811 protein-coding genes, 15 tRNA genes, 6 pseudogenes and 5 riboswitches (1 of these 837 only partly in view) are annotated in these 838,636 nt (G+C 51.6%); of the genes and pseudogenes, 344 read left to right on the top strand and 488 right to left on the bottom strand.

What is annotated here, in order from left to right:
• Positions 1–79: 79 nt before the first annotated feature.
• Together AMM03_RS04690 and AMM03_RS04680 are read right to left on the bottom strand one after the other, a co-directional pair.
• Positions 80–427, bottom strand: a pseudogene (locus tag AMM03_RS04690) (transposase); the annotation flags it as partial.
• A gap of 314 nt (positions 428–741) precedes the next feature.
• The gene (locus AMM03_RS04680) at positions 742–1,962 is read right to left on the bottom strand and encodes a YVTN family beta-propeller repeat protein (protein ID WP_194942762.1); all 1,221 of its coding nucleotides are present in this window, start codon (positions 1,960–1,962) and stop codon (positions 742–744) included.
• A gap of 255 nt (positions 1,963–2,217) precedes the next feature.
• Between AMM03_RS04680 and AMM03_RS04675 the strand changes: the two genes are divergently transcribed.
• A protein-coding gene (locus AMM03_RS04675) for an IS3 family transposase (RefSeq protein ID WP_228764558.1) occupies positions 2,218–3,356 on the top strand; the annotation gives its coding sequence in 2 pieces (ribosomal slippage) (positions 2,218–2,470 and positions 2,470–3,356; 1,140 coding nt in all).
• A gap of 471 nt (positions 3,357–3,827) precedes the next feature.
• Here AMM03_RS04675 and ccmI read toward each other — a convergent pair.
• The 10 genes from ccmI to AMM03_RS04625 form a co-directional block, all read right to left on the bottom strand.
• On the bottom strand, positions 3,828–5,066 hold the full coding sequence (gene ccmI, locus AMM03_RS04670; protein ID WP_090129244.1) for a c-type cytochrome biogenesis protein CcmI: 1,239 nt from the start codon (positions 5,064–5,066) through the stop codon (positions 3,828–3,830).
• Complete coding sequence (locus AMM03_RS04665; RefSeq protein WP_090129243.1) at positions 5,063–5,554, bottom strand: cytochrome c-type biogenesis protein; 492 nt, start codon at positions 5,552–5,554, stop codon at positions 5,063–5,065. The genes ccmI and AMM03_RS04665 overlap by 4 nt, the downstream gene beginning before the upstream one ends.
• An 18-nt stretch (positions 5,555–5,572) precedes the next feature.
• Entirely contained in the window at positions 5,573–6,160 is a 588-nt protein-coding gene (locus AMM03_RS04660; RefSeq protein WP_090129242.1) for a DsbE family thiol:disulfide interchange protein, read from the bottom strand.
• An 18-nt stretch (positions 6,161–6,178) separates the two neighbouring features.
• Positions 6,179–8,104, bottom strand: coding sequence for a heme lyase CcmF/NrfE family subunit (locus AMM03_RS04655; protein WP_090129241.1), 1,926 nt, complete (start codon positions 8,102–8,104; stop codon positions 6,179–6,181).
• A 69-nt stretch (positions 8,105–8,173) separates the two neighbouring features.
• A complete protein-coding gene (gene ccmE / locus AMM03_RS04650; RefSeq protein ID WP_090129240.1) occupies positions 8,174–8,626 on the bottom strand; it encodes a cytochrome c maturation protein CcmE in 453 nt (150 codons plus the stop codon).
• A complete protein-coding gene (gene ccmD, locus AMM03_RS04645) occupies positions 8,623–8,817 on the bottom strand; it encodes a heme exporter protein CcmD (protein WP_090129239.1) in 195 nt (64 codons plus the stop codon). Before ccmD ends, ccmE begins: the two co-directional genes overlap by 4 nt.
• Positions 8,814–9,575, bottom strand: a complete 762-nt coding sequence (gene ccmC / locus AMM03_RS04640) for a heme ABC transporter permease CcmC (protein WP_090129238.1) — start codon at positions 9,573–9,575, stop codon at positions 8,814–8,816. The genes ccmD and ccmC overlap by 4 nt, the downstream gene beginning before the upstream one ends.
• Positions 9,576–9,585: 10 nt before the next feature.
• A complete protein-coding gene (gene ccmB, locus AMM03_RS04635; RefSeq protein WP_090129237.1) occupies positions 9,586–10,254 on the bottom strand; it encodes a heme exporter protein CcmB in 669 nt (222 codons plus the stop codon).
• Positions 10,251–10,865 carry a cytochrome c biogenesis heme-transporting ATPase CcmA gene (gene ccmA, locus AMM03_RS04630; protein WP_090129236.1) on the bottom strand — a complete coding sequence of 205 codons (615 nt, stop codon included), beginning with the start codon at positions 10,863–10,865 and terminating at the stop codon, positions 10,251–10,253. The genes ccmB and ccmA overlap by 4 nt, the downstream gene beginning before the upstream one ends.
• 164 nt (positions 10,866–11,029) lie before the next feature.
• Positions 11,030–11,476, bottom strand: coding sequence for a hypothetical protein (locus AMM03_RS04625; RefSeq protein WP_090129235.1), 447 nt, complete (start codon positions 11,474–11,476; stop codon positions 11,030–11,032).
• Between the two features lie 160 nt (positions 11,477–11,636).
• On the opposite strand from AMM03_RS04625, the gene AMM03_RS04620 reads away from it, so the two are divergent.
• Complete coding sequence (locus AMM03_RS04620) at positions 11,637–13,973, top strand: xanthine dehydrogenase family protein molybdopterin-binding subunit (RefSeq protein WP_090129234.1); 2,337 nt, start codon at positions 11,637–11,639, stop codon at positions 13,971–13,973.
• A 75-nt stretch (positions 13,974–14,048) separates the two neighbouring features.
• A complete protein-coding gene (locus AMM03_RS04615) occupies positions 14,049–14,417 on the top strand; it encodes a helix-turn-helix domain-containing protein (RefSeq protein WP_090129233.1) in 369 nt (122 codons plus the stop codon).
• Between the two features lie 23 nt (positions 14,418–14,440).
• Here AMM03_RS04615 and hemW read toward each other — a convergent pair whose 3' ends face one another.
• From hemW to rph, 3 genes are read right to left on the bottom strand one after another with little or no spacing between them, the layout of a single operon-like run.
• Positions 14,441–15,646: a radical SAM family heme chaperone HemW gene (gene hemW, locus AMM03_RS04610; RefSeq protein WP_090129232.1), complete on the bottom strand. Its 1,206-nt coding sequence runs from the start codon at positions 15,644–15,646 to the stop codon at positions 14,441–14,443.
• A gap of 3 nt (positions 15,647–15,649) precedes the next feature.
• Positions 15,650–16,252 carry a non-canonical purine NTP pyrophosphatase gene (locus AMM03_RS04605; RefSeq protein WP_090129231.1) on the bottom strand — a complete coding sequence of 201 codons (603 nt, stop codon included), beginning with the start codon at positions 16,250–16,252 and terminating at the stop codon, positions 15,650–15,652.
• 4 nt (positions 16,253–16,256) lie between these two features.
• Positions 16,257–17,021 carry a ribonuclease PH gene (gene rph, locus AMM03_RS04600; protein WP_090129230.1) on the bottom strand — a complete coding sequence of 255 codons (765 nt, stop codon included), beginning with the start codon at positions 17,019–17,021 and terminating at the stop codon, positions 16,257–16,259.
• Positions 17,022–17,142: 121 nt separating this feature from the next.
• On the opposite strand from rph, the gene AMM03_RS04595 reads away from it, so the two are divergent.
• From AMM03_RS04595 to AMM03_RS04580, 4 genes are all read left to right on the top strand, one after another.
• Entirely contained in the window at positions 17,143–18,060 is a 918-nt protein-coding gene (locus tag AMM03_RS04595) for a YicC/YloC family endoribonuclease (RefSeq protein WP_194942761.1), read from the top strand.
• 19 nt (positions 18,061–18,079) lie between these two features.
• Positions 18,080–18,700 carry a guanylate kinase gene (gene gmk, locus AMM03_RS04590; protein WP_090129351.1) on the top strand — a complete coding sequence of 207 codons (621 nt, stop codon included), beginning with the start codon at positions 18,080–18,082 and terminating at the stop codon, positions 18,698–18,700.
• 20 nt (positions 18,701–18,720) lie between these two features.
• Positions 18,721–18,921: a DNA-directed RNA polymerase subunit omega gene (gene rpoZ, locus AMM03_RS04585; RefSeq protein WP_090129228.1), complete on the top strand. Its 201-nt coding sequence runs from the start codon at positions 18,721–18,723 to the stop codon at positions 18,919–18,921.
• 102 nt (positions 18,922–19,023) lie between these two features.
• The gene (locus AMM03_RS04580) at positions 19,024–21,345 is read left to right on the top strand and encodes a RelA/SpoT family protein (protein WP_090129227.1); all 2,322 of its coding nucleotides are present in this window, start codon (positions 19,024–19,026) and stop codon (positions 21,343–21,345) included.
• An 8-nt stretch (positions 21,346–21,353) separates the two neighbouring features.
• Here the strand turns inward: AMM03_RS04580 and greB are convergent, their stop codons facing one another.
• The 4 genes from greB to AMM03_RS14255 all read right to left on the bottom strand — a co-directional run bounded on the left by greB (position 21,354) and on the right by AMM03_RS14255 (position 23,465).
• A complete protein-coding gene (gene greB / locus AMM03_RS04575; RefSeq protein ID WP_090129226.1) occupies positions 21,354–21,935 on the bottom strand; it encodes a transcription elongation factor GreB in 582 nt (193 codons plus the stop codon).
• A 102-nt stretch (positions 21,936–22,037) separates the two neighbouring features.
• Positions 22,038–22,114, bottom strand: a tRNA-Arg gene (locus tag AMM03_RS04570).
• A gap of 27 nt (positions 22,115–22,141) precedes the next feature.
• Positions 22,142–23,239: a VWA domain-containing protein gene (locus AMM03_RS04565; RefSeq protein WP_090129350.1), complete on the bottom strand. Its 1,098-nt coding sequence runs from the start codon at positions 23,237–23,239 to the stop codon at positions 22,142–22,144.
• Between the two features lie 55 nt (positions 23,240–23,294).
• Positions 23,295–23,465, bottom strand: a complete 171-nt coding sequence (locus AMM03_RS14255; protein ID WP_228764557.1) for a hypothetical protein — start codon at positions 23,463–23,465, stop codon at positions 23,295–23,297.
• A gap of 49 nt (positions 23,466–23,514) precedes the next feature.
• Between AMM03_RS14255 and AMM03_RS04560 the strand changes: the two genes are divergently transcribed.
• The 5 genes from AMM03_RS04560 (at position 23,515) to AMM03_RS04540 (ending at position 28,007) form a co-directional block, all read left to right on the top strand.
• Positions 23,515–24,258, top strand: a complete 744-nt coding sequence (locus AMM03_RS04560) for a S1C family serine protease (RefSeq protein ID WP_369793660.1) — start codon at positions 23,515–23,517, stop codon at positions 24,256–24,258.
• A 95-nt stretch (positions 24,259–24,353) separates the two neighbouring features.
• Positions 24,354–25,313 carry an AAA family ATPase gene (locus tag AMM03_RS04555; protein WP_090129349.1) on the top strand — a complete coding sequence of 320 codons (960 nt, stop codon included), beginning with the start codon at positions 24,354–24,356 and terminating at the stop codon, positions 25,311–25,313.
• Positions 25,303–26,196, top strand: coding sequence for a DUF58 domain-containing protein (locus AMM03_RS04550; protein ID WP_090129224.1), 894 nt, complete (start codon positions 25,303–25,305; stop codon positions 26,194–26,196). Before AMM03_RS04555 ends, AMM03_RS04550 begins: the two co-directional genes overlap by 11 nt.
• Positions 26,189–27,190, top strand: coding sequence for a VWA domain-containing protein (locus AMM03_RS04545; RefSeq protein WP_090129223.1), 1,002 nt, complete (start codon positions 26,189–26,191; stop codon positions 27,188–27,190). Before AMM03_RS04550 ends, AMM03_RS04545 begins: the two co-directional genes overlap by 8 nt.
• Before the next feature lie 58 nt (positions 27,191–27,248).
• A complete protein-coding gene (locus tag AMM03_RS04540; protein WP_090129222.1) occupies positions 27,249–28,007 on the top strand; it encodes a tyrosine-protein phosphatase in 759 nt (252 codons plus the stop codon).
• On the opposite strand, the gene AMM03_RS04535 is transcribed toward AMM03_RS04540, so the two are convergent.
• The 9 genes from AMM03_RS04535 to pstS are packed head-to-tail and all read right to left on the bottom strand — an operon-like array spanning position 27,999 to position 35,642.
• Positions 27,999–28,730, bottom strand: a complete 732-nt coding sequence (locus AMM03_RS04535) for an ABC transporter substrate-binding protein (RefSeq protein WP_090129221.1) — start codon at positions 28,728–28,730, stop codon at positions 27,999–28,001. The two genes, AMM03_RS04540 and AMM03_RS04535, sit on opposite strands and share 9 nt — an antisense overlap.
• 21 nt (positions 28,731–28,751) lie before the next feature.
• The gene (locus AMM03_RS04530; RefSeq protein ID WP_090129220.1) at positions 28,752–29,141 is read right to left on the bottom strand and encodes a hypothetical protein; all 390 of its coding nucleotides are present in this window, start codon (positions 29,139–29,141) and stop codon (positions 28,752–28,754) included.
• A gap of 60 nt (positions 29,142–29,201) precedes the next feature.
• A complete protein-coding gene (phoR, locus tag AMM03_RS04525) occupies positions 29,202–30,518 on the bottom strand; it encodes a phosphate regulon sensor histidine kinase PhoR (protein ID WP_090129219.1) in 1,317 nt (438 codons plus the stop codon).
• A gap of 3 nt (positions 30,519–30,521) precedes the next feature.
• On the bottom strand, positions 30,522–31,247 hold the full coding sequence (gene phoB, locus AMM03_RS04520; protein WP_090129218.1) for a phosphate regulon transcriptional regulator PhoB: 726 nt from the start codon (positions 31,245–31,247) through the stop codon (positions 30,522–30,524).
• Positions 31,244–31,942, bottom strand: a complete 699-nt coding sequence (gene phoU / locus AMM03_RS04515; RefSeq protein ID WP_090129217.1) for a phosphate signaling complex protein PhoU — start codon at positions 31,940–31,942, stop codon at positions 31,244–31,246. Before phoU ends, phoB begins: the two co-directional genes overlap by 4 nt.
• A gap of 15 nt (positions 31,943–31,957) precedes the next feature.
• Entirely contained in the window at positions 31,958–32,734 is a 777-nt protein-coding gene (pstB, locus tag AMM03_RS04510) for a phosphate ABC transporter ATP-binding protein PstB (protein WP_090129216.1), read from the bottom strand.
• A gap of 15 nt (positions 32,735–32,749) precedes the next feature.
• Positions 32,750–33,607, bottom strand: a complete 858-nt coding sequence (gene pstA / locus AMM03_RS04505) for a phosphate ABC transporter permease PstA (RefSeq protein ID WP_090129215.1) — start codon at positions 33,605–33,607, stop codon at positions 32,750–32,752.
• Positions 33,604–34,584: a phosphate ABC transporter permease subunit PstC gene (gene pstC, locus AMM03_RS04500; RefSeq protein ID WP_090129214.1), complete on the bottom strand. Its 981-nt coding sequence runs from the start codon at positions 34,582–34,584 to the stop codon at positions 33,604–33,606. The genes pstA and pstC overlap by 4 nt, the downstream gene beginning before the upstream one ends.
• A gap of 35 nt (positions 34,585–34,619) precedes the next feature.
• The gene (gene pstS, locus AMM03_RS04495) at positions 34,620–35,642 is read right to left on the bottom strand and encodes a phosphate ABC transporter substrate-binding protein PstS (RefSeq protein WP_090129213.1); all 1,023 of its coding nucleotides are present in this window, start codon (positions 35,640–35,642) and stop codon (positions 34,620–34,622) included.
• Positions 35,643–35,892: 250 nt separating this feature from the next.
• Here pstS and ppx point away from each other — a divergent pair, with 250 nt between their 5' ends.
• Positions 35,893–37,410 carry an exopolyphosphatase gene (ppx, locus tag AMM03_RS04490; protein ID WP_090129212.1) on the top strand — a complete coding sequence of 506 codons (1,518 nt, stop codon included), beginning with the start codon at positions 35,893–35,895 and terminating at the stop codon, positions 37,408–37,410.
• Here ppx and AMM03_RS04485 read toward each other — a convergent pair.
• From AMM03_RS04485 to AMM03_RS04465, 5 genes are all read right to left on the bottom strand, one after another.
• Complete coding sequence (locus AMM03_RS04485; protein ID WP_090129211.1) at positions 37,389–37,850, bottom strand: SixA phosphatase family protein; 462 nt, start codon at positions 37,848–37,850, stop codon at positions 37,389–37,391. The genes ppx and AMM03_RS04485 overlap by 22 nt on opposite strands.
• Before the next feature lie 22 nt (positions 37,851–37,872).
• Positions 37,873–39,957, bottom strand: coding sequence for a polyphosphate kinase 1 (gene ppk1, locus AMM03_RS04480; protein WP_090129210.1), 2,085 nt, complete (start codon positions 39,955–39,957; stop codon positions 37,873–37,875).
• Positions 39,958–40,094: 137 nt separating this feature from the next.
• A complete protein-coding gene (locus AMM03_RS04475; RefSeq protein ID WP_090129209.1) occupies positions 40,095–41,123 on the bottom strand; it encodes a glycosyltransferase family 4 protein in 1,029 nt (342 codons plus the stop codon).
• On the bottom strand, positions 41,120–42,001 hold the full coding sequence (locus tag AMM03_RS04470; RefSeq protein WP_090129208.1) for a UDP-2,3-diacylglucosamine diphosphatase: 882 nt from the start codon (positions 41,999–42,001) through the stop codon (positions 41,120–41,122). The genes AMM03_RS04475 and AMM03_RS04470 overlap by 4 nt, the downstream gene beginning before the upstream one ends.
• 213 nt (positions 42,002–42,214) lie before the next feature.
• Positions 42,215–42,916 carry a DUF599 domain-containing protein gene (locus AMM03_RS04465; RefSeq protein WP_090129207.1) on the bottom strand — a complete coding sequence of 234 codons (702 nt, stop codon included), beginning with the start codon at positions 42,914–42,916 and terminating at the stop codon, positions 42,215–42,217.
• 119 nt (positions 42,917–43,035) lie between these two features.
• Between AMM03_RS04465 and AMM03_RS04460 the strand changes: the two genes are divergently transcribed.
• Genes AMM03_RS04460 through queC form a run of 3 tightly spaced genes read left to right on the top strand, consistent with a single transcriptional unit; the run spans position 43,036 to position 45,140 of the window.
• Positions 43,036–43,545, top strand: a complete 510-nt coding sequence (locus AMM03_RS04460) for a hypothetical protein (RefSeq protein WP_090129206.1) — start codon at positions 43,036–43,038, stop codon at positions 43,543–43,545.
• Positions 43,542–44,381 (top strand): hypothetical protein, encoded by an 840-nt coding sequence (locus AMM03_RS04455; RefSeq protein WP_228764555.1) that lies wholly within the window; start codon positions 43,542–43,544, stop codon positions 44,379–44,381. The genes AMM03_RS04460 and AMM03_RS04455 overlap by 4 nt, the downstream gene beginning before the upstream one ends.
• Before the next feature lie 36 nt (positions 44,382–44,417).
• Positions 44,418–45,140, top strand: coding sequence for a 7-cyano-7-deazaguanine synthase QueC (gene queC / locus AMM03_RS04450; RefSeq protein ID WP_090129205.1), 723 nt, complete (start codon positions 44,418–44,420; stop codon positions 45,138–45,140).
• Here the strand turns inward: queC and fdhF are convergent.
• Together fdhF and AMM03_RS04440 are read right to left on the bottom strand one after the other, a co-directional pair.
• Positions 45,125–47,983 carry a formate dehydrogenase subunit alpha gene (fdhF, locus tag AMM03_RS04445; protein WP_090129204.1) on the bottom strand — a complete coding sequence of 953 codons (2,859 nt, stop codon included), beginning with the start codon at positions 47,981–47,983 and terminating at the stop codon, positions 45,125–45,127. The genes queC and fdhF overlap by 16 nt on opposite strands.
• Complete coding sequence (locus AMM03_RS04440; protein ID WP_090129203.1) at positions 47,984–49,714, bottom strand: NADH-ubiquinone oxidoreductase-F iron-sulfur binding region domain-containing protein; 1,731 nt, start codon at positions 49,712–49,714, stop codon at positions 47,984–47,986.
• Between the two features lie 70 nt (positions 49,715–49,784).
• Here AMM03_RS04440 and AMM03_RS04435 point away from each other — a divergent pair, with 70 nt between their 5' ends.
• Positions 49,785–50,081 carry an MgtC/SapB family protein gene (locus AMM03_RS04435; protein WP_090129202.1) on the top strand — a complete coding sequence of 99 codons (297 nt, stop codon included), beginning with the start codon at positions 49,785–49,787 and terminating at the stop codon, positions 50,079–50,081.
• Positions 50,082–50,158: 77 nt separating this feature from the next.
• On the top strand, positions 50,159–51,037 hold the full coding sequence (gene yghU / locus AMM03_RS04430) for a glutathione-dependent disulfide-bond oxidoreductase (RefSeq protein ID WP_090129201.1): 879 nt from the start codon (positions 50,159–50,161) through the stop codon (positions 51,035–51,037).
• On the opposite strand, the gene AMM03_RS04425 is transcribed toward yghU, so the two are convergent.
• The gene (locus AMM03_RS04425; RefSeq protein ID WP_090129200.1) at positions 51,027–51,269 is read right to left on the bottom strand and encodes a glutaredoxin family protein; all 243 of its coding nucleotides are present in this window, start codon (positions 51,267–51,269) and stop codon (positions 51,027–51,029) included. The two genes, yghU and AMM03_RS04425, sit on opposite strands and share 11 nt — an antisense overlap.
• A 225-nt stretch (positions 51,270–51,494) precedes the next feature.
• Between AMM03_RS04425 and AMM03_RS04420 the strand changes: the two genes are divergently transcribed.
• Positions 51,495–51,773 (top strand): heavy-metal-associated domain-containing protein, encoded by a 279-nt coding sequence (locus tag AMM03_RS04420; RefSeq protein ID WP_090129199.1) that lies wholly within the window; start codon positions 51,495–51,497, stop codon positions 51,771–51,773.
• A 29-nt stretch (positions 51,774–51,802) separates the two neighbouring features.
• Positions 51,803–53,068 (top strand): hypothetical protein, encoded by a 1,266-nt coding sequence (locus tag AMM03_RS04415; protein ID WP_090129198.1) that lies wholly within the window; start codon positions 51,803–51,805, stop codon positions 53,066–53,068.
• Here the strand turns inward: AMM03_RS04415 and AMM03_RS04410 are convergent.
• Genes AMM03_RS04410 through flgB form a run of 13 tightly spaced genes read right to left on the bottom strand, consistent with a single transcriptional unit; the run spans position 53,065 to position 64,577 of the window.
• Positions 53,065–53,790 carry an OmpA/MotB family protein gene (locus AMM03_RS04410; RefSeq protein WP_090129197.1) on the bottom strand — a complete coding sequence of 242 codons (726 nt, stop codon included), beginning with the start codon at positions 53,788–53,790 and terminating at the stop codon, positions 53,065–53,067. The two genes, AMM03_RS04415 and AMM03_RS04410, sit on opposite strands and share 4 nt — an antisense overlap.
• Positions 53,791–53,797: 7 nt before the next feature.
• On the bottom strand, positions 53,798–54,676 hold the full coding sequence (gene motA / locus AMM03_RS04405) for a flagellar motor stator protein MotA (RefSeq protein WP_090129196.1): 879 nt from the start codon (positions 54,674–54,676) through the stop codon (positions 53,798–53,800).
• Positions 54,673–55,506, bottom strand: a complete 834-nt coding sequence (locus AMM03_RS04400; RefSeq protein WP_090129195.1) for a flagellin — start codon at positions 55,504–55,506, stop codon at positions 54,673–54,675. Before AMM03_RS04400 ends, motA begins: the two co-directional genes overlap by 4 nt.
• An 18-nt stretch (positions 55,507–55,524) precedes the next feature.
• Entirely contained in the window at positions 55,525–57,108 is a 1,584-nt protein-coding gene (gene flgK / locus AMM03_RS04395) for a flagellar hook-associated protein FlgK (RefSeq protein ID WP_255349615.1), read from the bottom strand.
• A 17-nt stretch (positions 57,109–57,125) separates the two neighbouring features.
• Entirely contained in the window at positions 57,126–57,497 is a 372-nt protein-coding gene (locus AMM03_RS04390) for a hypothetical protein (protein WP_090129193.1), read from the bottom strand.
• Position 57,498: 1 nt separating this feature from the next.
• The gene (locus AMM03_RS04385; RefSeq protein ID WP_090129192.1) at positions 57,499–58,608 is read right to left on the bottom strand and encodes a flagellar basal body P-ring protein FlgI; all 1,110 of its coding nucleotides are present in this window, start codon (positions 58,606–58,608) and stop codon (positions 57,499–57,501) included.
• Between the two features lie 10 nt (positions 58,609–58,618).
• Positions 58,619–59,338, bottom strand: coding sequence for a flagellar basal body L-ring protein FlgH (locus tag AMM03_RS04380; protein ID WP_090129191.1), 720 nt, complete (start codon positions 59,336–59,338; stop codon positions 58,619–58,621).
• On the bottom strand, positions 59,338–60,162 hold the full coding sequence (gene flgG, locus AMM03_RS04375) for a flagellar basal-body rod protein FlgG (protein ID WP_090129190.1): 825 nt from the start codon (positions 60,160–60,162) through the stop codon (positions 59,338–59,340). The genes AMM03_RS04380 and flgG overlap by 1 nt, the downstream gene beginning before the upstream one ends.
• A 26-nt stretch (positions 60,163–60,188) precedes the next feature.
• On the bottom strand, positions 60,189–60,932 hold the full coding sequence (gene flgF, locus AMM03_RS04370; RefSeq protein WP_090129189.1) for a flagellar basal-body rod protein FlgF: 744 nt from the start codon (positions 60,930–60,932) through the stop codon (positions 60,189–60,191).
• Positions 60,933–60,962: 30 nt separating this feature from the next.
• Positions 60,963–63,029: a flagellar hook-basal body complex protein gene (locus AMM03_RS04365; RefSeq protein WP_090129188.1), complete on the bottom strand. Its 2,067-nt coding sequence runs from the start codon at positions 63,027–63,029 to the stop codon at positions 60,963–60,965.
• A 41-nt stretch (positions 63,030–63,070) separates the two neighbouring features.
• Positions 63,071–63,748: a flagellar hook assembly protein FlgD gene (locus tag AMM03_RS04360; RefSeq protein WP_090129187.1), complete on the bottom strand. Its 678-nt coding sequence runs from the start codon at positions 63,746–63,748 to the stop codon at positions 63,071–63,073.
• 11 nt (positions 63,749–63,759) lie between these two features.
• Positions 63,760–64,164, bottom strand: a complete 405-nt coding sequence (flgC, locus tag AMM03_RS04355) for a flagellar basal body rod protein FlgC (RefSeq protein ID WP_090129186.1) — start codon at positions 64,162–64,164, stop codon at positions 63,760–63,762.
• Entirely contained in the window at positions 64,161–64,577 is a 417-nt protein-coding gene (flgB, locus tag AMM03_RS04350; protein ID WP_090129185.1) for a flagellar basal body rod protein FlgB, read from the bottom strand. Before flgB ends, flgC begins: the two co-directional genes overlap by 4 nt.
• 247 nt (positions 64,578–64,824) lie before the next feature.
• Between flgB and AMM03_RS04345 the strand changes: the two genes are divergently transcribed.
• A complete protein-coding gene (locus AMM03_RS04345) occupies positions 64,825–65,949 on the top strand; it encodes an EscU/YscU/HrcU family type III secretion system export apparatus switch protein (RefSeq protein ID WP_090129184.1) in 1,125 nt (374 codons plus the stop codon).
• On the opposite strand, the gene AMM03_RS04340 is transcribed toward AMM03_RS04345, so the two are convergent.
• The 12 genes from AMM03_RS04340 to fliF are packed head-to-tail and all read right to left on the bottom strand — an operon-like array spanning position 65,939 to position 77,169.
• Positions 65,939–66,718 carry a flagellar biosynthetic protein FliR gene (locus tag AMM03_RS04340; protein WP_090129183.1) on the bottom strand — a complete coding sequence of 260 codons (780 nt, stop codon included), beginning with the start codon at positions 66,716–66,718 and terminating at the stop codon, positions 65,939–65,941. The two genes, AMM03_RS04345 and AMM03_RS04340, sit on opposite strands and share 11 nt — an antisense overlap.
• 3 nt (positions 66,719–66,721) lie before the next feature.
• Complete coding sequence (locus tag AMM03_RS04335; RefSeq protein ID WP_090129182.1) at positions 66,722–66,991, bottom strand: flagellar biosynthetic protein FliQ; 270 nt, start codon at positions 66,989–66,991, stop codon at positions 66,722–66,724.
• A gap of 1 nt (position 66,992) precedes the next feature.
• Positions 66,993–67,754 carry a flagellar type III secretion system pore protein FliP gene (fliP, locus tag AMM03_RS04330; protein ID WP_228764554.1) on the bottom strand — a complete coding sequence of 254 codons (762 nt, stop codon included), beginning with the start codon at positions 67,752–67,754 and terminating at the stop codon, positions 66,993–66,995.
• Entirely contained in the window at positions 67,751–68,140 is a 390-nt protein-coding gene (locus tag AMM03_RS04325; RefSeq protein WP_194942759.1) for a FliO/MopB family protein, read from the bottom strand. The genes fliP and AMM03_RS04325 overlap by 4 nt, the downstream gene beginning before the upstream one ends.
• A gap of 60 nt (positions 68,141–68,200) precedes the next feature.
• Positions 68,201–68,602, bottom strand: coding sequence for a flagellar motor switch protein FliN (gene fliN, locus AMM03_RS04320; protein WP_090129180.1), 402 nt, complete (start codon positions 68,600–68,602; stop codon positions 68,201–68,203).
• The gene (locus AMM03_RS04315; protein WP_090129179.1) at positions 68,602–69,648 is read right to left on the bottom strand and encodes a flagellar motor switch protein FliM; all 1,047 of its coding nucleotides are present in this window, start codon (positions 69,646–69,648) and stop codon (positions 68,602–68,604) included. Before AMM03_RS04315 ends, fliN begins: the two co-directional genes overlap by 1 nt.
• Positions 69,649–69,660: 12 nt before the next feature.
• On the bottom strand, positions 69,661–71,592 hold the full coding sequence (locus AMM03_RS04310) for a flagellar hook-length control protein FliK (protein ID WP_090129178.1): 1,932 nt from the start codon (positions 71,590–71,592) through the stop codon (positions 69,661–69,663).
• Between the two features lie 50 nt (positions 71,593–71,642).
• Positions 71,643–72,077, bottom strand: coding sequence for a flagellar export protein FliJ (locus AMM03_RS04305; protein ID WP_090129177.1), 435 nt, complete (start codon positions 72,075–72,077; stop codon positions 71,643–71,645).
• Positions 72,074–73,453 carry a FliI/YscN family ATPase gene (locus tag AMM03_RS04300; protein ID WP_090129346.1) on the bottom strand — a complete coding sequence of 460 codons (1,380 nt, stop codon included), beginning with the start codon at positions 73,451–73,453 and terminating at the stop codon, positions 72,074–72,076. Before AMM03_RS04300 ends, AMM03_RS04305 begins: the two co-directional genes overlap by 4 nt.
• 26 nt (positions 73,454–73,479) lie before the next feature.
• Positions 73,480–74,193 carry a FliH/SctL family protein gene (locus AMM03_RS04295; RefSeq protein ID WP_090129176.1) on the bottom strand — a complete coding sequence of 238 codons (714 nt, stop codon included), beginning with the start codon at positions 74,191–74,193 and terminating at the stop codon, positions 73,480–73,482.
• A gap of 13 nt (positions 74,194–74,206) precedes the next feature.
• On the bottom strand, positions 74,207–75,310 hold the full coding sequence (locus tag AMM03_RS04290; protein WP_090129175.1) for a flagellar motor switch protein FliG: 1,104 nt from the start codon (positions 75,308–75,310) through the stop codon (positions 74,207–74,209).
• Positions 75,307–77,169: a flagellar basal-body MS-ring/collar protein FliF gene (gene fliF, locus AMM03_RS04285; RefSeq protein ID WP_090129174.1), complete on the bottom strand. Its 1,863-nt coding sequence runs from the start codon at positions 77,167–77,169 to the stop codon at positions 75,307–75,309. Before fliF ends, AMM03_RS04290 begins: the two co-directional genes overlap by 4 nt.
• Positions 77,170–77,316: 147 nt before the next feature.
• Between fliF and AMM03_RS04280 the strand changes: the two genes are divergently transcribed.
• Genes AMM03_RS04280 through fliE form a run of 3 tightly spaced genes read left to right on the top strand, consistent with a single transcriptional unit; the run spans position 77,317 to position 80,196 of the window.
• Positions 77,317–78,435 (top strand): sensor histidine kinase, encoded by a 1,119-nt coding sequence (locus AMM03_RS04280; RefSeq protein WP_090129173.1) that lies wholly within the window; start codon positions 77,317–77,319, stop codon positions 78,433–78,435.
• Positions 78,436–78,448: 13 nt separating this feature from the next.
• Entirely contained in the window at positions 78,449–79,849 is a 1,401-nt protein-coding gene (locus tag AMM03_RS04275) for a sigma-54-dependent transcriptional regulator (protein ID WP_090129172.1), read from the top strand.
• Between the two features lie 20 nt (positions 79,850–79,869).
• A complete protein-coding gene (fliE, locus tag AMM03_RS04270) occupies positions 79,870–80,196 on the top strand; it encodes a flagellar hook-basal body complex protein FliE (RefSeq protein ID WP_090129171.1) in 327 nt (108 codons plus the stop codon).
• Here fliE and AMM03_RS04265 read toward each other — a convergent pair.
• From AMM03_RS04265 to AMM03_RS04240, 6 genes are all read right to left on the bottom strand, one after another.
• Positions 80,193–80,513, bottom strand: coding sequence for an EscU/YscU/HrcU family type III secretion system export apparatus switch protein (locus AMM03_RS04265; RefSeq protein WP_228764553.1), 321 nt, complete (start codon positions 80,511–80,513; stop codon positions 80,193–80,195). The two genes, fliE and AMM03_RS04265, sit on opposite strands and share 4 nt — an antisense overlap.
• A complete protein-coding gene (locus tag AMM03_RS04260) occupies positions 80,506–81,483 on the bottom strand; it encodes a hypothetical protein (RefSeq protein WP_090129170.1) in 978 nt (325 codons plus the stop codon). The genes AMM03_RS04265 and AMM03_RS04260 overlap by 8 nt, the downstream gene beginning before the upstream one ends.
• A gap of 45 nt (positions 81,484–81,528) precedes the next feature.
• The gene (fliS, locus tag AMM03_RS04255) at positions 81,529–81,990 is read right to left on the bottom strand and encodes a flagellar export chaperone FliS (protein WP_090129169.1); all 462 of its coding nucleotides are present in this window, start codon (positions 81,988–81,990) and stop codon (positions 81,529–81,531) included.
• Positions 81,991–82,007: 17 nt separating this feature from the next.
• Positions 82,008–83,288: a flagellar filament capping protein FliD gene (gene fliD, locus AMM03_RS04250; RefSeq protein WP_090129168.1), complete on the bottom strand. Its 1,281-nt coding sequence runs from the start codon at positions 83,286–83,288 to the stop codon at positions 82,008–82,010.
• Between the two features lie 24 nt (positions 83,289–83,312).
• Entirely contained in the window at positions 83,313–83,693 is a 381-nt protein-coding gene (locus tag AMM03_RS04245; protein WP_090129167.1) for a flagellar protein FlaG, read from the bottom strand.
• Positions 83,694–83,757: 64 nt separating this feature from the next.
• Entirely contained in the window at positions 83,758–84,816 is a 1,059-nt protein-coding gene (locus AMM03_RS04240) for a flagellin N-terminal helical domain-containing protein (protein ID WP_090129166.1), read from the bottom strand.
• A gap of 158 nt (positions 84,817–84,974) precedes the next feature.
• Here AMM03_RS04240 and flhA point away from each other — a divergent pair, with 158 nt between their 5' ends.
• Genes flhA through AMM03_RS04220 form a run of 4 tightly spaced genes read left to right on the top strand, consistent with a single transcriptional unit; the run spans position 84,975 to position 89,805 of the window.
• Positions 84,975–87,062, top strand: coding sequence for a flagellar biosynthesis protein FlhA (flhA, locus tag AMM03_RS04235; RefSeq protein ID WP_090129165.1), 2,088 nt, complete (start codon positions 84,975–84,977; stop codon positions 87,060–87,062).
• Positions 87,063–87,075: 13 nt separating this feature from the next.
• Positions 87,076–88,371, top strand: coding sequence for a flagellar biosynthesis protein FlhF (flhF, locus tag AMM03_RS04230; RefSeq protein ID WP_090129164.1), 1,296 nt, complete (start codon positions 87,076–87,078; stop codon positions 88,369–88,371).
• Positions 88,368–89,126 (top strand): hypothetical protein, encoded by a 759-nt coding sequence (locus tag AMM03_RS04225; protein ID WP_090129163.1) that lies wholly within the window; start codon positions 88,368–88,370, stop codon positions 89,124–89,126. Before flhF ends, AMM03_RS04225 begins: the two co-directional genes overlap by 4 nt.
• A gap of 1 nt (position 89,127) precedes the next feature.
• Positions 89,128–89,805 (top strand): FliA/WhiG family RNA polymerase sigma factor, encoded by a 678-nt coding sequence (locus AMM03_RS04220; protein ID WP_090129162.1) that lies wholly within the window; start codon positions 89,128–89,130, stop codon positions 89,803–89,805.
• Positions 89,806–89,817: 12 nt separating this feature from the next.
• Here the strand turns inward: AMM03_RS04220 and AMM03_RS04215 are convergent, their stop codons facing one another.
• Genes AMM03_RS04215 through dxs form a run of 9 tightly spaced genes read right to left on the bottom strand, consistent with a single transcriptional unit; the run spans position 89,818 to position 98,650 of the window.
• Positions 89,818–90,210, bottom strand: a complete 393-nt coding sequence (locus AMM03_RS04215; protein WP_090129161.1) for a hypothetical protein — start codon at positions 90,208–90,210, stop codon at positions 89,818–89,820.
• Positions 90,211–90,239: 29 nt separating this feature from the next.
• Positions 90,240–90,563, bottom strand: a complete 324-nt coding sequence (flgM, locus tag AMM03_RS04210; protein WP_090129160.1) for a flagellar biosynthesis anti-sigma factor FlgM — start codon at positions 90,561–90,563, stop codon at positions 90,240–90,242.
• 8 nt (positions 90,564–90,571) lie between these two features.
• A complete protein-coding gene (flgA, locus tag AMM03_RS04205) occupies positions 90,572–91,267 on the bottom strand; it encodes a flagellar basal body P-ring formation chaperone FlgA (protein ID WP_090129159.1) in 696 nt (231 codons plus the stop codon).
• Positions 91,264–92,400 (bottom strand): hypothetical protein, encoded by a 1,137-nt coding sequence (locus AMM03_RS04200; protein ID WP_194942757.1) that lies wholly within the window; start codon positions 92,398–92,400, stop codon positions 91,264–91,266. Before AMM03_RS04200 ends, flgA begins: the two co-directional genes overlap by 4 nt.
• Entirely contained in the window at positions 92,381–94,081 is a 1,701-nt protein-coding gene (locus AMM03_RS04195) for a hypothetical protein (RefSeq protein ID WP_194942756.1), read from the bottom strand. The genes AMM03_RS04200 and AMM03_RS04195 overlap by 20 nt, the downstream gene beginning before the upstream one ends.
• Positions 94,029–94,460: a hypothetical protein gene (locus AMM03_RS04190; protein ID WP_090129156.1), complete on the bottom strand. Its 432-nt coding sequence runs from the start codon at positions 94,458–94,460 to the stop codon at positions 94,029–94,031. Before AMM03_RS04190 ends, AMM03_RS04195 begins: the two co-directional genes overlap by 53 nt.
• A gap of 52 nt (positions 94,461–94,512) precedes the next feature.
• Complete coding sequence (locus AMM03_RS04185; RefSeq protein ID WP_090129155.1) at positions 94,513–95,511, bottom strand: NAD(P)H-binding protein; 999 nt, start codon at positions 95,509–95,511, stop codon at positions 94,513–94,515.
• A 7-nt stretch (positions 95,512–95,518) separates the two neighbouring features.
• Positions 95,519–96,772 (bottom strand): glutamyl-tRNA reductase, encoded by a 1,254-nt coding sequence (gene hemA / locus AMM03_RS04180; RefSeq protein WP_090129154.1) that lies wholly within the window; start codon positions 96,770–96,772, stop codon positions 95,519–95,521.
• Entirely contained in the window at positions 96,773–98,650 is a 1,878-nt protein-coding gene (gene dxs, locus AMM03_RS04175) for a 1-deoxy-D-xylulose-5-phosphate synthase (protein ID WP_090129153.1), read from the bottom strand.
• Positions 98,651–98,784: 134 nt separating this feature from the next.
• On the opposite strand from dxs, the gene hemE reads away from it, so the two are divergent.
• The 4 genes from hemE to bchO all read left to right on the top strand — a co-directional run bounded on the left by hemE (position 98,785) and on the right by bchO (position 103,807).
• Positions 98,785–99,894, top strand: a complete 1,110-nt coding sequence (hemE, locus tag AMM03_RS04170; protein ID WP_090129152.1) for a uroporphyrinogen decarboxylase — start codon at positions 98,785–98,787, stop codon at positions 99,892–99,894.
• A gap of 102 nt (positions 99,895–99,996) precedes the next feature.
• Positions 99,997–101,037 (top strand): magnesium chelatase ATPase subunit I, encoded by a 1,041-nt coding sequence (gene bchI, locus AMM03_RS04165; RefSeq protein ID WP_090129151.1) that lies wholly within the window; start codon positions 99,997–99,999, stop codon positions 101,035–101,037.
• 9 nt (positions 101,038–101,046) lie between these two features.
• Positions 101,047–102,909, top strand: a complete 1,863-nt coding sequence (locus tag AMM03_RS04160; protein ID WP_090129150.1) for a magnesium chelatase subunit D — start codon at positions 101,047–101,049, stop codon at positions 102,907–102,909.
• A 10-nt stretch (positions 102,910–102,919) separates the two neighbouring features.
• Positions 102,920–103,807: an alpha/beta fold hydrolase BchO gene (bchO, locus tag AMM03_RS04155; protein WP_090129149.1), complete on the top strand. Its 888-nt coding sequence runs from the start codon at positions 102,920–102,922 to the stop codon at positions 103,805–103,807.
• Here the strand turns inward: bchO and AMM03_RS04150 are convergent.
• The 7 genes from AMM03_RS04150 to AMM03_RS04120 form a co-directional block, all read right to left on the bottom strand.
• Positions 103,800–104,630, bottom strand: a complete 831-nt coding sequence (locus tag AMM03_RS04150) for a cobalamin B12-binding domain-containing protein (RefSeq protein ID WP_090129148.1) — start codon at positions 104,628–104,630, stop codon at positions 103,800–103,802. The two genes, bchO and AMM03_RS04150, sit on opposite strands and share 8 nt — an antisense overlap.
• A 206-nt stretch (positions 104,631–104,836) precedes the next feature.
• The gene (locus AMM03_RS04145) at positions 104,837–105,322 is read right to left on the bottom strand and encodes a TspO/MBR family protein (RefSeq protein WP_090129147.1); all 486 of its coding nucleotides are present in this window, start codon (positions 105,320–105,322) and stop codon (positions 104,837–104,839) included.
• A 10-nt stretch (positions 105,323–105,332) separates the two neighbouring features.
• Positions 105,333–106,541 (bottom strand): geranylgeranyl diphosphate reductase, encoded by a 1,209-nt coding sequence (locus AMM03_RS04140; protein WP_090129146.1) that lies wholly within the window; start codon positions 106,539–106,541, stop codon positions 105,333–105,335.
• Positions 106,538–107,884 (bottom strand): BCD family MFS transporter, encoded by a 1,347-nt coding sequence (locus tag AMM03_RS04135; RefSeq protein WP_090129145.1) that lies wholly within the window; start codon positions 107,882–107,884, stop codon positions 106,538–106,540. Before AMM03_RS04135 ends, AMM03_RS04140 begins: the two co-directional genes overlap by 4 nt.
• A complete protein-coding gene (chlG, locus tag AMM03_RS04130) occupies positions 107,881–108,804 on the bottom strand; it encodes a chlorophyll synthase ChlG (RefSeq protein WP_090129144.1) in 924 nt (307 codons plus the stop codon). The genes AMM03_RS04135 and chlG overlap by 4 nt, the downstream gene beginning before the upstream one ends.
• Positions 108,805–108,909: 105 nt before the next feature.
• Positions 108,910–110,307 carry a transcriptional regulator PpsR gene (gene ppsR, locus AMM03_RS04125; RefSeq protein ID WP_090129143.1) on the bottom strand — a complete coding sequence of 466 codons (1,398 nt, stop codon included), beginning with the start codon at positions 110,305–110,307 and terminating at the stop codon, positions 108,910–108,912.
• Between the two features lie 118 nt (positions 110,308–110,425).
• A complete protein-coding gene (locus AMM03_RS04120; RefSeq protein WP_090129142.1) occupies positions 110,426–111,250 on the bottom strand; it encodes a cobalamin B12-binding domain-containing protein in 825 nt (274 codons plus the stop codon).
• A 153-nt stretch (positions 111,251–111,403) separates the two neighbouring features.
• Between AMM03_RS04120 and bchF the strand changes: the two genes are divergently transcribed.
• From bchF to AMM03_RS04045, 15 genes are read left to right on the top strand one after another with little or no spacing between them, the layout of a single operon-like run.
• Positions 111,404–111,925: a 2-vinyl bacteriochlorophyllide hydratase gene (bchF, locus tag AMM03_RS04115; protein WP_090129344.1), complete on the top strand. Its 522-nt coding sequence runs from the start codon at positions 111,404–111,406 to the stop codon at positions 111,923–111,925.
• The gene (locus AMM03_RS04110; RefSeq protein WP_090129141.1) at positions 111,922–113,220 is read left to right on the top strand and encodes a ferredoxin:protochlorophyllide reductase (ATP-dependent) subunit N; all 1,299 of its coding nucleotides are present in this window, start codon (positions 111,922–111,924) and stop codon (positions 113,218–113,220) included. Before bchF ends, AMM03_RS04110 begins: the two co-directional genes overlap by 4 nt.
• A gap of 9 nt (positions 113,221–113,229) precedes the next feature.
• The gene (gene bchB, locus AMM03_RS04105) at positions 113,230–114,765 is read left to right on the top strand and encodes a ferredoxin:protochlorophyllide reductase (ATP-dependent) subunit B (protein ID WP_090129140.1); all 1,536 of its coding nucleotides are present in this window, start codon (positions 113,230–113,232) and stop codon (positions 114,763–114,765) included.
• The gene (locus AMM03_RS04100; protein ID WP_090129139.1) at positions 114,740–118,564 is read left to right on the top strand and encodes a magnesium chelatase subunit H; all 3,825 of its coding nucleotides are present in this window, start codon (positions 114,740–114,742) and stop codon (positions 118,562–118,564) included. Before bchB ends, AMM03_RS04100 begins: the two co-directional genes overlap by 26 nt.
• A complete protein-coding gene (gene bchL, locus AMM03_RS04095; protein ID WP_090129138.1) occupies positions 118,561–119,472 on the top strand; it encodes a ferredoxin:protochlorophyllide reductase (ATP-dependent) iron-sulfur ATP-binding protein in 912 nt (303 codons plus the stop codon). The genes AMM03_RS04100 and bchL overlap by 4 nt, the downstream gene beginning before the upstream one ends.
• 25 nt (positions 119,473–119,497) lie before the next feature.
• Positions 119,498–120,205 carry a magnesium protoporphyrin IX methyltransferase gene (bchM, locus tag AMM03_RS04090; RefSeq protein WP_090129137.1) on the top strand — a complete coding sequence of 236 codons (708 nt, stop codon included), beginning with the start codon at positions 119,498–119,500 and terminating at the stop codon, positions 120,203–120,205.
• Positions 120,202–121,620, top strand: a complete 1,419-nt coding sequence (locus AMM03_RS04085) for a BCD family MFS transporter (RefSeq protein ID WP_090129136.1) — start codon at positions 120,202–120,204, stop codon at positions 121,618–121,620. The genes bchM and AMM03_RS04085 overlap by 4 nt, the downstream gene beginning before the upstream one ends.
• Positions 121,621–121,649: 29 nt before the next feature.
• On the top strand, positions 121,650–122,411 hold the full coding sequence (gene puhA / locus AMM03_RS04080) for a photosynthetic reaction center subunit H (RefSeq protein ID WP_090129135.1): 762 nt from the start codon (positions 121,650–121,652) through the stop codon (positions 122,409–122,411).
• Positions 122,408–123,094 (top strand): photosynthetic complex putative assembly protein PuhB, encoded by a 687-nt coding sequence (gene puhB, locus AMM03_RS04075; protein ID WP_090129134.1) that lies wholly within the window; start codon positions 122,408–122,410, stop codon positions 123,092–123,094. Before puhA ends, puhB begins: the two co-directional genes overlap by 4 nt.
• Positions 123,091–123,591, top strand: coding sequence for a photosynthetic complex assembly protein PuhC (puhC, locus tag AMM03_RS04070; RefSeq protein WP_090129133.1), 501 nt, complete (start codon positions 123,091–123,093; stop codon positions 123,589–123,591). The genes puhB and puhC overlap by 4 nt, the downstream gene beginning before the upstream one ends.
• A complete protein-coding gene (gene acsF / locus AMM03_RS04065; protein ID WP_090129132.1) occupies positions 123,588–124,670 on the top strand; it encodes a magnesium-protoporphyrin IX monomethyl ester (oxidative) cyclase in 1,083 nt (360 codons plus the stop codon). The genes puhC and acsF overlap by 4 nt, the downstream gene beginning before the upstream one ends.
• Positions 124,664–125,449 carry a putative photosynthetic complex assembly protein PuhE gene (puhE, locus tag AMM03_RS04060; RefSeq protein WP_090129131.1) on the top strand — a complete coding sequence of 262 codons (786 nt, stop codon included), beginning with the start codon at positions 124,664–124,666 and terminating at the stop codon, positions 125,447–125,449. The genes acsF and puhE overlap by 7 nt, the downstream gene beginning before the upstream one ends.
• An 8-nt stretch (positions 125,450–125,457) precedes the next feature.
• A complete protein-coding gene (locus AMM03_RS04055; protein WP_194942754.1) occupies positions 125,458–127,026 on the top strand; it encodes a phytoene desaturase in 1,569 nt (522 codons plus the stop codon).
• Positions 127,013–128,077 carry a phytoene/squalene synthase family protein gene (locus AMM03_RS04050; RefSeq protein WP_090129130.1) on the top strand — a complete coding sequence of 355 codons (1,065 nt, stop codon included), beginning with the start codon at positions 127,013–127,015 and terminating at the stop codon, positions 128,075–128,077. The genes AMM03_RS04055 and AMM03_RS04050 overlap by 14 nt, the downstream gene beginning before the upstream one ends.
• A 30-nt stretch (positions 128,078–128,107) precedes the next feature.
• A complete protein-coding gene (locus AMM03_RS04045) occupies positions 128,108–128,320 on the top strand; it encodes a hypothetical protein (RefSeq protein ID WP_194942753.1) in 213 nt (70 codons plus the stop codon).
• Positions 128,321–128,547: 227 nt separating this feature from the next.
• Here the strand turns inward: AMM03_RS04045 and AMM03_RS04040 are convergent, their stop codons facing one another.
• From AMM03_RS04040 to AMM03_RS03955, 18 genes are all read right to left on the bottom strand, one after another.
• Positions 128,548–129,912 (bottom strand): PucC family protein, encoded by a 1,365-nt coding sequence (locus tag AMM03_RS04040; protein WP_090129128.1) that lies wholly within the window; start codon positions 129,910–129,912, stop codon positions 128,548–128,550.
• Between the two features lie 66 nt (positions 129,913–129,978).
• Positions 129,979–130,176 carry a light-harvesting protein gene (locus AMM03_RS04035; protein ID WP_090129127.1) on the bottom strand — a complete coding sequence of 66 codons (198 nt, stop codon included), beginning with the start codon at positions 130,174–130,176 and terminating at the stop codon, positions 129,979–129,981.
• Between the two features lie 9 nt (positions 130,177–130,185).
• Positions 130,186–130,335, bottom strand: coding sequence for a light-harvesting antenna LH1, beta subunit (gene pufB / locus AMM03_RS04030; protein WP_090129126.1), 150 nt, complete (start codon positions 130,333–130,335; stop codon positions 130,186–130,188).
• Between the two features lie 125 nt (positions 130,336–130,460).
• Positions 130,461–131,324 carry a carotenoid 1,2-hydratase gene (locus AMM03_RS04025; protein ID WP_090129125.1) on the bottom strand — a complete coding sequence of 288 codons (864 nt, stop codon included), beginning with the start codon at positions 131,322–131,324 and terminating at the stop codon, positions 130,461–130,463.
• Positions 131,321–132,853, bottom strand: coding sequence for a 1-hydroxycarotenoid 3,4-desaturase CrtD (gene crtD, locus AMM03_RS04020; protein ID WP_090129342.1), 1,533 nt, complete (start codon positions 132,851–132,853; stop codon positions 131,321–131,323). Before crtD ends, AMM03_RS04025 begins: the two co-directional genes overlap by 4 nt.
• Positions 132,846–133,658, bottom strand: coding sequence for a hypothetical protein (locus AMM03_RS04015; protein ID WP_194942752.1), 813 nt, complete (start codon positions 133,656–133,658; stop codon positions 132,846–132,848). The genes crtD and AMM03_RS04015 overlap by 8 nt, the downstream gene beginning before the upstream one ends.
• Positions 133,659–133,682: 24 nt before the next feature.
• The gene (pufC, locus tag AMM03_RS04010; protein ID WP_228764552.1) at positions 133,683–134,747 is read right to left on the bottom strand and encodes a photosynthetic reaction center cytochrome PufC; all 1,065 of its coding nucleotides are present in this window, start codon (positions 134,745–134,747) and stop codon (positions 133,683–133,685) included.
• Positions 134,744–135,721 (bottom strand): photosynthetic reaction center subunit M, encoded by a 978-nt coding sequence (gene pufM, locus AMM03_RS04005; RefSeq protein ID WP_090129123.1) that lies wholly within the window; start codon positions 135,719–135,721, stop codon positions 134,744–134,746. Before pufM ends, pufC begins: the two co-directional genes overlap by 4 nt.
• 14 nt (positions 135,722–135,735) lie before the next feature.
• Entirely contained in the window at positions 135,736–136,578 is an 843-nt protein-coding gene (gene pufL / locus AMM03_RS04000; protein ID WP_090129122.1) for a photosynthetic reaction center subunit L, read from the bottom strand.
• Between the two features lie 84 nt (positions 136,579–136,662).
• Positions 136,663–136,863: a light-harvesting antenna LH1, alpha subunit gene (pufA, locus tag AMM03_RS03995; RefSeq protein ID WP_090129121.1), complete on the bottom strand. Its 201-nt coding sequence runs from the start codon at positions 136,861–136,863 to the stop codon at positions 136,663–136,665.
• A 10-nt stretch (positions 136,864–136,873) separates the two neighbouring features.
• Positions 136,874–137,098 (bottom strand): hypothetical protein, encoded by a 225-nt coding sequence (locus AMM03_RS03990; protein ID WP_090129120.1) that lies wholly within the window; start codon positions 137,096–137,098, stop codon positions 136,874–136,876.
• Between the two features lie 37 nt (positions 137,099–137,135).
• Positions 137,136–137,279, bottom strand: a complete 144-nt coding sequence (gene pufB / locus AMM03_RS03985) for a light-harvesting antenna LH1, beta subunit (RefSeq protein ID WP_055360007.1) — start codon at positions 137,277–137,279, stop codon at positions 137,136–137,138.
• A gap of 148 nt (positions 137,280–137,427) precedes the next feature.
• Positions 137,428–138,924, bottom strand: coding sequence for a chlorophyllide a reductase subunit Z (gene bchZ / locus AMM03_RS03980; RefSeq protein ID WP_090129119.1), 1,497 nt, complete (start codon positions 138,922–138,924; stop codon positions 137,428–137,430).
• On the bottom strand, positions 138,921–140,468 hold the full coding sequence (gene bchY / locus AMM03_RS03975; protein WP_090129118.1) for a chlorophyllide a reductase subunit Y: 1,548 nt from the start codon (positions 140,466–140,468) through the stop codon (positions 138,921–138,923). Before bchY ends, bchZ begins: the two co-directional genes overlap by 4 nt.
• A 5-nt stretch (positions 140,469–140,473) precedes the next feature.
• Entirely contained in the window at positions 140,474–141,481 is a 1,008-nt protein-coding gene (locus AMM03_RS03970; RefSeq protein ID WP_090129117.1) for a chlorophyllide a reductase iron protein subunit X, read from the bottom strand.
• On the bottom strand, positions 141,478–142,431 hold the full coding sequence (gene bchC / locus AMM03_RS03965; RefSeq protein ID WP_090129116.1) for a chlorophyll synthesis pathway protein BchC: 954 nt from the start codon (positions 142,429–142,431) through the stop codon (positions 141,478–141,480). Before bchC ends, AMM03_RS03970 begins: the two co-directional genes overlap by 4 nt.
• A 61-nt stretch (positions 142,432–142,492) precedes the next feature.
• On the bottom strand, positions 142,493–143,680 hold the full coding sequence (locus AMM03_RS03960) for a methyltransferase (protein WP_090129115.1): 1,188 nt from the start codon (positions 143,678–143,680) through the stop codon (positions 142,493–142,495).
• 14 nt (positions 143,681–143,694) lie between these two features.
• On the bottom strand, positions 143,695–144,648 hold the full coding sequence (locus tag AMM03_RS03955) for a polyprenyl synthetase family protein (protein ID WP_090129114.1): 954 nt from the start codon (positions 144,646–144,648) through the stop codon (positions 143,695–143,697).
• 150 nt (positions 144,649–144,798) lie between these two features.
• Here AMM03_RS03955 and AMM03_RS03950 point away from each other — a divergent pair, with 150 nt between their 5' ends.
• The gene (locus AMM03_RS03950; protein WP_090129113.1) at positions 144,799–146,127 is read left to right on the top strand and encodes a DUF3422 family protein; all 1,329 of its coding nucleotides are present in this window, start codon (positions 144,799–144,801) and stop codon (positions 146,125–146,127) included.
• 4 nt (positions 146,128–146,131) lie between these two features.
• Here AMM03_RS03950 and AMM03_RS03945 read toward each other — a convergent pair whose 3' ends face one another.
• Positions 146,132–146,917: an IclR family transcriptional regulator domain-containing protein gene (locus AMM03_RS03945; protein WP_369793659.1), complete on the bottom strand. Its 786-nt coding sequence runs from the start codon at positions 146,915–146,917 to the stop codon at positions 146,132–146,134.
• A 227-nt stretch (positions 146,918–147,144) separates the two neighbouring features.
• On the opposite strand from AMM03_RS03945, the gene AMM03_RS03940 reads away from it, so the two are divergent.
• From AMM03_RS03940 to AMM03_RS03910, 7 genes are read left to right on the top strand one after another with little or no spacing between them, the layout of a single operon-like run.
• Positions 147,145–148,278, top strand: a complete 1,134-nt coding sequence (locus tag AMM03_RS03940) for an ABC transporter substrate-binding protein (RefSeq protein WP_090129112.1) — start codon at positions 147,145–147,147, stop codon at positions 148,276–148,278.
• Between the two features lie 33 nt (positions 148,279–148,311).
• On the top strand, positions 148,312–149,151 hold the full coding sequence (locus tag AMM03_RS03935) for a shikimate dehydrogenase (RefSeq protein WP_090129111.1): 840 nt from the start codon (positions 148,312–148,314) through the stop codon (positions 149,149–149,151).
• Positions 149,152–149,165: 14 nt separating this feature from the next.
• The gene (locus AMM03_RS03930) at positions 149,166–149,987 is read left to right on the top strand and encodes an amidohydrolase family protein (RefSeq protein WP_090129110.1); all 822 of its coding nucleotides are present in this window, start codon (positions 149,166–149,168) and stop codon (positions 149,985–149,987) included.
• Positions 149,988–149,994: 7 nt separating this feature from the next.
• Positions 149,995–150,870 (top strand): branched-chain amino acid ABC transporter permease, encoded by an 876-nt coding sequence (locus tag AMM03_RS03925; protein WP_090129109.1) that lies wholly within the window; start codon positions 149,995–149,997, stop codon positions 150,868–150,870.
• Positions 150,867–151,877 (top strand): branched-chain amino acid ABC transporter permease, encoded by a 1,011-nt coding sequence (locus AMM03_RS03920; RefSeq protein ID WP_090129108.1) that lies wholly within the window; start codon positions 150,867–150,869, stop codon positions 151,875–151,877. Before AMM03_RS03925 ends, AMM03_RS03920 begins: the two co-directional genes overlap by 4 nt.
• Positions 151,874–152,620 carry an ABC transporter ATP-binding protein gene (locus AMM03_RS03915; RefSeq protein ID WP_090129107.1) on the top strand — a complete coding sequence of 249 codons (747 nt, stop codon included), beginning with the start codon at positions 151,874–151,876 and terminating at the stop codon, positions 152,618–152,620. Before AMM03_RS03920 ends, AMM03_RS03915 begins: the two co-directional genes overlap by 4 nt.
• A gap of 2 nt (positions 152,621–152,622) precedes the next feature.
• A complete protein-coding gene (locus tag AMM03_RS03910; RefSeq protein ID WP_090129106.1) occupies positions 152,623–153,381 on the top strand; it encodes an ABC transporter ATP-binding protein in 759 nt (252 codons plus the stop codon).
• 3 nt (positions 153,382–153,384) lie between these two features.
• Here the strand turns inward: AMM03_RS03910 and AMM03_RS03905 are convergent, their stop codons facing one another.
• Genes AMM03_RS03905 through AMM03_RS03890 form a run of 4 tightly spaced genes read right to left on the bottom strand, consistent with a single transcriptional unit; the run spans position 153,385 to position 158,498 of the window.
• Positions 153,385–154,440, bottom strand: coding sequence for a Gfo/Idh/MocA family protein (locus AMM03_RS03905; protein WP_090129105.1), 1,056 nt, complete (start codon positions 154,438–154,440; stop codon positions 153,385–153,387).
• A gap of 35 nt (positions 154,441–154,475) precedes the next feature.
• Entirely contained in the window at positions 154,476–155,288 is an 813-nt protein-coding gene (locus AMM03_RS03900; RefSeq protein WP_090129104.1) for a sugar phosphate isomerase/epimerase family protein, read from the bottom strand.
• A gap of 4 nt (positions 155,289–155,292) precedes the next feature.
• Positions 155,293–157,662, bottom strand: coding sequence for an FAD-dependent oxidoreductase (locus AMM03_RS03895; RefSeq protein ID WP_090129103.1), 2,370 nt, complete (start codon positions 157,660–157,662; stop codon positions 155,293–155,295).
• 20 nt (positions 157,663–157,682) lie between these two features.
• Positions 157,683–158,498 (bottom strand): IclR family transcriptional regulator, encoded by an 816-nt coding sequence (locus AMM03_RS03890; RefSeq protein ID WP_090129102.1) that lies wholly within the window; start codon positions 158,496–158,498, stop codon positions 157,683–157,685.
• Between the two features lie 134 nt (positions 158,499–158,632).
• Between AMM03_RS03890 and AMM03_RS03885 the strand changes: the two genes are divergently transcribed.
• The 4 genes from AMM03_RS03885 (at position 158,633) to AMM03_RS03870 (ending at position 163,413) form a co-directional block, all read left to right on the top strand.
• Positions 158,633–159,427, top strand: coding sequence for a shikimate dehydrogenase family protein (locus tag AMM03_RS03885; RefSeq protein ID WP_090129101.1), 795 nt, complete (start codon positions 158,633–158,635; stop codon positions 159,425–159,427).
• Between the two features lie 22 nt (positions 159,428–159,449).
• Positions 159,450–161,201: an FAD-dependent oxidoreductase gene (locus tag AMM03_RS03880; RefSeq protein ID WP_090129339.1), complete on the top strand. Its 1,752-nt coding sequence runs from the start codon at positions 159,450–159,452 to the stop codon at positions 161,199–161,201.
• A gap of 71 nt (positions 161,202–161,272) precedes the next feature.
• Positions 161,273–162,250, top strand: a complete 978-nt coding sequence (locus tag AMM03_RS03875; RefSeq protein ID WP_090129100.1) for a Bug family tripartite tricarboxylate transporter substrate binding protein — start codon at positions 161,273–161,275, stop codon at positions 162,248–162,250.
• A gap of 8 nt (positions 162,251–162,258) precedes the next feature.
• The gene (locus tag AMM03_RS03870) at positions 162,259–163,413 is read left to right on the top strand and encodes a hypothetical protein (protein ID WP_090129099.1); all 1,155 of its coding nucleotides are present in this window, start codon (positions 162,259–162,261) and stop codon (positions 163,411–163,413) included.
• Here AMM03_RS03870 and AMM03_RS03865 read toward each other — a convergent pair.
• The 5 genes from AMM03_RS03865 to AMM03_RS03845 form a co-directional block, all read right to left on the bottom strand.
• On the bottom strand, positions 163,393–165,015 hold the full coding sequence (locus AMM03_RS03865) for a class I adenylate-forming enzyme family protein (protein ID WP_090129098.1): 1,623 nt from the start codon (positions 165,013–165,015) through the stop codon (positions 163,393–163,395). The genes AMM03_RS03870 and AMM03_RS03865 overlap by 21 nt on opposite strands.
• Positions 165,016–165,059: 44 nt before the next feature.
• Complete coding sequence (locus AMM03_RS03860; protein WP_090129097.1) at positions 165,060–165,413, bottom strand: AtuA-related protein; 354 nt, start codon at positions 165,411–165,413, stop codon at positions 165,060–165,062.
• On the bottom strand, positions 165,410–166,744 hold the full coding sequence (locus AMM03_RS03855) for an acyclic terpene utilization AtuA family protein (protein WP_090129096.1): 1,335 nt from the start codon (positions 166,742–166,744) through the stop codon (positions 165,410–165,412). Before AMM03_RS03855 ends, AMM03_RS03860 begins: the two co-directional genes overlap by 4 nt.
• A gap of 15 nt (positions 166,745–166,759) precedes the next feature.
• The gene (locus tag AMM03_RS03850) at positions 166,760–167,080 is read right to left on the bottom strand and encodes a hypothetical protein (RefSeq protein WP_228764551.1); all 321 of its coding nucleotides are present in this window, start codon (positions 167,078–167,080) and stop codon (positions 166,760–166,762) included.
• Between the two features lie 86 nt (positions 167,081–167,166).
• Positions 167,167–168,015, bottom strand: coding sequence for an IclR family transcriptional regulator (locus AMM03_RS03845; RefSeq protein WP_090129094.1), 849 nt, complete (start codon positions 168,013–168,015; stop codon positions 167,167–167,169).
• Positions 168,016–168,149: 134 nt separating this feature from the next.
• Here AMM03_RS03845 and AMM03_RS03840 point away from each other — a divergent pair, with 134 nt between their 5' ends.
• The 13 genes from AMM03_RS03840 to AMM03_RS03780 all read left to right on the top strand — a co-directional run bounded on the left by AMM03_RS03840 (position 168,150) and on the right by AMM03_RS03780 (position 181,576).
• A complete protein-coding gene (locus AMM03_RS03840) occupies positions 168,150–169,163 on the top strand; it encodes a CobW family GTP-binding protein (RefSeq protein WP_090129093.1) in 1,014 nt (337 codons plus the stop codon).
• 13 nt (positions 169,164–169,176) lie between these two features.
• The gene (locus tag AMM03_RS03835; protein WP_090129092.1) at positions 169,177–170,568 is read left to right on the top strand and encodes a dihydroorotase; all 1,392 of its coding nucleotides are present in this window, start codon (positions 169,177–169,179) and stop codon (positions 170,566–170,568) included.
• Positions 170,565–171,239, top strand: a complete 675-nt coding sequence (locus AMM03_RS03830; RefSeq protein ID WP_090129091.1) for an isochorismatase family protein — start codon at positions 170,565–170,567, stop codon at positions 171,237–171,239. The genes AMM03_RS03835 and AMM03_RS03830 overlap by 4 nt, the downstream gene beginning before the upstream one ends.
• A 70-nt stretch (positions 171,240–171,309) precedes the next feature.
• Positions 171,310–172,470: an ABC transporter substrate-binding protein gene (locus tag AMM03_RS03825; RefSeq protein WP_090129090.1), complete on the top strand. Its 1,161-nt coding sequence runs from the start codon at positions 171,310–171,312 to the stop codon at positions 172,468–172,470.
• Positions 172,471–172,533: 63 nt separating this feature from the next.
• Positions 172,534–173,442, top strand: a complete 909-nt coding sequence (locus tag AMM03_RS03820) for a branched-chain amino acid ABC transporter permease (protein WP_194942751.1) — start codon at positions 172,534–172,536, stop codon at positions 173,440–173,442.
• Positions 173,443–173,466: 24 nt separating this feature from the next.
• Positions 173,467–174,339, top strand: a complete 873-nt coding sequence (locus AMM03_RS03815; protein WP_090129088.1) for a branched-chain amino acid ABC transporter permease — start codon at positions 173,467–173,469, stop codon at positions 174,337–174,339.
• Position 174,340: 1 nt separating this feature from the next.
• The gene (locus AMM03_RS03810) at positions 174,341–175,099 is read left to right on the top strand and encodes an ABC transporter ATP-binding protein (protein WP_090129087.1); all 759 of its coding nucleotides are present in this window, start codon (positions 174,341–174,343) and stop codon (positions 175,097–175,099) included.
• A gap of 29 nt (positions 175,100–175,128) precedes the next feature.
• Entirely contained in the window at positions 175,129–175,812 is a 684-nt protein-coding gene (locus AMM03_RS03805; protein ID WP_090129086.1) for an ABC transporter ATP-binding protein, read from the top strand.
• A gap of 4 nt (positions 175,813–175,816) precedes the next feature.
• Complete coding sequence (locus AMM03_RS03800) at positions 175,817–177,235, top strand: MmgE/PrpD family protein (protein ID WP_194942750.1); 1,419 nt, start codon at positions 175,817–175,819, stop codon at positions 177,233–177,235.
• Positions 177,236–177,244: 9 nt separating this feature from the next.
• Complete coding sequence (locus tag AMM03_RS03795) at positions 177,245–178,657, top strand: FAD-dependent oxidoreductase (RefSeq protein ID WP_228764550.1); 1,413 nt, start codon at positions 177,245–177,247, stop codon at positions 178,655–178,657.
• Positions 178,654–180,027: an MmgE/PrpD family protein gene (locus tag AMM03_RS03790; protein WP_090129084.1), complete on the top strand. Its 1,374-nt coding sequence runs from the start codon at positions 178,654–178,656 to the stop codon at positions 180,025–180,027. Before AMM03_RS03795 ends, AMM03_RS03790 begins: the two co-directional genes overlap by 4 nt.
• Before the next feature lie 23 nt (positions 180,028–180,050).
• Positions 180,051–180,668 carry a flavin reductase family protein gene (locus tag AMM03_RS03785; protein ID WP_090129083.1) on the top strand — a complete coding sequence of 206 codons (618 nt, stop codon included), beginning with the start codon at positions 180,051–180,053 and terminating at the stop codon, positions 180,666–180,668.
• A gap of 38 nt (positions 180,669–180,706) precedes the next feature.
• Positions 180,707–181,576: an isocitrate lyase/PEP mutase family protein gene (locus AMM03_RS03780; RefSeq protein ID WP_090129082.1), complete on the top strand. Its 870-nt coding sequence runs from the start codon at positions 180,707–180,709 to the stop codon at positions 181,574–181,576.
• A gap of 70 nt (positions 181,577–181,646) precedes the next feature.
• On the opposite strand, the gene AMM03_RS03775 is transcribed toward AMM03_RS03780, so the two are convergent.
• Genes AMM03_RS03775 through AMM03_RS03740 form a run of 8 tightly spaced genes read right to left on the bottom strand, consistent with a single transcriptional unit; the run spans position 181,647 to position 187,724 of the window.
• Positions 181,647–182,543: an amidohydrolase family protein gene (locus AMM03_RS03775; protein ID WP_090129081.1), complete on the bottom strand. Its 897-nt coding sequence runs from the start codon at positions 182,541–182,543 to the stop codon at positions 181,647–181,649.
• Between the two features lie 9 nt (positions 182,544–182,552).
• Positions 182,553–183,212: a 3-oxoacid CoA-transferase subunit B gene (locus AMM03_RS03770; RefSeq protein ID WP_090129080.1), complete on the bottom strand. Its 660-nt coding sequence runs from the start codon at positions 183,210–183,212 to the stop codon at positions 182,553–182,555.
• Positions 183,209–183,916, bottom strand: a complete 708-nt coding sequence (locus AMM03_RS03765) for a 3-oxoacid CoA-transferase subunit A (RefSeq protein WP_090129079.1) — start codon at positions 183,914–183,916, stop codon at positions 183,209–183,211. Before AMM03_RS03765 ends, AMM03_RS03770 begins: the two co-directional genes overlap by 4 nt.
• Positions 183,917–183,936: 20 nt before the next feature.
• On the bottom strand, positions 183,937–184,434 hold the full coding sequence (locus AMM03_RS03760) for a DUF4286 family protein (protein ID WP_090129078.1): 498 nt from the start codon (positions 184,432–184,434) through the stop codon (positions 183,937–183,939).
• Between the two features lie 11 nt (positions 184,435–184,445).
• Positions 184,446–184,973 (bottom strand): carboxymuconolactone decarboxylase family protein, encoded by a 528-nt coding sequence (locus tag AMM03_RS03755; RefSeq protein ID WP_194942749.1) that lies wholly within the window; start codon positions 184,971–184,973, stop codon positions 184,446–184,448.
• A complete protein-coding gene (locus tag AMM03_RS03750) occupies positions 184,973–185,947 on the bottom strand; it encodes a Bug family tripartite tricarboxylate transporter substrate binding protein (protein WP_090129077.1) in 975 nt (324 codons plus the stop codon). The genes AMM03_RS03755 and AMM03_RS03750 overlap by 1 nt, the downstream gene beginning before the upstream one ends.
• Before the next feature lie 34 nt (positions 185,948–185,981).
• Positions 185,982–186,779 (bottom strand): SDR family NAD(P)-dependent oxidoreductase, encoded by a 798-nt coding sequence (locus AMM03_RS03745; RefSeq protein WP_090129076.1) that lies wholly within the window; start codon positions 186,777–186,779, stop codon positions 185,982–185,984.
• A 54-nt stretch (positions 186,780–186,833) separates the two neighbouring features.
• Positions 186,834–187,724 carry a LysR family transcriptional regulator gene (locus AMM03_RS03740; RefSeq protein ID WP_090129075.1) on the bottom strand — a complete coding sequence of 297 codons (891 nt, stop codon included), beginning with the start codon at positions 187,722–187,724 and terminating at the stop codon, positions 186,834–186,836.
• A 125-nt stretch (positions 187,725–187,849) separates the two neighbouring features.
• Between AMM03_RS03740 and AMM03_RS03735 the strand changes: the two genes are divergently transcribed.
• The 3 genes from AMM03_RS03735 to AMM03_RS03725 are packed head-to-tail and all read left to right on the top strand — an operon-like array spanning position 187,850 to position 191,315.
• Positions 187,850–188,848 (top strand): Bug family tripartite tricarboxylate transporter substrate binding protein, encoded by a 999-nt coding sequence (locus AMM03_RS03735; protein WP_090129074.1) that lies wholly within the window; start codon positions 187,850–187,852, stop codon positions 188,846–188,848.
• 2 nt (positions 188,849–188,850) lie between these two features.
• Entirely contained in the window at positions 188,851–190,032 is a 1,182-nt protein-coding gene (locus AMM03_RS03730) for a M20 aminoacylase family protein (RefSeq protein WP_090129073.1), read from the top strand.
• Positions 190,033–190,034: 2 nt separating this feature from the next.
• Positions 190,035–191,315, top strand: a complete 1,281-nt coding sequence (locus tag AMM03_RS03725; RefSeq protein ID WP_090129072.1) for a D-amino acid dehydrogenase — start codon at positions 190,035–190,037, stop codon at positions 191,313–191,315.
• On the opposite strand, the gene AMM03_RS03720 is transcribed toward AMM03_RS03725, so the two are convergent.
• Positions 191,260–192,048: a DODA-type extradiol aromatic ring-opening family dioxygenase gene (locus AMM03_RS03720; RefSeq protein WP_228764549.1), complete on the bottom strand. Its 789-nt coding sequence runs from the start codon at positions 192,046–192,048 to the stop codon at positions 191,260–191,262. The two genes, AMM03_RS03725 and AMM03_RS03720, sit on opposite strands and share 56 nt — an antisense overlap.
• A 30-nt stretch (positions 192,049–192,078) precedes the next feature.
• Positions 192,079–192,756, bottom strand: a complete 678-nt coding sequence (locus tag AMM03_RS03715) for an SOS response-associated peptidase (RefSeq protein WP_228764548.1) — start codon at positions 192,754–192,756, stop codon at positions 192,079–192,081.
• Here AMM03_RS03715 and AMM03_RS03710 point away from each other — a divergent pair.
• Entirely contained in the window at positions 192,755–193,450 is a 696-nt protein-coding gene (locus AMM03_RS03710) for a DNA alkylation repair protein (RefSeq protein ID WP_090129070.1), read from the top strand. The genes AMM03_RS03715 and AMM03_RS03710 overlap by 2 nt on opposite strands.
• On the opposite strand, the gene pobA is transcribed toward AMM03_RS03710, so the two are convergent.
• A complete protein-coding gene (gene pobA, locus AMM03_RS03705; RefSeq protein WP_090129335.1) occupies positions 193,434–194,618 on the bottom strand; it encodes a 4-hydroxybenzoate 3-monooxygenase in 1,185 nt (394 codons plus the stop codon). The two genes, AMM03_RS03710 and pobA, sit on opposite strands and share 17 nt — an antisense overlap.
• A gap of 102 nt (positions 194,619–194,720) precedes the next feature.
• On the opposite strand from pobA, the gene AMM03_RS03700 reads away from it, so the two are divergent.
• Complete coding sequence (locus AMM03_RS03700) at positions 194,721–195,533, top strand: IclR family transcriptional regulator domain-containing protein (RefSeq protein WP_090129069.1); 813 nt, start codon at positions 194,721–194,723, stop codon at positions 195,531–195,533.
• Positions 195,534–195,600: 67 nt separating this feature from the next.
• On the opposite strand, the gene AMM03_RS03695 is transcribed toward AMM03_RS03700, so the two are convergent.
• Both AMM03_RS03695 and AMM03_RS03690 read right to left on the bottom strand, forming a co-directional pair.
• Positions 195,601–196,068 (bottom strand): DUF3237 domain-containing protein, encoded by a 468-nt coding sequence (locus AMM03_RS03695; protein WP_090129068.1) that lies wholly within the window; start codon positions 196,066–196,068, stop codon positions 195,601–195,603.
• Positions 196,069–196,117: 49 nt separating this feature from the next.
• On the bottom strand, positions 196,118–196,540 hold the full coding sequence (locus AMM03_RS03690; protein ID WP_194942773.1) for an FKBP-type peptidyl-prolyl cis-trans isomerase: 423 nt from the start codon (positions 196,538–196,540) through the stop codon (positions 196,118–196,120).
• A 299-nt stretch (positions 196,541–196,839) separates the two neighbouring features.
• On the opposite strand from AMM03_RS03690, the gene AMM03_RS03685 reads away from it, so the two are divergent.
• The gene (locus AMM03_RS03685) at positions 196,840–198,072 is read left to right on the top strand and encodes a CaiB/BaiF CoA transferase family protein (protein ID WP_090129067.1); all 1,233 of its coding nucleotides are present in this window, start codon (positions 196,840–196,842) and stop codon (positions 198,070–198,072) included.
• Here AMM03_RS03685 and AMM03_RS03680 read toward each other — a convergent pair.
• Together AMM03_RS03680 and AMM03_RS03675 are read right to left on the bottom strand one after the other, a co-directional pair.
• Positions 198,057–201,125 carry an FAD-binding and (Fe-S)-binding domain-containing protein gene (locus AMM03_RS03680; protein ID WP_090129066.1) on the bottom strand — a complete coding sequence of 1,023 codons (3,069 nt, stop codon included), beginning with the start codon at positions 201,123–201,125 and terminating at the stop codon, positions 198,057–198,059. The two genes, AMM03_RS03685 and AMM03_RS03680, sit on opposite strands and share 16 nt — an antisense overlap.
• A gap of 30 nt (positions 201,126–201,155) precedes the next feature.
• Entirely contained in the window at positions 201,156–201,854 is a 699-nt protein-coding gene (locus AMM03_RS03675; protein WP_090129065.1) for a GntR family transcriptional regulator, read from the bottom strand.
• A gap of 116 nt (positions 201,855–201,970) precedes the next feature.
• On the opposite strand from AMM03_RS03675, the gene AMM03_RS03670 reads away from it, so the two are divergent.
• Both AMM03_RS03670 and AMM03_RS03665 read left to right on the top strand, forming a co-directional pair.
• The gene (locus tag AMM03_RS03670) at positions 201,971–203,185 is read left to right on the top strand and encodes a pyridoxal-phosphate-dependent aminotransferase family protein (protein ID WP_090129333.1); all 1,215 of its coding nucleotides are present in this window, start codon (positions 201,971–201,973) and stop codon (positions 203,183–203,185) included.
• Positions 203,186–203,225: 40 nt separating this feature from the next.
• Positions 203,226–204,203, top strand: coding sequence for a Bug family tripartite tricarboxylate transporter substrate binding protein (locus AMM03_RS03665; protein ID WP_090129064.1), 978 nt, complete (start codon positions 203,226–203,228; stop codon positions 204,201–204,203).
• Positions 204,204–204,285: 82 nt separating this feature from the next.
• Here AMM03_RS03665 and AMM03_RS03660 read toward each other — a convergent pair whose 3' ends face one another.
• The 6 genes from AMM03_RS03660 to AMM03_RS03640 form a co-directional block, all read right to left on the bottom strand.
• A complete protein-coding gene (locus AMM03_RS03660) occupies positions 204,286–204,675 on the bottom strand; it encodes a VOC family protein (RefSeq protein WP_090129063.1) in 390 nt (129 codons plus the stop codon).
• 39 nt (positions 204,676–204,714) lie between these two features.
• Positions 204,715–204,801 carry a cupin domain-containing protein gene (locus tag AMM03_RS14370; protein ID WP_369793664.1) on the bottom strand — a complete coding sequence of 29 codons (87 nt, stop codon included), beginning with the start codon at positions 204,799–204,801 and terminating at the stop codon, positions 204,715–204,717.
• A 109-nt stretch (positions 204,802–204,910) separates the two neighbouring features.
• The gene (locus tag AMM03_RS03655) at positions 204,911–205,648 is read right to left on the bottom strand and encodes an amino acid ABC transporter ATP-binding protein (RefSeq protein WP_090129062.1); all 738 of its coding nucleotides are present in this window, start codon (positions 205,646–205,648) and stop codon (positions 204,911–204,913) included.
• 27 nt (positions 205,649–205,675) lie between these two features.
• Positions 205,676–206,344, bottom strand: coding sequence for an amino acid ABC transporter permease (locus AMM03_RS03650; protein ID WP_090129061.1), 669 nt, complete (start codon positions 206,342–206,344; stop codon positions 205,676–205,678).
• 1 nt (position 206,345) lies between these two features.
• On the bottom strand, positions 206,346–207,065 hold the full coding sequence (locus tag AMM03_RS03645; protein ID WP_090129060.1) for an amino acid ABC transporter permease: 720 nt from the start codon (positions 207,063–207,065) through the stop codon (positions 206,346–206,348).
• 131 nt (positions 207,066–207,196) lie between these two features.
• On the bottom strand, positions 207,197–208,087 hold the full coding sequence (locus AMM03_RS03640; RefSeq protein ID WP_090129059.1) for a transporter substrate-binding domain-containing protein: 891 nt from the start codon (positions 208,085–208,087) through the stop codon (positions 207,197–207,199).
• Positions 208,088–208,349: 262 nt separating this feature from the next.
• Here AMM03_RS03640 and AMM03_RS03635 point away from each other — a divergent pair, with 262 nt between their 5' ends.
• From AMM03_RS03635 to AMM03_RS03625, 3 genes are read left to right on the top strand one after another with little or no spacing between them, the layout of a single operon-like run.
• On the top strand, positions 208,350–210,506 hold the full coding sequence (locus AMM03_RS03635; RefSeq protein ID WP_090129058.1) for a thiamine pyrophosphate-dependent enzyme: 2,157 nt from the start codon (positions 208,350–208,352) through the stop codon (positions 210,504–210,506).
• A 22-nt stretch (positions 210,507–210,528) separates the two neighbouring features.
• Positions 210,529–212,115 (top strand): indolepyruvate oxidoreductase subunit beta family protein, encoded by a 1,587-nt coding sequence (locus AMM03_RS03630; RefSeq protein ID WP_090129057.1) that lies wholly within the window; start codon positions 210,529–210,531, stop codon positions 212,113–212,115.
• A gap of 35 nt (positions 212,116–212,150) precedes the next feature.
• Complete coding sequence (locus AMM03_RS03625; RefSeq protein ID WP_090129056.1) at positions 212,151–213,161, top strand: Bug family tripartite tricarboxylate transporter substrate binding protein; 1,011 nt, start codon at positions 212,151–212,153, stop codon at positions 213,159–213,161.
• A 65-nt stretch (positions 213,162–213,226) separates the two neighbouring features.
• On the opposite strand, the gene AMM03_RS03620 is transcribed toward AMM03_RS03625, so the two are convergent.
• Genes AMM03_RS03620 through AMM03_RS03595 form a run of 6 tightly spaced genes read right to left on the bottom strand, consistent with a single transcriptional unit; the run spans position 213,227 to position 218,363 of the window.
• The gene (locus AMM03_RS03620) at positions 213,227–214,561 is read right to left on the bottom strand and encodes a TRAP transporter large permease (protein WP_194942748.1); all 1,335 of its coding nucleotides are present in this window, start codon (positions 214,559–214,561) and stop codon (positions 213,227–213,229) included.
• A complete protein-coding gene (locus AMM03_RS03615) occupies positions 214,558–215,055 on the bottom strand; it encodes a TRAP transporter small permease (protein WP_228764547.1) in 498 nt (165 codons plus the stop codon). The genes AMM03_RS03620 and AMM03_RS03615 overlap by 4 nt, the downstream gene beginning before the upstream one ends.
• Before the next feature lie 59 nt (positions 215,056–215,114).
• Positions 215,115–216,149: a TRAP transporter substrate-binding protein gene (locus AMM03_RS03610; protein ID WP_090129055.1), complete on the bottom strand. Its 1,035-nt coding sequence runs from the start codon at positions 216,147–216,149 to the stop codon at positions 215,115–215,117.
• 52 nt (positions 216,150–216,201) lie between these two features.
• The gene (locus AMM03_RS03605) at positions 216,202–216,510 is read right to left on the bottom strand and encodes a 2Fe-2S iron-sulfur cluster-binding protein (RefSeq protein ID WP_090129054.1); all 309 of its coding nucleotides are present in this window, start codon (positions 216,508–216,510) and stop codon (positions 216,202–216,204) included.
• Positions 216,507–217,589 carry an aromatic ring-hydroxylating oxygenase subunit alpha gene (locus tag AMM03_RS03600; protein ID WP_090129053.1) on the bottom strand — a complete coding sequence of 361 codons (1,083 nt, stop codon included), beginning with the start codon at positions 217,587–217,589 and terminating at the stop codon, positions 216,507–216,509. The genes AMM03_RS03605 and AMM03_RS03600 overlap by 4 nt, the downstream gene beginning before the upstream one ends.
• Positions 217,590–217,592: 3 nt before the next feature.
• Positions 217,593–218,363, bottom strand: a complete 771-nt coding sequence (locus tag AMM03_RS03595; protein WP_090129052.1) for a GntR family transcriptional regulator — start codon at positions 218,361–218,363, stop codon at positions 217,593–217,595.
• 129 nt (positions 218,364–218,492) lie between these two features.
• Between AMM03_RS03595 and AMM03_RS03590 the strand changes: the two genes are divergently transcribed.
• Positions 218,493–218,918 carry a molybdopterin cofactor-binding domain-containing protein gene (locus AMM03_RS03590; protein ID WP_090129051.1) on the top strand — a complete coding sequence of 142 codons (426 nt, stop codon included), beginning with the start codon at positions 218,493–218,495 and terminating at the stop codon, positions 218,916–218,918.
• 160 nt (positions 218,919–219,078) lie between these two features.
• Here the strand turns inward: AMM03_RS03590 and AMM03_RS03585 are convergent, their stop codons facing one another.
• Positions 219,079–220,014: a LysR family transcriptional regulator gene (locus tag AMM03_RS03585; RefSeq protein WP_090129050.1), complete on the bottom strand. Its 936-nt coding sequence runs from the start codon at positions 220,012–220,014 to the stop codon at positions 219,079–219,081.
• Positions 220,015–220,162: 148 nt separating this feature from the next.
• Here AMM03_RS03585 and AMM03_RS03580 point away from each other — a divergent pair, with 148 nt between their 5' ends.
• The 10 genes from AMM03_RS03580 (at position 220,163) to AMM03_RS03535 (ending at position 231,422) form a co-directional block, all read left to right on the top strand.
• Positions 220,163–222,328 carry a thiamine pyrophosphate-dependent enzyme gene (locus tag AMM03_RS03580; protein ID WP_090129049.1) on the top strand — a complete coding sequence of 722 codons (2,166 nt, stop codon included), beginning with the start codon at positions 220,163–220,165 and terminating at the stop codon, positions 222,326–222,328.
• Between the two features lie 11 nt (positions 222,329–222,339).
• A complete protein-coding gene (locus AMM03_RS03575; RefSeq protein ID WP_090129330.1) occupies positions 222,340–223,881 on the top strand; it encodes an indolepyruvate oxidoreductase subunit beta family protein in 1,542 nt (513 codons plus the stop codon).
• A gap of 58 nt (positions 223,882–223,939) precedes the next feature.
• Positions 223,940–224,908: a TRAP transporter substrate-binding protein DctP gene (dctP, locus tag AMM03_RS03570; RefSeq protein ID WP_090129048.1), complete on the top strand. Its 969-nt coding sequence runs from the start codon at positions 223,940–223,942 to the stop codon at positions 224,906–224,908.
• Positions 224,905–225,435: a TRAP transporter small permease gene (locus tag AMM03_RS03565; RefSeq protein ID WP_090129047.1), complete on the top strand. Its 531-nt coding sequence runs from the start codon at positions 224,905–224,907 to the stop codon at positions 225,433–225,435. The genes dctP and AMM03_RS03565 overlap by 4 nt, the downstream gene beginning before the upstream one ends.
• Entirely contained in the window at positions 225,432–226,751 is a 1,320-nt protein-coding gene (locus AMM03_RS03560; RefSeq protein ID WP_090129046.1) for a TRAP transporter large permease, read from the top strand. The genes AMM03_RS03565 and AMM03_RS03560 overlap by 4 nt, the downstream gene beginning before the upstream one ends.
• Before the next feature lie 119 nt (positions 226,752–226,870).
• Positions 226,871–228,055 (top strand): ABC transporter substrate-binding protein, encoded by a 1,185-nt coding sequence (locus tag AMM03_RS03555; RefSeq protein WP_090129045.1) that lies wholly within the window; start codon positions 226,871–226,873, stop codon positions 228,053–228,055.
• 21 nt (positions 228,056–228,076) lie between these two features.
• Positions 228,077–228,994 carry a branched-chain amino acid ABC transporter permease gene (locus tag AMM03_RS03550; RefSeq protein ID WP_090129044.1) on the top strand — a complete coding sequence of 306 codons (918 nt, stop codon included), beginning with the start codon at positions 228,077–228,079 and terminating at the stop codon, positions 228,992–228,994.
• Positions 228,995–229,006: 12 nt separating this feature from the next.
• Entirely contained in the window at positions 229,007–229,966 is a 960-nt protein-coding gene (locus AMM03_RS03545) for a branched-chain amino acid ABC transporter permease (protein ID WP_090129043.1), read from the top strand.
• Positions 229,963–230,718: an ABC transporter ATP-binding protein gene (locus tag AMM03_RS03540; protein WP_090129042.1), complete on the top strand. Its 756-nt coding sequence runs from the start codon at positions 229,963–229,965 to the stop codon at positions 230,716–230,718. Before AMM03_RS03545 ends, AMM03_RS03540 begins: the two co-directional genes overlap by 4 nt.
• 2 nt (positions 230,719–230,720) lie before the next feature.
• Positions 230,721–231,422, top strand: a complete 702-nt coding sequence (locus AMM03_RS03535) for an ABC transporter ATP-binding protein (protein WP_090129329.1) — start codon at positions 230,721–230,723, stop codon at positions 231,420–231,422.
• Positions 231,423–231,426: 4 nt separating this feature from the next.
• Here the strand turns inward: AMM03_RS03535 and AMM03_RS03530 are convergent, their stop codons facing one another.
• Positions 231,427–232,326 carry a LysR family transcriptional regulator gene (locus tag AMM03_RS03530; protein ID WP_090129041.1) on the bottom strand — a complete coding sequence of 300 codons (900 nt, stop codon included), beginning with the start codon at positions 232,324–232,326 and terminating at the stop codon, positions 231,427–231,429.
• A 102-nt stretch (positions 232,327–232,428) separates the two neighbouring features.
• Between AMM03_RS03530 and AMM03_RS03525 the strand changes: the two genes are divergently transcribed.
• Together AMM03_RS03525 and AMM03_RS03520 are read left to right on the top strand one after the other, a co-directional pair.
• Positions 232,429–233,751: a Rieske 2Fe-2S domain-containing protein gene (locus AMM03_RS03525; RefSeq protein ID WP_090129040.1), complete on the top strand. Its 1,323-nt coding sequence runs from the start codon at positions 232,429–232,431 to the stop codon at positions 233,749–233,751.
• A 16-nt stretch (positions 233,752–233,767) separates the two neighbouring features.
• On the top strand, positions 233,768–234,394 hold the full coding sequence (locus tag AMM03_RS03520; RefSeq protein WP_090129039.1) for an aromatic-ring-hydroxylating dioxygenase subunit beta: 627 nt from the start codon (positions 233,768–233,770) through the stop codon (positions 234,392–234,394).
• A 49-nt stretch (positions 234,395–234,443) separates the two neighbouring features.
• Here AMM03_RS03520 and AMM03_RS03515 read toward each other — a convergent pair whose 3' ends face one another.
• The 8 genes from AMM03_RS03515 to AMM03_RS03480 all read right to left on the bottom strand — a co-directional run bounded on the left by AMM03_RS03515 (position 234,444) and on the right by AMM03_RS03480 (position 245,784).
• The gene (locus tag AMM03_RS03515) at positions 234,444–236,486 is read right to left on the bottom strand and encodes a reductive dehalogenase domain-containing protein (RefSeq protein WP_228764546.1); all 2,043 of its coding nucleotides are present in this window, start codon (positions 236,484–236,486) and stop codon (positions 234,444–234,446) included.
• 35 nt (positions 236,487–236,521) lie between these two features.
• On the bottom strand, positions 236,522–237,616 hold the full coding sequence (locus tag AMM03_RS03510; RefSeq protein ID WP_194942746.1) for an O-antigen ligase family protein: 1,095 nt from the start codon (positions 237,614–237,616) through the stop codon (positions 236,522–236,524).
• 783 nt (positions 237,617–238,399) lie between these two features.
• Positions 238,400–239,119, bottom strand: a complete 720-nt coding sequence (locus AMM03_RS03505) for an ABC transporter ATP-binding protein (protein ID WP_090129036.1) — start codon at positions 239,117–239,119, stop codon at positions 238,400–238,402.
• 16 nt (positions 239,120–239,135) lie between these two features.
• Positions 239,136–240,932, bottom strand: a complete 1,797-nt coding sequence (locus AMM03_RS03500) for a branched-chain amino acid ABC transporter ATP-binding protein/permease (RefSeq protein WP_090129035.1) — start codon at positions 240,930–240,932, stop codon at positions 239,136–239,138.
• A complete protein-coding gene (locus AMM03_RS03495; protein ID WP_090129034.1) occupies positions 240,929–241,855 on the bottom strand; it encodes a branched-chain amino acid ABC transporter permease in 927 nt (308 codons plus the stop codon). The genes AMM03_RS03500 and AMM03_RS03495 overlap by 4 nt, the downstream gene beginning before the upstream one ends.
• A 56-nt stretch (positions 241,856–241,911) precedes the next feature.
• Positions 241,912–243,102, bottom strand: coding sequence for an ABC transporter substrate-binding protein (locus tag AMM03_RS03490; protein ID WP_090129033.1), 1,191 nt, complete (start codon positions 243,100–243,102; stop codon positions 241,912–241,914).
• Between the two features lie 122 nt (positions 243,103–243,224).
• The gene (locus AMM03_RS03485) at positions 243,225–244,001 is read right to left on the bottom strand and encodes an SDR family NAD(P)-dependent oxidoreductase (protein WP_090129032.1); all 777 of its coding nucleotides are present in this window, start codon (positions 243,999–244,001) and stop codon (positions 243,225–243,227) included.
• A gap of 13 nt (positions 244,002–244,014) precedes the next feature.
• Positions 244,015–245,784, bottom strand: a complete 1,770-nt coding sequence (locus AMM03_RS03480) for an FAD-dependent oxidoreductase (protein ID WP_090129031.1) — start codon at positions 245,782–245,784, stop codon at positions 244,015–244,017.
• Between the two features lie 94 nt (positions 245,785–245,878).
• Between AMM03_RS03480 and AMM03_RS03475 the strand changes: the two genes are divergently transcribed.
• The 3 genes from AMM03_RS03475 to AMM03_RS03465 all read left to right on the top strand — a co-directional run bounded on the left by AMM03_RS03475 (position 245,879) and on the right by AMM03_RS03465 (position 248,426).
• Positions 245,879–246,679, top strand: coding sequence for an IclR family transcriptional regulator (locus AMM03_RS03475; protein ID WP_228764545.1), 801 nt, complete (start codon positions 245,879–245,881; stop codon positions 246,677–246,679).
• Positions 246,680–246,870: 191 nt separating this feature from the next.
• The gene (locus AMM03_RS03470) at positions 246,871–247,125 is read left to right on the top strand and encodes a hypothetical protein (RefSeq protein ID WP_090129030.1); all 255 of its coding nucleotides are present in this window, start codon (positions 246,871–246,873) and stop codon (positions 247,123–247,125) included.
• Between the two features lie 143 nt (positions 247,126–247,268).
• On the top strand, positions 247,269–248,426 hold the full coding sequence (locus AMM03_RS03465; RefSeq protein WP_090129327.1) for an IS481 family transposase: 1,158 nt from the start codon (positions 247,269–247,271) through the stop codon (positions 248,424–248,426).
• Between the two features lie 46 nt (positions 248,427–248,472).
• Here the strand turns inward: AMM03_RS03465 and AMM03_RS03460 are convergent.
• A tRNA-Met gene (locus tag AMM03_RS03460) sits at positions 248,473–248,549 on the bottom strand.
• Positions 248,550–248,974: 425 nt separating this feature from the next.
• Between AMM03_RS03460 and AMM03_RS03455 the strand changes: the two genes are divergently transcribed.
• Positions 248,975–250,116, top strand: a protein-coding gene (locus AMM03_RS03455) for an IS3 family transposase (RefSeq protein ID WP_090129029.1) whose coding sequence is annotated in 2 segments (ribosomal slippage) — positions 248,975–249,218 and positions 249,218–250,116 — 1,143 coding nt in all. Because the reading frame shifts where the segments join, the coding sequence is not laid out codon by codon here.
• 203 nt (positions 250,117–250,319) lie between these two features.
• On the opposite strand, the gene AMM03_RS03450 is transcribed toward AMM03_RS03455, so the two are convergent.
• The gene (locus AMM03_RS03450; RefSeq protein ID WP_090129028.1) at positions 250,320–251,894 is read right to left on the bottom strand and encodes a hypothetical protein; all 1,575 of its coding nucleotides are present in this window, start codon (positions 251,892–251,894) and stop codon (positions 250,320–250,322) included.
• A 246-nt stretch (positions 251,895–252,140) separates the two neighbouring features.
• On the opposite strand from AMM03_RS03450, the gene AMM03_RS14115 reads away from it, so the two are divergent.
• Complete coding sequence (locus tag AMM03_RS14115) at positions 252,141–252,305, top strand: hypothetical protein (RefSeq protein WP_194942744.1); 165 nt, start codon at positions 252,141–252,143, stop codon at positions 252,303–252,305.
• On the opposite strand, the gene AMM03_RS03445 is transcribed toward AMM03_RS14115, so the two are convergent.
• Positions 252,292–252,648, bottom strand: a complete 357-nt coding sequence (locus AMM03_RS03445) for a DUF6876 family protein (RefSeq protein WP_090129027.1) — start codon at positions 252,646–252,648, stop codon at positions 252,292–252,294. The genes AMM03_RS14115 and AMM03_RS03445 overlap by 14 nt on opposite strands.
• Positions 252,649–253,229: 581 nt before the next feature.
• On the opposite strand from AMM03_RS03445, the gene AMM03_RS03440 reads away from it, so the two are divergent.
• Entirely contained in the window at positions 253,230–253,802 is a 573-nt protein-coding gene (locus AMM03_RS03440; RefSeq protein WP_090129326.1) for a tyrosine-type recombinase/integrase, read from the top strand.
• A gap of 2 nt (positions 253,803–253,804) precedes the next feature.
• Here AMM03_RS03440 and AMM03_RS03435 read toward each other — a convergent pair whose 3' ends face one another.
• From AMM03_RS03435 to cadR, 6 genes are all read right to left on the bottom strand, one after another.
• Positions 253,805–254,734 carry an endonuclease NucS domain-containing protein gene (locus AMM03_RS03435; protein ID WP_090129026.1) on the bottom strand — a complete coding sequence of 310 codons (930 nt, stop codon included), beginning with the start codon at positions 254,732–254,734 and terminating at the stop codon, positions 253,805–253,807.
• A gap of 26 nt (positions 254,735–254,760) precedes the next feature.
• Positions 254,761–255,084, bottom strand: coding sequence for a hypothetical protein (locus tag AMM03_RS03430; RefSeq protein ID WP_090129025.1), 324 nt, complete (start codon positions 255,082–255,084; stop codon positions 254,761–254,763).
• Positions 255,085–255,138: 54 nt separating this feature from the next.
• Positions 255,139–255,393, bottom strand: a complete 255-nt coding sequence (locus AMM03_RS03425; RefSeq protein WP_090129024.1) for a hypothetical protein — start codon at positions 255,391–255,393, stop codon at positions 255,139–255,141.
• Between the two features lie 17 nt (positions 255,394–255,410).
• Positions 255,411–255,560: a hypothetical protein gene (locus AMM03_RS14110; protein ID WP_194942742.1), complete on the bottom strand. Its 150-nt coding sequence runs from the start codon at positions 255,558–255,560 to the stop codon at positions 255,411–255,413.
• Between the two features lie 109 nt (positions 255,561–255,669).
• On the bottom strand, positions 255,670–256,737 hold the full coding sequence (locus AMM03_RS03420) for a porin (RefSeq protein WP_090129023.1): 1,068 nt from the start codon (positions 256,735–256,737) through the stop codon (positions 255,670–255,672).
• A 250-nt stretch (positions 256,738–256,987) separates the two neighbouring features.
• Positions 256,988–257,437 carry a Cd(II)/Pb(II)-responsive transcriptional regulator gene (gene cadR / locus AMM03_RS03415; protein WP_090129325.1) on the bottom strand — a complete coding sequence of 150 codons (450 nt, stop codon included), beginning with the start codon at positions 257,435–257,437 and terminating at the stop codon, positions 256,988–256,990.
• Between the two features lie 203 nt (positions 257,438–257,640).
• Between cadR and AMM03_RS03410 the strand changes: the two genes are divergently transcribed.
• The 8 genes from AMM03_RS03410 to AMM03_RS03375 all read left to right on the top strand — a co-directional run bounded on the left by AMM03_RS03410 (position 257,641) and on the right by AMM03_RS03375 (position 267,516).
• A complete protein-coding gene (locus AMM03_RS03410) occupies positions 257,641–259,773 on the top strand; it encodes a heavy metal translocating P-type ATPase (RefSeq protein ID WP_228764544.1) in 2,133 nt (710 codons plus the stop codon).
• 103 nt (positions 259,774–259,876) lie between these two features.
• Complete coding sequence (gene czcI, locus AMM03_RS03405; RefSeq protein WP_090129021.1) at positions 259,877–260,230, top strand: cation efflux protein, CzcI family; 354 nt, start codon at positions 259,877–259,879, stop codon at positions 260,228–260,230.
• A 152-nt stretch (positions 260,231–260,382) separates the two neighbouring features.
• Positions 260,383–261,663 (top strand): TolC family protein, encoded by a 1,281-nt coding sequence (locus AMM03_RS03400; RefSeq protein WP_090129020.1) that lies wholly within the window; start codon positions 260,383–260,385, stop codon positions 261,661–261,663.
• A gap of 32 nt (positions 261,664–261,695) precedes the next feature.
• On the top strand, positions 261,696–262,232 hold the full coding sequence (locus AMM03_RS03395) for a hypothetical protein (protein ID WP_228764542.1): 537 nt from the start codon (positions 261,696–261,698) through the stop codon (positions 262,230–262,232).
• Between the two features lie 11 nt (positions 262,233–262,243).
• On the top strand, positions 262,244–263,374 hold the full coding sequence (locus AMM03_RS03390) for an efflux RND transporter periplasmic adaptor subunit (protein WP_090129019.1): 1,131 nt from the start codon (positions 262,244–262,246) through the stop codon (positions 263,372–263,374).
• Positions 263,375–263,386: 12 nt separating this feature from the next.
• A complete protein-coding gene (locus tag AMM03_RS03385; RefSeq protein WP_090129018.1) occupies positions 263,387–266,506 on the top strand; it encodes an efflux RND transporter permease subunit in 3,120 nt (1,039 codons plus the stop codon).
• A gap of 49 nt (positions 266,507–266,555) precedes the next feature.
• Complete coding sequence (locus AMM03_RS03380) at positions 266,556–266,930, top strand: hypothetical protein (protein WP_019425173.1); 375 nt, start codon at positions 266,556–266,558, stop codon at positions 266,928–266,930.
• Between the two features lie 16 nt (positions 266,931–266,946).
• The gene (locus AMM03_RS03375) at positions 266,947–267,516 is read left to right on the top strand and encodes a hypothetical protein (RefSeq protein WP_090129017.1); all 570 of its coding nucleotides are present in this window, start codon (positions 266,947–266,949) and stop codon (positions 267,514–267,516) included.
• 242 nt (positions 267,517–267,758) lie between these two features.
• Here the strand turns inward: AMM03_RS03375 and AMM03_RS03370 are convergent, their stop codons facing one another.
• From AMM03_RS03370 to AMM03_RS03360, 4 genes and pseudogenes are all read right to left on the bottom strand, one after another.
• Complete coding sequence (locus AMM03_RS03370; RefSeq protein ID WP_090129016.1) at positions 267,759–268,097, bottom strand: YnfA family protein; 339 nt, start codon at positions 268,095–268,097, stop codon at positions 267,759–267,761.
• Positions 268,094–268,201, bottom strand: a pseudogene (locus AMM03_RS14365) (EamA/RhaT family transporter); the annotation flags it as partial. The pseudogene AMM03_RS14365 and the gene AMM03_RS03370, both read right to left, overlap by 4 nt.
• Positions 268,198–268,476 (bottom strand): annotated as a pseudogene (locus AMM03_RS03365) (EamA family transporter); the annotation flags it as partial. The pseudogenes AMM03_RS03365 and AMM03_RS14365, both read right to left, overlap by 4 nt.
• A gap of 84 nt (positions 268,477–268,560) precedes the next feature.
• A complete protein-coding gene (locus tag AMM03_RS03360; RefSeq protein WP_090129323.1) occupies positions 268,561–269,217 on the bottom strand; it encodes a cation efflux transmembrane domain-containing protein in 657 nt (218 codons plus the stop codon).
• A gap of 79 nt (positions 269,218–269,296) precedes the next feature.
• Here AMM03_RS03360 and AMM03_RS03355 point away from each other — a divergent pair, with 79 nt between their 5' ends.
• The 3 genes from AMM03_RS03355 (at position 269,297) to AMM03_RS03345 (ending at position 271,195) form a co-directional block, all read left to right on the top strand.
• Positions 269,297–269,392, top strand: a complete 96-nt coding sequence (locus tag AMM03_RS03355; RefSeq protein WP_228764541.1) for a MerR family DNA-binding transcriptional regulator — start codon at positions 269,297–269,299, stop codon at positions 269,390–269,392.
• Between the two features lie 407 nt (positions 269,393–269,799).
• The gene (locus AMM03_RS03350; RefSeq protein WP_090129015.1) at positions 269,800–270,126 is read left to right on the top strand and encodes an NIPSNAP family protein; all 327 of its coding nucleotides are present in this window, start codon (positions 269,800–269,802) and stop codon (positions 270,124–270,126) included.
• 58 nt (positions 270,127–270,184) lie between these two features.
• A complete protein-coding gene (locus AMM03_RS03345; RefSeq protein WP_090129014.1) occupies positions 270,185–271,195 on the top strand; it encodes an aldo/keto reductase in 1,011 nt (336 codons plus the stop codon).
• 44 nt (positions 271,196–271,239) lie between these two features.
• On the opposite strand, the gene AMM03_RS03340 is transcribed toward AMM03_RS03345, so the two are convergent.
• On the bottom strand, positions 271,240–272,124 hold the full coding sequence (locus tag AMM03_RS03340) for a TauD/TfdA dioxygenase family protein (protein WP_090129013.1): 885 nt from the start codon (positions 272,122–272,124) through the stop codon (positions 271,240–271,242).
• A gap of 127 nt (positions 272,125–272,251) precedes the next feature.
• Between AMM03_RS03340 and AMM03_RS03335 the strand changes: the two genes are divergently transcribed.
• Positions 272,252–273,340 carry an efflux RND transporter periplasmic adaptor subunit gene (locus AMM03_RS03335; protein ID WP_090129012.1) on the top strand — a complete coding sequence of 363 codons (1,089 nt, stop codon included), beginning with the start codon at positions 272,252–272,254 and terminating at the stop codon, positions 273,338–273,340.
• Between the two features lie 12 nt (positions 273,341–273,352).
• Positions 273,353–276,448: an efflux RND transporter permease subunit gene (locus AMM03_RS03330; RefSeq protein ID WP_090129011.1), complete on the top strand. Its 3,096-nt coding sequence runs from the start codon at positions 273,353–273,355 to the stop codon at positions 276,446–276,448.
• 34 nt (positions 276,449–276,482) lie between these two features.
• Here AMM03_RS03330 and AMM03_RS03325 read toward each other — a convergent pair whose 3' ends face one another.
• Genes AMM03_RS03325 through hutC form a run of 5 tightly spaced genes read right to left on the bottom strand, consistent with a single transcriptional unit; the run spans position 276,483 to position 281,168 of the window.
• Entirely contained in the window at positions 276,483–277,850 is a 1,368-nt protein-coding gene (locus tag AMM03_RS03325) for a formimidoylglutamate deiminase (RefSeq protein WP_090129010.1), read from the bottom strand.
• Positions 277,847–278,650 carry an N-formylglutamate deformylase gene (gene hutG / locus AMM03_RS03320; RefSeq protein ID WP_090129009.1) on the bottom strand — a complete coding sequence of 268 codons (804 nt, stop codon included), beginning with the start codon at positions 278,648–278,650 and terminating at the stop codon, positions 277,847–277,849. The genes AMM03_RS03325 and hutG overlap by 4 nt, the downstream gene beginning before the upstream one ends.
• A 30-nt stretch (positions 278,651–278,680) precedes the next feature.
• Positions 278,681–279,892 (bottom strand): imidazolonepropionase, encoded by a 1,212-nt coding sequence (hutI, locus tag AMM03_RS03315; protein WP_090129008.1) that lies wholly within the window; start codon positions 279,890–279,892, stop codon positions 278,681–278,683.
• Positions 279,889–280,461 carry a HutD/Ves family protein gene (locus AMM03_RS03310; RefSeq protein WP_228764540.1) on the bottom strand — a complete coding sequence of 191 codons (573 nt, stop codon included), beginning with the start codon at positions 280,459–280,461 and terminating at the stop codon, positions 279,889–279,891. Before AMM03_RS03310 ends, hutI begins: the two co-directional genes overlap by 4 nt.
• The gene (gene hutC, locus AMM03_RS03305; protein ID WP_090129322.1) at positions 280,461–281,168 is read right to left on the bottom strand and encodes a histidine utilization repressor; all 708 of its coding nucleotides are present in this window, start codon (positions 281,166–281,168) and stop codon (positions 280,461–280,463) included. The genes AMM03_RS03310 and hutC overlap by 1 nt, the downstream gene beginning before the upstream one ends.
• Before the next feature lie 85 nt (positions 281,169–281,253).
• Between hutC and hutU the strand changes: the two genes are divergently transcribed.
• From hutU to AMM03_RS03285, 4 genes are read left to right on the top strand one after another with little or no spacing between them, the layout of a single operon-like run.
• The gene (gene hutU / locus AMM03_RS03300) at positions 281,254–282,957 is read left to right on the top strand and encodes a urocanate hydratase (RefSeq protein ID WP_090129006.1); all 1,704 of its coding nucleotides are present in this window, start codon (positions 281,254–281,256) and stop codon (positions 282,955–282,957) included.
• A 53-nt stretch (positions 282,958–283,010) separates the two neighbouring features.
• Positions 283,011–283,955 carry an ABC transporter substrate-binding protein gene (locus tag AMM03_RS03295; RefSeq protein ID WP_090129005.1) on the top strand — a complete coding sequence of 315 codons (945 nt, stop codon included), beginning with the start codon at positions 283,011–283,013 and terminating at the stop codon, positions 283,953–283,955.
• Between the two features lie 5 nt (positions 283,956–283,960).
• Positions 283,961–284,737 (top strand): ABC transporter permease, encoded by a 777-nt coding sequence (locus tag AMM03_RS03290; RefSeq protein ID WP_090129004.1) that lies wholly within the window; start codon positions 283,961–283,963, stop codon positions 284,735–284,737.
• A 3-nt stretch (positions 284,738–284,740) separates the two neighbouring features.
• Complete coding sequence (locus tag AMM03_RS03285; RefSeq protein WP_090129003.1) at positions 284,741–285,520, top strand: ABC transporter ATP-binding protein; 780 nt, start codon at positions 284,741–284,743, stop codon at positions 285,518–285,520.
• 97 nt (positions 285,521–285,617) lie between these two features.
• Here AMM03_RS03285 and AMM03_RS03280 read toward each other — a convergent pair whose 3' ends face one another.
• The 4 genes from AMM03_RS03280 to AMM03_RS03265 are packed head-to-tail and all read right to left on the bottom strand — an operon-like array spanning position 285,618 to position 288,721.
• The gene (locus AMM03_RS03280; RefSeq protein ID WP_194942741.1) at positions 285,618–286,199 is read right to left on the bottom strand and encodes a DUF3299 domain-containing protein; all 582 of its coding nucleotides are present in this window, start codon (positions 286,197–286,199) and stop codon (positions 285,618–285,620) included.
• A gap of 26 nt (positions 286,200–286,225) precedes the next feature.
• Positions 286,226–287,527, bottom strand: a complete 1,302-nt coding sequence (locus AMM03_RS03275; protein ID WP_090129001.1) for an ABC transporter permease — start codon at positions 287,525–287,527, stop codon at positions 286,226–286,228.
• Positions 287,514–288,218 carry an ATP-binding cassette domain-containing protein gene (locus AMM03_RS03270; RefSeq protein WP_090129000.1) on the bottom strand — a complete coding sequence of 235 codons (705 nt, stop codon included), beginning with the start codon at positions 288,216–288,218 and terminating at the stop codon, positions 287,514–287,516. Before AMM03_RS03270 ends, AMM03_RS03275 begins: the two co-directional genes overlap by 14 nt.
• Positions 288,215–288,721 (bottom strand): ZrgA family zinc uptake protein, encoded by a 507-nt coding sequence (locus AMM03_RS03265; protein ID WP_090128999.1) that lies wholly within the window; start codon positions 288,719–288,721, stop codon positions 288,215–288,217. The genes AMM03_RS03270 and AMM03_RS03265 overlap by 4 nt, the downstream gene beginning before the upstream one ends.
• 101 nt (positions 288,722–288,822) lie before the next feature.
• On the opposite strand from AMM03_RS03265, the gene AMM03_RS03260 reads away from it, so the two are divergent.
• Both AMM03_RS03260 and AMM03_RS03255 read left to right on the top strand, forming a co-directional pair.
• Positions 288,823–289,131, top strand: a complete 309-nt coding sequence (locus AMM03_RS03260; protein ID WP_090128998.1) for a 4a-hydroxytetrahydrobiopterin dehydratase — start codon at positions 288,823–288,825, stop codon at positions 289,129–289,131.
• Positions 289,132–289,234: 103 nt separating this feature from the next.
• Entirely contained in the window at positions 289,235–291,163 is a 1,929-nt protein-coding gene (locus tag AMM03_RS03255) for a PhoX family protein (RefSeq protein ID WP_090128997.1), read from the top strand.
• Positions 291,164–291,215: 52 nt separating this feature from the next.
• Here the strand turns inward: AMM03_RS03255 and arsH are convergent, their stop codons facing one another.
• From arsH to AMM03_RS03235, 4 genes are read right to left on the bottom strand one after another with little or no spacing between them, the layout of a single operon-like run.
• On the bottom strand, positions 291,216–291,938 hold the full coding sequence (gene arsH, locus AMM03_RS03250; protein WP_194942739.1) for an arsenical resistance protein ArsH: 723 nt from the start codon (positions 291,936–291,938) through the stop codon (positions 291,216–291,218).
• A gap of 17 nt (positions 291,939–291,955) precedes the next feature.
• Positions 291,956–292,597 (bottom strand): aquaporin, encoded by a 642-nt coding sequence (locus AMM03_RS03245; RefSeq protein WP_090128996.1) that lies wholly within the window; start codon positions 292,595–292,597, stop codon positions 291,956–291,958.
• On the bottom strand, positions 292,594–293,097 hold the full coding sequence (locus AMM03_RS03240; protein ID WP_090128995.1) for an arsenate reductase ArsC: 504 nt from the start codon (positions 293,095–293,097) through the stop codon (positions 292,594–292,596). Before AMM03_RS03240 ends, AMM03_RS03245 begins: the two co-directional genes overlap by 4 nt.
• A 17-nt stretch (positions 293,098–293,114) precedes the next feature.
• On the bottom strand, positions 293,115–293,441 hold the full coding sequence (locus AMM03_RS03235; protein ID WP_090128994.1) for an ArsR/SmtB family transcription factor: 327 nt from the start codon (positions 293,439–293,441) through the stop codon (positions 293,115–293,117).
• Between the two features lie 231 nt (positions 293,442–293,672).
• On the opposite strand from AMM03_RS03235, the gene AMM03_RS14105 reads away from it, so the two are divergent.
• Positions 293,673–294,134 carry a hypothetical protein gene (locus AMM03_RS14105; protein ID WP_194942738.1) on the top strand — a complete coding sequence of 154 codons (462 nt, stop codon included), beginning with the start codon at positions 293,673–293,675 and terminating at the stop codon, positions 294,132–294,134.
• A 67-nt stretch (positions 294,135–294,201) separates the two neighbouring features.
• Here the strand turns inward: AMM03_RS14105 and AMM03_RS03225 are convergent, their stop codons facing one another.
• The gene (locus AMM03_RS03225; protein ID WP_090128993.1) at positions 294,202–295,281 is read right to left on the bottom strand and encodes an extracellular solute-binding protein; all 1,080 of its coding nucleotides are present in this window, start codon (positions 295,279–295,281) and stop codon (positions 294,202–294,204) included.
• A gap of 102 nt (positions 295,282–295,383) precedes the next feature.
• The gene (locus AMM03_RS03220; protein ID WP_090128992.1) at positions 295,384–296,454 is read right to left on the bottom strand and encodes an ABC transporter ATP-binding protein; all 1,071 of its coding nucleotides are present in this window, start codon (positions 296,452–296,454) and stop codon (positions 295,384–295,386) included.
• Between the two features lie 123 nt (positions 296,455–296,577).
• Here AMM03_RS03220 and AMM03_RS03215 point away from each other — a divergent pair, with 123 nt between their 5' ends.
• Positions 296,578–298,188, top strand: coding sequence for an ABC transporter permease (locus AMM03_RS03215; RefSeq protein ID WP_090128991.1), 1,611 nt, complete (start codon positions 296,578–296,580; stop codon positions 298,186–298,188).
• A 27-nt stretch (positions 298,189–298,215) separates the two neighbouring features.
• On the opposite strand, the gene AMM03_RS03210 is transcribed toward AMM03_RS03215, so the two are convergent.
• The 13 genes from AMM03_RS03210 to AMM03_RS03150 form a co-directional block, all read right to left on the bottom strand.
• Positions 298,216–299,019 (bottom strand): TlpA disulfide reductase family protein, encoded by an 804-nt coding sequence (locus AMM03_RS03210; RefSeq protein WP_090128990.1) that lies wholly within the window; start codon positions 299,017–299,019, stop codon positions 298,216–298,218.
• Positions 299,020–299,023: 4 nt separating this feature from the next.
• The gene (fba, locus tag AMM03_RS03205; protein ID WP_090128989.1) at positions 299,024–300,058 is read right to left on the bottom strand and encodes a class II fructose-bisphosphate aldolase; all 1,035 of its coding nucleotides are present in this window, start codon (positions 300,056–300,058) and stop codon (positions 299,024–299,026) included.
• A gap of 45 nt (positions 300,059–300,103) precedes the next feature.
• Positions 300,104–301,297 carry a phosphoglycerate kinase gene (locus tag AMM03_RS03200; protein ID WP_090128988.1) on the bottom strand — a complete coding sequence of 398 codons (1,194 nt, stop codon included), beginning with the start codon at positions 301,295–301,297 and terminating at the stop codon, positions 300,104–300,106.
• Positions 301,294–302,298, bottom strand: a complete 1,005-nt coding sequence (gene gap / locus AMM03_RS03195) for a type I glyceraldehyde-3-phosphate dehydrogenase (protein WP_090128987.1) — start codon at positions 302,296–302,298, stop codon at positions 301,294–301,296. Before gap ends, AMM03_RS03200 begins: the two co-directional genes overlap by 4 nt.
• 18 nt (positions 302,299–302,316) lie before the next feature.
• The gene (locus tag AMM03_RS03190) at positions 302,317–302,991 is read right to left on the bottom strand and encodes an HAD-IA family hydrolase (protein ID WP_090128986.1); all 675 of its coding nucleotides are present in this window, start codon (positions 302,989–302,991) and stop codon (positions 302,317–302,319) included.
• A gap of 12 nt (positions 302,992–303,003) precedes the next feature.
• Positions 303,004–305,097 (bottom strand): transketolase, encoded by a 2,094-nt coding sequence (gene tkt / locus AMM03_RS03185; protein WP_194942737.1) that lies wholly within the window; start codon positions 305,095–305,097, stop codon positions 303,004–303,006.
• Positions 305,098–305,110: 13 nt separating this feature from the next.
• A complete protein-coding gene (locus tag AMM03_RS03180; protein WP_090128985.1) occupies positions 305,111–305,995 on the bottom strand; it encodes a phosphoribulokinase in 885 nt (294 codons plus the stop codon).
• Between the two features lie 43 nt (positions 305,996–306,038).
• Entirely contained in the window at positions 306,039–307,136 is a 1,098-nt protein-coding gene (locus tag AMM03_RS03175; RefSeq protein WP_090128984.1) for a class 1 fructose-bisphosphatase, read from the bottom strand.
• 43 nt (positions 307,137–307,179) lie between these two features.
• A complete protein-coding gene (gene rpe / locus AMM03_RS03170; RefSeq protein ID WP_090128983.1) occupies positions 307,180–307,866 on the bottom strand; it encodes a ribulose-phosphate 3-epimerase in 687 nt (228 codons plus the stop codon).
• Positions 307,863–308,588, bottom strand: coding sequence for an HAD-IA family hydrolase (locus AMM03_RS03165; RefSeq protein ID WP_090128982.1), 726 nt, complete (start codon positions 308,586–308,588; stop codon positions 307,863–307,865). The genes rpe and AMM03_RS03165 overlap by 4 nt, the downstream gene beginning before the upstream one ends.
• A 266-nt stretch (positions 308,589–308,854) precedes the next feature.
• Positions 308,855–311,212: a nitric oxide reductase activation protein NorD gene (locus AMM03_RS03160; protein WP_194942736.1), complete on the bottom strand. Its 2,358-nt coding sequence runs from the start codon at positions 311,210–311,212 to the stop codon at positions 308,855–308,857.
• Complete coding sequence (locus tag AMM03_RS03155) at positions 311,187–311,978, bottom strand: CbbQ/NirQ/NorQ/GpvN family protein (RefSeq protein ID WP_090128980.1); 792 nt, start codon at positions 311,976–311,978, stop codon at positions 311,187–311,189. The genes AMM03_RS03160 and AMM03_RS03155 overlap by 26 nt, the downstream gene beginning before the upstream one ends.
• Positions 311,979–312,018: 40 nt before the next feature.
• Positions 312,019–313,398 carry a ribulose-bisphosphate carboxylase gene (locus AMM03_RS03150; protein WP_090128979.1) on the bottom strand — a complete coding sequence of 460 codons (1,380 nt, stop codon included), beginning with the start codon at positions 313,396–313,398 and terminating at the stop codon, positions 312,019–312,021.
• A 106-nt stretch (positions 313,399–313,504) separates the two neighbouring features.
• Between AMM03_RS03150 and AMM03_RS03145 the strand changes: the two genes are divergently transcribed.
• A complete protein-coding gene (locus AMM03_RS03145; protein ID WP_090128978.1) occupies positions 313,505–314,443 on the top strand; it encodes a LysR family transcriptional regulator in 939 nt (312 codons plus the stop codon).
• Positions 314,444–314,456: 13 nt separating this feature from the next.
• Here AMM03_RS03145 and AMM03_RS03140 read toward each other — a convergent pair whose 3' ends face one another.
• Both AMM03_RS03140 and AMM03_RS03135 read right to left on the bottom strand, forming a co-directional pair.
• Positions 314,457–314,855: a rhodanese-like domain-containing protein gene (locus tag AMM03_RS03140; RefSeq protein WP_090128977.1), complete on the bottom strand. Its 399-nt coding sequence runs from the start codon at positions 314,853–314,855 to the stop codon at positions 314,457–314,459.
• Positions 314,852–315,061, bottom strand: coding sequence for a YgaP family membrane protein (locus AMM03_RS03135; RefSeq protein WP_090128976.1), 210 nt, complete (start codon positions 315,059–315,061; stop codon positions 314,852–314,854). Before AMM03_RS03135 ends, AMM03_RS03140 begins: the two co-directional genes overlap by 4 nt.
• Positions 315,062–315,373: 312 nt before the next feature.
• Between AMM03_RS03135 and trxC the strand changes: the two genes are divergently transcribed.
• From trxC to AMM03_RS03105, 6 genes are all read left to right on the top strand, one after another.
• Positions 315,374–315,802: a thioredoxin TrxC gene (gene trxC / locus AMM03_RS03130; protein WP_090128975.1), complete on the top strand. Its 429-nt coding sequence runs from the start codon at positions 315,374–315,376 to the stop codon at positions 315,800–315,802.
• A gap of 55 nt (positions 315,803–315,857) precedes the next feature.
• Complete coding sequence (locus AMM03_RS03125) at positions 315,858–316,217, top strand: ArsR/SmtB family transcription factor (protein WP_090128974.1); 360 nt, start codon at positions 315,858–315,860, stop codon at positions 316,215–316,217.
• A 70-nt stretch (positions 316,218–316,287) separates the two neighbouring features.
• The gene (locus AMM03_RS03120) at positions 316,288–316,713 is read left to right on the top strand and encodes a DsrE family protein (protein ID WP_090128973.1); all 426 of its coding nucleotides are present in this window, start codon (positions 316,288–316,290) and stop codon (positions 316,711–316,713) included.
• Positions 316,714–316,754: 41 nt separating this feature from the next.
• Positions 316,755–317,063 carry a c-type cytochrome gene (locus AMM03_RS03115; protein WP_090128972.1) on the top strand — a complete coding sequence of 103 codons (309 nt, stop codon included), beginning with the start codon at positions 316,755–316,757 and terminating at the stop codon, positions 317,061–317,063.
• A 9-nt stretch (positions 317,064–317,072) separates the two neighbouring features.
• Positions 317,073–318,356, top strand: coding sequence for an NAD(P)/FAD-dependent oxidoreductase (locus AMM03_RS03110; RefSeq protein WP_090128971.1), 1,284 nt, complete (start codon positions 317,073–317,075; stop codon positions 318,354–318,356).
• An 8-nt stretch (positions 318,357–318,364) separates the two neighbouring features.
• Positions 318,365–318,976 carry a c-type cytochrome gene (locus tag AMM03_RS03105; protein ID WP_228764539.1) on the top strand — a complete coding sequence of 204 codons (612 nt, stop codon included), beginning with the start codon at positions 318,365–318,367 and terminating at the stop codon, positions 318,974–318,976.
• 3 nt (positions 318,977–318,979) lie between these two features.
• On the opposite strand, the gene AMM03_RS03100 is transcribed toward AMM03_RS03105, so the two are convergent.
• A complete protein-coding gene (locus tag AMM03_RS03100; RefSeq protein ID WP_228764538.1) occupies positions 318,980–320,041 on the bottom strand; it encodes a YeeE/YedE family protein in 1,062 nt (353 codons plus the stop codon).
• Between the two features lie 114 nt (positions 320,042–320,155).
• Entirely contained in the window at positions 320,156–321,220 is a 1,065-nt protein-coding gene (locus AMM03_RS03095) for a YeeE/YedE family protein (RefSeq protein ID WP_228764537.1), read from the bottom strand.
• 124 nt (positions 321,221–321,344) lie between these two features.
• Here AMM03_RS03095 and AMM03_RS03090 point away from each other — a divergent pair, with 124 nt between their 5' ends.
• The 16 genes from AMM03_RS03090 to AMM03_RS03015 all read left to right on the top strand — a co-directional run bounded on the left by AMM03_RS03090 (position 321,345) and on the right by AMM03_RS03015 (position 335,075).
• A complete protein-coding gene (locus tag AMM03_RS03090) occupies positions 321,345–321,854 on the top strand; it encodes a thioredoxin domain-containing protein (protein ID WP_228764536.1) in 510 nt (169 codons plus the stop codon).
• Positions 321,855–322,043: 189 nt separating this feature from the next.
• A complete protein-coding gene (locus tag AMM03_RS03085) occupies positions 322,044–322,307 on the top strand; it encodes a c-type cytochrome (protein WP_090129318.1) in 264 nt (87 codons plus the stop codon).
• Between the two features lie 29 nt (positions 322,308–322,336).
• A complete protein-coding gene (locus AMM03_RS03080) occupies positions 322,337–322,669 on the top strand; it encodes a hypothetical protein (protein WP_228764535.1) in 333 nt (110 codons plus the stop codon).
• A 144-nt stretch (positions 322,670–322,813) separates the two neighbouring features.
• Positions 322,814–323,389, top strand: coding sequence for a DUF302 domain-containing protein (locus AMM03_RS03075; RefSeq protein WP_090128968.1), 576 nt, complete (start codon positions 322,814–322,816; stop codon positions 323,387–323,389).
• Between the two features lie 14 nt (positions 323,390–323,403).
• Entirely contained in the window at positions 323,404–324,726 is a 1,323-nt protein-coding gene (locus tag AMM03_RS03070; protein ID WP_090128967.1) for an OmpP1/FadL family transporter, read from the top strand.
• Between the two features lie 168 nt (positions 324,727–324,894).
• Positions 324,895–326,283 (top strand): sulfite dehydrogenase, encoded by a 1,389-nt coding sequence (soxC, locus tag AMM03_RS03065; protein ID WP_090128966.1) that lies wholly within the window; start codon positions 324,895–324,897, stop codon positions 326,281–326,283.
• Positions 326,267–327,367, top strand: a complete 1,101-nt coding sequence (locus AMM03_RS03060; RefSeq protein WP_090128965.1) for a c-type cytochrome — start codon at positions 326,267–326,269, stop codon at positions 327,365–327,367. The genes soxC and AMM03_RS03060 overlap by 17 nt, the downstream gene beginning before the upstream one ends.
• A gap of 87 nt (positions 327,368–327,454) precedes the next feature.
• Entirely contained in the window at positions 327,455–327,910 is a 456-nt protein-coding gene (gene soxY, locus AMM03_RS03055; protein ID WP_090128964.1) for a thiosulfate oxidation carrier protein SoxY, read from the top strand.
• Positions 327,911–327,953: 43 nt separating this feature from the next.
• Entirely contained in the window at positions 327,954–328,265 is a 312-nt protein-coding gene (soxZ, locus tag AMM03_RS03050; RefSeq protein ID WP_194942735.1) for a thiosulfate oxidation carrier complex protein SoxZ, read from the top strand.
• Between the two features lie 79 nt (positions 328,266–328,344).
• A complete protein-coding gene (soxA, locus tag AMM03_RS03045) occupies positions 328,345–329,148 on the top strand; it encodes a sulfur oxidation c-type cytochrome SoxA (RefSeq protein ID WP_090129315.1) in 804 nt (267 codons plus the stop codon).
• A gap of 14 nt (positions 329,149–329,162) precedes the next feature.
• Positions 329,163–329,825 (top strand): sulfur oxidation c-type cytochrome SoxX, encoded by a 663-nt coding sequence (gene soxX, locus AMM03_RS03040; RefSeq protein WP_090128963.1) that lies wholly within the window; start codon positions 329,163–329,165, stop codon positions 329,823–329,825.
• Between the two features lie 63 nt (positions 329,826–329,888).
• Positions 329,889–331,625, top strand: a complete 1,737-nt coding sequence (gene soxB, locus AMM03_RS03035; RefSeq protein WP_090128962.1) for a thiosulfohydrolase SoxB — start codon at positions 329,889–329,891, stop codon at positions 331,623–331,625.
• 12 nt (positions 331,626–331,637) lie between these two features.
• Complete coding sequence (locus AMM03_RS03030) at positions 331,638–332,678, top strand: MBL fold metallo-hydrolase (protein ID WP_194942734.1); 1,041 nt, start codon at positions 331,638–331,640, stop codon at positions 332,676–332,678.
• 89 nt (positions 332,679–332,767) lie between these two features.
• Positions 332,768–334,093, top strand: coding sequence for a DUF3422 family protein (locus AMM03_RS03025; RefSeq protein WP_090128961.1), 1,326 nt, complete (start codon positions 332,768–332,770; stop codon positions 334,091–334,093).
• A gap of 20 nt (positions 334,094–334,113) precedes the next feature.
• Complete coding sequence (locus AMM03_RS03020; RefSeq protein ID WP_194942733.1) at positions 334,114–334,461, top strand: rhodanese-like domain-containing protein; 348 nt, start codon at positions 334,114–334,116, stop codon at positions 334,459–334,461.
• Positions 334,458–335,075 (top strand): class I SAM-dependent methyltransferase, encoded by a 618-nt coding sequence (locus tag AMM03_RS03015; protein WP_090128959.1) that lies wholly within the window; start codon positions 334,458–334,460, stop codon positions 335,073–335,075. The genes AMM03_RS03020 and AMM03_RS03015 overlap by 4 nt, the downstream gene beginning before the upstream one ends.
• Positions 335,076–335,090: 15 nt before the next feature.
• Here the strand turns inward: AMM03_RS03015 and AMM03_RS03010 are convergent, their stop codons facing one another.
• Genes AMM03_RS03010 through AMM03_RS02995 form a run of 4 tightly spaced genes read right to left on the bottom strand, consistent with a single transcriptional unit; the run spans position 335,091 to position 338,249 of the window.
• The gene (locus tag AMM03_RS03010) at positions 335,091–336,125 is read right to left on the bottom strand and encodes a cytochrome d ubiquinol oxidase subunit II (protein ID WP_090128958.1); all 1,035 of its coding nucleotides are present in this window, start codon (positions 336,123–336,125) and stop codon (positions 335,091–335,093) included.
• On the bottom strand, positions 336,118–337,467 hold the full coding sequence (locus AMM03_RS03005; RefSeq protein ID WP_090128957.1) for a cytochrome ubiquinol oxidase subunit I: 1,350 nt from the start codon (positions 337,465–337,467) through the stop codon (positions 336,118–336,120). The genes AMM03_RS03010 and AMM03_RS03005 overlap by 8 nt, the downstream gene beginning before the upstream one ends.
• A 36-nt stretch (positions 337,468–337,503) precedes the next feature.
• Entirely contained in the window at positions 337,504–337,845 is a 342-nt protein-coding gene (locus tag AMM03_RS03000; RefSeq protein WP_090128956.1) for a carboxymuconolactone decarboxylase family protein, read from the bottom strand.
• A gap of 23 nt (positions 337,846–337,868) precedes the next feature.
• A complete protein-coding gene (locus AMM03_RS02995; protein WP_090129313.1) occupies positions 337,869–338,249 on the bottom strand; it encodes a rhodanese-like domain-containing protein in 381 nt (126 codons plus the stop codon).
• A gap of 185 nt (positions 338,250–338,434) precedes the next feature.
• On the opposite strand from AMM03_RS02995, the gene AMM03_RS02990 reads away from it, so the two are divergent.
• Positions 338,435–338,563 (top strand): DUF3149 domain-containing protein, encoded by a 129-nt coding sequence (locus tag AMM03_RS02990; protein WP_090128955.1) that lies wholly within the window; start codon positions 338,435–338,437, stop codon positions 338,561–338,563.
• Between the two features lie 9 nt (positions 338,564–338,572).
• On the opposite strand, the gene AMM03_RS02985 is transcribed toward AMM03_RS02990, so the two are convergent.
• The 6 genes from AMM03_RS02985 to modA form a co-directional block, all read right to left on the bottom strand.
• Positions 338,573–339,277, bottom strand: a complete 705-nt coding sequence (locus AMM03_RS02985) for a Crp/Fnr family transcriptional regulator (RefSeq protein WP_090128954.1) — start codon at positions 339,275–339,277, stop codon at positions 338,573–338,575.
• Positions 339,278–339,359: 82 nt separating this feature from the next.
• Positions 339,360–339,797: an acyl-CoA thioesterase gene (locus AMM03_RS02980; protein WP_090128953.1), complete on the bottom strand. Its 438-nt coding sequence runs from the start codon at positions 339,795–339,797 to the stop codon at positions 339,360–339,362.
• A 24-nt stretch (positions 339,798–339,821) separates the two neighbouring features.
• The gene (locus AMM03_RS02975) at positions 339,822–341,444 is read right to left on the bottom strand and encodes a B12-binding domain-containing radical SAM protein (protein ID WP_090129312.1); all 1,623 of its coding nucleotides are present in this window, start codon (positions 341,442–341,444) and stop codon (positions 339,822–339,824) included.
• A gap of 16 nt (positions 341,445–341,460) precedes the next feature.
• Positions 341,461–342,180, bottom strand: a complete 720-nt coding sequence (locus AMM03_RS02970) for an alpha/beta fold hydrolase (protein WP_090128952.1) — start codon at positions 342,178–342,180, stop codon at positions 341,461–341,463.
• Positions 342,181–342,192: 12 nt separating this feature from the next.
• Complete coding sequence (locus AMM03_RS02965) at positions 342,193–343,158, bottom strand: Bug family tripartite tricarboxylate transporter substrate binding protein (protein WP_090128951.1); 966 nt, start codon at positions 343,156–343,158, stop codon at positions 342,193–342,195.
• A gap of 41 nt (positions 343,159–343,199) precedes the next feature.
• Positions 343,200–343,949, bottom strand: coding sequence for a molybdate ABC transporter substrate-binding protein (gene modA, locus AMM03_RS02960; protein WP_090128950.1), 750 nt, complete (start codon positions 343,947–343,949; stop codon positions 343,200–343,202).
• A gap of 105 nt (positions 343,950–344,054) precedes the next feature.
• Here modA and AMM03_RS02955 point away from each other — a divergent pair, with 105 nt between their 5' ends.
• The 4 genes from AMM03_RS02955 to AMM03_RS02940 are packed head-to-tail and all read left to right on the top strand — an operon-like array spanning position 344,055 to position 348,308.
• Positions 344,055–344,540 carry a CoA-binding protein gene (locus AMM03_RS02955; RefSeq protein ID WP_090128949.1) on the top strand — a complete coding sequence of 162 codons (486 nt, stop codon included), beginning with the start codon at positions 344,055–344,057 and terminating at the stop codon, positions 344,538–344,540.
• Between the two features lie 6 nt (positions 344,541–344,546).
• Positions 344,547–345,830: an O-acetylhomoserine aminocarboxypropyltransferase/cysteine synthase family protein gene (locus AMM03_RS02950; protein WP_090128948.1), complete on the top strand. Its 1,284-nt coding sequence runs from the start codon at positions 344,547–344,549 to the stop codon at positions 345,828–345,830.
• A gap of 24 nt (positions 345,831–345,854) precedes the next feature.
• Positions 345,855–347,492, top strand: a complete 1,638-nt coding sequence (locus tag AMM03_RS02945; protein WP_090128947.1) for an acyl-CoA synthetase — start codon at positions 345,855–345,857, stop codon at positions 347,490–347,492.
• Between the two features lie 30 nt (positions 347,493–347,522).
• Positions 347,523–348,308 (top strand): enoyl-CoA hydratase, encoded by a 786-nt coding sequence (locus AMM03_RS02940; protein WP_090128946.1) that lies wholly within the window; start codon positions 347,523–347,525, stop codon positions 348,306–348,308.
• An 11-nt stretch (positions 348,309–348,319) separates the two neighbouring features.
• On the opposite strand, the gene AMM03_RS02935 is transcribed toward AMM03_RS02940, so the two are convergent.
• The 3 genes from AMM03_RS02935 to AMM03_RS02925 are packed head-to-tail and all read right to left on the bottom strand — an operon-like array spanning position 348,320 to position 350,366.
• Positions 348,320–348,634, bottom strand: a complete 315-nt coding sequence (locus AMM03_RS02935) for a non-heme iron oxygenase ferredoxin subunit (protein ID WP_090128945.1) — start codon at positions 348,632–348,634, stop codon at positions 348,320–348,322.
• 2 nt (positions 348,635–348,636) lie between these two features.
• Positions 348,637–349,110 (bottom strand): aromatic-ring-hydroxylating dioxygenase subunit beta, encoded by a 474-nt coding sequence (locus tag AMM03_RS02930; protein WP_090128944.1) that lies wholly within the window; start codon positions 349,108–349,110, stop codon positions 348,637–348,639.
• Between the two features lie 2 nt (positions 349,111–349,112).
• Entirely contained in the window at positions 349,113–350,366 is a 1,254-nt protein-coding gene (locus AMM03_RS02925; RefSeq protein WP_090128943.1) for an aromatic ring-hydroxylating dioxygenase subunit alpha, read from the bottom strand.
• A 111-nt stretch (positions 350,367–350,477) separates the two neighbouring features.
• Between AMM03_RS02925 and AMM03_RS02920 the strand changes: the two genes are divergently transcribed.
• The 3 genes from AMM03_RS02920 (at position 350,478) to AMM03_RS02910 (ending at position 354,235) form a co-directional block, all read left to right on the top strand.
• On the top strand, positions 350,478–351,413 hold the full coding sequence (locus AMM03_RS02920) for a LysR family transcriptional regulator (RefSeq protein WP_090128942.1): 936 nt from the start codon (positions 350,478–350,480) through the stop codon (positions 351,411–351,413).
• Between the two features lie 71 nt (positions 351,414–351,484).
• Positions 351,485–351,820, top strand: a complete 336-nt coding sequence (locus tag AMM03_RS02915; RefSeq protein ID WP_090128941.1) for a zinc ribbon domain-containing protein YjdM — start codon at positions 351,485–351,487, stop codon at positions 351,818–351,820.
• Positions 351,821–351,997: 177 nt separating this feature from the next.
• Positions 351,998–354,235 carry an NADP-dependent isocitrate dehydrogenase gene (locus tag AMM03_RS02910; protein ID WP_090128940.1) on the top strand — a complete coding sequence of 746 codons (2,238 nt, stop codon included), beginning with the start codon at positions 351,998–352,000 and terminating at the stop codon, positions 354,233–354,235.
• Positions 354,236–354,321: 86 nt separating this feature from the next.
• Here AMM03_RS02910 and AMM03_RS02905 read toward each other — a convergent pair whose 3' ends face one another.
• From AMM03_RS02905 to AMM03_RS02895, 3 genes are all read right to left on the bottom strand, one after another.
• Entirely contained in the window at positions 354,322–354,696 is a 375-nt protein-coding gene (locus AMM03_RS02905) for a hypothetical protein (protein WP_090128939.1), read from the bottom strand.
• Positions 354,697–354,796: 100 nt separating this feature from the next.
• Positions 354,797–355,540, bottom strand: a complete 744-nt coding sequence (locus tag AMM03_RS02900; RefSeq protein ID WP_090128938.1) for a sulfite exporter TauE/SafE family protein — start codon at positions 355,538–355,540, stop codon at positions 354,797–354,799.
• 72 nt (positions 355,541–355,612) lie between these two features.
• Positions 355,613–356,794: an MFS transporter gene (locus AMM03_RS02895; RefSeq protein ID WP_090128937.1), complete on the bottom strand. Its 1,182-nt coding sequence runs from the start codon at positions 356,792–356,794 to the stop codon at positions 355,613–355,615.
• A gap of 114 nt (positions 356,795–356,908) precedes the next feature.
• Here AMM03_RS02895 and AMM03_RS02890 point away from each other — a divergent pair, with 114 nt between their 5' ends.
• A complete protein-coding gene (locus tag AMM03_RS02890; protein WP_090128936.1) occupies positions 356,909–358,111 on the top strand; it encodes a pyridoxal-phosphate-dependent aminotransferase family protein in 1,203 nt (400 codons plus the stop codon).
• 37 nt (positions 358,112–358,148) lie between these two features.
• Here the strand turns inward: AMM03_RS02890 and AMM03_RS02885 are convergent, their stop codons facing one another.
• The gene (locus tag AMM03_RS02885; RefSeq protein WP_090128935.1) at positions 358,149–359,336 is read right to left on the bottom strand and encodes an MFS transporter; all 1,188 of its coding nucleotides are present in this window, start codon (positions 359,334–359,336) and stop codon (positions 358,149–358,151) included.
• 156 nt (positions 359,337–359,492) lie between these two features.
• Here AMM03_RS02885 and AMM03_RS02880 point away from each other — a divergent pair, with 156 nt between their 5' ends.
• Positions 359,493–360,533 (top strand): Bug family tripartite tricarboxylate transporter substrate binding protein, encoded by a 1,041-nt coding sequence (locus tag AMM03_RS02880; RefSeq protein WP_090128934.1) that lies wholly within the window; start codon positions 359,493–359,495, stop codon positions 360,531–360,533.
• A 36-nt stretch (positions 360,534–360,569) separates the two neighbouring features.
• A complete protein-coding gene (locus AMM03_RS02875) occupies positions 360,570–361,547 on the top strand; it encodes a 2-hydroxyacid dehydrogenase (RefSeq protein WP_090128933.1) in 978 nt (325 codons plus the stop codon).
• 23 nt (positions 361,548–361,570) lie between these two features.
• Here the strand turns inward: AMM03_RS02875 and AMM03_RS02870 are convergent, their stop codons facing one another.
• Entirely contained in the window at positions 361,571–362,650 is a 1,080-nt protein-coding gene (locus AMM03_RS02870; protein ID WP_090128932.1) for an HTH-type transcriptional regulator GntR, read from the bottom strand.
• A 187-nt stretch (positions 362,651–362,837) separates the two neighbouring features.
• On the opposite strand from AMM03_RS02870, the gene AMM03_RS02865 reads away from it, so the two are divergent.
• Genes AMM03_RS02865 through AMM03_RS02820 form a run of 10 tightly spaced genes read left to right on the top strand, consistent with a single transcriptional unit; the run spans position 362,838 to position 371,644 of the window.
• Entirely contained in the window at positions 362,838–363,380 is a 543-nt protein-coding gene (locus tag AMM03_RS02865; protein WP_090128931.1) for a gluconokinase, read from the top strand.
• 22 nt (positions 363,381–363,402) lie between these two features.
• Positions 363,403–363,741: a putative antibiotic biosynthesis monooxygenase gene (locus tag AMM03_RS02860; RefSeq protein ID WP_090128930.1), complete on the top strand. Its 339-nt coding sequence runs from the start codon at positions 363,403–363,405 to the stop codon at positions 363,739–363,741.
• A 37-nt stretch (positions 363,742–363,778) separates the two neighbouring features.
• Positions 363,779–364,753 (top strand): TRAP transporter substrate-binding protein, encoded by a 975-nt coding sequence (locus AMM03_RS02855; protein ID WP_090128929.1) that lies wholly within the window; start codon positions 363,779–363,781, stop codon positions 364,751–364,753.
• Positions 364,754–364,806: 53 nt separating this feature from the next.
• Entirely contained in the window at positions 364,807–365,346 is a 540-nt protein-coding gene (locus AMM03_RS02850) for a TRAP transporter small permease (RefSeq protein WP_090128928.1), read from the top strand.
• Positions 365,343–366,623 (top strand): TRAP transporter large permease subunit, encoded by a 1,281-nt coding sequence (locus AMM03_RS02845; protein WP_090128927.1) that lies wholly within the window; start codon positions 365,343–365,345, stop codon positions 366,621–366,623. Before AMM03_RS02850 ends, AMM03_RS02845 begins: the two co-directional genes overlap by 4 nt.
• Before the next feature lie 13 nt (positions 366,624–366,636).
• Positions 366,637–367,407 (top strand): glucose 1-dehydrogenase, encoded by a 771-nt coding sequence (locus AMM03_RS02840; RefSeq protein ID WP_090128926.1) that lies wholly within the window; start codon positions 366,637–366,639, stop codon positions 367,405–367,407.
• 34 nt (positions 367,408–367,441) lie between these two features.
• Positions 367,442–368,482, top strand: coding sequence for an L-idonate 5-dehydrogenase (locus AMM03_RS02835; protein WP_090128925.1), 1,041 nt, complete (start codon positions 367,442–367,444; stop codon positions 368,480–368,482).
• Positions 368,482–369,189 carry a VOC family protein gene (locus AMM03_RS02830; protein WP_090128924.1) on the top strand — a complete coding sequence of 236 codons (708 nt, stop codon included), beginning with the start codon at positions 368,482–368,484 and terminating at the stop codon, positions 369,187–369,189. The genes AMM03_RS02835 and AMM03_RS02830 overlap by 1 nt, the downstream gene beginning before the upstream one ends.
• A gap of 2 nt (positions 369,190–369,191) precedes the next feature.
• Positions 369,192–370,670 (top strand): flavin-containing monooxygenase, encoded by a 1,479-nt coding sequence (locus AMM03_RS02825; protein WP_090128923.1) that lies wholly within the window; start codon positions 369,192–369,194, stop codon positions 370,668–370,670.
• A 23-nt stretch (positions 370,671–370,693) separates the two neighbouring features.
• Positions 370,694–371,644: an alpha/beta fold hydrolase gene (locus AMM03_RS02820; protein WP_090128922.1), complete on the top strand. Its 951-nt coding sequence runs from the start codon at positions 370,694–370,696 to the stop codon at positions 371,642–371,644.
• Here AMM03_RS02820 and AMM03_RS14360 read toward each other — a convergent pair.
• Genes AMM03_RS14360 through AMM03_RS02775 form a run of 9 tightly spaced genes read right to left on the bottom strand, consistent with a single transcriptional unit; the run spans position 371,596 to position 379,222 of the window.
• Positions 371,596–373,227: an oxygen-dependent tRNA uridine(34) hydroxylase TrhO gene (locus AMM03_RS14360; RefSeq protein ID WP_090128921.1), complete on the bottom strand. Its 1,632-nt coding sequence runs from the start codon at positions 373,225–373,227 to the stop codon at positions 371,596–371,598. The genes AMM03_RS02820 and AMM03_RS14360 overlap by 49 nt on opposite strands.
• A gap of 3 nt (positions 373,228–373,230) precedes the next feature.
• Positions 373,231–373,827 carry a Maf family protein gene (locus AMM03_RS02810; protein ID WP_369793663.1) on the bottom strand — a complete coding sequence of 199 codons (597 nt, stop codon included), beginning with the start codon at positions 373,825–373,827 and terminating at the stop codon, positions 373,231–373,233.
• Between the two features lies 1 nt (position 373,828).
• Positions 373,829–374,296 carry a 23S rRNA (pseudouridine(1915)-N(3))-methyltransferase RlmH gene (rlmH, locus tag AMM03_RS02805; protein ID WP_090128920.1) on the bottom strand — a complete coding sequence of 156 codons (468 nt, stop codon included), beginning with the start codon at positions 374,294–374,296 and terminating at the stop codon, positions 373,829–373,831.
• A gap of 5 nt (positions 374,297–374,301) precedes the next feature.
• Complete coding sequence (gene rsfS / locus AMM03_RS02800) at positions 374,302–374,994, bottom strand: ribosome silencing factor (RefSeq protein ID WP_090128919.1); 693 nt, start codon at positions 374,992–374,994, stop codon at positions 374,302–374,304.
• Entirely contained in the window at positions 374,991–375,587 is a 597-nt protein-coding gene (gene nadD / locus AMM03_RS02795; RefSeq protein WP_090129310.1) for a nicotinate-nucleotide adenylyltransferase, read from the bottom strand. Before nadD ends, rsfS begins: the two co-directional genes overlap by 4 nt.
• Entirely contained in the window at positions 375,584–376,501 is a 918-nt protein-coding gene (gene hemF, locus AMM03_RS02790) for an oxygen-dependent coproporphyrinogen oxidase (RefSeq protein ID WP_090128918.1), read from the bottom strand. The genes nadD and hemF overlap by 4 nt, the downstream gene beginning before the upstream one ends.
• Before the next feature lie 33 nt (positions 376,502–376,534).
• A complete protein-coding gene (locus AMM03_RS02785; RefSeq protein WP_090128917.1) occupies positions 376,535–377,194 on the bottom strand; it encodes a 1-acyl-sn-glycerol-3-phosphate acyltransferase in 660 nt (219 codons plus the stop codon).
• Positions 377,191–378,486 carry a phosphoribosylamine--glycine ligase gene (gene purD, locus AMM03_RS02780; RefSeq protein WP_090128916.1) on the bottom strand — a complete coding sequence of 432 codons (1,296 nt, stop codon included), beginning with the start codon at positions 378,484–378,486 and terminating at the stop codon, positions 377,191–377,193. Before purD ends, AMM03_RS02785 begins: the two co-directional genes overlap by 4 nt.
• Before the next feature lie 10 nt (positions 378,487–378,496).
• A complete protein-coding gene (locus AMM03_RS02775) occupies positions 378,497–379,222 on the bottom strand; it encodes a YebC/PmpR family DNA-binding transcriptional regulator (RefSeq protein WP_090128915.1) in 726 nt (241 codons plus the stop codon).
• 71 nt (positions 379,223–379,293) lie between these two features.
• Here AMM03_RS02775 and AMM03_RS02770 point away from each other — a divergent pair, with 71 nt between their 5' ends.
• Positions 379,294–380,832 (top strand): helicase HerA-like domain-containing protein, encoded by a 1,539-nt coding sequence (locus AMM03_RS02770; protein ID WP_090128914.1) that lies wholly within the window; start codon positions 379,294–379,296, stop codon positions 380,830–380,832.
• Positions 380,833–380,883: 51 nt separating this feature from the next.
• Here the strand turns inward: AMM03_RS02770 and clpA are convergent, their stop codons facing one another.
• The gene (clpA, locus tag AMM03_RS02765) at positions 380,884–383,223 is read right to left on the bottom strand and encodes an ATP-dependent Clp protease ATP-binding subunit ClpA (RefSeq protein ID WP_090128913.1); all 2,340 of its coding nucleotides are present in this window, start codon (positions 383,221–383,223) and stop codon (positions 380,884–380,886) included.
• Positions 383,224–383,326: 103 nt separating this feature from the next.
• On the bottom strand, positions 383,327–383,704 hold the full coding sequence (gene clpS / locus AMM03_RS02760) for an ATP-dependent Clp protease adapter ClpS (RefSeq protein WP_090128912.1): 378 nt from the start codon (positions 383,702–383,704) through the stop codon (positions 383,327–383,329).
• Positions 383,705–383,866: 162 nt separating this feature from the next.
• On the opposite strand from clpS, the gene AMM03_RS02755 reads away from it, so the two are divergent.
• Positions 383,867–384,106: a cold-shock protein gene (locus tag AMM03_RS02755; protein WP_090129309.1), complete on the top strand. Its 240-nt coding sequence runs from the start codon at positions 383,867–383,869 to the stop codon at positions 384,104–384,106.
• Positions 384,107–384,197: 91 nt separating this feature from the next.
• On the opposite strand, the gene AMM03_RS02750 is transcribed toward AMM03_RS02755, so the two are convergent.
• The 10 genes from AMM03_RS02750 to aceA form a co-directional block, all read right to left on the bottom strand.
• Positions 384,198–384,274 (bottom strand) — tRNA-Pro (locus AMM03_RS02750).
• 31 nt (positions 384,275–384,305) lie between these two features.
• Positions 384,306–384,779, bottom strand: coding sequence for a MerR family transcriptional regulator (locus tag AMM03_RS02745; RefSeq protein ID WP_090128911.1), 474 nt, complete (start codon positions 384,777–384,779; stop codon positions 384,306–384,308).
• Positions 384,780–384,897: 118 nt separating this feature from the next.
• Entirely contained in the window at positions 384,898–385,227 is a 330-nt protein-coding gene (locus AMM03_RS02740) for an integration host factor subunit alpha (RefSeq protein WP_090128910.1), read from the bottom strand.
• 19 nt (positions 385,228–385,246) lie between these two features.
• Positions 385,247–387,661, bottom strand: a complete 2,415-nt coding sequence (gene pheT / locus AMM03_RS02735; RefSeq protein ID WP_090128909.1) for a phenylalanine--tRNA ligase subunit beta — start codon at positions 387,659–387,661, stop codon at positions 385,247–385,249.
• Positions 387,662–387,670: 9 nt separating this feature from the next.
• A complete protein-coding gene (pheS, locus tag AMM03_RS02730; protein ID WP_090128908.1) occupies positions 387,671–388,708 on the bottom strand; it encodes a phenylalanine--tRNA ligase subunit alpha in 1,038 nt (345 codons plus the stop codon).
• A gap of 121 nt (positions 388,709–388,829) precedes the next feature.
• Positions 388,830–389,192 (bottom strand): 50S ribosomal protein L20, encoded by a 363-nt coding sequence (gene rplT, locus AMM03_RS02725; protein WP_055360961.1) that lies wholly within the window; start codon positions 389,190–389,192, stop codon positions 388,830–388,832.
• A gap of 24 nt (positions 389,193–389,216) precedes the next feature.
• Complete coding sequence (gene rpmI / locus AMM03_RS02720; protein WP_090128907.1) at positions 389,217–389,420, bottom strand: 50S ribosomal protein L35; 204 nt, start codon at positions 389,418–389,420, stop codon at positions 389,217–389,219.
• Positions 389,421–389,577: 157 nt separating this feature from the next.
• Entirely contained in the window at positions 389,578–390,174 is a 597-nt protein-coding gene (infC, locus tag AMM03_RS02715) for a translation initiation factor IF-3 (RefSeq protein WP_090128906.1), read from the bottom strand.
• A gap of 83 nt (positions 390,175–390,257) precedes the next feature.
• The gene (thrS, locus tag AMM03_RS02710) at positions 390,258–392,177 is read right to left on the bottom strand and encodes a threonine--tRNA ligase (RefSeq protein WP_090129308.1); all 1,920 of its coding nucleotides are present in this window, start codon (positions 392,175–392,177) and stop codon (positions 390,258–390,260) included.
• A 117-nt stretch (positions 392,178–392,294) separates the two neighbouring features.
• Positions 392,295–393,614, bottom strand: coding sequence for an isocitrate lyase (aceA, locus tag AMM03_RS02705; RefSeq protein WP_090128905.1), 1,320 nt, complete (start codon positions 393,612–393,614; stop codon positions 392,295–392,297).
• A gap of 457 nt (positions 393,615–394,071) precedes the next feature.
• On the opposite strand from aceA, the gene AMM03_RS02700 reads away from it, so the two are divergent.
• Positions 394,072–394,506: an SWIB/MDM2 domain-containing protein gene (locus tag AMM03_RS02700; protein WP_090128904.1), complete on the top strand. Its 435-nt coding sequence runs from the start codon at positions 394,072–394,074 to the stop codon at positions 394,504–394,506.
• 61 nt (positions 394,507–394,567) lie between these two features.
• Here the strand turns inward: AMM03_RS02700 and AMM03_RS02695 are convergent, their stop codons facing one another.
• Both AMM03_RS02695 and clpB read right to left on the bottom strand, forming a co-directional pair.
• Positions 394,568–396,322 carry a thiamine pyrophosphate-binding protein gene (locus AMM03_RS02695; protein WP_090128903.1) on the bottom strand — a complete coding sequence of 585 codons (1,755 nt, stop codon included), beginning with the start codon at positions 396,320–396,322 and terminating at the stop codon, positions 394,568–394,570.
• A gap of 68 nt (positions 396,323–396,390) precedes the next feature.
• Positions 396,391–398,991: an ATP-dependent chaperone ClpB gene (clpB, locus tag AMM03_RS02690; protein ID WP_090128902.1), complete on the bottom strand. Its 2,601-nt coding sequence runs from the start codon at positions 398,989–398,991 to the stop codon at positions 396,391–396,393.
• A gap of 100 nt (positions 398,992–399,091) precedes the next feature.
• On the opposite strand from clpB, the gene AMM03_RS02685 reads away from it, so the two are divergent.
• Entirely contained in the window at positions 399,092–399,643 is a 552-nt protein-coding gene (locus tag AMM03_RS02685; protein WP_090128901.1) for a hypothetical protein, read from the top strand.
• Positions 399,644–399,666: 23 nt separating this feature from the next.
• Here the strand turns inward: AMM03_RS02685 and AMM03_RS02680 are convergent, their stop codons facing one another.
• The 6 genes from AMM03_RS02680 to AMM03_RS02655 are packed head-to-tail and all read right to left on the bottom strand — an operon-like array spanning position 399,667 to position 405,722.
• Positions 399,667–400,161, bottom strand: a complete 495-nt coding sequence (locus tag AMM03_RS02680; protein WP_090128900.1) for a molybdenum cofactor biosynthesis protein MoaE — start codon at positions 400,159–400,161, stop codon at positions 399,667–399,669.
• 3 nt (positions 400,162–400,164) lie between these two features.
• Entirely contained in the window at positions 400,165–400,413 is a 249-nt protein-coding gene (moaD, locus tag AMM03_RS02675; protein ID WP_090128899.1) for a molybdopterin converting factor subunit 1, read from the bottom strand.
• The gene (glp, locus tag AMM03_RS02670; protein ID WP_090128898.1) at positions 400,410–401,696 is read right to left on the bottom strand and encodes a molybdopterin molybdotransferase MoeA; all 1,287 of its coding nucleotides are present in this window, start codon (positions 401,694–401,696) and stop codon (positions 400,410–400,412) included. Before glp ends, moaD begins: the two co-directional genes overlap by 4 nt.
• A gap of 13 nt (positions 401,697–401,709) precedes the next feature.
• Positions 401,710–403,155 (bottom strand): threonine synthase, encoded by a 1,446-nt coding sequence (gene thrC / locus AMM03_RS02665; RefSeq protein ID WP_090128897.1) that lies wholly within the window; start codon positions 403,153–403,155, stop codon positions 401,710–401,712.
• Positions 403,155–404,477, bottom strand: a complete 1,323-nt coding sequence (locus AMM03_RS02660; protein ID WP_090128896.1) for a homoserine dehydrogenase — start codon at positions 404,475–404,477, stop codon at positions 403,155–403,157. Before AMM03_RS02660 ends, thrC begins: the two co-directional genes overlap by 1 nt.
• A gap of 12 nt (positions 404,478–404,489) precedes the next feature.
• Complete coding sequence (locus AMM03_RS02655) at positions 404,490–405,722, bottom strand: pyridoxal phosphate-dependent aminotransferase (protein ID WP_090128895.1); 1,233 nt, start codon at positions 405,720–405,722, stop codon at positions 404,490–404,492.
• A gap of 92 nt (positions 405,723–405,814) precedes the next feature.
• On the opposite strand from AMM03_RS02655, the gene AMM03_RS02650 reads away from it, so the two are divergent.
• The 3 genes from AMM03_RS02650 to AMM03_RS02640 all read left to right on the top strand — a co-directional run bounded on the left by AMM03_RS02650 (position 405,815) and on the right by AMM03_RS02640 (position 408,558).
• Positions 405,815–406,186: an Mth938-like domain-containing protein gene (locus AMM03_RS02650; RefSeq protein WP_090128894.1), complete on the top strand. Its 372-nt coding sequence runs from the start codon at positions 405,815–405,817 to the stop codon at positions 406,184–406,186.
• 134 nt (positions 406,187–406,320) lie between these two features.
• Positions 406,321–406,797, top strand: a complete 477-nt coding sequence (locus AMM03_RS02645) for a peroxiredoxin (RefSeq protein ID WP_090129307.1) — start codon at positions 406,321–406,323, stop codon at positions 406,795–406,797.
• 123 nt (positions 406,798–406,920) lie between these two features.
• Entirely contained in the window at positions 406,921–408,558 is a 1,638-nt protein-coding gene (locus AMM03_RS02640; RefSeq protein ID WP_090128893.1) for a PhoH family protein, read from the top strand.
• Here AMM03_RS02640 and dnaB read toward each other — a convergent pair.
• From dnaB to ppsA, 7 genes are all read right to left on the bottom strand, one after another.
• Complete coding sequence (dnaB, locus tag AMM03_RS02635) at positions 408,555–409,988, bottom strand: replicative DNA helicase (protein ID WP_090128892.1); 1,434 nt, start codon at positions 409,986–409,988, stop codon at positions 408,555–408,557. The two genes, AMM03_RS02640 and dnaB, sit on opposite strands and share 4 nt — an antisense overlap.
• A gap of 173 nt (positions 409,989–410,161) precedes the next feature.
• Positions 410,162–410,614, bottom strand: a complete 453-nt coding sequence (gene rplI, locus AMM03_RS02630) for a 50S ribosomal protein L9 (RefSeq protein WP_090128891.1) — start codon at positions 410,612–410,614, stop codon at positions 410,162–410,164.
• Positions 410,615–410,625: 11 nt separating this feature from the next.
• The gene (gene rpsR, locus AMM03_RS02625) at positions 410,626–410,907 is read right to left on the bottom strand and encodes a 30S ribosomal protein S18 (protein ID WP_055360980.1); all 282 of its coding nucleotides are present in this window, start codon (positions 410,905–410,907) and stop codon (positions 410,626–410,628) included.
• 15 nt (positions 410,908–410,922) lie between these two features.
• Positions 410,923–411,219, bottom strand: coding sequence for a primosomal replication protein N (gene priB / locus AMM03_RS02620; protein ID WP_090129306.1), 297 nt, complete (start codon positions 411,217–411,219; stop codon positions 410,923–410,925).
• A gap of 18 nt (positions 411,220–411,237) precedes the next feature.
• A complete protein-coding gene (rpsF, locus tag AMM03_RS02615) occupies positions 411,238–411,603 on the bottom strand; it encodes a 30S ribosomal protein S6 (RefSeq protein WP_055360982.1) in 366 nt (121 codons plus the stop codon).
• 101 nt (positions 411,604–411,704) lie between these two features.
• On the bottom strand, positions 411,705–413,822 hold the full coding sequence (locus AMM03_RS02610) for a VC_2705 family sodium/solute symporter (RefSeq protein WP_228764534.1): 2,118 nt from the start codon (positions 413,820–413,822) through the stop codon (positions 411,705–411,707).
• Positions 413,819–416,215, bottom strand: coding sequence for a phosphoenolpyruvate synthase (gene ppsA, locus AMM03_RS02605; RefSeq protein WP_090128890.1), 2,397 nt, complete (start codon positions 416,213–416,215; stop codon positions 413,819–413,821). The genes AMM03_RS02610 and ppsA overlap by 4 nt, the downstream gene beginning before the upstream one ends.
• A 170-nt stretch (positions 416,216–416,385) precedes the next feature.
• On the opposite strand from ppsA, the gene AMM03_RS02600 reads away from it, so the two are divergent.
• Positions 416,386–417,207: a posphoenolpyruvate synthetase regulatory kinase/phosphorylase PpsR gene (locus AMM03_RS02600; RefSeq protein ID WP_090128889.1), complete on the top strand. Its 822-nt coding sequence runs from the start codon at positions 416,386–416,388 to the stop codon at positions 417,205–417,207.
• A gap of 21 nt (positions 417,208–417,228) precedes the next feature.
• On the opposite strand, the gene glmM is transcribed toward AMM03_RS02600, so the two are convergent.
• The 4 genes from glmM to AMM03_RS02580 form a co-directional block, all read right to left on the bottom strand.
• Positions 417,229–418,557, bottom strand: a complete 1,329-nt coding sequence (gene glmM / locus AMM03_RS02595) for a phosphoglucosamine mutase (RefSeq protein WP_090128888.1) — start codon at positions 418,555–418,557, stop codon at positions 417,229–417,231.
• Positions 418,558–418,585: 28 nt separating this feature from the next.
• A complete protein-coding gene (gene folP, locus AMM03_RS02590; protein ID WP_090128887.1) occupies positions 418,586–419,449 on the bottom strand; it encodes a dihydropteroate synthase in 864 nt (287 codons plus the stop codon).
• Between the two features lie 74 nt (positions 419,450–419,523).
• Positions 419,524–421,440 (bottom strand): ATP-dependent zinc metalloprotease FtsH, encoded by a 1,917-nt coding sequence (ftsH, locus tag AMM03_RS02585; protein WP_090128886.1) that lies wholly within the window; start codon positions 421,438–421,440, stop codon positions 419,524–419,526.
• A 131-nt stretch (positions 421,441–421,571) separates the two neighbouring features.
• Positions 421,572–422,243: an RlmE family RNA methyltransferase gene (locus tag AMM03_RS02580; RefSeq protein ID WP_090128885.1), complete on the bottom strand. Its 672-nt coding sequence runs from the start codon at positions 422,241–422,243 to the stop codon at positions 421,572–421,574.
• 31 nt (positions 422,244–422,274) lie between these two features.
• On the opposite strand from AMM03_RS02580, the gene AMM03_RS02575 reads away from it, so the two are divergent.
• Positions 422,275–422,748 (top strand): YhbY family RNA-binding protein, encoded by a 474-nt coding sequence (locus AMM03_RS02575; RefSeq protein WP_090128884.1) that lies wholly within the window; start codon positions 422,275–422,277, stop codon positions 422,746–422,748.
• Positions 422,749–422,799: 51 nt separating this feature from the next.
• Here the strand turns inward: AMM03_RS02575 and greA are convergent, their stop codons facing one another.
• From greA to rpsB, 18 genes are all read right to left on the bottom strand, one after another.
• Positions 422,800–423,276: a transcription elongation factor GreA gene (gene greA / locus AMM03_RS02570; protein ID WP_090128883.1), complete on the bottom strand. Its 477-nt coding sequence runs from the start codon at positions 423,274–423,276 to the stop codon at positions 422,800–422,802.
• A 20-nt stretch (positions 423,277–423,296) separates the two neighbouring features.
• Complete coding sequence (carB, locus tag AMM03_RS02565; RefSeq protein WP_090128882.1) at positions 423,297–426,521, bottom strand: carbamoyl-phosphate synthase large subunit; 3,225 nt, start codon at positions 426,519–426,521, stop codon at positions 423,297–423,299.
• 1 nt (position 426,522) lies between these two features.
• Positions 426,523–427,686 (bottom strand): glutamine-hydrolyzing carbamoyl-phosphate synthase small subunit, encoded by a 1,164-nt coding sequence (carA, locus tag AMM03_RS02560; protein WP_194942732.1) that lies wholly within the window; start codon positions 427,684–427,686, stop codon positions 426,523–426,525.
• Positions 427,687–427,894: 208 nt separating this feature from the next.
• Entirely contained in the window at positions 427,895–428,674 is a 780-nt protein-coding gene (locus AMM03_RS02555) for a TrmH family RNA methyltransferase (RefSeq protein ID WP_090128881.1), read from the bottom strand.
• The gene (gene rnhB / locus AMM03_RS02550; RefSeq protein ID WP_090128880.1) at positions 428,671–429,303 is read right to left on the bottom strand and encodes a ribonuclease HII; all 633 of its coding nucleotides are present in this window, start codon (positions 429,301–429,303) and stop codon (positions 428,671–428,673) included. Before rnhB ends, AMM03_RS02555 begins: the two co-directional genes overlap by 4 nt.
• The gene (gene lpxB, locus AMM03_RS02545) at positions 429,275–430,390 is read right to left on the bottom strand and encodes a lipid-A-disaccharide synthase (protein ID WP_090129303.1); all 1,116 of its coding nucleotides are present in this window, start codon (positions 430,388–430,390) and stop codon (positions 429,275–429,277) included. Before lpxB ends, rnhB begins: the two co-directional genes overlap by 29 nt.
• 63 nt (positions 430,391–430,453) lie before the next feature.
• The gene (gene lpxA, locus AMM03_RS02540) at positions 430,454–431,248 is read right to left on the bottom strand and encodes an acyl-ACP--UDP-N-acetylglucosamine O-acyltransferase (protein ID WP_090128879.1); all 795 of its coding nucleotides are present in this window, start codon (positions 431,246–431,248) and stop codon (positions 430,454–430,456) included.
• A 16-nt stretch (positions 431,249–431,264) separates the two neighbouring features.
• Positions 431,265–431,705, bottom strand: coding sequence for a 3-hydroxyacyl-ACP dehydratase FabZ (gene fabZ / locus AMM03_RS02535; protein ID WP_090128878.1), 441 nt, complete (start codon positions 431,703–431,705; stop codon positions 431,265–431,267).
• A 2-nt stretch (positions 431,706–431,707) separates the two neighbouring features.
• Entirely contained in the window at positions 431,708–432,697 is a 990-nt protein-coding gene (gene lpxD, locus AMM03_RS02530; RefSeq protein ID WP_369793658.1) for a UDP-3-O-(3-hydroxymyristoyl)glucosamine N-acyltransferase, read from the bottom strand.
• A gap of 25 nt (positions 432,698–432,722) precedes the next feature.
• Positions 432,723–433,214, bottom strand: a complete 492-nt coding sequence (locus AMM03_RS02525; RefSeq protein WP_369793662.1) for an OmpH/Skp family outer membrane protein — start codon at positions 433,212–433,214, stop codon at positions 432,723–432,725.
• Positions 433,215–433,240: 26 nt separating this feature from the next.
• Complete coding sequence (bamA, locus tag AMM03_RS02520) at positions 433,241–435,547, bottom strand: outer membrane protein assembly factor BamA (protein ID WP_090128876.1); 2,307 nt, start codon at positions 435,545–435,547, stop codon at positions 433,241–433,243.
• A 9-nt stretch (positions 435,548–435,556) separates the two neighbouring features.
• On the bottom strand, positions 435,557–436,993 hold the full coding sequence (gene rseP / locus AMM03_RS02515) for an RIP metalloprotease RseP (protein ID WP_090128875.1): 1,437 nt from the start codon (positions 436,991–436,993) through the stop codon (positions 435,557–435,559).
• Positions 436,994–437,005: 12 nt separating this feature from the next.
• The gene (gene ispC / locus AMM03_RS02510; RefSeq protein WP_090128874.1) at positions 437,006–438,199 is read right to left on the bottom strand and encodes a 1-deoxy-D-xylulose-5-phosphate reductoisomerase; all 1,194 of its coding nucleotides are present in this window, start codon (positions 438,197–438,199) and stop codon (positions 437,006–437,008) included.
• Positions 438,200–438,215: 16 nt separating this feature from the next.
• Entirely contained in the window at positions 438,216–439,070 is an 855-nt protein-coding gene (locus tag AMM03_RS02505) for a phosphatidate cytidylyltransferase (protein ID WP_090128873.1), read from the bottom strand.
• A 63-nt stretch (positions 439,071–439,133) separates the two neighbouring features.
• Positions 439,134–439,694 (bottom strand): ribosome recycling factor, encoded by a 561-nt coding sequence (frr, locus tag AMM03_RS02500; RefSeq protein WP_090128872.1) that lies wholly within the window; start codon positions 439,692–439,694, stop codon positions 439,134–439,136.
• A gap of 47 nt (positions 439,695–439,741) precedes the next feature.
• Positions 439,742–440,464 (bottom strand): UMP kinase, encoded by a 723-nt coding sequence (gene pyrH / locus AMM03_RS02495; RefSeq protein ID WP_090128871.1) that lies wholly within the window; start codon positions 440,462–440,464, stop codon positions 439,742–439,744.
• Positions 440,465–440,558: 94 nt separating this feature from the next.
• Complete coding sequence (tsf, locus tag AMM03_RS02490; RefSeq protein WP_090128870.1) at positions 440,559–441,452, bottom strand: translation elongation factor Ts; 894 nt, start codon at positions 441,450–441,452, stop codon at positions 440,559–440,561.
• A gap of 120 nt (positions 441,453–441,572) precedes the next feature.
• Entirely contained in the window at positions 441,573–442,325 is a 753-nt protein-coding gene (gene rpsB / locus AMM03_RS02485) for a 30S ribosomal protein S2 (RefSeq protein WP_090128869.1), read from the bottom strand.
• Positions 442,326–442,542: 217 nt separating this feature from the next.
• Between rpsB and AMM03_RS02480 the strand changes: the two genes are divergently transcribed.
• Both AMM03_RS02480 and AMM03_RS02475 read left to right on the top strand, forming a co-directional pair.
• A complete protein-coding gene (locus AMM03_RS02480) occupies positions 442,543–443,895 on the top strand; it encodes an amidase (RefSeq protein ID WP_090128868.1) in 1,353 nt (450 codons plus the stop codon).
• Between the two features lie 4 nt (positions 443,896–443,899).
• Entirely contained in the window at positions 443,900–445,483 is a 1,584-nt protein-coding gene (locus tag AMM03_RS02475; RefSeq protein ID WP_090128867.1) for an NAD(P)H-hydrate dehydratase, read from the top strand.
• On the opposite strand, the gene AMM03_RS02470 is transcribed toward AMM03_RS02475, so the two are convergent.
• Both AMM03_RS02470 and rnr read right to left on the bottom strand, forming a co-directional pair.
• Positions 445,455–446,219: an SDR family oxidoreductase gene (locus AMM03_RS02470; RefSeq protein WP_090128866.1), complete on the bottom strand. Its 765-nt coding sequence runs from the start codon at positions 446,217–446,219 to the stop codon at positions 445,455–445,457. The genes AMM03_RS02475 and AMM03_RS02470 overlap by 29 nt on opposite strands.
• Positions 446,220–446,288: 69 nt before the next feature.
• The gene (gene rnr, locus AMM03_RS02465) at positions 446,289–448,607 is read right to left on the bottom strand and encodes a ribonuclease R (RefSeq protein WP_090128865.1); all 2,319 of its coding nucleotides are present in this window, start codon (positions 448,605–448,607) and stop codon (positions 446,289–446,291) included.
• 17 nt (positions 448,608–448,624) lie between these two features.
• Here rnr and AMM03_RS02460 point away from each other — a divergent pair.
• Positions 448,625–448,709, top strand: a tRNA-Leu gene (locus AMM03_RS02460).
• Positions 448,710–448,798: 89 nt separating this feature from the next.
• Here AMM03_RS02460 and rimO read toward each other — a convergent pair.
• A complete protein-coding gene (rimO, locus tag AMM03_RS02455; RefSeq protein WP_090128864.1) occupies positions 448,799–450,208 on the bottom strand; it encodes a 30S ribosomal protein S12 methylthiotransferase RimO in 1,410 nt (469 codons plus the stop codon).
• A gap of 53 nt (positions 450,209–450,261) precedes the next feature.
• Positions 450,262–450,774 carry a polyhydroxyalkanoate synthesis repressor PhaR gene (phaR, locus tag AMM03_RS02450; RefSeq protein WP_090128863.1) on the bottom strand — a complete coding sequence of 171 codons (513 nt, stop codon included), beginning with the start codon at positions 450,772–450,774 and terminating at the stop codon, positions 450,262–450,264.
• Between the two features lie 193 nt (positions 450,775–450,967).
• On the opposite strand from phaR, the gene AMM03_RS02445 reads away from it, so the two are divergent.
• Positions 450,968–451,633 (top strand): SOUL family heme-binding protein, encoded by a 666-nt coding sequence (locus AMM03_RS02445; RefSeq protein ID WP_228764533.1) that lies wholly within the window; start codon positions 450,968–450,970, stop codon positions 451,631–451,633.
• Between the two features lie 25 nt (positions 451,634–451,658).
• Here the strand turns inward: AMM03_RS02445 and AMM03_RS02440 are convergent, their stop codons facing one another.
• The 10 genes from AMM03_RS02440 to AMM03_RS02390 all read right to left on the bottom strand — a co-directional run bounded on the left by AMM03_RS02440 (position 451,659) and on the right by AMM03_RS02390 (position 461,870).
• On the bottom strand, positions 451,659–452,801 hold the full coding sequence (locus tag AMM03_RS02440; RefSeq protein WP_194942731.1) for a cytochrome-c peroxidase: 1,143 nt from the start codon (positions 452,799–452,801) through the stop codon (positions 451,659–451,661).
• Between the two features lie 204 nt (positions 452,802–453,005).
• A complete protein-coding gene (locus AMM03_RS02435; RefSeq protein WP_090128861.1) occupies positions 453,006–453,917 on the bottom strand; it encodes a DMT family transporter in 912 nt (303 codons plus the stop codon).
• A gap of 406 nt (positions 453,918–454,323) precedes the next feature.
• Positions 454,324–454,650 carry a glutathione S-transferase N-terminal domain-containing protein gene (locus AMM03_RS02425; protein ID WP_090128859.1) on the bottom strand — a complete coding sequence of 109 codons (327 nt, stop codon included), beginning with the start codon at positions 454,648–454,650 and terminating at the stop codon, positions 454,324–454,326.
• A 108-nt stretch (positions 454,651–454,758) separates the two neighbouring features.
• Positions 454,759–455,748: a Bug family tripartite tricarboxylate transporter substrate binding protein gene (locus AMM03_RS02420; RefSeq protein WP_090128858.1), complete on the bottom strand. Its 990-nt coding sequence runs from the start codon at positions 455,746–455,748 to the stop codon at positions 454,759–454,761.
• 42 nt (positions 455,749–455,790) lie between these two features.
• Positions 455,791–457,011, bottom strand: coding sequence for an SDR family NAD(P)-dependent oxidoreductase (locus AMM03_RS02415; protein ID WP_090128857.1), 1,221 nt, complete (start codon positions 457,009–457,011; stop codon positions 455,791–455,793).
• Positions 457,012–457,027: 16 nt separating this feature from the next.
• Positions 457,028–457,795: an SDR family NAD(P)-dependent oxidoreductase gene (locus AMM03_RS02410; RefSeq protein ID WP_090129300.1), complete on the bottom strand. Its 768-nt coding sequence runs from the start codon at positions 457,793–457,795 to the stop codon at positions 457,028–457,030.
• The gene (locus AMM03_RS02405; RefSeq protein ID WP_090128856.1) at positions 457,780–458,754 is read right to left on the bottom strand and encodes an acyl-CoA dehydrogenase family protein; all 975 of its coding nucleotides are present in this window, start codon (positions 458,752–458,754) and stop codon (positions 457,780–457,782) included. Before AMM03_RS02405 ends, AMM03_RS02410 begins: the two co-directional genes overlap by 16 nt.
• Positions 458,751–459,962 carry an acyl-CoA dehydrogenase family protein gene (locus tag AMM03_RS02400; RefSeq protein WP_090128855.1) on the bottom strand — a complete coding sequence of 404 codons (1,212 nt, stop codon included), beginning with the start codon at positions 459,960–459,962 and terminating at the stop codon, positions 458,751–458,753. Before AMM03_RS02400 ends, AMM03_RS02405 begins: the two co-directional genes overlap by 4 nt.
• A 1-nt stretch (position 459,963) precedes the next feature.
• Positions 459,964–460,752: an enoyl-CoA hydratase/isomerase family protein gene (locus AMM03_RS02395; protein WP_369793657.1), complete on the bottom strand. Its 789-nt coding sequence runs from the start codon at positions 460,750–460,752 to the stop codon at positions 459,964–459,966.
• A 152-nt stretch (positions 460,753–460,904) separates the two neighbouring features.
• Positions 460,905–461,870, bottom strand: coding sequence for a LysR family transcriptional regulator (locus AMM03_RS02390; protein ID WP_090128854.1), 966 nt, complete (start codon positions 461,868–461,870; stop codon positions 460,905–460,907).
• Between the two features lie 115 nt (positions 461,871–461,985).
• Between AMM03_RS02390 and AMM03_RS02385 the strand changes: the two genes are divergently transcribed.
• The 5 genes from AMM03_RS02385 to AMM03_RS02365 all read left to right on the top strand — a co-directional run bounded on the left by AMM03_RS02385 (position 461,986) and on the right by AMM03_RS02365 (position 467,059).
• Positions 461,986–463,059, top strand: coding sequence for an LLM class flavin-dependent oxidoreductase (locus AMM03_RS02385; RefSeq protein ID WP_090128853.1), 1,074 nt, complete (start codon positions 461,986–461,988; stop codon positions 463,057–463,059).
• Positions 463,060–463,072: 13 nt separating this feature from the next.
• On the top strand, positions 463,073–463,870 hold the full coding sequence (locus AMM03_RS02380; RefSeq protein ID WP_090128852.1) for a flavin reductase family protein: 798 nt from the start codon (positions 463,073–463,075) through the stop codon (positions 463,868–463,870).
• Between the two features lie 26 nt (positions 463,871–463,896).
• Complete coding sequence (locus tag AMM03_RS02375) at positions 463,897–464,676, top strand: SDR family NAD(P)-dependent oxidoreductase (protein ID WP_090128851.1); 780 nt, start codon at positions 463,897–463,899, stop codon at positions 464,674–464,676.
• A complete protein-coding gene (locus tag AMM03_RS02370; RefSeq protein ID WP_090128850.1) occupies positions 464,673–465,650 on the top strand; it encodes a Bug family tripartite tricarboxylate transporter substrate binding protein in 978 nt (325 codons plus the stop codon). Before AMM03_RS02375 ends, AMM03_RS02370 begins: the two co-directional genes overlap by 4 nt.
• Before the next feature lie 182 nt (positions 465,651–465,832).
• On the top strand, positions 465,833–467,059 hold the full coding sequence (locus tag AMM03_RS02365) for an ABC transporter substrate-binding protein (protein ID WP_090128849.1): 1,227 nt from the start codon (positions 465,833–465,835) through the stop codon (positions 467,057–467,059).
• Between the two features lie 54 nt (positions 467,060–467,113).
• On the opposite strand, the gene AMM03_RS02360 is transcribed toward AMM03_RS02365, so the two are convergent.
• The 16 genes from AMM03_RS02360 to AMM03_RS02285 all read right to left on the bottom strand — a co-directional run bounded on the left by AMM03_RS02360 (position 467,114) and on the right by AMM03_RS02285 (position 483,762).
• Positions 467,114–467,869, bottom strand: a complete 756-nt coding sequence (locus AMM03_RS02360; RefSeq protein ID WP_090128848.1) for an SDR family NAD(P)-dependent oxidoreductase — start codon at positions 467,867–467,869, stop codon at positions 467,114–467,116.
• A 17-nt stretch (positions 467,870–467,886) separates the two neighbouring features.
• A complete protein-coding gene (locus AMM03_RS02355; protein ID WP_090128847.1) occupies positions 467,887–468,852 on the bottom strand; it encodes a branched-chain amino acid ABC transporter permease in 966 nt (321 codons plus the stop codon).
• An 11-nt stretch (positions 468,853–468,863) separates the two neighbouring features.
• Complete coding sequence (locus AMM03_RS02350) at positions 468,864–469,745, bottom strand: branched-chain amino acid ABC transporter permease (protein WP_090128846.1); 882 nt, start codon at positions 469,743–469,745, stop codon at positions 468,864–468,866.
• Between the two features lie 33 nt (positions 469,746–469,778).
• Positions 469,779–470,495 carry an ABC transporter ATP-binding protein gene (locus AMM03_RS02345; protein ID WP_090128845.1) on the bottom strand — a complete coding sequence of 239 codons (717 nt, stop codon included), beginning with the start codon at positions 470,493–470,495 and terminating at the stop codon, positions 469,779–469,781.
• Positions 470,488–471,243 (bottom strand): ABC transporter ATP-binding protein, encoded by a 756-nt coding sequence (locus AMM03_RS02340; protein ID WP_090128844.1) that lies wholly within the window; start codon positions 471,241–471,243, stop codon positions 470,488–470,490. The genes AMM03_RS02345 and AMM03_RS02340 overlap by 8 nt, the downstream gene beginning before the upstream one ends.
• A gap of 24 nt (positions 471,244–471,267) precedes the next feature.
• Complete coding sequence (locus tag AMM03_RS02335) at positions 471,268–472,017, bottom strand: SDR family NAD(P)-dependent oxidoreductase (protein WP_090128843.1); 750 nt, start codon at positions 472,015–472,017, stop codon at positions 471,268–471,270.
• Position 472,018: 1 nt separating this feature from the next.
• Positions 472,019–472,939 carry an SMP-30/gluconolactonase/LRE family protein gene (locus AMM03_RS02330; RefSeq protein WP_228764532.1) on the bottom strand — a complete coding sequence of 307 codons (921 nt, stop codon included), beginning with the start codon at positions 472,937–472,939 and terminating at the stop codon, positions 472,019–472,021.
• Positions 472,940–472,958: 19 nt separating this feature from the next.
• On the bottom strand, positions 472,959–474,611 hold the full coding sequence (locus AMM03_RS02325; protein WP_090128842.1) for a long-chain fatty acid--CoA ligase: 1,653 nt from the start codon (positions 474,609–474,611) through the stop codon (positions 472,959–472,961).
• Positions 474,608–475,150 (bottom strand): nuclear transport factor 2 family protein, encoded by a 543-nt coding sequence (locus tag AMM03_RS02320; protein ID WP_090129297.1) that lies wholly within the window; start codon positions 475,148–475,150, stop codon positions 474,608–474,610. Before AMM03_RS02320 ends, AMM03_RS02325 begins: the two co-directional genes overlap by 4 nt.
• A 19-nt stretch (positions 475,151–475,169) precedes the next feature.
• Positions 475,170–477,260, bottom strand: coding sequence for an acetate--CoA ligase family protein (locus AMM03_RS02315; RefSeq protein ID WP_090128841.1), 2,091 nt, complete (start codon positions 477,258–477,260; stop codon positions 475,170–475,172).
• Positions 477,261–477,275: 15 nt separating this feature from the next.
• Complete coding sequence (locus AMM03_RS02310) at positions 477,276–478,388, bottom strand: acyl-CoA dehydrogenase family protein (RefSeq protein WP_090128840.1); 1,113 nt, start codon at positions 478,386–478,388, stop codon at positions 477,276–477,278.
• A gap of 2 nt (positions 478,389–478,390) precedes the next feature.
• Positions 478,391–479,602 carry an acyl-CoA dehydrogenase family protein gene (locus tag AMM03_RS02305; protein WP_090128839.1) on the bottom strand — a complete coding sequence of 404 codons (1,212 nt, stop codon included), beginning with the start codon at positions 479,600–479,602 and terminating at the stop codon, positions 478,391–478,393.
• A gap of 131 nt (positions 479,603–479,733) precedes the next feature.
• Entirely contained in the window at positions 479,734–480,408 is a 675-nt protein-coding gene (locus AMM03_RS02300) for a TetR/AcrR family transcriptional regulator (RefSeq protein WP_090128838.1), read from the bottom strand.
• Positions 480,409–480,458: 50 nt separating this feature from the next.
• Complete coding sequence (locus AMM03_RS02295) at positions 480,459–481,232, bottom strand: enoyl-CoA hydratase/isomerase family protein (protein WP_090128837.1); 774 nt, start codon at positions 481,230–481,232, stop codon at positions 480,459–480,461.
• Between the two features lie 108 nt (positions 481,233–481,340).
• A complete protein-coding gene (locus AMM03_RS02290) occupies positions 481,341–482,144 on the bottom strand; it encodes an IclR family transcriptional regulator (RefSeq protein WP_228764531.1) in 804 nt (267 codons plus the stop codon).
• Positions 482,119–483,762 (bottom strand): flavin-containing monooxygenase, encoded by a 1,644-nt coding sequence (locus tag AMM03_RS02285; protein ID WP_090128836.1) that lies wholly within the window; start codon positions 483,760–483,762, stop codon positions 482,119–482,121. Before AMM03_RS02285 ends, AMM03_RS02290 begins: the two co-directional genes overlap by 26 nt.
• A gap of 370 nt (positions 483,763–484,132) precedes the next feature.
• Here AMM03_RS02285 and AMM03_RS14235 point away from each other — a divergent pair, with 370 nt between their 5' ends.
• Positions 484,133–484,393 (top strand): hypothetical protein, encoded by a 261-nt coding sequence (locus tag AMM03_RS14235; RefSeq protein ID WP_090128835.1) that lies wholly within the window; start codon positions 484,133–484,135, stop codon positions 484,391–484,393.
• Between the two features lie 105 nt (positions 484,394–484,498).
• Positions 484,499–485,266: a class II aldolase/adducin family protein gene (locus AMM03_RS02275; protein ID WP_090128834.1), complete on the top strand. Its 768-nt coding sequence runs from the start codon at positions 484,499–484,501 to the stop codon at positions 485,264–485,266.
• A gap of 222 nt (positions 485,267–485,488) precedes the next feature.
• Here the strand turns inward: AMM03_RS02275 and AMM03_RS02270 are convergent, their stop codons facing one another.
• The 5 genes from AMM03_RS02270 to AMM03_RS02250 form a co-directional block, all read right to left on the bottom strand.
• Positions 485,489–486,712, bottom strand: coding sequence for an MFS transporter (locus tag AMM03_RS02270; RefSeq protein ID WP_090128833.1), 1,224 nt, complete (start codon positions 486,710–486,712; stop codon positions 485,489–485,491).
• 8 nt (positions 486,713–486,720) lie between these two features.
• Positions 486,721–487,095: a cupin domain-containing protein gene (locus AMM03_RS02265; protein WP_090128832.1), complete on the bottom strand. Its 375-nt coding sequence runs from the start codon at positions 487,093–487,095 to the stop codon at positions 486,721–486,723.
• Between the two features lie 199 nt (positions 487,096–487,294).
• Positions 487,295–488,338, bottom strand: a complete 1,044-nt coding sequence (locus AMM03_RS02260) for an alpha/beta hydrolase family protein (protein WP_090128831.1) — start codon at positions 488,336–488,338, stop codon at positions 487,295–487,297.
• A 69-nt stretch (positions 488,339–488,407) separates the two neighbouring features.
• On the bottom strand, positions 488,408–490,258 hold the full coding sequence (locus AMM03_RS02255; RefSeq protein WP_090128830.1) for a DUF3857 domain-containing transglutaminase family protein: 1,851 nt from the start codon (positions 490,256–490,258) through the stop codon (positions 488,408–488,410).
• Entirely contained in the window at positions 490,255–491,988 is a 1,734-nt protein-coding gene (locus AMM03_RS02250) for a tetratricopeptide repeat protein (RefSeq protein WP_090128829.1), read from the bottom strand. Before AMM03_RS02250 ends, AMM03_RS02255 begins: the two co-directional genes overlap by 4 nt.
• A gap of 307 nt (positions 491,989–492,295) precedes the next feature.
• Between AMM03_RS02250 and AMM03_RS02245 the strand changes: the two genes are divergently transcribed.
• The 4 genes from AMM03_RS02245 (at position 492,296) to AMM03_RS02225 (ending at position 495,254) form a co-directional block, all read left to right on the top strand.
• On the top strand, positions 492,296–492,874 hold the full coding sequence (locus tag AMM03_RS02245; protein WP_090128828.1) for a SprT-like domain-containing protein: 579 nt from the start codon (positions 492,296–492,298) through the stop codon (positions 492,872–492,874).
• Between the two features lie 503 nt (positions 492,875–493,377).
• Complete coding sequence (locus AMM03_RS02235; RefSeq protein WP_090128826.1) at positions 493,378–494,340, top strand: helix-turn-helix transcriptional regulator; 963 nt, start codon at positions 493,378–493,380, stop codon at positions 494,338–494,340.
• A 181-nt stretch (positions 494,341–494,521) separates the two neighbouring features.
• Positions 494,522–494,935, top strand: coding sequence for an HI0074 family nucleotidyltransferase substrate-binding subunit (locus AMM03_RS02230; RefSeq protein WP_090128825.1), 414 nt, complete (start codon positions 494,522–494,524; stop codon positions 494,933–494,935).
• Positions 494,928–495,254 carry a nucleotidyltransferase family protein gene (locus AMM03_RS02225; protein WP_090128824.1) on the top strand — a complete coding sequence of 109 codons (327 nt, stop codon included), beginning with the start codon at positions 494,928–494,930 and terminating at the stop codon, positions 495,252–495,254. The genes AMM03_RS02230 and AMM03_RS02225 overlap by 8 nt, the downstream gene beginning before the upstream one ends.
• Here the strand turns inward: AMM03_RS02225 and AMM03_RS02220 are convergent.
• The 5 genes from AMM03_RS02220 to AMM03_RS02195 form a co-directional block, all read right to left on the bottom strand.
• Positions 495,248–495,487, bottom strand: coding sequence for a hypothetical protein (locus AMM03_RS02220; protein ID WP_194942730.1), 240 nt, complete (start codon positions 495,485–495,487; stop codon positions 495,248–495,250). The genes AMM03_RS02225 and AMM03_RS02220 overlap by 7 nt on opposite strands.
• Positions 495,488–495,866: 379 nt before the next feature.
• Entirely contained in the window at positions 495,867–496,064 is a 198-nt protein-coding gene (locus AMM03_RS02210; RefSeq protein WP_090129295.1) for a type II toxin-antitoxin system VapB family antitoxin, read from the bottom strand.
• A gap of 207 nt (positions 496,065–496,271) precedes the next feature.
• Positions 496,272–497,075, bottom strand: a complete 804-nt coding sequence (gene istB / locus AMM03_RS02205) for an IS21-like element helper ATPase IstB (RefSeq protein WP_090128821.1) — start codon at positions 497,073–497,075, stop codon at positions 496,272–496,274.
• Positions 497,072–498,574 carry an IS21 family transposase gene (istA, locus tag AMM03_RS02200; RefSeq protein ID WP_090129294.1) on the bottom strand — a complete coding sequence of 501 codons (1,503 nt, stop codon included), beginning with the start codon at positions 498,572–498,574 and terminating at the stop codon, positions 497,072–497,074. Before istA ends, istB begins: the two co-directional genes overlap by 4 nt.
• Positions 498,575–498,684: 110 nt before the next feature.
• Positions 498,685–498,909 (bottom strand): hypothetical protein, encoded by a 225-nt coding sequence (locus tag AMM03_RS02195; protein ID WP_090128820.1) that lies wholly within the window; start codon positions 498,907–498,909, stop codon positions 498,685–498,687.
• 164 nt (positions 498,910–499,073) lie between these two features.
• Here AMM03_RS02195 and AMM03_RS02190 point away from each other — a divergent pair, with 164 nt between their 5' ends.
• Together AMM03_RS02190 and AMM03_RS02185 are read left to right on the top strand one after the other, a co-directional pair.
• The gene (locus tag AMM03_RS02190) at positions 499,074–499,412 is read left to right on the top strand and encodes a hypothetical protein (protein ID WP_090128819.1); all 339 of its coding nucleotides are present in this window, start codon (positions 499,074–499,076) and stop codon (positions 499,410–499,412) included.
• Positions 499,409–499,783: an HVO_A0114 family putative DNA-binding protein gene (locus tag AMM03_RS02185; protein ID WP_090128818.1), complete on the top strand. Its 375-nt coding sequence runs from the start codon at positions 499,409–499,411 to the stop codon at positions 499,781–499,783. Before AMM03_RS02190 ends, AMM03_RS02185 begins: the two co-directional genes overlap by 4 nt.
• 27 nt (positions 499,784–499,810) lie before the next feature.
• Here the strand turns inward: AMM03_RS02185 and AMM03_RS02180 are convergent, their stop codons facing one another.
• A complete protein-coding gene (locus AMM03_RS02180) occupies positions 499,811–500,314 on the bottom strand; it encodes an HD domain-containing protein (protein WP_090128817.1) in 504 nt (167 codons plus the stop codon).
• Between the two features lie 189 nt (positions 500,315–500,503).
• Between AMM03_RS02180 and AMM03_RS02175 the strand changes: the two genes are divergently transcribed.
• Both AMM03_RS02175 and AMM03_RS02170 read left to right on the top strand, forming a co-directional pair.
• Positions 500,504–500,836 (top strand): hypothetical protein, encoded by a 333-nt coding sequence (locus tag AMM03_RS02175; RefSeq protein ID WP_194942729.1) that lies wholly within the window; start codon positions 500,504–500,506, stop codon positions 500,834–500,836.
• Positions 500,837–500,877: 41 nt separating this feature from the next.
• Positions 500,878–501,417: a zf-TFIIB domain-containing protein gene (locus tag AMM03_RS02170; RefSeq protein ID WP_090128815.1), complete on the top strand. Its 540-nt coding sequence runs from the start codon at positions 500,878–500,880 to the stop codon at positions 501,415–501,417.
• Positions 501,418–501,468: 51 nt separating this feature from the next.
• Here the strand turns inward: AMM03_RS02170 and AMM03_RS02165 are convergent, their stop codons facing one another.
• Positions 501,469–501,756, bottom strand: a complete 288-nt coding sequence (locus AMM03_RS02165; RefSeq protein ID WP_194942728.1) for a ribbon-helix-helix domain-containing protein — start codon at positions 501,754–501,756, stop codon at positions 501,469–501,471.
• Positions 501,757–502,019: 263 nt separating this feature from the next.
• On the opposite strand from AMM03_RS02165, the gene AMM03_RS02160 reads away from it, so the two are divergent.
• Together AMM03_RS02160 and AMM03_RS02155 are read left to right on the top strand one after the other, a co-directional pair.
• Positions 502,020–502,799, top strand: a complete 780-nt coding sequence (locus AMM03_RS02160) for an XRE family transcriptional regulator (RefSeq protein WP_090128813.1) — start codon at positions 502,020–502,022, stop codon at positions 502,797–502,799.
• Between the two features lie 48 nt (positions 502,800–502,847).
• Positions 502,848–503,771, top strand: a complete 924-nt coding sequence (locus AMM03_RS02155; RefSeq protein ID WP_194942727.1) for a HigA family addiction module antitoxin — start codon at positions 502,848–502,850, stop codon at positions 503,769–503,771.
• Here AMM03_RS02155 and AMM03_RS02150 read toward each other — a convergent pair.
• The 3 genes from AMM03_RS02150 to AMM03_RS02140 form a co-directional block, all read right to left on the bottom strand.
• Positions 503,740–504,063, bottom strand: coding sequence for a helix-turn-helix domain-containing protein (locus tag AMM03_RS02150; protein WP_090128811.1), 324 nt, complete (start codon positions 504,061–504,063; stop codon positions 503,740–503,742). The genes AMM03_RS02155 and AMM03_RS02150 overlap by 32 nt on opposite strands.
• Before the next feature lie 112 nt (positions 504,064–504,175).
• The gene (locus AMM03_RS02145; RefSeq protein WP_090128810.1) at positions 504,176–504,457 is read right to left on the bottom strand and encodes an XRE family transcriptional regulator; all 282 of its coding nucleotides are present in this window, start codon (positions 504,455–504,457) and stop codon (positions 504,176–504,178) included.
• Between the two features lies 1 nt (position 504,458).
• On the bottom strand, positions 504,459–504,833 hold the full coding sequence (locus AMM03_RS02140; RefSeq protein WP_090129293.1) for a type II toxin-antitoxin system RelE/ParE family toxin: 375 nt from the start codon (positions 504,831–504,833) through the stop codon (positions 504,459–504,461).
• Between the two features lie 364 nt (positions 504,834–505,197).
• Between AMM03_RS02140 and AMM03_RS02135 the strand changes: the two genes are divergently transcribed.
• The 9 genes from AMM03_RS02135 to AMM03_RS02095 all read left to right on the top strand — a co-directional run bounded on the left by AMM03_RS02135 (position 505,198) and on the right by AMM03_RS02095 (position 513,461).
• Positions 505,198–506,169 (top strand): MerR family transcriptional regulator, encoded by a 972-nt coding sequence (locus tag AMM03_RS02135; protein ID WP_090128809.1) that lies wholly within the window; start codon positions 505,198–505,200, stop codon positions 506,167–506,169.
• Positions 506,170–506,194: 25 nt separating this feature from the next.
• Positions 506,195–507,499, top strand: a complete 1,305-nt coding sequence (locus AMM03_RS02130) for a vWA domain-containing protein (protein ID WP_090128808.1) — start codon at positions 506,195–506,197, stop codon at positions 507,497–507,499.
• A gap of 28 nt (positions 507,500–507,527) precedes the next feature.
• The gene (locus AMM03_RS02125) at positions 507,528–508,187 is read left to right on the top strand and encodes a hypothetical protein (protein ID WP_194942726.1); all 660 of its coding nucleotides are present in this window, start codon (positions 507,528–507,530) and stop codon (positions 508,185–508,187) included.
• Positions 508,188–508,490: 303 nt separating this feature from the next.
• On the top strand, positions 508,491–509,471 hold the full coding sequence (locus AMM03_RS02120) for a TRAP transporter substrate-binding protein (protein ID WP_090128806.1): 981 nt from the start codon (positions 508,491–508,493) through the stop codon (positions 509,469–509,471).
• 2 nt (positions 509,472–509,473) lie between these two features.
• A complete protein-coding gene (locus tag AMM03_RS02115) occupies positions 509,474–510,391 on the top strand; it encodes an amidohydrolase family protein (protein WP_090128805.1) in 918 nt (305 codons plus the stop codon).
• Between the two features lie 58 nt (positions 510,392–510,449).
• Complete coding sequence (locus tag AMM03_RS02110; RefSeq protein WP_090128804.1) at positions 510,450–512,081, top strand: AAA family ATPase; 1,632 nt, start codon at positions 510,450–510,452, stop codon at positions 512,079–512,081.
• Between the two features lie 38 nt (positions 512,082–512,119).
• The gene (locus tag AMM03_RS02105; protein ID WP_090128803.1) at positions 512,120–512,668 is read left to right on the top strand and encodes an alpha/beta fold hydrolase; all 549 of its coding nucleotides are present in this window, start codon (positions 512,120–512,122) and stop codon (positions 512,666–512,668) included.
• A 205-nt stretch (positions 512,669–512,873) separates the two neighbouring features.
• The gene (locus AMM03_RS02100; RefSeq protein WP_090128802.1) at positions 512,874–513,062 is read left to right on the top strand and encodes a type II toxin-antitoxin system HicA family toxin; all 189 of its coding nucleotides are present in this window, start codon (positions 512,874–512,876) and stop codon (positions 513,060–513,062) included.
• A 3-nt stretch (positions 513,063–513,065) separates the two neighbouring features.
• Positions 513,066–513,461: a type II toxin-antitoxin system HicB family antitoxin gene (locus tag AMM03_RS02095; protein ID WP_090128801.1), complete on the top strand. Its 396-nt coding sequence runs from the start codon at positions 513,066–513,068 to the stop codon at positions 513,459–513,461.
• Positions 513,462–513,489: 28 nt separating this feature from the next.
• Here AMM03_RS02095 and AMM03_RS02090 read toward each other — a convergent pair whose 3' ends face one another.
• From AMM03_RS02090 to AMM03_RS02080, 3 genes are read right to left on the bottom strand one after another with little or no spacing between them, the layout of a single operon-like run.
• A complete protein-coding gene (locus tag AMM03_RS02090) occupies positions 513,490–514,299 on the bottom strand; it encodes a hypothetical protein (RefSeq protein WP_090128800.1) in 810 nt (269 codons plus the stop codon).
• Position 514,300: 1 nt separating this feature from the next.
• Positions 514,301–514,594 carry a hypothetical protein gene (locus tag AMM03_RS02085; RefSeq protein ID WP_090128799.1) on the bottom strand — a complete coding sequence of 98 codons (294 nt, stop codon included), beginning with the start codon at positions 514,592–514,594 and terminating at the stop codon, positions 514,301–514,303.
• Entirely contained in the window at positions 514,587–515,243 is a 657-nt protein-coding gene (locus tag AMM03_RS02080) for a hypothetical protein (RefSeq protein WP_090128798.1), read from the bottom strand. Before AMM03_RS02080 ends, AMM03_RS02085 begins: the two co-directional genes overlap by 8 nt.
• 115 nt (positions 515,244–515,358) lie before the next feature.
• A riboswitch (SAM-I-IV-variant riboswitch) is annotated at positions 515,359–515,462 on the bottom strand.
• 117 nt (positions 515,463–515,579) lie between these two features.
• Here AMM03_RS02080 and AMM03_RS02075 point away from each other — a divergent pair.
• The 5 genes and pseudogenes from AMM03_RS02075 to AMM03_RS14225 all read left to right on the top strand — a co-directional run.
• On the top strand, positions 515,580–516,068 hold the full coding sequence (locus AMM03_RS02075) for a thermonuclease family protein (protein WP_228764530.1): 489 nt from the start codon (positions 515,580–515,582) through the stop codon (positions 516,066–516,068).
• An 83-nt stretch (positions 516,069–516,151) separates the two neighbouring features.
• Complete coding sequence (locus AMM03_RS02070) at positions 516,152–516,727, top strand: HD domain-containing protein (RefSeq protein WP_090128797.1); 576 nt, start codon at positions 516,152–516,154, stop codon at positions 516,725–516,727.
• 215 nt (positions 516,728–516,942) lie between these two features.
• Positions 516,943–517,338 (top strand): helix-turn-helix domain-containing protein, encoded by a 396-nt coding sequence (locus AMM03_RS02065; RefSeq protein WP_090128796.1) that lies wholly within the window; start codon positions 516,943–516,945, stop codon positions 517,336–517,338.
• Between the two features lie 2 nt (positions 517,339–517,340).
• Positions 517,341–518,606 (top strand): annotated as a pseudogene (locus AMM03_RS14230) (VIT domain-containing protein); the annotation flags it as partial.
• A 627-nt stretch (positions 518,607–519,233) separates the two neighbouring features.
• Positions 519,234–519,362: pseudogene (locus AMM03_RS14225) on the top strand (cell division protein FtsZ); the annotation flags it as partial.
• A 652-nt stretch (positions 519,363–520,014) separates the two neighbouring features.
• Here AMM03_RS14225 and AMM03_RS02050 read toward each other — a convergent pair.
• From AMM03_RS02050 to AMM03_RS02040, 3 genes are all read right to left on the bottom strand, one after another.
• Positions 520,015–520,091: transfer RNA gene (locus tag AMM03_RS02050), tRNA-Val, on the bottom strand.
• Positions 520,092–520,149: 58 nt separating this feature from the next.
• Entirely contained in the window at positions 520,150–522,342 is a 2,193-nt protein-coding gene (locus AMM03_RS02045) for a RelA/SpoT family protein (protein ID WP_090128793.1), read from the bottom strand.
• Positions 522,339–523,250 (bottom strand): alpha/beta fold hydrolase, encoded by a 912-nt coding sequence (locus AMM03_RS02040; protein WP_090129291.1) that lies wholly within the window; start codon positions 523,248–523,250, stop codon positions 522,339–522,341. The genes AMM03_RS02045 and AMM03_RS02040 overlap by 4 nt, the downstream gene beginning before the upstream one ends.
• Before the next feature lie 132 nt (positions 523,251–523,382).
• On the opposite strand from AMM03_RS02040, the gene AMM03_RS02035 reads away from it, so the two are divergent.
• Complete coding sequence (locus AMM03_RS02035) at positions 523,383–524,153, top strand: 3-hydroxybutyrate dehydrogenase (RefSeq protein WP_090128792.1); 771 nt, start codon at positions 523,383–523,385, stop codon at positions 524,151–524,153.
• A 5-nt stretch (positions 524,154–524,158) separates the two neighbouring features.
• Here AMM03_RS02035 and ispF read toward each other — a convergent pair whose 3' ends face one another.
• Positions 524,159–524,638 carry a 2-C-methyl-D-erythritol 2,4-cyclodiphosphate synthase gene (ispF, locus tag AMM03_RS02030; RefSeq protein ID WP_090128791.1) on the bottom strand — a complete coding sequence of 160 codons (480 nt, stop codon included), beginning with the start codon at positions 524,636–524,638 and terminating at the stop codon, positions 524,159–524,161.
• Positions 524,635–525,408, bottom strand: a complete 774-nt coding sequence (gene ispD / locus AMM03_RS02025; RefSeq protein ID WP_228764529.1) for a 2-C-methyl-D-erythritol 4-phosphate cytidylyltransferase — start codon at positions 525,406–525,408, stop codon at positions 524,635–524,637. The genes ispF and ispD overlap by 4 nt, the downstream gene beginning before the upstream one ends.
• 48 nt (positions 525,409–525,456) lie before the next feature.
• Between ispD and mfd the strand changes: the two genes are divergently transcribed.
• Both mfd and serB read left to right on the top strand, forming a co-directional pair.
• Positions 525,457–528,963, top strand: a complete 3,507-nt coding sequence (mfd, locus tag AMM03_RS02020) for a transcription-repair coupling factor (protein WP_090128790.1) — start codon at positions 525,457–525,459, stop codon at positions 528,961–528,963.
• 3 nt (positions 528,964–528,966) lie between these two features.
• Complete coding sequence (gene serB / locus AMM03_RS02015) at positions 528,967–529,677, top strand: phosphoserine phosphatase SerB (RefSeq protein WP_090128789.1); 711 nt, start codon at positions 528,967–528,969, stop codon at positions 529,675–529,677.
• On the opposite strand, the gene AMM03_RS02010 is transcribed toward serB, so the two are convergent.
• From AMM03_RS02010 to AMM03_RS02000, 3 genes are read right to left on the bottom strand one after another with little or no spacing between them, the layout of a single operon-like run.
• On the bottom strand, positions 529,674–531,293 hold the full coding sequence (locus tag AMM03_RS02010; RefSeq protein WP_228764528.1) for an alkaline phosphatase D family protein: 1,620 nt from the start codon (positions 531,291–531,293) through the stop codon (positions 529,674–529,676). The two genes, serB and AMM03_RS02010, sit on opposite strands and share 4 nt — an antisense overlap.
• Positions 531,294–531,295: 2 nt before the next feature.
• Positions 531,296–532,108 carry an alpha/beta fold hydrolase gene (locus AMM03_RS02005; RefSeq protein WP_090128788.1) on the bottom strand — a complete coding sequence of 271 codons (813 nt, stop codon included), beginning with the start codon at positions 532,106–532,108 and terminating at the stop codon, positions 531,296–531,298.
• 12 nt (positions 532,109–532,120) lie between these two features.
• Positions 532,121–533,329, bottom strand: a complete 1,209-nt coding sequence (locus AMM03_RS02000) for an aminotransferase-like domain-containing protein (protein WP_090128787.1) — start codon at positions 533,327–533,329, stop codon at positions 532,121–532,123.
• 91 nt (positions 533,330–533,420) lie between these two features.
• Between AMM03_RS02000 and nth the strand changes: the two genes are divergently transcribed.
• Positions 533,421–534,059 carry an endonuclease III gene (gene nth / locus AMM03_RS01995; RefSeq protein ID WP_090128786.1) on the top strand — a complete coding sequence of 213 codons (639 nt, stop codon included), beginning with the start codon at positions 533,421–533,423 and terminating at the stop codon, positions 534,057–534,059.
• Between the two features lie 36 nt (positions 534,060–534,095).
• Here nth and AMM03_RS01990 read toward each other — a convergent pair whose 3' ends face one another.
• Genes AMM03_RS01990 through AMM03_RS01970 form a run of 5 tightly spaced genes read right to left on the bottom strand, consistent with a single transcriptional unit; the run spans position 534,096 to position 539,499 of the window.
• On the bottom strand, positions 534,096–534,869 hold the full coding sequence (locus tag AMM03_RS01990) for an ABC transporter ATP-binding protein (protein ID WP_090129288.1): 774 nt from the start codon (positions 534,867–534,869) through the stop codon (positions 534,096–534,098).
• A complete protein-coding gene (locus AMM03_RS01985) occupies positions 534,866–535,879 on the bottom strand; it encodes a FecCD family ABC transporter permease (RefSeq protein WP_194942725.1) in 1,014 nt (337 codons plus the stop codon). Before AMM03_RS01985 ends, AMM03_RS01990 begins: the two co-directional genes overlap by 4 nt.
• Complete coding sequence (locus tag AMM03_RS01980) at positions 535,876–536,763, bottom strand: ABC transporter substrate-binding protein (RefSeq protein ID WP_090128785.1); 888 nt, start codon at positions 536,761–536,763, stop codon at positions 535,876–535,878. Before AMM03_RS01980 ends, AMM03_RS01985 begins: the two co-directional genes overlap by 4 nt.
• Positions 536,756–537,562 (bottom strand): ABC transporter substrate-binding protein, encoded by an 807-nt coding sequence (locus tag AMM03_RS01975; RefSeq protein WP_090128784.1) that lies wholly within the window; start codon positions 537,560–537,562, stop codon positions 536,756–536,758. Before AMM03_RS01975 ends, AMM03_RS01980 begins: the two co-directional genes overlap by 8 nt.
• Before the next feature lie 8 nt (positions 537,563–537,570).
• Positions 537,571–539,499 carry a TonB-dependent receptor plug domain-containing protein gene (locus AMM03_RS01970; RefSeq protein WP_090128783.1) on the bottom strand — a complete coding sequence of 643 codons (1,929 nt, stop codon included), beginning with the start codon at positions 539,497–539,499 and terminating at the stop codon, positions 537,571–537,573.
• 67 nt (positions 539,500–539,566) lie between these two features.
• Positions 539,567–539,803, bottom strand: a riboswitch (cobalamin riboswitch).
• Positions 539,804–539,853: 50 nt separating this feature from the next.
• Here AMM03_RS01970 and AMM03_RS01965 point away from each other — a divergent pair.
• The 3 genes from AMM03_RS01965 (at position 539,854) to AMM03_RS01955 (ending at position 541,484) form a co-directional block, all read left to right on the top strand.
• Positions 539,854–540,075: a DUF904 domain-containing protein gene (locus AMM03_RS01965; protein ID WP_090129286.1), complete on the top strand. Its 222-nt coding sequence runs from the start codon at positions 539,854–539,856 to the stop codon at positions 540,073–540,075.
• On the top strand, positions 540,072–540,416 hold the full coding sequence (locus AMM03_RS01960) for a cell division protein ZapA (protein ID WP_090128782.1): 345 nt from the start codon (positions 540,072–540,074) through the stop codon (positions 540,414–540,416). The genes AMM03_RS01965 and AMM03_RS01960 overlap by 4 nt, the downstream gene beginning before the upstream one ends.
• Before the next feature lie 252 nt (positions 540,417–540,668).
• Positions 540,669–541,484 carry a sulfite exporter TauE/SafE family protein gene (locus AMM03_RS01955; RefSeq protein ID WP_090128781.1) on the top strand — a complete coding sequence of 272 codons (816 nt, stop codon included), beginning with the start codon at positions 540,669–540,671 and terminating at the stop codon, positions 541,482–541,484.
• Between the two features lie 30 nt (positions 541,485–541,514).
• Here the strand turns inward: AMM03_RS01955 and AMM03_RS01950 are convergent, their stop codons facing one another.
• Together AMM03_RS01950 and hemN are read right to left on the bottom strand one after the other, a co-directional pair.
• Positions 541,515–542,189: a sulfite exporter TauE/SafE family protein gene (locus AMM03_RS01950; RefSeq protein ID WP_090128780.1), complete on the bottom strand. Its 675-nt coding sequence runs from the start codon at positions 542,187–542,189 to the stop codon at positions 541,515–541,517.
• 6 nt (positions 542,190–542,195) lie between these two features.
• Complete coding sequence (gene hemN / locus AMM03_RS01945; RefSeq protein ID WP_090128779.1) at positions 542,196–543,578, bottom strand: oxygen-independent coproporphyrinogen III oxidase; 1,383 nt, start codon at positions 543,576–543,578, stop codon at positions 542,196–542,198.
• A 206-nt stretch (positions 543,579–543,784) separates the two neighbouring features.
• On the opposite strand from hemN, the gene fnr reads away from it, so the two are divergent.
• Positions 543,785–544,507, top strand: a complete 723-nt coding sequence (fnr, locus tag AMM03_RS01940; RefSeq protein ID WP_090128778.1) for a fumarate/nitrate reduction transcriptional regulator Fnr — start codon at positions 543,785–543,787, stop codon at positions 544,505–544,507.
• Positions 544,508–544,553: 46 nt separating this feature from the next.
• On the opposite strand, the gene AMM03_RS01935 is transcribed toward fnr, so the two are convergent.
• The 9 genes from AMM03_RS01935 to AMM03_RS01895 all read right to left on the bottom strand — a co-directional run bounded on the left by AMM03_RS01935 (position 544,554) and on the right by AMM03_RS01895 (position 552,417).
• Positions 544,554–544,853: a hypothetical protein gene (locus AMM03_RS01935; RefSeq protein WP_090128777.1), complete on the bottom strand. Its 300-nt coding sequence runs from the start codon at positions 544,851–544,853 to the stop codon at positions 544,554–544,556.
• 38 nt (positions 544,854–544,891) lie between these two features.
• On the bottom strand, positions 544,892–545,179 hold the full coding sequence (locus tag AMM03_RS01930; protein ID WP_090128776.1) for a hypothetical protein: 288 nt from the start codon (positions 545,177–545,179) through the stop codon (positions 544,892–544,894).
• Positions 545,180–545,199: 20 nt separating this feature from the next.
• Positions 545,200–546,693, bottom strand: coding sequence for a cytochrome c oxidase accessory protein CcoG (ccoG, locus tag AMM03_RS01925; RefSeq protein WP_369793656.1), 1,494 nt, complete (start codon positions 546,691–546,693; stop codon positions 545,200–545,202).
• Positions 546,694–546,708: 15 nt separating this feature from the next.
• Positions 546,709–547,629, bottom strand: a complete 921-nt coding sequence (gene ccoP / locus AMM03_RS01920; RefSeq protein WP_090128775.1) for a cytochrome-c oxidase, cbb3-type subunit III — start codon at positions 547,627–547,629, stop codon at positions 546,709–546,711.
• 36 nt (positions 547,630–547,665) lie between these two features.
• A complete protein-coding gene (locus tag AMM03_RS01915; protein WP_090128774.1) occupies positions 547,666–547,806 on the bottom strand; it encodes a cbb3-type cytochrome oxidase subunit 3 in 141 nt (46 codons plus the stop codon).
• 14 nt (positions 547,807–547,820) lie between these two features.
• The gene (ccoO, locus tag AMM03_RS01910) at positions 547,821–548,450 is read right to left on the bottom strand and encodes a cytochrome-c oxidase, cbb3-type subunit II (protein ID WP_090128773.1); all 630 of its coding nucleotides are present in this window, start codon (positions 548,448–548,450) and stop codon (positions 547,821–547,823) included.
• A gap of 21 nt (positions 548,451–548,471) precedes the next feature.
• A complete protein-coding gene (gene ccoN / locus AMM03_RS01905) occupies positions 548,472–549,905 on the bottom strand; it encodes a cytochrome-c oxidase, cbb3-type subunit I (RefSeq protein WP_090128772.1) in 1,434 nt (477 codons plus the stop codon).
• 65 nt (positions 549,906–549,970) lie between these two features.
• Positions 549,971–550,108 carry a cbb3-type cytochrome oxidase assembly protein CcoS gene (gene ccoS / locus AMM03_RS01900; protein WP_090128771.1) on the bottom strand — a complete coding sequence of 46 codons (138 nt, stop codon included), beginning with the start codon at positions 550,106–550,108 and terminating at the stop codon, positions 549,971–549,973.
• Positions 550,108–552,417 carry a heavy metal translocating P-type ATPase gene (locus AMM03_RS01895; RefSeq protein WP_090128770.1) on the bottom strand — a complete coding sequence of 770 codons (2,310 nt, stop codon included), beginning with the start codon at positions 552,415–552,417 and terminating at the stop codon, positions 550,108–550,110. Before AMM03_RS01895 ends, ccoS begins: the two co-directional genes overlap by 1 nt.
• Positions 552,418–552,522: 105 nt before the next feature.
• On the opposite strand from AMM03_RS01895, the gene AMM03_RS01890 reads away from it, so the two are divergent.
• Positions 552,523–552,966: a universal stress protein gene (locus AMM03_RS01890; protein WP_090128769.1), complete on the top strand. Its 444-nt coding sequence runs from the start codon at positions 552,523–552,525 to the stop codon at positions 552,964–552,966.
• On the opposite strand, the gene AMM03_RS01885 is transcribed toward AMM03_RS01890, so the two are convergent.
• The 3 genes from AMM03_RS01885 to lgt are packed head-to-tail and all read right to left on the bottom strand — an operon-like array spanning position 552,958 to position 556,344.
• Positions 552,958–554,502 (bottom strand): malonate--CoA ligase, encoded by a 1,545-nt coding sequence (locus tag AMM03_RS01885; protein WP_090128768.1) that lies wholly within the window; start codon positions 554,500–554,502, stop codon positions 552,958–552,960. The two genes, AMM03_RS01890 and AMM03_RS01885, sit on opposite strands and share 9 nt — an antisense overlap.
• 2 nt (positions 554,503–554,504) lie before the next feature.
• Complete coding sequence (locus tag AMM03_RS01880) at positions 554,505–555,500, bottom strand: Bug family tripartite tricarboxylate transporter substrate binding protein (RefSeq protein WP_090128767.1); 996 nt, start codon at positions 555,498–555,500, stop codon at positions 554,505–554,507.
• 43 nt (positions 555,501–555,543) lie between these two features.
• Positions 555,544–556,344, bottom strand: coding sequence for a prolipoprotein diacylglyceryl transferase (lgt, locus tag AMM03_RS01875; RefSeq protein ID WP_090128766.1), 801 nt, complete (start codon positions 556,342–556,344; stop codon positions 555,544–555,546).
• Positions 556,345–556,507: 163 nt separating this feature from the next.
• Between lgt and ilvD the strand changes: the two genes are divergently transcribed.
• Positions 556,508–558,220, top strand: coding sequence for a dihydroxy-acid dehydratase (ilvD, locus tag AMM03_RS01870; protein WP_090128765.1), 1,713 nt, complete (start codon positions 556,508–556,510; stop codon positions 558,218–558,220).
• A 19-nt stretch (positions 558,221–558,239) separates the two neighbouring features.
• Here ilvD and AMM03_RS01865 read toward each other — a convergent pair whose 3' ends face one another.
• Entirely contained in the window at positions 558,240–558,647 is a 408-nt protein-coding gene (locus tag AMM03_RS01865; RefSeq protein WP_090128764.1) for a GlcG/HbpS family heme-binding protein, read from the bottom strand.
• A 173-nt stretch (positions 558,648–558,820) separates the two neighbouring features.
• On the opposite strand from AMM03_RS01865, the gene AMM03_RS01860 reads away from it, so the two are divergent.
• Positions 558,821–559,519, top strand: a complete 699-nt coding sequence (locus tag AMM03_RS01860; RefSeq protein WP_090128763.1) for a Bax inhibitor-1/YccA family protein — start codon at positions 558,821–558,823, stop codon at positions 559,517–559,519.
• Between the two features lie 140 nt (positions 559,520–559,659).
• Here AMM03_RS01860 and rlmD read toward each other — a convergent pair whose 3' ends face one another.
• From rlmD to surE, 4 genes are read right to left on the bottom strand one after another with little or no spacing between them, the layout of a single operon-like run.
• Complete coding sequence (rlmD, locus tag AMM03_RS01855) at positions 559,660–561,099, bottom strand: 23S rRNA (uracil(1939)-C(5))-methyltransferase RlmD (protein ID WP_090128762.1); 1,440 nt, start codon at positions 561,097–561,099, stop codon at positions 559,660–559,662.
• Positions 561,096–561,971: a peptidoglycan DD-metalloendopeptidase family protein gene (locus tag AMM03_RS01850; RefSeq protein ID WP_090128761.1), complete on the bottom strand. Its 876-nt coding sequence runs from the start codon at positions 561,969–561,971 to the stop codon at positions 561,096–561,098. The genes rlmD and AMM03_RS01850 overlap by 4 nt, the downstream gene beginning before the upstream one ends.
• A gap of 10 nt (positions 561,972–561,981) precedes the next feature.
• Positions 561,982–562,731, bottom strand: a complete 750-nt coding sequence (locus AMM03_RS01845) for a protein-L-isoaspartate(D-aspartate) O-methyltransferase (RefSeq protein WP_090128760.1) — start codon at positions 562,729–562,731, stop codon at positions 561,982–561,984.
• Complete coding sequence (surE, locus tag AMM03_RS01840) at positions 562,731–563,495, bottom strand: 5'/3'-nucleotidase SurE (RefSeq protein ID WP_090128759.1); 765 nt, start codon at positions 563,493–563,495, stop codon at positions 562,731–562,733. Before surE ends, AMM03_RS01845 begins: the two co-directional genes overlap by 1 nt.
• 101 nt (positions 563,496–563,596) lie before the next feature.
• Between surE and AMM03_RS01835 the strand changes: the two genes are divergently transcribed.
• Positions 563,597–564,571: an NADPH:quinone oxidoreductase family protein gene (locus AMM03_RS01835; RefSeq protein WP_090128758.1), complete on the top strand. Its 975-nt coding sequence runs from the start codon at positions 563,597–563,599 to the stop codon at positions 564,569–564,571.
• Positions 564,572–564,617: 46 nt separating this feature from the next.
• Here the strand turns inward: AMM03_RS01835 and AMM03_RS01830 are convergent, their stop codons facing one another.
• From AMM03_RS01830 to uvrC, 9 genes are all read right to left on the bottom strand, one after another.
• The gene (locus tag AMM03_RS01830; protein WP_090128757.1) at positions 564,618–566,708 is read right to left on the bottom strand and encodes a S9 family peptidase; all 2,091 of its coding nucleotides are present in this window, start codon (positions 566,706–566,708) and stop codon (positions 564,618–564,620) included.
• 71 nt (positions 566,709–566,779) lie between these two features.
• A tRNA-His gene (locus AMM03_RS01825) sits at positions 566,780–566,855 on the bottom strand.
• A gap of 45 nt (positions 566,856–566,900) precedes the next feature.
• Entirely contained in the window at positions 566,901–568,826 is a 1,926-nt protein-coding gene (locus AMM03_RS01820; protein ID WP_090128756.1) for a SurA N-terminal domain-containing protein, read from the bottom strand.
• 80 nt (positions 568,827–568,906) lie between these two features.
• Positions 568,907–568,982 (bottom strand) — tRNA-Val (locus AMM03_RS01815).
• Positions 568,983–568,995: 13 nt separating this feature from the next.
• Entirely contained in the window at positions 568,996–569,268 is a 273-nt protein-coding gene (locus AMM03_RS01810) for an HU family DNA-binding protein (protein WP_055361060.1), read from the bottom strand.
• A 271-nt stretch (positions 569,269–569,539) separates the two neighbouring features.
• A complete protein-coding gene (locus AMM03_RS01805; protein WP_090128755.1) occupies positions 569,540–570,625 on the bottom strand; it encodes a tartrate dehydrogenase in 1,086 nt (361 codons plus the stop codon).
• Between the two features lie 13 nt (positions 570,626–570,638).
• Complete coding sequence (locus AMM03_RS01800) at positions 570,639–571,556, bottom strand: DMT family transporter (RefSeq protein ID WP_090128754.1); 918 nt, start codon at positions 571,554–571,556, stop codon at positions 570,639–570,641.
• A gap of 37 nt (positions 571,557–571,593) precedes the next feature.
• Complete coding sequence (gene pgsA / locus AMM03_RS01795) at positions 571,594–572,160, bottom strand: CDP-diacylglycerol--glycerol-3-phosphate 3-phosphatidyltransferase (protein WP_090129284.1); 567 nt, start codon at positions 572,158–572,160, stop codon at positions 571,594–571,596.
• Between the two features lie 64 nt (positions 572,161–572,224).
• Entirely contained in the window at positions 572,225–574,189 is a 1,965-nt protein-coding gene (uvrC, locus tag AMM03_RS01790) for an excinuclease ABC subunit UvrC (RefSeq protein ID WP_090128753.1), read from the bottom strand.
• A 39-nt stretch (positions 574,190–574,228) separates the two neighbouring features.
• Between uvrC and earP the strand changes: the two genes are divergently transcribed.
• The 3 genes from earP to AMM03_RS01775 all read left to right on the top strand — a co-directional run bounded on the left by earP (position 574,229) and on the right by AMM03_RS01775 (position 576,757).
• Entirely contained in the window at positions 574,229–575,332 is a 1,104-nt protein-coding gene (gene earP / locus AMM03_RS01785) for an elongation factor P maturation arginine rhamnosyltransferase EarP (protein ID WP_090128752.1), read from the top strand.
• A gap of 33 nt (positions 575,333–575,365) precedes the next feature.
• Positions 575,366–575,920, top strand: a complete 555-nt coding sequence (efp, locus tag AMM03_RS01780; protein ID WP_090128751.1) for an elongation factor P — start codon at positions 575,366–575,368, stop codon at positions 575,918–575,920.
• A gap of 90 nt (positions 575,921–576,010) precedes the next feature.
• On the top strand, positions 576,011–576,757 hold the full coding sequence (locus tag AMM03_RS01775) for an LOG family protein (RefSeq protein ID WP_090129283.1): 747 nt from the start codon (positions 576,011–576,013) through the stop codon (positions 576,755–576,757).
• On the opposite strand, the gene AMM03_RS01770 is transcribed toward AMM03_RS01775, so the two are convergent.
• From AMM03_RS01770 to AMM03_RS01725, 10 genes are all read right to left on the bottom strand, one after another.
• Positions 576,754–577,926: an MFS transporter gene (locus AMM03_RS01770; protein WP_090128750.1), complete on the bottom strand. Its 1,173-nt coding sequence runs from the start codon at positions 577,924–577,926 to the stop codon at positions 576,754–576,756. The two genes, AMM03_RS01775 and AMM03_RS01770, sit on opposite strands and share 4 nt — an antisense overlap.
• Positions 577,923–579,296, bottom strand: coding sequence for a DNA recombination protein RmuC (gene rmuC / locus AMM03_RS01765; RefSeq protein ID WP_090128749.1), 1,374 nt, complete (start codon positions 579,294–579,296; stop codon positions 577,923–577,925). Before rmuC ends, AMM03_RS01770 begins: the two co-directional genes overlap by 4 nt.
• A gap of 5 nt (positions 579,297–579,301) precedes the next feature.
• Positions 579,302–580,285: a 2-hydroxyacid dehydrogenase gene (locus tag AMM03_RS01760; protein ID WP_090128748.1), complete on the bottom strand. Its 984-nt coding sequence runs from the start codon at positions 580,283–580,285 to the stop codon at positions 579,302–579,304.
• Positions 580,282–581,706, bottom strand: a complete 1,425-nt coding sequence (locus AMM03_RS01755; protein WP_090128747.1) for a sodium:proton antiporter — start codon at positions 581,704–581,706, stop codon at positions 580,282–580,284. The genes AMM03_RS01760 and AMM03_RS01755 overlap by 4 nt, the downstream gene beginning before the upstream one ends.
• Before the next feature lie 55 nt (positions 581,707–581,761).
• Positions 581,762–582,946: a nicotinate phosphoribosyltransferase gene (gene pncB, locus AMM03_RS01750; RefSeq protein ID WP_090128746.1), complete on the bottom strand. Its 1,185-nt coding sequence runs from the start codon at positions 582,944–582,946 to the stop codon at positions 581,762–581,764.
• 123 nt (positions 582,947–583,069) lie between these two features.
• Positions 583,070–583,726: an ABC transporter ATP-binding protein gene (locus AMM03_RS01745; protein ID WP_090128745.1), complete on the bottom strand. Its 657-nt coding sequence runs from the start codon at positions 583,724–583,726 to the stop codon at positions 583,070–583,072.
• Positions 583,719–584,507 carry an ABC transporter ATP-binding protein gene (locus AMM03_RS01740; RefSeq protein ID WP_090128744.1) on the bottom strand — a complete coding sequence of 263 codons (789 nt, stop codon included), beginning with the start codon at positions 584,505–584,507 and terminating at the stop codon, positions 583,719–583,721. Before AMM03_RS01740 ends, AMM03_RS01745 begins: the two co-directional genes overlap by 8 nt.
• Positions 584,504–586,369: an ABC transporter permease gene (locus AMM03_RS01735; RefSeq protein WP_090128743.1), complete on the bottom strand. Its 1,866-nt coding sequence runs from the start codon at positions 586,367–586,369 to the stop codon at positions 584,504–584,506. The genes AMM03_RS01740 and AMM03_RS01735 overlap by 4 nt, the downstream gene beginning before the upstream one ends.
• On the bottom strand, positions 586,366–587,100 hold the full coding sequence (locus AMM03_RS01730) for a nitroreductase (RefSeq protein WP_090128742.1): 735 nt from the start codon (positions 587,098–587,100) through the stop codon (positions 586,366–586,368). The genes AMM03_RS01735 and AMM03_RS01730 overlap by 4 nt, the downstream gene beginning before the upstream one ends.
• Positions 587,101–587,141: 41 nt before the next feature.
• Entirely contained in the window at positions 587,142–588,068 is a 927-nt protein-coding gene (locus tag AMM03_RS01725; protein WP_090128741.1) for a histone deacetylase family protein, read from the bottom strand.
• A 205-nt stretch (positions 588,069–588,273) separates the two neighbouring features.
• Here AMM03_RS01725 and phaP point away from each other — a divergent pair, with 205 nt between their 5' ends.
• On the top strand, positions 588,274–588,816 hold the full coding sequence (phaP, locus tag AMM03_RS01720) for a TIGR01841 family phasin (protein ID WP_090128740.1): 543 nt from the start codon (positions 588,274–588,276) through the stop codon (positions 588,814–588,816).
• A 99-nt stretch (positions 588,817–588,915) separates the two neighbouring features.
• Here the strand turns inward: phaP and AMM03_RS01715 are convergent, their stop codons facing one another.
• The gene (locus AMM03_RS01715; RefSeq protein ID WP_090128739.1) at positions 588,916–589,869 is read right to left on the bottom strand and encodes a patatin-like phospholipase family protein; all 954 of its coding nucleotides are present in this window, start codon (positions 589,867–589,869) and stop codon (positions 588,916–588,918) included.
• Between the two features lie 160 nt (positions 589,870–590,029).
• On the opposite strand from AMM03_RS01715, the gene AMM03_RS01710 reads away from it, so the two are divergent.
• A complete protein-coding gene (locus tag AMM03_RS01710) occupies positions 590,030–590,416 on the top strand; it encodes a DUF423 domain-containing protein (protein ID WP_194942724.1) in 387 nt (128 codons plus the stop codon).
• On the opposite strand, the gene ahpF is transcribed toward AMM03_RS01710, so the two are convergent.
• Both ahpF and ahpC read right to left on the bottom strand, forming a co-directional pair.
• Positions 590,373–591,938: an alkyl hydroperoxide reductase subunit F gene (gene ahpF, locus AMM03_RS01705; protein WP_090128737.1), complete on the bottom strand. Its 1,566-nt coding sequence runs from the start codon at positions 591,936–591,938 to the stop codon at positions 590,373–590,375. The two genes, AMM03_RS01710 and ahpF, sit on opposite strands and share 44 nt — an antisense overlap.
• 177 nt (positions 591,939–592,115) lie before the next feature.
• Positions 592,116–592,679, bottom strand: a complete 564-nt coding sequence (gene ahpC, locus AMM03_RS01700; protein WP_055361990.1) for an alkyl hydroperoxide reductase subunit C — start codon at positions 592,677–592,679, stop codon at positions 592,116–592,118.
• Positions 592,680–592,853: 174 nt separating this feature from the next.
• On the opposite strand from ahpC, the gene AMM03_RS01695 reads away from it, so the two are divergent.
• Together AMM03_RS01695 and AMM03_RS01690 are read left to right on the top strand one after the other, a co-directional pair.
• A complete protein-coding gene (locus AMM03_RS01695) occupies positions 592,854–593,612 on the top strand; it encodes a 3-hydroxyacyl-CoA dehydrogenase (protein WP_090128736.1) in 759 nt (252 codons plus the stop codon).
• A gap of 36 nt (positions 593,613–593,648) precedes the next feature.
• Complete coding sequence (locus AMM03_RS01690) at positions 593,649–595,484, top strand: gamma-glutamyltransferase family protein (protein WP_090128735.1); 1,836 nt, start codon at positions 593,649–593,651, stop codon at positions 595,482–595,484.
• 15 nt (positions 595,485–595,499) lie between these two features.
• Here AMM03_RS01690 and acs read toward each other — a convergent pair whose 3' ends face one another.
• Positions 595,500–597,461, bottom strand: a complete 1,962-nt coding sequence (acs, locus tag AMM03_RS01685) for an acetate--CoA ligase (protein ID WP_090128734.1) — start codon at positions 597,459–597,461, stop codon at positions 595,500–595,502.
• A gap of 173 nt (positions 597,462–597,634) precedes the next feature.
• Here acs and AMM03_RS01680 point away from each other — a divergent pair, with 173 nt between their 5' ends.
• The 3 genes from AMM03_RS01680 to murI are packed head-to-tail and all read left to right on the top strand — an operon-like array spanning position 597,635 to position 600,709.
• The gene (locus AMM03_RS01680) at positions 597,635–598,246 is read left to right on the top strand and encodes a TIGR00645 family protein (protein ID WP_090128733.1); all 612 of its coding nucleotides are present in this window, start codon (positions 597,635–597,637) and stop codon (positions 598,244–598,246) included.
• A 32-nt stretch (positions 598,247–598,278) separates the two neighbouring features.
• Complete coding sequence (locus AMM03_RS01675; protein ID WP_090128732.1) at positions 598,279–599,832, top strand: fumarate hydratase; 1,554 nt, start codon at positions 598,279–598,281, stop codon at positions 599,830–599,832.
• Complete coding sequence (gene murI, locus AMM03_RS01670; RefSeq protein ID WP_090128731.1) at positions 599,819–600,709, top strand: glutamate racemase; 891 nt, start codon at positions 599,819–599,821, stop codon at positions 600,707–600,709. Before AMM03_RS01675 ends, murI begins: the two co-directional genes overlap by 14 nt.
• Here murI and AMM03_RS01665 read toward each other — a convergent pair.
• The 9 genes from AMM03_RS01665 to AMM03_RS01630 form a co-directional block, all read right to left on the bottom strand.
• A complete protein-coding gene (locus AMM03_RS01665; protein WP_090128730.1) occupies positions 600,706–601,221 on the bottom strand; it encodes a YgjP-like metallopeptidase domain-containing protein in 516 nt (171 codons plus the stop codon). The genes murI and AMM03_RS01665 overlap by 4 nt on opposite strands.
• Positions 601,222–601,243: 22 nt before the next feature.
• Positions 601,244–601,858 carry a hypothetical protein gene (locus tag AMM03_RS01660; protein WP_090128729.1) on the bottom strand — a complete coding sequence of 205 codons (615 nt, stop codon included), beginning with the start codon at positions 601,856–601,858 and terminating at the stop codon, positions 601,244–601,246.
• A 110-nt stretch (positions 601,859–601,968) separates the two neighbouring features.
• On the bottom strand, positions 601,969–603,216 hold the full coding sequence (locus tag AMM03_RS01655; RefSeq protein ID WP_090129282.1) for an MFS transporter: 1,248 nt from the start codon (positions 603,214–603,216) through the stop codon (positions 601,969–601,971).
• Positions 603,217–603,291: 75 nt separating this feature from the next.
• On the bottom strand, positions 603,292–603,927 hold the full coding sequence (locus AMM03_RS01650) for a DUF6806 family protein (protein WP_090128728.1): 636 nt from the start codon (positions 603,925–603,927) through the stop codon (positions 603,292–603,294).
• 20 nt (positions 603,928–603,947) lie between these two features.
• Positions 603,948–604,040 (bottom strand) — tRNA-Leu (locus AMM03_RS01645).
• Between the two features lie 108 nt (positions 604,041–604,148).
• The gene (locus tag AMM03_RS14095) at positions 604,149–604,319 is read right to left on the bottom strand and encodes a hypothetical protein (protein ID WP_194942722.1); all 171 of its coding nucleotides are present in this window, start codon (positions 604,317–604,319) and stop codon (positions 604,149–604,151) included.
• Between the two features lie 55 nt (positions 604,320–604,374).
• The gene (locus tag AMM03_RS01640; protein ID WP_090128727.1) at positions 604,375–606,372 is read right to left on the bottom strand and encodes a TRAP transporter large permease; all 1,998 of its coding nucleotides are present in this window, start codon (positions 606,370–606,372) and stop codon (positions 604,375–604,377) included.
• Complete coding sequence (locus AMM03_RS01635) at positions 606,369–606,995, bottom strand: TRAP transporter small permease subunit (protein ID WP_090128726.1); 627 nt, start codon at positions 606,993–606,995, stop codon at positions 606,369–606,371. The genes AMM03_RS01640 and AMM03_RS01635 overlap by 4 nt, the downstream gene beginning before the upstream one ends.
• Before the next feature lie 67 nt (positions 606,996–607,062).
• Positions 607,063–608,196, bottom strand: coding sequence for a TRAP transporter substrate-binding protein (locus AMM03_RS01630; RefSeq protein ID WP_090128725.1), 1,134 nt, complete (start codon positions 608,194–608,196; stop codon positions 607,063–607,065).
• A gap of 192 nt (positions 608,197–608,388) precedes the next feature.
• Between AMM03_RS01630 and AMM03_RS01625 the strand changes: the two genes are divergently transcribed.
• Entirely contained in the window at positions 608,389–608,970 is a 582-nt protein-coding gene (locus AMM03_RS01625; protein ID WP_090128724.1) for a DUF4337 domain-containing protein, read from the top strand.
• A gap of 23 nt (positions 608,971–608,993) precedes the next feature.
• Positions 608,994–610,043, top strand: a complete 1,050-nt coding sequence (locus tag AMM03_RS01620; RefSeq protein ID WP_090128723.1) for a serine hydrolase domain-containing protein — start codon at positions 608,994–608,996, stop codon at positions 610,041–610,043.
• Between the two features lie 9 nt (positions 610,044–610,052).
• Here AMM03_RS01620 and AMM03_RS01615 read toward each other — a convergent pair whose 3' ends face one another.
• Positions 610,053–610,631, bottom strand: coding sequence for a restriction endonuclease (locus AMM03_RS01615; RefSeq protein WP_090128722.1), 579 nt, complete (start codon positions 610,629–610,631; stop codon positions 610,053–610,055).
• A 59-nt stretch (positions 610,632–610,690) separates the two neighbouring features.
• Positions 610,691–611,104 carry a VOC family protein gene (locus AMM03_RS01610; RefSeq protein ID WP_090128721.1) on the bottom strand — a complete coding sequence of 138 codons (414 nt, stop codon included), beginning with the start codon at positions 611,102–611,104 and terminating at the stop codon, positions 610,691–610,693.
• Between the two features lie 418 nt (positions 611,105–611,522).
• On the opposite strand from AMM03_RS01610, the gene AMM03_RS01605 reads away from it, so the two are divergent.
• The 3 genes from AMM03_RS01605 (at position 611,523) to AMM03_RS01595 (ending at position 613,795) form a co-directional block, all read left to right on the top strand.
• Positions 611,523–612,113, top strand: a complete 591-nt coding sequence (locus tag AMM03_RS01605) for a carboxymuconolactone decarboxylase family protein (RefSeq protein ID WP_090128720.1) — start codon at positions 611,523–611,525, stop codon at positions 612,111–612,113.
• 61 nt (positions 612,114–612,174) lie between these two features.
• Entirely contained in the window at positions 612,175–613,155 is a 981-nt protein-coding gene (locus AMM03_RS01600; protein WP_228764527.1) for a tripartite tricarboxylate transporter substrate-binding protein, read from the top strand.
• A gap of 115 nt (positions 613,156–613,270) precedes the next feature.
• Entirely contained in the window at positions 613,271–613,795 is a 525-nt protein-coding gene (locus AMM03_RS01595) for a DUF1648 domain-containing protein (protein ID WP_194942721.1), read from the top strand.
• Between the two features lie 53 nt (positions 613,796–613,848).
• Here the strand turns inward: AMM03_RS01595 and AMM03_RS01590 are convergent.
• The 9 genes from AMM03_RS01590 to AMM03_RS01550 form a co-directional block, all read right to left on the bottom strand.
• Positions 613,849–613,922, bottom strand: a tRNA-Cys gene (locus tag AMM03_RS01590).
• A gap of 72 nt (positions 613,923–613,994) precedes the next feature.
• Positions 613,995–614,070: transfer RNA gene (locus AMM03_RS01585), tRNA-Gly, on the bottom strand.
• Positions 614,071–614,166: 96 nt separating this feature from the next.
• Positions 614,167–616,599, bottom strand: a complete 2,433-nt coding sequence (gene lon, locus AMM03_RS01580; RefSeq protein ID WP_194942720.1) for an endopeptidase La — start codon at positions 616,597–616,599, stop codon at positions 614,167–614,169.
• Between the two features lie 104 nt (positions 616,600–616,703).
• Positions 616,704–617,969, bottom strand: a complete 1,266-nt coding sequence (gene clpX, locus AMM03_RS01575; protein WP_055361098.1) for an ATP-dependent Clp protease ATP-binding subunit ClpX — start codon at positions 617,967–617,969, stop codon at positions 616,704–616,706.
• A gap of 125 nt (positions 617,970–618,094) precedes the next feature.
• Entirely contained in the window at positions 618,095–618,703 is a 609-nt protein-coding gene (gene clpP, locus AMM03_RS01570) for an ATP-dependent Clp endopeptidase proteolytic subunit ClpP (RefSeq protein ID WP_090128718.1), read from the bottom strand.
• Between the two features lie 23 nt (positions 618,704–618,726).
• Positions 618,727–620,040, bottom strand: coding sequence for a trigger factor (gene tig, locus AMM03_RS01565; protein ID WP_090128717.1), 1,314 nt, complete (start codon positions 620,038–620,040; stop codon positions 618,727–618,729).
• 19 nt (positions 620,041–620,059) lie between these two features.
• Positions 620,060–620,146: transfer RNA gene (locus tag AMM03_RS01560), tRNA-Leu, on the bottom strand.
• Positions 620,147–620,240: 94 nt separating this feature from the next.
• Positions 620,241–623,393: an efflux RND transporter permease subunit gene (locus AMM03_RS01555; RefSeq protein WP_090128716.1), complete on the bottom strand. Its 3,153-nt coding sequence runs from the start codon at positions 623,391–623,393 to the stop codon at positions 620,241–620,243.
• A 3-nt stretch (positions 623,394–623,396) separates the two neighbouring features.
• Entirely contained in the window at positions 623,397–624,575 is a 1,179-nt protein-coding gene (locus tag AMM03_RS01550) for an efflux RND transporter periplasmic adaptor subunit (RefSeq protein WP_090128715.1), read from the bottom strand.
• 80 nt (positions 624,576–624,655) lie between these two features.
• Between AMM03_RS01550 and hpnC the strand changes: the two genes are divergently transcribed.
• From hpnC to hpnE, 3 genes are read left to right on the top strand one after another with little or no spacing between them, the layout of a single operon-like run.
• The gene (gene hpnC / locus AMM03_RS01545; RefSeq protein ID WP_090128714.1) at positions 624,656–625,474 is read left to right on the top strand and encodes a squalene synthase HpnC; all 819 of its coding nucleotides are present in this window, start codon (positions 624,656–624,658) and stop codon (positions 625,472–625,474) included.
• A gap of 26 nt (positions 625,475–625,500) precedes the next feature.
• On the top strand, positions 625,501–626,340 hold the full coding sequence (hpnD, locus tag AMM03_RS01540) for a presqualene diphosphate synthase HpnD (RefSeq protein ID WP_090128713.1): 840 nt from the start codon (positions 625,501–625,503) through the stop codon (positions 626,338–626,340).
• Positions 626,341–626,354: 14 nt separating this feature from the next.
• Positions 626,355–627,680, top strand: a complete 1,326-nt coding sequence (hpnE, locus tag AMM03_RS01535; protein WP_090128712.1) for a hydroxysqualene dehydroxylase HpnE — start codon at positions 626,355–626,357, stop codon at positions 627,678–627,680.
• Here the strand turns inward: hpnE and AMM03_RS01530 are convergent.
• Complete coding sequence (locus tag AMM03_RS01530; RefSeq protein ID WP_090128711.1) at positions 627,613–628,338, bottom strand: HAD family hydrolase; 726 nt, start codon at positions 628,336–628,338, stop codon at positions 627,613–627,615. The two genes, hpnE and AMM03_RS01530, sit on opposite strands and share 68 nt — an antisense overlap.
• Before the next feature lie 18 nt (positions 628,339–628,356).
• Between AMM03_RS01530 and hemH the strand changes: the two genes are divergently transcribed.
• Positions 628,357–629,457 (top strand): ferrochelatase, encoded by a 1,101-nt coding sequence (gene hemH, locus AMM03_RS01525; protein ID WP_090128710.1) that lies wholly within the window; start codon positions 628,357–628,359, stop codon positions 629,455–629,457.
• Positions 629,458–629,475: 18 nt separating this feature from the next.
• On the opposite strand, the gene AMM03_RS14090 is transcribed toward hemH, so the two are convergent.
• Complete coding sequence (locus tag AMM03_RS14090) at positions 629,476–629,637, bottom strand: hypothetical protein (RefSeq protein ID WP_194942719.1); 162 nt, start codon at positions 629,635–629,637, stop codon at positions 629,476–629,478.
• 396 nt (positions 629,638–630,033) lie between these two features.
• Between AMM03_RS14090 and AMM03_RS01520 the strand changes: the two genes are divergently transcribed.
• From AMM03_RS01520 to AMM03_RS01505, 4 genes are read left to right on the top strand one after another with little or no spacing between them, the layout of a single operon-like run.
• On the top strand, positions 630,034–631,224 hold the full coding sequence (locus AMM03_RS01520; protein WP_255349614.1) for a TolC family protein: 1,191 nt from the start codon (positions 630,034–630,036) through the stop codon (positions 631,222–631,224).
• Between the two features lie 14 nt (positions 631,225–631,238).
• Positions 631,239–633,287, top strand: coding sequence for an ATP-binding cassette domain-containing protein (locus AMM03_RS01515; protein WP_090129280.1), 2,049 nt, complete (start codon positions 631,239–631,241; stop codon positions 633,285–633,287).
• Complete coding sequence (locus AMM03_RS01510; protein ID WP_090128708.1) at positions 633,284–634,447, top strand: putative HlyD family type I secretion protein; 1,164 nt, start codon at positions 633,284–633,286, stop codon at positions 634,445–634,447. The genes AMM03_RS01515 and AMM03_RS01510 overlap by 4 nt, the downstream gene beginning before the upstream one ends.
• A gap of 6 nt (positions 634,448–634,453) precedes the next feature.
• Entirely contained in the window at positions 634,454–649,915 is a 15,462-nt protein-coding gene (locus tag AMM03_RS01505) for an Ig-like domain-containing protein (RefSeq protein WP_090128707.1), read from the top strand.
• A gap of 7 nt (positions 649,916–649,922) precedes the next feature.
• On the opposite strand, the gene AMM03_RS01500 is transcribed toward AMM03_RS01505, so the two are convergent.
• Positions 649,923–652,583: a zinc-dependent metalloprotease gene (locus AMM03_RS01500; protein WP_090128706.1), complete on the bottom strand. Its 2,661-nt coding sequence runs from the start codon at positions 652,581–652,583 to the stop codon at positions 649,923–649,925.
• A 221-nt stretch (positions 652,584–652,804) separates the two neighbouring features.
• Between AMM03_RS01500 and AMM03_RS01495 the strand changes: the two genes are divergently transcribed.
• Positions 652,805–653,704, top strand: a complete 900-nt coding sequence (locus tag AMM03_RS01495; protein WP_090128705.1) for a diacylglycerol/lipid kinase family protein — start codon at positions 652,805–652,807, stop codon at positions 653,702–653,704.
• Between the two features lies 1 nt (position 653,705).
• On the opposite strand, the gene AMM03_RS01490 is transcribed toward AMM03_RS01495, so the two are convergent.
• Together AMM03_RS01490 and AMM03_RS01485 are read right to left on the bottom strand one after the other, a co-directional pair.
• Positions 653,706–654,095: a hypothetical protein gene (locus AMM03_RS01490; RefSeq protein ID WP_090128704.1), complete on the bottom strand. Its 390-nt coding sequence runs from the start codon at positions 654,093–654,095 to the stop codon at positions 653,706–653,708.
• A gap of 10 nt (positions 654,096–654,105) precedes the next feature.
• The gene (locus AMM03_RS01485; protein WP_090128703.1) at positions 654,106–656,307 is read right to left on the bottom strand and encodes a prolyl oligopeptidase family serine peptidase; all 2,202 of its coding nucleotides are present in this window, start codon (positions 656,305–656,307) and stop codon (positions 654,106–654,108) included.
• 223 nt (positions 656,308–656,530) lie between these two features.
• Between AMM03_RS01485 and AMM03_RS01480 the strand changes: the two genes are divergently transcribed.
• On the top strand, positions 656,531–658,789 hold the full coding sequence (locus tag AMM03_RS01480; protein ID WP_194942717.1) for a TonB-dependent receptor plug domain-containing protein: 2,259 nt from the start codon (positions 656,531–656,533) through the stop codon (positions 658,787–658,789).
• Positions 658,790–658,870: 81 nt separating this feature from the next.
• Here the strand turns inward: AMM03_RS01480 and AMM03_RS01475 are convergent, their stop codons facing one another.
• The 7 genes from AMM03_RS01475 to cysS form a co-directional block, all read right to left on the bottom strand.
• Positions 658,871–661,012, bottom strand: coding sequence for a prolyl oligopeptidase family serine peptidase (locus AMM03_RS01475; protein WP_090128701.1), 2,142 nt, complete (start codon positions 661,010–661,012; stop codon positions 658,871–658,873).
• Positions 661,013–661,236: 224 nt separating this feature from the next.
• A tRNA-Ser gene (locus tag AMM03_RS01470) sits at positions 661,237–661,329 on the bottom strand.
• Between the two features lie 17 nt (positions 661,330–661,346).
• Positions 661,347–662,609: an aspartate kinase gene (locus AMM03_RS01465; protein ID WP_090128700.1), complete on the bottom strand. Its 1,263-nt coding sequence runs from the start codon at positions 662,607–662,609 to the stop codon at positions 661,347–661,349.
• Positions 662,610–662,692: 83 nt separating this feature from the next.
• A complete protein-coding gene (gene tilS, locus AMM03_RS01460; RefSeq protein ID WP_228764526.1) occupies positions 662,693–663,601 on the bottom strand; it encodes a tRNA lysidine(34) synthetase TilS in 909 nt (302 codons plus the stop codon).
• An 88-nt stretch (positions 663,602–663,689) separates the two neighbouring features.
• On the bottom strand, positions 663,690–664,664 hold the full coding sequence (locus AMM03_RS01455) for an acetyl-CoA carboxylase carboxyltransferase subunit alpha (RefSeq protein ID WP_090128699.1): 975 nt from the start codon (positions 664,662–664,664) through the stop codon (positions 663,690–663,692).
• Between the two features lie 21 nt (positions 664,665–664,685).
• Positions 664,686–665,324, bottom strand: coding sequence for a DNA-3-methyladenine glycosylase family protein (locus AMM03_RS01450; RefSeq protein ID WP_090128698.1), 639 nt, complete (start codon positions 665,322–665,324; stop codon positions 664,686–664,688).
• Positions 665,321–666,697 carry a cysteine--tRNA ligase gene (cysS, locus tag AMM03_RS01445; protein ID WP_090128697.1) on the bottom strand — a complete coding sequence of 459 codons (1,377 nt, stop codon included), beginning with the start codon at positions 666,695–666,697 and terminating at the stop codon, positions 665,321–665,323. Before cysS ends, AMM03_RS01450 begins: the two co-directional genes overlap by 4 nt.
• A 156-nt stretch (positions 666,698–666,853) precedes the next feature.
• Between cysS and AMM03_RS14220 the strand changes: the two genes are divergently transcribed.
• From AMM03_RS14220 to AMM03_RS01425, 4 genes are read left to right on the top strand one after another with little or no spacing between them, the layout of a single operon-like run.
• On the top strand, positions 666,854–667,432 hold the full coding sequence (locus AMM03_RS14220; RefSeq protein WP_090128696.1) for a tetratricopeptide repeat protein: 579 nt from the start codon (positions 666,854–666,856) through the stop codon (positions 667,430–667,432).
• A gap of 16 nt (positions 667,433–667,448) precedes the next feature.
• The gene (locus tag AMM03_RS01435) at positions 667,449–668,144 is read left to right on the top strand and encodes a peptidylprolyl isomerase (protein ID WP_369793655.1); all 696 of its coding nucleotides are present in this window, start codon (positions 667,449–667,451) and stop codon (positions 668,142–668,144) included.
• 2 nt (positions 668,145–668,146) lie between these two features.
• A complete protein-coding gene (locus AMM03_RS01430) occupies positions 668,147–668,653 on the top strand; it encodes a peptidylprolyl isomerase (protein ID WP_090128694.1) in 507 nt (168 codons plus the stop codon).
• An 11-nt stretch (positions 668,654–668,664) separates the two neighbouring features.
• Positions 668,665–669,453, top strand: a complete 789-nt coding sequence (locus AMM03_RS01425) for a UDP-2,3-diacylglucosamine diphosphatase (protein ID WP_090128693.1) — start codon at positions 668,665–668,667, stop codon at positions 669,451–669,453.
• A 4-nt stretch (positions 669,454–669,457) separates the two neighbouring features.
• On the opposite strand, the gene AMM03_RS01420 is transcribed toward AMM03_RS01425, so the two are convergent.
• Positions 669,458–672,241 (bottom strand): DUF349 domain-containing protein, encoded by a 2,784-nt coding sequence (locus AMM03_RS01420; protein WP_090128692.1) that lies wholly within the window; start codon positions 672,239–672,241, stop codon positions 669,458–669,460.
• Between the two features lie 141 nt (positions 672,242–672,382).
• Here AMM03_RS01420 and AMM03_RS01415 point away from each other — a divergent pair, with 141 nt between their 5' ends.
• The 3 genes from AMM03_RS01415 to nrdR all read left to right on the top strand — a co-directional run bounded on the left by AMM03_RS01415 (position 672,383) and on the right by nrdR (position 675,168).
• Positions 672,383–673,207, top strand: coding sequence for a transglycosylase SLT domain-containing protein (locus AMM03_RS01415; protein ID WP_194942715.1), 825 nt, complete (start codon positions 672,383–672,385; stop codon positions 673,205–673,207).
• Positions 673,208–673,227: 20 nt separating this feature from the next.
• Positions 673,228–673,392: riboswitch (ZMP/ZTP riboswitch) on the top strand.
• An 85-nt stretch (positions 673,393–673,477) separates the two neighbouring features.
• A complete protein-coding gene (glyA, locus tag AMM03_RS01410) occupies positions 673,478–674,722 on the top strand; it encodes a serine hydroxymethyltransferase (RefSeq protein ID WP_090128690.1) in 1,245 nt (414 codons plus the stop codon).
• On the top strand, positions 674,719–675,168 hold the full coding sequence (gene nrdR / locus AMM03_RS01405) for a transcriptional regulator NrdR (RefSeq protein ID WP_090128689.1): 450 nt from the start codon (positions 674,719–674,721) through the stop codon (positions 675,166–675,168). The genes glyA and nrdR overlap by 4 nt, the downstream gene beginning before the upstream one ends.
• Before the next feature lie 46 nt (positions 675,169–675,214).
• Here the strand turns inward: nrdR and AMM03_RS01400 are convergent, their stop codons facing one another.
• On the bottom strand, positions 675,215–675,820 hold the full coding sequence (locus AMM03_RS01400; RefSeq protein WP_090128688.1) for a GspH/FimT family pseudopilin: 606 nt from the start codon (positions 675,818–675,820) through the stop codon (positions 675,215–675,217).
• A 109-nt stretch (positions 675,821–675,929) separates the two neighbouring features.
• On the opposite strand from AMM03_RS01400, the gene AMM03_RS01395 reads away from it, so the two are divergent.
• From AMM03_RS01395 to tolA, 13 genes are read left to right on the top strand one after another with little or no spacing between them, the layout of a single operon-like run.
• Positions 675,930–676,367, top strand: coding sequence for a type IV pilin protein (locus AMM03_RS01395; protein WP_194942768.1), 438 nt, complete (start codon positions 675,930–675,932; stop codon positions 676,365–676,367).
• Between the two features lie 7 nt (positions 676,368–676,374).
• On the top strand, positions 676,375–676,980 hold the full coding sequence (locus AMM03_RS01390; protein WP_194942714.1) for a hypothetical protein: 606 nt from the start codon (positions 676,375–676,377) through the stop codon (positions 676,978–676,980).
• Positions 676,980–677,573, top strand: a complete 594-nt coding sequence (locus AMM03_RS01385; protein ID WP_090128685.1) for a hypothetical protein — start codon at positions 676,980–676,982, stop codon at positions 677,571–677,573. The genes AMM03_RS01390 and AMM03_RS01385 overlap by 1 nt, the downstream gene beginning before the upstream one ends.
• A 2-nt stretch (positions 677,574–677,575) precedes the next feature.
• On the top strand, positions 677,576–678,004 hold the full coding sequence (locus AMM03_RS01380) for a type IV pilus modification PilV family protein (protein ID WP_090128684.1): 429 nt from the start codon (positions 677,576–677,578) through the stop codon (positions 678,002–678,004).
• Between the two features lie 55 nt (positions 678,005–678,059).
• Positions 678,060–679,184, top strand: coding sequence for a bifunctional diaminohydroxyphosphoribosylaminopyrimidine deaminase/5-amino-6-(5-phosphoribosylamino)uracil reductase RibD (gene ribD / locus AMM03_RS01375; RefSeq protein WP_090128683.1), 1,125 nt, complete (start codon positions 678,060–678,062; stop codon positions 679,182–679,184).
• Between the two features lie 30 nt (positions 679,185–679,214).
• Complete coding sequence (locus tag AMM03_RS01370) at positions 679,215–679,880, top strand: riboflavin synthase (RefSeq protein ID WP_090128682.1); 666 nt, start codon at positions 679,215–679,217, stop codon at positions 679,878–679,880.
• Positions 679,881–679,890: 10 nt separating this feature from the next.
• The gene (gene ribBA / locus AMM03_RS01365; RefSeq protein WP_090128681.1) at positions 679,891–681,024 is read left to right on the top strand and encodes a bifunctional 3,4-dihydroxy-2-butanone-4-phosphate synthase/GTP cyclohydrolase II; all 1,134 of its coding nucleotides are present in this window, start codon (positions 679,891–679,893) and stop codon (positions 681,022–681,024) included.
• Between the two features lie 2 nt (positions 681,025–681,026).
• Positions 681,027–681,521, top strand: a complete 495-nt coding sequence (ribH, locus tag AMM03_RS01360) for a 6,7-dimethyl-8-ribityllumazine synthase (protein ID WP_090128680.1) — start codon at positions 681,027–681,029, stop codon at positions 681,519–681,521.
• Positions 681,518–682,051 carry a transcription antitermination factor NusB gene (nusB, locus tag AMM03_RS01355; protein WP_090128679.1) on the top strand — a complete coding sequence of 178 codons (534 nt, stop codon included), beginning with the start codon at positions 681,518–681,520 and terminating at the stop codon, positions 682,049–682,051. The genes ribH and nusB overlap by 4 nt, the downstream gene beginning before the upstream one ends.
• Positions 682,048–682,458, top strand: coding sequence for a tol-pal system-associated acyl-CoA thioesterase (gene ybgC / locus AMM03_RS01350; protein WP_090128678.1), 411 nt, complete (start codon positions 682,048–682,050; stop codon positions 682,456–682,458). The genes nusB and ybgC overlap by 4 nt, the downstream gene beginning before the upstream one ends.
• Entirely contained in the window at positions 682,455–683,180 is a 726-nt protein-coding gene (tolQ, locus tag AMM03_RS01345) for a protein TolQ (protein ID WP_090128677.1), read from the top strand. Before ybgC ends, tolQ begins: the two co-directional genes overlap by 4 nt.
• Before the next feature lie 18 nt (positions 683,181–683,198).
• The gene (gene tolR / locus AMM03_RS01340) at positions 683,199–683,618 is read left to right on the top strand and encodes a protein TolR (RefSeq protein WP_090128676.1); all 420 of its coding nucleotides are present in this window, start codon (positions 683,199–683,201) and stop codon (positions 683,616–683,618) included.
• Positions 683,619–683,644: 26 nt separating this feature from the next.
• The gene (gene tolA, locus AMM03_RS01335; protein WP_090128675.1) at positions 683,645–684,595 is read left to right on the top strand and encodes a cell envelope integrity protein TolA; all 951 of its coding nucleotides are present in this window, start codon (positions 683,645–683,647) and stop codon (positions 684,593–684,595) included.
• Positions 684,596–684,778: 183 nt separating this feature from the next.
• On the opposite strand, the gene dnaE is transcribed toward tolA, so the two are convergent.
• A complete protein-coding gene (gene dnaE, locus AMM03_RS01330; RefSeq protein WP_090128674.1) occupies positions 684,779–688,267 on the bottom strand; it encodes a DNA polymerase III subunit alpha in 3,489 nt (1,162 codons plus the stop codon).
• Between the two features lie 45 nt (positions 688,268–688,312).
• Here dnaE and AMM03_RS01325 point away from each other — a divergent pair, with 45 nt between their 5' ends.
• Positions 688,313–689,077: a sulfurtransferase gene (locus tag AMM03_RS01325; RefSeq protein ID WP_090129278.1), complete on the top strand. Its 765-nt coding sequence runs from the start codon at positions 688,313–688,315 to the stop codon at positions 689,075–689,077.
• Between the two features lie 68 nt (positions 689,078–689,145).
• Here AMM03_RS01325 and AMM03_RS01320 read toward each other — a convergent pair whose 3' ends face one another.
• On the bottom strand, positions 689,146–689,679 hold the full coding sequence (locus AMM03_RS01320; protein WP_090128673.1) for a flavodoxin family protein: 534 nt from the start codon (positions 689,677–689,679) through the stop codon (positions 689,146–689,148).
• A 40-nt stretch (positions 689,680–689,719) separates the two neighbouring features.
• Positions 689,720–690,427 carry a pirin family protein gene (locus tag AMM03_RS01315; RefSeq protein WP_369793654.1) on the bottom strand — a complete coding sequence of 236 codons (708 nt, stop codon included), beginning with the start codon at positions 690,425–690,427 and terminating at the stop codon, positions 689,720–689,722.
• Positions 690,428–690,528: 101 nt separating this feature from the next.
• Between AMM03_RS01315 and AMM03_RS01310 the strand changes: the two genes are divergently transcribed.
• Genes AMM03_RS01310 through AMM03_RS01290 form a run of 5 tightly spaced genes read left to right on the top strand, consistent with a single transcriptional unit; the run spans position 690,529 to position 695,175 of the window.
• Entirely contained in the window at positions 690,529–691,473 is a 945-nt protein-coding gene (locus tag AMM03_RS01310) for a LysR family transcriptional regulator (protein WP_090128672.1), read from the top strand.
• A 9-nt stretch (positions 691,474–691,482) separates the two neighbouring features.
• Entirely contained in the window at positions 691,483–692,547 is a 1,065-nt protein-coding gene (locus tag AMM03_RS01305) for an NAD(P)/FAD-dependent oxidoreductase (protein WP_194942713.1), read from the top strand.
• Positions 692,548–692,553: 6 nt separating this feature from the next.
• Positions 692,554–693,480 carry a tRNA glutamyl-Q(34) synthetase GluQRS gene (gluQRS, locus tag AMM03_RS01300; protein WP_090128671.1) on the top strand — a complete coding sequence of 309 codons (927 nt, stop codon included), beginning with the start codon at positions 692,554–692,556 and terminating at the stop codon, positions 693,478–693,480.
• Positions 693,477–694,214 (top strand): tRNA (guanosine(46)-N7)-methyltransferase TrmB, encoded by a 738-nt coding sequence (gene trmB / locus AMM03_RS01295; RefSeq protein ID WP_090128670.1) that lies wholly within the window; start codon positions 693,477–693,479, stop codon positions 694,212–694,214. Before gluQRS ends, trmB begins: the two co-directional genes overlap by 4 nt.
• Entirely contained in the window at positions 694,192–695,175 is a 984-nt protein-coding gene (locus AMM03_RS01290) for a pseudouridine synthase (protein WP_090128669.1), read from the top strand. The genes trmB and AMM03_RS01290 overlap by 23 nt, the downstream gene beginning before the upstream one ends.
• Before the next feature lie 81 nt (positions 695,176–695,256).
• Here the strand turns inward: AMM03_RS01290 and alaS are convergent, their stop codons facing one another.
• Positions 695,257–697,881, bottom strand: a complete 2,625-nt coding sequence (gene alaS, locus AMM03_RS01285) for an alanine--tRNA ligase (RefSeq protein WP_090129275.1) — start codon at positions 697,879–697,881, stop codon at positions 695,257–695,259.
• Between the two features lie 107 nt (positions 697,882–697,988).
• On the opposite strand from alaS, the gene AMM03_RS01280 reads away from it, so the two are divergent.
• Complete coding sequence (locus AMM03_RS01280) at positions 697,989–699,467, top strand: NAD-dependent succinate-semialdehyde dehydrogenase (RefSeq protein ID WP_090128668.1); 1,479 nt, start codon at positions 697,989–697,991, stop codon at positions 699,465–699,467.
• 80 nt (positions 699,468–699,547) lie between these two features.
• On the opposite strand, the gene AMM03_RS01275 is transcribed toward AMM03_RS01280, so the two are convergent.
• Together AMM03_RS01275 and AMM03_RS01270 are read right to left on the bottom strand one after the other, a co-directional pair.
• Entirely contained in the window at positions 699,548–700,189 is a 642-nt protein-coding gene (locus tag AMM03_RS01275) for a CoA transferase subunit B (RefSeq protein WP_090128667.1), read from the bottom strand.
• A gap of 2 nt (positions 700,190–700,191) precedes the next feature.
• A complete protein-coding gene (locus AMM03_RS01270) occupies positions 700,192–700,899 on the bottom strand; it encodes a CoA transferase subunit A (RefSeq protein ID WP_090128666.1) in 708 nt (235 codons plus the stop codon).
• A 78-nt stretch (positions 700,900–700,977) separates the two neighbouring features.
• Here AMM03_RS01270 and AMM03_RS01265 point away from each other — a divergent pair, with 78 nt between their 5' ends.
• Positions 700,978–701,586 carry a peroxidase-related enzyme gene (locus tag AMM03_RS01265; protein ID WP_090128665.1) on the top strand — a complete coding sequence of 203 codons (609 nt, stop codon included), beginning with the start codon at positions 700,978–700,980 and terminating at the stop codon, positions 701,584–701,586.
• A 28-nt stretch (positions 701,587–701,614) separates the two neighbouring features.
• Here the strand turns inward: AMM03_RS01265 and AMM03_RS01260 are convergent, their stop codons facing one another.
• On the bottom strand, positions 701,615–702,037 hold the full coding sequence (locus AMM03_RS01260; RefSeq protein ID WP_090128664.1) for an acyl-CoA thioesterase: 423 nt from the start codon (positions 702,035–702,037) through the stop codon (positions 701,615–701,617).
• Between the two features lie 138 nt (positions 702,038–702,175).
• Between AMM03_RS01260 and AMM03_RS01255 the strand changes: the two genes are divergently transcribed.
• The 6 genes from AMM03_RS01255 (at position 702,176) to AMM03_RS01230 (ending at position 711,196) form a co-directional block, all read left to right on the top strand.
• Positions 702,176–703,873 (top strand): electron transfer flavoprotein-ubiquinone oxidoreductase, encoded by a 1,698-nt coding sequence (locus AMM03_RS01255; RefSeq protein ID WP_090128663.1) that lies wholly within the window; start codon positions 702,176–702,178, stop codon positions 703,871–703,873.
• A gap of 34 nt (positions 703,874–703,907) precedes the next feature.
• A riboswitch (glycine riboswitch) is annotated at positions 703,908–704,011 on the top strand.
• Between the two features lie 17 nt (positions 704,012–704,028).
• Positions 704,029–704,159, top strand: a riboswitch (glycine riboswitch).
• A gap of 14 nt (positions 704,160–704,173) precedes the next feature.
• Positions 704,174–705,331, top strand: a complete 1,158-nt coding sequence (gene gcvT / locus AMM03_RS01250) for a glycine cleavage system aminomethyltransferase GcvT (protein WP_194942767.1) — start codon at positions 704,174–704,176, stop codon at positions 705,329–705,331.
• An 83-nt stretch (positions 705,332–705,414) separates the two neighbouring features.
• Positions 705,415–705,786 carry a glycine cleavage system protein GcvH gene (gene gcvH, locus AMM03_RS01245; protein WP_090128662.1) on the top strand — a complete coding sequence of 124 codons (372 nt, stop codon included), beginning with the start codon at positions 705,415–705,417 and terminating at the stop codon, positions 705,784–705,786.
• 53 nt (positions 705,787–705,839) lie between these two features.
• On the top strand, positions 705,840–708,743 hold the full coding sequence (gcvP, locus tag AMM03_RS01240; RefSeq protein WP_090128661.1) for an aminomethyl-transferring glycine dehydrogenase: 2,904 nt from the start codon (positions 705,840–705,842) through the stop codon (positions 708,741–708,743).
• Positions 708,740–709,225 (top strand): GNAT family N-acetyltransferase, encoded by a 486-nt coding sequence (locus tag AMM03_RS01235; RefSeq protein ID WP_090128660.1) that lies wholly within the window; start codon positions 708,740–708,742, stop codon positions 709,223–709,225. Before gcvP ends, AMM03_RS01235 begins: the two co-directional genes overlap by 4 nt.
• 12 nt (positions 709,226–709,237) lie before the next feature.
• A complete protein-coding gene (locus tag AMM03_RS01230) occupies positions 709,238–711,196 on the top strand; it encodes a B12-binding domain-containing radical SAM protein (protein ID WP_090128659.1) in 1,959 nt (652 codons plus the stop codon).
• Positions 711,197–711,224: 28 nt separating this feature from the next.
• On the opposite strand, the gene AMM03_RS01225 is transcribed toward AMM03_RS01230, so the two are convergent.
• From AMM03_RS01225 to AMM03_RS01205, 5 genes are read right to left on the bottom strand one after another with little or no spacing between them, the layout of a single operon-like run.
• Positions 711,225–711,818, bottom strand: coding sequence for a histidine phosphatase family protein (locus AMM03_RS01225; RefSeq protein ID WP_090128658.1), 594 nt, complete (start codon positions 711,816–711,818; stop codon positions 711,225–711,227).
• Positions 711,815–711,994 (bottom strand): hypothetical protein, encoded by a 180-nt coding sequence (locus AMM03_RS01220; protein WP_090128657.1) that lies wholly within the window; start codon positions 711,992–711,994, stop codon positions 711,815–711,817. The genes AMM03_RS01225 and AMM03_RS01220 overlap by 4 nt, the downstream gene beginning before the upstream one ends.
• A 26-nt stretch (positions 711,995–712,020) precedes the next feature.
• Positions 712,021–712,737, bottom strand: a complete 717-nt coding sequence (locus AMM03_RS01215; RefSeq protein WP_090128656.1) for an SDR family NAD(P)-dependent oxidoreductase — start codon at positions 712,735–712,737, stop codon at positions 712,021–712,023.
• The gene (locus AMM03_RS01210) at positions 712,734–713,123 is read right to left on the bottom strand and encodes a thiol-disulfide oxidoreductase DCC family protein (protein ID WP_090128655.1); all 390 of its coding nucleotides are present in this window, start codon (positions 713,121–713,123) and stop codon (positions 712,734–712,736) included. Before AMM03_RS01210 ends, AMM03_RS01215 begins: the two co-directional genes overlap by 4 nt.
• 3 nt (positions 713,124–713,126) lie before the next feature.
• Positions 713,127–713,786 carry a DsbA family oxidoreductase gene (locus tag AMM03_RS01205; RefSeq protein WP_090128654.1) on the bottom strand — a complete coding sequence of 220 codons (660 nt, stop codon included), beginning with the start codon at positions 713,784–713,786 and terminating at the stop codon, positions 713,127–713,129.
• Between the two features lie 119 nt (positions 713,787–713,905).
• Between AMM03_RS01205 and aroQ the strand changes: the two genes are divergently transcribed.
• A complete protein-coding gene (gene aroQ / locus AMM03_RS01200; RefSeq protein ID WP_194942712.1) occupies positions 713,906–714,349 on the top strand; it encodes a type II 3-dehydroquinate dehydratase in 444 nt (147 codons plus the stop codon).
• A 4-nt stretch (positions 714,350–714,353) separates the two neighbouring features.
• On the opposite strand, the gene AMM03_RS01195 is transcribed toward aroQ, so the two are convergent.
• From AMM03_RS01195 to AMM03_RS01180, 4 genes are read right to left on the bottom strand one after another with little or no spacing between them, the layout of a single operon-like run.
• Positions 714,354–715,235: an alpha/beta fold hydrolase gene (locus AMM03_RS01195; RefSeq protein WP_228764525.1), complete on the bottom strand. Its 882-nt coding sequence runs from the start codon at positions 715,233–715,235 to the stop codon at positions 714,354–714,356.
• A 14-nt stretch (positions 715,236–715,249) separates the two neighbouring features.
• Complete coding sequence (locus AMM03_RS01190; protein WP_090128653.1) at positions 715,250–716,452, bottom strand: MFS transporter; 1,203 nt, start codon at positions 716,450–716,452, stop codon at positions 715,250–715,252.
• A gap of 9 nt (positions 716,453–716,461) precedes the next feature.
• Positions 716,462–717,541 carry a chorismate synthase gene (gene aroC, locus AMM03_RS01185; RefSeq protein ID WP_090128652.1) on the bottom strand — a complete coding sequence of 360 codons (1,080 nt, stop codon included), beginning with the start codon at positions 717,539–717,541 and terminating at the stop codon, positions 716,462–716,464.
• Between the two features lie 14 nt (positions 717,542–717,555).
• On the bottom strand, positions 717,556–718,026 hold the full coding sequence (locus tag AMM03_RS01180; protein ID WP_090128651.1) for a CBS domain-containing protein: 471 nt from the start codon (positions 718,024–718,026) through the stop codon (positions 717,556–717,558).
• Between the two features lie 112 nt (positions 718,027–718,138).
• Between AMM03_RS01180 and AMM03_RS01175 the strand changes: the two genes are divergently transcribed.
• Genes AMM03_RS01175 through AMM03_RS01165 form a run of 3 tightly spaced genes read left to right on the top strand, consistent with a single transcriptional unit; the run spans position 718,139 to position 720,661 of the window.
• Entirely contained in the window at positions 718,139–719,467 is a 1,329-nt protein-coding gene (locus tag AMM03_RS01175; RefSeq protein ID WP_090128650.1) for an O-acetylhomoserine aminocarboxypropyltransferase, read from the top strand.
• Positions 719,464–720,270, top strand: a complete 807-nt coding sequence (locus AMM03_RS01170) for an alpha/beta fold hydrolase (RefSeq protein ID WP_090128649.1) — start codon at positions 719,464–719,466, stop codon at positions 720,268–720,270. Before AMM03_RS01175 ends, AMM03_RS01170 begins: the two co-directional genes overlap by 4 nt.
• A 58-nt stretch (positions 720,271–720,328) precedes the next feature.
• Positions 720,329–720,661 carry an Mpo1-like protein gene (locus AMM03_RS01165; RefSeq protein ID WP_228764561.1) on the top strand — a complete coding sequence of 111 codons (333 nt, stop codon included), beginning with the start codon at positions 720,329–720,331 and terminating at the stop codon, positions 720,659–720,661.
• Here AMM03_RS01165 and AMM03_RS01160 read toward each other — a convergent pair.
• The gene (locus AMM03_RS01160; protein ID WP_090128647.1) at positions 720,651–721,874 is read right to left on the bottom strand and encodes a YihY family inner membrane protein; all 1,224 of its coding nucleotides are present in this window, start codon (positions 721,872–721,874) and stop codon (positions 720,651–720,653) included. The genes AMM03_RS01165 and AMM03_RS01160 overlap by 11 nt on opposite strands.
• A 21-nt stretch (positions 721,875–721,895) precedes the next feature.
• Between AMM03_RS01160 and AMM03_RS01155 the strand changes: the two genes are divergently transcribed.
• The 5 genes from AMM03_RS01155 (at position 721,896) to xth (ending at position 725,977) form a co-directional block, all read left to right on the top strand.
• Positions 721,896–722,333: a DUF2069 domain-containing protein gene (locus AMM03_RS01155; RefSeq protein ID WP_090128646.1), complete on the top strand. Its 438-nt coding sequence runs from the start codon at positions 721,896–721,898 to the stop codon at positions 722,331–722,333.
• Positions 722,330–723,754: an FAD-binding oxidoreductase gene (locus AMM03_RS01150; protein ID WP_090128645.1), complete on the top strand. Its 1,425-nt coding sequence runs from the start codon at positions 722,330–722,332 to the stop codon at positions 723,752–723,754. The genes AMM03_RS01155 and AMM03_RS01150 overlap by 4 nt, the downstream gene beginning before the upstream one ends.
• Before the next feature lie 63 nt (positions 723,755–723,817).
• A complete protein-coding gene (locus AMM03_RS01145; RefSeq protein ID WP_090128644.1) occupies positions 723,818–724,651 on the top strand; it encodes a thymidylate synthase in 834 nt (277 codons plus the stop codon).
• Complete coding sequence (locus AMM03_RS01140) at positions 724,651–725,151, top strand: dihydrofolate reductase (RefSeq protein ID WP_090128643.1); 501 nt, start codon at positions 724,651–724,653, stop codon at positions 725,149–725,151. Before AMM03_RS01145 ends, AMM03_RS01140 begins: the two co-directional genes overlap by 1 nt.
• A 16-nt stretch (positions 725,152–725,167) precedes the next feature.
• The gene (gene xth / locus AMM03_RS01135; protein ID WP_090128642.1) at positions 725,168–725,977 is read left to right on the top strand and encodes an exodeoxyribonuclease III; all 810 of its coding nucleotides are present in this window, start codon (positions 725,168–725,170) and stop codon (positions 725,975–725,977) included.
• Here xth and AMM03_RS01130 read toward each other — a convergent pair.
• On the bottom strand, positions 725,939–726,850 hold the full coding sequence (locus AMM03_RS01130) for an SDR family NAD(P)-dependent oxidoreductase (protein ID WP_090128641.1): 912 nt from the start codon (positions 726,848–726,850) through the stop codon (positions 725,939–725,941). The genes xth and AMM03_RS01130 overlap by 39 nt on opposite strands.
• A 120-nt stretch (positions 726,851–726,970) precedes the next feature.
• Here AMM03_RS01130 and AMM03_RS01125 point away from each other — a divergent pair, with 120 nt between their 5' ends.
• Together AMM03_RS01125 and AMM03_RS14080 are read left to right on the top strand one after the other, a co-directional pair.
• Positions 726,971–727,756 (top strand): NUDIX hydrolase, encoded by a 786-nt coding sequence (locus AMM03_RS01125; protein WP_090128640.1) that lies wholly within the window; start codon positions 726,971–726,973, stop codon positions 727,754–727,756.
• Entirely contained in the window at positions 727,753–727,926 is a 174-nt protein-coding gene (locus AMM03_RS14080; RefSeq protein WP_194942711.1) for a hypothetical protein, read from the top strand. Before AMM03_RS01125 ends, AMM03_RS14080 begins: the two co-directional genes overlap by 4 nt.
• Before the next feature lie 160 nt (positions 727,927–728,086).
• Here AMM03_RS14080 and AMM03_RS01120 read toward each other — a convergent pair whose 3' ends face one another.
• Positions 728,087–729,082, bottom strand: a complete 996-nt coding sequence (locus AMM03_RS01120; RefSeq protein WP_090128639.1) for a tRNA dihydrouridine synthase — start codon at positions 729,080–729,082, stop codon at positions 728,087–728,089.
• 25 nt (positions 729,083–729,107) lie between these two features.
• Positions 729,108–729,626, bottom strand: coding sequence for a GNAT family N-acetyltransferase (locus tag AMM03_RS01115; protein ID WP_090128638.1), 519 nt, complete (start codon positions 729,624–729,626; stop codon positions 729,108–729,110).
• An 84-nt stretch (positions 729,627–729,710) separates the two neighbouring features.
• Here AMM03_RS01115 and AMM03_RS01110 point away from each other — a divergent pair, with 84 nt between their 5' ends.
• The 6 genes from AMM03_RS01110 to bktB all read left to right on the top strand — a co-directional run bounded on the left by AMM03_RS01110 (position 729,711) and on the right by bktB (position 735,019).
• Positions 729,711–730,202, top strand: coding sequence for an SRPBCC family protein (locus AMM03_RS01110; RefSeq protein WP_090128637.1), 492 nt, complete (start codon positions 729,711–729,713; stop codon positions 730,200–730,202).
• Between the two features lie 14 nt (positions 730,203–730,216).
• Positions 730,217–730,969: a c-type cytochrome gene (locus AMM03_RS01105; protein ID WP_194942710.1), complete on the top strand. Its 753-nt coding sequence runs from the start codon at positions 730,217–730,219 to the stop codon at positions 730,967–730,969.
• Entirely contained in the window at positions 730,966–732,303 is a 1,338-nt protein-coding gene (locus tag AMM03_RS01100) for a cytochrome c (protein ID WP_090129270.1), read from the top strand. The genes AMM03_RS01105 and AMM03_RS01100 overlap by 4 nt, the downstream gene beginning before the upstream one ends.
• A gap of 2 nt (positions 732,304–732,305) precedes the next feature.
• Positions 732,306–732,956, top strand: a complete 651-nt coding sequence (locus AMM03_RS01095; protein ID WP_090128636.1) for an RluA family pseudouridine synthase — start codon at positions 732,306–732,308, stop codon at positions 732,954–732,956.
• Positions 732,957–732,997: 41 nt separating this feature from the next.
• The gene (locus AMM03_RS01090) at positions 732,998–733,759 is read left to right on the top strand and encodes an SDR family NAD(P)-dependent oxidoreductase (RefSeq protein ID WP_090128635.1); all 762 of its coding nucleotides are present in this window, start codon (positions 732,998–733,000) and stop codon (positions 733,757–733,759) included.
• A gap of 75 nt (positions 733,760–733,834) precedes the next feature.
• Positions 733,835–735,019, top strand: a complete 1,185-nt coding sequence (bktB, locus tag AMM03_RS01085; protein WP_090128634.1) for a beta-ketothiolase BktB — start codon at positions 733,835–733,837, stop codon at positions 735,017–735,019.
• Between the two features lie 70 nt (positions 735,020–735,089).
• On the opposite strand, the gene AMM03_RS01080 is transcribed toward bktB, so the two are convergent.
• Genes AMM03_RS01080 through AMM03_RS01070 form a run of 3 tightly spaced genes read right to left on the bottom strand, consistent with a single transcriptional unit; the run spans position 735,090 to position 738,867 of the window.
• Positions 735,090–736,109, bottom strand: coding sequence for a methionine synthase (locus AMM03_RS01080; RefSeq protein WP_090128633.1), 1,020 nt, complete (start codon positions 736,107–736,109; stop codon positions 735,090–735,092).
• Positions 736,110–736,129: 20 nt separating this feature from the next.
• Complete coding sequence (locus tag AMM03_RS01075) at positions 736,130–737,137, bottom strand: LLM class flavin-dependent oxidoreductase (protein WP_194942709.1); 1,008 nt, start codon at positions 737,135–737,137, stop codon at positions 736,130–736,132.
• A 35-nt stretch (positions 737,138–737,172) separates the two neighbouring features.
• Positions 737,173–738,867 carry a long-chain fatty acid--CoA ligase gene (locus tag AMM03_RS01070; protein ID WP_090128632.1) on the bottom strand — a complete coding sequence of 565 codons (1,695 nt, stop codon included), beginning with the start codon at positions 738,865–738,867 and terminating at the stop codon, positions 737,173–737,175.
• A 192-nt stretch (positions 738,868–739,059) separates the two neighbouring features.
• Here AMM03_RS01070 and AMM03_RS01065 point away from each other — a divergent pair, with 192 nt between their 5' ends.
• The gene (locus AMM03_RS01065) at positions 739,060–739,656 is read left to right on the top strand and encodes a response regulator (protein ID WP_090128631.1); all 597 of its coding nucleotides are present in this window, start codon (positions 739,060–739,062) and stop codon (positions 739,654–739,656) included.
• Here the strand turns inward: AMM03_RS01065 and AMM03_RS01060 are convergent.
• Genes AMM03_RS01060 through AMM03_RS01045 form a run of 4 tightly spaced genes read right to left on the bottom strand, consistent with a single transcriptional unit; the run spans position 739,653 to position 743,652 of the window.
• Positions 739,653–740,738 (bottom strand): rhamnan synthesis F family protein, encoded by a 1,086-nt coding sequence (locus AMM03_RS01060; protein WP_090128630.1) that lies wholly within the window; start codon positions 740,736–740,738, stop codon positions 739,653–739,655. The two genes, AMM03_RS01065 and AMM03_RS01060, sit on opposite strands and share 4 nt — an antisense overlap.
• Positions 740,739–740,762: 24 nt before the next feature.
• Complete coding sequence (gene neuC, locus AMM03_RS01055; protein ID WP_090128629.1) at positions 740,763–741,914, bottom strand: UDP-N-acetylglucosamine 2-epimerase; 1,152 nt, start codon at positions 741,912–741,914, stop codon at positions 740,763–740,765.
• Complete coding sequence (locus tag AMM03_RS01050) at positions 741,911–742,957, bottom strand: N-acetylneuraminate synthase family protein (RefSeq protein WP_090128628.1); 1,047 nt, start codon at positions 742,955–742,957, stop codon at positions 741,911–741,913. Before AMM03_RS01050 ends, neuC begins: the two co-directional genes overlap by 4 nt.
• Positions 742,954–743,652: an acylneuraminate cytidylyltransferase family protein gene (locus AMM03_RS01045; protein ID WP_090128627.1), complete on the bottom strand. Its 699-nt coding sequence runs from the start codon at positions 743,650–743,652 to the stop codon at positions 742,954–742,956. Before AMM03_RS01045 ends, AMM03_RS01050 begins: the two co-directional genes overlap by 4 nt.
• Positions 743,653–743,771: 119 nt before the next feature.
• On the opposite strand from AMM03_RS01045, the gene AMM03_RS01040 reads away from it, so the two are divergent.
• Together AMM03_RS01040 and AMM03_RS01035 are read left to right on the top strand one after the other, a co-directional pair.
• Positions 743,772–745,136: a 3-deoxy-D-manno-octulosonic acid transferase gene (locus AMM03_RS01040; RefSeq protein ID WP_090128626.1), complete on the top strand. Its 1,365-nt coding sequence runs from the start codon at positions 743,772–743,774 to the stop codon at positions 745,134–745,136.
• The gene (locus AMM03_RS01035) at positions 745,133–746,404 is read left to right on the top strand and encodes a 3-deoxy-D-manno-octulosonic acid transferase (protein WP_194942708.1); all 1,272 of its coding nucleotides are present in this window, start codon (positions 745,133–745,135) and stop codon (positions 746,402–746,404) included. Before AMM03_RS01040 ends, AMM03_RS01035 begins: the two co-directional genes overlap by 4 nt.
• On the opposite strand, the gene AMM03_RS01030 is transcribed toward AMM03_RS01035, so the two are convergent.
• The 10 genes from AMM03_RS01030 to folC all read right to left on the bottom strand — a co-directional run bounded on the left by AMM03_RS01030 (position 746,394) and on the right by folC (position 754,302).
• Positions 746,394–746,870: a hypothetical protein gene (locus AMM03_RS01030; RefSeq protein ID WP_228764523.1), complete on the bottom strand. Its 477-nt coding sequence runs from the start codon at positions 746,868–746,870 to the stop codon at positions 746,394–746,396. The two genes, AMM03_RS01035 and AMM03_RS01030, sit on opposite strands and share 11 nt — an antisense overlap.
• Positions 746,871–746,960: 90 nt before the next feature.
• A tRNA-Asp gene (locus AMM03_RS01025) sits at positions 746,961–747,037 on the bottom strand.
• A 58-nt stretch (positions 747,038–747,095) separates the two neighbouring features.
• A tRNA-Glu gene (locus tag AMM03_RS01020) sits at positions 747,096–747,171 on the bottom strand.
• A 46-nt stretch (positions 747,172–747,217) separates the two neighbouring features.
• A tRNA-Ala gene (locus AMM03_RS01015) sits at positions 747,218–747,293 on the bottom strand.
• 69 nt (positions 747,294–747,362) lie between these two features.
• On the bottom strand, positions 747,363–748,760 hold the full coding sequence (gene gltX / locus AMM03_RS01010; RefSeq protein WP_194942707.1) for a glutamate--tRNA ligase: 1,398 nt from the start codon (positions 748,758–748,760) through the stop codon (positions 747,363–747,365).
• 18 nt (positions 748,761–748,778) lie between these two features.
• Positions 748,779–749,990 carry an O-succinylhomoserine sulfhydrylase gene (locus tag AMM03_RS01005; RefSeq protein WP_090128623.1) on the bottom strand — a complete coding sequence of 404 codons (1,212 nt, stop codon included), beginning with the start codon at positions 749,988–749,990 and terminating at the stop codon, positions 748,779–748,781.
• A 52-nt stretch (positions 749,991–750,042) separates the two neighbouring features.
• A complete protein-coding gene (gene purF, locus AMM03_RS01000) occupies positions 750,043–751,563 on the bottom strand; it encodes an amidophosphoribosyltransferase (protein WP_090128622.1) in 1,521 nt (506 codons plus the stop codon).
• 12 nt (positions 751,564–751,575) lie between these two features.
• Positions 751,576–752,064: a CvpA family protein gene (locus tag AMM03_RS00995; protein ID WP_090128621.1), complete on the bottom strand. Its 489-nt coding sequence runs from the start codon at positions 752,062–752,064 to the stop codon at positions 751,576–751,578.
• 12 nt (positions 752,065–752,076) lie between these two features.
• Entirely contained in the window at positions 752,077–752,961 is an 885-nt protein-coding gene (locus tag AMM03_RS00990; protein WP_090128620.1) for an SPOR domain-containing protein, read from the bottom strand.
• A gap of 54 nt (positions 752,962–753,015) precedes the next feature.
• Positions 753,016–754,302: a bifunctional tetrahydrofolate synthase/dihydrofolate synthase gene (gene folC / locus AMM03_RS00985; protein ID WP_090128619.1), complete on the bottom strand. Its 1,287-nt coding sequence runs from the start codon at positions 754,300–754,302 to the stop codon at positions 753,016–753,018.
• Between the two features lie 58 nt (positions 754,303–754,360).
• Between folC and AMM03_RS00980 the strand changes: the two genes are divergently transcribed.
• The 4 genes from AMM03_RS00980 to argG all read left to right on the top strand — a co-directional run bounded on the left by AMM03_RS00980 (position 754,361) and on the right by argG (position 757,293).
• Entirely contained in the window at positions 754,361–754,726 is a 366-nt protein-coding gene (locus tag AMM03_RS00980) for an arsenate reductase (protein ID WP_090128618.1), read from the top strand.
• Positions 754,727–754,832: 106 nt separating this feature from the next.
• Positions 754,833–755,537 carry a glycine zipper 2TM domain-containing protein gene (locus AMM03_RS00975; RefSeq protein WP_090128617.1) on the top strand — a complete coding sequence of 235 codons (705 nt, stop codon included), beginning with the start codon at positions 754,833–754,835 and terminating at the stop codon, positions 755,535–755,537.
• An 80-nt stretch (positions 755,538–755,617) separates the two neighbouring features.
• Entirely contained in the window at positions 755,618–755,935 is a 318-nt protein-coding gene (locus tag AMM03_RS00970; protein WP_090128616.1) for a pyrimidine/purine nucleoside phosphorylase, read from the top strand.
• A gap of 26 nt (positions 755,936–755,961) precedes the next feature.
• On the top strand, positions 755,962–757,293 hold the full coding sequence (gene argG, locus AMM03_RS00965; protein ID WP_090128615.1) for an argininosuccinate synthase: 1,332 nt from the start codon (positions 755,962–755,964) through the stop codon (positions 757,291–757,293).
• A gap of 73 nt (positions 757,294–757,366) precedes the next feature.
• Here argG and murB read toward each other — a convergent pair whose 3' ends face one another.
• Complete coding sequence (murB, locus tag AMM03_RS00960; protein WP_090128614.1) at positions 757,367–758,407, bottom strand: UDP-N-acetylmuramate dehydrogenase; 1,041 nt, start codon at positions 758,405–758,407, stop codon at positions 757,367–757,369.
• A gap of 40 nt (positions 758,408–758,447) precedes the next feature.
• Here murB and AMM03_RS00955 point away from each other — a divergent pair, with 40 nt between their 5' ends.
• Positions 758,448–758,933: a YajQ family cyclic di-GMP-binding protein gene (locus AMM03_RS00955; RefSeq protein ID WP_090128613.1), complete on the top strand. Its 486-nt coding sequence runs from the start codon at positions 758,448–758,450 to the stop codon at positions 758,931–758,933.
• A gap of 56 nt (positions 758,934–758,989) precedes the next feature.
• Here AMM03_RS00955 and plsY read toward each other — a convergent pair whose 3' ends face one another.
• From plsY to AMM03_RS00940, 3 genes are read right to left on the bottom strand one after another with little or no spacing between them, the layout of a single operon-like run.
• The gene (gene plsY, locus AMM03_RS00950) at positions 758,990–759,643 is read right to left on the bottom strand and encodes a glycerol-3-phosphate 1-O-acyltransferase PlsY (RefSeq protein ID WP_228764522.1); all 654 of its coding nucleotides are present in this window, start codon (positions 759,641–759,643) and stop codon (positions 758,990–758,992) included.
• A 17-nt stretch (positions 759,644–759,660) separates the two neighbouring features.
• Positions 759,661–760,722 (bottom strand): aldo/keto reductase, encoded by a 1,062-nt coding sequence (locus AMM03_RS00945; protein WP_090128611.1) that lies wholly within the window; start codon positions 760,720–760,722, stop codon positions 759,661–759,663.
• 33 nt (positions 760,723–760,755) lie between these two features.
• Entirely contained in the window at positions 760,756–762,495 is a 1,740-nt protein-coding gene (locus tag AMM03_RS00940) for an acyl-CoA synthetase (protein ID WP_090128610.1), read from the bottom strand.
• A gap of 26 nt (positions 762,496–762,521) precedes the next feature.
• Between AMM03_RS00940 and AMM03_RS00935 the strand changes: the two genes are divergently transcribed.
• From AMM03_RS00935 to AMM03_RS14215, 6 genes and pseudogenes are all read left to right on the top strand, one after another.
• Positions 762,522–763,436, top strand: a complete 915-nt coding sequence (locus tag AMM03_RS00935) for an alpha/beta fold hydrolase (RefSeq protein WP_090128609.1) — start codon at positions 762,522–762,524, stop codon at positions 763,434–763,436.
• 67 nt (positions 763,437–763,503) lie between these two features.
• Positions 763,504–764,608 (top strand): peptide chain release factor 2 gene (prfB, locus tag AMM03_RS14075; protein WP_194942706.1). Its coding sequence is split into 2 segments (ribosomal slippage): positions 763,504–763,584 and positions 763,586–764,608, totalling 1,104 coding nucleotides; the frame shifts between segments, so codons are not numbered across the junction.
• A 51-nt stretch (positions 764,609–764,659) separates the two neighbouring features.
• A complete protein-coding gene (gene pepN, locus AMM03_RS00930; protein WP_090128608.1) occupies positions 764,660–767,341 on the top strand; it encodes an aminopeptidase N in 2,682 nt (893 codons plus the stop codon).
• Between the two features lie 15 nt (positions 767,342–767,356).
• Complete coding sequence (locus AMM03_RS00925; RefSeq protein WP_090128607.1) at positions 767,357–768,364, top strand: class 1 fructose-bisphosphatase; 1,008 nt, start codon at positions 767,357–767,359, stop codon at positions 768,362–768,364.
• 98 nt (positions 768,365–768,462) lie between these two features.
• Positions 768,463–768,582 (top strand): annotated as a pseudogene (locus AMM03_RS14355) (lipocalin family protein); the annotation flags it as partial.
• Between the two features lie 98 nt (positions 768,583–768,680).
• Positions 768,681–769,043, top strand: a complete 363-nt coding sequence (locus AMM03_RS14215; RefSeq protein ID WP_228764521.1) for a hypothetical protein — start codon at positions 768,681–768,683, stop codon at positions 769,041–769,043.
• Between the two features lie 63 nt (positions 769,044–769,106).
• Here AMM03_RS14215 and AMM03_RS00910 read toward each other — a convergent pair whose 3' ends face one another.
• Entirely contained in the window at positions 769,107–770,021 is a 915-nt protein-coding gene (locus AMM03_RS00910) for a hypothetical protein (RefSeq protein ID WP_090128605.1), read from the bottom strand.
• Between the two features lie 159 nt (positions 770,022–770,180).
• Here AMM03_RS00910 and AMM03_RS00905 point away from each other — a divergent pair, with 159 nt between their 5' ends.
• Positions 770,181–771,185 carry an adenosine kinase gene (locus AMM03_RS00905; RefSeq protein ID WP_090128604.1) on the top strand — a complete coding sequence of 335 codons (1,005 nt, stop codon included), beginning with the start codon at positions 770,181–770,183 and terminating at the stop codon, positions 771,183–771,185.
• A 12-nt stretch (positions 771,186–771,197) separates the two neighbouring features.
• On the opposite strand, the gene rfbC is transcribed toward AMM03_RS00905, so the two are convergent.
• Entirely contained in the window at positions 771,198–771,755 is a 558-nt protein-coding gene (rfbC, locus tag AMM03_RS00900) for a dTDP-4-dehydrorhamnose 3,5-epimerase (RefSeq protein ID WP_090128603.1), read from the bottom strand.
• The gene (gene rfbA, locus AMM03_RS00895) at positions 771,755–772,633 is read right to left on the bottom strand and encodes a glucose-1-phosphate thymidylyltransferase RfbA (RefSeq protein ID WP_090128602.1); all 879 of its coding nucleotides are present in this window, start codon (positions 772,631–772,633) and stop codon (positions 771,755–771,757) included. The genes rfbC and rfbA overlap by 1 nt, the downstream gene beginning before the upstream one ends.
• A gap of 62 nt (positions 772,634–772,695) precedes the next feature.
• Between rfbA and AMM03_RS00890 the strand changes: the two genes are divergently transcribed.
• Entirely contained in the window at positions 772,696–773,952 is a 1,257-nt protein-coding gene (locus AMM03_RS00890; RefSeq protein ID WP_090128601.1) for a DEAD/DEAH box helicase, read from the top strand.
• Here AMM03_RS00890 and uppS read toward each other — a convergent pair.
• The 3 genes from uppS to AMM03_RS00875 form a co-directional block, all read right to left on the bottom strand.
• Positions 773,949–774,677, bottom strand: coding sequence for a polyprenyl diphosphate synthase (gene uppS, locus AMM03_RS00885; RefSeq protein WP_255349616.1), 729 nt, complete (start codon positions 774,675–774,677; stop codon positions 773,949–773,951). The genes AMM03_RS00890 and uppS overlap by 4 nt on opposite strands.
• An 83-nt stretch (positions 774,678–774,760) precedes the next feature.
• Positions 774,761–775,069 (bottom strand): H-NS histone family protein, encoded by a 309-nt coding sequence (locus AMM03_RS00880; RefSeq protein ID WP_090128599.1) that lies wholly within the window; start codon positions 775,067–775,069, stop codon positions 774,761–774,763.
• Between the two features lie 112 nt (positions 775,070–775,181).
• Entirely contained in the window at positions 775,182–776,468 is a 1,287-nt protein-coding gene (locus AMM03_RS00875; protein ID WP_090128598.1) for a hemolysin family protein, read from the bottom strand.
• A 111-nt stretch (positions 776,469–776,579) separates the two neighbouring features.
• On the opposite strand from AMM03_RS00875, the gene AMM03_RS00870 reads away from it, so the two are divergent.
• Genes AMM03_RS00870 through AMM03_RS00860 form a run of 3 tightly spaced genes read left to right on the top strand, consistent with a single transcriptional unit; the run spans position 776,580 to position 779,142 of the window.
• Complete coding sequence (locus tag AMM03_RS00870) at positions 776,580–777,410, top strand: symmetrical bis(5'-nucleosyl)-tetraphosphatase (protein ID WP_090128597.1); 831 nt, start codon at positions 776,580–776,582, stop codon at positions 777,408–777,410.
• A 30-nt stretch (positions 777,411–777,440) separates the two neighbouring features.
• Positions 777,441–778,160, top strand: a complete 720-nt coding sequence (locus tag AMM03_RS00865) for a CoA pyrophosphatase (RefSeq protein ID WP_090128596.1) — start codon at positions 777,441–777,443, stop codon at positions 778,158–778,160.
• A gap of 7 nt (positions 778,161–778,167) precedes the next feature.
• Positions 778,168–779,142 carry a CobD/CbiB family protein gene (locus AMM03_RS00860; protein WP_090128595.1) on the top strand — a complete coding sequence of 325 codons (975 nt, stop codon included), beginning with the start codon at positions 778,168–778,170 and terminating at the stop codon, positions 779,140–779,142.
• A 14-nt stretch (positions 779,143–779,156) separates the two neighbouring features.
• Here AMM03_RS00860 and rsgA read toward each other — a convergent pair whose 3' ends face one another.
• Together rsgA and AMM03_RS00850 are read right to left on the bottom strand one after the other, a co-directional pair.
• Positions 779,157–780,176 (bottom strand): ribosome small subunit-dependent GTPase A, encoded by a 1,020-nt coding sequence (gene rsgA, locus AMM03_RS00855; protein ID WP_090128594.1) that lies wholly within the window; start codon positions 780,174–780,176, stop codon positions 779,157–779,159.
• Positions 780,169–781,428 carry a M48 family metallopeptidase gene (locus tag AMM03_RS00850; RefSeq protein WP_090128593.1) on the bottom strand — a complete coding sequence of 420 codons (1,260 nt, stop codon included), beginning with the start codon at positions 781,426–781,428 and terminating at the stop codon, positions 780,169–780,171. Before AMM03_RS00850 ends, rsgA begins: the two co-directional genes overlap by 8 nt.
• A gap of 66 nt (positions 781,429–781,494) precedes the next feature.
• Here AMM03_RS00850 and orn point away from each other — a divergent pair, with 66 nt between their 5' ends.
• Together orn and AMM03_RS00840 are read left to right on the top strand one after the other, a co-directional pair.
• Complete coding sequence (gene orn, locus AMM03_RS00845; protein WP_090128592.1) at positions 781,495–782,091, top strand: oligoribonuclease; 597 nt, start codon at positions 781,495–781,497, stop codon at positions 782,089–782,091.
• Between the two features lie 279 nt (positions 782,092–782,370).
• Entirely contained in the window at positions 782,371–784,377 is a 2,007-nt protein-coding gene (locus tag AMM03_RS00840) for a DEAD/DEAH box helicase (protein WP_090129267.1), read from the top strand.
• Positions 784,378–784,479: 102 nt separating this feature from the next.
• On the opposite strand, the gene rplS is transcribed toward AMM03_RS00840, so the two are convergent.
• From rplS to rpsP, 4 genes are all read right to left on the bottom strand, one after another.
• Positions 784,480–784,863: a 50S ribosomal protein L19 gene (gene rplS, locus AMM03_RS00835; RefSeq protein WP_090129266.1), complete on the bottom strand. Its 384-nt coding sequence runs from the start codon at positions 784,861–784,863 to the stop codon at positions 784,480–784,482.
• Between the two features lie 196 nt (positions 784,864–785,059).
• On the bottom strand, positions 785,060–785,845 hold the full coding sequence (trmD, locus tag AMM03_RS00830) for a tRNA (guanosine(37)-N1)-methyltransferase TrmD (protein ID WP_090128591.1): 786 nt from the start codon (positions 785,843–785,845) through the stop codon (positions 785,060–785,062).
• 17 nt (positions 785,846–785,862) lie between these two features.
• Entirely contained in the window at positions 785,863–786,483 is a 621-nt protein-coding gene (rimM, locus tag AMM03_RS00825; RefSeq protein WP_369793661.1) for a ribosome maturation factor RimM, read from the bottom strand.
• A 24-nt stretch (positions 786,484–786,507) separates the two neighbouring features.
• Entirely contained in the window at positions 786,508–786,759 is a 252-nt protein-coding gene (gene rpsP / locus AMM03_RS00820) for a 30S ribosomal protein S16 (RefSeq protein WP_055361263.1), read from the bottom strand.
• Between the two features lie 132 nt (positions 786,760–786,891).
• Here rpsP and AMM03_RS00815 point away from each other — a divergent pair, with 132 nt between their 5' ends.
• Both AMM03_RS00815 and AMM03_RS00810 read left to right on the top strand, forming a co-directional pair.
• Entirely contained in the window at positions 786,892–787,413 is a 522-nt protein-coding gene (locus tag AMM03_RS00815) for a GNAT family N-acetyltransferase (RefSeq protein ID WP_090128589.1), read from the top strand.
• 8 nt (positions 787,414–787,421) lie between these two features.
• Positions 787,422–787,904, top strand: a complete 483-nt coding sequence (locus AMM03_RS00810; protein WP_090129265.1) for a TM2 domain-containing protein — start codon at positions 787,422–787,424, stop codon at positions 787,902–787,904.
• Here AMM03_RS00810 and AMM03_RS00805 read toward each other — a convergent pair.
• The 7 genes from AMM03_RS00805 to AMM03_RS00775 form a co-directional block, all read right to left on the bottom strand.
• Complete coding sequence (locus AMM03_RS00805; protein WP_090128588.1) at positions 787,896–788,903, bottom strand: inorganic phosphate transporter; 1,008 nt, start codon at positions 788,901–788,903, stop codon at positions 787,896–787,898. The two genes, AMM03_RS00810 and AMM03_RS00805, sit on opposite strands and share 9 nt — an antisense overlap.
• Positions 788,904–788,920: 17 nt before the next feature.
• On the bottom strand, positions 788,921–789,568 hold the full coding sequence (locus AMM03_RS00800) for a DUF47 domain-containing protein (protein WP_090128587.1): 648 nt from the start codon (positions 789,566–789,568) through the stop codon (positions 788,921–788,923).
• A 127-nt stretch (positions 789,569–789,695) separates the two neighbouring features.
• Positions 789,696–790,190 (bottom strand): 2-amino-4-hydroxy-6-hydroxymethyldihydropteridine diphosphokinase, encoded by a 495-nt coding sequence (gene folK, locus AMM03_RS00795; RefSeq protein ID WP_090128586.1) that lies wholly within the window; start codon positions 790,188–790,190, stop codon positions 789,696–789,698.
• A gap of 14 nt (positions 790,191–790,204) precedes the next feature.
• On the bottom strand, positions 790,205–791,686 hold the full coding sequence (gene pcnB / locus AMM03_RS00790) for a polynucleotide adenylyltransferase PcnB (protein WP_090128585.1): 1,482 nt from the start codon (positions 791,684–791,686) through the stop codon (positions 790,205–790,207).
• Positions 791,683–792,348, bottom strand: coding sequence for a histidinol-phosphatase (locus tag AMM03_RS00785; RefSeq protein ID WP_090128584.1), 666 nt, complete (start codon positions 792,346–792,348; stop codon positions 791,683–791,685). The genes pcnB and AMM03_RS00785 overlap by 4 nt, the downstream gene beginning before the upstream one ends.
• Entirely contained in the window at positions 792,345–793,031 is a 687-nt protein-coding gene (hda, locus tag AMM03_RS00780) for a DnaA regulatory inactivator Hda (RefSeq protein WP_090128583.1), read from the bottom strand. The genes AMM03_RS00785 and hda overlap by 4 nt, the downstream gene beginning before the upstream one ends.
• Positions 793,032–793,036: 5 nt before the next feature.
• Entirely contained in the window at positions 793,037–794,104 is a 1,068-nt protein-coding gene (locus tag AMM03_RS00775) for an AI-2E family transporter (protein ID WP_090129264.1), read from the bottom strand.
• A gap of 131 nt (positions 794,105–794,235) precedes the next feature.
• Here AMM03_RS00775 and purM point away from each other — a divergent pair, with 131 nt between their 5' ends.
• Positions 794,236–795,267 (top strand): phosphoribosylformylglycinamidine cyclo-ligase, encoded by a 1,032-nt coding sequence (gene purM / locus AMM03_RS00770; protein WP_090128582.1) that lies wholly within the window; start codon positions 794,236–794,238, stop codon positions 795,265–795,267.
• An 18-nt stretch (positions 795,268–795,285) separates the two neighbouring features.
• Here the strand turns inward: purM and AMM03_RS00765 are convergent, their stop codons facing one another.
• Together AMM03_RS00765 and murJ are read right to left on the bottom strand one after the other, a co-directional pair.
• Entirely contained in the window at positions 795,286–796,128 is an 843-nt protein-coding gene (locus tag AMM03_RS00765) for a SirB1 family protein (RefSeq protein ID WP_090128581.1), read from the bottom strand.
• A gap of 28 nt (positions 796,129–796,156) precedes the next feature.
• Complete coding sequence (murJ, locus tag AMM03_RS00760; protein ID WP_090128580.1) at positions 796,157–797,722, bottom strand: murein biosynthesis integral membrane protein MurJ; 1,566 nt, start codon at positions 797,720–797,722, stop codon at positions 796,157–796,159.
• 134 nt (positions 797,723–797,856) lie between these two features.
• Here murJ and rpsT point away from each other — a divergent pair, with 134 nt between their 5' ends.
• The gene (rpsT, locus tag AMM03_RS00755; RefSeq protein ID WP_055361275.1) at positions 797,857–798,153 is read left to right on the top strand and encodes a 30S ribosomal protein S20; all 297 of its coding nucleotides are present in this window, start codon (positions 797,857–797,859) and stop codon (positions 798,151–798,153) included.
• Between the two features lie 125 nt (positions 798,154–798,278).
• On the opposite strand, the gene AMM03_RS00750 is transcribed toward rpsT, so the two are convergent.
• Complete coding sequence (locus AMM03_RS00750; protein WP_090128579.1) at positions 798,279–798,593, bottom strand: DUF3579 domain-containing protein; 315 nt, start codon at positions 798,591–798,593, stop codon at positions 798,279–798,281.
• Positions 798,594–798,760: 167 nt separating this feature from the next.
• On the opposite strand from AMM03_RS00750, the gene AMM03_RS00745 reads away from it, so the two are divergent.
• Together AMM03_RS00745 and argF are read left to right on the top strand one after the other, a co-directional pair.
• Entirely contained in the window at positions 798,761–799,957 is a 1,197-nt protein-coding gene (locus tag AMM03_RS00745) for an aspartate aminotransferase family protein (RefSeq protein ID WP_090128578.1), read from the top strand.
• 4 nt (positions 799,958–799,961) lie between these two features.
• On the top strand, positions 799,962–800,897 hold the full coding sequence (gene argF, locus AMM03_RS00740; RefSeq protein WP_090128577.1) for an ornithine carbamoyltransferase: 936 nt from the start codon (positions 799,962–799,964) through the stop codon (positions 800,895–800,897).
• Between the two features lie 10 nt (positions 800,898–800,907).
• Here the strand turns inward: argF and AMM03_RS00735 are convergent, their stop codons facing one another.
• The 5 genes from AMM03_RS00735 to AMM03_RS00715 all read right to left on the bottom strand — a co-directional run bounded on the left by AMM03_RS00735 (position 800,908) and on the right by AMM03_RS00715 (position 807,425).
• Entirely contained in the window at positions 800,908–802,098 is a 1,191-nt protein-coding gene (locus AMM03_RS00735) for an FAD-dependent monooxygenase (protein WP_090129263.1), read from the bottom strand.
• 102 nt (positions 802,099–802,200) lie between these two features.
• Positions 802,201–804,792 carry a bifunctional aconitate hydratase 2/2-methylisocitrate dehydratase gene (gene acnB, locus AMM03_RS00730; protein ID WP_090128576.1) on the bottom strand — a complete coding sequence of 864 codons (2,592 nt, stop codon included), beginning with the start codon at positions 804,790–804,792 and terminating at the stop codon, positions 802,201–802,203.
• 54 nt (positions 804,793–804,846) lie between these two features.
• Entirely contained in the window at positions 804,847–805,440 is a 594-nt protein-coding gene (locus tag AMM03_RS00725) for a hypothetical protein (RefSeq protein ID WP_090128575.1), read from the bottom strand.
• The gene (locus tag AMM03_RS00720) at positions 805,437–806,378 is read right to left on the bottom strand and encodes an HpcH/HpaI aldolase/citrate lyase family protein (protein ID WP_090129262.1); all 942 of its coding nucleotides are present in this window, start codon (positions 806,376–806,378) and stop codon (positions 805,437–805,439) included. The genes AMM03_RS00725 and AMM03_RS00720 overlap by 4 nt, the downstream gene beginning before the upstream one ends.
• Positions 806,379–806,438: 60 nt before the next feature.
• Positions 806,439–807,425, bottom strand: a complete 987-nt coding sequence (locus AMM03_RS00715) for a malate dehydrogenase (RefSeq protein WP_090128574.1) — start codon at positions 807,423–807,425, stop codon at positions 806,439–806,441.
• Positions 807,426–807,650: 225 nt separating this feature from the next.
• Here AMM03_RS00715 and AMM03_RS00710 point away from each other — a divergent pair, with 225 nt between their 5' ends.
• The 7 genes from AMM03_RS00710 to gltA all read left to right on the top strand — a co-directional run bounded on the left by AMM03_RS00710 (position 807,651) and on the right by gltA (position 813,660).
• Positions 807,651–808,430, top strand: coding sequence for a GntR family transcriptional regulator (locus tag AMM03_RS00710; protein ID WP_090129261.1), 780 nt, complete (start codon positions 807,651–807,653; stop codon positions 808,428–808,430).
• Between the two features lie 146 nt (positions 808,431–808,576).
• On the top strand, positions 808,577–809,008 hold the full coding sequence (gene sdhC, locus AMM03_RS00705; protein ID WP_090128573.1) for a succinate dehydrogenase, cytochrome b556 subunit: 432 nt from the start codon (positions 808,577–808,579) through the stop codon (positions 809,006–809,008).
• Between the two features lie 13 nt (positions 809,009–809,021).
• Positions 809,022–809,387 (top strand): succinate dehydrogenase, hydrophobic membrane anchor protein, encoded by a 366-nt coding sequence (gene sdhD, locus AMM03_RS00700; RefSeq protein WP_090128572.1) that lies wholly within the window; start codon positions 809,022–809,024, stop codon positions 809,385–809,387.
• Between the two features lie 62 nt (positions 809,388–809,449).
• The gene (sdhA, locus tag AMM03_RS00695) at positions 809,450–811,255 is read left to right on the top strand and encodes a succinate dehydrogenase flavoprotein subunit (RefSeq protein ID WP_090128571.1); all 1,806 of its coding nucleotides are present in this window, start codon (positions 809,450–809,452) and stop codon (positions 811,253–811,255) included.
• Between the two features lie 18 nt (positions 811,256–811,273).
• Positions 811,274–811,978, top strand: a complete 705-nt coding sequence (locus AMM03_RS00690) for a succinate dehydrogenase iron-sulfur subunit (protein ID WP_090128570.1) — start codon at positions 811,274–811,276, stop codon at positions 811,976–811,978.
• A gap of 26 nt (positions 811,979–812,004) precedes the next feature.
• The gene (locus AMM03_RS00685) at positions 812,005–812,295 is read left to right on the top strand and encodes an FAD assembly factor SdhE (protein WP_090128569.1); all 291 of its coding nucleotides are present in this window, start codon (positions 812,005–812,007) and stop codon (positions 812,293–812,295) included.
• Between the two features lie 66 nt (positions 812,296–812,361).
• Positions 812,362–813,660: a citrate synthase gene (gene gltA, locus AMM03_RS00680; RefSeq protein ID WP_090128568.1), complete on the top strand. Its 1,299-nt coding sequence runs from the start codon at positions 812,362–812,364 to the stop codon at positions 813,658–813,660.
• A 61-nt stretch (positions 813,661–813,721) separates the two neighbouring features.
• Here gltA and pntB read toward each other — a convergent pair whose 3' ends face one another.
• Both pntB and AMM03_RS00670 read right to left on the bottom strand, forming a co-directional pair.
• Positions 813,722–815,143: a Re/Si-specific NAD(P)(+) transhydrogenase subunit beta gene (gene pntB / locus AMM03_RS00675; protein WP_090128567.1), complete on the bottom strand. Its 1,422-nt coding sequence runs from the start codon at positions 815,141–815,143 to the stop codon at positions 813,722–813,724.
• Positions 815,144–815,159: 16 nt separating this feature from the next.
• The gene (locus tag AMM03_RS00670) at positions 815,160–816,791 is read right to left on the bottom strand and encodes a Re/Si-specific NAD(P)(+) transhydrogenase subunit alpha (RefSeq protein ID WP_090128566.1); all 1,632 of its coding nucleotides are present in this window, start codon (positions 816,789–816,791) and stop codon (positions 815,160–815,162) included.
• A 166-nt stretch (positions 816,792–816,957) separates the two neighbouring features.
• Between AMM03_RS00670 and leuC the strand changes: the two genes are divergently transcribed.
• The 10 genes from leuC to accD all read left to right on the top strand — a co-directional run bounded on the left by leuC (position 816,958) and on the right by accD (position 827,220).
• Positions 816,958–818,379: a 3-isopropylmalate dehydratase large subunit gene (gene leuC, locus AMM03_RS00665; protein ID WP_090129260.1), complete on the top strand. Its 1,422-nt coding sequence runs from the start codon at positions 816,958–816,960 to the stop codon at positions 818,377–818,379.
• 45 nt (positions 818,380–818,424) lie between these two features.
• Positions 818,425–819,069, top strand: a complete 645-nt coding sequence (leuD, locus tag AMM03_RS00660; RefSeq protein ID WP_090129259.1) for a 3-isopropylmalate dehydratase small subunit — start codon at positions 818,425–818,427, stop codon at positions 819,067–819,069.
• Positions 819,070–819,089: 20 nt separating this feature from the next.
• The gene (gene leuB / locus AMM03_RS00655) at positions 819,090–820,175 is read left to right on the top strand and encodes a 3-isopropylmalate dehydrogenase (protein WP_090128565.1); all 1,086 of its coding nucleotides are present in this window, start codon (positions 819,090–819,092) and stop codon (positions 820,173–820,175) included.
• A 72-nt stretch (positions 820,176–820,247) separates the two neighbouring features.
• Positions 820,248–821,375, top strand: coding sequence for an aspartate-semialdehyde dehydrogenase (gene asd, locus AMM03_RS00650; RefSeq protein ID WP_090128564.1), 1,128 nt, complete (start codon positions 820,248–820,250; stop codon positions 821,373–821,375).
• Positions 821,376–821,395: 20 nt separating this feature from the next.
• The gene (locus AMM03_RS00645) at positions 821,396–822,742 is read left to right on the top strand and encodes a type IV pilus assembly protein FimV (protein ID WP_090128563.1); all 1,347 of its coding nucleotides are present in this window, start codon (positions 821,396–821,398) and stop codon (positions 822,740–822,742) included.
• Entirely contained in the window at positions 822,739–823,521 is a 783-nt protein-coding gene (gene truA / locus AMM03_RS00640; protein ID WP_090128562.1) for a tRNA pseudouridine(38-40) synthase TruA, read from the top strand. The genes AMM03_RS00645 and truA overlap by 4 nt, the downstream gene beginning before the upstream one ends.
• A gap of 14 nt (positions 823,522–823,535) precedes the next feature.
• Positions 823,536–824,219: a phosphoribosylanthranilate isomerase gene (locus tag AMM03_RS00635; protein ID WP_090128561.1), complete on the top strand. Its 684-nt coding sequence runs from the start codon at positions 823,536–823,538 to the stop codon at positions 824,217–824,219.
• Positions 824,220–824,223: 4 nt separating this feature from the next.
• Positions 824,224–825,519: a tryptophan synthase subunit beta gene (gene trpB / locus AMM03_RS00630; protein WP_090128560.1), complete on the top strand. Its 1,296-nt coding sequence runs from the start codon at positions 824,224–824,226 to the stop codon at positions 825,517–825,519.
• Positions 825,516–826,325, top strand: a complete 810-nt coding sequence (trpA, locus tag AMM03_RS00625; RefSeq protein ID WP_090128559.1) for a tryptophan synthase subunit alpha — start codon at positions 825,516–825,518, stop codon at positions 826,323–826,325. The genes trpB and trpA overlap by 4 nt, the downstream gene beginning before the upstream one ends.
• A gap of 22 nt (positions 826,326–826,347) precedes the next feature.
• Complete coding sequence (accD, locus tag AMM03_RS00620) at positions 826,348–827,220, top strand: acetyl-CoA carboxylase, carboxyltransferase subunit beta (protein ID WP_090128558.1); 873 nt, start codon at positions 826,348–826,350, stop codon at positions 827,218–827,220.
• Between the two features lie 35 nt (positions 827,221–827,255).
• Here the strand turns inward: accD and AMM03_RS00615 are convergent, their stop codons facing one another.
• Entirely contained in the window at positions 827,256–827,801 is a 546-nt protein-coding gene (locus tag AMM03_RS00615; RefSeq protein ID WP_090128557.1) for a YggT family protein, read from the bottom strand.
• A gap of 121 nt (positions 827,802–827,922) precedes the next feature.
• Between AMM03_RS00615 and lysS the strand changes: the two genes are divergently transcribed.
• Positions 827,923–829,473 (top strand): lysine--tRNA ligase, encoded by a 1,551-nt coding sequence (gene lysS, locus AMM03_RS00610; RefSeq protein WP_090128556.1) that lies wholly within the window; start codon positions 827,923–827,925, stop codon positions 829,471–829,473.
• Positions 829,474–829,505: 32 nt separating this feature from the next.
• On the opposite strand, the gene AMM03_RS00605 is transcribed toward lysS, so the two are convergent.
• The 10 genes from AMM03_RS00605 to AMM03_RS00555 form a co-directional block, all read right to left on the bottom strand.
• Positions 829,506–829,802, bottom strand: coding sequence for a hypothetical protein (locus AMM03_RS00605; protein ID WP_090128555.1), 297 nt, complete (start codon positions 829,800–829,802; stop codon positions 829,506–829,508).
• Between the two features lies 1 nt (position 829,803).
• Positions 829,804–830,886 carry a beta-N-acetylhexosaminidase gene (gene nagZ, locus AMM03_RS00600; protein ID WP_090128554.1) on the bottom strand — a complete coding sequence of 361 codons (1,083 nt, stop codon included), beginning with the start codon at positions 830,884–830,886 and terminating at the stop codon, positions 829,804–829,806.
• Complete coding sequence (acpS, locus tag AMM03_RS00595) at positions 830,883–831,278, bottom strand: holo-ACP synthase (RefSeq protein ID WP_090128553.1); 396 nt, start codon at positions 831,276–831,278, stop codon at positions 830,883–830,885. Before acpS ends, nagZ begins: the two co-directional genes overlap by 4 nt.
• Positions 831,279–831,289: 11 nt before the next feature.
• Complete coding sequence (locus AMM03_RS00590; protein WP_090128552.1) at positions 831,290–832,036, bottom strand: pyridoxine 5'-phosphate synthase; 747 nt, start codon at positions 832,034–832,036, stop codon at positions 831,290–831,292.
• 7 nt (positions 832,037–832,043) lie between these two features.
• Entirely contained in the window at positions 832,044–832,799 is a 756-nt protein-coding gene (gene recO / locus AMM03_RS00585) for a DNA repair protein RecO (RefSeq protein ID WP_090128551.1), read from the bottom strand.
• A gap of 12 nt (positions 832,800–832,811) precedes the next feature.
• Positions 832,812–833,726: a GTPase Era gene (gene era, locus AMM03_RS00580; protein WP_090128550.1), complete on the bottom strand. Its 915-nt coding sequence runs from the start codon at positions 833,724–833,726 to the stop codon at positions 832,812–832,814.
• A complete protein-coding gene (rnc, locus tag AMM03_RS00575) occupies positions 833,723–834,409 on the bottom strand; it encodes a ribonuclease III (protein WP_090128549.1) in 687 nt (228 codons plus the stop codon). The genes era and rnc overlap by 4 nt, the downstream gene beginning before the upstream one ends.
• Positions 834,410–834,467: 58 nt before the next feature.
• Positions 834,468–835,433 carry a signal peptidase I gene (lepB, locus tag AMM03_RS00570; protein ID WP_090128548.1) on the bottom strand — a complete coding sequence of 322 codons (966 nt, stop codon included), beginning with the start codon at positions 835,431–835,433 and terminating at the stop codon, positions 834,468–834,470.
• Positions 835,433–837,241: a translation elongation factor 4 gene (gene lepA, locus AMM03_RS00565; protein WP_090128547.1), complete on the bottom strand. Its 1,809-nt coding sequence runs from the start codon at positions 837,239–837,241 to the stop codon at positions 835,433–835,435. The genes lepB and lepA overlap by 1 nt, the downstream gene beginning before the upstream one ends.
• Positions 837,242–837,696: 455 nt before the next feature.
• Positions 837,697–838,636: the 3' portion of a DegQ family serine endoprotease gene (locus AMM03_RS00555; RefSeq protein ID WP_090129258.1), read on the bottom strand. 542 nt of this gene lie beyond the right edge of the window; the window shows 940 of its 1,482 coding nt (coding positions 543–1,482); the start codon falls outside the window, past its right edge — the gene reads right to left on this strand; it ends in the stop codon at positions 837,697–837,699.

Raw genomic sequence — 838,636 nt, 5'->3', positions numbered from 1 at the left:
ATGTTCGGCACGGCTTGCCGAATCAGCAAGGGCTTTTTTTGCCAATGACGTTTCATAAACTGCTCGAGCGCACAATCCACTTTTTTGCTTTGGCAAAGTCCACAGCCTCCTTGAGAATCTCGTTCTCCAAAGTCTTGCGGCCAAGCGCACCTTCAAGTTGTTTAATGCGTCTCATGGCCTCTTGAAGTTCAGAAGCTGGGACAACGGTTTCATTGGCACCGACTGCGACCAAAGAACCTTCCAAATAAGCTTTGCGCCACTGAAACAACTGTGCTGCAGTCAAGCCATGTTGGCGGGCAACCAAAGAAACAGAACTTCCTGGTTCATTGGTTTGTTTGACGATTTCAAGCTTTTGCTCAGGAGTCCAGCGCCTGCGGCGCTGAACACTGGTGACCACTTCCACCCGGTTAGGTCTTATTGATGACATAGTCATATCCATAGTCTTATTCCTAGTTGTTAGTTTAAGGAATACCGATGGGACTGTCATTCAGGGGGCTAACTCAAAGAACGAGGATGGGCAGAACATAACGCTGTAAATCCTACGGCATACCTACGCTACTTTTGAACTCTTGCGCGGGGGCACTGACATACACACGCCCAGCAAGCAGATGGGAAATTCAGCGGCAATGATTGAGCGGCACTACAGCAAGTTGACGACAACTATGGCTACTTTCAAGTTGGCTTGATTCTTTTTCTGAGATGTGGATGGTGCCAACTCTGATTGTGAGAGTTGGCATAGCCTCATCTGGAATTGAACGTCACTCCTTCTGGAGTAGTTCCTACTGTAGTTGTTGACACGACTGTATTAGTCCTAGTATCTATCAACGAAACAGTACCATCTCCACGGTTTGTTACGTAGACCATAGTTCCATCAGGTGAAACCGCAACGCCTATTGGGTCTGCTCCAACCATAATTGTTGAAGCGACTGTATTAGTCGCAGCATTCAATACTAAAACAGCCCCGTAGTTGGCAACATAGATTTTGTTTCCATCGGGTGAAAGTGCTATTTCAAAAGGGAAATTTCCAACTGTAATTGTAGATTCAACAATGTTATTAGCAGTATTTATTATAGAAATAGTGCCATCTGCTAAGTTGGTAACGTAGACCTTACTGCCATTCGGTGAAGTCGCAACTCCATATGGAGAATTTCCAACCGTAATTGTACGAACGACTGAATTGGTAGTTGCATCAATGACTGAGACAGTATTATCTGAGGAGTTGGCAACGTAGCCAGTACTTCCATCGGGTGATGAAGCAACTCCAAATGGAGAATTTCCAACCGTAATTGTTGACACAACTGAATTGGTTGCAGTATCAATGATTGAGACAGTGTTACTCGAAAAGTTAGCGGCGAAGACCTTACTTCCATCAAGAGAAATCGCTAATTTTCTTGGACTAGAACCAACGATAATTGTCGACACTACTGAGTTAATCGCAGTATCGATCACACTTACAGAGTTACCAGTGGCATTAGCAACATAAATCTTAGTTCCTACACGTGATGCAACTAGTCCGACAGGGGCAGAAACCCCTATCGCAATTGTTGATTCGACCGAACCAGTCAAAGGATTTAATACAGAAATGGTGTCTGACAGATAGTTGGAAACAAAAGCAAGAAGACGTCGCAGTGAAGTTGCTGAGACTGTTGCCGACCCATCAGACGCTTGAACTTTGCTAGTTGTGATTGTTGCCGTTGAACTTGTATTTGGGGCTATGCCAGTGACTGTTACAAGACCACTACCACTAACTGTTACTGTTCCTGATGCTGTCGCAGTGCCAGAATATGTATAGGTAGCGTCATAGTTTGTGATCTGTACAGTGAATCCATCGCTAGTTGGTGTTGGGGTTCCAAAAGTCGACGTCAAGGTCGCAGGGTAAGTGGTGGAACCTGAAGAGCCACCGCAAGCGGCAAGCAAATTAATGATGAACAAAGTCGAAAAGATTAGAAAAATACGTCGCATCATAAGACCCCTAGACAAATCATGATTCATTCAATATAGTCGTCAAATTTCTGATTGTCTACAGAAATACTAAAATCAAAATAAACATCAACATCAACACGGCCCCTCGGTTTAGGTTTGTGGTCTTGACCCTGTATTCCAGTACCGCCGGTATGTTTAAGTTACCGATCGTTTGACCCTGACCCGAAAAACCTAACCATTTAAAAGTATAAAAATCCGGCATGATATTTCACCTATTGAAAAAGGGGACATGCCGTGAAAAAGAGCAGATTTACGGACGAGCAAATTGCCTTTGCACTTAAGCAGGCAGAGACTGGCACCAGGATTGACGAGATTTGCCGCAAGATGGGCATTAGCGATGCCACTTTTTACAAGTGGCGTCAAAAGTATGGTGGCTTGGGGCCTTCAGAGCTCAGGAAACTTAAGCAGCTGGAGGAGGAGAACAGCAAACTCAAGCGTATCGTTGCTGACCTTAGCCTGGACAAAGCCATGCTGCAGGACGTCTTGTCAAAAAAGCTCTAAAGCCTTCACGCAAGCGTGAGCTGGCCACCGAATTGATGGAGAGGTTTGGTGCCAGCATGCGGAAGGCTTGTGCTGTGATCAAGCTCAGCCGGGTTGTGTATTTATACAAATCCAATGCTCGCGACAACTCTGCTTTGGTCATGCGAATGAAAGAGATTACGCAGACTCGCGTCCATTACGGCTATAGGCGAGTTCATGTCATGCTCAGGCGTGAAGGCTTTAGAGACAACCATAAGCGCGTTTATAGGCTGTACCGGGAGCAGGGTTGGTCATTGCGGCAAAAGCGTCCAAAGCGCAACAAAGCAGCTCAGCTCAGACAACCGAAGAAGTTGGCGTTGCACATCAACCAAATCTGGAGCATGGACTTTGTTGCAGATAACTTGTTTGACGGGCGCAAGCTGCGAATGCTCACAGTGGTTGACTGCTACACCCGAGAAAGTCTGGATATACATGTTGACCAAAGTTTAAAAGGCGAAGATGTCGTTCGGGTTCTGAACAACATCGTGGCGGCCAGAGGCAAACCTATGACAATCAAAACCGATAATGGCAGCGAGTTCATCAGCAAGGTGATGGACAAATGGGCTTATGAAAGAGGTGTTGAACTGGACTTCAGCAGACCAGGCAAGCCAACGGACAATGCAATGGTGGAAAGCTTCAATGGCAGGCTACGCCAAGAATGTTTGAACGAACATTGGTTTATGAGCTTGCAAGATGCCAGGAATAAAATTGAGGCATGGCGGGGCTTCTATAACGAGGAGAGACCTCACAGTGCGCTAGACTGGCAAACACCAAAAGAGTTCGCTCTGAAGAACGGATCAAAACCCTGTCTTCAGAACAACAAGGAGCCGGATTTACTAACTTCTGAGTGGTAAGGAAACTGGGTCAGGGTCACAAAACCGGACTACTTCTTAATCAATGGTACGTCTCAAGGGGGCAGGTCAGCGTGAGCTATTTATGAAACTTAATTGATTCAAAATTTCTTACGGGTTTCTCATTATTCCAATGAGCATCTTGCTTGTTCAGTAGGCTATGCAAGTATGTGCGGTGGGGAACTCATGGAAAACTGGTGACTGGTTAACTAATTATCCAGATGGGTTGATACGCCGCGGGCTAAGCGGCTCTCTTTCTGTCGCGCAAATGCTCTCTGTCAACGTAAAGTGAGGCATTTTCTCTGCACAGGCAGCTATTTTTATTGCTTTTTATTGCGCTGAATTTGAATTAATTCAGCAAGTTCAAGGACGACCCAGCGGTTGCGTTTCGTAAAGAAGTTGGTATTTTCTTAGCTTTGGTATTTGTTATTGCCGTTGATTTCAAGGGACTGACGCTGAGCTACAAACTTTAGCTCAAGGCACCTGATCCTTAATTTCCAACTGCAGGTCTTTAGACCCGACCTTCACAGGCCCCAAGCTGCCCATCAAGTCGCCAGACTGCGGCATCGCGTTGCCAGATTTAGAAACGCGCACTTTCACAAACACTTCGCCCGCACCCGACAGCTTGCGATCTGGCGACATGGCGGTGCTGTCATCCAAAGTAAAACTCAAGGGCAAGTTAGCCACCGTGGTTTTATAAATGGCCAATGGCATGCGCTCACCGTTGGCAGGCGTTGCATAGACAAACACCACATCCGTAGGACTGGTTTTGCCTTTAAGGGCAGCAGCCAAACTGACCTTGCCAGACACACTGCTGCCCGAACCAGCAGCAGGTGAGGCCTTCAAAGCAGCAGAAGCTGGTTTAGGAGGAATGCCCAACTTAAGCTCGACAGAAGCAATGGCATCGTCCAAGCTAGGTACATCGGGGTTGTCTGCCGTTAGCGGCTTGCGAGCCTTCTGCCAATAGTTCAAAGCATCGGCATATTTCTCGTGAGCATAAGACGCACTGCCAGCCATCAAAAGCGCTGCATAGTGTTGCGGATCTCTTTGCAGAATGTCCAGAATTACGTCCCACGGCTCGCCTTCAAAGTTGCCCTGACGTTGCATGGCCAGAACTTCTACGCGCTCAATTCGAAGGTCGTCGTCAGCGGTTAGTTTCAAAGCACGGTCGTAGGCCTTCAAAGAAGGATCGAACTGCTCCAAGGTGCGATAGGTGCGCGCCAACATAACCCAGCCCTGCAAATTTTCAGGCTTCTCTTCTAGTTTTTGGGCCAACATCTCGGCCATTTTGGCCAACTCTTGCGGGCCCGCTTTGTCTTCCGATTTAAGAGCCAAAGGATTGAGTGCTGCAGGCTCGCCTACCCACATGTACAAACCCATGGCAGACACTGGCAACGCAATGGCCAACACTGCGGCCGTCCAAACGGCTGGTTTTTCTTTTTTAGCAACAGGGTCATCCACCGCAGTGGTGTCTTCTAGCAAACGCAAGCTCAACTCATCGCGCGACATCTGCCATTCTTCATCGCTGATGTGGCCGCTTTCATGTTCGCGGTCCAGGTCCAAAATTTGAGCCCTGTAAACGCTGGCATTGGCCTTGGCCTGACTGGCCGAAGTAGGTACAGCACGTTGGCGCAACAAGACCCACAAAATAATGGCCGCCACGCACACAACCAGGGCAAGCGCCAATATGACAAACAAGGTATTGGGGCTCATGACTTATCTCCAGACTTCAACAAGGCTTGAACCTTCAGTCGATCTGCATCGCTCAGTGAAGATGGTGCAGTTTGCTCAGATTGTCTTTGTCTGAGGTAAAGGGCCATGCCAATCACACCTAGTGCCAACAACAAGAAGGGCCCAAACCACAAGATCCAAGTGAGTGGTTTGACTTCGGGCTTGTACAAAACAAAATCGCCGTAACGGGCCACCAAGTAATCTTTGATTTGCGTGTCACTCTTGTCTTGTTTAATCAGTTTGCGAACTTCCTCGCGCAAATCATTGGCCAACTCGGCACGCGATGAAGCCAATGATTCATTCTGGCAAACCAAGCAACGCAACTCTTCCGAAATGTGAACCAAGCGTTTTTCAACCACTGGATCTTCTGCCAAGAGCGCAGCTTCTTTGGCATGAACAGTTCCTAAAAATGACAGCAAGACAAAGGCCAACGCACCCGTCCATTTGAAGCATTGCAATGTGAGTTTCATGAATTCTTTCAAGGGGCCTTAAGACGCGTTGAGTTTTTGAACCAAAGGCAAAATGGTGGTCTGCAAAAGCTCTGGCGTGACCACACCCACTCGCTTGTATCGAATCACACCTTCTTTGTCGATGACATAGGTTTCAGGCACACCGTAGACACCATAGTCAATGCCCACACGACCATCCAAATCCAGAACCGACAACACATAAGGGTTGCCATGACGCTTGAGCCAAATTTCACTGCGCTCTCTGGCCAACTTCAATTTCTCTTCAGGTGTGAACTTGCGGCCTGCAGGTTCATCTTGTGGCTGAACTTCTTTGTAACTCAGTCCGACGATAGGCAACTGATTGGCTTTAGAAAAAGCCACCAACACTGGGTGTTCTTCACGGCATGACACACACCAGGTAGCCCACACATTGAGCATCCACACTTTGCCCTTCATGTCTTGAGGACCAAACGGTGGCGCTTTGGCATCCAATGTATTCAAAGAGAATTCAGGTGCTGGCTTGCCTACCAAGGGGGAAGGAATTTCCTTGGGATCGCGATTCAAACCAACCGCCAAAAATACTAACAAGCCTACAAACAAGGCCAATGGAATTAAAAACTTTTTCACTTGAAATTCCTGAAACGCTTAGGCCGCACTGTCAGCAGACTTGCGATAACGTCGATCACTGACAGCCAGCAAGCCACCCAAGACCATCAGAATGGCGCCGTACCAAAGCCAAGACACAAACGGTTTATAGAAAACACGCACGCTCCACTGAGGCTTGTCGCCCTGAATGGCTTCGCCCAATGAAACATACAAATCGCGGAACAGTCCAGAGTCAATGGATGCCTCTGTCATGGGCATGGCCGAAGAAAAGTACTTGCGTTTTTCAGGGAACAACACTTCCAAGGGTTTGCCGTCTTTGCTAACGTTAACCTCACCCCGAATGGCTTTGTAGTTGGGGCCATTCACTTCGGACACGCCCACCAGCTCAAAGGTGTAGTTCTCAATGCTGACAGTGTCGTTAATGCCCATTCGAACATCACGCTCCACCTCATAGCCCTTGACCATGGTGACGCCCACCACCACCACCGCAATACCCAAGTGAGCCAGGTGCATGCCCCAGAATGAAGGCGCAATGCGTCCGGGCTTTTTAAGCCTTGCCACAATTTGCATGATCAAACCAACCAGCACCCAAGTGGCCAATGCCAAACCCATGCCGGTTAACCAAGTACCACGCTCAGTGAAAGCCCAAACGGATGCGCCCGCCAGAATGGCTGTAGCGGCAGGCACTCGCATGGCGGTGCCCAATTCTTTCCAACGCGCTTCACGCCAGTGTGCAATGCCGCCGGGCACCATTAAGAAAACCACCGGCACCATGAGCGGTACAAACACGGCATTGAAATAAGGTGCGCCCACCGAGAGCTTGCCCAAATTCAGAGCATCCACAATGAGTGGATAAACCGTACCCAACAAGACCGCGCCAGTTGCCACGACCAACAAGACACTGTTGACCAACAACATCGACTCACGAGACACCAAGCCAATCTTGCCGCCCAATGTAGCCTTGGGCGCGCGCCATGCAAACAAGGTAAGGGAAATGCCCACCACCAAGGCCAAGAAAATCAAAATGAACACGCCGCGCTTGGGGTCGGATGCAAAAGCATGAACCGAAGTCAGCACGCCAGAGCGAACCAAGAACGTGCCCAACAACGACAAAGAGAAGGCACCAATGGCCAACAACACCGACCAAGCCTTAAAACCACCGCGCTTGTCGGTCACCATTAAGGCATGAATCAAGGCCGTGCCAAACAACCATGGCATGAGTGATGCGTTTTCGACGGGGTCCCAAAACCACCATCCGCCCCAACCCAATTCGTAATAAGCCCACCAAGATCCCAAAGCGATACCGGCTGTCATGAAGACCCAAGCCACCACCGTCCATGGACGTGACCAACGCGCCCAAGCCGCATCTAAGCGGCCCGACAGCAAGGCAGCAACCGAGAATGCAAACGCCACAGAAAAGCCCACATAGCCCATGTACAACATGGGCGGGTGAATGACCAATCCAGGGTCTTGCAACAATGGATTTAAATCACGACCATCAGGCGGGGCTGGCAACAAGCGCTCGAAAGGACTGGAGGTGATCAAGATGAACAACAAGAAGCCCGTTGACACCAAACCCAAAATGCCAATGACGCGCGCCACCATGGCCAAAGGCAAGGTGCGTGAGAACAGCGCAACAGCGACTGTCCAACCCGACAGCATCAGAACCCAAAGCAACAAAGAACCTTCGTGTCCGCCCCAAACAGACGCAAACTTGTACTGCGATGGCAACAAGGAGTTGGAGTGTTGGGCAACGTATTTGATGGAGAAGTCATCGGACATTGCAGCATTGGCCAACACAGCAAACGAAAAGGCGATGAGCAAAAACTGAACGATGGCCGTGGGTCTGGCCAACGCTTGCCAACGCTGATGATCATTCACAGTGCCGGCAAGCGGTAAGACACCTTGAATCAGCGCCACACAAGCGGCAAGGATCAAAGCAAAGTGACCAAATTCAACAATCATTCAAAACTCTTTTCTGATGTGTGGGGTGCAAGCCGTAGGGCCGGTCATGAAGGTAGGTCATGCGGCTTGTCAATTGCCCGGCTTAACTGATTGAGCGGCCTTGGCTGCAGCAGCTTGGTCCAAAGCATGTTGCGCTTCTGGAGGCATGTAATTTTCGTCGTGCTTGGCCAAAACTTCAGAGGCTGCAAACAATTTGTTGTCAGACAATTTGCCTTGGGCCACAACACCCTTGCCTTCTTTGAACAAATCGGGCAACAAGCCCTTGTACTTCACAGGCACCTCGTGGGCAAAGTCAGTCACCACAAACAGAATGTTCTCACCATCTTTAACCAAGCTACCTTCTTTGACCATACCGCCCACCCGAAACGCGCGCTCCTTGGGGGCTTCACCTTGGAAGACTTGGGTGGGTGTAAAAAAGAAAACCAAATTGCTTTGAAATGCATTCAAAACAAACATGCCCGCAATGGCCAAGGCACTCACGCCCAGGGCAATCAATAAAAATCTTTGGTGTCTAGGTTTCATGTCTGCCAGTCCTTGCCCTGCGTCTCTTGGGCTTCCAATTCATGAACAACTTGGGTAAGGGCTTGGCCCCGCGCATGCTTGACCCACATCGCTTCAATGACCATGCACAAAGCCGTGACGCCAAAGCTGCCCCACACATAAATGCCATAGCCGCCCATAGCCCAAAAATCTGCGGCGCTGTTCCAAATCATGCTGTTGCTCCTGAACGAATGGTTTTCACTTCGGGCAAATCGGCCACCCATTGGGCGTGGCGTTCTCGGATCAAAATAATGCTGCGCACTCTGTAAAGCGCCATGGCCACTGCGTACATCCAAAATGCGATGCCCATGATCAGCATGGCCTCCAACATGATTTGCGCCATGCTGGAGCCTTTGGTCAAGGACACCGATGCGCCTTGGTGCAAAGTGTTCCACCACTTCACAGAAAAATAAATGACCGGCACGTTGAGTGCACCCACGATGGCCAAAATGCCACCTGCTTTATCGGCACGTCGTGGGTCGTCAATGGCGCTGGTTAATGCGATGTAGCCCAAGTACAAGAAAAACAAAATGAGCTCTGAAGTCAGTCGTGCATCCCAGACCCACCAAGCGCCCCACATGGGCTTGCCCCACAAGGCCCCGGTCCACAATGAAAGAAATGCAAAGATGGCGCCGGTAGGTGCCAAAGCGCGGCACATCATGCCCGACAAACGGGTGTTTAGCGTGATGCCCAAAATAGCCCAAAAAGCCATGGCCAAATAGATGACCATCGACATCCATGAAACAGGCACATGGACAAAAATAATTCGGTAGCCCTCACCTTGCTGAAAATCTGAGGGCGCCACAAACATGCCCAACCACAAACCCCAAACCGCAAGGCCTGTGCCTAACAAGGCAAACAAAGGCCACAACTTTCCAGCCAATGGGTAAAAGTTTTGAGGCGATGCGAAATGAAATAATTTCTGGAACATGAAACGATTCTTAAGATTCAAGCGCAACGCGAACTGAGGCCGCGCTAGCCCATGGACTGAACACTGCAGCAATCAGTACCATGGCCGCCAAAATAGACAAATGCGCTGAAGCACCTAGGCCACTGATTTCGGCTTGTACTGCACCCGCACCAAAAACCAATGCAGGCACATAAAGCGGCAACACCAGCAAGGTCAACAAAACATCACCCCCTCGGACACCCAAGGTCAGTGCAGCACCAATTGAACCAATCAAAGACAAAACAGGCGTCCCAATTAGAAGACTCAAAGTTAAAACCCACAGTGCGCTGGCAGAAAGGTCAAATTGCAAGCCCAAAATAGGCGCCAACAACACCAAAGGCAAGCCCGAGAGTAACCAATGCGCCAGAATTTTGGCAGCCACAAGAACTGAAAGGCTATTTGGCGATAGGGCCATTTGCTCGAGGGTGCCGTCGGCGTAATCGGCGGCAAACATGCGCCCCAAAGAAAGCATGCTGGCCAACAAGGCCCCTACCCACAAAATACCTGGTGCCACCAGACGCAAGGTATTCATTTCGGGGCCAATGCCCAAAGGAAACAAAGCGGCCACCACCACAAAGAAAAACACGGAGGTAATGACCTCATTCTTGCGCCTGAGGGCCAAGGTCAGGTCGCGTTTGACGATGGTGATAAATGCACTCATGCCTTCAGCCTGTAAGAACGGCCTTGACCCGCCAATGTCACCATTTGGTGGCTGGTAAAAAGAACCATCCCCTGCCTGTTTAAGTGGCCATTGATGACTTCTGACAGCACTTTTTGGGCAGCGGCATCCAAAGCCACAAAAGGCTCGTCCAAAATCCACAGCGGGGCCGAACTGACCAACAAGCGCGCCAAAGCCGTGCGGCGCTTTTGTCCTTGAGACAGAACACGTACCGGCAAATGCTCCCGACCCTTGAGGCCCAGCTGGGCCAAAGCAGCCTTGGCATCCGCCAAAGACAAGGCGCGGCCCGCAATGGCGGTATCCGCGCGCAGGTTTTCCAAGGGGGTTAAATCTTCTTTAAGTGCCAATTGGTGGCCTAAATACGCCAAATTGGCTCTAAATTCATCGATATTGCTTGAAACTGGCTGGCCCTGCCATTGAATTTGGCCTTGTTCTAGGGCGCTTAAACCGCAGGCCAATCTGAGCAAGCTGGTTTTACCAACGCCGTTGTCCCCTTCCAAATGCAGCCATTCACCCGGCTGCAATGCAAAAGAAACGCCTGAAAACAGGCGCTTATCACCGCGGGAACAAGAAAGATTGGAGATGCTGAACATGTGGCTGAATCATCGCAGATCAGGCCCATCAAGAATTGACTCATGTCAATTGACAAGGGCTAAATTTTAGAAAGCAAAGGCATTCTAACTTTGACGCTCCCCAAGCAAGGCAAAAAGAGCCTTTAAAACAAGATATCCGGTGATATCCGCCAGAATTCAAGGTTTTAGTGGCCTTGATTTGGCTGAAGTTCTTGCGCTTGTTTTTCTGCTTCTGCTTTTCGATAAAGACTGAGCACATTGGGGATGCGCTCTAGCAGTTCAACCCATTCGTAATCGAATGGCAAGCCAATCCAATCGCCATTCGCTTTCAAGCCCGCAATGCTTGCCTTGATATGGTGCCTGGCCACGTCAAATGTTTTTAACTCGTCTTCCGTCAAGGACTCTCTTTTGTTTTTAGAAATATCTGCCTCGAGTACAAACAACACATCGCGGTGCAAGGCCAAGTCGCGTTTTAAAGATTCTGTGGAGCGAGCGCCAGTGTGGGGATGCTCTATTGCTTCTAATTTTTCCGCAATTTCTTTGAAGTTTTGCTGTGTTTGGAAGTAAAAGATTAGCAGCCCAGCCACCAAAATAAACAACACGCCAATTACCAGCAGAAAAAAATTGTCCATCCAGGGCCTCGCTCCATTTGCATCATCAGATGACCCTATCCTAATCAACTGTCTCCTAGGCGGCAATACGAAGCCTACCGATCGGGGTCTTTGATGCAGAAAAACAGCATCAAAGCTAAACTGCAAAGCCAAGAGCACATTCTTTAAGTCAACCAATACCATGTCAGACAACACCATCCAAGCCATTCCAGAACAAACAACCCGATTTGGCAGTGGCAATGCTGTCAAACGCGTTGAAGACCAATTGCTGCTGTTGGGTTCTGGTACGTACGCCAACGATGTGAGCTTGCCAGGTCAAACTCACCTGGTATTTTTAAGATCGCCCTACCCCCACGCCAAAATTACAAGCATTGACACCCAAGCCGCCAAAGCCATGCCTGGCGTCCATGGCGTTTTGACTGGGCAAGATTTGTTAGCGGCTGGTCTTAAACCGATGGCTCGCCCCATGAATTTCAAACGGGCTGATGGCAGTCCCCTGTCTAGCACCACCCGTTTCATCTTGGCCACAGACACCGTTCGATTTGTGGGTGAACCCATTGTGGCAGTGGTAGCTGACACCGAAGAACAAGCCAAGAATGCGGCTGAAGCCATTCAAATTGACTTTGAGCCTTTGGCCAGTGCAACGCTTTTGTCGGATGCCTTAGCGCCTTCAGCCCCACTTTTGACGGAAGCCCCAGACAACCGCGTGGCCGAAACCCGCTACGGTGACGCCGCCGCCACACAAAGAGCCTTCGACCAAGCGGCCCATGTGGTTCACCTGAACATCGTGAACCAACGCTTGGCCGCTTTATCCATCGAACCGCGCAGTGTCTTGGCATATGTCGACAACGGCCGCCTGACCATTCGCCTAAGCAGCCAAATGCCCACTGGCGTTCGCACAGCCGTCTGCGATGTCATTGGTTTGAACAAAGAAAACGTTCGTGTCATTGTGGGCGATGTCGGCGGCGGCTTTGGCATGAAAACAGGCGCCTACGCTGAAGATCTGGTGACCGCTTATTGCGCGCACAAATTGGGCCGACCCGTCAAATGGATTGCCGACCGCAACGAAGAATTTTTAAGCAGCTCGCATGGCCGCGACATTGAAACCCAAGCGTCCATGGCCCTTGCCCAAGACGGCAAAATTTTGGGACTGCGCATCGAAACCTTGGCCAACGTGGGCGCCTACCCCACCATGACAGGCTTGGCCATTCAAATGCTCATTGGACCTTGGGTCCAGAGCAGTGTGTACGACATTCAAACCATCGACTACCACTTTACGGGCGTGCTGACCAACACCGCCAGCACAGGCGCATACCGCGGCGCGGGCCGGCCTGAGGCCATCTACAACATAGAACGCTTGATGGACGAAGCCGCCAGAGTGAGCGGCATCGATCGCATTGAATTGCGTCGCAAGAATTTTGTAACGCCCTCACAAATGCCCTACAAAAATCCGATGGGCCAAGTCTATGACGTTGGCGCTTTCGAAATGATCATGGACGAAGCACTGCAAAAAGCCGACTGGAAAGGTTTTGCCCAGCGCGAAGCCTCTTCTAAGGCCAAAGGCTTGTGGCGTGGTTTGGGCGTAGCCACCTTCCTCGAATGGACTGGCGGTAACGCACTCGAAGAAAACGTCCAGGTGCAAATTTTGGCAGACGGCATGATTGAAGTGGCCTCTGCCGTCAATGCCATGGGCCAAGGCATTGCCACCTCTTTGGCGCAACTGGTGGTCGATGTATTTGGCGTAGACATCTCCCAAGTGCGCGTCATTTTGGGCGACACCGACCGTGCCAATGGCTTTGGCAGTGCAGGCTCTCGCTCCCTGTTTACAGGCGGCTCGGCCATGCGAGTGGGCGCAGAAAAAACATTGGACAAAGCGCGCGAACTAGCCGGCCAAGCCCTGGAGGCATCGCCTGCAGATTTGGCTTATCAATCGGGAAGCTTTAGTGTGAAGGGCACCGATTTGAAAATTTCATTGGCCGAATTGGCCAAGCGCCAGCCTGATGCGCGCATTGAAATTCAATCGAGCACCACAGCCAGCGGTCCGACATGGCCCAATGGCTGTCATATTTGCGAAGTGGAAGTTAACCCTTCTACAGGCGAAACCCAAGTGGTGTCCTACACCTCCGTCAACGACATTGGCCGGGTGGTCAACCCCATGATTGTGGAAGGCCAATTGGACGGCGGCGCAGTTCAAGGCATGGGTCAAGCTTTGTTAGAGGCGCTTGTGTACGACGCAGAAAGTGGCCAGTTGGTCACAGGCAGCTTGATGGACTATGCCGCACCCCGCGCAGACATCATGCCGCAAATGTTCAAAACCTACACAAACCAAAGCGTACCAAGCACCAACAATGTGCTTGGCGTCAAAGGTGTGGGCGAATTGGGCACCATTGGCGCAACGCCCTGTGTGGTTAACGCCATTGCCGATGCTTTGGCCAGAAATGGGCAAGCTGATAAAGCCCCTCAACTTCAAATGCCCCTGACACCCTACAAGCTCTGGGAGCAAATGCAAGCAAACTAAAGTTGTAAGTAAAATTGATCAAAATTAGAGTACTTATTACTAATCTAGGCTCTTTTCTTTGATTAGAATGAGATCATGTCCTCGAACCAAAACTCAAACACAGACAACACTTACCTGCGTTTTTTGCAGTTGGCCAAGGCTATTCAAAATTTGCCAGATGGCCAAATTTTGGATGCTAACGAGAATGCGCTTCTAGAAGCCATTGCCCTTCGCTGGTTCGAACAAAAATCCATGACCGTTCGTGAGGCCATTGGTCTGTCGGAGTTGGGCTCGCCTGCAACCTTGCACAAGCGCATTACGCGCCTGCGCAGCAAAGGCATGGTGGAAGCATTCAACCAGCCCGACGACAAGCGTGCCAAATACCTCATCCCCACCGAAAAAACATTGGCCATGTTCAATGACTTTGGCAAAAAGATCGTGGTTGTAGCTTCTAGCGCTACCTAAATTACCCCTAGGCCGTTCGCGTTTCAGCGATCTGCCAAAAACAATTCTTGCAGGTCACTCAAGAAATCAAACCCGCGCTCAGTGGGCCACACTTTGGCCATGTCTCTGGCAATCAAACCCTTGGCTTCAGCTTCTGACAAGCCTTTTTGAATGGCGGTCATGGCCAAGCCAGTTCGCGCCATGAAATCGGTCAAGGCAAAACCGTCTTTCAAACGCAGGGCGTTCAGCATGTATTCAAAAGGCAAATCTTCACGCTTGACTTCTTCGTGTTGCGTAGCAGGCTCACCCCTTAAAGCTTGCGCCATGTAAAGCTGCGGTTCACGGTAGCGCACTTGTCGCGTAATACGGTGCGCAAAACTCAGCTTGCTGTGCGCCCCAGCACCAATGCCCAAATAATCGCCAAACTGCCAATAGTTCAAGTTGTGCCAGCACTTGTGGGCTGGCTTGGCATAGGCCGAAACTTCGTAGCGTTGCAAACCCTCAGCGCCTGTCATCTCCGTAATCAAATCCATCATGGCGTAAGCATCGTCATCCTCTGGCAACACAGGGGGATGTTTAGCAAACAAGGTATTGGGCTCAATGGTGAGGTGATAGATTGAAATGTGGGGGGGCTTGAAACTCAAAGCCGTTTCAATGTCTTTTGACAAATCTTGCAAAGTTTGGCCAGGCAAGGCATACATCACATCCAAATTGAAGGTGTCAAATGCCGCTTGTGCTTCTTCCACAGCGGCCATGGCTTGGTCTCGGTTGTGCACACGGCCCAAGGCCTTTAAATGCGCATCATTGAAACTTTGCACACCAATGGACAAGCGCGTCACGCCTGCCGCTCTAAACGCCTTGAAGCGATCTTTTTCAAAAGTGCCAGGATTGGCTTCTAATGTAATTTCGGCTTCGGCCTCTAGGGGCAATCTGGCGCGAATGCCACTGATCAATCTGTCAATGCTGGCCGGCTCAAACAAACTGGGTGTGCCGCCGCCAATGAATACACTGTGCACTGGTCGGCCCCAAACCAATGGCAGGCTGGTCTCTAAATCGGCCAGCAAGGCATCGATGTAACGATCCTCGGGCATGCCTTCTTGCTTGCTTTGCCACTCGTGCGAATTGAAATCGCAATAGGGACATTTTTTGATGCACCAAGGCAAGTGCACATACAAGGACAGGGGCGGCAAGGCTTGCAATTGCAGCAAGCCAGGCCGCATGGCATGCACCACATCAAAAGCTTGCTTCATGCTTTACAAACCCCAACGCTCACGCATGAGAGCAAGCATGGCTTGAGAGGATCTGCCGCGGTGGCTGTTGGCGTTTTTAACTTCAACAGGCAATTGGGCAAACGTTTGACCAAACTCGGGCAAGAACAACACGGGGTCAAAACCAAAGCCATTGCTGCCAATGGGTTCGCGCGCAATGTCGACCACCACACGCCCCACCGCAATCAGGGGCTCGGGGTCAAAGGCACTTCTAACAGCCACCAAGGTGCTGACCATGGCGGCGCGCCGGTTGTCGATGTGGGCCATTTGTTCAAGCACCGCCTTGACATTGTTGACATCGGATTTTTCATAGCCAAACTGCGTGCAGTAGTAAGCCGTGTCGACACCCGGCAAGCCACCGAAGGCATCAATGCACAAACCCGCATCGTCTGCCACGGCAGGCAAGCCGCTGTGTTGTGCGGCATGTCTGGCCTTGGCCAAAGCGTTTTCGACAAAGGTTTTGAAAGGCTCTGCCGCTTCAGAAATATTCAGTTCAGACTGCCGTACCAGCTGCACATTGAGCGTGCCAAACAGGGTTTGCAATTCGGCCAATTTGCCGGCATTGTTGGAAGCCAGAACCATCTTCATGGCATCAAGCTCCAGCCTGCACGTGGGTTTGACGTGATGTCTTTTGCAGGACCACCAATTCGGCAATGCCTTTTTCAGCCAAGGCCAACAAGCTGTCCATTTCTTTGCGCGTAAATGCCACGCCCTCTGCAGTGCCCTGCACTTCCACAAAGTTGCCCGCACCTGTCATGACCACATTCATGTCGGTATCGCACGAAGAGTCTTCGGTGTAGTCCAAGTCAAGTAATGCAGTGCCGTTTTTCAGACCTACAGAGATAGCAGCCACTGAATCAATGATCGGAGTCTCTGTCAGTTTGCCTTGGTGCATGAGCCAATCGACAGCGTCTTGCGCTGCCACAAATGCACCCGTGATGCTGGCTGTGCGCGTACCGCCGTCGGCTTGCAGCACATCGCAATCCAAATGAATGGTGCGCTCGCCCAACTTTTTCAAATCGAACACGGCGCGCATAGAGCGGCCAATGAGGCGTTGAATTTCTTGGGTGCGACCACTTTGTTTGCCACGTGCGGCTTCGCGGTCGCCGCGGGTATGGGTGGCGCGGGGCAACATACCGTATTCGGCTGTGACCCAACCCTCGCCACTGCCCTTTTTGTGACCCGGTACTTTTTCTTCGACAGAAGCGGTGCACAGCACGCGCGTGTCGCCAAACTCAATCAGCACAGAACCTTCGGCGTGAACGGTGTAGCCGCGCGTGATGCGCACATTGCGAAGTTGATCTTGAGCTCGGCCATGGGCGCGTGCATTTTCTGGGTTTGGCTTAGCTTGGGTCATGTTGGGGTACGGCTTGTTAAGAGATGTCTTAAGTTTGAGATAATCGGGAATGTGCTTCGGGCCTCGAATTTGGGCCCCACCTTGATCAGCAGTTCAAACTGCTGCACCCTAGAAAGAATCCATGCCAGTTTACAGTATGACCGGGTACGCCAGCGTGCAGTCCAGCACGCCCTCCCCAGACGCCCAGACCGAATCTTCGGCCGCGGCATCGGTTCGTTTCGGACTGGAAATTCGCTCGGTCAACAGTCGCTTCTTAGACCTCAGCTTCAGGTTGCCCGATGAGCTTAGACACACAGAACCCGCTCTGCGCGAACACATCACCCAACACATCAAGCGCGGCAAAGTAGAGGTTCGCGCCGTTTATCACAGCAACCAAGACAGCGACTTGGCCGATCCGTCTATTGGCACACTCCAAAAGCTATTGAGTCTGCAAAACAAAATTCAAAGCTGGCTACCAGGTGCCCGCGACCTGAGCGTGTCGGATGTCATCAAACTGGCCTCTCACGAAAAGTCTGGCACCGGCTTGAACGAAGCCGACCTCATGCCCTTGGCCACACAAGCCGTTAAAGCGCTCAAAGATGCTCGCTCCCGCGAAGGCGCGCGCTTGGCCGAAATGCTGCAAGACCGCATTGGTCAACTCCGAAGCTTGGCAGAACAAGCCGCCCCCTTGCTGCCCCAATTGGTGGAACAACAGCGCCAGCGCTTCATCGATCGCTGGAACGAGGCCATGGCTTTGTCAGAGGGCAATGTGTCTTCTGACGTGGCCAAAGACCGCGCACTGACCGAGGCTACGGCATTTGCCATTCGAATCGACGTGGCTGAAGAACTGACGCGTTTGGCCTCTCACTTAGACGAACTGAGCCGACTCATCAAAAAGGGCGGCGACATTGGCAAGCGCCTCGACTTCCTGATTCAAGAACTTCACCGCGAAGCCAACACACTGGGCTCCAAATCGGCCGCCCTCGAACTCACCAAAATCTCGGTCGACATGAAGGTCTTGATTGAGCAAATGCGTGAGCAAGTGCAAAACATCGAATAAGTTGACTACACTCCTTGCCATGGAATATCCTGGAAACCTCTACGTTGTAGCCGCCCCCAGTGGTGCGGGTAAGTCCAGCCTGGTCAAGGCCCTCATGGAGCTTGACGCGCGCGTACTGCCTTCGGTATCACACACCACCCGAGCTCCGCGCGGGCAAGAAAAACATGGCCGCGAATACTTCTTTGTGCCTCAGCAAGAGTTTGACGCCATGGTGGCCGCCGATGCTTTTGTGGAATGGGCCAATGTGCACAGCCACCGCTATGGCACCTCCAAAAAAATGCTCGAAGAGCGCATGACGCAAGGCTCAGACGTTATTTTGGAAATTGACTACCAGGGCGCCATCCAAATTCAAAAGATGTACGCCAATGCCATCCTGATCTTCATTTTGCCCCCCAGCTGGGAAGAATTGCGCAGCCGTTTAGAGCGCCGGGGCGAAGACAGCACCGAAACCATCGAATTGCGCCTCCAAAATGCGGCCATTGAGCTGGCTCAGGTTAAAGAATTTGACTTCGTTATAATCAACGAAGTTTTCGATCGCGCCTTGTTTGACCTCAAGGCCATCGTGCACGCTCAGCGCCTCAAGTACCTTGCCCAGCGCCGAGCCCGTGCCGAAACTTTCGAATCCCTCCATATCACCTGATTTACTTACCGGAGACCGTCATGGCCCGCATCACTGTTGAAGATTGCTTGGAACAGATCCCTAACCGTTTCCAATTGGTATTGGCCGCTACTTACCGCGCCCGCATGCTGAGCCAAGGCCACACACCCCGCGTTGAAAGCAAAAACAAACCCGCCGTCACAGCCCTGCGCGAAATTGCAGCTGGCAAAGTCGGTTTGGAAATGCTCAAAAAAGTAAACTAAAGCGCTCACTGCTTGGACTTCTAACAGTCCAAGCCCACAAGCCCCAAAGTCTCATCACTTGGGGCTTTTTCACGTCTGTCAGACAAGCGTTACATTTGAGGCATGCGCGCAGCTTTTACATCTATTTTTCACAAATCCGGTAGTACTTCAATACCCGGAAAGCGCGACAACGCCCACAACATCCAAGTTGGCACGCCCACGGCCAGTGCCGCCAATGCCGCGGCCGCAAGTTTTGCGGCCTTAGTCGCCCAATTGGGTTATCTGACAGCTTCAGACATTGAATTGGTTCGCAAAGCCTACAAATTTGCAGACGAAGCACACCTGGGCCAGCTGCGCAAAAATGGCGAGCCCTACATCACCCACCCAATTGCTGTGGCCGCGCAGTGCACCGAATGGAAACTGGATGCGCCAGCCCTCATGGCCGCCCTCATGCACGATGTGATGGAAGACTGCGGCGTGACCAAATCAGACTTGATTGAGAAGTTTGGTTCGTCGGTTGCAGAGCTGGTAGATGGCCTGACCAAACTCGACAAACTCGAATTCAATACGCGCGAAGAAAATCAAGCCGAGTCGTTTAGAAAAATGCTGTTGGCCATGGCCCGCGATGTGCGCGTTATTCTCATCAAACTGGCCGACCGCACGCACAACATGCGCACCATGTCCGACATGCCGCGCGAAAAATGGGGACGCATTTCTTCTGAAACTTTAGAGATCTATGCACCGATTGCACACCGCTTGGGTTTGAATCAAACCTATCGTGAATTGCAAGATTTGTCGTTCCGTTATTCCATGCCCTGGCGCTACAACGTCCTGGCCAAAGCGGTGGCCAAGGCGCGCAACAGAAGACGCGATTTAATTCAAAAAGTGCAAGGCGAATTAGAGTCTACGTTTTCAAAAGCAGGCATCAACGTTCAAATATCTGGCCGCGAAAAAACGCTCTATTCCATTTACAAAAAAATGGATGGCAAGCACCTAAGCTTTGCGCAAGTGACCGACATTTACGGCTTCAGACTCATCGTTCCTTCTGTGATTGATTGCTACACAGCGCTGGGCATCTTGCACCAAATGTACAAGCCTGTGCCAGGCCGCTTTAAGGACCACATTGCCATTGGCAAGGTCAATGGCTATCAGTCTCTGCACACCACCTTGGTTGGCCCCTCGGGCGTCAACGTAGAGTTTCAAATGCGCACCGAAGCCATGAATGTGGTGGCTGAGTCGGGCGTTGCAGCACATTGGTTGTACAAAGACAAAAGCAGCAACGGCATGGAAGCTGAACGCCTGGGTACGCAGTGGCTTCAATCATTGCTCGATATCCAAAAAGAAACGCGCGATGCCACAGAGTTTTGGGACCACGTCAAAGTTGACTTGTTCCCCGATGCTGTTTATGTGTTCACACCCAAGAGCCAAATCATGTCGCTGCCGCGTGGCGCTACCGTGGTCGACTTTGCCTACATGATTCACAGCAACTTGGGCGACCATTTGTTGGCTGCCAAGATCAACAACCAGCAAGTGCCTTTGCGTACCGAGTTGAAAAATGGCGACATCGTGGAAGTGATGACCGACCCCACTTCAACGCCCAATCCATCTTGGTTGGGCTTTGTCAGAACAGGTCGCGCGCGTTCTCGAATTAGGCATCACCTTAAAACCATGGCGCACAGCGAATCCATGGATTTGGGCTTGAAGCTTTTGACACAGGCCCTCCGTGCAGAAGGCATTGAAAAATTGCCCGATGACCCAACGCGGTATCAAGCCTTGTGGGAAAAATTATTCCGTTTCACGGGCAACAAAAATCGCAGCGACCTGTTGGTCGATGTGGGCTTGGGCAAACGCATTGCCAGCATTGTGGCCAAACGCATTGCAGCCTTGTTGTCTGAAATGGGCGAAAAACCAGACCCCTTGCTCATGACGCGCGAACGCTTTATGGCCAGCGACAGTTTGTCGCAAGGCGCCATTCTTTTGGACGGCACCGAAAACGCTTCGGTGGTCTATGCCACTTGCTGCCGCCCCTTGCCTGGCGATCAAATCATTGGTTATTTGGGCCGCGGCGAAGGCTTGGCAGTTCACACCGCAGATTGCAGCGTGGGCCTCAAGCTTCAGCAAAAAGACAGCGAGCGCTTCATTGGGGTGGAATGGTCTGATGAACCGCTGCGCAATTTTGAAACCAGCATCCGTGTCACGGTGGTCAACACCAAGGGCGTTCTGGCCCGAGTGGCTGGCACCTTGGCCAATTCAGAAGTCGACATTGTTCACGTAGAGATGGGTCAAGCCAGTGCGCAAGATGCGGCCGAAAACACCTTCATCATTTCGGTGCGCGATTTGAGTCACCTAGAGACAGTGCTCAAGAATTTGAAACGCACACCTGCGGTTTTGAATGCCGAGCGCATCACACACCGCGTGCGAGGACAAGCCACTAGCGAAGAATAAGCCAGGCTTCAGTCTGATTTGGCTTCGGTAGACGGCTTGGGATACGACACTGACAAGACTTCTATTTCACGCCATCCTTGGGGCGTGACCAATTTCAGAACATCGCCCGTGCTTGATTTGAGAAGGGTCCTGGCAATGGGAGACACCCAGCTCACCTCCCCTTTTAGGCTGTCAGCCTCATCAATACCGCGAATGGTGACAGTGCGTTCATCGCCGTTTTCTTCCACATAGGTGACGGTGGCGCCAAAGAAAATTTGATCTTTGCCGTGATGCGCACTGGGGTCTGTCACTTCTGCAATTTCGAGGCGTTTGGTGAGGAATCGAATGCGTCGGTCAATTTCTCTTAGGCGTTTTTTTCCGTACAAATAATCGCCGTTTTCGGAGCGGTCGCCATTGCTGGCTGCCCAATGAACAATTTCCACCACTTTAGGGCGTTCGTCATCGATCAAGGTAAACAGCTCGGCCCTGAGGTCGGCATAGCCTTTGGGCGTCATGTAATTGCGCGCACCTGCAGGCAAAGGCGGCAGGCTGGGGTCTTCGCCGTCGTCTTGGGGATCTGCGTCTGATTCGCGGGTAAATGCTTTGCTCATGGCCAAAGTATCAAGAATTGAAATTAAATCTGGCAGCACAAAGAAAAACAGCCTAGGGGCGTAAGCCTCTAAGCTGTGTTCTAGTCTCGATAAATCGAAATCTGGTGCGGCTGGCAGGAATCGAACCCACGACCCCTTGGTTCGTAGCCAAGTACTCTATCCAGCTGAGCTACAGCCGCGAAGCTGTGGATTATAGCATGACTTTTTTATTGAAATGCGTTTTTCGAATTTTGGGGCCCCAACCTAAACCAGAAGCCCGACAAAGCAATGGCCAACAAGACGAGAATGAGTGCAACTCCGGCAAGAATGGCCGTGATTTCTGTGTCTCTTTTTTCCAGGGTAAATTGGGTCGAGAGATGTTGATAGACTTTTTTCAAGTCTTCTGCAGAACCTGCCTTGAAGTAATCGGCTTCCGTGATTTTGGCCACGGCTTTAAGGGCCTCTTCATCCACCTGCGTAAAAAACGAATAACCCTCGTAACCAGGAATGAAACCATTGGGCGTGCCAAAGCCCACGGTGTAAACACGCACGCCTAAGTCTGCGGCTTTCTTGGCGGCCATCAAAGGATCGGGACCAGTGGTTCTGCGACCGTCCGACAGCAGCACTATGGCACCGCCTTTGTAGGAACCAGGGGGCTCTGGCGGGCGCTCTTTAGCGGCGGGCTTGGCATCTAAACTTTTGGCCCCACCCGATGCGCCATAGGACGAGGCATCGCCATAGCCATAGGGGTTGGCGCTATAAAGCAATGCTTCCAAATCGATTTTGGCCTCGGGCCTCAGCGTGGCCAATGCCAACAGCAAGCCACTGCCCGTGGCCGTGCCTCTTTGCAGTTGAAAGCGGTCTATGGCCGATACCAATTCTTCTCTTTGGTTGGTCACATGCTGAACCACTTGCGCATTGCCCGCAAAAGACACCACGCCCACCCTGACATTGGGCGGCAATTCTTGTAAAAAATCTTTGGCAGCTTTTTGCGCAGCCTTGATGCGACTCGGATCGACATCTTCTGCCAACATGCTTCTGGACACGTCCATGGCCATGATGAGGGTCATGTAGTCGGCTGGCAAAGTGACGCGGGCCATGGGCCGGGCACTGGCAAACAGCAAGAGTGCCAAAGCCAAAGCCAACAATGCGGGGGGGACATGACGGCGCCAAGGCGACGGCGTCTCCATGTTTTGCAAGATCCAGGAAACGGCAGAAAACGAGACCGTTTGTTTGCGCTTTCTCTTTAACAGCCAAAGATACCCCGCCACCATCAAGGGCACAAGCAGCAGCGACCAGAGCATGAAGGGTTGTAGAAATTGCATTGCCATCAGGGTTATAGCCAGATACGCCAATTTAACACCGAAGCTTATGCTATGGTTATTTGATGAAACGTGAAGCGGTTTTTAGCAAAAGCCCGCGACCAGCAGGTTTAGATAAGCACGCGCCTACTTCAGCAAGCTCTGCCAATTCCTCCCAATCACCCCAGACGACCCACATCGATTCAGGCACAGCCTCGAGTTCTGAAAAGTCCAGGTTGCCTTCATTCAAATCACTGCTCCGTTGGGATTTTTTGGCTGTCTTTTTATTGGGTGTAGCCTTGAGTCTTTTGGCTGTGGGTATTTTTTCGCCATCGTTTCAAGCGCGCAGTGCACTCACACAAAAAGACATTGATGCCGCTGTGCTGCACACCTTGCAAACCAAAGAACTCCCGTCTCAAAGCGCCAAAGCAGCAGCGTCCATTCAAGGTGCAGTGGTTCACGTGCAAGCTTATGTGGCCAATCCCAAAAAGAAAGATGCTGATATCGAAAGCGGTGTAGGTACTGGGGTGGTCATTAAAGACGACGGCACCATCCTGACCAACTTCCATGTCATCTCGGGTGCCAAAAAATTGCGCGTGACGTTTTTTGACGGCACTGAAGCCGACGCCATCGTCATTGGGGTTCAACCCGAAAAAGATTTGGCAGTCATCAAGCCGCAAAAAATTCCAGATGATTTAGAGCCTGCCATTTTGGGTTCAAGCCAACAGTTGGTTCCAGGCGATGCGGTGGTGGCAGTCGGGTTTCCATTTGGCATTGGGCCATCGGTGTCTTCTGGCGTCGTATCTGGTTTGAATCGAAGCTTTAAATCGCCAGATGGTAAACAAGAACTGAGTGGCTTAATTCAATTTGATGCAGCAGCCAACCCCGGCAACTCAGGCGGTCCGCTAGTCAACCTGTCTGGCGAGGTGGTGGGCATTGTGACCGCCATCCTTAACCCAACGTCAGCGCGCACCTTCATTGGCATTGGCTTTGCCACCACCATCGAAAGTGCTGGCAGCGCTGTGGGCTTACCCCCTTTCTAGAATTTGAAGGAGACAACATGAGCGTTTCAAACGAAGCTTGGCGAGGTCACGGTGGCAATCCCACCAACTCCAAACCCGAAGAGGCCGCAGCCCTCATGCAAAGGCTGATGTACGAAGTCAAGCGCGTGGTGGTCGGTCAAGATGCATTTTTAGAACGGGTGCTGATTGCTTTGTTAGCACAAGGTCATTTGCTCATTGAAGGTGTGCCCGGCTTGGCCAAAACCCTCACCGTCAATACATTGGCCAAAACCCTCAATGGCAGTTTCAGTCGCATTCAATTCACACCAGACTTGCTGCCCGCCGACCTGGTGGGCACGCGCATCTTCAATCAACAGACCAGCGAATTCAGCACCGTCTTGGGGCCTGTGTTTGCTAACTTGTTGCTGGCCGATGAAATTAACCGAGCCCCCGCCAAAGTTCAAAGCGCGTTGTTGGAAGTGATGCAAGAACGACAAGTGACCATTGCGGGTCAAACGCATCGTGTGCCCTCACCTTTTTTGGTCATGGCCACCCAAAACCCCATTGAAACAGAAGGCACCTATCCCCTGCCCGAAGCGCAAGTCGACCGCTTCATGATGAAAGTCTTGATTGACTACCCCAGCGAAGACGACGAGTTTGTCATTGTGCAAAGGGTCATTGCTGGCGGTGCGCAAGTGACTGGCGTGGTCAGCCCAGAAGATCTCAAAGCATTGCAAGTGCAGTGCCGTCATTGCTATGTAGATCCTAGCCTCATTCACTATGCCGTCAAACTAATTTCAGCCACGCGCTTTCCTGCGCGGTATGGGCTTGAATCTTTGGCTGGCTTGATTAGCTTTGGCGCTAGCCCTCGTGCCAGCATTGGCCTGATTGAAGGCGCTCGCGCACTTGCCTTGCTGCGCGGCCGCGACTATGCATTGCCGCAAGACTTGGCCGATTTGGTGCCCGACATTCTGAGACACCGTTTGGTTTTGTCTTACACCGCGTTGGCCGAGGGCAAAACTGCAGACACTCTCATTCAAGACATCATGAAAGCGGTGCCCATGCCAGAGCAACCGCTGGAAGCGCATGTCCGCTGAGGCATTGCTTCAGCAACTTGAGTGGACGGTGCTGCGCCGTCTCGATGGCTTGCTGCAAGGCGATCACAAAACCTTGTTCAGAGGTTCGGGGTTAGAGCTGGCCGACCTGCGCGAATACCAAGCGCATGACGATGTGCGGCATATCGATTGGAACGTGACGGCGCGCATGCAAACACCCTTTGTGCGAGAGCATCAAGAAGACCGAGAAATCAGCGCGTGGTTTTTGTTGGATGTTAGTGGCTCGATGGATTTTGGCAGCGCCAACCAAACCAAACGCCAGGTGATGATGAACTTTGTCGGCGTCATGGCCAAGTTGCTCATGAAACGGGGCAATCGCATTGGCGCCTTGATTTTGAACCCTGCTGAACCGGATGGTTTCAAACACATTCCGGCACGCATGGGCCGGCGTCACTTGCTGCATGTGTTGCATGTTTTAGAAACATCACCCCAAACACAGCAAACTCATCAAACCCCACTGAATGAGTGGCTGTCCAGAGCCAATGGGCTGCTCAAACGCCGCTCCAGTGTCTTTGTCGTGTCCGACTTTATGGGTGACTTCAATTGGTCCTCCGAGTTGAGTGCCATGGGGCGCAGGCACGACACGGTGGCAGCACGCCTGTTCGATCCTGCCGAAATGAATCTGCCCAATGCAGGATTGATGTTGCTGCAAGACTCTGAAACTGCGCAGCAGTTATTGCTGGACACCACCAATGCCAAGTTCAGAAACCGTTACGCGCAATTGGTCGAAGAACGCGAGCAGCAGTTGGCCACATGCTTTGCGCAAGCTGGCGTGGATGCACTGGAACTGTCTACTCAGGACGACTTGGCCAGTGCCTTGTTGCAATTTTCAGAATTGAGAAAGCGGAGAGTCTGGCGTGCCTGATTTAAGCTCCCTTCAATTTTTGTGGCCCTTGATGTTGTATGCCTGTGCTGGGGTGCCACTCTTTGCGCTCGTCTACAGCTACAAAACCAGAAAAATACCACCCGTTTTCTTGTGCCTAGGTTTGCTCTTACTTTGCACCGCACTGGCACGGCCCCAAACCGTCATGATGACGCCCCTGCGCGAAGCCACTGTGATGCTGGTGATGGACACCTCTGGCAGCATGCGCGCTAAAGATATCAAACCCTCGCGCATAGAAGCAGCCCAAGAAGCCGCCCAACAATTTATTCAAGACAAGCCCAGCAGACTGCGCGTGGGCTTGGTCACGGCAGCAGGTACTGCCGCCTTGGTTCAAGCGCCTACAGAAGAACGTGATTCTTTGTTAAAGGCCTTGGACTATTTGCCATTGCAATATGGATCGGCTTTGGGCACTGGCCTATTGGTTTCTTTAGAAGCACTTTTGCCAGGAGCTGGCATTGATGCCCAAAAAATTATCAATGAAGCCTCCGACATGGGGGGCGCCAAAAAACCTACAGACACAGGCAAATCTCTGGACGATAAAAACAAGCCGCCCAAAGAATCGGAAGCGTCCGCCAGTCGCGGCAAAAACATGGCCATCGTTTTAATGAGCGACGGTCAGAGCAACATGGGCCCCGAGTTACTCAAAATGGCTGAACTGGCGGCCAAGCACGAAGTCAAGGTCTACACCGTGGGCATTGGCACCCCAGAAGGTGATGTGGTGCACATGCAAGGGCGCAGCATGCGAGTCAAACTGGAAGACGAAGCGCTTAAAAAAGTGTCGGCCATAACTCAAGGCGAATACTTCAGAGCAGACAGCACAGAAGGCCTGAAGAATGTGTACGACAAACTCGGTTTCAAGCTGCGTTTTGAAAAGCGCTCCATGAGTGAAATTAGCGCGCAAGTTGCCTTACTTGGCATGCTGCTAGTTTTGGCTAGCATCACCCGCAACTTTGTTCGGATGGGCAAAATTATCTAGTGCACGGGCTTCTAAATTCTGGTTCGTTACAACGGCAAACCGCGTTAATATCAAAGCCATGTTGACTCACAGCCCCCAAGACCTTTCGCAACGGCATATTCCCTTAAAGGGTGCCTCCAATTTTCGTGACCTTGGTGGCTATGTGGGCCATGAAGGCCGCCCCGTCCAGTGGCGCAAAATATTTCGCTCCGACCATCTGGCCTCGCTGGATGAACACGATCTCAAGCAGCTCCAAACCTTGGGCATTGCGCGCACCTTTGATTTCAGAGGTGTTTTAGAAAGCCAAGCCCAGTCGTATGCATGGCCAGGTATTCAACGTCACAGCCTCAGCATTGAACCCACTGTGGTTCAACGTCTGCAAGCACAGCACCTCAGTGGCAAGCCTTTGTCGGCGGCAGATGCACTGGACGCCATGCAAACCACCTACCGCGACTTTGTGAAAGCAGACTCCAATCGCTTCGCAGAGTTGTTTGAACATTTGCTGGCCAAGCCAGAGCCCCTGCTGTTTCATTGCACTGCAGGCAAAGACAGAACCGGCTTGGCTGCAGCCCTTATTTTGTCGGCTTTGGGTGTGTCTGAAAAAGACATTTGGCAAGATTACTTGCTAACCAACCAGCTTTACAAGCGCAACAGCATAGGCGCAACCCTGCTGTCGCCCGATGTGCTGAAAATTGTTTGGGAAGTGCAAGAGAGCTTCTTGCAGGCCTCTTTGGACATCATTCACCAAGACCATGGCGGCATGCAAAACTACCTCAACCAGAAGCTAAAGCTATCGCCTGCAGCTTTGCAAAAACTCAGGGCCAGCTACTTAGCTTGAGCTGGCAGGTGCTACCGCCGCACCTTGAATGTTGTGCCGCGCCATCGACTGGCTCACAAAGCCGGAGGCTTTGAGGTCTTCTACAAATTGTTTCAAATAAGCTTGGGCTTCTGGGCTGCGTGTTTTGGGTAGGCCCATGGCTTGCTCGATGACCATGAAGCGGCCAGGCAACAAACGCAAATTGGGCAAGCGTTTGGCATCCATTTCCAGTTGTTGTTTGACGCCAGCCGCCACTTCTAATTTTTCAGACAAGAAAAAATCGACTGTGGTGGGCGATGAAGGTGCACGCTGAATTTCGGCATTTTTAATTTCACGCGTTAGAAACAAGTCGTAGGCACTGCCTTTGCCCACTGCAATGCGAATGCCTGCTTGGTCCACTTGATCGTTGGCGGTGAAGGGAGAGTCATTGGGCACCAAATAACTGCCTTCAATCAAGACGTAGGGCGCCGTGAAGGCAATGCCTTTTCCGCGGATGGGGTCTATGGCAAAGAAGCCAAAGTCGGCCGTTTCTTGGGTCACAGCTTCCACAGATTGAGCTGCCGTCTGCCCCACTAGCAAAGTCAAGGGAACGTTCAAGCGCCTTGCTAGTTCGGTGGCAATGTCAATGGAGATGCCATAAGGTTGACCATCGGCGTTTTGGTTGGCTAAAATAGGGTTACCCAAATTGATGGCGGCTCTGAGCGTTCCTGTGGGCGCAAATTCTGAAGTGAGCTGAAGTGACATGATTTTTCGATTGACAAATATTCAAGGCTTGACGCATTCATCTTGACCCTTGACTTTGAAACAAGAGCAAGTGAGTGCATACGATTTCATGGTGCCTTTGACCACGGGCATGCTGGCATTGCGCGTGGCGTTTCCTGGAATGGCAAATTTTGGCACAAACACTTTGCCCACTGTGCGGCCATCTGTTAGCTCTACATTGGCGGCTGCACATTGAATGGGGCCTTTGAGGCCGTTGTTCAATTCAAAGATGAGGGTTTGAGTGTCATCTTTAGCCCAACCCGCATTCAGTTTGATTTTTTGAAGCTCGGTTTTAGACAACGGAACATCCACCAAGCCTCCATTAGAAAATGGATTCCATGCCAGGGCTGGCAGTGACAGGCACATCAAAAAAATAAAGGGCATGCGACGCATGCCCTTTATTCTAGAGGATCAATTTTTAATTTGTCACTGACAATCCAGAACAGTTTTGTATTACCTTAGATACCGCGCAGAAGGAAATATCAAAGTGAACTTTGAACCTTTGCCAAGCTCGCTTTCAATTTTGAGTTCACCGCCGTGACGTTGCATCACATGTTTGGTAATGGCCAATCCAAGTCCTGTTCCACCGGATTCGCGTGACCTGCTTCTATCGACTCGGTAGAACCGTTCAGTCAATCTTGGCAAATGCTCAGACCCTATACCAGGACCCGTATCAGAGACTGAAAAGTACAAGCGGTTATCGGCTTGCTCAGACCATGTACAAGTTACTTTGCCACCAGCAGGGGTATACCTCACCGCATTATTGACCAGATTAGAGACAGCGCTGTAGATCTCATTTCTAGCACCAATCAGATGAATTGCGGGCAGCAAATTAAACTCTAAAACTTGGGGCGTATCAAAAGCTCCGATGTGCGTATCAGACAACCCTCTCGCTTCGATTTCAATTGTGGTCATCAACGCCGACAGTTCAACTTGTTCAGTTAGCTGCGGCAAAGGACTGCCTTCAAGTTGAGACAATATCAATAAGTCGCTGACCAATCCTTGCATACGACCCGCTTGGACAGCCATTAAGCCCAAATAATTAGCGCGCTCCTCTGGCTGCAAACTTAAACTTTGGAGGGTCTCAATAAAGCCGCTCAGAACCGTCAAAGGCGTGCGGATTTCGTGCGAGACATTGGCTACAAAATCTCTTCGCATGGCATCTGCCTGCGCTAATGCGGTTACGTCGCGGGTCAATAACAATTTTCTTGTTTCGGCATAGGCATGCAACTGGACCGACAGTTTGACGCTTTTCATCAATGACTCGGAGCGCCCCTCAATGACCACTTCATTGTCATGACTCTCTTGTGCAAAGTACTTATTGAACACAGGGTCACGCACCAAATGAATGATGTGCTGCATCAGGTCTCGCTTGGTATCAAAGCCCAAATGCTGCGCGGCTGTTTGATTACACCACTCAATTCGGCCTTCAGGATCAAGCAACACCACCCCATTGGGTGACGCTTGAATGGCCAAAAGAAAATCTTGTAAGCGCTGCTGGTGGGACGCTGTTTGCTTTTTTTGATCGCTTAAAAGACGGCGCAATCGATCGATCAGATCACCCCACAATCCACCCAAAACAGGTGGTTCTAAGACCAAATTGTGTCTGAGCCATTTTGAAATTTTTTGAGCTCGCCACAAATCAATCAAGTTGGTAAACAATGTGACCAGCAAAGCGCCGCTCAAAGCGCCGATTAAATCGGCGTACCAAAATCCTGCAATAGCCGCAATGGCCATCCAGAAAAACAAGCCTAAGAACCGAGGCAACATAAATCAGTTCAACTTCTTTTCGATCTGAACCTGAGCGGCCGATGCCGATTGCGAGAAGCGATAACCGGCGCCACGGACAGTTTCGACCATGGCACCAGCAGCACCCAAGGCCTCACGCAAACGCTTCACGTGAACATCGACAGTTCTCTCTTCAATGAAAACATGATCGCCCCACACTCGATCCAAAAGTTGTCCGCGGCTGTGAACTCGTTCTTTGTGAGTCATGAAGTACTGCAATAACTTGAATTCTGTCGGCCCTAATTTTAAGGGCTGATCTTGATAAGTGACTCGATGCGTGTCTGCATCCAAAATCAAATCATTGGTTTCAATTCGGCCACCTGATTGCTCGGGGGCTCTTCGACGCAGTACCGCACGAACTCGAGCTAACAGTTCTTTGGTAGAAAACGGTTTGACAATGTAGTCGTCTGCGCCAGAGTCCAGGCCAGCCACGCGATCAGACTCATCACTTCGCGCAGTCAACATGATGATTGGAATGTCCTTGGTTCTGGCATGACCTCGCCATCTCTTTGACAAACTCAAGCCACTGTCGCCAGGCAGCATCCAATCGAGCAGAATGACATCCGGAAGAACATCATCTAGCTCTTTCTGAGCTGTGATGCCATCCATGGCCCAAATGGGCTGAAATCCGTTGTGACGCAAATTGACAGCAATCAGTTCTGCAATGGCAGGCTCATCCTCAACAATCAAGATGCGCGGCAAATTTCTCATTTAACCGCTGACTCCACATCTGCCAAAGCAATGTGACGCACATCAGCGCCCTTCACCACATAAATAATGAACTCTGCAATGTTCTTGGCATGGTCACCAATTCGCTCAATGGCTTTGGCCACAAACAAAAGGTCTAAGCTGGCAGAGATGGTGCGTGGGTCTTCCATCATGTAAGTGACCAACTTGCGAACAAAGCCATCAAACTCGGCATCAATCAAGTCGTCTTCTTTCAAAATATTGACGGCCTCTGTGACGTCGAGACGTGCAAACGAATCGAGCGCTTTACGCAACAGACCTGAAGCCAAGTCAGAGGCAATGCGCAATTCTGATGCTGGCAATGAACGAGAGTTGCCGCTGGCACTGATCGCTTTCACCATGCGTGCAATTTTCTCTGCCTCATCGCCGACGCGCTCTAAATTGGCAGTAATTTTGGAAATGGCAATCAGCAGTCGAAGGTCTCGTGCTGTGGGTTGACGACGTGCAATGATGGAAGACAAATCACGGTCGATTTCGACTTCCATAGAATTGACTTGCGACTCGGTGGCAATGACTTGATCTGCCACTTCATTACTGAATTGCGCCAATGCAAAAACGGCATGCCTAATTTGCGATTCAACAAGCCCGCCAAGCTCAAGCACGCGGCTGGAGACACTGCCTAACTCGTTGTCAAATTGACTTGAAATGTGTTTATCCATTTTCAGGGCTCCTGTTTAGCCGAATCGGCCAGTAATGTAATCTTCAGTTTCTTGACGTGCTGGCTTCATGAAGATTTGGTCTGTTTCGCCAAACTCCATCAATTCGCCCAAATACATGTAGGCGGTGTAATCAGAGACTCGCGCTGCTTGTTGCATGTTGTGCGTCACAATGACCACGGTGTATTCGCTCTTTAGGGTGTGCACCAACTCTTCAACCTTGCCCGTTGAGATTGGATCGAGTGCTGAGGTGGGTTCGTCCAACAACAAAATGGAGGGCTTTACCGCAATGCCGCGGGCGATACATAGACGCTGCTGCTGGCCACCCGACAAGGACAAGCCGCTTTGGTTGAGTTTGTTCTTCACTTCGTCCCAAATGGCTGCCTTTTGCAAGGCCCATTCAACGCGGTCGTCCATGTCGCTGCGGGATAACTTTTCGTACAAACGAACGCCAAACGCAATGTTGTCATAGATGGACATGGGAAAAGGTGTTGGCTTTTGGAACACCATGCCAATTCGCGAACGCAACAAGTTCAAGTCTTGTTTAGGCTCCAATATGTTTTTGCCATCAAACAGAATCTCGCCTTCAGCACGCTGACCTGGATACAAGTCATACATGCGATTCAGGGTTCGCAGCAGCGTTGACTTGCCGCAACCAGAAGGGCCAATGAACGCAGTGACTGTGTTCTTTAGAATATTCAGATTGATGTGCTTTAAGCCTTGAAAAGCGCCATAGTAGAAGTTCAAATCACGAACTTCTAAAATCGTTTCTTTGGGTTCTGGTTTTGAATTCATTTTGAATAGATCTGGTTAAGCCGCTACTTTTTCGCGGAATACAACGCGGGCAATGATGTTCAAGGTCAAGACAGTCAGGGTAATTAAGAGCGCCCCACCCCAAGCCAAGTTAACCCAGTTCTCGTAGGGACTCATGGCAAATTGGAAAATAACCACAGGCAAATTGGCCATGGGTTTGCTCATGTCCATGTTGAAGAATTGATTGTTAAGCGCCGTAAACAACAAGGGGGCCGTCTCACCACTGACGCGCGCCAAGGCCAGCAGCAAGCCAGTCATCACGCCGCTTCGAGCAGCTTTGAGCACTACCGATGTCGACACTTTCCATTTGGGTGCACCCAGAGCAAATGCAGCTTCGCGCAAACTCACAGGCACTAGCTTCAGCATGTTCTCAGTAGTGCGAACCACGACTGGAATAGCAATCAAAGTGAGCGCGACGGTGCCGGCCCATCCTGAGAAGTGTTTGAAAGGCACAACCACCATGGCATAGACAAACAAGCCAATCACGATAGAAGGCGCAGACAACATGATGTCGTTCACGAAGCGCGTGACAGATGCGAGGCGGCTTCTGTCGCCAAACTCTGACAAATACACGCCGGCCAACACACCAATGGGGGTGCTAATTAAGGAGCACGACACCACGATCATCAAACTGCCAACAATGGCGTTGGCCAAGCCACCGCCCTCTGATCCAGGCGCAGGCGTACTTTGCGTGAACATGGCCAAATCGAGTGCAGAAAATCCTTTAATGAGCAAGATGCTCAAGATCCAAAGCAAGAAACTCAGGCCCACTGCCATGGCAGTCATCGACAAGACCATGCCAAAGAAATTAGTACGTTTACGCCTTGCGTAAATGCTGGGGTCTTTGTTGCTCATGTTTTTAGACCTTTCTTAGCTTCGGCGCGCAGCAGCATCCATTTGGCCAATGACAACACCACCAGGGTGATCACAAACAAAGCCAGTGCCAGCGCAAACAGAGATGAGTAATGCAAACCGGGTTCTGCTTCACCAAATTCATTGGCCAAGGTTGAAGCAATGGAGTTACCAGGTGAAAACAAGGATGGCGAGAGTTTGTGAGCGTTTCCAATGACAAACGTGACGGCCATGGTTTCGCCCAGTGCGCGGCCCAAGCCCAACATGACACCACCTACAACACCCGTTTTGGTGTAGGGCAAAACAATTTTGGTCACAACCTCCCAAGTGGTACAACCAATGCCGTAGGCAGACTCTTTCAAAATGGGCGGGACGATTTCAAACACATCGCGCATGACGGATGCAATGAAAGGCAGAATCATCATGGCCAAAATGAGGCCAGCTGCCAAAATACCGATGCCATTGAAGGCGCCAGTGAACAAAATGCCAATCACTGGCAACTGGCCCACAGTAGCAGCCAGTGAGGGCTGCACATACTCGGCAAACAAGGGCGCAAATATAAACAAACCAAACATGCCATAAATAATGGATGGCACCGCAGCCAATAACTCAATGGCAGTACCCAAGGGTCGGCGAAGACTCATGGGGCACGTTTCAGTTAAGAAAACGGCGATGCCAAAACTCAAGGGCAAGGCAATCACAATGGCAATGGTGGCCGTAACCACCGTACCAAAAATAGCAATCAAACCACCAAACTGGGAATTGATAATGTCCCACTCAACGGTATAGAAGAACTTCAGGCCAAATGTTTCTAACACCGGCAACGAACTCACAAACAATGAGACGATGATGCCCGTCAATGCCACCAAGGTGGACATGGCAAAAACCAAGGTGGTTTTTTCAAAGAAAAAATCTTGCCACCGCTGCCAGCGCAACACGCTCTGGCGGTGCGAGGTCATCAATTCGTCTGCATTGTTCATGTCTAGTTTCAATCTATCTGCAAATTAATTTGCAATTACTTCGCTTTGATTTGATTCCAAACGTTTTTACGGATGAAGTCAGTTGTAGCGTCAGGCATTGGGACATATTCCAAATCGACAGCCATCTTTTTACCTTCTTTGAAGGCGAAGTCAAAAAACTTTATCACTTCAGCAGCGTTGGCTTTGTTGGCAGGGTCTTTGTACATCAAGATAAATGATGCGCCAGTGATGGGCCAAGATTTGGCACCTGGTGCGTTCGTCAAATAGATGCCCATGCCAGGTACTTTAGCCCAGTCTGTGCTGGCGGATGCGGCCGCGAAGGTCTCATCGTCTGGTGCTACAAATTGACCTGCTTGGTTACGCAAGTTGATGTGTGTCATGTTGTTTTTCTTGGCATAAGCGTATTCAACATAACCGATTGAATTTTTAATGCGACTCACGTTGGCGGCAACACCCTCGTTGCCCTTGCCACCGACCGAGGAAGCCGCAGGCCATTTGACAGCCGCACCAGCACCTACCGTTGACTTCCAATTGGCATTGACTTTGGCCAAATAGTCAGTAAAAACAGCGGTTGTACCTGAGCCATCGGCACGGTGCACGACTGTAATTGCGGTATCAGGCAATGCCACACCAGGGTTCATGTCTGCAATGCGCTTGTCGTTCCACTTTGGAATCACACCAGCAAAGACATCGGCAAGCAATTCGCCCGTCAATTTCAATTGACCAGGCTTGATACCTTCAATGTTGGCCACAGGGACTACGCCGCCAATGATGGCTGGGAATTGAACCAAACCGTCTTTTTCCAAATCAGCAAAGCTGACGGGTGCGTCGGTAGCGCCGAAGTCAACTGTTTTTGCTTTGATCTGTTTGATGCCACCGGAAGAACCGATGGATTGATAGTTCATGCTGTTGCCAGATTTGGCTTTGTAGGCTTCAGCCCACTTGGCATAAATTGGGAAGGGAAATGTTGCGCCAGCGCCTGTAATTTCGGCAGCCATGGCAGACATTGCAATCGCGGATAAGCCCAAAGCGGCTACCCAAGTTTTGATCTTTAGCATGTTGAATCCTTGATTCAGAGGTTGAAACTCAGAGGTAAATGACTAAACACGGCTGGCTTGCCGCCCTTTGTCACAAGGCAACTTTAGTGATCGATTGTGACAAATTCGTGTCAAATTCCCATTTTTTGACTTTTCCCACCTCAAATTACAGCCTCTATTCACTGTAAAGAAAATCTGCAGGCCCTATATTGTCATGAAATTGACAAAAAATAGACACAGAATGGCGTCATTCAGGAAATGACTTACTTGCATGCAAAACGGACAACTTGTCGCAGCCGTCGATTTAGGCTCTAACAGTTTTCGCCTTGAAATTGGCGTTTTTGAAGACGGCCAAATTCGCCGCGTCGATTACCTCAAAGAAACGGTCCGACAAGGCAATGGCCTAGACGCAGACCGCATGTTGTCCAAGGAAGCCATGCAAAGAGGCTGGGACTGCCTGGCGCGATTTGCAGAGAGACTGGCAGGGTTTGGTCCAGAACACGTTCGAGCAGTAGCGACTCAGACCTTGAGAGAGGCCAAAAACAGAGATGTTTTTCTGATTCAGGCCACCACCATTTTGGGCTTCCCTATCGAAGTTATCTCTGGCAAAGAGGAAGCCCGATTGATCTACTTAGGCGTCGCGCACAGCTTGCCTCAATCCGATGAAAAAAGATTGGTGATTGACATTGGCGGCAGATCGACAGAAATGATTTTGGGACGCGCATACAAGCCAAACGTCATGGAATCCTACCGAGTTGGCAGTGTGAAGTGGTCGATGAAGTACTTTGCCAATGGCCTGTTCAATGCCGCTGCGTTTGCCAAAGCAGAAGTCGCCGCAAAAGCCGTTTTAGACGAAGCACTCAATCTGTACCCCCAAAACGCTTGGGACATAGCCTATGGCTCATCTGGCACTGTGGGGGCTGTGGCCGATGTTTTGGCCTCAGCTGGATGGCCAATCGGAAAAATTACACGCGATGGCCTCGATTGGCTCAAGGAAAAACTGATCAAGATGGGCAATGTGGACAGTCTCAAGTTAGAGGGTGTCAAAGATGACAGGAAACCAGTTATTGGTGGCGGCTTGGCTATTTTGTATGCGTTGTTTGATTTGCTAGGCATCGAAGAGATGCATGCAGCGCAGGGCGCGTTGCGTCAAGGTGTGATTCAGGATTTGATCGACCGATTGGAGCGCGACGAAACCACCGATTTGCGAAGCGCCATGGTCACTGCGCTGGCCAATCGATTTGCGGTTGACATGGCGCAAGCTGACCGCGTTACAAGAACCGCATTGCATTTGTTTCAAAGTCTTCAAGGCGCTGAAAGTAAAAAATCAGGCCGAGTCATCCGCCTAGAAAATAAATTGGGATGGGCTGCGCAATTGTTAGAAATTGGCACTCGTATTTCGCACAGTGACTTTCACAAACATGGCGCCTACATTTTGGACAATGCCGACTTGACAGGTTTTTCGATGCCAGAGCTGCACCGCCTAAGCCAACTGATTTTGGGCCACAGAGGAAAACTTAAAAAACTCGATTCCGAACTTCGAGAAGAAGATTTTGTATGCCAACTCATGAGCCTCAGGATGGCCGCCATACTTTGCCATGCAAGACGCGAACCCGAATTAAAAGGTATCAGTCTTAAGCGCTTGCCCAGCAGTCAGAACTTTGTCATCACCTGTAAAAAATCTTGGATCCAACAATGGCCCCAATCGGCTCACCTCATTCAAGAAGAATGCGAAGCATGGCAAAAGTCAGATTGGCAACTTGAATTTCAAATAAGCTCAGGGGTCTGAACACTGACTACGACCGTTTGAGTTGCACCATCTCGCACCCTGCTTCTAAGCCACCAAACGGCGCCCTTCCTGACTGCGCATTCACCCTCTGGAATGCCCAATAAATAAGAAATGCATTGACCCAGCACAGGTTGATGCCCCACCACCACCACAGACATTTTTGATTCGGGCCAGCCTACCGCTTCAAGGACTTCTGAGGCTGTAGCATTGGGCAGCAAATCTGCTTTCAATTTATATTTACGCCCTAAAGCTTTGGCTGTTTGCTCTGTTCTAACAGCTGGGCTGCAAATGACGCGAACGCCCTCTGGCAACTGACGATCAAGCCAAGCCCCAATCTTGGCAGCTTGCTTTTCGCCTTTTGGTGTTAGTTCGCGCTTTAGATCTTCCTGCCCCTCTTCAGGGTCGTAAGCCTCGGCATGGCGCCAAAAAATAAGATCCATTTGAATCCATCCATTACAAGGTTTAAGCACCAGTGGCGTACTGACTCATCAGCAAGGCTTGCGCGCTTTGGACCTTTTGTCCCTTTTTCTCTACACGTCGATAAAGACCATCGGGCTCCAGCGTCCAAGCGTTTCGGGTGTCGTACAAATATGCCAGCAAACACTCATCAATAATTCGGCGACGCAGTACAGGGTCGACCACAGGCCAAGCCAATTCAATGCGACGCGTCATATTGCGACTCATCCAATCAGCACTGGCCAAATACATCTCTTGTGTTTCGCCCTTTTCAAAATAGAACACCCTTGAGTGTTCTAAAAATCGCCCAATAATGGACCGCACTCGAATATTGTCAGTCTGGCCAGGGAGCCCCGCAGGCAACATGCATGCGCCTCGTACGATCAAATCAATTTGCGCACCTTGCTTGCCTGCTCGAATCAAGGCATGAATGAGCACTGGATCTGTCAGAGAATTCATTTTCACAACAACCCGCGCATTCAATCCTGCTTCTGCGGCCGCACCGACAGATTCAATTTTCTCAACCAACTTTTTCTGCATGTGAAAAGGCGCTGTGATGAGTTTACTCATACGACTCAAGCGGGAAGGACTTGCCAAATGCACAAACAAGCGGTCCATGTCTGCGGTCATTGCGGCATCACAAGTCAGGTAACTTAAGTCTGTGTAAAGCTTGGCTGTTCTTGGGTTGTAGTTGCCAGTGGATAAATGCCCGTAGCGCTTCAGCGTTCGCCCTTCTTTGCGCGTGACCAAGAGCATCTTGGCATGCGTCTTCAAGCCAACAACCCCATACACAACCTGGGCCCCCACAGACTCTAGCTGCTCAGCCCAATTGATATTGGCTTCTTCGTCAAAGCGTGCTTTGAGTTCAACTACGGCGGTCACCTCTTTGCCACGTCTTACGGCTTCGCGGAGCAAATTCATCATGACAGGGTCGCTACCTGTTCTGTAAATCGTTTGCTTGATAGCCAGAACATGCGGATCTTCTACCGCTTCTTTCAGAAAAGCCAACACGCCATCAAAACTTTCAAAGGGCTGGTGAATCAAGACATCGCCTTGACGCATGCGCGCCATGATGGAAGCGCCTTTAACAAGTTGTTTGGGAAAGCTGGCGTGATAGGGTGTGAACAGCAGCTTAGCTTGGTTAACCAAGTCAATCAATTGACTCAGTCGCACCAAATTGACAGGCCCCGCCACTTTGAAAAGCGCTATTTCGGGCAAATCAAATTGCTTAAGTAAAAAGTTAGACAAGTGCGACATGCAACTGTCGGAAACCTCAAGTCGAAGGGCTTGGCCATATTGGCGGTGTTGCAATCCTTTTCGCAAAGCGGTTCTTAGATTTTCAACATCTTCTTCATCCACTGAAAGGTCTGAATTTCTGGTGACGCGGAACTGGGAAAAATGCTCAACCGTTCGGCCAGGAAACAATTCAGCCAAATGAGCCCGAATCACACTGGACAGCAAAACCACGGAGACTGTTTTGCCGGAAACTTTGCTCGGCAAAAGAATCACTCGCGGTAACACGCGAGGGACCTTCACAATGGCGATGTCGTTTGTCTTACCGAAAGCGTCTTTGCCGGATAACTGCACAATGAAATTGAGAGATTTATTGGCCACCTGCGGAAACGGATGCGCAGGGTCTAAGCCAACGGGGACCAACAAAGGACGCACTTCTCGTTGGAAATATTCACTGACCCATTGGCGCTGCGCAGGCGTTCTTTCACCATGGGAGAGAATTCTGATGTCCTGTTTTTGCAACTTGGGCAAAAGCACGTCGTTGTACAACCTATATTGCTCATTAACGACTTGCCTTGCGTGCTCATACACACCTTCAAAGGTATCTTTTCTGTAGGGTCCCTTTAACTCATCTGATCTAAAGGCAGACATGTGCAAATCTGCCCGTACCTCAAAAAATTCATCGAGATTGGATGAAACAATGCATAGATATCGCAGTCGCTCTAGCAATGGCACTTCGGGTCTTTTGGCCCAATCTAAGACACGCTCATTGAAAGCCAGAATGCTTTGATCGCGGTCAATCAGCACCACACCTGTCTGGTTTGAGTCTCGCTTTGCGCTTGAAATCGGTCTACTCACGAAGACCTCCTTTTCTTGTCATGGGGTTGAAGCCCAGGATCTGGACGTTCTGAACTCAAACGATTCTTTCGGTGGTCTGTGTCAGATTGATGACAAAGTAGTGAAAATTCGGGTTCATCCTAGCCACTCAATCAAAATTAGACTGTTATCTGACGCACATAACTAACGAACAGTTGAGAAGCTTTTTCCCAACTAAAGTCATAGGCCCTAGCGCGCGCTGTGGCCCTGGGAATACTCAAAGCCTGACGTGTAGCCTCGGCCAGATCGGAATGAAGCACGCCACCTGAAACCTGGCCAGAAGCTTCTGTCAGTACCTCTAGAGGGCCATCCACAGGATAAGCCGCTACAGGGGTGCCGCAAGCCATAGCCTCCAGCATGACCAGTCCGAAAGTTTCGTTTCGGCTGGGAAAAACAAACACATCGGCCGCAGCATAAATTTTGGCCAATTCGGGTCTGGGCAAAAGGCCTAACCAGGTGACATCTGGATATCTAGCCTTCAAATCTGCTTCCAAAGGCCCCACGCCACAGACCACTTTGCTGCCCTCAAAAGGCATTTTTAAATACGTTTCGATGTTTTTTTCGTAAGATACACGGCCCACAAAAATACTGATGGGCCTTTGTAAATGAGAAAGCTGCTCACAGATCTTGCTTTTGCTTGCATATTCAAACAAGTCGGTGTCTACACCATGAGTCCACAACTTCAGGTTATCAAAGCCTCTATCCTGAAGAAGCTGCAACACGCCCTGAGTAGGCACCATGACACCGGAAGATGGCTTGTGGAAGTGACGGAACAACGCATAGCCAATCCAAAGTGGGAGGCCCATAGCGGCCTTCAAAACCTCTGGAAAGCGGGTGTGAAAAGCTGTTGTAAATGGCCATTGACGCTTCATACAAATGCTGCGTGCAGCCCATCCCAAAGGGCCCTCAGTGGCAATGTGTACTGCATCAAATTGATTGGATGCAAACAAAGTTTGCAATTGCTTCTTGGGTCGAATGGCTAAATCAATGCCCGCATAACCAGGACATGGACGGGTCTTAAATAAGCCTGGATGAACCACCGTCACTTCGTTTCCCTGGAGTTTGAGCTCCCTGACCAATTCAACCAAAGTGGTCACCACACCATTGACTTGAGGCGCCCAAGCATCTGTGATCAAGAGAAGTCTCATACAGCAGCCCATTCTTTAACTTTAGACGGTTCATTGGCAGATTGCTTGATTTCAGGACTCAAACCTTGTGAGGCATCGTTAGGATTGAATCGCAGTATTTCAAGGCGACCATCGGCGTGTTCAACCAATGCGGTGCAACTCTCTACCCAATCGCCGTCGTTGCAATACAAAATACCATCGATGTTTCGTATTTCAGCTTGGTGAATATGGCCGCAAATAGCGCCGTGGTATCCCAGCTTTCGGGCTTCATTGGCCACTGCCACTTCAAAGTCAGAAATAAAGTTGACAGCTTTTTTAACTTTAAGTTTTAAGTAAGCAGACAACGACCAATAGGGCATACCCATGCGCGCACGCAGATGATTCAAATATCTGTTGAGTTTTAAAGTGAACTCGTACAAGTTGTCGCCCACGTAGGCTAACCACTTGGCACATTGAATGACGCCATCAAAGTAGTCACCATGAATGACCCACAGCTTTTTGCCGTCCGCAGTAATGTGGACCGCTTCTTCTAGAATTTCGATGCCACCAAAAGAGTGGTCTAAAAAATGTCGCCCAAACTCATCGTGATTGCCCGGGACAAAAATAACCCGGCAACCTTTTCTGGCTTTGCGCAATAATTTTTGGACGACATCGTTGTGGCTTTGGGGCCAGTACCATTTTCTGCGCAACTGCCAGCCATCGACAATGTCACCGACTAAGTAGAGGTTGTCGCAGGTGTAGGTTTTCAAAAATTTGAGTAACGCATCGGCCTGACAGCCGGGAGTTCCCAAGTGCAAGTCAGAAATGAAGATAGATCGAAAATGAGTGGGTGAGCGGGTAACCCATACATTGGACTCAAAGGGCTGTTCCAGTTGGGAATCAAATTTGGAATAGCGCATCACACCCCCTCAAAGTGTTTGCGGTAACGACGTTGCAAATCTCTGGAGTGAAGTGACCCCCGTGGCAAATTGATTTGCGAAATTGGGAAAGTGGGGTTTGGAAGTTCTTTCATCATCAGCTCCAAGTTGGGTTAACTTGGAAGCTGATGATGTGCCGCCTACATTGCAGCAATGTTGCGTTTCTATGAAATATTCATGACAATGAAATAGTACTCAACTTTCGTCTCTAAGTACTTCCAGCACATCCGATTTAAATTCACGGCCATACAAAATCAAGACCACTAAGGCAGTGGCCAGCACCAGCGCAATGGGCGAAAAGAACCACGCCATGGCCGCAAACGAAAAGTAATAGGCCCTTAAGCCATCGTTGAATGTTTCGGCTGCGGCACTGACCAAGTTGCCGGCCCTTTCAGCAAACTTGACACGGTCGTGACGACCATCTGCAAACTCATCAGGTGGCGGCATAGCGCCAATGACCAATGCCACAAAGGTGTATTGGCGCATTGACCATGAAAATCTAAAAAAGGCATAAACAAAGATGCCCACCAACACCAAGATTTTTAATTCAAACACCAACAGGGGTGTTTGCACTGCAAATGGAATTTCGCGCACCAAGTCTGCCGCCTTGTCCGTGGTACCCAAAAGTGCAAACAAGCCACCCATGATGATGATCGAAGTGGACGAGAAAAACGCCGGGGTTTGCGACAGGTTTTGGGTAATGAGGCCATCCAACATGCGAGGGTCTCGGGCTGTGGCCTGCAACATCCACAACTGCCGATAGTGATTCGTGGTGGCTATCAGGGTCATGTTGCGGGTGCCATTAACACGCGCAAACCAAGCGTAGCCAATCCAAAGTCCGAAAAACAAAGCCATGGCCAGCCAGTCGGCCCAAGGGAGCAGTGACAGTATTTTCATGGGTCTATCCTATCCTGAAAATTTGCCTTGGCCACTCAATTCCTGCATAGAATAAAGCATCGGCCCCTTTTAGAAACTCCAACCACTTTCGCAAACAGCACCTCATTTAAACCATGACAATGTATTGGGTCATCGCTTACTTTTTGGTGCTGTTGGTGGCTTTGCTCTACAAAACGCCCATTGTGCGGGGTCCCTGGCTGTTTTTGTTGCGATCGTTTTTTCCCAATTGGAAGTTTTTTCATGCTGTGGGCTATGTGCCGCACCTTTATGCACGTGCCGCCAAAGTCGATGTGCAGGGACAGTTTGAATGGACTGAGTGGCTGCACCTCTACCCTCGCCAGCCGCAAAGCTTTTGGCAGCTGTTTCACAACACTCAAACCAATTTGGGCTTGGCACAACAAAATTTAATTGACCATTTCTGGGCCGATTTGAACGATTCTGCGGAAGGCAGTGATCCAAGGCAGTTGGTTACTTACAAAATGGTTTCGCATTTTGTGGCGGTCAAATTATCAGAAGCCTATCCAGCGCATTCACACACACAGTTTGAACTCAGGATGTTGCTAGACAACCCGTCCCAGACAACCCACACCCACGTCATGATGACCTCACCCATAGAGGTGCGGCCATGACACTGGACTGGCTTTCGGCCTTCACCTTAAGTACACCACTGGCTGCCCGTTGGCTGGAATGTTTGTTTGCACTCAGTGCAGGTATTCAGACCTTGGAGTATTTGCGCATGCGCCCCGCCATGAACCAGAACGGGCTGTGGTCTTGGGCTATTCAAAGGCAAGACATCCCCAATGCCACTGCACAAAAGTTCTTCGATTTTCTGTTTGCCGAAAACATATTCACTGCGCTTCTTTGGGCCCGACTTCTTGCGCTCATCAGCCTGGTGGCCTTGGGTGCCAATTTGGGCAATGTCGGGTTTTTGTTCGTTAGTAATTTGGCCGTATTGATTCGGTGGCGCGGCGCCTTCAATGGCGGCAGCGATTTCATGACTTTGGTGGTGCTGACTGGCTTGCTCATTTCGCAGTTGGTCGGGGCATTGAATAGTGTAGAACTAGGCTGGCATGCCTGCTTTTGGTACATCACCATTCAGTCGATCACCTCTTATTTTGTGTCTGGCGCAGTCAAATTGCTTCGGCCTGAATGGCGCAATGGCAGTGCCATGACCATCTTTCTCAACGCAGCCATTCACGGACCGCTGAATGATTCACACCACCTCAGAAAACCTTGGCTTCCGGCTTTGGGTTCTTGGACTTTTATTCTTTGGGAGTGCGCCGCACCTTTGGCACTCCTAGACACCAGGCTAGCTCTGATGTTTTGCTTCATTGCCGCACTCTTTCATTTCTTGGTGTTTTGGTTCTTTGGCTTGAATCGCTTTTTCTGGGCTTGGGTGGCCAGTTTTCCTGCCATTGTGTGGAGTGCAGGACAAATTCACATGATGGCACAGCGCGTCATTTAAACTTTAGCTACTTTTTGCTCAGCGTCCCCTTTCAACATGTCTCAATTCAACGCCTCAGCCCTTGTTCTTTTTTCAGGTGGACAAGACTCTGCCACTTGCCTGGCTTGGGCACTAGAGCGCTTTGAGCGCGTTGAAACGCTTGGCTTTCAATATGGTCAAAGGCATGTCATTGAACTGGCCTGTCGTGAGCAATTTTTAAACGGCATCAAACAACAGTTTCCTCAATGGGCACACAAGCTAGACCAAGACCACATGCTAGACCTCAGCTTGCTAGGTCAAATCAGCAACACGGCCCTGACTGAAGACAAAGCCATTGAAATGCAACAAAACGGCTTGCCCAACACATTTGTGCCGGGCCGCAATTTGTTGTTCCTCACTTTTGCAGCCACCATTGCCTACAGACGTCAGCTCAAATACATTGTGGGCGGTATGTGCGAAACCGATTACTCTGGTTACCCCGACTGTCGCGACGACACCCTCAAAGCCTTGCAAGTGGCTTTGAGCTTGGGCCTAGACACACGCGTGGTCCTTGAGACACCCTTGATGTGGCTAGACAAAGCGCAAACATGGAAGATGGCCGAAAGCTTGGGAGGACAAGCTTTGGTGTCTTTGATTGAAGAGGAAACCCACACCTGCTATTTGGGGGACCGCACCCATCGGCACGCTTGGGGTTATGGTTGCAACACCTGCCCCGCTTGCGACTTGCGCCGCGCGGGGCATGAACGTTACATACTAGAAAGCCATCAAGCAGGCGCTTGAAAAAATCCAACAGCTTCAGACAATTGCCCACCTGCTTTCACAGCAATAGCGCAATATTTGAATTCTGGAATTTTGCCAAACGGGTCAAGGGCAGCATTGGTCATGAGGTTGGCTGCTGCTTCGTAATAAGCAAACGGCACAAACACAGCGCCTTGCGGTGTGCCATCGTCACGCCTTACACGCAAGCACACTTCGCCTCGCCTAGAAGCCAAGGTGATAGTGTCGCCAGCATTCAAACCCAATGACAACAAATCAGCTCCGCACAAGGATGCTGTGGCTTCAGGCTCAATGGCATCTAGCACTGTGGCGCGGCGCGTCATGCTGCCGGTGTGCCAATGTTCTAACTGACGGCCTGTAATCAACACAAAGGGATATTGAGCATCAGGACGCTCATCGGCAGGAATGATGTCTGCAGGGACCAAATGCACACGGCCATCGGTGGTTGCAAAGTGATCTTTGAACACCGTCGGCTCGCCAGGGTCCTCCTCCGACAGGCAGGGATACGTGACACTGGACTCACGCACCAATCGATCCCATGAGATGCCGCTGATCACTTCGTGCATGGCCTGGCGCATTTCCTCATACACCTGAGCCACACCATGGTGTTCGCCTTCGTACTGCCACTTCAAGCCCATGCCCTTGGCAATTTGCTGAATGATCCACAAATCGGCTTTGGCTTGACCTGGCGCTTCAACAGCTTGCCGACCCATTTGCACCATGCGATCGGTGTTGGTCACAGTGCCGGTTTTTTCTGGCCAAGCGGTCGCAGGCAAAACAACATCGGCCAGCCAAGCAGTCTCGGTCATGAAAATATCCTGCACCACCAAATGTTCTAGCGAAGCCAGCGCATGCCTTGCATGGTTTAAGTCTGGATCGCTCATGGCGGGGTTTTCACCCATGACGTACATGCCGCGAATTTTGTGCGGATCTGCGTCATCGGCTAAGGCCTTGTGCATGATCTCCACCACGGTATAACCCGGCTGGCTGTCTAAGGGCGTCTTCCAAAACTTTTCAAACCAGTTGTGTGCCTCTGGGTTGCTCACACGCTGGTAGTTGGGGTACATCATCGGAATGAGACCCGCATCGCTAGCGCCTTGCACATTGTTTTGTCCGCGCAACGGGTGCAGTCCAGAGCCTGGCTTGCCAATTTGGCCGGTCACCGTGACCAATGCAATCAGGCAACGCGCGTTGTCGGTGCCATGCACGTGCTGGCTAACGCCCATGCCCCACAAAATCATTGAACCTTTGCTTGTGGCAAACTCGCGCGCTACTTCACGCAGCGCTTCTGCGGGCACGCCGCAAATGGGCGCCATGGCCTCAGGGCTATAGCCTTGAATGTTTTGTTTCAGTGCTTCGTAATTGCTGGCACGCGTTTGAACAAATTCTTGATCGACCAAACCTTCTTCAATGACGGTGTAGATGAGCGCATTGAGCATGGCCACATCGGTGTCTGGCTTGAACTGCAGCGTGCGCCATGCGTGTTTGCCAATGTCGGTCACACGAGGGTCGGCCAAGACAATTTTGGCGCCGCGCTTGGCCGCGTTTTTCATCCACGTGGCAGCCACTGGGTGATTGGCAGTGGGGTTGGAGCCAATGACAAAAATCAGGCCAGCATGTTCGACATCATTCACCTGATTGCTGACGGCGGCAGAACCTACGCCCTCTAGCAATGCAGACACACTGGAGGCATGGCACAAGCGTGTGCAATGGTCGACGTTGTTGGAGCCAAAACCTGTGCGTACCAACTTCTGGAACAAATAGGCTTCTTCGTTGCTGCCCTTGGCAGAACCAAAGCCCGCCAACGACTTGGGGCCATGGGTATCGCGCAATTGTTTTAATTTGCCAGCACCTAAGGTCAGCGCTTCTTCCCATGTCGCTTCTCTGAACACATCCGACCAATTGGCTGCATTGCGATTCAGATGTTGAATGGCTTCTGGATCCTTGGGGATGCCTGCTTTGCGAATGAGGGGCACGGTGAGACGTTGCGGGTGCTGAATATAGTCAAAGCCAAATCGTCCTTTGACACACAAGCGATTGTGATTGGCAGGCCCATCGCGCCCCTCCACACTCACAATGCGGTTTTCTTTGACGTTGTAGGTAAGCAAGCAGCCCACGCCACAGAAAGGACAGACCGAATCCACCTTTTTGTCGACCACTTGCGAGCCCACTTGCGTCTTGGGCATGAGCGCGCCAGTTGGGCAGGCCTGGACGCATTCACCACAAGCCACGCAACTGCTGCTGCCCATTTCGTCTTGAAGGTCGAACACAATTTGACTGTGCGCACCGCGATGCGCGTAGCCAATGACATCGTTCACTTGCTCTTCGCGGCAAGCCCGTACGCAGCGATTGCACTGTATACATGCATCAAGGTTAACGGCCATAGCGGGGTGAGTCACATCGGCACTGGGCTGCTCACGTCTGAGGCTTTGCAGTTCGGGCCTAACTGTCACGTTCAATGTCTGCGCCCAATCACTCAGCTCGCCATGCTGTCCTGCCTCGGTCCATTTGTGACCTTGCTCGGGCATATCAGACAGCAACAACTCCAACACCATCTCTTGGCTTTTCTTGGCGCGAAGACTTTGGCTCAACACCTCTAAGCCAGGCGTGACATTGCGACAGCAACTGGGCGCCAGCGTTCTCTCGCCCTTAATTTCGACCACGCACGCACGGCAATTACCATCGGCTCGCATGCCTTCCTTGTAGCAAAGGTGAGGAATGTCGACGCCATGGCGCTTGGCCGCATTGAGGATGGACTCGCCTTCAAAACCCACCACCGATTGGTCGTTGAGCTTGAATTCAACTGTGGGCGGGGCCAACAATTCTTTGGACACAGGGGCGTTCATTTAAATGATCTCCTGTGGAAAATACTTTTGCACACACCGAATAGGGTTGGGTGCGGCTTGGCCCAAACCACAAATGGAGGCGTCTGTCATCACTTGGTTCAAATCTTCTAAAGTGCTGTTGTCCCACTTGGGGGCTTGCATCAACTGAACAGCTTTGGCTGTGCCCACGCGACATGGCGTGCACTGTCCGCAGCTTTCATGCGCAAAGAAGTTCATCATGTTGAGCGCTGCGTGGCGCGCCGAGTCTTGATGACCCAACACAATGACTGCGGCAGAACCAATAAAGCAACCGTAGGGTTGCAGGGTGTCAAAGTCGAGTGGAATATCTTTGAGCGATGCGGGAAGAATGCCGCCCGAAGCACCGCCAGGCAAGTAAGCGTAGAACTCGTGGCCGTCTTGCATGCCACCGCAATACTCTTCAATTAACTCGGCAATGGTGATGCCTGCAGGCGCCAACTTAACGCCTGGCTTTTTGACACGTCCACTGACACTGAAGCTGCGCAGGCCTTTGCGATTGTGACGGCCATAACCAGAAAACCAATCAGGTCCTTTTTGCACAATGTCGCGCACCCAATAAAGGGTTTCAAAGTTGTGCTCTAAAGTGGGTCTGCCAAACAAACCAAGCTGCGCAATGTAGGGCGGTCGCATGCGCGGCTCTCCCCGCTTGCCTTCAATGCTTTCAATCATGGCCGACTCTTCGCCGCAAATGTACGCACCAGCACCGCGGCGCAATTCAATCTTGGGCAAATCAACGGGCGGATTTGCTTGAAGCTTAAGGAGTTCTGCTTCCAGAATTTGTCGGCAACCGTGGTACTCATCGCGCAGATAAATGTAGATGGCCTCAATGCCCACCACCTGTGCAGCTACCAACATACCTTCTAAAAAACGATGTGGGTCGCGTTCTAAATACGTTCTGTCTTTGAAGGTGCCTGGCTCGCCTTCGTCAATATTGACCGCCATTAGCCGCGTTGCAGCTTTCTCTCGCACAATGCGCCACTTGCGGCCAGCAGGGAATCCTGCTCCCCCTAAACCGCGCAAGCCAGAGTCTTCCATGGCCTTCATTACAGCCTCTGAATCTTTTTGACCGGTGGCCAAAGCTTGAAGCAATGCGTATCCGCCTTCGGCCACATACGCATTGAAGTCAATGTAGTCGGGCACCACCGCCTGAATGGCTTGTGATTGAACTGCCTGCATGACCTTGTCTACAGAGGCGTGTCCAATTTCGTGTTGATGCACAACCGCAACGGGTGCTTGTTCGCATCGGCCCACACAGGGCGCAGCAACAACTATGACATTGTCAGTGCCAAGTGATGCCTGCAACTTGGCAAGCAAGGAATTGGCTCCCGCCATGTCGCAGCTCAGTCCATCACACACCCGCACTGTGAACTGGGGTGCTTGGTCACCATTGCGAATAATTTCAAAGTGATGATAGAAAGTAGCGACCTCATACACTTCGGCCATCGAGATGTTCATCAGCTTGGCCAACGCAACCAAGTGATGCTCGTGTAGACCTCGATAGGTATCGTTAATTTTGTGCAGATGCTCAATTAGCAAATCGCGACGCTGTTTTAGAAAATCGCCATCCAAGGGCAGGAGCGCCTGCACTTCTTCCATGGCGACTTCGTCGGCTTGGCGGCCCTTGAGTTGACGCCTCTGGCGAATTTTGAGGGTCATGTCTTCGAGGCTGGCTAAAGCAACGACAGACTGCGATGGCGGTTTTGTAGCTGACATATGGCGCAATTTTAGAGGATTGCTGTGTTTCGGGCTTATCTTGTTTGCCAATGAGGCATAAGATGTTTCAATGAACCTTCCACCCGAAACCTTGAGTTTTCTAACCGCCTTGGGGGTGGGATTTCTGATTGGCATTGTGCGAGAACGTTTGCATCAGCCGGGTACCATGATGGCTGGCGTTAGAACACACACCGTGGCCGCCATGATGGGTGCCGTTGCGTTCAGCTTAGGCTCCAGCATTTTTGGTGTGGCATTGGTTACCACTGGTTTGAGCTTCATAAGTGGCGGTTCAAGCTATGGCCTAAAGATGACGGGGGCTTTATCGCTGTTTGTATTTGCCACGGCTCTTGGAATTGCTTTCACTTAAGTTAGTCCGTGTTTTTCCTCGTGTGAATCAGCGCCATTCTCGTGTACGCTTAGGCCCAATTCTGAAGAGGTCCTTGAATGTCTGATTCCCACTACACACCCCCTAAAGTTTGGACTTGGCAAAAAGCCAGTGGCGGCCGTTTTGCCAACATCAATCGCCCTGTAGCGGGCCCTACTCACGAGCAAGCCTTGCCCCGCGGCAAGCACCCTCTGCAGCTCTACTCATTGGGAACGCCCAACGGCATCAAAGTTACTGTCATGCTGGAAGAGTTGCTAGAGCTGGGACACAGCGGCGCTGAATACGATGCGTGGCTCATTCGCATTACTGAAGGCATGCAGTTCAGCAGTGGCTTTGTCGACGTCAATCCCAACTCCAAAATTCCAGCCCTGATGGACTACAGCACGACTGAGCCTGTGCGTGTTTTTGAGTCAGGTTCGATCCTTTTTTATTTGGCTGAAAAATTCAAAGCCTTCTTGCCAACCGATGTGGCTCAGCGCACCGAGTGCATGTCGTGGCTCATGTGGCAGATGGGCAGCGCGCCTTATTTAGGGGGCGGCTTTGGTCACTTTTATGCCTACGCGCCCACCAAAATTGAATATGCCATCGATCGCTTTGCCATGGAAGTCAAACGCGAACTCGACGTGCTCAACCGCCGACTGGCCGATCATCGGTTCATTGCGGGCGATGACTACACCATTGCCGACATGGCCATTTGGCCTTGGTATGGCAGCCTGGCCAAAGGTGAGCGCTACGACTCAGGCGAGTTTTTACAAGTACACGAATACACGCATGTGATTCGATGGGCAGATGAAATTGAGGCCAGGCCAGCCGTTCAACGTGGCCGCATGGTCAATCGCGTCATTGGGCCACCCAACACCCAATTGCATGAGCGTCACGATGCAAGTGATTTCCTGCACCGCACTCAAGACAAATTGAACGGGCAGACTACTGCGTAATTTGGGCCAGGGCGGCTTGTAAGCCAGCCAGCCCACCCACTCGCTGATCGTTGATAAAAATTTGGGGCATCTGGCGGACAGAAGGGCCACACTTTTCATAAAAGGCCATGCGCTCGGCTTCGTCATCGATTTTGATTTCCTCATAGGCCAAAGACTTGGACTTGAGAATCATCTTGGCAGACTCGCACTGGGGGCAAGCTGACTTGGAATAAACAACGATTTTGAGGCTCATGTGAAACTGCCAGGTTCTGGGTTGAAAGGTGTTGGCTGCAATTCTAAGTGAGCATTATGAGCCCCGCCAACACCGCTGATATTGGCGTTTTGCACCTAAAAACCACAAAAATAGTGCTACTTGGATTAGCTTGATTGATGTAAATCAGACGATAATTATTTCAGAAGCGCATACTTATTGCTTACCGCCGCACTGATGCAGCGGCATTTCACAAAGGAACATGTCATGACACAAACTTTCCAAGTTGAAGTTGAGAACATCAAATGCGGTGGCTGCGAGAACTCAATCGTCAAGGGCATCAACAGCGTCGCGCAGGTTTCCAATTTGGTCATTGATCGCGAAAAACAATTGGTCAGCTTTGAGGGCGAAGCGTCCATCAAACAAAGCGTCATCGACAAACTGCGCTCTATGGGCTATCCAGAAAAAGGCTCTGTTGCTGGCCTTGAAGCCGGCATCACCAATGCCAAATCCTTTGTCAGTTGCGCCATTGGCCGTATGACATGAGGCTAAGCACACTAGAATCCACCTGATACATGAGTGGATTCAACGATCAAACCGCCTCCCCCAACCCTGACATTTTTTTCAGGGCAGTTGATCGTTTGCAAATTGAAAGCTACTTAACTTCACTACGCCAGGACAACAAAAGCCTGGTGCTGGTCAGCAAGTACAAAGAACTTCTAACTTATTACGGCGAGCGGGTTGTCAGAAGAATCAACCAAGATTTCCCGCAAACATCGCTAGAAGTATTGCTGCCCGCCGACACCGAAGGGCTTCTAGAACGCTTCAATGCGATTTTGAACAGCTTGTCTTTTCAAATCGCTACGCAGCCTACAAGCAAGGGCCTGCCTGACAAAATTTGGCTCATTCAAAATGCCAATGCCTTAGGCGAGAAAGACATTCAAATATTACTCAAACTGATTGAGAATTTTCCAGGCGCGGGCATTTGCGCTGTACTGATGTTTGATGCCAGTGAAACAGAATCACTGCCAATTTTTGACAACAACCCAAAAATCAATACGTGGGTTTTGAGTCTGCCAACACCTGAACAAAAATTAAATGCAATCCAGGAAGCACGGCGAAACGGTACCGAAGAGATTGCCATTGAGTTTTTTAACCACTTGGCTAAATCGGAAAAAAGATTAAGTGGCGTTAGATATGTTGTACCGGACACATCTTCTAACGCTGAAGAAAAGCCAGAAGCCCCCTTACGCACAGCAGCCCCCTTTTCCGCTCCCAAAGCTACGCCAAGCAAAAGTTCAAAGGCGTCGCCGTCTCAGAAAAAAATCTTGCCTTGGGTCGTCATCGTCCTTGGGCTATTGACTATTTCTGTGGGCGTGTCCGCCGTATTGCATCCCGAATTTGGTGAAAAAATTCTCAGCGTCTTTGCTGCCAAAAGCAAGAGCATCAAAGCGGTACCATCTGAAGGTTCAGCACCTTCTGGCAACGCGAATGAAAAAGACAAGGATGCCACGACTGAAATGCCAGAGATTGCATTGCAAGGGCAGCGCTGGCTGACGAAATTGCCTGAAGATCATTTTGTCTTGGAATTTCAAACTTTTGCCACCGCGCAAGAAGCTCAAAAAGAAACCGAAGGCAAAGATTGGCTCAAGCGAACTTATGTGGTGCCAGTCCGAATTGAAGGCGCCAATGACGTGAAGTATATGTTGGTGGACGGGCCATTCAGGACGGCAGAGATGGCCAGAAAAGCTGCATCACGCATGCCCAACTCAAGTGACATTGTCATTGAGAATGTGGCAGCGCTGAGGGGCTATAGCGCCCCTCAACAAGACAAACCTTAATAGCCTTTGACGGAAGACTTCGCAGGCGACTCTTCCTTGTCATTCATCATCAAGTCTCGCTTCACCTTCAAGGGCGGCAAGATGGTGATTGAAATTCTACGGTTAATGGCATTGGTGGGATCGTCTGGCAATGTGGGAACGCTGTCCCCATAGCCAATGACTTGTGCAATACGATCAATCGAAACCTTTTGCGCAATCAACTCTCGGCGTGCAGCATTGGCACGTTCACCTGAAAGCTCCCAATTCCCATAGCCAGTTGCCCCACCCGAATATGGCATGGAGTCCGTATAACCCTCGATCTTCAATTTATGGGTTGGGCAAATATCAACCACTGAAGCAATTTTTTGAAATTGCTTTTTGGCAAAATCAGAGAGTGTTGTGCCACCACGTTGGAACATAGGTTCTCGCGTATCTAAAAGGGTGACCCTTAAGCCTTCTTGCGAATATTCAATCTGCAATGGATTGGTGCCAGACTGCAATGCCTGATCTTCATTGATCTGTTTCTGCAATGCTTCATTGAGGGGGTCAAGGCAAGTCTTGTCAAATCTTTCGCGCTCAGAAACCAGATCGAACAGCAAAATCCAAACCACAATGAAAAAAGCCATGAGGACAGTGACGAAATCGGCATACACCAACTTCCAGTTGCCGTGGGCAGCTTCTCGGCGCGCCTTCTTTTGTGGACGGCCTCGCCTGACAACTGGCTCGATTTTGATAGTAGCCATTTGCTAATTAACCGCGAAGGCTGGTTCCAGATGTTGACAGCACACCCGCCTCCAGCTCAGTCATGCTTGGACGCTGATCTGTGAATAGAACTTTACGGCCGTACTCAACTGCCACCAGTGGTGAGAAATTGCTGTAATAAGCAATCAAAATTTCTTTGACAGCTTCATAGGGCTTTACATCAGACGCTGCATTTTGTTCGAGGGTTCGCGCAATGGGCGCGAACAAAGCATAAGCACTGAAAACGCCAAACAATGTACCTGTCAGGGCAGCGGCAATGCTTGCACCAATTTCGCCAGGCGACTTGCCAAGCTTGATAGAAGCCAAGGTGTGGATCACGCCCACAATGGCGGCCACAATACCAAAAGCTGGCATGCTGTCAGCAAGGGTCACCATGGAGTCGGATGGCTCCAATGACTCTTGATTCATGACTTCAATTTCTTGCGCCATGACGGTTTCGAGTTGGCTCAGCGTCACCGTGCCATCCATCATCATGCGAAAGTAGTCAGTAATAAATTCAAGCAAACGATTTTGTTTTAAAACAACTGGATATTTTGCAAACAAGGCGCTCGATTTTGGGCTGGTAATGTCTGCCTCAATCGAGAGAGATCCATCGCGTTTGATTTTTTGAAGCAATTCAAACATCAAACACAACAAAGCAAGATTGGCAGCTTTGTTAGATTCAGAGCGAACAAAAATTCGACCAAACGCCTTGAACAAGTTTTTCAGATTGCGCCATTTATTAGAAGCGATCAAGGTGCCCAACGCAGCGCCAAAAATAATCAAATATTCTTCTGGCACCCACAGGTTATTGAGTTCTCCGCCCAGCCAAAAAAATCCGCCAAGCGCTGTAGCAAAGGCTATAAGCCAACCAATTGGAATATTCATAATTTTTGAAACAGAGTGTTAACGTCAAGTTTGGTCATGACGGATTGAGCGGCCTGCAGCAAGGCATTAGACTTCACCAAACTGGCAGTGGCTGTGGCCAAATCAGTGTCAAGCAAGTTACTTCTTTGCAACTCTACATTTGTTTTTTGTACTTCAGCCGATTCGGTCGCGGCATCTAACTGATTTTGTAACAAGCCGGTTTTAACTTGAGCACGTGTTACTTGCGTCAGCGCAGCCTGAAAATTCACCATATCCTCATCGGAGGGGGAATTCCCGCCAGCCAGCTTGACTTTGATAGATGTCATGATTGCCAAAACATCTTTGCCAGTGCCCACCGGTCCCATCATGACCTCGTTGTAGCTGATGCCAGACTCTAAGCTGACACTGGGCGCTATGAGTACGGTAGATACTGGCCCGGAGCGAAGAATATTTTGACCATTGGCGTCTTTGGCATTTGAAAATTGAGTCACTGCTGCAATAAGTGATTCTGCTTGCTGCCCTAAGATTTTCCGACCGTCCGATCCAAGCGGGTCGTTTCGGCCTTGGACCATCATTTGTTGAAATTTGGTCAATGCAATGTTAATGCTGCTAAGTTGTGCATCAGTGGAGGTCAGTGACGCATTGATGTGATCTTGGTTCACCTTGAACATGGCATATTGCGACTTGTTCCATGCAACCTGAACGCCCAACCCTGCAGCAAGCGCGTCATCAGAAGCCAAGCGGTATTTCTGGCCAGAAGATATTTGTCGCTGTGTTTCCACCACATCCGAGGTATGTTGTTGGATCGATTGCAAACTGCTGTCGAATACCTGTTGGCTGCTAATTCTCATGATTTAAGATCTCGCGTGTTAACTGGACAGCATGCCCAGCAAGGTATCAAACATTTGGCGCCCTGTTTGCATTAATTTACTAGAGGCGTTGTAAAGCTGTTGGTACTTTACCAAATTGGCTGCCTCTTCATCCAAGTTAACGCCTGTGATAGCAGACTTTTGCTCCTTCAGTGTTTTTTGCAGCGCCTCATTGGCTTTGTTGTCATTTTTCCAAGTGGCCACAGTGGTGGCAATACTGCTGGTAATGAATGTCAGTGGCGATGCAAATGTTTCACGCAATTTCTCAATGGATGAAGAAGCTGTGGCATCAAGGTTGGTAAATTGGGCTGTGTCAAAGCTACCGACCACAGTGAACAAACGCGCATCTAAGTCAGCTTTGTTTAAATTAAATTCGACCGACGTTTTGTACTGACTGCTTTGCGGATTAGCAGCCTCCACAATGTTGGCATAGGTGCTGTCTGGACCCGCACCACCAGCAGGCCTGAACAAGTCGTTTAGCAAAGCGCCGGCAGTAACGGGAGGTGCGCCACTGGCAGTTGCTTTGAATCCAAAGATGGGCGCAATGGCGCCCCCTGTTGCGCTGACAGCCGTGTTTACCTGGCGAACCAATTGAGCAGCCAGCAAGTTAATACTTTTTTGCACATTGGGCACAAAATTTTGAATCAAGTGAATGTAAGCACCAGCCTTACCCTCTTGCAACAAACTTTGCCCTCCCATCAAAACTGTATTTGCACCACTATTGGACATGACTTGACTCATGACGATTGGAATCAAGACGGGGTTTCTAGAGTCTGGCGAGACCATTTTGATTTTCAATCCGGTCAACGGCAAGTCACTTCGAACAGGTGATGTACCCGTCTCGTTTGCAAATGTATTTGCAATTTCTCTGTCGACCAGATGTTGGCCATCTACCATGTAGCTTGCTGTGCCATCTTCGTTGATCAATGTTGTACCACCAACCAAGTCTTGCAGCTTCGCAACAATTCGATCACGTTCATCCAACAAATCTGCAGATGGGTAAGATAACCCCGGCGTGGCTGACGATCTGATCTTGGCATTCACAGATGCAAGTTGTGGTGTTAAGGTATTAGCTTGATTCAACACATCTGCCAAAGCCGTTGAAGCATTGCTAGATATTTGCCCCACCATTTCGGCCATGCCTCGTATTCGATCGGCCACCTGACGAGCAGTACCGATCAAACTTTGCTGATATGCAAAATTACTTGGCTCATTGGCAATTGACCCCGCAGCATTGAAAAAATTACCCAGTGCTTGCGCGATAGATGTGGCTGGGTCTGTCAGCATCGCATCCAAGGACGAAACGGACTGAACCAATGTTTGTGTGTAAGTGGTTTTACTCTGTTGCGACAAAACCTGTACTTGCAAAAGGTTGTCAAAGTAACGACTGAATCCTTCAACTGCAAAAGAGGTACCTGTCAAATCAATGGATGTGGGCGACATGCCATTGATGCGCGGATTGGACGTACGGCGCACATAACCGTCAATGGAAGATCCAGTTACGTTTTGCGACGTCACCATCATGCCCGCCTGCGCAGATTGCAGGCCAGCCATGGCGCTATCGAAAAGGGCAGCTGATCTCACTTGGTAGTTCCGTTAGGTCAATTCGCGGGGGCCAACAGGCCTGCGGACAAGGTGTTATCTGGTTTTACGGCATTCGACCCCGAAGTGATTAGCTTCGCAGCCTGAACTTGTCGCAACATTTGATCTGCCATGGACTTGCCAAATCCGAAGCCACCTTGCGCAGCCAGTTGGTTGGCCATTTGCTCATCGGCCATTTCTAGGTAAGCCGCATTGCTGCCCTTTTTGGTTTCGGCCATTGCAGAAGTTCTGACTTCCTTTAAAAATTGACGCAACAGCACAGCCTCAAACTCTTGGGCGCTTTGCTTGATCTTCTTCACCTGCGGTGTATCAGCCGCTGGTGGTGTGATGGGCTTGGCTGAAATCAAGCCTGAAATGACGAGGTCTGCCATGTCAAATAACTTCCAACTCAGCACGCAAAGCGCCTGCTGATTTCATAGCTTGCAGAATGGACATCAGATCTTGTGGTGTGGCGCCCAACATGTTGATAGCTCTAACCACTTGCTCCAACGAAGCACCTTCTTCAACTTGGATCATTTGACCAGTTGGTCCTGCATCGATGTTGACACGGTCATTTCTGACAGTGACTGGACGCGTGCGTGCCATCAATGAGGGTGTTGAAAGTTGATTACTTGCCTGAACACGAATGGTTAAATTGCCGTGCGTTACAGCGAATGGCGCCAATCGAACCGATTGATTCACCACCACCGAGCCTGTCCGTGCATTGACGACCACCTTGGCGACATCAACAGACGACTCAACATCCAGCTCCAACAATTGGGCCATGATGTTCATTCTTTGTGTTCGATCAGTGGGTACTCGTACTGCAACAGTACGCGCATCAACAGGCAATACATCTTGCGGACCAACCACGCGCTCCAAAGCCTCAACCGCACGCTTGGTTTGAACGTAATCTGCTTTGTGGAAATTAAATTCAATCAACGGACTCAAATCAGCTTCTGGTGCCGATTGCTCCACAATGGCACCGCCTGGGATGCGCCCTGAAGACAATTGGTTCACGGTGGTCCTGGCAAGCGATGTGCCTACTGATGCGCCAGGAATCACCACCGATCCTTGGGCTTGGCCATACACCTGACCATTGGCTGCGCGCAATGGTGTCATGAGCAAAGTGCCACCGCGCAAGCTGCGTGCGTTGGCCAAAGAAGAGACTGTCACGTCCATGGCCTGACCCGGCCTGGCCAAAGCGCCCAATTCGGCAGTCACCATGACCGCAGCAGCATTTCGCGCTTGCAAATTGACACCAACTGGAACCGAGACGCCCAATGAATTGAGCATGGTCACGATGGTCTGACCAGTGACTGGATTGGGGCCAGCACTGTCACCCGTACCATCCAGCCCTACAACCAAGCCGTAACCAATCAACTGATTGGGACGTTGACCCGAGACCACCGCCATGTCTTTGAGACGCTCAGCCCAAACCATGTTGGCAAAAATGATTACCGCCAATGCCAAGCAGCTTTTTAGAATGAAACGCAAAGTCATGATTGCAACCTCAGTTAGGCGAATAACGCACAAATAATTTTGTCAACCAACTTGCGCTTTTCACTTCATCAGTAATGCCAGCACCACGATATTCAATGCGAGCGTCTGCCACTTGAGATGACAAGATGGTGTTTCCTTGAAGGTTCACAGGCGAAACAATGCCGCCAAATCGAATGACTTCTTCTTCTGTACCAACAGCCAAGCGCTTTTCGCCTGCAACGTTTAAGTTACCGTTTGACAAAACCTCTAGGACCGTCACGGTAATCGTGCCGCTGAATTGATTCGAAGCAGATGAAACACCTTTGCTGTCAAAATTTGAACCGCCACTGTTGGACATGCCTAAGTTCGCATCGCCACTTGATGCGCTACTGGTTGTTCCGGATCTGCTCTTAGAGGCGTTCATCCCAAAACTGGCATTGTTGGCTGAGCTTCGGCTTGCAGAGGTACCTCCATCTTTACTGGCCCTGGTGGTTTCGTTCAATAACACCGTCAAAGTATCGCCAACGCGAGCTGCACGACGATCTTCGAACAAACCGCGAAACGCAGCAGGACTGACTTGCGCTGCAGGAACCAATGATCCTCGACTGGCCGTGGCCATTTCCTGAGGTTGTGGGCGGATGGTCGTTTCGCTTTTCAGCAAAGAAGGTTTTGCCTGCGATGGCAATTCCGCACAGCCAGACAAAACTGTCAGAGCAGAAAGTGCCGTTATCAACAATGCAACATTTTTCATCACAGTTGTCCTAATTTTTGAAGAATCTGATCTGAAGCAGAAACTGACTTGGCGGTAATTTCGTAGGCGCGCTGCGCTGCGATCAGCGACACCAATTCTTCAGCGACATTGACGTTAGATTGTTCTGTGTAGTATTGATTGATAGCGCCAAAGCCGTCATAACTAGGAACACCCATCTGCGGCTCACCAGAAGAAGCCGTTTCAAAATACAAGCCTCCGCCGCCCGTTGACAAACCAGCGGGGTTGACAAAGTTCGCCATGGCAATGTGGCCTGCAACAATAGGATTGGTGGTACTGGGACCGTAATAGCTCACGGTACCGTCACTCCCCACCACCACAGCAGTGGCATTTCCAGGAATCACAATGCCGGCCGAATTCAGCGAACCCGCTTTGCCGCCCACACTGCTTTGGCTCATGACCACATTGCCTGAGGCCGTCACAATTTGACCTTTGTCATTGCGCATGAAATTTCCAGCACGGGTGTAGGCCGTACCATTGCCTGTTGCAACCGTAAAGAACCCGTTGCCGCTGATGGCCATGTCTAAGGGGTTTTGGCTTTGCAACAAAGAGCCTGCGCTGTTAATGCGCTGTGTAGCAGACACTCTTGAACCATTACCGGCTTGCAAACCTGTGGGCAGGTATTCGCCGTTAGAGTCTTCCATCAAGCCTGGGCTGCGTAAATTTTGATACAACAAATCTTCAAAGACAGGGCGAACACGCTTGTAGGCTGTCGTGGAAACGTTGGCCAAGTTGTTGGAGATCGTGTCCAGGTTGGTCTGCTGTGCATCCATACCTGTTTTTGCGGTCCATAGGGATCTCAACATGGGTTAACTCCTGATTTCACTGGGCCTTAGACCCGAGACAAGGACATCAAGGTCCCTGCTGATTTTGAATTTTGTTCTGCCACTTGAACCAAACGAATGTTCAAGTCAAATAAACGATTTTGGGCAATCATCTGCACCATGGCTTGCGCTGCATTCACATTGCTACCCTCAAGTGAGCCTTGCAAAATTTGCACTTCATCTGATGCAGGCAATGCTTTAGATGCAGTGAACAAACCGTCGGCTTGGCGCTCTAAATCTTGCGGTGCCGGATTGACCAACTTCAGCCGTGCAACGGCGGTCTCATTCAATTGCCCTTGTAGCGTCACCCAAACAGAGCCGTTGGCTTGAATTTGAATGTTCTGACTGCCTTCAGGAATTTGAACTAAGCCGTTTTGATCGTTTAAGACCCTTTGACCTGTTGTAGTGGTTAAGAAACCACGGGAGTCCAACTGAAATTTACCGGAGCGGGTGTAAGCCTCTTGGCCATCTGCCCGCAGAACCGTGAACATCCCTTGATCTTGAATCGCCAGGTCCAAAGGGTTACCAGTGGGGGTGACAGAACCATGCGACCAATCGGCACCGGGCGTGGAGTCCACCACAAAAGCCCGTGAATCAGCACTTGCGCCATCGATGGGCACAGCACGAAAAGTCGACAGCATTTCACGGAAACCCGGTGTTTGCAGGTTGGCCATGTTGTGCGTTGTGGTCGCAAGCTGCCCCATGGCATGCTTGGCGCCAGTCATCGCTGTGAATGCAAAACGATCAATCATGGTTCAGTGCCGTTCAAATCAGAGAATGGCTTAGCTGACCATCTGCAAAGTGTCGCGCAGCGTTTGGTCAAAAGCTTTCATGCTTTGTGAGTTAGCGCTGTACGAGCGTTGCAAGACCATCAAACGAACCAGTTCATTGGCCAAATCCACATTAGAAGATTCAAGCGCTTGTCCCTTGACGTCGCCAAAGATGCCAGTGCCAGCACGGCCGACAACAACACCATCCGCTGAATGCTCAGTACCAGAATCAACTGAGGCCGCAAATGCATTTTTACCAACTGGAATCAAACCTTCCGAATTTTCGAAATGAACCAGTGCAACCTGACCTACAAATTGCTGCTTGCCCGTGCCGTAAACACCTACGATACGGCCTTGGTTATCGACTGTGACGTTCGTAAGACGCGCCAAAGGTTCGCCATTTTGTCGGCTGTGCGTAATTTGGAAGGCGCCAGCTTGTAAAGTTGTGTCCGACAGATCCAAATCTATGACCAAATCTGAACTGCCACCTGCTTGATTGGTAACTCGGGTTGAAAGCTTGGTTGTGGTTGTAAACGTAGGGTTACCAGACAAAGGATCTGTTACAAGGGAGTCAATGTTTCGACCACCAATAAAGTTCAACAATGAAACCGCTTTATAGCCACCATTGATACCTTGCGTGTCGGGTGTCAGGTGACGGCTTGATGTAGAACTGGCGTCTTGATAATCGTAAAATTTATTGTCCAAAGAAGAATAGACCTCAACACGCGCCATGGTGGTGGTCAAGTTTTCGCCAGAACTCTTTCGGTTGGTAGCACCTTGTACGGTAATTTCTGTGCCGTCTGGTGTGATCAAGGTCATGTTGAGGGCATGTTTGACTGTCACCGCTGTGCTGGTGCTGGTAACAGCTTGTGAAAGGGTCACAACTGAACCATTGATGGCAATAATGGTTGCGCCCGAATCAACTGCTGGTGAACCCAGGTAAATCTTGTCACCAAGCTTCATGTCCGCGACAGTGCTCAATGTCAAAGTTGTTGCCGCAGTTGGTGCACTATTGGCTGTAGCTGTTAAATCTGGATCATAAAAAGTAACGGCTGCACCATTGGGCACCGAGATAGTTCCAGCATTAGCCACGTTGATGGTGGTTCCGCCTGCTGTATGAGCACCCACAACAGCGCCAGAATCTACGCCGTTGATGAAAATTTTCTTACCTGCCACTGAAACATTCGTTCCAGCCAAATTAGGTGCAGATGAAAGTGTGAAAGAAGTTTGGCCGCTGACCGTGACATTGCTCATGGCGGCTGCCATGGCTGGAGAATCTACTCGGAGCAATGACTCTTTGTTCAAAGTCACCAAGGTTGCGCCCAATGTATTGGGCGAAGAAGATGGGCCTGGGCTGTAGGTGTAGCCAGAGCCGTCAGCTTTAGATTCAATGGTCAAAGAACCATCAGAAACGCGACGATAGTAGACCTCTAGGGTGTGTGAGTTGCCTTCGTTGTCGAAAACAGTTTGCGAGGTTTTGTTGTTGTAAGTTGCCTGCGTAGGATCAAAGGCTACGTTGGCAGTGGTCGTGAAAGCTTGCGCTTTGGAATCTAACAAGGCGGCAATGTGCGACGTGGTGGTTTCATTACCAGGCAAATTGCTGTTAGGCATGCGCAGCAAACCATTGTTTTTAATCAGGTCATCGGTCACAGAGTTGCCATCCAATGAAGGCTGGTAACCCGTCAGATACATGCCATTTTCATTGACGATGTAACCTTCTTTGTCAATGTTAAATTGACCATTGCGTGAGTAATACACAGCTGAGGGATCAACGCTGCCTGCGCCACCAGAGCCTTGCAACAAACGGAACATGCCTTTACCACTGATGGCCAAGTCCAATGGATTGGCAGAGTTGGTAATCGTGCCCTGCAGCATAGGACGGCGTACGCCCAATGACTGTGTTCCCATGCCAACGCGCGCTTGGTCAGCTGGGTTAATGGCCTTCACAAATTGATCGGCAAAAACATACTCACCAGCCTTGTAACCAACGGTGTTGGCGTTGGCAATGTTGTTACTGACGGTGTCGATGGCAAGCGAAGTATTTTGCAAGCCGGAGAGTGCCACGGTGTAATTGCTCATTTCAGGGTCCTCAGGTAAAAATTAGTTAGATGTTGGGTAATTCAAATGGCAAGCCATTTGAGAATTTCGGAAGACAAAATACGACGACCATCGCTCAAACCGACTTGCAGGTCAGCGCCTTCTTGTCCTATGCTGGCCACCATGGCACCCACATAGGAAGCGGGGTATGTTTCTTTACCTTCGGAATCGGTTGCCGTCAGTTCCAAGGTGTACATGCCTTGCGCAACTTGCTGACCTTCGTCGTTAGCACCGTCCCAGATGAAATCTGTGATGCCAGAGGCTGTTGCACCAAAATCAAAATGATTCACCACTTGGCCGTTGACGTCACGGATGACCGCCTTAAGGGAAGTGGCGGAGTTGTCCAACTTGGCAGCCATGCTGATGGGGTTGCCTGCGTAGTAAGCTTTTGAACCCGAAGCCAATGCAGTTTTACCAACGCTAGAGGCCAAATTCATAAAGTTGGCAGATTGCATTTGCGCAACCAAAGAATTGATCGATGTGTTGAGCTTGTTAATGCCATCTACTTGATTCAAAGACGCCAACTGCGCTGTCATCGAGGCGTTGTCCATTGGATTCAATGGATCTTGATTTTGAAGTTGCACAGTTAGCATCTTCAAAAAGTTTTGTGACAAGTCTTTCGCCGAAGTGCCGTTGCTGGTTGAAGCAACTGGCGCTTTACTTGGGTCATAGACTGGAATGTCGCTAATGCTGGTAGACATTGAAATTTCCTTTATTTGCCAAGATCAAGCGTCTTGAGTAACAACTGTTTGGTGGTGTTCATCATTTCGACGTTGAATTGATAAGCACGCGAGGCAGACACCATGTCCACCATTTGTTCTGCGGGGTTCACGTTGGGCATGACCACATAACCTTGCGCATTGGCCAACGGGTGGCCTGGGCGATATTCCATGCGGGGTGCTGCGTCACTCTCGACAATACGCGCAACTTTGACGCCCTGCCCTGCATGACCATTGCGGGGTTCAGCTTGGAACACAGCATGGCGTGCACGATAGGGCTGGCCATCTGCACTGACCGCCGTTTCTGCATTGGCCACATTGGAGGCAATCAGGTTCAAGCGCAAAGACTGCGCGACCAAGCCCGTTGTACCTACATCAAAAGTGCCCATCAAGCTCATGAGGGTTGTCCTGTAATGGCAGACAAACGCGTCCGCAATGTAGAGCCCAAGAAACTCAAGGCACTTTCAGTGAGCATCGAGTTCTTCACAAAGTGTCCACGCTCAATATCTGGATCAACGGTGTTGCCATCGACTGACGGCTGAACGGGTACACGAAACATTTTGTGAGGACCACCCACACGAACAGGCACCGCAATGTGCGCTTGGTGGGTTAAGTCCAGCCCCAAAGACGTTGGGTCCAATTGACCCTTCAAGCGTGCTTCTAGAACAGATGGAAAATCAATATCGCGAGCTTTGTAGTTGGGCGTGTCTGCATTCACCAAGTTTGAGCTCAACACTTCATGGCGAAAGCTGCGCAACTTGAGTGCAGTCTCACCAAAGGCTAGCGGGTCAAAACGAGGAACGGTGTTCACTTTAAATTCCGGTTCTACAAAAGTTGTTTGGAGATACCTTCGCAAACCCCGTGCCAACCCTCAAAACCCCCGCAAAAGCCCGTTTAGGGCCAATTAAGTGGTACAAATGACCGAAATTTCAAGGAGAGGCTGTTTTCGCGGCAAAATTTGCAGGCGCGGTCTGTGGCCACTTGGAAATTTATGCCGGGCAGATCTCGGGCAATAAGGCCTCTCTCGGCTTTGAACACAACGAAGGACTTGCTTAGATTTGGCTGAATCTTCAGACACCAGCGAAGAAAAACAATTAGACCCTACAGAGCGGCGGATAGAACGCGCGCGTGAAGAAGGTCAATTTGCACAATCTCGTGATCTCACCACCCTCATCGTGCTGGTGTTGTTCACCGCCTTTCTTTTAAGTGCCGGTGGCGCTTTGATGAATGGCTTGGTGGCGCTGGTCAAAGCTGGTTTAACCTTTGACAAGAGCGACGACTGGCAAGATCATTTGCTGGCTTGGGCCATGGGCCCATTGACCCAAAGTTTCTTATGGGTCTTGGCCATCATTGTGCCGCTCTGGTTTGTCACATCGCTTGCACCTTTGGCACTGGTGAAGTTCAGGCCTGTCTGGGCGTTCAAGATGAATCCTGGCCGACTTGATCCCATAGCGGGTTTCGGCAGAATTTTTTCGACCCAGACACTCACTGAGGTATTTAAAAATATCCTCAAAGTGACAGTGATTTTTGGCGTGGGCGTGATGTATGTCATGAGCCTGTTCAACAGCCTCAGCGCTCTAGCCCATCAAGACATCAAGCAAGCTCTTCATAACAGTGTTGGTTTGATTGAAACCGGTTTGTTGCTGTTGCTCATGCCCATTGTGATCGTGGCTGGCGTGGATGTGGTCATTCAATGGTTCAATTTCCAAAAGCGCATGAAGATGAGCCCAGAGGAAATGAAGCAAGAAATGAAGGAAAGCGAAGGCTCACCTGAATTGCGCAACCGCATGCGGCAACGCCAGCGTCAAATTGCAACTTCCAGGATGATGTCCGCCTTGGAGAAAGCAGACGTGGTGCTCGCCAACCCAGACCACTACTCTGTGGCACTTCGCTACGATCCTGAAAAAATGCGGGCACCCATTGTGGTGGCCAAGGGTGTGGATGAAGTGGCTCTTGTCATTCAAACCTTGGCGCGAGAACATCAAGTGCCCATTGCGCGCATTCCGCCGCTCGCCCGAATGTTGCACCGTCATTTGAAAGTAGGAGAACCCATTCCTGCGGCCTTGTTTGAAGCAGTGGCCAAGGTCTTGGCTTGGGCCTACGAGTTAAAGCAAGCGACTGGCGCTAGCGAACTGCCCTTGCCCGAGATTGGCGCTCTACCAGAGATAGCGCCTAAGGTTTGACCAGTAAGCCGGCGCGAATCAATTCAAACGGTGATTCCAAAGCGCGTTGAACCAAATCGCCAAACGAAGGCAGCAGCAACGTTAGCACCAGAAATGCTACGGGAATCATGATGGCAAAACCCACAGAGAACAAATTCATCTGTGGACTCACCCGGGCCAACACAGCCTGTGTCATGTTGAATAAGAAATAAATGACGATAGCGGGCAAGGCCAAGATCAGGCCCAGTGCAAAAGCTTCTTGAAACAAGACCAACACCGATCCAAAATGCCAAGCTTCAGGCCAAGTTCCCAAAGGCAGCACCAAGAAGCTTTGTATCAACACTTCCAGCATGACCAAGTGCACATTGAGAGAAAAGGCCAATGCCAGAGTCAGCATGCCCAACAACTCACCCACCAAGCCAGATGCCAAATTGGGGTCGTGCTGCAGGGTGGCCGCAAAGCTCAAGCCGGATTGCTGCGACAACACATCGGCCAACATGTCCACGGCCGTCAACCCCACACGAATGATCCAACCGGATGCCAGTCCAATGGCAAGCTCAATGAAAACAAGTGAATAGCCTGGTGGAAAGTCGGCCAAATTGGGCAAGTTTTTTTGAACCAATGGCAGCAAGGAAAAAGCCAACACCAAGGCCAACAAAACACGCAAGCGCAAAGGGGCCGCCCGGAATGCAAATAGCGGCATCGCCAAAAAGCAACCCAACAAACGCACAGAGATGAGCATCCAGACAGTGACCGTCTGCGTCATCCAATCTGGACTAATGGGCAACATGGCTTAACGCAAGATGTCGGGCAATTCCATGATTACCTCGCGCAGGTAATCCACAAACAGTGCCAAGCTGACGGGCCCAGCGACCAAGAGGACCACAGCAATTACTAGTAATTTAGGAATGAAGGCGACAGAGCTTTCATTCACGGAGGTGGCGGCTTGCAAAATACCAATGATTAAGCCGACGACCAAGAGTGCAATGAGGACAGGTCCACTTAAAACAAACGCCATCCACAGCGCTTTGAAGGTCACTTCAATGACGAGGCCTGAGTCCATGTCAGGTCACCTTGAAACTGTTGACCAAAGAAGCTGCCAGTAATGACCAACCATCGGCCAATGCAAACACCACCAACTTCAGCGGCAAAGAGAACATCATGGGCGACACCATGACCATGCCCAGCGATGTGAGGATACTGGCCACTGCAAAGTCAATGGCCAAGAAAGGCAAGTAAATCAAGAAGCCAAACAAGAAGCCTGTTTTGATTTCTGACACCGCAAATGCAGGGATCAATAAGGTCATGGGCACATCAGCGCGCGTTTGAATGGGCTGCCCCCACAAGCGCACAAACAAATTGAGATCGTCTTTGTTGGTCTGCGACAGCATGAATTGCTTCAAAGGTTCAGAGCCAATGGCGACGGCTTCCTCAAACCCAATCTTGCCTGCAGACAAGGGCAAATAAGCATCGTTGTACATGGCCATGAGCACGGGGTTCATAACAAACAAGGTTAAGAAAACCGCCAAGCCCACCAACACCAGATTTGGCGGCATGCTTTGTAAACCCAAAGCTTGGCGCAGCATGGAGAACACAATCAAAATGCGAATGAAGCTGGTCATCAACATCAACGCAGCAGGCAAGAAAGACAGTGCGGTGAGGGCCAGAAGGGTTTGTACTGGAACGGCGTAGACCGTGCCTGCTTTGGAGGAAGTTGCAGTGACCAAGGGTAAGTTTTGCGCCATGGCAACCCCTCCCAAAGCCAATAAGGTCAGTGCCAACAAGGCCTTCAGCCAACCCGTGCCCATGAATTTTTGGAAGTTCATGCGCCGGTCTTTCCAGAAAGCAGCGCTTGCAATTGGCCTGCGAAGCCAGCGGGCAAGGCACCGTTGCCCAAGGTGGGCTCAAAGCTTTCTAATTCTGTGAGGTAAGTGATTTGACTGGGCGTGTGACCCAGAGCCAAAATTCGATCGCCCATTCGGACCACCAGCAAGCGCTCTCTGGGGCCGACTGGGAAAGCTGCCAACAGTTGAATCTGTCCGCCTGTAGCTGTTCCTTGAGTGCCCCTGCGATAGAGCCACACCACCACTGCCACCAGCACCACCAACATCGACAAGGTAACCAAGCCTAACCAGGCACCGCCCCAGACGGAAGATGAACTGGCCGGCGCCTGAGCTGCACTGCTGAACGGTGCAGCTGTCTGGGCCTGCACGCTCCAAATGAAAATTCCAAAAAAAGTTCCAACTAGGGTGCGTGCATGAAATTTCATAGGTTACCGACTGGTTTTTCGTAATCGTTCCGAAGGTGAAATGATATCAGTCAGACGGATACCATAACGATCATTCACGATAACGACTTCTCCCTGGGCAATCAAGCATCCATTGACCACCAAATCTAGTGGATCTCCCGCATGGACATTAAGCTCAATGACCGAGCCTTTGTGCAGAGCCAAGAGTTCGCCAATGGACATCTTGGTTCTGCCAAGCTCAACCATGACTTTGACCGGCAGGTCCATGATCATGCCCACGTCTCGAACGCCAGATTCCGCCGATTCGGTGGATTCTAAATTCTCAAAAGTGGCTTTTTGTACCGTTCCTGTGGCAGGTGCGTTTTTGAGCCAACGGGTGAGGTCGTCAGCTGGGGTGTTACCGCCCAAGTTAGAAAGACCGTCCATTATTGGGCTCCCTCATTTTTTTGAATTTGATCGGACAGTTGGTTCAAGGCTGCTGCAGCTGAACTCAAATCAGCCTGGGCTTGCTCTGGCAAAACAGGATGCGCAGTCTGCAGATCGTCAGCCATCACATGGGCAGCGTTGTTCTCTGTCGCTTCGTGGTAATTGTGCTGTTCATTGATGTGCTCTACTTTGAGTGCGTAGTGACCGTTGCGAACACCGTATCGGCCGTTCAGAATGCTCACACCATCTGCCATCAGACGCACTGGTTCTGACAACTCGATCGGCAACACCTGACCAATGGACAGCGATAAAAGCTGCGCCACCGTTAATTCTTTTTCACACAGTACAGCAACTGCATCAACCATGGTGGAATGCAATTGATGCTGCAAACTTCGACTCCAAGCCACAGACTGCGTGGCTGAACTTTCATTTTGTGTTTCGTCAGGACTCAAACATTCCAGGGCGCGCCGTGGCATGCACAAATTGACGTTCAACTGAACGCTGTTGAATGTGATGTGAAATTGGGCATGCAAAACAGCGTCTTGCATGGCTGCAAGGCGCAGAGCTGACATCTGCTGCTCTTGGCGCAAGGGCTTCATGCGAATGGGATACATCGCTTGCCATGCAGATTCATAGGCAGTGGCCAGCGACTCCATCAAACGTTGACGCACACCCAATTCAATGTGGGTGACTCGGCGCGGTAAATCCCGCACAGGAATGCGACCAGCACCCCCGAAAATGCAATCAACTGCTGTAGCAACCCAGCGACTGTCAAAGCTCCAAGCACAAAGCGATTGCATGGCTTCGATTTCAAAAACCTGAATATCAGCTTGGGTCGGCACATCTTTCAGGTATTGCTGATAGCTTTTCAGTTCAATATCGCCAATTTGGATTTGCACAACTGCGGGAACCAAAGCCGACAAAGATTGGCGCCATTGCGCCAAAAAATGCATGTGCAATGACTCGACCTGTTCGCGATTCCAGTCAATTCCCACAAACGCGTCTTTGGCAAAGGGGAAATGCACAGGGGTTGATGATGAATTCATGTTGGGGCAGTCTTAAGCGTACAAATAGATTTGATTGCCATTGTTTGGCCGTGATCTACCAGCATTTTGAGGTCGCGCGGAGTCAACCAAGGTTTCTGGAAGCTGATTGTCAAAACCAGCGTCATTGGATGGGTTGTCGAAAACCTGCGAAGCAGATTCCTGATTTTGACGCATGTCCAGTTGCAAGTTCAAGCCCATTTGCTGAAATTGTTCTTGAAGCTGCGGCGCACTTTGCTCCAAACGTGTCTTCGTTGAGTCGCTGACACCTTCAACTCGCAAATAAGCGCCTCCCTTGTCATCTAACTTTAATTCGATGGTGAACTTGCTTTGGTCAGGCGGCGTTAATTCCATCACTACATGACCGCCACCTTGTTTGACCATGCGCTGAATTTCCACCTGAACAGCCCCCGAATCCAGACGAACTTCATGTGGCATGACAGGCCGTGGAGTTTCTTGCGTCTTCAAGGCAACCCAGTCCATCACTGTCGTGACGGGGCGTTGCGCACCGCCTACCAAGCTGCTGACAAAAGTGGAAGACACCTCTTCAAAGCTTTTTGCAACTGATTGAACGACATCTCTGTTGGCGCGAGGCAACTCTGCTGCCTGCGCTTGCAAGTCAAGCGCCTGCTGCGCTGCGTTGATGCTTGCCGCGTCAAGATCTTGATCGCCACCCAATTTGGCATCGAACTTTAAGGCAGATTCTTCAACACTGCTGGCTGACTTTTGAACGACAACTGGCTTGTCTGCATCAGCAACATCCAGGTTGTCGGTTGCCAAATTCGCAGCGTCTTCAACAGTTTGCAGCTTGGCTGTGACGGCAACAGATTGGCTTTGCTGAGCAACTTCAACCCCTGTCAATTGCGCATTCACCGGTGTGCTGACTGACGTTTGCGCGAATATCGATTGAACAGGCATATTAGGATTCAAGCTTTGCGAGGTAATTGCCTCTGCAGTGATTTCCGAGCTGACCATTGCCCCATCCGAAACTTGCGCTTTCACATTCGAGAGTGACGCATCGGTAGCATGGATGTTCGTTGGATCGGCTTCATTGGATGTCGCCGCTACCGGCTGAGCTTGGGATGCCAATACAGCAACAGCTTGCGTCGCAGTTTGAGAGTTGTTGTTAGGCACACTCACCAAAGCCGCTGCTTCGGGGCCAGGCCCTGTTACTTCGGCCTTGGTCAATTGTTGGATCGTGGTCGTGGTTACAGACTGAACATCAGACTGTGCGTTACCGTCCATTGACAAAGCGCTGGCCGAAATGGTTTGAACACTGGCGCCAAGGTCTTCTTTAACATGAGGCAAGGCCTGGCTCAAATCGCTAGTCACAGCAGTCTGCGTGCTCTGGACCTGGCTGGTCAATACTGGGTTGGCGGATTGGTCTGCGCCTGTTGCGTCGATCAATGCCTGCGGCACAGCGCCAGTGGCTGCATCATTGGATTGAAGTGAGACATTGGATGCCAACGCGCCAGCTTGGGCAACAGCGTCTACAGCAAGATCTTTCGCGTTGTTTGAAGCGACTTGTTGTGAAGTCACAGCCACTGGCAAGGCTGCACCCGCCATCTGCGCCGCCAGTGCAGCGGCTGCCATGTCGGCCGCTAAATTAGGGTCGGCGAGTTTCAGATCTGCGGGTTGGTCTAACGGAACCTGCTGAGTGGTCTCTGCCTTCAGTCCTTGTGCAGCAAGGGCAAAATTTGCATCCCCCACGGCGTTTAGCAACACATCGGCCGGCAAAATTTGCAGGTCTAGCAATTTTTCATCAGCGGGATCTGCGTCCATTTGAGGTCCGCTTTGACCGCCTTCCGCAACCGAAGTCACAGGCTGCATGGCATTGGCCAGCTCCTCTGTAAAGCCCGTGTCTATTGGGTTTGCAGCAGGATCTTGCGCGTCAGAGACGGCGCCTGAAAATTGAACGGTTGATGGGTTGGTAACAATAATTGCCATGGTTGAATTTCCCAAAATGTAACCATGTCATGCAAATTAGATGCCACCCTTCACGAAGATCGATGCCGCGCCTGTAAAACGTCTTCTAAGGTCTTCTCGTCCTGCTGATCCAAAGCCTTTTGCTTCAGCCGTTGCCGATTGGCCATGTAGCTCTCAAAAGTCTTCAGTCGCTCAGCGTCTTGTTGCGCCTTGGTCATTGCCTCTTTGGTTTGAGCCTGGAGATTCTGAATTTCAGGCACTTGAGAGGCTGCGGTGGCACGTAGCTTCTGCCCAAAACTGGCCTGTGTTTGAAGGTGCAACACGGTATCGCCCTTCTGCGCAGTGTTCATCCACTGCGACTCGTACTCATTGGCATACGACTCAATTTGCGCGTTGAAGCTGCTCACACGGTCCAATTCAGCCTTGACCATTTTTGACTTGGCCACCGACCTGTCCTTGCGCATTTTGAGCATCTGCTGCAAGACTTGAAAGACGCGACCACTCATAGCTGCGAGGCCCTCGCAAGGGTCGACAGTGCCTCAATGCTGCCGTCTATGTCGGCCACCATGTGAGAGTCTTGCTGCAAAAATGTTCGAATGTGCGACCAAAGCTTCAGGGCTGCGTCCAGGTCTGGGTCTGAGCCCGCCATGTAAGCGCCCATGGCCACCATGTCACGGCTTTGCGCATGCCGACTGATCAACTGCTTAATGCGTCGCGCAGCCAGGACATGTTCGGGGCTTGCCACTTTGGGCATCACCCTTGAAATAGATTTCTCAATATCAATGGCCGGGTAATGACCGGCATCGGCCAGCTCGCGCGACAAAAAGATATGCCCGTCTAAAACTCCGCGCGCAGCATCCGCGACGGGGTCATGAACATCATCACCCTCTAGCAGCACGGTGTAAAAAGCCGTTAAGGAGCCCTCGTCCTTTTCACCGTTACCCACCCTCTCTACCAAGGCAGGCAGTCGACCAAAAACGCTGGCAGGATAGCCCCTCGCGACGGGTGCTTCGCCTAAGCTCAGTCCAATTTCACGTTGGGCCATGGCATAGCGCGTGAGGGAATCGACGATCAAAACCACATGCTTGCCTTGGTCGCGAAACCATGTGGCCACATCGGTGGCGTATTCAGCACCTTTGGCGCGTGCCAATGGCGATGTATCTGCGGGCGATGCCACCACCACAGCGCGTGCACGCGAGGTCTCGTCCAATTGGTCGTCACAAAACTCGCGCACTTCGCGACTGCGTTCCCCCACCAAGGCAATCACAATCACATCGGCCACACAATTGCGTGTCAGCATCGACAACAAAACACTTTTACCCACACCAGAACCTGCAAACAAGCCGAGCCGCTGCCCGCGGCCAACCGTCAGCATTGCATTGATGGCCCTGACGCCCGTATCCAATGGTTCATGAATCGGTGCACGTTTCAGAGGGTTGGGCGATGCAGGCCGTGTGAGGACGTCGGTCCAAGTGGCGCCGCCCAAACCATCCAGTGGGCGACCTAAGCCATCGACCACGCGACCTAACAGCTGAGGACCGATGGGTAAGGAGGCGATGCCCTGGCGCATTTGGTAACCCTGTGGGCCTCTTTGCGGTGTGAGCAGTGGATACACCACAGCACCCGGTGAAAGTCCATTCACCTGATCAAATGCCATGAGGTAAGTGGTATTGCCTTCAAAGCCAATGCACTCGGCATCGATCCACATGTTTTGTCGACTGTTCTCAACACATGCGTGGGAGCCGATAGGAAGTGGCAAGCCCTCCACTTCAATCATCAAGCCTGAAACGCGTTTCACACAACCTTCGCGCACAGACAAAGGTAACTGCGCCAGCTTGGCACGCTGCGACTGAACAAACTCATCTAAATCAACGGTGCTCACTGCGGGGCCTGTGATGTTCAAACTGATCAAACTTGACCAGGCGCAGAATGAGGCAACAGGCCAAGCGCACTGCGAACCAGGGCTTCACGTGCACGACTGCCCACGTCCAAACGCGTACCCTCCACTTGAACATAGGCATAGCCTGCGCTGAGTTCAGGATCTGCCCTGACCAATGCCGTAAAGGGCATGTCGGGGTCTTGCAATAATTTTTCCCAGGCGTCCAATTCAGCAGCGGGTACACCCACTGTCAAGCTTTGGCCAGGTCGTGGCAATCGCAACAAAGCTTCTTGCACAGCAGCCACAAACACAGATCGGTCCATTTGTTCTTTGCCAGCCAAACGCAAGGCAGTTTCGTAAACCCACTCAGGCAAGGCTGTTTGAAATGAATCCGGCAAACCAGCCAGTCTTTGCAAGACTTGCTTCAAAGATTGACCCAATTGCTCAATGTCTTGCGCACCGCTTTGATAGCCTTGCTGATAACCCGTTTGAAAACCCTCTTCTCGGCCTTTCTCAAAGCCCTCTTCTCTTCCCAATGCGGCGGCTTGTTGACGTCCTTCTACCATGCCTTCTTGCAGGCCCCGGGTAAAGGCTTCTTGATAGGCCTTGGCGCGAATGTCTTGAATTTCGTCAATGGTGGGCAGGGTAACGCCCGAAACTGGCATGGAGGCCGCCGAAACTTTCACGCTGGCAGCTTGAGGGGCTGGTTCAGCGTCAAATGAAGGCGGGGTCCAGCGGTCCATCACAAGTTAATGCTTAGACCATACCTGTTGATGCATCAGCACCCACAAGGTCCAGTGAAACCAATCTATTTTCTTGCAAACTGCGCGCCAACTGCACGACTTCGCGTTGCTTCGATTCAACTTCTTGAACTCGAACAGGCGGCAACCCGTCCATTTCGAAGCGCAAACGGTCAGCCTTGCTCTTGGTCACATTGGACAACATAAAGTCACGCACGGTTGGGCTCGCGCCTTTCAAGGCAATTAGCAAAACGTCGTTGGTAACTTCCGCCAAAACACGTTGCAAAGACTGCGGTGCAATGTGCAAGAAGTCATCAAATTTAAAGATGCGTGCTGCGATTTGGTCTGCCAACTTGGGCGAATGCACGCGAATACTCTCAAGTGTTTTCTTCTCAATGCCACCTGAAAACAAACTCAAAATCTCAGCTGCTGGTGCAGCCCCGCCAATACCGCCCATATGAGACACTGAATCAACACCAATGGTGCGCTCTAACATGTCATTCAACTCAATCAAGGCTGTTGGGTCGACTTGATCCAACAAGGCAACACGCAACACCAATTCATCACGCATTTGTTCGTCAAATTTTTCCAGTACAGCAGCAGACAGCTCTGATGGAATAAGCGACAACAAAGTTGCAACCACCTGAGGATGTTCTTCCTTCAAATGGAAGTGCAATTGGTCAGGCGTCACATTGCTGATCAAGTCGAGGGCTGGTACGTTTTGAGCCAACGGATTTGAACTCTGTGGCATTGGCCACAGGTTAGGCACTTCACCTGAAAACTTCTTCACAAGCGCAGAAACAAAGGCCTTCGGATCAAACGGCACTTGCTTGCGATGCTCCGTAACGTTCTTGAAATTTTCAAGAACATCGATCATCACATCGCGGTCTAAACTGCGCACTGTTGCCAATAAAGATGAAACTTTTTGCGCTTCGGCTGGCGAAAAAGATTTGATCAAATCGCTCGCCACCTCCGGACCCATGGCCATCAGCACAATGGCGGCACGTGAAGGGCCGTCGAGTGAATTGATGCCAGCGCTGCCTGCGTCAGGCTTTTGCAACCCCTTGCGCAAGGCGCCGCCCAAGATGTTGGGGCTGTAATTTGTAGCCGTGGTGTTCATGAAAGCTCCTGCTGTCCTGATTGCGGCTCTGATGTCCAAGCGCGAAGCAGCAACGCAGCTTCTTCAGGCTGATCCTTGGCATACGAAATCGCGTAATTGACCAGCTCATCAATCTTGGCTTTGCTGGCAATCTCTTTTTCACGCATGCGCTCAGTCAGTTCTTGGATTTCTCGCTCAACGCGTTCTTCTCTGGCTTTCTTAGCTTCTTGTTGAACAGCCCATGTTTCTTCTTGCATCTGGATCTCTTCACGCAAGCGATCAATTTCACTGATCTCTGGCATTGCAGGCTCTTTGAATTCAGGCTCAACAGGTGCGGGTGGTTTCGGCCACAACAGTGGGCGCAAAATTGCAAAATAAGCAAACAACACAGCCAACGCAATGGCGCCATACCTCACCAGTTGTGAGACAAGATCTGGATTCACGATGGAAGGCGGCACAACGGGCTCCTCTGAGAAAGGCAAGTTCATCACACTGACCGTATCGCCTCTGGCTTGAACGTAGCCAATGGCATCTTTCACCAGGCTGTTGATCTTCTGAATTTCATCAGGTGTGTAGGCCAGCTTGCGGCCTGCTGTTGGCGCTGCGCCCTTTTCATATTTGTTGTCCAACACAACCGCAGCAGAGACGCGGACCAATTTGCCTTTGCTCGACTTGAGTTTTTCAATGGCGCGGTCTACTTCATAGTTGACCGTCTGTTCTTTGCGATAGTTTGAATCTTCCGAGACTGCCACACCCGTTTCAACAGTGCCAGGCGCACGCAAGTTGCGGGGGCTGCCATCTGCTTGTGTCTGCACTTGGTTGACGATGGGCGCTTCAGGCGGTTGTGGTGGTTGATTGGTTAATGACCCAGGAATACCACCTGCACCATTTTTGTTACCACCTGCATCAATCGACTGCTGGCTTCGTATAGCCTGTGGATTGGGTGGAGAGTTTTTGCCATAAGTCTCTGATGTGCGTTCACGCTCGTCGAAGTCAACATCGACCGTCACTTGCGCACGGAAACCATCTTTGCCCGCCAAGGGCTCCAAGATCGAAGACAAACGACTGGCAAGTGCCGCTTCAATTTCAGCGGTGTACTTCAGTTGCGATGCATCCAACCCTGCCAAACGATTGGCGTTGGAGCCCAACACACCACCTTCTGTGTCCATGATGGCGACGTCTTGCACCTTCATGCCAGGCACGGCAGAACTGACCAATCTAGAAACAGCCGCAATTTGTGCAGGATCTAAAACACGGCCGGGATGCAAAGTCAAAATAACCGAAGCCGTTGGACGCTCTTGCTCACGCACAAAGGCGGAAGGCTTTGGGACCGCCAAGTGCACACGAGCCGACTTCACTTGACCCATGGAACTCACACTGCGCGCCAGCTCACCTTCCAAGCCACGCAAATAGTTCACTCGCTCCACAAATTGGCTGGTGCCAAACTTTTGGTTTTCCAGCAATTCAAAACCAACATTGCCAGCCTTTGGCAAACCTTGACCCGCTAGCTTCAAGCGCGTTTCGTACACCATCGCTTGCGGCACCATGATGGCCGCACCACCCTCAGTGAACTGATACGGCACGTTCATTTGCTGCAATGACGCCACAATGGCGGCGCCATCACCGTCGTTCACATTGGTGAAAAGAACACGATAGTCTTGATTGCTTTTGACAGACGAGAAGCCAACGCCCAACGCCAACACCAAGCCCAGGACGCCAGCGCCCATGAGCAAACGTTGATTGGTGGTGAGGGCTTGAAAACGCTGTGTCAGCGTGTCCAAAGGAGAAGATGGCGCAGCAGAAGTGGCAGTGGTACCTGAGTTACCCATGGACAACACGACTGCATCACGATCTAAAGGGAGATCTTTGGGAGCGTCCAAGTACTGAGCCTCTCTTGAAATTCAAAAAGGGTACCAAGTAAATTTCCGTCACTTGATACATTTATTCAATATGTATTTTATGATAGCTTGCTTGTATTCTTACCGTTATTACCAATAATCGTTGGGAAATTAACAACAAACACTTAAATGTCAGAAACCCCAGAAATAGAGCAGCCGGCCAAAGCCAGTGAACTTGCTGGGGCATTTGAATTGTTTGTCGAAGCCTCACAGGCTTTGGAGCAACAGTACGCCGCCCTCAGCCGCAAAGTGGAGGACCTCAGCGCCGACTTGGTTCAAGCCAACGACCGCCTAACCGTCTTGCTCAACGCCTTGCCAGCAGCGGTGGTTCTGATTGAAAACGACCACATCAGCCATTTCAATCAAGCAGCTGCCCTCCTGATCAACGGCCTGCAAACAGGCACCCCATGGCAGACACCTTCCAGTTGGCGGCCGGGCAATGGCCCTGACGAGTACCACCTCAACACCCCCTCGGGTACACGCACCTTGCAAGCGCAGCGCGTACAAGATGGCCAGCGAAGTGTGATTCAAATTCAAGACATCACGGCCAACTTGCGCACCCTGGAAGAAAGCGAACGCGTGGATCGCCTTGCGGCCATGGGCAAAATGTCGGCGGGCATTGCCCACCAACTTCGCACCCCCTTGTCGACCGCCCTGCTCTATTCCTCGCATTTGTGCACGCCAGATTTGGGCACCGAAGACCGCGTGAACTTTGCGCAGAAGCTTCAAAATCAACTGGTGCATTTGGAAAAAATGGCCGGTGAAATGCTGCAGTTCGTGCGCGCCAGACCGCAAAAAACACAGATCATTGCTCTGGATGAACTGGTGCAAGAAGCCATGCAAACCCTTGAAGGTTTGAGCCAATCCAAAAAGATCGTTATTCAAGCCGAGCTGAACGCCGCCGATTGCTTGGTCAGCGTAGAGCGACCCTCCGTGGTCTCAGCCTTGGTGGCCATTTTGGAAAATGCCATTCAACATTCCAGTGATGGGCAGACCATCCATGTGCGCACACAGACTGACCATTTGCGCGGCATACTCACCATTGAAGACAATGGCCCCGGTATTGCTTCCGACATGCTGCCGCGCCTGTTCGAACCCTTTGCCACCAACCGCGTGACGGGCACCGGTCTGGGTTTGGCCATTGCTCAAAACGCCATTCGCAGCCATCGCGGCGAAATCAATGTTCAAAACAAAGCCGAGGGCGGCGCCCTCTTTACCGTCGCATTGCCGAGCATGGCCAACCTCTAATCAGTCGCAACCCATGTCCTCCATCACACCGTTCCAAATTCTCCTGGTTGAAGACGATACCGATTTGCGCGAAGCCATCAGCGTCACATTGCGCTTGGGCGGTGTAGAACATCGCGCCTTTGAATGCGCAGAAGATGCCCTGCCCGCCATCGATCCCGAAACCGAACAAATGCTGGTGACTGACTTCAGGTTGCCAGGCATGAACGGCTTGCAACTGCTGGCCCAGGCCCGCGAACGCCATCCTCAACTGCCAGTGGTGGTCATGACGGCCTATGCCGATACGCAACTGGCAGTTCAAGCTTTGAAGGGCGGCGCCAGAGATTTCTTGATCAAGCCCTTCATGCCGCAGCAACTTTTAGAGGTGATTGCTCGGCACAACCCCAGCCCCAAGCCGGCAAAAACAGGGTTGGATGCGGAAATCATTGCAGCCGACCCGGCAATTCTTGCCGTTAAGAACCGCTGTGAACGTGTGGCAGGTACCGGCGCCACAGTACTTTTGACCGGTGAATCAGGCGTTGGCAAAGATGTTTTTGCCAAACAAATTCACCAGCTTTCCGAGCGCCGTAACAAGCCCTACGTGGCCATTAACTGCGCAGCCATTCCAGAAAACCTGCTCGAATCTACCCTGTTTGGTTATGAAAAAGGCGCCTTCACGGGGGCTGCTAAAGCCCAGCCAGGCAAGTTTGAACAAGCCAACGGCGGCACCCTTTTCTTGGACGAAATTGGGGAGATGCCCCTCGAATTGCAGGCCAAACTGCTGCGTGTTTTACAAGATCAGGTGGTTGAACGACTGGGTTCCTTGCGCTCCATTCACTGCGATGTGCGCATCGTGGCCGCGACCAACCAAGACCTGCAACAGAGAGTGAAAGACGGCAAGTTTCGCGAAGATTTGTACTTCCGTTTGGCGGTCTTTCCCATTCGAATTCCGCCCCTTCGCGAGCGCAAGAATGACATCTTGCCTTTGGCCGAACATTTCTTGGTTCGCTACGGCCGAACCATGGGACGCCAAGGCCTTCAGCTATCGCCTGCCAGCCAAAATGACCTGGTTAACTACCCTTGGCCAGGCAACGTGCGCGAATTGGAAAACGCCATTCAGCGCGCCCTGCTTTTGAGCGATGGCGAAATGATTGAACCAGCCGACATTGAGTTGCATGGCAGCCAAGTGCCCACCCCAACGGCGGTCTCAGCGCAATCAACGGCCCTCGATGGCACAGCTCTTGCATACGTTTCAGACCAAGAAAGCACCGCTTCGGGTGCCCAAGACATGGACTCCATTGAAAGAGAACACATTTTGAAGGTTCTCAAACAAGTGGGGGGCAACCGCAAGGAAGCCGTGAACATTCTGGGATTGTCTGAACGAGCATTGCGATACAAGCTCAAGGCCTACAAAGAAGCTGGTTTTCTTTTTGAATAAATTGAATTAAGATCCAAAACATGTCGACCAACTCACTCGAATCCTTATCAAGCCAGATGAAAGTCATGGCCGATATGGCTGCGGGCCAGCTGAACGCCACGTCTGCACTTCCCGCCGCAGGCGAACCCGATTTCCAAGACGTCCTCAAAAAAGCCGTCTTGTCTGTGAACGAAGCGCAAAACGTGGCACAAGCCAAAGTGCAAACCTTCTCCACAGGCGAAAGCAACATGACCCTTGAAGAAGTCATGGTGTCCTTGCAAAAAGCTAACCTTTCTTTCCAGACCATGATTGCCGTGCGCAACCGCTTGGTCGATGCGTACAAAGAAGTCACCAACCTGCAGGTTTAAGCTGAGTCTCGGACTTCCGCTTTCAGCTGCTGCATGTCAGCATCGATCAACTTGCCATCCATCTCATAAGCCCACGCCAGCACTTGCGCCACAGCTGCAAACAGTTCTGGCGGCACCCACGCGTTGAGTTCTAGCTCCATCAGGAAGGCCACCAGGCTAGGCTCCGTGCGAGTAGGTATGCCCAAAGCTTTCGCTCTGTCCAAAATGGCTTGTGCCAATTCGCCTTTGCCTTGCGCCAGCACGCGCGGTGCAGGCATGCCGGGTTTGTAACCCAAAGCCACTGCTTGCATGACGGTGTCAGGTGGTGCGCTAGCCATTGGGCACCTCGGAATCATTCGGGAAAGTTTCCAAACGGACATCTGAAATACCACTGGCTTTCAGGTCTTGCAAAAGGGACGGTACATGATTTGTCCAATGGCCTTGCGCTTCGCTTGCATGGGCAATTTGAAGTGACAAATCTTCACCCCATTGAGAGCCCGTAATGCGAATCCGGCCCAAATTGGGAAGCTCGACTTCAACTTTCAACAGGGCGCCTTTTTCCAATTGTGCTGGCTTGTTGGCTGCATTGCGCCAAGCATCTTCACGCACCATGCGCATGGTAATGCCTGGTGCCAAATCGGCTTGCCACATCATCTGACCTTGCGTCAGCATGTGCGCGGCTTGTTGCGCGTTGTCATTGTCTGGCTCTAACGCTGCTACCCATTTGCTGAGTTGGACCGTGGTGTTTTCTGACGTGGGCTGCGCTATTGCCTTGAACTCTTTCAGCAAGCCAACAGAATCGTGAACTTGCGTTTTTTGTTTGTTCGGCAACCAAGCTTCACTTAAACGTTGCGCGGCAAACATGTCACTGCTGGCAATTTGCTGATAGATGCTGAGCAATGCAGGCATGACGTCGTCCGATGGCGATGGTGCTGCATCTGGGGTGATGCGTTGAATGCGCGCAGGCTTGCTCAATACAAAAGCCAACCAAGACGCCAAGCCCCGAGTCATTAAAGGATGCACTTCACCTTTTCGCAAAGCATCCGGGTCTGGGCCTTGCGGCTCAAAACCTGTCAGGGCCAACACCTTGACTGGCTCGGGATTGGATGTTGCAGCTAAGGAATTTCTAGAAGCATGAGATGGATCACCTTGCAACACAGGCTGCGTCCATTGCAATGCAACGCGACTGTCTAAGTGCTGTGCGTCTTCAGGAATACCCGGCACTGCTGTAACAGGCGTCACAGGCTTGGCCTCTAACAACTGCGTCAGGGGCAGATGAAGGTCTGGGGTTTGAGCAGGAATGAACATGGGCCAAGCAACTGAAAAAGCTCAACCCTTCAGGGAAAGTTCCCCTTAGGCTGCCATGGCAGAACCCACTGATCGAGCTTCAACGCCAGCCATGCCCATGGGCTGATTGGCCGCTTCGAAGAGATCATTGGTGAGTCCGGCATGTTCACGCCATGCCTCTGCCAAGGGTTGCAATGCATTGATGACACCTTGCAGCATGATTGGATCGCGGCGAAGACGCGCCAGCATGATCTCGCGATTGGCCCAGTCATAAATCACGGCCAAGTTCTCTGCAATTTCGCCGCCTTGTGCTTTGTCAAGGCAAGCATCTAAACCAGTAGTGATCAGGTCGACGGCTTTGGTAAGTGAATCAGACGAATCTGCACCTTCGGCCATTTGCAATTGCGCACTGCGTAAATGGTCCAACAAGCGTTCGTAAACCATCACCACCAAGTCAATGGGTCTGGCTGAAGAGACGGAAGTTTCACGTTGTGTGGCCGCATAGGCACGATGAGAACGCATGGTCATGGTGATACCTTGGTACTTCAATTGTTTTTCTGAGAGGCGGTTAGGCCATCGAGTGCACTTTTAAGTGAAGTGCTGGTGCTGTTTAGTTTAAAAAGTAATGCATCTAGTGCTGCGTACTGCGCTGTATATCTGGCTTGAACAGTTACAAGTTTTTCCTGAAGTTCAGTTTTACGCGTGTTCAATTCTTTTTGAACATTTTGTTCATTGTCAATTCGATCTTGCAATACACCACCACTGGTGTACATCTCAGTAATTCGCGTGGACAAGTCTTTTGAAGTGGTTGCGTCATATCCAATCACAAGACCGGCAGCCAACCTGGCTTGCAAAGTGGTTGAAGCCTTTGTGAAAAGTGTATCGTCAACCGCCAACTGGCCATTGTCTTGAAGCTTGACGCCCAAAGTCGACAAATCGCTAGCGCCAGTCAGAGAAGCCCCGGCAATGCCTTTAAGCGGCATCATTAGGCCATTCAACAATTGGCGCATCATGCTGCCAACAGCAAAGTCACTGTTCAAAACACCACGCGAAGCTGCATCGGTACTCGACTGGGTTTGTGCTTTGTAAAAACCAAGTAAATCGTTATAGGCCTTTACCAACGCCTCCACTTTAGGTCGTGCGGTGGAAGCAGCTTGCGCAACCGTCAGGTTTATGGGTGCCGTAGTTTTAGCGGTCAGGTTCAAAGTGACACCCGTCAGCACATCCGCTACCGTGTTGGAGCCTCGAACAAACTCAATGCCATTGAGCTTGAAAGTTGAATTTTGTGCGGCTTGGTCTTGATAAACATTGCCGGCCACAGCCAAACTGCTGTCGAACCCTGCATCGACACCCGTAGACTTGGCTTTCAAAGACAAGGCATAGTGCGTGGCATCTGCTTTAAAAACGGTGGCGTCTGCTTTTGTGCGAACTTCAGCTGGCGCGGTGTTCTGAAACCAATCCAAAGCATCAATTTCAGAAGTGAAATTAGACACATGCCAAATTGAAGGCAAAGCCAAATTTGAAACTTCAATCTGATAACTGCCAGCCACAGCAGCATTGGTCAGTTCTGCAGTGGCAATTCCGTTGGTACTGAACGTGGCTGCATTTGCAGAAAAATTACTGGGTGTTTGAAGATCATTGATGGCAGCTTGCAGAGATGAAAGCTGCCCCTTCAATTGTCCTAAGGCGCTGATCTTGACTGTTGACTTGCTAATTTTATTGTCAAGTACCGTCAGTGGCTTGCTCTCCACCTGCATGAGCTGGCTAACAATGCTGGCAACATCCAGAGAACTGCCAGTTGCACTAGTTGAGGAATTTACAGCCATTTGGGTTCAGTATTGACAGAGCTGTTACGCTCTTTGATTCACCATTACGCTGCCCAGCATTTCAAATGTACGGGCTATGCGAAGCAGTTCTTCCGAGGGTAGCGTGCGAATAACTTCACCCGAGCTGGGGTCTACAAGTTGTACAACCATGTAACCTGAGGCTTCGTCCTTCGAAACGCGCACTGAACGCTGCTGAGAAGAAATAAAGTGCTGAATGTCGGCCATGGCAGCTTCAGCAACCTGTTTCACATCCTGACCATACTCATGAATGCTGGCTTTAGGTTGAACAGGCACACTGGCGACCTTAGACACAGCCTCCGCATTTTGATTGGGGGCCGGTTCGGTGGGCATCTGCATTGCCGGAAGGGCTGCAGCATTAGCGCTTACTTTCTGTACCGGTTCCATGGCTTCACTCCGTGAGGAAACCCTGTTCGCAGCCCGAAGGCCACGAACAAGTCATACCGAGATATTACTTCAAAAGTGTCAAAATGACGTTAGGCATTTGGTTGGCTTGTGCCAACATCGCCGTCGCTGCCTGCTGCAGAATTTGACCTTTTGTCAAGTTGGCCGTCTCTGCTGCGTAATCAGTGTCAATTACACGACTCTTAGCTGCTGATAGATTTGCAGATAGTGCAGTTACGTTACTAACTGTATATTCCAATTGATTTTGATATGCACCAAGCAAACTGCGCTGAGTTGATAGTGCAGTCACGTAAGTAGATGCGGCGGTTTGAACAGCTTGAAAAGTAGCAGTGTTGTCTGCACTGTTGATGGCTGTACTCAGAGCAGCTGCTGATCCAGCGGCACCAGCACCTACTGATTGAGTGTAAAGAGTCGCATAATTTGCTTTATCAAAAGCTAAACCATCCAACAAATAATCTGATCCATTCACATTCAAAGTTTTTGCAACCTTTACACCACCAACGTCAACATATCTGGTGTAATTTCCATCAGCAAGACCACTTACATCAGTATCAGCTGTTAACGCTGTGTAGGTAAAGGTAGATGCAGTTCCCACGTTCCTAAATGCTGCTGCATCCAAATTAACTACATCAGTTGACGTGTTACTTATTTGAATTGTGAATTTAATTCCGGTGGCTGTAGCAGACTCATTGAGCAATGAATTTGTTGAAAATGTTGTGCGATTTGTGATCGAATTAATGGACACGATTAGCTGCTGCATCTCAGCCTTCAATGCACTTCTTTCTGCCGGACCGTAAGTACTATTGGCGCCCTGTGTGGCGAGGGTAAGAATCCTTTGCCCCATTTCTGCCGCGGCTGCAATAGCACCTTCAGCAGTTTGAACCATTGATATACCGTCATTTAAATTACGTGCACCTTGATTCGCGCCATTAATTTGATTTGTCAAAGTGGTAGCGATACCCAAACCAGCAGCATCATCACGCGCACGGTTAATGCGCAAACCAGAAGACAAGCGCTCGACTGAGTCGGCCATCTTGCTTTGTGCACCCAAAAGATTCTTAGAGGCCCACAAAGAGGCAACATTGGTATTTAAAACAGCTGGCATGAAATGCTCCTAATGAGTTTGGAAGTTATTCGGGGGCTGCTTTTCCAGTGGCCCTCAGGTAGCTTTACGGCCCCCCATCCAAAAGCGTTTAGCGTTTTTAAAAGAATTTGTGGTTTCCCTCTATAAATTGTTAATATCGATAGAATCAACACCCATAAATGAATACTTTTCTGTCCAAATTCACGGAGTATTTGAAGCCTGCCGCTCAGGCCGCTGTGCCGGTTATGGTCTTGCTCATCCTTGTGATGATGCTGGTGCCCCTGCCACCGCTGCTGTTGGACATGCTGTTCACGCTCAACATCGGCATGGCCATCATGGTCTTGATTGCCGCCCTGAACATTAAAAATTTCAAGGACTTTGTGTCCTTTCCCACCCTTTTGCTGGTGACGACGCTCATGCGTTTGTCGCTGAATGTGGCTTCTTCCCGAATTGTGTTGTTAGAAGGCCACTCTGGCACTGACGCTGCCGGTAAGGTTATTGAGTCTTTTGGCAAGTTCCTCATTGGCGGCAATTTCACCGTGGGTGTGGTCATTTTCATCTTGATCACCATCATCAACTTTGTGGTGATTACCAAGGGTTCGGGCCGGGTGGCTGAGGTTTCAGCCCGTTTTGCCCTGGATTCGATGCCCGGCAAGCAAATGGCCATCGATGCTGACCTAAACGCTGGCCTTATTAAGCAAGAAGAGGCCAAGCAGCGCCGGGCCGAGGTAGCTCAAGAGGCAGACTTTTTTGGCTCGATGGATGGTGCGTCTAAATTTGTGCGGGGCGATGCCATTGCCGGCATCCTGATTTTGATCATCAATCTGGTGGGCGGCTTGATCATTGGGATGATTACTCACAACCTGAGCTTCAGCAAAGCGATCACTTTGTACGGCACGCTGACCATTGGTGATGGCTTGGTAGCCCAGGTTCCTGCCCTGATTATTTCTACGGCAGCGGGTATTTTGGTAACTCGTGTAGCCACCGAAGACGATTTTTCTGAGCAGCTGTCCAAGCAGATGAACAGCAACCAAAGCGCGCTGCTCATTGCGGGCGGGGTGCTGGGCTTGTTGGGTTTGCTGCCAGGCATGCCGCATTTCACCTTCGTGATTTTTGCAGGCTTGTTCATTGGCTTGGCTTATTTGATTCGACGCAAAGCGGCCAATGCGGCCAAAGAGACTGCGGTTCAAACCAAGAGCGAGGCTGGCCGCCAAGAGCTGGGCTGGACGGATGTGCCCGTGGTGGAACCATTGTGCTTAGAGCTGCCCTACCGCCTGATTCCCATGGTGGACAAAGGCGAGGAAAGCGATTTGATCAAGCGCATTCGCGCCATTCGTCGCAAGTTCATCAACGACATGGGCTTCCTAACGCCCTCAGTGCACATTCGAGACAACCTGCAACTGCCTGCAGAAACCTACCGTTTTTTAGTCTATGGCGGTGAGGTGGGCCGCGGTCAGTGTTTACCAGACCGCTTGTTGGCCATTGCCCCTGAAGGTTTGGACCCCATGCCTGGTCTGCAAGTACGCGACCCCTCGTTTGGCATGCCCGCCACCTGGATCGATGTGAAGTCAAGAGACTTGGCCATTAGCCGAGGCCACACGGTGGTGGAGCCTGCCGTGGTAATGGCCACGCACTTAGACACCTTGATTCACCGCCACGCCAATGAATTGTTGGGCCGTCAAGAAACGCAAGAGTTGGTGGACCACTTCAAGGGTAGCTTCCCCAAACTGGTGGAAGACGTTATTCCCAAGGTGGTGTCATTGGCTTTGTTGCAGCGCTTGTTGCAGCTGTTGCTAGAAGAAGGCATCAGCGTGAAAGACTTGCGCACCATCATTGAGGTGGCCGCCGAACATGCACCCAAGACCCCTGACCCGCTGGACATTCTGCCCATGGTTCGCCAAGCCCTGCGTCGGACCATTGTTCAGCAGGCCTTGGGCAGCACTTTGGAAGTCCGCGTGTTGGGCGTGCAGCCAGAGTTTGAACGCCTCATTGAGCAAGCCATTGGCGGTGCTGCAGTGGCACCCGATGGTGTGATTGAACCTTCTTTGATGCGCCTGTTGGTGACAGAAATTTCCACCCATGTGGACGCCATGGAAGCCAAGAACTTGCCACCCGTGATTGTGTGCAATCCTCGCACCCGCTTGACGTTTGCGCGCATTGTTAAAAAAATACGCAGTCAGGCGCACGTGCTGGCCATGACCGAATTGCCTCTGGAAACAAATTTGACCTTTGAAAAGTTCATTTGTTCTCAGGCCAGCCCCACCTAAAGCGGAGTAGTACATGGGTCCCCAAAAATTCATCGCAGCCAACACCACCGAAGCGCTCAAGCTTGTGCGCCAGCAAGTGGGCGGGGATGCCATGGTGCTGTCCACCCGCGACACACCGCAAGGCGTAGAAATAGTGGCCATCTCACCCGAGGCTTTGAGCAGCTTGTCGCAACGCAAAGAAGGCGCCAGTTCCGATTTTTCTGCGCCGACGATCACGACTTCCATTTCCACCACTTCAAATTCTGTTTTTTCACCTGACACTAGCAATACCGCTGCAGGCTTTCCAGCACCTGCTGCTGTTCCCGCATCTGCAGCTGACAACCCCACAGCGCCCCAAGTTGAAAAGCTGCTGGCCGAGTTCTCTGCCGTGAAGCAACTCTTGCAAACCCATTTGTCAGCGCGTGCATGGGATGACATTCAAGCGCAATCAACTGACAAGGCAGAAGCCTTGCGCATTTTGCTGAACGCTGGTTTCTCTCCGCAACTGTGCGGCGAGTTAGCCGATGAATTGGCGGCATTGCCTGCAGACCCAAGCACACGTTTGATCGATCGCCTGCAAAGTTTGTTAGAACCCAAAATTGAAACACTGGACCCCTTGTCCGTGTTTGATCCTGGCGGCATCTTCGCGTTCATCGGACCTACCGGCGTAGGCAAGACTACCGCCATTGCCAAGATTGCGGCACGCTGTGTGTTGCGTTATGGCCGTGACCAATTGGCCCTGCTCACCACCGATACATTTCGCATTGGTGCGCAAGAGCAACTGAAGGTGTATGCCAAGATCATTGGCGTGCCAGTGGTCACCTTGCGCGACAGCGACGACCTCACCACCAAACTCAACAGCATGAAAGATCGCCGCGTGATCTTGCTGGACACCGCTGGTGTCAGTCAGCGCGATACGCAAATGCTAGAGCAAGCCAAGTTGCTGCTTGAAGGTGCGCCTTCGCTGAAACGCATTTTGGTGATGAGCAGCACCACCGACTTGCGCACCCAAGAAGACGTGATCTTGATGCATCAAATGGCCACGCAAAATGAAGCGCAGAAAGCACTCATTGGCGCCATCATTACCAAGACTGATGAAGCGGCTCAAATTGGCCCTGTGGTTGATTGCCTCATTCGTCACAAACTGCCGCTGATGTTCTTGGCCAATGGCCAGCGTGTGCCAGAAGATTTGAGCCAAGCCAACACAGCTTACTTGAGCCACCGTGCCCTGCACCCCCGTAGCATTTCTGGCCGCATGGAAATTCCAGATGAGCAAATTTCCATGCACCTCATGGACCAGCTGAACGACTGGATAAAGAATTCGCAATGAGTGATGCGCAGTCTTCCGATGTGATCGACCAGGCTGCTGGGCTGCGCTATTTGTTTGGCAACGCCACGGCGCCCGTGCATGTGCTGTACTGCCCTTCTAGGCCAGCCCTGACCTTGCCCTTGGTCGATGCACTCAGCAAAGACTTGACGAACGACGGCCAAACCATTTTGTGGGTTGACGAAGTTGCACTGAACGACAGAGAGTATTGGCCACTACCCTGCATTGTGAAGTTTGATCTCTCAAAAAGTATAGAAGGCCATGTGGCACTGGACCAAGGCGTGACCAAGATGTCCCCGTCACTTTGGTATGGCTTGTCTTTGCACACGCATCGGATTGCAAGGCCTGTTCAGCCGTTGGCAGAACGATTAACCAATAGCAATGTTCGCTTTGACAGCATAGTGGTGTCCGCAGCTTCAAACAAGCCCGAAAGTTTTGCCAAATATGGCGCACAGATTCACTTCACGGCTGTTTGCGCTTGCACAGAAGATCAGTTGCAGCAAACCATGACCTGGATGCAACAGGCTCAAGCTAAATGCACCGTAGCTTCTTGGGGTATTGTCTTAGCAGGCGACACAGATCAACTGACGCAAGCTCAGAACTGGCTGGCACAAACTGCCAAAGCGCACTTGCTGCGTGATGTGCAAGTATTGGGCACTGTGAATACCGAACGATTGAGTGCCGCCTTGGCAGGAGCTTGGACCGGACTGCCAGAGCTTATGTCAACTCTGAAACGCCATTTGCTGATCAACCACTGACATGGCCACCAAATATCAGCAAGACCTGGGTGAGCAGCTCAAAAAATACCAACCGCTGGTGCGCAGAATTGCGTCACAGATTGGCTCACGACTGCCCGCCAATGTGATGCTAGACGATTTGATTCAAGAAGGCATGACGGGTTTGCTGGATGCATTGCAGCGCTATGTGCCCCAGCCGAATCAAAGTTTTGAAAGCTATGCCAGCATGCGCATTCGGGGTGCCATCTACGATGCATGCCGCAAGGAAGACATCTTGCCGCGCAATCAACGCGACAAGTTGGACCAGCTGGAAAAAGTAACGCAACGCTTAGAGCAAAGTTTGGGGCGATTACCGTCTGAACAAGAAGTGGCGAAAGCTGCAGGCATGGAATCTAACGAGTACTACCAAGTGCTCGACAGTCTGTTCAATGTGCTGCCCATAGACGATATTCCTGAAAACTTATTGCCCGCTGATTTATCGGCCGACCCACTAGAGAAGTTTTCTAGCAAACAGTTTTTAGGGCAAGTCGTTGAGATTTTGAAAGATCTGCCAGAGAACCAAAAGATGGTGGTGGCTTTGCACTATCAAGAAGATTTGTCGTACAGAGAAATTGCTGCAGTGATGGACTTAACGCCGGGCCGCATTAGTCAGCTGCATACACAAGCAATGATTTCAATTCGCGCCTTGTTGGGCGCATAAGCAGGGCTTGGCTTAGAACTTGCCCAACAACTGACCACCACCCAAGAACGATACACCGCCCTCACTCGAGTAGGTGGCACCCGCGGAAGATTGCGCCGCATAGGCTTGCAGGGCCGCATTGCGCTGCATGGCCAGCTTGATCAGGTCTGTGTTGAGCTGATGGTCATCGCGGGCTTGCGTTAAACGCGTGTTAAGTTGTATTTGTTCGTCTTCGGGCAGCGTGGCAATGAACTGGCGTACACCTTCCACACCACCGGGGTAGTCTTCCAATGCCTTCAATGCCATTTGACTGTTTAAGATGGCGGCTTCAAGACCCGGTAGCGCGTGGTTCTCTAATGTGGTTCGCAGTTCAGCGACGGCTGTTGCAACCTGCTCGACCAAGTTGTGAGCATGTTGAAAACTCATGTGTGTTGAGCGCTTAAATTCAAGAGAGATTAGCCGCGGCCTGCGCGGACGGCAGCCACTGCGTTGCCCAACAAATTGCCGGCCACTTTTTGGTAGTCAATTTCAAAGGTGCCCTCTGCAATGCGCTGGCGAATTTCTTGCACCAAGTCGAGGTCCAATTTGTCGGCGTTGGCAGCACTAGCAGCCACGGGTTGCGCTTGCGCCGCTTTGGCTGCATCGCTAAGGCCGATGACGACAGCAGGTTCGGCTTTGCCACCTGCAGCTTGTTGCAAAGGCGCAGCAGCCGAGCCACCATTCAAGCCAGTGGCCTGTGGTTGTCCCAATCCTCGTACATCATTTACTTTGATAATCATGCCGCACCTTAATCTATCAACACTTCCACGGCACCCTGGGAAACTGCGGTGCCTTGGACAATTTTACCGTCAGAAATTCGAACTTTGACTGAGCTACCTAGGGCAGCCTGCGACATGGCCTGCCCCGAGGTGTCGATGGCAAAGCCTTTGCCCAGCAAAGTGACCCGAACTTGGTCTCCCGATTTAATTACGGCGATTGGCTTCAAATCGTTTAATCGGAGTGGGGTTCCCGCTTGAATGGGGCGGACCAATTCCATGTTTTTGGTCTCTTCAGGATCTTCTAGCAGGGTGTCACCCATCTTGGTCAGGTCACCTTCTGCCCACTGCAAATCGGCCACATTCAGGGCTTGGCCCTTGCGCAAAGCCTGGTTAGCGACCAAATATCGACCTTTGACCGCCACATAGACACTGACTGGGCGGACCCAGGGCCGACCTTCTTCACAGTTCAAGGCTAAGAAAATCTTGCCCCATGCACGGTCACGGCTTTGCAGGCTGACTCTAGGCGGTTTATCGCAGACTGGCAAATTGGCCCTAGGCTCGGACCATTGAACGGAAAAGTCACGTCCTTCCAATGAAGGGTGATTTTTAAGAAATTTGTTCACGGCTTCTTTGGACTGGGCAGTCCAAGCAGCATGAGCTGGCATTGCGACATTGAGCGACATGCACAGGAACCCCAGCCAAAGAACCAAGTTCTGGGCTTTCATGGGGGACCTAAGAAATAATAAATTTCGCCGGTGCCATCTAGCGCGACTGCGGAAACACCTTCTGGGCGCTGAATCCCTTCTGGCACCTCAAAGACGTTCATGTTCTCGGCTGGCAACATGCGGTCAACTTGCAGATTTTGATTGTCAATGCCTGCACGCAACATCAGGGTTCCCGAAAAACCAGCATCCTCTGAGTCTGGCTGAAATTGAACAAATTGCCCAGCAGCGGCCACATACCTTTGGTTTTTGTGCATGAAGGGCATCATGCGCATGCGCGTCAGGCTAGAAGGGAACACCAAACGAAAGCCCTCAGGCGTTCGCTTGATGTGACCCGCTACTTTTTTTAAACATTCTCCAATTTGCACATAGTCTTCATGTGTCAGACTGGGGGCCACCCAATCCATATAAATGGTCAAGCTGCGAGACTGGGCTTTGATGCTTTCAGCTTTGGCACCAAAGTCACGCAATGGGTCCACGCGGTCTAACAAACTGGCGTCCAGCCAAATGTCCACCAGCTCATGGGCAGACAAAGGAAACATCTGCGCCAAAGGTACTTGGCCAACGCGCAAAGACCAGTCTTGCAATTCACTGAGCAAGGCGTCCATTTGACGAACAGTTCTTTCATCGTCACGCTGATTGACGATGCGTGCATTTTGAATGAGGTTCAGACCCTTCAATCGCAGCGCCTTAAAACCAGGATCGGCCGCGCCAACCAATTGCGCACCCACGGCTTTGGGCATGACTGCTTCGAAGTTGCTGAGGGATGTAGAGTCGCGCGTGACTAGAACTTGCAGCCTGGCCATCCAGGGTTCCCAGACCTTGAGCTGCACTTCTGCGTTAGGCACCTGACCCAGTTGAATGTCTTTGATGGCCTGACCAATGATTGGCAAAAGACCATATGCCACATCAATGACGCTGGGTTGACCCAATGTCATTTGTCGCGCCACATCGTCGACCAATCCAGCAGCTGTGTCCAAGCCCAATATAGACAAGGCGCCCGACAAGTCACGACAATGCAAAGCACCTTGCATCATGTCGTCTGAGCCACCTTGCAAACTGTGTTTGAGGCCTTCCAAACTGCGTTCGGCATCGGCCATTACCAAGGACAAATGATCAAATCGGTTGGTTGACACGCGGCCTCCCGGTTTCATCATCAGGAAGGTCAGCGTCAAAGCGCCGGCCTTCAGGCACGTCTTCGACAGCGACCTGCAACCGACCCGACAAATCTTGCAAGGAAAGAGAAATGCGCTTGGTCGTGTTGCGCAGACCATTGACTTGCGTCATGACGGCCTCGATCTCATGGCTGTCCCTAGGAACTTCAAGCTGCTGCAAGTTGTCCTTGAGCAAAGCCACAGAGCGACCTAAATCTCGGGCAGTGTTAAAGACAGTTTGAATAGCTTCTGTGGTGAAAGCCAAGTCGTACACCAAGTTTTCGTGGGTCTGACCGCTGCAAAATTGAAGGTGAATGTTCAACATTTTTTCGCGCAGCAAATTCAAATCACTCTCCAGCTCTGTCTGCATGCGCATGACGGCATTCCAGGCTTGGGCTTCCATGGTTTTGGGGGGCGATTCAACTGGACCGCTGAGGGCCTGCTGCAGGTTCTTTAACTTTTCCAGAAGGGGGCCAAACTCTAAGGACAAAGCATCTGTGCGTTGCACGGCGTTGGCTAGAGGTGCGTCGACTGTGCGAATCGCTGCTTCAAGTTCTTGGGTCACGTTTAACCAGCGCTCAGACATCCTCTGTAAATGTTGGCGTCGGGCTACATACCCGGCCACATTGACAGCCAGACCCATGATCAACAAACACAAAGCAGCAAGAAGACCTTGTGAACTTGTGCCCGGAAACGCCAAATTGGACCAGTGCCAAGGTGGCGAAGCCAACACGATGCGGGGTACCGGCGGCAACAGGCTGGCAGAAGTTTTTAAACGATCGTATGCCGCCAAAATTTTTGACCAATCATCATCGGCCTTGCGAATGGTTTGCAAACCATCGTTTTTGGCCAGCAGTGCCAAAGTTTCTTTGGCCAACTTAGCGCGAGCAGCATCTTCTGTTTGCTTGGCTTCTTGCTCCAATGCATCCAACTGGACGTTGATTTCGCGCCAGATGGGTTGGCCTTTGGCCAAGCTAGCCCAAGTGAGCTTGGGTGTCGCACCCAAAGCCATAACAGGTGATGCTGTCGGGTTAGTCCCTGGCGCAGGCACAGCGTCTGACAAGACAGTCACATTGGCCCAATCTAGGGTGGCTTTGTAAAAACCACGCGCGGCTGAACCTTCGGCCATTTGTTTGGCATTCACAGATCCTTTGGGTTTGAACAAACCCAAGAGCGCATCTCTCAACGGAAAGTATGGGCTCAAGCTATCTTGACTGCCACTCAGAACTTGGATGTCTGCCACCATGGCATTGATTTTTCCGGGCCACGTTTGAATGTCAGAAGAGTCTGGTGAAATGCGCGAGCTGGCGGCGACCGTTTGACCGAACGCTGACAAGGGGGCGTTGAACGCTGAAAGCTGCTGAATAAGTTCGGGGGTTAATTCTTGATCTGGTGCCAGCATGGCATTTAAATTGGCCACGACTGACAGTGTTTGGGCATGCGCTGCTGCCATTTTTTCTTGTGACTTGTCTGGGGGTGGCGCCTCAAAATTGATGCCAAGCCAAACACTGATCAAAATGGCCACGGTTGCCAACCACACCAAGCCTGACAACCAAGACCAAACTCTGCCGACTTGGTCTTGTCTAACTTGGGCACTCAGTTTGCGCGCTTCAAGCATGGACAACCCCACGGGCATGAACCAAGAGCCAATCTTGTCCGTCATGATGAACAGAAGTCGATTTCATCTCATCCCAAAATGGTCCCAGCACTTGGTGGACACGACACCCTAGTGGTGCAGCCCCTGGAATGTTCAATATGAGGGCCCACTTCAACTCTTCTGGGGCAAAACTTGGTAGAACATTCGCGCTTAAATCGAAGCAATGAGAGAAGGCGCGCATGAAAACTGGCGCACCATCATGAATCTCAATGTCTAGCTCTGATTGAAGGTCGGCACCCTGAATGCTGGCGGTTTTGAAAACAGCGGCTAGGCTAGAGAGGGGTAAGGCGTAGTGGCCGCCCTGCCACTGGACGCCAATCCACTGGACCGAGGGTCCACGGGAGGAAGGCGACTGAACGGCGCTAGGGTCAGAAGAGATCTGCATAGTTAGAAGGCATTCTAATGCCGACTGGGCTCAATCTCCGAATGAAAACCCCCTAAAAAACGGCGTGCTCTCGCCGATCGGGCGCGCCCTCGCCCTGAAGCCATGTGGCATAGACATCCAACAAAGTTTGACGGCCATGGGAGGGGGTACCCTCTGGATCATATTGGTGGGCTGAAGCATTCCACACCAACATCGATTCTGTTGCGTAATACCGGCCAATGCGCGCCAGCTCTGCCTTGTCAGCCGCGGCCGGTATGACCTTGCCCAAAACACTCAGCACGCCAATGATGACATCCAGCATGCCAACAGGCACGCTATTGAACCGAGGCGGCTTGCCAAGCAATTGAAACAAAGACTCGCCTAGCTCAAACGGGGTGATGGCAGGACCGGGGCCACCAATGGGCAAGATTTGGTTGTGCCGGCTTGGATCGTTGAGGCAGCCCGCAATGAAATCAGCCAAGTCATCGTCGCTGATAGGTTTGCATGCGGTTAACTTGCCATCGCCAAAAATCAGGAATGGCTTGCCCTTTTTAACCCGTTCCAACTGGCCCGAAAGTGATTTGAAAAACGCCGTAGGCCTGACGATGGTGTAGATTAAACCCGATGACATCAAAGCTTTTTCAAAGGCCAACTTGGCATGCTGAAACGCCAGCAAAGGCTTTTGCACGCAAATGGCGGACAGTTGCACAAAATGTTGAACACCCGATTCTTGAGCCGCTTGCAGGACCCACAGATGTGCTTGGTGATCCACCAGCCATGCATCTTTGGGCGTTCCAGTTCTAGAGGCCATACAAGAAACAACGGCATCAAAACGCTCATTGGCAAAGCCATCTTTTTGCAAAGAAGCAAGGGAACAAGGGTTGCCATAACGGAGCGTTGCGCCGGCCAGCTGCTTTAACAGCTTGTCCTTGGCATTAGAAGTTGGGGAATTAGGATTTGGGGAATTTGAAGGGCGTCTTAAAAAACAGACCACTTCGTGACCATGGCGCATCAATGCACGCGCTGTTGCCATGCCGATGGTGCCTGATGCACCCAACAAAAATACACGCATGGATCGATCAAGCGTTCAAAAACATTTTGCGAACAGCTTCTCTGGCTTTGTCTCTTTGCTCAACTTCTTCATGATGCAGTTCACGCAAAGGACCATTCAGCATTTTCTTCATCAATCCTAGAGAAAAGGCCTCCAATACTTCTTCAAGCGGCTGACCTTTTTCTATCAGCTTGCGGGCGCGTATCAGCTCTGCTTGGCGCCAGGTGTCTGCTTGCGAATTCAACTCTTGAATCAGGGGCACATGCGTTCGTTGATCAAGCCATGACATGAACTTTCTCACCCCATCGTCGATGATGACTTCTGCATCCACCACAGCGGCTTGACGTTGCGACTGCCCACTGTTGATCACTTCGGTGAGGTCGTCTACGGTGTACAAATAAACATCGCGTAGGTCTTTGACTTCGGGCTCAATGTCGCGAGGAACAGCCAGATCGACCATGAAAATTGGCTTATTTTTACGTGCACGCAGCGCACTTTTAACCGCACCCAAACCAATCAATGGCAGCGTACTGGCTGTGCAGCTGATGACAATGTCAAACTCGTGCAGTTTTTTGGGCAAGTCGGCTAGCGCAATCGATTTTCCGCCATGCGCTGCAGCCAGTGTTTGCGCTCTTTCGATAGACCGGTTGGCAATGGTGATCGAGCGAGGCAACTTGGCGCCAAAATGTGCGACGCACAATTCAATCATTTCACCCGCACCGACAAACAGCACGTGGGTGTCTTTGATGTTTTCAAAAATTCGCGAAGCCAATCGCACTGAGGCCGCAGCCATGCTGATGGAATGTGCACCAATCTCTGTTGAGGTTCTAACCTCTTTGGCTACAGCAAACGAACGCTGAAACAATTGATTCAAGGTCGTCCCTAAAGCGCCTGTGTCGGCCGCCAACTTCACTGCGTCCTTCAGTTGTCCCAAAATTTGAGATTCACCCAACACCATGGAGTCGAGCCCACTGGCCACTCTGAAAGCATGCCGCGCTGAGGCATCACCTTCTAAGCGGTAAATGTGAGATTGCAAAACTTCAACTTGTGTTTGACCCTTTTCGGCTAACCACGAGAGGGTTTGAGGCAATTGAACGGCGTCACCCGCACAATAAATTTCTGTTCTGTTGCAAGTGGACAAAATGGCCACTTCTTTGTGGCTCTCAAAACTTTGCCGTAAGCCAATCAAAGAGTTTTCTAATTGTTCAGACGCAAAGGCAAACCGCTCGCGCAGATCAATTGGCGCGGTGCGGTGGTTGAGGCCTAGCGTCCAAACAGCCATTTAGACAACCCTTCTAAGGGCAGGCATGGCTTGCGTTTCTGGCCAAGCGTCATGAATGCGCTTTTGAATGCCTGCAGCAGTCAGTCCGTATTGCTGCATCAGCAAATTAGGATCGCCATGCTCTGTAAATTCATCTTCAAAGCCGATAACCAATACAGGCTTGGCCATGCCCAAGTCTTGCAGAGTTTCTAGCACGGCAGCGCCAGCGCCGCCCTTGCGAGTGCCATCTTCCAAGGTCACCAAATGTTCATGCGTTTGCGCAACTTCTTTGAGCAATTCAATGTCGATGGGCTTGGCCCAGCGCATGTTGACCACGGTAGCGTCGATTTGCTCAGCCACTTTTAAAGCTTCGTAAAGCAAGGGCCCAAACGACAAGATGGCCACACCCTTGCCTTCTCTTCTGATTTCACCTTTACCGAATGGCAAGGTGCTTAAATCTTTAGAAACTTCTTTGCTCACACCAGCGCCTCTCGGGTATCGCACGGTGACTGAATGGTCTTGCGCATAAGCCGTGCTCAGCAGTTGACGACATTCATTTTCATCGGCTGGACAGGCCACGCTCATATTGGGAATACAGCGGGTGAAAGCAATGTCGAACATGCCGGCATGCGTGGCACCGTCGGCACCCACCAAACCAGCACGGTCCAGCGCAAATACCACAGGCAAATTTTGCAACGCCACGTCATGAATCAGCTGGTCGTAAGCGCGTTGCAAAAACGTGGAATAGATGGCCACGACGGGTTTCAAGCCTTCACAGGCCATGCCTGCCGCAAAGGTGACGGCGTGCTGTTCTGCAATGCCCACATCGTGATACCGATGCGCAAAGCGCTGGCTGAACTCCACCATGCCAGAGCCTTCACGCATTGCGGGGGTGATGCCTACCAAGCGAGGATCTTTCGCTGCCATGTCGCAGAGCCACTGCCCAAACACTTGTGTAAAAGTAGTTTTGCTACTGGCTGCGGGCGTGAGGCCCACCGCTGGATCGAATTTGCCAGGGCCATGGTACGAAATAGGATCGGCCTCGGCCTTGGCATAGCCCTTGCCTTTGCGGGTGACCACATGCAAAAACTGGGGTCCCTTGGCTTGGGACAATTTTTGCATCACATCGACCAAGCCGTTCACATCGTGGCCATCGATGGGGCCGGTGTAAGTGAAGCCCAACTTTTCAAAAATGGTGTTGGGTTGAATGAAGTTGTGTGTTTGCTGCTCGAGTTGGCGCGCTATGGCAAACAAAGGCGGCGCATTTTTTAAAAACTTCTCACCTAATTTTTTGGCTTCGGCATAAAACCGACCTGACATCAACTCGCCCAAGTATTGGTTGAGCGCACCAACGGGCGGGCTGATCGACATGTCGTTGTCGTTCAAGATCACCAGCAAATCACAATCGGCTGTGCCCGCATTGTTCATGGCTTCGTAAGCCATGCCAGCGGTCAGTGCACCATCGCCAATGATGGCCACAGCCTTGCGTTGACTGCCTGTTTGCTTGGCCGCCATGGCCATGCCAAGCGCCGCCGAAATGCTGGTTGAAGAATGCGCTGTACCAAATGCGTCGTACTCGCTTTCCTCGCGCCTTGGGAATCCACTCAAGCCGCCCTTCTGGCGCAAGGTGCTCATTTGCTCCATTCGGCCCGTGAGCATTTTGTGAGGGTAGGTTTGATGTCCCACATCCCAAATTAAGCGATCTTCGGGTGTGTTGAAAACATAGTGCAAGGCGATGGTGAGTTCCACCGTCCCCAGGTTGGAACTGAAATGGCCGCCCGTTTGGGAGACCGATTGGATCAAACGCTCACGCAATTCGTGAGCCAAGCCCGGCAAGCTCTCACGCGAGAGCTTCCTCAAATGAGAGGGCGATTGAATCCATTCCAACAAGGCGTCCATGATTGGCCTGACGAGGTGATTGACAGACCTGTAATTTACCCAGATTTGACAAAACGTCAAGTTAAATTGACACTTCGGTTAAATTCTTAATTGACACTTTTCAAAAGTATTGGCTTTAACCACCCCAAGACACTATGTACCCAGCTTTACAAAACGACCAATTCCTGCGGGCTTGTCTCCGCCAATCAACTGACCACACCCCTGTTTGGTTGATGCGCCAAGCGGGACGATACCTGCCTGAATACCGCAAAACACGCGAAAAAGCAGGAAGCTTCATGGGTCTGGCCACCAACACAGACTTCGCCACCGAGGTGACGCTTCAACCATTGGACCGGTACCCCTTAGACGCCGCCATTTTGTTTTCGGACATCCTAACCGTGCCAGATGCCATGGGTTTGGGTTTGAGTTTTGCCCTTGGCGAAGGCCCCAAATTCGAAAAAGTGGTGCGCGATGAGGCCGCTGTTGCCGCCCTTCAAGTGCCCGACATGAACAAACTGCGCTATGTGTTTGACGCGGTCACCTCCATTCGAAAGGCTTTGAACGGCCGAGTGCCCCTCATAGGCTTCTCAGGCAGCCCTTGGACTTTGGCCTGCTACATGGTGGAAGGCGCTGGCTCTGACGACTACCGACTGGTCAAAAGCCTGATGTACAGCCGCCCAGACTTGATGCACCGTATTTTGGAAGTCAACGCCCTGTCTGTGGCGGAATACCTCAATGCCCAAATTGATGCGGGTGCGCAAGCAGTCATGATTTTTGACAGTTGGGGCGGTGTGATGGCCGATGGTGCCTTCCAGCAATTCAGCCTCAAATACACCGAATTGGTGCTTTCTAAGCTCAAAACACACCATGAAGGCCAACAAATTCCTCGCATTGTGTTCACCAAAGGTGGCGGCTTGTGGCTAGATGAAATGGGGCAGCTCGACTGCGAAGTTTTGGGCCTCGACTGGACCATGAACCTGGGCAAAGCCCGCGCCATGGTGGGTGGTCAAGTAGGTGGCCCGGGCAAGGCGTTGCAAGGCAACATAGACCCTAATGTGCTGTTTGCACCGCCAGATTGCATCGAAAAAGAAGTGGTTCGGGTGCTGGACAGCTTTGGCAAACCCCATACCGACCCCACTCAAACGGGTCCCACCCACATTTTCAATTTGGGCCACGGCATTAACCAGCATACCCCGCCAGAGCATGTGACGGCCCTGGTGGAATCTATTCATCGCCACTCCAAAAAGCTGCGTTCGTCGCCATAAACTGACAACACAAACCCTCACGCGGCCTCAAACTGTAAATTTAACTTGACAGTTTGGGGCAGTTTTTAGATGATGATCTGAACCAGTTCAGTGGGATTTTCCATGGCATCCACCTTTCCTTTTGCAGCCATCGTCGGTCAAGACGAGATGACGCTGGCCATCCAGGTGGTGGCCATCGACCCCACGGTCGGCGGCGTGCTGGTGCTGGGCGACCGCGGCACAGGCAAATCAACCGCCGTCAGGGCACTGGCCGACTTGCTGCCCCCCATCCAAGTGGTGAAGGGCTGCCCCTACAAATGCGACCCGCAGAAACCAGCCCAGGCTTGCCCTGTGTGCCAAGCATCACAAAGCGTATCGGGTGGCAAAGCCGCCAAGCCTCAAACAGAGAGCCGAGCCGTCAGCGTGGTGGACTTGCCACTGGGTGCCACCGAAGACCGCATTGTGGGCGCACTCGATTTAGAAAAAGCCTTATCACAAGGTATCAAAGAATTCTCACCCGGTTTGTTGGCGCAAGCGCACCGCGGTTTCTTGTACATCGATGAAGTCAACTTGCTAGACGACCATTTGGTCGACTTGCTCATTGACGTAGCAGCCTCTGGCGAAAACTTGGTCGAGCGAGAAGGCCTAAGCATTCGCCACCCTGCCCGCTTTGTGTTGGTGGGCAGTGGCAACCCTGAAGAAGGCGAACTGCGCCCTCAATTGCTCGATCGTTTTGGTTTATCCGTCCAAGTTCGTACACCGCAAGATATTGCGCTGCGCGTTGAAGTCATCAAACGCCGCGATGCGTTTGACAAAGACCCTGTGGCTTACAAAGCCCAATGGCAAGACGAAAGCGACAAACTGCAAAAGCGCATTGTCAAAGCGCGCAAGTTGTTGGAATCGGTGGTCGTCAGTGACGAGATGCTGACGCTGTGCGCCCGCTTGTGTCAGCAACTGGGTACCGATGGTTTGCGAGCAGAACTCACCCTGTTGCGTGCCACGCGTGCACTGGCTGCCATGCAAGGCAGCAAAACGGTGAAGCCCGAGCACCTTCAAACCATTGCGCCACTGGCCTTGCGCCATCGCTTGCGTCGCAACCCATTAGACGACACAGATTCTGGCGAGCGCGTGCAAAGGTGCTTGCAAGAAATTTTGGGCGCTTGAAGCTTGGCCATGCCAAACCAATTGCAAGGGATCGCGGCATGGAACGATGCCATCACATCCTTGCAGCTTTTACAAATTGACCCCCACGGTTTTGGCGGTGTTTGGCTGAAAGCACCCTTTGGCCCTGTGCGCGAACGATGGCTACAAGCCTTGCACAACAGCAGCGTCAAAACCATCAAACTGCCAGGCAGTATTGACCTTGAACGCTTGTTAGGCGGCATTGATTTATCGGCCACCTTGCAAACGGGCAAGCTTCACATGCAGAACGGTTTGTTGCAGCAGGCCCATCAAGGTGCGGTTTGCATCAGCATGGCAGAAAGATTTCCCAGTGCTTTGGTAGCCCCCATCACGCAGGCCATGGACACACAGTCCATTCCCCCTTTGAATGTCCGTTCAGATGCTGCGCCCATTAGCACGCAATTTGGCGTGATTGCTTTGGACGAATCGCTAGAAGACGATGCGCCCATCGGCAAATCATTGCAAGAGCGATTGGGTATTTGGCTGGATTTAAAAGACCTCGCGCCATCAGACATTCAAGCCATGACTGTGGATGCGTTGGACTCAGAGTCTCAAGCCATTCACGTTCAATTTAGCGAAGCGCATTTGCAACAGATGCAAGCGCTGCTGCATAAAATTCAATGGACACACGATCAAGCATTGGCCATGTGCGCTACAGCGCAAGGACTCGGGATTGATTCATTGCGCATACCCAGTCTGGCGTTGCGCGTGGCCTGCTGTCATGCGGCCTTGAATTTGCGTTCGATCGTTGAAGATGAAGATTTGGAATTTGCAGCTCGTCGCGTGTTGGCCCCCAGAGCCACGCAATGGCCGCAAGAAAATCAAGAAGAGTCTGCGGCAGAAGAGACTTCAGAAGAAAAAACAGAACAGCCGCCAGAGCCCAACAACGACGCCAACAAGCCACCGCCTGAGTCAGAAAAAGATTCTGAACAAGACTCAGAGGATCAGCCGCCTGAAACGCCATCAGAGCCCACAGCGGAAGACTTGCAAGAGATGATGGTGGCCGCGGCCTTGGCCAGTTTGCCCCCGGGCATGCTCGACGCTCTGATGACACAGGCAGGCCGCAGCCAAGGAAACACCTCTGGCAGAAGCGGTCAATTCAAAACAGGCTCGCAACGCGGCAGGCCCCTGCCCCCAAGGCCAGGTAGGCCCGGCGGCAATTCTCGATTGCATGTGCTGGCCACCTTGCGCGCAGCTGCACCCAAACAAAAATTAAGAGGCGCCAAGGTTCAAGGCCGTGTTGCCATTCGGTCTGAAGATTTTCATGTGCACCGATACCAACAGCACTCCTCCAGTTGCTTGATCTTGGCGCTCGATGCATCGGGATCAGCCGCACTGCAACGATTGGCTGAAGCCAAAGGGGCAGTTGAATTGTTGCTTCAACAATCGTACGCACGCCGGGACAGTGTTTGCATTGTGGCCTTCAGAGGCGCTAACGCACAATTGCTTCTTCCAATGACACGCTCTTTGGTGCGTGCCAAACGTGCCATGACCGGTTTGCCGGGCGGTGGCGGTACACCCTTGGCTTTGGCTTTAAAAATGGCATACGAGCAAGCCGCACAGTTGCACCGTCAAGGTGTCACGCCTATTTTGGTAATGCTCAGCGATGGCCGCGCCAACGTCACACTGCAAGGCTTAGGCGGCAGAGCGCAAGCACAAGCCGATGCCCTGCAATGGAGTGCGCAGTGGCGACAAACAGGTCATCGCTCCTTGTGGATTGACACCTCCATTCAGCCTGATCCGCAAGTGCAAAACTTGGCTCACACCATGGGCGGCAGTTACTTGCCCATGCCGCAAGTGCAAGCCCAACGTGTTGCCAATGCCATGGACAACTTGAGGCAGTTGGCTGCCTGAGATACAAATCATGTTTGACAGTTTGTATCCCACCATGCAGTGGGCCAACTACCGAAGTACTTGGCCTCATGCGCAGCACAGCCAATTTATTCAAGCGGGCGGCATTCAGTGGCATGTGCAAATCATGGGGCAAGGCCCCGTCTTGTTGTTGTTGCACGGCACCGGTTCTGGCAGCTTCAGTTGGCGCGGGTTGATGCCGTTGCTCAGCTCGCACTTTCAAGTGATTGCGCCAGACTTACCGGGCCATGCATTTACCAGCAGAGGTCCAGAAGGCAGCTTGTCATTGCAAGGCATGAGTGAAGGCCTGCGCGCTTTATTGTTGCAATTGAATGTGACACCCTCGGTAATTGGTGGGCACTCTGCAGGTGCTGCTATTGCCGCCAACATGTTGCTGCAGCAGCGCACTTTGTCTGAGACTCAGCTGATTGGTTTCAATCCGGCTTGGCTGCCTTTGCCTGGCCTGCCCTCTTTGATTTTCAGGCCCGCTGCCAAATTGGCAGCCATCAATCCAATTTCTGCATGGGCTACGGCCAAGCTGGCCAGCAAACCGGCCATGATACAAAAATCAATTTCACAAACAGGCTCGCAGCTTGATGCAGAAGGTTTGGCCTTGTATCAAAGTGTGTTCAGCCATTCGGGACATGTGCACAGCGTGCTCAACATGATGGCCGCATGGCAACTGAACGCCCTGTCCAGTGCCTTGTCGCAAATTAAAAATGAAGTGGCCATTTTGGTAGGCACGCAAGATCAAACCGTGCCACCATCAATGGCGTACGAGGCTTGCAAATTGATGCCGCAAACGCGCCTTTATGAACAGCCAAACTTGGGACATTTGGCGCACGAGGAAGACCCCGCCGGTACTGCTCAAACGATTCTCAAAATCTGTGAATCTATTTGACAGCAAAACTCTTTAAGAGATTAACCGCTTCAATGGGGTCGGTAGAGATGGCATCGGCGCCAAACATGTCGGCCGACAAATCTTTGAGCATAAAGATAGGGCCACCCAACATGACCTTGATATTCGGGTTGCCGGAGTTTCGTCTGAAGTTGGCAATCAAATCACGCAGTTGGGGCAATTGCGTTTCGATGGCCACAGAAATACCAATGACGTCAAACCATTCATTGGCAATAGCGCGCATCAGTTCAGATTCAGTGGACGAAATTTCAATGACCACATGGGCGCCGGAACGACGGAAAAAATCTGCGACGATGGTCAAGCCCAAAAAGTGCTGAGAACCTGGCGCACACGACAGCATGACGCGTTGGGTTTCGCCTTCAACCGTAGGGCCCTCGTGATACCCGTAACCTAAGCGGTGTGTCACTTGGTGCATCTGTGCTAATCCGCAAGTTACATCGCTGAAATCACACAGGTCTTTTTCCCACAAAACGCCCAAGTGCCTGGCAGCTGGCGTAATGAGTTCCATGAAAATTCGGTCTTGCTTTAAACCGCGGTCTAGCAAGCGATCGACAATTTGATTGACGCCAGCCGTATCACCTTTCAGGCAGCACCCAGTGAAGTCCAACATTTCTGGGACTGGTTCGCCAAACTCAGGCGAGTCGGCGCTGATGGACTGGCTAGAGATGAGTTGCTGAGAATTCAACAGCCTAGGAATGATTTGAGACTCAATCACGTCTAGGAGGGAATCCTTGCACTCGTCATTCGCGGCACCCGACTCATTGGGGCGCTGAGAAGAACTCCCTAAGCCATTGAACTTAGACATGCAATTTCCTTGCGAGGGATAGCGTGCCAAACTGGGTGGGTGATCGGGGCGTTAATTTCGCCAGCAAAATAGCTTACCGATCCGCGTATCGAACCTAGTTTATAAATTGAAGTTTGACTCGCTTCAACCCTCTTTAACCCTTAGTATCTCCTACAAATCTAATGGGTATTGATGAACTTTGTATTAAATGTGAAGACAAAGTTCATTCAAAAAGGGCCGTTCAACTTGACGGTTTCAACATTCAAGACAGTGGCGATGCTGACCCATACCCAATAGGGTATCAACAACAAAGCCGCTTTTTTAGAGATGCGCCAAAGGCCCATGATGAGAAACAAAATGGAAAGCCACAGAAAAACCACTTCAAAAACAGCAAAGTCAGGGCGCTGCAATTTGAAGTAGATGGCGCTCCACAAAATATTTAAAAAAGCGTTAATCCCAAACAACAAAATAATTCTTTTTTGTTCATGGGGCCCCTTAGCAGCCTGCCAAGCCAGTGCCCCACTGATGGCGCACAGCGTAAAGATGGTGGTCCAAATGACCCCAAAATAGGGGTCTGGCGGCTTCCATTCAGGGTGTTTAAGCGAAAAATACCAAGGCCCCAACTCTGTGAGGCCGCCGCCAATACCTGCCGTGAGGTAGCTCAGTGCAAATGCAATTGCAAAAGTTTTGAGAGTTGCTGAATTGATTTGCAATGGGGCCCCTTTAGGTTCGGGCCAATCCTAACAAATGGGCCATGTCTTTGAAGAATATTCGGACATGCGCCATAGGGTCTTTTCTGGCCAACTCTTTGTTCATGTAAGACTCAAAGGTGAGTCTCTGTACGTCGCGATCTTCGCAAATTTTGACGAACTTTTCACGGCGCTTGTCATTCTGATACCAGAAGTATTGCATGATGGCCAAAATCCAGAACACCTTGCCGTGTTGTTTCATGAATTTTTTACGGCCTTGTTTCAAACACGCAGGGTTGCCGGTTTTTAAAGCTTCGTGTGCAGCACGGGCCATGGTTCGGGCGCAGTCCATGGCGTAGTAAATGCCTTCACCAGAAGATGGTGCCACCACACCGGCGGCATCACCCACCACCAACACATCTTTGCCGTTGTCCCATTTTGGAAGAGGCTTCAATGGAATAGGCGCACCTTCTCTTCGGAGCGTTGGCTCGTCTGTGAGACCCGCCACTTTGCGCAAGTGTCCCGTTGCAGTTCTGAGCGAAAAACCCTTGTCAGCACTGCCTGTGCCCACACTCATGGTGTTGCCGTGGGGAAACACCCAACCATAAAAGTCGGGCGACACTTCGCCTTGGTAATACACGTCACAGCGCTGGCCATCGTGCGATGGTTTTTGCACAGGTGCTTGAATGATCTCGTGATAAGCAAACACATACTTGGTTTTGTCGGCATCGGGAATTTGCTGACGCGCTACTTCTGATTTGGCGCCATCGGCACCAATCACCATGCGCGCACTGACCTTGATGGGTTTGGCATGCTCAGTAGCCGAATGTTCTTTAGAGTGAACAGGCGTGTAATGCACCCAAAGGGTACCCGCATCATCGTGCTGCACTTTGTCAAAGATGGCTTGTTGACGAATAGCGCCCGACTGTGCTGCACGTGTCCGCAAAAATTCATCAAAGTCGATCCTGTCGACCATGCCCACAAAACCATTGTCAATGTGAATGTCGACCTTGTTGTCTGCAGGCGAGATCATGCGGGCGCAATTGACTTTGGCCACCAACAAATGGTCTGGAATTTCAAAGTCTTTGATCAATCTGGGCGGTATGGCGCCACCACAAGGCTTGGGCCTGCCTTGTCGGTCTAGCAACAAAACGCGCCAGCCTTCTTTGGCTAAATCGTTGGCGGCTGTGGCGCCAGAAGGGCCACCTCCTACCACCACAAAATCGTAATCGGTTTGGCTCATGATGTGGATCCACCTTTCCAGAGGACATGGTTGTCGAGAGACATTTCTGAAGGCTTCACATCACCAGCGCGCATGCGCATGGCAACCACTGCAGAGGCCAAAAACATCAGGGATTGAAATGCAAACACAGCCACATAGGCTGATCGAGAATCTTGAAGCAGGGCATGTGCCAAATCGCTGGCAGCCGTTCCAACGAGGCCACCCAAACCAAATGCGGCCGCTTGTGCAGCGCCCCACAGGCCCATGCGCGTGCCTTCGCGGCCAGGTCCGCCCTCACCTGCCAAGCGCATCATGGTGGCGATGGCTGCAATAGAGAATGCACCGTTGGCGATGCCTAAGAAAATGACGTTGGCCTTGAGCGGCCAAGCCTCGGTCATGTTGACCAACGCAGACGAAGACAAGCCCACTGTGGCAATGGCTGAGAACACACAGCCGCCCACCATCCAAGCTTGCACAGAACCCAAGCGGCCTGCCACCCAACGGGTGCTGGCACCAGCGACTGCCAACATACCGAACAGCACACCCATGTGGTGCCAGCCAGATAGCTGCGTGGTTTTGCCGGGCGACATGCCGTGAATGGCGCCAGCAAAGGGCTCCAAAATTAAATCTTGGGCGCTGTAGGCCAGCATCGACAAGAACACAAAAATGGTAAAAGTTCTGGCTTTGGGCTCAGACCAAACTTCTTTGAAAGTTTGTTTGAAATCTGCTGCTGTGGGTTTGTTTTCTGGCGCGACATCTGCCGTGGGTTTTTCTAATCGCCACAAGCACAGCGCCGTGATACAGGTCGTGAGCAAACTCAAACTGGCCGATACCTTCAACAAAATTTCTGGCGTGTAGGGGTCGATCAACTTGCCGACAGTGCCAGCGGTAATGGCAAAGCCCATGATCATCATGAGCCACACAGTGGTAGCCGCTTGTGCCCGTTTTTGATCGGGCACTTGCTTGGCCATTAAGGTGAGCAAGGACGTACCGCAAGCACTCACACCCAAGCCAATCAAACTGAAAGACAGCACGGCCAATGCAATGCCCCACACCGGCTCAGTGGCCATCCAAATGGTGGATACAGCAGCCATCACACCGCCTACGCCAAGCACCATCATGCCGCCCATCATCCAAGGCGTGCTGCGTCTGCCTTTGTCAGCGCCATAGCCCATGCGGGGGCGCACCATTTGCACAGCATAGTGCCAGGCCACTAAAGCGCCAGGCAACAAAGCAGGAAACGCCAACTCCACCACCATGATGCGATTGAGCGTTGATGTAGTGACCACCACCACAGCACCCAAGCAGGCTTGAATGAGACCCAGTCGAATGATTTGAAACCATCCAAATAATGGCGATGTCATAAGACGCCTCCCGCATTGAGTTGGCGCAAGCCCCAGGCACTGACCATCATGCCGGTGACAAACATGGGGACATTGAAGGCACTGACATACAGTGCGCGCTCAACAGGATTTTTAAGAAATTTGATCATCAGTGGCCATTGCATCAAGCTCAAGACCAACACCGTCATTGCGTGCAGAGGCAACTGCCAATTGAACAGCAGCACAGCCACTACCACTTGCGGGGTCCACATCATCAAACATGCAATGCGTGCGGCACCCACGGGGCCATACTTCACAGGCAATGACGCAATGCCCATTTGCCTGTCACCCTCAATGGCTTTGAAATCGTTCAAGGTCATGATGCCGTGCGCACCTAAGCTGTAAAGCAAGGCCAAACCAATTGAGTAACTGCCTGGCCATGCACCGCCCAACATGACTGCTGTGCCTGTAAGCCAAGCCAAACCTTCATAGCTGAGTGCGCAGGCTGCAGCGCCCCACCACCCATTGTTTTTTAAACGCACAGGGGGCGCGCTATAAGCCCAGGAAAATGCAATGGCCAAAGCGCAAGCCACAAAACCCCACGTGCCCATGAGCGTGGCCCAGAGCAAAGACAAAGCGGTCCACAACACGGCAATTCCCAAGCCCCACTTGCCAGGCATGCGGCCCGATGGAATAGGTCTTTGAGGTTCGTTGATGGCGTCGACATGTCGGTCAAACCAATCGTTGACGGCTTGACTGCTGGCACACACCAATGGGCCCGTCAAAACAAGGCCCAACACGATCAAGACCCAGTTGTCGGAAAGGCTCTGTCCAGAGGCAACGGCACCACATGCAAAAGCCCACACTGGTGGAAACCAAGTGATGGGCTTGAGAAGTTCAGCAACCGTGCGCAGGCTGGGGCGCTGCGGCGGTGGTGTGAGCGTGAGCATGGGATTGTCCATGCCACCATTGTGAGAAGTCTTTGAGAAATGTCAACTAGGATTGACACTAAGTGTCAATATTTAAATACACATCAGCAAAATAAATGCGGACTGTGCTTTAAAGACTCAGGGCAGCTCTGAATCGACTTCGGTGTCGGACAAGATGCCAAAGCGTCGAAGTTTGACGTAAAGGCTCTGCCTTGAAAGGCCCAACATCTCGGCTGCGGAGGCGCGATTGTTGTGCGTTAACTCCAGCGCAGCTTCAATGCACATGCGCTCGATGGTGTCGACGGTTTCGCCCACAATGTCCTTGATGGGGCGGCGACCGACCAATTGGGACAATTCGGCAAAAGGGTGAGGTACAGCAGCGGTGCTGGCACCGGAGGCCGCCTGCATGCGGCGGTCCATGTCTCTAACAAAGAAGGCATACATGGGCTCAGGGCGCGACAAGTACACGGCACTGACTTCAACAGGCAGCGTCATGCCAGACAAGGTTTTGACCTCGGTGGCAAAGTTGCGAACGGGCAAGTGCTGCTTGAGCGACGTATTCAGCACACCCCAATCAACCGCCCCCCTTTGCAACCAACGCTCCATGGACTGGCCAATGACTTGAGAAGATGCCGTGAGGCCCAACAAGGCCATGCCTTCTTCGTTGACGCTTTTGACGGTGCCAGACGTGTCGGTGAGTAACCAACCATCGGGGAATTTTTCCATGGCTTCGCTCAGCACGACAGAAGACTCTGAATCGACCAGCGAAACGGCAGAAGACTCTCTTTGCGTTAATCGCACCAAAAATTGTGCGCCGCCCTCTTGTCTGAACACAGTCGCCGACACCGTCAGGGGCGATGGGGCGCCTAACAACACGGCCGAACACATTTCAATGCGGCCTGTGGCCAAAGCTGTCCGAAGCAATGATTGCACTTCGCCTTGGCTGCCTGCATCGAAGCACTCTCTGAAATCACGGCCTACCAAGCGCTTGCCGGCATCTTTGAACAAGGCCTGCGCACCCACGTTGGCTTCGATTAAGCGGTAAGAAGCGGCATCGATCATGAGCACCGCTTCGGGCGATGTTTCAAACAAAATTCGATAACGCGCTTCGATGTGGCGCAGACGCAAATAGTCTCGCTCTACCGATTGTTGTGTTTCGACCAATCTGCGCTGCAACTCTGCCAGCCGTTCGAGGTTTCGACCTACGGCTAAAAACTTGCCGCCTTTTTGGGGGACTGTAACGTATTGAATGGCCGCCTCACCGCCAGAGGGCGTGGGGTGATTGACGTGGCGCCAATTGAGCACTGCGTTCTCATCTGAAACTTGCAGGAGCTCTTGAATTTTCTTCTTACTTTCCACCGTGACAGTGTCGATCCAACGCTTGCCCATCCAAGCCTGGCAACCCAAGGTGGCCATGGTGTCTTGCGCCGTGGACACGTCCTCAATGACGCCTTGGCTGTCAATGATCAAACTGACGTCCGAAACCACGCCCAAAAGCTTGGAGAAAGTGGCTGGATCGAGGTTTTTGGTGTTCATTGGTACTGCAAATTGACTTCAGTGATGTGAAGTTGACACTTTTTATTGTTGGCGAAGCATACACTCAAAAATTGCCCTGAAGGATTAGGGCAGATCTTGGGAATTGATCGAAGACAAATCAAGGTGTCAATTTAATTTGACGCTCCATGTTCAGTAGGGTTTGGGTGACTTTTTCGACAGCTTGAATGGCATTGCCTTTCAATAGAACTGTCTTGGGCCAGGTCACAGTGTCTGGGGCCAGCGACGCCATAGGACCGCCGACAAAAACCTGAAGCGCCGAGTTAACGCTGCCTGCCAACAATTCTGGCAGGGACTGTTGAATTTCTGTCAAATGCCGGTCGGTCGCCAAGGACAAACCCACGGCATCAAACCAATCTGATTGGAAGCTTCTTTTGAAGTCGCTCATGTCTGTAGGGTTGGCCAAAGTGACATTCCAGCCAGCGCGCCTGAAAAACTCGCTCAGCATGAAGACGCCCAAGCCATGCTGCGATCCGGGCTCGGTCATGAGCAAAAGGCTGTACCCATTGGGCTCCAACCGACCTTCAGTGACAAACTCGGCACTGTAATCGTGCAGCATTTGGTGGAGCCTAGAAAACCCGATGGTGCACTCGACAAAACTCAGTTTGTCTGAGAGCCAGTGGTCGCCCAAGGCCTTGGCGCTTTCTGCAATGCCATTTAAGTAAATCTGGGACAAAGTCAGTCCCTGGCGCTGCCAACCCACAATCACTTTGCGGGTTTCCTCCAAACTTTCAAGACTGGCATCGGCCAACAGGACCACCTGCGCCTTGTCAATTCCATCATTTTTGCCAAAAGTAGTACCCCCCACCAGGCGGGGACCGACATTCTGGTTCGCTTTTTTGGCGCTCACGGGCGTGCCAGCATCCCAGCGCGCTTGCTTTTGCCCCTCTGAACGATCCAATTGATGCTGACTCACAGCGTTCACCTATGCCTTTTTTTGACGCCTTCAGTGTCCTAGAACTTAACAGAGTTTCAATTTGGTGTAAACCCTACATAACATATTTATTGTCAATTTATATTGACACTTATCAGATTGGGCCGTAAAGTTGCCTCAGTTCATTCGCTAACAAAGGGCAGCATGCAGGATAAGCAACCACAGGTTTTGTACACACCAGAGCAACGTGCTCGGCGTGATGCAACAAAGTGGACCTTGGTTCAAGGCTTGTTAGCGCCTGTTCAGTTCTTGATTTTCTTGGTCAGCTTGTACTTGGTGCTGAACAGTTTGCAGACCGGCGAGCACACCGACTGGGCGCTGGCCTCCGTGGTGATCAAAACACTGGTGCTCTACGCCATCATGATTACAGGCTCCATTTGGGAAAAAGTGGTGTTTGGCAAGTACCTTTTTGCACATGCTTTCTTCTGGGAAGACGTGGTCAGCATGTTGGTCTTGGCGCTTCACACCGCTTACTTGTGGGTGTGGTGGCAAGGTCATTGGTCTTCCAATGACCAGCTGCTGTTAGCCCTGGCCGCCTATGTCACCTACGGCATCAATGCCGCGCAGTACATCCGCAAATTGCGCATGGCTCGTTTGCAACGGCCTTCAACACAGTCCAGCGATCTTGAACAAACGACCGCAACAGGTCCACAGGTGAGTCTATGAGCCCCGTCATTCCTATTCGCGCTGAAACCACCACCGGTTGCACCGATGTCACGCCTTTGGTTCAACGCGGACAACGCGAGGTTTTCTGCGGTCTCACAGGCATCATTTGGTTGCACCGAAAAATTCAAGACGCCTTCTTTTTGGTCGTGGGTTCTCGCACCTGCGCCCATTTGATTCAATCTGCTGCCGGTGTGATGATTTTTGCTGAACCACGCTTTGGCACCGCCATCATTGACGAGCGTGATTTGGCTGGCTTGGCCGATGTGCACGAGGAACTCGATCGCGTGGTGCACCAGTTGTTGAACCGCCGCCCCGACATACGCATGCTGTTCTTGGTGGGCTCTTGCCCCTCTGAGGTGATCAAGTTGGATTTGTCACGCGCAGCACAGCGTTTGAATCAAATTCACCATCCTGCCGTGCGAGTGCTCAACTACTCTGGCAGCGGCATTGAAACCACGTTTACACAGGGCGAAGACGCCTGCTTGGCCGCACTGGTACCAGGCTTACCTAGCATGAATCCTCAAGTGCCTTCGCAAACCAAACCACAACTGATGGTAGTGGGCACCTTGGCCGATGTGGTGGAAGACCAGCTGCGTCATTTGCTAGAGCAAATGAACATCACGGTAAATTTTTTCCCACCTCGCAACAGTCAAAAAATGCCTGCAGTGGGCGCTAACACGCGTTTCTTATTGGCACAACCCTTCTTGGCAGACACAGCCAGAGCCTTGCAAGATAGAGGCGCTCAGCATTTACCAGCCACCTTTCCATTGGGCATTGAAGGCACCACCTCATGGCTTCAAGCTGCCGCACAAGAATTTGGTGTTTCGCCTTTGTTGTTTGAAAAAGTCACAGCAGCACCGAAGCAACGCGCTGAAAAAGCTTTGGCCGTGCACCGTCAAATGCTCGATGGCAAACGCATTTTCTTCTTCCCAGATTCGCAGCTCGAAATTCCATTGGCGCGCTTCTTGAATCGCGAAATGAACATGGACTTGGTCGAAGTGGGTACGCCTTATTTACACCGTCAACACATGGCCGCTGAGTTGGCGTTGTTGCCCACAGGCACCCGCATTAGCGAAGGCCAAGATGTCGACTTGCAACTCGATCGTTGTGTCGAAGACAAACCCGACATGGTGGTGTGTGGCCTCGGCTTGGCCAACCCCCTGGAAGCCCAAGGCATGACCACCAAGTGGGCCATCGAGTTGGTCTTCACCCCCATTCAAGGCTACGAGCAAGCTGCCGATTTGGCAGGCCTGTTCAGCCGTCCGTTACGACGTCGCGAAAAGCTGGCGGCATAGGAATACAAGATGCAACTCACGCTTTGGACATACGAAGGACCGCCACACGTTGGCGCCATGCGCATTGCCACCGCCATGCGCGATGTGCACTATGTGTTGCACGCACCCCAAGGCGACACCTACGCAGACTTGCTGTTCACCATGATTGAGCGCTTGCCCCGCCGCCCGCCAGTCACATACACCACATTCCAAGCACGTGACTTGGGTGGCGACACGGCAGAGCTTTTCAAAGATGCGGCACGTCAAGCCATTGAACGCTTCAAACCTGCGGCCATGTTGGTAGGTTCATCCTGTACCGCCGAACTGATTCAGGACGATCCAGGCGGTTTGGCACACGCCTTGAAGTTGGACATTCCTGTCATTCCTTTGGAGCTGCCTTCGTATCAGCGCAAAGAGAATTGGGGCGCCAGCGAAACGTTTTATCAACTGTGCCGCCATCTGGTTTTGAAGCCAGAAGAAAAGACTGCAAAGAGCCGTCCTAGCTGCAACATTTTGGGTCCAAGCGCATTGGGCTTTAGACACCGTGACGACGTGAAAGAAATCACGCAGTTGCTCAACAAATTGGGGGTCGACATCAACGTGGTTGCGCCTTTGGAAGCCACGGTTGCAGACATTCGCAAGTTGGCAGATGCCGACTTCAACGTGGTGCTGTACCCCGAGATCGGCATGAGCACTGCGCTATGGCTATTGCGTCAGTTTGATCAGCCGCATACAAAGACAGTTCCATTGGGTTCCAACGCCACACAAGATTTTATTCGCGAGGTGTGTGCCCTGGCTGGCATTGAAGTACCCGCCATTGAAGAGATGACAGCCCGAGCACGCTGGTACGCGCAATCTGTCGATTCCACCTATCTCACCGGCAAGCGCGTGTATTTGTTTGGCGATGCCACGCACGTGGTCAGCGCTGCTCGCATTGCCTCCGAGGAGATGGGCTTTGAAGTGGTTGGCTTGGGCACCTACAGCAGAGAGTTTGCACGCGAAGTGCGCGATTGCGCCAAGAAGTACGGCGTAGAAGCCTTGATCACCGACGATTACTTGGAAGTCGAAGCTCAGATTACAGAGCTGCACCCAGAACTTATTTTGGGCACGCAAATGGAGCGTCACATTGCCAAGCGACATGGCATTCCATGCGCCGTTATTTCTGCACCCGTGCACGTACAAGATTTCCCTGCACGCTACGCCCCTCAAATGGGCTTAGAGGGTGCCAATGTGTTGTTTGACACCTGGGTTCACCCACTCATGATGGGCCTGGAAGAACACTTGTTAGGCATGTTCAAGCAAGACTTCGAGTTTCACGAAGGTGCATCACCCTCTCACTTGGGAAGTGCACGCCCCGCAGAAATCATTGTGGAACAAGCGGTCACACAAAAAGAGGCTTCTAACCAAGCCACTTGGAGTGTGGAGGCTGAAAAAGAACTGGGCAAGATTCCATTTTTTGTGCGCGGCAAAGCCCGTCGCAACACCGAAAAATATGCCCTCGATCAAGGCGTAGCAACCATCACTGTGGACACACTTTACGATGCCAAAGCTCACTACAGCCGTTGAGATGAAGGGTTCTTCATCCACCACCAAGTCAGCTCGCGCTGGCATGCGGGTGGTGATGCTGACGCTGGACACGCATTTGTCCAGTGCAGCACAACGGTCTGCGGCCAAGTTAGCGCAGAAGTTGCCCGGTTTGGAGTTCAAACTGCACGCCGCCAGTGAATACCGCGCCAGTGATGATGCCTTGAAGCGTTGTTTGCAAGACATTGATCGCGCGCACATGGTGATTGTGTCCATGTTGTTCATGGAAGATCACTACTTACCCGTGATTGAAGCACTCACTGCCAAACGCGATCACTGCGATGCCATGGTGTGCATCATGTCGGCGCCCCCTGTGATGCAGCTGACCCGCATGGGCAAGTTCACCATGGGTGGCCAATCGTCTGGCTTGATGAGTTTGCTGAAAAAGTTGCGTCCTAAGGCCAAAGAAAACACCGAAGAAAAATCTTCTGGAAAATCTGAAGGCGCCAAGCAAATGGCCATGTTACGCCGCTTGCCCAAGTTGCTGCGATTTATTCCAGGTACTGCGCAGGATTTGCGCATGTTCTTTCTTACCATGCGCTACTGGCTGGCTGGGTCAGAGCAAAACATCACCAACATGGTGTTGAATTTGGTGGGCCGATATGCAGCACCAGAACGTCAGACTTTCAAATTGGGATCACAAGCCGAAGAACCTATTGAGTACCCAGAGGTAGGCTTGTATCACCCCAAGATGAAGGGCAAGATCTCCGAGAGTCTGCAGCAGTTGCCTAAAGAACTCGAAGGCAAGCCTACTGTTGGTTTGTTGCTCCTGCGCTCCTACTTGTTGGCAGGCAATGCCCTTCACTACGATGCAGTCATTGCAGCCATTGAATCACGTGGCTTGCGCGTCATTCCGGCATTTGCCAGCGGCCTGGATTCTCGTCCTGCCATTGAGAATTTCTTTTTGCACAACGGCAAGTCCAAAATTGATGCCCTGGTCTCTTTGACGGGTTTCTCTTTGGTGGGCGGCCCTGCCTACAACGATGCCAAAGCAGCAGAGCAAATCTTGTCGCAACTCGATGTGCCCTACATTGCGGCTCACCCCGTTGAATTTCAATCATTAGACCAATGGGGCAGTTCGCAACGCGGCTTGATGCCTGTTGAGAGCACCATCATGGTGGCTATTCCTGAGTTGGATGGCTCCACCATTCCCATGGTCTATGGCGGCAGACCCGGCCCAGCTGGCTCTAGCTGCACGGGTTGCGAGCGCAATTGCCACTTCACCACAGAACACCAATCGCAAGACATGTTCACCTGCGCCGAGCGCACCGACATGTTGTCTAGACGCGTTGAAAAGTTGGTTCAAAGCCGCTTGAAGCATAGAAGCGAGCGCAAGCTGGCCTTGGTGATTTTTAACTTCCCACCCAACAGCGGCAATGTGGGCACAGCCGCTTACCTGTCGGTGTTTGAGTCTTTGTTCAACACCCTCAAAACACTCAGCAACGAAGGCTACAACATTGATGTCCCAGCCAATGCGGATGTGCTGCGTGAAATGGTCTTGAATGGCAACCGCGAAATGTACGGCGCCGATGCCAATGTGCATCACATCATTCCGTCTTCTGAGCACGTGCGCAACGAACGTTGGTTAAAGCAAATTGAAGCGCAGTGGGGCCCCGCCCCTGGCAAGTTGTTAACCAATGGCCAAGGCTTGTTTGTACAAGGCGTTCAGTTGGGACAGGCCTTGGTTTGCATTCAACCCGGCTTTGGCTACGAAGGTGATCCCATGCGATTGCTGTTTGAAGCAGGCTTTGCACCCACGCATGCTTTCAGCGCTTTCTATCGCTACTTGCGCAAGGATTTCAAAGCCGATGCCGTCTTGCACTTTGGCACGCACGGTGCCTTGGAATTCATGCCTGGCAAGCAATCTGGCTTGTCTGGCAATTGCTGGCCCGATCGCTTAATTGACGATTTGCCCAACCTGTATTTCTACGCTTCCAACAATCCTTCTGAAGGCGCCATTGCCAAACGCCGTGGCAGTGCCACCCTGGTGAGCTATTTGCCACCTACGTTTGCAGAGTCTGGTTTGTACAAAGGCTTGTCAGAGTTGAAACAAACGCTGGACAGATGGCGCGCCCTAGACGATGAATTGAGCGAAGAGCGCAACGACTTGGCAGCGATGATTCATCAACAAGCCGTCGCGTTGGAGCTTAGGGTTCCCGCCTCTGTTTCTGCTGAAGCCTCCCTGTCAGAGCCTTGGATCAATTCCTTGGTGGACCAACTGCTTGAGCTTGAGTACTCGCTCATTCCTGAAGGCTTGCACGTGATTGGCCAATTACCGACACGATCACAGCGTTTGGCCACTTTGAAAGCCATGGCCAAGGCCATGGAAATTGAAGAGCCAGAGTTGTTGGAACGTTTGGTAGATGGTGTGACTGAAGACCAACTCAAACGCAGTGCTAAGCACCTGACAGCAGCACAACAAGATGCCTTGCACCAATTGGTTCATTCCAACGTGCTGTTGAACCAAGAAAGTGAACTGAATGGCCTGCTGCGCGCCCTGGATGGTCGCTACGCTTTGCCAGCACCGGGTGGCGATTTGCTCCGCAATCCGGATGTGTTGCCTACCGGCCGCAACTTGCACGGTTTGGACCCTTTCAAATTGCCAACAGCCTTTGCTGTGCGTGATGGTCAAAAGCAAGCCGAAAAACTCTTACAGCGCTACGCACAAGATGGCTCAGGTTTACCAGAGTCCATTGCCATGGTGTTGTGGGGCACAGACAACCTCAAAACCGAGGGCGGCCCCATGTCGCAGGCATTGGCTTTGATGGGTGTTTTGCCACGCTTTGATTCCTACGGCCGTTTGACGGGTGCGCAATTGGTTCCTTTGGAAACCTTGAATCGTCCCCGCATTGATGTGGTGATTACTTTGTCAGGCATCTTCCGCGACTTGCTGCCCATGCAGATCAAGCTCTTGGCGGAAGCCAGTTTCTTGGCTGCCAGTGCAGACGAGCCCAGCGAAATGAACTTCATCCGCAAGCATGCTTTGGCCTATATGGCAGAGCATGGCGGTGACATCGAAGCAGCATCCTTGCGTGTGTTTGGCAATACCGAAGGTGCCTACGGCTCCAACGTCAACATGTTGGTGGACAGCTCCTCATGGCAGCAAGAGGATGAATTGGGCGATGCCTTTACCTCGCGCAAAGGATTTGCGTATGGCCGCGAAGGCAAGCCTGTTCGCAACAACCAATTGCTGAAGAGTGTGTTGGCTGATGTGTCACTGACTTATCAAAACCTTGACTCTGTGGAGTTGGGCGTGACCAGCATCGACACTTACTTTGACACTTTAGGCGGTATCAGCCGCGCTGTACTCCAAGCCAAGCACGACCGCGATGGTGATGCAGCGACTGCACCGCCTGTTTATATCGTGGACCAAACACAAGGCGATGGCGTGGTACGCAGCCTGACTGAACAAGTCGCTTTAGAAACACGCACACGCATGCTCAACCCCAAGTGGCACGAAGGCATGCTGCAACACGGCTACGAAGGCGTCCGTCAAATTGAAGTGCACCTGACCAACACCATGGGTTGGTCGGCCACCACAGGTCAAGTCCAACCTTGGGTCTATCAGCAACTGGCGCAAACTTTTGTGCTCGACCCTGCCATGCGTGAGCGCATGGCGCAATTGAACCCCACATCATCGGCCAAGCTTGCAAATCGCTTGATCGAAGCATCTCGTCGCGAGTATTGGAAACCCGATGCTGAGACTATGAATGCCTTGCTGCGCGCCGGCGAGGAACTTGAAGACCGCCTTGAAGGCATTAAAGAGGGACAACCAGCATGATCGAAACGACCAGCATCCCAGTGCAAAACATCAAAAAGAATTCCAAACTTGATGGTGAGGGCAGTGTTCAATTCCAAATGGACCCCACTGTCAAAATTGGCAATGCCAAAGTTTTTGCTGTGTACGGCAAAGGCGGTATTGGCAAGAGCACCACCTCTTCCAACTTGTCAGTTGCTTTCAGCAAGTTGGGCAAGCGAGTGTTGCAAATTGGGTGCGACCCAAAACACGACTCGACGTTTACGCTGACCAAAAAATTAATGCCCACGGTCATTGATGCCTTGGAGAGCGTGGACTTTCACGCTGAAGAACTTCGCCTCGATGACTTTGTGTTCAAAGGCTATAACGGCGTGATGTGCGTTGAAGCCGGTGGACCTCCCGCAGGCACAGGCTGCGGCGGTTATGTGGTGGGACAAACCGTCAAGTTGCTCAAAGAGCATCACCTGCTGGAAGACACCGATGTGGTGATTTTTGACGTCTTGGGCGATGTGGTGTGCGGCGGCTTTGCAGCGCCCTTGCAACATGCCGACCGTGCGCTGATTGTCACAGCCAACGACTTTGACTCCATCTTTGCCATGAACCGCATCGTTCAGGCTATCGGTGCCAAGGCCAAGAACTACAACGTGCGTTTGGGCGGGGTGATTGCCAACCGCAGCGATGCGACAGACCAAATTGACAAGTACAACGCCGTGGTGGGTTTGAAAACCATGGCGCACTTCCCCATGCTGGACGAAATTCGCAAGAGCCGTTTGATGAAGAGCACTCTGTTTGAACTGGAGCCAACACCCGCAGTGAAGGCTGTTCAAGACGAGTACATGCGCCTTGCTGCAGCCTTGTGGTTGGGTAGCGACCCCTTACCTTCCGTGCCTATGAAAGACCGCGATATTTTTGATCTGCTCGGTTTTGATTGAAGCGAATCACTGGAATTCAAACAACATGAACACTCGCGCTTACGAACAACGTCGCAGCCAGATCGAACATTACTTCGATCGCACGGCTGCTGACGCCTGGGCTCGCCTCACCTCCAACGAACCTGTGGGACGCATTCGCGCCACCGTTCGTGCAGGTCGCGACACCATGCGTAACACCCTTCTGTCTTGGTTGCCAGAAGACTTAAATGGCAAACGCATCTTAGATGCAGGTTGTGGCACAGGCGCATTGGCCGTTCAAGCGGCGCTTCGCGGTGCAGAAGTGGTGGCCATTGATTTGTCGCCTACCCTGGTCAAGCTGGCCGGCGAGCGTGTGGCCAGCGATCACCCCAACTTGACTGGCAGCATTGAGTTTTTGTCGGGCGACATGCTCAGCCCAGATCTAGGTCACTTTGATCATGTGGTGTGCATGGATTCTTTGATCCATTACAACTGCGATCAGATTTCCGATGCATTGGCTGCATTGGGCCAACGCACCAGTGGCTCTATGGTATTTACCTTTGCACCACGCACCCCTTTACTTGCATTGATGCACAGCATGGGCCGACTTTTCCCAAGCTCTGATCGTTCGCCCTCTTTGTCACCTGTGGCCCATTCGGCTTTGCTTCATAAGCTCGACACTCACCCCGAGTTGACGCAATGGCAAGGCGGCCGCATGCAACGCGTGGCCAGTGGTTTCTACACTTCACAAGCCTGGGAGTGGACACGCGCATGAGCCTGAAAATGCCAGCATGGATGTCTGCTTATGCAACGCGCTTTTTGCCGTTTGCAGATGCGGCTTCGCACGACCTGCCTTTGGGCAGGTTGCTGCGTTTGTCCATGTTCCAGTTGGTCATTGGCATGATCATGGCTTTGATGGTGGGCACCCTGAACCGCGTCATGATTGTGGAGCTGCATGTGCCCGCGTGGTGGGTGGCCATGGCAGTGGCCATCCCCATGGTGTTTGCACCGCTTCGCACCCTCATTGGCTATCGCAGTGACACTCACCCTTCGGCATTGGGTCTAAGACGTATTCCTTATTTGTGGACCGGCAGCTTGTTGTTATTTGGCGGCCTGGCAGTCATGCCCTTCGCCTTGCTGCTGTTGGCTGAAGCTGTGCCCGAAACCTTGTTGCTCGGCCAACTGGGTGCAGGGCTTTCTTTCATCATGATTGGGACTGGCCTGCAAGTGACCCAAACGGCAGGCATGGCATTGGCCAACGATGTGGCACAAGAAGACAAACGTCCGCGCGTGGTGGCCTTGCTGTATTGCATGTTGCTGTTGGGCATGATTTTGAGCAGCGTCTTGTACGGTTTGTTCTTATCCGACTTCACCCCCCTCAGAATGATTCAAGTCATTCAAGGCTCTGCGGTGCTGGTCATTGTGATCAATCTTGTGTCGATGTGGAAACAAGAATCACGTCAGGCCAAACGCGGTGCACGCAAAGCAGGTGGCTTCAGCGCCAGCTGGAAAGAACTCATTGCCATGCCGCAAATGCGTCGCTTCTTATGGACAGTGGGCTTGGGCTCTTTTGCCTTCAGCATGCAAGACATCGTTTTAGAGCCCTATGGTGCTGAAATATTGGGCCTCAACGTGGGCAACACCAGTTCACTAACAGCATTAGGCGCAATTGGTTCATTGGTGGCCTTTGGTCTGTCTGCCAAATGGCTGGCTTCCGGATGGCATGCCTGCCGCTTGGCCAGCTTTGGCGTCTTGATTGGCTTGCCCGCATTTGCATTGGTTATTTTTGCTGCACCCACCGAGTCAGTGGCCATGTTTAGAACAGGTGTGGTCTTGATTGGTTTTGGTTCTGGTTTGTTTTCAGTGGGCATGCTGGTCACGGCCATGTCTTTTGAAAACACCCGCATGAGTGGATTGATTTTGGGCACCTGGGGTGCCGTCCAAGCCACTGCCACGGGTGCTGCCATGGCCATGGGCGGCGCTGTGCGCGACCTCGTGACAGAGATGGCTTTGTCGGGCCGTTTGGGTGAAGCCCTGAACTCACCCATCACGGGTTACAGCTTTGTGTATCACTTGGAAATGTATTTGTTATTTGTGGTGTTGATTGCCTTGGGCCCCTTGCTCAAGAAAAGTCGACACGAACCTTCTCAACCTATTTTGAAATTTGGTTTGGCTGAATTGCCAAACTGATCTGCATTGATTTAACAAGGAGCAGTCTTATGGAAACAGGCGCTATTACTCAGTATGTCGACGTTGCACAAATTGTGCTTTACATCTTTTGGGCGTTCTTCGCCGGCCTGATTTATTACCTCTTGCGTGAAAATCACCGCGAGGGTTATCCCATGGATTCAGGCCGTGAAAACGGTCCCAAGCAGGAAGGCTGGCCGCCCGTGCCCTCCCCAGTTGCTTACAAGACCATGGATGGCCATACATATTTGTCACCCGATCTGAACCGCCCAGACGGTCAGTACAGCGCACAACCAACTACACAATGGAATGGCGCCCCGATTGAACCCGTGGGCGATCCCTTGTTGGCCGGTGTAGGTCCTGGTGCCTGGGCGATGCGTGCCGATGTCCCCGACATGGAACACGGTGCTCCCAAAATTGTGCCATTGCGTTTGGCGCCCGATTTTGCGGTGGCCCATCAAGACACAGAGCCACGCGGCTTAGCCGTTGTGGGTGCCGATCGCAATGTGGCAGGCCATGTGGTAGAACTTTGGGTCGACCGCATGGAAATGGTCTTCCGTTACATCGAAGTGAAATTGGAAGGCTCTGAAAAAACTGTCTTGTTGCCCATGAACTTTGCCAGGATCAAGCCGCAAGGCATTCATGTGCACGCTTTGTTGGCACACCAATTTGCCAATGTGCCGCAAACCAAATCGCCAGATCAAATTACTTTGTTAGAAGAAGAAAAAATCACAGCGTATTTTGGTGCAGGCACTTTGTATGCAACCCCTGAGCGTCAGGAGCCCCTGCTGTGAAAGCCAGAACCGTCAGTGCCACTCACGAACATGAATGGGAAGCCGCCCCAGGCTTGCCCTCCACATTGCCAGACGGTGAAACCATCGTGTGGCAAGGCACGCCTGACTGGAAACAGTTGGCTGTGCATGCCTTTCATGTCCGCAAAATTGCTATTTACTTTGCCTTGATGGTCGGCGTTCAGTTCACGCACCTTTGGGGTGACGGCCTTGTTGGCCGAGAGTTGATTGTGCCTATTGTGGTGAGTCTCTCAATGGCATCATTGGCACTGGCCTTGCTGACCACTTGCGCATGGTTTGCGGGTAAGAGTTCGCTCTACACCTTCACCAACAAGCGCGTCGTGATGCGCATTGGTATTGTGTTGACACTGACTTTCAACTTGCCTTATCGCCGCATTGCAGGCGCTTCAGCCAAAGATTATGCGGATGGCTGTCAAGACATTGCTTTGGAGCTTTATTCAGAAGACCGTATCGGCTGGGCTCATCTGTGGCCCCATCAAAAAGCCTGGCATGTAAAGCACCCCCAGCCAACTTTGCGTTGCATCCCTAACGGCAAGCAGGTCAGTGAATTGCTGTTCAAAGTATGGCAAGAACACCACCAAGCTGAAAAAATTGTCACGGGCGTCTCAGCACCAAGGCCTGCCAATGACAGCCACAGCAGCGCACCACAAGGCGCAATGGCATGACTTCCCAAACTGCTTTGCCTGTGCCCAACCCCACACTGCCATTGGCCGTCAAATTGATCGGCAGCATGCTGCTGTTGATCTTGTTGGCCATTGGCTTTGCAAGATGGCAAGGCATTTCGGACAAGCAAGCAGATGCAGCCACCGTCTGGCAGCGTGATTTGGTATTTGCCGATGGACCTCAAGGCAGTGTGATTGTGAAAGATGCACAGAGCCAAACCGAGATTGCCCAATTTGAAGGTGAACAAGGCTTCTTGAGAAGCACCTTGCGTGCTTTGGTTCGTGAACGTAAACGTCAAAACATCGGCCCTGATGCACCCATGCAATTGCTGGGCCGCGCCGATGGTCGTTTGACCTTGCTCGACCCCAGCACCCAACAAAGAATTGATTTAGAAGCCTTTGGTCCAAGCAATGCATCCGTCTTTGCAGGATTGCAAAAGGCAGGCTTGACGCCTCTACAGAACGTTCAAATTTTAGAAAATAACAGGAGCTCACGATGAACGCCAATGCCGTCCGCAGCATCGAAACCATTGAAGACGCTAACAAAAAAGCGGTTCACGACGACTTGATAAGCCCCCGCTTTTACACCACCGACTTTGCAGCCATGGACCGCATCAACATTGAGCCTGTCCGCGCAGAGTGGGACCGGATGATGGCCGAGTACGAGGGCGACAACAACCACGATCACTTTCAGCGTGATGCCGCCTTTGCAGACGAAGTGCGCGACAACATGGCCAAGCTCTCGCCCGAGATGCGCCAAGAGTTCATGGACTTTTTGGTCAGCTCCCTCACCTCTGAGTTTTCTGGGTGTGTGTTGTACAACGAAATTCGCAAGAACGTGACCAACCCCGACATCAAACAACTGATGACCTACTTGGCCCGCGACGAATCGCGCCATGCTGGCTTCATCAACTTGTCGTTGCGTGATTTCAATTTGGGCATTGATTTGGGCAACCTGAAGCGCACCAAAAAATACACTTACTTCAAACCCAAATACATTTATTACGCTACTTACCTGTCCGAAAAGATTGGCTATGCACGCTACATCACCATCTTCCGCCAGTTAGAGAAGCATCCCGAAAAGCGTTTCCATCCCATCTTCCGTTGGTTTGAACTCTGGTGCAATGACGAGTTCCGTCATGGTGAATCGTTTGCGCTCATCATGCGCGCCAATCCCAAACTGCTCAGCGGTGGCAACAAGTTGTGGATTCGCTTTTTCTTGTTGGCGGTCTATGCCACCATGTATGTGCGTGACCACACACGTCCCATGTTGCACGAAGCCATGGGCTTGGACTCTAGCGAATACGACTATCAAGTGTTCCGCATCACCACAGCCATCACGCAACAAGTATTTCCCTTGGCCCTTGACACCGACAACCCTAAGTTCCGTCGGGGTCTAGAGCGCTTGTTTGCTATTTCACAAGCCATGGAAAAAGCCAAAGCCCGTGGTGGCGTTGTCGGTAAATTGCAGCAAGGCGTTTGCGCAGCCAAGGCCTTTGTGACCTTCGCAGGCTTGTACATGATGCCGGTCATTCAACAAGACTTGTCGCCGCAAGTTCGCATGGAACCCGCATGGTAATTGACGTCGTTTGGGCCTGTGTTTTCACAGCCATGTGCTGGTGGTTTGGCACGGGCGTGATTTTGTGGCTCGATCGTCTGCCCCCTGCAAGCTTCAGATGGAGTTTGCTGGGCTGGACCATGCTCTTGATTTTGAGTTTCAAGGGCGTTTATGAAAGCATGCGCGAAGTCAGCGTCGCCAATGCTTACTTGGCCTTTGGCAGTGTCATTGTGATGTGGGGTTGGCACGAGTTGGCCTTCCTGACGGGTTGGATCACGGGTCCTCGCAAAGTGGCACTGACCGAGGGTGCTCAAGGCTGGCAACGTTTTAAAGAATCTGTGCAAGTCATGCTTCACCATGAAGTGGCCTTGCTCCTCAACTTTGGCATTTTGTGGCTGATGCAAAAAGACCAGCCCAACCACGTGGCGCTTTGCACCTATGCCTTGCTGTGGTTCATGCGTCTGTCTGCCAAGCTGAATTTGTACTTTGGTGTGCCGCAAAACGGCGCGCAATATTTACCTTCGCATTTGGTTTATTTGGCCAGTTATTTCAGAACCAGGCTTATCACGCCTTGGTTTGTGATTTCCATCAGTGCCGCCATTGGCACCTGGTGTTGGTTGGTTTGGCAAGCACAGCAAGGCGCCATGGCCATCACCACTGGGTGGGTCATGCTGGCAACCCTGTTGGGCTTGGCCATTGTTGAGCACCTCATCATGATTTTTCCATTGCCACTTGAGCGGCTTTGGGGTTGGGCCATGGGCCAATCCTCGGTGGAAACACCACTCACTACCCCACATTAAGGCCCTCCATGAACGCATTCAACGCCAATGGTTTTTCGCATCCTGGCCTGCACTCTCGGCAGCCAGGCGGCAGTAACGGCAATGGCGGCAACTCAGATCCAAGGCCCATGGCAGTCATCATTGGCAGTGGCTTTGGCGGTCTGGCAGCAGCCATTCGCCTGAGCGTCAAGGGCTATCAAGTCAAGGTCTTAGAAAAGTTGGATGCGCCTGGTGGCAGAGCCTATGTGCACCGTCAAGATGGCTTTACCTTTGATGCGGGTCCTACCATCATCACAGCGCCATTTTTACTGGAAGAACTTTGGACTTTGTGCGGCAAGAAGTTTCAGGATGATGTGACGCTGGTCCCCATGGACCCGTTTTACAGAATTCGCTTTGACGATGGCACATGGTTTGACTACAGTGCCGACGAAGCCAAAATGCTAGACGAAGTAGCGCGTTTTTGTCCAGAAGATGTGCAAGGGTATTTGGACTTTGTGCAAGATGCAGAGCGCTGTAAAACCCTGGGTTTTGAAGGCTTGGGCTCCATTGCCTTTGACACCTTGGGCGACTTGATCAAAGCCATCCCCTCTTTCCTCAAAATGGGCGCATGGCGCAGCATCTACACCTTGGTGGCCAAACACTTTAGCAACGACAAGCTGCGGACGGTGATGAGCTTCCACCCCTTGTTGATTGGTGGCAATCCTTTCTCTGTCACGGCAGCTTACGCCTTGATCAATTCTTTAGAGCGAACCTGGGGCGTGCACTCCGCCATGGGCGGCACGGGCGCCATCGTCAAGGCCATGGTGGGCTTGCTCGAATCGCGTGGCATTCAATTGCGTCTCAATGCGCCCGTTACGCAAATTCGCATAGAAAACGGCAAAGCCTGTGGCGTTGAACTTGACTCCGGTGAATTCATTGCTGCCGACATTGTGGTGAGCAATGCCGACACAGCCTGGACCTACAAAAATTTGGTCGCACCACAACACCGCCGCCATTGGACCAATCGCAAGATCGAAAACGGCCGCTATTCCATGGGATTGTTTGTTTGGTACTTTGGTACTTCCAAGCAATACCACGACGTGCCTCATCACATGATGGTGCTGGGGCCCCGCTACAAAGAGTTGCTGAACGATATTTTTAAACGCCATCATCTGGCCAAAGACTTCAGCTTGTACTTGCACCGCCCCACTGCCACGGATCCCTCTTTGGCACCTGAAGGCTACGACACTTTTTATGCGCTTTCTCCAGTACCGCATTTAGACAGCGGAACCGATTGGGCCAGCTTTGCCGAAACCTATCGCGCAGCGATTGCAGAAGCTTTAGAGGCAAGCGTGTTGCCCGGCTTGCGCGATTCAATCGTCACCTCCAAAGTGAGCACGCCCCAAGATTTTCACGACCGCTTGTGGTCTTACAAAGGTGCTGGATTTGGTCTTGAACCTTTGCTTTTACAAAGTGCCTGGTTCCGCCCTCACAACCGCAGCGAAGACATTCCCGGTTTGTACATGGTGGGCGCAGGCACGCATCCTGGCGCGGGTGTACCCGGCGTCTTGATGTCGGCCAAGGCCCTTGAAACGGTGGTTCCCCATGTTTCAGTTTAAGCCTGCGTCCAACACTGCCAATTTGGAGGCCTGTGTGGCCATGATGAAGGGCGGCTCCAAAACATTTTTTGCTGCTAGCCGTTTGTTGCCACCCCGAATTCGCAAGGCATCCATTGCGCTGTATGCCTTTTGCCGCGTAGCCGATGATTTGGTTGACGAAGCACAACCCGGTCAAGCACCTTTGGATGTTTTGCGCGAACGATTGGATGCCATTTATGCAGGCACACCCCAAGACCATGTAGAAGATCAAGCGCTGAGCGTGGTGGTTCAGCAATACGAGTTGCCACGACATTTCTTAGATGCCTTGATTGAAGGCTTTGCATGGGACGCCAAAGGCAGAACCTACAACAGCATTGAAGATGTCCACGATTACGCCGCAAGAGTAGCCGGCAGTGTGGGTGCCATGATGTGTTGGATCATGGGACCTCAAAATACCGAGACGCTAGAAAGAGCATGCGAGCTAGGTGTAGCCATGCAACTGACCAACATTGCACGTGATGTGGGTGCAGACGCTGCCTTGGGCCGTATCTATTTACCAAGAAGGTGGTTAATAGAAGCTGGCGTTCAGCCTGAAGTTTGGCTCAAAAATCCCAAAATAACTGCAGGTATCAAGATCGTTGTGGCCCGATTGCTTGAAGAAGCAGATCGTCTTTACAAACAAGCCCAACCTGGCATTGCCGCCTTGCCCCCAGATTGTCGGTCTGCCATTTTGGCAGCCAGCATGATTTACCGCGAAATTGGTGTTCAGTTGAAACGTGATGGCCTAGATTCAGTTTCAACCCGGACTGTGGTCAGTACCACACGCAAGTTGGTTTTGCTGGCTTCTGCTTGGACGCAGGCGGCTTGGATTCGAACCGCCGAAACGCCCCCATTGCCACTCCAGGCCATTCAATTTTTGGCCTTGCGCAACCAAGACACCCAAGCCAGCGCGCAATGGGCCGGTGCTTATTTTCCCAATCGGGCCATGCCGCAACGCGTTGCTTGGGTTTTCGATTTATTAGAACGGCGTGAAAACGAACGTCTGCAAGGACGTCAGCGGCTTCACTCTTAATGCATTTAGAAATTTATCAAGGAGAAAATGATGAAACTTCAAAGCGGACTGAACGTTGTCAGTGCTTTCTTTTGGACCTTTTGGGCCACGCTGTCGTTGGTGGGATTGATTCAATACCGTGACACGGGCTATTTTTATGTGTTTGGGGCTGCGCTGGTGGCGTGCATGGGCATGCACAAGGTCACCACAATGGCGATTGATAAATTCAAGGCCATGCAGGCCAACAAGTCAGCGGCGCATTAAGCGTCTTGACTGCCAGCACATCAAGTTGATTGCATGGCAATCAACTTGATAGGTTTGTCTTGAGTAGACCCACCAGTTTCAACTGCGTCATACACTGACGCTCAGTGTGTTGAGTTTATTTGCGGGGGCGATTGAACCAGTTCGCCAAAAAGAACAGGCAGAACACCACGTACAAGATGATGAGAATGTGAGTCGTTTGCATCGTATCTTCCTTTACCAATTTTCAATTAACGTGAATTTCGAAGTAGGGGCCGCATGGCCACCAGGGTGAGAATTAGCATCACGACTTCAATGCTATAGACCGTTGTATAACCGGTCACAGAATCCGACCATTGTGCCACGCCATCACGCAGCACGCCACCCAAGGCCACTCCGATGCCTGCAGCAGTGGCTTGCACAGCACCCCAGGCCCCAATGGCCAAGCCCGTTTGCTCGGGCTGCGCCAAGTTCATACTGGCTGTCAGTGTGCCGTGAGCAAAGAGGCCACCACCCAATCCAATCAAAAATATGCCTAGTACAAACAGGGGCACTGACATCATGGGCGCCGCCAAAATGACACACACAAAGGCTGGCAAACCTGTCAATGCGCCCCAGCTGGCCATTTGATAAGGGTCTGTCCCTCTTGTGATGACACGCGATGCCCAGGCAAATCCAATCAAGCCGCCCAAAGCCAACGTGAATGTCAACAGGGTGGTCGATGAGACGCTGAGCTTCAATATTTCTCCGCCATAGGGCTCTAACAAGACATCTTCCATGGTGAAAGCCATCGACCCCAAGCCGACCACAAACAGCCGGCGGACGGTATGAGGACCTTCACAAAACATTTTCCAGGAGTGTTGGAAGCTTTCTTCAAGCGGCGTACCAGGTTGGCGCTTGCGACTGCGCGCCTCTTGCTTCCAGACAGCAATCACATTCAAAACCAAAGTCACCACAGCCACTGCCTGCACCACTCGAATCAATGAGCCTGGGCTGTAATCGGCCAACAGGTCACCCAAAATAAGCGCGCTGCCCATCATGCCAAAGAGCTGCATCACATACATGAGGCCCACCACTTTGGCTTGTTTGTCTTGAGGCGCCAAGTCAGTGGCCAAAGCCAATCCAGCGGTTTGGGTGGTGTGCATACCAACCCCTACCAAAATAAACGCAACAGCAGCACCAAACTGCCCCACCCATTGCGGCGCCTGGGCTGACTGGCCAGCACCCGACAACACCAACAAGGCAAAAGGCATGATAGAAAAACCGCCGAACTGCATCAAGGTACCCATCCAAATGTAGGGCACGCGGCGCCACCCCAAATGGGAGCGATGATGATCCGATTGAAAACCGATGAGGGCTCTGAAGGGTGCGATCAATAAGGGCAAGGCCACCATGAAAGACACCAAACTTGTGGGCACACCCAACTCGACAATCATGACGCGATTGAGAGTCCCCACCAGCATGACCATGGCCATGCCGACTGAAATTTGAAACAAAGACAGCCGCAACAAACGGGACAGTGGCAAATCTTCACTGGCGGCGTCGGCGAACGGCAAAAACCGTGGGCCCAGCTGACTGGCCCAAGAAACTACTTTGCTAGAACGAGTTCTGTTCATTTGAAAAAATCAAAAGAAAGTACCAAGCGCGGTAAAGCGCTTGGTCTTTCGTCGGGAATCACCCCGTTACTTTTTAACAGCAGGTTCTGCTGCAGGTGCCGCCGCGACGACTTTACCTGCACCGCCATTCAAAAAGCCTTTCACCCAAGTGGTGTTAAGCGTCAGCGCCAAGTGCACGCTGAATGAGGCAATCGCCACAGCAGCAATGAACACTGGAATACCGACTGAAGGTTTGACCACGGTCCACATTTTTGCGTAAATCATGGTGTCTCCTTACTTAAGCCAGGGTGAATAGATATAGGCCAACAGATGAGCAAATGCGGCAATCATGCCGAAAATCTGTGTGCCTTGGATGAGATTACGGTGAATCTCTTCTGATTCGGCCTCGGTCAAACCGCTGGGCCCTACTTTGTCAGATGACATAGCATTCTCCTAGGAGGAAGACGTGCACAACCCGCACGAGGGTATTCAGGGTCGGTTGACCCAGAATTCGGAACATCACGTTGCAAAAGCAGCGTGATTGAATGACGGAAAAGCGAGTTCAACACTCAAGCTCTCCTTGGCATTCGAAATGGGAGCATCGCCTGCACCACAGGCGACAACAATCGAGGCACCGACAAGGTCTCGTGAAAAGCCAAAAGCTTTTCGCCGGCATACGAAAACTTCAACAATGCACGTTGGTAAAAAGGCGTGTCTTCGAGTTGTTCATGAAGCTCAACAGGCCCATCACTGCGCATGCGTCTGCCAATTTGCCAAGCTGTTTTGTGCATGGTTTGAATGGGTGCAGCAGGTAGAGGCTCAACTTGTCCTTGGGGCGTAAAACGAAGCGACAACAACTTGTCTTCTTGTCCCGGCCAAGCCATGTCGTAGAACACCAAACTGCTGTTGTCTTTCATCTTGGCGCGCGACCAATTCCAGACATGAAATGCTTCCGTGATGGGTTCATCGCCTTCGTTGGAATCCAGATAGGCCTGACCCTTCCAGCTCAAATTGGGTTCGGTCAAATTGACCTCGACCCTGGCTGAAGGCGCCAGTGGCCCCCAACGGTGTGAGCCCTGTTGATCGATGGGGACAGAAAAGTTAAACATCTGTTCGGGCCACACTCGGATTTCACCTTGGATATTTTTGAGCCAAGGGGTTGAAATTTCATTGATTTCAATGTGCAGAGAATCGCCGTCCCACGTGATGTAACTGGGGCCGATGACAAATTCATTTTTGTCTCTGCTGCAACTATTTCTGCCGCGCTCGGTCATGGCCCAGCGACTGGCACCTTTGCTGTAAATGGCGACATTCAAGGCGCAATGATTTTCAGGATCGGCCTGGCCTGAGCGCCGCGCCCATGCGTAATAGGGTGAGAACACACTTCCCACAAATGCGATGAGCGTCATACCGTGTTGTCCATCGTCACTCATCGCATCGATGTACCACCAGAGGTAGCCGTTTGGGGGAACAACTTGGTCAAACTGTGGCTGGCCATAAGTGCCTCTGCCGCCAATCGTCCGGACATCGCTGCCATGGGTACGCCAGGTCCCGGGTGCACGCTGCCCCCGGCCAGAAACAGGCCCGGCAGGGGCGTTTTCGATCCAGGACGAGAGAACAGGCTGGTCCATCCGTGTGTTGCCTGCCCATACAGCGCGCCCGCCGATGCCGGAAAGCGCTGATGAAATTCCGTGGGACTGGTCCGCACCGTGTTGAAAGGCGTAATTTCCAGTTTCAAACCCAACCGCTCTAGGTGTTGGAAGCTTTCTGTTTGACATTGGGCTAAGGCCTCCTCATTCAACACGTTCGAATCGCCCACGGCGGGTGCATTGACCAAACAAAGCAGTCGCTGCGGTTCATCTTGAGAAACATGACCTGGCTGATCTTGTGCACACACATAGACAGTCGGTTGATGTGGCAATTGGCGATGCTTGAAGATGTCTTCAAACTCGCTGGAATAATTGGCATGGAAAAAGACGTTGTGACGATCCAACTCAACGCCTTGCGCTTTGGCATACACCGACCAAGTCAAAGCTGACAGCGAGCGCGGAGGCGCTTTGCTTGGCACAGCCTGCCGCACATCATCTGACAGCAAGCCCTCGCGCAATGCGGATGCATCGCCATTGAAAACCACCGCATCTGCGGGAATGACTTCGCCTGTGCTCAACTTCACGCCTGAGACACGACCCTGCGTTTGCAAAATTTGTTGGCAAGGCGCGTTGAATTTAAATTCGGCACCGCGTGCTTGGGACAAACGCATCAAGGCATTGGACAATGCGGTCATGCCACCTTTGGCTGACCAAACGCCTGCCATTTCAACTTGCGCGATCAACAACAACGTGGCGGGCGCCTCCCAAGGGGACGAACCACAATAGGTGGCATACCGCGCAAACAACTGACGCAAACGCTCATCTTTAAATTGCAAACACATTTGCTGCCAAAGCGTTCGCATGGGACCCAACTGTGCCAACTGCCCCAAACCGCGCGGACCCAAACTGCCCATGAGCGACAACATATTGGGGCGAGGCGATCGAATAACGGGGCCTTCTAAGCTGTTGTAGGTGTCTTGTGCTGTTTGACAAAACTTCCTGAACAACAAGGCTTCCGAAGGGCTAGACCATTTCTCTATATTGGCTTCGCTCTCTTGCGCGTTGGCAGATAAATCTAAGGCACTACCGTCGGGCCAGAAGTGTCTAGCCAACACAGTCAAAGGTGTCAGCGTGAGTTCTTGTGACAGACTGCTGCCGACTTCTTGAAAGAGCTCTTCAAAGACCCAACGCATGGTGAAGACGGTGGGGCCACTGTCAATTTTGGCACCCGCTACTTCTCGGGTGTGCACCTTGCCGCCTGGTACGGATGCAGCTTCTAACACCGTGACGTCATAGCCATGATGCGACAAGCGCAAAGCACTGGTCAGGCCACCCATGCCTGCACCAATGATGACCACACGCCGCTTAGACATGCGCCACCTCTTTGTCTTGAACATGGGATGACCCATTGGCTGAAGACTGGTTCAAAGCCAAGTCATCGCCAAAGTCTTGTCCCATCCAATGGCCGCTCATCCCCAGCACTTGCAAATGCACGAACATGGATTCTGAAAAGAAATCATTGCGGTAGGCCGCAGTGATGGCCGTTTGGTGCGCACCTTGGAAGGCGTAATCGCGCATGGCCGATTTGTCTTTCCAAAGGCTGAAAGTGCATTGCCTCACCAGCGGAATCTCACCCAAGCCCATTGACAACAAACAGCCTTTTGAGTCTTTTAAATCAGCTTGTGCAGCGGGCGCATACCGCCAAAAAGACATGGTCTTAGAGGGCACGATGCTGGCACGGGTAATCACGGCCAAAGGCTGTTCTTTGTTGGGTGACAACACATCGCCATACTTGCGACTGAACTCATCGGTCAAGGGCCAACTTGATTGATCCCAGGAGCCGCGAGCCGATGTCACGGCCAACAGACCGCACCAACTTTCACGCGCTTTTTCTCGCATGCCACTCACATGGGGGCCTTGCAAAAATTTGAGTGCAGAGTCGACGTTTCTAAAGCGGCAAATCACACCTTGGTGCGAAGGACTGGGGCGAATGCTAAAACCACCGCCATGACCACTGCCCATCACTTTGGCAAACAACAAACCGGGCACCTGCTTGATGGCAGCCGGACCCGCCACAAGGCGCATCCATCCCCAACTGCGGTACTGACGCAAATAGTCCACCAAAACGACCACCACCACGCCTGATACGTCTGTATTGACAAGATCAAGCGTGGTCATAGTGGCGATGGTGTGGGGGTTGCTTTACTTGGCAGCAACCGTGGTGGGCGCAGCGTCTGCTTGCCCACCTAATTCAGGAAAGTCTTTGGCCATCTTGGCGCCATTCAAGGGCTTGTAGGCACCTTGGTGGCAAGTGGCGCAATTGACTTTGGCAACGTCACCCGTTTCGCCCTTGCGATGCGCGGGGAAAGTGTCTGTCAAAGGCTCCATGTAAGCCAAATTCAAATCACGTGCCATGCGAATACCGTACCAAGCCGTCACGCGCTGTGGCGGGTTCCCCTTCCAGTTGGTAAAGGATTGGGTGTTGTGGCAATACGTACAGTTGACGCCCAAGGATGTCGACATGTGCGTCATCAAGCCATAAGTCCACTCGGCTTGTTTGATGGACTGCACATTGCCAGCCGGTAAGGCTGTGGTGGCACCCACGCGAATGTTTTCTTTGCCCAACAAAAATGGTGTGAACGGGTCATTGGGCAATGAACTCAAGTTCACCACTTTAGAAGGCTCGTTCTGACCTGCTTTGTCGCCCATGAAGTTGGAGCCATAAGGCTGGTGATTGGCTTTGAACCAAATCTCTTGAGGAATGGCTTGACCGCGGTGGCACGTGTGACATGTCACGCCTGTGGTGCTAACGTGGGGTTGCCAATCTTTGTTGATGTGGCGGGTCATTTCAATCATGCGACGCGCCACCACTTTGGTGTACTTGGTGTCTTCCGCAAAATTAACGGGGTTGTGACAGTAAGTACAGCCTTCCGTAGGTGCCACCCAAGTGGTCATAGAAACCATCAAGCGCGTGAATTGACCCACGCTCAAATCGCCCAACAACTTCACATTTTTATAAACTTGGGAAGCCTTAGGACCGGATGGATCACCTGCAGGCAACGCAAACGGTGGTGTGTTCTTTTCTGCATTTTCTTCGACGGTGCTAGGGCTATAAATTTGCACCATACCTGTACCGCGAAAGCCGCGTTGCACAGATTCCTGCACGGGTTTTTCACAGGCAGATAAAAGCATGGCCACCAAGATAAGCAGCAAGCCATGAAAGCCCCTGCTCAATACTTTTGAGCCTGTTGTCATTGAATGATTCATGGCTTAACTCCTGTCGCCAAAGAAGGATCCATCACCGCAGGGAAAACCTCTGGGTAAGGTGGTGCTACGCCATGCTTGATGGCCCACAAGTACCAGTTGTCCACCACGGTACCGGTCAACAAAATACCAATACCGCCGGTAATAGGACACAACACCGCAAACCACCAAGCCCAACGGTGAATCGATTCCATCGTGGCGTTAAAGCCCATGGTCCAACGCCAGAACAATGCAGCGCGCTCAGAAGCTGTTCCGCGATCGGTAATTTGCTCAATCTCGCGTTCACCGCCAAAGCGTGTCACCGCCAAAATGGTGGCGCCGTGCATGGCAAACAACAAGGCAGAGCCATACAAGAACACAATCGACAGCGCATGGAACGGGTTGTAGAACAGGTTGCCATATCTCAATGAGAAAGCGGCCGTCCAATCAAGGTGCGGGAAGATGCCATAAGGAACGGCTTCACCCCATGAGCCCATCAAGATAGGACGGAACAAACCCAAGACCAGGTACAACCAAATGGCTGCTGCAAAGGCCCAAGCAATGTGAGTGCCCATGCCGAGTTCACGGGCACGACGATAAGTGCGTGCCCACCAGAAGAACAAGGAAGCCGTGAGGAAAATACCCGTGATCAGCCACCAACCACCCTGATTCAGCGGTGGAATTTGCAAACCGTAGCTGGGGGGTGGCGGCTCAAGGGCCAACCAAAAAAGCTGGCGAACAAACTGAATGGGGTCGTAGTTGACCGAGGCCAACATGTTGAAGCCGATGGTGACAAAGGCAATCAAGCCACAGATGAGCGATGCAATGCCCAAGCCGCCCAAGTAAATGGGGCCGAGTTGTGCATTGCCAATTTTGCCAATCCAATAATTGAGCATGGGCTGACCCACACGTGGGCTGTTGCCCTTGCCCAGTGGCACGCCGTCGTGAACGGGTCCAATGGCTTGAACCGTGGTGAACAGGTTTTGATATTGCGCCATGATTCCGCTCCTGTTTATTTAGTCACCGGCCACTGCGACCAGATGGGAAGGTTGAGCCACCAGCTCCACCATTCGGGCCAGCCTTTGCTCCAGAACGGACCGCTGAGCACAATGCACAGCGCGCTGAAGAGAACGGCTGCCAAGGCCAAGAACAAACCCAAACGGTGAATGCCCAAGGTACCGATGGAATAACCAATGATGTCGCGGAAGAATGTGTCTTCATGCTCTGGCGTGCGAACGGTTTGGCCAGGTGCAGGATTGGTAGAAGACAAAATCAAGCCACCGTGCAATGACAAGGCAAACACGCTGGCAAAAAAGAAGCTCACCGCAATCATGTGTGCGGGGTTGTAGTGAAAGTGCAGGTACTGATAACCCACGTTAGACACCCAATCCAAGTGGCTGTAAATGCCATAAGGGAAACCATGCCCCCATGCACCCATCAACACAGGGCGGATGACCACCAAGGTGAAATAAGCAAAGATCGCCACGCCAAATGCAAACGGCACGTGATAGCCCATGCCTAGCTTTCGACAAATTTCAACTTCGCGCAGCATCCAAGAGACAAAGGCGCCCAAGGCACATACCGTGATGAGTTGCCACAAGCCGCCCTCAAGCAAAGGGGCAAAGCCAAGACCATAAGAGATGTCTGGAGGTGCAATGTTAATTTGCCACAGATTCCAAGTAGGTCCTTGCGAGGCGCCCCACAAAATCATGGCCGTTCCTAAGAACGCAAAAAAGATGGTGGTGACTCCAAAGAAGCCCACATAGAAAGGACCGACCCAAAAGTCAAATAAATCCCCGCCCACCAAGGTTCCACCTCGGACGCGATATTTTTTCTCAAAGTTCAGCATGGCCATGGTTCGGTCTCCAGCTTTTAAAACTCAATCAGGTGCTATTTGCGCAGGATGTACACAAACAGCACCCGTACTTCTTTAATCCGATTAAGACTTTGCAGCAGGAACCGCAGCAGGCATTGGCGAGTTTTGCGCCGATGTTGCAACAGGTTTCTTTGCACCGTCTAACCAATTAAATTTGTTGGTGCTGAGCAAAATGAGGTGAATCATTGCTGCCAGTCCAAACAAGAAAATCCCTTGAACCACCATGGCTCGCAGGGGATCGAAAAGTCGCCAAATTCGCCACATGATGTATCTCCTAAATGATGTGGGACATGAAGGTATAAACCGCAGATTTCACACCTTGGCTCATGCTCTTTGCGTCTTCAGCACCGGGCAAATAATTTCGCCAATGAATGCCAAAAATATTTCCCAAAAGAACCAGCACAAACAAAAACGCAAAGCCCACCATGAAGATGGTCCAGTACGCCTTTGATTCAGTCTCAGTTGACTGCACAGAGTTGAGTGACGGTGTTGATCTCATGAAGTTTCTCCTTCAATCGGATGAAAAAATATCTAACTTAGAACCAGGGTCGCCACGCCCAAACCAAGATGTGTGCCAATACAGCCACAGCCGTAAAGCCCACTGCACCTTGCATCCAGTAGTGGTGAAACTCCTGAGCTTCTTCGTCGGACAGTCCTGAAATGGATGCCTTATTCGACATATTTGCTCCCTTCAATACGGCCTTGCGGCCAAAGTGCGCACAGCCCGCGCAGATAGGCAGCCGCAACCCGAAGGCCACGACATCTGGTTTGACCCATCGCACCCTGCGATGTGGCCTGTATTCAAACGATCAACTTTCAAGCTGTGCGTCATGCAGTGACTCCCATGCCCAAGGCATGACCCGCTGCTTCAACATGTTCACGCGTCACGGTTTCGCCGCCTGTGATGCGAGAAATTTGTTCTGACTGATCACGCAAACGTTTGGCGGCAGAGATCTGAACTAACACGGGTTGGTGCTGAATCAATTCACGCAGCAAGGTTTGTGCGTCGTCTTGCCATGTGGCATTGGGCGTGACCAAGCCACGGGCTTGGGTGGCTTCCACTTTGTCCATGTCGGTGCCCAAGGGCAAAATATGGAACAAGGCATCAAACAAAGCGTTGCAGACTTCCTGAATCAGGTAAGTTGCACCGCTGTAACCCATGAATGGCGTACCGGTATGGCGCCGAATGATGGCGCCAGGGAACGAAGCAGGAATGTAGGCGGGCTTCATGGGGCCTTGGCCTGCCATTTCGCTCATGTACATGCGCTCGTTGTAGCTGCCAAACAAAATCAGCGGTGTTTGGGTGTGCACCAACTCACGCACCTTGGCGTTATCCGTTTTGTTGCCAGCTGTGCGCGACACACTGAAGCGGCAAGGCAAGCCCATCTCGGCTTCCAAAAAGTTTTTCAGCCCTCTTGAGTAGGTCTCACCTGCGACCACTGCAAAGCTGGCTGTGCTGAAAAAGTCCTGCGTCACCGAACGCCATAGATCCCAAAGAGGTTTGAGCGTGGTATGACGTTCTCGTTCGATGAAGGGCTCGGGATCGATCTCGAGCATCTGCCCAAGCTTGCGCAGGAAACGCGTGGTGGTGTGCAAGCCAATGGGCGCCTGCAAATAGGGGCGCTCTAAAGCTTCACACAGCATGCGGCCGAACTCGCGGTACATGCAAACATTGACATCGGCATCGGCCAGTTTGGGCACATCGGCCAAGTGGCTTCCTAATGGGAACACCATGTTGACTTCGGCACCAATGCCTTCGATTAAGCGGCGAATTTCTGCCAAATCACTGGCACTGTTGAAGGTGCCATAAGATGGACCAATGATGTTCACACGCGGCTTTTCGCCCGCAGGTCTTTCACTGAAAGGCTTGCGTGCTGGAATTTTGCGCAGGCCATATTCGCTCCACAACCAATACATGGCGCGGTTGGCACACTGCCACTGATCTTCGTCAATGGTACGGGGCAAGAAGCGCTGAATGTTGGTGCCTTCTGGCGTCACGCCACCACCAATCATTTCGGCAATGGAGCCTGTCACCACCACAGCTGGCAAATCAGGGTCTAGCGTGGCATGCGCACGCTTCATGGAACCTTCAGTACCTTCACGGCCCAATTGTTCTTCTGCCAAACCCGTCACCACAATGGGCAACTCGTGCGGTGGCAAGCCATCGGTGTAATGCAGCACCGAGGTGACTGGCAAATTTTCGCAGCCGACTGGGCCGTCAATGACCACCTGCAAACCTTTGATGGCGGTGAACACATACACGGCGCCCCAATAACCGCCTGCACGGTCATGGTCCAAAATGAGAGGAGACTTGACGGCGCTCATGTTCCCATCGCCTCCGATTTGCGTTTTTGAATCTGCTTTTCAAGCAAGCGGCGAGTTTCTTTTTTGAACTCAGGGCGATCGACAGGCACAGACTCCCAAACGCCAGCGTTCGGGCCTAAACCCACTTCACCGAAGAAGGCTTTCATTTCGTCAAAGCGGTGTTGGTTGCCAATGGCAGACTGCACCACTTGCACCAATGAACCCGCACCTGCCACACCCATCAAGGGGCGTGCAGAAATTAGGTTGGTGAAATACAAAGAAGGAATGCTGAGTTCTTTGGCCGCTTGAACCAAGGGCGTGGTGCCAATGGCCAAATCGGGGCGGAACTCGTGAACGGCCGCCATGTCTTGCTCAAGCGATGCGCGCATTTGCACTTGCACACCGTGTGCTGCCAACCATTGCCTGTCGTGTTCATTCCAAGGTGTGGCGGGGCAAGCCGAGCCAACGTAGCGCAGGTCGGCACCGCACTCCACCAGCAATCGGGCCACCAACAACTCAGAGCCTTCATAGCCACTGAGCGTGATGCGACCCTTGATGGGCTTTTGCGACAACAAGCCGCGCATGGCGCCCAGTTGTTGATTGCGTGCGGCATCAATTTGGTCTTGGGCAATACCAGCCGAAATACCAATGTTTTGCAACCAGTCTTGCGTGCCTTCTAAACCCACAGGTGCAGAACCAACAACGGGACGACCTGCTGCTTGGAACTCACGCACACTGGCGGTGTAAAACGGATGGATTGCAGCAGCTACTGAGCAGTCAAGCGCCGCATACAGTTCGCGCCATTCTCTGGTAGGCACAACAGGACCTGCGGCCAAGCCCATCGGCGCCAGCATTTGACCAATGATGACGGGATCGGCAGGGAACATTTCACCCAGCAAGGCCACTGTAGGCACTGCTGATCGTCCACCCTTAGGCGACGCCACAGGGCCATTCATGACCTCTTCACGTGCGTACTTGAGCATGGCGCCAGCCAACACATCTTTGGCTTCTGCATGTGTGGGTACACCAAAGCCTGGCACATCGATGCCAATAATGCGGACGCCGTTGATCTCTTTGGGTAACAACTGAAGCGGCACACCACTGGCGGTGGGGACGCACAAGTTGATGATTACCACGGTGTCAACTTTGTTGGGATCGGCTTCAGCATGCACTGCTTCGCGAATGTCTTCAAACAGTTTGCCAGTGACCAGTGTTTCGGAGTTGAAGGGCACATAGCCCACACTGCGGCGGGCGCCATAAAAATGCGATGTGAATGTGAGTCCATACACACAACATGCAGAGCCCGACAAAATAGTGGCGGTGCGCTTCATGCGCAAACCAACGCGCAATGAGCCAAACGCTGGGCACATGCTTTGCGGTTGATCGTGCGGGCCCGCATCGGCTTTACGGGGATAGTCTTTGGCGTATTGGTCCAGCACCTCTGACTTGCCAGCGCTGCGAGCAGCTTCCAGCATTTGGTCTGCACCCGCATGACAGCCTAAGCCATCTGCAGGCGCCTGCGCTGCTTGGGCAGGCACAGCTTGAATAGGGATGGTACGTGCCATGGTGCTTAGGCCTGGTCGTAAATAACTTCGAGGCTGGGCTTGATGACTTCGTTTTTGCCCACCATGTCAAACAAGGTGGCAGGTTCCAACACCACGTTGCGACCAACGGTGTCGGCGCTGAACAAACCTAACAGCTCATCCTGAGTTTGTGGTTTTGGACGCATCGGTGGTGCTTCAGCCACGTTCTTGGCCAAGTCAGCAAACAAGGAGCCCCACTCACTGTCGGGCTTGCCAATGATTTCGTAGCTGGCACTCTTGCGGCGAATGTCTTCGTTGGCAGGAATTGCTGCCAACACTGGAATGCCGGCGTTGGCGGCAAAGGCTTGCGCTTCGCCAGTGCCATCGTCTTTGTTAATCACCATACCGGCCACGCCCACATTGCCACCCAACTTGCGGAAGTACTCCACGGCAGAGCAAACGTTGTTGGCCACATACAAGGACTGCAAGTCGTTGCTGCCCACCACAATTACTTTTTGGCACATGTCGCGGGCAATAGGCAAACCAAAGCCACCGCACACCACGTCGCCCAAAAAGTCGAGCAACACATAGTCAAAGCCCCAATCGTGGAAGCCTAATTTTTCAAGCGTTTCAAAACCGTGAATGATGCCGCGACCACCACAGCCACGACCCACTTCTGGGCCACCCAACTCCATGGCAAACACGCCATCGCGCTTGAAGCACACGTCGCTGATGCTGACGGCTTGACCGGCCAGTTTCAAACGTGAAGAGGTTTCAATGATGGTGGGGCAAGCCTTGCCACCAAACAACAAGCTGGTGGTATCGCTTTTGGGATCGCAGCCAATGAGCAAAACTTTTTTGCCCTGCTGCGCCATCATGTAACTCAGGTTGGCCAGCGTGAAACTTTTACCAATACCGCCTTTGCCGTAGATGGCAATGATTTGAGTTTCCTTGGTCACCTCTTTGGTGCTGATGGGCTCCAGAGGTTCTGAGGCCTCACTGCGAAGTCGATCAACAAATTGAACGGTGTGCTCGGTGGTAGTTTGTGTGTTCATGCGTGTGCGCTCCAATCAAGGACCATCTTGAGACAAGAAACATCACCGAACGCGGTCTCATACGCAACGGTGGCAGAGTTTGAGGTTTGGACATGTGTGACCAAACCTTTGAGTGAAAGTTGTCCGTTGTTGACCAATTCATTGACAGCCAATAAATCGGGACGTTTCCATTCGGCTGCCACGCGAATGCGAGCTTCACGCATGAAGGCGGGCGCGTAGGCAAACTTCAAATCGTCTTTGTAAAAACCAGCCAGAACCACTTCGCCACCAGGGCGGATTCTTTGGATCAATTTGTCGAGCAAGGAGGCGTCACCGCTGACGTCGTAAATAGCCTGATAGGCCTTGTGACTGTCATCATCAGGATGAATCACGTTGTAGCCTTCAGCGCCCTTGGCACGCTCGGTGTTGGTTTCCCAAACTGTGGGCGGTGGGAATCCTGCAGCCACAGTCAGGCGCGCCAACAAGCGACCCATGACACCATGGCCAATGATCAAATCGGGTGGGTTGTAGGGTTCTTGATTGCCACCACCAGAAACCGCGTGATATGCCGTGGCCGCCAATGCAAACAGCACAGCATCACTGCCCAACTCATTGGCCACCGGCAGAATTTTTTGATCCGACACCACCAAGCGTGAAGCAGCACCACCAAACAAGCTGCGCACACCCGTGAAGCAATTGGCCCCCGGCACAAACACCGTTTGGCCTTCTTTGAGCTTGGCGCCTGCAGGGGCCTTCACCACTTGACCGACTGTTTCGTAGCCTGGCACCAAGGGATAGCCCATACCTGGAAATGGAGGCATGCTGCCATCCCACAACATGCGCTCTGTGCCCGTGCTGATACCACTGTATTGAACAGCCACTTCCACTTGTCCATCCTGCAAAGAAGGCAAGTCAAGCGCCTGAAGCGACAATTGCTTGGGGTTGTTAAAAACGACTGCGGTGGCTTTCATGTGTGTATTCTTTGCGTTACATCAATTTGTGTCAAATTAGATTTACATATTACGATGTTTATTAGGGTAAACACTTAGACTTTCTACCCACAATCAGCTGGGCATGGATAGGCATGGCGTTGGGCAAGTGCTCAATCTGGCCAAATCCGGCCTCTGCCATCAAATGCATGATTTCTTCGGGTGTACGCAGTCGACCCGCGCCCATGGCCAGCAAATAAAAATGGAAATACGCGTCCGATTGCGTAGGGCCTGAATAGGACTCGGACAGGGTTTGCGCCATGGGCTCTGCCAGCAGCAACACACCGCCCAAAGGCAGGGCTGCATGAATTTTTTGCAGCAGCTGTTTGACAACGTCATCGGGATGGTCATGCGCCACGCGAACCAGGGTCACCAAATCGGCACCCTTGGGCAATTCGTCATGCAAAAAACTACCTGGGTAAAAGCTCATCCGATCGCTCATGCCGCGCTGCTGAACATTGTTTTTAGCCAGCTCCAAAACGGGCGGCAGATCAAACAACTTCACTTGCAAATGCGGCGCATGGGCGGCCATGTCACAAGCAAACCGGCCCTTGCCTGCCCCCACGTCCAACACACATTGGTGCTCACCAAAGAAATAAGTCGACAGAATTTCTTCCACCACAAAACCTTGTGAGGCGGCCATCAAATCGGAATATCGGCTGAACTTGTCTTGCGCAGCACGGGTGGCAGCTTGCGCATCGTGTGCATAGGGCCAGTAAGCCGCCATGCTGCCCTGCCAGGCGTTGCTCAAGAAGCCCAAAGGGTCTTGCATGTCGGCATACAGCAGGTGGTTGTGCTCAATCATGGCGGCAATGCCATCGTGCGTTGCCAAAGGCACGCCCAAGGGTCCTAAACCAAAACGCGATTGGCTTCGGTACTCCAGCAAACCCAAGGAAACGGCAGACAACAACAAGCGCTGCAAAACAGGCTCGGGCATGTTCACGCGCTGTGCAATTTGTTTTAAATCTGCTGGTGCTTGGTGCAACATCTTGAACAAATTCAAGCGAATACAACCCAGCATGACTTGGGTGTGCACGAAGCCAGCCATCAGGTCAAACAGCTTTTGTGTGCGTCTGCGAGTCACCCAACGCGTGAAGGGATTGGTCAGCGAAAAACTGTAAAGTTTGGGGCTGGCATAGAGGCGTTCAAGCCATTGCGAAAACCTGTCATGCCAAGAATTGCCAGCCTTCAGGCTGGTAGGCAGTGTGGCCAGATCCAGGTTTTGATTCATTGCATCGGTCCTGGTTAGCGGGGCAAGTTGGACACGTTGGGAGCACCGGAAACGCGCGTGGCTCCCTTGGTTTTTTCAACCTTCAACTTACCTGCCCGCTTGCGATAACCATCGCACATGGATTTGGGAACCAGTCTCTCTGACTCCATCAAAACCAACTGCCTCAACATGTCGCGGCTGCTGCAGTCTGGAATTGAATCCCCTGCCCTGGCAATCAAGCTGTCGAAATGTTTGATGGCGCCCTCAAGACCCAAGGCCTGGGCCGAACTGGGCCTGGCATTCAAGACATCTTGCCCGGCAGGTTTGCCTAAACTGGCCACATCACCCAGCACATCTCGAATGTCATCGGCCACCTGATAGGCCTCGCCCAGGTAAGCACCTAAGGGCGCCCAAGGCTCATGTGCTTGTCCACTGGCAATGGCGCCAGCGCAGGTGGCAGAAACAAACAAGGCACCTGTTTTGGCACGCTGATACTGACCCAAATCGGCCGTGGTTTCGCATTCCCAAGCCTGTCCCGCCACAATGCCGTTGGGCAGACCCACACCCCTAGAGAGGTTGTCCATCAATTCGATCAAACGCTCGGGATAGGGGCGCCCGGCTTGTAACAAAACTTGATACGCCATGACGATCAAGCCATCGCCGGTTAAGAGCGCCAGCGGCTCAGAAAAGGCTTTGTGAACTGTGGGCTGACCACGCCGAAAATCGGCGTTGTCAAAGGTGGGCATGTCGTCATGCACCAAGGAGGCGCAGTGCATGAATTCCAAGGCCACTGCAGCCGCGTTGGTCAGCTCTGGGGCATCGTCGCCACAGGCCGTGGCTACAGCCATGCACAGCTGAGGGCGAATTCTCGCGCCACCCGAAAAAATCGCATGTGCCATGGCAGCCTGCAACCTTTGGGGTGCGCCCACGCCAGCCGCAGCCTCAAAATGGGACTTCAGCGCTTCTTCGGCTCTTGTTAATAGACTCATGACACCCCCGGGAGGAATCCGTCAAGAAAAAGTGACAGATTAAGATGTCAATATATCAATACATTGATAATTGTCAATACATGTTGACACTAAACCTGTTTTTACTTAAAACGGGTCCTATACAGTGAGTGCTATGCCTGAGAGACACCTATGAACCAACCAAATTCTGTGTATTTGCCAGCCAACGACGATCAACGCTTGGTGTTGCACAACGAAATTCACACCCGGCCCTCAGCCACCTTCAAGCTGCCCGCTTTGATTGTTTATGTGGCGGTACTCAATTCGGGGGTCAGCCTTGCAGACGAACTTGCGCATTTGCAGAAGTTGTCCGGCCACCAAAATTTAGAGTTAGATCAATTGAAGGGCAACTTCTTGCAACTTCAGTGCAGCAACTGCAAGCTGATATGGGAAAGACACACCGAGTTCACGCGCTACACCATCGTTCAAGCACTGCCCGAACACGCCAAGTGGGGCAGCAAACTGCCTGAGCTGGCAGCTCATGTGGCCACCGGCATTGATTGGCTGCGCGCCATTCCAGGCAAAACCATTACCGCCATTCAGTTGGCCATGCTGAACGAGGGCATGGACGACCCCGATGCCATTTACAAATCGAAACAATGGCTGGGAGAAGGCACCGTGATTGGCTCCAAGATGGGCCGCACCGCCGGAGATCAATCACATTCTCACTTGATTACCAATTTGCGAATTGGCGACGATGGCTTTATCAGGATGCTGATCTTGGCGTCGCCTGAAACTTCTGAAAACAGAGCGGGCCGTATTGCTCAGCGCTTGTTAGAGCTCGAGACCTATCGCATCATGTCTTTGCTGAGTTTGCCCGTGGCAAAAAAGTTGTCGGGCAAGCTGTCAGAAACAGAGAAAGCCTTGGTCAACATCACGGCCAAACTAGAGGCCAATACAGACAGCGACGAGGTACTGCTTAGCAGTCTTGCCAGCTTGGCGGCGCAAGTTGAAAGTACCACCGCAGAAAACAGCTACAGGTTCAGTGCTGCACGCGCCTACGACGCTATTGTGCGTGAACGAATTTCTGAGATGCGCGAGAGGCCTTTGTCTGGCATTCAGACTTTGGGCGAATTTATGCAACGCCGATTGGCCCCTGCCATGGCCACCGTCAATGCCACCTCTATTCGCTTGTCTGCCTTGGCTGAGCGGGTGGCCAGAGCCAGTGCATTGCTTCGTACCCGGGTTGAAATTGCGGCAGAGGCGCAGAACCAACAGCTGTTAGAAAAACTCACACGCGGTCAGGCCTTACAACTCAGACTGCAAACCACGGTGGAGGGTTTGTCGATTGCCGCGATTACCTACTATGTGGTGAGCTTGGTGCTTTATTTGGGCAAAGCCATGAAGGCTTCCGGCATCAATGTGAATCCAGAAATATTGGCTGGATTTAGCACACCCATCGTTCTGTTTTTCAGCTGGCGAATGATTCAAAAAATTCACCAAGGTCTGAAAGATTTATAAGCATTCAAATGAGGTTGCGCAAGGATTGCGCAGCCTCTTGCAAGACCGGGACGATGCGCTTGACCACAGCCTCCGAACTTTCCCCTTGGATCGGCATCAACACACTGAGTGCGCCACACAAATCGCCGCGCAAATCTTTGATTGGCACCGCAATACCCCTGAAAGCCAAATCAAATTGCTGCTCAGACAAAGACCAGCCTTGACGTCGGATGCGCTTGAGTTCCGTTCTTAAATCTTCTGGGTTGGCGATGGTGTAAGGCGTGTACGCCGGCAACCTGTGTGTAGCAAACCATTGCTCTAATTGAGGCTCAGGCAAATTGGCCAGCATCAACATGCCGGCAGAAGTCACGTGCCCCGGTACACGAGCGCCCAAGACAAAACCAGAACTCATGGCGCGGTTGGGGCCGTTTCGCGAGACATACACAACCTCCCCTGCATCTAGCACCGCCAAGTACACCACTTCTTGCAAGCTGGCCGAGACCCTTTGCAAAACGGGCTGCGCGATGCGTGGCAATCTTGCGGATGCCAAATAAGATTGTCCTAAACGCATGATGCGGGGCGTTAACCAAAACTGTTTGGTGTCTCCGCTCACATAGCCCAAATGTTGCAAAGTCAACAAATACCTTCTGGCTGCTGTGCGTGAAAGCCCACAACGTTCGCCGACTTGCTGCGCAGTCATGCGCGAGTGATTTTCGTCAAAGGCCTCAATGACAGCCAAGCCCCGCTCTAAACCTGCAATCCAATCACGCGCTAACAAGGGTTCGAATGAGCTTGCTTTGCTTTTGGTCAAACCAATTTTCAATTCAGACCCCCTATTTACCCTAAATTAGGTCGATCATCGCACAAATAAGTTCGTTCATCGCACTTTTGACTGACTAAAAATCGCAATTTTCAAGTTGCAATGGGTACAGTCCAAGGTTGCTCACTTCAGTTGCTTTCACACATATCGCAACCCTGTGTTCACTCAGCGCTAGGTCATCTGTTGGCCTGGTATTTCAGACTCAAGGAAAAGAAACTATGTCTATTCAGAAAATGACCCGCATTGCATTGGCTACCGTCATCACCGCAGGTGCTGCCGTGGCACAAGCCCAAGATATCAAGATTGCCAACATCGTTGAGATGTCTGGCCCTGGTACGACGTCTGGCGTGATGTTCAAACAAGGCGTTGAGTTGGCCATTAAGGAAATCAATGCTGCAGGCGGCATTTCTGGTCGCAAAATTAGCTACACATCCGAAGACACTCAAACCAATCCCGGCGTGGCCAAAGGTTTGACACAAAAGGCTGTCGACAACGACGTGTTCGCCATCATGGGTCCTGTTTACTCTGGCTCCATCATGGTTTCCATGACTGAAAGCAAGCGCGGTGAGATTCCTAACTTCACAGGTGGTGAAGCGGCTGCCATTACCCAGCAAGGCAATCCCTACGTGTTCCGCACGGCTTTCGGCCAAAGCGTTTCTTTCCCCAAGTTGGCACGTTATATCCAAGCTAAATCTAAAAAGTTGGCCGTCTTGTATGTGAACAACGACTTCGGCAAAGGCGGTCATGCCACCATCAAAGGTTTGTTGGCCACAGGCCCCACACAAATCGTGACAGAAATTTCTACCGAGTCTGGTCAAGTGGACTTCTCTGCTGCCGTGATTCAAGCCAAGCAATCTGGCGCTGACGCTTTGTTTGCTTACACCAACGAAGAAGAATCCGCACGCTTGTTGCGCGAATTGCGCAAGCAAGGCTGGAACAAGCCCGTCATTGGCGAAACAGTGTTGACCAGCGCCAAGGTGGTTGAGTTGGCTGGTGAAGCCGCTAACGGTGCTGTGGCACACGTGGGCTTGACGGTTGAAGCGCCTCAGCTCCAAGCCTTTGGCAAGAAGTACCAAGCCGAATACAAAACAGCGTCTGATCACAACGGCGTGAAAGGCTACACAGCGGTTTACGTTTTGAAAGCCGCCATTGAAAAATCTGGCAAGGTAGATCGCAAAGCTGCAGCCGCGGCCATTCGCAACAGCTGCTTCTCTGCCAAGCAACACCCCGGTGTTTTGATGGATGTTTGCTTTGATGACAAAGGCGACATTGACCGCGAAAGCTTCATCACTGAAATTCGCAACGGCAAAACAGTGGTTGCAGAAACACTGCCACCTTTGAACAAGAAGTAATCTTGCCGCATTAACTTTGTATTGGTACTAGAAATGTCCGACAAGCGATTTGTATTAGCGGGTGTCATGGGTTGGCCCGTGGCTCACACCAGATCTCCCGCCATTCACAACCACTGGATTGCCAAACACGAGCTTAAAGGCGCGTATGTGCAACTGCCAGTTCAACCCGAAAAGTTGGAAGCCGCTATTCGCGGTCTTTCAGCCTTGGGTTTCGCAGGTTGCAACGTCACGGTGCCCCACAAAGTTAACGCCATGAAATTCATGGACGAGCTGACACCTGCAGCCCGTCACATTGCAGCCATCAACACCATCGTGGTTCGACCCGATGGCAGTTTGCTGGGTGCCAACAACGATGGCAATGGTTATATCCAAAGCCTGCGAGATGCCAACCCAGCATGGCGCGGTGATGCTGGCTCCGCTTTGGTCTTAGGTGCAGGCGGTGCAGCACGCGCCATTGTGGTGGGCTTGCTCGAGCAAGGCGTACCAGAAGTCCGCATTGCAAACAGAACCGCAGAACGTGCACAAGCTTTGGCAGACGCATTTGGACCCCGTGTAAAAGTGGTTTCATGGGCAGAGCGCAACGAAGCCATGGCCGATGTCAAATTGTTGGTCAACACCACCACACAAGGGATGCATGGACAACCCGCACTCGATGTGCATTTGGATGCATTGCCAGCCAGTGCCATGGTTTCTGACGCTATCTATATTCCGCTTGAAACACCCCTGCTTGAACAAGCACGCAAACGCGGCCACGTCACAGTCAATGGTCTGGGCATGTTATTGAACCAAGCTGTACCCGCATTTGAAGCTTGGTTTGGTGTTCGTCCTGAAGTGACGGCAGAGTTGCGTGCCGCCGTCCAAGCGACCTTCTAATTCAAAGTTGACCGATGAACATCTTCGATCGACCTAAGATCGATGGACATTGTCATGTCCTTGATCCACAAAGATTCCCCTACCCTGCCGAGGTGCCCTACCACCCGCAAGGTCAAGAAATTGGCACTGCCGACTATTACAAACATGTGATGGCCGCGTATGGCGCCAAGCATGCTTTATTGGTCGGACCCAATTCAGGCTATGGCCTAGACAACCGTTGCATGCTCGATGCCATTGCACAAGGTGAAGGTCGCTTTAAAGGCATCGCCGTTGTACCCGCCAACATCAGCAAGCAAGCCTTGAAAGATTTTCAAGCGCAAGGCATTGTGGGCGTCGCTTTCAATACGTCTTTGCATGGCCTGGACTATTACGCTGATATCGACCCTTTGCTTGCGCATCTGCGTGATCTAGACATGTGGGCGCAATTTCAGACATCGGCCAATCAACTTGAGGCACTTTGGCCACGCATTGAACGCATCGGCGTCAAAACCTTGATTGACCATTGCGGCAGACCGCACTTGGCAGACGGGCCCAATGCGCCTGGTTTGCAAGCTCTCTGGAAACTGGCCGACAGTGGCTTAGGCGTGATTAAGATTTCTGGCTTTGGTAAGTTTTCTCAAACAGGTTTCCCCTTTGATGACACGCACGCACATGTCATGAAAGTATGGAATGCATTTGGCCCTGAGCGTTGTATTTGGGCTTCAGATTGGCCGCACTTAAGGGGTACCTATCGCCTTGATTACGGCACGCTTTTGAAGTTGACAGAGCGTTGGTTCACGCCTGCGCAACTGCAAGCCATGATGTGGGACACTCCCGCCAAAATTTTAGGATGGTGAACAAACAATGACCGACTTTTTTCAACTCTTCTTTAGCGGCCTGGCAACCGGCAGCATCTATGCGCTGGCAGCGCTAGGTTTTACTTTGTTGTGGCAAGCCTCAGGCACCATCAACTTTGCCCAAGGCGAATTTGTCATGCTGCCCGCCTTCATCATGGTCATCATGCTGCACAACGGCATGGCACTGTCTGCCAGTTTTGCCATCAGTGTGGTGGTATCGGTCTTGGTGCTTGGATGGCTGTTCAAGCGCGGCTTGGTAGATCCTTTGTTCAAGTACGGCATGATGCCTATTGTGGTGGCCACCATTGGCTTGTCCATCGCCATGCGCAATGGCGTGCGCGCGGGTTACAGCTCAGAGCCACAGCCCTTTCCCATGATCTTCCCAGACAAGGTTTACAACTTGGCGGGCATCAATATTTCGGCATCCGATGTAGGCACCTTCATCATGGCGCTGGGTTTGGTGTTAATTACGCAAGCCTTCTTGGCCAAAACTGTCACGGGTCGTGCCATGCAAGCGGTGGCACAAAACACAGAGAGTGCGTCTGTGCTGGGCATCAATGTGCCGCGCATGATTTTTTACACCTTCGCCATCAATGCCATCTTGGCTGCTGCTGCGGCACTCTTGGTGACGCCCATTTATTTGGCCAAGTTCGACATGGGTGAATCCTTGGGTACCAAAGCATTCTTTGCCGCCATCATCGGTGGCTTCAACAACACGCGCGGTGCTTTGCTGGGCGGTTTGATTGTGGGCGTGTCCGAAAACTTGGCAGCCGCTTACATTTCGTCGGCTTACAAAGATGCTGTGGCCTTGATTATTTTCATGGTGGTTATTTTGTTTAAACCACAAGGTCTCTTGGGTCGCAAAGAGGAGCGCAAAGTATGAAAAAGCTCAATCTATTTTTAGGCTTGGCGTTGTTGGTTGCCATGGCCATTGTGCCGGCCTATTTCAAAAACTATGGCATTCACATCTTCACAACCTGGCTGGTTTTCATCATTGCCACCATGGGTTTGAATTTGACGGTGGGTTATGCTGGCCAAAAATCTTTGGGACATGCAGCCTTCTTTGGCATCGGTGCTTACACTGTGGCCATCTGCTTAAAGGCCGGCATCAGCTTTTGGCTAGCCCTGCCCGCTGGCGGTTTGTTGTGCTTCTTTACCGGCTTGATTGTGGGCTTCCCTGCCCTGCGCGTTCAAACCATTTACCTCGCCTTTGCCACCTTGGGCTTTAACACCGCAGCTTGGTTGGTCATGCGCAACGAAGAGTGGCTCACAGGCGGCACCTTTGGCATCAACAACATTGCAAGACCCAGTTTGGGCGGCATCAGTTTTGATGGCAATCTGGCTTACTACCGCATGGTCTTGGTCTTTACCGTTTTACTGGCATTGATTTTGTGGGCCCTGTTGCGCTCCCCCTGGGGCAAGGCTTTTACAGCACTGCGTGACAACCCCATTCGTGCCGAGAGTTTGGGCATTGACACACGCAGCTACACCTTGATGAGCTTTGCCATTGGCGCCACCTTTGCGGGTCTTGCAGGCGGGCTCTACGCATCGCAAGTGGGCTTCATCGACCCTGCGCTGTTTACCGTTGGTGCTTCCATCATGATGTACCTGATGGTGGTGGTGGGCGGCCCTGGCTATTTCCTGGGTCCCATCCTTGGCTCTGCTGTGGGTGTGGTGCTGCCTGAATGGTTGCGCTTTGCCCAAGCTTGGTATTTGTTTGTCTTTGGATCGGCCGTGGTTCTGCTGATGATTTGGCTGCCCGATGGTTTGCTTAGCATTCCAGACCGCATTCGCGCACGCCGCCAATCACGTCAAGAATCTGAAACACGTCGACTGAGCGCCCAAACGTCACAAGCCGCACAGCCTGTTCAACAAGGAGGTGCCGTATGAGCGCGCCCGTTTTGCAAGTTCACAACTTGAAAAAGGCCTACGGCGCCATTCAAGCCGTGGGTGGTGTCTCCTTTGAAGTTCGCCCTGGCGAAATCTTTGGCGTAATTGGCCCCAACGGTTCCGGCAAAACCACCTTGTTCAACAGCATGCTGGGGCAAATCACGCCCGATGAAGGCCGCATTGAACTCAAAGGTGAAGACGTGACCCAACTGGGTCCCTTGGAACTCAACCGCCGCGGTGTGGGCAGAACCTTCCAAACCCTGCAAGTGTTTGGAAAGATGACTGTTCGTGACAATTTGATTGTGGCGGCGCAAGAGCACCAAGGCAGCATGTTCAGCCGCATGTTTGCACCCACCGATTCCAATCTGGGCGACAAGGCCGATGCCTTGATCGAACAGTTCCGCATCAGCCATGTGGCCCACAAGAAAGCCGGCGAGCTCAGCTACGGCCAACAAAAATTGGTCGACATTGCCATGGCTTTTATGAGCGAGCCCGACCTGGTCTTGCTAGACGAACCCTGTGCCGGTGTGAATCCCTCGCTGGTGGGCGGCATCAGCACCCTGCTGCGTGAACTGAACCAAACGCGCAAAGGCTCGTTTGTGGTCATTGAGCACAACATGGACTTTGTGATGGGCCTCTGTCATCGCATCATGGTGATGGTGGAAGGCAAAGTGCTGGCCATAGGTACCCCTGAAGAAATTCGCGCCAACAAACAGGTGCTTGACGCCTACTTGGGAAGCTGAACATGACAACCAACAATATCAGCAGCGCAGACGCCTGCATAGAATTTGACGATGTGGTATCGGGCTACAAGGATTTCATGATCCTGAACAACCTGTCCTTCAAAGCACGCCGGGGGGCCATCACTTTGCTGATTGGCCCCAACGGTGCTGGCAAGTCGACCGTGCTCAAAACTTTGTTTGGTTTGCTCAAGCCACGACAAGGCAAAGTGCTCTTAAATGGCGAAAACATCAATGGCGCCAGCCAAAAAGATTTGCTGGCCAAAGGCATTGCCTTTGTCCCTCAGGGTCGTAATTTGTTTGGCCAATTGACGGTGTATGAAAACCTTGAATTGGGCGGCATTACGCTGGGCATGAAAACCACGCACGAGCGAATTCCTGAAGTCTTGGAGTTTTTCCCGCGCGTCAAAGAACGTTTGAACTCGCGTGCTGCTTCATTGTCGGGTGGTGAACAAAAACAATTGGAAATTGGCCGCGCTTTGCTCTTACGACCCAAGGTGTTGCTCATTGACGAGCCCTCCATCGGTCTCTCGCCCATGGTGGTTTTGGATGTATTTAAGTTGCTGCGCAAGTTGGCAGAACAAGGCACCACCATTCTGATGGTGGAACAAAACGTCAAGAGCGCATTGGCTTATTCGGATGACGCCATTGCATTGGAGTCGGGCCGTTTAGTCTTGCACAAACCTGCTTCTGATATTTTGAATGACCCCAACATGGAACGTTTGTTCTTGGGTGGGGCGCACACTAGCGCCACAACGCCTTGAGTTTTAATCAGCAACAAGCTTCACCGCTTGTTGCGTTTTGATGGCGCTTGCTATGGCCTCCACCACTTGCAGATTTTGCAAGCCGTCGCGAGCACTCACTAGCGGACTTATTTCACCTTGAATGACTCCTAAAAAGTGCTGAAGCTGAAGCATTAACGGATCTGCGCGCTGCAATTCCAGCGTGTCTGTATGAAATGGTTTGAACCAAGACCGATCTTCCACGCGGGTATAGCTTTTCAATCGCATGGTGGGAATGGACAAGCTTCCCAGAGTCCCTGCAATGACATAACAATCCTCGTCATCATAGGTGGAATAGTCTTTGTTTTCTTGGCTAGTCTGCTCCCAACTTCTGGCGCTGGCAGAAGTATCTGACAACAAGAAAGTACCCAGCACCCCTGATGCAAAACGAAAGTTAATGGCGGCGGTATCTTCTACTTCAAAACCGCGTACGGCGTTGGATGACATGGCCTGAACCTCCACAATATCGCCGCAGAGCATTCGCAAGTTGTGAATTTCGTGGATGAGGTTAATCAGAATGGGACCACCGCCATGCACGGTTCGCCAAGGCGCAACCGTAAAGTAGTCGTCTGGTTTGCAAAATAGCGCACTGCCCATGACACTGACCAGTCGACCCAAGCGGCCCTCTGCAATGACCTTCTTGGCCTTGGCCATGATAGGGCTGTGTGCACGATGATGGCCAATGAGAACTTTTGCGGGTACATGATATTTTGTTGAATCCGTTGCATTCACCAATCTAAGAGCATCCAGTACCGTATGGGCAATCGGTTTCTCCACCAAAACCGCCACGCCTGCATCAAGACATTGCAGCGCTTGGGAAACGTGCAAGGCATTGGGTGTTGCCAAAATGATGCCATCCGGAGGTGAATGACTGAGTAAATTGTCTAAACTTTGAAAATAGGGAACGTTAAGAGACTGGGATAATTTTTCAGCCGCTTCCGTTGGATCTACCACGGCACTCAACTCGCACTCAGAGTGCGCTTGAATGACTTTCATGTGAACTAGTCCAATAGCGCCAGCGCCCACAACCGCAATTTTCATTTTGTTATCTCAATGAACAGGCCAAACGGACCGTTTTAAAGGTCACCCAAGACATACCTTGTTGCCTGCAAAGCCTTTTCAGCCCACGCCTTGTCACCCATGGCTTTGGCGCGAATCATGTCTGGAATTTCAATACTCACCGGCACATCTCTTGGTAAGGCGTTGAACAAGCCCTTTAAATCGATACTACCTTCTCCTGGCAACATTCGCTCCTGCCTTGCTGTATGAATAAGCTCTTCTGTAGAAAAATGAAGCCCTGCTTTTGCATCGCACATTTGTGCGTAATGCAACAAGTGAGAAGGGATGTCGGCAATATCTTCTAGCGTACTGGTGGACCTGCCAAAGTGAAGCGCATCGACCAAGATGCCTGCATTTTTCGGATGTCCCGCCAATGCCATGATCCGCAGGGCAGCCTTCGCATCTTTGACGCCTGTCCAGGGCATGAACTCCAAATCGGCAGTCAAGCCATAGGGTTGCATGTATTCGCACAACTGCGCGTAATGCTGCGCCAAACGTGGCTCATGCGTGTCATCCGCAGCCACCAGCACAGCTTTTGCATTCAGTGCTGCGCCCGCCTCTAACAGAGCACGATAAGGTGCTGGGTCAAATACTTCACCAATTCGAATGATTTCAATGTCAAACACCGTCACGCCGGTATCAGCCATTCTTGCCAAAGTTTCGCGTTGAATCTGCACGTCATCGATGAAACTTTGAAACGGTGCGCCAGGCGCATTGGGCTTCAATCTCAAACCAACAGACGAATAGCCTAATTCAGCAGCGATGCTGATGGCCTCCGGCACAGAAGACTCGTTAACCGTCAGATACGCCAAAGAATAAGAACGCAGCATCTCTTTACTTCAAAGGCGATACAGCAGTCGGCATGGCAATGGTGGAGACCATGTTGGTTGTCAGATGCGCCGGGCCCCCTTTGGGGGGCCAGACACCTTGTGCCACTGCTTCCGCGCGAGCTTTGCTGCGTGACTCAATGTTCGGGTAAGCCCAAATATTGGTGAAGCGCAAGGGTCCATCCAATGCAATCATGGCTACAACACAAGGTGAAATTTTTTCACGAGCGGGTACAGCCTGCTCCCATAAGTCGATGGTGGGTTGTACGCCACCAGGCTTGATGCCATAGGTTCGAATTTCATACACAGGCCCGTTGATGCCACTTTCTGCGCTGGGACGAACCGGCTTCATCCAAGGGAAGCCTTGGTAGCTGTGTTGCTCCAAGCTTTGGAAGATTTCGCCGCAGCCAAAAGGACTTGCATTTTGCTGGGTGCGTTGGCGTTCAGCTTGCAAGTTGGCCAGATCATCAAAGCCGCGCAACACAATCATTTGGTTTAGAACACCAATGTCGGTGAACCAACAACCCAGCAATTCACCATGACCTTGCGAGGCAAAGGTTTGGACGTTGATGGCGGCCTGTGCAGCCGTGCCAAAAGGCAAGGTCATGGTGGCAAGTTCGTAATACATGGGTGTCGTCCTTTTGTAAAAATAATGTTCTGGAGATACTTGTGCGGCATGGTGCGCGGCCAAATACCCGAAGGTCATAGCAGGCCCCAAGGTGATGCCACCGCTGGGATAGTTGCCCCCCATCACACTGGATAAGTCATTGCCGCCTGCATACAGTCCTTGAATGGCTTTGCCTTGTTCGTTCAAGACTTGGGCATGCTCGTTACAGCGCAAACCTGCAAAGGTGCCCAGACTTCCAGCGACCACTCGAACCGCATAAAACGGGCCATCTACCAATGGCGCCATGCATGGGTTGCGTCCTGGATGTGATGCATCACCTTGAATTCGGTTATAGGGTGTTTGACCCTTGCCATATTCGCTGTCATAGCCAACGTCAGCCATGGTGTTAAAGCGTGCAACAGTTTGTCGAAAATTAACTGGATCGATGCCACATTTCAAGGCCAATTCTTCAAGGGTCTTACCTCTTTTTAAATAGCCATTGGCCACCATGCGGCTTAGGCTGACAGGTGCTGGCTTGACAGCACCCAAACCCCATCGGCGAATGAACCGGTGGTCAACCACCAACCAGGCTTGTACGTCTTCGCCAACAGGCAATGCATTCAACAATCCTTGCATGAAGTCGTGATACGAATCGGCTTCATTGGTAAATCGTTTACCAAATCGAGTGACGGCGATCAAGCCTGGCTTGGCACGTTCTAACAAATGAGGAAAGTGCGCCACATGCCCGTCGGCGCGACTGACCAACGACACAGGCGCCATGGCTGCAGCGTGTTTCAAATCCGTGGCGACAACTGCCCCCACCGATTCACCCATGCGCAAGCCATCGCCCGTATTTCCTTTGGACGCTGCAGAAAAGTGCTGCTGCCCCGTCGGGTCATGCGGCAGAAGTTGACGTTTTCGTAAAGGGTCGTGCGGAAAACCTCCTGTAGCCAACATCACACCGCGCTTGGCTCGAATGGTTTGTTCGTGACCATCATGCATGACCACTGCTCCACACACTCGGCCCTGCTCAGTGATCAACCGAACTGCGGGTGTGTTGACACGAATTTCGATGCCTTTGTCAAATGCCGATTTGGCTAAACCTGCAATCAAAGCATTGCCATTCACCAGATGCATGCCACGGCCATGGATTAAGCCATCTCTCAGATGGCGCAACACCCTTTTTACAACATACAAAAAGGAAGTACCTGAGCGCATGGCATTGAAAAAATGCTTGATGTCTGTTCCTGATGCAATGCCCATGCCCAAGAACGTTGTTTCCCAAAGAGGCGTTTTAAGTTGCTTGACATTGGATCCCAGCAAACGGCCATCGATGGGCGCCGCACAGACTGATCGGCCGCCCAACACCGAATCGTTGGTACGGCCATGAAAATCTGGAATGCCGTTGCCATCGATGAATTGCAAAGCCGTTTGCGCTTCAAAGAAGCGAAGCATTTGCGGTCCATGCCTTAAAAACGTCCGAACACGAACTTCATCAAACTGTTCACCCAATTCATGTCGCAAATAAGAAAGTGGCTTTTCAATGGGTTCAGCAATACCCGCCTTCAGCGCCAAATGATTGCGTGGAATCCACATCCAACCGCCGGACCATGCGGTGGTACCACCATAGTGTGGGTCTTTTTCTACGACCAAAACTTTCAGACCTAAATGCGCCGCAGTCACAGCTGTCGACAAAGCTCCCGCACCCGAACCTACAACCAATAGATCGCAGTCCCACTGAGATGCGGTTGAATCGGCGTTCAAGTTCATGGCAGTTGGTAATGGCGGATCTAAGCGGCGTAAATCGGCTGCAAAGAAGATTTGCTGGAACCGCGAGACAAAATAGGGGATGCACCGCTGGCAGCGGCCAATTGCGCAGCAGCCGACATTAGCTGCGGCACCATGCTCAACATGCGTTCACGCGTTAGGCGTGAAGAAGGCCCAGCCACACTGATGGTTCCCATAGGCAATTGGCCCGCCAGACCCACCGGTACCGCAATGGCGTTCAAGCCTGCCGTGTAAGTTTCTTCTGTCAATGCAAAACCTGCTTTGCGTGTGTCTTGCAAAACCTTGAGTAGCACTTTTAAATTTTTTGGCGCATTGGGACCAAATTCTTGTGGCATGCCCAAACCTTGTTGGGACACCAATTTCAATGCGGCATCGTCTTTTAACGTGGAAAGCCATGCCCAACCCGAAGACGAACAACTCAGGCGCGCAATACTGCCCATGTCTGGGTCATAACGCAATCCTTGCCTGGCCCCCTGTGCACGAGCCACCCAGGTCAACCTGTCACCGTCCACCACAGACAGGCGAACCAACTCGCCCGTTTGCTCTGCCAACCTGTCTAACAACGGCTGTGCCACATCAATCACACCCGTTTGACTAAGGTAGCTCAAACCCATCGATACCAATTTGGTGGTGAGCACATATTCACCCAAGTCGCGCGCTTGCCTGACATAACCCAAGCGAATCAGGTCAACCAACAATCGATGTGCAGCACTTTTGGGCATGTTGAGCCGGTCGGCAATGGCCACCAATTCCATGCCCTGCCCTTGCGCTGACAGGAGCTCCAAAATGCCCAAGGTTCTTTCTAGGACGCCGCTCATGTGTTTAAAAAAGTGGTTGAAGGATTACAAAATTTTTCAAACTTTATCATGAAAATGACATTATGTTCGAAAGTTGAACAACGTTCCAATTTTGGATAAACTGCGACATCTTCAAGTCTTTCCATCCATTCACCATGCTCGACAAATTAAGCGGCGCCACCCGAGTTCACATCATTGTGGGCGACCCCATTGCTCAAGTGAAATCACCTTTTGGCATGACGCAAGCTTTTGAACTGAATGGCAAAGACGCCATTTGTATTCCCGCCCAAGTGCCCACCCAAGATTTAACACAATGGTTTGAGGGCGTTTCTTTGGCACGCAATGTTGATGGCATCATCGTCACCATCCCCCATAAATTTGATTGCCATGCGCTTTGCGCCACCCACTCACCTCGAGCAGATTTCTTGGGCGCAGTCAACACCATTCGTCGCAATGCAGATGGCTCATGGCATGGCGATATGTTCGATGGACTGGGTTATGTCAAAGCCATTGAGTCAAAAGGCTTTCATCTTCGAAACAAAAAAGCATTGTTAGTGGGTGCAGGTGGCGCTGGCTCTGCCATTGCACATGCCATGGTGTTGGCCGGCGTCAGTGAGTTGACCATTCATGATGAAAATACCGATCGTCGCAATTCGCTCATTCAACGTCTCAACACTTTGAAGTTGGGCCATGTCACTGCGGGCTCCTCCAACCCAAGCGGCTGTGATATTGCCATCAATGCCACGCCCATGGGGATGCGGGAGAGCGACGCTTCACCCATCGACATCGACGCCATCAAGCCCCATATGTTCATTGGTTGCGTGATTACAGCGCCAGCCATTCCGCCATTGATAGCAGCCGCGCGAGCCAAAGGTTGCAACACTTCTACGGGTGCAGACATGTTTGTTCAAGTTCGAGAGCTCATGGTTCAGTTCTTGTTAGACCAGTGAAGGGGCCCTAGAGGTGATGGCCATGAAAATCTCAAAGCTTCAAGATCGCATCAGCACCGATCTTTCTCAATTTAAAGACCAAGACACCGTCGACTTGATCGTCATTGGTTCTGGCGCCGCAGGTTTTTCTGCTGCGCTCAATGCTGCGATCGATGGCGCGCGTGTTTTATTGGTCGAACGCATGGCGCATGTCGGCGGCACCACCGCCTTGTCAGCTTCCACAGCATGGGTGCCTGGTACAAAACGAGGCCTAGAAGTTAATCCCGAAGACACACCTGAACGCGTGACTACATTTTTGAACAACGCTGTGGGCGATCGGTCTGAACCTGAGATGCGTCAAGCTTTCATTGACAACGGCCCCAAAGCCATTGCCAATCTAGAAAATAACAGCGCATTGCAATTCCAAGTCCGAATGCTGCACCCAGATTACTTGTCGGAACTAGAGGGCTCCGTTTTAAGAGGCAGGGCCATTGAACCCCAACCCTTCGATGGTAAATTGTTAGGGCCTAACATTGGACTGGTGCGGCATCCCATTCCTGAATTCACGGTGCTTGGTGGCATGATGGTAGATCGCGATGATATTTTTCATCTATTGCGACTCACTGAAACTTTTCAATCATTCAACTACAGCCTGCGCATTGTGCTGCGTCACTGCTGGGACAAACTGGTTCAGCCCCGCAGTACCCGCTGGGTCATGGGCAACGCCATGATCGGTCGCATGCTGCACAGCTACATTGAACGCAAGGGCTTGCTGCTCACCAACACAGAACTCACGGATTTGGTTCAAAACGACAAGGGCATTCAAGGTGTCGTACTCGCGCAAAATGGCCAACGTATCACCGTGAACAGCAAGGGTGGTGTGGTGATGGCTAGCGGCGGATTTAACCGCCATGCTGAGCGGCGTGCAGATCTGTTACCTGGCGCCAAAGAAATCTGGTGCCCAGCAGGACCCGGCCATACGGGCCGCGCACAAGACTTGGCATTCAAAGCGGGTGGTCATTTGGGCACAGGCGGCTTTAGCCATGCATTTTGGGCGCCGGTTTCCATACGTCAACGTGCCGATGGCACCATCGCATCCTTTCCTCACTTTGTGATGGACCGTGGCAAGCCGGGCATGCTGACTGTTGACAGCCAAGGTCAACGCTTTGTGAACGAATCGACTTCGTATCACCTCTTTGGCATTGCCATGCAAGTGCATCACACCCGTACACCTTGCATTCCTTCTTGGCTGGTTTGCGATGCAGGTGCATTGAAACGTTACGGCCTTGGCATGATTCGTCCAGGTGGCAAAGGATTAGCACCTTTCCTAGCAGATGGCTATTTGAAACAAGGTCAATCACTCAAGGATTTGGCATTGCAAATCAAGCTGCCATCAAACCAATTGCAAGCCACGGTAGAACGCTTTAATCAGATGGCCAAGGAAGGCGTTGATTTAGATTTTCAACGTGGCACCACAGATTACCAACGCGCCAATGGCGACGCTACCTGGCCAGGCCCTAACCCCTGCTTGGGCGCATTGACCAATGGCCCTTTCTACGCCATTGCACTTTATCCGGGGGACATTGGTGCAGCAACCGGCTTGATCACCAACGCCAATGCACAAGTACTAAACGCACAAAGAGATGTCATATCTGGCTTGTATGCATGTGGCAACGATATGCATTCCATCATGGGCGGTGTTTATCCGGCGCCGGGCATCACCATTGGCCCTGCCATCACCTTTGGTTATTTGGCTGCAAAGCATGCCATCACAAGGTCGCGATCAGCAAACTAAGCGTTAGCATGGGGGTGATTTTTTGGCACTCTGTCGTATGATCGAAACGACAACAACAGGAGACAAGACCCATGCTTTCTAGGCGTCAAACACTCATGGCCTTGGCCGCTGGCTTTGCAAGTCAAGCCTATGCCCAACGCAGCACCACAGACTACCCCACCAAACCCATCAAAATCATTGTGCCGTTTCCTGCAGGTGGCGGTGGCGACATCTTGGCGCGCCTCACTTTGTCTAAGCTTGCGCAAGAGTTGGGGCAGAGTGTTGTGTTTGAAAACATTGGCGGTGCAGGCGGCAATGTGGGTGTCAGCAACGGCAGCCGCGCAGCGGCAGATGGTTATACCTTGGTGTATGGCACCAATGGCACGCATGCCATCAATCAAACGCTTTACAAGAACCCGGGCTTCGATCCCATCAAAGATTTTGAACCCATCACGCGTCTTTCCAGAATTGCTGCTTTATTGGTTGTTCGGCCTGGCCTGCAAGTGAAGTCCATGAAAGAATTGCTGGTTGAGCTGAAGAAAAATCCTGGTAAATATTCTTTTGCTTCTGCAGGCAACGGAACCACCTCACATTTGGCCGGCGAGACGCTCAAGGCCCAAGCCGGCTTGGCCGTTGTTCACATTCCATATCGCGGCGGTGCAGCCGCCATTACTGACGTCATTGCCGATCGCATCGATTTCATGATTGACGTCATGCCCAATACGGCACCTCATGTGCGCAACGGCAGGCTCAAAGGCTTGGCCGTGAGCACACTGCAAAGAGTCAGCAGTTTTCCAGACATCCCCACCATTGCCGAGTCAGGCGTACCAGGCTTTGACGTGAGTGCGTGGGACGCCTTGTTTGCCCCAGCTGGTACACCACCCGCCGTTCTTGAAAAAGTGGGCCAAGCCATGCAAAAGATCTTGGCGGATGATGCACTCAAACAGCAACTGAATAGCCGCGGTTCAGAATCATCGCCCACCAGTCCTGCTGCGTTGCGCTCATTCATTCAAGTTGAAATTGAGCGCTGGGGACAAGCCATCAAACGTTCGGGCACCACTGTTGATTGAGGCTTTGCATGGATCACACAATATACCGAGGCATGCCAATAGCGCCTGCTGCGTCAGCTACTGAAACTAAAAACTTTTTTCAGGCTTTAGAAAATTTTCAAAGAGTCTTCGCCATTCGACCCGGCGATCAAGTACTCATTTTGTCTGATCCGCTGCTCGATCATCGCGTCATTGACGCAGTCATAGGACTGGCCAAGGCCAGAGGCGCTACGGTTCGCATTTACACTGAACCCAACTCACGCGTCACGGCCATGCCAGAACACATCAAGGCTTTGGTCGAAGCTTCGCAATTTGTGGTGTCCACGTGGTTCTGCTCCATCATCGACCCATTCTTCATTGCCATGCGACGTAAAGGCCAGCGCTGGGTCAAGATCACTTATTTTAGAAACTTGGACTTGCTGCAGACACCAGAGGCCAGATTTCCCATCGATGTCATTGGCGCCATCATTCAAGCCACTGCCAAACGATATCCCCAAGAAGGTGAATTCGATTTGCAGTTTTCTGATGAGCGGGGCAGCGATTTCAAAATTCACTTTACGCCAGAGATGCGCGCTAACCAACTTTCCACCAACCGTTGGCGCGGCCTCATGACCGCCGAAACGGATGGCTCGTATGTGCATTACTTACCCACCCATGGCCCTAATTTATGGGACCACAACGCAGTCAAAAATAACCTGTCTATTCCAACGCAAATGAGCGGCGTTTTGTATCCTCAATGGGCTGTCGGTTTTCCCAAACCCTTTGAAGAGCGCATTGGGGTTCACTTTGAAGGCGAGTACGTCAGCCAAGTCACTGGGCACTCTCAAGAGGCAATTATTTTGCGCGACATGTTGGTGGGCGGCCGAATGATCGAAGGCGGCGGTTGTGGTTTTAACCCCAAGTCACCTAGGCACACGATCTACCCAGCTGGGTCTAACTCTCCAGGGGCATTGCACTTTGGCATAGACCTCACCAAGCCCAACGATTACATCCGACGCGTCATGCCAGACTGGGAAGAGCCGCCGATTCACATGGACCTGGTTACGCTAGATGCCACTGTGAAAGCTGGCGACAATACCCTGATTGATCAAGGCTTCTTGTCTGCACTTCGCGACCCTGAGGTGATTGAAATTGCCAGCCGGTTTGGCGATCCAGTCGATTTGCTAGAAGGCTTTGTTGATTGACGATAGCGACTTTAGCAATTGATCACGCATCTCTTTTTTAACCAACTTGCCATTGGCGTTTCGAGGCAGCGGTGTCGTTGAAAAAGTGAAGCTTTCAGGCACCTTGTAATCTGACAGTCTGGTGAGACAAAACTCACGCAGTTCGTCCTCCACGGCGTCCGCCGTCTTGAGCATCACAAAGGCATGCACACGCTCACCCAACACGGGACAGGGCTTTGACACCACCGCACACTCTTGAACTGTCGGATGTGCATAGAGCGCGTTCTCAACTTCAATGGTAAAAATTTTGTAACCACCGCGATTGATCATGTCTTTTTTGCGATCAACCACTTTGACGTAGCCCTGTGCGTCCATCGAACCAATGTCGCCAGAGCGCCAAAACCCACCTGTGAAATTGGCCTGAGTGGCCTCTAGATTGTCCCAATAACCAGGCACTACATGCGGGCCTTTGATCCAAATTTCACCCAGCACATTGGGTGGCACCTCACGGCCGTTATCGTCCATGATTCGAATTTCGGCATAGACCAATGGCAAGCCAACCGAATCGTTGTGCGCCGCTGTTTGTCCAGATGGCATGATCGTTGAGGGCGACGTAGATTCTGTGGAGCCATAGCAATTCATCAGCATGAGCGATGGCACGCTATGCGCCAAACGCTCGATGGTGGCCACAGGCATGGGCGCACCGCCAAACGCACCAATGCGCCAGCGCGATAAGTTGTATTGATCGAAATCACTTTGCAACAAACACAAGTTGTACATGGCAGGCACCATGAGGGTGTGGGTCATGCCCTCACGCTCAGCCAACATCAAGAAGTCTGCTGCTTTAAAACTGGGCATGATGACCAGCTTGCCAGCCACCAAAGTGAGGGTGGTAATCAAGGCAATCAAGCCGGTCACATGACTCAAGGGCACAGCCGCAATGGAAGCGTCTGAAGCCTTGAGGTCCATGGCAATTTGGTAGTGCAAAGAAGAATGCACAATGCCCAAATGCGTCAGCATGGCACCCTTGGGCCGCCCCGTTGTGCCCGAGGTGTACAAAATGACTGCTGTGTCTTCCTCCGCTACTTCGTGAATGGGAGGTACCACCCCGTCTTCTAACAGACTGGCAAACAATTCAGAACCCTCGCACGCCGCCATGGCGACGCGATGGTGGAGTGCCGGCGCGTCGACTGCTGAAGGCAACAGAGGCGATAAATCGGCCTCATGCACCACCATGACAGCAGCGCAATGCGACAACATATAAGCCAAGCCCGGTGCCTGCTCCCGAATGCTGATGGGAACAGCAATAGCGCCTAAATGAGCCAATGCAAACAACGTGACGACAAATTCATTTCGATTGCCAAGCAACATGGCCACCCGATCACCCGCCTTGACGCCGCGTCGGGCCAAGCCCGTTGCCAATTGTGAAGACTGCTTGATCAATTCGTCGTAGCGAAGGCGCTCTGGGCCACACACCAAAGCCTCGCCGGTGGGGTTGCTTTTGAATGCCTCGTGTAGCAGTGCATACAGACTAAGCGGTCTATGTTGAAAGCATGTCACCACGCGATCACCAAAATGCGCTTCTTGGCGCATCTCAGGCCACTGATCTCCCCAATCGCTCATGAACTGATCTCCATTTTTTATGCCTCACCCTGCGACTTGCCAACTCATTTGTGGGCGGCCTCGGTTTGCGCCAAACTCAAAGCCAAGGTTTCAGGGTGAATGTCCAAATCTAGCAACAACCAAATGGCTGCTTTCTGCCAATGAAGGCCTGGGCGCAAGGTGGCGAAAACTCCGCCCATCAAAGCCTCTGGCATGACAAACTTCAAAGCTTTAAGACCTGGCAGGTCATAGCGAAGCACGGGCCCTGGCACCACTTTGTTTAGCATGAGGGCGACGGCCTGAGTGGTCAACGCCTGACTCAAGAAGTGATAGGTGGCGTCATCTGGCGCTACCAGCGTGAGGTCCAGCATGTCCCCTTTGTCGCCCGCGCGGCCAACTGCAATGTCTCCGACTCTCATGACTGACTCCAGCGCAAATTTGTTTTGACTAGCGACGGATCGATGAAACCATCCACGATTTCGATGCGGTTTCGTCTTTCACTTCGCACGCTGCACCCGCCAGCAGGGCCGGATACCGTCAATGTATAAATTTCGTCCTCAATGACCTGCGCCATCTCAGCATCTTTGCAACGTGCAGAGACATGCACCCGAAGTTCGGCAGGGGGTGGCGCGTCCAATGAACCTGCACGCAACACCGAGTTAACACCCACCAAGTCGATGGCCACATCGTCATCTGACCAATCTGACAGGCGCCTGCGCAAGATCTCTGCGGCTTTCTTGGCACGCCCAAAGGCACCTGATCCCGCAAAGCCAATTTCACAATCGGCAATGAACCCTGGCAGTTCTAAAAAGCCTGCAACTTTCAAGGAAGGCGGCGGGCCTGAAGTCCGCGCACCCGTCATGCGAATGCGGTTATGGCCGATTTGCTCAAAGCGAATGCCAGAAAAATCCAAGACCAAATCGGGCGTGATGTATCGAAAAGGATCGTGCACTTCGTACAACAGTTGCAAAGTGCAAGTGAGGGCATCGACGATGGCCGGCGCACCGTCTAGCACCGTGATGTCTGCAGAGCCATCAGCGTAAACATGTGCCAAGGGATAACCGATGGCCGCAAATTCAGCCGCAGACAAAGGATTGCCAGACTTGGGGCCGCCCAAGGGATCGTAGTTACCCCCCGTCAACTGTCCGCCACACTCCAACAAGTGCCCCACCGTCAGCGCACCCGCCAACGCATTGGGGTCTTGATTTAAATACTGACGCACTGGCGCCGCAAACAAGGCAGAGTCGGCAACGCGTCCGGTCACCACCACATCGGCACCGGCTTCCAAAGCTTCAGCCATTGGGACGCATCCCAAATAGGCGTGTGCACCCAACAATCTTCCTGTCAATGGTTTCATCCATTTGACTTGGTCGGACAGCGCCATCACGTCATCGCCCTCAACCGCCGCAATGCGCAAGCCTGACACGCCCAGCGTCTTGGCCAAGTCAGCAATGGCTTGACCCGCAGCACCGGGATTGGCAGAACCCAAATTAGAAATAATTTTGCAATTTGTCTTGGCTGCAGCAGGCAACAAAGGCGTCAAGCGCCGTCGCAAACGCGTATCAAAACCCGCGTTTGGATTGTCATGACGCGCTTTGATGCCGGGAACTAAGGTTCGTTCGGCCAAGCACTCCAGTGCCACAGCGTCTACTTGACCCGATGCAGCCAACGCGACAGCTGGATCTACACGGTCACCGGCAAAACCTGCACCAGACCCAATTCGATAGACCGGCTGTTTAGATTGAGTCATAGGATTTAGATGAAGTTACAGGCTGACATCGACAAGCAATTCAGGGTTGAACAACCGAACCCGGTTGTCGACGTAATAACCCCCATATTCCGTGTACTTCATCACACCACAACCGCACTTCTGACATGCAAAGACGTCGCATCGGTTGTAGGGGAAGTGCTTGGGTGCAATGGGTGCTTGAGGCGAGTCGTAGCGAGTGCCATCAGGGTGAAACTCTTCAAAGCTCGGCTCGGTTTGTCCGTCTTGTAAAGGTTCACGAAGGGTCCCTTTGCTTTGCATCTGGTCTGCCGGCCAGCGATCGTCACTGACACTTTCCCAGCCAAGACAATGTTTCAAGGCGCAGTTGCATTCAGATGGCTTTGATTGACTTATCAATTTCAATGCTTCTGACGATAGTAAGGCGATATCTTGGTTTTTCATGCTCAAGGCCGAGTTTGACGGTAAGCGTTACTTTTCAATTGCACTGACAACTCGTCCGCATATTGCCGTAGAAGATCGATTTGCGCTTTAGGCGGAGGATCTGGAATTTCTTGGATAGAACCCACTATGCCAATAGCGCCGGCTAACACATCATCGTCTCTGAAAATAGGCACGGCAATGGTGTTAATTCCCAGCAGCATTTCACTGGCAGCGTAATCGTAAAAACGTTTGCGAATGACAGGCAAACGGTTCAAAACAGTTTGAGGGTCAACCACCGACTGCTCTGTTTCAGCCTGTAACGACTCCGCCAGCAAAGCGCGCTGCGCAGGCTCTGTTGCATAGGCCAACATCAAACGGCCAAAAGCTGAGCAATGCGGCAACGGTCGATTGCCAGGCTTTACAGAGATGCAAATCCTCGCATAGATGTTGTCAGAGGTTGCAATGACCATGGGTTGGCCGTTAATGGGAATGGCCAGTACGGCGGTTTGCCTCAACTCATCACGCAACTTAACCAAATAAGGTTCGGCTCGGTAGCGCAAGTCAAATTGGGCGCCAGCAGCCTCCCCTAATTGGAAAAGGCGCCAACCCAAGCGGTAGCGTTCGGTGGAATGCTCTTGCTCCACCATGCCCATTTCTTTCAGAGTGGCCAAATGCCGATGAATACGAGGCTTGGTCTCCCCCATCAAATCTGCAAGTTCAGTGATTCGCATGGCCCGCCTGGCCAATGCCATTTCATTGAGCAAGCGCATGGCCACTTTAACGGCCTCAACGGAGTTTGTTTTACGGCCGTCTTCCCCCACCGAGGTGGTTTTTGCCTTGGCAGATTGCAGTTTTTTTGAATTGATTGGCATGTTTTGTCTCAATTTTGGACGTATTTTGATACAGATGATAGGCACACTAGGCGAAATAAAATAACGCTAGGCGTAAAAATATGATCTAATGAATTCAAAGTTCATCCATTGAATTCAACCGGACCCAACCTGGAATGATTGTTTTTGATCTGCTCACAGGGTTTTTAGGAAGTGGCAAAACCACACTCCTTAACGCGTACCTTCGGCTAGAAGTAGGTCAGGACACGGCTGTCATCGTCAACGAGTTTGGAGCTATCGGCCTTGATCAACTCCAGTACAAAGAACTATCGGAAGATGTCTATTTGCTGGACAACGGTTGTTTGTGCTGCACCGTTACACACTCACTGCGCGAGACGCTTTTAGAAATCAAAGATCTCACCCAGCGCATAGGCAGACCACCTTTGAAACGCGTTGTCATAGAAACCACCGGCTTGGCCGACCCTTTGCCAGTCATGCATGCGTTGTTGGGTGACAAATCGCTCATGCAACACTTTCGCTTGGGGCAAGTTATCACCACGATCGATGCAGTGCAAGGTTTGCAACAACTGCATTTGCACGTTGAATCTCGAAAACAGGCAAGCGTTGCAGAGCATTTGGTCATCACCAAGACCGACATGGCCAGTGCACCGATCTTGCTTGAACTGAAGATTCAGCTCAAGAAACTTAACCCCTATGCCCACATCACGGAATCAGTTTCAGGGCAATCTGCAGCAGCCATTTTCACGATCGACTTGCCGAGCAATACTTTTAAATTATTGCCAAAAGCATTTGACGAAAATTCTCATGGCAGCCCGCATGGTTCAGGCATCGGCAGTTGGAGTGTATTCACCGACATTCAACCCACATGGGTAGGTATCTCTGCATGGTGGCACTTGCTCACCTTGAGATTTGGCAATCAACTTCTGCGGTGTAAAGGCTTATTGGCTGTCAACGATGCCAGGCCCTTTGTACTGATTCAAGGTGTGGGCAAAGTTTTTCATTCGCCTACGTTTCTGCAAGCTTGGCCAGACACAGATTTGCGCGGGCGAATTGTTTGCATTGGGCAAGACCTCGATCCAGATTGGCTGGAAGCCAGCTTGAAGGCACTCACTTTGAAGGAAGCCTCTTGCAGGCCTCGCAACCTCGAAGAATTGAACGAATGTTTTTAAAAAAGAGACTCGCATGAATAGCACTGAATTTGTTCTTCGCAGTGGCACACTTGTTGACGCTAACACCGATGGAACCCCCACAGACTTGCTGATTAGAGACGGCAAAATTGCAGCGCACTTAGCACCTGGAACACCTGTCGATGTGTCAATTCCTGTTATGTCAGCTGAAGGACTGCACATCTTTCCTGGTCTGATTGATGCACACATGCATTTCGGCTTTGGTGAAAAAATTACCGAATACGAAACTGAAACCATCTACGCCGCTCAAGGTGGCTTTACCACGGTTCTTGGCTATTTCCTGAACAATGAAGCTTATGCCGATGTCTACAAGCGTGAGCAGGAATACGCCAGAACGCGCGCCTATATCGACTATGCGTTTCACTTTAGCACTGCCAATGAAGAACACATTAAAGAGTTGGCCGATTACGTCAAAACCTACGGCGTGACATCATTCAAATATTTCATGAACTTCAAGGGCGAGGAAGGTCGCTACTTGGGCCTTGACGGCACGGACGATGGCTATCTCTTTGACCTCCTGACCATGGCCGCTAGCATTGGCGATGTCAAAGTAGTTTGTCACACCGAGAACATTGAAGTTGTCAACCGAATTCGGACACGAATTCAAGCTAGCGGTGGCACCACCTTGAAAGATTGGTCTCGCGCCAAACCAGCTTTTACAGAGGCTGAAAGTTCTGTGCGGGCCATGTACTTTGCCGAGCATTTGGGTGCCCAAATTTACATACCGCACATCAGCACTCGGATGGCCCTGGACGAAGTACGTAAATGGCGTAGCCGTTACGACAAAGTGTTTGTTGAAACTTGTCCGCATTACCTCACTCACACCGAAGACTCTGATTTGCTAGGCATGGGCAAAGCCAATCCACCCTTCAGAAGCGCCGACGACGTGGCAGCGATGTGGGAAGGCTTGCAAGATGGCAGCATCGACGTAGTGGCATCCGACCATTGCCCGCGCAAACGTGCCACCAAAGAAAAACCTTTGTGGTTGGCATCTCAAGGCTTCCCAGGTACCGCCACTATTTTGCCGGTGCTGTTGCACGAGGGCTATCACAAGGGCCGCCTCAGTCTGCGTCGCATTGCAGAAGTACTAACCAAAGCCCCAGCAGCCATTTTCAATGTGGCACCCCATAAGGGAAGCTTAGACATTGGCTCTGATGCAGACATCACCCTGGTCGACTTGAACTTAAGTCGTGTGGTCAATCCTGCTGAGTTGGGCTCTTACTCTGACTACAGCTTGTACGAAGGCCAAAACCTCAAAGGTTGGCCCGTCCAAACCATTGTCCGCGGCAACACCGTCATGGCCAATGGCAAGATTTTGGGTCAACCTGGCTACGGCAACTACATTTTCCGCTCACTGACAGAGCCCAAAGAAGGAGCACTTTCATGAAACCATGGCACGGCATCATCAGCGAGGAAGAACAGCGCGCCTATCGCGCTGCAGGCTTTGGACGCCCCACGGGCATTGGCAAACGTCCCGCTTTATTGATCATTGATGTTCAGTACCGCACAACGGGAACAACACCCCAGCCATTTTTTGAAGCGATCAAAGAGTTTCCCACCAGTTGTGGCGAAGTAGCATGGAAGGCCGTGGGCAACATCAAATTGTTGGCCGATGAATTTCGCAAGCGCGGTTGGCCCGTTCTTTATCCACACGTAGCACCCAAAGTGCAAAACGAAGGCGGTCGTTTGGCAGACAAAGTCCCTGCCATCATGAACATTGCCGCCAATGGCTATCAATTTGTCAAAGACATTGAACCCCACCCTGGCGATGTGTTGCTACCCAAAAAACATCCAAGTGCATTCTTTGCGACGGCACTCACCAGCCACCTGATTGACTTGCAAGCTGACACGCTGATCGTGACAGGTTGCAGCACCAGTGGGTGCGTACGCTCTAGCGTGGTGGATGCATTTTCTTTGAACTTCAAAGTATTGGTACCTGAAGATGCGGTCTATGACCGGAGCCACGTGTCACATGCGGTCAATTTGTTTGACATGTCAGAAAAGTATGCCGATGTCGCGCCCACACAGGAGGTTCTAGAAACCTTGAGAAAGATTTGAGTCAGTTGTTAAGCGTTCCCTAAAGTCGGTCCAAGAGGGCCATTGTTTGTTCTACCAACCAGGAGAGAAAATGAAACTTTCAAATCGTCGTCGTATGTTGGCGCTTTCAGCGCTGATCATGAGTGGCGCAGCCTTTACAGGTGCTGCGTTAGCGCAAAGCAAGCCAACCCTCAAGTTTGGTCTTGCCATGCCTTTGTCTGGTTCACAAGCGCTTTACGGCGCAGACCAAGTCAAGGCCGCGCAATGGGCTGTTGCCGACATCAACGCCAAAGGTGGCGTGAACGGTAAGCAACTTGAAATGATTGTGCTTGACACCCAAGCCGACCCCCAACTGGGTATCAATGCGGTCAATCGCTTGGCCAGTGTGGACAAAGTGCCAGTTTTCATCACAGCATGGAGCTCGGTGGTCAAAGCTGTGGCCCCCATTGCCAATCGAGAAAAAATATTGGAACTTAGCGTTGGCGCGAACTCGCCCGACATAGCCAAACTGGGCGATTATGTTTACACCACTTTCCCATTGGCTGAAGTGGACGTCAGTGGCTTGGCCAAATACACCTACGCCACACTGGGCAAGAAAACTGCTGCTGTGATGTACATCAACAACGACAGCGGCGTTGAGGGTGCAGCCATTTACAAGAGCGTATTTGAAAAAGCAGGTGGCAAAGTGGTGGCGTATGAAGCCTATGACACCAAAGCTACCGAATTCACAGGTGCCTTGCTCAAAGTGAAAGCAGCCAATCCAGACATGATTCACATTCAGGGCCTGGTGTCTGATTTGCCACAAGTGATTGCGCAAATGCGTCAATTGGGTTTGCAGCAACGTGTCTCGACTTACTCTGCGGGCTACAACCCTAAAGTGATCGAGCAACTGGGTGCAGCCGCTGAAGGTTTGATCGTGACCTCCTTGGCTCCTGGACCATCAGATAACCCCAACCTCACACCGTTCATCAACCGCTGGAAAGAAACTGAAAAGCGCGTGCCCAATGGCTTGCCTTACACACAGTACTTGTATGACGGCCCTTACTTGGTAGCTGAACTTTACAAATGGATTGAGAAAAACAAGTTGCCAGCCACAGGTGAAAACATGCGCAAGGCTTTGATCACTGCCAAAACCTTTGAGTTACCCATGACTGGCGGATTGACGGTTGGCGAAGACCACCGTGTGAACAAGCCAGTTTATCTATTGACTGTTGACAAAGGCCAATTCGTGCCTTTGGCCACAATCAAGTAAAGCGTCTTTGAATCGGTCACGACTGATGTCAGTCGTGACCAGCTCATCTCTCAAAGGATTGGTGTGATTGATATTTCTATTTTGCTGCAAATCGTTTGGACAGGTTTTGCCGCTTCCACCTATGCCATCTTGTTTGCTGTGGCGTTCTCACTGGTGGTCAAAGTGGTCAAGGTATGGAACTTTGCACAGGCCGGCATGATGGCTCTGTCGTTTTATGTCATGTACGCAGCACACAATAAATTCGGCATTGCCATCCTGCCCTCAGTGGGTATTGGCCTTGTCGTCACCATTGCTGCCAATGTGTTCATGGACAGGTATGGACTGCAAATCCTGCGAAATAGAAATTCACCCAGTCTGACTTTTTTCATTTTCACCCTGGTGGTGTCCGAATTTTTAGCTTATTTGTTGGCCATGATTTTTGGCACAGAACCCGTTGCACTCAAACCCAACATCATGTCGGGCGTGAACATTGTTCATGGCATTGTGATTAGCAATTGGGACATCGAAGCGGTGTGCGTCACATTCGTTTTGTTGCTTGCGCTTTACCTCTTCATGACGCGTACGCACGATGGTCAGTTTATGGCAGCAGTTTCCGACAACCCTGAATTGTCTAGGCTATATGGCATTAACGTGACGCGGGCCTACGTCCTCACCTTTGTCATCACGGGCGTGCTCATTACCGCAGGCATGTATTTATTTGGAACAAGGGCTTCCATCATTCCCAATACGCCTTTGCAAATGATGCTCTTTGCAGTCATTGCCACACTCTTGGGCGGCATGGGCAAAATTTTTGGTGCGGCAGTGGCGGCCGTGGGCCTTTCACTCATTCAAGGTTTGAGTATTTTTGTCATTCCGTCGCAATGGCAAGGCCTCATTCTTTACGTGTTTCTTTTCATCACGATTTTGTTTTTCCCACAGGGTGTCAGTTTGCAAAAATTCAAGCAACTGATCAGCCTGTCGAAAAAACAATAAGCCGCTCATTAAAGGTATCTGAACATGGAGTATTTCATCTCTCTGGCGGTTTTGGTAGGCATCTACATTACCCTGAGTTCCAGTTTCAACCTCATCATTGGCTTTGGCGGTTTGGTGAGCATTGCACACCCCATCTTCTTTGCATTGGGTGCTTACACCACGGGCCTGCTGGCCATTCATTTTCAAATGCATCCTGTGCTGGCTGTTCTGGCCGGTGGTGGCGTTGCCTTCTTGTCCTCCATGATGCTTTCCCTGCCATCGCTGCGAATATCGGGTGACTACTTGATGATCACCAGCATCGGCTTTCAGTTGGGCCTGCTTGAAGTCATCAAACACTTGAGCGTCACGGGCGGTGCAAGCGGTTTGGGCAATATTCCCAATATCGTTGAGGGTTCCTCACGCAGTACCTTATTTGCACTTGTTTCTTGTGCCATTGCCGCAGTGGTCGTTTTGGCTATTCGGTGGCTTCTCAATGGGCCCTATGGCCGTGTCATTGCCGCGATGCGCGATGACGAACTGGCTTTCTCCGCGCTTGGCCGCAACGCCATGATGATCAAGCTCAGTTTGTTTGCCATTGGCTCTGGCTTTGCGGGCATTGCGGGTGGCATTTATGCCTACTACTACCAATACATCAGCCCTGATCAATTTGAAATTTTGCAATCAGCCATGTTGCTGACCATGGTAGTGGTGGGCGGTATGGGCTCGCAACTGGGCCCGGTTGTGGGTTCGATTTTGTTACTTTTATTACCGCAAGCCATTAGCTTTTTGAATTTACCGCCCAGTGTGATGGCCCCGCTCCAGGGCGTTATCTACACATCGCTGGTGATTGTCTTTTTGTTCTGGCGGCCTCAAGGTTTGATTGCCCCCAGCCAACGCCAATCTGCAAAGGAGGCGTGATATGAGTGCCTTGATTTCACTCAAAGATGTTTGCAAAAGCTTTGGCGGCATTGTCGTAGCCGATCATATTTCCATTGACATTCAACGCGGCGAAATTCTGGGTTTGATTGGACCCAATGGCGCTGGCAAAACATCTTTGTTCAATTTAATTTCAGGCGTCTACCCTGCAGACTCTGGCAGTATTTCTGTGTCTGGCCAGTCATTGGATGGCTTGAACCTGCACCAACGTGCACGCTTAGGTGTGGCACGAACCTGGCAACACATGCGCTTGTTTGCCAGCATGAGTGTTTTAGACAACATGTTGGTGGCACCGCGCGATTATCCCGGTGAAAAAATCAGCAACATACTGTTCAGGCCCAAACAGACAGCAGCAGCCAACGTCGCCATGCATGAGCGTGCCATGGGCATTTTGAAACGCATGAACCTGCAGGCCATTGCAGACAGCAGTGTGAACGACATCACATTTGGTCAACAAAAATTGGTGGGCTTAGCCCGCGCTTTGATGAACGACGGTGAGTGTCTCTTGCTGGACGAGCCCATGGCGGGCGTTGAGGGCAATGCCTACGAAACCATGAAAAGCATCGTTCGAGAAGAGGCTGCCTCTGGTCGGGCTGTGTGTGTGGTGGAACACAACGTGTCCTTCATCAAGGACCTGTGCAACACAGCTGTATTCATGGCCAGCGGCAAAATTCTTGAGCGCGGCAGTGTTGATTCACTGTTAGCCAGTCAAACTTTGGCAGATTTGTATTTCGGCGCGTAAGCGACGATCAACCAGAAGGAGAGGCCCAAGTGCTTCAAGTCGATCACGTCAACGCTTATTATGGAAAACTCCAAGTCCTGCATGATTTGTCACTGAGTATTCAGGACGGAGAACGTGTTGGTATTTTTGGTCACAATGGCGCTGGCAAGACCACCTTGCTCAAGTCCCTGGTGGGCGACCTCGCGCAAATTGAAGGTCAAATTCAATATCAAAATCAAAAAATTGTGGCTGGCCAGGTTCATTTGAATGTGCGTCAGGGCATTGGTTTTGTGCCGCAAGGACACAACGTTTTTAGAGAACTATCAGTCGAGCAAAACCTTCGGATTGCGGGCCTTCTGCACGACCCCGCCTATGCGCAAACAGTTTGCGAAATTTTCCCCATTCTGAAAGAACGAAAGACACAAGTGGCGGGTTCATTGAGTGGAGGTCAGCAACAAATGCTGGCCTTGGGCATGTCACTCATGACTCGCCCGCGTCTCTTGCTTTTGGACGAGCCCACCACAGGTTTAGCCCCCATCATTGTGAAAGATGTGCTTACATCCATCCGCGACATCAATGAAAAGGAAGGCACCACTGTCCTCATTGTTGAGCAGAATGTTCAAGCCACTTTGAAGCAAGTTAATCGCGCCGTTGTTCTCAAATCAGGGCGAGTTATTTTTGATGGCGCCAGCAAGCAATTGCTGGAAGAAAAAAGCCTCTGGCATTTGTTTTAAAAATATGACACAGCCTACATTGCGTGACGCAGCCGGACTCGGCGTACAAAAACTCATTGAATGGGCAACCCAGCAAGAGCTGGACAACATTCCAACTGAAGTCCGACAACAAACCGTCATGATCATTGGTGACGATTTGGCGGCCATGCTTTCTGCTGAAACAGAACCCCAAGTGATGGCCTCTCAGGCCATGCAAATTTCCCGTGGCCCTGTGGGTGAAGCCAGTGTCATTCGCACGGATCGCGCCAAATTAGCACCCTTGCAAGCGGCATTGGCCAACGCGCTGGCCGCCAGTTGGAATGAGCTCGACGAAGGTTATCGCAAAGCAGTTTGTCACGCTGGTCTCTACACCTTGCCTATTTTGCTGGCCATTGCCGAATCTGAAAAAATTGCAATCAGCGAAGTTTTGCGGGCCAGCACTTTGTCTTATGAAGTGACTGCCCGGTTTGCCCGTACTTGGAAATTCAGCGCACTGACCATTCACCCACACGCACTGTTCAATGCTGTGGGTGCGGCCGCTGCTGTGGGCTTCTTGCGCCGACTGCCTGCAGCGCAAATGCAAGATGCCATTTGCAATGCCAGTACGCTAGGTGTTGTAGGCCCTTATAACCAAGCGATCAGGGGTTCGTTGATTCGCAATGCTTGGGCAGCTGCTGGCATTTTCAATGGTCTTCAGGCCATTGATTGGGCCCAAGCAGGGGTCACCAGCTTGCCTGCAACGCCTCACGATGTGTATCACGAAACATTGCACAGTGAAGCGCACATTGACGAACTCACCAAAGACTTGGGCACTGATTGGGCTGTGAGTTCGGGTTATCACAAAATCAATGCTTGCTGCCAATACGCGCACTCGTCCATTGAAGCCATGCGCGAAATTTTGGACCAACACCCTGAACTTCAAGGCGGTCAAGGCGTCAGTCAAATTGAACTTCAAACGCATCGCCTTGGCATGACACTGACTGATACGCAACCGGTCACCACCTTGGGCGCCAAATTCTCCATGCCGCACGCACTTGCCGCCTCGCTTGTTTATGGTCATGGCGGTGCTGAAGCCTTCAGCACCCAATCTATGCAAGATGAACGTGTCGCCAATATGCGTCAAAAGGTAGCCATGCGTTTGGTTGAAGAAGAATTACCCTGGCCCTACGACAGGCCCGCGTTTATCACACTGGTCACCTCAGAGGGTCAGCGCTACAGCGCCAATTGTTTAAGTGCACGAGGCGGCCCAGATCGTCCTTTCACTGACGATGAGTTGTGGCAAAAAATTGAAGCACTGTCCCAGCGCCCTGCTCCTGGCTTAACGCAAGCGATGCAAGCGCTTCACTCACTGTGCACCCAAAACAGCCACAACAGCGCTTGGTCAACGTCTTGGCATGCTGTGGTCGATCAGATGTTCCAACCCCGTCCTAATTCAGCCGCTTGAAAGATTGCAATGACTGTGCTTGACAACCCAGATATGGAAGTAGATGTTTTGATCATCGGCGCGGGTGGCTGCGGCTTGAGTGCCGCCATTGCCGCGCATGACGACGGGGCCAACGTGGCCATCGTCGAAAAACGAGATCAACCTGGCGGCAATACAGCGCTGAGCACCGGCTCGATTCCGGGTGCTGGCAGTCGATTCCAAAAAGCCGCCAACATTGTTGACTCACCTGAAGTGCTGATCGCTGATCTTGAACGCATCGCGGGTCGCCATGAACTGAGCGATGTCAGCGACAAACTGTCGCGCATTTCAGCTGAGCTTTGTGAATGGTTGGTAGACAGCGTTCCTGCGCGCATGAGCCTGATTACGGATTATTGCCATGTGGGACACACAGTGCCACGTTTGCATGCGCCAGCCTCTCGGCGCGGACAAGACTTGATGGACGACTTGCTGGCTGGCGTTGAAAAGCGCGACATCCCGCTGGCAGTTGGCAATCCGGTTCAATCGTTGATCACCTCTGCGCAAGGCGAAGTCATTGGCGCTGTGATTGGCGGCAAGGGCGTTGAGACCACACGCATCAAAGCGGGCAAAGTGATCTTGGCTTGCAATGGCTTCGCAGCCAATCGCGATTTGGTCAAAGAATTTTGTCCTGAAATTGCCGGTGCTGAATATTTTGGTGCCTTAGGAAGCCAAGGCGAAGCGGTTCAATGGGGCCGCGAATTAGGCGCAGGTCTTGCCAACATGGGTGCTTATCAAGGCTATGCCGCAGTAGCGTACCCCCACGGCTCATTGCTTTCTTGGACCACACTGGAAAAAGGTGGCATTTTGGTCAATTCACGGGGTGAGCGTTTTGGCAATGAAGACATCGGGTACTCTGGCTATGCACGCATGGTGCTGGGACAGCAAACCGAAGTCTTTGCTATTTTTGACGATCGCATCAAAGCCATTGCAGACAAAGAAGAAGAGTTTCGAGAATTGGTCAATTTAGGTGGCATCAAGTCAGCTGACAATATTGAAGCGTTGGCCGCGCTGTTCAAGCTCCCTGCAGAAAGCTTGGCGCAAACGCTTCATGCTTACAACGAGGCTGCGCAAGGCAAACAGACCGACAGCTTTGGTCGCAGCAAATTTGCCTTGGCCCCACTCCAGTCGAATCTCTGGATTTGTCGCGTTACACCAGGCTTGTTTCACACGCAAGGGGGCTTGGCCATCGACACCCGTGGTCGCGTCTTGAAAAAAGACGGCACGCCCATCCCTAACTTGTATGCTGGTGGCGGTGCTGCTGGCGGCATCAGCGGTCAAACGGGTGCCATGGGCTATGCCTCGGGCAACGGACTTCTGACAGCGATCGGTTTGGGTTACATCAGTGGCAAAGATGCCACACAAGTACTCAAAGACAGCGCTCAACTCAAAGGCCATCAGTCATGACGCACAGCGAGCGGATGGTTGACTTTGCGCTCGCCCTAAGTCAAAGCGACATTCCGTCCGATGTGTCTTCGTTAGCACGACTTCACACTTTGGATGCATTGGGTGTTGGTATTGCTGCATCGGGTGGTTTGGTGCAGCAACAAATGGCGCACAGTCTTTTAAAGAATCAGGCGCAAGGTCTATGTACCGTGTTAGGCCACAGCGTCTCAACACACAGCGCCAATGCAGCCCTCCTCAATGGCAGCTTTATTCATGCGCTTGAGTACGATGACACGCACATGGCCTCCATCGTGCATGGCAGCGCAGTCATCGTGCCTGCTGCCTTGGCCGCAGCCGAGCAAAACCAACTCAGCTTGGGCGAACTCACGCGTTTGATCACCATTGGGTGGGAAGTTTTGATTCGTGTGGGTTTGGCAGCGCCAGGCGCATTTCAACGTCGAGGCTTTCAAGTCACGTCCGTGGGTGGGGGTTTGGTCTCTGCACTTTTGAGTGGGCTTGCTGCGGGCGCATCGCGCAATCAACTGGTTTCGGCACAGGGCATTGCCGGAAGCCAAGCATCGGGTATTTTTGAATTTTTAAGCGAAGGTGCCACCGTGAAGGCCATGCATCCAGGGTGGGCCGCGCACTCTGGCAGTATGGCCGCCACATTGGCCATTGCAGGAATGACGGGCCCATCGACAGTTTACGAAGGTCGGTTTGGTTTGTACAACACGTACACCGACCATGCCGATGCTGCTTCAGCCTTAGGCCAAGAACTCAATAGCTTGGGGCAAGCATGGACACTGCGCGAAGCCGCATTCAAACTATTTCCTTGCTGTCATTACATCCATCCATTTTTAGAAGCTGTGCAGCAACTCAAGTTGCAAAACTCATCGCTTCAAAATATCCAGTCGATTGAATGCAAAGTACCGCAAGGTGCCGCTGCCATCATTTGCGAACCTTGGCGTCGCAAACAAACGCCCACCATTCTGAACGAAGCCAAATACAGCCTGCCCTATTGCATGGCATTGGTATTTCTGGATATTCCCATTACTGCTCAGCACTTCCTTTCAGACACGGTCAATGCTGAGGCTGTTGCATTTGCACAAAAGATCAGTTGGACGCCTATGTTGGACGCAGACTTTCCCAACAAGTTTCAAGCAGAAATTGAAGTTCATCACACAAGTGGAAATGCTTCGATCATACGCATTGACCAAGTCAAGGGCAGCGCAGACCGACCGGCTTCAGTGGCAGAGATAGAAACCAAGTTCAAATCCAACACCTCCGCCAGATTTAAAACGCAAACACAAAATGCAGTCATTGATCTCATATTGCAGGGCGCTAATGACTTACCTGTCGCAAAGCTCAGTGAGTTACTTGTTTCCCGCTAATTGATTTACATCCTTTGCTGCCAATGAACACCGATACTTATTTTTACGATCCCCTAAAAGGTCATGGCCTACCGCATGATCCCTTTAAAGCCATTTTGGCGCCCCGTGTCATTGGTTGGATTGGCAGTTTGAATTCAAAGGGCCAAGCCAACTTGGCGCCCTATAGTTTCTTTGGCGGCTTCTCCGACAAACCCAAAGTCATTGCGTTTTCAAGCGACGGCTACAAAGACAGCATTCGGAACATTGAAGAAACAGGCGAATTCACTTGGAACCTCACGAGTCGCCAACTGGCGCAAGCCATGAATAAAAGTTCAGCGCCAGTGCCCCCTGAAGTGAATGAGTTTGAAATGGCAGGACTGACACAAGTGCCGGGCCGTCATGTCAAAGCGCCACGCGTAGGGGAGTCTCCCGCTTCCTTTGAATGCAAGCTCCTCCAAATTTTGCGCTTGAATGACCTTGAAGGCCAAGCGATTCACAATTGGATAGCCATTGGGCAAGTCGTGGGGGTTCATATTCGACATGAATTCATGGAAGATGGACGCTTCAACCTCCAAGCCGCACAACCTGTCTTGCGAGCTGGGTACAAAGGCGATTATTTCGAACTGGGCAGTCCATTTGAAATGATCCGTCCTGAAACATAAATTGACATCACCCTGAAAATTTTTACATTGAGATCAGCATGAGCAAAAATTCCAAAGCCATTCTTCGTGATCGCGTCAATCAGCGCAATGGCTTGTTGGTTCCAGGCGCCTTCAACGCAATGAGTGCGCGCACCATTGCAGACCTCGGGTTTGAAGCGGTGTACCTGAGCGGTGCAGGTCTCACCAACATGTATTACGGCCTACCCGACCTGGCATTCATCAGTTTGCGCGATGTGGTAGAACACACTTGTGCCATTCGGGATGCGGTAGAAATTCCATTGATTGTGGACATTGATACCGGATTCGGTAATGCACTGAATGTTCGGCAAACTGTGCGCGCATTAGAGCGAGCTGGTGCGGATGCCGTTCAAATTGAAGATCAAACTTTCCCTAAACGTTGTGGTCACTTTTCAGGCAAAGACGTAGCCCCAGTAGAAGAAATGATTTCCAAAATCAAGGCCGCCGTGGATGCCAGGCAAGATCAAAATTTTCAGATCATTGCCCGAACCGATGCGCGCGCCAAGTATGGTTTTGAAGCAGCCATTGAGCGCGCCATCCAATTTACGGAAGCAGGTGCTGATATTTTGTTTGTAGAAGCCACTGAAAGCATGGAAGAGGTGCGCGCTCTGACCAAGCTACTAGAGAGACCACAGCTCATTAACATTGTGATTGGCGGCAAAACGCCAGCGCTCGATCAGGCCGAATTGGCTGAACTGGGTTTTGGTGTGGTGCTCTACGCCAATGCAGCATTGCAAGGTGCTGCCTTGGGAATGCAGAAATCTTTAGGTCAACTCAAGCAAAATGGCCGCTTGGATGAAGACCCCTCTGTGGTGGTGCCGTTTCTAGAGCGACAGCGCATGGTGAACAAGCCCTACTTTGACAGTCTTGAGAAAAAATACAGTTATTGAAACTGGCAGGGAGGACTGCATCATCAATGAGGCAGTTCAATGAGGCATTTCAGTGAAGTATTTAGTTGGCTTAAGTATCAAACCGATAGAGTACTTGCGGATTGATCACCAACAATTGATGCAGGGCTTGTTCGCTTGGTGCAATTTTTGAAAGTGCATCAACCAATTCGCCATCATCAGGTATGTGCGTGTGATTAGGATGTGGCCAATCCAATCCCCAAACACATTGCATAGGAAAATTGGCCACCAAGCGAGCGGCCAAAGGCGTACCCATGGGGTAGCCGCTTCCCGCGTGAGATGACGAATCTATGCGGTCAATGCCACTCACTTTGACGCGCACATTTTCTTTGTCTAGCATTTTCATCAAAGCTTGAAAATCGGCGTGGTTTTCACCCAAAGTCGCATCGACACGGCCCATGTGATCAATGACCACGGGCACCGAACTCTTCAACAATGCGGCCCCTACGCTATGCACCAATTCACTTTCAAAGTGAACCTGCAGGTGCATGCCGACATCTGCCATCCTTGGGGTCAGCTTGAGAACATCATTGACGTCATAGCCCCCTGAGATATGCTTCATGAAGTGAAATCGCAAAGCTCTGAAGCCTCTGGCGGCCAGGCGTTTGAGTTCTGCATCTGACACATCAACGTCTACCAAGGCTACGCCCAAGTAATTGCCGCCGCCAGCATCGATGGCATCTTCCACCACTGAGTTGTCATTGCCATGAACAATCGACTGAACAATGATGCAACGCTCAATACCCAAACGTTGATGCAGCGCAAATAGCTTCTCCTTGGACGCATCGGCTGGCGTGATTTTCCGGGTGGGAGAAAAAGGAAACCTTGCCCGAGGCCCAAACACATGCACGTGGGCATCGCATGACTTGGCTGGCAATGTCAATTTGGATAGCGACGGTATGTCCAAATAAGTTTGAACAACTGATTCAGAGGACGTTGATTGAGACATGCTAGCCTTCTAAATTGATGACGCCGCTGGTCTGATAGGGAGGCCAATCATGTGTGACAGCGTCTGCAGATTCAATCCATCCACCACATCGATCAGAGTGAGACCCTCAGGTCCACAAGCCAAAGTTGCAAGATCTGAATAAATGCGGCTGACACAAGCCACACCCGTTAAGGGATAAGTGCAGGCCGATACCAATTTGCTTTCACCCTTCTTGGTGAGCAGGTCCATCATGACCCACGTTTCCTTGGCTCCTACGGCCAAATCCATGGCGCCACCTACGGCTGGAATAGAGCCTTTCTCACCCGTGCTCCAATTGGCCAAATCACCTGTCGCTGAAACCTGAAAGGCACCCAATACACAGATGTCAATGTGGCCGCCACGCATCATGGCGAAGCTATCGGCATGGTGAAAGAATGCACCACCCTTCAACATCGTCACAGGCTGCTTGCCCGCATTGATCAAATCAAAGTCTTCATCGCCAGCTGCGGGGGCTGGGCCCATGCCCAGAATGCCGTTTTCGCTTTGCAGAATGACTTCTTTTTCCCGAGGAATGAAGTTGGCTACCAAGGTAGGCTGACCAATTCCCAAATTGACATAGGCGCCTTCAGGAATATCTTGCGCAACGCGATGCGCCAACTCTTGTTTGGCTCTAGCTTTGTAATTGCTCATTGAAAGCCTCCAGCTGTGGTGGCCTTGTGCTCTATGCGCACAATCTTGCTGACAAAAATGCCAGGGGTAATGACTGCTTCAGGATCTAGCTCACCCAATTCCACAATCTTGTGGACGGAGGCCACCGTTTTCTTTGCAGCCATTGCCATGACTGGCCCAAAGTTTCGAGCTGCTTTTCTATAAATCAAGTTACCCCATCTGTCGCCCGCTTCTGCTTTGATCAAGGCCAAATCGCCATGGATGGGGTATTCCAAGACATAATTTTTGCCATTGATCAGGCGTGTTTCTTTGGGAGAGCCGTCTGCGTTCAAGGCCATGAGGGTGCCATACCCTGTGGGTGTAAAAAAAGCCCCAACACCAGCACCTGCTGCGCGCAAACGCTCAGCCAAATTGCCCTGCGGCACCAACTCGAGTTCTACTTTTTTTGACAAATAAAGCTCATCAAACACATAGGAGTCGGCCTGCCTTGGAAAACTGCAAATAATTTTGCGAATGCGCCCCGCTTTTAGCAAGGCTGCCAAACCATGCTCAGCATTTCCAGCGTTGTTGTTGACAACGACCAGATCACGAGCACCTTGATCGATCAAACCATCGACCAATTCACTAGGAATGCCAGCGGTGCCAAACCCACCGATTAAAACGGTGGCCCCATCTTGCGTCCCTGCGACTGCTTGCGCAATGGAGTCTGCAATTTTGTTAATCATTGAAACTTGAACTCAAGAAATTAAGTGCATCGCACGAAGTGCTGCCGAAAAGTATTAAAAAACATAGGCCTCACCCTTGAGCTCCAAGCTGTATGGCGAACTGCCAACCACTCCTTACTTTCCAGAATATGGGGAGACTCCAATTCATAGCAAGCAATAAAACGAGGACCACCAGACAAACGCAAGTACCTTTTGGCTGAAATGACGCCCGCAACCTGCGACAAACCCACCAGATGCTCTGTGTTGTACCAAGCGTTCATCTCTTCTTCTTGCTCCGGCTTCACATCTGTTTCCACAACATAGTGAAAATTCCCTGCGGATTGGTAGCTAGCCCCCTTCAAATCCAAGAGCAAACTCAAGGAAGTTGCCTCAAGCATTGGGGGGGTGTCAGCGTGCCAATAGGCTCGATACAAAGCTTGATCAACGGCTTGCCACCAAATTAAATCAGCAGCCGAGCGTTTGTATTCATCGGTCTCTAAAAACGAGCCCGTCCGCTCTAACAGATGAGTGGCGATCATCCGAATTCCTCTCAATGAACAATGTTGAGCGCTACCAAGAAGCGCGAGACCATGTTGTATGCAGCGACCGTGGCCACCAACTCCACCACTTTCTCTGCGGAGTATTGGCGAGTGACTTCTGCCATCAACTCGGCGGGCACTTCAACGTCGCGCGTCATGTGGTCTGTCATTTGTAGAAGTCTTTTTTCTTCAGCACTAAATACATCAGGCAGCGTCAGGTCTCGAAGCGCGTCAATTTTGGCTTGCGGAACACCGGCTTTTAGCGCATGTGGAATGTGCGCTTCAAATTCAAAGCTGGCTTTGTTCAAAACCGCAACTCGCAAAATCATGAGTTCTCGCAGGTCTGCGGGGACAGATGATTGATTGCGTACTGCAGTCAGCATGGCCTCCCAGCCCTTTGCAATGGGTGCGCTGTTCAGCAGGACTTGGTAGAGCAAAGAGATGCGGCCACGCTCTTTGAGGATGCGCTCTTCAATCTCTTTAAGCTCGGGGCGTGTACCGCCCACCACCAAAGGAACTCGGATGTGATCGGTGCTCATCAGTCGGCCGTGATGTTTCGAGCTTTGACGAGGCGCGCCCACTTTTCTGTGTCTGCGGCCAGCATGGCACCCAGCTCTTCAGGAGAGGTGGCTTTGGGCTCAGCGCCCGACTGCGTCATTTTGGCATTGGCAGCTGGATCGGCAACGGCTTGTTGAATAGCACGGTTAAGCGCCTTGACCGTGTCAGGCGCTGTTTTGGAAGATACAAAAAAACCATACCAATTGTTGGTGTCGACAGACTTAAAGCCTTGCTCTTCAAACGTTTTAACTTCAGGCAATAAAGGATGGCGTGTCTTGGAAGCCATACCCAAGGCACGCAGTTTGCCGCCTTTAATTTGCGCCATGACTGCAGGCACATCGGCAAAGAAACCAATCACTTGGCCACCTAACAAATCGTTCAATGCCGGCGCCATGCCGTTGTAGGGAACATGAAGCATATCAATGCCAGTTGAATACTCCAATTGCAAAAGTGCCAAATGCGGAATGCTGCCTTTGCCTGATGAGGCAATCGCCATAGGTTCTTTTTTGGCTTTTGCAGCTGCCATCAATTCAACTGCATCCTTTGCCGGATTGTTTGTATTCACCACAAACACCTCCACATTGTTGGCTGCCAATGAAACAGGTGCAAAGTCTTTTTGCATGTTGTAAGACAGTTTGGGAAACAACGCTGGGTTGATGGCTGCAGCACCTACGCTGGTCAACCAAAGGGTTGAGCCATCCGCTTCGGATTTCAAAACTTCGTTGGCGCCAATGGCACCACTGGCACCTGGCTTGTTTTCAACAATGACGGTTTTGCCAAGTGCTCGCCCAAGCGGTTCGGCCAAGGTTCTGGCCATGGCGTCAACGGGACCGCCGGCTGCAAAAGCCACAATGATTCGAACGGGTTTGTTGGGTGTTTGTGCCAAAGCACTCCACCCTGTCATGGCCAATGCAAGCGCAAGGCCTAGCGATTTGAAAATTTTTCTTTTAGTCATGTCTTGTCTCCAATGGTTCAAAATAACAGGTCAATCAATCACAACGAGCGGTCATACCGCCGTCCACCACAATTTCTGTGCCGGTAATAAATTGTGCTTCATCGCTGGCCAAAAATAAGGCTGCGCTGGCTGTATCGCGGCCATCGCCCATAAATCCCAAGGGAATTCGCTTGACCCTTGCCGCCAGCAATGCCTCTACATCGCCGCCAGTTCTTTGCTTGGCCAATCGGGCTTCCACCATGGGTGTGTTCAGTTGACCAGGGACCACTGTGTTAACCCTGATGCCATAGGGCGCGTGCTGAACTGCCACCACTTTGGACATTTGAATCACGCCCGCTTTGGCGGCGGCATAGGCCACTTGTGCACTGCCTGTCCAACGCGTGCCGGATGTCGATGCCACATTGACAATAGCGCCACGTTTGTTGGCAATCATAGTTGGCAAAACATGTTTGCAAGTCAAAAAGACACTTTTCAAATTCACGTTGAACTGCGAATCCCAAACTTCCTCGGTCATTTCAACGGGGCCACCTGCAGCAGAACCGCCCACGTTATTAATGAGAATGTCGATGGTCTTGTATTTTTCCAAGCATGCCTGGACCATGGCTTGAACGCTATTTGAATTGGTCACGTCGCAAACATGCGTGTGAATCGAATTGCTGGCGCTGCCCGCTCGGGTCAATGTTTCGTCAAGACTTGCGGCATCGCGGTCCACCGCAAATACCAGAGCCCCTTCTTCTGCCAAACGCACTGCCATGGCGCGCCCATTTCCCCATCCCGATGCAATACAACCTGCACCCGTCACTACCGCGACTTTGCCACTAAATCTATTCATTGGACTACCTGTTCAAAAGGGTTAGTTTAGTCATTTGAAAAAAGTTTGCAGAGGCTACTGTCGCCCACGTTCAAGCATGCTTCGGGCCGCCTGAAACAACAATCTAGCCAAAGGCGACTCTGTTCTGGACTTCAAAGTGACCCATCCGAACCGGGCGTTGGCATTCAAGGGCGGTGACATCTTCAATTCAACCAAGTCTGGCGCAAGTGCACGCACGGCCACCACCACCGTTTGTGTGCTCCTGGCCACATCCAACAAACTGGAAATTTCTTCACACCTAAGCTTGACCATTTGATCCGGGTGCGCCTGGGGACCATAACGTTCGATCAAGACGCGGGCGACTTCGTCACTGAGAGGCGTTGAAGCTACTGGATATGCACACACTTGCTCTAAACGCACGCTCTTCAATTTGGCCAAAGGATGGCCTTTGCGGCACATGAACGCGCCAGGTAACTCGCACAGCGGTTCGACTTGCAAATCATTGGCGGGGCTCAGTGAACGAATGTCTAAGATCAATGCGTCCAATGTTCGATCGCGTAATTGCTGAACCAACATGGGCGTGGCGCCTCTTGCTATGTCCAGACGCGCTTGCGGAAATTCTGTGGCCATGTGCGTCAGCAAAGGCGTCATCCACAAGGCGCCAGGCCCCGAACCCAAGCCCAATTTGACCTGACCGGTTTGACCGCTCAAAAGTTCTTGACTGCTGTGCTTGAGGTGCTGCGCAGCAGCCAGTAAATCTTTGGCCTGCAGCAAGATGTGTTTGCCAAAAGCCGTCAGTTCATTTTTGCGTCCCACCCTGTCAAACAAAGGCTGACCTAATTCGTCTTCCAATGACTTGATGCTGCGGCTTAACGCGGGTTGCGTTAGAAACAGTTTTTCAGCAGATTTGCTGAATGAGCCCGTACTGGCCAGATCCAAGAAGTGCTTGAGTTGAACCAAAGTCATGCGCCACCACCTATGCATTTAAATTATGCTAATGCATATTATTATGCATTGGACTTTAAATTGTGGTGTTTTTAAAGTGCACACACCGATCAATTTTTTAATCACACACTCAAAAGGAATGCAGCATGAAAACAGTCTTTGAACAAAGCATCAAGCAAGTCGTGTCAGCCGTTGCGACGCTGTTGGTGGCCGGCTCCGTTTTTGCACAAGCTTACCCAAGCAAGCCCGTGACTCTTTTGGTGCCCTACCCCGCCGGCGGTTTGTCTGATGTGATTGCCCGTACCGTGAACAACACCTTGTCAAAAAACTTGGGTCAACCCGTCATTGTTGACAACTTGGGGGGGGCCAGTGGCGCCATTGCCGCTCAAAAAGTTCTGAGCGCACCTTCTGATGGTCAGATCATTTTTCAAGGCTCTCCCAACGAGCTGATCTTGGCACCTTTGGCTATTTCTGCAGTCAAGTTCAAGAGCGAAGACTTCCGCTTGGTTCAAATGATTGCCACTGCGCAAATTGGTTTCTTGGCACGCAAAGATTTGCCCGTGAACAACGTCGACGAATTTTTGGACTATGCACGCAAAGAAGCACAGGCAGGTCGCCCCATTACTTACGCCAGTGTGGGCCCAGGTTCTTTCTATCACCTGCTGGGCGAGCACTTGTCTAAGACAACCAACATCCCCATGACGCACATCCCCTACAAAGGCGCTGCGCCTGCAAACCAAGACTTGATTGGCGGCCAAGTCGATATCTTTTTGGCACCCTTTGGCAAAGCCTATGACGAGTTGCAAAAGCAAGGCAAGGTCAAAGTCTTGGCCATGCTGAACAGCGAGCGTTTGGAATCTGTCAAAGCTTACCCAGCCATTTCTGAAAGCAAGTCTTTGAAGAACTTCACGTTCAACATTTGGACGGGTTATTTTGTGAAAAAAGATACGCCCGAACCCATCGTTCAAGTCATTCACAAAACCATCACGGACGCTTTGAGTGACCCCGCTGTTCGCAACGGCTTAGAAGCCAACAGCCAACTGGTTGCCAAGCCACTGTCTTTGCAAGCCGTTGACAAAGCTTATACCGATGGCACAGCTCAGTTCCGCGCCATTGCCAAGTCCATCAACTTGCAACCCCAATAAGCATGAGCTACCTGCGCGAAGCCCTCACAGCCAGAGTGGGTGAATTCATTCAACTCCGACGTGATATTCACCGTCATCCGGAGTTGGCGTTTGAAGAACATCGCACATCAGAACTGGTTGCCTCCAAGTTAGAAGCATGGGGTTACGCTGTGCATCGCGGCCTAGGCGGCACAGGTGTTGTGGGCACACTCAAGCGTGGCACCAGTACTCGCACCCTAGGACTTCGTGCAGACATGGACGCCCTGCCCATTCAAGAAGACAGCGGCGCAGAATGGGCCAGTACAAAACTTGGTTTGATGCATGCGTGTGGCCACGATGGTCATACGGCCATGCTGCTGGCTGCAGCGCATGAGTTGGCCCGAAACGCAGATTTTGACGGTACTTTGCACCTCATTTTTCAGCCGGCAGAAGAAGGCGGCGGCGGTGCTCTGCGCATGATGCAAGATGGCCTCTTTGAGCTGTTTCCATGTGAAGCCATTTTTGCCATGCACAACATGCCTGGCGTGCCCACAGGCCATTTGGTATTTCGCGAAGGTGCTGCCATGGCTTCTAGCGACTATGTCAGCATTCGGCTGGAAGGCACTGGTGGCCATGGCGCTATGCCTCACCGCGCAGCCGATCCCATCGTTGCTGCAGCCTCCTTGGTTATGGCACTTCAGACCGTGGTTTCGCGCAATGTGGATCCCCTGCACACTGCCGTTGTTACAGTCGGCTCTGTTCATTCCGGAAAAGCCAACAATGTCATACCCGCATCGGCTCAGTTAGAGCTAAGCGTTCGCGCATTGGATCCCGCTGTTCGTCGACTGTTAGAACAACGCATCAAATCGCTGGTGGCCCTGCAAGCAGAAAGCTTTGGCGTCAAGGGCCATGTCGATTGGCGCGAGGGCTATTGCGTGTTGGTGAACACCGTTGAAGAAACCAACTTTGCAAGAGAAGTTGGTTTGGAACTGGTAGGCGCCGACAAAGTCATTGCCAATGGCCCGCCCCTGACAGGCAGCGAAGATTTTGCCTTCATGCTGGAAAAGATTCCTGGCAGCTATTTACTCATTGGCAACGGCGATGGCGACTCAGCAGGTGCCTGTATGGTGCACAACCCTGGCTACGACTTCAACGATGACAACATCGCCACAGGTTCGGCCTACTGGGTTCACTTGGTTCAAAAATATTTTTCTAAAACGATTTAATCATGAAAAAAATTGCAGTCATCGGTGGTGGCATTACTGGCATCACCACCGCGTACGCTTTGGCCAAACAAGGCTTTGCCGTTACTTTGTTTGAGCGCCATCGCTATGCCGCCATGGAAACCTCGTTTGCCAATGGGGGCCAACTCTCTGCTTCCAATGCTGAAGTTTGGACGCATCACTCGACCATTCTGAAAGGCTTGAAGTGGATGCTCAAAAGCGATGCGCCGCTGTTAGTCAACCCCAAACCCAGTTGGCACAAAATTTCTTGGTTTGCCGAGTTCATGGCCTCCATGAAAGACTACGAGCGCAATACGGTAGAAACAGCTCGCTTGGCTGTAGCTGCACGCCAGCACTTATTTGCATGGGCTCACGAAGAGCGCATTGACTTCGACTTAAAGAAGCAAGGTATCTTGCATATTTATCGTGACAAAAAAGGCTTTGATCACGCGGGCAAGGTCTCTGCCCTGCTGGCCAAAGGCGGCCTGCCCAGACAAGCGGTCACCCCCGAAGAAATGAAGGCCATCGAGCCCACCTTGGCAGGCAACTATTACGGTGGATACTTTACCGAGAGTGACTCCACTGGCGATATTCACAAGTTCACCACAGGGCTGGCCTTGGCCGCGCAACGATTGGGCGTGCGAACGCTTTACGATCAAGACGTGACATCGGTCTCTTCAGACAACCAGACAGCCACCATCAAGGTGGCGCACACCGATTCACCACCCACGGTGCACAGCTTCGATGGCGTGGTTGTGTGTGCGGGTGTGGCAAGCAAACAATTTGCTGCGCAGCTGGGCGACAGAGTGAATATTTATCCGGTGAAGGGTTACTCCATCACAGTCAATTTGAACGACCAGGAGAGCCAAGCAGGCGCACCTCAAGTCAGCCTGTTGGACGACGAAACCAAACTGGTCACCAGCCGCTTGGGTGTAGACCGATTCCGTGTGGCCGGCACAGCAGAGTTCAATGGCTACAACAAAGACATTCGTGCCGACCGCATCAAGCCATTGATCGATTGGGTGCAGCAGTGCTTTCCGAAAATCAACACACGCTCGGTGGTTTCTTGGGCAGGCCTACGCCCCATGATGCCCAACATGATGCCCAAGGTGGGACGCGGCAAGGCCGCCAATGTGTTTTACAACACGGGCCACGGCCACTTAGGATGGACCTTGTCGGCTATGACGGCGGACATGGTGGCAGACATTGTGGTGCAACAAATGACCGGTGTTAATCAAACGCCCAAGCACCAATACAAGTTGGGCCAACTGAACCCCGCCAAATAACGCGACCAGGCAAGTCTGAGCCCGCACCGCTTGCTACCATCAAGGGTAGCAAGTGCTCCTCCCTTGGGTGCGAGGCTCGACCCCCTGGTGCTGCGTGCCAGTTGCCGAGTTGGTCGCACCGTTCTTGCCACGAGCCTTGTACCGCTTGGTCTATCCAATCGTGAAAAGCAAACGACTCTGGCGCGTAGTCCGCAAAGTGACGTAAGTTGTGATAACTCATACCTGAGCCCACAATCAGCACGCCTTCGTCACGCAGAGGCGCCAAAGCGCGGCCAAAATGAGCATGCAATTCCGGATTCAAACTCTCATGCAATGACATGGCCACCACTGGCACATCGGCCTCTGGGTACATCACCTTGAGCGGTATGAAAACCCCATGGTCCCAGCCGTAGTCGGTCTCCACCAATGCCGGCAAACCGGCTTCTTTGAGTAAGTCAGCTGCACGCTGGGCCAGTGATGGCGAACCAAGCGCTGGGTAAGTTAACTCGTAGGTCTCTGGCGGAAAACCGAAATAGTCAAAAATCAAACCAGGATTTGTACCCCCCGTAAAACTAGGTGTGCGAGTTTCCCAGTGGGCAGTAATGATCAAAATGGTTTTAGGCTTTTCAGGCAACAAGTGTTGAACACTGCGCAAGAAATCTTCGGTAGGCTGGTATTGGATTTTCCGCTCGCCGGTCATAAAAAAGGATGGGCCGCCACCATGAGGGATGAAGATAGAAGGCATGCGTGGCATAGGTTGAATTCCTAATCTGAACAGAGACTTTTAAAGTGCGATGCGAGGGCTTGCGCTGGCCTTAAGTGATGGCATGTGATGCCAAGACATCCAATCTTTCGCTTCATCCAACTGCGCGCCAAGCCAAGCACCATGATACTCCGGCGAAATAATCACAGGCGTGCGTTTTTCGTCGCCTGGTTTGTGAAATTGGTTCATGACCGGATGCTCGTCGGCATTGACCGTTAGCATCGAAAAACTAACCACCAACTCACCGGAGCTTGGATCGGTCCAACGATCCCAAAGGCAAGCAATGCCAAAAGGCTGTTGGTCAGCACGCTCAATTTTCCATCTGACGGCCTTGCCCGACTCGTAACTGGGTTCATAGAAGTTGTCGCACAGCACCAAACCAAATTGACGGTTGCGCCATGCAGATCTAAAACTTGGTTTTTGTGAAGCAGTTTCACTTCGAGCGTTGTAGGTGTGTCGCGCAATTTTGTCGTCTTTGGCCCACGCTGGAATCAGACCAAACTTGGCTAAGCCTGAAGCAACCCGTTGGGTCTGATGACTTTGGACAACGATGGGGGATGCAAAGCCTGGGTATGACTCTGATGGAAATTCAAGTGGAATTTCGACACCCAGAGTGTCTTTGACCCATTGGGTATTTTTGGTTGGCGTGAAGTTGGTGCACACGAAATTACAATGACCAAAAGCGAGGGGGGAAGTCATGAATCATAAGGAATATACAGCCTTAGTCGTTGAACTACTTAGCGCCAGCGCCAATCCACAACGGGCAATTGAAATGAAAGCCTATTTGCGCCATCAATTTGAGTTCTTGGGCATTCAAACACCCATCCGACGTGAGCTTTCAAAAAATCTACCCAAGCTTCCCAAAGACCCTGAATTGATTCTTCAAATTGCCAAATCACTTTGGAAAAAACCAGAACGAGAATATCGGTATGTGGCTTGCGACTTGCTTAGTCAGCATGCCAATATTTTGAGCATCGAACACTTACCCGCCATTAAAAAACTGCTTCAAACAGACTCATGGTGGGAAACGGTAGACAGTCTGTCAAGCGCCATTAGCGACATTGTTTTGAACGAAAAACGAATCGGTCAACCAAGCCAATCTGTCATGGATGGCTGGATACTAGATTCAGATTTTTGGGTCAGACGTTCCGCGATGATTCACCAGCTGGGTTGGAAAACCAATACGGACGCCGACCGATTAAGCAGCTATGCACTGCAATTGGCAAACGAATCGGAGTTTTTTATTCGCAAAGCCATTGGATGGGCATTTAGGGATTACGCAAAGTGCAATCCTGAATTTGTTGCCCGATTTATGAAAAAGAATGGCGGGGTATTTTCAAATTTATCCGTGCGTGAGGCCACTAAAAATTTGCCTATCACTCGCCAAAATTAAGTGGCAAACCCACATAGTTTTCTGCCATGGTGCGTGAACCTGCCTCACTGTTCACCAAGTAATCCAATTCGGCTTCCTGAAACTTCTGGCCAATGGCACCCTGCTCGGGAAAGCTGTGCATCAGACTTGTAAACCACCAAGAGAAGCGCTCGGCTCGCCAAATGCGGGCCAGGCAGCGTGCTGAGTAGTGGTCAATACCGGCATGCGATTTTTCTACACACGCCTCAATCAGGGCATCTGACAAATACTTCACATCGGTGGCAGCCAGATTCAAACCTTTGGCGCCTGTCGGTGGCACGATGTGCGCCGCATCGCCGGCCAAGAACAAGGTGCCAAAGCGCATTGGCTCAGTCACAAAGCTGCGCAATGGGGCAATGCTTTTTTCAATGCTGGGGCCAGTAACCAATTGCTCGCGCGCTTCTGGGTCTAAGCGGTGACGAAGCTCTGTCCAAAATGCGTCGTCACTCCATTGCTCTACTTTGTCGGTCAATGGCACTTGCAAGTAATAACGGCTGCGCGTGTGACTGCGCTGTGAACACAATGCAAAGCCGCGTTGACTGTTGACGTAAATCAGCTCTTCATGCACTGGCGGCGTATCAGACAACACACCCAGCCAACCGAAGGGATAAACTTTTTCATATTCTTGGATTGACTGACGCGGCACAGAGGCGCGGCAAACACCGTGAAAGCCATCGCAGCCCGCAATAAAGTCGCACTCAATGGTGTGACTGACGCCGTCTTTGCTGTAAGTGACGTGAGGACGGTCGCTGTCAAAGTTATGGATTTGAACATCGCCGGCTTCGTAAATGGTGGTTAGGCCTGCCGCTGCACGGGCATCCATCAAATCGCGCGTCACTTCGGTTTGGCCATACACCATGACTTTTTTGCCACCCGTGAGGCTCTCCAAGTCGATGCGGTGCCGCTCGCCCTTGAACAGCAAGTCAAAGCCGGTATGAACCAAGCCTTCTTTGTTCATTCGCTGGTCTACCCCAGCTTGCGTAAGGACATCCAAAGTGACTTGTTCCAACACGCCCGCGCGAATTCGGCCTAGGACGTAATCTGCACTTTGTCTCTCCAAGATCACGGTGTCTACACCTGCCTTGTACAGCAACTGCCCCAACAACAAACCCGATGGGCCGCCGCCAACGATGACTACTTGTGTGCGCATGACTAATTCCATTTACCTCTGTATGCGTCAAGATTAAAGGCTCATTTGACTTATCGCAAAGTCTTGTACGGAATGCTGCACGATGAATATAATAGCCGCACGATGATCGCGCAACCGAACTTAATCAACACCTTCAACAAAGCCGACTGGATCGAAGGCATGGCCCGGGGCATGGCCGTCTTGGAAAGCTTTGATACCGAGCGGCAGCGCCTGAATGCCACCCTCACCGCTCAGCGAACAGGACTGACGCGTGCCACGGCCAGACGCCATTTGCTCACCCTTGCACACCTTGGTTATTTAGAAACCGATGGTCAGTATTACTGGCTGTCGGCCAAGGTTTTAGGGTTTGCTGGCAGTTACTTGTCGGGCGCACGCTTGCCTCGAGCGGTTCAACCCACTTTGCATCAACTGAGTTTGGCTACGCAGCTTTCTTGCTCAGTAGCGGTCTTGCAAAACGACGCCGTGATCATTGTGGCGCGGGGCATCTGGCAAGGCTCTGACCTCCCCGTCAAAGCCAGCCACACCGTTTTGGCTTACGGGCTTCATGTTGGCACCAGGCTGCCAGCCCACGCCACATCGACGGGGCAAGTGCTTTTGGCCAACCTGCCTGCCGCTCAGCTTAAAACTTGGCTTAGCACTTCCGCTTTAAGCCGACTCACTTCGCATACCGCAACTCAAGTTAAAGACTTGCGAAAAAAACTCAAACGCGTTGCGCAACAAGACTATTGCCTCGCTAAACAGGAGCATGAGTTAGGTGTTGACGCTTTGGCCGTGCCTTTGCGCAACGAACGAGGCGAGACGGTTGCAGCGCTTAACTTGGTTCGCTCTGGCGCTGGCCCCAACGCGCCTGACTTGGCCACCCGGTGGTTGCCATTGCTGCAACAAACAGCACAAGCATTGAGACCGTTGATTTAATGAAGCGCAGGCCTAAGCAGGTTGGATGCGAACACTTGCTTTTGTAATGCTGTTGAAAAATCAAAGTTCAAAGAACTTCAAAAAACCGCATCACAACCCGATCGGGATGCCGCGCACCCGTTCCAATGAATAGTTTTTCACTGATCCAAGCAAGAGACTTGGAGGCCGTTTCAAACTGCGGTGTACAGCGAAAATAAACTTGCGCTGGATCGACAAGCTCACCGCGAATTAAACGCGCCATCACTTCAGGCGATGCCGTTCGAACCGCGCGATTTTGCACAAAAATTAGGTCGCCTGCGTCTGTTTCCAAAACATAACGCGCGTCCAATTCCGCCAAACTTTGATTCACAATCAACTGAAAATCTGCACCCCCTGGTAGCACGCGTGCCGTCCAACCTTGCCCCTGAACTTGTCCGCCCAAAATAGGGATGACACGGCGCTTTCCGTGCACTGCGTCGCCCACTTCCTGCGGCTTATCAACTTGAACCGAAAGATCGGCAAAGAATTTGAGTTCGGGTGTTGGTAAATCGGTCATTTACTTTGGCTCACAGATATTTTGAAGTTTGGGACCTGCGTCGATTTCTTTATCGACCTGCAATAGCAATGAGTTCGACTTCGAATTGCAATGTGGCATTGGGCGGAATGACACCCCCTGCACCGCGTGAACCGTAGGCAATGGCGGGTGGGCAAGTCAGCTTGGCTTTGCCGCCGACCTTCATCAATTGAACGCCCTCTGTCCAACAAGGAATGACGGCAGTCAAAGGAAAATCAATGGGCTTGTTGCGCTTGTAGGAGCTGTCAAATTCTTTGCCATCTGGCAAAGTGCCGCGATAGTGGACCTTGACTTTGTCGGCGGCCACTGGTTTGGCACCTTGCCCCTCTTGAAGCGAGCGGTAAACCAAGCCTGAGCTTGTCACTTGGGCACCCGGCTCTTTGGCAGCCATTTGCGCAAAATCGGCTTGCGCCAAAGCAGGCGAGATTGAAACAGTGCACAAACCGAGTGCCATCAAAAAGCGTTGAGATAAATTCACTTTACTTTCCCATTGAGTGAGATATTTCTTTTCGTAAGATGGCTTATTTTTCTTTAATTAAAAGCCAACACTAGAGTGGTATCGTAATCGACATCGTTCCAAGGTATTTACATCGCTACCCTTTACCGCACTGCGCCTGCCTAGAATAGGGATTGGAAAATACACCTAAAACTAGCGTTTACCCCATGAATCTTGTGTGCTCCCAGATCAATTCCACAGACATATTGACCAATGAAGCCATAAACTTCGCAATTTGAAGTTGTGAAAAGCTAAGCATGAACTCGAAAGCAACGTCCAATTCCTCAGCTCTATCTGGCCTCAAAGTTCTTGAACTAGGTCAACTCATTGCAGGCCCCTTTGCAGCCAAAACATTGGCCGACTTCGGCGCAGAAGTCATCAAAGTTGAAGCACCCGACAGCGGCGATCCACTGCGCAAATGGCGCCTACTCAAAGACGGTACTTCGGTTTGGTGGCAAGTTCAATCGCGCAACAAACGCTCATTGGCACTTGATCTTCGGACACCAGAGGGACAGGGCATTGTTCGCCAACTGGCCACGGAAGCCGATGTCCTGATCGAAAATTTCCGCCCCGGCGCCATGGAGGGCTGGGACCTTGCACCTGACGATCTCATTGCCCAAAATCCAAAATTAATTGTCTTGCGCATTAGCGGGTACGGCCAAACAGGCCCCTATCGCAATCGGCCAGGTTTTGGTGTGATCGGTGAGGCCATGGGCGGCTTGCGTCACTTAACGGCAGAACCAGGTCGCGTGCCTGTGCGCGTAGGGGTGAGCATTGGCGACACCCTCTCTGCGTTACATGGCGTGATCGGTATCTTGCTTGCACTTCAACATCGCCATGCCACCGGCAAAGGCCAAGTGATTGATGTCGCTTTGTATGAATCGGTGTTTAACTGCATGGAAAGCTTGTTGCCTGAATACAGCGCCTTCGGCGCAGTACGTGGTCCTGCTGGCAGTGCTTTACCGGGCATTGCACCTACCAATGCCTATCGCTGCAAAGATGGCGCCTACGCATTGGTTGCAGGCAACGGCGATAGTATTTTCAAACGCTTGATGAACCTGATTGGCCGTACCGATTTAGCCAATGATCCAAGCCTTTCAGACAACACAGGAAGAGTGGCAAGAGTCGAAGAGATTGATCAAGCCATTGAAAACTGGACATTGCAAAAAAGCGTGGAAGAAGTGCTTCACGCCTTAGAGAGTGCATCTGTGCCAGCTGGACGCATTTACGACATAGCGGACATTGCTGCTGATCCGCATTACGAAGCCAGAGGCATGTTGGAGCAAGTCACTCTGACAGATGGCAGCAGCTTGAAAGTTCCAGGCTTTGTGCCCAAGCTGTCCTTGACGCCGGGTCAACATCGTCGCAATGCGCCTGATCTAGGCCAAGACACCGATGTCATTCTGAAAGAAATGGGTTTGAGCTCAGAACAAATTCAAAAGCTCAGAGCCAATGGCATCGTGGGCGGTGGTAATCACATTAAATGTTGACTTAACAACTGTGCCACGTGAATGGCATCACGACTAGCACCGTCTTTAATTTGATGGCGGCAACTGGTGCCATCGGCCACCACAATGGCATCCGCTTTTGCCCGCACAGCTGGCAGCAAACTCAGCTCAGCCATCTGCATCGATACGTCAAGGTGACTTGCCTCGTAGCCAAAACTTCCCGCCATGCCGCAGCAACTGCTTTCAATCAGCTCAGGCTTGGCGTTGGGAATTAGTCCAATGACTTCCATCACTGGCGACATCACACCAAATGCTTTTTGGTGGCAGTGACCGTGCAACAAAATGGGCTGTTGAGCGGCATTTAGTTTTTCCTTCAAACCTACCAACTGCTTGTTCTGATTTTCACGGGCCAAAAACTCTTCCAGCAACATGGCTTGTTGACTCACAACTTGCGCCGCCTCGCCCAATCCAAGCACCAAGGCCTCATCGCGCAAGGTGAGTAAGCAAGAAGGCTCTAAGCCAACAATGGCAATTTTCTTTTCTGCAAAAGGCAAGAGCGCATTGACCAGTTCGCGGGCTTGTTCGCGCGCCATGTCAACCATGCCATTGGCCAAATATGTGCGGCCGCAGCACAAGTGCTTAGAGCCTGTCTCATTGCTCAAGCCCTCTTTGCTGGCCACATGCACGCTGTAACCGGCAGCCTTCAAGACACGCATGGCCGCAAAAGCATTTTCTGATTCAAAGTAGCCGTTGAAGGTGTCCACAAACATCACCACTGGCTTTGCAGCCTGCAACACTTGTTCACGCGTCACGCCTTGCGTTGCAGCATTGAAGAAATGATCTGAATGCCAAGTTGGCCAACTGCGCTTGGCCGACAAGCCTGTGAAATTTTCGGCCACTTGGGCCAACCACGGCATGCTGTTTCGTAAATTCAAGAGCCCAGAAAAAGGCGCGGCCAAATGAGCATAGCGAGGCAGATGTGCAATCAAACGGTCCTTCAGCGTAAAGCCATGCTTCGATTTGTATTGGTGCGTGGTTTCAATTTTCATACGCGCCATATCGACGCCGGTTGGGCAATCGCGCTTGCAACCTTTGCAGCCAACACACAAGTCCATGGCTTGCTGAACTTCTTCGCCGCTGAGGGCATCTTTGCCCAGCTGACCACTTAAGGCCAAACGCAAAGTATTGGCCCTGCCGCGTGTGAGGTGCTGCTCATCGCGTGTGACGCGATAGCTAGGGCACATGGTGCCTGCATCGAACTTTCGGCAAGTGCCATTGTTGTTGCACATTTCTACCGCTTTGGCAAAACCTTGTGCAGGGTCGCCACCGGTACCTGGCGCTGTTGTTTGCTCAGTGGCTGGGTCGTTCTGAACATTCCACAACTGCCAATCAAGCGCCGGTTGAATGGGGATGACTTGATACTGATTGCCATAACGCATGAGCGAGGTGTCGTCCATTTTGGGTGGATTGACCATGCGCTGCGGTGACAACAGATTAAGTGGATCGAAATGTTGCTTGATGCTGGCAAAGGCTTGCGTAATTTGAGGACCAAATTGCCATTCAATCCATTCACCACGGCACAAGCCATCGCCATGCTCGCCGCTGTAGGCGCCTTTGTATTTGCGCACCAGGGCACTGGCCTCTTCTGCAATTTGACGCATGCGCTTGGCGCCATCACGGCGCATGTCCAAGATGGGGCGAACGTGCAAAGTACCCACAGAAGCGTGCGCATACCAAGTGCCCTTGGTGCCATGGCGTTTGAAAACCTGCGTCAGCTCGTCGGTGTATTCGGCCAAGTGCACCAATGGCACCGCGCAGTCTTCAATGAAGCTCACTGGTTTGCCATCGCCCTTCAGGCTCATCATGATGTTGAGGCCTGCTTTGCGCACTTCCCATAAGTTTTTCTGTGGTGCGTCGTCAACCATTTCAACCACGCTATTGGGCAAGCCCAAATCTCCCATGAGCTCTACCAACTGGCGCATGTGTGGCAACAAGCTGGCTTTATCAGCGCCAGCAAACTCCACCAACAACACGGCTTCGGGCTGGCCTATCAAGGCGGTTCTGATGGTGGGCGCAAAGGCGGGGTTTTGCAAAGACAAATCGATCATGGTGCGATCGACCAACTCCACAGCCGTTAGGCGGCCCTGCCCTAACTTTACGATGTGCTGCGCCGCATCCATGGCTTGATAAAACGTGGGGAAATTCACAACGCCCAATACTTTGGCCTTGGGCAATTCGCTCAATTGCAGGGTGAGCGATTGAGTCATGGCCAAGGTGCCTTCGCTGCCCACCAGCAAATGCGCTAAGTTGACCGAGCCATCGCCCGTATAGGGCTTTTCATTTTGGTTGTGAAAAATGTCTAAGTTGTAGCCTGCCACACGGCGCAATACTTTGGGCCAATGGGCTTCAAGTTCTGGCTTTAATTGAAGCGCCAGCTGTTGTACAAATTCGCCAATGGCTTTGGCACTGCCTGTACTTTGATCAAACGCGCCCATTTGAATGGGCGTGCCATCGCTGAGCCAGGCTTTGGCACCCAATACGTTGTGCACCATGTTGCCGTAGGCAATAGAGCGGCTACCGCATGAATTGTTGCCCGCCATGCCGCCCAAAGTAGCTTGGGCGCTGGTAGACACATCGACAGGAAACCACAAACCATGCTTCTTTAATGAAGCATTCAAATGATCGAGCACGATACCGGGCTCTACTTCGACAGTGCGCTGATCAAGATCGACCTCCAGCACATTGCGGATGTATTTGGTGTGGTCAATGACCAAGCCTGCGCCAGTGGTTTGGCCACACTGACTGGTACCGCCGCCGCGCGGAACAATGGGCACCCCAAGATCGCGGCAGATGGCCATGGCCATGGGCACTTCATGGGCAGACCTTGGTACAAACACACCCACAGGTTTGACTTGATAGATAGAAGCATCGGTGGCGTAGCGTCCGCGGTCTGCAGCACCAAACAAAACCTCGCCCTGCGTTTCGGAACTTAAGCGAGCAGCCAGTTTGCCGGCAACTTCGTTGAAATTCTGAGACACACGCTCGTAGATATTTGCAGCAGACTCAGTGGCTTCTTTGGGCAATGGGGCATTCATTTCAAACAGCTTTCAATGGCAGCTTGTGGTTCAAGCTTTTTGGTTCTGATCAGAGGCTTGGTTGATTGCAGCTTGCAGTTGCATCACGACGACGTCTCGTTTGTTGTTAAGGTGTTTCAACAAAACGTCCTGCAGAGCTTGTGCATCTTTTCTGTCGAGCGCATCAATCATTTGTTCATGCTCCTTGACGGCGCACTTCCATTTTTCTTCGTCCTGATTGGACTTGAAGCGCAAGGCTTGCAAGCGCGCATTCACTTGTTCGTAGGTGGCCGTCAAAATTGGATTTTTGGCCGCTGCATTGATGGCGCGATGAATGGCTGCATTGAGGCGGTAGTAATTGGACAAGTCGCGCCGGGTAAAGGCTGCCATCATTTCAAAGTGCAAGGCCTTGATTTCGGCCAGCTCTTGATCTGTGACGCGCTCTGCGGCCAGCCAGCCAGACTGCGCCTCAAGACATGCCATCACTTCGAATGTGTGCACCACGTCGTCGACGCTGAGGCTGGCCGCAACGGCCCCCCGATTGGGCAGCAACTCAACCAAGCCTTCTGCCGCCAGGGTTTTGATGGCTTCTCTTAGTGGCGTTCGCGAAACGTTGAGGCCCTCACACAAGGCGCGTTCATTGAGCTTGGCGCCGGGTTGGATTTGGTTTTCCACCAACATTTGCCGCAGGCGGTGGGTCACTTGGCCGTGCAAGGCTGCACGCGGGATAGATAAGATCTCTGCACTCATATTTGTATTTTGTATGCAAAATATTTGAGGGTCAATAGGGTAAATATGAACGAAACTTGGTTGACAAATTGTTTTTGTATGCAAAAAATACTGATATACAAAGGAGTATCTTTTTCATGATTTCGCTTGATTTTCACCCCGTAGGCCGTCACTTCTTGCAAATTCCTGGTCCTTCACCCGTGCCAGACAGAATCTTGCGCGCCATGAGCCTGCCCACCATTGACCACCGCGGCCCCGAATTTGGCGTCCTTGGATCCAAGGTCTTGAAAGACATGCAGAAGATCTTTCAAACCCAACACCCCGTCATCATTTACCCAGCTTCGGGCACGGGCGCTTGGGAGGCGGCTCTGGTCAACACACTCTCCGCAGGCGATCACGTCTTGATGTTTGAAACAGGCCACTTTGCATCTTTGTGGAACAAGCTTGCAGTGCGCATGGGGCTCAAGGCCGAATTCATCGGCTTGCCAGGTGCTGAAGGTTGGCGTCAAGGCGTTAAAGCCGAGATGATTGAGGCGCGTCTCAAGCAAGATTCTGGTCACAGTATCAAAGCGGTTTGCGTTGTGCACAACGAAACATCAACGGGTGTGACAAGCGACATTGCCGCTGTTCGCCGTGCCATCGACAATGCCAAGCACCCTGCTTTGCTGATGGTGGACACCATCTCTGGTTTGGCCTCTGCCGACTACCGTCACGACGAATGGGGCGTGGACGTGACGGTCAGTGGCTCCCAAAAAGGCTTGATGCTGCCGCCTGGCATCAGCTTCAATGCCATCTCTCCCAAGGCCATTGAATTCAGCAAAAATTCGACCTTGCCAAAATCATTCTGGGCATGGGACGAAATGCTGGAAATGAACAAAACAGGTTACTTTCCCTACACGCCCAACACCAACCTCATGTACGGCTTGAGCGAAGCCTGCGACATGATTCTGGGTCAAGGTTTGGACGTTGTCTTTGCGCGTCACAAGCGCTGGTCCAAAGGCGCTGTGGCAGCGGTCAAGGCTTGGGGACTCGAAGTGCAATGCGCCGACCCCGAACTGTATTCACCCATCCTAACTGGCGTGATGACACCTGAGGGCATTGATGCCGATGCTGTGCGCAAAGTCATCTACGAGCGCTTCGATTGTTCACTGGGCACTGGCTTGGGAAAAGTAAAAGGCCGCATGTTCCGCATTGGCCACTTGGGCGACTGCAACGACCTCACCTTGATTGCAGCCTTGTCTGCTTGCGAAATGGGATTGAAACTCAGTGGCGTCAAATTAAGTGGTTCGGGCGTGCAAGCTGCCATGGACTATTTTTCAGCCAACCCTATTCCCGCATTGATCAGGCCCTGATTCAATACAAGCCATCTTCATCACAACAACAGGAGACACCATGAAACGCAGAACCCTCTTGCAAGCTACCGTAGCCTCTGCAGCCACACTTAGCGCGCCCATGATCAAAGCGCAAAGCTTGCCCAGCGGTCCGATTCGAATTGTGGTGGGCTTTCCGCCAGGGGGTGGCACCGATGCGTTGGCCAGGGTTCTGGCACAAAAACTTCAAGCCATGTGGGGCGTCAGCATCATCATTGACAACAAGGCCGGCGCTGCGGGCGTGATAGCTGCAGACTTTGTGGCCAAGCAGCCCAGCGATGGCAACACACTTCTGATGGCCCACATCAACAGCCATGCTTTGGCCACCAGTTTGCAGCCCAAGTTGGGCTACAACGTGGAGCGTGACTTCACACCCATTGGCTTGGTGGGCGTCACGCCCAATTTGCTAATTTGCAACGAAAGCCAACCTGCCAAGACGGTGAAAGACTTGGTCAATCTTTGCAAACAAAATCCTGGCAAGATCAGTTTTGCGTCTGCAGGCGGTGGCTCGGCGCAACACTTGGCGCTTGAAATGTTCAAGCTGCGTGCAGGCATTGATGCCCTGCATGTGCCCTACAAAGGCTCTGGCCCAGCGCTCACAGATTTAATTGGTGGCCAAGTTCAGTATTGCTTTGAAACCATGACTTCTGCCACACCACATGTCAAAAGCGGCAAGGCCATTGCGTTGGCGCAAACACGCACCAAGCGCGCCAAAGGTCACCCCAACGTACCCACCATGGAAGAACAAGGCTTCAGTGGATTTGATGCCACCACATGGTACGGCTTGGTAGGCCCGGCCCGCATGAACCCCGCCTTTGTTAAACGCATCAACGAAGACATGAACCGTGTCATGGCCATGCCCGATGTGATTGAGAAGTTTGATCAATACGGCGCAGAAGATGGCGGCGGTTCACCCGAGCGCTTTGCAGAATTTATTCGCAGCGAAACTCAGAAGTGGGCCAAAGTGATCAAGGATGCCAAGGTGCAGGCCGACTCTTGATTGGCATCTACAACAAGTCTTAACTGACACCCGATGAGAAATTTGAAGATTTCTCATCGGGTAGTAAGTTGCTAAGCGCTTATTAGGCTGGCTTGGCAGGTCGATGCAAAACGCAAATCTTGTTGCCAATTGGATCTCGCAGATAGGCAAGATTTAACGTTCCAAATGGTCCTTCTCTGGGTCCTGGTGGTTCTTCGCAGTGCGTGCCGCCATTGGCAACCCCTGCGGCATGAAATGCATGCACTTGCTCTAAGGTCTCTGCCGAAAATCCAATCGTGCCACCATTGGCAGGCGTTGCAGGCTGGCCATCTAGAGGCTTGGTAATTGAAAAAGAACCCTTGGGTGTTCTGTAGAAATAACGCGAGTTGTTATTGATGACACCTGGCGCAATGCCGAGCGTGCCCAAAACTGCATCATAAAATTTTTTGGATGCCTCAAGATCATTGGCACCGACCATGACGTGACTGAACATTGTTTTCCCTTTGATGGACGTTTGAAATTTAGCTGAAATCTAAATGAGTAGATGTCCTGTTTTAACAAAAATAGTACAACCCTCTTTGCTGAAAGGTTTGTGCAGACTCATTTGAGGGCTTCTGATCTAACATGCGCCTTTCAACGCCTGCTTCGGGGCTGGAAGTCAATGGCAGGTCATGGTGATTGATCACGACCCTTTGGCTGTAATCAGCACTGATGTTCATTATTGAACGTCAGTGCTGCAGAATCTTGTTCAAGAAATCTTTGGTCCGAGGCTGTCGATTTTCTGGATGATTGAAGAATTCATCCTTGGAGCAGTCTTCCAAAATGCGGCCACCCACATCGATAAAGATCACGCGGTTGGCCACCTTGCGAGCAAAGCCCATCTCGTGCGTCACCACCATCATGGTCATGCCTTCGTGGGCCAGTTGCACCATGACATCTAACACCTCACCCACCATCTCGGGGTCGAGCGCTGAGGTGGGCTCGTCAAACAACATCACAATGGGGTCCATCGACAAGGCACGGGCAATGGCCACGCGCTGCTGCTGACCTCCCGACAGTTGGCCTGGAAACTTGTCCTTGTGCGCCAACAGGCCCACACGATCGAGCATTTTGAGGCCGCGCTCTCGCGCTTCGTCTTCTGAACGACCCAGCACCTTAACCTGTGCAATCGTTAGGTTTTCAGTGACCGACAGGTGCGGGAAAAGCTCAAAGCTTTGAAACACCATGCCCACGCGCGAACGCAGTTGGGGCAAATTGGTGCCGGCATCCATGAGTGACACGCCATCGACATGAATGCTGCCCTGCTGAACCGGCTCTAGGCCATTGACCGTTTTAATGAGGGTGGACTTGCCCGAACCCGAGGGACCGCAAACCACCACCACATCGCCTTTGTTGATGCTGACAGAACAGTCGTTAAGCACCTGCACAGGGCCATACCATTTCGAGACATTTTTAATTTCAATCATTTTTATTCCTCAATTTCAGCACGTGCTTTAGCGCACGATGGCAATCCTGGCCTGCAGGCGTTTGACGCTCCAGGACAGTGCAAAACAGATTACAAAATAGACCGCTGCGGCCATGATGTAAGCCTCTTCGGGTCGGCCATAAATCTTGCCTGCGTTGGTAAAGCCCTTGAGCAAGTCGTAGGCGCCAATGGCATACACCAGCGAGGTGTCTTGAAACAAAATGATGGTTTGCGTCAGCAGCACCGGCAGCATGTTGCGAAAAGCCTGCGGCAAAATAATCAGGCGCATGTTCTGCCCATAGGTCATGCCCAAGGCCTGCCCAGCAAACACCTGCGCACGTGGAATAGACTGAATGCCTGCGCGCATGATTTCGCTGAAATACGCAGCCTCAAAGGCCACGAAGGTGATGATGGCCGACCACTCGGCCCCAATGGGGCGACCGATCAAAAACGGCATGAGCAGGTAGAACCAAAGAATGACCATGACCAGCGGCACAGAGCGCATGCCGTTGACATAGAACGTAGCCGGAGCTGCCAAAAATTTGGAGCCTGAAAGGCGCATGAGCGCCAGCACCGTGCCAAAAATAACGCCGCCAATGGTGGCAGTGATGGTCAGCTGCACACTGAAAATAAGGCCGTTCCAGACAAACTTGCGCAGCATGTCCAGATCGAAAAAGGAAAGGTCGAGTCCAAACATGTCAGTGACCTCCGCTTCCGCCAGAAACAATGAAACCAGGTACGCGCATTTTCTTTTCGATTAGCGCAAAGACGCGGTTGACCGTGAAGGCAGACAAGGCATACAAGCCCGTAACGGCCAAGTACACCTCAATGCCACGCGAGGTTTCTTCTTGCACCTGCATGGCATACATGGTGAGTTCTGCAATGGACACCGCAAAGGCCACTGAAGAGTTTTTCAGCAGGTTCATAGACTCGCTGGTAAGCGGCGGCAAGATGATGCGAAAGGCCATTGGCAAAATCACATAGCGGTACGACTGCGCGGTGGTAAAGCCCATGGCCATGGCCGCATAACTTTGTCCCTTGGGCAACGACTGAATACCTGCACGGACCTGCTCGGCAATGCGCGCCGAAGTAAAAAAGCCCAAAGCAAAAACGACCAACAAGAATCCAGGCACTTGTTGAAAAGCAGGGAAGATTTTGGGCACCACAAAGTACCACAAGAAAATTTGGACCAGCAGCGGTATGTTGCGAAACAACTCCACCCAGGCATAGGCCAGCGCCGACACCACGGGACGCCCGGGCAAGGTGCGCAAAGTGCCCACCACGGCGCCGACACTCATGGCCACCACCCAGGAGCAACCCGCCACGGCCAAGGTCCAGCGCCAGGCTTCAAACATCCATTCCAGATAGGTCCGGCCACTGCCGTCATCGGCCAAAAAAAACTGCCAATCCCATGTCATTGTGATTTCCTATCTCTGCACAATACGCAACTGAAGCCCAACTCAAGCCAAACACAAGCCCAAATCGATTTCCCAAAAAGAAAACCCCGCCCAAGTTATCCCCGGCGGGGTTTGCTCAAAGTCTGGAAGGCTTACTTCTTGGCGTAGTCTTCAGCAGGCTTGTCGTTCAGGTTGGCCCAAGCGGTTTTGGTGGCATCGCTGGCAGCCAAGCCCACGCGGGTGTTCTTTGGTGGAATGGGTTGCATGAACCACTTGTCATACATTTTGGCCATGTCGCCGCTCTTGACCAAATCACGCACGGTGTCGTCAGCCAATTTCTTGAAGGCGGGATCGTCTTTGCGAATCATGATGGCAATGGGCTCGACGTTGAGCACTTCACCCACGATTTTGAAGTCGGCAGGGGCTTTGGCAGTGGCAATGTTGCCAGCCAAGATTTGACCGTCCATGACAAAAGCGTCAGCACGACCTGATTCCAACAGCAAGAAGCTGTCGGCGTGGTCTTTGCCAAAGACTTCTTTGAAGTCAATGCCATTGGCGCGCTCGTGCTTGCGCAGCAATTGCACGGAAGTGGTGCCTGTGGTGGTCGCCACGTTGCGGTCTTTCAATTGCGCGATGGAAGTGATGCCAGAGTTGGCCTTCACAGCAATGCGAACTTCTTCCACAAAAGTGGTCAAGACAAACGCAACGTCTTTTTGGCGAGCAGCGTTATTGGTGGTGGAGCCACACTCGATGTCGACAGTGCCGTTTTGCACCAAAGGAATGCGGTTTTGTGAGGTGACCGCCTGGTACTTCACTTCGACTTTTTTGCCAGCAGCTTTTTCGACGTTGGCAATGATGCGTTGACAGACTTCATAGTGGAAGCCAGCGTACTTGCCATCACCCAAGGTGTAGGACAAAGCACCTGATGAATCGCGCACACCCATGGTAATGGTGCCTGAGCCCTTCACCTTGGCAATGGTGTCTGCTTGAGCAGCGACACAGGTCAACGCAGCAATGGCAACCGCCAGCAATTGTTTTTTCATAGGTTTCTCCAGAAATTAAAACGAAAAGTTCAAGGACAGCTAATTTTCAGCAGCTGCGCACCAGAATGGTCAGGCTTAAAACCACACCCTCCAGTGTATGCACAAAATATGCCTAATTTATTAACAAGCCTTCACTATAGAGAATTTATCGTCAGCACCTTATCAGGGTGTTCCCGAGGGTGACCTCAGGTAGACAGGCTCCTTGGCTATAGTAGTTCATCATGCAGGTGCTGCCTGAGCATCAATAGACTTGGAGTTACTTTTGGAAGTATCGTTTCACGAAGAAATCAAGGCCCTTCGCATGGGCCATGGTGAAGTATTTAGAGGCGAAGGCATTCTGGCCATCACCAAAGGCTTGCTTCAATCGGGCGTGGCCTATGTCGGTGGCTACCAAGGTGCCCCTGTTTCTCACCTTTTAGATGTGATGGTGCAGGCCAAGCCCTACATGGATGAGTTGGGCGTACATGTAGAAGCCTGCTCCAATGAAGCCTCGGCTGCCGCCATGTTGGGCGCCTCTATTCATTACCCCATTCGCGGGGCCGTCACTTGGAAATCCATTGTGGGCACCAATGTGGCGGCCGATGCCTTGTCCAACTTGTCATCCCCAGGCGTTACAGGGGGCGTGCTGATTGTGGTGGGCGAAGATTACGGCGAAGGTGCCAGCGTCATTCAAGAACGGACGCATGCCTATGCCTTGAAATCGGGCATGTGCTTGCTTGACCCCCGGCCCGAGCTGGGTCAAATGGTCAACATGGTCGAGCAAGGTTTCCGATTGTCTGAGGCCTCCAACATGCCCGTCATGATGGAACTGCGCATTCGCGCTTGTCATGTGCGCGGTGAATTTGTGGCCAAAACCAATCAAGCCCCTTTGCTTTCAAAGAAGAATTTGATTGCTGAGCCCGCTGGCTTTGATTACATGCGCTTGGCACATCCGCCGGTTACTTTTGCACAAGAGAAACGCAAAGTGGCACACCGGCTGCCAGCTGCACGCGAGTTCATTCAGGCCAACAAGTTGAACGAACATTTTCCAGGCAGCCAGCACAAGCATTTGGGTTTGATTGTGCAAGGAGGTCTGTACAACACCCTGATCAGGGCACTGCAGCAATTTGATTTAGCCGATGCCTTTGGTGTTTCAAGTGTCTCCATTTTGGTTTTGAACGTCACCTATCCGTTGGTACCCGATGAGCTGGTAGATTTTTGCAAAGACAAGTCGGCCGTTCTTTTGTTGGAAGAAGGGCAGCCTGAGTACATTGAGCAAGAGTTGGCACTGATGCTAAGGCGTTTGGATTTGCAAACGCCCCTGCATGGCAAAGACATGTTGCCCTCGGGTGGCGAGTACACCGCCGAAGTCATGGCTGATGGCTTGTTGAATTTTCTGAATCGCCACGAGCCCAATGCAGTACCCACATCCACTCAAGAATGGTTGCAAGGCAATATCAAAAGGCGGCAAGAAGTTCAAGCCATGTTGGGCACACCTGTGCCTGCACGGCCCCCCAGCATGTGCATTGGCTGCCCCGAGCGCCCTGTTTTTTCTGCTTTGAAATTGGCCCAAGAAACAGTAGGCCCTGTGCATATCTCTGGTGACATTGGTTGCCATGCGCTTGCCACGTTTGAGCCGTTTTCAGTAGGCCATTCCATTTTGGGCTATGGCATGAGCTTGGCCAGCCGTGCGGGCGTCTCGCCCCTCATGAAGCGCCGAGTTTTGTCGGTCATGGGCGACGGTGGCTTCTGGCACAACGGTTTGCTAACAGGCGTTCAAAGCGCGCTGTTCAATGGCGACGACGCAGTATTGCTGATCTTTAAAAATGGCTACACGTCGGCCACTGGCACGCAAGACATTATCAACACACCCACCGAGTTGTCTAAAGAAATTAACAGCGACAAACGAGAAAGTTTGGTGCACACCAACCATGTGATCGAGTCTACGCTAAAGGGCTTGGGAGTGAAGTGGCTCAAAACAGTTCACACCTATGAAGTTGCCCAAATGCAGGCCACGCTCACTGAAGCTTTTACCACCGACTTTCAGGGACTGAAAGTCATTGTGGCGGAGGGTGAATGCCAGCTTGAAAGGCAACGTCGCATCAAACCTTGGCTGGCCTCTTTGCTGGCCAAAGGCCAACGTGTTGAGCGTGTGAAGTATGGTGTTGATGAAGATGTTTGCAATGGCGATCATGCATGCATTCGGCTCTCTGGTTGCCCCACCCTCACTTTGAAGGACAACCCCGATCCTTTGAAAGTTGACCCTGTGGCTACCGTCATTGATGGTTGTGTTGGTTGTGGTTTGTGCGGAGAAAACGCCCATGCAGCCACTTTGTGTCCTTCCTTTTACCGAGCAGAAGTGGTTCAGAATCCTGGCCAGTGGGAGCGCATGGGCGCACGCCTTCAGACGTGGTTCACCCGCTTTTTGCAACCTGCCTAATGGCAACTGAATAGATATCAACATGACACAAGCAGTATCGATTTTGTTGTGCGCCTTGGGCGGCGAAGGCGGTGGCGTCTTGGCCGATTGGCTGGTGGAAGTTGCGCGTGTAGCCAACTACCCTGCTCAAGCCACTTCTATTCCTGGCGTGGCTCAGCGCACAGGTGCAACCACTTACTATCTTGAAATTTTTCCCGTTTCAAACAGTCAACTGAACGGGCAAAAACCAGTCCTGGGTTTAAACCCTTTGCCTGGCCGATTAGATGCCTTGATTTCTTCCGAGTTGTTAGAAACCGCAAGGCAAATTGGCAATGGGTTTGCATCCTCAGACCGTACCTGCATCATCAGCTCATCTTCGCGCGCACTGACCACGGCCGAGAAAATGGTCATGGGCGATGGTCGCCGTGACGACGCACCCCTGTTCAATGTCATTGCTGCCAATAGCTTAAGACACCATGTACTGGACATGGCAGCCATGTGCCAGCAAGCGGGCACCATGGTCAGCGCTGTCATGTTGGGTGCCATTGCAGCCAGTGGTTTGCTGCCGTTTGAGCGCCGTCATTACGAAGCGGTGTTGTCTGGTAACAGCAATGCGGCAAAAGCCAGCCTGCGTGGATTTACCTTGGCCTTCGATCGGGTCAGCCTGCAACGCGAACAAGCGCAGTATGTTGAAAAAGTATTGACACCTGCTGCGCCCAAGACAAGTTCTGCACCCGCCTTGCCAGCGCAGGTTGCGCAGCAATTTCCCAAACACACGCACGAGTTGTTGGCTTTGGCATTTGATCGTTTGGTGCAATACCAAAGTGAGTCCTATGCCCAGCTCATGGTGACCCGCTTGTCAAATTTAAAAGCCATTGAATTGGCCAGCCCTGCTGCTTCTGCCGAATGCCCGGTCACCACAGAAACCATTCGATGGTTGGCACTGTGGATGGCGTTTGACGACATCATTCAAGTGGCCCATCTAAAAAGCAAAGCAACGCGTTGGCAACGTGTGTCCACTGAAGTCAAACTCAAAGAAGGTGAATTGCTAAAAGTCTACGACCACTTCAAACCAGGTGTGCCTGAGATAGCAGCCATGTTGCCCTCTACTTGGGCACAGGCTTTATTGAAGTGGGATCGTGCACGCATTGCAAAAGGCAAGGCTGCTTGGTCTATGCCCATTAAGTTAGCGCGTCATTCCGTTGTGGGTCTTGTGAGTTTGCGTATCTTGGCTGCCATGCGCGTGCTGCGCCCTATCGGCAGCCGTTATGCCAGCGAACAATTGTTGATAGAAGAATGGCTAACTGGCATTGGCCAAGCTTGCGTTCGTTCGCCCGCACTGGCTTTAGAAGTTGCACGCTGTGGACAACTCATCAAGGGCTATGGCAGCACCAATGAGCGCGGCAAAGACAACTTGCTTCACATCTTGCGGACGGTCTGTCAGCCTTCAGCGGTTAAATCGTTAGAAGAACAAACTGCTGTGGTAGCGCAAATTAGAAAAGTGGCACTCCAAGATGAAAAAGGTCAGCAATTTGACCTGGCCCTGCTGCAACATGGTGCGCCAGCGCGCCCCGTCAAAGAACAACCTATTTTGTGGATGAAAAATCCAAGGTTAACCAAAGCTTCATAAGCCGCTGAATTTGAATCAATTTATTAGGAGACAGCATGAAACATAACAATCCATCCAATTTCAGCTTCCAGATCAACAGGCGAGTCTTGGCTACTGCGTTGTCAGCGCTTTTGCTGGGCCCCGCATTGTGTGCCAGTGCGCTGGCCCAAGCTTGGCCCTCCAAGCCCATCAAGGTGGTGGTTAACTTTCCACCAGGTGGCGCAGCCGATCAAATAGCGCGTGCTATTGGCATTCCTTTGGCAGAAGCTTTAGGCCAGCCCGTCGTGATTGAAAACAGAGGCGGTGCCAATGGCAACCTTGGCGGCGACATGGTGGCCAAATCAGCGCCCGATGGCTATACCCTGCTCATGAGCTCGGGCGGCATGGTGTCTGTGAACCCGCATATTTATCCGCGCATGTCTTTTGATCCAGCCAAGGACCTGGTACCTGTAGCTTCAGCTGCCAGAGTGCTGGTTTATTTGGTGGCCAAGCCCACTTTGCCAGTCGACAACATTCAAGGATTTTTAAAGTACGTCAAAGACAATCCAGGCAAACTGTCCTATGGCTCTGCAGGCAACGGCAGCTCACCCCATTTGGCTGGTGAAATGATGAAGAGCCAGGCCGGCTTGTTTGCTGTTCACGTGCCATACCGAGGCGCCGCACCCGCATTGCAAGATGTATTGGCCGGCCAGCTTGATTTTTACTTTGATCCTGGTATTGGTCTGGGTCAAGTACGCGCAGGCAAGCTCAAACTCTTGGCGGTGGGTAGCCTGAAGCGTTCACCTTTGTTCCCCAATGTGCCCACCTTGGATGAGGCTGGCCTTAAAAGTTTTGATGCTGACTCCGTGTTTGGGTTTTATGCACCGGCCGGTACGCCCGCTGATGTGATTGCCAAGGTCAACCGAGAAATCAATCGCATTTTGTCGACCCAGACATTGAAAGATCGCATCATGAATTTGGGCGGCGAGGCTCTGCCTTTAACGCCCGCTGAGTTTGGTGCGCGCGCAAATGATGACTCCAAGCGATTTGGCGAAATTATTCGCGAACGTAAAATTGTGGGCGATTGACAGAAAGTCAATCATTAACCATTCAGATGTTGTACGTGGACATTCTTGCGATTGGGTTCAATAGTTCAGCGAGTAAATAAAACACCCACCAACCACAAACTCAAAGCCGGGACAAAAAGTAAAACGGCCAAACGAAGAATGTCCCAAATTAAGAATGGCACCAAACCTTTGTAGGTTTCAGACATTGGAACGTCACGAGCCAAGTTGTTGACCACGTAGACGTTCAAGCCAACGGGTGGGGCAATCAAGCCAAAGCTGACTGTCATTAGCACCAAAATTCCGAACCACAACGCTTTGAGCTCGTAAGACAGACCCCATAAGTCCAGCGCCATCACAGCAGGAAATATGACAGGAATGGTCAACAAGAGCATTGACAACTCGTCCATGACGCATCCCAACACAATGTACAAAATCAAAACAGCTGTCACGATACCTAGAGGTGCAACAGGCAAGCCGGACACCCAAGTGGCGACCATTTTGGGCATTTCGGTTAAAGCCAATGTGGCATTCATCATGTCTGCGCCGAGAAAAATCAGAAAGACCATGGCGGTGGTTTCTGCAGTGCTAAGCAAAGCGACTTGCATGCCGGAGAGTGTCAAATCTTTTTTGGCCAGCCCCACCAACATGGTCAAGACAGCGCCAATACCAGCCCCCTCAGTGGGTGAGAAAAAGCCACCATAAATTCCTGCAAACACAATGAAAAAGACGCCAACGACAGGCCAAATGGCGATCAATGCGCTCCATTTTTCTGAACCGGCCAAGGTTGGACTCAGGGGTGCCATGTCGGGACGCGATCTGGCATAAAGAAAAATTACCAAGAGGTATCCCGTCATGGCCAAGATACCAGGTACAAGGGCAGCCGCAAACAGTTTGGCAATGTTTTGCTCAGTCAATATGGCGTAAACCACCAGGGGTACCGAAGGTGGAATCAAAATACCCAGCGTGCCACCTGCCGCCAATGAAGCTGTAGACAAACGGCCCATATAGCCATGCCGACGCATCTCGGGATAGGCCACTTGCGTGATGGTGGCGGAGGTCGCAACAGATGAACCACAAACTGCACCAAAAGCGCCAGCAGACAATACAGAGGCCATGGCCAGACCCCCCCTTACATGCCCCACCAAGGCAGCAGCTGCCTTGAACAAGTCGCGACTCAATCCACCTTGTGTGGCAAATTGTCCCATCAGTAGAAACAAGGGAATCACACTCAGTTCATAAACCGTCAGACGCGCTACAGCGCTGCCTTTAAGGAAGTTAAGTGTGGTGATGCTATCGCTCATTAACCAATAGCCGACCAAGCCAGGAATGAACATGGCGACAGCGATAGGCACACGCAAAGCCATGAGCAAAATCATGACCACAAACATGGCCAAACCAATTTGAGGGGCCATCGAGCTCATGCTTGCGCCTCATGTTCAAGGGAAGTCCACCCGGACAAGGCTTGCATCAAGGCCACCCACCCGGCCAAGGCTAAGCCTGGCGCTAAACAAGCATAAGCCCACCACATGGGCAAGCTAATGATCATGGTGGTTTCACCTGCTTCACGAACAGACAGGGCACCCACACTGGTTCGCCACGCCAACAACCAATACAGCACAATCAGCAGCAGGTTGCCCATTGCGTCTAAAGATTGTCTGGTTTTGTTAGAGGTCGATTGGGTAAAAAAATCAACAATGATGTTGGCTCTTTGCAACTGACAAAACGGCAGGCAAAGGGATATGGCAAAAGCAATTCCCATTTGAGTCATTTCGACATCCCCTGGAATGGGCTGAGACCAACCGGCTCGCATGATCACGCTCAAGGTGGTCAACAACCCTGTGATCAGTGCAACCGCTGCACCTATGACCGCAAAAAGACGGCACACAGGCGCCAGCATCAATGTCGAAAGAAACATCAACAGTCCAATTTAAATTTAGCAAATCTGCCCCTCATCAAAGAGGGGCAGGTACAAGATCACTTGGTGTATTTTTTAATCAAGTCTTTGGCATCTTGCAACATTTGTTTGCCGGGCAAACCACGCTTGTCCATGTCAGCAACCCACTCTTCATAAAGAGGCGCTGAAGCTTGAATCCAGCGATCAGTTTCTGCTGCATCAATTTTGTTGAACGTGTTGCCGCGTGCAATTGCTGCATTGCGGCCAGGTACAGTCGCTTCATCCCAATAACGTCCAATGGTGCGAGACAATGCAGCACCGCTGTGCTTGTCAATCACACTCTTCAGATCTGCGGGCAGGCTGTCGTACTTGGCCTGGTTCATGGCCATGACAAAACCTGCTGTGAACATCGAAGGACGGCTTTGTTCAATTTCGGTGTGAAATTTACTGACCTCGTGCAACTTAAAGGCGGGAATAATTTCCCAAGCAGTCAAGAAACCATCGATGGTGCCTTTGGTCATGGCATCGGCCACTGGCGGAATAGGCATGCCCACCGGTGTTGCACCAAGTCTGGCCAACAACTTAGAAGATTGGCGGCTGGCCGCGCGGATCTTCAGACCCTTAAAGTCGTTCATGTTTTTGATGGACTTGCTTGAAGTACTGACGAAGCCTTCGTCATGAACCCAGGTTGCCAAAATTTTGGTACCCGCAAATTCTTTGGTAGCGTACTTGCTGTAAAAATCCCAAGCAGCGGCTGAAGCAGCTTCGGCGGTGTTGGTCATGAAAGGTAATTCCAATGCCTCCATGATGGGGAAGCGGCCTGGCGTGTAGCCGGGCAGCGTCAGCACCACGTCGTCCACACCGTCTTTCACGCGGTCAACCAATTGAGCCGGCGTACCGCCACCTGTCATGGCGGGCAAAATTTGGCAGCGCATGCGATTGTTAGAGTCTTTGGCAATGGCTTCACACCAAGGCGTTACAACGCGTGAGTGGCCCATGGCCACTGTAGGCCAAATGTGGTGCACTTTGAGAAGCACTTCCTGAGCTTGCGCTTGCGCTGCAGCTGCAAGGGCAAGCACTGCTGTGCCTTGTAAGAGTCGTTTTTTAAAAGTCATGGTTGTCTCCTGGTTGGTTGGTTTTGAAAATTTAAAAAGGGGTGAATTTAATTCAGATATCTAGCACCAAAACAGCTGTCTGGCTGCGCGAGCAGCAAATCATCATTTGGGTGTTGGCCTCTTGCTCTTCTGGTGTCAAAAACATGTCCCAGTGATCTGGCTGTCCGGCCAACACCTTGGTCAGGCAAGTGCCGCAAACACCTTGCTCACAGGCAAACGGAACGTCAACACCGGCGTCACTTAATACTCGCAAGATAGACTGGTCGGCAGGGACACGGTACTTCTCGCCACGTTTTGCTAAATGCACTTCAAAAGCCCCGTCGGCTCCCAATGGGGTCTTCGTTAGATCATCGTTGCTCATGGGTTAACTCCATGGGTGATACCTTCAGGCTCAAGACTGCTGCTGGCCTGTTCTTGAGCCAAGAGACGGTCGATGATTCTGCGAGATTGCACGCCGCCCGAGTCGATGTTGAGCAGCAGCAATTTTCGGTCGGGCCATTTGCTGATGTTAGCCTGCTGCAACTGCAACATCTCCATGTCCTCGTTAAAAATCTTGCCTTGTCCCTCACGAATTTTGATCGTGAGCTCTGCATCATGTGGCTTGAACTGACGCGCCATACCCCAGTGGTACCAATGCGAAGTTTCAGTCTCAGGCGTGATGAAGTCTACGACCACGCTATACGCTTTGTCCGCTGGGTCGGCATCAAAGCCGCCTCGCCCTGCTAGGGCAACACCGACGTCAATCATGATGTGACTGGGCGGTGTAAAGCGACAAATCTGCCAGCGGTCTACGCGAGCATTGGGGTCTAGACCGTTGGCGCTCATTGCCATTTGCCAAAACGGTGGCGCCTGAATGCCCTCCATGTGACGCTGCAAGATCACCTTGTCACCCTCTACGGTGGTTTTGCATGGCGTCTCATCGATCTCGGGTTGACCAATGCTGTTGGCATGAACATAAGTCTCGTGGGTCAAGTCCATCAAGTTGTCGACCATGAGTCGGTAATCGGCTTTGACATGATACAAACCACCACCGTAGGCCCATGCGGGGTTATCAAAAAACTCAAAGCTAGGCATCAATGCCTCGTCGACCTGTGATTGATCCCCCGGCCAAACCCACACAAAACCATAGCGCTCGATCACCGCATAGTTTTTGATGGCAGGAAATCCACGGACGCGCTGCCCTGGCATGTGAACGGTTTTGCCCTCGCAACCCATCTCCAAACCATGGTACCCGCAAACTAACTTACCTTCACACACTTTGCCAAGTGACAAAGGCGCACCACGATGCGGACAAAAGTCTTCTACTGCCGCAACCTTATTTTCTGGGCCCTTGAAAAATACCATTTGTTCGTTGCAAATGGTACGGCCAAGGGGTCTCGTCCCTAAGCCGTCCAGTTCATCTATTGAACAGGCCACATACCAAGTATTTTTAATAAAAATAATTCACCTCTTGTTTTTAATTAGTTGAACACCCGGTGTGACCGAGGGCTGTGGATTTTGTAACGCCAGCCCCAAATTGTGGCGTGCAATGCGGGAATGTTCGCGCATGAGTGCTTCTGCACGACCGGCCTCGCGCTGCGCAATGGCTTGTAACACTTGACGATGCTGATGTTGCGCCACGACCAGCAAATCGCGGGCATCTGGCTTGCTGGCCTGCACCCCGACAAAGCCGGAAGCAGAAGCGAATGGCAGACTTGATGCCCGCTCAATTTCACGAGCCAAAACTGCACTACCTGCCATCTCAGACAACATTTTGTGAAAACAAGCGTTCAAACGAACGTAAGCAGAAAAATCTTCGTCATCCAGACCCCCCTGGCGCATCACTTGATCGATTTGGTCAAGACAGGCATCGGCCTCTTGAAGCAGCACTGGACTAACACCTCTCTCTGCGGCCAACCGCGCCGCCAGTCCTTCGAGCGTGCCGCGTAGCTCAATGGCGTCGGCCACATCATGCTCAGAGAAAGTGCGCACGGCATAACCTCCCCCAGGCAAGGCGTCGAGTAAACCTTCTTGGCCAAGACGCATGAGGGCAACTCGAATAGGGGTGCGTGACATGCCCAGACGTTCTACCAACGCCAACTCTGCAATGCGACTTCCTGCAGCCAGATGGCCAGCCAAGATCAATTCACGCAGGCGCTGCTGCGCCTTAACGGCCTGCGTGCTGCCTTCTTCAGCAGCATCCGGGTCCTGAATGTGAATTTTCAAAGAGTGCATGTGTGGGTTTTGAGAAAACGAGATTAAACCACTCAACTCGATTTTCTGTATACAGAATCACCCTAATATCCCCAGTTCAGCCTGCCATTTGGGCGAAAAAATAGGGTTTTTGTATCCCAAAACTCTTGGATGTGCCTTAAAAATACTTGTAGAAAGCCCTCAAAGACGACAAGCAACAGACAAACTGGAAAAATCAAAGTCCATCACATGTGGCTGGCTGTTGATCCTGGCTTGGCAATTCAACCAACTAACGTGTTGGCTCAACTTGAAGGGGCTGCCGTGTTTGGATTGTCAGTTGCCCTTCTTGAGGAGTTAACCATCCAAAATGGCGCACCTGTTCAATCGTACTTCCATGACTACCAAGTGCTGCGAATGAGTGAAATGCCCGAAATCCATACGAAGCTTGTTCAGTCTGATGCTGCTCCCACCGGCATGGGTGAAATTGGGGTATTGCCCGTGGCACCTGCCATCGCCAACGCCATCTTCCAACTCACGGGCAAACGTTTGCGTTCTTTGCCAATGTCGCCGCAACGCGTGAAAAGCGCATTGACCTGATCAACAAGTCAAACACCCTGTTGATTTAGTAAAGCCAAAAGCCACTGACTTAAAAATCAGTGGCTTTTTTAATTTTCTAACCGGTGTTTGGCCCTAGAACAAAAGAAGACGGATTTAATATTTGCGCTTAGAAGAAGTGCGCTACAAGTGTGGAAAGAAATCATTGTCTAGAAATATTTTTTCTAAATCGCTGAAATAACTTGCACACCAAATCGCGCATCCAAATATGTCGCGAATCAGTGTCGGTACTCTTGTGCCAAATTATTTGAACCTCATAAACCGGTGCATCCGTGATGTCCCAAACGCGAAGATCTTGACGGGTCTTCAATTCGCGCACAAACATCTCTGGAATGATGCCTACCAAATCAGTTTGGCGAACTATGTCGGGCATGGCACTAAAGTGCCTAGATCGCAAGACAATGCGCTCTTCCAATTTCATTCGCGTCAACATTTTTTCAACACTGCCATGAAATGTGGCAGTGGGTGAAGCTACGGCAAAACCCGACTGACGAAGCTGTTCCAAGCTCAAGGTTTTACCGGCCCTACCGCTGGGCGGCTTCCAATTCAATGAAGTCACCGCCATATAGCGCTCATGAAACAGCAGCTCAGAGCGAATACCACGATGCTCAGGTGCCAAAATGCCTACGGCCAAATCAATTTCACGCGATTCGAGTGCTGCTGTCACCTGATCCGCATTCACCGCGATATTGGACAAACGTGCATGTGGCGCATCGATGCGCAAAGCTGCTGCCAACTTCGGAAGAAACATCATTTCGCCCAAATCAGACAAAGAAATTTTCCAGTGCACATCGCTATTGGCAGGGTCAAATTCTTGCCTTCCCACCAACATAGACTCCATCAGCAGAAGCTGCTCGTGCATGTCGGCCGCCAATTGCTCACACAATCTGGTGGGCTTGAGACCCGTGGGCGCACGAACAAAGAGCTCATCCTCAAAAAAGTCGCGTAAACGGGCCAACGCATTGCTGGTTGCTGGCTGAGACAAGGCCAGAGACTTTCCAGCCAAGGTGACAGAGCCCGTTCGGTGAATAGCCACCAAAACGCGCAAAAGGTTCAAGTCAAGCTGCCGAAAATTCATACCATGCACCTCCTAAGGGTAAGGCCTAATTATTCACCAAATCAATGAACGATATTTGATTTATCCATTTGTCGAATGTTGAAATCTATCCTAAATTGCAATAAATATTGAACTCAAAACACAGTTCATTCAAAAGGACATTGCAACAATGGCTGAACGTTCATTCCTTGCAGAGGTTGAAAAACTCAAGCTGGGTGCCGGTGAAGAATTTCACGGCGAAGGTATTTTGGCTGTCACCAAAGCCTTGTTGCAGTCAGGTGTGTCCTACGTTGCGGGCTACCAAGGGGCGCCCATCTCTCACTTAATGGATGTGCTCACAGACGCCAACGATATCTTGGCTGAATTGGGAGTTCACTTTGAACACAGTGCCTCTGAAGCCACGGCCACAGCCACTTTGGCAGCTTCGGTGAATTACCCGCTTCGAGGCGCAGTCACCTTCAAGTCGACCGTTGGTACCAATGTCGCCTCTGATGCTTTGGCCAATTTGGCATCTGGCGGTGTCATCGGCGGGGCCATGCTCATTGTGGGCGAGGACTACGGCGAAGGTTCAAGCATCATGCAAGAGCGCTCGCATGCATTTGCCATGAAATCACAGGTGTGGCTCTTAGACCCCCGACCCAATTTGCCCAGCATTGTTAAAGCTGTGGAGCAAGGCTTTGAGTTGTCGGAGGCCAGCAATACCCCTGTCATGCTGGAGCTTCGCATTCGCGCCTGTCACGTGCACGGCCATTTTGCGACCAAAGACAATGTGCGGCCGGCCTTCACGCTCAAAGATGCCATTGAGCATCCCAAACGTGATGTCAATCGCATTGTGCTTCCACCTTCCAGTTATTTGCACGAGCAAGAGAAGGTCAAAGAACGCTGGCCAGCTGCTGTCAAATTTATTCAAGAAAATCAGCTCAATGAGTTTTTTGCCAGCGATGCCAATGACTTTGGCATTGTGATGCAAGGCGGCCTGTACAACGGCGTGCTTCGCGCTCTGGAAATTCTCGGCCTGGCCAATGCATTTGGTGAGTCCCAAATTCCTCTTTATGTTTTGAATGTCACCTACCCTTTGGTTGACGATGAATTCAAAACCTTCTGCACCGGGAAGCGTGGGCTCTTCATTGTGGAAGAAGGGCAACCCGACTTCATTGAACAAAACATTCATTCCATCTTGCGCAAAGCCGATCTGCAGACGCGCGTACATGGCAAAGATTTCTTACCCATGGCGGGAGAGTACACGGGCGGCGTGATGTTGCAAGGCATCAAAAAGTTCATTGAACTTTATGCGCCTGAATTGCTGAATAACGCCAGGCACCAGGTTCCAGCCATTCAAAGCAATGCCCTGATAAACCAGGTGATTGCCGAAGCTACGGCCCAAGTGCTTCCGCGGCCGCCATCCTTTTGCACAGGCTGTCCTGAGAGGCCCATCTTCACAGCCATCAAGATGCTTGAAAAAGAGCTGGGGCCGCGTCACATCAGCTGCGACATCGGCTGTCACCTGTTTTCTATCTTGCCCCCCTTCAATGTTGGCGCAACCACCATGGGCTATGGTTTAGGTTGGGCCGGCGCTTCCGCTTTCAATACACCTGAAACCGAACACCGAACCATGGCCATCATGGGCGATGGTGGCTTTTGGCACAACGGTCTCACCAGTGGCGTTGGCAACGCCGTTTTCAATCAAACAGACAATGTTTTGCTAGTGGTTGACAACGGCTACTCAGCCGCAACAGGCGGTCAAGACGTTTTGTCTTCCAAAGCCATCAACCCGATTCGAAGCACCAACAACCCCATTGAAAAAGCGGTGAAGGGTGTGGGGGTCGATTGGGTCAAAACCGTCACACACACCTACAGCTTAGATCAAATGCGAGGTGCCCTGCGAGAAGCTCTAACCACGCAAACCAAAGGCCCCAAAGTGGTGATTGCGCAAAGTGAGTGCATGCTCAACCGTCAGCGACGGGTGAAGCCTCAAATTAGGCAACGCATCAAACAAGGCGAGCGCGTGGTTCGAGAAAAATTTGGCGTGGATCCCGACACGTGCACAGGAGATCACTCCTGCATCCGTTTGTCGGGCTGTCCCTCATTGAGCATCAAAGCCAATCCAGACCCCTTGAGAACTGACCCCGTTGTTGCAGTGGCCGACAGCTGTGTGGGCTGTGGCTTGTGCGGCGAAGTTTCCCATGCGGCGGTTTTATGTCCCTCGTTTTATCGGGCGGAGATTATCAATAATCCGAGCGGATGGGATCGCTTCAAAGTCAAATTGCGCAAGTGGATCATTGGTCGATTGCAAAACCGCATTGAACGTCGCTTACAGGGCATCTCGGCTGCTTGATGGACACGAGAATGAACCCTACACAATCACAATCGCACGCCATCACCATTGCCATCTTGGCGATGGGTGGAGAAGGTGGCGGCGTTTTAGCCGATTGGCTGGTCGATCTGGCTGAACACAATGGCTTTGTGGCTCAAACCACCTCGGTTCCTGGTGTGGCACAACGCACAGGCGCCACGATTTATTACCTTGAAATGTTTAACAAGGCCCTGATTCCCGAAGGTCGAGAGCCTGTGTTCGCACTCAGTCCCTTCCCTGGCCACGTCGACATTGTGTTGGCTTCTGAGTTAATGGAAGCTGGCCGAGCTCTTCAACGCGGCTTGGTCAATTCGGAACGCACAACCCTCATCACTTCTTCGCACCGTGTTTATGCCATGACAGAACGCATTGCAATGGGCGATGGGCGCATGGACTCTGAAAAACTGTTGGCAGGCGCCAAAGCGGCAGCACACCAATTCATCGCAGCAGATTTCTCAACCATGGCCGAGAGTTTTGGCAGCTTGATTGGCCCCGCTTTGTATGGCGCCTTGGCCGCTTCAGGCCAACTCCCATTCACACGCGAGCAGTTTGAAGCCACCATTCAACGCGGCGGTATTGGTGTGTCGTCCAGTCTTCAAGCATTTAGTGCAGCTTTCCATGAAGCGCAACGCCAATTGAGCGGCGGCGCATCATCCACCCCAGAACCTCAAGGCGCCAAGCACTCGCATCTCCCTGCCGTAGGGCCCCGATTACAAGCATTGGCTCAAAGAATTCAGTCAGAGTTCCGTCCTGCTGCGCAAGCCCATCTGCTAGCTGGCATTGAACGCATGACCGACTACCAAAGCGAAGTCTATGCCGCGCTGTATTTAGACAGGCTAAAACCAATCAACCAACAGGCACCTAGCAATGACGAAGGTGATGAGCTGGTGTCCGAAGCTGCTAGGCACTTGGCCTTGTGGATGAGCTATGAGGACACCGTGCGCGTGGCCGATTTAAAAATTCGCCGCTCACGTTTTGAACGAGTGAGCCATGAAGTCAAACAAAGCACCGAACAATTTTTAGACATCCATGAATTTTTGCATCCGCGCGTCGAAGAGATTGCAGACACATTGCCAGTCTCAATCGGAAATTGGCTGCTTAAAACCACCTGGGCACGCCAGCTGCTAGGGCGCTTTACCCAAAAGGGACGAATTGTCAAAACGACATCCCTGCGAGGTTACCTGCTCCTGTATTTCATCGCCTCTTTGCGCGTGACACGTCCTTACTCTTTGCGATTTTTTCACGAACAAGAACGCATCAACGCTTGGTTGACATGCATCACCCATCTGATTCACACCAACGCGAAATTGGCCTTGCAAGTCGTCAAGGCCCAACAATTGGTGAAGGGCTACGGCGATACACACAGCCGTGGTTGGCGCAATTTCCAACGTTTGATCACGGCCCTGCCATTGTTTCAAAATGAACCAGACGCTGCAGATAAGCTTCTACAGCTTCAAAAAATTGCACTGAATGACGACTCAGAACAAGAACTGTTGACAAGTTTAAGGGCGCAGGGTTTACTGCATCCGAATTGATAGCCACCGTATCGAACACCATTTTTTTGACTGACCCCCTCACACAGGAGACAACACCATGAAGACAAAAATCATCAAATCGGCGCTAGTTCTGGCCATTGCAGCCGCTAGCAGCGCAACCGTTTCGGCGCAAGAAGTTACGCTGCGCTTGGTCAGTGCATTTGCTGAAAACGGCATCTATGTGCAACACCTGCTGCCTTGGATCAGCAAAGTCAACGCCGAGGGCAAAGGTGTTTTGCAGATCAATTTCATTGGTGGTCCCAAAGCCATTCCAACCTTTGAGGTAGGCAATGCAGTCAAAACAGGTGTGGTTGACATGGCCCTGAACACTGGCGCTTTTTATACCAATGTGATGCCAGAGGCTGATTTTCTGAAGCTCACCCAAATTCCAGTGGCGGAGCAGCGCAAAAACGGCGCCTTCGATGCCATCAACAAAGTATGGAATGAAAAAGGCAATATGCAGTATTTGGCGCGTACGGTTGAGAGCCAACCTTTCCACATTTACACCAACAAGAAAGTAGACAAGCCCGATTTAAGTGGCCAGAAAATTCGCATCACACCGGTCTACCGTGATTTTTTCCAATCACTGAACGCCAATGTCATTACAACGCCGCCAGGCGAGGTCTACACAGCACTTGAGCGTGGTGTTGTAGATGGCTATGGTTGGCCCATTGGTGGCATCTTTGATTTGAACTGGCACGAAAAAACCAAGTTTCGCATTGACCCCGGTTTCTACGATGCCGAAGTGTCCTTGGTCATGAACTTGCCCGCCTACAAAAAGCTCACTGACGCACAGCGCAACTATTTGCAAAAACAATTGCTGGCTTTAGAAGCTGAGAACACATTCTGGGTAAAGTACGGCATCGACGAAACTGCGCGTCAAGCCAAGGCTGGCATTCAAACCATTTCTTTTGATGCGGCCACAAGCAAAGCCTACAAAGACAAAGCTTATGACATTGCTTGGACGTCTGCATTAAAGCAAAGCCCAGAAATTGCCGCCAGATTCAAATCATTGTTTTCTAAATGATTGACAAACTTTCTGAAGCCTACGGGCGTTTTATTTCAGCACTGGCACTCTTCGGGTGTCTGTTGCTGTTAGCCATGATGCTCATCATCGTGACCGATGTGGCCTTGCGCAATTTTGCTGTCAGTGGTGGGCCACAGGGCCTAGGCTGGAGCAATGAGGTTTCAGAATTTTTGTTGTATTTAATAACGCTCAGTGTGGCACCTTGGCTGCTGCGCCAAGGGCAACACATTCGAGTGGATATTCTGCTGCAAGCCATTCCTAAAAAATTAGCTTGGGCACTTGAGTGGGTGGGCGATCTATTGGGTCTGGCATGTTGCCTTGTGATGAGCACGTATGGTGCTCAAGCCACATGGGCCAGCTACAGTGCCAACTCACTCAGCATCAAAACATTGGTCACGCCCGAATGGTGGTCATTGGCACCTTTGCCCGTGGTTTTCATTTTGCTCAGCATTGAAATGATCTTTCGCATGCACCGGCTTTGGCTGGCAGAACGAGGCCCACGCAGTGACGCGGTGAGTGCAGCATGAATACTTGGCAATTTGCAGCATGCCTCATGCTGGGTGGCTCCACGGTTTTGCTGTTCATTGGTATGCCTGTGGCCCTCACGTTCATTGGCATCAACATTGTGGGTGCTTGGCTTTATATGGGAGGCGAACCTGGCATGGTTCAACTGGCTCGCAGCAGTGTGAGTTCTGTCATGGCCTTTTCTTTAACGCCTATTCCCCTCTTTGTGCTTATGGGCGAGATCTTGTTTCACACAGGCTTGGCCTTCAAAGTGATTGAAGGTGTAGAGCGCCTGATCTTGCGCGTACCTGGCCGCTTGGCTGTGGTGGCTGTGGTGGCTGGTACGGTGTTCTCGGCCATTTCAGGGTCAACCATTGCCACCACCGCCATGCTGGGATCCCTGATGCTGCCTGTCATGTTGAAAAGGGGCTATCACCCGACCATTGCCACAGGCCCCATCATGGCCATTGGCGCCGTTGACATGTTGATTCCACCCTCAGCACTGACGGTCTTGCTGGGTTCTTTGTCAGGCATTTCTATTTCTAAATTGCTCATTGGCGGTGTCTTGCCCGGCATCTTGTTGTCCATTTCATTTGTGGCATGGATCATCATTCGAGTGCGCATTAGCCCCCATTTAGCACCTGAAGAAACCAATGCCGTCGTCCACAAAGGTTGGAACCGTTGGCAACCTTTCTTTGCTTATGTCTTGCCCACACTGTCTATTTTTGGCGTTGTGGTCGGTGCTTTGGCCGCTGGCTGGGCCACGCCCACTGAATGTGCGGCATTGGGTGCGTTTGCAACCATGGTGTTGGCAGCGCTCTACAAATCTTTGAAGTGGGATGCCGTTCTGAAATCACTCAAGGGAACGGCGGGTATTTCAGGCATGATCCTCTTCATCATTTTGGGCGCCACCACCTTTGCCCAAATTCTGTCGTTTTCAGGAGCCAGTACGGGCTTGGTGCAATTTATTACCGGGCAAGGTTTGTCGACGGAATGGATTGTGGTGGGCATGATGCTGATGCTTATTTTCTTGGGCATCTTTGTCGACCAAGTCAGCATGATGATGATCACCTTGCCCATATTCATGCCCATCGTGAATGCTTTAGGTGTCGATCCTATTTGGTTTGGCGTCATGTTCCTGATCTGCATGCAGTTAGGCCTGTTACTGCCACCCCATGGTTTGTTGCTCATGACCATGCGCGGCGTAGCGCCCCCTTCAGTCACCATGGCTCATATTTTTATAGCTGTAGGGCCTTATGTACTGATGAGTTTGTTTTTATTGCTGGCAGTTTTTTTCATTCCAGGCATCGCCACGTGGCTTCCTAAGTGGATTGGCTAACTTTAAGTTTTTTAAGCGGGAAAACCCTGACTTGGATGTCTTTCAATTTCAGCAAAGAATGCAGGGTTATCAAAGAGAGTGTTTGTAAGTCATTTTTTCGGTCTAACCAGGAGTACTTTATGTCTTTTCCCTTCGTAAAAAGTCTTGTCACCCTAGCTGCTGCGGCCACCTTGGCTATGCAACCTGCATTGGCGGCCGATAAAGTAAAAGTTGGCTTTGTCAGCACGCTGTCGGGCCCTTCTGCAGCACTTGGCGTGGACATTCGCGATGCCTTCATGCTGGCGGTCAAACTCAATGGTGGAAAGCTGGGCGGCTTACCCGCCGATGTGTCTATTTCCGACGACCAATTCAAACCCGATGTGGGCAAACAATTGTTCGAGCGCTATGTCAAACGCGACAAAGTTGATTTCTTAACAGGCGTTGTATTCTCCAACATCATGTTGGCAGGTTTGCCTGAAGCGGTCGAAAGCAAGACCATCTACCTGAGCCCTAATGCAGCGCCCTCACCCATTGCAGGTGCGCAGTGCACTCCGTACTTCTTTGCAGTGTCTTGGCCCAATGACGCTTACCACGAAGCGGCAGGTCAACATGCCACCAATCAAAAAGTAAAGTCTGCCTACTTGCTGGCGCCCAATTATCAAGCGGGCAAAGATTCATTGGCTGGCTTCAAACGATTCTTTAAAGGCAACGTGACCGGTGAGGTTTACACCAAATTGGGCCAATTGGATTACTCCGCTGAATTGGCTGAGATCCGTGCCGCCAAACCTGAAGTGGTGTACACATTTTTACCAGGCGGCATGGGCATCAACTTCATCAAGCAGTTCATGGCCGCTGGTTTGAACAAAGACATCCGTCTGATTCAGCCTGGCTTTGGCGCTGACCAAGATGTGATTCGCGCTGTGGGCAATGACATGCTGGGCATTTTTGACACCGCTCACTGGGGTCTAGATTTGCCAAACGAAGCCAATAAGAAGTTTGTGGCCGAGTTTGAAAAAGAATACAAACGCCTCCCAACTTTGTACGCAGCTCAAGGTTATGACACCGCTTTGCTGATTGATGCTGCTGTGCGTGCGGCCAATGGCAAGATTGAAGACAAAGAGGCCATGATCAAAACATTGAAAACGGTGAAGTTCAATTCTGTTCGAGGCGACTTCCGTTTCAACACCAACCAGTACCCTATCCAAAACTATTACCTGCGTGAAGTCCAAAAAGATGCACAAGGTCGTTTGGTGAATCGCATTGTGGGCCAGCCCGTCATGACCAACCATGGAGATGCCTACGTCAAAGACTGCCCCATGAAGTAATTGGGGGGTTAAGATCTCCCCATGAGCAGTATTTTGTTGTTAGAGCAGGCCTTGAATGGCCTGCAGTTTGGCTTGATGTTGTTCTTGCTAGCGTCTGGCTTAACGCTGGTGTTCGGCATCATGGACATGATCAACTTGGCCCACGGCGCCCTCTACATGGTGGGCGCCTTTCTGGCCGCTTGGTTGGTTCAACTCACGCAGTCGTTCTTGCTGGGCGTTGTCTTGGCCGTGGGGCTCACCGCAGTGGTGGGTATGGTGTTGGAAGCCACCCTGCTTAGAACACTTTATGCGCGCGATCACTTGTCTCAAGTGCTGGCCACATTCGCCCTCATTCTCATCATCAATGAATCGGTTCGCATGATCTGGGGCTCAGACTTGGCCTTGTCTGCGCCACAAGCCCTGTCGGGCCCTGTTGAACTGTTGCCTGGTTTGCTGTACCCAAGCTACCGACTCGTGATCATTGCGGTGGGATTGGCCATTGCGTTGCTGTTGTTTTTGATGGTGACACAAACACGCATGGGCGCTTGGGTGCGTGCAGGCGCATCGAATCGCGAAATGGCCATGGCCATGGGCATCAACATCAAGGTGCTCTTCACAGGAGTTTTTGGCATCGGTGCAGCATTGTGTGCTGTGGCCGGCGCCATGTTAGGCCCTCTGTTGGCTGTTCAAGTTGGCATGGGAGAGAACATCCTCATTCTGGCCTTTGTGGTCATTGTGATTGGCGGCATTGGCTCAGTTTGGGGTGCCTTTGTGGGTGCCATCTTGGTGGGCTTTGTCGATACGCTGGGCCGCACTCTCTTGCCACATTTGTTCCGCGAAATTTTCTCACCTCAATTTGCCAGTGCAGCTGGCCCTGCTGTTGCATCCATCTTGGTTTATGTCTTGATGGCTGCGGTACTTTTTGTTCGCCCTCAAGGGCTTTTTTCCGGTCGCTCTTAAAGCCAAGTCACCATGAAGCGCGAAACACCTCCTTGGCTTTGGACCCTGCTGCTGGCACTGTCCATAGCACTGCCTTTGGTATTGCATGCACGGGGGCAAGATTTTTATATCAGCATGCTGAGCCGTATGATGATTTATGGGATCGCAGCCTGCAGCCTGAATCTCATCTTAGGTTTTGGTGGTTTGGTCTCGTTTGGGCATGCAGCATTTGTGGGCATTGGTGCCTATGCTGTTGGCATCATGATCACAGAAGGTGTGACCAACGGCTGGATCAACTTTGGTGTGGCCATGGGCATCTCTGCCATAGCCGCCGCCATCATTGGCGCTATTTCCTTGCGCACCCGCGGCGTGTACTTCATCATGATCACGCTGGCCTTTGCGCAAATGATTTACTACTTGGTCAATTCCATCAAAGCCTATGGCGGTGACGAGGGATTGAACATCAAATCGCGCTCCAACTTTGGCATGGGCCTTGATTTAAAAAATGATGTCACCTTCTACTTTGTGGTGCTCTTGGTTTTGGTACTTACTTTGGTCATCATTTCACGCATGATGAAGTCGCGTTTTGGCCGTGTCATTTTGGCCATTCGCGACGATGACACCCGTGTCGACGCCATTGGCTTTCCGGCCTACACCTACAAATGGGTGCTGTTCATCATTGCTGGCACCTTGGGTGGCTTGGCTGGCGCATTGATGGTGAACCATCAAAACTACGTCAGCCCCAACCTCATGCATTGGACGCAATCGGGCATTTTGATGGTCATGGTCATTCTGGGCGGCGTCGGTACGCTGTCTGGCGGTTTATGGGGTGCGCTGGTCTTGCTCATTTTGGAAGACGTTGTGGCCGAACACACGGTGTATTGGCAGTTCTACATTGGATGGTTCTTGTTGGCCGTGGTGCTGTTGGCGCCCAAGGGCTTGTCAAGCTTTTTCAACCGACCAGCCAAAGTTGAAAGCAAGGGACACGCATGAGTCAGCCACCCTTGCTCGACATTCAAAACTTGGTCAAGCGCTTTGGCGCCTTGCTGGCCACCGACCATGTCAGCCTTCAAGTTTTCCCAAATGAAATTCATGCTTTGATTGGGCCCAATGGCGCTGGTAAGACCAGTTTGGTTGCCCAGTTGTCTGGTTTGCTGACCAGTGACAGCGGACACATTTTGTTTCAGGGGCAAGACATCACTGCTTTGTCTACCCATGAACGTGTCCATCTAGGTTTGGCGCGGTCTTTTCAAATCACGCGCCTCTTCAAGTCGTTTACCGTCCTAGAAAATGTGGCCTTGTCGGTCCAAGCTCAAATGGGCCACAGTTTTTCATTTTGGAAACCAGTCAGTCAAGAGCTTGCGCTTACAGACAAAGCCATGAGCCTGCTCAACGATCTGGGCTTAGCACCTCGTGCTCATGACCGGGCCAGTGAACTCTCCCATGGCGAGCAACGTATTTTGGAATTGGGCTTGGCCGTGGCCACCCAACCCAAACTGCTTTTGCTAGATGAACCCATGGCCGGTGCTGGCCCCGTTGAGTCAGAACGAATCCTGAATCTCATCTTGAAGCTGCGCCAACAATCTTCCATCTTGCTCATCGAGCACGACATGGACGCTGTGTTCAGATTGGCCGACAGAATTTCAGTGTTGGTCAGCGGTGCCGTCATTGCCACAGGCACTCCCGAAGAGATCCGTCATCACCCCCAAGTCATTGCGGCTTACTTAGGCGAGGAGAACGCATGAGCTTGCTGCAAGTTCAAAATGTTCAATCGGCCTACCAAGAAAGTCAGGTCCTGTTTGGCATTGACTTCACCCTAAAAGCGGGCGAATCCATGGGGTTGCTGGGCCGAAACGGGATGGGCAAAACCACCCTGATCCGAAGCATCCTAGGACTCAAGTCGGTACAAGGCGGTCAGGTCATCTTTGACGGTCAAGACATCACCCACGTACCTGCTGACAAAATTGCGCGCATGGGGATTGCGGTGGTACCGGAAGGCCGACAGGTTTTTCCAAATCTGTCCGTTGATGAGCACCTCACGGCCTTTGTCAGCAATCGCCACAACAGCAAAACATTGTGGACACCCGCGCGAGTTTATGAATTGTTTCCGCGGCTGGCAGAACGCAAAAAGAACTTAGGCTCGCAACTGTCAGGGGGCGAGCAACAAATGCTGGCCATTGGACGCGCGTTGGTCACTAACCCCCGCTTGATCATCTTGGACGAAGCCACTGAAGGCTTGGCACCCCTCATTCGCGAAGAAATTTGGAAGTGTCTAAAACTCCTGTGCAGTGAGGGGCAAACCTTGATCGTGGTAGACAAATACGTCAATCGCTTGGTCGACATTGCGTCTCACCACCTCATCATGGAGCGGGGTCAAGTGGCTTGGAAAGGCAACTCTGACGCACTCCGCCACGACCGGCAATTGTGGACCCGCTACTTGGGCGTGTAAGTATTTAAAACGATAGCGCCACTGTTTTGACGGCTTGTATTAGTAACTTGCTGGCAGGACTAAGCGTCCCTTTACGACGTCGCGTCATGCCCACACGGCGCTCCCACTGATTGCCGGTCGCTTCAAGCGATTTAAGCTGCCCTGCTTTCTCTTCCCAATAAATTAATTCCTTGGGAATGAAGGTCAAGGCATCGCTCTGCATCACCATGGCTTTCATCAAAACGGTGGAGGTGGTTTCCACTTGGGCTTTGGGTGGGTCTAGATCGTGAGAAGCAAAGTAATCGTCAAACGCCAGTCGCTCTAATTCGCGCTGCCTTGGCAAGATCCAGGGAAACTTCACCAGCATGTTAGGCGTGACCACTTTGTTTTTGGACAAGGGGTGTTCTGAGCGAGCCACCACAGTGGCGCTCTCTGTGAACAAATAGTCATGCACCATTTCGGGATCGGCTGATCTGGCAGGCACAGAAGACAAGGCAAAATCTACTTCGCCTTGCTTCACCCAAGGCATCAAGGCTTCATTCAATCCGTACATCACCGTGACGTGAACTTCAGGATTTTGTTCTGACAACATCTTAAGCGCCATGGGCAAAAGCCGAGTGGCTTCGGTGGGTCCGCAGCCAATCATGACGTGCCCTCTTTGCGCCCCTCTCATCGACTGAATTTCGCCCACGGCGTTGCGCATTTCGGCCTCAATGACCCGGCCGTGCTCCATGAGTGCCTGACCAAAGGGTGTGACGCTCACCCCAAAGCGGCCGCGTTCAAGCAGACGAACCCCTAGCGTTTTTTCTAAGGCCTTGATGCTCTTTGACAGTGCCGGCTGCGATATTTCCATCGAGGCGGCTGCTTCGGTGAGATTGCCATAGCGCGCGGCCGCAAGAAAGAGTTGAACTTTTCTGTAATCCATAACCTATGGTAATAGAAAAAGCATGAATTGTTGTAGATCTATTGCTTGACCTGCGTTAAGTTAGCGGCTCGTGTTCATCTCAAGCCCTGAAATGGAGTTTTCATGTCATCGATAGATTTAGACCAACTGGTTCAACCAGACCGCGTTCACAAGAGCGTCTACACCGATCAACAATTGTTTGATCTTGAAATGGAACACATCTTTGAAAAGGCTTGGGTCTATTGCGGCCATGAGTCGCAAGTCAAAGAGGTGGGCGACTACTTCACCATGCAAATTGGTCGTCAACCTATGGTCATGGTGCGTGACGATGACAAGAGCGTGAAAGTCCTCTACAACCGGTGTCCTCACCGCGGCGTAGAACTTTGTGGCAATCAAAGTGGCAACACAGGCAAAGGTTTTGTGTGTTCCTACCATGCATGGAGCTTCCACTTAAACGGAAAGATCAAAGCCATTCCCTTGGTCAAAGGCTATGACGGCACGCGCATGACACCCGACACCCCAGACTGCAGCATGGTGCCAGCCGCCCGTGTAGAAAGTTACCGTGGTTTTGTATTTGCCAGTTTGTCCAAGGAAGGCCCTGGCCTGGTGGAGTTCTTGGGCGAGGCCAAAGTTGCCTTTGACGACATGTGCGACCGCTCACCCGTAGGAGAGGTTGAAGCCGTACCTGTTTGCCACCGCGTCATTCAGCACTCCAATTGGAAGTTCTTCATGGAGAACCAATTGGATGCTCTGCATCCTTCGGTCACACACCAATCGACGGGTGTGTCTGCACGCAAAGTGGAGCAACGTCTGAAAAAAGAAAAAGGCGATGCACCGCTGTTCTTCCACTACCTGTCCACTTTTGCCTCTAGCTTTGATCAGTGGGACTCGGTTCAAACAGTCAACTTCAAATACGGTCACGGTATTTTGAAAGCCTATATGGGCTTGCGACCCACCGACCCTGACACAGTGGAATACGAAGCACTGATCAAGAAAGCTTACGGCGAAGAAAAAGGCGAAGAGTACTTGGCACGCAGCATTCATCACGTGCTAATTTACCCCTACTTGTCGGTTCAGTCCCCCCTGCAACAAGTGCGTTGCTTGCGCCCCATTGCGCCCAACAAAACCTTGTCTGAAATTTGGCACTTCCGTTTAAAAGGTGTACCTGAGGCCATCTACGAGAGATCACTTTGGTATTTCAACTTGGTGAACTCACCCGCTACCATGATCAATGCCGATGACTTGGAAAACTGGACCAAGGGTCAGTTGGGTCTGGAATCCAAAGGCGGCGAATGGGTCAGCTTCCACAGAAACTACGGCGGCGATACCGAAAAGGATGGCGTTTTGTATTCCAACAACGGCACCAGCGAAGTCGTGATGCGCAATCAGTTCAAGGCCTGGGAGTCTTACATCCGTGCCGCTATTCAACCTTCGACCAAAGCCTGAACAGGAGTTAACTTTCATGAAAACTAACGAAGTCAAAGAAGCACTTGGCACAGGCGTTGTGATTGAAGGCATCCAATCGATGTCTGGCGCTGACTCCATAGAGCCCGATCATATGGGGCGAGGCCGAGTGCCCAGCCAAGGCTATATTCCCAAAGCCATCAAAGTCGATCCTGCTTTACAGCGACAAGTTGACGAATTGTTGTTTCACCAAGCCGCTTTGCTCGACAACAAAGCCTGGGGTGAGTGGGGCAAACTGTTCAGTGATGATGGCGTTTATTGGATGCCATCCACCCCCACTCAAACAGATTGGCGTCGTGAAGCTTCCATTTTTGCGGAGGACCGTTTGCTGATGGAAGTTCGAATGAGCCGATTGCTTCATCCCAACGCGTGGTCACAAGCTGCCCAGTGGGGCACGAACCACATCGTTGGCAACATCGTGATTGAGGCGGCCAGCGATACAAGCATCGAGGTTTACTCTCGGTTTCAAATGATGGAAATGCGTCGAGACAACATCCGTCATTTTGGTGGCAGCTACCGTCACACTCTGGTCAAACAAGGCCCGGATTTAAAAATCAAATTACAACGCGTTGACATGACCAACGGCCAAGCCGCCTACGATTACGTGCTTCAAGCTTGGGTTTGAGGCTTCGCAATTCAACGAAAAGCCACTGACTTCAAAATCAGTGGCTTTTTTAATTTTTTCTCTTTTTGGCTTGATGTGGTTTTTCCGCATTGGCATAAGCTTCAAGTCCAGCTTGACGATCAAGCGGTACGGTGGTTGCGGTAGTGATGTGCGCAGCCGGCTGCAAATGCGGCGGATAAAAAGCTAACTTTTGGTTTTGAGCCAGTTTATGGGTTCGATCCAAATTCAAATCACGCTCGTTAACGCCACTGGGAGTCACGCAAACGCCGTTAAGAATCTCCAGATCAAACCACCATCTTTTAAAAGAATTGCGCATGCCAGCGCCAATTTGATCATCGTAATCAATGAGCGCTCTTCTTGCACTAGGGACTTGGATTGACAACTCAAGCAGACGAGTCGATTCAACAAGATCTTCTCTGTTGTAAGGACATGTTTTCATACATCGTCCGCAGGCTGAGCCCTTCATATTGGTTAAGCGATATTTGCCGCATTTTTCAACATCAGGCTTCCAAATTTCATAGCCATTGAACATGACCTTGGGTCCGAACGGAATCGCATTACATGGACACTCACGTGCGCACTTTAGGCACATGTTGCACACAGATTGCAAGCCAAAATCGATAGGTTGATCGAAAGCCAACGGCAAGTCAGTCGTCAGTAACACGCTCTTTGATCGCGGTCCAATGAATGGATTTAAAACCAATTCGCCAATGCGCGAAAGCTCGCCTAAGCCAGCCAATAATGTTGCGGGAATATGCAAAATATCCGATTCTGCGTTGGTGTGTGAACGGGAGGAAAAACCTAGGCGACGTAAATGAGCACCCATCACACCCGCTATAAAGGCGCCTCGCATGTACCCCCGCATAGACTGCGCACCCGAAATCCAATCGTCGCCGGAGGCGCCTTCCATGGTTTCAAATCCTTGGTCCAGCAAAATAACAATGCAGTGTTTGTGGCTTGGCTCAATGGGCTTGCCTTGTTGCGCTTCATGTGAATAAAACATCCAAGGCTCTGCTTCGCAAATGCCAACCAAATCAGCACCTAAAAAATGGGCCAGTGCCTTGATTGAATCTGCATTTCTTTGAGCATCTGAAAAATCTTCGTTTTGATTGACGGGCACAAGGCGCTCGTAGCTTCCCTGCAGGGGCACCATGTTGCGTATCAATGGCGTCATGGCAGATGCCAGCGGATGCTTGGTCGCAAAGCGCATGCGCTGCACCTTGGCTTTTTCACCTAAATCACCAGAAATTGCTCGAGTGAATAAATCGGCACGCTTGCTGTTGCGAATGATCTCTTCGCGAATAATCAGCGTTGTAGGCTCAGGCACACGCTTCAATGTTTCCATGGGATAGCGACCCAAATGTAAAGGGCGCAGTAGGGCTTCAGATTCCTCCCAGCCTGGTCGCGTTCCATGCCTTCCCATGTAGGCATCCGAATCAGGCCAATCTAAGGAAGCGTCTGAGGCGATTGGCAGATCAATTTCCAATGGCAAATCGGTGCTGATGGCCGCCAGCGCAAAGCCGTTTTTTAGAAAAGGCATTTTGAGAAAACCGTTTTCTGCTCTCACGATGCCTGCGCGTTGCGCTAAGGCTTCCAAGTTTAGAAGTGTGTTGCCTGCAACATGACCGCGCGCGCTGTACCCCAATGCACGAACATAGCCAGCTAAGACAACGGCTACTTCGGTGGCGCGTGCATCTGTTCGGGCTTTGTTGCTGCCATGCAGCCATTTGGCGCCAGGTTCTTCAGACTTGGGTTCGCGACTGAACTCAACCAGAAAAATGAAAGCATGGGTGTGCTTCAAATCTCCCCTGACAAAATCAGTCGGTTTGATAGCGCATACGCCAGCCAGCGTCGCATCTAAAAAATAGGCAGAAGCTTTGAGGTTTTTAGTGCGAACGCTTAAATTTTCAGGCAGCGGCGCACATGCGTTGGCTTTCTCGCCATCCAAGTACTGTTCAAAAAGCGTTTGATAAATTGACAAGGCATCGTTTAGCGAATTTGGACCTGCAGGATATTGATCCTTAGGTGATTCAACCTTGATTTCTTCGGCGTGGGCATCGCGCGCTAGCAATTCAGTGGGTAGATCTCCCATATCGAAGTGGCGAGAACGATTTGAAAATATACGTGTCATGAATGCACTGGCAATTGATCCAGGCGCGCATTGTTGTTTGCGCACATCAATTCGGCCCAGACCCACGCGCTGAAAAATACAAAAACACTGTTGGTCACGCTGTAGAGCAAGGCACCATTGGCCAACGCTTTCCAAGCATATGTAAAAAACAAAGCTGCCACGATAGCCACTAACTCACGATGGCCTTGCCGCCATGGCACAACAATCATCTGTCTGCAGATGTAGCCCACCATGATGAACGCCAAAAGGCCACCAATGAGACCGACCTCCAGAATGACCTGCAAGTATTGCTGATGAAAATTACTGAAAGCGTAGGGATTTTGAGGGTCGGTTGCGTACTGAGGAACATCTCGAGGTTTAAGTCCTGCCCCCCAACCCAACAGTGGACGCTCTTCGATGGCCTCCAGAGCAACTCTGTACATTTCCAGACGTGCCCCCACTGATGTGTGAAGGGCCTGGCCACGAGCAGCTTCACCTTGGAAGTACATACTGACCTCTTGGGTGACGATTGAAAATCGGGATGCCATGACAGGCCAGGCCATGACCAGAACGGCGAAACAAAGTCCCAGCGTGACGACCACCCTTTTTATTGAAATACGCTCATTGAAACGCCACACCAAAACAACCGCCATACCCAACAACAAGCCCAACATTTCGGTTCTGCGAATAGTGCCAAGAAAGGCGATCCACCCTGCCAGCAAGCCACCCACCAACAGCATTCTGTTAACACCTCTTGAATCTGGACGCGTCACTGCAATGAACAACCATAACAACATGAAGGCCATGGTTTGACCCAGCAAACCACAATTGTGTGCGCCTGCCTTGAAGCACTGTGCATCAATCGACATAGGGAAGAAAAAACGAGCCCCGAGGTACCAAAGCATCAAGACGAGCATGCTGCCCGCTATCCAGGGTTCTGCTCGCCGAACGGACAAGTTGGCATTTCTGATGTACACGACCAGAGCGGGCCATAACAAGAAATGAAAGCTGTTGAATGCACTATCGATGGCCTCTTTCGGTACAAGCGCCCAAGTAGCCGACAGCAATTTGAAAAAAAACACAGACACAAAAAACAAGGGCACTAGCCACATTGCATGTCCTGCAGCAACAGGCAAAGCTGTGAAATTCGGTTGTTTACGCCGACGGAGAAACAACCAGGTACCTGCACTAGCCATACAAATCAGCATCAACTCTGGGGATGCAAAGACCAGTTGACACAAAAAAACAAAAAGCAAAACCCAAATTCGGGGTTCTGAAAGAGATTTCAAAAGGGCCATCTCAGTGCATCAACTTGTTTGATAAAAAACTTTTTGATCCAACTTATTCCAGAAATCCAAGCGCCCCAGAATCTGAACTAAATGGCGCATGGCCTGGCCATCGCCATAACTGGCATTGGCCGTCAAACTTTTGTTCCAGTAAGAGCCGGTGCGGAGTAGACACTGACTTCTGATTCACCCGCGTCATCTAGAGTCTTCAATTGTTTAGCCATTCTGAATTCACCAATAGAGGAATTATTTACTGGAGCAATCATAACGGGCTAAACAGAGGCTTCAAGCTGTAAAAGTTCTCCCCAAACACCCCCCCGACATTTTTGAAGCGGGGGTTGATGAATTGGTGGGCCCACCAGGACTTGAACACGGTACCAAAGGATTATGAGCAACCTCAAGAAGTAAAATCTATTACAAATCAATAGCTTACTAGCGGTCTGTGTAGGTGTGGAAGCGAATGCGGAAGCATCGTTTATTTACTTCAACCAAGCTGCGGACTGTTAACACACAAGGCGGCAACAAAAAAAAGATGGGATAAGTTGATAAGGATTTTTTTCTTGAATGACGTTCAGAGAATAACTGCAATTGAGTTCAAACCGTACAGCTTCAATTAGAACCAGTTTGCCCAAGGTATGCGGCACGCACATCAGGGTGATCTGCTAATTCTTTGCCACTCCCGCCCAGTTTGACGCTTCCCGTTTCCAGCACATAGGCCCTGTCGGCAACCTTGAGGGCTTGATTGGCCATTTGTTCGACCAATAAGATGGTCAATCCAGCTTCTCTAAGCGACTTGATACTCTGAAAAATTTCTCGCATGATCAAAGGCGCCAAACCCAAAGAGGGCTCATCCAATAAAAGCAATTGCGGCTGACTCATCAAAGCGCGAGAAATTGCTAGCATTTGCTGTTCTCCGCCCGACAAGGTCCCAGCCATTTGTTCGGATCGCTCTTTAAGACGGGGAAATCGTTGGAACTCCTGTTCCAGCAAATTTGCAACGCGTTCTTTGTCGTTTCTGATGGCATATGCCCCCAACAAAAGATTGTCGCGGATGCTTTGATCTGGAAAAACGCCACGCCCTTCGGGCGCTAAAGCAATGCCAAAACGCAGCCGTTCATGAGCCGGTACTTGAGAGATATCTATGCCATTCCAAATGATACGTCCCTGCTTCAAGGGCTCAATACCGGCAACCCCTTTAAGCAAGGTGCTTTTGCCCGCGCCATTCGCACCAATGATGGCAACCACCTCGCCCTTTGCAACAGAAAACGATACGCCTCGAATGGCTTGAATGGCACCATAAGACATTTCGATGGAATCAATTTGCAACATAAATAAGCCAGGTGTATCAATGGATAGTTTCAGTTCCGAGATAAGCCTCGATGACCTTGGGATTGGCTTGAATTTCTGCAGGCGTTCCTTCAGCAATTTTGACGCCGTAATCCAAAACAGTGATGTGATCTGAGACCTGCATGACCAAGTCCATATGGTGCTCAACCATCAAAAGCGTCATACCCAGCTTGCGAATTTCCAACAACAAATTGGCCAACGCTGCAGTTTCTTGCGGATTTAAGCCTGCGGCGGGTTCATCCAGCAAAAGCAGCTCTGGGTCCGTCGCCAAAGCTCGTGCCAGTTCGACCCGTCTTTGCAGGCCATAAGGCAAATCGCCTGCTGGTGTTGTAGCGTGCTGACGCAAGCCTACAAAGTCAAGCAACTCAAGGGCCCGATCTTTAGCTGCATGCTCACTTTGTCTGGCTGAAGGCAACATCCACATCGCTCGCCACAAGCCACTTGGCTCATGCGCTTGACAGCCCACCATGACATTGTCCAAAACACTTAGTTCGCCAAACAAACGTAGATTTTGGAAGGTACGGGCAATTCCATTTTGAGAAATTTGATGTGGACTTGCGCTTGTAATGTCTCGACCATTTAAAACGATGCGGCCTTGGTCTGCATGCACAATGCCTGTCAACATGTTGACCATGGTCGTTTTACCAGCGCCATTAGGGCCTATCAGGGCATGCACTTGGCCTCGCTGTAAACGCATTTCAATGTTTTGAGCTGTTTTCACACCACCGTAGGCCTTGCAGAGGCCTTTGACAAGCAAGAGATCAGATTGACTTTCTTTGCTTTGCAGGGACTTGCTAATTTGACGCAGCGCAAACGACTGTCCATCGCCCACATCTGATCCTTGAGTTTCTGACTTGTTTTGTCCTTTAGCCCTGAACCAGTTCGATAACACGCCCATGACACCGCCCGGCATAACATACAGCGCAAATAACAACAGGCCCCCGTATACAAAATGTTGAACAGAAGGCCACCGTGCAAGCATCGCATCGATCAAAGTCAGAAAGACTGCCCCAATCAGAGGGCCATGCCGTGAACTGACTCCACCAAATAAAACCAACAACAAAATAAAAATCGACAGGTGGAAGGTGATGAAATCAGAGTTGATGTATTGATTCTGCTGTGCCACCAGTGCACCAGCCAGTCCACATGTCATCGCGGCAATCACAAACGCCAAAACCTTGGATCGGTAGACCTGAACGCCCACACTGGCAGACGCAATTTCGTCGGCTTGGACCGCCAGTAAAGTTCTGCCTAAGCTTCCGATGAGTAAATTGCGAAGAAGAACATAAACCACAGCACTCAAGACAACGCCCAAGACGACCCATTGTTGAACGCTCAAGGGCTGCTGATCCCAAGTTAGAGATCGAATGCCATAAATGCCCTGGGCACCTCCAAAAACGTCAACCCACTCAGTGACGATTTTCTCGACGACGATGCCAAAGGCCAATGTGACCATGGCCAAGTAAGGCCCCTTAACGCGCAGAGATGGCAGCGCAATTAAAACGCCACAAAGACCCGAGATGACAACAGAGATCACCAAAGCCAGCCAAGGCGCCATATCGGTCATTGTGGTGAGCAATGCAACCGAATAAGCGCCTGCTGCAAACAATCCCGCTTGACCTAATGATTTTTGGCCAGCATAGCCAACCAATACTTGCATGCCTGCACCACAAATGTAGTAAACGCAGGCCATGAAGCCAATTCGCAAGTAATAGTCATTGTTAATTTGCATGGCCAAGACACTTAAAGCCATAGCCACGAGTGCGACGATGAACAGAGGCTGTCGCAAGTTCATACTTTTTCAACCACGCGGTGGCCAAACAAACCATTAGGCCGCACAGCAAGCACGACGATCACCAAGGCAAATACCGCAACTTCACGCCATTGAGCATTCCACAGATTGATCATGGACTCGAGTACACCCAATACGAGGCCGCCGATGACGCAACCACGAGGATTATTGAGGCCGCCCACCATGGCACCAGAAAATCCTTTGAGCCCAACCGATAACCCCATGTACAAGGACGCTTGTGCAATGGGCGCCAACAAAAATCCAGACAAGCCAGCAAGCCCGCAACTGACTGCAAACGAGGCCACCATCACAGCTTGCACATTGATACCCATCAAGCTTGCTATTTGGGGTTGATGCGCCACGGCTCGCATGGCCTTGCCAACCATGGTGGTTCGCACCACAAAATCGAAGAGCACCATCACAACGATAGAGACCCCTAACATTAATAATTCTTGGGGCCGAACACCGACACCCCACAAGCGAACAATATCGTCGCCCAATGGGCTGGGAACCACGACAGGTTTGGGCCCCCAAATAGCCAATCCAATGCTTTGCAATACAACACCAAAACCTAAAGTGCTCATCACCCAGGCCATGCCGGGCTTGCCTGCAAAAGGCCGCACGCCCAAAAGAAATAACATCCAACCCAAGAAACCCATACAAGCCATGGCAACAATCAAAGCAAGCCACTGACTACCCATGTCCGGTGTATTTGCGCCAAATGAGTTTGAGCTAATTGGCAATCCTAAAGCGACAAACAAAACACTCATGCCAATAAACGCACCCGCAGAAACGAATTCTCCGTGGCCGAAATTGAGTGTTTTGGTGGTGGTAAAGGTAACCCCAAACCCAAGGGCCACCAAAGCATAAGCACTACCAACGGCTAAGCCACTGATGAGTGCTTGTAAAAATGCAGTATCCGTCATCGAATTAAAGAATGAAAAGCGGCACCAATTTCAAAAAAAGGTGCCGCTTAGTTTGTTTACTTCTTGAAATCCGCAGGACTCATTTGCTTGATTGTGTTGTCAGAGTATTGCACCAACTTACCATCGCGCCACTTGATAAACACCAAGTCTTCAGCGGTCAAGCCTTCACGGTCTGTCTTTGAAAATGGCTTGACATAAACTTTCATCACACCATCCACAGGTGATTTCATGTCTTCCAATGCTTCACGCATTTTGGAGCCGTCCGTGCTACCGGCTTGGCGAATGGCTGCTGCTATGAGCAATGTCGCGTCATAACCATGGACGGCAAAAGGAAACGCACTGGGCGCAGCCAACTTGCTACCTATTCGGTCATAAAGTTTTTTCTGTTTTGGCGTAGAGGGATCAGCCATAGTTCTTAAAAACACTGGCTTGTCGGCCAAGGTCTTGCCAGCAGCGTCAAAATAAGTGATGTTGTCAGCCGCCCAAGATGTGAGCAAGGTTGGGAAGTAATTGATCTTGTCCATGCTGCGCACCAATTGACCAATCGGTGTGCCTTGCGCCCAAACCATCAAAGTATCTGCACCCGCACTTTTTAGCTTACTGAGTTGAGATGTCATATCGGTATCGCTAACTGCGAATTTCTCCACACCCACAGGTTCAATATTGTGGAGTTTTAATATTTCAAGCAAATCTTTGACGCCACCTTGACCATAACCGGTGGTTTCACCCATGACACCAATTTTCTTCGAACCCGACTTGAGCGCATAGGCCACCAAAGCAGCCACTTGCTCACGGTCCATCATGGAAACACGGAACATGTAGTTATCAGCACCAGGCGACATGGGTTTGGTGATGTCGGTACCGGATCCGATCATGCCCATGGTGGGCACCTTTTTCTGATTTGGAATGTGTCGCCATGCCAGCGCATTGCCAGAGTTGGTGGGGCCAAATACGGCAACAACTTTTTCGTTGTCAATTAAATCACTCATGTTTTGGATCGACTTTGGCGGCTGTGATTGGTCGTCACGCGAGACCAGTGTGAGTTTGCGGCCAAGTACACCGCCAGCCGCATTGATGTCTTCAATGGCCGCCTCAATTCCAAGTACGCCAGCACGACCGCTTTGCGCAGATGGTGATGCCGACAAATCGCCGTTGAATCCCAATTTGATATCTTGCGCATGCACACCCAAAGCGCTAGCCAGCGCCAAGGCAAATGCTGTCTTTTTAATAAACTTTGTGAATTTCATACTGTCTCCTTTTTTGTAAATGGACTTGATTGCCCTTGTAAATCACACACTCACTCTTCTTTCATATCAACTTTCACACCAACTTCTAAAAAAACCTCAAAAGCATCCTCAACGTCAATCGTCTACGACGCCAAAAATCCCCCGTCCACTGGCAGCGTGACACCCGTCACATAAGAGGCCATCTCCGAAGCCAGAAACACCACGGGTCCAATCAATTCTTCTGCTTGACCCACCCTGGCCATGGGCGTTCGCAACATGAATTTGTCTAATTTTTCGGGGGTACTGCGCGTTACTTCGGTCATGGGAGTAGCCATCACGCCAGGGGCAAGTGAATTGACACGAACGCCCTCTTTGGCAAGCTCTACCGCCAAGGCCTGGGTCATCAATTTGACGGCGCCTTTAGAGGGCGAATACCCCATCGTGCCTGGCAAACCTGCTTGGGCTGCAATGGATGCCAAGTTGATGATGCAACCTTTGGTAGCGCGCAAAGCTGGCAAAAATGCATGGGTTGGTTTGAAAGTTCCCAAGACATTGACTTCCATCATTCGCTCTAGGTTTTGCACAGCTTTTGGACTGTCGACACCTTCTCGAATAATGATGCCAGCGTTGTTGACCAATACATTGATGTGCCCAACATCGTTGGCTACCAATGCCGCTAAAGCTTGGCATTCAGATTCAGATGTGACGTCTAAAACATAATGCCAAGCTTGCCCACCTGAATCGGTGATTTCTTTGGCAACAGCTTTTGCATTTTCGCCATGAATGTCGGTTACCACCACCTTGGCACCCGCCTGCGCTAAGCCCTTGGAAATGGCGCGGCCATTGCCTTGCCCTGCACCCGTCACAAGTGCCAATTTACCGCCCAAAACATGGGGTGCAATTTGTGAGGTGATCAGCATCGTTTCTAAACCTTTAATAGTTCACACGAACTTTTTCCAACTGCTTCAAATTAGGTTGCAACAAAAGTTGCGACCAGCTCGCCTGCGCTTTGACCATTGACATGGCAGCCACGTAACCCAAGGTAACAGCTGGTCCCAAAGTAATGCCAGCACCTGGATAATTGCCACCCATGATGCTAGCTGCATCATTGCCAACGGCATACAAGCCTTCAATTGCTTTTTTATGCTGATCTATTACTTGGCACTCAGCATTGGTTGCCAAGCCTGCGAAGGTGCCAATTTCGCCAATCACAATTCGAATGGCATAGAAGGGTCCGTTCACAATGGGGGCCATACAAGGATTGGGCTTCACCATGGCATCGCCTTGATACCGGTTATAGGCCGTACTGCCTTTGCCAAACTGTCGGTCAATGCCAGTCTTGGCATCTTCATTGAACCAAGCAATTTGTTGCTCGATCACATTGGCAGGAACATCGATGTTGGAAGCCAACTCTTGAATCGTTTGGCCACGCTTTAAATACCCAGATTTCAAATGGCGTCCAATGGGCAGCGGGAACGGCGCTGCTGCGCCCAGACCATATTCGCGCAAATGCTTGTGATCACAAATCAACCACGCAAAGAATTCCTTCTGCCCTCTTGCTTGACACGCTTTGACCCAATCTTGAACAAAGTCGTGGTACGAAAAAGCTTCGTTGGTGAATCGCTCACCATTGGCCGTGACTGCTATGACGCCAGGTTTGGCACGGTCAATGAAGTGAGGCATGACGCCAGTGGTGCCATCTTTGCGTGGCACCACTGAAGTAGGGCACCAAGCTGCAGCATTCGGAATGGTGGTGTCAACCCAAGCACCAACCTTCTCGGCAATCCTCAAGCCATCGCCTGTATTGGCTTTGGGCGAAGGCGTAAAGTGCTCTGTGCCAGTGGGTGTATGAGGAAACAATTGCTTGCGGCGCAAAATGTCATGCGGAAATCCACCACAGGCCAAAACAACGCCTTGGCGCACGTGGACCTCTAAGTTTTTACCTTCATGTTTGACGATGGCACCAGTCACTTTGCCGCCTTCGGTGATCAAGTCCATTAAAGGGGAAGACAACCAAACATCAATGTCTAAATCCATGGCCGCTTTTGCCAATCGTCCGGCCAATGCATTGCCGTTGGTCAAGGTCATGCCTCGGCCATGGGTCAACACATCCAACAAATGCCTGCCAAATCGTTTAGCCACAAAGAAGAACGACTCCCAGGATTTAAAAGCACGTAAAAAATGCCAAAGCTCTTTGCCCGAGCCCAACATCATTCCAAAGACCGTGAGCTCTGGCACAGGTGGTGCCAAATACTTGATTCGTTCACCCAATTCTCTGGCGTCATACGGACGCGTCACCATGGAGCGTCCCCCTGGCAAACCTCCCGGCGCTTCTGCGTGATAGTCTGGGAACACGGCGGGCATGTCAAATTGCACGCAGGTGTTGTGCATGAAGAACTCTAGTGCCTTCGGACCATTTTCGATGAATGCATCGACGCGTTGCTCATCAAAGTGATTCCCCCCCTGGTCCTTTAAATACGCTTTGGCTGCACCGACCGGCTCTTCAATGCCCTGCTCTTTTGCCAAATGCGTTCCAGGCACCCATAACCAACCACCAGAGCGCGCAGTGGTTCCACCAAACATGGGTTCTTTTTCCACAACCAAGACATTCAAGCCATGGTGAGCGGCCGTGACTGCGGTCGACATGCCTGAAGCACCTGTACCAACCACCAGCACATCGACTTCGATAACTTCTTGGTTCATGTGGAACACTCCTGTTATCAATTAGTCTATGTCAAATGAATCTTTTAAAGATTAATGGTAAACCCCAAACCACTTAAGACCTTATCCGTGAAGAATGTTGCTCAATGAAGGGGAGCATGATTTGGTCAAAGAAAGACGCGGAATTCAATCGATCGAAGTGGGGGGCCAAATATTGTTGGCCCTGGCGCACCACGGCCGCCCCATGTCATTGGGTGATTTGGCAAGAGCGGCCAAGATGCCAGCGGGCAAAGCCCACCCCTATCTTGTGAGTTACAGCAAACTTCAACTTGTCACGCAAGATGCTGCGACAGGTCATTATTGGTTAGGGCCCACAGCCATTCAACTAGGCTTGGTCAGCCTTCAAATGTTGAACCCTGTTCGAGAGGCAACACACTTCGCAGAAAGTTTGGCTCAAAAAACAGGCCACAGCGTTGCACTCTCAGTTTGGGGTAATCACGGTCCTACCATCGTTTTACTGGTCGAACCCATCTATCCATTGCATGTCAATTTACGCACCGGCACAGTCATGTCTCTTGCAGGAACGGCCACTGGTAGGTTGTTTGCTGCATACCTACCTGCAAAATTAATTGAAGTTTCTATGCGCGAGGATTACAAACGACTGGGGCCGGATATTTCACATCCATTGAAATCAGAAGTCGTTGAGAAACGCCTCAAAGAGGTTCGCAAGCATGGCCTCTCTAGAAGCGTCAATCATCCAACGCCAGGCGTTAATTCATTTGCTGCACCTGTTTTTGATTACTCCAAAAAGATCGTACTAGGCATCACCTTGATGGGTTCTTCAGGTGCATTTGATCCATCTTGGTCAGGCATACAAGCGAACGCAGTGAAAGACTGCGCAAGCGAAGTATCTAGGCGTCTAGGGTTCCGCTTGTAACGCTATATTTACATAGCATAGTCAAAACCAACTTAAAGGCGAGTGCTAGCTGCAACTAGGCACGTTGGCGACTCAATCGGCCATTTGCGGCAACTTTCGTTCGTGCTAAGTTCCCCTATTCCCCAAACTTAAAAAAAATTCAATTAACGTATTCCACCCATCGTTCAAATACCCGCATTGAGGTTTTTTTCATGACTACTGTCCAACCGACCGACAATGCTGCAGGCAGCGTTGTCGCCCCAAAACCGCAACGCATTGGCATGCCACGGGAGACATTCCCGCTAGAAAAGCGTGTGACCACAGTTCCCGATAAGGTCACCAAGCTGATCAAGCTTGGCTTTGCTGTGGTGATTGAGCAAGGTGCAGGCGAGCTGGCCGATTTGTCTGACGACGCTTATGTACAAGCCGGCGCCACAATTCCGCCTAGCGCTCCGAGCATTTATTAGAGATCGTATGCTTCAAAGAAAAAAGCGACTCGAATAAGTCCTTTGAACATATTGATACATAGTTAACAGTTTATACCGGATACATCCTTTACAGTTTTTTGGCATAGGAGGAGCTCTCTATGCCCTGGAAGGAGTGTCAGAAAATGGATGAAAAACTACGTTTTGTCTCTCGCCACTTAGAGGGCGAGTCAATATCTCAGCTGTGTCGGGAGTTTGGAATCTCTCGCGTCACGGGCCACAAACTTGTGGAGCGTTACCGTCAAAACGGTTTGGAAGCATTCAGCGACCGAAGCCGGCGCCCTTACCGGATGGCCAACCAGTTGCCGTTTCAAGTGGAGGCTCTGATTGTTCAAATCAAGAATGAGTTTCCAACTTGGGGTGCGCCCAAGATTCGGGAGCGCCTGTTGGCCAGGTATCCGGAGATCAAAACCCCAGCCAAGAGCACGGTGCATGCGGTGCTAGAGCGCAACGCGCTTGTGAAGCACAAGAGGGCCAATGCAAGGCCTAAAGCGCAGGGGACGGTGCTGATGGGAGGTCAGGAGCCCAACGACTTGTGGTGCACGGACTTCAAGGGCGAGTTCATGATGGCTGACAGAAGTTATTGCTACCCCTTAACGGTGACGGACTATCACTCCAGGTTCTTGCTGTGCTGTGAGGGCCTGCAAAGCACGCGGGAGCTGACGGCTCTGAGCGTATACGAGCATTTGTTCAGGGAATACGGCTTACCCAAGCGCATCCGCTCAGACAACGGCGTGCCCTTTGCCAGCTCGCACGCGCTACATGGGTTGAGCAAGTTGGCGGTGTGGTGGTTGCGTTTGGGCATTGAGATTGAGCGCATCAAGCCCGGTAATCCGCAGCAAAACGGACGCCACGAGCGCATGCACCGTGTGCTCAAGCAAGAGACGACAAGGCCGCCGGCGATCAACATGCTGCAGCAGCAAGACAAGTTCGAGCACTTCATGCGGGTGTACAACTACGAGCGTCCGCACGAGGGCATTGAGATGAAGATTCCGGGGGATCTATACCAGCCCTCAAGCCGCCAATACACGGGGTTGCCAGAGTTGGCGTATCCGTTTCATGACAGGACGATTGTGATCACCGAGTGTGGCCGCATCTGCATGGACCGCAAGAAGATCATGCTCAGCTCGGTGTTGGCTGGGCAGAGGGTGGGAGTGATGCAGGTGGAAGACCAGATCTGGCAAGTCAGCTTTATGGACTACGATCTGGGGTACTTCGATATGGACAGTTGTCGCCTAGAACCCGGGCCCAATCCGTTTGGGCCTAGGGTGTTAACGATGTGACCGGTACAAACTGTAAACGATGTCTCCAGTATGTACCCTCTGTGTTTGGTGGCTCTTCACGGATTCGAACCGCGGACCTGTGGATTATGATTCCATCGCTCTAACCGACTGAGCTAAAGAGCCTGAGCCAAAAATTATAGCAAATGAAATGGGCTGATTGTTAGAACTTTTGAATAAAGTTTGTGACCTTGTTTCGTTTTAGCGTTGCTTTAACTTTTGCCTATGCGCAAAAACCAACGCACTAAGTTTGTGTTGAGCGTAGCAACCTTGTTTTAACCTTCGCACTGAGACTGAAAGTATTTTTACTATGCCTGTCATCAGTGTCGCACTATGCTTTTTAAGCAGCATTATCTCGGCGCATTTACCGCTCTAGCGACTCGTTTGACGGGTTTTACAGGAAGAATTGTTCCGTCATCTGACAACTCTGGCTGTGTTTCGTCCGTGTCAATAGCAGCATCTTGCGGAACTTGCGTTGTTTTAACTGGAGTGGCATTCCCCCAATTCAGTAGACAAATATTATTGTCAAAATCTGAATGGGAGAAATGTAAATGCAAAGAGCCAAATACACAGCTGAGTTCAAAGAAGAGGCAGTTCGCCAAGTTATCGACAGGGGCCACTCTGTCATCGATGTAGCCAAGCGACTAGGCCTTGGGGACGGCCTTCTGTACACCTGGGTCAAGAAGTTCAAGGCCGCCAATGAACCAGTTGCCATTGATGACATGAAGTCTATGCAAGCGGAGCTCAACCGCTTAAAGGCTGAACTCAGGCGCACTACAGAGGAGCGCGACATTCTAAAAAAGGCCGCCGCGTACTTTGCCAAACAGTCAGAGTGAAGTACGCGTTTATCCAAGAGAACCGGGCAGAGTTCACTTTGAGCGGGATGTGCCGGGTGCTGGACGTTCACCGCAGTGGCTTCTATGCCTGGTTGCTGGAGCCCTTGTCGGCAAGGGCTGTGGAGAACCAAGCCCTGACAGCGCAGATCAAAGAGTTCTATGAGCAGAGCATGGGTATCTACGGCAGCCCCCGAATCTTTTGTGATTTGAGGGAGGCAGGAGTTCAGTGCAGCGAGAACCGAGTGGCCAGACTGATGCGGATGGCTCAAATCAAGTCTGTGCGGGGCTACAAGCGGCCTCGCTACAAGGTGGGCCGGCCCTCACAGGTCTCGCCCAACCAGTTGCAGCGCCAGTTCCAGCAAGACGCGGCGGATCAAGTTTGGGTGACCGATATCACGTACATCCGCACATATGAAGGGTGGCTCTACTTGGCGGTGGTGCTGGATTTGCACTCAAGGGCGGTGGTGGGTTGGAGCATGCGAGGCAGCATGGAGACCACTTTAGTTCTTGATGCTTTGACGATGGCTGTGTGGCGTCGCCGTCCAAAGGGTTCCGTGATCATTCACTCGGATCAGGGTTCGCAGTTTGGCAGTGACGAGTTCAGCCGTTGGTGCAAGGAAAACCGATTGAGCCCCAGCATGAGCAGAAGAGGCAACTGCTGGGACAACGCGGTGGCTGAATCGTTCTTCAGTAACTTGAAGAGTGAAAAAATCAAAAAGAGGATTTATAAAACAAGGCAGGAGGCCAAGTCTGAGGTCTTTGAGTACATTGAAGGCTTCTACAATCCAGTTCGGCGTCACAAACATCTTGACCAACTCAGCCCCCTTGAGTTCGAGAGACGTCAAATTGCGTTATGAAGAGTGTCTACAAAATTGGGGGAATGCCAGCTCATGCCCTTTTCACGCTTGGCTTGAACTAATTTCAACGCGCTTAAACCTGACATAGCTACTCCTTGTGTGTGTTGCAGGAATAGCTAATTTATTGTCGAACCATGGCGTTGAGCAACCGAAAAGACTGGTAACCCGACTACTTATCGGGACTCACGCTATCGGTTGACAGATCAATCAACAGATAGGTTTGCGTAGTGCTCTCGAGCACGAATTGTCTCTTGAAGTATGCGCTCTTTATGCGCAGCTTCATCCATTTTCAAATCCAAATAACGAGGCTCATAACGCTCCAACTGCTTGTGACTCAGACGCCAATATGGATTGGCAGTTCGGTCTTGCATGGTCATTTCTATCTCATGGCGCAAGTCCACGCTGAGCTTATGCTTGAAGAAGATAGCGTCATGCACACGGGCAATGGGCTCACGGCCATGTTGGGCAGCTACTTCACAAACAATGTCCATGACTTCGGTTTCATCATGCTGGTAAAGGTAAGCAAGGATCTTGGACTTGCTGGGTCTGCCACTGGGCGTTTGAAGGAATGATTTGCTGAGCAAGTCCCTACGTGTAACTTTGACTAATTCATATAGATGCGTATCAAGGATGCTCTGCTCGTTAATGTAGGCCTGCACAGTGGGGTCGGCAAGAAAACGTTCCCTGTCAGTGCCGTTTTTAATGATGTCCACCAGTGCGGGATTTGTCCACCCACCTGATTCGTTTTGCCAGCCAGTGGTGTTTTGACGGGCGCCAAAGCTGATAGCCGTAAACGCCTGCTTGAGCAATTTCGGTTGCAGATCTTTGTGTACTGGGCTGTCATCTCCAAATGTGAAGTACTGCACTGTGCCCATGAAGTCCGCTTTGTCTTCCAGAAAATTCAACGTGGCGCTAAAGACCTTACGCAAATCCTTGCCCTGTCCATACGCATCGATGTATTGTTTGGCCCAACCCATCTTCCAAGCCACAACACTTGAGCGGATGTCGTACTCCCAACAGTCACCCAGCACTGCGCGTCTTAATTCCTTGTTGATGTTTTGAACACTGGTGCCCTCGTAGTACATGCGTCCAAATAGGCTGGGCTTCTTACGCTGAACGTAATAGCCATCCATGACGCTGGAGATCGCCAAAATAATTCGCGCTTGACGCAGCGCTTGGTCCATCTTCTCTTTTGTAATGTGTTCGGATTCTGTGGTGAGCCAAATGATGTAGCTTTTGACGCTTTCCTTGTCAACCGGTACAAGGTCAAATAACTCTTCAATCTCTGGTAATTTGATCCTTTGCTTGAACTCGGGAAACAGCAGATTTAAAACTTGGTAGTTGCCAAAGTCATCGCCGCATAGGTACTGATCAATTTCTCTATCGCTTTTGCCTGAACGCAATATCTTGTCCTCTACTGCCAGCGTGTCAACCATGGTCACGAGGCTGGTCAATTTGCACTGGCTCACACTACCAGTTAAGTTTGACCCAGTGATCACCGACTCAACCAAGTTGAAGTTGTTGTTCCTGAGCCATGCATGCACACGCAGCTTCTTGGGTCCAATCTGACCGCCTTGATTTGCCAGTTGTTGAAGCGATATGGCGAATAAGTCCAACTTGCGCTGCAGGGGTGTCGCAGCAAAGTGCAGGCTTTTGAACAGCATGGCTTCCAGCACGCTGATGTATTTAGCCAGTGCTCTGTGCGCTGTATTGGCAGGCTTGGGAAACGCCTTTTGCAGCGCTTCGTAGACCTGTGCATCAACGGTGATTTTGATCATCTGCCACCCCATGTAGTCAGGACTTGGAAATCCTGGAATTCACACGTATTTAGCTGGAATATACAGATTATCTAGAAAATTGAAAAAGTCACACGCTTATAGTAATTAATCAATTAAGTAATGAGCACAAGTGCCCAAATGACCCATAAATGGGTCACTTGGACTGATTGAAGTCAAATCAAGCAAGTCCTTCTTTGTCTGGCATTGGTTCCGAAATGAGCCGGCGGCAATTTCGATAAGTACTTGATGCACACCTACCAAGCATCAGTTCGCGCACAGGTCAAAGGCCGCAGCCAAGTGATCAGGACCGAAGTTCGGGCCATGAACGCGCAAGACGCGCGTTGGTTGCTATGGGCTCAGTGGGGATTTCACAGCATCCAGTCTGGCCCTAATCAGGTCAATACTCGCTAGGCAGCATGATCACCCAGTGCTCACCGTCCCAGCAGGCATAAAGTGAAATGGCGTGCATTGGAAAGTCCGTATATGGGATCTCTTGACGGGCATGTTCACTGCCACTGCCGTCCTCGTAGATCATTGTTGCCCTGTTGCCCGTAACTGTCATGCGCACTTGCACAAACCAGTCCTCTGTGCCAATCTCGCTTAGGTGACTGGCAATGGCATCCATCATCCAAAAGCACTCAGCCTCTTCGGCCAAGTACTTGGTGCCATCAGTCAGCAGGTGCCTGCGGCTGATACGGAAATAACCAGTTGTTCCAATAAATTGTGTCAGTTGGGTTTCATCAAAGTTTTTCATCTGTAGTTCACTTCTGTTTGTGTAACTACAGTTTGTTTTCAGACACGCATATGGACAACCGATGCGTGGTAACCCGAAAACTTGGCGGGGTACCGAGTAAAAATCACCATGGTGAATTGATAAGTACTCCACCTAAAAAATCCGCAGCCCAGAAATTTAGATCTGCAGGACCCATTCGGGCTACAGATACAAACCGCACTACTTGCATAAATTTCAGACGTTAATCGCAAAATGCCACGCATTTAAAAGCCCTATAGCGCATCGATTTACCCGAGCGAATACTTGGAGTGCTGAGAACCCAGATCAGCGCTTGTAGGGCTTGCTCGCCAATCTGCGCTGGTTATCCACAGCTCGCGTGAGTTATCCAAGAAAAATCACGAGAAATACAGTAATTACATGATTTCACTGGATGAGCGTTGAAATCATTGAAGAAAAAAACCACTAAAAAGTTATCCACAGCCAGTTCATTTTGCCCTGCTCCGGCCCAGAAACCCATCACTTTGGCAGGACTCCGGTTGTCCAGATAAATATATGAAAACACAATGCAATTAACGCAAACACATGATTTAGGAGACATGACCATGGCACAAGCAAAGACACTGACAACTGCTGAAATTGAGCGCTTGTTAGCGCATATCAATACACGCAAGTACGCAGCCCGTAACAGATCAATGATGTTGCTCACACACTGGGCTGGTTTACGAATTGGCGAAGTAGCCTGTTTACGCTGGAGTGATGTCACAACCACAGATGGCGAAATTAAAGATGAGATTCGCTTGCTGCCCGACATGACCAAAGGCCGTCATGCTAGAACAGTGTTTGTCAGCGCCAAGCTGAAGGCAGAATTGCAAGCCTACGCACAGCAAGCCAAGTGCGTGGATCGAAGCTACCCATTCTTCGCAAGCCAAAAGAGCATCAGGGCTGGTTTCAACGCAAACAGCTTGGCTCAAACGTTCGCGCTGCTCTACGAGGGCGCTGGCCTAGAGGGTGCCAGCAGTCACAGTGGACGCAGGACGTTCTTAACGAACCTTGCGAACAAGGGCACTGCCATTCATATTTTGAAAACGCTGGCTGGTCACCGCAGCATCAGCACCACCGCTGCTTACCTGTACAGCAGCCCAAGCCAGTTAAAAGCCGCAGTGGAATTAGTCTAAGGCTAGTTAGCTTTGTTTAATTTAAAAGAAACTTCGTATCGGTAGAAAGAGATATCCGGAGTCATTGCTAAAGCACGTCGAATCCGAGTGTCATCGTCTAGAGCAATGATGACACCTTTCACGCTTTGATTCGGTTCAGCAAGCTCTTGCTTGACGTAGCCCATGTAGCGAAGCACCTGCCCTACTACTGCATCGCTTGCCCTACCCTTTTTCAACTCAACAACCAACAGCTGTGTCTTGTCTTTTTTTATAGCCAAAATGTCCATTGGGCCAGTGTCAGATTGGTACTGCTGACCAACAAGCTCACCATCCTCTTCGAAGATATCGAAGTCTTTACCCAATTCAGTTTGTTTCCAGTTCTGAACCAAGAAATCTTCAAGATGCTTTTCAAGCGCAAATTCAGAGGGATCTTCAACTGTTGAATCCGTGGAAATAATTGGTGATTTATATTCGCCAGCGATCAATGACTCAAGCTCTTGTGCATAGCCAGTAATGTTGCTAACCGTACCAATAGAACCGGTACTTTTCTTAAGCATGTCCGACATAGCTTCGCGCTCAACATGCTTGGCCATCCACTTAACATTACGCCGATGAGGCAAGATCCCACCTGGGTGGTGAAAGTAGTTGCTCGAAATTTCGCCGACTTGATATGTGCCAGAGCCGTCAGGACAGAGAACAATATCACCAATCTTTATGCCCTTGGATACTGTCCAAAGAAAACCACAAGCTAAGCCAGCTCCCACATTTGTTTTATCGGGATGATTCGACTTAAAGATATCGCGGAACTTTGCGTTGAAATCACGCCAATTTTCTGTCAGCTCGTTTGTTAGGTCTTGGTTGACTTCAAAGTCAGTACCGATGAAGCCTTCAGCAAAACAGGTCTCAGCGTGAATTGACTTCCTGCCAAGCATTACACGGTAGAAGCTTTTCATTTTTTTACCATTTTATTTCGAAACAATCAGTAGTATTCGCGGATATAGCCATAAGCCTTATCAAAGAGCTCCTGATCGGTATGCAGGCGGTATTTCAATAGTGATCTGCGCAGGGCTTGTTGTACTTCCCGCTCCCCTTGCTTTGTGGACTGCCAGCCGTCGAACCGCACCTGTTTCACGATTGCATCAATGTCAGCAACAATACGTTCCACAATAACGTGAGTGTTCTTATTTTTCACTTCATTAAATAAGTCAGTCAGTGCTGCCAATGCCTTGTTTTTATCTTCTTCGGGATCAGTCTGGTTTTCTGCTTCTACTGTGTCTTTAGCGATTTCTAGAATTGCCTTCAAAAACTCCAAACTATTTATCAACCCCTGCTCGTGCTTCTCACGTATTTTTTCTAGTCACTCGCCGAGTTCTTTAAACTTAGGATTTCCAGCATGTTTGCGCAGGCGAGCGATAAGTTTGATTTCCACCTCACGGGCTTTCTTCTCCGGATTTTCATCTTTCAGAATGCTGTCAAGGACTTCGGCGTCTAGCACCAGCGCATCGATGTCGTCCCGCACAGCTTCAACATGAACATTCTCATTAATAAGTTCAATGGTCTTTGCGCCCAGACGATGCCAGAGCAGTTTGCCGTTACCGCTAACTGGTTTCACAGACTCATAAACTTGCGTTAGCCACTTGTAATCTTTGGCATAGAAGCCAAGCCCAAACCGCCACGCAAAATATTGCGACGTGCTGGATCTTTGACAGCTTCTTTCAGAACGTCTTGAAAATGTGGGTTGGATGAATTGTTGTAAATGACATCATCATTGAAGGACATGAGAAATACTCCTGTTTAAAAAATCGATGCTTGAGTGTTGCAGTCAAGCGTTAAATATTTGTGACGATTGAAAAAAGGACCACAGCGTGAGCCTTTTGGCTGAAGCAAATCAGAATCTGTAGCGCATGCCAAGTTGAGTATTTTTCTGCTCAATTTTTTTGGCGAATGAAGGATGGTCCATAGTTTCTGTACCGTAGGCAAAGTAAGCCGTTGTATCTTTTGCAAGTGTGTACATCACCGCAAATTGCATGGCTTCAACTTCAGCCTTGATGGTTGAAGAAGTTAATTTGGCCTTACCTGTACCTGCAGAAGCCAGCACTCTGAATTTGCCAAAGGGTGCAAGCACACCAACGTTTTGTGTGTCGAACGTCACTAGGCTGGCCGCTGTGCCTTGAGACATTTTGGTATCAACAAAAAATACTTTGGCAACGCCAAAGTCGTAGGTGCCACCAAATGCATCGTTTTTACGATCGGCAATGCCAGTGGGGTTGGCAATGGTGTAGCCAAAGTCGCCACCAATCTTGACTGTTTTGCTGTAGTTCTTGATGGTCTCAGTTGCAAAGCGAACAGAGAATGGGCCATTGGCATAAGTCAAACCAATAGAATTTGAATCTTCCGCTTTACCGTCAGCTGTTACCACATTGGCGGCACTGGTTGTACGGTTTGATGCGCCCAAGCCAAGTTGCACGTCTGCTGAAAAACCAGAATAAACAGGCGTAGACAATGTGATCATGTCGTTGCGACGTGAATCGCGTGCATTGTCGCCAATGAAGCCTGCCGTATTGATGCCATCACCAGCATCCAATGCATTGATTGCCACTTTGAGCAATGTGGTTCTGCGGCCCAAAGTTACAGAGCCCATGGGGCTGCTCAAACCAATCAGACCTGCACGCGTTTTGGCAATGCCAGAATCAGAAGACTGATCAATTTCAAATTCAAATTGATAAGTTGCTTTCAGGCCAGTTGCAATTTCACGATCGCCGCGAAAACCAACGTTGCTGGTCGACATACCGCCAGTCACAATGTTGTTCTCTTCAGTTTTAACACCGGCGCTGGTATTGGAAACGTTGTTGTTGTATGCAATGTCAGCATTGCCATAAACAGTCACAGAAGTTTGTGCTTGGGCAGAAAATGCAAGCAACATGGCTGCAGTCAAAAGGGTGTGTTGAGTTTTCATGGTGTGTTGATTCAAAGTTAAGTTGAAATAACTTCTGAAGTAGAAGCTGAAGCAATTTCAAACGAATCATATGACAATTGCATGAAATGTTGCAGCACCACAACTCATGCAGATGCGTCACACCTGCGTCACAAAGAGGGTTTAATTTGTTTTGGCAGTTACGCCATCAACTGAATCAAGCTGTTGGCAACACAATGCGTGAAGCTGGAAAAATCAGTGTAAAACGTGAGCCGTACCCCTTTGACGCAAATCAGTGCGCCCCATGCACATGGCGCGCGCCTCGCTTGCCCACCGGCCCCACTTCCTTAGAGGCCTGAGCAATTCCGGAAAGCACACCGCACTCACTGACAGAGCCGTTTCCGGCACAACCGGTTCGCAACTCAACAAGTTGCCTTTGCAAGACCTTCAGCTCTTTGATTCGAACCGCCACATGCTTGATGTGCTCATCAATCAAGGCGTTGATTTCAGAACAGTCCTGTGGCGGGGAATCTTTCATGCGCAACAGCGCTCGAATCTCATCCAGGGCCATGTCCAAGCTACGGCAGTACCGAATGAACGAAAGTCGTTCAACGTGCTCCGGTCCATAGACGCGGTAGTTGCCTTCTGTTCGCCCCGGCTGCGGCAACAAGGCCTCTCGCTCGTAGTAGCGAATCGTCTCCACCTGTGTATCGGTGGCCTTGGCGAGCTCTCCAATCCTCATGGTGTCCTCCATCAGCGGGTGACCATATTTTAGGAGCTTGACTCTAAAGTGGCTACAGGGTTTCTAATCGCTGCAACGAGGAAGAAATCATGAGTACAAGTACATCTTGCGAAGGCGCAAAGCCACAGGTCCGCCCGACTGAGAACGGATGTTCAGCCGCTTCGTGCGTACCCTTGGTGCAATCTGAGCAGGACGTGGCGCATATGAACACAGACCAGACACAGAAAAGGTTCCGTATCTCCAACATGGACTGCGCCTCAGAGGAGTCCGAGATCCGGCGCGCTGTGGATGGCATCCCGGAAATTGAAGCCTTGCGATTCGATCTGGGGGCACGCGTGCTGACCATTTCTGCGAGCCAAGCTGCATTGCCAAACGCACTACAGGCGATTCGAAAGGCAGGGTTTAAGCCTGAGCCCATTGACGAAGCCGACAAAAAACCTTCCGGTACTACTAATGCGTCTGCGACGTTTTGGGACATGTGGGGAAAGCTTCTGGCGGCGCTCGGCTTGGCATTGGCAGCAGAGGCGATCGCGTACGCCTTCCCTGCGACGACCTGGATCAAAGGCCTGGGCATGGCCATCGCTTTGGGTGCCATCTTCCTTTCAGGCTTCGGCGTCTACGGAAAAGGCCTGGCTGCGCTGCGGCAAGGAAGATTGAACATCAACGCCCTCATGGCAGTAGCCGTCACAGGCGCCTTCTTGATCGGCCAGTGGCCTGAGGCCGCCATGGTGATGGCGCTCTATGCCATTGCGGAGGCCATCGAGGCGCGGGCGGTCGACCGTGCGCGAGGTGCCATCAAAAGCCTTCTTGCCTTATCACCAGAGCAAGCCGAGGTACGCCAGGCCGACGGCGGCTGGCTTCGGATTGGCGTCAAGTCTGTTGCATTGAACTCGGTGGTACGTATCTCTCCGGGTGAGCGTGTTCCGCTTGATGGCACCGTGCTGGCGGGTCAGAGCGCGGTGGATCAATCGCCTTTGACAGGCGAGAGCCTGCCCGTGGACAAAGGACCGGGTGATGAGGTGTTTGCCGGAACCATCAACCAGGCCTCTGCTCTGGAAGTTCGGGTCACATCGCCTGCCTCAGACAGCACGCTCAGCCGGATCATCAAAGCCGTCGAGGAAGCGCAGGCCTCTCGCGCACCGACGCAGCGTTTCGTTGACCAGTTCGCCGCCGTCTACACACCTGCGGTCTTTGCCCTTGCGCTGCTGGTTGCCGTCCTGATGCCCTGGGTGGCCGAGATCACGTGGATAGAAGCGGTCTACAAGGCTTTGGTCCTGCTTGTGATTGCATGCCCTTGCGCCTTGGTCATCTCCACACCCGTCACGGTGGTGAGTGGTCTGGCCGCAGGTGCACGGCGGGGCATCTTGATCAAGGGAGGCGTTTACCTTGAGGAAGCCCGAAAGATCAAAGCCGTCGCTTTGGACAAAACCGGCACCATCACCGAAGGGAAGCCCAAATTGGTGGCGTTCGAGCCCATCGCGCCCGACGAGCCTGAGCAACGGGTAGAACTGCTCGCAAAGAGCCTGGCTGCTCGTTCAGACCACCCCGTCTCGAAAGCGATTGCTCAAGGCCTAGCGTTACAAGCCCAAGAAGTCGAAGCATTTGAAGCTGTCGCAGGTCGTGGCGTCCAGGGGGTGATCGATGGCCACCCCTACATTCTCGCCAATCACCGCTGGATCGAAGAGCGCGGCCAGTGTTCTGCGACATTGGAAGCACGCCTCGCAGTTCATGAGGAGGCAGGACGAACTGTGACCCTTTTGGCCAATCGGGACCGGGTGATCGCGCTCTTCGCTGTAGCGGACACGATCAAACCGTCATCGATCGAGGCCATTTCCGAGATGAAGGCGCTGGGGGTCGTTCCCATCATGTTGACCGGTGATAACGCCGCCACGGCGCGCACCGTCGGACACTTGGCAGGCATTTCAGAAATCCGAGGCAACCTGCTGCCCGAGGACAAGCTCAAGGCGATTGAAGAGTTCCAAGGAAGATACGGTGTGACGGCCATGACCGGTGACGGCATCAATGATGCCCCGGCACTTGCAAAGGCGAACATCGGCTTTGCGATGGGCGCTGCGGGCACTCACACGGCCATGGAAGCGGCCGACGTCGTCGTCATGAACGACGACCTGCGCCGCTTGCCCGAGACGATTCGCCTATCCAAACAGACCCACATCATTTTGTGGCAGAACATCACCCTGGCTCTGGGCATCAAGGCGGTATTCCTGATCATGGCCATTTTTGATGACGCTTCTATGTGGATGGCGGTCTTTGCCGACATGGGCGCAAGCTTGTTGGTGGTTTTCAATGGGCTGCGCCTTCTCAAGACCGCCAAGTGATGGCTCTTGGCCGCCACCAGCTCGCCCCATTGACCTCAAAATTCCTGAGGTCAACGACTGGGAAAGTGGCGCCGAAAGCCTGAAGCTCCTACACTGTTGAGATATGAAAAGGTACTTGGCAATTTTTTTGCTGGTTCTGTTACCCTTGCAATTTAGCTGGGCAGCAGTGGCTAGCTATTGCCAGCATGAAAGCGGTGTGACCGCCAACCACCCGGGACATCACACCCATGACCATGCGTCAGTTGACCACCAAGAGTCCAGCAAAAACTCACCCCAATCGGCGGGCATGGACCATGACTGTGCCACTTGTCACATGGGTTGTGCCGCTGCCCTGGTCAGCGATCTGAGCAAGACCACATTAGCAGCCTCTGACGATCACCCACTTCACCTTCAGGTCATTGCTTCTCATATGGCAAGTGAACGTCCTGAACGGCCTCAATGGCCCGTGCTTGCCTGATCGGCGAGCCTCGGGTTTCTTTACCTTTCCCTCTTTTCGAATCCCCTGTGTGCGGATGCACATGACGCTTTGCGCGTTGTGCGTCATCGCCTAGCGACGTGTTGTCGCTGCTCGCTGATCTCCTTGGATGTTTTCACCATTGGAGATGAGCTATGAGTTTGTACAAAAAAAGATCGGCACCGATTCGAATCGCGCTGTCGGTCATGACCCTGAGTGGCTTGGTGCTGACGGCCCAAGCACAAGGCACATCCGCCGCCGCGTTGAGTGGATCGGTGTCCTTGAAAGATGTTTTCGAAACGGCGTGGCAAAGGCAACCCGAGGCGCACGCGCTTCAATCGCGTCGCGATGCCGCCCAGGCCCAGGCCAAAGCCGCGTCGATGCTGTCCCCCGAGCCGCCCTCGCTGGAGATAAGTCAGCGATCAGACCGGATGACAGGCAACAGCGGTGCGCGGGAAGCTGAGGTGGGTATCGCCGTTCCCATCTGGCTACCCGGACAACGCACGGCCAGTACCGATCTGGCGCAAGCTGAAATCTCGTTGGTTGAGCGCAAGCTGCTCGCCTCACAACTGCGGCTCGCCTCTTCCGTCAGGGATGCTTGGTGGGGCTGGTTGCGAGCTCGCCTCGATGCTGAACTGGCGAGCGAACAACTGGCCAATGCACAACGCCTCGCCGCTGATGTTGCCAAACGGACCAACGCGGGTGATCTGGCAAAGTCCGACCAGCATCAAGCCGAAGGCGCTGTCGCTGCGGCCCAAGCGCATGCCGCCCAAGCTCAAGCTGCATCTGCCGCAGCCTTGGCACAAGTGATGGCGCTAACAGGCAGGACGGCACCGGCAGACTTGAAAGTCAACGCGGCGGTGGAGCCAACGCCAGATTCGACCCCACATACGGGTGCGTCAGTGGGGCATCCCTTGTTGGCTGAACTGGAGGATCGCATCACGATGGCCGAGCGGACGGCTCAGCTGATCAGCGCCCAGAGGCGATCCAACCCGGAACTCACGGTGGCCACCACGCGCGGCCGTGGGGCATTTGGAGAACGCTATGGCCAGACTGTGCTGATTGGCATTCGCGTGCCCTTGGGTGCAGGCCCTAGGCATGACGCCCGTCTTGCGACTGCACAAGCCGAAGCGATAGAAGTGCAGTCACAACTGGTCCTCGAGCAGGCGCGCATTCAAGCCGACAAACAAGGCGCTGCTGCTCGTCTGGAGGCCGCACGCACTCAACTTGATGCTGCGCAGCGACGAGCCCAGCTGGCCAACGAGTCCCGCAGCTTTTTTGACAAGTCGTTCAGGCTGGGCGAGTCGGATCTGCCCACCCGCTTGCGCATTGAAGCAGAGGCTGCAGAGGCCGCGAGACAAGCCGCTCGAAGCCGAATTGACCTGGCCTCCGCCATTTCGGCATTGCGGCAGTCCTTGGGCCTGCTGCCTCAGTGATGCTGACACCCCTCAAAAATTCAAGGAACACCATGAAGATCATTCATTCAACAGTCGCCACCTTTATGGCGCTGATATTCACATTACTCAGTCCTATGGCCATTGCCGGTGCGGGTCACGATCACGCGGAAGCTGCGCCAAAAACCCAGGGAACAGCACTGCCGCGTTTCGTCGCGTTTTCAGAGGATCTGGAAATGGTCGGCATTGTCAATGGCAAGCAGCTGACGATTTACCTGGACCGTTTTACAGACAACAGTCCGGTCAATGACGCCCTAATTGACATCGATATTCAAGGCGGCAAATACAAAGCCGAAAAACATGGCGTAGGTGAATACGAAGTCATCCTCAAGGACACGCTCAAACCTGGCGTCATTGCCATCACCGCAACCATTCAGGCCGGTGAACTGAACGACCTGCTGACTGGCGAACTCGATTTGCACGAGGACGAAGATGAACCTGTCAGTGGTTCTTCTTGGAAAGGCATCGCCCTGTGGATCGGCGGGGGGTTATTGGCCCTGATGGCATTAGGCGTGATCGTTCGCTTTCGTCAACAAGCTCGTACGGCCTAAGGAGCCTCAGCATGAAAACAATCAACACTTCAAAAAAACGCCACTGGATGGCACTGGCCACTGCTTTGACCCTTGCAGGTGCTGCGCTGCCTACGTACGCGGGCGAAGGCCATGACCACGGCCCTGCGCCTGCGACGGCCAATGCCAATGGTCCACAGCGCATGGCCGATGGCAGCGTGTTTCTGCCCAAACCAGCCCAACGCCAACTGAATGTGCGCACGATGGTGGTGGAAACCGCTGAGCTGCCACGCGCCTTTGAACTCAATGGTCAGGTACTGATGGACCCCAACGCTGGGGGCAAAGTCCAGCCCATCAACGCCGGACGCATAGAACCCGGCCCTAATGGCCTGCCCAACGCAGGGCAAACCGTCAAGAAGGGACAGGTCTTGGCCTACGTGGTCCCAGCGGTCGCCCCCCTGGAACGGGCCAGCCAATTGACTCAATTGGCCGAATTTCGCGCTGCCAAAGCGCTTGCTGAAAAGCGTTTGGCACGTTTGCGCGAGTTGTCGGACACGGTGCCGCGCAAGGAAGTGGAAGCCGCAGAGAGCGACGTGCTCAGCCTGACCGATCGCATGTCGGCCGTCGGTGGCGGCCTCAGCAGCAAAGAAGCACTGGTCGCGCCCGTTTCTGGCGTGATTGCCTCGGCGCATGTCGTGGCAGGTCAAGTGGTGGACACGCGGGAATTGATTTTTGAAATTGTCGACCCGAAGCGGCTGCGCATTGAAGCCTTGGCTTTTGATATCTCAGTGGCCAACAACATCGGCGGTGCCACATTGGCTGTCGGCGACCAGCGCACGCCACTGGTTTTCATGGGTGCAGCGCGCAGTTTGCGAGAGCAAGCTCTGCCGCTGAACTTCCAAGTGCAAAGCCCGGAACTATTAGGCCTGGCCGTTGGACAGCCCGTCAAAGTCTATGTGCAGTCCAAGCAAAAGACACAGGGTATTGCGGTCCCCCAGTCGGCACTGATGAAAAACGCTGCCAATCAGAACGTGGTGTGGGTCAAGTCTGCAGCTGAGCAGTTTGAACCCCGCACGGTGACGTTCGAGCCCCTGGATGGAGCGCGCGTCACGGTGATCTCGGGCTTGAAGTCTGGCGATCGTGTGGCGACCCAAGGTGCCACGCTCATCAATCAAGTCCGGTAAAGGGGTCACGATATGTTCAAGTGGCTTCTCGAAAATAGCCTGACCAACCGGCTTCTGGTGTTGATAGCGGGTGCCGTATTGATGGCTTACGGGGCATTCACATTGTCTCGAACGCCAGTCGATGTCTTTCCCGATCTCAACAAACCTACTGTGACGATCATGACCGAGGCGGGTGGCATGGCGCCTGAAGAGGTCGAGCAACTGATTACCTTTCCTCTGGAGACGGCCATGAATGGCTTGCCTGGGGTCGAATCGGTTCGTTCAACCTCTTCTGCTGGCCTGTCCTTTTTGTATGTCACCTTCAACTGGGACACGGAGATTTTTCGGGCACGCCAACTGGTGTCTGAACGCCTCTCGTCCATGGAAGAAGGTTTGGCTGCCGGGGTAATACCACGGATGGGGCCGATCAGCTCCATCATGGGTGAGATCATGCAGATCGCTATTCCTGTCGATCCGCAGAAGATCTCCCCTATGGCCGTGCGTGAGTACGCCGACTGGGTGCTCCGGCCTCGACTCCTGGCCATCCCCGGCGTCGCACAGATCATCCCCATTGGCGGCGAAGTGCGCCAGTTTCAGGTGCAGCCCAACACAGCGCGCCTGTCGGACTTGGGTATCTCCTTGGACCAGTTGGAGTCGGCGTTGCGCGGGTTTTCGGCCAACACCTCAGGGGGATTTCTGGAGCTCAACGGGCGCGAGTACCTGATTCGAAATCTTGGTCGCACTTCCCGCCTGGAGGACTTGCGCAATCTGGCTATTACCGCCAAGAACGGTCAGCCCATCTTGTTGCGCCAGATCGCTGAGGTCACTTTTGCCGCAGCCATCAAACGTGGGGATGCAGGCTTTGAAGGCAAGCCAGCCGTGATTCTGGGCGTTCAAAAGCAGCCAACCGCTGACACGACCCGTTTAACACAGTCGATTGAAGAAGCGATTACGGATCTCAAGGCATCCCTTCCTGCGGGGATGGAGGCACCCCGTGTGACCTTCCGGCAGGCCAGCTTCATCGAGGCCTCGATCTCGACGCTGCAAGGCAAACTCATCGGCGCCTCGCTGTTTGTGGCCGCGATCCTGTTCTTCTTCCTGGGCACGGTTCGCCCCACCATCATTGCGCTCACCGCCATCCCAGTGTCCATCTTCATCACGGCACTGGTGTTCAAGTATTTTGGCTTGTCGATCAACACCATGACGCTGGGGGGGCTGGCGATTGCCATTGGCGGACTGGTGGACGATGCCGTGGTGGATGTGGAAAATATCTTGCGGCGCATGAAAGAAGACCGCGCCAAGGACCCAAGCCAGCGCCTGTCGCTGCTCGCGCTCGTGGCCAAGGCGTCCATGGAAGTCCGCTCGGCGATCCTCTATGCGACGGTGATCATCGTGCTGGTCTTCCTTCCGCTTTTTGCTTTGCCGGGCCTGGAAGGCAAGTTGTTTGTGCCGCTGGGCATTGCCTTCATCATCTCGACACTGGCCTCTTTGTTGGTGTCGGTAACGATGACGCCGGTGCTGAGCTACTACCTCTTGCCGGGCATGAAAAACCTGGACCATGGCGACACCAAAGTGCTGGCATGGCTCAAGCAAGGCTACAAAGGCAGTTTGCAAAAAGTGCTGGACAAGCCACGCGTGGCGATAACCAGTGCATGTGTGGCGGTAGTGTTTGCAGCGGCGGCTGTTCCGTTTTTTCCGACCACCTTCTTGCCCCCCTTCAATGAAGGGACGCTGCTGGTCGGGATACGTCTGAACCCGGGCGTGACCTTGACCGAGTCCTCTGACCTGGCACGCCAGGCGGAAGTGCTGGTCAAGCAAGTGCCCGAAGTGCTGCATGTGGGCAGGCGCAGCGGACGTGCTGAACTCGATGAGCATGCCGAAGGCGTTCATGTCAGCGAATTAGACGTGGGCATCAAACCCTCAGGCGAGTTGACGCGCTCGATGGATGAGGTCCGTGCCGACATCCGTGCACGCTTGGTCAACCTGCCTGCTTCGATTGAGGTGGGGCAACCCATCTCACACCGTATCGACCACATGCTGTCGGGCGTGCGCTCCCAAATCGCCATCAAGATTTTTGGCGAAGACCTGGACGTGCTGCGCGGGCAAGCCGATGCGCTGCGCTCACGGCTGTCAGGCATCGAGGGCATAGCTGACCTGCAAATCGAAAAACAAGTTCTTGCGCCCCAGATCAAGGTACGGTTGGACTATGCGGCAGCGGCGCAATACGGCCTGTCTGGCGCGCAAGTGCTTGCCACACTGCAGACCTTGGTGGAAGGTGAACGTGTCACGCAAATCATGGAGGGAGGTCGCCGCTTTGCGTTGGTTGTGCGTTTACCAGAATCCGCACGATCGCTGGAAGGCTTGGGCCAGGTGTTGATCGAAACACCCTCGGGCAGAATTCCGCTGTCCAAAATCGCAACGATTGAAGACGCCGATGGTCCCAACCAAATCAGTCGCGACAACGGCAAGCGGCGTATCGTGATTTCTGCCAACGCTTCGGGCCGCCCATTGTCAGAAGTTGTGGCCGACATACGCAAAGTGACGGCGGATTCTCGATTGCCAGAGGGCTACTTCATCACCCTTGGAGGACAGTTTCAGGCGCAAGAAGAAGCCTCACGCCTGATCTCTTTGCTCTCGGTGGTCTCTGTGGTGTTGATGTTTGTGGTGCTTTACAGCCGCTACAAGTCCGCCGTTTTGTCGGCCTTAATCATGGTGAACATTCCCTTGGCGCTCGTGGGTGCCGTGTTGGGTCTGTGGTTGTCAGGTCAGCCCTTGTCGGTGGCCGCCTTGGTCGGGTTCATCACGTTGGCTGGCATTTCGGTGCGTAACGGCATTTTGAAGGTCAGTCATTACATCAACCTGATGCGCTTTGAAGGAGAGTCCTTCACCAAGCCCATGATCTTGCGCGGTTCGATGGAACGTTTGAGCCCGGTGTTGATGACGGCCTTGGTGACTGCCTTCGCATTGGCACCATTGCTCTTCGAGGCCGAACGCCCCGGCACCGAAATTTTGCACCCGGTCGCCGTGGTGATTTTCTCGGGCTTGATCAGCTCGACGCTGCTCGACACCTTTCTGACGCCTGCCATGTTTTGGCTCTTTGGCCGCAAACCTGCCGAGGCGCTTTTACAAGACAAAGATGCTGAAGCATTCTGACCATTCATTCGTTTCTTCAACCTCAACCAAAACCTCAAAAGGACATCTCATGAAATTTCACACGCTTTTGATCACTTCGTCGCTTTTTCTCAGCGGACTCGCATGGGCAGGGCCACACGATACAGATCACAAACCCATGCAAGGGGGTGTTTTGACCACCGTCAAGGATGTTGACTACGAACTGGTCGCCAAACCTGATGTGCTGCAGTTGTTCGTGCGTGACCATGGCAAACCCGTTGACGTGAGTAAAACGACGGCAAAAGTCACACTGCTTTCTGGCGCTGACAAGCAAGAAGTTGAGTTGAAACCAACAGGCGACAAGCTTGAAGCCAAAGGTAGCTTCAAGGTAGCTCCTGGGACAAAGGTTGTTGCTCAATTCAGTTCAGCTGGGAAAACCACTTCTGCACGTTTTGTTCTGAAATGAGGCGTTTACAACTTACTTGTATTTGCCACAAATGGTGGATCAATTTTGGGAAAATATTATGAAAACTTGGATTACTAAAACAATCGTCGTCTCAGCTTGCGTACTTGGCATCGCAGGCTGCGCTTCACCGGTTGATCGAATCGCTGAGAAGCCGCATTGCCATACGGATCGAGGCAGAAATGCTTACTGCACCAAAGATCCTGCACCCAGCATTGCCAAAGATGATGAAGCAAAGTTGTTTGCCTCAGTGCCTGAAGCTCTGACGGTTTACGTCGTGCGTTATTGGGGCGACGGACATCATCCGTTGGACATTTCTGTGGATGGTGGCGCAGCGATGGAGACTGTTCCAAACTCCATGATTCGCCTGCGATTAAAAGAGGGGACTCATCAAATCACCTTCAATGTTGGAGGCAAGACCTTTGATCGAACAATTTCAGGTACGAAGGGAGAAGTTCAGTTACTAGGGATTACGGGTACCGATTGGATCTGGGGCAACTCTTCACATTGGTGGACAGATGACTCAGTTGATCAACTCAAACGGCGCGCACTGCGTTCCCGTTTGATCAAAGACATCACTTTGCTTTGATGTTCTGGGGCCCCCGCCATGACTGGTTGTCATTGGCGGGATTGCTTCAACCTGTCTGGACAAGTACCATCTTTACTCCGCAAGACTTTGGATGGTCTTTGTAGCACTTGTTGCTCTGATGTTCTGGAAGCTTCTGCCATGCCAGGCCGTCATTGGGAATGGTGCGTTTGGAGAGTTTTGAGCATGACTCTGAGAAGCGAGGGCAGCGCTTACCGACTAGACGCACGAAAGCACATGCTGAGTCAAAGCGACACGTTGCGCGGTGCAAAATAAATCACAGCCACTCCGGCAAGCACGAGTGATGCGCCTACCAAGTCCCAGCGATCAGGCAACACGCCATCTACTAACCACAGCCACAAGACTGAAACAACGATGTATACCCCACCGTAGGCGGCATACACACGTCCAGCAGGATGTGGATGCAGCGTCAGCAGCCACGCGAACAGGCCCAAACTTGCTGCGGCAACAATCAACCACCATTGAGACGCACTTTTCTTGAGCCATAAGTACGGCAGGTAGCAACCAATAATCTCTGCGAAGGCGGTTAGCGCGTACAGGCCCAATGCTTGGATCGGTGTCATGAATGTGAATGTCGGTGGTGAATGTCCGGAAAATGTGCATGCTCGTGTTTGAGTTTTGCATGCTTGTGATCATGTGTGTGAGGCTCAACGCCATCCCATTCAAAGCTTCGAGGTTCAGCAACAGCGATGCAGTGGAACCGCTTGTTGATAGCAATCCAAACATCAGCGCCACAGGGCCTAGCATCCCACCAAAAAAGATCGCCCCCAGCAGCCAGGGCCAGTCACCTTTGGGCAGGCCCGACGGCCTTACGCCGTGATCACGAATCACGCGTGCCAGACTTAGGCCAAGCCCGCTTCCCAAATAAAGTAACCCCGCCAAAAGAACTGGTGGTGTATCACCCGTCAATAGCTTGGCAAACGGGGGGCTAGCGCCAAACAGTGCTGCAGCACAAAGCGCTTAAAGGACAGCTCTATTCATACCGAGTTTGTCTGACACACAGCGGAAGGATTCCATCGGATTGGTTCAGTGGACGTGGCCATGGCGGTCTTCCTTGGCACTATCTTCGCCCAGTTCACCGCGCGCCTGCTGCAGCACGGTCCAGCCACCGTGCAAGGCGAGCGCCGCCATCAGGCTTGCCACCGCAAGATCAGGCCAAGCCGATCCAGTGCCAAACACGCCCAAGGCGGCGATGAACACGGCAAGGTTGCCGATGGCGTCGTTGCGAGAGCATAGCCACACGCTTCGCATGTTGGCATCGCCTTCTCGGAAGGCATAGAGCATCCATGCCACGGCCACGTTGGCCACCAGCGCCACGAGGGCTATTGAACCCATAGTGGTGGCCTGGGGCACGCCGCCATTCCACACCGACCACAGTGCTGCGCCCAGCACATACAGGCCAAAACCCATCATGCTCAAGGCTTTGAGCATGGCGGCGCGCGCTCGCCATGCCAGCGCCGAAGCCAGCACCGCGAGCGATACCGCGTAGTTCATCGCGTCGCCCGCAAAATCGACCGCGTCCGCCAGCAAAGAAAGTGACCCAGACTGAACGCCAGCCACGATCTCGACCAGGAACATCGCGGCATTGACCACGAGGGCGATCCAGAGGATCTTGCGGTAACGGACCAGGTTCACAATGGCATCAAGTTTGGGTGCGACATGGTCACAGCAGTGGGTGGACATGGGTTTTCCTTTCAATTCTTGCATTAGAAACCCTGGAGCCGCTACAGTGTCAAATACTTATTTAAAGCAGGACCATCTAATGCAGATAAAGGAACTTGCCCTCGCCACCGGCGTGGATGTCGAAACCATCCGTTACTACGAAAAACAGGGCTTGATGCCCACGCATGGCGTCTAACTTTTTCGAAAACAAGCGCGAGCCCCAAGCCAAGCGTCTAACTTTTGGGTGCAAAATGACACGGCTCAACGCAAATTTGGATGTTTTGGCTGGAAAGTTACATAATGTAACTTTTGGGGTTATTGCACGAAATATTACACGTTTAATAAAAACACCTATAAGTCGTTGATTTATATAGATTTTTGACGAGCCTGGATTTCTGTTAATCCGTAGGTCCCTGGTTCGAGCCCAGGTCGAGGAGCCAAATAAAAGAACCCCTTCAGCAGCAATGCTCAAGGGGTTTTTCTTTGGGCGGTCTTGCATCTCAGTAGAACCCGCTATATCGGAAAAGTGCATCCTTTGATTGAATGCAGGCATTGCAGCCCTTTTCAATACACCCCCCAAATGCATCTCAAGGAGTCCATTCCATGACAGTAATTTACGAAAAACGCACCTACGACGTCAAGGTTGGAGAGATGCAGCAGGTCAAACAGTTGTACTCCACTGAAGGCTGGGCTGCCCTAAGCAAGGGTGGTTTTGACAACAAATTGATTGGCTACTTTGTGAGCGATACAGGCAATCTGCATCAACTCATCCACCTTTGGCGCTTTGACAGCGACGCCGATCGACGCGACTTTTGGGCCAGGCTTTTTGCCGACGAATCCTTCATGGCTTTCGCTAAACAAATTCGCCCTCTCATTCATGCACAGAATGTTCAGCTCATGGTGGCTGCACCTTGGGGACCGCATCCTTAATGGAAGTGTGCTCAGCCCCTAACGGCTTCTTGATCAATCAGATTCAAAGGTACTTCACATGATTTACAAAAACTTAGGGCGCAGCCCCCTGAAAGTCTCGCGGATTTGCCTTGGGACCATGATGTTTGCAGACCAAACAAGCATGTCAGAGGCTCGCAGCATCGTGGACCATGCACTGCAAAATGGTTGCAACTTCATCGACACCGCCGATGTCTACAGCTTTGGCAAATCAGAAGTCATGACTGGCGAATTGATCAAACCCAATCGCAATCAGTGGCTCTTGGCCAGCAAAGTTGGCAACAGCATGTCAGACAACATCAACGAGAGCCATTTCTCTCGTACTTGGATGATGCGCGCCTGCGAAGACAGTTTGAGCCGCTTGCAAACCGATCACTTAGATATTTATTACTTGCACCGCGACTTCAACGGCATGCACCTCGAAGAGCCCTTGCGAGCCATTGAAGCTTTGCTGCGCGACGGCAAAATTCGATACTGGGGTTTGTCTAACTTCAGAGGCTGGCGCATTGCCGAAGTCATGCGCTTGTGCCAGCAATTCAACATGCCCGCCCCTGTGGTGTGCCAACCTTATTACAACTTGCTCAACCGTTTGCCAGAGGTTGAAATATTGGAAGCCTGTGCTCATTACGGCATAGGTGTTGCGCCCTACAGCCCTATTGCCAGAGGCATCCTCACAGGCAAATATGCACCTGGCGCTGCCCCTCTACCCGAAAGCCGTTTAGCCCGTAACGACAAACGCATTCTTGAAACCGAGTACCGCAAAGAGTCGCTAGAAATTGCACAAAAGCTCAGCTTGCGTTGTCAAGAAAAAGGCATTCAGCTGTCGCACTTTGCATTGGCTTGGGTGTTGGCAAACCACGCAGTCACATCGGTCATTGGCGGCCCCCGCACCTTGGCGCAGTGGCAGGACTATTGGGGCGCGCTGGATGTAACCATTACGCAAGAAGACGAAGACTTCGTCAATCAACTTGTCTCGCCTGGCCATCCTTCTACGCCAGGCTACAACGACCCGTCTTACCCGCTTTCGGCAAGGCGCGATAAAGACTACTGAATGAAGACCCCCTTGACAGCAATCAAGGGTTGATTCACTCAGCCTTAGATCTGCGCCAAACTAGAGACCTCATTGGTCAAGGTTGTTCTGCGCAAATCGCGAACTTCAGTAGGGTCGTACCGGCGCGCACGGTGCATCGTGACGCGGTTGTCCCACATCACCAGATCCCATGGGCGCCATACATGCGCATAAACAAACTGACGCTGTGTAGCGTGTTCGTTGAGGTCACGTAAAAATGAACGCGCCTCAGGCATTGGCCAACCTTCAATGCCGCCAGCATGGCTTGCCAAATACAGAGAAAGCCGTCCTGTCGTTGGATGTCGGCGCACAAGGCGTTGGCGCACTGGCGCCCACTTAGCGCGCTCTTCGTCTGTGAAATCATCAAAGCCCAAAACACCTCGAGAGTAAATTTGGCTGTGTAAACAAATGAGGTCGTGCACCTCAGCCTTTGTTTCATCTTCTAGAGCATCATAGGCAGCACGCATGTCCGCAAATTCGGTATTGCCACCGGTTGCCGGAATTTTTCGGGCCGAGAGCATTGAATACTTGGCGGGCACTTCCTTGAAGGAGCTGTCTGAGTGCCACAGCATATTGCCCAAACCAAACAAACGTCTGCGATCGTCGCGTGGCAGCAATTCGCCATTTTTGTCGAGGTTGGAAATATCGTTCAAGGCCATGCCAATCCGCCTGTCCTTGACAGACATGATGTCGCCAGTGGCTTCTTCTAACATGCCCAGTTGACGACTGAATGAAATTTGCTGTTCATCGTCCAAATGTTGGTCATGAAATATCAGCACCCCAAAATGGTCCATGGCAGCATGGATGGCGCTGACCTCTTGATCTGTCAGCTTGCGGCTTAGATCAATGCCTGAAACCTCACCAATGAAGGTGGGGCTTGCAGGGTCAATGGGGTGGATATCGACTGACATATAGGCCTCCCAGACACAATTTCTGTCCACAGTAGCACATTCAAGACAATAATTCCATCGGGTTTTTTGCTTGATAAATCAATGACCCATGTACAATTCAAATCAGTGTATGAATTAGCGAGTCAGTATGAAAGCAATCCTTGGTGTTTTAGTGTCCACATTGGCCTTATCTGTTAACGCAACTGACCCCAAAGCCAACACCTCAGCGCCGGTCACCAAACCATCGCTCACAGTCAATGTGGTTAGCCCAAGCCAGCTAGACATTAACCAACATGTTTCGGCCAACGGCTCACTTGCAGCTTGGCAAGAAGCCATCATTGGTGCTGAAGCCAATGGCTTAAAAATTAGCGAAGTTCTTGTCAATGTGGGCGACCGCGTTAAAAAAGGTGATGTGCTTGCGGTGCTGCAGTCTGATACTTTGAAAGCCGAATTGGCTCAGGCGGAAGGCAGCTTGGCTGAAGCCATCGCCAGCGCCTTAGAGGCCCGCGTTCAAACTGATCGCGCAAAATCATTGCAACAGCAGGGATTTTTTAGCAATGCTCAGTTAAGCCAAACCTTGGCTACCGATGCCATTGCCCAAGCCCGAGTTCAGTCAGCTCGCGCTGCAGTTCAATTACAAACTGTTCGACTTGCCCAAACCCAAGTGAAGTCGCCCGATGCCGGCGTTATTTCATCTCGTTTGGCCACCGTTGGTAGCGTCGTCAATCCAGGCGCAGAGCTGTTTCGTCTCATTCGTCAAGGCCGCCTTGAATGGCGCGCAGAGGTCACCGCTTCCGACATTGGCCGCATCAAAGTTGGTTCACCCGTCAAGATTACGGCGGCCAGTGGACAAGTGTTGCAAGGCAAAGTTCGAATGGTGGCGCCATCGGTAGACGCCCAAACCCGCAACGCTTTGGTCTATGTCGACTTGACCGAGCAATTAGGCTCAGCCCGCGCAGGCATGTATGCCAAGGGCGACATCGTGCTTGGCCAAAGCAAAGCTATGACGGTTCCTCAAACCGCAGTGGTTGTGAGAGATGGATTTAGCTACGTCTACACCGTGGGTGCTGACAACAAAGTGACTCAGGCCAAGGTTCAAACAGGACGTTTGAGTGGTGACAGACAAGAAATACTCAGTGGCTTGAAATCAGATGAACGCGTGGTTGTCAGTGGCGGCGCTTTTCTAAACTCTGGCGATACCGTGCGCGTTGTCAATCAAGCTCCTGCGACCAAATAAAAGGTAGACACGATGTTGAACGTCTCCTCTTGGTCGATCCGTAACCCTATTCCTGCGGTCATGCTTTTTGTGCTGCTCACGGTGGCAGGCTTCATTGCATTTGGGTCTATGAAGGTGCAGAACTTTCCTGACCTAGACCTGCCCACCATTACCGTGACTGCCAGCTTGCCAGGTGCAGCGCCCACCCAGTTAGAAACCGATGTAGCCCGCAAGCTAGAGAATGCGTTAGCACCCTTGCAAGGTTTGAAACACATCACCACCAAAGTACAAGATGGCGCTGTGTCTATGACAGCTGAATTCCGCATGGAAAAACCCGTGCAAGAAGCGGTGGACGATGTGCGCTCCGCCATTCAAAGCGTTCGCGCCGACTTGCCCGGCGAATTGCGCGATCCTATTGTGCAAAAAATCAATCTGGCAGGAACACCCGTACTGGCCTACACCGTGCGCTCAAGCCGCTTGGATGACGAAGCCTTGTCGTGGTTGGTCGATAAAGAAATTACCCGCAAACTTTTGTCCTTGCGTGGCGTCGGTGCAGTCAACCGCGTAGGTGGCGTAACCCGAGAAGTCCACATTGCCCTTGACGTCAACCGCTTGCAATCATTGGGCATTACTGCGGCTGAAGTCTCTCGCCAGCTCAAGCAAGTTCAACAAGAAGGCTCTGGCGGTCGAATGGACTTGGGTATCGGCGAGCAAGCTGTGCGCACTTTGGCCACAGTGAAAACCGCGCAAGAAGTTGGACAAATTGAGCTGGCGACCTCACGCGGTGCACGCATCCGTTTGGACCAAGTGGCTAACGTGCGCGACACCCTCGCAGAGCCGCGCTCTGCTGCTAGTTTGAATGGCACACCCGTGGTGGGTTTTGAAGTGGTGCGCAGCAAAGGCGAAAGCGAAGTGGCTGTGGGTCATTTGGTGCGCAAAGCCTTGGCAGATTTTCGGATTCAGAATCCCGATATCGAAATCACAGAGTCTTTCGACTTTGTGACGCCCGTCGAAGAAGAATACTCTGGCTCCTTGATACTCCTTTACGAAGGTGCAATATTGGCGGTGCTGGTGGTCTGGTTGTTTTTGCGTGACTTTAGAGCCACCTTTGTATCGGCTGTGGCTTTGCCTTTGTCGGTCATCCCTGCTTTCATTGGCATGGCCTATTTGGGGTTTTCTATCAATGTGGTCACCCTGCTCGCTTTGTCATTGGTCATTGGGGTGCTGGTAGACGATGCCATTGTTGAAGTAGAAAACATCGTGCGCCACTTGCGCATGGGCAAAACGCCCTACCAAGCGGCCATGGAGGCTGCAGACGAAATTGGCTTGGCCGTGATTGCCACCACCTTCACCCTCATTGCCGTGTTCTTGCCCACCGCCTTCATGTCGGGTATTCCTGGTAAGTTTTTTAAACAATTTGGTTGGACGGCCTCGCTTGCCGTATTTGCCTCTTTGGTGGTAGCCCGAGTACTCACACCCATGATGGCCGCTTACATCCTAAAGCCCATCGTCACGCCCGAGAAAGAACCCCAATGGTTGGTTCGCTACATGGTTTGGGTGGCTTGGTGCATGAAGCACCGCGTAGTGACCATGGTGATGGCGACGCTGTTTTTTATTGGCTCCATCATGCTGGTGCCGCTGCTGCCTCAAGGGTTTATTCCGCCCGATGACAATTCGCAAACCCAAGTCTATGTTGAGCTCCCTCCAGGTTCAAGCTTGCAACAAACTCAGGACAGTGCCGAGCAAGCTCGCAAATTGCTGACAACGGTCAAAGATGTTCAAAGCGTCTACACCACCATTGGTGGCGGCAGCGCAGGTACAGATCCATTTGCAGGCAGTGGCGCAGCCGAAGTGCGCAAAGCCACCTTAACCATTCAACTGACCGAACGTGGCAAACGCCCACTCAAGCAGCAAATTGAAAACGACATTCGAATCGCTTTGCAGCAATTGCCTGGTGTCAGAACCAAGGTTGGCTTGGGCGGCTCTGGCGAAAAATACATTTTGGTGCTTACTGGTGAAGACCCACAAGCCTTGCAAACAGCGGCCTTGGCCGTTGAAAATGATCTCCGGACCATTCAAGGTTTAGGCTCCATTGCGTCTACCGCCAGCTTAGTCAGACCCGAGATTGCAGTGCGCCCCGACTTTGCCAAAGCTGCTGATTTGGGTGTGACCAGTGCCGCCATCAGCGACACACTGCGCGTCGCTACTTTGGGCGACTATGACGCCGCCCTGCCCAAGCTCAATCTGTCTCAACGCCAAGTACCTATCGTCGTCAAACTGAGTGACGATGCGCGCAAAGACCTCGAGGTGCTAGAGCGCTTAAGCGTTCCTGGTAGCCGTGGGCCCGTCATGTTGGGCCAAGTTGCCAGCATCGAGTTGGCTAGCGGGCCTGCTGTGATTGACCGCTATGACCGTCAACGCAATGTCAATTTTGAAATTGAACTGTCTGGCATGCCACTGGGAGATGTGACGCAAGCTGTCCAAAAACTGCCTTCGCTACAAAGCTTACCGACAGGCGTCAAAGTGGTTGAAGTGGGCGATGCCGAAGTCATGGGAGAGCTGTTTGCCAGCTTCGGCTTAGCAATGACCATTGGCGTGCTTTGCATTTACATCGTGCTAGTGCTACTGTTCAAAGGCTTTTTGCACCCAGTCACCATCTTGGCAGCCCTACCACTATCATTGGGTGGCGCTTTTGTAGGTCTGTTGATTGCCCAAAAGAGCTTTTCCATGCCCTCGCTCATTGGATTGATCATGTTGATGGGCATCGCCACTAAAAATTCCATTTTGCTGGTGGAGTACGCCATTGAAGCGCGTCGCGGCAAACCCGCAGAAGAAGGCAAACCGGCCGTACCAGGCATGAGCAGGTGGGACGCTATCTTTGATGCCTGTCACAAACGAGCCCGCCCAGTGGTCATGACCACCATAGCGATGGGGGCTGGCATGTTGCCTATTGCTGTGGGTTGGGGCGCAGCCGATACCAGTTTCAGATCACCCATGGCCATTGCCGTGATCGGCGGATTGATCACCAGCACGGTTCTTAGTTTGCTGGTGATACCTGTTGTGTTCACTTACCTAGATGATTTAGGTCAGTGGGTGTCGCGCATGTTTGCACGTTTGCAAAAGAACTAGCCGCTCAAAAATGAATGTCCAGTCAGCCCCCTCATCAGTGCCACTCAAGCTGTGACATTGTTTGAATAAATTGGGGCTTCCATCGATCTGAATTGGCATCCACTTTTTTGCCTGCGACAAAAATGCTCTTGAAGTTGGCTGAAGGCGTTGAAAAAATCAAAGCGTCTAGCAAACGATCAGTAGGTACACCCAGCAACGAATCGGACGCTAGGTCAATTTCAACCATGTCGGCACGTTGTCCCAAAGCCAGACCTGCCAAGGGCAAACCAGCAGCTTGGGAGCCACCGCGAATGGCATTTTCAAACAACACTTGGCTTGAAGAGCCGCAGCCGTTCTGGTGAAGCAAGCTGACATTGCGTTTCCGCATAGACAGTCGGCCACCGTACTCTAACAAGCGAAGTTCCTCAGTCCAATTCCGATTGACATGACTGTCTGTGCCGATTGACCAACGCATAGACTGCCGAAGGGCTTCAGGCAAGTCGAAAAAACCATCGCCTAAGTTGGCTTCTGTGGTGGGACATATCACTACAGAGGCTTGTTGCGTTTGAATACTCTTGATTTCGTCGGCGGCGGTGTGTGTGGCATGTACCAAATTCCAGCGCTTATCCAGATTGGCATTTGCAAGCAACCATGCCACGGGCCTAAGTCCCGTGTAGGCAACGCAGTCAGCAACTTCTTTGGTTTGTTCAGCCACATGAATATGCACGGGCGCTGCGCCACTGTTTGCAGTCAAATGAAGAATCTCGGCAAGACTCACAGCTCTCAAGGAGTGAATGGCCACACCTGAGGTCAAGCTGGCTTGCTTGCCTTTCGAATTGGCATACTGAACGACCAATTGCTGTAAATTCAAAATGGAATCTGGTGTCGATGCAAATCTTCTTTGCATTGAATTTAAACCGGGTTGTCCAAAGCCTTGATTCATGTAAAGGGTTGGCAACATGGTGAGACCCATACCCACATTTTCTGCAGCACGGACCAAGGCCCAAGTCATCTCTGCAGCGTCGGCGTATGCCAGCCCATCTGGATTCCGGTGCAAATAATGAAACTCACAAACATGCGTATACCCACTCTTCAGCATCTCGCTGTAGAGCCAGGTTGCGATAGATTCCAAATGATCAGGGCCAATGCTTAAAGCAACTCGGTACATGCGATCGCGCCAACTCCAGAAGTCATCGCCCGATTGCTCGCTGTGCTCTGTCAATCCGGCAATTGCTCTTTGAAAGGCATGGCTGTGTGCATTGACCAATCCAGGAATGACGCACCCAAGCTCTATGGCAGATTGGCAATCTGTGTCAGTTGCATTCGGTTGAATACGCACCCAGTAACCCTGCGCATCCGACTCCAAAAGCACATGGCTAGCCCAGGCGCCATCAACCCAAGCCAATTTAGCTTTGAACTTCATACATTCAATGATTTAACTTGATTCAGAGCGGCCAGCATCATCTGATGCAGCAGCGGCTGAACTTGAGAGGCAAGCGCAGGCTTGTAGTCATAAGGCGGCAATTCGCTCATGTAAATAGACTGGCATTTTTCCAGCTGAACGGCATGAATACCAGCTTGCGGATTACCGTATTGACGGGTGATGTACCCGCCTTTAAATCGACCATTTAACACATGGGTAAATTGGTCTTGTTGTGAGCAGGCTGCCATCACTGCACGGCCGACAGATTCGGCAGCAGACAAACCGTTTGCTGTACCAACATTTAAATCGGGTAGTTTGCCATCGAAGAGCCACGGAATTTGACCACGGATACTGTGAGCGTCCCACAGAAGCACATTGGTATGCACTAAACGCAATCTGCTTAATTCTCCAGAAAGCGCTTGGTGATACGGTTGCCAGTAGGTCTCCCGACGGCGTAATTTTTCGTTGGCATCTGGCTGGCAGCCTTCTGTGTAAAGTGGTTCGCCAGTAAAAAAACGAGTTGGGCAAAGCTCCGTATTGGAGGCACCGGGATACATGGGCGCATCATCTGGCGGGCGATTCAAGTCAATCACATACCGAGAAAATACTGGGGTCAAGATACTTGCGCCCATGTCTTTCAAAAAATTGTACAAGTGATCTAAGTGCCAATCTGCATCCTCTACCGCCAGCGCACGAGGAACATAGTTCGGTTTTAACTCGTCTGGTATGAGGGTGCCCAAGTGAGGCATGCTCACAAGCATTGGCGCTGTGCCCTGATGTAAATTAAATAAAGGTGCCATGGTTATAGAGTATTGAAATGATGAAGGGGGTTAGCGAACCTGGCCGCCCCACACAGTCGACAAACAGGGATTGGATCCAAATGCATAGGCCAGTTCAGCAGGATGTTGAACATCCCACAAAACAAAATCAGCGCGCTGATTTGCACACAAAGCACCCCGGTCTATCAAGCCCAAGGCCTGAGCAGCTACTCGGGTAACGCCAGCCAAGGCCTCTTGAGGTGTCAAACGCATCAAGGTACACGCCATGTTCAACATCAGCAACAGTGATGTACAGGGAGAGCTACCAGGATTTGAATCGGTAGAAATGGCCATTGGCACTTTGTGTTGCCTTAGAAGCTCAATCGGCGGCAACTTAGTCTCACGAATAAAATAAAAAGCACCCGGCAACAACACAGCCACAGTACCCGCCTTGGCCATGGCAGCCGCACCCTCTTCGCTAAGCCATTCCAAATGGTCACAACTTAAGGCACCATACTTTGCCGCCAAGGAAGCGCCATGACTGTCCGTCAATTGTTCTGCGTGCAACTTGACCGGCAAATTCAAGCGCTGTGCTTCTTTGAATACTTTTTCTGTCTGTGCATAGGTAAAACCAATTCGGTCACAGAACGCATCGACCGCATCGATAAGGCCTTGTGCTTGAAGGGGCGCCATCATGGTAACGACCGCATCGATGTAAGCATCGGCATTGTCTTGAAACTCGGGCGGCACAGCATGGGCCCCTAAAAAGGTATTTTTTATTTGAATAGGGCAATCCAAGGCAAGTTGCCTAGCAACCCGCAAACACTTAGCTTCATTTTCCAGTGACAAACCATAGCCAGATTTAATCTCAAGGGTTGTGACACCTTCTTTCATTAAATGGGTCAAGCGCTTTAGGGCTGCTTTGTAGAGTTCAGCTTCCGAAGCCATCCGAGTGGCTTGCACAGTCGATTTAATGCCACCGCCAGCTCGGGCAATGTCTTCATAACTGGCGCCATTCAAGCGCAACTCGAACTCATTGGCGCGGTGTCCGCCATAAACCAAATGGGTATGACAATCAATCAAACCAGGGGTCACCAGCGCGTTGCGCGCATCGTGCATAAAAGCGCCGTGGCGATATTGCATCGGCATGTCAGATCTGGGTCCTACCCATGCCAACTGCTTCCCCTCAACGACAAGGACACCATCGTCTATCAGGCCATAGTTCGCATCTTGGCCTTCTTGCATCGTTGCAAGGCGTGCGTTTTCCCAAATCTCATAACTCATGCAGAACACTCCATTTGAATCAACAGCACATGCATGTCTTTCAAGGCAATTTGCACGTCCTGTTTTAGTGTGACCCAGTACAAAGACGCATTGTCCAATGCATAACTTTGTTCATTGAGGACACATTGACCACCCTCTTCCACCATAAAGATGGCCAATGTGGTGCCTGCCCTAAAATTTTGAATGAAGTTCGATCGGTTGATGCGAGTCATGGTGGCAGAGATACCTTGCACCATGAGGTTGAAGTCCAAGGTCGGACCATTTGTCAAACAACAGTGGCATGGCGCATTGCCCGAAAACTGTATGACAGGATCCTTGGCTCCCAGAACAACTCTCTTTTCTGGAAACTGCAAGGCAACACCCTCTCCTTGCAGAACCGCAAACCAACGACTGACACCTTTGAACTCAGAAAATGGGCCATCACTGTCAATGCGTGCCACCGACATTCTAAAGATCCACTCAGTTGAATTGGGCCAACATACCAAAGCTTGGGTGGTGCCTCCACCATTTTTCCAAGGGCTTGGAGGAACATCCTGAAGCTTAATTTGCTGCCAGTCTTGCAGTTGCATCATTGGAAAGCACCTTTAAAACTGTAACGGCTGGCGGGGTAAATAAGACGCGCCAAAGAGGCCACCTGATTGGAGCTCACAGTGGTTCTGACCATGACCAAGCAAGCTTGTGAAGTTTTAATTTTTAAATGCCGAGCTTCAATCTCACTTGGCATGGCGGCTTCAATGGAATAGGCGGCACTGGTTACGGGAACGACATCTAACAAATGACGAGTGGGTGTCGTTTTTGAAAAATCAACTGTCAAATAATCAGGCGCCAAAGCCGGATTCACAAAGCGATCTTCAAATTGAAGCGGTAAGCCATTTTCTAGGTGAACCATGATGGTATGAAACAACAGACTTTTGCTGGGCAAGTTGAAGCATTGTGAGAGCGCCTTGTTGGCTTTGATGGTCCCTACAAAAATAACTTCGGTGCCATGCACATGGCCCCGCTCTTCAATTTCCTCTTGAATGTCTCGAATCTCAAGTTTTGAAGACACATGGTCTATTTTGGCCACAAAAGTACCAGACCCTTGTACGCGCCTGACAACACCTTCAGTCATCAATTCTCTAAGTGCCCGGTTAACGGTCATACGGCTAATACCGAACTGGTGCATCAATGCACTTTCACTGGGCACAGAGTCGCCAGCGACCCATTCACCATTCTTAATTTTGGTGCAAATGAAGGCCTTGACTTGCTCGTAAATGGGCACTTTTTGGGAACGCATGCAGTAGAGAATACTACGATTGACAGAAGTTGTATAGACAACTAGGATGAACTCCAATTTGTTTAAATAGACACCCTCTAGCACCATGACCGCCCCATCAAATCCAAACACATCAAGCAGAAAAGCGCGGCCCGTCAGAGCGCCTCGCGGCCCTGAAATCAGTTGCGCCAATTGGGAAATTGAGGCTGCATACCGGATGATTCAAAACAACCTCGATCCCGAAGTTGCAGAAAATCCAGACGAATTGGTGGTCTATGGCGGCATTGGCAAAGCAGCCCGCAATTGGGATTGCTTCGAAGCTATCTTGGAGTCGCTTCGCAAGCTGAAGCCCGATGAAACACTCTTGGTTCAGTCGGGTAAACCCGTAGGTATTTTCAAAACCCACACCGGCGCTCCCCGGGTCTTGTTGGCCAATTCAAATTTGGTTCCTAAATGGGCCACCTGGGAACACTTCAACGAATTAGACCGTGCAGGGCTCATGATGTACGGGCAAATGACAGCAGGTAGCTGGATCTACATTGGCAGTCAAGGCATTGTTCAAGGTACTTACGAAACATTTGTTGAAGCGGGTCGACAGCACTTCAATGGCGATTTGTCGGGTCGTTGGATTTTGACAGCGGGACTGGGTGGCATGGGGGGCGCGCAACCCCTGGCAGCTACTTTTGCAGGCGCCTGCTCCCTCAACATTGAATGTCAACAGTCTCGTATCGACTTTCGCTTAAAAACCAAATATGTCGACAAGCAGGCCGCTACTGTTCAAGAGGCACTCGACATGATTGCTTATCACACAGCGCGCAAAGAAGCTGTGTCCATTGCGCTTTGCGGCAATGCAGCAGAGCTATTGCCCCAACTGGTCGAAATTGCAAAACAAGGCGGTATGCGCCCAGACATTGTCACCGACCAAACATCTGCACACGACATCATCAATGGCTACTTGCCGCTGGGCTGGTCTATCGAAGAATGGCGTGAAGCGCAAAAAGACCCAAGCCGTCATGCAGCCCTGACTGCAGCTGCAGGTCAGTCTTGCGCAACCCATGTCAAAGCCTTGTTGGCCTTCCATGAAATGGGCATACCCACCGTCGATTACGGCAACAACCTCCGACAAGTTGCAAAGGACTACGGTGTTGACAACGCGTTTGACTACCCTGGCTTTGTACCCGCTTACATCCGCCCCTTGTTTTGCCAAGGCATTGGGCCATTTCGCTGGGTTGCACTGAGCGGTGATCCAGAAGACATTTTAAAAACCGACGCCAAGATGAAGGAACTCTTTCCTAATCACAAACATTTGCACCGTTGGCTGGACATGGCTGAAGAGCGCATCAGCTTCCAAGGCTTGCCAGCTCGCATTTGCTGGATTGGATTGGGCGAACGCCATTTGGCTGGTTTGGCTTTCAACGAAATGGTTCGAAATGGCGAGCTCAAAGGCCCCATCGTCATTGGCAGAGATCACCTAGACAGCGGCTCCGTTGCTTCGCCCAACCGCGAAACAGAAGCCATGATGGATGGCAGTGATGCGGTCAGTGACTGGCCATTGCTCAACGCCCTTTTAAACACTGCCAGCGGCGCCACCTGGGTTAGCCTGCACCACGGCGGCGGTGTGGGCATGGGCTACTCTCAACATTCGGGGGTGGTCATCGTTTGTGATGGCACCCAAGCAGCTGACGAAAAGTTGTCCAGAGTCCTTTTCAATGATCCCGCTACGGGCGTCATGCGTCATGCCGATGCAGGTTATGACTTGGCCAAAGAATCAGCCAAGCTGAACCGTTTACAGTTGCCCATGATGTCCTGATTTATTTTTCGCCGTACTTTTTCACTTCAACTTTTAACCACCAAGGAGCTCGCATGAAACGTCTCGTTACCCTGGCTTTGGCCTCAACCCTTAGCTGTGTGGCACTCGCCCAAGAAACCAAAGTGAGCATTGCGCTTTCTGGTTGGACAGGCTTTGCCCCCCTCACTTTGGCCAAAGAAGCCGGCATCTTCAAGAAGAATGGCTTGGATGTCACTTTGCGCAAAGTACCCCAAAAAGATCGCCATTTGGTGCTGGCCTCAGGCGATGTGCAATGCGCTGCAACGACTGTTGAAACGTGGATTGTTTGGAATGCCAATGGTGTTGCTACCACTCAAATTTTCCAACTCGACAAGAGCTTTGGTGCTGATGGCATGGTTGTGAAAAACGACATTGCCAAAATTACCGACCTGAAAGGTAAAACTGTTGCTGCCAGTGCGCCAGGCACAGCACCGTTCTTTACTTTGGCTTGGATGCTCAAGAAAAATGGCATGACAACCAAAGACGTCAAGATCGTGAACTTAGAACCTCAAGCTGCGGCCAATGCAATGATTGCTGGTAACGCAGGCCTTGATGCCGCCTTGACATATGAGCCTTATCTCAGCGCAGTGCGTGCCAAACCTGAAGCTGGCAAGATCATTGCCACCACCCTTGACTATCCCATGATCATGGACACATTCGGTTGTGTTCCTAAATTCTTGGCTGACAATCCAAAGGCCGCCAAAGCCATTGCAGACAGCTACTTCGAAGCGGTCGAAATGATCAGCAAAGAACCCAAGAAAAGCTTTGAAATCATGGGCGCCGATGTGAAGCAAACAGGTGAAGCCTTCGAAGCAAGCCAAAAGTATTTGCGTTGGCAAGATCGTGCAGCCAATCTGAAGTTCTTCAGTGGCGAGCATGCGCAATTCAGCAAAGAGGCTGCAGATTTGTTGTTAGAAGCCGGCATCATCAAGCAATTGCCTGACATGAGTAAATTGGCTGACACGCGTTTCATCAAGTAAGCACAATGCGCCCCTTACAACCCGTCTCTCCCAGCGCCAAAGTGGCGCTGGGCATTTCATTCTTTGTCTTGTTCTTTGCAGTGTGGGCCTTTGCCACATTGGGAGGTTACGTTTCAAAGACGTTTTTGGCAGACCCCATTACCATGGTTCGATCGGGATTTGATCTCCTGGTCAACCAAGGTTTTGGCTATGACATAGGCATGACTGTATGGCGGGTTTTAGGGGGCTTCTTCATTGCTGCAATTCTTGCAATCCCCATTGGTATTTTGATGGGTGCCTACAAACCCATTGAAGCCTTTCTAGAGCCTTTCGTTAGCTTTGCTCGTTACTTGCCTGCATCTGCATTCATTCCACTTTTGATTTTGTGGGCCGGCATTGGAGAAGCGCAAAAATTGTCAGTCATTTTCATTGGCTCATTTTTTCAATTGATTCTCATGATCGCCGTCTCTGTTGGCAACACCCGACGTGATTTGGTAGAAGCGGCCTACACCCTAGGCGCCAAAGACAGCGGTGTTGTAACGCGTGTTCTTCTGCCAAGTGCATCGCCAGAATTGGCAGAAACACTCAGAATGGTTTTAGGTTGGGCCTGGACCTATGTCATTGTGGCCGAACTCATTGGCGCCTCCAACGGCATTGGCCACATGATTACCGACAGCCAAGCATTGATGGCCACTGACCAAATTATTTTTGGAATTATTGTCATTGGTTTGATCGGTTTGATTACCGACATCGCCTTCAAAACATTCAACCGATGGCTCTTCCCATGGGCACGTTTAAGTTAAATAATGTCCATTCTTCAAATCTCCCAAGTTAGCAAAACATTCAGCACACAAGGTGCCGTCACGCAAGCCCTGACCGCAACCGATCTGACTGTTGAGGAAAATGATTTCATCACCCTACTGGGTCCTTCTGGGTGTGGCAAATCAACATTGCTCCGCATGGTTGCGGGGCTCGATACCCCGTCCTCGGGTGAAATCAAACTTGACGGCGTACAAGTCACAGGACCTGGCGCCGATCGAGGCATGGTGTTTCAAAGCTACACTCTTTTTCCTTGGCTCAACGTTTTAGAAAACGTGTGTTTTGGCTTGCGCCAAAAGGGCTTGCCCTTGGCTCAACAACATGAAATTGCCCACCGATTTTTAAAGCAAGTTGGCTTACAGGATTTCGCCAATCATTTTCCAAAGCAACTTTCAGGCGGCATGCAGCAACGTACAGCTTTGGCCCGGGCCTTGGCCAACAACCCACGTATTCTGCTCATGGATGAACCTTTTGGCGCTTTAGACCATCAAACACGTGAGTTGATGCAGGAGTTGCTCCAAGACATCTGGCAATCCGAGAGAAAAACGGTTTTGTTTGTCACGCACGATATCGATGAAGCAATCTTCATGGGCAATCGTGTCATGGTCATGAGTGCGCGGCCAGGCAGAATTAAGTGTGATTTGCCCATTGAGTTGCCCTACCCTCGCCACTACTCTGTCAAGACTTCACTCATGTTTTCAGAGTTAAAAGCCAAACTGACAGAAGAGATTCGCATCGAAGTTAGAAGAGCTAGCGGGCTTGAATAATCAAGCCTTTATTCGGGCGAAAGTTTGAACAAAACTATCGTAAATATTCAAATTCACATGGATTAAGAAAACCGATAGAGGTCAATCCTTGTGCATTCTATTTCTTGATATTGTGCAACGCCTTGTAGGGATAAATTTGGATTGCTTCGAGAGAATATCCTGAAACGCCTGAGGCTGTTTTGGTTCTAGATTCTTTTAGCTCTCCCTCTACCCAAATGACTTCCATCGACTCTAAGGTCTTTGACACATTGAGTTGTGGATGAGGCGTTACCAACACAATTTGATTGGCCGGCGGCGGCGGTGTGTGAATGCAGGCGCCAAAATAAGGGACCAATAAGAATTCGCGTTGACCAGTTCGCACGGCATCTAAGGGGACGACAAACCCAGGCATGCGAATTTTTTGATTGATGTATTTGGTTGAAATAGGCGCCTCGTCCAATTTTTTGCGCATGCTGGCCATCAATTTTTCAGCCTCTTCCGAACCATCCTTTAAAAAAGCCATGCGGCCATAGCTGGCCATGTCTTTTTTCATTTGCTGATACCACTCTTCGTTCAACAAGTCGTCCCAAGTGATTTTTTGATAGCCAGGTGTTTGAGCAAAGACTGAAGCCGAAAACAACAAACTGAAAAGCCCCAGCAAGACCTTGATCAAGGTATATCTGATTAAATTAAATTTCATGGTCGTCATTCTGAATTTGAATGAAGTCAGTTAGGCGGGTTAAGACCATCTGACAAGGACATACGATAAGCACGCCAAGCAGGAAAAGCGCTGGTCAACAGGGCGCTACCTAACAAAATGTGGATGCTCAACCAAGCTTCATGCGCTGGCCAGCCGTTGAAAGTTTGAATGCCAAAATTTTGAAGCAGATGGTCTTGAAAAACATAGATGAGCGCTTGAGCGCCTAATACGCCCCCCGCAATGGCGACCATACAGACCAGGAACGACTCACAAGCCACCATGGTGAAAATTGAAAAAGGTCTTGCCCCCAATGAGCGATAAATGGCCAACTCTTTGCGACGCGAGGACAAGCCCACCAACAAGACCGATACAACACCCAACAAAGAACAAACTGCCACCAGTGCTCCCATCACAATGAGTGCGTTTTCTACAACTCGAACAATTTGCCACAACTCATCAAGGGCCACACCGGGCAATACAGCCATGAGGGGTACAGACGACGAGCTGGGAATCAAACTCTCGATTGCTTTCCGCGCAGAAAAAACGCTGATGCGAGAATGTAAACCTACCCACACTGCCGTCAACTCAGTTGGCTGCAGGTCACTGACATTGGGCAAAGAAGTTGCCAAGTTCTGTTTGGAATCAAATGCAGAGGGACGCAAACCCATACCCCAGCCGACATGCAGCGATTCAAAGGCTTCTAGACTGATCAAAACCGACCTGTCCAAGGGCGTTCCAGTTGGCTTTAAGATTCCCACCAATTTAAAGGGATGGTCTGCATGAATAGTTTCTTCAATGGCTTGATAGCCATGGGTCAGGGCAAACGTATCGTTGAGTTTCAGTTTTTTAGATTGCGCAATCTCTGAACCAATGACAACTTGCATCAAAGAATTCGGATCAATATTTGGATCTTGAAAAGCCCGCCCTTCATTGAACAACAATTCTTTGCCCGCAGATCGGTAGTGCTTAAAAAAATCTACCGAAGTTCCCATGACTGGAAAACCATCAAATGAGTCACCCAACTGGATGGGGATCGTCCACGCCACAGTGGGTAGTTCTTTGATGCGCTTCAAGTCGGCATAAGGCATATTTTGGGTGGGCGTACCCAACTGAAAGACGCTGTACAAAAGAAGATCTGTTTGGCTACCGCGTGGACCCACCACCAAATCAACACCGCTCAATGCATTGGAAAAGCTGCGCTTGGCATCGGCACGAATCTGTTGCACACCCAACAAGACAATGACCGACAGGCACACAGCCGCGGCCACAAGGCTGAGTGAATATTTTCTGGACCATGCACTTTTGACAACTAAATTAAGCCAAAACATGCTTCGACTCCGAACGTGGCATTAAAAACACCTGGTCAAACTGAGACGCAATTCGCATGTCATGGCTAACAGTCACCACGCTTGAATTTTGCGCCTTGGCCGTAGAAAGCAAAAGATTCAAAAAATCAATCTTGTTGTCCTCGTCCAATGCCGACGTCGGTTCATCAGCAACGATTAGGGCTGGACAGCCCAAAAGTGCTCTTGCAGCTGCCACTCTTTGCTGTTCTCCCACAGACAAAAGATTGGCTTGCCGAGCTCGCAATTCTGGTGACAAATGAAGTGCATTGCACAAAAATTCAACATGCGACTGAACACTGCCATAAAGTTGAATCGATTTCTGAAGTCGGCTGTCAAACAGCTTGCTGGGCAATTCAATGTTTTCTTGAACTGTTAAGAATGGCAATAAGTTGAACTGCTGAAAAATAAGTCCCAGGTGCTCTCCACGGAATCGATCGCGGTCAGAAGAAGACAGTTCACCTAAAGACGTTCCCAGAACCTCACAAGCGCCCTGCTGCGCTACTTGAATACCAGTTATCAAACTGAGCAGGCTAGACTTACCGCAACCGCTTGGCCCGCCAATGAACAAGGTTTGCCCTTGTGGCAAATTGAGTGATTCAATAGAAAATAACGGACGGGACTGCTTGGGCCAAGCAAATTGGATGTTGGTCAAGGACAGCGCCGAAGCATTCATAGCGAAAAAGTAGGCTTGCTAGAGCGGATGGTTGCTGATTTTTGAACACCTTGAGAGACCCACTCTATTTTGAGTTGATGCGATTTAAGATGAAATTTGAAAAAAGGAAAATCAAACTTGGTTAAGGCTTTTGGATTGGCACATTTGAACTTAAAGCCATATTGAAGATCTCCATGCCCTTTGCCTTTGATACCTTTGAACATGTCTGACTCTGCCAGTACTTCAAGCTGCTGACACTTTGCATCACTTGGCAATTCAATGAAGTAACTGGCATTTTCAAGTGACTTTTGAAGCTTGTTCATAGCCTCAGTTTGTGCCGTATTTTTGGGCAGTTGTTCAAATCCGAGTAAAGCTTCCATGGGCATGGTCCACTGTCCTTGCAAAACATCACTATGGAGGCTGAGCTGTAGCGTACCCTTACCATGTGCATGCTGGGCCAATGTTGGCAAAGAAGTGCCGATAACCAACATCACAGTGAAACTTCTGATCAATTTGGATTGCATGAAGACCTTTGAAAGCAAATAGATATTGACCCGATTATCATCAAAATTTAATGGGAATGTCACAATTTGAAATTGAATGACCGACTGAAAAAGAGGGAAAAATGCAAGCTTTAAATCGCATGAATGCAGACGAAATTGCACCTAATCTTCAAAGCTTACCTTTATGGTCACTTGACACTGGGTTAAAGGCTCTTTGCAGAGAGTTTCGTTTTTCAGACTTCGGCCAAGCATTTATGTTCATGACGCAAGTCGCCAAAGCTGCTGAAACACACAATCACCACCCTGAATGGCGCAATGTTTATAACAAAGTTTGGGTGACATGGACCACGCATGACGTCGATGGATTGAGTCTGAAAGACATCCAGATGGCAAAGATATGCGACCAATTATTTTCAGGCCCAACATCATAAAAGCTCATTGGTAGCCTTTTTAATGTTTGTCACACAATTGACAAACAAATCGCTTACAACAAGCTGAGTTTCTATTCGCTTAACTTGAGGCAGACCAATCACCATGGCAAAAGACTTTTCTTTGATGGAAGACAGCAACCGTTCTTCTAACCCCAGCATTCATGATGTTTCTGACCCTTCGCGTCGCCAAGTATTGCGCGGCGGTCTAGGCGCATTGGCCAGCAGTTTCCTAGCACCCCTTAGCGCCATCGGCGGCGCAGCTGCCCTAACGGGCTGTGCATCGCTTGGCATGAGCCCAGCGGCCAAAATTGGCTTTAAAAGTGTTGCCATTTCAACTGCCGACAGAATCACTGTCCCAGAGGGTTACATGGCGCATGTCATTGCTGCCTGGGGCGAACCGGTAGGTATTGCGGGTCAAAACAACCAGTTTAAAGAAGACGCCAGCAACACTGCCGCTGAGCAAGAAACTCAAATGGGCATGCACCACGATGGCATTCATTTTTATGCGCTCGATGGTTCAAAGCGCGGCTTGTTGGCCATGAACCACGAATACGTTGACCACGGCTTGTTGTTCAAAGATGGTGCGGCCAATTGGAGTGCCGAGAAAGTACGCAAATCTCAGGCTGCGCATGGCGTGTCCGTCATTGAGGTTCAAGAAAAAGGTGGCAAGTGGGAAGTGGTCAACCCCTCCAAATATGCACGCCGCATTACCACCAATACACGCATGGCATTGGGCGGTCCTGTTGCTGGTCATGCCATGGTTAAAACCGCTGCCGATCCAGAAGGCAAAGTGGTACTGGGTACTTTGAACAACTGCGCCAGTGGCATCACTCCTTGGGGCACTTACCTGACCTCTGAAGAAAACTTCATCAATTACTTTAGCGGCGGCGACAAACTGTCTGAGCACGAACGTCGCTGGGGCTTGAAAAAAGGTGGTGTGGGCTATCGTTGGCACGAACACGATGCGCGTTTTGATGCCACCCAAAACCCCAATGAGCCCAACCGATTTGGCTGGATTGTTGAAATAGATCCTCAAAACCCCAATGCCACGCCCGTGAAGCGAACAGCCATGGGTCGTGGTGCGCACGAAGGCGCTACCGTTGCCGTCACTAAGGACAATCGCGCGGTTGTTTACATGGGTGAAGACGCCCGCTTTGAATACATTTACAAGTTTGTCAGCAGAGACGCCATCAAGCCAGGCGGTGCTGCGGCCAACACTACCCTGCTCGATCACGGCACACTGTACGTTGCCAAATTCAATGCAGATGGCAAGGGCCAATGGCTCGCGTTAACGCACGGTCAAGGTCCTTTGACAGCGGCCAATGGTTTTGCAGACCAAGGCGAAGTTCTGATCAAAGCTCGCCAAGCCAGCGATATTTTGGGTGCCACCAAAATGGACCGACCTGAATGGATTGATGTCGACAAGCAAGGCTGGGTCTACGCCACCCTCACCAACAACAGCAACCGCGGTGGCAACAAGCGTCCTGCAGTAGACGCAGCCAATCCTCGCGCCAACAACACCCAGGGCAATATCATTCGTTGGAAGGAAGATGTCGATTTCCATGCCACTACTTTTGCATGGAACCAATTCATCATGGCCGGTGACCCATCAGCAGACCGCGCAGATGCCAAAGGCAACATCAAAGGCGACATCTTCTCTTGCCCAGATGGTTTGTGGGTCGACGGCCGCGGCTTGATGTGGATTCAGACGGACATGTCTACATCCAACATGGGCAAAGGCGACCTGAAGAACTTTGGCAACAACATGATGTTGGCGGCTGACGTTCAAACTGGTGAAACACGCCGCTTCTTGGTCGGACCTGTTGGTTCCGAGGTTACAGGTGTAACTGAAACACCCGACGGCAAAACCATGTTCGTCAACATTCAGCACCCAGGCGAAACACCCAGCGAACAAACCAACCCTGCCAACCCCCGTGCCATCTCCAATTGGCCCGATCAAAAACCCACAGGTCGCCCCCGTTCTGCAACCGTCGTCATCCGCAAACTAGACGGCTGCATCATCGGCACCTAAGCCAGTCATAAGGTCCCCTTAATTGGGGTCAGATCAACATTAATTTAAGCCATTAAATGCTTTTTTGATTCACTCTTTTGGAGAGCTCTTCGGCAGACTCTTTGCGCTCACTGTAGCGGTCAACCAAATAAGGTGAAATATCTCGAGTCAGCAGTGTGAACTTCATCAACTCTTCCATGACATCGACCACCCTGTCGTAATAAGCGGATGGCTTCATTCGGCCATTTTCTTCAAACTCCAAGAATGCTTTGGCCACAGAACTTTGATTGGGGATGGTCAGCATTCGCATCCATCGACCTAGAATGCGCATTTGATTGACCGCATTGAATGACTGCGACCCACCGCATACTTCCATGACCGCCAAGGTTTTTCCTTGGGTAGGACGCACAGCACCGACAGACAACGGGATCCAATCAATCTGGCTTTTGAGAATGCCTGTCATGGCACCATGACGCTCAGGCGAACACCAAACCATACCCTCAGACCAAGCAGCTAAGTCTCTTAATTCCTGAACTTTAGGATGTGTATCAGGCGCGGCATCCGGTTGCGGCAGACCGAGGGGATCAAACACCCTCACCTCTGCGCCCATCGAAGTCAATATGCATGCAGCCTCTAGCGTTAACAGCTTGCTATACGACCGCTCACGCAAGGACCCGTACAACATCAAAATTCTTGGTGCATGCGTGGAAATAGTTGGCGCCAAGAGAAACTGCTGCTGAGGGATCTTGAAACATTGAAGATCAAGATTAGTAGATGCATCAAAAATTTGAGTCATGCAAATTGCTTTGAAAATTAATCCCGATAGATTTCATGCAGCGCCCAACCTAGCAGCCCACCTACCAGCTGCGCGATGATAAACGCAGGCACATCTGCTGGAGAAATTCCAGCGAATGTATTTGAAAACATACGCCCGAATGCTGCTGCAGGGTTGGCAAAGGACGTGCTGGCTGTAAACCAATAAGCCGCGCCAATATAGCAAGCCACTATGCTAGAAGCCTTGCCTTGCGGGGAACGCAAAATGACAAACAACAAACCACCTGTAGCCACTGCTTCTGCCAACCACTGAGCTTGGCCTGTGCGAACTTTGGCAGACCACTGGAATATTTCAAGCTCAAACATGGCATGCGCTAACCAAGCCCCCAAAGCAGCACCCATGAGTTGGGCCACAACGTAACCCAATAATTGATGCCGATCCAGATCCTTTCGGATGGCAAGGACCAAGGAAACCACTGGATTGAAATGCGCACCGCTGATAGGGCCCATTGTTTCAATCAACACATACAGAGCAAATAGTGTGGCCAACGTATTGGCCAAAAGTGCAACGGCCACATTGCCACCAGCCAATTGCTCTGCCATGATGCCTGAGCCAATGACGGCACACAGCAATGCTGCAGTGCCAACCAGCTCGGCAAAATAACGTTTCCAATGGATCATTTGTTGGACAAATCGCGCGCTGTTTTCTCTAGAACGATTTTGTTCAAACTGCTCATCGGCAGGTTGATAAAGATCTCTAGCCTTCTTTTAATCAGATGCAGTGTTTGTGAAAAGGCTTCTAATTTTTCAGCATCAGAGCCATTGCCTTCAGAAGGATCGGCATAGCCCCAATGTGCCGTTGCAGGCTGACCTGGCCAATAAGGGCAAACTTCGCCAGCGGCGTTGTCGCAAACCGTGATGACCAAGTCCATTTGAGGGGCATCAGGCGTTGCAAAAACATCCCAACTTTTGCTGCTCAAACCAGCCGTTGAAATTCTGGCTTTTTCTAAAGTGACAAGGGCCAACGGATTGGGTGATTGATTTTCCCTAGGGCTGCTACCAGCAGAAAAAGCTTTGAACTTGCCTTGTCCCATGTGGTTAAGCAATGCTTCAGCCAGAATACTTCTAGCTGAGTTGTGCGTGCATAAAAATAGAACGTTCAAGGGTTTTGTATCGGACACTTCGGTTTCCTAAGGGGCTAACAAGTTTTACAAATGTTGTCAGTCGTCACTTCACACACTTCACCTTGGCAACAGTTTTCCGACAGATATGCCAAGACGGCATTCATGCGGTCGTATTGAGCCCGGTAAATAAGGTTGCGACCACTGCGCTCTTGAGAAATCAAATCGGCGTTCATCAACTCTTTCAAATGAAATGAAAGTGTGTTGGCTGGCAAACCTAAGGAGTTAGCCAAGTCAGCTGGCGTTAGCCCAACGCTGCCCTTGACGACCAAGGCACGAAAGATTTGCAAACGATGGGTCTGAGCCAACGCAGCCAAGGCTTTGATAACGGATTTGTTCTCCATAATTCAATGATATTAGAAATATATGACTGAATTATGACGCCTATTTATCGAGCCTCAAGGGTCAAGAGGCGTCCATATGCCTAGATCAATTTGTCAGAAACCCAGGCATAGAACTAAAAACGCATCAAGGAGATGTAATTTGACAAAGATCAAGCCCACACCCGACCCCAAAGCCTACATTGAACCTACGTTTTCGAATTTAAAACGCGACGATATTTGCGAGGCAATTTCATGAAAACAAATCACCAACTTGGCCTGATAGCGCTGATAAAGCGATCAAGGCCCATCAACCTCATCACGGGCCCCATCATCTACAGCATGATTTTGCCTATTGTGCTGCTCGACATCTGTGTGTCGTTTTATCAATGGACATGCTTTCCGATTTATGGCATTCAGAAATTTTCACGGCATGACTTTATTATTTTTGATCGTCAAGAACTGAAATACTTAGATTGGATTTCAAAGTTTCACTGCACCTATTGCGCCTACGGTGTCGGTGTGGTTTCCTATGTCAGTGAAATCATCAAAGCCACTGAGTCGTATTTTTGCCCCATCAAGCACAAAGAGAAAAAGTTGCTTGAATCCCAAAGACATTGGCAAGCCCTTGCTTATGAACAAGGCCCAGACTTTGACTTTGAGGCTTACCTAGAAAAAGTTAGAAAACAAATGGAAGCAAGAAATCAACTAGGATGAAATAACCAAAAAATGGTAGACGTGCCAGTCAACAAGCAGACACCCTCATCGATTAATCAATTCAAGATTACTTAAATCCCACCCGGTCCAACATCTGCTGCACTTTGATTTGATTCATACCCACCGCACTGATAGGCAGCACTTCACTTTTAAAGCTCCCACCCGACATGGCTTTGAGGGCGGGGTTGTCAAATGAAACACCTTTGGCCACTGGCCATTCATTGTTGCCGTTGGCAAAATGATTTTGTGCGGATGTACTGGCCAAATACTCCAAGAACTTCACGGCGTTAACCGTGTTTTTTGAATTCTTGGCTACAGCCCCTCCCGCAATGTTCAAGTGCGTACCCCAACTGGATTGGTTGGGGAATACCACGCCCACTTTGTCCACCAAGGCTTTGTCTGCCGGATTGCTAGATCGCATCAAACGCGCCAAATAATAAGTGTTGGTGACCGCAACTGCGCACTCCCCAGAAGCAACACCTTTGATTTGGTCGGTATCACCCCCCGCAGGATTGCGGGCCATGTTGGCCACTAGGCCTTTTAACCAAGCCTCGGTTTGTTGTGGTCCCATGTGGTCCATCATGGCGCCAAACAAACTCAGGTTGTAAGGATGAGACCCAGAGCGAATGCACAACTTCCCTTTTAACTGAGGGTCGGCTAGTTTTTCGTAAGTATCTACGTCTGTCTTTTTAACTTTGACTTTGTCATAAACAATGACGCGGGCGCGAGTAGACAGTCCAAACCAAGCAGTGCCGCCATTGTCCGAACGTTTTGCTCTCAGATTTTCTGGAATAGCCTCTTCCAGCAATTTGGATTTGATGGGCAAAAACAAGCCATCGACCTCGGCACGCCATAAGCGAGAGGCATCCACCAACAAAATCACGTCTGCTGGCGATGCGGCACCTTCGGCTTTCAGCCGGGTCAAAATGCCAGCATCGTCTGCATCGACTCGGTTTATTTTGATGCCCGTGATTTTGGTGAAATCGCTGTACAGGGCCTCATCTGTGGGGTAGTGCCTGGCTGAGTAAATGTTGATCGATGGTGCGGGCGTTTGGGCAAACAGAACTTGAGGCAATGTGCAAAGCAAAAGCGCGCCTAGAACTTGGGGCACCTGAAAACCAGTGTTTTTGAGAGATATCTGACGCATGCGGCACTCTTTTAGAGATTGAATGCCTAAATTCTACATCAAATAAGAATGATTCTCATTTGCAACCAGACTCAAAAAAGGGGGAATTGGCATTTGAAACCGTCAATTCGACTTTTGATTGAATGTCACCACATGGTCCACTTCGGCTCTGATGCCAATCCACTCCCCCAAATGGTGGTCGTGGTGACTAGGAACGTGGGCTAAGACGATATCGCCAGATTGCAGGCGCAAGGTATACAAAAATTCGGAGCCCCGAAATGCTTTGCGAATGATTTCGGCTTTAACCGCTGCATGGTCATCATGAACAATGTCATCAGCACGAAGCAATACATCACAACGGGCATCATGAACAAGGTCCACTTCATTGACTTCGTGCTCGTCTGACAGCAATCCTAATACCGTCTGAACTTCTAATCGACCATTTGCAGACTGACGTACGCCTGGAATAAAAACACCGTGTCCAATAAATTCCGCCACAAATCGGGAGGCAGGTCGGTGATAGAGGTGGTACGCATCGGCCCACTGTGCCAAATGCCCTTCTTGAATAACGCCAATCACATCACCAATGGCAAAGGCTTCCATTTGATCGTGCGTGACAAAAAGCGCTGTGGCATTGGCTGCCTTCAAAATTGATCTGATTTCGACGGCAAGTCGCTCACGCAAATCGACATCCAAGTTTGAAAACGGCTCGTCCAATAACAAGAGATCAGGTTTGGGTGCCAAAGCGCGAGCTAATGCGACGCGCTGCTGTTGACCACCAGAAAGTTCATGGGGGTAACGCAGCTTGACCTCCTCCAAACCCACCAAGCCAAGGACTTCTTGAATGCGCTTTGTCTGATCAGATTTTGGAAGGCCTTGAATGCCAAATGCGATGTTCTCGGCCACGGTGAGGTGCGGGAACAAAGCGTAATCTTGGAAAACCATGCCCATGCGGCGTTTTTCGGGCGCTTCCGTAAAGCCGTGCCTGCTGACCACTCGATCGGAGAGTTCAATTTGGCCAGCATTCAAGTCTTCTAGACCTGCAATGGCTCGCAACAAGCTGGTCTTGCCACAACCTGAGGGCCCAATCAGCACGCCAATTTGGCCAGCTTCGAGCTGCAGCGAAACGCCTTCAACTGCCGACCTGCTTTGGCCAGCATAGCGAACATCGACTTGAGACACTTTCAGAAACATAGACACAGATTGTAAGGACAGAAGACGTTCAAAACAGCCAGTGCCGCTGCTTGCTCCTTACAATGCTGTGTGGCTATTTTTTCTGTAGTTAGCCCAGCTGCCCCAAAAAACATCCCTGCTCTTATGCAATTTTTACGAATCCGCTCAGTCTTGATCAGCTTGCTGGCCTTGGTCGTCAGCCTGCCGGTCTTGGCCCTCATTGCCTCATGGGCCGAGTGGAATTCTGGCTCTGCGCAGGTTCTGCTTGAGATGTTTCAAACAGTTTTGCCAGACTACACCAGCACCAGTTTGTGGTTGTGCCTGGGGGTTGCCTTGGGCGTCAGTGTGTTGGGTACCAGCATGGCTGCAACCGTGACCTTGTTCAAATTTCCAGGTCAAAGCTTTTTCGAATGGGCCTTGTTGTTGCCCATGGCCATTCCTGCTTATGTGGTGGCCTACGCCTACACAGACTTCTTCCAATTCAGCGGCCCCTTTCAAAACTTCATTCGAACAAATTGGGGATTAGAAGGTCGCGTGTTTCCAGAGATTAGAAGTTTAGGCGGCGCCATGGTGGTCTTCACATTGGCGCTTTATCCCTACGTCTACCTGTTGGCACGAACTGCCCTTAGTGAACGCGCATCGCATTTGATGGAGGCCGCACGACTGCTAGGTGCTCCCCTGCACCGCCGTATTCTCAAAGTGGCATTGCCTCTAGCGAGGCCAGCCATTGCGGCCGGCGTGGCGCTTGCCTTGATGGAAACCTTGGCTGACTATGGCGTCTCTAGTTATTTTGGCATTCAAACTTTCACCGCGGGCATCTATAAATCTTGGTTAATCCTGGACAACCGAGTGGCAGCGGCACAACTGGCCAGCCTTTTGTTGGTCGTGGTTTTGATGCTGCTACAAATTGAAAAAAAAGCACAGTCGCGCATGCGATTTGCACTGGCTAAACCAAGCGGCGTCTCTTCTAGCGAAGCCCAACCCGTCAAACTTATAGGCTCTAAAGGATGGGCTGTCAGTGTTGCTTGCAGCTTGCCCATCTTGTTTGGTTTTATTTTGCCCATTGGTTTTATGGTCAAACCTTTGTTGGCGTCAGATGTCAGCATTCCTTGGGATCGCTTTATGGGCTGGGCCTTTAACAGCTTGCAATTGGGCGCCCTCACCGCTTTGTTGGCTGTGGGTGTTGCCCTGCTTCTGTCTTTTAGCCTTAGGCAAAAACCAAATGTATTCAATCGAATGACCACCCAATTGGTCGGCTTAGGCTATGCCGTTCCAGGCGCAGTCATTGTGGTGGGTTTACTCTTGCCCATCACATGGCTTCAACAGCACTGGCCAGAATCTAAAGTGGGTTATTGGTTAACTGCTACCAGTTTGGGACTCATTTGGGCTTATCTGGTTCGGTTTTGTGCAGTGGCACTTCAGTCTGTGCAAAGCGGCTACGCGCGCATACCAGTGAGCTTAGACGACACATCACGAATGCTGGGCGTTTCTGGCTTCAGTATGCTGCAAAAAGTGCATGCGCCTTTGCTTCAAAAGTCTGTAGCGGCAGCGGCATTGCTTGTGTTTGTCGATGTCATGAAAGAGCTGCCTGTGACTTTGGTGCTGAGGCCTTTCAATACAGACACGCTGGCTGTAGTGGCCTATCAGCTAGCAAGAGATGAACGCTTGGGTGAAGCCGCACTGCCCAGCTTGGCCTTGGTCATGGTGGGCCTGCTGCCAGTGATACTCCTAAGCAGATCAATGAAAAAGGCTTAGGTGCATCCCCAATTCTCAAAAATATTTCTAATTTAGAAGAGAGAGTTGAATTTGCAAACTTGAAGCGGTTAGTACGCCGATGTGTATTTTGATCAATGCACCCTTTGCGTCATAAAACAAAGTGGTTGGCAGGCTTTGGCTGCCAACAGCTGGCCCTAAAGATGAAGAAGGATCTAGCCAAACATCCTCTAACTGCCAGTTTTGTTGCTTCAAAAATTCTTTGACATGCGTTTGAGTTTCGCCCTGATTGACAAAAACAAACCTGACTTGCGTGTCAGACTTTTGAGCCCTTGAAAGTATCGGCATTTCTTGGCGACATGGACCGCACCAGGAGGCCCACAAGTTCACCACCAGTGGCCGACCATCCAGTAGTCCTTCCAGTTGACTGACCTTGCCGTGCTCAAGCGCCATCACCTGGACATTGGGCAGTTGAGGTATCTGCTGTTGATCAGACCACCAGAAGCCTGCCCAGCAAAGCGTGAAACCCAATGCTGCAGATTGAAATGCAAGCCACCGAACAGCAACGCGATCTCTAAGTTGCCATACCAACCAAACCACGATGGCAGCACAGCCCACAGTGGCATGCCAACCACCATCGCGAATGTCAATCAATGCCCACGGATTGCTCAAATAGGCATCGGCATGCAACAGCACATACGCCAAGCGAGAAGCGATCAAGCCAACCCAAAAGGTCGACGTTGAAAGCGCCTGCGCAAATGTCTTGTCATCCGTGGCCACTCTTCGGGCAAAAACCCAGCTTGTCAAAAAAAAGCTAAGTAAGACCCAAAATGGCAAGAATGGAAAAGAAATGGGGCCGATTGAAAATGACACTTTTTCAGTAAGTAGACGCCATCATTTCAAGTTGAATGGGCTTGATCTTGAGCGCATGACCTGCGCAGCCAAAAGCCTCAAATCGAGCCTTGCAAATGTCTGCAGCTGCTTTTTTGGCAGCAATCAATGCTTTTCGCGGATCGAATTCAGAGGGCTGCTTGGCAAACAATTGTCGCATGGCACCCGTCATGGCCAGGCGAATGTCGGTATCAATGTTCACTTTGCGAACGCCGTGGCGAATGCCTTTGACAATTTCTTCTACTGGCACGCCATAAGTCTCCTTGATGTCACCACCATACTGGCGAATAATTTCGAGCCACTCTTGGGGCACACTTGAACTGCCATGCATCACCAAATGTGTATTGGGAATGGCTTTGTGAATGGCCGCAATGCGGTCAATGGCCAAGATCTCGCCTGTTGGCGGACGTGTGAATTTGTAAGCACCATGGCTTGTTCCAATGGCGATGGCCAACGCATCAACGCCCGTTTGAGCTACAAAATCTTTGGCTTGCTCTGGATCGGTGAGCATTTGATCATGACTTAGTTTACCTTCAGCACCGACGCCGTCCTCTTCGCCTGCTTCACCCGTTTCCAAAGAACCCAGGCAACCCAGTTCGCCTTCTACAGAAACGCCCACGGGATGCGCCATTTCACAAACGCGACGCGTTACAGCGAGGTTGTACTCGTAACTGGCAGGTGTTTTGGCATCTTCCATTAAAGAGCCATCCATCATCACACTTGAAAAGCCAGAACGTATGGACTGTTGACATTGAGCCGGAGACGCTCCGTGATCTTGATGCAGCACCACTGGCAAATCTGGGTGGGTCTCAATGGCCGCTAGTACCAAATGGCGCAAATAGGCTTCACCCGCGTATTTGCGAGCACCAGCAGAGGCTTGCAAGATCACAGGGCTCTGAGTTGCTTGCGCTGCCTCCATGATGGCTTGAACCTGCTCCAAGTTGTTGACGTTGAAAGCAGGAACGCCGTAGCCAAATTCTGCAGCATGATCAAGAACTTGACGCAAAGAAACCAGAGCCATGATAAATATCCTTTAGTGTGTATTAAATGAATCTTTTAAAGAGAATTAAGTTGCTGCACGTTGCGACAAAATCGAAAGAGCGGGTAATGTTTTGCCTTCAAGAATTTCAAGAAAAGCACCGCCGCCTGTGGAAATGTAGCCGACGTTTTTTTCAATGCCATATTTGGCAATAGCCGCTAAAGTGTCACCACCGCCCGCAATGCTGAATGCACTGGATTCAGCCACCGCTTTTGCAATGGTTTTAGTACCTTGTTCAAATGCTGAAAACTCAAAGACACCCACAGGACCATTCCATACGATGGTCCCTGCTTGTTTCAATTGGCTTGCCAATTTCTGAGCAGTTTCGGGGCCAATGTCCAAAATCAAATCGTCTTCAGCAACTTCACTTGCATGCTTCACAGTTGCTACAGCGTCAGCTGCAAAGGTTTTCGCAGTCACGACATCTGTAGGGATGGGAACTTCAGCACCGCGAGCTTTCATGGCATCCATCACTGACTTAGCGTCTTTCACCAAATTGTGCTCAGCCAGACTTTTGCCAATGTTGTGCCCTGCTGCCAACATGAAAGTATTGGCAATCCCTCCCCCCACAATCAATTGATCAACATTGCGCGCCAAACTCTCCAAAATACTTAATTTTGTTGAGACTTTACTGCCCGCAACGATTGCAATCAACGGCCGCTTAGGGGCTGTCAAGGCTTTCTCAATGGCATCTATTTCTGCAGACAACAACGGTCCAGCGCAGGCAATCGGCGCAAACTGCGCAATACCGTAGGTAGTTCCTTCTGCACGGTGGGCAGTACCAAATGCGTCATTCACGTAAATGTCACAGAGTTTGGCCATTTTTCGAGCCAGTGTTTCGTCATTTTTCTTTTCGCCCACATTCAGTCGGCAATTTTCAAGCATGACGATTTGTCCTGGCATGACATCAACACCATCAATCCAGTCTTGCACCAAAGAAACCTCGCGGCCCAACAACTCCCCCAAACGCTTCGCAACAGGTGCCAATGAATCTTTTGGCGTGTAGTCACCTTCTGTAGGACGCCCTAAATGACTGGTCACCATGACCGCTGCACCGGCCTCTAAAGCCATTTGCAAGCAAGGCACACTGGCTCTAATTCGAGTGTCTTCGGTGATGGACCCATCTGCATTCTGGGGCACATTCATGTCTGCGCGAACAAAGACTCGGCGATTTTGAGCAAATCCACTTTGGACGACTTCCTCGAAACGCAATACCTTCATGGTGTTGCTCCCAAAATTCTGACCATTTCAAGGCACTTATTGGAGTAGCCCCATTCGTTGTCATACCAAGCGACCACTTTGACAAACGTACTGTCCAATGCAATCCCAGCGTCTGCGTCAAATACGCTGGTACAAACCTCGCCTCTGAAGTCTGTCGAAACCACTTTGTCGGTGGTGTAACCCAATACGCCTTGAAGGGCCCCCTCACTTTGCGCCTTCATTTCTGCGCAAATTTCTGAATAACTTGCAGATTGCTGCAATTCAGCGGTCAAATCCACCACTGAAACATCTGACGTTGGTACACGGAATGACATCCCCGTCAGTTTTCCTTTGATAGACGGAATGACAACGCCCACAGCCTTCGCTGCTCCCGTGCTCGATGGGATGATGTTTTCAAGAATGCCTCGACCCCCACGCCAGTCTTTGTTGCTAGGTCCATCAACTGTTTTTTGCGTTGCTGTGGCTGCATGAACCGTGGTCATCAAGCCACGTTTGATTCCCCACTTGTCATTCAATACTTTGACGATGGGTGCCAAACAATTGGTTGTGCAACTGGCGTTGCTGATGATGGATTCACCCGCATAACTCGCATGGTTCACGCCGTAGACGAACATAGGCGTATCGTCTTTAGACGGGGCAGACAGCAATACTTTTTGGGCTCCGGCTGCTAAATGCTGGCTGGCTGTTTCTTTGTCTAAAAACAAGCCAGTGGCCTCAATGACCACAGTTGCGCCAACCTGATCCCACTTTAATTGGGAAGGTTGACGCTCTTGAGTCAATCGAATCCGCTTGCCGTTGACCCACAAGTCCTTGCCCTCAACACGAACGTCTCCTTCAAAACGACCGTGAACACTGTCGTACTTCAACATGTACGCCAAATAATCGGGCTCAAGCAGGTCATTGATCGCCACAATTTCGATGTCTTTAAAGTTTTGGATGGCTGCACGAAACACCATCCTGCCGATACGGCCAAATCCATTGATGCCTATTTTGGTAGTCATGAAAATTCTTTCTGGAGATCAAGGTTCGGGGGAAGATAACAACTCTGAAAAATTGGCAATGACGCGATCAGGTTGACACGACTGAACGGTTTGGCCCATGTTGTAGCCATAAGGTAGGAGCCATACCGGTACATTTGCATTGCGCGCAGTTTGCGCATCAATTGAAGAGTCCCCCACAAACAAGGCTTGTTGAGGTAACACATTCCAACGTGCCAAGCAGTTTTGTACGCTGGTTGGGTTGGGTTTCTTCACAGGAAAACTGTCACCACTGATGACAATGTCAAACAGGTCTGTCAATTCATGAACACGCAAAACGATGTCCGTGTATCGACCTTCCTTATTGGTCACAACTGCAAGTTTGCTACCCTGTTGACGCAAACGCGTCAACACTTCTTTGACATGGGGGTACAAATGACTGCGTGTTCCACAACGTTCTTGGTAGTAACGATCAAAAATCGGAAGTGCTTGTTTTAAATCATCGCTCACACGAACCGCCTCTACTGACGATTGCGTCACACTGGCCAGTGCCATGATCAACAATTCTTTTGTACCATGGCCAATCCAGTCGTTGACTTGTTGCTGCGTCACGACGGGCCAATCAAAGTAACGCAAGGTATCGTTCACAGCATCTGCAATTTCGGGTGCTGTTTCAACCAAGGTGCCATCTAAATCAAAAAAATAGGCTTCAAACATATGCTTCAGGCGTTAATTGGTAGAAGGAATGATGTGCGATGGCAAAGTCTCAGCAGTTTTAAATTGATGCCTGTGAACCAAAGTTCGGACTGCTTCGCAAATTCTTTCCTTCGTGATCCCAAAGTACTCGTACAAAGCGGGTGCTGGTGCAGATTCACCAAAGCTTGACATGCCAATCACCATGCCAGTACGGCCCACGTATTTACGCCAAAAATCTGGATGCGCCGCCTCAACGGCAACTGTTGGCAAATTCAGAGGTAACACCATGTCTTGATAGGCTTCAGTCTGTCGATCGAAGACATTGGTACATGGCATGGACACCACGCGTGTTGCCACTCCCTGCGTCGCCAATTCTGCTTGTGCATGCATTGCCAAGCCGATTTCAGAGCCTGTGGCCACGATGATGGCTTGCGCGTTTGACATGTCCGAAAGAATGTATCCGCCGTGTCGAACTTTTTCTGCATCAGCCGATTGCTTGAGCATTTGTGGCAGATTTTGACGAGACAAGGCCAGCACGCTTGGACCATTTTGACGTTCGATGGCACAGGCCCAAGCCACGGCTGTTTCCAAACCATCTGCGGGGCGCCACACATCCAAACCTGGAATGATTCGCAAGCTGGGAATGTGCTCCACGCTTTGGTGGGTAGGTCCGTCCTCGCCCAATCCGATGGAGTCGTGCGTAAACACGTGAATGACTCGCTTTTTCATCAATGCGGCCATTCGAATGGCATTGCGTGAATAATCTGAAAAAGTCAGGAAGGTACCGCCATAAGGGATGTAGCCCCCGTGCAGTGCCATGCCATTCATGATGGCAGCCATGCCAAACTCTCGCACGCCATAGGACAAATGGTTACCCCAGGCGCCTTTTTCAACTCTCACGCAGGTTTTGAAATTGGTTAAATTGGAACCCGTGAGGTCGGCGCTACCGCCAAAAAATTCTGGCAGCAGAGGTGCCAAAACATCTAAGGCATTTTGACTTGCTTTTCGCGTTGCAAAAGAATCTGACTTGGCAACAATCGCATCGAATGCAGCTTCAACGCCCTGCTGATAGTTCTCACTCAAACGACCTGCCATGCGGCGCTCAAACTCTGCTGCTTCTTTAGGAAAATACTCTTTGTAAGTGTCCATGGTTTGTTGCCATTGACTTTCAGCTGCCCTGCCTCTGGCTTTTGCGTCCCAAGCATTAACCAGCTCTTGCGGTAACTCAAAAGGCGCATGGGGCCAATTCAAAGCTTGGCGTGTGGCCAACACTTCTGCACTGCCCAATGCTGCGCCATGTACGTCATGGGTACCCGCCTTGTTGGGAGAACCTTGCCCAATGACTGTTTGACAGCAAATCAAAGTTGGACGTCCGTCCATGCGATGAGATTGGGCCTTTGCAGCCTCAATGGCAGCGTTCACCGCCGCTGCATCATGCCCATTCACTTTGGGAATAACATGCCAACCGTAAGCTTCAAAACGTTGAGGGGTGTCATCTGTAAACCAGCCATCGACATGACCATCAATCGAGATTCCGTTGTCGTCGTAAATGGCCACGAGTTTTGACAACTTAAGCGTACCTGCCAACGAACAAGCCTCGTGACTGATCCCCTCCATCAAACAACCATCGCCTAAAAAAACATAGGTCATATGATCGACAATGTTCAAGTTTTTGTCAGCAACAGTTCGATTGAATTCTTTGGCCAACATGTATTCGGCCAAGGCCATGCCAACCGCATTGGTAATGCCTTGTCCCAAGGGGCCTGTCGTGGTTTCAACGCCAGGCGTTATGTCGACTTCCGGATGACCTGGCGTCAAGCTGTGAAGTTGCCGAAATTTTTTCAACTCATCCATTGGCAATGCATAGCCTGTCAAATGCAACAAGGCATAGATCAACATGGATCCGTGTCCGTTTGACAAAACAAAACGGTCACGATCTGCCCACTGAGGATTGTTGGGATTGTGTTTGAGGTGTCTGCTCCAAAGCACCTCTGCGATGTCAGCCATGCCCATGGGCGCACCGGGGTGGCCAGATTTAGCAGCCTCAACAGCATCCACCGCCAGCATGCGGATGGCATTGGCCATTTGCTGTGTCAGGCTTGGCTCGGAGTGTGTATTTGTATTCATGTGCCTGCTCCTTTTATGCCAAACCCAGCGCGCGTTTACGTCGCTCCATCATGCGCCACACAAAGGGCGTGAAAATTAGCTGCATCGCAATTTCCATTTTTCCACCAGGCACCACGATGGTGTTGGCTCGGCTCATCCAAGAATCATTGATCATGTTGAGCAAATATTGAAAATCAATTCCCTTTGGATTTGCAAATCGGATCACCACAACACTTTCGTCAGCCGATGGAATATCTCGCGAGATGAAGGGATTAGACGTGTCGACCAATGGCACCCTTTGAAAATTGACATGCGTGTGAGCAAACTGTGGAACGATGTAGTTCACATAGTCTGGCATGCGGCGCAAAATGGTATCGGTCACGGCTTCAGTGCTATAGCCACGCTGGTGCTTGTCACGCCACAGCTTTTGAATCCATTCCAAGTTGATAACAGGCACCACACCCACCCGCAAATCAGGGTATTGGGCAATATTGTGCTCTGGCGTTACAACTGCACCATGCAAGCCCTCGTAAAACAGCATATCGGTTTGCTGCGGCAAATCTTCCCATGGGGTAAAGGTACCTGGCTCTTGTTTGTAGGGCGCAGCTTCTTCTGCGTTGTGCAAATATTTTCTTGATTTACCCTGACCTGTTTGGCTATAAGTCTTGAATAAATTTTCAATTTCACCAAACAAATTATTTTCGTCGCTGAAATGACTGAAATGTTTGTTGCCATTCTTCTCTGCATCAGCACCACGAAGTTTCATTTCCTTTCGGTCATAGCGATGAAAGCTGTCACCTTCAATGATGGCCGCGTTCACACCCTCACGACGGAATATGTTTGAAAACGTGCGTGTGACCGTTGAAGTGCCAGCACCTGACGAGCCAGTAATTGCGATGATGGGATGTCTTTCAGACATTGTTGCTCCTTAGTTTAATTTCGGCGTGATTGACTGCTATGTCTCAATCTCTAAATAGACTTCTTTCAACAAATAATGGCGTGTTTGTATCTAAATTAACGGGTTCGGCGTGATAGCGCTCAATACGCTCCACTTCGTTTTTTGACCCAAACACAAAACCAATTCTTTGGTGCAAATTTGTAGGCTGAACAGTCAGCATGGGAACGCGTCCCGTGCTGGCCCTGCCGCCCGCTTGCTCCATGATGAAACCTACAGGATTGGCCTCGTACAACAGGCGAAGGCGACCAGGCTTGCTTGGATCTTTGGTATCACGCGGATACATGAAGACGCCACCTCGCATTAAAATTCGGTGGGCCTCTGCCACCATAGAGGCAATCCAACGCATGTTGAAGTCTTTGCCTCTTGGGCCTGTTTTCCCCGCCATGCATTCATCAACATAGCGTTTCACAGGCGCTTCCCAAAAGCGGCTGTTGGAGGCATTGATGGCGAACTCTTGTGTATTTTCTGGCACCTTCAACTCAGGGTGGGTCAGCATGAACTCACCCATCACAGGGTCCAAGGTAAAGCCAGCAACACCATTGCCTACACTTAGCACCAACATGGTGGTAGGACCATACAAAGCATAGCCAGCAGCCACTTGTTGGACACCTGGCTGGAAGAAATCAGCATCGGTTAAAGCGCGTCCTTCGACGGTGTCTGAAGGTGCGCGCAAAACACTGAAAATGCTACCGACTGAAACATTGACATCAATGTTGCTAGAGCCATCCAAGGGGTCGAATACCAAAAGGTATTTTCCCTTAGGATGATTCGCAGGTATGTCGTAAGGCGCCTCCATCTCTTCTGAGGCCATGCCTGCCAAATGACCACCCCATTCATTCATGCGAATGAAGAGTTCATTGCTGACAACATCCAATTTCTTTTGCGTTTCACCTTGAACATTGACGCTACCGCCTTGGTCAGCAGCATGATTGCCGTACATGTCAGCCAGAGCACCATAAGCAACCGATTTGGCAATGGCTTTGCAAGCCATGGCAACATCTAAAATCAAAGCGTTGAAATCGCCACTGGCATCTGGAAAACGTCGCCGCTCTTCAATCAAATACTGTGTCAGCGTGGGGGTGGTACGAGGGCTCAAGGACATAATGGTTTTTGTGCTTTCAATGAATTAAATCTAGTGCGCTGCTTCAGGCGAAAGCTGCGTGCTTCAATGCCTGCATCACATTTCGGTAGCCACCATCTGGATCAGGCGCGCCGAATACGGCACTTCCGGCGACACAGGTGTCTGCGCCTGCCGCAACGATTGCAGAAATATTGTCTGTTTTCACACCGCCGTCCACTTCAAGAATGATCGACTGCCCGCCGTCACGGACATGCGCATCAATGCGTGCTGTTGCTGCACGCAGTTTGGGCAAGGTCGAAGGAATGAATTTTTGCCCTCCAAACCCTGGATTGACGCTCATCAACAAGACTACATCTAGACGTTCCATGACGTGATCCATCCACTCCAAAGGTGTCGCTGGATTGAACACCAATCCCGCTTTGCAGCCATGATCGCGAATCATTTGCAAAGTCCGATCGACGTGCTTAGAAGCTTCGGGGTGAAAAGTAATGATGTTGGCCCCCGCTTTTGCAAACAAAGGGACCAACGCATCAACGGGCTCCACCATCAAATGAACATCAATTGGAATTTGCACATGCGGACGAATGGCTTCGCAAACCAAAGGACCGATGGTCAAATTTGGCACATAGTGGTTGTCCATCACATCAAAGTGCACCCAATCAGCGCCAGCAGATTCAATGGCACGCACCTCCTCGCCTAATCGCGAGAAATCTGCGGACAAAATAGAAGGCGCGATATTGACAGTTTTCATGCGATGTCCTTTGTGACTGATTGATGCCATTCACGCAGTTGTGCAATGCCGACACCTGACAAATTGGGCAATACTTTCAAGGCCCCCTCAAAGTTGTGATGTGATGTGAAATCGTTTGGGGTAATGATGGTGTGCAAACCTGTCGCCATTGCAGCCTTCAAGCCATTTTCTGAATCTTCAAACGCAAGGCATCTATGCGACCGTAATCCCAAACGAGACAATGTTTGCGCGTAGACCATCGGATCGGGTTTTTTTCTTGGGGCTGTTGATGCATCTTCAATCACGCCAAAATTCATTCTCCAATCGAGTCCAATCGCTTGCCGCAATAAGGCCGCAATGTTCACAGGCGATGTGGTTGTGGCGATGGCCAATTGAAGATCAGCGTCTTTGGCTGCAGACAGCAGCGCCAAAACACCTGGTCGCATGGCCACCAAGCCATCTTGCACTGCCTGCTCATATGCCGCAGTTTTCAGCGCGTGCAATCGATCAATCGTTTCTTGGATGCCTGAACCACTGATGTCGCTTATTTCGGGGGATTGTGTGAGCCAATAGGCCTTGATTCGTTCTTTTCCACCCGAAACCGACAACAAGCTTCTGTACAAAGGAACGTCCCAGCGCCAGTCAAATCCCATTTCAGAAAAGGCATGGTTAAACGCAGCCAAATGAGCCATTTCTGTGTCAGCAAGGGTGCCATCGACATCAAAAATCAGAGCTTTGAGCATAGGGGTTAACCTTTAAAAATTGGAAGATGCAACTTTAAAAAGGTATGACACACAGGTAAATTCAATATTAGCGAAAAGTTAATTAAGGAATTACTTAATTAGCTAAATTTCTTAAGCAAATCATTGACTTGGATAAAGTCAGAAGATGAGTGGAAAGGAAAGATGTTCGTCGCAAATTGAAGATTTATGCAATAAAAATAATTCCTATTGAAATGAGAGCACAACGTACTCGCAGTTCTAACTAAAGACGTTAAACATTTAAATACTCAACGCGTCAGTCGAATGAATAAGTTGGCCAAAATTTCTGGCAGCTTTTGAATTTGATCAACCAAGGTGCAATGATCACCAAAGATGGTACGCACACTGGATTCAAAGTCAGGGTGAAGTTGAATGCACCAAACAAACACCCCTTGTGCTTGCAACTCTTTAACGATTTGGCGTGCATCGTGAGTGAGATATTGCGGGTCGCTCACATCGACATCCGAGGGCTCTCCGTCTGTCAACACCAACAACATTTTTTTGGCACTTTTCCGAGACATTAAAGGACGTGAGGCATGCCGAATGGCAGCGCCCATGCGCGTCGAATAGGCAGGCTGAATGGCCGCCAATCGAGCTTTGGTCTCTTCGGCCCAGCTTTCTTCAAATCCTTTGATGTGCATGTAGCGAACATCATGCCTTGTGTTGGAGTGAAATCCGCCAATGGCCAAAGAGTCGCCTAGTTCAGACAATGCCCATGCCAAAATTGACACGGCTTCTTGACTTATTTGCAAAACAGTTTGCCTTGTTCCGGGCGCTTCTTCGTTCAGGGAGGCCGACAGGTCCATCACCAATTGCACGCTGAGGTCTCGCTCAATGTGCTTAAAGTGCTGCTCAATGCGTTGACTGGGGATCAACCCAGCTTTGATATCAATCTGAGCTGCAATGGCCAAATCAAGATCCAGTTCACTGCCAAACTCTAAATGTCTGGTTCGTGTTCGACCTTGCGGTTTGAGTTGATCTATGACACGCTTTAATTTTTTTGACAGTGCATCATGCTTCAAAAGCAATTGATCAATGTCTGAAGCCTGACCCGATGGATGTAAAAATTCATAGACCCTGACCCAATCGGGTCGTTCATTGCCTGCTGCTTCGTCCCATTCAGGATAAAGTTGAGGGGGCAGGCTCTTCAATTCTTCCTCGGTCGTTGCGCTTCTGCTAGGCGATGTGTCCTCTTCATCGCCCTCTTCTATAAATCGCCACAAATGGCGATTGTCATCTCGCCAGTCGACTTGCGTATGGGTGAAATACACCTCAGCTTGAGAATCAGTAGGCCGCCTTGTTTTTGCCACAAACTGCAAGGCCAACTGCGCAACACGCTCCGTGTTCACAGCGGGGTCATTGAGTAAATCGATGAATCGACTGCGCCAGTCAGAAAGTCCCACATCTTGCAACTCGATCGAGGGATCGAGCACAGACCGACTGAAAATACTCAAGCGGTGAAGCAAACAGGCATGCGTCGCTTCATTGCATTCACCCTCTTTCACGGGAGGATACAAGGCCATCATGCTTTGCCGCAGACCTGGCCAGAGCGTCATGAGTTTTAAATCTATGCGCGTGTCTTCAAACCATTCAACAGCCACTCGCTGAGAGGGGCTCCAGTTGTCAGCAATACAAGGTGTTGACCAGCGCTTGTGCGCTGCCATGTGCATCGTCATCAATAAGTAGCGATTGATTGCGCTGACACCCGATAAATCGTCTAAAACATCTGGCAAACCCATCGTCACAATGTCATCTGCCTCTGACGAATGACGATCAATTTGAATGCACGGTAAGACGGATTTTTCTTGCAAACCCAAAGCTACATCAATCTGTGCTGTTGGGAGCGGTTCAAAATGTGCTTGGGTGTTCCACAATGCTTTCAAGCTCAAAGACAAGATGCGTTCTGCATCCCGCATCAGCAAGCCATGTCTCTCGCGCTGAATGACAGCCAAGCTGTCTGTGCTGCGAAGTGAAAAATACTCAACTTGTTGCGGCGGATGATTCGCATAAGCACGCTGGCCAAAGTCTAACCATGCCTGCCAACCTTCCAAAGACAGCTTTTGCAACAAGCTGGGTGTTTGTGCCAACATGTCAATCAGGCTCGGACTGGCCAAACTGGCTTGACGTCCATGAATCGAGCCCGTAGTCGCATCCATGAAATTCGACACAGAATGGAGATAAGCTTTTAACAACGAAAAGCTGCCGAGGCAATGTGCTGTCGGCCCCAAAGAGAAAAGCAAAGGCGCCATGGCTTTGCTGTTAGGCGACTTGTGCATTCGCATCAAAAGCGCCATGGTTTTTTCTAGACAAACTTGCGCGTGTTCATCGCCGATGGCTTCCACCACTTCAGGCCAATAAGTCAACCATGCGATCAATGGCTCAGCGCCCCGCCCTAGGCGCCCAAGCGTGTGGCCAGCAGACCAATAGGCCAGCAGTGTTTCGGGTGTTAAACGGCGAATGGCTTCGTGCGCAGTGGCCTCAAAGATGGGCCTAACAGCTGGCAAGGAACAGTCGAGCAAAGCCCAACCGGCTTGAACCTGCGGCTCATCGGCCCAAGGGCTTGAAGCCTCAGCGCTTAGATCAAGCCCAGCATGCGTCGATGACATGGTCGAGGCTTTGACGAATGTCGACATCATCGGTGATGGGGCGAACCAAGGCCATTCGACAAGCCGCAGCAGGTGAAACCCCCTGCTGAATCAGAATGGCGGTATAGACCAATAAACGTGTCGATACACCTTCCGTTAAACCATGCCCTTTAAGGGCACGCGCCGATGTTGCTATGCGCACCAAGACATCTGCAATGGCTTGCGTCACACCTGTTTCTGCAACCAAGATTTGAGCTTCTTTGTGTGCCTCTGGGTAGTCAAAATCAAAAGCTACAAATCGTTGTTTGGTGGATTGTTTCAAATCCTTCATGACACTTTGATAGCCAGGGTTGTATGAAATCACCAGCTGAAAGTCGGGATGCGCTTGAACAAGCTCAGCTTTCTTGTCAATCGGCAAACTGCGGCGATGGTCCGTCAATGCGTGAATCACCACGGTCGTGTCTTGCCTTGCCTCGACCACCTCATCTAGATAGCAAATGGCGCCCATGCGAGCAGCTTGCGTCAGAGGACCATCTACCCATCGTGTCCCTTGCTGGTCCAACAAAAAGCGACCCACCAAATCTGAAGCGGTCATGTCCTCATTGCAAGCCACTGTGATGAAGGGCTTTTTAAGCCGCCAAGCCATGTGCTCTATAAAACGAGATTTGCCACAGCCGGTCGGGCCCTTGACCATCACAGGCAAGCGCGCTGCATAAGCAGCTTCGTACAACGCCACCTCATCGCCCAAGGGCAGGTAGAGGGGTTCATCAACGACCATCCAAGTCATGTTTGCACTTTCACACTTAGTTGTAACGAAGGACTTTCAATTACTTGTGTGCAGACAATTTGTCACGCCATCCTGGGAACAGTTTGTCTGCATCACCGGGGAATGAGGCAAATGCACGCGCAAACTCTTTGTGTTCTTTGGCGAACTCAATAGGATCGGCACCTGATTTCCAGCACTCATACGACTGCCGCAAAGAGATGGCACCTGCTGCTGGGCTGTCGATGTGACCATAAGAGCCACCGCCTGATGTATTGATCACGTTGCCATGTCCCAAATTTTTGAAGAAGCCAGGCAAACGCAAGGCATTCATGCCGCCAGAAATAATGGGCGTCGTTGGCTTCATGCCATACCATTTTTGGAAATAAACAGGTCCTTGGCACTCGTCGCGTTCAATCATGTAAGCAATCAAGCGGTCATCATTTTCGCCTTCCATTTTGCCGTAACCCATCGTTCCGACGTGGATACCAGAGGCACCTTGCAGACGCGAAATTTTGGCCAAAACAAATGCGGTGTAGCCACGCTTGGCGCTAGGGCTGGTGATCATGCCGTGTCCCGCGCGGTGGTAGTGCAAATACTGACTTGGATACTGGCGACGCGCTGTGGTAATCATGCCTGGGCCGCCCACAAAACCATCGACCAGAAAAGCCACTTTGTCAGCATCCGGACCAAAAGCTTCCAAAATAAAGTCGGCACGCGCCAACATTTCATAGTGGTCATCGGCCGTGATGTTGGCTGAAAACAACTTGGCTTGGCCAGTTTCATCCATGGCACGTTTCATGGCATCCACCACCAAAGGAATGGTTTTCTTCATGGGCGCGAAAACTTGGTTGCCTTGCGGCTCATCGTTCTTAATGAAGTCTCCCCCTAACCAGAACTGGTAGGCAGCCTTTGCAAACGGCTCGGGGCGCAGGCCCAATTTTGGTTTGATGATGGTGCCTGCAATGTAACCACCGTCTTTCAGCGGACGGCCCAATACACGCCACATATCAGAAATATCTTTGCTCGGGCCATCAAACAACTGTATCGCGCGCTCAGGCATGTAAAAGTCGTGAATCTTGGCATGTTGGATATCGCCCATGCCTTGGTTATTGCCAATGACCAAGGTTAAGAAAGAAACCATCATCATTCGGCCATCGGTCACATTGCGATCGAATAAATCGATTGGATACGCAATGCGCATGTCTTCTGTCGCTTCATCGATGTAATAAACCAAAGCATCCAGTCCTTTGGTAAAGTCATCTGTTGTTGAAACTTCTACGTTGGTGCCGGTCGAAGACTCCGCGGCAAAGTGTGCTGCGGCCTCCAAATAACCGTAACCTGTTTTGGGCTTCATTTTGTAGGCCACCAAAATATGTCGACCCCCAGCGATCAAATCAGACTCTTTAAGACTGAGGTCGGCGTAGCGTGCAGATTGGTCCATGTCACTCTCCAAAAAATAGTTGCGATGAAAGAATGACAGGACTGTATTGAGCTTATAAGATAAGGTAAATTCAATATTTATAACTTACCGATTAAGTAATTGCTGAATGAAAAATGCAACATTTCGACAACTGAAGGTTTTCAACGAAGTCGCACGGCATTTGAGCTTCATCCGAGCGGCAGAGAACCTGCACCTGACGCCGCCCGCTGTCACCATGCAAATCAAAGAACTTGAGGGACATGTTGGCGCGCCCCTTTTTGAGCGGCGAGGGAAGCAAGTCAGTTTGACGACGACAGGTGAGTACATGTTGGTTTACGCCCGCAAAATTCTGTCGACCTTGAAAGACGCGGAAGACGCTGCTGCCCGATTGCAAAGGGCTGAAGCCGGGGTACTGACAATTGGCTTGGTCAGTACCGCCAAATATTTCATGATGAAAATGTTGGCGGAGTTTCGCAAAAAGCATCCAGGCGTTGAATTAAAGCTAGCCCTTGGTAACCGTGATCAATTGGTTCAAATGTTGCAAAACAACGAAGTTGACATTGCAGTCATGGGAAGACCACCGAAAGAGTTACAAACGCGTGCAGAGCCATTTGCAGCGCATCCGCATGTTTTTATCGCGGCACCAGGTCATGCGCTAACTAAACAAGCGCAACTGACACCTGAGGATTTGCGCTTGTATGATTTCATTGTGCGAGAGGTAGGATCTGGTACCCGTGTTGCCATGGAAAAATTCATGGCCGATGCCAAGGTTGAACCGCGTCTGAACATGCAATTGAAAAGCAACGAGATGATCAAGCAGGCTGTGATGGCAGGTTTGGGCTTGGGATTTATTTCGCTTCATACCATTGGTCAAGAACTGTCCCAAGGGCTCATTGAAATTCTTCCCGTCGATGGCTCACCCGTTGTTCGCGCGTGGAATGTGGTGCACACGCAATCCAAAATGCTGTCACCTGCTGCAGAAGCGTTCAGGTACTTCATTTTGGAAAATGGTGAAGCGCATTTGGCTCGTCAATTTGGTGCAGCGCTCCCACTGCGAAGCACCTGATCAAAAAATCAATTCACTGTGACTGAGTGGGTGCAACCATGGGCCAACCCTTGGAAGCCCATTCACTCATGCCGCCTTCAACATAGCGGATGTTTTGATAGCCTTGCGCCTTGAGTTTTTCGAGGCTGGCTTTTGAGCGATTTTGGGTATTGCATATTAGCAAGACGGGCTGATCTGGATTTTTAGGAATGAGCGTTTGCTTTTGTGATAACTGACTCATGGGCAATAACACAGCACCTTGTGCAACACCGGTCTGATGCTCTCGAGTTTCGCGGATGTCAATGAGCAAGACCCGACCTGCTTCGTGCTCATCCCTGGCTTGCTGCAGCGATACTTTGTCGGCTTCATTTCCCGACGAGCACGCAGACAACGCTACTAACAAACTACTGAAAAAAATAGATTTGAACTTCATTCTTGCGGCTTCTGATCTTTGGGCATTGGACAAGTATTAAAGCCAAACAAGGTGTAGGCACCGCAAAAGCTAAACAGGCCAGTCGCCAACAATACGACGCCCACCCAACCCCAAGCACCAACCTGTCCTGATGCTGCCAAAGCAAGCAAGACAACACCCACCACAATTCGCAAAATGCGGTCTACACCGCCAACATTTTTCAACATCAAAATTCTCCTTGATCAATTCAGCATTTCATTGTGCACCGATTAAAACGGCCGTCAATGACCTTTCAAGTTGAGACCCTTTGCGTCCATGACTTGAGTCAATTCAACTGAGGCTTTTTTCTATACATTCAATCGCCTTCTAAGCTTTCTTGAAAATCGGCAGCCCACAAAAATAATATGAGCCAATACTAATATATAAGTGTGGTGGTTATTTAATTTATGTCAATGAAATAAAGACTTTTAGGCAGTCATGTCTTGAAAAATGCGCATCTAAGCCATAACTAAAATACCAAACAATCATTTCACAAAACCATGAAAACTCACCTCGTTTGCCCACATTGCAACAGCACCAACCGCGTCGACTCTGACAAATTGGAGGCAGAACTGTCGTGTGGGCATTGCCACAAAGCGCTTTTCGACAAACATCCTTCTGCCTTATCGACAGCCGGACTAAATGCACAAATCGCAAAAAGCGACATACCTGTTGTGGTTGATTTCTGGGCCCCATGGTGCGGGCCCTGTCGCATGATGGCACCCGAATATGAAAAGGCTTGCGCCATGTTGGAGCCATTTGCACGCTTGGTCAAAGTAGATACTGAAGCACACCAGGATGCAGGTCAGCGTCACAACATTCGCAGCATTCCAACCATCGCCATCTTTAAAGGCGGCCAAGAAATAGCCAGAATATCTGGAGCAAGATCGGCCCCTGACCTTGCAAAATGGGTGAAATCTCACCTGTAGCCTATCGATTGAGTTAGATTGTCAACCAGCGCTATTTCAAGCTATATTTCAACGCATGACATCAACTCGCAAATCAACAAAGGGCCAGCCGCCGTTAAAGTTTGAAACTTTGAGCAAAGATGACGCAACCTTTCAAAAGGCTGCCGAGATATTTCGCATCATGTCGGCGCCCATGCGACTGCGTATCATGAGTTGCTTGTGCGCTGGCGAAAAAAACGTTTCAGAGCTGCTGACAGATGTCAACACGACTCAGTCCAACATGTCGCAGCACCTCAGTACTTTGTATCAGGCCGGCATTTTGTCCAAGCGACGCGAGGGTGTCCAAATTTATTATCAAATTGCCAATCCAAGCTTTGTAGACTTGTGCCGCGCTGTTTGCTCCCAGGTTGAAAATGAAAGTATCGCGTCAGTTTGAGATGGGGTTATTACTGTGAAAAAAGGCTCCTATACGGGTTTAAGATCATCGTAAATAAGGACTCACTAATATGAAACTCTCATCTACTTTGCGCGCTGCTCTTTTGGGTCTCACTTTACTTTGCGGCACCAGTGCTTTCTCTCAAGTCAAAGTTGTCTATCACATCAATGAAGGTGTTGCGCAAGCCTACAGAGCCATGGGCAACATTCGCAATCATTTGGCGGCAGACCCCACTGCCAAAATCACGGTGGTCACGCATGGCCCAGGCATTGACTTCTTGCTAGATGGCGCCACCAATGCCATTGGTGAAAGTTTTGCCGGCAGTATTGGCGATTTGGCCTCTAAAGGCGTTGAATTCAAAGTCTGCAACAACACCCTGACCACACGCAAAATTTCTAAAGATAAATTGGTCATGGAAGCATCTGTGGTGCCTTCCGGGGTATCCGAAGTAACGCTGCTGCAAGCCAAATCTGGATATGTTTACCTGAAGCCCTGATCTTTTTCAGCCCCATTTACATTTAAAAGTTGAGACAAAAGATGACAAAAATACCCTTCTTAATTGCAGCCTTGTTTTGCGCAGTTTCCAGCGTAAACGCCCAAACAACCCCCGACCCATTGCAAGTTAGAGGCTGGGCAGCAAGCTGCTCAAATTGTCATGGCACCAATGGCCGTGCCGAATCAGGCAGCGAGTCTTTGGCTGGCGCTAACAAAGACGACATGATCAAAAAAATGCTTGATTTCAAAGCTGGCCGCAAGCCTGCCACCATCATGCATCAGTTGGCAAAAGGGTACAGCGATGACCAAATTAAGGCCATCGCGGGTTATTTTGCAGCACAGAAAAAATAAGGAGTTGTCATGAAACGTCGTCAATTTATTCAAACCGCTTCAACAGCTTCTGCATTAGGCGCATTGGGACTCACATCAGGTTGCGCCAGCATTGGCGGCGCTAATGGCCCCAAAGTTGTGGTGGTCGGTGGTGGCTATGGTGGTGCTACAGCTGCCAAGTACGTGCGGATGTGGTCTGACTATGGCATCCAAGTCACGTTGATTGAGCCCAACGCTAGCTTCATTTCTTGCCCCATTTCCAATTTGGTCATCGGCGGCAGCAAAACAATGGCCGACATCACCACGTCTTACGACAACCTCGTAAAGCGTCATGGCGTCAATCTAATCAAAGATTACGTCACCCAAGTTGACCCCGACAAACGAGTCGTCAAATTGGCCAGCGGCGGCGAAGTGCCTTACGACCGATTGATCCTGTCACCCGGCGTTGACTTCATGATGGAAAACTTGCCAGGTTTGCAAAAACCAGGTGCACAAGACAAAGTTTTGCATGCTTGGAAAGCAGGCGCACAAACGGTTGCATTGCGAAAGCAACTCGAAGCCATGCCCGATGGCGGCGTCTATGCGTTGGCCATTCCTTTGGCGCCCTACCGCTGCCCTCCCGGCCCGTACGAGCGCGCTTGCCAAGTTGCCGAATATTTCAGTAAAGCAAAGCCAAAGAGCAAAGTACTCATCTTGGATGCCAACGATGACGTGACCTCCAAAGGCCCCTTGTTCAAGAAGGCATGGGCTGAGCGCTATAAAGGCATCGTTGAGTACCGTGGAAAGCACGGCTTGTCCGATGTCGATGCTGCCACCAACACCCTCAAATTTGAATTCAACAGTGACGTTAAAGCCAATGTGCTGAATGTCATTCCACCTATGCGTGCTGGCGACATCGCAGTCAAATCAGGATTGGCAACGGCCAACAAACGCTGGTGCGAAGTTGATTTCTTGACATTTGAATCTAAAGCCGCCAAGAACGTTCACGTTTTGGGCGACTCCATTCAAATTGCCCCCGCCATGCCTAAATCGGGACACATGGCCAACCAACACGGCAAAACGTGTGCGGCCGCTGTTGTGGCATTGTTGACTGGTAAAGAGCCCAACAAATTGCCCATTTACAACAACACCTGCTACAGCTTTGTCAGTTCAGAAGATGTGGTGCACGTGGCAAGCGTTCACGCCTATGACGCCGACAAAAAGACCATGTTGACAGTGCCTGGCTCTGGCGGCGTATCTGCTGCGGCCAACGAACTCGAAGGCCGTTACGCCATGGCTTGGGCTCGCAACATCTGGGCGGACACACTCGCCTAATCAAAGTCATGACACAAAAATTGAAATTCACTCAACTTTTACTGTCAGTGGGTTGGGCTTTGCTTTGCGGTTCAGCCTTGGCACAAGCAGATGAAGCAAGGGCTAAGAAAATTGTTTCTGGCTCCTGCTTCTTGTGCCATGGTGCGGAAGGAGAGTCTTCTAGCGAAATGTTCCCTCGGTTGGCGGGCCAGCACGCTGAATACATTGCCAAACAGCTTGACAACTTCAAGTCGGGCAAACGAAAAAGCACGGCTATGGCCGACATGGTGGCCAAGTTAAGTCCTGAAGACATGGCGGCTGTGGGTCGTTTTTATGAGAGCCAAAAGGTTCCAGTAGAAGCGCCCAAAGACAAAGGTTTGGCTTCAGTCGGACAGTACATATTTCACAATGGCAACAAGTTCAGCGGGCTTCCCGCTTGCGCAAGCTGTCATGGTGCAGAAGCCAAAGGTACTGTTTCTCTGCCAAGGTTGGCGAGCCAGTACGCCATCTATACAGAAACACAGTTAAAGCAATTTAACACGCGAGAGCGCAACAATGACAATGCCGTCATGCATGCCATTGTGAGCAAAATGACGCCACTTGAAATGGCCGCTGTTGCCGAATATTTGAGTGGTAAATAAACTTTAAGGCAAGCGATGGGTGGCCGGTGAATCGAGCCACCTGTCCGTTAGCCCTGCTCCCAGCCACATCCCCACCAAGGTCAGCCATGCGGTCAATGCAAAAATTGCACCGCCTGTAACGCCTGCACCGATAGCGCATCCCCCAGCCAACATCGAGCCAAAGCCCATCAAAATGGCGCCGCCAATGTAGCGTCGCATGCTGTAACCGTCTTTGAAGCCCTCCAGCTTGAATTCTCGGCCAAACAAGGCACCCGCAAGAGATCCCAAAAAGACACCTGGCATCAGTCCAAATTCGAAACCAATTTTGGGTGCGGGCGTTTGCAACACACGCATCAACCACTCCGCAGAAGGGCCACTGAAAGTTAAGCCTTGAATTTGTATGGGCTCAAATGAGTTTTTGGCAACCCACTGCGAAAAACCCCATGCGGCGGCCACGCTGAGGCCCGTACCAACAGCCCCAATCCAAACGCCCAGGGTCTTACCCGAACTTCTACTGGCAAAATAAATGGCGATCAAAAACCAAATGCCGCCCAATGCCAAACCTGCCTCATGGCCCATGCCAACCCACGCCAATAGGTTACGGCTTGGCCCGCCTTCAACCGTATAAATTTCACTGATTGCCAATCGTGCGGGCATGAGTGCGCCATTCAAACTAGATTGAGCGACGACGGCGAAAATAAGCCCCGATAAAAGCGCACGCAAATTGCCATTGGCAGATAGCACTAACAAGCGGCTTGCGCAGCCTCGGGTCATGATCATGCCGACGCCAAATAACAAGCCACCCAGCAATGCGCCAGACAAGCTGCCTTTGGCCGCAATTTGACGAGCACTGCTGCTATCAAGACCGCCCCACAACGAAAGGGCCTGCGTACCGATCACGGCCGCAGAAAATGCAAGCAACCAAATTGAAAGTTTGCCCTTAAAGTGCCCGTGCCAAAAGTCAATGACCGCAGCTCTCAAACAAAATTTAGAGCGTTGAGCGAAGAAGCCGAAGAGCAATCCAATCAAACCGCCACCGGCTGCCAAGACAGCACCTTCTCCATACATTTCAAGCACGACTGACATCAATTGGTTCAAACTCGACTCACTTTTGGCATTGATCTAATGAGCCTGTACTGTAGCAATCTGGCATTTGAAAGACTTGACCTAAGTCAATGAATGGGAACTGGCGCGAGTTTCTCAGGTGGGAGCACCAATTGACTTTAAGAATTTGTAGGTAAAGGCAGCACCGATAGCAATTGAAATCAAAGTGAGCCAAGCAGTGTTTGAAAAAATAACGCCGCCAGTCATGCCAGCACCTACAGTACAACCGCCAGCCAACACAGCACCAAATCCCATCAGTAGCGCCCCACTCAGGTAGTGACCTAATTTGTTTTCAGTTTGAAAGCCTTCAAATTTGAATTCACCAAAAATGAGGCCGGCCAACAAAGAGCCCACAAATACACTGGGTAACAGCCCTGCATCAAATCCAAATTTGGGTGCTGTTTCGGTGTACAGCACGCGAGTTAACCATTCAGCAGAAGGACCGCTGAACGTTAAGCTTTGAACTGCGATGGGCTCAAAGGATGCATTGGCAACCCACTGAGTAAAGCACCAACCCAGCGCGATGGCTGCACCAACCAGCACACTGCCCAGCTTGCTTGGGACTGAACTTGAGGCATTGTTTTTAAATCGCCAAAGTGCCAACACCAAGAACACAAAACCAATGAGCCAACCCATCCAAGCTGAAGAAGACGTCAAGATCAATAAATTCCTATCCGGTCCCCCGTCAACCAGCCACCAGCCTGCCATCTGCTTTCGAAGAGGCGCCAATGATCCAGAGATACTGGCTTGAACGGTGACAGCAAACACCAAACCAGAAATCCAAGCTCTCAAATTTCCATTGGCAGACAAAATGATCAATCGGCTGGCACAGCCCCGTGTCATGATCATGCCGATGCCAAACATTAATCCACCCAAAATAGCGCCAGAGATACTGCCTTGGGCGCCGAGATGGCGCGCGCTTTCTGTTTTGAGAAACCCAGTTGCCGTGAATGCTTGAACCATCAAAATGGCAGACGCAAATGCCAGTAACCACCCTGCAAATCGAGGTCCCCAGACACCATCGGAGCCCTCAATGACTGCGGCGCGAGCACAGAATTTTGAGCGCTGAGCAGTAAAGCCAAATAACAATCCGATCAGTCCACCACCTATCGCCAAGATCCAGTGGTCACCATAAGTTTCAAGCAGACTTGCGAGATTCACAAACTTCCCCAATAATTCACTTAACGCTGATATAAAACTTGACTCAAGCTTCAGGCTGCAAAGCCTTTACTTGGACAAAAATGAAACAGCCTTCAATTGTCGCCTCTTAACAAGCAGAAACATCATGTCATCGCTAGATGAATTTACCCCCATAGGTATAAAAAGACGTCAGTTTTTACAAAATTGGGGGTCATTGAGCGCTTTAAGCCTAGGCAGTCTAGCTCTCAACGTCACTGCAGCGTCAGCCAAACTGCCTTCTTCGAAGTCATTAAATGAAGAGTTGGAGACGGCGCTCAAAACCAAAGAACCACTGATTGTGATGGTCAGTTTGGAAGGTTGTCCGTTTTGCAGAGTGGCGCGTGACAGCTACCTGGGACCCATGCAAAAACAAGGCATGCCCATCGTGCAAGTTGACATGCGAAGCGAGTCGCTGTTGAAGAATTTTGCAGGACAATCTCAAACCCACGACCAAATGGTCAAAGCTTGGCGTGTCAGCATTGCGCCAACCCTTCTTTTCTTTGGTCCCAAAGGCAAAGAAGTGGCCGAGAGAATGGAAGGCGGTTATTTGCCTGATTTTTACGGTGCCTACCTTGACGAGAGAATTTCGGCAGCCCGCAAAATTTTGCGGGCTTAAGGGGAAATTTGTAAACTAAAAGTCGACCACGCCATCGGGTAAATACTTAGGCATCAATCATTACAACTTTATCCCAAAAGTCTTGACTTCAGTTAAATTAGCGCTTGGTTATATATTCAACTCATGAGGGAAAAAATGACTTTCAACACAGCGCTTAAAGCAACTTTAATCACCGCCTTTTTGGCTTCTATGTCCGCAATGGCCAACAGTGATTTGGCCAAAAAGAACGCCTGCATGGCCTGCCATGCCGTCGACAAAAAATTGGTGGGCCCAGCCTATCAAGAAGTTGCAAAGAAATACGCAGGACAAAAAGATGCTGCCGCTACTTTGGCTAAAAGCATCAAAGCTGGTGGTTCTGGCAAGTGGGGCCCTGTTCCCATGCCCGCTCAGGCAGCACTGAGCGATGCCGACGCAACGACACTGGCAACTTGGATTTTGGCTGGCGCCAAATAATCTCTTCTTCAAACAGGTGGATTAAAGCCATGAATACACTTTGCAAATCCTTCATTGCTGGAGGTGCATTGTTTTTTGCAATGTTCAATCAAAACGCTTTGGCCCAGCCTGCTTTGTTCAAAGACGCCGACTTGAAACTCGGCGCTCAATTAATTGCTCAAAACAAATGCGATGCCTGTCATCAACAAAGAGTTGGAGGCAATGGCAGTGCCATGTATAAGCCACAGGGTCGTATCAACACCCCAGGCTTTTTAAGAGGCATGGTTGAGCAATGCAATACCGAACTCAACCTAGGCTTTTTCCCCGAAGAAGTCACCGCTGTTGCAGCAGTCTTAAACCGTGACCATTACAAGTTCAAATAACAGTTCCTGACGTCCATCTTACCCTACCCCCTAGGGTATTCTCCGATACCGCAATTGTCACAATGAGTTGACAATCTCTATTGAACTGGAGATTTGGGTATGCACACAAATCTTGACAGCATTGTGTGTAACTAAGGAGAAATTATGCGATTCGGATTAAAACAAGCCACATGGATTGGCCTTTTGACAGCTGTTTTTACATTGTCTGGCTGCAGCACCATTGGCACCCTTTCCAAATTAGAAGATGGCGCTGGCGCTGAAGCCAGTCGCATGTGGGATCGTTGGATCGAAGGCAATGGCGACATTGCGGTAGCAACCACTTGGGAGCGCAAAGTTGCCAAAGGCGTGACAGCCAATGACATCGAACAAATCCTGAAGCAAGTTGCCACAGAGCGCAATATGAAAGACGTGGGGACCTTGCCTTTGTCAAAGGAACTCGAAGCGCGTACCGGCCAAAAGCAAAAACTCTTGACCGTTTACTCCTTCTGTACACCCACTACAGCACGCAGAATGGTGGACTTTAGCCCCCACATGGCAGCATATCTGCCCTGCCGCATCACCGTGGTCGAAAAAGAAGACGGTCTTTGGCTTTACACCCTGAACATGGACATGATGGTCAAGATGGGCCGCAAATTGCCATCCCCCTTAAAAGAAGAAGCCAGAGCCGTGCGAGACACCCTCTGGGAAATGATGGAGCGCGCCTCCAAAGGTGAAATTTAATTCAAGGAAACAACATGCGCATTCAATTTAAAAAACAAACAACCGCTATTGCTGCTTCTCTCTTAATGGCGGGCACTTCAGCCTGGGCCACCAATGGCATGGTTCTTGAGGGCTATGGCCCCGTCGCCATGGCCATGGGTGGTGCAGCTGCCGCCTTTGACAATGGCACAGCCGCCATGATGAACAACCCTGCCACCTTGCAAATGGGACCAGAAGGTACACGCTTGGATTTGGCAGTGGGTGTTTTAGGCCCCAAGGTGTCCACGACTGTGCCAGGTTTTCCTAGCGCCAAGTCAGGTGGAACCTCCTATGTAATGCCAGCTGTGGGCTGGGTTCGTAAAACTGGCAATACAACGTGGGGCGTCGGCATGTTTGGTCAAGGTGGCATGGGCACTGAATATGCTGCCAACACCTCTCTGGCCATGGGCTCAGGTTCAGATGTGCGTTCAGAATTGAGCGTGGGTCGTGTGTTATTTCCAGTTGCCATGCAAGTCAATGACAAATTGAATGTGGGCGCCACGCTGGACTATGCTTGGTCTAACTTGGACATGAAGATGGCCGCTACAGGTGCTCAACTAGGTGCCATGGTCAATGGCATGCCGTCTGGCAACTTGGGTATGGCATTGCCACAACTGGCACAAGCACCATGGGCTCGAATCGACTTCTCCAACACCAGTGATTACAGCGGCGCTGCCAAAGCCACTGGTTGGACTGGCAAATTGGGCTTAACCTACCAGGCCACGCCTGAGATGACCTTGGGTGCCAGTTACCACTTCAAAACATCACAAGGTGACATGAAGACATCGACCACAGGTGCCAGTTTAAGTGCCCCTGGCGGTTTTGCAGACATGGGGCAGATTAAAGTGCTGGACTTTCAAATGCCTGCAACTCTGACGGTTGGCATGGCCATGCAAGCATCACCATCCCTGACATGGGCTGCAGACATCAAACGCATTGAATGGTCCAAAGTGATGCGTCAGTTCTCCATGAGCTACACCAGCGCCGGTATGGGCGGCAGCGTTAGTTTTGCCATGCCTCAACACTGGGAAGACCAAACCGTGGTTTCTTTGGGCGCTGCGTACCGCATGAATGACCAACTGACTGTTCGTGGCGGCATTAATATGGCAAGCAACCCCATTCCCAATCAATGGGTGAACCCCTTGTTCCCTGCCATCATAGAAGACCACATGACTTTGGGTGTTGGTTATCAAATCAGCAAGCAAACTCAACTAGATTTTGCGCTGTCACATGCAAGCAAAGTGACAGTAGCTTCACCCATGGCTTCTATCTCTCACAGCCAAAACAATTGGCAACTCATGCTGAGCCACCGCTATTGATGGCATCTCCTGACAGCCAATTGACATAAGTCAATTGGCTGTCAATTGACTTTGACATAATTATTCGTTTACTTTGTAATTTTGCATTCAGTTGAGTCCCAGAAAATGGGCTTACTATATAAGCAATAACTAATTTAAAGTCCGTCAAAAAGCGTAAAACAAGGAGCAATGGTGAAAGATCAAATAAATGCTTCAGGACGCATTATCAAAGCGCCTGAAAATTTCATAAGCCCAGAGGGCGTCAAAACTGTCTTTGCAGAGGGCAAACAAGGTCGTCGTGACTTTATTCGCAGCGCCTTTGCAGCTGCCTCAACCGCAACTGCTGCAGGTGTTGCAGCGGTTTCAGCACCGGCTGCCTTTGCGCAAGGCAATCCCCTTCCGAAAGAAGGTGGCGATCCCAATATCTTGAATTTGCCAGAACACGCTACTGGCCTCGGTCAAGGCGTAGCAACTGAAGGTTATGGCAAACCTTCCAAATTTGAATCCAATTTGCAAAGGCGTCAAAGCCCAGGTTTGACACAAACCACTCAAGCTTCGGTTTCATTTGCACCTCTTCAATCTTTGTTTGGCATCGTCACGCCCAGTGGCTTGCACTTCGAACGCCACCACCAAGGCTGGTGGGATATTGATCCCTCCAAACACCGCTTCATGATCAATGGCATGGTTAAAAACCCAAAGGTTTTCACCATGGACGAGATCATGCGTTTGCCTTCTGTGTCACGCTTTCACTTCATCGAGTGCGGCGCCAACACAGCTGTTGATTGGGGCAATGTGGCCGTACCAACTGTGCAATACACACACGGCATGTTGTCTTGCAGTGAATTCACTGGCGTTCCCCTGATTACCTTGCTTGAGTTGGCTGGTGCCGACTTGAAAAACGGCAAGTTTGTCTTGGCTGAAGGTGGCGACGGTTCTTCCATGACCCGCACCATTCCCATGAGCCTGATTACATCAGGTGAAGTTTTGGTGGCCTATGGTCAAAACGGCGAAATGCTTCGTCCTGAAAACGGTTACCCCCTGCGTTTAGTGGTGCCCGGTATTCAAGGCGTCAGTTGGGTCAAATACCTGCGTCGCGTCGAAGTGGGTGACAAGCCCTATGCTGCCAAAGACGAAGCCATTCACTACATTGACTTGCAACCCAGTGGTCTGCACCGCCAATACACCAACATTCAAGAGTGCAAGAGCGTGGTCACCACACCCTCTGGCGGTCAGGTGATGCTTGACAAAGGTTTCTACAACATCACGGGCTTGGCTTGGTCTGGCAAGGGCAAGATCAAACGCGTAGATGTGTCTACAGATGGCGGCCGAAACTGGCGCCAAGCAAGGCTTGAAACCCCCGTTTTGTCCAAAGCCTTGACTCGCTTCAACTTAGATTGGGTTTGGGATGGCAAGCCTGCCATTATCCAAAGCCGCGCACAAGACGACACAGGCTATGTGCAACCAACTTACAAACAACTGCGTGATGTCCGTGGCACACGCTCCATCTATCACAACAATGCCATTCAGTCATGGTTGGTTCAAGAAAATGGCGAGGTGAAAAATGTTCAAGTTTCGTAATACAGTTTTGATCCTCGCTGCGCTCTTCTCAAGCGCAACCGTGTTGGCTCAAAGTACCAAGTACCCTGGTGTCGGCCGCGATGCGACGCCAAAAGAAGTTGCAGCCTGGGATATCGATGTTCGCCCTGATTTCAAAGGCTTGCCAGTGGGTTCTGGTTCTGTGGCCAAAGGACAGGATGTTTGGGAAGCCAAATGCGCCCATTGCCACGGCATTTTTGGTGAATCCAATGAAGTGTTCAGCCCATTGATCGGTGGCACAACTGCAGAAGACATCAAAAATGGACGAGTGGCAAACCTGACTCGTACCGACTACCCCGGTCGTACTACCATCATGAAGGTTGCAACGGTATCCACCTTGTGGGACTACATCAACCGTGCTATGCCTTGGACCAACCCCAAAACATTGACCACCGAAGAGGTGTACGCTGTCACGGGTTTCTTGCTGAATTTGGCAGGTATCGTGCCTGACAACTATGTGTTGTCTGACAAAAATATTGCCGAGGTACAAAACCGCATGCCAAACCGCAATGGCATGACCACAGCTCATGCCATGTGGCCAGGCAAGGAGTTTGGCGGTGTTGCCAAGCCAGACACACAAAATGTGGTGTGTATGAAAGACTGTGCGCCTGAAGCCAAAGTCGCCTCTTTCTTGCCAGACTTTGCACGCAATGCACACGGCAATTTGAGCGAGCAAAATCGTTTGGTCGGACAGCAAAAAGGCGCGGACACAACCAAACCAGAAAGCGCGGCCACAAATTCAGGCGCTACAGCACCTGCCGCTGCTCCGCCAGCTACCGCACCTGCTGCAGGCAAAGCTGTCGACGCCAAGTCAGACAACAAAGCTGTGATCGCCATGCTGGGCAAATACACTTGCACAGCCTGCCACGGCATTGACAAGAAAATTGTCGGCCCTGGCTTCAATGAGATTGCCAAAAAGTATCCTGGCAAAGTTGATTATTTGGCAGGAAAAATCAAGGCAGGTGGCGCGGGCGTTTGGGGACCCATCCCCATGCCGGCACAAAACTTGAGCGATGGTGATGCCAAAACAATTGCAACTTGGATTGCAAACGGCGCACCAAAATAATCAGGCATGCTAATGAAATTCTGGTTTTCCAGAGTTGACTTTGGCAACCATTTCAATAGCATCAACTTATTCACAAGGAGAATTCAGATGCAAACACGTCGCGAGACACTCAAACAGAGCATGGTGGTTGCAGGTTTGCTAGCTTCTGCTGGCTTCCCTCAATTTGCGCATGCAGCCTTCAACAAAGTTGGCTTCGATGCCAAGTCTGTTCAAGATGCAGTCAAAGCTTACGGTGGTGGCAACATCACTGAAAGCAAAGATGTCACCATCTCTGGTCCAGACATCGCTGAAAACGGTGCTGTCGTGCCTTTGGGCGCCAGTACAACATTGCCAGGCGTCAAGCACATGTTGGTTTTGGTTGAAAAGAACCCTTCCGCATTGGTTGCCATGTTCCATGTCAGCGATGCCGTAGAAGCCAACTTCTCTACACGCGCCAAAATGGGCCAATCTTCAGACGTTTACGCTGTGGCCATCATGGCTGACGGCAAGGCTTTGTTTGCCAAAAAAGAAGTCAAAGTTACTTTGGGCGGTTGCGGCGGTTAAGCCCTAAACCCAAGTTTATTTACACATATTCAGGAGAGAAAAAATGGCAGATCCAATGCGCATTCGCGCTCAAGCCTCTGGCGACAAAGCAACTGTTCGTGTTTTGATGAGTCACGAAATGGAATCCGGTCAGCGCAAAGATGCAGCTGGCAAATTGGTTCCAGCAATGTACATTCAAGAAGTCACAGCGTCCCTCAATGGCAAACCTGTTTTGTCAGCCGAGTGGGGCCCCGCCGTGTCAAAGAATCCATTCTTGCAATTTGCAGTCAAAGGCGCTAAGGCTGGCGACAAAATTGCTGTGACATGGAAAGACAGCAAAGGCGACACACGCACTGACGAAGCCACTGTGTCTTAATTGATGCAGTGAACAAACAAGGGTGAAGAATCAATCTTCACCCTTTTTCTGTTTAAAAAGTTAACTCACAGAGATGACCATGAAACAAACCTTAAGCGTAATTGCAGCTGCAGCGTGCTTCGCCTTCAGCCTCCCTAGCCTCGCACAAAAAACGGCTAGCCAAGGCATTGATGAATACCGGGCTATGTTGCAAGACGGCAACCCCGCGGACTTGTTCGAAGCCAAAGGTGAAGGCCTGTGGAAACAGAAACGCGGCCCCAAAAACGCATCCCTTGAGCAATGCGATTTAGGAAAAGGCCCTGGCGTTTACAAGGGCGTATTTGTTGAGTTACCCAAATATTTTGCAGACACTGGCCGTGTCCAAGACCTTGAATCACGCTTGCTAACCTGCATGGAAACGCTTCAAGGTTTGAATGCTGCTGAAATTGCCAAGACTTCTTTTGGCAAAGGCGAACAAGTCAACATGACTGCCTTGGCCACATGGATCGCAGCCGAGTCTAAAGGCATGAAATTTAATTTGTCCCAAGCGCATCAAAACGAAAAAACTTTTTATGAAGTAGGCAAGCGCTTGTTTTTCCAACGAGGCGGTCCACATGACTTTTCATGTGCGTCATGCCATGCTGAAGATGGCAAACGCATTCGCTTGCAAGATCTGCCCAACCTGACCAAGAATCCTGGCGATGGCATTGGTTTTGCAGCTTGGCCTGCCTACCGTGTGTCCAACGGTCAAATGTGGGGCATGCAGCAGCGTTTGAACGACTGCTACAGGCAACAACGATTCCCCTACCCTGGCTTTGCCAGTGATGCCACCATCGCGTTGGGCGTTTACTTAGGCGTGAACTCCAAGGGTTCTGCGTCCATTGCCCCCGCCATTAAGCGTTAATAGGAGACATTGCAATGAAAAAAATCAATTCAAAACTTCGTAACACGCTCGCCATTGCGGGTGTTTCTCTGCTTGTCGCCGGTTGCGCATCGGCCCCTTCTGTTGCCGAACTCAATGCACTCACAGATCAAATTGCGAAGGCATCTTTTCGCGATCAAGGCATTGTCAAAGCCAGCCTTCTGAACACCGACGAAACCAACCGTGCTTGTAGCGAAGCCGACGTCATGGGCAAGCCTTTAGACGAAAAAACAGCCAAGGTCATTGAACAGATCAACATGAAAGCCATCAAATGGCCTTCAGATGGCAAGTTCTTGGGTGACTGGAAAGAAGGCGAGAAAATTGCTCAAAATGGCCGTGGTCTGACCTTCACTGACACGGCAAGTACTGTCAATGGCGGCAATTGCTACAACTGCCACAAAATTGACGACAAAGAAATCTCTTACGGCACCATTGGCCCTAGCCTGCACAACTACGGCAAAATCCGTGGCATCACAGACCCCAACAGTGCCTCAGCCAAACCCATCGTGGAATACACATGGGGCAAAATTTGGAATGCAAAGGCTTACAACGCCTGCTCGAACATGCCACGTGCTGGTCACAGCGGCATCTTGACTGAAGCTCAAGTTCGTCACGTTGTGGCTTTGTTGCTCGATCCAAAATCACCTGTTAACAAATAATCCTTTCAAAAACCCGGTTGCGCCGGGTTTTTTTGGTCACCATATATTAGCGAAGACAAAAGTATGAACCTCTCTAAACGTGAATTTATGCAAGTCATGGGCGCTGGCACCATGGCCGGTTTGGGCATGGGCACCTATGCAGATGCCGATGCAGCCACTGCTGCCAACGGTCTGTATGACATTCCAAAATTTGGTAATGTCTCCTTTTTGCACATGACCGATTGCCACGCGCAACTTAAACCGATTTATTTCCGCGAGCCCAACATCAATTTGGGCTTGGGCAGCATGAAAGGCAATTTGCCGCACTTGGTAGGTGAGCATTTGCTGAAGTTTGCCAAAATTCGCCCAGGCACCTCCGAAGCCCACGCGCTCACCTATTTGAACTACGAAAAAGCTGCAGCGCGCTACGGCAAGGTCGGTGGTTTTGCTCACTTGGCCACTTTGGTCAAACGCATGAAAGCTAGCCGCCCTGGTGCATTGTTACTTGATGGCGGTGATACATGGCAGGGCTCTGGTACTTGCTTGTGGACCAACGGACAAGACATGGTCGATGCATGCAAATTGCTGGGTGTCGATGTCATGACTGGCCATTGGGAATTTACTTTGGGCATGGACCGCGTCAAAGAAATTGTCGAAAAAGACTTTGCTGGCAAAGTTGACTTTGTTGCACAAAACGTCAAAACACAAGACTTTGGCGATCAAGTTTTTAAACCCTACGTCATTAAAGAAATCAACGGCGTACCCTGCGCCATCATTGGTCAAGCGTTCCCCTACACGCCTATTGCCAACCCTCGTTACATGGTGGCCGACTGGGCCTTCGGTATTCAAGACGAGAACATGCAAAACATGGTCAATGAGGCCCGAGGCAAAGGCGCCCAAGTGGTGGTGGTCATTAGCCACAACGGCATGGACGTTGACCTCAAGATGGCCAGCCGAGTCAGTGGTATCGACGCCATCATGGGTGGTCATACGCACGACGGTATGCCCGTGGCAACGTTGGTCAGCAACAAGGGTGGCAAAACCATCGTGACCAATGCCGGCTCCAACGGCAAGTTCTTGGGTGTACTCGACTTTGAAGTCAAAGAAAAACGCGTCACAGATTTCCGTTACAAGTTGTTGCCCGTGTTCTCGAACATGCTCCCAGCGGACAAAGAGATGGATGCGCTCATTACCAAAATTCGTGCGCCCTACGAAACCAAGCTGAACGAAAAGCTCGGCATCTCAGAAGGCTTGTTGTACCGTCGTGGCAACTTCAATGGCACTGGCGATCAATTGCTGGTCGACGCCTTGATGGATGTGCAAGGCGCTGAGATTGCCTTCTCACCTGGCTTCCGTTGGGGTACAACGCTGCTACCAGGCCAAGCCATCACGCGTGAATGGTTGCTCGACATGACTGCCACCACTTACTCCTATGCGACCGTCACAGAGATGACCGGAGAAACCATCAAAACGGTTCTGGAAGACGTTTGCGACAACCTGTTCAACCCAGACCCCTACTACCAACAAGGCGGCGACATGGTGCGTGTGGGCGGCTTGCAATATCAGTGCAACCCTACCGCCACCATGGGCAAGCGCATTGAAGAAATGCGTTTGAACGGCAAGCTCATTGAATCAGGCAAAAAATACAAAGTGGCTGGCTGGGCGCCTGTTGCGGAAGAAGCCCGCACGCAAGGCAACAAGCAAGTCTGGGAAGTGGTTGAGCAATGGCTCAAAACACAACCCAACGGTCGCATCAAACCAAGGCAACTCAATGCACCTAAAATCACAGGTGGATTGCCTAACCCAGGTTACGTTGCTTAAGGGAGTTCTTTTATGGCCCATGCTCAATTCAATTCCTTGGCTCAGGCCACTCTGAAGCGTCGCTCCTTTTTGGGGGCGGGTGCAATCGGTTTAGGTGCCTTGGGCATGTGGCCAGAAATACAAACTTTTGCAGCCGACGTCAATGACTTTGTCACAGGCCCCCCTGTCAAAGACATTCCCCCTGTTCAAGTGTCCAAGCATGTTTGGATGATTTATGCGCCAGATGGTTTTCCAACGCCAGAAAATCGCGGCATGATGTCTAACGTCACTTTTGTTGTCACTTCAGCTGGCGTAGTGGTTTTGGATTCAGGCAGTTCATTGCAAATTGGGCAAATGGCCATTCGCATGATTAAAAAGGTTACCCCCTTACCTGTCATTGCAGTCTTCAACAGCCATTTCCACGGCGACCATTGGTTAGGCAACCACGCTTTTGCAGAGGCATATGGCGCTCAGTTGCCCATTTATGCTTTGGCCAAAACAATTGAAACCATCAAAGGCATGGAAGGCAATACATGGCGTCTCTTGATGGAGCGATGGACCAACCAATCGAGTGCGGGCACCAAAACAGTGGCGCCTAATCGTGTGGTCACGAACGGTCAAAAATTGAGTTTTGGTGATGTTGACTTCGTCATGCACCATTACGGACGAGCGCACACCGACGCAGATTTGAGTGTGCAAGTGGTCCAAGACAAGGTCACCTGCATTGGAGACATTGCCATGTCCAACCGCATTGCCAATATCGACGATGGCTCATATGCTGGCACCTTCAAATACTATAAAGCACTGACCGACAGCATTGGCGAGCAAATTTGGCTACCAGGCCATGGTCAACCTGCCAAGGATCTATTGCAAACATATGGTGAATTTATGGCGGGCATCTGGGAGCCTTGTTTGCAAGCTGTCAAAGACGGAAAGTCTGAAGCAGAGGCAAAAGCCATGGTACTGAAAGATCCTCGTGTTCAAAAACGAGCAAAAACCATGCAGGGTTTTGACGGCAACATCGGAAAATATATCAGTCTGGCTTATTTGGAAGCTGAAAAAGAAGCGTTCTGAGCTTTAGTTTTCAACCCGGGTACGGTGGGCTCTTAGTCAAATTTGCTGTCCAACAAGATCTAACATGTTAGACGCACCAGAGAAATTCAATGACTGAGCTCACACCATTCAAATTACCTCGCGACGATGACTTGCGCTTCGTCCTGCACAACGAAATTCACACACGTCCGTCTGCAAGCATTGGACTCCCTGCATTGATTTTTTATGTTGCAGTCATCAACCGGGAGGTGACTCTTCAAGATGAACTGAAACACCTGCAACAACTGCCAGGTCAATCGTCTTGTTCAATCGAAAAGTTAAAAACAAACTTCTGCCAAATTCAGTTTGAATCGCATACTTTAATCTGGGAGCGTCACACAGAATTCACGCGCTACACCATCATTCAAAAATTGCCAGATGAGGTCATTTGGGGGCACGCCTTTCCCGATCTATCGCCTGCTGTTGCCACAGGCAGCGAGTGGTTGGAGTCAATTCCTGGCAAAACCATTACAGCCATTCAATTGGTCATTTTGAAGGAAGGCATGGATGACCCTCGAGCACTTCGCCATGCAAAACTTTGGCTAGGCGATAGCTCATTGATTGGCGCCAAGATGGGCAGAACCGCCACTGGCCACCCACACTCACATTTGATGTCCAATTTAAGAATTGACTCTCAAGGATTTGAAAGAGTTTTGGTCCTGGCCTCACCAGAAACTTCACCCAACCGTGCAGGTCGAATAGCTCAACGTATTTTGGAACTAGAGACTTACCGAATGATGGCCTTGCTCAGTCTGCCCGTTGCCAAAAGCCTTGGTAGCAAACTTGCGCAAACTGAGGTTCAGTTGGTCGAAATCACACAAAGACTCGAAAAGAAAGTTGATGCAGATGAAGTCTTACTGAAAGACTTGGCCAGCTTAGCCGTACAAGTTGAAAGTGCAACCGCAGAGCACAGTTACAGGTTCTCTGCAGCGCGAGCTTACAACGCCATTGTGCTAGAACGAATTTCAGAAATGCGAGAAAGTCCGCTGTCAGGAATGCAATCTGTCGGAGAATTCATGCAGCGACGGCTTGCTCCAGCCATGGCCACAGTCAATGCCACATCAGACCGATTGGGCAACTTGGCTCAACGTATTTCAAGAGCCAGCGCCTTGCTCAGAACGCGTGTCGAAATTGTTGCCGAACAGCACAACCAGCAACTGCTTGAAAAGTTAACGCGCGGCCAAGCGCTTCAATTGCGCCTGCAGTCAACGGTGGAGGGTTTGTCCATTGCCGCCATCACTTACTACGTCGTTAGCTTGGCACTGTATGTTGGTAAAGCCATCAAAGCACTAGGGCTGAATATCAATCCTGAGCTATTTGCAGGATTGATGATTCCATTTATTTTGTTTTTTGCAAGAAAAACAATTCAAAAAATTCACCAACAAATTAACGATTAGTCGTTGCTAGAAAGTTCATGATGGAACAATTTTTAAAAGAGTATTGGCCGTTTCTACTATTGATTCTTTGGTTCACCTACAAGTGGTGGCGCGCTAAGCAAGTCAAAACACAACTGCCGGCACTCAAAAGTGAAGGGGCAACATTGGTCGATGTGCGATCCGTAGGTGAGTTTGCTCATGCCAATGCACCAGGCACCTTGAACATTCCCTTGTCAGAGTTGGGCAGTCGTCTCAACGAAATTCCAAAAGACAAGCCTGTGGTTGTGTGTTGTGCCAGCGGCTCGAGAAGTGGTATGGCCAAACTTTTATTGCTCAAGAATGGCTACCGCAACGTTCACAACATTGGCAATTGGAGCAACCTGGCATGACGCAGTTTTCAAACCCATTGGCGCGTTGGAATGAGCGCTTCGCGACAGACGATTACCTTTTTGGTGAAAAACCCAACCAGTACTTGGCTGACAAAACACCCTTTCTGCAAAAAGGCAAAGCATTGTCGATCGCAGACGGTGAAGGCCGAAACAGTGTCTGGCTAGCGTCTCAAGGATTTGATGTAGATGCCTTTGACTTCTCGCCTGTTGCCATTGAGAAAGCTCAAAAATTGGCAACCAAACACAAAGTCAACGTCAACTTTCATTGCAGCGACTGGGAAAGCTTTGATTGGAAGGCCAATCAATACGACACCATTGCAGGCGTCTTCTTTCAGTTTGCCGATCCACAAGCTCGCACACAACTCTTTGAGAAATTAAACTTCTCGCTCAAAGCCGGTGGTACCTTGATCATTCAAGGTTATGACAAGGCGCAAATGCAATACAAAACAGGTGGTCCTGGCATTCTTGAAAACCTGTATGACGAAGCGCTGCTGATCAGCTCATTTAAAGGCTACAAAATCTTAGACCTTAAAACCTATCTTCAAGAAGTCGATGAAGGTCCTGGCCACAGCGGCCTCTCGGCGCTCGTAGGATTCATTGGGCAAAAGCCATAACCCGAGAGCAAGCGCTCAATAGCGAAGCTGGGTCGACTTGCCCCAAAACACTCGGTATGCAAAGACGGTGTAGCCAATGATCACAGGCAGCACAAGCACTACGCCATAGAAAATGACCAGCAATGCCTCTGGTGAACTGGCTGCTTGCCAAATGTTGATCTTGTCAATGACCAACCATGGGAACAGGCTGTAGGCCAACCCGTAAAAAGAGAGCAAAAAGACACCCACACTGCTGGCGAATGGCACCCCTGCCCCGTATTGATTTCCTTGAGCAAAGCGTGTTGGCAATCTGGACAAGCTACGCCATATGACCACAAATAAAGCCAGTGTCGTGGCTGGAATGGGCAACAGCATCAGCAAGTTTGGAAAGCTAAACCACTTGTCGAAGATGCGTGGACTGACCAAGGGGGTTGCCACAGAAATGGCCAATACGCCTGCAGCAGTCAACCACAAACTAGCCTTGGCCCACTTGACAGCCTTCAATTGCAGCGCACCTTCAGTTTTCATGATCAACCACCCAGCGCCCAATAAGCGGTAAGCAAACACCAAGCAAAAGCCAATCAAGGCGCTGAACAAGTAGCCTGCCGCATCTTGTTGGAAGCCCGTGATGAGCTGGCCCAACATAAAGCCTTGCGACCAAGAGGCGAGCAAAGAACCGATGTAAAAAGTTTTGTCCCACAAAGGGCGATGCTGCGCCTTGGCTTTGACCCGAAAGTCAAACGCCACACCGCGCAAAGATAGTGCCACCAGCATGAGCGCGACAGGCAAATACAAAGCGCCCAAAATAACGCCATGGGCCATGGGAAAACCGACCAGCAAAACGCCCACGCCCAACACCAACCAGGTTTCGTTGGCGTCCCAAAATGGGCCGATGCTGGCAATCATGATGTCTTTTTGTGCCACTGAATCGGCGCTGTCTAGCAAAGCACCGACACCCAAGTCGTAGCCATCCAAAATGACGTAAGCCAGCATAGACAAGGCCATGACCAATGCAAATACCAATGGAAGCCACCCCGCTGGGGTCGTCAAATCCACACCAAACTCAGACATGGCTTAACTCTTTCAGGTTGGTCTTGGTTTCAAGCCCGCCATCTACAGCCTTCTTGGCCAGGTAAAAAACCACAGACACATATGCACTCAGCAAAGCGGCATACAAGGTGAGATACATGGCCAATGAAAGCGCAATGTTTGCCGCAGGCACTTGCGAGGCTGCTTGGGCCGTCGTCAAAACGCCATGCACCAGCCAGGGTTGGCGACCAATTTCTGTAACGTACCACCCCGACACAAGCGCTACCCAACCTGCAAAAGTCATGGCCACCAAGATCATGGCAGTGCGCTTTGAAAGTGTATTTTTAAATTTAAGCTCGTAGCTTGCAAACCAACTGACCGCCAGCATCAGGAGCCCCATGCCCACCATGATGCGAAATGCCCAAAAAACCGGCCCAACCGGTGGATGCTGATCACCAAAATCTTTGATGCCCTTGACCTCACCGTTCCAATCGTGAGTCAGATAAAAAGATGCCAACTTAGGGATGGCAATTTCATATAGATTAGATTGCGTGGCCTTGTCTGGGATGGCAAATAACACCGCCGGGACGCCCCGCTGTGTTTCCCAAATACCTTCCATGGCTGCCAATTTGGCAGGTTGGTATTTGAGGGTATTGAGGCCATGTAAATCGCCCACCACAATTTGCACAGGAATGAGCACGGCGGCCACCATCACACCTGTGCGCAAAGCGGCCATCACGTCTTTGGCGCGATCGTTTTTAAGCCAACGGTAAGCGCTTATACCGGCGAGCAGAAATGAGCCTGTCAAGCCAGAAGCGATGAGCATGTGCGTCATGCGATAAGGAAACGAGGGGTTGAAGATAACCTCCAACCAACTTGTGACGTGAGCTTGCCCGTTGATCATCTCAAAGCCTGCAGGTGTGTGCATCCATGAGTTGAGGGCCAAAATCCAAAAAGCGGAAGCAGTGGTGCCTAAAGCCACCAACCAAGTGGCCAAGGTGTGCACACTTTCGCTTACGCGTCCTCGGCCAAACAGCATGATGCCCAAGAAGGTGGCCTCCAAGAAGAATGCCGTCAAGACCTCATAAGCCAACAAGGGACCCGCCACATTGCCAACGGCGTTCATAAAACCTGGCCAATTGGTTCCAAACTGGAAACTCATGGTGATGCCACTGACAACACCCAAGGCAAAGGTCAGTGCAAAGATCTTGACCCAAAACTGGTATGCATCCATCCAATGCTGCAGGCCCGTGGCAACAAACCGAGTTTTGAAAAACAACAAAAACCACCCCAAGGCGATGCTGATCGTTGGAAACAAAATATGGAACGTGATGTTGGCTGCAAATTGCAACCTAGCCAAAACAATGGGATCAAGCGCGTCCATGCTATGTATTTCTGTATGAGGTGAATGAGGCCGAAATCAAGCCAAGGTATCCCAAGCTTTGAGGGCTTCTGCAGAATACATCAGAGCGGGGCCGCCGCCCATATAAACGCAAATGGTCAGCATCTCTTCTAATTCTTCTCGTGTACAACCCATCTTGAGTAAGGCCTTCACATGAAATGCGACACAACCCGAGCAATGCTGCGTGATGCCAATCGCCAGCGCAATCAGTTCTTTGTTTTTTGCGCTGATAGCGCCTTCAGCCATGGCCGCCTTTGCCAATTGACCAAATCCTTGCATGGCTTGAGATTGTGATTTGCGAAAAGGCGTAAGGGATTCATTGATGTTTTGAATCAATTCAGCGTGTTCAAAGGTACTCATGAAATCGTTCTTTCTAGAGAGGATTAGTCAAAAGATGGCGCAACTGGTTTTTCAACATGAAAACCAGCCGCTTGCCATGCGTCAAAACCACCCGCAATAGAGCTGACATTTGAGTAGCCCATTTCCTTGAGCGATTGAGCGCACAAGGCTGCCCTGCCACTTGTTTTGCAATACAAGGTAATTTTGAGATCGCGCGATTGAAATTGCGGGTTAGCCGCAAGCTTGAACTCCAACATGCCGCGTGACATGTGAATAGCACCTGGCAAATGTCCTGCCTGAAACTCCTCTGCTTCACGAACGTCTATCAAGACGTCGTTTTGCGCAATCACAGCAGGTGCTTTGTCGATTGGAACTTCAAGGACCGCTTGTTTGGCGGCTGCTACCAAGTCGTGGGGTGTTTTCATTTTGCGAACCATTTCAATCAATTCAAGTACGCCCAAATATACCCCCTTAGGTATAAAAATGTCCAGTCATTTATGCCAATTAAATCTACACAAGACTTAACGTAGATCAAAGCGAGCTTGTTGCAACACCAGCAAGATGCACCCATGTAGTTTGCTATTTCAATCACTCACAGAAGGAGAAAATAATGAAACTTTTACACGACTTGTTTTTCACAGACTACGGCCTGATGAGCTTCATCGGCATCGTGTTCATGCTTGGCATGGGGGTATTTTTTCTGAGGCTGTTTTTGTCTGGTACAGCGCCTAAACCCTGAGCGCCACAGTCAGGCGGAGTGCAATGCTTTTTCGTTTTGAATGCGGTACAGACGACCCGCTTTGTCCAGTGGCTGAATTACTTGCTCGCGAACTAGACCGCTCACTTCGCGACTGACGGTTTCAAGCTTGAGGTCCATCATGGCACCCATGTCTTCACGCGAGAACATGCTGCTTTCATCGGAAGACTCGTCGTGGCGCATTTTGAGAATGAATTTGGATACCCTTTGGCGTGCTGTTCCAAAATTCAAGTCAGCCAACCAATCGTCAGCGCCTTTCAGGGCTTGTTGCCATTTTTGCATCAAGCGGTTGTGAAGTCTGGGCGACTGGGTACTCAAGTTGTGCATCACACTGAGAGGAATTCTGCAAACCTTGACATCATTCAGTGCGACAGCTTCAGAATCAAAGTATCCTGTCGCTAAAGCCTCAATACCGACTACATCGCCAGCTCGCAAAACACGAATGATGCGCTCTCTGCCGTCTGACGTAGAACGAACCAATTTAACCATGCCTTGGCGCAAGGTATAGACACCTATGGCTTTGTCGCCCTCTGAATACAAAAGTCCGCCAACTGGGTATGCCATGTCATCAATGGGGGCATGAATGAGCCCAAAGTCTTCTTCATTCAAATCAGCAAATAAGACCAAATCGCGAACGCCGCAAGATCGGCAATCAGAAGTGCCTTTCCAAGCAGATTCAATGTGAATTGGGATCATTTATTAAAGCTTCATGAAAGATAAAAATAGACAGAGATGGATCTACTGGTTAAAGATTTTAATCTAGCAAACCCAATTCATGTCAATCGCATAAAGCCTGCAAGACCGCGCGAGTATTCTCAGGAATGGGAACAGGTTTGCTGGTACTGCGATTAACATAGACATGCACAAACTCACCCACTGCCGAGGCATCATTGGCGTCATTGCAGAACAAGCCAATTTGGTAACGCACGCTGCTATTGCCCAGATGTATTACCTTGAGCCCTACTGCCACAGTGTCTGGAAAAGTAATCGATGAGAAGTACGTGCACTTGCTTTCGATGACCAAACCAATCGCGTCACTGCTAGACAAGTCGAGAACGCCTTGTTGAATCAAATGGCGATTGACAGCGGTATCAAAATAAGAATAGTAAACAATGTTGTTGACATGACCATAGGAGTCGTTGTCGTTCCAACGGGTTTCAATGTGAGAAAACTGTTTGTAATCTGAGCGCTGAGTTGGCTTTTGTTTTTCGGTCATGGTGCAGGGTCCTGCAGAGATTAATTAGGCAACGTGCCGATTTTGACGGTTTTTAAATGACTGCAATTCTCCACCATTGGTATGAACTTGGTCTAACTTATCGCCGCCCAACAACAAGCGCTCCTGCGCCAAACATTGGGGCCTAGCCCTTGCGCCACTGGCCAGATAGTCTTCCAACAAAAGGGGCCTGACTAGATCCGCATCGAAGCCACGCGCCTTCGTTAAATAGTCAAAAACACCGTCGACCAATATTTCAGGACTGAGCCCATAGGTCTTGCCCGTGCCCGCCCAAAGTGCATCTGAAAACTGCATGAAAGACCAAAATGCAGAGTTTTGCGTTTCAGTGGGCGCCATCAAGAGCGAAATTGTTTTTTTGAATCGGCCTGAATTGACGACCAAATCCCAATACTTGGCCATTCTTGCAAACCTTTGAATCGAGGTGCGATCCAAATCCTTGGTTTGTTGAACCATATAGGGCGGCTGCGCGTCGTACACCATGCCATGTGTTTGTGTGTGCCGATCAATGGGTGTGCCGCGCAAACGTTTCAAAATACCCAGTTGAATTTCTTGGGGGCCAATGGCCCAAAGCCTGTCAAAGCCAATGGCAAAACTCTCCATGGTTTCACCAGGCAGCCCAAAAATCAAATCAGTATGCAAGTGCGCATTGGATTGCGTGATCAACCAGCGTAAGTTGGCTTCAGTTTGAACATTGTCTTGACGCCTAGAAATGAGTTTTTGAACTTCTTCATTGAAACTCTGAATGCCCACCTCAAACTGCAAAACGCCTGGCGGGAATTGGGCAATCATGGCCTTAAGTCGATCGGGCAAATGATCGGGAATTACCTCGAAGTGAACCAGCAAATTTTCAGGTGATTCGCTTGCCAATCGATCTAAGAAAAACTGCAGGATTTGAATCGACGATTCAATTTTGAGATTGAAGGTACGGTCGACGAATTTAAAGTTCCGAGCACCCCGTTTGTACAGAATGTCTAACTCATTCAGAAAGGGCGACAGGTCAAAAGCCCAAGCTGTTTTGTCCAATGAACTGAGGCAAAACTCACATTTAAAAGGGCAACCACGCGACGCCTCCACATACAAAACGCGGTGCGCCAAATCGTCATCTGAAAAGTGCTGATAAGGCAATTCAATTTGATCCATGGGCGGTTGTTCGCCTTGAATCACTTTCATGAGTGGCTTGGGGCCATAGACCAGGGCATTGCAAAGTTTAGGGAAACTCACATCACCCCAACCCGTAATGACGTGGTCGGCCATTTGAACTATGTCTTGCTGCTCAATTTCGTGACTCACCTCGGGTCCGCCAAGAATGATCTTGATCGAGGGCCTGGCCATTTTGAGCTGACGGACCAAGACAGTCGTTTGCAACACATTCCAGATGTAAACGCCAAAGCCAATGATTTGAGTTTGGCCCAAATTGACGGGGCCCAACTTGGCTAGCAGGTCTTCTACCATGTCAGCCGTTTGGCGCGCCAGGGTGTATTCCACAATCAAAGTTTGAGCAGCCAACTCGGGCCGCCCATGCCGACTCATATTGGCTAACAAATATCGCAGGCCCAAAGACGCATGAATGTACTTGGCATTCAAGGTGCACAAAATGATGGCAGGGTTGTGTTGTTGTAGCTCAGCCATCATGGCGTGACAAAGATCAGGCGCATTTTGAAAGCCACAGATTCATTGCATGCGCCACTTCCTGAGGCTTCTCCATGGTGGCCATATGACCTGCCCCGGCAATGATAGAAAGCATTGCATGGGGCACGTAGGGCATCATTTCTTCGTGTTGGGTTGGGGTTGACCATGAGTCATGCTCGCCACACAAAATAAGTGTTGGCACTTGAATGGTTTTGAGAACATCTGTGGCGTCTTGGCGGAAGATCAAAGCCAAAAGTTGACGGGCAAAGATGTCTGAAGTTTTGGTCTCAAACATGTTCAATATTTGGTCAATCAAATCTGTATCGGCCAAACGGCTTGGGCTCACCATGCCCTTGACCCATTCTTGGGCCATTGCTCGGACACCTCTTGATTGGGCTATCTCTAGCAATGCCAATCGTTTGCCAACTTCAATTTCTCCTGCTGCCCCTTCGGCCTTGGGTAGGCAACCCGTATCCATCAAGGCAACACCCGCCACACGTTCGGGTGCCATGCGAAGAACCTCCAGGGCAACCCTGCCCCCCATAGAATGTCCAGCCATCAAAAACTGGGGCGGTGCACTGTCTAGGACCTGCTGCGCCATTTGCGTCAATGAATTGGCATTTTGATGATCCACCATTTGGCAAGTTTGGGTGGCATCAAAGTAAGGCAACAGCGGCTCCCAAACTGTGTGGTCGCACATCAGTCCGGGAATTAAAACCAAGGGTAATTTTTTCATTGGCAATTGCACTTAATCGGCTTTGGCGCCAGAGCTTTTGACCACAGCGGCCCATTTGGGTACCTCCGCTTTTAAAAATGAACCAAACTCAGAGACTGAGTTGGGGGCTGCCGCCATGCCCAACTGAGTAAATCGATCCACCACATCGGCCGAGGCCATGGCCTTGTTGAGAGCGGCATTCAATTTGTTAATGACATCGGGTGGTGTGCCCGCTGGTGCAAAGAAGCCAAACCACGTGTAGTCATCAAATTCCTTGAAGCCATATTCTGTAATGGACGGTACATCGGGCAGCAAAGGCGAGCGTGTTGCACTTGTCACGGCCAAGGCTTTAAGTTTGCCAGCTTTGATCATGGGTACAGCAGGCGGCATGGAGGTGGAGGCAATTTGGGTATGCCCAGCTACCACCGCATTGATGGCCGCCGCAGGTTGGTAAGGCACATGAACGATGTCAATTTTGGCGGCTGTTTTTAAACGCTCCATCGACAAATGGGTGGTGGTGCCGATGCCTGAAGACGCATAGTTAAAGGGCGATTTTTTGGCAAGATCAATTAGCTCTGGCAGTGTTTTGGCTGACACACTGGGATTGACTGTGAAGATATTGGGTGTTTTGGGTCCCAAGGCCACAGGCACAAAATCTTTCAGGGCGTCGTATCCCGCATCGGCATACAAAGAAGGGTTAACAGCAAATGCAACGCTGTGAACCAAGACCGTATAGCCATCTGCTGGGGCCCGTTTAACTTGAGCCGTTGCAATGTTGCCCCCTGCCCCGCCTTTGTTGTCGACAATGAAATTGCCACCCGTCAATTCATTCAATTTTTGAGTCAAGGACCTGGCCACAATGTCGGTAGAAGATCCTGGGGCAAAGGCCACCACCAGTGTGACGGGCTTGGCCTTGGGCCATTCGTTTTGAGCACTGGCTTGAAAGCTCAAACCACACAGCACCGTAGTAGCCAGCATGGCTTTAAATAACTTCTTCATTTTTGTCTCCTGTGATTGAATGGACGCGTCTATCAACTTCTTTATTCTGTTAAGTAGCCATAGGACTTCATGACTGCTTTGGCTTTTTCGCCCTTCAGGTACATCAAAAGCGCTTTAGCTGCCGAATTGTCTTTACCGTTTTTTAGCAGAATAACATCTTGGCGAATTGGTTTGTACAAATGGGGCGGAACAATCCAGGCCGATCCAGATGTCAATTGGCCATTGGCAAAGACTTGCGACAAAGCCACAAATCCGACTTGTGCGTTCTGCGTCGAAACAAACTGGTAGGTTTGTGCAATGTTGTCACCCTGAACCATTTTGGGCTTTAGTTCCTCCAGCAGTCCCAAGGCTGTCATGGTTTCCCATGCGGCCACACCGTAAGGGGCCAGTTTGGGATTGGCCAAAGCGATGCGCTGAATATTTTTGCCACTCAGCACTTGGCCTTTGTCATCGACCAAGCCGTCTTGTTTGCTCCACAGAACCAATTGACCGATGGCATAGTTAAAGCGCGTGGCGGCTACGCCCAAGCCTTCTGTTTCTAGCTTTTGCGGGGTGATTTGATCGGCTGATAAGAAGACATCAAAGGGGCCACCATTTTTAATTTGGGCATAGATGCCGCCCGTTGCGCCAAAGGACATCTTTAGCTGATGGCCTGTGTCTTTCTGAAAAGATGCCGCAATTTGCTGCATCGGCGCAGAAAAATTGGCGGCAACAGCGACCAGGGCCTCCTCTGCTCTCAAATTTGTCGCATAAGCAACAAATAGAAAGGTCCACACGAAAGACTTGCGCATTCAAACTTTCTTTTAAGGGGTATAAATACAAATCCCAATGAATACTAAATGAATACTAAGGGAAATCCATCTCCCCGATTTCATTTAACTTCACTTTAATTCTGTATGCACAACGATGTTCAGCAACTGCGGCACATTCTTAAATCTGCCAAGACCATAGCCGTAGTGGGCCTCTCTGCCCAATGGCACCGCCCCAGTTTTTTTGCGGCCAAGTACATGCAAGAGCATGGCTACAAAATCATTCCGGTCAACCCCCGATATGCAGGCGGCGGTCAATATCCCGCAGAAGAAATTCTGGGTCAAACCTGTTACGCCAGTCTGCTCGACATTCCCGAAAAAGTCGACATGGTGGATGTCTTTCGAAAGGCGGAAGATGTATTGCCCATTGCCCAAGAAGCCCTTCAAATTGGCGCTGCCTGTTTGTGGCAGCAACTGGGCGTCGAAAATCACGAAGCCAATTTGCTCTTTCAAAATGCCGGACGACAGTCGGTCACCAACCGCTGCGTCAAAATTGAGCACGCCAGAATTTTTGGCGGCCTCAATTGGGTCGGTGTCAACACTGGCATTATTTCGGCCAAGCGCCCTGTTTGAGGTCTTATGAGCGATCACAGATTTAAACCTGAAACTCTGGCTATTCATGCAGGTCAAATTCCGGATGCGGCCACGGGCGCCAGAGCATTGCCCATCTACCAAACCAGCAGCTTTGTGTTTGACAGTGCAGAACATGCTGCTGCGCTTTTCAATTTGCAAACCTTTGGCAATGTTTACTCTCGCCTCAGCAATCCCACCGTGGCAGTCCTCGAAGAACGTGTGGCAGCTTTGGAAGGCGGCAGAGCGGCGGTAGCCTCTGCCTCTGGCATGGCGGCCGAGGCCATGGCGCTCATGACCATCTTGCAAGCAGGCGATCATGTGGTGGCGGCAGGCGCCCTGTATGGCGGATCGGTTACTTTGTTGTCCGTCAGTCTTTCTAAGTTTGGCATTGAGACCACCTTTGTAGATGCCAACCAGCCTGAAGCGTTTGCGGCCGCCATCAAGCCCAATACCCGTGCTGTTTACGCAGAAAGTTTGGGCAACCCCAGCATGGTGATTTTGGACATTGCAGCGGTTGCAGAAGTTGCCCATGCACATGGCCTCCCCCTGATCATTGACAACACGGTGCCCAGCCCCTTCTTGTGCAATCCGATTGCTTTAGGGGCCGACATCGTGGTGCATTCGGCCACCAAATATTTGGCGGGCCATGGCACCACCTTGGGCGGCGTCATTGTGGAGAGTGGCAAATTTCCTTGGGACAACGGCAAATTTCCTGGCATGACCGAGCCCTCCAAGGGCTACCACGGCGTGAAGTTCTACGAAACGTTTGGCAACTTTGGCTTTACCATGCGATGCCGCATGGAAAGTTTGCGCGTGTATGGCGCTTCACTTAGCCCCATGAGCGCGTGGCAAATATTGCAAGGCGTTGAAACCTTGCCCTTGCGCATGGAAAGGCATTGCAGCAATGCATTGGCAGTTGCCAATTTCTTACAAAAAGACAAACGCGTGGCGTGGGTCAACTACCCAGGCTTGCCAGACCACCCACAACACCAGCTCATGCAAAAACAGATGCGCGGCGCATCCGGCTTGCTGGCATTTGGCGTCAAAGGCGGTCTGGCGCAAGGCGTCAAATTCATTGAAGCAGCCAGGTTCATGAGCCATTTGGTCAACATTGGCGATACCCGCACCCTAATTAGCCACCCTGCCAGCACCACCCATCGTCAGTTGGATGAACAACAGCAATTGGCAGCAGGCGTTGGTCCCGACATGATTAGAATTTCAGTGGGCTTGGAGCACATCGATGACATTCTGTGGGACATTGATCAGGCGTTGAACGTGGCTTCAAGCTGAACTCAATATTTAGAAAGTGTTTGAATGAGCCATATTTTTGAACAAGGCCTAGACAAAAATTCCGCCAATTTCACAGCACTTTCGCCCGTGAGTTTTGTTGAGCGCAGTGCAGAGATTTTTGGCGATTTACCCGCCGTTATTCACGGGCAAAGAAAATACACATGGGCCCAAACCCGAGAGCGCTCTGCCCGCTTGGCTGCCGCCTTAAAGTCGTTGGGTATCAAGCGTGGTAGCACCGTCAGTGCCATGCTGCCCAACACACCCGAAATGGTCGAGGTGCACTACGCGGTGCCAGCACTCAATGCTGTACTGAACACACTCAACACGCGCTTAGATGCTGCACTGATTGCGTGGCAACTAAACCACTGCGAATGCCAGGTGATTCTCACTGACCGAGAATTTTCGCCAGTCATGCGTCAAGCTTTGGCCCTCTTAAAAAGTGAGCACAACAGAGACATCGTGGTCATTGATGTGTGCGACAGTGAGTACACAGGCCCTGGCGACAAATTGGGCACGTTTGAGTATGAATCTTTGTTAACGTCACACCTGCCTCTGACCCAACTCGAAGGCCCCCAAGACGAATGGGATGCCATTGCAGTGAGCTACACCAGCGGCACAACTGGCGATCCTAAAGGCGTGGTCACACACCACCGAGGCGCTTACCTAAATGCAGTTAGCAACGTAGCCACATGGACTATGCCGCACTTCCCCACCTACCTGTGGACACTGCCCATGTTCCATTGCAATGGCTGGTGTTTTCCATGGACGGTGGCCATGTTGGCGGGTACCCATGTGTGTTTGCGGCGTGTTGAAGCGCAACCTATTTTGGATGCCATGCGCAAACACAATGTCAACCATTACTGTGCAGCCCCCATTGTGCACAGCCTCATTTACAACGCACCCGATTCAATGCGGGCAGGTATTTCTCAGCAAGTCAGAGGCATGGTGGCAGGTGCTGCGCCACCAGCAGCCATGATTGAGGGTATGGCCAAAATTGGTTTTGACATCACCCACGTTTATGGCCTCACAGAAGTCTACGGCCCCGCCAGTGTGGCCGTCAAGCGTGAGTCTTGGGCCCACGAAAACCTGTCAGAGCAAACTCGCTTAAATGGCAGACAAGGTGTTCGGTATGTGCTGCAAGAAGGCATGACCGTACTCAACCCGGAAACCCTAGAAGAATGCCCGGCCGATGGCACCACCATGGGCGAGATCATGTTCAAGGGCAACATTGTCATGAAGGGGTACTTGAAAAACCCCAAAGCCACGCAGGAGGCTTTTGCGGGCGGCTGGTTTCACACTGGCGACTTGGCGGTCATGGAGCCCGACCGTTATGTGAAGATCAAAGACCGCAGCAAAGACATCATCATTTCAGGCGGAGAAAACATCAGTTCACTGGAAGTGGAAGATGCCCTGTACAGGCACGCTACCGTGCTGGCTTGCGCCGTGGTTGCCAAGCCCGATCCCAAATGGGGCGAGTCGCCCGTGGCGTTTGTCGAATTGAAAGTTGGGGCATCAGTCACCGCAGAAGACTTGATTGCGCATTGCAAATCATTACTCGCCGGTTACAAAGTGCCAAGGGATATTCGATTCGAAGAAATACCCAAAACATCTACCGGCAAAATTCAAAAATTTCAGTTGCGTCAACGTGCCAAAGGCATCTGACTCAAGCTACAGGACATACAGAAGATACACATGACAACACCAGACACTCCCTTTGTGATTCGAGCAGACGACGACCGTGGCGTGACCACTCTAACTTTGAATCGCCCGGCCGCCTTCAACGCCCTGAGCGAAGGCATGCTGACTGCGCTGCAAACTGAACTGGAAGATTTAGCCAGGAGTCAAAAACTTCGCGTCTTGGTTATAGCAGCCGCTGGCAAAGCCTTTTGCGCGGGCCACGATTTAAAAGAAATGCGCGCAGAGCCGTCCATGGACTATTACCAAAAACTGTTTGCGCAGTGTGGTGACATGATGATGCGCATCCAAAAATTGCAGGTGCCTGTCATTGCCAAGGTGCAAGGCATTGCCACGGCTGCGGGTTGTCAACTGGTAGCCCAATGCGATTTGGCGGTGGCTTCAGCAGAAGCCAAGTTTGCAGTGAGCGGCGTCAACCTGGGGCTTTTTTGCTCAACGCCTAGCGTGGCTTTGTCGCGCAATTTGTCACGCAAAGCAGCCTTTGAAATGTTGGTCACTGGCGATTTTCTGTCAGCCCAAGAAGCTTTGAAGCAAGGCTTGGTCAATCAGATTGCAGACCCAAGCGAGCTCGACAATGTCCTGGAGTCTTTGGTCCAAAAAATACTGGCCAAGCCCCCTGTGGCGCTGGCCATGGGCAAAGAGCTTTTCTACATGCAACTGGAAACCGGCATCGAAAAAGCCTACGAGTATGCGGCCCAAACCATGGCGTGCAACATGATGGACAACAGCGCGCTAGAGGGCGTTCAAGCCTTCATCGAAAAGCGCAAGCCCAATTGGACCTGAACTGACTTGATTTAGCTCGCTAGGTCGATATAAACGCGCCCTGCTTCAATCTTGACTGGCCAAGACTTCACAGGCTCTGTGGCAGGTCCACAACCGACGGTGCCATCGCGCACATCAAACAAGGCTTGATGGAAGGGGCACTCGACGTAGTTGCCCTCCACAAAACCTTCGCACAACTTGGCGTTGCCGTGACTGCAGTCGTTGTTGATGGCAAACACGCCATCGTCTACTTTAAAAATTGCAATGTCTTGATCTTGCGGTGTAACCGCAATGCCAGCACCTTCAAACAAATCTGCCTCTGCGGCAACATCGATCCATTGGCTCATGATTAGATGGGATAAATGATGGAGTTGGGAATCATCTCGCTGTCGTAGACGCACACACGCTCAGCAAATTTGAAGCCCTCGGGGGTTTGCACAATGATATCCAAGTAGCGTCCTACATTGAAGACAGTACTTTCCTTGTCGTATTTGGTTCTAAACACGGCGTAATTGGCTTCGCTGTAAATACGGCCCTCCTCCACTTTTCGAACGATAGGCGCACCCACCACATGGCGTTGATAGTAGGGGTCGTGATACAAGGTTTCGCTGATGCCATAGACACGATCTTTGAGCATGCCTTTGCTGGTCAAGGACAAGGTCGAAAGCGGAAATCCTCTTTCGTAATTTTCTCTGGGCTGAAGCTTATAAACACACTGCTCCGTAAAAAACTCAGGCCATAAATCCCATTGGCCGCTGTCGACAGCGCTGGCGTAATCGGCATAAAGTTGCTGGATGCCAAACCAAGTTTGCATGTCCACCATGATCAAGCCTCCATCACTTTTCGCCAATATTCGTACATGCCACGGATCAATGTTTCCGTGACCATGTGATCGGTCTCACCCACTTCACATCCGCCCAATTCAGCCAAAGTTCGATGCTGAGGTTTGGTCTCAAAAGCTTTTTGAGAAAATTCAATCACTTCGCCGTCATCGGCAGACACAAAACCGGCAGGCCCAAACAAATTGGCTTGGCGCAGTCTGCGTTCCGTCATGTCGGGCGTGTCGTCTTCAAAACCAAAATGCGTCCAGACAAAATCAAAAGCACCATGGCCATCGGGCTGAATATGGCGCGTTGAGACGCTGTTGACTTGCTGCTGAAAAATGACACTCGGAAACAAGGTCATCATGACGGCAGTCGGACCGCCCCACCAAGCCTCTGGCACGATGTCCAGAAAACTGGGGTCGTGCAATTGCATGCTGGCTTTGAAACTACTCACCTGAGTGACATCGGCCGATGCCCCCTTGGCTTCCCCTGCACTGCCTCGCGTTGAAATCATGGCGGCATGGCGATGGTGATCATCCATCCGCAATTCACTTTTGTTGTCTGCACGCCAGAGGCCAAAGGTCACAAACCAAGTGTGCAACAAGCCTGGGTGGTAAGGGTCTTTGATGTTCTCTTGCATCAACTTCCAGTTGCCTGGAATTCGCTGGCGGTTGTAGCCCAAAATTTTCAACTGCCGCCCATTGAAGAGTCGGTCAAAGTATTTCAGGATGGTGGGCCCCATGAAGTCTTCAAGAGATTCCACATCGAGATCAAAAGAAGCAAAGACAACGCCGCCTCGAACCGCCACTTTCAAGGCCGTTAAGCCATGGTCTTTGGGATCAAAGTCGGCCGGCATCCCGCCGTTTACTTTGCCATCTTGGCGCACGCCCCGTCTGAAGGGAACACCTTGCAACTTGCCATCCAAGGCATAGCTCCACTGGTGGTAAGGGCACACCAATTCCTTTTTGTTGCCATGACGCTCTCGACAAAATGCCATGCCGCGATGTGCACACACGTTTTCAACCACGTGGATGTGCCCATCTTGGGCCCGGGTCATGACAACAGAGCGCTCGCCGACAACGGTGCGTTTGAAATCACCCGCATTTGGAATTTCGGCCTCAAGCCCGACATAACTCCAGTGCGACTTGTAAAAAAAGCGCTCGAGTTCTTTTTTGTGGCTGTCTTGGTTGGTGTAGACAGCAAACGGAATGCGGCTGGTGCCTGACGATTCCCAATGAATTGGATGCTCTTGCATGTGTGTTGATCTCGACAAGATTCTTGAGCTGGATCATGCCAGTCACACCAATTTAGTAAATCTTAATTTACATATAATCATTATTCGATTATCAAATATTTAGACGCACGCATGGACCTTGCCAAACTGGACCTCAATTTGCTCTTGGTTTTTCACCACCTGCTCATTCTGAAGCGGGTCTCTGCGGTGGCAGACCTGTTAAACATGAGCCAACCCGCCGTGAGCAGTGCCTTGGGCAGACTCCGGGCAAGTTTGGATGACGAGCTGTTTATTCGCACTCAAGGGGGAATGACACCGACGCCCTACGCCATTCAGCTTGCTGAACCAGTGGCCATGGCCTTGGATGTTTTGCAACAGGCTTTGAATGTCCGCGGCGCTTTCGATCCCTCAAGCAGCACACGCAACTTCACCATTGCCTTGACCGATGTCGGCGAAATGTATTTTTTACCCGTCCTAGTCGATGCATTGGCCAAAGCGGCGCCTGGCGTTACTTTGCAAGTGGTCAGCGTGGCGCAGTCAACCCTCAAAGAAGACATGTCGACGGGCAAGATTGATCTGGCCATGGGCCTCTTGCCTCAATTGCAGGCAGGGTTTTTTCAACAATCTTTGTTCAAGCAAAAATACATCTGCTTGATGCGCAAAAAACATCCTTTGGCGCTGTTGCCATCTTTAACGACTTCCGCTTTATTTGCAGCAGAACATGTGCGAGTTTTGGCAACTGGCACGGGGCATGGCCGCGTCGATGCAGCCTTAGACAAACAAAAAAACAAACGCAAAGTGCGCCTAACGGTGCCCCACTATGTGGCATTGGGCGATGTGTTGCAACACTCCAATTTGATCGCCGTGGTGCCCGAGCGTTTTGCACAGCGCATTGTTAAACCCTTTGACCTGGTGATGCGGGACTCTCCTGTCAAGGTAGAGGACAGCGCCATCCATCAGTGTTGGCATGGCCGTCTGCACCGAGATCCTGGCCACCAGTGGTTACGTCAGTTGATGCGCAAACTCTTTGGGGATCAAGCAACTGTTGGAGAAGAAAAAGCGACCTAAGCCGCTTCCCTCCCTCAATCAAATTGCAAGATGCTAAAGTTCATGCAACTTGCACTTGACCTGATAGAAACATGACGCTCCCAAACTGCCCCCAATGCAAATCTGAATTCACTTACGAAGATGGTGCCAACTTCGTCTGCCCTGAATGCGCTCATGAATGGCCACAGCACGTCCAAGTCGAGATGGACACAGTCAAGATTTTCAAAGACGCTTCGGGCAATGTCTTGCAAGACGGCGACACAGTCACTTTGATCAAGGACCTCAAACTGAAAGGGTCCTCTAGCGTGATCAAAGTTGGGACGAAAGTCAAAAACATTCGCTTGGTAGAGGGCGACCACGACATTGACTGCAAGATTGATGGTTTTGGCGCAATGCAGCTCAAAACCGAATTTGTGCGCAAGGCATGAGGCCAACCGAAATATTCATCCCACAAGACTCATCCGAAATGCACGGTTATTTCATCTTGTGAAATTTGATCTCAAAATCTTCAATTTCACCCCTATCAGCACAGTGTCAGGCGCTACTTTTAAGATCTAATACTGGCTTGCAAGATTTACTGTTGCACAACAAAAACGAGGAAGCAAATGGCTAACGAAAAATCCAAAATCATTTACACATTGACCGATGAAGCCCCTTTGTTGGCGACAGCGGCCTTTTTGCCCGTCATTCGCACTTTTGCGTCACCCGCCGGCATTGAAGTGGAATCCAGCGACATTTCATTGGCTGGGCGTATCTTGGGCGAGTTTTCAGACTTGTTGCCCGAAGCGCAACGCATTCCCAACAATTTGGCCGCTTTGGGTAAGTTGACGCTAAAACCAGAAGCAAACATCATCAAGTTGCCCAACATCAGTGCCTCCGTGGGTCAACTGAACATTGCCATCAAAGAGCTGCAGTCAAAAGGCTACGCCCTGCCTAACTATCCAGACAACCCCAAAACAGACGAAGAAAAAGCCATCAAAGCGCGCTATTCCAAGTGCACTGGCTCGGCCGTGAATCCTGTTCTGCGCGAAGGCAACTCTGACCGCCGTGCACCACGCGCTGTTAAAGAATTTGCCCGCAAAAACCCACACAGCATGGCCGAGTGGAGCCAAGCTTCACGCTCGCACGTTTCACACATGCACCATGGCGACTTCTACCATGGCGAAAAATCAATGACCATTGAGCGTGCACGTGACGTCAAAATGGAACTTATCACCAAGAGCGGCAAAGCCATTGTGCTGAAGCCCAAGGTTTCCTTGGTCGACCGCGAAGTCATTGACAGCATGTTCATGAGCAAGAAAGCTTTGGAAGCTTTCTACGAAAAAGAAATTGAAGACGCTCACAAAACAGGCGTGATGTTCTCCTTGCACGTCAAAGCCACCATGATGAAGGTGTCACACCCCATCGTGTTTGGTCACTGCGTCAAGATCTTCTACAAAGACGCGTTCAAAAAGCACAAAGAACTCTTTGACAGCTTGGGCGTCAACGTTAACAACGGCATGGTTGACCTGTACAACAAGATTGCCACACTGCCCGATTCCAAGCGCGAAGAAATCATGCGCGATTTGCACGCATGTCATGAGCATCGCCCTGGTTTGGCCATGGTCGACTCTGCCAAGGGTATTACCAACTTCCACTCCCCCAACGATGTGATTGTGGATGCTTCAATGCCCGCCATGATTCGCAACGGCGGCAAAATGTGGGACGCTGCGGGTCGATTGCAAGACGTCAAGGCCGTTATGCCTGAGTCCACCTTCGCTCGCATTTACCAAGAGATCATTAACTTCTGCAAGTGGCATGGTGCCTTCGACCCCAAAACCATGGGCACTGTACCCAACGTAGGTTTGATGGCGCAGCAAGCCGAAGAATACGGCTCACACGACAAGACTTTTGAAATTGCAGAAGACGGCGTGGCTAACATCACTGACCTGGAAACTGGCGAAGTGTTGCTCAGCCAAAACGTCGAAGCCGGCGACATCTGGCGCATGTGTGAAGTCAAAGACGCCGCCATTCGCGACTGGGTCAAGTTGGCTGTCAACCGTGCACGCAACTCTGGCATGCCCGTCGTGTTCTGGTTGGATGCATACCGTCCTCACGAAGCCCAATTGATCCGCAAAGTCAAGATGTACTTGCACGAGCACGACATCAATGGTTTGGACATCCAAATCATGAGCCAAGTTCGCGCCATGCGTTACACCCTCGAGCGCGTTGTTCGCGGCCTTGACACCATCAGTGCCACTGGCAACATCTTGCGCGATTACCTGACAGATCTGTTCCCCATCATGGAACTGGGCACCAGCGCCAAAATGCTGTCCATCGTGCCTTTGATGGCTGGCGGCGGCATGTACGAAACAGGTGCAGGCGGCTCCGCCCCCAAACACGTTCAGCAATTGGTCGAAGAAAACCATTTGCGTTGGGACTCATTGGGCGAGTTCATGGCCTTGGCTGTTTCTTTGGAAGACCTGGGCATCAAAAACAACAATCCAAAAGCCAAAATCTTGGCCAAAACATTGGATGCAGCCACTGGCGCCTTGTTGGACAACAACAAGAACCCTTCACCTAAAACAGGCGAGCTCGACAACCGCGGTAGTCAGTTCTATCTGTCCATGTACTGGGCACAAGAATTGGCCGCTCAGACCGAGGACAAGGAACTGCAAGCCAAGTTTGCACCTTTGGCCAAGGGCTTGACCGACAACGAGAAGAAGATCATTGAAGAACTCAAAGCGGTCCAAGGCAAACCTGCCGACATTGGCGGTTATTTCATGCCTTCTGCCGATTTGTTGCAAAAGGTCATGTGCCCTAGCCCAACCTTCAATGCATTGATCAAGGCCGCTCAAGCCTAAGTCAATTGGAGACAGCGCCAGCTTTGGCGCTGTCGTCCCCAAAAGAAAGCCGCTGTTTCAGCGGCTTTCTTTTTTGGGTCTACTCTTTATTCAAAAAGATCCGTTTGATTTTTGTCTGTAACGGGCTTGGGCTTATTGACCTTGCTTACCTTGCTTAGCTTGCTTACTTTGCCAGAACCCTTAACAGGCGAAAGTTCCAAAATGGCAGGCCTCTCCTGTTTGATGACTTTGACTTCTGGCTTGGCCAACAGATCTGCAGGCCAACGTTTGAGTCTTTTTAACTCACCCCTGTTCATGCAGCGATAAATTGCCACATGCAACTGAGTTTGCTCATTTTCCAAAATGACGTATTGCTTGCCGCCGTAAGTCACTTCACGCCCTTTCACTGCCAAAGGCGTGGCAACGTCTTTTAAATCTGTTCTGGAATAAGCCGTGATGGCTCTCAAAATGATCTTATTCATTCAAAACTCTAGTTGAGCAACGTATGGTTTAAAAACAATAAGTTTACCAACAAATGGTTGGCTATCAATATGTTGAATTGGATCGTTTAAAAACAACAACTTAAATTCCAACCGCATCCCAAATCAATTTGCACGAAACCAGAAACAAACCCGTTTGAACCAGTTTGTAAAACCAAACATCATTGATTCTGCGGGTGAGATAAGCGCCTAAATAAGTGCCCAGCAAGGCGATCGGTACCAAGACGGCAGCCTTCATTAAATCTTCTTGGCTATAAGGGCTCAGATTTTGATACGGCAGAATTTTGGACAGATTGATGATGGCAAACAAAATGGTTGCTGTTCCTGCAAATTCGGCTTTGGGGAGTTTTTGGGGCAGCATATAAATTTGAAAAGGGGGTCCGCCGGCATGCGAGATAAAGCTGGTGAAGCCAGCCACGATTCCCCAAAAATAGCCTTTGACCTTGTTCGCTGGCTGCGGTTCTAAGGATTGCCCCCGTCGAAACCAGATCTGCAAGCAAAATCCGACCCCCACCAAACCAATGATGAATTTGATCGTTTGATCAGAAATCATGGACGCGGTAAGCCATCCAATAAAAACGCCCATCACACCGGTCGGAATTAAAATTTTAAGATTGGGGGCGCTGTATTGACGCCTGTAGAGCCATACACCCACAACATCCGAAATCACGAAAAGCGGCAACAACAAGACGGCCGCTTTAACCGGCGACATCACCAAAGAAAGCAGCGGCACGGACATCATGCCGACCATGGGCAGCCCACCCTTGGACATCCCAATGAGCAGCGCCCCAAGGCTTGCAAGAATCAAATACGAGTCAATGGGCATACTTATCTAAAATTTGAGTGAAATGGCAAATGGCAAATGAAAAATGGAGAATGGCCAGTAGCAAGTGGCCAATCAATAATTGATTTGCGAATGCCGAACGATGCGACTGCAACAAAAGGTGGCTAGCGCAGAGACGCACAAAGTAATCCAGATGACCAAGCTATAAGATTGGTTCACATCAAATACGCGCCCCGCCCACACGGGCCCCAATAAATTCCCCAATGCTGCACCTGAATAAAGCGTGCCAATGATGGCTGAAACAGCCCGACCACCAAACAAGTCCATGCAAATGGCAGGCAACAAAGAAACGATGCTGCCGTAACTTAAGCCGAAAACCACGGCAAAAATAGCAAATACTTGTTGGTCCTTAGCCACGGCCCAAATTAAGAACGACAAACCCATCGCACATTGCATCAACATGAGGGTTTGGACACGACCAATTCGATCGGCCAACCAGCCAATGGCAAATCGACCCACCAAACTGCCAATGCCAATCAAGCCCACCAGCGCAACGGCTTGAGAGTCGCTCACACCAGCGTCTCTAGCAGCGGCAGAGATGTGGGCAAACGGAATGAACATCACTGGGGAACCCAAAATAACCCCCATGTAAAGCCATCTGAAACTTGGCGTTTGCAAGGCCTCTTTCAATGTCTTGCCACTGCTTTGGGCCGCGTTACCTTTGACGACCGAGGGCGCGCGTTGTAATAAAAATGCGGCCACCAAACCAAGGACCAGAACGCAAAAAGCCATGATTTGCAGAGCTTCTCGCCACGTGACTGCAAGCAACAAATAACTAACGGCCAAAGGAACTAACAAGGTGCCAGCCCCTACCCCAGAACTGGCAACGCCTGAGGCCAAACCACGATGTTTGGTAAACCAGGGCTGAACACATGCAATGGAGGGGGTATATACAAAAGCAATGCCCAATCCCACCAAGATGCCATAGCTGATGTAAATGCTAGAGAGCGATTGGGCCAAGCTGGTGCCCAAAAGTCCAATCGCTATGAGCCCCATCCCAACCATGCAAACGACACGAGGGCCCCAGCGGTCGGCCAACATGCCGCCCAAGGCGCCCAAGACAAAATAGACCAAGCCGCAGAGTCCAAAGATCCATGAAACATCAGCGCGGTTGGCTGCAAATTCCTGTGCAAAATTTTCAAAAAATGCGGCAAAGGAATACGAAACGCCAAAGATCAAGGCAAGGCAGACAAAAGCGGCCCACACCACGACCCATGCTTTTTTGGAATCAGTCATGGGTCGACTTCTCAAATGAACTCAAGGCTTTGTGCAACAAGACGGGCTCCTTCGGTTGCTTGTGTCTGGAGAGTTTAGTGTTTTTTAAGTCGTGGCTCTGATAAAGTCATTCACATGAATTCACCCATCACGCCTCGCTTGCCCGGAATCCGGTTTGTGCACTCACCCGGACCAACCCATGTTCCCGATGAAGTCATGCACGCCATGCAAAGGCCCATGACGGATTTGGCCGACCCCCGCGTTGCAGCACTCATTGCCGCATGCGAAGCCGGCATGAAAAATTTGCTCAATTCCCCCCAATCTGAAATTTTCTTTTATGCCAGCAATGGCCATGGCGTTTGGGAAGCTGTTTGCGCCAATTTAGGCTCAGACAAACACAGCCTCTTGATTGCGGGTTCTGGCCATTTTTCTGATCAGTGGGCCATTCAGACCGAAGGGCTTGGTCTGTCGGTCATCAGGACGCCGCACACCGAGGGGCATCAAATCGATGTCGATGCCATCGAGGCGGCGCTCAGGGCTGATACTGCCCACAAAATTGCAGCGGTCATGGTGGTGCAAACAGACACCGCCAGCGGCATCACCAGCGATCTTCTTGAAATTCGAAAAGCCATTGACCGCACCCAACACCCCGCCATTTATGTGGTCGATGTGGTGGCCTCATTGGCTGCCACCCCCTTTGACATGGATGGCTTGGGGGTTGATGTTTGTCTGGGTAGCTCTCAAAAAGGTTTGATGATGCCCTCTGGATTGGGTTTTGTGGCCGTCAATGCCAAAGCCTTTGACTGGTCCCACCAGCATGCCAAGCCCCGCTTTTATTGGAGCTGGTTCGAGCGCAAATCGCCTGTCCAATCCGCCAGGTTTTGTGGCACGCCTCCCCTTGCCCACCTGGCTGGACTTGAAACTTCACTTCGACTTTTGCAACAAGAGGGACTGCCAGCCGTCTATGCCAGACACCAACGTTTGGGCGGGGCCGTCAGGGCCGCTGTCAAGGCTTGGTCCACCCAGGGCGCTTTGAAACTGCACTGCCAAGATCCCCATGGATTTTCCAATTCAGTCACTGCGGTTGAAGTGGCTCAAGGCATTGATCCAGAGGCACTTCGAATGGTGGCTCGTGAGCGGTTTCAAGTGGCCATGGCTGGCGGGCTGGGTGCATTGAGTGGACGCGTGTTTCGCATTGGCCATTTGGGCGACATGAACGAACCCATGATCTTGGGCGCATTGGCCGGCATCGAAGCGGCCATGCGGGTTCAAAAAATTCCATATGGCGATCAGGGCATGACCGCTGCGATCGCTTACTTAGTTGAGCACACCCCTTAAGGCCACGATGCTTTTCACGAGGACATGATGTTGAAGCTCATGCCTCTGGCACAGGCATGGCATGGGCTTTCATTTGGGATTCACCCGGCAAGAAAAGCACCATCAGTGCACCCAAGGCTGAAATGACAGTCAAGCCCAACATCAATTGGGTAAAGCCGGCGTGTTTTACCACTGGGCCTAACAAATAAACGGCCATAGAACTGATGCCAAATGAGATGGCAATCCGTGTGCCACTGACGCGCGAACGCATGCTGTCATCGATGTACCTCACCACCATGGTGTCACTGAATGGGATGGAGCCAAAAACCATCACCATGTAACCAATGGCTGCAACATACCAAGCCCAGCCCGAACTTTGAGAAGCGACACCAAACATGACTATTTGCAAAAAGAGGATGGCAAAAAACAAAGGCTTCACAGGAAACTTGTCTAGCAAACGCCCCACCACCAGTTGGGCCAAAGAAGCAATGGCATAGACGGCAGCAAGTAGCAAGCCCATCTTGGAGGGATCTGTCACCAGACCATCCAACTTTTCGGCCAGCAACTGCGTGTTGCCGTTGGTGGTAATGTTAAAGAGCAAACTGGTTGTGGTGGCTGTGCCCACCATGACGATAAAGGTACGAACGGCCAAGCCCTTGGGTAGCTGAACCGAGCTACTTTTTTTCTTGCTGGAAGGTGCTTGCTCTTGCGGCGCAAACCATGCAAACAAGAAGCCACAAACAATCGACACCACACCGGGAACAATGAAGGCAACGCGCCAACCTTGCCAGGCCACCAAAAACCCAGTGACCAAGGCCGCCAAGGCAATCCCTAAATTACCGGCCAAACCATTGACGCCAATGGTTAAGCCAGGTCGACTTGATTTTTGAACCAACAAGGGGATGCCAACGGGATGGTAGATGGCAGAAAAAATGCCCAAAACAGTCAAAGCCATGGCCATTTGCAGGGGGGTTTGAGTCAAAGCGACAGCAATCGAAGATGCACCCATTCCCAAAAAGAAAACAATCATCATGGGCCGTCTGCCCCACAGGTCTCCCAGTCGACCGGCTGGAATGGAACCCAAGCCAAACATCAAAAATGCCCCCACGGTGTAAGGCATCATGTCTTCCCAACGGCCCACACCAAAGTCGATGGCAATGGCACTGACTGCGGTTGCAAAAATCAATAAAAACAAATGGTCAAGGGCATGACCAACATTCAACAACAGTGCGGGAATCATCGGCATGGGAATTTGAGATTGAATCTAGAAGTTCTTTGAATTAAACCCCGAAATGCCCCATTGCGCACGTCAACACAGCGACAAGAAGCAAGGGAATATCCTGTGATGAAAATGAAAAATTTCCAATATTCTGACTGTCTCTTTAGACCCTGAGGCATCAACATGACATTTTTGACTGGTTTTAAGTTCAAGCAATCTGCCAAAGCCGGCGGTTCCAACAAGCCACATGCAATCATTCCTGCCATCATTTTGAGCTTGGGCGTTGCGGGTTCTTTTCTCACAACCCTGAGTGCACAAGCGCAAGCCTTTCCCAACAAGCCCATCCGCTTGGTTTGCCCTTTCCCTCCAGGCGGCGCCGTCGACATTGCATCGCGTGCCATTGCCCAAGAGTTGTCCAAGAACTTAGGTCAACCCGTCACTGTCGACAACAAACCAGGTGCAGGCGGCAACATTGGCGGCGCTGAAGTGGCCCGCGCCACCCCCGATGGCTACACCATCTTCATGACCACCAGCGGTATTCAGGCCATCAACCCCGCGCTGTATGCCAAGATGCCCTTCGATCCCAATAAAGACTTGACGCCCATTACAGCGTTGGTGTCCTTGAACAATGTCTTGGTGTTGCACCCATCGGTCAAAGCCAACTCTGTATCCGAAGTGATTGCGTTGGCCAAGGCACAACCAGGCGCCATCAACTACGCTTCCAGTGGCAGCGGCACCAGCATCCACATGTCGGGTGAAATGTTCAAGTCGCTCACCAATGTCAACATGACGCACATCCCTTACAAAGGCAGTGCGCCCGCCATCAATGACCTGCTGGGTGGCCAAGTCATGATGATGTTTGACAACATCCCCTCTGCCATTCCCCATATTAAATCTGGCAAGCTGAGAGCACTGGCCACCACCGGTGCCAAGCGCGATCCTTTGTTGCCCGATTTGCCGACATTGGCTGAAGCCGGTGTGGCGGGCTACGAGTCAGGTGTTTGGTTTGGCTTGGCAGTTCCTGCCAACACACCCCGCGATGTGGTGATGAAACTCAACGCCGAAGCCAACAAAGGCATCAAATCACCAGAGTTCGTCAAGCGCATGACCGATTTGGGTTACATCATCATGGGTACCAGCCCCGAAACAATGGCCGAGATGAACAAAGCCGAAGTTCAACGTTGGGGTCCGATTGTGAAGGCCTCTGGCGCCAAAGCGGACTAATCGCGTCTTCCAGACCCTCCTGTTTCCAAAGGCAGTATGCAATCCAGTTTGAAAATTGTTTTTCATGGCGAGAATGCTGCCAACTTTAGAACAGGCATCGAAAGTCTTCTACACCATACCCATCAAATTGTTTCGGTTTCACAAGCGCTTCTTCAGGCGGGTGAGACCGAACATTTTGAGACTGCCGATGTTCTCGTGGGTGTTCAGTTAAGTCGGGACATGCCCCGCCCCCACAAATTGCAATTGCTACAAGCACCTGCAGCAGGTACCGATGGCATTGATCGGGCTTGTCTGCCTCCGCAGGCGCTGTTGGCCAATTGCTTTGGCCATGAAAACGCCATTGCCGAATATGTCATGGCCGCGCTCTTAGCGCGCCATGTTCCCCTGCAAGCAGCCGATCAAGCGCTCCGACAAGGTGAGTGGCGCTTTTTTGCGGGCAGTCCCGGCGCTCTGCGCACAGAATTAGGATCGCAAACCTTGGGGTTAATGGGCTTTGGGCACATCGCCAAAACATTGGCGCAACGTGCCAAAGCATTTGGAATGCGCGTAGTTGTCGCCAACCGAAGTCCTGTCCACAGCCCAGACGTTGATCAAAGTTTTAAGCTGGCAGACTTGCCTGCGTTCATGGCCGCTTGCGATGCGGTGGTGGTGACATTGCCTTTAACAGACACCACCAGAGGGCTGGTCGATGCCAAGGCTTTAGCCTGCATGCACCCTGACGCCCTCATTCTCAATGTAGGGAGAGGCGCTGTGATTGACGAGCATGCTTTGTTTGAAGCACTGCAACAAAAATCTATTGGGGGCGCCATCATTGACACTTGGTATCAGTACCCCAATGCAGAAAAGCCCCAATGCGCACCCTCGCAATTTGATTTTGCCAGCCTAAGCAACGTGCTCATGACTCCCCATATGTCTGGATGGACCGAGGGCACGGTTCAGCGTCGCAAACAAAGCATTGCCGAAAACATCAACCGTTTGTGTGCTGGCCAAGGCTTGCTGAATGTTCTGACATAAAGAACAAATTGAAAGGACAAGGCCTAAGTGCTTTGCCTTGCAACAATGTCAAAGCCCAGATCGAGTTGCGGCTGGCTCGGTTCATCGCCTTGAATTAACTGTAGCAACATGTGCGCCGCGGCCTCACCCACTTTGGCTCGGGGTGTTCGAACCGTGGTCAACGGCGGCCACATTTGATCGCTTCCGGTCAAATCATTGAAGCCGGCAATCGCCACTTGCTGGGGCACTGAGATGCCCAAACGCATCGCGGCCAACAGAGCGCCTTGCGCCAAATCGTCGTTGCAAAAAAAGATGGCATCGACAGCGGGACTTTGCTTCATGATTTGCTCGAACATCAAGCCACCCAAAGCCAACGAAGACGGTGCAGGGTTCAGCCACTCCAACGTTGGGTCGTAGAGTTGCTTGGATTTCAAAGCTTTGCGCCATCCATTCAAGCGTTGCATGACGCGAGGATCGAGCTGCGCTGCAGCAAACACTATGCGTTTTTTGCCTTTGGCAATCAAATGGTGGGCCATAGCCTCACCCGCATCAGTTTGCCTAAAACCCACGCAGTAAGGGTTCAAGAGTGGTTCATTGGCCGAGGCAATTTGGGCTGCATTTGATTCAGAGTTTTCAGGCAAGTCCATCAAGTGAACACAAGGGACATTGCTGCGAGCCATCAATTTTTGGGTGCTGGCACTGTGGTCCAAACCAGTGATCAACATGCCTGCTGGCCTGTGCAGCAATTGCTCGCGCATCAGTTGCTCTTCCTCGCTGCTGTTGTAATGCGTAACGCCCATCAGGGTCTGAAAGCCCGCCGATCGCAAGGTTCTTTGTGCCGCCTCTAACAAGTCCACAAACAAGGTGTTTGACAGCAAGGGAATCAAAATGGTGACGTGGTTGCTGCGCTGTGAGGCCAATGCCCGCGCGGCAGGGTCGGGCACATATCCCAGCTTGTCTGACACTGACAACACACGAGCGACCAGGTCCGGGTCAACCGCTCTCTCACCTCTTAGGGCACGAGACACCGTGCTGGAACTGACACCCGCAGCCTTGGCCACATCGCTCAAGGTCACTCGACCTGTGGAACGGTGGTTTCTGGAAAGGCTCGAAGCAGTTTTCAAGGGTTTGTCCGTAGAAAAAACGAAATCAATCTCGTTAGGATAGCGCTATCCAAAGAATTTAACCTGAAACTGATTGATTGTTTAGCGCTCGATTTCCCTAATGAAAAATTGAAAACTTCATGTTTTCTCTTTTTTTGAACATCAGGACAGCGCTATCCAAAGCCACTTCTCCCCCACTCTTTATCCCATGTCATCCGTAGATCAAGCTTTGCGAATCATTGTGATGGGCGTCTCAGGCTGCGGCAAGTCAAGCTTGTCACAAAGCCTCAGTGAAGCCCTTCATTTGCGCATGAAAGACGGGGATGAATTGCACTTACCAGAAAGTGTGGCCAAGATGAGCGCGGGAATTGCCCTCCAAGATGAAGACCGTTGGCCCTGGCTGGATCGAATTGCAAGCTACCTCAAAAGTTCAGAGACTGAAAACGGCCCGGGCGGCATCGTTGCCTGCTCAGCCCTTAAAAAGATATACCGTGATCGCATTCGCCAACAGGCTGGACCTGTTGTCTTTGTTTTTTTAGAAGGTCCACCCGAGCTTATTCGCCAACGGATGCAACAGCGCGTGGGGCATTACATGCAACCAGGCCTGCTAGACAGCCAACTGCAAACTTTGGAAAAGCCCACCACCGACGAGACCGATGTCATCACGCTGTCAATCGATCAACCGCTTGCTCAAATTGCTGAACAAGCACTCCATGCCTTGAGAGCGCAAGCCTCTGAGGCCCTCACCTGATTTACCCAACCATAGGATTTCCATGTTCATTCGATGCGCATTTTTTCAAGGCAATGTCAAACCTGGCAAAGAACAAGCCTTCAACGACTACATCCGCAAAGAGCTTGTGCCATTGTGGACACGCTTTCCCGGCGCCCAAGAAGTTCGGGTGTTGCGTCAGGTTGAAAGCGATGTAGCCGATCCACACTTTGGCATGGTTTTATCAGTGCGTTACCCCACACGCGAATCCATTGAAATTGCCTTGGCCTCTGAAGTTCGAATGAAGAGCCGCGAAGTTTCTAAAGACCTCATCGCCATGTTTGATGGCACCGTGTTCCATACCGTGTTCAGTGCTGACGAATATGCACTGCCCACCGATTGATTTTTTTCACCCACGTTAAAACCACAGGAGACTCATCATGAAAATTTCTCGCATTCTCGTTGCTTGCCTGATCGCTAGCATGGGCTCGGCCGCATTTGCTGCCAAGTTCAACCTCAAAATGGGCCACGCGGTCAACACCACCGACGGCCAACACGCAGCCGCCATGAAATTGGCCGAGTTGGTCAAACAACGCACCAACGGTGAAGTTGAAATCACCATCTTCCCAGCCAACCAATTGGGCAACGATGCCGCCATGATCAATGGCGTGCGCGGTGGCACGATTGACATCGTTTCTAGCGGTGCTTCTAACTTCAACGGCATTGTGCCCAACACAGCCGCCATGGAATTGCCTTTTGTGTTCCGTAGCGCGCAGCACGCCTACACAGTGCTTGACGGCGCTGTGGGCACTGGCGTGTTGAACGAGTTGGCACCCCACGGCATGAAGGGCTTGGCCTACTGGGAAAACGGCTGGCGCGCATTCACCAACAACAAGCGCCCTGTGAACAAGCCTGAAGATTTGAAGGGCTTGAAGATTCGCTCTACGCCCAACCCCTATCACATTCAAGCCTTCAAACTGTTGGGAATGAACCCATCACCCATGCCTATCGCCGAGCTGTACACCGCCTTGGAAACTGGCACCTTTGATGCACAAGAGCACCCCATCAACGTGACCTGGTCTTCTAAGTTTTATGAAGTTCAAAAGCACTTGACCGTGAGTAACCACGTTTACTCACCTTTGGTTGTTGCCATGAACAAAGGCAAGTTTGACTCATTGCCTGCCAACTACCAAACCATTGTGGTGGAAGCTGCGCGTGAAGCTGCCAAGTACCAACGCAGTTTGAACGCAGCCAACGCTGGCAAAGTTGTAGCCGACTTGAAGAAGTCTGGCATGCAAGTGATCGAGAATGTCGACATGGCACCTTTCCAGAAAATTGTGTCTGCTGAAATTGCCAAAACTTTTGGTGAAAAGAACGGCCCTGCTTTGTTGCAAGCCATCGAAAACACGAAGTAATGTGTGATCCAAAAGCCCTCTTCACTTGAAGAGGGCTTTTTAATGTGTGTTCTATGAAAAAAATCAACGACTTATTTTTCCGTATCGCTGAGTTCACCTTGGTGATCATGTTGTCAGCCATGGTCATCATGGTTTTTGGCAACGTCGTTTTGCGATATGGCTTTAACGACGGCATCATCAGCTCGGAAGAGTTGTCACGATTTTTGTTCATCTGGATTACGTTTTTAGGCGCCATTGTCACCATGCGTGACAATGCGCATTTGGGTCTTGATTCTGTCGTGCGCAAACTCAGTTTGAACGGCAAAAAAATTGCATTTGGCATTTCTAATTTATTGATGCTCGGGTGCTGCGTCCTCATGTTCTACGGCACTTTGAAACAGCACGGCATTAACGCCACCACCCGATCAGGCGTCACTGAACTCCCCATGAGCTGGGTTTACGGTGTGGGCTATGTCACCAGCATTGCCATGGGCCTCATGATCATTGGCAAATTGGTCCGACTGGCCAAAGGTGAATTCAACGAAGCCGATCTCATTCAAGTCACAGACTCTGAAGAAGACGCCAAACCGCATTTGCAAGAGAGCGCCAAATGACCGTCTTAGTTTTCATCGGCTCTTTGTTGGCGGCCATGGCTTTGGGCATGCCCCTGGCCTTCTCACTGATCGTATCTGGTGTGGCACTCATGCTGCACTTGGACAACTTTGACACTCAAATCGTGTCACAAAATTTAATCAATGGGGCAGACAACTTCCCATTGATGGCCGTCCCTTTTTTCATGCTGGCCGGCGAATTGATGAATGCAGGTGGTATGAGCCGACGCATCGTCAATTCAGCCATGGTGTGGGTGGGGCACTTTAAAGGCGGCCTTGGCTATGTGGCTGTGTTTGCAGCCATCATCATGGCCAGCTTGTCTGGCTCTGCCGTGGCAGATACCGCCGCTTTGGCTGCGGTGCTCATGCCCATGATGCGCGATGCGGGTTATCGCATGGACCGTTCGGCAGGCCTGATTGCAGCAGGCGGCATCATTGCCCCGGTTATTCCGCCCTCCATCGGCTTCATTTTGTTTGGCGTGATTGGCGGTGTGTCTATTTCCAAACTGTTCATGGCTGGCATTTTTCCAGGCATTTTGATGGGCCTGGCTTTGCTGATTACTTGGTGGATCGTAGCCAGAAAAGACGACGTCAAAGTGTCACCACGTGTGCCCATGAAGGAAAAAATACGCGTCACAGTCGATGCTTTCTGGTGCTACCTTTTGGCCTTCACCATCATAGGCGGCATGAAAATGGGCATCTTCACGCCCACAGAAGCCGCAGTGGTGGCTGTGGTGTATGCCTTGTTCGTTGGCCTCTTTGTCTACCGTGAAATCAAAGTGAAGGATTTGTACGGCATCATTTTGGCAGCCGCCAAAACATCTTCTGTTGTGATGTTCTTGGTTGCAGCGGCATTGGTTTCCGCTTGGTTGATCACCATCGCCAACATTCCAGCCCAAGTAGTTGAGATGCTGCGCCCCTTCATCGACAATCCCACGCTCTTGATGATCATGTTGATGCTGGTGGTTCTCGTCGTCGGCACTGCCCTTGACTTTGCGCCCACCGTGCTAATTTTGACGCCTGTGTTAATGCCCTTGGTGCGTGAAGCAGGCATCAATCCGGTTTACTTTGGCGTGTTGTTCATCATTAACAATGCCATTGGTTTGCTCACGCCGCCGGTGGGTACGGTTCTCAATGTGGTTTGCGGGGTCGGCCGTATTCCCATGCATGAAGTGATTCGCGGCGTCATGCCCTTCTTGATCTCTCAAGTGGTGGTCATGGGTCTCCTCATCGCCTTCCCCATCTTGGTGATGGGTCCTCTTAAATGGTTATCTAGTTAAGTCGAGTTAAACAATGACAGTTCTCAGCTCCTTTCAATTGAATGGCAAATTAGCCCTGATTACGGGCTCTTCTGCAGGTATCGGCTTTGCCTTAGCGCGCGCTTTGGGTCAAGCAGGCGCCCATGTCGTCATCAATGGCCGCAATGCGCAAAAAGTTTCTGCGGCAGCCCAAACTCTGAAAGACGAAGGCTTAACGGTCAGTGAGTCCGTGTTTGATGTGACCAACGCCAAATCGGTTTCAGAAGCGGTTCAGCAAATTGAAACCCAAGTGGGTGCGATTGATATTTTGATCAACAACGCCGGCATGCAAATTCGAGGTCCCTTGCATGAATACAAGGACGAAGATTGGCACACGCTCATGCGAACCAATTTGGACAGCGTTTATTTCGTTGGCAAAACAGTGGCCCAACAAATGATTCCTCGCGGCCGCGGCAAGATCATCAACATTTGTTCCGTTCAAAGCGAATTGGGCCGTCCTGGCATTGCGCCTTACACAGCCTCCAAAGGCGCGGTCAAAATGTTCACCAAAGGCATGGCCATCGATTGGGGCCAATTTGGCATTCAAGTCAACGGCATTGGCCCCGGCTATTTCAAAACCGAACTCAACCAAAAATTGGTGGATGACCCTCAGTTTTCATCTTGGTTAGTCGGCCGCACGCCCAGCAGACGCTGGGGCGATGTTGAAGATTTAGGCGGCGCCGCGGTATTTTTGGCCAGCGATGCGTCCAAGTTTGTCAATGGCCATATCCTGTATGTGGATGGCGGCGTCACGGCTACACTCTAAGCATTGAAACAAAGTTTCCCAGAAAGGCTCACTTATGCGCGCTCTGATTTGCCACTCTGCCAAAGATTTAAGAATCGAAAACACCGAATTGCCAGCCATGGGGCCGGATCAAGTCCGCGTCAAAGTCGCCTTTGGCGGGATCTGCGGTTCCGATTTGCACTACTACCAGCACGGTGGCTTTGGCACGGTGCGCATCAAACAGCCCATGGCCTTGGGTCACGAAATTTCCGGCGTGGTCGACGGCTTGGGCGCCAATGTCAAGCATCTGGCTGTGGGGCAACGCATTGCCATCTCCCCTTCTCGTCCTTGCGGAGCTTGCCGCTTCTGCCAACTGGGTCAGCAAAACCATTGCTTGAACATGCGCTTCTTTGGCAGCGCCATGCCCTTTCCCCACATTCAAGGCGCATTTGCCGAACAGCTCATCATTGAAGGCTACCAGGCACACCCCATTGGCCAACACCTCAGCCTGTCAGAGGCTGCGTTGGCAGAACCTTTGTCTGTGGGCTTGCATGCCATTCAACGTGCTGGCGGCGTGTTGGGCAAACAAGTGTTCGTGACAGGCTGTGGCCCTATTGGCGCCCTGCTCATTGGCGGCTTGCGCCGCGCCGGTGCCGCTCGCATTGTGGCAGCCGACATTGCCGACCTGCCGCTCAAATGCGCCAAGGAAATGGGCGCTGACGAAACCATCAATCTCAAGACTCAGCCCGAGTTGCTCGACAAATACAAAGTCGACAAGGGCCAGTTTGAAGCTGTCTTTGAAGCCTCCGGCAGCGAACCCGCTTTGCGAGCTGGGTTGGATGTCATCATGCCGCGCGGCATCTTGGTCTCTGTGGGCATGGGGGGCGACATGAGCATCCCCATGACTCAACTGGTGGCCAAAGAAGTCGATCTGCGTGGTACCTTCCGCTTCCACGCTGAGTTTGCCAATGCCGTGCAATTCCTCAACTCTGGTCTGATCAATGGCAAGCCCGTGATTACCAGTGTGTTGCCCATGGACAAAGCGGTCGAAGCGTTTGAGTTGGCCTGCGACAAATCGCAATCCTTGAAAGTTCAAATCGACTTTGAAGCAGCTTGATGAAAAGCCAAATTGACCACTTGGTAATTGCGGCTCACAGCTTGCAACAAGGCGTTGAATGGTGCCAGTCTGTTTTAGGTGTGACCCCAGCTGCGGGCGGTGAACATGAAAAGTACGGAACACACAACCGTCTTTTAAAAATAGCCACGCCCGGTTTTCCTGTGGCTTATCTAGAAATTATTGCCATCAACCCCGAAGCAGTGATTGAAAAAAAACCGCCACCAACGCGTTGGTTCGACTTAGATAACAAAGAACTGCAAGCAGAATTAAAAAATTCTCCAAGGCTCATTCATTTTGTAACCAACACCAGCAGCATCCAAGATGCGCGGCATGCCTGGAAAGCCCAAGGCATCGATCGTGGCCCCATCATTCATGCCAGTCGCAAAACACCTAAGGGCTTGTTGCAATGGCAAATTACGGTCAGACCTGATGGCGACAGATTGTTCAACGGCACATTGCCAACCCTGATTCAGTGGGGCAAACCAGAAGCTACTGACCCCATGCAATTGCATCCTCGCAATCACTTGCCAAGGTCCAAGGTTTCGCTCAAAAGCCTCATGGTGTCGCACCCAAGTGCATCAAAAATCAAACTGGCGTATGAGTCGATCGGACTCGATCACATTGAGATCACGGAAGGCCCAGCCAACCTGATTGCCACACTTCAGACGCCCAAAGGCTTGGTCACTTTAGAGAGTTTAGGCATTTGATCATGCCCAACAAGTCGCAAACCAACTCAGGCGACAACGCGTCCGAAATTTTGGATGTGCTCATTGTGGGTGCGGGTTTATCGGGCATAGGAGCAGCCAAACATTTGCAAATGCATTGCCCCTTTGCCACTTGGCGCATTTTCGAATCAAGAGATGCCATTGGCGGTACCTGGGATTTATTTCGTTATCCAGGCATCCGCTCAGACTCCGACATGTACACCTTGGGTTATGCATTCAAGCCCTGGCTCGATCACAAATCCATTGCAGATGGCAGCACCATCCGCAACTACATTCAAGAAACTGCGGATGAAAATGGCATCACCCAGTACATCCGACATGGCCGTCAAGTGACGCATGCTTCATGGTCAAGCGAGCATTCGCATTGGACCATTACGGCGACCAGCAAAGGCAGTTCTGAACCTGTTGTGGTGAAAGCCAAGTTTCTGTATTTGTGCTGCGGCTATTACAGCTACCAAAAAGGTCACCAGCCAGATTTTCCAGGGCAGTCCAACTTCAAGGGTCAGTGGGTTCATCCGCAGTTTTGGCCCAAACAACTCAATTACGCCGACAAACAAGTGGTGGTCATTGGCAGTGGTGCCACAGCCGTCACATTGGTACCCGAAATGGCCAAGACAGCGTCGCATGTCACCATGCTTCAACGCACGCCCACCTACGTTGTGTCTCGGCCAGGCTCTGATGCCGTTTCTTTGTGGTTTCAAAAATTCTTACCTCAACAATTGGCGTATCAAGTCACCCGCTTCAAGAACGTCTGCTTAGGCATGCTGTCGTATCAGCTGGCCAGAAGTCAGCCTCAGTTTGTGAAGAACTATTTGGTGAAATTGGCCGCCAAGCAATTAAGGTCCGATGAAAAGGCGCAACACTTTTCACCCAGCTACAAACCATGGGATCAGCGCCTGTGCCTGGTGCCCGATGGCGATTTGTTCAAACAAATTCGAAAAGGCAATGCCAGTGTGGTGACCGACACCATTCAAAATTTCACTGAACGGGGTATTGAGTTAAGCAGTGGCAAGACGCTAGAAGCCGACATCATTGTGTCTGCCACAGGCCTCTCCTTGAACATTTTGGGCGATATTCACATTGAAGTGGACGGCAAAGTTTTCAATGCATCGCAAGCCATGGCTTACCGCGGCATGTGGCTGTCAGACTTGCCCAACGCCATCATGACATTTGGCTACACCAATGCCTCGTGGACCTTGAAGGCCGACCTGACAGCCACCTACACGTGCCGCCTGTTGAACTACATGCGAAAACATGGCCATCAAAAAGCTGTACCAGTACGAGATCCCAACATGGCAGAGCAAGACTACTTGTCATTCACTTCGGGTTATGTGCAACGTGCCAAAAATGTATTGCCTAAACAAGGCGTGCAGGCCCCATGGCAAGTGAATCAAAATTACTTCAAAGACATCATGCTGATTAGATATGGCCGCCTGAACGATGGCGTCATGAAGTTCAGCTGAGTTAATTTTTTCGGGGCTATCGCATGCTTGCTTTATGGATTTTGTTTTTACTGGGGATGAGCACCTTGGGCTTGGTCTTGTTTGCCACTTTTTCCAACAAAAAAGCAGCGCAATATTTGCCACCTTCTGGCACCTTTGCACAATTGGGCACCACCAAACTTCACTACGTCGATCAAGGACAAGGTCCTGTCATCGTCATGGTTCATGGCTTGGCAGGCAACCTTCACAACTTCACCTATGGCCTGGCTTCGCCCTTGGCCAAAAACTACCGTGTCATATGTGTCGATCGCCCGGGATGCGGCTACTCAGAGCGGGCTGGCCATGCTGATTCAAGCCTCGAAGCGCAAGCCGATACCTTGGCGCTTTTGTTAGACCATCTGGCCATAGAATCGGCCGTCTTTGTGGGGCATTCTTTGGGCGGTGCTATTTCATTGGCCATGGCGCAAAGGCACCCGCAAAAAGTCAAAGCACTGGCCTTGATTGCCCCCCTCACCCATCTGCCCGATGAGACAGCACCTGTGTTTAAACCACTCGACATTGCCTCACCTGTGGTGAGGAGACTGTTGGGCTGGACGCTGGCTGTACCTGGCACTATTTACCGAATGAATGCCAGCCTCAAAGTGATTTTTGGCCCTGAGAAAGCACCTGCTGATTTCGCCATACGCGGTGGCGGCATTTTGGCGCTCAAGCCCAAGACATTCATCACTGCCTCGAATGATTTGCAACAGGCCAAATCCAGCATGCCTAGCATTGAAGAAGGCTACGCAGGCATGACCACACCCACCAGTGTTTTATTTGGCCGTGAAGACCGCATATTGAGTTGCAAGCAAAATGGCGAGGACATGACGGATCGCATTCAAGGTTTGCAATTGACCCTGGTCAGTGGCGGTCACATGCTGCCTGTGACACAAATCGAACAAAGCCTTCAGTTTGTAGAGACCGTTGCAGGAAAAGCCACAGGTTTGGCATCTTGATGCCAAACTTTGTACTTGTGCATCACGGTTTCAAATTCGGGTGATTGCTCAAATTTTTCTAACCACAGCTTTAAGGCTGGCCAGGCTTGTGCGTCAAACCACGCGCGATCTGTTCTGGCAAATTGCCTGACAAATGGTGCAATGGCGGCATCTACCCAGGTCCAATTAGCGCCCATCAAATTGGCAGTTTGTGACAAACGTTTTTCCAATTGCTTTAAATAGTCTGCACCCTGCTCTCTGTGCGTCATGCCATCGCTCAAGTCATAGCGATTGGGGTATTTGTAACGATCTAAATTGAGCTTGAATTCTTGATCACACACCTTGACCAATTGGAGCGCGTCTTCATGACCCTCTGAGTCCTGTGTTTGCCAATGCGCAGGATCGTTTTGGCTCAGGGCCCAACGCATGATGTCCAGACTTTCTTCCAGCACCCGTCCGTTAACCAACATGACAGGGACCGTTCCCTTGGGCGAAGCCGCCAACATACTTTCTGGCTTTTGCGACAAGGCTATTTCGCGAATCTCGCATCGAATGCCGCTGGCCAACAAAGCCAAACGCGCGCGCATGGCGTAGGGGCAGCGTCTAAAGGAATACAAAATGGGGGCGTCCATGGGCAGAAGATTGGCTATTTTTTGTTGACGTTGCGGCGTTCCAATGTGATTGATTTGTTTGGCTTTGGCAATTTCCCATTGTCGCTGACGCTCGCGTGCACTGTTTTTTTGCACATCGCTTGTGTGCGCATGACACCTCGGACAACTGACGCCCAATTCAAACAAGGGTGAAATCTTCGCGCCATTAGGCAACGGCTCGCGGCAGCAACGGCAAAGCTCATGCGGTCCAGGCTTTAAACCATGCCCCACAGAGACGCGCTCGTCAAAAACAAAACACTCACCTTCCCAAAGGCTGTTTTGCGGCGGCACCACTTCTAAATATTTGAGGATGCCGCCTTGTAAATGATAAACATCCTCAAAGCCATGTTCCAGCATGAGGGAGGTTGATTTTTCACAGCGAATGCCGCCTGTGCAAAACATCGCCACCCTGGGTTTCTGACCGTTCTTTTCTTCTAAAACCTTGGCTTTTTGCACCCACTCTGTAAGCTGCGAGAAGCTCTGAATATTGGGATCGACGGCGCCTTTGAAGGTGCCAATTTCAACTTCATAGTCGTTGCGCGTATCAATCACCACCACGTCGGGCGAAGAAATTAAGTCGTTCCAATCTTCTGGCTTCACGTACTGCCCTACTCGCTTGGTGGGGCTAATGCCTTCAACCCCCAAAGTCACAATCTCTTTTTTGAGCCTGACCTTCATGCGGTGAAAAGGTGCCTTATTTGAAAAGGATTCCTTGTGCTCTAAATCTACAAGCTTAGGATCGGATCTGAGATAGGCCAATACGGCATGCACATCCTCAGGTGCACCGGCAATGGTGCTGTTGATGCCTTCGCGGGCCAACAAAATCAAACCTTTGACGTGGTGCGCTTCACAAAACGCCAGCAAGCCAGGCCTGCGCTCTGCAAAGTCTGGGAGGTCAACAAATTTATAAAACGCCGCTGTTAAATAAACGGCATCGGTCGCCACGGTTGTCATGCTTCAAATTTGCTTTAAGAGTTGCGCTGTTTCAAACAAAGGCAAGCCCATGATGCCGGAATAGGAACCTTTAATTTCTGAAATATGGGTGGCAGCCAATCCTTGCACACCATATGCGCCCGCTTTGCCCATGGGCTCTCCACTGGCGATGTAGGATTTGATGTCGGCCAATTTCATAGGTGCAAAAGTAACTTGTGAAACTGACACGCAGATTGCGCGTTTGCGATTTGAAGCCACAGCCACTGCCGTCAAAACACGGTGGGTTTGACCCGACAACATTTTCAAAATTCTCAAAGCATCTTTGTCGTCTTGAGGCTTGCCCAATATTTCACGGCCCAAGGCCACTGTGGTGTCTGCGCAAAGGATGGGCGCTTGAGGCAAGCCTCGCTGCTTCATGCGGACCACCGCGGCTTCTAACTTGAGTTGCGTGACACGCTTGACGTAGGTCAAGGGCGCCTCGCCAGGCCTGCCCATTTCGAGGGCTTCCGCGTCTTCTTCAGGCGATGGCAAAAGCAATTCGTAACGAACTCCAATTTGTTCTAGCAGTTGTCTGCGGCGTGGGCTTTGTGACGCCAGATAAACAAAGTTCTTCATGGGCATCTTACTCACGGTGATAAGGGTGGTTTGCGTTCACAGACCATGCCCGATACAACTGTTCAATCAGAAGCACGCGCGCCATGGCATGCGGCAAAGTCAGGTCTGACAAACGAATTCTTTCGTGGGCTGCATCCCTAAATGCAGGCTCGAGACCATCGGGCCCGCCAATGATGAGGGCCACATCATCACCACTCAACTGCCAGTCCTTTAAGCGCTGTGCTAGGGCCGTTGTCCGCAAAGACGTACCGCGCTCGTCTAACACCACAATGCGAGTGCCGCGCGGAATGACGGCCTCTATGCGTTGCCGCTCAGCCGCTACCAGGGTTTCATAGGTTTTAGAACCGCGAGGCTCCGTTTTGACGGCCTTGAGTTCCACTTTGAGTTCGGGTGGAAATCTTTTGGCGTAATCGTCCCAAGCGGTTTGAGCCCAATCGGGGATCCGTTGCCCCACGGCCACAATGAGCAGCCTCATTCGCGTTAAGCCTTAGGTTTTGCCTTGGCCTTGGGCTTAGCCTGGGATGCGGTTTTAGAAGCTGGCTTCGAAGATGACTTGGAAGCCGGCTTGGAAGTTGATTTGACAGCGGGCTTGGCTGTAGATTTCACAGCAGCTTTGGCACCAGATTTAACGACCGATTTAGCGCCATTTTTAGCCGACGTTTTAGCGGATGTTTTGCGAGCAGGTTTAGCTGACTCTGAGCCCATAGGTCCAACGGGCACAGCATCGCGTCGAGTGGGTGTTCTGCCGGCACTGACGTTGGCCTTTTTCTTGGCGACTGGTTTGCGCACAGGTTCAACAGGTTTGGGTGCACCCAGCTTCAATCGAACAGGTTTGTCACCCCAAATTTCTTCGAGGTTGTAGTACGAACGAATGGTGGGCTGCATGATGTGCGCCACGGCACTGCCACAGTCCACAATGATCCATTCACCATTGTCTTCGCCTTCAATGCGTGGCTTGGGATAGCCCGCCTCACGAACTTTGTCGCGGACACTGGCGGCCAAGGCTTTGGTTTGGCGATTGGACGTACCAGAGGCAATGATGACGCGCTCAAACAAAGGCGACATGGCCTCTGTATCGAACACCACAATTTCTTGTGCTTTCACATCCTCCAAAGCGTCCACAATGGCGCGCTGGAGTTTTTGGGTGTCTTTTTTGGCAGAGGTATCAGTCATCGTGCTAGCTGGTAAAGGTGATGGCGGTCAATATACAGCGCAACGGCCTTGGGGACCAGTGCGCCGATGGGTTGGCCATGGGCTACCCGAGTTCGAACTTCCGTTGCGCTGTGTGGCAAGGGGGGTAATTTCAAGGTTTGGGTGGGAATGTCATGGCTAGAAGCGTCAGGGCCTGGTGAGTCAGGCGTCTCGCGCTCAGCAACGCAAATTATAGCCCGCTGAGAAATTTCCTTGATTTCATGCCATGTGCCCAAGGCTTTGCCCTGATCTTCCCCGACAAATAAGAAAAATTGGGCTTCAGGAAGCTGTAATTGGAGGTCTCGCAAAGTTTCAACCGTAAAGCTGGGGCCTTGGCGCTTGAGCTCCATATCATCCACTTTGACCCGTGGCAGATGCCCAAAAGCCAGCTGCGCCATTTTTAAGCGATGCACACCATCACTCAAGGTGCGCGGCTTGTGCCAGGCATCGCCTGTTGGAATGATCCGCAATTCATCGAGTTGAAACTGCGCAATAGCCGCCTCCGCCATGGCCACATGGGCCAGGTGCGGTGGATCGAAGGCACCCCCCAAGATGCCAACGCGTTGTGGTGTCAAACCCAATCCCTAGGCTTTAAAAACTTGGAAACCAATTGAGCCTCCGCTGAATCGGGGGCATCCACGCGGTTGTAGGACCAACTGACCAATGAAGGCATGGACAGCAAAATGGATTCTGTTCGACCACCTGATTGCAGGCCAAAGTGGGTGCCTCGGTCCCAAACCAAATTGAATTCAACGTAACGGCCGCGTCTGTACAACTGAAAGTCGCGTTCACGTTCGCCATAGGGCGTGTCTTTGCGTTTCATGACCAGGGGCATGTAGGCCTTCAACAAGCCGTTGCCCACATCCTGCATCATGGCAAAACCCTTTTCAAAGCCAAGCTCGGAAAAGTCATCGTAAAAAATACCACCCACACCGCGGGCTTCGTTGCGATGCTTCAAGAAGAAGTATTCATCGCACCACTTTTTAAACCTGGGATGCAACTCAGCGCCATAAGGTTGAACTGCATCCTTGCATGTTTGGTGAAAGTGCACCGCGTCTTCTTCAAAAGCGTAATAAGGTGTCAGGTCCATGCCGCCGCCAAACCAGGACACAGGCTCTTTGCCCTCAGGCTTGGCCACAATCATTCGAATGTTCATGTGCACGGTGGGCACATAAGGGTTGCGCGGATGAAAGACCAAAGACACGCCCATGGCTTCAAAAGGCGCACCGGCCAATTCTGGGCGATGCTGCGTTGCTGAAGGCGGAAGCTTAGGTCCGCTGACATGAGAGAAGCCACACCCAGCTCTTTCAAAGACAGGGCCGCCTTCCAAGATTTGGGTAATGCCATCACCTTGAAGCATTTCGCCCTCAGGTTTGCGCCAAGCATCCACCACAAAATCTGTGCCATCCAAGTCTTTCAGTGCTTGGGTGATGTTGGATTGAAGCTTGATTAAATACTCGCGAACTGATTGAGCTTGGCTTACTTTCATAGGTCGTCTTTCTGCGGGCATTTGAAATACAAATTATTTTTTGGATTCTTGACTAGGCAAGGGTCGTATGGGGGCCGCTTGGTGCAGATTGAAACCTTCTGCACCTTCGTACATTTTACGAAGGTAAGCGTAGTCAACTTCTAGATCACCTGTCAGCTTGATGAAGCCTTCAAACTTGAGTTCTTTCTTTTTGTAGTCAAGTCTGACGACGGCCAATGGCAACTTAGCTCTGAGGGCCAACTGATAAAAACCACTACGCCATCCTTCAGTGTGCTTTCGTGTGCCCTCTGGTGATAAACCCAGCCAGAAAAATGTGTTGGCACGCTCGTGTTCTGCAAAAACTTCAACCATAGAGCCCACAACGCCCTGGCTGGAGGAACGGACAGTGGGAACACCACCAATCCAACGTATCCATGGGCCCACCAAGGGAATCTTAAACAAAGAATCTTTGGTTAAAAAATAAATGGGCATGCCCATGGTCCACTTGCTTAGCATGGCGGTCAGGAAATCCCAGTTGCTGGTGTGTGGATACACAATGGCAACGCCTTGCATGCTTGGCAGTCCTTGAAAATCAACTCGCCAGCCAATCAATTTCAAAAGCCAAGCAGCCCACATGTGGCCTTTGAATTGGACCGGATAAGGCCCAGGGATCAACTCGGGTTGCAACAATTTTGGCGTTTCTTGTTGGCTCATGATTTGATGGCCCTGAAACCAATATCTTTTCGATATTGTTGACCCTCAAAGTGAATGCCTTTGGCCACTTCATAAGCTTTTTGTTGCGCTTGCTTGACGGAGTCCGCCAAGACTGTGACACACAAAACACGGCCGCCCGAAGTCAATGTTTGTCCATCTTGAGGCGTGGTTCCCGCATGGAACACCATGGCCTCAGGATCGTCTTTGGGCAAGCCAGTAATGACATCGCCCTTGCGGGGGTTCATGGGGTAGCCTGCAGCTGCCATGACCACACCCAGTGCTGTGCGTCGATCCCATTCCAATTCAACAGTGTCCAGTTTTTCGCTGGTGGCCGCCAACATGACATCTACCAAATCGCTTTTCAAACGCATCATGATGGGCTGGGTTTCTGGGTCGCCCATGCGGCAATTGAATTCCAATGTTTTAGGCAGCCCTTGCGCGTCAATCATCAGTCCAGCATACAAAAAGCCGGTGTAGGGAATGCCGTCTTTTTCCATGCCCTTGATGGTGGGCATGATGACTTCCCGCATGGCCCGGGCGTGTACTTGGGCTGTCACAACCGGTGCAGGTGAATAGGCGCCCATGCCACCGGTGTTGGGGCCTTGGTCGCCGTCAAGCAAGCGTTTGTGATCTTGGCTGGTGGCCAAAGCCACCACATTCTTGCCATCACACAAAACGATGAAGCTGGCTTCTTCGCCTTGCAAAAATTCTTCAATGACCACACGGGGAACAGCAGCGCCGTCAGCGCCGGCGTTGTGCACCACGCCCAGTTGGTTGTCGAGCAACATAAAGTCAATAGCTTCGTGTGCTTCTGCTGCGGACATGGCCACCACAACACCCTTGCCTGCCGCCAAACCATCGGCCTTCACCACAATGGGGGCACCCATTTTGTCGATATAGGCGTGAGCTTGAACAGGGTCAGTGAAAGTTTCGTAAATGGCCGTTGGAATACCATGGCGCTGCATGAAGGCTTTGGAAAATGCCTTGGAGCTTTCCAATTGAGCAGCAGCTTTTGTAGGCCCAAAAATGCGCATACCGTGTGCACGAAACTCGTCCACAACACCAGCGGCCAAAGGCGCTTCAGGCCCCACAACTGTCAACTCAATTTTTTCTAGTTGCGCCCATTCACGCAATGCTTTCACATCCGTAATGGGCACATCGACCAAGTTGGGATCGCGAGCTGTACCACCATTGCCGGGGGCTACAAATACTTTTTGAATGCGTTCAGATTGTGACAACTTCCAAGCCAGCGCATGTTCGCGCCCGCCACCGCCTACTACCAATACTTTCATCGATCAAGCCTTATTCAGAAATGGTTGCGTTGTGGAAAACGTTTTGCACATCGTCCAAATCTTCCAAGATATCCAAGAGTTTTTGCATTTTGGCAGCATCGTCCCCCACCATGTCAATGGTGTTCTCAGCGCGCATGGTGACTTCGGCCATCTCAGCCATTAAGCCCGCTGCTTCCAATGCATTTTTAACCACTTCAAAATCTGTGGGCGACGTCAACACTTCAATGGCGCCCTCATCGTCTGCAATCACATCTTCGGCGCCTGCTTCCAAAGCAACTTCCATCACTTTGTCTTCTGAGGTGCCAGGTGCAAAAATCAATTGGCCGCAATGCTTGAACTGAAAAGCCACAGAGCCTTCAGTGCCCATGTTGCCACCGTGTTTGCTAAAAGCATGTCGCACTTCAGCCACCGTGCGCACACGGTTGTCGGTCATGGTGTCCACAATGATGGCGGCGCCGCCAATGCCATAGCCTTCGTATCGAATCTCTTCGTAGGTCACACCTTCCAAATTGCCCGTGGCCTTGTCGATGTTGCGTTTGACTGTATCGGCCGGCATATTGGCGGCTTTGGCTTTCTCAATGGCCAAGCGCAAACGCGGATTGGCTGTAGGGTCGCCTCCACCCGTTCTGGCGGCCACCATGATTTCACGAACCACCCGGGTCCAAATGCGCTGGCGTTTCTCGTCTTGTCTGCCCTTGCGGTGCTGAATATTTGCCCATTTACTGTGGCCAGCCATCTCAAATTCCTTGATGTTGATTTAATCTATTGGGTGAGATTTTACTTTTCTAGTTGAGGGGACCCCTTTTCATGCCAAATCAGCTTTTGATTGCCCGCAATAAAACCACAGATTGCCACATTCTGATGGGCATGGCCAACCGTCACGGCCTCATTACCGGAGCCACAGGCACTGGTAAAACGGTCAGTTTGCAGACTTTGGCCGAGAATTTCTCCAATCATGGGGTGCCCGTCTTCATGGCCGACGTCAAAGGCGATTTGGTGGGTATCAGCCAAACTGGCCACCTGAGCGACAAGCTCAAGGGCATTTTGAAGGATCGCCAAATGGACGAGCCTTCCGCACAAAGCTGCCCTACCACGCTGTGGGATGTGTTTGGCAAGCAAGGTCACCCCGTCAGGGCCACGGTGTCTGACATGGGTCCCTTGCTTTTGGGCCGCATGCTCAATCTGAACGACACGCAGGCGGGTGTCCTCAATTTGGTCTTCAAAATTGCCGATGACCAAGGCTTGTTGCTGCTCGACCTTAAAGATTTGCGTGCCATGTTGCAACACGTGGGCGAAAACGCCAGCCAATTCACCACCGAATACGGCAATGTGAGCGCTGCCAGCGTGGGCGCCATTCAACGTGGCTTGCTCGAAATTGAAACGCAAGGCGCTGACAAATTCTTTGGCGAGCCCATGCTCAACATCCAAGACTTTTTGCAAACGGACGCCAAAGGCAAAGGTGTGATTAATTTGCTGTGTGCCAGCGAGTTGATGAATGCACCTCGCCTTTACGGCACCTTCTTGCTGTGGTTGCTGTCCGAGTTGTTCGAGCAACTGCCTGAAATTGGCGACCCCGAAAAACCCAAGTTGGTGTTCTTTTTTGACGAAGCACACCTGTTGTTCAATGAGGCCCCCAAGGTGCTCATTGAACGCATGGAACTCTTGGTCCGCCTCATTCGGTCCAAAGGTGTGGGCGTTTATTTCGTCACACAAAACCCACTGGATGTGCCCGAAACAGTTCTGGGCCAATTGGGGAACCGTGTTCAGCATGCCCTGCGTGCGTTCACACCGCGCGATCAAAAGGCAGTCAAAGCCAGTGCGCAAACTATGCGCCCCAATCCCAACTTGGACATTGAGAAAGCCATCACAGAGTTGGGCGTGGGCGAAGCCTTGGTTAGCTTCTTAGACGAGAAGGGTCGGCCTGGCATCACCGAGCAAGCTTTTGTGTTGATGCCTGGCAGCCAATTGGGACCCATTACGCCAGAACAACGCAAAGCCTTGCTCGACAACTCATTGGTGGCGGGGGTTTATGAAAAAGCCATCGACAGAGAGTCCGCTTATGAAAAACTCAAGGGCGCTCATGCTGCTTCAGTTCAGGGTAATGAGGCCCAGCCATCTGGCAACGCTGGTGATAACAAGTCCTCCTCTAATGAGTCTCAAGGCAGCAATGCACTTTTAACTGGCCTTGGTGATGTTTTATTTGGTCGCACAGGTCCAAGAGGCGCGAAGCACGATGGCTTGGCTCAGGCGATGGTGAAGTCTGCCGTTCGAACCATTGGTTCGAGTGTGGGGCGGGAAATAGTTCGAGGTGTGTTGGGCGGCATTTTGGGCGGCAGAAAACGATAAAAAAAGCCGGAACAAGTCCGGCTTTTTTGTTGAAGGAACTGAGTGAGGTCCTTAGTTGGTCGTTGCCTCTTCTGGCTCATGCGGCTCCGACTTTGAGTGACGTCCTTCTTTTTTAGGCAACGGCGTGATGTCCAATAACACTTCGTCTTTGTCGTCCAAGTCGACACTCAAACGTCCACCATCGATCAATCGACCAAACAACAACTCGTCGGCCAAAGCCTTGCGAATGGTGTCTTGAATCAAACGCTGCATGGGGCGGGCGCCCATGAGCGGGTCGAAACCTTTTTTGGCCAAGAACTTGCGCAGCTTGTCGCTGAACGTGACGTCCACTTTCTTCTCTGACAACTGTGTTTCGAGTTGCAGCAAGAACTTGTCGACCACGCGCATGATGATTTGCTCGTCCAAAGCCTTGAAGCTGACCATGGCATCCAAACGGTTGCGGAACTCAGGGGTGAACAAGCGCTTGATATCGCCCATTTCATCGCCTGCTTGACGCGGGTTGGTAAAGCCAATGGTGGCCTTGTTCATGGTCTCGGCACCGGCATTGGTGGTCATGATGATGATCACGTTGCGGAAGTCGGCTTTGCGGCCGTTGTTGTCCGTCAAAGTGCCATGGTCCATGACCTGCAGCAAGACATTGAAAATATCGGGGTGCGCTTTTTCAATTTCGTCGAGCAGCAACACGCAATGCGGTTTCTTGGTGACCGCTTCTGTCAGCAAACCACCTTGGTCAAAGCCCACATAGCCTGGAGGCGCGCCAATGAGGCGGCTCACCGCATGACGCTCCATGTACTCCGACATGTCAAAGCGAATGAGCTCAATGCCCATGATGTAGGCCAACTGTTTGGCGGCTTCTGTTTTGCCTACGCCTGTAGGGCCGCTGAACAAGAAAGCACCAATCGGCTTGTCTGTTTTGCCCAAGCCAGAGCGCGCCATTTTGACGGCCGAGGCCAACACTTCGAGGGCCTTGTCTTGACCAAACACCACGCTCTTCAAATCGCGCTCAATGGTTTGCAATTTGCTGCGATCGTCGTTGGACACATTGGCTGGCGGAATGCGTGCAATCTTGGCCACGATGTCCTCGATCTCGGCTTTGCCAATGGTCTTCTTGCGCTTGGAAGGCGGCAAGATGCGCTGTGCAGCGCCGGCTTCGTCAATCACGTCAATGGCCTTGTCGGGCAACTGACGGTCGTTGATGAACTTGGCAGACAACTCGGCAGCGGCTTGCAGTGCCGCATTGGCGTACTTCACACTGTGGTGCTCTTCGAAGCGAGACTTCAAGCCCTTCAAAATGTCAATCGTCTCGGGCACAGTTGGCTCAACCACATCGACCTTTTGGAAGCGACGTGACAAGGCTGCATCTTTTTCAAAGATGCCGCGGTATTCAGTGAAGGTGGTGGCACCAATGCATTTCAATTGGCCACTAGACAGTGCGGGTTTGAGCAAATTGGAGGCATCCAAAGTACCGCCAGAGGCCGCACCAGCACCAATCAAGGTGTGAATTTCGTCAATGAACAACACAGCGTGTGGCTTGTCCTTCAAGGCTTTCAAAACGCCCTTCAAGCGTTGTTCAAAATCACCACGGTACTTGGTGCCTGCCAACAGGGCGCCCATGTCGAGTGAATAGACCACAGCTTCGTTCAAAATTTCGGGCACGCTGCCTTGCGTGATGCGCCATGCCAAGCCTTCGGCAATGGCAGTCTTGCCAACACCTGCTTCGCCCACCAACAAGGGGTTGTTTTTGCGACGACGACACAGAATTTGAATGGTGCGCTCAACTTCGTATTCACGGCCAATGAGCGGATCGATCTTGCCTTCTTTGGCCATCTGGTTCAGGTTCTGCGTGAACTGCTCCAGCGGTGAGGCTTTTTCATTGCGCTCACCACCACTGCCGCCCTCTTCGCTTTCAGGCGCAGGCGCAGCATCGCTGCCTTTGGCGGCTTCAGGTGGATCGCTCTTGCGAATACCGTGCGCAATGAAGTTCACCACATCCAAACGCGTAATGCCTTGCTGGTGCAAATAGTAAACAGCGTGCGAGTCTTTTTCGCCAAAGATAGCCACCAGCACATTAGCACCGGTCACTTCTTTTTTGCCACTGCCTGTGGATTGCACGTGCATGATGGCACGTTGAATGACACGCTGAAAACCCAATGTGGGTTGGGTATCAACTTCTTCTGTGCCAGCCACTTGGGGCGTGTTGTCTTTGATAAATGACGACAGCGATTGACGCAGATCGTCCACTTGCGCTGAACACGCACGCAACACTTCTGCTGCGCTGGGGTTGTCCAGCAATGCCAACAACAAGTGTTCCACGGTAATGAACTCGTGTCGCTGCTGTCGCGCCTCAACGAAGGCCATGTGCAAACTGACTTCCAATTCTTGGGCAATCATGTGATTTCCTTAAATGCCTTGCGGAGGTGAAAAATAATAGGTTGGGCAAATTTGTTGAATTTCAACTCCTTTATGCCACATTTTGAGATCGCTCTTGAGAAACTCATGCAACAGGCTCACTGACACACTGAAGTGGATGACCAGCCTGGTTGGCGGCATCAAGCACTTGATCCACTTTGGTCGCTGCAACATCACGCGTAAAGACGCCACACACACCTTTGCCGTCCAAATGAATTTTGAGCATGATTTGGGTAGCGGCTTCTCGGTCTTTGTTGAAAAATTCTTGAAGGACCAAGACCACAAACTCCATGGGCGTGTAGTCGTCATTCAGCATGACGACCTGGTACATCTGGGGTGGTCCTACTTTGGCAGGACGTCTTTCTAAAACCACAGAATCGCTATTTCCAGGAATACCAGCGGGGTCGCCGGCGCCCCCGGGAACTTTGGGGAAATTTGGTTTTTTGGGTTTCTCTGTAGCCATGTTTTCATTCTAGCGAGCCTTAGGGGCCTTCGGCTTTGCGTTGATAAAAAGTCCTTATGCCGCATTGCAACAATTCAGTCGCAGTCGGGTAAACCTTGAATTGACAAGAATCAATTGTGTGCTTTAAATGAACTTTACACAGTCAAAACGATGGAGACAGGCATGCCCAGTGGAACAGTCAAATGGTTCAATGACGCCAAGGGATTTGGATTCATACAGCCCGATGGTGGCGGTCCAGATGCTTTTGCGCACTTCTCTGCCATTGCGATGGAAGGTTTCAAAAGCCTGAAAGAAGGTGCTCGCGTCACTTTTGAGTTGAGTGATGGCCCCAAGGGCCCGATGGCCGTCAACATACAGGCTGAAGCGGGTGCTGCACCCGCAACGCCTGCACCAGACGCCTAAGTGGCTCTTGAGCTTGGTCAGTCGCTCAACAAGAAATAAGACAAGAAAAAAGCTCTTAAGAAATAATTCTTAAGAGCTTGATTCAGTTTAATGGTCGGCGTGGCGGGATTCGAACTCGCGACCCCTTGCACCCCATGCAAGTGCGCTACCAGGCTGCGCTACACGCCGACAAGCTTTAAATTATAGCCCGAGATTTGTCTCAAATAGAGAGCAAATCTCTAATATCCATTAATTCACGACGAAGCGTCGGCAAGCTGGAAGTGGCCTGAAAACTAGAAGCTCGTTGCGCGCTTTCCATGGCCAGTTCTTTCTCTTCAACGGGCATGTCATCGTCGGCCCCAGACACCATCTCTTCTGCAAAGACATCGTCTAAATCATTTTCGCCGGGTGCTTCTTTTTTAAGACCTCTTTGAGATTGCATCATCTCTTGCATTTTGTTTCGAGCACCACTGATGGTGAACCCCTGCTCATAAAGCAAGTCTCGAATGCGGCGAATCATGAGCACTTCGTGGTGCTGGTAATACCGGCGATTGCCGCGGCGCTTGACGGGCCGTAGTTGCGTGAACTCCTGCTCCCAATATCGGAGCACATGCGGCTTGACACCGCAAAGCTCGCCCACTTCACCGATGGTGAAATAGCGCTTGGCGGGGATAGACGGGAGGGAGTTCTCCATTGAAATCACAAACTTGCTGAGGGAACCTACAAGCTTACTCTAAGCAAGTGGCCTGCGTAAAGTCCTAAGACAAGAAATTTTTTGTATCTAAGGGAAATTTCTAAGTTTGATAAAGCGCTCAGACTTCTGATTTCTCATCGCCCTGAATGACAGCTTTGAGCTTGTGACTGGCATGAAATGTGGCCACACGCCTAGCTTCAATAGGGATCAACTCGCCCGTTCTGGGATTGCGGCCTGGACGGGGTGCTTTTTCCCGAATTTGAAAATTACCAAAGCCAGAAATTTTGACATCCGTGCCTTGCACCAACTGCGTGGCGATCAAATCAAAAAATGAGTCCACCATGTCCTTGGACTCGCGCTTGTTCAAACCAATTTGCTCAAACAGCATGTCCGCCAAATGCGCTTTGGTCAAGGCAGGCGTTTCAAGACTTTCAACTGAAAAATTCATAGCGTCTTTCTGACTCAATTTAAGAGCGCAAACGTGCTGACAGTTTCAATGCCAAGTGATCCAAAACAGCTTTGACTGTGGATTCGATTTGAACATCTGTCAAGGTTGCCTCTTCGCTGTTTAGCGTAAGGCGCACTGCAAGACTTTTCTCAACACCCTGCGTAGCCTGAGGACGGAACACATCAAACAAAACGGCATTTTTCAGCAAACCTGCTGTGGGTGCTTCGTGGATGGCGTTCATCAATTCTGCATGGCTGACTTTTTCTGCCACGATGACGGCAATGTCGCGCTCGACGGCTTGGAATCGGGCCACACCTTGCGCAACCGGAACGTCGCGTTGGAGCACGGCTTCCAAATCCAATTCGAACAGGATGGGTGCCAACTGCAAATCCCAAGATTGACGCCACCGAGGATGCAACTCGCCCACATGGCCAATCACTTGGCCATTGAGCTTAACTTGCGCGCAACGACCTGGGTGCATGGCTGGGTGTTCCGCAGCTTCAAACACAGGCTTGGCGGGTGCCAATAAAGCCTCCACTTCGCCTTTGACATCAAAGAAGTCGACATTGCGGACTTTGCCGCCCCAAGTGGTGGTGGTCACAGGACCATAAGCCACACCCGAGACGCGCATGGGCTGGTTCAAGCCCTCAACCGTGCTGTCACTGTCCTCGATGGATTCGTCACGCAAAAACACGCGACCCAATTCGAACACACGCACACGGTCGGCTTTGCGATCGGTGTTGAACTTGACCACTTGCAACAAGGAGCCCAGCAAGCTGGTGCGCATCACGCTCATTTGACTGGCGATGGGGTTGAGCAACTTGATAGGGTTGGCATTGCCAGCCAACTCATGTTCCCAACGCTCTTCGACAAAGCTGAAGTTGATGGTTTCTTGGTAACCCAATGCGGCAATACTGCGACGCACAGCAAAAGGACCGCGCACATTTTCTTTGCGGATTTTGGCTGTGATGGGGGCCAAAGGCGGTGTGGTGGGCAATTGGGTATAGCCCACCATGCGCGCCACTTCTTCAATGAGGTCTTCCTCAATTTCCAAATCGAAACGCCAGCTGGGGGGATTGACGGTGACCAAGCCTTCGGCTTCAGTGACCTCAAAACCCAAACCACGCAAGGCATCAGCGCATTGCTTTTGCGTCAGCGGCATACCAATCACTTTGACGGCACGTGCGACACGCAGCGTGACGGGTTTACGTACTGGCATGTTCAGTTTTTGGTCGTCCACAGGGCCCACTTGCGTGGAAGAGGTACCGCAGATATCGATCACTAACTGGGTGATGCGCTCGATGTGCTCTGCGGTGCTTTCTGGGTCAACACCCCGCTCAAAGCGATGTCCGGCATCAGTAGAAAAGTTGTAACGGCGTGAACGGCCGGCAATGGCTTTAGGCCACCAGAACGCAGCTTCGATGTAAATGTTTTGAGTGTCATCAGACACGGCTGTGGCGTCGCCGCCCATGATGCCTGCCAATGACTCTACTTGTGAGTCGTCGGCAATGACGCCCACTTTATCGTCCACTGTAACCGTGTTGCCATTGAGCAGCTTCAATGATTCTTCTGCATGGCCCCAGCGAACTTGGAGTCCGCCATGAATTTTGTCGAGGTCAAAAATGTGTGACGGACGGCCAAATTCAAACATCACATAGTTGGAAATGTCCACCAGCGGGCTAACGCTGCGTTGGCCACAACGCGCCAATCGGTCAACCATCCAAGCCGGTGTTTGGGCTTTGGGATTGACACCCTTCACCACGCGGCCACTGAAGCGGCCGCACAAATCTGTGGCTTCTACTTTCACAGCCAATTTGTCTTGCACTTGCGCTGTTAAGGCTTTGAAGACTGGCGCCTTCAAAGGCGTACCTGTCAGTGCCGACACTTCACGTGCAATGCCATACACACTTAAGCAATGCGCCAAATTAGGCGTGAGCTTGAGCGTGAGCAAGGTATCGTCCAAGTTTAAATAAGTACGAATGCTTTGGCCCAAAGGTGCATCAGCTGGCAACTCCAGCAAGCCGCCATGGTCGTCCGCAATTTTCAACTCTTTGGCCGAGCACAACATGCCTTGGCTTTCAACGCCGCGCAACTTGCCCACCTTGATGAGGAAGGGTTTGCCGTCTTCGCCAGGCGGCAACTCTGCGCCCACCATGGCGCAAGGGATGCGAATGCCAACGCGCGCATTGGGTGCGCCGCAAACAATGTTGAGCAATGTGGGTTGGCCCACATCCACTTGACACACACGCAAGCGGTCGGCATTGGGGTGCTGCTCTGCACTTTTGATTTCGCCAATCACAACATTTGTAAAAGGCGGGGCCACAGGTTGAAGTTCTTCAACCTCTAAGCCCGCCATGGTGAGTGTTTCGGCGAGTTGTTCTGTGTTGAGGGGTGGGTTGCAAAACTCACGCAGCCAGGATTCAGGAAATTGCATGGTCTTTAATTATTGAAATTGACTCAAGAAGCGAACGTCGCCGTCGAAGAACAAGCGCAAATCATTCACGCCATATCGGAGCATGGTGAGACGGTCGGGGCCCATGCCGAAGGCAAAGCCAATGAATTTTTCGGGGTCGAGTCCCATGTTGCGAACCACGTTGGGATGAACTTGACCCGAGCCCGCCACTTCCAACCAACGGCCTGCCAAAGGACCCGATTGAAATTGAATGTCCACTTCGGCACTGGGCTCTGTAAATGGGAAAAAGCTAGGACGGAAGCGCAAGACCAAGTCGTCGCTTTCAAAAAACGTACGGCAAAAATCGGTAAACACCACCTTCAAGTCTTTGAAGCTGACGTTCTCGCCAATCCACAAGCCTTCGCACTGATGGAACATGGGCGAATGAGTGGCATCGCTATCGACACGGTAAGTGCGGCCAGGCGCAATGACCCGAATTTCGGGCATGCCCCGCCCTGCATCCAATTGCGCTTTGTGACGCTTCACATGTTGCACCGCATGGCGAATTTGCATGGGGCTGGTGTGTGTACGCAGCAGATGACCGCCTTCTACATAGAAGGTGTCGTGCATCGAGCGTGCGGGGTGATCTTCGGGCGTGTTGAGCGCTGTGAAATTGAACCAGTCGGTTTCAATTTCGGGGCCTTGTGCCACTTCAAAACCCATGGAGCCAAAAATTTGCTCGATGCGCTCTAAGGTGAGTGACACAGGGTGCAAGCCGCCTTGCGTGAGGGGGCGGCCCGGTAATGTGACGTCAAAAGCTTCCGCTTTGAGTTGAACGGCCAACTCGGCATCGGCCAAAGCTTGGCGGCGCGCGTTCAGCGCGGCTTCAATGCCCTGCTTGGCAACGTTGACCGCTGCGCCGAATGTTTTCTTCTCTTCAACGCTCAAGGCGGCCATGCCCTTCATCATTTCGGTGATGCGGCCTGACTTGCCCAAATACAGGGCTTTGGCATTTTCAAGATCGGCGGGGGTTTGGGCCTGCGCAAAACTGCCGCGGGCCGCTTCAACCAAACTGTCCAACTCGGTCATGGTGGAAACTTTAAAAGGAACTTAAATTCAAAATGAAAAAAGGATTGAAGCCTTCGCAAGCTTCAACCCCTTAGATCGATTGCGATCGATAACGATCGATTGTGATCGACTGCGTGAGTACTTAAGCTGCGGCCAACTTGGCCTTAACTTGGTTCACGATGCCAGCAAAAGCGGCCTTGTCGTGCACGGCAATATCAGCCAACACTTTACGGTCGATTTCAATGGCAGCCTTTTTGAGGCCGTTGGCGAATTGGCTGTATGTCAGACCGCATTCACGGGCTGCAGCGTTGATACGCGCAATCCACAACTGACGGAACACACGTTTTTTGGCACGACGGTCGCGGTATGCGTACTGTCCAGCCTTCATCACCGCTTGTTTAGCGATGCGGAAGACATTACCGCGGCGACCGCGGAAACCTTTGGCCAGGGCCAATACTTTTTTGTGACGGGCTCGTGCCGTAACACCACGTTTTACGCGAGGCATATTTTCTCCTTGTTCGTCAGTGAATTACAGGCCAGCCGAAGGCAGCATTTGTGCCATGTGACCCATGTTGGTCTCATGCACGCCTACTGCACCGCGGAGGTGACGTTTGTTCTTGGTTGTCTTCTTCGTCAAGATGTGACGCTTGAAGGCTTGACCGCGTTTAACGGTACCACCAGGACGAACACGGAAGCGCTTTTTGGCGCTGCTTTTGGTCTTCATTTTGGGCATTTGACTGCTCCTTATTTTGTGCTCGTGAGGCGTCTGCAAACTCCTTGCAGCCTTGTTGGCCCCGAGCCACTTTTAATCAGCAACACACCGAAGTGTTTTGCTGTTTGAGGTTGGTGACAACCTCATTTGTAAGAGCTCCCGAAGGAACTCTTCAAACTCACTCTGAAGCTGCCGGAGCGGCTTCGTTGGCTGATTTACCAGCCGGTTTTTTGCGACCGGGTGCAATCATCATGATCATTTGGCGGCCTTCCAACTTTGGAAACTGCTCGACCACAATCAGATCGCCCAAGTCATCGCGAATACGCTGTAACAGTGCCATGCCCAACTCTTGGTGGGTAATTTCGCGACCGCGAAAACGCAGGGTCACTTTGCACTTGTCACCATCGGCCAAAAAGCGGCGGATGTTGCGCATCTTGATGTTGTAGTCACCGTCATCGGTACCGGGGCGGAATTTGATTTCCTTGATCTCAATGACCGTCTGCTTGGCTTTGGCTTCGGCAGCACGTTTTTGTTCTTGGTATTTGAACTTGCCGTAGTCCATCAAACGACAAACCGGGGGTGTGGCCGTGGCTGCAATTTCAACCAAGTCAACATCCAACTCTCCCGCCATGCGCAAAGCATCTGCTAAAGAAACAATGCCCAGTGGCTCGTTCTCGGGTCCGGACAAACGGACTTCAGGGAAAGTGATTTCACGGTTCAGGCGATGCTTACGCTCTTCGCGCTGACGGCGGTCACGAAATTCGGTGGTAGCGATGGTTCAAATCCTTTAATTAAAAACTGCACAAGGCAGCACAAACCGACGAGCAAGCGTCAAGCTAAAGCAATCGGAAAATTTCTTCAAACTTTAGATTCAATGTCTGATTGGACGAGTTCGATGAACGCGTCAACCGACATGACACCGAGGTCTTTGTTACCTCGGGCGCGGACTGCGACAGTACCCGCAGCCTTTTCTTTGTCGCCAGCGACAAGGATGTAAGGCGGCTTCTGCAATGAATGCTCGCGTATTTTATACGTGATTTTCTCGTTCCGGAGGTCTAAATCGACCCTAAGGCCTTGATTTCCCGCCAGTTTTTGCATTTTTTGGGCAATTTCGCGACAGTAATCGCTTTGGGAATCGGTAATGTTGCACACCACCACCTGCGTTGGGGCCAGCCAAACAGGCAAGGCGCCGGCGTGTTGCTCGATCAAAATACCAATGAATCGCTCCATGCTGCCCACGATGGCACGGTGCAACATAACGGGTCGATGGCGGTTGCCGTCCTCCCCTACGTACTCTGCATCTAGCCGCTCAGCCATAGAGAAGTCAACCTGTATGGTGCCGCACTGCCATTGACGACCAATGGCATCTTTCAGGGTGTATTCAATTTTGGGGCCATAGAAAGCACCGTCACCTGGGGCAATTTCAAAATCACAGTTGGAGGCACGCAGGCTTTCCATCAGGGCATGTTCGGCTTTGTCCCAAATTTCATCGGAACCAATGCGCTGTGCCGGACGGGTGGCCACTTTGTAAATGATGTCGGTAAATCCAAAATCTTTGTAGACCTTCTGCAAAAGCGTGGTGAAGTTAACGCTTTCATCCAAGATTTGGTCTTCCGTACAGAAGATGTGGCCATCGTCTTGCGTAAAGCCGCGCACCCGCATGATGCCGTGCAAGCCGCCTGTGGGCTCGTTGCGGTGGCACTGACCAAATTCACCATAGCGCAGTGGCAAATCGCGATAGCTCTTGATACCCTGCTTGAAAATCAAGATGTGACCCGGGCAGTTCATGGGCTTCAAAGCGTAATCGCGCTTCTCAGACTCTGTGGTGAACATGTTGTCGCGGTATTTGTCCCAGTGGCCTGTTTTTTCCCACAAGGACTTGTCAATGATCTGTGGACCTTTGACCTCTTGGTAGCCGTTGTCTTGATAAACAGCACGCATGTACTGCTCAACCTTTTGCCAAACAGACCAACCTTTAGGGTGCCAGAACACCAAACCAGGCGCGTGTTCATCAATGTGAAACAGGTCTAGTTCTCGGCCTAATTTGCGGTGATCGCGCTTCTCCGCCTCTTCCAATTGAGTCAGGTAGTTTTGTAAATCGTCTTTGCTGGTCCAGGCGGTTCCGTAAATTCGCTGCAGCATTTCGTTTTTGCTGTCGCCGCGCCAGTAGGCACCGGCCACCTTCATGAGTTTGAAGTGCTTCAGCTTGCCAGTGCTTGGCACGTGAGGGCCGCGGCACAAGTCTTCAAAAGCGCCCTCTTTGTACAAGCTCACGTCTTCATTGGAAGGAATACTGCCAATGATTTCTGCCTTGTAATGCTCACCCAAACCCTTGAAGTAGGTCACAGCCTCATCGCGCGGCAACACACGACGAAGCACAGGCTCGTCTTTGTTGGCCAATTCGGTCATGCGCTTTTCAATGGCCGCCAAGTCATCTAAGGTGAAGGGACGGCTGTACGAAAAGTCGTAGTAGAAGCCGTTTTCAATAACAGGGCCAATGGTGACTTGTGCTTCGGGAAATAAATCCTTAACGGCATAAGCCAGCAAGTGCGCGGTTGAATGACGAACCACTTCGAGGCCTTCTGCATCTTTGGCTGTAATGATGGCCAATTGGGCATTGGCCGCCATGGTGAAACTCGTGTCGACCACTTTGCCGTCCACTTTGCCTGCCAAGGCCGCTTTGGCCAAGCCGGCGCCAATAGAGGCCGCCACCTCTGCCACGGTCACGGGACCGGGAAACTCACGCAATGAACCGTCGGGAAGTGTGATCTGAACCATGCTCGAACTAAGAAAAAAGGAAGGCGCCCTGAAGGCGCCAGACATGAAAAACGCGGCATGAGCCGCGTCTTCAAACGCTCAGGCCAGATTTTACGCTGTGCCCGAGGTATTTTTCGATCAGTGGAACTGTTCTTCTTCAGTCGAACCGGTCAAAGCCGTGACGCTAGAGCGGCCGCCTTGAATCACGGTAGTCACTTCGTCGAAGTAACCGGTGCCCACTTCTTGCTGGTGCGACACGAAGGAATAGCCACGATCGCGCGCTGCGAACTCGGGTTCTTGCACCTTCTCAACATAGGCAGACATGCCGCGCTGAACGTAGGCCTGTGCCAAGTCGAACATGTTGTACCACATGGAGTGAATGCCAGCCAATGTGATGAACTGGTACTTGTAACCCATGGCGCCGAGTTCTTTCTGGAATTTGGCGATGGTGGCATCGTCCAAGTTTTTCTTCCAGTTGAAAGAAGGCGAGCAGTTGTAGGCCAACAATTTGCCTGGGTGCTTTGCATGAACGGCTTCAGCAAACTTGCGAGCAAATTCCAAATCAGGGGTACCGGTCTCACACCACACCAAGTCGGCGTATTCAGCGTAGGCCACTGCACGGCTGATGGCTTGCGCCATGCCCTTCTTGGTTTTGTAGAAACCTTCTGCAGTGCGCTCGCCTGTCAAGAAAGGTTTGTCGTTTTCGTCATAGTCGCTGGTGAGCAAGTCAGCAGCTTCTGCGTCGGTACGTGCAATGACCAATGTAGGTACGCCGCAAACGTCAGCAGCCATGCGAGCTGCGATGAGTTTTTGGCAAGCTTCAGTGGTAGGTACCAGCACTTTGCCGCCCATGTGACCGCACTTTTTCACAGAAGCCAATTGGTCTTCAAAGTGAACGCCACCAGCACCCGAAGTGATCATGGCTTTCATCAATTCGAAGGCATTCAACACGCCACCAAAACCTGCTTCAGCATCGGCCACGATAGGCGCGAAGTAATCTGTGTAATCTTTGTCGCCAGGGTTAGTGCCCTTAGACCATTGAATCTCATCTGCACGGCGGAAGCTGTTGTTGATGCGCTCAACCACCTTTGGCACGGAATCCACTGGATACAAAGATTGGTCGGGGTACATCGATGCGTATGAGTTGTTGTCGGCAGCAACTTGCCAGCCAGACAAATAGATGGCCTTGATACCGGCCTTCACTTGTTGCATGGCTTGACCGCCAGTCAATGCGCCCAAGCAATTGATGTAGTCCTCAGTGTGCAGCAAGCTCCACAATTTTTCAGCACCGCGACGAGCCAATGTGTGCTCGATGGGGAATGAGCCGCGCAAACGCACCACATCTGCTGCGGAGTAACCGCGTTTGATGCCTTTCCAACGGGGGTTGGTGGCCCAATCTTTTTCAAGGGCTGCAATTTGTTGTTCACGGCTGAGTTGTTCAACGAGATTTTGTGGCATGACGATTTCCTTCAGAGTGGTTGATGTTTCGGCCAATTCTTCGGTGAGAAAGATTCAGCGCTGAGGAGAATTCTAAGTCTTATAGAAGAGTCCTAAAACATCTTATGTCTTATATAAGACAAATATTTATTCATTTAAAATCAATGACTTATTTTTTATATATTGCATTATGGAATTATGTTTCTCATATCGAGAAAAAATGACGCATTGCAACATGCGCGCATTTCGCAATGCGAAACAAGATTGCAATTTTCAAAATGCTCTGGGGAAGCTTTTAAAAAACGATGTTGAAGCTGAAAGTCAATTTCAATGATTCCTCGAGATGGATATCTGCAACATTGCCCTTAAAAAAACTCGTTCTCCCCTTGGAAACAAGCATTTTCTCCAGTAGCATGCGCTCAGCCGGATAAATAAGTTTCCGGCTGCGAACCAACTTCCGACTTAAGGAATTTTAAAAATGGCAACTGCAAAAAAGACCCCGGCAAAAAAAGCTGCTCCTGCAAAGAAGGCAGCACCCGCCAAAAAACCCGTAGCTAAAAAAGCTGCTCCTGCAAAAAAGGCTGCACCAGCTAAAAAAGCTGCACCAGCCAAGAAAGCTGCTCCAGCTAAAAAGCCAGCAGCCAAAAAGGCCCCCGCTAAAAAGCGCACACCCAATGCCGCTTTCATGAAGGCTTTGACACCTAGCGCCGCTTTGGCCGCTGTGGTGGGTGCAGCTCCTCTGCCACGTACAGAAGTCGTGAGCAAGTTGTGGGTCTACATCAAGAAAAATGGCCTGCAAGACAAGGTCAACAAGCGCAACATCAATGCCGATGACAAGCTGAAAGCTGTCTTTGGCAAAGCTCAAGTCACCATGTTCGAATTGGCTGGTTTGATCGGCAAGCACCTGAAGTAATTCAGCGTCCTTGAATAAAAAAAGCCGGGTTCGCCCGGCTTTTTTTATGGCTGCATGATGTTTATTTTTGTTGTTTCAATGCGTGCTGCGTGATTGAACTCAATGTACCTCGAGTGGTGATGGCTTCTGGGTCCAACATGATTTCAATCAAGGTCCCCTGCTCACGCTGCAATGCCGCTACGAAGGCAGGTTCAAACTCTTCCGTCTTGCTAATTCGAACGCCCTCGTAGCCATACGCCTTGGCCAGGTTGGCAAAGTTCGGATTGTTGAGGTGAGAGCCCATGGTGTGGGTTGGAAATTCACGCTCTTGATGCATGCGGATGGTGCCGTACATGCCGTTGTTGAGCAAGACCACGATGGACTTGGCACCGTGCTGCGACGCTGTCGCCAATTCCTGACCATTCATCAAAAAGTCGCCATCACCTGCAATGGTGAACGCAACCCGACCGGACACAATGGCTGCAGCAATACCTGCAGGGACGCCGTAACCCATCGCGCCCACTGTGGGTGCCAATTGCGTTTTAAAGCCTTTGCTCAAACCATGGTGCTTGAAGTAACGATGCACCCAACTGGCAAAGTTGCCCGCGCCGTTGGTCAATACGGCATCCGCAGGGAGATGGCGCTGCAAAACCGCCACCACTTCGGGCATGTTGACCAAACCGTTTTCTGAGTCTTTGGGCAACCCTGCAATGCTTTGCGGTTGCGTATTGGCAATGTAATCAGCATTGGCTTGTTTAGCCCATTCAGACCAAGGCACTTCAACAGGAGCGGTCAACACCTCCAAGCTGCGTGCGGCTGCATTCATGGTGGCACAGATGGCCAAATCGGCGTGGAACACCCGATTCAGTTCTTCGGCACTGGCATGAATGTGGACCAATTTTTGACGTGGCTTAGGAACCTCTAAAAGCGTGTAACCACTTGTGGTCATTTCACCCAGCCTAGGACCGATGGCCAATATCAGGTCGCTGTCTTTGATGCGTTGCGCCAATTTGGGATTGATACCAATCCCCACATCGCCGGCATAGAGGGGATGGAAATTATCAAAGGTGTCCTGAAACCTAAAAGCGTTGCCAACGGGCAGCTGCCAATTTTCTGCAAATCTCTGCAACGCTTGAGCCGCTTGGACGGTCCAACCGCCGCCGCCCGCAATCACAAAGGGCCGCTCTGCCTTCATCAGTATTTCTCGCAGCGTTCGCAAACTGCCGGGATCGCTCCAGGCTTCGACAGGCTCTATTTTGGGCACAGGTCTTGATGACACGACGTGCGTCAACATATCTTCTGGCAAGACCAACACCACAGGCCCAGGACGGCCGTTCATGGCGGTTGCAAATGCACGGGCCACATACTCTGGAATGCGCCTGGCATCGTCAATTCGCTCAACGCGTTTGGCCATGCCTTTGGTGCTTGGGCCAAAAAAGGAACAGAAATCAACCTCTTGGAATGCTTCGCGGTCCCTGGTTTCGCTGGCCACATCACCCACAAACAAAACCATGGGGGTTGAATCTTGAAACGCCGTATGGACGCCAATAGACGCATTGGTAGCACCTGGCCCCCGCGTGACAAAACAAACGCCAGGGCGGCCCGTTAAACGCCCTTGCGCGTCTGCCATGAAGGCCGCTCCACCCTCTTGGCGACAAGTGACAAATTCAATTTGACTTTGATACTTGTGAAAGCCATCTAGCACAGCCAAGTAGCTTTCGCCTGGCACACCAAAGGCGTGCGTCACGCCTTGAGCGATCAAACACTCGACCAACAGATGGCCGCCAATTTGATCGGAATTGTTGGCATCATTCAAACTGACATTGGAATTGCTCATACGGCCTCACTCGTTGAAGGCCGCATGATACTTTCAAAGCTGTCTGAACGTATCGTCTGGGGTGAGCTTTAGTTGACTACCCGATCAAACTTAAAGATTCCAGGCTCCTTCACCGGATCGACATCGACAGGAATGACAGACTTCGGCAAGAACTTGCCTTCAAGCAACAACTTGGACAAGGGATTCTCGATGCGTTGTTGCACAGCACGCTTCAAAGGACGTGCCCCAAACACGGGGTCAAAGCCCACCTTGGCCAACTCCGCCAAAGCCGCACTGGATACTTCCAAATGCAAGTCCATTTTGGCCAACCTGGTTTCCAAGATTTGTAACTGAATTTTGGCAATCGACTCGATGTGTTTGGCATCCAAACTGTGGAAAACCACCGTTTCGTCAATTCGGTTCAAAAACTCAGGGCGGAAGTGGTTTTTGAGTTCACCCGACACAGCGTCTTTAATGTCTTCATTGGGCTGGCCCACCATGGCCTGGATTAAATGCGAGCCAATGTTGGAGGTCATCACAATGACGGTGTTTTTAAAGTCGACGGTTCGACCTTGACCATCGGTAAGGCGGCCATCGTCTAGAACTTGCAGAAGCACATTGAAAACATCAGGGTGGGCTTTTTCAACTTCATCCAAGAGCAACACCGAGTAAGGTTTGCGGCGAACAGCCTCAGTCAAATAGCCGCCCTCCTCGTATCCCACGTAGCCTGGTGGCGCACCAATGAGACGAGCGACGGAATGTTTCTCCATGAACTCACTCATGTCAATGCGAATGAGGTGATCTTCGCTGTCAAACAAGAAGCCCGCCAGTGCCTTGCACAACTCCGTTTTACCCACACCCGTTGGGCCCAGAAACAAAAATGAACCAGTTGGTCTTTGGGGATCTGACAAACCTGAACGCGAACGGCGAATTGCGTGCGATACCGCCGTGATGGCCTCATCTTGTCCGACCACACGCTCGTGCAATTTGACTTCCATTTGCAATAACTTCTCGCGTTCGCCCTGCATCATTTTGGACACAGGAATACCTGTGGCACGGCTGACCACCTCGGCAATTTCTTCGGCGCCAACTTGCGTCCGCAAGAGCCTAGGTGCAGATCCTGCAGCAGGATTGAGTTCCTTGGCCTGCGTCTCTTTAAGTAGCTTTTCCAACTCTGGCAGTTTGCCGTACTGCAACTCTGCTACTTTGTTGAAATCGCCTTTGCGCGTGAGTTCTTCAATTTGCTGGCGCAGTTGATCAATTTTTTCACGAACATTTTGACTGCCCTGTGCTTGCGCTTTTTCTGTTTTCCAAATTTCTTCTAAGTCTGCCGCTTCTTTTTTCAGGCTGACAATTTCTTCTTCAATTAAGCCCAGACGTTTTTGCGACGCCTCATCGGTTTCTTTCTTGACAGCTTCTCGTTCAATTTGAAGTTGAATGAGACGGCGGTCTAACTTGTCGATCACCTCTGGTTTCGAGTCAATTTCAATCTTGATTTTGGAAGCTGCCTCGTCGATCAGATCGATGGCTTTGTCGGGCAGGAATCGGTCGGTGATGTAACGGTGGCTCAATTCGGCGGCCGCCACAATGGCAGGATCGGTGATGTCCACACCATGGTGAATTTCGTATTTTTCTTGCAGGCCGCGAAGAATGGCAATGGTGGCCTCGACACTGGGCTCGCCCACCAAGATCTTTTGAAAACGGCGCTCTAGCGCGGCATCTTTTTCGATGTATTTTCGGTACTCGTCCAAGGTGGTGGCACCCACACAATGCAGTTCGCCACGGGCCAATGCAGGCTTGAGCATATTGCCAGCATCCATGGCACCTTCAGCTTTACCGGCACCCACCATGGTGTGCAATTCATCGATAAAGACAATCGTTTGTCCTTCGTCTTTGGCCAATTCATTCAAGACTGATTTGAGGCGTTCTTCAAATTCGCCGCGAAACTTGGCACCCGCCAACAGCGACGCCATGTCCAAAGACAAGACGCGCTTGCCTTTTAAAGAATCTGGCACTTCACCTGCCACAATGCGCTGCGCCAAACCTTCTACGATGGCAGTTTTTCCAACGCCGGGCTCACCAATCAGCACCGGGTTGTTTTTGGTACGGCGTTGCAAAACCTGAATGGCTCTGCGAATTTCGTCGTCACGCCCAATGACCGGGTCTAACTTACCCATGCGGGCGCGCTCGGTCAGGTCGAGGCAATATTTTTTCAACGATTCGCGTTGACCTTCAGCGTCTGCACTGTTCACGTTTTGTCCTCCACGCACTGCATCGACTGCAGCTTCTAAACTTTTTCGACTCAGGCCTGCATCTTTGACTGCGCGCGCCAATTCTGTTTTGCTGTCAGTCAAAGAAAGCAAAAATAATTCGCTGGCAATGAACGAGTCACCCCGTTTCAGGGACTCTTTCTCGGCCGCTTGCAACAATTTAACCAACTCGGGGCCAACTTGGACCTGATCTTGACCTGTGACTTGGGGCAATCGCTCGACGGCCAAACTGACGGCAGAGCTCATGGCGGTCAGGTTAACGCCTGCTCGCTGCAACAAGGCCTTGGGACCATCTTGCTGACTCAACATGGCCATCAACACGTGCGCTGGGTCAATGTAGGCGTGATCTTTGCCTAAAGCCAAGGACTGCGCATCGGCAAGTGCTTCTTGAAATTTAGTGGTTAATTTGTCAATTCGCATCTGAATCTCCTGTTAAGTCCTATCTTGGGCCAAAAAGGCTTTATTTCAAGAGGCTTGGCGATTTTGGAACATTGATCCTACTGAGGTCTAAAATGGCGGCATGAACATTCATCAAATGTCAGTCCAATATGACGAGCGTCAAGATCGATTGGCAGTTCGGGTCAGCAATCAAGAACAGCAAGAGTTTCGACTTTGGCTCACTAGGGCCATGACTTTGAGACTGTTGCCCCACTTGCAGGCCTCCGTGGTTCAATTGGAGTCCAGTGACCCTCAGGTGATGGCCAGCGACACCACCGCTCAGCAAATGCTGACCGAACTAAAACGCGAAAACTTCTTGTCGCAAGCTGATTTCTCAACCCCGTTTGCCACACAAAACCTGAGCCTTCCTTTGGGAGAGACGCCCATGTTGGTCACAGACGTTCAGCTGAAGCTTCACAACGGTGGCCGTTTGGATTTGTTGTTGCAAGACAAAAGCGGCGACAGTGCCAGTGGTGCCTCGTGTGAGTTGAGTCTACAAGCCGCCCTTTTGCATGGCTTGTTGCATCTGCTGGAAGCCGCCCTCAAAAAGGCACAATGGCAACAACCTGATTTTTCTCAGCGCAATGATGCAGTTGAAAACTTGTCCTCTGAGCGGCCTGCTTACAGCCATTGAAAACTGCGGCAGGGCTTAACTGATTAGTTTGCTGCGTTTTGAGCCTGAATGCCCCAACGCGCCAGAGCCTGGTCATCCGACACCCGCGCATCGACCCACTGAGCACCCGAGGGTGTTGCCTCTTTTTTCCAAAATGGCGCCTGCGTTTTCAAGTAGTCCATTAAAAATTCACAGGCTTTGAAACTCTCGCCTCGATGAGCCGAAGTCACGGCCACCATCACAATTTGATCTGCTGGCTTGAGCACACCAACACGGTGAATCACATGCGCTTGGTAAAAATCAAATCGCGCGTGGGCTTGGTCAATCATGGCCTCAATAGAAGACTCTGTCATGCCGGGGTAATGTTCGAGCTCCATTGAAACCACTTGGTCAGCAGCTTGTCCCGACAAGAGGCGGGTGTCACGAACTGTTCCAACAAAGCTACAAACTGCACCGACGCGCAAATCGTCCGCCCTGAGTTTTTCCAAGACGTCGGCGACATTGAAGTCTTCTAATTGAATGACAACCCGGTCAGTCACAGTTCAGCCTCCGGTAACGGGTGGAAAAAATGCAAGCTCGGAATTGTCTTGAATCTTGGCATCTTCATTGACCATGACTTGGTTCAAGGCCATTCGAACAGAACGCGTTCTTTCAAGGCAAACATACACGCCACCTTTTGCCAACAATTCGTCCCTCACTTCGCCCACTGTGACGGCGGCCGACTCAAGTTCTTCTTGTGAAAAACCAATGGCTTCGCGCAAGGAGGCGAAATAACGAATTTTGAGTTTCATTGAAGCCAATCTGCAAACGGAAAATACCGAACCCAATCACCCTGCTTGATGGCTTGCAGGCTGGGGTTGTCAATGACCCCATCGCCCCACACAACAGACGTTAGGACACCAGAACTTTGATTGGGAAACAAATCTAAACTGCCAGATGCGTTGCGTTGCACCCTAAGAAACTCGCGACGTTTGTCAGGTTTTGGAAAATCAAAATTAGCTTGAATCAAGTAAGGCTTTGAAGCTGTCTCAACTTGCCCCTGAAGCGCCATTAAAAAAGGCCGGACCATCAATTGAAATGTGACAAAACTCGAAACAGGATTGCCGGGCAAACCCATGAAGTAAGCCGCTGCTTGTTTGGACGTGTCTTGCACATTGAGTTGACCAAATGCAAAGGGCTTGCCAGGCTTCATTGAAATTTGCCACAGGTTCAGATGACCTAACTGCTCGACGGCAGGCTTGACATGATCTTCTTCACCCACAGAAACACCGCCACTGGTCAACACCAAGTCGTGGCCCTGCGCTGCCGCTTTCAAGACCTTGAGTGTGTCTGGCAAGTTGTCTGGAACAATACCAAGGTCGGTGACCTCGCATCCTGCACGCAAGAGCAAGGCGCGCAAGAAGAAACGATTTGAGTTGTAAATTGCGCCTGGGCGCATAGCCTCTGGCGCAATGGCACCAGGCATGACCAATTCATCACCTGTGGAGAACAAAGCCACGCGCGGTTTTCGGATCACGCTGACCTGTGCTCGTCCAATGCTGGCCGCCAAACCCAGCGAAGCGGGATTGAGTCGAGTCCCTTTAGGCAAAACAATGTCACCCTTGCGAACGTCTTCTCCACTGCGCCTAATCCATTGACCTTGGGTAGGCAGCACATTGACTTGCACCACTGGATGGCCTTCTTGCTGACTTTCGGTATCTAGCGCTTGCGTATCTTCTTGCATCACCACCGCATTGGCGCCTGGGGGGATGGGCGCGCCGGTAAAAATACGCGCGGCTTCACCAGCCAGCAGCGCATGTCCAGACTGCCCCGCAGGAATTCTTTGGGTGACCTTGAGTTTGGCGCCAGCCATAGGCAAGTCTTCAAGTCGAACGGCATAGCCATCCATGGAGGAATTGTCTTGGGGCGGCACCTGCAAGCCAGAGATTAAGTCTTCAGCCAAAAAACGACCATCCGCATCCAAGATGGCAACACTTTCAGTGTCTGGCAACACCCTCGCCTGAGCCAGCACTTGGCTCAAGGCCTCATCCAGAGACATCAGGGGCGCACGTTGAGGGGTTTGGTTGGACGCCATGTTCACAGTCTTCTCAATTGCAATGCGATGCAATGTACTCTTTAACGGCTGCGGCCGATTGAGGCAAGACCATCACGCGCTTGGGCAAAGCTTCAATGCCTTCAAACTTGGGGGGACGATCGGGTTCCTTACCCAGTGCCTCGACCAGTGTTGCCGCAAACTTGATGGGCAGCGCAGTCTCTAGCACCAACATGGGAATACCCGGCTTGGCCAAAGGCACCGCTACTTTCAAACCGTCTGCTGTATGCGTGTCAATCATGATGTGATTGTTGGCATAGGTTTCTTGAATGGTTTTGAGTCGGTCTGTATGCGTGCTTTTGCCACTGGCAAAACCAAATTTGGATTTGGCGTTGGCAAACAAGGGGTTCGAGCCTAAGTCGAATTGACCCTTTTGGTTCAGTTGATCGTGGAATAAATTCTTGGTTTGGCTCGCATCGCGTTGCAGCAAGTCAAAGACGAAACGTTCAAAGTTACTGGCCTTTGAAATGTCCATCGAAGGACTGGAAGTTTCGTGAGTGTCGGCAGTGCCCCGTACGCGGTAAACACCTGTTCTGAAGAACTCGTCCAGCACATCGTTTTCATTGGTGGCAACCACCAATTGATCGATGGGCAATCCCATCATGCGGGCCACATGGCCTGCGCACACATTGCCAAAATTGCCGCTTGGCACACAGAAACTGACTTTTTGAGAGTCATTGTGAGTGGCCTGAAAATAACCTGCAAAGTAGTAAACCACTTGGGCCAACAAGCGCGCCCAATTGATGGAGTTCACTGTGCCAATTTTGTATTTGCGTTTGAATTCCAAATCGTTACTAACCGCTTTAACGATGTCTTGGCAATCATCAAAGACACCTTCAATGGCAATGTTGTGAATGTTTTCATCTAGCAAGCTGAACATTTGTGCTTGCTGAAAAGGACTCATGCGGCCCAAGGGGCTGGTCATAAAAACCCGCACGCCCTTTTTGCCACGCATGGCGTACTCAGCTGCACTGCCTGTGTCGCCCGATGTCGCGCCCAAAATATTGAGTTCAGCATTGCGACGTGCCAATTCGTATTCAAACAAATTGCCGAGCAACTGCATGGCCATGTCTTTGAAGGCCAAAGTGGGGCCATTGGACAATGCTTCCAGACTGACTTCTGCACCTGGAGCAGCGTCGGTCTTCAGTGCTTTGATAGGCACAATTTCGGACGTGCCAAAGCAGTCTTTGGTGTAGGTCTTTAGACACAGCTCTCGCAGGTCTTGGGCGGGTATGTCGTCAATGTACAAAGACAAAACTTCAAACGCTAAAGCAGCGTAGCCTTGGGTGTTCCAAACACCACGCAACTTGGCCAAATCAATGGCGGAAATTTGCGGATAAGACTCTGGCAAGTACAAGCCACCATCAGGGGCCAAGCCTTCGAGCAAAATTTCACAAAACTGCTTGCGATCGGCATGACCGCGTGTCGACATGTAACGCATCAGTTCAACTCTTCCTTGCGAATTTTGGTGATGGGCGCCATCACTGTAGGCAGGGCCTGCATTTGCGCCAACACTTCATTCATTTTGCCTTCACGCGTGTCGTGCGTGAGAATAATCACATCGGTTTGGTTCTCGCCCGCTTGGCTCACTTGATCGGCTTCACGCTGCAAAACGGCGTCAATGCTGATATTGGCCTCGGCCAGCAAACCAGTGAGTTTGGCCAACACACCGGCCTCATCGGCGACTCGAAGGCGCAAGTAATAGCTGGTCACCACATCTGCCATGGGCAAAATTTTGGCAGCACTCATGGCATCAGGCTGGAACGCCAAATGCGGAACGCGATTGAGTGGATCGGCTGTGTGCAAGCGCGTGATGTCGACCAAATCGGCAATGACAGCGCTGGCTGTGGGCTCAGAACCTGCACCCTTGCCGTAATACAGCGTAGTGCCCACTGCATCGCCCTGCACCATGACCGCATTCATGGCGCCCTCCACATTGGCAATCAAGCGTTGTGTTGGCACCAAGCTTGGGTGAACGCGCAGTTCAATGCCAGTTGCAGTGCGTTTGGTAATGCCCAACAACTTAATTCTGTATCCCAGTTGTTCTGCGTATTTGATGTCGGCAGCACCCAGCTTGGTAATGCCTTCAACATAAGCCTTGTCGAACTGAACAGGAATACCAAAAGCGATGGCACTCATGAGCGTGGCTTTGTGAGCCGCATCAACGCCTTCAATGTCAAAAGTTGGATCGGCTTCGGCATAACCCAGTCGCTGTGCTTCTTGGAGGACCACGTCAAAATCCAAGCCTTTGTCACGCATTTCAGACAAGATGAAATTGGTGGTGCCATTGATGATGCCTGCAACCCATTGGATGCTGTTGGCTGTCAAGCCTTCACGCAGCGCCTTGATGATGGGAATACCACCTGCAACGGCAGCTTCAAAAGCAACCATCACGCCCTTGGCATGCGCAGCTGCAAAAATTTCGGTGCCATGGACAGCCAGCAAAGCTTTGTTGGCAGTGACCACATGCTTGCCGGCCGCAATGGCTTCTAGCACCAAGGTCTTGGCAATGCCATAGCCACCAATGAGTTCGACCACGATATCGATTTCGGGGTTGGCAATGATTTGCCGCGCATCGCTGACCACTTTGACATTCGCGCCAGCCATGGCTTGCGCTTTGGCAACGTCAAGGTCTGCCACCATGCTAATTTCAATGCCGCGACCCGCGCGTCGTTTGATTTCGGATTGATTGCGCTGCAGCACATTGAATGTGCCACTGCCCACAGTGCCCATGCCCATCAGGCCCACTTGAATCGATTTCATTGCTTCTCTTTCTTATACCGCTGTACCAAAGCGACGACGCGCTTTCTCTAAAAACTTGGCCATTCTTTCAATTGCTTCGCGCAAATCATCGAGATGCGGCAAGAAAACAATTCTGAAATGGTCGGGTGCATGCCAATTGAAGCCTGTGCCTTGAACCAACATCACTTTGGTTTCTTGCAACATCTCCAAGAAAAATTGTTGGTCGTCCTCGATGGGATAGACCTTCGGATCCAGCCTTGGAAACATGTACAAGGCCGCAGTGGGCTTGACACAAGAAACACCTGGAATGGCGCTGATCAATTCGTAAGCCAAATCCCGTTGCTTGCGCAAACGGCCACCTTCATTGACCAACTCATTGATGCTTTGGTGGCCGCCCAATGCGGTTTGAATGGCCCATTGACCTGGCACATTAGCGCAAAGGCGCATGTTGGATAACATGTTCAAGCCTTCGATGTAATCTTTGGCGGGCAGCTTGTCACCACTTACAACAAGCCAACCTGCACGATAACCACAGGACCTGTAGCTTTTGGACAATGAATTGAACGTGAGGGTCAAAACATCTTGGCTCAGGCTGGCAATGGGGGTGTGCTTCACACCGTCGTACAACACCTTGTCATACACCTCATCGGCAAAAATCACCAAGCCATGTTCTCTGGCAATGTTGACGATGGCCTGCAATATCTCGTCAGAGTACAAGGCACCGGTTGGATTATTGGGGTTGATGACCACAATGCCTTTGGTTTTAGGCGTGATTTTGGAGCGAATATCTTCCAGATTGGGCATCCAACCTTTGGACTCGTCACAAATGTAATGGACCGGTGTACCGCCGGACAAACTGGCGGCTGCCGTCCACAGGGGATAGTCAGGCGCAGGCAACAACAACTCGTCGCCGGTGTCTAGAAGTGCATTGGTGGCCATCACGATCAGTTCGCTGGCACCGTTGCCTAAATAAATGTCTTCTAGTGTGACACCCTTGATGCCCTGCTTTTGCGTCTCATGCATGACGGCTTTGCGCGCACCAAAAATACCCTTACTGTCGGAGTAACCTGCGGAGTTGGGCAAGTTACGAATCATGTCCTGCTGAATTTCCTCAGGTGCATCAAAACCAAACACCGCCAAATTGCCGATGTTGAGCTTGATGATCTTGTGCCCTTCCTCCTCCATTTGACGCGCCCGGTCCATGATGGGCCCGCGAATGTCGTAGCAAACGTTGGCAAGCTTGGCTGATTTGTGAATAGTTTTCAAAATCCCTCCGAGGGGTAATGGCGCTAGGGAATATAGCTAGTGAAAACCTATAATTTGAACACATAAAGACCCTTTTTTTAAGTCCACCGCCTATGAAACTCCACCCCGATGCCAGCAATGCCTTTGCCATTCAAAGCTATGACCGAAATGGTGTCGTGGTCAACGGACAAATTCATTCGGTTCCCTTAATTTTGTGCGCCGTGCAGGGCCCCCAAACTTGGTCCGCCATCAGCTTCGACAACTTGACCCAAGACAGTTTTGACGAACTTTTGCCCTTTCAGCCAGAGCTGGTCATCTTTGGCAGTGGGGAACGCATTAGGTTTCCCTCCCCCCGTCTCCTGCAGGGCTTGATTCACAAGGGAATTGGGGTGGAAACCATGGACAACGGGGCAGCCTGCCGCACGTTCAATGTGCTGGCCGGTGAAGGGCGGCTCGTGCTGATGGCCCTTCTGCCAGTGGCCTAGCATTTACAAAGTGTTTTAGAAACCGCATAAAACCCCTCAGGTTTCAGGATAAAATATCAGATTGCCGTGAGGTGAGCTTGCCCAGTGCAGCTCAAAGCTTAAGCGGTTCATTTCTGTCACGCGAGATTAGTTCTATGGCGATCGTTGTTAATAAACCCCTCCCTGAATTTGAAGCAAACGCAACAAGCGGAGTCAAGGTTTCAAACACATCTCACAACGGCAAAATCATGATTTTGTACTTCTACCCGAAGGACAACACGCCTGGTTGCACCACTGAAGCCATGCAATTCAGAGACAAATTCAAAGACTTCACCAAGGCCGGCGCAACCGTTTTTGGCGTTTCACGCGACAACATGAAATCGCATGACGATTTCAAAGCCAAACTCGAACTGCCCTTTGAATTAATAGCCGACACCGAAGAAAAAATGTGTCACATGTTTGGCGTGGTCAAAAACAAGATCATGTACGGCAAAAAAGTCAAAGGCATCGAGCGCAGCACCTTCTTGATTGGGCCCGATGGCTTGGTCAAAGAAGAATGGCGCGGCCTGAAAGTGCCAGGGCACGTAGAAGATGTTTTAAAAGCCGTCAAGGCCCTCAAAAAAGCCGCATAATGGCGGCATGCAGCTGAAAAACAGCCCCATCCGTTTCATCCCCCAAAAGTCAAGCCGCCTCGGTCTCAAGGCGGCTTTTTCTTTGCGCCAAAGTTTTTTACTTTTTACCTGAGGCCTCGATTTATGCCATTGCCCCCTGCCCCCACTCAGCGCGCTTCTCTGATTTCCAATCAAACCATCGCTAAATCACCCAAAGCCACAAACGCTACTTCACGGCCAGCTGCCAGTGAACCCACTCCTAAAAAATCGACCCCCAAGGTCGATTTGGCACCCATGAGTGCAGCAGCCACCGAGACCTCCGAGGTTTCACGCGCCAAAGTCAGCGCACCAGAGCCCCAGAAGAAAACCAAAGCGGTCAAAAAGCACAATGGCCCAACCAAGCTTTTTGTGTTGGACACCAACGTGCTGATGCACGACCCCATGTGCTTGTTCCAATTTGAAGAACACGACATCTATTTGCCCATGATTGTTTTGGAAGAACTCGACAGTCACAAGAAAGGCATGACAGAGGTTGCTAGAAACGCCCGCCAAACCAGTCGCTCGCTCGATGCATTGGCGGCAGAGCCAGGCACTGACATGAAGCTAGGCTTGCCCCTCAGCACCACAGGCCACATTGAAGCCCGAGGCAAGCTCTACTTCCAGACGCAAGTCATGGATGTCAGTTTGCCAATTAGTCTACCCCAAGGCAAAGCCGACAACCAAATCTTGGGTGTCGTTCAGGCCCTGGGCAAATTGCATGCACCTCGCGAAGTGGTCTTGGTCTCCAAAGACATCAACATGCGAGTCAAAGCCAGAGCGCTCGGCCTGGCCGCAGAAGACTATCAAAACGACAAGGTCTTAGAAGACGGCGACTTGATGTACTCAGGCGCCCTGGCCTTGCCTACTGATTTTTGGAATCGCCATGGCAAATCCATCGAAAGCTGGCAACAAGGCAGCCATACTTTTTATCGCATTTCAGGGCCATTGGTTCCCAGCCTTCTGATCAACCAATTTGTTTACTTAGAAGCACCCGGTGAGCCAAGCCTGCATGCCCGAGTGACCGAAATTCGCGGCAAAACAGCTGTCCTCAAAACTCTCAAAGACTTTGGCAATGCCAAAAATGCCGTCTGGGGTGTGGCCACGCGCAATCGGGAACAAAATTTTGCAATGAACATGCTGATGGACCCTGATGTTGACTTTGTCACCTTGGCCGGCACAGCAGGCACTGGCAAAACACTGATGGCACTGGCAGCAGGCCTCACACAGGTTTTAGACGACCGCCGCTACACAGAAATCATCATGACCCGCGCAACTGTCAGCGTGGGTGAAGACATTGGTTTCTTGCCGGGCACCGAAGAAGAAAAAATGGGCCCCTGGATGGGCGCACTGGATGACAACCTGGAGTTTTTGGCCAAAGGCGACGGCGGCAATGCAGGCGAATGGGGCCGTGCAGCGACCAATGAACTGATTCGGAGCCGCATCAAGATCAAGAGCATGAACTTCATGCGCGGCCGAACCTTCATGAACAAGTACGTCATCATTGATGAAGCGCAAAACTTAACGCCCAAGCAAATGAAGACCTTGATTACCCGGGCGGGTCCTGGTACCAAAATCATTTGCATGGGCAACTTGGCGCAGATCGATACGCCCTACCTCACCGAAGGCTCTTCTGGCTTGACCTATGCCGTTGACCGCTTCAAGGGCTGGGCCCACGGCGGTCACATTACATTGGCACGGGGTGAGCGCTCTAGGCTGGCTGATTTTGCCAGCGACGTTCTTTAATAGTCGCCATCACTGCTTGATGAGGCCAAGCTCTCGAAGCGAGTCAGTGGTTTCAAGAAGGTTAAGCGAACGGCGCCGGTGGGGCCGTTTCGCTGCTTGCCAATAATGATCTCGGCCACACCAGGATCTTTGGAATCTTTGTTGTAGTAGTCGTCGCGGTAAATGAACATGATGATGTCGGCATCTTGCTCAATGGCACCCGATTCGCGCAAGTCACTCATCATGGGGCGCTTGTCGGTTCTTTGCTCCACACCACGGTTCAGCTGCGACAAGGCAATGACAGGACACTGAAGTTCTTTGGCCAACATTTTGAGGCCACGAGAAATTTCACCCAACTCGGTGGCTCGGTTGTCGCCATCGCTGCCTGACGAGCCGCTCATGAGTTGCAAGTAGTCAACCACAATTAAGCCTAACTTGCCGCACTTGCGCGCCAAGCGACGCGCATTGGCTCGCAGCTCGCTGGGCGTTAAACCGGGTGTTTCGTCAATGTGCAATGACACTGTTCGCAGACGCTCAATGGCATCGGTCAAACGTGGCCACTCTTCATCGGTTAGCTTGCCGGTGCGCAAGTGACCTTGGTCAATGCGGCCAATGGAGCCGACCACACGAACCGCCAGTTGGGCGGCGCCCATCTCCATCGAGAACACCGCCACAGGCAGGCCCTCGTTCAAAGCCACATGCTCGGCAATGTTGATGGCGAAAGCTGTTTTACCCATGGAAGGACGGGCAGCCAACACCACCAAATCGCCCGCTTGCAAACCGGAAGTCATGCGGTCTAAGTCGTAGAAACCGGTGGGCACGCCCGTGATGTCGTTGGGGTTGTCAGCCATCTCCTGGACGCGATCCATGAGGTCGACCACCAAGGTGTCCATGGACTGGAAGCCTTGCTTCATGCGCGAGCCTTCTTCACCAATGTTGAAGATTTTTTGCTCGGCTTCGTCTAATATTTTTTCAACCGCCCTACCCTGCGGGCTGAACGCGTTGGTGGCAATCTCGTCGCTGGCGGTGACCAATTTGCGTAGGATAGAGCGCTCGCGCACAATTTCGGCATAGCGCCTGATGTTGCTGGCACTGGGCACGTATTGGGCCAAAGAATTCAAATAGCCCAAGCCGCCCATGCCTTCTGCTTTGCCTTGATTTTGCAATTGCTCATAGACAGTGATCACGTCGGCAGGTTTGGAGCCGTTGATCAAGGTAGAAATGGCCGCAAAAATCAGCTTGTGCTCATGCCGATAAAAATCGTTGTCAGACAGCAAATCGCCCATGCGGTCCCAAGCACTGTTGTCGAGCAACAAGCCGCCCAACACACTGGACTCGGCCTCGATGGAATGAGGCGGTACACGCAGCTGCGCGATCTGTTGATCTTGGCTGACTGGCGAAAATCCCAACTCGGATTCTGAATGGGATTGAGGAGAGAAAAGTGCTGACATGGACGTTCTAAATTGAATGCTAGATCTTAAGCACGGATTGAACTTTGGTCATGGGACAAGCCTGTGGATAAGTCGTTGGTAAGTGTAGAAAGTCTTGTGAATAAAGCAAAAAACTTGCAGGAATGAAAAAGCCGCCAGTCTTTCGACGGGCGGCTTTTGATAGAGCTTATAAATTAAGCTGTTTCGCCGTAAACAGAAACGGTGACTTCGACCACCACGTCTGTGTGCAATGCCACAGCAACAGTTGATTCGCTCACAGTTTTGATAGGACCGTTAGGCATACGGATTTGAGCTTTGGCCAAACCGTAACCCGATTTGTTCAACTCTTCAGCGATGTCGTGGTTGGTGACGGAACCGAACAAACGGCCATCAACGCCAGCTTTCTGAGTGATCTTGACCACTGCGCCAGCCAATTTTTCGCCTTGCGCTTGAGCTTCGGACAACTTGGCAGCTGCTGCTTTTTCGAGTTCGGCACGGCGTGCTTCGAACTCTGCTTTGTTGGCTTCAGTGGCGCGACGTGCACGACCGCTGGGGATCAAGAAGTTACGAGCATAACCGTCTTTAACTTTAACGATTTCACCCAAATTGCCAAGGTTCACAACCTTATCGAGCAGAATAATTTGCATGGTTGTTCTCCTTAAACTTTGTGCTGGTCGCTGTAAGGCAACATGGCCAAGAAGCGAGCGCGCTTAATGGCAGTGTTTAACTGGCGCTGATAAATAGCGCGTGTGCCTGTCAGACGTGCGGGGATGATTTTGCCGTTTTCGGCGATGAAGTCGCGCAATGTGTCGACGTCTTTGTAATCAATCTCTTCCACGCCTGTGACTGTGAAGCGGCAGAAACGCTTGCGCTTGAACAGCAATGACTGGGTGTTGCGCTTAGGGCGCTTGTCTTTGTTAAATTTTTTGAAAGTGGCCATGGGGCCTCCTGAAAATTAAAGTGTCTTGAATTCTTGAATATGCAGAACTACATTTTTTCCGTTTTTGGGTGTGGCCAAAAAACCGCTGAATTTCCAAACGCTGCCAATGGGCTGGGTTTGAATTCTCTCTGCAACAGATCCGATGGCAACAGCTTTGACTGTGGCATTAACCTGTCTGAGAGTTCCCGCTTCTTGCATGCTAGAGCTGTGCTCTAGAACCAAGTCGATGACTGGTAATCCAGCCGGTGTGTATCGAAGTGCTTTTTGCTCTGCGATACCAGCGGTTAATTCAAGGTGGTTTTGTTCCGTCACTCCCGCAAACAAATGTAATTAGCCTGCAAACTCGGCTTGTTGGGCTTTGCGAGCTTCTTCGCGCTCGACTTGTTTCATCATAGAAGATGGACCTGTTTCGGCTTTCTTCTTGAGAACAGTCATGTGGCGCAAAACAGCGTCGTTGAACTTGAAGGCGTGTTCGAGTTCGGCCATCACAGCCTGATCAGCTTCAATGTTCACGCACAAGTAGTGGGCTTTGCCCAACTTGTTAATTTGGTAGGCCAACTGGCGGCGACCCCAGTCTTCGACACGGTGAATCTTGCCACCGCCGGCAACGATCATGCCCTTGTAACGCTCCAGCATGGCTGGAACTTGTTCGCTCTGATCCGGGTGAATCAGCAAAATGATTTCGTAATGACGCATTGAGACTCCTTTTGGGTTTTTACCTTTGAGGTATTGAAAAAAGCTACCCCCAGCGTCGGATGGGGTGCAGCAAGGCTTAACCCGCGATTATAGCCCAGGAATTAGAGGCCTGGGAAGGGTGTTTCAGAGGACAAATTTGTCTCTGAGGGGGATTTTTCGAGATCAGGCCAAAGGAGACTGCCGATCCAGATGGCCAAAAACCCAGCAGGTGCGCCCAAAATTCCCGCAGAAATGGGTTGGATGCCAAACACCAAACTGGAGTTCAAGGGCAAATTGAGCAAGCCCCTTAAAGCGGGTGCATTCAGGATCATGTAGAAAATGGTCACGCTTAAGCCCAGCAACATGCCCAAAACCACGCCTTTTCGGCTGGCTTTCTTCCAGAAAATGCCCATGACCATCCCTGGGAAAAATGCGGAAGCGGCCATCGAAAAAGAAGCTGACACCAGGGCGAGAATTTCTGCGGGTTTCCAAGCCGCCACAAACGCAGCCGACATGGCAACCGCCAACAAGGCAAACTTGGACAAGATCACCCTGCCCTCATCGGTTTCAACGCCGTCTTTCATGCCCAAGCGCATGTCGTGAATAAAAGCGTTGCTGATGGTCAACAGCAAGCCATCGGCCGTGGAAAGCGCTGCGGCAAAACCACCAGCGGCAACCAAGCCCGATATCACATAGGGCAAGCCAGCCAACTCAGGACTGGCCAGCATGATCATGTCGGCACCCAGTTTTAACTCGCCAAATTGCAGCACGCCATCAAGGTTGATGTCGGCCACTTCCACCAAAGCACTGTCGACCCTTGACCATTGAGACAACCAAGGCGGCAATTCCGAAAAGGGGCTGCCCACCAAATTGTTCATGACTTCGAATTTGACCAAAACGGCCAAAGCGGGGGCACTCAAATACAAAATGGCAATGAACAACAAAGACCAAGCAACAGACAACCTGGCTTCTGCCGCGTTGGGGACTGTGTAGAACCGCGTGAGTAAATGGGGCAAGCCTGCTGTACCGGCCATCAAACAAAAAATCAAAGCCACAAAATTGATGCGGGACAGGTTGAATGCTTCTTGCTGCGCAGGAGTGCCATCAGGTCGCCCCTGAAAGGCTTGACCGTGCAGAGGCATCCCGCCAAGTGGTTTGGCTCGCTCGTAGTTTTCAAGCATGGCCTTTTGCCAAACTTCTTTGGCCGCCGCCGCATCCTTGGGCAAAGCTTGCAGCTCTCTTCTGGTTTTGACAATGACGGAGAACTCGGCATTTTGGAGTTTGAGTTCACTGAGTTGTCGCTCAAGCAAAACCCTTTCTTTTTGCAAAGCCAAGTCGACGTTTTCTAGCCGCGTTTTGTAAACCTCGGCGCGCCTTAAGAACTCTTGTCGAACTGCAATTTCGGAAGGATTTGAAATGAGCTCTTGCTCTAACTCAGCGATCTTTGAAAGCTGCGTGCTGTAGGCCAACGGCGCCCATGGCGAACCCAATTGTTTGTAGGCCAGCCAAGAAACTGGGATTAAAAACGCGATCAATAAAATAATGTACTGAGCGACTTGGGTCCAAGTGATGGCCCGCATACCGCCCAAAAAAGAGCACAACAACACGCCGCCCAAGCCCAACAAAATGCCAATCTCAAATTGCACACCCGTCAACCTAGAGGCAATCAGCCCAATGCCATAGATTTGAGCAATCACATAGGTAAACGAACACAAAATGGCCGCCCAAGCTGCAATCAGTCTAGGCCACCGCCCTCCAAATCTTTGGCTGAAAAAATCGGGCAAGGTGTACAGCTCCATGGCACGAAGGTGTGGCGCAATCAACAAAGCCACAAGGCAAAAACCACCGGTCCATCCCATCACATAAGCTAGGCCTCCAGCTTGCCCCCCTGCGCCAGAAAAGCCTTGTAAATAAAGTGCGCCTGCCAAACTGATAAATGAAGCCGCGCTCATCCAGTCGGCAGCTGTGGCCATGCCGTTGTAAAAAGCCGGAATTCGACGGCCCGCCACATAGTATTCATCGGCATCGCTAGTGCGGCCAGAAACCCCAATCAGGGCGTAAATCATGACCGTCGAAAATAAAAAAATAGGGCCAATCAAGCTTCTTGACAGCCCCTGCGATTCTGCCCAGCCCATCACACCCAAGAGGCTCAGCAATAAAACGACATACAAGATGACGTTTCGATGCAGACGCCAGCGATAGGCGTCATAGAGCTGCTTGAAGTGCGATGCTGAACTCAATCGACTTTTCCTAATTGGGTCCAGGTCTCAACCACAGTGTCAGGATTCAAAGAAATTGAACTGATGCCCTGGGCCATCAACCACCTTGCAAAATCGGGGTGGTCGCTGGGGCCTTGGCCGCAAATACCCACATATTTGCCCTGACTGAGACAGGCCTTGATGGCTTGAGAAATCAAAGTCTGAACAGCCAAGTCGCGCTCATCAAAATCGACCGCCAACAGCTCAAGACCCGAGTCGCGGTCCAAGCCCAAAGTCAATTGGGTGAGATCGTTGGAGCCAATCGAGAAACCATCGAAATACTCTAAAAACTTCTCCGCCAAGATGGCATTGCTGGGCACCTCGCACATCATGATGACTTTCAAATCATCTTGACCGCGCTTCAAACCGTGTTTGGCAAGCAAAGAAGTGACACGATCGGCCTGCGCCAAGGTTCGCACAAACGGCACCATCACTTGTACATTGCTGAGGCCCATTTCGCCGCGCACGCGCTTGATGGCTTCACACTCCATGGCGAAGGCTTCACCAAAGTCTGAACTGATGTAGCGCGCCGCACCGCGAAAGCCCAACATGGGGTTTTCTTCCTCTGGCTCGTAGCGGCTACCGCCAATGAGTTTTCGGTATTCGTTGCTCTTGAAATCGGACAAGCGAACGATGACCGGCTTGGGCCAAAATGCCGCCGCAATGCTGGCAACGCCTTCGGTGACTTTGTCGATGTAGAAGGCTTTGGGCGAGGCATGGCCACGCGCCACAGACTCGACTGCTTTTTTGAGGTCGCTGTCGATGTTGGGGTAGTCCAAGATGGCCTTGGGATGGACACCAATGTTGTTGTTGATGATGAATTCCAGGCGGGCCAAGCCAACGCCTTGGTTGGGCAATTGGGCAAAGTCAAATGCCAACTGGGGGTTACCCACGTTCATCATGATTTTGGTCGCAATGTCGGGCATGGTCCCGCGCTTGACTTCCGTGATTTCTGTTTCCAACAAGCCGTCATAGATTCGGCCGGTGTCGCCCTCTGCACAGCTGACTGTGACCAAGGTGCCATCTTGGAGTTGATCGGTAGCGTTGCCACAACCCACCACGGCAGGAATACCCAATTCACGCGCAATGATGGCGGCGTGACACGTGCGGCCGCCTCGGTTGGTGACAATGGCACTGGCGCGCTTCATCACGGGCTCCCAATTGGGATCTGTCATGTCAGTGACCAACACATCACCTGCCTTAACTTGGTCCATCTCAGAGATGCTATGGACCAAGCGAACAGGCCCAGTCCCAATTTTTTGACCAATCGCGCGGCCCTCGGCCAACACAGCGCCTTTGCCTTTCAAGGTGTAGCGTAATTCGGCCGTGCCTTTGGCCTGACTCTTGACGGTCTCTGGGCGAGCTTGCAAGATATAAAGCAAGCCGTCTGTGCCATCCTTGCCCCACTCGATGTCCATCGGTCGGCCGTAGTGCTTCTCAATGACCATGGCGTATTGCGCCAATTGGGTGATGTCTTCGTCTGTTAAGGAATAGCGATTGCGCAACTCCATGGCCACATCGACGGTTTTGACCAGCTTGCCTGAACTGGCTTTTTCTTCAGCAGAAGAGAAAACCATCTGGATCAATTTAGAACCCAGATTGCGACGAATGACAGCTTTTTTACCGGCTGCCAACATGGGCTTGTGAACATAGAACTCGTCAGGGTTGACCGCACCTTGCACCACGGTTTCACCTAAGCCATAGCTGGAGGTGATGAAAACCACATCTTCAAAACCTGTTTCGGTGTCGATGGTGAACATGACACCTGCTGCGCCCAAATCGGAACGGACCATGCGCTGCACACCCGCAGAAAGGGCCACCTCGGCATGCGCAAAGCCTTTGTGCACACGGTAGCTGATAGCGCGATCGTTGTACAAAGACGCAAACACTTCTTTCATTTTGTGCAGCACATCTTCAATGCCGACCACATTCAAGAATGTTTCCTGTTGTCCTGCAAAGGACGCATCTGGCAAGTCTTCGGCAGTGGCAGAAGATCTGACCGCAAAGGAAGCTTGGGGATTGCCAGCGCTGAGAATGGCGAATTGTTCGCGAATGGATTTTTCAAGGTCAGCCGGAAAAGGCTGCGCCTCCACCATGCCCCTGATTTCTGCGCCGACCGATGCCAAGGCACGCACATCTTCGACATCCAAAGCATCGAGCTTTTGATTGATGCGATCAACCAAGCCATCGTGCTTTAAAAACGCTCTGAAGGCAAAGGCCGTGGTGGCAAAGCCAGTAGGCACCCTGACACCATTGGGCAATTGAGAAATCATTTCGCCTAGGCTGGCATTTTTGCCGCCGACCGACTCCACATCGGTCATTCGCAATTGTTCAAATGGAACGACCAAAGCGTCCTTTGCAAAAAGGTTAGACATAAAAGCTCCAAAGTTAAAAAACGGCACTTTCAACCCGAACCAAAGCGCTCAATCTTGATTGTTCTTAGATGTGACTCAGCGCAGCCAGCGGGCAGTAGATAATGGATGTGATTTTAGGACCCAAAGAGCCACTTGTTCATAAAATTTAAGCATTCTGGAAATTAACGACCATGCCCCATCGCACCGTATTTTTCATCTCTGACGGCACCGGCATCACGGCAGAGACCTTTGGCAATGCCATCTTGGCCCAATTTGAGATGAAAACCAGGCACGTCAGGCTGCCCTTTGTTGACAATGCCGACAAGGCGCACCAGGTTGTAAGGCAAATCAATCACACGGCCGAAATCGAGAACGTCAAACCCATTGTGTTCACCACTTTGGTGAACATGGAGGTTTTGGAAGTAATACGGGCGGGCTGTAAGGGCATGCTTTTGGACATGTTTGGCACGTTCGTCAACCCCCTTGAGGTAGAACTTGGCATCAAGTCCCACCACCGTGTGGGCCGTTTTTCTGACGCCAGCAAAAGCAAGGAATACCACGACCGCATTGAGGCCATCAACTTTTCTTTGGCGCACGACGACGGACAATCGAACCGCGACTTGGAATCTGCTGAAGTGATCTTAGTGGGTGTTAGCCGCAGTGGCAAAACACCTACCAGCCTTTACCTGGCTATGCAGCACGGCATGAAAGCTGCCAACTACCCGCTCATTCCCGAAGATTTTGAGCGCAAGCAATTGCCACCCGCATTGGTCCCTCATCGGAAGAAAATTTTTGGTCTCTCCATTCACCCAGACCGCTTGTCTGAAATCAGGTCAGAGCGCCGCCCCAACTCCAAGTACGCAAGTTTAGAAAACTGTCGTCAAGAAGTGTCGGATGCAGAATCGATGATGCGCCGATCAGGCATTCGTTGGCTTTCTACTACCAGCAAATCGATTGAAGAAATAGCCACCACCATCCTGCAAGAAATCAAACCCGACCGTTTGATTTATTGAGCAGAACCTGTAAATCGGCAATTAGCGAAGCGTTGCGGCCATTTTTTCGGCGCAGCGCTGAGCGACTTCTTGGCTCCTTGCCTCCACCATCACGCGAACCAAAGGCTCGGTACCGCTGGCCCGAATCAAAACGCGGCCACTTTGACCCAGTTCGGCTTCGACTTCTTGAATGGCTTTGGACAGCTGGGTATTGGCTTGCCAGTTTTGATCTTTGTCTAAGCGAACATTGATCAAAACTTGGGGGAACAAAACCACATCAGACAACAACTCGGCCATGGTGCGGCCCGTTGCAACACAGGCTTGAAGCACTTGAAGCGCACTGATCAAACCATCGCCGGTGGTGTGTTTGTCGAGGGCCAACAAGTGACCGGAGCCTTCACCGCCCAACAACCATTTTTTCTCTTGAAGCGCTTCAAGAACGTAGCGGTCTCCTACTTTGCTTCTGACAAATTCGATGTTCTTGGCTTTGATGGCCAACTCAACAGCCATGTTGGTCATCAGGGTACCCACCACACCAGGCACCACTTCACCTCGTGCAATGCGATCGGTCACCATCAGGTACAACAGCTCATCTCCATTGTACAAACGGCCTTCTTGGTCAACAAATTGCAATCTGTCGGCATCGCCATCTAGCGCCACGCCGTAGTCGGCTTGATGTAACTTGACTGCGGCAACCAGTGCCTCAGGATGCGTTGCACCCACATCTTTGTTGATGTTAAGACCATCGGGCGAGCAGCCAATGGCAATAACTTCGGCACCCAATTCGTGAAACACCTTGGGAGCGATTTGATAGGCCGCGCCATGGGCAGCATCGACCACAATTTTCATGCCCTTCAGCGAAAATTCATTGCTAAAGGTGCTCTTACAAAACTCAATGTAGCGCCCCGCAGCATCATCCAGACGCTTGGCTTTGCCCAACTCAGCCGATGTGACCCAGACAGGCGCTTGGTCGACCAGCTTTTCAACAGCAAGCTCCCAGTCATCGCTCAGCTTGGTACCTTTGGCACTGAAAAACTTGATGCCATTGTCATCATAGGGATTGTGGCTTGCACTGATCACGACCCCCAAAGTTGCGCGCCGCGCACGCGTGAGATAAGCAACTGCGGGGGTGGGAATAGGCCCCAAGAGGACCACATCAACGCCAGCAGAGTTAAAGCCAGACTCCAAGGCGCTTTCAAGCATGTAGCCTGAGATTCGAGTGTCTTTGCCAATTAAAACGACAGGATGTTTTTCAGATTGGCGCAAGACGCGGCCAACAGCATGCGCCAAGCGCATAACAAAGTCTGGGGTAATGGGTGCTTGGCCAACGGTGCCGCGAATGCCGTCTGTTCCAAAATATTTTCTAGTCATAGTTTTTAATTTTATACACCTGAAGTTCTCACTCAGCTGAGAGATTGGCTTGAACCGCTTGCCATATTTTCAAGGCTTGGACTGTTTCTTTCACATCGTGCACGCGCACAATGGCGGCGCCTTTTTGAACGGCCAACAAGGCGGCTGACAAACTCGCACCCAGCCTATCGGATGGCACAGGCTCTTGACCCTTGGGAGCCACCATCTTGCCGAGGGTGGATTTGCGTGACCAACCCGCCAATAGGGGCTGCCCTAGTGACATGAATTCGGACTGGTGCATGAGCATGGCTAGATTTTGGTCAGGTGTTTTGCCAAAGCCGACACCAGGATCTATAACAATGCGCTCTTTTTGAACACCCAAATGGAAGGCTGTAGACAACTGCTGGGCTAGGAAATCTTTAACCACTTGCACCACATTGCTTGTCATAGGCGCCGTTTGCATCGTTAGGGGATCTCTGTGCATGTGCATCAAACAAATACCGCAGTCTGGAAACTGCGCCATCAAATCCCACGCGCCGGCTTGTCGCATGGCCCAAATGTCATTGATGATGTCTGCACCCAAATCAAGCGCAGCTTTCATGACTTGGGGCTTGTAGGTGTCAATCGACAAAGGCACTTGCCACTTCACAGCCTCGCGGACAAAAGGAAGCACCCGTGACAACTCTTCTTCGAGGCTGAGCGGCTGTGAGCCAGGCCTAGAAGATTCACCCCCAATGTCCAGAATGTCTGCGCCCTGTTGCAGCAAATTCTCGGCATGCTGCAAAGCTTGTGAGTTGGATTCAAATTGGCCACCGTCCGAAAATGAATCGGGAGTGATGTTCACAATGCCCATGACCTTGGGTTGTGACAAATCAATCACAAACCGAGATGTCTGCCAGGAAGTTGTGGGCATGTGGGTTTAATGAAAACGGAAAAGTAAATTTTAAATAATAACGGGGCCGAAGCCCCGTTGATTCAAGTCCTAAATCAGGCCGCGTTGGGCTCTGGATCTGTTTTGACAGCAGGCGTTCCGCCGGCATCGTCATTGCCAGAGGGTGGAATACGAGGCGTCCAGTCCTTGGGGGCTGTAGGCTCGCGGCCGGCCATGATGTCGTCAAGTTGAGTGACATCAATGGTTTCCCACTCCAACAACGCCTTGGCCATGGCGTGCATCTTGTCGCTGTTTTCTTCAATCAGGCGACGCGCCAAGTTGTATTGCTCGTCGATGATGCGGCGAACTTCAGAGTCGACCTTTTGCATGGTGGACTCGGACATGTTGGTGGTTTTGGTGACCGAGCGACCCAAGAACACTTCGCCTTCGTTTTCGGCGTAGACCATGGGGCCCAAGGCTGTGGTCATGCCGTAGCGCATGACCATGTCACGGGCAATTTGGGTGGCACGTTCAAAGTCGTTGCTAGCACCCGTGGTCATTTGTTTCATGAACACTTCTTCGGCAATACGGCCACCAAACAACATGCTGATTTGGTTCAACATGTATTCGCTGTCGTAGCTGTAACGGTCTTTTTCGGGCAGGCTCATGGTGACACCCAAGGCACGGCCGCGAGGAATGATAGTGACCTTGTGCACAGGATCGCACTTAGGCAACAGCTTGCCAATGAGGGCATGGCCCGACTCGTGATAAGCCGTGTTGCGACGCTCTTCTTCGGGCATGACCATGCTCTTGCGCTCGGGGCCCATCAGAATTTTGTCTTTGGCTTTTTCGAAGTCTTGCATTTCCACAACGCGGGCGTTGCGGCGTGCAGCCATGAGGGCCGCTTCGTTGCACAAGTTGGCCAAATCGGCGCCGCTCATGCCAGGTGTTCCGCGGGCAATGACGCCGGGGTTCATGTCTTGGCCAATGGGGATTTTGCGCATGTGCACAGCCAAGATTTGTTCGCGGCCGCGAATGTCGGGCAATGTGACGTACACCTGGCGGTCAAAACGACCTGGACGCAGCAAAGCAGCGTCCAAAATGTCGGGACGGTTGGTGGCAGCCACCACGATGACGCCCAAATTGGTTTCAAAGCCGTCCATTTCGACCAGCATCTGGTTGAGGGTTTGTTCGCGCTCGTCGTTGCCACCGCCCAAGCCAGCACCACGCTGACGGCCAACGGCGTCAATTTCGTCCACAAAAATAATGCAAGGTGCATTTTTCTTGGCGTTCTCGAACATGTCGCGAACACGGGCTGCACCCACACCCACAAACATCTCGACAAAGTCGGAGCCCGAGATGCTGAAGAAAGGTACTTTGGCCTCACCCGCAATGCTCTTGGCCAACAAGGTTTTACCGGTACCTGGAGGGCCAACCAGCAACAAGCCACGTGGAATTCGTCCGCCCAGCTTTTGAAAGCGTTGTGGATCCTTCAAGAAGTCAACGACTTCTTTCACTTCTTCTTTGGCTTCGTCGCAACCAGCGACATCGGCGAAGGTAACTTGGTTGGCGTTTTCGTCGAGCATGCGCGCTTTGCTTTTGCCAAAGCTAAAGGCACCGCCTTTGCCGCCACCTTGCATTTGGCGCATGAAATAAACCCACACACCAATGAGCAACAACATGGGGCCCCAGCTGACCAGCAGGCTCATAAGCAAAGAGCCTTCTTCACGCGGCTTGACGTCGAACTTGACGCCGTTGGCAATGAGGTCGCCCACCAAGCCGCGGTCCAAATAAGTGGCCGTGGTTTTGATGCGGCGGTCGTCGGTGGTAACAGCCGCGATTTCTGTGCCGCCCTGACCTTCTTGGATGGTGGCCGTTTTGATGCGGTTGCCTCTGACTTCTTCTAGGAAGTCGGAATAGCCCATGTAGCCAGACCCGACGCCAGCGCGGTTGTCAAATTGTTTGAATACAGTGAAAAGCACCATGCCAATCACAAGCCATACGGCGATCTTGGAAAACCAGGGGTTGTTCAAGAAGAGCTCCCATCAATAAACGTCTAATTGGTCTTCATTCTAGGCTTTTGAAAGCGCAGAACACGTGATTTCCCTTGACTAAGCCTTAAAAGTAGAGGGAAATTTAATGGAAAGACCCTTCCTTACAACATTTAATCTGCCGACGGCCTGTTTTTGGGCTCGATGCCAACCAAAAACTGCTCGGACGATTTGTCGCGGGAAGCCTTGGGTTTGATGGGTTTCACAACCTTGAATGAATCTTTGAACAGCTTCACCAATTGGCTGTAACCACTGCCGTGAAACACCTTGACCACCAAGGCACCCTGCGGCTTGAGGTGCATTTGTGCAAATTCAACGGCAAGCTCAATGAGGTGCGTGATTCGCGCAGCATCGACAGAGTCGATACCAGACAAGTTGGGCGCCATGTCGGAGACCACCACATCGACGGGACGGTCACCCACAATGGCTTGCAATTGGGCCAAGACATCGGCTTCCGTGAAGTCACCCTGGATGAAGTGCACACCCTCTACAGGCTCCATGGGCAGGAGGTCAACGGCCAAGATGGTGCCGTTCAAATCGCCCGCGGCAGCGCCTTGCGGCGATAACCTGCGGCGCACATACTGGCTCCAAGCGCCAGGCGCAGAGCCCAAGTCGACCACCAAATTGCCAGGCTTGATCAAACCAAAGGTTTCGTCAATTTCCTTCAATTTGTAGGCGGCCCGCGCCCGGTAGCCCTCTTTTTTGGCCAATTTGACGTAGGGGTCATTGACGTGGTCGTTCAACCACGACTTATTGACTTTTTTACTTTTGGTTTTTACTTTCATGTTCTTCCGTTCAAGCAGGGATAATAGCGCCATGCCTCAAATTCAATTGACTCCCGCTCAACGCAAGGTTCACAGAGCCGAAGCGCACCACCTCGACCCCGTTGTCATGATTGGCAACGATGGCCTCACGCCTGCCGTTGTCAAAGAAACCGACGCGGCCCTCAAGGCGCACGGCTTGATCAAAATTCGTGTTCTGGGAGACGACCGTGTCGCCCGTGAAGCCATGTTCAACCAGCTGGCCGAAGACCTTAGCGCTGCGCCCATTCAGCACATCGGCAAATTGCTGGTGCTCTGGCGCCCTGTGCCCGAAAAGGAAAAAACCATTTCAGAAGATCGCATGGCCGGACCCCGCGATTTTAAGGTCTTGAAGTACAGCAGCCGCGGCGGCCAACGCCCCGAGGTCAAAACATTGCGTGTGTTGGGCAACCAGCGCCTCACGTCTGGCGGTCAGGTCAAGCGAGCCAAGGTCAAACAAAAATCAATCAAAAAGCGCAACCAAGCCTAAAAGGTCAAAAGCGCTCAATCAAGAGCGCTTTTTTCATGGCTTGCCATCGTTTTAGATGTAAGACACCGCCACAATTTCGTAGCGCTTCTCACCGCCAGGCGCTTGCACCACGGCCACATCACCCTCTTCTTTGCCAATGAGTGCGCGTGCAATAGGGCTGCTGATATTGATCAAACCCAACTTGAGATCGGCCTCGTCTTCACCAACGATTTGGTATTTGACCACTTCGCCGGTGCTTTCTTCTTCCAACTCGACGGTGGTGCCAAAGACCACTTTGCCGCCAGCATCCACTGAGGCGGGATCGATGATTTGAGCCGCAGAAAGTTTGCCTTCGACCTCTTGAATGCGACCCTCAACAAAACCTTGACGGTCTTTGGCGGCTTCGTATTCAGCGTTCTCACTCAAGTCGCCTTGCGCGCGTGCTTCTGCGATGGCATTGATGACCGATGGGCGCTCCACCGTTTTTAACTGGTGAAGTTCGGCCTTCAGCTTTTCAGCACCGCGAAGGGTAATGGGAATAGTAGCCAAGAGATGTCTCCGATTTTTTATTAAGCAGTCAACATGGCGTGCATTTCTTGAACAGAAATGACATCCAGTTTGTCCATGTACTTCATGCCTTCAACCGCAGCTTCAGCGCCTGCAATGGTCGTGAAGGTTGTGACCCTGGCCAGCAAAGCAGAGGTGCGAATGACGCGCGAGTCTGCAATGGCATTGCGGCGCTCTTCGACCGTGTTGATGACCAAGGCAATTTCGTTGTTCTTGATCATGTCCACAATGTGGGGGCGGCCTTCTGTGACTTTGTTGACCGCTTGAACGGCAACACCCTCGGCAGCAATGGCAGCAGCGGTTCCCTTGGTGGCAAAAATTTGGAAGCCCAAGGCCACCAAATCGCGCGCAACTTTGACAGCACGTGGCTTGTCGCCATTTTTAACTGTCAAGAACACTTTGCCTTCACGAGGCAACTTGGTGCCCGCACCCATTTGGCTCTTCACAAATGCTTCGCCAAATGTTTTGCCCACACCCATCACTTCGCCAGTGGACTTCATTTCTGGGCCCAAAATAGTGTCGACGCCTGGGAACTTCACAAACGGGAACACGGCTTCTTTGACGCTGAAATAAGGCGGCGTGACTTCTTTGGTGATGCCTTGCGAGGCGAGTGTTTGGCCCGCCATGCAACGTGCGGCCACCTTGGCCAACTGAATACCAGTGGCTTTAGAAACGTAAGGCACGGTGCGTGAAGCACGTGGATTCACCTCGAGCACAAAAATCACATCTTTGCCATCGACGTGCTGAATGGCAAACTGCACGTTCATCAAACCCACCACATTCAAAGCACCCGCCATGGCAGCTGATTGACGTTTGAGTTCATCCACTGTGGCTGCGCTCAAGCTGTAAGGGGGCAAGGAGCAAGCAGAGTCACCGCTGTGCACGCCAGCTTGTTCAATGTGCTCCATCACGCCGCCAATGAAGGTCTTGCCTTCAGGGTCGCGCAAGCAATCGACGTCGCACTCAATGGCGTCGTTTAAGAAGCGATCGAGCAGCACGGGGGAATCGTTGCTGACCTTGACCGCTTCGCGCATGTAACGCTCGAGGTCGCGTTGCTCGTGAACGATTTCCATGGCACGGCCACCCAACACGTAGCTGGGGCGAACCACCAAGGGGTAACCCAAGGCGGCGGCTTTTTCCAATGCTTCTGGCTCTGTGCGGGCTGTGGCATTGGGCGGCTGACGCAAGCCCAATTCGTGCAACAACTTTTGGAAACGTTCGCGGTCTTCTGCAGCGTCAATCATGTCGGGGCTGGTGCCAATGATAGGCACGCCAGCTTCTTCCAAACCGAGGGCCAATTTCAAAGGTGTTTGACCACCGTATTGAACAATCACGCCCGTTGGCTTTTCTTTGTCCACAATTTCGAGCACGTCTTCTAGCGTCAGCGGCTCGAAGTACAAGCGGTCTGACGTGTCGTAGTCGGTTGAAACCGTTTCGGGGTTGCAGTTGACCATGATGGTTTCGTAACCATCTTCGCGCATGGCCAAAGCGGCGTGCACGCAGCAATAGTCAAACTCAATGCCCTGACCAATTCGGTTGGGACCGCCACCCAAGACCATGATCTTTTTGTTGGTGGTGGGCTCTGCTTCGCACTCATCTTCATAAGTGGAATACATGTAAGCCGTGTCGGTAGAAAACTCGGCCGCGCAAGTGTCCACACGTTTGTAAACGGGGCGCACATTCATAGCGTGGCGCTGCGCACGCACTTCGTGTTCGGTTGTTTTGAGCAGTTTGGCCAGGCGGCGATCTGAGAAACCTTTTTTCTTCAAAGCGCGAAGCTCGTCGGCCGTGATGGCTTTCAAGTTGGTGGTTTCAAGTTCAAGTTCAATCTTGACGATGTCTTCAATTTGCACCAAGAACCAGCGGTCAATTTTGGTGAGTTCAAACACTTCATCGACACTGAGGCCCATGGCGAAAGCATCGCCCACGTACCAAATGCGGTCAGGGCCTGGCTCACCCAATTCTTTTTCAAGAACTTCGCGGTCTTGTGTTTTTTCGTTCAAGCCATCAACGCCCACTTCCAAACCGCGCAAGGCTTTCTGAAAGGATTCTTGGAACGTACGGCCCATGGCCATCACCTCGCCCACCGACTTCATCTGAGTGGTCAGGCGGCTGTCGGCTGTGGGGAATTTTTCGAAGGCAAAACGTGGAATCTTAGTCACCACGTAATCGATGCTGGGCTCGAAACTGGCAGGTGTGGCACCACCCGTAATTTCGTTGCGCAATTCATCGAGTGTGTAACCCACGGCCAATTTGGCGGCTACTTTGGCAATGGGGAAACCTGTTGCTTTGGAAGCCAACGCAGAGGAACGTGACACACGTGGGTTCATCTCAATGACCACCATGCGGCCGTCTTTGGGATTGATCGAGAACTGAACGTTAGAGCCGCCTGTATCGACACCAATTTCACGCAAAACTGCCAAGCTGGCATTTCGCATGATTTGATATTCTTTGTCCGTCAATGTTTGGGCAGGCGCAACCGTGATGGAGTCGCCGGTGTGCACACCCATGGGGTCTAAGTTTTCGATGGAGCAAATGATGATGCAGTTGTCCGCCTTGTCGCGAACCACTTCCATCTCGTACTCTTTCCAACCCAACAACGACTCTTCAATGAGGAGTTCGTTGGTGGGAGACGCTTCCAAACCGCGTTTGCAGATGGTTTCGAATTCTTCAGGGTTGTAGGCAATACCGCCGCCTGTGCCGCCCAAGGTAAAGCTGGGGCGAATGACGGTGGGGAAACCCACGCTGCGTTGAACAGCCCAGGCTTCGTCCATGCTGTGTGCAATGCCAGAGCGCGCAGAGCCCAGACCAATTTTGGTCATGGCATCTTTGAACTTGAGGCGGTCTTCGGCTTTGTCGATGGCTTCGGGTGTGGCGCCAATGAGCTCGACTTTGTATTTGTCGAGCACGCCGTGGTGCCACAAATCCAGCGCACAGTTGAGCGCTGTTTGGCCCCCCATGGTGGGCAGGATGGCATCGGGACGCTCTTTGGCAATGATCTTCTCAACCGTTTGCCAAGTGATGGGCTCAATGTAGGTGACGTCCGCGGTGGCGGGGTCGGTCATGATCGTGGCAGGGTTGCTGTTGATCAAGATGACTTTGTAGCCCTCTTCGCGCAAAGCTTTACAAGCTTGCACGCCAGAGTAGTCGAACTCACAGGCCTGGCCAATGATGATGGGGCCAGCGCCAATGATGAGAATGCTTTTTAGGTCGGTCCGCTTTGGCATGTTATTTGGTCTCCATCAGGTTGATGAAGCGATCGAAGAGGTAGGCAATGTCGTGAGGACCAGGTGAGGCCTCGGGGTGACCTTGGAAACAGAACGCAGGTTTGTCCGTGCGGGCCAAGCCTTGCAAGGTGCCGTCAAACAAAGACACGTGCGTAGCGCGCAAGTTGGCGGGTAAAGATTTCTCGTCTACCGCAAAACCGTGGTTTTGACTGGTGATGGACACGCGACCCGAGTCGAGGTCTTTGACGGGGTGGTTGGCACCGTGGTGACCAAACTTCATTTTGAAAGTTTTGGCACCGCTGGCCAAGGCCATGATTTGGTGACCCAAGCAAATGCCAAAAGTGGGAATGCCAGTTTCGATCAATTCTTTGGCAGCAGCAATGGCGTAGTCGCAAGGTTCTGGATCGCCAGGACCATTAGACAAGAAGATGCCATCGGGCTTGTGCTTGAGCACTTCGGCGGCGGGCGTTTTGGCCGGTACCACTGTGACTTGGCAACCGCGCTCGGCCAGCATGCGCAAGATGTTTTTCTTGACGCCAAAGTCGTAAGCCACCACGTGAAAACGAGGGGCTGTTTGTTGACCATAACCACTGCCCAACTTCCACTCGGACTCGGTCCAATCGTAAGAATCTGAAACGCTGACCTTTTGGGCCAAGTCCAAACCGGCCATGGCAGGTGCTGCTTTAGCCGCTTGCACTGCTTGGGCTGTGAGTTCGGGCGTGACCGCCTGACCAGCAGCCAAAGCCACAATGGCGCCGTTTTGGGCACCCTTTGTGCGCAACAGGCGTGTGAGTTTGCGGGTGTCAATGTTGGCAATGGCCACGGTGCCACTGCGTGACAAGTAGGCCGAGAGCGTTTCGGTAGAGCGGAAATTGCTTGCAACCATGGGCAGATCTTTGATGATCAGGCCAGCAGCATGGACTTTGTCGGATTCGACATCCTCGGGGTTGACGCCGTAATTGCCAATGTGCGGATACGTGAGGGTTACGATCTGCTGGCAGTAGCTGGGGTCTGTGAGGATTTCTTGATAGCCTGTGAGGGAGGTATTGAAAACCACCTCACCCACTGTGGAGCCAGGGGCTCCAATGGAATTGCCGACAAAGACTGTGCCGTCTGCAAGCGCCAAAATGGCTAAGGGGAAGGTTCCCTGAAGAGACAAAAGCACTGGGTTCTCCGGTATGGTTCGGGTACGCCCCAGCACGCGCAAGCTTCACCTAGAAAGGTTGGCTTTTTGGCTGCTTTTGAAGGGAAATGGCTTGTTGTGAGCGGGTGCGTACAGGTTGATGCGGGAAAGCCTCTCATTATAGCCGCGAGTATTCCCTAACCCAAGCCCTAAAGCGCTGATTTTTTCAAATGATGAGTCGGTACAAAGCTCAAGCAGCGAGGCCGGCTGTGGCGCTAGCGTGAAGGCAGACGGCGGCGGCGGTTGCCACGTTCAAAGATTCTTCGCCACCCGGCTGGGCAATGCGAACCTTTTGCTGAACCAGGGCCATCAGTTCGGGCGAAACGCCCTGCCCTTCGTGACCCATAACCCAAGCGCAGGTTTGAGGCAGCTGCCCCTGATTAAGCAACTCGTGCAAAAACGGACCTTCATGGACGTCCGTTCCAAGAATAGGCACCTCAAGGGACTGCAAATCTTCCAAGCTGGCCGACTCGATCAAGCGCATACCGAAATGGGCGCCCATGCCAGCTCGCAAAACCTTGGGCGACCAAAGACCTGCGGTTCCTTTAATGGCCACCACTTGCTTGAAACCAAAGGCGGAGGCACTGCGCAAAATGGATCCGACATTGCCAGCATCTTGCAATCTGTCCAAAACAACGGTGGCTGCTTGAGGGTCTAACTCAGGGGCTAAGGGCAGCGTCAATAAGAAACCCATCTTGGCTGGCGACTCAAGCCCGCTCAAACTTGCAAACAAATCGTCGGGCACGGTCCACACTTCTGAAGCACACTGCCCCCATTCAAATTCAGAAGCTTGCCAAATAGATTCTGAAAAGATGGCCAACTCGGGCTTTACGCCGCGGGCCAGTGCCGCCCTACAAAGGTGGTCACCCTCCAGCCACACCAAGCCCAATTTGCGATACGCCTGAGAGTCTTGCGCCAAACGGCGAATGGTTTTTAACCGCGGGTTGTCTTTGGAGGTGATCAGCTTCATGATTTTTGAAACGCCAGAATGGCCTGCGTCACAGGGGCAAAGGTTTTGCGGTGAAACGGTGTGACCCCTAAAGTTTGTAACGCCTTCAAATGCACTGCAGTGCCATAACCTTTGTGAGTATCAAAGCCGTAGTCAGGGTATTGGCGGTGCATTTCTTCGCACATGCGGTCGCGGTGCACTTTGGCCAAAATGGAAGCCGCAGAAATCTCTTGCACTTTTTCATCGCCCTTCACAATGGCTTCACCGCGCACATCCAAGATGGGCAAACGATTGCCATCGACGTAAACCAAAGTAGGCTTGAGGCGCAAGGCCTCCACAGCCCTTTGCATCGCCAGCATCGTGGCTTGCAAAATATTTAAAGTGTCAATCTCTTCGACACTAGCCTCTGCAATGGCAAAACACAAAGCCTTGGCGCGAATTTCGTCAAACAAACGGTCACGGATTTTGGCGGTTAATTTTTTGGAATCGGCCAAACCCTTGATGGGTTTGAGTTCGTCCAAAATGACTGCCGCTGCCACCACAGGACCCGCCAAAGGACCCCGTCCAGCCTCGTCCACACCCGCCAACAAACCGGGCGTGTCCCAAGCCAAGCTCACTTGCTCAGGCTTTGACAAGCGTTTGGATCGCATGGGCGGCCAATGAGGGTGTGTCGCGCATCAATGACGCGTGCATGGTTTCAAATCGCCCCACCAAGGCTTGCGCCTTTTCCGGAGAACGCAGCCAGTCCAAAACTGCATCGGACATGTTCGATGGTGTGGCTTGGTCTTGCAGCAATTCGGGCACACAAAATTCTTGTGCCAAGATGTTGGGCAAACCGACCCATAGCTGAAGTTTTTTTCGCTTCATCATTTGCCAACTGAGCCAGTTCATGTTGTAAGCAATGACCATGGGCTTTTTAAACAGCGCCGCCTCAAGGGTGGCAGTGCCACTGGCTATGAGGGTGACATCACAAGCTGCCAAAGCCGCATGCGATTGCCCTTTCAGGACCTGCACCTGGGTTGCGCCTACTTGGTCACGAATGTGTTCAATGCGCGCCATCATAGACGGCATGGCTGGCAAGACAAACTGCAAGTTGGGTTGTTGCTGACTGAGCAACTGGGCTGTCAGAAAAAAGCGTTCGGCCAAATATGTGATTTCAGATTCGCGACTTCCCGGAAGCAATGCCACCACAGGTCGATCTGGGTCAAGCTTCAAGTCATGCCGGGCTTTGAGTGTGTCTACATGCATCGGAATGGCCTGAGCCAAAGGATGTCCTACGTAAGTTGCAGGAATACCCTGCGCGCTTAACAAATCTGTTTCAAAGGGAAAAATGCAAAGCACATGGTCGACGCTTTGTTTGATTTTTTCAATGCGCTCAGCGCGCCACGCCCAAATAGAGGGGCAGACAAAATGCACGGTGGGAATGCCCGCTTGTTTTAGATCTCGCTCTAAATCGAGATTGAAATCGGGTGCGTCCACTCCCACAAACACATGGGGTGGATTTGCCAACAGCCTCTCTTTAAGCTGCTTGCGAATGCCCACAATTTCTCGGTAGTGCCGCAAGACTTCGACATAGCCGCGCACTGCCAATTTGTCTGAAGACCACAAAGCATTGAATCCCTGCGACTGCATGCGCGGGCCACCAATGCCATACAAGTGAGCCTCTGGCCATTGCGCACGGATGCCCTGCATCATCAAGCCTGCTAACAAATCGCCCGAAGTTTCGCCAGCCACCATGGCCATGGAAAAAGCCCCATCAGGGGCTTTTGAAGGCGAGGATGTGGGCAAGTTGGGCACCGCTTATCTCACAATGCCGCGCTCGGGCGAAGTGCCTTGCAAAAAACCTAGCATCATGTCGACATCGGCTTTGGCCTCTGGGTACTTTTGAGTGATCAACTCAATCTCTGCTTGGGCTTGAACCAAGGTGAGTTTCTGACGGTACAAACTTTTGTGCATGGCCTTGACAGCTGCAATTCTTTCGGCTGAAAAACCGCGCCGGCGCAAGCCTTCAAAGTTCATAGAGCGTGCTTGCGCAGGTTGACCTTGCGCCATGACAAAAGGCGGCAAATCGGCAAACAACAAAGAATGCATGGCCGTAAAACTGTGCGCACCCAATCGGCAAAATTGATGGACCACGGTAAAGCCGCCCAAAATAACCCAGTCGTCGACATGCACGTGACCGGCCAATTGCGAGCTGTTGGCAAAGATGGTGTGGTTGCCCACCACGCAGTCGTGTGCCAAATGCACATAAGCCATGATCCAGTTGTCATTGCCCAACTTGGTAACGCCGGTATCGCCTGGCGAGCCAATGTTGAAGGTACAAAACTCGCGAATGGTGTTGCGATCGCCAATGATCAATTTACACGGCTCGCCCGCATATTTTTTGTCTTGCGGTACGGCACCTAATGAATTGAATTGGAAAATTTTGTTGTCTTTGCCAATGGTGGTGTGGCCCTCAATGACGCAGTGACTGGCCACAGTGGTACCAGCATCAATGCGAACATGGGGGCCAATGACGGTGTAAGGCCCTACCGTGACACTGCTGTCAAGTTGGGCTCCAGAATCAACAAGAGCTGTTGGGTGAATGCGCGTCATGCCGATGCCTTCTTATTTAGGCAATCTTGCGCATGGTGCACATCAGTTCAGCTTCAACGGCAATCTCTTCGCCCACTTTGGCGCGTGCCTTGAATTTAAAAATGCCTGATTTCATGCGGTCGAGTTCAACTTCCAAAATCAGTTGGTCACCTGGCTCAACTGGGCGTTTGAAACGTGCGCCATCGATGCCTGCAAAGTAATAAACCGTTTTCTCATCGGGCGTCTCACCCAAGGTATCGAAAGCCAAAAGTGCTGCAGCTTGGGCCAGCGCCTCTAGCATCAAGACACCGGGCATGACGGGTCTGGAAGGAAAGTGTCCCGTGAAATAAGGCTCGTTGACCGAGACGTTTTTCAAGGCCTTGATGCGCACACCTTTTTCGATTTCCAAAACACGATCGACCAGCAAGATGGGAAAACGGTGCGGCAATTGCTTGAGAATTTGATAAATGTCCATCATGATTATTTTTCCTGTACGGGAGACTGTTGAATGTGGGTCTCCACCAATTTGAGACGGTGACGAATTTGATGCAACTGCTTAAGGCTGGCAGCATTTTTTTCCCAGCTGGCATTGTCATCAATGGGAAACAGACCAGTGTATGAGCCTGGCTTGGTAATGGATCGGGTGACGACAGAGGCCGCAGAAATATGCACGCCATCGACCAAACTAAGGTGCCCCAAAATAACGGCACCGCCCCCCACAGTGCAATGCGCACCAATGCGGGCACTGCCAGCCACACCGACGCAGCCGGCCATGGCGGTGTGCTTGCCAATGTGCACGTTGTGTCCAATTTGAATGAGGTTGTCTAGCTTGACGCCGTCTTCGATGACGGTGTCATTGAGCGCACCGCGATCGATGCACGTGTTGGCACCAATTTCGACATCGTTGCCAATTTTGACCGCGCCCAATTGCTCAATTTTTTCCCAGGCACCTTGGTTGGGTGCAAAACCGAAACCATCGGCGCCAATGACAACACCCGAGTGAACGATACAGCGCTGCCCTACTTCGCAGAACTCACCCAAAGTCACTCTGGATTTGAGTTGAGAATGATCACCCACTTTGGCACCACGTTCAACCACACACAACGGACCAATGATGGCAGAGTCGGCAATCATGGCATCAGGATGAACAACAGCGGAAGGATGAATGTTGGCAACAACCAGAGGCGCCGATAACTTTTTCCAATATTGCGTCAGGCGCGCAAAATAAAGATAGGGGTCATCAGCCACGATGCAAGCACCGCGCGAGCTGGCCAGAGCTTGGAACTGCGGCGCAACAATGACACACGCCGCACGGGTCTGACTTAACTGAGATTGGTATTTGGGATGACTGAGAAAACTCAGGTCTTGGAGGCCCGCAGAATCTAGCGGCGCGATATTTTGAATGGAAGTTTGTGGACTGCCGTGCAGAGTTCCGCCTAAAGCTTTAACAATGTCGCCGAGCTGCACCACAAAGCAAGTCCACTTCTACCAGCAATTACTTGCCTGCTGAGGCATTGAGAGACTTGATAACTTTCTCTGTAATGTCGTGCTTGGGATTGATGTAAACCGCTTCTTGAAAAATAACGTCGTACTTTTCTGTTTCGGCAACGCGTTTGACAGCCAAGTTGGCACGTTCAATAACCACTTGCTGCTCTTCGTTTTTGCGGGTGTTCAAGTCTTCTTGAAATTCACGTCGCTTGCGTTGAAACTCGCGGTCTTGTTCCATCAATTGCTTTTGACGGGTATTGCGCTGCGATTCAGCAAGCGTTGGGGCCTCACGCTCAAATTTTTCGGAGGCATTTTTGAGAGTGTTACCCAAATCTACCAATTCTTTTTCGCGTTTGGAAAATTCTTGTTCCAACTTGACTTGAGCTGCTTTGGCTGTGCTGGCCTCTCTGAAAATACGATCGGTATTGACAAAACCAATTTTGAACTCTTGCGCGTTGACCGCAGTGACGCAAAGTGCGGTCAGAGCCAACAGAACCATTTGAGAGAATTGAAGAAGTGTTTTCATTAGAAAGAGGTTCCAATTTGGAATTGCAATTTTTGGATTTTATCCGTATCTTGACGTTTCACAGGGAATGCGTACGAAAAACGCAAGGGTCCCATGGGAGAGACCCAGCTCAAGCCAATGCCCACCGAGGAACGCAGCTCCTTGAGAGTGATTTTTTCATTTTCGCCAAATGCTCGCCCGGCATCCGCAAATCCGAACAAACGCAGCGTGCGGTCATTACCTGCACCAGGAAATGGGGCCAAAACCTCAGCGTTCAACACAATTTTCTTTGAACCGCCCAGAAAGACAGCGCTGTTCGGATCGGTAGAAGGTGGGCCTAAAGTTGATTGTTGGAAGCCCCGAACACTTCCCAAACCACCTACAAAGTAGTTTTTAAACAAGGGATAGGGACGACCACTGATGCCCTGCCCCCAACCCAAATCGGCATTCAGAGCCAACGTAAACTTTTTAGACAAAGGTGTGTATTGCTGAATTTGATAGTTGGTTCGCAGGTACCTGGAGTCGCCTGTCGCACTCAAATCGGCATTGAATCGCTGCAGAGTGCCGCGGTTGGGCACCAAAGCACTGTCACGACCATCCCGCGCCCAACCTACTGTCAGTGGCAAAGCATTGCTGGTAGCACCAAAGTCATTGATGTAAGTTTGGTATGCAGCTGGCAAGTAGGTGCCAGCATTGATGGTTGTCTGCTCATAGTTAACACCAAAAAACACAGTGTCAATTTCAGTGAAAGGCACGCCAAATCGCATGCCGGCGCCTGAGCTCACCAAGCTGTAAGCATTCAAATCGCCCAAGTAAGGACGCGCTGTTCGGTGGAAGACGTCGATGGTCCTAGAGATCCCGTCCTGTGTGTAATAAGGATCAGTCGTGCTCACAACAATCGTTTTGTTGTAACGGCTGGTATTGACTTCAGTGGCCAAATATTTGCCAGATCCAAATGCGTTTTCTTGCCGAATTCCAAAAGACAAAGCCACTTTTTCAGCAGAAGAGAAACCAGCCCCCAGAGAGACGCTTCCAGTTGGTTTTTCGACAAGGCTGAAGATCAGGTCGACTTGATCTGTCGTAGCGGGCACTTCTTGGGTCTCAATGTTGATATCCGTAAAAAAGCCCAAGCGGTCTATGCGATCGCGGGATAACTTGATTTTGTCGCCATCGTACCAAGCAGCTTCCAATTGACGGAACTCGCGACGGATCACTTCATCACGGGTGCGATTATTTCCTGTGAGATTAATTCGCCGGACATAAGCACGGCGAGAAGGGTCTGCCTGCAGAACAAAACTGACCCGATTGTTAAGGCGATCTATTTCAGGGCGAACATCAATACGTGCAAAAGCGTAACCAAACTTACCAAAGTAATCTGTGAAGGCCTTGGTGGTTTCGGCCACCTTTTCTGCGTTGTATGGTTGACCCAAACCAATCTTGACCAAGGCTTTGAATTCATCGTCCTTGCCCAAGTAGTTGCCGTCAAGCTGAACCCCTGACACTACAAATCGCTCACCCTCTGTGATGTTGATGCTGATGGAAATGTCTTGCTTGTCTGGAGAAATGGCGACTTGGGTTGAGTCAATCCGAAACTCTAAGAAGCCCCTAGCCAGGTAATAAGACCGCAAGCTTTCTAAATCGGCATTCAACTTGGTCCGCGAGTAGCGATCAGATTTGGTGTACCAACTGAGCCAATTGCCCACATCCAAATTGAATTGATCCTTCAAGGTATCTTGGGAAAAAGCTTGATTGCCGGTGATTTGAATGTCTTTGATTTTGGAAGGTCCGCCCTCCGTCACCGTGAAGGTCAATTTGACACGATTGCGCTCAACCGGCGTGACGGTGGTCAACACTTGAGCGCCATACAGACTTCGTGTGATGTATTGACGCTTCAACTCTTGCTCTGCTTTGTCAGCGAGAGCCTTATCAAAAGGGCGACCTTCTGCAATGCCAACTTCTTTCAAGGCTTTGATCAGGACATCTTTGTCAAATTCTTTCAGGCCAACCCACTCCACCTCAGAAATGGAAGGACGCTCTTCGAGGATGACAACCAGCACATCGCCTTGGGCTTCTAGCCTGATGTCTTTGAACAAGCCCAGCGCGAACAGTGCACGAATGGCCGCTGCGCCCGACTCGTCGCTGTAGGTATCGCCAATGCGAAAGGGCAAGGAGGCAAAGACAGTGCCGGATTCAATGCGCTGCAAACCTTCAATGCGAATGTCTTTGAGTTTGAAGGGCTCGATGGCCCAGGCTGACAGGGTGCTGAGTGCAGCCGCCACGGCAACACAGACTTGTTGCAAAGGGAATCGATTAGGAAATAATTTCATGCGATTGAACTAATTAAACAGCCGGGTTAGATCATTGAAAAACGCCAAAGACATGATGAAAATCAACAAAGCCAAACCGACTTTTTGCAAACCCCGCTGCCAAGCAACGGAAACCGGTTTGCCGGTCAAAGACTCCCAAAGATAATACATCAGGTGCCCCCCATCCAACATAGGTAAAGGCAGTAGATTTAAAAGCCCCAAACTGACGCTAATGAGGGCCAAATAGGTCAAATAAGGGGCCCAACCCAGCTGCGCAGACTGTCCCGCTTGCTCGGCAATGGTTAAGGGGCCACTTAAATGCTTAGACGACGCATCGCCAGTGATCATTTTGCCAATGAGGTTGACAGTCATTTGGCCAATCTGAAGTACCTTGCCAAACCCTTGCGCCAGTCCCTCGATCAAGCCCAATTGAAGCCATTCGGTCGCTGGCTGTGCACCCACCACAGCACCAATGCGCCTAAAGGGCGCGCCCTGCCCTTGGCTTTGTAAAGTTGACGATTTGGGGTAGACACTTAGATTCAGAAATTGACCTTGGCGCTCTATTTCCCAAAGTTGCTGGCCATTTTGTTCGCCACTTTTCTCGCCACTTTTCTGGCTATCAAGCGACGCTGGTTCAGCCCTGATCCAATCACGCAATTGCTGTGCGTCCACAACGGGCCGGCCATCTACCCGAACCACCCTGTCACCGGTCTGCAAGCCAGCCAATTTGGCAGCACCGTCTTCTTCTAGTCGGCCAATGATCGGGGGCGACAAGGGGCCGCGCATGCCCAAAACCGTCCAATACCCAAGACCCGAACCACTGTCGCTCAGGTTGGGGCGCTGGAGTTCGCCAGGCGAAGGAACTTCCAGTTCGAAGGTTTTGGAAGAATCAGCGCGCTGCAGGGTCCAGACCATGGCCACATTGGCCATTTCAGCGTCGACAGTGCTTGCCAAAAGCTTTTGAAATGACGTGACCTCTTGGCTCTCCTGGCCATCCAATTGCACAGACAGCACGCGCTCGGCCCCGGTCAAACCCGCTTGGGCCGCCCAACTTGCAGGCGTAGGGCTGGCCAAGATTGGCAAGGCTTGGGGCTGGCCCCACCAGGCCAGGCAAGAAAACAAAGCGCCTGCCAACAGCAAATTGGCCAAGGGGCCGGCGGCCACAATGGCCACTCTTACTTTGACGCTGCGCTGGTCAAAGGCTAGAGGCAAAAGCTCTGGGGCCACATTGGCTTCTCGGCTGTCGAGCATTTGAATGAAGCCACCCAAGGGCAACATGCCTATGACAAACTCTGTGTTTTGCCCTGCCCTGGGTTTTTTGGGGCGCCAGCGGTAAATGGTTTTTCCAAAGCCAATTGAAAACACCAGCACCGGTACGTTGAAAGCCACGGCCATGCGGTAATGTCCATACTCATGGACGGCAATGAGCAGGGTTAACGCAAAGAGAAAAGCAATGAGGGTTAGCACAGCAGTGTCAAACTAGTTCACAGCCATGTCGCGAACAATTTGGGCTGCACGTTGACGGCTCTGCGTGTCCAGTTGAAGCAAGTCTTCTAAATTTTGAGGCGACTGCGGCACCACATGCGCCAGCGTCTCTGTGTTCACGAGGTGAATTTGATCGAACCTGATTTGCTTGTTTAAAAAAGCCTCTACTGCAATTTCGTTGGCGGCGTTCAAAACAGCACAAGTGCCCGAAGCCGATTTCAAAGCATGCCATGCCAATTGAAGACCCGGAAATCTTTCAGGGTGGCCATGATCGTCAATGGCTTCAAAGGTCATGGGTTTGAGGTTGTGAAAGTCCAAAGTTTGAGCGCCTGAAGTGATGCGTTCGGGCCAACTCAAGCCATAGGCAATGGGCACGCGCATGTCGGGGGTGCCTAGCTGTGCCACCACCGATGTGTCTTTGTACTTCACCATGGAGTGAATGATGCTTTGGGGGTGAATGACCACATTGAGTTGATCGGGCGACACACCAAACAAATAGCGCGCCTCAATCACTTCAAGGGCCTTGTTCATCATGGTGGCAGAGTCGACAGAAATTTTTCGGCCCATAACCCAATTGGGATGTGCGCAAGCTTCTTCTGGTGTGACATTGCGCAAAGTGTCTACAGCGCGCGACCTGAAAGGGCCGCCAGAGGCCGTCAAAATAATTTGGTCGATTCGATCAGCCCAAGTGACAGGATTTTCAGGAAGTGACTGAAACACCGCTGAATGTTCGCTGTCGATGGGCAACAAAATGGCGCCCCCTTTTTTGACAGCATTTAAAAACACCTCACCGCCCACCACCAAGGCCTCTTTGTTGGCCAACAACAATCGTTTGCCCGCATGGGCTGCCGCCAAACAAGGTGACAGACCTGCTGCGCCCACAATAGCGGCCATGACCGCATGAACGTCTGGATGTGACGACACTGTATCGAGTGCCTCAGCGCCCCACAAAACCTGAACCGGCAGTCCTTCGGCTTTGACTCGCTCCGCCAATTTGCGGCCAGCTTGTTCGTGCGCCATGACGGCAAATTGAGGCTTGAATTGGGCGCATTGCGACAAAATCAAATCGACTTGTGTGGCTGCTGTTAAGGCAAACACTTGAAAACGATCAAGGTGTCTGGAGAGCACATCCAAGGTGTTGGTGCCAATAGAGCCTGTTGAACCAAGAATGGTGATGTTTTGTTTCATAGTTCAATTCACCTGTTTAAACCTGAGGCCAGTGCAGCAACATCATGGCGATGGGCAACGCAGGCAACAACGCATCTAAACGATCGAGCACGCCGCCATGACCCGGCAATAAATTGGAGCTGTCTTTGACGCCCGCACTGCGCTTGACCAAAGACTCGACCAGATCGCCGACCACGCTCATGGCCGTAAGAAATATCAAACTCAGAGCCCACAAGAAAGGACCGTGCTGCCACATGTGGGCAAACAGATTGGTACCCGGCCATGCATAGTTTTGCGCCAATTGCATCCAAATGAATGCCACCGCAAAAACACCCATCAGGCCACCGATGGCACCCTCCCAACTTTTGCCTGGACTGACCGATGGCGCCAATTTGCGAGGAAAAATTTTGGTTCCTAAGGCGCGTCCAAAGAAATAGGCAAAAACATCTGCAGCCCAAACCGCCACAAAAATCGACAACAACAATTGAATGCTGGCCGTGCGCGCTTGTGCCATGGCCAACCAAGCCAAAAATAGCAAACCAACCCCGACAACCCAGCGCAGGCCACGTGGCCAGAAACGCCAACCTTCAACGCCACGTTGCAACATCCAGGCGGTTAGCCCCACCCAACTTGAGCCCGCCAACCACCAGACCCATGCGGGAGACTCAACCGTCCAATGGGCCCACCACGCAAAGCCACACAAAATGGCGCACAGCAAACCGGAAAGAATGGAGTGAAACGAATTGAGGCCATTCATCCTGCCCCACTCCCACGAGCCCGCGGCGATGAGCACGATGGACAAAATGAGAAATGGCTGTGGAGAGTCTGCGAACAGTGCTGGCAACAAAATGGCCAACAAGGCCAGTGCAGTGATGATGCGTTGCTTGAGCATCGAATCAGTCCGTCACAGTCAATGTGTCAGCGATTCGATGCATGAAGCGAGTGAACAGCTTCATCAAACGGCCATGATTTCTTGTTCTTTGCCAGCTACCAATTGGTCAATCTCGGCAATGTGTTTGTCGGTGACCTTTTGCACTTCGGCTTCTGAGCGTTTTTGCTCGTCTTCGGAAGCCAGTTTGTCCTTGACCAATTTCTTAACGGATTCGTTGGCATCTCGGCGCAAATTGCGCACTGCAATTTTGGCGTTCTCGCCTTCGGTGCGAACCAGCTTGGTCATTTCCTTGCGGCGCTCTTCGCTCATGGGCGGCATGGGCACGCGGATCAAATCACCCATGGATGCAGGGTTCAAGCCCAAATCGCTTTCGCGAATGGCTTTTTCAATCTTGGCGCCCATGTTTTTTTCCCAGGGCTGAACGCTGATGGTGCGCGAGTCAATGAGGGACACATTGGCCACTTGGGACAAAGGCACCACAGAGCCGTAGTAATCGACTTGGATGGTGTCCAAGATGGCGGGATTGGCACGGCCAGTGCGAATTTTGGTGAGGTTGTTTTTGAAAGCCGCAATGGACTGGTCCATTTTGGTTTGTGTGGTTTTCTTGATGTCTTCTAAGCTCATGAAATTCTCCGGGGCCAGAACTGGCAAAAACAAGAATGAGAGAGGTATTAGGCGTAAACCAAAGTGCCTTCGTCCTCACCCATGACCACTCGCTTGAGGGCCCCATGCTTGAAAATCGAGAACACTTTAACGGGCAACTTTTGATCTCGGCACAAGGCAAATGCTGTGGCATCCATGATGCCGAGATTTTGAGAAATGGCTTCGTCGAAAGAAATTTTGGTGTAACGGGTGGCAGCGGGATCTTTTTTGGGATCGGCCGTGTAAACGCCGTCGACTTTGGTGGCTTTGAGAACCAATTCAGCACCAATTTCAGCGCCGCGCAAAGCCGCAGCGGTGTCGGTGGTAAAGAAAGGATTACCGGTACCGGCGGCAAAAATAACCACTTTGCCCTCTTCGAGGTACTGCAGGGCTTTGGGGCGAACATAAGGCTCGACCACCTGCTCAATGGCAATGGCCGACATGACGCGTGCCGTCAGGCCTGCTTTGTCCATGGTGTCTGCTAGTGCCAAGGCATTCATGACTGTGGCCAACATGCCCATGTAATCTGCTGTGGCGCGGTCCATACCGACAGAACCGCCGGCAACACCGCGGAAGATGTTGCCACCGCCGATGACCACTGCCACTTGGACACCCAAGCGCGTGACATCGGCGATTTCTTCAACCATGCGCACGATGGTGGCGCGGTTGATGCCAAACTGATCATCGCCCATCAAGGCCTCACCCGACAGCTTGAGCAAAATACGCTTGTGGGCTGGTTGGGCAATGGTCATGACAGGCTCCTCATAAAGACAGATTGAAGTTTAGCGTTGAATCGCCCTTTTGGGCGACCCTTTTTAACCGGGTTTGACCCCCGATAGAAGCAGATTAAGCTGCGTTTTGAGCAGCAGCCACTTGTGCAGCCACTTCGGCGGCAAAGTCGTCTACCTTCTTCTCAATGCCCTCGCCCACCACATACAAAGTGAAAGCTTTGACTTGGGTGGCTTCGGCTTTGAGCATTTGCTCAACAGTTTGCTTGTCGTTTTTGACGAAAGTTTGGTTGTTCAAAGACACTTCTTTGAGGTACTTCTGAACAGAACCTTCGATCATTTTGGCAGCGATGTCGGCAGGCTTGCCAGACTCTGCAGCCTTGGCTGTGGCCACTGAACGCTCTTTGTCGATCAGGTCGGCAGGCACATCGTTGCTGGTCAAAGCCACAGGCTTCATGGCGGCAACGTGCATGGCAACGTCTTTGGCCGCTGTTTCTTTGCCTTCGTACTCAACCAACACACCAATGCGTGTGCCGTGCAAGTAGGTAGCGATTTGGGCACCACCGGCCACGCGCTTGAAGCGGCGGAAGCTCATGTTCTCGCCGATCTTGCCGATCAGGCCCTTGCGAACTTCTTCCAATGTAGGACCGAAGCCGTCTTGTGTGTAAGGCAGTTCGCCCAAGGCAGCCACGTCGGCTGGGTTGTGCAAAGCGGCCAATTTGGCAGCGGCATTGGCCAAAGCCAAGAAGCTGTCGTTTTTGGTCACGAAGTCGGTTTCGCAGTTGACTTCGAGCATGGCGCCTGTGTTGCCTTCGGTGAAGGCAACGATCACGCCTTCGGCTGTGACGCGGGAAGCGGCTTTGCCAGCTTTTGTACCCAATTTAACGCGCAACAACTCTTCTGCTTTGGCCATGTCGCCTTCGGCTTCGGTCAAAGCTTTTTTGCATTCCATCATGGGGGCATCGGTTTTAGCACGCAGTTCTGCGACCATGCTTGCGGTAATAGCAGCCATTTGATTTCTCCGTTTCGTCTTCGAATTAAGGTTCGAATTAATTAAAAATTGATAAAAACTCAGTGCAACTCAGGTTAAAAAAAAGGGGCAAGAAGCCCCTTTTCTCTGGTTGAGAGGGCATTAAGCAGAAGCTTCTTGCACTTCAACGAATTCGTCTGCGCCTTCGGCGGCAACAGCATTGACCACGTCTTGAACGGCGTTGGCACGACCTTCAATGATGGCGTCGGCAATGCCGCGAGCGTACAAAGTAACGGCTTTAGAAGAGTCGTCGTTACCTGGAATGATGTAGTCGATGCCTTCGGGTGAGTGGTTGGAGTCAACCACGCCGATCAATGGAATGCCCAATTTCTTGGCTTCCAAGATGGCAATCTTGTGGTAACCCACGTCGATCACGAAAATAGCATCAGGCAATGTGGCCATGTCTTGAATGCCACCGATGTCTTTTTCAAGCTTCTCGATTTCACGTTTGAACATGAGTTGTTCTTTTTTGCTCAAAGAGTCGAGGCCGACTTCTTGTTGAGCTTTCATGTCCTTCAAGCGCTTGATGGAAGTCTTGACGGTTTTGAAGTTGGTGAGCATGCCGCCCAACCAGCGTTGGTCAACATAAGGCACGCCAGCGCGCTGAGCTTCAGCTGCCACGGTTTCACGGGCTTGGCGCTTAGTGCCAACCATGAGGATGTTGCCGCGGTTTGCAGAGAGTTGTTTGACGAACTTCAATGCGTCTTGGAACATCGGTAAAGATTTTTCCAAGTTGATGATGTGGATTTTGTTGCGGTGACCGAAGATGAAGGGGGACATCTTGGGGTTCCAGAAGCGAGTTTGGTGACCAAAGTGGACACCGGCTTCCAGCATTTCGCGCATGGTAACGGACATATTGTTTCTCCGAAGGTTGGGTCTAAAATCGGCTCACACATCGGTTGCTGACGTCAGCCCCTTACGGGACTTTGCACAACAACCAACACCTTGAAGGAGCCGGTTTGCGATTTACTAGCAGGGAAATTCCTGCTAAGCCAGTCGAGTATAGCATCCCAAATTGCACTTTTTCCAGCCCCTTCCCCGCTCTTTACACACAAATCCTCCTCTTAAAACCATGCGCCAAGACCTGATCGCCACTTTGCAAGCACTGGCCACCCAACAGACCAGCCCATTGGCCGAATGGCAAAAAAGCCAGGCCATCGCCCAATCCTCAGCCTGCGACAAAGTGTTCATGGCGCTTGAGCCTGCTGAATCGCCCGAACTTTTGAACGAGCCAAGCTTGCTCAACGCCCCCCTGAAAGGCTTGGCTTTTACGGTCAAGGACTTGTTTGATGTGGCGGGCAGTCCGACATTGGCGGGCTCGGTTGTTCTGAAAGGCGCACCCCCTGCTCAGGCTGATTGCCCGGCCGTTGCCAGACTGAAGCAGGCTGGCGGCGCGTTTTTAGGCAGAACCAACATGGTGGAATTTGCCTTTTCTGGGGTTGGCATCAATCCACACTATGGCACGCCAGCGGCTTGGGATGCTCTCACAAACACCCCCGTCTTGACTGAAGGCAAAGCCCACGCCCCCGGCGGATCTTCATCGGGCGCAGCTGTGTCCGTGGCCACAGGCGCCGCCTTTATTGGCCTGGGGTCTGACACGGGCGGATCCATTCGCATTCCCGCAGCCCTGAACGGCATTGTGGGTTTTAAAAATACGGCGCGCAGGGTTCCAACAGAGGGCGCGGTGCCCCTCTCCACCACCATGGACACCGTGTGCGCCATGACACGCAGCGTGCGCGATGCCATCTTGGCCCAAGAAATACTGTCTGCACGCAGAGTGGCTCGGTCTCAGCGTCCGCTGTCTAGTTATCGACTGGCCGTGCCCACCAGCCTCATGTTCGATGGCATGGCAGCCGGCGTGCAAAAAGCTTGGGAGCGCAGCCTGTCTAAGCTATCAAAAGCAGGCGCCCAATTGGTAGAGACGCCCATGGCAGAGATACACGCCTTGGCAGGTTTGTTGGTCACGGGTGGCTTTAGCGCCGCAGAGAGCTACACATGGCACAGACAACTTTTGGCCAAAGATGAAGTGGCCTATGACCCCCGCGTAGCGGCTCGCATCTTGCGAGGCGCCAACATGAAAGCCTTTGAATATTTAGACCTGCAAAAAGGCCGTGCCGAATGGATCCAAAGCATCCAGGCTGCTTTGAATTCATTTGATGCAGCGCTATCGCCCACGGTCCCTGTCTACGGACCCACCATCGAAAGCGTGGCACCTGGCAAAGAGCGCGATGAGGCCTTCTTTGCTGTCAATGGTTTGTTGCTGCGCAATACCAGTGTGGTCAACATGTTGGATGGCTGCGCCTTGTCATTGCCCATGCATCAAGCCGGTGAACTGCCCAGCAGCATGATGGTCTGGCAAGGCCCCATGCACGACGATGCTGTCTTGAACATCTCTCTCACCATTGAGGACGCACTTCGCGCCTAAGCCATTGAAAAAAATCAACTGGCAAGCGCCCCTGAAATTGTTCGATGTGGCGCAAACGCGCCAGTTAGAAGTTGCAGCCGCAGCCTTGAATTCTGAGCCACAGTCTTTGATGGAAAACGCTGGTTTGGCCATTGCCAAACTGGCCATGGCCATCCAACCTTTTGCCAACTGCCATTGGATTTTTTGTGGCCCGGGCAACAACGGCGGCGACGGACTAGAAGCGGCCACCCATTTGCAGGCATGGGGGCAGCGCGTGCAAGTGGTTTTATGGCAGCCCCATTCAAAGCGACCCAACGATTCAGAGAAGGCCTTGAAGAAGGTTCAATCGTTGGCCATTGCCATTCAAGATCATTTGCCTTTGCCAGAAGAGCTACAAGCCAATGACTTGATCATCGATGCTTTATTGGGTGTAGGCATTCGTGAAAGAGCCGCCACAAACGCGGGCCTTGAACAAGCGCACCAGCCCCGCTTAGAAGATTGGATCGCCAACATCTACGCCTATGGGCCTAGTGTTTTGGCGGTTGACATTCCCTCCGGCCTGAATGCCAACACAGGGAATTTTCAAGATGAAAAATTACAAGGCTTGAGCATACGTGCTACGCACACTTTGCAATTGCTCAATGCCAAGCCAGGTTGCTTCACAGCCCATGGACGCGATGCGTGCGGCACCTTGTGGTTGGAAGATTTAGGCACTGAAGCGCTCCAAGAAAATAGACCCAGCGCAGCACTGCTCAATCATCAACCTTTGCCGTCCGTTTCTAGCTTGCATGCTAGCCACAAGGGCAGCTTTGGCGATGTGGCGGTTGTGGGTGGCGAACCTCTGAACGTCAGGGGCATGGGCATGACTGGCGCTGTTGATTTAGCTGCCTCTGCCGCATTGCACGCAGGCGCAGGTCGCGTCATGACTTGCTTTCTTTCAGATGAATCTTCTGATCAAAGTGCGCAACAACCGACCTCTGAGTTTGCGCTCTATCACAACCCTGTTTTGCCGGAAATTATGCCGCGCAACTTTAAGGCGCTTCATCTCGCTAGTGGGGTTGTTGTCTGTGGATGTGGCGGCGGTATTGCCATTCAAAAAGTTTTGCCGCAGGTCCTTCAAGAGAGCAAGCAACTTGTGTTGGACGCCGATGCATTGAATGCCATTTCGCAAGACCCTTGGCTGCAAGATCTTCTAAAGAAAAGATCAACGCTCAACCAAGCAACAGTGATCACGCCCCACCCTTTAGAAGCTGCGCGGCTTTTAAAAACAGACACCGCTCACGTGCAGCAAGACCGACTAAAGGCAGCCCAAAGCTTGGCGGCAGTGTTTGATTGCACGGTGGTTCTAAAAGGTTCAGGCACTGTCATTGCCCAAATTGCACACACCTCTGTGATCAACCCCACCGGCAACGCGCGCTTGGCAACGGCTGGCACGGGCGATGTGTTGGCGGGGGTGGTGGGCGCGCGCATGGCTCAAGGCTTATCAGCCTTTGGTGCGGCATGCACTGCCGCGTTTGAACACGGCCAAGCAGCCGATTTATTTGAAGGTGCCAGCTTGACGGCCAGCACCCTGGCACAACTTATCCGCGGCCCGCAAACGGCATCTTAGTGGCCATCACGGTGTGGAACATCACGTTGGCTTCTAATGGCAAGCTGGCCATGTAAACCACCGAGCTCCCGACCAAAGCCACATCCATGAGTGGTTCTGCTTTGATTTCGAGGTTGGCTTGCGGCACTCCCTTGGCCATCTTCATGGCCATCGGCGTCGCTGCATTGCCCACATCAATTTGACCCACTGCGATGTCGTACTGACGACCATCTAAAGAGGCAGTTTTGGTCAAGCCAGAAACTGCATGCTTGGTAGAAGTGTAGGCAATCGAAAATGGACGCGGTGTGGTGGCAGAGATAGAACCGTTGTTGATGATGCGGCCGCCCATGGGCTTTTGATCTTTCATGACGCGGAAGGCTTCACGAATGCACAAGAACATGCCGGTGAGGTTGGTATCGACCACACCTTTCCACATTTCCAAACTGAGTTCGGGCAAGGGAATGGCGGGCGTGCTAACACCTGCGTTGTTAAACAACAAGTCAACACGACCAAAAGTTTTGACGCATTGGGCAAAGAGGTTAGCAACAGAGTCTTCTTGTGTGACATCGGTGGGCACAGCCAGCACTTGGTAGTTGGCATTCAAAGCCTTGGCTTCTGCGGCCACCTCTTCCAAATTGGCCAAACGGCGGCCAGCCAACACAACAGACCAGCCGTCTTTGAGCAGGGCCATTGCCGTTGCTTTGCCAATGCCAGACCCAGCGCCTGTGACGATGGCAATTTTTGATGTGCTTGTCATGAATTTTGTCTCCTGCTTAAATCTTCAAATGAAAAAACTGTGTATATAGATCTTGCAAAGCTGTCGGCTTCAACGACGACTCTTGCGTGCTTGACTTGATTTTTTTGAACCCGCCGACTTGGAAGGCGCACCTTTGGGGCTGACCTTGCCATGTCGGGTGGCTGGTTTGCCACCTTCTGCTTTGCGAGCATTGAACGGGCGAGATTTGGACTTGGGCCCTTCAGCGGCGGACAAAGCGCCCCGCGCCATACCGCCGTCATTGCGACTGCCGCCTTGTTTGCCTGGGCCTTTTTCGCGCATTTGGCGGGGACTGAACTCCTCCGCTGGATTGACCAAACGGAAGTCAATTTTGCGACCGTCCAAATCGACGCGGCTGACCTGAATTTGCACGCGGGTGCCAATGGCATAGCGAATGCCAGTGCGTTCGCCGCGTAACTCTTGGCGGGCTTCATCAAAACGGAAATACTCGCCGCCTAGTTCGGTGATGTGCACCAAGCCTTCTACGTACAAGTTGTCCAAGGTGACAAAGATGCCGAAGCTGGTGGCAGAGGTGACCACGCCCGAATATTCCTCGCCCAAATGCTCGCGCATGTATTTGCATTTAAGCCATGCCTCTACATCGCGGCTGGCTTCATCGGCGCGGCGCTCGTTGGCGCTGCAGTGCAAGCCAGCGGCTTCCCAAGCCTGTTGCTCGGCGGGCGACATTTTGATGCGAGGTGCATCGTCCATTTGTGCGCCAGATTTGTTTTTCTGCAAACGCTTGGCCAATTTGGCATGCGCCTCACCGGGCAATGGCAATGCAGGCAGCTGGTATTTCTTGTGCGCCAAGATGGCCTTGATGACACGGTGCACCAACAAATCGGGATAACGTCGAATGGGGCTGGTGAAGTGTGTGTAGGCCTCGTAGGCCAAGCCAAAGTGTCCGCTGTTGATGGGCGTGTAAATGGCTTGCTGCATAGAGCGCAACAACATGGTGTGAATTTGTTGCGCGTCTGGCCTGTCTTTGGTGGCCTGTGCAATATGTTGAAACTCGCTGGGCTTGGGCTCGTCACTGACGGTGTAAGGCAGGCCCAAAGACTTCAAGTAATTGCGCAGCAAATCTTTTTTCTCTGGCGTTGGGCCTTCGTGCACGCGGAACAAACCAGGATGCTTGCTGGTTTGAATAAAGTCAGCACTGCACACATTGGCGGCCAACATGGCCTCTTCAATGAGGCGGTGCGCTTCTGTGCGGGTGCGCGGCACAATTTTTTCGATGCGACCGTTGTCGTCACAAATGATTTGCGTTTCAGTGGTTTCAAAATCGACCGCGCCACGCACAGCACGTGAAGACAACAAGGCGCGATACACATCGTGCAAGTTGAGCAAATCATTCACTCGCGCTTTGCGCTTGATGGCCTCAGGGCCACGCGTGTTGGCCAAAATGGCAGCCACTTCGGTGTAGGTAAAACGCGCGTGGCTGTACATCACAGCCGGATAAAACTGGTACGCGTGAATATCGCCCTTGGCAGTAATGAGCATGTCACATACCATGCACAAGCGCTCTACTTCGGGGTTGAGTGAACACAAACCGTTGGAGAGTTTTTCGGGCAACATGGGAATGACACGGCGCGGAAAATACACACTGGTGGCACGGTCGTATGCATCGATGTCGATGGCGCTACCGGTTTCTACATAGTTGCTGACATCGGCAATGGCCACCAACAAGCGCCAGCCTTTGGCTTTGCCAATTTTGGCGGGCTCGCAATACACTGCGTCGTCAAAGTCACGGGCATCTTCACCGTCAATGGTGACCAAGGGCACGTCGGTCAGGTCAATGCGATCTTTGGAATCTTGCGGGCGCACTTTGTCCGGCAACTCACGGGCCAAGTTCAAGCACGCGGCAGAAAATTCATGCGGCACGCTGTACTTGCGAACGGCAATGTCGATTTCCATGCCGGGGTCGTCAATCTCGCCCAACACTTCTTTGACGCGGCCCACAGGCTGCCCAAACAATGCTGGCGGCTCAGTGAGCTCGACCACCACCACTTGACCTGGCTTGCCAGCGCCAATACCTACTTTGGGAATGAGAATGTCTTGACCGTAGCGTTTGTCCTCCGGCGCCACAATCCAAATGCCGCCTTCGTTTAACAAGCGGCCAATGATGGGCTGAGGCGGACGCTCCACAATTTCAACCACACGACCTTCGGGCCTGCCTTTTCGGTCTTGCCGCACGATGCGAACTTTGACGCGATCTTTGTGCAACACCGCGCGCATTTCGTTGGGCGACAAAAAGATATCGCCTTCACTGTCGTCGCGGATTAAGAAGCCATGTCCATCGCGGTGGCCTTGCACGCTGCCTTCGATCTCGTCGAGGAGTCCAGAGGGGTGGCTAATTTTTTTGATATACAATCCTTTTTTCCCTGAAAGCCCAGGTGGCGGAATTGGTAGACGCACTAGTTTCAGGTACTAGCGAGTAACTTCGTGGGGGTTCGAGTCCCTTCCTGGGCACCAAGTTTAATCAAAGCTGCAGACTTCGCAGCTTTTTTTTCGCCTATTTTTAAATTGGCAGCCAACACTCTTAAATTGGCAAGCCGTATTCATTAAATTGGCAAGCCAATTAAGTCATGCCCCTCAACGCCCACAATTCTGGCGCGAATTAACTCACCCGCCTTGTAAGTCTTGCTAATTTTCTCGGGTGGCAACAATTTCACCACGCCATCAATTTCGGGGGCATCGGCGTAAGAGCGCCCCACCCCGCCTTTTTTGCCCAAAGCAATGGCTTTGTCGACCAAGACTTGCATGGTGGAGCCCACCCGCAGTTGAAGGCGCTGAACAGAAACTTCTTCGGCCACCGCCATGAAACGCGAGCGACGTTCTTCGCGCACTTCTTGCGGCAACATGCCAGGCAACTCGTTGGCCAAAGCACCTTTGACGGGGCTGTAGGCAAAGCAACCGGCTCTGTCAATTTGAGCTTCGCGGACAAAGTTGAGCAAATGCTCAAACTCTTCTTCTGTTTCGCCAGGAAAGCCTGCAATGAAGGTGCTGCGAATGACCAACTGCGGGCAAGCCTCACGCCACTTTTGAATGCGCTCTAAATTCTTTTCGCCACTGGCGGGTCGTTTCATGCGCTTCAAAACATCAGGGTGGCTGTGCTGCAAAGGCACATCCAAATAAGGCAAGATTGAACCCGTGGCCATCAGCGGCAGCACTTCGTCCACACTGGGATAGGGGTAGACATAGTGCAAACGAACCCAAGCACCATGTTGTTGCGCCATTTCGCCCAAGGCTTGAACCAGCTCAAACATGCGCGTTTTAACGGGTCGGCCTTCCCAGAAGCCCATTCTGTATTTGACATCGACACCATAGGCAGAAGTGTCTTGGCTAATGACCAGCAACTCTTTGACGCCGCCTTCAAAAAGCGCTTTGGCTTCTTTTAGTACATCGCCAATGGGCCGCGAGACCAAGTCGCCGCGCATGGAGGGAATGATGCAGAAAGTACATCGATGGTTGCAGCCTTCGCTGATTTTTAAATAGGCATAGTGGCGAGGTGTGAGCTTGAGGCCCGCGTCGCCAAATGCGTTGGGGACCAAATCTAAAAATGGATCGTGCGGTTTGGGCAAGTGCGCATGCACCGCATCCATCACCTCTTGGGTGGCGTGGGGGCCGGTGACCGCCAGCACGCTGGGATGCATTTCGCGCACCATATTGCCGCCGCCTTCGGCTTCACGCGCACCCAGGCAACCCGTCACAATGACTTTGCCATTGACATTCAAAGCTTCGGAGATGGTGTCTAGGCTTTCCTTGACCGCATCGTCAATGAAGCCGCAAGTGTTGACAATCACCAGGTCGGCACCCTCAAATGTTTTGGAGGTCTCGTAGCCTTCGGCACTGAGCTGGGTCAGGATGAGTTCGGAATCGGTCAAGGCTTTGGGGCAGCCCAAGCTGACAAAGCCCACTTTGGGGGCAGCGGATGAGCCCGAAACGGGGGCGGCGGTGGCTAATTCGTTCATGAAGCTATTGTCCCAGTATTTCAGTCCCCACTCCCCTTGGAAGGGTCAGATCCTTAAGACTTCAAGCCAAAAGCGCTCAAAAACTGTGCCGTTTGCTTCTGCATTTGCTCTTGCATTTGGCTCATGATGTTTTGCTGCTGGTGGCCCATTTTGGACTGCATCATCATCAGAGACTGCAAATTACTCTCTAAATATGCCCCCATGTGGCCCTGCATGGCGTGGCCGTAAAACCGAATGATGTTGGACAAAACCGCCTCGGTGAACATGGGCGCCCCTGCCGATTCTTCTTCTAGGATGATTTGCAGCAACAGGCTTCGCGTGAGGTCGTCACCCGATTTGGCATCGCGAACCACAAAAGACTGACCGTCCATGACCAACTGCTTGATTTCAGTCAAGGTGACATAACTTGAGGTTTGGGTGTCGTAGAGCCTGCGGTTGGGGTATTTTTTAATGACACGCGGGGCTTTCAATGTGTCGGCCTCGGGCGCAGCGCCACCAGGACTTTGCTGGGTACCTGTCGCAGATGCGTTGTCAGTTTTTGCTGTATTGGCTGATTTACGGGCCATGATTTAAACTCTTCTCAAAATAGACTGGGCGCGTCAATGAACGCAGCCAAGCACCACAGTATGCTGCAGCGCAATAGATTTTAAAGTTAGCAAACTGACAAACGATACGCGGAGTTACCCTCAACCAAATTAATTGGGGTCAGATCAACATTGTTTTTGAAGACACGTCGACCCAGTTCGACTAAAGTAAGGCATGAACCTCCGCCATCTACTCCTCACAGGTCTTCTCTTATGCCAACAAGCCGCCATGGCCATTGAAGAGCCAGCCTTCAAAGTCATCTCAAAATCAGGTTCCTTTGAAATCAGACAATACGCCCCCATGTTGGTGGCCGAAACCATGGTGGAAGGCGACATGGACGAAGCCTCCAACCGAGGCTTCAGAAGAATTGCCGACTATATTTTTGGCAACAACCAGGCCGCACAAGGCGGCACTTCTGCCAAAATTGCCATGACAGCCCCAGTGACGCTTGAGCCGCAATCCGAAAAAATTGCCATGACGGCCCCCGTCACCGTGAGCACCGCTGGGCCAGAATCTGCCATGACGGCCAGCAACAAATGGCGAGTGCATTTTGTGATGCCTTCGCAATACACTCTTGCCAACATTCCTCAGCCCAAAAATTCGGAAGTCAAGTTGCGCGAAATTCCGGGCAAAGTTTTTGCAGTCAACGGCTATACAGGCTTCAATACCGAAGCGCGCGTTCAGTCCAAAACGGATGAGCTGTCCGCTTGGGTTAGCTCACAGAAGTTAAAGCCTTTGAGCAGCCCCCAACTGTCTAGGTACGACCCACCTTGGACCCTGCCCATGTTTAGGCGCAACGAAATCATGATTGAAATTGAAGCCGCCAAAGCAGGCAACTGATTTGAACCTAACCTCTGCGTAGCGATTAATTCCTAAAGGGGTCGCTGAACTTTGCGTCGGTTGTGAGGGATGTGTCAGTCAAGGTTCGCATGAATGCCACCAAGGCGGCCTTGTCATCTGCTGACATGTTCAACCTCAGAGGCTGACCGTTAGGAGACAGTCGATTGTCCAATGCACGGCCCAACTGCACCCCGCTGTTGTAATGCTCCACCACTTGCTCTAGCGTAGAGAAACGACCGTCATGCATAAAGGCTTGTGATAGCGCCACATTTTTCAAAGAAGGCGCTTTAAAGACTCGAGTTTCGCCTGCATCCAAACCATTGCTTTGAGAATTTGCAGCCAACGCAAACGTGGGCGGTTGATGACAAGCCGCACAACCTGCCCCACCAGCGTTGGGGCCGGTTACAAACAACTGCCGACCGCGATCTTCTACTGCCGTGAAATTAGGCACCAAAGAAGTACCCAGCCCTCTGTTGCCGTTGGGCGTATAGACCTGCGCATAGGCTGTGTCCCATTTGCTGTTGGTCGAAACCATGGCGCGCTCAAATTGAGCAAGTGCCTGTTGAATGCGTGCCTCCGTAATGACTGCATCGCCAAAAGCAAATGTAAACAAGTCGGGGTAATAGGTGGTGGCGCTCAACTTGGTAATGAGCGCATTGATACCGCCCACCCCCGCCACAAAACCCATCTCTACAGGATGTTGAATCGGTTGACTAGCCTGCAATTCAACAGACGCAGTTCTTTTGTCCCAGAACATGCTGCCCGGTTGGTAGTAACGAACATTGCCCAATCGCATGGCATGCGCATCGGTAAAGGCCGAACCAGAAAATCCAACGCTGAACCTTCTTGGGTCATCAAAACCGACAGACTGTTGGTGACAGGAACTGCATGAAATGCTGTCGTTGATGCTGAGGCGTTTGTCATAAAACAAAACTCGTCCCAGCGTGGCCACTTTGTTGGTGATCACGTTGGTGTTTGGCGTGTTGTCCAGTGCCAATACGGTGCCGTCGTAATATGCAGGTAGCACGGGCGCTGCGTAGTTGGCTAGCGCGCTGAGGTTTAGGGTGGTGATGGCAGAAACGCTGGCGGGCGTTATTAGCTCAGTTGTGGTTTCGGTGTTTGTATTGCTAGTAGAACCACCGCCACATGAAGCCAGTCCCAAGCACATTGAAAGGATCAATAGGTTTGAAATAACTTTGGATTTCAGAATCGGTTGTGTCATTAGATTCATATCAGTTGGAATGAAGCTTGATGATGACACCAAGAGAAGCCGCCAAGCGGGCGACAGACGTAAAGTTAAGTTAACGGATGGCAAATCTCAAAGCTCAGTCATTTGCTGAACTCAATACCACCCAGTAGGCATCAAAGTTAATTAGGTATTGGCGCCGACAGATGGTGCAGGCTGTTGCAGCCTGAACTCACGCCACAACAAATACAAACCACTCATCACCACAATGCAGGCACCAATGATGACCGCGCTGTCTGGCACTTGGCCAAACACCAACCATCCACCCAGTGTCATGTAAATGATTTGTTGGTACAAGAAAGGGCCCAGCACGGCGGCCGTGGCGTAGCGATGCGCCAATGCAGAAGCTGAATGACCCAGGCCGCCAGCAAGCCCCATCAACACAATCAAACCCCAAGTGAGCCAACCTTCAGGCATCTGCCAATGCCACAAAGCAAAGGGCGCCAACAACAACGATGGCACCACCGCCGAAGCCAACTGGGTCGAGATAGGATGATCGCTGCTGGCCAAGCGACGCGTCATGAGGTTGAATGCGGCATACAACAAGGCGTTCATGATGCTCAACAAAATAGCCGGATGAAACCCATGACTGCCTGGCCGAATAATGACCAGCACCCCCACAAACCCAAAACCAATGGCCAACCAGCGCTGCGTGTCTAACTTCTCATGCAAGAACCACGCAGAAATAAGCGCAATGAGCAAGGGCACAGAAAACTGAACGGCACCCACTTCAGCCAACTGCAAATATTGCAAGGCGAAGAAATTCATACCAGTCATGATTGCCAGCATCAAACCACGGAGAAGTTGCAGCTTGGGATTTTGAACTGAAAATAATTGAACCCCCATGGAGGGCATAAAGATTGCTGTTGTCAAAATGGTGTGAAACAAGAATCTGAGCCACACCACTTGGATGACAGGGATTGTTTGTACCAACCATTTGGCGCTGGTGTCCAATGTTGCAAACATCAACGTGGTGGCCGTGACCAAGGCAATACCTATTCGGCGATTTTGGGATGTGTCGCTAAGGAGCTTACTCATTGAAATAGCTTACCAGATTCAAAACAACCCCTAAGTCTGAATAGGGGCTTTCAAACACAACCCAGTGAACTTGGACCTTTGAAGACAGTTTCTTTCAGTGCGTGAATTGAAACCCTTTGTAATTGCTGGCAGCAATTTCAGAGCACTCCTCTCGGTATCGACCAACCCCGCCCACATAAGGCATAAAAACACGAGGCTTACCAGGAACATTGGCACCCAATTACCAAGAGTTTCCCTTTGGAAATAGGGTGGCATTTGCCAATTGATTGACATGCTCAACCCAAGCGTCCTCAGACGGCTGGGTTGGACAAGCATGTCGTTTAAACAGGCCAGGTAAGTTTTGTAGGCAGGTGTTGCATCACCCGTTTCAAACCAAGCCACATCAAAGCCCATGGCTTTGCGATCTTCAAAAGTGGCCGCGGCGGCGATTTGCATGCTGGCAGGAAATTGCCCCCTGACCCATGAGGTCCCCGGTCGTGCAATGGATACAAACTGGGTGAATGCTGAAGTGCTTCAAGCACTTTGCAAATCCAGGCTGTACGCAATAAATATCAGCACCGATTATCAAAAAAGTCGCGCGCCCATACCCCCATGTGAACGACACTGCATCGGGATTAGGCATAATGACCGGCACCGAAACCGACTTGTAAGCGAAACCCTTAATCGCCAACACCCACCGAAGCTTCTCCGAAAAAGGCGAAGCCGCAAACTGGTGAAGTATCAACTCAGACATCACCGCAATCTACCCCTCAATTGGGGTCAAATCAACATTGTTTTGACTCTTAAGCGAGAGGCAAAATTGAAGGACTCACCCAACACTAGAACAAGGTCCTGAATACCATTAGTCGACTTGTAATTTGATTGATTTGGCTAAGCCCTGCCAAATGGCCACATCCGACATGACAGTTGCCGCAAATTGTTCTGCCGTTTTAATGGGCGGTGGTGGCATGTTTTTAGAGATGAAGTTCTGCTTCATTTCTTCGGTGCTCAAAATTTTATTGATTTCCTCGTTCATGCGACGCACGATATCAACAGGGGTACCTGCTGGGGCAAAGAAACCATACCAGCCATCAGAATCAAATTTAAAGCCTTGCTCTGTCAGTCTTTGCAAATCAGGTAATGCGGGGCCTCGCGACGACCCCGTCACAGCCAATGGCACCAAGCGTCCGCTTTTAACGTGTGGAATGGGCGATGCAATGTCCAAAAAAGCCACGCTGATGTTGTTGGCCAACAAATCTGTCATGGCTGCAGATGTGCCACGGTAGGGTATGTGCGGCATGAAAATTTTGTAATGCGATTTGATGCCTTCCATGGCCAGATGACCACTTGAACCATTGCCCCAAGTGCCGTAGGACAACTTACCAGGGTTCTCTTTTGCAAACTTGACCATATCTGCCAAATTTTTAAAACCAGAGGCTGGATTGGCCATCAACAAAAATCCAGACAACCCCACCTGAGCCACTGGTAACAAGTCTTTTGCAGTGTCATAAGGCATTTTGCTTTGCAAAATGGGATTGATGGCAATAGAAGATGATGGCGTAAACAAAAAGGTGTAGCCGTCAGGTGCGGATTTGGCAACCGCGTCATTGCCGATGATGCCGTTGGCCCCTACTTTGTTGTCAACAATGACCGGTTGCTTCAAAGCTTCCTGCAGTTGAACCGTGATCATGCGGGCGAAGATGTCACCACCAGAACCTGCTGGGCCCGCCACAATTACTTTGATGGGCCGAAGCGGCCAGTTGTTAACTTTGGTCGTTTGCGCGTGTGCTGCAAACGTCAAACACAGACTGAGGACGATCAAGGCTCTTCGGCCCATTGAATGTTTAAACATGGTTTGTCTCCTGTTGAAGTGAAGTGAAAAAGCTCAATGAATTCATGTCTTTTTAGTGGGTGGATTTAACACCCAGGTCTGACCTGTGATGTACTGAGCGCTAGCGCCTGCCAGAAAATGGACCACCGGCGCGACATCGCATGCGCTCATGCTCGAAGGAATTTCTAGTGCATTGATGCGCAAGGATTGCGGTCCCCACTCACAGGCCAAGCTTGAAATCAACATGCGGATTGCTGCATTGTGACCAGCATCTTGCCATGACTCACCCAATCGCAAAGGAATCAAAACTGTCAGACTGGCTTGTGCTGTAAATTCATTGGCAAATTCAGTTGCTACTTGGCACAATTGATTTAAGGCTTGTTCTGGCTTGAGTGACATCAAACTCAAATTTAAACATGCTAGATATGGTGACTCTGCGTTCAAAGTGCTTGGAGGTAGCCAATCAGAGACCTCACCGCCTTTTACATTCAACGCCAGTGGTGTGTTCGACGACCGTGGTGCATGCGCCGCTGTTGCATAAGGCTGACTACCACCAAAAACGGAAGACCCACCGTCTACACAGATTTGTTGGCCCGACAATTGAACAGCGGCCGGAGTCGCCAAAAAATAAAGCGCTTCAGCCATTTCATCCGGTGTAGCAATTCTGCCCAATGGGATTTTGGCAACTGCAGCTTCAACTTTCAAACGGCCTGATGCGATCAAGCGTTCAACCAAATCGGTTCTAACAAAGCCAGGACAAAGTACGGTGACACAAAGATCGGGCCGGGCCTTTGCAAGGGCCTGAGTTTGTGCAATCAAACCCGCTTTGCTGGTGCTGTACGCTCCTCGCCAAGGAATGGCCTTCAAGCCTGCACCGGAGGCTACATTAATAATGTGAGCGCCTGGTTTTAGAGATGCATTCAAAGCCTGCGTCAGATCCGCTGGAACTTGCAAATTCAATTTCAAAAGCGATCTGAAATTGGCCTCAGTTTGATTGACCAATGGTACATTCAATGAATCTGTGATGCCAGCATTATTGATCAATACGTCTAAACTTGTGACTCTGGATGCTAGCGCCGCAATGTCTTGGGTCGAGGTTAAATCCAAACATTCGAATGAATGAAAACCCTCTGTTGGATTTGGCAAAGCTTTTGACAAGTCGCGCAATTTAACTTCATCACAGTCCACCAAAATGCAACGCCAATTCTTTTCAGCAAAAAAATGTGCAGTGGCGAGGCCAATGCCAGACGCAGCACCTGTGATCATCACTGTTAGGTTATTCATTCGACAAGTTAGAACTTCATAGGTTGGTGAAAGTGACGCCGCCATCAAGCACCATGGCTTGCGCTGTCATGAAGTTGGCTTGATCACTTGCTAAGAAACAAATTCCTTTGGCAATGTCTTCTACCGTTCCCAATCGCCCTAAAGGGGTGTGCGCGGCTCTTTGCGCATCGCGTTCAGCATTTCGGTTGCGCTGTGTCCCTTCAGTGGGCACAGCCGATGGACAGACTGCATTCACGCGAATATGGCGAGAACCCAACTCGGCAGCGGCGGCTCGGGTTACCCCCAGAATGCCGGCTTTGATACCTGAATAAACCACTGAATTTGGCGCAGAGCGCAATGCCGCTGTCGACGCCACATTGACAATCGCACCGCCTCTGATCGGGTCCATCAAATTCGAGGCAGCTTGCATGCCCCAGATGACCGACTTAAACCCCACGTCCAGCATTCGATCCATGGTTTCAGGAAGGATGTCAGGAAGGGATTGGTAACGCACCCACGCAGCGTTATTGATCAGAATATCCAAGCGTCCATGTTTCTGATGTGCTTGCTCAACAGCCGCTGTGATGCCCTCCCGGCTTGCAATGTTTTGAATGACTGCAAATGCTTGACCACCCGACTGGACAATGGCCTCCACCACTGGAAGGACAAACTCTGGCTTGAGATCGTTCACGCCTACGATCGCTCCACGCACAGCCAATTGGAAGGCCGTCTCTTTGCCAATGCCATTGCCAGCACCCGTGACCAAGGCCACTTTGCCTTCAAAATCTCTCAAAGTTGTGTGCATGAATTTGCCTCTATCCATTCGCGACCTGTACGAATGGCCAATTCAGATGACCCAAACATGGCCTCGATTTTGCGAACTTCTCTCAACGCATAATGCAAAGGAACGTCCCAGGTAAAACCCATTCCACCCTGTAAATGAATGGCTTTTTCAATCACCCAAGTGGCATTTTGAATGGCACTGACAAAGACAGCATCGACAGTCCTGACTTGTCCAAGCTCGTTGCTTGATAAAACACGTTGAATCGCAGCCGCAGTGGCCTCTTGTGCCAATTTCATTCGAGAGAAGGTGTGCCGAACAGCTTGTTTGGCAGTCAGGGGGCGGCCAAACTGAACACGGGTCGAAAGATACGAGGCCGTATCTTCAAATGCCCCTTCAGCGGCACCATTGACCCAGGCCGACATCAAAATTTGGGCGTCACGCCAAAGGGCCTCACACTTTGCGGCATCTAAACGCAGTATCACTTGGGCGTTGCAGGCTTCCAGCCAATGTTGAGGATAATCAGGGTCCAGCGATTGATCTTCTTCGATCGATACATCCGACATACTGACCAGGACAGCCTCCTGACCTTCAAACACCAACACCCAATCACACAAATTAGCATGACGTGCGCCGCCTACCCAGCCTTGCATAAGTTGACCCTGAAATGCAATGCCGGCTAATTTTTCACCTGTTGCCAAAAGCTCACCGTGTGATGTGCCAGACAATGCTTTGGCCATCAAGACTTGTTCAATCAGCGGAAACTGAAAACGCAACTTTCCTGCGGCATGCGCCAACGGGACTGCAAAAGCAATGTCCAGGCCTAGCCCACCCTGAGCCTCTGGTACACATACGCCCATCAAACCCGCTTGCGCCAGTAACAGAGCTGTTTCGGATGCAGGCTTTCCAAGTGCGTTTTCAATCACTGCAAGTGATGCCTCAGCAAACTCCTCAGGTCGAAGGGTATCGTCTTGTGCGCTCATGAAAGTTCCTTCGGCAGTTTTAAGATACGCTGCGCAATGACATCCAATTGCACCTCAGTGGTTCCAGCATAAATCGTTTCTGCTCTCGAGAATAAGTAGGCCGCTGTAAACGCCTGGCGTGCACGTCTAGCATGCGGACTGGAAGACGGATTGACTCGCGAGGTCATCTCCAAAGCAAAAGAAGCAAACGCTTGATGGCATTCAGACCAATACAACTTGGTCAACGATCCTTTCGTTCCAATTTCTTGGCCTGCCATCATCGTGTCTACCGTTCTTTCAACCAAGCCTTTGAGGTTATCGATTTGACCGAGCACCTCGCCAACTCGTCGTTGGAAATAGCTTTCTTTGAGATGCGCCGATAAAACACGATCAGACTGACAGGCCTGCACCAAGTGTCGCAATTCGCTCTCAAAACGCCATGGCCGATACATTCGGTTGGTGGCACGCTCGATTGAGAGAACGCGAACAGCCGTGTTCCACCCCTGATCGGGTTCGCCTAAACGCGCGCTATCTGGAACAATGACATTGTCAAAAAAAACTTCTGCAAAGGATTCTTTGTTGTCAATCGACCGAATGGGAACCACCCGGATACCAGGCGTATTCATAGGAACCGCAAACATCAACATGCCGCGGTGCGCATCTGCCACGGTGCCAGTTCGAGTTAACAGCAGGCAATAGTTGGCTTTCGCAGCACCACTGGTCCAAATTTTTTGGCCATCGATTCGCCAATGGGCGCCATCCTGAACTGCACGCGTTCTCAATCTTGCCAAATCGGAACCGGCATCGGGTTCAGAAAATCCTTGGCACCAATAATTTTCCATGCGCAAGATGGCGGGCAGAAATTTTTGTTTTTGATTCTCTGTGCCAATCGCCATGATGATAGGACCGACCAATTCCTTGCCAATGGAACTGACACTTTCCGGCATCAGCAAGGCACCAATTTCTTTGTTGACTGCCAAGTGCTCTCGCAAGCTCAGGCCATGGCCCCCATAAACCTGAGGCCATGTCATCCCCGCCAAGCCTGCCCTGTACATGGCCAACTCCCAATCACGACACTCTGTCAGCGTCGGCGTTCGGTAGTCCAATTGATTGGCGCGCATGTGATTGGGTAAATTGGCAATTAACCATTCATGCGCATGCTGCCTGTAAACGTGCCGCCCGACTTGAGGGTCAGGCGGGGTCGCATTGAGAATATCGGGGGCGCCCATTTCAGCGCCCTTTGAACACTGGCTTACGCTTCTCAAGAAATGCCATTCGGGCTTCCCGCGCATCTTCCGTTTTGGAAAGTGCCAATGTAAATTCCTGCTCAAAACGATAGGCATCTCGCTGTGGCATCACATCGACCATGTTGGTGGCCCGCTTGGCATACATCAGTGCCAGCGGCGATTTTGATGCAATTTCAAGAGCCAATTCCATCGTGACCGGCAACAGCCTATCTGGTGGCAGTACATCTTCAATCACATTTCTGCGCAGCAGGTCAGCAGCTGTCAGCCGTTGTCCCGAAAAAAACATACGCCGAGTTGTTGATCTGCCAAACAAGGTTCGCAACATGGATGCCCCCCCGGCCAAACCCACGTTGATCTCGGGCATCCCAAAAGTGGCATTTTCGGAGGCGTACAAAATATCGCAGGCTGCAACCAAACCCAATCCCGCACCCAGAGCCGCACCGTTGACAGCAGCAATCACAGGTTTTGCGCACTCGCGTATGGCATTGCCGGTTTCACGGGTAATTCGGTTGTGCTCCAGAAAATCTCCAGGAACCTCATCATCAGGACGGTCTTTTAAATCTGCGCCTGCGCAAAATACAGAACCCTGTCCCGTCAAGACGGCACATTGCACATCATCACGGGCAGATATTTCATCGAAGGTCGCGACGATTTGGTATCTCATCTCTCGGTTGAGTGCATTGACGGGTGGACGGTCCAAAGTCACCAAGGCCACGCCGTCAGCAACATCCACGCGAAGGCACTGCGCCGTCATAGGGTTCACATGCTTCATGATTTGTTTGTCTCCAGTTGAAACGTCCCCACCCTTTGCCGAGGGCCCTAGGGTGATGTGCCATTCTATGAACGCAGAACTTTTAGATTACATACTCAATGGTTGAATGTGTTCTGCGATTCGCAGCAGAATCAAAGCGGCAACTGACTTCTTCAGACCACTGAATGGGCTTCACCCTGAATGGAAGAAGTTTGTGCAGCTGCAAAACGCAAAGACTCTCCTGCCACGCGTTCGGACACAAAATCCAAGAACAATCTGATCTTGGTTGGCACCATAGTGGTATCGAGGATAGTGGCGTACATGCCCTCCTCAAACGTGGCATTGCTGATGCGGATGCCTGGCAATAAGCGAACCAAAGATCCTTGCGACAAGTCATATTGCACGGTGTAGTCATCCAGCAGTGCAATACCCTCGCCCAAACGCGCTAGTTCCAACAAAGCCATGCCATTGTTGGAAACATGTCGTGGTTTGAAATACACCGTCTCGATGTCTTTATCCAAGGTGTGACAAAAGTGCCAAGCATATTGTTCGCCCGGTCGCATGTATGCCAGACAATCGTGCTGAGAAATATCTTCCGGAAGATTGACGAGTGAATGGTTGGCCAAGTATTTGGGGGCGGCTACCAAATAGCGCTCGCTGTGAAACAACCTGCGCCGCTTGATGCCGGCCTCGGCAGGTGGAGAAATTCTAAAATCAACGTCGATCTGATTTCGCCTTAGATCAATTGGTTTTTCAGACAAGGTCAACTCAATGTGAATCTCGGGGTACTTTTGACGAAATTGGGCAATCAAAGCTGGCAGCACACGCAAACCAAACATCATTCGAGAATGCACACGCAATAAGCCCTTAGGCGCAGCCCTGATTTCGGTGATGTTGTGATGTAAGTCTTTGATATTTAACAGCAAGCCCTCGAGCTGTTCTGCATACTCCTGCCCCGATTCAGTGAGGACCACCTGCCGCGTAGAACGTAACAAAAGCTTGGCGTTCAAGGTAATTTCAAATTCAGTCACCGCCCGGGATACCGCGGTTGCAGAAATACCAAATTGACGCGCAGTTTCTGAAAAACTCTTGGTTTGAGACACCGACAGAAACAATTCCATCGCACGTAAGCGATCCATGATTACTCCATTTTCTGCAGCACAGAATCGCGAATTTTCGCTATTCCAGTTCGGAAAACGATACCTCAAAATCTCCCACAGTTCAATCACTCATTTCAACAAACGGAGACAAGTCATGCAATTTGGTGTGTTTATTCTGGCCCAGCAACGTGGCTACCATCAGACTTCGCAACAGGTCATCAGCAATTCGATCGAACAGACTGTGGTTGCAGAACAAGCGGGCTTTAATACCGCTTGGTATGCCGAGCACCACTTCAACAATTATTCGCTGTCGCCCTCGCCTTTGATGATGGTGGCGCACATGGCCGCCAAAACCAAACGCATTCGACTTGGTACAGCGGTCTGCATTTTGCCTCTGTATCACCCCGCCCGCTTCTTAGCAGAAGTTGGTTTTGTGGACACGGTCTCCAATGGCAGATTGGATTTAGGCATTGGCTCAGGCTATCAAGAGTTTGAATTCGAAAGATTTGGGGTGAACATTGCCGAATCTGGCGCCATCTTCAACGAATTTTTAGACATCATCCCCAAGGCTCTGACTCAAAAGATTTTTGAATATGAGGGCAAGCATCTCAAAGTTTTGCCAAGTTCAATCGCGGTACGTTGCGTACAAGATCCGATTCCGCCCATCTGGATCACATCAGGAAATCCGGTGACCTTTGCCAGAGCCATGCGGGAAAACCATAACCTGTTCGTCACAGCCTTGCTAAACGGCAACCAGGCCATTACAGAACTAAGGGGTCGATTGGACAAAGTCGCCCAAGAAAATGGTAAGGATGTAGACCGAGATTTGAAGTTTGGATTTTTACGCTGCGCATATGCCTCAGACAACATGTCTGAGATTGATTCGTTTTTAGACAATGCACGATTCCAACGCCGCATTTCTGAGAGCCTTAAATTTCGCCGTGCGCAATCTGAAGATGGCTACATGATCCAAGAGAAGCCTTCAGACACTGACCCCACATTTGAGCAAATGAAGAAAAATCTGCCGGTCGGCTCTGTCAATCAGGTCATCGACAAAATGCTAGAAGAAATCAGCATCCTTAGACCCAAACACATTGCACTGCAAACACAGCTTGGTGACTTTGATCAAAAAACCATGCTCAAACAAATTGAGCTTTGGGGCGAAAGAATCATTCCAGCCATTCGCAAAGAAATTGGGCAAAAAGACCTGGCTGACACCGAAGCTTGAGTTGGCTTGATCAATGCAAGTTCACCTGACTAATGCAGGGGCAGTCACCCTGCTTTACCCCACCGTCTTCAATCAATTGGATGTTTTGGTCGATCCTCAATCGCCCGAAAAACTGGCTCAAGCCATTGCCCGAATTGGCCATAGTGAGGGTAATGACCATGTGCGATTGACACCTTCGGTGCTGCGTTTCCTGTCAGGGCATGCAGGTGAAACCGAATGGGAAGCTGGCTTTTCTGCCATGTTGAACTACGCTGCGAAGAAGGGTTGGGTCAACGCGTCAGGGGAGATTCGAGCGCATCTGATTGTCAAAAAAAATGAGGCCTTGATCTCTGCGGACGACTTCAAAGCGGCCATGCGAGCTTTGCCTGCAGGCATTGCCGCAATCACGACAGCCTTTAACAGCGATGTTGCAGGCATGATTGTCTCAAGCCTTACTTCTGTTTCCGCCGATCCGCCCATGGTCGGCTTTTTTGCCCATCAAAACTCATCGATCCATACCACGCTATTGAAAAGCGGCCGATTCGTTGCAAACATATTGGGTGAAGATCACAGAGACCTGATGTCCGTTTTTTTGCAGCAGCCTCAGGGCACCGCTCGATTCAACACAGGTCATTGGCAGCTCAATGAACAAGAGGTACCCGTTCTTCAAAATGCCCTCGCCAGTCTTGACTGTGAGATTGTTTTGACGCAAAAATTAGGTACTCACTTTCTGATCGTCGGCAAAGTTCAGAAATCTTCGCATGCCTACGGCAATCCAATGGTTAACTTCAACGCCAGCACACACCTTCTCGCTACAGAATTTGTAAACTGATCAAATACGAGCTTAAACAAATAAACATGAGTACACCCAACAGTTTTGATACCAATGCCCTTGTTAACCAAGTCGCCGTCGTCACAGGCGCTGCAGGTGGTTTGGGTCTGTCCATTTGCGAGCAACTCAAACAAATGGGCGCTACGGTGGTGATGGTTGATGTGAGTTATGGTGAAACGCCAGAAGAATCAGAGCAAGGGATTCAGGTTCAGTGCGATATAGGCAATCCCGATGCAGTTGCCAAGATGGGTCAGTTTGTTCAAACTCGTTTTGGCAGATGTGATGTGTTGGTCAACAATGCGGCAGTGGGTGCTAATCCTGTCGCATTGGAAGATTTTCCGATCGATCTCTGGGACAAAATGTTCAATATCAATCTGCGTGGCGCATTGCTGTGCGCACAGGCCTTGGTGCCCATGATGTTTGAGCGTCAATCTGGCAGCATCGTCAATGTCTCATCCATTGCGGCACAAGTGGCCACCAAGATCGGTGCTTATGGGCCCACCAAATCGGGGCTTTTGGGCTTAACCCGCCAAATGGCTGTGGAATGGGGACCTCGCGGTATCAGAACCAATGCCATCAGCCCAGGCATGATTTTGACGCCACTGTCCGAGGGCTATTACCGTGATCCAGAAAAGAAACAGCAACGCATCAACAGCATCCCCACTAGGCGCATTGGACAACCCCAAGACATTGCAGACGCGGTCGGATTTTTAGCTTGCAATGCGTCCATTTATGTCAATGGCCAAGACATCGTTGTAGACGGTGGTTTTTTAAAAGCCTCTTTAACCAATTTGTACGGAACATGAAACGACGCAACTTACTTCTATTGAGCATTGTCAGCAGTGGCCTCATCCCCAAAGCTTATGCACAAGTCCAGCCAACATTCCCAAGCAAATCTGTCTCTTTGGTGGTCCCCTATGTGGCGGGTGGATTGACCGATGTGCTGGCCCGGGTGCTGGCACCTCGCCTGACAGAAAAATGGAACCAAACGGTCATTGTGGAAAACCGCGCAGGGGGTGGAACCACCATTGGTACGGCCGCCGTCGCTCGCGCAACAGGCGATGGTCACACATTGCTCATGACGGCGTTTGGCTTCATTGGCAATCAAATCATGATGCCCAATTTGCCCTACGACCCCAAAGCACTCACACCTTTGTTCATGGTGGCAGACAGCCCTAGCGTGCTCTACGTCAGGGCAAACCTGCCTGTCAACAATTTGTCAGAACTGATTGCCTATGGCAAAGCCAACCCCGGCAAACTCACCTTTGCGTCTTCAGGCAATGCATCGAGCCCACACATCGCAGCCGAGCAATTTGCCGACATGGCCGGCCTGCAAATCGTGCACGTTCCCTACCGCGGTAATGGCCCAGCCATCAATGATTTGTTGGGCGGCCAAGTAGACGCTTTGTTTGACTCGCCAGCCACCATGTCGCATGTGGCCACTGGCAAACTCAAAGTTCTTGGCCACGGCTACGATCAACCCAATCCACGCTTACCCAAAGTTCCCGCCATTAGCCAAGCAGGCATTCCTGCCCTCAGTCAATTCATGGCAGGTGGTTGGTTTGGTATTTTCATTCCCACCAGCACCCCTGAAAACATTCAGCAAAAAATCTTCAATGACATGAAAACCGTGGTAGATAACAAAGAAGTCCGGGAGGCGTTGATGCGCACGGGTGTCGATGTGCGTAGCATGACCCGAACCGAATTTGCCAACTATCTTCAAAGCGAGCTGACGCGCTGGGGCCCTTTGATCCGCTCGCGCAACATTCGACTTGATTGACGAGCCCTTCCAGGAGCTAAGAATCAAGGTAAACCCTATCAAATAGCTTGCTGGTTTATCTTGCGAAGCAAATACTTGAGTGATAGTATTTGCTCTACTTACCGGTCGGCATGTAAAAAACAAATTGATTGCATGCCGATAGGCAAGTTTAGATTTTTAAATTCCATTTTCAGGAGACAACCATGAATCGCTTATTCCGCATATCTAGCCTAGCCTCTGCGGTGGGCCTTGCTATCTTGTGCGCAACCGGTGCCCAAGCACAGGTATCCAACGATGTAGTTCGAATTGGCATCATGGGCGACTTGAATGGCCCCTACGCTGCCAACGGCGGTCCAGGCTCTGTCATTGCAGCGCGAATGGCCATTGAAGATTTCGGTGGCAAAGTTTTGGGTAAAAACATTGAGCTGGTTGTGGCGGATGATCAAAACAAACCTGATATCGGTACCAACCTTGCTCGTCAGTGGATCGAAAAAGACAACGTCGACGCCATCTTAGGCGGATCTGCTTCTTCCATTGCATTGAGCGTTAGTAACCTGATGAAGCAAGCCAACAAGCCCTATTTGGTAGCGGGTACAGTGACAGATGCATTGACAGGCAAAGCTTGCTCACCCATGAATATTCAGTTCCTGGTAGACACTTATTCTTTGCCAAAGGCTGGCGTGCAAAGTATGGTCAAACAAGGCATCAAGAATTTCTTCTTCGTAACTGTTGATTACGCTTTTGGCGCAGCGCTCCAAGGTGAAGGCACTAAATTTATTGAAGCCGCAGGCGGTAAAGTGGTAGGTTCCGTCAAGCACCCTCTGGGTACAACCGACTTCTCGTCCTATTTGATGCAAGCGCAAGCCAGCAAGGCTGACGCCATTGTGGTGTTGAATGCTGGTGCTGACTTGAGCAACGCACTCAAACAAGCTGCAGAATTTGGTATCAATAAAAAAGGCCAGTCCGTTAGCGTTTTTGGAATGACTATCAATAGCGTCAGTGCCATGGGTCTTGACGTTGCGCAAGGACTTCAAATTACTGCGCCCTTCTACTGGGATCAAAACGATGAAACACGCGCTTGGACCAAGCGTTTCTTAGAGCGTAACAAGGGCGTGCTGCCCACCTACATCATGGCAGGCAACTACAGCGCCACCATGCACTACCTGAAAGCGGTCCAAGCAGCAGGAACCGATGAAGGCAAAGCGGTCATGGCCAAAATGAAAGCCACGCCTATCAACGACTTCTCGATGAAGAATGTGCGCATTCGTGAAGACGGCCAAACCATGCGACCTGTCTACATTGTTCAAGTCAAAACACCGGCTGAGTCAAAAAGCAAATACGACCTTTACAACATCAAAGGTGAGATCCCAGCTGAGCAAGCTTTCCGTCCATTGGCGGACGGTGGTTGTGACTTTATTGCGAAGAAGTAAATAATCAATGCGTCAGAGAGGGCATACCTCTCTGACGCATTGAGATGATTTGTATTAGACGGCCAATATACCGCCGTCGACCGGCAACGTGATACCCGTCACATAAGTTGCCAAGTCTGACGCCAAGAATACGGCAGCACCTGCAATTTCATGTCCTTCCCCCAAACGTCCTAAGGGAATGCGAACCATGAATTTCTCTAATCTCTGAGGATCTGATCGAGTGGCATCCGTCATGGGCGTAACGATAACGCCTGGCGCTATGGCATTGACCCTGATTCCATCAATACCTAAATCGGCGGCCATCGATTGGGTCAGCATTTTGACGGCTCCCTTTGAAGCAGAGTAACCCAAAGCACGAGGCTGACCTAAAAATGCAGCACCAGAGGAAATATTGACAATACACCCACGGGATTTTCTCAAAGCCGGCAACCATGCATGAATGGTATTGAAGACACCCAGCAAATTGACGTCCATGACCTTTCGAATCACTGCATGCGCGTTAGGACTGTCTATACCTTCACGCAAAATGACACCTGCGTTGTTAACCAGAATATCAATATTTCCAGCTTCTTCTTGGACCTGATCAGCAAGCTTTTGCACAGATGCAACATCTGTGACATCCAGTGCGTAAACCCAGCCTTGACCACCGGCTTCTTTTACTTTTCCTAGTGTTTGATGACACCCTGACACATCAAGATCAGTAATGATGACCTTAGCGCCCTCTTTCGCATATGCCACAGCGATTGCCTGTCCAATGCCACTTCCGGCACCAGTGACTAAGGCAATTTTGTCAGTCAGTAATTGAGCCATTTATAAACTCTCCTGAATTAGGAAATGTGATGAGATTTAGTAGCCTCCGCATTGGCTTGACGTGCACGCCACCAAACCAACCATTGACCCACAATGCCTTTTCGGAAAAGCATCACAACAGCTACAAAAACCAAGCCTTGAACAATTTGAATCAGTTCAGGTGATGACACCATCAAATGCTCTAAAGCGACGATCAAAATAGCTCCAATCAAAGGTCCCCAAAGAGTTTGCATGCCGCCCACAATGCAAATCAGCAAAGCGTCACCTGAGGTACCCCACCCCACATCGGTCAGTGAGGCCAAGCCAAAAGAAATAACTTTGACACTGCCTGCCAATCCGGCAATAGCGGCGGACAATGTAAAGGCAATTAATTTGTAACGATTTACCTGATAGCCCAAAGAGATGGCACGGGCTTCGTTGTCTCGAATGGCGGTGAGTACTTGGCCAAATGGTGAATAAACAATGCGCCAGATACACCAAAATCCAAAACCAATTAGCGCCAAAGCGACGAAGTAAAGTGTTTGATTGTCCGTTGTGTCAATGAAGCCGAGAAAAACGGGGCGTGCAACGTTTTGTAAACCGTCTTCACCTCCCGTGAATGGCAAACGCAAAGCCAAGAAATAGACCACCTGCGCAAAAGCCAGCGTAATCATTGAGAAATAAACACCCTGACGGCGAATGGCCAACATACCAGTCACAAGCCCTAAGAGCGCCGAACAACCTACACCGGCCAGTACACCAATGAGGCCTTCACCCGTCCAAGTTTTTAAGACATAACCAGCAATGTAGCCAGCAGAGCCAAAGAACATTGCATGCCCAAATGACAGCAAACCTGCATAGCCTACCAAAAAATTAACAGAGGCTGCCAGCAAGGCAACACATAACATTTTGATGATGAATAAGGGATAGGCGACAAAGGGTGCAACCAAGAACGCAGCCCCCACTAACAGCCACAAGAATCGTTTGTAAGTCAGAGATGTCATCAGAGAACCTTTCACTGGCTGCGACCAAATAGGCCGTTAGGACGAATGGCCAACATGAGAATCATGACAACAAAAATGACCACGCTGGCGCCCTCGGGATAAAACACCTTGGTCAGTCCTTCAATGATACCCAAGCCAAATCCAGTCACGATGGAGCCCAAGATAGAGCCCATGCCACCAATGACCACCACTGCAAACACCACAATGATGAGATTGCTGCCCATAAAGGGGCTGACCTGATAGATGGGCGCTGCCATCACACCACTAAAGCCAGCCAAGGCCACAGCAAAAGCGTAGGTCAGCATCAACATGCGCGGCACATTGACACCAAAGGTTCGAACCAAGTTGGGATTCTCATTGGCTGCACGCAAGTATGAGCCCAGCTTGGTGCGGTCGATGAAATACCAAGTGCCCAAGCAAGCCACCAAAGCCACCACAATGACCCACAGGCGATACAAGGGTACAAAGGTTAACTTCAGATCAACGCCGCCTAACAAAGGGTTGGGATAAGGCTGTCCGCCGATGCCGAATTTGTACTTCACCAAGCCTTCAATCAGGATACCCATACCGACGGTCAAAAGCAAGGCATAAACATGATCGAGGTGGTACAAATGACGCAAGAAAAAACGCTCAATGAACAAGCCTGACAAGCCCACCACCATTGGCGCAAGCAACAATGCCCACCAATAGCTCAAGCCCCAAACATCCAGCAGCACCCAAGCCACCAAAGCGCCCAGCATGTATTGCACGCCATGCGCAAAATTGACCACATGCAAAAGACCAAAAATGATGGCCAAGCCTAGACTCATCAAGGCATAAAAAGAGCCGTTGATCAGTCCTAAAAAAACTTGGCCGGCCAGGGCTGAGGTCGGTACGCCAAAAATTGTGTCCATTTTCTTAATCCAAAGATGAAGTGATTTGCAAGTTCATAAGCCAAGCAATCGCTCAATGCGTTCACGATTGCTAGCAATGTCTTCTTGGCGGAAGGCTTCAATCACTTGCCCCTCTTCAATCACATAAAAACGATCGGCATAGCGAGACGCAAAGCGAAAGTTTTGCTCCACCATTAGCACTGTGAAACCACGACTTTTCAACAAGCTAATGACCTGCCCAATGCGCTCCACAATGACCGGCGCTAAACCTTCGGTGCACTCATCCAACAATAACAACTTAGCACCTGTTCGCAGAATACGAGCGATGGCCAACATTTGCTGCTCACCACCCGACAATTTGGTGCCTTGACTGTGACGCCTGGCCAATAGGTTGGGAAACAGTTCGTAAATTTCCTCCACCGACAAACCGCCTGGTTTAAGAATGGGCGGCAACATTAAATTTTCTTCCGTACTCAAGCTTGCAAAAATGCCACGCTCTTCAGGACAATAGGCCACTCCTAAGTGAGCAATTTTTTCGGGTGGCATGCCCACAACCGATTGGCCCTGTATTTCAATTTTCCCTTCGGCACGCGACAACAAACCCATCACCGCACGCAGTGTTGTGGTTTTTCCTGCGCCATTTCGACCTAGCAAGCAAACAATTTCACCTTCCTTGACTTGGAGCTTGATGTTGTGAAGTGCCTGTGTTTCGCCGTAGTAGCCTGTCAAGGCTTCTACATCAATGACAACTTTGGATGTGGCTTCAGGCATGACCGCCCCCCATGTATGCGTCCATCACCAAGGGATTGCGGGACACTTCGTCGTAAGTACCTTCCGCCAAGACCTCGCCCGATTGCAAAACAGTCACACGATCGCACAACTCTGAAATGACTTTCATATTGTGTTCAACCATTAAAACCGTCCTGCCCTTGGCCACTTGTCTGATCAATTGCATGACAGGCCCGATGTCTTCATGGCCTAAGCCAGCCATGGGTTCATCTAGCAAAATAAGTTCGGGCTCCAATGCGATGGTGGTGATCAATTCCAGAACACGCTTACGACCATAGGAAAGGTCCCCCGCATTGACATTCGCCCATTTGTCCAAACCCACCATGGCGATCAACTCTAATGCGCGTTCATTCAAGTTCTCTAAAACTTTGTGACTGCGCCAAAATGTGTAGTGCCACTCAGTTTTTCGCTGCAAGGCGACGCGAACGTTTTCTAAAACAGTCAGTTGCGAAAACACAGCAGAAATTTGGAACGATCTCACCAAGCCCATGTTAGCCACCGCGGCAGGGTCTTTCTTTTCAATCTGACGCCCATTGAAAAGAATGGTGCCTCCAGTTGGTTTTAAAAATGTGGTGAGCAAATTAAAGCAAGTGGTTTTTCCAGCGCCATTGGGGCCAATCAGGGCATGAATGCTGTGACGGCGAACGTGCAAATTGACGCCTTTCACTGCATAGAAGCCCCTGAACTGTTTGGTCAAGCCCTTCGCTTCCAAGATGAAGTCTTCACTCATTCTTCAGACCCTCTTTTTAAATATTCACAAAAAGGCGTGCGTCACGCCACCATCAACTTTGATGCACTCGCCAGTCACCCAAGCACTTTCTGCAGACGCCAAATAGCAAACCGCCGCAGCGATGTCTTCAACAGTTCCCAAGCGCCGCATGGGTGTTTTGGCAATTCGTTTCTCAACCATGGCAGCATCCACATTGACGCCGACACCTTCTGTGGGCACCGAGCCAGGTGCCACAGCATTGACTCTAATACCCTTGGGGCCAAAGTCGACAGCGGCAGAACGAGTCAGACCGAGTACACCCGATTTAACGCCACAATAAACCATAGCTTGAGGAATGCCCAGGAAGGCTGCTGCCGATGCCACATTGATCACACTGCCACCACGGGTCATGAACTCGGCCGCCACCTGCATGCCCCAAACCACCGAATACAGTCCGGTGCCTACCATGCGTTGCAACATCTCTGGGGTGATGTCTTCAATCGCGCCATAGCGCACCCACATGGCGTTGTTGACCAACACATCCAATTTGCCGTGGCGTTGTTTCAAATCGGTCGCTGCATCAAACAAAGTTGCACGCTGTGCCACATCGCCACCATAAGCCACGGCTTGTCCTCCGGCCGCAATCACTTCGGCAGCAGCGGCTTGCGCCAAATCGAGTTTCAAATCGATGATGCCCACCACGGCGCCCTCGCGCGCCAATTGATTCACCACACCGCGTCCGATGCCTCTTGCACCCCCTGTGACCAAGGCCACTTGTCCTTCAAAGCGTTTCATTTCAACTTCCTTTATTCGTAGTCTCGGGAGCTCTCTTATGCAAAAGCCCATCTGCAAACAATACTTCGGGCAGGCCACGTACTCCCAAACCCTTGATCGCAATCAGCGCTCCGCTTTGCGGGTCATCACTGACCAACAAATTGCCGCTATTGCGAATGCTGGTGACATACAAGGTGCTTAAGTCTTCACCACCAAAACTCGGGCAGGTGGGATAAGGCACCGGCACCTTGATCAATTGCAACAAGGCACCCTCTGCTGAAAAACAAGCGACTTGACCCGTTAAGACCAAGGCCACCCACAAGCGGCCTTCGGCATCAACGGTGGCACCATCAGGACCAGAACCCCAAGGGGCTGTATCAACGAAGACTTCGCGAGGACCGGTCTGGCCTGTTTCAGGGTGATAGGCATAGCGCCAAATTTGCCGAGCCAAGCTGTCGGCAAAATAGAGCCATTTGCCATCTGGACTGAAACACGTGGTGTTGGAGACACAGAAACCGCGGTCAATTTCTGTCACCTGACCACTGGCCTCAATTTGATACAACACCCCATGTTGTTCATGCCGTCCCAAGACCAAAGACCCTAGGCACAAGCGGCCTGCTTTGTCGGTTCTGCCATCGTTTAAGCGCATGCGCTCGGCAGGATGCTGGATGTCAATGAAAGGGGTCAAAGTGCCCGTGGTGGTGTCCAAAAACTGCAATTCATTTTGCAGCGCAACCAGAATTCGACCACTTTGGCATAGCGCAATTGAGCCAATGTCTTGGGGTGTCTGCCAACTTTGATAATCGCCAGACTGTGTGTGAAGGCGTTGAACCAAACGCCTGCGTGAATCAATCCAATAAAGGCATTGATCGCGACTGTCCCACAGAGGTGACTCACCTAAGTCATCTCTTTGGTTCAACACAATGTCAATGGTCAATGGCATGAATCAGTACACCTTTGCTTTAAGCCTTGTCAGTCGACAACTTAAAGTCTTTGAATCGTTCACGCAATTTGGTTTTGAGAAGCTTGCCTGTCGCTGTGTGTGGCAATTCATCGACAAACACCACATCGTCTGGCAACCACCACCGCGCTACGCGCTCGCTAAGGTAGGCCAACAACTCTTCGGGCGTCACATCTTGATTTGGCTTTTTAATGACGATCAGCAAGGGGCGTTCTTGCCATTTGCTGTGGGCCACACCAATGACAGCAGCCTCTTGCACACTGGGGTGACCCACTGCGGCATTCTCGAGATCGATGGATGAAATCCACTCGCCCCCCGACTTGATCACATCTTTGGAGCGATCGGTAATTTGCACAAAACCATCGGGGTCGATGTAAGCCACATCGCCTGTACTGAACCAACCTTGGGCATCCAATGCAGAACCTGCTTCATTGCCAAAGTAGCCGGACAAAACCCAGGGCCCTCTCACGCGAATCTCTCCCACCGATTGACCGTCGTGCGGCAAACGCTGGCCCTCAGCACCAAAGACAGCCACTTCAACACCAAAGATGGCGCGACCCTGTCGTGCTTGAACATCAAAACGTGTTTGCAAGTCAATGCCCTGGTGCTTGGGCAACAAGTTGGCCACTGTTGCCACTGGGCTGGTTTCCGTCATGCCCCAAGCTTGAATGACAAAGACCCCCAATAAGTTTTCAAACTTTTCAATCATGGCTCTTGGTGCAGCAGACCCGCCCACGACCACGCGCTTTAGCTTCAAGCTTTGAAGGTCTAGTTGTTTGGCATTTTGTTCAATGTACTGAAACAGGCCTAGCCATACAGTCGGCACGCCCAATGAGAAGGTACAGCCCTCCTTCACCATGTGCGCATACAGGCGGTCACCGGTTAGGCCAGAACCTGGCAATACCAACTTGGCACCGCACATGGCCGAGGCATAAGGTATGCCCCAAGCGTTTACATGAAACATGGGGACTGACAACAAAACTGAGTCGCGCGCGCACAGGGCCAAGCCATCTGTGGCGCAAATGCCAAAGGAATGCAACAAGGTTGAGCGATGGCTGTACAGAACCCCTTTTGGATTTCCCGTGGTGCCTGATGTGTAGCACATGGAAGACGCTGTCTCTTCGTCCAATGCCGGCCATTCGTATTGATCTGGCTGAGGCGCTAGGAGCGACTCGTAGCAATGCAAATTGGGCAAATCAAGTGCGGGCATTTGATCTGGCCGGCAAAGTGCCACATACTTTTTAACGCTTGTCAGTTGGGGCGCCAACTTGACCAGCAAATCGCCAAAATCCAAATCAAAAAACACCACGCCATCGGCTGCGTGATTCAGGATATAAGCGATTTGCTCGGGAAACAAGCGCGGATTGACTGTGTGCAAAACAGAGCCCACGCCTGCAACAGCATAGTAGAGTTCCAAGTGCCGGTCAGTATTCCAAGCCAGTGTGGCCACGCGGTCGCCCTCACCCACATCCAAGCTGGGTAAAGCATGTGCCAATTGTGAAGCGCGCTTGGCAACCGTTCGCCAATTGCTTCGACGCTCTTCACCGCCATAAAGATGCGACACAATTTCGACATCACCATGGTAAGTGGCCGCATGGGTCAGTAAACCCGAAATGAGCAAGGACCTTTTTTGCATTAAACCCAAGAGGCTCATGGCAACTCCTTTTGAGCTTGCACACTGGCAAGCAATGCATAAATGGGATCGTTGGGTTGTCGTCCGCCTGTCGGTTGGCGCAACCCAAAACTATCTGGCGTTAATTCATTAGGCAAATCTGTTTTGCGCTGCCAGTCATACACCACCGTTCGGGCCGCGACTCGCCATTCGCCATTGCGTTTTTCAAAGCGGTCAACGTATCGGCCGCAAAGCATGGTTTCAAAGGCTTGTCCATTGGCGTCTTTTTCTTCTTGGTAGGCAGCAAAATAAGATTCCACCGCTGCCACATTGCCATGCAACTCAATTAGGATGTTGCTAATTTGATGCACCATGCGCCCGGCTTGCTGCAGCTTGACCAACGCCATGTCTATAAAGCCCGAAGCCGTGCCCTTGTAAGCGCCATGGTTGTCGGTAGCGTCTGGCCAATAAGCGGCGCGCAGTGCTTTTTCGTCTAAGCGATCAATGCCGCGACAGTAAAGGAACAAACAATCGCGAATGGCTTCTCGGTCAAGCAAGGTCTCAAGTGTGTAGCTTGTCATGTTCAACACCTCTTTCATTTCAATGGCCAGATTGCAGGGTAATGACGGCATCTAAGCAAACCGCGCCCTGCTGCTGAACCAACAGGGGGTTAATGTCCACGCTTTGGAGTTGATCGGCATGAGTCATGGCAAATTCAGACAACTTGCACAGGGCGTTAACAACCGCGTTTTCATCGGCCGCATGGGCCCCACGCCACCCCCGCAACAAAGCACTGGACTTCACTTTGTCAATCAAGGCTTTGGCGCTGTCTGGGGTAAGGGGTGCAGAAGCAAGCGCCACATCCTTGAACAATTCAACTGCCGTTCCGCCAGCACCATACAAAATCATGGGGCCAAATGTAGGATCGACTTGAACCCCCAAGATGGTCTCCACCCCACCTTTAACCATGGGGGTGATTAACACGCCGTCTATTTGGGCATTGGGCATGTGCTGATGCGCACGGGCCAGTAAAGTTTCAAATGCCGATTCAACAGCCTTGGCATCTTGAAGATTTAAAAGCACGCCCCCTATTTCTGTTTTGTGCAGAATATCGGGCGATGCAATTTTGGCAACAACAGGGAAACCAATTTCACTGGCAAACTTTGCAGCCGCGTTAGCCGTGCTGCACACTTGCTCGGAAAGAACAGGCAGCCCCGCCAGTTTAAGAACATGCTTTGCACCTTGTTCGGTACTCACATCGGTCAGTCTTGAAGCTGCTGGTTTTTTGGCAGGCATAGCGTACAAGTGTTTGCGCTGCGCTGCCATTTTCGCGGCTGCACCCATGGCCATCATGGCACGCGTTGGATCGGCAAAAACAGGAATACCAATGGCCTCGAGTTTTTCTGTTGACTGGGTTGCAGACAACATCACCATCACCACATCTTTGTGCGGATATTGCAGTCGCAATTCTGCCAGTCGATCAATGGTGCTGGCAAAGCGTTCTGGCGCCAGTCCCGCATGGGCCAGGTAGGCAAACACGGTGCCATAGTCGCCATGCGCCAACATAATTTCAAGGGTGCGCGCTACACCATTAGGCAAAGAAGTGACCTGCGCTGTCATGTCTAGCGGATTGGCTGCTACAGCAAAAGGCAACAACGCTTGTGCAGCTGCCACACCCTCAGGTGGCAATGCAGGCATGGTCAGGTTAAGGTCGCCCGCATGATCAGCCATGAGCACACCAATACCGCCTGAACCAGTAATGATGCCAAGCGCATTATTGGACGGCAAACGGCCAGTCACAGTGCAGTAGTAAGCAATGTCTAACATTTCCTCAATGGAATGCGGCCGATAGGCACCGCACTCTAGAAAGACGGCATCAAACACCGCATCATTGCCTGCCAAGGAACCCGTATGCGTACTGGCGGCAGCCGCACCCAATTCAGTGCGCCCCACTTTCATGACCAAGACGGGTTTACCAGCTGCTGCAGCCTTTAACAAGGCAGCTCGCAAGCGCTGCCCATCGCGGCATGATTCAAGTGCAGCACAGATGACTTTGGTTTGTGGATCTTCAGCCAAATAATCGATGCATTCGGCAACATCGATGTCGGCTTCGTTGCCGGTTGCAATGATTTTGCTTAGGCCCAAACCGCGCAGTGTGGCCATGCCATAAGCACAAGAGCCAAAGGCACCGCTTTGGGTGGCCAACGAGATGTTGCCACTGCGGGGTTGTAGGCCATAGAGCACTGTTGAGAAAGTTGCAAAGTATCGGGTGTCGACGTTCAGCAAACCCAAGGAATTGGGGCCTAACATTCGAACCCCCGCCTGTTGGCACATTTGAAGCAATTTGTTTTGGGCAAGGCGCCCTGCATCCCCTAATTCGGCAAAACCAGAAGTGAGCACAACAACACATTTAACACCCTTCGCAATAGACTCACGCACAGCCGTCTCGACCCCAGGCGCAGGAACCACAATGACCGCTTGATCCACATTACCAGGGATGTCTAGCACGCTGGCATAGGCCGGCAGACCTTGAATTTCTAATGCACCACTTTTGTTAATGGGATAAATGGTTCCTTCGAATTGAGCTTCTAACAAAAAACGCAACAAACGACCGCCAATCCGATCGGGGTCCGACGAAGCGCCCACAACAGCGACAGATTGGGGAACAAAAACAGGCTGAAGACTGTGCATGATGGCTAGATAGGTTTAGATGGATTCAGTCAAAGTTTGAGCCGTCAACCAATCAAGGCATTCTGACGGTCCCCCGTGCTGCAAGCTACCGCTCATGGCTTGCATGGCCAAGCGTGCCACCAAGGTTTCCCAACTCATGCCCATGCCGCCATGCAGTTGAATGGAAGATTCAGCAACCAACCTGGACAAACCGGCCAAATACAATTTAATGAGCGTCATTTTGTAAGGGTCGTCCGAGAAGCCATGCGCATCAATGTGCTCAATTTGATTGAGCACCAGACCGCGGGCGTTTTCGTAGGCCACGTACATTTCTACGGTGCGGTGACGCAATGCCTGAAAGCTAGACAAAGCCACACCAAACTGCTGGCGGGTGTTGAGGTATTCAATGCTGAGTTCAATCATGGCCGCAGCAGCACCCACTGTTTGAACACAAGACATCAAGGCACCCATTTGACGGGCCTCTGAAACAGCTTTGGTTGCAGCAACGCCCGTCAACAAGGTATTGGATGGCGACAAGCTGAGGCCCGTCAAAGTTACATCAGCATACTGGCGTCCATCGGTGCCGGTGTATTTTTTGACACGACCAGATAATTGGTCCCATTTGAGCAAGACCAAAACAGATTCTTGCGATGCCACATCGCGCGCCCTGAACAACACGTGCGTGGCCGGCTCTGACAAATCAATGCCGAACAGCTCGCCTTGCAAGCTTTGTTGAGCGCTCAGCCAAGGCGCTGTCAATTGGCCAGGACCTTTATCACCTGCATCCAATGCGGTACAAACAGACACTTCACCTGTCATGAGTTCGCTCAGCAATTGGGCGGCTTGAGGATGTGATTTGGCAGCCGACAACAAGACTGGCGCCACAGCACAGCGGTCTACCAAGGGTGCGTCATTGCCATGTCTAGCAATTGCTTCAACAATGGCCGACAAATCTTGAATGCTGGCACCCACACCGCCATCGTCTTCAGCAACAAGAACACCTTGCCAACCTAAGGCCAACATTTGCTGCCAGTTGTTGGACGGCGCGCCTTCTTGGGCCGCGCTTGGTTTCAACACATCTTCTTGCGCCAATCGCAGCGCTGTGTCGTAGAGGTCTCCCGCAAACAGCGGTGTTGAACGAAACGACATACTTAGACTCCAAAAATATCTCGGGCAATGACATTCTTTTGCACTTCGCTGGTACCCCCAGCGATGGTGCGAGAACGATAAAACAAATAGGTATGCAGCAACTGACGCTCTAAGTCCAAATCATCCGAACCATCGCTTGCTGGAATTTGCGGTATCAAACGCTGTGCATATTGCGGCGCCACCAAGTCGTAAGCCAAACTTGAAATTTGCTGTGAGAGTTCTGTGCAATGCAGTTTTAAAGCCGAAGACTTAGACGAACGCAACGTGCCACTCATCTCTTCCGTGATGGCACTTAAAAGCATTTCTTTGGCACCCATGGCCGAAGCCTTGGCATGCAGCAATCTAGAAATAGCCGACTGCAAACTGGGGCTTGCACCCGCCGATTTGATTTTGGATTTAATCAGCTCTTCCACTTGCTGCAATTGACGCAGCAATCTGGGCACCATGGCGGGCGACAAACGCTCACGGTCCAACAAAAACTTTGCGCAGGCCCAACCGCCCCCCTCTTCGCTGATCCGATTGAAGGCCGGCACTCTGACATTCGTTAAAAATACTTCATTGACGTGATGCCATTGATCGATGGTGCGAATGGGTTTAATCTCGATGCCGGGCGAATTGACGGGCACCAAGAGCAAAGTGATGCCGGCTTGTTTACGCCCTTCAGTCGAAGTGCGAACAAGGGTGTACATCATGTCGGCTTCATGCGCATGAGAGGTCCAGATTTTTTGACCATTGATGACGTATTCGTCTCCCTCCAAAACAGCAGAGGTTCTAAGGGATGCCAAGTCGGAACCGGCACCTGGTTCGGAGTAGCCCTGGCACCACCATTCTGTGCCATCCAAAATTCGAGGTAAAAATCTTGCCTTTTGCTCTGGTGTGCCAAAGTGCATGATGACCGGACCAATGTGTCCCAGCCCGTGGTGATACAGCGGTGGGCAATCAAGTTCAGCACTGACTTCTTCAAACAAATATCGTTGGCGCAAATCCCAACCTGTACCGCCTTCAGAGATGGGCCAGTTCGGCGCAGACCAGCCTTTTTGATGCAAGATTTTCTGCCATTCTGCGTAGTCGGCACGGCCAATTTTTTGATTACTGCAAACCTTGTTGCGGAGCGATTCAGGACAATGGGTACGCATGAACTCTGTCAATTCATGACGGAATTTCACGTAATCGATTGCGACTTTGTTAGCGAGATTGAAGTTGGAATCGGTCATGAGATGGCAAGCTGGCGAACTGATTCGCGGTGGGGAAATAATGTCTTTAATTTACTTTACGACCGGTAAGTTTCCAACCCCGTGCTAACCCTTAGTTCTCATGCCAAAACAATGCGTCAATCAGGCCTTTATTAGGCCAACATACCGTGCAGAACGATGTCGACAAATTGATCGACAACGATCGGCGGCGCCAGCTTTCCTTTGGGGTTGTGCCAGCGGCTCATGGAGTTGACCGCAGACAACAGCACCCTGCCAGCCATTGCGGGATCGACTTCACGGAAATGACCGCTGTCAATGCCTTCGCGAATACAGCCGCGAAGAAGCTTTTCGTATTGATCGCGCAATGCAACCGCTTTGGCCTTGGATGGAGAATCGCCATGGGTTCTGAAAGCGTTGGACGATGCGATCCAAGCCTCTCGGTTGTGCTGGTAGTTTTCGGCGGTGGTGATCATGAAAGCGCGCACCTTGGCTTCTGGTGTGCCCGCTTCGTCACAGGCTTCTCGCACCTGATTGACCAGGGCCTCCAGTGACTCCAACACAATTTTGGCAAACAGTGATTCTTTGTTAGGGAAGTGATAGTAAAGGGCAGCTTTCGTTACTTTGGCCTCTTCAGCTATATCGCGCAGTGAAGTGCCGTTAAATCCTCGTTCTGAAAACAAACGACACGCAATGCCAAGCAGCTGGGCTTGACGATCGTCGCCTCTGGGCGTTGCAGCCGAAGTTTGCAGCTCTGTCTTACGGGAAGTTTTGGCAACAGGTTTGCCTGCTGACTTAGTGACGGTCTTCTTAGTAACTTTAGTTGCCATAAATGCTCCCAAACCCAAACCGCTAGCTTATATCAAGTCACCCAAGCGTTTCAACGCCCCACAAAGTTGGGTTTGCGTTTTTCTAAAAATGCCAATTGAGCCTCACGCGTGTCTTCAGTTTTAGACAAGGCAACCGTATTGCCTTGCTCATAACGGTAAGCATCTCTGACCGGCATGACTTCGGTCATGCGAGCGGCTTCCTTGGCCAAACGCAAGGCTGTTGGGCTCTTACCTGCAATTTCGTGTGCTAACTCCATGCAGTAAGGCATCAACTGATCTGCGGGCAATGAAGCCTCCACCAAACCCAAGCGATACAACTCATCGCCGGATACTTTCATGCCGGTAAAGAACATACGGCGCGCTGTAGACTGGCTGAAGTACTTGCGGACAAAGGTTAAACCACCCGCCAGACCCACGTTAATTTCGGGCATGGACACATAAGCGTCTTTTGAAGCCACCCAAATGTCTGATGCCATGACCAAACCAAATCCAGCGCCCATGGCTGGGCCGTTGATGGCTGCAATGATGGGTTTGCTGCACTCTGCCACCGCGTAATAGCTTTCACGTACCAAACGGTTGTGGCGCCCGTAAGCACCAGGTTTGCCTGCCAAATTAGGGCGTTCGCGAATATCGGCACCAGCTGAAAAGACCTTGCCGGATCCTGTTAAAACAATCACACGAACCTCATCCATGTCAGACAACAGATCAAACAATTCTGTAATTTCAGCGCGGTTTTCGGCATTCTGCGCATTGACAGGCGGACGGTTCAAGGTGACGACTGCAACGTAATCTGCAATCTCAACTTTGAGTGTGTTGTATTCCATGGTGTCTCCAAATAGGTCTAAAAATCTGATCTGTAGAAAAGGTTACCTGTCGGCAAGTTACCTGTCAAGGCTGCATCAAGAAGTGCTGTCACCTGTGTTGCCCGAACTTTAAGATTTGCGTGAAACGCGTTTTGACAATTGCGCGGCCAAGCCTTGCATCAGCGCAAGGTATTCGGCCTTTTTCGGTGCAATTCGCTCATGGGTTCCCCCCATCCCCAAAACCACTGCACGCCCCTGCGCTGTGATTGGCAAATTGACGCAAATTGTGGCACCCCCAATGAGCGGAATATTTTCTGCCGTTGCCCACCCCTGTTGGCGCGCATCGGCTACACGCTGCATCATCAGTTCCATCGGCTGCCTTGTCGAATGAGATTCGGTTGCAATGTTGGCCCTTCGAACCAATCTCTCTACTTCAGCATCTGGGTGAGCCGCCATTAGCAACCAGCCTGTAGCCGATTGTGTCAAGGGACGCATACTGCCCTCCTCCGTCACAAAGCGAAGAGGATGCACTGATTGAATGACGCGAATGTATTGAACGTACACATCGTTCTGCAGCGCAATCGACACCGTCTCGCCGGTGGCGCTATGCAGGTCTTGCATGATTTCAAAAACCTCACCTTGCCCAAACAAAGCATGGCTGATCCAATCACCCAGGGCTGTGACTTGCAAGGTGGGGAAATACAAACGCGTACCCCGGTCATAACTCAAATAACCCAGTTGCGTGAGATTCTTCAAAAGCACGGTTGCACTTGACTGAGGATAGCCAAGGCCTTGGCAAATTTCTCTCAAGCTTTGCGGGCGCTGCGAATTTCTAAAGTGCGCCAAAACCTCTAGCACCCGCACCGCAGACTTGACCGATGTCACACCCATGTTGATGACATTCAAATTAGACGCGCGCAGCGTCAGCTTCAAATTTGAAATTGGCTTTGTAATTGTCTTGGGTGGCCAGACCGCAATACTCTCGGTACTTCGGAAAACCGCCCACAAACATCGTGAGGCCCTGAGGCTTGTCCTTCACATTGGCGCCCAAGTACCATGTTTTTGCCTTGTTCAAAAGCGAGCGTTTTGACAGCGTGGCAACCACTGTCATCCAGCCCTCCTCGGCTTGGCTTGTTGGCTCCATGGCAGTCTGCTTATTTTTTGCCATGTGCTCAATGGCAGATGCAATCCAATCGACGTCGTTTTCACTGATGCGAATGATGTTGGCCAAGGCTGCGGGGCCATTCGGTCCTGTGGTCATGAACAAATTGGGAAAGCCCGCCATCATGAGACCTAAATAAGAGCTTGCACCCTCAGCCCACTTTTGACTCACCTTCAAGCCATTGCGGCCTTTGACATCTACGGCCAACATGGCGCCGGTTAAGCCGTCATAACCGGTTGCCAAAATGAGCATGTCCAACTCAATTTCGCGATTTTTTGTTCTGATGCCTTTGGGTGTAATTTCCAAAATTTCTTCTTCGTTGCAATCCACCAAATGGACAGTGGGCAGATTGAAGGTTTCGTAATAACTGGTGTCTAAACAAGGTCTGCGCGCAAAAATGGGATAGCCCTTTGGTTTGAGTTTTTCTGCGGTAACTGGATCTTTGACAACATCACCAATTTTGCCTCGAACAAAATTGGCGACATGCTCGTTGGCTTCTTCATTGACCATCAAATCTGCAAAGGTTCCCAACATGGCCAAGCCACCTTGTTTCCAAGCGTCTTCCATCAAAGAAAGACGTTGCTCGGGTGTCACACTGAAAAACGCGCGAGTACTGGCTGGCCTGTTACCACCTGCTGGGCTGTTACGTGCAATTTCGCGCAGACCTGCATAGTTGCGCTTGACCTCTGCCACATAGTTCGCCTCAAGCTTCACATTGCGCATGGGCATGGTGAAGCTGGGGGTTCTTTGAAACACAAACAACTCGCCAGACTGCGGGCCAACCTCTTGAATAATTTGAATGCCTGTTGATCCTGTGCCAATGACGCCCACTCGCTTGCCGGCATAACTGACGGGTTGATGAGGCCATCGCGCAGCGCGATACAACTCGCCTTTAAAACTGCCAATGCCCGGAATGTCTGGATCTCTGGGAATTGAAAGTGGCCCTGTGGCCATGACGCAGTAAGTGGCTTCAAGCACTTCGCCTTGGTCGGTCTTGACCACCCAAACTTGGCGTTGTTCGTTCCATTCGGCGCTGGTCACTCGCGTATTGAATTGAATATGACGCCGTAAGTCTAGCCGGTCTGCAACAAAGTTGATGTACTGCAGCAATTCAGGTTGCGCTGCAAACTGCTCTGACCAAGTCCACTCTTGCTCGACTTCATGAGAAAAACCAAAGCTGTAATCGATGCTGGGCAAATCAACTCGGGCGCCAGGGTAGCGGTTCCAAAACCAAACACCTCCCACGTTGCTGCCCGCTTCGAAGCCTTGAATCTTCAAGCCCATTTGGTTGAACTTGTAGACGGCATACATGCCCCCAAAACCTGCACCCACCACCACCACATCCAAGCGGCGAACAGTGTTGCTTTGTGTCGTTTTTTCTGAGCTCATTTTTTGTCTCCTGTGTCTGTTGGCGCATGATGCCTTACCGTTCGGCAGGTTATCAAGTTTTATTTGATGGTACAAATCAATATCACATATGTATATTTTGTAAAATATTGACATGTGTTTTGGTGAAGCCTTTTCTGCATTTGAAATAAAGCCGTTTTCAAACGAATCGATGATCTAAACGATCTAGACACACTAAAAATAGGTCTTCTGAATCATGAATCCATTCAAATCCATTCCTCCTTGTCCTGGCAGTCACCTTCACCAGCCTGACTCACGCAGGTGGCCGCCAATCTTGGGGTAATGTGTCTGACGGTTTGGCCATCGGCTTGCCCTTGGCACCTCCTTTGTCGCAGCCTAAGCGCTCAGGTCTTTGGTCCATGAAAAAAGGCCAGACGGCTCTGGCAACGACAGCTTCCCATCAGGTCAAACTGCCATTGCCTTTGCGGCAGCCCGCTTTTATGACAAGCACTATGCCACCGAAGCTTCGCCCTACCTTTATGCAGCGGCCGATCTGACCGCCGTTGCGCGCGTCAAGGCAGACAAGCACTACGCCAAAGACGCAGCAGCCGTCTTAATCATCAGCCAAGGCGCCGCCGCCGTAGGTGCCATCATTTTTATCCCCAAGATTTAATTGGGGTCAGATCAACATTACTTTGTTATCAGGGTTCTACCGATTGAAAATCGAAAGGCTTTGTTTATGCTTTAGGTTACTTTATCTAATGCTTCGAATTTCATCATGACAGTTCACGCACTACACACTTCTAGCACAACAGATGCTTTACAACAAGTTAAAGTTCATTTGGCCGCGGCTTTGCGCATGGCTGTCTTAGATGGTTTTGATGAAGGCATCGACAACCATTTCACAGCGTGTGTACCCGGTCGGCCCGATCAATATTTTGTGTTGCCTTTTGGTCTGCATTGGTCAGAAGCCAGGGCCAGCGACATGATGATTTTCAATGAAGCTGGTCAGACACTAGAAGGCCGCGGCGTTGTGGAGCTGTCTGCACAAAGCATTCATGCGCCTTTGCACCGTTTAACTGGCGCCAGAGTAGTTTTGCATACGCATCAGCCTTGGGCAACAGCACTCAACATGCTGCAAGACAATCGCCTGCTGCCCGCCACCCAAACTGCGGCATTTTTTCATGGGCGCATTGCCTATGACGATACCTACACGGGACTGGCTTCGTCCTTGGAAGAAGGTGAACGGTTGGCAGCTTTGATGGGTGACAAAACTGTGTTGTTCATGAAAAATCATGGTGTAGTTGCTATTGGCGATACGGTGGCGCAAGCCTATCGCCGTTTGTACAAGCTAGAAAAAGCCTGTCAAACACAAATCTTAGCCATGAGTACCGGCAATGCATTGAACATCTTGAGCGAAGAAGTCATAGAACGCGTTCAGAAACCTTCTGGCGCCGATCGTCACCCCAGAGGCGAACGAGAGAGGCTTTACTTTGAAGCCAACATGCGCATCCTAGACCGCACCAACCCGGGCTACGCTGACTAAAAAATAATTGGGGTCAGATCAACATTAATTTTGTCAATCAGTGAGGGCAGAGGCAGAGGGGGGCTGACAATAATTGGGGTCAGATCAACATTAATTTTTTGTGAATCACAGGAGCCTATGCGCCTAGTAAATTAATGTTGATCTGACCCCATTTATTGAGCCCCCCTCTGCCTCTGCCCTCACTGATTAGAAATTAATGTTGATCTGACCCCAATTATTTTCTTACGCAGATTGAAGGCGAATTCGTTCTGAAGGTTGGATGTTCATGGTCATTTGGAAAAGGCCAGCGGCTAGGCCAATGGCAACGGCCAGTTTCCAGGCCAGGTCGTAATTGCCAAACGCATTGAAAATATAGCCACCGCCCCACGCGCCTAAGAAGGAGCCTACTTGATGGCTCATGAATGCGATGCCCGCCAAGGTCGCCATAAACCGCAGGCCAAATAAGTGAACAATCAGGCCAGAAACCAAAGGCACCACGCCCAACCACAACGAGCCCATGATGGCGCCAAAGACCAAGGTGCTAACAGGTGTTGGTGGATATGCAAAGAATGCGAACAAGGCCAAAGAGCGCAGCATGTAGATACCGCCCAGCAGCATTCGTTTGGAGTATCGATCGCCAAGCCATCCAAACAAGTAAGAGCCGATGACGTTGAACAAACCGATCAAAGCCAAGGTGGTGCTGCCCACAGAAGGGTCGATGCCGCAAATGTCTAAATAGGCTGGCAAGTGCGTGGTGATAAAAACCAATTGCAAGCCACACACAAAGAACGCAATGGCCAATACTCGATAGCCTTTGTGGCCAAGCGCTTCAACAATGGCTTCTTTGGCCGATTGCGGTTTGCCCACCACGGCTTCAGGTTCTATCTTGTCTGCTCTGCTGCCAATGAATGCAGCTGGCAACATGACACAGGCTAAGCCAATAAATCCGACCACGGCCATTTGCCAGTTGACGTTGGTAATGAGCGATTGCGTCATGGGTGAAGCCAGAGTCAAGCCCAAAGACCCGATGGCCGAAACTGCGCCCATCGCAGTACCGCGTTTGGCAGCACTGACGGTTCGAGCGGTAATGTTCATGGCAATGTTGGAGGCCGTGCATGACAGCGCAATGCCCACGCAGAAACCCACGCCCATGGTGACCATCCAAGTGGCGTCGGCGAATCTTAAAAAGATGAGGCCGATGATGTAAATCACAACGCCCAAAAGCGCAACAGGTCGAGTGCCATACTTGTCTGCCCAAATGCCAACAATGGGCTGAGTGGCGCCCCACACAATGTTTTGCAATGCCACGGCCAAGGAAAATTCGGCAGCCGTAATGCCAACATCGCGAATCATGTGGGGCTGCAGCAAACCAAAACTTTGCCGCATGCCCATGGCCAAACTCAGCATGATGGCCGCACCGCCCAAAATGCTCCAAATTTGGACGGGCGATAAATCTGTTTTTTTCATGTAGGCATTCAAAAGAAATGGTTTGGCTTAAGGAAGAATCCTAAAACCAATGCGCCATTGGGAGCGTGTGCTGAGTGTCGGCTGCCTGCCGGTCGCCAAACATAGTTGCCCGCAGTGCAGGCGCCTTCGTGATCTACCAACGAGCCTTCTAGCACCCAGCTTTGTTCAAGTTGAACATGCTGATGGTCCGTCAGCACAGCGCCCGGTTCCATTTTGGTGAGAACGGTTTGCAGGCCAGTTTCTGGGTCTTCCATTAGGACCTTGATGCTGATCCCTTTGAATCTGGTTTCTTGCCAAGGGATATCGTCCACTTGGATATAACGGGACGACAAGGCAGCCAATGCTTGGTGCTGACTTTCTAAACCTGGAGTGCGGATAGCCATAGAAACCTCCCTAAGGCAGTCATCATAAACAAACTATCGATTCGCCGAATAATTGGGGTCAGATCAACATTAATTTGGTCAATGATTAGGGGCTAAGGCAAAGGGGGCTTCCTCATACTGGGGTACCAGAAATCGTTCAGCCCCCTTTGCCTTAGCCCCTAATCATTGGGAATTAATGTTGATCTGACCCCAATTATTTTTAAGGGTAGCTGGCTTTAATGGCTTTGATGATATCGGCTACAAAACGGTTGGCGGCATCTGGGGGGGCGCCTGTCCAGCCGTATCGCTGCGCAGCTGTTGGCCCGCTGCCGTAGGTGCGCATGCCCCGATTGATGGGCCCTGCAAGCAAGCCATGTGCGGCCCCCTCGTAGAACCAAAACTCCAATGGCTGGCCTTCTGCCCTCAGCTGTTCGCCCCACTGAAAGGGCGATATGCCCTCCGCATTTGGATTGGCCCACCGACTGCAGCGATTTGCCGTACCGGGTGCTGCGCTTTCAGCGGCTTGATTGACCACGCAAGGGTCTGTGCGCAAGTGCATCCAGTCGTCTTCGGTTTTGCCACCGTAGTTGTCGATCTTGCCAAACACCATCTTGAGCGGCACTTTGATTTTGTCTGGCATGCCTATGCCCGCCGAGGGTGCGCCCTCAGAGAAGACCATGCGAACGTGGGCCGGATCGACGACGCCCGCCATGTTGAGCGCAACACTGCCGCCATTGGACAAGCCATGGATGTAAAGTCGAGACGTATCGACCTGTGGATTTTTGAGTATCCAGTTGTAGGCCCCCAATGTGGCTTTGAAGATCATTCGTTGCCGTGATTCGTTGGTGGCGCCAGTGAGAAAAAGCGACGTTCCGCGGTATTGAAATCCATTCAATTCATAGGCATCAAAAAGCAAGGTCGCTACACCTCGGGCGTTCATGCGCTTCGCCATTTCTTGTTCTGCGCTGCCTGGGCCGTTGCCGCCATGTGCAATGATCATGAGGGGTGGTTTGTCTGCCAGCTTGTCACCAAAGAAACCTGGCATCGACAATTGGACGGACCGATGGCACGGATCGAATTCAGCCAAATTGCCTCGCACAAGATGGAATCCTGGGCGTATTTCAACCAGCTGCGCCACACCTGGCGGGGCGGGTTGGCAATCGGATTTAGATTGTGCGTTGCAGAGCGTTGCAAAGGTCAACAGCAAAGCTGAAGCTAAGAATTGGTTGAAATTAGTTGCCATAGAGACGCGTGTGCTTTCCATGAAGAGCCAGTGTTGGCATCATGATAATTGGGTCAATTGATTTGTAAAGCCAATTGAGGCAATGGACAATCACTCAAAGAAGACTTGCTGCCTCAAATCTCTGCGCAGCACCTGCAAGAAGTCGGCGAACCATTTGTCGTCTTCTGCGTCGCAGATGCTTTGTTTTCTGTCAGACATGTAGGTTCGCTTGATTTTTAAGATCTGCCCCTTGAGGTTATACGTAGATTGGTATGTCAAAGGGCCGCTTGCAAATGAAACGCCCTTAGGCACTCTGGTGACTTTCATGCCTTTGGGAAAAGCCAATTCAATCCACTCTTCGTGTTGGGTAGACGCGCAAGACGTTGGGTACCTTCTTTCCTTAGGTAACACCACGTCAGCCAAATGCTTCATGCGGCCAGGTGCCAAGCCCACGGGAATGGCCAAGGCGCTAGGGCCTGGTACGTTAACGACTGGGTCGAGTTCAAAGACGGCATTGACTTGCCAGGCTTTGTCAAAATTGATGGGCTCGGTTTTTTCTATTTCGCCCCAGCCTGTTTCTTGAAAGCGCGACAGCAGATTGTTGACCACATTGGCCTGGTCTTTGTTTTGGTAGTTGAACTGTGAGTTTCTAGAAGACACTTCAAACACGCCCAACATTTTGGCTTGGCTCTTGCCTTCAATGCTGCCGTCAGTAGTCAGCTTCATTTGAATGCGCGCTTCGGTGCGGTCTTTGCTGGGGTGTGTCTTGGGGGTGCGGCTAAGGGCACCGGTGGCTGTAATGACCACGGGTTTGTCGATGTCGCCATTTGGCAAAGTACCCAAGGGCGCAAAGCGGCTGGTGGAATCTAGAAACACATTGAGGCTGGGCACATACGTAATGACGTGGTCAAAAATACCAGGCGTGGGCAGATTGGGTAGCAAGAAGGCCATGCCTGAATTGATTAAAGCCGGCGAGCTGTCAATGCCCACCGCTGCCAGCAAGGCTTCCAAAATAACCACATGGTCTTTGCAGTCGCCATAGCGGTTGTCCAAGATGCTTTGGGCATCGTGGGGCACAAAGCCCCCTGCCCCTACATAAATGCCCAAGTAGCGAATGTTTTGAGCCACCCAGTGATGCAACACTTTGACTTTTTCTAAAGTGGTTTTGGCATTGGCTTTTTGAATTAACTCGTTGGCCAGCGATTGTATGGCGGGCGTTATCTTGGCTTTTTCTTTGGCCCTAACTTGATAGGCTTGCCCTACATCGGCATACGTTTTAAAAGTACTTGCAGAGAAGTTGGGCGCAAAGTCCGACAGGTCTAGGCGCGACTCTTCACCGGGATACGCCTTGTCTTGGCTAAACGTCAATTTGTAGGCCACTGTATTGGGCAAGGGCGACACATCAAGTTTGCCGCCTTGCATGCCCTTGGTGCTGACGCCCACCTCAATGCCAACATCGTGTGTTAGTTCTACCGTGACACTTTCGTAACGCGCGTGGGGGCTGTAGTGATGCCACATGAAAAAATGCCCTGGAAACTCGGGCGTGTGCTGCACCGACTTGGCACGGTAATAGACCTGACTACCCACCTCAAGCTTTGGGTAAATGATGACCTTCGATTTGCTGTCGCTGTAAATTGCGCCGTCATCTTCCACTTCGTCTTGCGTGCGAATTTTGTCCAAAGGTACCGCAATGCGCGTGCCATCGGGCTGAATGGTGTAGGCCTCTAATATTTCTACATCTTCTAGCGTGGAGTTGTAGGTGAGTTTTCTTTCGCCCAACATGCGCACACCTTGTGGGGTGTCCACACGGGTTTGCTCTTCTAAGTATTGGATGTAAGAGGCATCGCGGTTGACTTCGTATTTGGAGTTGCTTTTGACCACCGTGTACGAAGGTTTGTATTGCGCCAATGCAGCGGTGCCTATGCACAGCAAACCGGCCAAAACCCAATTTTTAAAATTCATTCAGTTGCATCCTTGTCTTCAGGCTTTGTAACATCATCTGCGTTTGTTTGATCTGGGTTTGGCAAATCTTGCGCACTTTTCTTCAAGTTTTGCAGCCAGTCGGGTTGGTCTGGGTAGTTTTCGTTCACCCAATTGACCGCTTGCTCTTGGCCTAAGCCCGCGGCCTTGAACATCCAGTGTTTGACTTTGTCGGCGTTGGCTTCTACGCCATCGCCTTCGATGTGAAAGGTGGCCAGTTCGTACATGGCTTCGGCATTGCCAAGGTCGGCGGCCTTTTGAAACCAGTTGGCGCCCAAGCGGTAGTTGACGGCTACGCCGTCGCCCGACATGAGGGTGGCTCCAAGCAAAATCATGGCGTCGGTGTGGTCTGCGTTGGCGGCTTTTAACAACCACTTTACGGCGGCAGGTTTGTTTTTAGGCACTCCGTGGCCGCGCATCAGCGCCCTGCCAATGCGAAACTGCGCACCCGAGAACTCAGCCACACTGGCCGTCATGAAGCATTCATAAGCCTTGGCAAGGTCTTGCTTTACTCCGTCGCCAGCTTCGTAAGTAATGCCCAACAAATACATGGCCCACAAGTCGCCTTGGAGTGAGGCAATTTGAAACAAGTCGTGCGCACGCTCTTTGTCGACGGGCACGCCATCGCCGTACATGTAGTCGATGCCCAAGAAGCATTGGCACTCCGAGTTGCCCAGTGCCGCGCCTTGCTCTAACAGCGCGTGGGCCGCGGTGGCATCCGCTTCTACGCCTTTGCCTTTGCGCAGTGCATCGGCCAGGTTGTACATGGCCGATGCATGGCCTTGCGCCACACTGCTTCTAAGCCAAGCGATGCCACGGGCTTGCTCTTCAAATGACTTGCCGCGGTTGACCAACCAGCCGCCGTAGTAGCCCTGCGATGTTTTTTCGCCCATGATGCAGGCAGACATTAGGTAGGCCTCGGCTTCTTCTTGCGATGCAGGTATGTGCAAAAACCTGTTGCCAAACCACATCATGGCCATCAACTCGCCTGTGTCACAGGCCATGCGGCACCATTCTTTGGCGGTTTCGTTGTTGGGGTCGTCTTCAGAATCTTCTTTGTAGTGGTGCATGGCCATCTGAAAAGCGGCAAAGCCGTAGCCTTTCTTGGCGGCCTTTTCTATCCAGTGCAAGTGGCTGTCTTTTTCTTCGTCGGTTTGGGCGTTTTTTATAAGGTATTGACCATAGGAATAATGCTCAAAGGCCTCGCCTGTTTGCAGGGCGTTTTGTCGGTGCGCCAATTCGTTTTTGCGATCAAGGTCGGCCAGGTGGCTGTAGCCTGTGAGTTCGCCCAGCTCTACAGCCTTGTAAAAGTGCGCCTCTGCTTGAGCGGGGTTTGACTTGAAGCACAAGCGGCCTAAGCCGTTGTGGCCTTTTCCGTCTTTTAAATCTGCGGCTTTTTGGTACCACTTTTCTGCAATCGTTAGGTCGATGTCAACGCCTGTGCCATGCCGGTACCATCGGCCCAGGTGTGCCATGGCGGCGGTGTTACCACTTTCTGCAATGGCTGTAACTGTGGCCAGGGCCTTCGGAAAGTAAGCCTCAGAGTCGGGGGTGCCCCAGTACTTTCGAGCCAGCATTAAAGCTTCTTTCTGATGGCCTTTGTAGCCCATCATGGTTTTGACATAGCTCACATAATCTTGCGAGTTTTCGCTGCCCTGCAAGCAATTCCAAACCACTGTGTCGATTTCTTCAAAGGTGTAGGTTTCGTTCATTTTTTTCTCCGTCAATCCCTACACTTTGCATTGGCACAGGCTCGCCAAATGAGCCAGTTAATTGGGGTCAGATCAACATTAATTCGGTCAATCAATGAGGGCAGAGGCAGAGGGGGGCTTCCTCATACTGGAGTACCAGAAATCGTTCAGCCCCCCTCTGCCTCTGCCCTCATTGATTGGGAATTAATGTTGCTCTGACCCCAATTAACCTCCCCCCAACCGCTGTAAAAACGATCAGTCCTGCAAGCTCACATCTTGAGCTCTAGCGCTTGCATATTCACATTCCCAAAGTGTCTATTCAAGCGCCATGACAAACCACCCCACACGCGAAGCCTGGTTACTTGCAGCTGTTGATTTGCTGCGCCCCATGTTCAATGCCAAACAACACGTCATTCCTCCTAACTGCCAAGTGTCATGCGGTTTTGCCAGCACTGGCAGCAAGCATCACATTGGTCAATGTTGGTCGCGCAGAAGCAGCGTGCATGATCAGAATCAGATCTTTATTTCACCTGCTTTGCTAGACCCTATTGTGGTTTTGGATACGCTGGTACATGAGTTGGTTCATGCCGTTGACGACTGCCAACATAAGCACGGCAAGGAGTTCAAGAAGATTGCTATCAGCTTGGGGATGGTGGGGCCGATGCGAAGTGCGGGTGCGGGGCCTGAGCTCAAGGTGAAACTAACTGAGCTTTCAGCGCAACTTGGCCCTTACCCCCATGGGGGTCTGCACATTTCCACTCGTTTGGTTCAACGTTCTCCTCGCCCCCGAGCTAAATGCAAACAGTGTGGCTTTGAGGTGCCGATGTACAAAAGGTTTCTGGCTTTTGGACCACCCCTATGTCCACAACACAAAACCGAAATGGAGCCTCTGGGCGAGTGGGAGTGAATTTAATTGGGGTCAGATCAACATTAATTTTGTCAATTAAAGGGGGGTAAGGCCAAGGGGGGCTTCCTCATACTGGGGTACCAGAAATCGTTCAGCCCCCCTTGGCCTTACCCCCCTTTAATTGGGAATTATTGTTGCTCTGACCCCAATTAAATTTGTAGCCGGCGAGAGAGCTGTACAAACGATCAGCCTAGCAGGCTCAAGGGCTGAGCTTCTGGGGGATCAAAGTATGGTTTTGTGAATGAACTTAAGCACCTACACATGATCTTGCCCTTACTTATCACTGCCGCGCTCTGGCTGCCCTTTGCAGGCGTTTACACGCATCTGACCCAGCTGCCACCCTTGTTTAAACAACCCGCGTTTAAACCCAGTGAATTTCAGGCATTGAACATCAAGTTGGACTACGGAAATTCACCACAGCCCCAAAGACTCAGCCGAAGAGAAAAAATTGCTCTTAAACTGACACAAATTACAAAAACTATTAACAAAGACTAAACATCACCATGGCAGAAATAGACCGCTACTACGCCTATCAAACCTTGTTCTCTAGCCGCAAGGCTGTGCCCAAGATGGAGTTCTTGAAGAAGTTGGAGATTTCTCCAGCTACGTTTAAACGCGACCTCACCATGCTTCGCGATCGTTTAAACACGCCCATTTTGTACGACCGCGATTTGGGTGGCTACCGACTTCAAAACCCCGACGCCTTTCAGCAGCTCCCTGGCCTGTGGTTTAGCCAGGAAGAAGCTCTGGCCCTCATGACCATTCAAACCATGATTGGTCAGCTCGAGCCTGGCTTGTTGGGCCCCAAACTCAAGCCTTTGCAAACGCGCTTGAACAAAATTCTGGAAACGCAAGGCGCAGATGCCAGCGTGTTGTCACAAAGAATTCGCGTGGTGCACGCCGGCAAACGTCGCATGCCTTTGAAGTCGTTTGAGTTGGTGGCCAAGGCTACTGTCGATCGAAAGCAAGTTGAGATCGTTCACCTTAATAGGCAGTCGGGCGAGTCTGTGAAGCGCACCATTTCGCCGCAGCAACTGATTCATTACCGCGACAACTGGTATGTGGATGCGTGGTGTCATTTGCGTGGTGGTGTTAGAAGCTTTTCGATTGATGCCATTGAGCATTGTTTGTTGTTGGAGCACGATGCGAAAGACATTGATCGCGAGCAGCTGCTTAAAACCATGCAGAGTGGCTACGGTATTTTTGGTGGTCAGGCCAAAGCGTGGGCTGAATTGAAGTTCACGCCTGAGCGTGCGCGTTGGGTGCAACATGAAGAGTGGCACCCCGACCAAAAGGGCACTTTGCACAAGGATGGCAGCTACACCCTTGAGGTGCCCTACTCCGACGAACGCGAGCTAATTGGCGACATTTTGCGCATGGGCCCCGACGTGAAGGTGCTGGGCCCAGCGCCCTTGGTGAAGCAAATGAAAGACGCACTGCAGAAAATGCAGAAGCAGTACGCTTAGTCGGGGGGAAATTTAATTGGGGTCAAATAATTGGGGTCAGATCAACATTAATTTTCTGTGATTCACAGGAGCCTATGCGCCAAGTAAATTAATGTTGATCTGACCCCAATTATTTGACCTGAATTAAATTCATTCGCTAACAATCTCACCACTGAGGCGCGGTAACAGATAAGATTTGTTCATGAACAATCATCTGCTAGACATCACGCCGTTGGCTAAAGCGCTGATGCGCTTGGTGGAGGGGTATGACCGTTATTTGTCAGATATATCCGACACTCAAATTCGCGATGGTCTTATTCAGAGGTTTGAGTTCACTTATGAAATCAGCCACAAAATGATCAAACGAAATTTGGAGATGACATCGCCTAGTCCAGAGATGTACGACGGCATGCCATTTCCAGATTTAATTCGTTCTGCCAACGAGCAGCATTGCCTCAAAGGCAACTGGAATACTTGGAAAATATTTCGGGAAATGCGTGGCAAAAGTAGTCACACGTACGATGAAAATATCGCGGTGGCTGTGGTCAAAATCATTCCAGACTTTATTGCTGAAGCACAAGCGTTGCTTGGACAACTAACTATTCGCCATGATTAGCACAAAGCCTTCCATCGCCATGACAGTTGAAGAATGGCAGGTAGTTCAAAGTATCTTGCATGAGTACATTCCCAATCGCGAAGTATGGGCATTTGGTTCGCGCGTTAAAAAAACACATAAACCTTTTTCAGACCTCGACCTTGCAGTCATGGGATCTGAAAGCTTAAGCCTGGGCGAAATGGCCGACCTGTCTTATGCCTTCAGCCATTCCAATTTGCCATTCAAAGTAGACGTAGTAGATTGGGCAAGCACCGAAAGCAGATTTCAAAACATCATCCGAAATCATTACGTGGTGTTGTCGGAATTGATAGCTCAGTAATCCTGCCCAAACACCGCGCCCAGCCCAGTAGCCACAGAACCCATGCGCGTGCTGCCGTCTGAGCTAAAGCAACCCTGCTGAATAAACACAGAACCATCAGACCCCACGGTGGTTAAACCCATGGTGGTGTAAGACGTGCCGTTGGTTGAAATGCTGAGGCTGTCAGAGATTTTGTGAACGGTGTCGCCAGAATCAGAAACTGCAAAACTACCCAAAATTTGCCAAATAGACATGGTGTGCTCCTTAGAAAAAACCTTTGATGCCATGACTATGGCTCACCAAAAGCTCATCAAATGAGCCACTTAAAAAAATAATGATGCTTATTCGAGATTTTCCTAATGAAGTGACAACTGGTGCGCAACACCAAACCTGCTACAGAGAGACGCCAGACTTTTGTCATAAGTCCAAAGCTCTGTGGCTGGTGTACTTACTGCAGAAGCCAAGAGCATTAAGTCAACAATGCCACATCCAAGTTCGTGTAACTTTTCAAACTCAATGAAATCTCTCACTTTGCGCAGACTGAGATTGTTTGAAGTCTTTAAATATTCAATATTGCAAAGGGTTTGAATGCGTGAGCCATCCAACGAACCGCAAGCAAGTTCTGCAACGCACTTAATTTTGACCACGCTGTCTTGGAATATCGGCCATGGTGGGATTGGACCCGCCCAAAGCTGCCAAACGCTTTCCCATTTCAACTCTTACGTAGGTTCTGAGTGCTTCTTGAAAAATTGTTTCTTTGTCAAAACTGGGGCCTGCCAGCTCAAGCGCTTTTTCATACAAGGCATCGTCAACCGTGACTGTGGTTTTCACTTGCGCTCCTTGAATCAACATGTTTTTCATACTACATCCGATTCGAAGGTGTGGGTTGGCTTATTTAATTTGAACACTTGTTGATCCTTAACGAATGGATCACATCATCTGACGCTTTCAACAAAGGGGCAATACTGTTGAATTGCAACGCAAAGTGAGCCACTATTTGCAACCAATATTGAGCCACCGGTTTTTAAATAATTTGGCCTAGTCGGTTGTGGATAAGTTTAACTGTTCTGCGTTTTTTGCTCCTTTCCCTTTTGATTTCTTTGACTGTTGAGAGTTCGCTTGGGACTGCTTGAAGCGCCAACTCTCATTGCCGGTTTCAACAATGTGACAGCGGTGCGTCAGGCGGTCTAGAAGAGCTGTGGTCATCTTGGCGTCTCCAAACACATTGGCCCATTCAGAGAAGTTCAAGTTGGTTGTGATCACCACGCTGGTTCTCTCATAAAGCTTGGACAGCAAATGAAACAGCAGTGCGCCTCCAGACTGGGTAAACGGCAAGTACCCCATCTCGTCCAGAACAACAAGGTCCACGTACATTAAGCGGTGAGCCAGTTGGCCGTGTTTGCTTTGAGACTTCTCAAGCTCCAGCGCATTCACAAGCTCCACCGTTGAGAAGAAACGAACTCGCTTGCCCTTGGCCCTTACCGCTTGAATGCCAAGGCTTGTTGCAAGGTGCGTTTTGCCAGTGCCCGGGCCGCCCACAAACACCACGTTTTGTGCGGTGTCTATGAACTGCAAGTCATGCAACTGCTTGACCAGCGTCTCATCCACATGCGCTTGCTCAAACTCAAAGCCCACAATGTCTCGGTGCGCGGGGAACCTGGCAGCTTTCATTTGATACGCCATGGAGCGAACTTCCCGCTGCGCTGTCTCTGACTTAATAAGCTGGTGCAGCACCACCTCGTGATCTAGCGTCTTCATTCTGGCAGTGCCCAGAATCTCTGGCCAAGCACTGGCCATCCCATGCAAGCTCAAAGACTTGAGTCCATCAATCACATCGCTCATGATCCAACCTCCTGCTCGTTTCTGAGCGCGTCGTAGCGCTCAAGGTTGGCCTGTGCCGGTGTATTCAGATGCAGCGGTGTTTCAATTTGAAGCCGCTCGAGGGTTGGCTCCTTGAGTCTGCCCAGCACATTCAGAATGTGCTCAGCGCTCACGCGCCCAGCTTGCAGTGCCAACTCGGTTGCCACCAACACCGCCTCAAGCCCGTGTAAGTTCACTGCCCCCAACACCTGCGCCATCACGCGGTCACCACCGGTGTGTTTGAGCAGTTGGCGCTGCAGCTCTTGCAAGGGAGCAGGCATCTCTTTGAATGGCGCCCCATTGCGAAGAGCTCCGGGCTTGCGCTGAATCAGCTCAATATAGTGCTGCCAGTCGTAGATGGTTTGATCACGCTCAAAGCTGCGGGTCAGCCTTACGAGGCTGCCGTCTTGGGCAACGACCAACAAAGTTTCTGGGTAGACACGCAAGCTCACCATCTGATTGACCCACTCACACGGCACGCTGTAGCGATTGCGTTGGTACGTGATCAAAGACGTTGAGCTCACCCGCACAGGTTGCTCCACATAGCCGTCAAAGGGTCTGGGGCATGGCATCAACCGAGCGACCTCGTCTTGCCACACATCGGCAATGGTGAGCTCTGGCCACTGGGGATGGGCTAACTCGCTCCACGAGGTTTTGCATGCGACTTGAAGCCAATCATTGAGCTCTGCCAAGCTGGCCCAGTGCCGCTCGGCCGCTTCTCTCAGAACGCCCCGACGCCTGTCTTGTACGTTCTTCTCCACGATGCCTTTCTCCCAACCGGCAGCTCTGTTGCAGAACTCGTGCTCAAACAGATAGTGACCCGTCATCGCTTCAAAGCGGGCGTTGACGATGCGCTCTTTGCCATGGCCCACTTTGTCGACGGCCGTTCTCATGTTGTCGTAGATGCCGCGCTTTGCTACACCTTCAAAGACAGCAAAGCCCCTTGCATGAGAATCAAATAGCATCTCGTGGGTTTGGGTGAAGTAGGCCACCAGCAAATACGCTCGGCTTGCCGCCAGTTTGATGTGGGCCACATCAAGGCGCCTTCTCAGGCCGCCAATGACCAGGTACTCACAGCTCCAATCAAACTGGAACGCTTCGCCCAGCTCAAAGTGCATGGGCACAAAGCCAGCACCCCGAGGCTGGCTTTGCTCCTCGCGCCAATCTTTTGCAAAGCGGTAGACGGTTGTGCTGCTGCCCGAGTACCCCATGGCCTGGAGCGCTTCATACAAAGCTTTGACGCCGCGGCGCTCTCGCTTGTTTCGATAGCTGTCGGCTTTGAGCCAATTGCTCAATTGATCCTTGAAGGGATCCAGAACACCGAAGGTCTGCTGACGCTTAGGGTATCTGGGCACCGTAACCTCTGCCTCTTGAAGCCACCGAGTTGCGGTGTTGCGAGAGATGCCAAGTTGACGGCTAGCTTGTCGGATGGAGACCTTGTCGCGAAGGACAAGTCTGCGTAATTTGCTCAAAGTTCCCACGTTGATCACTCCTTGCCCATCCTTGCTCAAAAATTAAGCAGGATAGGCGATTGGGGTGGCTCAAATTTGGATGCAAATTCTCTTCAAAGTGGCTCAGTTTTGGATGCCATTCAACATGGAATGGCTTGAAGGATGGTTTCTTTGTCGCAGTAATAGTCCACATAGACAAAGCTGTGCGCAAACCCACCATAGGCCTGCAAGGGATTGCCATCGACGTAGCAGCCTGGGTAGTAGATGGAGCCTTGCAGTACGTCGGTGGGGTTGAATTTTGTGGAGGCATTGGCGTTTAGCAACCAGGCAGGGACTGGGGTGGGATGGAGTTGCTTTTTGGGCATGTGAGGGGGCGAGGGAGAGTTGTGGGGTTTAGGGTACTTGGTGGGTGGGTCGTTAGGTGAGCCTGGGTAATTGGGGTCAGATCAACATTAATTTGGTGGGTTGTATGGGTGCAAGTGGATGAATGACCGCTTCCTAGTTAGTTGGCAGAAGATCGCCAACTTGTATGGCAAAACACCTCTCAGATCAATTACTTCAAAACGAAAGGAATGTCATTCGAAAGAAGCTTGGTGGAGGATTAATCAGATTAGAGGTTTGGGGACACATTTCTAAAGCTGGTCGCATTGTGACTCGCTACAACTTAGCCTACATCAATCTATCGATCAATCAAACTGACTCTGGAAGAGTATTGGGCTATGACAACGCTCATGGGTTTCATCACAGGCACTACATGGGAAAAATAGAAGCTGTTGCATTTGTGAGTTTTGAGCTAACATCAAAAATATTCACAAGTGAGTGGATACAAATTGCCAGTTCGCTCAACGCTAAAGGTACCTCATCATGAGTAAAGTAATTATTCGCACCAGCAGCGTTGAAGACTTTTTTGAAAGAGTTCAAGCAGTGGCGCGCAAAGCCGATCGTGGCCAACCCATCGCGAAAAGTATCACCCTTTCATTTGGTGACCCCGCTGAAATGCTAGGCGTTTTAAGCGAGCCTAGACGCAACCTCATGCAGCATGTCATGAAGGAGCCCAAAACCATCAATCAATTGGTAGACCTGCTAAAACGCAAGCGCAGCGCCATTGCGCGCGACGTCAACATTCTTGAAGAACTTGGGCTTCTAGTAAGCACCCAAAGCGCCAACCCTGGACACGGTCTGCAAAAGACGGTGAAGTCCGTCGCTTCCAAAATAGAACTGCGCGCTACGCTTGTTTGAATTAATTGGGGTCAGATCAACATTGTTTTAATCGGCAGACAGTCCCCGACTCATCTTGTAAGCCCGAGCAATCAACCTAGCCCCCTCCTCCGACAAATAGTCCTTGTGAGGCTTAATGCCCACCCTGCCCAAATCCAATCGATCACCATCCCAGCAAGACTGAATGGTGGCGCAGGTGTGCACATCTCCCCCGCTGTGGTGCTGTATGGCATGACAAAGCTTGTCGAGCTGCTCGGCCTTCAAGTCGAAGTACTGCCCATTGAGCGAAGCCGCAAAGTCAGCCGCCCGCGCGCCATGCAGCCGGTCTGAATATTCATTCAGCCTCTGGCTGTCGTGAAGGAATGCGAACAACTCCACCACCAGCAAGTCTGCCCCGCGCACACCGCCCACCTTCAAGCCATGCAATCGCACCCGAGCCCAGTGCCCCGGCCCGTGATCGCCATCCCTGCTGATCTTCAACTGATCCAGCACATGCTTCAGCAGCCCCGAGCGATCAAAGTCTTGGGTGGATGGAATGTCTTCGAGGTTCATGCTTGTGTTTTTTTAATTGGGGTCAGATCAACATTGTTGACTAAATGGTAGATCATCTTGCGAGCCTGTAGTCAGCCAAGCTGATCACAAAGTTACCCTTTGCGACTTGAAAGGGCCGACTATCCAAAAAAATTTCAAGATAGCCGTTCTTGATTGTTTAAATGCAGAAATGTAAAGGACAAGCAGTTGATGAAAAGAGTTGAAACCACCATTCGTAACATTGAGTGCACCTTTGAATTCAAATGCGATAAGCAATGGGATGACTTAGAAACTCAGGTTGCATCCAATATCAAATTTTGCAATCAATGCCAAAAAGACGTTTACCTCTGCAAAACGCAAGATGAACTTGACCATGCACGCTCATTGGGACGGTGTATTTCTATTGAAAGAGTAGAGGTACGCATGTTCACGACTGGGGTTCCAGCGCCACTGACAAATCCCTCAATTGAGAGCTTGCTTAAAGAAGCCGATGCGCTTTATGCGTCCAGAAAGAAGCTTGCGAATCCCAATGAGTTTGATTAATTGGGGTCAGATCAACATTGTTCTGAAGACCCAAAAACAAGATGACCCTGTCTGCCGGCCAAAACTTCACTGAAACTGAACAGCAAACAGCCATGCAGAAGATGGCTATGGTGGTCGATTTGCTAGAGAGTGTGTGCAGCGTTAAAGATGCTGTCAAAAAGCTCAAGAACCACTCCATTCACGACTACACAGACTTTTTGTTCACATGGACAGCCAGTTCTTGCGTCTCCAAGGGCGAGCTAGAACATTTGATACTTGAACTGCAAGAGTACAAGGAAGACTTCAAGCAAAGCAAAAACACCTGGGTGAAGCAACGCACAGCCATGGTGGTCGAATTGATGCAAGAGATGATCGATGGCAATCTTGCAATCCAAAAGCGGGCCTATGAACTACTGGCCGAGCCCTATCCTTACCCAGAAGTGGTTCAGGTAGAAATTAAGACCAAGAAGTTTCACCACACTGTGGCCACCAACAACACCTGCCCCAGTTGCCAGCACAACTTCAAGGCCTCCGAAATTGTGGAACATGTAGAAGTGGGCTACCGCTGCCCCAAGTGCAGGCAAGTGATTCGGCTAATTTAATTGGGGTCAGATCAACATTGTTTGGGTTGAACGCACATATCTGGAAATTAATCAACTCCAGGAAGCTCTGGCCTTACGTTTGATTGCAGCAATGTTCATCTTCTTCACCAAGCCTTCATCAATATCCTGCATTCCTTTATCGATTTCTGTTTGAAGCCTCATCAGACTTGCAGATTGGACCAGTTGGTAGCGCTGTAAATGCAGAAGTGCTTCTGCAATCATTTCACTGGCTGAGCTATAGAGGCCAGACGAAACTTGCTCATTGATGTGATCCTCTAAAGCAATGGGTAAAGTGATGTGAAGAGGCATAAATTTCAATGAATGCAATGATGGCTTCATGGTGACACGCTTCTTAGGGAATCAGGTCATATCTGATGCAAAAAATTTAATGAATGCCAATCTTTAATTAGCAATATCTCAAAATTTATTAATGCTGCTAAAGAAGTAATTTTTTTGAAATTTCTTTACGGTTGATTTTATCAATTCGCGACATATTTTCAAGAAACGATGATACAAAAATAGGATTCATGCCACACTGAATTCCGTTTCAAATGCAGTGTTTGCATTGAAGTTTTTTATCAGCAACTTTCAAGGTACGCATCATGAGTAAAGCAACCATTCGCATAGGCAGCACAAAAGAATTTTTTGCACGTTCACAATTGGTTGGTCGAAAATTAGATCGCGGCGATCAGATTGAAGAGCTCTTCACCCTCTCCTTCGATGATCCAGATGATTTTCTGGACATTCTCCGTGAACCTCTACGCCAAATTCTGATCGCTTTGCGTCACCCCAAAAGCATAGAAGAGCTGGTTGATGAACTCAGAGGCAACTCCAGCGACTTACATCAAAACCTCAATAAATTAATAGAGCTTGGACTTGTAGTACGGAGTCAAATTGCTACCACCGGCGTTGTGGACCATAAGGCATATCAACGTGCTCATAAAGACGTTGTTCTAGAACTACTTTGTGAGGACCCCGAGTTGGCAGAGATTTACCTTACAACCGCTTTAGAAGAATCATATTTGCCAGGAGGTCAGGAAGCGTTGATGAATGCTCGCAAGTATGTTGCTGAAGCGGAGGAAATATCAGCTCGCAGCATAAGGTTTCAAAGTGTCTGGCAGGCTATTGCGGCAACACCAAGTGAGGCAGCCAGCATGCAAGCTCGCTCAATGCTGATGATGGAAATCAGCAGTTTTGTTGAGAATCTTGAAATGACCCATGAAGATGTTGCTGCTTTGCTTGGTGTCTCTAAGACAGATATTGCCAATCTGATAGAAGGCAATTTCAATCATTTTGATTTGGACATGCTGCTAGATATGGCGGCACTTGCTGGACTGTCGCCGAAGGTAAGCCTGGGTGAGCCTAAGTTTCCGTTGGCTTAAGTGGCTCGGAAGCTTATTCAAGCTAGAAATAAAACTGCGAAGGCCTCCGTGATTCAAAATTTCATTCAAACTGAAGAACAGTATGACCTTGCGTTAAAAGAGCTTTCAAAACTTTTTGATCTGAATCCTGAGGTGGGTTCCCCTGATGGGGATAGGCTGGAAGAGCTCGTTACTCTGGTTCAAGCATATGAGGCCATCCACTTTCCCATGAGTCAGCCGACTGCGTTTGAAGCTATTTCATTTAGAGTTGAACAGCAACTGGCAGAAATTCATCCAGGCGAAATTCTGCATAAAGAATTTATGAAACCGAGGCGTATTACCGCTAGGAAGATGTCATTGGCCATTAGTCTTACTGATAGTCAAATTATTGAAATCACATCTGGCAGGCATCCAATCACTTCCGAAATTTCATTGCAACTCGGCAAGTTTTTTTCAATGGATCCTAGTTTTTGGATGAACTTGCAAAGTGAGTATGACAGCAGAATTTCCAGTACAGCTTTGGAACAAGAACCATACAGGGCAATAAACACACAAGACATACGAACTTCCTCTGATCCAGACTTAGCAGGCTCTTACGCAGCAATGCTTCGCGCTGCAAGATCAGCTGAAGACCTTGCTATTCAAACGAACACTCGCATTTTGGTTTCTATTGATGGAAAAGACGTGGAACTTACGGCGTCAGATTTAATCAGCCGTCGAAAGCAGGAAACAGACACCATTGAGAAGTCGAAGGGCAATGTTTACGCTGATTTGAAATTTCCGGATGCAGATCAAATACTTCGCAAGGCCTATTTGGTATCAAAGATTTCAGAATTGATTTTGTCTAAACGACTGAATGAGGATGAAGTCGCCAGCCTTCTAGGTATTTCAAAGACTAATCTTTCCAAAATACTTAAAGGTCAATTTCGCGGTGTAAGCGAAGAGGAATTGAGTAGCCATCTCAAGCAAGTACAGAAAGCCCGTGCTTGTTAACGATGTCCAATAACTTAAGCGCCATGCCACTTGGCTTCTTAGTACCTGCCTCCCACTTCTGAACAGTAGACTGGCTTGTGTTCAGGTACATCGCAAAAATTGGCTGACTGACTTTGACACGCTCTCTAATTTTTTTGATTTGCACCGGTTTTAATTTTGGAGTTTTAACAGTGCACTTTTCATCAAACTTGCGCATGGTGGCTTTATCAATAGCGCCTACCAGATAGAGAGCTGTAGCTGACCCATGAGCTGACTCAAATATGTCGCTTTTAAAGATCGTTTTAGTTTTCATTTGTAGGCGCCATGAAGTTGCACCCACCTTAGCACTAGGTGCCACTTTATTCAATTCTTATTAATTGGGGTCAGATCAACATTGTTTTGGAATTCACTAAAGACAAACATGCTTAGGTCAAATTCATTTCCACCCTCTTACCAAGCGCCACTGCCGCACATGTCAACGTAGCAATAGTAAGACTAGGATCACTCTCATCAAGCAATCTGTTGAGGGCCGCACGACTAGTTTGCATCCGCTTGGCAAGCTCTGTCTTCGTGAGTTGCTGCTTTTCCATTTCCTGCGCAATTTTCCAAGCAATCACTTTCTTCAAAGCCAAAGCGTTTGCACTGAACAGTTGGCCCTCTTCCTCTAAATACTCATCGAAGTTCGAGCCGATATTTTTCTTTGACATTTCAATCTTTCTGTAGCGACTTCAATCGCTTCACTGCCAGCTGCAAATCTGCCTTAGGTGTTTCTTGCTGTTTTTTGATAAACCCATGGAGTAAAACAATGTTGCCTTCAAACACCACAAAAACAACTCTTGCAATTCGATTGACCAGTCGAATACGAATCTCCCACAGACCAACTCTCAGGCTCCTGACTAAAGGCATTCCAATTGGCCAACCCAACTGAACCAACTTGATTTCTTCGCCAATTGTTTTGCGCTCTTCCAAACCCAAGCTCTTTATCCAAACTTTGACTGGCTCGTTGCCAAGTGAAGATCTGTAGAAGAAAACTTGAAGTTTTGGAAGCGTCTGTAATGTACCATTTTTGGTACGATTTGCCATGTCCTTTTTAATGACTTGTAAAGGTGTGACCATGCAGCTTCAAGCACGGTGACGTACTTGCCTCGATGAAAAATTGAGTATTGGCGTAGCTTGTATAGCGAAAACTTACCGCTCCTTGCATGTCAGGAAATGCAATTCAAGACCAGATCAGCATGACTGGTTTGACCTCATTAGCCAGGCTCATCTAGCGATCCTCCACCCCCCTACCATCTCCTTACCACCCCACCCAATTCCTTCCTAGGGAAAGTCCTATCCGCCAATTTCAATTGTCATGTTGACAATGCCAATAATGATTGTCACAATGACAGTCATCGATGGCATCCTAGAAGTCTCTAGGGTTTCAAAGTAAAGGAAATTCTTCAACATGAACAAGTACTTAGATCAATTGCGCAACGACTTTCAGGGCAGTGCCGACCACCTGATAGCCACCGCCCAAGAGCTAGCCAAAACGCTAAAACTAGACCAAGAAGCCACCGAAGGCAACGAGCGTTTGCTTCGCCACTATGTGTCGATGGGCGTTGTAGACAAGCCCTCCCGCGATGGCCGAGATGCGCTGTACGGCTTCAGGCACTTGGTGCAATTTGTGGCGGCCAGGCGCTGGTTGGCCGAGGGCTTTCCGTTGGCCAAGATTGCCAAGTTCACAGGCACAGTGCCCACCGACACCCTCACCGCTTATTTAGAAAACCCCAATCGCATTAGCGAGGCAGAGTTGTTGGTGGCAGCCTTCCGTTCGGAGTCACCAGCGCTTAACTCGCCTCCCCCAACGTCTCGCAAAGCTGCCCCTCCAAAACCACTGCCCAGCATGTCCACCGGCATGGGCATGGTGGACGTGATGCACGAGATGCGCGAGATGGAGCAACGGGTTAAAGAGCAACTGATGTCCATGCAGAACAAGGTTCACCGCATGGTTGAAAACGCCGTAAGCAACATGAGCCACCAGCAAGGCGATGTGCAAATGTTTGCCAATGAGTTCAAGCAGGCTGTGTCCACCTTGGCCCAAATGATGGACGAGGCCGCGCAACGCTTTGACAAATTGCTGCGCAACCCCATTCAAATGATTGAAAAGCAAATGGAGCAGCAGCGCTACATGTTTGAAGAAGCGCACCGTCAAAAAGATTTTCTGGAACGCATGTTTGGCGAATTGCTGCAAGAGCAACGCCGCGATTTAGACAAGCTTTTTATGCAGCAGGCTGAGCGATTTGAATTGCTAAGCGAATTGAATCGCAAGGCCAACGACGACACGCAACACCGAATTGGCATTCTTGAATCTGTGTTGCACGAGAGGCTGCGCAATTTTGAAGAGCAACTCATTAACCAACAAAAAAACAAACCCTAAACCCCAACCACACAACAGGTGACCCATGAAGATCGTCCTCAACCCCATTCGCCCCGCCCTTTGCAACAACAGCAACAGCAACCAAGACTTTCATGTTTTGGTGCGTTTGCAGTCTGAACACCAAGAAGGTTTTAAGCGCACGCCGCTCAACTTGTCGCTGGTCATAGACCGATCGGGCTCTATGCAAGGCTCTAAGTTAGTAGAAGCCAAGCGCTGCGTAGTCGATTTAATCAAGCGCATGAATCCAGAAGACCATGTGGGCGTGGTGCAGTATGACGACCAGGTAGACACGGTGGTGCCGCTGTCTACAGTAGACCAGGTTAGCAACGTGATTGAGTCTTTGGTGCGCGGCATTCGGCCCAATGGCTTCACCGATTTGCACGCGGGCTGGTTAAGGGGCGGTGAAATGTTGGCGCCTTCGGCTGGGCGCGATGCCACGTGCCATGTCATTTTGCTGTCTGATGGGCAAACCAATCGTGGCAACAAAAACCCCCAACGCATTTGCGAACAAGTGGCCGCACTGGCAGAGGCCGGCGTTACCACTACCACCGTAGGACTGGGCGAAGACTTTAACGAAGAACTGATGACGGCCATGGCGCAGGCCGGGCAAGGCAGATCGCATTACGGCGAGCGCGCCATTGATTTGGCAGAAACATTTGATGCAGAAATTGGCTTGTTGTCGCAGTTGCAGTGGCGCAATGTAGAGATGTGCATTGTGAATGGCTCCGATCAAATGGCGCTTTTGAACAGTTATGAGCGTGCAGGCAATGCGTGGCGCATGCCCTCTATTGCCATGGGCTCGGAATGCTGGGCTTTGGTTCGCATACCCATGCAGACAGCCATTTCACTGCAGCAAATTCATGGCTCTGCACTGAGCATCAGTGTGCAAGCCGTCAATTCCAATGGTCAAACACAGACCTTTGAAGCAGCACTTCCCGCTTTGCCCATTGTGTTGCCTGCGCAGTATGAGTCTGAGCAGCAGCACGAGTTGGTAGAGCGACGCATGAATGAAATACAAGCGTCTCATATTCAAATGCAAATTAGAGATGCCGCGCTGAATGGCGATTGGCTTGAAGCTGAGCGTTTGTTTGCGCTGTTAGAAATTCTGGGGCGCAACGAGCCTTGGGTGGCTGCGTCCATTGCGTTTACAAGGCAACTGATGCGCGAGAGAGATGAGCGGCGCATGTCTAAGGAGATGCTGTACAAGTCTAGAAAAATGGAGCAGCGTTTGTCGAGTACCGACGAAGTGATGTTCAGTTTGGATGCTGATTATGTGGCGCCGGCGTTTTTGCGACGCAAATCGACTGAAGGTAGGCGGACTGAGATTTGATTCTTTTGTTTAAAGGTCACTCATGACAATGACTCGGTTTTTTGTGAACGTAAGGCGCTTTAACGCCCTGCTCCCCGCGCTTGCACTGTTGGTATTTGCAATGGTGCTGGCTTGGGGATTTCTATCCCAGAACAAAGAGCGCCCGCCCAAGACGGTGGTGGCGCCAGATCAAGTGGCGCGTGTGCCAAGTGATGCACTTGAGCTGCGCAAGCTCGATGTCGACTTAGATTTAGGGCCGAAGCTGGTGCTTTTGAAAGTGACCAGCAAGAGGAAGAATGGCTCTAATTATGAAAGTTCTGAAATTAGGAACTTGGTGTTTGTGGGGGATGACTCTGATTCGTTGAAATGGGTGTTTCCTACGCAGATGCAAGAACTTGTAAGCGTGCATCCTGTCAAAGCTTCAGATGGCGTCATCAAGGGTATTTATGTTGAGGCCATAGAAAAGGCTAAGGATGCAGAGGTATTGACTGGCAATTTGAGCTCTGTTTATTTAGTCTTTGCAGATGGCTCTGGCTTCAAGAAAGTGCTGTCAGATGTAGACGAAGTTGTCAGCAGACGAAACGATGACAACAAGTTGCGATTGATATATCAGAAGCAAAATTCAGTTCGGATGGCGCTGATCAATATGCAAGATTTTCGGGTACTGGCCGATCGCGAGCTGGCCAAGATGAGTGAATTTAAGAAATAAATGGGAGAAATAAGATGAATGAAATTGTGTGCCCTCATTGCCAAAAAGAACCCCACCATGGCCGCCGAATTTGACGCTCTTAAGTACGAAGGTTAATTGGCGGAATGAATTGCCTTAGGTGCCCAATTATTTTGAAAATCTGAGGGTAAAAACGGATATTGCTGATTCAATCAGACTCACTATACTTAATTTCGTAATTACAGATTACGAATTCAAATTAAAAGCTGACATGACCCAACTCACCATCAAGCTGTAATTCCAGTTGCAGTTACCTTGCTCATTGATTTCAAAAGGAAGAGACAAATGACCATCGCTAAGAAACTCGTGCAGACACTCATCACGGCCGCGGCGCTGTCCCCTCTGTGGGCTTCCTCACAAACGGTGATCAAGTTTGCACACTACGGCCCCACATCTGACCCTGTTCATGTTGGCGCCTTGAAATTCAAAGAAGTTTTAGAGAAAGAAAGTGGTGGCGCTTTCAAGGTTGAAATCTTCCCTCAGGAACAACTGGGTAAAGGCGCCGATATGATCATTGGCACCCAAGTGGGCAGCATTGATGTTAGCGTCACGGGCAATCCCTTCTTTGGCGGTGTATCGCCTGAGCAAGCTGCATTGGACATTCCCTTTTTATTCCGCACAGTTGACCATGCCTACCGCGTCATAGATGGTCCCTTGGGCCGCGAACTAATGGACAAGTTTGAAACGCGCGGCCTAAAAGGTTTGGCCTACTGGGAAATTGGCTTTAGAAACATCACCAATTCTGTACGCCCCATCCGCACACCCGCCGACTTGAAAGGCATCAAGCTGCGCACCACACCCAACCCGATGCACATTGAAGCCTTCAAAATTTGGGGTGCCAATCCAACACCAATGGCCATCTCTGAAGTCTATCTGGCACTGAACACCAAGACGGTAGATGGCCAAGAAAATCCAACGGTGCACATTGCTAAATTGAAGTTTCAAGAAGTTCAAAAGTACATGAGCGTGACACGACATGCCTTTACTGCAGCACCCATGGTGATGAACTTGGCCAAATTCAAAGCACTCACGCCACAACAACAAGCCATGTTCATGAAGGCAGCCAAGGAAGGCGGCCTAGCCGAGCGCCAAAACAATGCCAGCCTAGAAACTGAAAGCTTGGCAGCCATTCGCAAAGCGGGCGTAGAGGTGATTGAAAACGTCAACACCGAACCATTCCGTGCAGCAGCCTACGAACCTGTTCGCAAAATCTATGCTGACAAATTTGGCGGCGACATCTTGGCCAAGATTGATGCACTGAGATAATCATGCGCGTCACTTTGATTGACGCACACCACCATCTGTGGGATTTGAAAAAAAATCTCTATCCATGGTTGCAGGAAGCGAACGAACCACATTTCTTTATGGGCAATTACGATGCTCTGAAGAAAAATTACCTGTGGTCCGATTATCAAAAAGATTCGTCTGATCACAACGTCATCGCGACTGTTCACTGCGAAGCTGAATGGTCGCGTGACGACCAAGTCGGAGAAACAAGGTGGCTAACAGAGATGCACCAACGCATTGGCCACCCGTCGGCCATTGTGGCGCACGCTTGGTTTCATACAGACAACAGCGAAGAAATACTGACGAGGCAAGCCGCATTTCCACTGGTCAAAGGCATTCGTTCGAAACCCGTTACGGCGGCCAATCCTAATGCCATGCAAGCTAAGTTGCCTGGCAGCATGCAAGATCCGAAATGGTTGGAAGGATTTTCAAGGCTAGAAAAGTACCAACTTAGTTGGGACTTAAGAGTGCCCTATTGGCATTTGGCTGAGGCTGCGGAAGTAGCGGCCATGTTTCCTCAAACGCCCATTGTGTTAAATCACACCGGCTTTCCATGGGACCGAAGCGCAGAGGGTTTGGCCGCTTGGCGACAAGCCATGGAGACCATTGCCAAGTGCCCTAACGTGTGGCTCAAGGTGTCTGAATTTGGCTTAAAAGACAAACCCTGGAACTACGAAGACAACAAGGCCGTTGTGCTGGAAGCCTTGTCTATTTTCGGCATCCATCGTTGTATGTTTGCGTCCAACTTTCCCGTGGCCAGTTTGCGCATTGACTACAACACTTTGGTCACCAGCGTTGCGCAAATGACCAGCGGCTTTACCCCAAAAGAGCAAGCCGACTTCTTTGTCAACAACGCTGCCAAGTTTTATCGCCTGTCCGCCAACTTGCAAACCAGTTAAATCGGTGCTTGTCATCCAACATGTTCAGTTCTGCGCTATGCAGAGCGTATAGTCCCTCATGGCCATCATCCACCCTCGCCTCAGCCACCCGCTCACCCTGCCCCACGGTGGCTATCAACTCGAGCTCAATTTGCTCGAGATACTTCGCTTGGGCCTGCCCGACACCTTTGATGTGTTTCACGGGCTCACCTGGTCCACGGTTCATGCGTCAGTTCAGAAGTTTGGTGAGCTAGACCTCACAGTGGTGTCACCACAAGGTCAAATTCTCATTCTGGAAGTCAAGGCCGGCAGCGTTTACACCAACAACGGCTTGATCTACAAAGACTACAGCCAACAAAAACCCAAAGACATCGGCCAGCAGCTGGGTCGTCAGCACGGCGCTCTTAAGAAGCGGTTGAAGCAAGCCAACATGGACCACGTGCAGGTTCAATCGTTTTTGGTATTGCCAGATCACAAGCTATTGAGTGAGGGTCTTGCCTACCCTCGCGAGCGTGTCATCGACTCTACCCAAATGGACCAGTTTTGCACCTTGGTCAGAACCTCCTTTGCCGTGTTGGACAACGAGCCCGACAGGCAGTTGCTCCTTAACTTTCTGTCCAATGAATTTGATGTGGTGCCCGATGTGGGGGCCCAAATTAGCGCTATTCAAAGCAGCAGCGCGCATTTGTCCAACGGCTTGGCCACGTGGGTGCCGCGCATTGCGCATGAGGGCAACACCTTCATTGTGGAGGCCACGGCAGGCTCTGGCAAAACGCAGTTGGCTTTAAAACTGTTGCGCGATGCCGCCCTGAACAAACAGCGCGCCCTCTACGTTTGCTACAACAGACCACTAGCAGACCACATACAAACGCTTGCACCTAGCCTGACTGAGGTGGCCACCTTCCATCAGCGCTGCGACGATTACGCCAAGCAGCATGGTCACACGCCAGACTTTTCTAACGCAAAGGTGTACGACGAACTGGCCCAGATCTACATGACAGACGTGCCCAACATCGAGCCTCGGTTTGACTTGCTAGTGGTAGACGAATCGCAAGACTTCAACTTGGAATGGGTAGACGCCCTGTCCCAAGAGCTCAAACCCAACGGCCGCCTTTATGTGCTGGGCGATGACAACCAAAAGCTCTACGACCGAGATGCCTTTGACTTGGCGGGCGCGGTACGAATTACATGTACTGACAATTTTCGCAGCCCGCAAAAAGTGGTCAGCGCCATCAACAGCCTAAACCTGATTGATGAGCCCATCGTGGCATGCAGTCACCACGTGGGTGAGGCGCCCAACTTTTATACGCACGACGATCAGCCTGGCAGCCATACAGTGGCGTTGAATGCTTGCTTGCTGAAGCTGTGGTCCGATGGCATTGACCCTTCGCAGGTGGTCCTGGTCACTTACAGAGGCTTAGAAAAATCCAAGGTGATGTCTTTGGAATATGCGGGTGGCAAGAAAATCAAGCGCCCTATCCGCCTTGCCGATGGTTCATGGGCTTTGTCCGATGGCGACCTGCGCGTAGAAACCGTCAACCGCTTCAAAGGCCAAAGCGCCCCCGTGGTGGTGTTTTGCGAAATTGACTTCGATGAACTCAGCAAGGTCAACACCCGAAAACTCTTCGTAGGCATGACCCGAGGACAACTGCGCGTAGAGTTGGTGTTAAGCGACAAAGCCGCCCAACTCCTGGCTGCGAACATTGAATAATTGGGGTCAAATAATTGGGGTCAGATCAACATTAATTTATGCCAAACCCCATCTACTTTCTACCTGGCCACGGCGGACGCATCACCAACGGTCTAGGCCAAGCCCTTAAAGCGCGTGGCTATGACGTGTATGGGCGAGAGACTGTGGGCGACTTCAAAAAGCTAGACTTTGATACGCAAGTAGAAACTGTTGCGAATGATTTAAAAGCTAACTTCTGGCATGAGGACGCACGGGTTGTTGCCAACTCTTACGGCGGCTACTTACTATTGCAAGCCCTGAGCTTGAGCAAACCCTTTCCAGGCAAGCTGTTGCTGCTTTCCCCCATCGTGGGCGAGTTTTCAAGCGAACAAATTCGCATGGGCTTTATTCCACCCTATGCCAAGCGACTCTATGAGTTGGCCAGCAAAGGCTTGTTCCCAATTCCAGCCAGCTGTGAGATTCATGTGGGCTCAGAAGACTGGCAAAGCATTCCTGACAACGTCACTGCGTTTGCTACTTTGGTCAACGCCCAGGCTACCGTAGTTGAAGGAGCGGGTCATGGGCTTCCGAAAGAATATGTTTCAGCCGTGCTAGACCGCTGGCTTTAAATAATTGGGGTCAGATCAACATTAATTTGGTTAAGCAGTGAGGGCTGAAGGCAAGGGGGGCTTCCTCATACTGGAGTACCAGAAATCGTTCAGCCCCCCTTGCCTTCAGCCCTCACTGCTTGGAAATTAATGTTGATCTGACCCCAATTATTTCTGCAAGCATATGTAAATTGCGGGAAGTGTGTATAGTGTGTATCTTGCTTTAATGAAAAGCAAAGAACTCATCGCACTGCTATTGCGGAATGGCTGGCAACTTCGTGGCGTCAGAGGATCACACCATGTGTATATCCATCCTCTGCGTTCGGGCCATATCAGCGTGCCACTTAGCAATAAAGATTTAGGCATTGGATTGCTTGAAAAATTACTGAAGCAATCTGGATTGAAGGGTCTGTAAATTATGAAATTCCCAATTGCCATAGAGCCAGGAACCGCCAGCCAAACTTGGGGCGTTGTGGTACCCGACCTGCCTGGCTGTTTTTCTGCTTCAGATAAAGGCATCGACGAAGCCATCGACAACGCCAAAGAATCTATCGAGTTGTGGATCGAAACCGCACTGGACATGGATCAAGTAATTCCGAAGCCAAGCACCATTACTCAATTGCAAAAGCGCAAAGAGTTCAAAGGCTGGATCTGGGCAATGGTCGAGATCAACCCTGCGTTGATGTCTGATGAAGTGGAACGGGTCAACATCACACTGCCTAAAAGAGTCTTGGCACGCTTGGATTCAAAAGCCAAAAAATATGGTGAAACAAGGTCAGGTTTGATTGCTCACATGGCATTGCAAGTTGAGTAAATTAATGTTGATCTGACCCCAATTATTTTTAAACCTCCAAAGTGATGGCTTTCTGGATGCGTGCAAGTCTGTCCCACTCGGTGCCTACGGCTCTTTTTTCTCCTGTTGGATCTGTCAGCGGCCAGGGCTTATTTAAGTCTCTTCGATGGGGCAGTAACCAGTGAAGTTCCTCGTCTTCAGGCGCCGCCATAATTTGCAACAATATTTCGGGCGACAACTTAAGGGCAGCCTCATGCGCCTCACCTTTCAGTGAGCTTAGCCAAAGATCTTTTAAGGCCCCATAGGGCTTGTGAACAGCTTGCCGCACTTCCAACCTGGCAAATCCCATGGGGTTGGGTACACGGACATACGTGTTTTGATGAAACTCATAGGCTATTCGGTCCGAGAAGTATTTGGGAATATTGAAAATAACAAAGCAAGGTCTTTCGCCGCCATACCAACCTAGGTGATCTACACCGGTGGCAACAGCTTCAAAATGAAATAAACATTTGCTTTTCAAATAGTTTTTCAACTTGCTGTGATTTTCATCATTGGGAATGTCACCATTGGAATTCAAATAAGGATCCCATGCCGAAATAAAACTCGCGTTGTAATGGGGCTCAGTTTTCATATAGCCAGAAAACGCGTTGTTAATTTGGCCTACCGTTAAATTGAAATGACTCAACTGTCCAGTGCAAGTCAAATCAGCTGTTGAAGGCAATTGCAATTTGATCTGCTCCTTCCTTCTGCTGCGCAGTTCATTGACATGAAGTCCTGGGGGGCTTGGTTCACGGACTGGCAAACCTTTTTCAACCCTCGCTTTGCGAAAATAGTGGTAAAAAATTGCTTTGGCACTCATGTTATGCCTCCCACAAAAGCAGTTGGTCAAGCACCGATTGCAAGTTCTTTAAATCTTGAAGATGCAATGTTGATCGGTAAAGAACATGCCATTCGGGTTCTTTGGCAATCAAATATTTTCTGGCAATCACAAGATCAAAGTGTTCGTTCAAGGATGCAAGCGGCAGAACAGACAGTTGCTCAATGATGTAGTCGTTGTTGTGCAGATTGATTGCAACACCACCTGGAATAGTCGGGGTTTGAGTGTAATCAAGTTTGAGATTGGCGATAGACCTAGGGCGTGAATAATTATTCATCGTCTGACTCCAACTCATTGCATCCGCTTTCCTCGCGGCGTTGGTCAATCCATGTGTCCACCCTTTGCCTCACTAAATCTTCAAATTCAGCATAAAAGCTAGAGCTTGCGTCGACGATAAAACCTTGCACTTCGTCGCGGTCGTAGCCATGCTCGCCAAAATTGGCTTCTAGGCAGCAGAACAAGTCCCAGCCTTTGATGAAGAAATCGAAGAGTTCTATCAGCGTAAGGGGTTTGACAGAGGTTCTGGTCCTATCTTCCAGCGTCATGTTTTCGTACTCATCCACCACGCGGTAATAAATGCGAGATTTGCCGCGCTTTGCATAAATGCAGGTGACATCCTGAGTGGTGGAGGCAATTGTGATGCGCGCAATTTCTACCTCTTGCGCCTGGCGTTTAGGCAAGTACTCCCCGCCCATCCACGCTGGGTGAATGCCGCCTTGCGCCCTTCTTTCCTCATGCGTCAACTCGGGCGTTTTGATGATTGCATTTGCAAGCTCAGCATCCCCAGCTTCAATTGCGCATTCATACATTGCCTTGCGCTCTGCGCCGCGAATGTCCGATGCCAGTTTGATGTGGTTGTCGTAAGCCCAAAAATAGGACTCGGGGCGATAGGCAAGATCGATTGCCAATAGGTTCAGTTTGGACATGGTCCATCTCCTTTTTAGCGACTTTGACAAAGTGTCGGGGGCCGCAATAGGGATCAACTCCCCCCAACCGTTTAGGACGGTCAAGCCATAAAAAAACCCGCCTCAAGGAGCGGGTTTGACTTCGGATGTTTGCCTCGGGGGCCTCATCTGCCTATTAGGCAAACCACCTTGCCCGAAAGCAGGTTGGTACAGGCGTCAAACCCGTTCTTGATGTGTTGTGCGAAATGTAGCACAAAATTTAATTGGGTAAATTGACAGGTATTCAACTGCGCAATGCGGTTGAACATTCGGCTAACCTGTTAAATTAATTGTCATCTGACCCCAATTGATTTATTGATGCGCTTCTCAAAACTTTTTGTCGTTGCCATGTTGTGGATCAACTGCGGCCTGAATGCTGCAACGATTCAAGGGAAAGTGGTCAGCGTGGCCGATGGCGACACAGTCACGGTGTTAGACGCCACCAACACCCAATACAAAATCAGGTTGCAAGGCATCGATGCTCCCGAAAGAGCACAAGCCTTTGGCAACAAATCAAAGCAGTCTCTGCATGAATTGGTGCATGGCAAACAAGTAACCGTCGATTACCAAAAGAAAGACAAATATGGCCGAGTCGTTGGCAAAATTCTGCTGAACAACACCGATGTTTGCCTTGAACAACTCAAGCGCGGCATGGCCTGGCATTACAAACAATATGCCAACGAACAACCCAAAGAAGACCGAGAAACATACAGCCTTGCAGAGCAGCAAGCCAAAACAGAATTAAAAGGCCTTTGGAAAGACAAGCAACCGGTTCCGCCTTGGGAGTTCAGAAAACAAAACAAATAAATGCTGCGCAATCCCCAAGCTGGCTCACGTAGCGATCCTGGCGCTGACTACATTCAATCTTTAAGTGTAGAAAGCGCTCAAACATGCAACTCTCCAAACTGGCATCTGCGCTTGATCTGGCCATCCAGGCTCACCAAGGTCAAGTTCGCAAAAGCACCACCATTCCCTACATCTCCCACCCTATGGCAGTGGCTTCCATCGCCCTCGAGTTTGGCGCCACCGAAGACCAAGCCATCGCCGCCCTGCTTCACGATGCCATTGAAGACGGTGGCATCCAATATGCCAACATCATCAAAGCCCAATTTGGCGACCATGTGCACAATTTGGTTCAGGGCTGCACAGACGGAACGCCAGACGCCAGTGGCAAAAAAGCTCCCTGGCTAGAACGCAAAACAGCCTATTTGCACCACCTAGAAGCAGCCTCAGACGAAGTCCTTCTTGTCAGCTGCTCAGACAAGCTGCACAACGCCAGAGCCATCGTGTCCGATCTCATCAACGAAGGCCCATCGATGTTCAACCGGTTCAGCAGCACCACAGAACAAACCCTCTGGTACTACCGCCAATTGGCCATGATCTTCAACAACCGCAAAACCCCACCCGCCAAAGCCTTAGAAGCCGCAGTCTCGCAAATGGAAGCCCTCTCCCAAAGCGCCTGGTAACTCATAACTGGGAGAAATTTAATTGGGGTCAGATCAACATTAATTTGGTCAATTCAAGGGGAGATAGCCTAAGGGGGCTGAACGATTTCTGGTACCCCAGTATGAGGAAGCCCCCTTAGGCTATCTCCCCTTGAATTGGAAATTAATGTTGATCTGACCCCAATTAAATTTATTGTTACAGTTGATATTTACAGTTTTGGTGTTAATATAAATGCATGTCCAAAACTTTCAGTCTTGATGAACTCTGCACCCTCACCGATTTGCCCAAGCGCACGGTGCGGTATTACATGCAAATGGGGCTTGTTGACCGGCCCATTGGCGAAACCAGAGCTGCGCATTACCTGGCCGCTCACCTAGACCAGCTTTTAAAGGTCAAGCAACTTTCAGACGCTGGCATTTCCTTAGAACGAATTGCAGAAATCCAAAACGGTGAAGAACTGCAAATACCCACTAAGCCCAGAAAGCCTGGCGACATCCAAGTCAAAAGCCACGTGCACGTAGCCCCTGGCATTGAGTTGCAAATTAGCCCCGAAGAAGCCGACATGAGCCCAGAGCAAATCCGCGCGCTCGTTAAAGCAGTCATGAAAACCATTCAAGAAATCAAGGCCTAACCATGTACGAAGAACAAGAAAACTGCACCCTCACCTGCGACGGCGAAGAAGTCGCCATGAAATCTGTGCACGTGCACGGCAAACTAGATGGCTTACTTTTGCGAATGAAGGTAAGACAAACCTACACCAACAGCACAGACCAAACTCTGGAAACCGTCTACACGTTTCCATTGGCCTGGGGCGCCACACTATTAAACCTAGCGGTTGAACTCAACGGCAAAAGACTGAACGGCACAGTCATAGAAAAGAAACAAGCCGTCAAACAATACGAAGAGGCCATTGACAACGGCGACTCCCCCATCATGGTGGAACGCTCTGGCCGCGGCCTGTACACCGCCAACTTGGGCAACTTATTGCCCGGCGAAACAGCCGTCATTGAAATTGAATACGCCCAGTTGCTCAACTTTGAAACTGACCGCATCAGGCTCAGCATTCCAACCACCATTGCACCGCGCTATGGCGACCAGCACACACAAGGCCAACTGCCGTCGCACCAAACCACGGCTACCAGCGGCTTGGTGGAATACGGCTTCTTCATGACCTTAGACATCAAGGGGACTGCGGCCAAAGGCATTGTGAGCAGCCCCACTCACCCCATCAAAACAAGCAAAACTTTTGATGGCATCAACGTGCAATTGGGCAAGCAAGCCTTCCTAGACCGCGACTTTGTATTGCTCATTGAAGACCTTGAAGGCGAATCCTTTTGCATCGCTGGCCCAGACACAGAAGGCAGCAACACCACGGCCATCATTACCAGTTTCTGCCCCAAACTGCCCAACGCAAAGCCTAGCGCATTAAGGCTCAAAGTGCTCTTAGATTGCTCGGGCTCCATGGCTGGCGACAGCATGAACCAAGCGCGCGTGGCTCTTAAGCACCTGTTCAAGCAACTGAATGAAGAAGACAGCTTTGCCTATACACGCTTTGGCAGCAGCATAGACCGCGTCACCAAAAAGATGACGATGGCCTATAGCGAGCGCATTCAAACCTTGCTCAGCACCATCGACAAAACAGAGGCCGACTTGGGCGGCACCGAGTTGGGCATGGCCATGACCGATGTGTTCAATATGAACGCCAATGGCAGAGCGCGCAACAACCCCGAAGTAACAGATTCAGCCGATGTTTTGCTCATTACCGATGGCGATGTTTGGAACATTGAAAACATTTTGGCGTCCGCTCGCATCAGCGGTCACCGCGTCTACACCATTGGCGTGGGAAGTGCACCTGCCGAAAGTTTGCTACGCGAACTGGCCAAAGACACAGGCGGTTCTTGTGAGTTTGTCACGCCCAGTGAAGACATGCGCAGCGCAGTAGATCGCATGCTCACAAGAATGCGAAGTGCACAAGAAGTACGCTTTGCCATCAAGTGGAATGCCATTGAAGAGAAAAACAAAACCCACGAATGGGCCAGCACCCTGCCCCCTCAATTGATCGATGGCGAAACGGTCCACTTGTTTGCCCGACTGCCCGCTAAAACAGAAAAGCCCCCTGTCCTCATTTGCAAAACTTTGGTCAAAGAAGTTGAGCAAGAAGTCAGCAGCGCCAAACCCACCAGCATCACTTGGGATACCGAAGGCATAGTGGCAAGGCTTTGCGCAGCAGCTCAAATAGGCGAACTCACAGAAAGCAAAGCGGACACCAAACTGGCCCAGTCCTTGGCCATGAAATACCAGTTGGTGACCCAACACACCAATCTGTTCTTGCTGCACGAACGTGCTGAAGAAAACAAGGCAGATGGTTTGCCTCAGTTACAACAAGTGGCGCAAATGCAGGCGGCTGGGTTTGGTGGGTATGGTTCTGTCACACGAGCAGCGCCCGTCTTGTCTGTCATGCGAATGAGTTGTCACTCAGAACCCTTTGAGATTTCCGACAGCTTGTCCGCTTCAAGCTTAGGCGGCGATTATGGCCGCCTGAATACCCCCAGTGTGTGGCGCACCAACCGCACACAAGCCGCATCCAAAGTAGACGGCATGGCCTCTGCGGGAATGGACGACATTGAAATTCCAGCCTTTTTGCGCAAGCAAGCTCCAACTTTGGATGAAATGATTCGAAGTTCAAAAACTACATCAAAGCCAGTTCAAACCGCCACTCTGAAAAATGAGGATAGCACTTTAAAAACAGCCCCATCAGAAGCCACAAGAGTAGACATCGCCATGGCCTTGAACACAGCCGCATTGCAAGCAACATCGTTCCGCATAGCCTTACAGCAAACGCTGAAGCTCAACATGCCCAGCAACTATGCTGCCGTCATCATTGATCTAACCAAAGTCACTAAAGACAGCGCCATAAGCTGGGCACTTCTGTTCAATTGGTTGTTTGGCGATATTGAACAATCGGGTTTGCTCGATAAACACGCAAAGCGCTTGCTAAGAAGTCAACTGAAACTGGCCACAGAGGAAATGCAAGAACGTGCGCAGATGCTGATCGAGGGCAACTTGATCGTCATCAACTGACTTTTTTTGGGGGGGGGAAATAATTAAATGGGGTCAGATCAACATTAATTTTTGTCAATCTAAAGGGCAAAAGGCAAAGGGGGGCTGAACGATTTCTGGTACTCCAGTATGAGGAAGCCCCCCTTTGCCTTTTGCCCTTTAGATTGGAAATTAATGTTGATCTGACCCCATTTAATTAAAAAAGCACCGAGTGTTGCCACTAGGTGCTTGATGTACAGAAGAATGTTGGTAGGCGCGATTGGACTCGAACCAACGACCCCCACCATGTCAAGGTGGTGCTCTAACCAGCTGAGCTACGCGCCTACAAATTCAGCCCGCATTGTAGCATCAAAAAAAGCGTTAATTTCCCCTGCCCTGAACCTTAATTGCGTTTGACCAAACCCACCCCAGACACGGATTTAACGATCTGCATCACCCTTTTTAAGAGAGAAGCATCGGCCACCTCCACCGTGAAGGTCATCCAAGCCGAACCCTTAACCGACCGGGTTTGAACCCCCACCACATTCATTTTCTCCTTGGCAAAGACCTCAGAAATATCGCGCAGAAGGCCCGGTCTATCAGAAGCTTCTACTGAAACCTCGACCGGATACAACAAAGTTTGACCTGGTTTTTGCAAGCCCCAACGGACCTCAATGACCCGCTCGCCATGCTTGGCCAAAAGCCCCTGAAACTGATGGCAGTCTGCACGGTGAATGCTGACGCCCTTGCCGCGCGTGACAAAACCGCAGATCAAATCGGGGGGCGCAGGCCGGCAGCATTTGGACAATTGGGTGAGCAACGAATCAACCCCCACCACCAACACACCCGACTGAGATTTGGGCGGCACCACACGCGATTTTTTGAGCAACAAAAATTCGTCGGCTTGCATCACAGGCTCGGGGGGCCTTAAAAAAACTTCAATGGTCCGCAAAGAAAACTCGTCTTTGCCAACCATTTCAAACAGCGCTTCGGCCGACTTGAATCCCAAGTCAGATGCCAAATCTTCTAGCTTGATGGCGGTCTTGCCTTCGCGCTGCAAAAGCTTTTCGACAGCTTCACGGCCCTTGGCAATGTTTTCGTGGGCAATCTGCGCGTTGAACCAAGCACGCACTTTGGCGCGCGCACGGTGACTGACCAAAAAGCCCAACTCGGTGTTCAACCAATCGCGCGACGGCCCGCCCTCCTTCACCGTAGTGACTTCCACCGTTTGACCGTTTTGCAGTGGCGTATTCAAAGGAATCATCACACCATCGGCTTTGGCACCGCGGCATCGGTGACCCAAATTGGTATGCACGGTATAAGCAAAATCGATGGGCGTAGCGCCCTTGGGCAATTCGACAATGGCGGCGTTGGGCGTGAGCACATAAATGCGGTCGTCAAACAACGCAGCGCCATCTACTTCAGTAGATGTATTTTTTTCTGCAACCACACTATCCGACGCATTCAAGGCCTCGGAAGACATCTCCCTCTCCCAAGCCAGCAACTGCCGCAACACGGCGATCTTGGCGTCGTAATCGCTGTTGGCACTGACACCCACATAACCCTTGGCACCCGCCTCTTTGTAAGCCCAGTGCGCAGCCACGCCGTTTTCGGCATGGTCGTGCATGGCCTGCGTGCGAATTTGAACTTCGATAGGACGTCCTGCTTCATCTCGCACCACAGTGTGCAAGGATTGATAACCATTGCTTTTGGGCTTGGCAATGTAATCATCAAACTCTGAAGCAATGGGTACAAAGCGCGAGTGCACCCAACTGAGTGCCTCATAACAATCGGCCACAGTGGGCACAATGACACGCATGGCGCGAATGTCAAACACCTGCGAAAAATCAAGCGACTTGCCGCGCATTTTTTTGACAATGCTGTAGATGTGCTTGGGACGACCTTGCACATACGCGGGTATGTTTTGCGCGGCCAACTCAGATTGAAGCTTTTCACGCAACACCAGCATATTGCTCTCGCGCTCTACCCTTTTTTCATGCAGCAGTTTGGCAATATTTTTGTACGTGTCTGGCTCTAAAAATCGGAAAGACAAATCTTCCAATTCCCATTTAATTTCCCAAATACCCAAGCGATTGGCCAAGGGTGCAAACACTTGCAAAGATTCTTTGGCCAATGACGCAGGCACTTCTATTTTGGCACTTGCAAAATAGCGCAGCGTTTGCAAACGCGAAGCCAAGCGCAGCATGATGACGCGCAAATCTTTGCTAAACGCCAACAACATTTTGCGGACGTTTTCAGTTTGCGCTCTGGGATCGTCCTGAAGTTGGGCTGCCGAAGAAGCCGCGCGAGAAATTCTTTGCACTTCTACCAACTTGGTGGTTTCTACCGCCAAGGAGGCAAACTCATGGCCAAATGTTTTGGCAATGACCTCTTGCGGGCGACTCAAGTGCGGACATGCATAAACCAAATAGCTGGCAGCCTTGACGTCGTCACCGCTGTTCATGGTGTCCAAAATGGCGACCACTGCATCCGCATGAGCGAGCATGTTCTCGCCGGTGTCTAAAGACTCACCGGACAAGAAGGGTTCGGCAAAAGCTCTTGCACGAACCAGCACGTCTGCCAAATCAACACTCATGCATGCACGCCTAAAAATGTGCGAACGATGTCTATTTGATCGTTATGAACCAAGGTGGGTGCGTGGCCTACACCTTCTACGGTAGCTACCTGCACACGCGGGCCACGTTGCGACATTTCCGTCACGGCAGCAGGGCTCAAGAGTTCAGACTCCGCGCCATGAATCAGCAAGGTTTTAGATTGAATCACGTCGTAAACCTGCCAAAGTGTGGCCTCGCCGGCTTGGGCTTGTTCTTGGGTGACGGCGCGCACAGGCTCGCCAATGGCAGGGTCATAGTGCAAAGTCAACCCACCGGCTTCTAAAGATCGAACCATGTGCTTGGACAAAGCCAACCATTGCTCGTTGGTATGCGGTCCAAAGGGTTTCGAGAGTTCCCACATGGCATCGGCAGCCTCTTGCAAAGTTTGAAATTGACCAAACTGCCCCACGTACTTTTTCATGTTCAAAATAGAAGACCAAGACACCACGGGTCCAATGTCGTTCAAAACTAAATGTCGAATGGGCACTGGCAAGCCCTGCGCAGCCAACAACATGCCAATCACACCGCCCATGCTGGTGCCTACCCAATCAAGCCTTTCAATGGGGCGCTGCGCATTCAGGGTTTGGAGCAACACCGCCATATCGCCCGCATACTGAGCAAACTGATAGGCCATGGGATCTTTGAGCCAATCGCTTTTGCCGCGACCCACTACATCGGGACAAATCACCCTGATCGGGGGCAAATTGGCTGCCTGCGCCGATGCCACCAAGGCTTGGGCCAACACATCAAAGTCTCGGCCCTGACGCGTGAGGCCATGGACACAAAACACCACGTGCGCGGCCGCAGGATCGCCCCAAGACCAATAGGCCATGCGGTGACCGCCCTGCGCATCGGGGCATTGAACAAAATCGAGTGTGGGTTCGGACATGGTGTTGCAAGGCTGCCTTAGGGGCTTGGCCAAGAGCCTCTATTCTAAATTTAGCGGGGAGCCGTCAGCCCTGTGTGGCTTTGAAGCGCCATAATTAAGTTTTACCCAACGTCATTCATTCGGAGAATTAGCATGCTGAAAGGCAAAACCGCACTCGTTACCGGCTCTACCAGTGGCATTGGCCTCGGCATTGCCAAAGCTTTGGCCAAACAAGGCGCCAACATTGTTCTGAATGGCTTTGGTGACCACGCAGGCCCCCAGGCCGAGATTGCCGCATTGGGCGCCCAAGTGGTCTATCACGGCGCAGACATGAGCAAGCCTGCCGAAATTGAAGCCATGGTGAAGTTTGCCGAAGAGAAGTTTGGCCGTGTCGATATTTTGGTCAACAACGCCGGTATTCAACACGTCGCCCGCGTAGAAAACTTTCCAGTTGAGCGCTGGGACGCCATCATTGCCATCAACTTGTCTAGCGCCTTCCACGCTTCTCGCGCTGTGTTGCCCGCCATGCAAAAAGCCAACTGGGGCCGCATCATCAATGTGGCGTCGGTTCATGGTTTGGTGGGCTCGGCCGAAAAGTCGGCTTATGTGGCCGCCAAGCACGGCATTGTGGGCTTGACCAAGGTCACTGCGTTAGAAAACGCAACATCTGGCGTCACATGCAACGCCATCTGCCCAGGCTGGGTGCTGACGCCCTTGGTTCAAAAACAAGTGGATGCCAAAGCCGCGGCTTTGGGCTTGTCTAATGACGAAGCTACCAAATTGCTGTTGGGGGAAAAAGAACCCTCAATGCAATTCACCACCCCTGAAGAGTTGGGCGACTTGGCGGTTTTCTTGTGCTCGGCCACAGGCAACAACATTCGCGGTGTGGCCTGGAACATGGATGGCGGTTGGGCCGCGCAATAAAAAAATTAGGGCTTGTGAATCAACACCACAGCCCTGGCTTCCATGCTGAGGCCCTCGCCTACGGGGCCCATTTTTTCGGCTGTTTTGGCTTTGACATTCACTTGCGATTCAGCCAGCCCCAAGGCTTTGGCAATCGATGACCGAATGTCTGAACGGTGCGGTGCCAACTTGGGCGCTTGAGCCACGATGGTGCAATCGACATTGACCAAGTGCCAGCCCAGTTGTTTGACGTGCTCATAGGCTGTTCTGAGTAGCTTGGCAGAATCAGCGCCTTTGTAAGTGGCATCGGTATCTGGAAAGTGTTGGCCAATGTCGCCCAAGCCGGCTGCGCCCAGCAATGCATCGGTAATGGCATGCAAAAGAACATCGGCATCGGAATGGCCTAACAAACCTTTTTCAAACGGTATTTGAACTCCGCCCAACATCAAGGGTCGGCCCTCAACCAAGGCATGCGTATCCCAACCTTCGCCTACTCGAATGTTCATTTCCTGCTCCTCAGCAAATCTTCCGCCAATGCAAAATCGGGGGGATAGGTTACCTTGAAATTGTGCGGACTGCCCACCACCAACTTAGGCGAAAAGCCCGCCATTTCCATGGCACTGGCCTCGTCTGTGATGCCTTCAAAATGATCGGCGGCCTTGGCTTTTAGAGCTGCATGCAATTGCCCCGCCCTGAACATTTGGGGTGTTTGCGCCAACCACTTGTCTTGCCTAGGCAAGGTCTGACTGACGCGGCCATTGACGGCAGCCTTCAAGGTGTCTGGCAAGGGAATGGCCAACAGGCCGCCCACGTCATCGTGCAGACATTCGTCAATCAAACGATTGATCTCCACCGCAGTAATTAGGCACCGCGCGGCATCGTGTACCAAAATCCAATCGTGAGCTTGAACACCTTTTGGGTTGCGACGTCCTTCTTCAAGCAACTGCGTTAGGCCATTGAAAACAGATTCAGCGCGTGTAGCACCGCCGCAAGCCACCCGTTGAAAATTGGCGGGCCACTCTGGCGCTTGGGGCCACGCATGTGAATCGTCTGGTGAGACCACCACAACCACTTGGCTTAAGCGTTCAACAGACCCCAAAGCGGCCAAGGTGTGCATGACCATGCTTTTGCCAGCAATCGGTTCGTATTGCTTGGGCTGGGCCGTGCCCGCACGCGATCCTGAGCCCGCACAGGGCACCAACGCAAAGCAGCGCGATACCGCATCAGGTGCAGTATTTGCGGTGTTTTGTAGGCTTGCGATGGGTGGTGGATTCACGGTGCGTCAAAGATGTTTAACAATACGCCAACTATACTATCGGAGTTCATGCAATTACCCGCGCTTAGCCTTGGAAAACGCTTCACCCTGCCCCGTCCCATGGGATCGGCAGACGCTGTGCTATTGGCCCAATTGGCTGAAAGAGAAAAAGCCCAAGGCCGCCTAACCGCGGTGGTCACGTCTGACGCTGCCGACACCCAGCGCTTGATGGTCGAGGTGGCTTTCTTTGCCCCCACCCTGCGCTGCGCTATTTTTCCCGACTGGGAAACGCTGCCCTACGACACGTTTTCGCCCCACCAAGACCTGATCAGTGAACGCTTGGCCACGCTTTGGCGCATTAACCAACGTGACAAAGCCGAAGGCGCCGACCTGGTGTTCATTCCGGCCACCACCGCTTTGTACCGCTTGGCGCCGCCTTCATTTTTGGCAGGCTACACGTTTCAATTTAAAACTAAACAAAAACTCGACGAAGCCAAGCTCAAAGCGCAGCTAACTTTGGCAGGCTACAACCACGTCAGCCAAGTGGTAAGTCCTGGCGAATATGCCGTGCGAGGCGGCCTGATTGATTTGTTTCCCATGGGCTCGCAAGTGCCCTACCGCGTTGATTTGTTTGACAACGAAATTGACTCGATTCGCACCTTTGATCCAGACACGCAACGCAGTTTGTATCCGGTACCCGAGGTTCGATTGCTGCCCGGTCGCGAATTTCCCATGGACGAAGCGGCGCGGGCCAAGTTTCGCAGCCGTTGGCGTGAGTTGTTAGACGGCGACCCCACCAAAAGCCGCATCTACAAAGACATGGGCAATGGCGTGGCCACGGCCGGCATTGAGTATTACTTGCCCTTGTTTTTTGAACAAACCGCTACAGTATTTGATTATTTGGGCGCAGGCTCTGACACGCCCGCCACCTTGGTATTGCATGGCGACCTTGAGCCCGCCTTCCAAAGATTTTGGCAAGACACCAAAGACCGCTATCGCTTGGTGCAAGGCGACCCAGAGCGGCCGGCATTGCCGCCCGAAGCTTTGTTTTTGTCGGCTGAGCAGTTTTATAGCGGCACCAACCAACATGCGCAGTTGGCGCTCAGGCAAGTAGCGACTGAAGGTTCTGAGAGCAACGCCGACAACACGCTGGCGCAAAGACTGCCCGACCTGACTGTGGTGCGAGGCGCCGAAGAGCCGTTGGCCAAACTGCAAGCGCACATCCGAAACTCTCAAAATCGCGTTTTGATTCTGGCCGAAAGCGCAGGCCGCCGCGAGAGTTTGCTCGACTTTTTGCGCGCCAGTGGCGTCAATCCACCCGCCTTTGACAACCTCCAAGAATTTCAAGCCAGCGACGAAAAAATTGGCATTGCCACTGCAGCACTCAATTCAGGTTTCCACTGGTTTGAAGCGGGCATCGATTTGGTCACCGAGACCGAATTGTTTGCAGCGGGCGTCACCACACGCCGCCGCAAAAAACAAGAACAAGTCAGCGATGTTGAAGCGCTCATCAAAGACTTGTCCGAGCTCAATGTGGGCGATCCTGTGGTGCACAACGCCCACGGCATTGGCCGCTACCGTGGTTTGATCAACATGGATTTGGGCGAGAAAAACCCAGACGGCACGCCCGCTCTGCAAGAGTTTTTGCATTTGGAATATGCCGACAAGGCCACGCTGTATGTGCCCGTGAGCCAACTGCAACTGATTGGTCGCTACACCGGCGTCAGTGCCGACGAAGCGCCCTTGCACCGCTTGGGCAGTGGTCAGTGGGAAAAAGCCAAACGCAAAGCGGCCGAGCAAGTGCGCGATTCTGCGGCTGAGTTATTGAACATCTATGCAAGGCGTGCCGCTCGCGAAGGTCATCCCTTCCGATACAGCCCGCAAGATTACGAAGTCTTTGCCAACGACTTTGGTTTTCAAGAAACCGCTGATCAAAACGCCGCCATTCATGCGGTCATTCAAGACATGATCAGCCCGCGTCCCATGGATCGCTTGGTGTGCGGTGATGTGGGCTTTGGCAAAACCGAAGTGGCGCTGCGTGCAGCGTTTGTGGCTGTCACGGGCGGTAAACAAGTGGCCATCTTGGCGCCAACCACCTTGTTGGCCGAGCAGCATTTCCAGACCCTCAAAGATCGTTTTTCTAAATGGCCCGTCAAAGTCGCTGAGGTGTCGCGCTTTAGATCGGGCAAAGAAGTGACAGAAGCCCTCAAGGGCTTGGCCGATGGCACTGTGGACATTGTGGTTGGCACACACAAGCTGCTTAGCCCTTCCACTCAGTTTAAAAATCTGGGCCTGTTGGTCATTGACGAAGAACACCGCTTTGGTGTGCGCCACAAAGAAGCCATGAAGGCCATGCGCGCCGAAGTGGATGTGCTGACGCTAACCGCCACACCCATTCCCCGCACCTTGGGCATGGCCCTAGAAGGCATTCGCGATTTGAGCGTCATTGCCACGGCACCGCAACGCCGCTTGGCCATCAAAACGTTTGTGCGCAACGAAGGCACTGGCGTGATCCGCGAAGCGGTACTTCGCGAACTCAAGCGCGGTGGTCAGGTTTACTTCTTGCACAACGAAGTAGAGACCATTGAAAACCGTCGCCAAAAGTTAGAAGAAATATTGCCAGAGGCACGCATTGCGGTGGCCCACGGTCAAATGCCCGAGCGTGATTTGGAAAAAGTGATGCGCGATTTTGTGGCACAGCGCTACAACATTCTGCTGTGCTCTACCATCATTGAGACTGGCATTGATGTGCCCACGGCCAATACCATTGTGATTTCTCGTGCCGACAAATTTGGCCTAGCGCAGTTGCACCAGCTCCGTGGCCGTGTGGGCCGCAGCCACCACCAAGCTTATGCGTACTTGATGGTGCCCGAGATTGATGGCCTCACCAAACAAGCTTCGCAACGCTTAGACGCCATTCAACAAATGGAAGAACTGGGCAGTGGCTTTTATTTGGCCATGCACGATTTGGAAATTCGCGGTGCCGGCGAAGTGCTGGGCGAAAACCAAAGCGGCAACATGCTAGAGATTGGTTTCCAGCTTTACAACGAAATGTTGAACGAGGCGGTGCGCTGTTTGAAAGCGGGCAAAGAACCCGACTTGCTTAGCCCCTTGTCAGCGGCCACCGACATCAATTTGCACGCGCCTGCCCTGCTGCCCAACGACTATTGCGGCGATGTGCATTTGCGTTTGTCGTTTTACAAAAAATTGGCCACCGCCAAAACGCCCGATCAAATTGATAGCCTGCTAGAAGAAATTGTGGACCGCTTTGGCAAACTGCCACCGCAGGCACAAACCCTGATGGATGTGCATCGCCTCAGAGTTTTGAGCGTGCCTTATGGCGTGGTCAAAGTAGACGCCACCCCCGGCGTGATCGTGATTAGCTTCAAACCCAATCCGCCCATTGAGCCCATGCGCATCATTGAGTTGATTCAAAAGAACAAGCACATTCAATTGGCTGGTAACGACAAGTTGCGCATTGAACGTGAACTGCCCGACCCCAAAGCGCGTGCCCAAATGGTGCGAGATATTTTGCGGTCCTTGGGGCAACCCAAAGTTGAGAAAGTGGAAGGATAAGACATGAGCAACGCCCCGACATTTCAAGGCATGACCGTAAAGGGCTTCACACCGCCCTTGCAACTCAAGCACTTCAAGCTGATTGCGTTTGACATGGACTCCACCCTCATCAACATTGAATGTGTGGACGAAATTGCCGATGCGGCAGGCCGTAAAACCGAAGTGGCCGCCATTACCGAAGCTGCCATGCGCGGCGAAATTACCGATTACAAAGACAGCTTGCGCAGACGCGTAGCCTTGCTCAAAGGCGTCACCGTAGCCCACATGGAAGAGGTCTTGAACAACAGACTGCAACTGAACCCAGGTGCAGAGAAGTTGGTCAAAGCCTGCCAAGCTGCGGGCCTAAAAGTGCTCTTGGTATCGGGCGGATTTACCTTCTTCACAGACCATGTGCGCGACAGACTAGGTATCCATTGGACGCGCTCCAATGTTTTGGAAGTGGTCAATGGCGAATTGACAGGCCGCATGGTGGACCAAGACTGGGGCGACATTTGCGATGGCGATGAAAAACGCAAAATGCTGCTGCAGATCTGCGCACAAATGGGCATTGAACCCTCCCAGGCCATTGCCATGGGCGATGGCGCCAACGACTTGCCCATGATGGGCGTAGCGGGTTTGTCAGTGGCCTATCACGCCAAACCCAAAGTGCGCGAGCAAGCCATGGTGGCCATTGAAGAAGGCGGCTTAGACCGTTTGCTGGAAGTCTTGGCTTAAGCCTTGCGGTGCAATTGCGGCACCCCCGCCTCCACCTCAAACTTGGCCAGCGTTTCTATTTTGGTTTGCGGCTGACGCACATCGTCCACCACACGCAATTCGGTTTGAATTTGCTTGGCCGTAAATTCAACCACGCCATAACCTTTGCGCTCGCTGTCGGCAAAAATGAAATGCGGGTTTTCGGCCAATCGAGCGGGAAGTTTTGAATTGCCCGCCGAACGCGCTGTAATGCCTGCGCCGCAAAACTCGACACCCAGCTTGGCGCTGTCGTCTTTGTAGGCATCGGCCATGACGTGGCCTACCCAGTTTTCGTGAACATCACCACCTAGGAGTACTGGGTTTTTGAGGGCATTGTTTTGTATCGATTGCGTCATCTGTTGTCGCGCCGCCGAATAGCCGTCCCAGCCGTCATTCCACAAGGTGTATCCAGCCCCAATTCGAAAATCGCGGCGGCCAAAAATGGTTTGCTGCGCCACCACATTCCAAGGTCGAGCGTCTTTTTGAGCATTGGCAAAGGCTTGGTCTAGCCACTGGGTTTGCTCAGCCCCCAGCAAACTCCGTTTGGGATTGAACCAATCTTCACACTGATCTGGATTGACAAAGCCCGAGCCATAGCCATCGGACTTGTTGCAAACTTGACGATCTCTGTATTGCCGATCGTCTAGCAAATAAATATTGGCCAACTTGCCGTAAGGCACCTGTCCATAAATTCGCAACTCAGCCCCTTGCGCCAAACCGTCAAGTGATTTGGTCAACGCACTGGCCCTGAGAGGCATGTGCTCATAAAAGGCTTGATAAGCCCGCGCGCGCTGCGCCGCAAAGTTAAAGCTGATGTTGCCGCTTTGACCGCGCTCAAGACCGGCATAGTCGTTGGACACTTCGTGATCGTCCCAGGTGACCAGCCACGGACACTGTGCGTGCATGGCTTGCAAGCCCTTCTCGCTTTTGTGCAGGGCATATCTTTCGCGGTAATCGTCAAGGCTGCTGACCCATCCACCTTTTGGCAATCGCACAGGATTGGCAGCTGCAGCATATTCATAAATGTAGTCACCCAAGAACAAAACCATGTCGAGGTTTTCTTGGCACATGTGATCGTAGGCACTGAAGTAGCCATGCTCCCAGCGCTGGCACGAGGCATAAGCAACTCGCAGTTTTTGCACCATGGCCTCGGGGTGTGGCAAGGTGCGAGTGCGGCCAATCGAACTTTGCGCGTCCCCGATTTGAAAGCGGTAGAAATACCATCGATCGCTTTGCAATCCATCTAGCTCTAAGTGCACGGAATGCGCCAATGCGGCCAGCGCCACCACTTGGCCTGCGCGGCGGTTGACTTTGAAGCTCTCATCGTCGGCCACTTCCCATTTGACCGACACATCGGCATCGGCAAAATGCGTCTTGCTGCTGCTTGGCTCTGCCATGAGACGCGTCCAAAGCACCACCGAATGGTGATTGGGCGAGCCGCTGGCCACGCCAATAGAAAATGGATTGTGTTTGAGGCTTGTCTGAGCCGATGACAAGGCATAACTGAGTGGGGCTACCGCGGCGACTGACCACTTCAGCAAGTCACGCCTGGTAGCTTGAGGCTTTGATTTTTGCAAGGGCATGCCTTTGTGGGTCAAGATCAACCTAGCCAGTCTTTGAGCAAGGCATTGAACTGCTCAGGCTTTGAACTCATGACCCAATGGCCAGTGTCAAACCCTTCAACCCTAGAGCCCGGGTAGGACTGAATTTTTTCTAGCCAACGGTCAGAGTGAAACATGAAGGGTTTGCGTTTGCCATAGATGTAAAGCATGGGCCTAGCTGTAGGCAAAATTTTGAGTGCATTACAAGCCAAACCAAAGCCTTCTAGCGTGCCCATCCACTTCATGGCATAGGGTATGTTCATACCAACGTGCATATGTTGCAACGGACTGGGGCACCTAAGGGCCTTGGCCATGTAGCGCGTCATTCGATTGGCCAACGCATGACCCATTGAACCCAAGCTGTTGGCAATTTGCCAAGCAATGGCCAGCCAAATTTGGTAACTGAACACGGCCCATTTGGCTTTTGCAGTTAAAGATGCATTGAGCGCTCTGGAGTTGTGATCTCCCACATCGACCGCCACCATGCGGCTGACGCGATCTGGATAAGTGGCCGCGTATTCGTAACCAAAAACACAACCCCAATCGTGCAACACCAGCGTGATAGGTTGTTGAGGGCTGACCTGCTGAACCACCTCGTGAATGAAGGCCACCATTTCAAGCAATGACTTAGGCGGCACAGGTGCATTGGCATCAAAGGCAGGCAAGGTAAAGCGAACGCATTGGTGGGTGTCGCGCAGGGCTAGAACCGTATGGTCCCAAAGTGCCAGCGTATCGGGCCAGCCATGCAACATGACCAAAGTTTCAGGGCCGTTGCCTTCAATGTGGATGTCAACGCCTTGAATATTGAGCATGATTCAAGCCTGTTAGGCTGAGGTGGCCATGGCTTGCTTCAGCCGATCGACACCTTCCAAAATTTTGTCCTCGCCCACCGTAGCAAAACTGAACCTCAAGGTACTGAGGTCTGGGTTTTGGCAATAGAACGGTGCGCCTGGCACAAAGGCCACGCCTTTGTCGATGGCCATCTTGGCAAAGGCATTGCCATCTTTGACTTTGCCGCCAGCGCCCGTGAGGCTGGCCCACACAAACAAGCCGCCTTGCGGTTGCACAAACGAAATGGCATCGCCCAGATCTTTGCGCAGCGCATCGCACATGGTTTGAGCGCGCACCGCATAGACCTTGCGCACATTGTCTAAGGTGGCAGGCATGCGGCCCGCTTTTAAATATTGAGCGGCAGTGGCCTGTGCAAAAGTACTGGTGTGAGCATCGCTAAATTGCTTGCACATGACGGCGCGGCTTAAAAGCTCGGGTGGTGCAATCATCCAACCCACACGCAAGCCAGGGCTTAAGACCTTGGACAAAGAACCGCAGTGCACCAACCACTCGCGGCTGCCTGGCACTTGTGTGCTCAAAGCCAACAAGCTGGGTGGTGGCGCATCTTTGAAATACAAGTCGCCATAAGGATCGTCTTCGACCATCAGGGTTTGGTATTTGACGGCCAACTCAAGCAACTTTTTGCGGCGCTCTAAGCTGAGCAATGCGCCTGTAGGGTTGCCAAAGGTAGGAATGACATACACAAACTTGGGCTTGTGTTCTGCAATGAGTTTTTCAAGCGCATCGGTATCTACTCCGTTGCCATCGACAGGCGCAGAAATAAGCTGGGCGCCATACAACCTGAAACACTGAATGGTGGCCAAGAACGTGGGGCCTTCCACGATCACTTTGTCGCCAGGGCTGATCATGGTTTTGCCAATGAGGTCTAGCGCTTGTTGGCTGCCCGTGGTCACAATGAGTTGCTCGGGGGTGATGCCTTGCACGCCCTTCTGCCCCATGAAGTGCGCCAACTGTTCGCGCAGGGGGCCGTAGCCTTCTGTGGCGCCATACTGAAGTGCGGCACCTGGCTCTTGGGACAAGGCCAAAGAGGAGGCTTCGCGAATGCCCTCCACATCGAACATGGCGCTGTCTGGGAAGCCGCCGGCAAAGCTGATGATGCCGGGCTTGCCCAGAAGTTTGAACAACTCCCGAATGGCAGAGGTTTCGACATTGTTCAAACGATCGGCAAATTGCAAGGACATGGTGTATCTTCCACAAAACTCTTTAATTTCAGACAGCTATTTTGACTGGAATTGATCCGGTCATTGGGCCATTTTGCTGATATTTTCCCTCATGAACGCACACAACATCGAACTCTTTTTTCAGACCCTGAAAGAAGCCAACCCCCTCCCCACCACAGAATTGGCTTACACCAACGTGTTTGAACTGCTGGCGGCGGTGCTGCTGTCGGCTCAGGCCACCGATGTGGGCGTTAACAAAGCCACGCGAAAGCTTTTCCCGGTGGCCAACACGCCCGCCGCCATTTTGGCCTTGGGGCAAGACGGCCTCGAGAGCTACATCAAGACCATTGGCTTGTATCGAAACAAAGCCAGCAACCTGCTTAAGACTTGCCAAATTTTGATTGAGCAGCATGGCGGTCAAGTGCCGCGATCACGTGAAGCATTGGAAGCCTTGCCAGGCGTGGGTCGCAAAACAGCCAATGTGATTTTGAATGTGGCTTATGGCGAACCCACTATGGCTGTGGACACGCATATCTTTAGGTTAGGCAACCGGACAGGCTTAGCGCCTGGCAAAAACCCACTGCAAGTGGAGCTCAAACTTTTAAAACGAATTCCAGAAAAGTATTTGGTGGATGCGCACCACTGGCTTATTTTGCATGGGCGCTATGTGTGTCAGGCGCGCAAGCCCATGTGTTGGCAATGTGGAGTTTCAGATTTTTGTAGCTTCAAATCCAAAACGCCTCATCCTTAAGTTTCAAACCACCCCAACTCTAAGGACTTGGTCAAATTAAATCCGAGACAAGGCCACCCACTGACCTTGCAGCGAATGAATAGCCATGCGATTATCAAAAACAGCTTCAACTGCGCGGTGTGTAGAAGCCTCTGCACAAGCGCCTTGGTGAACAACACGCCCTGATTGCATGACCACCATGTCGTCTGCATGAAGTGCCATGCCGATTTCATGTAACACGCTGATCACGGTGGTGTTTTGTGACGTCAGACAACGCACTTGTTCCAGCCAGTCCACTTGGTGTGGTGGGTCGAGGTTGGAAAGGGGTTCGTCCATCAACAAGACTTTCGCTTGAACCGCCATGGCACGTGCCAACAACACTCTTTGACGCTCACCTCCAGAGAGCTGGCCAATAGAGCGCCATCGCCAGTCCCAAGCTTGGGTGGCTTTCAAGGCTGTTTCCACCACAGCATGGTCGTACGCATTGGGCGCAGCCAACCAGTCTTGATGCGGCAAGCGGCCTAGCATGGCAACATCCCACACGGTCATGTCCTCTGAGGCCGTTTCGTTTTGTCCCAACCAAGACATTTGTTGTGCGCGCAACTTGCGGTCCACAGTCATCAATTCTTGATCAAAGAAATGGATTTGACCACTGGCTGACAACAAACCTGCTAAGGCTTTAAGCAAGGTCGATTTGCCTGCGCCATTGGGGCCAACGATGCTGGTCCAACGCCCTTCTGAAAACGACACTTCGACACCGCGCAAAACTTCGTTGCCCAACAGGGAAACATGCAAGTCAGTAGCACGCAAGGCCATCTTTGGCAGACTCATGACACTGCCCTCATGGCTTGGCTGCGATACATCAGCCATAGCAAATACCCACCGCCCAAAACAGCAGTCAATACACCCACAGGCATTTCTTGTGGCGCCATGAGCATGCGAGCCAACAAGTCAGCTGCAAGCAACAAAACACCCCCCATCAATGAAGACAGCAACACCATCCAGTTGTACGGAGTCTTAACTACAGATCGAACCAAATGTGGAGCGGCGAGGCCTACAAACGCAACCAAACCAGTTTGCGCCACGGCTGTACCCGTCGCCAAAGCCAAGACACACACTAGCACCACTCGCATCGGTGCAATTGGCAAACCCAAGCTGACTGCAGTAGCTTCACCCAAGCTAAGTGCATCAAGCACACGGCTCAAAAAAAATGCTGCCACTAAACAAATGAGAAGGATGACCAACATCAAGAAGCCAGAAGTCCAGCCGATGAAACTGGTTGAACCCAATAAAAATCCTTGCATGCCTTGCAAAACATCCGGACGCAACAAGGTCACCAGAGACGTTAATGCGCCCAATACCACACCCACAATGACGCCTGCCAACAACAAGCGCAGAGTGTGCTGCACGCCACGTGCAAGCACTAGCGTAAGAAGCACAGCCAATACAGCGCCAAAAAAGGCCGCGCCAGTTAAACCCACACGCACCAACAACTCAGTGGCGAACGGATTGCCACCAAACAGCGCAAGCGCAGTCGCCACGCCCAGCGAGGCACCTGATGCGCTTCCCAGCAAATACGGATCCGCCAAAGGGTTACGGAACAAGCCTTGCGCCAAAGCGCCAGCCAAGCCAAGCAAAGCACCCGCTGCAAAAGCACCGATGCTGCGCGGCAAACGAATGTCCCACACAATTTGCCAAGCAACGTCATCCCGCATAGCCAACATCAAGCTCTCTAAGCCAGCACTTCCCACGGCACTTCCCAATGCGATACCGATGACACTCAGGATCATCAACAACGCTGTCAAGCGACCAGGCGACCATGTCGCAAAGCCTTGTGTCATGGGTTGGTCCTTGCTTTGCTGATCAAACACTGAGCCATCAACCGGGCAGCTTCATCCATGCGTGGACCTGCACGCACCAAGACATCGGACTCTTCGGCTTTGAAATGACAAACACGCTGAGATCGTATGGCACGCATGTTTTGCCAACCTGGGCGCGCGCCCATTTCAGCAAAGCTGCTATCGCCCACCATGATGAGGTCGGGCTGCGCTTTGACCACAAACTCAGGATTGATTTTGGGAAAAGGTCCCAAGGACGCTGGCAAGATATTGCGAGCCCCCAATCGAAGCAAGGTTTCACCGATGAACGATGACTCACTTGCGCCATGGGGTGCCGGACCCACTTCAAAATATACCCATTGGCCTTTGGCCTGCGCCGGAATTGATTGCGCTGCGGTGTTGACAGCGGCATCGATGGTGCGCCAGACACGCTCGCTTTCTGCTTCGGGCACAGCCAAGGCCTTGGCCACGATGTGCATCACGCGCTGTACATCGATATGCGTGTTGGGCTCAAGCGCCAAAACCTTCAAACCCAAGGCTTCAAAACGTGCAGCACCGCGAGCTGACGTAGCCATCAACACCAAGTCGGGCTTGGCAGCCACCACACTTTCGATGTTGGGGTCGAGCCCGCCACCCATGCGTGGCAAATGGGCAATGCGCTCAGGCCAATTGGAATAGCGGTCTACACCGACTAACTTTTGGCATTGCCCCAAAGCGCACACGGTCTCGGTGAGTGAAGGCAAAAGACTCACGATGCGTTGTGGGGGCTGGTTGATGGTGACGTCCACTTGGCGGTCGTCACGCAAAACCAGGGCTTGCGAAGCGCCGCCGATGCTCCACAGCAGGCACCACGCCAATAGGCGAATCAAGGCAATAGTTTTAGGCATACTTCGCCTCCCATTGCTGAAAAATGCGGTGCAATTGCGCCACCCCATCGGTCAATGCGGCTGGACCAGGCTGCAAAATATCAGCCGATTTGATTTCAAAAATTTGACGGGTGCGCACCGCTGGCACGTCTTCCCAGCCTGCACGTGCCGCAGCATTTTCTGGGCGAAATTTTTTGCCGCACAGTGAGCCAATGATGATGTCTGGCCCTCGGTCCACAATGGTTTGGCCACTGGCAATGATGCGATCTTTTCCCATCGGCATTTGCGCCAACTCTGGAAAACAATCGTTACCCCCTGCGATGCACATCAACTCGGAGACCCAACGGATGCTGCTGATGTGGGGCTCATCCCACTCTTCAAAATACACCTTAGGTCGTCTTTTGAAAGTGGCAGCAGCGCTTTGAATAGCGTCCAATTGGGCGCGCATCTGCTGCAAACGTTGACGTCCTTGCTCGGCTTGACCCACCATTGCTGCGACTTGGTAGAGCATTGAAAATATTTCATCTACACTGCGCTGATTGAAGACCGTGACCTGCACGCCTGCACGAATCAGTAAAGCAGCAATGTCAGCCTGCAGGTCTGAAAATCCAAAGACGCAATCGGGCTTGAGTGCGAAGATTTTGTCAATCTTGGCACTCAAAAATGCACTGACCTTTGGCTTCTCTTCTCGCGCGCGACGCGGCCGCACGGTGTAACCAGAGATACCTACAATGCGCGCCTCTTCACCCAGCAAGTACAGCCATTCTGTTGTTTCCTCGGTAAGGCAGACAATTCTTTCTGGAAAGTAGGAGGACGACATGATTGATATCAGAAAGTCACTTTCAAATTAGCAAACACACCTCGGCCATCTGCAGGGTAGATGCCGTTGTAAGTTGCGTAGTCGTAATAGGACTTGTTGAATAAATTACGCACCCACAACGACCCCGACATATTTTGCAAAAATTGTGTTCTGAAACCCAAATCAGCAACGGTACGAGAAGGAATTTCTGGACTGGAAGCAGACTGATCGCTGGCTTGCATCATCCCGCTACGACGATTCACAGAAAACATCATTAAGTAATCCTGAATTTTTTGCTCGTAACTCAGTCGAACGACTTGCCTGGGCGTCAACGGAATCCGATAACCCACATTGGAGCCTGAAGCAATTGTTGCATCGACAAAATCAACACTTGCTTTCAGAGTTGCAGATGCACTCAATTTCCAATCTGAACTAAGGGAAAGTACAGATCGCTGGGTATCATAGAGATTGGCGTTGCATGAAGTTTCCACACCACCAACCATGCCACAGTTGTATTGGTAGGCGATTTCATCTGAAGCGGCGATATGTCGGTAATGCGCAGCAAACTTCCCCGCCTGATAGCGTTGTTCAAAGTGCAAGAAATATTCGCGCGTGGACATCGGCTGAACCCCTGGATTGATTTCCAGCAGCGCATAAGTTGACCGATTAAATGTGTACAACTCATCCGCGTTAGGGAAACGGAAGCCAGTTAAAACACCCGCGCGAAAAGAAGACATGTCCGTCAATTGGTTCAATACACCTACAGAGCCACCAGTTTTGTGATTGGTCGAAGAAGTCGTTGAGGCGCCACTTGCTACTTGAAAATCACTTTCAGCTCGTTGCGTACGCAAGCCCATATCCAGCGTTATTTGTTTGGTTAATGGATGGAACATCTGAACGAATAGAGATTGAGTTTGCTGACCGACTTGTTTTTTTGTGTCGGTATTGGCTTTTGCTTCGACAAATTCACCACCCAGAATCCATTGATTCCCAAGCCAAGTTTTTTTGTACTCTGGCGTAATTGAAGTTCTGATGTTTTTGATGCTGTCGTAGGTTTTATCTTTTACCTCTTGATGAAAAGTATCAATCGATAGGAAGTCATCTCCCTGTAATGCACGCTCATACTTCATACCAGCCGCAGCGCCCGAACGTTCAGTTAAAACAGGATAAGCTCCAATTTGTTTTGGATCGGCTTCAAATTGCGCTTTCGTCAGGTAGCTCGGCAAATTTGCTGTTTCTTCAAAACCACGAACAAAAAATGAAAACCGTCCTAAATTAGAGCTATTGACTAATCTGACCTGTGCGCTTCGCTGATCAGTCTCACTAAATTGTCGATATCCATTCACTTTGGTACTCATCAATGAAACACTACCGCGCGTCTGCTCTTCTTGGAATCCAAGATATGCGTCTTGCTTTTGATATCCAAAACTGCCTAAACTTAAATTCACGCCTTTGTAAGAATCCGTGCGAGTGATGATATTGATAACTCCACCCTGTGCCCTATCACCAAATAAAACACCTCCATTTGCTTTACGAATTTCTATTTGCTGAATTGCACTCATGGGCAACATTGCAAATTTACTACCTGATGAGTCAAGGCTGTTAACGCGTTGACCATCAATCAGAATTAATACGTTTTGAGATCCCGATTCCCCTAAGTAGCCAATGTCAACTGAAGCTTCAACACCCGCACGACCGAACAAACGATTAACGCTCACACCAGCAACTGAATCCAAAAATTCAGTGATATTGGATGCACCCGATTGTTCAATTTGCTGTTTAGAAATCACATCCACCACAACAGAGGCTTCAGATAAAGGCTGCGCCATGCGCGAAGCTGACACGATCACAGGTTTAATTTCAATAACTTGCCCTTGAACGCCGGCAGAAATAGCCAAAGACAAAGCAGAAAGCGCAGGCACGAATGCTCGCGCACGCAGACAAATAGATTTATTCATAGATAAAAACCAACAAAATGTGCCCTCACCGCCTTCCCCGACAGTGCATGGACGTACGGCTCACCCTAGGGCGAACCACCTTGTTGGCCGGTATCCGGGCTAAGCAGAGCAACCTTTGTCACCTTCCCAATGGCCTGTTTCAGGGCTATCAGTGGTTTAGACAAAAGCGGGGCAAAAAGCCCGTCTGCTGACCGTTGCGGGGGCAGCGCAGGTCAAGATCGCCCTGTGAGGGTCTTCTCTCCTGCTTCCCGTTGAACTGAAGTTTGCGAACCAAACCTCGAGCACCAACAAATGGCATTGTAAGATACGACCTTGCACAAAGCCTACAATGTGCCAAATTACAACTTATCTGACATGACGAATCCCACCACCGTCGACCAGATTGCAGATCGCGTCGAGCACTTGTTGCTTAGGCATGAGGAGCTGCATAGGACCAACGCATTGCTACAACAGCAGGTGCTGGCTCTTTCACATGAGCGCGATCTTTTGAAATCCAAATTGGCCGCAGCCCGCTCTAGGGTCGATGCCCTCATTGAGCGCTTGCCGCAAAACTCCTCTACCGACGCCGAGTCATGAGCACCAAACAATTAGAAGTTCAAATCATGGGGCAAAGCTACCTACTGGGTTGCCCCGATGGCGGTCAAGCCAGGTTGTTGGCAGCGGTAGACAAAGTCGATCAAGCCATGTGCAAGGTGCGCGATGCCGGCAAAATCAAGGCCCGCGATCGCATTGCTGTGTTGGCGGCTCTGAATTTGGCCTTTGAACAAACCGATGCAGAGGCTTCTGCTGGCACTTCAGCACCTGAGGCCACGCAATCCGCAGAACCAGCAGCCATTCAGGCTTCTGACCAAGCTCGACTTGAGCTGCTGCTTCAAAAACTCGACCAAGCCTTGCATCAAGACGGTCAATTGATCTAAGCGGCATCAAAGCCTGCACACATTGTCGGCAGCGCCTACAATCACCTTGTCTGCAGTGCATGCTGGGCTTTATATTTCCTTGAACCAATGCTCTTAGAGCCCGGGCTTGGTACATTGTCTGGTGAGCGTGATCGTCTCGCGTCAGATGAACCCAACGCCAGTCTGCCCTCGCCCACCTGAACCCCGGTTCAGGATGCCGGTCCAGTGGCACTTGCAGACACCTTTTTTTTAAACCATCCCAGCCTGATCCACATGTTTTTAGAACCCACACTCATTCTCGAATTAGGCATCTTGGGACTCATCACCGGATTTTTGGCTGGGCTTCTGGGCATTGGCGGCGGCATGGTCATGGTGCCCTTCCTCACCATGATGTTGGGCGACCGCGGCGTCTCCCCCGACTTGGCCGTCAAAATGGCCATTGCCACCTCCATGGGCACCATCATCTTCACGTCCATTTCCAGTGTCCGCGCGCACCACAAAAAAGGCGCAGTCCGCTGGGATTTGGTCAAGGGCCTGGCCCCCGGCATTGTGCTGGGTAGTCTCTTGGCCAGCATGGGTGCATTTGCAGCACTCAAAGGCTCTTACTTGGCTTTGTTTTTTGCCTTGTTTGTGGGCTTCTCTGCCACCCAAATGTTTTTGGACAAGAAGCCCGCCCCCAACCGTCAGGTGCCGGGCACCCCTGGCTTGTTAGGCGCTGGCGGCGTCATAGGTTTCTTGTCGGGCATGGTGGGTGCAGGCGGTGGTTTTGTAAGTGTGCCCTTCATGGCGTGGTGCAATGTGGCCATTCACAATGCCGTGGCCACCAGTTCCGCGTTGGGTTTTCCAATTGCCTTAGCCAACGTCATTGGCTATGTGGTGGCGGGTCAAAATGTCCCCAACTTGCCCGAGCTTAGCGTTGGCTATTTGTGGTTACCTGGCTTGGTGGTCATTGCCAGCTGCAGCGTTTTCATGGCCCCCTTGGGCGCCAGTGCGGCCCACAAACTGCCCGTCAAACAACTCAAGCGAGTGTTTGCCAGCGTGTTGTATTTGCTAGCGGCCTACATGCTCTACAAAGGCTTCACAGCCTAAAGCTTCAGAGTTAGCGTCAGCGTCATCGGGCTAGGTCACGCACCAAGGCGCTTGGTCGTGGGCCAAGCCCATCCACAAAGCCCAAGCAGAAGTCAGGGACAGCGCCAAACCTGCAAGGCGAATGCCCCAAGCGCCATCGCCCAGCGTTTTGAGCCTTAATAGCACCCAAGGCGCAAAGCCCAAACTGACGCCACTGCCCAGCGCAAAACAAGCCATGGTGAGGGCACCTTCTAAGGCATTGCCGGTCAGTGCGGCCACCATCAGGGCAGAGTAAAGAAGTCCACAAGGCATGAGTGACCAAAGCATGCCCACCACGGCAGGTGCAACTTTTCCCAAGTTTGAATTCAGTTTGCGAATCTTGGCCCACAGTTGCTGGGCACTTTGATCAAGCCAAACCGGTTGCTTGGCTTGCCAAATTAGCAACAGTCCCAAGACCACTGCAGCCACATGCAACATGCTCCAAACAGGCCTCAGTGCTGCAGACTCTACAGTGAGCCAACCTAGCGCTTGAACGCTGAGTGCCGCCAGTGCGCCCATGAGGCTGTAGCCCAACCACCGGCCTGCTTGAAAAGACACAAGTGCACGATTTTGCTGTGCCCCAGCAGCATGACCGATGCCTGCACATGCCGCGCCACACATCGCCACACAGTGCGGCCCACCGGCCAAGCCCATGATCAAAGCCGTGAGGGCTAAAGAAGTCTGCATTCAGCTTTAAATAATTTTAGAGAATCGAGTTCGGTTGCGATCTGCTTGTAAATACTTGTCAAAGACCATGGCCACACCGCGCACAAAAAACCATCCCATAGGTGTCACCTGCAATCCGCCATTCGTTAACTCTACCAAACCTTGAGCTTGCAAGCTGTTGAGTTGCTCTATTTCTGCAGCAAAATATTTTTTGGCATCGATCAACCAGGCTTCATTGAAAGCATCGTATTGAACATGGCCCTGGCACATGATGGCCATGATCCATGAGCGGCGAATGAGATCGTCGCGCGACAAAGCCAAGCCTTTGACGATGGGCAATTGGCCGTGGTCCAGCATGTCGACATACTCTTCCATGGTCTTGGCATTTTGGCTGTAGGTACCGCCCATGCGGCCAATGGCAGAAATGCCCAAACCAATCAAGTCACAATCGGGCTGAGTGCTGTACCCCTGAAAATTGCGATGCAATCGGCCTTGGCGTTTGGCCACTGCCAAGGCGTCGTCTGGCAAGGCAAAGTGGTCCATGCCAACATACACATAACCCGCATTCATGAGCGCATCCATTGACCTAGACAGCATGGCAATTTTGCTAGAGGGCGCAGGCAGCTCGGCCGCCAAAATACGCCGCTGTGGTTTGAATCGCTCGGGCAAATGCGCATAAGCATAAAGCGCAATGCGGTCGGGTCTCAGCTCATTGATTTGCTTCAACGTGCGGTCAAAAGACTCAGGGGTTTGTTTGGGCAGCCCATAAATCAAATCAACATTGATGGATTCAAAGCCCAATTTTCGAGCTGAAGCCACCAAGTCAAAAACCTGCTGTGCAGGTTGAATACGGTGGACTGCTTTTTGAACCTCAGGGTCGAAGTCTTGAACGCCAAAACTCAAGCGATTGAAGCCCAGTTCAAAGAGCAAAGCCAAACGCGTTTCATCGACAGTTCGGGGATCCACTTCAACCGAATATTCGCCACCCGCCACAAAACTGAAGCTGCGCTTGAGCATCGACATCAGTTCGCGCAATTCATCGTTGCTTAAAAAAGTAGGCGTACCGCCGCCCAGGTGCAACTGGCTGACCGTCTGTCCCATGCCAATTGACGAGGTGTACAACTCAATTTCTTTGGCCAAAAAGCGCAAATACGGCTCCGCTTTTTCGTGGTGCTTGGTGATGATTTTGTTGCAGGCACAGTAGTAGCAAAGCGATTCACAAAACGGAATGTGAACATAGATGGACAAGGGTCTGTTTTTTTGCCCCAGACCCTGGTTGCGCAAATCGAGCGCTTGATGCAGATCTGCTTGTGAAAATGCTTCCACAAAACGGTCTGCCGTGGGGTAAGAGGTGTAACGGGGCCCTGGCACGTCAAAGCGAGTCAGTAAGTCTGGCGTCAAAAAGGACATACGGAGTTTCCCAAGGCTGTCATATTTCTAGGTTTTGTTTAATGTGCCTTTTCTGCTGTCGCTTAAACTTGACCTAAATCAAATTTTGGCCAATCAGTGCCTAGAAAAGAGTTTTAGAAAAGCTTGAGATGCGTCAAAGGCTTCAAGTAGGTATAAGCTAATGACTTGACTTGTCTCAATGTCAATTTTTCTAAACCGAGAACGCCATGAAACCCGAAACAATCAAAGTCGCATGTTCCAACTGCAACTTGCGCGAACTCTGCATGCCCATGGGTCTGTCTGAACATGATCTGCAACGCTTAGACGAGGTGGTAGCCACGCGCCGCAAAATCAAACGCGGCAGCACTCTGTTTAGCAACGGCGATAAATTCACCTCGCTTTACGCCATTCGCACAGGTTTTTTCAAAACTTGCCTGGCCTCTGAAGACGGCCGCGACCAAGTCACAGGTTTCCAAATGGCGGGTGAAATTATTGGCCTAGACGGTATCGTCAACGACCAACACAGTTGCGACGCCGTGGCCCTGGAAGACGCCGAAGTTTGCGTCATGCCCTTTGACCGGATTGAAGAAATTTCGCGTGAAGTTACCGCGCTTCAACACCATGTCCACAAAATCATGAGCCGCGAAATTGTGCGCGAGCACGGTGTCATGTTGCTTCTGGGAAGCATGCGCGCCGAAGAACGTTTGGCGGCTTTCTTGCTCAACTTGGTACAGCGCTTGCACTCACGCGGCTTCTCTCAATCTGAGTTGGTACTGCGCATGACCCGCGAAGAAATTGGCAGCTACTTAGGCCTCAAACTCGAAACTGTCAGCCGCACCTTTTCTAAATTTGTGGAAGACGGCGTTGTAGAAGTGAAGCAGCGTCACGTCAAAATTTTGGACCCTGAAGCGCTGCAACGCATGGTCAACTCGCAACCTCAGTGCCATTAAAATTAAGCACAATGTAGCCCGCCTAATCGGCCTATAGTCACGACGCTTAACAGCAGCTATCTTTGCCACCCTGCGTGCAATTGGGTGGACGTTGGTCAACAGACACTGGGCAGCGATTGACCTCAAAAGGCGAGATGGACAGCAACGTGGTCAGGCTACTGGACACAATGGTCAAAGCCCAAAAGACAAAAAACGAAACCGTGTAAACGCCTTGCCTTGACAGGGGCATCTGCTGCCCAAACCAGTGCATGTCTTCTGGATCGAACATGCCAAAAACCACCAGCTCAATCAGCCCCGCCACCAAAAAGGCTGGCCACACAATCCACATCAATCTTTGAGCGAACATGTTTGTCTTCTCCGTTTGTTTTTGAAAGATTCAAAAACTTATTTTTTGTCTTGTTTCTGGGGTACCACACCAGTGGCAGCATGATTGCGAGCCTGCATGGCAGGCGCCATGGCCTCTTCTAATTTGCTTTGATTTTCAATGGCATTGCGGGGATTCAATGCCTCTGTGGGCAGCACCGGATCGGGAATGGTAATGGCCAAATAAAGCGTGATGAATGCAGCCACAACGACGATGGCTGGGCCGGCAATGATGAGCCAGACCATGCCAAAAGACCACCATGGCTTGGCGGGCAAAGCGCCCGAACTCATTAACGTATTTGTATTCATGGCTTGCTTTTCTCAATTTTTTATCGTGGAATTAAAAACACCGACTTTTCATCCAACGTTTCTTGAACAGTCTCATCGTCGTCTGAAGCTTCGATGGTAAAACGCACAGGATAAGACCCGGGCATGGCCGAATCGTAGGGAACTTGCAGGCGCACAGAAACCCAGCGCGATTGAGTGGACTCGACAACCAAATTTTCGGAATCGGTCACCACTTTCAAATCGTACATGCCTTCGGCCGTTACTTTGAAATGTTGACGTTTTTCGGCTGCATTCATGATTTGCAATCGGTACACGTTTTCAATAAAACCGCCACTCACAATGCGCGCCAAAGATGCGCGGTCGCGCACTACATCGACTTTGAATGATTTGCGCGTAAGCAAACTACCAAACAGCAATGCAATGACCAACAACAAAATACCGGTGTAGATCAACACACGGGGCCTGAACACATGCCGCAAAGTTTGCGCTGAAGTCCATTTATTTTCCATGGCATGTTGCGTAGAGTACTTGACCAAGCCACGTTCATAGCCCACTTTGTCCATCACGGTATCGCACACATCGGCACAGGCACCACAACCGATGCATTCGTATTGCAAACCTTTGCGAATATCAATGCCCGTGGGACACACTTGGACACACAAGCTGCAATCGACGCAGGCACCCAAATTCAAAGCCGCCGGATCTGCTTTTTTAGAGCGGGAGCCCCTAGGTTCGCCGCGCTCTGCGTCGTAAGTCACGATGAGGGTGTCTTTGTCAAACATGGCGCTTTGAAAGCGCGCATAAGGACACATGTACTTGCACACTTGCTCGCGCATAAAGCCAGCGTTGCCATAGGTGGCAAAACCGTAGAAGAAAACCCAGAACACTTCCCAAGACGACATATTGCCCAAGAAGAATTCCATGCCCAGATCACGGATGGGCGTGAAGTAGCCCACAAAGGTAAAGCCCGTCCAAATGGAGAAGCCAATCCAGAGGAAATGTTTGTACCATTTCTTGACCAGTTTCTCGAGAGAAAAGTCTTCCGAATCTAAGCGCATGCGGGCCGTTCGGTCACCCTCTACTTTGCGCTCTATCCACATGAAAATTTCGCTGTAGACCGTTTGCGGACAGGCATAACCGCACCACAAGCGGCCCGCAATGGCAGTGAACAAAAACAGCGAAAACGCCGAAATAACCAGCAAGCCGGTTAGATAAATAAAGTCTTGGGGGTAAAGAACAATGCCAAAAATGTAAAACCGGCGCGCACCCAAATCAAACAACACAGCCTGGCGTTGCCCCCACTCTAACCAGGGCAAACAGTAGAAAATAATTTGCGTGAGAAACACAAATCCCCAGCGCCATTTGGCAAAGATGCCTTGAACGCTTCGAGGATAGATTTTCTGGTGCGCCTGATAAAGCTCTCCCCAAGCCCCCTCCTCTGTTGAGTCTGAGGGCGCGCCTTCTGGCAAAGGCACAATGGGGATGAACTTACGCGGCGCGTTGTCTTTCTTGGGAGAGGGGTCAGTAGATTCCAAAACAACTCACTCTAATTATTTGGAAGCCACTTTGGCTGGGTTGTTAGACAAGCCCCACACATACGATGCAAGCACATGCAACTGGGCATCTGTGAGCTTGCTGGCTTGCGCTGGCATTTGATTGACCTTGCCATTGTTAACCATGGCCACAATGGCATTCTCGCCCCAACCATGCAACCAAATGTCGTCGGTTAAGTTGGGGGCGCCCAAGGCTTGGTTGCCTTTGCCATCACCACCATGACACGCAGCGCAAGTACCAAACTTAGACTTGCCCAAAGAAGCGCGCAGCGAGTCGTGGGGGCTGTTGGACAAGCTCAACACATAGTGCGCCACATTGCGAACATCTTCTGGTGTGCCTACGGCTGCCGCCATGGGGGGCATCATGCCGTTGCGGCCATTGACCAAAGTCTCTTTGATTTTGGCGTGCGAGCCGCCATGCAACCAATCGGCATCGGTTAAATTGGGGAAGCCCTTGCTGCCGCGTGCGTCAGAGCCGTGACACTGTGCGCAGTTGTTCATGAACAAGCGATCGCCAATGGCCATGGCCTGAGGATCTTTGGCCACGTCTTCGGGCGGCATGCCTGCAAACTTGGCGTACAAGGGTTCAAGTTCTTTGTTGGCTTTGGCAACTTCTGCTTCGTATTGACCGGCAGATGACCAGCCCAATTTGCCGGCACTGTTGCCCAAGCCTGGGTACAAGACCAAATAGCCCAAGGCAAAAACGATGGTGATCAAAAACAAACCCACCCACCAACGGGGCAAAGGATTGTTCATCTCACGCAAATCGCCATCCCAAACGTGTCCGGTGGTGTTGTCGTGGGCCGTCATGGCCTTGGCTTTGCCGCTGAAGTACAAAAGCAACAAGCAAGCCACAATGCCGACCAACGCAATGCCGGCCACATACAAAGACCAGAAATTGCTTGTGAAGTCACTCATTTCAGATTCTCTTTCTTGTTCGTTGATCTGGGGTCTTTAGTCGTCTTGACCGAAGGGCAGCTTGGCGGCCTCTTCAAAGTCGGCTGAACGACGCTTTGACAGGGTCCATCCCACAATTCCAAGGAATATGAGGAAAGTGACCACGGTGACAACAGATCGGAGTGTGTTGATATCCATAAAGTTCAGTCCCTTTACTTGCGGTGAATGCCCATGCCTTGCAGGTAGGCAATGACGGCATCGAGTTCTGTTTTGCCTTGCACTTCTTCGGTGGCTTTGGCAATTTCTTCATCGCTGTAAGGCGCACCCAATGTGCGCAAACCCTTCATGTGCGCGGGCAAGCTGGCACCATCCACAGGTGTTTTCTCAAGCCATGCATAGGCAGGCATATTGGACTCAGGCACCACGTCACGCGGGTTGATCAAGTGAATGCGGTGCCAGTCATCGGAGTACTTACCACCCACGCGCGCCAAATCGGGACCGGTGCGCTTGCTGCCCCATTGGAAGGGATGGTCGTAGACAAACTCGCCAGCCACTGAGTAAGGGCCATAACGCAGTGTTTCGGCACGGAAGGGGCGAATCATTTGGGAGTGGCAGTTGTAGCAACCTTCACGCACATAAATATCGCGGCCTGCCACTTGCAAAGCGGTGTAAGGCTTGAGGCCAGGAATAGGCTCTGTGGTTGATTTTTGGAAAAACAACGGAACGATTTCCACCATGCCGCCAAACAACAAGACCACCAAGATCAAAACGATCATGAGGAAGTTGCTGGTTTCCACTTTCTCGTGGGACATGCCACCGCCGGAATTTGAAGAATTAGACATCTTATTTTTCTCCTGATGCTGTTAGGCGTGAGCAGGTGCTGGAATTTGCACATCTACGGCACGACCACTGGTGGCTGTTTTCAAGGTGTTCCACAACATGATCAACATGCCGCCCAAGTACAACAAACCACCTAACAAACGCAACACATAGAAGGGAAATGTGGCTTTGACAGACTCTACAAAGGTGTAGGTCAAAGTGCCGTCAGGATTGACAGAGCGCCACATCAAACCTTGCATCACGCCAGCAATCCACATGGCCGCGATGTAAATCACGATACCGATGGTGGCCACCCAGAAATGCGCTTCAATGGCTTTAACGCTGTACATCTTTTTCTGACCGAACAAACGGGGAATGAGGTAGTACATAGAGCCCATGGTGACCAAGCCCACCCAGCCCAAAGCGCCAGAGTGCACGTGGCCCACAGTCCAGTCGGTGTAATGCGACAAAGCATTGACTGTCTTGATGGACATCATGGGGCCTTCAAAGGTGGACATACCGTAGAAGGACAAAGACACGATGAGGAAGCGCAGGACGGGGTCGTCGCGCAATTTGTGCCATGCGCCAGACAAGGTCATCACACCATTGATCATGCCGCCCCAGCTAGGTGCCAACAAAATGAGGGAGAACACCATGCCGATAGATTGAGTCCAGTCGGGCAATGCGGTGTAGTGCAAGTGGTGAGGACCCGCCCACATGTAGGTAAAGATAAGTGCCCAAAAGTGAACAATGGACAAACGGTAGCTGTAAACGGGACGCTCAGCTTGCTTAGGAATGAAGTAGTACATCATGCCCAAAAAGCCAGCAGTCAAGAAGAAGCCCACCGCATTGTGGCCATACCACCACTGCACCATGGCATCTTGCACACCTGCATATGCAGAGTAAGACTTCATGAGGCCCACTGGCATGGCAGCACTGTTGACCAAGTGAAGTAAGGCAACGGCAATGATGAAGGCACCAAAGAACCAGTTGGCCACATAAATGTGACGAACCTTGCGCGTACCCACGGTGCCAAAGAACACAACGGCAAATGACACCCAGACCAAAGTGATCAGGATGTCAATGGGCCATTCGAGTTCGGCATACTCTTTGCCGCTGGTGTAACCCAAGGGCAATGTAATGGCAGCCAACACAATGACCAACTGCCAACCCCAGAAGGTGAAAGCCGCCAATTTTTCGGCAAATAAGCGAACGTGGCAGGTTCGTTGAACCACGTAGTAGGCTGATGCGAACAAGCCGCAACCGCCAAACGCAAAAATTACGGCATTGGTGTGCAACGGGCGCAAACGACCGTAACTAAGCCATGGAATGCCAAAGTTGAGCTCTGGCCACGTTAATTGAGCTGCAATGATCACGCCAACCAGCATGCCCACTACACCCCACACCACTGTCATGATGGCAAATTGTCTGACAACGGTATCGCTGTAGACGCTTGCCTGTTCATTGGCAAATTTCATTTTCACCTCTTCTTAAATTACAAATCTAGTGTCGCAGTTCGCCCAAACGCTTAGGTTGACTTAAGTCAATCATTTCTAAGAATTCGCTCGCCTTCTGCCTCAATGTCTTCAAATTGACCGCGATTGACCGCCCACCAAAGGCCCGCCAAGATAAAAAACACCAAGGCCACCGACAAAGGCACCAACAAATAAAGGATGTCCATCAGGCGTTTCCTTGTGCATCAAATTGAATGGTTTTTGACAGACGCATGGCGTTCAACACCACACCCAAAGAGCTGCAAGCCATGCCCAATCCGGCCAACCATGCGGGCAAATAACCCAACATGGCCAAAGGCACGCAGGCAAAGTTGTAGATGGCCGCCCAAATCAAGTTTTGGCGAACAATTTGCATGGTTTGTTGGCTCAAACGGATCGTGGCCACTAACGGTTTCAAATTGCTGGCCATGAACACAAAATCGGCTTTGGATTGGGCTAGCGGCAAGGCTTGGCCTAAAGCGAAAGACACATCGGCACCGGCCAACACAGGGCCATCGTTCAGGCCGTCGCCCACCATGGCCACGCGATGGCCTTGCGCTTGTTCTAGTTTGACTTGTTTGAGCTTTTCTTCAGGTGAGCAAGCGCCCATGGCATCGGCAATGTGCAAACGAGTGGCCAATTGAGAAACCGAAGCCTGGCCATCGCCCGACAAAATGCGAATTCGCAAACCTAAATCTTCAAGCGCGCGCAAAGTGGCGGCGGCTTCTTCGCGAGGTGTTTCTGCAAATTCAAAGCTAGCCAGCCAACCATCTTGATCGCTCAAACTGGCTTGCAAAACTTCGCTGGTTTTCATGGGTACGCCACAAAATGCGGCAGAACCCAATCGCAATTCTTTTCGGCTCTCTAGACCCGCCATTTCTGAAGCCTGACGCAAAGTGGCTTGCACACCCTGCCCTGCAAACTCTTTGACGTTGTCCAACACAACAGCCGTATTGGTTTTGTCGCCCACTGCACGCAACAATGAACGAGAGACGGGGTGCAATGAATGCTGGGCCAAAGCGGCGGCCCAAGCCAAGGCCTGATCTGCATCTATGCCGTCGCGCGTTGCAATGTGCTGCAAACTGAAATCTTCGCTGGTCAGCGTTCCCGTTTTGTCAAAGATGACCGTATCGACCTTGGCCAGACTTTGCAAAGCCTGCAAGCTCCTGAGCATCACACCCGCTTTGGCCAGCGCACCGGCTGTAGACAGCATGGCGGCCGGTGTGGCCAATGACAATGCGCAAGGGCAAGTCACAATGAGCACAGACACCGCCACCATCAAAGCATGCGCTGGGCTGTACTGCCAACCCCAGACCGCCGCCAATGCGGACATGATCAAGACGCCCCACAAGAAGGGTTTGGCCACCCGATCGGCCAACAAGGCCATGCTGGGCTTGGACACCGAGGCGCTTTCCATCAGGGCCACCATCTGTCCAAATCGGGTTTGTTTGCCTAGCGTCGTCACCTGCACTTGAACAGTTGCGGTTAGGTTCAAACTACCTGCCAAAACATGTTCGCCTAATGCTCTTGGCAAAGGCCTCGATTCACCTGTGAGCAAAGCTTCGTCGACCTGCGTTTCGCCCGCCACAATTTGCGCATCGGCAGCAAAGGCCTCACCAGGTCGGACTTGAATGACATCTTGCACTCTCAAATGACGAAGTGTGATGGTTTCCCACTCACCGGCATTGGTTCTTCGATGAACCACATCGGGCAAACGGTTCATCACGGCTTCTAAAGCGCCTGCTGTTTTGTCTCTGAGTCTTAGCTCTAGCCACCTACCTGTGAGCAAGAAGAACACAAACATGGTGAACGAGTCGAAATAGACTTCGGCCCCAAATGGACCTTGCGGTTCAAAGGTGCCCAAGGTGCTGACCACAAAGGTGACCAACATGCCAATGGCCACTGGCAAATCCATGCTGATTTTTCTTTGCTTTAAGTCGAGCCATGCTGTTTTGAAAAAAGGCATGCAAGAGAAAAACAAAACAGGCAAAGACAAAACCCACGAAGCCCACCGGAGCAACTGCACCATGTCGGGGGCAATGTCGTGGGGCTCGCTCAGGTAAACCGGCGTGGCGTACATCATGACTTGCATCATGCACAGGCCTGCTACGCCCAAGCGCCACAACATTTTGCGAGCGTCTTCTCGGCGCACTTCGTTGGCCAGCGCATCGTTGGCTGGCACCGTGCGGTAACCAAGTTTCGCAACCGCCTTCATCCAATCGGAAGGTCGCGTTTGGTCGGACGACCACACCACCCTGCCCCTGTGACTGGCCGCACTGATTTGGGCCGACTTCACACCAGGCACCGACATCAAAGCTTCTTCAATGTTGATGGCGCAGGCTGTGCAGTACATGCCTTCAAACACAACACTGGAGGTCCATTGATGGGCTTCTTGCTCACTGGACTGGCTGAAATCAGACCACTCTTGCGCAAGATCCAGCAATGACCATTGGGCGGCCAACGCCTCTAAATCTGGAAGTGCTGCTTGATTCGACATGCCTCGAAGATAAGCCAGCAAGCTTGCATGAAACTTGATTTAGATCAAGACGCTTGGTTTTCAGAGTTTTAAGCTTGGTTCACCGATTCAACAAAGGAGCACACCATGTACAAACGAATTCTTGTCGCCACCGACGGCTCTGCACTCTCTAAAAAAGCCGTGACCGATGCCATTGGCTTGGCCGCCACTTGCGGCGCCGAACTCATTGCACTCAAGGTGGTACCGCGTTACCCACAGGCTTACTTTGAAGGCAGCATTCCATTGAACGCCAAAGATGTGGCGCGCATTGAAGCCCAGTGGGCAGCAGAAGCCCAGGCCGCCGTGGATGCCGTGACCAAATTGGCAACGGCCAAAGGCGTCAAAGCCAAAGGCGTGGTCAGCCGCTCAGACATCGTGTCCGATGCCATCATTGCAGCGGCCAAAAAACAAAAGGCCGATTTGGTGGTCATGGCCTCACATGGCCGCAAAGGCATCAAGCGTTTGCTGTTAGGCAGTGAGACACAACAAGTGCTGACGCACTGTCATGTCCCTGTTCTGGTCTTACGCTAAGAACAAATTTTTGTGCTGATCGCGCAATAAGTTTTTCTGCACTTTGCCCATGGTATTTCGTGGCAGCTCTGGCACCACGAAACACTTTTTGGGTATTTTGAAGTTGGCCAATTGCGATTTTAAAGTGGCAATGATTTTGTCGGCGTCCAATATTGCACCAGCTTTAGCAATGACCACCGCCACGCCTACTTCACCAAAATCGGGATGGGGCACGCCCACCAAAGCACTCTCGGCCACACCTGGCATTTCGTTGATGTAGCCTTCAATTTCAGCCGGATACACGTTGTAGCCGCCACTGATGATGAGGTCTTTGCTACGGCCCACAATGGTCACGTAGCCGCGCTCGTCAAACTTGCCCACATCGCCTGTTTTAAAAAAGCCATCGGCGGTAAATTCTTCTTTGGTTTTTTCGGGCATGCGCCAGTAAGCTTTAAACACATTGGGGCCTTTGACCTGAATGTTGCCAATCTCGCCCACAGGCAAAGCTTTGCCATCGTCGCCTTGCACGCGCAACTTCACGCCTGGCAGCGGAAAGCCTACTGTGCCACCGCGACGCTCGCTTTGCCCGCCATGTCGCTTGTCTGCCGCATAAGGATTGGAGGTGAGCATGACAGTTTCACTCATGCCATAGCGCTCCAAAATAGTATGCCCTGTGCGCTGCTGCCACTCAGTGAAAGTTTCAATCAGCAAAGGTGCAGAACCCGCAACGAAAAGACGCATGTTGCGCGTGGCTTCTTTGTTGAGTGACTGCTCTTGCAGCATGCGAACATAAAGCGTGGGCACGCCCATGAACACGGTAGCCTCTGGCATTTTGGCAATGACAAACTTGGGGTCAAACTTGGCCAACCAAATCATTTTGCTGCCATTGATCAGTGCACCATGAATGGCCACAAACAAACCATGCACATGGAAGATGGGCAAGGCGTGAATCAGCACATCGCCTTTTTTCCAGCCCCAATAAGTCTGGAGCGTTTGCGCATTGCTAAGCATGTTGCCGTGCGTCAGCATGGCGCCTTTGCTGCGACCCGTGGTGCCACTGGTGTACAAAATAGCGGCCAAGTCGTCTACATTTTTTACGGCAATTTTGTGCGTGTCTTTTTGATGGATGGCGCGCTCAAGCAAGGTGCCTGTGCGATCGTCATTCAAAGTAAACACATGTTGCGTGCCCGCCTTGAATGCAATTTTGCTAACCCAACCAAAATTGGCACCCGAACAAACCACCACCGCAGGCTCTGCGTTGCCAATGAAGTACTCAATCTCAGCGCTTTGGTAAGCGGTGTTCAAAGGCAAAAACACATAGCCCGCCCGCAGCGTTGCCAAATACAACATCATGGCTTCAACTGACTTTTCCACTTGAACGGCAATGCGACTGCCCTTGGGCAATTTCAAGCCATCGAGCAAGTTGGCCATCATGCTACTGGCGCGGTCTAAATCACGCCATGTGTAATGAAGGCCTTGGTCAGTTTCAACCGCCAATGCATCTAAGTTGGCAGGAAATGCAGCACGCAGCGCTGCGAACAAACTCGCTTGAGACATCTTCAATCCAGTTTTGCGCCAGAGGCTTTCACCACTTGGCTCCATTTACGCAATTCAGTTTTGATGAACGCATCAAATTGTGCGCCCGCCAAGTTGGGGAACTCTGCGCCTTGCGCAGACCACACCGCTTTGGCTTCATCGCTTTGGCAGGCCTTGCGAACTTCTTCAACCATTCTTGCCTGCGCGTCTGCAGTCGTTGCCTTCGGCGCCCAAAGTCCATACCAAGTGCTCACGGTGTACTCTGGCAAGCCAACCTCAGAGGAGCAAGGCACATCTGGAAAGGCAGGATTGCGCTTGGTACCCGAAACCATGAGCGCCTTGATTCTGCCGCCCTTGATGTGCGCAGCAGACGAGCCCAAACCATCAAACATCATGTCGACATTGCCTGCAATCAAATCTTGCAAAGCTGGGCCTGCACCGCGGTAAGGAATGTGGGTAATGAAGGTTTGGGTTTGCAACTTGAACAATTCACCGGCCAAGTGGTGAGACGTACCGCCACCCGCTGAACCGTAGTTCAAACGACCTGGATTTTTCTTCACAAAATCAATGAACTCTTTGATGTTGTTGGCTGCAACTTTTTTGGGATTGACCACCAAGACTTGGGGCACGGCAGCAACCAAAATCAAAGGCGCCAAGTCGCGCTCTAAGTCGTAATCTAGCCTGGGGTACATGCTGGGTGCAATGGTGTGATGAACAGCGCCCATGAAATAGTTGTAACCATCGGGTGCTGCCTTGGCTGCTAAGCCAGCACCCAATGTGCCGCCGGCACCTCCGCGGTTGTCAATGATGAGTTGTTTGCCCGTTTGCTTGGAAAAAATAGCTGACAAGGGTCTGGCAAAGGCGTCTGTGCCGCCACCCGCAGGAAATGGCACGATCAAGTTGACCGGTTTGGTGGGCCAACCAGCCTGGGCCCACGCTGGCACCAGCGTTGATGTGGAAGCTGCTGCTGCCCATTGCAACAGCGAGCGTCTTTGAATACCGTCTTTTGAAAACTGCATGTTTGTCTCCTTTTAAGAAATGAAACTGACCCACTGCAAAGCGTCAAGCATTCTTTGGCTTGCTAACTCCGACATACAAAACAACACCCAACAACATCATGGGCACACACAACCACTGCCCCATGCTGAGCCCCATCGACAACAGGCCGAGGTGCGCATCGGGTTCTCTGAAATACTCCGCAATAAAGCGCAGGCTGCCATAGCCCATCAAGAATACGGCAGACACTTGTCCCATGGGCCTGTCTTTGCGCGCAAACAGCCACATCACAACAAAGAGCAACAAGCCCTCTAACAAGAATTGGTAGATTTGAGACGGGTGCCTAGGTAAGTCTCCGGCCCCTCTAAAAACCATGCCCCAAGGCAAATCGGCATCCGCTTGACGACCCCACAACTCGCCGTTGATGAAGTTGCCAATGCGTCCTGCCGCCAAACCCGTCGGCACGCAAGGCGCCACAAAGTCCATTACTTGAAAAAAGGGTCGATGACGGGTTTTGGCAAACCAAACCATGGCCGCCATCACGCCCAGCAAGCCGCCATGAAAACTCATACCGCCTTGCCAAACGTAGGCAATCTCTAAAGGATGAGAAAAATAATAAGCTGGCTGGTAAAACAGGCAATACCCAATACGCCCGCCTAAAACCACGCCCAAAACACCTGCAAACAAAATGTCTTCGACATCCTTCACGGCCCACTGGGTTAGGCGCGCATAAGGCAAGTGGGTCAGACGGCGAGTGGCCAAAAAGTAAAACAAGCCAAAAGCAGCCAAATAGGTCAGGCCATACCAATGAACAGCGACGGGCCCTAATTGCAGGGCCACAGGGTTAATTTGAGGGTGAATCAGCATGGGGTCAGATTGTGCCCTGTTCAAGACCCCCGATGCACCCCTATATGCCCTAAGTTCTAGGGGTTCTTCCTGACTCTCCCTTAGAATGACTGGCCTGAGATTAAATTCGTCTCAATTGCAAGCTAAATAACTGTTCTGTTGACCCTAAACCATCCATCAAACCATGAGCGACAAGATCATCCCCATCCAATCGGCTACCCCTAGCAACCGCCGTAGCGCCAACATTACCCAAGGCAAATCACGGGCGCCTAACCGCTCGATGTACTACGCCATGGGCTACGAAGAAGGTGATTTTGTCAAACCCATGGTGGGCGTGGCAAACGGTCACAGCACCATCACCCCTTGCAACAGTGGCCTGCAAAAACTGGCCGATGCAGCTGTAGCTGGCATTGAAGAAGCCGGTGGCAACGCTCAAATTTTTGGCACCCCCACTATTTCAGATGGCATGGCCATGGGCACTGAGGGCATGAAGTACTCCTTAGTTAGCCGCGAAGTGATTTCTGATTGCATCGAAACCTGCGTTCAAGGCCAGTGGATGGACGGCGTCTTGGTGGTAGGCGGTTGCGACAAAAACATGCCCGGCGGCATGATGGGCATCTTGCGCGCCAACGTACCAGCCATCTACGTGTACGGCGGCACCATTTTGCCAGGCCGCTACCAAAACAAAGACCTCAACATCGTCAGCGTGTTTGAAGCCGTAGGCCAAAACGCCGCAGGCAATTTGAGCGACTTCGATTTGAAAGAAATTGAAAAGCGCGCCATTCCAGGCACGGGTTCGTGCGGCGGAATGTACACGGCCAACACCATGTCGTCTGCGTTTGAAGCCTTGGGCATGTCACTGCCCTACTCTTCCACCATGGCCAACCCCCATGATGAAACCAAAAACTCGGCCAAAGAATCGGCCAAGGTTTTGCTCGAAGCCATCAAGAAAGATTTGAAGCCCCGCGACATCGTCACCAAAGAAGCCATTGAAAACGCCGTGGCAGTCATCATGGCCACCGGTGGCTCTACCAATGCGGTGCTGCACTTCTTGGCCATTGCCCACACCGCAGGTGTTGAGTGGACCATTGACGACTTCGAGCGCATGCGCAAAAAGATTCCCGTCATTTGCGATTTGAAGCCTAGCGGTCAGTATTTGGCCGTTGACTTGCACCGCGCTGGCGGTATTCCGCAAGTCATGAAAGTTTTGTTGAAGGCTGGCTTGTTGCACGGCGATTGCATGACCATCACCGGCAAAACCGTGGCCGAAAACTTGAAAGACATTCCCGACGCACCTCGCGCCGACCAAGATGTCATTCGCACCATCGACAAGCCTATGTATGCAGAAGGCCACTTGGCCATTTTGAAAGGCAATCTGTCACCCGAAGGTGCTGTGGCCAAAATTACGGGCTTGAAGAACCCTGTCATCACCGGCCCTGCTCGCGTGTTTGACGACGAACAGTCTGCATTGAAGGCCATCTTGGATGGCAAGATCAAAGCGGGCGACGTTATGGTTTTGCGTTACCTCGGCCCCAAAGGCGGCCCAGGTATGCCCGAAATGTTGGCCCCCACAGGCGCACTCATTGGCGCCGGTTTGGGCGAAAGCGTGGGCCTCATTACCGATGGCCGCTTCTCTGGCGGTACCTGGGGCATGGTGGTGGGTCACGTGGCCCCCGAAGCGGCTGCGGGCGGCACCATTGCGTTTGTGAATGAAGGCGACTCAATCACCATTGACGCTCACAAATTGATCTTGGAATTGAACGTGCCCGAGGCAGAAATTGCCAAGCGCCGTGTGGGTTGGACAGCACCTGCGCCCCGTTATACACGTGGCGTACAGGCTAAGTTTGCCTTCAATGCATCCAGCGCCAGCAAAGGTGCTGTGCTGGATTTGTATTGAAAATGTTGTAAAGAATCAATCAGAGGCCAATGGCGGCAATGCCCGCCTTGGCAATCTGAGCGTCTTCTGTGGACTTCACACCGCTGACACCCACGGCGCCCAAGCAGGCGCCGTCTTTCATGATGGGTACGCCACCTTCCAACATGCCCTCAATGGTGGGGGCTGACAAGAAGGAATAACGGCCACCATTGATCACATCTTCATAAATTTTGGTTTCACGTTGACCCATGGCCGCTGTTTTGGCTTTGGCGGGTGCAATGTGAGAAGACACGGGTGCTGCGCCATCCAAACGTTGGAAGTGCAACAAGTGACCGCCTGCGTCCACAATGGCGATGCTGACCGCCCACTTGTTTTTCTGAGCTTCAGCTTGAGCTGCGGCAGCAATGGTTTGAACGTCTGACAATTCGAGAGTGGCTTGAGTTTTCATGTTGAGATGGTTGTAAAAAGCAAAGCCTAAGCATATCGCAGCCCAGAAAACCCATTAGTGACCTGAAAGTCACTACACAAAAGACCCTGAAAACTTCGGCAAATAGGGCATTTTGGGTTACAAGCCCTACAATTTGCTCACCCGATAACGGGTGTTATTTCAGGAGTTCACACATGAGCGATCTTCAAAACATCGAACAACCCAGCTGGGGCGGCGTTGCCAGTACCCCCGCTGAACGCAACAAGGTCATGCGCAACACTTATTGGTTGTTGGCACTGAGCTTGTTACCTACCGTACTGGGCGCCTGGTTAGGCGTTGCAACGGGCATTACCCAATCTTTGGGCGGTGGACTTGGCATGGTGCTGTTCATTGGCGGCGCCATTGGCTTTATGTTTGCCATCGAAAAAACCAAACACTCCTCAACAGGCGTGCTGGTCTTGTTGGCCTTCACCTTCTTCATGGGTCTCATGCTATCGCGCATGATTGCCATGGTGCTGGGCTTTAAGAACGGTGCCGACCTCATCATGACTGCCTTTGCAGGCACTGCAGGTGTGTTCGCTGTCATGGCTTCACTGGCCAGCGTCATTAAGCGCGACTTGTCCGGCATGGGCAAGTGGTTGTTTGTCGGCGCCTTGGTTCTCATGGTAGGCGGCATTGTCAACATCTTTGTTGGCTCTACAGCTGGCATGATGGCTTTGTCTGTGGCTGCCATCGGCATCTTCAGCGCCTACATGCTGTACGACCTGAAGCAAATTTTGGACGGCGGCGAGACCAACTACATCAGCGCCACACTCATGTTGTACATGGACTTGTTCAATGTGTTCCAAAGCTTGTTGGCGCTGTTGGGCATCATGGGCGGCGAGCGCGATTAAATTAGCAGCGCCCTCGGGCGCAAGTTAATTCGGTGCATAGCAGCACCCTAGGAGCAGAAAAGCATCTGAGTTCGAAAGACTCAGGTGCTTTTTTGTTGGCGCTTATTGATGGCGCTTTGTGATGGCGCTTTTATAGGCTATCAGTCAATGCGCTCAAAGACCGCCATGCTCTCCACATGGGCGGTGTGCGCAAACATATTGACCACGCCAGCGCTCAGACAACGATAACCTGCCCTGTGCACCAGCAAGCCAGCATCGCGCGCCAATGTGGCGGGGTTGCAACTGACGTACACAATGCGTTTGGGAAATTGCCAGTTGCCACGCAGCTCCGCGTTTTCATTCAGCTCAGCCATGGCCTTGGCCAAAGCAAAGGCACCTTCGCGGGGTGGATCAATGAGCCACTTGTCGGCAATGCCGTCGGCCATGAGCATCTCGGGCGTCATTTCAAACAAGTTGCGCGCAATGAAGGTGGTGGGGGCCAATTGTTTAGCCTTTCCCCGCAGGCTTTGATTGCGCGCAAAGTTGTCACGCGAACGGGCCACCAAAGTTTCGGCACCTTCAATGCCCACCACTTCTTTGGCCATGGTGGCAATGGGCAAAGTGAAGTTGCCCAAACCACAGAACCAATCGATCACACGCTCATGCGCCTGGGGCTTGAGCAAACGCAAAGCACGCGTTACCAACACACGGTTGATGTGTGGATTGACCTGCGTGAAGTCGGTGGGCTTGAACGGCATGTGCACACCAAAATCGGGCAAGTCATAGGACAGCTCTGGGCCGCCTTCGTCCATCAATTTGACCGTGTCGGGGCCTTTGATTTGCAACCACCACTGCACTTCATGCAGCTTGGCAAACTCACGCAAACGATCTTGATCGGCTTGACTCAAGGGCTCTAAATGGCGCAGCACCAATGCAGTGACGCTGTCGCCTTGGGCCAGTTCAATTTGCGGAATGGTCTCGCGGGCATCCATGCCAAAAATGAGTTCGCGCAGCGACAACAACATGCCGCTGATGTTGGGCGGCAAGACACGGCAGGTTTTGATGTCGGCCACATAACGACTTTTGCGCTCGTGAAAACCAATTAGCACTTCACCTTTTTTGTGGACATAGCGCACTGACATGCGCGCGCGATAACGGTAACCCCAGCTGGGGCCTTCCATGGGGCGCAATAAATTTTCTGGTTTGACCTTGCCCAAATGCCAAAGATTGTCTTCCAGCACGCGTTGCTTGATGGCCACCTGCGCACTGGCTTCTAAGTGCTGCATCTTGCAGCCACCACAGGCGCCTGCATGCAATCCAAAGTGGGGGCAGCCTGGTTTAACGCGCTGAGAAGATTCGTGGTGCACTTGGGTCACAACTCCGGCTTCCCAGTTGTTCTTCTTGCGGTGAACATTGACGGAGACCATCTCGAAGGGCAAGGCACCTTCTACGAAAACGACTTTGCCATCGGGTCTACGGGCAATGCCTTGGGCTTCCATATCGAGTGCATCGATGTGCAGCCAACCAGCTGGCAAATCAGAACGGCCTAAGATAATTTCTTGTGTCTGTTCTTCTCGTGTTGTGTCGTTCTGTTTGCTCATGGCCGAGAGGGCAACAACTTGGCGGGATCCACCGGTTTGCCTTGTTTGCGAATTTCAAAATGCAACTTCACACGATCGGCATCAGAGCTGCCCATCTCTGCAATGCGCTGACCCTTTTGCACGGTTTGATCTTCTTTAACCAACAAGCTTTGGTTGTGCGCATAGGCAGTGAGGTAGGTGTTGTTGTGCTTGAGGATGACCAAGTTGCCATAGCCTCTTAAGCCAGAACCGGCATAAACCACTTTGCCATCGGCAGCGGCCAATACAGGGTCGCCTGCCTTGCCAGCAAAGTCGAGTCCCTTGTTTTTAGTTTCATCAAAACCAGTCAAGACCTGACCAGGGTGTGGCCAGGCAAACACCAAGCTTTCGTCGCCAGAGTTTGAAGGCGCTGATGCCGCTGTTTGTGCGTTGGCTTGCGAAGTTGCTGAACTTGTAGCCGTAGTGTTTGTTGCGACTGTATTGGCCGCGGGCTTGGCTGCCACCGTAGCGGGTGGCACCACCCGCAAAACTTGATCCACTTCAATCACGTTGGGATTGTCCAGACCATTCCACTTGGCAATGTCGCGCCAGGCTTGGCCATTTTCAAGTGCAATTTTGGTGAGAGTGTCGCCAGGGCGAACGCTGTAGTAACCAGGTTTGCCAGCATTTTCAGCGCCAGGCAGAGTGCCCATGGAAACTGGCGAACTCACAGCCACTGGGCTGCTTTGTCTTTGAGCTTGCATGGGCTGCTGCTGCGCGCGAACAGGGGGTTGACCTGCCACACGGTCTTCAACGGGAATGGGGCCCCGCGGCTTGGAACTGCAGGCAACCAAGGCGCATGTGGCCAGAATACAAAGAACCGTCAAACCAAGACGGGCATCCAAACGTTTCATTCCGAATCCTTCAGGAGATACCCGATTTTAAAGGGACAAAGTGAACCGCCTCGAGCACGCTTTGCTTAAAGCCCTGGGCAGTTTTGTCGACCACCATCAGGGCCTGTTGACCGTTGGCCGTGACGGTGGGCGCCACCAACCTGCCCCCGACCGCCAACTGGTCAAGCCATGCTTGGGGCAAGTTTTCCCCGCCCGCAGCTGAAATGATGGCAGCATAAGGCGCACCCTTAGGATAGCCCAACATGCCATCGCCAAACAACAAATGCACATTGGGCAATCGAAAGTGGCGCAAATTGGCACGCGCTTTTTCGTGCAAGCCTTTGAGCCGCTCAATGCTGTAAACCTCGGTGGCAATGTGGCTCAGTACCGCAGCTTGGTAGCCACAGCCCGTGCCAATTTCTAAAACGCGGCCCAACTTGCCAGTAGCACCTTCGCGCAACAGCTCCATCATGCGCGCCACCACATTGGGCTTGGAAATGGTTTGACCCAAGCCGATGGGCAAGCTGGTGTCTTCGTAAGCCTGATTGACCAAGGCGCTTTCTACAAAGCGATGACGTTCAACCGTGCCCATGGCTTGCAAAACCATCGGATCTTTGAGGCCCTGCGCTGCCAACTTTTCGACCATGCGGCGGCGCACGGCGCTGGAATCTAGGCCCAAGCCCAGCGGGTTGATCGCGGGGGAACTGACCACGGCGACTTTGGCTGGTTTGACCGTCGTCTTTTGGTCTAGCTTGATGGGAAATCCAGGGCGTTGCGCCATCAGCCCTCCCACACCTTGAGCTTGGCCAAATTTTGGGACCAGAAGCCGGCATTGTCGTGATCGGTTAGATCGACCTTCAAAGGGGTGATGGTGGCATGGCCGTTTTTGGCCGCATGGAAATCGGTGCCCTCACCGTCGTCCATGGCTTCGCCAGCGTTGCCAATCCAATACATGGTTTCGCCGCGGGGGCTCATTTGGGTAATGACAGGCTCGGCTGCATGACGGCGCCCCAAACGGCACAAAGTGGCGGCTTTGATCGCTGCAGATTTGTTAGGGATGTTGACATTCAAGAGCCAAGGCGATTTGCCAATGAGTTGGGCCGCTTCAAATTGCGCCACCATATTTTTGGCAAATTCGGCTGCCTTGTCCAAATGCGCCCAGCCCTTTTCGGTTTGAGAAAAAGCCAACGCAGGAATTCCAAACAAGTAGCCTTCCATGGCCGCACCCACCGTGCCTGAATACAGCGTGTCGTCGCCCATGTTGGCACCGTTGTTAATGCCAGACACTACCAAGTCGGGCCGATAGCCCAGAAGGCCTGTTAAAGCAATGTGGACACAGTCGGCGGGCGTTCCGTTAACGTACCTGAAACCGTTTTCGCCTTGCCTTACATACAAAGGCGAATGCAAGGTGAGTGCATTGGATTTGGCGCTGTTGTTGTGCTCGGGGGCGACCACTTCGACGTCGGCCACTTGCTTAAGGGCGTGATAAAGCGCCACAATGCCCTCAGCGCGGTAACCGTCGTCGTTAGAAATGAGAATTTTCATGGGTATGTCCTAGGCCTCAATTGTAGGTCGCTACCGAGACATACCGAAGGCGACTTTGACCGATATATTCGATAGATAAGTAGTTTTTTGAGGAGATTTTTGTGCACGCTTGGCTATGTGAAAACCCCGTAGGTGTTGAAGCACTCAATTGGAAAGAAATTCCCACTCCAACGCCCCAAAAAGGTCAGGTTTTGGTGCGCATTGAAGCCGCCAGTTTGAACTTTCCCGATTTGTTGATTGTTCAAAACAAATACCAAATGAAACCCGATCTGCCTTTCGTGCCAGGTTCTGAATATGCAGGCGTCATTGAAGCCGTAGGCGAAGGCGTTACCGACCTCAAAGTAGGTCAGTCGGTAGCCTGCTTGTCTGGCACCGGCGGCTTTGGCACACACACTTTAGCACCCGCCAAATTGTGCATGCCCTTGCCCCCCGGCTTCCCTGCTGTAGACGCTGCGGCCTTCATCATGATTTATGCCACATCGCACCACGCTCTGATAGACCGCGCAGCGCTAAAGGCTGGCGAAACCGTGTTCATTTTGGGTGCGGCAGGTGGCGTTGGAACCGCTGCCATTCAAATTGCTAAAGCAGCTGGCGCACGCGTCATTGCTGCAGCCTCCACTGACGAAAAATGTGCACTTTGCAAATCACTGGGTGCAGACGAAACCATCAACTACACCACGCAAAACATGCGAGAGGTCTTGAAGGCCCTGACCGATGGCAAAGGCCCCGATGTCATTTATGACCCTGTGGGTGGCGATTTTGCAGAACCTGCTTTCAGGTCGATTGCCTGGCGCGGTCGCTACTTGGTGGTGGGCTTTGCTTCGGGCCCTATTCCTGCACTGCCCTTCAATTTGGCATTGCTCAAAGGCGCCTCCATTGTGGGCGTGTTCTGGGGCGACTTTGCACGCCGTGAACCCCAAGCCAACGCCGCCATGATGGCCGAGTTGGCCAAGTGGTATGCCCAAGGCAAAGTCAAACCCGTCATCGATCGAACTATGCCCATGAGCGACCTGAAAGCCGCTTATGCGCACATGGGATCACGCGGCGTGATGGGCAAGTTGGTGATGGTCAATTAAGACCTCCACCATTGACCCACCATGCTGGTCCCAAACCAGCTGACGCTTACTTCTTCTTTTTCAAACCTGGGTCATATCGCTTGATCCAGTTGAAAAACTCGTGGTACCAAATCACGTTGTTGGCAGGTTTCAAAATCCAATGGTTCTCATCGGGGTACCACAATAAGCGTGCATCCACACCTTTGGCCTTGAGGGTGTTGTAGTAAGCCAAGCCTTGGGCATCGGGCACTCGGTAGTCTTTGGCGCCATGAATGACCAACGTGGGCGTCTTCATGGTGGCGGCATACGCATGCGGGCTTTGTGAGTGCACCTTCTGCACATCGTTCCAGTACCAAGCGCCTAGCTCTTGTGCGTGCCAACCATAGGCATCGTCCGAGAACATGCCCACCCAATCAAAACATCCGGCATGGCACACATAGGCTTGATATCGACCCGGCTTCACGTGGGCATTCATCCATGCCACCATGTAACCGCCGTAGCTGCCGCCTGTGGCAAAGACACGGCCTTTGTCGATCCACGTTTTCTTGCGCAGCCAATCGGTACAGGCTTCCATGTCTTGAAGCTCCAGGTCACCCCATTTGTGAGTGATCGAGTCTAAAAACTTCAAGCCAAAGCCGGAAGAGCCATGGTAGTTGACGTTGGCCACCACATAGCCCTGCGCCGCAAACACGTGGTAGTTCCAACGCCAGTGCCACACATCACCAGGACCTGTATGAGGGCCACCGTGAATGGTGTGCAACAAGGGGTATTTTTGTGTGGATTTGAAGCCCGGTGGAAAGTGCAGCCAAACTTGCACGTCATCGCCCTGCCCGCCTTTGAACCAATGTTCTTCCGTTTTTCCCAGCGCAATGCCGTCGAGCAAATCGTCGTTGAAATGCTCGAGACGTTTGGCGTCCTGAGACAGGGCTTGCCCTGATTCATCCAACTTCAAAACATGAATGCGACCTGGATGAATGGCCCGGTCCATGAGGGTGACCAACTGACCCGCCGCTTCATCAAACGCATGAATGGTGCCGCCTTCGGAGACCACTGTGGGCTTGGCAGATGCAATGTCAAAACGCCAGACGTGTTGACGACCGCGGTCTTCTGCTTTGCACAACAAAGCGCTGGCATCTTCTGCCCACTTCAAAGGCACTTGAGGTTCACGGTCCCACTTGGCACTGATGGTTTTCCAAGCGGCAGATTTTTCCCCTGCTGTTGATTTGCGCTTCAAATCGACCAAGGCCAAATGGCTAGGTTGGGTGTGCTTGAGTGCTTGATGCGAAGCCAAAAAGGCCAACTGATCGCCCGTGGGGCTATAGGCAGGACCCGCCAAATCCCAGCCCTTGTCTTTGACCAAATCACGAATGGCCTGAACCTTCAAACCCTTCAATTGAATTTCAGCCAAGGCCATGCGCGGCGCGGCTTTTTGGCCTCTGTCAGGGTCGTGCACAAAACAAATGCTTTTGCCATCGGGCGAGATGTCAAATTCGTTGGCGCTCGGCTCGCGTCGTGGCAACTCAAAGTCTGTGCCTTCCAGTAAGTCCACCACACGGCCATTGGCCAAATCCATCACGCACAAGTGTGGCACGCGGTCCATGGGCAAGTTGTGATCCCAATGACGGTACACGGCGTCTTCAGTGGCAAAGGCCGTATCTTTGCGTGCCTTGTCTTTTTTCAACTGTTCGGCCTGTGATGACGCACCTTTTAGTTTGGGCCAGACCCAAGTGATGAATGCAATCTTTTGACCATCAGGAAACCATTTGAAATCTTCCACGCCGGTGGCTACTTCACCGGCCCGCTTGGCTTCGCCACCATCGGGTGGGATCAAATAAATTTGAGATGTTTCGTCTTTCTTGCCATTTTGTTCGCGCTTGGCCATAAAGGCCACCCAGTCACCGTTGGGTGAGAACTGAGGGCGGCCATCTTTGTCGCCACATTGCGTGAGCTGACGCGGTTGACCACCTAAGGTTGACAGCAGCCAAATGGCGCTCTGAATGCTATTTTCTTTAACAGAGGGTTGGGCCACGGCACACACCGCTTGAGAACCATCTGGGCTGATGCTGGGGGCACCCACACGTTGCAGTTGCCAGAGGAGCTCTACGGTGAGTTGCTTGGCAGAAGTTCGTGAGCTAGATTTGGTTTGAGACGTCGCCATGGTTTTCCAGTCCTTAGTGAAATCAAACGAAAAAAGGGTTTACAAGAAACCTTGTAAACCCTTCATATTTTTGGGGTGGCTGATGGGGCTCGAACCCACGACAACAGGAATCACAATCCTGGACTCTACCAACTGAGCTACAGCCACCGTAGAAGCGAAATTATAGCCGAAAGATTTGCGGCCAAATGCACATCAAGCTGGTGTTTTGGCCTTCTCGGAAGCGGGCTTGGTCACCAAAATCTCGGTCTTTAACAGCGCTTTCAGCTCTGCCAAGTAAGCCAATGTTTCGGCCGATCCCCACAGCTGTGTAAATTGCTGTTGCGCCTGCTTCATCAAGTCTTTGTTGTCTTCAGGTGGTAAGACCTTGGTGACTCGAATGACGGCATAGCCCTGAGCACCCAAATCGACACCGCTCACAGCGGGCAGTTTGTTAGGGTCTGCACGCAACACCGCATCCACCACTTGCGGCAATTGTTTTTGATTCTTCTCGCGAGACAACACGACGGCATTGGGCAAACCATCTGCGCTGGTCTTTAAGCTTGCGACTTTTTGCTCGCCTTGCGCCTTGGCCATTTCTGCGGCTTTGTCTTGCATCAAACTGCGTTTGACCAAGTCTTTCACATCCGCCAATGGCAATGTGGCAGCAGGCTGATGTTTGACAACACGTGCAGACACCAAGGTGCTGGGCGCCACTTCAACCGCTTCTGTGTTGCGTTGCTTTTGCAAAGAGGCTTCACTGAAAAGCGCCTGCAACAAACCGGGATGGCTCAACAGGTTTTTACCTTGAGCATTGGGCGCTTCTGCATTGCGCAGAACTTTGCTGGCCTTTTGAACGTTGAGCTTGAGTTTCTCAGCCACCGGTTTCAGGCTGTCTGATTGTTCGTAGACCGTGTTGGAAAATGTTTCCGCCATCTCTGCGTATTTGCGCTGCGCTTGTTGTTTCTTCAAGTCGGCTTCGAGTGCAGGACGCATGGACTCAAAGCTTTGCGCCTTGGGTGCCTTGATGTCAGTCAATTGAATGATGTGATAACCAAACTCTGATTCAACCAGATCGCTAATTTCAGACTTTTTAAGGCCGAAAGCGGCATCTTCAAAAGGCTTGACCATGGCGCCACGACCAAAGAAATCCAGGTCGCCTCCCTTTACGGCAGAGCCTGGGTCTTGTGAATTTTTGCGTGCAACTTCTGCAAAGCTGGCGGGCTTGGCTTTGACTGCCTTTAGCAATTCCTCGGCCTTGGCGCGGGCTGCTTTTTTCTCGGCTTCTGGCGCATCTTTGGCGGCCGTAATCAAAATATGGCTGGCTCGTCGCTCTTCTTTGCTAGACAAGCGCTGCAGATTTTGTTCGTAGTAAGTCTTTAAGTCTTGCTCGTTCAAGACAATGCTTTGACGCAAGCTTTCGATATCTAGCACCACGTATTCAATGTCTGCAGATTCTGCAGATTGAAACTTGGCGGTGTTCTTGTCGTAATAAGCTTGAATATCGGCATCATTGACGTTCACTTTGCTAAGAAAGTCGGACGCTGGGAAATTGACAATTTGCACTTCACGTCGCTGCATGAAGGCATTCATGGCGGTTTGCGTTTGGGCCAATGTGGCAAAGGCTGAGCTTTGCACACCTTGAATCACTTGGCGATTGGAAATGTCGGAGCGCATTTGCATTTCAAACATTTCGGGCGTCATACCTTGCGATGCAACCAATTGCTTGTAACGCTCCATGTCCAGTTTGCCGTCTGCCGAACGCAGGGCTGCAATGGCTGGAATAGATTGCAGTTCACGCGCCAAGCGGGTGTCGCTGGCCACCAATTGCAGCTTTTGCGCAGCTGCTGCCACCACTTGATCACGCACCAAACGCTCTAATGTGGCGTATTTGGCTTCGGGTGTGTCAAACATCTTGACATCAATGTTGGGCATGGAGGAACGAATGCGATCGACTTCGCGCTTGTGCGCTGCATCCCACTCGCCTTGGCTGATTTTGTTGCCATTGACCTTGGCCACTGCAGCGCCTTGGTCGTTGAAACGGCTGTAGCCCTCAAGACCAAACATCACAAAGGACGGAATGATGAGCAAGAACAACAAGCCCATCATGATCTTGGTGTTGTTGCGGACAAAATCAAACATGTGAGAACTCTCGGTAAGGTTGCGCGGTCAAAGTCTTGAAAACACAAAAGGCGAACAATTTGTTCGCCTTTGCTTAGGGGTGGTGGGTGATGACGGGCTCGAACCGCCGACCTACGCCTTGTAAGGGCGCCGCTCTACCAACTGAGCTAATCACCCCCTTCATCAAAGATTAGTTCAAGGCGTCTTTGAGAGCCTTGCCTGGACGGAACTTAGGCACCTTGGCAGATTTGATCTTGATGGCAGCGCCAGTACGTGGGTTGCGACCCGTGCGAGCAGCACGCTTGGTGACGGCGAAAGTACCGAAACCGACCAGAGCAACAGTGCCGCCCTTTTTCAATGTGGTGCGAACGGCGCCAATGGTGGCTTCCAAAGCGCGGCCAGCAGCAGCCTTAGAGATGTCTGCTTGTTTAGCAATGTGCTCGATCAATTCTGTCTTGTTCATACAAAGAGCCTTAGAAAAAAATAGAGCACTCGAAAGTCGAGTACTCAATATTGAGAAAAAAATTTGGTTGAAGTTGTTTTAAAACTTCTAAGACAACGCATTGTCTCCGCAATGAATTTGTCGACTTCAATTTAACCAGACTAACAGCGCCTGTCAAATGATTTTGCGTCTAGAAACCGCAGTGCGGAACGAATTCTAGACGCAAACTGAATGCAGACAAGGTCTTGACTTAAAAAAATTTTAATTTATAGAAACAAGTCTGCCAAAGTTCTCATAAAGCCGCTGCAATGGCTTTGCCAACATCTTGCGTATTAGCAGAACCCCCTATATCGGCAGTGCGTGGCGCACCGCTGTTGGGCGCTAAAACTTTTTCAATGGCGTTCAGCACAGCATCGTGTGCTGGTTTGCAACCTAAAAATTCCAGCATCATGGCGCCACACCAAATTTGGCCAATCGGGTTGGCCATATTTTTTCCTGCAATGTCTGGTGCCGAACCATGTACGGGCTCAAACAGGGAGGGGTATTTTTTGTCGGGGTTGAGGTTGGCACTGGGTGCAATGCCAATGGTGCCTGTACATGCAGGCCCCAAATCACTCAAGATGTCGCCAAACAAATTGCTAGCGACCACCACATCAAAAAAATCTGGACGCTGGACAAAGTGCGCCGTCAAAATATCAATGTGAAATTTGTCGACGTTGATGCCAGGATAGTTCTTGGCCATTTCAACCACGCGCTCATCCCAGTAAGGCATGGTGATGGCAATGCCATTGGACTTGGTGGCACTGGTTAAATGTTTTTTGGGACGCGACTGCGCCAACTCAAAAGCAAACTTCAAAACACGGTCTACACCAATGCGTGACATGACGGTTTCTTGCATGACAATTTCGCGCTCGGTGCCAGGAAACATCCGGCCACCAATGCTGGAGTATTCACCCTCGGTGTTTTCGCGCACGATGTACATGTCAATTTCGCCGGGCTGACGAGGACTGCCATCGCGGCGCACCACCGGCGCAATGATGCCGGGCATGAGGCGGGCTGGACGCAAGTTGATGTACTGATCAAACTCTCTGCGAAACATCAGCAAAGAACCCCATAACGACACATGGTCAGGAATTTTGTCTGGCCAACCAACGGCACCAAAGTAAATGGCATCGTGTCCGCCAATTTGGTCTTTCCAGTTGTCGGGCAACATCTGGCCGTGCTTTTCGTAGTAATCCCAGCTTGAAAAATCGAAATGATCAAAATGCAAATCGAGATTGAACTTGCTGGCAGCGGCTTCCATGACGCGCAAACCCTCAGGCATCACTTCTTTGCCAATGCCATCGCCAGCGATCACTGCAATTCGTTTTTTAGACATGGTGTTCAATCTCCTAGGTGGGTTCTTTGATTTTAGGTGTGCGGACAACCAAGCTAACACCCAGCGCTGTGAGCGCGATGCCTAACAAGGTTACAAGGGTAATGGGTTCATCAAACAAAAACCAGGCCATCAAGGCTGTGCAAGGCGGCACCAAATACATGAGGCTGGTGACCGATGCTGCAGCGCCCTTTTGAATCAGGATGTAAAGCAATGAACTACCGCCCAATGTCAGGCCCAGTACAGACCAAGCCATGGCGCCCCAAAGCTCTGCATTCCATTGAATGGCTTCGGTTTCTAACAAGGCCAGTGGCGCGGTCACAATCAGTGCAGCCATCAGTTGAACCGTGTTGGCACTGCGAACATCACAAGGTTTGACAAATCGCTTTTGGTACAAGGTGCCTAAAGTAATTGCAAACAAAGCCATCAAGGCAAAACACACATTCACAAGGGTGACATGGTCTAGGGCACTGCCTTGGGTGAGTTTGCGCCACACCACCAACAGCAAGCCGCAAAAGCCCAAGATCAAACCCATCCATTGGCGTTGGCTGACTTTATTTTCTGAAGTTGCGCCATGCGTCGACAGCCAGATGGCCGTCAGCACTGGCTGAAAACCTACGATAAGGGCTGACAAACCCGAACCCATACCCGCTTTGACAGCCGCCCATACGCCGCCCAAATACCCAGCATGCATCAAGATGCCTGTGACGCCCAGATGCAAATATTCCTGTCGCGTTTGTGGCCATTTGACTTTGGCAACATAAATCCAAATAGAAAAACAAAAAATGGAAAAGGCATAACGCATGCCCAAGAAAGAAAAAGGTGGCGCGTGCGGCATGCCATAGCGCGCAACAATGAAGCCGGTACTCCAGATCAGCACAAAGACGGCCGGCATGGCGCGCACCCAATTGCTGGAGGATTCAGAGGAATTCATAAATCAAGGTGGGCCGTTGCCAACTGAACTGCGGAATTCACTTCACGCGAGCACGTATTTCTGGCAAAGCTTTTTGCATGTAATAAATCATAGACCAAATGGTCAAGATAGAAGCTGCCCAGATCAGCACCGTGCCCCAATTGTGGGTATCGATCAGACCAAAGAGTTGCCCGTTGTAGAGCAAGAATGGAATGGCCACCATCTGGACGCTTGTCTTGAGTTTGCCAACAAAGTGAACCGCCACACTTTTGCTGGCGCCAATTTGCGCCATCCATTCGCGCAGTGCCGAAATAGCAATTTCGCGGCCAATGATGATCAAAGCCACCATGACAGGCACTCGGTGCAAATGCACCAAGACCAACAAAGAAGCGCAGACCAAAAACTTGTCGGCAACGGGGTCTAAAAATGCCCCAAAGGAGGAAGTCTGATTGAGCTTGCGGGCCAAATACCCGTCTAGCCAATCGGTGATGGCAAACACCACAAACATGGTGGTGGCCCAAAAGTTTTGCGACTCTACGGGCCAATCAGAATAGAACACGCCCACAATGAAAGGGATCGCGACAATGCGCGTCCAGGTCATGATGGTGGGGATGGTGAAAAACATGTGGGTGATTGTGGCATGGCTTGGCAACATTTAGCTGACGCCAAAGTTCAAATCCCTAGGCTGCTTAGTGGAGCGCCTGATAGATAATTTCCGCCAATTCCTTCGAAATGCCGTCAACAGTCATCAAATCTGACACGCTGGCGTCTTCGACACCCCTTACGCCGCCAAATCGCTGCAACAACTTAGCCCGCTTTCTGGGCCCAATACCGGCAATCTCTTCCAAGCGACCGCCCCCTACCCTGACCTTGGCTCTTTGAGCGCGCATGCCAGTAATAGCAAATCGATGCGCCTCATCTCGAACTTGCGCCACCAACATCAAGGCCGCAGAGTCTTTGCCCAGATAGACTTTTTCGCGGCCATCGGCAAAGACCAACTCTTCCAGGCCAACCTTGCGGCCTTCGCCCTTTTCAACACCCACAATCAAGGCCAGGTCTAGTCCTAAAGTTTCAAAGACGTCCTTGGCCATCGAGACTTGTCCTTTGCCGCCATCAATCAAGACCAGATCGGGCATGCGCAACTTGGGATCAGCCTCACCCGACTGCAAGGCCTCGGCCACTTTGCCGTAGCGACGCATCAAGACCTGCCGCATGGCTGCGTAATCGTCGCCCGGCGTGATGCCTTCTATTTTGTAGCGACGGTATTCGCTGTTTTGCATTTTGTGGTTTTGAAAAACCACACACGAGGCCTGAGTGGCCTCCCCCGAGGTGTGTGAAATGTCAAAACATTCCATGCGCAAAGCATCAATGTCATCGGGGGCCAAATCGAGGGCCTCCACCAAGGCTCTGGTTCTGGCTTGCTGTGAACCCTCTTCGGCCAACAATCTGGCAAGTTGAATGGCCGCGTTTTTCTCAGCCATTTCTAACCAAGACCGCCGTTGCTCTCGTGGGTTGTGAACCGCAGAAACTTTGACGCCAGACTGCGAGGTAATGGCGTCAATGACCTTGCCATTGATTTTTTCGCTGGTAATGAGGACAGCCGGCACGGGGATATTCAGGTAGTGCTGGGCAATGAAAGCCTCCAAAACCTTCACCTCCAAACTTTGGACCACTGTTTCTGAGTCGTCTTCCAGAGCCATGCTGCCAATGGCGTGACCATCTTCCACATGCGACGGAAAATAAGGCCGATCGCCCAAGTGTCGCCCCCCGCGCACCATGGCCAAATTGACACAGGCTCTGCCGCCCTGCACTTTGACCGCCAAGATGTCGACGTCTGTCTCGGTCACATTGTCAACCGACTGCTGATGCAACACGCGCGATAAAGCCGTCATTTGATTGCGAACTTCGGCCGCTAATTCAAACTCAAGCTTGTCCGAGTGCGCCATCATGCGCGCCTCCATGGCCTTCAAAACCGCTTGCGTTTCGCCTCTTAAAAACGCCTCTGCCTGAGCCACATCTTGCGCATATTGATCGACTGAAACCATACCCACACAAGGCCCCGAACAGCGCTTGATTTGGTACAACAAACAAGGGCGTGTTCGGTTGGCAAAAACTGTGTCTTCGCAGGTTCTAAGCCGGAACACTTTTTGTAAAAGTTGAATGGTTTCTTTGACGGCCCATGCACTGGGATAAGGCCCAAAGTACCGGTGCCTTTTTTCAACGCCACCGCGGTAGTAAGCAATTCGCGAATAGTCGTCCGGCTTGACGCCCTCTTTGTCAGCGGCTTTGAGGGCGCTGCCATAAGATTTAGATGCGCCTGTGCCAGACACTTTGAGGTAAGGATAACTTTTGTCGTCTCTGAACAAAATATTGAACTTAGGGCTCAATGTTTTGATCAAGTTATTTTCCAGCAACAAGGCTTCTGCCTCAGACCTCACCACGGTGGTCTGCATGCGCCGAATTTTGCTAACCATGTGGCCAATGCGCGTACCGCCGTGGTCTTTTTGGAAATAACTGCTGACGCGGTTTTTTAAATTTCGGGCCTTGCCCACATACAAGACCTGATCTTCGGCATCGAAATACCGATACACCCCAGGCAAACTCGGGAGTGCGGCCACTTCGGCCAACAAAGATTCTGGATGAACGCTAGACATGGGCGCTATTGTGTCTCGAAGCGCGCGACAATATCACGCATGCTTTGGGACATTTTTTGCCGCGTTATCGACAACCATGGAGATTTGGGGGTCTGTTGGCGCCTGAGCGCCAATTTGGCGGCCAAGGGGCACCGCATTCGCTTGTGGGTGGACGATGCCAGCGCACTGGCTTGGATGGCGCCACAGGCAAATCTCAATGCGCAAGGCTGGGCAAAACTGTCTATCAGCCTTGGCGAGGTCGAAGTAAGACCTTGGAATGCCGCCTTAAACAAGACTTCAGAACCCTCCGATGTTTGGGTGGAGGCCTTTGGCTGTGAATTACCTGAGCACTTTGTGCAATGGGCATATGTTGCTTCTAGCCACTTCCCTCATCAGAAATCGCCCGTTTGGATCAACCTGGAATATTTGAGTGCTGAGTCTTATGTAGAACGCAGCCATCGCCTGCCCTCCCCCGTCATGAGTGGCCCGTTGAAGGGACGAACCAAGTGGTTTTTCTATCCAGGCTTTACCGAAAAAACGGGGGGTCTGCTCAGGGAATCCTTTGTTGATGAGGCCAATGCTGTCCAAGAACAGTCTTCTGGACAATTCATGGCCCTCACGCCAGCTTACCCAAGCAAGACCAGCCTTTTTTGCTACGAGCCAGCGGCCTTAACAGAAGCGCTGCAGTTGTCTTCGCTCAATGCCTCGGGCCATGTGTGGCAAGTGGCACATGGTCGCGGTGCACTGGCCTTTGACAAAGCGCTCCACGATTTGCCTTCGAAGCTAGCCCAGCCCAGATTTGAAAAAATCGCCCCTTTGCCGCAACCTGGCTACGACGAGCTGCTTCAGTCGTGCGATTTGAACTTTGTCAGAGGCGAAGATTCCCTGGTCAGGGCTTTGTGGACCGGCCAAGCCTTGGTTTGGCACATTTACCCCCAGGACGATGGGGCGCATGCCGTCAAACTGAATGCTTTTTTAGACTGGTTAGAAGCCCCTCCCAGCCTGCGCCAATTTCACCTCCGTTGGAACGGCTTGTCTGAGCTGCCCCTGCCTGAAATCGACCTGATAGCCTGGCGGTCTTGCATCCAAGCGGCCCGCCGGCGATTGATGAAACAGTCAGATTTGGTGACCCAGTTGCTTCAATTTGTGGCAGAAAAGGGCTAAAATCGTGAGCTTTGGGAAAACATTGGACACGATATGAAAGTAGCTCAGGAAATTCGCGTTGGCAACGTCATCATGCAAGGCAAAGATCCCATGATCGTTTTGCGCACCGAATACAGCCGCGGCGGACGCGGTGCAGCCACCGTTCGCATGAAGCTCAAGGCCCTGCTCAGCAACATGGGCACCGAGTCTGTGTTCAAAGCCGACGACAAAATGGACCAAGTCATCTTGGACCAAAAAGAGTGCACATATTCTTACTTTGCCGACCCCATGTACGTGTTCATGGACGACGAGTTCAATCAATACGAAGTTGAGTCTGGCAACATGGGCGACGCCATGAACTACCTCGAAGACGGCATGTCTGTTGAAGTGGTGTTCTACGACGGCAAGGCTATCTCTGTTGAGCTGCCCACCAGCGTTGAGCGCGAAATTACTTGGACTGAGCCCGCCGTCAAAGGCGACACTTCTGGCAAAGTACTCAAGCCCGCCAAAATTGCGACTGGCTTCGAAGTGCCTGTGCCCTTGTTCGTCAATCAAGGCGACAAGATTGAAATCGACACACGCACTGGCGAATATCGCAAGCGCGTCTAAGTTCAAGAGACTTGCGTCACTTGCTATCAAGACCTCTTCGGAGGTCTTTTTTTTATTTAAAAATTGTTTGTCATGGTTCACAATGAACCCATGCAATCAAACACTGACCTTCACGCATCCAAGCACGCGGCCGACGCCTATCGATTGGCCTTCAATGACCCTGAATTTTTGAACCGACCCGAAACGCGGGGCGTTCGATTTCAGCTGGAACTACTCAAACCTGAATTGGTGCAAGCTGAGGCAGGTATTGACAACACCATCGTGGTTTTTGGAAGCGCCCGCTTCAATGAGGACAACAACTACTACCAAGCCGCTCGACAATTTGCACGCTTGGTGTCAAAGGCGTGCCTAAGTAAGCCCAAACCAGAACGCCTGACCATTTGCACCGGAGGTGGTCCTGGCATCATGGAAGCGGCCAACCGCGGCGCGATGGAAGCAGGTGCACCCTCTGTGGCTTTGAACATTTCATTGCCACACGAACAAAAACCCAACCCCTACGTCACGCCAGAATTGTGTTTTCAGTTTCATTACTTTGCCCTGCGCAAAATGCATTTCGCCATGCGTGCCAAGGCGCTAATTGCTTTCCCGGGCGGCTTTGGCACTTTAGACGAACTGTTTGAAATGTTGACCCTGGTGCAAACGCGCAAGGTCAAACCAACGCCCGTCTTGCTGTACGGTTCTGACTATTGGAAACGTCTGATTGATTTTGATTGGATGGTCGACTCAGGCACCATCTCTAAAAACGATCTAGCGTGTTTTCAATACGTTGATTCACCAGAAGAAGCTTGGGCAGAAATTCAAAAGTTGCTGACTTGTCAAACAACTGACAAAGCCTAGTGCAATTTTTTAGGACGAAGACGCCAAGCCATCGGTGACCCACTGGCCACACCAGCGCCCACCACCCAAAAAACGGCCGACACGCCAGCCACAGCACCCGCAGCGCCAAAGATCAGTGGCATGACCACGCTAGAGGCATTGACCGCCATAAACCGAAGGCCCAAGGCCTCGCCTTGTCTGTGCGCAGGTGTAATTTGATGCAAGGTGCTCATGATCATGGGTTGCACAACGCCCAGCACCAAACCCAAACAAACAGAACAAACACCCATGGTCAAGGGCGACTCAAAAAATGGATAGGTGCCAAAAATAAGGGCGGCCAAAATCATGGCCCCTGCTAGCAGCCTGTACTCTTGCAGTCGGCGTGCAATCCAGGGCAAGATGACACGAATGAGCGCAGAAGCCACTGCAAAAGAACCCAAGATGGTGCCCACCACTGAAGCACTAAAGCCCCGCTCGTGCCCTAACACTGGCACCACAAAGGTGTGAACATCCCAGCAAGAAGAGAGCAACCAATTGACCAGCAACAAGCGGCGCATGAGAGGCTCTTTGAGCAAATCCCATACACGCGTATTGGCTTGTTCAGGATGAACAGGCGCCCTTTCTTGCTCTTGGATATTTCGAATCCAGTACCAAGCCACTAAAGGCATGATGGCCAACATGACAAAGGCAGCTCTAAAGCCTGCTGCGTCTGCTGGCACGGCACCCGCGTGGTCAATTAACAGACCGGCAAAGAAAGGGCCAACGAAGTTAGAGACTGAGGGACCAATGGCTAACCAACTGAAAGATTCTTTAAGCTGATTGGCATCCGATGACATTCGGCCGACATGGCGCTGAAAGGCAATCACGCCAAAACCGGCGGCACCGCCAGTTGCCAGCGCAGCAAAACACAAGACGGAGAAAACTGGCAACAGAACAGCCGCTAACGCCCCCACCACAGCAATGGCCACACTGATTTGAACCGGCTTTCGAAGACCATGCCGATCGGTAAACCGCCCTGCAGGAATGGCCATGAACACTTGCGTGATGGAGAACAACGCGAGCAACACACCGACTGCCATGGCGCTGTAGCCTTGTTGCAGAGCCAACAAAGGTGTCGCCAAGCGCATGCCCGTCATGGCGGCATGCAAAAAAATCTGACTGGTAATGATCTGCGCCAGTTCCCGCTTCACTGCGCCTCGCCGTCGCTTTCTTCGGCCTCATTGGGCAAGAGGCCAGGCACCTGACCTTCAGGCAAGGCCTCGACCTGGCGCAAGGCGCGGTGCATCACATTGCTGCGCGTTTGCGCTTTGTCCAGGGTGTTCAAGACCGATTGAGTTTGTTCTTTGACTCTGGCCAGAACATCACCAAACTTGCCAAACTCTGTTTTGACCGCACCCAATACTTGCCAGACTTCACTGGAGCGCTTTTCCAAAGCCAGCGTTCTAAAGCCCATTTGCAAAGAGTTGAGCATGGCCATGAGCGTGGTGGGCCCTGCCAGTGTCACCCTGAAATCGCGCTGCAAAGATTCAATCAGGCCTGGGCGACGCAATACCTCGGCATACAAACCTTCTGTTGGCAAAAACAGAATGGCGAAGTCAGTGGTGTAAGGCGGCTCTACGTATTTTTCTGTGATCGACTTTGCCTCTAAGCGAACACGTGCCTCCAATGCTTTGCTGCACAACTCCGCTTGGATGGCATCGGCTTTGGACTGCGCTTCAAGAAGTCGTTCGTAGTCTTCGTTGGGAAACTTGGCATCAATGGGCAACCAAACTGGCTGTCCATCTTCAGAGCGACCTGGCAATTTGATGGCAAAGTCAACGCGGTTTTTGCTGCCCGGACGCGTTGCATGCTGCGCCGCATATTGATCTGGCGCCATCACTTGCTCTAACAAGGACGCCAATTGGGCTTCGCCAAACATGCCGCGAGTTTTGACATTGGTCAGCAAGTGTTTGAGGTCGCCTACGCCTTGGGCCAAGGTGTTCATTTCGCCCAAGCCTTTGTGCACTTGCTCTAAGCGGTCGGCCACTTGTTTGAAACTCTCGCCAAGACGGGCCTGCAAAGTGGTCTGCAATTTCTCGTCCACCGTCTGACGCATTTCATCCAATTTGGCGGCGTTGTTAAGTTGCAGCTGCGCCAGTTGGGTTTCAAGAGTGCCGCGCATTTCTGTCAGGCGACGCGCATTGGTTTCTGACAACTGTTGAACTTGCAACGAGAGCGTATCGGACAAGGTTTTTTGCAACAGCGAAAGTTGTTGCGCAAACGCATCCATCTGACTGTTTTGTGTGCGAGTGGCCTCTGCACTTTGCTGCACCAAACTTTGCTGAAAGGTTCCCAGCGTTTGAATGAGTTCTTGACGCCCGCCTCTGGCAGATTCACTGATGGCGTTTCGCAACTCACGCTCGAGGCGTTCATTGGCCGCTTGCAAGCTTATCGTCAACTGCGCTATGTCATTGGCATCATTCGACTGAGATTTCAATTGCCGCGATATTAAAAACAGCGCTGCCAGAGCAACACCCAGCATTGCAAAAACAATCGATATCTGAAGCAGCGATACTTCCATCCTGCTTAAGCCTTGGCTTGGGGTTGATTAAGCGGTGTTAGCGCACTTCCCTTCGTGAGGTAAGCAATGAGGTTGTCTGCCGCCAATTGGGCCATGGCCAATCGTGTCTGGATGGTTGAGCTGGCAATGTGAGGCGTTAGGACCACATTGGGAACCTTCAGCAATTCTGGATTCAATGCTGGCTCGCCTTCAAACACATCCAAGCCTGCAGCCGCAATTTGACGCGCCGCCAAGGCCTTGGCCAATGCCGCATCGTCCACAATGCCGCCTCGCGCAATATTGACCAGCGTTGCCGTGGGCTTCATCAGACCCAACTCTTTGGCGCCAATGGTGTGATGTGACTCAGCACTGTAAGGCACAACCAACACCACATGATCGGCTGTTTTCAAGAGCTCTTCTTTTGACACGTAGCTTGCTTTGCATTCGGCTTCTAATTGGGGTGAGAGTTGTGAGCGATTGTGATAAATGACCTTCATACCAAAGCCCAATGCACCTCGACGCGCAATGCCCTGCCCTATGCGTCCCATGCCAATGATGCCCATGGTGCTGCCGTGCACTTCGGCACCTGCAAACATGTCATAGCTCCACTTGGTCCATTTGCCAGCTCGCAAAAAATGTTCGCTTTCAGTGACTCGGCGAGCTGTCGCCATAACCAGTGCAAAACCAAAATCTGCCGTAGTTTCTGTCAAGACATCGGGCGTATTGCTGGCCAAGACACCCGCAGCGGTCATAGCAGGCACATCAAAATTATTAAAGCCAACGGCCATATTGGCCACGATTTTTAATTGTGGATTGGCTTGTAACAAAGCACTGTCGATTCGCTCGCTGCCAGTAGTCAGGGCGCCCACTTTTCCTTGCAAGCGCTGAGTGAGTTCAGCAGCACTCAAGACATCATCGGCTTGATTGCTATCAACCTCAAAGTGCTGAGACAAATGCGCCAAGGTTTCTGGGAAGATGGCGCGGGCCACCAAAATTGCAGGTTTTTTCATGGGCGGAACCAAATTAAAGTCATGACAACAAACAAAGGAATCAAGATACAGAACGACCACACCATGTAGCCAAAGAAACTGGGCATCTTGATGCCACGATCTTCGGCAATGGCCTTCACCATCAGGTTGGGTGCGTTACCAATGTAGCTGTTGGCACCCATGAACACGGCACCAGCAGAAATAGCGGCCAAGGTGCTGGCCATGGTGGTCATCAAAACTTGCGCATCGCCGCCGGCTGTGTTGAAAAACACCAAGTAAGTGGGCGCGTTGTCCAAGAAAGAGCTTAGCAAGCCAGTGATCCAGAAATACATGACCACATCAGGCGTGCCATCGGGCTGAGTGACAGCAGCCACCACGGGACCAAATGGTCCGTTGACGCCAGCCTTCAACATGGCAATGACGGGAATGATGGTGAGAAAAATACCAGCAAACAATTTGGCAACTTCTTGAATTGGTCCCCAACTGAATTGGTTGTCGTCATGAACTTGCGAAGGTGTCAGCTTGAGAGACAAAAGCGTGATGGCGATCAAGCCAAGATCACGGATCACACTTTGCAGGCCCACTTCAGTACCGGCAATGTCAAACACCACAGGTGATTTCCAGAGGCCACTCATGAGCACCAAGCAAACCACAGCCCCCAGCAAAATGAAATTGACTTTGCCATCAAAACCAATTTGACGCGAGTCAGGCGTTGGATCCATGGGCAGCAATTCTTCACGCTTGTGATAGAACCAAGAGTCGAGTACAAAGAAAATCAACAACAAAGAGCCCACCAAGAAAAGCGTTTCTGGAAAGAGTGTTTTGACAGTCCAGAAAAAATCAACGCCTTTCAAGAAACCCAAGAACAGCGGCGGATCGCCCAATGGCGTCAAAGAACCGCCCGCATTGGCCACAATGAAAATAAAGAAGACAACAACGTGCGCCACATGCTTGCGATTGTCATTGGCCCGAATGAGTGGGCGAATCATCAACATGGAGGCGCCTGTGGTGCCCATGAAGCTGGCCAAGACAGCACCGATGGCCAAGATGCTGGTGTTCAGGCCTGGGCTGCCATGCAAATTGCCTCGGATAAAAATACCGCCAGAGACAGTGAACAAAGCGGTCAGCAAAATAATGAACGGAATGTATTCCGATAACAGGGCGTGAATTAAGTTGGCGCCTGCAAGACCTACACCGTACATGGCTGCAAATGGCAGCAAAAATGCCAACGACCAAGCCACAGTGACTTTGCCAAAATGATGATGCCAAAATTGAGGTGCCAACAAAGGCATTAGAGCGATAGAAAGCAAAATGCCAGCAAAGGGAACGCCCCAAAGTGGACTCAGTTCAGCACCATTGATATCGGCTGCAGACGCCACACCCGGAAACAATGACATGATTCCCAAACTAAAAAGCACAGTCAGTCGAGAAAAGTGATTCATGGGATTTTTACCTGAAGAATGATGAGTCTGATTCATTGACAAAACAAAGTGAATGCTAAGTGGCAGGCGTAATTTCAAACACTTGCGCCAGATACGCCAAGTATTTTTCATCATCGCACATGCCTTTGCCGGGCGTATCAGAAAGCTTAGCCACTGGCTGGCCGTTGCAGCGCGTCATCTTGATCACAATTTGCAAGGGCTCATAGCCTAAGTCATTGGTGAGGTTAGTACCAATACCAAACGCCAGCAAACAGCGGCCATTGAATTGCCTGAAGAGTTCAATGGTTTTGGGCACCGTGAGGCCATCACTGAAGATCAAAGTTTTGGTCAGGGGGTCAACCCGGTTGGCGCGGTAGTGCGAAATCATGCGCTCACCCCAGACAAATGGATCGCCACTGTCATGGCGCGCGCCATCGAACAACTTGCAAAAGTACATGTCAAAGTCGCGCAGGAAGGCATTGAAACCATACACATCACTGAGCGCAATACCCAAGTCTCCCCGATATTCTTTGGCCCATGATTCAAAAGCGAACACTTGACTGTCTCTGAGTCTGGGGCCGAGAGCCTGACTGGCTTGTAGATATTCATGCGCCATGGTGCCCAAAGGTGTCAGGCCCAGCATGTACGCAAAATAAACATTGCTGGTACCGGCAAATTGACCTGCTGCACCTGCGCCCAATCGGCCAATTAACACCCTCAGCAATTCTTCATGCCAGTACTTTGAAAATCTACGACGCGTTCCGTAATCGGCAATTTTGAGCGACTTTAAATCTGGAACTTGCAGCTGCTTAATTTTGGTATCAAGGCGAGAGCGCCCTTCCATCAGGTCGGGCAATCTCTGTGTATTCCTGAAGTAGACCTCGTTGACAATGGCCAAGACCGGAATTTCAAACAGGATGGTGTGCAACCATGGCCCCTGAATGACGATTTCAATTTCGCCCGTTAAGTTGGGCGTGACTTGGATGTATTTTTCGTTGAGCTTGAACAAGCCCAAGAAATCGACGAAATCGCTTTTTATAAATCGCAAAGAGCGCAAATAAGCCAGCTCATCTTCCTTGAAGTGCAAACTGCACAGCGACTTAATTTCGCTGCGAATTTCGTCCACATAGGGGGCCAAATCGACACCCGGATTTCGGCACTTAAAACGGTACTCTACTTGCGCACCCGGAAATTGATGCAGAACCACCTGCATCATGGTGAATTTGTAGAGGTCCGTGTCCAGCAAACTGGTAATGATCATGGCAAAGAATGGCCTGAGAAGTACACCCTGCAGTGTAAGTGAAGCGTGCCCTTTTTAACCATGAAAGAGCTACGGATAAACGTGATGTTTTTGAGGGTTTTTGAAGACTGAACGGCAGGACTTTTACTTGGGGTCCGTCAAATGGCCGCCCGCTATGCGCAAGACTTGATCCGCCATACCGCTGAGAATTTGATTTTGTTCTGCAATCAGGAGCGTGAAACCTTGTTTTTTAAGCATTTCCAAAGCCTGTGCAATGGACTGGGCCAACACGGGTGCAATGCCCTCGCAAGGCTCGTCCAACAAAAGCAGGTGAGCCTGCGTCATCAAGGTTCGCCCAAGCGCCAGCATCTGCTGCTCGCCGCCGCTCATTTGTGAAGCGGGTCTGTCAAGCATGGCACCCAACGAAGGGAACAAATCTAAGATATCTTTTAGCTGCAGCGGCGCCGCCAAATTGCCCGATGTTTTAGCTTGCCCCGGTACTGCAATTTCTAAATTTTGCCGCACCGTCAGTGCCGAAAACAAGCGTCTGTCTTCAGGCACATAGCCAAGCCCTTTTTGAGAACGTTCATGGGGCGGGAGTTTTTCAAGCGAAATGCCTTGCCATTCAATCTCGCCGGTCGCATTGGGCATGAGGCCCATGATGGATTTCAGCAAGCTTGATTTGCCCGCGCCATTCAAGCCTTGAATCAGCACCATGCTGCCTTGACGCACAGTCAATGAAACGTCAAACAGGACTTGCGCCTGGCCATAGCTGGCATTCAGATGACGAACCTCAAGCATGGTCAGAAAACTCCAAGGCATCCAGGCTAGCGCCCAAATATCTTTCGCGAACCAAGGCATTGGCAGCCACTTCATGCGGCAGGCCTTGGGCGACCAATTGGCCCTCCATGAGCACCAACACCCTGTCTGCCACCCCAAACACCGCATCCATGTTGTGCTCGGTATAAAGCACGGTGGTACCTTGCTTGGCCAATGACTTGACGCGTTGCATCATGTCAGCGCGCTCAGTGGGTGACAAGCCTGCAGCTGGCTCGTCCAAAAGTAACAAACCTGCTTGAGGATCGTTGAGCCCAGCCATGGCCACAGCCAGTTCCAATCGTTTCTTGGCGCCGTAAGACAAATTCATGGCGGGTGTGTGGAGCGCATCGTGACTCAGGTCGTCCAAGCCCATTTTTTGAAGCCAGGCTGTAGCGGTATTCACTTCACATTGATCCAATGCGTCAAACATCGACACACCCGGAGCAGCCTTCAAGGCCAATTGCAAATTTTGAAACACACTCAAGGCCTCAAACACTTGCGCCACTTGAAATGTTCGGGCGACCCCCATACCGCGGCGACTCTCTGCTGGTACATGCATCAAATTTTGGTCACGCCAAGTGACGCTGCCCTGCTTAGCGAGTTGTTGACCTGCCAAGCAAGCAAAGCACGTGGACTTGCCAGCACCATTGGGGCCAATGAGTGCCACACACTCACCAGCCAAGACTTGAAAACTAACACCCTTGAGGGCGTGCACAGCGCCATAGTGCTGATGCAAGTCTTGAACCTCTAAAACCGGTCTCATGCGCGCCCCTCGTGGTTCAACTTTCGAGCAAAGCGCTGCGTCCAATTTGTGCCCAAAATACCTTCAGGCGCAAACACCACCAAGAGCATGATGACCAGGCCCAAGAAGCCACGCCAATATTCAAAATGACGCGCCATTTCAGCGCCCAAACCTTTTAAAAACACACTGCCTGCAAGGCTGCCCCAGACATGGTGAACACCGCCCAACAACACCATCATGAGGGCATCTACAGATTGGGCAATGGATGCAACTGAGGGAAACACCGCACCTTTGCTAATGGCCCATAAGGCACCCGCCAATCCCGCCAAAGCTGCACTTAAAAAGAAAACTTGCGCATTGAGTTGACCCACCTTGAAGCCACTGGCCATGGCCCTTAGCGGCGCATCTCTGCCCGCTTGCAAGGCAGCACCAAAGCTCGATTGCACCAGGCGTTTGAATGCCAACATCGACAACACGCACAAGCTCAGTAACAAAGTTTGAAAAACCCAGCGAGGCGTTTCCGCCAAGAATGTCAGGCCTATCAAACCATTGTCGCCGCCAGTTAAGTTAACCCACTGACTGGCACTGGCCCAGACCACTTGCGCAAAAGCCATGGAGAGCATGGCCAGATAAACACCCGAGCTTCGTTTGAGCAAACGCACCATCAAGGCTGCCGCCAAAACAGAAACACACACACCGCAAAGTGCAGCAAGCCATGCATTGAATTGCCAATGCACATGGCTCAGTGCGGCGGCATAGGCCCCCAATCCAAAGTACGCTGCATGACCAAAGCTCACCCACCCAGAAAGCGCCATCATCCATTGCAAGCTCAGACCAAAGAGCAACATGATCAGCACATCTTCTAAGACACTTTGGGCATAGTCACCGGAGACCATTACCCCCATAGCCAAGCAAACCAGCAAAATCCAAAAGCTCAACTGAAGCACTTGATTGCGAAGTCCCAAATTAAAACTTGGCACCCGTTCTCGTTGGGCAGCACCCGGCAACTCGCCCATCAAGCCTTGAGGCCTGACCGCCAACACCAAGGCCATGGTTAAGAAAACCAATACCAAGGTGGCCTGTGGAAAAAAGTGAATGCCAAAAGCATGCACGCAACCGATCAGCACAGATGCCATGAAGGCACCTGCAATACTGCCCAGACCACCCATCACCACCACCACAAAAGTCTCCACCACCATTTGCAAATCCATTTGCAAATTGGCGGGCTCTCTGGGCAACTGCAAGGCGCCCGCCAAACCGGCTAAGCCACAGCCCAACACGACCACACCCATCATGAGCGGCGCAGGATTAATGCCCAAGGCATCCAACATGTCGCGGTCTTGAGTGGCAGCACGAACTTGTTGACCCCATTTGGTTTTGGTCAGCAGCAAATGCAACAACAGCCAGACCAAGGGCCCAGCGCACAAAATCAAAAGTTGCCACTGCGGAAAAAAATCTTCACCGATTTGAACGGCACCCTTCAGACCTGGGAATCTGGGCGCAAAAATTTCATTGGGACCTAAGCACCAAAGCAACACATCATGGACCACCAAGCTCAAACCAAATGTCGCCACCAAGGGATACAGCGGTGGTGAATTGCGAAGTGGCCTGAACAACAAAGCTTCTGTGAACGCCCCTAACAAAGCTGCGCACAGGGCGCCCATGAGCATGGCCAAAAAATAAGTGCTTGCATTGTCGGCCCACGAAGCTTGCCATTGCGTGACCCAACTGCCAGCGACCAATGCGCCCAACATGAAAAAACTGCCGTGCGCAAAATTGACAATGCGGGTGACGCCAAACACCAACGTCAAACCCGCAGCCATCATGAACAATGTGCTTGCATGGCTCAGGCCATTCAAGCACTGAATCAACCAAAAACTCATTCAATCCAATGCGTGAAAGAACCCGCGTCAACGCGTGTTGTTTTGAATGTGTTGACCAAGGCCGACTCATCGGCGTAGCCCAAGGACATGCCGCACACCATCATTTCGTTCTCGCCAGCGCCAATGTGTTTGAAAATAATTTTTCCAAAATTATTCCAAGCAGCTTGAGGGCAGGTGTGCAATCCACGTGCGCGAGCCGCCAGCATGATGCTTTGAATGAACATGCCGTAGTCGAGCAAACTGCCGCGGCCCATGACCTTGTCTAAGGTAAACATCAAACCCACAGGGGCACCAAAAAATCGGAAGTTTTGTTGCTGCTGCAAGTGCATTTTTTCTTTGTCGCCCTTGCCAATTCCCAGGACACCATAAAGACCAAAACCACATTCACGGCGTCTGTCGATGTAGGGGCTAACCCATTTGGTGGGGTAGTAGTCGTACTCTTCGGCAAAGTCAGCTGCCAATGCAGGGTTGGCCGCCATGGCGTTATGGGCATCACAAACTTCGGTTACCAACTTGTCTTTTGCAGCGCCCTGCAAAACATACACTTTCCAAGGCTGCGTGTTGGTGCCACTGGGAGCACGTGCCGCCACCTGCAGCAAATCTTCCAACACCGATTTTTCAACAGGCTTGTCCAAATAAGCACGGGTTGAAAAGCGGCTCAAAATGGCGTCGTCCACACTGTGGGGATCTGCAATCACCGTGCTAACTTGGGGTGAACTGAGTTCTTTCATGTTTATTGCTCCAATCCTTTTGAATTTGTTTCAAGGTCTTATCACCCTCGATTTTGCCAGTGAAGCCAGTGACTCAGCGCCAGCCGCCATGTATTCATTTGAACCGCTACGGTTGATGAAAGATCGTGTCCATAGCCGCCGCCCATGCAAATCATCATGGGCAAGTTGTCTTTCTTGGCCCAATCAAACACAGTTTGGTCCCTTGCCGCCATGCCCGCCTCCGTCAGTTTGAGGCGCCCTAGCCTATCGCCCTCGTGCGCGTCAGCGCCCGCGAGATAGATCAAAAAGTCAGGTTTAAAGCTCTGGGATGCTTGATTCAATGCCCCCGTCAAGGCCTCTAAATAGGGCAAATCGGTACAACCGTCCGGCAAACCCACATCCAAGTCGCTTGGGACTTTGCGAAAGGGAAAGTTCTTTTCGCCATGCAAAGAGAGTGTAAAAACGGAGCTGTCGTTGGCAAAAATGCTGGCGGTGCCATTGCCTTGATGGACATCCAAGTCCACCACCAGCACCTGCAAAGTCGTTTTGGTTTGCCGAAAATGCTCCATTTGAAGCACCCTGGCCGTCACGGCAATGTCGTTGAACACGCAAAATCCACCGCCTTGATTGGCGCTGGCATGGTGCGTCCCCCCGGCCAAATTGCCGGCTATCCCCTCCTTCATGGCCACCCTGCCTGCTGCAATGGAAGCCCCGGCCGAGCGGACCGACCGTTCTGCCATGGCGGGCGTCCACGGAAAGCCAATTTCCCTGAGTGCCTCACGGCTCAGGGTGCCAGCCATTATGGCTTGAACATAATCTGGAGCATGGGCCAAGGCCAATTCGCCTTCGGTGGCTGCCGGTGCCTCCAGCATTTGAACGGCACGGAGTTCTTGGGACACCCTCTGCCGCAGCATGCTGTACTTGGCCATGGGAAAGCGATGCCCCTCTGGCAGAGGCAGCACAAAATGGTCCGAATAAAAGGCTTTCATGACGATATTGTGTCCTGAGCGGGTCGATTTCAATTTCTAGAAAGCCGACTCTAAAATGCTGCGTTGCAACAAAAACCCCTTGTAATCGGCTCCGAAGTGCCTAAAATCCAAACCATGCTGCACTGCAACAAGATGTAGACGAAGCGTCAAGCCAAGTCAGTTCGGAGCAGTCCCTTTGAAACTTTTTTAATTTACGGAGATCCAAATGATGACTACAGAACAAATCGTCGCTTCACACAAAGCCAACGTCGAAACCCTCTTCGGTTTGACACACAAAGCCTTTGAAGGCGTTGAGAAATTGGTTGAATTGAACCTGACAGCTACCAAAGCTGCCTTGAGCGAGTCTGCACAAAGCACCAAAGCTGCTTTGAGCGTGAAAGACGCCCAAGAATTGATGGCTTTGCAAGCCAACTTGTTCCAGCCTTTGGCTGAGAAGACAGCTGCTTACAGCCGTCACCTCTATGACATCGCTTCTGGTACTTCTAACGAATTCACCAAAGCTTTGGAAGCCCAAACAGCTGCTGCCCAAAAGCAGTTCGCTAACTTGGTCGACTCTGCTACTTCTAACGCACCTGCTGGCTCTGAAACAGCTGTTGCCATGATGAAGAGCGCCGTCAACGCTGCCAACAACGCTTACGAATCAGTTCAAAAAGCTGTCAAGCAAGCCACTGACATGGCTGAAGCCAACATGGCTGCTGTGACCAACACAGCCGTTGCAACTGCTAAGACAGCTACCAAAAAGCGTTAATTAACGCGCCAAGAAAAGGCCCGATCCAATCGGACCTTCTCTTCTCAAAAAGCCGGTGATTCATCATCGGCTTTTTTTATGTCTGAAACCTTCGCAATATCAAGGCTTGACTGCGTAAGCGCTCAAGACTTCCTTTAGCTTTGGCAGAGCTTTAAGCATGGCCTCCCGACCCGCTTCGATCGACTTTCGTCTGGCGGTAAAGTCGGCGCTCTTGACCCCTGTGAGGGATGGCTTGACCACAATGTCAGCGTCCTTCAACAAGACTGTGTTCAAGCTTTTGCCCATGATGTTGAAGGTTTGCATCAAGATTTGAAACGTATCGGATGCAGGGCTGCCCTCTGGGTCTGTTGAGATGTCCACCGCAATGACCACGTTGGCGCCCATCTCTCGTGCTTGACGCACTGGCACGGGTGAGACCAAGCCTCCGTCTACGTATTCTCTGCTGCCAATTTTGACGGGTTGAAAGACCGCAGGAACAGCACTGGAAGCTCGAACAGCGGCACCCGTATTGCCGCGTCTAAACAAGACTGGCTCGCCATTGTGCAAGTCGGTGGCCACAATGCCCAAGGGCATCTTCATTTGCTCAATTAAACGATTGCCAACTTGTGCGTTGACATACCGCGCCAAGGCTTCTCCGCGCAACGCACCTCGGTTCAAGATAGGCATCATCCAATCGGTAATTTCGGCCTCCTCCATGGTTTCGGCCACGCGCCGCAGTTGCGCGCTGTTTTTGCCGCTGGCATACAAAGCTGCAACCAAACTGCCTGCAGAGGTGCCCACCACCAATTCAGGTTGAATGCCCGCTTCTTCTAAAACTTGAATGACGCCCACATGGGCAAAGCCTCGCGCTGCACCGCCGCCCAACGCCAATCCCAGATGCAAAACCTTGGGCGGTGCTATGGGTTCGGCCACAAAAGGCGGACTTATAGGCGGCAAACTTGGTGACACACTTGGCGAAGGTGCATCGATGCTGGCGGGTGGTTTGACAGTACTTGTTTCAGTCGGTTTGACGCTGGCACACCCCGAAAGGATCAGCACCCCAAGCAAACTCATTCGAAATAGCGTCAGCCTAATAGCTTGCCACCTGAAGGCGCTTGACCCAAAGGGCCATGACTTAACTTGCATAATGATGTGACTTTATTAAAGGTCTCAGATTTCAATGGAACAGCTACAAGCGAGTAAGCAGCGGCAATGGCCGTTTCGATTTATTGCAATGGGCGCTTTATTGGCAGCCTTATCGGTCATTGCCTCAGCTTATGCTGCGCATGGCAACAGTTTAAACGGCACATCACCCTCAATGATTCAAGCCGCATTGCATTTGCTCCAATTTCACGCCATTGGCCTCATTTTGGTAGGCATCCTGGGCCAGTCAAGGCCCAATGAAAAACGCCTGCAAGTTGCAGGCGCCCTCTTTATGCTGGGTTGTTTGTTTTTTTCGATCAATATTTTGCTGCGCGCTTGGCATGACATTCAAACCTTCAGAGCGCTGGTACCTGGGGGAGGCACCAGCTTCATATTAGGTTGGTTGGCATTTGCCTTGGCTTATGTGCGCAAAATTAAGCAGCCACCGGCGTCCGAATCAGGTGATCAAACGCGCTAAGTGCCGCTTTGGCGCCCTCGCCGGCCGCAATCACAATTTGTTTGTAAGGCACGGTGGTGCAATCGCCCGCCGCAAACACACCTGGCACGTTGGTGTGGCCTTTGGCGTCAACCATGATTTCACCAAACTTGCTCAGTTCAAAAGTGCCCTTCAAAAACTCGGTGTTGGGAATCAAGCCGATCTGAACAAACACGCCTTCTAAAGCCACGTGGTGCTCTTCACCAGACGCGCGATCTTTAAAGCGAATGCCGTTGACCACACTGCCGTCGCCCGTAATTTCTGTCGTTTGCGCATTGGTGTGAATGGTCACGTTGTTCAAGCTCTTGAGTTTGTTCACCAAGACTGCATCGGCTTTGAGTTGGTCGGCAAATTCAATGACGGTCACGTGGGCCACAATGCCGGCCAAGTCGATGGCGGCTTCAATGCCAGAGTTGCCACCGCCAATGACGGCCGTGCGTTTGCCTTTGAACAAGGGGCCATCGCAATGCGGGCAATACGCCACACCCTTGTTTTTGTACTCCTGTTCGCCAGGCACATTGACATTGCGCCAGCGGGCACCCGTTGAAAGAATCACGGTGCGGGCATGCAAAGAGCCGCCGTTTTCCATTTGCACTTGAATCAGGCCATCAGGTTCTGTGGCTGGCACCACTTTGGATGCCTTCTGCAAATTCATGATGTCGACACCGTAGTGACGGACCTGTTGCTCTAAGGCAGCGCCAAATTTAGGACCATCGGTTTCCAACACAGAGATGTAGTTTTCAATGGCCATGGTGTCGTTCACTTGACCGCCAAAACGCTCTGCGGCCACACCCACCCGAATGCCTTTGCGGGCTGCATACACAGCCGCTGCAGCGCCAGCAGGACCACCGCCAACGATGAGCACGTCAAACGTCTCTTTGGCATTGATTTTGGCGGCTTCGCGATTGGCGGCACCGGTATCAATCTTGGCCACAATTTCTTCCACCGACATGCGGCCAGAACCAAATACTTTGCCGTTCAAAAACACCATGGGCACAGCCATGATTTCGCGCTCGGTCACTTCTTGTTGGAAGGCACCGCCTTCAATCACCACGGTCTTGACCTTAGGGTTGAAGATGGCCATGAGCGACAAAGCCTGAACCACGTCTGGGCAGTTGTGGCAAGACAAAGACATGTAGACCTCAAAGTTGAAATCGCCGTCCAACGCCCTGATGGCGTCCAGCACATCTTGTTCAACTTTAGGAGGATGGCCGCCCGTCCACAGCAGGGCCAAAACCAATGAGGTGAATTCATGACCCAAAGGCAATCCTGCAAAACGAACGCCCTGTGTTTCGCCATCGCGCGCCACCAAAAAGGAAGGCTTGCGTGCATCGTCTCCCGAAGTGTCCAAAGACACCTTGTCAGACAAGCTCACAATGGTCTCGAGCAGGCTGCGCATTTCCACGCCGGTCTCGCTGTCGTCTAAGGAGGCAATCAAGCGGATGGGTGCGCGCAGCATACCTAAGTAGGTTTGCAATTGCGATTTGAGTGTGTCGTCTAACATGTTTCTCTCCTAATGCGTGATCCGTTTAAAGTCGATGCGCTGCCAGACCCACGCTGGAACGTAGGCCCTTAAGCTGCGACTTAAAGTGGGAAGTGGTTGAGGGGAAGACACACAGCCATGGCTGGCCAGATGTCTTTCCCACAACGCCCTGTTGACAGGGCATTGATGGTTTTGAAATTAGATCTTGCCGACCAAATCCAAAGAAGGTGTCAAAGTCTTAGCGCCTTCTTTCCACTTGGCGGGGCAAACTTGACCTGGGTTTGCAGCTGTGTACTGAGCAGCAGTCAACTTGCGCAGTGTTTCAGACACGTCACGTGCGATTTCGTTGGAGTGCACTTCCATGGTCTTGATGATGCCGTCTGGGTTGATCACGAAGGTACCGCGCAAGGCCAGACCGTCTTCTTCAATGTGCACGCCAAAAGCACGTGTCAACTTGTGTGTTGGGTCACCGATCAATGGGAACTTGGCTTTGCCCACTGCAGGCGATGTCTCGTGCCACACTTTGTGTGAGAAGTGTGTGTCGGTGGTCACGATGTAAACCTCTGCACCAGCCTTTTGGAAAGCAGCGTAGTTTTCAGCAGCGTCTTCAATTTCTGTAGGGCAGTTGAAGGTGAAAGCGGCGGGCATGAAAATGAAGACGTTCCACTTGCCTTTGAGGCTAGCTTCTGTAACTTCAATGAACTTGCCATTGTGGAAAGCTTGGTTTTTGAAAGGCTGAACTTGTGTGTTGATGAGTGACATGGTTTTGACTTTAGGTTGGTTAAAAAAAAGGATTAATGAGAAAACTCATTGGGCTCAATGCTAAACGCGATTGAACGCTCTCATGATTGGTAGTTTTTATGACCCTGATAGTCTGGGGGCACCAAAATAGGCATAATTGACGTTTACGTAACGTCAATCAATCAGGAGTCAATCATGGACATTCAAGGCAAGGTTTTCATTGTGACCGGCGGCGCATCTGGCTTAGGCGAAGGGACTGCACGCATGCTGGCAGCCAATGGCGGCAAAGTGGTTATTGCAGACATGCAAGCCGAAAAAGGCGAAGCCATCGCCAAAGAGCTGGGCGGCGCTTTCGTCAAGTGCGACGTCAGTAACGAGGCCGATGGCCAAGCCGTCGTGGCCAAGGCGGTGTCCTTGGGCAAGTTGGTGGGCTTGGTCAACTGCGCTGGCATTGCCCCCGCTGAAAAAACTGTGGGCAAAAATGGCGCCCATTCCTTGGCTGTGTTCAGCAAAACCATCACTGTCAATTTGATCGGTAGCTTCAACATGATTCGCTTGGCCGCAGAGGCCATGAGCCAAAACCAACCAGAGGCCACCGGTGAACGCGGTGTGATGATCTCTACGGCTTCCGTGGCGGCCTACGATGGCCAAATTGGTCAAGCGGCTTACTCCGCCTCCAAGGGCGGCGTGGTAGGCATGACATTGCCCATCGCTCGCGATTTGGCTCGCAACGGCATTCGCAACATGACCATTGCCCCTGGTATTTTTGGCACCCCCATGATGTTTGGCATGCCGCAAGATGTGCAAGATGCATTGGCCGCGTCTGTGCCCTTCCCAAGCCGCTTAGGCACACCCAACGACTATGCCAAATTGGTCAAACACATTTTGGACAACGACATGCTGAACGGTGAAGTGATTCGTTTGGATGGCGCCATTCGACTCGCACCCAAGTAAGTCATACACTTGGCCTTCCGTTACTTGGAGGGCCCTATGAATTTCTGGCAAGCACACCGCAAGCTCAGGCTTGCGGCTGCCATTTCGGCTTGCAGCATTTCATCTTTTGCCTTTGGGCAATCTGCCCAAGTTTCTGACTCGGCGCGCCTGCCTGCTGAGCCCACTTCATTCACAGCCCAAAAAGGCTGGGCCAGCCGGCAATTTTCTGTGGCCAGCGCCCATCCACTGGCCACTCAAGCAGGCTATGACATTCTGAAAGCTGGCGGATCGGCCATCGATGCCGCGGTGACCATTCAAATGGTTCTGACTTTGGTAGAACCGCAATCAAGTGGCATAGGCGGCGGCGCGTTGATTCTTCATCACGACGGGGTTCGCGTAGAGGCATACGATGGCCGTGAAACAGCGCCCGCAGCTGCCACTGAAAACCTTTTTTTAGACTCAAAGGGGCAACCCATTGGTTTTAAGGAAGCTGTGGCCAGCGGGCTCTCTGTCGGTGTGCCCGGTACGCTCAGTGTTCTTGAATTGGCTCACAAAGAACATGGCAAATTGGATTGGCCGCAATTGATTCAGCCCGCGATTGACCTGGCTGAGAACGGTTTCAAAATTAGCCCCAGACTTCATGCCGCTTTGTTAGACACACCAGATTTAAAAAACGATGCGGCAGCTCGCCAATATTTTTTTGACGCCAATGGACAAGCCCATCCCATCGGTTACGTTTTAAAAAATCCAGAACTGGCAAAGGTCTTCAAAGACCTTGCATCTAGAGGCTCTATCGCTTTGAAGAATGGCCCTTGGGCCCACGCCATCGTCCGCAAAGTACGCCAACACCCTCAGCGACCAGGGGCCATGACGCTTGAAGATTTGACCCACTACAAAGCCATCAAACGAGAGGCTTTGTGCTTTGACCATGCAGTCAAAGAGCCAGTGCGTGAATTCAAAATTTGTGGCTTTCCGCCGCCAAGTTCTGGGGCTTTGGCCATCGGCCAAATTTTGGGCATTCTGAATCACACCCCAGCAGTTGAGATGCCCTTGATGCAAGGCCTGCCCTCTTCGGATTGGCTGCATTTTTACAACGAGTCAGCCAAATTGGCATTTGCCGATCGCGCTATGTTTGTGGCCGACCCTGACTTTGTGAAAGCGCCTGGAGGCCGTTGGCAAAATTTGCTCACCCCCAACTACTTGCAACAAAGAAGCCAACTCATTGGGACTCACAGCATGAAGTCAGTGAAAGCCGGCCAGCCAGCGCTGCAAACCAATGCTTGGGCTCCCATGCCCGATCAACCCGAATATGGCACCAGCCACATCAGTGTGATCGACTCGTCTGGCCGGTCGGTTGCAATGACGACCACCATCGAAGCCAGCTTTGGCGCCAAATTGATGGTCAACTCTGATCAGGGACTTGCAGGCGGTTTTTTGCTGAACAATGAACTTACCGACTTTAGCTTTGCACCCAAAGATGTCCATGGCTTGCCCATTGCCAATCGGGTTGAGCCTGGTAAGCGACCCCGCTCATCGATGTCACCCACTTTGGTCTTTGACAAAGCAACCGGTCAGCTCAAACTGAGCGGCGGCAGTCCAGGCGGTGCCGCCATCATTCACTACACCACCAAGCTGTTGTTGGGCTCACTGAATTGGCATTTGAATGTGCAAGAAGCCATTGACCTGCCCAACTTTAGCAACCTCAATGGCCCTGCATTTTTAGAAGCCAAAAAATTTCCACTTCAGACCCTTCAAGGCCTCAAAAACAAAGGGCATGAGGTGCTTGAACTCCCCATGCCCAGTGGCCTTCAAGCCATTGAAGTGACGCCTTCAGGCTTCTTTGGCGGTGCAGACCCACGACGCGAAGGCAAGGTCATGGGGCCACAACCTTGAATCGAGTCGCTTGAATCAATATGCCTGACCCAACTGGCCCAAGATGGCTGGGTTTTCCAAAGTGCTAATGTCTTGCGTGATGGCTTCGCCTTTGGCCAAGCTACGGAGCAAACGGCGCATGATTTTGCCAGAACGGGTCTTGGGCAAGTTCTCGCCAAAGCGAATGTCTTTGGGCTTGGCAATGGGACCAATTTCTTTGGCAATGTGATCGCGCAATTGTTTGGCAATGGCCTTGCCTTCGTCGCCTGTGGGCAAAGGACGCTTGAGCACCACGAAGGCGCAGATAGCCTCACCCGTGGTGTCGTCAGGACGGCCCACCACAGCGGCTTCAGCCACCAACTCGGTGCAGCTCACTAAAGCAGATTCAATTTCCATGGTGCCCATGCGGTGACCCGACACGTTCAACACGTCGTCAATACGGCCCGTGATGGTGAAGTAGCCTGTTTCGGCATCGCGAATGGCACCGTCGCCAGCCAAGTAGTACTTGCCCTTGAAGTCGTCTGGGTAGTAGCTCTTGACGAAGCGATCGGGGTCACCCCAGATGGTGCGAATCATGGAAGGCCATGGGCGCTTGACCACCAAGATACCGCCTTGGCCATTGGGCATGTCTTTGCCGGTTTCGTCCACGATGGCGGCTTGAATGCCAGGGAAAGGCAGTGTGCAAGAACCGGGCACCATGGGTGTGACGCCGGGCAATGGCGTGATCATGTGACCACCGGTTTCGGTTTGCCAGAAGGTGTCCACAATGGGGCAACGGCCGCCGCCCACGTGCTTGTGATACCACTCCCACGCTGCCGGGTTGATAGGCTCGCCCACAGAGCCCAGCAAGCGCAAGCTGCTCAGGTTGTAGCTCTTAGGATGCACAGCGTCATTGGCTTCGGCTGCTTTGATGAGTGAACGAATGGCGGTAGGAGCCGTATAGAAAATGGAGACTTTGTGATCTTGAATCATTTTCCAGAAACGGCCTGCGTCTGGGTAAGTCGGCACGCCTTCAAAGACAATTTCGGTACCGCCCAAGGCCAAGGGGCCATAGGTGATGTAGGTGTGACCTGTGACCCAACCGATGTCGGCGGTACACCAGAACACGTCGTCTTGCTTCAAGTCGAAGGTCCACTTGGTGGTGAGAGCTGCGTGCAACAAGTAGCCACCGGTAGAGTGTTGAACACCTTTGGGTTTGCCTGTGGAGCCCGATGTGTAAAGCAAAAACAAGGGGTGCTCAGCGCTGACCCACTCTGGCTCGCAGGTGGTGGCTTGGTTGGCAATCAGGTCTTGCATCCATGTGTCACGGCCTGCTGTCATGGCCACATCGGCGCCGCTGCGCTTAACCACCAAGACGTTTTTGATAGTGTCGCAACCGCCCAAAGCGAGGGCTTCGTCCACAATGGATTTGAGGGGCAACTGCTTGCCACCGCGAATTTGATGATCGGCCGTGATGACGGCTTTGGCGCCAGTGTCTTCAATGCGGTCGCGCAATGATTGGGCAGAGAAGCCACCGAACACCACAGAGTGTGTGGCACCGATACGGGCGCAAGCCTGCATGGCAGCCACACCGTCGATGGACATGGAAATGTAGATGACGACACGGTCGCCCTTTTGAATGCCGATGGACTTCAGGCCATTGGCAATTTGGCAAGTTTTGGCCAGCAATTCGCTGTAGGTGATGCGTGTAACTTCGCCGCCGTCCGCTTCAAAAATAAGAGCAGTTTTGTTGCCCAGGCCTTTTTCAATGTTGCGGTCTAAGCAGTTGTAAGAGGCATTCAGCGTGCCGTCTTCGAACCACTTGAAGAAAGGTGCCTTGGATTCGTCCAAGACTTTGGTGAAGGGAGTTTTCCAAGAGATGAATTCCTTGGCCAGGCGTCCCCAGTAGCCTTCGTAATCGGTTTCGGCTTCTTTGCAAAGCGCCTGATAGGCGGGCATGCCAGAAACGTGGGCATTTTTGACGAAGTCAGCGCTGGGCTGATAAATGGTGGCGCTCATTCTGTGTCTCCTGAAGGAACAAGTTCTAAATATTGCCCATGAATGTCGTTCTTAGCTCTTACAGACCCCTGACTGACGCCATTCTTTCATTTAGCCAATGGGACCGTCAACAGGGGGAATCAGTAGGGCTTTAAAATGCTCTCTTTACGATCAGTTTTACCCCAAAGCACCCTATGGCCGAACCAAAACCACGTCACCCAGAAGCAGCATCCTTGAGACCGCTTCCCAAACTGATCTTTGCCAGTCGCTGGCTACAGTTGCCTTTGTATTTAGGCCTGATCGCCGCGCAAGCGGTCTATGTGTATCACTTTTGGGTGGAGTTGGTGCATTTGCTGGAAGCTGTGTTTGGCAATCAAGCCGCCCTTCAGGCTTTGATCACCGGCATTGGCTACAAAGTTGACACCCCCATCACAAGCCTGAATGAAACCATCATCATGCTGGTGGTGCTGGCATTGATCGACGTGGTCATGATTTCCAATCTGCTGATCATGGTCATTGTGGGTGGCTATGAAACTTTTGTATCTCGCATGAACTTAGAGAGTCACCCCGATCAACCCGAGTGGTTGGACCATGTCAATGCGTCGGTGCTTAAAGTCAAGTTAGGTACGGCCATCATTGGCATCAGCTCTATCCATTTGCTCAAAACTTTCATCAATGCTGCCAACTACACCGAGCAGGTTTTGATGTGGCAAACCATCATTCATGTGACCTTCTTGCTGAGCGCATTGGCCATTGCCTACACCGACAAGTTGATGTCGCACCATGGTCATAGCGCAAAACACTGAACCAAAATCTACACCCCTTGTAAAAGCTCATCATGACCACACTGATTAAACAAGAAGACCTGATTGAATCCGTTGCAGCTGCCCTGCAATACATCAGCTACTACCACCCTGCCGATTTCATTTCACATTTGGCCAGCGCCTATCACCGCGAGCAAAGTCCTGCGGCCAAAGACGCCATTGCACAAATTTTGACCAACAGCAAAATGAGCGCCATTGGTCATCGCCCTATTTGCCAAGACACGGGCATCGTCAATGTGTTCTTGAAAATTGGCATGGACGTCAAGCTAGAGAACTTCACCGGCAGCTTAGAAGACGCCATCAACGAAGGTGTTCGCCGTGGTTACAACTACGCCGACAACATGCTGCGTGCCTCTGTGGTAGCCGACCCCGAGTTTGCTCGCAAGAACACGCAAGACAACTCCCCCGCTGTCATCTTCACGCAAATTGTGCCTGGCAACAAATTGGACATCACGGTGGCGGCCAAGGGTGGCGGCAGTGAGAACAAATCCAAAATGGTCATGCTCAACCCGAGCGACAGCGTCATTGATTGGGTCCTTAAAACAGTGCCCACAATGGGTGCTGGCTGGTGCCCTCCCGGCATGCTAGGCATTGGCATTGGTGGCACAGCCGAAAAAGCCGTCCTCATGGCCAAAGAAAGTTTGATGGACGACTTGGACATGTACCAGTTGCTCGAAAAATCAAGCAAAGGCGAGAAGCTGACGCAAGTTGAAAACATGCGTTTAGAAATCTACGAAAAGGTCAACGCTCTGGGCATCGGCGCTCAAGGTTTGGGCGGCCTCACCACTGTGCTCGACATCAAAATCAAGATGTACCCAACGCACGCCGCCAGCAAGCCTGTGGCCATGATTCCCAACTGCGCCGCCACGCGTCATGCCCACTTTGTCATGGACGGCTCTGGCCCTGTCTACTTAGATGTGCCATCTCTCGATTTGTGGCCCGATGTCAACTGGACACCCGACACCGAGAAGAGCAAGCGCGTCGATTTGAACGCACTCACGCCGGCAGAAGTGGCCAGCTGGAAACCCGGCCAAACTTTGTTGCTGAATGGCAAGATGCTGACCGGTCGCGATGCTGCCCACAAACGCATCCAAGACATGTTGGCCAAAGGCGAGAAGTTGCCTGTCGACTTCACCAACCGCGTCATTTACTACGTGGGCCCTGTTGATCCCATCAAGGGTGAAGCCGTGGGCCCTGCAGGCCCTACCACGGCCACGCGCATGGACAAGTTCACCGACATGATGTTGGCCCAAACTGGCCTCATTGCCATGGTTGGCAAAGCCGAGCGCGGCCCGGTTGCCATTGAAGCCATTCAAAAGCACAAGTCTGCCTATTTGATGGCCGTGGGTGGTGCCGCTTACTTGGTATCCAAGGCCATTAAGCAATCCAAAGTGGTGGGCTTTGCCGACCTGGGCATGGAAGCCATCTATGAGTTTGATGTGGTCGACATGCCCGTCACGGTGGCCGTAGACTCCGGTGGCACCAGCGCGCACATTACAGGCCCCGCTGAATGGCAAAAACGCATTGCCACAGGCGAGTTCAAAGGCATCAAAGTTGCCAGCAACTGAGCCCAACACTCAGCGCGCCATTGGCGTTTTTGACAGCGGCATTGGCGGTCTGAGTGTGTTGCAAGCCATGCGTGCAGAAATGCCGCATGAGCGTTTCATTTATTGGTCTGACAGTGCCTTTGCGCCCTATGGCGAAAGGTCCGATGAATTTGTCATCGACCGATCTCATTTCATTACGGAGCAACTGATTGCCAAAGGCAATGTCAAGACTGTGGTGGTGGCGTGCAACTCAGCCACCGCAGTGGCCATAGAAAGTCTGCGTCAACAGTTTCCAGATTTGCCTTTTGTAGGGGTTGAACCCGCCCTAAAACCAGCCATCGGCGTTTCCCAAACTGGCCGCGTAGGCGTGATAGGCACCCATGCCACTTTGCAGAGCGCCCGCTTTGAAAAACTCTTAAGCAAAGTGCAAGCGGATGCATTGCCCAGTCAGTGTGAGTTTGTCATTCAGCCTTGCAAAGGTTTGGCTTTGGCCATCGAAAAGCAAACTGAAAAAGCACAAACCGATACGCAAGAAGTTGAGCAACTGTGCCGACACTATTTGAATGAGATGGGCACCTTTGGTAATGCAACTGGGCAGATAGACACCTTGGTTTTAGGCTGCACACACTATGTCTTTGTCGAAGAGCTCTTAAGGCAGATGGTGGGGCCCAAAGTCAACATCATTTCAACAGGGACTGCTGTGGCCAGACAAGCACATCGTTTGAGCGCCATCCCAACGCAAAGCGGCGTCGAAACAAAAGAGGAGTTGCACGATACGTCGCCTGACAGCATTCAACTCTGGACAAATGGGTCTTTAAGCGCCCTTGAGCATGCCGCAGACAGGTGGCTTAGCCTGCCCCCGCAGAGGTGTCATTGGATAGCACCTTCGGCCTCTTAATCGGGCATCCAAATCTTTGCGCCGCCTAAATCTAGGTGGGTGAGATAGATCCGAAGCTCAAACTCCCACTGCGCATAATCGGGCGCCATGTGATGACACAGTTTGTAAAACGCTTTGTCGTGCTCGCGAATTTTCAAATGAGCCAGTTCATGCACTGCAATCATTTGTAAAAATGCCAAAGGCGTGTCTTTGAACAAGGCAGCAACTTTGATGTCGTGCTTGGCTTTGAGCTTGCTGCCTTGGATGCGCGAGGTGGTGGTGTGCATGCCCAATGCGTGTTGAATGATATGCAGCTTGCTGTCAAAGCTGACCTTGTTGATGGGGTCGGCTTGCCTTAAAAACTCATTCTTCAAATCCATGACAAAGGCATACAAAGCACTGTCAGTGCGGACACCATGTGCTTGTGGATGCCTAGACAACAACCAAGCGCCCAGACCGGGGCCTTCGCTGATTTTTTGCACTTGTTGCAGCAAGTCTTGAGGGTAGGCTTGCAAATATCGATATGAAGTCACAGTGAAAATTCAGTGAATCACTTTAGAACATCCATTTCAAACCAAGGGTGAAGATGTTGTTTTTATTTGCACGACCCACACTGGTGTCGAGTTGAAGGTCTTCCATGACATTGAAACGCAAGCCAGCTGCAATGGTGGGCTTCTCGTGTTCCATGCCAAATTTTTCGATGTGTACGGTCACTTCTCCGTAGGCGCGCTCCCAAGCCACGCCCCAAGTACGAACCCTTTGGGAACTAGAAAAGTTGAGCGCACCTAAATTTGTATGCAGGCTTCCCAAGCGAGGGTGGTTACATGAAAACAAACCATTCACATAGGGCTGTGAGGACTGACCATCAACACGCGCATAACCGGTCACCGCACCAAAATTGCAACCATTGTCTTGCGTCGGTGACAGTCTGAATTTAGCTTGAATGTTTTGAGTTTGAATGCCTGAGAATTGCTCACGTGCAATTCCGGCCCCCAACTCCATGTTGTCAAAAGGCGCGTAGGCTGGCGCAACCGTCCAAGAGCGGACACCATTGGGAGATCGCGTCCACCAAGCTTCAATATGGCCGTCACCCGTGTCATTGACATTGGCATCGTCTACGGTCAAAGGGCGCCCTGCAAAGCTTGGGAAGCTGGCAAAAAACGCCGTCAAGACTAGGAGTGCTGAAGCCGAGTTGGCTATTGATCGTGAAGAAAATTGAGTTGACATAAAAAGTCATCAGAAGAAAAAGTTAATAAAAGCTGACCCAAGCGTACTGTAATTTATGGCTTCTTTGCAGCGGGGCTCAAGTCTTGCACTGCAAGTCGCTGGCCTCGTTGCACATTGATGGGTAGCAACAATAACCATCCCAATAAGAAAAGAATTGAAGTGGCTGCAATGGCCAGACGCTGATTGCCTTCCGTTGCCCATGTCACCAGGCCATACCCCATGGGTCCCAAAATACTGGCCAAGCGAATAGCAAAAGCCCACAGCCCAAAAAATTCAGCCAAGCGATTTGAAGGAATGAATAAGCCCGCCATGGCCCTGCCCGTTGACTGACTGGAGCCCATACAAACGCCTGCCAGAACCGCCGCCCACCAAAACATTTCTTTACTGCTGCTTAAAGCTGCCAATCCACAAGTTAAACCCCACCCCCACAAAGTGAGTGACAGCGCCAATTTATGACCGATTCGGTCTTGGGCATAGCCCAGGACCAAGGAACCCAACAAAGCAGCGATGTTGAGAACAAAAATCAGCATCATGGTTTCTTGGGGCTCAAAACCAATCACCTGCTCTGCGTAAATGGCAGCCAATGTAATGGCCACCGCCACACCGCCTTGGTAGGCAACGGCGCATGCAAGCAATTGCATGAAATCTTTGTAAGCTCTGGCTTCTTTGAATGTCTGAACCAGTTGTTGCCACCCGCCGACCTGAGACTGTCGAGTCAACTGCGGTTTGGCGTGCTCTTTCATCAAGGCGAAAGTGACGCCAGCAGCAAGAGCATAAATGGCTGCTGTCATGAGCATGGTGATGGGCACAAACTGCCCCGCTGTTTGCCCTTGGCCTTGCGCCCACAAAACATAGGCCAGGCAAACTCCCAAGGTCAGCATACCGCCGAGGTAACCCCAAGCCCATCCCCAGGCACTGATGCGGCCCATGGCTTCAGGCTTGGCCAACTCGGGCAAGAAAGCGGCCGTAAGCGATTCGCCGTAGGTATAAAAAGTATTGGAGATGACAATCAAAATCAAGGCCAATAAAACTTGGCCTGGCTCCACCCAAGCCAAAGCTGCCGTACTGACCACACAAGCGGCCGTCATGGCCATCAAGAGTTTCTTTTTGGCAGCGTGTCGGTCGGCCCACTCGCCCATGGCGGGCATGGTGAGCATGACGATGGCATATGAAACACTGAGGGCGCTGGTCCAAGCCAAGGTTGCCCACTCGGCCTTGTTGGCCACAGCGCCTACAAAATAGGCCGCAAATACGGCGGTGATGACCACGGTGGTGTAGCCAGAGTTGGCAAAGTCGTACATGGCCCAGCCAAATACTTCTTTGCGTTTGACCCCTGGATTGAGCACAGCCGCTGTTGTGTAGCTAAAGAATGAGGGTCAGTGCAAATGGCGTGGACGTCGACCACCACCATGACCGCCTTGTGGCCCGCCACCGCCACCCCCGCCGCGAGGTGGTTTGCCCAGTTCTAGGGAACTGACCAAGTTGTCAAAGCGTTGTGAAAACAGTTTGTCAATTTCGTGCACCACACCACTGAGCTCAGACCCATCGAAGTGACGCTCCATGAGGCCCACAACATCTTGAACCAGCAAATCGCGCTGGGCTTGCATGATGGCGGCTGGATCCGGGCCGACAAACAAAATAACAAAGTCGTCTCGAGATTCGGTGCCGCGAGATTCTTCGTCGTCGTCAAACTCGGTGTCGTAAAAGGTGATTTCCAGTTGGGCGCCTGCCGCTGAAATGTCGTTGATGTTCATGCACAAGTCGTCTAGGACTTGCCTGAAATCGTCGTTGCCGCGAACCGTCCAACACATTTGTAATTTGTGATCGGCAGCTTCAAAGCGAATACCGGTTTCTTCTTCGTAGAGGCTTTGGGCCCCCTCAGTGAGCGACTTGGCGCCAGCGTATTTCCAAAGTGGCTTGACGGCTTCTTGGAGGGCTTTGAAGTCAATATCCTCGCGAAGAGGAACTTCACCATGAACATGAATTTCAAAAGGCGGGTTGAAGGATGTCATGGCAATCTACTTAAGGTCAGTGGTGCCCCGGGCCGGAATCGAACCGGCACGCCCGCTATTAACGAAGCGGCGGATTTTAAGTCCGATGTGTCTACCAATTTCACCACCGGGGCTAATGCTCTATTGTGCCTTCAAGTTGAGCTTTTTGACATTAAAAAGCCCTCGAATGAGGGCTTTTGTTGAGCTCAAACAGGGTGTTTGAGCTCAAATGAAAGCAAATGTTAACCGCCTTTTTTGGCGCGCTTGCCTGGATTCTTTTTGCTGCGTGTGGCAACGCCGCGCTCTAAACTGACGCGCTGGCCGCGGCCGCTGGTGGGCAATGTAACGCCAGGCAGTGGCTTCAAGGGAGGTGTAAATTTACGGTCTGCTTCGGTAACGATCTTATTGCCCATCAATGGCTCCAGAAAAAAAGTTCAAGGCGATATTAAGCCACAGATTTGACCCTGATTATTTATAAAGCACTTCAGGGAGCCAAAGTCCGATGGCGGGGAAGTTATAAAGCAGAATAATTGCGAACACTTGGATGGCCATGAATGGCAACATGCCTGCAAAAATCTGATTCAAGGTCACATGGGGTGGGCTGACACCCTTCAAGTAGAAAGCCGCCATGGCCACAGGTGGGCTCAAAAATGCGGTTTGCAAGTTGAGTGCAACCAACAATCCAAAGAACAGAGGGTCAATGCCAAAGTGCGGCAATAGCGGCACAAAAATAGGCATGAAAATCACAATGATTTCGGTCCACTCCAAGGGCCAACCCAGCAGGAAAATAACCACTTGGGCCAAAATCATGAACTGTACAGGCGTGAGGTCCATTGACAACACCCAAGTATTGATCAACTCTTGGCCGCCTAAAAGAGCAAACGCTGCAGAGAAAATACTTGAACCCACAAACAACCAGCACACCATGGCACTGGTTTTGGCAGTCAAATAGACAGACTCTTTCATGACGGTGAAATTCAAGCGCCTGTAGGCCGCAGCCAAAAGCAAACCGCCCAAAGAGCCAATGGCGGCAGCTTCAGTGGGTGTCGCCAAGCCGAACACAATGGTGCCGAGAACAGCCAAAATCATGATGGCCAATGGGAAAAAGGACCCCAGCAACATCTTGAAAATTTCTAAGCGAACAAAACTGAAGTAAGCATAGAAAATAAAGAGTGCAGCACCCACAACAGCCATGGCAATCCAAAAACCTTGCGGCGCATCTTGTCTCTCTTGAACCTCTGGTTCTGCTGCGACCGCTTTCGCAGCATCGGCAACTGCAACGGCAACAGCATTGCTAGCATCGGCGCTGGCTTCTTTGACAGCAAACGCTGCAGGTGGTTCTGAGATAGCACCACCCAAAGCCTGAGGGGCTTCATTCGTAGACGGCGGCGCCTTCAAATCACCCATGGCCTCTGGTTCTTGCAAGCCCGAAATATTGGATTCGGCTTCGGTTGAATCACTTGACTCAATGGCACCACCCATAGCAACAACGCCTTCATTGGCTTCAACAACCAAGGGGGCAGTTAACTTGAAATAAACCAAGCCTGATAGCAAGACAACGGTGATTAGGGGCAGCAAAGTGATGCCCAATTGCTTCAAAATTTCTTGGGTGCTGACATTGGCATTGCGTTTGCCTTTGAGTGCAGAAACCAGGCCCACAAGGGCTTTGTCACTGAACGATTCAGCAATTTGTTGATTCATAGGTGGAAGAGGCACGAAACGGTCTTCTGCTGACATAGGAGGTGCCAGGTGAGGCTTCCACTTAGCAATCACAATGACATACAGCACATACAAAGTAGCCAACATCACGCCAGGAAAAAACGCACCGGCGTAAAGCTTGACAACCGACACACCCGCCGTAGCACCATACACAATGAGCATCACGGAAGGTGGAATCAAAATACCCAAACAACCACCGGCTGTAATGGCGCCCGCAGACAACTGAACGCTGTAACCTGCTCGCAACATGGCAGGCAAAGCCAGCAAACCCATCAAGGTAACCACGGCACCCACAATGCCAGTAGCTGTAGCAAAAATGGCGCACGTAATGATGGTCGCTACGGCCAAGGAGCCCGGCACACGCGCAGTGGCCAAGTGCATGCTCTTGAACAATTTTTCAATTAAGTTGGCACGCTCAATGAGGTAACCCATGAACACAAACAAAGGGATTGAAATCAGCACGTCGTTGGACATGACTGAGTAGGTTCTTTGAACCATCAAGTCGAGTGTTTGGTCAACGGCCAAACTAGGGTTCTGACTTCGATAGGCGATCCAGGCAAAGATCATTCCCATGCCCATCAAGGTAAACGCAGTAGGAAAGCCCAACATGATGGCCACAACCACCAAGGCCAACATCAATAGGCCCAAATGGCCGTTGGTCATCTCGTTCACAGGCGGGAGCAAAACGAACGCCGCCAAAACTACCATGGCCATAATGGAAAGGCCAAACCAAATTTCTTTTTTCATTTTTGGCCACCCTGACCTGCTGCCACGTATTGATCTAATTTTGCGATGTCAGAGTCTTTGACGTTGACCATCTCTTTGAGTTTTTCGACATCCACTTCTTCCACGTCTTCAATTCGAGAAGGCCATTCGCCGTTCTGCAAACAAATGACGCAGCGAACAATTTCGACCAAGCCTTGAAGCAACAAAATACCACCCGCAATAGGAATGACCGTTTTAAATGGATAGACCGGCGGGCCATTGGCCGTGACGTTGGAATATTCGCGAATGGCCCATGAATCGGCCGCATAGTTGTAACCAGCCCAAGCCATGGCGACAACGCCAGGAATAAAAAACACCAAATAAAGCAAGAGGTCTAAACCAGCTTGCAAACGGGGCGGGAAAAAACCGTACAAAACATCACCACGCACGTGACCATTCTTAGACAAGGTATAGGCACCTGCCATCATGAACAAGGTGCCGTACATCATGCTCATGACGTCGAAAGCCCAAGGATGCGGATTGTTAAGGACATAGCGGGAGAAAACTTCCCAACTGATCATGAGGGTCAAGGAGAAAATAAGCCAAGCAAAGAATTGCCCGATCCAAGTGCTTATTTTGTCGATGGTTAGAAGAATGTTTTGCATAAATACCAATCAAAAAAATCAGCCAATCACCAAACGGTGAATGGCTGATTTGGAGACCGCTGGAAAATTAGGCTTTGCCAGCAGGCTTTTTCTTGTCACTGAAGAAGTGACCTACGGCCATACGACGGTTCACGTAAGTGTCTTGGTCCCATTTTACAGCGCGCTCGGCGAAGGCCTTTTGTGATGCCACGATTTCTTTGAACAGTGGGTTTTCGGCAGACTTCTTCTCCAGAATAGCATCCCACAATTTCAATTGGTCTTGCAAAACAGCGTCAGGTGTTTTGTAGAACTTGACTTTGTCTTTGGTCTGCAACTCGATGTAGTCTTTGGAGTAACGGTCAATGGCTTTCCAGGACATGTCAGCAGAAGCGGCTTCTGTAGCGCCTGCAATGATGGCCTTCATTTTGGCTGGCAATGCATCGTATTTGGTCTTGTTGAACATGATCTCAAATGTTTCAGCGCTCTGGTGATAGCTTTGCAACATGCAAACTTTGGACACATCGGGGAAGCCCAAGATGCGGTCAGATGTTGCATTGTTGAACTCGGCACCATCCAACAAACCACGGTCCATGGCTGGCACAATTTCGCCGCCTGGCAAGGCGTTCACGGCAGCACCCATGGCGGTAAACAAATCAATGGCCAAGCCGTTGGTACGGAACTTCAAACCTTTGAAGTCTGCAGACTTGGTGATGGGCTTCTTGAACCAACCCAATGGCTGAGTGGCCATGGGGCCGTACAAGAAAGATTGGACGTTGGCGCCAATAGAAGCGTAGAGCTTGGCCAAAAGTTCAGCACCACCGCCGTATTTGTGCCATGACAAAATCATGTTGGCGTCCATACCAAATGCTGGGCCAGAGTTCCACAAGGCCAAAGCGTTTTGCTTGCCATAGTGATATCCCAACACACCGTGACCACCGTCCAAGGTGCCCTTGGTAACAGCTTCCAACAAGCCGAATGCAGGTACCACAGCGCCTGCTGGCAAAACTTCAATCTTCAAATCGCCACCAGTCATGTCGTTGACTTTCTTGGCGAAATCTAAGGCATATTCATGGAAGATGTCCTTGGATGGCCAAGTACTTTGCCAGCGCATGTTGATGGGGCCGGTTTGAGCCGTAGAAACCATGGGGGCTGCCAAAGCACCCGCTGCAACAGCACCCTTCAGGAGGCCGCGGCGTGAAGATGAAGCTTTCTTTTCTGTCATATTTCATTCCTTAGGTAAATAAAAAATCCAACGAGCATCATGCATTGACCGCCATAAACATCCCTCAGGGTTTTCACTAAAATTTCAGAAAATATTTGCGCAAGTTGTCAATTAAAGTAGACAAAATATCCCAACTCTTAATAAGCAATTGTCAATTCTGCTAATGCGATTTACACAATCAAAGGAAACAAAATGGACGCACAAGAAACCGCAGAATTGATCGAACAATCTGGCGATGGCAACAAACAGCAAAACCGATCGGCCTTGACCATTTCTATTTTGGCCATGGTCTTGGCCATTGCCAGCTTGGGCGGCTCCAATGCCATGAAAGAGGCCACACAAGAAAACATCTTGGCAGCTAACGCATATGCCTTTTACCAAGCTAAAAGTATTCGGCAAACTGACTACAAATTGGCAGCTGCCGATTTAGAACTTCAGATGGCGCGCGAGCCCAATATGAATACCAACGCCAAAGCCCTGTACGAAAAGAAACTCGCAGACTACAAAAAAACCATTGATCGCTATGAGTCAGAACCTGAAACCAAAGAAGGCAAAAAAGAACTCATGGTGAGAGCCAAAGAACATGAAGCCATACGTGACCACGCCATGCTTCAAGACCCTTGGTTTGATTACGCTGAAGGGGCATTGCAAATTGCCATTGTCTTGCTCTCCGTTTCTATTGTTGCCGGCATACCCGCGCTCTATTGGGCCGGCACTTTGCTGGGTACCTTAGGCTTTATCAGTACAGTGAATGGCTATTTCTTATTTTTCTGACGCAACATAGATTGATTTAAACCATGCCTAATTTGCTTCAAGACGCCATTGAATTTATTCAATCCAGCGAAACTCCCTGGACCCGAGACAACTCGCCGCCTTGGGGCATTCACGATGCCGACCCCCCACCCTACAACCGCTTGTATGGCCCGGTGCACGGCCGAGGCCCTGTGTCTGGTGTCATTTTTCAAAAGAATCAATTGCTTGCCCAATGGGGCGAGCCTCACAAAGCCGACCTCACCTTCAGCGTGGCAAAAACCTATTTGGCTTTGTTGGCTGGTTTGGCCTTTGATCAAGGCTTGATTCAAGACGTTCACACCCCTGTTGTCCAACAATGTCCTGGCATTGGCTTTGAGGGCGAGCGCATGTCACGCATTACGTGGCATCACCTGTTCCAACAAACCAGCGAATGGGAAGGCACTTGCCTAGGCATTCCAGAACAAGTAGACCGCTACCGCTGGCTGGCTTACCAAACTGGCGAAGCAGGCGGTACCAAAGGCGACGCTAGACCTCTTGGCGAACCTGGCTCTAGGTTTGAGTACAACGACGTTCGCATCAACCAACTCTCTTTGGCCTTGTTGCATTTGTTCAAGCGCCCGTTGCCAGAAGTATTTGAAGAATATTTCCGCAAACCTTTGGGCTGTTCGGATGAGTTTCAGTGGGTAGGCTACGAGCAAGGTTGGACGCAGGTCAATGGCCAACGCATGATGTCGGTGCCAGGTGGCAGTCATTGGGGCGGCGGCGTTTCCATTTCGGCCATGGACCAAGCACTGATTGGCTTGATGCTTATGGACAATGGCACCTACAAGGGCCAGCAGATACTATCGGCCAAGTGGCTTCAAATGATGCAGCAACCCTGCGATGTAGCGCCCTACTACGGCTACCTAATTTGGCTCAACAAGGACGGCGCCTTGTTCAAAGATGCGCCTCGCAGTTCATGGTTTGCCATTGGTGCCGGCTCGTCTGTGACCTGGGTGGATCCAGAGCTCGAACTGGTTTGTATCCTGCGCTGGATTGATGCAGCCAAAACCAATGACTGCATTGCACGCATCATGCAAGCCCTCAAGGCTTGAAGAAGCTGCTTAGGCCTTTAACGCCTTCAAACAAAGCGCAGCCAATTCGTCCTGACAGATCAATTGGATGCCGTTGTCTTTGGCAAATTTAAGTGCCACGCCAGTTGGCAAACTAAGGCTAATGCAAGCAGCATAGCTTGCATCTTCAGAAGCTTGCAAAGATGTCAAATCACGGAGTACCTCCACCCCCAAGGTGGCAGCCTTCCAGCGCTTGCAGCTAACCAAAGTAACTTGACCTGATTTATCTAGCTTCAAGTCTGCAGCGCTTGAGTTCAAGTGAATGACAGTGAAACCTTGCTGAACAAATGCTTGTTCCATGACGGGCAAAAATTGCTTCCACGACATGCTGGCCAAGTTGGTCAAGGCTAAAGAGACAGCTTCGGGCGAAGGCTTGTTGCGTTGACGCCAGGCCGCAATGACACCCAAGATACCAAATGGCATGGCGCTGATCATGCCGACACCGCGATAGGCTTCGGGCAAGAAAACCCGTGCAAGCAGCATCATGAGCGCAGCGATTAAAAAGCTGTACCACCAGGGCGAACGCAACAAAATCGCAAACAGCGATTTGTCTGACATCTTGAATTTCATGGATCTGATTGCAGCTTCACATTCAAACGAATTGAATGTCGCTGCAAGCCTTGTTTAGATTACTTGGCAAACAAACTGGCAGGATTGGCAAAGGCCTTGAACTCCACAGCATTGCCGCAGGGGTCCAAGAAAAACATGGTGGCTTGCTCACCCACTTGGCCTTTGAAGCGAATGTGGGGTTCAATCACAAATTGGGTGCCCGCCAGTTTCAGTTTTTCGGCCAAGGCTTCCCACTGCCCCATCTCCATGACCAAGCCAAAATGCCTGACGGGCACGTTGTCGCCATCAACGGCGCTGGTATTGTGATGGCCCGCTTCAGAAGGGCTTAGGTGCGCCACAATTTGATGGCCATAAAAGTTGAAGTCGATCCAATCTTCGCTTGATCGTCCCTCCGGACATCCCAATAAATCGCCATAGAAGGCGCGCGCCTTGGCCAAGGATGTGACGGGAAATGCTAGGTGGAAGGGTTGCATATGAGGCTTACCTGTTAAATGAAGTCGATGTCATGATTTTAGGGCGCGATTGAATAACCCCGCATTCAAAATTAAAAGCACCTGATTCTGAATCATTCTTTATGATAGCGACCATCAACTTTATTCATTGATTCACTGTGGCAAGCCCCCCCTCTCACTTAGGTCAGGTCAACTGTTGGAAGTGTGTTCACTTTGCCACCAGTTGGGATCCCAAAATGCCCTACTCCTGCAAGCTACTGGGATTCAAATCGCAAATATTGCCTAGCATTCAAGTGATGAATTCAGACGGACGGCCTTGTCTTGGTTTTGTGCCTAAACCCCATCCCCCCAAGACAAGTTGATCTTTTACTATCGCCAACTTGACACCCCTTCGGGTAAGCACTCCCCCCAAAAAGAAGCATCAATCTAAAATTTGGGAATGACTGAAAGACTCACCCAAATCTCCTACGACGCCCTGCCCGATGCGGTTAAACCATTGGCAGACGACATCCTTAAAGTTTCTAGTGCAGCCCTAGGCGGCCCTTACAACGCATTGCTTCGAAGCCCTGAAATGGCCCGAAGGTGCTTTGATCATTTAGATTACTTGCGCTTTAGAACATCGGTCAACAAACGACTGAATGAATTTGCCATTCTTATTCAAGCCCGTATTTCAAATGCCCAGTACGAATGGTGGGCTCACGAAATCATTGCTCGCAAAGCGGGTTTGTCAGAGGCTGTCATGAAAGATTTGCGCGAATGCAAACGTCCCAGCAGCATGCAAGACGACGAGCGTTTGGTGTATGACTATTGCATTCAACTCAGCCTGAACCACCGCGTGCCAGATGCTCTTTGGCAAGAGGCTGTCGACACAATGGGAGAACAAGCGGTCATTGACCTGACAGTTTTGTCTGGCACTTATGTCATGGTCTCGATGCTTTTGAACGCCACACAAGTCGGCATTCCAGGGGGTGGCGAGTTGCCGCTTGAAGTGCTAGAGCCCATGACCATTCGCAGCCGACTCTTGGCTTAAGGGCCGCTATCTAACGCCAACAAATTAAATATTTCTTAATTCACGACTACCAGGACTTCTTATGAACCTCAAAAAATGGATGCCCCTCCTTGCCATCTCGTCTGCGTGTTTTTGGATGACACAGGCGCAAGCGCAAGACTACCCCAACAAACCCATCACCATGGTGATGCCCTATGCGGCTGGCGGCCCTGGCGATACCATCACGCGCCTCTTTGCAGGTTCAATGCAAAAGATTTTGGGGCAACAAATTGTGGTTGACAACACGGCGGGTGCGGCCGGTTCCATTGGGACGGCCAAGGTGGCTCGCTCCAAGCCTGATGGCTACACCCTGCTCATGATTCACGTGAGCCACGCCACCAATTTGGCCATGTACAAAAACCTAAGCTACCACCCCGTGGACGATTTCGAGCCTATTGGCTCTGCCACCAGCGGCCCCATGGTGATTGTGGCCAGAAACGAGTTCCCCCCTAAAGACCTGAACGAATTTGTTTCTTATCTCAAAACCAACCAAAAGAAAGTCAGCTTGGCCCATGCGGGCGTAGGCTCTGCATCCCATTTGTGTGGCCTCATGATGATGAATGTGCTGGGTGTGCAGCTCAATGAAATTCCCTACAAAGGCACAGGCCCCGCGCTGACCGACCTGATGGGCGGCCAGGTCGATGTCTTGTGCGATCAAACATCAGGCACTGTGCCTTCTGTGAAGAACGGAAAAATCAAGGCTTATGCTTCAGCAGGCAAAAACCGCTTGCCTTCTTTGCCCAACACACCGGCCATTGCAGAAGCTGGCGTCAAAGGCTTTGAAATCAATATTTCATTTGGGCTTTATGCACCAAAAGGCACTCCCAAACCGGTCCTAGACAAACTCACTGCCGCATTGCAAAAATCGGTGACTGATGCAGAAGTGATCAACCGTTTGGATGGCATGGGCGTTGCAGCTGTCAGTGTGGAACAGGCCACGCCCAATGCACTCAGGGCTCATTTGAAAAATGAAATTGAAACCTTGGGTGGCTTGTTGATCAAGGCTGGCGTGCAGCCCAACTGATCAAGCTTGAAGATTTTTAAAATCTAGCCGCTCCATTATTTGGCCCTTAATATGGGCAGAGATCAAATTGATTCTCGTGGAAGTGGCTTTTTCGCTTCAAACCTTTTTTCATTTTATGGACAAACTTTTCAAGCAAAAATACATCAATCTCAGCTTTTTGGTTTTGATGATTTTTGCCATTTATTTTGTAACCAGTAGCAGCGCCAATCTACCGCCCAGAATGGCCTCGCATTTCAACGCAGAGGGTATTGCTGACGGCTTCATGAGCAAGGAAAGCTACACCTACACCATGCTTGCTGTTGTAGTGGGTGTGCCTGGTCTCTTGGCGCTGATGCCCCTGGTGCTAGGTAAGTTGCCTCCTAGCTTGATCAACATTCCTCACCGCGAGTATTGGCTTGCCCCTGAAAACAGGGCAGATACTTTTTACACCTTGAATTTATGGATGCGTGTATTTGCTTGTTTTCTTTTGATTTTTTTAAGTTATGTGCATTGGCTTGTCATTCAAGCCAATGCACAACAGCTCCCTGCTGTGCCGGCTTCTGATTTTTATCTAGGATCGATTTTTTTCTTGGTATTGAGTGGCATCTGGTCAATACTGCTTCTTCGTCGATTTAAATTGCCTGACGCAAAAAAGATTTGAAAGCTAGAAAGCATAAAAAAAGCCACTGTTCAAAAAACAGTGGCTTTTTCATTTGGAGGCGCGGGCCGGAGTCGAACCGACCTACACGGATTTGCAATCCGGTGCATAACCGCTTTGCTACCGCGCCGTATATGCGACAAAAAAGGGAAGCGGTTGCTTCCCTGATTTGCTGAAAGATGTTGGTCAATCTTTCAATGTTTGGAGCGGGATAAGAGGCTCGAACTCTCGACCTATACCTTGGCAAGGTATCGCTCTACCAACTGAGCTAATCCCGCATTTGCAATCAACTCAGCATTCTATGCCGCTTTGTCTGCGTTGGACGAATTGTAGCGCAATTTTTAAGAATTTTTAAAGGCGCTTGAAAAATTCTCTCAATGCTTTACGGCACCCGTTTTGTCACCGGCTTTTGCCTCTGAAACCACGGGGGCTTCTACGGCAGCAGGCTCGTCATCAGGCAAGGCCTGAGGCATCTTCTCAAGGGCCACTTCCAAGACTTTGTCGATCCACTTCACAGGCACAATTTCCAGACCATTTTTGACATTTTCAGGAATGTCTTGCAGGTCTTTGACGTTGTCTTCCGGAATGAGAACGGTCTTGATGCCACCACGCAAGGCAGCCAACAGCTTTTCTTTCAAGCCGCCAATGGCTGTAACCTCACCGCGCAACGTAATTTCGCCAGTCATGGCCACATCGGCGCGCACAGGAATGCCTGTCATAGCAGACACCATGGCCGTGGTCATGGCGGCGCCAGCACTTGGGCCATCTTTGGGTGTCGCACCATCGGGCACGTGAATGTGCAAATCTTTTTTCTCAAAGACATCGTCTTTGATGCCTAACATGCGAGACCGGCTGCGAACCACGGTACGAGCGGCTTCCACAGACTCTTTCATGACATCGCCCAAGGAGCCGGTGCGGGTAATGACACCCTTGCCTGGCATGAGAGCGGCTTCAATGGTGAGCAAATCGCCGCCGACTTCTGTCCAAGCCAAACCAACCACTTGGCCCACTTGGTTGGCTGCTTCAGCGCGGCCATAGGTGTACTTCTGCACACCCAAGAAATCGTTCAAATTGTCTGGCGTCACCAGCACAGGCGCAGTCATTTGCTTGAGCAACAAGCTCTTGACCACTTTGCGGCATATCTTAGACAGTTCACGCTCGAGTGAACGCACGCCAGCTTCACGCGTGTAGTAACGAACCACGTCGCGAACAGCAGCATCGCTGATGTTGAGTTCTTCAACCTTGACACCATTGTTTTTAAGTTGCTTGGGTAGCAAATATTTAATGGCAATGCTGGTTTTTTCGTCTTCGGTATAGCCCGACAAACGAATGACTTCCATGCGGTCTAACAGCGCAGAAGGAATGTTCATGGAGTTGGAAGTGGCCACGAACATGACATCGCTCAAATCAAAATCAACTTCGACGTAGTGATCGCCAAAGGTGTGATTTTGCTCGGGGTCTAAGACCTCTAGCAACGCGCTGGAAGGATCACCGCGGAAGTCGGTGCCCAGCTTGTCAATTTCGTCCAGCAAGAACAAAGGATTGCGCGTGCCGACCTTGGTTAGGCTTTGCAACACTTTGCCGGGCATGGCGCCAATGTAGGTGCGGCGATGACCGCGAATTTCGGCTTCGTCTCGCATACCGCCCAAGGCCATGCGAACGTATTTGCGTCCTGTGGCTTTGGCAATGGATTGGCCCAAGGAAGTTTTACCCACACCAGGAGGGCCGACCAAACAAAGAATAGGCGCTTTGACTTTGTCGACGCGCTGCTGCACCGCCAGGTATTCCATGATGCGGTCTTTGACTTTTTCCAGACCATAGTGGTCTTCATTCAATACACCTTCGGCATTGCCTAAGTCGTGTTTGATTTTGGTCTTCTTGCTCCACGGCAAGCCGGTCAGTACTTCGATGTAGTTGCGCACTACAGAAGCCTCTGCCGACATAGGCGACATGAGCTTGAGTTTCTTGAGCTCGGCATCGGCCTTCTTGCGTGCTTCCGCAGGCATTTTGGCGGCTTTGATTTTCTTTTCGATCTCTTCGATGTCGGCGCCCTCTTCGCCTTCACCCAGTTCTTTTTGAATGGCCTTGACTTGCTCATTCAAATAGAAATCGCGCTGATTCTTTTCCATCTGGCGCTTGACGCGACCGCGGATTTTTTTGTCGACGTTAAGAATGTCGACTTCACGCTCAAGTTGCGTGAAGAGATTTTCCAAACGATCGCGAATGCTGGCCAAGTCGAGCACCACTTGCTTGTTCTCTAACTTGAGCGGCAAGTGCGCAGCGATGGTGTCAGCCAAACGGCCTGGCTCATCGATGCTGGAAATGGACGTCAGAATTTCGGGTGGAATCTTTTTATTCAGTTTGACGTACTGGTCAAACTGCTGCATGACCGCGCGGCGCAGCGCTTCAATTTCGCTGCTTTGCTCGGCTTTCTCGGCAGCCACTTGAACGGGCATGACGGTGGCCACAAAATGAGCTTCGCCATCGGCAATGGTTTGCACCTTGGCGCGTTGCTGACCTTCGACCAAGACCTTGACGGTGCCATCGGGCAGTTTGAGCATTTGCAAGATGGTAGAAATGCAACCGACTTCAAACATGTCGGTGGCTTCGGGCTCATCCTTGGCGGCTGTTTTTTGGGCGACCAGCATGATGCGGCGGTCGGTGAGCATGGCGCTTTCGAGCGCCTTGATGCTTTTGGGTCGGCCCACAAAAAGTGGGATGACCATGTGCGGAAAGACCACGACATCGCGCAAAGGCAACATCGGCAAGTCAATCAATTCAGCGGGTAGCGGTGTGTGTCCAGACATTTGATTCCCTTGGGTTTGGGGGATAGATGGCCCCTGTTTTACCGATTTCAAGCCTTGAGGTCATAGGGTTATTGATCGGGTTCAGGGGGTGGGCTGGAAAAAATTCAAGCTTGCTTGGCCGACTCTCGGTAGACCAGCAAAGGCACGTGGTTTTCTTCGATGGTGGACGCGTCCACCACCACTTTTTCGACATTGCTTGCGTTGGGCAGTTCAAACATGGTGTCGATCAGGGCTTGCTCCAGAATGGAACGCAAGCCACGTGCACCAGTTTTGCGGGCCAAGGCTTTTTTGGCAATGGCGTGCAAAGCTTCGGGACGAATCTCTAGTTCGACGCCTTCCATGTTGAGCAACTGGCCAAATTGTTTGACCAAGGCATTTTTGGGTTCAGTCAAGATTTGAACCAAGGCTTCTTCTGTGAGTTCGGCCAAAGTGGCCACCACAGGCATGCGGCCCACCAGTTCGGGAATGAGGCCGAACTTGATCAAATCTTCGGGTTCGACTTCTGTGAAGACTTCGGTGAGTGAACGTTGCTTTTTGCTTTTGACAACGGCGCCAAAACCAATGCCAGAAGCTTCTGTGCGGTTTTCGATGACTTTTTCTAAACCTGCAAATGCGCCACCGCAAATGAACAAAATGTTGGTGGTGTCAATTTGCAAGAAGTCTTGATTGGGATGCTTGCGGCCGCCTTGCGGTGGCACGCTGGCCATGGTGCCTTCAATGAGCTTGAGCAAGGCTTGCTGAACACCCTCACCCGACACGTCGCGCGTGATGGAGGGGTTGTCTGACTTGCGTGTGATTTTGTCGATCTCGTCGATGTACACAATGCCGCGCTGTGCACGCTCGACGTCGTAGTTGCAACTTTGCAGCAACTTGGAAACAATGTTCTCAACGTCTTCACCCACATAACCGGCTTCGGTCAGTGTGGTGGCGTCGGCCATGACAAAAGGCACATCGAGCATGCGCGCCAAAGTTTGGGCCAGCAAGGTTTTGCCAGAGCCAGTGGGGCCAATTAGCAAGATGTTGCTCTTTGCCAATTCGACGTCTTCTTTTTTGGCGCCTTCTTTGTGCTTCAAGCGTTTGTAGTGGTTGTACACAGCCACCGCCAAAGTGCGCTTGGCTTTTTCTTGACCAATGACGTAGTTGTCCAAATTGGATTTGATGTCCAAAGGTGTGGGCAAACCATTTTTGGTATCTTTGGCAATTTCGGTAGCGGGCAACTCATCGCGAATGATGTCGTTGCACAAGTCGATGCACTCGTCGCAAATGAAGACCGATGGGCCCGCGATGAGCTTCTTCACTTCGTGCTGGCTTTTGCCACAGAAGGAGCAATATAAATTCTTTTCGGTAACTGAGCCTTTTTTATCGGCCATAAACGACGCCCTGTGATTCTGTTTTCCCTATGATAACGAAAGAAAAACGGCGCTCTCCCATAAAGGGGGCGCCGTCTTCAAAAAACAGGTCAGAAAGCTGACTTTCTGGCCCTGTTTGTTGCATCTCAGGGACGTTTTGCAATAACTTGGTCAATCAGACCGTATTCTTTGGCTTCATCGGCCGACAAATAGTAGTCGCGCTCGGTGTCCAATTGGATCTTTTCCAAGGGTTGGCCGGTGTTCTCAGCCAAGATTCTGTTGAGTTGCTCGCGAGTTTTGAGGATTTCACGGGCATGAATCTCAATTTCGGTAGCTTGACCCCGTGTACCGCCCAAAGGCTGGTGAATCATGACCTTGGAATTGGGCAACGAAAAACGCTTGCCCTTGGTGCCGGCAGACAACAAAAACGCGCCCATGCTGGCCGCCATGCCGGTGCACAAGGTGGACACATCGGGCTTGATAAAGTTCATGGTGTCATAGATGGCCATGCCTGCACTGACGGAACCACCAGGCGAGTTGATGTAGAAAGAGATATCCTTCTCAGGATTTTCGCTTTCTAGAAACAACAACTGCGCCACCACAGAGTTGGCTGTGTAGTCGTTGACTTCACCCACCAAGAAAATCACACGCTCTTTGAGCAAGCGGGAGTAAATGTCATAGGCGCGTTCACCGCGTCCTGACGTTTCGATCACCATGGGCACGTTGCCCAGAGCTTGAATGTCGAATGAATTCATGTGGGTTCCAAAGGGGTTGTGAATTAAGCCTGCTGGCCCATCAACTCGTCAAAGGAGATGGTTTTTTCAGTGACTTTGGCCTTGGACATGATGAAGTCAGACACGTTGGTCTCAATGACCACGGCTTCAACTTCAGCCATGCGTTGGTTGTCGCTATAGTACCAACGCACCACGTCTTCAGGACGCTCGTAGCTGGAAGCCAGTTCTTCAATGTGGGCTTTGATTTGCGCTTCGGTGGCGTTCAAAGTGTTGGCCTTGACCAACTCGGCCACCACCAAGCCCAAGCGCACGCGGCTTTCGGCTTGAGGACGGAAGATGTCATCAGGGATGGGGGCTTTGTCGGCGTCTTTGATGCCGCGTTGTTTGAGGTCGGCGCGGGCGCCATCTTTCAAACGCTCAATTTCGTTTTGCACCACAGAGTTGGGCAAGTCGAGCTCGGCTTTTTCAACCAAAGCATTCATGGCAGCTTGTTTGTTGCGGCCTTGCAAACGGAACTTGACTTCGCGCTCGAGGTTTTTGCGGATGTCGGCACGCAAGCCTTCAACCGTTGCGTCGGCAATGCCCAGTGACTTGGCCAAAGCTTCGTTCACTTCGGGCAAGTGAGCTGCTTCAATTTTCTTGAGGGTGACCATAAAGTCGGCTGTTTTGCCGGCCACGTCTTGACCATGGTAGTCGGCTGGGAATGCCAATGGGAAAGTTTTGCTTTCGCCATTTTTCATGCCGCGCACGGCTTCTTCAAATTCCTTCAACATTTGGCCTTCGCCAACCAAGAATTGGAAGTCAGCAGCCTTGCCGCCAGAGAACACTTCACCGTCAATTTTTCCTTCGAAGTCAACGGTGACGCGGTCGCCGTCGATGGCCGCTTCGGTAGCAGGACGCTGTGAGAAAGTGCGGCGTTGCTTGCGCAAAATATCGACAGTTTTGTCGATGGCTTCGTCTGTGACTTCGGCGTGTGTTTTTTCGACACTGGCTTCAGACAAGTCACCCAGTTTGACTTCTGGATAGACTTCAAAAATAGCGTCAAAGGCCAATTCACCTTCGGGTGCGCCTTCTTTTTCAGAAATACGGGGCTGACCTGCAACGCGCACTTTGGCTTCGTTGGCAGCAAGGGCAAAAGCCTCGCCCACTTTGTCGTTCATGACTTCGTATTGAACTGAATAACCGTAGCGCTGAGCAACCACATTCATGGGAACTTTGCCTGGACGGAAACCGTCCATCTTGACGGTGCGCGCCATTTTTTTCAAACGGGCATCGACTTCAGATTGGATTGCAGTCACTGGCAGTGACAAGCTAATTTTGCGTTCCAATTTTTCCAATGTTTCAACAGTAACTGCCATGATCTTCTCTTTTAGTAAGTGGTGCGCGGGGCGGGACTCGAACCCGCACAGTATTGCTACCGTCAGGACCTAAACCTGGTGCGTCTACCAATTTCGCCACCCGCGCGGGTCCCATCCAAATGGGTTGAATCGGTCAACCTTCTATTTTAACCATGGAAGTGGGGACTTATGAGCCGAAGTCCCCCTTTCAATCATCGGGTTTAGACCGATTTAGGGGGTGGCGCCACCTTGAACCACGCCGCATACATGGCCGGCAAGGCCAACAGGGTTAAGGCTGTTGCCACAATCAATCCCCCCATGATGGCCACGGCCATTGGCCCCCAGAAAACACTTCTTGAGAGCGGAATCATGGCCAATACAGCGGCTGCAGCAGTTAAAACGATGGGCCTCAAACGCCTGACCGCGGATTCGACAATGGCCTCCCAAGCCGGCACACCGGCAGCTCTGTCCTGCTCAATTTGGTCGATCAGAATGACTGAGTTGCGCTGAATCATGCCCATCAAGGCAATGACGCCTAGTAAAGCCACAAAGCCAAAAGGACGATCCAAGACCAGCAAAGCGCCAGCCACGCCCGCCATACCCAGCGGTCCGGTTAGGAACACCAAGAGGGCTCGGCTGAAACTTTGAAGTTGCAGCATGAGCAGCGTGAAAGTGACGAACAACATGAGCGGCATACCCGCAGCAATGGATGCAGAACCTTTAGAGCTCTCCTCAACAGCGCCAGCCACTTCAATGCGGTAGTCGCCCTGCCCTGCTCCGTGCCATGTGGCCTCTAACTTTTTAAGTTCTGGCAACAACTGGTTTGTAACCGTGGCGCCTTGAATGCCTTCAATGACATCGGCATTGACGGTAATGGCGTAATTTCGACCTTCACGCCACATCACACCAGGCTCCCAATTGAAGACAGGCTTGGCAATTTGCAATAAAGGAATTGATTTGCCAGAAGCGGTAGGCACATAGGCACCTGCCAAATCCGTGATGGCGTTTCGTTCTGAAAGCGGCTGCCTTAGAACGATATCGATTAATTTATCGCCATCGCGATACTGACCCACCGTAGATCCAGACGACATAGTTTTGGAGGCCTGTGCAATGGACTGACTGGTGACACCCAAGGCGCGTGCTTTGGCTTGATCGACTTCGAGTCGAATGACTTTGACAGACTCGTTCCAGTTGTCGTTCACGCCTCGCGTATTGGCATTGCCGCGCATGGCCACCTTCACTTCATCTGCCTTGAGACGCAAAGCCAATGGATCGGCACCGACCACTCGAAACTGCACAGGATAAGAAACGGGCGGACCATTGGGCAACAACTTGACGCGACCCCGAACCTCAGGAAACTCAGCGGCCAACAAAGCTGGCAATTTGATTCTCAAAGACTCTCTGACTTTTAAATCCTTGGGGATCACAATGAGTTGAGACACATTGGACTGAGGAAAGACTTGGTCGAGTGGCAAATAAAAACGCGGAACGCCCGAGCCCACCCAAGTGCTGACACTGTTCACACCCTGCTCATCCATCAGACGCTTTTCGATGCGTTTTGACACCTCTTCGGTGGCCGCAAAACTAGCGCCTTCTGGCAACCACACATCGACCATGATTTCGGGACGGCTAGAGTCTGGGAAAAACTGCTGCTGTACTTTGCCCATGCCCACAATACCCAAGACAAATAGCAAGAGCGTAATGGCAATGGTTTTCCATTTGTGTACGACGCACCAAGTGACTGCACGCCTGAAGGTTTGATAGAAAGGCGTATCGAACATTTCGTGAACGACTGCGTCTTCTGAAGCCGTCACATGCGGCGGCGTTTTTAAAAGCAGTGTGCCCAGGTAAGGCACAAAGTAAACCGAAGCCACCCAACTAATGAGCAGGGCAATGACGGTGACTGCAAAAATAGCAAAGGTGTACTCACCCGTCATGGACTTGGCCAAACCAATGGGCAAGAAACCAGCTGCCGTAATGAGCGTGCCAGTCAACATGGGCATGGCCGTGAGTTCGTAAGCAAAAGTGGCCGCGCGCACTTTGTCGTAGCCCTCTTCCATTTTTCGAACCATCATCTCAACGGCAATGATGGCGTCGTCCACCAGCAAACCCAACGCAATAATGAGCGAACCTAAAGAGATTTTGTGCAGGCCAATGTGGAAATAATCCATGGCCAAAAACGTCACCGCTAGCACCAAGGGAATGGTGATGCCCACCACCAAACCTGGCCGAATGTCCAAGGTCCAACGGCGCCACAAGGGATGAACGCCAGGGCGCTTGTGAAGTCCAAGCGCCAAGAAACTGACGGCCAACACGATGCCAACCGCTTCTACCAAGGTTTTCAAAAACTCATTCACAGAACTTGAAACCGCTTTGGGTTGGTCTTGCACTTGAACCAAGCGCACGCCCGCAGGCAAAGATTTCTCAATACCGTCAATGCTGACCTTGAGTGCTTTGCCCAATTCGATGATGTCACCGCCCTTGGCCATAGAGACGCCAAGACCAATTACAGATTCACCGTTGTGCCTGACTTTAACCATGGGCGGATCGATGTAATCTTGACGGATAGTACCGAGGTCGCCCAACCTAATTTGCTGACCCGATACACCGCGAATGGGCATTTGTCGCAAAGCCTCTAGGCTATTGAATTGACCATTGACACGCAGCTGTACTGCATCCTTGGGCAAGTTCAAAGTGCCTGCAGACTCCACCGCATTTTGTTGACTGAGTTGACCGATGATGGCACCCATATCGAGTCCCATGCTGGCCAGTTTCTTTTGCGAAATTTCGATGAAGACTTTTTCGTCTTGAACACCAAAGAGTTCGACTTTGGCCACGTCTTGAACACGTAAGATTTTTTGTCGAATGTCATCTGCAAATTTCTTAACTTCTGCCGGCGAAAAACCATCGGCCTGCAGCGCGTAGATCACACCATAAACGTCACCAAAATCATCCACAAAGAAAGGGCCCACAACACCTGGCGGTAAGGTGCCTCGCATGTCACCAATTTTTTTGCGCACGGTGTACCAAACATTGGCCACTTCGGCGGGTTTGGAGTAGTCCTTGATTTGGAAAATAATTTGCGCTTCGCCGGGCTTTGAGTAGCTGCGAATTTTGTCTGCAAAGGGCACTTCTTGAAGTGTTCGCTCCAATTTGTCAGTCACCTGCTCGGCCACTTGCTGGGCAGTAGCGCCTGGCCAATAAGCCCGAACCACCATCACACGAAATGTAAAGGGCGGATCTTCGTCTTGACCCAAATTGAAAAATGCAAAGACGCCCAAGAGCATCAAGACCAGCATGAGATAACGGGTAAGCGCAGGATGATCCAACGCCCATTTAGACAGGTTGAAACCTGCTTTGGGTTCTGTGCGCATGGTTTACTTCGCCTGTGTGGTAGGTGCTGTGTTGGCGTTGTAGACCGACACTTTTTGGCCTGGCGACAACACATGCACACCCGCACTCACAATTTGTTGACCCGCTTTTAAACCTGCAGCAATGACCACTTCGTTGCCATCGGCGGTAGCCACTTGAACCACTTGCGATGCCACCGTCGAAGTCTGTGGGTCAAAAACCCAAACCGTTGTTTGAGTGCCCTCTTGTCGCAATGCGTTGGTAGGGACTTTGATGACATCGGATTGACTACCCGCCAGCTGGGGCGCTTGCACATTCAGCGTAGCACCCAAAGGCAAGGCCTCGGCTTTGACCAAGCCCAACTTCACTGTGAAAGTGCGCGTGACTGGATCGGCACTGGCGCCAATTTCGCGCACTTGGCCTTGCACCACTTGATTGGTGTTGCCCACAGTGGCAGACATTTTTTGACCCATTTTCAAACGGCTGACCACATGCTCGGGCACTGCAAACACAGCATCTCGGGGACCCTCTTGGGCCAAGCGAACAACGGGTTGACCCGCCGAGACCACTTGGCCCGGCTCTGCCTCTACAGCCGTAATGACACCCGCCGTGGGGGCCGTTAATTTGGCATAGCTTGCTTGATTCGTTTGGGATTGCGCTTGGGCCAAGGCCTGATCGAGGGTGGCTTGCGCTGCCTTCAAAACGGCTGAGCGTCTTTCCAATTCAGCCGCGCTGATGAAGTTTTGAGCCAACAGCGCTTCATAGCGTTTGAAATCGGCTGCGGCCAAATCACGTTGTGTCCTGGCGCCGACCACTTGGGCTTGGGCAGCTTGTGCCGCCAAGGCGTAATCTTGCACATCGACCTCAGCCAAAACTTGACCTGCTTGAACGCGCTGACCTGCTTCTGCTTGTCTGACCAAAATTTTGCCGCCCACCCTGAAGCCCAAACGGGTTTCAACGCGCGCCCTCACCTCGGCCGCATATTCGCCTTGAACATTGAGGTCAGAAGCGCCGACGGTCAGGAGCTTGACGGCACGGATGGGTTCAGGGGCTGCTTGTTTGGGAGAGCAAGCCGACAATACCAACACGCTACCGAGGGCCAACGTCAAGGCCACCGTACCGGTCAAAATACGACCCGAAGAAGCATTCAAAGAAGAATCGCCAAGCAATGGCGTGCCCCTCAGGGGCGAAAAAGACTGACGCATGGCGTGTTCCAAATTAATGACTGACTGGTTAGTAATCTAGGGTAATCCATGAGTCTTGTCAAGCGAAAATACTCGAACCCATGGCCAATCAACCCCCAGCTTTTCAAGAAGTCAAAGTGCTTCCAGTGACCCACCCCGAAAATTTTCCGGTGGCGTCCTGGCTGTGCCCTCCGCACTTGCGGCCCGCCATTGCGGCCATTTATGCATTTGCCCGCGCAGCCGATGACATTGCAGACGAAGGCCAACAAGATGCAACCCAAAGGCTTGCTGCATTGCAAGCCTTTCGCCACGAACTGATGCACGGCCCAACTGACGCAGGCTTGCATCCTGAAATATTCATCCCCTTGCACCGGATTATTCAAAATTTCAAATTACCAGTTCAGTACTTGAATGATTTACTGAAAGCCTTTGAGCAGGATGTCGTCGCGACAGCGCAGGCCAGTCAAGCTCAAACCCTTCAAGACTTAATCCAGTATTGTGAGTTGTCAGCCAACCCCGTGGGCCGTCTTTTGCTGTACCTTTATGACGTGACCGATGAAGACGCACTAAGGAAAAGCGATGCCATTTGCAGCGCTCTTCAATTGATTAACTTCTGGCAAGACCTGAGTGAGGATATTCCCAGGGGCCGGTTTTATGTGCCGCAAGATTTACAAAAATCCATGGACAACAAAGCGCTGGTACAGCATCTTTGTCAGCATGCCTACAAACTCATGCTCTCTGGTGCACCTTTGGTCCGTCAAGTGCCTGGCCGAGCAGGTTGGGAACTCAGAGGGGTGGTTCAAGGCGGGCTACGGGTTTTGGAAAAAGTTCAAAAACTCGGCCCCATGGCTTTTGAACAGCGTGCCACCTTGAAGGCCTGGGATGCCCCCGTCATTTTGTGGCGCATGCTCTGGATGTAGGCCAGCGAGTGAGACAATCGAGCACCATGACACCCCAAGAATACGTTCAACAAAAGGCGGCCAATTCTGGCAGCAGTTTTTATTACGCCTTTTTGTTTTTACCCGCCAACAGGCGTGCCGCCATCACCGCTTTTTACGCATTCTGCCGCGAGGTTGATGATGTGGTCGATGAAATTTCAGACCCTAGCGTGGCTCAGAGCACATTGGCTTGGTGGCAAAACGAAGTGCTTCAATCTTTTGCAGGAAATCCAACACACCCTGTCATGAAGGCGCTCATGGTGCATACACATGACTTTGGCATTGAGGCCAACCATTTGTTGTCGGTCATTGAAGGCTGCCAAATGGACCTGACCCAAACACGCTATTTGGATTACCCAGGCTTAAAGCGCTACTGTCATTTGGTGGCCGGTGTAGTGGGTGAAGTCGCTGCCAAAATTTTTGGTCAAACAGACCCGCAAACCACCCAATACGCTCACACCTTGGGATTGGCCTTTCAGTTAACCAACATCCTGCGCGATGTGGGTGAAGATGCCATGCGCGGCCGAATTTATTTGCCCATTGATGAGCTCAAACAATTCGATGTCAAAGCCCAGGATTTGATGCAACGACAGTATTCAGATCGCTTCACAGCCCTGATGAAATTTCAAGCTTCACGCGCGCATGCTTTGTACGAAGAGGCTTTTGCGCTATTGCCCGCAGCCGACAAGCAAACTCAAAAACCAGGCCTCATGATGGCCAGCATTTACAGAACTTTGTTGCGTGAAATTGAAGCCGACAATTTTCAAGTTTTGCATCAGCGTGTGTCGCTCACACCGCTTCGAAAACTTTGGTTGGCGTGGAAAGTTCAAGCGCTCGGACGGCTCTGAAGCGCCTAGTGCACGTGACTCACAAAGCCCCTCAAAAAATTGCAATCATTGGCGCTGGCTGGGCTGGACTTAGTGCGGCCATCTGCGCAACCCAAGCAGGTCATCAAGTCAGCTTGATAGAAGCCAGTCGGCATTGGGGCGGCCGTGCACGCAGCCTGACCGTTCAGGGCAAGAAGGACATGGTGTTGGACAATGGCCAACACATTTTGATTGGGGCCTACCATCAAAGCATGCGCATGATGAGGACAGTGGGCGTTCAAGAAACCGATGCACTTTGGCGATTGCCTTTGCATTTGATCAAGCCCGATGGCACAGGCTTGGCCTTGAAGAATTGGCCCTCCCCTTTGAATTTGGTTTGGGGCATTGCTACAGCCAAAGGCTGGCGACTGATTGACAAATGGCGCCTGTTGCAAAAAGCCTTTCAATGGCAACTGAACAAGTTTTTATGCGAAGCACACTTGAGCGTGGCTGACATCTGTCATGGCCTGACACCCACACTGATGCAAGACTTGATTGATCCGCTGTGTGTCGCCGCCCTGAATACGCCCTCTCACGAAGCCAGTGGCCGTGTGTTTTTGAGAGTGATGCAAGATGCACTGCTGGGGCCTTCTGGCAGCGCTGACTTGATGCTGCCCAAACAAGATTTAGGACAAATTTTTCCCAATGCCGCCGTTCAATGGCTACAAAAAAAAGGCGTTGATTGCCGTTTGGGTATTCGAATAGAAAACATCCAACGGGTCGATAACAGTTCGTCATATTGGCAAATTAATGGCGATGATTTTGACCATGTGGTGGTGGCCACAACAGCCAGTGAAGCTGCCCGATTGATAGCACCCTTCAACGAATCATGGTCAGCACAAACTCAGCAAATTGAATACGAAGCCATTGCCACTGTTTACATTCAAGCGCCCATTGATTTGCAGTTGCCTCAACCCATGATGTCCTTGGTGTCCAACATACAAGCACCCGCACAATTTGTTTTTGACAGAGGCTTGATCTGCCAACAAGCCAACACGCCTGGCTTGTTAGCCTTTGTGGCCAGCTCCGCTAGAGAATCGAACGCGGTGCTAGAAACACAAGTGATTCAACAGGCGAAAGACCTGTTGAAAACTTTGGGGTATTCGGCCGAAGACATAGAGAAGCTGCAAGTTATTCAAACCGTGGTTGAAAAGCGGGCCACCTTTGCCTGCACACCCAATTTGCAAAGACCGAGTGCCAATCCGCACCCTCACCTGAGTGTCTGCGGGGACTACATCGAAGGCCCCTACCCTGCTACCTTGGAAGGGGCTGTGATGTCGGGAATTCAGGCCATGCCTCACACAACTCTTTCAAACCCATGACGGTAAAAGGTGCGGGGTGAGTTTCATGGGGCCACTGTTTTTGCTCGCGATTGATCCACACTGATTGCATACCGGCACGTTGCGCAGCCAACACATCCAAGTGAGGGTCGTCGCCAATGTGAAGCACTTCCTCTGGCAAAACACCCAAGGCCTGTGCGCCAACATGAAACATTTTGGCATCGGGTTTGCTCACCCCTAAGTTAATCGGGTTGAATGCGGCCACAAAATAATTGCCAAGTCCTACCTTGTGAACATCGGCATTGCCATTGGACAAAGCCACCATCGGGTACTTAGACTTCAAAAAATCTAAAGCTGGCATGGCGTCTTCAAAGAAGATGACGTTTTGCCTTGCTTCAAAAAAGACCTCGAAAGCTGGCTCAGCCAAATTGGGATCTTCACCCGCTCTTTGTAGCAGAACCCGAATGGCCTCTCGCCGCAGCGCTGACAAGTCATTGCCCAAATCGGGACGCAGCTTGGGCATTTCCTCGCGAATTTGTCTTTGATACCCCGGAATTGCGCACAAGGGCACTGTTTGGGGCGCTTTTTGGGCCAGCCAGGCCGCAAGCGTTTCCTCGGCACGACCTATGGTGGGCCAAACGGGCCACAAAGTGTCGTTCAAATCGAGGGAGATGGCCTTAATTTTAAAAAAATCGATCATGGTGAGAGAGAATAACGCATGGCTTTTCAAAAAGAACCCCCTTTTCAACACGGACAAAGTGCCAAAACAGGTGTGCTTTACTGCAATCTGGGTACACCCGACGAACCGACAGCGCCTGCATTGCGCCGCTATTTGGCCCAATTTTTGGGCGACTCACGCGTGGTCGAAATTCCCAAAGCCATTTGGTGGCTCATTCTTCACGGCATTATTCTGCGCGTTCGCCCCGCCAAATCGGCAGCCAAATACGCCAGCATTTGGACCGATGAAGGCTCCCCGCTCAGGGTGTGGACCGACAAACAAGCACAAGGCCTTCAACAAGCATTGAACAAAAAAGGGCACCACGTGGCTGTGAAGTACGCCATGACCTATGGCTCGCCCAGCATTGAGTCACAAATTGATGCTTTGAAAACAGAAGGCGCCACACGCATTTTGATGTTGCCCGCTTACCCACAATACAGCGGCACCACCACAGCGCCCGTTTTTGATGCGGCGCATCGTTGGAGTTTGAAGACACGTAACTTGCCTGAGTTTCGGTTTGTCAATCATTACCATGACGATGCAGGCTACATCGGCGCGCTGGCCCATCGCATCCAAAAAAATTGGGATCAAAACGGGCGTGCAGAAAAATTGGTCATGAGCTTTCATGGCGTGCCAGAGCGCACACTCCAACTGGGCGACCCATACCACTGCGAATGTTACAAAACAGGCAGACTGTTGGCTGAAAAATTGGGTCTCAGCAAAGATCAATACATGGTTACTTTTCAGTCAAGGTTTGGCAAAGCCAAATGGCTTGAGCCCTACACCGAACCCACCCTGATTTCGTTGGCCCAAAGTGGCACCCAAAGTGTCGACGTGGTGTGCCCAGGATTTACGGGTGACTGCCTTGAAACACTTGAAGAAATTAGCATGGAAGGCCGCGAAGCCTTCTTGCATGCAGGCGGCAAAACCTTCAACTACATACCTTGCCTGAACGATGAACCGATGTGGGTAGATGCCTTGGCCGACATTGCAGCACAACACATGCAAGGCTGGCCAACTCAGAGCTCTGAAGTTGCAAAAGCAGCAGTGGCCAACGCCAAATCCAGAGAGTTGGCCTTGGGCTTAGGCGCCAAAGACTAAGCCTACAAAATTTGACGCTTAGAGCAGCTTGAAAACGACCAAGTGTTGCCTCAACTGCTGATGGCTTTCAAACCAAATACCGGTCCAACCATGGGCCTCTGCGGCATCCACGTTGTGTTGCACATCGTCAATGAAACTCGATGAGGCCAAAGTTGTTGTAACAACTTTGTGGGTTGCCAATTTAAAAGCACTCCGCCCAAATCAAATACCAATGCCATGACCGCTTTCTGTTGATGAAACGCCCCCCTTTGTGAGAGGTTTGTGGTCATTATCGCGACGAGATTCGAATTTAAAAATGAGGACTATATAGCTACTACAATTCAATCTTTGGCCAAGTGTTGGTTAAAAACAGGCTCACTCACATCGATGTCATAATAAAGTTACTTACAACTGTTAGTTTTACTGCTACATTTTTACAAATACAAAAGAATATATAGGCACACATCGCTATGTATTTTTGCGTTGATAAGCGTCTTACCGCTTTATTCCAACGCAAAAAATCCTGATCTTGGCTTGGTTGAAGAGCCGCAGGTTTTTTTCCAAACTCCCGCATATCTGCACCTTCTCTGGAAAAAGGTGGTTCTCGAACATCCTCAGATATTGATCCAACTTCAAAGTTTGAAGTCTGCTGGGTTTGACATTGAAGGTTCTAAGCAAGCGTTCTACCCTACGCCCACCCTGTCGGTCGAGCGCGCACAATCAAATGGCGGCATCGATCCTGCCTATGCTGGCTCACCACAAGTGGCAATTTTCAAGTTGCAACAACCAATCTGGACAGGTGGCCGCTTAAGCGCGCAGCTCAACAAGACCCTCGCCAACCAAGACATCGAACTGGCCAAGCTGCTAGAGATTCAGCAGAGCCTGGCTGTGAAGACTTTACAAGCCTGGATAGAAGTGCTTAGCACTCAAAGGCAACAAGTCGTTCTGCTCAATACCAGAAGCCAACTTGAAAATTTAGAAACCAAGATTGAGCGGCGCGCAGAGCAAGGCATGTCGACACAAAGTGAAGTCAAGCTCTCAAGACTTCGGGTGTCGATGGTCAACCAACTTTCGAAACAAACAAAAATTCAAGAAGACTTGGCATGGCTTAAATTGAAGCAATGGGTGCCTGAAGCCTTGTCGATCAGTCAGCCCCCCATCGATTTCCCTGAACCGTGGCCTGAATTAAAAGCACACTTAAACACCACCGACAACATCGATTGGGAATCACTGAGCGCTCGTCAATCGCCAGTTGCAATGCGTTTAGAGGGCCAATTGCGACTGCAGGAATTTGAGCTTCAAGAGAAGCGAGCCGCCTACCAGCCAGACATTTACTTGCGCTTCGAGCACCAACGCGGCAATTACGCATATGCCAACACTCCAAATGTCAATCGACTGATGATTGGCATGACAGCCTCTACGGGCGCAGGGCTGAGCTTGCAAAATCAAGTGGCCAGCCTGTTGGCCAAACACGGCAGTGCCCAGCATGAAATTGCCTTAACCCAACGCCTATTGAGCGAATCGGTGCAATCTGATGTTTTCAATCTCGTTGCAAGGCAAAGCAAGGCCGAAACATTGCATCTGAATTTAGAGTCTATGCAAGAGATTCAAACAGCTTGGCTTCGGCAATTTGACAGCGGCCGGAAAACTTGGATTGAAGTCATGAATGCTGCGCAAGAAACGATGCAAGGTCAATTGGCTCTCATTGAAAACGACACCGCCATGCAACTGAGCTATTGGCGCTTACAAATTTTTGCATTTGGTGTTGCGCGTTGGGCTGCGCCATGAAGACCACAAAGGCAATGGACACCCTCCTCCCCGCTGTTCTTCGTTTGGCACAGTTGCAACGTCAAAGCATTGACAAGCCAGCCCTTGAGATGTCGTTGGCAGGCATCAACACAACTGTCCTGCGTGTTGGGCAATGTCTAAACACACTCAAAAAGCAAATGCAGTGGACAAGCCTTCAAAGGCTTCAGGGTTCTGACTTAGACCCTTCCTATTTACCTTGCTTGGCCATCTCCAAACAAGAGGAATGCTTTGTTGTGAAAAGCTTCAATGCGCAATCTGAGTGGGTTATGGAGGGGGCAGATGGTGAATCAAGCACAAGCAGTCTGCGTTCATTTGATTTGTTCAAGCTTGATTTTCGAACACCTTTTGATCGATCAGCCAGTCCTGTCTGGCGCTTGATCAAATTTGAGTTTTATCAACACAAACGACTTTTGACCGATGCCTGCATCAGTGGTTTGATGCTCAACGTACTGGCATTGGTCATCTCTTTTTACAGCATGCATGTCTATGACCGTGTTGTGCCAACCGGCGCTAGTGCAACCCTTTGGGTCTTGAGCTTGGGTGCTGTGGGCGCTGTCCTTTTTGAATGGCTGACACGCACCATTCGGTCTGACCTTCACGAAAAAATCATTTCCCAAATTGACCAGCGATTGGGGCGTGAGGTGTTTCTTCGCTTTTTGAACATTCGCTTAGACACATTACCGAACAGCGTAGGCAGCTTGGCTGGACAGCTGAAAGCCTACGAAAGTGTGAGAGGTTTTTTGAGCAACACCGCAACGCAAATGCTGATTGACGCGCCATTTGCCATCATCTTCTTTTTAATCGTTGCCAACATAGCAGGTTGGATTGTGTTGGTACCCTTGATTTTCTTAGTGATTTCAATTTGGATTGGCCTAAAAAGCATTCATGAAATTGAAGCGCGTAGCCACTTGGCAGCCATGGCCAGTATGCGCAAAACAGGCTTGCTGGTGGAGTCCATTGAAGGTGCCGAAACTCTCAAATCAGGGCAAGGCGGTTGGCGCCAATTGAGTCTGTGGCAAAACCTGTCAGATACGGCCCGCACAGAAGAATTCCGACTGAAAAACATCAGTGAATCAGCCCAACACAGCATTCAGGCCTTTCAGCAAATGGCCTACATTGGCATGGTGGCGGTTGGCGCCTTGATGATCAGTGAAGGCCAATTGAGCATGGGCAGCCTCATTGCCTGCACCATTTTGTCGGGGCGCATTTTGCAACCTGTGGCTGCATTGCCAAGCCAATTGATTCAATGGGGTTACTGCAAATCAGCACTGAAAGGTCTTGACCAGATTTGGCAACTCCCTGACGACCATCACGCCCAACAACCCATTGTGTTGCAGAACATCCAAGGCGCTTACCGCTTAGAGGAAGTTGCCTACAGCTACAACACCCTGCCAGCACTCAAAGTACCACAGCTTCAAATACAGCATGGCGAAAAAATTGGGGTTTTGGGTCCCATCGGATCGGGAAAGACCACCTTCCTTCGCTTGCTCAGTGGCATGTACAAACCTCAAAAAGGTGAAATCACCTTAGATGGCGTTGCACTGACGCACATTGCAAAACCATTGCTCTCAGAGCAGTTGGGCTATTTACAACAAGAGGGGCGCTTGTTTGAAGGCACCCTTCGGGACAACCTATTGGTAGGCATCTTAGATCCGGGCGATGAAGTTCTAAAAGGGGTAGCCATCCAAACTGGCCTTCATCACGCAATCATTGCGCAACACCCCATGGGCTTTGATCTGCCCATTTTTGAAGGCGGTCAAGGTCTATCTGGCGGACAACGTCAGCTGGTGAACTTAACCCGCGTATTTCTCAGACGACCGCGTATTTGGCTATTGGACGAACCCACAGCGTCGATGGACAGAAACTTGGCAGACCACGTTACCAAGGCTCTGCAACAAGCTTTGAGACCCCAAGACACTTTGGTGTTGGTCACTCACAAACCAGAAATGTTGACCTTGGTTGACCGATTGGTGGTTATTGCCAATCAACAAATTGTGCTGGACGGCCCCAAAGAGCAGGTCATCCAAAAGCTTCAAGCATGACCTATACACAAATTTGGGCTCATGCCCTCCAACAAATAACTGCAACACGCCTGTTGGCGATCGGTCTCTTTTTATTTGCCACCTGGTCGACCCAATCCGAGATGGACCAAACCGTTCGCAGTACCGGTCAAGTAATTGCAGTTGCCAGAAATCAAATTATTCAAGCGGCAGATGGCGGCGTATTGACGCAACTCTTGGTCACAGAAGGGCAAGGCGTTCAAGCCGGGCAAGTGGTTGCCAAATTAGAAACAACACGATCAGAAGCGGGCTATCAAGAAATTCAAGCCAAGCTCACAGCTTTACAAGCGGCCCACATGCGCGCTAGCGCAGAAGCCAGCGGCGAACTTTTGACTTTTGATGCCAAGTTCGATGGACTCGGCCATTTCAAGTTAGCCCAAGAACAAATTTACAAACAAAAGAAACAGAGTTTGAACGAGGATTTAGCACTTTTAAATTCAAGTCTAGTTCTTTCAGAAGAAGAACTGCGCATCAGCCAATCGCTTTTCAAATCGGGTGATCTCAGCCAAATTGAGCTGATGAAATCACAACGCCAGATTCATGAAAGCCAAGGGCGCATCTTGAGTGTTAAGAACAAATACCTGCAAGACGCCAAACAAGAATTGGGTCGATTAGAAGAAGAAATTTCGACCCATCAATTCAAATTGAATGAACGTCAAAGCTTGCTTGACCACAGTGTGCTGACCACTCCCGTCGCTGGCATTGTCAAAGTCATTCGAATCAATACGGTTGGCGGTGTTTTGCGCGCAGGCGATGAACTGATGCAAATATCCCCCACAGAAAGTGGTCAGGTGATTGAAGCCAAGATCAATCCAAGTGACATTGGCGACCTCAAATTGGGTTTGCCAGTTTCTATCAAGTTGGACGCATTTGACTTCAGTGTGTACGGCATGTTGAATGGTAAATTGAGCCACATCAGTTCAGACACCCTCACAGAGTCGGGGCCTAACGGTTCGGTGCAAACCTATTACCGCATTCAAGTTGAATTAGCGCCTTTAGCAGCTTCTCATCGAATCAAACCAAGTGACCTGAAACCAGGCATGACGGCTTCATTGGACGTAAGAACACGCTCTCGGTCGGTATGGAAATACCTGACCCAACCCATTCAAAAAGCTTTCTCAGGGGCGCTTCACGAGCGTTAGTCCGTCATGAATTTAACTGCGCTCCAACTCCAAACAGCCTTGCTTGACGGCACCGTCAAAACGATTCGATTGGCCAACTTGGTCGACCCCGTATTGGGCTTCAATCTGATCAATGCACCCTTGGCTGTCAAAGCAGAATTGGGAGCGCAATACAAATTAGTGAACATTGAAACAGGTGTTCACCAAAAAGGCCAACGACTTATTAGAAACAACAAAAATCTGAAGATTTTTTTGGATGATGAGCCGGTCATCGAGATTCAAGATTATTTTGTAGCTTCACTGACGCCTGTCGAAAATTCAGCTGTCTACCGACTCGAGAACGAGTCGTGCAATGAAGTTCAAGTGATCTCGCACTATCCACCTGAAACTTTTGAAGTGACCGAGAGTTTGCCATGGACAGAAGGTGATTCCGCCCTTGATTGCAAAGTGGCTTTGTACAACCCAGGCTCGTTCATCGGCCTCATCCCTAGCGCTACGGCAGCAGTGCCGACCACTTTAGGACTTGGGGAAATTGCAGCAACTGCCATTGCAATTCCAGTGTTTACCGGCGGAAAAGGAAGCACGCCGGTCACAGCCAGCCTGGCAACTATTACCAGCTCTGAAATAACAAGGGCTACAGGCTCTTTATCTAGCTTGATTGATGCAAACATTCATTGGCTCAATGCAGACGATGGTCTTTTTGTCTCTGTCACATTCAATGAAGCTGTTTTTCTAAATACAAGTTTGGGTTCACCCACCTTGTCATTGCTTATTGGCACCAGCACTGTTCAAGCCACCTATGTGTCTGGCTCTGGCAGCAACACCTTAGTCTTTGCAACCACCATCGCGAACGGGCAAAACGACAACACTGGTGTTGGCATTGGGCTCAATGCGCTCAACCTCAACGGCGGCACACTCAAAGATGCCAATGGTAACAACGTCAATATCACTTCGGCTGCAGTGGCAGACAATGCCAATTATTTGGTTGACACCACTCGCCCCACAGTAGCAATTACTTCTGACACACCTACATTAATTTCAGGGCAAACAGCCACCATCACTTTCACCTTTAGCGAAGATCCTGGCAGCTCATTTGTTTGGGATGGCAGCTCGGGAGATTTAGTGGTCAGTGGTGGCACCTTAGGCGCCCTTAGCACCACAGGCAACCCTCTAACGCGCACAGCTATCTTGACACCGGCTAATGGTGTGAATGCAGGCACGGCCAACGTGGCAGTGAATTTGAACAGCTACACCGATGCAGCAGGCAACCTAGGGCTAGAAGCCTTAGCGGGTATCACCGACCAATCGACCAACATCACAGTCAATACCCTGCCAGCAAGTTTGGCATCCTTGGCCATCACCCGAGCTGACAACATTCAAAACAACTTGCTGAATGCAGGCGATGTAGTTTATGTGACTGCCACCTATAGCGAACTGGTCAACTTGAACGTGGACGATGATGGTACGCCCAGCCTTAAACTGAACATTGGCGGCACCGAAGTCAACGCACTGTATGCATCGGGCTCTGGCACTACATCATTGGTTTTTACCTACACCGTACTGGCGGCTCAAACCGATATCAACGGTATTTCTATTGTTGCAAGTAGCGTTGGCAGCCCCACCTTCAACCTGAACGGCAGGACTCTCACCGACACCGCGGGTAACACGACTGTCAACACCTTCAGTGCAGTGGTCGACAACGCCAATTATTTGGTGGACACCACCGCGCCAACCTTGAGCATTACCAGCAGTGTTAATACGCTCAAAGTCGGCGAGACTGCAAATATAACTTTCACATTCTCAGAGGATCCAGGAACCAGCTTTGCATGGGACGGATCAACGGGTGATTTAGTTGTGATGGGTGGCACCTTGAGCGCCATCCACGGCGCAAGTCTGACGCGAACAGCAGTGTTTACTCCGACAGCCAATCTCGCAAGCGGTAGTGCAAACATCACGATTACCAATTTAGCTTACACCGATGACGCTGGCAATACTGGAAGTGCAGGAACAACACCCATTATTAACATTGATACCTTGGCACCCGCTATTTCTAGCTTGGCCCTGACAAGTTCAACAGGCGGCATTGTCAGCTTCACTGAGACCACAGTTAACAATCTGAACGATTCAGACACACTGACTGCCACCGTCACCTTTGACGATGTGCTGACTGTTAACACCACAAATGGTTCCCCCACTTTGGCGTTGGACATTGGCGGCAGAACGGTTCAGGCCACTTATGTATCAGGCTCCGACACCAACGCCTTGGTGTTTACAACTACCGTGGCTGCTTTGCAAAACGACAGCAACGGTGTAGCCATTGCGTTCAACGCGCTTAGCTTGAACGGTGCCACACTCAAAGACGCCAATGGCAACAACGCCACCATCACCTCGTCTGCAGTGGCAGACAATGCCAAGTATTTGGTGGACACTACACGCCCCACAGTGGCCGTCACATCTGACACCGCCACTTTAATTTCTAACCAAACAGCCACCATCACCTTCACCTTCAGCGAAGATCCTGGCAACTCATTTGTCTGGAACGGCACCACGGGAGATTTGCTGGTCAGTGGTGGCACCTTAGGCGCCCTCAGCACCACTGGCAACCCCCTAACGCGTACTGCCATCTTGACGCCGACCACTGGTGTGAGTGGCGGCACGGCCAACGTGGCCGTCACCTTAAACAGCTACACCGATACAGCAGGCAACTTAGGGCAAGAAGCCGTAGCAGGCATTACCGATAAATCGGCCAACATTAATGTCAATACCATACCCGCAAGCTTGTCGTCCTTAGCAATCACCAGTGCAGACAATATCCAAAACAACTTGCTCAATGCTGGCGATGTGGTTTATGTGACCGCAACCTTCAGCGAACTGGTCAACCTGAACGTGGGCGCTGGCACGCCCAGCCTCAAATTGAACATTGGCGGCACCGAAGTTAATGCTCTGTATGCATCTGGCTCTGGCACCACGGCACTGGTGTTTAACTACACCGTGCTAGCGGCTCAAACAGATCTCAACGGTATTTCAATTGTGGCCAATAGCATGGGCAGCCCCACCTTCAACTTGAATGGCAGAACTATAAAAGATACGGCTGGCAATACCGTAGTGAATACGTTCAACGCTGTAGCCGACAACGTCAATTTTTTGGTAGACACCACAGCGCCTACCTTGGTGAACATTACATCCAACCAGAGTACATTCTTAAGCGGTCAAACCGCCACAATCACTTTCGCTTTCAGCGAAGACCCAGGCAGTACCTTCTCCTGGAACGGAACCGCCGGTGATGTGACCTTGGTGGAAGGTACCCTCACCGCAATCAGCGGCACAGGACTTACAAGAACGGCCACTTTCTATCCCACCCAAGGTTTATCGGGTGCCAATGCAAGTCTTACCGTTAACAATGATGTGTTCACCGACTTGGCCGGTAACTTAGGGATTGGCAACACCCTCACGGGCCTGGTGATCAACACCACCCCTGTCACGCTCATGTCGATGCAAATCACCAGCGCGGTAGGTTTGCAAAATAGCACGCTCAACGAAGGCGACACCGTGAACGTGACTGCGCACTTTTCTGAAGCGCAAACACTGAGCCTCACAGGCGGCACGCCAACGCTTGCGTTGCAGATTGGCAGCACCCAGGTTTCGGCCACTTATGTGTCTGGGGCTGGCACCGCAGATTTAGTCTTTAGTTATACGGTCTTAGCCGGTCAAACAGACACCAACGGCATTGCCATCACCGTCAATGCACTGCAACTCAATGGGAGCACACTCAATGACCCCCGCGGCAACACCACAGATTTGCCTACCAGCGTAGTCAGCACCGACAATTTGGGTTACAAAGTAGACACCACCGCACCAAGTATCAGCATTGCCTCCAACGTGGCCTCGCTCAAAGCGGGTGAGACTGCCAACATCACCTTCACCCTTTCGGAAGAGACAGGCTCAAGCTTCGTTTGGGATGGCAACTCGGGGGACGTGCTTGTCACTGGCGGCACCTTAAGCGCTCTGAGTGGAACTGGTTTGACACGGACAGCTGTGTTCACACCTACCTCTGGTCTGGCCAGCGGCAGTGCCAGCATCACAGTTACAGCCAATAGCTATCAAGATGCAGCTGGCAACAATGGCTCTGCTGGTGTTACGCCAAGTATCAGCATCGACATGCTAACGCCTACAGTGGCCATCACCGCCAGTACAAATGCACTGAAGGCAGGCGAGACTGCCAATATCACTTTCACATTCTCTGAAGATCCTGGAACCAGCTTCGCTTGGGACGGAAGCTCGGGCGATCTTGTGATTGCTGGCGGCACCCTAGGCGCTATCAGCGGTACTGGCCTCACACGCACTGCTCTTTTTACACCTACTGCCAACCTTGCCAGCGGCAGTGCCAGCATTACGGTGGCCAATTTAAGTTACACCGATACCGCAGGCAACTCAGGCAGTGCAGGTACCACACCCATCATTTCGATTGACACCTTAGCGCCTACCGTCAGCATTGCCAGCAACGTGGCGGTACTCAAAGCGGGCGAGACTGCCAACATCACGTTCACATTTTCTGAAAATCCAGGAACAAGCTTCGCCTGGAACGGCAGCTCCGGTGATCTTCTGGTCACGGGTGGCACTTTGAGCGCCATCAGTGGAATGGGCCTTACACGCACTGCGGTCTTCACACCCACGGCCAATCTGGCTAGCGGCAGCGCAAGTATCACCGTCACTGATTTAAGTTACACCGATACGGCTGGCAACGCCGGAAGCTCGGGTGTCTCGCCTAGCATTGCCATCGACACCATTGCACCGACAGTGAGCATTAGCAGCAATGTGGCTGCACTCAAAGTCGGTGAGACTGCCAACATCACCTTCACTTTTTCTGAAGATCCAAGTACTAGCTTTTCGTGGGATGGCAACTCGGGTGACCTTGTTGTCACCGGTGGCTCGTTAAGCGCTATCAGTGGCACAGGCCTCACACGCACTGCAGTCTTCACGCCCACAGCGGGTTTGGCCAGCGGAACTGCCAACATCACTGTGCCCAATTCAAGTTATGCCGACAGTGCGGGTAATTCAGGCAGTGCGGGCATCACACCTGTTATTTCGATTGACACCTTAGCGCCTACCGTCAACATTACCAGCAACTTGGCGGCACTCAAAGCTGGGCAAACTGCCAACATCACCTTCACATTTTCTGAAGATCCAGGCGCCAGCTTTGCTTGGGATGGCAGCTCGGGTGACCTGGTTGTCACGGGTGGCTCCCTGGACGCCATCAGTGGCACGGGCCTCACACGCACTGCAGTCTTCACGCCCACAGCAAGTTTAACCAGCGGTACCGCCAGCATTACCGTCAACCATTCAAGTTATACCGACAGTGCGGGTAATTTAGGCAGTGCCGGAGTCACACCCGCTATTTCAATTGACACCATAGCGCCTACGGTCAGTATTGCCAGCGATGTAGCGGCACTCAATGCGGGCGAAACGGCCAACATCACCTTCACATTTTCTGAAGACCCAGGTGCCAGCTTTGCTTGGAATGGCTCTACTGGCGACCTTGCAGTCAGCGGCGGCACCTTGAGCGCCGTCAGCGGTACGGGACTGACACGCACTGCAGTGTTCACACCCACTGCCAACCTAGCCAGCGGCAGTGCCAACATCACGGTCAGCAATTTAAGTTACACCGACAGCGCAGGCAATACAGGCAGTGCAGGTCTTTCTCCAAGCATTAGCATCGACACGCTGAAGCCTACAGTCAGTATTGCAAGCAACGTGGCGGCACTCAAAGCGGGCGAGACTGCCAACATCACGTTCACATTTTCTGAAGACCCAGGCACAAGCTTGGCTTGGGATGGCAGCTCGGGAGACATTGTTGTCACAGGCGGCTCATTGGGCGCTATCAGTGGAACAGACCTCACACGCACTGCGGTGTTCACGCCCACAGCCAATCTGACCAGCGGCACCGGCAGCATCACCGTCACAGCCAACAGCTACCAAGACGAGGCCGGCAACAACGGCAGCGCCGGCGCTTTCTCCAGTCTGTCGATAGACACTGCGGTACCCAGCCTTGCAAGTTTGGCCTTGAGCAGCGCCACAGGTGGTGTGGCCAGCCCCCTTGATGCAAGCGTCAAACTGCTGAATGACACCGACACCCTGAGCGCTACCGTGACGTTCAGTGAAGCCGTCACGCTCAACACCACGGCAGGCTCGCCCACTTTGGCTTTGGTCATTGGCAGCAGCACGGTCCAAGCCACCTATGTGTCGGGCTCTGGCACCACAGCGCTGGTATTTAGCACGACCATTGCCAGTGGGCAAAACGATACCGATGGCGTGGCCATTGCTTTGAACGCCCTCACCTTGAATGGCGCCACCCTAAAAGACAGCGCTGGCAACACCAGCGTCATCACATCCAACGTCGTGGCCAACAACCCGCTATATTTGGTCGATACCACAGCGCCTACCGTCAGCATCACATCAGATGTCAGCGCTTTAAAAACGGGAGAAACAGCGGCCATCACTTTCACATTCACTGAAGACCCAGGCAGCAGTTTTGTCTGGGCCTCTAATGCAGGTGATGTGCTTGTTAGCGGCGGCACTTTGGGCAACATCAGCGGCAATGGATTAACGCGCACAGCCACGTTCACGCCCACCAACAATGTAGCTGCAGGCACCGCCAGTATTGCCATCAACGCTGGCACCTACGCCGATACCGCAGGCAACACAGGTGGCGCGGGTAGCACGCCATTGCTCACCTATTCAACGGCGGCGCCCACCGTCAGTCAAGTGGGCCTGAGCAGCGCCACGGGTGCTGTCAGCAACTTGCTCAATGCAGGTGACGTGATTTTTGGCAACGTGGTCTTTAGTGAAGCCATTGTGCTCAATGCCACAGGGGGCTCACCCACTTTGAATTTGATGATTGGCAGCACGCTGGTACAGGCTGCTTATGTGTCTGGCAGTGGTAGCACCGACTTTGTGTTCAGCTACACCATCTTGGCAGGGCAAGACGATGCCAATGGCATCTCGATTCCATCGGCGGCCATCACCCTCAACGGCAGCACGTTAAAAAGCGTACCCGGCAACAGCCTGACCTTGGGCAATGCCAGCGTGGCCGACAACATCTTGTACCCAGTAGACACCACAGCACCCGGCGTGGTCATCACCTCCTCGGTATCCATTTTAAAAGCAGGCGAAACCAGTCTTATTTGCTTTACGTTCACAGAAGATCCAGACACCAGTTTTACGTTGGCAGATGTAACCGTGACCGGCGGCACCCTGAGCGCACTCACAGGCTTTGGCAATGTGCGCCGCAGCACCTTCACCCCAGACACCAACTTAGCAAATGGCTCGGCCAGCATCACTGTGGCGAATTTAAGCTACACCGACGTGGCTGGCAATCTGGGCACAGCTGGCACAACGCCCATTATCAGCATAGACACCCTGGCACCGATGGTCAGCAGCGTGGCATTGAGCGGTTCAACGGGCGCCCTCAACAACAGCTTGAACGCGGGCGACACCTTGAATTTCACGGCCACCTTTAACGATGCGATCACGGTCAATACCGATGGTGGATCGCCTACCTTGGCCTTGCTTGTGGGCGCTAGCACTGTGCAAGCCACCTATGTATCGGGTTCAGGCACCAATGCCTTGGTATTCACCACCACCATCGTCAGTGGACAAACCGATTTAGATGGCGTCGCCCTGCCCGCCAATGCACTCACATTGAATGGCGCCACTCTCAAAGATGCCAATGGCAACACCAGCAGCATCACGTCTGTCGCTGTCAGCAGCAACGCCAACTATTTGGTCGACACCACGGCACCCAGCGTGGTCATCACATCTGACAAATCCAGCTTGACTTCAAGCGATACCGCCAACATCACCTTCACGTTTTCTGAAGACCCAGGCGCCAGCTTTGCTTGGGATGGCACGACAGGTGATGTGGCAATAGCTGGCGGCAGCCTGGGCGCCATCAGCGGCACAGGTCTGACGCGCTCAGCCGTATTCACACCCGCTGCTAACCAAGGCAGTGGCACGGCCAGCATCACCGTCGTGGGCAACAGCTACCAAGACACGGCAGGCAACAATGGTGTAGCAGGCACAACACCCACGCTCAATTTGGACACCCTTGCACCCACCATCTCTAGCTTAGCCTTGACCAGTTCAACAGGTGGCTTAGTGAGCGCGTCTGATGCCACTGTCAACAATTTGAATGCCAGCGACACCTTGAGTGCGACTGTTACCTTCAATGATGTGATCACAGTCAATACAACTGGCGGCACGCCCACCTTGTCAATCAATGTGGGTGGCACTGCGGTTCAAGCCACATACATATCCGGCTCTGGTAGCAATGCGTTGGTGTTTACGGCCACGGTAGCCAGCGGCCACAACGACAGCAATGGCGTGGCCATTGGCGTGAATGCACTCGCGCTCAATGGTGGCACTTTGCAAGATGCTTCGGGCAACAACAGCAGCATCGCATCATTGGCTGTGGCCGACAACAGCAAGTATTTGGTGGACACTACTCGCCCCACAGCAACAGTCACCAGTAGCACCAGCGCTTTAATCTCTGGTCAAACTGCCACCATCACCTTCACCTTCAGTGAAGACCCTGGCACTAGCTTTGTTTGGGACGGCACCAGCGGTGACTTGGTCGTCACAGGCGGCACCTTGGGTGCGCTCAGCACCACCGACAATCCGCTGACGCGCACCGCACTTCTAACGCCCACGTCTGGTGTGAGTGCAGGCACCGCGAATGTGGCTATTTCACTCAACAGCTACACCGACGCCGCTGGCAACATCGGTCAAGAAGCATCGGCGGGCGTCACCGACAAATCGGCTGACATCAGCGTCAACACAAGCACCACCACTGTTGCAAGCGTGGCCTTGCTCAGTGCCACGGGCATTCAAAATAATTTATTAAACTCAGGCGACGTGGTGTCGGTGGCTGTCAATTTCACAGAGGCTGTATTCTTGGATGCCAACGTTGGCACCCCAAGCATCAATCTCACCATTGGCAGCACCGTGGTCAGCGCACTATATTTTTCGGGCGCTGGCACCTCTCAACTCGTTTTCAACTACACCATTCTCAATGGCCAAACAGATGTCAACGGCATTGCCATCAATGCCAACAGCCTCAGCTTAAACGGCAAAGTCCTCACTGACACAGCAGGCAACACACCCACGCTGACCTTTGTAGCCGCGGCCGACAATGCCAATTATTTGGTCGACACCACAGCGCCAACCTTAGTGAGCGTCAGCAGCAGTCGCAGCACTTTCTTAAGTGGCGAAACAGCGCTCATCACCTTCACCTTCAGTGAAGACCCTGGCAGCACTTTCACATGGAACGGCAGTGCCGGCGATGTGACATTGGTCAACGGCACCTTGTCCGCTATTAGCGGCACAGGCCTCACCCGCACCGCCACATTTTTGCCAACACAAGGTCTGACGGGCGGCAGTGCCAGCATTACGGTCAACAACGATTTGTTCACGGACAGCGCAGGCAATTTGGGCGTGGGCAATTCGCTGGGCAGTTTGGTAGTGAACACCACCCCTGCCACTTTGATGAATGTGCAAATTACGAGTGCTGTGGGCGTGCAAAACAACGCACTCAACGCAGGCGATGTGGTCACTGTCACCGCGCATTTTTCTGAAGCACAAACACTCAACACCACCTCGGGCTCACCCACGGTAGCTTTACAAATTGGCGGTAGCACGGTCAATGCCACCTATGTGTCTGGCGCAGGCACCGCCGATTTGCTCTTCACCTACACCATTCTTGCCGGTCAGACCGATGCCAATGGCATTGCCCTGAATGCCGATTCGCTATCCTTGAACGGCAGCACATTAAAAGACCCGCGCACCAACACCACCACGCTCAGCGTGCCAGCAACAGCTGACAACAGCAATTTCACCGTTGACACCACGTCACCATTTTTGAGCATCACGTCCAATGTGAGCCAAGTGAAAGTGGGCGAAACAGCCAACATCACTTTCACCTTCAGCGAAGATCCGGGCAACACATTTGTGTGGAATGGCACCACGGGTGATGTGACACTCAGCAATGGCACCTTGAGCGCCATCTCGGGCACAGGCGGTACGCGCACCGCGGTATTCACCCCCACACCTGGCGTGAACTCAGGCACCGCGAGTATTTCTGTCAGCGCAGGTGCTTACCAAGATGCTGCTGGCAACAACGGCAGCGCAGGCGGCACACCCAGCCTCACCCTTGACACACTGGCACCCACCATTTCAAGCATTGCACTCAGCAGTTCAACGGGCATTCTCAACGCGTATCTGAACGAAGGTGACACTGCCACCGTCAGCGTCAGCTTTGACGAAGTCGTCAACTTGAATCTTGCGAGCGGCTCACCCACGCTTGCCTTGCTGGTAGGAAGCAGCACCGTGCAGGCAACCTATCTGTCGGGCGCAGGTAGCAACACGCTGTTGTTCACAACCACCATTGCATCAGGGCAAAACGATGCCGATGGCATTGCCATTGCACTGAATGCTTTGAGCTTGAATGGCGCTGTTCTGACGGATGCCGCTGGCAACACATCAACACCCACCTCAGTCGCAGTGAGCAGCAACAGCGCTTACATGGTCGACACGCTCGCCCCATCCGTGTCGCTGGCTTTCAACGTGGCTTCGCTAAAAGCAGGCGAAACGGCCACCCTCACCGTCACAGCCAACGACAAAACAGGCACCAGCTTCACGTGGAATGGCACTGCAGGCGATTTAACCGTCACTGGCGGCACCCTCGGCGCCCTCAGCCCCTTTGTGCTCAGTGGCGCCAACTATGTCAGCACTGCCACTTTCACGCCCACAGCTGGCAGCACAGTAGCCGGCGTCGTGTCCACGGCCTCAGCTGTCTACACCGACTTGGCTGGCAACCCAGGCCAAGTCGGCAGCAGTGCCAGTGTGTCCATCGACACGGGCGTGCCCACCCTCACCAGCATGAACATCACTGGCGCCAGCGGCATCGTGAGCAACATTTTGAATGCAGGTGATGTGGTGCAAATCACAGCCACCTTCAGTGAAGCTGTGACCGTCAATGCCACAGGTGATCAGCCCAAGGTGGTTTTGAACATTGGCGGCGCCAGCAACTCGGCCACATATGTTTCCGGCTCTGGCACCACCGACTTGCTGTTCAACTACACCGTTGTAGCAGGTGAGAACGATGCGAATGGTTTGAGCTATGCCGTCAATGCCTTGCTACTGAATGGCGGTTCCATCAAAGACAGCGCAGGCAACAATGCCGTTCTCAGCGCCATTGCACGCGCAGATAACGCCGCCTACAAAGTAGACACCACCGCCCCCACGGTGAGCATTTCGAGTAACAAATCAAACTTGTTGATCGGCCAAACGGCCAACATCACGTTCTCGTTTTCTGAAGATCCAGGTAGTACCTTTGTATGGGATGGCAGCGCTGGCGACATTACGCTCAGTAACGGCACCTTGAGTGCCATCAGTGGCACGGGACTCACACGTACCGGCATCTTCACACCCACCGCCAATTTGGCCAGCGGCAATGCCAGCATTGCAGTAACTGCAGGCAGCTACAGCGATGTCGCCGGCAATGCAGGCACACTGGGCAGCACACCCGGTATTTCAATTGACACCTTGGGACTGAGCATCTCTTCTGTACAGTTACCCAACAACAACACGAATACAGTCAAGGCGGGTGCAGAAATTGTCGTGTATCTTTTTTACCCAGAACGTGCCATGGTTGATACAAGCAATGGCTTGCCTACAGTTGATTTGCTCATTGGCAGTACTATTGTCAAGGCCAGCTTTACGACTGACACAGATGAACTTCGAAAAAGGTTTCTCTACACAGTTTTACCAGGTCAAACAGATACCGATGGCGTAAGCCTTGTGGCCAATTCATTGGCATTGAATGGTGCAACCATTCAAGACCGCTCGGGAAACCCTGCCAGCCCGCTTTTTTCAGGTCTGATCAACGCGGGTGCAAAGGTTGATACAACACCCCCCACTGTCACCATTACAAGCAACAAATTAAGTTTGAAAACAGGCGAAACTGCCATCATCACCTTCACCTTCACTGAAGACCCGAGCAGTACATTTGTGTGGGATGGCTCAACAGGTGACATCAGTGTTTTAGGCGGCACATTGGGCGCGATTAGCGGTACTGGACTGACACGGACTGCTACATTTACACCAACAGCCAACACAGCCAGCAGCAATGCCAGCATCACGGTGACGGCCAATAGCTACCAAGACTTGCCGGGTAACAATGGCAGCGCAGGCACATCACCTGCCATCAGCATTGACATGGTGGCGCCGTCTGTGGCCATTACGTCCAATGTCTCTGCCGTCAAAGCGGGCGGTACCGCCAACATCACCTTCACCTTCAGTGAAGACCCCGGCACCAGTTTTGCATGGAATGGCACAACGGGCGATGTGGCCGTGACGGGTGGCACACTGGGTGCCATCAGCGGCACAGGGCTCACACGTACCGCAGTGTTTACACCCACCGCCAATTTGGCCAGTGGCAATGCCAGCATCACCGTCACGGCACTCAGCTATCAGGACACCGTAGGCAATTTGGGCACGGCGGGTACCACGCCCAGCCTCAGCATTGACACACGTACACCCACTGTTTCAGGTTATGCAGGCAGTAACAACTTGATTGCAAACCAAACCACACCGGTTTATTTCACCTTCAGTGAAGACCCAGGAACCAGCTTCTCTTGGGATGGCAGCATTGGCGATTTAACTTTTACTGGCGCGGGTACTTTGGTCCCTAACCCCAGCCAACAAGTGGGCGTTACGAGGGGCTTTATTTTCACGCCGCCAGCCAATGTTACTTATGGCACAAGCACAGTCTCGGTCAAAAACAACAGCTACCAAGATGCAGCGGCCAATCTGGGGTCGGCCAGCGGGGTCATCTCAATCAACTACGACACTGTTGTGCCGACTGTGAGCATCACCTCATACGTGTCGACCTTAGGCATGGGTCAAACCGCCAACATCACCTTCACCTTCAGTGAAGACCCTGGCAGCAGTTTTGCATGGAATGGTACCACCGGCGATGTGGTGGTGACACAGGGCACGCTCAGTGCTATTTCTGGAACGGGTCTGACGCGCACAGCTGTTTACACACCCTTTGCAGACACACCTTTGGTTGCTGCCAGCATTACCGTGCCAGCTGGCAGCTACACAGATGCCAAAAACAATGCAGGCGTTGCCGGCACCTCCCCCACCCTCAACGTCAACACCTTCAAAAACGCCATCTACTTGGACGACATTGCCAACAACATTGGCGGCTATGCCATTGAGGCACCCAACACGGGTTCGTACTTTGGTTTTGCGGTCAGCTTGGCCGGCGACTTCAACGGCGATGGTTATGGCGACGTGGTGATGGGCGCACCGCTCAACACCTTTACCGACACCGCCTTGCGCACACAAGGTGGTGGTGTCGTGCTGTATGAAGGTGGACTGAACACCAGCCTGGTGCCCAAGGGTTACAGCGGCACAGGCCAGGTCAATGGTCACTATTACACCTACAGCGTCAACAAAGGCTGGTTGGGCTTCTCGGTGGCAGGTGTGGGCGACATGAACAACGATGGTCTGGCCGATCTGTTAATTGGCATGCCACAAGATGCCGCCAGCACCAATCCAGGCGGCGCCTTCTTGGTCTACGGAAAAGCGAATTCAACGACAGGCAGCTTGGCGGAATACCAAAAGGACATCTCGACTTTGGCCACAACGCCTGATGCGCTTAGCATCACCAGCACCTTTGATACGGCAGGTTTTTCAGTGAGTAGCGCAGGTGACGTGAACGGTGACGGCTGGATCGACATGATCATCAGTGCGCACTTTCAAACCGTCAGCGGATTGGTGGGCAACACCGGTAATACCTATGTGGTGTATGGCAGCTCGGCTTTATCCGCCTTGCAAACCATCTCGCTAGGGAATGTGGGCGGCACAGTGCCAGGCTTTGTCATTTCGGGTTGGCAAGCCGGCGAAGAAAGTGGCACCTCGGTCAGCAGTGCGGGCGACTTCAACGGTGATGGCAAAGCAGACATGCTGGTTAGCGCCTATTTCAACGACACGGCCGGTACCAATGCGGGCATGACCTATGTGGTGTTGGGCAAAACAGGCAACGTGGCTGTTGACCTTGAAAACATCAAGAACAACGTGGGTGGTTTTGCAATCAAGGGCGAAAACATCTCTGATTTCAGCGGCGTTTCGGTGAGCAGTGGTGGCGACATCAATGGCGATGGCTTGGGTGACATCATCATTGGCGCCGTCATTGGTGGCTCGGCCAATGCCAATCCATACAGCGGCAAAACCTATGTTGTCTTTGGCAGAAACACCGCCAATGCCACCATCGACTTAGCTCAAGTTGCTGCAGGTGTAGGTGGTTTTGCCATTGTGTCCAATACCGCTGACGAACAAAGCGGTCACAGCGTCAGCAGCGCTGGCGACATCAATGGCGACGGCTTGGCAGACATTATTTTGGGTGCACCCTTTAAATCCGAAAGTGGTGGCGTTAACACCGGCCACAGTTTTGTGGTGTACGGCAAATCCAGCACCACGCAAGTTAACTTAACGGACGTTGGCAACAACATTGGCGGCTTTGCCATCATTGGGCAAGGTGCCCAAGATTTGAGTGGTTATTCGGTGGGCGCTGCGGGCGATGTCAACGGAGATGGCTTGGCCGATTTGATTGTGGGTGCACATGGGTACGATGCAGCGCACAGCAATGTTCTAACAGGTCGCTCCTACATTATCTTTGGCAGCAAGACGGGCGCGTTTGCAGCCGGCACTGCGGTTGACAACACAGGCACCAGCGCCAACGACACCCTCACCTCTACCGGCGCGCAAACATTGGCGGGCGGCAGCTACTCCGCTGGCACGGGCATCGACACCTTCACCTCCAACGGTGCTGACGTACTGTTGGGCGGCATGGGCAAAGACACCTTTGTATTGAATCAAACCACCATCACGGCACTTCAAAGTAATTTTGGCGCAGGTGGCAACACGACTCAATTGGCCAAGATCGATGGGGGTGGGGCCATTGACACCTTGCGCTTGGGCGGCACGGGCACCCTTAATTTGAATCTGTCGTTGATCGGCAATTCATCCGTTGGCAACATTGAAGGCAGCAGCCGAATCAACAGCATTGAACGCATTGATTTGCTCACCAACACTGGCGCCAACCAATTGACCATCCGTGTAGCCGATGTACTCGACATGGCGGGCAGCAACTGGGCCAACTTAAGCGCCCTGAACAGCCAGGGCGCAGGCGGCTGGAATAAAACAACCTACAGTTCAACGGGCATCAATTCAACGCTGATGAACTACCACCAAGTGGCCGTGACCGGCAGCGGCGATGACAAGGTGAGCACCACCGGCTGGACCCTGAACACCACCGGTGAGGTGATGGACAGTGCCGGCATCTATTACAGCGTTTACACCGCCACCAGTGGTGCACCGGCCATGTTGTTGGTGCAAACAGACATTCAGCGCAGCAGCACTCTTTAAAACAAGCTCAAGGCGCTGCGCGTTGTAACGAGGCTTTCAAGGTGACATTGAGGGCATCGAGTGCGTCTGCGTAATGGGCGCGCGTAGTTTTAGACAAGCCCGGTTTGGCCAAAGCCTTCTCTAAGGCATTGACCAACTGGCGTGCATTTTCACGCAAGATGCTGCGCGCATCTGCAGGCCATGGCCCGGCAGGCTTCACCAACACATCAGTCATACGCCGCAGTTGTTCGCGCTGCAAATTGCGACGCATCAAGCTGGTTTCTTGGCCTGTTTTGGCTTCCGCCCAAATAGCATCTTGCAAGGCGTCATAGACTTCAGACAAACCAAGCGTTTCTTTGGGATCGTTTACCTTCATGCCCACTTCTGCTAAGCGAGTAGCCACAGCAGGTGAGTAAACATGATCCAAAATTTCTTTTTGAACACCGGCTACCAAACGCGCCACAGAGGTCTGCATGCTGCCATCTGCTTGCGTTCTTTCGAAACGATCAGTTGCCAAACGTGCAATGAACTCAGGTTTAAATTTAAAGCTGTCTGTGCCAAAGAAATCTTTGGTAATCAAAGCCAATGCTTCTTTTTGCTTGGCTGCGCCAACTGGCTCAAACACTGCGTTCTTGCTACCGGCACGTTCGCGCCGAATGTGCACACCGCCAATGTATTTGGCAGCCAAGGGGGCAACGCGGTTGAGTTGATTGAAGCCACTGCGGAAGCTTCGCGTCAGGCGCTCGTAGCTTTCACCGGTTGCCAAATTCATGTTTTGCAAACGGTCCCACAATTCGCGAGACAACTTCATGCGAAGTTTGTAATAGGCCAAAGGATCTGAGCCCAAGTCAAATCGATTGACCAGTGGATCGACACCGCCCATGTTGCCGTAGCCTGCGTCTTCGTCGGAATCGTATTGCAACTCAGGCTGGCCGGCCTTGGACAATATTTGTGCGAGGCCCTGCTCTTCTTGACCGGCAGCGAATTGTTTGTAACCAAACTCGACCGCCCAATAGTCGTATGCGCCCAAAGTGGACATCACATACTCACCTTGTTTTTCACCCTTGGGTGAAATGTTGTAGGGGTTGTAGTCCATGACCGAGGAAGCCACACCATTTTGTTTGGTGAAATTAGGATCTTGAATTTTCTTCAAGTCATAAATGGTGGAAGCACGGAAATTGTGACGCAAGCCGATGGTATGACCCACTTCGTGCATGATCACATCCTTCAGGTAGGCTTTGGCCAAGGCATCAGCCTCTGGGCTATCGAGTTCTAAGCCGCGGGCCTCCAACAAATCCAAGGCGTAGTGCAACTCTTCCGCGGCATCTGCCGCATGCTCACACATTTCTCCATCTGCGCCACGGACGCGGCCCAAGTCTTCAATGACGGCTCTTCGAGCGCCACGCGTAAAGACATCAGACATGCCAATGTCGGCATCTAATATTTCGCCAGTGCGAGGATCGGCATGCGAAGGGCCAATGGCAAAGCCAACATCGGCACCAGTGAACCACCTGACAGACGCATGCTTAGCATCCATGTTGTTGAAGTCGTCAGTAGCCTGTTGCTGCTTGACCACCAATGCGTTTTTGAAGCCGGCTTTTTCAAACGCTTTGTTCCATTCCAGAACACCCTGCGCAACTGTCGCACGGTATTTCTCTGGAATGTTTTTGTCTAGCCAATACACAATGGGCTCTTTGGGTTCGGAAACCACTGCCGCTGGCTCTTTCTTTTCTAAGCGCCAGCGCTTCACCAAATGCGATTTGGGTTTGACGTTCAAATCGGTGGTGTAGTCGGTGCGGGGTACCGTGAAAAAACCCACACGCTCGTCGGCCACGCGAGCCTGCATCGGATCAGGCAAAGGCATAAAACTGTAATAAAACGACACAAACATGCTGCGCGGATCGGGTGTAGCGCTTGGCGGCGGTGGCGTTGGCACGGGTGAGGGTGTCATGGGGGGTGCAGCAATTCTGGGCACAGAGAAATGCGCCCTCACCTCCAAACCCGTTAGTGTGCTGGCGTTTTTAATCGCTGAGAAAGAAGTGTTGCGAGTATCTAAGCCAAATGGCATGCGAAATGCAGCTTCCAAGCGTGTTTGATAGCCAGGAATATCTGAAAACAAAAGGCTGTTGGCTTCAATCAAGATCGATTTGGTTTCGGGGTGCGGCTGCGTCAGCACTGCGGCGCTGCTCATTAAGCTGTCAGAAAAAGATTCAGCCACAAACTGCGCTTGAGGCGTTCCTTCTTTGGCAAAAAATTGCGTGTTCTTCGCAATCAGCTGAATTTGGTTGCCAATCTTTTTAAATTCAACCAACTTGGAACCACCCATTTGGCTGCCGTACAAACCACGCTCGCCCACAGAACGCGGAATGTTGTAGCTAAAGAAAAATGGCTTTTCTAATTGGCTGGGCAAAATTTCAAGCCAGACCTTGTCGTCTTTTTGATGCAAGGTGAAGTAGCCCGTTGTGGCCTTCGAGTCCTTCAGGAAATCTTTCATAGGTCGCAATGCACCAGGGGCAGCTGGCGGTGCTGCAGGGGCAGTTGCCGCACCTGGGGCTGCACTGGGCGCTGCATTGGCAGGGGCCGCAGTAGGAGCAGTCGGGGTTTGTGCATGGGCAACAGACAAAAGCCATGCGCTTAAGCAAGCAGCGGACAGAGGAGCAAGTTTGAAAGATGGTGTTTTGAAGCTCATCGTGCGTCTTCCCTAAAACAGGTGGTCATTGAATCCCTATCATTCTAAAGATCTCAGTATTCGGGTTATTACCAAGTTCGATCAAACGTTGAACAGCGAACTACTTCAGTGACACAAACTATCAAGAAGACATCCACAAAATTCCGATGGGGCTCATGTGCTGCAAGGGCGCAGGGTTTGTCCGTGCCTGAAACCCGCCTTGAAAGCCGCAAAATCTAGCCATGACGGCAATTATTTTGGTCAATCCTCACGCAGCAGGGGGACGTGCACGCAAGCTTTACCCACAAGTGGTGGCTTGGTGCCAATCACACACTGCCCTTGCACAACACGCCGCCGTGGTCATGCCAGAGACCATCTCGGAAGCCTTGACCCTTTTGAAACAATTGCCTTCCCCTTCTAGGGTGGTCATAGTGGGTGGCGATGGCACTTTGAATCAAATGCTGCCTGGGTTAGTTAACCGCGATTTTGAGGTGGGCTTGGTACCTTACGGCAGTGGCAATGATTGCGCCCGGTCTTGGGGCCTGCACACTTTCAAATGGCAAAAAGCAATGGAGTTTGCTTTGACAGCAGCGCCCAAAACCACCGACATGGGCAAAGTTCAATTGGCAAACGGTCAAACCTATTTTTTTCACTCAAGCCTAGCCATTGGCTTTGATGCCTCTGTCGGTAACAGAGCGCTAGCAGGTCCCAAATTATTAACGGGCTTACCCCGATATCTTGTAGCCACATTGAGAGAGCTGTTTCATCTCAAGAACTGGCACCTGAGCGTTCACTTAGATCAACATTTTTTCTATGAAGGGATTTGCCTTTTAGGCTCGAGTCTTAACACATCAACCTACGGCGGGGGCATGCCCGCCGTGCCACATGCACGCATCGACGATGGTCAGTTAAATTTGCTGCTGGCGGGGCAATTCAATCGCGCACAAACTTTGCTGATGCTTCCCAGATTGCTGATTGGCAAGCACTTGGGGCATGCGCGCATTCAATGCAAAGCATTTAGTCAGGCCAACATCAACAGCACGGAAGAACTCCCGATTGCAGCTGATGGCGAAACACTTGGCCACGCACAAGAACTCATCATTCAAGTACTGCCTGGGGCATTGAAAGCTATCCGGGTTTAATTTACTTTTTTAAGACACCAAAGCCAGCGCCGATGAATACTTTTTCTAGGATATTTTTGGAAGGCGTGGCAAAGCCTCCACAAACTTGAGACACATGGGATGCATCCACGTGGTCTAGGGCATCTAGGCCCATGTTGGCGCCAATCAGTGGCAACAAATAAGAGCCACCCGTCAGGAGCAACAACGCAGGAGTGGCGATGGTTCTGGTGAGCTTGATATCGTCATGGAGTGCGGCCAATTCAAACGACCGTTGGCATGCAGGATCATTGAATTTTTCGGCATGAGGACTGATACTGTCCGCCATGCTGCGGGTATTGCTAGCGCAAGCCGTGAGACTGATCAGCGCCATCAAGAGCACAATTCGAAAGACGCCTTTTAAAGCACGCAACATCTTGAGGACCTTATTGAGGCTGAAATTCCGGCACACCCATTTGCCACAACATAAAGGCTTGTAGGTCTGCGGTTCTTTGATTGGCTTGGTTGGCGCTAGAACCCGAGCCATGCCCAGCTTCGTAATCCAATCGCAATAAAACGGCTTGTTGTCCCTTTTGGGCATCGGCCAGGCGTGACGCAAACTTCAAACTCTGCCAAACATCGACGCGCGAATCGTTCACGCCATGCATCAGCATGGTTGCAGGGTATCGAATGCCATTTTGAATGGCATGGTAAGAACTGTTACGCAGCAAAGCTTGAAACTCAGGCTCGACTTTCACTGTGCCATATTCAGGAATATTGGCCACCCCATTGGCTCGCTGCTCTGAGCGCACCATGTCTAGCACTGGCACTGAAGGGACTGCAGCAGCAAACAGATCAGGCCGCTCTGTCATGGCTCTGCCTACAAAAATGCCCCCAGCACTGCCGCCATAAATTCCCAACTTGGAAGGACGGGTGTAAGCATTGGCCACCAGCCACTCGGCGACGGCAATGCCATCTTTCCAAGTGTTGAACTTGGTCGTTTTTTGGCCAGCTTCATGCCACTGACTTCCCAATGCGCCACCGCCCCTGACGTGTGCAAAAACATAAATACCGCCGCGCTCCACCCAAGTCATCACGCCATTGCTGCGACCGGGCTCCTCCGTGGTGCCATAGGCACCGTAGCCATAAAGGATGGTGGGGTTTTGTCCATTCAATACTGTATCTTTTCGCATGATGATGGACACGGGTACTTTGACGCCATCGTGGCTAGGCACCATAACTTCCTTGGCCACCACTTCTACTTTCTGAACAGGCTCTACTGGGGGCGCTAAATTTAAGCGAGTCAATTGCGCGTTATCACCGGACACAACATAACGTCTTAAGGGCTGCGTCCAACTGCTAACAGCCACCACCAAGTCCTTGTGATCCACACTGCCCGACACACTCACATTGCCTTCTAAAGGCAGCGACAATTTTTCTAGAACAGCAGGACTGCCCTGCGACAAGCGCAGCAATGACGTGTTCACACCCTCTCGGCGCGTCACATACAAAGCATCTTGCGTGGCTGTGATGGTTCTTAAGACACCCTCTGATTCAGGCAGCAGCGTTTCTGCTTTTGCCATGTCCAAATCGGATAATTTCAGTTTGAGAACTTTGAATCGTGGCGCATTGAGTGCGCTTCTTAAATACAAATGACCCTGACCGATATCAAGCTCTCGCACATTTGCAGATTGGTTGAACACCTCTTTCCATTTGGCTTGACCCGTTAAAACCTGATCGAGGTCAGCCACATACATGGCCAAGCGGCGGTCAACACCAAAATTGATAACCATTCCTGCAAGTGATGTCCCCTTTATTTCTGCAACAGAACCGGTCGCGAAGCTGGGCAGCTTAAGTTCGGGATATTGAGAGACACTAAAAACACGAAGTTCTGGATTGGGGTTTTTCAAATCCAGGTAATAGCGTCCCGTATCCGCAAACCGCTCTGTCGACTTCATCCCCTCATAACCAGGCCGAAGGCGAGAGAAAAACAAGCCCTGTCCGTTTTCGCGCCAGCTTGCCCCTGCAAATCGAACCCGATCGATGGGGGGTAAAACTTCTTGCCCAGTGACCACATCAAGGAGGTACATGCTGCCAATTTCTGCACCGGATGCATGCAGCCCGTAGGCAATCAGCTTGCCATCCGGCGATGGATGAAAACTTTGAATGGCGTGCGGCTTGCCTTTTTCTTTGGTGATTTGTTCTGGATCAACCAAGATTTTTTCGTCACCATTCAAGCCATCACGCCACACCAATTTAGCTTGCGACTGACCTTGAGCCCGTTTCAAATAAAACCAGCGATTGTCTTTGGTTCTGTAAATGGAAGAAATGAGGGTGCCAGCGACCAATTCCTTTTCTTTCAAGGCGCTCAAAATTGAGAGTCGACCCGGAATACGCTGCAGAATTGTTTCTGTCGCCTCGGCCTGTGCTTTCATCCAAGTCACAACGGCAGGATCTTTAACTTGCTCCAAAAATCGGTAAGGGTCGTCAACTTTGACACCCCAATAGGTGTCTTGAACAATTTGGGCAGCCAAGGGAGGTGGCACATCCACACCCGCAAATTTAAAAGCGACGGGTTGAGCACTCACAGCCCAATGGCTAAGCCCCCAAAGACCTAGCAACACTGCGTTAAATATCGTTTTGATCATTTTCTATCCTGCCCACTTCAAATTGCTTGGCATGATAACTTCCCGCCATTAGATGGGAAAGCCTCGTACTTGTTAACCTAAGTCTTACGCCAAACATTGAAGAATCCAGAGATCCTCTAGTATTTCAATGAATCGTCATTTTTTTGGTCTAATTGGCCTAGAGTTCAATCCTAAGTGCAGAGCACGGCCAGTGCTTTCAAATCATCTTCCCATGCAAGGCCCCATGAACAGCCCATCAATTTACGGTGCATGCCATCGAGCCACACCCCTTTTTCATAAGAACCCCGTAGCCAAACTCACGGGTATTGCTTTGCTGTGTGCACAAATGGGCGTCTTTGCACAAGATGCCGGTGTGGGTGGGCAATCTGAGACCAGCTCCAATGCACAGCCCAGTGCCATCCAAAGCGTCGAAATTGTGGCGCGCCAAGGTTCGACTGAACTGAGACGAGCAGCCAGTGTGGCCAAACAAATTTATGGCCGCGAAGAACTTGACCGCTATGGCGATACCAACGCGCTGGATGTGATGCGCCGACTGCCGGGTGTCAATGTGGACTCGGGCGGCCCTCGCATGCGCGGGCTTGGCGCTGGTTACACCCAAATCTTGATCAATGGCGATCCAGCCCCGCAGGGCTTTAACTTAGACCAACTCAGCCCCTCACAAATTGAACGCATCGAAGTCATTCGTGCGCCCACAGCCGATCAAAGCGCGCAAGCTGTAGCGGGGTCGATCAACATCATTTTGAAAGAGACGTCACGGCGCGCTCAAAGTAATTTGCGCATCGGTGTTGCAAAGGGCTATGAGCGTCCTGTTGCCAACCTCAATTACTCAATCAGCGAGTCCAATGGACCCCTGAGCATGTCTTTGCCGGTTTCTATTTTTGAGTGGAATCGTCAAATTAAAACTGCGACGGAACGCCAAATGCCTGGGATGGATGGCCAAAGCGCCACGTCTGAACAATTGGCAAGTGCCCTCTCTCACGGATGGGGTTACAACGTCTCGCCACGCTTGAATTACAAATTCAGCGATGAGCAGACATTGGCCATCGCCACGTTTTTCCAAAAAGGTTTTTGGAATTACAGAACGGACAACGTCAATCGGGCCCTCAATGGCAGTCCTGTGTTTGATGACGACACCATTCAAAACGGTTATTGGGAAAATCGTCGAGGCAACCTGACCTGGATCAACCGATTCAGTGAAGATCAGCGCATTGAGATCAAGCTAGGTCTGCAACAGTCTCGCTCTACCTACGATGCGCGCAACATTCTCACCAATTCTGTTTATTTGCGGAGTGTTGGCGGCAACGAAGAACAGTCCGTCACCCAATCGGGCAAATACAGTCACTTGCTGGGCACAGAACACACCCTGACCGCGGGTTGGGATCTTGAAAGCAAGAACAGAACAGAACGCAGAAGCACTACGGACAGTGCTGGCAACGCCCTCCTGCCAGCTTTTGAAGGGCAAGCGTTTGAAGCACAAGTCCGTCGACAAGCCATCTACATTCAAGATGAGTGGGAGATTTCTCCTCAATGGCAACTTTACTTAGGCCTGCGCAATGAGCGCATTGCCTCTGAAAGTGAAAACGTCTCCTACCCGGTCAGCAACGCCAGCAGTGTTTTGTCGCCACTGGCCCATGTCACCTACAAGTTTGACCCCAAAAGTCGTGACATGGTGCGAGCCAGTCTGACGCGAAGCTACAAAGCACCCGGCCTCAACGCGCTGTTGGCGCGGCCCCAAATCAATGGCGGCTTTACCAACATCAGCCTCACCAATACCGCCCTTTCCCCTGACCGCATTGGCAACCCCAATCTTGTGCCTGAATTGGCCACAGGCCTCGACATCGCTTACGAGAACTACCTCACCAACGAGGGTATTTTCAGTGTCGGAGTGTTTCAGAGAAACCTGACAAACGTGGTGAGAAACGTCACCTCGCTCAGAAGTGTCGATTGGGCGAGTGCCCCGCGCTGGGTGACCGAGCCACAAAACTTTTCAGACGCCGTGACACGAGGTATAGAGTTTGAATTACGCGGCCGAGCTTCAGAGTTAATGCCGCAGTTGTTAAGCCATGCCAAGGCACTTAACTTGCGAGCCTCTCTCAGCATCTATCATTCGAATCTGAAGGCTCTGGCTGGACCTGACAATCGTTTGGATGGCCAGCAACCCTGGTCGACCAACTTAGGCTTTGATCAACGCATCAGTGGCTTGCCCCTGAACGTGGGAGGCAACTTTAGCTACACACCTTCCTATGACACGCGCCAGACCACTGAGCAACTTTTCAAGCGATCAAAGGCTCGCAGCATTGATGTGTTTGCCATGATGTTCTTGAGCCCTACGGTGTCCTTGAGGGCTGCAGCCAGAGCTGGCACTCAGCAATTTGGCCCTCCAAACTTAACTACGCTGACGATGCTGTCCAATGGCGACTATTCGAGGGTGTCGCGGTACGAAAAACCGCAACTCAATTTGACGATGGATATCAGGCTTTAATGTAAAAAGGCCCTTTGAATTATTTGGGGTCAGATCAACATTGTTTGATTTGAAAAAACACTTTCTGCCTTCAGCACAAACTCACTTCCCACCCAAACTCACCCACAAAAAGGTATTTTCTAGCGCCACCAAATTAGCACGCTGTTCATTGTTGGCTGCGCCGCCATGACCGCCTTCTGTGTTCTCGAAATAAAGAACATCATGACCCTGATCAATCATTCGAGCCGCCATTTTTCGTGCGTGTCCAGGATGAACTCGGTCGTCGCGTGTTGAAGTTGCAAACAACACCTTGGGGTACTTCACCCCCTTCTTCACGTTTTGATAAGGACTGTACTGGCTGATATAAGCCCATTCTTCGGGCTTATCTGGGTTGCCATACTCAGCCATCCAACTGTTGCCCGCCAACAGCTTGTGATAGCGCTGCATATCTAGCAAAGGCACGCTGCAAACCACAGCGCCAAACAATTCAGGTCGTTGCAACATGACCGCACCGACCAATAAGCCTCCATTGCTGCCACCCATGATGCCAAGGTGTTGTGGCTTGGTAATTCCGACTTTGATTAAATCTTCCGCCACCGCGGCGAAGTCATCATAACTTTTTTGCTTGTTCTGCTTGATGGCACTCTGATGCCACGTTGGGCCAAACTCACCACCCCCTCGAATGTTGGCAACCACAAACACGCCACCGCGCTCATACCAAGTGGTGCCCCAGCCGCCGCTGTAATACGGTGGCGTTGAAACTTGAAAGCCGCCATAGCCGTACAGCATAGTGGGGTTGGTGCCATCTGTTTTTGCATTTTTTGGATAGACCACAAAATACGGCACCTTGGTGCCATCTTTGGAAGTGGCGAAGCGCTGTTCAGTTCGCATGCCTGCTTTGTCAAAGAAGCTGGGGTTACTTTTGAGAAGCTCACGCTCGTCACTGCCGGCTTTGCCCAAGTAAAGACTGGCAGGCGTTAGAAAGTCGACATATGACAAGGTGTAGTGATTGGCCAGCGGGTCGTCCTTGACAAAAGGATCGTGCAAACCAATTGCATTCAAGGTGCCAGGCGAAGGTGCTTTCACTTCGCGTCGCTGCCAGGTGTTGCCCACAGCCCTTAACTCTTCGATGCGGCCAGCGACGTTGTCCAGAATATTGAGCAGCAAATAGTCTCGAGTGGTACTGGGTCCACTTCGCGCCAAGGAGCGTGTGGCTGTGGGCTCAAACAACACTTGGTAGCTGCGCTCACCCTTCATGAGCGCATCGAACTTGATGGCCAATAAACTGCCACTTTTGTAAGTGGTCGATGCCACTTTCAAATCACTCTTGAGCAACAAAAATGCCCAATCGCGCTGCCAAGACAGCGTCGCATCGCTGGGCTTGTCAATCTTGACCCATTGACCCTTCACCAGCAAATTGATTTCTGTGTTGTAAAAATCTGTTGCGCGACCAACAGTAACGCGCTGATAGCCCGGGGTTTGATCAACATTGATAAACGTCGACACGTCCGCCTCTAGGCCCTCAAACACTTGGTTTGCCTCGCTCAAGGGAGTGCCACGCTTCCAAAGTTTGATGATGCGCGTGTAGCCACTCTTGGTCATGCTGCCTAGACCAAAATCTGTCCCGACATACAAAGTGTTGATGTCCAACCAAGCCACCTGTGACTTGGCCTCTGGCAAATTAAAACCATCCTTCACGAACTCGCGCTTGGCTATGTCAAACTCGCGCGTCACCTTGGCATCGGCACCACCACGCGACAATGAAATTAAACAGCGCTTGTAATCAGGGGCTAAGCAATTAGAGCCACCCCACACCCAGTTTTCACCTTCGGCTTTGGCCAAGACATCCAAGTCAAGCAAGACGTCCCATTGAGGTTGTGCTTTGCGGTATTCGTCCAAAGTGGTTCGACGCAACAGACCTCGTGGATTGCTTGCGTCGCGCCAGAAGTTGTAAAAGTAGTCGCCTCTGCGGGAGACCCCAGGAATTTGATCACGGTTGTCCAGCACCGCACGTACTTTGGTGCGATTGTCTTCAAACACAGGATGCGCCTGAATTTGTGCCGTAGACATGGCATTGCGCTCACGCACCCACGCCAGCGCTTTGTCGCCCTGCACTTCTTCAAGCCACAAATTGGGGTCGTTGGTGATTTGATTCATAGATTGAGCATTCACAAAAAAAGAACACGCCAAGGCCGCAGCGCCAAGGCTAAGTCGCAAGCCAAAAGAAAGCACATTGAGTTTCATAAGGGGCTTCTCCATACACCAGCAAACATCATATCGATGACTTTACTACGTGTTCAAAAAAAAGATGGCCGCAGTCTGCTTGAGCTTGAATTGGGTGGGTGACGATTTCTGGTACCCCAGTATGAGGAACCCACCCAATTCAAGCTCAAGCAGCGAGCACAGCAATGACTTAAAAAAAAGCAAAAAAAAACCGCTGACAAAAGTCAACGGTTTTTAAGTTTGGCTGGCGGAAACGGAGGGATTCGAACCCTCGATGAGGCTCTACACCCCATACTCCCTTAGCAGGGGAGCACCTTCGGCCACTCGGTCACGTTTCCAGCACTCAAAAATTATATCAGGCTTGGTCTAGGTCAAAAGCCTTGTGGAGCGCTCGAACGGCCAATTCCATGTATTTCTCATCAATGACCACAGAGGTTTTAATTTCTGAAGTGGAAATCATCTGAATGTTGATGCCCTCTTCGCTCAATGAGCGGAACATCTTGCTGGCAATGCCCACATGGCTGCGCATGCCAATGCCCACAATAGACACTTTGCAAATTTTGGCGTCGCCCGTGACTTCGGTGGCACCCAAAGCCGGCACGACTTTTTCTTTCAGCAAATCCATGGTGCGCGCAAAGTCGTTGCGGTGCACTGTGAAGCTGAAGTCGGTTTTGCCTTCTTTACTGATGTTCTGAATGATCATGTCAACTTCAATGTTGGCATCGGCCACAGCGCCCAAAATTTGAAAGGCAATACCTGGCTTATCGGGCACGCCCACCACAGAAATTTTGGCTTCATCGCGGTTAAAGGCAATGCCGGAGACTACGGCTTGTTCCATTTTTTCGTCTTCCTCAAAAGTGATCAGCGTGCCAGATTTGGCTTCTTCATTGATATCGATGTCCCAAGGTGTGAAGCTAGACAACACACGCATAGGAACTTTGTATTTACCCGCAAACTCAACAGAGCGAATTTGCAAAACTTTAGAACCGAGGGATGCCATCTCTAACATCTCTTCAAAGCTCACGGTGGTGAGGCGACGAGCCTCAGGCACCACGCGGGGGTCGGTGGTGTACACGCCATCCACGTCGGTATAGATCAAGCACTCGTCGGCTTTCATGGCCGCAGCCACAGCCACTGCGGAGGTATCGGAACCACCACGGCCCAAGGTGGTGATGTTGCCATCGGGGTCCACACCTTGGAAACCGGTCACAATGACCACGCGGCCGGCAGCCAAATCTTTGCGAACGCGAACGTCGTCAATCGATTCGATTCGGGCTTTGGTAAATGCGCTGTTGGTCTTGATGGGCACTTGCCAGCCAGCGTAGCTGACCGATGCCATGCCCTCAGATTGCAAGGCAATGGCCAGCAAAGCAGAAGAGGCTTGCTCGCCTGTGGAGGCCAGCATGTCGAGTTCGCGGTCGTAGGCCGTGTTGGTTTTGGCGGGCGCCAATTCTTTGGCCAAGCCCAACAAGCGATTGGTTTCGCCGCTCATGGCGCTGGGCACCACCACCATTTGGTGGCCAGCCCTTGCCCATTTGGCGACGCGTTTGGCCACATTTCGAATGCGCTCTGTCGAGCCCATGGAAGTGCCGCCGTATTTGTGAACGATCAGTGCCATTTTTAAAAGTTATTAAAGGGAAATTTCAGCAAAACCCAACAATTGTACCCGGGAGAACCCTGATTTTGAGGGGTTTTGAGGGCCTAATTCTCAGCCGACCACTCTAAAATCGGGCCTTCACGGCGCACATAGCCTCGCCCCACCTTCAAACGCAGTTGATGGCCCCGAGTGGTGCAAGCCGCAATTTGAGAAAGAAGTTCGGTCATTTGCACCGCGCTGGGGGTGGTTTGATGCTGAACTTTCAACCAATGCCGCAACACCAAAGACTGCCTGGCCAGACTTAATTGCTGAACCGCCTTGATATTGGGCGAACCATATTCCTGCACTGACGCCAGGTCCACTGCGGCCACCTCGTTCAAGATATCTTGAGCTTCAGCAGCGTGCGAGGCACTGCGCGCAAAGGTGTCCCTGAACTGAGGAAAGGCTCGCTCTAAAGCCGGCAACAATTGCGCTCGAATGCGGTTGCGGGTGAATTGCTCGTCTTGGTTGGTGGGGTCTTCCACCCAAGCCACTTGCGCATCCAAGAGGTACTCGCGCAACTTAGCGCCAGGCACATTCAACAAGGGGCGGTGCCATTGCAAACCATCACGCGTCCACTTGGCTGGCATGCTGGCCAAGCCTGCAAGACCTGCACCGCGCGACAGCGCCAGCAACAAGGTTTCAACTTGATCGTCTGCATGTTGGGCCACAGCGACATCTTTCACGCCCTGCAATGCGGGGTGTGTATGAACAGCTTGGCTCAGAGCCGCATAGCGCGCGCGTCTTGCAGCGTCTTCCGGACTCTGGCCTGCTTCATTTTTGGCATTGACTTTGCATTGCACCAAAGGCACTTGCAACTGCTCGCACAGCTGCTGGCAATGGTTTGCAAATTGATCGGCTGCGTCTTGCAAACCGTGGTGGATGTGAATGGCCCTCACCTGCCCTGGCCATTGCCTGACGCAGTCCAACAACAAGGCGGTAGAGTCTGCGCCGCCGCTAAACGCGACAGCCATGGGCAAGTAAGGCTGAAAACTGGGGGGCAGCAATTGGCTGCCACCTGCAGATTGATTTGCTGGCTTGTTAGCTGGCTTTTTTGCTGGCTTACTTACCAGCTTTGGTGTCGGTAAAACGGCCATAGCTTTGCAAACGCTCGTAGCGACGCTCGACCAATTCTTTGGGTTTCAAATCGGTCACTTGGCGCCATGCATCGCCCAAAGCGCGCTTCAAAAATGCTGCCATTTGGGCATGGTCACGGTGCGCGCCGCCTACTGGCTCGTTCACAATTTTGTCGACCAAGTTAAGGGCCTTTAAACGATGAGCGGTAATGCCCAAAGCTTCAGCAGCCTCTTCGGCCTTCTCGGATGTTTTCCACAAAATGGACGCACAGCCTTCAGGGCTGATGACCGAGTAAACCGCGTACTGCAACATAAGCACAGAGTCGGACACGGAAATGGCCAGGGCGCCACCCGAACCACCCTCACCAATGATGGTGGTGATGATGGGCACTTCGAGTTGGGCCATTTCAAAAATGTTGCGGCCAATGGCCTCAGACTGGCTGCGCTCTTCGGCATCAATGCCGGGGTAGGCGCCAGGCGTGTCAACAAAAGTGAACACTGGCAGCTTGAATTTTTCGGCAGTCTTCATAAGACGCAAAGCTTTTCGATAGCCTTCAGGCTTGCTCATGCCAAAGTTGCGTTGCGTGCGTTCTTTGGTGTCTCGGCCTTTTTGATGACCCAAGACCATGCAAGGCGAACCATTGAAGCGGGCCAAGCCGCCCACAATGGACAGGTCGTCAGCAAAATGGCGATCACCGTGCATTTCCACAAAGTCTGTGAAAATTTCACGAATGTAATCCATGGTGTAGGGACGCTCGGGGTGACGGGCAATTTTGGTAATTTGCCAGGACGTCAAATCCGAATAAATGTCTTTGGTCAGCTGATGGCTCTTTTTGCTGAGCTGGTCAATTTCTTCAGAAATGTCTACCGCTGATTCGCTTTGCACGTAGCGAAGTTCTTCAATTTTGCCTTCGAGTTCCGCAACGGGCTGCTCAAAGTCTAGGAATGTGCGCTTGGCCAAAATGGGCCTCCTTTATGGATCTCAATACTCAACCGGCAAGGGGTCGAGCGACCGCCAAATATACCAAGTTGCAACTGTACTATAGGGACGCCAGGCTTCCGCCACCTCGCGGGCATCGCTGCGGCTGACGGGCTCGCCCGAAAAATAGTTCTTGCTGATGCCATTAATCAGGCCCACATCGTCCAGCGGTAGCACATTGGGACGCATGAGATGGAAGATCAAAAACATCTCGGCCGTCCAGCGGCCGATGCCCCGAATGGCCACCAGTTCTTCAATGATGGCTTCGTCTTCCATGTGCTGCCACTCTTTGACGCTGACATTTTTGCCATGGAAATTGAGGGCCAAGTCGACAATGTATTCAACTTTGCGCGCAGACAAACCGGCAGCACGCATGTCGTCCACCTTGAGTTTCAGCACGCCCGCTGGCGTGATTTTTTTGTTCAAAGCGGCAAATTTATTCCAAACCGATTGCGCTGCTTTGACAGAAATTTGTTGGCCCACAATGCTGCGCGCCAAAGTCACAAAGGCATCGCCCCTAGAGACCAAACAGGCATCGCCAAACTGCGGAATCAGGCGTTTCAAGACCCTGTCTTTTTTAGACAGATGCGCACAGGCAGCCGTCCAATACTCTGGGGTAATGATGGTTTCTGAAACGCTCATTGCGCTGCTTCCCAAGTGGTGCCTGCCGCTGAATCTTTTAAAACCACGCCCTGCTCTAACAAGAGTTTTCTAATGCGATCGGCCTCTGCAAAGTTCTTGGCGGCTTTGGCATCGGCACGGGCCTGAATGTGCGCTTGAATAGCGGCTTCGTCCAAACCGGCGCCGGCTTGCAAGTGCGTGGTGGGGTCTGCTTGAAGCACACCCAAAATAGCACCCAAGCTTTTAAGCAGGCCCGACAGTTCTTTGGACTGACTGCGGTTGACTTCGCCTGCCAAATCAAACAAAACTGCCACCGCCTCGGGTGTGCCGAAGTCTTCGTCCATGGCCGCTTTAAAACGTGCAGCGAAGGGGTTGGCCCAATCAATTTGAACTTCAGCTGGCGGCACAGCCTGCAAGGCGGTGTACAGACGCTTGAGCCCACCGCGCGCATCGTTCAAATGCACATCTGAATAATTCAGTGGCGTGCGATAGTGACTGCGAACCAAGAAGAAACGAACGGTCTCTGCATCAAAAGCTTTGAGCACGTCGCGAATGGTAAAAAAGTTGCCCAAGCTTTTGGACATCTTTTCGTTGTCGACATTGATGAAGCCGTTGTGCATCCAAAACTGCGCAAACTGCTGCCCTGTGGCGCCTTCGCTTTGGGCAATTTCATTTTCGTGATGGGGAAACTGCAAGTCTGCACCACCGCCATGAATGTCAAAGCTGTTGCCCAGCATTTGACAGGCCATGGCCGAACATTCGATGTGCCAGCCAGGGCGACCTTCACCAAAGTTACTAGCCCATTTCACATCAGAAGGCTCTGTCGGTTTGGCGCTTTTCCACAAAACAAAATCGAGGGGATCTTCTTTGCCATCCAACACTGCTACACGCTCACCCGCATGCAACTCGTCCAGAGATTTGCCAGACAACTTGCCGTAGCCTGGGAATTTTCTAACTGCGTAATTCACATCGCCTTGGGGGGTGCGGTAGGCCAAACCCTTTTCTTCAAGCGTGCCAATCATGCTGAGCATTTGCGGCACAAATCCGGTAGCGCGGGGTTCGGCTGTGGGCCGAGCGATGCCAAGCGCATCAAAGTCTTGGTGCATGGCATCGATCATTCGATCGGTTAAGGCACGAATGCTTTCTTTGTTTTCAACAGCCCGCTTGATGATCTTGTCGTCGATGTCGGTGATATTGCGGATGTGCGTGACCTTGTAGCCACTGGCTTTGAGCCAACGCTGAACCACATCAAACGCCACGTTGGACCGCGCATGGCCCACGTGGCAAAAGTCATAGACCGTCATTCCGCAGACATACATTCGGACGTGGCCCGGCTCCAAAGGCGTGAAGTTGGCAACCGCGCGTGACAGCGTGTTGTAAATGCGCAAGCTCATGAATAACTGTTTTTGTTGTTGGGTGCAAAAAGGGGCTCGAGCCCCATTGATGTAACTGGAAGTGCCTGAACGCAAGGCCTCCGTTACAATTTGCCTCAGTATAAGGCCCAAATATGTCAGTGACAAAGCAACTTTAATGCACCTTACAAAGCACCCATGACGCCTTTTCATCCGCACACGCAATCAATTTGCAATTTCAAAGTCTTACAACGGCTATTTATCCGTGTTTTCCCTGTATGGCTTTGTTTGTTCAGCCCTTTTGTTTTGGCTGATACAACGGCAGACATAGAGTCCCTGATTCAAAACAAGCAATGGGCACAGGCACAGCGCTTACTTCAAACAGAGCTTGATCGAAAAGCAGCGTCTGCCCAATCGCCACAATGGCGCTTGATGAGTAGTCAAGTAATGGCCGGTATGGGCCAAACCCAAGATGCCATCAAAACGCTACAAGCCTTGACTCAAGAATTTCCCGAGTTGCCCGAGCCATACAACAATTTGGGTGTTTTACTGGCCGCTCAAGGCAACTATCCGGCTGCAAACGAGGCCTTACTTTTAGCCATTCAAGCACGTCCAAATTACAAAGTTGCCTTGCAAAATTTAGGCGACCTGTACGCAGCCATGGCCGAACAAGCTTATGCCAAGGCCAGAAGTCTGGCAGATGACAAATCGGTGCTGCCGCCGCCTAAACCCGCCGCATCCGTGACCACCACCACCAACACACGCACTTTGCGTTAATTTTATGAAACGAGTTATGACACGCCGTCAATCCTTTCAATTTTGCGGATCCCTCATGGGTGCTTTGGCGCTTTGTTGGACCCTTGCTTTGTCACCTTTGACAGCACTGGCGCAGGAAGCCCCCAAACTCAAAATTGCCACCAATATGGGCGACATCATGATTGAGGTCTACCCCGACAAGGCCCCCAAAACAGTTGCCAACTTTCTGCAATATGTCAAAGATAAGCACTACAACGGCACCATTTTTCACCGCGTCATTCCCAACTTCATGATTCAAGGCGGTGGCTATGACCTTCAGTACAAAGAGCGCGCAACCCGAGCCCCTGTACAACACGAAGGCCGTCAAGCCATGGCAGCTGGCCTGAAAAATCAAACGGGTTACTTGGCCATGGCCAGAACCAATGACCCCCAATCGGCCACCGCTCAGTTTTTTATCAATACGGTTGACAACGCCTTCCTAGACCCCACCCCGATTCCAGAGGGTGATCCCGTTAAACGCTTTGAATATCGCGGTCAGGTCTACGAAAACGTCCCCCGTGAGAACCTGCTGAATGCCCTGCAGCTTTTTGGCTATACAGTTTTCGGAAAAGTCACTTCCGGCATGGAAGTGGTGGATAGAATACGGGGCACGCCAACAGGCATGGGCGGTCCTTTCAGAACCGATGTTCCCAAAACCCCTGTTGTCATTCAATCAATCACTTTGGTGCCATAAGCATGAGCAATCCGCAAGTCGAACTCCATATCGCCGGCAAAGGCGTCATCCTTGTTGAACTGGATGCCGAAAAAGCGCCCTTGAGCGCTGAAAACTTTTTGCATTACGTCAAAAAAGGTCACTATGACAACACCATCTTTCACCGTGTGATTCCTGGTTTCATGGTGCAAGGTGGCGGCTTTGACCCCAACATGGAACAAAAGCAAAGTGACGCTGCCATTCAAAACGAAGCCAATAATGGTTTGAAAAACAACAAGTACACCTTGGCCATGGCGCGCACACAAGCTCCCCACTCTGCCACGGCTCAGTTTTTCATCAACACCGCTGACAACGAATTTTTGAACCACACGGCCCCTTCCCTGCAGGGCTGGGGCTACGCAGTTTTTGCGCATGTGGTGTCGGGCACTGACATTGTTGACAGCATCGAAGCCGTCAAAACTGGCCGCAATGGCTTCCATGACGATGTGCCCAAAGAGCCCATCATCATTGAAAAGGCTGTGGCACTCTAATTTGCCATTGAATGACTGCAACCGTGTTGCCTTTTCAGGTTTTCAAAGCCCCTGAAACTTGGCGCACGGTTGATTTCATTTCAGACCTGCATTTGCAGGAGCAAGACCTATCCACCTTTGAGCTTTGGCAAAGCTACATGCTCCAAACGACGGCAGATGCCGTCTTTATTTTGGGCGACTTGTTTGAAGTGTGGGTGGGCGATGACGCTGCGTTGCATCACGATTTTCTCAAGCGTTGTCAAACAGTTTTAAAAACCACCGCATCACATCGGCATGTGGCTTTTATGCGCGGCAATCGCGATTTTTTGGTGGGCTCTGCTTTTTTAAATGATTGCCATGTGCATGACTTGCACGACCCCACACTTCTGAGTTTTGGCCAGCAATCATGGCTCATGTGCCATGGCGATGAGGGGTGTTTGGACGATGCCGACTACCAAATCTTCAGGCGCATGGTTCGAAGTTCTGAATGGCAACGCAAATTCCTAAGCAAGCCCTTAGCAGAACGAGAAGAGATGGCACGCCAAATGCGCCTTCAGAGCGAGGCCAACAAAAAGAATCCACTGGCTGTTTATGCCGACGTGGATGAAAAGTGGGCCATCGATCAACTGCAAAGCGCGCAATGCGTCAGCATGATTCACGGTCATACCCACAAACCTGCCGACCACCATTTAGGTCAGTCAGGTCAATTTGTCAGGCGTGTTTTGTCCGATTGGGATGCCACTACACAGCATCCCCGAGCCGAAGTGCTGCGCTGGCATGCTTCGGGTCAGGTTGAACGAATCAACCTGATTGCCCTTTAAGCATCTAGCTGCGCAACAAATTCTTCAAAGCGTTTTGCAAGCGACGTGCCACTTGCGCATCGTGCGAGCTAGACAGCACCGCCGTTACATCCAAGCCCCAAGTTTCGGCAGGGCCCGGTTGATTTTTGCGAGTTAGCAATTGTAGTTGTAAGGCTCTACGCTCGTTCAAGTGCTCGGCAGGTGTTGGCACTTCCGCCGCCATTTCCAAACGCAAAATGGCTTCGCCAGCACTGGCTTTAGGCGCTTGGCTAACCGCTTGCGCCCACGCGGTGCGCGCTGCAGTGTTGACGTTGCGACCTAAGTCTTGCGCAGTAGGCACCAAATCTGATTGGCGCTTTTCCCAAGCGGCCAACAAGTTGGTCAAGGATTCACCATGCGCCTGTGCAGCCAATTTGCGCAAGGCCATTTCAGCGTGCTCTTTGGCATCGCGCTGCGCTCTGAAAGCGGCATCGCTAAGGCGAGGTCCCCGGTCTTCCCGATCCGGACGATCGCCACGGTCAAATCGACCGCCCGCTTTGTCGCCAAAGCCGCCTTTGTCAAAGCGTGCGCCGGGTTTGCCATCACGGCGGTCGCCAGGACCGCCTCGGCCTGCAGGCGCAGGCACGGATTTCTTTTGACCCGGACGGTCATCGCCGCGCATGGCCACCAGTGGGCGCGCAGGTTTGGGAGCTTGAACAGGTGCTGGTGCTTCAGGTACCTGAGCCGTATCAGCTGCATCAGCAACATGCTCAGTCGCATTAGCTTCGTCGGCAGGGGCCTCTGATGTGGCGACAGCTTCTTCAGACTGGACAACTTCAACCGGTTCAGCTTGCGCTGATGGCGCAGTTGCAACAGAAACTTCTTTGGCATGATCTTCTGCCTTGGCCTGCCCTTTTAAAGCGGCATCCAAAGCGGCCATGGCTGCTTTGATCTTCTGGACATCGCCTGATGCATTGGCCGCTTTCAAAGCATTGGAGGCATCCAGCACCAAACGATCGTGCGCACTCAGAGGAGCAGACGTTTGCTGCTCGCGTGAATTTGTTTTGCGGCTGAAGGCCTCATCAATGGGCTTGCGGAATGCCTCCCACATTTTTTGTTCGATGCGCCTGTCCATGGGCACGCTCTGGGCTTCTGCTTGCCAAGTTTGCTGCAAGGCTTTGACAGCATCCACACGCAAAACAGGCGCTGCGCCCAATTGCTCAGCTTCTGCAATCAAAGCCTGTCGGCGCTCGGTGCTGGCTTTTTGCGCAGCTTCCAGTGGCGCTGCAGCAGCGTGCAAGGCTTGCTTCCAGAGAGGCTGCAGTTCGGCAAACGCCTTTTCGTTCAGATGGCCGGCATTGCGCCAGCGATCGCCAAACTGATGCAAGGCTCTGAGGTGCGCACGCCAATCGGAATTTTGGGCATTGGCTTCGCCCCAAACCTTGACCTCGTCGATCAAGGCCAAGCGCTGTGTGCGGTGCTCGGTGGCTTCTAGCTTGATTTTTTCCAACCACGTTTGAACCACTTTGTAGGCATTGTTGCAGGCCGTATCAAAGCGCTTCCAAAGCGCATGATTGGGCAAACCACCTTGGTCTGCTTTTTTCCATTCTTCCCGCAACTGACGCAAGTTGTCTTGCATTTTGCGGCCACCCACGGTGGGCTCCAACACAAACTTTTCTTCTTCGCCTTCGGCTGCTACAGGCACTTTCTTGAACAGGGCTTCAGCCTTGAGTACCAAAGCCAAACGACTTTGGTCGGCCACATGGCGTTGCCATCCAGCGGTATCGCCTGCTGCCACCAAAGCTTCATGGACCTGCAGATCCATGGCGGTGTCCATGTTGCGGCCGTGTTCTTTGAGGGTTTGACGCAAAGACTCTAAATTGGCTTCGTTAGTCTCGGCAGCCAACACTGCCAATGCGCCCGTCACGACCTGATTGGCGGCTTCACGCAGGGCCTGGCGCTGGGCCGGATCCATTTTGGTGTTGCTGACCTTTGGCGCTTTGGCAGACTTGGCGTCACCTTGATTGACATCTTGCGTGTTGGCAGCAGGGCCATCTGCTTCAGCCTGAACGGCGCGGCCTTCATTTGATTCAGCTTGTTGGGCCGGCGATGCTTGACCGCCTCTTGCCACACGCAACTCTTCGGCCCACACAGGCACTGAAGGCAAGGGTTGGCTGGCGTCGTCTTTGGCTGCTTTGGCTTGTAACAGCGCTCCTTCAAAAGCTTCCCAAACACCTAGCAGTTGCTGTTTGGAGGCATCCAGTTGCGGTGGAAATTTGAGGTCGACACTTTGCCATGCCGCGTCTTCAGTCAAGGCATGCGCTTGTTGCTGCCAATTGGCCACATCCGACAGAAGCAGCTCATTGGCAGCGTCAGCCTCTTTCAACGTTTTGGTAGACAAGACTTCAATGCGTTGCGCTAGCAAAACAGCCGTTTCTCTTTGCACCATGACTTGGTGCTGCAGGTCTTCAACTGCTTTGATTTTTTCGTTCAGTTGTAACTTCAGACCGGCCAAAGGTTCGCGTGACAAAGGCGCGCCAGCTTTGGCGGCATCACGTTGCCAAGCCATGGCGTCTGCAATGTTCAACCGCGCGGCAGAGAGCATGGCTTGGGCGCGTTCGGCCCATTCAGTGGCCAAAGCATCTTGTCCATGTGCGCGCTTGAGTTCGTCTAATTTTTCGCGCAGAACTTTGGCAGCGCCTTTGTCGCGCGTTGAAATTTCTTTGAAAACCAATTGAAGATCTTCTTGAGAGGGGTCTGTCAGCAACCACTCTCTTAATTTGGCGGCACGCTCACCGGAAGTTTGTGCAGCAAAGGCGCCCCCCGTCATGGTATCCAGAGCTTGAACATCGGGGGTCTTAGGAGAGGATTGAGTCACGGTCACAACGCAAAAAGGTAAAGACCGTATTTTCACCGAGGAAGGCATCCCTATATATGCCCAAGACGTCTATTTTCGATTTTTTTTATAATCTTGAGTTCTGCAACCATTGATACCCTAGTGCCCACCTCCTCCATTCCCCACAACGCCAGCCAATTGGTGGATCGCTTTTGGCGAGGTCTCCAGACCTTTGCGGCGGATATCGCGCGTGGTTTTATCAATGTTTCACATCACAGCTTTGCGCTTTTGGGTTTGCTTGCGGTGCTCTTAGCTTTGCTGGCCTTGGCCAAGCCAGAAGTCCGAACTTTGACAGTCCAAAACGTCCAAGGATGGCTTTTCACAAGGCTGAACATTTCAGAAGCTGAGGATGCCAAACAACAGGTCTTGCTCAGAAGTTTGGCTGCACAGTCTTCAGAACTGAACCCCAACCAACTGGCCTTGGTTCAAGCCATCAGAGCCAAATATCGAATTGCCCCAGAACCGCTCAACGCGCTGATTCTTGAGGTTTACGACTTGGCAAACCGCGCGAACTTAGATCCCCCATTGATTTTGGCGGTGATCGGCGTGGAATCAAACTACAACCCTTTTGCCAACAGCCCTACGGGGGCAAAGGGCTTGATGCAGGTTTTGCCTGACATTTATGCAGAGGAATTCACGCCCTACGGTGGGAGCATGGCCATTTTCGACCCCAAAACCAACCTTCGCATTGGCGTCAAGATTTTGAAGGAAAGTATCGATTTATCGGGCAGCTTGCATGAAGGTTTGCGACTTTACAAAGCAGGCGGAGACTCTTTGTCCTCTGAGTCAGATTACGTAGGTCGAGTCATGGCTGAGCAAACTCGTCTGAAAGACGCCTTGCCCAAACCTCCGCCACGGGTCAACGTCGGCAAAATCAGTCCGCAAAAACCAAATCCGTAGGCACCAGCCTCGGCTACACTCAAGGGGTGCGCAACTGGCGATAGGAGCCTGGTTTTGACTGCCGCAGTCATCCAGCCTCTGACGTGGAAATGGGCGGGTCTGTCCTAGCCCTCAACCACTGGGGAGCGTGCACCTTGCGCAGGCGTTGCGGCACAAGGTTTTAGCCGTTCGCCTGGGCAGCCCGTGCAAACCTGTCAACATCCTCCCATGGACCCAAATGGTTTCAAGGGGAGCGCCAGTTTGCAAGGAACCATCAATTGAAGGCCTGCCATGTATTCAAAAAACATATTGATTGAACAAACCGATCCCGAAATTTTTGCCGCCATCCAGGCAGAAAACGCCCGTCAAGAGCATCACATTGAGCTGATCGCCAGCGAGAACTATGCGTCGCCTGCCGTCATGGCCGCGCAAGGCTCACAGTTGACCAACAAATACGCAGAAGGCTACCCTGGCAAGCGCTACTACGGTGGCTGCGAATACGTCGACGTCGCCGAGCAATTGGCCATCGATCGCATCAAACAGATTTTTGGCGCAGAAGCCGCCAATGTCCAACCTCATTGCGGCGCCTCTGCCAACGAAGCTGTGTTCTTGGCTTTCTTGAAGCCCGGCGACACCATCATGGGCATGAGCTTGGCCGAAGGCGGCCACCTCACGCATGGCATGCCTCTGAACATGAGCGGCAAGTGGTTCAATGTGGTCAGCTACGGCCTCGATGCCAACGAAGCCATCGACTACGACGCCATGGAAAAGAAGGCGCACGAAACCAAGCCCAAGCTGATCATTGCTGGCGCTTCTGCCTACAGCTTGCACATTGACTTTGCACGCTTTGCCAAAGTGGCCAAAGACGTGGGTGCTATTTTCTTGGTCGACATGGCCCACTACGCAGGCCTGATCGCTGCGGGCGTGTACCCCAACCCTGTGCCCCACGCCGATGTGGTCACCTCCACCACGCACAAGAGCTTGCGCGGCCCTCGCGGCGGCATTATCTTGATGAAGGCCGAGCACGAGAAAGCCATCAACAGCGCCATCTTCCCTGGCCTGCAAGGCGGCCCCCTCATGCACGTCATTGCGGCCAAAGCGGTTGCCTTCAAAGAAGCCATGGCACCTGAGTTCAAGGCATACCAGCAACAAGTGATCAAGAACGCACAAATCATTGCCGAGACACTCACACAACGCGGACTTCGCATTGTGAGCGGCGGCACACAAAGCCACGTGATGTTGGTCGACCTGCGCTCCAAAGGCATTACCGGCAAAGTGGCCGAAGCCGCACTGGGCCAAGCGCACATGACCATCAACAAAAACTCCATCCCCAACGACCCCGAGAAACCCATGGTCACCAGCGGCGTGCGCATTGGCACACCCGCCATGACCACTCGCGGTTTCAAGGACGAAGAAGCCCGCATCACGGCACACCTCATTGCCGACGTGCTCGACAACCCCACAGATGCTGCCAACATTGAAGCGGTTCGCGCCAAGGTCAATGCCTTGACCGCACGCTTCCCTGTTTACAAATGAAGTGCCCCTTCTGCAGCCACACCGACACCCAAGTGGTAGAGACGCGGCTGGCGGAAGACGGCGACCTGATTCGCCGCCGCCGACAGTGTGCGGCATGCGAAAAACGTTTCACCACTTACGAACGGCCAGAAGTTAATTTTCCGGCCATCGTTAAAAAAGATGGTCGGCGCATCGAATACGAGCGCATCAAATTGCGCGCGAGCATGAACTTGGCTCTGCGCAAACGCCCTGTCAGTACCGAGCAGGTGGACTCGGCCATCGAACGCATTGAAGAGAAGTTGCTGAACCTGGCTCAGCGTGAAGTGGCTTCTAACAAGCTGGGCGAATTGGTCATGCGCGAATTGAAAAAGCTCGACAAAGTGGCCTACGTGCGATTTGCCAGCGTGTACCGCAGCTTTGAAGACATTGACGACTTCAAGTTATTGGTAGACGAAGTTAGCAAATAATTTTTGCATGCCGATGCCGATGTCGATGAAATTGGCGAGTTGAGACTCACCAACAATTTGCCACCTGTGCTCTTTCGAGGCGCGGTCGACCAATGGCGTTGATCACCAGCAACCAGCCTGAACTTGCAAGCGCATCACGCTCACAAAATGTCAGCGTGCCCGCTTGGAATCCTCCATTCAAAATCAAGCTTCGTCCATTTGCACCAAACGATACGTAACGATTGACGGTGCTGTTGCCCGTAGCAGACACCGCGGCGGCCAGTGATGGATGTTGCTGCAACAAAGCCTCTGTGGGGTCCCAAATACCATTGCTGTTGTCGTCGACAAACATCAGCCAACCTTGTTGCCAAGTGGCTGGAGTGCCGCCCGCACTTTGCTTGGTTGTCTCACATTGATTGGGCAATGCACTGTTGTGCGTGGCCTCGGCCACGCACAAGGTGACGCGTTTTTCTCGGCGCAAAGCCTCGGTGCGCGCCGTCAACACTGCATTCAGCATGTCCTCTGCCGCAGCTTGAATTTGAATTTTGTGTTGGACCCAGCGCATGGATGAGGCCACCACACCGCACACCACAGCCAAGACAAACAACACAAAAAGTGTTTCGATCAAACTTTGGCCGTGTTGATTTTGCAAAGCTGGTTTTTTCGAGCACATTCAAAATCGTAAAAGCGTCTGTTGAGATCGTCCTTGCAAGTGCATGCAATCGAGCTCCCTGCAAGCCATCGTTTGCTTGTGCTGCTGCACCATAAGACATGCTGATGGCATGACAACTAAATTCTGTTTGCTGAAGGGCTTTACATTGATTGAAAGCCTGCTCAGTGTGGCCCTGATGGCCATTCTCATGGGCATTGCATTGCCCAACTTCGAACAGCATTGGCAAATCAGTCGGCGTCAAGACGCCCAAAACAGCTTGCTTCAATTGCATCTCAAACAACTGCAGTGGCGCGGGCTTCATGCGCAGTACGCCAACAGCATGTCGGATCTGGGATGGACCAGCAATGCAAGCAGCGCTGGCCATTACAGCCTCCTTCTTCAAAATGCAAATTCTCAATCGTACGAACTGCATGCCACGGCCCTCGGCATGCAAACGCGGGACGTCCCTTGCACAAAAATGAGCTTGTTCGTTTCTGCCAACGCTCAGTTGTTGAGAACCAGTCAGCAATCTTTCAGCAGCGATCCAGGTCAATGTTGGCGATGGTGAGATTGCCTTGCTAAACCTTGTATTGGGCTGGGCCCTCAGCCTGAGTGTGCTCAGCGCTGCAGCTTTGTGGCTCCAACTTCAATGGCAAAACGACCGACAAATTCGGCTTAGAAGTCACACCCAGCAAGACGTCAGAGCCTTAATGGACACCCTGATTCATGACCTTCGAAACGCCAATTTTCAGGCGCTGATGCCCAACAACATGCAAGGCAATTTAGGCGCATGCCCTTCTGCATTTTGTGGGTTGCCAGAAGATTTTGAAATCAGCAGCCATCAAATTTTGTTCAGTGTAGATCGAAACAGCAATGGCGTCAAAGACAACAATGAATGCAGCGGATTTCGCATCAACGGCAAAGACCTGCAAACCAAAACCGCTTGCCAGCCTGTGGTTTGGAGCACCCTGAGTGACGCCAAAAATTTACAACTTTTGTCGCTTGATTTTTTGATGGAATGCGACAACAGTCCAAGAGCATCTGGCGAAGTGGTGGCCGTATCGCTGAGTGCGCAATCTACCTCAGAAAAAGTGCCGCAAACATGGCAAAGATGGGTGCGACTTCGGAATCACAACAGCCGCATGCGTACCGCAGCATTCAACTGCAGCCTGGGCCCTTGATGAAATCACAACTGGGCATGGCCACACTGATGACCACCAGCATCTTGTTGTTGCTAACAAGCATGTGGGGGTGGTTAAGTTTCAAGTCGGTCATGGCAGAAACGACACGCAGCCAACATCAACTGTTTGCAGCGCAAGCATTGTCTCTTAGCGAATCTTTGCTTGAAACTGCCATTACGTACACCGAAAATTTTTATGTTCAGAATGGTTCTGCTGCAGATGCCATTTTTTGGAGAAATGCAATGCCACAAGATTGTCCAAACAACCCTTCAAGCAACCCTTCAAGCAACACATGGCAATGCCTAAATTTGTCACTGACACATTTACCGCTGCCCGATGGCGTTGACAGCAGCAATGCCCAAATCAAATTGCTTCGTGACCTGCGCAACACGCCTCACAAAGTCATTCTTATCAGCGAGGTCACTTTAAACAAGGCCCAAGCCGGCGCGGGCAGTCGCGCCACAGCGCAGCAAGCTTTGTTGATTCCTGTGAATGCCAGCGGCAGTGCCTTCAACCCAGCGCTGTGGCCTCAAGGTATCCAACCCATGCGTGTGCAACGCCTGACTGGCACTTGGAAAAATGCGGGGTACTGAGCATGCCAAGTTCTGTCACCCATTCAACATCAGGTTTCAGTTTGATGGAAGCCGTGCTGGCCAGCAGCTTAATGGCATTGGGCTTGGCCGCTTCGGTTCGGCTCAGCATGGTCAGTTTGTCAGCCAATCAAGCTATTCAAAACCTAGACAGAGCCAGCGCCTTGGCTCAAAACTTAGGCGAGTGCTGGGGTGTTCAAACACCAGTCTGTCTGCAACAGTTTGATAGCACCTCAGAATTGCCTCCGCTCTCTAACCCAACCCAAACTACATGGCGCCTAACTTGGGAGGTTTCAGACGTCCTTATTTCAGGCGCGCCTTCGGGCAGTCTCCAAGAGTTACGCATCAAAATCACTTGGCCAGAAGGCGACCAAATGGCTGAATTGGTCTGGGTCAAACGACGCGCATCAACCCCCTCATGGGTGGGTTCCTAAATGTCGTATCCTTGCTCTTTAAAGTATCAATTCTTTTCACGAAATTTTTCTGTTTATGGCTGCTAGCCCCTTCATGCAAAAAGCCTTGGACTTGGCTGCCCAAGCCCTTCGCATCACGTCTCCTAACCCCCGGGTGGGATGCGTGATCGTGAATGCACAAGGCGAGGTTGTGGGCCAAGGCCATACGCAACGTGCGGGTGGCCCCCACGCTGAAGTCATGGCGCTGCGCGATGCCGCTAGCCGGAACTTCTCTGTCGAGGGTGCCACGGCTTATGTCACCCTAGAGCCTTGCGCCCACCATGGCAAAACGGGGCCCTGCTGCGTGGCCCTAGCAGAAGCCAAAGTGGCCAAAGTGGTGGTCGCCATGGTCGACCCCAACCCCTTGGTGGCTGGCAAAGGCATCGACACATTGAAAGCGGCCGGCATCCAGGTCCAAGTGGGCGATGGCGCAGCAGCATCCGCAGCTCTGAACTCGGGCTTTTTGAGCCGCATGTCGCGTCAAAAACCATGGGTGAGGATGAAGATTGCCGCCAGCTTAGACGGTCAAACGGCCTTGCAAAATGGCCAAAGCCAATGGATCACGGGTGCCGAGGCCCGGGCCGATGGCCATGCGTGGCGAGCCCAAGCTTGCGCCATTCTCACAGGCATTGGCACTGTCCTAGAAGACAACCCTCGCCTGGATTTGCGTCTCAGCCCGCATGCTGATGCTCATCCCAGAATGCCTCACTTGGTCATTGTGGACAGCCGCCTAGAAACCCCCTTAGATGCGCAATTGTTTGAGCATTCTCGGCCCGGCGCCCCCACACCGCGGCAAGTCTGGATTTATGCCGCCATCGACAACCCCGCCAAGCGGGCAGCCTTAGAAGCGCAAGGCGCCCAAGTCAGCCTCCTGCCCAACCCCCAAAGCAAAGTCGACTTGAAGGCCCTTCTCCAAGACCTGGCGCGACGCGAAATCAATGAGTTGCATGTAGAGGCCGGCCACAAGCTCAATGGTTCACTCATTCGAGAAGGCTGTATTGATGAGGTGTTGCTTTACCTTGCGCCGCAAATGCTGGGGCTCGGACAAGGCATGGCGCAATGGGGCCCCCTGACTGACTTGGCGCAGGCCTTGCGCCTTGAATTCACAGAAACACAGCTAATCGGCAAAGATTTGCGGGTTTTAGCCCGCGTCTTGGCCTAAATCGTCCCAATCCCTGCGAAAATACGCGCCATGTTTACCGGAATCATCACCGGCGTGGGGCGTATCGCCGCCCTCCACGACCTGGGCAGCTCTTTAAGCCATGGCAAGCGACTCACTCTCGAGGTACCCGCAGGCTACCTGGACGACATCGGCTTGGGTGACAGCATTGCCATCAACGGCGCTTGCATGACCGTCACCTCCTTCGATGTGGCCACACACCAATTCACCATCGACATCTCCGCCGAGTCGCTCGACAAAACGTGTGGGCTCGACAAACTGGGAAAAGTCAATTTAGAAAAAGCACTGCGTGCCCATGACCGTTTGGGTGGCCACATTGTGTCTGGCCATGTCGATGGCATTGGCAAAGTCACGCATTTTGCGCAAGTAGGCGAAAGCTGGGAATTGAAAATTCTCTCCCCTGCCAACATGGGCAAATATTTGGCCTACAAAGGCTCTATCACCGTCAATGGCGTGAGCCTGACCGTCAACAAGGTATTGGATACGGCTGCGGGTTGCGAGTTCAGCATCAACCTCATTCCGCACACCGTCGAGAACACCGCACTGGGTACTTTGCAAACTGGCAGCCCTGTCAATTTAGAAATCGATTTAATTGCACGTTATGTGGAGCGCATGCTCAACAACGATGCATCCGCCAACTCAGCGGCTGCTGCTTTCAAAGCAGCTTCCCCCCATTGAAAGAACTCACATGAGCACAGATTCCGGACGTCCTTTGACGCCTGTCCAAATTTCTCCCGTCGAAGACATCGTGGCCGACATGCGCGCAGGCCGCATCGTCATCATGGTCGACGATGAAGATCGCGAAAACGAAGGTGACTTGCTGATTGCGTCCGACCACGTCACACCAGAGGCCATTAATTTCATGGCCAAGTATGGTCGGGGGTTGATTTGTTTAACGCTGACACGCGAGCGTTGCGAACACTTGAAGTTGCCTCCCATGGCCGCCAGCAATGGCACGGTGTACAGCACCGCCTTCACAGTTTCTATTGAGGCCGCCGAGGGCGTGACCACAGGCATTTCTGCAGCCGATCGCGCACTGACAGTCAAGACCGCCGTGGCTGCAAATGCCATAGCCAAAGACTTGGTGCAACCCGGTCACATTTTTCCTTTGCAAGCGGTGGATGGCGGCGTGCTGATGCGAGCTGGTCACACTGAAGCAGGTTGCGACTTAGGCGTGATGGCCGGCTGCAGCGCCTCCTCGGTCATTTGCGAAATCATGAAGGACGATGGCACCATGGCGCGCTTGCCCGATTTGCAAATTTTTGCAGCCGAGCACGGTCTCAAAATTGGCACCATTGCCGACCTCATTGAATACCGCAGTCGCACCGAATCTTTGGTCGAAAAAGTGGGCACACGAGTTTTGCAAACGGCTCATGGCGAGTTCACCGCACATGCCTTCAAAGACAAGCCTAGCCAATCTCTGCACTTGGCCTTGGTCAAAGGCAATTGGGCCGAAGACACCATCGTTCCCGTTCGCGTTCACGAGCCCTTGTCAGTATTTGATGTGCTGGAAGTCGGTCGCAAAATGCACTCGTGGAGTTTAGAAAACAGCCTCGACTACATCAACAAGCAAGGCCAAGGCGTTGCGGTGCTGCTCAATTGCGGTGAAAGCGCTGAGCAACTCTTGGCGCAGTTTGAAGGCAGAGCTCGCTCCGCCCAAGCCCCCAACAGAAGCAAAATGGATTTGCGCACCTACGGCGTAGGCATTCAAATTGTTCGCGAGTGCGGCGTCCACAAAATGAAACTCATGGGCCAACCCCGACGCATGCCCAGCATGGCGGGTTATGGCGTTGAAGTTATTGGCTACATCCCGAAGGAATAAATATGCAAGGCGCAGACAAAGGCATTGAGCAAGAGTTGGACGGTACAGGCCTGCACATTGGTATTGTGCAAGCCAGGTTCAACGAGGGCATTACCAACGCTTTGGCGGTGGCTTGTATTCGTGAACTTGAAGAATTGGGCGTGCACGACATTGACCATGTGTTGGTGCCCGGCGCATTGGAAGTTCCCATTGCCTTGCAGGCCATGGCGGAGCGCGGCGAGTACGACGCCTTGGTGGCCTTGGGTTGCATCATTCGAGGTGAAACTTATCACTTCGAATTGGTGGCCAATGAATCAGGCGCAGGCGTCAGTCGCATTTCTTTGGACTACAACGTGCCCATTGCCAATGCCATCTTGACCACAGAAAACATGGAGCAAGCCATTGCACGTCAGACCGAAAAAGGTCAGGACGCAGCCCGAGTAGCGGTTGAAATGGCCATGCTGCTTGAAGATTTGTCGATTGGCGATGACGACCTGAACGATGAGGAATTGGCATGAGCGAGTTGCCCGAAAACGCTTTGGCTGGCACTGCTTCGAAAAGTACCAAACCATCCAGTCGCAAGCCTGGAAAGTCCGCCAGCAAATCGGCGCGCAGCCGTGCGCGTGAATTTGCGTTGCAAGCGCTGTATCAAGTCTTGGTGGGTAAAAACGAAGCCGCCGACATTGATGTGTTCACACGCGACCTGTCTGGCTTTCACAAAGCAGACTCGGCACATTACGATGCGTTGCTGTACGGCTGCTCTGAACAAGCGGCAGACTTAGACAAGCTGATCTTGCCCTTGCTTGATCGCAGCATGGCCGAAATTTCTCCCATTGAACATGCGGCCATGTGGATTGGCACCTACGAGCTCAAGCATTGCCTAGAAGTGCCATGGCGCGTCAGCCTGAACGAGTGCATCGAATTGGCCAAAGAATTTGGCGGCACCGATGGCCACAAGTATGTGAACGCAGTGCTTGAAGGCTTAGCACCGCAGCTGCGCCCCCATGAAGTTCAAGCCGACCGACAGGCTGGCCGCGCACGCGCATGAAAGCTGTGTTCACGTTTCCCATTCGAATTTACTGGGAAGACACCGATGCCGGTGGCATCGTTTTTTACGCCAATTACCTGAAGTTTTTTGAACGCGCTCGCACCGAATGGTTGCGCTCGTTGGGGGTTGAACAACAATCCTTGAAAGACGAAAGTGGCGGCATGTTTGTGGTCAGTGAAACGCAGCTTAAATATTTTTCGCCAGCACGCTTGGATGATTTGCTTGAAGTCACAGCACAAACTTCTGAGTCGGGCCGCGCAAGCTTGGTCTTGACACAACAAGCGTGGCTGAATGCGGCAGGCCAACGCAAACTGTTGGCCGAAGGCACGATAAGAATCGGCTGGGTAGACAGCCAAACCATGAAACCAGGCCGCATCCCGGCCAAGATTTTGGAAGTACTTCAATGAACCAAGACATGTCCATCCTTCATCTGGTTTTAAACGCCAGCTTCGTCGTGCAAATCGTCATGGTCATCTTGATGGCCATCTCGATTGCCAGTTGGGCCGCTATTGTTCGCAAGCTCACGGCCATCAAACGCATTCAAACTTTGAATGAAGAGTTTGAGCAACAGTTTTGGTCTGGCACCAGCTTGAATGACCTGTTTTCAGCAGCTGTCCAAAATTCAAAAATGGCCGGCCCCATGGAACGCATTTTTGCCAGCGGCATGCGCGAATATCAAAAACTGCGTGAACGTCGAATTTCCGATACAGGCACCTTATTGGACGGTGCTCGTCGTGCCATGCGTGCCAGCTTTCAACGCGAGATGGATGTTGCTGAAGCCCAGCTTTCTTTCCTAGCTTCAGTGGGCTCTGTTTCGCCTTATGTTGGTTTGTTTGGTACTGTGTGGGGCATCATGCATGCCTTTACTGGTTTGGCCAGCATGCAGCAAGTTACTCTGGCCACCGTAGCGCCAGGCATTGCCGAGGCCTTGGTGGCCACCGCCATCGGCTTGTTTTCTGCCATCCCTGCGGTAGTGGCCTACAACCGATTTGCGCGTGACATCGACCGCATTGCCATCAAATTGGAAACCTTCATTGAAGAGTTCTCCAATATTTTGCAAAGAAGTTTGGGCGGCACGGCCGGTGCGGGCGGCACGGCTGGCTCTCACCTTTCTGCTTCTGGTCACTGATCTTTAGGGAGCGCCCACATGCCTGCTGTTTCCTCGCGCGGCCGCGGACGCCGCACCATCAATGAAATCAACATGGTGCCCTTCATCGATGTGATGTTGGTGCTGCTTATTATTTTCATGGTGACGGCACCCATGATCACACCCAGCATGGTCGATTTACCCAGTGTGGGCAAAGCCGCCAAGCAGCCCGATCAAGTGATTCAAATTGTGGTTCAAAAAGACGACAGCTTGGAGATGGTGAACGACAGCAAAACGCAAAAGACCAATTTGGACAACTTGGCCAACAGCGTGCGCGTTGCACAAACAGGACAAGCCAATTCTGCCGTGGTCATCAGTGCCGATCGCAATGTCAAATACGAAACTGTGGTGAAGGTGATGGACACCTTGCAGCGCGCTGGCATACAGCGTGTGGGGCTGTCGGTGCAATTGGCACCTTGAGCTTCTAGTGATTCTTTTTTAAACGCATGAACGCCATTGCACACAACGAGTTTGCACCACCACCGACAGGTGGATTTGGTCGCTCTTTGTCGTTTGCTTTGTTCATGCACTTGCTGTTGTTGGGAGCGCTCACTTGGGGCATCCATTGGAAGACCGAGCCCAATACCCTCTCCGCTTCAGCAGAACTTTGGTCGGCAGTACCCGCCGAGGCCGCACCCGCCGCCAATGAACCTGAGCCAACACCGCCAGAACCCGTGAAGCCACCCGAGCCTGTCAAAAAAGTTGAGTCCAAGCCTGAACCCAAACCAGAACCAAAGCCTGCGCCACCGAAAGTGAGTGCTGCCGCAGAGCGTGAAGCGGCTGACATCGCTCTGAAAAAAGAAAAAGAAAAGAAGAAGCTCGAAGAGAAAAAAGAAGCTGAATTAGAAAAGAAAAAGAAGCTTGAAAAAGAAAAAATTGAGAAAGAAAAGTTAGAAAAACAAAAGGCCAAAGAGAAAGAAAAAGAGAAAGAAAAAGAGAAGGCCAAGGAACTCGAGAAGAAGAAAAAAGAAGAGGCTACGGCCAAGGCCAAAGAGGAAGCCAAGAAAGCCGCCGCAGAGGAAAAACGCGCCGCTGCGCTTCGCAATGAAAACTTGAAACGCATGCAAGGCATGGCGGGCGCATCTGGCGATGAAAACGCCAAAGGCACCGCACTCAAATCATCGGGTCCTTCTGCCAGTTATGCGGGCCGTATTCGTGCGCGCATCAAACCCAACATCACTTTCACCGAGGATGTTGCGGGCAACCCTAAAGCAGAGGTTGAAGTCAGAACTGCACCCGACGGCACCATTCTGAGCCGCAAACTTTTGTCCAGCAGTGGCAACAAGTCATGGGATGAAGCCGTCCTGAAAGCCATCGACAAAACCGCCACCCTGCCCCGCGACGAAGATGGCCGCGTACCACCCGTACTTGAAATAAGCTTCCGACCCAAAGATTAATTGGGGTCAGAGCCAAACAATTGGGGTCAGATCAACATTAATTTGGTCAATCTAAAGGGCTAAAGGCTAAGGGGGGCTTCCTCATACTGGAGTACCAGAAATCGTTCAGCCCCCCTTAGCCTTTAGCCCTTTAGATTGGAAATTAATGTTGATCTGACCCCAATTGTTTGGCTCTGACTTCAATTAAATTTCGTAGACGATTTCGGCTTTGCCTTGATCGGCTTGGGCAATCCAGCTTGAGAGGGCGGCGTCGCTTGGGAAGAATTTGGCTTGCTCGCCAAGTGATAGCTCGGCACTAGCAGCAACGTTGTCTGCTTTGCGCTCTAGCTTTAAGCGCACAGTGAGGCCCCTGAATAACTCGCCCTGCTCTGACACCTCTCTTTGAGGCGGGAAAGCCTTGACCAGTTTGGCCACTTCGGGCGCTCTGCCATTCACTGCCACACGCAAGAACTTGCCGAAGCGGCAACGCGCAGACGGTAAATCCCAGACTTGTTGAATCGACAAGCGATAACCACCAGAGAATCTGTCGGCTTGCATCTTGGCCATCACAATGACCAACTCGTCATCTTTGAGCAAATGGCGATTGGCGTTGATCATGGCCTCGTCGGCCGTGGCTTCCATGACTGCGCTCTTGTCGTCCAGCTTAAAGATGGCCAGTTTGCCGCGTTGGCCGTTGATGATTCGCAAGTCGCTCACAATGCCCGCCAAGAGTTGTGGCTCACGGCTGTCAATCAAGTCGTCAATTTTGCGCTTGGCAAACAAGCGAACTTCGCGTTCTACCGCATCAAACAGATGGCCTGACAAGTAGAAACCAACCGCGGTTTTTTCGTTGGTCAGCTGCTCTTTAACGCCCCAAGGCAGCATGTCCACCAAATCAGGCTCTTGCGTGCTGGAGCCGTGGGCATCGTCGCCCATCATGTCAAACAGGCCGCCCTGATTGGCGTTGGCTGAAGTGGCTGTAGAAAAATCAAATGCGCGGTCAATGGAGGCCGCCAATGAAGCGCGATTGCGTTGCAAGGAATCGAAGGCGCCCGCTTTGACCAAAGCTTCTACCGTGCGCTTGTTCAGACGGCTGCGGTCTACGCGCACACAAAAATCGTACAAGCTGGTGAAGGGCCCTCCCTCCTCGCGCGCTTTCACAATGGCATCGATGGCTTGTTGGCCAGTGCCCTTGATGGCGCCTAAGCCATATCGAATCACTTTGTCTGAAACAGGCTCGAAGCGATGCGTACCGCGATTCACGTCTGGGGGATCAAAGGTCATTCCAAACTTCAAGGCGTCTTCATACAAGACTTTGAGCTTGTCGGTGTCGTCCATTTCCATGGTCATGTTGGCGCAGAAAAACTCCGCCGTGAAATGGACCTTCAACCAACCCGTGTGATACGCCAACAAGGAATAAGCCGCCGCGTGCGATTTGTTAAAACCGTAGCCCGCAAACTTTTCCATCAAGTCAAAGACTTCATCGGCTTTGGTTTCCGACAGGCCATTGGCCTCAGCGCCCTTGCGGAAAATGGCGCGGTGCTCGGCCATCTCTTCGGCTTTTTTCTTACCCATGGCTCGGCGCAACAAGTCGGCGCCGCCCAGGCTGTAACCGCCCAGCACCTGAGCAGTTTGCATCACCTGCTCTTGGTAGACCATGATGCCGTAGGTTTCGGACAGCACTTTTTCTACCAAGGGGTGTGGATACTCCACCACTTCGCGGCCGTGCTTGCGTGCCACAAAACTGGGAATCAAATCCATAGGGCCAGGTCGGTACAAGGCGTTGAGCGCAATCAAGTCTTCTAAGCGTGAAGGCCTCGCGTCTTTCAACATGCCCTGCATGCCACGACTTTCAAACTGGAACACCGACTCGGTGCGGCCATCAGAAAACAACTTGTACGTAGCGACATCGTCCAAGGGAATGTTTTCGTAAGCGAAATTTTCTTGGCCTTTGTGGCGCTTCACGATCATCTCGCGCGCCACTTCCAAAATGGTCAAGGTGGCCAAGCCCAAGAAGTCAAACTTCACCAAACCAATGGCTTCCACGTCATCCTTGTCGTACTGGCTCACAGCCGAGGTACTGCCAGGCTGTTGGTACAAAGGACAGAAGTCAGTGAGTTTGCCTGGCGCAATCAACACACCACCCGCATGCATGCCCACGTTACGGGTCATACCTTCTAGTTTTTGGGCCAGCGCCAGCAGCGTTTTGACTTCGTCTTCTTTGTCCAAGCGCTCGGCCAAAATAGGCTCGGCCTTGATGGCGCCATCGATGGTGATGTGCTGCCCTGGCTTATTGGGAATGAGTTTGCTGATGCCGTCGCAGAACATGTAGCTCATGTCGAGTACACGGCCCACGTCACGAATGGCCGCACGTGCAGCCATGGTGCCGAAGGTGGCAATTTGACTGACGGCATCACGGCCGTATTTGTCTTTGACGTAGTCAATCACGCGGTCGCGATTGGTTTGGCAAAAGTCAATGTCGAAGTCGGGCATGGAGACCCGCTCGGGGTTCAAGAAACGCTCAAACAGCAAGTTGTATTGCAGCGGATCGAGGTCGGTAATTTTGAGTGAATACGCCACCAATGAACCGGCACCCGAACCCCGTCCCGGCCCCACCGGACAGCCATTTTTCTTGGCCCAGTTGATGAAGTCACCCACGATTAAGAAGTAGCCCGGGAAGCCCATCTTCAAGATGGTGTTGATCTCAAATTCCAAACGCTCGGCATAACGCGCACGCTCGGCCTCTCGCTTGACGGGATCGGGGTACAAATGCACCAAGCGCTCTTCCAAGCCTTCCACCGACAACAAGCGGAAATAATCCTCAATGGGCATGGGCTTGCCATCGGTCAGTGGCGTAGGGTAATTGGGCAGCTGTGGCTTGCCCAAGACCAAAGACAAATTACAGCGCTTGGCGATTTCGACCGAGTTGGCCAAGGCACTGGGCACATCGGTAAACAAGGCCTGCATTTCGGCAGACGACTTGAAGTATTGGTCGCGCGTGAACTTGCGAACACGGCGCTGGTTGCCCAAAATTTCGCCCTCAGAAATACACACACGGGCTTCGTGCGATTCGTAATCGTCTTCAGCCAAAAACTGAACGGGATGTGTGGCCACCACGGGCAAGCTCAACCGCGCCGCCAATTTCACGGCAGCAATCACGTGCGCGTTGTCTTCAGGACGACCTGCGCGCTGAATTTCCAAATAGAAGCGGTGCGTAAAAATAGACGCCAACTGCAACGCAATTTCGGCAGCACGCGAGGTATCGCCTTGCACCAATGCCTGGCCAACAGGGCCTGCCTGCGCGCCCGACAACATGATGAGGCCTTCTGAGAGCTCTTGAAGCCACGACAGCTTGACCACAGCATTGGTCTTCACCATGTTTTGCGTCCAAGCGCGCGCCAACAATTCAGACAGGTTTAAATAACCTTGCGAACTTTGCACCAGCACCATGACACGCGACAAAGCCAGCGGATCTGCACCCAAACCTTCCAAAAAGATCTCGGCCCCCAAAATAGGCTGAACCCCCTTGCCACGAGCCGCTTTGTAAAACTTGATGGCGCCAAACAAATTACTCAGGTCGGTGATGGCCAAAGCAGGCTGCTGATCGTTTGCCGCTGCCTGCACCACATCGTCAATGCGACAGGTGGAATCGACAATGGAAAACTCGGTGTGAAGGCGCAAATGAACAAACATGCACTCATTGTAGAAGCTGCTTCAGATGTTTTCTACAATACAGGGGTGAACAATATTTTGAATATTTCGACCTACAAGTTCGTCCCACTGCCGGATGCCCATGAACTTCGCCCTGTCCTCCTAGAGCGCTGCTTGTCTCGCGCCCTAAAAGGCACGATATTGCTGGCAGAAGAAGGGATTAATTTGTTCTTGGCAGGCCCCTCCGAGGCTGTACGCGGTTTTGTGGCTGAACTCCACACAGATCCTAGGTTTTCGGACATAGCCCCCAAAGAAAGCTGGTCGGAAACCGTGCCCTTTAAAAAAATGTTGGTCAAGGTCAAAGGCGAAATTATTCGCATGAACCACCCCACCATTCGGCCCGCCGAAGGCCGCGCGCCAGCGGTCACCCCTGCCACCGCCAAAAGATGGCTCGATCAAGGCTTTGACGACAATGGCCGGCCCGTGGTCATTTTGGATACGCGCAACGATTACGAAGTGGACGAAGGCACGTTCAAGAACGCTATCGACTGGCGTTTGACCAAATTCACTGAGTTCCCAGATGCACTTCGCGCGCACAAAGAAGAACTGCAAGACAAAACCATCATCAGTTTTTGCACGGGTGGGATTCGCTGTGAAAAAGCCGCCATCTTCATGCAACAAAACGGCCTGCCCCACACCTATCAGTTAGAAGGCGGCATCTTGAAATACTTTGAAGAGACAGACGGCTCGCACTATGACGGCGGCTGCTTTGTCTTTGACGAACGCCGCGCCGTAGATGTCTCACTAGAAACAGTGAAGCAAACTGAAGCCAACGAAGTGCTCCAAAAATAAAAGCAGCACAGCCACTGGGACTGCACTGCTTTCTAACTGACTCAAGCTGCAGATTTGCAGCCCATCAATCAACCGCGCAATTTAGCAGCCACAGCTGCCACACGCTCACCATAAGCCTTGGCTGTGTCCAAGTCGCCTTGTGGAATGTCTTCTGCGGGGCTGGTAGGACCCACTTGCGCCATCACACCAGAGTTGGAACCAATGCGGTTGGTGGTGCCGTCGTTCATGGCAGGCTGCCCCACCCACACCATGGCTTGTTGCATGGCCAACGTGATGAAGTACTGAAGCGTTGAAAGCTTGTCGCCACTGGGGCTGGCAGAAATGGTGAAACCACCGGCCACTTTGTCTTTCCAGGCGCTGGTGAACCAACGCTTGGAAGATGCATCTGCAAATTTCTTGAACTGCCAAGAGGCCATGCCCATGTAAGTGGGTGAGCCAAAGATGATCGCGTCGGCGGCGTCCAAAGTTTCCCAATCGGCATCGGTGATGTTACCGTCTGCATCGATGGCAATCAAAGCGGCATTTGCGCCTTGTGCCACAAATTGCGCCACGCGTTGTGTGTGACCGTAACCTGAGTGATAAATAACGACTGTTTTAGCCATGAGAGTTCTCCTGAAAAAATAAAAAAAGCGAATTCAAAAATTAAGAAGCCAAGTCAAAAACCAAGACCTCGGCATCCTTACCGTGCGTCAGTTCAAGATTCGATTCAGCCTGAATCAGGGCGGCATCGCCCCCCTTCAAAGCTTGTCCATTCACTTGCAGTTCGCCGCGAATGAGGTGCACATAAGCTTTGCGTGCAGGGTTCAAGGCCAAGGCAGCTTGCTCTGAACCATCCAACAAACCCGCATACAAAGTGGCGTCAGCAGAAATCTGCACCGCATCGCCTTCGCCTTGGGGTGAAGCAACCACCTTCAAGGCGCCGCGTTTGGTGGCCGCTGGCACCGTCTTTTGCTCATAGCTAGGTGCAATGCCCATCACATTGGGTTCAATCCAAATTTGGAAGAAGTGCGTGTTCTGCCCTTCGGCATGGTTGAACTCGCTGTGCATCACACCCTTGCCAGCGCTCATTCGCTGAATATCCCCAGGTGGAATGCCTTTGACGTTGCCCATGCTGTCTTTGTGCGCCAAGTTGCCCGACAACACATAGCTGATGATTTCCATGTCTTTGTGGCCATGGGTGCCAAAGCCGGTGCCGGGGGCAATGCGGTCTTCATTGATGACGCGCAAATTGCCCCAGCCCATGAATTTAGGGTCGTAATAACCAGCAAACGAAAAGCTGTGAAAGGACTTGAGCCAGCCATGGTCGGCATAGCCACGTTCTGCGGAACGGCGAATTTGAATCACAAACATCTCCTGCTTAGAAAAACACAATGAAGCGACTTTAAATTGCAATAGTTTCAATTGGATGCACTATATTTGTAGCTATCATTCAAATTATTTGAATAATAAAAATGTCCAACGCCTCCAGCGACCTTCTCACACCCGATGCCCTCAGCATGCTACTGGCCATCGAGGAAACCGGCAGTTTTGCGGCCGCCGCCAGGCAACGCGGCCTGGTCCCTAGCGCCCTGACCTACCGGGTCCGGCAAATAGAAGACGCCCTGGACGTCTTGTTGTTTGATCGCAGCAGTCGCCAAGCCAAGCCCACAGAAGCCGGTAAAGAGTTGCTGCGAGAGGCCAAACGCTTGCTCCAAGACGTGGAGGCTTTGGCCAATCGAGTGAAGCGCGTGGCCACTGGTTGGGAAGCAGTCTTAACGGTGGCCGTTGACAGCATCATCGCAAGGTCGGTGGTGATGGAACTCAGCGAAGGCTTCTTGGCACTCAACCCACCCACCCGCTTGCGCATCCGCTACGAAACGCTGTCCGGGACCTTGGCCGCACTCAAGTCAGGTCAAGCCGACTTGGCCATTGGTGTCTTTATTTCGCCATCAAGCCACGCCGAGCTGTTGCACGAAACGCTGGGTCAAGTCAGTTTTGTTTATGCCGTCGCACCCCATCACCCTTTGGCCAATGCCCCCGAGCCCCTTAGCGATGCCGTCTTGCAACAATACCGCGCTGTGGCCGTGGCCGACTCAGTGCCTCGCGGCGAAGGCGTCACAATTGGCCTGCTGGGCGGTCAAGACGTTTTTACCGTACCCGACATGCCCAGCAAATTGGAGGCTCAATTGAGGGGGCTCGGTGGCGGCTTTTTGCCAGAAAGTTTGGCCAAGCCCTACTTAGAAACGGGCAGCTTGGTGGCCAAAAAAGTCAGCCGGGTACAGCGCATCAGCCAAGTTGAATATGCATGGCGTAATCCCCATGGTCAAAGTGTGGGCCATGCATTAAGTTGGTGGTTGGCTCAGTTAAAACAAGCCCGAACACAACAAGCATTGCTCCAACCCCATCATCGCGTGTAGAGTAGCCCTATGACAAAAACAAACACAACAACAAAACCTGTTCAAAACTTTGCCATCATTGGTGCCGGCATGGCGGGCATTGCTTGCGCCAGAACCCTCGTGCAAGCTGGCCATCGCGTCACTGTCTTTGAAAAAAGCAAAGGTGCCAGCGGCCGCATCTCAACCCGGTCCTCCGCATTTGGCACCTTTGACCATGGCGCCCAATACTTCACTGTGCGCGACGCCCGATTTGCACAAGCCTTGGCCACCACACCCAACATTTGCAAACCATGGAGTGCCAATGCGGTGCGCGTCCTCGATGCCATGGGGCGCGTTTTAGAAGCAGCACGCCACACAGAAGACAAACACTGGGTGGCCACACCCGGTATGAACGCCTTGGTCAAAGCCTGGGCACAACCCTTGGCGCAAAACGACAGCATTCATTTTGAATCGAAGGTGTTCAAAATTGAACGCGACACGCTTCATCCCACCCTGTGGCAACTGCACAGCGAAGAGCCCGAAGGTGCCCAATCGGTGTTCAGCGGTTTTGACCAAGTGTTGTTGGCCATTCCTTCCGACCAAGCCATCGACTTGCTGCGCAATTCCAAAATCAAAATGGAAAACGCGGCCGCACTTCAAAAAGTTCAAGTGGCGCCTTGCTGGACTCTCATGGTGGCCTTCCCCAACGCTGCACAACCTGGCCTCATTACCCTGGGTCCCCAATGGAACGCCGCACGCAGTGTGCATCACCGCGTGGCGTGGTTAGCGCGCGAATCTTCCAAGCCAGGCCGAGGCCATGTGGAGCGCTGGACCGTCCAAGCCAGTGCCGCTTGGTCACAAGAACATTTGGAAGACTCACCCGAACGCGCTCAAGCCAAATTGCTCAAAGCGTTTTCTGAAATTACTGGCATCCGTGCCACACCTGCGCACGCCGAAGTCCATCGTTGGCGCTACGCCAAAACTTTGCAACCCTTAGGTGCCTCACACATGCTGAGCAAAAAACAAGGCATTGGTTTGTGTGGCGATTGGTGCTTGGGCCACCGCGTAGAAGACGCCTTCATTTCCGGTGTGGAATTGGCGCTCGCAGCACTTTAAGTTTGAATGTATCGCGGCAGATTCGCGCCCTCACCCACCGGTGAATTGCATGCTGGCTCTTTGGTAGCGGCTTTGGCCAGCTACCTCGATTCCCGCGCGCACCATGGCGAGTGGTTGGTTCGCATGGAAGATGTCGATGCACCGCGTTGCATAGAGGGTGCTGACAAATTGATCCTCAAGCAGCTTCAGCAGTGCGGTCTGCATTGGGACGGTGATGTGGTCTATCAATCGCAACGCAACTCGCATTACCAACAAGCCCTGGACAATTTGTTGGCGCAAGACTTGGTCTACCCCTGCGGCTGCACACGCAAAGAGATCGAAGAAAATCAAGCCTTGCTGGGATTGGATTTAAGCCGAAACAAAGCCGCCGTCTACCCAGGGACTTGCCGCGATGGTTTGCAGGGCAAGCCCGCCAGAGCATGGCGATTCAATGTGCGCAAATGGTCTGAATTGCGCACTAGCCCTGTGGTGAATTGGACAGATCTTCGACTCGGCCCTCAATCACAAAACGTTTTAGCAGAAGTGGGCGACTTTGTTTTGAAGCGAGCCGATGGCCTGTGGGCTTATCAGTTGTCTGTGGTGGTTGACGATGCCAAGCAAGGCATCACGCATGTGGTTAGAGGGGAAGACCTCAGCGACAACACGGCCAGGCAAATGCTGCTGCAAGAGGCTCTGGGCTACTCAGCGCCAAAATATTTGCACACTGCGCTGGTATGGGGCGCCAATGGCGAAAAACTCTCTAAACAAAACGGCGCCAAAGCACTGGACCTCAGCACGGATGCGGCCATTTGCCAATCTCTGATTTCCGCTGCATCGACGCTGGGTCTTGACGCCGGGCCTGGCGCCTTGGGTTCTTTAGAACAACTGCCCTCAGCCCTTGTCAATTGGACCCAAGCGTGGGCCCATCGCCAACCCACTAAAATCGGGGCATGACCTCCGAAATCCAAAACCAAGCGCCAGCCAGTGTGGCGTTTCCTAAGAACATTAAAAGTTTTGTCAAACGCGCTGGCCGCACAACGACTGGCCAAGCCAAAGCCTTTGAAGTTTGGGGTCCGCAGTATTTACTGAACTACGCGGCTGAGCCTCTGAACATGGCCAAAGCGTTTGGCCTCAACGGTCAAGAGGCTGCCTCAGGCCCTGTCATTCTAGAAATTGGTTTTGGCATGGGAGAAGCCACAGCGCACATAGCCAAAGTTAGGCCCACAGATTACTTCTTGTGTTGTGAAGTGCACGAACCCGGCGTGGGCGCATTGCTCAAGCGAATTGGTGAACAAGACATTCACAACATTCGCATCTTGCAACACGATGCGGTCGAAGTCATAGACAACATGCTCCCCTTGTCTTCGATTGATGGCGTGCACATCTTCTTTCCAGACCCATGGCACAAGTCGAGGCACAACAAACGTCGACTGATCCAAGCGCCTCTGATTGCCAAGTTGGCTGCGCGCTTAAAGCCAGGTGCTTATATTCACTGCGCCACCGATTGGGAGCCCTATGCGGTTCAAATATTGGAAGTACTGAGCGCAGAGCCTTTGTTGCAAAACACGGCCGCTATGGATCAGGGTGGCTACGCCGTCAAACCCGACTACCGTCCACTGACCAAGTTTGAAAACCGCGGCTTGAAATTGGGGCATGGTGTGTGGGATGTTGTCTTCCAACGCGTCTAATTGGCTTCGCAATGGGGTGAGCCCCAGCACGGTGGGCATTCCCGCCAACACACATCTGTCGGCCATTGAATTTTTAGCGCAACGATTTCCAGCCATTCCACGCACAGTGTGGTTGGAACGATTTGATGCAGGACTCGTGCTGAACGCCAAGGCAGAGCGCATGGCACCCGCGGACAATTTGGTAGGTGAATCACACTTGCTGTACTTTCGGCATGTGGCGAACGAACCTACACTGCCCTTCAAGGCAAACATTATTTTTCAAGATGAGTATTTGGTAGTGGCCGACAAGCCGCACTTCATGCCAGTCACACCAGGCGGGCAATATGTACAACAAAGTTTGTTGGTTCAATTGAAGCAGCAATTAAATTTGCCTGAGCTCTCACCGGTACATCGCATTGACCGAGAAACTGCAGGCTTGGTGCTCTTCAGCGTTCGTGCACAAGACCGCGACTCATATCAAGCCTTGTTTAGACTTGGGCAAGTTGAGAAAACTTATGAGGCGATTGCAGGGAGGCCTGAGTCGTCACCATTGAAACTTGGATTTCCACTGACACACAAAAGCAGAATGGTAGAAGATGAGCAGTTTTTCAGAATGCGTGAACTTGCTGATGATGAAATGCAAAATGGCGAACCTTTCAACAGCGAAACTTGGATTGACTGTGTTGAGCCGATGGATTTCAGCGATTCAGCAATACAAACAATCGCCGCATCGCCTCCAAGCTTGGCGCGTTATGTGTTGAAACCCCTCACTGGCCAACGCCATCAATTGCGTGTTCACATGAACTCGCTTGGCTTGGCCTTGATGGGCGATCAGTTTTATCCAGTGATCAGGCGCGCTGCTAATGAGCCCGACGATTTCAGTTCGCCTTTGCAGCTTCTCGCAAAGTCAATTGCGTTCAAGGATCCACTCACAGGCGTTGCCAGAACGTTTGAAAGCTGTAGAGTTCTCAAAATCGATTGAATCACCCATAAAGAAAGCCCCTCTCGGGGCTTTCTTCAAACTCAAGCGTCCAACCCAAATTGGATCAGCGCATTGGAAGCATTACAAACGCTCGGTGACCCAAGCTTGGACGCTGGCCAAAGCGGCATTAAGGTTCGTAGCGTCTGTACCACCCGCCATGGCCATGTCGGGCTTACCACCGCCCTTGCCACCCACTTGCTGGGCCACAAAGTTCACCAACTCGCCGGCTTTCACTTTGCCCGTGGTGTCGGCGGTCACGCCTGCGGCCAATTGAACTTTGTCTCCGTCCACGGCAGCCAACACAATGGCAGCGGTTTTCAGCTTGTCTTTCAACTTGTCCAAGGTGTCGCGCAATGTTTTGGCATCGGCGCCTGGCAGCAAAGCCGCCAAAACTTTAACGCCCTTCACATCCGCCGCTTGCGTCATGAGTTCATCACCTTGTGACGAAGCCAACTTGCCTTTAAGCGCCGCCATTTCTTTTTCCAAGGATTTCACTTGCTCCAAGACTTGGGCGATCCGGCTGTTCAATTCAGAAGGCGATGCTTTCAAGCTGCCTGCGGCCTTAGAAACAGTTGCTTCCAAAGACTGCAAGTAGGCCAAAGCATTGCCGCCCGTGACAGCTTCAATGCGTCGCACGCCAGCCGCCACACCGCTTTCAGCCACCACTTTGAACAAGCCGATGTCACCCGTACGGTGCACGTGAACGCCGCCGCACAGCTCGCGGCTAGAACCGATGTCGAGCACACGCACGGTTTCGCCGTACTTCTCGCCAAACAACATCATGGCGCCGGTCTTCTGTGCAGACTCAATGTCCATCACACGCGCTTGAGTGGCGGGGTTGGCCCAAATTTCTTGGTTCACTTTGGCTTCGATGGCCAAGATTTGTTCATCGGTGATGGGCGCGTTGTGTGCGAAGTCAAAACGTGTGCGCTCGGCATTGACCAAGGAACCTTTTTGTTGCACGTGGTCGCCCAACACTTCGCGCAACGCTTTGTGCATCAAGTGGGTGGCAGAGTGATTGCGCACCGTGGCTGTTCGCATTTCTGTATTGACCTGTGCCTGCACAGCGTCACCCACCTTCAGGCTGCCTTGTGTCAAAACACCATGGTGACCAAATACATCCGCTTTAATTTTAAGCGTGTCTTCTACTTCAAATTGGGCGCCTGCAGTTTGCAACAAACCTTGATCGCCCACTTGGCCACCAGACTCTGCGTAGAAGGGGGTGGTGTCGAGCACCACCACGCCGTTTTGTCCGGCTTTGAGTTCTGTTGCAGGTGTGCCATCAACATACAAAGCCAACACTTTGGCGGTGGCCTGCAGTTCGTCGTAACCGACAAAGGTGTTACCCGCGCCTGTGTACTCCAACGCACGGTCCATTTTGAATTTACCAGCCGCACGGGCTTGGGCTTTCTGGCGTTCCATGGCGGCAGCAAAGCCAGCCTCGTCCACACTCAAATCGCGCTCACGGCAAACGTCGGCAGACAAGTCCAAGGGAAAGCCGTAGGTGTCGTGCAATTTGAAAGCCACGTCACCAGGCAATACTTTGACGCCACCTTCAAGCGCAGTATCCAAAATTTGCATACCCACTTCAAGGGTTTCAAAGAAGCGCTCCTCTTCAGCCTTCAAGATGTCGGTGATGCGTTTTTCTTGCGACGCCAAGCTGGGGTAAGCAGCACCCATCAACTTAACCAGGTCGGGCACCAGCTTGTGGAAGAACGGTGTTTTTTGACCCAGCTTGTAACCATGGCGAATGGCGCGGCGAACGATGCGGCGCTGCACATAGCCGCGACCTTCGTTGCTAGGCACCACACCATCGCTGACCAAGAATGCAGTCGCACGAATGTGGTCGGCAATGACGCGCAGTGATTTGTTTTGCAAATCGGTACAGCCTGTTTCGCGCGATGCCGCTTTGATCAAGGCATCAAAAATATCGATTTCGTAGTTGCTGTGCACGTGCTGCAAAATGGCTGCCAAACGCTCCAGGCCCATGCCAGTGTCAACGCACGGTGCTGGCAAGTTGTTCAAGCTGCCATCGGGCTGCATGTCGAACTGCATGAACACGTTGTTCCAAATTTCAATGTAACGGTCGCCGTCTTGCTCGGGGCTACCGGGAGGGCCGCCTGCTACTTCGGGGCCGTGGTCATAAAAGATTTCAGAACAAGGACCGCAGGGACCGGTGTCGGCCATCATCCAGAAATTGTCGGACATGTAACGTCCGCCTTTGTTGTCACCAATGCGCACCACACGCTCGGGCGGCAAACCAATTTCTTTTGTCCAGATGTCGTAGGCTTCGTCGTCTTCAATGTAAACCGTGGCCCAGAGTTTTTCGGCGGGTAATTTGTAAACTTGTGTGAGCAACTCAAAGGCCCACTTCAAACTATCGCGTTTGAAGTAATCGCCAAAGCTCCAGTTGCCCAGCATTTCAAAGAAGGTGTGGTGACGTGCGGTGTAACCCACGTTTTCCAAATCGTTGTGCTTGCCGCCAGCACGCAAACAAGCCTGCACAGAAGCTGCACGCACATAGCTGCGCTTGTCGGTGCCCAAGAACACATCCTTGAATTGCACCATGCCCGAATTGGTAAACATCAAGGTGGGGTCGTTGCCGGGAACCAAGGGGCTAGACGCCACCACGGTATGGCCTTTGGACGCAAAAAAGTCGAGGAAGGTTTTGCGAATGTCAGCAACAGAAATAACAGGTGTGCTCATGGCAGGGGTATCTTTATGAAAGCCCAACAGGGCCTAACATTCCATTATAAGATTGCAAAAAGCGCAAAATATCCCTTCAAACAACAGATCCCCCCTAGGAGACCCCCATGGACATGAAAACCTCCCCGCTGGCTTTGCTCAAAGACCCCAGCCTTTTCAAGACCGATGCTTTGATCAATGGCGAATGGGTCAAGGGAAGTGGTCGTTTTGACATCAACGATCCAGCCACAGGCCTGAAATTGGCCGATGTGGCCAATTTAGGCGCCAAAGAAGCCGAAACCGCCATTGCCGCCGCCAACGCCGCACTGCCCGCTTGGCGCGGCAAAACCAGCAAAGAGCGAAGCATTTTGCTGCGCAAGTGGTACGACCTGCTAATGGCCAACGTCGAAGATTTAGGCCGCATCATGACCGCCGAGCAAGGCAAGCCCTTTGCAGAAGCCAAAGGCGAAGTGATGTATGGCGCCAGCTTTGTGGAGTGGTACGCAGAGGAAGCCAAACGTGTAAATGGCGAGACCCTGCCCCAGTTTGACAACACCCGTCGCCTGATGGTCATCAAACAACCCATTGGCGTTTGTGCCGCCATCACCCCCTGGAATTTCCCTTTGGCCATGATCACCCGCAAAGTGGCGCCCGCACTGGCCGCTGGTTGCACCGTGGTCATTAAGCCTGCAGAGCTCACGCCTCTCACGGCTTTGGCAGCCGGTGAACTGGCCATTCGTGCCGGCATTCCTGCTGGCGTGATCAATTTGCTCACTGCCGATTCAGACAATAGTATTGCGGCTGGCAAAGTATTTTGTTCAAGCGATATCGTTCGCCACATCAGCTTCACGGGCAGCACCGAAGTGGGCCGCATCTTGATTGCGCAGTCTGCACCGACCGTCAAGAAACTCTCCCTCGAATTGGGTGGCAATGCGCCCTTCATCGTGTTTGACGATGCCGACATCGACAGCGCTGTAGAAGGCGCCATGGCCAGCAAGTACCGCAACGCCGGTCAGACTTGCGTTTGCGCCAATCGCATCTACGTCCAAGAGTCGGTTTATGACGCGTTTGTGCAAAAGTTCGCTGCCAAAGTGAAGGCCCTCAAAGTGGGCAATGGCTTTGAAGATGGCGTGATGCAAGGCCCCCTGATTGAACCAGCAGCTCTAGAAAAAGTCACGCGCCACGTCGAAGACGCCAAAGCCAAAGGCGGCGTGGTTTTGGCAGGCGGCAAGGCACTGAACGGTCAGTTCTTTGAACCCACTGTCATTGGCAATGCCACAGCAGACATGCTGTGCGCCAAAGAAGAAACCTTTGGCCCCTTCGCGCCGGTCTTCAAATTCAAAACAGAACAAGAAGCCATCGATGCGGCCAACAACACCGAGTTTGGTTTGGCCAGTTATTTCTACAGCCGCGACGTGGGCCGCATCTTCCGTGTCAGCGAAGGTTTGGAATACGGCATGGTCGGTATCAACGTGGGCGTCATTGCCACAGAGCATGTGCCGTTTGGCGGCGTGAAGCAATCGGGCTTGGGCCGAGAAGGTTCACACCATGGCATGGAAGAGTACCTCGAGATGAAGTACTTGTGCATGGGCGATATTTTGAAATAAGTAACTCACCTTCCGCTTAGTTGACGCACAAAAAAGCCGCTTGATAAATTCAAGCGGCTTTTTCTATGGGCTTAGGTGATTCAGAAAATCAACTTGACGCCTGTTTTGCTTTGCAACAATTCTGGTGTCACGCCGTTGGCCAATTCGATGACCTTCAAACCTTCAGGCACCACATCCATGACGGCCAAGTCGGTGATGATGCGATCGACCACACCCACACCCGTTAATGGCAAAGTGCACTGAGGCAAGATTTTCAAATCTTCAGTGCCGTCTTTTTTCTTGGCCACGTGTTCCATCAAAATGATGACGCGCTTGACACCCGCCACCAAGTCCATGGCGCCGCCCATGCCCTTGACCATCTTGCCTGGAATCATCCAATTGGCCAGGTCACCCTTTTCACTCACCTGCATGGCGCCCAAAATAGACAAATTGATTTTGCCGCCACGGATCATGGCGAAGCTGTCGTGGCTGCCAAAAATGGAGGTGCCTTTGATGGTGGTGACTGTTTGCTTGCCCGCATTGATCAAGTCGGCATCGACTTCATCTTCAGTGGGAAAAGGGCCAATGCCCAACATACCATTTTCGGACTGCAACCAAACTTCAATGTTGCTAGGCACATGGTTGGCCACCAAAGTGGGAATACCAATGCCCAAGTTCACATAGAAACCGTCTTGCAGTTCGTGTGCAGCACGGGCTGCCATTTGATCTTGACTCCAGCTCATATTCAGACTCCTGCTTTTTCTGTGACGGTACGTTTTTCAATGCGTTTTTCGGGGTGTTTGTTGAGCACCAAACGGTGAACGTAAATACCGGGCAAATGAATTTGATCAGGCACCATGTCGCCTGTTTCTACAATTTCTTCGACTTCGACGATGCATAACTTGCCTGCCATGGCCACAGCAGGATTGAAGTTGCGGGCCGTTAGGCGAAATTGCAAGTTGCCTGACTTATCGGCACGCCATGCCTTGACCAAAGAAACGTCGGGCACCAAAGAGCGTTCCATGACATAAGTTTCGCCATCGAATTCGCGCAATTCTTTGCCATCGGCCACCACAGTGCCTACGCCTGTTTTGGTAAAGAAGGCTGGAATGCCAGAGCCCCCTGCGCGAAGCTTTTCGGCCAAGGTGCCCTGCGGTGTGAATTCCAATTCAAGTTCACCCGCCAAAAACTGACGTTCAAACTCTTTGTTTTCACCCACATACGATGAAATCATTTTTTTGATTTGACGGGTTTCAAGCAACTTGCCCAAGCCGAAACCATCCACACCCGCATTGTTGGAAATGGCCGTCAGGTTTTTGACGCCTGAATCGCGCAGGGCATCGATCAATGCTTCAGGAATACCGCAGAGGCCAAAGCCACCTACAGCCAGCAATTGGCCATCTGCCACAACGCCTTTCAGCGCTTCGGCCGCAGAGGGAAAAATCTTGTTCACAGGGCGCTCCTAAGAGGGAAAAACTTAAAACCAATAGTGTAATAGGTGAATAGAATCACTAAACTGACAAGGACAGCCATGAACAACACCGCTACACCCAAAACACCTCGCTACCCTGCCCCGGAACTCCAAGACGTCCCAGAGGACATTCGGGCCAAAATTCTGGAAGTTCAAGAAAAAGCTGGGTTCGTGCCTCAGGTTTTCTTGGCTTTTGCCCGCCGCCCTGCGGAATGGCGCGCATTTTTTGCCTATCACGATGCATTGATGGTGCCCGAATCGGTGGGCCGCACCAGCAATTTGACCAAGGGCGATCGGGAAATGATCGTCACCACCACCAGCGCAGCCAACAACTGCTTGTATTGCGTGGTGGCCCACGGCGCCATTCTGCGCATTTACGAAAAGAAACCCTTGGTGGCCGATCAAGTGGCCGTGAACTACCGCAAAGCCGATATTTCACCGCGTCAACGTGCCATGCTCGATTTCGCCATGAAAGTGTGTCTGCACAGTGACCAAATTGAAGATGCAGACTTTGCGCCCTTGCATGCGCATGGCTTGAATGACGAGGACATTTGGGACATTGCAGCCATTACCGCTTTCTTTGGCTTGTCCAACCGCATGGCCAGTTTTAGCAACATGATGCCCAACCCCGAGTTTTATTTGATGGGCCGAGTGCCCAAGCAGAAATAATTAAACTCAAACTTGCGCTTGTTTTTGATCAGGGCGTGACACGCACCCTGATGTCGTCAGGCAAGGTCACGGCTTTTTGCTGCGGAAAGTCCACCCAAATGGTGGTGGCGCCCCCGGCTGCGTAAATCACGCCTGGCTTGTCCACCAACTCCAAGGTGCACCAGCTTTCAAAGGTGGTGCGCGCAGGATCGCTCACGTACATTTTGGCCAGCACGTTGCCCGGATATTCCAATTGTTTGTAGAAGTTGCAAAAGGCGTTCACGATGACGGGCCCCTGCCCTTGCGGATTAGGTTCGCAGCCAATGGATTGGAAATAATCAATTCGCACCGTTTCTAGGTACCTGAAATAAACCGTGTTGTTCACATGCCCCATGGCATCCATGTCACCCCAACGAATGGGGATGATCATTTCGTGAACTTTTTTCTTGATCTCAGGTATTTCGAATTTCATCGTTCATCTCAACTAATTGCATTGGCCTAAGTCATCACTTTGGTGACCTTCTAGAGCCAGATTTTGCCTCTTCCATGCTTAAAATGAACAATTCACCCAAATTTGGTTTCCTGTCTTTCAACTTGATGTGAGTCCCTCATGACACCCGAAGAGATTTTGAACACACACGGTCCCCGCGAATCCATGGAATACGACGTGGTGGTGGTGGGCGGTGGCCCCGCAGGTTTGTCCACAGCCATTCGCCTCAAACAATTGGCGCAAGAAAAAGGCAATGACGTCTCTGTCGTGGTGTTAGAAAAAGGTTCTGAGCCAGGCGCGCACATTTTGTCGGGCGCCATCATGGACCCCATTGCGCTAACGGAACTCTTTCCCAATTGGAAAGAAATGGGCGCTCCCTTGAATCAACCGGTCACAGAAGACATCTTCTTGATGACCACTGAAAACGGCGCCACACGCGTCCCCAACTTCGCGCTGCCCCCCTGCTTTCACAACGATGGCAACTACATCATCAGCTTGGGCAACCTTACCCGCTGGTTAGGTGAACAAGCCGAAGCCCTGGGCGTTGAAATTTTCCCTGGCTTTACCGCGGCAGAAGTTTTGTACAACGACGACGGCTCTGTCAAAGGTGTGGCCACTGGCAACATGGGCATTGGCAAAGATGGCGAGCCCACTGATAGCTTCCAGTTAGGCATGGAACTGCACGCCAAGTACACCGTGTTTGCTGAAGGTGCGCGCGGCCACTTGGGCAAGCAAGTCATCTCTAAATTCAAATTGGACGACGGCAAAGACCCACAAAGCTACGGCATCGGCATCAAAGAACTTTGGGAAATTGATCCCGCGCGTCACCAAGCTGGTTTGGCTTTGCACAGCGCCGGCTGGCCCTTGGACGAAAACACTTACGGCGGCTCTTTCCTGTATCACATGGAAGACAACAAAGTGGTGGTCGGCTTTGTAGTGGGCTTGGATTACACCAACCCATGGCTCAGCCCTTTTGAAGAATTCCAGCGCTTTAAAACACACCCCAACATCCGTTGGTACTTTGAAGGCGACGAGGCCAAAGGCATTGCACCGGCCAAACGCATTTCTTATGGTGCACGTGCCATTACGGCTGGCGGACTTTTGTCGCTGCCCAAAACCGTCTTCCCAGGCGGCGCATTGGTGGGTTGCGATGCTGGTTACCTCAACGCCAGCCGCATCAAGGGCAGCCACGCCGCTATCAAAACGGGCATGTTGGCCGCCGAAGCAGCGTACGATGCTTTGCAAGCGGGCCGCGCGCATGACGAACTCAGCGCCTACCCAGAAGCATTTGAAAACAGCTGGTTGCACACCGAGTTGAACAAGGCCCGCAACTTCAAGCAGTGGTTCAAAAAAGGCCGCACGGTGGGCACGCTCATGACCGGTGTGGAGCAATTTGTGTTGCGTGGCCATGTGCCCTGGACCCTTCGCCGTGCAGCAGCCGACCACACTTACCTCAAGCCTGCGGCCGAATGCCAACCCATTGAATACCCCAGGCCCGATGGCAAGCTCACGTTTGATCGTTTGTCGAGTGTGTTCATCAGCAACACCAACCACGAAGAAAACCAACCGGCGCACCTCACCTTGAAGGACGCCAGCGTGCCAGTGGGTATCAACTTGGCCAGGTATGCGGGCCCTGAGGCACGTTATTGCCCAGCAGGTGTTTACGAATACGTTAAGAACGAAGATCAATCCGATCGCCTGCAAATCAATGCGCAAAACTGCGTGCATTGCAAAACCTGCGACATCAAAGATCCAACGCAAAACATCGTCTGGGTTACGCCAGAAGGTGGTGGCGGACCTAACTACTCCGGCATGTAAAAAGTGCTGGCAGGTTCTCAAGACCTGTTTATAATTTCAACCGTCAGGAGAGCGCGGCCTTGTCACAAGGCTGCCACCGAAGGCGCAGGAAACCTCAAAATTTCTGAACGCTCAGGTACCCAGGACTGACAAACGCTGTTAACTTTTTTTATCAGCGCATCCTCACTGGAGAGAGAGGGCGGACCATCCGGTCGAACCCTCCACCGAAGGCGCAACCCGCAGTGGGTCTTTCACATGAAGGACGCAACCGGCGAATCGCTCAGGTAAAGCGGACAGCGAGGGCAACCCATGATTTCGGTCATGGTTTTACTTTGCCCTTGGAGATTTCAATTGTCCGCTGACACCGCTTTGCTCAACACCCCTCTCAATGCTTTGCACATCGAGCTTGGCGCTCGCATGGTGCCTTTTGCAGGTTACAGCATGCCTGTGCAATACCCCATGGGTTTGATGGCTGAGCACCACCACACGCGCGCCGAAGCAGGTTTGTTTGATGTGTCTCACATGGGCCAATTGCGTTTGGTAGGCCCCGATGCAGCGGCGGCGTTTGAATCCTTGATGCCTATCGACGTGATCGATTTGCCAGTGGGCAAACAGCGCTATGGTTTGCTGCTCACCGACGAAGGCACCATCATTGACGACTTGATGTTTGTCAACCGCGGCACAGATATTTTTGTGATTGTGAACGGCGCTTGCAAAGTCAATGACATTGCGCACATTCAAGCGCGCATTGGCGCACGTTGCCAGGTCATTCCCATGCCCGAGCGTGCGCTCTTGGCTTTGCAAGGTCCTAAGGCGGTGGATGCCTTGTCACGCATGGTGCCAGGCGTTGAAAAGTTAGTGTTCATGACCGGTGCATCGTTTGATTGGCAAGGTGCGGATCTTTTCATTACACGCTCTGGCTATACAGGCGAAGACGGTTTTGAAATTTCTGTCGGCAACGACCAAGTCGATGCGTTTGCGCGGGCTTTGTTGGCGCAAGCGGAAGTGAAGCCCATTGGTTTGGGGGCTCGCAATTCTTTGCGCCTCGAAGCGGGTTTGTGTTTGTACGGCAACGACATCGACACCACCACCACGCCCATAGAAGCAGGCCTCAACTGGGCCCTTCAAAAAGTACGCCGAACTGGTGGTGCTCGCGCTGGCGGATTCCCAGGTGCCAACATCGTGTTGGGCCAATTGGATGGCACGTATCCCCTCACCCGCAAACGTGTGGGTTTCATTGCGCAAGAGCGTGTGCCCGTTCGTGAACACGTAGAACTGCAAAGCTTGCAAGGCGTCAAGATCGGTGAAGTGTCCAGTGGTTTACTAGGCCCCACCGCCAATCTGCCCGTAGCCATGGGCTATGTGGACGCTGCAAATGCTGCGATTGGCACGGTTGTGAATGCCATGGTGCGCGGCAAAGCGGTGCCCATGACGGTGAGCGCCATGCCGTTTGTACCGAACCGCTACTACCGCGGCTAAAAAACACAACAATTGTGATCTGCCCCCGATAATTAATTGTGATCTGACCCCAATTAACTGAACCTATTTAACAGGAGATAAAAATGAGTTTGAAGTACACCGAAGAGCACGAGTGGATCAAGGTTGAAGGCGATGTGGCCACTGTGGGCATTACGCACCACGCGCAAGATGCGTTGGGTGATGTGGTGTTTGTGGAGTTGCCCGAAGTCGGTAGCAGCTTTGAACAAAAGGCTGTGGCTGGCGTGGTTGAGTCTGTGAAGGCTGCGGCGGATGTCTACATGCCCATTAGCGGTGAAATTACCGAAGTGAATGAAGCCCTGCGTGGCGATCCTTCTTTGGCCAACACCGACCCCCTGGGTGCCGGTTGGTTCTTCAAAGTGAAGTTGTCAGATGCATCGCAAGTCAATGCGTTGCTGGATGAAACCGCCTACACCGCGTTTGCAGCAGCAAACTGAAATCCATTTTGAGTTGTTTTCTTTGATCGAACTTTGCGTTTGAAAGCCCCACCATGTTGATGTCATCTGCCGCCCCTTTAAGTCAGCTCGAAAATGAGAGCGAATTCATTGCACGCCACATTGGCATCAGTGAAGCAGATGAACATCACATGTTGTCGGTCATTGGCGAGGCCTCGCGCCGTGCGCTCATTGACAGTATCGTGCCCGCTTCCATTGCGCGCAGCGTGGCCATGAAATTGCCGGCACCCATCACCGAGGCCAACGCCTTGGCCGAACTCAAAGCCATGGCGCAACAAAACAAAATTCTCAAAAGTTTCATTGGCCAAGGCTATTACGGCAATCACACACCCGGCGTGATCCTTCGCAACATTTTGGAAAACCCAGCGTGGTACACGGCTTACACACCCTACCAAGCCGAGATCAGCCAAGGCCGCATGGAAGCCTTGGTCAACTTCCAAACCATGGTTTGCGATTTAACCGCCATGCCCATTGCCAACGCCTCGATGTTGGACGAAGCCACTGCCGCTGCCGAAGCCATGACCTTGGCCAAGCGTTCGGTCAAATCGAAAAGCAACAACATCCTTGTGGCCGGCGATTGCCATCCGCAAACCATTGAAGTGATTCAAACTCGCGCTGCGCCTTTGGGCTTGACCGTGTTGGTGGGCTTTGTCCCCGAGTTGATGAAACAACACGACTACTTTGCAGTCGTGGCGCAGTACCCCTCCACCGCCGGCATGATTCACGATTTGAAAGATGTCATCGCGCAGGCCCACACTGCGCAAGCCGCCTTCATCGTTGCAGCCGATTTGTTAGCCCTCACCTTGGTCACACCACCCGGCGAATTGGGTGCTGACATTGTGGTGGGCACCACCCAACGCTTTGGCATGCCCATGGGCGCCGGTGGCCCCCACGCGGCTTACTTGGCCTGCCGCGACGACTTCAAACGCTCCATGCCCGGCCGCTTGGTGGGCGTGAGTGTGGACGTGCATGGCAACCCCGCTTATCGCTTGGCTTTACAAACTCGCGAACAGCATATTCGCCGCGAAAAAGCCACCTCCAACATTTGCACTGCGCAGGTCTTGCCTGCCGTGGTGGCCAGCATGTACGCCGTGTACCACGGCCCTGTGGGCTTGAAGCGCATTGCGCAGCGTGTGGCCAGCTTCACGGCCATCTTGGCAGAAGGTTTAGAACAACTTGGTTGCAAACTGGCGCACAAATCTGCCTTTGACACCTTGCAAGTGATCACCGGCACACGCACCGATGCCGTATTACAAAAAGCCTTGCTCAAAGGCATGAACCTGCGAAAGCTCTCTGCCGACAGCATTGTTGTTTCGTTGGACGAAACCACCACGCGCGACGACATCGAAAAGCTGTGGTCTAGCTTTGCAGAAGGCGGTCAAGCCCTGCCCGACTGGGCGCCTTTTGAAAAGGGCCGCGACAACCTCGTTCCCACAGGCCTGCGCCGCACCAGTGCATACCTCACGCACCCCGTGTTCAATCGTTATCACTCTGAAACGGGCATGTTGCGCTACATCCGCCAGTTGAGCGACAAAGACTTGGCACTCGATCGCAGCATGATTCCGCTGGGCTCTTGCACCATGAAGCTCAACGCCACCAGCGAGATGATCCCCATCACTTGGCCCGAGTTTGCCAACATGCACCCCTTTGCACCGGCCGATCAACTCAAAGGCTACGCCTTGCTCGATGAACAGCTGCGCGAGTGGTTGTGCCAAGCCACAGGCTATGCCGGCATCAGCTTGCAACCTAACGCGGGTTCGCAAGGTGAATATGCAGGCCTGTTGGTCATCAAAGCCTTCCACGAGGCCAAGGGCCAAGGCCATCGCAACATCTGCCTCATTCCCTCCAGCGCCCATGGCACCAATCCCGCTAGCGCACAAATGGCTGGCATGCAAGTGGTGGTGACGGCTTGCGATGCGCAAGGCAACGTCGACATGAACGACCTCCAAGCCAAGTGCGAGCAGCACAGCGCCAACTTGGCGGCGGTCATGATCACCTACCCCAGCACGCATGGCGTGTTTGAAACCCAAGTCAAAGCACTGTGCGAGTTGGTGCATCAGCACGGCGGCCGCGTGTATGTGGATGGCGCCAACATGAACGCTTTGGTAGGTGTTGCGGCGCCCGGCGAATTTGGTGGCGACGTGAGCCACCTCAATTTGCACAAAACATTCTGCATTCCCCACGGCGGTGGCGGACCAGGTGTAGGCCCTGTTTGCGTGGTCGAAGACTTGGTGCCTTTCTTGCCAGGCCACGCCACCGGCGGTTTGAAAGTCAACGGCGTAGGCGCCGTGTCTGCCGCACCTTTGGGCAATGCGGCTGTGCTACCTATCAGCTGGATGTATTGCCGCATGATGGGCGCAGAAGGATTGAAGCACGCGACTGAGGCGGCCATTTTGGCGGCCAACTACATTAGCCGTCGATTGGCCGATCACTACCCAACGCTGTACGCCAGCGCGGGCGCCAACGGCAAAGCGGGTCATGTGGCGCATGAATGCATTTTGGATTTGCGTGGCTTGAAAGACACCAGCGGCGTGATGGCCGAAGACGTGGCCAAGCGCTTGATGGACTATGGCTTTCATGCACCCACACTCTCCTTTCCTGTCGCCAATACGCTCATGGTGGAGCCTACCGAAAGTGAAACATTGGAAGAGATCGATCGCTTCATTGACGCGATGATTGCCATCCGCGAAGAGGTCAGGCTCATTGAAAACGGTGATTGGCCACAAGACAACAACCCGCTCAAGCATGCGCCGCACACAGCAGCCAGTTTGATGGCGGCGGATTGGAACCGCCCTTACTCACGCGAAGTGGGCGCGGCACAAGCCGGTCGTCCTTTAAACAGCGTGAAGTACTGGCCTCAAGTGGGCCGTGTCGACAACGTGTACGGCGATCGCAACCTGTTCTGCAGTTGCGTGCCCATGAGTGACTACGCCAGATGAAAGCCTTGAACGTACAACGCGTTGATTACCTCAACGCACAGGATGCGCAAGCGCTGGTCTTTTTGCTGGACGCCTATGCCCAAGATCCGATGGGCGGCGGCGAGGCGCTCAAACCAGAAGCTTCGTCACGCTTGTGCGCTGACATGTCACGTATTGCAGGTGCGGCCAGTTTCATCGCATGGTTAGACGGCCAACCCATTGGCCTGATCAATTGCTTTGAAGGCTATTCCACCTTCAAGGCAAAGCCCTTGCTCAATGTGCACGACATCGCCGTCTTGGCGGGCCACCGTGGCCAAGGCGTTGGCCAAGCCCTGCTCCTAGCCGCCGAAGCCCATGCCCTTTCGCGTGGCTGCTGCAAGCTCACCTTAGAGGTGCTGAGTGGCAATGCGCCTGCCATGGCCAGCTACAAACGCTTTGGTTTTGAACAATACGAACTCGATCCAGCCGCCGGACAAGCGCAATTCATGCAAAAGTGGCTGTAAAGTCACGGGTGCATGAATTCCTCACCCACGACAAAACCCTTTAGCGTCTTGAGCGTCATCCCGCCGATGACGCAGCTCAACACGCCTTATCCGTCGACTGCATACTTGACGGGCTTTTTGCGTTCGCGCGGGGTAGCAGCCACACAAGAAGATTTGGCCCTGAAATTGGTCTTGAAATTATTCACCTCTAATGGCTTAAAGCAAGTCAGAGACAAAGCCCTGGCCTTGCCAGAAGCCGAGCGCAGTGCCAGTGTTAATTTTTTCTTAGATTTCTTTGAGCGCTATGAAAACACCATCGCGCCCACCATCGCCTACTTACAAGGCAAGGACAGCACCTTAAGCCACCGTATCGCTGGCCGAGGCTTTTTGCCAGAAGGTCCTCGCTTTGCGGCGCTTGATGCCTACGACGATGGCGAATCGGCCGACCCCTTGGCATGGGCCTTTGGCGCCTTAGGCCAACAAGACCGTGCGCGTCATTTGGCCACCTTGTATTTGAACGACTTGGCCGATGTGTTGCGCGATGCTGTCGACAGCCGGTTTGAATTTGTGCGCTATGGTGAATCCTTGGCCGGAAGCCAGGCCACGTTTGAGCCTTTGGCGACTGCATTGGCAGCCCCCCTCACCTTGATGGACGAGACACTGCAGGCCCTGACGCTAAAGGCCATCGAGAAACATCAACCTTCTTTGGTCCTGCTGTCCGTGCCCTTCCCTGGCGCCGTCTATGCTGCCTTCAGAATTGCACAGTGCATCAAGCAGCATCACCCGCACATTCACATTGCGTTGGGCGGTGGCTTTGTCAACACCGAACTGCGCGAACTCACAGAACCTAGGGTGTTCGATTACGTCGACTTTGTCACCCTAGATTCTGGCGAACGTCCTTTGCTGGCCTTGCTCGAACATTTGCAAGGTCAACGTGCCACTGCCCGTTTGATCCGTACCTTTGTTCGCAAACCAGACACGGGCACCGTTCAATTGATGAACTGGTCAGAGCCCGACGTACCCTTTGAAGAAGTGGGTACCGCCACTTGGGATGGCTTGCCCTTGAACGACTATTTGTCTTTGCTGGACATGCTCAACCCCATGCACCGCCTCTGGAGTGATGGGCGTTGGAACAAGCTCACGGTGGCGCATGGTTGCTATTGGAAAAAGTGCAGCTTCTGCGATGTCAGCCTTGACTACATCTCGCGCTACGAAACCGCCTCGGCCACATTGCTGGTAGACCGCATTGAGCAAATTGTGAAAGAAACCGGCCAGACGGGTTTTCACTTTGTCGATGAAGCCGCACCACCCAAAGCCCTCAAAGCTTTGGCCGAAGAATTGATTCGCAGAAAGGTGCACATTTCTTGGTGGGGCAACATCCGCTTTGAAAAAACCTTCACCCCCGAGTTGGCTGAATTGTTAGCCGAGAGCGGCTGTATTGCCATGTCGGGTGGCCTTGAAGTGGCCTCAGACCGATTGCTCAAGCTCATGAAGAAAGGCGTCTCCGTTGAGCAAGTGGCGCAGGTTACCAAAGGGTTTTCAGAAGCAGGTATCTTGGTGCATGCCTACCTCATGTACGGCTTCCCAACTCAGACGGTACAAGACACGGTGGATGCGCTCGAGTACGTCCGGCAGCTCTTTGAAAACGGCTGCATTCAAAGCGGTTTCTTCCATCGCTTTGCCTGTACCGTGCACTCACCTGTTGGCTTGAATCCCAAGGAGTACGGCATTGAATTGATTCCCTTGCCGCCCGTCAGTTTTGGCAAAAACGACATCGGCTTTATTGACCCGACGGGTGTCGATCACGATCTGTTGGGCCTCGGCTTGAAGAAGGCCATCTACAACTACATGCACGGCATTGGCGTTGAAGAAGATGTCCGCAGTTGGTTCCAAGATGCACTCATTGAACATGCAGGCGGTAAAAGCCCAGCGTTCAAAATTCCTAAGAGCACCGTGTCACGACACAAAATTGCACAAGCCTTGAACCGATAAAGCATCCGCCGAGGGATGCCAATCAACATCATTCAGGGCTTGGGTAAACTTTGTAAGACAAGACCTTGCCATTGGCATCGACCTTGGCCAAGACCATGTCGCCTGACCCCACGTTCTGCCCCATGAATTCGGCAATGTTGACGTGGTGCGTCACCAATATCAAAGCCTGATCCTGTTTGATTTTCAGTTGATTTGCAATGAACTTCTGAAGTCTCTGATTGCTTTGCGAGGCCTGACGCATGTCATCAAAGAAAGAGTTCAAGGAGGCTTCATGGACCGGAAGTCCTAAACCCAATTTCTCAGCAGTTTCCTTGCAACGACACCACGCGCTGCTAAACACTAGCGCTTGACCAACGCCTTGGGCCTTTAGCCACTGGCCTGTGCGCTGCGCCTGTTCGCGTCCCTTGCCGTCTAGATTTCTTTGCGTTTTGCAATCTTTCAACGTGTAACCTGCGGGGTCACCAATGCCAGGCGCCAAGGCATGGCGCATCAACAAGACATGGTCCGATTTTTTCAATGCATCGGACAGCTCGCTGGCATGAACAGTTGCCATGCCAAAAGTGCTCAACACAAAGCACAGCGCTACCCACCTCATCATTGAACGCATCAGTTTTTGTTTCATAGGGACTCGCCTGATGAGCTAGCTTGGCCATTCTGGTTAGAGGGCGGTGTTGGGTTGGGCGCATCCAGTTTGGGCATGGCCATCTTCTCGCCATCCCATTGCTGGCCACACCAGCATCGCCCCTCGGGGTCAATGATGCAGGTACCTGTGCCGCAGCATCTTGGATCTTCTTTCATTCAATTCTCCTTAGAGGCATGGTTCATCACCATGGAATTTCACAGCCAGCGTAATCTACAAACTGAGCCCGGCCTGTGGGTTTCAAATGAGTCAACGCATTCATCATCTGAGAAACAGAATCTTCAGGTGTGAGGGCATCTTGCGCAGCAACAAACTTAGCAGACAAATTGGATTGGACTGTGCCTGGCTGCAATGCAACAAACACACTTAAAGGTCTCTTTCTAGCGGCTTCAATGGCCGCAGTTTGCAGCAACATGTTTCTGGCCGCTTTGGCCGCGCGGTAGCCATACCATCCACCCTTGTGATTGTCCTCAATGCTGCCCACGCGAGCAGACAGCGTGGCGTAGTACGCATTTTCTTGCGGCAAAAGCAAAGGAAAAAAATGTTTCATCAGCAAGGCCGGCCCGACCGCATTCACTTCAAACTGCCGCAACAATTGTTTTGAATTTAAAGCCTCTAAACGCTTTTCTGGCCCCAGATTGTCAATGGTCAGAGCACCTGTGGCGTCAATGACCCATTTGAATTCACAGACGCCATAGGGACCTGAAGGATTGCGCAGCGCAGCAGCGCAGTGCGCCATGCTCTCTTCATTTTCCAATTCAAATTGCAAATCAGCATGAGAACTTTTTGGGCGTGACAAACCCACAGCCAAACTGCAATGCGGGTCCTTTTCAAAATGCTTTAAAAAAGCCGCGCCGATAGCGCCGCTGGCCCCCAAGACCAAAGCTTGGTAGGTGCTCATGAATGCCGCGCATCCCACTTGAGTAAATACTTTTGCACTGTAGGCCGAATGGGCAAGAACATTTTGTAACCCACCTGAATGGCCCAGCTAAATGGCCATACTGAAAACACGCGCCCCGCCATGCGCCAGCCACGCAACTCCAACCAAAGGCGAGCAAATGCAGCACCGCCTTCAAACAATCGCCCTTGTGTGTCGCGAACATGAAAGTACGCCATGGCGCGCTGACAGCTCAGGCCATCACCCAAACTTGAATCGTCATTGGCTTGAAAATTGACACTGACGTCGTGCCACACCAGTTGCGCCGCATCCGGATTGCTTTTGTAAAAAGCAATCTCTCGCCGACACAAAGGACAGCTGCCATCGTAGTAAATGGTCAGGGGCCTCATGCGTCAAACTTCACCAGATGCGATGCGTCTAAGTGCTTGCTCAAACACGGCTGCGGGTTGACCACCCGAGATTAAATGCTTGTCGTTGATGATGACCGCAGGCACCGAGTGAATACCCGCTTGTTGGTAAAAGCGCTGAATTTCACGCACTTCCTGTGCATAGGTATCGGATGACAAAATGCTTTGCGCCTCTGCCACATCCAAGCCCACAGAAGCGACAACCGCCAACAATACGTCATCTGACTCCACCACTTCAGCGCGGCCTTGATAAGCTTCAAGCAAGGCACGCTTCAAAGCATGCTGACTGCCTTCTGGGCCCTTCACACCAGCCCAATGCAACAATCGATGTGCATTGAAGGTGTTGTAGACCCTGCCGCGTCCACCAGGATTGAACTTAAAGCCAACCTCTTCACCCCGCGCAGAAATATTGGCGCGAATTTGGGCTTGTTGTTCTGGCGTTGAACCGTATTTTTCGGTCAGGTGCTCGCCCAAATCTTGGCCGCCAGGCCCCATGTGGGGGTTCAGTTCGAAGGGTTGAAAATGCAAGTTAGCCTGCACTTCCCCCTTAAGTTGACCCAAGGCTTGCTCCAAAGCCCCCAAGCCCACAGCACACCATGGGCAGGCAATGTCAGAGACGAAGTCGATTTTCAGCGTAGCGGCCATGGCAAAAGATTTTTGAATAAAAACCAGATATTGCCTCAAATATTGGAAAATCGGGCTACAGGGACCAGATTCCATGCTTTGACTAGGGATCTTTGGCCGCCCCACTTCAGAGGAAGATCATGAAAATTTTGTGTTTGAACGGCATCAACTTGAACATGTTTGGCAAACGTGACCCCGCCCAATACGGCACCATCACCTTGGCTGAAATTGATGCACAAGTGAAAAAACTCGGCACAGAGCTGGGTGCTGAAGTGGAATGCTTTCAAACCAATTTTGAAGGCGCCATGGCCGAAAAAATACACCAAGCACATGCCGACAAAGTTGACGCTGTCATGATTAACGCAGGTGCCTGGACACACTACAGCTACGGCATTCGCGATGCGTTGGCCATCCTAAAGTGCCCCATCATTGAAGTCCACATGTCCAACATTCATGCGCGTGAAGAATTCCGTCATCAATCGGTCATTGCAGAAATTGCAAAGGGACAAATTGCAGGCTTTGGCGTTGACAGTTATTTGTTGGGCTTGCGTGCAGCCGTGTCAGCGGTGAGGGCCGCCGTTTAAAAATCTACACCAAACTGAGCGTGTGTTTCAACGCACGCTGAAAAGCAGCAGGGTTCTCATACTGAACCCAATGGCCCATGCCTGGAACCAGTTGCCATGCCACCAATTGGGGCGTGACTTGTTTGAACATGCGCTCTACCTCGGGCAAGCGGTCTAAATAAAACGCATCAAACTCCCCATAAATCACATGCACCGGGCATTTGATTTTGGGCATCGCCTGCACCAACACAGGCGTCGATGACAAACGACGACGTGTCATGCGGTCGCGAACCACATTCAAAATATGCAGCCGCATGGCCAATGGATCTAAATTGGCTTCATCGTGCAGCATCAAGCCCAACAAGTTGTGTCGATGCGCTTGCGCTTGCAACGCCTCAGTGGCCAAGTGCCGCCAACCCTTCAAAGGGATTCTTTTGGGCGAGGCCAACCCAAAGCCAGGCGCACCCACCATGACCAGCGCTTGCGCATCTTGCGGATAAGCCGCCAACCACATCGCTGCCGTCATCCCGCCAAAAGAAAAGCCCATGAAGATATTGTTGTCGTGGCGGCGCATCTGTTGCCATGCTGCATGAAGCGGTTCAACCAAGGCATCCGCATCGCCCCCTTTGGCTGGCGGATCTGAGTCACCAAAGCCAGGCAAATCAATAGCCAAGACCCGATAACCATCGGCCACTAGAGGCGCAATGTTTTGGATCCAATGCGTCCAACTGCCACTGCCGCCGTGAAGTAATACAAAGGTGCGCGCATTTTCTGGGCCCCATGCGTGCCAAATCATTCGCCCAGGCAGGGTGTACCTTTCACCCAATGCCAACAACTGCGCTACATCTGCACTCAACAGACTTTTGAGTTGATCATCCAGCTGAATGGGCTCTGCTTGCAAAGTCATGTTCAATAAAACGATTAATTTGGGGTCGAAAAATTTGCCAACGGATGATGCATGCGCCAAACTTTGTAGGCGGCCAGGGTTGCCAACAATGCCGTGGCCATGGACACCCAATAAACACTTTGAAGGCCTAGTCTGTCGCTCAGCAAGCCCCCCACCAAGCCCCCCAACACGCCTGGAAACCCATAGGCAATGACGGTGTACAAAGCCTGTCCACGCCCTCTGAGTCGACCCGGAAAATAATGAGACAAGAGGGCCACACAAACCGTGTGATTGGCTGCAAAGGTCAGTGCATGAAGAGCCTGGGCCAAGAGCAAAACCCACAAAACATCGGCCCACTGAGCTGTCATGCCCATGCGCAAGGTCATGGCCGCAGAACACACCAGCAACCACCCCGTCAAAGGCAATCGGTGCAGCCATTTAGATTGAGAAAAGAACCAAGCAATTTCGACAATGACTGAGACTGCCCACAAAACACCAATCCAGACTTTGCTGTAGCCCAATGAATCTAAGTACAGAGAGAAAAACACATACACACCCATGTGCGACAGCACATGAAAAAATGCAGTGACAAAAAACCACAAGACATGCTTTTGTCGCAGCACAGGCCAAATGGCTTCTTTCACATCACTGGTGGATGTTGCTTCTTTAAGGTCTGGTAGCAGCCAAACACTGGCGGTCACAGCGACCAAGCTCAAAACAGTCCAACCCGGAAAATGCTGCATGCCAAAATATTCAAACCACGCACCGGCCATGAACACTGTCACTAAAAATCCAATGGAGCCAAACAGCCGCACACGGCCATAACGCTTGGCATCAAAGGCGCCGCCTTGGCTGACCAGATGCGCCATCGCGGCCTCACTCATGGGCATCATGGAACTGGTGTGCGTGAACATGATCAACAGCACCAAGCCCAACGCAATGGGGCTCAAATCAAACAGCAAGATGCAAGCGCAGAGCAGTGCGACGGTGGCCCCATAACGAAGCAACTTGACACGTTCGCCTGTGTGATCACTCAGCCAACCCCAACCGTAGGGGGCAAACAAGCGCGTGGCAGCTTGCACAGAAGTTAAGACGCTGATGGCAAACAGCCCATAGCCAAGCTCCTTCAACCACAGCGGCAAGTAGGGATTGAAAAACCCAATGTGCGCAAAGTAAGTGGCAGAGACCGCTGCAAACGGCACAAGTTGCCGACGGGTGACAGCGCCAGAGTTGGGCACAAATGCCCCTTAGTTGTTTGTCGCTAGCGCCACATCACCGCACTGTGCGCGGTGTTGAAGTGCATGGTCGATGATGACCAAGGCCAACATGGCCTCTGCAATGGGCGTGGCCCGGATGCCCACGCAGGGATCGTGACGACCCTTGGTCAGCACCTCCACTGCGTTGCCATGTGTATCAATGGAAGGTCGAGGAATCAGAATGGAGCTGGTGGGCTTGATCGCAATTGACACCTCAATGTCTTGACCTGTACTGATACCGCCCAAAACACCGCCAGAGTGATTGCCCACAAAGCCGTCGGCCGTGATGGGGTCGCCGTGCTCGCTGCCCTTTTGTGTCACAGATGCAAAACCTGCACCGATCTCAACACCCTTCACCGCATTGATCCCCATCATGGCGTAGGCAATGTCGGCGTCTAGTTTGTCAAACAATGGCTGGCCCAAGCCGACTGGCATACCTTGAGCCACCACGCGCAAACGGGCGCCACAAGAGTCGCCCGACTTGCGCAATGCATTCATATAGTCCTCGAGGGCAGACACATCGGCGATTGGCGCAAAGAAGGGATTGTTGGGAACGTGGTCCCAAGACTCAAAGCCAATGACTTGATCGCCAATTTGCGTCATGCAGCCTTTGAAAGTGGTGCCATATTGTTGAGCCAACCACTTCTTGGCCACGGCACCCGCAGCCACCATGGGCGCCGTTAAACGCGCGGAGGAACGGCCGCCACCGCGTGGATCGCGCAAGCCATACTTACGCCAATAAGTGAAGTCGGCATGACCTGGTCGAAAGGTTTGAACAATGTCGCCGTAGTCTTTGCTGCGCTGGTCTGTGTTTTGAATGAGCAAGGCAATGGGTGTGCCAGTTGTCAGTCCTTGGTAGACGCCCGACAAGATTTGAACTGTGTCGGGTTCATTGCGCTGGGTGACAAATTTGGAAGTGCCAGGCCGCCTTCTGTCGAGATCGGGTTGGATATCGGCCTCGGACAAAGGCATGCCGGGTGGGCAGCCGTCAATTACACAGCCAATGGCTGGGCCGTGGGATTCACCAAAGTTGGTGACCGAGAATAAATTGCCGAAGGTGTTACCGCTCATAGTCCCCCATTATCTCAGAGGGAGGGCGCTTCTTTCTCTTGCTTGTTATCGCCATCCGGCCAGTCACGGATATAGGCTTTGAGCATTTTGTTTTCAAAATTTTGGCTATCGACAACGGCTTTGGCCACGTCATAGAAGCTGATCACCCCCATCAGGACGCGATTTTCTATCACAGGCATGTACCTGGCGTGGTTGGTCAACATCATGCGGCGGACATCGTCCATGTCGGTTTCGCTGGTGCAGGTTAAGGGTTCTTTGTCCATTGAGCTGCCTACCAAGACAGTTCCGATGGAGCCGTTATTTTCGGCCAACGATTTCATGACTTCACGGAAGGTGAGCATGCCGACCAAATTGCCGCGATCCATGACCACCAATGAGCCCAAGTCCTTTTCGGACATGACTTGTACCGCGGTGGCCAGGGTTTCATCTGGCCTGACCGTGATCAGAATGTTGCCCTTGACTCGAAGGATGTCACTGACTTTCATGGCGAGTTCTCCTAGTGAGTTCCAAATATAGCCCACAATCTTGACTAAGAACAGTAAAAGCTTACCCTTAAGCACTTGCCCGAATCTTTAGGTATTTTGTTGGAGCATTTTTATGCCTGGTTACTCAGACCCTGGTTTTGACACATTGGCCCTGCATGCGGGCGCCGCCCCCGACCCCGCGACGGGTGCTCGCGCAGTCCCCATCCACCTGACCACATCCTTTGTTTTTGAGTCGAGTGACCAAGCGGCTTCGCTCTTCAACCTTGAGCGAGGTGGCCATGTTTACAGCCGAATCAGCAACCCCACCAACGCAGTTTTAGAGCAACGCATTGCCGCCTTAGAGGGCGGTATTGGCGCCATTGCAACCGCCAGCGGTCAAGCTGCTTTGCACTTGGCCGTTACCACCCTGATGGGCGCTGGCTCTCACGTTGTTGCATCGTCAGCGCTTTATGGCGGCTCTCACAACTTGCTGCATTACACGCTTCGGCGTTTTGGCATTGAGACCACCTTTGTCAAACCTGGTGATTTGGATGCTTGGCGTGCCGCAGTTCAACCCAACACCAAATTATTTTTTGGCGAAACAGTTGGCAACCCTGGCATGGACGTTCTGGATTTGCCTGCCGTCAGTCAAATCGCACACGCGGCAGGCGTGCCCCTGTTGGTCGATGCCACCCTCACCTCGCCCTGGCTCTTAAAGCCACTTGAGCACGGCGCCGATTTGGTGGTGCACTCTGCCACCAAATTTTTATCGGGTCATGGCACCGTCATTGGCGGCTTGGTGGTCGATGGTGGCAGCTTTGATTGGGATGGACCCAACACAAACGGCAAGTTTGCTGAACTCACACAAGCCTACGAAGGCTTCCACAACATGGTGTTCACTGAAGAGAGCACCATTGGGGCCTTCTTGTTGCGCGCCCGACGTGAAGGCCTGCGTGACTTTGGTGCTTGCATGAGTCCGCACACTGCTTGGCTCATTTTGCAAGGCATCGAAACCCTGCCACTGCGCATGGCGCGGCACGTCAGCAATACCGAAAAAGTCGTCAACTTTTTGGCGGCGCACCCCATGGTGAGCCGTGTGGGGCATCCTATGCTGGAAAGCCATCCCAGCCATGCGTTGGCACAAAAACTATTGCCAAGGGGGGCTGGCTCTGTGTTCAGTTTCGACATTGCAGGTACGCGTCAACAAGGCAAAGCCTTCATTGAGGCCTTGCAAGTGTTCAGCCATTTGGCCAATGTGGGTGACTGCCGTTCTTTGGTCATCCACCCTGCCAGCACCACCCATTTCAGGGTTGATGACGAAACTTTGAAGGCTTCTGGCATAGGCCCTGGCACTGTGCGTTTGTCCATTGGCCTGGAAGATCCAGACGACCTGATAGACGACTTGAAACGTGCCTTGCGGGTTGCCGAAAAAGCAGTTGTCAAAGCTGGAGGTGCCGCATGATCTACACCGTTCAAGGCGCGCCGCTTTATGCCTACACAGGTGGCAAAGCCTTTGACCCGCAGAAGCCTACCATCGTCTTCATCCACGGCGTTTTAAACGATCACAGTGTTTGGATTTTGCAATCACGTTACTTTGCCAACCATGGCTGGAATGTTTTGGCCATCGACCTGCCCGGCCACGGTAGGAGTGGTGGCAAGGCGCCCGCCACCGTTCAGTCTGCGGCCCAAAGTGTCATGGCTTTGTTGGATGTCGCGGGTGTCTCCAAAGCCGTCTTGATGGGTCACAGTTTTGGCTCGCTCATTGCACTGCACGCTGCTGCCGAAAATCCAACGCGCGTTTCTCAGTTGGCCATGGTGGGAACGGCCTATCCCATGCGCGTTTCGCCCGCGTTGCTGGAAGGTTCACTGAATGCCCCCGAAAAAGCCATCCACATGGTCAATGTGTTTTCGCATTCCACACTGGCCCCACCGCCCAGTGCCTTGGGCCCGGGTACTTGGTTGTTAGGCGGCAGCAAAGCCCTCATGCGACGGGTCTTGGCCAGCAACCCGAACGAGAATATTTTTAACATTGGTTTTAAGGCTTGCGATCAATACGATCAAGGCGAAGTCGATATGGCCAAAGTCCAATGCCCCACGCTCTTTTTGCTGGGTCAAAAAGACCAAATGACTCAACCCAAAGCAGCCCAATCTTTGATTCAACTGGCACACAATGGCCAAGTTGCCTATGTCAATGCAGGCCATCAACTTATGGTCGAAGCGCCCGAAGAAACATTGAAGGCCATGGTGGCTTTTTGCAAACATTAAAGCTTGATGGCACCCAGCCCAGAAGACCCAAGGACACCCCATGAACAACACCAACAACATGCCTGCACAGGACCAAGCTGCGCCTGATATTTCAGCGTTCAATTCATTCGCGGAGTTCTATCCGTTTTACTTGAACGAACACAGCAATCAAACCTGCCGACGTTTGCACTTCGTGGGTTCTAGTTTGTCGTTGATGTGTTTGGCCATGCTCTTCATCACAGGCAAGCCCCAATATTTTTTATACGGCTTGTTGTGCGGTTACGGTTTCGCTTGGATTGGACACTTTGGGTTTGAGAAAAACAAACCCGCCAGTTTCAAAAGACCGCTTTACAGCTTCATGGGCGATTGGGTCATGTACAAGGACATCTGGATCGGCAAGATCAAGTTTTAATGACGTCGGCCACCTTGATGGTGGGCAGGTGCATTTGTTGCCAGAGCAGTGCCGTGTTTTCAGTTTGATGCAAACACAAACTGTCCATCAAGGGCGCTAACGAGACCTCTTGCAAGTCGACCAACAAGACCCACGCGCTTTCAAGGCGCGAGTTAGATTGCTCGAGCTTTCCAATCCACTTCAAGTCATGAAGGGCATTCAACACTTGTTGCGCATGTCGATGTTCAATGTGCAAAGCCTCCGCCATTTCGCTCAATCGCAGGCCTTGTGGTGACGATTTTCTGGCGACTGATAGTTGACTCAAAATTTCTAATGCCAAGCGAAATGACCAGCCTGGACCATCGGCGATGCGCTTCGATTGACGACCAATTTCTGGCAGGCTGGCTGTGATCACAGCACCCAGCAACACCACCACCCAAGCCACATAAATCCAAACCAACAGAATGGGCACCGCAGCGAAGGCGCCATAAATGGCCGAGTAGCTGGGCATTTGCGCCAAGTAAACTGCCAAGCCCTTTTTGGCCAATTCCAAACCCAAAGCCACGGCAATACCGCCCGTCAGAGCATGTCGCCATTCGACACGCGTGTTGGGCAAGTAGTAATACAAACCAGTGACGCAAGCCACCAGCAACGAAAACTCAACCAAATCCAATAAGTTTCTGACAGACACCGGCAGCCAGTCGGCCAAACCAGACAAATAACCTGTGAACAAGTACGAAGAAATGGCCAAGCTTGCGCCAAGCAACAAAGGTCCCAGCGTCAACCCAGCCCAATAAAGCAGCAACCTTTGCGACCAGGGCCGCTGACGACCGACGCGCCATATTTGACCCATGGTTCGATCAATGGTCACCAACAAGGCAACGGAAGCCAAAACGACCGCAGCCAATCCGAACAAGCCCAATCGGCTGGCTTTCTTTGAAAATTGCGTCAATGACCCCAAGACTTGGCGGGAAATGCTTTCTGGCACCAAGCTTTCAATCAGCCAGCGTTGCAATTGATCCTGCACCTGAGAAAAGATGGGAAACGCGGTAAAAATGGCCAAGATCAAGGTAAACAAAGGCACCAGGGCCAAAACCGTGGTGAAAGTCAGTGAACTGGCCGTCATGCCCAAGCGGACTTCACGGAACCGTGTCCACAAAGTACGCAACATTTGGCGCCAAGGGAATTGAACAAATGCGTTCAAACTGGCGTGGAGAGAGTCAATCGGCTTCATGACCGGTATGATGCCATCGCCATGAACAACTCTTCTCAAAATTCCACTTTTCTCAGCCCTCAAAGCATTGAATTCACCCGTTGGGTGGCTGTCGGCAGTCTTTTAGCCCTCATTTTGCTGGGTTTGCTCTGGGAACTGTGGCTCGCACCCTTGCGCGAAGGTGGGTCCTGGTGGGCCCTCAAGGTCCTCCCCCTCTGCTGGCCCCTGGCCGGTCTGCTCAAAAACCGCATGTACACCTACCGCTGGGTGAGCCTCATGGTTTGGCTTTATTTCATTGAAGGCGTGGTCAGAGCCTGGGGCGACAAGGGTTGGTCTGCAGGCCTTGCCTTGGCCGAAACCATCTTGTGTGTCATGCTTTTTGCAGCGTGTGCCTTTCATGTCCGATGGCGCTTTCAAATGGCCAGGGCCAACGATACACAAATCACCGAAACTGAACAGCCAACTGAAATTTCAAAATGAGTGCTTTATTGGATTCCTTGCGCCAAATTTGTGGCGCCTCCAATGTCCTCACCCATGAGGATCCTCAAACCGACTTGAGTGCCTGGGAGCAAGATTGGCGCAAGCGTGCGCAAGGCTTGGCCTTGGCCGTGGTCCGACCCGCCAATGTTCAAGAAGTCTCAGAGGTTGTAAAAGCTTGCGTCAAAGCCAAGGCTAGCATCGTGCCGCAGGGTGGCAACACTGGCCTGGCCGTGGGCTCGATCCCAGACGACACAGGCCAGCAAGTGGTCTTGAGTTTGCAGCGCATGAATCAAATACGGTCGCTCGATGCGGCCAATCTGACCGTGGTGGCCGAAGCCGGATGTGTCTTGCAACAGGTACAAGAACATGTCGACAAAGCGGGCTACCTGTTTCCCTTGAGTCTGGCCGCCGAAGGCAGTTGCACATTGGGGGGCAACTTAGGCACCAATGCAGGTGGCACCCAAGTGGTTCGATTTGGCAACACACGCGAGCTGTGTCTGGGTCTTGAAGTTGTGACAGCCCAAGGCGATATTTGGCACGGCTTATCGGGCCTGCGCAAAGACAACACGGGCTACGATTTGCGCAATCTGATGATTGGCAGCGAAGGCACATTGGGCATCATCACGGCGGCCTGCATGAAGCTATACCCTCAGCCAGCCGCACAACTGACAGCATGGGCCGCGGTGCCCAGCATGGAAGCGGCTGTCTTGCTTTTGGGCTTGGCGCACGAGCGCTTGGGCGCAGGCCTAACGGGCTTTGAAGTGATGGGCCAATTTGCTCTGAGCTTGGTCGACAAACACCACCCTCAACTGCGCGTGCCTTTGTTCAAAGAGACGCCTTGGTGTGTGCTCTTAGAAAACTCAGACCACGAGTCTGAAGCGCATGCCCGTATTGGGTTTGAGAGCCTCATGGAAACCGCGCTAGAAAATGGCTGGGTGACAGACGCCGTGGTGGCTGAAAGTTTGGCGCAGGCGCACAGCCTTTGGCAAATTCGTGAAAGCATTCCATTGGCGCAAGCCACAGAAGGCCTCAATATCAAACACGACATCAGTGTGCCGGTTTCGCGCATCCCTCAATTTGTGGCCGAGACCGACGCCTTGTTGCAGACCAAAATACCTGGCATTCGCTTGGTTAACTTCGGCCATTTGGGCGATGGCAATTTGCATTACAACGTTCAAGCTCCCGCAGGCGCCGACGGCCCAGCCTTCCTCAAAAATCATGAAGATGAAGTCAATACGTGGGTTTTTGACCAAGTCAAAGCTTTCAATGGCTCGATCAGTGCCGAGCACGGCATTGGCAGCCTCAAGGCCGGCAAGCTGACCCATTACAAAGATCCTACGGCTTTGGCCATGATGAAGGCCATCAAACTAGCCTTGGATCCTCACAACATCATGAACCCTGGCAGAGTGATTAAAATTTAGGCCAAGTCTTCAATTCAAAGACACCCACGGCAGCGCCCTCATCCAAACCATTTTGAGCTTTTCATGACCACACGCCCTATTCGATCGCAATACGAAGATTTCATGCGCCACGTCAACGACCATGGCGTCTTCAAAGCCGACCGAACTGGTACGGGCACCACCAGCGTGTTTGGTCATCAAATGCGCTTTGACCTGAACGAAGGCTTTCCGCTGGTCACCACCAAAAAGGTACACCTGCGCTCCATCATTCAGGAACTCTTGTGGTTCCTCACAGGCTCAAGCAACAACAACTGGCTGCGCGAACGCGGCGTGACCATTTGGGACGAATGGGCCCGCGAAGACGGCGACCTCGGTCCTGTGTATGGCGTTCAATGGCGCAGTTGGCCAACACCCGATGGCGGTCACATCGATCAAATTGAAGACGTCATTCGCACCCTCAAAACCAACCCCGATTCACGCCGAATCATTGTGAGCGCATGGAATGTGGCCGAGTTGTCCAAGATGGCCCTCATGCCCTGCCATGCCTTCTTTCAGTTTTATGTGGCACCGCCCCTGACTGAAGGCGGCAAAGGCAAACTCAGCTGCCAGCTTTATCAGCGCAGTGCCGACATTTTCTTGGGCGTGCCCTTCAACATTGCCAGCTACGCCCTGCTGACGCACATGATGGCGCAGCAATGCGATTTGGATGTGGGTGATTTCATTTGGACAGGTGGCGATTGCCACATCTATAGCAATCACAAAGAACAAGTGGCCTTGCAATTGAGTCGCGCACCATTTGCCTATCCCACCTTGAACATCAAGCGCAAACCCGCCTCCATCTTCGACTACGAATACGAAGACTTTGAGGTACTCGACTATGAGTGCCACGCCGCCATCAAAGCACCCGTCGCTGTTTGATGAAGCTCAAACTCATCTACGCGCGCGCGGCCAATGGCGTCATTGGCTTGAACAACCAAATGCCTTGGCACTTGCCTGAGGACTTGGCACATTTCAAACGCACCACCCTTGGCTGTCCTGTGCTCATGGGTCGCAAAACTTGGGAGTCCATCCCAGCCAAATTTCGCCCCCTGCCCGGACGCGCCAACTTGGTCATCACCCGCCAACCAGATTGGCAAGCCGAAGGCGCTCACGTGGTGCACTCGCTAGAAGAAGGTCTGACGCTGGCCTTGGCTCACTGCCCTGAAGGCAAAGACTTGTGGGTCATGGGCGGTGCCGAAATTTATGCCCAGGCGGCATCCATTGCAGAAGAAGCCGTCGTGACTGAAATTGAAGCCGACTACGAAGGTGATGCTTTCGCACCTCAACTGGGCGCCGGTTGGCAAGAAGTCTCACGTGAATCGCATGTTTCATCGACCGGTTTGAAATTCTGTTTTGTCACCTACCGCCAATCCATTTGAACAAGCGATTTACAAGATGAAGCTCGCTACCTGGAATGTCAATTCGCTGACCGTTCGACTACCTCAAGTCATTGATTGGTTAAAAGCGCAAGAAACTTTAGGCCCAGAGCACGCCATCGATGTGCTGGCCTTACAAGAACTCAAGATGACTGACGACAAGTTTCCGCATGCTATCTTTGCGGAAGCGGGTTATCACGCCCAATGGTTTGGTCAAAAAACCTACAACGGCGTGGCGCTCATCTCACGCACAGAAGGCACGCAAGTCGTCAAAAATATTCCTGGCTTTGAAGACGACATGTCGCGCGTCATTGCTGCCACCTATGGCGATGTGCGCGTCATTGGGGCTTATTTTCCAAACGGACAAGCCCCCGACAGCGACAAGTTTGTTTACAAAATGAAATGGCTAGAAGCCATGCATGGCTGGGTTCAACAAGAAATGGCGTCGCATCCCAAGTTGGCACTCATGGGCGACTACAACATCACCTTCGACGATTTGGATGTTTGGGATCCAGTGGCATTGGCTGGCACCATTCACTGCACACCCGAAGAACGCGCGCATTTAAACGCCTTAGTTGAGCTGGGTTTGCACGACAGCTTTAGGTTGTTCGAACAACCCGCCAAAAGTTTCAGCTGGTGGGACTACCGCGATTTTGGTTTCAAAAGAAACAGGGGCTTGCGCATCGATCACATTTTGGTGACCGATGCATTAAAAGCACAAGCCTCAGCGTGTGTGATCGACAAACTACCGCGCAAAAATGAACGGCCTAGCGACCACACCCCCGTGGTGTTAAGCCTTTTGGGCAGCCATGGCCTTGCCAACCTCTAACGAGCCCTGACCCGAGCCAGACTCAGGCACCAATTCGTTGTGGCGATCTGTGACTTGTGGCATGGCAGCCAATAATTGCTCTGCCGTATCTTCCGCCATGCCCAAATAAACGCCCTGCGTGAGGGTGATGTTGGCCACTTCAAAGCTGCCGGCACCTGCGCAAATGATGGTGCGATTGGGCGCATCTTCCGAGGCCATGACCAACATGGCTGGCACTACAGCTTGAGGCTCCAAGGCCTTTAGCACGGCCTCAGGCATCAAACCTTCCGTCATTCGGGTGGCCGCAGTAGGCGCCAATGAATTCACGCGAATGTTGTACTTATCACCTTCAATGGACAGTGTTTGCATCATGCCGGCCAAGGCCATCTTGGCTGCACCATAGTTGGCCTGACCAAAGTTGCCATAGAGGCCACTGGAAGACGTGGTCATGATGACGCGGCCATATTTTTGCGCCTGCATGATGGGCCAGACCGCTTTGGTGCAATGAAACGCACCCATGACGTGAACTTCCATGACCAAGCGAAACTCGTCGACTTCCATTTTGGAAAAACTTTTGTCGCGCAAGATACCTGCGTTGTTAACCAATATATCCACGCGGCCCCAAGTGTCCATGGCCTGTTGCACCATGCCCTTGACAGCTTCAAAATCGGTCACGGAGGCGCCATTGGCAATGGCTTCACCGCCTGCCTTCACAATTTCATCGACCACCGCCTGAGCGGCACTCACCGAACCGCCCTCGCCGCGCACATTGCCTCCAAGGTCGTTGACCACGACTTTGGCGCCTCTCTTGGCCAAAGCCAAGGCATGTTGTTTGCCCAATCCGCCGCCAGCACCTGTGACAATGGCGACACGTCCGTGAAAATCAATGCTCATTTGGATTCCTCAATCTGATAGCCTTGTAATGCTGTCACTTTAAACCAAGAAACCGATTGTCACTGTTACCCGATTGACACCCCAGTTCACTCACCTTTTCACCCCAACGCCCAAGCCTCTATGGAAATCACCTCTCACATTATTGACACGCCACCGCGCGATGCCGCCACGGTTCTTGTGTTGCGTCAGGGTCACGAGGGCTTAGAAGTCTTGATGCTCAAGCGGCATTCAGACTCTAAAGATTTGGGTGGTGTTTTTGTGTTTCCAGGGGGCAAACGCGATGAAGCCGATGGCACACCTGAAGCTTTGGCCACCCTACAACAAGACCTTGGCCACTTGCATGCGCAGTTGGGTGAACCCGAACTTCAAACCGAACATGCAGCCAGTTTGTTTGTCGCCGCACTGCGTGAAGCTCAAGAAGAATGCGGTTTGCAAATTCAAGCTTCAGACCTTCAGGCCTGGTCGCGCTGGATCACGCCGCGCATGCCCTCGCTAATGTCAAAGCGTTTTGACACGCGATTTTTTCTGGCGCGCGCACCCCATTCTCAAACGGCTGTGCAAGACAACCACGAAACCACCGAAGTCTTGTGGTCCACCCCTCGCAATGCACTGATTCAATACTGGCAAGGCACCATTGTGTTGGCGCCGCCCCAAATCATGAGCCTGTCGCACCTGAGTCTTTTTCAATCCGTAGAAGAAGCCATGCAAGATGCCGCGCAGCGAACGCCGCCTGTCATCCTGCCCGAGCCCTTTGACCAAGACGGCATGCGCGTCATCTGTTACCCAGGCGACCCACGTCATCCAGTTTTACAAAGAGCTTTACCTGGCCCCACTCGCCTGCACTTTAGAAACAAGCGCTTTGAGCCAGAGGGTGGTTTACAAGCTTTACTGCATGGCCCCGCATGAGCCTGCCGAAATATTTATCGATGGCCAAAGCCATTCAGTATGTGGGCGATGCCGCCAGTGCCGCGCAACTACTGACGACGCTTCAAAGTACCTTGGCATCAGAAATACACGAAATTGCGCAGGCCATTGAAGCCAAAAATTTTGAAACACTGAAGAAAAATTTTCACTAAATCAAAGGCTTTGCGCCTGTGTTTTGCCATGACGATCTGTTAGCTCAAATCACTTCTACCGAAGCACTTTGCAAAACAATTGACAACGCCCAAATGCAAAGCGAGGCATTGAATGCCAGCTCAAATTTGTTAGTGAGTTTGAACAGCTTGTTGGCAGAGGTTACTGCACATTTATCGGCACAGGTTTACGCGAAGACTGCTTCAACCAAGCCTCCATCACCTGAGGATCCTGAACCACCCGGAGGGTGTCAAACGCTTGCTGCGCCTCCGGGTAATGCCGCCTCAAATAATTGAGCCATTGCTTCAATCGACCGGAGCGATGGCGAGGCGCCACATGCAAGCTCATGCGCTTCCAAAAAACACTGAGCAATGGCCACAATTGCTCCCAAGAGAATGACTTTGGCATGTCCGCCAAATCCAAGCCTTGTGCTTGTGCATCGTGATATTTAATTTCCAATGCCAGCCCAGGATTGTTGATCATGCCGCGACCAATCATCAAGTCTTGGCAACCTGTCACCTCACGGCAACGCACGGCATCGGCCACCGTCCAAATTTCACCATTGGCCACCATGGGCAACTTGACGCATTGACGCACATCGGCGATGCGGTCCCAGTAGGCGGGCGGTCTGTAGCCATGGGCTTTGGTTCGCGCATGCACCACCAACTCATTGGCCCCAGCACCTTCAATGGCCTGCGCGCAATCTTCTGCGCGCGAGTCGTCGTTAAAGCCCAAACGCATCTTGGCAGAAACCGGAACGTGCGGCGGGACAGCTCGGCGCACTGCAGACACAATTTGACCAATCAACTCTGGCTCGTCTAGCAGCACCGCGCCGCCCCGATGTCGGTTGACAGTTTTGGCAGGACACCCAAAATTCAAATCAATGCCAGCTGGGTTGAGTTTGGCGAGTCGTGCAGCATTTTCGGCAAGGACTTGAGGGTCTGAGCCAAGCAGCTGTGCTTTGACCGGCACACCCGCCACGGTTTTGCCAGCGTTGAGCAGCTCCGGCACCACTCTGTAAAACGCTCTTTTTGGCAAAACCGCATCGGTCACACGAATGAATTCGGACACACACAAGTCAATGCCGCCCACACGGGTGAGCGTGTCGCGCAGGCTGTGATCCAACAGCCCTTCCATAGGGGCCAACAAAATTCTCATTCGATGCAATGCACTCAATCTAGCATTAACTTAAAGATCGCTTCATCCGAACTTCTTCAACCTTGACGGCGCCAAACGGCACTGTGCGGGCGGTGTTCATTTCGCGCTTAAAGCCAGCCATTTCGTGAAAGCGCACAGTGCGCTCGTTCAGCAAAGGCACCCAGATGGTCACATCGGTGCAGTCTTCTTCAAGCAAGCCTTCGCGAGCGGCATCCCACAAGGCCAGGCCAACGCCTTCTCCCAGTCTATCGGGGTCGGCATAAATGGCCCAAATTTCGCCAGTGGTGTTTTTTGATTTGGGGTCGCGCGAGCGGTCAAAGCCCACAAAGCCCACAATGCTGCCGCCTTCCAAAGCCACCATGACTTGGGGCTCGCCGTATTCAATGGCCTCTTTCCAATAAGACACCCTTTTGGCCATGGGCGTGGCGTCCCAATGCGCCTCGGGCACTTGGCCGGCGTAGGCAGCGCGGCTGGCAATCAGGTGGAGATTGGCCACTTCGGCGGCTTCTTTTTTAGTGGCAAAACGTACTTCAAAGTCAGACATATCGGTCAATGTTAGAGTCTCAAAACCCTAGATTGTCGCCTGAAGTGGCGGACAAGGGAATTTAGAGGTCGAAGGAGCCTTAGGATGAGCCAGCAAAATACATCAAATTTGGTTTTAGAACGAATCGTTGACGTCCCCCCTGAACTTCTGTTCAAGGCTTGGACCACGCCTCAGCACCTGATGCCCTGGTTTTGTCCCAAACCTTATCAAACCATTGAATGTGAGATTGATTTGCGCCCCGGCGGGACGTTTTTCACCCAAATGATCGACCCTGAAGGCAACAAATTGCCCGCTGAACCCGGCTGTTTTCTTGAAATCGTTCCCAATCGAAAAATTGTTTGGACCTCTGCACTGGGTCCTGGCTTTAGACCGCTTGAAGCGTCTGCATTTCCTTGGGTCTTCACGGCCATGCTTGAGTTTGAACCCAACGGTATTGGGGGGGCCATTTATAGAGCCACCGCCATTCACAAAGACGCAAAAGATGCTGACTCTCACGAACAAATGGGTTTCAGCCAAGGATGGGGCGTCGTTCTGGATCAATTGGTGGCTTACGTTAAATCGACACCCATGGCTTGATGCACAGGCATTCAATGAAACTAAAGCTTTCCGCCATGTTTGTGAAGACTTTGAAGGTATTGAGCTTGTGGGCGATGTGTCAACTTTCGCCTTTGCAAGCCCAAGTTCAAGTGTTCAAAGACGACATGGCCGAACGAACCCGCGCCTGCACCGCCTGCCATGGTGAACAAGGCAAAGCAGGACCAGATGGGTATTACCCAAGACTGGCCGGCAAGCCTGCAGGTTACTTGTACAACCAGCTCAAAAATTTTCAAGAAGGGCGACGTCATTACAACCTCATGACGCGCTTGGTCGACCCCTTGTCTGACGCCTACCTTCAGGAAATGGCGAACTATTTTGCCAATCTCAAATTACCTTACCCACCTGCCGCCAGGCCTCCCGAACGTGTTTCTAATCGACTTTTGCTTGAAGGCAAAAAATTGGCCCTTGAGGGGGACAGCACGCGAAATGTGCCAGCCTGTAGCACTTGCCACGGCGCACAACTCACAGGCATTCAGCCCAATGTGCCCGGACTTTTGGGCTTGCCGCTCGACTACTTGAATGCACAGCTAGGCGCTTGGCAAACCCACCAAAGAAAAGCCGCTGCACCCGACTGCATGAGCGACATCGTTCAACGACTCTCCTCTGAAGATTTGGTGGCTGTCGCCACTTGGTTGTCAACCCAAAACGTTCCGCTTGCAGCCTTGCCTGCCAAGCAAATTGCAGAGCCATTGAAAGCCCCATGGCGTTGCGGCAGTGCACCCGAATTGTCCAAGGCACAGCCATGATGTTTCCAATTCATTTTTGGCGTTACTTTGCCCTCCCCTGGCTCACCGTACTAGGGCTGCTTGGCGGCACCATTTGGCTTGACAACCATCGCGACCTTTTCGAAACACAACCGCCCGCCCGCATTGAAAGCTTGTCTGAAAAAATCTTGATCGACAAAGGCCATCAACTGCTGAGGCTTGGCAATTGCATGGCTTGTCATACCGAACGCGGGCAAGCTGCAGGCGCTGGAGGTCGCGCTTTTGAAACGCCCTTTGGCAAGGTCTATAGCAGCAACATCACACCCGATGCCAAGCATGGTTTGGGCGCATGGAATACTCAGGATTTTTGGCGCGCATTGCAACACGGCAAATCCAAAGATGGCCGCTTGTTGACGCCAGTCTTTCCGTATCAGCACACCACACTCATCACACGCGAAGACTGTGATGCCATGTTTGCAGCACTCAAAACATGGGCACCTGCGGCCAATCCAAAATCAATCGCAAAACCTTCTGAAACTTTAGATTGGCCTTACGGTACGCCCGTGGCGATTGCGGTTTGGCGAAGTCTGTTTTTCACGCCTGGCGTGTATCAGCCCAATCCTCAGCAAAGCCAAGAATGGAACCGCGGCGCCTACATTGCACAAGGCCTAGGCCACTGCGCCGCTTGCCATAGCGAGCGAAATGAATGGGGCGCCATTGAATCGGTGAAAGACTTTTCTGGTGGCCTCATGCCGGTGATCAATTGGTATGCGCCGTCGCTCACAAGCTTGAAAGAAACAGGCTTGGCCAATCAAAGCACGCAAGAGATCGCTCGACTGCTTCAATCTGGCTCGAATGACCAAGCTACCGCCAGTGGGCCCATGGCAGAAGTGGTTCAACACAGCACACAACATTGGCGCAATGAAGATCTGTTGGCTGTAGCCACATACCTCAAGGACTTGGCCCAACAAGAACCGCGAGGCCCTTCCGCCGCGCCAACAGGCAAACGCATCCAGACAGGCTCAAGCCCTTCAGCCAAAGTCTTGAGTCTGGGCGCCAAAATTTACGATGACCACTGCGTTCAATGCCACCAAAGCCAAGGTCAAGGTGTGCCAGGCGCATACCCTGCGCTGGCCAACAATCGGGCAGTGCTTTTGAGTGACCCCACCAACTTAGTTCAAAGCGTTTTGTATGGCGGCTACCCTGTATCCACGTCTCTGAACCCAAGACCTTTTGGCATGCCTCCGTATATCCTGACCCTTGAAGATCGTGAAATTGCAGCCGTGCTCACCCACCTTAGAACCCAGTGGGGCAACCAAGCGCCCGAAGTCACGCCATTGCAAGTCAATCGCATCAGATCACTTCAAGGACCTTGAACATGTCTGCACTGGAGGTGGTCTTTGTAGACGATCATTTGTTGGTTTTGAACAAACCGTCGGGTTTGTTAAGCGTGCCAGGGCGCGGAGAAGACAAACAAGACTGCCTCATCGCCAGAGCACAGGCGCAATGGCCTGAGGCACTTACAGTGCACCGCCTCGATATGTCGACATCGGGCTTGATGGTGATTGCCAAAGGCCCCGAGATGCAACGCAGCCTGAGCCTAGCGTTTGCACAAAGAGAAGTTCACAAAATCTATGAAGCCATTGTGGCGGGTGAACTCAGCGCCACCGAAACAGGTGATGCAGACGCTTGGTCTGACATTCACATGCCACTCTTAATTGATTGGCCCAACAGGCCCAAAAGCAAAGTAGATTGGGAACACGGAAAACCCAGCCACACGCAATGGCGCGTCAAACACTCAAATTTAACAAATGCCACGCGCGTTGAACTTCAACCCATCACTGGCCGCACACACCAATTGCGACTGCACATGATGGCCATCGGCCACCCTATTTTGGGCGATGCCTTGTATGCCTCCCCCGACATCCAAGCTCAATCACCCCGCTTGCTGTTGCACGCGCGAGTTTTGCAATTGAAGCATCCCGTTACGGCAGAATGGATGGCGTTTGAAAGCACCGTTCCTTTTTAGTTCAATTTATCAACTCAATTAACTCACTCTATTCATCTAGCATGTCACAACATCTCTACATCCTGACAGGCGGCTCTCGCGGCATGGGCTTGGCCATCGCAGAGCAACTTTTGCAAAAAGACCATACGCTCATTTGTATTTCGCGCAACACCCAAGCCGCCCTCACCGAGCAAGCGCAAAAAGTAGGCGCTCATCTTGAACAGTGGTCACACGATTTAGCAGATGGCGCCAGCGCCAGTGAGGCACTCAAGAAATGGCTTTCTTCCCAAGATTCAACACAATTTCAAAGCGCTACGCTCATTAACAATGCCGGTGTGATTCCCACCATTGCCCCTTTGAGCCAGGCCGATCCGCACAACTTGGCCATGGCCCTGAGAGTGGGCTTAGAAGCACCTATGCAGCTGTGTGCCGCCTTTTTAGGTGCCACGGAAAACTGGTCAATGCCACGCAAAGTTGCCAACATCTCTTCAGGTCTAGGACGCCGCGCCATGGCCTCTCAGGCAGGCTACTGCGCTGCCAAAGCAGGCATGGACCATTTCACACGTTGCTTGGCCTTGGACGAAGCGCTCAAGCCCAATGGTGCCAAAGTGACCTCGCTGGCACCCGGCGTCATTGACACCGACATGCAGATTCAACTGCGCGGCGCACCCGCCGACAAATTTCCCGATCAAAATGGCTTTCAGCAGTTGAAAGCCACCGGCATGTTGACGTCGCCCGCCGATGCAGCCAAACGAATCCTTGACTACCTGGCTAGACCTGACTTTGGTAGCAACCCCGTCAGTGATGTTCGAGACGCCCAGTAACCCATTTGTCAGCCCCCTGTAGTCTTTTTTAAGCAGACTCCAAGGCTGAATTGATTTAAATTGAAGGAGACAGAAATGAGTCGTGAAGTTGTTGTTGTCAGCGGTGTTCGAACCGCCATTGGAACTTTTGGCGGCAGTCTGAAAGACGTCGCCCCCACCGAGTTAGCGGCACAAGTTGTGCGCGAAGCCCTCAAGCGTGCCAACACCGATGGCAAAGATGTGGGTCATGTAGTGTTTGGCCATGTGGTCAACACAGAACCCAAAGACATGTACTTGTCGCGTGTGGCGGCTATCCATGGTGGCTGTGCAGAGGGAACACCGGCATTCAACGTCAACCGCCTGTGTGGCTCTGGCTTGCAAGCCATCATCTCAGCCAGCCAGTCCATCTTGTTGGGCGATGCCGATGTGGCCATTGGCGGTGGCGCTGAAAACATGAGTCGCGCACCTTACGCAATCAACACCAATCGTTTTGGCGCTCGCATGGGCGATACCAAGATGGTTGACATGATGGTGGGCGCCTTGCACGATCCCTTCCACACCATTCACATGGGCGTCACTGCCGAAAATATCGCTGCCAAGTGGGGCATCACCCGCGAAGACCAAGACAAGTTGGCAGTAGAGAGTCACAACCGCGCAGAGCGCGCCACGCAAGCGGGCTACTTCAAAGACCAGATCATGCCGGTCATGCTCAAAACGCGCAAAGGTGAAGTGGCTTATGACACAGACGAGCACTTCCGCCCTGATTGCACCATGGAAGAATTGGCCAAACTCAAGCCTGTCTTTGTCAAAGAAAACGGCACTGTCACTGCAGGCAATGCATCTGGCATCAACGATGCTGCAGCGGCCGTGGTGTTGATGGAAGCTGGCGCTGCCAAAGCCCGTGGCGCCAAACCATTGGCCCGCCTGGTCGCTTATGCGCACGCGGGAGTAGATCCCAAATACATGGGCATTGGCCCTGTCCCTGCCTCCCAGTTAGCCTTGAAAAAAGCTGGTCTGACCGTGAACGATTTGGACGTGATTGAAGCCAACGAAGCCTTTGCGGCTCAGGCTTGCGCTGTCACACGTGACTTGGGTTTAGACCCCGCCAAGGTCAACCCCAATGGCTCGGGCATTTCTTTGGGCCACCCTATTGGCGCAACAGGCGCATTGATCACCGTGAAAGCATTGCACGAGCTGCAGCGCATCAACGGTCGTTATGCTTTGGTCACCATGTGCATTGGTGGCGGTCAAGGCATTGCTGCCATTTTTGAACGCATGTAAATCACAGGCATTCAAACAGCAAAAAGGCCATCGAATGATGGCCTTTTTTTTGACTTCAGAAAAGTAAAGCTTAGCGATAACGCTCACGTGCAATGCGTGCGCCTTCTGCCAAAGCTTGTAATTTCTTTTCTGCCACTTCGCGGCTCATGGGCGCCAAGCCGCAGTTGGTGCAAGGAATGATGCGCGCTTTGGGAACAAACTGAAGCGCACGGCCAATGGTGTCAGCCACTTCTTCAGGCGTCTCCACCACATCGCTGGCCACATCAATCACGCCCACCATGACGTCCTTGCCTTCTAGCAAAGCCATTAAATCCATAGGCACGTGAGAATGGAAACACTCCAAGCTCACCTGCTGAATGCTACTCTTAGCCAAGGCTGGAAACACCTTTTCGTATTGGCGCCATTCGTGGCCCAAGGAGTTTTTCCAATCGATGTTGGCTTGAATGCCATAGCCGTAGCAAATGTGAACAGCCGTCGTGCAAGTCAGGCCCTGCGCTGCACGCTCCAAAGCTTTGACGCCCCAATCGGCAGCTTCTTCCATGTACACATTGAAAGCAGGCTCATCAAACTGAACGATGTCAACGCCGTCGGCTTGCAGTGCCAAGGCTTCTTGGTTGAGCAGTTCTGCAAAGGCCATGGCCATTTTGACTTTGTCGCCATAGAAACGATCGGCCACGGTGTCCACAATGGTCATGGGGCCAGGCAATGTGAACTTCAATTTCTTCTTGGTGTGGGCACGTGCCAGTTGGGCTTCAAACGCGTGCACGCGGCCTTTCAAACGCAAGGGTGCAATGACTTGCGGCACTTGCGCGTCGTAGCGATTGTTGCGGATGCCCATGGTGACTTTGTTGACAAAGTCGATGCCTTCCACTTGCTCTAAAAAACCATGCACAAAGTGCTGACGAGATTGTTCGCCATCGCCAATCACATCCAAGCCTGCATCTTCTTGCGCTTTGATCCACAACAGCGTGGCGTCGGCTTTGGCTTGCTTGAGGCTGTCGCCTTCTGCCATCCATTTGGGCCAAAGTTTGTTGGTCTCGGCCAGCCATTCGGGTTTAGGCAAACTGCCGGCAATTGCGGTTTCAAACATGCATGTGCTCCAGTGATGATTTAAGGTTGTAGATTGAATTCTTGCGCAAGCAACTCATAAGAGCGGGCTTGCGCTTTGGGATCGTATGTCCAAGTGATGATGACCACTTCGTCTAAAGCAAGCTGTTGGGCAAGTGCCCTCAACTTGGCGCCCACTGTGGCTGCACTGCCCACGAAAGCGTTGGCTTTCATGGACTCAAGGGCCATCTGTTCAGCTTGGGAATAGTCGCGGTCGGCTTGCTCGGGCGGTAACATCGGTCCAATTCGGCCCAAGTTGCGGTCAATTCGCCACCGTGCACGGCTTTTAAACAAGTGCCATGCTTGCTCATCTGTCTCGGCCGCCAAGGCCCAAATACAGACAGTGGCATGCGGTTTTTCTAAACGAGCGCTTGGCCTAAAGGTGTCTCGGTAAATTTGCATCGCCTGACTGACACCTTGGCCATCTGTAATGAACCAAGCAAACGCATAAGGCAAGCCAAGGTGTGCCGCCAACTGGGCCCCATAGTCCGAGCTACCCAGCATCCAAACATCGGGCGACGTGGCCGACTGTGGGTACGCAAACACACCATGACCTGGATGGCCCGCAGGCAAAGGCTGCCCCTTAACCCAGGCCTGCAATTCCATGACTTGCTGAGGAAAATTTTCACTGGCGTAGCGATCGGGGTTGAGCAACTGGGCTGTTTTGCCATCACTGCCTGGGGCACGGCCCACGCCCAAATCGATGCGGCCTGGTGCCAATGCGTCCAGAACTCTGAATTGCTCCGCCACTTTGAGCGCCGAGTAATGCGGCAACATCACCCCTGCACTGCCAATTCTTATTTTGTGAGTTTGTGTCGCAATGGCCGCCATCAAGACTTCGGGCGCTGTACCCACAATGCTGGGGTGAGCATGGTGCTCACTGACCCAAAAGCGTGAGTAGCCCAATTTTTCAGCCCACTGCGATAGCGCCAAAGTCTGGCGAATGGACTCATCCTGGCCGCGCCCTGCCATGGCCACAGATTGATCGAGAACAGACAAACGCAATTGCATAATTGAAGAGCTTAACTAGAAATGAAAGACCCGCATCAAGCTTTGGCCATTTCAGCTTCCTGTAAAGCCCGCCACATGACTTTGCCACTGCCACTCTTGGGCAAGGCGTCCACAAACTCTAGCACTCGTGGCACTTTGTAGACAGCCATGGTTTGGCGGCACCAGTCAAGGATGTCTTGCTCAGACACTTTGCCTTGGTGTGAAGCCCGCAACACCACGACAGCCTTCACTGATTCACCGCGGTAGTTGTCCTTGGTGGAAATAATGCAAGCCTCCTGAATGGCCGGATGCTTGAACATCAAGGCCTCTACCTCGGCAGGCCATACCTTGAAACCACTGGCGTTGATCATTCGCTTTAAGCGATCTGTCATGAAGAAGTAGCCCTCTTCATCGATGCGCCCCATGTCACCCGATCGGAAAAACAATTTGCCATCGTGCTCAAAGAAGGCACTGTTTGTGGCATCGGGTCGTTTCCAATAACCCTTAAAAACTTGCGGTCCTGAAATCACAATTTCGCCAGACTCACCTTGTGGCAGTTCTTGCAAAGTTTCTGGATTGACCACCCTGGCATCCACGCTCATGAATGGAATACCCAAGCATTGCTGCTTAGAGGCATCCGGCGGATTGGTGTGGGACGGCGCGGCTGTTTCGGTCAGGCCATAGCCTTCGATGTATTTCAAATTGAATTTTTCGAGCAGCCTCTGTGCCACCGCTTCAGGCATGGCCGCACCACCACCACCAATGTTTTGCAAACTGCTTAAATCGTATTGGTCTAAATTGGGGCTGCCCAATAAATCAATCACCATGGTGGGAATATTGGTCCAATGCGAAATTTTCCATTTAGAAATTAAGCGCCCGGCCAAATCTCGATCCCACCTGGGCATGAGCACCAGGGTGGCCCCTAAAAACAAAGTGGCATGCATCACACTGACCATGCCCGTGATGTGGAACATGGGTACCACACACAAGCATCTGTTTTCAGCAGTACCGTTGGACCACAGGCCGCTTGACATGGCGTTGTGCATAACCGTGCCATGGGTATGCATACAACCTTTGGGCAAGCCGGTGGTGCCGCTGGTGTAAGGCAATACGGCCAGGTCGCTGGGGGTCGCTGTGACTTCGGGCAAGGCTCCCACTGTTTGAATGGCATCCGACCAAGCGTGAACCGAGCCATCCTCCAACTTAGGCAAAGTGTGCTCCGTTAACAACCAACTGCGCCATGCCTCTGGCATTTCTTCTGGCCCTAGTGCCTCGGCATCGAACACATCCGTAAACTGGGTCACCAACAGATGTTGCAAACGCTGGCCAGCTTCTAACGCATTACTGGCGGCGGCCAGCTCATTGGCCAAATCGGCTGTAGTCACCGCCACCTTGGTGTCTGGGTCAAGAATGTAATGCTTGAGCTCCTCCATGCGGTTCATTGGATTCACTGGCACCACCACGGCATCCAAACGCAAAATAGCAAAATGCGTGATAACCAATTGGGGGCAGTTTTGCATGTTCAGCACCACCCTGTCGCCCTTTTGAACCCCCATTCTCTGGAGTGCCGAGGCAATGTGCTCTGCTGACTTTAAAAGTTGCTGATAGGTCCATGTTTTGCCCATGAAAACCAATGCCAACTTGTCTGGATAACGAATGGCACTGATTTGTAAATTAAGCCAAAGAGAGGTTTGCGGCGCCACAAGAGTATGCGGCAGCCTCTTGGGCCAAACAGCGTGATGAACAGGCATTCAGGGTGTCTCCATCCAAATTGATTAAGCTGAGTTGAAAACCAGCATTAACGGACTTTTAGGCCATGCTAAACGTGTATGGGGTCAAGGAACATCCCCATATGCCCTAGGTGGCAGACCCAATTTGCAAGCATTTGCAACCAAATACTGGCTTGAATGCGGGTAAATTGAAGTTTTACCTATGAGGCATACATGTCACCTCTGCCTACCCCAGCTTGTTGCGGCACCAGCAAAGCCGCCCAATTGCTCCAGCTCTCCGTGGGCACCGTGCAAAGTCTGGTCGACAAAAATATTTTGGAAGCCTGGGTTACTCAAGGGGGCCACCGCAGAATTTCCCTCGAATCTATCCACCAGTATCAAGCTCAGCAACAGAAGCTACCCGCCCTCACCCGCCTGATTGAGAACCGCCTTCGCATCATGGTCGTCGATGACGATGCGGTCACCCGCCACATGTTGCAAGACGCTTGTCTGTCAACCCATCACAACATCGATTGCTGCGCCATGGCATCAGGCATAGAAGCCTTACTCACTTTGCCTACGTTCTTGCCGCACATCGTTATTCTGGATCTGCTCATGCCAGAAGTTGACGGATGGGAATGGGTCAAGCGGGTAAAAGAGACAGAAGGCTTTGAGCAAGTGCAAATTATCAGCATTTCGGCCCTCTCAAAGGATGAGTTAGAACAACGGGGCGGGCCACCAGAGGGGTCGCATTTTATTTCTAAGCCTATCGACTTAGGATGGTTGAAGGGTTATTTGTTAGGGTTGATGTCGCCTCAGTCTTGGGTTTAAGTTGGCTTAACTATTTGTCTTAGTTCGCCCAATACGGCTTCATCGAAAACAGGCATATCTTCAAAAGAAGAAAGGCTCTGCTGCAAAGACATCAAGTTGTGCGCATCTTTGCTTTTTTTGATAAACGGCACGATTTGCCTAACAACCAGCGCACCTTGCGCACAAGCAAACATATTTTGGGAATCGCACAAACGTTGATACCAATCGCGCCAAACATTACTTTGAGTACCTGAACCCTTTAACAACAAGGTGTCCCTTTGTTTACCAAAGGCTGCATCCATCAAACTCAACTCTTGAGAAAACGCCCGCCACTGATCTGGCCCTTGACCTTCAGGCAATTGTTGAAATGTGTTGGTATCAACCATTGCATGATGGGTAAATTGATCATCATGAATAAACATCGCTGACAACTGACGCTCGCCTTTGCGAATAGTTCGAGCCTTGCTGCTGGTTTGACGGTAAGCCGTCCAGAAGGTCTGAAATTTTTGGGACAACCAAACTTTCTCAGAAAACATCAACATAAAAGAAGCGTAAAAAAGCCTTCGCTGGTGTCTTTGCGATATTCCTCTTTCCGCAGACAACGCCCCCACCACATCGGCTTTTGAAGCCTCCATTTGTTGTAAAAAATTTGAATTGGCAAAAACAGGAAACCAAACGCTGTCATTTAACAGCAAGAGGTGCAAAACTTTCCTATTTTGTTGACGCAACCACAAAACGCCCTCTTGGTAACCTCCAAAGTCATACCCAAAATTGGGACGGACAATTAAATGTGAAACCTGTGGCAATAGTCGACTGATGTCTTCTTGGGACAACGGGCCGTTGGACACCAACACACAGGCATAGCCTTGCTGCATCAAGTGTTTACAAGTATTTAAAACCGATTCAGGAATGGAGCGAGGCTGGTAAATCAATAGGATGCATACACGTTCAGACCAAGGCGCCTGCCCCTTGAAGTTCTGAACCAAACTATCGTGCAAAAATCGATAACGAATTCGAAGAACCAGATCTCTAATTTGTCGATAAGGCTCTAGCAATTGCCCACCAAGGCGTTCAAATTCCCTGCGAATTTTCCATAAAGACATATTCACGGGCCCTCAATGAGTTGATTAGCTTGTTTGATGAAAAACCTTTTGATCTGCTTTGTTCCAAAATTCATCGCTCTTGATAATTTGCACAAAGTGATGTGTGGCTTGTCCGTCGCCGTAACCTGCATCTGTATCAGAACGTTGATTCCAACGCGAATTTAAAAATTCTTGAATACCCTTGGCATTCAATGCGCTGCATACCGTGACGGAATCTGCCAAGGCCCGATTATTTTGCCGCGTACCAATGTCCAAACTTGGCAATCCCAAAAATGGGGCTTCACGAACACCTGCACTGCTATTGCCAATCATGGCACAAGCATTTTTCATGAGCTCAGAAAAATAATTGAAGCGCATGGAAGGAATGAGACGGAACCGCGATTTAGGCAAAGCTTCAATCACGGCAAAAATTTCATCGGTACCCGGATCATTGTTAGGCGCAATCACAACAAAGTTTTTACCGCTGGCTTCGAGGCAACCGAATAAAGATTTCGCCTGAGCGCCAATGGTGTCAATTTCTGATGTGACTGGATGGAAAACGACAATGCCAAATTCTTCAAATTCAATGGCATACCGCGATCTCACTTCCTGCAGGGTGACACCTGAAGGTCTTGCGTGTGTATCAAGCTCTGGCGAGCCAATGTTGTAAACCCTGTCAGGCGCTTCACCCATGTGAAGTACCCGCTGACGTGCGGCCTCAGAACTCACAAAGTGTGTGGCACACAACTTGGTGTTGCAATGCCTGATGCTCTCGTCGATGGTGCCCGACACCTCGCCACCTTCAATGTGTGCAGAGGGTATGTAACGCATGGCACACACAATTGATGCGGCTAATGCCTCCACACGATCGCCATGAATCAAAACCAGATCGGGCCTGTGCTCGTGCACAAAATCAGAAAATCCCAAAATGGTTTTGGACAAAATAAACTCAAGCGCATCACCTTCACGCTGATTCACAAACTCAAAAAATTCAGCGCCAGCAAAACGTTTCACTTCTAGACGCGTTTCACCATACCGGCTCATCATGTGCATGCCAGTGATAAAAAAACTGATTTCAAAACCCTCTTTTTGGGCAGCCAGTGCCAATGGCTCAAGCTTGCCAAAGTCGGCTCGGGTACCCGTCACAAAAAGTAGCTTCTTTGCTTTACTTTTTGTTTGAAGCGACTGGCCCGTCATTTGGGTTGCTCCACGCCTTCAAAATCAGACCACTTCAGCTGTTGGTTGCGCTTCACAGCTTGCGTTAATCGCACACCTACAAGTCGGTCAAAGTACTGTACCGAAATTTCACCTGAACCTGGGCGTCGTGCCCAAATGTCTGACTCGGCTACGACATGACCTGCAGGCAAATCTTTGTCAGCCACCACTGAGCCACGGGCGAAGCGATAAACATCTTCTTCAGGCGCAGTCCGAACTTTGGGATTGTTCAATGCCGTGTGAATTTCTTTGGATCGGTCAATGAGAAAGCGCAGCTCGGCGGGGTCCATCGAACAAATGATGTCGGGGCCTTTGCGGTAACGCGTATCGGTAAAGTGCCGCTCCAAAATACAGGCACCCAATGCCACCGCAGACAATGCCATTTCGGGCCCGATGCTGTGATCTGAAAATCCAACGACGGCCTTGGGGAAAGCATTTCGCAAGTCGGTCACGCCTTGAAGGCTGACAATTTCTGGGGGCGATGGGTACAGGTTGGTGCACTCCAACAAAGCGTATTCAATGCCCGCATCTTCCAGAATTTGCACCGAAGGCTTCATGCTTTCAATGGTCTGCATGCCGGTACTCATGATGACCGGCTTGCCCATGCGTGCAATGTGACGAATGAGCGGCAAGTGATTGCACTCACCCGAGCCAATTTTGAAAGCTGCCACACCAATTTCGTTCAGAAAGTCGGCAGCGGCGCGCGAGAAAGGCGTCGAGATGTAAATCATGCCCAAAGATTCGGCATGTTTTTTTAGTGCAATTTCGTCGTCTTTGCCCAATGCGCACTCTTGCATCACATGCCAAATCGACTTGTCGGCGTTGGGCGGAAAAATTGACTTGGCTTCATCGGTCATTTCGTCATCGACAAAATGAGTTTGGTGCTTCACCATTTCGCAGCCCGCCAGATGAGCCTGCGTGACCATGGACTTGGCTACTTCTAAGCTACCGCCATGGTTAATGCCAATTTCGGCGATGACCAAGGGGGCATGCCGCAAAGAAATTTCGCGATTTGCAATTTTCATAGATTGCTTCCTTTTTGATTCAATGTGAGCGCCGCTTCGCAACGCTCAAAATCTGCCAGTGTGTCGATGTCTTGACTGTGCGCTGCGCTCATTTGCACCACACCAATTTTTTCACTGACAAAACTTTCTCGCCCGACAAACCAAGCGGCGTCCATGACATAAATGGCACCATTGGGCTTCACGACAGGCGGCAAACTTTGACGGTTAGAAAAACAATAAGCTGGATCGCTCAGGGGGACAAAACGATCGCCCTCAATTTGCCCCCACTTGAGGACACCGCGATCGGCTTCAGTCACCGACATGACCAACTCGTGCTGGCCAGTCACAAAGACCTTCAAGGCGGCGTCAATATCAACCGACTGTCGCATGGGAGAAGTGGCCTGCAGAAGCACAACCACACCTTCGCATGATGCCGCTCTAAGGGCATGCGCCAAGACAGGTGCCATGGGAACGGTATCGCCACACAACTCATTAGGCCGCTCTAAAGCTAAAACACCGTCAGGCAGTTCAGCCTCCAGAATTTCTGGAATATCTGTGGTGAGCACAACGCGGTGAGCACCCGTTTGCAACGCCAAATCGACCGCATGACGGTACAAAGGTTTGCCGGCCAACAAACGTGTGTTCTTGCCTGGCAAGCCCTTAGATCCTGCCCTTAAAGGGATAACAGCAGTCCATGGCAAGCGCGTTGAGGTCATGAGGGAGCGAGAATGTGGTTTGAGTGGCGCTAAGTTCGCCTTAGTATACTAATGCTTAACTTCACACCGCGTTGTTTTGGCCCCTCAACACTGTCAAATAGCAACCCAAAGACCGTCCTATGAATTCCCGTTTTCCGTCCACCTGGGGCATGCGCCTAGCCATCGCCCTCTATGAGGTGCTCTGGATGGTTTTATTGCCCCTTTTCTTGGCCTATCTTTGGCAAAAAGGCAAACGCGAACCGCTTTACAGGCAGTTTTGGAACGAGCGCTGGGGCCGCGTTACAACCCAACTCATAAACCCCATTTGGGTTCACTCCGCCTCGATGGGTGAGATTCGCGGGGCCGCACCATTAATTCGCGCATTATTGGCTGAGGGCTACCCGGTCATGGTCACCACCCTCACCCCAGCAGGTCGCACCGCCGCGCAAAAACTTTTAGAGCAAGCCATCGCCAGTGGCCAAGCTCAAGTCAGCTACGTGCCCTTTGAGCTGGGTGGTGCCATCCAAAGATTTATTCGAAATGTGCAACCGCGATGCGCCATGATGACCGAGATCGATACTTGGCCCGCATTGCTTGCCAACATCCGCGCCATGAACGTGCCGCTTTGCATGGCCAACGCACAATATCCCAAGAAAAGCATCGAGCGCGACTTGCGTCAATGGGGTGGCTTTCGCGCCAAGCTTTTTCCAGCCTATCAACTTGTGATGTGCAAGTCTGAAACCCATGCCAATCGCTTTCGACAAGTTGGCTGCAGCCATGTCGAAGTGGTGGGCGAAACCAGATTTGATTTACCCGTCTCTGCCCATCAAATTGCTGCCGCAGAAAAAGGGGTGCAACAGTGGCATTTGGCTTTGAACGAGCGCCCTGTCATTGCATTTGCAAGTGCCATTGTTGGCGAAGACGAGCAATTCATTGACGCCATGCGACTGATCCAAAAAGGCGTTGCTGCTGCCGGCAAATCAAAGCCTCTGTTTGTCTATGTGCCCAGAAGTCCACAAAGGTTTGATGTCATTCACGACCTGTTTCAAGCTGCGGGCTTGTCAACTGTTCGTCGCAGCCTCGCTTTCAATCAAGACTTGGATTTGCTTGACCCCAAGCTGAACATTACAGAGACCGATGTTTTATTGGGCGACTCATTGGGCGAAATGTATTTTTACTTGGCCTTGTCTCAAGCCGTGGTAGTGGGTGCTTCTTTTGTACCCTTGGGCGCTCACAACGTCATTGAGCCACTGGCCCTCAAAAAACCCGTCATGGTGGGGCACAGCATTTGGGGCATTGAGTACCCTGGCGTAGAAGCGCTGGCCGCAGGCGTGCTTCAACAACACATGGACATTCCTTCTTTGGCGCAAGCCATGATTCAGTTGTTAACGGACCCCAACGCCTATGCGCAAGCCATGGCGGGTGCAGATCGCTTTTACGCTGAGCACGCGGGTTCTACCGCCAAACACATGGCCGTTCTCAAACCTTGGTTGGAGTCTCTGTGAGTTCATCGCGTTCATGGGCCTTAAGGAGTTATCTCAAAATAACCCAAGCCATGACGCCCGTGTGGCATTGGATTTTTCAAAAGCGACTGCAACGCGGCAAAGAAACAGCACAAAGTCTTTCGCAGAAATGGGTCACTCACCCAGCCCCTAGGCCCCAGGGTGCTTTGGTCTGGGGACATGCAGTTGGTGTTGGCGAAGCCATGGCCTTGGCTGGCTTATTTGCCCAAATGGGGAAACTCTGGCCAGAGGCCAACTTTTTGATCACTACTACAGCACGAACCTCTGGCGAGGCTCTGCACAAAGCCGGATTGCCTGCACGGTGTGTACATCAATTTGCACCAGTAGATACACCGGCCACCGTCAAACTGTTTCTTGACCATTGGCAGCCCACCTTGGCAGTTTGGTGCGAGATGGACTTATGGCCGGCGCTCATTGATGGCACAGATCAACGAGGCATTCCACATGCTTTGGTGAATGCCCGATTGGATGCCAAAGCCATGGCCAAGCGCCGCTGGGGCAGATGGATTTACCAAGCGGTCCTGCCCGGCTTCGACACACTCTGGGCGCAAAACAACGCGTCTCGTGATGCTTTGATTGAATTGGGCGCAACGTCTCATCAAGTTGTCGTGACGGGCAACATCAAAGCCATGTCGCCACCTGTGGGGTGCGATGAAAATGTGCTTAAAGCTTTTCAAAAGCACTTAGCTCAGCGTCCTGTTTGGCTGCTGGCTTCAAGCCATCCTACGGAAGAAGAGATGGCCTTGGCAGCACATCAAATTCTTTTACAACATTACCCCAATGCTTTACTGTTGATTGCACCACGCGCACCCGCTCGAGGCAAAGAAGTTTTGGCCTTGTGCCCAGAAGGCACCTTGCTACGAAGCCAGACCCAAGCAATGCCAGACAACCAGCATTCGGTTTATGTGGCAGACACCATTGGCGAAATGGGCTTGTGGTACCGGCTTGCACCGGCCACCATGCTGGGTGGATCCTGGGCACCGGTGGGAGGACACAACCCCCATGAACCACTGGCGCTAGCCTGTGCTGTGGTGCATGGCCCCCAGGTTTGGAATTTTTCAGAAAGCTATCAAGACTTGGAGCAAGATGGAAAGTGCCAGACAGCTCATAGCTCTGAAGAAATTGCAGCTTTTATTCTGCACAACTGGAAAGCGTCTATTGAGCGCTTAGCGGTTCAAGATCAACAGGTCTTTGAAGAGCTGCAGAGTTTGATTGCTATGGCCAAACAGCATTCGTCAATTAGTCTTTGAGTCGAAACTTCAGCTGAAAACTAATCGCGCCATAAAGCCTGTCTTTAAGGGGTGGCACAAAGGTCACGTTCAAACCAACGCGACCGCTTTCCCAACTTGCCACTGGCAACACTGCCGGAAACCAACCGCCGTTAAATGCCTTAGGGTAGCCATTGAATGCACCGCCCACCACACCTACCTTGATGTCACCCACTTGCCAAGGCTGGTAGTAAGCACCCAAATAGTTTGAATTTTCGTTGTCACTGTTAATGAATTGACCTGCAGTGACGCGCCATTTGTCGTCCAGTGCATACTCGATACCTAGGCCGGGATTGGCATTTCGCAACCCTTTATCGGTATCAAAGTGGGCTGAGTAAAAACCAACATTGAACCAAGCTTTGCTGAGATCGACTTCAGCATACGCTGTGCTGAAGCAGCACATGAGAAACAAAGAAATGCAGTGAGCCGAAGTGCGTATTGACATCATGAGATGATGACCCAAAAACAGAAGCTTTGGCTTGTAAACCAAAAAGACACCCATAAAAAAACGCGCCCGAGGGCGCGTTTTTCATGCTTTTGGCGGAGTGGACGGGACTCGAACCCGCGACCCCCGGCGTGACAGGCCGGTATTCTAACCAACTGAACTACCACTCCTGGTAGCTTGAAGCTTCTGCTCTGTTTGTCTAGTAACAGAGCCAAGTGCAACAAAACTTGGCGACCCTACGGGGATTCGAACCCCGGTACTCACCGTGAAAGGGTGATGTCCTAGGCCTCTAGACGATAGGGTCAAAACCTGGACTTGATTGAATTGCTTCAACCAATTTAACGACACTTTGGTGGAGGTAAGCGGGATCGAACCGCTGACCTCTTGCATGCCATGCAAGCGCTCTCCCAGCTGAGCTATACCCCCCTTGGCAACTTTGTGAAGCCTTGGAAGGCAACCCTCGTTGGTGTCGAGAAATGGATTATAGACAGATTTTTAAGCGTTTTTCAAGCGCTCCAAAACTTTTTGCTTTTCACAGAGCGATAAGACCGCATCGAGTGAAGGTGTCTGAGCCGTGCCCATGACCAAGACCCTGACTGGCATGGCCAATTGAGGCATCTTCAAACCTTGTGCTGCCAAGACTTCTTTAAGCACAGCCGCAATGGCCAATTTGTCCCACTCGCAGGCGGCCAACTTCTCAACCAACAGGGCCAGTGCAGGCTTCACCGCATCGGTCACGTGCTGGGCTTTTTCGTCCGCCTTGGGCGCTACATCGCCGTAAAACACAGCAGCCCAATCGGCCAGGACACACAAAGTATCGCAGCGGTCTTTGAAGAGGCCGCAAATGGCCGTCAAGCGTGCATCAGTTTGAACGCCCCGCTTCGCTAAAATTTCAGCAACCCACAAGGCCAGTTGTGAATCGTCTGATGCTTTGAGATGTTGCGCATTCACCCAGCGCAACTTGGCATCGTCAAACTGCGCCGCACTGCGACCCAAGTGGTCCAAGTCGAACCAATCCAAAAATTGTTGTCGACTGAAAATTTCATCGTCGCCATGACTCCAACCCAAGCGTGCCAAATAGTTCACCATGGCATCGGGCAAGTAACCTTCATCGCGGTATTGCGTCACGGGCTTAGCACCATTGCGCTTGCTCATCTTCTCGCCCTGCTCATTGAGCACGGTGGGCAAATGAGCGTACACCGGTACGTCTTTGCCTAAGGCTTTGAAGATATTAATTTGGCGTGGTGTGTTGTTCACATGATCGTCGCCCCGAATCACGTGGGTAATTTGCATGTCGATGTCATCCACCACCACACAAAAGTTATAGGTGGGTGTGCCATCGGGCCGAGCAATGACCAGGTCGTCTAACTCTTGGTTGCTGATTTCAATGCGGCCTTTGACTTTATCGTCCCACGCCACCACACCCTCTTGTGGATTTTTAAATCGAAGCACAGGTTTGACACCCTCAGGGATGGGGGGCAAAGTCTTACCTGGTTCGGGGCGCCAAGTGCCGTCGTAGCGTGGCTTTTCTTTGGCAGCCATTTGTTTTTCACGCAGCGCATCCAGCGCTTCAATGCTCATGTAGCAAGGATAAACCTGCCCTGTAGCAATGAGTTCAGACAAGACCTGCTTGTAACGGTCCATGCGCTGCATTTGGTAGAACGGACCTTCATCGGGGCGCATGTCCAACCATGCCATGCCTTCCAAAATCACATCGACTGAAGCTTGATTGGAACGTTCCAAATCGGTATCTTCAATGCGCAAAATAAAGGTACCACCTTGCGCTTTGGCAAAAGCCCATGGGTACAGTGCAGATCGAATATTGCCCAGGTGAATAAAGCCCGTGGGAGACGGCGCAAAACGTGTTCGAACGGGTTTAGAAGTTGCAGTCATTGTTTTTCTTATTTCAAATTAGAGGGCTTGTAAGCCACGCGTCAAATCAGCCTTCAAGTCATCTAAGTGCTCCAAGCCGACGGCCACACGAATAAGACTTTGTTGAATGCCGGCTTGTTGACGCTGCGCTTCAGTTAGGCGGCCATGCGACGTGCTGGCAGGATGCGCTACCAATGTTTTGACATCGCCCAAGTTGGTACACAGCGACACCATTTGAGTAGCGTTCATTACTTTGAATGCATTCTCGCGACCTTGCTCAGGCGAGCTGGCTTTGACTTCAAATGAAAGTACCGCACCGCCCATGCCAGACTGTTGCGCCATGGCCAAGGCATGCTGCGGATGGCTCTTCAAGCCGGGGTAATAAACACGCGCCACTTGGGGCTGCGCTTCCAGCCATTGCGCCAGCGCCAAGGCCTGATCAGATTGGGCCTTCATGCGAATGCCGAGTGTTTCCAAACCCTTCAAAATAACCCACGCATTGAATGGCGAAAGCGTCATACCAGCACTGCGCATGACCGGGCCAAACACATCATCAATGAGCGCGCGCGAACCACACAAGGCGCCCGCCATGACACGGCCCTGACCGTCCAAATATTTGGTACCGGAGTGCACGACCAAATCAGCACCCATGGCAATAGGACGCTGCAAGATGGGGGTTGCAAAACAATTGTCGACCACCAGCAATGCATTGCTGGCATGCGCCACATCGGCCAAGGCTTGAATGTCGCATACCTCGGTCAAGGGATTGGTGGGCGTTTCGGCAAACAACAAACGGGTGTTGGGTTGGATGGCCGCTTTCCATTCAGCCACATCGGTTTGAGAAACAAACGTGGTTTTCACACCAAATTTGGCAAACTCACCGCCAATCAATTTAATAGTGGAGCCAAACAATGAGTGGGAGCAAATGACATGGTCGCCACTTTTGAGCAAGCCCAAGCACATCAACAAGATGGCCGACATGCCAGTAGAAGTGGCAATGCAAGCTTCAGAGCCTTCTAAGGCTGCCAAGCGCAATTCCATGCTGGCCACGGTGGGGTTGCCAAGGCGTGCGTAGGTGTAGCCCTCTTCTTCGCCTGCAAACCTGCGGGCGGCTGTTTCTGCATCAGGCTGTACATATCCGCTGGTGAGAAACATGGCTTCAGAGTTCTCGCCATATTGGCTGCGATCGAGCGCCGCACGTACCGCCAAGGTATCGATGTGCAAATTTTCTGGCAATGGTTTTTGACTCATGGCATTCTCAATTTAACTGTCGGCAATGGCCTGAACAAACTGTTGGAATTCTTTAGCTAGCGTTGGGCAAGGCCAGACGTGAACGGTCCGACTCCATTTCGGATTCGTCTTGCTGCGATGGGCGATTTTCATTCAAGCGTTCAATGTCCTCTTCAGAAACATCGCCCGTGACATACACGCCATCAAAACAGGATGCATCAAAACCACTGACCTTGGGATAACCTGGCAGCACCGCACTGGCCACCGCTTGCTTCATGGCATCGACATCTTGGTAAATCAAAGCATCGCAATCGATGATCTGGCGAATCTCATCGACCGTTCTGTTGTGCGCCACCAATTCATCTTTGGTGGGCATGTCGATGCCGTAGACATTGGGATAGCGCACAGGGGGCGCTGCACTGGCCATGTAAACCTTGCGAGCGCCAGCCTCGCGTGCCATCTGAACAATTTCTCGGCTGGTGGTGCCGCGCACAATGGAGTCATCGACCAAAAGCACATTGCGGCCTTTGAACTCGCTGGCAATCACGTTCAATTTTTGGCGAACCGATTTTTTTCGAACGGCCTGACCCGGCATGATGAAGGTACGACCTACGTAGCGATTCTTCACAAAACCTTCGCGATACGGCAAGCCCAACAACTGAGCCAACTGCGCAGCACTGGGGCGGCTGGATTCTGGAATAGGAATGACCACATCAATGTCGCTAGGCGGCACTGTGGAGATAACCCGCTTGGCCAAAGTTTCACCCAAATTCAAACGCGCTTGGTAAACAGAAATGCCATCCAAGGTGGAATCTGGGCGAGCCAAATACACATATTCAAAAATGCAGGGATTCAAGTCAGGCTTGGCAGCGCACTGCTGGGTGTGCAATTGTGTTTCCATGTCGATGAAGACAGCCTCACCTGGCGCCAAGTTGCGTTCAAATTGATGCAAAGTGCCTTCCAAAGCCACAGACTCACTGGCCAACATGTAGGTACCGTCTTTGCCTTTGCCAATGCACAAAGGTCGAATGCCAAAGGGGTCTCTAAACGCCAGCAAACCATGACCCGCAATGAGTGCAATCACGGCATAGGAGCCCTTGATGCGCTTGTGCACGCCTTCAACAGCTTTAAATACATCCGCTGGCGTTAATGGCAAACCGCGTGTTGTTTTTTCCAGTTCATGTGCCAACACATTGAGCAGAACCTCAGAGTCGCTTTCGGTATTGATGTGACGGTGATCGGTCGAAAAAAGCTCTGCCTTCAAGGCTTTGGCATTGGTCAAATTGCCGTTGTGAACCAGCACCAAACCAAAGGGTGCATTGACATAAAACGGCTGTGCCTCTTCTTCGCTGAATGCATTGCCCGCCGTGGGGTACCTCACCTGACCCAGGCCGCAGTTGCCTGGTAATGAGCGCATGTTTCGAGTTCTAAACACATCACGCACCATGCCTTTGGCTTTGTGCATGTGAAATTTTCTGTTCATTTGAGTGACGATGCCGGCCGCATCCTGTCCGCGGTGCTGCAACAACAGCAACGCGTCATAGATCAGTTGATTCACAGGTGCGTTGCTTGCAACGCCAACAATTCCACACATAGGTCAGTCCATTCAATCGGGCAGATAAGCCCCAAATTTTTCGGGCAACATGGGCTTGATCCCCTTCAAAAGCGTCATCAGCATGGGCGCACCTTTTGAATCGGTCCACCACTCGCTTTCATGCAAGGCTGTCATGTGAACGACCACACTCAAGGCCAACAAGAAGATTACACCTCTGACAACGCCAAACATGGCGCCCAAAATACGGTCAACTGGCCGAAGGCCTACGACAGAAATAATTTTTTTCATGAGCGCAGAAATTAAGCCTGCGAGAAAAACACTGGCGATAAACACCAAGATGAAACCGGCTGCGTATCGGAGTGTTTGATCTGACTTGGAGATGGGCAACAAGTCGGCAGCTTCAGGGGCAAACCATTGCGCTAGCAAAAAAGCAGCGATCCATCCAAGCACTGACAACACCTCATAAACCAACCCTCGCCAAGCGCCGAGCAGCATTGAAGCCGCCAACACTGTCAAGAGGATCCAGTCAGTGGTTGACATTGACGGCCGCCATTAAAGCTTCAGGACGGTTGCTTGCAAATTCAATTTGCGAATTTTTTCAGCCGCTTTGTCAGCTTCTTCTTTGCTCGCAAAGGGTCCAACACGCACGCGCGTGCGTTTGCCGTCTTTGGTTTCTACATCTTGGGTGTAGGTTTTGAAACCGGCGCTCTCTAGCTTGGCACGCGCTTCTTTGACTTTGGCCATTTCGGCGAAAGCCCCGACCTGAACCACTGAGCGAACAACGGCATCACCAGATTTGGGGACTTCTTTGCCATCCAACAAGGCCTTGGCTTTGGCACTATCTTTGGCAACTTCTTTGCTGTCAGTCTTTGTGACGGCCTTGGACTCAGTCTTATTTTCTGATTTGGTCTCAGCCTTAGTTGTTGGCTTCGTTTCAGTCTTAGTTTCTGTTTTGCTCTCGGGCTTAGACTCAGACTTCACCTCAGACTTCACATCAGGCTTTGTCTCTGTTTTGGCTTCAGACTTGGCTGAATTCTTGGTGTCCTTGCTTACCACCTCTTCGTGAGGATCAAGCGCGGCCACATTGGCAACCGCCGACTTACCCGTGGTGACTGGCGCCGAATCAGCCGCTTCGACGACAACCTCCTTGGAGGGGGCTGCCGGTTTGACAACGGCACTTGGCGAAGCCAAAGGCGCCACTTGATTTCGATCAGGAATAACAATGGGGGTATCGATGGCCACGGGTCTGGGTTGGCTGTCAAACAGCAAGGGCAACCCCACCACAGCGCCCAACACCAAAATGACCGAGCCCATCAAACGATGACGTGCTCGTTTGCGAATGACCTCCACGCTTTCTGCAGGCGTGTTGGAGAGCGCATCTGCGCTGGGGCTATTTGAGCCGAGTCGCCCAGGAAGTCGAAGCTTGAAAAAAGCCATGCGTTGGAGCCTCAGAGGATGAAGTCTCAGATGTTGGGGTCAAAATTACACAGGTTAATTCAGGTGTTTGGCGTACAACTTGGGAATCCCATTTTGCAAAACGCCGCCCACCGTATAGAACGAACCAAAGACTAAGATTCTATCAGTGGGTGCCGCAGCAGCAATCGCCGCTTCGAGGGCTTTTTGCGGCGAATCGTAGGTACCGGCTTTGGCATCCTTACGGGTATTCAATTGCCCCCAAAATTCGACCAATTGCGCCGCCGAACTGGCCCTCGGCAGGGGTAAATCTGCAAAATACCATTGATCCACCAAAGGCAGCATCTTTTGGAACATGGCGGCGAGGTCCTTGTCGGCCATGGCACCAAACACGGCGTGCGTAGTGGGATAAAAGCCCATGGCATCGAGGTTGGCAGCCAAAGCCGATACCGAATGGGGGTTGTGGGCTACGTCGAGCACCAAAACCGGCTCGCCCGGCACAATTTGAAAGCGCCCAGTGAGGGCAACCATGGCCAAGCCATTTCGGATGGCTTGTGCCGTAACAGGCAATTGGGGCCGCATGACTTCCAAGGCCGCCAAAACGCCAGACGCATTGAGAAGTTGGTTAGCGCCCCTCAAGGCGGGATAGGCCAAACCACTGTAGCGACGCCCCCTACCGGCCCAAGACCACTGCAATTTATCGCCTGAAAAATTAAAGTCTTTGCCCATGACCCAGAGGTCAGCGCCTAATTTTTCAGCAAATGTCAAAATGCTTTCGGGCGGCACGGGGTCACTGACCACTACTGGCTTGCTGGGCCGCATGATGCCCGCCTTTTCAAAGCCGATGGCCTCTCGGTCGTTGCCTAGCAAGGCCGTGTGATCCAAATCGATGCTGGTGATGACGGCGCAATCGGCGTCCACTATGTTGACAGCGTCTAATCGGCCACCCAATCCCACCTCCAAAATGACCACATCCAATTCGGCTTTGGACAGCATGTGAAGGATGGCCAAGGTGCTGAATTCAAAATAAGTCAGGCTGATATCGCCTCGCGCCTGCTCTACTTCAGCAAAGGCATTGGCAAAAAGTTCAGACGAAGCCGATTCGCCGTGCAAGCGGCATCGTTCTTCAAAATCAACCAGATGGGGGGAGGTATACACCCCTGTTTTGTAGCCCGCCTGAAGGTAAATGGCCTCCAACATGGCACAGGTGGAGCCCTTGCCGTTTGTACCGGCCACCGTAATGACAGGCACCTTGATGCTTAAAGACATGCACTCGGCCACCCTTCTTACACGGTCTAAACCCATGTCGATGGCCTGGGGGTGCAGTTGCTCGCAATAGGCGAGCCATTCACTTAATGTTTTCATAAGGATAAGATTGTCGCTGACTCCGACTCTCTTTGCGTTTTCGCAAGCATCTAAGCTCATGAAATACACCGCCATTACCGTTTACGGCATACCCAACTGCGACACCGTCAAAAAAGCCCGCACTTGGCTCGCAGACCAAGGCTTTGAATATGTCTTTCATGACTTTAAAAAACAAGGGTTACCAGAGAAAAACTTAAATCACTGGCTCAAAGAGGCTGGTTGGGAAACGGTTGTCAACCGAAAGGGCACCAGCTGGCGAAAATTGTCAACTATGGAGCAAGCCAGCGTCACCAGCAATGACTCTGCGAAACCCTTTCTGATGGCCAACCCGAGCTTAATCAAGCGCCCCGTCATTGAATGGCAATCAGGATCAGATGTAGAAATTACGGTTGGCTATCAACCAGATCGCTGGCTAGCGCGTTAAGCCTTCACTAGAACAAATTTTGAAATCTTTACATTGCGTTCACGATCACACTGCAATGAATCCATAAAATTCACCTCACACTTAGGCTTTCGAGATAAAAATCACCATGACTGCATTTAAATTTACTCCTCCTGCCCAAGCCGTAGCGCTTACTTTGCTTGCTGGGCTGGGCCTCAGTTTCTCAGCTCAGGCGCAAGAGGTAGGCAACGTCCTTAGCCGCACCCCTGTGTACCAACAAGTTTCTGTGCCACGCCAGGTTTGCACCCAAACACAAGTCAGCGTGCCTGGACAAACCTCCGGCGCAGGCGCTCTGATGGGTGCGGTTGCAGGTGGCGCCATCGGCAACGCTGTTGGCAAGGGCGAAGGCAGGGCTTTGGCCACCATGATCGGCGTGATTGGCGGCGCATTAGCCGGCGACAAGGTTGAAGGCCCACAAGCCGCCCAAACACAAACCCAACAAACGTGCACCACTCAGCAGGTCTACGAAAACCGCTTGGTGGGCTACAACGTGGTCTACGAATTTGCCGGTAAACAATACAACGTGCAACTGCCCAAAGACCCAGGTCCCACCATCAAACTGCAAATCACCCCCATCAGTGCCGCGCCTTTGGACACCCCCGGCAACCAAGCCACTGTCATGGCTGAAGCACCCAACACCCCCATCGTCACACAGCAAATTTATACAACTGCGCCCCAGACAGTTTTTGTGCGTGACACCTTTGCACGGCCCTACGGCTACTCCCCCTACCCCGTATTCACCCATGTCAATTTAGACATCGGCGCAGCACCCCGTTATCGCCATTGGCGCTAAAAACAGGCCTTCAATGGCCTAAAATCATGGGTTTTGTGCCAACTTAAACGCCACACTTGCGTGGCTAGGACACTTTACCCATGACCACCGAAAAATTCGACAACGTTTCCGTCACCACCCAAGCCAACGTCTACTTTGACGGCAAATGCGTCAGCCACAACATCCTTTTGGCTGACGGCACCAAAAAATCAGTGGGCGTGGTACTCCCCTCTTCCCTCACTTTCAATACGGGTGCCCCCGAAATCATGGAGTGCGTGGGTGGCTCTTGCGAATACAAACTCAAGGGCAGCAACGACTGGCTCAGCTCCAAGGCGGGCGAAAAGTTCAGCATCCCTGGCAATTCCAGTTTTGACATTCGTGTCACCGAGGCTTACCACTACATCTGCCACTTCGGTTGATTAACCTCGCATTTGAAAGCAATTCCATGGCAACCATTCTTCAACACATTCCCGCAGGTCAAAAAGTAGGCATCGCCTTCTCTGGCGGTTTGGACACCAGCGCGGCCTTGCTGTGGATGCGTCAAAAAGGCGCTGTTCCCTACGCCTACACCGCCAACCTGGGTCAGCCCGACGAACCCGACTACGAAGAAATTCCCCGCAAGGCCAAGGAATACGGCGCAGAACAAGCGCGCCTGATTGACTGCCGCAAGCAACTGGCGCACGAAGGCATTGCCGCTTTGCAGTGCGGTGCGTTTCACATCTCCACAGCTGGCGTCACCTACTTCAACACCACCCCCATTGGCCGCGCCGTGACCGGCACCATGTTGGTGGCCGCCATGAAAGAAGACGACGTCAACATCTGGGGCGATGGCAGTACGTTCAAGGGCAATGACATCGAGCGCTTCTACCGCTACGGCTTGCTCACCAACCCTTCCCTAAAAATTTACAAGCCTTGGCTGGACCAGCTGTTCATTGACGAACTGGGCGGCCGCGCCGAAATGTCTGCCTTCATGACGCAGCACGGTTTTGGCTACAAGATGTCGGCCGAAAAAGCCTACTCCACCGACTCCAACATGTTGGGCGCGACACACGAGGCCAAAGACCTCGAGCACCTGAGCAGCGGTATGAAAATTGTGCAGCCCATCATGGGTGTGCCTTTCTGGCGCGAAGACTGCGTGGTCAAGCACGAAGAAGTGACCGTGCGCTTTGAAGAAGGCCAACCCGTGGCTTTGAATGGCGTGAGCTACTCAGACCCCGTAGAACTGATTCTGGAAGCCAATCGCATTGGTGGCCGTCATGGCTTGGGCATGAGCGACCAGATTGAAAACCGCATCATTGAGGCCAAGAGCCGCGGCATTTATGAAGCGCCCGGCCTGGCATTGTTGTTCATCGCTTACGAGCGTTTGGTGACCGGCATTCACAACGAAGACACCATTGAGCAATACCGCGACAACGGCCGCAAGCTGGGTCGTTTGTTGTACCAAGGCCGTTGGTTTGATTCACAAGCGTTGATGTTGCGCGAAACCGCTCAGCGCTGGGTGGCTCGCGCCATCACAGGCGAAGTGACCATTGAATTGCGCCGCGGCAATGACTATTCCATTTTGAACACCACATCGCCCAACCTCACGTATCACCCCGAGCGTTTGACGATGGAAAAAGGCGAATCCACCTTCACACCGTTGGACCGCATTGGCCAACTCACCATGCGCAACTTGGACATCGTGGACACACGCGCCAAGCTGGGCATTTATGCACAAACAGGTTTGTTGTCTTTGGGCGAAGGCGCCGAGATGCTCAAACTCGAAGGCGGCAAATAAGCGCTGGTTGAAACACTCTGTTTCAAAGCAAAAGAGCCACTTCAAGTGGCTCTTTTTTCGTCGGCACTTTGCGTTAAATGACGACGGGCTCAGGTTCTAGGCGAATGCCAAATCGCTCGTAGACGCTGGTTTGAATGGCCTTGGCTAGCGTCACCACTTCGCCGCCTGTTGCGCCACCACGGTTGACCAACACCAAGGCTTGCTTTTCGTACACGGCGGCATTGCCCACGCTCTTGCCCTTCCATCCGCAAGCATCGATCAGCCAGCCTGCGGCTAGTTTGATGGTGCCGTCTGGCATTGGGTAGTGAACCACTTTGGGGTCGCGTGCAATGATGTCGGCGCATTGCTCGGGCGTCACAGTAGGATTCTTGAAGAAGCTACCCGCATTGCCCAATACTTTGGGATCGGGCAGTTTGTGCCGACGGATCTCGCACACCCAATCGTAAATTTGGTGTGCAGTCGGACTGGCAATACCCGTCTCGGTCATTTTTCTTTCTAAGTCAAAATAACCTAGTACAGGCTTCCAAACTTTGGGCAAATGAAAGCGCACGCGCAAAATCAAAGCGCGCCCTGCCAAGCCAATGCCATTGGGGCCACTGCTGGTGTGCTTAAAAACAGAGTCGCGGTAGCCAAAAGCACACTGCGCCGCATTCAAACTAAAGACTTGGCCGGTGACCAAATCTAGGGCATCAAGGGAATCGAAACGGTCTTGAAGCTCTACCCCATAGGCACCAATGTTTTGGACTGGGGAGGCACCCACTGAGCCTGGAATCAGTGCCATATTTTCCAAACCCGGCCACCCTTGTGCCAAGGTCCAAGTGACCAGTTCATGCCAGTCCTCGCCTGCACCGGCCTCCACAATCCATGCTTTGTCGGTCTCGGACACTAAGTGCTTGCCCATGATTTCCATTTTGAGCACCAGCGGCCTCACGTCGCCCGTCAACACAATGTTGCTGCCACCGCCCAAAACACAATGACCTTCGGGATGGTTTTGCAAGGCTTTTTGCGCCTCGACAGCCCCTTCGACAGAGCCAATTCGCACCAAAGAATAGGCCTTGGCCACAATGCCAAAGCTGTTGTAGGACTGGAGGGGTACGTTTTGGGTCACGTTCATGGGAGAATTGTCGCATTCTCTTACTTGATTATTGAAACCCATGCCATCTTTTGACACTGTTTGCGAACCTAACCTGGTTGAAGTTAAAAATGCGGTCGATACCACCGCCAAAGAAATTGCCACCCGTTTCGACTTCAAGGGCACCTCTGCTGCCATTGAATTAAAGGACAAAGAAATTACATTGTTCGGCGATGCCGATTTTCAGCTTGTCCAAATTGACGAGGTGTTGCTGAACAAAATGGCCAAGCGCGGCGTAGATGTGCGCTTTTTAGACAAAGGCGATGTCCAAAAAATGGGCGGCGACAAAGTCAAGCAAGTTTTGAAAGTCCGCAATGGCATCGCCACCGAAGACAGCAAGAAAATTCAGAAAGCCCTGAAGGAAAGCAAACTTAAAGTGCAAGCCTCTATTCAAGGCGATGCTGTGCGTGTGACTGGCGCCAAGCGCGATGATTTGCAAGCGGCCATGGCTTTACTGAAAAAAGACATCACCGAAATTCCGATCAGCTTCAACAACTTCCGTGATTGAAAAAAAGCGCCAAGTCAGGCGCTTTTTTTTGACCTCGTTGGGCGAATGACAAGCCATTAAGAAGCTTGTTTCTTGACACCCAATTTAGACTCTGTGCCGGCTAGCAACCGATTCACATTGTCGCGGTGACGCCAGATCAAAAGAACACCCATCACGCAAAGCAAGCCCAAGACAGGGCCTTGGAAGGACCACACAATATCACCCGCCATGGCGTAATACACAGGCGCCAAAACAGCTGCCATTAATGCTGCCAGCGAGGAATAACGGAAGAACCAGGCAATGGCTAACCAGGTGATGGCAATGGCCAAACCTAAAATGGGATTGACACCCATCAGCACACCCAAGGCAGTTGCAACACCTTTGCCACCCTGAAATCTAAAAAACACAGGGTAGAGATGTCCAAGGAACGCAGCCAATCCTGCCAAGGCAGCCGTGCCATCTGCAAAGCCCCACACCGAGCCATAGTGGACGACCCAAAAAACTGGCGCCCACCCTTTAAGGGCATCAAAGAGGAGCGTCAAAATGGCCGCCAGTTTGTTGCCGGATCGAAGCACATTGGTGGCACCAGGATTTTTGCTGCCATAAGAGCGCGGGTCAGACAGTCCCATGAATTTGCTGACAATGACCGCAAAACTCAGAGAGCCTAACAAATAGGAAAGCAACACCACCACGGCAGGCTGCATCAAGGCATTATTTAGGTTATCAAGCATCGACGCTTCTCAATAAATCAAGTTGCAGGATCGCGGTGAACCAAGCGAATGGCATCAATTTCAGCCAACACGTCAGCAGACAAACTCGTTCCGTAAGCATTGATATTTTCTTCGAGTTGAGCAACGGATGTAACGCCAATGATGGTACTCGCTACACACCAACGTGTATAACAAAAAGCCAAGGCCATTTGGGTCGGTGTCATACCATTGTCCCTGGCCAATTGACTGTAGAGACGAGTTGCGGCCAAAGCACTTTCACGCCCCCACCGCTGCTTTCTAACAGATTCAAATTTACCAATGCGCGCGTCGGTCGGTGCGCCTTGCCCCTCAAAACCTGACTTGTCATATTTACCGGTGAGCGCTCCAAATCCCAAGGGCGAGTAAGCCAGCAAGCCAACGTTCAAGCGATGACATGTTTCATCCATTGCATTGTCAAATGTTCGATTGGTAAGGCAATACGGATTTTGAACACTGACAACGCGGGGCAGACCAAGTTGCTCGGCCAAACGAACAAATTCATGCGTACCGTAAGGTGTTTCGTTAGACAGACCAATGTATCTCACTTTGCCAGCTTTCACCAATTTTTCCATGGCCAGCAATTGATCATGAATTGATGTTTCGATTTTGTCCTTGGCGGGGTCAAAGTACATGGCGCCAAACGCAGGCACATGACGCTCTGGCCAATGAATTTGGTACAAATCAATGACGTCCGTTTTGAGACGCTTCAAACTGGCATCGCAAGAATTCAAAATATCTTGCGCCGTCATGCCTGAACCCTCTCGAACCCAAGGCATCCCTCGGGATGGGCCGGCCACTTTGGTAGCCAAGACAAGCTTCTGTCTTGCACCTGGACGAGTGGACAACCAATTGCCAATGATGGTTTCAGTGGCGCCACAAGTTTCAGCTCGGGCTGGCACGGAATACATTTCGGCGGTGTCAATGAAGTTGATGTCCAAGGCCAAAGAGCGATCCAAAATTTGGTGCGACACGCTCTCGTTAACTTGCTCGCCAAAAGTCATGGTCCCCAAACAAATGGGGGTCACATTCAGGTCGGAAGTTCCTAAGTTAATTTTTTTCATGGTGACTCAATTAAATGAATGAATTGACAGCACTTAAGTCATCTTTGCGCGACGTTCTTCTTCCAAGCGCAAGAATCTTCGCTGTACTTTACCAGTAGTGGTCATGGGAAGCTGATCGATGAACTCAATCTCTTTGGGATACTCATAAGGCGCCAGCAATCCGCGGACGTGTCGTTGTAAATCTTCAATCACTTTTTGCTCAAACAATGGCACGTTTTGGCTCTGCGCACGAAGGCTGAGAAAATCCGGGGACAAAACCACATAAGCTTTAACGACGGCCCCTCTGTCTGCATCGGGTTTGGGCACCACAGCCGCATTGACAACCGCAGGGTGTTTGACAAGGCAATTCTCAATCTCGCCTGGGCCAATTCGGTAGCCCGCCGCTTTGAACATGTCGTCAGTTCTACCTTGATACCAAAGGTACCCGTCTTCATCTTGAATAGCCACATCACCCGTTCGACACCAATGTTGGGTGAACTTGGCTTCTGTGGCCTTGTCATTTTTCCAGTAGCCCAAAAAGAACACTGGATCAGGATGGCCATGTCGGTCGTATCGACTGACCGCAACTTCGCCTGGCTCACCCGCTTTACATACATGGCCGTGTTCATCGATGACGGCAACCCAATGCCCCGGATAACCCCGCCCCATGCTTCCAGGTTTGGGCGGCCAAAAAATGTGGCAATTGCCCACCACATAATTGATTTCAGTTTGGCCAAACATTTCATTCACAACAATGCCCAACTCATCGCGGCAATAAGCAAATACAGCATCGCCAACCGCTTCTCCGGCACTCATCAAACCCTGCAAGACCAAGCGGTATGTTTGTTTCGGATGTGGCGCCGCTTTCATCATGGCCTTCAAGGCTGTCGGAAACAAAAAACTGTGCGTAATTTGGTGCTGGTCCAAAATTTCGAAGGCAAGTTCCGGACTGAATCTACCGTTGTAGGCGACGATGGGGCGCCCAAAATACAAGGAAGGTAATAGTGCATCCATCAAGCCGCCGGTCCAAGCCCAATCTGCGGGAGACCAAAAAATGGCATTGGAGCCATTGGGCAAAGCATTCTTTTGAATGGCTTGTTGTTGGTGAGGGTTAAATCCAAACCAGTTTTGACTGCAAATAAAACCAGTCAGATTGCCAATCAGGGCGCGATGTGGAATGAGGGCGCCTTTAGGATTTCCGGTAGTCCCACTGGTGTAAATCAAAACTGCAGGGTCTTCCGCCAGGGTCGCAACAGATTTAAAAACCTCACGTTTGTTAGATGTTTTAGAGGGCTTTTTTAGTTGTTGGGGCACTTGCCATACTGTTTTGAGCGAGGAACATTGCGCTTGCAATTGCAACAAGATCGGCGCCGAGACTTCATCACACAGCGCCACGCTGGCTTCACTGTCCTGCACTCTAAATGCCAGGGCTTCAGGGCCAAACAACATCGACAAGGGCATGGCCACCGCCCCCATTTGCAGCACCGCCATGTAGGCAACAGCAGTTTCAAATCGTTGGGGCATCACAATGGCCACACGGTCACCGACTTTGACACCTTTTTCTTGCAATTGAAGGCTCAAAATATCGGCCGCCTGTTGCAAGTCCAAGAATGACCGAGATTGAGCGGGCACATGAGCACTCAGGTGCGTCACAATGGCGGTCTGTTTTTGATGAGAAGTCGACCGAGCCCATCGGCCACAACATGCCTCTGCAATATTGAATTGATGGGGTACTTGCCAAGCGAATTGGCCATGTACCGACTCGTAAGCGTCGTTCGGGTGACTGACACGCATTCCTTGTCTCCTTATGATGTCCAAGTATGTACCAAGTTAAACGTCACTCTACTAGCCATTTCGTCACTTTGCGAGGGCACCAGTACCATGTCCGTGAATGGGGCAACCCCCAATCGACCCTCCCCCCCTTGGTGTTGGCACACGGCTGGATGGACGTAGCTGCCTCTTGGCAGTTTATGGTGGACTCTTTCAGTCCTGAGTTTTTTGAGAAACGACGGATTTTGGCTGCCGACTGGCGAGGCTACGGTTTAACCAAAGGCTCAGCGACAGACAGCTATTGGATGCTGGACTATCTTGGCGATTTAGACGAACTTTTGAATCAAGTTTGTCCTGGCCAAAGCATTGATTTGGTCGGCCACAGCATGGGCGGCAATGTGGTCATGATGTACGCCGGTGTTCGATCTGAACGCATCCGGCGTTTGGTTAATTTGGAAGGTTTTGGAATGGCGGTGACCCGGCCGGCACAAGCGCCAGGACGCATCGGTCAGTGGCTTGATGAACTTCAAACTTTCAAAACAGGTGCGTTAGATTTAAAACCCTACCCCGATGCTGCCAGTGTGGCCAAAAGACTGATGAAGACAAACAAACGTTTGTCTCAGGATAAGGCCGATTGGTTGGCCACCCAATGGGCAAAACCCGACGCAGAAGGCCAATGGCAAATCCTGGGCGATGCCGCTCATAAAATTATCAACCCCTACCTTTACAGGGTCGATGAGGTCCTAGAAACCTACAAACGCATCACTGCCCCCACCTTGGTTGTTGTCGCATCCGACAATTCACTGACTGACTGGTGGAAAGGCAAATTCACTTTAGATGAGTTTCATGAACGCATGAAAGTGGTTGAGAATCTTCAAACCGTCACGATTCAAGACGCCGGCCACATGCTGCACCATGACCAGGCTGAGCACTTGGCTATGCATTTAGAGGACTTTTTAGCCTGATTTTTGACAGATTTCTGTCGAAGGCATGAGAAAATCCCATCTTTAATAGATTCGGATACCCCCTCTCATGGAAGCAGAACACATCAATCAAATTGGCGCGAAATTGGCTGACTTGGCCGCCCGCACCGAAGATTTACGGAGGTATCTTTGACTACGATGCCAAATCAGAACGCCTAAGAACCGTTAACGCATCGCTCGAAGATCCCACGGTCTGGAACGACCCCAAAAAAGCCCAAGAATTGGGCAAAGAGAAAAAAACCCTGGACGGTGTGGTGGTCACACTGAACACCCTCACCTCTGAACTCTCAGACAACAGCGAGTTGTTTGACATGAGCAAAGAGGAAGGCGATGAAGCCGGCTTGCTCACCATCGAAGTTGAAGCCAACAAGTTGTCCGCCATTGTGGAGCAGCTCGAGTTCCGCCGCATGTTCAACAACGAAGCTGACTCTTGCAATGCCTTTGTCGACATTCAAGCTGGCGCAGGCGGCACCGAAGCTTGCGACTGGGCCAGCATGTTGATGCGCCAATACTTGAAATACGCAGAGCGTAAAGGCTTCAAAATCACGGTAGAAGATGAATCACCCGGTGACGTGGCAGGCATCAAAGGTGCCACTCTCAAGTTCGAAGGCGATTACGCTTTTGGCTTGCTCCGTACCGAAACGGGTGTGCACCGCTTGGTGCGCAAATCGCCCTTCGACTCGTCAGGCGGACGACACACCAGCTTTGCCAGTATTTTTGTGTACCCAGAAGTGGATGACTCGATCGAGATTGACATCAATCCCGCCGACGTTCGCACCGACACCTTCCGTGCCAGCGGCGCGGGCGGTCAGCACATTAACAAGACCGACTCTGCCGTGCGCTTGACACACATTCCCACCGGCATCGTGGTGCAGTGCCAAGATGGCCGTAGCCAACACAGCAACCGTGATGTGGCATGGAAACGCCTGCGCTCACGCCTGTACGACTTTGAAATGCGCAAGCGCATGGAAGCACAGCAAAAACTCGAAGACACCAAGACCGATGTGGGCTGGGGTCACCAAATTAGAAGCTATGTGCTTGATCAAAGTCGCATCAAAGATTTACGCACCAACGTTGAAATGTCCAACACGCAAAAAGTGTTGGATGGCGACTTGGATGCGTTCATTGAAGCCTCGCTCAAACAAGGTGTGTGACACAACTGGCCTTGCCAGTTTGTCCACCCTACCCCTGGAGATTTTTTTGTGATGCTTGAAGAACAAACCAAAGCCATTCGCCGTGTTGATTACACAGCACCGGCATTTTGGATCGACACCGTCGATCTGACCTTTGACTTAGACCCTTCCAAAACACGCGTACTGAACAAAATGCGGGTGCGTCGTAACCCCGACGTTGCCGCCCAAGCTTTGCGCTTGGATGGCGAAGAGTTGAACTTGGCGCGCGTCATGGTCAATGGCGGCGGCACCTCGTTCAAAATGGATGGCAACCAACTGGTGCTTGAAAATTTACCCGAAGGCAACGAAGCTTTCGATTTAGAAATTTTCACCACTTGCAATCCTTCCAAAAACACACAGCTGTCAGGCCTTTATGTCAGCAACGATTCTTTCTTCACGCAATGTGAAGCAGAAGGATTCCGCCGCATCACTTACTTCTTGGACCGTCCCGATGTGATGGCCAGCTACACCGTTACTTTGCGTGCAGATGCACAGCAATACCCGGTTCTCTTGTCAAACGGCAATCTACTGGAACAAGGCAGCTTGGACGACGGCCGTCACTTTGCCAAATGGGAAGACCCTCACAAAAAACCCTGCTACTTGTTTGCCTTGGTCGCTGGCAAGTTGGTGGCGCGTGAACAGCGCATTGTGTCTCGTTCAGGCAAGGAGCATTTGTTGCAAGTGTTTGTTCGCCCTGGCGACTTGGACAAAACCGAACACGCCATGAACTCCCTCATGGCCAGCGTAGCCTGGGACGAGGCACGCTTTGGTTTGCCGCTAGACCTTGAGCGCTTCATGATTGTGGCCACCAGCGACTTCAACATGGGTGCCATGGAAAACAAAGGCCTGAACATTTTTAACACGAAGTATGTGTTGGCCAGCCCTGCGACTGCCACAGACACCGACTTTGCGGGTATTGAAAGTGTGGTGGGCCACGAGTACTTTCACAATTGGACGGGCAACCGAATCACTTGCCGCGATTGGTTCCAACTTTCCTTGAAAGAAGGCCTGACTGTTTTCCGCGATCAAGAATTTAGCCAAGACATGGCAGGCATCGAAAGCGCTCGTGCCGTCAAACGAATTGAAGATGTTCGGGTGCTGCGCACAGTGCAATTTCCCGAAGATGCAGGTCCCATGGCACACCCCGTGCGACCAGATGCCTACGAAGAAATCAACAACTTCTACACCGTCACCATTTATGAAAAAGGTGCAGAAGTGGTTCGCATGATGCAGACTTTGGTCAGTGCGCCTGGAGATGAAGAAGGCCGCCAAGGTTTTGCCAAAGGCATGAAGCTTTATTTTGAGCGTCACGATGGCCAAGCCGTCACCTGCGACGACTTTGCACAAGCCATTGCAGATGCAAACCCCCAATCTTCGCTGGCAAACCTGTTGACACAGTTCAAGCGCTGGTACAGCCAAGCTGGCACGCCCAGAGTTCACGCACAAGGTGTCTACAACCACAGCAATCTAAGCTACACACTCACGCTTTCACAATCGTGCGCCAGCACACCCGACCAAAGTCACAAAGAGCCCTTTGTTATTCCGGTCAAAGTGGGTCTTCTGAACCAACACGGTCAAGCCCTCGCGGGTCATGACAAAACTTTGGTCCTGAGCGAAGCAAGTCAAAGTTTTGTGTTTGAGAACATTGAAAGTGAGCCGACACCTTCTCTGTTGCGAAACTTCAGCGCGCCTGTCAATTTAGACTGCGATCTGACTGACACGCAATGGCTCAGCATATTGGCCAACGACACCGATGCGTTCAATCGCTGGGAAGCGGGCCAACGCTTGGCCGTCCAATCGGCCCTGCGATTTATTCGGGCCTCTAAAGATCCGCAATCTGATTCGGTTCTGGACGAAGGTTATTTGGATGCCATGCGCACTGTCTTGTCCAACCCAGAACTTGACTCGGCATTCAAAGAGTTGGTTCTGACCCTGCCCTCCGAAACCTACATTTCTGAGCAACTTGAATCGGTCGACCCGCAAATCGTGCATGCCGTGCGCGAAGCCATGCGCCAACAATTGGCCACGGCCTTGCAAGCCGATTGGCAAACTTGCTATGCCCAAAATCGTGTGCTTGGCGCCTATTCACCTGATGCCATTTCAAGCGGTAAGCGCGCCCTGGCCAACATGGCCTTGAACATGTTGTGTTTGGCAGCCCAAAAAGAAGGCAGCTCCGTTTGGCCAGGCAAAGCTTTGCAAGCCTTCAAAGATGCCAGCAACATGACCGATCGCTTTGGCGCTTTGACGGCCTTGGTCGGCAGTGGTCACGCATTGGCCGAGCCTGCATTGGCTCAATTTCACGCATTGTTTAAGAACGAAGCCTTGGTCATCGACAAATGGTTTGCCCTTCAGGCCAGCGCGCCCGACCGTAGCGGCAATACCCTGCCCATCGTTCGTCAATTGATGCAGCACCCTGATTTCAACTTGCGCAACCCCAACCGTGCCAGAAGTTTGATCTTCAGTTATTGCAGCGCCAATCCTGGTGGCTTTCATCGCGCGGATGCTGCGGGTTACGTCTTCTGGAGTGAGCGTGTGATTGAACTCGACGCTTTCAATCCGCAAGTTGCCGCTAGGCTTGCACGCGCGCTGGATCGTTGGAAAAAACTGGCAGAACCTTATCGTCAAGCTGCCAAAACAGCCATTGAGCGCGTTGCCGCCAAGACCGACTTGAGCAACGATGTGCGAGAAGTTGTCTCACGCGCCTTGGCTGAGTAAATTAAGAGGATCACCATGTCACAAAAAGTTTCGCTCTCACGTTATTTGGTTGAACAGCAACGTAGCAAAGGCAAGATTCCTGCTCAATTGCGCTTGCTGCTCGAAGTGGTGGCACGGGCTTGTAAAAGCATCAGCCATGCGGTCAACAAAGGTGCCCTGGGTGGTGTTTTGGGCAGTGCCGACATAGAAAATGTTCAAGGTGAAATCCAAAAGAAATTGGACATCATTGCCAATGAAGTTTTGATCGAAGCCAATGAATGGGGCGGCCACTTGGCGGCCATGGCCTCTGAAGAAATGGAAACCATCCACTTGGTTCCCAACCGCTATCCTCAAGGTGAATATCTTTTGATGTTTGACCCCTTAGATGGCTCAAGCAACATCGATGTCAATGTCAGCATAGGGACCATCTTCAGCGTTCTGAAGAAAACCGAAGACAACGACGCCGTCAGCGAAAGAGATTTTTTGCAACCCGGTCATCAGCAAGTGGCAGCAGGTTACTGCGTTTATGGGCCTCAAACCACCTTGGTTCTCACTGTGGGTGATGGTGTCTCTATGTTCACGCTAGACCGCGAGCAAGGCTCATTTGTTCTGACGCAAGAAAATGTCCGAGTGCCTGAGGACACCAAAGAATTTGCCATCAACATGAGCAACATGCGCCACTGGGACGCACCCGTCAAACGCTATGTTGACGAATGCTTGCAAGGCAAAGAAGGCGTGCGCGGCAAAGACTTCAACATGCGCTGGATTGCCAGCATGGTGGCCGATGTGCACAGAATTTTGACCCGCGGTGGTGTCTTCATGTACCCCTGGGACAAACGCGAGCCTCACAAAGCTGGCAAATTACGCCTGATGTACGAAGCCAACCCAATGAGTTGGCTCATTGAACAAGCTGGTGGTGCAGCCACCAACGGCCGCGAAAGAATTTTAGACCTCAAACCTCAGCAACTGCATGAGCGGGTCAGCGTCATCCTAGGCTCTAAAAATGAGGTTGAACGTGTGACGCGCTATCACCTTGAACACTGAAGATTGATCTCACAAAGCAACAAGTGCAGATCTAATACTTCAATCAGCTGTGTCGCACAATGTTGTTGATGACCTCGGCATGAGATCCTTCACGCAGCTATCTTTGGATCTTGTCGCGATCCCCTCAAATGTCACCCAGTGCCTACGCAGCCTTAACGCAACGCTTGGCAATGATGGGTTTTGACATCAAACGACTCGAAAAAACAACTCACAACTGAGCTTTCATGTCGAGATGCGATAGCATTCCCAAAGTCATGTGAACTTGCAATTGTTTGCAAAGACGTGACATTTAACAGCTGGCAATTTAGGAGGCCCCATGAAAAATCGTTTCTCTGTTACCGTGATTGCATCTTGCTTGACGCTACTGAGCGCCGGCACTGTGTTGGCCCAGGCCGCCGACCCTGCCGTCAAAAAGTCTGACGCTGGTATTTGCCACGACAAATCTAGCACCAGCTACGGCGCCACTAAAAAGTTTGAAGCATTTACCAACATGGACGCATGCCTGAAAAGTGGTGGCCGTTCGCCAGCCAATGCGGCGGCTGAGGTTGTCGTGAAAAAATCTGACAGCGGCATCTGCCACGACAAGAGCAGTGCCAGCTTCGAAAAAACCCAAAAGTTCACACCCTTCAAGACGCTGGACGAATGCGTTAAGAGTGGTGGTACCTTGCCTAAGAAATAAATCGGGTTTGCAAAAATCTGCTGCATTGAAGCCTGCAGCAGATTTTTTTGACTTCTTTGATCTTCAAATAGGTTCTTCAATCAAAGGCGTTGCCGCGAGTGTTTCAGTACCTTGTGAGGCTTGAGTCGTTTGATTGCCAAACGCCACAGCTCTGAATATTTCGCGCAACATCTTCTTCTCTTGCAGCGTTAGCGCTCGGGTTAAGCGGTGTCGCATGCGAAGCAGCAGCTGACGATCGACTTCTTGCGGAATTCCGCGGTTAATGTGAAGTTCATCTCGCAATTCCTCGCGCTTGTCTTCTGGCTCATCGTCCCACCAAGAAACAATTACCTCTGTCATGGACTGCCGAACGACCTCAGGGTCTTCTGCGACTGCGTTGACCTCTTTGGCTGGCGCACCTTGCAAAATTTCAGCCAAGGTTTTGGCCTGAACCACAATGAGCCGGTCGGCTTGAGACAACAAACGCCCCCAACCAGGGTCGGTCTGATGAAGCTTGCCCATGTTGCGAGCGGCATCGTCAGCCAAGATGTGCACAGACAATCCCGTCAACTGGACGTTGTCGATGGCTGTCAACAAACGCTCATCGTCAGAGGCCAGCAGTACATGGTCACATGCTTTGTTGTCTGCCAATCGACTCAGGTCTTGCCCCATGCTCTTGAGCAAAGAGATGCCACCGTCAAGGTCGTGCGAGAGCACTTTGCGCACAATCTGCCCATCCACATCCAGCGACTCTGATTCTTCGGTGTACCAATAAATTCGTCGGACGTCTAAATCTAGCCCCGCATTCGAGAGCGCTTCCGCCAAAAACTGAGCCATGCCCTGCCGATTGACGGTGTCTTGTTTTGAATTGGTTTGCGTGTGTTGCGCAAGCCAAACTAGGTAGCGTGCATCCACCAAGGCAATGCATCTTTCATGACCCGCATTGTTTTGGTTTCGGTAAGCTTCTTTTGAAGCACCAGAAAAATATTCGCGTTTCATCGCAGCCTTTGAATCATAAAATAAAAATAAGCAAGCCAAAACCATCAGGTTTGACTTCACGTAGCGGGTCTGCGAACCCTGGGTCTATTTTACCGATGAGATGGCTATTCAAAAGCATTAAACTTGTCGTTTCATTGACATCGATCCAAGCTAATTCACATGACTCACTATGATCTTTATGCCATTGGCAACGCCTTGGTCGACTCCGAATACGAAGTTTCAGATGCCCTGCTTCAAACCATGGGCGTCAGCAAACGTCACATGACATTGGTCGACACACCCAAACGTGCAGAATTGTTAGGACATGTTCACCATGTTCAGCCTCGACAAACGGGTGGCGGTTCAGCAGGCAATACCGTCGTGGCTTTGGCGCAATTGGGGGGCAAGGCTTTTTACTCTTGCAAAGTAGCGCACGACAATTTGGGAGACTTTTACGTCAAAGATTTGCAAGCCCAGGGCGTCGACACCAACCTGACTCACACCCGCGCATCAGAGGGCCAAACAGGCAGCTGCATGGTCCTAGTCACCCCTGACGCCGAAAGAAGCATGTGCACCTTTTTAGGCGTATCGGCTGAATTGGATGAGGCAGCACTTAACCCTCACGACATTGCCAAATCTAAAATTTATTACATGGAAGGCTACTTGGCTGCCTCCCCCACAGGTTTGGCCGCCGCCTTGAAGGGTCGCCGAGTAGCCCAAGAAGCAGGTGTGGCTTTGGCCCTCACCCTCAGCGATGTCAGCATGATCCAATTTTGCAAAGGCGGCTTAGATGCCATGTTGGGCGATGGCGTTGATTACTTGTTTTGCAATCTAGAAGAAGCGCAGGTATGGTGCGGCACAGAAGACCTAGACGCAATCAGAGCATCCCTCAAGAAAATGGCCAAAATGGTGTGTTTAACACGCGGCCCAGAAGGCTCTGAAATTCTCACTGCCGATGCCTCTTGTCATGTAGCCGCCGAGAAGGTCAAAGCCATTGACACCAACGGCGCAGGTGACATGTTTGCGGGAGCCTTTTTGTACGCCATTACGCGTGGCTACTCGCCTGAGCAGTCTGCAAGCTTGGGCAATCATGCAGCAGCGGCAGTGGTCAGCCAGCATGGCAACAGATTGACTTTGGGTCAGCTCAGTGCCATCAAGGCTTACGCACTGCCTCCCCTCAAATAAGGGACAAGGCTGTTAATAGGTTGGCGCTTGTGCCAAAGGTGATGCGACTGCATCTTTGGCCGCCAACACGGGCGCATCAATGCCATCCGGTAAGGGCCAATCAATGGCCAGCGCTGGATCATTCCAAAGCAAACTGCGCTCGTGCTTTGGATACCAATAATCGGTGGTCTTGTACAAAAACTCAGCCGACTCACTGAGCACCAAGAAGCCGTGCGCGAAACCTGGCGGCACCCACATTTGTTTGGCATTGTCTGCACTCAGATGACAACTGGCCCATTGGCCAAACGTTGGGGAGTTTTTCCGCATGTCGACCGCGACATCAAAGACTTCCCCTTGCGTCACACGCACCAGTTTGCCTTGAGCGTGTTCAATTTGGTAATGCAAACCGCGCAAAACACCACGCGCTGATTTGCTGTGATTGTCTTGAACAAACTGAACTTGTAAACCCGTCGCAGTTTCAAAGTCGCGCGCGTTGAAACTTTCAAAAAAGAACCCTCTTGAATCACCAAAAACTTGCGGTTGCAAAACCAGTACTTCGGGCAAACGGGTGGGTGTGACGGTAAAGGGCATCACTTCGCCTTTAAGAGGTTTAACAAGTACTGGCCGTAACTGTTTTTGGCCAAAGGCAATGCCAATTTTTGGAGTTGATTTGCATCGATCCAGTTCTGCGCAAATGCAATTTCTTCGGGGCACGCCACCATCAAACCTTGGCGCTTTTGAAGTGTTGCAATGAAGCCGGCGGCTTCAAGCAAGCTGTCGTGCGTGCCCGTGTCGAGCCACGCATAGCCTCGGCCCATGATTTCAACATTGAGTTGTTGCTGTTCCAAATACCAACGGTTCACATCGGTAATCTCTAACTCACCCCTTGCAGAGGGCTTGATGTTGGCAGCGATGTCACACACCTGTGAGTCGTAAAAATACAGGCCTGTCACGGCAAAGTTACTTTTGGGCAGCGCAGGCTTTTCTTCAATGCTAAGAGCACGTTTTTGATCGTCGAATGCCACCACACCATAACGCTCCGGATCGTGAACATGGTAGGCAAAAACGCTGGCACCACTGGGTTGCGCGTGCGCACGTTGCATGAGCTTGACCAAATCGTGCCCATAAAAAATATTGTCGCCCAAGACCAAAGCACTGGGGTTGGCGCCTACAAATTCACGACCAATGATGAAAGCTTGCGCCAAGCCATCAGGACTTGGCTGAACTGCATACTGAATGTTCATGCCCCATTGACTGCCATCGCCCAAAAGCTCTGTAAATCGGGGGGTGTCTTGGGGTGTACTGATCAACAGCACATCCTTAATGCCAGCGAGCATCAAGGTGGTCAAAGGGTAGTAGACCATGGGCTTGTCGTACACAGGCATCAACTGCTTTGAGACCGCCTGAGTGACTGGATACAAGCGTGTACCAGACCCACCCGCCAAAATAATGCCTTTGCGTGTATTCATAGTGAAGGATTTTGCCACGGTCTGCTGGTATATCAAGCCATATGCACTTATGCTTGAGCCCTATGTCTTTTAATGATCTGGGCCTGTCGCCCGAGCTGCTCCGAGCGCTTAAACCCAAAACATACGCTGCACCGACACCTGTACAAAGCGAATTCATACCCGTTGCATTGACCGGGCAAGACGTTTGGGTCACGGCACCCACAGGTTCAGGCAAAACTGTTGCCTACGCCTTGCCGCTCATTGAAAAGCTCACGCGGTCCAACCCTCAGCCGCCTTCAGGCTATCACCGCAGAAGGCTTCAGACTTTGGTGCTGGTGCCTACCCGAGAGCTGGCCATTCAAGTTGGTCACACCATGATGGGCTTATCGGCTCACCTGGGTAAAGTCTGCAAAGTCACTGTGGTGTTTGGCGGTGTTTCCATCAACCCACAAATGCTGGGGCTGCGGGGTGGCACCGACATTTTGATCGCCACACCAGGGCGGCTGCTCGATTTGTTCGACCACAATGCCGTCAAGCTTTCTGACATTCAAACGCTGGTTTTAGACGAGGCTGATAAACTGCTAGAACTGGGTTTTCAGGAAGAGTTGAACCGAATTTTGTCAGCCCTTCCCAGCACGCGTCAAAACCTGTTTTTGTCGGCAACAAGACCCAACAGCATCGAGTCACTTGCACACAGCCTGCTCCACAACCCTCACCAAATTCGCATTGAAAGCGCCACACCGCAACCTGCCGTGATCGAACAGCGTGCCGTTTACACAGACAGCAGCAAACGCACGCAATTGCTCAAACATCTGATCAAAACCCATCAACTGAAGCAAGTCTTGGTCTTTGCAGCGACGCAACACACCTGTGAAATTGTGGCGGCCAAATTGAGGGTTGCAGGTATTGCTGCAGAGCCCTTTCACGGACAGCTCAGCCAAGGCAAACGCGAGCAGGTGTTGGCCGATTTCAAACTGCAACGCGTCAAGGTGGTGCTGGCCACCGATTTGGCTTCACGCGGGCTGGACATCGAGAAACTGCCCACCGTGGTAAATTTTGACCTGCCTAGATCGGCTGTCGATTACACACATCGCATAGGCCGGACGGGCCGCGCAGGCGAACCCGGACTGGCCATCAGTTTTGTTTGCCCTGAAACACTTCAGCATTGGAATTTGATTGAAAAAAGACAGCAGGTCAAATTGGTCTGCGAGTCTTTGCCTGGCTTTGAAGCGACTGACGAAGTGCCAGAGTTAATCCAAGGAAATGGCGGCATCAAAGGCAAACGCCCTAGCAAGAAAGACAAACTGAGACAATTGGCAGCCAGCGCCAACCAAGCTTAAAAAGGTGCCGCCGAACCAAATCGCCTGTCGCGTTTGGAGAACCATTCCAGCGCTTCACAGAATTGCTTGGTAGTGAAATCTGGCCACAGGGTCTCAATGAAAAACATCTCAGCATAGGCAGCTTGCCAAAGCATGAAGTTGCTAATGCGAGACTCGCCACCCGTGCGAATCAGCAAGTCCATTTCGGGCGCATCTGACGTACTCAAGTAAGCCGCCAGTCCTTCTTCTGTCAAAGAAGAGATGGGTTCTTGTGGGTGGGCAGATTGCCATGCCTTTGCAGCCTGCACCATGTCCCAACGCCCCCCGTAATTGGCAGCGACACGCAAGGTGATTTTTTGATTGTGCTGGGTTTGCAATTCAGCTTTGCGGATCAACTCTTGAAGTTCTGCACTGAATTTACTTTTGTCACCGACAACTTGCAAACGCACGCCGTTGGCCTCCATCTCATTCACTTCATTTTGCAAATAATTTGCAAAAAGACCCATCAAAACGGACACTTCTTCTTCGGGACGGCGCCAGTTTTCAGTACTGAAAGCAAACAAGCTGAGATGAGAAACATTGGATCGGATGCACGTTTCAACAATGGCACGGACACGCTTTGCACCCGATGCATGACCCAATGTAGTAGGCAACAGGCGTTTTTTGGCCCATCGACGATTTCCGTCCATGATGATGCCAACGTGTTTTGGAAGAGTATTCAATGTCAATGTAAAACTCTTATCAATAGAGAAAGAGATTCTACAACCTGAATCGCCGTGAAAAAGGCCGCATTTAGCGGCCTTTAATTAGACATTACCTAACGGGTAGATTAACTAATAAGAAACTTTGTGCGGTCTTGTCCATCAATCCATTTTGGCGCTTTGCCACGCCCCGTCCAAGTTTGACCTGTTGCTGGATCACGGTATTTTGCTGCAACTTTGTTGCCAGAAGAAGTTTTTCCCGCCGATTTGCTTGCACCACGGCCAGCTGGAAAAACATCTTGAACAGTTAAACCAAATTCAGCCACCAATTCTTTGGCTTTTTGTATTGCCTCTGAAAGTTCTTTATTGCGCGCCGTTGCAATGGCTTGCTCTAAGGCTTCACGTTGTTTCAATAATTCTTTGTATGAGTTAGTCATGGTATTTCTCTAAAAAATAATAAGGTTTCGAATAATACAAGATTCCGAAGAATATCTAAATTTTAATGTCAAAATATATTATCTATTAATTATTGAATTTATAAAAAATCATTTACCTACAAAATCTTGCAATTACTTTATCTATTCTTTTTCCTTCTAAAGAAATAACCTCAAAATGCCAATCCTCACTGATCAAAATATCACCAGCATTGGGAAGATAACCTAATTCAGCAAAAATAAATCCACCCAAAGTGTTGAACAATCCCCTGTCTTCGCCCTCCAGTTGTTTGAGGTCGAGTCGAGCTTTTAATTCATTGATAGGCATTAAGCCGTCCAACAGCCAAGACCCGTCCGTTTGGTGCGTTGCCCAAGCATCTTTAACTTGTTGAGGGTACAGCTCGCCCGTTATAGCTTCCAATAAGTCACGTGGTGTCACTAGGCCTTGAACCACCCCGTACTCATCCACCACAAACACCATACGGCCTGATTTACCCCGAAACTGCTCTAGCAATGACATGCCACTGAGGGTTTCAGGCACAAAAGTAGCTGCGATGGCATAGGCATCGACGGTGTCGTTTTGCGATTCAAGGGAAACCAATCTGGCCACACTGACAACCCCCATCACATCTTCAAGACTGCCCCGGCAAACGGGATACCAAGAATGCCCTTGGGCGCCCTGATTCAGCCCTACTTGCGCCAAACATTGCGCCACGCTTAAGTCACTGTCAAACCATTGAATGTCCAGCCTCGGCACCATCAGTGAAGTCAGAGGTCGATCGTCAAGGTGAAACACATTGCGCACCATCTGGTGTTCGTGTGCTTCGATCAATCCTGCATCGACGCCTTCTTCCAAGCTGGCGGTAATTTCCTCTTCTGTAACCGCCCGGTTGCCACTATTGTCAATTCGCAACAGTTTCAAAACCGCATGCGTTGAGAGAGACAGCAGACTGACGAAGGGCTTTGCAATTCCTGCCAACCAGGCCATGGGCCTAGCCACAAGTCGTGCAACAGGCTCTGGATACAACTGACCAATGCGTTTGGGTACCAGCTCACCAAAAATAATGGTGGTGAAGGTAATGATCGTCACCACCAGCGCAGTGGCAGAAAGGGACGACGCGTTTTCTGAAAGGCCAAAACCTCGCAACCATGCGGCCACATCACCACTGAACGCGGCTTCGCCGACGATGCCATTCAGGACCCCGATGGAGGTAATGCCAACTTGAACAGTCGACAAAAACTGGGTCGGGTTTTCCAAGAGTTTAAGTGCCATGGCGGCACCTTTGTCGCCCGCCTCCTCCATGGCCGCAAGCCTGGCTTTGCGGCTGGACGCCAAGGCCAATTCAGACATGGCAAAGATGCCGTTGATAAGCGTCAATAGCGCAATTAATAAAAAATCCATCCCTCCATTGTGCCAAGACCAGACTGGTCCGCAAAGACGCCTGCGCGGCCAAGGGAAATATGAGCGTCATTTCACCGACAATGTGGCTTTTGAGACGAACGGCAGCAAAAAATGGCAATTTATTGGATTGGCGACATTCAGGGTTGTGACACCCCGTTGGGCCAATTCATGGACCAAGTCAGTTTTTCAGCCAGCCGCGATCGTCTTTACGTCTTAGGCGACTTGGTCAATCGTGGCCCTGCCTCTTTGCAAGTTTTGCGTCGACTCCAAAAATTGGGCAGCAGCGTTCAATGCGTCCTGGGCAATCATGATTTGCATTTATTGGCCCTCAATGCAGGCGCCAGAAAACCCGGCAAATCAGACACGCTCAATGAAATCTTAACGGCCGTCGACAAAGAAGCTTTGTTGCATTGGCTCAGCCATCAATCAATGGCCCTTTATGAAGAAGACGTTTTGATGGTGCACGCAGGTGTTCTACCGCAATGGACATTGCAAGAAACCCTGGGTTTGGCACAAGAACTTCAAGACATTTTGCGCGGCCCCGATGCGCAAGATTTTTTGATGCAAATGTATGGCAACGAGCCTTCGCAATGGCATGCCGAATTAACAGGCATGGCCAGATGGCGTTGCGCGTTGAATGCGTTCACCAGACTGCGATTTTGCACACCTTCGGGGCAAATGGAATTTGAAACCAAAGAGGGCAAAGCCAAAGCTCCCGAAGGCTATTTGCCATGGTTTGAAGTACCCCATCGAAAAACAGCAGACATCACCATCGCATTCGGACATTGGTCCACCTTAGGTGCAGTCGACCGTACAGACATTTGGGCGCTAGATACAGGCTGTGTTTGGGGTGGCTGCCTAACTGCACTCCAGAGAGATCAAGCCATAAACACCCCTGCTCGCATTGAAATCAAATGTCCAAGCTACCAAAAACCCTTTTGAGAATTCTTCACAGATTTCTAAACAAGCACAATGAAACACAGTTTGGGATTTGATCCTCGCGAAGTGCCATGGACACTTCAACCTGGCCACTGGCCACACATCAAGGCCGAGGACTTAAGGGCTGAACGGCTGCGCTGGGTCTTTCAAAATCCCCCCGAGTGGACACCCGAATTAAAACGTGAACCACAAATAGGTCAGAAAGCACCAGCCGCCGCCGCTGTCCTTGTCCCTATCGTATTGCGCGGATCAGACGGCCAGGACCCACATGTCCTGTTAACTCAACGAACACAGCACCTCTCCTCGCACGCGGGACAAATTGCATTTCCGGGAGGCAAAGTCGATGCCGAAGACGCTTCCATAGAGCACGCTGCACTGAGGGAGGCGCAAGAAGAGGTGGGGCTTTTGCCTCAATATGTTCAGGTTCTTGGAAACCTACCCAACTACATCACAGGGACAGCTTTTCACATCACGCCTGTGGTCGGCTTGGTCTCACCAGATTTCAGTATGGCTCCCAACCCCTATGAAGTGGCTGATGTTTTTGAGGTGCCATTGAGTTTTCTAATGAACCCAAAAAATCACCGGCTTCATGAATTTGAACGCGATGGTGTGGTGCGGCAATGGTATTCAATGCCTTACTTAGACAGACACCCAAGTTTGAAAGGCTCGACCAAAGAGCGTTTCATATGGGGTGCAACGGCGGGAATGATTCGCAATTTTTATCGTTTCTTATTGGCTGCAAATTCTTTATGATGTTGGCATGAGCTTTTTCTCGATATTTTTGGCACTGGTCATTGAGCAAGCTCGGCCCATGAGTCCGAGCCACTTTTTGCATCAGTGGTTGCGTCGTTGGGCCGATTGGGTGGCTTCACATGTCGACGGCGGCACCGCATCACAGGCTTGGCTGGCCTGGGGGCTGCTTGTGGGTGTTCCGGCAGGTTTGGCTGTTCTCATTCATTGGCTGTTGGCCTTCACAGTGGGCTGGCTTTTTGCAGTCGCATGGAATGTGGCCTTGCTCTACATCACGCTAGGGTTCCGCCAATTTAGCCATCACTTCACAGGCATTCGAGATGCGCTTAACGATGGTGACGAGGCATTGGCTCGAAAACTATTGGCGGAATGGCAACAAGTCGAAGTCAATGATTTGCCTCGCAACGAAATTGTTCGTCACGTCATTGAGCACTCCATCTTGTCGGCACACCGTCATGTTTTCGGAGTCTTCTTCAGCTACGCGCTGCTGTCTGTTATTGGTCTAGGGCCCGTGGGTGCCGTGGTCTATCGAGTCTCCGAATTTGCAAAACGTTACTGGGCTTCATCCATTGACAATTCAGCACTTCGGCAATCCCCTGATTCTTCGGCGCCTGCGCTGGTCAGTGAATCACTAAGACACCGCGCCCAAGAAACATGGCACGCCATAGACTGGATGCCCGCTCGAGCCACCGCCATGGGATTTGCCATCATGGGAAGCTTCGAAGACGCCATGGATGGCTGGCGCCATCATGCTGAAAAATTTCCTGATGACAACGACGGCGTTATCTTGGCAGCAACTGCAGGTGCTATCAATGTTCAGCTGGGTGGTGCATCGCTTCAGCCCGATATGCCTGGCAGCAGCAGCACACCTGGACGGCCTCCAGAAATTGCACATTTTGCGCAAGTCGTCGGCCTGGTGTGGCGAACGGTTGTGATGTGGTTGGTGCTTGTGGCCCTTTTGTCCCTGGCCAATTTGTTGGGCTAATTTGTTGGGCTAATTCACCAGCGCTGCTGCCCTAACTCTTCATAGAGCTGCGCATAAATACGATGCCGTCTAGCGCTCACTTCTGTGGCCAACAATGCAGCTGACTCGTCTTTTTGCAAGGCTGCTAAAACACCGCAGCCAGGTTCATGCAAATGCGTGCAGTTGTAAAACTTGCAACTTTGCACATGCTGCTTCAGGTCAGGCATACAAGCGGCCAATTGATTCTGAGGAATATGCTGCAAGCCAAACTCTTGAAAACCTGGCGAATCAATGATGGCCGTGCCCGCGTGCCCTGTAGAAACAGCGTCAGGCCTTTGCCCCACCCAATAAAGCGACGTGCTGGTCGTGGTGTGCTTGCCAGAATTCAGTGCCTGAGAAATCTCTCCAGTCAATGCCCGCGCATTGGGCACCAAGGCATTGACCAAGGTACTCTTACCTGCACCAGAGGGACCCAAAATTAAAGTGGTCTTGCCCTGCATGGCCGCCTGCAAAGACTTCAAGCTGTCGTTGGTTTCGACCGCGCTTTTTAATTCAAGCGGCAACACGGTGTAATTCATGTAGCGATAGGCTGCCAAGCGCAGCCAAGCTTGATCAAAGGCTTGGCCCAAATCACTTTTGTTCAAAACTATCAAGGGCTTGATGTGCTCAGCCTCTGCGGCAATCAAAGCACGAGACAATTGCGTTTCAGAGAACTCTGGCTCAGCCGCCAACAAGATCAAGACCTGGTCTAAATTGGCCGCAAACGATTTGGTTCGAACTTCGTCTCTTCTGTAGAAAAGATTTTTTCTGGCCACCACGCTTTCAATGGTGCCCTCGTCTGCCGCAGCTTGCCACCGCACCCAATCACCCACGACAGACTGGCTCTTTTTGCCTCGAGGGTGGCAAATGATGCGCGAGCCATCGTCCAACTCAACCACACAATGACGGCCATGGGTGGCCACCACCAAACCTGTATTGAGTGCTTCTTGATTGGAAGCGACCAAGGCTTGTGCAGCCTTGGTTTTGGTGTGCGTGCGTGAGTTTAGTTTACGCATGTTGCATGCGCGCTAAACGCAAACTGGCAGGCGGGTGCGAGTAATAAAACTTGACATACCAGGGGTCTGGTGTGAGCGTAGACGCATTGTCTTGATACAACTTCAGCAATGCTGAACTTAAATCTGCTGCTGGGGTTTTCGAGACGGCATAGGCATCCGCTTCGTATTCTTGCACCCTAGAACGCCATGAAGAAACAGGTGCCAACAAGAACGTGAACACAGGCACCACCAACATGAACAACAACAAGGCCACGGCTTCGTTTCCGCCCGTTAAATTGGGCATCACACCGAGTCCTGTGTAGAACCAAATTTGCTGCGATGCAAAACCGAGCAGCGCCAAACCCAACAAGGTCATGACAAAACTGGTGGCCATCATTTTGAAAATATGTCGGTGTTTGAAATGGCCCAACTCATGCGCCAAAACAGCTTCCATTTCTGAAGGTGTTAATTGTTTCAGCAAGGTATCAAAAAACACCACGCGCTTGCTAGCACCAAAACCTGTAAAGAACGCATTGGAGTGTGCCGAACGCTTGCTACCGTCCATCACAAAAAAACCTTTGGCCGTAAAGCCTGCGCGCTGCATGAGCGCATTCACCCTGGTCTTTAAAGCTTCGTCCTCTAAGGGGGTAAATTTGTTAAACATCGGCATGATGACATTGGGTGCAATGGCCATTAAAAACAGTTGCCAAAACACCAGGGCACACCATGTCCAAAACCACCAATACACCCCGCCGGCTTGCATGAGCCACAAAACCATGGCGATGAGTGGCACGCCTAGCACCAACCCAAGAACCAGGCCTTTAAGTGAGTCGCTGAGCCATAGCTTCCAAGTCATTTTGTTAAAGCCAAACTTTTGTTCCAACACAAAGGTTTGATACAAAGACAGAGGCAAATTAAGGAGGCCGCCCACCAAAGTAAAGGCCAGCACCAGCAACACTTGCTGCCATAGCCCAGGCGACAAGTAGGACAAAATCGTGGCGTTCAATGCGCTCAAGCCACCCATCAAAGTCCACCCCACCAGCACAGCCGCATCGATCAACAAATCGATCTGCCCAACTTTGGCTTTGGCCAGGGTGTAGTCTGCCGCCTTCTGGTGGTCATTCAAGGAAATCTGATTGGCAAAAGCTTTGGGCACTTCGCCACGATGCTGCGCCACGTGCCGCACTTGCCGGGCATTGAGCCAGAGCTTCAGTAAAACATTGGTGAGCAGCGCGCCCACCAACAAATAAGTCAGAGTCAAAGTTGGATTCATAGACCGAAGTGTAGATCAGCTGACATCAGCGACAATCAGAGTCTTCACGAAAAGCCATATTTTGAAATGACAGCGAACACTCAAGCCCCTCTCCCGTCTGACAACTCAGAAGCGACGCTCGCCAAATCGGACGACAATTTGGTTTGGATTGACTGCGAAATGACGGGCCTCGACCCCGAAAAAGAGCGTCTCTTGGAGATTGCAGTGATCGTTACTGGCCCTCACCTCAACCCCCGCATAGAAGGCCCTGTGTGCGTCATTCATCAAAGCGACGAGCTCCTCAACAAAATGGATGCATGGAACAAAGGCACGCATGGCCGCAGCGGATTGATTGACAAAGTGAAAGCTTCCACCACGTCGGAGCAAGACGCCGAAGAGCAGATTTTGGCCTTCATCAAAAAGTACGTGTCCAAAAATAATTCACCCCTGTGCGGCAACACCATTAGCCAAGATCGCCGTTTTTTGGTCAAGTTCATGCCCAAATTGGAAGCCTATTTGCACTATCGCAATTTGGATGTCAGCACCCTCAAAGAACTCTCCAAACGCTGGAAGCCTGAGGTGTTCAACAGCTTCAAAAAACAACAAAAGCACACCGCGCTGGCTGATGTGCACGAGTCCATCGAGGAATTGGCCCATTACAGAGAGCATTTCATCAAGCTCTGAGACTCGCTCAAATCATTTCAGGGAAAACCCGCACAAACTCAAAAAACTGTGCCATAATCGCCGGCTGAGTTGCAAACAGGCCTCGTGCCGCAGCCCTTGTGCATCACCCTTCATGCCTTTGACTCACTGATAAGAGTCACTCGACTGGAAAAGATGGCGCCATAACTTCTCGTTATGCCCACTCTCTTCAAACAGCACCGAGCTCCGTTTGATGGTTGATGTTTTTTAACCATGAACGGCGCCACCGCAAATCTTGCGGACGTCCGTGCGAGAAAAAATATGACTGACGCTTTTGAAGTGCAGGACGACTTGTCGTCTGCGCAATCCTCTACGAACGAAACTTTCGTGACCGAAACTTTGGCGCTTGATGCTGCCAATGTGAACGACACCCTCGAAACTGAAACCACCCCAGAGCAACCCAATGGCTTCGTGCTCTTGGGCTTGGCCCCTGAATTGGTTCAAGCTGTGGCCGACCTCGGCTACACCCAACCTACTTCTGTCCAACTCAAAGCCATTCCTTTGGCACTGCCCAAAGAAACCTTGGGCGAAGCCCACAAATACATCGACCTGATGGTGTCAAGCCAAACAGGCTCAGGCAAAACTGCCGCCTTCTTGTTGCCCGTGTTGCACACCCTGTTGCAAGAGCTGGCCGCTGAAGAAGAAGCCGAGCGCGCTGCATTTGCCAAAGCCTGCGCCGATGCCGCCGCCAATGGCGAGCCAGCCCCCAAGCGTCCTAAGCGCAAAGACCCCACCAACGCCCGCAATTTCAAAGCACCCTCACCCGGCGCCTTGATTGTTTGCCCCACACGCGAATTGGCCCAGCAAGTTGCGCACGATGCCATCGATTTGGTCAAGCATTGCCGTGGCCTCCGCGTGGCCAACATTGTGGGCGGCATGCCTTACCAGTTGCAAATTGCCAAGTTGCAAAATGCCAACTTGGTGGTGGCCACGCCAGGTCGTTTGCTCGACCTGCAACGCTCCATGCAAATCAAGCTCGACAAAGTTAAGTTCTTGGTGGTCGACGAAGCCGACCGCATGTTGGACCTGGGCTTCTCAGACGACCTGGCCGACATCAACCAAATGACCAGCCAGCGCCAGCAAACCATGATGTTCAGCGCCACTTTTGCACCGCGCATTCAGCAACTGGCCATGCGCGTCATGCACGATGGTGGTTCATCGGTTCAAAAGATCCAAATCGATTCACCTCAAGAAAAGCACAGCAACATCAAGCAGGTTTTGTTCTGGGCCGACAACGCACAGCACAAGCGCAAATTGCTTGACCACTGGTTGCGTGACGCGTCCATCAATCAAGCCATTGTGTTTGCCAGCACGCAAATTGAGTGCGATGGTTTGGCAGCAGACCTGCAGCAAGATGGCTTTGATGCCGTTGCCCTGCACGGTGCTTTGAGCCAAGGTTTGCGCAATCGCCGTTTGATGGCTTTGCGCAATGGCCAAGTTCAAATCTTGGTGGCCACCGATGTGGCGGCGCGCGGTATTGACGTGCCCACCATCACCCACGTCTTCAATTTTGGTTTGCCCATGAAGGCCGAAGACTACACACACCGCATTGGCCGTACGGGTCGTGCTGGTCGCGATGGCTTGGCCATCACCTTCGCCGAAATTCGCGACCGTCGCAAAATTATGGACATCGAGGCCTACAGCCGTCAGCCGTTCAAAGCCGAAGTAATTCCAGGCATGGAACCCAAACTCAATTTCCCCGAAACCCGCTCAGGCCGTGGCGGCAATGACCGCGGCGACCGCGGTGGTCGTGGCCGTCCATTCGGTGGTGGTGGCTTTGGTGGCAACCGCGGTGGTGACCGTTTTGAATCACGCGGTGCGCCACGCTTTGAAGGCAACCGTGGTGGCGACCGTTTTGAAGGTCGTGGCGATCGCTTTGAAAACCGTGGTGCACCTGCACCCCGTTTTGAAGGTCGTCCTGAAGGACGCGGCGATTTCCGCCCTGAGGGTCGCTTCGAACCCCGTGGTGACTCCCGCGGCGAACAGCGCAGCTTTGCACCTCGCGGTGGCGAAGGCCGTTTCGAGCCCCGTGGCGATCAACGCCCTGACAACCGTGGTGGCGACCGCTTTGAAGCACGCGACAGCCGTGCACCCCGTGCTTCAGGCGCTCCAGGCGGCCGTGACAATGCGCGTGGCGGCTCAGGCGATCGCTTCGCCCCCCGTGGCCCCAAGGTCGTTGGTGCTGGAAACTTCAAGCCCCACAATGCCGGCGGACACGCAGCACCTAAGCGCACTGGCGCTAAAGTGTTGAAAGTCACACGCGGTTAATTCCCCTACCCATGCCCCTGCCAAACAGGGGCGTAAAAAAACCGCCTTGGCGAAAGCCTTGGCGGTTTTTTCATGAAGGTCCCGAAAGACCGTCGAAGTGCTTTACGCAGCAGCTGTGGTTTTAACAGCGCGTTGTGGCAACTTTTCTTTGATACGTGCAGACTTGCCGCTACGATCACGCAAATAGTACAACTTGGCGCGGCGAACATCACCGCGGCGTTTGACTTCAATGCTGGCAATCAAGGGGCTGTATGTTTGGAACGTACGCTCCACGCCTTCACCACTTGAAATTTTGCGAACGGTGAAACCACTGTTCAAGCCGCGATTGCGCTTGGCAATCACAACACCTTCATAAGCCTGCACACGCTTGCGTGTACCTTCAACCACGTTAACGCTAACGATCACGGTGTCACCAGGCATGAAGTCAGGAATTGTTTTACCCAAACGGGCAATTTCTTCCTGCTCGAGAGTTTGAATCAAATTCATTTTGAGCTCTTTCATCTATCGATCGTGCACAACGCTACGCTAAAGGCGGCTTCTATGCTGACTGGACTGGGCTGCTTCAACCCAGTTCAATCGCAACAGCCGCGGCGGGCAGAGGATCGAAAAGCCTTTGATTATATATTTGTTTTTGAGACTGTTGGCGGGCGGCCAAGCATTGAAATGTTGCCGACTAGCGTTGTTATGAATTGCCAGTGCTTGAACCGCAAAAATGAATCAAAAAGTATTCATCTTTGGCGCTTAGTTTGCCCATTGCCCTGGCCGACTCAATCAGGTCAGGTCGATGTTTCTGTGTCAGCTCCAAACTTTGCTGCCGCCGCCATTTGGCAATGTCTGCATGGTGCCCAGACATCAGAACAGCAGGCACAGTTTCATGGTTCCAAGTTTCGGGACGGGTGTAGTGGCCACAATCGAGCAAGCCATCTAGGGCAGGATTGAAGCTGTCCATTTGGTGGCTGCCTTCATCGTTCAAAACGCCTGGCTGCAAGCGCGCTACCGCATCCAAAAGTGCAATGGCAGCAATCTCGCCACCGGACAACACAAAATCACCCAAGCTAATTTGCACATCGACATGTGCATCAATGAAGCGCTGGTCCAGACCCTCATAGCGTCCACAAATCAAAATAGCGCCCTCACTTTGAGACCATGTCTCAACGGCTGCGTGATTCAGGGCTTTGCCAATGGGCGAAAAAAGAACCACGGGTGCTTGGGACACCTGGGCATTTGAGGCTGCCCGATCTTGGCGGATGGCCAACAAGCATTTCTCTAAGGGCTCAGCCAACATCACCATGCCGGGGCCGCCACCAAAAGGACGGTCATCAACCCTGCGATAGGTGCCATCTGCAAAGTCACGAAGCTGCCAAAGTTTGAGTTCAACCGCCCCCGTTTCAAAGGCTCGGCGATTGATGCCAGAAGTTAAAAATGGCGCAAACAATTCAGGAAACAATGTGATGACGTCAAAGCGCATGGCTTGCCCTCACTTTCCTAGTAATCTAGTTGCCAATCGACCGTGATCTTGCGGCCCGGCAAATCCACGTTGTCTACAAAGGCAGAAACAAAGGGAATCATGCGCTCAGTGGCTGGCTTGCCTGGTTCAGCTGAGGCTTGGGCCAACACCAAAACAGTTTGAGGACCTGTCGACATCAGGTCTTTGACTTGGCCCAGTGCTACGCCTTCTCGATTGAAAACATCGAGGCCCAATAAATCAACCCAATAATATTCGTCGGTGCCGGCCGTTGGAAAACTAGAGCGCGGTACAAAAATACGCGCACCCTTGAGGGCTTCGGCTTGGTTTCGGTCGGCCACATCCAAAGAGCAGGCCACAACGGTGTCGGCATGTTCTTTGGCTTCTTTGATTTTGAGCAGAACTGGCTTAGCCGCAGTCGTAGATGCCGCAGCAGCCTTTGCTGTGGGCGATTTGGCACCGCCAACAGCGCGATCGGAAGGCAGCAGATACCAACGCTTAGAAGAAAAAAGCGCCTCGGGGGAGGCGCTGTGGGGCAAGACTTTGAACCAGCCTTTGATACCCCATGCATCTGCAATGCGCCCCACCTCAATGGCATCTGCCGGCATTTCGGCAGACTCTAGATGGGGTAACACAGCAATGCCTTAGGCGAAGCCTAAAAAGGCTTAAGCAGCTTTGGCGGCAGCTTGTTTGACCAAACGCTGAACGGTAGGTGACACTTGTGCGCCAACGCCGGTCCAGTAAGTCAAACGGTCTTGCACGACGCGCAGGCCTTCTTCTGTGTCTTTGGCGATAGGGTTGTAAAAACCGATACGCTCAATGAAACGGCCATCGCGGCGAACGCGCTTGTCTGCCACAACAATGTTGAAAAATGGACGGGCTTTAGAACCGCCACGAGAAAGACGAATGACAACCATGATTTATCCTAGGGTGGTGTCGAGCAGGCAAACATTGCCAACTCACAAATTCTTCCAGCGTTTGAGACACGCAACTGGCCACCCGGCCAGTGACACACTGAAAAGCCGCTGATTATAACCCGGAGTTTAGGAATGCCCACCATTCGACCTAGCCAGCCTGAAGATTTAAGCGCCATCACGGCCATTTACCAACATCATGTTCTGCATGGCACTGGCACTTTTGAGATTGAGCCCCCTAGCCTGCCAGATATGACGGCCAGGCGGGAAGACGTCCTGAGCAAGGGCCTACCCTACTTGGTGATTGAAGAAAACGGGCAGGTTCAGGGCTTTGCCTACTGCAATTGGTTCAAGCCCCGCCCCGCCTACCGATTTTCGGCTGAAGACTCCATTTACTTGGCACCGAATGCCTCTGGCAAGGGCTGGGGAAGATTGCTCATGGCCGAGCTCTGCAGAGCAGCCGAAGCGGCAGGAATCAGAAAGCTGATTGCGGTCATTGGCGACTCGGGCAATGCAGGCTCAATTGGTGTTCACACCTCGGTCGGCTTTCAATCTGTGGGAGTTGTGAAAGCATGCGGTTGGAAATTCAATCGATGGCTTGACATCGTCATGATGGAAAAGGATTTGGGGCACGGTGACAAACGTTCTCCTGAATAATGCAAGTTATGAAAAACAAAACTCTGGCCGTTTGGCTGACTTTTTTACTTGGCCCGTTGGGCATACACCGCTTCTACTTGTTCGGTTTTTCAAACAAACTAGGATGGGTCTTGCCCATCCCAACCGCCTTGGGTTGGTACGGCTTACAACGGGCATTCGAGTTTGGACAAGATGACGTCTTGAGTTGGATCTTGATTCCACTGATTGGCTTTACTTTTGCGGGCTGCGCACTGAATGCCATTGTCTACGGCTTGATGGCGCCAGAAAAATGGCATTCAAAATTCAACGCAGGTGTGGCCTCTTCTGATCAAGCAGACACCAGCAACTGGCTCACCATTTTTGGTGTAGCTGCCGCTTTGCTGATGGGCACGACCATTTTGATGGCCAGCATCGTGTTCAGCTTTCAACGCTATTTTGAGCACCAAATTGAAGAGGCTAAAGCGATTAGCCAAGGCACAGATCGCGCCACTGAAATACAAAACTCAAAATAACTGCAGGCTCAGCCAATACGAAATAGCTGCCACAAAACCACTGGCTGGGATGGTTAAGATCCATGCCCAAACAATGTTACCTGCAACACCCCATCGCACCGCACTGGCACGCTGCGTGGAGCCAACACCCACAATGGCGCCGGTAATGGTGTGTGTCGTAGAAACAGGAATGCCCATGGCTGTTGCCAAGAACAATGTCATGGCACCGCCAGTTTCAGCACAAAACCCACCGACTGGCTTTAGCTTGGTGATTTTTTGGCCCATGGTTTTTACGATGCGCCAGCCACCAAACATGGTGCCCAATCCAATGGCCATGTAGCAGCTCACAATGGTCCAAGTGGGGGGCGAAGTTTCAGTAGAAGACATGTAGCCAGTGGCCACCAATAACATCCAAATGATGCCAATGGTTTTTTGCGCGTCATTGCCGCCGTGCCCCAAACTGTAGGCACCTGCAGAAACCAATTGCAAGCGTCTGAACCATTTATCGACTCTGGAGGGGCGTGTGCGCTTGAAAATATTGGCCACCAACACCATCATCAAAGAACCCAACAAAAAGCCGAGCATAGGCGACACAAAAATGAAGATAACTGTCTTCATCACGCCAGCAGACAACAGTGCGCCTGCGCCCGCTTTAGCAATGACCGCACCCACAATGCCGCCAATGAGCGCATGCGAAGAACTGCTAGGGATTCCGTAGTACCAAGTAATGACATTCCATGTAATGGCTCCAACCAGAGCGCCAAATACCACATGGGTGTCTACAACACCTGGCTGCACAATGCCTTTGCCAACAGTGGCAGCCACACTTAAATGAAAAATGAAGATGGCAATGAAGTTGAAAAAAGCAGCAAAGACAACAGCCTGCGTCGGTTTTAAAACGCCCGTTGAAACGACTGTGGCAATTGAATTGGCAGCATCATGAAAACCATTCATGAAGTCAAATGCCAGCGCCAAAGCAACCAGCAACATCACCACCCACAAAGCGGTCTGAGTGTCCATGCTAGTAATTCCTAGACTCAGGAGTTCTCGAGGACGATGCCCTCGATTTGATTGGCCACATCTTCACATTTGTCTGTGATGGTTTCCAATAATTCGTAAATTGCTTTTAACTTAATGACTTCACGCACATCGGGTTCTTCTCTGAAGAGCTTGCTCATGGCGCTGCGCATCACACGATCCGCATCAGACTCCAAACGATCAATTTCTTCGCAAGTTTTCAAAGCCGCTTCCGCAGTGGCTGGATCGGCAATTTTCCCCAGCATGCTGACGGCATCGCGAACACGCTCACAACATTTCACGGACAAATCAGTCAGACGAGAAATTTCTTCTGTCATGACTCGAACGTCATACAAAGCCATGGTCTCAGCTGAGTCTTGAATCAAATCGGCGACATCATCCATCAAATTAATGAGCGTGTGAATTTGTTCGCGATCGATGGGCGTGATAAATGTGGTGTGAATCAGGCGGTTAACTTCGTGCGTGACACGGTCAGCAGCTCGCTCAGCGTTGTCCACATCTTGCGTGTATTTTTCACGCAAATGGTCGTCGGTGTAGTTAAGCACCAGGTTAGAAAATGCGCGGGCCGCTTCAACAATGCGGTCAGCGTGCTGATTGAACAACCCAAAGAAGTTACCCTCTTTGGGTAGAAGTTTTCCAAAAAACATAAAACTCTCCGTAGACTGAAAGCGAAGAGCTGTGCCCTTCAAATCAAGCGGAAGTTTAAACCTTTATGACACCCAAATTTCAACCAGATGACGATTTTGTGGCATTGGCGTGATAAATCTGACACGCTTAAGTTGTCGTTGAGTTGACCCCAGACTGAACCAAACGAACAACTTGTCCGTTGACTTTCAGCAGGTCGCTTGCGCTAACCCACTGAGGGGCTATTTCATTCAAGGGCAACAAAACAAATGCGCGATCCTTCATTCTTGGGTGCGGCAAAATTAATTCTTCACTGATCACAGTGGCCTCACCAAACATAAGAATATCGATGTCAAGCGTTCGGGGCGCATTCAGATACGGTCGCTCTCTGCCAGCACGGTTCTCAATCGCTTGGCAGGCATGCAAAAAGTCAATTGCATTTAAGCGGGTCTTTAAATAAACCACTGCATTGACAAAATCTGGCCCCTGCGCGTCGACCGGAGAAGACTGATAAAGCGACGAACAAACCACAAGTTGCGTTAAAGGCAAATTGGCCAACTCTGCCGAGGCCTTTTGAACAGTTTGCAGAGCATCACCTAAGTTGGCACCCAAGCCAACATAAACAGAAACTTCATCGCGCTGCATGATGCCCAAAAACTTCAATCGCGCGGCAGGTCGCCAGACGATTCAGCTTCGCTGCCGCCAGTCTTGTTGGCAGGCTTGCGTCTTCTGGGCGCGCGACGCGCTTTGCCAGGCGTCGCCTGGGCGTGATTGGGTTTGTCAGATTTGGCTTGTTGAATCAAATCTTCACGCGCCACATCATCGGCCGTACTAAATTCTTGCCACCAGTCGGCAAGCGTCACATCGACCTCACTAACTTCAGCGCGCAATCTTAAAAAGTCAAAGCCCGCTCTGAAGCGCGCTTGCTCAACCAAACTAAAGGGCGTACTGCCAATTCGCTTTTCAAATCGGGGTTGCATCATCCAAATTTCACGCATGTCTGCCGCCAGCTTACCGCGGCCAGAGACATCCCCAATTCGGGCTTCGAAGACTTCGTCAATGGCTTCTTGCAATGCGGGGAAAGGCGGCACACGCTTGGCCAATCGAAGGTCCCATCCCGCTTTCACATCGGCCCACAAGACGCAGGCCAACAAGAAGCTAGGTGCAACCGGTTTTCCCTCACCCACGCGCCTGTCTGTGTCTACCAGTGCGGCCTTCACAAAGGCCGTGTCTGACCTTTCAACCACTACATCCAAAAGCGGATAAATGCCTTTGTGCAAACCCAATTCTTGCAGTTGCGCAATGGACGCTAGCGCGTGGCCGGTTTGCAACAACTTGAGCATTTCATCAAACAATCGGCTTTGCGGCACATCGGCCAACAACTTGAGCATGGTGGCCAATGGTTTGCCCGTTTTGCTTTCCAATTTAAAACCCAAGGGGCTCAATTTGGCAGCAAATCGAACGGCACGAATGATTCGAACCGGATCTTCGCGGTAGCGCGCAACAGGATCGCCAATCATGCGCAAAATTTTCTTTTTCGCATCTTGCATGCCGCCGTGATAGTCGACCAAATATTGCGACTCAGGGTCGTAGTACATGGCGTTGACCGTGAAGTCACGGCGGGTGGCATCTTCGTCTTGGGGGCCCCAGACGTTGTCTCTTAAAACGCGGCCACTTGAATCGACGGCGTGCTTCATGCCAGCCAATTCTGATTTGCTGGTTTTCTCATTGCCCACCACTTGCTCTGCCGCACGATTGTCTAGATACGCACGGAAAGTGGAGACCTCAATCACTTCATGCTCACGACCTCTGCCGTAGACCACATGCACAATTCGAAAACGACGGCCGATGATGAAGGCACGTCTAAACAAGCCCTTCACTTCCTCGGGCGTTGCGTCTGTTGCGACATCAAAGTCCTTGGGTCTTAAACCCAACAACAAATCTCTGACTGCGCCGCCCACCACATAGGCCTCAAAACCCGCATCTTGCAAGGTTCTAACGACGTTCAAGGCGCGCTCATCCACCAGTGCCACATCGATGCCATGAACCGCGGGAGGAATTTCAACGCGCTGGCCAAAATAGGTACCAGAGGCCGTGGTCTGGGGTTTGCCCAATATTTTTTGAATGAATTTTTTGATCATGTAAACAGTTCTAGTATGCGCCAGCCTCGATCGGTCGCAAGTTGACGCAAACGCGCATCTGGGTTGGTGGCCACAGGAGTCTGCGCCTTCTCCAACAAAGGTAAATCATTCAAAGAGTCGGAATAAAAAGTAATGTGCACATCCTGCCAAGATTTTTGATGCGCAGACAGCCACGCTTCAACCCGCGCCACCTTGCCAGCTTTGAAAGAAGGTGTTCCCAAGATTTCTCCTGTGATCCAGCCCGTTGAATCTTTGGCCAACTCTACAGCGATGAGTTCTTGAATGCCCAGGGCTTTTGCGATGGGCCGCGTCACAAACTCGTTGGTGGCGGTGACAACCATGACATGATCACCCGCGTCTTGGTGCTGCTTGATCAAGCTCAAGGCACTCGGCTTGATCACCGGCAAAACCACCTCTTGCATGAATTGCTGGTGTGCCTTGGCTGCCAACTCGGGCCCCTTGAGACGGACCGCCTCGGTGGCAAACTTCACATAGTCGTGAATGTCCAAAACGCCCGCTTGGTAATCTGCAAAAAATTGATCGTTTTTTGCCTTGAACAACTCGGGATCGACCCAACCCATTTTGAGAGAAAACTCACCCCATGAATAATCGGAATCAATGGGCAGCAAGGTGTGGTCTAAATCGAACAGCGTCAAGTTCATGCGTTCTCCAACATCGACTTGATCAATGGAATGGTGATGGCTCTTTGCGCTTGCAAAGCGTATTGATCTAAGTGATCCAAAAGCGTCATGAGGCTGCCTAAATCTCTAGAAAAACGGTTCAGCATGTAAGACATGACTTCATCACTCAAGTGCAAGCCACGCTGCTCTGCTTCTTGTTGCAATACAGCAAGCCTTTCAGGCTCGCTCAAAACTTGAAGGGCATACACATGGCCCCATCCCAAGCGAGATCGCAAATCGTCTCTGAGCTTTAAATCGGCAGGAGGCAGTGTTCCTGCCGCCAGCACCCAACGCGGCTGTCCAGACTTGGGAGTAAGCGCATTCACAAACCAGTTGAATGCAGCTTGTTGTTGCTCGAGGTTGTACAAATGAACATTGTCCATGATGACCGCCACCCACGACTCATCGAATGAAAGCTGCGTCTGATTTGTTTCATCGATCCAACCAACTGCCAAGCCTTGGTCTTTCAAAGCTGCATACGCCGCGCGCAACAAATGTGTTTTGCCTGAGCCGTTTTCACCCCACAAATAAGTGGGCACGGGGCTTGGCATGTTGCCTGAAGTCCACAGTTTGAGATGCTGCAAGGCGGCCAAGTTAGGGCCTGCAAAAAAACTGTCCAGCGTGGGCAGTGTTTGCAGACCAATGTCCAAGGCCATTTGCTTCATTCGCTTTACCCTTGGTACAGCTTACTGCTGAAATATTGATCACGAGCACGCCGTATGGCAACCAACAGCACAGCACTGACAGGCAATGCCACCAAGACACCGACAAAGCCAAACAATTGGCCCAATGCCAACAAAGCAAAAATGACAGTCAGTGGATGCAGGCCAATGCGCTCACCGACCAATTTGGGCGTCAACCAGAAGCTTTCAATCAATTGGCCGGCACCGTAAACCACAGCGACCATGATCACAGCTTTGAAAGATGCAAATTGCAGCAATCCTGCCAACAACGCCAGAATCAAACCCAAGCCAAATCCAAGATAAGGAACGCACACAGCCAAGCCCGTGAAGACGCCAATCGGCAAGGCCAAATCAAGCCCGAACATCGAAAGCGCAGCAGCGTAAAAAACAGACAGCACCAGCATGACCAAAATTTGCCCCCGCAGGTATTGCCCCAAAACAGCATCACATTCATTCATGAAACTGTCGTAGCTAGGGCGCCAGCGAATGGGAACCCATGCCACCACATGAGAAACCCAGCGGTCCCACTCGCTCAGCAAATAGAACAAAACAACCGGAATCAAAATGAAATTGCCAAGGACTGCCAATGCAAAGCTACCGCCCAATTTCAAGGAAGCAATGAGTGGATCCATCCAATCTTCGCGGTTGGTGCTGAGGTACTTGATGATTTGCGACTTCAAACTGCCGATGTCCAAAGTTAAGTTCAAACCAAACTGAGCCAGCAATGGATTGAGTGACAAAGCCAATTGATCGAGCAAACTAGGAAGTTGCTGCTGAAGCAAAGGGATTTCTTTGGTCAGAATGGGGATCAACAAAAACAGCACACTGACAACCACCAGCAAGGCAAAAATTTCGACCAGCACCACACTGAGGGTGCGGGGCAAGAAAGGCAATCTCTTTTGCAAATGAAGCACCGCTGGGTGCAGTGCGTAAGCTAAAACTGCCGCGACAGCAAAAGGCACCAAAACAGGCCCAAGCATCCACAACAAAAGCGCCACCAACATTGCGACACCGATCCCGATGGTCAAGCTTTTGGTGGATTGGATCAGGGGCATGTTGGCTGTTTGAAGTGAAGGAACATAAAAAGAAGCTGGCACATAGATCAGATGCGGGGCCGACTGCACCTAAAATAAGTCTTGATTTTAGTCCTCCCGACCTCAGTCCTACCAATTTCCCCTTTTTTCTCATGAGCTCTACTCCCCTTTCTTACAAAGACGCTGGCGTCGACATCGTTGCTGGCGATGCTTTGGTTGAACGCATCAAGCCCTTGGCCAAGAAAACCATGCGCGAAGGTGTTTTGGCGGGCATTGGTGGGTTTGGCGCTCTATTTGAAGTCCCAAAGCGCTACAAAGAGCCTGTCTTGGTCTCGGGCACGGACGGTGTGGGCACCAAGCTTAAGTTGGCTTTTGAATGGCAAATGCACGACACAGTCGGCATCGATTTGGTGGCCATGAGCGTGAACGATGTCTTGGTGCAAGGTGCAGAGCCCTTGTTTTTCCTCGATTACTTTGCCTGCGGCAAGCTCGATGTCGACACAGCCGCCGCTGTGGTCGGTGGCATTGCCAATGGTTGTGAAATGTCCGGTTGCGCGCTGATAGGCGGCGAAACAGCCGAAATGCCGGGTATGTACCCCGATGGCGAATACGACTTAGCCGGATTTGCAGTGGGAGCTGTCGAGAAATCAAAAATCTTGACGGGTCGCGATGTCAAAGCTGGCGACATTGTGTTGGGCTTGGGCTCTCACGGTGTTCACTCCAACGGCTTTAGCTTGGTTCGCAAATGCATTGAGCGCGCTGCCGACAATCTGCCCGCCACACTCGATGGACTAAGCTTTAAACAAGCCGTGATGGCACCTACACGCTTGTACGTCAAACCTGTCTTGCACGCCTTGTCGATGCACCCCATCAAAGCCTTGGCGCACATCACGGGTGGTGGCCTGTTAGAAAACATCCCTCGCGTCTTGCCAGAAGGCACAGCAGCGCATCTCCAAAAGGGAAGTTGGCCACAATCAGAATTGTTTGCGTGGTTGCAACAAACTGCGGGCATTGACGACATCGAAATGAATCGCACCTTCAACAATGGGATTGGCATGGTGGTGGTGATTGACCCCGCTCACGCTCAAGCCTGCGCTGAGACGCTGCGCCAATCGGGCGAAAAGGTCTACCAAATTGGCGTAATTGCGGACCAAGGCGATGGCGCTCAGGTCGTTGTCAAATAAGCAAAGAGTCTTAGTTCTTCAAATTTGAAGCGAGGCCAGTCGCCTCTGAATTTCAGGCACGTCACTGGCATCCGGCTGTGCCAACACATATTGCAACAAATCGTCGCGCGCCGCTTTGTTCTGACCCAGTTCAATGAGTGCCAATCCACGATCTCGTTTTTCGGCAGGGGCATCTGGGTGTAACACTAGGAGCCGATCCTGAACCTTGATCAGGCGCGGCCAATCTTCCTGGCTGTTGAAAATTTCTTTCAAATTTCGAAGCATGCGCGTCAAAATGTCTCTCGGTGGTGCGGGTTGCAAATACAAGCCCAATGGCGCTTCCATATCGCTTGCGTCACCGAGATGCTGACGGAATGGCGCTAACCTTTCCGCCAAATTGTCCAGCCCCAATGAATCGCCCGTCAAAGGATCTAAAACAACCAAGCCTTCGGGCAATGTGACTTTGACCAAAAAATGGCCAGGGAATGAAATACCTTCCGCCTGCAAATCCAATGCTTGTGCCAGCTCCAACCAAATCACGGCAATGGAAATAGGAATGCCTCTGCGTGTTTGAAGCACTTCATTGACATAGCTATTTTCGGGCGCGTAAAAGTTGTTGGCATTGCCAGAGAATCCCAAGTCGGTATAGAAGAACTGGTTCAAAACCGACAACTTGCGCATGGGGTCGGCCTCTGCTTTAACGCGACGCTTGAGCCTGACCAACAAGGCATCACAAGTGGCCAAGATCTCTTGAATGTCCAGTTGTGGTTCTTCATCTTGCGCGATGGAAGCAGCCGCTTCCAGCAAAGGAAACTGCGCTTCAGCCCCTACCAAGCTTTTGAAATAACTCAGAGGCGTCACCGTCTCAATTGAAAACTTCATAAGTTAAACAGGTCTATATTCAAGTCGTTTATCGGCGCAAAAATGTTCGCAAGCGCAAACCACACAGCCACAGAGTCCCAAAATAAATGGCCGCAGAGGACAGCATGACCAAGCTCATTGCGCCCAATCGCAAACCGGCTTGTTGCCTCATTTGTAACCAATCTAATTTGAATGCGATGAAAGCCAAAAACGCGGCCAACAAAACCGTTGCCATGACCACTTTAAGCCCAAACTGCAGCCATCCAGGCTGCGGCTTGAAACTGCCTTTGCGCAACAAGCCCACAAACAGCCAACCCGCGTTGAGCAAGGCACCCAAACCAATGGACAAGGCCAAGCCAGCGTGAGCCAAGTAAGGCACCAATAAAAGGTTCATCAATTGGGTAAAACACAAAACGACGATGGCAATTTTGACGGGCGTTTTGACGTCTTGACTGGCGTAATAACCGGGTGCCAAAACCTTAATGGCCACCAAACCTAGCAAGCCCACACCATAGCCACTCAAGGCCAGCGTGGTTTGCTGAACATCCTTGTCAGTGAAGGCCCCATAGTGGTACAGCACCGACACCAGTGGCTGAGAAAAGGTCAGTAAGGCTGCCGCACACGGCAATGCCAACAAAACCACCAAGCGCAAGCCCCAATCCAACATGGCGGCATATTCGTTGTGATCACCCTTAGCCCTTGCAGCTGCCAATTGGGGCATCAAAACCGCGCCCAAGGCAACGCCTAAGATGGCCGTTGGAAATTCCATCAATCGGTCGGCATAAGTTAACCAACTCACACTACCAGGTGCCATGTGCGATGCAATTTGGGTATTGATGAGCAGCGAGATTTGAGCCACACCCACCCCCAACAAAGCGGGCACCATGAGGCTGGCAATTTGGCGCGAAGCGGGGTCTTGAGCAGCGCCTCGAATAGCACGCCAACTGACGCCCAACTTGGGCAACAGTCCCAAACTTTTCAAGGCAGGTATCTGAATGGCCAACTGCAAAAACCCGCCCAACATGACACCCACAGGCAAGGCGTAAATGGCTTCAACGCCTTGCCGCTTTAACCAGGGCGCCAGCAACCATGCCGCCCCAATCATGGACAGATTGAGCAAGACGGGCGTGGCAGCGGGTATGGCAAAACGCTTCCAAGTATTGAGGATGCCAGCAGACAAAGCCACCATCGACATAAAACCGATGTACGGAAACATCCATCGCGTCATGTGAACTGCGGCGTCATAAGCGTAGGGTTGTTGTTGCAAACCGGCGGCCATGGCCCAAACCAACCAAGGCGCCAAAAGTACGCCTGCCACACTCAATATCAACAATGTCCAAGCCAACAAAGTAGCGACATGGTCAATGACCGTGCGTGTCGCCTCTTCCCCGTGCTGAGCCTTGCTTGCGGCCAAGACAGGCACAAAAGCTTGACTGAAAGCACCTTCAGCAAAGAGCCTTCTGAACAAATTTGGAATACGAAAGGCCACATTAAAGGCGTCTGTCAGTGCACTGGCCCCAAAAGCGGAGGCAATCAGAAGCTCTCGGATCAATCCCGTGACACGGGAAGCCAAGGTCCAAAGGGAGACAGTGGAAGCGGATTTAAGAAGGCTCACGGCAAGAGTGTAGCGATTCCTCAAAGCCCTCGCGATTCCCAAAAGCCTTTGTAGGACTCTGGACCAACTGGCTTTTGGGCTGTTACAATAGCCGGCTTTGCTGACAACATCCTCAGACAACTAGGACAAATAAAATGGCTTCTGGAAAACCCAAGAAAAAGAACCCCCGCCTGGCATCAGGCCGTAAACGCGCACGTCAAGACGTGAAACTGAACGCAGCGAACACTTCACTGCGCTCCAAATACCGCACCGCTGTCAAGAACGTTGAAAAAGCTGTTCTGGCCGGTGACAAAACCAAAGCAACAGAACTGTTTGCAAAAATGCAAGCCGTTGTGGACACGATTGCCGACAAGGGCATTTTCCACAAAAACAAAGCAGCTCGCGATAAGAGCCGCTTGTCGACCAAGGTGAAAGCCTTGGCTCTCGCCTGATCAATTGATCATCAGCCCGGCACCCACTAGGGTTGCCGCCGTTTGAAACGGGTGCGCTGTCAGCAAAGAAAAGCAAAAAGCCGTCTTAGGACGGCTTTTTTGTGGGCGCTAGTATTTAGATGCTTTTACTTATTTGCATCGGGCAGGATACAAGCCTCAGAAACCTGCAAATTGTTGTCTTTGGCAAAGTTCATGAGGAAGTCCCAGGCCATGGGCTCGAATTCGCGAATGTCGGTGTGCACCACAACGCACTTGATGCCGTCAAAGGTTTGGGGAATGCACCAAGGCGAATAACTCAAATGGCTTCCAGGTGTGGCGCCTCCCGGACGAAATTGACCCATCACGCCGGCCAAACGCTCAGCCCAGTCACTGGGTCTGAATGTTCGTCCTTCCAAGGTGATGCCTTGGATCAGTACTTCTTTGGCGTTATTGGAAACCATCGATCAGAGGTTAAGGAATTTGATGGGCGGGCATCAGGGATCACCTAGATGCTGCATTGCAAAACAATTGTATCTTATATAAGACTTGTCGCTTGATTTCTGGCTCTAAAATCTCACCTCAGCGGCCCTTTTCGTTGGGCCGATTTCTTTTCAGAGGAGTTCTCAGCATGTCCGCTTTCATTGAAGCCACTTCGCCGCACACCATGAACACCTATGGCCGATTGCCCATCGCAATGAGCCATGGTCAAGGTTGCCGTTTGTGGGATGTCAATGGCAAAGAGTATTTGGATGCGCTGGGCGGTATTGCGGTCAACACCTTGGGACACAATCACCCTGAATTGGTCCCTGCCCTGCAGGATCAATTGAGCAAGATCATCCACAGCTGCAACTACTACCATGTGCCCAACCAAGAAAAGTTGGCAGCCAAATTGGTTGAGTTGTCGGGCATGACCAATGTCTTCTTTTGCAGCACCGGCTTGGAGGCCAACGAAGCGGCCATCAAGTTGGCACGCAAATACGGTCACGACAAAGGCATTGAGAAACCCGAAATCGTGGTTTACGAGAAAGCATTTCATGGTCGCAGCATTGCCACACTGAGTGCCACGGGCAACACCAAAATTCAACAGGGTTTTGGCCCCTTGGTGGAAGGCTTTGTTCGCGTGCCCGTCAACGACATCGCAGCCTTGAAAAAAGCCACGGACAACAACCCCAATGTGGTGGCCGTTTTCTTTGAAACCATTCAAGGCGAAGGCGGCGTCAACCCCATGCACATGGACTACCTGCGCGATGTGCGTGCCTTGTGCGATGAAAAAGATTGGCTCATGATGATTGACGAAGTGCAATGCGGCATGGGCCGCACTGGCAAATGGTTTGCACACCAATGGGCTGGCATCAAAGCCGATGTGATGCCGCTGGCCAAAGGCCTCGGCTCAGGCGTGCCTATTGCTGCCGTTGTCGCTGGCCCCAAGGCTGCTAATATTTTCCAACCTGGCAACCATGGCACCACATTTGGCGGCAATCCCTTGGCCATGCGGGCGGGCGTTGAAACCATTCGCATCATGGAAAAAGATGGCTTGCTAGACAACGCTGCCAAGGTGGGCGCGCATCTCAAAGATCGACTTGAGAAAGGCTTGGCCGGCGCCAAAGGCGTGAAAGAAATTCGCGGCCAAGGCTTGATGCTGGGCATTGAACTCGACAAGCCCTGCAGTGCGCTGACACAACGCGCTGCTGATGCGGGTCTCTTGATCAGCGTCACGGCCGACAGCGTAATCCGCATGGTGCCACCGCTCATCATGACCCAAGCAGAAGCCGATCAAGTAGCAGACATTTTGCTGCCCTTGATTCACACTTTTCTTTCGGAGTAATCCAATGCCTACGAGTTCACAGGCAATGCCCATTCGGCATTATTTGCAGTTCACTGATTTGACGGCAGATGAGTACGCGCACATCTTTCAACGTGCTGCATCGATTAAAGCGAAATTCAAGGCCTACGAAAAATACCAGCCCCTCACCGATCGCACCATGGCCATGATCTTCGAGAAGGCCTCCACTCGCACACGTGTGAGCTTTGAGGCGGGCATGTACCAGATGGGTGGCTCAGTCGTTCACCTCACAACAGGCGACAGTCAACTGGGCCGTGCAGAACCCATCGAGGACAGTGCGCGCGTCATCAGTCGCATGGTCGACTTGGTCATGATCCGCACTTTTGGCCAAGACAAAATTGAAAAGTTTGCGGCCTACTCACGCGTCCCCGTCATCAATGGTTTGACCAACGAATTTCACCCCTGTCAAATTTTGGCGGACATCTTTACCTACATTGAACACCGCGGCTCCATTCAAGGCAAAACAGTGGCATGGGTGGGAGATGGCAACAACATGGCCAACACTTGGCTGCAAGCCGCTGACCTGCTCGGCTTCAAGGTCCACTTAAGCACCCCTAGCGGCTATGAAGTTGACCCTGCTGTGGTGGGCGTGCGAAGCCCTGACAGCACTCAGTTTTTCAAAGACCCCATGCAAGCTTGCCAAGGTGCAGATTTGGTCACCACCGACGTGTGGACCAGCATGGGCTATGAAGCTGAAAACGAAGCGCGCAAGAAAGCTTTTGCCGATTGGTGCGTTGACGAGGACATGATGAAAGTGGCCAAGCCAGATGCCCTTTTCATGCATTGCCTGCCTGCACATCGCGGCGAAGAAGTCAGTGCAGAAGTAATTGATGGCCCTCAATCGGTGGTTTGGGACGAAGCCGAAAACCGCATGCACGTTCAAAAAGCGCTGATGGAGTTCTTAGTGCTCGGCAAAGTTTGAACTAAAAAGGTCAGGGCCCCGCATACAACCACGGGACATCCATCAAGGATTCACCCATCACCTTCATGGCCATGTCGCGGCCCCATTTCAGAGGGCCTGACATGTGAAAGATTTGCCCATTGCGAATTGACTTTTGCTGCACCCTGGCATTGCGGGCCCAGCGCGCCTTGGCATAGAGGTGCCAACGCTCGGGCAATGGCAAATCTAAACGCGACCAACAAGTTGCTAATTCAGCGGCATCTTCCATGGCCATGCCGGCCCCTTGCGCCATGAAGGGTCTCATGGGGTGTGCGGCATCGCCCAGCAATGCAATACGCCCCTTCGCCATCTCCTGAGGGCCTGACAAAGGCGGTCGATCACAGAGTGGCCACAGACGCCAGTTGCCGACGGCGTCAAGCACGCCTCTCAAGTCTGCATGCAGGGGCCCCATCGCCAAATTAAGATCATGCCGATGTGCAGATTGGTCCCAATCTTCTAGCGGCTCTGATGCGCGCCCCTGAACAATGACCACCACATTCAAAAACTCCCCTCTTCTGACGGGGTAAAGCACAGCGTGAACTTTGGGACCGATCCAGATGTTCACATCGGCCGTTCTTAGTTTCTCAGGTAAATCTTGGGTGGAAATAAGCGCTCTGTAGGCCAACAATCCCGTCTCGCGCGGTGGTGTTTGGGGAAGGACATAGTGACGCGTGTGACTCCACAAACCATCGGCACCGACCACTGCCTCTGCAGTTAATTTTTCCGCAAAGTCTGCTGGCAATCCTTGGCCAGTTACGGCAACATGATCGCCGTGGTCCTGAATCAAATCAATTTGACAATTGAGATTTAGCTCAGCGGCACCGGATGCCACCACTTTTTGCAGAAGCACTTGGTGCAGATCGGCCCGGTGCACCGAAAAATAAGGGGCTCCGTAAACATCCACACTTCTTTGACCCAGTCTCAAAACACCCAATTCAGCACCAGACTGTGTGTCCCTGACTTGCAAACGCTTGGGTGTAAAAACGACGTCACGAAGTGATTTTTCGAGACCCCAGGCAAACAGCGTTCGCGTCACATTGGGCCCCATTTGAATGCCGGCACCCACCTCACTGAAGGCTCTGGCACGCTCTATCAAACGAGCTTGGGCGCCTTTTTGCGCACATGCCAAGGCAGCGGTTAAACCACCAATGCCGCCGCCCACAATCAAAATAGAATTTTTCACAGCGTTCATTTTGCCGTCAACTCTTTGTACAAAACATGAGGGGCATTAAAAAAGCCCAAAAGACCGAGATCTTTTGGGCTCTGACAGAAAGCGCTTGGCTGATTAAGCAGCAACGCCCTTTGCAACTTCAGCGTACTCTTCGATCTTGTCGAAGTTCATGTACTTGTAAATCTGACTGCCATCTTTGTTGATGTCGGTCATGCTAGCTTGGTACTCTTCCACGTTAGGAATGCGGCCCAGCTTAGAGCTGATGGCTGCAACTTCAGCAGATGCCAAATAGACGTTGGTGTTTTTGCCCAAACGATTTGGGAAGTTGCGTGTTGATGTAGACACCACGGTAGCGCCTTCGCGAACTTGCGCTTGGTTACCCATGCACAAAGAACAACCAGGCATTTCTGTACGGGCACCTGCAGCGCCAAAGACACCGTAGTGACCTTCTTTGGTCAACTCGGCTGCATCCATTTTGGTTGGGGGTGCCACCCACAACTTCACTGGAATGTCACGGCGACCTTCGAGCAACTTGGACGCGGCACGGAAGTGACCGATGTTGGTCATGCAAGAACCGATGAACACTTCGTCAATTTTGGTGCCCGCAACTTCAGACATCAACTTGGCATCATCTGGATCGTTAGGGCAGCACAAGACTGGCTCTTTCAGCTGGTCCATGTCGATCTCGAGCACGTGTGCATATTCTGCGTTGGCATCGGCTTCGAGCAAGTTGGGGTTGGCCAACCAAGCTTCAACAGCCTTGATGCGACGCTCCAAAGCGCGCTTGTCGTTGTAACCCTGCGCAATCATGTTCTTCATCAACACGATGTTGGAGTTGAGGTACTCCTTCACGGGTTCAGGGTTGAGCTTCACGGTACAACCTGCAGCAGAACGCTCGGCAGATGCATCGGACAACTCAAACGCTTGTTCCACTTTCAAATCTGGCAAGCCTTCGATTTCCAAAATACGGCCAGAGAATTCATTGATCTTGCCGGACTTGGCAACGGTCAACAAACCCGCTTTGATGGCGTAGTAAGGAATGGCGTGCACCAAGTCACGCAAAGTGATACCAGGCTGCATCTTGCCTTTGAAACGAACCAAGATGGACTCGGGCATGTCCAAAGGCATCACGCCTGTCGCTGCACCGAAAGCCACCAAGCCAGAGCCAGCGGGGAAAGAAATACCGATGGGGAAACGTGTGTGTGAATCGCCGCCGGTGCCCACTGTGTCGGGCAACAACAAACGGTTCAACCAGCTGTGAATCACACCGTCACCAGGGTTCAAGGACACACCACCGCGGTTGCTGATGAAGGATGGCAAATCGTGGTGCATTTTCACGTCCACTTTTTTCGGATAAGCGGCTGTGTGACAGAACGACTGCATCACCATGTCGGCAGAGAAGCCCAAGCAAGCCAAGTCTTTCAACTCGTCGCGTGTCATCGGACCTGTGGTGTCTTGTGAACCCACGGTGGTCATCTTGGGTTCGCAATACACACCAGGACGTACGCCCTGGCCTTCTGGCAAACCGCAGGCACGGCCCACCATTTTTTGCGCCAAGGTGAAACCTGCTTTGGTGCTGGCGGGCACTTTGGGCAAGCGGAACAAGGTGGAGGTGGGCAAGCCCAAGAAATCACGGGCTTTGGCTGTCAATGAACGACCAATGATCAAATTGATACGGCCACCTGCGCGTGCTTCGTCAAACAGAACTTCGCTTTTGAGTTCGAAGTTGGCGATGGTTTCGCCATTCTTCACAATTTTGCCGTCGTAGGGCATGACATCAATCACATCGCCCATTTCCAGTTTGGAAACATCAACTTCGATGGGCAAAGCGCCAGAGTCTTCTTGCGTGTTGAAGAAGATGGGGGCAATCTTGCCACCCAAGGTCACACCACCAAAGCGCTTGTTGGGCACAAAAGGAATGTCTTCACCAAAGCCCCAGATGATGCTGTTGGTGGCAGATTTGCGTGAAGAACCGGTGCCGACCACGTCGCCCACATAAGCCACCAAATGGCCTTTTTTCTTCAATTCTTCGATGAAGGCCATGGGGCCACGCTTGCCATCTTCTTCAGGTTTGAAGGCGGCATCGGGGCGCGTGTTTTTCAACATGGCCAAGTAGTGCAATGGAATGTCGGGACGGCTCCATGCATCGGGTGCGGGAGACAAGTCGTCGGTGTTGGTTTCGCCAGGGACTTTGAACACAGAGACTGTGATTTTCTGGGCCACTTCAGGACGTGAAGTGAACCACTCGGCATCGGCCCAGCTCTTGACCACTGCGCTGGCGTTGGCATTGCCTGCTTTGGCTTTTTCTGCCACATCATGGAAGAAGTCAAACATCAACAATGTTTTCTTCAAACCTTCGGCAGCCACAGTGCCCACTTCTTTGTCATCGAGCAAATCGATCAAGGGTTTGACGTTGTAGCCACCGACCATGGTGCCCAACAATTGAGTGGCTTTGGCTTTGTCGATCAAAGCAACGTTCACATCACCGTGTGCAACGGCTGACAGGAAAGAGGCTTTGACTTTGGCCGCATCGTCCACGCCTGGTGGCACACGGTGTGTCAACAAGTCCAACAAAAAGGCTTCTTCACCCTTGGGAGGGTTTTTAATGAGTTCAATCAACTCAGCAGTTTGGGTGGCATCCAAAGGCAGTGCTGGAATTCCCAGCGCAGCGCGTTCGGCAGCATGTTCACGGTAGGCTTGCAACATATTTTTCTCCTGTCTAACTAAATAAATTTACAACTTAATTTCAAACAACACCTATCAGCGCTGATTGGGTGTGATCGCATTGCTCACATCAATCAAAGCTGGGGGGGGATTGATCTTCATATCATTGGCCACAGCCACCTGATCAGGGTGCACACATTCATCGGCCAAACGACGTCCTTTTTTTTGATCCATCAGCATGGATTTGTTGGCCAGTTGCAGCCAAACAGCACCCGCCTTTTCATCTTCCAATCGAATTGCACCTGTACTGGTGGTGACGGGGCGCATCCGGTATTTGTAGCCATTGCCTTGCAAGTTGAAATAGCCAGGCGAGCGCTCATCTGCTGTCATTTGCACAGAAGCGCCAAGCTCGCAAGGCAGATGTCCGACATGCACTTTTTCGGCAATGCTCAATTGATCTGCTGGCAAAGGCGCTTCTTGAGGGACTTTGACCTTTGTGTTTTTCGAAGCCTCTGTTTTTTTCGGAGCTTGCGGGGTTTGTTTGGCTTGGCCTTTGGCAACGCTGTTTGATGCGGGTGTCTTGGCGGGAGTTTTGGCCGGGGTTTGGGCCGCTTGATTTTGAGCCATGCTCGATGACACCGACAAGCTCATTGTCAAAATTGAGAGCAAGACAAACCTAAAAATGCTCATGCCGGCTCTCCAAAATACGATTGGGCTACATGCGGCAAGGGTCGACCCGTTTGATAGGCTCTTTCCAAAACATGCCAGAAAAAACGGTAACTGGCGCGATCGTGCAACTGCCCCTTAAAGCTCACGGGCGCCCAATCGGCCAAGCGTGCTGCATCAATCAATTCTGCAGCTTGTTCAATTTCATCGGCCGTGGGGGCCATGGCCTCTAAGACAGGGCGAATTTGACTGGGATGAATGCTCCACATTCTGGTGTAACCCAGCTCGCGTCCGGCACGGGTAGCAGCCAGTTTGATGGCTTGTAAATCGCTGAATTCGGTGACCACGCAATGCGAGGGAACTTTGCCGTAGGCGTGACACGCACTGGCAATTTCTAATTTGGCGCGAATCACCAAAGGATGTGTGAATTGGCCTTCGAGGCCCATACCGCTAGAGGGTATAGCGCCACCATGGGCAGACACAAAATCCATCAAACCAAAACTCAATGATTGCACGCGGGGATGAGCGGCAATTTCAAATGCGTTATTTACCGCCAAGGGTGACTCAATCAAGACATGCAAGGGCAATGCTGTGGCTCCCACAGCATTCAGTGCTTGAGCCGCCGTTTGCACATCGGCAAGGGACTCTACCTTGGGCACCATGACATGCTTTAACTTGGGGTGACAGTTGCCGGCAATGAGGGCGATATCTTCTGAAAAAGATGCGTGATCAACAGGATGTACACGAACTGCGACACGCGCTTCAGGCGCTGCGTTCAATGTAATTTCTTTGACCAAATGGGCGTGTTCAATTTCGCCACCCACTGGGGCGCCATCTTCACAATCCAAAGTCACATCAAAGACGCAAGCACCAAACTCTTGCGTCATCTCAGCTTGCAGTTGCAAGCTTTTGCGCATCCGCACTTCAACACCGCTGTAGTGATCACAAACAGGCAAGACCATGCTTGCCGCTTGTGAGCCCAACAGAATGTTGCGCGGATGCTTCACGAAAGTGTCTGTTGATTAGACCAAGTGAGCCACGCCGGCTTGCTCGTCTGTCAACTCTTTCAATGTCTTGTCAATGCAAGATTGGCTAAAGGCGTCAATGTCCAAGCCTTCCACAACTTTGTACTCGCCATTGGCGCATGTAACGGGGAAGCCGAACATGACGTCTTTGGGAATACCGTACCAACCTTGCGAAGGAATGCCCATGGTGACCCACTGGCCATTGGTGCCCAAGGCCCAATCGCGCATGTGATCGATGGCAGCATTGGCCGCAGAAGCGGCAGAAGACAAGCCACGTGCTTCAATGATGGCGGCACCGCGCTTGCCTACTGTTGGCAAGAACACGTTGGCGTTCCACTCTTGGTCGTTGATCATGGTCTTAACTGATTCGCCATTGATGGTGGCAAAACGGTAGTCGGCGTACATGGTGGGAGAGTGGTTGCCCCAAACGCACAACTTCTGAATGTCGGCCACGGCTTTGCCCGTTTTGGCGGCGATCTGAGAAGCCGCGCGGTTGTGGTCCAAACGCAGCATGGCAGTGAAGTTGCCTGGCTTGAGATCGGGAGCGCTCTTCATGGCGATGTAGGCATTGGTGTTGGCAGGGTTGCCGACCACCAAAACTTTGACATTGCGTGAAGCCACAGCGTTCAAGGCCTTGCCTTGAGCCGTAAAGATAGCGCCATTGATGGCGAGCAACTCTGCGCGCTCCATGCCTGGGCCGCGGGGACGTGAACCCACCAACAAGGCGTAGTCTGTGTCTTTGAAAGCGGTCATGGGGTCAGAGTGAGCTTCCATGCCAGCAAGCAATGGGAATGCGCAGTCATCCAACTCCATCATTACGCCCTTCAAAGCTTTTTGAGCTTTTTCGTCAGGGATTTCGAGCAATTGCAAGATGACAGGTTGATCTTTGCCCAACATTTCGCCGGAAGCGATGCGAAACAACAATGCGTAACCAATTTGACCAGCGGCTCCTGTGACGGCGACGCGAACGGGCTTTTTGCTCATGGTGTGAACTCCAGATAGTGATAAGAAAACGGACTTTGCCGACCCCATCCCGACATTCACTGCCGGCCAGGTCATCTGACTTTTTCAGATGGGTACACACAAAATGTGTACGGGCAAACAGCTTTCGAGTGTACTCGCGAAAACCCGCAAAAGTCAATTTGTCTTATGTCTTATATAAGATATCATTGCGACACTTTTATGTCCGCCCAAACTAGGGTCATTGTCATGGCGTCGCAAGTTTTTTCTGCCGATCCTCTAGATACTTCCGACGCAACGTCTGCGCCGGCATTCAGCCCTCTTTATCAACAAATTAAAGGCTTGATTCTTCAAGCTTTGCAGTCGGGTGAGTGGAAGCCCGGCGAGGGCATTCCAAGTGAAATGGAACTGGCGGCCAGATACCGAGTCAGTCAGGGAACCGTCAGAAAAGCCATCGATGAGTTGGCCAGCCATCATTTGTTGATTCGCCGCCAAGGCAAAGGGACCTTTGTTGCCACCCACGCCGAGCAACAAGTTCAATACCGCTTTTTGAAACTCATGCCCGATTTGGGCGACCCCAAAAGCGAAGGCCCCGCCCAAAGAAAAATCATTGACTGCAAGAGGCTGAGGGCCAATGCGGACATCGCCAGAGCCTTGGCCATCCGGTCTGGCGATGCGGTCCTTCAAGTCAGGCGCGTTTTGTCTTTTGCCGGATCCCCGACCATTTTGGAAGACCTTTGGCTCCCCGGGACGCCTTTTAAGGGCCTGACCGCTGAGCGCTTAAGCGAATACGATGGCCCCATGTATGCCCTTTTTGAAACAGAATTTGGCGTTCGAATGGTCAAGGCCGAGGAAAAAATCAAGGCCGTGATGCCCGACAGTGCCCAATGCAAACTTTTAGAAATTAAGGCCAATACGCCTTTGTTGAGTGTCGAAAGACTGGCTTACACCTACAACGACACCCCCATGGAGCTGCGGCGCGGTTTCTATGTCACAGACACTCATCACTACCACAATGACCTGAATTGACGCCTTGGCGACTTTTTTCAGCTTTGGAATCAGCCGTTTTTAAATTAGTTCTTGAAATTCTCATGTCAGTTTGTTGCGTTGCAATAGAATTCGCGAACACTGTCAGTCAAAAATTACAGTGAAGTTACCAAAGAGGAATTAATCAAATGACCGAAACTGCCCGCAAGAGGCCTGAATTTCGCAATATCAATGCAATCAGCGACTTGCCAACTTACCGCCTGCCCGCAGCCGGCTGGGTTTCCATCTTGCACCGCGTCAGTGGCGCTTTGATGTTTTTGTTGATGCCATTCATCATTTGGATGTTTGACAACTCCATTTCTTCTGAACTTTCATTTGCCACCTTTGCTGCCGCGTTCAATGTGGGCATTGGCTTTGTGCCCGGCTGGTTCATGAAGCTGGTGGCACTGGCCATCATTTGGGCCTACTTGCACCACTTCATTGCAGGCATTCGCCATTTGTACATGGACGTCAAACACGCTGTCACCAAAGAGTTTGGCAAATCTTCAGCCGTCGTGACTTTGGTTTTGAGCTTGGGACTCACAGTGGTTCTTGGCGCCAAGCTGTTTGGCATTTACTAATAGGAACACTCACATGTCAGTTAATTACGGTTCCAAGCGCGTTGTCGTCGGCGCGCATTACGGCATTCGCGACTGGTTGGCGCAGCGCGTCACCGCCACCCTGATGGCAGCATTCACCGTCGTGGTTTTGGCGCAAGTCATTTTCACCAGCGGCCCTATCGGTTACGAAGAGTGGGCAGGCATCTTTGCTTCCCAGTGGATGAAGTTTTTAACCTTCACCACCATCGTTGCGCTCCTCTATCACGCCTGGATTGGCATTCGCGATATTTGGATGGATTACGTCAAACCCGTGGGTGTGCGACTCGTGTTGCACGTCGCCTCCTTGGTTTGGCTCATTGGCTGCGCTGGTTGGGCTGTCCAAGCCTTGTGGCGTCTCTGATTGAGACAACCAACACCAACAGGCCTTGAACCTCAACCCCACACAACAAGATTTCAATCACCATGACTTACACCAAAGACAAGATCGCCACGCGCAAATTTGACGTCGTGATCGTCGGCGCAGGCGGCTCTGGCATGCGCGCTTCATTGCAACTGGCACGCGCTGGTTTGAACGTCGCCGTCCTCTCCAAAGTATTCCCCACGCGCTCACACACAGTGGCAGCGCAAGGTGGTATTGGCGCTTCATTGGGCAACATGTCCGATGACAACTGGCACTACCACTTCTACGACACCATCAAGGGTTCTGACTGGTTGGGCGACCAAGACGCCATTGAATTCATGTGCCGTGAAGCCCCTAAGGTGGTGTACGACCTTGAGCACATGGGCATGCCATTCGACCGCAATCCGGACGGCACTATTTATCAGCGCCCATTTGGCGGCCACACTGCCAACTATGGCGAGAAGCCTGTTCAACGCGCTTGCGCTGCGGCAGACCGTACGGGTCACGCCATGTTGCACACCTTGTACCAACAAAACGTCAAAGCCAAAACCAGCTTTTTCGTGGAGTGGATGGCCCTTGACCTGATCCGCGACGCCGAAGGCGACGTGGTGGGCGTGACAGCCCTCGAAATGGAAACCGGTGACCTGCACATCTTGCATGCCAAAACCGTGTTGTTGGCCACCGGCGGTGCCGGTCGCATTTTTGCAGCATCGACCAATGCCTTCATCAACACCGGCGACGGTTTGGGCATGGCCGCACGCGCTGGCATTCCCTTGGAAGACATGGAGTTCTGGCAGTTCCACCCCACAGGCGTGGCCGGTGCCGGTGTGCTCTTGACAGAAGGTTGCCGAGGCGAAGGCGCCATTTTGCTGAACAGCAATGGCGAACGCTTCATGGAGCGCTATGCGCCAACCTTGAAAGATTTGGCACCCCGTGACTTCGTGTCACGTTCTATGGACCAAGAGATCAAAGAAGGCCGTGGTTGCGGACCCAACAAAGACTACGTGCTGTTGAAACTGGACCATTTGGGTGCAGAAACCATTCACAAGCGTTTGCCTTCCGTGTACGAAATTGGCGTCAACTTTGCCAACGTCGACATCACCAAAGAAGCCATTCCTGTGGTGCCCACCATCCACTATCAAATGGGCGGCATCCCCACCAACGTTCATGGTCAAGTGGTCACACAAACCGCCAGCAGCCACAACGCCGTGGTCAATGGCTTGTACGCAGTGGGCGAATGTTCATGCGTTAGCGTTCACGGCGCCAACCGCTTGGGCACCAACTCCTTGCTCGACTTGCTGGTGTTTGGCCGCGCAGCCGGCAACCACATTGTTGACTTCGCTAGCAAAACCAAATCACACAAAGATTTGCCCAAAGATGCGGCCGACTTCACATTGGCTCGCCTCAACCGCTTGGAAGGCCGCAAAGGCGAATACGCGCAAGACGTGGCCAACGACATGCGCGCATCGATGCAAAAACACGCTGCTGTGTTCCGCACACAAGCCAGCATGGACGAAGGCGTGGTCAAGATTGCCGAGATTCGCGAACGCGTCAATGCCATTGGCTTGACCGACACCTCCAAAGTCTTCAACACAGCCCGTATTGAAGCCTTAGAAGTGGACAACTTGATCGAGTGCGCACAAGCCACCATGGTGTCTGCTGCAGCTCGCAAAGAATGCCGCGGCGCGCACACTGTGAGCGATTACGAGCGTCCAGCAGATGATCCGATTGCGCCATTGGGCCGTGACGATGCCAACTGGATGAAGCACACCTTGTGGCACAGTGACAGCAACAGCCTGACCTACAAGCCCGTCAACTTGAAACCGCTGACTGTGGACTCTGTGCCACCTAAAGTCCGGACGTTCTAAATTCCTGAAGGTTGAATCATGACATTACGTACATTTGAAATCTATCGTTACGATCCAGACAAGGATGCCAAGCCTTACATGCAAACCATTCAGGTTGAATTGGATGGCAACGAACGCATGTTGCTGGATGCTTTGATGAAGCTGAAAAAAGTGGATCCCACTTTGTCATTCCGCCGTTCATGCCGTGAAGGCGTTTGCGGCTCTGACGCCATGAACATCAACGGCAAAAATGGTTTGGCTTGCCTCACCAACATGTTGACCTTGCCAGGCAAGATTGTTTTGAAACCCCTGCCAGGCCTGCCCGTGGTGCGAGACCTGATCGTCGACATGACGCAGTTCTTCAAGCAATACAACTCCATCAAGCCTTACCTGATCAACGACACTATTCCGCCCGAAAAAGAGCGTCTGCAAAGCCCTGAAGAGCGTGAAGAATTGAACGGCTTGTACGAGTGCATTTTGTGCGCCAGCTGCTCAACGTCTTGCCCTAGCTTCTGGTGGAACCCCGACAAGTTCGTGGGCCCCGCAGGCTTGCTCCAAGCTTATCGCTTCCTAGCTGACAGCCGCGATCAAGGCACTGCAGAACGCTTGGACAACTTGGAAGACCCTTATCGCTTGTTCCGATGCCACACCATCATGAACTGCGTGGACGTGTGCCCTAAGAGCCTCAACCCCACCAAAGCGATTGGCAAGATCAAAGAGATGATGGTGCAACGCGCCATCTAATTTGAAACACTGACTCGTTCAAACTTATGGGAGATGAATTGCTTGATGGATTAGATCGCCACACCCCTTTGGGTGAGCGAGCTTTAAGCAAACTTCGTTGGCGCTGCCGACGTGGCTTATTGGAAAACGATCTCTTCATCGAACGATTTTTTAACCGCCATGCCCCCGATCTGACCGTGGGTCAAGCCAGAGGCATGTATGTTTTGATGGACTTGTCAGACAACGACTTGATGGACTTGCTGTTGAAACGCAAGCCCCTAGAGTCAGAGATGGCAACAGAGGAAGTCAGCGAAGTGCTGAGCATGCTGATGGCTTGAGGTTGACAAAAGATTTTTTGCAAACCGCCCAATTTTGAATGAATGATTACTAGAGGAAATTGAATCATGAAACTTGCTGACAACAAAGCAACCCTGTCGTTCAGTAACGGCAGCCCTAGCATTGAGATGCCCGTTTACAGCGGGAACATTGGTCCCGATGTGATCGACATTCGCAAGCTCTACGGCCAGAGCGGCATGTTCACCTATGACCCAGGTTTCTTGTCAACGGCTTCATGCCAATCAGGCATTACCTACATTGATGGCGACAAAGGCGAGTTGTTGTACCGCGGCTATCCCATTGAGCAGTTGGCCAATCATGGCGACTACTTGGACACCTGCTACTTGCTCTTGAAGGGCGAATTGCCTGACGCCAAGCAAAGCACTGACTTTCACAAATTGGTGAACAACCACACCATGGTGAATGAGCAGATGCAATTCTTCTTGCGCGGTTTCCGCCGTGATGCACACCCCATGGCTGTGCTGACTGGTTTGGTTGGCGCTTTGTCTGCTTTCTATCACGACAGCACCGACATCACCAACCCTGAGCACCGCGAAATTTCTGCCATTCGCTTGATTGCCAAAATGCCCACTTTGGTGGCCATGGCTTACAAATACGGCGTGGGTCAGCCCTTCCAGTACCCGCAAAACAATTTGTCTTACTCAGGCAACTTCTTGCGCATGATGTTTGGCGTACCTTGCGAAGAGTACAAAGTGAACCCCGTATTGGAACGCGCTTTGGACCGCATCTTCATCTTGCACGCAGACCACGAGCAAAACGCTTCAACGTCCACCGTGCGTTTGTGCGGCTCTTCTGGCACCAACCCCTTCGCAGCCATTGCAGCAGGCGTAGCTTGCCTCTGGGGCCCTGCTCACGGCGGTGCCAACGAAGCTTGCCTGAAAATGCTCGATGACATTCAGAAAATGGGTGGCATTTCTAAAGTTGGCGAGTTCATGGAACAAGTCAAAGACAAAAACTCTGGCGTCAAGCTCATGGGCTTCGGTCACCGTGTTTACAAAAACTACGACCCACGTGCCAAGTTGATGCAAGAGACTTGCAACGAAGTGCTGGCTGAACTGGGCTTGGAAAACGATCCCTTGTTCAAGTTGGCTAAGCAAGTTGAAAAGATTGCCTTGGAAGACGACTACTTCGTGTCTCGCAAGCTGTACCCCAACGTCGACTTCTACTCCGGCATCGTGCAACGCGCCATTGGCATTCCCGTGAACTTGTTCACTGGCGTGTTTGCTTTGGCACGTACTGTGGGCTGGATTGCGCAATTGAACGAAATGATTGGCGACCCCGAGTACAAAATTGGCCGCCCACGTCAGTTGTTCACCGGCTCACCACGCCGCGATATCAAAGGCTGATCCGCTTTAAACAGACAGGGGCTCAACTCGATGCAAACATCGAGTTGAGCCCCTTATTTTTTTAGCTCTTCAAAGCAACCAGTACTTCGTCAAGCATCTTCTTGGCATCGCCAAACAACATGCGGTTGTTGTCTTTGTAGAAGAGTGGGTTGTCAACACCCGCATAGCCGCTGGCCATCGAGCGTTTCATCACAATGCTGGTACGTGCTTTCCAAACTTCTAGAACGGGCATGCCAGCAATAGGGCTGGTGGGATCGTCTTGTGCGGCAGGGTTCACGATGTCGTTGGCACCGATCACAATTGCCACATCGGTGTCTGGAAAGTCTTCATTCAGCTCGTCCATTTCCAAGACGATGTCGTAAGGCACTTTGGCTTCGGCCAACAGCACATTCATGTGGCCTGGCATACGACCCGCTACAGGGTGGATACCAAAGCGAACGTTGACGCCTTTTTCACGCAGGGTTCGGGTAATTTCAAACACGGTGTGCTGTGCTTGTGCCACGGCCATGCCGTAGCCGGGCACGATGATGACGTTCTTGGCATCGCGCAACAACTCTGCAGTTTCTGCCGCCAAGATAGGACTCACCTCGCCTACCGGTTCGGCGCTTGCACCATCAGCAGGCTTGGGCGCTGCCGCGGTGGTACCAAAGCCACCAGCGATCACACTGATAAAGCTGCGGTTCATGGCATTGCACATGATGTAAGACAAGATGGCGCCACTAGAGCCCACTAACGCGCCCACCACAATCAACAAATCGTTGCTGAGCATGAAACCTGTGGCTGCAGCGGCCCAACCGGAATAGCTGTTGAGCATGGACACCACCACCGGCATGTCGGCGCCGCCAATGGCCATCACCATGTGAATGCCAAACAAAAGTGCAATGGCACTCATGATGAAGAGGGGGACCATGCCTTGTTCAATGGTCTCGGCTTGCAAGAACATGCGGCCAAAGTAAACCACCGCCAGCAAGCCAGCCAAATTGATCCAGTGGCGCCCTGGCAGCAACAAGGGGCTACCGCCAATGCGGCCCGACAACTTGCCAAATGCGGCCACAGAACCAGAGAAGGTCACGGCACCAATGAAGATGCCAATGTAAATTTCCATCGAATGGATGGCATGCGCCGCACCTTCAAAGCCTTTGGTAGCTTCTGGATCGACGAAGGTGGCATAGCCCACCAACACTGCAGCCATACCGACCATGCTGTGCATTAGTGCCACCAACTCAGGCATTTGTGTCATTTGCACAGAGCGTGCAGCGTACAAGCCAATGGCACCGCCAACCACCAAACTGCCCACAATCCAAGGTGTGCCGGCTGCTGTGACTTGAGGGCCCAAAACAGTGGCCAAAATGGCCAAAGTCATGCCGACCATGCCATAGAGATTGCCACGGCGTGCGGTTTCTTGATTAGACAAGCCACCCAGGCTGAGGATGAAGAGAATGGTTGCGCCTATGTAGGCAACCGTCGACAAGTTAGAGGTCATGACTGCTTCTTCCTAATTATTTTCTGAACATCGCCAGCATGCGCTGAGTCACTGCAAAACCGCCAAACATGTTGATAGCGGTGAGGACCAGGGCCAGTGAGGCCAACACAATAATCAGCGTGTTGGGGCGAGCGGCCGCATTGGCCATGGGTGAAATTTGAACCAGTGCACCAATGGCAATGATGGAGCTGATGGCATTGGTCACGCTCATGAGCGGTGTGTGCAAGGCTGGCTTGACGTTCCAAACCACCATGTAACCCACAAAGCAGGCCAGCACAAAAACCGTGAAGTGCGACAGGAACGCAGCAGGCGCGTAAGCCCCCACCAAGACAAACAAGACGGCAGTAATACCAGCGACGATGGCCAGCTGACCGGCAGGCATTGGGCCAGAAGCTTCGCCATGGCCGTGGCCTTTTTTGGCCACAGGCGCAGCAGATGGCTTAGGCGCTGGTTTGGGCGCAACCACCAAAGGCGGCGCAGGCCATGTGATGGCACCCTCTTTGATGACAGTCAGTCCGCGAATGGCATCATCTTCCATGTTGACATTGATGACGCCATCTTTGGTTTTGCAAAGTTCTTCGGTCAGGCGGAACAGGTTGGTGCCATACAAGGTGGACGACTGGCGCGCCATGCGCGATGCCAAGTCGGTGTAGCCCACAATGGTGACGCCATGCTTGACCACCGCCTTGCCTGGTTCAGTCAACTCACAGTTGCCGCCCTGCTCGGCTGCCATGTCCACAATGACGCTACCGGGCTTCATGTTGCGAACCATTTCGGCGGTGATGAGCTTGGGGGCTGGTTTGCCAGGAATGAGCGCGGTGGTGATGATGATGTCGCACTCTTTGGCTTGCTGTGCATACATCTCGCGCTGCGCCGCCTGAAAGCCCTCGCTCATGACTTTGGCATAACCGCCGCCACCTGAGCCTTCTTCTTCGTAGTTAACTTTGACGAACTCGCCACCCAGCGAAACCACTTGGTCTGCCACTTCGGCGCGGGTGTCGTTGGCGCGAACAATGGCGCCCAAACTGGCTGCTGCGCCAATGGCGGCCAAGCCTGCTACACCAGCACCTGCGATGAAGACCTTGGCGGGCGGTACTTTGCCCGCAGCCGTAATTTGTCCGTTAAAGAAACGACCAAATGCACCTGCGGCCTCAACCACGGCGCGGTAGCCGCTGACACCTGCCATGGAGGTGAGTGCATCCATTTTCTGGGCACGGCTAAGGGTACGCGGCAAAGCGTCAATGGACAGTGCCGTGACTTTTTTGGCAGCCAGTTGCTGCATCAAATCGGGGTTTTGGGCTGGCCACAAAAAGCCAATCAGGGTCTGACCTTCGTGCATGAGGTCGACTTCCTCGGCCGTGGGCGCACGGACCTTGAAGACGATGTCGCTGCCACGCCAAAGTGCTGCTGCGTTGGGTGCAATGCTTGCGCCGGCTTGCTCGTAGGCTTGGTCTGACAGGTCGGCCAGATCGCCTGCACCTTGCTCCACCACCACCGCAAAACCAAGTTTTGTCAGCTTGGTGACCACATCGGGCACGGTGGCTACACGCTTTTCACCAGGGAATATCTCCCTTGGAACACCAATGCGTTGCGGTTGAGGCGCAACGCTACTGCCTGAAACATTGTCACTGGGGTGGACAGTTGTCATGGAACAAATCTCAATTAAAAATGGATAAAAGAGCCCGAGACTTCAAATTGGGCCAGCCGACACTATAGCTTTTCAAAACGCAATTCGATCGATCCTACCCTGCAAATACAGCACGGGCAACATTGCTAATCAGCTTAAAATGCTGGGCTTGACCCTAGGAAGCACCATGGCACGCACGCTTTACGACAAAATTTGGGACGAACACGTCGTCCACACCGAAGAAGACGGCACTTCCGTCCTGTACATCGACCGTCACTTGGTGCACGAAGTCACCAGTCCCCAAGCCTTTGAAGGCCTGCGCCAAGCTGGCCGCAAGGTGTGGCGCGTCAGCTCCATCGTGGCCACTGCAGACCACAATACCCCCACGACGGGTTGGGAGTTGGGCTATGACGGCATCACCGACCCCATCAGCAAAGAACAAATCACCACGCTGGACAGCAACATTGCCGAGTTTGGCTCTGCGGCATTCTTCCCCTTCATGTCCAAGCGCCAAGGCATCGTGCACGTCATTGGCCCAGAAAATGGCGCCACCCTGCCCGGCATGACGGTGGTTTGCGGCGACTCGCACACCTCCACGCATGGTGCATTTGGCGCACTGGCGCATGGCATTGGTACCAGCGAAGTTGAGCACGTCATGGCCACCCAAACTTTGTTGGCCAAAAAAGCCAAGAACATGCTGATCAAAGTCGAAGGCAATGTAGCCAAAGGCATCACGGGCAAAGACATTGTGCTGGCCATCATTGGCAAAATTGGTACCGCTGGCGGCACCGGCTACACCATTGAATTTGGTGGCTCAGCCATTCGTGCTTTGTCCATGGAGGGTCGCATGACCGTCTGCAACATGGCCATTGAAGCTGGCGCCCGCGCTGGTCTGGTGGCGGTGGACGACAAAACCATTGAGTACGTCAAAGGTCGCTTGCTGTCACCCACAGGTGTGGAGTGGGATCACGCAGTGACTTACTGGAAAACCTTGCAGTCCGATGCAGGCGCCCATTTTGACGCGGTTGTCGAAATCAATGCGGCCGACATCGTCCCCCAAGTCACTTGGGGCACATCGCCCGAAATGGTGCTCGGCATCAACGCCATCGTTCCCGATCCAGACAAAGAAAAAGACGCCAACAAGCGCGGCGCCATTGAACGCGCCCTGACTTACATGGGTCTTGAGCCTGGCAAAGCCCTCAACGACATCTTTGTCGACAAGGTGTTTATTGGCTCTTGCACCAACAGCCGCATTGAAGACATGCGCGAAGCCGCAGCCGTGGTCAAGAAACTGGGCCAAAAAGTGTCTAAAACTGTCAAGTTGGCCATGGTGGTCCCTGGCTCAGGCTTGGTCAAAGAACAAGCCGAGCGTGAAGGTCTTCACGAAATTTTCAAGGCTGCTGGCTTTGAATGGCGCGAACCTGGTTGCTCCATGTGCTTAGCCATGAACGCCGACCGCCTTGAGCCTGGCGAGCGTTGCGCCAGCACCAGCAATCGCAATTTTGAAGGCCGTCAAGGTGCGGGCGGACGCACGCACTTGGTCAGCCCCGCCATGGCGGCGGCGGCTGCCATTCATGGTCACTTTGTGGACATTCGTCAGTTTGCCTAAGTGCCACTGATTCAGAACCCACACCACAAAGATCAAGGAACACACATGCAAAAATTCAATGTGCACAAAGGCCTGGTGGCCCCAATGGACCGTGAGAACGTCGACACAGACGCCATCATCCCTAAGCAATTTCTCAAGTCCATTCGCAAGACCGGCTTCGGCCCTAACTTGTTTGACGAATGGCGCTATTTGGATGCCGGCTTCCCCGGTCAAGATCCTGCCAGCCGCAAGCCCAATCCCGATTTTGTGCTCAACCAATCACGCTATCAGGGCGCTTCAATTTTGTTGGCCCGCAAAAACTTTGGCTGCGGCTCTTCACGCGAACACGCCCCTTGGGCCATTGACCAATTTGGCTTTCGCGCCGTGATTGCGCCCAGTTTTGCCGACATCTTCTTCAACAACTGTTTCAAAAACGGCCTGCTCCCAATCGTGCTGCCCGAGAACGTCGTGGGCAAATTGTTTGATGAAGTAGCGGCATTTCCTGGCTTCCAACTCACCATCGATTTAGAGCGTCAGGTGGTGGTTCGCCCTCAAGGCGAAGAGATTCCATTTGATGTTCAAGCCTTCCGCAAATACTGTTTGCTCAATGGTCTTGACGATATCGGTTTGACCCTGCGTCACGCAGAAAAAATCAAAGCCTTTGAAGCCGAGCGTTTGGCCACCAAGCCTTGGTTGGCGCACGTTGCTTAATATCTACAAGAGAACACATCATGAAAATTGCAGTTCTGCCGGGTGACGGCATTGGTACCGAAATCGTTGCAGAAGCCGTCAAGGTTTTAAACGTCCTCGACTTGAAATTTGAAATGGAAGAAGCCCTGGTGGGCGGCGCCGCTTATGAAGCGCATGGCCATCCCTTGCCAGAATCCACTTTGAAATTGGCCATGCAATCAGACGCAGTATTGTTTGGCGCCGTAGGCGATTGGAAATACGACAAACTCGACCGTCCTTTGCGCCCCGAACAAGCCATTTTGGGATTGCGCAAAAACATGGGCCTGTTTGCCAACTTCCGCCCTGCCATTTGCTACGAGCAATTGGTCGGTGCTTCCAGCCTCAAGCCTGAACTCATTTCGGGCCTCGACATTCTGATCATTCGCGAACTGACAGGTGATATCTATTTTGGTCAGCCCCGCGGCCGCCGCGTGGCCATCGATGGTCACTTTCCTGGTGCCGAAGAAGCTTTCGACACCATGCGCTATTCACGCCCCGAAATCGAACGCATTGCACACGTTGCCTTCCAAGCCGCTCGCAAGCGCGGCAAGAAGGTCACCAGCGTTGACAAGTCCAATGTGCTGGAGACTTTCCAGTTTTGGAAAGATGTGGTCACAGATGTCCACAAAGAATATCCCGATGTCGCGCTCGATCACATGTACGTTGACAACGCAGCCATGCAATTGGTCAAAGAACCCAAGAAATTTGACGTCGTGGTCACTGGCAACATGTTTGGCGACATTTTGTCCGACGAGGCCTCCATGTTGACAGGCTCCATTGGCATGCTGCCCTCCGCCAGCTTGAACGTCAAAAACCAAGGTTTGTACGAGCCAAGCCATGGCAGCGCACCCGACATTGCCGGTAAGGGTATTGCAAACCCATTGGCTACAATACTGTCTGCAGCAATGATGTTACGTTTTTCACTGAACCAAGCCCAAGCCGCCGATCGCATTGAGACGGCTGTCAAGTCTGTGCTTGCCTCGGGTTTGCGTACGGTAGACATCTGGTCAGAAGGCACACAAAAGGTTAGCACGCTTGAAATGGGCGAAGCCGTTGTGAAAGCCATTACGAAAACGACAAAGAGCTAAAGCTCAAAACTCGTCATGCCCTTCCGGCTCGACGAGTCGGAATCTCAAAATTAACATTGAAAGGGTGATGACATGAAATTGGTAGGACTTGTAGGCTGGCGCGGCATGGTCGGTTCCGTCTTGATGGACCGCATGCAAGCCGAGGGCGACTTTGGTTTGATTGAACCTTTGTTTTTCTCCACCTCCAACTCGGGCGGCAAAGCGCCCGCCATGGCCAAAAATGAAACGACGCTGCAAGATGCCTTCAACATCGATGCCTTGAAGCGTTGCGACATCATCATCACCGCCCAAGGCGGCGACTACACCACCGAAGTTTTCCCCAAGTTACGAGCAGCAGGCTGGAACGGTCATTGGATTGACGCAGCCTCCACACTGCGCATGGAAAAAGACGCTGTGATCATTTTGGATCCGGTCAACATGCCCGTCATTCAATCTGCTTTGAAGAATGGCGGCAAGAATTGGGTTGGCGGCAATTGCACCGTCAGCTGCATGCTGATGGGCGTCGGCGCTTTGTACAAAGCCGGTTTGGTCGAGTGGATGAGTACTCAAACTTACCAAGCTGCCTCTGGCGGTGGCGCGCAACACATGCGCGAATTGCTCACACAGTACGGCACTTTAAATTCCGAAGTCAAAGCTTTGCTCGACGATCCAAAGAGCGCCATTCTGGAAATCGATCGCAAAGTCATCGCCAAGCAACGCGCTTTGACTGGTGAAGAAACTGCCAACTTTGGCGTGCCACTGGGCGGCTCACTCATTCCTTGGATCGACAAAGATTTGGGCAACGGCATGTCCAAAGAAGAGTGGAAAGGCATGGCCGAGACTAACAAAATTTTGGGTCTTGGCGAAGCCTTCAATTCTTCAGCCATACCGGTCGATGGCTTCTGCGTTCGGGTTGGCGCCATGCGTTGCCACAGCCAGGCACTGACCTTCAAGCTCAAAAAAGACGTGCCCGTGGCCGACATCGAAGCCATGATCGCTGCCGACAACCAGTGGGTCAAAGTGGTTCCCAACACACGTGAAGCCACTTTGAAAGACCTCACGCCTGTGGCCGTCACTGGCACCATGACCATTCCTGTGGGCCGCATTCGCAAGCTGGCCATGGGCCCTGAGTACGTGGGCGCATTCACCATCGGCGATCAATTGCTGTGGGGTGCTGCTGAACCACTTCGCCGCATGTTGCGCATTTTGTTGGACGCCTAAGGGCCCATCAAATCGACTACATGTTCAGAAGCGCACTCTTCTTTGCCCGCCTGGTCTTTTGGATAGGTTGTAGCTTCAGTGCGCAGGCACTGACACTGGCGGGCATCGAAGTGCAATCACACAAAGGGGAGCCGCTTCGTGCCGAATTCGGTGTGATCAATGCAAGCCCTGAAGAATGGGGGCAACTGGTTGTCAAAGTTGCACCGGCTGAAAGGTTTAACCAACTGGGGCTTGTTTACACGCCTTCTGTCGGTCAATTGCAAATTGAACTTTTTGAAACGAAGGAAGGCAATCAACGGATTCGTCTTTCCAGTCCTCAAAGTTTTTCAGACAATTTTGTCGACTTGTTGATTGAGGCGCAAACGGCCTCATCCAAATGGGTCAAAGCGTTCACATTGATGCTAAAGGCCAAACCGACACAAGCGGCAACGCCTTTGCAATTGGCTTCTGCGCCCACCCCAATGCCCTCACCCAAGCTGCCAGACTTGCCTGCAGAGCATGTGGTTCAAAAAGGCGAGAGTGCCAGCCAAATCATCCAAAAGTGGCTCATTGAAGACATGAGCATGCAGCAAATGTTGGTGGCTTTACTCAAAAACCAACCCGACGCGTTTATTCAAGGCAATGTCAATTTATTGCGTGCCGGTGCAGTCCTCAAAGCGCCGACCTCCACCGCAGTGCGTGCCATCCCAGCTGACGAAGCGCGTCAATTTTTGGTGGCTCAGCAAAAAGAATTTATCGCCTATTCACAAGCGGCCTCACAAAATACTCAGCTCGTCAAAGGCCAAGCACCGTCCAAACAATTGGCTGGCAAGGTTGGGCTAGATACGCCTGCACCCAAAAATTCAGAAGAAAGCGTCGATCAACTCAAGCTGACCCAAGCCCGAATTGAAAAGCAGAATGAAGAAACCCGCTTGGCTGCACAGCGCGCATTAATTGACGCCCAAAAGCAATTGAATGCCCTGCAAAACAATGTCAATGAACTGGTGCAGTTGACCTCCCCGAGTGCCCAAACAGTGGCCCATGCTGCCAAACAAAAAACCACGGCCATCGATGCAGGTTCAGGCTGGCTCAATATCAAGCATTTGCTTGAATCGCCCCACAAAAGCTCTTACCTTTGGGCCGCCCTCACACTGCTGGGCATTCTGACGGTCGGTGCAGGCTTGAGAATTCAAAGTCGAAAAACCTCATTGGCTTTGAGCACCTTGACGCCGCCCAATCAAAAATCCGAATCAAGCAGTTCTTTAAAGCCGACCAGTCCTTTAGAACTTCCGCCAGACATTGCGGCTTTGAACCTAGACCTCAATGCGCAAACGCGTCAATCGGCCAGCGAACATGAATCGCCAGCTTCTTCAAAGAGAACGCTGTGAGAATTGCGCTGGGCATTTCCTACAATGGTCAGCCCTATCAAGGCTGGCAAAGCCAAAGCACTGGCCTGACCATCCAAGACAAATTGGAAAAGGCCCTGAAAGAATTCACCACGCAAAAGGTCACCACTTTGTGCGCAGGGCGAACCGATGCAGGCGTTCACGGCTTGATGCAAGTGGTTCACTTTGACACCCCCCTTGAGCGCGACATGGGGTCTTGGATCCGAGGCACCAACCGTTATTTGCCCGATGATATTTCTGTGCAATGGGCTCAAGAAGTTCCACAGGATTTTCACGCACGTGGCAGTGCCTTGTCGCGCCGATATGCCTACATCGTTTTGGAATCACCTGTTCGGCCCAGCTTAGAGTCGGGGCGTGTTGGTTGGGTTTACAGAAGCCTGGATGAGGAGGCCATGCGCAAAGCTGCTCTGTATTTATTGGGCGAGCACGACTTTTCTTCGTTCAGAGCCAGCAGTTGCCAAGCCTTGTCGCCCATCAAAACCATGATGCGCGTCGACATTCACCGGCATGGGCCCTACTGGCGCTTTGAATTTGAAGGCAATGCCTTTTTGCACCATATGATTCGCAACATCATGGGCTGCATGGTGGCCATTGGCCAAGGCTTTCAACCGCCTGAATGGATGGCCCAAGTCATTGCCAGCCAAAGCAGGGATGCTGCAGCCCCCACTTTCTCGCCTGATGGCTTGTACTTTCAAGGGCCGGTGTACGATCCACAATGGGGACTGCCTACCGCCACCCCACCCTTTCATTGGTTGCCCTGAGCCTGACCCTCACAATGACCACGGACAGACCCAACACTTTCATCAAAATTTGCGGCCTCACTCGCGAGGACGATGTTTTGGCGTGCGTCACAGCAGGCGCGCATGCCATTGGCTTTGTGATGTACCCCAAAAGCGCCCGGTACGTGAGCCCAGAGCGTGCGGGTGTCTTGGCCAAACTGTTGCCACCGGGCCTCACGCCCGTTCTCTTGTTTGCCAACGCCAGCCTGCAAGAAGTTCAGGTCGCTTGTGAAGCCGTGCCCAATGCCCTGCTTCAGTTTCATGGCGACGAATCCCCCGCCGAATGCGATCGTATAGCCCAAGCCGTACAACGCCCCTACTGGCGCGCGGCCAGAATTCCCACCGACAACACCGCCTCGTTTGACTTGGTAAAATTCTGCCAAGATTATTCAAATGCCCAGGCCATTCTGCTCGACGCTCATGTTGACGGTTATGGCGGTGGCGGGAAAACATTCAATTGGTCACAGCTTCCTCCAAACGTCAACGCTCACCTCGTTTTGAGTGGTGGATTGACGCCTGCAAATGTGACCGATGGCATTCGCCAGCTTCGGCCTAAAGCCCTGTCTTTGGCCGTTGATGTCAGCTCGGGTGTCGAGCTAGAGGGCCAAAAAGGCCTCAAAGATGCCCGAAAAATCCAAGAATTTGTGGCTGCAGTCAAAGCAGCCGATGCCATTGAATAACACCATGTCCAATTACCAACAACCCGATGCCTCTGGCCACTTTGGCATTTACGGCGGCAGCTTCGTCAGCGAAACCCTGACGCACGCCATCCTTGAATTGCGCGAAGCCTACGCCAAGTACCAAAACGACCCAGAATTTTTGGCCGAGTTCAAATACGAGCTGGCGCACTTTGTAGGTCGTCCCTCCCCCATTTACCACGCTGCTCGCATGAGCCGTGAAGTGGGCGGTGCGCAAACCTATTTGAAGCGCGAAGACTTGAACCATACCGGCGCGCACAAAATCAACAACACCATTGGCCAAGCCATGCTGGCCAAGCGCATGGGCAAGCCGCGCATCATTGCCGAAACAGGCGCGGGGCAACACGGTGTGGCCACGGCCACCATCTGCGCCCGCTACGGTCTTGAGTGTGTGGTTTATATGGGCGCGGAAGACGTCAAACGTCAAAGTCCCAATGTGTACCGCATGAAACTCTTGGGCGCTACCGTGGTTCCCGTAACTTCAGGAAGCCGCACCCTCAAAGACGCCTTGAACGAAGCGATGCGCGACTGGGTCGCCAATGTCGACAATACTTTTTACATCATTGGTACTGTGGCCGGCCCACACCCTTACCCCATGATGGTTCGCGATTTTCAAAGCGTTATTGGCAACGAATGCCTCGAGCAAATGCCGACCCTTTTGGCGCAAACCGGCTTGCACAGCCAACAACCCGATGCGGTCATTGCCTGCGTGGGCGGCGGCTCCAATGCCATGGGTATTTTCTACCCCTACATCAACCACAAGAACACACGCTTGATTGGCGTTGAAGCGGCGGGTGAAGGCTTAGAAAGCGGCAAACACTCTGCCTCTTTGCAGCGCGGTAGTCCAGGCGTGTTACACGGCAACCGCACCTATATCTTGCAAGACGACAACGGTCAAATTACAGAAACGCACAGCATCAGCGCGGGCTTGGACTATCCAGGCGTAGGCCCTGAGCACGCTTTCCTCAAAGACATTGGCCGTGCCGAATACGTCGGTATCACCGACCAGGAAGCATTGGACGCCTTCCATTACTTGTGCCGCACCGAAGGCATCATCCCTGCCCTCGAGTCCAGCCATGCAGTGGCCTATGCCAAAAAATTGGCCGCCACCATGAAGCCCGATCAATCTATTTTGGTCAACTTGTCGGGCCGTGGCGACAAAGACATCGGCACTGTGGCCGACCTGAGCCAAGCCGATTTCTACTGCCGCCCCAGCTGCCAAGGCCAAGGCGTCAAAGGTGGTTTGCCCATGGGCGAGCAAATTGTGAAAGTTGTCAAATGAGCCGCATTGAAGCCACCTTCCAACAACTGAAAGCCACGGGCCGCCAGGCCCTCATCCCCTACGTGACTGCAGGCTTTCCTTTTGCCGATGTCACGCCCGAATTAATGCATGCCATGGTGGCTGCAGGCGCCGACGTCATTGAATTGGGTGTTCCTTTTAGCGACCCCTCAGCCGATGGCCCTGTCATTCAAAAAGCCGGCGACAAAGCCCTGGCATTTGGCATTGGCACCTCCCACGTCATTGACATGGTGAAAGCCTTTAGACAGACCAACACCACCACGCCTGTGGTGCTGATGGGCTATGCCAACCCCATTGAACGCTACGACCTGAAGCACGGCAAAGACGGCTTCATTCGCGACGCCTCAGCTGCCGGCATCGACGGCGTCTTGGTGGTGGACTACCCACCCGAAGAATGCGTTGAATTTGCGGCAAAACTGCGCGCCCACAGCATGGACCTGATTTTCTTGTTGGCCCCCACCAGCACCGATCAGCGCATGCAGCAAGTGGCCGATGTGGCCAGCGGCTATGTGTATTACGTGTCGCTCAAGGGCGTCACAGGCTCAGGCGCCTTGAACACCGACGAAGTAGAGGCCATGTTGCCCCGCATTCGCCAAAAAGTGAGCATACCGGTGGGCGTTGGCTTTGGCATTCGCGATGCCCAAACGGCCCAAACCATTGCCAAAGTGGCCGATGCCGTCGTGATTGGTAGCAAAATCATCCAATTGATAGAAAATGAACCCCGCGATAAAGTCGCGGCTGTGGCTGGCGACTTCTTGCGTGGCATTCGCCAGGCCATGGACGCCTGAAACAATCCATAAGGACCTCGACATGAGTTGGCTCGAAAAACTGCTTCCCCCAAAAATTCTGCACACCGACCCGGCCGACCGCCGCAGCGTGCCAGAAGGCTTGTGGATCAAGTGCCCCCAGTGCGAATCCGTGCTTTACAAAACTGACTTGGAGCAAAACCAAAACGTTTGTCCCACTTGCAGCCACCACCACCGCATTGGCGCACGTGCCCGTCTGAACAGCTTTTTGGACAATGAAGGCCGCTACGAAATTGGCCAAGAAGTGGTGCCCGTCGACGCTTTGAAATTCAAAGACAGCCGCAAGTACCCCGAGCGCATCAAAGAAGCCATGAGCAACACCGGCGAAACCGACGCCTTGGTGGTCATGGGCGGTGCCATCCACAGCATCAACGTGGTGGCCGCTTGCTTCGAATTTGATTTCATGGGCGGCAGCATGGGCTCCGTGGTGGGCGAGCGTTTTGTGCGCGGCGTTGAAACCGCCATCGAACAAAAAGTTCCGTTCATTTGCTTCACGGCTACCGGCGGTGCGCGCATGCAAGAGGGCTTGTTGTCCTTGATGCAAATGGCCAAAACCAATGCGTCACTGACACGCCTGGCCAAAAAAGGCTTGCCCTATATCAGCGTGCTCACCGACCCCACCATGGGCGGCGTGTCTGCGGGTTTTGCCTTCATGGGCGACGTGGTCATTGCTGAGCCCAAGGCCCTGATTGGCTTTGCGGGCCCCCGCGTGATTGAAAGCACTGTGCGCGTCACCTTGCCAGAAGGTTTCCAACGCGCCGAGTTCTTGCAAGAAAAAGGCGCTATCGACTTCATTTGCGATCGCCGTGAATTGAAGATGACTGTGGCCAACACATTGGCCATGTTGACACGCCAATCTGCTGACGCCGTCAGCTGACCTTGATCAGAAGCAGCGGACGCCGTCCGCTGCCCTTAAAACCCGCCGTACTGCAAACCCGCCAGCAACATGCCGGCAATTTGCAAGATGACCAACAGCACCAGCGGCGACAGGTCAATGCCGCCTGGTTGCGGAATGGCATTCCGAATGGGTGCCAGCCAAGGCTCCACAATGCGTGACAACAACATCATGCTGCCACTATTGGGCTGAACCCAGGACAAGATGGCATACAGCAAAATAATGGCGCTCAAGCCAGAGACCAGCCAGTGAAGCACACCAAACAGGCTGGCAATCAAAACACCCAGCAATGCGGCTTGTGCGCCCCCCAAGGCCCACATCACCAGCAAATGGCTCAGCTTCATCAGCCAAGCCGCCGCCAAGCTGGACGTGTCCAATCGACCGACTGCGGGCAATATGCGCCTAAGGGGCATCACCAACCAATCGGTTACAGCAAACACAAAGCGACCAATGGGGTTCTGAAAAGGCAAACGCTGCCATTGCATCACCAAGCGCATCAAACAGGCCCCACCCACCAAACCGGTGGCTACATCCAAGATCAAATTGACAATTTGTAGAAACACAGAAGTCCTCCAAGTGTGTGCATGATAGCGGCAGCCCGAAGGAATCGTAAAATAACGGGTTCGCGCTGTCATTCAGCGTTTTTACGGGTTTTAAACCGCCCTCACTCATTAAGTGCAATCCATGTCAGACACGCCAGCAGAAAATCAAACCACCCCCGTCGTTGACGAGAACCAGCTGATTGCAGAACGCCGCAACAAGCTCAAGGCCCTGCGTGAAGCGCAAGCCCAAGGCAAAGGCGTGGCCTTCCCCAACGACTTCAAACCTGAACACCATGCGGACGAACTGACAGCTGCACACGGCGACAAAGCAGCAGAAGCTTTAAAGGGCGAAGGCGTGACACCTGTCAAAGCCAAAATTGCCGGCCGCATGATGCTCAAACGCGTGATGGGCAAGGCCAGCTTTGCCACCTTGCAAGATGCCACAGGTCGGTTTCAAATTTATGTCACACGCGATGACATTGGCGAAGAGGCCTACAACGATTTCAAGCATTGGGACTTGGGCGACATCGTGGCCGCTGAGGGCTACTTGTTCAAAACAAAAATGGGAGAGTTATCGCTTCACGCTTCTAGCGTGCGCATGCTCACCAAGAGCTTGCGCCCCATGCCTGACAAGTTCCACGGCGTGGCCGATCAAGAAATCAAATACCGTCAGCGCTATGTTGACTTGATGATGGACGAAGACGCGCGCAAACGCTTTACGGCGCGCAGCAAGGCCGTGAGCGGCATTCGGGACTTCATGGTGAAGCACAACTTCTTAGAAGTTGAAACGCCCATGTTGCACCCCATTCCAGGCGGTGCCAATGCACGTCCGTTTGTCACTCACCACAATGCCCTGGACCAAGAAATGTTCTTGCGCATTGCGCCCGAGTTGTACTTGAAGCGTTTGTTGGTAGGTGGATTCGAACGCGTGTTTGAAATCAATCGCAACTTCCGCAACGAAGGCATTTCCGTTCGCCACAACCCAGAATTCACCATGATGGAGTTCTATGCGGCTTATTGGAACTACCAAGACTTGATGGGCTTTACCGAAGAATTGGTACGCGATGCCGCCATGAAAGCCGTCGGCCATTTGCAGCTCTCATATGCTGGCAAGCCCGTCGATTTGGCCAAGCCTTTTGCTCGCCTCACCATTCGTGAAGCCATCATCAAACACACCGAAGCTGGCGACAAAGTGGACGACGCCGCTTGGCTGATTCAAGCCTTGCAAAAGCTGGGCATGAGCGAAGCCAAGAACAATCTGTCCAAGAAAACTTTGGCCGGTTTGCAGGTGCTGTACTTCGAAGAAACCGTGGAAGAAAAATTGTGGGAACCCACCTTCATCATGGAACACCCCACCGAAATTTCACCCTTGGCCCGTGCCAACGACGAGCGCCCCGAAGTGACCGAGCGTTTTGAGCTTTACATCACCGGTCGCGAATTTGGCAATGGTTTCTCTGAGTTGAATGACGCAGAAGACCAAGTAGCTCGCTTCCAAGCGCAAGTGGATGCCAAAGACAGCGGCGACGACGAAGCCATGTTCTTTGACCATGACTTTGTGCGCGCGTTGGAATACGGCATGCCGCCTGCTGGCGGTTGCGGTATTGGCATTGACCGTTTGATGATGTTACTCACCGACAGTCCCAGCATTCGAGATGTGATTTTGTTCCCCGCGTTGAAGCGCGAACAAGAATAAAAAATAGCGCCGTCAGGCGCTATTTTTTTGACTTAGGGTTTGGGCAATCGGTCCGGTGGTCGATTCATTTCAGAAACTTCTTTGGCTTCGACATCCACCACCTCGGCATCGTTATTGGGCGCTGACCTCCAAGTGCCAAAGGGCGCTTTGTTTTTGGCCATGTCTTGATAGCGTTGCCACACCACTGCCACTTCAGGTTTGCGCCCGCGGACCAAAGACCAAACAACGCTGAACAACAACCCAAACAAGAGAATGCAAAGCGTGCCCAACACAAACACCAGCCCCAATAGGCTGAAGAAGATTTTAAAAATCCAAGCGATGAATTTCATATCAGGGCAAGCAGGCTAGCGCTTGCTGGTAGTTGACCGAACGAACCAAATCATCCCAAGCCAAAGCGGGTGATGTGGGGAAGAGTGCCACACGGCGTGCTTCACTGAGCTCATCGGGCTGCCACCAGCCTTTGACTTGCGCCTCGGCCAGTCCGTCTAAAACTTCGTCAATCACTTTGCTGCCCTTGAGCGATTGATTGCACAGAAGCGCCAAGTCACATCCAGCATTAAGAGCGGACAAAGCACCTTGCGTGAAGCTGATGGATTGGCCATCTAACACGCGAGCGCCAGCCATCGACAAATCGTCACTGAACACAGCGCCGGTAAATTCCAATTGCTCGCGCAGAATGTCTTGAATCCAAGTGTGTGAAAAACCTGCGGGTCTTGCGTCTACTTTGGGGTAAATCACATGCGCTGGCATCACGGCTGACAGCTCATTGTTCAGCCACGCATAGGGCTTGGCATCTTCTTTCAAGATAGCTTTCAAACTACGCTTGTCGATAGGCATGTCGACGTGCGAATCGGCCTTGACGAAGCCATGTCCCGGAAAGTGTTTGCCGCAGTTTCCCATGCCAGCACGAAGCAAGCCGTGCATCAGGCTTTTGGCCAATAAGCTGACGTGTCTGGGGTCTCGGTGAAAGGCGCGGTCGCCAATCACACTGCTCTCACCATAATCCAAATCGAGCACGGGCGTGAAGCTAAAATCCACCCCACACGAGCGCAATTCAGACGCCAACAAATAGCCAACAGCTGAGGCTGCCTTGCAGGCTTGCAAAACGCCCTCACCTTCAAGGCCTTTACCATCCTGTGCCCACATCTGGCCCAAGCGGCGCATGGCTGGCAAATGGGTGAAGCCATCGGTTCTAAAGCGCTGCACACGGCCGCCTTCATGGTCAACGCAAATGAGCAAGTCTTTTCGGATGGCCTTGATCTCCGTGCACAAAGCCGTGAGTTGTGCGCGACTTTGCCAATTTCGGCCGAACAAAATAATGCCGCCTGTTAAAGGATTTTGAAGGCGCTTTTTGTCAACCGCTGTGAGGCCAAAACCTTCAATGTCAATGATCAGAGGTGCTTGGATGTTCATTCAATTCTTTCCACCACGCAATAACTGCCGGCGTAGTCGGCTTCGTCTGTCACGCTGATGTGTGCTTTTAGATGTTGGGACTCAAACCAGGTTTTCAAGTCGCCGTGCAAAACAATCACGGGCTGACCTGAAGGCAACTTGCCAATTTCACAAGAACGCCAAGTCATGGGCATGCGCATGCCCATGCCGATGGCTTTGCTAAAAGCCTCTTTGGCAGAAAAACGTGTGGCGACATATCGCACACCCCGCTCGGGCCATCTAGCACCGCGCGCTTTGTAAGTGGCAAATTCAGCGTCGCTCAAGACTTTTTGCGCAAAACGATCGCCATGCTTTTCCAAGCTGGCTCTGATGCGACGCACATCGCAAAGGTCGGTTCCAATGCCGTAAATCATGATGGCCCGGCTTATCGGCCCAAGGCCTTTAAGTAGCCACGGACAGTGGCTGCATAGCCCACTTCCAAGGCATCTGCCATCAAGGCGTGACCGATGGACACTTCTAAGAGGCCTGACACAGCTTGTGAAAACAGGGGCAAATTGTCTTGGTTTAAGTCGTGACCGGCATTCACGCCAAGGCCCAAGGTCGTTGCAGCTTTTGCAGTGTCCACATACTTGGCTAAACAAGCCTCATTGGCAGCGGTGCCAAAGGTGGCGGCATAGGGCTCTGTGTACAACTCCACCCGGTCCGCGCCCACTTGTTTGACAGCTGCCATTTGCTCGGGTTCAGGGTCCATGAACAAGCTCACGCGCACGCCCAATGACTTGCATTCGTCGATCAAAGGTGTGAGCTGTGCGGCATCTTTGGGAAAGGACCAACCATGGTCACTGGTGAATTGGCCTTCACTGTCGGGCACAAAAGTCACTTGATGCGGCTTGTAGGTACGGACAAAGTCCATCAATTGGTGAAACGGATTGCCCTCAATGTTGAACTCACGGTCGGGCCACTGCTTCATCAATTCGGCCAACTCGACAACATCGGATGCGCGAATGTGCCGCTCGTCAGGGCGCGGGTGGATGGTGATGCCCTGTGCGCCAGCCTCTAAGCACATTTGAGCGGCTTTCAAGACACTGGGAATACCCAAGTGGCGCGAGTTGCGCAAAAGCGCCACCTTGTTGACGTTGACGGAAAGGGCCGTTTGGGTGTGTTGGGTCATGAAAGGCTCACAAACTTTGAATGTCGATCATCATTTGACGGGTTTTGAGGGTACCGACACCACAATGGTAATTGAGTAAGGTGCGAAGTTGGGTGCGCAATGGCGTGAGCATGTCCAAGCTCAAACGAAGCGTGTCTGTGAAAGGTGTAATGCCATCCAAAGCATTTTGGAGGGAGAGCCATTGCGCGCCATTGAGGGCATGCCGGTCATCACGATGCGCCAAGCGCAAACCCCCTTCGGGCACCAAACAATAGTCTCGCGTCTCGTCCAAGTCGGCCATGGTGAGTGTCTGGCAATTCAAGCTGGGCAACAAACCAATTTCTCTGAGCAACAATAATTCAAACACACGCAGTGAGGCTTGTAGCAATTCACCGGGCTCAGTTGCCATCACGCGAACCGTCGCAGCATACGCATCAAACAATTGAGGATGGGGATCTTCGCGGGCCAACAACTTCAGCAGCAGCTCATTCAAATAATAGCCAGAAAGCAGCGCATCGCCCGTAGGCATCACATGTCCGCCCACCCACTCGGCCGATTTCAGGGTGCGAATATCGGCATCGCCACCATAAGCAACTTGGATGGCTTGAAGTGGCAGCAGAACGGGCCGGAAAGAAGAGCTGGGTTTTTTGGCGCCTTTGGCCACCAGAGCAATGCGGCCTTGATGGCGTGTGAACACCTCTAGGATAAGACTAGACTCGCTCCAGTCGTAGCGATGCAGCACATAGGCCGGCTCATCCGAAATTCGTTTCAAGACTGCGGCCATGGCCTGCGCTTTTTATTCGTAACCGAAGGAGCGAACGCGCGCTTCGTCGTCGGCCCAACCAGAGCGAACCTTGACCCACAACTCAATGAACACTTTGGCGTCCATGAGTTTTTCGAGTTCTTGACGGGCTTCCGTACCGATGCGCTTGAGGCGCTCGCCTTTGTCGCCAATGACCATGGCCTTGTGGCCTTCGCGCTCCACCACAATGGTGGCGGCAATGCGAATCATGCGATTGGCTGTTCGGCTGGGTTCTTCTTCGAATTTGTCGATGACCACGGTGGAGGTGTAAGGCAACTCGTCACCTGTGAAACGGAAGAGTTTTTCACGAACAATTTCGCTGGCCAAAAACTTTTCGCTGCGGTCGGTCAGCTCATCTTCGGCATACCACCAAGCTTGTTCTGGCAAGTACTTTTCGCAGTAGCCCATCAAGCGCTCTATGTCCTTGGCGTTTTTGGCCGACATGGGCACAAACTCGGTGAACGGATGACGCTCTTGCATCTCTTTCAGCCAAGGCGCCAAGTCTTCGCGGCGGTTGATGGCGTCCAATTTATTGGCAATGAGCAAAACAGGTACATCGGGCTTCAGCAATGCCAACACTTTGGCATCGGCCGTGTTGAACATGCCAGCTTCCACCACGAACAACACCAAGTCCACATCGCCCACAGCGCCCAGAACTGTTTTGTTCAAAGACTTGTTCAGGGCCGTGTTGTGACGCGTTTGAAAGCCAGGCGTGTCCACAAACACATACTGCGTGGAGCCTTCAGTGCGAATGCCGGTGATGCGGTGACGCGTGGTTTGGGCTTTGCGCGAAGTGATGCTGATTTTTTGGCCCACCAGCGCATTGAGCAAAGTGGATTTGCCCACGTTGGGTTTGCCAACAATGGCGACCAAGCCGCAACGTTGGGCGGGGTTGGTTTCTGTGTTCATCCGCGTGCCTTGACTTTCAAAATTTCAAGCATGGCAGCTGCCGCGGCTTGCTCACCTGCGCGGCGCGAAGGACCGCTTCCGTGCTGTGAGAGACTGAGTTCGGGAATGTCGCAAGCGACATCAAATATTTGTCGGTGGGCTGCGCCTGAAGTGGCCACCACACTGTATTGAGGCAGTTGCAATTTACGGCCTTGCAACCACTCTTGCAATTCTGTCTTGGGATCTTTGGCGGCCGCCAGCATGCTGGGGTTGATCTCTACGTTTTGAAACAAACCGTGAACCAATTGTTCGGCAACTTCGTAGCCTGCATCCAGAAAGACTGCGCCAATTAAGGCTTCTAGGGCATCGGCCAAAATAGAGGGACGGCGCTGTCCGCCTGATTTGAGCTCACCTTCACCCAATTTGAGGCAACTCGAAATATCAAGTTTCAAAGCCAATTGGTGCAAGGTTTCTTGCTTCACCAAGCTGGCTCTGACGCGCGACAAATCGCCCTCGGGCAATTGTTTGAGCTGCGCATACAACAGGTGCGCCACAGCCAAATTGAGAACAGAGTCGCCTAAAAACTCTAGCCGCTCATTGTGATCTGCAGAGAAGCTTCGGTGCGTGACTGCACGCTCTATCAAACTCGCATCTTTGAAGTTGTGCTTTAAGCGAGTTTGCAATTGACTAAGACCGTCGTTCAAACCAATGACCTATCAAAAATAACGTGTGATGCGAGCATAGCTTTTCTAGCGTTGGAACTCAATTGAAGCCGCCGATGCGGCCTAAATTGCCAAAATTCATCCACACAAAAAAGGCTTTTCCCACAATGTTGGCGTCTGGCACAAAGCCCCAGTACCTTGAATCTAGGGAATTGTCGCGATTGTCGCCCATCATGAAGTAATGCCCTTCTGGCACTTTGCAGGTCACACCTTCCACGGTGAAATTGCAGCGGTCTTTGAATGGAAAGTCTTCAGCGCCCGGAATAAATGCAGGTCGGTCATCGTCCACCAGCAGATTGTGAGTTTTAGTACCCAGTTTTTCTTGAAACTGCTTGGAATACCTCATGACAGATTCATCAAAAAATTCGGGGACAGATTCTGTCGGAACCGCTTGACCATTGATGGTCAGCTTTTTGTTCAAGTACGCCACTTCGTCGCCAGGGATACCAACGACACGCTTGATGTAGTCAACACTGGGACGGGGTGGATACCTAAAAACCATCACATCGCCACGTGCAACGGGCGTACCCTCTGTCACTTTGACGTTGGCCACAGGCAAGCGAACACCATAGTGGAATTTGTTCACCAAAATCAGATCACCCACCCACAAGGTGGGAATCATGGAGCCGGACGGAATTTTGAAGGGCTCGAATAAAAATGAACGCAAAATAAAGATGAACAAGATGACCGGAAACAGGCCTGCCGTCCAATCTAGCCACCAGGGCTGCATGAGTAATTGCTGACGCGCCTCACCAGTATCGGTGTCCGTTCTTTCAATGCCCAATTTGGCAAGTTCTTGCTGACGTTTGCTTTTGTCGCTGTCTAACTGCTCGACCGCCTTCAAACGCTGAGGCCAAAAATAAAAGCGCTCCGCAACCCAATAGACGCCCGAAATGACCACAGCCATCAGCATCAGCAAAGCAAAGTTGCCTTCAATCAAACCCAAATACCAAGACCCAGCGTAGCTACAAAACGCTGCCAATATAAAAGCCGTTAAGACTTGCATCAATCTTCCACCTGCAAAATGGCCAAGAATGCCTCTTGCGGCACCTCAACCGAACCAATCTGTTTCATCCGCTTTTTACCGGCCTTTTGCTTCTCTAGCAATTTGCGTTTGCGGGTAATGTCGCCACCATAGCACTTGGCCAACACGTTTTTGCGCAAAGCTTTGACAGTCTCGCGGGCAATGATGTTGGCGCCGATGGCCGCCTGGATGGCGACATCAAACATCTGACGGCTGATAATTTCGCGCATTTTGGCCACCACAGCACGGCCACGGTAAGCGGCTTGGGTGCGGTGCACAATAATCGACAAGGCATCGACCTTTTCGCCGTTGAGCAAAATGTCGACTTTGACCACATCGGATGCGCGGTACTCCTTGAACTCGTAGTCCATGGAGGCATAGCCACGGGACACCGATTTGAGCTTGTCAAAGAAGTCCAAAACAATCTCGCCTAGCGGCATCTCATAAGTGAGCATCACTTGCCGACCGTGGTAGGCCATGTTGATTTGAACGCCACGCTTTTGATTGGCCAAGGTCATGACCGGGCCCACATAGTCTTGGGGCATGTACAAATGCACCGTCACTATGGGCTCGCGAATTTCCTGCATCTTGCCTTGGTCGGGCATCTTGGCCGGATTTTCAACCATGACAACTTCGCCATCGCCCTTGACCACTTGGTACACCACACTGGGTGCCGTGGTAATGAGGTCTTGGTCAAACTCACGCTCAAGTCGCTCTTGCACAATTTCCATGTGCAACAAACCCAAGAAGCCGCAACGGAAACCGAAACCCAGCGCCTGCGAAACCTCGGCTTCGTAATGCAATGACGCATCGTTGAGTTTGAGCTTCTCTAAAGCATCGCGCAGCGAGTCGTATTGGTTGGCCTCGGTGGGGTACAAGCCAGCAAAAACTTGCGGCTGAATTTCTTTGAAACCTGGCAGCGCTTGCTCTGCAGGTCCTAAATTGTTGGGCAGCTTTTTTTCAAGCGTGATGGTGTCGCCCACTTTGGCGGCTTGCAACTCTTTGATGCCGGCAATGATGTAACCCACTTGACCTGCTTCGAGGCTTTCACGGGGTTCGTTAGAGGGCGTAAATACGCCCATGGTGTCTGCGTTATACACAGCCCCCGTTGCCATCATTTTGAATCGCTCACCCTTGCCCAAGCGACCGTCAACGACGCGAACCAACATGACCACGCCCACATAGGTATCAAACCAACTGTCAACGATCATGGCGCGCAGTGGCGCGTTGGGATTGCCTTGCGGCGCAGGAATTTTGGCAACAATGGCTTCCAAAATTTCTTCGATGCCCATACCGGTTTTGGCGGAGCACGGAATGGCCTCGCTGGCGTCGATACCGATCACATCTTCGACTTCTGCTTTGGCGTTTTCAGGGTCTGCTTGCGGCAAATCCATCTTATTTAATACAGGCACAACTTCGACGCCCAGGTCGAGTGCGGTGTAACAGTTGGCAACCGTTTGGGCTTCAACACCTTGACTGGCATCGACCACCAACAAAGCACCCTCACACGCCGACAAGGAGCGTGAAACCTCATAAGAGAAGTCAACGTGACCCGGTGTATCAATCAGATTCAGGTTGTAAATTTGGCCATCTTTGGCCTTGTATTGCAGCGACGCTGTCTGCGCTTTGATGGTAATGCCGCGCTCTTTTTCGATGTCCATCGAGTCCAAAACTTGCGCTTCCATTTCGCGCTCTTGCAATCCACCGCAACGTTGAATCAATCGATCGGCCAGTGTCGATTTGCCATGATCGATGTGCGCAATGATGGAGAAATTTCTGATGTGATTCATCAAGGACCAGTTACAAGTGTTTGAGATTCAAAGGGCTAGACAAGAAAAAAGGGCGCGTCGAATGAGGACGCGCCCTGAACCAACAATCAATGGCAACTGCGATAGTTGGGACTTCATTGTAGGCAAAAAGCCCAACACGTACATCCCCAAAACACCACAATGCAGGTCGTTGCAAGCTCACAACAGAAAACTTATTAACAAGTTATTCACAATTCAAGCTTGGGCTTGATGAATAACTTGTGGGTGTTCTGTGGATCACCGGTGGACTGATGCGGGACATCCCACATCGTGAAGCCATACCTGCTTTTTTAGCCATGAATCTTGGTCCAAGTGCTCAGATTTTAACCATTTTTAAGATTCAACCCACCTTAAAGTTAGCGAACACCAACATAAAAAATATTTTCTCCCCTTGGGAAAACCCTGTGGTTCAAAAGGGACTCTTGACATTTCATTGATCAAGAACTCGGCTTGATCAGGGCAAACCTAGTGAGGTCGCCGCGCCTGAACAGCACGCTGACTGCTTTGGACTTGTCCATTTTGGCCACGGCCGCAACAAAATCTTTGGCCTGCGCAATTTCAATGTTGCCTATGGCCAAAATCACATCACCTTCGCGCAATCCCGCTTTGAGCGCTGGCTCTTGCAAACTCTCAACGCGAACGCCCCCTTTGATTTTCAGTTCGGACTTCTGTGCTTCCGTCAAATCAGCCACCACCAAGCCCAAACCCTGAACGGAGTTGGTCGCCTTGGGTTTTTCCTCAGGTTCTGCTGATCGCTTAGCGACCTTTTCGGGTTCCATCTCTGCAATCACGATGCTCAACTCTTTGGTAGCACCTCGTCTAAAAATGGTCAGTGTGCTTTTGGTCCCCGGCTTGGTATTGCCAACCAGTCGGGGCAAGTCAGAGGATTTCTCAATTGGCTTGCCATCAATCTTGATGATCACATCGCCCGCCTCTAAGCCCGCTTTGTCTGCAGGTGCGCCCGCTTCAATTCTGTTGATTAACGCGCCTTGGGCTTTACCCAGTCCAATGGACTCTGCAATTTCTTTGGTCACGGGTTCAATCTGGACACCAATGCGGCCCCGCGTCACCCGACCGTTGGCTCTGAGCTGCTCACTCACGCGCATGGCTTCGTCCATGGGAATAGAAAAAGAAATACCCATGAAGCCGCCAGAGCGTGAATAAATTTGACTGTTGATACCCACCACTTCGCCGCGCATGTTGATCAAAGGGCCGCCAGAATTGCCGGGGTTGATGGCCACATCGGTTTGAATAAAGGGCAAGTAATCGCCCGTGTCGCGCTGCTTGGCACTCACAATACCCGCCGTGACGGAGTTGTCCAAACCAAATGGGGAGCCGATGGCCATGACCCACTCACCTACTTTCAAGCGAGACACA

It is taken from the genome of Limnohabitans sp. Rim11 (genome assembly GCF_001269365.1).
Taxonomy (GTDB): domain Bacteria; phylum Pseudomonadota; class Gammaproteobacteria; order Burkholderiales; family Burkholderiaceae_C; genus Limnohabitans_A.
The sequence above is the reverse complement of the archived record's forward strand: the minus strand, read 5'-3'. Positions and strand labels throughout refer to the sequence as shown.

Coding starts and splice junctions, on each gene's coding strand:
- AMM03_RS04680 (WP_194942762.1), bottom strand. CDS start 1,962: ATGCGACGTATTTTTCTAATCTTTTCGACTTTGTTCATCATTAATTTG.
- ccmI (WP_090129244.1), bottom strand. CDS start 5,066: ATGAGCCCCAATACCTTGTTTGTCATATTGGCGCTTGCCCTGGTTGTG.
- AMM03_RS04665 (WP_090129243.1), bottom strand. CDS start 5,554: ATGAAACTCACATTGCAATGCTTCAAATGGACGGGTGCGTTGGCCTTT.
- AMM03_RS04655 (WP_090129241.1), bottom strand. CDS start 8,104: ATGATTGTTGAATTTGGTCACTTTGCTTTGATCCTTGCCGCTTGTGTG.
- ccmE (WP_090129240.1), bottom strand. CDS start 8,626: ATGAAACCTAGACACCAAAGATTTTTATTGATTGCCCTGGGCGTGAGT.
- ccmD (WP_090129239.1), bottom strand. CDS start 8,817: ATGATTTGGAACAGCGCCGCAGATTTTTGGGCTATGGGCGGCTATGGC.
- ccmC (WP_090129238.1), bottom strand. CDS start 9,575: ATGTTCCAGAAATTATTTCATTTCGCATCGCCTCAAAACTTTTACCCA.
- ccmB (WP_090129237.1), bottom strand. CDS start 10,254: ATGAGTGCATTTATCACCATCGTCAAACGCGACCTGACCTTGGCCCTC.
- ccmA (WP_090129236.1), bottom strand. CDS start 10,865: ATGTTCAGCATCTCCAATCTTTCTTGTTCCCGCGGTGATAAGCGCCTG.
- AMM03_RS04625 (WP_090129235.1), bottom strand. CDS start 11,476: ATGGACAATTTTTTTCTGCTGGTAATTGGCGTGTTGTTTATTTTGGTG.
- AMM03_RS04620 (WP_090129234.1), top strand. CDS start 11,637: ATGTCAGACAACACCATCCAAGCCATTCCAGAACAAACAACCCGATTT.
- AMM03_RS04615 (WP_090129233.1), top strand. CDS start 14,049: ATGTCCTCGAACCAAAACTCAAACACAGACAACACTTACCTGCGTTTT.
- hemW (WP_090129232.1), bottom strand. CDS start 15,646: ATGAAGCAAGCTTTTGATGTGGTGCATGCCATGCGGCCTGGCTTGCTG.
- AMM03_RS04605 (WP_090129231.1), bottom strand. CDS start 16,252: ATGAAGATGGTTCTGGCTTCCAACAATGCCGGCAAATTGGCCGAATTG.
- rph (WP_090129230.1), bottom strand. CDS start 17,021: ATGACCCAAGCTAAGCCAAACCCAGAAAATGCACGCGCCCATGGCCGA.
- AMM03_RS04595 (WP_194942761.1), top strand. CDS start 17,143: ATGCCAGTTTACAGTATGACCGGGTACGCCAGCGTGCAGTCCAGCACG.
- gmk (WP_090129351.1), top strand. CDS start 18,080: ATGGAATATCCTGGAAACCTCTACGTTGTAGCCGCCCCCAGTGGTGCG.
- rpoZ (WP_090129228.1), top strand. CDS start 18,721: ATGGCCCGCATCACTGTTGAAGATTGCTTGGAACAGATCCCTAACCGT.
- AMM03_RS04580 (WP_090129227.1), top strand. CDS start 19,024: ATGCGCGCAGCTTTTACATCTATTTTTCACAAATCCGGTAGTACTTCA.
- greB (WP_090129226.1), bottom strand. CDS start 21,935: ATGAGCAAAGCATTTACCCGCGAATCAGACGCAGATCCCCAAGACGAC.
- AMM03_RS04565 (WP_090129350.1), bottom strand. CDS start 23,239: ATGCAATTTCTACAACCCTTCATGCTCTGGTCGCTGCTGCTTGTGCCC.
- AMM03_RS04555 (WP_090129349.1), top strand. CDS start 24,354: ATGCAAAGGCTGATGTACGAAGTCAAGCGCGTGGTGGTCGGTCAAGAT.
- AMM03_RS04550 (WP_090129224.1), top strand. CDS start 25,303: ATGTCCGCTGAGGCATTGCTTCAGCAACTTGAGTGGACGGTGCTGCGC.
- AMM03_RS04540 (WP_090129222.1), top strand. CDS start 27,249: ATGTTGACTCACAGCCCCCAAGACCTTTCGCAACGGCATATTCCCTTA.
- AMM03_RS04535 (WP_090129221.1), bottom strand. CDS start 28,730: ATGTCACTTCAGCTCACTTCAGAATTTGCGCCCACAGGAACGCTCAGA.
- AMM03_RS04530 (WP_090129220.1), bottom strand. CDS start 29,141: ATGCGTCGCATGCCCTTTATTTTTTTGATGTGCCTGTCACTGCCAGCC.
- phoR (WP_090129219.1), bottom strand. CDS start 30,518: ATGTTGCCTCGGTTCTTAGGCTTGTTTTTCTGGATGGCCATTGCGGCT.
- phoB (WP_090129218.1), bottom strand. CDS start 31,247: ATGAGAAATTTGCCGCGCATCTTGATTGTTGAGGATGAGCCTGCCATT.
- phoU (WP_090129217.1), bottom strand. CDS start 31,942: ATGGATAAACACATTTCAAGTCAATTTGACAACGAGTTAGGCAGTGTC.
- pstB (WP_090129216.1), bottom strand. CDS start 32,734: ATGAATTCAAAACCAGAACCCAAAGAAACGATTTTAGAAGTTCGTGAT.
- pstA (WP_090129215.1), bottom strand. CDS start 33,607: ATGAGCAACAAAGACCCCAGCATTTACGCAAGGCGTAAACGTACTAAT.
- pstC (WP_090129214.1), bottom strand. CDS start 34,584: ATGAACAATGCAGACGAATTGATGACCTCGCACCGCCAGAGCGTGTTG.
- pstS (WP_090129213.1), bottom strand. CDS start 35,642: ATGCTAAAGATCAAAACTTGGGTAGCCGCTTTGGGCTTATCCGCGATT.
- ppx (WP_090129212.1), top strand. CDS start 35,893: ATGCAAAACGGACAACTTGTCGCAGCCGTCGATTTAGGCTCTAACAGT.
- AMM03_RS04485 (WP_090129211.1), bottom strand. CDS start 37,850: ATGGATCTTATTTTTTGGCGCCATGCCGAGGCTTACGACCCTGAAGAG.
- AMM03_RS04475 (WP_090129209.1), bottom strand. CDS start 41,123: ATGAGACTTCTCTTGATCACAGATGCTTGGGCGCCTCAAGTCAATGGT.
- AMM03_RS04470 (WP_090129208.1), bottom strand. CDS start 42,001: ATGCGCTATTCCAAATTTGATTCCCAACTGGAACAGCCCTTTGAGTCC.
- AMM03_RS04465 (WP_090129207.1), bottom strand. CDS start 42,916: ATGAAAATACTGTCACTGCTCCCTTGGGCCGACTGGCTGGCCATGGCT.
- AMM03_RS04460 (WP_090129206.1), top strand. CDS start 43,036: ATGTATTGGGTCATCGCTTACTTTTTGGTGCTGTTGGTGGCTTTGCTC.
- AMM03_RS04455 (WP_228764555.1), top strand. CDS start 43,542: ATGACACTGGACTGGCTTTCGGCCTTCACCTTAAGTACACCACTGGCT.
- queC (WP_090129205.1), top strand. CDS start 44,418: ATGTCTCAATTCAACGCCTCAGCCCTTGTTCTTTTTTCAGGTGGACAA.
- fdhF (WP_090129204.1), bottom strand. CDS start 47,983: ATGAACGCCCCTGTGTCCAAAGAATTGTTGGCCCCGCCCACAGTTGAA.
- AMM03_RS04440 (WP_090129203.1), bottom strand. CDS start 49,714: ATGTCAGCTACAAAACCGCCATCGCAGTCTGTCGTTGCTTTAGCCAGC.
- AMM03_RS04435 (WP_090129202.1), top strand. CDS start 49,785: ATGAACCTTCCACCCGAAACCTTGAGTTTTCTAACCGCCTTGGGGGTG.
- yghU (WP_090129201.1), top strand. CDS start 50,159: ATGTCTGATTCCCACTACACACCCCCTAAAGTTTGGACTTGGCAAAAA.
- AMM03_RS04425 (WP_090129200.1), bottom strand. CDS start 51,269: ATGAGCCTCAAAATCGTTGTTTATTCCAAGTCAGCTTGCCCCCAGTGC.
- AMM03_RS04420 (WP_090129199.1), top strand. CDS start 51,495: ATGACACAAACTTTCCAAGTTGAAGTTGAGAACATCAAATGCGGTGGC.
- AMM03_RS04415 (WP_090129198.1), top strand. CDS start 51,803: ATGAGTGGATTCAACGATCAAACCGCCTCCCCCAACCCTGACATTTTT.
- AMM03_RS04410 (WP_090129197.1), bottom strand. CDS start 53,790: ATGGCTACTATCAAAATCGAGCCAGTTGTCAGGCGAGGCCGTCCACAA.
- motA (WP_090129196.1), bottom strand. CDS start 54,676: ATGAATATTCCAATTGGTTGGCTTATAGCCTTTGCTACAGCGCTTGGC.
- AMM03_RS04400 (WP_090129195.1), bottom strand. CDS start 55,506: ATGAGAATTAGCAGCCAACAGGTATTCGACAGCAGTTTGCAATCGATC.
- AMM03_RS04390 (WP_090129193.1), bottom strand. CDS start 57,497: ATGGCAGACCTCGTCATTTCAGGCTTGATTTCAGCCAAGCCCATCACA.
- AMM03_RS04385 (WP_090129192.1), bottom strand. CDS start 58,608: ATGACTTTGCGTTTCATTCTAAAAAGCTGCTTGGCATTGGCGGTAATC.
- AMM03_RS04380 (WP_090129191.1), bottom strand. CDS start 59,338: ATGAAAAATGTTGCATTGTTGATAACGGCACTTTCTGCTCTGACAGTT.
- flgG (WP_090129190.1), bottom strand. CDS start 60,162: ATGTTGAGATCCCTATGGACCGCAAAAACAGGTATGGATGCACAGCAG.
- flgF (WP_090129189.1), bottom strand. CDS start 60,932: ATGATTGATCGTTTTGCATTCACAGCGATGACTGGCGCCAAGCATGCC.
- AMM03_RS04365 (WP_090129188.1), bottom strand. CDS start 63,029: ATGAGCAATTACACCGTGGCACTCTCCGGCTTGCAAAATACTTCGCTT.
- AMM03_RS04360 (WP_090129187.1), bottom strand. CDS start 63,748: ATGTCTACCAGCATTAGCGACATTCCAGTCTATGACCCAAGTAAAGCG.
- flgC (WP_090129186.1), bottom strand. CDS start 64,164: ATGAGCTTGATGGGCACTTTTGATGTAGGTACAACGGGCTTGGTCGCG.
- AMM03_RS04340 (WP_090129183.1), bottom strand. CDS start 66,718: ATGTTGCCCATTAGTCCAGATTGGATGACGCAGACGGTCACTGTCTGG.
- AMM03_RS04335 (WP_090129182.1), bottom strand. CDS start 66,991: ATGGACTCAGGCCTCGTCATTGAAGTGACCTTCAAAGCGCTGTGGATG.
- fliP (WP_228764554.1), bottom strand. CDS start 67,754: ATGAACTTCCAAAAATTCATGGGCACGGGTTGGCTGAAGGCCTTGTTG.
- fliN (WP_090129180.1), bottom strand. CDS start 68,602: ATGGACGGTCTTTCTAACTTGGGCGGTAACACCCCAGCTGACGACCTC.
- AMM03_RS04315 (WP_090129179.1), bottom strand. CDS start 69,648: ATGAATTCATCATCAACCCCTGTGCATTTCCCCTTTGCCAAAGACGCG.
- AMM03_RS04310 (WP_090129178.1), bottom strand. CDS start 71,592: ATGGCAATTATTGTTACCAACCCATCAACCGTTCAATTTTCAGGCGCC.
- AMM03_RS04305 (WP_090129177.1), bottom strand. CDS start 72,077: ATGAGTGGTCGCGTCTTTCAAGTCTTGCAGCAGATGCTCAAAATGCGC.
- AMM03_RS04295 (WP_090129176.1), bottom strand. CDS start 74,193: ATGGACCGCTGGACCCCGCCTTCATTTGACGCTGAACCAGCCCCTCAA.
- AMM03_RS04290 (WP_090129175.1), bottom strand. CDS start 75,310: ATGAACACCACGGCTACAAATTACAGCCCCAACATCTTGGGCGGCGCC.
- AMM03_RS04280 (WP_090129173.1), top strand. CDS start 77,317: ATGTCAGAAACCCCAGAAATAGAGCAGCCGGCCAAAGCCAGTGAACTT.
- AMM03_RS04275 (WP_090129172.1), top strand. CDS start 78,449: ATGTCCTCCATCACACCGTTCCAAATTCTCCTGGTTGAAGACGATACC.
- fliE (WP_090129171.1), top strand. CDS start 79,870: ATGTCGACCAACTCACTCGAATCCTTATCAAGCCAGATGAAAGTCATG.
- AMM03_RS04265 (WP_228764553.1), bottom strand. CDS start 80,513: ATGGCTAGCGCACCACCTGACACCGTCATGCAAGCAGTGGCTTTGGGT.
- AMM03_RS04260 (WP_090129170.1), bottom strand. CDS start 81,483: ATGTTCATTCCTGCTCAAACCCCAGACCTTCATCTGCCCCTGACGCAG.
- fliS (WP_090129169.1), bottom strand. CDS start 81,990: ATGACCATGCGTTCTCATCGTGCCTATGCGGCCACACAACGTGAAACT.
- fliD (WP_090129168.1), bottom strand. CDS start 83,288: ATGGCTGTAAATTCCTCAACTAGTGCAACTGGCAGTTCTCTGGATGTT.
- AMM03_RS04245 (WP_090129167.1), bottom strand. CDS start 83,693: ATGGAACCGGTACAGAAAGTAAGCGCTAATGCTGCAGCCCTTCCGGCA.
- AMM03_RS04240 (WP_090129166.1), bottom strand. CDS start 84,816: ATGCCAGCTGTTTTAAATACCAATGTTGCCTCTTTGTGGGCCTCTAAG.
- flhA (WP_090129165.1), top strand. CDS start 84,975: ATGAATACTTTTCTGTCCAAATTCACGGAGTATTTGAAGCCTGCCGCT.
- flhF (WP_090129164.1), top strand. CDS start 87,076: ATGGGTCCCCAAAAATTCATCGCAGCCAACACCACCGAAGCGCTCAAG.
- AMM03_RS04225 (WP_090129163.1), top strand. CDS start 88,368: ATGAGTGATGCGCAGTCTTCCGATGTGATCGACCAGGCTGCTGGGCTG.
- AMM03_RS04220 (WP_090129162.1), top strand. CDS start 89,128: ATGGCCACCAAATATCAGCAAGACCTGGGTGAGCAGCTCAAAAAATAC.
- AMM03_RS04215 (WP_090129161.1), bottom strand. CDS start 90,210: ATGAGTTTTCAACATGCTCACAACTTGGTCGAGCAGGTTGCAACAGCC.
- flgM (WP_090129160.1), bottom strand. CDS start 90,563: ATGATTATCAAAGTAAATGATGTACGAGGATTGGGACAACCACAGGCC.
- flgA (WP_090129159.1), bottom strand. CDS start 91,267: ATGAAAGCCCAGAACTTGGTTCTTTGGCTGGGGTTCCTGTGCATGTCG.
- AMM03_RS04195 (WP_194942756.1), bottom strand. CDS start 94,081: ATGACGGACAAGATTGGCTCTTGGTTCATGCCCGTGGGGTTGTCCATG.
- AMM03_RS04190 (WP_090129156.1), bottom strand. CDS start 94,460: ATGCAGATCTCTTCTGACCCTAGCGCCGTTCAGTCGCCTTCCTCCCGT.
- AMM03_RS04185 (WP_090129155.1), bottom strand. CDS start 95,511: ATGCGTGTATTTTTGTTGGGTGCATCAGGCACCATCGGCATGGCAACA.
- hemA (WP_090129154.1), bottom strand. CDS start 96,772: ATGGCTGTTTGGACGCTAGGCCTCAACCACCGCACCGCGCCAATTGAT.
- dxs (WP_090129153.1), bottom strand. CDS start 98,650: ATGGACGCCTTGTTGGAATGGATTCAATCGCCCTCTCATTTGAGGAAG.
- hemE (WP_090129152.1), top strand. CDS start 98,785: ATGTACCCAGCTTTACAAAACGACCAATTCCTGCGGGCTTGTCTCCGC.
- bchI (WP_090129151.1), top strand. CDS start 99,997: ATGGCATCCACCTTTCCTTTTGCAGCCATCGTCGGTCAAGACGAGATG.
- AMM03_RS04160 (WP_090129150.1), top strand. CDS start 101,047: ATGCCAAACCAATTGCAAGGGATCGCGGCATGGAACGATGCCATCACA.
- bchO (WP_090129149.1), top strand. CDS start 102,920: ATGTTTGACAGTTTGTATCCCACCATGCAGTGGGCCAACTACCGAAGT.
- AMM03_RS04150 (WP_090129148.1), bottom strand. CDS start 104,630: ATGTCTAAGTTCAATGGCTTAGGGAGTTCTTCTCAGCGCCCCAATGAG.
- AMM03_RS04140 (WP_090129146.1), bottom strand. CDS start 106,541: ATGAGCCAAACCGATTACGATTTTGTGGTGGTAGGAGGTGGCCCTTCT.
- AMM03_RS04135 (WP_090129145.1), bottom strand. CDS start 107,884: ATGACATCGCCATTATTTGGATGGTTTCAAATCATTCGACTGGGTCTC.
- chlG (WP_090129144.1), bottom strand. CDS start 108,804: ATGGACAATCCCATGCTCACGCTCACACCACCGCCGCAGCGCCCCAGC.
- ppsR (WP_090129143.1), bottom strand. CDS start 110,307: ATGAACACCAAAAACCTCGATCCAGCCACTTTCTCCAAGCTTTTGGGC.
- bchF (WP_090129344.1), top strand. CDS start 111,404: ATGCAGGATAAGCAACCACAGGTTTTGTACACACCAGAGCAACGTGCT.
- AMM03_RS04110 (WP_090129141.1), top strand. CDS start 111,922: ATGAGCCCCGTCATTCCTATTCGCGCTGAAACCACCACCGGTTGCACC.
- bchB (WP_090129140.1), top strand. CDS start 113,230: ATGCAACTCACGCTTTGGACATACGAAGGACCGCCACACGTTGGCGCC.
- AMM03_RS04100 (WP_090129139.1), top strand. CDS start 114,740: ATGCCAAAGCTCACTACAGCCGTTGAGATGAAGGGTTCTTCATCCACC.
- bchL (WP_090129138.1), top strand. CDS start 118,561: ATGATCGAAACGACCAGCATCCCAGTGCAAAACATCAAAAAGAATTCC.
- bchM (WP_090129137.1), top strand. CDS start 119,498: ATGAACACTCGCGCTTACGAACAACGTCGCAGCCAGATCGAACATTAC.
- AMM03_RS04085 (WP_090129136.1), top strand. CDS start 120,202: ATGAGCCTGAAAATGCCAGCATGGATGTCTGCTTATGCAACGCGCTTT.
- puhA (WP_090129135.1), top strand. CDS start 121,650: ATGGAAACAGGCGCTATTACTCAGTATGTCGACGTTGCACAAATTGTG.
- puhC (WP_090129133.1), top strand. CDS start 123,091: ATGACTTCCCAAACTGCTTTGCCTGTGCCCAACCCCACACTGCCATTG.
- acsF (WP_090129132.1), top strand. CDS start 123,588: ATGAACGCCAATGCCGTCCGCAGCATCGAAACCATTGAAGACGCTAAC.
- puhE (WP_090129131.1), top strand. CDS start 124,664: ATGGTAATTGACGTCGTTTGGGCCTGTGTTTTCACAGCCATGTGCTGG.
- AMM03_RS04055 (WP_194942754.1), top strand. CDS start 125,458: ATGAACGCATTCAACGCCAATGGTTTTTCGCATCCTGGCCTGCACTCT.
- AMM03_RS04050 (WP_090129130.1), top strand. CDS start 127,013: ATGTTTCAGTTTAAGCCTGCGTCCAACACTGCCAATTTGGAGGCCTGT.
- AMM03_RS04045 (WP_194942753.1), top strand. CDS start 128,108: ATGAAACTTCAAAGCGGACTGAACGTTGTCAGTGCTTTCTTTTGGACC.
- AMM03_RS04040 (WP_090129128.1), bottom strand. CDS start 129,912: ATGAACAGAACTCGTTCTAGCAAAGTAGTTTCTTGGGCCAGTCAGCTG.
- AMM03_RS04035 (WP_090129127.1), bottom strand. CDS start 130,176: ATGATTTACGCAAAAATGTGGACCGTGGTCAAACCTTCAGTCGGTATT.
- pufB (WP_090129126.1), bottom strand. CDS start 130,335: ATGTCATCTGACAAAGTAGGGCCCAGCGGTTTGACCGAGGCCGAATCA.
- AMM03_RS04025 (WP_090129125.1), bottom strand. CDS start 131,324: ATGAGTGACGATGGACAACACGGTATGACGCTCATCGCATTTGTGGGA.
- crtD (WP_090129342.1), bottom strand. CDS start 132,853: ATGTCTAAGCGGCGTGTGGTCATCATTGGTGCAGGCATGGGTGGCCTG.
- AMM03_RS04015 (WP_194942752.1), bottom strand. CDS start 133,658: ATGACCACGCTTGATCTTGTCAATACAGACGTATCAGGCGTGGTGGTG.
- pufC (WP_228764552.1), bottom strand. CDS start 134,747: ATGAATCATTCAATGACAACAGGCTCAAAAGTATTGAGCAGGGGCTTT.
- pufM (WP_090129123.1), bottom strand. CDS start 135,721: ATGGCGCAATATCAAAACCTGTTCACCACGGTTCAAGCCATTGGACCC.
- pufL (WP_090129122.1), bottom strand. CDS start 136,578: ATGGCCATGCTGAACTTTGAGAAAAAATATCGCGTCCGAGGTGGAACC.
- pufA (WP_090129121.1), bottom strand. CDS start 136,863: ATGTGGCGAATTTGGCGACTTTTCGATCCCCTGCGAGCCATGGTGGTT.
- AMM03_RS03990 (WP_090129120.1), bottom strand. CDS start 137,098: ATGAGATCAACACCGTCACTCAACTCTGTGCAGTCAACTGAGACTGAA.
- pufB (WP_055360007.1), bottom strand. CDS start 137,279: ATGTCGAATAAGGCATCCATTTCAGGACTGTCCGACGAAGAAGCTCAG.
- bchZ (WP_090129119.1), bottom strand. CDS start 138,924: ATGAGCGCCGTCAAGTCTCCTCTCATTTTGGACCATGACCGTGCAGGC.
- bchY (WP_090129118.1), bottom strand. CDS start 140,468: ATGGCACGTACCATCCCTATTCAAGCTGTGCCTGCCCAAGCAGCGCAG.
- AMM03_RS03970 (WP_090129117.1), bottom strand. CDS start 141,481: ATGAACACACAAACTACCACCGAGCACACCGTTCAATTTGTTGATCGA.
- bchC (WP_090129116.1), bottom strand. CDS start 142,431: ATGAAAGCCACCGCAGTCGTTTTTAACAACCCCAAGCAATTGTCGCTT.
- AMM03_RS03960 (WP_090129115.1), bottom strand. CDS start 143,680: ATGAATCAAAACCTGGATCTGGCCACACTGCCTACCAGCCTGAAGGCT.
- AMM03_RS03955 (WP_090129114.1), bottom strand. CDS start 144,648: ATGAGTCTATTAACAAGAGCCGAAGAAGCGCTGAAGTCCCATTTTGAG.
- AMM03_RS03950 (WP_090129113.1), top strand. CDS start 144,799: ATGAACCAACCAAATTCTGTGTATTTGCCAGCCAACGACGATCAACGC.
- AMM03_RS03940 (WP_090129112.1), top strand. CDS start 147,145: ATGTCTATTCAGAAAATGACCCGCATTGCATTGGCTACCGTCATCACC.
- AMM03_RS03935 (WP_090129111.1), top strand. CDS start 148,312: ATGTCCGACAAGCGATTTGTATTAGCGGGTGTCATGGGTTGGCCCGTG.
- AMM03_RS03930 (WP_090129110.1), top strand. CDS start 149,166: ATGAACATCTTCGATCGACCTAAGATCGATGGACATTGTCATGTCCTT.
- AMM03_RS03925 (WP_090129109.1), top strand. CDS start 149,995: ATGACCGACTTTTTTCAACTCTTCTTTAGCGGCCTGGCAACCGGCAGC.
- AMM03_RS03920 (WP_090129108.1), top strand. CDS start 150,867: ATGAAAAAGCTCAATCTATTTTTAGGCTTGGCGTTGTTGGTTGCCATG.
- AMM03_RS03915 (WP_090129107.1), top strand. CDS start 151,874: ATGAGCGCGCCCGTTTTGCAAGTTCACAACTTGAAAAAGGCCTACGGC.
- AMM03_RS03910 (WP_090129106.1), top strand. CDS start 152,623: ATGACAACCAACAATATCAGCAGCGCAGACGCCTGCATAGAATTTGAC.
- AMM03_RS03905 (WP_090129105.1), bottom strand. CDS start 154,440: ATGAAAATTGCGGTTGTGGGCGCTGGCGCTATTGGACTAGTTCACATG.
- AMM03_RS03900 (WP_090129104.1), bottom strand. CDS start 155,288: ATGCTGCGTTCTTATTCTTTGGCGTATCTGACGGTTAACGAGTCTTCT.
- AMM03_RS03895 (WP_090129103.1), bottom strand. CDS start 157,662: ATGAACTTGAACGCCGATTCAACCGCATCTCAGTGGGACTGCGATCTA.
- AMM03_RS03890 (WP_090129102.1), bottom strand. CDS start 158,498: ATGAGCGGCGTCCTAGAAAGAACCTTGGGCATTTTGGAGCTCCTGTCA.
- AMM03_RS03885 (WP_090129101.1), top strand. CDS start 158,633: ATGCTCGACAAATTAAGCGGCGCCACCCGAGTTCACATCATTGTGGGC.
- AMM03_RS03880 (WP_090129339.1), top strand. CDS start 159,450: ATGAAAATCTCAAAGCTTCAAGATCGCATCAGCACCGATCTTTCTCAA.
- AMM03_RS03875 (WP_090129100.1), top strand. CDS start 161,273: ATGCTTTCTAGGCGTCAAACACTCATGGCCTTGGCCGCTGGCTTTGCA.
- AMM03_RS03870 (WP_090129099.1), top strand. CDS start 162,259: ATGGATCACACAATATACCGAGGCATGCCAATAGCGCCTGCTGCGTCA.
- AMM03_RS03865 (WP_090129098.1), bottom strand. CDS start 165,015: ATGAGCGATTGGGGAGATCAGTGGCCTGAGATGCGCCAAGAAGCGCAT.
- AMM03_RS03860 (WP_090129097.1), bottom strand. CDS start 165,413: ATGAGAGTCGGAGACATTGCAGTTGGCCGCGCGGGCGACAAAGGGGAC.
- AMM03_RS03855 (WP_090129096.1), bottom strand. CDS start 166,744: ATGACTCAATCTAAACAGCCGGTCTATCGAATTGGGTCTGGTGCAGGT.
- AMM03_RS03845 (WP_090129094.1), bottom strand. CDS start 168,015: ATGCCAATCAATTCAAAAAAACTGCAATCTGCCAAGGCAAAAACCACC.
- AMM03_RS03840 (WP_090129093.1), top strand. CDS start 168,150: ATGATTGTTTTTGATCTGCTCACAGGGTTTTTAGGAAGTGGCAAAACC.
- AMM03_RS03835 (WP_090129092.1), top strand. CDS start 169,177: ATGAATAGCACTGAATTTGTTCTTCGCAGTGGCACACTTGTTGACGCT.
- AMM03_RS03830 (WP_090129091.1), top strand. CDS start 170,565: ATGAAACCATGGCACGGCATCATCAGCGAGGAAGAACAGCGCGCCTAT.
- AMM03_RS03825 (WP_090129090.1), top strand. CDS start 171,310: ATGAAACTTTCAAATCGTCGTCGTATGTTGGCGCTTTCAGCGCTGATC.
- AMM03_RS03815 (WP_090129088.1), top strand. CDS start 173,467: ATGGAGTATTTCATCTCTCTGGCGGTTTTGGTAGGCATCTACATTACC.
- AMM03_RS03810 (WP_090129087.1), top strand. CDS start 174,341: ATGAGTGCCTTGATTTCACTCAAAGATGTTTGCAAAAGCTTTGGCGGC.
- AMM03_RS03800 (WP_194942750.1), top strand. CDS start 175,817: ATGACACAGCCTACATTGCGTGACGCAGCCGGACTCGGCGTACAAAAA.
- AMM03_RS03795 (WP_228764550.1), top strand. CDS start 177,245: ATGACTGTGCTTGACAACCCAGATATGGAAGTAGATGTTTTGATCATC.
- AMM03_RS03790 (WP_090129084.1), top strand. CDS start 178,654: ATGACGCACAGCGAGCGGATGGTTGACTTTGCGCTCGCCCTAAGTCAA.
- AMM03_RS03785 (WP_090129083.1), top strand. CDS start 180,051: ATGAACACCGATACTTATTTTTACGATCCCCTAAAAGGTCATGGCCTA.
- AMM03_RS03780 (WP_090129082.1), top strand. CDS start 180,707: ATGAGCAAAAATTCCAAAGCCATTCTTCGTGATCGCGTCAATCAGCGC.
- AMM03_RS03775 (WP_090129081.1), bottom strand. CDS start 182,543: ATGTCTCAATCAACGTCCTCTGAATCAGTTGTTCAAACTTATTTGGAC.
- AMM03_RS03770 (WP_090129080.1), bottom strand. CDS start 183,212: ATGAGCAATTACAAAGCTAGAGCCAAACAAGAGTTGGCGCATCGCGTT.
- AMM03_RS03765 (WP_090129079.1), bottom strand. CDS start 183,916: ATGATTAACAAAATTGCAGACTCCATTGCGCAAGCAGTCGCAGGGACG.
- AMM03_RS03760 (WP_090129078.1), bottom strand. CDS start 184,434: ATGATCGCCACTCATCTGTTAGAGCGGACGGGCTCGTTTTTAGAGACC.
- AMM03_RS03755 (WP_194942749.1), bottom strand. CDS start 184,973: ATGAGCACCGATCACATCCGAGTTCCTTTGGTGGTGGGCGGTACACGC.
- AMM03_RS03750 (WP_090129077.1), bottom strand. CDS start 185,947: ATGACTAAAAGAAAAATTTTCAAATCGCTAGGCCTTGCGCTTGCATTG.
- AMM03_RS03745 (WP_090129076.1), bottom strand. CDS start 186,779: ATGAATAGATTTAGTGGCAAAGTCGCGGTAGTGACGGGTGCAGGTTGT.
- AMM03_RS03740 (WP_090129075.1), bottom strand. CDS start 187,724: ATGACTTTGGTTCAACTCAAGCACTTCTTGGATCTGGCCAGTACGGGC.
- AMM03_RS03735 (WP_090129074.1), top strand. CDS start 187,850: ATGAAAACAGTCTTTGAACAAAGCATCAAGCAAGTCGTGTCAGCCGTT.
- AMM03_RS03730 (WP_090129073.1), top strand. CDS start 188,851: ATGAGCTACCTGCGCGAAGCCCTCACAGCCAGAGTGGGTGAATTCATT.
- AMM03_RS03725 (WP_090129072.1), top strand. CDS start 190,035: ATGAAAAAAATTGCAGTCATCGGTGGTGGCATTACTGGCATCACCACC.
- AMM03_RS03720 (WP_228764549.1), bottom strand. CDS start 192,048: ATGCCACGCATGCCTTCTATCTTCATCCCTCATGGTGGCGGCCCATCC.
- AMM03_RS03710 (WP_090129070.1), top strand. CDS start 192,755: ATGAATCATAAGGAATATACAGCCTTAGTCGTTGAACTACTTAGCGCC.
- AMM03_RS03715 (WP_228764548.1), bottom strand. CDS start 192,756: ATGACTTCCCCCCTCGCTTTTGGTCATTGTAATTTCGTGTGCACCAAC.
- pobA (WP_090129335.1), bottom strand. CDS start 194,618: ATGCGCACACAAGTAGTCATCGTTGGCGGCGGCCCATCGGGTTTGTTG.
- AMM03_RS03700 (WP_090129069.1), top strand. CDS start 194,721: ATGATCGCGCAACCGAACTTAATCAACACCTTCAACAAAGCCGACTGG.
- AMM03_RS03695 (WP_090129068.1), bottom strand. CDS start 196,068: ATGACCGATTTACCAACACCCGAACTCAAATTCTTTGCCGATCTTTCG.
- AMM03_RS03690 (WP_194942773.1), bottom strand. CDS start 196,540: ATGGCACTCGGTTTGTGCACTGTTTCAATCTCGCCTGCTTTGGCGCAA.
- AMM03_RS03685 (WP_090129067.1), top strand. CDS start 196,840: ATGAACTCGAAAGCAACGTCCAATTCCTCAGCTCTATCTGGCCTCAAA.
- AMM03_RS03680 (WP_090129066.1), bottom strand. CDS start 201,125: ATGAATGCCCCATTGCCCAAAGAAGCCACTGAGTCTGCTGCAAATATC.
- AMM03_RS03675 (WP_090129065.1), bottom strand. CDS start 201,854: ATGAGTGCAGAGATCTTATCTATCCCGCGTGCAGCCTTGCACGGCCAA.
- AMM03_RS03670 (WP_090129333.1), top strand. CDS start 201,971: ATGATTTCGCTTGATTTTCACCCCGTAGGCCGTCACTTCTTGCAAATT.
- AMM03_RS03665 (WP_090129064.1), top strand. CDS start 203,226: ATGAAACGCAGAACCCTCTTGCAAGCTACCGTAGCCTCTGCAGCCACA.
- AMM03_RS03660 (WP_090129063.1), bottom strand. CDS start 204,675: ATGTTCAGTCACGTCATGGTCGGTGCCAATGATCTTGAGGCATCCAAA.
- AMM03_RS03655 (WP_090129062.1), bottom strand. CDS start 205,648: ATGATTGAAATTAAAAATGTCTCGAAATGGTATGGCCCTGTGCAGGTG.
- AMM03_RS03650 (WP_090129061.1), bottom strand. CDS start 206,344: ATGTTTGGACTCGACCTTTCCTTTTTCGATCTGGACATGCTGCGCAAG.
- AMM03_RS03645 (WP_090129060.1), bottom strand. CDS start 207,065: ATGACATGGGATTGGCAGTTTTTTTTGGCCGATGACGGCAGTGGCCGG.
- AMM03_RS03640 (WP_090129059.1), bottom strand. CDS start 208,087: ATGAAAAAACAATTGCTGGCGGTTGCCATTGCTGCGTTGACCTGTGTC.
- AMM03_RS03630 (WP_090129057.1), top strand. CDS start 210,529: ATGACACAAGCAGTATCGATTTTGTTGTGCGCCTTGGGCGGCGAAGGC.
- AMM03_RS03625 (WP_090129056.1), top strand. CDS start 212,151: ATGAAACATAACAATCCATCCAATTTCAGCTTCCAGATCAACAGGCGA.
- AMM03_RS03620 (WP_194942748.1), bottom strand. CDS start 214,561: ATGAGCTCGATGGCCCCTCAAATTGGTTTGGCCATGTTTGTGGTCATG.
- AMM03_RS03615 (WP_228764547.1), bottom strand. CDS start 215,055: ATGTTTCTTTCGACATTGATGCTGGCGCCTGTGTGCCGTCTTTTTGCG.
- AMM03_RS03610 (WP_090129055.1), bottom strand. CDS start 216,149: ATGACTTTTAAAAAACGACTCTTACAAGGCACAGCAGTGCTTGCCCTT.
- AMM03_RS03605 (WP_090129054.1), bottom strand. CDS start 216,510: ATGAGCAACGATGATCTAACGAAGACCCCATTGGGAGCCGACGGGGCT.
- AMM03_RS03595 (WP_090129052.1), bottom strand. CDS start 218,363: ATGCACTCTTTGAAAATTCACATTCAGGACCCGGATGCTGCTGAAGAA.
- AMM03_RS03590 (WP_090129051.1), top strand. CDS start 218,493: ATGTGCCTTAAAAATACTTGTAGAAAGCCCTCAAAGACGACAAGCAAC.
- AMM03_RS03585 (WP_090129050.1), bottom strand. CDS start 220,014: ATGAATTTTCGGCAGCTTGACTTGAACCTTTTGCGCGTTTTGGTGGCT.
- AMM03_RS03580 (WP_090129049.1), top strand. CDS start 220,163: ATGGCTGAACGTTCATTCCTTGCAGAGGTTGAAAAACTCAAGCTGGGT.
- AMM03_RS03575 (WP_090129330.1), top strand. CDS start 222,340: ATGAACCCTACACAATCACAATCGCACGCCATCACCATTGCCATCTTG.
- dctP (WP_090129048.1), top strand. CDS start 223,940: ATGAAGACAAAAATCATCAAATCGGCGCTAGTTCTGGCCATTGCAGCC.
- AMM03_RS03565 (WP_090129047.1), top strand. CDS start 224,905: ATGATTGACAAACTTTCTGAAGCCTACGGGCGTTTTATTTCAGCACTG.
- AMM03_RS03560 (WP_090129046.1), top strand. CDS start 225,432: ATGAATACTTGGCAATTTGCAGCATGCCTCATGCTGGGTGGCTCCACG.
- AMM03_RS03555 (WP_090129045.1), top strand. CDS start 226,871: ATGTCTTTTCCCTTCGTAAAAAGTCTTGTCACCCTAGCTGCTGCGGCC.
- AMM03_RS03550 (WP_090129044.1), top strand. CDS start 228,077: ATGAGCAGTATTTTGTTGTTAGAGCAGGCCTTGAATGGCCTGCAGTTT.
- AMM03_RS03545 (WP_090129043.1), top strand. CDS start 229,007: ATGAAGCGCGAAACACCTCCTTGGCTTTGGACCCTGCTGCTGGCACTG.
- AMM03_RS03540 (WP_090129042.1), top strand. CDS start 229,963: ATGAGTCAGCCACCCTTGCTCGACATTCAAAACTTGGTCAAGCGCTTT.
- AMM03_RS03530 (WP_090129041.1), bottom strand. CDS start 232,326: ATGGATTACAGAAAAGTTCAACTCTTTCTTGCGGCCGCGCGCTATGGC.
- AMM03_RS03525 (WP_090129040.1), top strand. CDS start 232,429: ATGTCATCGATAGATTTAGACCAACTGGTTCAACCAGACCGCGTTCAC.
- AMM03_RS03520 (WP_090129039.1), top strand. CDS start 233,768: ATGAAAACTAACGAAGTCAAAGAAGCACTTGGCACAGGCGTTGTGATT.
- AMM03_RS03515 (WP_228764546.1), bottom strand. CDS start 236,486: ATGGGAGATCTACCCACTGAATTGCTAGCGCGCGATGCCCACGCCGAA.
- AMM03_RS03510 (WP_194942746.1), bottom strand. CDS start 237,616: ATGTGGCTAGTGCCCTTGTTTTTTGTGTCTGTGTTTTTTTTCAAATTG.
- AMM03_RS03505 (WP_090129036.1), bottom strand. CDS start 239,119: ATGTTGCAAATTGATTCCATCGAAATGTCTTATGGTGCCATTCAAGCC.
- AMM03_RS03500 (WP_090129035.1), bottom strand. CDS start 240,932: ATGAACTTGCGACAGCCTCTGTTCATCGTCGCACTCGTGGCTATGGCT.
- AMM03_RS03495 (WP_090129034.1), bottom strand. CDS start 241,855: ATGACGGATACTGCATTTTTACAAGCACTCATCAGTGGCTTAGCCGTT.
- AMM03_RS03490 (WP_090129033.1), bottom strand. CDS start 243,102: ATGAAATTCACAAAGTTTATTAAAAAGACAGCATTTGCCTTGGCGCTG.
- AMM03_RS03485 (WP_090129032.1), bottom strand. CDS start 244,001: ATGCTGATCACCTCACAAATTGCACCCCATGTTTTGGGCGGTAAATTG.
- AMM03_RS03480 (WP_090129031.1), bottom strand. CDS start 245,784: ATGAACCAAGAAGTTATCGAAGTCGATGTGCTGGTGGTTGGTACAGGT.
- AMM03_RS03475 (WP_228764545.1), top strand. CDS start 245,879: ATGTTGCTCAATGAAGGGGAGCATGATTTGGTCAAAGAAAGACGCGGA.
- AMM03_RS03470 (WP_090129030.1), top strand. CDS start 246,871: ATGACTACTGTCCAACCGACCGACAATGCTGCAGGCAGCGTTGTCGCC.
- AMM03_RS03465 (WP_090129327.1), top strand. CDS start 247,269: ATGGATGAAAAACTACGTTTTGTCTCTCGCCACTTAGAGGGCGAGTCA.
- AMM03_RS03450 (WP_090129028.1), bottom strand. CDS start 251,894: ATGATCAAAATCACCGTTGATGCACAGGTCTACGAAGCGCTGCAAAAG.
- AMM03_RS14115 (WP_194942744.1), top strand. CDS start 252,141: ATGCACACCTACCAAGCATCAGTTCGCGCACAGGTCAAAGGCCGCAGC.
- AMM03_RS03445 (WP_090129027.1), bottom strand. CDS start 252,648: ATGAAAAACTTTGATGAAACCCAACTGACACAATTTATTGGAACAACT.
- AMM03_RS03440 (WP_090129326.1), top strand. CDS start 253,230: ATGGCACAAGCAAAGACACTGACAACTGCTGAAATTGAGCGCTTGTTA.
- AMM03_RS03435 (WP_090129026.1), bottom strand. CDS start 254,734: ATGAAAAGCTTCTACCGTGTAATGCTTGGCAGGAAGTCAATTCACGCT.
- AMM03_RS14110 (WP_194942742.1), bottom strand. CDS start 255,560: ATGTCCTTCAATGATGATGTCATTTACAACAATTCATCCAACCCACAT.
- AMM03_RS03420 (WP_090129023.1), bottom strand. CDS start 256,737: ATGAAAACTCAACACACCCTTTTGACTGCAGCCATGTTGCTTGCATTT.
- cadR (WP_090129325.1), bottom strand. CDS start 257,437: ATGAGGATTGGAGAGCTCGCCAAGGCCACCGATACACAGGTGGAGACG.
- AMM03_RS03410 (WP_228764544.1), top strand. CDS start 257,641: ATGAACACAGACCAGACACAGAAAAGGTTCCGTATCTCCAACATGGAC.
- czcI (WP_090129021.1), top strand. CDS start 259,877: ATGAAAAGGTACTTGGCAATTTTTTTGCTGGTTCTGTTACCCTTGCAA.
- AMM03_RS03400 (WP_090129020.1), top strand. CDS start 260,383: ATGAGTTTGTACAAAAAAAGATCGGCACCGATTCGAATCGCGCTGTCG.
- AMM03_RS03395 (WP_228764542.1), top strand. CDS start 261,696: ATGAAGATCATTCATTCAACAGTCGCCACCTTTATGGCGCTGATATTC.
- AMM03_RS03390 (WP_090129019.1), top strand. CDS start 262,244: ATGAAAACAATCAACACTTCAAAAAAACGCCACTGGATGGCACTGGCC.
- AMM03_RS03385 (WP_090129018.1), top strand. CDS start 263,387: ATGTTCAAGTGGCTTCTCGAAAATAGCCTGACCAACCGGCTTCTGGTG.
- AMM03_RS03380 (WP_019425173.1), top strand. CDS start 266,556: ATGAAATTTCACACGCTTTTGATCACTTCGTCGCTTTTTCTCAGCGGA.
- AMM03_RS03370 (WP_090129016.1), bottom strand. CDS start 268,097: ATGACACCGATCCAAGCATTGGGCCTGTACGCGCTAACCGCCTTCGCA.
- AMM03_RS03360 (WP_090129323.1), bottom strand. CDS start 269,217: ATGTCCACCCACTGCTGTGACCATGTCGCACCCAAACTTGATGCCATT.
- AMM03_RS03355 (WP_228764541.1), top strand. CDS start 269,297: ATGCAGATAAAGGAACTTGCCCTCGCCACCGGCGTGGATGTCGAAACC.
- AMM03_RS03350 (WP_090129015.1), top strand. CDS start 269,800: ATGACAGTAATTTACGAAAAACGCACCTACGACGTCAAGGTTGGAGAG.
- AMM03_RS03345 (WP_090129014.1), top strand. CDS start 270,185: ATGATTTACAAAAACTTAGGGCGCAGCCCCCTGAAAGTCTCGCGGATT.
- AMM03_RS03340 (WP_090129013.1), bottom strand. CDS start 272,124: ATGTCAGTCGATATCCACCCCATTGACCCTGCAAGCCCCACCTTCATT.
- AMM03_RS03335 (WP_090129012.1), top strand. CDS start 272,252: ATGAAAGCAATCCTTGGTGTTTTAGTGTCCACATTGGCCTTATCTGTT.
- AMM03_RS03330 (WP_090129011.1), top strand. CDS start 273,353: ATGTTGAACGTCTCCTCTTGGTCGATCCGTAACCCTATTCCTGCGGTC.
- AMM03_RS03325 (WP_090129010.1), bottom strand. CDS start 277,850: ATGAAGTTCAAAGCTAAATTGGCTTGGGTTGATGGCGCCTGGGCTAGC.
- hutG (WP_090129009.1), bottom strand. CDS start 278,650: ATGGCACCTTTATTTAATTTACATCAGGGCACAGCGCCAATGCTTGTG.
- hutI (WP_090129008.1), bottom strand. CDS start 279,892: ATGAGTTATGAGATTTGGGAAAACGCACGCCTTGCAACGATGCAAGAA.
- AMM03_RS03310 (WP_228764540.1), bottom strand. CDS start 280,461: ATGCAACTGCAAGACTGGCAGCAAATTAAGCTTCAGGATGTTCCTCCA.
- hutC (WP_090129322.1), bottom strand. CDS start 281,168: ATGCGTTCCCAAAAAGTGCCCATTTACGAGCAAGTCAAGGCCTTCATT.
- hutU (WP_090129006.1), top strand. CDS start 281,254: ATGACCGCCCCATCAAATCCAAACACATCAAGCAGAAAAGCGCGGCCC.
- AMM03_RS03295 (WP_090129005.1), top strand. CDS start 283,011: ATGAAACGTCTCGTTACCCTGGCTTTGGCCTCAACCCTTAGCTGTGTG.
- AMM03_RS03290 (WP_090129004.1), top strand. CDS start 283,961: ATGCGCCCCTTACAACCCGTCTCTCCCAGCGCCAAAGTGGCGCTGGGC.
- AMM03_RS03285 (WP_090129003.1), top strand. CDS start 284,741: ATGTCCATTCTTCAAATCTCCCAAGTTAGCAAAACATTCAGCACACAA.
- AMM03_RS03280 (WP_194942741.1), bottom strand. CDS start 286,199: ATGAAATTTAATTTAATCAGATATACCTTGATCAAGGTCTTGCTGGGG.
- AMM03_RS03275 (WP_090129001.1), bottom strand. CDS start 287,527: ATGTTTTGGCTTAATTTAGTTGTCAAAAGTGCATGGTCCAGAAAATAT.
- AMM03_RS03270 (WP_090129000.1), bottom strand. CDS start 288,218: ATGAATGCTTCGGCGCTGTCCTTGACCAACATCCAATTTGCTTGGCCC.
- AMM03_RS03265 (WP_090128999.1), bottom strand. CDS start 288,721: ATGCAATCCAAATTGATCAGAAGTTTCACTGTGATGTTGGTTATCGGC.
- AMM03_RS03260 (WP_090128998.1), top strand. CDS start 288,823: ATGCAAGCTTTAAATCGCATGAATGCAGACGAAATTGCACCTAATCTT.
- AMM03_RS03255 (WP_090128997.1), top strand. CDS start 289,235: ATGGCAAAAGACTTTTCTTTGATGGAAGACAGCAACCGTTCTTCTAAC.
- arsH (WP_194942739.1), bottom strand. CDS start 291,938: ATGACTCAAATTTTTGATGCATCTACTAATCTTGATCTTCAATGTTTC.
- AMM03_RS03245 (WP_090128996.1), bottom strand. CDS start 292,597: ATGATCCATTGGAAACGTTATTTTGCCGAGCTGGTTGGCACTGCAGCA.
- AMM03_RS03235 (WP_090128994.1), bottom strand. CDS start 293,441: ATGGAGAACAAATCCGTTATCAAAGCCTTGGCTGCGTTGGCTCAGACC.
- AMM03_RS14105 (WP_194942738.1), top strand. CDS start 293,673: ATGAAAACAAATCACCAACTTGGCCTGATAGCGCTGATAAAGCGATCA.
- AMM03_RS03225 (WP_090128993.1), bottom strand. CDS start 295,281: ATGCGTCAGATATCTCTCAAAAACACTGGTTTTCAGGTGCCCCAAGTT.
- AMM03_RS03220 (WP_090128992.1), bottom strand. CDS start 296,454: ATGTTTCTGAAAGTGTCTCAAGTCGATGTTCGCTATGCTGGCCAAAGC.
- AMM03_RS03215 (WP_090128991.1), top strand. CDS start 296,578: ATGCAATTTTTACGAATCCGCTCAGTCTTGATCAGCTTGCTGGCCTTG.
- fba (WP_090128989.1), bottom strand. CDS start 300,058: ATGGCTCTGGTTTCTTTGCGTCAAGTTCTTGATCATGCTGCAGAATTT.
- AMM03_RS03200 (WP_090128988.1), bottom strand. CDS start 301,297: ATGAAGGTATTGCGTTTCGAGGAAGTCGTCCAAAGTGGATTTGCTCAA.
- gap (WP_090128987.1), bottom strand. CDS start 302,298: ATGACTACCAAAATAGGCATCAATGGATTTGGCCGTATCGGCAGGATG.
- AMM03_RS03190 (WP_090128986.1), bottom strand. CDS start 302,991: ATGTTTGAAGCCTATTTTTTTGATTTAGATGGCACCTTGGTTGAAACA.
- tkt (WP_194942737.1), bottom strand. CDS start 305,097: ATGAATACAAATACACACTCCGAGCCAAGCCTGACACAGCAAATGGCC.
- AMM03_RS03180 (WP_090128985.1), bottom strand. CDS start 305,995: ATGTCTGAAAGACATCCCATCATCGCAATTACTGGCTCGTCAGGTGCT.
- AMM03_RS03175 (WP_090128984.1), bottom strand. CDS start 307,136: ATGTCCTTGAGCCCTCGTACCACCCCCACGCTGACACAGTATTTGATT.
- rpe (WP_090128983.1), bottom strand. CDS start 307,866: ATGAAAACTGTCAATATCGCGCCTTCTATTTTGTCCGCAGATTTCTCG.
- AMM03_RS03165 (WP_090128982.1), bottom strand. CDS start 308,588: ATGCTCAAAGCTCTGATTTTTGATGTCGATGGCACCCTTGCTGACACA.
- AMM03_RS03160 (WP_194942736.1), bottom strand. CDS start 311,212: ATGTCATCGACGCATGCTGGGCTTGATCTAAGCGCTGAGGCTTCAAGC.
- AMM03_RS03155 (WP_090128980.1), bottom strand. CDS start 311,978: ATGACTTGGATGGTCGTTGATGAACCCCTCTACCTGCCCTTGGGCGAT.
- AMM03_RS03150 (WP_090128979.1), bottom strand. CDS start 313,398: ATGGACCAATCTGCACGCTACGCCGACCTCAGTCTTAAAGAGTCTGAT.
- AMM03_RS03145 (WP_090128978.1), top strand. CDS start 313,505: ATGAAAAATGCAACATTTCGACAACTGAAGGTTTTCAACGAAGTCGCA.
- AMM03_RS03140 (WP_090128977.1), bottom strand. CDS start 314,855: ATGAAGTTCAAATCTATTTTTTTCAGTAGTTTGTTAGTAGCGTTGTCT.
- AMM03_RS03135 (WP_090128976.1), bottom strand. CDS start 315,061: ATGTTGAAAAATGTTGGCGGTGTAGACCGCATTTTGCGAATTGTGGTG.
- trxC (WP_090128975.1), top strand. CDS start 315,374: ATGAAAACTCACCTCGTTTGCCCACATTGCAACAGCACCAACCGCGTC.
- AMM03_RS03125 (WP_090128974.1), top strand. CDS start 315,858: ATGACATCAACTCGCAAATCAACAAAGGGCCAGCCGCCGTTAAAGTTT.
- AMM03_RS03120 (WP_090128973.1), top strand. CDS start 316,288: ATGAAACTCTCATCTACTTTGCGCGCTGCTCTTTTGGGTCTCACTTTA.
- AMM03_RS03115 (WP_090128972.1), top strand. CDS start 316,755: ATGACAAAAATACCCTTCTTAATTGCAGCCTTGTTTTGCGCAGTTTCC.
- AMM03_RS03110 (WP_090128971.1), top strand. CDS start 317,073: ATGAAACGTCGTCAATTTATTCAAACCGCTTCAACAGCTTCTGCATTA.
- AMM03_RS03105 (WP_228764539.1), top strand. CDS start 318,365: ATGACACAAAAATTGAAATTCACTCAACTTTTACTGTCAGTGGGTTGG.
- AMM03_RS03100 (WP_228764538.1), bottom strand. CDS start 320,041: ATGTCAGTCGTGCTTGAAATGTATGGAGAAGGTGCTGTCTTGGCAGCC.
- AMM03_RS03090 (WP_228764536.1), top strand. CDS start 321,345: ATGTCATCGCTAGATGAATTTACCCCCATAGGTATAAAAAGACGTCAG.
- AMM03_RS03085 (WP_090129318.1), top strand. CDS start 322,044: ATGTCCGCAATGGCCAACAGTGATTTGGCCAAAAAGAACGCCTGCATG.
- AMM03_RS03080 (WP_228764535.1), top strand. CDS start 322,337: ATGAATACACTTTGCAAATCCTTCATTGCTGGAGGTGCATTGTTTTTT.
- AMM03_RS03075 (WP_090128968.1), top strand. CDS start 322,814: ATGCGATTCGGATTAAAACAAGCCACATGGATTGGCCTTTTGACAGCT.
- AMM03_RS03070 (WP_090128967.1), top strand. CDS start 323,404: ATGCGCATTCAATTTAAAAAACAAACAACCGCTATTGCTGCTTCTCTC.
- soxC (WP_090128966.1), top strand. CDS start 324,895: ATGGTGAAAGATCAAATAAATGCTTCAGGACGCATTATCAAAGCGCCT.
- AMM03_RS03060 (WP_090128965.1), top strand. CDS start 326,267: ATGTTCAAGTTTCGTAATACAGTTTTGATCCTCGCTGCGCTCTTCTCA.
- soxY (WP_090128964.1), top strand. CDS start 327,455: ATGCAAACACGTCGCGAGACACTCAAACAGAGCATGGTGGTTGCAGGT.
- soxZ (WP_194942735.1), top strand. CDS start 327,954: ATGGCAGATCCAATGCGCATTCGCGCTCAAGCCTCTGGCGACAAAGCA.
- soxA (WP_090129315.1), top strand. CDS start 328,345: ATGAAACAAACCTTAAGCGTAATTGCAGCTGCAGCGTGCTTCGCCTTC.
- soxX (WP_090128963.1), top strand. CDS start 329,163: ATGAAAAAAATCAATTCAAAACTTCGTAACACGCTCGCCATTGCGGGT.
- soxB (WP_090128962.1), top strand. CDS start 329,889: ATGAACCTCTCTAAACGTGAATTTATGCAAGTCATGGGCGCTGGCACC.
- AMM03_RS03030 (WP_194942734.1), top strand. CDS start 331,638: ATGGCCCATGCTCAATTCAATTCCTTGGCTCAGGCCACTCTGAAGCGT.
- AMM03_RS03025 (WP_090128961.1), top strand. CDS start 332,768: ATGACTGAGCTCACACCATTCAAATTACCTCGCGACGATGACTTGCGC.
- AMM03_RS03020 (WP_194942733.1), top strand. CDS start 334,114: ATGGAACAATTTTTAAAAGAGTATTGGCCGTTTCTACTATTGATTCTT.
- AMM03_RS03015 (WP_090128959.1), top strand. CDS start 334,458: ATGACGCAGTTTTCAAACCCATTGGCGCGTTGGAATGAGCGCTTCGCG.
- AMM03_RS03010 (WP_090128958.1), bottom strand. CDS start 336,125: ATGTCTGAGTTTGGTGTGGATTTGACGACCCCAGCGGGGTGGCTTCCA.
- AMM03_RS03005 (WP_090128957.1), bottom strand. CDS start 337,467: ATGGACGCGCTTGATCCCATTGTTTTGGCTAGGTTGCAATTTGCAGCC.
- AMM03_RS03000 (WP_090128956.1), bottom strand. CDS start 337,845: ATGAGTACCTTTGAACACGCTGAATTGATTCAAAACATCAATGAATCC.
- AMM03_RS02995 (WP_090129313.1), bottom strand. CDS start 338,249: ATGAAAACACCCCACGACTTGGTAGCAGCCGCCAAACAAGCGGTCCTT.
- AMM03_RS02990 (WP_090128955.1), top strand. CDS start 338,435: ATGAAACTTTTACACGACTTGTTTTTCACAGACTACGGCCTGATGAGC.
- AMM03_RS02985 (WP_090128954.1), bottom strand. CDS start 339,277: ATGATCCCAATTCACATTGAATCTGCTTGGAAAGGCACTTCTGATTGC.
- AMM03_RS02980 (WP_090128953.1), bottom strand. CDS start 339,797: ATGACCGAAAAACAAAAGCCAACTCAGCGCTCAGATTACAAACAGTTT.
- AMM03_RS02975 (WP_090129312.1), bottom strand. CDS start 341,444: ATGGCTGAGCTACAACAACACAACCCTGCCATCATTTTGTGCACCTTG.
- AMM03_RS02970 (WP_090128952.1), bottom strand. CDS start 342,180: ATGAAAAAATTACCCTTGGTTTTAATTCCCGGACTGATGTGCGACCAC.
- AMM03_RS02965 (WP_090128951.1), bottom strand. CDS start 343,158: ATGAAGAAGTTATTTAAAGCCATGCTGGCTACTACGGTGCTGTGTGGT.
- modA (WP_090128950.1), bottom strand. CDS start 343,949: ATGCGCAAGTCTTTCGTGTGGACCTTTCTATTTGTTGCTTATGCGACA.
- AMM03_RS02955 (WP_090128949.1), top strand. CDS start 344,055: ATGCACAACGATGTTCAGCAACTGCGGCACATTCTTAAATCTGCCAAG.
- AMM03_RS02950 (WP_090128948.1), top strand. CDS start 344,547: ATGAGCGATCACAGATTTAAACCTGAAACTCTGGCTATTCATGCAGGT.
- AMM03_RS02945 (WP_090128947.1), top strand. CDS start 345,855: ATGAGCCATATTTTTGAACAAGGCCTAGACAAAAATTCCGCCAATTTC.
- AMM03_RS02940 (WP_090128946.1), top strand. CDS start 347,523: ATGACAACACCAGACACTCCCTTTGTGATTCGAGCAGACGACGACCGT.
- AMM03_RS02935 (WP_090128945.1), bottom strand. CDS start 348,634: ATGAGCCAATGGATCGATGTTGCCGCAGAGGCAGATTTGTTTGAAGGT.
- AMM03_RS02930 (WP_090128944.1), bottom strand. CDS start 349,110: ATGGTGGACATGCAAACTTGGTTTGGCATCCAGCAACTTTATGCCGAT.
- AMM03_RS02925 (WP_090128943.1), bottom strand. CDS start 350,366: ATGCAAGAGCATCCAATTCATTGGGAATCGTCAGGCACCAGCCGCATT.
- AMM03_RS02920 (WP_090128942.1), top strand. CDS start 350,478: ATGGACCTTGCCAAACTGGACCTCAATTTGCTCTTGGTTTTTCACCAC.
- AMM03_RS02915 (WP_090128941.1), top strand. CDS start 351,485: ATGACGCTCCCAAACTGCCCCCAATGCAAATCTGAATTCACTTACGAA.
- AMM03_RS02910 (WP_090128940.1), top strand. CDS start 351,998: ATGGCTAACGAAAAATCCAAAATCATTTACACATTGACCGATGAAGCC.
- AMM03_RS02905 (WP_090128939.1), bottom strand. CDS start 354,696: ATGAATAAGATCATTTTGAGAGCCATCACGGCTTATTCCAGAACAGAT.
- AMM03_RS02900 (WP_090128938.1), bottom strand. CDS start 355,540: ATGCCCATTGACTCGTATTTGATTCTTGCAAGCCTTGGGGCGCTGCTC.
- AMM03_RS02895 (WP_090128937.1), bottom strand. CDS start 356,794: ATGACTGATTCCAAAAAAGCATGGGTCGTGGTGTGGGCCGCTTTTGTC.
- AMM03_RS02890 (WP_090128936.1), top strand. CDS start 356,909: ATGAATTCACCCATCACGCCTCGCTTGCCCGGAATCCGGTTTGTGCAC.
- AMM03_RS02885 (WP_090128935.1), bottom strand. CDS start 359,336: ATGCCGATGATTCCCGCACTGTTGTTGAATGTTGGTCATGCCCTTGAC.
- AMM03_RS02880 (WP_090128934.1), top strand. CDS start 359,493: ATGACATTTTTGACTGGTTTTAAGTTCAAGCAATCTGCCAAAGCCGGC.
- AMM03_RS02875 (WP_090128933.1), top strand. CDS start 360,570: ATGCAATCCAGTTTGAAAATTGTTTTTCATGGCGAGAATGCTGCCAAC.
- AMM03_RS02865 (WP_090128931.1), top strand. CDS start 362,838: ATGTCATCCGTAGATCAAGCTTTGCGAATCATTGTGATGGGCGTCTCA.
- AMM03_RS02860 (WP_090128930.1), top strand. CDS start 363,403: ATGTTCATTCGATGCGCATTTTTTCAAGGCAATGTCAAACCTGGCAAA.
- AMM03_RS02855 (WP_090128929.1), top strand. CDS start 363,779: ATGAAAATTTCTCGCATTCTCGTTGCTTGCCTGATCGCTAGCATGGGC.
- AMM03_RS02850 (WP_090128928.1), top strand. CDS start 364,807: ATGAAAAAAATCAACGACTTATTTTTCCGTATCGCTGAGTTCACCTTG.
- AMM03_RS02845 (WP_090128927.1), top strand. CDS start 365,343: ATGACCGTCTTAGTTTTCATCGGCTCTTTGTTGGCGGCCATGGCTTTG.
- AMM03_RS02840 (WP_090128926.1), top strand. CDS start 366,637: ATGACAGTTCTCAGCTCCTTTCAATTGAATGGCAAATTAGCCCTGATT.
- AMM03_RS02835 (WP_090128925.1), top strand. CDS start 367,442: ATGCGCGCTCTGATTTGCCACTCTGCCAAAGATTTAAGAATCGAAAAC.
- AMM03_RS02830 (WP_090128924.1), top strand. CDS start 368,482: ATGAAAAGCCAAATTGACCACTTGGTAATTGCGGCTCACAGCTTGCAA.
- AMM03_RS02825 (WP_090128923.1), top strand. CDS start 369,192: ATGCCCAACAAGTCGCAAACCAACTCAGGCGACAACGCGTCCGAAATT.
- AMM03_RS02820 (WP_090128922.1), top strand. CDS start 370,694: ATGCTTGCTTTATGGATTTTGTTTTTACTGGGGATGAGCACCTTGGGC.
- AMM03_RS14360 (WP_090128921.1), bottom strand. CDS start 373,227: ATGACAACCGTGGCGACCGATGCCGTTTATTTAACAGCGGCGTTTTAT.
- AMM03_RS02810 (WP_369793663.1), bottom strand. CDS start 373,827: ATGCCCATGAAGAACTTTGTTTATCTGGCGTCACAAAGCCCACGCCGC.
- rlmH (WP_090128920.1), bottom strand. CDS start 374,296: ATGAGGCTGCTCATTGTGGCCGTGGGGCAACGGATCCCCGATTGGGCT.
- rsfS (WP_090128919.1), bottom strand. CDS start 374,994: ATGACTGATACCTCTGCCAAAAAAGACACCCAAAAACTCCAGCGCGCC.
- hemF (WP_090128918.1), bottom strand. CDS start 376,501: ATGAAAGTAAGCCAAGCTCAATCAGTTCGCGAGTATTTAATCAAGCTT.
- AMM03_RS02785 (WP_090128917.1), bottom strand. CDS start 377,194: ATGAGCCAACAAGAAACGCCAAAATTGTTGCAACCCGAGTTGATCCCT.
- purD (WP_090128916.1), bottom strand. CDS start 378,486: ATGAAAGTATTGGTAGTAGGCGGTGGCGGGCGCGAACATGCGCTGGCT.
- AMM03_RS02775 (WP_090128915.1), bottom strand. CDS start 379,222: ATGGCTGGCCACAGTAAATGGGCAAATATTCAGCACCGCAAGGGCAGA.
- AMM03_RS02770 (WP_090128914.1), top strand. CDS start 379,294: ATGCCAAATCAGCTTTTGATTGCCCGCAATAAAACCACAGATTGCCAC.
- clpA (WP_090128913.1), bottom strand. CDS start 383,223: ATGATTGCCCAAGAATTGGAAGTCAGTTTGCACATGGCCTTCGTTGAG.
- clpS (WP_090128912.1), bottom strand. CDS start 383,704: ATGGCTACAGAGAAACCCAAAAAACCAAATTTCCCCAAAGTTCCCGGG.
- AMM03_RS02755 (WP_090129309.1), top strand. CDS start 383,867: ATGCCCAGTGGAACAGTCAAATGGTTCAATGACGCCAAGGGATTTGGA.
- AMM03_RS02745 (WP_090128911.1), bottom strand. CDS start 384,779: ATGGAGAACTCCCTCCCGTCTATCCCCGCCAAGCGCTATTTCACCATC.
- AMM03_RS02740 (WP_090128910.1), bottom strand. CDS start 385,227: ATGAATTTTTCAGTTGAAAGTCTTGAAACGCCTGCCTTGACCAAAGCG.
- pheT (WP_090128909.1), bottom strand. CDS start 387,661: ATGCAATTTCCTGAATCCTGGCTGCGTGAGTTTTGCAACCCACCCCTC.
- pheS (WP_090128908.1), bottom strand. CDS start 388,708: ATGACCGAGTTGGACAGTTTGGTTGAAGCGGCCCGCGGCAGTTTTGCG.
- rplT (WP_055360961.1), bottom strand. CDS start 389,192: ATGCCTCGCGTAAAACGTGGTGTTACGGCACGAGCCCGTCACAAAAAA.
- rpmI (WP_090128907.1), bottom strand. CDS start 389,420: ATGCCCAAAATGAAGACCAAAAGCAGCGCCAAAAAGCGCTTCCGTGTT.
- thrS (WP_090129308.1), bottom strand. CDS start 392,177: ATGGTTCAGATCACACTTCCCGACGGTTCATTGCGTGAGTTTCCCGGT.
- aceA (WP_090128905.1), bottom strand. CDS start 393,614: ATGCCACAAAATCTCGTTGAACAACTCAGCCGTGAACAACAAATTGCA.
- AMM03_RS02700 (WP_090128904.1), top strand. CDS start 394,072: ATGGCAACTGCAAAAAAGACCCCGGCAAAAAAAGCTGCTCCTGCAAAG.
- AMM03_RS02695 (WP_090128903.1), bottom strand. CDS start 396,322: ATGAGCAATTCCAATGTCAGTTTGAATGATGCCAACAATTCCGATCAA.
- clpB (WP_090128902.1), bottom strand. CDS start 398,991: ATGCGAATTGACAAATTAACCACTAAATTTCAAGAAGCACTTGCCGAT.
- AMM03_RS02685 (WP_090128901.1), top strand. CDS start 399,092: ATGAACATTCATCAAATGTCAGTCCAATATGACGAGCGTCAAGATCGA.
- moaD (WP_090128899.1), bottom strand. CDS start 400,413: ATGAAACTCAAAATTCGTTATTTCGCCTCCTTGCGCGAAGCCATTGGT.
- glp (WP_090128898.1), bottom strand. CDS start 401,696: ATGGCGTCCAACCAAACCCCTCAACGTGCGCCCCTGATGTCTCTGGAT.
- thrC (WP_090128897.1), bottom strand. CDS start 403,155: ATGCGTTACATGTCGACACGCGGTCATGCCGATCGCAAGCAGTTTTGT.
- AMM03_RS02660 (WP_090128896.1), bottom strand. CDS start 404,477: ATGAAATCGATTCAAGTGGGCCTGATGGGCATGGGCACTGTGGGCAGT.
- AMM03_RS02650 (WP_090128894.1), top strand. CDS start 405,815: ATGAAACTCCACCCCGATGCCAGCAATGCCTTTGCCATTCAAAGCTAT.
- AMM03_RS02645 (WP_090129307.1), top strand. CDS start 406,321: ATGGCGATCGTTGTTAATAAACCCCTCCCTGAATTTGAAGCAAACGCA.
- AMM03_RS02640 (WP_090128893.1), top strand. CDS start 406,921: ATGCCATTGCCCCCTGCCCCCACTCAGCGCGCTTCTCTGATTTCCAAT.
- dnaB (WP_090128892.1), bottom strand. CDS start 409,988: ATGTCAGCACTTTTCTCTCCTCAATCCCATTCAGAATCCGAGTTGGGA.
- rplI (WP_090128891.1), bottom strand. CDS start 410,614: ATGCAAATTATTCTGCTCGATAAGGTTGTGAACCTTGGCAATTTGGGT.
- rpsR (WP_055360980.1), bottom strand. CDS start 410,907: ATGGCCACTTTCAAAAAATTTAACAAAGACAAGCGCCCTAAGCGCAAC.
- rpsF (WP_055360982.1), bottom strand. CDS start 411,603: ATGCGTCATTACGAAATCATTTTGCTGATTCACCCGGATCAGAGCGAA.
- ppsA (WP_090128890.1), bottom strand. CDS start 416,215: ATGTCTAACCTTTTTGCAAAGGACGCTTTGGTCGTTCCATTTGAACAA.
- AMM03_RS02600 (WP_090128889.1), top strand. CDS start 416,386: ATGCCCCATCGCACCGTATTTTTCATCTCTGACGGCACCGGCATCACG.
- glmM (WP_090128888.1), bottom strand. CDS start 418,557: ATGACTAGAAAATATTTTGGAACAGACGGCATTCGCGGCACCGTTGGC.
- folP (WP_090128887.1), bottom strand. CDS start 419,449: ATGCCCACAACTTCCTGGCAGACATCTCGGTTTGTGATTGATTTGTCA.
- AMM03_RS02580 (WP_090128885.1), bottom strand. CDS start 422,243: ATGAAAGTAAAAACCAAAAGTAAAAAAGTCAATAAGTCGTGGTTGAAC.
- AMM03_RS02575 (WP_090128884.1), top strand. CDS start 422,275: ATGCCTCAAATTCAATTGACTCCCGCTCAACGCAAGGTTCACAGAGCC.
- carB (WP_090128882.1), bottom strand. CDS start 426,521: ATGCCAAAGCGGACCGACCTAAAAAGCATTCTCATCATTGGCGCTGGC.
- AMM03_RS02555 (WP_090128881.1), bottom strand. CDS start 428,674: ATGAAGCTGATCACCTCCAAAGACAACCCGCGGTTAAAAACCATTCGC.
- rnhB (WP_090128880.1), bottom strand. CDS start 429,303: ATGCGATCCAAACGCTTGTCAAAGCCTGAGCAAGTGAGCTTGGCTTGG.
- lpxB (WP_090129303.1), bottom strand. CDS start 430,390: ATGGTGGCTGGCGAAACTTCGGGCGATTTGTTAGCAGGCTTGATGATG.
- lpxA (WP_090128879.1), bottom strand. CDS start 431,248: ATGACGCGCATTCACCCAACAGCTCTTGTTGATTCTGGAGCCCAACTT.
- fabZ (WP_090128878.1), bottom strand. CDS start 431,705: ATGATGGACATTTATCAAATTCTCAAGCAATTGCCGCACCGTTTTCCC.
- AMM03_RS02525 (WP_369793662.1), bottom strand. CDS start 433,214: ATGGTTCTGTTGGCTCTGACCGCACTTTGCGTCACTGCGGTCAACGCG.
- bamA (WP_090128876.1), bottom strand. CDS start 435,547: ATGAAATTATTTCCTAATCGATTCCCTTTGCAACAAGTCTGTGTTGCC.
- ispC (WP_090128874.1), bottom strand. CDS start 438,199: ATGAAACAAAACATCACCATTCTTGGTTCAACAGGCTCTATTGGCACC.
- AMM03_RS02505 (WP_090128873.1), bottom strand. CDS start 439,070: ATGCTCAAGCAACGCATCATCACTGCACTGGCCTTGTTGGCCATTTTG.
- frr (WP_090128872.1), bottom strand. CDS start 439,694: ATGAGCTTAGAAGACATCAAGAAAACCACACAAACCAAAATGGACCAG.
- pyrH (WP_090128871.1), bottom strand. CDS start 440,464: ATGACCATTGCCCAACCAGCCCACAAGCGTATTTTGCTCAAGCTGTCG.
- tsf (WP_090128870.1), bottom strand. CDS start 441,452: ATGGCTGCTATTACCGCAAGCATGGTCGCAGAACTGCGTGCTAAAACC.
- rpsB (WP_090128869.1), bottom strand. CDS start 442,325: ATGTCCGTTACCATGCGCGAAATGCTGGAAGCCGGTGTCCACTTTGGT.
- AMM03_RS02480 (WP_090128868.1), top strand. CDS start 442,543: ATGCGCCAAGACCTGATCGCCACTTTGCAAGCACTGGCCACCCAACAG.
- AMM03_RS02470 (WP_090128866.1), bottom strand. CDS start 446,219: ATGACAAGCACATCAAAAATTGCCATCGTCACAGGCGCTGGGTCTGGC.
- rimO (WP_090128864.1), bottom strand. CDS start 450,208: ATGAACGAATTAGCCACCGCCGCCCCCGTTTCGGGCTCATCCGCTGCC.
- phaR (WP_090128863.1), bottom strand. CDS start 450,774: ATGGCCCGTAAATCAGCCAATACAGCAAAAACTGACAACGCATCTGCG.
- AMM03_RS02445 (WP_228764533.1), top strand. CDS start 450,968: ATGAACCTCCGCCATCTACTCCTCACAGGTCTTCTCTTATGCCAACAA.
- AMM03_RS02440 (WP_194942731.1), bottom strand. CDS start 452,801: ATGTGCTTGGGACTGGCTTCATGTGGCGGTGGTTCTACTAGCAATACA.
- AMM03_RS02435 (WP_090128861.1), bottom strand. CDS start 453,917: ATGAGTAAGCTCCTTAGCGACACATCCCAAAATCGCCGAATAGGTATT.
- AMM03_RS02425 (WP_090128859.1), bottom strand. CDS start 454,650: ATGTCTGAGTTGATACTTCACCAGTTTGCGGCTTCGCCTTTTTCGGAG.
- AMM03_RS02420 (WP_090128858.1), bottom strand. CDS start 455,748: ATGTTTAAACATTCAATGGGCCGAAGAGCCTTGATCGTCCTCAGTCTG.
- AMM03_RS02415 (WP_090128857.1), bottom strand. CDS start 457,011: ATGAATAACCTAACAGTGATGATCACAGGTGCTGCGTCTGGCATTGGC.
- AMM03_RS02410 (WP_090129300.1), bottom strand. CDS start 457,795: ATGCACACAACTTTGAGAGATTTTGAAGGCAAAGTGGCCTTGGTCACG.
- AMM03_RS02405 (WP_090128856.1), bottom strand. CDS start 458,754: ATGAGCGCACAAGACGATACCCTTCGACCTGAGGAGTTTGCTGAGGCA.
- AMM03_RS02400 (WP_090128855.1), bottom strand. CDS start 459,962: ATGGGCGCCCCCGATATTCTCAATGCGACCCCGCCTGACCCTCAAGTC.
- AMM03_RS02395 (WP_369793657.1), bottom strand. CDS start 460,752: ATGAAGCATGTGAACCCTATGACGGCGCAGTGCCTTCGCGTGGATGTT.
- AMM03_RS02390 (WP_090128854.1), bottom strand. CDS start 461,870: ATGGATCGCTTACGTGCGATGGAATTGTTTCTGTCGGTGTCTCAAACC.
- AMM03_RS02385 (WP_090128853.1), top strand. CDS start 461,986: ATGCAATTTGGTGTGTTTATTCTGGCCCAGCAACGTGGCTACCATCAG.
- AMM03_RS02380 (WP_090128852.1), top strand. CDS start 463,073: ATGCAAGTTCACCTGACTAATGCAGGGGCAGTCACCCTGCTTTACCCC.
- AMM03_RS02375 (WP_090128851.1), top strand. CDS start 463,897: ATGAGTACACCCAACAGTTTTGATACCAATGCCCTTGTTAACCAAGTC.
- AMM03_RS02370 (WP_090128850.1), top strand. CDS start 464,673: ATGAAACGACGCAACTTACTTCTATTGAGCATTGTCAGCAGTGGCCTC.
- AMM03_RS02365 (WP_090128849.1), top strand. CDS start 465,833: ATGAATCGCTTATTCCGCATATCTAGCCTAGCCTCTGCGGTGGGCCTT.
- AMM03_RS02360 (WP_090128848.1), bottom strand. CDS start 467,869: ATGGCTCAATTACTGACTGACAAAATTGCCTTAGTCACTGGTGCCGGA.
- AMM03_RS02355 (WP_090128847.1), bottom strand. CDS start 468,852: ATGACATCTCTGACTTACAAACGATTCTTGTGGCTGTTAGTGGGGGCT.
- AMM03_RS02350 (WP_090128846.1), bottom strand. CDS start 469,745: ATGGACACAATTTTTGGCGTACCGACCTCAGCCCTGGCCGGCCAAGTT.
- AMM03_RS02345 (WP_090128845.1), bottom strand. CDS start 470,495: ATGCCTGAAGCCACATCCAAAGTTGTCATTGATGTAGAAGCCTTGACA.
- AMM03_RS02340 (WP_090128844.1), bottom strand. CDS start 471,243: ATGAGTGAAGACTTCATCTTGGAAGCGAAGGGCTTGACCAAACAGTTC.
- AMM03_RS02335 (WP_090128843.1), bottom strand. CDS start 472,017: ATGAAACGCTTTGAAGGACAAGTGGCCTTGGTCACAGGGGGTGCAAGA.
- AMM03_RS02330 (WP_228764532.1), bottom strand. CDS start 472,939: ATGCCATTGACCATTGACATTGTGTTGAACCAAAGAGATGACTTAGGT.
- AMM03_RS02325 (WP_090128842.1), bottom strand. CDS start 474,611: ATGAGCCTCTTGGGTTTAATGCAAAAAAGGTCCTTGCTCATTTCGGGT.
- AMM03_RS02320 (WP_090129297.1), bottom strand. CDS start 475,150: ATGACAAGCTACACACTTGAGACCTTGCTTGACCGAGAAGCCATTCGC.
- AMM03_RS02315 (WP_090128841.1), bottom strand. CDS start 477,260: ATGCACAGTCTTCAGCCTGTTTTTGTTCCCCAATCTGTCGCTGTTGTG.
- AMM03_RS02310 (WP_090128840.1), bottom strand. CDS start 478,388: ATGTCGTTTCGTTCAACACCGCTGTTTGCGGGAGACCTCTACGACACA.
- AMM03_RS02305 (WP_090128839.1), bottom strand. CDS start 479,602: ATGACCGATTCCAACTTCAATCTCGCTAACAAAGTCGCAATCGATTAC.
- AMM03_RS02300 (WP_090128838.1), bottom strand. CDS start 480,408: ATGGCAACTAAAGTTACTAAGAAGACCGTCACTAAGTCAGCAGGCAAA.
- AMM03_RS02295 (WP_090128837.1), bottom strand. CDS start 481,232: ATGGAATACAACACACTCAAAGTTGAGATTGCAGATTACGTTGCAGTC.
- AMM03_RS02285 (WP_090128836.1), bottom strand. CDS start 483,762: ATGAGCTCAGAAAAAACGACACAAAGCAACACTGTTCGCCGCTTGGAT.
- AMM03_RS02275 (WP_090128834.1), top strand. CDS start 484,499: ATGACAGTTCACGCACTACACACTTCTAGCACAACAGATGCTTTACAA.
- AMM03_RS02270 (WP_090128833.1), bottom strand. CDS start 486,712: ATGAAAAAAACAGATTTATCGCCCGTCCAAATTTGGAGCATTTTGGGC.
- AMM03_RS02265 (WP_090128832.1), bottom strand. CDS start 487,095: ATGGCTATCCGCACTCCAGGTTTAGAAAGTCAGCACCAAGCATTGGCT.
- AMM03_RS02260 (WP_090128831.1), bottom strand. CDS start 488,338: ATGGAAAGCACACGCGTCTCTATGGCAACTAATTTCAACCAATTCTTA.
- AMM03_RS02255 (WP_090128830.1), bottom strand. CDS start 490,258: ATGAATTTTAAAAATTGGGTTTTGGCCGGTTTGCTGTGCATAGGCACC.
- AMM03_RS02250 (WP_090128829.1), bottom strand. CDS start 491,988: ATGAACGAAACCTACACCTTTGAAGAAATCGACACAGTGGTTTGGAAT.
- AMM03_RS02245 (WP_090128828.1), top strand. CDS start 492,296: ATGACAAACCACCCCACACGCGAAGCCTGGTTACTTGCAGCTGTTGAT.
- AMM03_RS02235 (WP_090128826.1), top strand. CDS start 493,378: ATGGCAGAAATAGACCGCTACTACGCCTATCAAACCTTGTTCTCTAGC.
- AMM03_RS02230 (WP_090128825.1), top strand. CDS start 494,522: ATGAACAATCATCTGCTAGACATCACGCCGTTGGCTAAAGCGCTGATG.
- AMM03_RS02225 (WP_090128824.1), top strand. CDS start 494,928: ATGATTAGCACAAAGCCTTCCATCGCCATGACAGTTGAAGAATGGCAG.
- AMM03_RS02220 (WP_194942730.1), bottom strand. CDS start 495,487: ATGTCTATTTGGCAAATTTTGGGTAGTTTTGCAGTTTCTGATTCTGGC.
- istB (WP_090128821.1), bottom strand. CDS start 497,075: ATGAGCGATGTGATTGATGGACTCAAGTCTTTGAGCTTGCATGGGATG.
- AMM03_RS02195 (WP_090128820.1), bottom strand. CDS start 498,909: ATGCCCAAAAAGCAACTCCATCCCACCCCAGTCCCTGCCTGGTTGCTA.
- AMM03_RS02190 (WP_090128819.1), top strand. CDS start 499,074: ATGGCAAAACACCTCTCAGATCAATTACTTCAAAACGAAAGGAATGTC.
- AMM03_RS02185 (WP_090128818.1), top strand. CDS start 499,409: ATGAGTAAAGTAATTATTCGCACCAGCAGCGTTGAAGACTTTTTTGAA.
- AMM03_RS02180 (WP_090128817.1), bottom strand. CDS start 500,314: ATGAACCTCGAAGACATTCCATCCACCCAAGACTTTGATCGCTCGGGG.
- AMM03_RS02175 (WP_194942729.1), top strand. CDS start 500,504: ATGAAAAGAGTTGAAACCACCATTCGTAACATTGAGTGCACCTTTGAA.
- AMM03_RS02170 (WP_090128815.1), top strand. CDS start 500,878: ATGACCCTGTCTGCCGGCCAAAACTTCACTGAAACTGAACAGCAAACA.
- AMM03_RS02165 (WP_194942728.1), bottom strand. CDS start 501,756: ATGAAGCCATCATTGCATTCATTGAAATTTATGCCTCTTCACATCACT.
- AMM03_RS02160 (WP_090128813.1), top strand. CDS start 502,020: ATGAGTAAAGCAACCATTCGCATAGGCAGCACAAAAGAATTTTTTGCA.
- AMM03_RS02150 (WP_090128811.1), bottom strand. CDS start 504,063: ATGAAAACTAAAACGATCTTTAAAAGCGACATATTTGAGTCAGCTCAT.
- AMM03_RS02145 (WP_090128810.1), bottom strand. CDS start 504,457: ATGTCAAAGAAAAATATCGGCTCGAACTTCGATGAGTATTTAGAGGAA.
- AMM03_RS02140 (WP_090129293.1), bottom strand. CDS start 504,833: ATGGCAAATCGTACCAAAAATGGTACATTACAGACGCTTCCAAAACTT.
- AMM03_RS02135 (WP_090128809.1), top strand. CDS start 505,198: ATGAACAAGTACTTAGATCAATTGCGCAACGACTTTCAGGGCAGTGCC.
- AMM03_RS02130 (WP_090128808.1), top strand. CDS start 506,195: ATGAAGATCGTCCTCAACCCCATTCGCCCCGCCCTTTGCAACAACAGC.
- AMM03_RS02125 (WP_194942726.1), top strand. CDS start 507,528: ATGACTCGGTTTTTTGTGAACGTAAGGCGCTTTAACGCCCTGCTCCCC.
- AMM03_RS02120 (WP_090128806.1), top strand. CDS start 508,491: ATGACCATCGCTAAGAAACTCGTGCAGACACTCATCACGGCCGCGGCG.
- AMM03_RS02115 (WP_090128805.1), top strand. CDS start 509,474: ATGCGCGTCACTTTGATTGACGCACACCACCATCTGTGGGATTTGAAA.
- AMM03_RS02110 (WP_090128804.1), top strand. CDS start 510,450: ATGGCCATCATCCACCCTCGCCTCAGCCACCCGCTCACCCTGCCCCAC.
- AMM03_RS02105 (WP_090128803.1), top strand. CDS start 512,120: ATGCCAAACCCCATCTACTTTCTACCTGGCCACGGCGGACGCATCACC.
- AMM03_RS02100 (WP_090128802.1), top strand. CDS start 512,874: ATGAAAAGCAAAGAACTCATCGCACTGCTATTGCGGAATGGCTGGCAA.
- AMM03_RS02095 (WP_090128801.1), top strand. CDS start 513,066: ATGAAATTCCCAATTGCCATAGAGCCAGGAACCGCCAGCCAAACTTGG.
- AMM03_RS02090 (WP_090128800.1), bottom strand. CDS start 514,299: ATGAGTGCCAAAGCAATTTTTTACCACTATTTTCGCAAAGCGAGGGTT.
- AMM03_RS02085 (WP_090128799.1), bottom strand. CDS start 514,594: ATGAATAATTATTCACGCCCTAGGTCTATCGCCAATCTCAAACTTGAT.
- AMM03_RS02080 (WP_090128798.1), bottom strand. CDS start 515,243: ATGTCCAAACTGAACCTATTGGCAATCGATCTTGCCTATCGCCCCGAG.
- AMM03_RS02075 (WP_228764530.1), top strand. CDS start 515,580: ATGCGCTTCTCAAAACTTTTTGTCGTTGCCATGTTGTGGATCAACTGC.
- AMM03_RS02070 (WP_090128797.1), top strand. CDS start 516,152: ATGCAACTCTCCAAACTGGCATCTGCGCTTGATCTGGCCATCCAGGCT.
- AMM03_RS02065 (WP_090128796.1), top strand. CDS start 516,943: ATGTCCAAAACTTTCAGTCTTGATGAACTCTGCACCCTCACCGATTTG.
- AMM03_RS02045 (WP_090128793.1), bottom strand. CDS start 522,342: ATGAGTGTTGATTTGGCAGACGTGCTGGTTCGTGCAAGAGCTTTTGCC.
- AMM03_RS02040 (WP_090129291.1), bottom strand. CDS start 523,250: ATGTCCGAACCCACACTCGATTTTGTTCAATGCCCCGATGCGCAGGGC.
- AMM03_RS02035 (WP_090128792.1), top strand. CDS start 523,383: ATGCTGAAAGGCAAAACCGCACTCGTTACCGGCTCTACCAGTGGCATT.
- ispF (WP_090128791.1), bottom strand. CDS start 524,638: ATGAACATTCGAGTAGGCGAAGGTTGGGATACGCATGCCTTGGTTGAG.
- mfd (WP_090128790.1), top strand. CDS start 525,457: ATGCAATTACCCGCGCTTAGCCTTGGAAAACGCTTCACCCTGCCCCGT.
- serB (WP_090128789.1), top strand. CDS start 528,967: ATGAGCAACGCCCCGACATTTCAAGGCATGACCGTAAAGGGCTTCACA.
- AMM03_RS02005 (WP_090128788.1), bottom strand. CDS start 532,108: ATGCTCAATATTCAAGGCGTTGACATCCACATTGAAGGCAACGGCCCT.
- AMM03_RS02000 (WP_090128787.1), bottom strand. CDS start 533,329: ATGTCCTTGCAATTTGCCGATCGTTTGAACAATGTCGAAACCTCTGCC.
- nth (WP_090128786.1), top strand. CDS start 533,421: ATGAACGCACACAACATCGAACTCTTTTTTCAGACCCTGAAAGAAGCC.
- AMM03_RS01990 (WP_090129288.1), bottom strand. CDS start 534,869: ATGAGTCTGCCAAAGATGGCCTTGCGTGCTACTGACTTGCATGTTTCC.
- AMM03_RS01985 (WP_194942725.1), bottom strand. CDS start 535,879: ATGACACAAGGCTTTGCGACATGGTCGCCTGGTCGCTTGACAGCGTTG.
- AMM03_RS01980 (WP_090128785.1), bottom strand. CDS start 536,763: ATGCCTAAAACTATTGCCTTGATTCGCCTATTGGCGTGGTGCCTGCTG.
- AMM03_RS01975 (WP_090128784.1), bottom strand. CDS start 537,562: ATGTCGTCCTCCTACTTTCCAGAAAGAATTGTCTGCCTTACCGAGGAA.
- AMM03_RS01970 (WP_090128783.1), bottom strand. CDS start 539,499: ATGAATAAATCTATTTGTCTGCGTGCGCGAGCATTCGTGCCTGCGCTT.
- AMM03_RS01965 (WP_090129286.1), top strand. CDS start 539,854: ATGACGAATCCCACCACCGTCGACCAGATTGCAGATCGCGTCGAGCAC.
- AMM03_RS01960 (WP_090128782.1), top strand. CDS start 540,072: ATGAGCACCAAACAATTAGAAGTTCAAATCATGGGGCAAAGCTACCTA.
- AMM03_RS01955 (WP_090128781.1), top strand. CDS start 540,669: ATGTTTTTAGAACCCACACTCATTCTCGAATTAGGCATCTTGGGACTC.
- AMM03_RS01950 (WP_090128780.1), bottom strand. CDS start 542,189: ATGCAGACTTCTTTAGCCCTCACGGCTTTGATCATGGGCTTGGCCGGT.
- hemN (WP_090128779.1), bottom strand. CDS start 543,578: ATGTCCTTTTTGACGCCAGACTTACTGACTCGCTTTGACGTGCCAGGG.
- fnr (WP_090128778.1), top strand. CDS start 543,785: ATGAAACCCGAAACAATCAAAGTCGCATGTTCCAACTGCAACTTGCGC.
- AMM03_RS01935 (WP_090128777.1), bottom strand. CDS start 544,853: ATGTTCGCTCAAAGATTGATGTGGATTGTGTGGCCAGCCTTTTTGGTG.
- AMM03_RS01930 (WP_090128776.1), bottom strand. CDS start 545,179: ATGAATACAAATACGTTAATGAGTTCGGGCGCTTTGCCCGCCAAGCCA.
- ccoP (WP_090128775.1), bottom strand. CDS start 547,629: ATGAGTGACTTCACAAGCAATTTCTGGTCTTTGTATGTGGCCGGCATT.
- AMM03_RS01915 (WP_090128774.1), bottom strand. CDS start 547,806: ATGGATATCAACACACTCCGATCTGTTGTCACCGTGGTCACTTTCCTC.
- ccoO (WP_090128773.1), bottom strand. CDS start 548,450: ATGTCTAATTCTTCAAATTCCGGCGGTGGCATGTCCCACGAGAAAGTG.
- ccoN (WP_090128772.1), bottom strand. CDS start 549,905: ATGAAATTTGCCAATGAACAGGCAAGCGTCTACAGCGATACCGTTGTC.
- ccoS (WP_090128771.1), bottom strand. CDS start 550,108: ATGGACATCCTTTATTTGTTGGTGCCTTTGTCGGTGGCCTTGGTGTTT.
- AMM03_RS01895 (WP_090128770.1), bottom strand. CDS start 552,417: ATGTCGAATCAAGCAGCACTTCCAGATTTAGAGGCGTTGGCCGCCCAA.
- AMM03_RS01890 (WP_090128769.1), top strand. CDS start 552,523: ATGTACAAACGAATTCTTGTCGCCACCGACGGCTCTGCACTCTCTAAA.
- AMM03_RS01885 (WP_090128768.1), bottom strand. CDS start 554,502: ATGTCTCAAGCGAGTTTGTTCGCAGCGCTGCGTGCTGCATTTCCTGCC.
- AMM03_RS01880 (WP_090128767.1), bottom strand. CDS start 555,500: ATGCAGTTTTCAAAAGACGGTATTCAAAGACGCTCGCTGTTGCAATGG.
- lgt (WP_090128766.1), bottom strand. CDS start 556,344: ATGCTGATTCACCCTCAAATTAACCCTGTGGCCCTGCAATTAGGGCCC.
- ilvD (WP_090128765.1), top strand. CDS start 556,508: ATGAGCGACAAGATCATCCCCATCCAATCGGCTACCCCTAGCAACCGC.
- AMM03_RS01865 (WP_090128764.1), bottom strand. CDS start 558,647: ATGAAAACTCAAGCCACTCTCGAATTGTCAGACGTTCAAACCATTGCT.
- AMM03_RS01860 (WP_090128763.1), top strand. CDS start 558,821: ATGAGCGATCTTCAAAACATCGAACAACCCAGCTGGGGCGGCGTTGCC.
- rlmD (WP_090128762.1), bottom strand. CDS start 561,099: ATGAGCAAACAGAACGACACAACACGAGAAGAACAGACACAAGAAATT.
- AMM03_RS01850 (WP_090128761.1), bottom strand. CDS start 561,971: ATGAAACGTTTGGATGCCCGTCTTGGTTTGACGGTTCTTTGTATTCTG.
- AMM03_RS01845 (WP_090128760.1), bottom strand. CDS start 562,731: ATGGCGCAACGCCCTGGATTTCCCATCAAGCTAGACCAAAAGACGACG.
- surE (WP_090128759.1), bottom strand. CDS start 563,495: ATGAAAATTCTCATTTCTAACGACGACGGTTACCGCGCTGAGGGCATT.
- AMM03_RS01830 (WP_090128757.1), bottom strand. CDS start 566,708: ATGGCGACGTCTCAAACCAAATCTAGCTCACGAACTTCTGCCAAGCAA.
- AMM03_RS01820 (WP_090128756.1), bottom strand. CDS start 568,826: ATGTTTGATTTTGTCCGCAACAACACCAAGATCATGATGGGCTTGTTG.
- AMM03_RS01810 (WP_055361060.1), bottom strand. CDS start 569,268: ATGAACAAGACAGAATTGATCGAGCACATTGCTAAACAAGCAGACATC.
- AMM03_RS01805 (WP_090128755.1), bottom strand. CDS start 570,625: ATGTCTAAAAAACGAATTGCAGTGATCGCTGGCGATGGCATTGGCAAA.
- AMM03_RS01800 (WP_090128754.1), bottom strand. CDS start 571,556: ATGAATTCCTCTGAATCCTCCAGCAATTGGGTGCGCGCCATGCCGGCC.
- pgsA (WP_090129284.1), bottom strand. CDS start 572,160: ATGTTTTTCACCATCCCCACCATCATGACCTGGACGCGCATTGTCGCG.
- uvrC (WP_090128753.1), bottom strand. CDS start 574,189: ATGTCTAGCGTTCATCCAGAATCTTTGTTGGCCGAAGTGGCCGCACTC.
- earP (WP_090128752.1), top strand. CDS start 574,229: ATGCTTTGGGACATTTTTTGCCGCGTTATCGACAACCATGGAGATTTG.
- efp (WP_090128751.1), top strand. CDS start 575,366: ATGAAAGTAGCTCAGGAAATTCGCGTTGGCAACGTCATCATGCAAGGC.
- AMM03_RS01775 (WP_090129283.1), top strand. CDS start 576,011: ATGCAATCAAACACTGACCTTCACGCATCCAAGCACGCGGCCGACGCC.
- rmuC (WP_090128749.1), bottom strand. CDS start 579,296: ATGGAAGTATCGCTGCTTCAGATATCGATTGTTTTTGCAATGCTGGGT.
- AMM03_RS01760 (WP_090128748.1), bottom strand. CDS start 580,285: ATGAAAAAACCTGCAATTTTGGTGGCCCGCGCCATCTTCCCAGAAACC.
- AMM03_RS01755 (WP_090128747.1), bottom strand. CDS start 581,706: ATGAATCACTTTTCTCGACTGACTGTGCTTTTTAGTTTGGGAATCATG.
- pncB (WP_090128746.1), bottom strand. CDS start 582,946: ATGATCATTACCAGTTTGCTGGACACGGACCTCTACAAATTCACCATG.
- AMM03_RS01745 (WP_090128745.1), bottom strand. CDS start 583,726: ATGCTTGAGGTTCGTCATCTGAATGCCAGCTATGGCCAGGCGCAAGTC.
- AMM03_RS01740 (WP_090128744.1), bottom strand. CDS start 584,507: ATGAGACCGGTTTTAGAGGTTCAAGACTTGCATCAGCACTATGGCGCT.
- AMM03_RS01735 (WP_090128743.1), bottom strand. CDS start 586,369: ATGAGTTTTTGGTTGATTCAGTGCTTGAATGGCCTGAGCCATGCAAGC.
- AMM03_RS01730 (WP_090128742.1), bottom strand. CDS start 587,100: ATGAAAGAACTCAGTTCACCCCAAGTTAGCACGGTGATTGCAGATCCC.
- AMM03_RS01725 (WP_090128741.1), bottom strand. CDS start 588,068: ATGAAAGCCTTTTATTCGGACCATTTTGTGCTGCCTCTGCCAGAGGGG.
- phaP (WP_090128740.1), top strand. CDS start 588,274: ATGATGACTACAGAACAAATCGTCGCTTCACACAAAGCCAACGTCGAA.
- AMM03_RS01715 (WP_090128739.1), bottom strand. CDS start 589,869: ATGAGTTTGCTTGGGGTGCTGATCCTTTCGGGGTGTGCCAGCGTCAAA.
- AMM03_RS01710 (WP_194942724.1), top strand. CDS start 590,030: ATGGGCGCTTTATTGGCAGCCTTATCGGTCATTGCCTCAGCTTATGCT.
- ahpF (WP_090128737.1), bottom strand. CDS start 591,938: ATGTTAGACGACACACTCAAATCGCAATTGCAAACCTACTTAGGTATG.
- ahpC (WP_055361990.1), bottom strand. CDS start 592,679: ATGTCACTCATCAACACACAAGTTCAGCCTTTCAAAAACCAAGCTTTC.
- AMM03_RS01695 (WP_090128736.1), top strand. CDS start 592,854: ATGGACATTCAAGGCAAGGTTTTCATTGTGACCGGCGGCGCATCTGGC.
- AMM03_RS01690 (WP_090128735.1), top strand. CDS start 593,649: ATGAATTTCTGGCAAGCACACCGCAAGCTCAGGCTTGCGGCTGCCATT.
- acs (WP_090128734.1), bottom strand. CDS start 597,461: ATGAGCGCCACCATTTATCAGCCCAGCGCTGACTTCGTCAAAAATGCC.
- AMM03_RS01680 (WP_090128733.1), top strand. CDS start 597,635: ATGGCCGAACCAAAACCACGTCACCCAGAAGCAGCATCCTTGAGACCG.
- AMM03_RS01675 (WP_090128732.1), top strand. CDS start 598,279: ATGACCACACTGATTAAACAAGAAGACCTGATTGAATCCGTTGCAGCT.
- AMM03_RS01655 (WP_090129282.1), bottom strand. CDS start 603,216: ATGTACGACTTTGCCAACTCTGGCTACACCACCGTGGTCATCACCGCC.
- AMM03_RS01650 (WP_090128728.1), bottom strand. CDS start 603,927: ATGACATCCTTCAACCCGCCTTTTGAAATTCATGTTCATGGTGAAGTT.
- AMM03_RS14095 (WP_194942722.1), bottom strand. CDS start 604,319: ATGGGCAATAAGATCGTTACCGAAGCAGACCGTAAATTTACACCTCCC.
- AMM03_RS01640 (WP_090128727.1), bottom strand. CDS start 606,372: ATGAAAAAAGAAATTTGGTTTGGCCTTTCCATTATGGCCATGGTAGTT.
- AMM03_RS01635 (WP_090128726.1), bottom strand. CDS start 606,995: ATGCAAAACATTCTTCTAACCATCGACAAAATAAGCACTTGGATCGGG.
- AMM03_RS01630 (WP_090128725.1), bottom strand. CDS start 608,196: ATGACAGAAAAGAAAGCTTCATCTTCACGCCGCGGCCTCCTGAAGGGT.
- AMM03_RS01625 (WP_090128724.1), top strand. CDS start 608,389: ATGGACGCACAAGAAACCGCAGAATTGATCGAACAATCTGGCGATGGC.
- AMM03_RS01620 (WP_090128723.1), top strand. CDS start 608,994: ATGCCTAATTTGCTTCAAGACGCCATTGAATTTATTCAATCCAGCGAA.
- AMM03_RS01615 (WP_090128722.1), bottom strand. CDS start 610,631: ATGAAATTCAAGATGTCAGACAAATCGCTGTTTGCGATTTTGTTGCGT.
- AMM03_RS01610 (WP_090128721.1), bottom strand. CDS start 611,104: ATGCAACCCTTCCACCTAGCATTTCCCGTCACATCCTTGGCCAAGGCG.
- AMM03_RS01605 (WP_090128720.1), top strand. CDS start 611,523: ATGACTGAAAGACTCACCCAAATCTCCTACGACGCCCTGCCCGATGCG.
- AMM03_RS01600 (WP_228764527.1), top strand. CDS start 612,175: ATGAACCTCAAAAAATGGATGCCCCTCCTTGCCATCTCGTCTGCGTGT.
- AMM03_RS01595 (WP_194942721.1), top strand. CDS start 613,271: ATGGACAAACTTTTCAAGCAAAAATACATCAATCTCAGCTTTTTGGTT.
- lon (WP_194942720.1), bottom strand. CDS start 616,599: ATGTCTGGACACACACCGCTACCCGCTGAATTGATTGACTTGCCGATG.
- clpX (WP_055361098.1), bottom strand. CDS start 617,969: ATGGCCGATAAAAAAGGCTCAGTTACCGAAAAGAATTTATATTGCTCC.
- clpP (WP_090128718.1), bottom strand. CDS start 618,703: ATGAATTCATTCGACATTCAAGCTCTGGGCAACGTGCCCATGGTGATC.
- tig (WP_090128717.1), bottom strand. CDS start 620,040: ATGGCAGTTACTGTTGAAACATTGGAAAAATTGGAACGCAAAATTAGC.
- AMM03_RS01555 (WP_090128716.1), bottom strand. CDS start 623,393: ATGCGCACAGAACCCAAAGCAGGTTTCAACCTGTCTAAATGGGCGTTG.
- AMM03_RS01550 (WP_090128715.1), bottom strand. CDS start 624,575: ATGCGTCAGTCTTTTTCGCCCCTGAGGGGCACGCCATTGCTTGGCGAT.
- hpnC (WP_090128714.1), top strand. CDS start 624,656: ATGGCCAATCAACCCCCAGCTTTTCAAGAAGTCAAAGTGCTTCCAGTG.
- hpnD (WP_090128713.1), top strand. CDS start 625,501: ATGACACCCCAAGAATACGTTCAACAAAAGGCGGCCAATTCTGGCAGC.
- AMM03_RS01530 (WP_090128711.1), bottom strand. CDS start 628,338: ATGATCGATTTTTTTAAAATTAAGGCCATCTCCCTCGATTTGAACGAC.
- hemH (WP_090128710.1), top strand. CDS start 628,357: ATGGCTTTTCAAAAAGAACCCCCTTTTCAACACGGACAAAGTGCCAAA.
- AMM03_RS01515 (WP_090129280.1), top strand. CDS start 631,239: ATGGACACCCTCCTCCCCGCTGTTCTTCGTTTGGCACAGTTGCAACGT.
- AMM03_RS01510 (WP_090128708.1), top strand. CDS start 633,284: ATGACCTATACACAAATTTGGGCTCATGCCCTCCAACAAATAACTGCA.
- AMM03_RS01505 (WP_090128707.1), top strand. CDS start 634,454: ATGAATTTAACTGCGCTCCAACTCCAAACAGCCTTGCTTGACGGCACC.
- AMM03_RS01500 (WP_090128706.1), bottom strand. CDS start 652,583: ATGAGCTTCAAAACACCATCTTTCAAACTTGCTCCTCTGTCCGCTGCT.
- AMM03_RS01495 (WP_090128705.1), top strand. CDS start 652,805: ATGACGGCAATTATTTTGGTCAATCCTCACGCAGCAGGGGGACGTGCA.
- AMM03_RS01490 (WP_090128704.1), bottom strand. CDS start 654,095: ATGTTGCGTGCTTTAAAAGGCGTCTTTCGAATTGTGCTCTTGATGGCG.
- AMM03_RS01485 (WP_090128703.1), bottom strand. CDS start 656,307: ATGATCAAAACGATATTTAACGCAGTGTTGCTAGGTCTTTGGGGGCTT.
- AMM03_RS01480 (WP_194942717.1), top strand. CDS start 656,531: ATGAACAGCCCATCAATTTACGGTGCATGCCATCGAGCCACACCCCTT.
- AMM03_RS01475 (WP_090128701.1), bottom strand. CDS start 661,012: ATGAAACTCAATGTGCTTTCTTTTGGCTTGCGACTTAGCCTTGGCGCT.
- AMM03_RS01465 (WP_090128700.1), bottom strand. CDS start 662,609: ATGGCACTGATCGTTCACAAATACGGCGGCACTTCCATGGGCTCGACA.
- tilS (WP_228764526.1), bottom strand. CDS start 663,601: ATGGCTGTCGCGTTTAGCGGCGGCGCAGACTCTACCGCCTTGTTGTTG.
- AMM03_RS01450 (WP_090128698.1), bottom strand. CDS start 665,324: ATGAGCGTTTCAGAAACCATCATTACCCCAGAGTATTGGACGGCTGCC.
- cysS (WP_090128697.1), bottom strand. CDS start 666,697: ATGAGCTTGCGCATTTACAACACGCTGTCACGCGCGGTTGCCAACTTC.
- AMM03_RS14220 (WP_090128696.1), top strand. CDS start 666,854: ATGACGCCTTTTCATCCGCACACGCAATCAATTTGCAATTTCAAAGTC.
- AMM03_RS01435 (WP_369793655.1), top strand. CDS start 667,449: ATGACACGCCGTCAATCCTTTCAATTTTGCGGATCCCTCATGGGTGCT.
- AMM03_RS01430 (WP_090128694.1), top strand. CDS start 668,147: ATGAGCAATCCGCAAGTCGAACTCCATATCGCCGGCAAAGGCGTCATC.
- AMM03_RS01425 (WP_090128693.1), top strand. CDS start 668,665: ATGACTGCAACCGTGTTGCCTTTTCAGGTTTTCAAAGCCCCTGAAACT.
- AMM03_RS01420 (WP_090128692.1), bottom strand. CDS start 672,241: ATGACGGGGGGCGCCTTTGCTGCACAAACTTCCGGTGAGCGTGCCGCC.
- glyA (WP_090128690.1), top strand. CDS start 673,478: ATGTATTCAAAAAACATATTGATTGAACAAACCGATCCCGAAATTTTT.
- nrdR (WP_090128689.1), top strand. CDS start 674,719: ATGAAGTGCCCCTTCTGCAGCCACACCGACACCCAAGTGGTAGAGACG.
- AMM03_RS01400 (WP_090128688.1), bottom strand. CDS start 675,820: ATGTGCTCGAAAAAACCAGCTTTGCAAAATCAACACGGCCAAAGTTTG.
- AMM03_RS01395 (WP_194942768.1), top strand. CDS start 675,930: ATGACAACTAAATTCTGTTTGCTGAAGGGCTTTACATTGATTGAAAGC.
- AMM03_RS01385 (WP_090128685.1), top strand. CDS start 676,980: ATGAAATCACAACTGGGCATGGCCACACTGATGACCACCAGCATCTTG.
- AMM03_RS01380 (WP_090128684.1), top strand. CDS start 677,576: ATGCCAAGTTCTGTCACCCATTCAACATCAGGTTTCAGTTTGATGGAA.
- ribD (WP_090128683.1), top strand. CDS start 678,060: ATGGCTGCTAGCCCCTTCATGCAAAAAGCCTTGGACTTGGCTGCCCAA.
- AMM03_RS01370 (WP_090128682.1), top strand. CDS start 679,215: ATGTTTACCGGAATCATCACCGGCGTGGGGCGTATCGCCGCCCTCCAC.
- ribBA (WP_090128681.1), top strand. CDS start 679,891: ATGAGCACAGATTCCGGACGTCCTTTGACGCCTGTCCAAATTTCTCCC.
- ribH (WP_090128680.1), top strand. CDS start 681,027: ATGCAAGGCGCAGACAAAGGCATTGAGCAAGAGTTGGACGGTACAGGC.
- nusB (WP_090128679.1), top strand. CDS start 681,518: ATGAGCGAGTTGCCCGAAAACGCTTTGGCTGGCACTGCTTCGAAAAGT.
- ybgC (WP_090128678.1), top strand. CDS start 682,048: ATGAAAGCTGTGTTCACGTTTCCCATTCGAATTTACTGGGAAGACACC.
- tolQ (WP_090128677.1), top strand. CDS start 682,455: ATGAACCAAGACATGTCCATCCTTCATCTGGTTTTAAACGCCAGCTTC.
- tolR (WP_090128676.1), top strand. CDS start 683,199: ATGCCTGCTGTTTCCTCGCGCGGCCGCGGACGCCGCACCATCAATGAA.
- tolA (WP_090128675.1), top strand. CDS start 683,645: ATGAACGCCATTGCACACAACGAGTTTGCACCACCACCGACAGGTGGA.
- dnaE (WP_090128674.1), bottom strand. CDS start 688,267: ATGTTTGTTCATTTGCGCCTTCACACCGAGTTTTCCATTGTCGATTCC.
- AMM03_RS01320 (WP_090128673.1), bottom strand. CDS start 689,679: ATGGCTAAAACAGTCGTTATTTATCACTCAGGTTACGGTCACACACAA.
- AMM03_RS01315 (WP_369793654.1), bottom strand. CDS start 690,427: ATGTTTGTGATTCAAATTCGCCGTTCCGCAGAACGTGGCTATGCCGAC.
- AMM03_RS01310 (WP_090128672.1), top strand. CDS start 690,529: ATGTCCAACGCCTCCAGCGACCTTCTCACACCCGATGCCCTCAGCATG.
- AMM03_RS01305 (WP_194942713.1), top strand. CDS start 691,483: ATGACAAAAACAAACACAACAACAAAACCTGTTCAAAACTTTGCCATC.
- gluQRS (WP_090128671.1), top strand. CDS start 692,554: ATGTATCGCGGCAGATTCGCGCCCTCACCCACCGGTGAATTGCATGCT.
- trmB (WP_090128670.1), top strand. CDS start 693,477: ATGACCTCCGAAATCCAAAACCAAGCGCCAGCCAGTGTGGCGTTTCCT.
- AMM03_RS01290 (WP_090128669.1), top strand. CDS start 694,192: ATGTTGTCTTCCAACGCGTCTAATTGGCTTCGCAATGGGGTGAGCCCC.
- alaS (WP_090129275.1), bottom strand. CDS start 697,881: ATGAGCACACCTGTTATTTCTGTTGCTGACATTCGCAAAACCTTCCTC.
- AMM03_RS01280 (WP_090128668.1), top strand. CDS start 697,989: ATGGACATGAAAACCTCCCCGCTGGCTTTGCTCAAAGACCCCAGCCTT.
- AMM03_RS01275 (WP_090128667.1), bottom strand. CDS start 700,189: ATGAGCTGGAGTCAAGATCAAATGGCAGCCCGTGCTGCACACGAACTG.
- AMM03_RS01265 (WP_090128665.1), top strand. CDS start 700,978: ATGAACAACACCGCTACACCCAAAACACCTCGCTACCCTGCCCCGGAA.
- AMM03_RS01260 (WP_090128664.1), bottom strand. CDS start 702,037: ATGAAATTCGAAATACCTGAGATCAAGAAAAAAGTTCACGAAATGATC.
- AMM03_RS01255 (WP_090128663.1), top strand. CDS start 702,176: ATGACACCCGAAGAGATTTTGAACACACACGGTCCCCGCGAATCCATG.
- gcvT (WP_194942767.1), top strand. CDS start 704,174: ATGGTTTTACTTTGCCCTTGGAGATTTCAATTGTCCGCTGACACCGCT.
- gcvH (WP_090128662.1), top strand. CDS start 705,415: ATGAGTTTGAAGTACACCGAAGAGCACGAGTGGATCAAGGTTGAAGGC.
- gcvP (WP_090128661.1), top strand. CDS start 705,840: ATGTTGATGTCATCTGCCGCCCCTTTAAGTCAGCTCGAAAATGAGAGC.
- AMM03_RS01235 (WP_090128660.1), top strand. CDS start 708,740: ATGAAAGCCTTGAACGTACAACGCGTTGATTACCTCAACGCACAGGAT.
- AMM03_RS01230 (WP_090128659.1), top strand. CDS start 709,238: ATGAATTCCTCACCCACGACAAAACCCTTTAGCGTCTTGAGCGTCATC.
- AMM03_RS01225 (WP_090128658.1), bottom strand. CDS start 711,818: ATGAAACAAAAACTGATGCGTTCAATGATGAGGTGGGTAGCGCTGTGC.
- AMM03_RS01220 (WP_090128657.1), bottom strand. CDS start 711,994: ATGAAAGAAGATCCAAGATGCTGCGGCACAGGTACCTGCATCATTGAC.
- AMM03_RS01215 (WP_090128656.1), bottom strand. CDS start 712,737: ATGAGCACCTACCAAGCTTTGGTCTTGGGGGCCAGCGGCGCTATCGGC.
- AMM03_RS01210 (WP_090128655.1), bottom strand. CDS start 713,123: ATGAGGCCCCTGACCATTTACTACGATGGCAGCTGTCCTTTGTGTCGG.
- AMM03_RS01205 (WP_090128654.1), bottom strand. CDS start 713,786: ATGGCCGCTACGCTGAAAATCGACTTCGTCTCTGACATTGCCTGCCCA.
- aroQ (WP_194942712.1), top strand. CDS start 713,906: ATGAAAATTTTGTGTTTGAACGGCATCAACTTGAACATGTTTGGCAAA.
- AMM03_RS01195 (WP_228764525.1), bottom strand. CDS start 715,235: ATGACTTTGCAAGCAGAGCCCATTCAGCTGGATGATCAACTCAAAAGT.
- aroC (WP_090128652.1), bottom strand. CDS start 717,541: ATGAGCGGTAACACCTTCGGCAATTTATTCTCGGTCACCAACTTTGGT.
- AMM03_RS01180 (WP_090128651.1), bottom strand. CDS start 718,026: ATGAAAGTCAGTGACATCCTTCGAGTCAAGGGCAACATTCTGATCACG.
- AMM03_RS01175 (WP_090128650.1), top strand. CDS start 718,139: ATGCCTGGTTACTCAGACCCTGGTTTTGACACATTGGCCCTGCATGCG.
- AMM03_RS01170 (WP_090128649.1), top strand. CDS start 719,464: ATGATCTACACCGTTCAAGGCGCGCCGCTTTATGCCTACACAGGTGGC.
- AMM03_RS01165 (WP_228764561.1), top strand. CDS start 720,329: ATGCCTGCACAGGACCAAGCTGCGCCTGATATTTCAGCGTTCAATTCA.
- AMM03_RS01160 (WP_090128647.1), bottom strand. CDS start 721,874: ATGAAGCCGATTGACTCTCTCCACGCCAGTTTGAACGCATTTGTTCAA.
- AMM03_RS01155 (WP_090128646.1), top strand. CDS start 721,896: ATGAACAACTCTTCTCAAAATTCCACTTTTCTCAGCCCTCAAAGCATT.
- AMM03_RS01150 (WP_090128645.1), top strand. CDS start 722,330: ATGAGTGCTTTATTGGATTCCTTGCGCCAAATTTGTGGCGCCTCCAAT.
- AMM03_RS01145 (WP_090128644.1), top strand. CDS start 723,818: ATGACCACACGCCCTATTCGATCGCAATACGAAGATTTCATGCGCCAC.
- AMM03_RS01140 (WP_090128643.1), top strand. CDS start 724,651: ATGAAGCTCAAACTCATCTACGCGCGCGCGGCCAATGGCGTCATTGGC.
- xth (WP_090128642.1), top strand. CDS start 725,168: ATGAAGCTCGCTACCTGGAATGTCAATTCGCTGACCGTTCGACTACCT.
- AMM03_RS01130 (WP_090128641.1), bottom strand. CDS start 726,850: ATGAGCATTGATTTTCACGGACGTGTCGCCATTGTCACAGGTGCTGGC.
- AMM03_RS01125 (WP_090128640.1), top strand. CDS start 726,971: ATGGAAATCACCTCTCACATTATTGACACGCCACCGCGCGATGCCGCC.
- AMM03_RS14080 (WP_194942711.1), top strand. CDS start 727,753: ATGAGCCTGCCGAAATATTTATCGATGGCCAAAGCCATTCAGTATGTG.
- AMM03_RS01120 (WP_090128639.1), bottom strand. CDS start 729,082: ATGAGAATTTTGTTGGCCCCTATGGAAGGGCTGTTGGATCACAGCCTG.
- AMM03_RS01115 (WP_090128638.1), bottom strand. CDS start 729,626: ATGTCTGACTTTGAAGTACGTTTTGCCACTAAAAAAGAAGCCGCCGAA.
- AMM03_RS01110 (WP_090128637.1), top strand. CDS start 729,711: ATGAGCCAGCAAAATACATCAAATTTGGTTTTAGAACGAATCGTTGAC.
- AMM03_RS01105 (WP_194942710.1), top strand. CDS start 730,217: ATGAAACTAAAGCTTTCCGCCATGTTTGTGAAGACTTTGAAGGTATTG.
- AMM03_RS01100 (WP_090129270.1), top strand. CDS start 730,966: ATGATGTTTCCAATTCATTTTTGGCGTTACTTTGCCCTCCCCTGGCTC.
- AMM03_RS01095 (WP_090128636.1), top strand. CDS start 732,306: ATGTCTGCACTGGAGGTGGTCTTTGTAGACGATCATTTGTTGGTTTTG.
- AMM03_RS01090 (WP_090128635.1), top strand. CDS start 732,998: ATGTCACAACATCTCTACATCCTGACAGGCGGCTCTCGCGGCATGGGC.
- bktB (WP_090128634.1), top strand. CDS start 733,835: ATGAGTCGTGAAGTTGTTGTTGTCAGCGGTGTTCGAACCGCCATTGGA.
- AMM03_RS01080 (WP_090128633.1), bottom strand. CDS start 736,109: ATGTTTGAAACCGCAATTGCCGGCAGTTTGCCTAAACCCGAATGGCTG.
- AMM03_RS01075 (WP_194942709.1), bottom strand. CDS start 737,137: ATGCAATTGCGTTTGTCTGTTCTCGATCAATCTGTGGCCATGGCAGGG.
- AMM03_RS01070 (WP_090128632.1), bottom strand. CDS start 738,867: ATGCCTGTTCATCACGCTGTTTGGCCCAAGAGGCTGCCGCATACTCTT.
- AMM03_RS01065 (WP_090128631.1), top strand. CDS start 739,060: ATGTCACCTCTGCCTACCCCAGCTTGTTGCGGCACCAGCAAAGCCGCC.
- AMM03_RS01060 (WP_090128630.1), bottom strand. CDS start 740,738: ATGTCTTTATGGAAAATTCGCAGGGAATTTGAACGCCTTGGTGGGCAA.
- neuC (WP_090128629.1), bottom strand. CDS start 741,914: ATGACGGGCCAGTCGCTTCAAACAAAAAGTAAAGCAAAGAAGCTACTT.
- AMM03_RS01050 (WP_090128628.1), bottom strand. CDS start 742,957: ATGAAAATTGCAAATCGCGAAATTTCTTTGCGGCATGCCCCCTTGGTC.
- AMM03_RS01045 (WP_090128627.1), bottom strand. CDS start 743,652: ATGACCTCAACGCGCTTGCCATGGACTGCTGTTATCCCTTTAAGGGCA.
- AMM03_RS01040 (WP_090128626.1), top strand. CDS start 743,772: ATGAATTCCCGTTTTCCGTCCACCTGGGGCATGCGCCTAGCCATCGCC.
- AMM03_RS01030 (WP_228764523.1), bottom strand. CDS start 746,870: ATGATGTCAATACGCACTTCGGCTCACTGCATTTCTTTGTTTCTCATG.
- gltX (WP_194942707.1), bottom strand. CDS start 748,760: ATGACTGCAACTTCTAAACCCGTTCGAACACGTTTTGCGCCGTCTCCC.
- AMM03_RS01005 (WP_090128623.1), bottom strand. CDS start 749,990: ATGAGTCAAAAACCATTGCCAGAAAATTTGCACATCGATACCTTGGCG.
- purF (WP_090128622.1), bottom strand. CDS start 751,563: ATGTGTGGAATTGTTGGCGTTGCAAGCAACGCACCTGTGAATCAACTG.
- AMM03_RS00995 (WP_090128621.1), bottom strand. CDS start 752,064: ATGTCAACCACTGACTGGATCCTCTTGACAGTGTTGGCGGCTTCAATG.
- AMM03_RS00990 (WP_090128620.1), bottom strand. CDS start 752,961: ATGGCTTTTTTCAAGCTTCGACTTCCTGGGCGACTCGGCTCAAATAGC.
- folC (WP_090128619.1), bottom strand. CDS start 754,302: ATGAAAACATTAAGTGAATGGCTCGCCTATTGCGAGCAACTGCACCCC.
- AMM03_RS00980 (WP_090128618.1), top strand. CDS start 754,361: ATGAAATACACCGCCATTACCGTTTACGGCATACCCAACTGCGACACC.
- AMM03_RS00975 (WP_090128617.1), top strand. CDS start 754,833: ATGACTGCATTTAAATTTACTCCTCCTGCCCAAGCCGTAGCGCTTACT.
- AMM03_RS00970 (WP_090128616.1), top strand. CDS start 755,618: ATGACCACCGAAAAATTCGACAACGTTTCCGTCACCACCCAAGCCAAC.
- argG (WP_090128615.1), top strand. CDS start 755,962: ATGGCAACCATTCTTCAACACATTCCCGCAGGTCAAAAAGTAGGCATC.
- murB (WP_090128614.1), bottom strand. CDS start 758,407: ATGAACGTGACCCAAAACGTACCCCTCCAGTCCTACAACAGCTTTGGC.
- AMM03_RS00955 (WP_090128613.1), top strand. CDS start 758,448: ATGCCATCTTTTGACACTGTTTGCGAACCTAACCTGGTTGAAGTTAAA.
- plsY (WP_228764522.1), bottom strand. CDS start 759,643: ATGCTTGATAACCTAAATAATGCCTTGATGCAGCCTGCCGTGGTGGTG.
- AMM03_RS00945 (WP_090128611.1), bottom strand. CDS start 760,722: ATGAAAAAAATTAACTTAGGAACTTCCGACCTGAATGTGACCCCCATT.
- AMM03_RS00940 (WP_090128610.1), bottom strand. CDS start 762,495: ATGCGTGTCAGTCACCCGAACGACGCTTACGAGTCGGTACATGGCCAA.
- AMM03_RS00935 (WP_090128609.1), top strand. CDS start 762,522: ATGTACCAAGTTAAACGTCACTCTACTAGCCATTTCGTCACTTTGCGA.
- pepN (WP_090128608.1), top strand. CDS start 764,660: ATGCTTGAAGAACAAACCAAAGCCATTCGCCGTGTTGATTACACAGCA.
- AMM03_RS00925 (WP_090128607.1), top strand. CDS start 767,357: ATGTCACAAAAAGTTTCGCTCTCACGTTATTTGGTTGAACAGCAACGT.
- AMM03_RS14215 (WP_228764521.1), top strand. CDS start 768,681: ATGAAAAATCGTTTCTCTGTTACCGTGATTGCATCTTGCTTGACGCTA.
- AMM03_RS00910 (WP_090128605.1), bottom strand. CDS start 770,021: ATGAAACGCGAATATTTTTCTGGTGCTTCAAAAGAAGCTTACCGAAAC.
- AMM03_RS00905 (WP_090128604.1), top strand. CDS start 770,181: ATGACTCACTATGATCTTTATGCCATTGGCAACGCCTTGGTCGACTCC.
- rfbC (WP_090128603.1), bottom strand. CDS start 771,755: ATGCCCTTTACCGTCACACCCACCCGTTTGCCCGAAGTACTGGTTTTG.
- rfbA (WP_090128602.1), bottom strand. CDS start 772,633: ATGAATACACGCAAAGGCATTATTTTGGCGGGTGGGTCTGGTACACGC.
- AMM03_RS00890 (WP_090128601.1), top strand. CDS start 772,696: ATGTCTTTTAATGATCTGGGCCTGTCGCCCGAGCTGCTCCGAGCGCTT.
- AMM03_RS00880 (WP_090128599.1), bottom strand. CDS start 775,069: ATGACTAACTCATACAAAGAATTATTGAAACAACGTGAAGCCTTAGAG.
- AMM03_RS00875 (WP_090128598.1), bottom strand. CDS start 776,468: ATGGATTTTTTATTAATTGCGCTATTGACGCTTATCAACGGCATCTTT.
- AMM03_RS00870 (WP_090128597.1), top strand. CDS start 776,580: ATGGCAATTTATTGGATTGGCGACATTCAGGGTTGTGACACCCCGTTG.
- AMM03_RS00865 (WP_090128596.1), top strand. CDS start 777,441: ATGAAACACAGTTTGGGATTTGATCCTCGCGAAGTGCCATGGACACTT.
- AMM03_RS00860 (WP_090128595.1), top strand. CDS start 778,168: ATGAGCTTTTTCTCGATATTTTTGGCACTGGTCATTGAGCAAGCTCGG.
- rsgA (WP_090128594.1), bottom strand. CDS start 780,176: ATGCGTAAACTAAACTCACGCACGCACACCAAAACCAAGGCTGCACAA.
- AMM03_RS00850 (WP_090128593.1), bottom strand. CDS start 781,428: ATGAATCCAACTTTGACTCTGACTTATTTGTTGGTGGGCGCGCTGCTC.
- orn (WP_090128592.1), top strand. CDS start 781,495: ATGACAGCGAACACTCAAGCCCCTCTCCCGTCTGACAACTCAGAAGCG.
- AMM03_RS00840 (WP_090129267.1), top strand. CDS start 782,371: ATGACTGACGCTTTTGAAGTGCAGGACGACTTGTCGTCTGCGCAATCC.
- rplS (WP_090129266.1), bottom strand. CDS start 784,863: ATGAATTTGATTCAAACTCTCGAGCAGGAAGAAATTGCCCGTTTGGGT.
- trmD (WP_090128591.1), bottom strand. CDS start 785,845: ATGCGCTTTGACGTCATCACATTGTTTCCTGAATTGTTTGCGCCATTT.
- rpsP (WP_055361263.1), bottom strand. CDS start 786,759: ATGGTTGTCATTCGTCTTTCTCGTGGCGGTTCTAAAGCCCGTCCATTT.
- AMM03_RS00815 (WP_090128589.1), top strand. CDS start 786,892: ATGCCCACCATTCGACCTAGCCAGCCTGAAGATTTAAGCGCCATCACG.
- AMM03_RS00810 (WP_090129265.1), top strand. CDS start 787,422: ATGAAAAACAAAACTCTGGCCGTTTGGCTGACTTTTTTACTTGGCCCG.
- AMM03_RS00805 (WP_090128588.1), bottom strand. CDS start 788,903: ATGGACACTCAGACCGCTTTGTGGGTGGTGATGTTGCTGGTTGCTTTG.
- AMM03_RS00800 (WP_090128587.1), bottom strand. CDS start 789,568: ATGTTTTTTGGAAAACTTCTACCCAAAGAGGGTAACTTCTTTGGGTTG.
- folK (WP_090128586.1), bottom strand. CDS start 790,190: ATGCAGCGCGATGAAGTTTCTGTTTATGTTGGCTTGGGTGCCAACTTA.
- pcnB (WP_090128585.1), bottom strand. CDS start 791,686: ATGATCAAAAAATTCATTCAAAAAATATTGGGCAAACCCCAGACCACG.
- AMM03_RS00785 (WP_090128584.1), bottom strand. CDS start 792,348: ATGAACTTGACGCTGTTCGATTTAGACCACACCTTGCTGCCCATTGAT.
- hda (WP_090128583.1), bottom strand. CDS start 793,031: ATGAAGCAAATGGCCTTGGACATTGGTCTGCAAACACTGCCCACGCTG.
- AMM03_RS00775 (WP_090129264.1), bottom strand. CDS start 794,104: ATGCCCCTGATCCAATCCACCAAAAGCTTGACCATCGGGATCGGTGTC.
- purM (WP_090128582.1), top strand. CDS start 794,236: ATGAGCTCTACTCCCCTTTCTTACAAAGACGCTGGCGTCGACATCGTT.
- AMM03_RS00765 (WP_090128581.1), bottom strand. CDS start 796,128: ATGAAGTTTTCAATTGAGACGGTGACGCCTCTGAGTTATTTCAAAAGC.
- rpsT (WP_055361275.1), top strand. CDS start 797,857: ATGGCTTCTGGAAAACCCAAGAAAAAGAACCCCCGCCTGGCATCAGGC.
- AMM03_RS00750 (WP_090128579.1), bottom strand. CDS start 798,593: ATGGTTTCCAATAACGCCAAAGAAGTACTGATCCAAGGCATCACCTTG.
- AMM03_RS00745 (WP_090128578.1), top strand. CDS start 798,761: ATGTCCGCTTTCATTGAAGCCACTTCGCCGCACACCATGAACACCTAT.
- argF (WP_090128577.1), top strand. CDS start 799,962: ATGCCTACGAGTTCACAGGCAATGCCCATTCGGCATTATTTGCAGTTC.
- acnB (WP_090128576.1), bottom strand. CDS start 804,792: ATGTTGCAAGCCTACCGTGAACATGCTGCCGAACGCGCTGCGCTGGGA.
- AMM03_RS00725 (WP_090128575.1), bottom strand. CDS start 805,440: ATGAGCATTTTTAGGTTTGTCTTGCTCTCAATTTTGACAATGAGCTTG.
- AMM03_RS00720 (WP_090129262.1), bottom strand. CDS start 806,378: ATGGTCTTGCCTGTTTGTGATCACTACAGCGGTGTTGAAGTGCGGATG.
- AMM03_RS00715 (WP_090128574.1), bottom strand. CDS start 807,425: ATGAGCAAAAAGCCCGTTCGCGTCGCCGTCACAGGAGCCGCTGGTCAA.
- AMM03_RS00710 (WP_090129261.1), top strand. CDS start 807,651: ATGGCGTCGCAAGTTTTTTCTGCCGATCCTCTAGATACTTCCGACGCA.
- sdhC (WP_090128573.1), top strand. CDS start 808,577: ATGACCGAAACTGCCCGCAAGAGGCCTGAATTTCGCAATATCAATGCA.
- sdhD (WP_090128572.1), top strand. CDS start 809,022: ATGTCAGTTAATTACGGTTCCAAGCGCGTTGTCGTCGGCGCGCATTAC.
- sdhA (WP_090128571.1), top strand. CDS start 809,450: ATGACTTACACCAAAGACAAGATCGCCACGCGCAAATTTGACGTCGTG.
- AMM03_RS00690 (WP_090128570.1), top strand. CDS start 811,274: ATGACATTACGTACATTTGAAATCTATCGTTACGATCCAGACAAGGAT.
- AMM03_RS00685 (WP_090128569.1), top strand. CDS start 812,005: ATGGGAGATGAATTGCTTGATGGATTAGATCGCCACACCCCTTTGGGT.
- gltA (WP_090128568.1), top strand. CDS start 812,362: ATGAAACTTGCTGACAACAAAGCAACCCTGTCGTTCAGTAACGGCAGC.
- pntB (WP_090128567.1), bottom strand. CDS start 815,143: ATGACCTCTAACTTGTCGACGGTTGCCTACATAGGCGCAACCATTCTC.
- AMM03_RS00670 (WP_090128566.1), bottom strand. CDS start 816,791: ATGACAACTGTCCACCCCAGTGACAATGTTTCAGGCAGTAGCGTTGCG.
- leuC (WP_090129260.1), top strand. CDS start 816,958: ATGGCACGCACGCTTTACGACAAAATTTGGGACGAACACGTCGTCCAC.
- leuD (WP_090129259.1), top strand. CDS start 818,425: ATGCAAAAATTCAATGTGCACAAAGGCCTGGTGGCCCCAATGGACCGT.
- leuB (WP_090128565.1), top strand. CDS start 819,090: ATGAAAATTGCAGTTCTGCCGGGTGACGGCATTGGTACCGAAATCGTT.
- asd (WP_090128564.1), top strand. CDS start 820,248: ATGAAATTGGTAGGACTTGTAGGCTGGCGCGGCATGGTCGGTTCCGTC.
- AMM03_RS00645 (WP_090128563.1), top strand. CDS start 821,396: ATGTTCAGAAGCGCACTCTTCTTTGCCCGCCTGGTCTTTTGGATAGGT.
- AMM03_RS00635 (WP_090128561.1), top strand. CDS start 823,536: ATGACCACGGACAGACCCAACACTTTCATCAAAATTTGCGGCCTCACT.
- trpB (WP_090128560.1), top strand. CDS start 824,224: ATGTCCAATTACCAACAACCCGATGCCTCTGGCCACTTTGGCATTTAC.
- trpA (WP_090128559.1), top strand. CDS start 825,516: ATGAGCCGCATTGAAGCCACCTTCCAACAACTGAAAGCCACGGGCCGC.
- accD (WP_090128558.1), top strand. CDS start 826,348: ATGAGTTGGCTCGAAAAACTGCTTCCCCCAAAAATTCTGCACACCGAC.
- lysS (WP_090128556.1), top strand. CDS start 827,923: ATGTCAGACACGCCAGCAGAAAATCAAACCACCCCCGTCGTTGACGAG.
- AMM03_RS00605 (WP_090128555.1), bottom strand. CDS start 829,802: ATGAAATTCATCGCTTGGATTTTTAAAATCTTCTTCAGCCTATTGGGG.
- nagZ (WP_090128554.1), bottom strand. CDS start 830,886: ATGAACATCCAAGCACCTCTGATCATTGACATTGAAGGTTTTGGCCTC.
- acpS (WP_090128553.1), bottom strand. CDS start 831,278: ATGATTTACGGCATTGGAACCGACCTTTGCGATGTGCGTCGCATCAGA.
- AMM03_RS00590 (WP_090128552.1), bottom strand. CDS start 832,036: ATGACCCAACACACCCAAACGGCCCTTTCCGTCAACGTCAACAAGGTG.
- recO (WP_090128551.1), bottom strand. CDS start 832,799: ATGGCCGCAGTCTTGAAACGAATTTCGGATGAGCCGGCCTATGTGCTG.
- era (WP_090128550.1), bottom strand. CDS start 833,726: ATGAACACAGAAACCAACCCCGCCCAACGTTGCGGCTTGGTCGCCATT.
- lepB (WP_090128548.1), bottom strand. CDS start 835,433: ATGCAAGTCTTAACGGCTTTTATATTGGCAGCGTTTTGTAGCTACGCT.
- lepA (WP_090128547.1), bottom strand. CDS start 837,241: ATGAATCACATCAGAAATTTCTCCATCATTGCGCACATCGATCATGGC.